Below are 922746 nucleotides of genomic sequence, written 5' to 3'. Positions count from 1 at the left end.
AATTTGAACCACCATTCAACAAAGTAGCGTATTGTCGGTTTAATATCGGCTACATTAGCAGCAGTAAATTCTTCGCCACAGACTTCTTTACCCGCTTGCGGCCACCCTGTTTTCTGCTGGTTAATATCCACGTGATAGCAGGTATTGGTATAAAATTTCCGCGATGGGAAGCCCAACTGTTCAAAGGGGTGATCAGAGCCTCGTCCCATATTGACACTGGTTGCTTCAAATAAACCCAAAGAAGGGTAAAGATGAATAGCCAAATCACTGCGTAAATTTGGCGAGGGCCTTACTGGCAATGAATAAGGTGAATCATGCGTATAATTCCCCATAGCGATGACAGTTAAATCTTCGGGAGGAAACTGATAAGCGTTGATACCGAATGCCTTCCAATTAGAATCATCGAAATGCGTCAGCCAGCCCTCATTGACTATGATGCGTGCAAACTCCCCGGACGTCAGTCCGTGCACCATGGGTACTGGGTGCATACCAATACCGGAAATATTCTCCTCTTCAAGAATAGGCCCATATACATGACTCCCAAGCGGGTTGGGTCTGTCGAATACCATAAATTGTTTATGATACTTTTGCAGACTTTCCAGCATATGATGCATGGAGATGGTATAAGTAAAATAACGGACGCCAACATCTTGTAAATCATAAATAACAACATCAACATCAGATAATTGCATTTCAGTTGGATGGGCCCGTACACGCCCGTCTTTATCCCGCCCATACAAAGAAATAATAGGCAGGCCACTCTGTTTATCAATATGATTATCATCCCCCAGCCCGGCATCGGCATTCCCACGTATACCATGTTCAACGGAGAATAATGTCGTCACGGTAAAATTGAATTTATCTTGCTCGGATAACAATTTGTCGATGGTATGGCGCCCTTCCCTATTAATCGAGCTTTGGTTGACTATTAAACCCACTCGCTTATTTTTCAGCAGTGGCCCATAAACATTTTCCTGATCGACACCTAAAATAATTTTCTGGGTAACGCTGGCATAGCCAGCGCTTATAATAAACAATGAACACAGACATAGTAATATTCGTAGGAAATACCTCATCCCTTGTCTCTCGCAATTAATTAATTGATTGATATTCTGATATACCTTATCAATTATCAGAAATTATGTCTCAACTCCACAGCCCAAAACCAAAAATTGTTACTGGTTTTGTTGTTATTAGTCCAGGTCTGTTCTGGCCGATAATAAGCATCTGAAAATATTGACGTTTGCTTCGTTAGTGGATAGAGCACTTGCAAACCATAGCGACTACGATTCTTTTCTTTATGTACCGTTTCATGATTATTCGAGTCGCGGAAACTCTGCGTACCTTTAGTCAGGGCCAGACGTGTATAAGGCATAAACAAAAGACCATTATCAAACTTATAACGATAAATGCCCCACAAGAAATGCTCCTTGTTATAAAGCGTATTGACCAATTGCTCATCAATGTACAAATAGTTTAGCCAGAGTGAGTTACTCGGATTAAAGGTAATATTTGCACCAGCAAAGTGCTCATTGATTTGGCTCCAATCTCTTTTATATACACCATAGTTTCCTTTTGCACGAGCATAGTCTAATTTGCGATCAATTAAGCGGAATGAAAAACTAGCGTTAAAACTCAAGCTATCAGAGTATTTATAATATGCTTGTGGCCGGATCCAAATCTCATGCCGCTCTTCACCTTTACGAATATCCCCTTTGTAGTCTGGATCCGCTAATGCCGGGTTGCTAATTGAAGGATAATGCCAGTTGTCATTACGATACCCCATACGCAATTTAGTATTACCGCTCTTCCCATTGTAGGTAAAAGGAAAGGTTCTTGTTACACCTGCCTGCCAACGTGTACGGTCATACTCTTGGTTATTATCTAAATATGTTTTCAAAAACTGAACATCATATAACCATAATGAGTCATTCTGATAAATATAAGCCCCGACATAAGGTGACGTTGCCATACTACCCTTAATAAACTTCCAATTGTCATCACTGTCTATTTCTTGTTCTGCCCCTATATATGTTTCAAAGTTCCACGCTTTTTGTCTTAATTTTTCCTGTGCTTCCTTTTTTTCTTGCTCTATTTGCTGGATTCTTTTATTTAATTTATGAATTTCCTGATCATAATCAGTTTCAAATTCATCCGCTAATACAGGTGCGCACATTGTTAGTGTACTGAAAACAACGAGTCCTTTTAAGATATTCATGTTTACCTTCCGATATTTTTATAACGTCGTTAATCCATAACCACGTGGGTAGAGTATCTGGCTATTATCAGGTGTTCTAATATCCACCGGTAATTTCCCGTGCGGCTCAGCCAGTACATCTAATCTTCCTTTTGAACCCTTAAATAATGTTCTTAGCCCACTGCGAATGTTAGTTTCCAGACTATTTCGTACGTTATTGGTAACATCGAACCCAGTGATACCATAAATAGCAATATTTGCCTTCACTCCTGACAAATATGCAATGTCGTAAGGATTACGGCTTGATATAACAACTAACGGAATATTAGCCTTATTGGCTTCATCGATGATCCGTTGTGCATTAATCGGATTTAGCTTAAGATTATAGGTAGCAAGAATAATAATATCCTGATCCTTAATCTGTTTTGCGATATCCTCAGCACTTACATTATCTTTATCCAGCTTAATAACTTGATTTTTAACTGCAAAGTTAACCTGAAATTCATTAGCAATATCATCAAGATGTTTGGTAATTAGCTCATTACGTGGCTTCTCATCGGAAAATACCATTATTTTATTTTGTGACTTAACTTTATAAGGCAGAACATTATCATTTTTGATCAATGTGATGGCTTGTTCAGAAATAAAATTCTCAATATCCTTATGGTTTTTTGATGCCACGACCCTCTGCGCTCTAGCGATATCATGAGGTTCGGGAGAAATGCGCTTATTCAGTTTAGTGTAAATCACCCGCTGCGCCGCATCTTCAATACGCAATTTTAAAGCAGGATCTTTTGCAGCTTCAGCCTTTAAATAACCATAAAGCGCATTAAGCTGTTCAATACTGGTGCTGTTCTTAATTTCTATTGGCATTAATACAATATCATTGCCCGCCATAATAGCCTGCTTGATAGACCAATTACGATCAAAGTTACTGGTAATAGCGCCCATATCCATGGCATCAGTTAAAATCAGACCATCATACTTGAGTTCATTACGTAAAATGTCGGTCAGAATTGGCTTTGATAATGTCGCCGGGGTTCCGATTTTTTCGCCCTTAGTGTTTGTCAGCATTGAATTATCAAGCGCTGGCACGACAACATGGGCTGTCATAATAGCATCAGTAACAGGCATAACCTCCACAAAGGGTTTCAGTTCTACTTGCTGCCATGCAGCTTTATCAATATTAACCGTCGGTAATGCAAAATGTGTATCCGAGGTGACATTGCCATGCCCTGGGAAATGTTTTAGCGAAGTGAGCACATTAGACTTATGAATACCGTTGATATAACTACGAGCTAACTCCCCCACCAGCACCGGATCATTTGAATAAGAACGCACACCAATAACAGGATTATTCTGGTTATTATTAACATCAACCACGGGGCCAAAATTAAAGTTAAAACCCAGGCTGGATAATTCATAACCATGGATACTACCGGCCTGCTGAGCCAGTTTAGATGACCCTGTGGCACCCAATGCCATATTTCCCGGCATTTCAGTACCGACGCGTAGCCGGGTGACATAACCCCCTTCCTGGTCTGTACTAATAAACAGAGGTAAATTACTGCGAGCACGCTGAATATTGTTGATTAATTCAACGGTCTGTGGCGTATCAATCAGATTTTCTCGGAAAAGAATAATAGAGCCCAAATGATAATCATGAATCATCTTACTAACAGTCTCATTTATTTCTATAAATGCCGTTTTATCGCTGTTGTCGGCATTACTCCAAGAGCGAATATCAACCATCAATATTTGCCCAATTTTTTCCTCTAAACTCATTTTAGAGAGGGTTTTCTCTGCAGAAAATTGAGGTGATAACCACATTTTTTTCAGTTGTGAGTCTGGAATAACATCTGCGTAAGTGCAGGTACTAAATAAGAGAATCGCGGGTATTATTTTTTTCATTAACTCCTCCATTAGTTATGTTTGCCGGGCGATTTTACTTTTTAGTTCGCATAATAAAGTGATAATTATCACAATTGATTGATTCGCCTTTTTGTCCTAAAAGGAATAATAACATTTATTTTTTCTGGGTAAATTTCCGCAAGCCCACGGCATAAGGCAATAAGGTAAGGAATAACTTCGCTCCCTCAGGAATACTTGAGATATAATTATCTAATAACCATTCTATCTTGTAGGTAATTTCTTACAATTTAGAAAAAAAGAAATTTAAGGCAATGAGATAATTTAAAAATATCGCCTTCATTGCCTTAAGTTTTATAAATGACAAACCTGAATATCAATCATCCAGATTGTTTATTGTCATGCTAGCATTCAGAATCAAGGGTTTAGCCGTTTCTTTTCGTTGCTGCATCAGTGCGAGGAATATCAGATCTGTCAGTGTATTTTGGGCAGTTCTGGAAGAGATTGAAGAACTGCGCCATTCATTTTCATCCGAAATACTTTCAAGGACATAATCTGCAATCTTAGCTAACGGGGAAACCTTACTGCCGGTAATGGCAATGACGGTTGCCCCTTGTGCTTTGGCTACTGTTGCTGCGATTCTCATGTCCTTTCTTCTGCCAGTAAAAGAAAGCACTATCTGTACATCTTTAGGTGTTAGGGTAAGTGCGGCAGCAATCTGCACATGGAGGTCAGCTTCAACCAGGGTCATTATGCCTATTTTCTGTAATTTATAGCTCAGATCTTTTGCTGTGAGTCCTGATCCCCAAATACCGACTATCTGTACGCGCTGAGCAGTATTAATGAGCGAAACCACTTGTTGGAAAACTGAAAAATTAATTTTCCGGGTTGTCTCCATAATCGAGGCTGTCTTTTCGTGCGCAAGTTTTTGCGCCATCACCATGAGTGAATCTTCTGATGAAATAGAATTATGCAGCGCTTTATGTGGATAGGATTTGAATAAGTTATTCCTGCTCAATTCTTCACTGATTGCAATTTTTAGTGCCGGGAAACCTTTCATACCAATCTTCTGGCTAAATTTTACAATAGCTGATTGGCTGACGCCCGCATCTTCTGCAAACTGGGAGGAGGATATACCCAGTATTGATTCAGGATTATCAAGAATGTATTTCGCTATTTTTTGCTGGTTTTCAGCCAGTTCAGGCAGTAACCAAGTTATTTCATTCAGAATAGACATCAAAGATTTCCCATTAAAGACAATAGATTATTCCAGTGCAAGCACCTTTTATGACCAAGGTGTAACTGCATAAATGTAATGAAGATAATTTATTTATTTGTTCTTTTTTATCTGTACTTATTCCTCATAACCCCAGTAATTAGAATAGATTTTACCGTGATAAGCATCACGTTTAATAAATAAGTAATTACTTAACATCGCCGATAGTTTAAATAAAAGGAAGCCCCCATGAAGATTAATCTAAGCTCAATGGTTACGGAAAGCCGAAACCCTGCCAGTTCTCAAATTGATACTCTCTCGGCACTAGAGATACTCAAGGTTATCAATAATGAGGATAAAAAAGTGCCTTTCGCGGTAGAAGAAAGACTACCCGAGATTGCCAAAGCCGTTTCCCTTATCGCAGAGGCTTTCGCGCAAGGTGGCAGATTAATTTATTGTGGGGCAGGAACTTCTGGTCGGTTGGGAATCTTGGATGCGAGTGAATGCCCGCCAACTTATGGTACGCCACGAGAAATGGTCGTAGGGCTAATCGCTGGCGGTAATACCGCTATTTTACAGGCAGTTGAAAATGCTGAAGATAGTCGTGAAATGGGTGAGCAAGACCTGCGCAACCTCAACTTTAATGCGCGTGATGTGTTAGTCGGCATTGCGGCAAGTGGCCGCACACCTTATGTGTTGGGGGCTATGGCCTATGCACGCCATGTTGGCGCTAGCGTAGTAGCAATTTCCTGTAATCAAGACAGTGAAATGAGTAAAGCGGCAGATATCGCTATTGAGCCGATGGTTGGCCCAGAAGTTGTCACTGGATCATCACGGATGAAAGCAGGAACCGCGCAGAAATTAATTCTGAATATGCTAACAACCGGCGCCATGATCCGTAGCGGCAAGGTTTATAGCAATCTGATGGTGGATGTTGAGGCGACAAACGCCAAACTGGTGCAACGTCAGGTCGATATTGTTGTTCAGGCGACGGAGTGTTCCTCCGAAAAGGCGGAAGAGGCGCTCAATGAGTGTAACCGACACTGTAAAACAGCCATTATGATGATCCTAAGTGGTATGTCTGCTGAGGAAGCCAGCGCTATCCTTAACAAAAATAAGGGATTTATCCGTAAAGCGCTACAGGAGATTAAAGCATAACCATGGCGAAAATAACGGGCACCACGATAGACCAAATTTTGCTCTTCATTGGTGGGAGCAAAAATATCATTGTCTGCGGAAACTGCATGACGAGGCTCCGCCTCACCTTAAAAAACCGTCAACTGATACAACACGACGACCTGAAAAAAATCCCTGGGGTGATGGGGGTGATGAATAGCGATGATCAACTGCAAATCATTCTTGGGCCGGGCAAAGCGCAGACCGCCAGCGAGATGATGAATAAGATCCTGGGTTCTGAACCGCAGCAGGCACATGACAGTGCTCAGGATGTTGATTTACAGGTGCTGGCCAGCCAGACAAAACAGCAAATGAAAGCGAAACAAAAAAGCGCTGTTCATAATTTTCTGACCAAATTCGCCACCATTTTTACCCCACTCATTCCAGGGTTCATTGCCGCCGGATTGCTACTGGGGATAGCAACATTGCTCCAGCAGACACTGGCACTGGACGGCGTTATTCAGTCTCCGTGGCTGGCGGCACTGATTGCATACATGAAAGTATTTAGCATCGGCTTGTTCACTTTCCTTAGCATTCTGATTGGCTTTAATACACAAAAAGCCTTTGGTGGGACGGGGGTCAACGGCGCAATTATCGCTTCGCTATTTATTTTACGCTACGTGCCGGAAGGTACCGTCGGCTACTACGGCGGAATGGAAAACTTCTTTGGTCTGGCGATTGACCCGCGCGGCAATATTATTGGCGTTCTATTGGCCTGTATTTTGGGCGCATGGATTGAGCGGCAAGTGCGCCGTTTTATCCCTGATAATCTGGATATGATCCTGACATCGGCGATAACGTTACTCGCTACAGGAGCAATCACTTTCGTTGTTATCATGCCAGTGGGTGGCGAGCTGTTTAAGGGGATGTCATGGCTGTTTATGCATTTAAATGGTAACCCGTTTGGTACTGCCATTCTGGCAGGGTTATTCCTGATTGCGGTGGTGTTCGGTATCCACCAAGGGTTTGTTCCGGTCTATTTCGCCTTAATGGATGCACAAGGATTTAACTCATTATTCCCTATTTTGGCTATGGCTGGTGCAGGCCAGGTGGGTGCAGCACTGGCACTTTATGCCCGTTCGCCAAAAGGTTCAGTCCTGCGTACACAGATTAAAGGGGCCATTTTCCCTGGGCTATTGGGGATTGGGGAACCGCTTATTTATGGCGTCACGTTACCGCGCCTGAAGCCTTTTATTACTGCTTGTTTAGGCGGTGCTGTTGGGGGCTTCTTTATTGGTCTTGTTGCCTGGCTGGGGCTGCCGGTGGGCCTGAATACGGTGTTTGGCCCATCTGGTTTAGTGTCTATTCCTCTGATGACATCAGCCCAAGGGATTTTCGCCGGGATGCTGGTGTATGTGGCTGGCCTGGTTATCTCGTATATTTCTGGATTTATCCTGACGTGGCTTTTCGGGCATAAGGATGTCGATTTAAGTTGATTTAGTGCTAAACGGTTTGGCTCTGCCTGGCAGAGCCATCTTACAATCGTCTGTTCTTGCTATTATTCCTCTCCCCATATCAACTGAACTCACCTGGTCCTATTCACACCAAGGCACTTACTGATATGCAAAAATAAGCACAAGCACTGACCCTCCAGCTAAGCATAAGAATGCCGCATTCCTACCTGATTCGTTCATTCAAAAAGCGCTATGGCATGGCACCCCATGCCTATTTGGTGAACCAGCGTATCCAGCATGGCTACCCGTATTACGATAATTGAAAATAACTACGCTTCTGATGTAGGCATAAACTCGGCCAATCTTTGCTTCTGCTTACCCCGTTCGTCTAGGTTATTCGAGCTTAGCCAAAGCTGCATGGCCTGACGAATCCCAGGCCATTCACTATCAATAATGGAGTACCAACGGGTGTCACGACTATGCCCTTTGGACACCTGTGCTTGCCTAAAAGTACCTTCATATTGAAATCCTAACCGTTCTGCCGCTTCAATTGCTGGCTGGTGCAAGCTGTCACACTTCCACGCGCATCGCCTGTATTGCAAGGTATCCAACACATAGGATAGCAAAAGAAATATTGCCTCAGTGCCACATAAGGTCCGTTTCATCAAGGGTGACCAGTTAATCCAACCAATCTCTATTGTTCCATTCTCAGGGTCAATGCGCTGTAAAGCGACGAATCCCACCGCTTTGCCGCTAGATTGATTGATAACCGAATAAAAAAGAGGATCCTTACTTGTACTAAGAGAGGCAATGTAATGGTCACATTGTCTCATAGTGATAGGGCGTTTAATGTGAAAGTAAGTCCAGTCACGCTCATCGTCAATACTGTGCCAGGCTTCAAATAGATCTTTACTATGTTTGATATCAATGGGTTCAAGAAGGCAATAACTTCCTTTGAGGACGACTTTTTGGATCGTGGCTCGGGGCAACCAGTCAGGTAATGATTTGCCCTGCGCCTGACCATAGATATTTAATTCTGTCATTTTAAATTATACCTGCGTTGTGGGCTTCATAGCATTTCGGCAAATTTTTCAAAAAGTTCAGTGAATCCACCTAAAAATAATTTTACGTTGCCAGATGTAACAATTATTCCAACAAGAAAGTGATCCTGTCCATTATCAAAAATTCAATTTATTCAAAAAATAAATTCCATTTTGGAATAAAAAAACTTGCATAGAGAATGACACTTACCGAGAGCCTGTTATGTGAACCCTATCGAATAATTAAATCTTACACTTACAATAAAAACGTACATTTCAACAGCGCTAAAAACCAACCATAAGCCATTGATATCTTAGCACATTAAGCACTTCTAAATTTAAAACAAAGACATCATAGACTTATACTGTATTGAGTGGTTTTAAAATCAACAAACCACATGAAGCCATGATAAATATGATTATTTACTTTTTTATTCATCATGCCAATTATAATTACATCACTTTATCAAGCGAGCTAATCGACTGACTTACCCCAGTCTCATGTATAAATCTCTTTACATATTTTTATTGGAAATTAATTATTTTTCTATAACTAAAAAAACAACTAAAGAGAAAACTTTAAACGCCGATAGTCATAGATATCACATATAAAACAGCTCACTTAACTGTTTCGTAGAAAAATAAAAACCATTAACTACCTTTCCAAGGCAGTCATTCCCTTGTCCAACATCAGAGGCTTAATAATATGAGATTTATACGGAACATTAAAATAAGAACAGCACTTATACTCATTCTCATCGCGTTCTCACTGTTATGGGCTGGGGCATCAGGTTTTGCCTTATACTCGCTTAAACAATTAAACCAAGAGCTTGGTGTCACCCATACTCAGCAGCAGAATGGCGATATTATTAATGGTGCTAATGCACAATACTACCGCGCGATAACCGCGATGGAACGCGCGATGGGTGGTTTGGGGAAAAATGACACTGGGGTTTTCGACCTTGAAATGAAAGCAACCCTTGCCGAATTAGATAGTCTTAAAAACGGACTCAGCCAATTTAAAGCCATTGATCATGGGAATCTCGACTCAGCCACGATAGATGCTATTTATAACAGCTCTTTTAATCTCTATAACAGTGCGGTTTTGCCGATGTTTGAATCAGCAAAAGCAAAAAATACCAATGGTTTTGAAACAATAAAAGCGGATAAATATCTCCCTTTAAGGCGAGACTTCAGTGCTGCAATAGACAAATACAACGCAAAAATTATATCTCTGAATGAAGAGGCGAATCAGCGGATTTCCCAATGGCTAGTGTGGTGCCAATATATCCTCATCAGTGGCTTATTAATCAGCGTGCTGATCATGCTGACAACCGACCGCTATCTGGTTAACTTTCTCGTTAAGCCGTTGAACAGAGTAAAGGCTCATCTCGAATCTCTGGCACAAGGCGTACTTGACCACAACATCGTAGATCAGGGTAAAAACTGTATTGGCCAGTTGGTCCCTTATATTAACAAGATGCAAGATAACTGGGCCAAAACTGTGTTTGAAATCCGCAACAGCGCGGATTCGATTTACAAAGGATCGAGTGAGATATCTGTTGGAAATACCGATTTATCTTCCCGGACTGAAGAACAGGCCTCAGCACTGGAAGAGACTGCTTCTAGCATGGAACAACTCGGTTCAACGGTTCAGCAAAATGCGGACAATGCAGGTCAGGCCAGTACTCTGGCAAACCAAGCCACTCTAGAGGCACAACAGGGGGGCGTAATTGTCAGTGGCGTCATCGCCACTATGACAAAAATTACCAGCAGCTCACATAAGATCGTAGATATCATTGGCGTTATCAACAGTATTGCGTTTCAAACCAACATTCTTGCGTTAAACGCCGCCGTCGAAGCGGCACGGGCGGGAGAACAAGGCCGTGGATTTGCCGTTGTCGCCAGTGAAGTGAGAAGTTTGGCACAACGCAGCGCACAAGCAGCAAAAGAGATTGATGTGCTGATCAATGAATCGGTTAAAAATATTAAGTCGGGGTCTGAGCAGGTTACCCGTGCAGGTGATGCGATGGACAAAATCGTTAGCTCAGTCAGCAACGTAAATGACATTATGAGCGAGATAGCCGCTGCCTCGACCGAACAGAGTAAAGGGATCAGCCAAATTGGTACTGCGGTGGTTCAAATGGACAGTGTCACGCAGCAAAATGCCGCATTAGTGCAGCAATCCGCTGCTGCTGCTGCCTCACTGGAAGAGCAGGCTCGTCAACTAACAGAAATTGTCTCGGTGTTTAAAATCAAAGGAAAGGCACCTGACTCTTCAACGGGCCCTCTTCTCAGACCTAAGACGCGTGTTAAGAGTGCTGTATTAGCCGCAGAACAAGGCGGCTGGACTAAGTTTTAATATTGCACCAGTAGCGAATTAAGATATTAGCCCCTCTTGTTAGAGAGGGGCTAACAATTATAACGTGTTGGTGAAAGTACGGGAGACCACATCCTGTTGCTGCTCTGGCGTCAGGGCGTTAAAACGTACTGCATAACCAGAAACACGGATGGTGAGGTTCGGGTAATTTTCTGGATGTTCGATGGCATCCAGTAGCATGTCACGGTTCATGACATTGACATTAAGATGCTGCCCACCTTCCATCGACTCATCATGGTGGAAATAGCCATCCAACAGACCGACCAGATTATTATTACGCACCGCCGAGTCCTTGCCTAAGGCCGCAGGGACAATCGAGAACGTGTAAGAAATCCCATCTTTGGCATATTTGAATGGCAACTTACTGACAGAAGTGAGTGATGCCACGGCCCCTTTGCGATCACGGCCATGCATCGGGTTGGCACCTGGTGCAAATGGCATACCGTCGCGCCGGCCATCGGGTGTATTGCCCGTTTTCTGCCCATACACCACATTAGAGGTAATAGTCAGAATTGACTGCGTCGGCACGGCATTGCGATAGGTTGGCAGCTTGCTGATTTTCTTCATAAAACGCTCAACTAAATCACAAGCAATACTGTCGACACGCTCGTCGTTGTTACCGTACTGAGGATATTCGCCCTCAATAGCAAAATCGACAGCCAGCCCATCGGCATCACGGACAGGTTTAACCTTGGCGTATTTAATCGCTGAAAGCGAATCCGCCGCCACCGAAAGCCCGGCGATACCACAAGCCATGGTGCGATAGACATCGCGATCATGTAGTGCCATCAGTGACGCTTCGTAGCTGTATTTGTCATGCATATAATGGATGAGATTCAGGGCGCTGATATATTGCACCGCTAACCAATCCATAAACACATTGAGGCTAGCCATCACCCGCTCATAGTCCAGCACATCATCGGTCATAGGGGCACATTTCGGGCCGACCTGAATTTTGAGTTTTTCATCCATGCCACCATTGATGCAATACAGCAGCGTTTTAGCCAGATTGGCGCGCGCACCAAAGAACTGCATCTGCTTGCCGATCACCATCGGGCTGACACAGCAGGCAATCGCATAATCGTCGCTATTAAAATCTGGCCGCATCAGATCGTCATTTTCATACTGCAACGAAGATGTCTGGATCGAGACATTGGCCGCATAACGCTTAAACGCCTGTGGCAACGCCTCCGACCATAAAATGGTTAAGTTCGGCTCCGGCGCTGGCCCCATGGTTTCCAACGTGTTGAGATAACGGAAAGTATTCTTGGTCACTAGGGTTCGGCCATCCAGGCCCATTCCGCCCAGCACTTCCGTAGCCCAAATCGGATCACCGGAGAACAGTGAATCGAACTCAGGTGTCCGCAGGAAGCGCACCATGCGAATTTTCATGATGAAGTGATCAATAAGCTCCTGCGCTTGCTGCTCGCTCAGCACCCCGTTGGCTAAATCGCGCTCAATATAAATATCGAGGAATGTCGCGGTGCGGCCCAGTGACATCGCACCTCCATTTTGCGATTTCACTGCGGCCAGATAACCAAAATAGAGCCACTGAATGGCTTCTTGAGCATTTTTGGCCGGACCGGAGATATCGCAACCGTAGCGGGCAGCCATCGTTTGAATCTGCAACAACGCGTGGCGATGTTCAGCCAGTTCTTCGCGCAGGCGAATCACACTTTCCAACTCAATACCTTGCTCAAGTTGTGGCTGTAAATCGGCGAACTGTAGCTCACGTTCTCGCACCAGATAGGCAATGCCGTAAAGTGCGATACGCCGATAGTCGCCAATAATGCGCCCTCGTCCATAGCCATCCGGCAGGCCGGTCAAAATGCCGGATTTACGACATTTCAGCATCTCAGGCGAATAGACGTCGAATACACCTTGATTATGGGTTTTACGTAAATCAGTGAAGATATATTTGAAGTTGGTATTCATCTCACGGCCATAGGCGTCAAATGCGCTTTGTACCATGTTAATACCGCCAAAAGGGTGTAACGCACGCTTCAGCGGTTTATCGGTCTGTAGTCCGACGATTTTTTCCAGCCGCTGTTCAATGTAACCCGCGTTATGGGCGGTGATGGTGGTGGCAATATCATCATCAAAATCTACCGGCGCATGAGTCGCATTCTCCAAACGAATACCCTCCATAACCTGTTCCCATAATTTTTGGGTCGCAGGGGTGGCCCCGGAGAGAAACGACTCATCACCTTCATAAGGCTGATAGTTCTGCTGGATAAAATCTCTGACATTAATTTCGCGGTGCCAATTGTTCCCGCTAAATCCGAGCCATGCATCGGTATATTTTTTATTATCTACATCAACATCAATCTTCATGAACAAACTCCAATAAACAGAATATAGGTGGTGATTTCATGGGCTGGATGGTCAAAAAACAGCCTCGGGAACCGCTGCGCTCTGTTGTGTGTAGCCGAGGCGGACGGCATCGAGCGCAATCATTTTTTCTTCATTGGTGGGGATCACTGCGGCAACGACCCGTGAGCGTGCGGTAGTGATGACGTGGGAGGTTCCATGCTGTAGCCGGTTGTTTTTACCGTGATCGACGTCGATACCAAAAACGGCCAGATGCTCCAGCGTTAACTGACGGATAAGCGATGAATTTTCGCCAATCCCCCCGGTCAGAATCAGGCCGTCGAAGCGACGCAGCGAACTGATATGCCCGCCAATATGTCGTGCAAGGCGGTGCACAAAGGTATGTATCGCCAGACGCGCCGCTTCATGCCCCTCGTGATAGGCTTTCTCCAACGTCCGCATATCAGCGGACAGACCAGAGATCCCCAATAAACCGGACTCCTTATTGAGCATATGATCCAGGTCTTCCAAACTTTTTCCGGTCTGGCGCGCCAGATATGCCAGTGCGCCAAAGTCCACATCACCACTGCGTGTTCCCATGACCAAACCATCCAATGGGGTCATGCCCATCGATGTATCGACGCTTTTGCCGTCCTGAACCGCGCAGACAGACGCACCATTCCCCAAATGAGCGATAATCAGGCCGCAGTCGCTCCCGTCAAATCCGAAGAAACTCGCGGCAAGCCCTGCCACATAGCGATACGACGTACCATGAAAACCATAACGTCGTACCCCCTGCTCGCGGAAATAGCGGTAAGGTAACGCATAGAGATAAGCCTCCGGTTTTAATGTTTGATGAAAACCGGTATCAAATACGGCAACTTGTTTGATGCCAGGAAATAACTGACGTGCCGCCTCAACACCATGCAAATTGGCGTAGTTATGCAGTGGGGCCAGTGGTGAAACCTTTTTGATTTCCGCCACTACCCAATCATCAATCAGCACCGATTCACTGAATATTTCACCACCATGGGCAATACGGTGGCCAATCAGCGAAATTGATTTATTAAGGCCACGCTTTTCCAGCTCATCGGCAATCGCTGCCAATGCATCAACGTAATTCCATTTAGCCAATTGAAATTGAGTGACTCTATCAATCCGCAAAAAAGGTTTTTCAGTACCAATACCATCGGCAATCCCGGAGATTACCGCTTCACAATTGTGGGCTGTCAGCACTGAAAATTTAATAGATGATGAACCACAATTAATAACCAAAACTGTAGGATTTAATGTCATGTGATTACTCCGCCCGCGTTTTTTGGGCAAAACACGGGCTTTTAAGCGCCGTAATTATATTAATTTGTAGACGATGTTGAAGATGGTCAGCAGACCGACGAGGGTAACAAAATAGTTTTCCGGCCGGCCTCTGAAACGGGCCAGAGAAGGCAGTTTATGGATAGCGTACATAGGCAGCAGGCACAGCAGTGAGGCGATAATTGGCGCACCCATGGCTTCAATTAAATCAAGGATATTTGGGTTGAGATAAGCCACCACCCAGGTTGATCCCATGATAAAGAACATACTGACCAGATTAAGTTTGCCACCGGATATTTTAGTTTTATCGCCCTGGTAGCCGAACTTAATAATCAGGCCATTAAGACCTTCCAACGTACCGAGATAATGTCCGAAGAAGGATTTAAAAATAGCGACCAACGCAATCAGTGAAGCGGCATATTCCAACGTAATGGAGAAAGTCGATTTGCTACCGGACATGGCAGAAAAATGGTTAGCCAGATAAGACAGCACTGGAATATTTTGTGCCTTAGCTTCTGCCATATTTTGCGGCGACAGCGTAAACAGGCAGCTAAAGGCAAAGAACATCACCACAGCCACCATCAACATGCTGGCCTTACTAATAATCTGAGAGCATTTTTTCTCAGTAAAATCACGGCCAAACTCCGGTTCATATTCTTCGCGCTTTGAGACCACGAAAGAAGAGACAATCGGCGAGAAGTTGAAAGAGAACACCATGATGGAAATACCCAGCCACACGGTCACCAGTATGCCATCGTGCCCTAGCAGAGAAATCTGGCTCAAATCCACCTGCTCAATAACCGAGGCATTCCAGTAAGGGATCAGTGAAAGTGAAATCAATACCAGACAAGTAATAAACGGAAATACCAGAAAACTCATCACCTTAACCATCAGATCTTTACCGAAGTAAATCACTGCGGCCATCAGCAACAGCAACGCCAGTGCCACTACACCACGGTTTAGCGGAGCCAGTTGGAGTTGATGTTCCCAGAAGGTCATAAAAGTATTGGTGATGGTTACGCCGTAAATCCACAGCAATGGACAAATGGCGAAAAAATAGAGGAAGGTAATGACCACACCACCGGTTTTACCGAAGTGTTCTTCCACTGTTTCCGTAATATTGCCTGAACAGTTACTGCCGGATAAACATAAACGAGCCAACGCCCGATGACAGAGAAAGGCGATGGGATAAGCCAACACCAACATAATTAAAATAGGAATTAAACCGCCGAAACCCGCGCGAATTGGAAAGAATAAAACGCCGGCCCCTATTGCTGTGCCAAATAATCCCAAAGTCCAGGTTGTATCTGATTTGCGCCACGTTTTTGTTTCGATTGTGGTAGTGGTTGTAATAGCATTATCGATATCCATTAATAAATTCCTTATTAATATATTTTACGAAATACTGCCTAATCCCGTTATTTGTGATACGCGCGATAAATCAATATTGCCGCCGGATATAATGCTGACGGTCTTTTTGCCGGTAATATAATCTGTTAGTTTGCCGCTTAATAATGCTGCGGATGCTAATGCACCTGCACCTTCGGTAATAATCTTGTTACGTTGAATAAGGTCAATCATACTTTTTCTTATTTCATCTTCACTGACCAGTACAATATCGGTAACTAATGTTTTGACGATTTCAAAAGGTAGCGTACCTGGGCGAGCCACATCACAGCCATCGGCAAGCGTACCGGTTTTACGATGGTTAGTAATGCTGCCGCTATAATAAGATGCTGCCATGCCGTGAACATTCTCTGACTGGACGCCAATAATATTAATGGTTGGATTAATAGATTTAATTGCCAGCGCGATACCGGCAATTAGCCCACCGCCACCAATAGGGACAATCACATTATCGACATCATAGAGATCTTCGAGTATTTCCAGCCCGATAGTACCCTGACCAGCAATCACTTTTTCATCATCGAAAGGATGAATAAAGATACGGTTTTCCATTTCAATAATTTCGCTGGCTTTTGCTATGGTATCGTTGAAATTCTCACCATGTAGCACCACCTGCGCAGAATATTCACTGGTCGCTGCAATTTTTGATTTAGGGGCGCAATTTGGCATCACCACCTTGCTGTTAATCCCCAACATGGCACAGGATAAAGAAACGCCTTGTGCATGATTACCCGCCGAACAGGCCACAACCCCTTGCCTTCTCTCCTCTTCGCTGAGTGAGCTGAGCTTATTGAATGCCCCGCGAATTTTGAATGAACCGGTACGTTGCATGTTCTCAAACTTCAGAAAAATCTCGCCATGACAGCGTTCACTCAGATAATTCGACCTCGCTAATCCTGTTTTGTAGATATGCCCTCTCAATCGTTTTTGTGCATCAATTACATCATTGAGAGTTATCGGTAAGTTACTGTAAATTTTCATCTTTCATAGCCTTGCAGATTAAAATTCCTAAGAATTATGTATTTCGTTCGGCAGGATGCTACGACACAAAAAACTGCATTAATGTGATGATTACAGCAAAAAGAAGTGAACTTGATCTTTCAACCAGTTGTTTATTTCAATAAATGTAACGCGGTCGACATTCTGGAATTTGGATTAGTTTTTATAATCTAAAATGGGCTCGCTGAGTTCGATTAGCCGTGCCACAAAAACAAGCCGCATCCTTGCGGCTTGAGCATTACATCAAATCAAGTAAGGTGTTTAATTGCGCTATCTGTTGTCGCCACTGGCATTGCAGCTCTGGCTTCTGATGCTTGAACTTACGTGCCAGATCCTGTTTCAGCTTACTTTCCAATTCCAACAACTCAGCCAACAACTGCTCTTCTTCACTTTCCACTAACATTATCGACTCAGGTTCGAATGTGGAGGCGGGCACAGAAACTGATGCAGGTTTATCGGCCAAAATGGCATAGACCGGTTCTAGATGGTGCCACTCTTCCAACCGCTGCTTATCGATTAACCAAAAACGATTGCAGCTTTGTTCAATCAATGTACGGTCATGGGAAACCAGCAACACCGCACCACTGAAGGTTTTCAGCGTATTTGCCAGCTCTTCTTTACCTTCCATATCAAGATGGTTAGTCGGTTCATCAAGCAGTAGCAATGAGTAGTTAGCCAGTGTCAGGCCGATAAATAACAAGCGTGAACGCTCGCCACCACTCAAGGTGCTAACCTGCTGCTGATGCCGAAGATAGGGGAATCCGGCACCGATCAACGCCATTTTTCGCTGATCTTCGGTCAAAGGTGCAAAGGAGGTTAAAGCCTCAGATAGAGTGTCTTCATCACGCAGTTGTTGCAGACTTTGGTCGTAATAGCCCACACGTACCCTAGGATGGAACGTCACTCCCACGTCGGCGGTCTCTGGTTGGCTAAAGGCCCGCCATAGGCAGTGCAACAGAGAAGATTTGCCGCAGCCATTGCGGCCTACCAGTGCGACGCGATCACCGCTTTTGACCCGAAATTGTGCCAATTCAAATAGCACCGGTGCCTGAGCCGCTGGTCGAACCCGTAAATCTGAGAGTGCCAGCACTCGGTCTGCCGCCAGAGCTTCGCCATTTAGGCGCAATTGCCACTGATTACCGGCGGTAACCTGAGTTTGATCATCCTTGAGGCGATCGACCTGCTTCTCCATTTGTTTAGCCTTACGCGCCAGCTTTTCGTTGTCATACACGCTGCCCCAGATGGCCAGTCGCTTGGCGCTTTTTGCTACCCGATCAATTTCCTTTTGTTCGGCTAAACGGCGATGACTGTCCGAGATATCTTTCTCCGCCAATGCCTGCCGTGCCTGAGTGCAAGGCAGGCGGATAAATTGCAGATTTTTGTCACGCAAAATCCAGGTACAGTTGGTCACACGATCCAGCAAACTGCGATCATGTGAAACCAGTACAAAACTGCCACCCCAATTCAGGAGAAACTGCTCCAGCCACAGCAGGGTAGGTAAATCCAGGTGGTTACTGGGTTCATCCAATAGCAGCAAATCTGGCTGGCGGATCAGTGCTCGTGCCAGCAACAGGCGCGTATGCTGACCACCACTTAACGTACCGGCAGTCAGTGTCCAAGTGGGTTCATCAAACCCCAAGCTGACGAGCAAAACCTCTGCTTGCCAACGTTCTGGTTGATGCAGGCTATTGGGGAGGTGATTGAGCACCGCATCCAGTAAGGTGCAATCATCTAAAGCGGCAGGGAGATGTTGTTCAACCCGAGCCATCAGGCACTGGTTGGCGGTAGTGATAGTACCGGCCGTGGCGGGAAGATCACCGCTGAGGATGTTCAGCAGAGTACTTTTTCCACAACCGTTATGGCCTATCAAACCAATGCGGTCACCTTTTTTCAGGCCGAAGGAAATCTCAGCCAGCAGTGGGCCGAAAGTGTTGTCGTAACCGACAGATTTTGCAGAAAGTAATGTGGTCATTGCTTACTCAAGTTTTACAGGCATAGAGATGCCTATCGTCAATAAAGCCGACGATAACCGGTAAGCCGGAGGGAAGTTGTCAGAGTGTTAGTTAGCTTCGCTCAAGCAGGTTATCGCAGCACGATACCGGTAACGCTTGAGCAATCACGATCACTAAAGACGAGTGAATAAAGAAACAATTCACGGGTCAACATAGTAATCCTCCTTAATATAATTCTGGTTAATGTATGACCTCATTATATTTAGTTTCTTCACTTTCTGCCAGTGCCGTCAGAAGGCCATAGACCGTCGTGGCTGCGGGTGTTTTTTGGCTAAGTACAGCTACGCGATTATCTCGTCCATTCAGCCAAGCCAACTACTGACCCGCGTGCGATTGCCTGATTCAACCATTAACGGCCTTAAGCCCGGATGGTGCTGGCATCAAACTTACGTACTTGTCGAGCCAGATTTAGTTCGCTAGCTAAAAAATCAATTAACAATAAATATGTCTTGATGTAACATTCAAACATATATGATAATGCTTATGATACTTATTATCATTACCATGCTAAATATATGGATAAACAGTTGAGCAAAGCACCGAATTTGAACGACGAACCTGCTGTCGAGTATTCGACGGTAAATAAGCCCCTGTCTATCACCAGCGAACAACTGCTGGGAGAGCACGGTGTCGCCTTTATCGTTCATCAAGGTGAATATTATCAACTGCGCCAAACCAAGGCCGGCAAACTAATACTGACCAAATAACCTATACAGCCCCAACATCATTGGTATTGCAACCAGGCCGTTAACACCGAGGTAGCATCAAAGTACGCAGGGGAGAGCAAGCCACCCAGATTTTCGAATCAAGGCAGCCAGCAACCTATATATCTGTTTTATTCGCATAGAAAATATGGAGAATTGCCGACATGCCTCGTTTCATTTCTGACCGTTTCCGTTGGTCCCCACTCAGTTTGGCAATCGCTTGCACACTGCCTTTGACCGTTCAAGCGGCGGATACCACTGCCACGTCGACAAGCAGTAAAAAGCACACCACCGATACCATGGTAGTTACTGCAACAGGTAATGAGCGCAGTAGCTTTGAAGCACCGATGATGGTAACCGTGATTGAAAGTAGCTCGCCGACCAGTGAGACCGCTACCTCTGCGGCAGATATGCTGCGCAAAATACCGGGGCTGACCGTCACCGGCAGCGGGCGTGTCAACGGTCAGGATGTGACACTACGTGGCTACGGCAAGCAAGGCGTGTTAACGCTGGTTGATGGCATTCGCCAAGGTACCGATACTGGCCATCTGAACGCCACTTTCCTCGATCCGGCACTGGTAAAACGCGTTGAAGTGGTGCGTGGCCCATCTGCCCTGCTGTACGGCAGTGGCGCATTAGGTGGCGTTATCTCTTTTGAAACAGTCGAGGCCGCTGACTTGCTGTTAGCGGGCCAAAATACCGGTTACCGCGTTTACAGCTCTGCGGCTACCGGTGATCACAGTTTTGGTCTGGGTGCCAGTGCCTATGGCCGCACCGATGATGTTGATGGCATTCTCTCTTTCGGTACCCGTGATATCGGCAATATCCGCCAGAGTAATGGTTTTGAGGCACCGAATGACGAAACCATCAGTAATGTGCTGGCAAAAGGAACCTGGCATATTGACCCGATTCAATCACTGAGTGCCAATCTGCGCTATTACAACAACAACGCAATAGAACCTAAAAATCCACAAACCAGCGCAGCTTCAAGCAGTAATGTCATAACCAATCGTTCAACGATCCAACGTGATGCCCAACTCAGTTACCACCTTAAGCCACTGGATCAGGAGTGGTTGAATGCCACCGCACGGGTTTACTACTCTGAAGTGGCAATCAATGCACGGCCACAAGGTTCAGCCGAAGAGGGGCGTAAACAAACCACGGAAGGTGGAAAGCTGGAAAACCGGACGCGTTTGTTTACCGACAGCATTGCATCACACCTGCTGACTTACGGCACAGAAGCCTATAAACAAGAGCAAACACCGGGAGGCGCGACGACCAGCTTCCCACAAGCAGATATCCGGTTTGGCTCCGGCTGGCTACAAGATGAAATCACCTTACGCGATCTGCCAGTGTCCATTTTAGCCGGTACCCGTTATGACAACTATAGCGGCAGCAGTGAAGGCTATGCCGACGTCGATGCTGACAAATGGTCATCACGCGGCGCAGTTAGCGTTACCCCCACGGACTGGTTGATGCTGTTTGGCTCCTATGCCCAAGCTTTCCGCGCACCAACTATGGGTGAAATGTACAACGATTCACGGCATTTCCCCGGCAACTATTGGGTACCGAATCCAAACCTAAAACCGGAAACCAATGAAACCCAAGAGTACGGGTTTGGCTTACGTTTCAATGATTTGCTAATGGCTGAAGACGATCTGCAATTCAAGGCCAGCTACTTCGATACCAACGCGAAAGACTACATCAACATGACTGTTTCGCGCAGGACCACATCATCAGTGAATATCGACCGGGCAAAAATTTGGGGTTGGGATGCCACCATGAGCTACAAAACAGCCCTGTTTAACTGGGATCTGGCCTATAACCGTACCCGGGGTAAAAATCAGAGCACCAATGAATGGCTCGAATCCATTAGCCCGGATACTGTCACCAGCGTAGTCGATATCCCGGTTGCCAACAGTGGATTCGCGCTGGGTTGGATTGCCACATTTGCTGACCGTTCCCAGCCGTTAAGCACCGGTAAACGTCAGGCCGGTTATGGTCTCAATGATTTTTATGTCAGCTACAAAGGCCAGCAACAACTGAAAGGTGTCACGACAACCGTGGTACTGGGCAACGCATTCGACAAAGAGTACTACGCCCCCCAAGGTGTGCCACAAGATGGCCGCAACGCGAAGCTGTTCGTGAGTTACCAGTGGTAACCCATTAAAAAAAGATAGTCTGAAACTACTCATCCGGTAATTCAATTTGTGGATTACCGGCTTATCATTTAACGCTGTCACCTGCATATAAAATATCAATAGAACGAGGATTTCATCAATGAGCAAATCTATATATGAGCAATACATACAAGCCAAAGCAGAGAATCCGGGTAAATATGCACGTGATTTAGCAACATTGATGGGCATATCAGAAGCGGAACTGACCCATAGCCGCGTGGGCCAGGATGCAAAACGTTTACAAGGTGATGCTCGCGCCCTGCTGAACGCATTGGAAGCGGTGGGTGAAGCCAAGGCTATTACCCGCAACACCTATGCCGTACATGAACAAATGGGCCGTTACCAGAATCAACATCTGAATGGTCATGCCGGCTTAATCCTTAACCCGCGAGAATTGGATTTACGGTTGTTCCTCAATCAGTGGGCCAGCGCATTCACGCTGTCAGAAGAGACATCCCACGGCATGCGCCATAGTATCCAGTTCTTCGACCAGCAGGGCGATGCGCTACATAAAGTGTATGCCACCGAACACACGGATATGGTGGCTTGGCAAGCCGTGCTGGCGAAGTTTATTACCGCAACAAACCCCACCTTGCCATTAGAGCCACCAAGTACACCTGACGTAACCGAACCTGCGGTTAATAATGCCACCGTGGATACCGAATGGCGTGCCATGACCGATGTGCACCAATTCTTCCAGTTACTTAAGCGCAATAATCTGACCCGTCAGCAAGCTTTCCGCGCCGTCGGGGATGATCTCGCCTATCGTGTTGATAACAGTTCACTGACACAACTGTTGAATATCGCCCAACAGGATCAGAACGAAATCATGATTTTTGTGGGTAACCGTGGTTGTGTGCAAATTTTCACCGGTTTAATAGAGAAAGTAACCCCGTATCAAGGCTGGATTAACGTTTTCAACAAACGCTTTACGCTGCATCTGATTGAAACGGCGATTGCTGAAAGCTGGATCACCCGTAAACCGACCAAGGATGGGTTTGTCACCAGCCTGGAGCTGTTTGCCGCCGATGGTAGCCAACTGGCTCAACTTTACGGTCAGCGCACCGAAGGGAAACCAGAACAAAATCAATGGCGTGAGCAGGTATCCCGCTTGACCCATAAGGATATCGCCGCATGAGATTAAGGCTGCGGTCACTCCCTTTCATTCTGTCACTGAGCGCAGGTCTTCTGCCGCTAAATACATTCGCCGCAGAACGTATTGTCACTATTGGTGGGGATGTAACAGAAATCGCCTATGCACTCGGTGCCGGTGGCGAGATTGTGGCTCGTGACAGCACCAGTCTACAACCACAAGCAGTGCAGAAGCTGCCTGACGTGGGTTACATGCGAATGCTCAATGCCGAAGGGATTTTGGCAATGAAACCGACCATGCTATTAGTCAGCGAACTGGCTCAGCCCTCATTGGTGCTCAAACAGGTTGCCGATAGCGGGGTGAACGTGGTTACCGTACCGGGGCAGACCACACCGGAAAGTGTCACAGGGAAGATTAATGCCGTCGCCGCAGCGCTTCATCAACCAGAACAAGGGCAAAAACTGATTAAAGACTACCAGCAACGTTTAGCTGCAGTGAGCAGCACACCACTGCCGGTAAAAGTACTGTTTGTTATGAGTCACAGTGGCCTGACCCCCATGGCAGCAGGTCAGAATACCGCGGCGGATGCCATGATCCGTGCCGCCGGTGGCAACAATGCGATGCAAGGCTTTAGCCGCTATCGCCCGCTGTCACAAGAGGGGGTAATTGCCAGTGCACCGGACTTATTGCTGATTACCCATGCTGGCGTGAAAGCGCTGGGTGGCAGTGAGGGGGTCTGGAAATTACCCGGTATAGCCCTGACACCGGCAGGTCAACATCAGCGCCTGTTGGTGGTTGATGACATGGCATTACTTGGCTTTGGTTTGGAAACACCGCAAGTACTGGCGCTGCTGCGTGAAAGCATGGAACAAGCGCAATGAATTGTCGTGTCCATCCGCGCCTGATGCTGAGCATCTTACTGATGGTTCTGATCCTATTAGCACTCGGTTCGGCCAATATGGGGGCTTTGACGCTCTCGTTTCGTACCTTGTGGCATGCATCATTAGATGATGCCATGTGGCATATCTGGTTGAATATCCGCCTGCCGCGCGTGTTGTTGGCAGTCGTTGTCGGCTGTGCGTTGGCGGTCTCCGGTGCCATCATGCAGGGGTTATTCCGTAACCCACTGGCTGATCCCGGCCTATTGGGTATCAGCAGTGGTGCCGCGTTGTGTGTCGGGCTGATTATTGTTATGCCATTCAGCCTGCCACCGCTACTGGCACTTTACAGTCACATGGTCGGTGCCTTCATCGGCAGTTTGGCCATTTCGGTCATCATTTTCACCCTCAGCCGCTGGGGCCATGGCAACTTATCTCGCCTGCTACTGGCGGGGATTGCCATTAATGCCCTGTGCGGTGCCGCTGTCGGGGTGCTGACCTATATCAGTGATGACCAGCAATTACGCCAATTCTCACTCTGGAGTATGGGGAGCTTAGGCCAGGCCCAGTGGTCAACAGTGATGGTGGCGGCTTCGTTGATCCTACCTGCTTGTGTGCTTGGGTTATTACAGGCGCGTCAGTTGAACCTGTTGCAGCTAGGAGATGAAGAGGCGCACTACCTCGGTGTTAATGTGCACCAAGCCAAACTGCGTTTGTTATTACTGAGTGCCATCTTGATCGGTGCCGCTGTGGCTGTCAGTGGGGTTATCGGTTTTATCGGGCTGGTCGTGCCACACCTTATCCGCATGCGTATCGGGGCTGACCACCGCTGGTTGCTGCCCGGAGCTGCGCTGGGTGGAGCTTGTCTGTTACTGACCGCCGATACGCTGGCCCGTACCTTAGTTGCCCCAGCTGAAATGCCAGTAGGCTTGATAACCAGCCTACTGGGTGGCCCTTATTTTCTATGGCTGATTTTACGTCAGCGAGAGCGGGTAAGTGGTTAATATTGAATTGGTTGACATGGCAGGAGTTAATATAGCTGGGGTGAATAATTCGGCAGCATCTACAGCGTTATTAGAGGCCAATCGGCTCTCCTATCATGTGCAGGGCCAAAAGCTAATCAAGAATGTTTCTCTGCAAATTGCCAGCGGCGAAATGGTCGCTATTATCGGGCCGAACGGCGCGGGGAAATCAACCCTGCTGCGGTTGTTGACGGGCTATCTCCCCCCTTCAGATGGCCAGTGCCAATTGCTCGGCAAAAACCTGAAGAGTTGGCAACCGCAGGCATTGGCCCGTACCCGCGCCGTGATGCGGCAATACAGTAATCTGGCTTTTCCGTTTAGTGTTAGCGAAGTGATTCAGATGGGCCGGGCCCCTTATGGGGCGGCACAAAAGAGGCAAGCATTAGAAGAGGTAATGGCTCAGACGGATTGTTTGTCTCTGGCGCAGCGTGACTACCGTGCCCTATCCGGCGGTGAACAACAACGGGTACAATTAGCCCGCGTATTGGCACAATTGTGGCAACCACAACCGACACCACGCTGGCTGTTTCTTGATGAACCAACATCGGCGTTAGATTTGTATCATCAACAGCATACGCTGCGCTTGCTGCGGCAGTTGACCAATCAACAACCACTGGCAGTCTGTTGCGTACTGCATGATTTGAACCTGGCGGCGCTGTATGCGGATCGAATCCTGCTGCTGGCCCAAGGGGAACTGGTGGCCTGTGGCACACCAGAGGAAGTGCTCAATGCCGAGACACTGACTCGCTGGTATCAGGCAGATTTGGGGATTTCACGCCACCCTGAAACCGCCCTACCACAGATCTATTTGCGCCAGTAAGTGATACACATTACGAGGCTCAAAACGAGCAGCCAGTCAAACCAGTGCCAAATCACGATGGCGCTATCGGAGCGCCGTAAGGATAATCAGAAGAGTAAAGCGCCCGCATCAGGAATGGCGCGGTTCGAATCATCAAGGATAATTTTACCGTGTCTTTACCATCTGCCAGTTCTCTGCGCCGCAGGTACTTTGCCATTAACTTTACCTGCTTAGGTAACTTTGCCTGCCTATGGCTGGTTTAGCTTTTCGGTCACTTTAGGTTCACTTTCCGCCAATAATTCATAAATTGCCTTACCGACAATTTGCACTGCCCGTTCGATTTCTGCGGTCATTGGTTTGCTGTAACTGAGCCGCAGGCAATTGCGGTATTTCCCTGAAGCTGAACTAATAAACCCAGCCGCAACCTGTACTCCCTGCGGTAATAAGCAGCGATTAAGCCGCAAGCTATCAAAGCCATGAGGCAATTCGACCCAGAGCATAAAGCTGCCCTGCGGCCTGCTCAGGCAAGTACTCGGTGGAAAGTATTTCATTACCCAGCCGGTCATAATATCGCGGTTACGTTGATATTGGCGGCGCATCCGGCGCAAGTGCTGCATGTAATGGCCTTGCTTGATAAACTCGGCCATCGCCAGTTGCGGCAACGACGCCACCCGCCCGGCAGAAATATATTTCATGTGCAGCGCTTTCTCTAAATAGCGCCCCGGTGCAATCCAACCAATACGTAAACCAGGTGCCACCGTTTTAGAGAAAGAACTGCACAGTAACACCCGACCATCATCATCAAATGAGGCAATGGTCGGTGGGCGCGGATATTGATAAGCCAACGCGCCATACACATCATCTTCAATAATTGCCACATCATAGCGCTGAGCTAAGGTCAGTAAAGCCTTCTTGCGTTCGTCCGGCATATTGTAGCCCAAAGGGTTATTGCAGGTTGGAGTAAGCTGAATCGCTTTGATCGGCCATTGATCCAATGCCATTTCCAATGCCTCCAAACTGATCCCCACCACCGGATCGGTCGGGATCTCAATCACCTTCATTCCCATCCCTTTCAGGGTTTGCATCGCACCATGAAAACTGGGGGAATCGATAGCAACAATATCACCAGCCTGACAAACCGCCCCCAATGCGATAGCCAATGCGCCATGGCAGCCAGAAGTAATAATGATATTTTCAGCCGACTGATGATTACCGCTGTCCAGCATCAGCCGGGCAATTTGCTCACGCAACACCGGAGTGCCATAAATATTGTCGTACTCCAGCACTTCCTCACTTTGGTGTAGGCTAATTCGGCTAAGCAATCGGCTGAGTATTTTTAGTCCCGGCCCAGAAAGATCGGGCGAACCGACACCTAAATGAATAACATTCGTTTGATCGCCTCTGGTCAAAAATGCCAGCGTATTTTCCCACTGTGATATCTCTACCGGCCGCTGAGCATGAGTGCATGTCGCCGGTAAAGAAGGCAGGTTTGAACTGCAACGCACGAAATAACCCGATTTTGCTCGCGCTTCAATGAGCAAGCACTCCTCCAGTTGCCGATAAGCCTGCTGGACGGTACTGATGCTAACACCATGCTCGTCACTCAATACTCTGACAGAAGGCAACCGCTCCCCGGCAATATACAGCCCCTCTTTAATCCGTTGACTAAGAATATCAGCCAGTTGTTGGTAACGAGTCATTGGTATCACCTGATAAATTGAGAAGGACCAGTACAGATGGCGCTTATTTGTACTATTCAGTTTATATATCGCATATCTGTATGGAAATAATAGTCCCCATTTGCATCTGTAATGTTTTCCGCCAAAGTTTCATGCTAGTGGCTCACCTAATGACGGGGAGTCGATGATGAATAATATAATTGAAGATCAAATAGATGAATGCTGTTCGTCGGCTGCGCGAGCAACGAAAAGTCGCCACAATATTTTTATTCAAGTATGGCTGAAAGCATACAGATACCTATACCAGTGGAATGAACGACGTAAAACTGCGAATACGCTGTCAAGATTGAATTCAGATCAATTGAAGGATATTGGCTTAAGCCGGGATGATATCAAACGGGATTATAGCCGCCCATTCTGGCGCTGAGTTAGGGTTCTCATGGCAGTAAATAAGGTTAAAGCTAAATAGACGGGCTTCGGTGTAATACAGTACCGAAGCCAGTATTATTAGTTAGAAATCATAACCGACGGTTGCTAGCACTGAACGTTCAGCACCCCAGTAGCAATAGGAAGTGTTGTAACAGGCCGCGACGTATTTCTTGTCGGCGATATTATTCACATTTAATTGAACAAATGCCCCTTTCAGTGACGCAGCCCAAGTGCCCAAATCAGCGCGGACAGAGGCATCGCCCAGTGTATAGGAGGGTACGCGCAACGTATTAGCGTCATCAGCCCATTGCTTACCAATATAGCGGATACCCGCACCAATATTGATTCCGTAACCCGCTTCATATTGTGCCCACAGTGATGCCATATTTGACGGTGCTAACACCGGTGTATTGCCATCATTACCATCAATAGCATCTTTGAATTTCACTCGATTATAGGTATAGCCCGCAATCACGCTTAACCGGTCATTAACCTGGCTTCTGGCCTCCAGCTCCAACCCCTGTGAATTAACTTTACCGGCTGGCACAAAATAGGTCGCTGGTACGGCACGGTTTGCCACATCATTTTGTGTCAGGTCATATAAAACGGCGGAATAGAGTGAAGTGCTGCCCGGCGGCTGATATTTAATACCGACTTCATACTGCTCGCTGGTCATCGGTTTCAATAAGTTTTGTTGTGCATCTGGGAACAGACTTGGCGTGATGGCCTGACTGTAGCTGACATAGGGCGAAATGCCACTGTCGAAGCTATACAGTAATGCCGCACGCCCACTGGCATGTTTATCGGTGCGTTCATCCGTGCTATTGGCAGTCTTATTAATGTTTTCAGTTTTCATCCGGTCATAGCGGCCTGATAGATTCAGGTGCCAATTATCCAGCGTCATTTCATCTTGCAAATAGATGCCACTCTGTTCATAGCGGCGGTTTAAATAGGAGGTGTTGATGCCCGGAGTGGTCAGCAGATAATCGCTATAAAGCGTGCTCCCCGCCGAAATACCGGTGTAAGGGTTCAGGGTGGTCGCAAAAGCGCTGTCGCTGCGCAGATTATTGCTGAACTTCTGGAAATCAAAGCCCAGCATCACCTTATGTTCCACTGCAGCGGTAGCAAAATCAGCACCCAGTTGGTTATCAATGGCGAATGCGTTGAGTGAAGAGTCCTCACCGGAATAATAACGATTCATCAGAGTGCGATCGCTATTCCATCCCCCCTGATAAACCTGTTCTAGCTGAGTATTGGAATGGGTATAGCTGGCATTTTGGCGGAATGACCAAATATCATCAAATTTATGTGAAAATTCATAGCTATAGATTTGCTGCCAACGTTTAAATACATTGTGGTTACTTTCGCCATCAAAGAAACCACGGCTTAATTTCTGCCCATAGATGCTGCCATCAGCCGGCACCGAACTGTGGTAGCCACCAGAAGGATCTTTTTGCAAATTAGCCCGCAATAACAAGGAGGTATTTTCATCCGGCTGCCACAATAATGAGGGTGCGATGGCATAGCGCTCTTCACGCTGATGGTCGTACATGGTGTCACTGTTACGGGTAATCCCGGTGAGGCGAAACGCCCAATGCTCGGATATAGCATCGGTATAATCAAAGGCAACTGCTTGTGTATTGTTATTCCCGGCAGTCAGGCGGAAATGGCCTTCAGAAGTAAACTGTGGGCGTTTAGATGTCATCATCACCACACCACCGGGGATACTCTGACCATACAGTGCCGAAGAGGGGCCTTTGATGACATCAATGCGCTCCAGGAACCACGGGTCTACTTGCAACACGTTAAAACTGCCGCCGTCACTGAGTAAGCGCAAGCCATCAAGGAAGGTATTATTCACATCACCGCCGTGGAAACCACGCAATGCGATGGTGTCATAACGGTTGGCTCCACCAGAAAAACCGGTGAACACGCCGGGAGTGTAATTCAGCGCCTGATTAATCGTGGCGACATTTTGGTCATCCATTTGCTGACGCGTCACCACCGATACCGCCTGGGCCGTAAGAATTAAGGGCTGATCAGTTTTGGTGGCCCCTTTGGTGGTTTTTGCCGTGTAGCCCGAGGTTGGGAGATCAGCAGCATTACCCGCTTTGGCCGTGACTTCTATCGTATCTTCAGCCAGCGAAGCGAAAGGAATACACATCGCCAATGAACATAAAATAGCAGAACGCTTTATGACAAAACCCGAAAACATAGTTATCTTCCCCAGATAATTAGGCATATAAAATAGATGGTTATAACCAGCATCCATTGCTATTTCACAGCGCAATCGCATTGCCTGCGTGCCACAAATCGTGGGTCCATAAGTTCAGCGCACAATCTATTAAATGAGAGTGTTAATTTCAATGATAATTATTATCTTTATCATTTGAAGTAAGAGAAGTAATTATCGGAGTAAGATTATTCCGTAACCCACAGAGTGTGCCACAATGGCGCTCAGGCGAGCTTTAACAGCACACCTACAGGATTTTCGGGTTAATTGTGGCACTCACTTTCGGGCTAATCGGTTTTATGAAAAAGATTGGGTACGTTGTTGCACGTAGAAACTATCCGCTGCTGTGGCTGTTACTAACGCTTATTTTTGCGTCAACATCAGGTACCAGCATTGCCGCCATAGCATCAGACGCGGCGGCTGAAAACAGTGAGGCGCCAGTAAAACCGGCAGTATCAGTACAACTTATTGGCTTGCAAAAACAGTTAGATAAGCTGAAACAGAGTGTTTCGGTCAGTACCGCCGATAACCAGTTTAGTGTGCTAAACGAAACCGCATTAGCACTGGTCCGTGACGTTGATATCTTGCTCGCCGACCTGAAGCCTAAGCGGGAACAACTCCAAACACAGTTGGAGGTTTTGGGCCCATTACCTGCCGCCGGTGCACTGGCAGAGACCCCGGTAGTCGCCCAGCAGCGGCGGGTCTTGAATACCCGTAAAATCCAGTTGGATGGCCAGAATGATCAGGCCCAAGCGATCAAAACCAACGCAGAAAATCTGGCAACACAGATTATCGCTTTACGGCGCACGGCGTTGAAATCACAAATTGCTTTAAACTCTGGCAGCATCTTGGGTGCAAACTTCTGGGCGCCGATCGTCAATCCCGATGCTGACGATGATCGCCGGCTGAAAGATTTCACCCAAGAGCTGGCCGATGCCTGGAGTGCTGCCTGGGAACCCGAATGGCGGTTCGGCACCACGATGTATCTGCTGCTAGCACTCTTAATCAGCGTATTTGGGTTTAAATTTCTCGATGTGCTAACCGCCTGGTTTTGTACCAAATACTTACCACTAGGCCCGCTGCGCCGCAGTTTTATGGCCTCAGCCACCACGCTTTGTACGGTGTTGATTACTGTCACAGTAGCGCAATGTATCACTCAAACTTTTACCCGCACGCCGGATGTCTCACAGGTAGTGATGGATTTTGCGCTGGCATTTGTTCAGCTCATGTTCTTCTCAGCCTTAATCGCGGGCCTTGGGCGGGCATTTTTATCCAACCAACGCCCCTCATGGCGGTTGCCTGCCATCGCTGATGAAGTGGCCGCATCACTGAGACTATTCCCCCCTCTGCTAGCCAGTTGCATCATGATTTTCGGTGCCCTTGATCAGATGAACAATATGATCAATATCAGTGTGTCCGGGGCCATTTTTAGTAATGGTATTTCGGCGTTGTTGGTGGCGCTTACTGCGGCGATTATTCCGTTACGTGCTAATCGGGTACGGCGTAATTTGGTAGTCAATGGCGAAAAACCGGAAGCCTATTCCACGCTGGCTGGATTGATTCATTTCGCTATCGGCATTACGGCATTAGCCATATTACTGTCACTGTTGGTCGGTTATATCGCACTGGCAAAATTCTTAAGTTACAAGCTGGTGTGGAGCTGTCTGGTCATCGCCTGTTTGTATTTATTAGTTCACCTGTGTGTTGATTTGGCAGAAAGTATTTTCTCGCCCACCAGCAGCGCCGGTAAAGCCATTAAGCAATCACTGAATATTGATGACCGCCATTTAGCCCAAGCAGCAACGTTACTCTCCGCTTCCAGCAAAGTACTGCTGATACTGTTGGCAATTATCGCATTACTCAACGGCACCTTTGGCTCCACTACCCCGATTTCACTACTGCAAAAGGCGGCAGAGTTATTAAGTGGCGAAGGGCTGGAAAAATTAAATATTGTTCCCACTAACTTATTTAATGCGCTGGTTTGCTTACTGGTCGGCTTATACGTGCTCAAAGCCGCACGGCGTTGGCTGAATAATGAGTTCTTACCCAAAACCCAGATGGATTCCGGTATAAAGACCTCGGCGGTAACGCTTTTCAGTAACATCGGTTACGTGCTGGTGATCCTACTGACCTTATCGGTACTGGGTATCCAATGGAATAAATTAGCCTGGATTGTCAGTGCACTGTCGGTAGGTATCGGCTTTGGCTTGCAGGAGATTGTGAAGAACTTTATTTCCGGCATTATTTTGCTGACCGAGCGGCCAGTCAAAGTGGGGGATTTGATCAGTATCAGTGGAGTTGAAGGAGACATTCGCCGCATCAATGTCCGCGCTACCGAGATTCAACTCAGTGACCGTTCGACGGTTATTGTCCCGAACTCCCAATTGATTTCGCAGAATGTGCGTAACGCCACCATGGCGAATGCTCAAGGGGTGGTGACCATTGCCCTGACCTTCCCGCTGGATTTGGATGTTGAATTGGCACAGACACTGTTGATAGAAGCTTATGAAGAGCACGAGTCGATACTTGATACCCCGGCTCCATCAGTAAAATTCAGTCAGTTAAGCCCGGACGGTATTGTCCTCAGTGTGACCGGCTTAGTACCCAGTCCACGGATGGTCAGTAATACCAAAAGCTCTTTGTTATTCAGCATATTAAAACGGCTTAGAGCCGCAGGTGTGTCTCTTGCCGTGGCCAGCCCCAGCAAAACGACAACTGAGTTAAACTAATCGGATAGGCCATGAGTGTTATCAAAACAATAAAAATCATGGCCTGCTTAATCACGTATTTCGCTTGGCTCGTACTCAACACTTTCGGATTACGCCTCTGTCACTGAACAGATAACGCATTAACCCCAAAGGAAAAATCAGCACCATAGGCTTACTCATCTCAGCGCTGAATCAAATAACGAATCGTAGGGCCATCCTGCTGAATATCTAGCACGATACATCCAGCCGGTTTCGCATCCCCCGCCAGCACGATACCAAAACCAAACAGCAAACCACTGCGATCAACAGTTTTCATCCTCTGGCAGTTGATAATCCAAGGCCAAGGCCAAGCGCAGGATAGCCGCCACTGGCTCGAAGAATTGCTCTGGTATGGTATCGCCACAGGCCACATCACGGTGTAACGCCCGTGCCAGCGCAATATTTTCCACCACAGGAATACCCTGTTCCTCTGCTAATGCAATGATCAGCGCAGCCTGTTCGCCATGACCCTTTTCAATCACAACAGGCAAGGGGGCATCATCAGCATGATAAAACAGACAAACCGCAAAATGGGTAGGATTACGTACCACTGCGGTAGAGCGTCTGACGTTTTTAGCAAAACTGCCACTTTGCACTTCATGCTGTAACTGCCGGCGTTTCTGCTTGATATGTGGGTCTCCGTTGCTGTCTTTATGTTCCCGTTTGATCTCCTCCAGAGACATTTTTAGTTGTTTCATGGTGTTATAGCGTTGAAAGGCATAGTCCATCAAAGAGAAAACCACATAACAAGCAACCAGAGCACCCAGTAACCAGCTCATTAATGTGGCAAAGACGGGGATCGCACAACGGCTTCCGCAGTAAGCCAGATAACCAAAAGAAACCGCATAGTGCAGCAATAAATAGCCGAAAATCAGCGTGAGCACCCCGACTTTCAATAATGACTTGGTCAGTTCAAACACACTGCGCAGTGAGAATAGTTGTTTGGCATTATTGATTGGATTGATATGTTCGCCTTTAAACTCTACCGCTTTGGTTGCCAATAACGGCCCGACTTGCGCGATACCGGCAAGAATGGTGACTAAAATCAGCGCGCCACCCAATATCCCCATAATATGAATAACTACTGCCATGCACTCCGCACCAATGCGGGCCAGTGCCATGGCCAACGGTTGTTGTAATTGGCTGATTGAGCTACGGATAAGTACGATGGCCTGATCGACCAACGTGTAGCCTGTCAGGAGAAAGTAAACCACCAGCACCACTAATTGCGCGCCGGAGGTTATCTCAACACTTTTAATCACCTGCCCTTTCTCCCTGGCTTCCTTCAGGCGTTTCGCGGTAGGTTTTTCGTTCTTTTCACTGCTCTCACCCCCCATTAGCAGCCCCATTTATCAGTGGGATAAGTGTGTTTATCTTCTGTTCGGTCTGGTTAATCCCCACCAGATAGTGATGTAGGGCATAAGGCAGGCTAATCAGCAATAAAAGCAGGGCCAATGCACTTTTAATCGGCATCGCCAGAAAGAAAACATTCAGTTGTTGTGCCGAGCGATTGATTAATCCTAAAGATAAATCAGCTAATACCATCACCAGCATCGCGGGTAACGCAAAGCTCAGACAGAGTTCCTGCATCAGTAGCCACTCACTTTGTAGGAAGTGCAGCATTGCTGATGAGGGGCGAATACCACTGCCAACAGGCAGAATGTCATAGGAGCCATAGAGTGCTGCCAGCACCAGATTGAAACCGCCAGATAATAAAAACAGTACGGTTAATATTTGCGTAAACAACACACCAAAAATAGACGATTCCATGCCCATACTGGGGTTGAACAAGGTGGACATGGTGGCACCACGCAAGGTGTCAATCAGGAACCCCGCCATATCAATGGCCCAGAAAGGCAGCGCCGCGACAAAGCCAATCATCACCCCAATCAATAGCTCAACACACAGCACCCCAAACCAACCGATGAGGCTATCGTGGGTTATCAGTGGCAGGGAGAAAAACAGTGGTGTGACCGGTAAAGCTATGGCAAAAACCAGGCCGTTACGCAATAAGCTACTGCCCAGACTGCGCACAGTAAACAGGGGTAATATCAGCAACATGCCGTAAGGGCGCATCATCGCCACCCCCAGCGCCTCAAGCCAATACAGAGAGTCATGCATCTCAGGACCGCATACTGGTAATTTGCAAAAAGGTCTGCTGGGTATAATTCAGCAGTGTCGCGCCCATCCAATGGTAGGTAATCAATAACGTGGCTGACACCGCCAGTAATTTAATCAAAAACTGTAATGTTTGATCCTGGATTTGGGTGAGCGCTTGCAACAAACTGACAATTAACCCGACCACGGAGGCCACTACCACGACTGGCATCGAGAGCAGTAAAACTATCCATAACAGTTGGGTCGCCAGATGCACAACAATGGCATTGCTCATTGATGCAGCCCTCGCTGGATAATCATAAATACGACCCCACCAACTGACCTAGCAGCAATCCCCAGCCGTCAATAAGAATAAAAATCAATAGCTTGAATGGGAGTGAAATGGTAATGGGTGACACCATCATCATGCCCATGGCTAACAGAATATTGGACACAATTAAGTCGATCGCCACAAACGGCAAGTAGAGCAACAAACCGATTTTGAATGCTTCAGTCAGTTGGGTTAGCGTAAATGCAGGCATTAATATCAACAGTGAATTGGGTTTTACACTATTGCGATAGCGTTCGGGCCATTTGGTTTGGACGATATCGTTAAAAAAGGTGACTTGTTCTGTATCGGTATTACGTTGCAAAAAATCGCGGTATGGCACCAGTGCATGCTCATCAATATGTTGTAGCAAAGCGCCAATGTCGTTGGGTAGCGGCTCATCTTGTAGTCGGGCGTGCACATCTAAGCCAACCGGTGCCATGATGAAAATAGTTAATACCAAGGCCAGCCCGTAAATAGCGATATTAGGGGGCACCTGCTGAACACCCAACGCATTGCGTAACAAAGAAAAAACTATCGATAATTTGAGGAATGAGGTGCCCATCACCATCAGCAATGGCAGCACCGACAGCAAAAAAAGCAGGACAATCAATTGAGAGGACGAATTCAGTAGCTCCATAATCGGTTCCGCAAAAGACTGGCCTGTTAAGTAAAAACAATACCCACAGTATTTCCCCAGCCCGCCTTAGCCGGAATCAGGTCATGACCTGAATAACCTCAGTGCCTCAGCCCAACAGCACCGCATTCTCAAGGGCGAGAGGTGAGAAACCATTGCTCAATCCGCACAATCAACTGCTCATCACAACACAACAGACTGCCACTGCCCACCGATTGCCCATGCAAACGAATATTCACTTCACCGTAGAAGGCGGTTTTACAGTCCAGCGTTTGCCCGACGGCTAACTGCTTGATATCACTCAGTGGCAGTGTCAGCCGCCCAATCTCCATGACGAGTGTCTGCGGTAATTGCTCTAGCGCCACCGCCGGTGGTTCTTGGGTCACAGTGGCAATATCCAGCGCCAGCAACCGGTCAATATCGTCATTAACCTGTTGAATTGTCATTTTGTTTCCATCCTCTAATTTGATATAAATCTGCGCGGATGCCCTCTGCCATAACCAACAATTCCCCTGTTCCAGTTCAGCAGCCGCCAGTATCCGCACCCCCTCTCCAGGCCTGATTTGCTGTAACTGGTGTAAGGATAAATGACTCCAACCAACCACTAAGCCAGCTTGCCAGACAGCATTTTGCTGAGCGGGTAGCGCCTCACTCTGCCAGTGGGATAACCTTGCTATTAATGCCACCGGCGGCCAGTTACACAGCACGACACTGAGTTGCTGCCCTTCCAGTTCGAAAGTCAGCCCCACCGCCCACTGCGTCAGCAGTGTCACCGCCTGAGGAGGCGTGTCATGAATGACCAACTCAGGTAGCGATGCAAGCAGTGGACTGACGGCCCAATGCGCCATTGCATTCACCAATTCTGCCGCCAGAAGAGGGGCATCATCCGTTGCCAGCGTATAAGCCAGCCAGTGCTGCCAACATGACTGCGATAACCACAAGCCACATTCCTGCCCGTTAAATTGCAGTGGCAGATAAATCCCTTCACCCCCAGCTTTGATGAAGGTTGCAGACACCCCAGCCGAATGCCGCCCATGACCAATCACGGTGCTGAGTTGGCGTAATTCAGCCGTCAGACTCTCGAACATGGATGACCTCCAACCAGCAGGGAAAGCCTAACAAGTGCAGTTGCCGTTGCCAGCGCGACTGTATACGTTGCAAACGTTCAACCAATTCACCATTGGCGTGGCTGAGCACAATAGTTAAGCCCTGAACAGCCAGGCTGACACTGACGCGTGTCCCACGCAACGGCCCACTGGCAATGCAGTAATCAGTGGATATCAAGCCACGATCTCTCACCGTGGTAATTGCATCAGCCATCTCCGCCATGGGAAGAACGCGCGGAGAAAGATAACGGGCAAATTGCTGTTTTTGTCTCTCATTACCGACTAGCTGCTGCGAATAACCGCCCAAATAATGCTCACTGAGCAGAGGTAATGCCCCTTCAATATCGATTCGACTCATCTTTTATTAACATCCGTAATTTTTCCTGTTCACGCTGATTACTCCGTATCAGCGCCTGTTGTGCTGCTATAGCGCCCCGTTGTTGCAGCCCCAGAGCGTGCAACGTGCTAATTTGCTTTTGCTGCTGCCGCTCCGCCTGATACACCTGATGTTGTAAAACTCTCTGCTGATCCGCTTGCGCGGGGAGCAGCCTACCGCGCCATTGTGCAAGTTGTTGTAACTGCTGACATAACTGGTGGCGTTCGCGACGGCACTGTATCAATTGCAGTTCCTGCTGCTGTTGTTCTTGCTGCAAACAGAACAGTTGTTGGCGTAACCGGCGCTCCTTGCGTTGCCGTAAAGAGAGCAAGCGCTGCAAAATATCCAGCGCGGGGTGGTTCAATTGATTATTTGGCCGAGTTGTTCCAAGGTGTGGTTGAGGCTGACGGCGTCGGAATGGCACGATAAGGCGTTCTCCTGTTGCAAAAAGGCACAGATCTTCGGGTAACGTTGCAGTGCGTCATCAGCCTGCGGGTCTTGCCCCGCCTGATATTCACCCACGCGAACCAACAGTTCGATCTCTTGATAGCAGGCTTGTATGTGGCGCAATTTCTGTGCCAGCGCCAGATGTTCTACCGTGACGATTTGCGGCATGATACGGCTGACACTGGCGGCAATATCAATAGCCGGATAGTGCCCGGCACCGGCCAGTCGGCGTGATAGCACAATGTGCCCATCCAACAGCGAACGCACCTCATCAGCTACCGGCTCATTCATATCGTCCCCTTCCACCAGTACGGTGTAAAAAGCGGTGATACTGCCACATTCACTGTTACCGGCCCGTTCCAATAAGCGGGGTAATGCCGCAAAGACGCTGGGAGGAAAGCTGCCCGCCACAGGCAGTTCACCGGCCGCCAGCCCTATTTCTCTGGCCGCTCTGGCATAGCGGGTTAACGAGTCCACCATTAACAACACTTTCAACCCGCGCTCACGGAAATACTCGGCCACTGTGGTGGCAGTATAAATACCCTTCAGCCGCTCCAGCGCCGGGCGATCAGAGGTTGCGACCACGACTACGGTGCGAGCACGGGTTTCAGGGGTGAGCACCTGGTCAAGAAACTCCCGCACTTCACGACCACGTTCACCAATGAGTGCTAACACCATGACATCCGCATTGCTGCCCGCACAGAGCATACTCAGCAAGCTACTTTTCCCGACGCCTGCCGCCGCAAAAATACCGACTCGCTGCCCCTCACCGCAGCTCAATACGCCATCAATGGCCCGGATCCCGGTAGTCAGTATTTGCCGAATCGGCTGGCGGGCTAGTGGCTCCGGGGGTTGGCAATCCAACTCACGCCAATGCCCGATAACCGAAGGGCCACCATCCATAGCCCCCCCCAAACCATCCAAAACCCGCCCGAGCAGTGATGGCCCCACTTTGACACGGTGGCTATGCCCAAGTGGTGACACCCACTGACCACTGCGCAAACCGGCTGAAGAGGCGAATGGCGATAGCAACGCAGTCTGTTGTTCAATAGCGACCACTTCAGCCAGCATGTCCGGTGACGCAATACGGCATAACTCCCCCAGCGCCACACCGGGCAGATTGGCGCGTAATAGGGTTGGGCCAACATCCAGTATTGGCCCGCGATAGGCGATACCATCCGGCGGCAGAGACGATAAGCGCAATTGATGATGCAACTGAGCGCTTAGTGTTGGGCTATCAGGCAGCTTCATCAAGTTCATCACCAATCAACTCAATAGTGCCTGCCACCTTGATATTCATCTCATCCCCCAATTCCTGCCAGGAAAGTACCGGCAGCGTGAAAATATCCCGCTCAACTATTTTGCGCAGAAAACGGCGTACATCGATGGCGGTCAGCAGGACAACATCACTGTTTTGTGCAACGGCAGTTTTTATCTTGTCGAGGATCAGGCGTGAGTGTTTATCGGCTAACGCCGAGTAAGCACCCGCAGAGGTTTGGCGAATGGATTCGCGGATCAAGTTCTCAGCCCCCTCCCCTAGCCGCAATACCGGTAACCAGAGGTTATTTTTACTGAACCGGCGACACACATGGCGGCGTAAGGCGATGCGCACGTACTCGGTTAACATGACACTGTCTTTCTCTTTCGGTGCCCAGACCACCAGCGCGCCGAAAATGGCCCGCAAATCCCGGATCGACACATCCTCCTCCACTAGCCGTTGCAGTATCTCCGCGACTTTGCCCAGCGGCATCTGGCGCTGTAGTTCTTTCACTAATTCCCCGTAACGCCCTTCCATCGCATCCATCAGATAACGGGTTTCCTGCACACCAATAAATTCAGCCGTATGTCGCTCAAATACCCGTGTCAGGCAAGAGATAATACGTTTATGTCCTTGTGCATATGGGATACCCAAGATGCTGGCATGGCTACCCTGCTCTGCGGCTAACCACTCAAAAGTGCCCATTCTGCTGCCTAACCTTTGGCTGCGCGTCTCTAGCTGGGCACTGGGCTGAGTCAGTAGCAACTCATCTGATGGCAATGTCAGTTCCAGCACTTGCTCCTGATAGACCCGGATCGATAAGCTGTTCTCAATCAAGGTAGGATCACTGCGGACAACCACCTCCGGTAATGGCACGCCAAGATGCTCAAACCAGCGCCAACGCAAGCTGTCGATATCTCGGACCAATTCGGGATAATCCAGGTTGGTCGCGCAATGCAACATCAAGGGTACCGCTCCTGGTGTCATCGAATTATCCGCAGACAAGCCGCTATCACTGGCCCCCGTTACCGTACCTCTGTGTCGTATTGACTGATTCTTGCGATAGAGTAAAAACGCCGGCGCAGCCACCAGTGCCGCCAGTATGATAAAAATCAGGAATGGAAAACCGGGTAACAAAGCAAAAACAGTCAGGATGGCGGCGGCTAACCATAAAGCATCTGGCTGACACCCCACTTGTACCGCCAGATCTTTAGCCAGACTCTGTTTATCGCCGCCAGGAACGCGGGTCACGATAATCCCAGCGGTAATGGAGATAAGTAACGATGGGATTTGGGCACATAGCCCATCGCCAACAGAGAGCACTGCATAGGTGATCATCGCCTGTTCCGCCGACATATTATGTTGCAGCACCCCGATGGTGATGCCGCCAATAATATTCACCAGAATGACAATAATCCCGGCAATAGCATCGCCTTTAACGAACTTCATCGCGCCGTCCATCGCCCCAAACAACCGGCTCTCTTTTTGCACCCTCTCCCTTAGCCGCCCGGCCTCGGCAGCATCGATCACGCCCGCCCGCATATCACCATCAATACTCATTTGTTTACCGGGCATGCCATCAAGCGAGAAACGGGCGCTGACCTCTGCCACTCGCTCTGAGCCTTTGGTAATCACGATAAACTGGACCACGGTGATAATAGTAAAAATGATCAACCCCACAGCCAGATTACCGCCAACCACAAACTGACCGAATGCCTCGACAATCTCACCGGCATCATGCTGGAGCAGCACTAAGCGCGTAGTACTGATAGTCAACGCCAAGCGATAAAGTGTGGTAATCAGCAATAACGACGGGAAAACCGAGAATTCGAGCGGATCGCGCAGGTAAATCGAGATCATGAGCAGGATGACCGAGAAAGCCAGATTGATCGCAATCAGCAGATCCACCAGCACGGTTGGCAGCGGCAGGATCATCATAAAGATGGCTACCAACAACATGATCGCCAGAAAAATATCCTGCCGCGCAGTTATCATCAGCAAGCCACGGATCAATGCCGATTGCCTCATGGACATGCTCCCGGCAAGCGGCACAGTAAGGCGCACTGCTGCCGGTAGAGCTGATACCAAAATTCAGCATCGGACAATGCCGGCGGGGAGCAACTGACCATAATACCCATTTTCAGTAAGTAGATACGCTGTGGCACGCCATTGAATCGCTCAAGCCGCCAGCATTGCTGGAGCCGCAGCAGATCATCATGGCTGTAGTGCCGCTGTTGTAAACCGCAAGTGAGCAGTAATCTTGATGCCCGCCACTCAAGGAAAATAATCCGTTTTTCTATCTGCCACTGCATGCGAGAGGTGATTACCGAACAGGGCAATTCCGCCATGCGGATAAACAATTGGAGGTTACGGGTAACAACTAAATCCATCGCCATAACCGGTGTCCTTTTGATGCAACGTTTCGCTATACATAATTGATTTCAAAATTCAGGCAGGCGGCAAGCAAGAGACAAATCAGTTGTGGCCGAGTCACGAACGCAGCCAGCGCACCTGCAAGTTGAAAAATGACGAGAACAAACAATGAAAAGAATACGCAGCCAATGCCTCATCAGCCATCGGGGGTTCGCCTGAAACGAAAAGTCATATCTCCAGCAAGGTGGCTAAAATTTGTGCTTGTTGTTCCTGATCATTGAAACAATCCACTGGCATCAATTTAAACAACTCATAAAACCGACGAATGAATCCTCGCTGTGCTTTGGCATCCGCACCGGTAATCGCTTCAATTCGTGGCTGCAACCAGCTACTAAATAGCCAGGGTTGCCCCACCACCGCCAGTACCTCGTTCAGAATCGTATCTCCTGCCACGCCACAGACATTCCCCACCTGGCTGCAATGGTCTTCCAACCCGAGAAACATCAGCAAGCGGCGCAACTGGTAGAGCGTAGCGGACAAACGCTCACCGTATTGAGCGAACGGCCGACAGGACAAATCAAACGCGATTGCCCGCATGAGTACCCGAACACGTTGCTGGCGCTGTGGCCAACGGCTCACCTGGGTAAACCACTCCGCCAGTGACAATTCACTTTGATGAATACTTTGCTGAAACAACTGTTTGACGGCGCCCAGCGCGCGGCTGCCCTCCGTACCCAGCTCCAACAGACCAAATAGCTCAACCTCCCAGCCCTCACGCTCAAGTAGCGGGCCAAGTAATTGCGATAAGCTGCGGCGGCGTAATGGGTTATTTTTGCTGTGTGCCAGCATGGCGGCCAACAGTAACACTTGCTGCCCTGCCGATAGCTCACCTTGTCGAAGCTTGTTGGCAAGTGAAACAAGATCCACATCAAGCGGAATATTCTGTGAAAACAGCATGTCGCTGCTACCAGAGAGTTGAGTTATCAACTTCACCAATAGCTGTTGGCGGCGCAGATTACGCTCTTCAGCCTCAATGGATTTTTGATCTTTCAAACGGGAACCGAGACTCAGACCGATCTCTTCCATCGTCTCTTCCAGCGCAGTTTGTCTCACTTCAGATAATTCAATGCTGGCTAATTCCATGACTGAGTGTGCGGGGGTTATTTCGCCATGCGCCTTCCCCACATTTTGGTGAGAGCCGTGAACTGCCAAGGTCTCTGACACATTATTGGCATTAATCATGAGCTGGCTCCTGTAGCCAAAGGATAAGTTGCGCCAAATGGCTACGCAGAGAAAGGCTAACTTGCAGCATTGGCGAACCTAAGCATGCGGCATCTTCAGGCATACTCTCATCCCCCACACACTGTACCCGCTCACCCAGAGCAGCGGTCACGGCAGGCAGATGCTGCGGGTGAACCTGTAAGAGCAACTTTTCACCGTGCGCCATTTTCTCCACTTGCGCCCCCAGCCGATGAATCAAAATCTGCTCCACAGATTGCTGACCGGCCCAGGCAGTTACCACCGCCGTAATCGCTGCCAGAATATGCTGACGGGATTGCGTAATCAGAGCGGCCTCCAATTGCTCCGCCGCGACCAACCAGCCAACATGTTGCGCCAACACCTCAGCTTCTGTTTGACTCCGCACTTGGACCATCAGCATGTCTGCTTGTTGCTGTGCTTGCGCTAACAACACGCGGCTCTCATCCTGCGCTGCTTACACAATCTTGGCTGCCTGCTCTCGGGCAGCAGATAAAATATCGCGGCTCTGCGCCATTTCCTGTAACTGAACCGCCGCAATGACTCGCCCCGCTGGCAGCGAATAATCAAATTTCTCTATCCTGAGATGAAAAGGGTTCATAGCAAACGCTCCAGTCGGGTTAACCAACTGTCAACCGAAAAAGAGAATGCCTGAGACAGAGATAATGCACGTGGCTGAGGGGGTAATGAGATAGAGATTGCACGCCAGACCACATCATCATGGCGTACCTGATGTGCCAGGCTATGCCCCAGTCGTAAAGCAACCGTGGGCAGATGCTGTGGGTTTAAGGTCGCCGGCAGGTGCCCCTGATATCCCATACCAATGAGTTGTTGAATATCAGCTTCATCCAATAGCGGCGAAAGCTGCTCGCGATAACGCCGTAGGCGCAAATAATCACCACATTGTAAATGGACCAACCCCAGCGCCAGACAGCGGGCAGATAAGCGCGGGTAACTTGCCATTCGCTCTTGCTGCTGCTTGCTCAGCACCGCAGGCAGCGTTTGCTGTGGAAATTTTCGTTGCCGAATTAGCGCATTATTCAATACCCTGTCCAGCGCTTTACTGCGGCCATAACAGTAGTTCTCTGTTTTAATCCCCATCGCCGACAACCATAGAGAGTACAACTATTTAAAGGCGAAATTTATGCGCCACAGCCATTACATCATCAATTATCCGCTTGGGGGATTACCTGCCAATCAGTGAGTAGTGGATCAGTACACAAGCAGCAGGAAACCTTTAGCGATAAAGAGTTGTGCTACCTGCCTGGTCGCTTATATAGCAAAGTTAAAAAGCATCTTAACGGAGAGGATCAACACGCATCATCTCAGCCCCAAATACCCCATACACTCCCGCTACAACCTTGGCATATGTCCATATTATTGGTCGATGATGCTGAAACCAATAGGGATATTACCGGCATGATGCTGCGCCAATTGGGGCATCAAGTGACTCTGGCGGAGAGTGGCGAAATAGCACTACGTATCGGCCAAACGCAGCATTTTGATCTGGTGCTGATGGATATTCGTATGCCTGGTATGGATGGGCTGGCAACAACCCGCTATTGGCGTGGTGATGTGAATAATCAGGATAATCGCTGCATGATTACGGCATTAAGTGCCAATACTAATCCTGAGGAAAAGATAAGGGCCAGTCAGGCGGGGATGAATCATTATCTCTCTAAACCGGTGACTTTCAGCCAACTGGCAGAAGTACTGGATCTGGCTGCACAATTCCAGCTCGAACGCGGGGTCACACTCTCCCCTCAGTTATCAACACCGAGGCCACTATTGAATCTGGCTGACACCTCACTGCGTCTTAAACTATCACAATCATTGCAATTATTAGTACAGCAGGGGAGAGAGTCTCTCACCCATACCCCCACGTTATCGCACCAGCTTCACACCTTAAAAGGCTGTGCCGGGCAAGCGGGCCTTATTGAGTTACAAGACGCTGTGATTCAGTTGGAAATAGCAATCGAAAATAATGAACTCATTACACAGCAGGATATCGATCACCTCGGCGAGATAATCCATTTGCTGTTTCAATCGCGGGATCCCCGCGACACCATTTCAATCATCAGGTAAAGGGAATAACTTTATGAATACGAAATTACTGATTGTCGACGATCATGAACTAATCATTAATGGCATTAAAAATATGCTGGCAGCTTATCCACGCTATCAGATTGTTGGGCAAGCTGATAACGGGCTGGAGGTATACAACTTGTGCCGACAAACAGAACCAGATATTGCGATTATAGATCTCGGGTTACCCGGTATGGATGGCCTTGATGTCATTATCCAACTGCTTCGCCGCTGGCCAACCATGAAGATTTTAGCATTAACGGCCCGCCATGAGGAACATCATGCCAGCAGAACATTAAACAGCGGCGCACTAGGTTCTGTTTTGAAAAAAAGCCCACAGCAGATTCTGATGGCAGCTATTCAAACGGTTTCAGTAGGTAAACGCTATATTGATCCTGCACTGAATAGTTCTCTGGTCAATAAGCTGGCACAAGGTACTGATGCCTGCCAGCCAGTGCTAACGCCACGAGAGCGACAGATCCTAAAACTTATTACCGAAGGTGCCTGTAACCGTATTATCGCAGCGCACCTTTCCATCAGCCAAAAAACCGTCGAAACCCATCGCCTGAATATGATGAAAAAACTGGATGTACACAAAGTCGCTGAGCTTATTCACTGGTCGTATCGCTTAGGGCTAAATGAGTAATATCCCTGGTGTTTTATTGATGATAGACGCAAATAAAAACCCCCTTGTCGGTATCTCACCGATAAGGGGGTCCACAGATATCAACGTCCAAACATCAAGGACGAAGAGAATTACCCTTGGTTAACTGGTGTCTGTTCCGGTGCAAACAACGCTTTCTCATATGCCTTGGCTTTTTTATGATCAAACTGATGTTCCCACTTGGCTATAACCAGCACCGCTAACGCATTGCCTACCACGTTCAGTGCAGTTCGGGCCATATCCAGTATACGGTCCACTCCGGCGATAAACGCTAAACCTTCCAGCGGAATACCTACACTGCCTAGTGTTGCTAACAAGACAACAAAAGATACTCCCGGCACGCCAGCAATACCTTTCGACGTCACCATTAACGTTAGAACTAGAATAATTTCTTGCCCGATAGACAGTTCAATGCCGTATAGCTGGGCAATAAATATGGCGGCAATACTCTGATAAAGTGTAGAACCATCTAAGTTGAAGGAATAGCCAGTCGGAACCACAAAGCTGGTAATCGATTTTGGTGCACCATAGGCTTCCATTTTCTCGATGATTCGCGGCAATACAGTTTCTGAACTGGCGGTAGAGTAAGCCAAAATCAGCTCATCTTTCAAAATTCGAATCAATGTCCAGATACGTAATTTACATAACCTGGCAACGGTTCCCAGCACGACCAGCGCAAAAAATAGAATTGCGGCATAAACCAAAATAACCAGTTTTGCCAATGGAATAAGCGAGGCAAAACCAAAATTGGCGACAGTTACCGAGATCAAGCCAAACACCCCGATAGGCGCATAACGCATAATCATATGAGTGACTTTGAACATGCTTTCAGAAACGGCTTTAAACACATTCAACAGTGGTTCTTTGGTTTCTTTTGGCAATGAAGACAGCCCTAAACCAAACAACACTGAGAAGAAGATAATTGGCAACATATCGCCTTTCGCCATTGAAGCGAAGACGTTAGGAGGAATGAGCGACAAGATAGTGCTCACCAGACTGTGGCTACCACTTTGTACTTGTTCAGTGGTCTTTTCATATTGAGAGATATCGACCACGGTCAATGCTGACATATCAATGCCGTGCCCCGGTTGGAACACATTCGCCAAAGTGATCCCAACAATAATAGCCACGGTGGTGATAACTTCGAAATAGATAATGGTTTTCAAGCCAATTCGACCAAGCTTCTTAGCGTCACCGACACCCGCAATACCCACGATCAACGTCGAAATAACTATCGGTACAACAATCATTTTAATTAAGCGGATGAAGATATCGCCCGCTGGGCTTAAAACATTACTAACTAACCATTCCCTAGATTCAATTTGGTTATGCAAGACAGCACCAACCAAAATACCTAATACCAGTGCAATGAGTATTTGCCAGGCCAGACCTATTTTTACACTTTTCATACCCTAAAAATTCCTCAAAGCATCCTATAAAACGCAAGTCACCAAGCATTTCAAATAGAATACTTAATCATTAAATACGGGGCTATAGTTGATAAAACGTATGGTCCAGCCTCCCGTCAGCCGGCCACGTTATAAATCAGTATCATTTCTGGGCACTCTTCTGCAAGTTTTGTTTACACTAAGCCCACATAGCGGTGATGCATAACGTTAGCCCAATAAATCATTAAACCACAGTAAATATTTGTTATTGAAAAAATAAAATCCATGAATGACAAATAACACCATGGTGTACTGTATAAAAAATACGCTAAATAAAATTGTGTAAGAAATTCACGATATGTTTTATTTTTTGATGAAATTTGTTTTAATTTTGTTAAATTTATTTGTTTTAATTCTCCGCTTATTTTGGATATTTAACAACTAAAGTCGATTATTCCTCAGATAATAGCGAGTAAGTTACTCAAATAGAGAAAATAGTAAGTTGCATATTTATGCTATTGAAATTTCTATTTACATATTTATATTTCCAGTTGGAATATATATTTAATTCTAATTGCAATTAGATATAAAAATAACAACTTCTCGATAGTTGTAAATTATACTTTTATTTTTTGGTTAACAACTACCCCAGAACTGAATTAGTCACATTGCGTTATTACTTTTGATTATATATGTCCTTCAATATGCCCATTTCACTCTGGAAATGGGCTGATGTGCACATTTCTTTTCCTTTATTGCATGGCCATAGCTCAGCTCTCCTATCATTAAGATATCGATTCACCACGCAGCACATTAAGTAAGTCTCTAAATCAACATCTTTTATGCGTGATCTGCCGCCCAAAAAAGAAACAAAACAGCCCCTCGCACTATAATTAACTTTTGATTGACATATTATTAACAATCTCAAGGAGAACTATTATGAGCCAAATACATAAATACCCTATTCCAACTGCAATTGCAGAGCATGCCCTGATAAGCCCTGAACAATATAATCAATATTATCAACAGTCTGTGCAGAACCCAGATGAGTTTTGGGGCGAACATGGCAAGATTATTGATTGGATAAAACCATATACAACGGTTAAAAATACGTCTTTTGACCCCGGCCATGTCAGTATCCGCTGGTTTGAAGATGGCACATTGAATCTTGCAGCCAACTGCCTTGACCGCCATCTGGCGGAGCGTGGTGATCAAACAGCGATAATCTGGGAAGGCGATGATCCTAACCAGTCAAAAACCGTCACGTATAAACAGCTTCACCATGATGTATGCCAGTTTGCTAATGTGCTGAAAAAACTGGGCATCAAGAAAGGTGATGTGGTTGCAATCTATATGCCGATGGTGCCAGAAGCCGCTGTTGCTATGCTGGCTTGCGCACGTATTGGCGCAGTTCACTCTGTTATTTTTGGTGGATTCTCACCTGATGCCGTTGCTGGCCGAATTATCGACTCTAACTCAAAACTGGTGATTACTGCCGATGAAGGCATTCGTGCTGGTCGCGCAATTCCACTGAAAAAAAATGTCGATGATGCTCTAAAAAATCCAGCAATCACCAGTATCAAGAATGTTGTCGTCTTCCAACGTACTGGCAATGCCAGCTATTGGAAAGACGGGAGAGATTTGTGGTGGCATGACCTGATTAAAGAAGCCTCTGCCGACTGCCCGCCAGAAGAAATGAATGCCGAAGACCCACTGTTCATCCTTTATACCTCCGGCTCCACTGGCAAACCAAAAGGGGTGTTACATACCACCGGCGGCTATCTGGTTTATGCCGCGCTAACCTTTAAATACGTTTTCGATTATCACCCCGGCGACATCTACTGGTGTACGGCAGACGTTGGTTGGGTCACCGGTCACAGCTATTTGCTGTATGGCCCACTGGCCTGTGGAGCTATTACTCTAATGTTCGAGGGTGTTCCTAACTATCCGGGCGTCAATCGCTTGGGGCAGGTTATCGATAAGCATCAGGTTAATATCCTGTACACCGCCCCTACCGCCATTCGTGCCTTAATGGCCGAAGGTGACAAAGCCATCGAAGGGACAAAACGCGACTCCCTGCGCATCATGGGTTCAGTTGGGGAACCTATAAACCCAGAAGCATGGGAATGGTATTACAACAAAATTGGTAACAGTAAATGCCCAATTGTTGATACCTGGTGGCAAACTGAAACTGGCGGTTTCATGATAACGCCACTACCGGGAGCCACAGAATTAAAAGCAGGTTCTGCCACTCGCCCATTCTTTGGCGTACAACCTGCGCTAGTAGACAACTTAGGTAATCCGCAAGAAGGTGCAGCCGAAGGCAATCTGGTGATAACCGACTCTTGGCCGGGTCAGGCCCGAACGTTGTTCGGCGATCATGACCGTTTTGAGCAAACCTACTTTTCAACCTTTAAGGGCATGTATTTCAGTGGTGATGGCGCTCGCCGTGACGAAGATGGCTACTACTGGATAACCGGTCGCGTCGATGACGTACTTAACGTTTCAGGTCACCGCTTAGGGACCGCTGAAATTGAATCCGCGTTGGTCTCACACCCGAAAATTGCCGAAGCGGCTGTCGTCGGGGTACCCCACAGCATTAAAGGGCAAGCTATCTATGCCTACATCACGCTGAATCATGGCGAAGAGCCAACACCAGAGCTGTATACCGAGGTGCGTAATTGGGTGCGTAAAGAGATTGGTCCAATTGCAACCCCAGATATCTTGCACTGGACTGATTCACTACCAAAAACCCGTTCAGGCAAGATCATGCGCCGTATTCTGCGCAAAATTGCGGCTGGCGATACCAGCAACCTAGGGGATACCTCAACACTGGCCGATCCGGGCGTAGTGGACAAATTACTGGAAGAAAAACAATCAATGCAAACACCGTCGTAAATTGTGCCGCCTACGGGCGGCAAACTTAATTAATGCCTCAAAGGAGAGACTCTGATGAATGACAGCATTTATCAAGAGATTGAAAATAACCCGCGTTTCAAAGAGTTAGTGCGAAAGCGTGGCCGTTTTGCCTGGATACTGTCGCTCATTACCCTAGCGCTGTATGTCGGTTTCATTTTCCTTATTGCTTTCGAACCACAATGGCTCGGAGCCCCGCTATATGCAGGCTCCAGCATTACTCGCGGCATACCCGTTGGTGTGGGATTAATCGTTATTTCTTTTGTTCTTACAGGTATTTACGTTATTCGTGCTAATGGCGAGTTTGACCGTCTGACGGCAGAAATTCTTCGTGAGGTGAAGCAATGAAGACTCGCCATTGGTCCGTACTTTCCTTATTGGCTCTGCCTGCGCTGTCACAGGCAGAAGCAATTACCGGCGAAGTTCATCGCCAGCCGCTCAATATTCAGGCGATCATCATGTTCGTACTGTTTGTTGGCGCGACATTATATATTACCTACTGGGCATCAAAACGTACCCGTTCCCGGGGTGATTATTATACCGCTGGCGGGCGCATAACCGGTTTCCAAAATGGTCTGGCAATTGCTGGTGACTTTATGTCTGCGGCATCATTCCTCGGTATTTCCGCGCTGGTTTATACCTCTGGTTATGATGGCCTGATTTACTCCATCGGCTTTTTAATCGGCTGGCCAATCATTCTGTTTTTAATCGCCGAGCGGCTGCGTAATCTGGGTCGCTATACCTTTGCTGATGTAGCTTCATATCGCTTGAAGCAAAGGCCAATAAGAACATTATCAGCCTGTGGTTCGTTAGTGGTAGTCGCTTTATACCTGATAGCTCAAATGGTCGGTGCCGGTAAGCTGATAGAGTTGTTATTTGGCTTGAACTACCACGTAGCCGTGGTGTTGGTGGGCATCCTGATGGTGCTGTACGTCTTGTTTGGTGGCATGCTGGCCACCACATGGGTACAAATCATCAAAGCGGTGTTACTGCTGGCCGGTGCTTCGTTTATGGCCATTATGGTTATGAAGTCTGTTAACTTTAACTTCAATACCTTATTCAGTGAAGCGATTAAAGTTCACCCTAAAGGCTTGGCAATCATGAGCCCTGGAGGGTTAGTCTCTGACCCGATATCAGCCTTGTCGCTCGGATTAGCACTAATGTTCGGTACCGCAGGCTTACCACACATTCTAATGCGTTTCTTTACGGTAAGTGACGCCAAAGAAGCCCGTAAAAGTGTGTTCTATGCTACCGGCTTTATCGGCTACTTCTACATATTGACCTTTATTATTGGCTTTGGCGCAATCCTGTTGGTCGGCCCGAATCCAGCCTTTAAGGATGCAGCGGGGGCATTGCTTGGCGGTAATAATATGGCAGCAGTGCATCTGGCTAATGCCGTGGGGGGTAGCTTCTTCTTAGGCTTTATCTCAGCAGTTGCTTTCGCAACTATTCTGGCGGTGGTAGCAGGTCTGACATTAGCGGGTGCATCTGCGGTTTCTCATGACCTTTATGCCAGTGTCATCAAAAAGGGTAAAGCAAACGAACGCGATGAACTGAGAGTTTCTAAAATCACAGTGGTTATTTTAGGGTTTGTCGCAATCGGCTTGGGGATTTTGTTTGAAAAGCAAAACATTGCTTTCATGGTAGGTTTGGCATTCTCCATTGCCGCCAGTTGTAACTTCCCAATCATCTTTATTTCAATGTATTGGGATAAACTGACCACGCGTGGTGCAATGATTGGAGGCTGGTTGGGGTTACTGACTGCGGTGATCCTGATGATTTTAGGCCCAACTATCTGGGTAACCATTCTGGGGCATGCAAAACCAATTTATCCATATGAATACCCAGCATTATTCTCAATGATAGTGGCATTTGTCGGGATATGGTTCTTCTCTGTCACCGATAATTCAGAAGAGGGTAAGCAAGAACGTCTGCGCTTCAAAGCACAGTTTGTCCGTTCACAAACTGGCTTGGGCGCATCTCAAAGCAGCTCTCATTGATAGCATTTGGTGGATAAAAGGCCCCTCGGGGCCTTTTTTTATGGCTTCAACCAGCGGTCTAACCAAGGGAAAACCACATCTTGCTGCTCTTGGTAAAATACGTGCCCCAGTGCGGGCCAGCTACGAGTGACCAAGCGTGATTCCGCATTTTGTGACCGCCAGATTGCATGCACTTTACTGTAAGCCTGCTCGACAGCATCCGATGGGAACAATTTATCTTTCCCGCCGTTAAAAAGAAGCATCGGTTTTGGTGCTGCCAAACTGGCAATATCAGGAAAATCCAACTTATTGGCAATGCCAGGGTGGAGCATGTAAAAAGCGGATTGTCCACGAAGTACATTATTGCCTGGGGTCATCAACCCTTGATAGTTACCAAACCAAGAGATAGCTGCAGTAGCCGCGACCTTATCCGATAATGCCGCTAACTGCCAGGCACGGTACGCTCCCATAGAAAATCCGAGAGCACCAATCCGTTGGCGGTCAACTGATGGAAGTGTCGCCAGAAAATCAACCGTCCGTATATCTTCATAAGCCATAGTTCCGGCTAATGAACGGCCAAGATTAAAGAAATTACTGGCTAAAGCCTGTTGCTGCTCATAGCTGATAGGGCCTCTATCACCCCAGCCAATAGCATCAATAGAAAGTACGACATAACCGCGTTTTGCCAATTCATCACCGATGAATTTACCGCTAAAGAATTTATCCGACCAAGCCTGCGCTGAGGCAAGTTGCGCACTATCACCCCAAGGGCGGATCATTTTCTCTTTGCCAATATCAAATTTGGAGCCATGGTCATGCAAGAGAACAATCGCCGGATGAGGGCCTTTGCTTTTCGGTGTTAATAGCAAGCCTTGGACACGGCTTTCATCAGTGATGTTTAATGCTATTTTTTCAGCAATATAGCGGCCACGGTCCTGCTGATCTATTTTTTCTGCGGAAAATGCAATTGTTGAGTCAGGGGTGAGCAATGCTTGTCGGAAAATCTTTCTGGTGTCGCTCTTCCACAGTGCAAAGTCAGTGTATCTCCCTGCCAGCCATGAACTTTGATAAGTCATCTGTTTTTTTAGCTGTGGATAAAATACTGGCAGATTATTTTCAGTAATAGCTTCTTTTTGATACGTCACAGGACTTGCCTGTACCGTTGCGGCAGTAAGTGTCGCTGACAGTGCGAGCGAACAGACAAATAGACCTGCATTCATTCAAACCTCACAATCAAAACATCGTTTCAATTTTATGATTGAATGATTTTAAGGTAAAAAAGTTTATTTTCTGTGGTGGGGGTTATAAAAATGACAGAAAGCAAAAAGAAAAGGTTATTCAATGTTCAAACTGCATGCGCAATACATCTTAGGATGAGTTTCATTCCTTCAGGCCTACGGGGGCATTCTCAATGCCGAACCTGTATGCCAGACAAACAAAAAAGGCCACCCGTTAGGGTAGCCTCTTTTGCTTATTTGATGCCTGGCAGTGTCCTACTCTCGCATGGGGAGACCCCACACTACCATCGGCGCTACGGCGTTTCACTTCTGAGTTCGGCATGGGATCAGGTGGGACCACCGCGCTAAGGCCGCCAGGCAAATTCTGTCTAAACTAACCCGCTATGCAATTCTTCACACAGCCAGCCAGCCCAATCTCGGAACATTCGCTGAAAATATCATTCTCTCTCAAACACAAAACACCTTTGGTGTTGTAAGGTTAAGCCTCACGGATCATTAGTACTGGTTAGCTCAATACATCGCTGCACTTACACACCCAGCCTATCAACGTCATAGTCTTTAACGTTCCTTCAGGGGGCTTAAAGCCCCAGGGAAGACTCATCTCGAGGCAAGTTTCCCGCTTAGATGCTTTCAGCGGTTATCTCTTCCGAATTTAGCTACCGGGCAATGCCATTGGCATGACAACCCGAACACCAGTGATTCGTCCACTCCGGTCCTCTCGTACTAGGAGCAGCCCCTCTCAATCTTCCAACGCCCACGGCAGATAGGGACCGAACTGTCTCACGACGTTCTAAACCCAGCTCGCGTACCACTTTAAATGGCGAACAGCCATACCCTTGGGACCTACTTCAGCCCCAGGATGTGATGAGCCGACATCGAGGTGCCAAACACCGCCGTCGATATGAACTCTTGGGCGGTATCAGCCTGTTATCCCCGGAGTACCTTTTATCCGTTGAGCGATGGCCCTTCCATTCAGAACCACCGGATCACTAAGACCTACTTTCGTACCTGCTCGAGCCGTCACTCTCGCAGTCAAGCTAGCTTATGCCTTTGCACTAACCTCACGATGTCCGACCGTGATTAGCTAACCTTCGTGCTCCTCCGTTACTCTTTGGGAGGAGACCGCCCCAGTCAAACTACCCACCAGACACTGTCCTCACCCCGGATTACGGGGCCGAGTTAGAACATCAAACATTAAAGGGTGGTATTTCAAGGTTGGCTCCATGCAGACTGGCGTCCACACTTCAATGCCTCCCACCTATCCTACACATCAAGGCTCAATGTTCAGTGTCAAGCTATAGTAAAGGTTCACGGGGTCTTTCCGTCTTGCCGCGGGTACACTGCATCTTCACAGCGAGTTCAATTTCACTGAGTCTCGGGTGGAGACAGCCTGGCCATCATTACGCCATTCGTGCAGGTCGGAACTTACCCGACAAGGAATTTCGCTACCTTAGGACCGTTATAGTTACGGCCGCCGTTTACTGGGGCTTCGATCAAGAGCTTCGCCTTGCGGCTGACCCCATCAATTAACCTTCCAGCACCGGGCAGGCGTCACACCGTATACGTCCACTTTCGTGTTTGCACAGTGCTGTGTTTTTATTAAACAGTTGCAGCCAGCTGGTATCTGCGACTGGCTTCGGCGCCGAGAGCAAGTCTCTTTACCTAATGCCAGCGTGCCTTCTCCCGAAGTTACGGCACCATTTTGCCTAGTTCCTTCACCCGAGTTCTCTCAAGCGCCTGAGTATTCTCTACCTGACCACCTGTGTCGGTTTGGGGTACGATTTAATGTTACCTGATGCTTAGAGGCTTTTCCTGGAAGCTTGGCATCAACTACTTCACCACCGTAGTGGCTCGTCATCACACCTCAGCGTTGATAAGCAACCGGATTTACCAAGTCACTCCGCCTACATGCTTAAACCGGGACAACCGTCGCCCGGCTAGCCTAGCCTTCTCCGTCCCCCCTTCGCAGTAACACCAAGTACAGGAATATTAACCTGTTTCCCATCGACTACGCTTTTCAGCCTCGCCTTAGGGGTCGACTCACCCTGCCCCGATTAACGTTGGACAGGAACCCTTGGTCTTCCGGCGTGCGGGCTTTTCACCCGCATTATCGTTACTTATGTCAGCATTCGCACTTCTGATACCTCCAGCAACCCTCACAAGTCACCTTCAACGGCTTACAGAACGCTCCCCTACCCAACAACGCCTAAGCGTCGCTGCCGCAGCTTCGGTGCATGGTTTAGCCCCGTTACATCTTCCGCGCAGGCCGACTCGACCAGTGAGCTATTACGCTTTCTTTAAATGATGGCTGCTTCTAAGCCAACATCCTGGCTGTCTATGCCTTCCCACATCGTTTCCCACTTAACCATGACTTTGGGACCTTAGCTGGCGGTCTGGGTTGTTTCCCTCTTCACGACGGACGTTAGCACCCGCCGTGTGTCTCCCGTGATAACATTCTTCGGTATTCGGAGTTTGCATCGGTTTGGTAAGCCGGGGTGGCCCCCTAGCCGAAACAGTGCTCTACCCCCGAAGATGAGTTCACGAGGCGCTACCTAAATAGCTTTCGGGGAGAACCAGCTATCTCCCGGTTTGATTGGCCTTTCACCCCCAGCCACAAGTCATCCGCTAATTTTTCAACATTAGTCGGTTCGGTCCTCCAGTTAGTGTTACCCAACCTTCAACCTGCCCATGGCTAGATCACCGGGTTTCGGGTCTATACCTTGCAACTAGACGCCCAGTTAAGACTCGGTTTCCCTACGGCTCCCCTATTCGGTTAACCTTGCTACAAAATATAAGTCGCTGACCCATTATACAAAAGGTACGCAGTCACACCACGAAGGTGCTCCCACTGCTTGTACGTACACGGTTTCAGGTTCTATTTCACTCCCCTCGCCGGGGTTCTTTTCGCCTTTCCCTCACGGTACTGGTTCACTATCGGTCAGTCAGGAGTATTTAGCCTTGGAGGATGGTCCCCCCATATTCAGACAGGATGTCACGTGTCCCGCCCTACTCATCGAGTTCACAGCAAGTGTGCTTTTGTGTACGGGACTATCACCCTGTACCGTGCGACTTTCCAGACGCTTCCACTAGCACACAAACTGATTCAGACTCTGGGCTCTTCCCCGTTCGCTCGCCGCTACTGGGGGAATCTCGGTTGATTTCTTTTCCTCGGGGTACTTAGATGTTTCAGTTCCCCCGGTTCGCCTTGCATGGCTATGTATTCACCATGCAATAGTGCAACGAATTGCACTGGGTTTCCCCATTCGGGTATCGTCGGTTGTAACGCTTCATATCAGCTTACCGACGCTTTTCGCAGATTAGCACGCCCTTCATCGCCTCTGACTGCCTAGGCATCCACCGTGTACGCTTAGTCGCTTAACCTCACAACCCAAAGACGTTTCTTCTGTTCAAGTCGGTTGCGCGTCGTGAATACAGCGTTGTGCGGTACTCGGAATGCTCATGAACCTTAAGTTCACTCCGCTTCCTCCGTGCCGTACGCCTTGCCTTCACTTAGCTCACACGACTCTCTTCATCAGAATGCGTATTCGCATTGCGATTATTTGAGAGACTCTAATACAGGTTAATCCTTATCTCAGTCATTCTACGGAGAGATAAGTTTCAGCTGTATTGTTTCAATTTTCAGCTTGTTCCAGATTGTTAAAGAGCAATATCTTAAACACGACTCGTTAAAGTCATCTTTAAGATATTCAGTTGATAATGTCTTTCACACATTATCGGAGTGGCGTCCCCAAGGGGATTCGAACCCCTGTTACAGCCGTGAAAGGGCAGTGTCCTAGGCCTCTAGACGATGGGGACACGAAGTTCCGATTAAACCGAAATCTAACCGTTTCGTATCAGCATGAGTCGAAACTCACAACATCAACAGGTGCTCTTGCTCATTTACATTCATCAGACAATCTGTTGTGGACACTACGCAATGCGTATCGTTAGGTAAGGAGGTGATCCAACCGCAGGTTCCCCTACGGTTACCTTGTTACGACTTCACCCCAGTCATGAATCACAAAGTGGTAAGCGCCCTCCCGAAGGTTAAGCTACCTACTTCTTTTGCAACCCACTCCCATGGTGTGACGGGCGGTGTGTACAAGGCCCGGGAACGTATTCACCGTAGCATTCTGATCTACGATTACTAGCGATTCCGACTTCATGGAGTCGAGTTGCAGACTCCAATCCGGACTACGACAGACTTTATGTGGTCCGCTTGCTCTCGCGAGTTCGCTTCACTTTGTATCTGCCATTGTAGCACGTGTGTAGCCCTACTCGTAAGGGCCATGATGACTTGACGTCATCCCCACCTTCCTCCGGTTTGTCACCGGCAGTCTCCCTTGAGTTCCCACCATTACGTGCTGGCAACAAAGGATAAGGGTTGCGCTCGTTGCGGGACTTAACCCAACATTTCACAACACGAGCTGACGACAGCCATGCAGCACCTGTCTCACAGTTCCCGAAGGCACCGAAGCATCTCTGCTAAGTTCTGTGGATGTCAAGAGTAGGTAAGGTTCTTCGCGTTGCATCGAATTAAACCACATGCTCCACCGCTTGTGCGGGCCCCCGTCAATTCATTTGAGTTTTAACCTTGCGGCCGTACTCCCCAGGCGGTCGACTTAACGCGTTAGCTCCGGAAGCCACGCCTCAAGGGCACAACCTCCAAGTCGACATCGTTTACAGCGTGGACTACCAGGGTATCTAATCCTGTTTGCTCCCCACGCTTTCGCACCTGAGCGTCAGTCTTTGTCCAGGGGGCCGCCTTCGCCACCGGTATTCCTCCAGATCTCTACGCATTTCACCGCTACACCTGGAATTCTACCCCCCTCTACAAGACTCTAGCTTGCCAGTTTCAAATGCAGTTCCCACGTTAAGCGCGGGGATTTCACATCTGACTTAACAAACCGCCTGCGTGCGCTTTACGCCCAGTAATTCCGATTAACGCTTGCACCCTCCGTATTACCGCGGCTGCTGGCACGGAGTTAGCCGGTGCTTCTTCTGCGAGTAACGTCAATCAATCGTGCTATTAACACGACTGCCTTCCTCCTCGCTGAAAGTGCTTTACAACCCGAAGGCCTTCTTCACACACGCGGCATGGCTGCATCAGGCTTGCGCCCATTGTGCAATATTCCCCACTGCTGCCTCCCGTAGGAGTCTGGACCGTGTCTCAGTTCCAGTGTGGCTGGTCATCCTCTCAGACCAGCTAGGGATCGTCGCCTAGGTGAGCCATTACCCCACCTACTAGCTAATCCCATCTGGGCACATCCGATGGCGTGAGGCCCGAAGGTCCCCCACTTTGCTCTTACGAGGTCATGCGGTATTAGCTACCGTTTCCAGTAGTTATCCCCCTCCATCAGGCAGTTTCCCAGACATTACTCACCCGTCCGCCGCTCGCCGGCAAAGTAGTAAACTACTTCCCGCTGCCGCTCGACTTGCATGTGTTAGGCCTGCCGCCAGCGTTCAATCTGAGCCATGATCAAACTCTTCAATTTAAGATTTGTTTGATTTGCTATGAGTTAACATAGCGATGCTCAAAGATTACTTTCTGCAAATATGCATTCGAACCGAAGTTCAAATGTGTACTGCTTTGGTCACTCTTCAAGACTTTGATATTTCTTCTGCCTGCCGAAACAGGCTTCGATATCGTCTTGCGAGTGCCCACACAGATTGTCTGATAAATTGTTAAAGAGCAGTGCGTTAGCAACCGGTGGTTGGTAACGCGAGGTGCGCATATTACGCTTTCCTCATTCAGAGTCAACTACTAATTTCGTTGAATTTCTCTGTTCTCTCTGCCGGTCACTTAACTACTTGATTCGTTGTGTGCCGTCTCGATGGATGCGCATTATAGGGAGTTCCGCGCCGCCCGCAACCGCTAATTTCAATAAAAATGACTGTTTGCTGCATTCCACAGCAAAACCCCACTTTATACCCAGTTGTACACAAACTTATCCACAGATTGAATCTGTACTCAAAATTGACGAGCATCACGCAATCGTTTTCGCTACAATTCCCCGCGTCGAAAAAGAGTGACCTTGTCGGCAAAATATCGATGACATGATGTGATTTTTTATAAAACTGGGGAATACGGCTCAGGATTAAGCGTATTTTATTGCGGTAGAGGATGAATCTCCCCGGTGACAGCAGTAAAAACTGGCATTGGTCCCTATTTGGGACGTTATCTGAGTCTGTTCCTCTCTATATAGTTGTCTATATAAGAAGGTAAGATTCAGATAACGCTCTATTGAATGATTGCGAAGAATAACTGCGACTCCAAAGCCAAGGGATAAAACCATGCAACAACGCCGCCCAATCCGCCGTGCCCTACTCAGTGTGTCTGACAAAGCCGGTATCATCGAATTCGCCGCTGCACTTTCTCAGCGTGGCATCGAATTACTTTCCACCGGCGGAACTGCCCGCCTACTGGCCGATGCGGGTCTGCCCGTCACTGAAGTTTCTGACTATACCGGTTTCCCCGAAATGATGGACGGGCGCGTTAAAACGTTGCATCCAAAAGTGCATGGCGGCATCTTGGGCCGCCGTGGTCAGGATGATGGCATCATGGCTCAACATGGCATTCAGCCGATTGATATTGTTGTCGTGAATCTATATCCGTTCGCTCAGACAGTTGCTCGCCCGGATTGCTCACTGGAAGATGCAGTTGAGAATATTGATATCGGTGGCCCTACCATGGTGCGCTCCGCTGCCAAGAACCATAAAGATGTCGCTATCGTGGTCAAGAGTAGTGACTACCCCGCCATTATTACTGAGCTAGATAATAATGAGGGTTCGTTGACGTATCCAACCCGCTTTGATCTGGCTATCAAGGCGTTTGAACATACCGCCGCCTACGACAGTATGATTGCCAACTACTTCGGCGCGCTGGTGCCAGCTTATCATGGTGACACTGAGCAGCCATCGGGCCGCTTCCCGCGGACACTGAATCTTAACTATATAAAGAAACAAGATATGCGCTACGGTGAAAACAGCCACCAGCAAGCGGCTTTCTATATAGAAGAAGAGGTTAAAGAGGCATCTGTAGCTACCGCACAGCAATTACAGGGTAAAGCGCTCTCCTATAACAACATCGCAGATACCGATGCGGCGTTAGAATGTGTGAAAGAGTTCAGTGAGCCTGCCTGTGTGATCGTCAAGCACGCCAACCCATGCGGCGTGGCGATTGCGGATTCTCTGCTCGCTGCTTATGAAAAAGCCTATAAAACTGACCCGACCTCTGCTTTCGGCGGCATTATTGCCTTTAACCGTGAATTGGATGCCGAAACCGCCAGCGCCATTATCAGCCGCCAGTTTGTTGAAGTCATTATTGCACCCGCTGTCAGCGCTGAAGCACTGGCATTGCTCGCCGCCAAACAAAATGTCCGTGTTCTGACCTGTGGCCAGTGGCAGGAGCGTGCTACCGGTCTGGACTTCAAACGCGTCAATGGTGGTTTGCTGGTCCAAGACCGCGATTTAGGTATGGTGACTGCAGCCGATCTGCGCGTGGTGTCCAAGCGCCAGCCAACGGAGCAAGAACTGCGTGATGCACTGTTCTGCTGGAAAGTAGCCAAGTTCGTAAAATCCAATGCCATTGTCTATGCGCGCGACAATATGACTATCGGTATAGGCGCAGGCCAAATGAGCCGCGTCTATTCTGCCAAAATCGCTGGTATCAAAGCAGCGGATGAAGGATTAGAAGTGGCCGGTTCTGCCATGGCCTCCGATGCTTTCTTCCCGTTCCGTGACGGTATCGATGCTGCTGCATCTGTCGGGATCAGTTGTGTTATCCAACCGGGCGGTTCAATCCGTGACGATGAAGTCATTGCTGCGGCTGATGAGCATGGCATCGCTATGATCTTTACCGACATGCGCCATTTCCGCCATTAATTAACCCGCTTAACGGAGTCATCTGATGAATATTTTGATTATTGGTAATGGCGGGCGTGAACACGCGCTGGGCTGGAAAGCAGCACAGTCACCTTTAGCGGGCAAAATTTATGTCGCACCGGGCAATGCTGGCACTGCGCTAGAATCTGGTTTAGAAAATGTCGATATCGCGGCAACGGATATTGCAGGGTTGTTGGCCTTTGCTCAGAGCCATGATATTGGCCTGACCATTGTAGGCCCGGAAGCCCCATTAGTTATTGGTGTGGTTGATGCTTTCCGCACGGCCGGCTTGACCATTTTTGGGCCAACGCAAGCCGCTGCTCAGTTGGAGGGCTCTAAAGCTTTCACTAAAGATTTCCTGGCGCGCCACAATATCCCAACAGCGTTTTACCAGAACTTCACCGAAGTGGAGCCTGCTTTAGCCTATGTCCGTAAAATCGGTGCACCGATCGTGATTAAGGCTGATGGGCTGGCCGCCGGTAAAGGCGTGATTGTTGCAATGACGCTGGAAGAGGCGGAAACCGCCGTTCATGACATGCTGGCAGGCAATGCCTTTGGCGATGCAGGCCACCGTATCGTGGTGGAAGAGTTTCTCGATGGCGAAGAAGCCAGCTTTATCGTGATGGTTGATGGTGAGAATGTATTGCCGATGGCCACCAGCCAGGACCATAAGCGGGTTGGCGATGGTGATACCGGTCCAAATACCGGTGGTATGGGGGCATATTCCCCGGCACCGGTAGTCACTGATGAAGTTCATCAGCGAGTGATGGAAAGTGTTATCTGGCCGACAGTGCGCGGTATGGCGGCAGAAGGTAATGTCTATACCGGCTTCCTCTATGCCGGTCTGATGATTTCCGCTGACGGGCAACCAAAAGTGATTGAGTTCAACTGTCGCTTTGGTGACCCGGAAACTCAACCCATCATGCTACGCATGCGTTCAGACTTGGTTGAATTGTGCTTAGCCGGTGCACAAGGCAAATTGAATGAGAAGACCTCTGACTGGGATGAGCGCCCATCGCTGGGTGTGGTGTTGGCCGCTGGCGGTTATCCGGCAGATTATCGCCAGGGTGATGTCATTCATGGGTTACCACAGCAGGAAGTGGCTGACGGCAAGGTGTTCCACGCCGGAACTAAACTGAATGGCAATAATGAAGTCGTCACTAACGGCGGTCGCGTATTGTGTGTAACTGCGCTGGGTAATACCGTCGCCCAGGCGCAGCAAAACGCGTATCGGTTAGCTGAAAATATTCAATGGGAAGGGGCTTTCTGCCGTAAAGATATTGGTTATCGGGCCATTGCTCGCGGTAAATAAATCTACCATTGTATTCTGCGGGCGCAGCTTGCTGTGCCCTGCTTCTTATTAGGCCTTACAAACTGCCTGCTGTCGGCTCCCAGCGGCAAAAGTCCTGATTGGCAACCAACAGCAATTGTTGACCTTCCGACGAATCCAACCACGCGACGCCCAGAGGTTGCGCACTGCCCTCTCCCCGTTTGCTCAGCCATGCCTGTGAGTTATCGTCAAGTTTCAATCGCAACGTCTTCTTATCACAGGTGGTAACGACGCCATTCAGCCACTGCCCCTGAATTAACCTGATATTCCCGGCTCGCAGTGCACTGCTCTGTTCGAGAATTCGTTTCGCTTCCAACTGATAGACCGCGATATTATCCGCAGAGAGCTGCTCACGCCGTTCGGCCAGTTGGCGCTGCATAAAACTCACCTGTCCTTGTTCATCAAAACGCAGCTCGACGCTCTGCGGATTATGACCTAAATCGTTGCGCCGGATTTCCCGCAAAATGCCATTTTGATATTCGTAGAAGGTGACACGAGTATTGTCCCCGGAATAGGGGCTGTAGACGCTCATCAGCACTTGTGGCTGCTGCTGCGCATTATCCTGACGCCATAAACGAACGACACCGCTATCGGCGATATACCCGCTGGCACTAAATAGAGGGGAACCTGACTGACTGCTACAGGCGCTGAGACCAAAGGCTAAACCGAGGGTCATCAGCACCCGCTGCATAAACAAAAGGGGTTTTGCCACCCCCCTGCTTATTATTTTCACTGACACACTATTAAGATTTAACAGAATCTTTCAGTGCTTTACCAGAAACAAACGCTGGCACATTAGCTGCAGCAATTTTGATTTCTTTACCAGTCTGTGGGTTGCGGCCAGTGCGCTCATTACGATGGTTTACCTTGAAAGTACCAAAACCAACCAATTGTACTGGATCACCGTCTTTCAGAGATTCGGTAATTGCAGCCAGTGTGGATTCCAAAGCAGCTTTAGCTTGTGCTTTAGAAAGGTCCGCTTTGTCCGCGATTACGTCAATCAGTTGAGTCTTATTCATAAGTTATCCTTACAGTGTGTTTATCGTTTGCAAAGCATCGAGTGCGACGGATATGCCGATGGACAGCACTCTCCTGCATACACGCACCGATAGCCACTTTTTTTCGCCCCCCAAATGTAGAACAGACAGGGGGCAGATGTGAAGCCTTAAGACGTGACAAATCAGGCGTTAAATCACGTTTTCTTGCCTTATTGCGTTAAATTTATGCCAATGTTGCTAACAGCCGCTTCCCGCAGGTCAGATCGTAGCCCTTTGATCAGATCCAGGTCGCGCTCTTCACAGTCAGCTAACAGACGGAAAATCTCCCATTGGATATCCCATTCTTCTTCAATCGCAGGCAAAATTTTCAGTTCTTCATCGGTCATTTCTTTACCGGCCAACGTCATTTCCAACATTGCAACGGTACGGATTGATGCTTCGCTGATGGCGACAGCATGTTCCAGTGTTTCACCACTCAAACGCGAATGGATGGCCTCGCCCAATGCAATACAAGCATCGATGGCAGGATAAACACCGTAGATAGCATAGTCATCGGCTGAAGGAATTGCCTCTTCCAATTTCTCCAACTGGCTATCAAAGTTCACTTTTGCGTCTTTTACGACCAAAGTTTCCCAGATCAGATCCAGAATGCGCCGGTAAACAGCCGGGTCGCCAAATTCAGTTTCCAGACAAAATTGCTGATAGTTGGGATACATCCGCTCGCACAAACAAGCCATGAAAGTCAGATGTTGCCAACTTTCCAGCTTTTCGAGACGTAGATGAATCGGATTACGTATCATTATGAGTTCTCATTATTCATTATCTGCGCGGCAGTGTACCCGAAATTAAATCATATCCCTATGCTTGCCAAGTAAATCAGGATTTTTCCGCACCCAGCGCTGAAATTGCGGGCGATTTGAGGCGATAGCATCAGCCCAGCGGGTTGGTTCAGGCAAACGGTAGCCCGCCATGCAAGCCTGCACCCACGCCAAAGCACTGCTGACACTCACCCGATGACCGGGCGAAATAAACAGTGGATTGCAACGGATTTTGCTGCGCCACACCCAGCCAAGTTGTTCATCACCATCAATGAGGGGTTGTAATGCGCCGTTATCGCTCTCTAAAGGCAGAGAGTGCCCACACAGGCGGCTTTTGGCAACACCAATGGTCGGGACATCAACCAACAGCCCAAAATGGCTGGCAACGCCTAAACGACGCGGGTGTGCGATACCTTGCCCATCAACAAACACCAGTTGAGGCTGCTGCTGCAACTGCCCCCAGGCGGCTAATAATGCAGGATATTCACGAAAAGAGAGTAAACCGGGGATATACGGCAGTGAAGTTGCCACTCTGGCAACTTGATATTCCACCAGCTCTAGCGAGGGATAACGCAAAATCGCGATAGCAGCACGGGTAATCTCCCCCTGCTGCTCAAAACCAACATCCGCACCGGCAATAAAGTGCACTGATCCGCTGTCAAAATCATCGTGAAGAATAACCGCAGATGCCCGTTGTAACTGTTCTGCCCGTAACGCTTTGGTATCTATCATCGGCTAACCCCCCTCAAGCTTGACGCTACAACACGGTTACCTGCGCCCCAAGGCTTTGAGTATAAACTGATTAGTTTTGATGATAAGGCTTTGATAACGTATGTACTGCGTCAACAAAAGCCCCTGCATGTTCTGGCGGAACATCCTGATGAATGCCGTGCCCCAGATTAAACACATGCCCTTCCCCCTGACCAAAGCTTGCAAGAATAGTACTCACTTCCTGCTCAATACGGGCAGGTGGTGCGTATAGCACTGAGGGGTCCATATTGCCTTGCAGGGCGACCTTATCACCCACCCGGCGGCGCGCATCGCCGATATCGGTGGTCCAATCCAGCCCCAATGCATCACAACCGGTAGCAGCCATTGCTTCCAGCCATTGACCACCACCCTTGGTGAACAAGGTCACCGGCACCCGACGCCCATCGTTTTCACGGATCAGGCCATCGACGATTTTATGCATGTAGTTCAAGGAGAACTCAAGATAATCACGCCCGGTCAGCACCCCACCCCAGGTATCAAACACCATCACAGATTGGGCACCAGCTTTAATTTGCGCATTAAGATACAAGATGACGCTATCGGCCAGTTTATCCAGTAGCAAATGCAGAGTTTGCGGCTCGGCATACATCATTTTCTTCAGTTTGGTGAACGCTTTACTACTCCCCCCTTCAACCATATAGGTCGCCAGCGTCCATGGGCTACCGGAGAAACCAATTAATGGCACCGCACCGGCCAACTCGCGGCGAATGGTTCTTACCGCGTTCATCACATAGCCCAATTCCTGTTCTGGATCAGGGATGGGTAACTTTTCGACGTCGGCGCGACAAGTAATCGGGGATTGGAAGCGTGGGCCTTCACCGGTTTCAAAATAGAGCCCCAGTCCCATAGCATCGGGGATGGTCAGAATGTCTGAAAACAGAATCGCGGCGTCCAGTGGATAGCGACGCAATGGTTGCATCGTCACTTCACAAGCCAGTTCCGCATTTTTGCACAGTGACATAAAATCCCCGGCAACCCCACGGGTAGCTTTATATTCTGGCAAATAACGGCCCGCCTGACGCATCATCCATACCGGCGTTACATCGACCGGTTGGCGCAATAAGGCTCGCAGATAGCGATCGTTTTTCAACTCATTCATGGTGGGGCTCCCTTAATTATCTGGCGGCCATCTTTTAGCGGACCGTATTGTAACATGTCAGATAATACTTTCCTGCTAACTGCCGCTGCTATTAAGGCGCGGTAATGATTCGCTCTCGTGGGGTTTAAATTACGTCAGGCTATGGCGTTAGCGCTTCAGCACTCTCTTCTGATTAGATTAACTCACGGTGTTCGCGACATAACACCACCGTATCTTCAATTAATCGGCGCGCTACGGTGCCTGGCGGCGGCAGTAATGGCAATTGGTCATAACGATACCAACCGGCATTTAACAGCTCTTTCGGATCATGTAGCAGTTCACCACTGTCATACTCGGCCATAAATGCCATCATGAGCGAATGGGGGAACGGCCAAGGTTGTGACGTTACGTAGCGCAGATTTTTAATATGGATATTACTTTCTTCTAAAACTTCACGGGAAACCGCCTGCTCCAGAGTCTCGCCCACTTCGACAAAGCCTGCCAGCACGGTATTAATACCGCCACGATGCCGTATATGCTGCGCCAATAAAATCTCATCATCACGGCGAATGGCAACAATCACGCAAGGGGCGATTTGTGGGTAATAGCGTTCACGACAGTGGTTACACAGACAAGCCCACTCGGAACGGCTGGCTTGCATTTGGTGACCGCAATAACCACAAAAACGGTGAGAGCGATAAAATTCTGCCAGTTGCACACCACGCCCAGCCAGTTGGAACAAACCGCGATCCACATCCAGTAATTGCCGCACTGAACCCATATCAGTAGACATCATCTGACGGATCAGCCATACCGCCTGCCCTTGCCATTCACCGATTTGCCTTGCCGTTGCTCCCTGCAATGACCAATTAGCCGCATTACCTTGTGGTAACTCCCCTTTTGGCAACCATAATTTGTTTTCATGACTGACAATCCACCAGCCACTTTCTTTACCTGTAAGTTGTAGTTCCATATCGTTGTTGCACAACCTCGACTTCACTGGCAATCTAGAATCCGGCTTGTTACATTTTTGTAACGTATTATTACTTCACGGAGTCGTTCATGCTAAACCGACTGGAAAGCTTGACTCAACGCGTTGGCGGCAGTAATGAATTAATTGATCAATGGCTTCATGCGCGTAAAGAACTGTTAGTTGCATATTGCGCAGTGATCGGTATTAAGCCGCAAAAAGAAAAGCATACCCCGCTTAACGAAAAAGCGCTGGAGAACTTTTGCCATAATTTGGTGGATTATCTCTCATCCGGGCATTTTCACATCTATGACAGAATTATCAAACAAGTAGACGGCGCGTCCAGCCCAAAAATGGCGCTGACGACCAAAGTGTATCCTGCGTTAAAAAATAATACTCAAACGATCATGGCATTCCATGATCGTTATACCAACATTGAGATCGATCAGGACAGTTGTATCGAGTTTCAGCAAGCATTATCTGATATCGGCGAAGCTCTTGATGCCCGTTTTCGCTTGGAAGATCAATTAATTCAATGGGCAGCCGAGTCGTGGCAAGCCGCCCAGCCAGAAAATAAAAAGAGTCAGGCCAATTAACCTAATAAATTAATAGTAAGCGTAATTGTCGCAGACAATTTGGATGTGGACAGCGCGCAAAAACCGGAGCGTACACGTAGTACGTGAGGATTTTGAGCACTGCCCAAGTTCAAAGTGGCAAGTAAAATAGCTTACATCACACTATTGTAGTTTTCATTCAACCTTTACTACCCAAAGTAATTGAGATTGCAGGTAGGCAGCAAGTGAATGACAACTCGGTGAAAACCGATTTGAACAGCATTTATGCTAGCCCGTAGGGTGACATTAATTCCGATGAGCTTACACAGGTAAGTGATTCGGGTGAATGAACGTAGCTAACACCGCTGCAATTTCAAGTAAGAAGGGTATATACTGAAGATTCTTGTCGGAGTGCCTAGCGATTGCCTTTTTAGGAAAGCAAACGCAGGCTGAGACCGTTAATTCGGGATCCGCGGAACCTGATCGGGTTAATACCCGCGAAGGGAACAAGAGTAATTTATCGCTACAGGCCCGGTCTTTATCCTCACCGATAGCTGCCGGTTACTGGCCAACATCGTTACTCCCGCCAAGCTCCAGACAAGCAATTTTCCCTATAAACCACACTGGTAGGAATTGCTATGTCTAATAATACAACAGCTAAAAATTCATCACGCCCACGTAAAGCGCAACGTGAGGAAGCTCAACAGTTTATTGATACCTTGCAAGGTGTCACTTTCCCCAACTCCCAACGTATTTACCTACAAGGTTCACGGCCAGATATTCTGGTACCGATGCGTGAAATCCAGCTCAGCCCGACATTGATCGGCGGTAGTAAGGACTCACCACGCTATGAAGATAACGAAGCCATCCCGGTGTATGACACATCCGGCCCGTATGGTGACTCAAACGCCACGCTGGATGTTCACCGCGGGTTACCCAAATTACGTGATAGCTGGATAGCTGATCGCCAGGATACCGCCGCACTGACCTCTGTCAGCTCTGGTTTCACCCAACAACGTTTGGCTGACGAAGGCTTAGACCATTTGCGTTTTGAGCATCTGCCACGCCCGAAGAAAGCCATCGCCGGCAAATGCGTCACCCAACTGCATTACGCCCGTCAGGGCATGATCACGCCAGAGATGGAGTTCATCGCGCTGCGAGAAAATATGGGCCGTGAACGTATTCGTGGTGAGGTACTACGCCAGCAGCATCCAGGGCAGGCTTTTGGCGCTAACCTGCCAGAAAATATCACGGCTGAATTTGTACGTCAGGAAGTGGCGGCGGGCCGAGCTATCATCCCCGCCAATATTAACCACCCAGAATCTGAGCCGATGATTATTGGTCGTAACTTTTTAGTGAAAGTGAACGCCAATATCGGTAACTCTGCGGTGACCTCCTCCATCGAAGAAGAAGTAGAAAAACTGGTGTGGTCAACCCGCTGGGGTGCCGATACCGTGATGGACCTGTCCACTGGCCGCTATATCCATGAAACCCGTGAATGGATCCTGCGTAACAGCCCGGTCCCTATTGGTACCGTTCCTATCTATCAGGCGCTGGAAAAAGTAAATGGTGTGGCCGAGAACCTAACCTGGGAAATGTTCCGTGACACGCTGTTAGAGCAGGCCGAGCAAGGGGTGGATTACTTTACTATCCATGCCGGTGTGTTGTTGCGCTATGTACCGATGACGGCCAAACGCTTGACCGGTATCGTCTCCCGTGGTGGTTCAATTATGGCGAAGTGGTGCCTTTCCCATCATCAGGAAAACTTCCTGTATCAGCATTTTCGCGAAATCTGTCAGATCTGTGCTGCCTATGATGTCTCACTATCACTGGGTGATGGCCTACGCCCTGGTTCCATTCAGGATGCCAATGATGAAGCCCAGTTCGCTGAGCTGCATACCTTGGGTGAATTGACCAAAATCGCCTGGGAATATGATGTGCAGGTGATGATTGAAGGCCCCGGTCATGTGCCGATGCAGATGATTCGCCGCAATATGACGGAAGAGTTGGAACACTGCCATGAAGCGCCATTCTATACCTTAGGCCCGCTAACCACGGATATTGCGCCAGGTTATGACCATTTCACTTCTGGTATTGGGGCCGCCATGATTGGTTGGTTCGGTTGCGCCATGTTGTGTTACGTCACACCGAAAGAACATCTTGGCCTGCCTAATAAAGAGGATGTAAAACAAGGTCTTATTACTTATAAAATAGCCGCCCATGCCGCAGACTTGGCCAAAGGCCACCCCGGTGCGCAGATCCGCGATAACGCCATGTCGAAAGCACGCTTTGAATTCCGCTGGGAAGATCAGTTCAATCTGGCGCTTGATCCAGAAACCGCACGAGCCTATCACGACGAAACCCTGCCGCAAGAGTCCGGCAAAGTAGCTCACTTCTGTTCAATGTGCGGGCCGAAATTCTGCTCGATGAAAATCTCTCAGGAAGTTCGCGACTATGCCGCTACGCAAGAACAGGCTGCGGCACAAGAGCTGGCAGCGGCACAAGGAACAGCAGCCCAACCGATCGAAATCTTACAATCGGGTATGGAACAGATGTCAGCGGAGTTCCGCTCTCGCGGCAGCGAGCTGTATCACAGCCCCATTAATCTCAAGACCGAGGCCGATAATGAACCTGCCTAATCATGCCTTATTTTCTGCAAAACAGGGTTTCCCTGCGACGGTACAACGCCTTGGTCTCTATCCCGTCGTCGATAGCCTACTTTGGATAGAGCGCCTGCTTGCCGCAGGTGTAACCACAATACAACTACGTATCAAAGAGTTAGATGATGCGCAGGTGGAGCAAGACATTGCCGCCGCCATAGCGTTAGGCAAACGTTATCAGGCACGCTTATTTATCAATGATTATTGGCGGCTGGCGATTAAGCATGGTGCCTATGGCGTTCATCTGGGTCAGGAAGATCTGGAAACAGCCGATTTGGCCGCGATTCAGCAAGCCGGATTACGGCTGGGCGTATCAACCCATGATGAGCAGGAACTGGCGATAGCTAAAGCTGTCCGGCCCTCTTATATCGCCATGGGCCACATCTTCCCTACACAAACCAAGCAGATGCCTTCGTCACCACAAGGGTTGACGGTGCTCAAGCAAATGGTCGACAACACGCCAGACTACCCGACCGTCGCCATCGGCGGCATCAGCATTGAGCGCGTGCCGGCGGTTCTGGCAACGGGTGTCGGTAGTGTAGCGGTCGTCAGTGCTATCACCCTGAGCGACGATTGGCAGCAAGCAACAGCACAATTATTGCACCTGATCGAGGGCAAGGAGCTGGCTGATGACAAACAAGCATGAGTTGAGTGACAGTGAATTTTTGCGCTACAGCCGCCAGTTATTACTGGAGGATATCGGCCCAGAGGGCCAGTTGAAGCTGAAAAGTGCCTGTGTGCTGATTATCGGTCTTGGCGGCCTTGGTTCACCTGCTGCGCTCTATCTGGCAGCAGCCGGCGTCGGTAAGTTATTACTGGCCGACGATGACCAACTGGAACTGAGCAATTTACAGCGCCAGATATTGTATCGCACCACAGATATCAGCCAAACATCCTCCGCTAGCCAAAGTAAAGCACGGTTAGCCCAGCGTCATTTGCAAAGCCTCAATCCATTGATTGAGGTTATCCCATTTGATACTCGGCTGTTAGGTACGCCATTGGCCGATGCCGTGGCTAACGCTGATTTAGTGCTGGATTGCAGCGACAACATGGAGACGCGCCATCAGGTAAATGCAGCCTGTATCACCGCACAAAAGCCATTAATCAGCGGCAGTGCCGTGGGATTCAGCGGGCAACTGCTGGTCATTGAGCCGCCTTATTCTCAAGGCTGCTACGCCTGCCTCTATCCCGATAAGGAATTGCCGCAGCGTAACTGTCGTACTGCTGGCGTATTGGGGCCGGTGGTCGGCGTCATTGGTACCTTGCAAGCACTGGAAGCCATCAAGATATTGGCAGGGCTGCCGTCGGCACTGAGTGGGAAATTGCGCTTATTCGATGGCAAGCAGCAGAGTTGGAGCACCCTGCAACTGACTCGGGCGAAGCATTGCCCTGCCTGCGGAGGTGCACAGTGACAACGGGTCATATACAGATTGTGCTCAATGATCAGCCATTAGAAGTGGTGAGCAATATCACCGCTGCAATGCTGCTCAATCAGCTCAAACGCCACCAGCCGGGTACGGCTCTGGCGGTTAATCAGGTCATCGTCCCTCGCACTGACTGGGAAAAATGTCAGTTACACGCGGGTGATAACATTTTGCTATTCCAAGCGATTGCCGGGGGCTGACATGCTGAAGATCGCCGATACCACTTTTACCTCACGTTTATTTACCGGTACGGGAAAATTTTCCACCCCTGAACTGATGCTGGAAGCATTGCGCGCCTCAGGGTCACAACTGATTACTATGGCGATGAAACGGGTTGATTTGCGGGCAGGGAACGATGCAATTCTTGCGCCCTTGCAACAATTAGGTGTGCGCTTGCTACCGAATACCTCAGGCGCTAAAACAGCGCAAGAAGCTGTGTTTGCTGCCCGTCTGGCGCGCGAAGCACTGGGTACCCATTGGGTAAAATTGGAAATTCATCCTGATGTGAAGTATTTATTGCCTGACCCAATAGAAACCCTAAAAGCCGCAGAAATACTGGTGAAAGAGGGATTTGTTGTTTTGCCTTACTGTGGTGCGGACCCGGTATTGTGCAAGCGGCTGGAAGAAGCAGGTTGCGCTGCCGTTATGCCATTGGGTGCACCGATTGGCTCAAATTTGGGCTTACGTACCCGCGACTTTCTGCAAATCATTATCGAGCAGGCCAAAGTGCCCGTGGTAGTCGATGCCGGAATTGGTGCGCCAAGCCATGCGCTTGAAGCAATAGAATTAGGCGCTGATGCCGTGCTGGTCAATACCGCAATTGCTGTGGCGCGCTCACCCGTGCAAATGGCGCATGCCTTCCGCTTAGCAGTTGAATCTGGTGAATTGGCGCGTCAGGCTGGGCTTGGCAACCAACAATTTGGCAAGGCCATTGCCACCAGCCCACTGACTGGCTTTCTCAGCCAGTTAGGGGAGGAGCATCATGTCTGAAGATTTCAGTCAACACTGGCAACAATTAGATTGGGATGATATTTCCCTGCGCATTAACAGTAAAACCGCCGCTGATGTTGAGCGGGCCATTAATGCCGTCAAACCGAATCGCGACGATTTAATGGCGTTGATTTCGCCCGCTGCACTGGCTTATCTCGAACCCATGGCGCAAAAAGCCCAGCAACTGACCCGCCAGCGTTTTGGTAACACGGTGAGTTTTTATGTGCCGCTCTACCTTTCTAATCTGTGCGCCAATGATTGTACTTATTGTGGTTTCTCGATGAGCAATCGCATCAAGCGCAAAACATTGGATGAAGCAGAAATCATCCGTGAGTGTGACGCGATCAAAACGCTGGGTTTTGAACATCTGCTGCTGGTCACTGGCGAACATCAGGCAAAAGTAGGAATGGATTACTTTCGTCGTCACTTCCCAGCTATTCGTAGTCGCTTCAGTTCACTGATGATGGAAGTTCAACCATTGGCACAAGAGGAGTATGCGGAGTTAAAAACGTTGGGATTAGACGGAGTGATGGTTTATCAGGAAACCTATCACCCAGCGACTTACCAGCAACATCACTTGCGCGGGCATAAGCAAGATTTTCACTGGCGGCTGGCAACCCCAGATCGTCTCGGTCGGGCCGGGATCGACAAGATCGGGCTAGGTGCGTTGATCGGGCTGTCTAATAGTTGGCGCACGGACTGTTATATGCTGGCGGAGCATCTGTTTTATCTGCAACAGACTTATTGGCAAAGTCGCTACTCTATTTCGTTTCCACGACTACGACCTTGTGCGGGCGGTATCGAGCCTGCATCTCTGATGAGTGAGCCGCAACTGCTGCAATTAATCTGTGCTTTTAGATTGTTTGCCCCCGATGTGGAACTGTCGCTATCTACCCGTGAATCACCTTTCTTCCGCGACAATGTCATTCCGGTCGCGATTAATAATGTCAGTGCTGGTTCCAAAACTCAGCCTGGTGGGTATGCGGATAATCATCCAGAGCTTGAACAATTTGCTCCTCACGATAATCGTACACCTGAGCAGGTAGCACAGGCATTGACGCGGGCGGGGTTACAGCCGGTGTGGAAGGATTGGGATCGCCATTTAGGGCGTTCTCTGCAATAAACAGACTGTTTAAATCCTAAAAAAAGCAAAAAAAAACCGCCCCGTAAGGAGCGGTTTTTACGTTGGTGAGCAACAAAGAGATTAGTCTTTGCTGTTACCAAAACCGGCGTTAAGCAATTCAGCCAGGTTAGCCGTTGCTTCATCCGCGCTAACTTGCGGTACAACAGGAACTTCACCCAGAGCTTTACGACGTGCACGATCCTGATGATAAGCGTAACCGGTACCGGCTGGGATCAGACGGCCCACGATTACGTTTTCTTTCAGGCCACGCAGTTCATCACGTTTACCGGCAACTGCCGCTTCAGTAAGAACGCGCGTGGTTTCCTGGAACGAAGCCGCAGAGATGAAGGACTCGGTCGCCAAGGATGCCTTGGTAATACCCAGCAGGTCACGCGTGAACGTAGCCTCGATTTTGCCTTCGGCTGCCAGCTTACGGTTAGCGATTTTAACGCGAGACATTTCTGCCTGCTCGCCTTCCAGGAAGTCAGTGCTACCTGAATCAACGATGGTGCCTTTACGCAACATCTGACGAACGATAACTTCGATGTGTTTATCGTTAATCTTAACGCCTTGCAGACGGTAAACTTCCTGCACTTCGTTGGTGATGTAGCGGGTAACCGCGTGAACGCCACGCAGACGCAGAATGTCATGTGGAGATTCTGGGCCGTCGGAAACCACGTCACCGCGTTCTACAATTTCACCTTCGAACACGTTGAGCTGACGCCATTTCGGAATCATCTCTTCGTATGCATCGCTACCATCTAACGGCGAGATAACCAGGCGACGTTTGCCTTTGGTCTCTTTACCGAACGAGATGATCCCGCTGATTTCAGCCAGGATTGCAGGCTCTTTCGGACGACGTGCTTCGAACAAGTCAGCAACACGTGGCAGACCACCGGTAATATCCTTGGTACCGCTTGATTCCTGAGGAATACGCGCCAGGGTATCACCCGCACCGATCTGAATGCCGTCTTCCAACTGTACAATCGTTTTACCTGGCAGGAAGTATTGAGCAGGCATATCAGTACCTGGGATCAATACATCGTCGCCCTTGGCATCAACGATTTTCAGTGCCGGACGCAGGTCTTTACCGCTACCGGTACGCTCTGCACTATCCAGTACTACCAGAGAAGACAAACCAGTCAGTTCGTCGGTCTGGCGGGTAATGGTCTGGCCGTCAACCATGTCCGCGAAGCGAATGAAACCGCTCACTTCGGTCACAACTGGCATGATGTGCGGATCCCAGTTAGCAACGGTTTCGCCGCCCTGGACTTCTGCGCCATCGCCTTTAGCCATTACAGCACCGTAAGGCACTTTGTAGCTTTCTTTAGTACGGCCGAATTCGTCGATCAGCTTCAGCTCGGTATTACGAGAAGTAATAACCAGCTTGCCCGCTGCATTGGTAACGAACTTGACGTTGCTCAGTTTCAAGCTGCCTTTGTTCTTAACCTGAATGCTGGACTCTGCTGCCGCACGAGATGCCGCACCACCGATGTGGAACGTACGCATCGTAAGCTGGGTACCCGGCTCACCGATTGACTGTGCTGCAATAACACCAACTGCTTCACCTTTGTTGATGATGTGACCACGTGCCAGGTCGCGACCATAGCAGTTTGCACACACACCAAAGTCAGTTTCACAGCTTACTACTGAACGAACTTTAACGCTGTCGACGGAGTTTTCTTCTAACAGATCACACCATTTTTCGTCCAACAGGGTGTTACGCGGAACCAGAATATCAGCCGTACCCGGCTTGATAACTTCCTCTGCGGTCACACGACCCAGAACGCGATCGCGCAGTGGCTCTTTAACATCACCACCTTCGATAACCGGGGTCATCACGATACCGTTATGGGTACCACAATCGTCTTCGGTTACTACCAGATCCTGTGCCACGTCAACCAAACGACGGGTCAGGTAACCGGAGTTCGCAGTTTTCAATGCGGTATCCGCCAAACCTTTACGCGCACCGTGGGTTGAGATGAAGTACTGAAGTACGTTCAAACCTTCACGGAAGTTCGCGGTGATTGGCGTTTCAATGATCGAGCCATCTGGCTTGGCCATCAGACCACGCATCCCTGCTAGCTGACGAATCTGTGCAGCAGAACCACGCGCACCGGAGTCGGCCATCATAAAGATGCTGTTGAATGACACTTGCTGTTCGACAACGCCGTCACGGTTGACAACATCTTCTACAGACAAGTTATCCATCATCGCCTTGGCAACACGTTCGTTAGCCGCAGCCCAGATATCGATCACTTTGTTATAACGTTCGCCTGCGGTTACCAGACCAGATTGGAACTGCTCCTGGATCTCGGCAACTTCAGTTTCAGCTTCTTCGATGATCCCTGCTTTCGCTTCTGGGATAACCATGTCATCGATACCTACAGAGGCGCCTGAGCGTGCTGCGTAAGCAAAACCGGTGTACATGATCTGGTCAGCAAAGATAACCGTTGGCTTCAAGCCCAGGATGCGGTAACAGGTGTTCAGCATCTTGGAGATAGCTTTTTTGCCCAGCGGCTGGTTCACGATAGAGTAAGGCAGGCCTTTCGGGACGATCATCCACAAAATAGCACGGCCAACTGTCGTATCGATGATGCTGGTGCGCGTAATGCTTTCGCCTTCGACATTACGAATTTCTTCAGTAATACGAACTTTTACGCGAGCATGCAGCGATGCCAGGCCACCACGATAAATACGTTCAGCTTCTTTCGGGCCAGTCAGAACCATGCCTTCGCCTTTGGCGTTAACACAGTCGCGGGTCATGTAATACAGACCCAATACAACGTCCTGAGAAGGAACGATGATTGGCTCGCCGTTCGCTGGTGACAGGATGTTGTTGGTAGACATCATCAACGCACGCGCTTCTAACTGAGCTTCCAGTGTCAGCGGTACGTGAACAGCCATTTGGTCACCATCGAAGTCGGCGTTATATGCCGCACAAACCAATGGGTGCAACTGGATTGCCTTACCTTCGATCAGAACCGGTTCAAACGCCTGGATACCCAAACGGTGAAGGGTTGGTGCACGGTTCAGCAGCACTGGGTGTTCGCGGATAACTTCATCCAGGATATCCCAAACCACGGCTTCTTCACGCTCAACCATCTTCTTGGCGGCTTTAATGGTGGTAGCAAGACCACGCAGTTCCAGCTTGCCGTAGATGAACGGTTTGAACAGCTCAAGAGCCATTTTCTTAGGCAGACCGCACTGATGCAGACGCAGGTATGGACCAACGGTGATAACCGAACGACCTGAGTAGTCGACACGTTTACCCAGCAAGTTCTGACGGAAACGACCTTGCTTACCTTTGATCATGTCAGCCAGTGACTTCAACGGACGCTTGTTAGAGCCGGTAATCGCACGACCGCGACGGCCGTTATCCAGCAATGCATCTACTGCTTCTTGCAGCATACGCTTTTCGTTACGTACGATGATGTCAGGAGCTGCCAAGTCCAGCAGGCGCTTCAGACGGTTGTTACGGTTGATCACGCGACGATACAAATCGTTCAGATCAGAAGTCGCAAAACGACCACCATCCAACGGAACCAATGGACGCAAGTCTGGCGGCAACACAGGCAGCACGGTCAGGATCATCCACTCTGGCTTGTTGCCAGACTGTACGAACGCTTCCAGCAGCTTGATACGCTTAGTCAGCTTCTTACGCTTGGTTTCAGAATTTGTTTCGTTCAATTCTTCACGCAGGATCTCGCACTCAGCTTCCAGATCCATGTTTTTCAACAGGGCCTGAATAGCCTCGGCGCCCATTTTCGCGTCGAACTCATCACCAAACTCTTCCAACGCGTCCAGATACTGCTCTTCAGTCAGGATCTGACGACGTTCCAGGTTGGTCATACCGCCTTCAACAACCACATAGGATTCGAAGTACAGTACACGTTCGATGTCACGTAATGGCATATCCAGCAGTAAACCGATGCGGGATGGCAGCGATTTCAGGAACCAGATGTGCGCAGTTGGAGAAGCTAGTTCGATGTGACCCATACGCTCACGGCGTACTTTGGTTTGAGTCACTTCAACGCCGCATTTCTCACAAATAACACCGCGGTGTTTCAAACGCTTGTACTTACCGCACAGGCATTCGTAATCTTTTACTGGGCCAAAGATACGGGCGCAGAAAAGGCCGTCACGTTCTGGTTTGAACGTACGGTAGTTAATGGTTTCCGGCTTTTTAACTTCACCGAACGACCAGGAACGGATCATGTCTGGCGATGCCAGAGCAATTTTGATCGCATCAAACTCTTCGGTCTTAGTTTGCGCTTTCAGAAACTTTAATAAGTCTTTCACGGATTGGCTCCTGTCGGAGTTAGACCTGATAGGCGCTCAAAACGAAATTTGAGCGCCCCTGTGACCAGTACGAACCACCAGCAGACTCCCGGCTGTAAGAGTCTGCCGTCTGGCGAAGAGTTACTCTTCTTCCAGCTCGATATTGATGCCCAGCGAGCGGATTTCTTTCAACAATACGTTGAAGGACTCCGGCATGCCTGGTTCCATACGGTGATCGCCATCCACGATGTTTTTGTACATCTTGGTACGGCCGTTTACATCGTCGGACTTGACGGTAAGCATTTCCTGCAATGTGTACGCGGCGCCATAAGCTTCCAACGCCCACACTTCCATCTCACCGAAGCGCTGACCACCGAACTGAGCCTTACCACCCAGCGGCTGCTGAGTAACCAAGCTGTAAGAACCGGTAGAACGCGCATGCATCTTGTCATCAACCAAGTGGTTCAGTTTCAGCATGTACATGTAGCCGACAGTAACCTGACGTTCGAATTGCTCGCCGGTACGGCCGTCAAACAGCGTAATCTGACCAGAAGTTGGCAGACCACCTAGCTGTAACAGTTCCTTGATCTCTTTCTCTGTCGCACCATCGAAGACTGGTGTTGCAATTGGCATACCTTTTTTCAGGTTCTCAGCCAGACGCAATACTTCGTCATCGGTGAAGGTGCTCAGATCAACTTTCTGACAAACGTTGTCACCCAGATCGTAGGCTTTTTGGATGAACTCACGCAGTTTGGCAACTTCTTCCTGCTTCTTCAGCATGGCGTTGATTTTCTCGCCAATGCCTTTCGCTGCCATCCCTAAGTGGGTTTCCAAAATCTGACCGATGTTCATACGCGATGGTACGCCCAGCGGGTTCAGAACGATGTCTACCGGCGTACCGTTTTCATCGTAAGGCATATCTTCGATCGGGTTAATCTTGGAGATAACACCCTTGTTACCGTGACGACCGGCCATCTTGTCACCCGGTTGAATCTGACGTTTAACGGCCAGATACACCTTGACGATCTTCAGCACGCCTGGTGCCAAATCATCACCTTGGGTGATCTTACGACGCTTGGCATCCATCTTCTTCTCGAATTCGGATTTCATTTCGTCGTACTGCTCTGCCAACTGTTCCAGTTGGTTTTGCTTGTCTTCGTCGGTCAGGCCCAGTTCGAGCCAACGATCACGTGGTAACTTGCTCAGCTTGTCAGCTTCGATGCCACCAGAAACCAGTACTGCATGGATACGTGCAAACAGGCCCGCTTCCAGGATCTGCAATTCTTCAGTCAGGTCTTTCTTAGCCTGCTTCAGTTGCATCTCTTCGATTTCTAACGCACGTTTGTCTTTTTCTACGCCATCGCGAGTAAAGACTTGTACGTCAATAACCGTACCGGAAACACCGTTTGGTACACGCAGAGAAGAGTCTTTAACATCAGACGCTTTCTCACCAAAGATCGCACGTAACAGCTTCTCTTCTGGCGTCAGTTGGGTTTCACCTTTAGGTGTTACCTTACCAACCAGAATGTCGCCGCCAGTCACTTCAGCACCGATATATACGATACCGGATTCATCCAGTTTGGAGAGCGCAGCTTCACCCACGTTCGGGATATCAGCAGTGATCTCTTCCGGCCCCAGCTTGGTGTCGCGGGACACACATGCCAGTTCTTGAATGTGGATAGTTGTGAAGCGATCTTCTTGCACCACGCGCTCGGAGACCAAGATGGAGTCTTCGAAGTTGTAACCGTTCCAAGGCATGAACGCTACGCGCATGTTCTGACCCAATGCCAGTTCGCCCAGGTCTGTTGATGGGCCATCTGCCAGCACGTCGCCGCGCTCGATTGGCTCACCCAGATTCACACACGGCATCTGGTTGATACAGGTGTTCTGGTTAGAACGGGTGTATTTGGTCAGGTTATAAATATCAATGCCTGCTTCGCCCGGATACATTTCGTCTTCGTTAACCTTAATAACGATACGGGATGCATCTACGTATTGAACAGTACCGCCACGTTTAGCTACAGAGGTTACCCCTGAGTCAACCGCTACTGCACGTTCCATACCAGTACCCACCAGCGGCTTATCAGCACGCAGAGTAGGAACCGCCTGACGTTGCATGTTCGCACCCATCAATGCACGGTTGGCGTCATCGTGTTCCAAGAATGGAATCAGAGAAGCACCAACAGACACGACCTGTTGAGTGGAAACGTCCATATAGTCAACCTGGTCGCGGCTAAACAGGCTTGATTCGCCTTTGCTACGACAAGTGACCAAGTCTTCAATGAAGCGGCCGTCTTCGTCCAGGTTGGAGTTCGCCTGAGCGATAACGAAATTGCCTTCTTCAATAGCAGACAAATAGTTAATTTCATCGGTCACCACACCATCGCGCACGCGACGATAAGGTGTTTCCAGGAAACCATACTCGTTGGTCTGTGCGTACACGGACAAGGAGTTGATCAGACCGATGTTTGGACCTTCTGGCGTTTCGATTGGGCATACGCGACCGTAGTGAGTCGGGTGTACGTCTCGAACTTCAAAGCCAGCACGTTCACGGGTCAAACCGCCCGGGCCCAATGCAGAGATACGACGTTTATGCGTAATCTCAGACAACGGGTTGTTCTGGTCCATAAATTGTGACAACTGGCTGGAACCGAAGAACTCTTTCACCGCCGCCGAAATCGGCTTGGCGTTGATCATGTCCTGAGGCATCAGAGTGTCGAGGTCGCCCAGAGACAAACGCTCTTTAACTGCACGCTCAACACGAACCAGACCTACACGGAACTGGTTTTCAGCCATTTCACCAACGGAACGAATACGACGGTTGCCCAAGTGGTCGATATCATCCACTTCGCCGCGACCATTACGGATATCGATGAGCTTTTTCATCACTTCGGTGATGTCTTCTTTGCTCAGAATACCGGAACCTTCGATTTCGTCACGCAGCAGAGAACGGTTGAACTTCATCCGGCCTACCGCTGACAAATCATAGCGGTCTTCGGAGAAGAACAGGTTCTCAAACAGATTTTCAGCTGCTTCACGTGTTGGTGGCTCACCAGGACGCATCATGCGGTAGATCTCAACCAAGGCGCTCAAACGATCGCTGGTTGGGTCAACACGCAGGGTCTCGGAGATATAAGCACCGTGATCCAGATCGTTGGTGAACAATGTTTCGATTTGCTTGTGGCCAGACTGGCTCAGCTTAGCAAGCAAATCCAGTGACAGCTCCATGTTGGCTGCACAGATAAGCTCACCGGTGTTCGTATCGATATAGTCTTTTGCAACTACTTTACCGGCAATGTATTCAACCGGAACTTCGATGCGATCAATGCCGTCTTTTTCAAGCTGGCGAATATGACGAGCAGTAATACGACGCGCTTTCTCGACGTAAACTTTGCCATTCGCTTCAATATCAAAGGATGCCGTTTCACCGCGCAGGCGCTCTGGAACCAATTCCATCTGCAGCTTGTTGTCACGAATCTCAAAGACCACTTTATCGAAGAACAGATCCAAGATCTGTGCAGTGGTGAAACTCAATGCGCGCAGAATGATGGTTGCAGGCAATTTACGACGACGGTCAATACGGACAAACAGGTTGTCTTTCGGGTCAAACTCGAAATCTAACCATGAACCGCGGTAAGGGATGATACGTGCGTTGTACAGCACTTTACCCGATGAATGGGTTTTACCCTTATCACTGTCAAAGAATACGCCAGGACTACGGTGCAACTGAGATACGATAACTCGCTCAGTACCGTTAATGACAAAGGTACCGTTTTCGGTCATGAGTGGAATTTCACCCATGTAGACTTCTTGTTCTTTGATGTCTTTGACCGTACCTTCAGGAGCTTCGCGCTCATAGATTACCAGACGCAGTTTAACGCGCAGCGGTGCGGAATAAGTCACACCACGGATCTGGCACTCTTTGACGTCAAATACAGGCTCACCAAGACGGTAGCTAACGTATTGCAGCTCCGAATTACCACTGTAGCTCTGAATTGGAAAAACAGAACGGAACGCTGCTTCCAGGCCGTGCTGCCCTTCGGGATCTTGCTCGATGAATTTCTGGAACGAGTCAAGTTGGATAGAAAGGAGATAAGGTATGTCCAAAACTTGTGGACGTTTACCAAAATCCTTACGAATACGTTTTTTCTCGGTATAGGAGTAAACCATAGGGTTCCTCAGCTCGCTGAAAAGTCGACCCACTCTGTCTGCCCTAAACATAGGACAGTTCATGCAACACTATTATTTAGAATGAGAAGTTGAAACACTTCTCGAAATACTCTTTTCTATCACCCTTAAACCATTTCATCGCGTTACTTTGACTACCGAGCTACCCGAGTGGGTCGTAGCTGAGAACGCAGTATATTAAGTCGTCAATAGAAAGGAATATTGGGGGTTAGTCAGCCGCTAAACAGTGTGAAATGCGACTAACGCCCTACAGCGCAAAAAGGCTGATGACTAAAAAGTCACCAGCCATCAGCCTATAAGTTAGGCTGCGAACTCAAAGCTAAACTTACTTGATCTCAACAGAAGCACCAGCTTCTTCCAGAGATTTTTTCAGAGACTCAGCTTCGTCTTTGTTCACGCCTTCTTTCAGAACTGCAGGTGCAGACTCAACCAGGTCTTTAGCTTCTTTCAAGCCCAGGCCAGTTGCGCCGCGAACAGCTTTGATTACTGCAACTTTGTTGTCGCCGAATGAAGCCAGAACAACGTTGAACTCAGTTTGTTCTTCTACAGCTTCAGCAGCAGCAGCAGGACCTGCAGCAACAGCAGCAGCTGAAACGCCGAATTTCTCTTCCATAGCAGAGATCAGTTCAACGATTTCCATTACAGACAGAGCTGCAACGCCTTCCAGAATTTGGTCTTTAGTGATAGTTGACATAACAAGTGTTCCTAAAATACAGAAATAGTTTATACGTTAAAAAGCAGTGACCGATAAAAGTGAGGGCGATTAAGCCGCTTCAGCTTCTTTCTGATCACGCAGCGCAGCCAGAGTACGAACCAATTTGCCAGCAGCGGCTTCTTTCATGGTTCCCATCAGACGTGCGATTGCTTCTTCGTAGGTTGGCAGAGTTGCCAGGCGGTCGATCTGAGCCGCAGGGATTAACTCGCCTTCAAAGGCTGCTGCTTTAACCTCAAATTTTGCATTTTCTTTAGCAAAAGCTTTGAACAGACGAGCAGCTGCGCCCGGGTGTTCAGAAGAGAATGCAATCAAGGTTGGACCAACAAACGTGTCTTTCAGGCATTCGAATTGAGTGCCTTCAACAATGCGGCACAGCAAGGTGTTACGAACAACTTGCATGTGAACGCCAGCTTCACGACCTGCTTTACGCAGTTCAGTCATTTTGTCAACGGTAACGCCACGGGAATCCGCAACAACCGCAGACAGCGCACCTTTGGCTACTTCTTTAACTTCAGCAACAATCGCTTGTTTACCTTGAAGATTTAGTGCCATTAGTTCTTGCTCCTGGATTAACCGGAGAATAATTCCCCGGAACTCACGTCACCCAATCCACTACAAAACGCAATGAACGGGCGTTGAAACACGGTGAGCAGAATTCAGCAAGGACAATTCTTTATAAGAAAGAAAAAATGCTTTAGGTTCTGTCACCGTCTACGCAGGAAATTAAGTGTCTTACAACACACCTGCGGTCTTGGACGGAGGCTTGGATAAGGCCAAGCTCCAACCGAAAATTCTGGTGTTCTGATGATAAGTTAGCCCCATCAACAGAAGCATGGGCGTAAGATTCTAGACAAACCTTACGCCCACGTAAAGCGATAATATCAATTCGTGATTAGACCACTACTGCTGACAGACCGCTTTGATCGATTGCAACGCCAGCACCCATGGTGGTGGAGAGGCTGATTTTCTTGATATAAACGCCCTTCGCTGTAGCAGGTTTAGCACGCTTCAGCGCAACAACCAGAGATTCTAAGTTTTCTTTCAACTTATCTGAGTCGAAGTCAACTTTACCAATGGTAGTGTGGATAATACCGTTTTTATCGTTGCGATAACGAACCTGACCTGCTTTAGCATTCTTAACTGCTTCAGCAACGTTAGGAGTAACAGTACCCACTTTAGGGTTAGGCATCAGGCCACGTGGACCCAAGATTTGGCCTAATTGACCTACAACGCGCATTGCATCTGGGGAAGCAATAACAACGTCGAAGTTCATTTCGCCTTTCTTGATCATATCAGCCAGATCTTCCATACCTACCAATTCAGCGCCTGCTTCTTTCGCAGCTTCAGCGTTTGCACCCTGAGCGAAAACAGCAACGCGTACTGAACGGCCAGTACCATGTGGCAACACAGTTGCACCACGAACGTTCTGGTCAGATTTACGTGCATCGATACCGAGGTTAACGGCAACGTCTACACTTTCTACGAATTTAGCAGTAGCCAGCTCTTTCAGCAGGGCAACAGCTTCGTTGATATCGTATTGCTTAGTAACATCAACTTTGTCACGGATCACGCGCATGCGCTTGGTCAGCTTAGCCATTTATTAACCCTCCACTACCAGGCCCATGGAACGAGCAGTACCTTCGATTGAACGCATCATCGCGTCAACGTCAGCACCAGTCATATCCGCAGCTTTGGTTTCTGCGATTTCACGGACCTGAGCACTGGTCACAGTCCCTACTTTGTCTTTGTTCGGCTTGCCAGAACCAGACTTAATACCTGCCGCTTTTTTCAGCAGAACTGCTGCTGGCGGGGTTTTAGTAACGAAAGTGAAAGAGCGATCAGAATAAACAGTAATAACAACAGGGATCGGCAGGCCTTTTTCAATGCTTTCAGTCTTAGCATTGAACGCTTTACAGAATTCCATGATGTTAACACCCTGCTGACCCAAAGCTGGACCAACTGGTGGACTTGGGTTCGCCATACCAGCTGCTACTTGCAGCTTGACATAGGCTTGTACTTTCTTAGCCATTTACGATTTCCTCGATTTGGGTAGTATCGCCTCGCGTTCGAGGCTCCCCGTGTTTTGTCTCGCTATTATTTACGATGAAATAAGCTGTCACGGATGACAAAAGCAAGACATCTAAAAACAAAAGGCGCGAAATTATATTTTAATTTCGCGCCTAAGACAAGAATCAAATTTCAATCAATGATGAAAAATGAATCAGCCTTTTTCTACCTGACTGAAATCTAGCTCGACCGGTGTTGCACGGCCAAAGATAGAAACAGAGACTTTCAGGCGGCTTTTCTCGTAGTCCACTTCTTCAACAACACCGTTAAAGTCGGCAAATGGACCATCACTGACACGCACCAGTTCACCTGGTTCAAACAGTGTTTTAGGACGTGGTTTATCACCCACTTGTTGAAGACGATTCATAATCGCATCAACTTCTTTATCACTGATTGGTGCAGGGCGATCGGATGTACCACCGATAAAGCCCATAACACGTGGCACGCTGCGCACTAAGTGCCAACTGGCATCGTTCATCACCATCTGGACCAGTACATAACCTGGGAAGAATTTGCGTTCACTTTTGCGACGTTGACCGCCACGAATTTCTACGACTTCTTCCGTTGGAACCATGACTTCGCCAAACAGCTCTTCCATGTCATGTAACTTGATGTGCTCGCGCAGCGATTGAGCTACGCGGCCTTCAAAACCGGAAAACGCCTGAACGACGTACCAACGCTTTTTTGGTGCTTCAGACATCTTAGAACCTCAGGCCAGTAATAAACGATACCAAGCGGACCAGAATACCATCCAGCCCCCATAGAATCAGTGACATTACAGCAGTTACCGCAGCAACGATTAACGTTGTGTGCAGAGTTTCCTGACGGGTAGGCCAAATCACTTTACGCACTTCCGTGCGTGCTTCACGAGCAAACGCGACAGTGGCTTTACCTTTTGCCGTCATCAATGCCACAGCACCGGCAACAGCGATAATTACTACAACTGCCAACGCGCGCAGCGGCAGGCTGTAATCACGGAAATAATAGTTACCAACAATAGCTGTAACTAATAATACAGCAACGATTAGCCATTTAGCCGTTTCCAGGCCGCGTCCGCTCCCTGGAGCCTCGGTATTCGCACTCATAAACCAACCTGTCACTATGATTCAGAACAACAACTTTGCTTCGCATCGCAAAGCAAACCAAGCCGAAGGATGCTCTAGAGACTCTCTAATCGGCACCACTCGACACTATTCGCCGTACTTCCAGAGCCCATCTCACCAGTAATTATGATGAAAAAACCACTGATGAGATAGGTTCTAGCATGACAACGTAGAAAAAGGGCATCAAATGATGCCCTTTTATCGCATGTCGCGTCAAATCTTATTCAATGACTTTAGCAACAACGCCAGCACCTACAGTACGCCCGCCTTCACGAATTGCGAAGCGCAGACCATCATCCATCGCAATAGGTGCAATCAGGTTAACAATCATTTGAATGTTATCACCTGGCATCACCATCTCAACGCCGTCTGGCAATTCAATAGTACCGGTTACATCCGTTGTACGGAAGTAGAACTGAGGACGGTAGCCTTTGAAGAACGGCGTGTGACGCCCGCCTTCATCTTTGCTCAGAATATAAACTTCGGATTCGAATTTAGTATGTGGCTTGATAGAACCTGGCTTCGCTAATACCTGACCACGCTGTACGTCATCACGTTTAGTCCCACGCAGTAGAACACCAACGTTCTCACCCGCGCGGCCTTCGTCCAGCAATTTGCGGAACATTTCAACGCCAGTACATGTTGTTCTAATGGTATCGATAATACCAACGATTTCAACTTCTTCGCCAACTTTAACGATCCCACGCTCTACACGACCAGTGACGACTGTACCACGACCTGAGATAGAGAATACGTCTTCGATTGGCAACAAGAATGGTCTATCAATCGCGCGCTCTGGCTGTGGAATATAACTATCCAGCGCCTCAGCTAATTCGATAATTTTTGCTTCCCATTCAGGCTCGCCTTCCAACGCCTTCAGCGCTGAACCACGGATAACAGGAGTATCATCGCCAGGGAAATCATATTGAGACAGAAGTTCGCGGACTTCCATTTCTACCAATTCCAGCAATTCCTCATCGTCAACCATGTCACACTTGTTCAGGAAGACCAGGATGTAAGGAACACCCACCTGACGACCTAGCAGGATGTGCTCGCGAGTCTGTGGCATAGGACCATCAGTTGCAGCAACAACCAAGATCGCGCCGTCCATCTGAGCAGCACCGGTTATCATGTTTTTAACGTAGTCGGCATGCCCTGGGCAGTCAACGTGTGCATAGTGACGAGACGGGGTGTCATATTCAACGTGTGAAGTGTTGATGGTGATACCACGCGCTTTCTCTTCCGGAGCGTTGTCGATCTGGTCGAATGCACGAGCACTACCGCCGTAGGTTTTAGCCAGTACGGTGGTGATTGCAGCAGTTAGGGTAGTTTTACCATGGTCAACGTGGCCAATAGTACCCACATTAACGTGCGGTTTTGTACGTTCAAACTTTTCTTTAGACATCGATTGTCCCTCTAAGACACGGAATCGGTGGTTTCACCACATCAACCAAGCGCATGCTTGCTGAATCCATAACACAGAAAGAAAATCAGGGGACGAGAGAATGAGAAATGGTGCTGATAGGCAGATTCGAACTGCCGACCTCACCCTTACCAAGGGTGCGCTCTACCAACTGAGCTATATCAGCACATCTTGGAGCGGGCAGTGGGAATCGAACCCACATCATCAGCTTGGAAGGCTGAGGTAATAGCCATTATACGATGCCCGCATCTTAGAACTCGGCTACCTGACTTAATCTGCAGAAACTTGAAAGGAAGGGCTTGGCCACTTCACTCTTCATCGAGAGCTACGCTCTCGCCTTGAGTGTGTATTAGGAGTTCGATCTTCTGAATCACCCTGAGACTCAAGGTTAAATATGGTGGTGGGGGAAGGATTATTCGTCACTTCATTCCTCACCCTTCGGGCCGCCGCTGCGCGTCGTTGACTCGCTACGCTCGGCTCGAACCTTCGTCGAAGGTTTTCACCTTCCCCTCAAGTGACTCATTTAGATTCCTAACGCTGAATCGGCTTGAGACTCAAGGGTAAATATGGTGGTGGGGGAAGGATTCGAACCTTCGAAGTCGATGACGGCAGATTTACAGTCTGCTCCCTTTGGCCGCTCGGGAACCCCACCTAATTTTAGTACTTGAATGGTGCCGGCACCAAGAGTCGAACTCGGGACCTACTGATTACAAGTCAGTTGCTCTACCAACTGAGCTATGCCGGCATCAAGTGCAGCGCATTCTAGGTAGAGCGAGCTTATGATGCAACAAAAAAATTGCATAAGTCGACCTTTCGCTCACAAAACAGCCTATTTTTAAATGCCAGATGTATTATTAACCATAGTTAGCTCACTTCACATCCAGTGCACCAGCTTTCGTAATCAGCTCCATGAATGAAAAACACCCTCTTAAATGAGTTCACTTCTCATTGTGCCACCAATTTTAGCATCACTGGCTGATCATAGATTTAGTTTTGCGCATCAAAAAGGGGAGAGCGCCCCAATAGAGTGCATCTCGTCGACAAAAATATGACTCCAATGAGGAGAATCACACTGTTCATATTTGGCTTGTTTATTGCTTAAACATAGACATAAGCACAGACCCGCAGCGGTTGAGGAGTTTTATCATGAAGATCGTTTTACTTAATGCGGCAACATTGCCTATATACCGCAGTGAGCTGGCAAGTTTACTGATTGATGCAGTAGCTCATGGGGCATCTGTAGGCTATGACTCCCGCGCTCTGTCGCAGAAAGAAGCTGAGAGCTATTACGATGACCTGCGCCCTGCCATCGCCAAAGGAGCGTTACTATTGTGGATAGCACGCGATGAGATGGGGATTACTGGGACTATTCAATTAGATCTTTGCCAAAAACCAAATGGTTTAAATCGAGCAGAAGTGCAAAAATTATTGGTGCATAGCCGTAGTCGTCGTACCGGTATTGGGCACAAATTGATTCTCGCGATGGAGAGTACCGCAGTTCAACTACGCCGTGGATTGCTATATCTCGATACTCAAGCAGGTTCACCTGCTGAATCTTTTTACCGTGCACAAGGTTATCGTTGCATGGGAGAAATTCCTGATTATGCCTGCACTCCAGATGGTAGCTATCATCCGACAGCAATCTATTTCAAACGTTTATTTTCAGTAAATCAATCACATACTGCCATAGCCAGTTGATGATAGAGATTGTCATCCATAAAAAGGTCGGTGCCTGCCACAATTGTTCTTAATTGATTGGAATAGCAACGTACATCAAATAAATCACTCACTAAGCACAAAAATGTCTACGCCAAAAAGCAAGCTGCCTATAATATGCAGCTTGTTTCTTATCTGGAGTTGGCGTCCAGCGCCTTTCCCAACCTGCGTTAACAGGCAGAATTTGGCTTATGACAAAAAGAGATCAATCTTTAGCGACGCCTTATCTACAGTTCGATCGTACCCAGTGGGCAGCCCTGCGCGACTCCGTACCATTGACACTAACAGAAGAGGAAATCGTTAAACTTAAAGGGATTAACGAAGACCTTTCATTAGATGAAGTGGCACAGATTTATCTACCACTTTCGCGCCTGCTTAATTTTTATATTAGTTCTAATTTGCGGCGGCAGGCGGTTCTGGAACAATTCCTTGGAACCGATGGCCAGCGTATTCCTTATGTCATTGGTATTGCAGGCAGTGTCGCTGTCGGTAAAAGCACTACTGCACGCTTACTACAGGCGTTACTCAGCCGTTGGCCGGAACATCGCAGTGTAGAACTGATTACAACAGATGGTTTTCTTTATCCCAATAAAGTGCTTAATGAGCGCGGGTTGATGAAGAAAAAAGGATTTCCACAATCCTATGATATGCATAATCTGGTGAAATTTGTCTCAGAAGTAAAATCGGGGGCAGGTCATGTTACCGCACCGGTTTATTCACATTTAATATATGATGTTGTCCCTGACGGTAATAAGATAATCAAGCAGCCTGATATTCTTATATTAGAAGGTTTAAATGTTCTACAAAGCGGGATGGATTACCCTCATGATCCACATCATGTATTTGTCTCTGATTTTGTAGACTTCTCTATATATGTTGATGCCCCTGAAGATTTACTTCAAAGTTGGTATATAAACAGATTCCTTAAGTTTAGGCAGGGCGCATTTTCCAATCCTGACTCTTATTTCCATAATTATGCTAAATTGCCAGAAGCTGAGGCAGTCAAAATTGCCACTCAATTATGGAAAGAGATTAATGGATTGAATTTAAAGCAAAATATACTACCAACGCGTGAGCGCGCCAGTCTGATAATGACTAAAAGTGCTAACCATGCCGTTGAGAGTGTACGTTTGAGAAAATAGCTAAAGTGGGAGGTTTTGGCCTCCCATCTATTATTAAATTAAACGCCACGAAGAGATATCTCACCGCCAATATAAGGTTTCACATTACCATTCTGTTCCAACAATAATGCTCCTTGTTGGTCAATACCTCTAGCAATACCAAATATTTCTTGATTACCAATAATCAATTTCACAGGGCGATCAAGGTAATTATCCATTTCCCGCCAACGAGAAATAAAAGCAGATAAGCCTTCATTTTCAAATTTAACGACTGCAAGTCGTAATTCAGATAACAGTTCAGCCGTCAGTTTATTACGATCAATATTAACACCCGCTTCCTGTAAGTTGATCCAGTCCTGGTTGATGGCATTAGTAATTGATTCACGCATTGTTAGATTAATACCTGCGCCAATGACCAACTGAGCAGCATCCCCCGTTTTCCCTGTAAGTTCTACCAATATACCTGCCAGTTTTTTATCATTTAAATACAGATCATTTGGCCACTTTACACGAACCTGCTCAGCACCGAGTTTACGCAGAACCTCGGCCATGACAATCCCAACCACCAGACTCAGTCCCATTGCAGCAGCAGGGCCTTGCTCCAGCCGCCAGAACATAGATAAATAGAGATTCGTACCAAAGGGAGAGACCCACTGACGCCCCCTCCTTCCTCTCCCTGCATGTTGGTATTCAGCCACACAAGCATCGCCAGACTTCAATTCAGTAATACGATCTAATAAGTATTGATTCGTCGAGTCGACTACCGGTAAGACGGTCACTTGACCTGCTGGGAGATAACTTAATATTGTTTGTTCATTAAGCAACTGAATAGGTGCAGGCAAACTATAGCCCTTACCAGGAACTGTAAAGACATCTAGTCCCCACTCTCTAATAGTTTGAATATGTTTATTAATTGCAGCACGGCTCATCCCAAAGGCTTCACCCAATTGCTCCCCTGAGTGGAAAGCACCATCAGCTAATATGTTAATCAGCCGTAAAGGGACTTTAATATCTTTCACGACAAACGCTCCACAGCATTAACCTCACCATTACTTGCAATAAATCGCACTTCTGGTTCCAACCAGATTGCAAATCTCTTGGCGACTTGCTGACGGATATAAGTAGCAAGGTCGATCACATCCTGACCTGTCGCTTCTGCCAGGTTAATCAACACTAACGCTTGCTGCTGATGCACCGCTGCACCGCCAATCTGATATCCCTTCAGTGCACATTGATCGATAAGCCAACCAGCAGCCAGCTTAACAGAGCCATCGGGTTGCAGATAATGGGGTGCATTGGGATAGCGTTTTACAATATCTTCAGCTATAGCAGCATCCACAACCGGGTTCTTAAAAAAACTGCCTGCATTGCCGGTCACCGCTGGATCGGGTAGCTTACTACGCCGCATTGTACAAACTGAGTTGAATATCTCTTCTGCTGTAACTGTCGATGGGTCCATTCGCGTTAAATCACCATAGCCCAATATTGGGGTCCATGATTTCACCAACTTAATGCCTACGGCTACGATGGCAAATCCATGACCATAGTGATGCTTAAAAATGCTGTCACGATAGCCGAATTGACAATCTTGAGCGGAAAGACGCAGAATTGTACCTTTATCCATATCAAGCAAATCAACGTATTCACATACCTTCTGCAGCTCAACACCATAGGCACCGATATTCTGAATGGGTGCGGAACCGACACAACCTGGGATTAACGCCAGATTCTCTAGACCTGGCATGTTATTGCGCAATGAGTAACAGACTAATTGATGCCAATTCTCTCCAGCCCCAACATGCAGATGCCAGGCAATATCATCCTCAGTAGGAGTGATACCCTTAATCCGATTGAGTAATACTATTCCTGAATAATTTTCAATAAAGAGTACGTTGCTGCCTTCACCAAGTAAGAGCACTGGCTGATGCTTAGAGACAGACTCATGCCATGCATTAATCAATTCTTCAGGAGAGTAAACGCTGATTACTTTGCTCGCATATGCTGATAATGCGAAAGTATTGAGATGCTTTAGCGGGGAATGTTGATTCGACATTACATTGGATACTCATTCTAACTAGCTCTGGCGCTAGTCTAACCGATCATAATACTCATATTGTATTTTGTTTTAACTGAAGGTAAAAAAAGGTCCCCATCAGGGTAGCCTTCTGTTTTATTCATCTCTCTGACTGCCGGGTTTCTCTCACCGGCCCCTGCAATATTGAACGCTGCTGAGTATACTTCCTGGCCGTGACCACTCACGCTCAATATTTACACATCTTGCCATATTCAACCCATAGCAAAAACCCCACGCTTTTGGCATGGGGTCTCGGCTTTATTTGATGCCTGGCAGTGTCCTACTCTCGCATGGGGAGACCCCACACTACCATCGGCGCTACGGCGTTTCACTTCTGAGTTCGGCATGGGATCAGGTGGGACCACCGCGCTAAGGCCGCCAGGCAAATTCTGTCTAAACTAACCCGCTATATGTCTCCATACAGCCAGCCAGCCCAATCTCGGAACGTCGCTGAAAATATCAATATCTCTCAAACACAAAACACCTTTGGTGTTGTAAGGTTAAGCCTCACGGATCATTAGTACTGGTTAGCTCAATACATCGCTGCACTTACACACCCAGCCTATCAACGTCATAGTCTTTAACGTTCCTTCAGGGGGCTTAAAGCCCCAGGGAAGACTCATCTCGAGGCAAGTTTCCCGCTTAGATGCTTTCAGCGGTTATCTCTTCCGAATTTAGCTACCGGGCAATGCCATTGGCATGACAACCCGAACACCAGTGATTCGTCCACTCCGGTCCTCTCGTACTAGGAGCAGCCCCTCTCAATCTTCCAACGCCCACGGCAGATAGGGACCGAACTGTCTCACGACGTTCTAAACCCAGCTCGCGTACCACTTTAAATGGCGAACAGCCATACCCTTGGGACCTACTTCAGCCCCAGGATGTGATGAGCCGACATCGAGGTGCCAAACACCGCCGTCGATATGAACTCTTGGGCGGTATCAGCCTGTTATCCCCGGAGTACCTTTTATCCGTTGAGCGATGGCCCTTCCATTCAGAACCACCGGATCACTAAGACCTACTTTCGTACCTGCTCGAGCCGTCACTCTCGCAGTCAAGCTAGCTTATGCCTTTGCACTAACCTCACGATGTCCGACCGTGATTAGCTAACCTTCGTGCTCCTCCGTTACTCTTTGGGAGGAGACCGCCCCAGTCAAACTACCCACCAGACACTGTCCTCACCCCGGATCACGGGGCCGAGTTAGAACATCAAACATTAAAGGGTGGTATTTCAAGGTTGGCTCCATGCAGACTGGCGTCCACACTTCGATGCCTCCCACCTATCCTACACATCAAGGCTCAATGTTCAGTGTCAAGCTATAGTAAAGGTTCACGGGGTCTTTCCGTCTTGCCGCGGGTACACTGCATCTTCACAGCGAGTTCAATTTCACTGAGTCTCGGGTGGAGACAGCCTGGCCATCATTACGCCATTCGTGCAGGTCGGAACTTACCCGACAAGGAATTTCGCTACCTTAGGACCGTTATAGTTACGGCCGCCGTTTACTGGGGCTTCGATCAAGAGCTTCGCCTTGCGGCTGACCCCATCAATTAACCTTCCAGCACCGGGCAGGCGTCACACCGTATACGTCCACTTTCGTGTTTGCACAGTGCTGTGTTTTTATTAAACAGTTGCAGCCAGCTGGTATCTGCGACTGGCTTCGGCGCCGAGAGCAAGTCTCTTTACCTAATGCCAGCGTGCCTTCTCCCGAAGTTACGGCACCATTTTGCCTAGTTCCTTCACCCGAGTTCTCTCAAGCGCCTGAGTATTCTCTACCTGACCACCTGTGTCGGTTTGGGGTACGATTTAATGTTACCTGATGCTTAGAGGCTTTTCCTGGAAGCTTGGCATCAACTACTTCACCACCGTAGTGGCTCGTCATCACACCTCAGCGTTGATAAGCAACCGGATTTACCAAGTCACTCCGCCTACATGCTTAAACCGGGACAACCGTCGCCCGGCTAGCCTAGCCTTCTCCGTCCCCCCTTCGCAGTAACACCAAGTACAGGAATATTAACCTGTTTCCCATCGACTACGCTTTTCAGCCTCGCCTTAGGGGTCGACTCACCCTGCCCCGATTAACGTTGGACAGGAACCCTTGGTCTTCCGGCGTGCGGGCTTTTCACCCGCATTATCGTTACTTATGTCAGCATTCGCACTTCTGATACCTCCAGCAACCCTCACAAGTCACCTTCAACGGCTTACAGAACGCTCCCCTACCCAACAACGCCTAAGCGTCGCTGCCGCAGCTTCGGTGCATGGTTTAGCCCCGTTACATCTTCCGCGCAGGCCGACTCGACCAGTGAGCTATTACGCTTTCTTTAAATGATGGCTGCTTCTAAGCCAACATCCTGGCTGTCTATGCCTTCCCACATCGTTTCCCACTTAACCATGACTTTGGGACCTTAGCTGGCGGTCTGGGTTGTTTCCCTCTTCACGACGGACGTTAGCACCCGCCGTGTGTCTCCCGTGATAACATTCTTCGGTATTCGGAGTTTGCATCGGTTTGGTAAGCCGGGGTGGCCCCCTAGCCGAAACAGTGCTCTACCCCCGAAGATGAGTTCACGAGGCGCTACCTAAATAGCTTTCGGGGAGAACCAGCTATCTCCCGGTTTGATTGGCCTTTCACCCCCAGCCACAAGTCATCCGCTAATTTTTCAACATTAGTCGGTTCGGTCCTCCAGTTAGTGTTACCCAACCTTCAACCTGCCCATGGCTAGATCACCGGGTTTCGGGTCTATACCTTGCAACTAGACGCCCAGTTAAGACTCGGTTTCCCTACGGCTCCCCTATTCGGTTAACCTTGCTACAAAATATAAGTCGCTGACCCATTATACAAAAGGTACGCAGTCACACCACGAAGGTGCTCCCACTGCTTGTACGTACACGGTTTCAGGTTCTATTTCACTCCCCTCGCCGGGGTTCTTTTCGCCTTTCCCTCACGGTACTGGTTCACTATCGGTCAGTCAGGAGTATTTAGCCTTGGAGGATGGTCCCCCCATATTCAGACAGGATGTCACGTGTCCCGCCCTACTCATCGAGTTCACAGCAAGTGTGCTTTTGTGTACGGGACTATCACCCTGTACCGTGCGACTTTCCAGACGCTTCCACTAGCACACAAACTGATTCAGACTCTGGGCTCTTCCCCGTTCGCTCGCCGCTACTGGGGGAATCTCGGTTGATTTCTTTTCCTCGGGGTACTTAGATGTTTCAGTTCCCCCGGTTCGCCTTGCATGGCTATGTATTCACCATGCAATAGTGCAACGAATTGCACTGGGTTTCCCCATTCGGGTATCGTCGGTTGTAACGCTTCATATCAGCTTACCGACGCTTTTCGCAGATTAGCACGCCCTTCATCGCCTCTGACTGCCTAGGCATCCACCGTGTACGCTTAGTCGCTTAACCTCACAACCCAAAGACGTTTCTTCTGTTCAAGTCGGTTGCGCGTCGTGAATACAGCGTTGTGCGGTACTCGGAATGCTCATGAACCTTAAGTTCACTCCGCTTCCTCCGTGCCGTACGCCTTGCCTTCACTTAGCTCACACGACTCTCTTCATCAGAATGCGTATTCGCATTGCGATTATTTGAGAGACTCTAATACAGGTTAATCCTTATCTCAGTCATTCTACGGAGAGATAAGTTTCAGCTGTATTGTTTCAATTTTCAGCTTGTTCCAGATTGTTAAAGAGCAATATCTTAAACACGACTCGTTAAAGTCATCTTTAAGATATTCAGTTGATAATGTCTTTCACACATTATCGGAGTGGCGTCCCCAAGGGGATTCGAACCCCTGTTACAGCCGTGAAAGGGCAGTGTCCTAGGCCTCTAGACGATGGGGACACGAAGTTCCGATTAAACCGAAATCTAACCGTTTCGTATCAGCATGAGTCGAAACTCACAACATCAACAGGTGCTCTTGCTCATTTACATTCATCAGACAATCTGTTGTGGACACTACGCAATGCGTATCGTTAGGTAAGGAGGTGATCCAACCGCAGGTTCCCCTACGGTTACCTTGTTACGACTTCACCCCAGTCATGAATCACAAAGTGGTAAGCGCCCTCCCGAAGGTTAAGCTACCTACTTCTTTTGCAACCCACTCCCATGGTGTGACGGGCGGTGTGTACAAGGCCCGGGAACGTATTCACCGTAGCATTCTGATCTACGATTACTAGCGATTCCGACTTCATGGAGTCGAGTTGCAGACTCCAATCCGGACTACGACAGACTTTATGTGGTCCGCTTGCTCTCGCGAGTTCGCTTCACTTTGTATCTGCCATTGTAGCACGTGTGTAGCCCTACTCGTAAGGGCCATGATGACTTGACGTCATCCCCACCTTCCTCCGGTTTGTCACCGGCAGTCTCCCTTGAGTTCCCACCATTACGTGCTGGCAACAAAGGATAAGGGTTGCGCTCGTTGCGGGACTTAACCCAACATTTCACAACACGAGCTGACGACAGCCATGCAGCACCTGTCTCACAGTTCCCGAAGGCACCGAAGCATCTCTGCTAAGTTCTGTGGATGTCAAGAGTAGGTAAGGTTCTTCGCGTTGCATCGAATTAAACCACATGCTCCACCGCTTGTGCGGGCCCCCGTCAATTCATTTGAGTTTTAACCTTGCGGCCGTACTCCCCAGGCGGTCGACTTAACGCGTTAGCTCCGGAAGCCACGCCTCAAGGGCACAACCTCCAAGTCGACATCGTTTACAGCGTGGACTACCAGGGTATCTAATCCTGTTTGCTCCCCACGCTTTCGCACCTGAGCGTCAGTCTTTGTCCAGGGGGCCGCCTTCGCCACCGGTATTCCTCCAGATCTCTACGCATTTCACCGCTACACCTGGAATTCTACCCCCCTCTACAAGACTCTAGCTTGCCAGTTTCAAATGCAGTTCCCACGTTAAGCGCGGGGATTTCACATCTGACTTAACAAACCGCCTGCGTGCGCTTTACGCCCAGTAATTCCGATTAACGCTTGCACCCTCCGTATTACCGCGGCTGCTGGCACGGAGTTAGCCGGTGCTTCTTCTGCGAGTAACGTCAATCAATCGTGCTATTAACACGACTGCCTTCCTCCTCGCTGAAAGTGCTTTACAACCCGAAGGCCTTCTTCACACACGCGGCATGGCTGCATCAGGCTTGCGCCCATTGTGCAATATTCCCCACTGCTGCCTCCCGTAGGAGTCTGGACCGTGTCTCAGTTCCAGTGTGGCTGGTCATCCTCTCAGACCAGCTAGGGATCGTCGCCTAGGTGAGCCATTACCCCACCTACTAGCTAATCCCATCTGGGCACATCCGATGGCGTGAGGCCCGAAGGTCCCCCACTTTGCTCTTACGAGGTCATGCGGTATTAGCTACCGTTTCCAGTAGTTATCCCCCTCCATCAGGCAGTTTCCCAGACATTACTCACCCGTCCGCCGCTCGCCGGCAAAGTAGTAAACTACTTCCCGCTGCCGCTCGACTTGCATGTGTTAGGCCTGCCGCCAGCGTTCAATCTGAGCCATGATCAAACTCTTCAATTTAAGATTTGTTTGATTTGCTATGAGTTAACATAGCGATGCTCAAAGATTACTTTCTGCAAATAAGCATTCGAACCGAAGTTCAAATGTGTACTGCTTTGGTCACTCTTCAAGACTTTGATATTTCTTCTGCCTGTCGAAACAGGCTTCGATATCGTCTTGCGAGTGCCCACACAGATTGTCTGATAAATTGTTAAAGAGCGTTCGTTACCCGTTTGCCTTTCGGCGAATCTTACGGTAACGCGGGAGGCAGATAATACGCTTTCCCGCTGAAGAGTCAAGAGTTTCTTTCGTTTCTTTCGAAGTCAAAGTCATTCTTTTCGCTTCCTGACCCGGCTAAGTATGTTTCGTTGTTCCCGGTCAGTGGAGGCGCATTATAGGGAGTTCCTGACAGCCTGCAACCCCTAATTTGAAAAAACTTTTCAACCGCGCTTTATTTCAACGATTTGCCGTGATAAACGCCATTATTGCTATTTTTTGTACTGTAGCGCTAAGAAATCCTGAGAAAAACTGCTTACCTGTTGCCAATCCGTATATTCAACTTCTTTACTGGTATCCGTTTCGCCCCCCGTCATCCGCATAATAAGTTGAATCATCACCCTATCTATCCAGCGATAACGGGGATAACGCAAAGCACCCGCAAATACCGTACACAGTGTTGGCTGCCACGGGGTACTGAGTAGGAACTTACGTACATAGGCATTGGTTTGCGGGGAACGCTTTTCCGGTTTGCGTGCTGTCAGATTCACGGCAAAGAACGCACTCGGCATTCGATTAAGTTGTTCAACGTGTTTGTTGACGAATTTACTCAATACTGGGCTGAAGTGCCCATAACGCACCGACGCACCAATCATGACTTGTTGGTATTGATTCAGATCGATTTGCCCTAGCTGCGATAAGTCTTTTATTTCACAGCTATCCTCTGCCGATAACTGTTTAGCTATATAAGAAGCAATAGTCTGTGTTTGGCCATCTCGGCTGGAGTAAAGAATCAGGACTTTCATTGCAATGTTCCTTATGCAGAATTACTCACGCCAGAATGTTGGCGTGAATAGAACCAGCAGGGTGAAGACTTCTAACCGACCAAATAGCATGGTGATCACCAATACCCACTTGGCGGCCGGATTCATTGACGTGAAGTTATCCGCGACTACACCCAGGCCAGGGCCAAGGTTATTCAACGTCGCAGTCACCGCCGCGAAAGCAGAGAACTCATCAACACCGGTCGCGATAATCGCCAGCATGCTAATAATGAATACCAGAGCATACGCGGAGAAGAATCCCCATACCGCCTCCAGAATTCGTTCCGGCAACGCCCGCCGCCCCAATTTAATGGTATAAACCGCATTCGGGTGAACCAGTCGCTTTAACTCACGCGAACCTTGTAGGTAGAGCAACAGAATACGGATAACTTTCAGGCCGCCACCGGTTGAGCCAGCACAACCACCAATAAACGCAGAACATAATAAGAGTATCGGCAGGAACAACGGCCATTTTGAAATACTGTCAGTGGTGAAACCCGCGGTAGTAGCCATTGATACGACTTGGAAAAATGCCTGATTTATCGTCTCCAGACCGGATTTATAGACATTATGATACCAAAGTATCAAGGTACACACGGCGACCAGTGTCAATTGAACAAAGATGAACATACGGAATTCAGGGTCACGCCAATAAACCTTTAAACTGCGCCCACTCAATACCGCGAAGTGCAAACCAAAGTTACAACCGGAAATCAGCAAGAAGATAGCGATAATGGTGTTAATAGTTGGGCTGTTGAAATAACCGATACTGGCGTCATGGGTCGAGAAGCCCCCAATCGCAATTGTCGAGAAGCTGTGGGAGATAGCATCAAATACCGACATCCCTGCCCCCCATAGAGACAGCGCGCAAGCAATGGTCAGTAAGACATAGATAAGCCACAGCGTTTTGGCCGTTTCCGCAATGCGGGGCCGCATTTTATTATCTTTCAATGGGCCAGGCATTTCTGCCCGATAGAGCTGCATCCCCCCGACCCCCAAGATAGGCAGGATAGCCACCGCTAACACGATTATCCCCATACCGCCGAGCCATTGCAGCATTTGGCGATAAAATAGAATGGCTTTAGGCAGTGAATCTAACCCTACTAATGTAGTCGCGCCAGTAGTAGTCAGCCCGGAGAATGATTCAAAGAATGCATCTGTTAATGAAAGATTAGGCCGCTCTGAGAATAAGAAAGGTAATGCCCCTACACTGCCCAGCACCGTCCAGAACAGAACCACGATGAGAAAGCCCTCACGGGGCTTTAACTCATGCTTCTGTTTTCGGTTCGGCAACCAAAGAAAGAGGCCGATTGCCAGAGCAACAAAAAAGGTTTCGCTGAAGGCACGGCCGGCGCCATCACGATAGATCAATGCCACCAGTCCGGGAATAAACATTGTTCCAGAGAATAAGATGACCAGCAGACCAACAATACGGGTTATGGCACGAAAATGCATTCCGGCACGTTCCTTAGCAATTCACTTGGATGGGGATTATTGCGAAATGGGCGTCAATTGCAACGTACCACGACTGAGATCACGCAATTTGTCCCCGACCTGACTGGCTTGAGTTGCTGGCAAAGAGAGATGAAGCGTTACGAATTGTGCGTACTCACTCCCTATAATCTGGCCTTCAACCTGCTGTAACAAGGTTTCTACTATGGCAAGCTGCCCATAGTCACACTGCAAAGTATATTCTACCTGTGGGACTTTATATTTTACTTCGATCTGTTTTAACGCTTGTTGAACACCGCTACCATAAGCCCTTACTAACCCACCGGTACCGAGTTTGATGCCACCATAATAGCGCACAACTACTGCGGTTATCTCACCAATACCACTCCCCATCAGTTGAGCCAAGATAGGTTTACCCGCAGTACCAGAAGGCTCACCATCATCAGAAAAACCTAATTGCTGAGAATCTGTCGGCCTGCCTGCAACAAAAGCCCAGCAATGATGCCGGGCGGTGAGGTGCTGCAGCTTCACCTGCTGAATAAAATCTTTCGCTTCATTCACCCCGCTGGTGTGGGCCAGCAAGGTGATAAAACGACTTTTTTTGATCTCTTCGCTGATAGTCACCGGATTTGTAGGGATTAGATAAGGCTGCATCAGGCCAGCTTCAGGTCACGTGTCATGTTCTCAACCCGGTTATCGTGAATCACGATATTATCTTCTATACGAATACCGCCGTAAGGCTTCAGCGCATCAATACGTTCCCAATTGAAATACTTGCTGAACTCACCGTTACGCCAAGGTGCCAGCAGAGATTCGATGAAGTACAGACCCGGCTCAATAGTCAGTACCATACGCGGTTGTAAAATACGCGTACAACGCAAGTAAGGGTATTTGGATGGGGCACTAAGATGGGTACCTTTATCATCTTGCATAAAACCAGCAGTATCATGCACTTGTAACCCGAGAGGATGGCCTAACCCATGCGGTAAGAATGGACAAGTAATGCCTTGCTCGACCATGGCCTCTTCACTGATACCGGTAACCAGATGATGAGTGCGCAATAACTTCGCAATACGCTGGTGCATCTGAACATGGTAATCGGTATAGCGCTCGCCACTTTTAATGGTTTTGATCAGTTCAAGTTGCTCAGTATTAAGGTCATTAACTAACGCGGCAAAATCGCTATCACGGTTTGCAGCGTAAGTACGTGTCAGATCTGCGGCATAACCATTATATTCAGCACCGGCATCCATCAAGAAGCTACGCATTTCTGCCGGAGGCTGATGCTGTAACGTGGTGTAATGAAGCACCGCCGAATGTTCATTCAGCGCAACAATATTATCATAAGGGACATCAGTATCACGATGGCCGGTAGCCATCAGATAGGCCAGATTGATATCGAACTCACTCATACCCGACTGGAACGCTTCATGTGCTGCACGATGGCCGACAACTGCCGTCTTTTGTGCTTCGCGCATACAAGCCAGTTCATAATCCGTTTTATAAGAACGATAGAAATGAAGGTAATCCAACACCGGTTGCGGGTTAATGTTTTCAGCACTAAAACCCAGAGCCTGCGCACGTTGTTGGGCATAACCGATATACGCCACGCGCTCCCGCTGCACAGGTAACTGCTGGGCAATATCATCTGCATTGGCTAATGGCTGGATATCGATAGCCTTGGTCCAGAAACTATCCGGTAATGGCTCAACACTGTGCCAGTAATCGACTGGAGAATAGAACCATAACTTTGGTGTATTAACCCCATCGACCCATAACCAACAGTTTGGTACTTGAGTGACAGGTACCCAAGCTTTGAACTGTGCATTGGCTTTAAAAGGATAGTCACGGTCATCGAGAAAAATACGTTGTAACTCACCGGAATGAATCAGTAAAGCGTCTAACTGATGGCGCTCTAGCACATCACGGGTGCGCTGTTGTAGAGTGGATAAATGTTCGTTATATAAAGAAGCCAGCGTTTCCATCACAGTACCCTTTGCTATTAGAACTTAATTTTTTCATCTTATCATAGTCACCAGAATCATGTTTTAGCGACCGCTTATCTGCCTATCAAATACGTTACCCACCCCCAAAACTGAATATTTCTTCATCTAATCCGCTATGAATAAACATGATAAAAATCAATTAACCCATCTGAATGACTGTGATCTTCACTGCAAAAAATCAATCTCTTGTTTGCATTTTATTAACAAAATATCCACACTTCCTGAATATCTGGTCATACCAGATCACATGCGCTTATTCAGGAGATAGATATGCTCTACCAAAGCGAAACACTACAGCTTCACTGGTTGGACAACGGCATTGCCGAGTTGGTGTTTGATGCACCGGGTTCAGTAAATAAGCTGGATACTAAAACTGTAGCCAATCTGGGTGAAGCCCTGGCGGTGTTAGAGAAACAAAGCGAACTCAAAGGGTTGCTGTTGCGTTCTGCCAAAGCGGCCTTTATTGTCGGTGCCGATATCACCGAGTTTTTATCCCTGTTTAATGCCCCACCAGAAAAGCTGCACCAGTGGTTGGTTTTTGCTAATGATATTTTCAACCGTCTGGAAGACTTACCAGTCCCGACCATTTCTGCAATCAATGGATATGCATTAGGTGGTGGATGTGAATGTATTCTGGCCACAGATTTCCGTGTTGCCTCCCCAGAAACACGGATCGGCTTGCCGGAAACCAAGTTGGGCATCATGCCTGGCTTTGGCGGTTCAGTTCGTTTACCGCGTTTGTTAGGTGCAGACAGCGCATTAGAAATCATTGCCGCGGGCAAAGACGTGAGTGCTGCTGAAGCATTAAAAATTGGTTTGGTTGATGCTGTTGTCGCCCCTGAAAAGCTGGCCAATGCCGCCCTAATCATGCTGAAACAGGCGATTGACGGCAAGCTGGATTGGAAAGCCGCGCGTCAGCCGAAACTTGACCCATTGAAACTCAATTCAACCGAAGCTGCTATGTGCTTTACCATCGCCAAAGGCATGGTGATGCAAGTGGCCGGAAAGCACTACCCAGCACCACTGGTCGCAGTAAAAACGATCGAAGCCGCCGCTAAACTTGGTCGGGCTGAAGCATTGAAACTGGAAACCAACAGTTTTGTCCCGTTGGCAGGTTCCAATGAAGCGCGTGCGTTAGTTGGGATATTCCTCAACGACCAATTTGTTAAAGGACAGGCTAAAAAACTGTCCAAAGGTGTCAGTGCACCAACACAGGCCGCAGTACTGGGTGCCGGGATTATGGGGGGGGGGATTGCCTATCAGTCAGCGCTGAAAGGTGTGCCAGTCATTATGAAGGATATTAATGACAAATCTCTGGCTCTGGGGATGAATGAAGCGGCCAAGTTACTGAATAAACAGTTGGAACGCGGCAAAGTGGATGGCCTAAAAATGGCAAACATTTTAGCAACTATCCAACCCACGCTGAATTACAGCGGCATTGAGCGTGCTCAGGTCATTGTGGAAGCGGTAGTGGAAAATCCCAAAATCAAAGCGGCGGTGCTGGCAGAGGCAGAAGCACTGATCGGTGAAGATACGGTGCTTGCTTCTAATACCTCTACAATCCCTATCGACCAACTCGCAAAATCACTTAAACGCCCTGAGAATTTCTGCGGTATGCACTTCTTCAACCCCGTGCACCGCATGCCATTGGTTGAAATCATTCGTGGCAGCAAAACCTCAGATAAAACCATTGCTGCGGTGGTGGCATACGCCACACAAATGGGTAAAACACCAATCGTGGTTAATGATTGCCCAGGCTTCTTCGTTAACCGCGTGTTGTTCCCTTATCTGGCTGGGTTTGGCATGTTGGTTAGAGACGGTGCTGACTTCCGCCAAATTGATAAAGTGATGGAAAAACAGTTTGGCTGGCCGATGGGACCTGCGTATCTGCTAGATGTCGTGGGTATTGATACCGCACACCATGCACAAGCCGTGATGGCAGTTGGCTTCCCTGAGCGGATGAACAAAGATTATCGCGATGCGGTTGACGTGATGTTCGATAACCAACGATTTGGCCAAAAAAATGGCCAAGGCTTCTACCGTTATACCCAAGATGCAAAAGGTAAGCCGCGTAAAGAAAATGACGAAATCGTGGATAACTTGCTGGCAACAGTTAGCCAACCGATTCAGAAATTCAGTGACGACGATATTATTGCCCGCACCATGATACCGATGATCAATGAAGTGGTGCGATGCCTGGAAGAAGGCATTATTGCCAGCCCAGCCGAAGGTGATATGGCGTTGGTATATGGTCTTGGCTTCCCTCCTTTCCACGGGGGCGTGTTCCGTTATCTTGATACTATCGGCAGTACAAACTATGTCGAAATGGCCCAGCGCTATGCTCACCTTGGCGCGCTGTATCAAGTCCCCGCAGGGCTGAGAGCCAAAGCTGAACACAACGAAAGCTATTATCCTGTGGCAGCAGCGCTGCTTGATGTTTCTACCAGTCAACCGGCATGAGGTCTGAAAATATGGAAAATGTAGTCATTATTGATGCCGTACGTACACCGATGGGCCGCTCCAAAGGGGGCGCATTCCGTCAAGTACGGGCTGAAGATCTCTCTGCTCACTTAATGCGTGAGGTTCTTAGCCGCAATCCTGGACTAAACGCGGCAGAAATTGACGATATCTATTGGGGTTGTGTGCAGCAGACGTTGGAGCAGGGTTTTAACATTGCCCGCAATGCTTCTTTACTGGCAGAAATCCCCCATAGCGTACCGGCCGTTACTGTTAACCGCCTGTGTGGTTCATCAATGCAAGCTTTACATGATGGTGCAAGAGCCATCATGGTGGGTGATGCACAAATCAGTTTGATTGGTGGCGTAGAGCATATGGGCCATGTGCCAATGAGTCACGGTGTGGACTTCCATCCGGGTATGGGCCGCACAGTGGCTAAAGCCGCAGGGATGATGGGATTAACCGCTGAAATGCTGGCAAAAATCCACAACATCAGCCGCCAAGCTCAAGATGAATTTGCTGTTCGCTCTCACCAGCGTGCTTATGCCGCTACTCAGGCGGGCCACTTCGCCAAAGAGATTGTCGCCACCAATGGGCATGATGCTGATGGTATTCTGAAACGTTTTGATTTCGATGAAGTTATTCGCCCGGAAACTAACCTCGCAGGTTTGGCAGCACTGCGCCCAGCCTTTGATCCGGTCAATGGCACGGTAACTGCCGCAACATCATCTGCATTATCCGACGGTGCTTCTGCCATGCTTATCATGAGCGAATCCCGAGCTAAATCATTAGGGTTAAAACCGCGTGCCCGTATTCGCTCAATGGCTGTGGTGGGTTGCGATCCATCGATCATGGGTTATGGCCCCGTCCCCGCTAGCCAATTGGCATTAAAACGTGCTGGGCTAACCTTGAAAGATATTGGGTTATTTGAATTAAATGAAGCGTTTGCAGCTCAGTCGCTGGCTTGCTTGAAAGGGTTGGGCCTGCTGGAAAGCATGGATGACAAAGTGAACCTGAATGGCGGCGCTATTGCATTAGGCCATCCACTGGGTTGTTCAGGTGCCCGTATCTCTACCACCTTACTTAATCTGATGGAGCGCCGTGACGTGCAGTTCGGTCTGGCAACCATGTGTATCGGTTTAGGCCAAGGCATTGCGACCATTTTTGAACGCGTGTAACGTCCAAACGAATTAATCTGAAAGATATTAAGGGCCTGAATACAGGCCCTTATAACCGCTGTACCTGGTGTTTAGTTGCCGTTTTCCCGCCTGTCAGGGGCGGGTTTTTTTTATCTAGTGTTTTACTTAGATAAAAGCGAAAGCATCACCAAAGATATAAGCTTCCTGCGCGCCGCGTTCAGCACAAAAACGCTCACGAGCGATTTTAGCCATTTCAAAACGACCAGCGATATAGATATCTTGTTCAGCGAGTGAGCCATAATCTTGCAATACCGCACTCAATACAGTTCCGGTACGGCCACGCCACCCGTCTTCCGGTTGTTCTACCACCGGGATAACTTTCAACTGTGGATACTTAATTGACAGCGCTTCCAACTCGTTTAGGTCATACAAATGTACGGCTTCGCGCCCACCCCAATAGATAGACACTTCGCGATCAGGTTGCTCCGCTAATGCTGCCAATAAAATTGAGCGCGCATAGGAAAAACCGGTACCGCCAGCAATCAGGACCAGTGGGCGTTTACTGCCCTCACGGAACCATGCTTCCCCGTGAGGAATATCCACATCCAGCGTTTTCTCTTTCAGAATGCGGTCCATCACTGCCATGGCGTACAGATTCAGTTCCGACGCCCCGATATGCAGCTCGATGAAATCTTGCTGCAACGGCGTGGATGCCATAGAGAATGGGCGTTTATCACGCTCGTCCATTACTACCATCAAATACTGCCCAGCACGGAAAGAAAACGCAGATGCAGGCACCAATTGCACCCGGTACACCGTATCGGTAATGGCCTCTACGGAGGTTACTTTACAGCTTAAAGTTGTCATGCCTTCCCTCTGTCGGGTCATCAAATGCAAAACCAAGGACAAAATCGACGCCGGTTAGCGTTTCGTCTCTTTGCCACTGAAAATGGCGAGTTCATCCCAAATAGCATCAACACGGGCGCGAACGTCTTCATCCATTTTAATCGGACGGCCCCATTCACGCGGAGTCTCAGCAGGCCACTTGTTGGTGGCATCCAGCCCCATTTTCGATCCTAAACCGGAAACCGGTGAAGCGAAATCCAAATAATCTATTGGTGTATTTTCAATCAACACCGTATCGCGGGATGGATCCATCCGGGTCGTAATTGCCCAAATGACATCATTCCAATCACGTGCATTAATATCATCATCACAAACAATAACAAATTTTGTATACATAAACTGACGTAAAAACGACCAAACACCCATCATCACGCGTTTGGCATGCCCCGCATATTGTTTCTTGATGGTGACTACTGCCAGCCGATATGAGCACCCCTCGGGTGGTAGATAGAAATCAACAATTTCCGGGAATTGCTTTTGTAAAATAGGAACAAACACTTCATTCAGCGCAACCCCCATCACCGCAGGCTCATCCGGTGGACGGCCAGTATAGGTGGAATGGTAAATGGCATCTTTGCGCTGGGTAATATGTGTAACAGTAAAAACAGGGAAGCTATCTATCTCATTATAATAACCTGTATGGTCACCATAAGGGCCTTCTGGTGCCATATCACCCTGCTCAATATATCCTTCCAATACAATTTCTGCACTCGCAGGAACTTCAAGCGAGTTGGAAAGACACTTTACAACCTCTGTTTTGTGCCCACGCAACAAACCGGCAAAAGCATATTCAGACAGTGTATCGGGTACCGGAGTTACTGCGGCCAGAATAGTTGCAGGATCTGCGCCCAAGGCGACGGCAACAGGGAAACGTTCACCAGGGTGTGCTTCACACCACTCTTGATAGTCCAAAGCCCCACCACGATGGGATAACCAGCGCATAATTAATCTGTTTTTACCCAACACTTGTTGGCGGTAGATACCCAGGTTTTGGCGCTCTTTGTGCGGGCCACGCGTAATAGTCAGCCCCCATGACACCAACGGAGCGGCATCCTCAGGCCAGCAATGCATAACCGGAATGCGGCTAAGATCGACATCATCACCCTGCCAAACTTGCTCCTGACAAGGGGCCGAACTTAGGCATTTCGTTGGCATATTCAATACTTGCTTAAATTTCGGCAGTTTATCGAATAAATCACGGAAACCTTTCGGTGGATCCGGTTCTTTCAGGAAAGCCAACAACTTGCCGACATCTCTCAGTGCGCTGACGTCTTCTTGCCCCATGCCCATGGCGACCCGTTTGGCCGTGCCAAACAAGTTACACAATACGGGCATCGTGTAGCCCTTAGGGTTTTCAAACAGTAACGCAGGCCCACCGGCTCGTAAGGTACGATCGGCAATTTCTGTCATTTCCAGATAGGGATCAATGGGCTGGCTAATACGTTTAAGTTCACCCCTCTGCTCCAGCAACGAGAGGAAGTCACGTAAGTCACGGTATTTCATGCTGATCATTTCGGCGGCTATGTAATGCGCCATTATAGGCTGTCTTTATAGCAGTTGCTGTCTTTTTGTTAAAAATGAATACAGGCTCACTCAAAAAAGTATCTCATTGCAATTTATAGCTAATTATCACCAGTACAACCCTGATTTTGTCGATATAAAGTAGACTAAATCTTTGTATCACAAACTATATACACCGAGTTGATGTATTCTTCCTCACTATATATATCCCCATACTTTTGCTATGCTGCCAAGTAGTACCCAAGGGCATGTGAATTTATGAAACACTGGCATTTATTATATTGTAAACGTGGTCAGCTTTTGCGCGCCAAGGAACATTTAGAACGGCAAACAGTGAATTGCTGGACACCGATAGTGACTATCGAAAAGATAGTGCGTGGGAAACGTATCGAGGCAAGTGAGGCACTATTCCCTAACTATCTGTTTGTGGAGTTCGATCCTGAATATATTCACACCACAACAATCAGTGCAACTCGTGGTGTAAGCCATTTCGTTCGTTTTGGCGCACAACCCGCAGTAATCCCAGCAATTGTTATTGCCGAGATGCAATCCCATACGATGGATAAAATCATTGCCCCAGAAGTGCCGGTTCCAGGTGATATCGTGACGATCATTGAGGGTGTTTTTGCCGGGTTACAGGCGATTTATACTGAACCAGACGGTGAAGCGCGTTCAATGTTGTTACTGAATATGCTTAATAGCCAGGTGATGCAAAGTTTGGATAATCGCCAATTCGAAAAGCAATAATATATCTGCCAAGGTAGGCACGCTCGGTACCTACCTTATCAACAACCATCCTTGTAGCTTAACGTTGCATATGATCGTCATGTAGCCATTGTGCGACTTGCTTGGCGAAATAAGTTAATACCCCATCAGCACCGGCTCGCTTAAAGCACAACAGAGACTCCATAACGGTTGGTTTCTCTTGCAACCAGCCATTCTGGAAGGCCGCCATATGCATAGCATATTCACCTGACACCTGATAGGCGAAGGTTGGCACGCCAAAGGTATCTTTCACCCTACGTACCACATCCAAATATGGCATTCCTGGTTTAACCATCACCATGTCAGCACCTTCCTGCAAGTCCTGAGCAATCTCTTGTAGAGCCTCATCACTGTTAGCGGGATCCATCTGATAGGTTTTCTTATTCCCACCTTTCAGATTACTGCTAGAGCCAATGGCATCTCGGAATGGGCCATAGTAGCAAGACGCATATTTCGCTGAATAGGCCATGATTTGCGTGTTCACAAACCCTTGTAGCTCTAACTGATCGCGCACAGCACCGATGCGGCCATCCATCATATCGCTTGGCGCGACAATCTCGGCACCGGCCTCGGCATGTGATAACGCCTGACGGACTAAAATCTCTTTAGTAATGTCATTGATGACATAGCCATCGGCATCAATCACCCCATCTTGCCCGTGGGTTGTATAAGGATCGAGAGCGACATCAGTAAGGATACCTAACTCTGGTACTGCGTCCTTTAACGCACGCACGGTTCTTTGTACCAAGCCATCCGGGTTATAGGCTTCTTCGGCATGTAATGATTTCAAGCCAGATTCAATAACTGGAAACAGCGATATGACCGGCACACCTAGCTTCGCTATGGCCTCAGCTTCTTTCACTAGCAGATCGATCGTCATACGCGAAACACCCGGCATTGAAGGGACGGCTTGCTGCTGGTTGGTCCCCTCCATCACAAATACCGGATAGATCAGATCATTGACTGTCAGTTGATTCTCTGCGACCAGACGACGACTGAAATCATGACGGCGCACACGGCGCATACGGCGACCAGGGAAGGTGCCCGGAAATGCATAGCTCATCTTGTTCTCCTAACTCAAACCAACCGGAAAATCCGGCGGGCGTTTTCATCAGTTTTCTGCCCCAGCCATTTAGGGTCTTCTTGTCGCCAGACAGCAACTTGCTGGACGATATGGGGTAGAAAGCAGGGTTCATTGCGGCGGGATGCTGGCTTAGGATGTAAATCCCTTGGCAATAAATAGGGGGCATCTGTTTCCAGCAATAATTGCTGAACAGGAATACGTGGCAGTAACGCCCGCAACTCAAGGCCACGGCGCTCATCACACACCCAACCGGTAATACCAATAGATAAGCCCAATGCCAGACAAGAGTCCAACTCATCAGCCGTGCCAGTAAAGCAATGCACAACCGCCGCGGGGAGTTTATCTAGCCAAGGCGCAAGTAGGGTAATGAAACGTTCATGAGCATCGCGGCAATGTAAAAACACCGGCAATTCGAGTTCGGCAGCCAACGCCAGTTGCGCGGTAAATGCTATTTCTTGTTCTGCCGGAGTTGAGAAATTGCGATTAAAATCTAGCCCACATTCACCAATAGCAACCACTGCCGCATGTGCTGCTAATGATCTGATTTGCTGCTCAACATCTATTTGCCAACGACTCGCCTGATGGGGATGAACACCCGCAGTTGACCAGCAGTAGCCAGGATAGGCAAGGGCAAGCTCAAGTGCCGCCTGACTTTCTTCAATATCAGTACCCGTAATAAGCATACCAGTAACTGCGGCCGTTTTAGCTCTGCTGACCACCTGTGAGTAATCTTTAGCAAATTGCGAGCTGGTTAAATTCACACCAATATCAAACATGAGCGTTCCAAAACAGAAGCCGCCTCAAAGGGCGGCTAAAATATCAAGGCATATACCCATAGATTTAAGGTACTTTCGGATGGTTATCAGCCCCTTCATCCTCTTCGTCAATATCAGCACGACGTTGTTTACCCGTATAAAAACGAGCAAAGAACAGCCCAATTTCAAATAACAGATACATCGGGATCGCTAATAATGTCTGAGACAGCACATCTGGCGGGGTGAGGAGCATGCCGACAACAAAAGCGCCAACAAACACATAAGGGCGCTTTTTCTTCAATGCTTCAGGTGTTGTTACCCCAGCCCAGCACAGTAGAATTATCGCAATCGGAACTTCAAAAGAAATACCAAAAGCCATAAAGAGCGCCATAACAAAATCGAGGTACTTAGTGATATCAGTGGCAATTAGCACGCTTTCTGGTGCAGTTTTGGCAAAAAATCCAAAAGCTAACGGGAAAACCACAAAGTAGGCGAATGCCATACCCAGATAAAACAACAGACTACTGGATATCAACAGTGGCACCATCAGGCGACGTTCATGCTTATACAACGCTGGAGCAATGAATGCCCACACCTGATAAAGAATCATCGGTGCTGAAACAAACACCGATACCATCATGGTCAATTTAATTGGGGTAAAGAAAGGCGATGCAACATCTGTTGCGATCATACTGGCACCAGCAGGCAACTGTTTGATTAACGGTGCTGATACCAAGTGATAAATATCATTGGCAAAAAATACCAATACCAAAAAAACCACCAAAATAGTGATTATGCAATTCAATAGCCGCTTACGCAGTTCTATCAAATGAGTGATTAGGGGTTGGGTATCATCAACAGCCATGTTTACCGATCGCCGCCAGGTTGGTGAGTTCGAGGTTGTTCAGCACTGAATGAATCAGTGCTATGGGAGTCAGTTGCGGTAGTTTTGACCTTAGTTACGGGTGGATTCGTAACAGTCACAGGATCCACGGCGACAATAGAAACAGGCTTAACAGATTCCTCAACCTGAACTACGGGTTTCTCAACGCTAGCAGGTGCAATTTCAACGTTAGCTTTAGCTTTAACTGTAACCGACGTACCCATATTATCGACATCAGGAACTTGCGGTAATGCCGAAGCTTGAGTTGCTGACTCAGCAGGTGTGGCACCATCATGAATCGCTTCCGGTTCAGTCACCAGCGGATTATGGATAGTATGTGGTGCTGGTGAACTAACGTCAGAATGATAAGAACGTTTCAGCGCTTCTGCAGCTTCTTTAAGTTCATCCATCGAAGCTTTCAGCTCTGGTGTCAGATTCTGCAAGCCAACCTGCTCTGCTTTTTTTAGACTGTCTTGCAACTCTTGTATCTTAAGTTCTTGTGCCAACTCGTTTTGCACTGTTGCCGCCAGTGAACGCAGTGTACGAATCCAACCGGCCACCGTTCTTACAGCAACCGGTAATCTTTCCGGCCCAAGTACGACCAAGCCGATCACGAGTACCAGCAGCAGCTCACTAAACCCGATGTCGAACACAGCTTATCCCTGCTCTTTGTCGTGACTCTTAGACTCTTCAGCTTTAACTACCGGCTGCTGTTTTTCAGTAATTGATTTTGCAAAATCAGCATCGTTGCTGGTTTTATCAACGTTAGTTGGAGGAGTCTGTGGATCATCACCAATTGCCTTTTTAAAACCTTTGATGGATGCACCCAGATCTGACCCCAAAGTCCGCAGTTTATTAGTACCAAACAACAGAACAACAATCACGGCAATGATTAACAACTGCCAAATACTTATACCGCCCATCACATTCACCTCTATATTACAGGGGTTATTCCACAGAGGGCCGCATTATACGCCATACAACCCCTTTGGATACTAATCTAACTTACCGCATTTTGAACTCACGCATAACGTTTTTTAACTAATGAATGACTTCTTGAACAACTTTTACATAACACTCAGACATAACGCCTAGGCCAGGCTCTAGTCTATTAACTGGTACTCTTAGCAATAAATAAATTAGCTGGTTCGTCGCCAACCGACAAACCAGGCCAACACACCTGCGATCATGAACCCCGCAGAGATCTCTACCGCATCAGCCAAAAATAAAATGGTACCACTGACTAACAGTGTAGCGCCAACGCCGAACAAATACCGTGACTGCCCCTGACGTTGTTGCTGACCTTGCATCTGAGTCGTCAGTTTATCAACACTTTGCTGTAAAAATTTATGTTGCTGCAAGCTGTCGTAAACCAGTTCAGGCAACTCAGGGAATTTTTCTGCCCAAAAAGGCGCTTTTTCTTTCAATGCCCGGATCACAGCAGGCAGACCGACTTGATCCCGCAGCCAACTTTCCAGGAACGGTTTCGCTGTTGTCCAGAGATCAAGCTGAGGATATAACTGACGCCCTAAGCCTTCGACATACAATAAGGTTTTTTGCAACAGAACCAACTGTGGCTGCACTTCCATGTTAAAGCGGCGCGCAGTGTTAAAGAGATTCAACAACACATGCCCGAATGATATTTCAGCCAGTGGTTTTTCAAAAATAGGTTCACAAACAGTACGGATAGCGAACTCAAAATCCTCAACATTGGTATCACGGGGAACCCAACCTGAATCAACGTGCAATTCAGCAACCCGCCGATAGTCCCTATTAAAGAAAGCAATAAAGTTTTCGGCCAAATAACGCTTATCCGCTTTATTCAGTGAGCCAACAATACCGCAGTCAATACCGATATAAAGTGGATCATGAGGATGCTCATAGCTGACAAAAATATTCCCTGGATGCATATCTGCATGGAAGAAACTGTCACGAAAAACTTGGGTGAAGAAGACCTGAACCCCACGTTCGGCCAGCAACTTCATATTGGTGCCTTGGTCTTCTAAAGCCGCAATATCAGATACCGGAATGCCGTAAATACGCTCCATCACCAATACACTTTCCCGGCAATAATCAGAATAAACTTCGGGAATATAGAGCATTGGGCTGTCTTCAAAATTACGACGTAATTGAATAGCATTAGCTGCCTCACGCAGCAGGTTCAGCTCATCCAACAGCGTTTTTTCGTATTCACGCACCACTTCGCGTGGACGCAATCTACGGCCATCAGGCAATAATTTGGGTACCCAGCCCGCCAACCGGTACATCAAGCGCACGTCTGCTTTGATAATCGGCAAGATATCAGGACGAATCACTTTAAGAACCACTTCCTGACCATTCTCTTTTAAACGCGCCGTATGTACCTGAGCAATTGAGGCAGAGGCGAGTGCTTGCTGATCAAAATCGTCAAACCAGGTTTCTAGTGGGCCACCCATCGCTATTTCAATATGCTTGCGCGCAAGCGCACCATCAAATGGAGCAACCCGGTCTTGTAACAGAGCGAGTTGATCAGCAATTGCCGGTGGGAAGAGATCACGGCGAGTGGACATCATCTGACCAAATTTGATCCAAACGGGCCCTAATTCCTGCAAGGCAAGGCGTAAGCGCTCACCCAATGGCTTATCTTTATTTCGATTCGGCAACCAGAAAAACAGATGACGGCCAAGACGTAGTGGCAGCGTCAGGCGGATATTCGGGATTAACTCATCTAACCCATAGCTCAAGAAAACCCGAATAATTAGATACAGGCGCCGAAGTTCTCCTGGCGTCATTGTTTTTTCTCCATGGTTGCCAATCTGGCATTTAATGCCTCAGTTGCACGAACAGTGGCATCAACCTCTTCGTTAAACCACACCACTTCCAGCGGTGCTGGAGCCATTTTCCATTCTTCGGTTATGGCTTCAGCCAGATAGTGCTGCTGTTGCCGCAATTGTCCACTGAGAAAATGGCTACTTTTATGCACCGCCTGCCCGATAGTTTCCGCTGCAATATCACCGATATAAGGTGCCAGCCACTCTGCCGGATCCCACTCAGCGAGATCCAAAAGTGCGACAAGTTGCTGAACCACCTGTATATCGCCTTCGACAATCAGTTCACCGCTACGCATCAAAGGTGAAAGTTGCTGGCGATCCCGCAGTTTTGCCAGCACAGCAACTTCGGTTTTAACTATGCAATCCGCATCACCATCCCATTGACTTAACACGTCAACCTGCCGCTCACTGAATACCAGCAGCAAAGGAAAATTGATCTCACGTAACTCGATACGCAGGACTTTCCCCACCAAGCGTAAACGTGCTGTCTTCATGCTTTTATCGCGAAATAGCACACTGTTTAATGACGTTTCTATCGCGGCAGTAATGAGTTGCGACAGCAACATCGGTTTCAGTGAGAAGGATTTAAATATCAGTGATTTTAGCGGCATAGCCATATTCCTGTTAAAACTTAAAGCCCCGATGTAACGCAACAATGCCACCGGTTAAATTGGAATAGGTTACGTTTTCAAACCCGGCATCTATCATCATGCCTTTCAGTGTTTCTTGATCCGGGTGCATCCGAATAGATTCCGCTAAATAACGGTAACTTTCAGAGTCCTGAGCCACAAGTTCGCCAATTTTGGGCAAAATATGGAAGGAATAAGCATCATAGGCTTTGCTCAAAGGCTCGAGCAGTGGTTTGGAGAATTCGAGAACTAACAAACGACCACCGGGCTTCAATACCCGAAACATAGAGCGCAGAGCCTTTTCTTTTTCGGTCACATTTCTCAAGCCGAATGAAATGGTAATGCAATCAAAGTAATTATCAGGGAAAGGTAAAGCCTCTGCGTTAGCTTGCACATAACTGACATTACCAACAATGCCTTTGTCACGTAGCTTTTCTCGACCCATACGCAACATAGATTCGTTGATATCAGCCAAAACTACTTCACCCTGCTCACCCACAAGGCGAGAGAATTTGGCCGTTAAATCTCCGGTACCACCTGCGAGATCCAATACCCGTTGACCGCGCCGAACGCCACTACAGTCAATGGTAAAACGCTTCCAAATACGGTGAACGCCGAATGACATCAGGTCATTCATCAGATCATATTTGGCCGCTACGGAATGAAATACTTCTGCCACCATGCCTTCTTTCTGTTCTTTGGCTACGGTGCGGAAACCAAAATGAGTGGTTTCCTTCTCCTGATCTACCATTTTCTGTGCCTGCTTTTCAGTCAATCTTTCGAGGAATTGTACCAGAACTCCGATGAAAGCCCCACCTCACCTGGTATTAAGGTAACTACTTATTCGCAGTCTTCTCAACATCATACATAAGAGGAACATGCAACTAACCCTGATACTTCAGCGGTGCCAAATCATTGAAACCCTTCTCTCACAAGGAGACAGCGGCATTGACGGCTCTCACTCAACTCACTGATTTTAAGTCAACTCAGCGGTGCCACTCATGTTGCCTTACTGTAATCCTGATTGCTTTGGATATGTCTCTGACTCAACATCATCGGATAGCGCTAAATCGCCTTCTGGTTGATGCTCAGCACTGGCTCTTTCCGCCAGTAATGGGCTAATAGGCCGTTTTACCTCGACCCCCAGTGTGCGAAAACTTTCTACTTGCCCAATCAGGTTACCACGGCCTTGCGACAGTTTGTTCATTGCCTGACGATAACTTAGGTGCGCTTTATCGAGGCTTTGCCCCAATGATTCCATGTCATCAACAAATAAGCGCAACTTGTCGTAGAGTTTGGCGGCTTTATCGGCAATACGCTGTGCATTCTGACTTTGATGTTCGTAACGCCATAAATTGGTAATAGTCCGCAAAGCCACCAGCAATGTTGTCGGGCTAACCAACATAATATTGTGCTGTAGTGCTTCACTTATCAACTCTGGCTGGCGGTCAATGGCCACCAGAAAAGCAGGTTCAACCGGAATGAACATCAGTACATAATCAAGCGACCGCAATCCCGGAAGTTGCTGGTAATCCTTACGGCCCAACATTCTAATATGGGCGCGCAGCGACGATAAATGCTCATTCAGCGCGACTTCCCGCTCTGCGTCATCTTCGCTATTAAAATAGCGTTCATATGCAACCAACGACATTTTAGCGTCAATCACCACATCTTTACCCTGAGGTAGGCGCACAATGACATCTGGCTGCATACGGCTGTTGCTATCAAGCTTTACACTCACCTGCGTTTGATACTCATAACCTTCACGCAGCCCCGAAGCTTCAAGCACTTTAGCCAGAACGACTTCACCCCAGTTCCCCTGCGTTTTATTATCACCTTTCAGTGCCTTAGTCAGGTTTAGTGCTTCCCTCGCCATTTGAGCATTCAATTGTTGCAGACTGCGTATTTCATGGGTCAGCGTGTGGCGCTCCCTGGCTTCCTGTCCAAAGCTATCCTGAACCTGACGGCGGAAACCATCCAACTGTTCCCGTAAAGGCAGTAATAGGCTGTCCAGACTTTGTTTATTTTGTTCGTCCGCACGACGGCCAGTTTGTTCAAAGATGCGGTTCGCCAGATTTTCGAATTGTGTGGTCAGCCGCTGTTCACTGTTAATGAGGAGTCGCTGTTTTTCCTCGCTAGTCAGACGCGTTTCTTCCAGGCGGATAGTGACTTCGCGCAGTTCCGCCTCTTGGGCGCTATTCACTTCTCTTTGAGCGCGGAGTTCTTGATTGAGTTGATCACATTCATTACGCCAATGGGCCAACTGTTGCAGTTTTTCAGCATTTGCCGCCAATTGGCTGTGCAAATTACGTTGTTCCAATTCACCTTGCCGTAATTGCTGTTCGTTACGCTGTAAAACAGCCTGTAGCTCGACAGAACCCTGCTGTGTCTGCTGTAAGGCCTGCTCTAGTAATCGCCGTTCTATATCCTGCTGCGCTTTATTCCGCTGCTGGTACAAGCTGGCAATTAGCCAACCAATAAGACCACCGATAAGGCAACCCGCCAGCCCATAAAATAAACTGATATCCACGGTTATCTCCCCATTAACCTATTGTCAGTCAAGGTAAGGGGATACTGTATGGATGTCCAGAGTGTTTTTCCGTTACATGCTATCTTGCGAAGCTGTGCGCACAAATAACACACAGTCAAAAAAACGCTCACCTTGCGACCCAAAATAGGTTAAAACAGCTATCCATTGACGAGCGACGTGCCACTTACTGACTTAATCTATCCAGTGAGATAGCCATTGAATGCCGAACGCACCTGGAGCCAGAATACCGAAGGCCCAAATTATAGCGGAAGTGATATTGGCTAACTGAAAATAGAACTTTGGCATAGTACAGATACCGGCAACCAAAGGGACAACTGCACGGAGTGGGCCAAAGAAACGGCCAATAAACGCGCCAAAGAATCCCCAACGCTCAAAGAATGCATGGCCACGAACGAGTAACTGAGGATTGCGGGAAAGTGGCCACAGAGTGCCGACTCGGTCTTTGTAATGGACACCAACCCAATAGGAGAGCCAGTCGCCAAAGAAAGCACCTGCCGCAGCAGCGGCCCAAATTGGCCAGAAAGAGATACCACTTTCACCGATTAGCGCCCCCAATCCGAGCAAGATAACCGTTGCAGGTAGCAGTAAAGAAAGAAAGACGAGCGACTCACCAAAAGCCAGAATAAAGACGATAGGAATCGCCCATGCCTCGTGTTCACGAACAAAATCGATAACGATAGTAATGACATCATTCAGGGTCATATGCATTTTTCTGTTAGCAACATAGTTGCTATTAGCATACCCAATGTGTCGCGATCTTTGTTTAACAAAAAATAAACGGCCGGAAGATTCCGACCGTTTATAGACCCAAGGTCATTGCTGTTACAGCCCGGCTGCCAACGAACGAATCCTGATAATCTGGCTCAAGTCAGTGATTCGTGTAAGTGAGCGCCACTCACTGTGCTGCAACTTCAAGTAACAAGGAATGCAGGTTAATGCAATCAATCAGAGAGATCAGGCGTTAGCTGTCACCACTTTATTGCCAGCCATTTCGGCAGAGCGGCGGATCCACAGTTCACGCCATTTTTTCAGTGCTGATATCAGGATAATAACGCCCAGAGTCATCATAATAATCGAGATGATGCCATTGAACAGATTGTAGCCCTTCGCTGCTGAGTTGAAATACACGTGAGTGATCATCCAGTAACCGGCATAGTTTACGGTCACAAACAGATAGGCCAGTGGAATAACACAGGTCAGCATGTAAATACGCTTGGTTGCCAACCGCAGAATAATCGTGGCACCGATGATTAAACCAACAGAAGCCATTAACTGGTTTGATACGCCGAACAACGCCCAGACGGAGTTGATATCACCTGAATTAAGAAGGTAACCCCACAAAGCACAGGCAATAACACTACATGCCAATGTACCCGGTAACCAATCAGTACGTTTCAGTGGTGCCCAAATATCACCCAAGAAGTCTTGCAGCAGGTAACGAGCAACACGCGTGCCGGAGTCAACAGCGGTCAGAATAAATACCGCTTCAAACATAACAACAAATTGGAAGAAGTAAGCCGCCAGACTGCTGAACCATGGCACACGAATGAAGATATCCGTCATACCAACAGCTAAGGTTACCGCACCACCGGTACGACCATACAGATCCAGACCAATTTCCTGGCTCAGTTTTGGCAGGTTAACCACGTCCATGCCGAGCATGCTCCAGGCTTCAGCGGAAGAGTTAATCGCAAAGTAGTCAGCAGGATGCAAGGAGGTTGCTGCGATCAGGGCCATAACCCCAACCATACATTCCGCCAGCATCGCACCAAAGCCGACTGGCAAGATATCACTCCATTTGTCGATCTGTTTTGGTGTTGTCCCTGAGCCGATAAAGGCATGGAAACCAGAAATAGCACCACAGGCAATGGTAATGGAGATAAACGGCCAGACTGGGCCTGCCAGAACCGGGCCACCACCATGAATAAACTGGGTCAATGCCGGGAATTGAATCTCAGGGTTAATAAATACAACCCCAACAATCAACGCACCGAATACACCGATTTTCATAAAGCTGGAAAGGTAACCACGAGGGGTTAATAGCATCCACACAGGGAGTGCGGTCGCAAAGAAAGCGTACATTGGCAGGATGATACTGACGGTATCAGCTTTCAGCATTAACCAATCGCCCAACCAGGTTCCTTCAATATAAGGGCCGACAAATACACACACCATGATAGCGGCGATACCGACATAAGAAGCGCCTTTCATGCTGCCGGTCATGCGCTCCCACAAGCCAACGCAGATAGCGATAGGGATCGTCATGAACACAGCGAAAGTACCCCAAGGGTTACGTTCCAGTGCATGTACCACAACCATCGACAAGCCGGCCATGGTAATAGTGATGATGAACAACATTGCCAGACCGGTACACCAGCCAGCAACAGGGCCAAGCTCTGATTTTGCCACCTCAGACAGGGATTTCCCCTGATGCTTCATGGAGGCAAACAGAACAACCGTATCGTGAACCGCGCCGCCGATCACACAACCGATCAACAGCCACAGAAACCCAGGTAAATAACCATATTGGGCTGCCAGCACAGGGCCGACCAATGGACCAGCCGCAGCGATTGCCGCAAAGTGGCTACCAAAGTTCACCCATTTTTTAGTTGGAACGTAATCTTTACCATCTTCGAAGGTGTGGGAAGGTGTTACTTCACTGTCATCGACGCGCAGTACCTTACGAACAAAAAAGATACCGTATAAACGGTAGCAGATCATAAGGATACACGCTGAAGCGATAACAAAGGTAATCGCATGTTGCATGAGCATTCTCTCCAGGGAATTTGTCAGGCGTTAACATACGCCTGGCCCCTAAGAGAAATATCAGCGATCTGGTTAAGCGGTAGTTTGTATCATTAAGCGGTTAAAAAGAGCCACCCAGTGGTGACTCAATATTATAAAGATCAGCAAGAGTGCGGGTAGATAAACGACTACTCTAAAAAATAGGACTGTAACTTCCCGCGCTCAGCGCTACCCAGGCCGAACTCCTGTTGCAACCACTGTTCACGACTACCATAACGCTGTTGAATACTACGCAGAGCAGTTTGAATAAACTCTTCTTTGGCCGATAAGACAAAAGCGAATTGCCCTAACGCTTGGTCATTCAGTTTGAGTGCCAACTCTGCCAGCATATGCTCACGGAAAGGGGCCAGAGTAGTTTCGGTCAATAGGTAGTCTTCCAATACCGTCGCTTCATCGGCCCCCAAGGCAAATAACACCAGCGCAGAACCAATACCAGTACGGTCTTTCCCGACCGCGCAATGTTGTACCACCCCCGCAGCAGCATGCTCTGGGGATGCGCAATTTTGCAACAACCCAACCAGTTGTTTATAGGCTTGATTATTAAAAGGCAGTCGGCGATAAAGCTCTAACATAAAACCACGGGCATCAAATGTCGCTAATGTCTCGTTAGTCAGCTTTTCCAAATTGGCATTGACTTCACTGCTCAGCGGGTTGGCCGGAATATTGTGATAACTGGCGCCAGTCCACACCACATCTGGTTTAGCCTGAACTTCATCGGCATCGCGATAATCAAGAATTTGAGCGACCGAGCCGCTACTGAGGAAATCACAATCTCTCACACTTAAGCGGTCGAGTGCGCCTGAGCGAAACAGCAATCCGCGCTTGATACGCCGCCCGTCAGCAGCCTGATTACCGCCAAGATCACGAAAATTAATACCGCCATCAAGTGGGATTAGGGAGGGATGAGATAGAGCAGTTGTCGTCATACTTTCCTCTTATTATTGTTCTTTATAAGAGTGATGACCTTAGCAGATAAACCGGAAAAATAAAAAACGGGCCAGAAGACTGACCCGATAACAGACAGTTTGTTGACTCGCCAATCGTCGCTGTTAACTCAGATGGCGGTCTTAGATCAAATGACGCGCCGCTTCTACCACAATTTTCACCGCGTCACTTTCAGTCGCTTTCATGGTTTCTTCGTTTGGGATCTCTTGCTGGGTACGGTTTACAATTACCCCTGCGACCATGCCGGCACGCAAACCTTGGCTGGCACACATGGTGAGCAAGGTTGCAGATTCCATTTCATAATTCATCACGCCCATAGATTGCCATTCTTCCATGGAGCCTTTAAAACGGCTGACCACACGGCCAGAGAAGGTGTCATAACGCTCCTGCCCCGGATAGAAGGTATCGGAAGAGGCCGTCACGCCAATATGGGTAGTCGCACCCACTGATTTGGCTGCATTAACTAATGCGGTGGTACAGGTAAAATCAGCCACTGCCGGGAACTCCATCGGCGCAAAGTGCAGGCTGGCACCGTCTAAACGCACGGCGGCGGTGGTAACCAACACATCACCAACATTAATATGTGGCTGAATAGCACCAGTGGTACCAATACGTAGGAAAGTCCGTACACCAAGCTGTGCCAGTTCTTCAACCGCAATAGACGTCGATGGACCACCGATACCCGTTGAGCAGACGATCACCGCTTTGCCATCCAATTCGGCGCGCCACGAAGTAAATTCACGATGAGAGGCCAGATGTACTGGGTTATCCATCAATTTAGCGATTTTCTCAACACGCTGCGGATCACCCGGAACGATAGCCAGAGTCGCCCCTTGCAGATCATTTTTAGTCAGGCCCAAGTGAAAAACGTCGGATTTAGCCATGTGTGAGACTCCTCTTTCATGAGAGATGTTGTAGGGAGGTGCAAAGAAATACTTTACTCAAAATCGCCACTTAATTTCGTGATGATGGTCACTTAGCAAAAAGAAATGAGTTACACAAATACATTTTAAATGTGATTCAAATCACATATAAAGGCGATTAAGGCTATTTTTCAGACAAACATAGCGAAAAATGGCAATTATATCCAAGCTGATTGCAGTTGCAGCTAACACCACTGCGATACCAAGTATGAAGAATATATTTTATCTATTAGCAGGAATGATAGACCAATATCCTGCTGTTAATTGCTAGCGTCTATAAATCGTTAACGTCTATCGATTATTAAGCGTTATCCAAACCATTAGCCTGGGCTATAAAATTCAAGATGTGAATCACCAGAAATTATAATTACAAAAAACCTGATCTCATTAATCTCAAAGATTACCTATAGTTAAACTCGGCAACAGCAAAAAGCAGGGCGCAATAGGTAATTAAACCAGAAGTTTTTTCCTCATATCGCAAGGAGACTACAGTGAAAACTGATCAACTTATGACTCTCCGGCAGGCGGCAGGCGGTTTCACCCTTGCGGTAGACCCACTGGCCTCGACGATCCGCCATACCGATCAACAAGGCATTCACTGCGGGGAAACCACCATTCCGTCTCAAGGCGATGAATTACCGGCCTATATTGCTAAACCGGCCCAACAAAATGGGCCATATCCGGTGGTTATTGTCGTGCAAGAAATCTTTGGCGTGCATGAACATATTCAGGATATCTGCCGCAGACTAGCGAAACAGGGGTATCTGGCAATTGCCCCTGAGCTGTTCTTTCGGCAAGGCGATGCCAAAGAATATGATGATATCAATGCATTAGTGAAAAACCTGGTAGGTAAAGTACCAGACCGTCAGGTTATGGTAGATCTTGATCATGCGGCACATTGGGCATCACGCCATGGCGGGGATACCAGTAAACTGGCCATTACCGGATTTTGCTGGGGTGGGCGGATTGCGTGGTTGTATGCGGCCCATAACCCACAGTTAAAAGCGGCAGTGGCTTGGTATGGCAAACTAGTCGGTGAAAAAACCTTACTGTTACCCAAATCTCCGGTGGATATCGCAGTCGATCTCAGTGCTCCGGTGCTGGGGTTGTATGGCGGTAAAGATGGCAGTATTACGCAAGAACATATCGATACTATGCGTCAGGCGTTACGTGCAGCAAATGCCGATGCAGAAATCATTGTTTATCCAGATGCCGGGCATGCTTTTAATGCTGACTACCGCCCAAGTTATCACGCCGAATCCGCACTGGATGGCTGGCAGCGGATGCTCGACTGGTTTAATCAACATGGTGTTACCGCCAATCCCATATCTGAAGAAGTGAAATAACGGCAATAAAAAGGGCGCGAGATGCGCCCAGAATTTAACGATTAGACCGAGATAGCATCAGACTTGTTCTTCACGCAAACGTTGCGCAGCCAGTACCATGTTTGCCAATGCCTGGCGGGTTTCTGGCCAGCCACGCGTTTTCAAACCACAATCCGGGTTAACCCACAAACGTTCTGCCGGGATACGTTGAGCGGCTTTACGTAGTAATGCTTCAATCCACTCCACACTTGGCACATTCGGCGAGTGAATATCATAAACGCCGGGCCCAATTTCATTCGGGTAAGCAAAATCTTCGAATGATTCGAGCAATTCCATATCTGAACGAGAGGTTTCGATGGTAATCACATCAGCATCCAGCGCAGCAATGGAATCCATGATGTCATTAAACTCGCAATAACACATATGAGTATGAATCTGGGTGTCATTCTGCGCGACAGCCGCATTCAGTTTAAAGGCATCAACGGCCCATTGTAGATACGCTTGCCAATCGGCACGGCGCAGGGGTAAGCCTTCACGCAGCGCAGGCTCATCGATCTGGATGATACCAATACCGGCTTTCTCCAGATCTTCCACTTCATCACGTAGCGCCAGTGCAATTTGTTTGGCGATGGTTTCACGGCTAACATCTTCGCGCGGGAATGACCAACACAGGATAGTGACCGGGCCGGTCAACATACCTTTTACTGGTTTGTCCGTCAGAGATTGAGCATATTTGGCCCATTCAACCGTGATCGCTTCCGGGCGACTGATGTCACCAATAATCACTGGCGGTTTAACACAGCGGGAACCGTAACTCTGCACCCAACCATTTTGGGTAAATACGAATCCATCCAGATGCTCGCCAAAATATTCAACCATATCATTACGTTCTGCTTCACCATGAACCAATACGTCCAGACCTAAACGCTCCTGTTCAGCAATGGCTTGCTTGATATGTTCGCTGATACCTGTGCGGTAGTTTTTCCCATCCAAACGGCCTTGCTTGAAGTCCAGACGCAGACCACGGATCTCAGTAGTTTGCGGGAATGAGCCGATAGTGGTGGTTGGCCAGGCCGGTAAGTTAAAGCGCTTACGCTGCGCTTCAGCGCGGCCTTCATAAGGTAGTTGGCGTTCAATATCTTGCGCAGTAATGGCCGCCAGACGTTGCTCCACCTGCGTATTATGAACACGGCTGGAGGATTGACGGGCACGGATCGGCGCACTGTACGCAGCTAACTCGGCCAGTTTGGCTTCGCTCGGCGCGTTTAATGCTTGTGTTAATAATGCCAGTTCAGCGCATTTTTGCAGAGCAAAGGCAAACCAGCTTTTCACTTCTGCATCAAGACGTGTTTCTTCACTTAAATCAATCGGGCTGTGTAATAAGGAGCAAGAGCTACCCAACCATAATGGGCGACCATTAACCTGTGGTTGCAGGCGCTCGAACCAGTTGCTAAGGTCAGCACGCCACACGTTACGGCCATTAATTATCCCCAGTGATAGCAACCACTCTTTTGGCAATGTTGCATCCAGAACAGCAATATCATCTTTACCCGCAACCACATCAACATGCAGACCTTGCACTGGCAACTCACGAATAACGTCAAGGTTATGGCCGATGCTGTCGAAATAGGTGGTCAGCAACAATTTAACTTTGCCTTCCAGCGCCTGATAAGCCTGTTGATAAGCGCCCAGCCACTCTGGTGGTAACTCCAGAACCAGTGCAGGTTCGTCAATCTGTACCCACTCAATGCCACGTTTCGCTAATTCGGCCAGCACTTGTTGGTACACCGGTAGGATATCTTGCAGCAGAGAGAGGCGGTCAAACTGCTCGCCTTTAACTTTACCCAGCCACAGATACGTTACTGGACCCAGCAATACTGGTTTGATTTTGTGGCCTAATGCCAGCGCTTCGTCCACCTCATCCAGCAGTTGAGTCCAGCCCAGTTTGAACTGCTGGCCTTGTTGGAATTCTGGCACCATGTAGTGATAATTGGTGTTAAACCATTTAGTCATTTCCGCCGCTGCCGCAGGCTTACCGGTTGGTGCACGGCCACGGCCAATACGGAAGAGCGTATCCAAATCAATAGAACCGTCCGCATTTTGATGGCGCTCAGGGACGTTGCCCAACAGCAGGCTGGTGGTCAATACATGGTCATACCACGCGAAATCACCGACCGGCACCAAATCAATACCTGCTTGCTGTTGTTGTTGCCAATGGCGGGCGCGCAATTCACGACCCACATTGAGCAGTTCTTCTTGCGTGGAGTTGCCTGCCCAGTAACTTTCTTGCGCTTTTTTCAGTTCACGTTTCAGACCTACACGCGGAAAACCCAGTGTGTGATTTAAAATTGTCATCGTCATATTTCCCATTTAGCCATCCAGATGTTTACACATCCATAATCAGCAGGTACTGTATAATCCACAAGCGCATTTTGTTCACTGTCACTGTGAAGGACTCTCATGATCGAACTGAAACACTTACGCACCCTGCAAGCTTTGCGTAATACCGGCTCGCTGGCGGCGGCAGCAACACAACTTCATCAGACCCAATCGGCTTTGTCTCACCAGTTCAGTGATCTGGAACAACGCCTTGGCTTTCGTCTGTTTGTGCGTAAAAGCCAGCCGCTACGTTTCACTACGCAGGGAGAGATCTTGTTACAACTCGCAGAACAAGTGCTGCCACAAATTAAACAGGCACTGCAAACCTGCAATGAGCCGCACCAAACTGCGCTGCGCATCGCCATCGAGTGCCATAGCTGTATTCAATGGCTGGCACCTGCATTAGACAATTTTCACAAGAGCTGGCCGCAAGTGGCGATGGACTTCCAATCAGGCGTGACTTTCGATCCTCAACCCGCCTTGCAGCAAGGGGAGCTGGATCTGGTGCTAACATCAGATATCTTGCCGCGCAGTGGTTTGCACTATTCGCCAATGTTTGATTTTGAGGTGCGTCTGGTACTGGCTCCAGACCACCCATTAGCCAATAAGGCTCGCATCGAGCCGGAAGATTTAGCACAAGAAGTGTTAATGATTTATCCGGTGCAGCGGCAACGGTTAGATGTCTGGCGGCATTTCCTGCAACCCGCAGGAGTTAATCCACCTCTAAAGAATGTGGATAATACTTTGCTACTGATTCAAATGGTGTCAGCGCGCATGGGGATCGCCGCCCTGCCACATTGGGTGGTAGAGAGTTTCGAACGCCAGGGATTGGTCACCACTAAAACGCTGGGAAATGGTTTATGGAGCCGGTTGTACGCCGCCGTCCGTGATGGAGAGCAGCGCCAACCGGTTACTGAAGCTTTTATTCGTTCGGCCCGGCAACACGCTTGCGAGAGTCTGCCGTTTGTAAAGAATGCGGAGCGACCCAACGCCGATGTACCCATAGCGAAGCCATTATCACAATGGCCCCAATGATAAAACTGGGCCAATGGGGCTTTTCTTGCCAAATAGCCAGGTTCACCAGCAGCCCAGCCGGAACATGCACGTTATTCATGATACCCAGGGTGCCAGCATCGACTTGTGTCGCACCATAGTTCCACATGAAATAACCTAACGCAGAAGCCCCCACCCCCAACCACACCAATACGCCCCACTGCAATTGCGTCGTGGGTAGTTTTTGTGGGTTACCAAAGGCAAACCAGGCAACAACCGCGACGGCGAAAGCACCAATATAGAACCATGAGAATGCCACATGCTGTGGGATCGGGTGGACTTCCATCAAGCGTTTGTAGCCCACTTGCCCGATAGCAAAACAGAGGTTTGCCGCCTGAACCAGCAACAATCCCCACCAAAAATGCTCACTCAAATGGTCGTAGCGAATGATAGCCGCCCCAACTACAGCCAGTAACGCACTCAGGGCATAACCCCAGCGCAGGCGCTGGCGGCGCAGTAGATCATAGATCAAGGTGACATACAGCGGGGTCATCACCGTGAAAAGCAAAAATTCCGGGACCGTCAGGTAGAGATACGCACGGAAGCTGAACAAGTACATGATACCTAACTGAATCGAACCCACGGCCATGTACAACAGAATCACCCGCCAGTGGATGTTTTTCCAGCGCAAAAACGGCAAAAAGACCAGTGCAGCTAGCCCAACCCGCATCAGCACAGAGAACCAGCTATCCACCTGCCCTGCCAGATATTCGCCAATCAGGCTAAATGAAAATGCCCATAAAATGGTGGTAACGACCAGTAACAACACGATAGATTGGCTCATTGAGATGATAAAGTGCAATTGTAGCGGAAGCAGCCATGCAACTTTACATAAACTAGGTTTACATATGCTCAAATCTAACCCAATTGAGCTTTCTTCATCTCTGGTACTATTCCAATAATCATCCGAGAGTTACATCCCCACGCCGATAATAGTCAGGATCAATGGTGTGGTGACTGCGGCCAAGACCGTCGACATCACCAAACTGGCGGCTGCGGGGCCAGTCAATACATTAAACTGGCGTGACATCAAGTACACATTCACACCGGTAGCCATTGATCCCAGTAATACCACCACCTGCGTTTCAAGCTCTGGCAAGCCCATCGCCCATGCCAATGCCCAAATCACCATCGGCTGAACAATCAATTTGAGAAAACAGATCGCACTGCTGATTTGCCAGCCTTCCGTGACGCGATATTCTGCCAACCCCATCCCCAATACAATCAGTGACAACGGCGGCGCTACTTGCCCTAACATCGTTACGGGTTGATCAATAAACTGCGGTAATTGCAGACCCGTCAGGCTGAATAAAGTACCAGAAATAATGCCGATAATCAGAGGGTTAGTCAGCACACTACGGGCAGTTTTCGCAAAGCCCGCCAGTGTTGGCGAGCCATTGCGCGCCCACTCCACGGAGATGGTGACTAATGTCCAGAGGATCAGGCCGTTAAACACCAAAACCAACGCCACTGCTGGGATTGATTTCTCCCCCAACATAATGGTGGCAATAGGCAGGCCCAGCATCACGTTATTAGAGAAAATGCCGCCGAGGGCAAAAACGGAACCGGACACGCCATCCAGATGAAATATCCGGCTGGCAACAACCCGCCCGATAATAAACACCACCAAACAACTACCAAAAAAGGCAATCAGCAGGCGCGCATCCACCGCTGGGCGCTCAGAGAAATCGCACATCATACGAAACAGCATAGCGGGCAATGCGAGGGAGAAAACAAAGCGGGTCAAGCCATCAGTTATGGCAGAGGGCCATTTACCAAATCGTACCAAACAGTAACCCAAAGCAAGCAATACAAATAGCGGTGAAGACAACACAATCTGGTGCCAGAGCGAAATAACAAAGGCGGGCATGGTTCACTTCCTGTCAAGCCGGGCCAGGTCAGCCCGTAAATGTAAGAATGGCTGACCTACTCTGTTTCCTGTTTTATTTATATCAAAGTCATTGGAGTTACAGGTAGGTAGGCAGCAAGCTAACCCCCCTGTAGCTTCAAGGACGAGGGCATATCAAATCTATACGGTCAGTACAGATACAGTCAACGCCCCACGTTAACAATTCCTGCGCACGCGCCGGTTGGTTGACGGTATAGACCAAAATATGCAACCCGGCGGCTTTGAGTAACGCCACTCGCTCCGCAGTCAATTGTTTGTGGTTAATGTGCAAAGAGACACAATCCAACTGACGGGTCATCGCCTGCCAGTTGTCATCCCATTTATCCAACAATAAACCACGTGGTAGCTCAGGTGCAGCCTGCTGCGCCGCCGCTAATGCATCAAACGAAAAAGAGGACAATAACGGCGGTATCGCCTGACCTTGCCACAACAGGCGGGCAGCCAGTGCAATGGCTCGACCAGTGGGTATTTCAGCACCGGTGGTGGGTTTAATCTCAATATTAGCGGCCATACCATGCTGTGCACAACGAGCAGCCACTTCGGATAAAAGGGGCAGGCGCTCACCACGAAATGCCGTGCTATACCAGTCTCCGGCATCTAACTGAAAAAGTTTTTCCCACGGCAAATCGCCGGCAACTCCCCAGCCGTTACTGGTGCGTTCCAACGTGTCGTCATGCAATAGAAAGATCTGGCCGTCTTGCGATAATTTGACGTCAAACTCAATCATCTTGTGACCATGACGAGCGCCAACATCAATGGCTGCCAAGGTATTTTCCGGTGCCAGTGAACCGCCACCACGGTGAGCGACGATCGAAGGGTAAGGCCAGTTTTTACTCATGATTCCATCCGTAGTCCGCTATCTGAATCAAAAAAGTGCAGCGCCGTTGGCGGTAAATATAAATGTAATGTACTACCCACCGCAGGCATTTCCTCATGGGATAGGCGGGCAATAACACTCTGCCCCCCCCACTGACCATGGGCCAGATTGTCTGCACCCAACAACTCCAGCGTTAATAGTGGCATCGCAATGCCCTGCGCCGAAGTTGCCTGCTGAATATGCTCCGGGCGGATACCCAGGGTCAAGCGCCGATCCGCCCATTGTGGCCGTGGCAATTCCAACGGTAGAGTTAGGCCATCAGATAAAATAAACGCACCGCCATCCGGGCTGACGGTTCCGGCTAACAAATTCATCGCAGGCGAGCCGATAAAACTGGCCACAAACAGTGTCGCAGGCCGTTGGTAAACCTCGCTTGGCGTACCAATTTGCTCCGCCACACCTTTGTTCATCACAATCACCCGCTGAGCCAATGTCATCGCCTCAACCTGATCATGAGTCACATACAGACTGGTGGTTTTTAGCCGGCGGTGCAACTGTTGCAGCTCAAGGCGCATCTGCACCCGCAGCTTAGCATCCAGATTAGAAAGAGGCTCATCAAACAAGAAAACCGCCGGTTCACGCACAATGGCCCGCCCCATTGCCACCCGCTGCCGCTGACCGCCAGATAGTTCACGCGGTTTGCGTTTTAGTAGCGGTTGCAGCTCCAGAATACGTGCGGCTTCATCCACTCGCTGGCGGATCTGCTCTTTGCCAAAACCACGAATTTTTAGGCCATAAGCCATGTTGTCAAACACACTCATGTGGGGATACAGCGCGTAGTTCTGAAACACCATCGCGATGCCACGATCTTTGGGTTCAAGATGGGTAACCCGCTGATTATCAATATAGATATCACCACTGGTGGTGCGCTCCAATCCAGCAACCATACGCAGCAGCGTTGATTTACCACAACCGGAGGGGCCAACCATCACGATAAATTCACCGTCGGCAACATCTAAATCAATTTGTTTAATCACCGGCGTGATGCCGTCATAAGATTTGGTTACTGCCTGAAGTTTTAAACATGCCATATCAGATTACTTCTCACTATCTACCAGGCCGCGTACAAACCAACGCTGCATCAGAAGGACCACCGCGACCGGTGGAATTAAAGTCAGGATCATCGCTGCCATCACCTGATTCCATTGGGTTGGCGCACCTGAGCTAGAGATCATGCTCCTTATCCCAGCCACCGCAGTGCCCATAGAGGCATCGCTGGTAATCAGAATTGGCCAAAGATATTGGTTCCAACCATAGATAAAAGTAATAACAAACAGTGCGGCCAAATTGGTTTTAGACAGTGGCAATACGATATCCCAAAAAAAGCGCATCGCCCCGGCACCATCAATACGCGCCGCTTCCAATAGCTCATCCGGTAAGGTCATAAAGAACTGGCGGAATAAGAACGTTGCGGTAGCTGACGCCATCAGCGGCAGGGTCAAACCGGTATAACTGTCGAGCATATTCAGGTTCGCAATCACCTGAATTGTTGGGAAAATACGCACTTCCACCGGCAGCATCAGTGTCAGGAAAATCAACCAAAAAAACAGGTTACGTAGCGGGAAGCGAAAGTAAACGATGGCATAAGCAGACAACATCGACACGGTGATTTTGCCAACAGTAATCGCAAACGCCATCACAAAACTGTTAAACAACATCAACCCGAACGGTGCACTGTTATTCCCCACTCCGGCATGCCAGATGTGACTAATGTTCTGCCACAAATAAGGCCCAGGTATCAGAGTCATCGGTACCTGAAACACTTGGGTGTCATCTAGCGACGCGGCAACAAAAGCCACATACAGTGGGAATAAGATCAGTAACACGCCGATAATCAGCATGACGTGACAAAAGATATCCAGCCCGCGACGATTCTCTATCATTGGTAACGCACCTTACGTTCAACAAAGCGGAACTGGATAACCGTCAGGCCAATCACCAGCAACATCAGCACCACCGACTGAGCGGCAGAGCTCGATAAATCCAGGCCAGCAAAGCCTTCGCGATAAATCTTATAAATCAAGGTCGTCGTGGCCTGCATCGGCCCACCGCCTGTCGCCGCATCAATAACGGGGAAAGTATCGAAGAAGGCATAGACCAGATTCACCACCAGCAGGAAGAAACTGACCGGTGAAATCAGCGGCAGCACCAGATTGAAGAAGCGGCGCACTGGCCCGGCGCCGTCGATAGCAGCGGCTTCAACCAATGAACGCGGAATAGATTGCAGCGCGGCGAGGAAAAACAGGAAGTTATAGCTGATTTGCTTCCATACTGAAGCCAACACTACCAAGAACATGGCCTGCCCGCTGTTTTGCGCGTGGTTCCAGTTGTAACCCAATGTGGCAAGGAAATGTGTTATCAACCCCAGCCCCGGATTGAACAGGAAAATCCACAATACGGCAGCGACAGCAGGGGCCACCGCATACGGCAGAATCATTAAGGTTTGATAGATACGGCTACCACGCAGAACATAATCCACCATGGCAGCCAGAAACAGCGAAACAATCAAACCAATACCGGCCACCAGCGAGCTAAAAATCAGCGTGGTATAAAACGAAGCCAAATAATATTCATCTTGAAAAAGCTGAATAAAGTTACTCAGCCCAACAAACTCACTGGAGAGACCGAAGGGATCTAACATTTGTACTGAGTACCACAGCGCCTCACCCGCAGGCCAGAGGAAGAAAACAGCGGTAATGACCAATTGGGGCAATACCAGCAGGTAAGGCAACCAACTACAGGAAAAACCGGGACGGGAAGATGACATAAAATTAACCGTTTATCCGACGACGTATTGATAACACCAGAGTGCTAATCAAAAATGTGGCGTCCTAACTCAATACTGTACAACGCTATTTGCCGTTACTGGCGCAGGCCGTTTGGGTGCAGACAGCGCTCCCAAACGGGCAAGCCAGGTAGCCAAGTAACCTTATTTATTCGCTTGTTCAAAGCGGCGCAGTAGCACATCACCGCGCTTAACGGCACCATCCAACGCAGCTTGAGGCGTTTTCTTACCGGTCCACACCCCTTCCAGCTCTTCATCTACCACGGTGCGAATCTGTGGCATGTTGCCCAAACGCAAACCTTTGGTGTATGGCAATGGCGGTTTGTTCAACATCTGGCGAGTCGCTACATCAGCACCTGGGTTCTTATCATAGAAACCTTGCTGTTTAGTCAGCTCATAGGCTGCCGTCGTAATTGGTAGGTAACCCGTCTTCTGATGCCATTCAGCAGCAATTTCCGGTTGAGCCAAGTATTGCAGGAATTCAGCTACACCTTTGTAAGTATCTTTATCTTTGCCATCCATCACCCAGAGACTAGCACCGCCGATAATGGCATTTTGTGGTGCATTTTTTTCGTCCGCATCGTAAGGCATCATGCCAACGCCATAGTTAAATTTGGCGTAATGGCGAATATCCGCAAGGGAACCTGAAGAAGCAGTGGTAATGGCACAATCACCGTTATAGAACTTGGCAGTGGACTCATCTTTGCGGCCAAAATAGGTGAAATCGCCTTTTTTATTCATATCTGCCAGCAACTGGATGTGCTTAACCTGTACTGGCTTATTGAATTCCAGTACCGCATCAGTGCCATCAAAGCCATTGTTACGGCTGGCAATAGGTTGACCGTGCCAGGCACTGAAGTTTTCAATTTGAATCCAACCCTGCCAGCCGCTGGCGTACCCACAGCTTGAACCCGCAGCACGCAGTTTTGCAGTATCCGCAGCCAGTTCCTGCCAGGTTTTTGGCGGCTGATCCGGGTTCAGCCCCGCTTTCTTAAAGGCATCTTTGTTGTAGTACAACACAGGAGTGGAACTGTTAAATGGTTGAGATAATAAGTGGCCGGTTTTGGCATCGGTGTAATAACCGGCTACTGTTGGTACAAACACGGACTCATCAAATTTGATATTGGCATCTTTAAATACTTGGAATACTGGCTTAATCGCCTTGCTGGCCATCATGGTGGCAGTACCCACTTCATATACCTGCAAAATCGCGGGGGCTTTACCGGAGCGGAATGCTGCAATCCCAGCCGCCAAGCTCTGCTCGTAGTTCCCTTTATAAACAGGCACAATTTTATAGTCGCTATGGGACTGGTTAAATCGGTCAGCTAATGAATTAACTTCTACACCTAACTCCCCTTCCATAGAATGCCAGAAAGGGATTTCAGTCACTGCCATCGCATTGGCGCTAAACGCCAATGTCAGCGCAATGCAAAGCGATGTTTTACGAATGGTTTTATTAAACATATCTGGCCCCTGAATAAATCTGTATGGCTCACATCAATGAATTACTGTGGACAAGTGAGCGAAATAAATCAGTTTTTGTTCGCAAGCAAACATGACACCGTTTCATGACAGAAATATAACTTTAACGTGACAGAAAAATGACATAAAAATTAACGCAAAACATCAGATAAATTAACAACAGAAATAACACCATCAACTAATAAAATAAAACCAATCATTAAATGAAAATTAATAAAACTATAATGCAACCTATAAATTAAAACAAAAAAACCATTAAATATAAAGGCTGGAAATATAAACAAAGACATTCATAACATTATGAAATACAACAAAACCACAATTATAAAATAGGACTAACTCTTACTTGAAAAAATACCATTTTAAATGTTAGTGTTCTTTTCGGCTTATGTGGAAGTGTATTAACATGATTTTAACGCCCTCATTATCATCACCATAAAAGCCACAAGCATCATTAATTCCTTTCCATTTGGATAAGGATTTTATACATAACGGACTATCAGGTATTTAATAATGAAAAAGACGCTACTTTCTATTGTTACCATGGCGATATTAACCACCAGTGTTAGCGCCAATGCGAATGTAATGACAAGTTTACAATCTGGTATAAATAATGCTCAAACTCAAGGTATTCAGAGCATGAATCAGTCTGATCAGAATGTATATTTCAAACCTGCATTAACGAAAGAAATCATGGTTGAATTAGAAGTACCTCAAATAGTTAAATTTTCCAAATCAAATGGTGACGAACTGAATTTAATTAAACTTAGCCTAGACTCCGCCATGAACTCATACAAGGCGACAGAGAACATCCGAGTAGAATCTAATGGCGACAGTAAAGTTCGTATTGGCCTTGGAAAACCATTTGATTTAGTGTCTAACAATGGTTCAAAAATACCATCTACCCCTGTCGTAACTATAGGTAATACGATGCTGAATGGCGCTGCTAATGTTGGGCTTGGTGGTGGTACCGCAATGTTCCCCTTAACTAACTCAGTACTCGATACCACTCTAAACATTATCGTAAAAGGCAACGGACTTAAGTCTGCCGAAGTATACACTGGCACACTTAATCTAGTTATTGAAACAGCTGCATAACTCAGTAAAACATTATAATTTCCTTATTATTAACACATACAGTCAGGGGGTAAACTCCTGGCTGCATGCTCCTTTGAACCAAAAATATAACGTAATGGTGTAACCAGAACCATTAACATAGAAATATATTATTCAAATGGAGACGGCATATCGCAATAGTAGTTAACAGTGGAATGGAATCCTATGACAAATAATCTAATAACTAATAACTAATAACTAATAAGGCCACTTTACTTGTTTTATTACTCACTACAATTATTTCAGCACAGGCAGAAGAGATAACGATCGAATACTTAGTACCCGCTGGTTTTTCTACGGTGAAAGAAGGTGAAGCGCTGCAATTACTGGGAATATTAGACGGTAAAACATTACCTCGCCCATTTTTTTTCTCGGAAAAAAAACAGCAGTTAAGTTTTGATCAACAACAATATCGCAATAACCACATTGATGAAAAATCAATTATTCTATTAGAAAATATTTTATCCCAAATCCCTTATTTGCAATGCAAGAATGGCTGCGATTATCTCTTATCTAACCATCGAGTCACCGTAGATAAGGTCAATAATGTTGTAACAATAAACGATAACAGCAACCGTTATTTGATGCCCGTCACCACGTGGGGCTTGGTCCATAATCAGACCATTGACCTACGGATGACCGCAGAAAATTACCGCGCTATTTCAGGCCGTGGGCAAGGATATATCGGTCTACCTTTTCAATCTTTTGGCTTTGCCAATTGGTTTTATAACACCACCCGTTCAAAGAACAGCTATCACTCCACACACCAGTCTCAATATCAGCAACAAACTCAAATGGGTATCGATAGTTGGTACTTGCAAAAGAACTTCCAAGCGCTCTACCTACGGGCTGGTAGACAAAATAATCTGGATAACAGTGCTGGCAGCATTCATACCCTGATTAATCCTGCTTTAAACCAATTCGTGACGCTGGGTAGCCAAAGTTATTTGGTTATTAGTCAGCCCTCCGCAGGCAGCTTAGTGCTATATGCTACCAGCGATGGCGATTTTGAAATCTATCGCGATAGCCAACTTATCCGCCGAATCCCTGCTCAACTAGGCCGTAATGAAATTGATTACAACCAACTTCCCGGCGGCTACTACAACGTGGAGATCCGGTTAGTCAATCGTACTGGGAAAGTCGTCAGCCAGGAAAACCAAACCATCAGTAATATTAGCACTCAAACCAATAATGGCTGGTTCCTAACCATGGGTAAAGGAATGGCGCGTAGCCATAGCTCTCCCCACCTGATGCAGTTTGGTCGCAGTATGAACCTGCAAAGCGTGCAAGCGAATATCACGCTGCTCAAAGATAACGCCAGCCACTGGGCAGCAGAAGGGAATATTTCGCGCCCATTTATTTTTTCCGATCTCGACCTTACCCCTACTCTGGGCGTGATGTCTGGCGAAAAACGCGATGGAGGATATCTGCGCATAGCCGGCGGAAGCACCGTACTAGGATATGCATCTGTATCCCATTATCAAACACCAGATGTGTCTATATACGCACCAAATGCAGGTAACACATCAGCTTCTTATAACCGCCAATTGGGGCCGGTCCAACTGAGCTATCAATTCAATCAATTTAACACCAGCCAACAACATCGTATCCAAAGCCGCTGGGACTGGCGACGGCCGCAATATAGCCTTGCGCTGTCCCTTGGTGTACAAAAAGGCGGGCAATGGAATAGCCAGAATAATTACGGTGTATTTCTTAATACCACACTCTCCTTTCTCAAAAGCAGCGCCAGCATCAACAGTGCCTATGATCAGCAACGGTTGGTTACCAGTGCCAGTTATCAAAAAGAATTTAACGATAACTATGGCACCAGTACCTTGGGTATTGATGGCAGTGTCAGTGGGAAAATATCCAGCATCGGCAGCTTTGCTCATCGCAGTGGCAGCCGTGGTGATGTATCGGCACGAATGGGGATTGATAACAAGATAGCCAATGGCAGCATCAGTTATAGCGGCATGCTGGCCGTCAGCCCACAAGGCATGGCATTAGGCCGCAGCAGCTACAGCGGAACCGCATTACTGATAGAAACACCTGATCTGGCTGGCACTCCATATAGTTTCAATGCGGAAGGTCATCCAATAACCGGCAGTGGTATTTATGCTATACCGATCCCACGCTATCAGGACCGTTTCTTTGTACAAACACATACCGAACGCAATGACCTGGATATGAATATTCAGTTACCCGTCAATATTGCTCGCGCCCATCCTGGGCAAGTATTTTCCAGCAAGGCCGATATCACATTGAATCTGCTTTACAGCGGTTTTCTCAAAGATGAGCACGGGCAACCTGTTAGCGGGGTTATTCAGGAAACCGGCGATACTGTCCACCCCAATGGTCTGTTTTCTATTCACTCTCGTACCATGCTGAAAAATATTCAGGTTCAAAACAATTTAGCCCATTACCGCTGCAATATGAGTCAGCAACGCGATCACGTTTATCTTTGTCACTTGGATTAATACCCGACAGGAATTGTTATGAAATATACCTATTTATTCTTTACTCTCGCCTTCTTGTTGGCACCGATTAGCACCACTTATGCGCAGTTAGTGGCAGTCCCTACCCGCACCACAGTGGAGGCTCTGGATCAACACAAGGCAATTCAGGTCTATAACAACGGTGATAAGCCGTTGTATCTGGAGATCACATTGCAACGGGTGGATAACCCTGGAGTAAATCCTGAACAGAAAACATTGATAAGTGATATCTCGCGGCCTGAAATGATTTTTAACCCCAACCGGATCACTTTAGGGCCGAAGCAGAAGCGTAATATTAAGCTATTGCCCTTAAAATCTCCGACTCAGGAAACGCTGTATCGGCTGTATATCAACCCTGTAGTCGATATCAAAGCTCTCGGGAGCCATGAGGACAAAAATAAAATCCATGCTCCTATGACCATCAGTATTGGTTATGGTGTATTGATTCATCATGTGCCCCCTTTAACTGCACAGGTTCGTCGCTGGCAACATAAATGTCTGTCGAGCGGTCATCTCATGCTTACCTCTACCGGTACGGTTCATAGCAAATTTGAGCAACTGAACTCCAGCGACAAGACGGATAGTCTTAATCTATATCCCGGAACACCCATCACCCTGTCAACCAAACAACTTAGCGGTAAGGTAGATAATGAAACGTTTACTGTTCATTGCGACTAGCCTCCTGCCGCTCTCTGTTTTCAGTGCCATAGATATTCAGCCACATGTGCTGGAAATAGAGCAGGAAAATACGGTGGTGACCGTGACTAATTACGGTTTAGACCCTGAGTACGTGGCCGTGCAACTGTACCAACTTAATAACCCAGGTGAGTCACCAGAACAAGAATCACTAACCTCGGTAGGTGAACAGCCACAACCTGCGCTGTTTGCCTCACCGGCAAAACTAACCCTGGGACCAAAACAGAGTGGGAGAATATTTCTTAAAGCTCTTAGCACGCCAGATAAAGAGCAGGTATATCGACTCGCGGTAGTACCGGTTAATAATCTGCAAGTTACAGGTGGTCATACTGCCGTGTTGGGGGTGCAATTAAGTTATATGGGCTTGGTCAGGCATCTGGCTGCATCACCGCAACCCCTGTGGGCCCACCGCTGTATTGACGGGAGGGTGGAGTTGCAAAATACCGGTAACACCCGCCTACAGTGGCGTCAGTTGAAAACCCAGGAACAGGATATAGAGGGCTTTAATCTCTATCCCGACCAACGCCGACAACTGTCGGTCAGTGATGTACGAGGAATGATCGAGGATAAGCCCTTCAACTTGCGATGTATCGCAGGGTAAAGATAAGGAACATTATGAATATCATCAAAATAATCGCCCTATTCCTATTACTCCCCTTACAGGTCAGGGCCGATTCGATTCCACTGGGGAATATCGATGTAAGATTAGAAGTAACAGCACACCCCAGGATCGAGGTTGAAAAACCACAAGGAGGTTGGTATAGCAGTATAAAGCTGGAAAGTAGCCCGGAAAATCACTTGCTGTATCAAAAGGAACTCCCAGTAACCGTCAAGCTACGCAGGCAAGAAGGGTTTCGAATTTCGGTGAAAAACCCACTGATACTTACTCGACATTCTACTGCGCGGGCGGGAGCAGATCAGGCGTTCTCTCCCGCGCAAGTGCGCTGGGGTACGGATCACGCCAACCTGCGTGTGTTATCAACCATCCCTGAGGCATTCAACGTGGCCCAAGGTAAAACCCGCCAAACCAACACCGACTATATATTACATATTTCAGCATTAGCGCCCAGTGGGCCAAATTCCGCTGGGAAATATCACGGGCAGCTAACATTAATATTTGAAACGAATAGCTGAAATAACTAACTGATAGTCATGGAGAGATAATCAAGTGAATGTTAAATACAGACTATTCCTTATGGGAATAATGTTGCTAATAATACAACCTGTAGCTATGGCAAATCTCTATTTTTATCCCTAAACACAACAATATTCGAACTGTGAAATAAAACTAAATGATGATAACAGCGTGGAGGTTTCTTTTCGGGCGATTATAGTGAAAGATCTCTATTCTCCATCAGGAACAACGATAAATGGGAAATATATGTTGGCGTGGGGAAGACTACTCGGTATTCCACCTGATGAGATGAAAAATATAGGGTTACCTAACCGGCGTGCGCTCCTGTCACTTTATTTCTATAAAGCTGATGGTTCACGAGATTTCAATATTCAATTTAAAGATATCGCTAATCTCTCGCTCAATGGTGCAACACCCTCAGGCTCGAATGATAATACTCAGGAAATACAGTTCAATCGTGATCACAAGTCATCACCCTTTGACAAAAGATATTACTATGTTTCATTCAAGGTTCCCGCACATGCTCTCAAGGATATCAGAATTGGTGCAACGGTAGGCGGCGTGCTCCATTACAAAGGGCAATATCACTCATTGATGTCATCTAATGGCGTTTCCTTTGGTCAAAATGGCAAACAATGCACACTCTTTAATCCTCAGGCAGACGTGGCACCAGAAGCCCTAAAAATTGATCCTAAATTTCGTATGGACGCAAAAACATGGCAATTAAAGTCTTTCGATTTAGATGAATTACTTGAGAAAATTGAGCGCAGCACTAAAGGGAAAAGCGTACACGCACCATTGATTAATCCAGCAGGTAATCGCTTTTGTATCCGCTATCGCACCACTGGAATTCAACAGACGCGTTATATGATTAGTGCCACGAACCGAAATGGATTAGCTGCAAACACCGCGCATTTTCAGTTAAAGGAAGCGGTGAGTGATAAAACTATCGGTTATACCGTAGAGTTTCAAAACCTGGAAGGTAATACGGCAAACTTTGTACTACCAAAGGAGAAAAAGTTTATTCAATTGAGAAATGATAATGACGGTGAGATGTGCTGGGCTCCTCGCATACGGCTTTATAATACCAGGACAACCGATAAAGGAAGTTATAGCGATACACTTAATTTCACTATTACACCACAGGCATGATGCCGAACAGCTAGAAACCAGAAAATAGCTTTATGATTAGCTAATAACTAAGGCCCGGCAACGGGCCTTCATAAATAAAAATGGCGGTTTAACCGCCCAGATAGGCTGAACGCACCGCTTCATTAGCCAACAACGCAGCACCCGTATCTTCCAGAACGATGCGGCCATTCTCCAGTACATACCCACGATCTGCTAATTTCAAAGCCTGATTCGCGTTCTGCTCAACGAGGAAAATGGTCATCCCTTCTTCCCGTAATTGTTGAATAGTATCAAATATTTGCAGAATAATTATCGGTGCTAATCCTAATGAAGGCTCATCCAACAACAGCAACTTCGGTTGGCTCATCAGCGCGCGGCCAATTGCCAACATCTGTTGTTCGCCACCAGACATCGTGCCCGCTCGCTGCACTCGCCGTTCAAACAACCGTGGAAATAAATCATAAACCCGTTCGATACGTTGCTGATATTGCTGACGATCAGCGAAAAATCCCCCCATCGCCAAATTTTCTTCAACCGTCATACGGGAAAACACCCGACGGCCTTCAGGTACAATCGCAATTGCCTCACGCATAATGCGTGCGGTCTGCCAGTCAGTAATATTCTGCTCGCCAAAAACAATACTGCCCTCGGTCGCACGAGGCTCACCACACAATGTGCCCAACAGTGTGGTTTTACCCGCACCGTTGGCACCAATCAGTGTGACGATCTCGCCTTGTTGAATATGTAGGCTAACCTGATGCAATGCCTGAATTTTGCCGTAATGGGCTGAAACGTTATTAAATGACAACATGTTATGTTTATGCCTCGCCCGCTTTTTATTTACCCAAAAATACTTTTACTTAAAAATAAGTTATTCACCTAAATAGGCCCGGATAACGTCCGGGTTATTACGGATTTCGGCAGGTGTGCCTTGAGCTAACGGCGTTCCCTGATTGACCACATAAATGCGATCCGAAATTCCCATCACCAGTTTCATATCATGCTCGATTAACAATACCGAGACTTGGTGTTGGTCACGTAACTCCATAATCAACTGATTCAGTTCATCGGTCTCTTTGGGATTCAATCCTGCAGCGGGTTCATCTAGCATCAATAGCTCAGGACGAGTCACCATGCAGCGGGCAATTTCCAGACGGCGCTGCTGACCATAGGCTAGATTCCCCGCCTGTCGGTTTGCCAGCTCTAATAGGCCGACACGCTCCAACCAAGTGGCTGCACGTTCCAACGCATCGGCCTCAGCACGCCGAAAACCGGGAGTTTTCAGCAAACCGGCAAAAACTCCACTTTTAAGGTGCTGATGCTGAGCCACTAACAGGTTCTCTACCACCGTCATTTCACGGAACAGACGCACATGCTGGAAAGTACGAATCACCCCCATTCGGGCAATCATCTGGCCAGGTAGCCCTTCAAGATGACGATCACGTAACTTAATCGTGCCACCAGTCGGGCGGTAAAAACCGGTTAGGCAGTTAAAAATTGTGGTCTTACCTGCCCCATTAGGGCCAATCAGCGAGACAATTTCACCCTGATTGAGAGTCAGACCCACGTTGTTCACCGCCAGTAACCCGCCAAAACGCATTGACAGTCCTTCAACCGCTAACAAAGGTTGCGTATTCATACCTGCTCCCCTTTTTTAGCTTTTATCTCTGCTACTTTCAGCTTTAGCTGTGGCCGTTTCATTGGCAGCAACCCTTGTGGACGCCAAATCATCATCAACACCATCAATGCACCTAACAGCAACATACTGTAAGCATTGAGGTCACGCATTAATTCCCGCGAAACCACTAGCAATACCGCCGCCAGGATGACAGCGAACTGCGACCCCATCCCACCTAACACCACAATCGCTAGCACGAAAGCCGATTCAACAAAGGTGAAAGATTCGGGGCTAACAAAACCCTGTCGAGCGGCAAACAGCGTACCGGCAAAACCAGCAAAAGCGGCGCTGATAGTAAATGCAGTCAGCTTGATTTTGGTTGGGCTGAGGCCCAATGAGCGGCAGGCTATTTCATCTTCACGCAATGCTTCCCATGCCCGGCCCAGCGGCATACGCAGCAGTCTGTTGATCACAAATAGGGTCAGGATCACCAATAACAGCGCCACCATATACAAGAAAATGATACGGTCACTTGGATCATAAGTCAGGCCAAAGAAGTTGTGGAAGGTATCCCAACCGCCATCCTTCGCAGTGCGACTAAACTCCAAACCAAACAATGTTGGTTTCGGAATTTGGCTAATCCCATTCGGACCACCGGTGATTTCCGTATTATTGAGTAGCAAAATACGCACAATTTCACCGAAACCCAAAGTGACAATCGCCAGATAATCCCCACGCAAGCGCAACACCGGGAAGCCCAATAAGAAACCAGACAGAGCCGCGACTATGCCAGCCAACGGTAAACTTTCCCAAAAGCCTAAACCGTAATAGTGATTCAGCAGCGCATAGGTATAAGCACCAATGGCGTAGAATCCGCCGTAGCCCAGCACCAACAGACCAGATAGCCCCACGACAACGTTCAATCCCAGCCCCAACATGACATAAATCAACGTCAGGGTCGCAATATCTACTGAACCTCGGGATACCAGAAACGGCCAGGCGATTGCAGCGATAATAATTGCGGCGGCTAATAGCTTTTGGCGGGGGGTGGTGCCATCAAAACTAGGCAATACCCATGCTGGACCAGAGACTTTTTTAATCCCTTGCTGGATATACGGTCGCACCAGTTGGAAGAAAAACACCACGATGCAACCCGCACCGATCCACAACCAGCGGACTTCGGCCACCCCTTGTACGATGAGTTTGGTACCGTCTAACTGCAACTGCAATCCCATCACAAACGAGGCGAGGACGAATAGCACAAAACTGGAAATAATGGCGTTAACGAAGTTGAGCTGTTTCATACTTTTTCAACCTCTGGACGGCCTAAGATCCCAGTAGGCATAACAAGCAGCACCACAATCAGCAATGCGAATGAAACTGCATCTTTGTATTCAGTGCTTAGATAAGCAGAAGTTAATGCTTCAGCCACCCCCAGAATCAAACCACCGATCATCGCACCAGGAATACTACCAATACCACCCAATACGGCTGCGGTGAAGGCTTTCATACCGGCCATAAAACCAATATATGGGTTGATAACCCCATAGAATTGACCGAGCAAAACACCCGCCACGGCGGCCATCAATGCCCCGATAACAAAGGTCAGCGAGATAACACGGTCAGTATTAATCCCCAGCAGGCTCGCCATTTTTAAGTCTTCAGCACAGGCACGGCAGGCGCGGCCCATACGGGAATAGCGGATAAACAAGGTTAATGCCAGCATCGCCAAGAAAGTGACTATCCAGATGGTCAGCTGCATGGTGCTGATGGTCGCGGCAAAACCATTGGTTTCCGCCAATGTCCATTGCCCGGTTACCAAACTCGGCAGTGCCAAATCCCGTGAACCTTGCGTCAGGCTGACGTAGTTTTGCAGGAAGATTGACATCCCAATCGCTGAGATCAGTGCGATCAAACGCTTGGAGCTACGAACTGGCTTATAGGCCACCCGTTCAATACTCCAGCCATAAGCACTAGCGATCACGATAGAGACGAGAAAAGCAGCACCGATCAATAACCAGCTAGCGTCGATCCCCATCATCATCAACGCGGCGATCACGATAAACGAAACATAGCTGCCGATCATATACACTTCGCCGTGAGCAAAGTTGATCATGCCGATAATGCCGTACACCATGGTATAACCAATGGCGATCAGCGCATACGTGCTGCCCAACGTAACGCCGTTGAACATCTGTTGCAGAAAATAAAGAAACTGCTCTGACATACCCTAACCCTTTGATTCACTTGCCTGGCTGCCCTAGCCAACTGCGCCAAATCTACTGTGTGCAGAGAGGAAAATCCCCCCGAAACATGGGGGGATGCAGTTGGTAAAAGGGGCCGGGTTGCTGTGGGAGCAACCCTACAACTTGATGATTCTAATATTATTGTTATTTGACCGCAGTTGAAGAGCCATCTGCGTGCCATTCAAAAATACCGAATTCAAACCCTTTCAAATCGCCTTTCTCATCCCAACTCAATGGCCCCATCACTGTTTCAACCGGTTTACCGGTTTTCAGATCTTTGACTAAATCAGCCGGCTCTTGGCTACCGCTACGTTCCATCGCGGTGGTTAGCGATTGCAACGCAGCATAGGTTGTCCAAACAAACGGACCGGTTGGGTCAAGTTTCTTGGCTTTCAGCGCGTCAACAATAGGTTGGTTAGTTGGCACTTGATCATAACGTTTCGGTAATGTCACCAGCATGCCTTCAGAAGCGTCACCAGCGATATTAGATAGTGAGGAGTTACCAACGCCCTCTGGCCCCATAAAACGAGCTGTCAGGCCTGCTTGCTTCGCCTGACGTAGGATCTGACCCATCTCTGGGTAGTAACCACCAAAGTAGACGAAATCGACATTCTCTTTCTTCAAACGAGCAACCAGCGTGGAGAAATCTTTATCACCCGCAGTCACACCTTCAAACAGCACAGCTTCGGTACCTTGCTTTTTCAAGCTGTCACGTACAGAACGCGCCAAACCTTCTCCGTACTGCTGCTTATCGTGTACCACGGCAATACGTTTAGGCTTGATAGTTTCAAGGATATATTTAGCTGCAGTTGGACCTTGATCAGAATCTAAACCAGTGGTGCGCATGATCATTTTGTAACCACGCGTGGTTAGATCGGCATTGGTTGCAGCAGGAGTGATCATAATCACGCCTTCATCTTCATAAATATCTGAAGCAGGCTGAGTTGAAGAAGAGCACAGATGGCCGATAACATAACGAATACCGTCGTTAATGACTTTGTTGGCGACGGCGACAGCTTGTTTCGGGTCGCAAGCGTCATCGTATTCCACGCCAACCAGTTTATCGCCTTTGATTCCACCTTTAGCATTGATATCAGCAATAGCCTGACGTGCGCCGGTAAATTCCATGTCACCGTATTGGGCAACCGGGCCTGACATCGCGCCAACGATGGCGACTTTAATGTCTTTAGCCAGTACAGAGTGGCTCATCGCCATTGCTATACACCCAGCCAGCAACACTTTACCTTTTGTTAATTTCATCCGCGAATTCCCCATCTGTCATTGTGAACGTGCTTGTTGTGTCGGCCTTAACGTTTTATCGAATTTAACGTTTTATTCATAAGTAATAATGATTTAGTCTCAAAAGTAATGGATTTTTCTAATAAGACTTTATTTTTCATGTCATTAAACAGGAGTTTTATGCTGTAAATCAACTCAGACAAGCAGAAACAAGCGGTGTAAACAGCATAAAATTAGGATTAAATTGAATGGGTTTTACTCAAATGATAGTGGGTTGTGCTGGTTATGTGATCTTTTACTCCGGTAAAACTCGGAAAATGCAGTAGTGAAAAAACATTTTCCGCCGTGAACGTACAGAAAAACTTACACAACGCTCTGCTCTGTGATCTAGTACAATAAACCACAGCCCCATTACCTTACTTTTTTATGGTCTCTCGACGATGAAACTGACTATTGAACGATTAACAACCCTTACTCATCAGGATCTTATCGATTTAGCGAAAATCTGGCCTGAACAGCAGCCAACACTCTGGCAGCAGTGGATTAACGATAGTAAGCCGCTGTTTGGTGCGCGTTTTAATGAACGTTTATTAGGCGCAGTCAAAATCACTGTAAATGGCCAACAAGCTGAGTTTCAGGATTTGTATGTCAGAGAGGTGACTCGTCGCCGTGGCGTGGGATTATATTTGATCGAAGAAACGCAGCGCCAATTACCGACAGTACAGCACTGGCAACTTAAGGATGAGCAGGTTATAGCGGAACAATATGAGGCGATGGATAGTTTTATGCACGCCTGCGGTTTTAGCCGTGGCACACAAGGCTGGCACAAATAGCCAGTATCAATAAAATAGCGATCTCAGCTCATTTGGTTTTGCTAGATAAAGCGGCTTTTGCTAAATAAATTTTGTTGATGGTGGGTACCGAACAAGCAAAAGGGCGACATTAATAAATAATATCGCCCTTCATGTTACGCCATATCCCGTTTATAGCTAACATCGCAGTAGTGTTTAACTGTAATGCTAATGGTTTTGGGTCTATGTATTAGGCTTCAATCGCCATGCGTAATTTTTTCATCGCGTTCTTTTCAAGCTGACGCACACGTTCAGCAGACACACCATACTGATCGGCCAACTCCTGCAACGTTGACTTGTTGTCATCGTCCAACCAACGGGCGCGAATAATATGCTGGCTCCGCTCGTCCAATCCTTCCAACGCATAAGACAGTTTATCTGCCGCATGGTTATCCCAGTTATCCTCTTCGATGCCATCAGCAAAATCAGAGGTTTTATCCTGTAAATACAGGACCGGTGCCATGGATTGGCCATCACGTGCTTCGTCATCGGGAGATGGATCGAATGTCATATCCTGTGCGGACATGCGTGATTCCATCTCGCGAACATCTTTACTGGTTACACCCAGTTCTTTGGCAACCAGCTCGACTTCATCCTGATTAAACCAGCCCAGACGCTGCTTGGTTTTACGCAGGTTGAAGAACAATTTACGTTGAGCTTTGGTGGTTGCGACTTTGACAATTCGCCAGTTACGCAGAACATATTCGTGAATTTCTGCTTTGATCCAGTGTACCGCGAAGGACACCAGACGCACCCCGACCTCAGGGTTAAAACGGCGAACCGCTTTCATCAAGCCAATATTACCTTCCTGAATAAGGTCAGCCTGTGGCAAACCATACCCAGAATAGTTGCGGGCAACATGAGCGACAAAGCGCAGGTGAGACAGGATAAGCTGTTTAGCCGCCCCCAGATCGCCCTGGTAATGCAGCCGTTCAGCCAGCTCCCGTTCTTCCTCTGCGGTCAGCATTGGATAGGCGTTGGCGGCCCGAATATAGGCTTCCAGACTACCTTGGGGTACTAAGGCTAAAGTTTGCATTTCTTTGGTCATTCAAAACCCTCTCATTGCATGTTTAGTGCAGTTTTGTCTCAGCGCAGATATTTTAGCATCTGCTTAAACAGATTCAAGCGCTGGGCGCATTATCATTTCACTGTGTTATTCGACTGGTTATTGCCGTAAAAGTTCATACTGGATCACACTTTTTGACTATGGATCTTCGCAGATAACCGGTCAAGCGTATCAGGGAGAGTAGATGGAACACACTGCGGCAAATACCTCTTTCCCTGCTTTAGCTCAACACCACAGGGAAAGAGTATAACAAACATTCTTTACTGCGGTGTAAATCGACGTAAATGTTGAACTGTTGCCAGCCACGCTGCAATCCAGCCGATCATGGCGGAGATCAATACCAACAACAGGCACTCATCCCAGCTCAAACCATGTAAGGTAAATTGGGTACCGAACACCGCCGCTACCTGCGTAACCACCGAGCCAAGCTTCCATACCAGCCCTTCAGATAGGGCAAGCGATAACACTGCACCACCAAATCCAAGCATTGCCCCACCGTTCAGGAAAGGCCGGAGAATGAACCCATCAGTCGCACCAATCAGCTTCATAACATTGATGGTATCGCGGCGACTAAAGATACTTAGACGCACACTGTTACCAATTACCAAGAACACGGCAACCACCATCAAAATGCCAATCATAGCCGCGACCTGCCCGACCAGACCGGTCAACGCTGCCAAACGGGCAAACCAGCTATCATCCATACGGACTTCAGCCACCCCTTCAACTTTACTGACCCGATCACGCAAAGTATCCAGCGTTCCTGAGCTTTGGAAATCTAACTTCGGTGTGATGATGGCAACAGCAGGCAGCGGATTTTCTTCCAGCATATCCAGTGCCCCACCAAAACCGGACCAGTTGCGGAACTCACCCATCGCTTCTTCCCGCGACAGATAATTAACCTTCTCCACACCCGCTTCCGCTTTCAGCGCAGTCACCACGTTCTCAGCCGCGTTATCATCCAGTGCTTTATCTAAATAGACCGTCAGTTGTGGGGTTGGGTACCATTGGTCTGCTGCCTGACTGACGTTCTTCCATACGATATAGCATACGCTTGGTAGCGTTAACGAAATGGCAATCACCATCACCGTTAGCAGCGTCGCCAATGGCTGGCGCATCATATCGGCAATGGCATTAACCCATGAATAGCGCCACTGTTCACGCCAACCGCCTTTTAGCGCCTTGGTTTTTGCTTTCTGTGCGTTACTTGCCATGATGCGCTCCTGACATCCGCCCCTGACTCAACGTCAGAATCGGGTAATGCCGCCGGGCAATCAACGACGTATCGTGGGTTGCCATCAACACGGTAACGCCCACACGGTTAAATTCTTCAAACAAACGCAAAATACCTTCGGATAACGCATCATCCAGGTTACCCGTCGGTTCATCAGCCAGTAATACTGCCGGTTTATTCACTACCGCCCGTGCAATGCCCACACGCTGTTGTTCACCGCCGGAAAGCTGAATTGGGAGATTTTTCGCCTTATCCAGCAACCCCACTTTATCCAGTGCTGCGGACACCCTGCGGCGAATATCTTCAGTGCTGGCACCAGCGATAATCAATGGCATAGCAACATTGTCATATACCGTTCTGTCCAACAGCAGGTGGTGATCCTGGAAGATCATCCCGATCTGGCGGCGCAGGAAAGGCACTTCACGGTTTTTCAACCGACTGATATCGTGACCGCCAAACCAGATATGACCGGCACTGGGGCGCTCGATACCACAAATCAGTTTCAGCAGGGTACTTTTCCCTGCACCGGAATGGCCGGTCAGAAACGCCATTTCCGCTGGGCGCAGATGAAAATCGACCCCTTGGAGCGCCTGTCGTCCGCCCAGATAAGCTTTACTGACCTGTTCAAAGCGAATCATCCGTATTAGTCCTCTCGGGCAAAAAGAGCCTCAATAAAATCGTCAGCCTTAAATGGCCGCAAATCTTCTATACCTTCCCCAACACCGATATAACGGATTGGGATTCCGAACTGATCTGCGATGGCAAAAATCACCCCGCCCTTGGCGGTGCCATCCAGTTTAGTCAGAGTAATTCCGGTCAGACCGACGGCTTCATTAAACAGTTTCGCCTGACTCACCGCATTTTGTCCGGTACTGGCATCTAACGTCAGCATAACCTCATGAGGGGCGTCGCCGTCCAGCTTTTTCATCACTCGGACAATCTTCTTCAACTCTTCCATCAGGTGAGCTTTATTTTGCAAGCGCCCGGCAGTGTCCGCTAGCAGCACATCAATGCCTCGGGCTTTAGCTGCCTGAATAGCATCGAAAATCACCGAAGCAGAGTCTGCACCGGTATGCTGTGCCACTACAGCAATCTTGTTACGATCCCCCCAAACTTGCAGTTGTTCTACCGCAGCCGCACGGAAAGTATCACCCGCAGCCAGCATGACAGATTTACCTTCAGCCTGGAATTGACGTGCCAGTTTTCCGATGGTGGTAGTTTTACCCACACCATTGACGCCAACCATTAAGATAACAAAGGGATTTTTACCGCTGACATCCAATGGCTTGTCTACTTTAGACAGAATTTCAGACATTTCCTCTTTAAGCTTGCCATACAACGCTTCGGCATCTTTTAGCTGCTTACGGCTGGCATGTTCAGTCAGGGAAGTAATGATTTTACGGGTAGTTTCGACACCAACGTCGGCGATCAGGAGCTGTTCTTCCAGCTCTTCAAACAGATCGTCGTCGATTTTCTTACCACTGAACAGCCCCAGAAAACCTGAACCAAGATTCTGCTTGGTTTTAAGTAAGCTGCGTTTTAAACGTGCAAAGAAACCTTCTTTGGTTGGGCGTTCTTGCTCCTGAACCGCTACCGGCGCGATTTCGTTTACCGCTTCAAGCTCTTCTTGTGACTCAAATTCGTCTTCGATTTCTTCTTCAATTGCTACTGTTTCGTCGCTAACCTCGCCCCTGCGCTCTTCCACCATAGCTGGTGGTACAGGGATATCGAGAACAAGGTTATCGTCTGTCAACGGCAGTTCTGGCGCACTGACGGTGCCTTCATCCCATTGAGCAACATTATCGTCTTCATTCTCATGTTGTGAGAAATGATGTTGTAAATACTGAGGATCTGAAGATAAATCTATCGGTTCGTCAGCAACCCGCGCCGTGGGCTCTGTATCCAGCTCAGGGAGAATTTCAGACGCGGCTTCACTGACAACCGCACTATCCCATTCACCCGGTGCGACAGTGACATGCTCTTCTACCTCAACAGGCAGATGCTCAGATGCTATCTCAATCTGTTTCTCACTGATGGCTTGCTCTTCAGCATGCTCAGCAACACTTTCTTTTTCAGTAGCCAATGGCTCTGTTGGTTGTTCTTCATTCTGACGGCCAAGGCCCAGCCAGGAAAAAAACCCACGTTTTTTTTCTTTTGCCATTTGCGACTACACTCCTCGCGGTTTAATCATGGCTTTACCCTTATGACTTCGGGTTTGCATAAATAAGATAATAGTTTGCAAGTCTATCACTTTCCCCTGAACAGCAACACGCGCACGATGCTGGTTTCTATTGTGAATTCAGTCAACAAAGGTTTAACGTTTCCCCCACACAGCAGTCGTAGGTAGAATAGCAATTAACTCTTTTATTTCGTGCTGCAATATTGGCCAATTTTCAAGCAAAGTAATCTATGGCAAAGCGACCTACGACTATACGATCGGCAACGACACGATCGACAACAGCAACACGCTCTACAACTGCGACAAGATCGACGACACAACGATCTAGCGCAAAACCAGCGGCACATCAGTCAGCGGGGCAAATCCGCATCATTGGTGGTAAATGGCGAGGCCGTAAACTACCTGTGCCTGATAGCCCAGGGCTGCGCCCAACCACTGACCGGGTCAGAGAGACACTCTTTAACTGGCTGGCACCGATGATTCAGGGTGCCCGGTGTCTGGATTGCTTTGCGGGCAGCGGCGCATTAGGGCTGGAAGCGCTATCCCGTTATGCCGCTGAAGCCATATTGTTAGAAGCTGATCGCCATGTCGCCAAGCAACTTGGCAGCAATCTGGCATTATTGAGTGCCGAGAATGGCCAAGTAGTAAATACCAATTCTTTGCAGTGGCTGGCTCAACCGGGGCAGCCTTTTGATCTGGTATTCCTTGATCCCCCTTTCCGTAAAGGCTTGTTAGCTGAAACTATCACACTGCTGGAGCAATATAACTGGCTGGCAGATCAGGCCTGGATTTACGTTGAGGCAGAGGCTGAAAGTGCCGCTGCGGATGTCCCCGCCAGTTGGCAGTTACATCGCGAGAAAATTGCCGGTCAAGTGGCCTATCGTCTCTATATTCGTCATGAACAGACTCACCAACACGCTGTATCAGCGGAAGAACTGGAGCAACACCATGTGGATTAATCTCGGCCGGTTATTGATGTTAGGGGTATGGTTTTTCTTACTGCTGAACCTGTTCCAGCCCTTCCCTAAACCATTGAGATACTTTATTAATGTCGCCATGATATTTATGGTTTTGATGCATGGTTTACAACTGGTACTACTCAAGTCCACACAACCCAAAGATCAACCGATCAGTGGTTTACAGCAACTTAAAATCTTTGTGTTTGGTGTCTTTGAATTACTTGCCTGGCAAAAGAAACAACCATCACTGCCTAAAAAGTAAGCTTATCTGCCGCCCGCCTACGACATCAGGCCTCTGGGCTATAATATCATGGCTATAGCGGCAGGTTACTGGTGGGGGCTGGCTTATCCGGCGACAGATTTAGTTGGCAATGGGGGGCGAGGTAAAAGCAATATAGTGGGTGCCTTGTAAACGTAACGTTCCCTGTGCGCCTTGTGTAATACGATTATACTCCTGCTGTGGCAGTATCATTTTGATTTCACGATTGTTTTTCATCTCAAGACCACTGAGCAGTGGCTGAAAAGTAACTTCATAGCGTTTTTCTTCTGCAACAATTTCTTCGCGCTGACGTGAACGACGATTCGGCGCTAATACTTCTCGTTTATTAATGACTTCAACTTGTAAACTGCGCACCGGTGCCTGATCGTTCTCGGCATCTTGCCGTTTTTTTTGCCAATACTGGCGGACAGCTAATACGGCGATTAACACCACCACAGCAATAAATAATAACGGAGGTTTATTCATACGTTATCCATCAGGACTTATTGCCCGGCAGATAGGGGAAACTCATCACATTACTGCCCAACTCAGAGATCCGAGCACTGCCCTTTTCCGTCACGGCATCGATACGAATCACCGAATGAAGAGGAATATAGCTACGGTTAACACCTGAAAATTCTGTTTTCAGTTTTTCAGTTGAAGGGTCCACCAGCAATGTTGATTGACTATCAAAGACAAAATCAGCAATTTCAATAAACCCAAACAAGTTACTTGGGCCGACCTCACGGACGTAGAGCTGATAATTCTTACCGTTATTTATAAACTGAATACGATAAAGCAATTGTTCATTGGTCATGGCGCTACAGCCTCTATCCCTTGATTTAGAGAAAGGAAATCGGCCTTAACATAGCATGTGGGCCAGACAAGACCAAGATCTCAGCAGGCTGATTACCCTGCTAAATCAGATTATGCGGACCGTTACGCATTAAGTGGCACAAATCATGCAAATAACGATAGCGTCGCTATCGTTCTTGCCTTCCATCCCTTACACTTAATAGATGTATACTCGGAGTCATTGGCGTTGCGGATTATCATTACAACACAGGTACTTTCACTGAAACCTGCATAGAAAAAAGGATAAATAATGAGCTGGCCATTCCTTGCCGTATTCTTTTCTGGTTGGTTGTTCGTTGATGCAACTTACCGGGGCCCGCGCTGGCAGCGTTGGGTATTCAAACCTGTTACTCTGTTACTGTTGTTACTACTTGCCTGGCAAGCGCCGATTCTTGGCCCTGCCGGTTATCTGATTGTTTTGGGCTTACTTGCAACGCTGGTTGCTGATGCACTATTGCTGCTACCCAGTGAGCGCTTACTTTATGCTTTGGGCGCATTCTTCCTCTCCCATTTACTGTATACCATCAGTTTTGCCAGTCAGATGACATTCACGTTGTTCTGGCCACTGCCGTTGGTTTTGATCGTGATTGGCGCATTACTGATAGCCACTATCTGGACACGGCTGGAAGATATGCGCTGGCCGGTAGTTGCTTTCATCGGCATGACGTTATTAATGGTCTGGATGGCAGGTGAACAATACTTTGCTCGCAGCACCGATTTAAGCTTCTCTCTGCTGGCGGGGACCCTGTTATTGCTGGTTTCGCATAGCATTTGGCTGCTGAATCGCTATCGTTTTTCTTTCCGAGCTTCAGATGCAATTGTTGCTGGCTGCTACTTTGTTGGGCATTTCCTGATTGTCCGATCACTGTATTTGTAATTAAGTCAGTACAACAATACGTTAGTCAGTCCGTGCTCCAGGGAAGGAGCACGCATCACAAGCGTGGGATACGCTCACTTTAGTCATACCCTGCCATATAGCAAAAATCCCATTTAGCAATGACTCTCATTTACCGCTTGACTCTGGAGTTGACTCTAAGGTGTAGAGTGCTGCAATACCTGTTACATCCTTTCCAGGAGGCACCATGCATTCACATTCTGAACATCAGCATCCAACGGATACACACAACAACTGTGGCTGTGGCCATACTCATGCCAAACAGCAAACCGGTTGCAGCAGCCAGAAAACAACCTGTGCCAGCAATGACAGCGCGGATTCAGTGAGTGAACACTCACATAACGATGGAGGTTGCTGTAGTCAGAGCCATAGCGATGAGGGCGATGACGAAAGCGACAGACTCGCGGCAGCGATGCCTTCAGGTAGCCAGCGCTTCAGTTGGCAGGTCAAAGGGATGGATTGCCCAAGCTGTGCTCGAAAAATTGAAAATGCCGTCAGTAGTCTGGTTGGGATTGAAAATGTAAAAGTCCTCTTCGCCACAGAAAAGTTAGTGGTTGATGCTCGCACAGATATTCGCCCTCAAGTCGTGAATGCGGTCACGCAGGCTGGATTCACGCTAGTCGATACTCAATCAAGCGCAGGAAGTAAAGCCGCCGCGCCAGAATCACGCCTGCGCGAATACTTACCTATCGCATTATTAACCACACTGATGCTTATCAGTTGGGGCATCTCGTTATTCAGCCTTGAGCTGAGTGAATTTGCCTTTGCCGCGACCACCATTGTCGGGCTGATCCCGATCACCGCCAAAGCCCGGAAGCTTATCCGCTCCGGTACGCCCTTCGCTATTGAAACCTTGATGAGCGTGGCAGCTATCGGGGCGATGTTTATTGGCGCAACCGCGGAAGCGGCCATGGTATTGCTGCTGTTTATGATAGGCGAACTGCTCGAATCCTACGCCGCAAATCGTGCACGCCGTGGGGTAACAGCCCTTATGGCACTGGTACCAGAAGAGGCTTTGTTGTTAAAAGACGGTGAGCGTCGGCAGGTTCCTGTCGCCAGTTTGCGCCCCGGCGATATTATTGAAATCTCGCCCGGTGGTCGCTTACCCGCAGATGCCGAATTAATGACCCCTTTTGCCAGTTTCGATGAAAGCGCCCTCACCGGAGAATCGATCCCTGTTGAGCGCCAGCAAGGCGAAAAAGTCGCGGCTGGGAGCTTATCGGTCGATCGCGCCACCGAAATGCGAGTTATCTCAGAACCGGGCAATAATGCTATTGACCGCATTCTGCAACTGATTGAATTAGCAGAAGAACGCCGTGCACCTATTGAGCGTTTCATTGACCGCTTCAGTCGTATTTATACACCTGCAATCATGCTGCTTTCCGCGCTGGTCATGTTAGTTCCGCCGTTGGCCTTCGCCGAGCCTTGGGAAACCTGGCTTTACCGTGGCCTAACGTTATTACTGATCGGTTGTCCATGTGCGTTGGTTATCTCCACACCTGCGGCAATTACCTCAGCATTAGCGGCTGCAACACGTCGTGGTGCACTGATCAAAGGGGGGGCAGCACTGGAGCAGTTGGGCCGAATTCAAACGGTTGCTTTCGATAAAACCGGTACTCTGACAGAAGGCAAACCTAAAGTTACCGATATTCTGCCTATAGCCGATATGAGTGAAACCCGCCTGTTAGCGTTGGCCGCCGCTGTTGAAGCTGGATCCCACCATCCGTTAGCGATCGCTATTATCCAACGCGCACAGCAAAACACCCCCATATTGCCACTGGCGAGTGAGCGCCGAGCCCTGGCAGGGGTGGGTGTTGAAGGTGTGGTTAATGGTCTGACGGTGCGTGTCAGTGCCCCCGGTAAGCTGCCTCCACAGTTATTGACTGCTGAGTGGCAAACCCAGCTCGACCGGTTAGAGAGCAGCGGTAAAACGGCCGTCGCCGTACTGGAAGATGAAAAGCTAATTGGTTTATTGGCATTACGTGACACGTTACGAACTGATGCCAGACAAGCCATTGATGCGCTGAAGAAGTTAGGTATTCAGGGTGTGATGCTCACCGGGGATAACCCACGAGCCGCAGCGGCAATTGCTGGTGAATTGGGAATTGATTACCGTGCCGGATTACTGCCCGCCGATAAAGTGCAGGCGGTTATGGCATTGAATGCGACACAACCTACGGTGATGGTTGGTGATGGCATCAATGATGCTCCGGCGATGAAAGCGGCCAGTATTGGTATTGCCATGGGCAGTGGCACCGATGTCGCGCTGGAAACAGCCGATGCCGCGTTGACCCACAACCGGTTGACCGGATTAGCAGAAATTATTCTGTTATCACGGGCGGCCAATGCCAATATCCGCCAGAACATTACTATCGCATTGGGCCTAAAGGGAATTTTCCTGATTACCACACTACTGGGGTTAACTGGCCTCTGGCTGGCAGTATTAGCAGATTCCGGCGCTACCGCCTTAGTAACAGCCAATGCGTTGCGGCTACTGCGCAAACGGGATATTTGAATCAAGCATCCGTTCTGAGGATCGTGGCAGAGGCGGGGGTTACTCCACTTTTGCCCCTTTTTTGACCAAATACCGATATGGCGTCTGCCCGGTATCTTGTGCCAATAACTGATGGTCCATAAAACGGCAGAAACCCGGAATATCGCGGGTGGTGGCAGGGTCATCAGCAATTATCAGTAGAGTTTGACCGTCTTCCATGTGCCGGACCGTTTTTCTCACCATCATCACCGGCTCAGGGCAGCGCAGGCCCAGTGCATCAAGTGTTTTGTCTGGATTGGCAAAAATATCGGTCATGGTGAGTCTCTTGTCTCTTGTTGGTCGTTATACAGTTTGCTAGCAGTATAAAGATAAAATATAAGCCCGCGTGGGAAGGCGGATAGTTTACCCCGTCGATTTTCAGGCGCAAGCGACGCTAACGTTTGCGTTAAAATTAGCCATTGCATTCGTTGCGCAAACGCGTATTATGCCGCCGCGTCGCAGAAATTGCGGCACATTCTGTTTGGGTTCCCTCACCCCAATAACCAAAAAGGTCACATTGTATGTTTTCGTTTACTGCCCAACAGCGGATGACCGCTTTGGTATGGCTGTCGCTATTCCATATTGTCATCATTACCTCCAGCAACTATCTGGTGCAACTACCGATCGCTATCTTCGGTTTTCATACCACCTGGGGCGCTTTTACTTTTCCGTTTATCTTCCTTGCCACTGACCTGACGGTGCGGATTTTTGGTGCTCCTTTGGCGCGCCGGATCATCTTGTCCGTTATGGTACCAGCGCTACTGATTTCATATCTAATTTCAGCCCTGTTTTATCAGGGGAGTTGGCAGGGGTTACCCGCATTAACCAGCTTTAATCTGGTGGTGGCCCGTATCGCGGTTGCCAGCTTTATGGCCTATGTACTCGGCCAGATCCTGGATGTTCAAGTCTTTAACCGCCTGCGTCAGCGCAGTGCCTGGTGGGTTGCCCCTACGGCTGCCATGTTCTTTGGTAATATCAGTGACACCATGGCGTTCTTCTTTATTGCTTTCTACCGCAGTAGCGACCCTTTTATGGCGGCAAACTGGGTGGAAATTGCCTTGGTGGATTACAGCTTTAAACTACTGATTTGCATGTTTTTCTTCCTGCCAGCTTATGGTGTTATGCTCAATGTATTGCTGAAATACTTTAGCCAGAAAACCGGGCAGCAAACACTTGCTAAAGTAAGCCCCATGGAACAATAGATTGCTTTTAGCGTCTGAATAAGGTGCGATAAGGCTATACCCCGATTAGTTGGCTTTGCAGGGTAACTAACCCCCTGTAAGTTCAAGTAACAAGGGGATATTAATCATCAATAAGGGATTCCCATGCATAAAATAACCAAATTTCTTGCTGTCGGTCTGCTGGTTGCAGGATTAAGTGCTTGTGATGGCAACAGCAATAGCAACGTGGGTCAGCCGGTCAGCCTGCTGGAAGGCAAAGTGGCTTTCAGCTTGCCTGCGGATCTGTCTGATCAAAGCGGGAAGATGGGCAATCAAGCGAATAACATGCACGTTTATGCCAATAAAACCGGCGATAAAGCAGTTATCGTGATTTTAGGTGATAGCTCCAATGAAGCGCTGGAAGTGCTGACTACCCGTTTAGCCGACCAGCAGCGCTCTCGCGATGCTAATCTGCAAGTCGTCACCAACAAAGCGGTCAAAATTGACGGACAACCGTTCCAGCAGTTGGATAGCATTATTACCAGTGGCGGCCAGAAAGCCTATTCATCCGTGTTGATGGGGAAAGTCGATAACCATTTGATGACAATACAAATTACGCTGCCAGCTGACAATCAACAGCAAGCTCAAACCGAAGCCGAATCGATTATTAGCACGCTCAAGCTAAAATAGTATTCCTCAACAGAGCGCGGATCATCAGCGCTCTGCCTGTATTACCCTATTCCCAAATTACGCTAAAGCCTGAGCCAATAAAGTGATGGGATGTTCGCATTTTTTGCTGGTCGACATTTCAATCTGCCACTTGCAGGTTTCGCAATCGGTAATCACCAAATCAACCCCACTCTCCTCGATTTGCTGGAACAGTGAGGCACCAATCCCTTGCGATGTTGCATAGTTTTCTGATTTAAAGCCGTAAGTTCCGGCAATCCCGCAACACTGAGAGTCGAGCACCACCAGTTCAATACCGGGGATACGCTGTAGCAAAGCCAGGGTATAGGCCGTCCAGCCCATTTTCTCCATATGGCAAGGTGTGTGATAGGCAATACGCAACGGCGTATTATTTGCCGAGAACAGCGGTTTCAACGGTAAGTCGCGCCCCTGATCCAATAAGCGGTAGAGATAGCGTGTCGCCAACTCCACTTTGTCGCGCACGGGTGCAGTATCAACATCTAACAAATGTGGATATTCATCGCGCAAGGTAAAGGTACAACTTGATGAAGTGGCCACTACCGGGATATCCCGCCCAATAACCGCATCCGTCAGTGATTCCAGATTTACCCGCGCCTGTTTTTTCGCCTGCTCAATAAATCCATTAGCAATCAGGGGGACGCCACAGCATTTTTCCCGTTTAAGTAATTGAACGCCAATGTTCATCGCATTGAATACACTGACTAAATCTTTACCTAACTGGGGATGATTATAATTTACGAAGCAGCCATGGAAAAATGCCACCTGTTCGCTATATTGCTGCTGCTTTTCAGCCTGCTTACGATACCAGCGGCGAAACGTACCAAATGAGTATTTCGGTAATTCGCGCCGATGATCAATTTTCAGCGCTTTGTCCAACAAGGCACGCACCGGTTTCAAACCGGTGACCGCATTCACTACCGGTGCAAACGGTGTTGAGAGAGTGCCCATGATATCGGTATGGCTGAGGATCGCATCGCGCAGTTTGGGTTTATTACTGCTGTAACTGGCTTTAGCACGTTGGATGATGTCGCCGATTTTAACATCGGACGGGCATGCCACTTCGCAACGTTTGCAGTTCGTGCAATATTTCAATGCATCGTCATACAGTGCCGGGTCTTTCAAACGTAAGCGCTCACCATCGGGACCAGCCTGCTTCGGCCCCGGATAAAGCGGGTTAACCTTGGCGACCGGGCAATAAGTGGTGCACACCGTGCACTTAATACAACTTTCAAAACTGTTATCCCGTGCCAAGTGTTTATCCTGCGGCAAATGTTGATTCTGAGAAAAAGTGTTACTGTCTCCGTTCTGCGGTAACCACGTCATAATGTCACCTCCATTGCGCTGACAATCTGCTCTGCAACGAACAGTGCGCTGGTCAGTGAAACCCCTGCGCCACAGCCTTGTTGCAACGGATCGTATCCCCCCAGTACCGCACCGATAACATGTAGATTATCCAGTGCAATACCCCCACGTAGTGCCCGTAACTGATTATCGGTATTAACACCGAATTGCAGATAAGGCTGGGGCGCAAACATATTGCTGCGGCTCCAGTCGGCGCGGTTCGGTAGCGACAAAATATCCAGATCCAGTATGGGTTCATAAACGTGCTCAAAAGTGGCCACTAACCCATTGCTGAAGAAGCTGCCGCTAGCCAGTACCATCTGGGCTGCACGCAGCGGAATATCGCCATGATTACGGCTATACAGCCCAGTAATCCGGTTCCCCACCAGCTCAGCCCGCAATACCGCATCACCGGGCATGACAATGCCCCCGAGTTGCTGGAAGCGATGGCGCAGAGCCTGATGTAATCGCATGCCGAGTAACGACGGTGGCAGCGTTGGCAGCAGTTGAATGGGTTTTCCAACTGCGGCTCGTAATGCTTCTAGTGGCGCAGAGACATCCAGCCCGATACAGGCTGGCAGCAAAATCATTTCTGCTGCTGATGACAGACGAGATAACTCATCCGCCAGCGGTTGCAGGTTTTCTGGTAAATCCAGTACACGAGCAATATTGACCGCACGAAATTCGCTAGGGTTATCCCGCAGACGATCAAGTGCCGGTAAATGCAGATAATCTGGTGTGGCATCAACCCCTTGCTCTTGTAAGGCGCTGGCAACCATCTGTGGTTGAAAATCGAGGAAACCCTCAATACCAATCACCGCGACTTTTTGCCACGGCAGCGGGCCTTCCAATGGCGCAACCGGGATATCGGCGGGGCTGAGCCAGGTTGGCCGGCAACTGCCCAATGGCGTGAGTCGTAGGTGATTTTTAGCCGCGCTGCCCACTAATGTCAGACCGCAGCGTTGTAAAAGGGATTCAGCTTCTTGCGCTAACTCACCCACTTGTGCCACTTGCCCCATCTTGCTATAGGGATGTTCAGGCGCTAATTCAGCCAACGTCGCGAGTGCGGATAATGGCTGGCTGACAGCCCGCCCATCCGGTAATTTTGCCAACAGATCCAAAGAACCTGAGGAAAAGTGCAGCGCATTTTGCCCGGCGCTGACAATCGCACAATATTTACCTTGCTCAGCCAGGCGGATACCGCACGCCAGACCAGCCAAGCCGCCACCGATGATAATGACATCAAATTTCATCGTGTTTCTCCTGAACGTTGGCCGCAGACGGGGTATCATCCAGACCACACAGCCCTTGATACACCCAATGCGTAAATTCGCTCTCTCGTAAAGCATCACCCCACGCTATCGGGCGCACACCTTTCCAGCGCTCATTAAGAAATTGCACTAGCTGTTCACGGGATTGCTGCGGCGTGGTCACTTTAAAGCGGCTGAGTAAACCAGCGGCCCGGCAGGCACAGAGTTCACCCTGGCAGGTTCCCATGCCAACACGGGTACGGCGGCGTAAATCCAGTAGGTTATTGACCGATAGCGATTCAATCGCATAGCGTACTTCACCGGCAGTCACCGCCTCACATTCACATACCAGGCTGTTATCCAGACGGTTCCCGGCCAATAGTTGTGTCGCGCGGTCCCCATGCCGATAAACCGCGGAGCCGCGAATACTGGCAGGCAGAGAAATAACTTTGCTGAGGGTTTGCTCCGCCGATTGCTGCGAACCCGGTAGTGGCGCTTGGGCGGTAGTACAGGCGGCGGTAATACCTAATTTTTCACACACTTTATCTGTTGCCCACTCCGCCATCAGACGGTAGGTCATCAGCTTGCCACCAGTAATGGTGATAAAACCTTCCAAACCATCGCGTTTAGCATGATCCAATAACACGATGCCACGGCTGACATTGCGCCCCGACGGGTCGTCATCACTGGCAACCAGCGGCCTGACACCGGCGTAAGCACGTAAGATGCGCGTTTGCGCCAACTGGGGTGAAAGTTTTGATCCTTCGCGGATTAAGGTATCCACCTCTTGTGCCGTTACTACCATATTATCGATTTGATCGTATTCAATATGGGTTGAGGTCGTCCCGATCAATGAGATGGTGTCGCCCGGAACCAAAATGTCAGCATCAGCCGGTTTACGGCAGCGGTTGATCACCATGTTGTTGATCCTATGGCCCAAGATCAACAGTGCGCCTTTTGCCGGGAACATGCGGATACGTAGATCAGCATACTCGGCAATGTGTTGCCCCCAGATCCCCGCAGCATTGACCACTATCTGCGCATGAATCTCATACTGACGCTGATTTTTATGGTCGAAAACGCGCACGCCACTCACCCGATCACCGTGGCGTAGCAAACCAATAACTTCGTGATAAGTCAGTACATTTGCGCCGTGCTCACGGGCATCCAGCATATTCGCGGCGGTTAAGCGGAAGGGATCAACCGTACCATCTGGCACGCGGACGGCAGCAATCAACGCTGGATTAGCGGCAGGTTCTAGCCGCAAGGCCAGTTTTGGATCAATGGCTTCGGCCTCGATACCCGCATCCTGGCAGCGCGCGATAAATTGCTGCTGATATTCCAGCGAGTCTTCCGGTAGCGTGATAAACAGGCCATCTGTTTGCTCAATACAATGGCGCGCAATACGTTTCAGAATCCGGTTTTCTTCAATGCATTCGCGGGCAGATTCACCGTCAGTCACCGCATAGCGCGCCCCGCTGTGTAACAAGCCATGGTTACGGCCAGTCGCGCCGGTAGCAATGTCATGCCTCTCCAAGAGCGTGCAAGCTAAACCACGGCGGGCGCAGTCACGGGCGATCCCGGCTCCGGTCGCACCACCACCAATGATGATGACATCCGTTTCTGTGTAAGGAGAACTGTTCGTCATGAAAGACCCCACATTATCAGACAGCCGTCTGGCGGCTAATTATGCGTCTATTGAGCCACACTCTTTAAGGTTATTGTTTGATAAGGAACAAAAACGAACGAAAAACGAAAGTGATATGGCGTTTAAAAACCATGATTGTGATCAAAGTCACAGGTGATTTGCCATTGTCGGTTTCAAAGTGTTAACCAATCGCTCAGAATTGCCGCCACGTTCATATAACTGTAACAAATGAGCCATCACTCACAGATAAGTCATACGAATTTATCTAGCATGGCGCTCGTTATGGAACATAAACGACAGCAAGTTAGTCGTTTAACTACCGGCAGCCCTTAACAAACGGGTAGATACCAGGCTACACCGGAGTCAAAAACTACAAAAAAGCCATCGGAGGCACTCATGTTGAGTATTTTTAAGCCCGCGCCGCATCAGGCACGGCTTCCAGCAGAACAGATTGATCCCACCTACCGCCGCTTACGCTGGCAAATCTTTATGGGCATCTTCTTCGGTTACGCCGCCTATTATCTGGTGCGTAAAAACTTTACTCTCGCCATGCCTTATCTGATCGAACAAGGGTTCTCTCGCGGAGATCTGGGATTTGCGTTATCGGGTATCTCTATTGCTTACGGTTTCTCAAAATTCATCATGGGTTCGGTTTCTGACCGGTCTAACCCACGGGTATTCCTCTCTGCCGGTTTGATTCTCGCCGCCGCCGTGATGCTGTTTATGGGCTTTGTGCCTTGGGCAACATCCAGTATCGCCGTGATGTTCGTGCTGCTGTTCTTGTGCGGCTGGTTCCAGGGAATGGGTTGGCCGCCATGTGGCCGTACCATGGTGCACTGGTGGTCGAAGAAGGAACGCGGCAGTATCGTGTCAGTCTGGAACTGTGCCCATAACGTCGGCGGTGGCTTACCACCATTGCTGTTCCTGCTGGGGATGGCGTGGTTTAACGACTGGAAAGCTGCACTCTACATGCCTGCTTTTGGTGCCATTCTGGTGGCATTGATTGTCTTTGGTCTGATGCGCGATACCCCTCAATCCGTAGGCTTGCCACCGATTGAAGAGTACAAAAACGACTATCCAGATGACTACAGCGAAGAAGCAGAAGAAGAACTGACCGCTAAACAAATCTTCATGCAATACATATTGCCCAACAAACTGTTGTGGTATATCGCGATTGCTAACGTTTTTGTTTATTTACTGCGTTACGGCATCCTCGACTGGTCACCAACCTACCTGAAAGAAGTGAAACACTTCGCTCTGGATAAATCCTCATGGGCTTATTTCCTGTATGAATACGCTGGTATTCCAGGGACGCTGTTGTGCGGTTGGATGTCCGACAAAGTGTTTAGAGGTAACCGTGGGGCCACCGGTGTGTTCTTTATGACCCTGGTGACTATCGCTACCATCATTTACTGGCTGAACCCAGTCGGTAACCCTGGTATTGATATGGCCTGTATGATCACCATCGGCTTCCTGATCTATGGCCCGGTAATGCTAATTGGCTTACATGCGCTTGAATTAGCACCGAAAAAAGCAGCAGGGACCGCCGCGGGCTTCACCGGCTTGTTCGGTTATCTGGGCGGCTCGGTAGCAGCAAGTGCCATTGTGGGTTATACCGTGGACTACTTCGGTTGGGACGGCGGCTTTATGGTTATGATCGGCGGCAGCATCTTGGCTGTTCTGTTACTGATCGTTGTGATGTTTAGTGAGAAAAAGCATCACGCAGAGCTGGCTAGAAAACAGGGCTTATAACGTTCATCTAGTTACGCTTTTCAGGCTGTGTCGTTATTGATGGATTTATAGCGACATAGCCTTTTTCATACCCTGAGATTGATAAATGGAGCACTATCAATGCAAACCCACATCAAAACCCTGTTGGCGAGTATTATTCTGGCATCCTCAGTAGTTGGTCAGGTTCAAGCAGCAGAACCGTCATCCACCCCACTTTCAGCAAACAAAGTTGTTATCGCCCACCGCGGTGCCAGTGGTTATCTGCCTGAGCATTCACTGCCCGCTAAAGCCATGGCTTACGCGCAAGGCGCAGATTATCTTGAACAAGATTTGGTGATGACCAAAGATAATGAGTTGGTGGTTCTCCACGACCATTATCTGGATCGCGTCACCGATGTTGCTGATCGCTTCCCCGATCGCGCACGCAAAGATGGCCGTTATTACGCCATTGACTTTACGCTACCAGAAATTAAATCACTGAAATTTACCGAAGGCTTTGATATTGATAAAGATGGTAAAAAAGTGCAGAGCTATCCGGGCCGTTTCCCGATGGGCAAATCTGACTTCCGTGTGCATACCTTCCAGGAAGAGATTGAATTTGTTCAAGGTCTGAATCATTCGACCGGTAAAAACGTAGGGATTTACCCGGAAATCAAAGCGCCGTGGTTCCATAAACAAGAAGGTAAAGACATCTCAACCAAGGTGTTGGAAGTACTGAAACAGTACGGTTACACCACCAAGGGCGATAAAGTTTATCTACAATGTTTTGATGCCAATGAATTGAAACGTATCAAAAATGAGCTAGAACCGAAGATGGGTATGGACCTGAAACTGGTCCAACTGGTGGCTTATACCGACTGGAATGAAACCTACGAACAGAAACCTGATGGCAAATGGGTCAATTACAGTTACGACTGGATGTTCAAACCAGGTGCAATGAAGCAAGTGGCACAGTATGCCGATGGCATCGGCCCTGACTACCATATGCTGGTGGTTGAAACCTCTACACCGGATAACATCAAGCTGACCAATATGGTTAAAGATGCACATGCCAGCAATATGATGGTTCATCCGTACACCATTCGCGCGGATAAACTGCCGAAATACGCCACTAACGTCAATCAGCTATTTGATATTATCTACAATCAAGCACAGGTTGACGGGGTGTTTACTGACTTCCCGGATAAAGGTGTGCAATTCCTGCAAAAACAGGGACAACACCAGTAAGTTGATGGTCTGAAATAACGGAATAAACCCGTGGCGCAACGATGTTTAATGCGCCACTTTTTCATGTGCTGTACGTTGTATTGACTAAAGGCAATCGTTACTTATCTGTGCCTAAAAACATCTTGCGTAAATAGTGTGGTACCGCATCATCTGCGTTCGAACCTATCACTTCCAGATTCGGTAACATGTCTTTCAGCCGTTGATGCGCATCACGCATGATGCAGCCTTTGCCGGACATCGACAACATTTCCAAATCATTCATACCATCACCGAAAGCGATACATTCTTTCAGTGAATAGCCGATAATTCTGGCAACTTGATCAAGCGCATGGCCCTTAGAGACACCGCCCCCCATCACTTCCAGACAGGTTGGGAAAGAAAAACTGACATTAACTCGATCGCCCCAACGTGCATTGATGGCTTCTTCTAAAATCAACAACTTGTCATGATCTTCACAAGTGAAGTAAACCTTACACACACCATCAGTTGGCAACAATGCAGGTTCAAATATCTGATAATTAAATACCGACTCACGGAAAAATTCTCTCTGTGCCGGGCTTTCACGGTTCATAAACCATTCATCGTTCAGATAGACGTTGGTCAGGATATCTGGGTTGTGGTGCTCAATATTGTACAAATCACGCGCAATATCAGCATCAAGGTTATGACTAAAAATCAGTTCTCCCGCCGTGTTATGCACCCGTGCGCCGTTGGAGGTGATCATAAAGGCACTGATTTCTAAACTATCGCGGATTTGTGCCACATCGATATGATGGCGGCCAGTAGCAAATACAAAGTGCACGTCACGCTGCGTCAGCAACTTGAGTGTTTCTTTGGTGTAAGGCGTTAAAAGGTGATCGGGTGATAGCAGCGTGCCATCTAAATCGGAAGCAACAACATGATACATAGTGGTATGTTCTAACCTCTGGTGGCGTCGGAGCCATAATGGCCGACTGATGATTGATGTTGCGCGAAAAAGCGCAATATGGCGCTCAGCGCCTCGGCACGAAGTTGGTCCCGCTCAAACAGGATCTCATGGCGTGCGCCTTGAACTCTCTTAGGTTGCCCCCCTTCACAAGGGTGCCCCGCCAGAGCCATTGCCTGAGAAAAAGCATCATGAGCCGGGTTATGTACTACCCGATCCTCACTGGCTTGTAATAATAAAACCGGCGTGGTGATTTTTTCTGCTTGCGCGATAATTTGCTCCCCCACCAGCAGACTCTCTCGGATCCAATGGTAGGTTGGCCCACCAAGGCGGATTTCCGGTGTATCCGCATATTGGCGTAGGTAGCGGCGATACCGCTCGCGGCTATGGGTTAACACATTGACCAGATACGGCAGTGGCCGCCACTGGCCGGTACCGATAGCATAGTAATTGCGCAGTTTTTGATGCCCTTCGGCCCAGTCGACAATGCGGTGGACCAGCCAGGCCGGCATCGGTAAGTGGATACCAAACATGGGGGCACACAGTGCTACGGCATTAAACACATCCGGTTCTTTGGCCAAAAAACGCGTTAAAATTGCGCCCCCCATGGAATGGGCCAGAGCAAAACGCTGCTGATAATGACTATTGGTTATTTCGCGTTGCACTAACTGCGCGAAATCCTCAATATAATCATCAAACTTAATCACATGACCACGGTTAGCATCCTCAAGCAAGCGACCGGATCGCCCCTGCCCACGGTGATCCAGCACGATCACATCATAGCCTTGCTGGAACAGGTCATAAGCCACTTCAGGGTATTTGACGTAACTTTCAATGCGGCCAGGCACTACCACCACCACTCGCGTGTGTTGTGGTGCACGAAAGCGGACATAGCGAATCGGAATATCATCGACACCGATAAACTCATCCTCCTCTCGCTGTTGCCAGAAATCCAACAGCGGCCCGTTAACGAAGGCAGCAAACTGCTCTTCACGCGTTAACCAGCGATTATCTAACGGCATAGCATGGCCTTGTAAATCATGACTGATTACATCCTTTGAACGGGATTGCTCAATGTTCGATACACCTGATACGTTGGTAAACCGAGTCGTTCTGTGAGCCATAGCACAACTATTAGCAATAGAGTATTGTGGCATAAATTTACGCGTTCAGGGAGTTTTGCCGATGACCTTAGATTGGTGGTTAACCTATCTGCTGACCACACTTATCCTCAGCCTGTCCCCTGGTTCTGGCGCGATTAACACCATGAGCACGGCTATTAGCCATGGTACGCGCGGGGTTGTCGCCTCAATTTGCGGGCTACAATTAGGATTAGCAGTGCACATTGTATTAGTTGGCGTGGGGCTTGGTGCACTGATTTCACAATCCTTGCTGGCATTTGAAATACTAAAATGGCTCGGCGCGGCTTACTTAATCTGGCTTGGGATTCAGCAATGGCGCGCTGCCGGTGCGCTGGATCTGCATGCGCTGGCCAACAGTATGCCACGGCGAAAACTGTTTAAACGCGCGGTGTTTGTTAATCTCACCAACCCGAAAAGCATCGTTTTTCTGGCGGCATTATTCCCACAATTTGTGCTGCCACATCAACCGCAAGTGGCGCAATATCTGATTCTCGGCACCACCAGCGTGGTGGTTGATATTATTGTGATGATTGGTTATGCCACCCTCGCAACACGAATTGCTGGCTGGATTAAATCACCACAACAGATGAAATTACTGAACCGGATATTTGGTGGCTTATTTATGCTGGTAGGCGCGTTATTGGCAACCGCCAGAAAAGTGTAATGCTGATTTAAACAAATGATTACCCAACCGGCATCATCTCCCGGTTGGGGCATTAATTAGCGCGATAAGATCAAATGGATACCAAAACCGGCAAACAGTACCCCCGCCAACCCATCAATCCATTTTGATAAACGCTGATAGCCACGGCGCATCACCGGCAAGGCAAATACGCAGGCAACAATACTGAACCAGACAAAGGTTTCACCAACAATCAGCACGAACAAGCCCCAGCGCGCACCAGCACTGACGTCATCGCCAACAAACAATGAGAATACGCTGCCGAAATAGATAACGGCTTTCGGGTTCGACAAATTAGTCAGGAACCCACGCAGAAAAGTTCGGCCACGGGCGGGCAATGCAACTTGCACCTCACCCTCGTTATCATGACATTTGGCGCGGGCAGATTTCAGCAGTTGCCAGCCCATCCAGCACAGATATAGCCCACCACCGACCATAATAATCTGATGTAACCAAGCCATTTTCTGCAAAATTAGGTTCAACCCCATCAGCGCCACACCGGCCCAGATAACAATTCCCAGCGAAATCCCGACCACGCCCATCATTGCCTCACGGCGCGAACGGCTGGCTGCAGTTTGCGAGACAAAAAAGAAATCCGGCCCTGGGCTCATTAACGCCACCAGATGAACCAGTGCAACGGTAAGGAATAGCATCAGCATGATAGATCCTCATAAACTCTGCGAATGGAAAGCCACAGAGGCGTTAGCAGGAAAGGCGACCGGTTAGTCGTCGTTATTGTCTACATGGTCGCGGATCATCGCCATAAACGGCGCGCCAAAGCGCTCCAGTTTGCGTTGCCCAACACCATTGACGCTCAACAGCTCGCTGGCGGTAATTGGCATCTGTTCCGCCATCTCCAGCAAGGTCGCATCGTTAAACACCACATAAGGCGGAATATTGCCTTCATCGGCGATAGATTTACGCAGTTTGCGCAATTTGGCGAACAACTTACGATCATAATTGCCGCCATAGGATTTCTGATTAGCGCTACTGCGCACCTTCAGGCTTTGAATACGCGGCACCGCCAGTTGCAACGGTAATTCAGCGCGCAAGATCGGGCGGGCAGCCTCGGTCAGTTGTAACGCGGAAAACATCGCGATATTTTGGCTCAGCAACCCAAGATGGATAAGCTGGCGCAATACACTGACCCAGTGTTCGTGGCTTTGTTCGCGGCCAATCCCATACACTGATAACTTGTCATGACCCATTTCACGGATACGCTGGTTATTTGCCCCACGCATCACCTCAACAATATACCCCAGGCCAAACCGCTGCCCGACACGATAAACACACGAGAGCGCTTTTTGTGCATCAGCCAGCCCATCGTAACGCTTCGGTGGATCGAGGCAGATATCGCAGTTGCCGCACGACTGCTGCTTACCTTCACCAAAATAGTTGAGCAGCACCAGACGACGACAAGTTTGCGCCTCGGCAAAAGCGCCCATCGCATTTAATTTATGTCGTTCAATATCTTGCTGTGCCCCCGCCGGTTTCTCTTCCAGACAGCGGCGTAACCATGCCATATCTGCCGGATCGTACAGCAGCATAGCTTCAGCAGGCAGACCATCACGCCCGGCGCGGCCGGTTTCCTGATAGTAAGACTCAATAGTGCGCGGGATATCAAAATGCACCACAAAGCGGACGTTGGGTTTGTTAATCCCCATACCAAAGGCCACGGTCGCGACCACCACTTGCAGATCATCGCGCTGAAATGCTTCCTGTACCTGCCCCCGGCGCTCGTTATCCAGCCCGGCATGATAGGCCGCCACACTTAAGCCACGGCTCTGCAAGCGGGCGGTGGTGTCTTCCACTTTTGCCCGGCTGTTACAGTAAATAATGCCACTTTTGCCACGTTGATCTTGCACAAAACGCCACAATTGATCGAGCGGTTTGAACTTCTCGACCAAGGTGTAACGGATATTAGGGCGGTCAAAACTACTGATTTGAATCAGTGGCTGATCTAGATTAAGCAGACGAACAATATCCCCTCGCGTTGCCTCATCCGCCGTGGCGGTAAGCGCAATAACCGGTAAATCAGGGAAACGTTGCTTTAACTGACCTAGCGCACGATATTCCGGGCGGAAATCATGACCCCATTGAGAAATGCAATGCGCCTCATCCACCGCCAGTAAAGCCGGCCGCCACTGATACAGTTGATCGAGGAAGCTCTCCATCACCAGCCGTTCCGGTGCAATATACAGCAGCTTAATCTGACCGCTACGGCAACCGTCCATCACGGCTAACTGTTGCTCACGCGTTTGTGATGAGTTTAAGCACCCAGCACCAACACCGTAGGCCAGCAGTTGGTCGACCTGATCCTTCATCAGCGAGATCAACGGAGAGACAACTAGCGTCAACCCATCCGTTACCAGTGCCGGGATCTGATAACACAAGGACTTACCACCGCCCGTTGGCATCACAACCAGACAGTCTTGCCCTGATAGGGTGGCGTTGATAATTTCCTGTTGTCCGGGCCGGAATTGCTGATAGCCGAAGGTATCTCGCAATACCTGCACTGCCAGTAATTCCCTATTTATCACTGCTGCGGTCGACACACTCTTCCCCAACTATAAGATCTGCACAGGCCGGTTAACCGGCCTGTGTCTGAAACTTTTCTAACGCCGGATGACGTTAAAGGACATCGTTTAACATGATACCCATACCCACCCGTGTTTGCCTAAAGTTATAGTCAATCATTGACTCACCATAGCCACTGAACACTTGGGTATAGAAGCGCAGATGTTTACTGATTGGGTAGCTCCAGCCCATTTCAGCACCGCCGTAACCGGTATTCCAGTTATAATGACCATCCACACTGAACACACTGTCACCCAAGGCATAACCGACTTTCAGGCGATAATAACCCATGTATTTATTGATATCCGGGTTGTCATCTTTTGCGTCGCTTTCCGGCAGGCGATACCAAGGTTTCAGGTCAATCTCCAAATTGCCGCGCTGTGCCATGACTCGGGTATAAGCCCGGTTCCAGCTACGTGACGTTGGGTCAGCTTTACCGTTGGATTGATGGTTAAGACCGACTTCCACTTCACGGAAATTCCAGCCCGCCAACTCGTAATCGGTAGCCCACGCCAGAAACACCTGTGGTTCGTAGTTAGTTTCACGGAATGGCGAAGACTCGCCACTGTTGGAGGCCTGCCACCATGAACGTTGGGTATAAGATGCCCCCAACAGGGAGTTATCACCGGCAATACCACGCCAGATAGGGAAACCTAAACTCAGTTGGAATTTAACTTCATCCTTTCTGGCATTGTTCGCCCAATCATAAGAGCTGATAGCATCTTTATTAATATTGCTGGTATAGGTATATAACAGATAGTTCGTTTCATACGGATAAAGCAAAAACGGGTTATCGTGATCCTGCAACATTGCCGCAATAATGCTGCCTCGCACCTCAGGTGCGTCATGAATTTTTTCAACCTTCGTAACGTCTGCCTGCGCCAAGGTTGGTGCCAGTAGCAGCGCTATCAATATCCGCCAAAATCTTCCCATTATTCCCCCATCGCCTTACGGATTATTTCTATTTGTAATGAAAACAGCTCATTCTACACACAAATGTTACCTGAGATTAGTGTTGTTTATATTTATGATTTAACGGCTGGAAAACAACAAAACAGAAGCATAAAATAAACAATTCGTTAACTTACACTACGATTGCTTATCTGCAACCAAGAAGAGAATAGGGCAAAATGCCAGTAACAACTTTAACGTTAGAGGATGCTCGCCGCATGATTGGCGAAGTATTTGTGTATCACATGCCATTTAACCGTGAGCTTGGCCTGCGATTAACCCGTTTCGAGCAAGATTACGCCGAAATTGCTTTCGATAATAATGAGAAGTTAGTCGGCAATATTGCACAGCGAATTCTGCATGGTGGCGTTATTGCCGCAGTGCTGGATGTGGCCGCCGGGCTGGTATGTGTCGGGAATAGTTTAGTGCGCCATGAACCGCTCATTAAAGAACAATTGCAAATGAAGCTGGCTAAGATGGGCACTATCGACCTGCGTGTTGACTATCTGCGCCCCGGACGAGGCGAGCATTTTATCGCCAGCAGCAGTATTTTGCGCAGTGGAAATAAAGTGTCTGTCGCCCGCGTCGAACTGCATAATGAAAGCCAAATGCATATCGCTAGCGCAACGGCGACTTACCTGGTTGGCTGATTTGCCCGTCAGCGGTGATGATTCGTAGCGTAAAGTTAAGTACACTCACCGCATCTCCTTTCTTGTTCCGAGCCACACCATGGATAAACAACGAACCCGTCAGGGCATTTTATTTGCTCTGGCAGCTTATTTTATTTGGGGTATTGCCCCTGCTTATTTCAAGCTCATCCAACAGGTGCCGGCTGATGAAATTTTGACGCATCGGATTATCTGGTCATTTTTCTTTATGTTGATCCTGCTAACGGTTAGCCGCAATTGGCCGCAAGTACGCAGTGCTTGTAGAAACGGCAAACGCCTGTTATTGCTGGCCGTTACTGCCGTATTGATTGCCAGTAACTGGCTGTTGTTTATCTGGGCGGTGAACCACAATCATATGCTTGAAGCCAGTTTGGGCTATTTTATCAACCCGCTGGTGAATGTGTTATTCGGTATGTTGTTTCTGGGTGAGCGCTTTCGCCGCATGCAGTGGGTGGCGGTGGCATTGGCGTTCGGTGGGGTATTGATCCAGTTGTGGCAGTTTGGCTCGTTACCAATAATCGCCCTGGGGTTAGCAATCAGCTTTGCTTTATACGGTCTGATCCGTAAAAAACTGGGGATTGATGCCCAAACCGGTATGTTGGTGGAAACCATGTGGTTATTGCCGATAGCCGCGGTGTATCTGTTCTTTATTGCCGATAGCCCGACCAGCCATATGAGTGCCAATACCTGGTCGCTTAATCTGTTATTGGCCGCCGCTGGGGTGATTACCACGATCCCGCTACTGTTCTTCACCGCCGCCGCCACCCGTTTAAAACTATCGACATTGGGCTTTTTCCAATACCTTGGGCCAACGCTGATGTTTATTCTGGCGGTAACCTTCTACGGCGAGACCATTGGTAACGATAAAATGGTGACTTTCGCCTTTATCTGGGCCGCTCTATTGCTGTTCACTCTGGATGCGCTCTACACCCAACGTAAGTTGCGCGCCTAGATACCAAAGCTACAAAAACGCCAGTTACTCAATGAGTTATGAATTGATAACCAAAGAACTTGAAGTTGCAGGTAGGCAATCGGATGCGTGAACGCAGCTAACACCCCTGCAGCTTCAAGGACGAAGGTTAGATTAGAGCCAGTTCTTGCGCTTGAAATACAAGTATGGCGCCAAACCCGCGATAATCATCAAACTGATTGCACCTGGATAGCCAAATGACCAGCGCAATTCCGGCATAAACTCAAAGTTCATCCCGTAGCTGGATGCCACCAGTGTTGGCGGCAAGAACACCACCGACACCACCGAGAAGATCTTAATAATCCGGTTCTGCTCGATATTGATGAAGCCCATCGCTGCCTGCATCAGGAAGTTAACCTTCTGGAACAGGGATTCATTGTGTGGCAACAGGGATTCGATATCGCGCAATACCTCACGGGCTTGCTCCAGTTGACCACTCGGCAAGCGGGCTTTACGTACCAGGAAATTCAGTGCTCGCTGGGTATCCATCAGACACAAGCGCACTTTCCAGCCGATATCTTCCTGTTCCGCCAAGGTAGACAACGCGGCGTCATATTCATCACCTTGCTGCCCTTCCATAATCACGCGACTTAAGGCTTCCAAATCGCTGTAAATGTTTTCGATTTCATCGGCTAACTGCTCAATTTTGGTTTCGAACAGATCCAGCAACAGCTCATAAGCATTGCCATCAACCAATGTTTGGTTACGCGCCCGCATCCGATATAAACGAAAAGCCGGTAACTCGCGCTCACGCAGGGTATACAGGCGACCATCACGGATGGTAAATGCCACGGTTGAGTTACCCGCGTGGTCTTCAGCATCTTCATAATAGAAGAAGGAGTGGATATGCAGGCCATCTTCATCTTCAAAGAAGCGGGCGGATGCCTCGATGTCGTCCAACTCTGGCCGAGTCGCCAGGCTTTGCCCTAATTCAGACTGGACGCGTTCGCGCTCCCCTTCTTCGGGTTCGACTAAATCGACCCAAATTGATGAGGTCAGATCATCTGACTCATCTGATTCATCCAGCTCCAAACGGGATAAGCGATTGTTACTTAATTTAAATGCGCTCAGCATAGGCCAAAACTCCCTTGCGGTGATGGATAGGGATAACGCATTGAAGCACAGAAACAGCGAGGTATTGATAAATACTCTATGTTTCAGACCATAAGGAGATCTGACTCACAGCGACGGCTTAGCGGGGCCGCTGACAACCACGAAGGCTATCAGCAAATAAGAGGATAGCCTTAGAAGTTGCACCATATGAACAGGTTATTGAGCCAGTATCTACTGGGTGTGTCCAAGGCGAATGTCCTCATAAAGAATAGTGCGCGCATGTTACGCCGAGAAGAAAAAGGCTGTCAACCGGTTAAAAGATGTTAATTCATCACTGTCGTTTTCTATTCTTCTGCGCTGGATTTTTTATCTGACCGCGCACAGTGATAAAGCGTACAGAATCCACCGCCGCCCCCCTTATAACCTGGTTCTATTTACGTTAGATTACAGGCAGTCACTCTTAAGGATATTCAGCCAGAATGAAGCAAATTACCGCGCAATCCCTTGCACAACTGAGCCAACAGGCCCAGCAATCACCACGTCTGAGAGCTAATCTCAATTTTCATCCACAACTCGATGACACCATCCAGCGCCTGGCGATTGCGATGGAACCGCAGACCTATGTCCGCCCTCACCGCCACCCTCATACCTGGGAACTGCTTACCGCCCTACATGGCAGCTTTATTGTGTTGCTGTTTGATGATCAGGGTAAGGTCACTCACCGTAGCTTGCTGGGCAAAGAAACCGCTATTTTGGAGATCCCGGCTAATGTTTGGCATGCGGTGTTATCCCTGGAAGTCGGTGCGGTCATCTTTGAGGTAAAACACGGCCCATACCAGCCGGTTAACGCTGAGGATTTAGCGAGTTGGTCACCCGCCGAGGGTGAGGCTGATGTCAGTAATATTCTGGCGTGGTACGGCGTTGCCAGTATTGGTGAGAACTATTTGCGCTGATGCGGTAATAAAAAGCAAAAAAAAACCGAAGCCAACATCGACTTCGGTTTTGCGTATCCTGCATCTTCATTTAGCCAAAACCTGGCAAAATTCACAAAACAGGCTTTCCCTTTGGTATTGGCAAAATATCAACGCTTTATATTTTTAAACTGTTTGGTGGTGTTCGTCAGTGCTATTTCAGTCGGCAAACGTTCCATCGAACTGGCACCGTAGAAACCGTCACATTGCGGGCAGTTATCCATAATGTATTGGGCATCTTCTGGTGAGGAGATTGGCCCACCGTGGCACAGCACAATAATATCTTCACGTACCGCTTTTGCGGCCGCAGCCCAGTCATTAATCAGAGGCACACAGTCCGCCAGCTTCAGTGCCGTGTCCGCACCAATGTTACCTCCAGTCGTCAGCCCCATATGTGGCACAATAATGTCGGCCCCCGCTTGTGTCATGGCAACCGCATCGGCGGCACTGAAAACATAAGGGGTAGTCAGTAAATCTTTTTCGTGAGCCAGGCGGATCATATCCACTTCCAGACCATAACCCATGCCGGTTTCTTCCAGATTGGCGCGGAAGTTACCGTCAATTAACCCAACGGTTGGGAAGTTCTGCACGCCAGAAAAACCCAATGCTTTTAATTGATCCAAAAAGTGATCGAACTGACAGAATGGGTCAGTACCATTCACTCCCGCCAGCACTGGCGTATTCTTGACCACCGGCAGCACTTCTTTGGCCATATCGACCACGATTTCATTGGCATTCCCGTAGGCCAGCAAACCTGCCAGCGACCCACGACCCGCCATACGATAGCGGCCTGAGTTATAGATAACGATAAGATCAATTCCGCCAGCTTCTTCACATTTAGCTGACAGCCCTGTGCCCGCACCGCCACCGATAATCGGCTCACGGCGGGCAATCATTTCCCGAAATTTGGCTAAAATGGCCTGGCGTTGAAATTTTGGCATGTGACTTCTCCAGATATTAAATGGCCCTATACCCGTCATACTTCAAGCGGCAGATGCGTTGGCTGCCTTCCTGCAGCTCGAATTATTTAGGGTGGAATGGGCTCTTTGCTATTTCTTTAAAGTTTTCTACCGCAGCTTGCGCAAACTGTGGGTCGTTAATATTGAATGGATAGTGCACCAAGCGGCGTTTATCGGTTTGAATGACGGTCTCTTCCAACGTATCGATAAAGGCTTTTAACGCTTTTTCATCCCAGAATGGCTGGCCCGGAGCATCCAGTGCCGAGAATCCGCCGGCTGGAATTAAGAAGCGCACTTCACCCTGACAGCGATTGAGCTTCTCGCCAATCCAGCGTGCCATTTGAATATTTTCTTGCTCGGTGGTGCGCATCAGCGTCACTTGGGCGTTATGTTTATAGAACAAGCGATCGGCATATTTAGCCGGAATAGTTGCCGGGCTACCGAAGTTAACCATATCCAATGCGCCACAAGAGCCAACATACGGAATGTTGCTATGGGCAATAGCATCGAAACGTTCCGGCCCACAGGCCAGTACCCCGTCAAATAACAGGTCGCAGACCTCGGTGGTGGTCAGATCAAGTGCCCCCGCCAGCAAACCGCTTTCGGCCAGCTTTTCCATGGCTTTGCCGCCGCTACCGGTGGCGTGGAACACCAAACAGTCATATTCGTCTGATAATGCGGCACTGACAGCCTGAATACAGGGGGTTGTCACACCAAACATGGTCAAACCCAGCGCCGGTTTATCATCAACCAGCAACTCTTCTTTGGCGAAATAGACTGCACCGGCAATTTGATGAGCCGCATTACTCAGCACACGGCGAGAAATACGGTTAAGCCCGGCAATATCAGTAACGGAGTACATCATGGCGATATCACTGGCACCGATGTAACCTGAAACATCGCCAGAAGCCATGGTAGATACCATCAGTTTAGGAATACCAATCGGTAAGCTTTGCATGGCCGGTGTAATCAACGCGGTGCCGCCAGAGCCCCCCAGACCTAATAACGCGGCCACATCATCGCGGCTGGCAATAAAACGCTCAAAAGCGACGGCCATTGCACTGATAGCCCGCCCTCTATCACCACAGAACACCGCCTGACGCCCATCAGGGTGATGGCCCGCCACCGTTTCGGCTGAGATATCTGCGCCACTGGCGCGTTGGCCTTCTTTAGTCGATAAATCTACCGTGACCGTTGTTAGCCCGGTTGCTTTAATCAATTCACTGACATACGTCAGTTCTTCGCCTTTGGTATCTGTGGTAGTCGCGATAAAAATATGACGAGGCATCTGAACATCCTTCTATGAATGCGCGTGTAGCTCACTTCTTTTTAATGGAAGTTTACTTTCTGCTTACAGCCGAACAACGAAGCGAGTTGGTTAAGATAGAATCATATTGAGACTAGAGTATCATTTTCGCAAAGGGTACTGCTGTTTTTTGAGACTGTAGTCTCAAAATTAGTTTGCATGTGAAATGCATTCATGGCGATTTGTGCGATCGGTTTGTTATAGTGAGCGCAGATACTCGTTATTGACCATGGAGTGACCGTGCATAATCAGGATAAACAGGAGCGCGCCTCTCCATCACTGACCACCATCAAAGCCAGAACCCGGCGGTTACTGATCGATACGGCGATGTCGATGTATGAACAAGGGACATTTCCATCGATAACAGACGTAGCAAATGCGGCGCAACTCTCGCGCGCTACGGCTTATCGCTATTTCCCGACGCAAAGTGCGTTAGTTTCTGCCATGGTCGATGAAAGCCTTGGGCCGATATTGGCATGGCAGCCTACCCAGCCAGACGCTCGGCAACGCATTGCGGAACTGCTCTCTTTTGCTTATCCGCGTATGTTGCAACACGAAGGTGTACTTCGTGCCGCGCTGCATCTGTCATTGCAACAATGGGCGGCTGACCGCAGCAACCCTAACAGTGAAGAGAAGTTAGTGCGCGGTAACCGTAAGCGGTTATTGAAGCTGGCTGTCGAGCCGCTGGAAGGGAAGTTGTCACCGGAGGCCTTGCAACGGGTGATCTATTCTTTCTCATTAATTTATGGCTCAGAAGTGTTTATGGTGCTGAAAGATATTTGGCATTTGGATGATGCGGGTATTCAGGATGTGACGCAGTGGATGGGGAAAGCGATTCTGTTGCAGGCTGAAACCGATGCCAGGCAAGCGCCTCAGGATGAGCACCGCTAACACCGCTGCGGCGTCAAGACCGCAGGGTTTACCCAAAGTTATTGACGTTGCAGCAAGGCAGCAAATGAACGCATCCCGATGAGCTTACATGAGTAAGTGATTCGGGTAAGTGAATGCCGCTAACGCCGCTGCGGCGTCAAGACCGCAGGGTAAATTTATACGGCTTCTAATCGGGCATAAGCCGCGACCAACCACTTAATCCCCTCACCAGGGAAAGCAATTTGCAACCGGCTGTGTTCGCCGCTGCCTTCCAGATTAACCACGGTACCTTCACCAAACTTAGGATGACGCACCCGCTGACCCAGTGAAAAGCCGCTGTCATTCTCATTCATCGGCGTACCCATGTTGCGGTGATTCACCGGGCGGGAGACCGTGGCGCGTAGCCGCACTTCTTCGACACATTCCTGCGGCAGCTCGCCGATAAAACGGGATGGTCGATGATTCACTTCTTTGCCGTACAGACGGCGGCTCTCTGCATAACAAAGTGTCAGTTTCTGCATGGCGCGAGTGACCCCAACATAGGCCAGCCGGCGTTCCTCTTCCAGACGGCCACCTTCATCCAGTGACATCTGGCTCGGGAACATCCCCTCTTCCATACCCACAATGAATACCTGCGGGAACTCCAAGCCTTTCGCTGAATGCAGAGTCATTAATTGCACCGCATCCTGATAAGCATCGGCCTGCCCCTCTCCGGCTTCCAGCGCCGCATGAGACAAGAAAGCCTGTAGTGGCATCAGATCCTGATCTTCATCCTGATAACTGTATTGACGGGTCGCATTGACTAATTCTTCAAGGTTCTCAACGCGCGCCTGACCTTTTTCACCTTTTTCCTGTTCGTACATCGACCACAAACCGGAATCACGAATCACTCTATCGCTTTGGACATGCAACGGCATATCCGCTGTTTCATGGGCCAGGGAGTCCACCAGCTCAACAAAACGTTGCAGCGCAGAGGCTGCGCGGCCTGCCAGCACTTTTTCCTGCAACATGGCACGGGTTGATTGCCATAGCGTTAGCTGGCGGTCACGGGCGGTTTGGCGCACCACATCTAATGTGCGATCGCCAATACCGCGAGTAGGTGTATTGACCACTCGCTCAAAAGCAGCATCATCATTGCGGTTGGAAATTAGCCGCAAATAAGCCAGCGCGTCTTTAATCTCCTGACGTTCGAAGAAGCGCTGACCGCCATAAATACGGTACGGCATCGCGGTCTGTAATAGTGCTTCTTCCAAAACGCGCGATTGGGCGTTGCTACGATACAAGATGGCGCAATCATTCAGGGCACCACCATTGTCCTGCCAGGCTTTGATGCGGTTAACCACAAAGCGCGCTTCATCCAGTTCGTTAAAGGCGCAATAGAGTGAGATCGGTTCGCCTTCGGCGCCGTCCGTCCACAGGTTTTTCCCCATGCGCCCATCATTATTAGCAATTAGGGTGTTTGCTGCCGTCAAAATATTGCTGGTAGAACGATAGTTCTGCTCCAACCGGATGGTTTCAGCGCCGGGGAAATCTTTCAAGAAGCGCTGGATATTTTCCACCTGCGCCCCGCGCCAACCATAGATTGATTGGTCATCGTCACCGACGATCATCACATTGGAACGGTCACCTGCCAGCAGGCGGATCCAGGCGTATTGGATATTGTTGGTATCCTGAAACTCATCCACCAAAATGTTGGTAAAGCGTTCACGATAATGATTAAGAATATGGGGTTTGTTTAGCCACAACTCGTGTGCACGCAACAACAGCTCAGCAAAATCCACCAGACCGGCGCGGTCACAGGCTTCCTGATACGCCTGATAGATACGCAGCCAGGTCGCTTCAACCGGATTGCCATAGCTCTCAATATGCTGTGGCCGTAATCCTTCGTCTTTTTTGCCGTTGATGTACCACATCGCCTGACGCGGTGGCCATTGTTTATCATCTAAATTCAGTGCTTTAACCAAACGTTTTAATAACCGTAGCTGATCGTCGCTATCAAGAATTTGAAAGTCCTGCGGCAAGTTAGCATCCATGTGATGAGCGCGCAGCAAGCGGTGCGCCAACCCATGGAAAGTCCCAATCCACATTCCGCCCTGACTGGTGCCAATCAAGTGTTCAATACGGTGGCGCATTTCGGCCGCCGCTTTATTGGTGAACGTCACTGCAATAATCGAGTAAGGAGAGGCGTTTTCTACTGACAGCAGCCAGGCGATACGGTGAACCAGCACCCGGGTTTTGCCACTGCCTGCGCCGGCCAGGACCAACAGGTTGCAGCGTGGCGCGGCCACGGCTTCGCGTTGTTTTTCATTCAGGCTGTCGAGCAGATCAGAAACGTCCATAGGCACCGTTTATCGGGTAAAAGGGAAAATAGACAGATCACTACCGCCCATATTCCACTGTAAATTTAAACAGGATTATAGCAATGCTGTCAGGGAAGCCAACTGAGAAATCTCAATATGTGGTAATAAGCGGCTATCACTGGCCGTCATCAGGTTCTGCTGGCGGTCATTAATCCAGCAAGCCTGCATGCCGCAACGCAGTGCACCAGCAACATCGGTGGTCAAATCATCACCCACATGCAGAATCTGTTTGAGCGGGATATCCAGATGGTTTGCCGCTTTATGGTACATATCGCGGAAAGGCTTGGCACGGCCATGAGGGCCAGAGCGCAGCACAAACTGGAAGTAACGATCCAGACCACAGGCTTTAGGATCGGCATTGCCATTGGTGATTGCCACCAGTGGATAATGCTCAGCCAGCGCGCTCAAGGTGTCATGGGTGGCTGCTGGCACATAAATACGGCTACGCCATAGGGCGAAGTTCTCCATGGCTGCATCAGCGCCACATTGCGCCTCAGCCTTACTTAAGCCATGACGTATCAAGCCCAGTTCAATGGCATGCCAGCGCCACTGGGTAACATCGTGGTAGATGTCCGGGTCCTGCGCCAGCAACTCAGTGCGAAAACGTTGAAAATCAGTGGCCTGTAACTGCGCCAGATTGGGATGATACTGCTGCAAAAATGCCACCGACTCTTGTTCAGTGCGGGTAATCACCGGCCGATTGTCGTACAGGGTGTCATCCAAATCGAAGCTAATGGCGGAAATACTCTCGAGTGGGCGATAAAAATGCATCAGGATTTGCCTCGTTTGGCGCGTGGATGAGCAGCATCATACACTGTCGCCAGATGTTGAAAGTCGAGATGAGTATAAATTTGTGTGGTCGTCAGATTGGCGTGGCCTAGTAACTCCTGCACTGCGCGCAAATCACCACTGGATTCCAGCATGTGAGTGGCGAAAGAGTGGCGCAATTTGTGTGGGTGAATATGGCTGCTAACACCTTGCTTGACGCCCCATTCGGCAAAGCGTTTTTGCACATTGCGCGCTGAAATTCGCTTACCGGTGTTGGCTAAAAAGATAGCATCGTCGACAGGTTCAAATAACTCGCGCAGTTCCAACCAATGCGCTAACCAGGTCACTGCAGTCCTGCCAATCGGCACTTTACGCTCTTTACTGCCTTTCCCCATCACCCAGACTTCACCGCTGGCTAAATCTACGTGTTTGCAGTTCATACCAACCAGCTCGGATAGACGCAACCCCGCGCCATACATCACTTCCAGCATCGCCCGATCGCGGACAGCCAAGGGATCATTCAGATCGATATCCAGCAGTTTATCGACCTCATCGACATCAATGTTTTTCGGCAGATGACGGCCTGAACGCGGCGTACTCACGCCTTTTGCTGGGTTGGCCTGCAATACGCCCTGGCTCACCAGCCAATCAAGAAAGCTGCGCAACGCCGAGAGGCGCAACGCAAGGCTTGAGGAGTGTAACCCGGCACGTTTACTGCGAGAAACCAGTGACCGAACCTGAGCCGCATCAAGCGTTTGCCAGTGCATCAGGCCCATTTGCTCACCCATTTCCATGAGTGCCTGTAGCTGACGCCGGTAACTGGTGATAGTCAATGGACTGAGCTGACGCTCAACTTTGAGATAACGCAGGAAAGCCTCTACCTGCGGGGCAAGTGAGGCACTGAATTCGGTCATACCGGTTCTATCCAACGCTCCAGCAGGCTCGGTAATAACATCGATAACTGATTCAGCATCACGGTACCCATGCCCTGCTGGTAATGCTGCGTATCACGACTGCTGAAGATAATGACACCTAAATCGCCATTTTTGCCCAGTAACGAAAGTGCGACAGACCCTACCTGCTTGGCCTGAGGCAATAACAGTAGCAGTTCCGATCCGTTCAAGCCGCCCAGATAATGGTTATCACTCCCCAAGCGCTGAATGCGTAACGGTTCGAAGGCGTGACGGGCAAGTGCCAAATGGGTGAAATCAGACGGTGCACCAATATGCCAACGGTCGCTGAATAAGCGGACATTCGCCCCTGACAGACCGAAGTCTCGTGCCCAGCGCTGCAAGCGATTAAGCATATCTTGCAAGCTGCTGGCCGTAGCCAAATTGCTTTGTAGTTGCAGCAGGCGATTAAACAACACTTCATTCAAGCCCGCCTGCTCCATCAGCAAGGTGATCTCTTCTTCCAACTGACCAATCTGATTACGTTGTCGCCCCAGTTGCCACTCCACCAGCGAGACACTGCCACGGACTGGATGAGGGATATGCATCTGTTCGACCAGACGGGCATTGCGGATAAAAAAGTCAGGGTTTTGCAATAAATACTGCATGACAGCATCGTCGTCCAACTCAATGCCCGCTAACGCCTGCTCCTCATAACTTTTCATTTAACACCCGTCATAATGAATATTTATACCCTAAATAATTCGAGTTGCATGAAGGCGGCAACTGAGCGAGTCCCCAGGAGCTTACATAAGTAAGTGACTGGGGTGAACGAAGGCGGCCAACACACATGCAGCTTGAAGTATGACGGGTATACTATAGATGAATGAAGCCATCATACACATGTGTTGCCGGCCCGGTCATATACAATGGATGGCCCGGTCCTTTCCAACTGATGTGCAAGCTGCCGCCTGGCAGTTCAACATGGACCTCTTCAGCCAACAACTCTTGCTGGATACCCACCGCCACTGCCGCACAAGCACCGCTACCGCAGGCCTGCGTTTCGCCAGCACCGCGCTCATACACCCGTAAACGGATCTGCTCGCGGCTAACCACCTGCATAAAACCAATATTGGCCCGTTCAGGGAAGCGCTCATGACTTTCCAATACTGGACCCAGCAAGGCAACATTAGCAACCGAAACATCATCAACCTGCATCACACAGTGAGGATTGCCCATTGATACCACGCCGCACAACACTGTATGTTCCGCCGCACGTAAAATGTAGGTTTTCTCGGCTTTGGTCGCTCTGAAAGGCACCGTTTGCGGGTCAAAATTGGGTTCTCCCATATTGACACAAACCAGTTCATCTTCAGTAACGCTCAATATCATGCGGCCAGTCTGGGTACTCACGCTGATATCACGTTTATTGGTCAATCCTTTCAGCCGGACAAAGCGGGCAAAACAACGTGCGCCATTGCCACACTGAGAGACTTCGCTGCCATCGGCATTAAAAATACGGTAGTGAAAATCCAGCTCGGGATCATAAGGCGGTTCAACCACCAACATCTGATCAAAGCCCACGCCAGTGTGCCGGTCTGCTAATCGACGGATTAACTCCGGCGAAAAGTAAACATTTTGGGTAACTGCATCGACAACCATAAAGTCGTTGCCAAGACCGTGCATTTTGGAGAACTGCATTTCATACTCCGCTGACTTTCATTTACCGGCTAAACTCGGTACTGGCAAATTAAATACTGACTCAATCTGGCTGCGATAAAAATAATTACTGCGGCCCGGCAATGGATTTTGTCTGGTTGGTACCTGACAGGTCCTGCTGATTTCGCTCTACCTGACCACTATCCGGTTGCGCTGTTTCTACTTTTGGTTTGTCAGCGGGTGGGAAATATAACGGGCCTTTCAAGCCACAACCCGCCAGCGCGAGTACCATCATCGCAACCAGCGGCCAACATAATTCTTTTTTCATTTTTAACGCCTGTATTGTGTTTTCGCACCTATTATACCCAAAGGATCTGACGTTGCAGGTAGTCAGCACCCGAATCTCAATGCGCATACATTGCTAAGTGATTCGGGTGAGTGCGCGCTGCTAACGCCCCTACGGCTTCAAGTATGAAGGGTATAATCGCATTAATACTTGTGATTCATGCGTCCATGCTCTCTATAATCGCAGGTGGATCATGAAAAGCAATAGGAATTGAATATGAACGATAGCGAGTTTCACCAGTTAGCCGATCAATTGATGCTTTACATTGAAGAGACACTGGATGGTTTTAGCGGCGATAGTGATATCGATTATGAAACCAATGGCGGGGTGATGACCCTGACGTTCGAAAATGGCAGTAAGATTGTTATCAACCGCCAAGAACCACTGCATCAGGTATGGTTGGCAACCAAAGCCGGTGGTTACCATTTCAATTATCGTGAAGGCCAGTGGTTTTGCTCACGTAGCGGAGAGGAATTTTTCGCCAAATTATCACAAGCGGCCACCACGCAGGCAGGTGAAGAGGTGAGCTTCGGTTAACTGACCTTATTTGAGCGTTCAGTGATTGAAGGGGCAACGGTCCCTAGGGGCGCTTCGGTCGCTTACGCGATTACACCCCCAACGGAACATTTCCCCTTCAATCGACTTTGTCAGCAGCCTGATACATTTTAGCGTGTCTTTTTTACTTATCAGCTTGGGAAATTAATGTAACTGGAACTGCTGCGCAGGCTGGCTCGGCTCTCTATCGACGATATACAGATGAGATAAGGTGTTGCTGCGAAAAGGAATCACTTGAGTGCGGCCATCTAATTGCACAATTTGGTAGAACTGCGGCAGGTTGAAGTTAATAAAGCTGGAGCCGTAGGTAAAACGGTCGTGAGACGATGAATAGAAACGGCTGACATCTCGCACCAACGCCTCTTTACTGCCCTCGCAGTGGTGATAAACCTCAACGCGATTTGACTCATCCAAAATATAAATGTTAAAGCCTTTTTCATCTGCGGTGCCTTCGAAGAAGAACTGAATGATCCCCTCGCTGGCAAAACCGTCTACCACTGGCGGCAGATGAATTTGATCGGTTTCCACCTGAATCGATAACCCATGCAGTTTGTTATTAGAAATCGCACCGTAAAATTCGACAGCATTTTCCAACTTTTGTACTGAAACACTCAGGCGTTCAAAGAACAAACCCCAGGTCTGACCGGAAACCCGTACCGCTTTAAAACGGCCCGGTTCCTGGCGGGTACTGGATAAACGCAACTCAATACACTCGGAAACCAACTGCTGAATGCGGGTACGAATCAAACCACGTAAATGTTGGCTGTAACAGAATACATCCACTGACTCCGGTGGAGCCGCATCCTGATGCATTTTGCCTAAGATGGTTTTCAATGCTTCCAACACCGCTTGCTCACCGCTGAAATGCAAGGTTCGCACTTCATTCCAGGAGTTGCGGTACAGCAAATCGATACTGCCCACCAGGCACTGTTGCTGCTCGCCAAAACTGAATACATCCAGTTTACGGAAATCAAAATGCACCACCTGATTGCGGAAAGCCGCAGTCGGGTCATGCTCTAAATTGACAATAATCGCCAAATGGCGAATCTCACACGGGCTATACAGTGCCTTAGGTGTGGGCGCAGGCAGGCGTAACGGGAAGTGGTGAGAGATATCCGTCACCAATTCTTGCAATTTCACCGTATCGCACAGATTGGCGCTTTTAATATGTAGCCGGGTTTTGCTGGTCAATAGCCCGTTGAAATAGGCCCAGGACACCAGTTTGTTCAGGTAACGGTTATATTCCAGCGGTTGGTGACTTACAATCGCGTCCATAGAGGGCGCTTGATTATATAAGTACCAACCCGCGCGGTTAGCACGGCCTGCCGGAACATGAATGAAAGTCAGATGTTCTTCCGATAAATCCGGTGAAATTTGTGGGTTTACCAGTGTTACTTTGCCGGGTAAAGCTTCAAATGCCGCGTACAGTTTACGGGTCAGAACCCCGATATCCTGCGGGCTGGCACTGACACTCAGGTTGTTGCGCCGTGCAAAGCGGATCAAATTGCGATAACTCTGCATCATCGCATCCAACAGCTCGTTATGCGCTTCACGTACCCGCTCAATCTTCCAGTTAGCACGGTTATCCAGCACCGCCAGACTCTCGTCGCTCCAGCCCCATTCACTGACCAGTTGGCTGAGGATCTCACGCCGCCAGCCGACACTTGCCGGGCTACGGGACAGTTTTTCACACACTTTCAGATAGAAACAACGCCGCACCAAATTCAGGCGGGTGGTGTCATTTATTTGGGTTAGATAGCGAGTGACGCGATCAAGCATCATGCAATAAGCATCAAGACCGAAGGCCACAATCTCACCGGCATGCAGGCGCTGTTTGATCTCCATTGCCAGCAATTGAGAATTGGGGTATTCCCACGAATACGCTTCCAGCAATAAGGTTTTCAGCACGGCCTTATAGGGCGAATCGATACTTTTATACAGTTGCCACAAACTGGCACCGAAATACTCTTCGGCTGACAGGGTGCTCAAACCGCCCAAATCCAGCCACTCATTCGGTGTTAATACGCCTTGTGCATAGAGCGACAGTACGTAATCGTCATAATTATTTTCTTCTTCCACCGGAACCATATTCCACAGAATACGTTTCCCTGCCAGACGAACCGCGCTGCGGTAAAACTCATCCAGCAATAATATGTGTTGGGTGGAACCGCAATCTTCGCCCCCCAAGCTGCCACTGGCATTATGGCGGAAACGGTTTTCATCTATCAGGAAGAAGCTGACTTCAACACCCATTGATGCAGCCCATTTTTCCAGCAGACTGCATTTTTGTTGCAAGCGGTTACGCTCTTCAGAATCAAGCCAGGCCTGATGGCATACCCAAACATCAAGATCTGAAGTATGGCATTGCCCAATAGAGGAAGTGCTACCCATAGAATAGACGCCGGTAATCGGCAGTTCGCCGCCGACACTCTGTTGCAAAGGTTCGCCCCACTTGGCTTCAACCTCAGACAGGTAATCCTGTTGCGTTTCATTGGGCGTAAAAAGGCAGACGCCATGGGGAACGTTACCATCAAGGTACCCCGGCATCAGTGGGTGATGACAATGTAGTAGGGTCGGTAGCAGACTGTAGACCTTTTGGAAGGTTGGCCCCATTGCCGCCAAGGCGCGATCGACTCGTAATTGGTTGATCGCATCCAGTCGCTGTTTCAGTGTCTCGATGTAGAGGTACAAGACGTCTCGCCTGATTGTTCCGGTGCTTAGAATTGTTCCGGTGCTTAGAAAAAAAACCCGCGTCCCAGATTCGTTTATTGCTTTTTTTGACTTTCAGCGAAAAATGTACTTTTTGTTGAACTGACCAAAAAACATTTTGTTTGAAGACATTTTGTTTGAATAACAGTTGACGAATTATTGCTGGAAACGTGATCAATCTAACACCTTGCCGATTGACCGTAAAGCTATCCCTACAATTGTAATGTCTATACATCCCTTTCTTAGGCGACATTTACAGTTAGGTTGACGGGTAGCGACACCATGACATCAAAGTAGGCGCTAAGGGAGAAGTTATCCCGCCATGTATTTGTTACAATAGCTGCTTTATTGTGCTCTTATCCGTCGTTTTCATGTGGCTACCGCACTGACAGCATTCACTGGTCAATGATAGGATGGGCCGCAAAATATAAAACGGTAACAAGCAATGTTAGACAAAATTATTCGAATTGCCACGCGACAAAGCCCGCTCGCCTTATGGCAAGCACATTATGTTCAACATTTACTGCAAGCCAATCACCCCGGCTTACAGGTCGAATTGGTCCCGATGGTTACCCGTGGGGACATCATTCTGGATACCCCACTGGCAAAAGTCGGTGGTAAAGGCTTGTTCGTCAAAGAGTTAGAGCTAGCACTGCTGGACGGACGGGCGGATATCGCCGTACACTCCATGAAAGATGTGCCAGTCGCCTTCCCTGAGGGCTTGGGCCTGGTGACTATTTGCGAACGCGATGATCCGCGTGATGCCTTTGTATCCCCACATTTTGCTCATATTGATGATTTGCCTGCGGGCAGCATTGTCGGCACCTCCAGCCTGCGCCGCCAGTGCCAATTACGCGAGCGTCGCCCGGACCTGATTATCCGCGACCTGCGGGGTAATGTGGGTACTCGCCTTGCCAAGCTTGATAACGGTGACTACCACGCGATCATACTGGCGGTTGCGGGCCTTAATCGCCTTGGGTTGGCATCGCGGATCCGCTATGCCATGCCCGCTGATGAGTCGTTACCGGCAGTCGGCCAGGGCGCTGTCGGCATTGAATGCCGTCTGGATGACGATTTTACCCGCCAACTGCTGGCACCACTCAATCATCGTGTAACCGAACTGCGGGTGTGTGCGGAGCGAGCTATGAACACGCGTCTTGAGGGGGGGTGTCAGGTGCCGATCGGCAGCTATGCTGAGTTGGAAGGCAACACCTTGTGGTTGCGTGGGTTAGTGGGTGCGCCGGATGGCAGTGAGATCATTCGCGGTGAGCGCCGAGGGCCGGCGGAGAATGCAGAACAAATGGGGATTGAGCTGGCCGATGAGTTATTATCACGCGGTGCGCGTGCAATTCTGGCCGCCGTTTATCAGGATAACCCACCACGATGACCATTTTGGTTACCCGCCCATCTCCTGCTGGAGAACAGTTAGTCAGCCGCCTGCGTGCGCTGGGCAGGGTTGCCTATCATGCGCCATTAATTGATTTTTCTCCGGGATATGACCTGCCTAAACTGCCGGCATTGCTCCAGGATATGCAAGCTGGTGACCTGGTGTTTGCGTTATCGCAGAACGCCATCCGCTATGCTAACCCGCTGTTAAAAAGAAATAACCTGTTATGGCCTGCACAGTTATCTTATTATGCTATTGGCCGTACTACCGCATTGGCATTGCATACTGCCAGCCGTTTGCATGTCACTTTCCCTCCCATGGGGGAGACCAGCGAGATGCTGTTATCATTGCCAGACCTGCAAAAACTGTCCGGTAAAAAGGCACTGTTATTGCGCGGCAATGGCGGGCGGGAGCTGTTAGGCGAAAGCCTTGCACAGCGGGGAGCCATAGTTACCTACTGCGAATGTTATCAACGTAGCCCCATCTTTTACGATGGCAGTGAGCAAAGTGCGCATTGGCAACGTGCAGGGGTCGATATTTTGGTAGTGACCAGCGGCGAAATGTTACAACAGATCTATACTTTAGTTCCTGATTACTATCGTTCTTCCTGGCTGCTACGCTGCCGCCTGGTTGTAGTGAGTGAGCGTTTAGCTACCCTGGCCGCCCAAATGGGCTGGAGTAATATCCGGGTGGCAGAAAATGCGGATAATGACGCGCTGATCCGCGCGCTACAAGACTTTCAATAAACCTGAAACCTGACTATGGGATGCCCAATATGACGGAACAAAATACCCCATCCGCACCAGTGGAAGAGACAACCACTGCGGTTGAGAGGCACCAACAGCCAGAACCTGAAGGCCGCCGGGAGAAACGAACCGGCCCAATTCTGGGTGCCATTGCTATTGCATTGGCTATCGCGCTGGGTGCCGGGCTTTATTATCACGGACAGCAGCAGGCTCAGTTACAAGATGTGGCGAATATCGCGCTGCAAGAACAGTTAGCTGAATTAAAACAGAGCCAATTGCAGGAAAAACAGCAGCTCGAATCATTATTGCAACAGCAAGGCAAGGCGCTGGAAGCAGCAGACCGCCAGCAGACCTCGCTGATCCGCCAACTGAATGAGTTACAGGAAAAAGTCGCCACTATTTCGGGTAGCGATGCCAAAACATGGTTACTGGCACAGGCAGATTTTCTGGTGAAAATGGCCGGCCGCAAACTGTGGAGTGATCAGGATGTCGCCACCGCAGCAACTTTACTGAAAAGTGCCGATGCCAGTCTGGCTGACATGAATGACCCAAGTCTTATCGACGTACGCCGCGCACTCACCGAAGATATCAGTACTCTGTCGGCGGTAAGTCAGGTGGATTTTGACGGCATTATCCTCAAGTTGAATCAACTGTCGAATCAGGTAGATAATCTGCGTTTGGCTGATAACAATACCGATGACTCACCGATGGATGCCGATAGCGATGAGCTGTCTAGTTCATTAGCTGAATGGCGTCAGAATCTGACCAAAAGCTGGCACAGCTTTATGTCTGATTTTATTACTATCCGCCGCCGTGATAGTAGTGCGGAGCCTCTGCTGGCACCGAATCAGGATGTTTATTTACGCGAGAATATCCGTTCCCGCTTGCTGGTCGCCGCGCAGGCAGTCCCCCGCCATCAAGACGAAGTGTATAAACAGTCTCTGGAGACTATCTCCACTTGGGTTCGCGCTTATTTTGATGTGAATGATCCAAGCACCAAGGCTTTTCTGGATGAGTTAGAGAGCCTGAGTCAGCAGTCAATCTCAATGGACGTACCAGATCAATTGAAGAGCCAGCCAATGCTGGAAAAATTGATGCAAACCCGGGTTCGTAACTTACTGGCACAACCGCCAGTTGCCGCTCAGGAGGAATAAGTATGCTACGCGTTTTACTGTTATTCCTCATCCTAACCGTAGGGATCGTCCTTGGCCCTATGTTAGCAGGGCACCAAGGCTATGTTTTGATTCAAACCGACAATTATAACGTTGAGACCAGCGTGACCGGTCTGGTGATTATGTTGGTATTGGTATTGGTCGCATTCCTTATCATTGAATGGATACTGCGCCGTATTTTCCGCACCGGTGCCCGTACCCGTGGTTGGTTTATGGGCCGCAAACGTACCCGCGCTCGTAAGCAAACCAAGGCTGCGTTGATCAAACTGGCTGAAGGGGATTTCAAGCAGGTTGAAAAGTTGCTCACCCGCAATGCCGATCATGCTGAACAACCCATGGTGAACTACCTGCTGGCTGCGGAAGCTGCCCAACAGCGTGGCGATGAATTCCGTACCAATCAATATCTGGAACGAGCAGCAGAAGTTGCTGATACAGATCAGTTGCCGGTAGATATTACCCGAGTGCGCATTCAATTGGCGCAGGGTCACGCTCATGCGGCACGTCATGGCGTGGATCGTTTATTGGATCAAGCACCACGTCACCCAGAAGTGCTGCGTCTGGCTGAACAGGCTTTCCTGCGTACCGGTGCTTACAGTTCATTGCTGGAAATTTTACCTGCGATGGGCAAAGTGCAGGTCCATACGCCAGAAGAAATCGCCGCATTGGAGCAGCAAGCTTATATCGGCATGATGAATCAATGTATGGCGGAAGAAGGCAGTGACGGTCTGAAACGCTGGTGGAAAGATCAAAGCCGTAAAGTCCGCAATGAGATCCCACTGCAAGTTGCACTGGCAGAACATCTAATTGAGTGTGACGATCATGATGTCGCCCAGCAAATCATTCTGGACGGTCTGAAGCGTCAGTATGATGAACGTTTAGTCCTCCTGATCCCACGCTTAAAATCAGGTAACCCAGAACCGCTGGAGAAAGCATTGCGCCAGCACATCAAGCAACATGGTGCGACCCCGCTACTTAATAGCACCCTGGGGCAACTCATGCTGAAACACGGCGAATGGGAGAAAGCCTATGAAGCCTTTAAAGCAGCGCTTGAGCAGCGCCCAGACGGCTATGATTATGCATGGTTAGCTGATGCGCTAGATAAACTGCATCGCCCTGAAGATGCAGCGCAGGCGCGTCGTGAGGGGCTACTGTTGACCTTGCGGCAGAATGGCGAATCACTTTGATGGTATGCAAGTCAATCTGTGAGCCAAGGGGCGACCGTACCTAGGGGCACTCCGGCGACTTACGTCGCTACGATCCCAACGGCACGTTTCCCCTTGGTTCAGCTTCATTAGTCATCTAAAGGCTCCTACGGGGCCTTTTTTTGCTTCTGATTCGGGGATAAATCTGTCGGGAGCAGAGTTGAGCGCTGCTTGCAGCGGCCTCAACGAGGTAAGGCCCACGGATGGGCCGAGTAACTCGTGCAGCTAACAACCCTGCGGCTTCAAGTAGCAAAGAATACCCAAAGTAATTGGAGTTGCAGGTAGGCAGCCAGCAAACGCATCCCGATGAGCTTACTCAGGTAAGTGATTCGGGTAAGTGTGTGCAGCTAACAACCCTGCGGCTTCAAGTACGAAGGGTATGCAAAAAAAAACGCTTGCCGGAAAGGCAAGCGTCTAAAATTTTCAGGTCTACAGACAACAATGTCGGCGCCTCACTCAACGTTATGCCCGGTATGTGATGAAGATATTCGACATCGTTTACATGGACAATAGGCACCCTAAAATCGGCTCTGCATCATCTCTGGGTTTATGAAGCTAAGTTGGCTATAACACCACGCTATCATAATAAATGAGATGAGCATCTACAGGGTAGATATTGCACTTAGCGTGCCAACTCCTCTAACCGATAGCCATTTCATTTAATTACCCGCGAATAAATTTTTAATTAACTGATAAATAATAATTTTATTATCATCCAAATAGATGATGCGATACGGCGTACCGGCCATAGCGATACCAATACCGCCTAAGTGATCTGTCGCTACAAAACGACGCTATAACTCATCATTGTTTTTCTTTATGTTTATCATGATGTTATATGTCTCTGTTTGGAGACAAAGCCGCTGCCTTTTGTCGCAAAAAGCCAACACCTCATCTTTACCTGACAAATCACCAGTCTGGTCACTCTATCGGGCTAATTTGATCAAAGGGCACCAACAAAGGTTCTGATGTCAGAAAGCCAGACTGCGAGGCTGGATTAGCGACTGTCAATACAACGGGGTGAGAAGAGAGGGGTATGGTGGGGAATCAATATTATACCGACGAAAAAAAACCCCGCATTGCGGGGTTTCTTCTGAAATTGGTCGGCGAGAGAGGATTCGAACCTCCGACCCACTGGTCCCAAACCAGTTGCGCTACCAAGCTGCGCTACTCGCCGATTTCTTACTGTTTACTCTACATAGTCTCTCGACCTATGTCCATGTAAATATTAATAAATATCTACATGTTTGTGTGGTGCGAAGGGAGGGACTTGAACCCTCACGTCCGTAAGGACACTAACACCTGAAGCTAGCGCGTCTACCAATTCCGCCACCATCGCATGTTCCACAAAATTTGGGGTGGCTAATGGGGCTCGAACCCACGACAACTGGAATCACAATCCAGGGCTCTACCAACTGAGCTATAGCCACCATAACTTCTTTACAGCTTACATCGTCGTACGCGGCAATCTTACCACCGCAGCTCTTGCACACAAAATTAATGGTGCGCCCGACAGGATTCGAACCTGAGACCTCTGCCTCCGGAGGGCAGCGCTCTATCCAGCTGAGCTACGGGCGCTTAGCGCCGTTGCGGGTGAGGATACTACGGTTTTAATACTTGGCTGTCTAGTGCTTTTTTAGAAGAAATGGTGTGTTTGCTTACGCTTTGCACACTCTGCCGCAAAAGTTAGCCATTGATAGCCCTTACCTCGCCTTGTTCGCTGGTTTTATAGGCGTTTCATCTCCTTCGCTCTTAAAACCGCAGCGGGTTAGCTACATGGGTGACTCGGCCCATCCATGGGCGTCGCCACTACAAGCAGCCGACCTGCAACGCCAATTACTTTGGAGATGTTTCAGCAACGTTGTGTTTATGCATTCTCAGCCCGAAATAACATGCCGACACCAATCCCAGGAAAATTACCCCCACTAACAACGATAAGCGGGTATCAGGGTTAATCCCCATCCCAACCAACACACATATCAAGAAAGCGATCGTGAGATAGTTTACATACGGGAACATGATGGATTTAAACGGATGCTGCTTTATCGCTTCTTTATGTACCTGGCGGAAACGCAATTGGCTAACGAGGACCACAAACCACGGCACCATACCCGGTAATACACTGGCGCTGTAAACATAGACAAATACCTGTTGTGGATTCGGAATAATATAATTAAGACTTGAACCCACCAGCAAACACAGAATCGTCACCGCAATACAGTAAACCGGTACGCCGCTGGCCGACAACTTCGTCAGGCAGGCGGGTAACTGGCGATTCTTCGCCAGCGCATACAACATACGCCCGCCGCTATACATACCGCTGTTACAACCAGACAGTGCCGCAGTCAGCACCACGAAGTTAATAATACCGGCCGCAGCCGTTATCCCTATCTTGGCGAATGTCAGGACAAACGGACTGCCCTCCGTGCCAATACCGTTCCACGGGAAGATAGTGACAATGACAAATATTGCGCCAACATAGAAAATCAGAATGCGCCATAAAATGTTATTAATTGCTCGCTTTAGCGTCACTTGTGGGTTTTTAGCTTCACCAGCGGTAATGCCCACCAGTTCAACACCCTGATAGGATGCCACCACAATACACAAAGCAAACATGAACCCTTTCCAACCCCCGGCAAAAAAGCCGCCATGGGCCGTCAGGTTATCAAAACCAATCGCCTGGCCGTGATTACCAAAACCGAAGAAGATAACCCCCAAGCCCACCAGAATCATCACAATGATGGTGGTAACCTTAATCATCGCGAACCAGAACTCCAGCTCACCATATAATCTGACCGCCGCCAGATTAGCCAGTGCCACTATGGCCACCCCGGCAATCGCAGGTAACCATTGTGGGATTTCAGGGAACCAAAACTGAACGTATACGCCAATCGCGGTAATTTCTGATATCCCCACCGCTATCCACATAAACCAATAGCCCCAAGCCGTTAGATAGCCGAAATAGGGGCTAAGATACTTATGGGCATAGACGGCAAAAGAGCCGGCAACCGGCTCCAGATAAAGCATTTCGCCCATTGCCCGCATAATAAAAAATACAAATAAGCCAGCAATGATATATGCCAGCAATACCGAAGGCCCGGCCCATTTCAGGGTACTGGCTGACCCCATAAACAACCCGACGCCAATCGTCCCGCCTAACGCTATCAGTTCGATATGCCGGGCTTCCAGCCCTCGGTGTAACCCTTTTTTCTCTTCGTTGTCTGCCATATATCCTCTGTGAGCTGATGATGTGTCTGCTCCGGCTTTCCCGGTTGTTTTTATTAATTAATCTATTGTTTTTATTAAAAATAGACGTTTTTCACACAAAAAAAATCTAATGGCTGCACCAATGTGTTCAGCCTAATGATGACTATTTTAATTTATGCAAGTTAACGAATAGGGAAACCGCCCATTATAAAAGCGATTATGAACACATAACCGTAACCGGCCCGTATCCTTCCGTATCTGGGCCAGATTAGCAAACCCGAAACTAAAACTTTATGGAATAAAAATTAAAAAATCGATTCCATAATGGAATTAAGGCGTAATGATATTGATGGGAGGAATAAATGGGAGGGGTTTTATAACAGCAGGGTTGGTTAAACCCTGCTCAAAAGACAAGATTACAAACGGCCACTGTAATAATAGCCAACGAACTTCAGCAGCTTGAACTGACGCCGAATACGACTTGGCTGCGCCAGCAGGCGATAAAGCCACTCCAGCCCCATATTCTGCCATATCTTAGGCGCACGTTTGACGTGGCCGGTAAAGACGTCATAGGTGCCACCAACGCCCATATACAGTGCGTCGGGATAGAACTTACGGCAGTCGCGCATAAACATTTCCTGTTTAGGCGATCCCATGGCGACAGTCACTATCGCCGCACCACTGGCGGCTATTCTCGCAAACAGGGCTTCGCGCTGCTCTGTGGTGAAATAACCATCCTGACTACCCACCAGATTCACATTCCACTGCGCACGTAATTTAGCTTCAGTTTCAGCCAACACGTCAGGTTTGCCCCCCACCAAAAAGACAGGCGTCCCTTGCTGCCCGGCGCGCTGCATTAGTGCTTCCCACAAATCCGCACCTGCTACCCGTGACAGCTTCGCTTGCGGGTATTTACGACGGATCGCGCGCACCATACTGATACCGTCGGCATACAGATATTCAGCCTCGGTGATCAACTCACGCAGCGCCACATCGTCTTCGGCTTTGAGCAGTTTCTCTGCGTTCATTGCCACCAACGTCCCGGTCTTCACCGGGCCACTGCTTAGCAAATGATCCAGCGTTTGGGCCATATCACGAAAGCCCCAAATCTCGAAACCACGGACATTATATTTTGGAATAACAGTATTCGGTTCCATTACAATCCTTACAGTTGGCTGCCCGTTTCAGGAGTGGATGAACGCTTCGGCTTGTTAACCCGACGCTGTAACTGTTGCGTTATCAAACCCGCAGTATCGAACAACCAATACAACAATTTTGCCAGTACCAGACAAACACCAAAAATTACGCAGAAAAACACCACCCGTGACACAAAGGAATCTAATCCTTCCCGAGCCAATACAATGATGTTAAATACCGCACCAAAACAGAAACTTTGCAGAATTGCGGCTTTGTAGCGGTTGCTTTCCGCTTTGCCTTGCTCGTAGAGCCAATCGAACCATTTAATGATTAGCCCCACCACGATGGCACCCAGTGGGATAAACAGCACCCCGCCCATCACCACCAGAGAACCGATCAAGGTTGGGGAAATAGCCAGCCCGGAGTGATTATCCAGCACATCCCAAGTAAAGTAATTGGCGGTATTAAGTACCAAGTCTGGGCGCTCCGGCCAAAGCGAACTGGGAATAAAGACATAAAAATCACGAATAATCGGTGCCAGTCCTTGGAAATCTATTTTGTCGTAGTTTTGTAGCAGCAGCCCTAGGTTTTCCCACGGCGAGAAGGTATCCCGAGTCAGGTAGAGGAAAGTATAAAACGCCTCTGCACCGTTCACATCCAAACCATACCGTTTCAGGGCCAGCCAGAACATACCAACAATCCCAAAAACACCTGCCGCAGCCAACATCCACAAGGTTATCCAACCGCGAACGATACCGATAAACAGGAATAATGAGAACGCGATAATGATATTAGCGCGGGTGCCGCCAACGATAACATAAGTCAGGATACCAAACGCCACGGTGCTTGCCAGGAAGAAAAACCAGGCGCGCATATCCTGCTTGAGGAAATAGACCACCAACATCGCCGGGATGAAGAAGTAGAAAAAGCGCTTCAGTGCCACACCCGAAACATCACTGGAGAATATTTTGCTGTAGGAATCGAGCTTAAACAGCAGGAAGCCATTTTGCATAAAGAAGATGCCAACAGTGCCAATAGCCACCAGTGCCAGCAGTATCCAGGTCAGATTGGTTTCTACCCGATTCATGGTGAATATCGGCGCCCGTGGCTGGCTGCGTGGCTTAGTCAGGCGTGTTTTGTAACTTACATAATAAATGCCATAAAAAGCCGTAGCCGACAGCATGGCATACAGTAAGTACTCAACCGGCACCACCTCTACCCCAAACTGAAACACCAGCATACACGTCAGTGGGAAGCCAAAATAGAAAGTCAGCAGGTAGAGCATTGAAAACAGTACATTGAAGTTAAAACGAACTCGCCGAAACTCCTGATAGGTTAATGTCAGGATAAAAATGACTGCCATCAGATAGACGCAGAAAAGACCGCCAAATTGCCCCAGCGTCATGGATGTTCTCCTGCGGCCAGCGCCAATGCTTGTTGCCAACCCTCGATATAATTCGGGTTAAAGAAAGCGATTGATTGCTTATCCAACCCGGCTAATTGGCGCTGCGCCTCACGGATCAACGCTTCATCCAATGAGTCGCCATAGAAAAGCACAGGAATATGCTGTTCAGCCAAGTCTTGCCAGAAAGGGTTTTTGCGGCTCAAGACAAAAGGCACACCAAATTGCGTTAATAAACATAAGGTGCCGATGCCTTGCTGACGATTAAAAATAAAATAGCCTAAATCGCATTCACGTAGAATATTCAGATAATCATCGAAGGGGATCTGTTCTGTCAGGATACGCAGATTTTCTGCGGCAAACAGTGCCAGCCCAGCCTGCCTGACCTGCTCGATATACAGCTCATTATTAGCCGGATACCCCATAGGCAAAATAACCCGGGCATCAGGGCCGAATTGCTGATGAATGGCCTGCAACGCCTCGATATGGCGGTTAGTGGAATCACCAGAGTTCCCCACCAAAATGGTCATCGGGCCAGCTAAGGGCTTTTCGATGTTAACCCCCGTCAATGCCGGGTCCATACGGGTTGGGAAATAAAGCAACGATGCAGGTACCCGAGGATGACGCTGCTGAAAATGGATTAAATCACCACGAGTGGCAAAAACATGGCCAACCCGCCCTTGAGCAATACGCCGTAGCAGGTAAAACAAGCGAAACTTCCAGCTTTTGGCATCTTCATATAAATCAGCGCCCCAGATATGCCAGTAAACCTGCCGTGGTTTGATTTTACCACTCAATAGGGCCAGCCACAGGGTGGCATTAAATTGACCATGCCAGAAGAAGCGCGTGCTGCGATCAGCTTGTGCACGGGCGATAACCGCCTCTGCCAACGCTTTCTTATTGCTGTGCGTTTCGATATCCAACTGAGGGAATGACGAAAAAGGTGCTGTCTCTTTTGCCGCGACCATAAAATGCCGCACCTGTTCTGCCGGCACGCGCGTTGCCAACACGTCATTAAAGAAGCGCAGCACAGTCAGATTATGGTGCGGGATATCAGATCCCAGTACATGAATCAGGGTTGTCATTTTTTTCTACTGTAAAGAGTGTCTACGGTGATGAATGTCTACGATACATAATGAATACGCAGCTACAGAGCGCAAAATAGACGATATAAGTTGCCATATAGGCCTGTGCTGCGCCTAAAGAACCATTCATTGGAATTAACCAATGGGCAAACCCGGTCAACAGTAAGAACTGGCTCACTTCTGTGAGAATGTAAAAGCGCAAAGAGGCTTTGGCAATCACCAGATAGCCAAACACATACGACCCGACTTTCAACACATCGCCTACCAACTGCCAGGCAAACAGGTCACGCATCGCGGTAAATTGATGCGAGAACAGCAGCCAGATAGCAAAATCACGCAACAACCATACCATCAAACTGGCGGTTGCCACTGCCGGTAAGACAAACTTCAGTGAGCGCAGGATTTCACGAGAGATATCCGCTTTCGCTTTGAGCCTTGAGAGTGTAGGTAGCAGGTAAACCGTAAATGAGGCCGTAATAAATTGTAGATAAGCATCTGAAATACTGCTTACCCCTTGCCAGATCCCAACGGCATCCCAACCATAATGGTCTGCCAGCAAGTTACGCATCATCACATAGGCTACTGGCAAGGTCACTGAGGTAATCAGTGCCATGATGGTAAACTTACCTAAATGGCTGGCTAACGCCTTATCCCAGCTAAGTTTAAGATAACTTAGGGGAATAGTCTTGCGGCGAATCAGCATAGCAGCCGCAGGTATCACCACCAGCGCGGGGACTAATGCCAACCCCACTAATGCGCCGGAGTAGCCGCCAATACGAAAGCAAATATAATACGCCACGACACCAATCAGGCTGCCACCTATCACCGCCAGCGCATTGCCCATGGCGTCGCGATAGCCTTTGAGGATCGCCAGAAACAGGTTGGCGTAGGCAATACCCATCTGGATAAGCGCCACTGCGCGCACCACATTCTGGTAATCCCCATGACCGAATAACGCAAAACTGACGGGTTTGGCTGCCAGCAGGAAAATTAATGCCAGCAGAGTGGAGAACCCCAAAACGATCGTCGAAGAGGTGCCCAGCACTGCACGTAAACGTTCAGGTTGCTGATGATATTCAGCAACATACTTGGTAATACCGTTAAAGATACCCGCGCCGGAGAGCACGCCTAATACCGTAATTAGCTGGCGAAAGTTACCCGCCTGCCCAACGCCGCTGGGACCAAAGGTCACCGCCAGCAGCTTAACCACTAACAACCCTACGCCGATTTTAATCAGCGTAGAGCCAGCAGTCCAAATCGATGCTTTTGCCAGAGACATATCAGGCGAAGAAACTCAGAACAGTATTAATGACCGTTTTCTGATTCACATCAGTCAAGTTAAAGAAGATGGGCAAGCGAACCAGACGCTCACTCTCTTTGGTGGTAAAGCGGTCTTCACCCGCCATACGGCCAAATGCCTCACCTGCCGGGCAACCATGCAACGGAATGTAATGGAATACGGCCATAATCTCAGCTTCTTTTAAGTAGCTGATAAAATTAGAACGATCGTCAATATCGCGCAGTTTGATATAAAACATATGCGCATTTTGCACCACATCACCGGGGATCACTGGCAAATCAATGCGCCCGGCATCAGCCAGCGGTTTGAAGGCATTATAATAGGTGTGCCACAGCGCCAAACGGCGTTCGTTAATCTGTTCTGCGGCTTCCAACTGGCCCCACAGATAAGCAGCCTGTAAGTCAGACATCAGATAGCTGGAGCCGATATCTCGCCAGGTATATTTATCGACCTGTCCACGGAAGAACTGGCTACGGTTGGTACCTTTTTCGCGAATGATTTCAGCGCGATCTATCAGTAACGGGTCATTAATGAGCGTTGCGCCACCTTCACCGCCAGCCGTGTAATTCTTGGTTTCATGGAAACTAAAGCAGCCAATATGACCAATAGTCCCCAATGCTTTACCTTTGTAAGTGGACATCACACCCTGAGCGGCATCTTCTACCACAAACAAATTATGCTTTTTCGCCAACGCCATAATGGTATCCATCTCGCAGGCAACACCCGCATAATGGACTGGCACAATAACTTTGGTTTTATCGGTAATCGCGGCTTCAATCTTGGTTTCATCGATGTTCATGGTATCCGGGCGGATATCAACAAACACCATTTTTGCCCCACGCAGCACGAAAGCATTCGCGGTAGAAACAAAGGTAAAGCTCGGCATGATCACTTCGTCGCCGGGTTTGATATCCAGCAACAACGCAGCCATTTCCAGTGAGGCGGTGCATGAAGGCGTCAGTAATACTTTCGGGCACCCGAAACGCTGCTCCATCCACTGCTGGCAGCGACGGGTAAACCCACCATCACCGCATAATTTACCGCTAGCCATCGCGGCCTGCATATAACCGAGTTCGGTGCCTACTACTGGTGGAGCGTTAAATGGAATCATCTCATCCCCTGCATAACCAATACGCGGTGCTCTCAATAACAGCACCACTACGAATATAAAGACGTAAAGCAGCAATATTGCTCATCTGTGTGGCCACCCGTAACCGCTGTAACCCATGACTCTGGCACCACTGCTTTGCCGCCGACATTAACGATGAACCAACGCCTTTACCCTGTGCCTCTGGGAATACCGCCAACAAACCAATACGTGCACTGCCATCTTGCAAGTCTCGTAGCGTCACGAACCCTGCGGGCTGGCCCAACGTATCTGTCACCAATAAACATTGATGGTCGAACGTACCCAAGACGGCTTTTTCTGCCCACAATGCATAAAATCGCCCGCTGTCCTGCGGGTCATACCACGGCGCACGGAAACGACTTAATGCAAAAGCATTGGCGGCAACACTGCGCAATTGCGGGATATCCGCCGCCGTTGCAACCTGGAACTTGGATGCAGTGACATCGGCCTCAGATGAAGCATTTTCCGTGCCAATCACATTGTTCATATCAATGGCTAACGAGAGATCAACTTCTCCTTCAACCAGATGAAAATCGAGTTGACCAAGAGAATCGATGAGATCAAGGCGATGGGTAGGTACTTTAGCTTGGGTTAGCGTAAAAGCATCCAACTCAGCCGGATTAAGCTGCGGGGCTGAGTCGGAGAAAATCAGTTTTGCACTGTGGCGCTGGAAAAATTCACTTTCCCAGGCCAAAGGCTCAATACTGGCGTGGACGGGCATGTAACAGATCCAATAAATATTTGCCGTAACCGGTTTTGGCCAGCGCAGCCGCTGCACGCCTGACACCGTCGTCGTCCAGCCAACCATTGCGCCAGGCGATCTCTTCCAGACAGGCAATCTTGAAACCTTGGCGTTTTTCAACGGTTTGTACAAAGGTACTGGCTTCAATCAGGCTGTCATGCGTACCGGTGTCTAACCAGGCAAAACCACGGCCTAATAGCTCAACGGTTAACTCACCACGCTCCAGATACATCTGGTTGATACTGGTGATTTCCAGCTCACCACGGGAGGAAGGCTTAACCTGCTTGGCAAATTCAACCACTTGATTATCGTAGAAATAAAGCCCAGTCACTGCCCAATTGGATTTAGGCTGACTTGGCTTCTCTTCGATAGACAGCGCGCGGAAATTGTCGTCAAACTCCACCACACCAAAACGCTCTGGATCCATCACCTGATAACCAAAGACTGTCGCACCGTGCTGACGTGCCGTAACCGCTTTCAGTTTCGGGCTAAAGCCTTGACCAAAGAAGATATTATCACCGAGAACCAGGCAGCAAGGCTCATTGCCGATAAATTCCTCACCGATAATAAATGCCTGTGCCAGCCCGTCTGGACTCGGTTGTGCGGCATAACTCAGATGAATACCAAACTCATCGCCATTGCCCAGCAAGCGCTGAAACGACGGCAAATCTTCTGGGGTGGAAATAATCAAGACGTCACGGATCCCTGCCAGCATTAGCACTGACAGCGGATAGTAAATCATCGGTTTATCATAGACGGGAAGCAGTTGCTTAGAGACGCCACGGGTGATGGGGTGCAAACGGGTACCAGAACCACCAGCCAGAATTATGCCTTTCATACGATCTCCTGAAACATACCATCTCTTGAAAACATCATGCAAAATATTGAATGATGCCATCCCAATGATTAATAAACTTCGAACCTATCGTCAATCACCCAGCGAAATACTCTATAGATTTCAAGGTGCAGGAAGGCGGCAAGCAAGGAAATCCCGATGAGCTGACATAAGTCAGTGATTCGGGTGACCGAGCGCAGCCAACACATCTGCAACTTGAAAGATGAAGAGTATCAGTCGCTTAAACCCAAACGCTCACCGGCGTAAGAACCATCCTGAACACGACGCCACCACGATTCATTATTCAAATACCACAACAGGGTTTTGCGGATGCCACTTTCGAAGGTTTCCTGTGGCCGCCAGCCTAATTCACGCTCAATCTTGCCAGCATCAATGGCATAGCGCATATCGTGCCCTGGACGGTCTTTGACATAGGTGATCAGGTCACGGTAATGCTCAATGCCGGCCGGTTTGGCTGGGACAAGTTCATCCAAAAGTGTACAAAGGGTTTCAACCACTTCAATATTTTTGCGCTCATTATGGCCGCCAATATTGTATGTCTCACCCACGACACCTTCGGTAACCACTTGATACAAGGCCCGCGCGTGGTCTTCGACATACAACCAGTCGCGTACCTGTGCGCCATTGCCATACACCGGTAACAGTTTACCCGCCAGCGCATTCAGAATAACCAGCGGTATCAACTTCTCAGGGAAATGATATGGCCCATAGTTATTTGAGCAATTAGTTACCAGCGTTGGTAAACCATAAGTCCGCAACCAGGCACGAACTAAATGGTCACTGGACGCCTTAGACGCTGAATAGGGGCTGCTTGGCGCATAAGGTGTGGTTTCGGTAAACAGATCATCAGTACCGTGCAGATCGCCATATACCTCATCGGTCGAGATATGGTGGAAGCGAAACGCCTGCTTCGCCTCAGCACTCAGTTGCTGCCAGTAATGACGCGCCGCCTCTAACAGGGTGTATGTGCCCACCACGTTAGTTTCGATAAAAGCCGCTGGCCCATCAATAGAGCGATCCACATGACTTTCTGCCGCCAGATGCATCACCATATCCGGCTGATAGTGCGCAAAAACCCGATCCAGTTCAGCGCGATCACAGATATCCACCTGCTCAAACGCATAACGTTCGCTGTGGGCAACAACAGCCAGTGACTCCAGATTACCGGCATAGGTGAGCTTATCCACCACCACTACGCTGTCTGAAGTGCCATCGATAATATGTCTTACCACCGCAGAGCCGATAAAACCGGCCCCGCCTGTGACTAGAATACGTCTCAACGCCATACTCCTTTGGTGTCAACAATCCACGATTGCTTCACATCTTCAGGTTTAATCGCTTTGAACTGGCGGTGATCAACCAACATCACCAGCACATCCGCTTGCTGCAAGGCAGTGGCGGTATCTTTCAACGTCACGTGCCCTGCCAATGATTTTGGCAGTTGCTCAACATTAGGTTCAACTACCAATGTTTCACCGGCATGCCATTCTGCGATCAAATGAGCAATCTCGACCGCCGGGCTTTCACGCAGGTCATCAATATTGGGTTTAAATGCCAAGCCAAAGCAGGCAATTTTCACTTCAGAGGCGCGCTTATTGGTAGCAGCCAAACAATCAGCAACGGCGGCTTTAACTCGATCTACCACCCACAATGGTTTGCCGTCATTCACCAAACGTGCCGTGTGGATCAAGCGTGCCAATTGTGGATTCTGTGAAACGATAAACCACGGATCAACCGCGATACAATGACCGCCCACACCTGGACCTGGCTGCAAAATATTCACGCGTGGATGACGGTTCGCCAGGCGAATCAGTTCCCACACATTGATGCCCTGCTCATCACAAATCAGTGACAACTCATTGGCAAAAGCAATGTTAACGTCACGGAAGCTGTTTTCAGTCAGCTTACACATCTCAGCGGTGCGGGAGTTAGTCACCACACATTCGCCTTCCAGGAAAATTTTATATAACTCGCTGGCGCGGGCAGAGCATTTCGGCGTCATGCCACCGATGACGCGGTCATTCTGAATCAGTTCTACCATGACCTGACCAGGTAAGACACGTTCAGGGCAGTAAGCGATGTTGATATCAGCATCTTCACCGGCTTGCTGTGGGAAGCTCAGATCGGGGCGCTCTTCAGCCAGCCATTGGGCCATTTGTTCCGTCGCACCGACTGGAGAGGTGGATTCCAGAATGACCAGATCACCTTTTTTCAATACTGGGGCGATAGATTTGGCGGCTGATTCAACATAAACCATATCCGGTTCGTGATCGCCTTTAAACGGTGTCGGTACGGCAATAAGAAACGCATCGGCTGCCAGCGGTTTGGTCACCGCATGCAGGTAACCCCCTTCAACGGCAATCTTCACCACTTTGTCTAAATCCGGTTCCACAATATGGATAGCACCGCGATTAATGGTTTCAACAGCATGGGCGTTCACATCAACACCAATCACTTTCTTCTTGCGCGACGCGAAAGCAGCAGCAGTTGGCAAACCAATGTACCCAAGACCGATAACAGAAATAGTTTCAAAACTCATAGCGTCACCTGATGATTCTTTAAAGCTTCAAGGATGCGTTGACAGGCATGCCCGTCACCGTAAGGATTATGCGCCCGCGTCATTTGATGATAGGCAGCCTCATCAGTGAGCAAACGGGTCACAGCATCGACAATTTTATTAATATTAGTGCCAACCAGCAGAACCGTACCGGAATCGACTGCTTCCGGGCGTTCGGTGGTATCGCGCATCACCAGTACCGGCTTACCTAATGAAGGCGCTTCTTCCTGAATACCGCCTGAATCGGTCAGGATCAGATAAGCGTGGTTCATCAGATAAACGAATGGTAAGTAATCTTGCGGGTCAATCAGAATGATATTATCAATACCCTTCAAGATACGATTGACCGGCTCACTGACATTCGGGTTGAGATGCACCGGATAAACCACCTGCACCTCGGGGTGCTTGAGGGCAATTTCAGCTAATGCGCTGCAAATCCGCTCAAAACCACCACCAAAGCTCTCACGACGGTGGCCCGTGACCAAAATCATCTTCTTACTGGTATCGAGGAACGGGTAGCGTTGCGCCAGGCTGGAGCGTAACTCTGGGTTATTCATCACCCGATCCCGCACCCAGAACAGTGCATCGATCACCGTATTACCGGTGACAAAAATTCGATTTTCCGGCACCATTTCACGGAGTAGGTTTTGGCGAGAATTCTCAGTCGGCGCGAAATGGTACATAGCAAGATGCCCCGTCAGTTGACGGTTGGCCTCTTCCGGCCATGGCGAATAGAGATTCCCTGTGCGCAACCCCGCCTCGACGTGGCCGACAGGAATGCGGTGATAGAACGCAGCAAGGCTGGTTGATAGCGTTGTGGTTGTATCGCCATGAACCAGAATAACGTCTGGCTTAAATTCCGCTAGAACAGGTTTTAACCCTTCCAAAATACGGCAAGTTATTTCCGTCAATCCCTGTCCCGGTTTCATGATATTCAAATCATAGTCCGGTTGAATCTCAAATAAGCGCAACACTTGATCCAACATCTCACGATGCTGGGCCGTCACGCAAACTCTTGACTCAAAGGCCTCATCCTTAGCCAAAGCATGCACCAGAGGAGCCATTTTAATGGCTTCAGGCCGGGTGCCAAAAACAGTCAACACTTTCACAGTGAATCTCTTTAAGGTCAGTTAGCCGCAGACAACGCCTGCAAGTTGGGCGCACAATGCGCCCATTAACAATTTATACTCTTTTTACCTGGCGCCGCTGTATCGGCCGTGTTGCCTGACGGCTACGCCAATGAATTACGCTTGTATACTGGTGCGACGAACTAACACTACGCCAGCCCCAACCAGTGCGCCAATCGCACCCCACATAATCAGCAGGAAAACACGGCGCGGACTATCACGGGTAACTGGATCTTCTGGTGTACGTAAGTAGCGGTATGTCTGGAACGTTTTATCCAACGTTGGACCGACGTTCAATGTTGCCAGCATGGCGCGGTTCTGATCATAATCAATATCAAAACTTGGTCCAGTAGCCTGTAATGTTTCCAAACGGGCTTCAAGCATCGGTTTACCCAACATAAACATCTTAGAATCCGGTAACTGCTCAGCCGGCGTATCCGTTTGATTACGGTTAATCCCTTGCTGACCGGCAACTTTTAATGCTTGTTTAACCGCAGTCACCTCACGATCGAACACCGCTTGAGCGACCGCTTCCTGGCGTTTAACTTGTGCTTTCATCGATTGAGTACGAGCAGCCCATGCCCCTTGAATCTCATCGTTCAAATGGCTGGCAGCACGTTGACTGGCAAAATCAATATAGCCACGGAGCAATTTATTGGCATCACTGGCCGTTTCAGCGGTCAATTTTATGCTGTCATTCAGCATTTTTTTGTCATCACGTGGAGTGAAAACAATATTATTTACCAGCTCATCCAGTAATGCGGCATCAGCCTTGGCATCACCTTCCAGGCGCTGTTTGTAGTAATCACTTTGCAGCCAAAAATCACGGCGGGTATCGTAAGCCGCGAGCTGGGTAATGAATTCACCATAAGCTTCGTCAGCGATCCCCGGTTGTTCATTGGCAACACCACTATTGATACGAGTATCCAGATTCCGTAAAAACTGCTGCTGAGAATAATAACCACCCAAATTATTGACGGTTGGCCGGTCAGTAATGGCTGCCGCACTCCATTGTTGTTTCACCAGATAGGAAACACCCAACGCGATTGCGGCCAAAAGAATTGCCATACCGATAATCCACAGCTTACCGCGCCAAAGAGTACGGAACAGGCTGCGGATATCTAATTCGTTATCCACAGTAGGCTCATTATTGGTAGATCCTGTTTTATCAGTCGACATAGATTCTGGTTTCATCACTGCCTAAAAGCCTCTGGTTAAGATTCATGCTTATTTTGCGATGCACGACGCATCCGACGCTTCATACGTTTGATAAAACGCGCCACGCGCCATGCTCGTTTAATGCAGTAGCCATACAACAGAAATGCAAGCAAGAATAATGCCAACATTACCCATTCTGGGACAAATGTTAGCCTTTCGCCGATAACACCAATCGCCGCTAACAATGCTGCTGCCAGGGTAATTAAGACAAAAGCCTGCCGAGAGGTAAAACCAGCACGCATAATCAAGTGATGGATATGTTGCCGGTCTGGTGAGAAAGGACTCATTCCTTTACGCAAACGGCGGTACATGATGGCAATCATATCCATCAATGGAATGGCAATAATCCATAATGCAGTAACCGGGTTTATCGGGTGGGCATTCCCTTGTGTGGTTTGCAGCAACATCCAAATAGCGGTGAAACCAATCAGCGTACTGCCCGCATCGCCCATAAAGACTTTATAGCGACGCCCTAATAACCCAAGGTTTAGCAAAATATAAGGCAAGATAGCGGCTATCATGGCGAAGCACCATAAGGCCAATGCCATCTGCCCACTTTGATAAAGCAGGATCCCCAAGGCACCGAAAGAGACACAAGATAGCCCCCCCAGTAAACCATCAATACCATCCACCATATTGAAGGCATTTATTGCCGCCCACACCGCGAACAGTGTGACGACATAGCCAAATGGCCCTAATGACATTTCCCACGGACCAAAAGCATGCCCCAGGCTACGCAAATACAGCCCCGCGACAACCATCATGGCGATACCCACCAATGCCTGAACAAAGGCACGGATTTTTACGCTGATATCAAAGCGATCATCTAAAGCACCAATGAACACCAATAAACCGGCGCAACCGAGATAAAGTCGGAAATGAGGGATCTGCTGGTTGGTAATCAGAAAGGTAAAACAAATACCCGCAAACACGGATATTCCGCCCACCAGTGGAATCAACCCTTGATGGCGTTTACGATAATTAGGTTTATCAACGAGTCCAATTTTCTTGGCAACTTTGCGAGCAACAAATAAAAATGCCAAAGAAAACAGGAAGATAATAAAGATTTCAGTACTCATAGTGAGTAAGTTCACGTTTAACCGCTCTCTGCAAAATGATACGACAGCTTAGCATGTGGCTCGGCGCATGCCATGCCTTCCCCACGCTTTCAGCTATTTCTGAATATGATGACAGCCTTGCTTGTTATTCCCAACTCTATTTTTTGCTATTTTCTCGTTGGTAATGAGAATAGCTACCAAAATAGGCATAGGTTATGGAGTGCCTATCAACTTAATGGTTAACAAACTCAACTATCGTATATTCCAAAAGCAAAAAACGCCACGACTGTGCGTGGCGTTTTGACTGATTTTACTAGACTTACGAACGTCTCATGTTATCGAAGAACTGATCGTTAGTTTTCGCTGTTGCCAGTTTACTGATGAGGAACTCCATCGCATCGATTTCACCCATTGGATGAAGAATACGGCGCAATATCCACATTTTTTGCAGCTCTTCAGTGGTGGTCAGCAACTCTTCTTTACGTGTACCAGAGCGGTTGAAATCAATGGCTGGGAACACACGTTTTTCGGCAATTTTGCGCGATAAATGCAGTTCCATGTTGCCGGTACCTTTAAATTCTTCATAGATAACTTCATCCATTTTAGAACCGGTATCAACCAACGCCGTAGCAATGATAGTCAGGCTACCGCCCTCTTCAACATTACGTGCAGCACCAAAGAAACGCTTAGGACGATGTAAGGCGTTAGCATCCACACCCCCCGTCAATACTTTGCCTGAAGCAGGTACCACGGTGTTGTATGCGCGGGCCAAGCGAGTAATGGAATCCAGCAAGATGATAACGTCTTTTTTATGCTCAACCAGACGTTTCGCTTTCTCGATAACCATTTCAGCTACCTGAACGTGACGGGATGCGGGTTCATCAAAAGTAGAAGCGATAACTTCACCCTTAACCAGACGTTGCATCTCAGTCACTTCTTCAGGACGTTCGTCAATCAGTAATACCATCAACACGCAGTCAGGGTGATTGTAAGCAATGCTGGTAGCGATGTTCTGCAACAGCATGGTTTTACCCGCTTTAGGCGGTGCCACAATCAGACCACGTTGGCCGCGACCGATTGGCGAGGCCAAATCAAGTACGCGAGCAGTTAAATCTTCCGTCGAACCATTACCACGTTCCATGCGCAGACGAGAGTTGGCATGTAATGGGGTTAAGTTTTCGAACAGGATTTTGTTACGGGCGTTTTCCGGTTTGTCGTAGTTAACTTCGTTAACTTTTAACAATGCAAAATAACGCTCACCTTCTTTCGGCGGACGAATCTTACCGGCAACGGTATCACCAGTGCGAAGGTTGAAACGGCGAATTTGGCTTGGGGATACATAGATGTCGTCGGGGCCGGCGAGGTAGGAGCTGTCTGCAGAGCGGAGGAAACCAAATCCATCCTGCAATATCTCCAATACACCGTCACCGAAGATATCTTCTCCACTTTTCGCGTGCTGCTTAAGAATAGAGAAAATAATGTCTTGTTTACGCATCCGGGCCAGGTTTTCCAGCCCCATATTTTCGCCAAGTGTTATCAGATCAGAAACCGGCGTGTTCTTTAATTCGGTAAGATTCATAATGGTGGGTTCTTAAACTCGGGGTATGTCTCGAACTATGGTCGTGAATGGTATGGCAGCGTCATCCGTGCCTGTTTAATGGGACATTCAATCACCGGTCTTGAACAAACTACGCAAGTAATGACTTACGCGAGATTTGCGCGACACAACGGTCAAAAGATTGAAGGTGCCTTAGACTGATTTGTAAAACCGTTAGACTGTCAAAAAACTGATTGAGTTCATAATCATTCTCAACACACATTGTTTCGACATAGAGTAATGCTTTAGATTCAAACTATTTAGGTGCTACAGACTATTTATTAGATGCTAAAGAGTAAATTAGATACTAAAGAATAAGCTAGATGCTATAAACCCGGACACGATACACAGGAATGTTCTATATGCAGTGGAGTAAACTTAACACGCTTCTTTGCAGGCGTCTAGCGGTCAGTGTGAGAAATCACAACTGCCGCTAAACATACCCTACAGCCTTGGAGCCGCAGCTATGCTAGTGGCTCTTCTGACCCGAATCACTGACCTGCGTCAGCTCATTGGGTGAATGAGCCTCATCCTTGAGGTTCAGCCTGCGGGCAGGCATAAATGCTGTAACGCCAATGACTTTCATCATTGACGGCAAAGACCACTTACAGATTTGCATCCAAGAATGCTTTGAGCTGACCTTTAGACAAGGCACCCACTTTGGTGGCCACTACTTCACCATCACGGAATAACAACAATGTAGGGATACCGCGGATACCGTATTTTGGTGCCGTGCCCTGATTGTCATCAATATTTAATTTAGTGATGGTCAGTCTGCCTTCGTACTCTTCAGCAATTTCATCCAAAATCGGAGCAATCATCTTGCACGGACCACACCATTCAGCCCAGAAATCGACCAGAACCAGGCCGCTGGCTTTTAGCACGTCAGTGTCGAAGCTGTCGTCACTCAGGTGAATAATTTTATCGCTCATGTTCTACTCCAAAGGATTGTGTCTACCTCGTTGGTGTAGCATTAACCAACAATAGGATGACTTTATTTCACCGGATACGCTTTCGTAAAGCAATAGTTAGCTGATATTCTACCACACTATGAGCAAAACACACTTGACCGAACTGAAGTTTTCCGACTTCGCCCTGCACCCGCTAGTTATTGAAGCCCTTGAAAACAAAGGGTTTCATAATTGTACGCCGATCCAGGCGTTAGCATTGCCACTCACCCTCTCTGGGCGTGATGTAGCGGGTCAGGCGCAAACAGGTACCGGCAAGACGCTGGCATTCTTAGCGTCTACTTTCCATTATTTGCTTTCTCACCCCGCAGAAGAGGGTCGCCAGACTAATCAACCACGCGCATTGATTATGGCACCAACGCGTGAATTAGCAGTACAAATTCACTCCGATGCAGAGTCACTTTCTCAGATGACTGGCCTGAAATTAGGCTTGGCTTATGGTGGTGACGGCTACGATAAACAGCTTAAAGTGCTGGAAAGTGGCGTCGACATTCTGATCGGTACTACTGGCCGTTTAATCGACTACGCGAAACAAAATTATATTAACCTCGGTGCGATTCAGGTTGTAGTTCTTGATGAAGCGGATCGGATGTACGATCTGGGCTTTATTAAAGATATCCGCTGGCTGTTCCGCCGTATGCCTTCCGTTGATAAGCGTTTAAATATGCTGTTCTCTGCCACGCTATCGTACCGGGTACGTGAATTGGCATTCGAGCAAATGAATAACGCCGAATATGTTGAAGTGGAACCGTTACAAAAAACCGGCCACCGCATTCAGGAAGAGCTGTTCTACCCTTCAAATGAAGAAAAAATGCGTCTGCTTCAGACGTTGATTGAAGAAGAGTGGCCAGATCGCTGCATTATTTTTGCCAATACCAAACATCGTTGTGAAGAAATCTGGGGCCATTTGGCTGCTGATGGTCATCGTGTTGGTTTACTGACCGGTGATGTGGCACAGAAAAAGCGCCTGCGTATCCTGGAAGATTTCACTAAAGGTGATTTGGATATTCTGGTTGCTACCGATGTTGCCGCCCGTGGTCTGCACATTCCACTGGTAACCCATGTGTTCAACTATGACCTGCCTGACGACTGTGAAGACTATGTTCACCGCATTGGCCGTACCGGTCGTGCTGGCGAAAGCGGTCATTCCATCAGCCTGGCATGTGAAGAGTACGCGTTAAACTTACCGGCTATTGAGACCTACACCGGTCATAGCATTCCGGTAAGCAAATATAATAGCGATGCGTTATTAACTGATTTGCCGGCGCCAAAACGTCTGGCCCGTACCCGTACCGGTAATGGCCCACGCCGTAACTCTGCCCCACGTCGCAGTGGTGCACCACGGAATAACCGTAAGCGACCGAGCTGATAAATGATGCTAAGTTCCACCTCACTTTATGCTGCCATCGATCTTGGCTCCAACAGTTTCCATATGTTGGTAGTACGTGAGGTGGCAGGCAGTATCCAGACGTTGGCCCGCATCAAGCGGAAAGTCCGCCTGGCGGCTGGTCTGGATAACCAAAACCATTTATCACAAGAAGCGATGGAACGCGGCTGGCAATGTCTGAAACTTTTTTCAGAACGTTTGCAGGACATTCCTTTGGACCAGATCCGGGTGGTTGCAACTGCAACCCTGCGTTTGGCCTCGAATGCTGAAGAGTTCCTGCAAACTGCAACCGACATTCTTGGTTGTCCGATTCAGGTTATCAGTGGCGAAGAAGAAGCTCGTCTGATTTATCACGGTGTAGCACATACCACCGGCGGGCCTGAGCAACGCCTGGTGGTGGATATCGGCGGTGGTAGCACCGAACTGGTCACCGGCAATGGTGCTCAAGCGAATATTCTGGTTAGTTTATCAATGGGTTGTGTCACCTGGCTGGAACGTTATTTTAGCGATCGCAATCTGGCAAAAGACAATTTTGAACGGGCTGAACTGGCAGCACGTGAGATGATCAAACCGGTCGCGAAACGTTTTCGTGACCATGGTTGGCAAATCTGCGTCGGTGCCTCTGGCACGGTTCAGGCTCTACAAGAAATTATGGTTGCTCAGGGCATGGATGAACTGATCACGCTGACCAAATTGCAGCAACTCAAGCAAAGAGCGATTCAGTGCGGCAAGTTGGAAGAACTGGAGATCCCCGGTCTCACGCTCGAACGGGCACTGGTTTTCCCAAGTGGTTTGTCTATCTTGATTGCGATATTCCAGGAGCTGGCAATTGACAGTATGACACTGGCTGGCGGTGCGCTGCGCGAAGGGCTGGTCTATGGCATGCTCCATTTACCGGTCGAACTGGATATTCGTAGCCGGACAGTACGAAATTTGCAACGCCGCTATTTACTCGATATCGAACAAGCCAAGCGCGTGAGCAAGTTGGCCGATAATTTTTTACTACAAGTAGAAAAAGAGTGGCATCTCGATAACCGATGTCGGGAGTTATTGCAAAATGCCTGTTTGATTCATGAAATTGGCCTAAGTGTCGATTTTAAACGCGCTCCCCAACATGCTGCTTATCTGATCCGCAATCTGGACTTACCCGGTTTTACCCCCGCGCAAAAGCTATTACTGTCCGCATTATTGCAAAATCAGAGTGATACTCTCGATTTATCCCTATTGAATCAGCAGAATGCGTTGCCGGTAGATATGGCACAGCATCTGTGCCGGATACTGCGTCTGGCGATTATCTTCTCCAGCCGCCGGCGGGATGATACTTTGCCAGCCGTCAGGCTACGGGCCAAGGGCGAGGCTCTTTATGTGCTGCTACCCCATGGCTGGCTACAACAGCACCCTTATCGAGCAGAAGCGCTGGAACAGGAAAGTCATTGGCAGAGTTATGTCCAATGGCCGCTGTCATTAGAAGAACTTAATTAAATTCTTTGTTATTGGGTGGCCCTGGTCGCCCTCTCCCACCGCCCTTCACACTGAAATCACTACAAAACAATCAGATTGTGATCATCCTCAGCTTAAAAAAGAAACATTGTGTGTATTTTTATAAAACAACGTTTCTTTTTTGAAAGAGGTAACAATGCGAGCACAGATTCAACATCCACATAGCCTGGCGATGTTGGTAATAATGTCCAGTCTGATAGCCAGTGCCCCAACAGCAATTGCCGCTAAAACAAACCACCACGATGCCCCTCAACAGCTACAAGTTCCTACGCTGGCTTATGATGAGAGCAGTATTGTATTGGTATGGAAAGCACCTGAAAACACCGGTAAAATTGTTGATTATCAAGTTTATTCTGCTGGAAAGTTGCTGGGCAAAGCCAGTGATAACAATAATAAATTCTCGCCCGCCAAGCCCTATATCGATCACTTTTATGCTAATGATAAAGATAATTTCCAGCATAATATTGTGCTACAAAACTTCACAGTAGAGGGTCTGAAACCCAATACTCGCTATCAGTTCACGGTAAAAGCCCAATATGCTGATGGCTCGTTATCTGCTGCCAGCAATCTTGTTACGGCAAAAACCAGCGCCAAACCACAAATCGTTAATGTACGCGATTTTGGCGCAGTTAATGATGGCAATACACTGAATACCAAGGCTATTCAACAGGCGATTGATAGTTGCAAACCGGGCTGTCGGGTTGAAATCCCTGCGGGTATCTTCAAAAGTGGCGCGTTGTGGTTAAAAAGTGATATGACCCTCAACCTGCAGGCGGGTGCAACATTATTAGGCTCAGAAAACCCTGATGATTATCCTGCGGGCTACCTTTTATATCCTTATTCCACAATTGAACGCCCGGCCTCACTGATCAATGCCATTGACCCACATAAAAGTGCGCCGGGGACTTTCCGCAACATCCGTATTACCGGTTCAGGGGTGATTGACGGTAATGGCTGGCAGCGAGCAAAAACGGCTGAAATTACCGATGAGCTAGGCCATCCATTGCCGCAATATGTGGCGAGTAAAAACAGCAAAGTGCATGAAGATGGCATTCTGGCTAAAAATCAGGTTGAGAAGGCCGTTGCTGATGGTATGGATTTGAAAAATGCCTATGGTCAACGTCGCTCTAGCCTGATGACATTACGTGGCGTAGAAAACGTCTATCTGGCAGGCTTTACCGTACGTAACCCCGCATTCCACGGCATCATGAACCTGGAAAACCATAACGTGGTCGCCAACGGTTTAATTCATCAAACTTATGATGCGAACAACGGTGATGGTATCGAGTTTGGTAATAGTCAGAACGTAATGGTATTTAATAACTTCTTTGATACTGGCGACGACTGCATCAATTTTGCTGCCGGTACTGGGGAGAAAGCGCAACAGCAAGAACCGATGAAAGGTGCATGGCTGTTTAATAACTATTTCCGTATGGGGCATGGTGCCATTGTCACCGGTAGCCATACTGGTGCCTGGATTGAGGATATTCTGGCGGAAAATAACGTGATGTATCTGACTGATATTGGCCTGCGTGCCAAGAGCACCAGCACCATTGGTGGCGGTGCCCGCAACGTGACATTCCGTAATAATGCAATGCGCGATTTGGCCAAACAGGCAGTAGTGATGACGCTGGATTATGCCGACAGTAATGCCAATATCGACTATCCACCGGCCAAAATACCGGCTCAATTCTATGATTTCACAGTAAACAATGTGACATTAGATAATACGACCGGCAAAAACGCCGTGATTGAAATCAAAGGCGACACGGCAAACAAAGCCTGGCACCGTTTGGTACACGTCAACAATGTGCAATTAAAACGGGTAAACCCAACCGCTATCAGTGATTTACGTGACAGCGAATTTAATAACGTGGTCTTTACTGAGTTACGGGGTGATACCCCTTGGCACTTCAGCGACGTGAAAAACGTGACTGTCGATGGCAAACCAGTAACGCCTTAGCGGGTCAGTAACGGGCAGACCAATACACTGCCCGTTACTGTTTTCGCTTGTGCGACTCTTTTTTACTTACACTATTGTTTCTTCGCATTCGCTAATTGTGCACGAATATTGGCCAGATGACTCTGGCCTTTCTGCATCCGCTCTTCTGGGCTAACGGCTTTGCGCTCATCTTCCCATTTCAAGTCGTCTTGCGGTAACTCCATCAGAAAGCGACTGGGTTCCGGCCGAATCAGCTCACCATACTGCCGCCGCTCTTTGCATAAGGTAAAGAACAACTCACGCTGGGCGCGGGTGATACCCACATACGCCAAGCGCCGCTCTTCATCTACATTATCTTCGTCGATACTGCTTTGGTGCGGCAGCAAGCCCTCTTCCATGCCAACCAAAAACACATAAGGAAACTCCAGCCCTTTGGAAGCATGCAAGGTCATTAATTGCACTTGATCCACTTCTTCATCACTTTCCCCCCGATCCATCATGTCACGCAGAGTAAAACGTGTCACAACCTGAGTCAGCGTCATCGGCTCATTCAGCTCTGAGCCTTCCAGCATTTCAGTCATCCAACTGAATAAGAGATTAACGTTCTTCATCCGCATTTCTGCGGCTTTTGGGCTGGGAGAGGTTTCGAACAACCAACTTTCATAATCGATGCCGTGGATCAGATCCCGCACTGCCGCCACGGGCTCGCGTTCGACCAGCCGAATAATGCTATCCATCCAGTGCGTGAAACGCTGCAATGACTCCAGGCCACGGCCTTTCAGATGCTCACCTAACCCCAAATCAAAACTGGCACGAAACAGGCTTTTATTCCGTAAGTTGGCCCATTCCCCCAGTTTTTGAACGGTCGTTGAACCTATCTCGCGCTTTGGTGTATTCACAATACGTAAAAATGCGCTGTCATCATCCTGATTGGTCAATACCCGCAAATACGCCAGTAGGTCTTTGATCTCTGGCCGCGAGAAAAATGAATCCCCCCCAGAGATACGATAAGGGATACGGTTTTGCATCAGCAGCTTTTCGAACAATCGCGACTGATGGTTACCGCGATATAAAATGGCATAGTCGCTGTATTGGGTCTTTTTGACAAAGTGATGGGCGATAAGCTCACCGATCACTCTTTCCGCCTCATGATCTTCGTTATTGGCAGTGATCACTTTCAGCTCATCGCCATAGCCCAACTCAGAAAAGAGTCTCTTTTCAAAAACATGCGGGTTATTGGCAATCAGAATATTCGCAGCTTTCAGAATACGCCCTGAAGAGCGGTAATTTTGCTCCAGCTTGATCACCTGTAGCTGCGGGAAGTCTTCATTCAATAAGACTAAATTCTGTGGCCGCGCCCCGCGCCATGAATAGATAGATTGGTCATCATCACCGACCACGGTAAAACGCGCCCGGTTGCCCACCAATAATTTAACCATTTGATATTGGCTGGTATTAGTATCTTGGTATTCATCGACCAGCAGGTATCGCAGGCGATTTTGCCAGCGTTCGCGCACGTCCAGATTGTTTTGCAACAGTAGTGTCGGCAGGGTGATAAGGTCGTCGAAATCCAACACATTGCAGGCTTTCAAATGAGCGTCATATAAGCCGTAGCAATGCACAAACAATTTATCACGTTCAGATCGTGCCTGAGCTGCCGCGCCTGCTGGATCTAACAGATCATTCTTCCAGTTGGAGATCTGGGATATCAATTGTTGCAGTAACGTTTTATCGTCTTCCAACCACTTGTGGGTCAGATCTTTCAATAGCCCCAGTTGGTCCTGTGCATCAAACAGCGAGAAGTTGGATTTCATCCCCAGCGCGACATACTCTTTTTTAATGATTTCCAATCCCAGAGTATGAAAAGTAGCGATCATCAAACCACGTGCTTCTTTTCGCCCCAGCGTCTGAGCCACACGTTCTTTCATTTCACGTGCCGCTTTATTGGTAAAGGTCACCGCCGCAATATGTTTCGGTTGATAACCACACTGGCGGATCAAATGGGCAATCTTGTTAGTAATAACTCTGGTTTTGCCCGATCCCGCACCGGCTAACACCAGGCAGGGTCCAGTGACGAATTCGACGGCTTGTTGTTGGCTGGGATTTAATCGCATGGCACTCGGAAGCTCTGTGGGTTAACGGGGGGAACAGGATTGTAGCAGAAAGCGGCCAACGAAAAAAAAACACCTGTGGTTTTTGATTGGTAAAACGCACGCAGCAGTCGCCCCATCATGGTCAAAATACGCTACACTGGCGCGCTTCAAGACCTATTGAAGATAACCTTCGTTCAAATAACTATATAGTCTAAATAACTTAGTGGTGATTGTTACTATGGCAAACAAAGCTTCTGCGCTGCACATTTTGGTTGATGATGAAAAGCAGGCAAACGATATTCTGGCACAGTTGAATAACGGCGCAAATTTCCAAGAGTTAGCGAAAAAGTTCTCTAACTGCCCGTCAAAACGTAACGGCGGCGATCTGGGCGAGTTCAATAAAGGGGACATGGTTCCTGCGTTCGATAAAGCAGTATTTAGCTGCGAGCTGCTACAGCCTTATGGACCCGTTAAGACTCAGTTTGGATATCACATCATTAAAGTGTTATATCGTAACTAATTTAGTCATGCGCCACCTGCACGGCGGCGCAATAATTTCTTTTCATTCCAGCGGTTATCATCAGACATAATCCCCATGTTATATAATATAAAAATATCATGGATATAATATGCCCTCATGATTTTATCTCTTCTTTCTATAAAAACACCCTACTAAACCTTACAAAAGACCACGTGTAATTATATTTAAAAATCATTTTCACATACCAAAAAACAACAAAAACCAGCCATTCCAATAAAAACAACAAGAAAGATCTCATTAACACATTTTAAATAAATGAAAAATAACTTAAAATACAATCAGTTAATAGAAAAAATGTTGGAACCCTACTCTTGTAGGAACATTCCCACACAAATTGGTTCGTTTATCTCATGTGAAGTCAAGACAGCTTTCTATATTATCTCCCTCATCAAGTAACGACGTGGCGGAATAATTACCACCAACTTACTTAAATGAAAGAACGTGGAAGCTGACAAGTATACCCGAATAACATTCGTACATATAGTCGTTAACCCACTTCATATTTATTAAGTTAAGTATTCATTCAGATTTAAATATGAATGAATACTCACCCACATTTAATTATTGTATTGGAGTTTTAAATGAACAAGTTAACTTTGGCTATGGCGTTATTCTCTGCATCCACAACTGTTGCAATGGCAGCAAGTAATAATACGATTACTTTCCAAGGGGAAGTCACGGCACAAACCTGCTCTGTTACAGTCAATGGCGTTGATGCAAACCCAATGGTATTGCTGCCAACTGTATCCAGCAGCGATTTAGATGCTTCAGGGAAAACAGCAGGTAAAACGACCTTTACACTGGGTGTATCTGGTTGTGCACCTGGCCCTACTGATATTGATGTTAAAACTGTTTTCGTCGCTAACCAAGTTACAGCTTCCGGCAACTTAAAAAATACCGGCACAGCAGGAAACGTTGAGCTGCAATTACTGAAAGACGCAACAACAACTTCGGGTATCAATCTGAATAGTGGTGTGGCGCAAGATGGCATAGTGTTAAAGGCTGGTGATACAGCAGCAGAGCATGATTTTGCAGTTCAATACTATGCAACCGGACAAGCAGGCGCTGGTTCTGTAATCGCATCGGTACAATATGCAGTTTCTTACCTGTAATACCTGTTTTGCCGAATAGGATATACTTTAAGTAATTGGCGCTGTAATCAGGCAAAGTAAATGACAAATCGGTCGCAGACCTTTTTGAATAGCATTTATGCCAGCCCGCAGGGTGAGCCTCAATGAGGCTCATTAATCCCGATGATCTTCACTGTGAGTGATTCGGATAAAGTTACCCCATGCGTATTCAGCAGCGCCAAGAACCAAAAAGATAACTACTCGGCCAGTTTTATTCAGAGGATATTCCCATGATGGTTAACATGCATAGCTACAGTTATCGTTATCTGGTCATCGCTTTATTAATTTTTATGGGTATCTCTTCTGCCAAAGCCAGTGTAATCATGACAGGTAGTCGAATTATATATTCGGCGGGCGAAAAAGAGCACAGCATACAATTAACAAATAAAGATAACTTTCCCAATGCTGTCCAGGTCTGGTTAGACAGTGGTGATGCTCAATCAACACCGGAAACAGGCAGAGCACCCTTTATCGTCACGCCACCGTTCTTTCGCATGGAAGCCAATGCGGGACAAACATTGCGTCTGAAATATACCGGTAGCGGCCTGCCAACAAATAAAGAATCTGTGTTCTATCTTAATTTTTTACAGGTACCACCCGTCAATAAAGCAGAAAAAAGCAATAAAATGTTAGTGTTGATGCGTAACCGCATTAAAATATTTTATCGCCCTGAAAGTATTACGGGTAGCGTTGACCAGGTCTCCAGTGCACTGACTTTTAGTGTGCGTCAACGGGGTAAAGATGTTGTTGTAACTGGGAAAAATCCAACTGGGTTCTATGCCACCATTGCCAGCGGTGAAGTTGTTGGCGGGGGTAAAAAACTTAAAATGAAATCCGAGATGATCTCACCGATGTCTCAAGCAGAATGGGTTATCCCAAACTCATCTGTACCTTCTAATGCTATTGTTAATTTTCTGATAGTGAATGATTTCGGCGGGCAAGATACCGGTAGTTATCGTATTTAGTCGCAGCCTTTCCGGTAAAGGAAGATCTATGAGGCTTGCACGCGCTTCTGTGAAAAAAAAATTCTCTGGACGTAAGAAAGCATTAACACTATGTATTGCTTTAATCTTACATGTTGATACGGCTTTGGCTCAGGAAGAACCAAAAAACCTCGAGTTCGATGAGTCTCTCTTCTTAGGGACAAATTTTGCCTCCGGTTTGAATCAACTCAATAAAGAGAATTCGGTCACCGCCGGGAATTACGATGCTGTCGATGTCTTGGTTAATAACAAACCGTTTAAACGCACTGCCATTGAATTTGTAAAGAACGCTGACTCATCAGAGGTTTATCCCTGCCTGAGTGATGAATTCTTAACTGCGGCTGGCGTTGTTCTTACTGGCAAAGACAGTACTGCAACCAAAGAACCTAATACGCTCAAAACAGAAGCCGCCCCCTCGGATACGGCAGCTTCGTCTACAGAACAATGCAAGCCACTGGCTGAGCGGGTAAAAGGTGCCTCTTTTAACTTTGACCAAGCCAAACTTCGTCTAGAATTGTCGATTCCACAAGCTTTGTTGCAAAACCGGCCCAGAGGTTATATCGAGCAAAGTGAATGGCAGGAAGGCGAAAAGCTCGCATTCATTAACTACAGTTCCAACTTTTATCGCAGCGAGACGCAGTCTCAGCAAAACAACACCTCTGATTACGGGTTTGTTGGCCTAAAAAGTGGCCTCAATCTCGGGTTATGGCAATTACGCCAACAATCAAACGTGCGCTATGCCAATAATAATAATGGCAGCGATACCCAATGGAATAATATTCGTACTTATATCCAGCGCCCTATCCCTCAATTGGATAGTCAATTAACTCTGGGCGAAACCTTCACCGACAGTACGTTATTTGGCACCATGTCGTTCCGTGGTATTAAAATGGCAACTGACCAGCGCATGTGGCCTGAGTCAATGCGTGGTTTTGCTCCTGAAGTCCGTGGTGTTGCCAACACTAATGCGCGGGTGGTTGTGAGCCAGAATGGGCGCGAAATTTATGAAACCACCGTTGCACCCGGTCCCTTTGTTATTAACGATTTATACAGCACCACCAGTCAGGGTGACCTCAATGTTGAGGTTATTGAGGCAAATGGTAGCCGTTCAACATTCACCGTGCCATTCAGTGCCGTACCAGACTCCATGCGTCCAGGTGTTAGCCGCTATAATGCAGTGGTCGGGGAATCTCGTGATTTCACCAATATTGATAACTATTTCACTGACTTCACCTATGAGCGCGGCCTTACCAATCAGTTGACAGCGAACAGTGGCCTTCGTTTAGCGCAAGACTATACGGCACTCCTTGTCGGTGGCGTATTGGGTACCCCCATTGGGGCTTTTGGCCTCAATACTACCTACTCTCATGCGAAAGTTGAAAATGATGACACGCAGAATGGCTGGCGGATGCAAGCAACCTATAGCCAGACATTTAATCAAACCGGGACCACATTTTCATTGGCCGGATATCGCTATTCAACCAAAGGATATCGCGATTTAAATGACGTTTTTGGTGTGCGCTCAACGCAAAAAAATGGCGGGACATGGGATTCAACAACCTATAAACAACGCAGCCAGTTTACGACCTCAATTAACCAGACGTTGGGCAATTATGGTCAACTCTCTGCATCAGCGTCGACCAGTGATTATTATAATGATACGCAACGAGATACGCAGTTACAGCTAAGCTACTCAAATAGCTACCAAGATATCAGTTACAACCTTGCCATTAGCCGTCAGCGCACTGTTTATACCTCAACCCAATATAATTGGGATGACGATACGACGAATCAGACGACAACGCGCTACGGGAATACTGAAAATATTGCGACGCTAACTGTGTCTATCCCACTCAATATTGGCAATAAAAATCAATATTTATCGATGTCTGCTAGCCGTAATCCAAAAAGTGGTAATAGCTATCAGACGTCATTATCAGGTACCGCTGGTGAACGAAACAGCTTTAACTATTCAGTGAATGCCGGCTATGACGACAGCAATATCAGTGGTAGTTCAAATAACTGGGGGGCGAATGTGCAAAAACAATTCCCTAATGCGACCGTCAATGGCAGCTATTCCCGTGGTAGTAATTACACCCAATATGGTGTTGGTGCTCGTGGGGCCGCAGTAATTCATAGTAAAGGTGTGACACTCGGGCCTTATTTGGGCGAGACCTTCGGTTTAATTGAAGCGGATGGTGCTCAAGGGGCAACAGTACGAAATGCACAAGGGGCGAGGATTGATAATAACGGATTTGCCTTGGTGCCTGCGTTAACACCCTATAATTACAATACCGTTGGTTTGGATACTAAAGGTATTAATCGCAATACTGAACTGAAAGAGAATCAAGGCCGCGTCGTTCCTTATGCCGGGGCCGCAGTGAAAGTCAAATTCGATACTCTGAAAGGCTATGCGGTGTTAATTCAAACCCAAACCAATGACGGCGGAGGGTTACCACTGGGTGCCGATGTTTATAACAGCAAAAATGAAATTGTCGGGATGGTAGGTCAAGGGAATCAGATCTACGTACGTGTAAAAGACGACAAAGGCTTACTTTATGTACGCTGGGGTGAGAGCAGCAGTGAGCAGTGTGAATTACCTTATACTTTTGATGGTCAGGATACTGAGCAGGATATTATTCATATAACAGGCAGTTGCCACCGTTAACAATTATGAGAAAAATAATGTTAAGAACAACAGAGCAGTTAATATCTTGCGAACTATCACGGTCAACAGCCACTGCCTGTCACCGCCGCCAGCGTATTGTGGCTGGAATGATATTATTTATAGGGTTATGCAGCACCTCAGCATGGTCAACCTGTACCCGGATTACGGTACAAAGTCAGCTTGGCGCTGGCGATGGTACGGCAAGCGACTGGGCGGGCTCTCTGGATTATAATAATGGCTCACTCGGTTTGCCGGGCATTATAGACCTTAGCACGGCGGCGAATTTTCAACCTGACGGTACGTTATTGGCCGCAGGTACCTCTGACTTCACCACCTTTGCCCTGAATACCGGTTATGACCCTAATCGGGTGCTATTTCGCTGTGATGCAGCCGACGTTGATCAACTCTTCGAGATGTATGCCACTAACGGGGATAATGACTTTGGTGGTAAAAATGAAGACGGCACCATTGCCGGTAATGTTCCCTCCGGCTTTGCTACGTATGTACGTAATGTTGTCATCAGGCTTACAAACCTATCAACAGGCGAGTATTACTCCCGCTTATGGAAAGGGCGGCGCTTAACCGGGCTGGATAAAGACAGCAGTGGCCGTATTTTAGTCAAAGCCAAAAATTTCAGTAATCTGTATACCGAACTGTTTCGCATTGATTATGCCCGTGCTGGCACTAACAGCGCAGCCTCTTACCTGTATGCCTATACCCAACCAAATGCTTATATCGCGTTTAAAGGGCCAGGGATTAGTGGCCCTATTGAAGGAACGGACTCAGTATCAAACTGGCCCGGCTGGTATGCAATGTGGCCGGCCTCTATTGGGTTGTACAATTATGTCACGTTCCGGCGCACCACGATTTGTGCGGTAACCAATTTTACCCCAACAGTAGTATTACCGAGAATTTCTGTGGCAGAACTGAACAGTGGTGGCACCACTTCGGCTGAATTTAGAGTAGATTTTCAATGCCAGACCGGCGTGACATCTGGTGTCACTTCTGGCACGGTAGCCATGGGTTTCCTGGTGCCAGCAGCAAATGCCGCCAAAGCGCAAGCCTTGGGTTTAATGAATGGCAGTGGAGGGATTAGCCATTTAGTATCAGATAGTTATGGCTCTCCAGGCACAGCGAGCGGCGTTGGAATTCGTATCTACCGGAACAATGCCCCAATTTATCTGTTATCAAAGAATGTAACGCTATCGGGTAACAATGGCGGTTGGTATGGCATCTTCCAGGGTGCACAAGAATTAACCGGCGCGGTGAGTGGTGGCAACAGTTACACTGAGAGTTTTCGGGCTGAGTTAACTAAAATCAGCGGGCAAACTGTGACAGCAGGAGCAGTAAATGCGCATGCGCAAGTGGTTATACGTGTCCAATAATGTGATGTTGAAACGTGTAAATAGTAAGATGAGCGGCTGGCTTCTATTACTCATAATGGCCTGTAGTCTGCCCGCCACAGCAAGCGTAGTTGCAGAAAGGACACGCGTTATCTTCAGCGAGGGTAATACGGAAGAATCGCTGCAACTGGTTAACAGCAATAGCTACCCGGTGGCGGTACAGGTTTGGGTGGATGACGGTGATTTAGCGGCAACTCCAGAGAAATCTATTTCACCGGTATTAGTGTTGCCCCCGCTATTTCGGTTACAACCACAGGCACAACGCAGCCTGCGATTAATCTTATCGGGCGCCAGTAAATTACCTGTAGATAGGGAATCTGCATTTTGGCTCAATGTTTACGAAATCCCGCCAAAGGCAACGCCTAAAACTGAGGACGAATCTCTCGTCACACTGGCCCTACGCATGCAATACAAAGTATTTTACCGCCCTAAAAGCTTACAAGCCCCAGGCGATACCTTAGGTAAAGCGTTAACCTTTACCCTTGAGACAAAAGGCGATACCGCCCTGATTCGAGTTGATAACCCGACGCCTTATTATGCATCATTAGCTTCATTAACATTAGGCTCAACTGAAAGCTTGCCAGATATGGTTGCTCCTTTTTCCAAGCTTGATTTTCCACTCAATCGTTTTCCCCCCGCTGGCAGCAAGACCGTCAATTTTGTCTTAATTGATGATTTAGGTAACCGAAAGGCATTTAGCAACAATTTAAAATAAAAACCTTAATGAATATAAACTGCCGCAAAGACAGTTTATATTCTGGTTTCGGGTTACCATGGACAGCCGCACACCTTATTCTTACTCTACTTCACTTCGTATTGAGTCCTACACACTAATACTATAATCCATTATTTAATCCTCTATTCTATTAAATCTTATTATGTTGTAAAAATCACTCTGCCTGCATTTCCAGTGAAATATCTAATTGCATTATGCGTCCTTCAATAAAACTTTCGGCAATTGGTAATTGACGTCGAATCTCCCGTTCATTACATTTTTTCAATCGGGCAATAGAGGCTTTAGATTGCCCATACACATAATGTCGAAGGATAAGTTCCAGTTCTTTTTCTCGCGAGGCCCGCTGTAAATCCCCCATTTGTTTCAATGGCTAATCCGTTATTATCGCAACATGACTCGACCTATCTATTACTCGTCACCAATCCCTTAAACCCGCTAGCGATATGAGGATAATCCAGATGAGAGTTATCCCTAGCCCATACACCCCAACGCGTCAAAACAGTTTGGATATCACTCATTACTGATCTCATATTATATTTAAATGCCTTTTTATTTATTTGATTAATATCACTCACAAAAAAAACTCACTAATTAGCAAAGTGTATTAATTTAATAAATTTTTGCATTCGAGAAATGTACTAAATCTGAGATAAAAAAAAGCCGCTGCCATTATTTAATGGCAGCGGCCTGTTTCACGCAGAGTTAAACGCCGCTAACAACACAGCGGCGTCAAAGACAAAAGGGACTTAGCCCGCAACAGCGATACGTTTCATATCGGTCATATAGCCACGCAGTTTGTGGCCTACGGCTTCAATTGGGTGGTTACGAATGGCTTCATTCACATCACGCAATTGCGCGTTATCAACCGCAGTACCGGCAACGCTCTTACCCAAATCCCCTGCTTGCAGTGAATCCATGAATTTGCCTTTCAGCAATGGAACCGCTGCGTTAGCGAACAGGTAGTTACCATATTCAGCCGTATCAGAAATAACCACGTTCATTTCATATAAGCGCTTACGAGCGATGGTATTGGCGATCAATGGCAGCTCATGCAGGGATTCATAATACGCAGATTCTTCAATGATACCGGAATCAACCATGGTTTCGAATGCCAGCTCAACGCCTGCTTTCACCATAGCAATCATCAGTACACCGTGGTCAAAGTATTCTTGCTCTGAGATTTTGCCATCGAATTGTGGCGCATTCTCGAATGCTGTTCTGCCGGTCTCTTCACGCCAGTTCAGCAATTTAACATCGTCTTGCGCCCAGTCAGCCATCATGCCGCTAGAGAAAGCACCAGAAATGATGTCATCCATATGCTTTTGGAACAGCGGAGCCATGATTTCTTTCAACTGTTCAGACAGCGCATAAGCACGCAGTTTAGCCGGATTGGACAGACGGTCCATCATCAGCGTAATCCCGCCTTGTTTCAGCGCTTCGGTAATGGTTTCCCAACCGAACTGAATCAATTTCTCAGCATAAGCCGCGTCAGTACCTTCAGAAACCAGTTTATCGAAACACAGCAACGAACCGGCCTGCAACATACCACACAGGATAGTCTGCTCACCCATCAGGTCAGATTTTACTTCCGCAACGAAAGAGGACTCCAACACACCAGCGCGATGACCACCGGTTGCTGCTGCCCAAGCCTTGGCAATCGCCATGCCTTCGCCTTTTGGATCGTTTTCCGGGTGAACCGCGATCAGTGTCGGCACACCAAAACCACGTTTGTATTCTTCACGAACTTCAGTACCAGGGCATTTCGGCGCTACCATCACCACAGTGATATCTTTACGAACTTGCTCACCCACTTCAACGATGTTGAAGCCATGAGAGTAACCCAGTGCCGCGCCATCTTTCATCAGTGGCTGAACCGCTTGAACCACTGCGGAGTGCTGTTTGTCTGGTGTCAGGTTAACCACCAAATCAGCCTGTGGGATCAAATCTTCGTAAGTGCCTACTTTAAAGCCATTTTCGGTCGCTTTGCGCCATGAAGCACGCTTCTCAGCAATCGCTTCTTTACGCAGAGCGTAAGCCACGTCCAGGCCAGAATCACGCATGTTCAAGCCTTGGTTCAAGCCTTGTGCGCCACAGCCGACGATCACCACTTTTTTACCTTTCAGGTAGCTTGCTTCATCGGCAAATTCGTCACGTGCCATAAAGCGACACTTACCTAATTGCGCCAACTGCTGACGCAGGTTCAATGTGTTGAAATAGTTAGCCATGGTATTACTCCGTTCGGGTTCTGTTTTGTGGGTGCAGCTATTTATTTTGGTTACTGCAAACGAATATTGTGTTTGTGTAGCTAATGTTGTGTGTTGCTGTTTTTCACATCCCCTGTCTGGGCCGGGGATTATCTTGGATTTACTATATGACAGGAAACACATTGCTGAAATTGATATATTAACAATGTGACGTTGCAGATTCTGCAATACAGTTTATTTCTTATGCAATACAATAGCTCTTCTCACCTCAGAGGCTGTCTGTTATGGATTTACGTGACCTAAAATTGTTTCTGCATTTGGCTGAAAGCCGCCACTTTGGCCGCACGGCTAAAGCGACACACGTCAGTCCATCCACCCTGTCGCGCCAGATCCAGCGGCTGGAAGAAACGCTCGGACAGCCCCTGTTTTTACGTGACAACCGCACGGTGCAACTGACCGATGCCGGTACACAGCTCAAGGCTTTTGCTCAACAGACATTGCTACAGTACCAGCAACTGCGCCATGCATTAGGTCAGCACGGGCCATCGCTCAGTGGTGAACTGCGACTATTTTGTTCGGTCACCGCCGCCTATAGCCATTTGCCCCCCATTCTGGATCGCTTTCGCGCACGCCATCCGTTGGTTGAAATCAAACTCACTACCGGTGATGCCGCCGATGCGGTGGATAAAGTACAATCGAATGAGGCTGATCTCGGTATTGCGGGTCGCCCTGAAGTGCTCCCCACCAGCATTGCCTTTACCCAGATTGGCGAAATTCCACTGGTTCTGATTGCACCAGCACTGCCTTGTGCAGTACGTTCACAGGTCTCGGTGGAACAGCCCGATTGGGCCACGGTCCCCTTTATTTTGCCTGAGCATGGCCCATCACGAAAACGCATTGATTTGTGGTTCCGCCGTCAACGCATCAGTAACCCATTGATTTATGCTACGGTTTCCGGCCATGAAGCGATTGTATCAATGGTAGCATTGGGCTGCGGTGTGGCACTGATCCCATCGGTGGTGGTGGATAACAGCCCGGAACCGGTGCGCAACCGTATTTCCTTGCTGGATGATATTTCGTTGGTCGAGCCATTTGAGTTGGGGGTTTGTGTACCCAAAAAACGGCTCAATGAGCCGTTGATCGAAGCATTTTGGGGGTTGCTGTAGTTTACAATCGAGAAGCGTAATTCATGGCGGGAACAAGATTCCTCAGCCCCAGATTTAAATGATTACCAATAGTCGCCTCCACAGGAACAGGAGTGCTCTCTTTGGTAGGGAAACTGTTTATTGAATTTGTCAGTTGGCAGATATCGCTGCGCAAATTGTTGGTAATGTTTACGTTGGGATAGGTATCAATCACGTTATAAGTGATTTTACCAGCAGCATTAAATTTCTGTTCAGCGCGGTGCGTTATATTATTTTTAGCATCGAAACTTTGCTTTACTACCACGGTTTCCCCCAATTGAACTGCTTTTTTAACCGGATCATAGCTAAAGCTTTTAACCACCCTCTTAGTCATATTATTGTTAGAATCAAAGTGCTCGATAGCCTTATTTATCGTATTGGTAGTTGCATCATAGGTTCTTATATTGATAATCTTATTATTCGCAGGGCCAATTCGTTCTGTTGTTACAACCTCTCTAACTACCTTATCTCTATTATGTGTTGTTTCAATCGTCTTACTCACACGCGCCCCTGAGTACGATTCTATTGAGTATTGCAGTGGGTCTGAACGACGGCTTAGCTGTGTTGGTGGAATGTAGTCAGGTGCCGATGATTTAATTGATGCCTTAATTGATGCTAATGTTTCACTCATATAAAAACTCCATATATTATTCAAACCATGAAAAACAATCATTCAACAACATGGTTATTAACTGCGATATTCTTCATCTCAATTAATAAATCCACAGATGATATTACGCTGCACTAATACTGAATTTCATTTGGAATGCTTATTTTTGAGAATATATAAGAAGATTAAATATAACTAAGTAGAAATAAAAAACTCAGCACTTATTAGCACTGAGTTTTATTACTATTGATAGGTATTCACTGCCACTTAATCCAGCCCAAACTTAACCCGCTAAAAAGAACTTAAACGCCGGGTTGTTAGTTTCATCATGGCAATCATAGCCCAGTGCGGCCAGGTGCTCTTCAAATTGCGGCTCAGAATCTGACAACTCAAACCCTGCCAATACCCGGCCAAAATCAGTGCCATGGCTACGATAGTGGAACAAAGAAATGTTCCAGTGCGTACCCAGGGTATGCAAGAACTTCAGCAATGCGCCCGGTGATTCAGGGAATTCAAAGCTGTACAGCCGCTCACGTAATGGCTTCGAAGGACGGCCCCCCACCATATAACGCACATGCAGCTTGGCCATCTCGTCATCAGATAGATCCACCACCTGATAATCTTTTGCCTGTAGCTCCGCCAATATCTCTGCCCGCTCGGCATAGCCGCGCGTCAAACGTACCCCTACGAAAATGCAGGCGTTGTCGGCATCAGCATAACGGTAGTTAAACTCGGTGACTGAACGCCCTCCCAGCAACTCGCAGAAACGCAGAAAACTGCCTTTTTTCTCAGGGATAGTGACGGCCAGCAAAGCTTCGCGCTGCTCGCCCAGCTCACAACGTTCTGACACATAGCGCAGGCCGTGGAAGTTCACGTTAGCACCGGACAGCACATGGGCCAGACGTTCACCTTTGATATTATGCTGCTGGACATACTTTTTCAGGCCCGCCAGCGCCAAAGCACCAGAAGGTTCGGCGATGGCACGCACATCCTCAAATAAATCTTTTACTGCCGCACAGATAGCATCACTGTCGACGGTGATCACTTCGTCCAAATACTCCTGGCACAGGCGGAACGGTTCATCACCAATGCGCTTGACGGCGACACCTTCAGCGAACAACCCAACACGGGCTAGATCAACCGGCTTGCCCGCATCCAGTGCGGCACGTAAGCAGGCTGAATCTTCTGCTTCAACCCCGATCACTTTAATCTGCGGCATCAGTTGCTTGATAAGCACCGCCACACCAGCCACCAACCCACCGCCACCGACCGGGACGAAAATCCGATCAAGGTGTGCGTCTTGCTGGAGCAACTCCATCGCCAGCGTCCCCTGCCCGGCGATAACAGCCGGATGGTCAAACGGTGGCACAAAGGTATACCCCTGCTGCTGGGACAACTCGATAGCTTTGCCTTTGGCTTCATCGAAATTGGCACCGAACAGCAGCACCTCACCACCAAAACCGCGCACCGCGTCTACTTTGATGTCAGCGGTTGCTACCGGCATTACGATAAGTGCTTTGATACCCAACTTACTGGCTGAAAGCGCGACACCTTGCGCATGATTACCGGCAGAGGCGGTTATCACACCACAGGCTTTCTGTTCTTCTGTCAGACCCGCCAGCATCGCATAAGCACCACGCAGCTTAAAGCTGTGTACTGGCTGGCGGTCTTCACGTTTAACCAAAATAGTATTGCCCAAGCGGGAGGAGATTTTATCCATCACTTGCAACGGGGTGACTTGCGCCACCTCATATACCGGCGCGCGCAATATCGCCCGCAGATATTCTGCCCCACAAGGGGCAGCAGATAAGGGTTGTGATACCGCCATGGGTTTTAGCCTCCCAGCTTACTTTTATCGCGCACAGCACCTTTATCGGCGCTGGTTGCCAGCAGAGCATAAGCGCGCAGTGCATAAGAAACCTGACGTTCGCGAGCTTTAGGTGACCAGGCTGCATCGCCACGGGCCTCTTCAGTTTCACGACGAGCTGTCAGCTCAGATTCGCTCACATCCAACACAATGCCACGGTTCGGGATATCGATATCAATGAAATCGCCATCCTGCACCAGACCAATCAGGCCGCCACTGGCCGCTTCTGGTGAAACATGACCAATCGACAAACCAGACGTCCCGCCGGAGAAACGGCCATCAGTCAACAAAGCACAACTCTTGCCTAATCCCATGGATTTCAAATAGGTGGTTGGATAGAGCATTTCCTGCATTCCCGGCCCGCCTTTTGGCCCTTCATAACGGATAACCACCACGTCACCCGCCACAACTTTACCGCCGAGAATAGCCTCTACTGCGTCATCCTGGCTCTCATACACTTTGGCCGGGCCACGGAAGGTCAGGCTCTCTTTATCTACACCGGCGGTTTTAACGATACAACCGTTCGCAGCGATATTGCCGTACAGCACAGCTAAACCACCGTCTTGGCTGTAAGCATGTTCACGAGTACGGATACAGCCCTCTTCGCGGTCAGTATCCAGTGATGGGAAGCGGCAATCCTGCGAGAAGGCTTTCGTGGTACGAATACCCGCCGGGCCTGCGGCGTACATCTGTTTGACACCTTCGTCGCGGGTCAGCATCACGTCATAGGTTTCCAGCGTATCGGTCAGATTCAGCCCCAACACATTACGCACCTCGCGGTTAAGCAAGCCTGCACGATCCAGTTCGCCTAAAATGCCCATGACCCCCCCCGCACGGTGCACGTCTTCCATATGGTATTTCTGCGTGCTCGGCGCAACTTTACACAAATGAGGCACCTGGCGAGATAAACGGTCAATATCGCTAATATCGAAATCAACATCCCCTTCCTGTGCTGCGGCCAGTAAGTGCAGTACGGTGTTGGTCGAGCCGCCCATGGCGATATCCAGCGTCATGGCGTTTTCAAATGCAGCTTTGTTCGCGATGCTGCGCGGCAAGGCACTAACATCATCCTGTTCGTAATAACGTTTAGTCAGCGCAACAATGTGCTTACCGGCATCGAGGAACAGTTGCTTACGGTCAGCATGGGTCGCCAACAGTGAGCCGTTACCTGGCAGCGCCAGACCCAGCGCCTCATTCAGGCAGTTCATCGAGTTGGCAGTAAACATCCCCGAGCAGGAACCACAGGTTGGGCAGGCAGAGCGTTCAATCTGCTCACTGTCGGCATCACTGACATTCGGATTTGCGCCCTGAATCATGGCATCCACCAGATCCAGTTTGATGATTTTATCAGACAGTTTGGTCTTACCCGCTTCCATCGGGCCACCGGACACAAAGATCACCGGAATATTCAAACGCAGAGACGCCATCAGCATCCCTGGGGTAATTTTGTCGCAGTTAGAGATACACACCATGGCATCCGCGCAATGGGCGTTAACCATGTACTCTACGGAGTCGGCAATCAATTCACGTGAAGGCAGTGAATAGAGCATGCCGCCGTGGCCCATCGCGATCCCATCATCCACCGCAATAGTGTTGAACTCTTTAGCCACGCCGCCAGACGCTTCAATTTGCTCCGCTACCAGCTTGCCTAAGTCGCGCAAATGAACGTGGCCCGGTACAAACTGGGTAAATGAGTTAACCACTGCAATAATCGGTTTGCCGAAGTCATCATCGGTCATACCGGTAGCGCGCCACAGTGCACGAGCGCCAGCCATATTGCGGCCATGAGTGGTGGTATGGGAACGGTACTTAGGCATTGTCTCTTTACTCCAGATTTTATATTGCAAATCAGCTAGTTGTTGTAAATGTAATGTGTTGCAAACTGAGTATGGTGCACATTTGTGGTGTCAAAAGCAGGTGGCGAACGAACCACCTGCTGATTCTGTCTGCCAGTTTTTATTGATTGATTGGATCCAGCCAGCCCCACTTGTCCTCGGTTTCACCGGTGAACAGGCCAAAGAACGCTTGTTGAATTTTGCCAGTAATTGGCCCACGTTTACCAATACCGACCTGAATACCATCCACGCTGCGCACTGGCGTAATTTCTGCCGCAGTACCGGACATAAACACTTCGTCAGCCAAATAGAGAGATTCACGTGACAGCACTTGCTCACGGACTTCCAGACCCATGTCTTTCGCCAGTTTGATAATCGCATCACGGGTGATACCCGGCAGGGCTGACGAGGTAAACGGCGGTGTGAACAGAATGCCATCTTTTACTTCAAACAGGTTTTCACCAGCACCTTCAGACAAGTAGCCATGAACATCCAGCGCAATCCCTTCCTGATAGCCGTGACGGCGCGCTTCGCTGCCCACCAGCAAGGACGAGAGGTAGTTACCGCCCGCTTTCGCGGCGGTCGGGATGGTATTAGGTGCCACACGGTTCCATGAGGACACCATGGCATCAATACCTTGCTCCAACGCTTCTGCACCCAGATAAGCACCCCATGGGAACGCAGCGATGATCACATCTGTTTTATAGCCATCTGGCGGGTTCACACCCATCCCGACATCACCAATAAACACTAACGGGCGGATATACGCGCTGGTCAGATTGTTTTTACGCAATGTCGCACGGCAGGCTTCCATCAGCTCATCAACGGTTTGGGAAACCGGCATACGATAAATTTTGGCTGAGTCATGTAAACGCTGCATATGTTCGCGGTGACGGAAAACTACTGGCCCTTTGTGGGAGTCATAGCAACGGACACCTTCGAAGACTGACGTGCCGTAGTGTAACGCGTGAGACATCACGTGAACTTTAGCCTCTGCCCACGGAACCATTTCACCGTTAAACCAAATAAAATCAGCTTTCTTCGTCATTCTTTTCTTTCCTTGTGGCGCATCAGGCGCGTATCTGTAATGTATTAGGTTGTAGGATCTCGACGCAGGCGACATCCATAAGCTTACTTAACTGAGAAGACAGTAAATCGACAGGTCGCCCGCTGGCAACGGTCAATTCAATATTAACATTCTCGGCATTAATCATTGGCGACATATTCATAGCACAAACCTGGAAGCCACGGTGCCGCACAACCCGCAATACACGCTCTAACATCTCAGGGCGGAAGCGGGCTTGGATAGAGATTTGATGTTGGATAGAGGATTGATGGTGCATCATGAGATTTTCTCCAGCATGGTTTCATTACCTGCGCCTGGCGGCACTAACGGCCAAACGTTTTCGAGTTCGTCGATGGAAACCTGGAGCAGATAAGGGCCTTCGCTGTTAAATAGCGCATCCAGAGCGGCGTCGACTTGGTCTTTGCGGGTGATACGTTGGCCGGGGATATTAAACGCACTGGCCAGAGTGATAAAATCGGGGTTATCAGAAAGATTAGTTTCGCTATAACGTCCATCAAAAAACAGTTGCTGCCACTGTCGAACCATACCCAATCGCTGGTTATCCAATAATACGATTTTCAGCGGTAACTGTTTTCGTTTTATCGTGCCCAACTCCTGAACATTCATCATAAACGAACCGTCACCGGAGACACAGATAACCATGTCATCAGGGCGGGCCATCTGAGCACCGACGGCGGCTGGCACACCAAACCCCATCGTGCCCAAGCCGCTGGATGTGATGAAATTTTCGGGGCGGGTAAAGTTCATATGCTGCGCCGTCCACATCTGGTGCTGGCCCACGTCGGTAGTCACCACCGTTTGCGGTGCTTTACGCTCAGATATCTGCTTCAGTAACAACGGGGCATAAATGGCCTGACCAGGATGGTCATAGCGCCAGCTATGCTGTTGTTTCAATGCCATGACCTCATCACGCCAAGGCTGAATATTCAGCGGTTGCTGTAATGCGGGCAGCAATACTTTCAAATCGCCCTGCAACGCGACATGTGCCTGACGCAATTTACCCAATTCAGCCGGGTCGATATCCATATGGATAACATTTGCTTTTGCGGCGAATGTATTCAGCTTACCGGTGACACGGTCATCAAACCGCGCGCCAACCGCTATCAGTAAATCGCAATCCTGCACCGCAAAGTTTGCGGCTTTAGTGCCATGCATCCCCAGCATACCCAGATAGCACGGGTGATGAGTATCCGGTGCACCTAAGCCCTTCAGAGTGGCAACTGCAGGAATATCCGTTGTCTCGATAAAAGCACGTAAAGCAGGAACGGCCTGTGCCATGCCAACCCCACCCCCGACATACAACATCGGTTTTTGCGCGGTTGCCAGCATATCCCAGGCTTGTTGTAACTCGGCGGCAGAATCAACAGGATGCTCTTCAACCGGCATCAGGTGCGGGGTTAAATCACCCACAGCTAATTGAATATCCTTCGGAATATCAATTAAAACCGGCCCAGGGCGGCCACTAGTCGCAATGGCAAACGCCTCCGCCATGATACCGGGCAACGCCTCTAATGATTCAACCAGAAAGCTGTGTTTAGTACAGGCAAGTGACAAGCCCAGTACATCAATTTCCTGAAAAGCATCGGTGCCGATTAACGCGGACCCGACCTGACCGGTGATAGCAATGACCGGCACCGAATCCAGCAATGCATCAGCCAAACCGGTGATCAGATTAGTGGCTCCAGGGCCGGAAGTGGCAATACACACCCCGACTTTACCGGTTGCACGAGCATAGCCAATGGCGGCAATCGCAGCGCCTTGCTCATGGCGGCAGAGCAAATGCTCAACACCACCATCATACAAAGCATCGTAGACAGGCATTATTGCCCCACCCGGATAGCCGAATACCGTATCAACACCCTGCGCACGCAACGCTTGAACCACCCACTGAGCACCATTCATAGTTATTTCCCCGACCTTTTGCGGGAGGCACAGGATTTTATTCTGTTGTGCATTTTATGTTCCTCGCGTCTTTAACGTACCAATAAAAAAACCCCCGGACCTTTCGGTGCGGGGGTTCTCTTGAGATTAAGGCTTGATTTTTATGCCTTTATTCGTCCAAGTGCAGCCCCGCACGGTGGGATAATAATCACCACCACGCTAATTAGGACTAGGTTAATCACTTGGAAAATCGCTTTCATAATTAGGTTGTTCATCTGTCAATGTCGAACGAATACCTACAGAGTTATCACAGTTATTGGTTATCTGACAATATTTATTTAAATTATTATTCTGTGAGCCGCTACACGATATGACATAAATATATTATTTATCAATCAGTAATACCCACATCAGTGGTTTGGCCTTTTTTTGCGTGCCATATCGCAATTTTTAATTTTGATACTTCCCTTGCAGCGAAATTTCTCGCGAGCGTTCGCAAATCAATACTTTTTCGCTGAACTCAAAAAAGACCTCGGGCACACTGCCGCGGCTATATCGCATCTCAGCCCGGCAGATAGATAAACATCACAGCGGCACCAAGGACACATCACGGCAAAGGAAAGCAGCATGTCACTGGCAACCATTCATACCCGCGCCACATTAGGCATTCAGGCCCCACCGGTTACAGTAGAAGTTCATATCAGCAATGGGCTCCCCGGATTGATTTTGGTCGGATTACCGGAAACCACCGTAAAAGAGGCTCGAGATAGAGTTCGGAGCGCATTAATCAACAGTGGCTTCACTTTTCCAGCGAAGCGGATCACCGTTAGTCTGGCACCAGCAGACCTGCCTAAAGAAGGCGGCCGCTATGACCTCCCTATTGCCTTAGCGATACTGGCTGCGTCAGAACAGATTCCTGCGGATAAATTAACCCACTATGAGTTCTTGGGTGAGTTAGCCCTGTCAGGGGCGTTAAGGCGTGTTAGCGGCGCAATTCCGGCTGCACTCGCCAGCAGCCAAGTGCAGCGGCAATTAATCCTGCCAACCGCCAACCGTCATGAGATAGGTCTAATACCACAAGGTAACAGCCGGGTTGCCGACCACTTATTAGCTGTATGTGGTTTTTTGCAGGGTGAAAACACCCTCGCTCAAGGCCAGCTCCTTGAATCTACACCATCATGGGATAACAGCCTCGACCTGCAAGATATCATCGGGCAGCCACAGGCTAAACGCGCTTTAGAGATTACTGCTGCGGGTGGGCATAACCTGCTATTACTCGGGCCACCAGGAACGGGCAAAACGATGCTGGCAAATCGGTTAACCGGATTACTGCCACCGTTGACGGATCAAGAGGCATTAGAGGCCGCTGCCATTAATGGCCTACTGCACAGTAACGATCTCCCCGCCCAATGGCGCTGCCGGGCTTTTCGCGCGCCCCACCACAGCGCGTCGATGGCAGCACTGATTGGCGGAGGTTCCATTCCTCGCCCCGGTGAGATTTCGCTGGCGCACAATGGTGTACTCTTCCTCGATGAATTACCTGAATTTGAACGTCGGGTGCTGGATTCTTTGCGCGAACCACTGGAGTCAGGCGAAATTATCATTTCTCGTGCAGCGGCAAAAGTGTGCTTTCCTGCCAAAGTGCAACTTATCGCCGCAATGAACCCCAGCCCCAGCGGTCATTATCAGGGGGTCCATAACCGTACACCGCCACAACAGATTCTGCGCTATCTGGCAAAATTGTCGGGGCCGTTTCTGGACAGGTTTGATTTGTCGATAGAGGTGCCATTACTGCCATCAGGTATGCTGGGGGCCCAGAGGCATCAAGGGGAAAGCAGTGAAACTGTCAGGTTACGAGTATTGCAGGCAAGGCAGAGGCAATTGGATCGAGCAGGGAAGATAAACTCTCAGCTTAATAGCCAGGAAGTTGCAGAATATTGCTCCCTCACCCCTGAGAATGCGGCCTTTCTAGAGCAAGTCCTGCTGACACTGGGTTTGTCGGTACGCGCCTGGCACCATATTCTAAAAGTAGCGCGGAGCATTGCCGATCTCGCTCAGGAAAATAGCATCCAAAGAAATCACCTTTCGGAAGCACTGAGCTATCGTTGTATGGACCGGCTGCTGTTGCAGTTACACAAAAGCTTGATGTAAATATGGGAGTAAAAAACCCTATTATCAAACACCTATCTGATATCCAAAGTCATTGGAATCGCAGGTAGGCCGCTAGCAAACGTATCCCGAATCACTTACTTAAGTAAGTGATTCGGGTAAGAGCAAGCCGCTAACACCCCTGCAATTTCAAGGACGAAGGATAAGAGGGGATTAATCGTCGCTATCGGTATAATCTTCCACCGCATCCATCTGCGGCTTACCGCCTGACAGGGTATGGAAGCGTTTAGGGCGACGAGTTCGGGTCACATATTTGGACCAGACTTTCTCCTCGGCACTGACAGGTTCACGTTCGCCGCGACAAACAGCAACAAATAACTGTTCTTCTTCCGTTACAGGCTGGCGTTTCCCGAGATCGAGTTCGTTAAAGGCGTAACCATGGCGCTCTAGTAATTGCGCCTCTTTAATGGTGAAATCGCCGTGACGCGAGAACCCGCGAGGATAATGTTTATTATCAAAAAAACGATTGGTCGTGATGAAGCTATCCGCCATCTGACACGCTCCTAATTCTCTCATGGTCGTGCTGTTTATGGCGCGGAGTATTAGATAGGCTTGACAGCGTGTAAAACAAAACATTTAAATCTTAACGACAAAAAAAATTGGAGATGGGTTTGGATACCGAATTACTGAAAACCTTTTTGGAGGTCAGTAGAACTCGCCACTTTGGTCGCGCTGCTGAATCTTTGTACTTAACACAGTCGGCGGTAAGTTTTCGTATCCGTCAGTTGGAAAATCAATTAGGTGCAAATTTATTCACTCGTCATCGCAATAATATTCGTCTGACACCGGCAGGGGAACGCTTGGTGCCTTATGCAGAATCGCTGATGAGTACCTGGCAACTCGCCAAAAAAGAGGTCGCTCACTCACTACAACATACCGAGTTATCCATTGGTGCAACCGCTTCACTGTGGGAGGCATACCTCACTCCGTGGTTGCAACAATTATATAAACAACGAGAGGCATTGCGCCTTGAGGCGCGGATTGCGCTGCGACACTCGCTGGTGAAACAGTTGCACGAACGGCAACTGGATTTATTGATAACGACTGAACCGCCTAAAATGGATGAACTGTCCAGCCTGCTCCTGGGGCACTTTTCGCTGCGACTGTTTTCGTTTGAGCCGATTGATTTATCGAAAGAAACTGAGTCAGACGCCGAGCATAAAAATGCAAATGAGGCTCCTTACATCAAGCTTGAGTGGGGCGCTGATTTTCATCAACAAGAGAATAGATTGCTGGAGAGCGTGCAAATGCCGGTGCTAACGACCACATCGGCACATTTAACCCGGCAATTATTGGAAACCACTGGCGGCTGTGCCTTTCTGCCCGAACACTGGCAAAAGGAGTACCCTCAATTGGCCATGAATGCGGACATGCCGGCTGTTGTGCGGCCACTGTATGCCGTTTGGTTGCAAAACAGTGACCAGCAAGCATTGATTCGGCAACTATTAAAAACACCTATGAATAACGCTGCTCAGAGCGCTATACAGGATTAAGTGGCGGTGACTGAGGACGTGCACGCCGGTTCAGATAAAAAGCACCCATCGCCTTCTGAATCGCAATAAAGCTGAATAATAAAATACCAATGACAATCTTGGTCCACCATGAGCTGAGTGTACCATCGAAGGTAATGTAGCTCTGTATCAAGCCCTGAATCAAAACGCCAAACAACGTGCCGAAAACAGTCCCAATACCGCCAGTGAGTAATGTGCCACCGATAACGACTGCGGCAATGGCATCTAGCTCAACACCACTGGCTGCCAATGCATAGCCAGCAGAGGTGTAGAGTGAGAAAACAATTCCCGATAGCGCAGCTAATGTGCTCGATAGCATATAAATTTTAATCGTCGTTTGCCTGACGGGAACACCCATCAACCCAGCAGAAACGCTGTTACCGCCAATGGCATAAACGTTATGGCCAAAACGGGTCCGATGAGCCAACAGAATGCCAAATGCCACAACCATTAGCATGATGAAGGCCAATAATGTGAATCGCCCACCACCGGGGACTTTCCAGGCATAATTCGCCAATGTGGCATAAAGCGGGTGATTAATGGGTATCGACTCTTCAGAGACAATAAAACTCATTCCACGGACGAAGAACATCCCAGCCAGCGTAATGATAAACGCAGGGAGTTTCAGGGAATCAATGATCCATCCCATCAATGCACCAAACATTGCTCCCATAACCAATACAATGGCAAAAGCATACATTGGGTGAATACCATAAGTTCCGATTAACTTAGCTAATAACACCCCCGTAAACGCGATTACCGATCCAACAGATAAGTCGATACCGCCCGATAGAATAACGAAAGTCATCCCTACGGCGACAATGCCCAGAAAAGCATTATCCGTCAGTAAATCACACCACACTCGGGTGGAAGAAAAACTGGGGAACTGACTGAGACAAAAAGCATATCCCAGAATAAAAACGGCGATAGTAATCAGCAAAGGAATATTGCGCTTTAACATTATTTTCGCCTCTTGAAGATGTGGCTAAATGAAATCATTGGTGACTGCACAACCAAGACGGCTAATACCACAATGGCTTTAAGGACCAGGTTAAACTCTGGCTGATAGCCTGAAAGCAAGATCCCTGTATTCATCCCTTGAATAATCAAAGCACCAATAACCGAAAGCAAAAGATTAAACCGCCCCCCCATTAAAGATGCGCCACCAATGACTACCGCCAAAATTGCATCCAGTTCCAACCATAAACCAGCATTGTTAGCATCAGCACCACGAATATCTGCGGTCACAATAATGCCCGCCACCGCCGCACAGATACCACAAATCATATACACGGCAATCAGCACCAAACGAGTACTCACTCCCGCATTACGTGCTGATCGTAAGTTGATACCAACTGACTCAATGAATAATCCCAGTGCTGTTTTTCGCGTCAGTAGCCACACAATAATCAACATACTCAATGCGATGACCACTGACATCGGCAAATACATCAGCGTACTGCTACCCAACTTCGCCAAGCCACCCGTATCAAATGTAACAATCTGCCCCTCAGTAATAAGCTGGGCTATCCCCCGCCCTGCCACCATTAACATTAAGGTGGCCACAATAGGCTGGATTTGTAATACCGCCACTAAGAAGCCGTTCCATAAACCACATAGCGCGCCAACCGTAAGGGCGGCGACTAATACCGTTGGCAAAGGGTATCCGGCACTGGTCAGTGTGGCCGCCGTTGCACCTGCTATTGCCATCACCGCACCGACCGATAAATCAATGCCGCCAGTAGCAATGACCAGTGTCATACCTAATGCCAGTAAAGCGACGGGAGCACCCCGATTTAGAATATCGATTACACTGCCAAACAACCGCCCGTCCTGAATATGGATCGAGAAAAAGTGCGGGGCGACTAAACTATCAATCAATAAAATGACCGCCAGAGCACCAAATTGAGTGGCACCTTTCGGCAAAACCCATTTAACTTTGCGCGGTCGTTGCGGCATTGATAGGCTCCTATTAACCATGAAGTAACTCCTTATTGCACCGCGATCGCCTGCATGATGGCAGGAACGGAAATCTCATCGTGACCGAGTTGTGCAATATGTCGACGGTCACGCAGAACAATGACGCGATCGGCATAACCTGCCAATTCCTCTAATTCGGAAGAGATAATTAACAGTGCCAGCCCTTCATCGCACAGTTTCTCTATCAACCGAATAATTTCAGCATGGGCACCCACGTCGATACCGCGTGTTGGCTCATCTAAAATCAAAAATCGGGGCTTTGTGGCAAGCCAGCGAGCTAATAATACTTTTTGCTGATTTCCACCGGAGAGATACTGAATTTGTTGCTCGGGGCCGGGAGTACGAATACCAAGCTGCTGAATGAATTGCTCAGCAATTTGCGTTTGTTCCCGCATTGAAAGTGGCCTTAACCACCCACGCTGAGCCTGTAAGGCTAGAATAATGTTCTCACGAACTGTGGCCGCACCGACAATACCGTCAGTTTTGCGATCTTCGGGGCAATAGCCAAAACCGAATTTTGATGCCGCGCGTGGTGTTCGGATCTTAACCGGCTTGCCTTGTATTTTGGCCTCACCAGTATCCGCCGTCGTGACACCGAAAATTAGTTGCGCGGTCTCGGTGCGCCCAGACCCCAATAACCCAGCAAGTCCGACAATTTCACCAGGAGAAACAGCCAAATCAAAATTCTCTACAACCCCCCGCCGGCCATAGTTTTTAAACTCAACCAGTGGGCTACTTGCGGTAATATTATGTTCGCCACGCTTCAATAATTGCTCATCAAAACTATGGCCTAACATCATCTGAACCAATTCAATACGGGGAAGTTCTGCGGTTGTTTTAGTGCCAACAAGTTTGCCATTGCGTAAAACAGTAATACGATCGCTGATCCGATAAACCTGATCGAGGAAATGCGTCACGAATACCATACCGATACCTTGGTCTCGTAACTGACGTAAAATATCCAGCAACATACTGACTTCTTTAGCATCTAAACTTGCCGTTGGCTCATCCAGAATAAGTACTTTTGCTGATAGATCGACCGCGCGAGCAATGGCGACAATCTGTTGTATTGCAATAGAAAAGTTAGCTAACGGTTGCTGCACATCTAATGTAAGGCCATAGCCCGTTAGCAGTTTTTCTGCTTGTAGATTCATCGTGCGATGGTCAATCAGCCCCCAACGTAATGGCTCACGACCAATAAATAGATTTGCTGCGACAGATATATTGGGCAGCAAGTTGACCTCTTGATAAACAGTACCAATACCCAATTTTTGGGCATCAGCAGTATCAATGGGGCAAATGGCCTTGCCATCTAAATAAACTTCACCGGCAGCCCGCTTATAGACCCCGGTTAATGCTTTTATTAACGTCGATTTTCCGGCTCCGTTCTCTCCTAACAATGCGACAACTTCACCGCGAAACAGAGAAAAATCCACAGAGTCCAATGCCTTAACACCAGGAAATTCAACTGACAAACCACGAACTTCTAGCAGTGTTTCCATCAGATGTACCCACGTTCAAAAACGACTCAGATATTGCCCAAATACAGGTGACGAAAGTAGGCGGGGCAAGCCCCCGCCATTTGAATCAATAGCCAAGACTCTTCTTAGATTCATATTCCTGTTTAGCCGTATCAGGCTGTAGCAGACGGGATTCTGTTTGGATAAATTTAGGGGGTTGGGTGCCATCTTTCTTCAACGCAATTAATGCATCGAAAGCAGGGCCTGCCATATTCGGTGTTAACTCAACAGTAGCATTAGCCTCTCCGCTACTCATCGCTTTGAAAATATCAGGAACACCATCGATGGATACAATCTTAATCTCTGAACCCGGCTTCAAACCGGCTTCTTTAATGGCTTGAATTGCGCCTATCGCCATATCATCGTTATGTGCATAGACAGCACAAATGTTCTTACCGTTTTGCTCCGCCTTAATGAAGCTCTCCATCACTTCTTTGCCTTTACTCCGTGTGAAATCCCCGGACTGAGAGCGAATTATTTTTACGTTAGGTCCCGATGCGATCCCGTCAGCGAAACCTTTTTTGCGGTTAATAGCCACACTTGAACCAACGGTGCCTTGTAGTTCAACAACGTTACAAGGTTTGCCTGCAACATCTTTCAGCAACCATTCACCTGCGACCTTACCTTCATACACGCTGTCTGAAGCCACTGCTGCTGTGTACAAAGAGGGGTCATTCACCTCTATCATACGGTCAAGCAGGAATACGGGGATTTTAGCTTCTTTAGCTTCCTGCAATACTGGAGTCCAACCCGTTGCGACCACTGGCGCGATAAAAATGGCATCAACACCTTGAGCAATAAACGATCTCACGGCTTTAATTTGGTTCTCTTGTTTTTGTTGAGCATCTGCAATTTTTAATGTGATACCGCGCTTTTCCGCTTCTTGTTTAGAAACCTTAGTTTCCGCAGAGCGCCAACCGGACTCTGAACCAATTTGAGAAAAACCCACGACTAACGGAGCCGCTTGGGCTGCACTACACATTGCCGCTGTTATAGCTGCTGCTAACAGTAAACGTCTGTACATATTTCTCTCCTCACTTGTCATCGTCGAGCCGCTGACTCATTACCATTCCAAAGAACAGTTAAGATAATCATTCAGGTCATTTACTGCCCTGAGCTTCGGCCAATATGCAAATTATGTTGTTCTACAAGAATATGATGTTTTTTAAGGTGAGCTTCCTGATAGCTGAAATGTTAATTAGTTTTAGTACATTTTGTGAAAGTAATAATGAGCAACGTCACACCACAGAATTACAATCGTTTTGTACATAAATTCAGCTAAATAGGTATGCATTGGGAACGTTACCTTTTGAAATTTTGTCGGTTATAAAAAGTAAATATTGTTAATGGCAAAGTATCGCTCGAACAAAAAGATCTTTTTGGAATTGGTAGAATGGATTGAGTGTATGAGGGAAATAGATAGGAATAGTGACCAGAACAGGCGTCAAGATATAAGAATAACTACACCAAAGAAGTATGATAAATATACAATTCACGGTTTTTTGACATAAAAAAACCCCTCGCTTTCGCGAAGGGTTATTTATATGGCAGGGGCGGAGAGACTCGAACTCGCGACACCCGGTTTTGGAGACCGGTGCTCTACCAACTGAGCTACGCCCCTAGATTACGCTTAACATTATGCCTGCTAAGATAAGCAGGCATAATTTAAATAAGTGGCGGAACGGACGGGGCTCGAACCCGCGACCCCCTGCGTGACAGGCAGGTATTCTAACCAACTGAACTACCGCTCCACCGATTCTTTTACGTGTATCTTCCCGATACTTACCCCTTACAGGGCCAGCGCTCCGCGCTGTGCAAAACCGCTCTACGCGATTTTGTCAGTTACCAGATGTCACTCTGATAACTCGTGTTTGATGCCTGGCAGTGTCCTACTCTCGCATGGGGAGACCCCACACTACCATCGGCGCTACGGCGTTTCACTTCTGAGTTCGGCATGGGATCAGGTGGGACCACCGCGCTAAGGCCGCCAGGCAAATTCTGTCTAAACTAACCCGCTATGCAATTCTTCACACAGCCAGCCAGCCCAATCTCGGAACATTCGCTGAAAATATCATTCTCTCTCAAACACAAAACACCTTTGGTGTTGTAAGGTTAAGCCTCACGGATCATTAGTACTGGTTAGCTCAATACATCGCTGCACTTACACACCCAGCCTATCAACGTCATAGTCTTTAACGTTCCTTCAGGGGGCTTAAAGCCCCAGGGAAGACTCATCTCGAGGCAAGTTTCCCGCTTAGATGCTTTCAGCGGTTATCTCTTCCGAATTTAGCTACCGGGCAATGCCATTGGCATGACAACCCGAACACCAGTGATTCGTCCACTCCGGTCCTCTCGTACTAGGAGCAGCCCCTCTCAATCTTCCAACGCCCACGGCAGATAGGGACCGAACTGTCTCACGACGTTCTAAACCCAGCTCGCGTACCACTTTAAATGGCGAACAGCCATACCCTTGGGACCTACTTCAGCCCCAGGATGTGATGAGCCGACATCGAGGTGCCAAACACCGCCGTCGATATGAACTCTTGGGCGGTATCAGCCTGTTATCCCCGGAGTACCTTTTATCCGTTGAGCGATGGCCCTTCCATTCAGAACCACCGGATCACTAAGACCTACTTTCGTACCTGCTCGAGCCGTCACTCTCGCAGTCAAGCTAGCTTATGCCTTTGCACTAACCTCACGATGTCCGACCGTGATTAGCTAACCTTCGTGCTCCTCCGTTACTCTTTGGGAGGAGACCGCCCCAGTCAAACTACCCACCAGACACTGTCCTCACCCCGGATTACGGGGCCGAGTTAGAACATCAAACATTAAAGGGTGGTATTTCAAGGTTGGCTCCATGCAGACTGGCGTCCACACTTCAATGCCTCCCACCTATCCTACACATCAAGGCTCAATGTTCAGTGTCAAGCTATAGTAAAGGTTCACGGGGTCTTTCCGTCTTGCCGCGGGTACACTGCATCTTCACAGCGAGTTCAATTTCACTGAGTCTCGGGTGGAGACAGCCTGGCCATCATTACGCCATTCGTGCAGGTCGGAACTTACCCGACAAGGAATTTCGCTACCTTAGGACCGTTATAGTTACGGCCGCCGTTTACTGGGGCTTCGATCAAGAGCTTCGCCTTGCGGCTGACCCCATCAATTAACCTTCCAGCACCGGGCAGGCGTCACACCGTATACGTCCACTTTCGTGTTTGCACAGTGCTGTGTTTTTATTAAACAGTTGCAGCCAGCTGGTATCTGCGACTGGCTTCGGCGCCGAGAGCAAGTCTCTTTACCTAATGCCAGCGTGCCTTCTCCCGAAGTTACGGCACCATTTTGCCTAGTTCCTTCACCCGAGTTCTCTCAAGCGCCTGAGTATTCTCTACCTGACCACCTGTGTCGGTTTGGGGTACGATTTAATGTTACCTGATGCTTAGAGGCTTTTCCTGGAAGCTTGGCATCAACTACTTCACCACCGTAGTGGCTCGTCATCACACCTCAGCGTTGATAAGCAACCGGATTTACCAAGTCACTCCGCCTACATGCTTAAACCGGGACAACCGTCGCCCGGCTAGCCTAGCCTTCTCCGTCCCCCTTCGCAGTAACACCAAGTACAGGAATATTAACCTGTTTCCCATCGACTACGCTTTTCAGCCTCGCCTTAGGGGTCGACTCACCCTGCCCCGATTAACGTTGGACAGGAACCCTTGGTCTTCCGGCGTGCGGGCTTTTCACCCGCATTATCGTTACTTATGTCAGCATTCGCACTTCTGATACCTCCAGCAACCCTCACAAGTCACCTTCAACGGCTTACAGAACGCTCCCCTACCCAACAACGCCTAAGCGTCGCTGCCGCAGCTTCGGTGCATGGTTTAGCCCCGTTACATCTTCCGCGCAGGCCGACTCGACCAGTGAGCTATTACGCTTTCTTTAAATGATGGCTGCTTCTAAGCCAACATCCTGGCTGTCTATGCCTTCCCACATCGTTTCCCACTTAACCATGACTTTGGGACCTTAGCTGGCGGTCTGGGTTGTTTCCCTCTTCACGACGGACGTTAGCACCCGCCGTGTGTCTCCCGTGATAACATTCTTCGGTATTCGGAGTTTGCATCGGTTTGGTAAGCCGGGGTGGCCCCCTAGCCGAAACAGTGCTCTACCCCCGAAGATGAGTTCACGAGGCGCTACCTAAATAGCTTTCGGGGAGAACCAGCTATCTCCCGGTTTGATTGGCCTTTCACCCCCAGCCACAAGTCATCCGCTAATTTTTCAACATTAGTCGGTTCGGTCCTCCAGTTAGTGTTACCCAACCTTCAACCTGCCCATGGCTAGATCACCGGGTTTCGGGTCTATACCTTGCAACTAGACGCCCAGTTAAGACTCGGTTTCCCTACGGCTCCCCTATTCGGTTAACCTTGCTACAAAATATAAGTCGCTGACCCATTATACAAAAGGTACGCAGTCACACCACGAAGGTGCTCCCACTGCTTGTACGTACACGGTTTCAGGTTCTATTTCACTCCCCTCGCCGGGGTTCTTTTCGCCTTTCCCTCACGGTACTGGTTCACTATCGGTCAGTCAGGAGTATTTAGCCTTGGAGGATGGTCCCCCCATATTCAGACAGGATGTCACGTGTCCCGCCCTACTCATCGAGTTCACAGCAAGTGTGCTTTTGTGTACGGGACTATCACCCTGTACCGTGCGACTTTCCAGACGCTTCCACTAGCACACAAACTGATTCAGACTCTGGGCTCTTCCCCGTTCGCTCGCCGCTACTGGGGGAATCTCGGTTGATTTCTTTTCCTCGGGGTACTTAGATGTTTCAGTTCCCCCGGTTCGCCTTGCATGGCTATGTATTCACCATGCAATAGTGCAACGAATTGCACTGGGTTTCCCCATTCGGGTATCGTCGGTTGTAACGCTTCATATCAGCTTACCGACGCTTTTCGCAGATTAGCACGCCCTTCATCGCCTCTGACTGCCTAGGCATCCACCGTGTACGCTTAGTCGCTTAACCTCACAACCCAAAGATGTTTTTTCGTTATTGGTGTGGCTGTGAACACACTCTGCTGCGTTGTGCAGTGCGCGCAATCCTCATGAACGTTGAGTTCACTCCGGTTGCTGTGCGCTGTACGCCTGGCTGAGTGTCTTCTCGCTCACACTGCAACAATGATTAACACATTGGCATTGCGATTATTTGAGAGACTCTAATACAGGTTAATCCTTATCTCAGTCATTCTACGGAGAGATAAGTTTCAGCTGTATTGTTTCAATTTTCAGCTTGTTCCAGATTGTTAAAGAGCAATATTTCACAACACACTGTGCCTTGCGGCCGCAGTACGTTTTGAAATAGTTTTTTTATATGGTGGAGCTAAGCGGGATCGAACCGCTGACCTCCTGCGTGCAAGGCAGGCGCTCTCCCAGCTGAGCTATAGCCCCATATAAAAAGCAAAATACCTTATCGGCATAACTCATTCTCAGACAAGGCGCAGTCACGCGACGTTTATGGGTATAAACGAATGTGTCTGTAACGCAGTATGAGGATGAGTTGGTGGGTCTGAGTGGACTTGAACCACCGACCTCACCCTTATCAGGGGTGCGCTCTAACCACCTGAGCTACAGACCCAACAAGGTACTAAAGCCCGACTAATCTCTCAGCCCGGCCTTATTTGCTCGTTACTTTCTATCAGACAATCTGTGTGGACACTGCGCAATGCGTATCGTTAGGTAAGGAGGTGATCCAACCGCAGGTTCCCCTACGGTTACCTTGTTACGACTTCACCCCAGTCATGAATCACAAAGTGGTAAGCGCCCTCCCGAAGGTTAAGCTACCTACTTCTTTTGCAACCCACTCCCATGGTGTGACGGGCGGTGTGTACAAGGCCCGGGAACGTATTCACCGTAGCATTCTGATCTACGATTACTAGCGATTCCGACTTCATGGAGTCGAGTTGCAGACTCCAATCCGGACTACGACAGACTTTATGTGGTCCGCTTGCTCTCGCGAGTTCGCTTCACTTTGTATCTGCCATTGTAGCACGTGTGTAGCCCTACTCGTAAGGGCCATGATGACTTGACGTCATCCCCACCTTCCTCCGGTTTGTCACCGGCAGTCTCCCTTGAGTTCCCACCATTACGTGCTGGCAACAAAGGATAAGGGTTGCGCTCGTTGCGGGACTTAACCCAACATTTCACAACACGAGCTGACGACAGCCATGCAGCACCTGTCTCACGGTTCCCGAAGGCACTAAAGCATCTCTGCTAAATTCCGTGGATGTCAAGAGTAGGTAAGGTTCTTCGCGTTGCATCGAATTAAACCACATGCTCCACCGCTTGTGCGGGCCCCCGTCAATTCATTTGAGTTTTAACCTTGCGGCCGTACTCCCCAGGCGGTCGACTTAACGCGTTAGCTCCGGAAGCCACGCCTCAAGGGCACAACCTCCAAGTCGACATCGTTTACAGCGTGGACTACCAGGGTATCTAATCCTGTTTGCTCCCCACGCTTTCGCACCTGAGCGTCAGTCTTTGTCCAGGGGGCCGCCTTCGCCACCGGTATTCCTCCAGATCTCTACGCATTTCACCGCTACACCTGGAATTCTACCCCCCTCTACAAGACTCTAGCTTGCCAGTTTCAAATGCAGTTCCCACGTTAAGCGCGGGGATTTCACATCTGACTTAACAAACCGCCTGCGTGCGCTTTACGCCCAGTAATTCCGATTAACGCTTGCACCCTCCGTATTACCGCGGCTGCTGGCACGGAGTTAGCCGGTGCTTCTTCTGCGAGTAACGTCAATCAACCGTGCTATTAACACGACTGCCTTCCTCCTCGCTGAAAGTGCTTTACAACCCGAAGGCCTTCTTCACACACGCGGCATGGCTGCATCAGGCTTGCGCCCATTGTGCAATATTCCCCACTGCTGCCTCCCGTAGGAGTCTGGACCGTGTCTCAGTTCCAGTGTGGCTGGTCATCCTCTCAGACCAGCTAGGGATCGTCGCCTAGGTGAGCCATTACCCCACCTACTAGCTAATCCCATCTGGGCACATCCGATGGCGTGAGGCCCGAAGGTCCCCCACTTTGCTCTTACGAGGTCATGCGGTATTAGCTACCGTTTCCAGTAGTTATCCCCCTCCATCAGGCAGTTTCCCAGACATTACTCACCCGTCCGCCGCTCGCCGGCAAAGTAGTAAACTACTTCCCGCTGCCGCTCGACTTGCATGTGTTAGGCCTGCCGCCAGCGTTCAATCTGAGCCATGATCAAACTCTTCAATTTAAGATTTGTTTGATTTGCTATGAGTTAACATAGCGATGCTCAAAGATTACTTTCTGCAAATAAGCATTCGAACCGAAGTTCAAATGTGTACTGCTTTGGTCACTCTTCAAGACTTTGATATTTCTTCTGCCTGCCGAAACAGGCTTCGATATCGTCTTGCGAGTGCCCACACAGATTGTCTGATAAATTGTTAAAGAGCGTTCGTTACCCGTTTGCCTTTCGGCGAATCTTACGGTAACGCGGGAGGCAGATAATACGCTTTCCCGCTGAAGAGTCAAGAGTTTCTTTCGTTTCTTTCGAAGTCAAAGTCATTCTTTTCGCTTCCTGACCCGGCGAAGTATGTTTCGTTGTTCCCGGTCAGTGGAGGCGCATTATAGGGAGTTCCTGACAGCCTGCAACCCCTAATTTGAAAAAACTTTTCAACCGCTGAATCTTTAGTCAAAACACCTTTAAATTGGCAGTTTTTGCAGCACCGGGAAGCCATAACTCTGCAAAACGGGCAATAAAACGTCAGTATCTGCATTCAACGCCATGCAGTAAGCAATATTATCTTCCTGAGAAGAAACTACATTTTCTTGAGAAGAGATGAGCCAGGCAGTGCGACGAGCTATTGCTGCACCGGAATCGACCATACGGGTACCTTCAGGCAACACTTGCGCCAACTCTTCTACTAATAGAGGGAAATGAGTGCACCCCAATACAATGGTGTCCGGCGGCTCACGCATCGCCAACCATGGATGGAGGATTTTCTTTAAGGTTTCGATAGGTACAGCACCGCCATGCAACTTGGACTCTGCCAGTTCCACCAGCTCAGATGAACCCAGCAATTCAATTTTGCAATCAGTGGCAAAGCGCTCAATCAAATCCCGGGTATAAGAAGCATGCACGGTGCCACGGGTAGCCAATAAGCCAACAACACCATTGCGGGTTAATCGCACCGCCGGTTTGATAGCGGGAACAACCCCAACCACAGGGAATGCGAAGCGCTCACGTAAAGCAGGAAGCACAACTGTACTGGCCGTGTTACAGGCAATGACGACGATTGCCAGCGGATGGCGCTGCTGCACCGCAGTGACAATTTCCAGTACGCGTTCAATGATAAACTCGCCGGACTTCTCCCCATAAGGGAAAGCGACATTATCGAAAGCATATATATAGTGGAGATCCGGCAGCAACTGCCGAATCTCTTGATAGACAGATAGCCCGCCAACACCTGAGTCAAAAATCAGTGCTGTCGGGCGAGGGGCAGTATCAACCTTAGAAGTTATAGCTTCCGGTGAGGTAATACTCTCGTCCAGCGGTTTTATAGCCATAAACCGTCTCATAATCTTTATCAAACAGGTTGGCAATTCTACCACGAACTGTGAGATGAGAGGTGACCGGATATGAAACAGCTAGATCCCAAAGGCTAATCCCTCCCAATTTTACTGAGCTTGGTGCAAAAGTGGTTGGATCGAATGTATTGTCATAACGCTGACCAAGATATTGATATGTTACCGACCAATCTAACTCGGCCACCTGCCAATCAAGTTGGTATTTAACCTGTTGCTTAGCGCGGCGCACCAGAATTTGATTGGTTTCAGCATCGCGAGGATCAAGATATTCTAACGTAACTTGGTGAGATAACGGCCCGGTGTCGAAAGCTCCCGTCCATTCCACACCTTTTATCACCGCTTTACTCACATTGTAGTAACGGTTACTACTACTGTCATAGTCTATAAGTTCTTCAATATCATTACGATAAGTGGATAAGCGCCAAGTTACTGGCCCGGTTAAGCCTTCAAGCCCGCCTTCCCATTGTTTGCTTTCTTCTGGTTTCAGGTTCGTGTTACCGCCATAGGCGCTATAAAGCTGCATTAAATTGGGAGCCTTATAGGCCGTACCGTAAGAACCGATCAAACGATAGCCATCAATAAACTCCCAGCCCGCGCTGGTCTGCCAGGTGGAGTGCCAACCAAATTGCGAATTATCGTCACTGCGCGCTGAGCCTTCTAAAGTGACATCATTGATCTGTTGCTGCCCTGTCAGATAAATACCCGTGTTGCGCAATGTGTATTCATCAGAATTGGTTGCATTCATCGCTTTGCGTTTGGTTGTTTGCTCCTGCCAATCAGCCCCCGCACTAACCTCGCCTTTACCGACTTGCAGCGTATTACCCCATTGTAAATTGTATTGCTCTGCATCATCTAAAGAGGCGGATACATCATGCCGACCAAACAATGGATCATAGTTATAGTCTTTAGTGCGGTTATAACTTGCGATCAGTTGAGACGCATAAATTCCATTTTTAAAACGTAACCCAGTGTCATAAGTACGGCTTGATAGCTGGCGGGTATCTAATAATGCTGAACCGGGATAATAACTGCCATCATAGTCACTACGGTTATCGAAACCGTAAGCACGCGCAAAGCCACTGAATTGATTATTGAAATCATGATTAACACCTGCCCACAGCATTTTCCCCATGTATCCGTCACGATCCGGCTGGCTTGCCATGCCAGTATTACCAGCAGCAACAATGTCATAACCTTTACTGTAATCGTAATTTCCTGCCAACGTCACCGTGGTGCTATCACCCAGTTTTTGCTGAGTTGAACCACCGTAGTTCTGGTAACCATTCGAACCCACGCCTGCGGTAAGTGTGCTACCCAAGGCTTCACGCACAGTAATGATGTTTACTACCCCACCGATAGCATCTGAACCATATACCGCAGAACGTGGTCCACGAATATATTCAATACGCTGTACTAAAGAGACAGGGATTTGGCTGAGATCAGAAGAACCGCTGATACCCGACTGATTCAGACGAACACCATCAACCAGAACTAAAACATGCCTGGCATCTGTACCTCGGATAAACAAGGAACTCTGTTGGCCAGGCCCACCAGTTTGTGCAATGTTCACACCAGGCAAGCGGCGCATAACATCATTCAGGTTAGTTGATTGCCAGCGATCAATATCATTACGAGTAACAACATCAACCGGAGCCAAGATAGAAGATATGGGTTGGGGGAATCGATTGGCGGTAACCACCATGTCATCATTACTTGTTGTGGTGCTGTCCTGGGCCCATCCAGAAAATGCTGTCACAGAAAGGGCTGTGAGCAGCGTATATTTTTTTATTGTCATGAATACAAGCATCCAAACTCAATTGGCGGATGCCGCAGTGCCATGGCCGATAGTTCGCGACGACCACGCATATTGCGACGTAATACCGGCAGGTCTTCGGGCTTGGGATCTCTGATGTCACGCCTTATTCATTACTTAAATGAATTAATACCGTGAAATAGAGCTGGCGATGACTTCCCGCCCTTGCGGACAGTGTCTGGTTGAAACCTATCGCCGTAACTTCCCCTTACCGCTGCGCGTCAGCTCCGGATTTACACCGGATTCCCTTTTAACTCTTAGGTGTTTAAGTAACAGCATGAGGCCGGATCGCAATGCTACGATCAAGTAAAATAGATGTCTAGACTTCCATCCTCGTTATAGTGAATAAACACAACAAAACTGGACATCACTCCCACTTTCCCTACAATCCGCAGCAGTAACCCTCTTTTATAATGGCCAGACGAGAAGAATCATGACTCCCGACATCCTGCCGACAGACAGCTACGACCAACAACTGGCGGAAAAATCTGCCCGTCTTCAGGCGATGATGTCGCCGTTTCAGGCACCTGCTGCGGAAATATTCCGTTCTCCTGCCGAACATTACCGCATGAGAGCAGAGTTTCGCGTTTGGCACGATGAAGATGACTTGTACCACATCATGTTTGACCAGCAGACTAAGCAGCGTATCCGGGTTGAACAGTTCCCGGTGGCGAGTTTGTTGATCAATCGTCTAATGAGCGCGTTGATGACAGCCATTAGAGCCGAACCAATTTTGCGGCGTAAACTGTTCCAGATTGATTACTTATCTACCCTAAGCGGTAAACTGATCGCTTCTTTGCTGTATCACCGTCAATTAGATGAAGAGTGGCAGCAGAAAGCGCTGGAATTACGTGATCAGTTGCGAGCACAAGGCTTCGACTTGCAATTGATCGGGCGCGCGGCAAAAACCAAAATTATTTTGGATCATGACTATATCGATGAAGTATTGCCGGTTGCCGGGCGTGAAATGATTTATCGTCAGGTGGAGAATAGTTTCACCCAACCGAATGCGGCGGTGAATATCCATATGCTGGAATGGGCAATTGATACCACTAAGAACGCCAGTGGCGATTTATTGGAGTTGTACTGCGGTAATGGTAACTTCTCGTTGGCGCTAGCACGCAATTTTGCACGCGTGTTGGCAACAGAAATCGCTAAACCCTCAGTGGCGGCAGCGCAATACAATATCGCGGCAAATAATATCGATAACGTGCAAATTATCCGCATGTCGGCTGAAGAGTTTACCCAAGCAATGCTAGGTGTGCGCGAGTTTAACCGTTTGAAGGGGATTGACCTGAGCAGTTATAACTGTGAGACCATTTTTGTCGATCCCCCGCGCAGCGGGCTGGATGACGAGACGGTCAAGCTGGTACAAGGTTATCCGCGTATCCTTTATATCTCCTGTAACCCTGAAACGCTGTGCGCCAATCTGGAACAGTTACAACAGACACATAAAATCAGCCGCTTAGCTCTATTTGATCAGTTCCCCTACACCCATCATATGGAGTGTGGGGTATTACTAGAAAAGCGCGGCTGACAGGCAATAGATAAGCAAAAGGGCAACGTGATGTTGCCCTTTTGCGTTTTAAAATATGTCGTTTTAAAACATGCCATTTTCAGGTTATTGCGGCTGCTGGTTATCCGAATTATCTGGCTCAGATTCTGATTGCACCGACTTACGTGCTTTTAGTTTAAACAAGATCCAGAACACCAACACGACACTGAGAATAGAAGGAACGAAATTAGAACCAATGGCCGGATGCTCAACCCGTACAATCGCACTATACAACAAAATCCCGAGCAGGAAACATGCAGAGGCCAGCACTGGCAAGCCATGCGGCATGGCAAAATTGAGGTAGCGCTGATGTAAACAATATACAGCCAATACCAATGTTAGCAGCGGAAAAACTGAAAAAGGCACAAACGCGCTGAATAATGTATTAAATGAACCATTTATTGCCAGGCCAGTAATCAACGCCAGCAGCAGGGTGCCGATTTCACGGCGAGACTGTTCCATCATTTTTCCTTACCTTATTAAGTGCGAGATACAGCGAGTTTTTCCTGCTCGCGACGATACCAATAATAAGCGCCCTTGGAGATCATCCGCAATTGTAAGACCAAGCGCTCCTCTAACTGTCGCCGTTGTTCAATATCTACGTCCAGCACTTCAGCACCGGCACTGAAGACAATTGTGACCATGGCCTCAGCCTGAGCTTCAGTGAAGCTACGTGGCATGTGATTTTCCAGTTCGAGGTAATCTGCCAGCTCGGCAATAAAATGCTGAATTTCACGTGCAACTGCTGCACGAAATGCGGCAGACGTGCCGGAACGCTCCCGCAGCAATAGACGAAACGCATTCGGGTTATTACCGATAAATTCCATAAATGTAGATACTGAGGTACGGATAACACTGCCGCCCTTGGCAATCCGCTGGCGTGCCTGACGCATCAGTTGACGCAACATCAGACCGCTTTCATCGACCATTGTCAGGCCAAGTTCGTCGACATCGCGGAAATGCCGGTAAAAAGAAGTCGGTGCGATACCAGCTTCGCGAGAGACTTCCCGCAAGCTAAGGCTGGCAAAACTCCGCTCAGCACTCAATTGGCTGAACGCCGCTTCGATAAGGGAACGACGAGTCCGCTCTTTTTGTTGTGCTCTGACGCCCATAATCGTGCCCAAGGGATATCCAAATTCTCAATCTAAGATATATAGTCAACAATATACCAAACTTTATAGTAACAACCGTTATACAAACGTATCATCCCAATACAGAATTGCCGCTTTACAACACACATCACGGTGATTTACCCATGGTTGATTGGCTTATGCCTGCCATCTTTCAATTTACAGATGTGTTGGCTGTACCTTGAAATTTATTGGGTATCTGGTTGGGTTGATGTTAATGTATCGTTGTAATTTTGTATAAGAATAGGTCTCTCCTACATGCAACAGCACTTCCATTTTGATGCCATTGTTATTGGCTCGGGTCCTGGCGGTGAAGGTGCCGCTATGGGGTTGGTCAAGCAAGGTGCCCGTGTTGCCGTAATTGAACGGTATAATAATGTGGGCGGTGGATGTACCCATTGGGGCACTATCCCTTCCAAAGCTTTGCGCCACGCCGTTAGCCGTATTATCGAATTCAACCAAAATCCACTCTACAGCGACAATGCCCGAACCATCAGTTCTTCTTTCGCTGATATTTTAAACCATGCTGACCGTGTTATTAATCAACAGACACGTATGCGCCAGGGCTTTTACGATCGCAACCACTGCCATATGTTCTCAGGCGATGCCAGTTTTATTGATGCCAACACTATCAATGTGCGCTATGCCGATGGCACCAACGATACACTCCGCGCTGATAATATTGTGATTGCAACAGGTTCACGCCCCTACCGCCCGGCGAATGTTGATTTTAGTCATGAACGTATTTACGACAGCGATACCATTTTACAGCTCAGCCATGAACCCCAACACGTCATTATCTATGGCGCAGGTGTTATTGGTTGTGAATATGCTTCAATCTTCCGTGGTTTGAGCGTCAAAGTTGATTTAATCAATACCCGCGACCGTCTACTGGCCTTCCTTGATCAGGAAATGTCAGATGCCCTCTCTTACCACTTCTGGAATAACGGTGTCGTTATCCGTCACAACGAAGAGTTTGAGCAAATTGAGGGGACTCTTGACGGTGTTATTGTGCATCTGAAGTCAGGTAAAAAGGTCAAGGCAGACTGCTTGTTGTATGCCAATGGGCGTACCGGTAATACCAGCGGTTTAGGGTTGGAAAATATTGGTCTGGAAGCTGATAGCCGTGGTCTGCTGAAGGTCAATAGCATGTACCAGACAGCGCTGCCCCATGTATATGCGGTGGGTGATGTGATTGGTTATCCGAGCCTGGCCTCTGCGGCCTATGATCAGGGGCGTATCGCGGCACAAGCGATGATCAAAGGTGAAGCCAACGTTCATTTGATTGAAGATATTCCGACAGGTATTTATACCATCCCGGAAATCAGTTCTGTTGGTAAAACCGAGCAAGACCTAACCGCGATGAAAGTGCCCTACGAGGTTGGCCGCGCGCAGTTTAAACATCTGGCGCGCGCGCAAATCGTCGGGATGAATACTGGTAGCTTAAAAATCCTATTCCATCGGGAAACCAAGCAGATCCTCGGTATTCATTGCTTCGGCGAACGCGCAGCGGAAATTATCCACATCGGGCAGGCGATTATGGAACAGAAAGGAGAAGGTAATACTATCGAATATTTCGTTAATACGACCTTCAACTATCCGACTATGGCTGAAGCCTATCGTGTGGCAGCGCTCAACGGTTTAAACCGCCTGTTCTAGCTTTTCGTTTGTAACTTCTGAGCTCATGCGCGGTTGCATGTGTTCACGTATCGCCTCGGCCAGTTGCTCATAGCGGCCACGCAGTGGGGAACCGGGGCGGTACACCAACGCGACGGTGCGTTTAGGCACCGGTTTGTAGCACTCCAGATAGCATACACCATCACGCTTACGCTCATTCGGCACCGCCAGCGACGGCAGCAAAGTTATACCACTCCCCGCAGCCACCATATTACGCAGGGTTTCCAAACTGGTGGCGCGGAAATGAGTGTCTTCTTCTGCACCGGCCTGGAAACAAAAGCCCATGGCCTGATCGCGCAGGCAGTGACCATCTTCCAACATTAATAATTTCTCACCCGCCAGCTCATGCATTTGCACTCTGTCACGATCTGCCCATGGATGATCGGCATAAATAGCCAGGTTCATCGGCTCATCAAATAGCGGAACTTCGATAAAAGCTTCGGTCTCTTTGACCAACGCCAGAATGGCGCAGTCCAGCTTACCACTGTCCAACTGAGCCAAAAGATTCTGGGTTTGTGCTTCATGCAGATACATTTCCAGTTTCGGGAATGTCTTATGCAACATAGGAATGATTTGCGGCAGCAAGTAAGGCCCGACGGTAGGAATAAGGCCGATATGCAGCGGGCCGGACATACTTTCGCCCTGCAAGCTGGCCATCTCTTTCAGTACCTTCACTTCTCGCAATACCGTTCTGGCTTGCTCCACCAACAACAACCCAGCCTGGGTAAACAAGACCTTACGGCTAGTGCGCTCCAGCAACATCACACCCAACTCATCTTCCAGCTTACGAATCTGGCCGCTTAATGTGGGTTGGCTGACATGGCAAGAGTCGGCGGCACGCCGGAAATGCCTGAACTCAGCCAGCGCCACTAAGTATTCTAAATCACGAATATTCATCTGTGCTCCGCTTTATGATAGCCATTGACGATAGATAAGATAGCAACCAGTGATTAGATCTATCAAGCGATAAAATGAATAATGTGTCCCAACCAAGAGACACACAGACAAATTTTAATATTTCATTTTTTAATTAAGGAGTTACTGATGTTTACTAGCCAAGAAGGTAAAAAAATCCCACAAGTGACTTTCCATACCCGTCAGGGTGATCAGTGGGTTGACGTAACTACCGACGATTTATTCAGCAATAAAACAGTGATTGTATTTTCACTACCGGGTGCGTTTACCCCGACTTGTTCTTCCAGCCATCTGCCACGTTATAACGAACTGGCAGGTGTGTTTAAACAGCACGGTGTTGATAGCATTCTGTGCGTATCAGTCAACGACACTTTCGTGATGAATGCCTGGAAAGCTGATCAACATGCTGAAAACATTACTTTCGTTCCAGACGGTAACGGCGAATTCACCAAAGGTATGAACATGCTGGTTGAGAAAGCCGATCTGGGCTTCGGTCCACGTTCATGGCGTTACTCCATGCTGGTGCGTAACGGTGTGGTTGAGAAAATGTTTGTGGAGCCAAATAAGCCGGGCGACCCGTTTGAAGTGTCTGATGCAGATACCATGCTGAAGTATCTGGCACCTGACTTTAAAGTACAGGAATCGGTGTCTGTCTTTACCAAACCGGGCTGCCCATTCTGTGCCAAAGCGAAACAAATGCTGCAAGAACGCGGGATTCAGTATGAAGAGATCGTGCTAGGTAAAGATGCGACAACCGTTAGTTTGCGTGCAATCACTGGCCGTGGAACCGTACCACAAGTATTTATCGGTGGCCGCCACATTGGTGGCAGTGATGATTTAGAAAATTACTTATCAGCTTAATAACATTAATAGAATGAAGATAATGTGAATACCCAAAGTTATTGGAGTTGCAGGTAGGCGGCATGTGAACTCATCCCAATGAGCTTACTTATTTTTAAGGTCAAGACCAGTAAGTGATTCGGGGGACAAATCTGCCGGGAGCAGGTTTGAACGCTGCTCGCAGAGGCGATGCCCCAGGATGGGCTGAGTAACAAATGTAGCTAACAACCCTGCGGCTTCAAATACGAAGGGTATACTTGGTAGGCTTCGGCCTACCTTTTTTTCTGTTAGGAGCAGACATGAAAACCTTAAACGTTGATGTCGCCGTAATTGGCGGCGGCACGGCCGGACTTGGCGCTTATCGCGCAGCCAAACTGTCAACGCCAAGTGTGGTGATGATTGAAGGTGGCGAATACGGTACCACCTGTGCTCGAGTCGGTTGCATGCCATCCAAACTGTTGATTGCAGCGGCAGAAGCCGTACACCATATTGAAAAAGCGCCTAGATTTGGTATTCATCCGCAAGGTGACATTCTGATTAATGGCCGTGAAGTGATGAGTCGTGTTAAACGTGAGCGCGACCGGTTTGTTGGTTTTGTGCTGGAAGGCGTAGATAACATTCCAGCCGCCGATAAAATTCAAGGCTATGCCCGTTTTATTGATGACAATACGCTACAAGTTGATGATCATACTCGTATTGTTGCGCAGCGTATCGTGATTGCAACTGGCTCCCGCCCAACCTGGCCCACCGCCTGGAATGAGCTGGGTGACCGACTGATAGTTAATGATGATGTGTTTAGCTGGGATGACCTACCCGAATCTGTCGCGGTATTCGGGCCTGGTGTTATTGGTCTGGAACTTGGTCAGGCACTGCATCGGCTGGGTGTTCAGGTAAAAATGTTCGGTGTCGGTGGTAGTGTCGGCCCACTGACTGACAGCATTGTACGTAATTACGCAGCGAAAACGTTGAGTGAAGAGTTCTATCTTGATCCTGACGTGAAAGTTGAAGTCATGCAGCGTGAGGGGGATAAAGTCTTTATCCGCTATCTGGATAACACCGGCAAACTGCAAGAGATCATGGTTGATTATGTTTTAGCAGCCACTGGTCGCCGCCCTAATGTAGATAAACTGGGGCTGGAAAATACGTCCCTCGCTCTTGATGCGCGCGGTGTACCACAAGCTGATCGACTCACTATGCAAACTAGCGTGCCACATATTTTTATCGCTGGTGATGCAAGTAACCAATTGCCGTTACTGCATGAGGCCAGCGATCAGGCCCGCATCGCTGGGGTGAACGCTGGGGGCTTCCCCGAAGTGGTCCCCGGCTTACGTCGTAGCCCTATTTCGGTCGTTTTTTCTGACCCACAAATTGCGATGGTAGGCTCGACCTTCCGTGAGTTGTCACAAAAATTTAGTGCATGCGGTTGTTTTGACATCGGTGAAGTCTCTTTTGAAAATCAGGGTCGCTCGCGAGTGATGCTGAAAAATAAAGGTATTTTGCGCGTTTATGGCGAGCAGGGCACTGGCCGGTTCTTGGGTGCTGAGATGATAGGGCCGAGTGCTGAACATATCGCACATCTATTGGCTTGGGCACATCAACAGCAGATGACCATCAATCAAATGCTGGATATGCCGTTTTATCACCCAGTTATTGAAGAAGGCTTACGTACCGCTCTGCGTGATTTGCAGTCCAAGTTAAGATTGGGCACCGATGAGGCTGAACGCTGCCTACGCTGCCCAGGCGACTAATTTTACTCGCCGATGCTCTCTGTTTTCCCATGCCGGGCTTTATGCCCGGCTTTTTTATTCCTTATTTTTGCGCACTGCTTCCATGAATTGAATCATCTTACTTGGCATGTGAAGCCGTAATGCCCACTGTTTGTTCAATTGTAATCGTTTTAAAACGGCACTTATGTGGCCTACCACTATTGATTTGATACCAATAATGATACTAAAATGGAGACGCAATGAAAGACATGGACAGTCGGGTTGCTCAGATTACAGCTAACCCCGCTGGGGTTAAATTCCGCGAACTCGTCAAAATCTGTAATTTTTACTTTGGCTTTCCCAGGCATTACTCCAGTAGCCATCATGTTTATGGTACTCCCTGGCAAGGGGACCCTCGGATCAACATTCAAAAGGACAGCAGCGGAATGGCCAAGTTTTATCAGGTAAAACAAGTTATTGCTGCGTTGGCTAAACTCAAGGAAATGGATAATGGTTAACATCGAACACTATACGTACCGAATTACCTGGTCAGCAGAAGATGATGAGTTTGTTGGTTTATGTGCAGAATTCCCCAGTTTGTCATGGCTTGCAAAGGAACGTGTCGAAGCCCTGGCAGGGATAACTGCGTTGGTTGCCGATATTCTGCGCGATATACAGGCTAATGGTGAAACACCGCCACAACCTTTGGCAGAAAAGCACTATAGCGGGAAACTGGTTCTTCGCTTACCGCCAGAGCAACACCGGCGTCTGGCAATTAATGCCTCGGAAGAAGGGGTTAGCCTAAACCGTTATCTGTGCGCTCGGTTGGCTGTCTGAATAAGATTAGACAGGGGTAAAATTTACCCCCTCTGTTTGGTCAAATAACTCACTCTATAGATTGCTGGCTCATAACTACTATCACTGGCTTTTATTTTTTAAATCAAAACTAATGGGCAGAGCTAATGTTATCTGCCCATGCAATAACAACTCAGTAGGTGGCTTGGGTAATGGCTGAGCACGTTTAATAAGTGCCAGTGCTTCATGATCTAAAATAGCGGCCCCGCTGCTTTTTATAAGCTGAGCAGATAGAACATGCCCATCTTTATTGACCACAAAACGGATAGTGGCGATGCCTTGTTGTCGCTGTTTTCTGGCTCTGGGTGGATAGCGTTTAAACTCCACCAGATGCCCTTGCAAGCGGCTTCGCCAATTCATTTTAACCTTTTTTTTATGCAAGGAATCACTATTTGCTGCGGCAGCAATTTGATGGCTCTCGCCAGAGAGTGTTGTGCTGGCTACGGCTGCTGGCGGCGAGGGCTTATTGCGGTTTTCTGGTGTTTCCTCAATGACAGGTTTACGCAGTTTCATTACTTGCTGTTGTGGACGTTTTATTTTCACTGGTTCTTCTACAGGTTCTTCTTCAGTGATTTCCAACTCTTTCTCAACTAGCAGTACAGCATTAGGTTGTTCAGGTGCTGTCAGCAAATTACTCACGTCTTCTGGTTGAGCTTCCTGTTGTTCAACCTCCGGCTCGTTAAAAGTCTGTTGTATTCCCACCACCGGATTTTGCTCCACGTTTTGGGTGAACTGCGTTTCTGCCGACAAGGTAAGCATCACTGCCGCTGGGGCGTCATCAGGATGTTTAACAAGTACAGACTCCGTACTCAGCAACCAGAGCAGATACATATGGGTACTGCTGGCAAGCATAGCACTCCCCCACCAAAGAAGAATGCTGCTGTTATTCCGTCTTATCTTCATGAATTAAATCACTATATTCCTTTATTTCAAATAAGTTACTCCAAGTAACTCACCAAAATTTTATTCTTCGGCAAATGCTACATGCAGGCGGTCCGCTAGCGGTTTAAACAGATAATTGAGCAATGACCTTTCTCCCGTTCGAATAAATACATCAACCGACATACCGGGCCGGATGGCTAACTCCGTATTAGACATATCAATCGCGACGGTTAAAGGATAATAAGGCTGTAAGGTTTGTGGATGCTGTATGCGGTCAGCTCCAACATGTAATACAGTTCCGTATAACTTAGGGGTATTACTCTGATTAAAAGCAGAAAAATTGAGATCGACGGGTAAGCCAGCCTTGGCTTTATCAATTAGCTCTACCGGTAACTGGGCTTCAACTAATAACGGTTGCCCACGAGGGACCAGCTCCATTAATGTTTGCCCACTACTTACCACTCCCCCCACCGTATGCTGTGCCAGAGCAATAATTGCACCACTGACCGGAGCATATATCCGAGTATTATCCAACTCATATTCCGCTATGTTCAAACGCTGCTTCAGCTCTTGGGTATTTTGCTGCGCTTTCGCTAATTGCTCGCGATTCTCACTTTTATACTGTTCGTGCCGTTGTGAAATATGCTGCTTGGTTTCATCGATCAGTTTATGAGCCTCTTCAATGTCGCTGGTATCCTGCTCCACCCGCGCATGCAGTGAAATCGCCTGACGCTCCATATCCAGTAACTGATTTTTGGCAACATGGCCATTTTTCGCCAGCAGTTGAACACTTTGTAATTGGCGCTGGAATAAGTCGGATTGGCGCTGATTGTTACGTCGCATCGCCTGCAAGCCATTCAACCGGTCTTGATGACGAGTAATTTGCGCAGATAGCCGAGCAATCTCACTCAATTGAGCCTGGCGACGGTGATGGAAAAGTTGTTGTTGCAAGATAATATTGCGTTCAACCAAAGGTTGGGCTGGGTTCAGGAATAATGTTTGGGGGAAAGTAATTTCGTCCACACCATCCTGCTCGGCGGTTAAACGGGCTTCCTGCGCCAAAGCACTTATATATTGATTTTGTAGACTATCCCGCTGGCTACGAATCACCGAGTCATCCATGGTGATTAATAATTGCCCTACGGTTACTTCGTCCCCTTCAGCAATATGTAACTGTTGGATACGCCCCCCTTGCAGGGGCTGAATAACTTTGCGATTTTCAGCAACTACAACCTGCCCCATAACCGCAATGCCTTTATCCAGCGGCGCCAGCCCGGCCCAAAGTAAAAAGCCAATAAAACCACCGATAACAAGTAACCCACCGAGGCTTAGATAGTAACCACTGTTTATCTGGGGCCGTAATCGGTTTTGCTGCTGATGGTTTTCATCAGTAACTGGCAAACGGCTTGATTCAGGTAGCATCTTTTTATCTCCCTCCATGGGCTTCATTTTTGTGATGCAGTACGAATGGGCGCAACACCGTATGACACACCGCTACCCCAACCATTACGTGTGTTAAATGGTTTGCTCTCAGATTCAACCGCCGCGTTATCCTTGATTTTCAATATGCTTTGGGTGCGATCAAACAATTCCATTTGCCCATTGTTCAAAAACAATAAGTAATCGCTGCCCGATAGCAGTTCTGGTTTATGGGTAACCATCACAATTGTGCTGCCCTGCCGTTTTAACTGGCTGATGCCTGCCAATAAGGCTTTCTCACCCTCTTTATCTAAACTGGCATTTGGCTCATCTAATACGATAAGCCGTGGTACACCGTATACGGCTCGCGCTAATGCAATTCGCTGCCGCTGGCCACCAGATAACCCCTCGCCTTCATCCCCTAGTTGAGAGTCATAACCTTGCGGCAAATGCAGAATCAAGTCGTGTACGTCGGCTAATTGTGCGGCAGCGATAACTTTTTCATTATCAACCGGGCCAAAACGCGCAATATTCTCAGCAATTGAACCGCGAAATAGCTGAATATCCTGGGGTAGATAGCCGATGAATGTCCCTAAATGGTTTTTATCCCACTGAGAAAGGTCTGCACTATCCAGACGAACCGAACCACTGAATGCAGATTGACTTGCGACCAACAGCTTCGCCAGAGTAGATTTGCCACTGCCTGACGGCCCCAAAACACCAAGAACATCAACGGGTTGCAGTTCAAAGTTGATGGATTGCAATACCGGTATATGTGTTCCCGGTTTGCAAACTGTTAGTTGTTTCACGCTTAATTTGCCCTGCGGAGGCGGCAAAACCATACCGGTAGTGGGTTGAGGGTATTGTGCCAATAGATCAGACAGACGTTGGTAAGCAAGCCGCGTGTGACTCCATTGTTTCCAAACTGCAATTACTTGATCAATTGGCCCTAACACACGGCCAACCAAGATAGAGCCAGCAATCATCACCCCGGCGGTAATAGCACCCTCTATAACCAACAACGCACCTAGCCCCAACATCGTTGACTGCAACGCCTGACGGCTAGATTTGGATAAGGCTGTCACGCGGCTACTTTTATCGCTGGCAACATTCTGCTGATAGAGAAATTGTGAGTGCTGCCTCAGCCAGCGTTCACGTAGGGCTTTTAACATCCCCATGGCTTGAATGGCATCAGCATTGCGCAAATTCGCATTAGCTTGCTGTGTTGCTTGAACTGTGGTTATTGAGGCTTCTTTTAGTGGTTTTTTACATATCCAATGATTGAGCCAAGCTAGAAATATCAACATGCAAGCACCGGCTGCTGCCAGCGCCCCCAACCAAGGATGAAGGAGAAAAATTACCAGCAAATAGAATGGGAACCACGGTGCATCAAAAAAGGCAAACAGCGCATTACCGGTAGCAAACTGACGCAGAAAGGTTAGATCATTTAACGCCTGAGCCGCTGGCGTTTTATGGCCCATAAGTTGGGAGGCAAAAGCGGCATTAAATACTCGCTGATTAAGCTGCATATCAATACGTGTCCCCAGCCGGATAACTACCGCACTGCGAATCCATTCTAATAGACCAATAAAAGCAAATATGCCCAACACCAGAATTGTCAGCATTAATAGCGTCATGGTATTTGCTGAAGCGAGAACACGATCATAAACTTGTAGCATGTAGATTGCGGGTGCCAACATCAGCAGATTAATTACTGCGGTAAATAACCCTATGCCCCAGAGGCTTTTTTTATGATGGGCCAGTACTGAAAGAATTGTTGGCGATACCAACGAAGAGCTGGCGTTCTTGCTTGATTCCATGGCATCCATTTCCATACAGAATTTATATTTTTCGTAAAAAATTCTGCGGCTGATATTAGATTAAAGTAATATATTCATCAGGAAAAATTATTTTTCGGGAGGAAGTTATTTTCAGCAAAGCAAAAATATTAACTACCGCCGATATAAGTATGAAAAAGCAAACCAAAAGATATGGCGGTAGTATTATTTATCCAACCAGAAAATCATTTGTGAGCTGCCTTTATTACACGGCCAATAATGCTTCGCCGCCTTCTGTTACGCCCACAGTATCAATGATTGGCGAATCAGTAATAACGTCAAACTGACTGGCAAGTGCCATATCTTTGAGTGGTGTATTTATATCGATACCTTGCGCCTGGAGGAGTTCCAACATTGGGACAGCATTACCTCTCAACAAATTGTATACGCCTTCACCCTCGCCACCTTGGTAAGGTTTTCCTGGCGCTGCATGCATCGCTCTAGACAATGAACATACTGAATAATAAAAGTCACCGTCAATGTTTAAACCCTCTACGCTCAACTGTACTTGATCAAGCTGCTTTGGGGTTGGAGTGTTACCTGTATTAGAGGTATTATCTGTATTAGGAATAAACGAGTTACCAAACGCTAAAGATTGGATATAATTCCCCCTCTCAATGAGGCCATTATCTCCCCATAGAGTGCCACTAATAATTAGCGCGGCTGGCCCATCAGGGTTTTGAAACTCAGCTAGCGCGATTCTATTATTGTTCATATCAGTAGCGCCAGAAAAAGTATAGTTCTCATGAATGTTGGATATATTAACAAAGTCATCATACGCCTTAGCCCACTGGTGAGCATAGGAAGAAATAGTTTCATCTTTAAAGTGTTCTTGGTACTTAATAGTCACTGTCATAATGATACCTATTGATTTTAAATTATGCCATATCTCATCATTGAGACACCTTTACCACCGAGTAAATTATTTAATTCACTCAAATGATTTTAAAGTTAATATACAAAACCTAACGTTGTTAAATGTTAAACGGCTAATAATAGTTCACTACTATCAGCCACAGTGTCAATAACTGGCGCTTCAATAATAACGTCAAACTGACTGGCAACCGCCAAGTCTTTGAGCGGCGTGTTTACATCAATGCCTTTTGATGTGAGGATTTTCAGTATGGCAGAATTATCCCCTCTCAGTAGGCCATATACACCAAGATTCATATCACTTGGATAGTTATTATCTATAAGCATTGCATAATGAGCTTCTAAAAAAGAGATATCCATATCATCTGAAATATCTAACCCGCTGAATTCCAATTGTACTTGCTGGAGTTGAAGTTGATGAAACTGCGGATCCTCCAGGTTAATATCAGGAATAGGGATTAAATGCGCACCAAATTGCAGACTTTCTTTGTCACCGGGAATGATGGGGGATATTTCGGATAAATTAACTCCGTTAGCCTCCATAACCATCGCCGCATGCACTCCCTTAGACTCCATCACTATTGCGGCTTTACTTTGAGGAGAGTTATTTTGAATCGCAATTTTTAAACCAACGGTGGGTGGATTTGGGCCAGCCGAGTAAATACCATATCCTGCGTCTCTCGATTCCTGGGCTATATCGGCTATATCACCAAAATCATTGGCCCACCAGTAGGTATAAGAAGAAATAGTTTCATTTTTAAATTCTTCATGATACTTGATAATCACTGTCATATTAAAATCCTTTTAATTAACAATATATATATTCATTAATTAAATTATATTGTTCTACAAACAGACCAATAAACTTATCTGAATATAATAGTTATATAATAGTTTAAATATCAATATGAACCACCGCCGCAGCCAAGAAAAAGCCAGATATACTAGAGTACGGCGGTGGCGCAATTACACTTGTTAAAAATAGACTGACAATATTACACAGCAGCGAGAATCAACCAGAAAATCCTTTCCCAGTGATTCTATTTATTAAGCGGCTAACAACATATCGCTGCTTTCAATCACACCAACGGTATCAATCATTGGTGCATCTGACGCCATAACGTCAAATTGGCTGGCGATTGGCATATCCTTCAGTGGGGTATTCACATCAATACCCTTAGCGGCGAGGATTTCCAACAATGGTTCTGCATTGCCTCTCATCAAACCGTAGGTGGCTTTATGCATATCCCCTTGATGGTTTTCTACCATTGTTTTGGTAGGGTCATATTCACCGGTCAGATCTATGCCACTCAATTTCACTTGCACTTCGTCAAGCTCTTTACCAGTGATATCTGAGTTATCTTTCAAGTTTTTACCCAACTCCAAGTTTTCCATTTTCCCGTAGAAGGTATGGTGGCCCATATTATAGTGCAAATCACCCTCTACGATCATTGCAGTACTAGCACCACTATGAGAGCTGCCAATTGAATATTGGGTACCACTAAACCACCCCCCGCCAGAAAATTGGCCAACGTCCTTGGCATAGCCTGGTGCCTGCGTGTCTTTTATATCACCATGAGTGGTAGCCCACTGCTGAGTATAAGAGGTTAGAGTGTCGTTACTGAATTGGCTTTGATATTTTATGGTTACTGTCATGATAAATTTCCTTATTGTTAACAACCATTATATGACTCATCACTGAGTCAGTGTGACTACAGACGAAGTTATTATTCCATCTGAAGATTTTAAATTCATATTTAGTATGTTTATTTAAGGTTTCATATTTAACATTGATAACTAAAATTTATATTCAAAACCGCCCTGAATAGTTCGACCACGATTTGGCGCAAAAGAAAGTGAATCACCATAACTGACTATATAAGCGCGATTAGTTATATTTTCTATTGTACTACGCAAAGTTAAATTATTAGTTACCTTATAACTAGCATAAAGATCAAATAAGGTATATTTCGGCCAATCCGCAACATAAGCGGTATTAGCGTGGCCGTAGCTATTAACAACCGATGCGTCTTGATGTCCTTTGTTATAGCGAATAATGGTGCCGAGATCCAGCTTTTTATCAAATAATCTTCCACCTAAAGTTAAACTACCACGATCACCGGGCAAATAAGCAGAAGAACCAAATAAGTTATTCCCCGCCAAGCAATCAATCATATTGTTTGTTTTATCATTTTCGAGAGGATAAATACCATCCTTATTAGATGTAAAGGTTTGCGCTCCACCTAACCAAGCCCTTTTAGAACAAAAGTTATTAACACCAATCATTCTGGTATAATTTAAACTGGTATAAAAAAAACCCATGTCATAGCTTAATTGATATTCCAGACCACGAAAACGGGCTGCCAATAAATTATTAATGTAGGTAGCATTTGCAAAGGAACCGGAACCTAGCAGTGGTTTGGTCTTGGATAATTCAAGATTAATATAATTGCTGACGCGGGTATCAAAGTAAGCCATTTTGGCCACCAGGCGGTCTTGTTCACTAAACAGATTACTGTGTTGAATATTAATGCCCGATTCCCAGGCTTTGGAATGCTCTGCGGCCAGAAACGGATTGGGCAAAATCCAGCCGTGACCATGTGCACTGCCGGTCGCCAGCACTTCGGTAATCGCCGGTGGCCGCCAGGATTTGCCGTAATTACCAAAAAACTCCAGCCACTGCACACCAGGTTTGATACCGATAGCCAAGGTGGGCGAAAGCTGTTGTTCACGGCGATCCACATCCCAGGTCATTTTGACCGTGTGATTATAGGAGCACCGCCTGTTTTCAGCGAGATGTTGCTCATGTATCTTTGTGTTGCATGGGTTTTCACGGGAATAGTTGCCAAGGAAAGATTTGCTCTGCATCCAGGTATTACCCTTTAAGCGAAATTGATCATAACGCAGGCCACCTTCCAGCCGCAGCCAGTCTGCATGTTCGTAATTCAACTGGGCAAAGGTGCTGGTCATGGTGCGCTTGCCGGGTGGGGTGACACCCAGCATTGTTTCTTGAGTTGAGTTGCCGGTGGAGCGGTCACTAAACCACTCGAGGCCATATTTGACTTGTAATTGATGGTGGTCGGCGAAGGTAAAGTAATTGGTATTTTGCAGTTGTAAACCACGGGTGTTCAAACGGGTTTGAGTCCAAAACTTTTTACAAAAAACGGCATCAGAACACAGGGTATCGGTTTCATCATTGGTATCAACGTAATAGATTTTAGCCGCCACATCCAGCCAGGCAATATGTTCAGGCTTGAGGCTATAATCCAACCCTATATTACGGTTCAGCACATCACTTACGCTGCTCTTTTTCCAGCCCATTCTATCTCTACGGTAGGGATCTGACTTATCGACAATCTGCGTTAACATACTGGCATTGGGGCTATTTATTTGCGTTTGCAAATAGCTGAGTACCAGCCGTTGGTCGGCGGGCAGATTCCAGCCCAGTTTAGCGAGCTGTGAGCTCATTTTATAGTTGGCAAATTCAACTTTGTTATTTGTAATTTCTCTGCCTAAAAGTGGGGCGGCTTCTCTGCCAAAACGAAGAGCACCAATATCCCCTTTATTGCCGGGCCAATAATCTTTTAGATTGCGCTCACTGGCAGCAATTAATAGATCACCATATTCATTACCCAGCGCCAGAATACCACCACCAATAAACTGAGTGCCGTTATCACCGGTCATGGCACGTATTTGCCCCCCCAGTTCTTTGCCCGGTTCGAGGAAATCACTGGCATTGACCGTATTAAAGGTGGCAACCCCACCAATGACGCCAGCACCGCCCATACCGCTGGTGGCCCCCTTTTCAATCACAACACTACTCAATATTTCTGGATCGATATACATCACACCATGGCGCTGACCATGGCCACTTTTCATAAAGTTTTGCCGCATGCCGTCAATATTCATATTGACGCGGCCGTAGTCTTGGATGCCACGGATATTCACGGAAAGCGCGGGGTCTTGCTGGCTGACGCTGGAATAGACACCGGGAGTTTGTTCCAATATATCTGCCGCATGGCGGGCAGGGCGATTATCCAGTTGTTCGCGAGAGATTTCACTGACGGAGTGCAGCTCATCATATACCCAGTCACCGTCCTGGGAATTATTTACACCTTCTATTTTTAGTTTATCCAATACCATATCATTTTCAGCCGAAGGGGTTAGCGTTGCCTCCGCACGAACTTTGCCAGAATAGCCTTGCGCTGTTGCCAGAGCTATAAATATACCAAGGGCAATTTTATTCATTGAGGTTATTATTTTTCTTTTATCTCTCACTATATTGTCCATTTATTAGATCTCATCCTTACGATATGAATATAATTAACCTGTTAACTATTTAGTTATTGAATAGCAGACGTAATAATGACCAGCAATAAAGCTAATGCCGGGCAACCAGAGAGGTTTGAACAAAGAAAAGTCATTATCAATTAACGATATGACTTACCTTTTTCAAAATAGAAAAATCATAAAGAATTAAATCTAATAGCAGCCCAGCCACTTTATTAATGGATCAGGTAATGCAGGAATAAAATAGGTTTTCGGCTATTTTGAATTATATGTCTCTATTTTTAATCTTAGTAGAGGTTTCACTACAACGCCACTGGTTGATAATGATTATCATAATCATTAAGAGGTATAAACTCAACTGAATATTAAAATTAAAATCTTATTAGGCTGAAAATATTGGCTTTATCGTATGCGTAAAATAAGTAAAAATAATTATTGGTGTAACGCTAATTAAAATAAAACAGTATGAAAAGCAACATGAAATTTATTTCTAATACTTTTAAATTTAAAATGGGCCACTATAAAGCGGCCCATTATCAATATTAATAGCTAACTAATTAAATTAGGCGTGCTTTCGCTTCTGCAATAGCATAAGCCACCTGCTGTGGCGAAACGCCACCTTTAGCAACACGTTTATCCAGGCAAGATTGCAATGCCAGAATAGGATAGACATCATCGCCAATCACCGCGCTGAACTTCTGCAAATCAAGCAGTGATAATGCTTCCAGCGCTTTACCCTGACGAATAGCTTCAACGACGGCTTCACCAACAATATGGTGCGCTTCACGGAAGGGTACGCCTTTGGCGACCAGATAATCAGCCAGCTCAGTGGCGTTAGCGTAACCCTGTTCTGCCGCCTCTTTACAACGTGGGCGTTTTACCTGAATACCGTCTAACACCAGTGCCGCCATATGCAGGCAGTCGAGCCAGGTATCCAGCGCATCAAACAGCCCTTCTTTGTCTTCCTGCATGTCTTTGTTATAGGCAAGAGGCAAGCCTTTCAGCGTCATCATCATTCCGGTCAATGCACCCTGTACCCGGCCACATTTACCGCGGATTAATTCCAACGCATCTGGGTTTTTCTTCTGTGGCATCAGCGAAGAACCGGAGGTCACGCGATCGGATAAATCAACGAAAGCCGCTTCGCCGCTATTGAAGAAGATCAGATCCTCAGCAAAACGAGATAAATGCACCATGCCGATGCTGGCATCAGACAGTAGTTCTAAGACGTGGTCGCGGTCTGAAACACTGTCGAGGCTGTTGCGAGTGGCAGAGGCAAAGCCTAACCAGCCAGCCAGTTGTTCGCGATCGATGGCATAGGCAGTACCTGCCAATGCGCCACTGCCTAACGGGCTAACATCCAAGCGCGTCAGGGTATCTTGCAGGCGGCTTTGGTCACGAGACAGCATTTCTGCATATGCCAGGCACCAGTGAGCAAAAGTCACTGGTTGCGCACGTTGCAAGTGGGTATAACCCGGCATCACCGCATCCTGATTCGCTTCGGCTGTGGCAACCAACACCTGCTGCAACTGCTTCACCGCAGTTTGTAATTCAGTGATCTGGAACTTGCACCACAATTTCAGATCGGTCGCTACCTGATCATTACGGCTACGGCCGGTATGCAGTTTTTTGCCTAAATCACCCACTTTATCAATCAGTTTGGTTTCAACCCAACTGTGAATATCTTCGGCATCACTGTGCAAAATAGCCTGTGGATCAGCCTGCACTTCTGCCAGCAATGCATCAAGTGCCTGCTCCAGTTGTTGCTGTTCGGTAGCCGTTAATACCCCAACCGTCACCAGTGCTTTTGACCAGGCAACAGAACCGGTAATATCCTGCTCCGCTAGCCGGTAATCAAACCGCAGTGAATCGTTGAATTGCTTGAAACGCTGATCTGCCGCCTGACTAAACCGCCCGCCCCACAATGCCATAATCTTTCTTCCCTAGTTTCAGAATAAAAACTCATAATATACCCAAAGTAGTTGGAGTGGCAGCAAGGCAGCAAACGCACAAATCCCGTTGAGCTGACTCAAGCCAGTGATTCGGGTGAGTAAGAGCCGCTAACACCGCTGCAACTTCAAATAAGAAGGGTATTTAGGCCAGAATACGCGTGCCAATTGGCTCACCATTAAACAGTGCCGGTAACTGATCCGCATGACGCCAACTGGCAATATCTACCGGGCGGCCTAATGAGCGTGCTGCATCCAGCGCTGCATTCACTTTAACTACCATACCATCGGTAATGATGCCCTGAGCAATGAGTTGCTCGGCCTTTTGCGCCGTCATTTCAGCAATCCGTTGGCCTTTGCCATCCAGAATGCCGCTAACATCAGACAGTAAAATCAAATCAGCCCCAAGGGTGGCGGCTAACGCGGTGGCCGCCTGATCGGCATTCACATTCATCAGTTGGCCGTCGGCAGTAATACCAATAGAACTGATAATGGGCATGTAATCCGCAGCCAGCAAGGTTTGCACTAACGCAGGTGAACCCGGTTGAGCGTTACCCACATGCCCCAATTCGGCATCCAGTAGCGTTACCGATACGGTTCCGCCATCGCCCAAACACAAGCCAACAGCATTAATGTTATGTTTTACCGCCCAAGCCAGCAGGGTTTTGTTAGCGGTGCCTGCCAGTGCGCCGGTAATAATATCAATCTGGTCAGCAGGGGTGACACGCAAGCCGTTTTTCTTCACTACCGGCAAAGCGAGTTTTTTCATCAGATCGTCAACCAGACAACCGCCACCGTGCATAATCACTAGCGGGCGCTCATGCTTCTCGCGATAAGTCACCAATGCAGTAAACAGGCGTTCCAGCGCTTCTTCGCTGTCGAGCAATACGCCACCTAATTTAATGACTAACGGATTCATTTTTTTGCGCCTTATTTAATCGGGTAAAAATTCATAGGTCTGCGGCATGAACGCAATTGGTTCGCATGACCGCAACCAGTTATTTCGGCTAGTGACTTACCTTGCCCCACAACAGAGACTCGGTTTCTGTAAAACCAAAACGTATATTCATGCATTGCACAGCCTGAGCTGCCGCACCTTTCAGTAGGTTATCTTCAGTGGCGACAATAATTAAATGTTCGCCTTGCACTGAGAAACCGATATCGCAGAAAGGCAAACCAACCACTGCTTTCAACGCGGGAACACCGTGCTGATACAACCGCACCAGCGGTTTATCCTGATAAGCATGGTGATACGCGTCAGCAATATCTTGCGCCGTCACACCCGCGTTCAGGCGGCAGGTAATGGTCGCCAGAATACCGCGGGCGAAATTACCCAAGTGGGGGGTAAAAATAACGGGTGTGCCAAGGTGAGCTACAATTTCTGGGTGATGACGATGATTGAACAAGCCGTATGGCTGCAAACTGACTTCACAGAAACTGTTGCCGATACTGGCCTTACGCCCTGCGCCGCTGACGCCACTGACTGCATTAATCACCGGCCACTGTGCTTCATTCAATAATTTATTATCAACCAACGGCTTAAGCGCTAATTGTGATGCGGTTGGATAGCAGCCAGGAACGGCGATCAACTGTGCCTGCTTAATCTCTTCTGCCTGCCATTCAGCTAGCCCATAAACGGCTTTATCCAGCCAATCGGGATGTTTATGTTCAAAACCATAATACTGGCGGTAAAACGCCGCATCTTTCACCCGAAACGCACCGGAGAGATCGAATACGACACAACCGGCAGCTAAAAATTGTGGCGCTAAATCATGACTGACCTCATGGGCGGTGGCGAGGAACACAACATCAACCCCTTTTGCCGCCTGAGCCACATCCACCAAGGGTTGCAGCGGGAGATCAATAATGCCTTTTAGCTGCGGATGCAGGTCAGAAAGTAATTTTCCTGCATCTGCACTTTGCGCTGAAACCGTTAAACCGGTTATGTTCATATGTGGGTGACGACTCAGGTAAGCCGTAAGCTCGGCTCCGGCATAACCACTGGCACCAACAATTAGCGTATTCAACATGGGTTCAGTTCACCTTACCCTTCGTACTTGACGTTGCAGCAGTGCTCATTACTCACTTGCTGCCTACCTGCAACGCCAAGTACTTTGGGTACAAAAATGTAATTCGGTATAAAGACATAAGTAGTCAAAACCGGTATTTGGGTTTTCAGCAAGGTTTTGCTGTTCCCCTCGTGATTGAGCGTTGACATTTTCGTAAATTTAAGGGTGTTTTTCGGTTCCCTTACGCTCAAGCTTAATGTATTTTTATTCATAATTACTGCATGAATATTGATACTATCCTAACCAAAGGCTGTCAACAGTGAAGATGAAATTACCTCCATTTATTGAGCTGTATCGGGCGTTAATCGCGACGCCATCGATCAGCGCAACCGATAGCGCTCTCGATCAAAGTAATGAGGCGTTAATCAACTTGTTGGCCGGATGGTTTGCAGACTTGGGTTTTCGCGTCGAGATCCAACCCGTGCCCGATACACGCCACAAATTTAATCTGCTTGCCTCTATTGGTGAAAAAAACATCGGAAAAGGCAATGGTGGATTATTGCTGGCGGGCCATACCGATACGGTGCCTTTTGATGAAGGGCGTTGGACCCGTGACCCGTTCACCCTGACCGAACATGACAATAAGTTGTATGGTTTAGGTACCGCCGACATGAAAGGCTTTTTTGCTTTTATTCTGGATGCGGTGCGCGATATCGATGCCAGCAAACTGAGCAAGCCACTGTATATTCTGGCGACCGCCGATGAAGAAACTACCATGGCGGGCGCGCGCTATTTTGCCGCCTCCAGCCAGTTGCGCCCAGACTTTGCCATTATCGGTGAGCCAACCTCGCTGCAACCGGTGCGGGCGCACAAAGGGCATATTTCCAATGCTATTCGTATTACCGGCCAGTCCGGGCACTCTAGCGATCCGGCTCGTGGGGTTAATGCCATTGATTTAATGCATGAATCTATCACTGAATTGATGAAGCTGCGCACCAGGTTGCAAGAGCGTTATCACAATCCGGCGTTTACCATTCCGTATCCCACCATGAATTTTGGTCATATTAACGGCGGTGATGCGGCAAACCGTATCTGTGCTTGCTGTGAATTGCATATGGATATCCGCCCGTTGCCAGGCCTGACATTAAGTGATCTGAACGGGTTGATGACCGAAGCGCTGGCTCCGGTAAGTCAACGCTGGCCGGGCCGTTTGAGCATTGACGAACTGCATCCGCCGATCCCAGGCTATGAATGCCCAACCGATCACCATATGGTAGGGGTTATTGAGAAATTATTGGGTGAGCGTACTGCGGTGGTGAACTACTGCACCGAAGCGCCGTTTATCCAGCAAGTGTGCCCAACCTTGGTGCTGGGACCCGGCTCGATCGATCAGGCCCATCAGCCAGATGAATTTATCGATGTGGCCTTTATCGAGCCAACCCGCGAGCTGATTGGTCAGTTGGTTGACCATTTCTGCCAGCAGTAATTACCTCTTATGGGGTAGGCGATCAATTTTGCCTATTAGGAAGACTGATAACCTGACCTTGGTAATTAAATTTCAGCAATATCCCTAAAATTGATGTTTTTTTGCTAAAAATAGTGTCAATTGGAGTATGGAATTGAACGTGGCGAGTGGAATTGTCCATCTCGGCCTTTTGGGTGAAATTAATTTACAAAAAGAAACCATAAAAGTTTATACCCAAAGTCATTGGCGTTGCAGGTAGGCAGCAAGTGAAAGACAAATCGGTTGATGACCGATTTGAACAGCATTTATGCTAGCCCGCAGGGTGAGCCTCTTTGAGGCTCATTAATCCCGATGAGCTGACACCAGTCAGTGATTCGGGTGAGTGAACGCAGCTAACAACCCTGCGGCGTCAATGGCGAAGGGGATATGGGTCAGGGGTCATATGAACGAACAATATTCCGCAATGCGAAGTAACGTCAGTATGCTCGGTACGCTACTCGGGGACACCATCAAAGAAGCGCTTGGTGAACACATCCTTGAAAAAGTAGAAACCATCCGTAAATTATCCAAATCTTCGCGTGCTGGTAATGAAGCAAGCCGTCAGGAACTGCTGACCACGCTGCAAAATCTGTCCAACGACGAGCTGCTGCCAGTAGCCCGTGCTTTTAGCCAATTCCTCAATCTGACGAATACGGCAGAGCAATATCACAGTATTTCACCACACGGTGAAGCCGCAAGTAACCCAGAAGCGCTGGCTCAGCTTTTCACGCGCTTAAAAGATAAAAAGCTGAGCGAGAAAGATATGCGCAGCGCGGTTGATGAGTTATCCATTGAGTTGGTGTTAACCGCTCATCCAACCGAAATCACCCGCCGCACCCTGATCCATAAACTGGTGGAAGTGAATACCTGCCTGAGCCAGTTGGATCACAATGACTTAGCCGATTACGAACGCAACAAGATCATGCGTCGTTTGCGCCAGTTAGTCGCACAATCATGGCATACTGACGAAATTCGTAAAATACGCCCTTCCCCAGTCGATGAAGCCAAATGGGGCTTTGCCGTGGTTGAAAACAGCCTGTGGGAAGGTGTGCCCGCATTTCTGCGTGAGTTTAACGAGCAGTTACAAAACTCGCTCGATTACCGCTTGCCAGTAGAAGCCGTGCCAATCCGCTTTACCTCTTGGATGGGCGGTGACCGTGACGGTAACCCGAACGTGACCGCCGAAATTACCCGCCATGTGCTGTTACTCAGCCGTTGGAAAGCCACCGATCTGTTCCTGCGCGATATTCAGGTGCTGGTGTCAGAGCTTTCGATGTCGGAATGCACCCCGGAACTGCGTGAACTGGCCGGTGGCGAAGAGGTGGTCGAACCTTACCGCGAATTAATGAAACGCGTCCGTACCCAGTTGACCAATACTCAGGCTTATCTGGAAGGCCGTTTGAAAGGTGAGCGTGTCTTGCCGCCGACTGATTTGCTGGTCAGTAATGACCAACTGTGGGATCCGCTTTACGCCTGTTATCAGTCTCTGAAAGCCTGTGGTATGGAGATCATTGCTAACGGCCAACTGCTGGATACCCTGCGCCGTGTGCGCTGCTTCGGTGTGCCATTGGTGCGTATCGATGTGCGCCAGGAAAGTACCCGCCACACCAATGCCATTGCTGAACTGACTCGTTATCTGGGCCTTGGCGATTATGAAAGCTGGTCTGAGGCGGACAAACAAGCCTTCCTGGTGCGCGAACTGAACTCCAAGCGCCCACTGGTTCCGCTAAAATGGGAACCGAGCGCTGATACACAAGAAGTGCTGGAAACGTGCCGGGTGATTGCTGAAGCACCGCAAGGCTCCATCGCCGCTTACGTTATCTCCATGGCTAAAGTGCCATCAGACGTGCTGGCAGTGCATTTGCTGCTGAAAGAAGCGGGTTGCCCTTTCACTCTGCCCGTTGCGCCATTGTTCGAAACCCTTGATGACCTGAACAATGCCGATGAAGTAATGACCCAGTTGCTAAATATCGACTGGTATCGCGGCCTGATCCAAGGCAAGCAAATGGTAATGATTGGCTATTCCGACTCAGCAAAAGATGCTGGCGTGATGGCTGCATCCTGGGCGCAATATCGGGCGCAAGATGCATTGATCAAAACCTGCGAGAAAGCCGGTATCTCCCTGACCTTGTTCCACGGTCGTGGCGGTTCTATCGGACGTGGCGGTGCCCCTGCACATGCAGCCCTGCTCTCTCAGCCTCCGGGTAGCTTAAAAGGTGGCTTGCGCGTCACGGAACAAGGCGAGATGATCCGCTTTAAATTCGGTCTGCCGGAAGTCACTATTAGCAGCCTGGCACTCTATGCTGGTGCGATTCTGGAAGCTAATTTACTGCCACCACCGGAACCGAAGGAAGAGTGGATTGAGGTGATGGATCTGCTGTCGGACGCATCCTGTGATATGTATCGCGGCTATGTGCGTGAAAACCCTGAGTTTGTCCCTTACTTCCGCGCGGCTACGCCAGAGCTGGAATTAGGCAAATTGCCATTGGGTTCACGCCCAGCCAAACGCCGCGCGGACGGCGGAGTGGAGAGTCTGCGCGCCATTCCGTGGATTTTCGCCTGGACACAAAACCGCCTGATGCTACCAGCCTGGCTGGGTGCGGGTGCCGGTTTGCAAAAAGCGATCGATGCCGGGAAGAAAGAAGCATTAGCCACGATGTGTCGTGACTGGCCATTCTTCTCTACCCGTATCGGGATGCTGGAAATGGTGTTCGCCAAAGCTGATTTGTGGCTGGCAGAGTATTATGACCAACGTTTGGTGGATAAATCACTGTGGCCATTGGGTCAGCAATTACGCGACCAGCTAGCAGCGGATATTAAAGTGGTGCTGGCTATCGCCAACGATGATCACTTAATGGCTGATTTGCCGTGGATTGCAGAGTCAATCGCATTGCGTAATGTGTATACCGACCCACTGAACGTGCTGCAAGCTGAGCTGTTGCACCGTTCGCGCCAGCATGAGCACCCAGATGCCCGTGTTGAGCAGGCGTTGATGGTGACGATTGCCGGTGTTGCTGCGGGGATGCGCAATACAGGTTAGCCATTGATTTTGGGGGAAGCGATTCCCCTGATTATCTTTTGTTTGCTTGATGATTATGATGAAAAGGGGCCAGCGCCCCTTTAACAACTTACGGTCTCACCCCAAGGGTATGGCAAATCGCATAACTCAACTCTGCCCGATTCAAGGTATAGAAATGGAAATCCTTTACCCCTTCACGGCTTAAAATCTTCACCATATCCATCGCCACTGAAGCACCCACCATTTTGCGCGTCTCAGGGTCGTCATCCAGCCCTTCGAAAATACTGCTCATCCAGTGTGGTACCCGCACGTTGGTCATAGTGGCAAAGCGCTGAAGCTGTTTAAAGTTGGATACCGGTAAAATGCCCGGTACGATTTCAACGTCAATGCCGGTGGCCACACAGCGATCGCGGAAACGCAGATAACTCTCAACATCAAAGAAGAACTGGGTAATCGCCCGGTTAGCGCCTGCATCAATCTTGCGCTTAAGGTTGATCAGATCAGCCTGCGCGCTTTTGGCTTCAGGATGAACTTCTGGATAAGCCGCAACCGAGATATCAAAATCCCCTACGTCTTTCAGCAAGGTCACCAAATCAGATGCGTACATTTCTGGCTTACCACTATTCGGTGGCAAATCCCCTCGCAGAGCAACAATGTGGCGGATACCGCTGTTCCAGTAATCGGTGGCAATATCACGTAACTGAGTCGGTGAAGCATCAATGCAGGTCAGATGCGGTGCAGCTTCAAGGCCAGTGCGCTCTTTTATCCCTTTAATGATGCTATGAGTACGATCGCGCTCGCCGGAGTTCGCGCCATAAGTGACCGAAACAAACTTGGGTTTCAGGGTGCTCAGACGGTCGATTGAGTTCCACAAAGTCTCTTCCATCTCGCTGGTACGCGGCGGGAAAAACTCAAAAGAAACATTAATCTGACCCTGCAATTCTGCCAGACTTTGATTCAGCGCTTCCCGCTGGTTGGCGTGGAAAAAACTCATACCCTGTCACTCCATTGTCGTTATAACGACTTATGTTATTTGTTACCGCTCATTATGAGCGTCTATACGTTTAGACGGCTAAATAGAAAATGACGGAAGTTGGCTAAAGAGTCAACTTTTAAATAAGTTTAGGACGATGATTAATCTTCACACGCAATACGCGGAAAATTCATGTAGACCTTTAACCCCTGAAGTTACGAGGGTTCGCCACGTTCGCTTACTCTCTGCCAGCAATAGGCGTTATTGGGGAGCGGTGTTAAAGAGGGAATGGGTTAAAGAGGTAATTTCGCCTCCTCCGCTTAAGCAGAAGAGGCGAATTAATGCAAATTACAGCAATTGAGACAGACGGTTTAAATCAGACTGAATGGCACCGGCAGTAACATCACGCCCGGCACCTGGGCCACGAATAACCAGTGGGTTATCGCGATACCAACGGCTCTCAATGGCAAAGACGTTATCGCACGGCAGCAACGAGGCCAGCGGATGGTCAGCACGTACCGCTTCAACGCCCACACGAGCCTTACCATTAGCATCAAAGCGTGCCACGTAACGTAACACCAACCCCATCTCATTTGCGGCTTCTAAGCGCTGGATCATTTGCTGATTCAATGCTTCGCCATTTTCAAAGAACTGATCCACGGAACCCACATCAGCACCAGCCGGAACCAGTGATTCTACCCGTACCTGATTGGGTTCAATGTCATAACCTGCTTCACGGGCCAAAATCACCAGTTTACGCATCACATCCTGGCCGGAAAGATCCACCCGCGGGTCTGGCTCGGTCAAACCTTGTTGCCAGGCTTGATCGACTAACTCGGTAAAGGGCACCGTACCGTCAAATTGCAGGAATAACCACGACAACGTGCCAGAGAAGATACCGCTGATCGCCAGAATACTGTCGCCGCTATCACGCAGGTCACGCACCGTGTGGTTAACCGGTAACCCCGCCCCCACCGTGGCGTTATATAGCCAGTGGCGGCCTGTTTTGGCAAAAGCATCGCGAATTTGGCGATAGTTATTGCTGCTGGATGCACCAGCCAATTTGTTCGCACTGATCACGTGGAAACCGTAGCTGGCAAAATCCAGATATTGCTCTGCCAGCGATTCACTGGCGGTCACATCCAGCACCACCAAATCATCAAACGGGTGTGCTCGCATCCATAAGAACAGCGATTCCTCATCCTGCTCTTTGGCTTCGTCATCATAAAATGCCAAGGTCCGACTGGCATCCAGCCCATCGTAACTTAACAGGCTGCGGCGGCTATCCACCACACCTGCCAGCACAAACTCAAAACCACTGCGCGCCGAGATATTCTTTTGCTCGCGGGCGAACAGTTCCAGCCAGCGAGCGCCAATATTACCTTTGCCAAACAGCATCAGACCAATACGTTTTTCTGCGCGGAACAGTGACTGGTGCAAGCCCTGAATCAAGTGTTCGGTCGGCCCAAGGCGCAAAACCGCCACCATACTGATCCCATCTTCTGCCTGCCAGATGAACTCAACCGGCTGATCTTTTAGCTGTTGGTAGAAACGATGGCTGTGCAGTGGGTTTTTGCACACCCCCGCACCCACCAGTGCAACCAAGGCCAGCCCTTCGCGCAGGGATAATTTCCCAGGCAGCGTGGCATCTTCCAGCACTCTTAGTGCACTGTTAACCACTTCGGAGGTATAGCAGAGTTGCAACAGATTGCGGTCAGGGTGAATACCGGTAGCTAGCGGTTTGATTTGCGCACGTTTAAGCAGCAAATCGATCTCTTTTTGAGCCAGCGAAAAATCGTGATGACTGGCAATCTGCAATTCGATCAGGCAGACGTCATCATGGCTGGTGACAATTTTTGCCCCCGACCCTGACGCCAATACACGCTCGATACGGGTTGAACCTTGCTCTGGCTGATAGCTACAACGCAGTTGTAAATCGATATCACTGCCTGAAACTGGCTGTAGCGTGCGGGTATGCAGTACTGGTGCCGCCAGACGTGCCAGTTCACTGGCTTCATCCAACCGCAATAACGGTAACAGGCAAGCATCTTTTACTTTGCGCGGGTCAGCACTGTATACCCCAGCAACATCACTCCAGATGGTCACGCGCTCGACACCCGCCAGCGCCCCAACTTGTGTCGCCGAGTAGTCACTGCCGTTACGCCCCAGCAGCACGGTTTCACCGGAATTACTGCGCGAGATAAACCCTGTGACCACCAAACGCTGATGCGGATGCTGGGCCATTAATTGTTGCAACAACGGGTAAGAGCGGCCTTCATCGATTTGTGGTTGCGCCGCACGCTCTGCACGCAGGAAACTGCGGGCATCCAGCCAGGTGGCGTTCATATCCAGCTTGTTCAAGACCGCCGCCATCAAGCGGGCAGACCAAATCTCGCCATGGCCCACGACTTCGGCATAAATTGCATCATCTACTTTGCTATCCAGCAGACCAGCCAGGCGCTCTAAATCACGGATAAACTCACTGATCAGCGGCTCGGCCACTTCTGGCGGCAATAAGCCACTGATCAGATCATGTTGATAACGACGTAAATTCTGTTGCACCTGATGAGCAGAGAGACGATCACTTTGGCTCAGTTTCAACCAGCTAATCAGTTGGTTGGTGGTACTACCTGCCGCAGACACCACCATCAGATCACCGGGATGACTGTAATTGGCCATAATATTGGCCACCCGCAGGTAACACTTCACATCCGCAAGGCTACTACCACCAAACTTATGCAGTTGACGGCCGGTCACCGCCGCTGCTACCGCTGTTGCATTCATGCTTACCTCGTTCCCGCCAACTGGAAAGCATTTTCCAAATCGGCAATCAAATCTTCGCTGTCTTCAATACCCACGGAAATACGCAACAAGCTGTCAGTAATACCTGCGGCAATGCGTGCTTCAGGTGCCATACCGGCATGGGTCATGGTCGCGGCATGGGAAATCAGGCTTTCTACACCGCCCAAAGACTCCGCCAGAGTAAATAACTCAAGAGCAGAGAGGAAGCGGCGCAGTCGCTGTTCATCGCCATCAAACTCAAAACTGAGCATCGCACCAAAACCAGACTGCTGACGGCAGGCAATTTCGTGGCCGGGATGTTGTGGCAGAGAAGGATGATACAGCTTTTTCACTAAAGGCTGCTGCTGTAAATAACGGACAATGTCATCTGCGTTACGTTGCTGTTGAGCCATACGTGGCGATAATGTGCGCAAACCGCGTAATAACAGGTAGCTATCAAATGCCGCACCGGTCACACCGATATTATTCGCCCACCATGCCAGCTCAACCACCAGTTCAGGATCTTTGGCAATTACCGCACCCGCGACCACATCAGAGTGACCATTCAGGTATTTGGTACAGGAGTGAACCACCAGATCCGCCCCTAAAGAGAGTGGCTGCTGCAAGGCTGGACTAAGGAAAGTGTTATCACAAACAGTGAGAGCACCTGCCGCGTGTGCCGCCTTGCAGATAGCCGCAATGTCTACCACCCGTAGCAGCGGATTACTTGGGGTTTCAATCAATATAAGCTTGGGTTTTTCAGCCAAGGCTCGGCTCAGTGCCGCTTCATCACCCTGATCGACAAACAGCACCCGATAGGCACCACGCTTGCTCAGGCTATCGAATAAACGGTAACTGCCGCCGTAACAATCATGTGGGGCAACCAATAAGTCACCCGGTTTTAGAAATGTAGTGCAAACTAAATGAATCGCCGACATCCCGCTGCTGGTCATGACTGCACCCGCGCCACCTTCCAGTTCCGCCAGTGCACGCTGTACTACATCGCGTGTCGGATTACCGCGACGTGAATAGTCGTGAGTCCGTGGCTGATTAAAATCGAGAAAATTATAGGTACTGGAGAGATGAATCGGGGGGACAACGCAGCCGTATTGCTCGTCATCGTTCAACCCGCTACGGACTGCTATTGTTGCCTGTTTACGCGTCATATGGATTTCCACCAGCCGGTTATCGAGAAAATGTTACGCCAGATTAGACGCACAAATTACGGACGTCAATACATCTGGACATCTAAACTTCTTTGCGTATAGATTGAGCAATGGAATAATAACCGCTAAAATTGTAGAGGCTTTAACTATCTTAATGATGTCAGTGAGTTTTCGGTGGTGTTTTGTTTAACCGCAAAGACCGTATCGAAAGGTAACGGCTATCAATAAGTAGCAAAATGATTAAATGGGTGATGTTGCTCTAGTAAAATCGACATTTATTTAGTGAGAACAGCGGAGATCGGGCATAATTAGCCGGTTTTCAGAATTTTGTATTTTTCCGACAAATTTAAGGTGTCCCATGGCTGAGTGGAACGGCGAGTATGTCAGCCCTTACGCTGAACACGGCAAGAAAAGCGAACAGGTCAAAAAAATTACGGTATCCATTCCGCTGAAGGTATTGAAAATCCTCACCGATGAACGGACCCGTCGCCAGGTGAATAACCTGCGCCACGCCACCAACAGTGAATTGTTGTGTGAGGCTTTTTTGCATGCATTTACTGGTCAGCCGCTGCCGAATGACGAAGACCTGCGGAAAGAACGCAGCGATGAAATCCCGGAAGCCGCAAAAATTTTAATGCGTGAATTGGGTGTTGACCCCGATACCTGGGAATACTGATCCCCAACTACCACTCGGTTCATTAGTCATAGTGAACCTGAAATGTAGAAATGAAAAAGGCACCCGAAGGTGCCTTTTTCATCTGACGGGCAATAATTACTTCTTAGCACCCGGCACGCTGAAACGCTTGTTGAAGCGGTCAACACGGCCACCGGTAGCAACATCACGCTGCTTGCCAGTGTAGAACGGGTGGCATTCGCCGCACACGTCCAGATTCAGGTCATGACCAACAGTAGAGTTGATCTTAATAACGTTACCGCAAGAGCAAGAAGCAGTAACTAAATCGTATTTAGGGTGGATACCTTGTTTCATGGAAAACCTCTATATTTAGGCCGTGTCGCTATCCAGCCCTGTTCCGCCAGACACCACACGATTGATAAATAACAATTTGATTGTTAACGAACAGCCGCTGATAAACTAAGCAACGGTTGTTAACAGGATTTGATATCGAATTATATCAAAGGCGGCGAATCATACAGAATTTGACCAAACCGCGCAATCGAATCCGCACATTGTGAAGCACTCAGTGTAAACTGTTCAATCTTTATTTATACCCGTCATACTTCAAGTTGCATGTGCGTTGGCTGTGCTCAATAACCCGAATCACTTACTCATGTAAGCTCATCGGGCTTTTCTCGCTTGCCGCCTTCCTGCAACTCGAATTATTTAGGGTATAGGCCAATTGTACTTATTTAGACCAATTTTAGTTATCAGGATGAAAACACATGTCCGTTGTTCAAGTGGCATTACCCGTACCACTGGCCCGTAGCTTTGATTACCGTTTAGACAGCGCCATGGCCTGCCCGGTGGTCGGTGCTCGCGTCAGTGTGCCATTTGGTAAACGCAAAGCCATCGGAATTGTGGTGGGTATCAGTGATACCAGCGCCTTCCCCCTTGAACAGCTTAAAGCCATTGATGACGTTCTGGATGACCGCAGCTTATTTCCACCTAGCCTGTGGCGCATTCTCTGCTGGGCCACCGAGTATTATCACTACCCGATAGGTGAAGTGCTATTCCATGCCCTGCCGATTCTGTTACGCCAAGGGAAGCCTGCGCAATCAGCACCATTGTGGCAGTGGTTCGCAACCGAACAAGGGCGAGCCACGCCGCCGGAAAGCTTAAAACGCGCGCCGAAGCAGCAACAGGCGCTGGCCGCATTATTACAAAAACCGGTCTATCGCCATCAAGTTAATGAAATGGCACTCACCGAAAGCGCATTGCAGGCATTACGCAGTAAAGGGTTAATTGATCTGCGGGCGCAGGAAGTTGCGACCACCGATTGGCGCAACGGTTTCGCCGTTCTGGGTGAGCGCTTGCGGCTGAATACCGAGCAGGCAACCGCCGTTGGGGCGATTCGCAGTGAAGACACTCAGTTTGCTGCCTGGCTGCTGGCTGGGGTGACCGGCTCAGGTAAAACGGAAGTTTATCTGAGCGTGCTGGAAAATATTCTGGCACAAGGCCGTCAGGCGTTAGTTTTAGTCCCTGAGATAGGCCTGACGCCGCAAACTATCGCCCGTTTTCGCGAACGGTTTAACGCCCCCGTTGAGGTGCTCCATTCAGGTTTAAATGACAGCGAGCGGTTGTCCGTTTGGCTGCGAGCACGTAACGGCGAAGCCGCCATTGTTATTGGTACCCGCTCGGCACTGTTTACACCGTTTTCCCGCCTTGGGGTTATTATTATCGATGAAGAACACGACAGTTCCTATAAGCAGCAAGAGGGCTGGCGTTATCATGCCAGAGATTTAGCGGTATTCCGCGCCCGTGAAGAAGGCATTCCGATCGTGATGGGTACCGCGACCCCGGCGCTAGAGACCCTGCACAATGTGCAAATGAGTAAATATCGCCAGTTAACGCTGTCTAAACGGGCGGGGAACGCCAAACCCGCCGTACAGCATTTGCTCGATTTAAAAGGCTTGCCGCTTAAAGTTGGCCTCTCTCAGCCACTGCTAAAACGGATGAAAACCCATTTGCAGGCCGATAATCAGGTGATTTTGTTCCTGAACCGCCGTGGCTATGCCCCTGCCCTGCTGTGCCATGAGTGTGGCTGGATTGCTGAATGCCAGCGCTGTGACCACTATTACACCTTGCATCAAAATCACCGTCAGTTGCGCTGCCACCACTGCGACAGCCAGCGCCCGGTGCCTCAGCAATGCCCCAAATGCGGTTCAACTCATCTGGTTTCTGTCGGTGTTGGCACAGAGCAGTTAGAGAACGAACTGGCTCCCCTATTCCCGGATACCCCCATCACTCGAATTGACCGCGATACCACCAGCCGCAAAGGCTCGTTGGAACAACATTTGGCGGATGTCCATCAAGGAGGGGCGCGCATCTTGATTGGCACCCAGATGCTGGCTAAAGGGCATCACTTCCCTGATGTTACGCTCGTGGCCTTACTGGATGTCGATGGCGCACTATTCTCGGCGGATTTCCGCTCAGCAGAACGGTTCGCACAGCTTTATACACAAGTTTCAGGCCGGGCCGGGCGCGCGGGCAAGCAGGGGGAAGTTATTTTACAAACGCACCACCCCGAACACCCACTGCTGCAAATTTTGCTGCAACAGGGCTACGATGCGTTTGCCAAACAAGCGCTGGCGGAACGTAAAAGCGTATTTTTACCGCCTTATACCAGCCATATCATCGTGCGCAGTGAAGATCACGATAACCAGCAATCCGCGCTGTTCCTGCAACAGTTACGTAATTTGCTGGAAGCCAGCCCACTCAAAGATGATGCGCTGTGGATTATGGGGCCAGTGCCCGCATTGCAGGCTAAACGCAGTGGGCGCTTCCGTTGGCAATTGCTGTTACAGCACCCGTCACGGCAATTGCTACAACGGCTGATTAAAACCTCTCAGCCGCTAATCAATACATTGCCGCAGGCCCGTAAAGTGAAGTGGACGCTAGATGTCGATCCAATAGACAGTTAATTTCCCTTAATGCTTAAGGCTCGCTACGGGCAGGCATAAGTGCTATTCAAATCGGTTCCCGACTGATTTGCCACTTGCTTGCTGTCTGGCTGTAACGCCGATGACTTTGGGTAATATCCTTTTATTTAGGTAATTTATTGTTTGATCTGTGCCACAAGGCAATCGATTACCCCGCTTTCTGCGAGCCAGTGCGAAAAAACCTACTTATGTCACACTTTTTATGCAAATTAGGTAACAAATTACCCTCACTATCTGTATAGAATGACGGAAAGCCTGCATTAAGCATCAGTGCTGGCTCGGAGCCAGAGCAAGGAGAAAGGCGTTGGAACATAAGAAAGAATTCACGATGGCTACCATGAAAGACGTTGCCGAAATGGCGGGTGTTTCAACTGCGACGGTGTCACGCGCACTGATGAACCCGGAAAAGGTTTCAACAGTAACCCGGCAAAAAGTGGAACAAGCTGTTCTGGCGGTGGGTTATTCTCCTCATGCTTTGTCTCGTAATATTAAACGGAATGAATCGCGCACAATTCTGGTTATTGTACCGGATATCAGTGACCCGTTTTTTGCTGATATCATTCAAGGGATTGAGTACGCGGCAGCCCAGCAAGGTTATCTGATATTGATTGGCGATTGCGCACAACAAACCCAGCAAGAGCGTAGCTTTGTTAATCTGATAATTACCAAGCAAATTGATGGCATGTTGTTGCTAGGTTCCAATCTGCCTTTTGATGCCAGCAAAGAAGAGCAGCGTAATTTGCCACCGATGGTGATGGCGAACGAGTTTGCACCTGAACTGGAACTGCCGACGGTACATATCGATAACCTGACCGCCGCCTATGAAGCAGTTAATTATCTGCATGAATTGGGGCACCAGCGCATTGCCTGTGTTGCCGGGCCAGAGAGTTTGCCGCTGAGCCACTATCGGCTACAGGGTTATATTCAGGCACTACGTCGTAATGGTATCGCCGTCGACAGTGACTATATTATGCGCGGGGACTTTAGCTATGAAGCGGGCGCAGAAACCTTTGCGGTGCTGATGGCATTGCCTCATCCCCCAACAGCAATATTTTGTCACAATGATGTGATGGCGATAGGGGCGATGTGGCAGGCAAAGAGAATGGGGCTAAACATCCCGCAGGATGTCTCGCTGGTAGGCTTTGACGACCTGAAGTTGTCACAGTATTGTGATCCCCCATTGACCACCGTGGCTCAACCGCGTTATCAAATTGGCCAGCAAGCCATGTTACTATTACTTGAACAGCTACAAGGGCATTCAGTACAAAGTGGCTCCCGCTTGTTAGACACCGAGTTAATTGTCAGGGAAAGTACTGCTGCGCCTAAACGCTAGGCAAATATTCAGGGGTTCAGTAACATGACGGACTTATTCCATCATCAAGACGCAGCGAAACGATAGTGGCACAAAGAGATTATGTAAGCCGAGGGCGCGCAGGAGCGCGGCGCAAAAGCACCAGCCGGAAAAAACGCAGTGCTCCAGCAATATCTAAAACCGTGGTGGCGCTGGCCGTCGCGCTATTAGTGGTATTTGTTGGTGGCCTCTATTTCATCACCCACAATAAGCCGGGTGAGCTTCCGTTATTACCCAGCCATGATCCTCGTACCGGCAATGGGTTACCGCCCAAACCGGAAGAGCGCTGGCGCTATATTAAAGAGCTGGAAAATCGCCAGATTGGCGTACCGACACCAACAGAGCCTTCTGCCGGTGGTGAGGTTAATTCCCAGACACAACTGACGAATGAGCAGCGCCAACTGCTTGAGCAGATGCAGGCAGATATGCGCCAGCAACCAACACAGTTGTCAGAGGTACCGTATAACCAAGGGATGCCGGTGCCACGCTCTGCTGTGACCATCAAACCACCGGTCACGCCCCTGCAACAGCAGCCATTAACGCCGCCGCGCCAGACCACCGCACCGGTACAGCAACAAACGCAGGTACAATCACCTGTGGCAACACCACAGCGTGCACCACAAGTGGCGGCTCAGGTAACACCGGCAGTTACGCAGCCAAAACCGGAAAAAGAGAAAGAGAAAGAAAAAGAGAAGGCACAACGTTGGATGGTGCAGTGTGGTTCATTCAAAGCCATCGATCAGGCCGAATCTATCCGCGCCCAATTGGCATTTGGCGGGATCGAAAGCCGCATTACCAGCGGTGGCGGTTGGAATCGAGTGGTTCTTGGCCCTTACAGTACCAAGGCAGCCGCTGATACTACCTTGCAACGTTTGAAAGGCGCTGGTCAATCAGGATGCATTCCCCTCGCTGTTGGGGGTTGAAAAGTCGTAATCCTCCCCCATTTATAATCTCAATATACCCCGTGCTGTTTTTTGACAGGCAGTACGGGGACTCATTCAGTCTGCAACGAGGGTCCGCTCGTGACAACAATTGTAAGTGTACGTCGTAATGGTCATGTCGTTATTGGTGGTGATGGCCAGGTCACTCTGGGTAATACCGTAATGAAGGGTAATGCCAAAAAAGTACGCCGGCTTTATAACAATAAAGTTATTGCGGGCTTTGCGGGCGGTACTGCTGATGCCTTCACGCTGTTTGAGCTGTTTGAGCGCAAACTGGAGATGCATCAAGGCCACCTGACTAAAGCGGCTGTTGAGTTAGCCAAAGACTGGCGTACTGATCGTATGTTACGCAAGCTTGAAGCACTACTGGCTGTTGCGGATGAAACAGCATCACTCATCATTACCGGCAACGGCGATGTGGTTCAACCAGAAGATGATCTGATTGCTATCGGTTCCGGTGGGCCTTATGCCCAATCTGCTGCGCGCGCGCTGTTAGACAATACTGAATTAAGTGCCAAAGATATCGTTGAGAAATCTCTGAGCATTGCGGGGGATATCTGTATCTATACCAACCGCTTCCAAACCATCGAAGAATTAACGTATAAAGCGTAAGGATAGAGTGACATGTCTGAAATGACCCCACGCGAAATCGTCAGCGAACTTGATAGCTATATCATCGGCCAGGATAAAGCTAAACGTGCGGTGGCAATTGCCCTGCGTAACCGCTGGCGTCGTATGCAGCTCAATGAAGAGTTGCGCCACGAAGTTACCCCTAAAAACATTCTGATGATCGGCCCAACGGGTGTGGGTAAAACTGAAATTGCCCGCCGCCTGGCAAAATTGGCCAATGCGCCATTTATCAAAGTTGAAGCGACTAAGTTCACCGAAGTGGGCTATGTTGGTAAGGAAGTGGATTCTATTATCCGCGATCTGACCGATGCGGCTGTGAAAATGGTGCGTCATCAATCAATTGAGAAAATGCGTTACCGGGCTGAAGAATTAGCCGAAGAACGCATTTTGGACGTGTTGATTCCACCGGCCAAGAATAACTGGGGCCAGCCGGATGAAACACAAGAACCATCCGCCACCCGTCAGGCTTTCCGCAAGAAATTGCGTGAAGGGCAACTGGACGACAAAGAGATTGAAATCGATTTGGCTGCTTCGCCGATGGGGGTTGAAATTATGGCACCTCCTGGCATGGAAGAGATGACTAACCAGTTACAGTCTATGTTCCAGAACATCGCCGGCCAAAAACAAAAACCGCGTAAAGTCAAAATCAAAGACGCATTCAAACTGCTGATTGAGGAAGAAGGCGCAAAACTGGTCAATCCAGAAGAGCTGAAACAGCAGGCGATTGATGCTGTTGAGCAACACGGGATCGTGTTTATCGATGAGATCGATAAAATCTGTAAACGCGGCCAAACGTCAGGCCCGGATGTGTCCCGTGAAGGGGTGCAGCGTGACTTGCTGCCATTGGTAGAAGGTTGCACCGTATCAACTAAACACGGCATGGTAAAAACTGACCATATCTTGTTTATTGCTTCCGGCGCATTCCAGGTGTCCAGCCCGTCAGATCTTATCCCGGAATTGCAAGGTCGCTTGCCAATCCGCGTTGAACTGCAGGCGCTAACCACCGATGATTTCGAGCGTATTCTGACTGAGCCAAGTGCCTCGTTAACCGAGCAGTACAAAGCGCTGATGGCAACGGAAGGTGTTACCGTTGCGTTTACCCCTGAAGGTATTCGCAAAATTGCTGAGGCAGCATGGCAGGTTAACGAGCGTACCGAAAATATCGGTGCACGCCGTTTGCATACCGTACTGGAGCGTTTGATGGAAGATATCTCCTATGACGCTAGCGAAAGTAATGGTCAATCCATCACTATTGATGCTGAATATGTTGGTAAGCATCTTGATGAACTGGTCGCAGACGAAGATCTGAGTCGTTTTATCCTATAATTCGCTTTATAGGCTTATGCTGGATAAAATGGTCCGCCAGGACAATATCGAGTGGGAGGCATCGCCTCCCACTGTTGTTTTATTTTTTGACAGACATAATGCGTTTAACACGCCGATGTGGGCGGACCAGACTCCTAATATAATAAAATGAAGCGAAACATGAGCCTATCAACCAACACCAGCCAGACCCAGGCTTGGCTGGAAAGCCTGCGACCACGAACCCTGCCGCTGGCCTTTGCCTCTATCGTTACCGGTTCAGCCCTTGCTGTCTGGCTCGATAGCTTTAAACCTGCCGTAGCACTCCTCGCCTTATTAACTGCCGGCCTGCTACAAATTCTATCTAATCTGGCTAATGATTACGGTGATGCCATCAAGGGCAGTGATACTGAAGAGCGTATCGGGCCATTGCGCGGGATGCAAAAAGGGATGATTACCCGCCAGCAGATGAAAGTGGCGCTGATTATCACCGTTATTCTGACGATTGTTTCCGGTATCGCGCTCATCGCCGTCGCCTGTGAAAAACCCAGCGATGTTTTAGGCTTTTTATTACTTGGGTTAATGGCAATTATGGCAGCCATTACCTATACCGTCGGTAGCAAACCCTACGGTTATATGGGGCTGGGTGATATTTCAGTATTGGTCTTCTTCGGTTGGCTGAGTGTCGCGGGGACTTACTACCTTCAGGCTGGGCACTTTGACACTATCGTGATGTTACCCGCCACGGCCTGCGGTTTGCTGGCAACGGCCGTTTTGAATATTAATAATTTGCGCGATATTGAAAACGACGCAGCTAATGGCAAAAATACCTTAGCAGTGCGTTTGGGGCCAGTAGTCGCACGTTATTATCATGCGGCATTAATCGCGGCAGCAATTTTGTGTCTGGCATTATTCACACTTCAGAATTTACATAGCTGGGCCGGTTGGATCTTTATTCTGGCCGTTCCGTTACTGGTCAAACATGCACTGTTTGTACTGCGTGAGCCTACCGCTGCGGGTATGCGCCCAATGCTTGAGCATATGGTTAAAGCCGCACTGCTGACCAACGTTCTGTTTGCTGTCGGTTTGGTATTCAGTTAATCCCCGCCGTTTGTTATTCAAACCCTATCCGGGCCATGCGCCATAAAGGTCAGCCCGGATAAATTTAACAATTGATGATTTTGCCAACAGTAGCCAGAAAGAGATATACTTAATCTCCCAGCCGCAACCAGACGTTAATCCTATGAAATATGATACTTCCGAACTCTGTGACATCTATCATGAAGAGGTAAATGTGGTAGAACCACTGTTCTCCAATTTTGGTGGGCGCACTTCATTTGGTGGCAAGATTACTACTGTAAAATGTTTCGAAGATAATGGCTTGTTGTTCGACCAGCTTGAAGAAAATGGTCTAGGCCGTGTTCTGGTCGTTGATGGCGGTGGCTCAGTGCGCCGTGCATTAATCGATGCTGAGCTAGCCGAATTGGCATTGAAAAACGAGTGGGAAGGCATTGTGGTTTACGGTGCCGTGCGTCAGGTTGACGATCTCGCGGAGTTAGATATCGGTATTCAGGCTATGGCCGCCATTCCGGTAGGTGCGGCAGATGAAGGCATTGGTGAGAGCGACATCCGTGTGAATTTTGGCGGTGTAACGTTCTTCTCAGGTGACCATTTGTACGCAGATAACACTGGAATTATCTTGTCAGAAGAGCCGCTGGATATTGAATGACATTCCGCTGATCCTCGCAAAAAAGGGCGATACTGATATCGCCCTTTTTACTACTTAGCATTTGAAGTAGCTACGTGACTCAGGGCCATCAACAACCGATTACAGTTGCGTTAAGCCAGTCAATACTTAGACTTCTTCCATCTTTCCCAACAGTGCCCGCAGGCGATCCTGCCAAACATGCTGCTCTTGCTTTAGCTGCTCATTTTCGCGCACTAAGGCTTCACGGCCACCAGCAGCATCCTGAACTTCTTGGGACAGGGTGTTATTTTTCTCTTTCAGCTCTTCAATTTCCATCTGTAGCAAAGTGATGGTATCAATCGCCTGCTGAACTTTAACTTCCAATTTCTCAAATACTTCAAATGACATTCTTCGGTCCCCTTATGGTAGCAAGGCGTACATCTTTTGGTCGCAGTCATCATTCTTAGCCGACGTCGCCGTATTAACTAAGTAACCGTATCTACAGAGCTAACACTCGGCAGATGAAACTGCTGTGAATACTTATCGCGCTATATATCCATTAAACTAATGTAACAAGCGCTATGTTCTAACGCGTTCCTCCGCAAAGGCAACGCAGCTTAATAAAAACGATGCTCTTGATAAACCGATTGTATGTAGCCAGCCCCCCCCTGTCTAGCGCCATACCGGTACAAACCACACTCTGTAGCAATTTCGTGTCAGTAACTATCAGCAAAAACCGAAAAACCGCTATTACCCATTCTGTAATGTTATACATGCCTTTAACAACTGGTTGTGAAACCGCTGGTCTGGTCACACTTTCAAAGTCCCTTAACAGCCGTGAATAACGCGAAATCGCTCATTTTTATGACGCACCACACACATTTTGATTTCGCTATTTCTCGTTTGTGCTCGTTAACGATAAATTTACATCACTCCCTTCGCTGTTCGAAGGGCAAAAATAAGAAAACCCTATAAATCTCTGTCTGTAGGACATCTATTATGAGCCAAACCGCTAGTTCGACGTTGAAAGGCCAGTGTATCGCTGAATTTCTCGGTACCGGTCTGCTAATCTTTTTTGGTGTAGGCTGCGTTGCTGCATTGAAGTTGGCTGGGGCCAGTTTTGGGCAGTGGGAAATCAGTATCATTTGGGGCCTGGGTGTTGCCATGGCAATCTACTTAACAGCCGCAATCTCAGGTGCACATCTTAATCCGGCCGTAACCATTGCATTGTGGTTATTCGCTTGTTTCGATCGCCGTAAAGTTATCCCTTACATTGTGGCGCAGATTGCCGGCGCATTTTGCGCTGCCGCTTTAGTGTACGGCCTCTATTACAACCTGTTTGTCGATTTAGAACAAACGCAACATATTGTTCGCGGTAGCGCCGAGAGCCTGAATCTGGCCGGAATCTTCTCCACTTACCCGAATCCACATATTTCTGTGTTCCAGGCCTTCCTGGTTGAAACAGTGATTACTGCCATTTTGATGTGCTTGATTCTGGCCCTGACCGATGACGGTAACGGTATTCCACGCGGCCCACTGGCACCTCTACTGATTGGTATCTTGATTGCCGTTATCGGTGCATCCATGGGCCCATTGACTGGGTTTGCATTGAATCCGGCGCGTGACTTTGGTCCAAAGGCATTTGCTTATCTGGCAGGTTGGGGCGAAATTGCCTTCACTGGCGGGCGTGATATTCCTTACTTCCTGGTCCCTATCTTCGGGCCTATCGTTGGTGCATTACTCGGTGCTTTCGGTTATCGCGCCCTGATTGGCCGCCATTTACCGTGCGATGTGTGTGTGGTTGATGATGAAGAAACCACGGTAACGACCACAGAACGTAAAGCATAAATAATAGATACTACCCAATAGATTTACGGCAACTTAAAAGTAGGCTAACTATGACAACTGAAAATACTACTCAAAAAAAATACATTGTCGCGCTTGATCAGGGAACTACCAGTTCCAGAGCCGTGGTGCTGGATCATGATGCCAATATCGTGAGTGTTTCTCAGCGCGAATTCACTCAAATTTACCCGAAAGCCGGTTGGGTTGAGCATGACCCAATGGAAATCTGGGCTACGCAAAGCTCAACACTGGTTGAAGTGTTAGCGAAAGCCGGTATCAGTTCTGATGAAATCGCTGGTATCGGTATTACCAACCAACGTGAAACGACCATTGTTTGGGATAAAGCGACTGGGAAACCAGTGTATAACGCCATTGTTTGGCAATGCCGCCGTACTGCTGATATCTGCGAAAAACTGAAAAAAGAAGGGCTGGAAGAGTACATCCGTTACAACACTGGCTTGGTAGTCGACCCTTACTTCTCCGGCACCAAAGTGAAATGGATCCTTGATAACGTCGAGGGTGCCCGTGAGCGTGCTGAACGCGGTGAGTTACTGTTTGGTACGGTAGATACCTGGCTGGTGTGGAACATGACCCAAGGCCGCGTACACGTTACGGATTACACTAACGCATCACGTACCATGATGTTTAATATCCGCACTAAAGAGTGGGATGAACGCATGCTGAAAGCGCTGAATATTCCGCGCGCTATGCTGCCTGAAGTCCGTCCATCCTCAGAAATTTATGGCCAAACTAACATTGGTGGTAAAGGCGGAACCCGTATTCCTATCGCGGGTATTGCCGGTGATCAGCAAGCGGCCCTGTTCGGCCAGCTTTGTGTACAACCGGGCATGGCGAAAAACACCTACGGAACCGGCTGTTTCCTGTTGATGAATACCGGTACAGAAGCCGTTCAGTCTACCCATGGCCTGCTCACTACGATTGCCTGTGGCCCACGTGGTGAAGTTAACTATGCACTGGAAGGCGCGGTATTTATTGGCGGTGCATCTATCCAGTGGTTGCGCGATGAGCTGAAACTGATTAGCGATGCTACCGACTCCGAATATTTCGCAACTAAAGTGAAAGACAGCAACGGCGTATACGTAGTGCCAGCCTTCACCGGCCTTGGTGCCCCTTATTGGGACCCGTATGCCCGTGGTGCTATCTTTGGTCTGACACGTGGTGTTAATAGCAACCATATTATCCGTGCAACACTTGAATCGATCGCTTACCAGACGCGTGATGTACTGGATGCGATGCAGGCAGATGCCGGGGAACGCCTGAAATCACTGCGTGTGGACGGTGGTGCGGTGGCGAATAACTTCCTGATGCAGTTCCAGGCCGATATTCTGGGTACCCGTGTTGAGCGCCCTGCCGTTCGTGAAAGTACCGCTCTCGGCGCTGCGTTCCTGGCAGGCCTTGCGACTGGCTTCTGGACTGATCTGGATGAAGTGAAGAGCAAAGCAACGATTGAGCGCGAATTCCGTCCGGGGATTGAAACCACCGAACGTGATGTCCGTTACCGTGGCTGGAAGAAAGCTGTGGCGCGTGCTCAGGCATGGGAAGAGCACGAAGAATAACAGCCCGCTTGTTTTACACTGTTGTTTGTAAATCATAGGCGCCATCATCCCTGATGGTGCCTTTTTATTGTGAAAAATCTCATCCAGCCAAAAGACACCCTTACGGCTTTACTTCGCAAAGGTGGTAGAATTCCTGCTTACATTCTTCTTTTATTACCCTAAATAATTCGAGTTGCAGGAAAGCGGCAGGCGAGAAAAGCCACAGGCGCTTACATTAAGCAGGTGACTGGGGTGACAAATCTGCTTGCAGCGGCCTCGGACGGGCCGAGTAACGAGCATAGCCAACGCACATGCAGCTTGACGTATGACGGGGATACAGGTCTAACCATGAAACGTGAACTAGCCATCGAGTTTTCCCGAGTTACTGAAGCCGCCGCGCTGGCAGGCTATAAGTGGCTGGGTCGGGGCGATAAGAATGCCGCTGACGGTGCTGCCGTACATGCCATGCGCATTATGCTCAATCAGGTCGATATTGATGGGCAGATTGTTATCGGTGAGGGTGAAATCGATGAAGCCCCGATGCTGTATATCGGCGAAAACGTGGGGACCGGTCAGGGTGATGCAGTTGATATCGCAGTGGACCCGATTGAAGGCACCCGGATGACAGCCATGGGCCAAGCGAATGCGCTGGCAGTGCTGGCGGTGGGAGATAAAGGTACATTTTTACATGCGCCGGATATGTACATGGAAAAACTGGTGGTGGGGCCAGGAGCCAAAGGGGCTATCGACCTTAACCTACCGCTGGAAGTTAATCTGCGCAATATCGCCATCAAACTCAATAAGCCACTGACCGAGCTAACCGTTATCACACTAGCCAAACCGCGCCATGACGGTATCATCGCTGAAATGCAGCAACTTGGGGTGAAAGTGTTCGCCATTCCAGATGGCGACGTCGCAGCATCCATTTTGACCTGCATGCCAGAAAGCGAAGTCGATGTGATGTACTGCATCGGTGGTGCGCCTGAGGGCGTCATTTCTGCTGCGGTGATCCGTGCATTGGATGGCGATATGCAAGGCCGCTTGTTGCCACGCCATCACGTTAAGGGCGATAACGAAGATAACCGCCGTATTGGTGAACAAGAACTGATGCGTTGCAAAGCCATGGGGATTGAAGCAGGTAACGTGCTGTTATTGGGCGATATGGCCCGTAATGACAATGTAATTTTCTCTGCAACCGGTATTACCAAAGGCGACTTACTGGAAGGGATTTATCGTAAAGGGAACATGGCGACCACCGAGACACTGCTGATCCGGGGCAAATCCCGCACTATCCGCCGCATCCGTTCGACTCATTTCCTCGATCGCAAAGATCCAGCATTACATGAGTTCTTGTTGTAAGCCACCCAATGAACCTTTTCTAGCTCTCTTTTATCAGAGCATAAAACGGGTATCCCATTAAACCGGTACCCGTTTTTATCAACCTCATTAAGCATGATGCTCTTGTGGTTGCATTCGATGAGATAACGGCCACCAGCACAGCAAAATCAAAATTGCCATGGCAAACATCAGCAGCCCCAAACTAAATTGCCCCGTTTGTGGCAGCATAGCGGATAACCAGGTTGCCAATCCTGACCCCACATTCTGCAATCCCCCCACTAACGCACCTGCTGCACCAGCCAGATAAGGGAACGGCTCCATGGCACCCGTGGTAGCCAGCGGGAACAGCATCCCAGCCCCAAAGAAGAACAATGCTGCTGGTATTACCAACGTCCAGATATTCATGATGCCAAACCAACCAGGGATCCACATCATCAACCCAGCCAGCAGGCAACTGATAACCGAATGCCACATCAGGCTGTGAAAGGTTTTACTCTCTCGCCCGGCGTACCATGCACCGAAAAATGCGGCGGGGATCGGCAGAATAAAGAGAATACTGACCATCATACCGCTCAGCCCTAACACTCCCCCCATCAACACACCGGCACTGGCTTCAAATACGGCAATCCCGGCCAAAGCCCCAATCAACATGATTAAATAACAGCTAAAGGCGCGATCAGAGAGTAACAGGCGGAAGCTGGCTAACATTCGCCGCTTTTCAGTTTGCTGTGGCCGAGTTTCTGGTAACCAGCGGAACATACAAAACGCCACCCCACCGCACAGAAATAGCAGGAACGCATAACAAGCGCGCCAGCCAAATAAACTGGCCAACACTCCGCCGATAACCGGTGCCATCAATGGGCTAACTAAAATACCCATATTCAACATACTGTTGGCGTAGCGTAGCGCCGTACCCGCATACAAATCCCGTGGCATGGTACGCGCCATCACACCCGCAACACCCGTCCCCATCCCCTGCAAAGCGCTGGCAGCGACCAACATGGTCAGGCTATCTGCCAGCCAGGCGCCAAGCGCCCCCAACATGAATATCATCATACCGGCCAGAATCACCGGACGACGGCCAACTCGGTCTGATAGCGGGCCATAAATCAATTGTGAAAAACCATAGGTCAACAAATACGCTGCCATCACGCGCTGTACTATACCGGTGCGAACCGATAAATCGCGGGCGATATCTGAGATAACAGGCACATAGATGGTTTGCGCCATCTGACCAACAGCAACCAGTAGAATCAACATAACCAGCAGGTGGAAATTCTCTATTTTTCTCATTGTCTTAACTAATCTATTAGCCGGACTACGTGCCACACCGATATTGAAAAAGTGACACACCTCACTATTGGCGCATAAGCTAACAAATCTAGAAATTATAGCGAGCCAGCATGACATATTGCCAAATAGCCAACTGGCAGATAAAAACACCGCTACCGTAAAGTAAACTGTCCATGTTAGCGGGGGGTTAGCATTCTTCTGTGAATAAAACGGCGCATAACATTTAATCGATAATACTTTTCAGTCAGATGCCATAAAATATCGCCATCGCTTTAGGCATCACTTCAGATAAGCATATGACGGGAAAAGAATTATGGCTGAATGGGTTAGTGGCAAGATTACTCACATCGAACACTGGACAGACTCTTTGTTTAGTATTCGGGTCCATGCGCCAATTGACCCCTTTACTGCCGGTCAATTTGCCAAGCTGGCGTTAGATATTAATGGCGAGCGAGTACAACGGGCATATTCGTACGTCAATGCGCCAAGTGACGACAATCTGGAGTTCTATCTGGTCACGGTACCAGAAGGCAAACTCAGCCCACGGCTTGACCAACTGGCGGTGGGTGGCGAAGTGATGGTGACCAAGCAAGCGGCGGGCTTCTTTGTTCTAGAAGAGATCCCCGATTGCGATACCTTATGGATGCTGGCTACTGGCACCGCAATTGGCCCCTATCTGTCAATTTTACAGGAAGGGCGTGATTTAGAGCGCTTCAAAAATTTGGTGTTGGTTCATGCGGCACGTTTCGCCCGTGATCTCAGTTATCTGCCGCTAATGCAACAACTTGAGCAGCGTTACAACGGCAAGTTGCAAATCCAAACCGTTGTGAGCCGTGAGGAATCACCCGGTTCATTAACAGGCAGAGTGCCAGCATTGATTGAGAACGGCTCACTGGAAGCAGCTGTCGGCCTGAAAATTGATGCTCAAGACAGCCATGTGATGCTCTGTGGTAACCCTCAGATGGTGCGAGATACTCAACAATTGCTGAAAGAGCAGCGCGAGATGCGCAAACATCTGCGCCGTAAACCGGGGCATATGACCAGCGAGCAATATTGGTAATAAACAGTGAACCAAGGGTTGGCATATTTCCCTTGGTTCACTTTAGATAGCAAGGTGCCGGTGTTACTGCACTTTCTCCGCTAAATATTTCACGGGCACCGCTTCGGGGCCAAAACGATTATCCCCCTCGGTACCGAGGAACGCACCGCAATCGATAAACATCATGACAATAATAAGCGTGGGGATGAAACGCCCGACGCCCCACTGCCAGAGCGGTGCCAACATCTGCCAGTTACCGGCCATCAGCATCCAGGCCAGTACCACCAAAAATGCCCACCAGCCCGCTTTATTACGGTCATGCAACCGCTTAACCACCACTGCCGCCGTTGGCCACAGCAAGAAAACAATCGCAAAAGCCGCAGTCTGAATTGGCAACCAATCCTTTCCTGCCAGCGTAAAGATAACCAGCATTGCCAACAGCCACAAACCAATCCAGATCCAAAAGTCCCGCCGCCCGATACGGCCTTTAAACGAGAAACACCACTGCTGTATTGTCATCAATAACCCGATCCATTTACCTGATATAATTTACAGTTGATCTAGACTCGATAGAGTAACCCAATGCTGCAACTAACCTATAATCTTTGCAGTGAATTTTGACAATCACCCTCAATTACCGCTTTAATCCCCTACACACACTTCTAACGACGGCCTAAGTCATGAGAAAAGAGAGAGTCGCAATACTGGCAATGCTGCTGCTAATAGCAACAGTTAGCCGCGCTCATGCCGACCCCGCAGACGACAGTGGTCAGCCCACAGAAGAGACTCAGCCGACTGCGCCTTATCTACTTTCAGGTGCACCAACCTTTGATTTAACACTGGTCAAATTCCGTGAAAGTTATAACCGCGCGAATCCAACGCTGCCTCTCAGTGAGTTTCATGCTATTACCATCAAAGATGATCTGCCCCCGCTGACTCGGGCGGCCAGTAAGATTAATGAGAACCTCTATGCTTCCACCGCGCTGGAGAAAGGGACCGGTAAGATTAAAACCTTACAAATTACCTATTTGCCGATAAAAGGCGGTGAAGAGAAAGCGGCCCGGCTGGTGGCGGTCAATTATATGGCGGCCCTGATGCGCCAGTTTGAGCCCACTCTCACGCGCCAACAAAGCCTTGATAATGTGCAGCAACTGTTGGCGCAAGGTAAAGGTTTGCCTTTCTATGCCCATCCGGTTGGCGCAATTCGCTATGTAGTAGCGGACAACGGTGAAAAAGGGCTAACTTTCGCTGTTGAACCGATTAAGCTGTCACTATCTGAAGCATAGTCTTGCCGCAATTAATGACGAAAAGCAAAGCCATTGCCACCAATCATCTCTATACTGTTGGACAGGTAAACTGCCTGTCGGGCAGTCATTATTATTGACCCTCGCGTCCCCTTGTTGGAGGAAGAAACATGCGTCATCCATTAGTTATGGGTAACTGGAAGCTGAACGGTAGCACTAACATGGTCAAAGAGCTTATCGCTGGCCTGCGTAAAGAACTGAGCACCGTTGACGGTTGTGGTGTTGCTATTGCCCCACCGACTATCTATCTGAATCAAGCTAAGCATGAGTTGGCAGGTAGCCGTATTGCTCTGGGTGCACAGAATGTTGATGTGAACCTGTCCGGCGCATTTACCGGTGAAACCTCTGCTGACATGCTGAAAGATGTCGGTGCACAGTACATCATCATCGGTCACTCTGAGCGCCGTACTTATCACAAAGAAAGTGATGAATTCATCGCGAAGAAATTTGGCGTTCTGAAAGAAGCCGGTCTGATCCCTGTGTTATGTATCGGTGAATCCGAAGCAGAAAACGAAGCGGGCCAAACTGAATCTGTCTGTGCCAAGCAACTGGATGCCGTGCTGACTACTTTGGGCGTAAAAGCGTTCGAAGGCGCAGTTATTGCTTATGAACCAATTTGGGCAATCGGTACTGGCAAATCAGCCACTCCGGCACAGGCTCAGGCAGTTCATAAATTCATCCGTGACCATATCGCCAAACAAGATGCCGCAGTTGCAGCACAAGTTATCATCCAGTACGGCGGTTCTGTTAACGATAAAAACGCAGCAGAGCTGTTCACCCAGCCTGATATCGATGGCGCACTGGTTGGTGGTGCATCACTGAAAGCAGATGCTTTCGCGGTTATCGTGAAAGCAGCAGCAAAAGCTAAAAAAGCCTGATTTAGCTTTTAAGCTTTTTTGAACGTAATAAAAAACCGGGGTGACGTAAACAGCCCCGGTTTTTTTGTTTTGGTACGACCATACTCAAAGTCATTCGCTTGCAGCGGCCAGATCCAAGGATAAGCTGAGCAACCAACACCGCTAACAACCCTGAAGTTTCAAATACACAGGGTATATAAATTAACGCTTACTTATTTCGTCAAAGACGCCGCCAGTGGCGAAATGTGTCTGTTGTGCCTTTGTCCAACCACCGAACACTTCATCGATAGTAAACAACTTCAATTTCGGGAACTCGCTGGCGAATTTAGCCGCCACTGCCGGATCCCGTGGGCGATAGTAATTCTTGGCAGCAATCGTCTGGCCTTCTGGCGAATAGAGGTATGTTAAGTAAGCATCTGCCACTTCACGGGTTCCACGCTTATCGACCACTTTATCCACTACAGATACCGTCGGTTCAGCCAAAATTGATACGCTTGGCGTGATGATATCAAACTTGTCTTTACCTACCTCATTCACCGCCAACAGAGCTTCGTTTTCCCACGCAATCAGCACATCGCCAATACCGCGTTCAACAAAGGTATTCGTGGCACCACGCGCGCCTGAGTCCAATACTTCCACATTCTTATACAGCGTTTTAACGAATTCCTGCGCTTTGGCCTGGCTGTTATTATTGTGCTCTAGCGCATAACCCCACGCCGCCAGATAGTTCCAACGCGCGCCACCGGAGGTTTTCGGATTAGGTGTAATGACAGAAATTCCTGGTTTCACTAAATCTGACCAGTCATGAATCTGTTTCGGGTTCCCTTTACGCACCAGGAACACAATAGTTGAGGTATAGGGTGCGGAGTTATCCGGCAGGCGCTTAATCCAGTTTTTATCAATACGACCACGCTCAGCAATAGCATCGACGTCATAAGCCAGTGCTAATGTCACAACATCAGCTTCAATGCCATTAATAACCGAGGTCGCCTGCTTACCGGAACCGCCATGTGATTGACGCACCGTCACTTTATCACCGGTTTTTTGTTGCCAATGCTTACTGAATGCCTGGTTATATTCCTGATAGAACTCACGCGTCGGATCATATGACACATTCAGCAGTTGGATATCTTTTGCCATGGCACCTGATGCCAGCAGCAGTAATGATAGACCTACACCCCATTTACGCATTGACCCGCTCCCATAAATATTATTATTAATTAAATAGTTATTAACCTATACCCTAAATAATTCAAGTTGCCGGAAAGCGGCAAGGGAGATACAAATCGGTCGGGAACCGATTTGTACAGCATTTATGCTAGCCCGTAGGGTGAGCCTCAAGGATGAGGCTCATTAACCCCGATGAGCTTACATAAGTAAGTGATTAGGGTTATTGAGTGTAGCCAACACACATGCAGCTTGAAGTATGACGGGTATAAATTGTAATCAACTAAATTGGTTGACCTGATACTGAGCGTGCCAGAAACTTCCCGCGCAATTAAAGAATAAAAAAGTTTTGATTATACCAATATGAAATATACAAGCGGTTAAATGCAAAAAGCCCCCGGTAAACGGAGGCTTTCTTATCGGACAATAGATTGTTTTAGAACAATTTTTTAGCTGTGTCGTACCAATCTTCTTTAAATTTACTTTTCTTGTTCTCTGGCGCAATACAAACAGAGATAAGTTCATGCACCATTTTCTCGTTTTGTACGCCAACGCAGAAGCCACCTTGCGTATAGTCGCGGTCTTCCAACAGCAAGTCGACAGCATAAGCACCCATACGGGAAGCCAGAATACGGTCATAAGCTACTGGTGCACCACCGCGCTGAATGTGGCCCAATACGGTACCACGGGTTTCACGGCCCGTTTCTTTCTCAATATATTTAGCCAGTTCGTCGATATCATCCAGTTTTTCCGTGATGGCAACGATAGCGTGTTTTTTACCTTTCGCGATGCCCGCTTTGATTTCAGCAACTAAATCATCACGTTTGAATTCGACTTCAGGGATAGCAATAAACTCACAACCACCAGCAATGGCAGCCGCCAATGTCAGGTCACCGCAATAACGGCCCATCACTTCAACGATAGAAATACGCTGGTGCGAAGAAGAGGTATCACGCAGGCGGTCAATCGCTTCAACCACAGTCCCCAATGCAGTGAAGAAACCGATGGTATAGTCAGTACCTGCCACATCGTTATCGATGGTGCCCGGTAAACCAACACAGTGAATACCACCTTCTTTAGTCAGCAAGTCAGCACCGGCATAAGAACCGTCACCACCGATAACCACCAGGCCATCGATACCACGGTCTTTCATGTTCTTCAGGGCGACTTTACGTTTTTCTGGATCACGGAACTCAGGGAAACGCGCTGAACCCAGGAAGGTGCCACCACGGTTAATCATATCTGACACGCTATAGCGGTCCAGTTCTCTCATACGGTTTTCATACAAGCCCAGGTAGCCATCTTCAATACCGTAAACTTCTAACCCTGCTGACAAAGCTGCACGAACGACCCCACGAATGGCTGCGTTCATACCTGGCGCGTCACCGCCGCTTGTTAGTACACCGATTTTTTTGACCATGACTACCTCTAAACTTGTAGATGCGATTTTTAAAATTCTTTATTTGCTGATTTTTTCTTGCACATAGACGCCGTACAGAAATTCAGCTTTATACGATTAATATCGGATATTATAGCAAAAACACCAAGCTGAATTGATTCAAGTCATGCCATCTGGCGGTATTTTCTTCAACACAGAACCATAATGTAACCACAGTTTACCTGTCGTTAATGAAGGAATTATAACTCCCAATGCGCATGGCGCTCTTTTGGCACCACGGAGCAGGGATCTTGATGGATAAGCACATCGGCACCGGGGAAACGGTGCAACAATGCTCGCTCAACTTGCTCAGCTAAGATGTGAGCTTCCATCAAGGGCATCATATCTTCCATTTCAAGGTGAAGTTGAATAAAGCGTGTCGGCCCCGATTGGCGGGTACGCAGGTCATGAGCGCCAATCACACCCGGCCATGACATCACAATATCAATAATCTGCTGGCGCTCGTTATCAGGCAATGCTCGATCCAGCAAGGCTTGAACCGCTTCATACCCCATACGTAACGCACTATAGAGAATATAAACACCGATACCCAATGCAAACAACGCATCAGCCCAGTGAAAACCATACCAACTTAATGCCAATGCAATAAGAATAGCACCATTCATCATGACGTCAGATTGATAGTGCAACATATCAGCGCGAATGGCCTGACTATGGGTTTTTCGTACCACCCAACGCTGAAAAGTGACTAATATCAGTGTACTGCATAACGCCACTAAGGTTACCCAGATCCCTATACCCGGATCTTGCAATGGCTCTGGCGACACCAAATGCTGGAAACCGGTCAGGAATAGGAATAGCGCCGAGCCGGAAATAAACATACTTTGCGCCAGTGCGGCCAGTGACTCAGCCTTGCCATGACCAAAGGTGTGTTCTTCATCGGCGGGTTGCAGAGAGTAACGCACCACAAAAAGATTTGTCAGAGAAGCAGCCAGATCCATCAAAGAGTCAACTAATGCCGCCAACACACTTACCGACCCGGTATGCCACCAGGCAAAAATTTTAATAATCAGTAAGGTTGATGCCAGCCCTGTAGCACAGAGCGCGGCAGCTTTAACCAGCCGCGCATATTGCGGATCCATAACTTATCCTAAATGATATTTTAGGATTATGAGTATACGGAAGTGGAATAAAAAAAGCCCTCCATCATGAAGGCTGAAAGACAGAGATGGTGATATTCCCTCATCCTTATCAATATGAAATAAAAGGATTTATTTCACTCAATATCCACACATTGACCACATCGAAAAAAAGCCCCAAATTTTGGGGCTTTCTCGTTACAGCTACATCCAAAGGTTTTGTTGGCCGCTCCGCTCTGGGTGGGGTATCGCCGGAATCACTTCGCCGGGCCGCATAATTGAGCTTTCGAATGTCTCCATGGTCTTGAATGTATGGCCGCAATTTATATTTTGGCACTGGTGATACCGCTCCGGCTGGAACGGGCATGGGCTGATTCTCGACAGAGAGGGCAATGAAACATGTTAATCACCTCAAGCACCAGCGCCATAAGACGGGCACATAACCCGCGAACCGACTGGTGTAATCAAAATGTCGGCAATGGACTGGCCGATATAGTCAGCATAGGTAATGGTCTGCCCGGCGTTGCAGCTCATGTCGAGATATTTGGCCGTGGTCATTTTCCCCCTCAAAATTCGCGCCAGTGTTTCAACCAGTTTGCCACCAATGGGCACGGATAGCATGTTAGGAGAGATGTGTGGGTGATGGAACGACAAACCGGAAAAGTCATCTAAGTAGATGACTTTTGATTTGCGTGATAGAATTATTTCTATGGCTCTCATGGATGAGTAGTATGTTTTCAGCAAACATTATAAAAGTGGCACTAAAAGAGTTATCTAAACTTCCTGCGGGCCTCAAAGCCGAAATGGTTGAAGCCATAGAGGAACTAGAACAACTAGGCACAGATTTGAAAGAACCGAAAGTCCGAGATGTAGGCAACGGACTAAAGGAATTAAGAGTCAGTGCTCAGGAGGGGATAGCTAGGGGGTTTTTCTTTTTCACAGTCGGAAAGCAATTTTACGTTGTTCATGTTCTGCATAAGAAAAGTCAAAAAACACCCAAACTATCCCTTGAATTAGCTAATCAACGAATGAAAGATATTAAACGGAGACTGAAAAATGTCTGATAATGACCTCGATATCATCCCATTTTCTGAAGCTAAGGCACTGCTTTTAGAAGATAAGGCAACTCTGGAAGCTTATAACGAAATTCAGATCCGCAAGGCACTGATGACACAGCTAAAAGATGCACGTAAAGCATTACATCTTACTCAACAAGATGTCGCCCAAAAAATTGGAACACAGAAACAAAATATTAGCCGTATGGAAAATGGTAAGAGCGTACCTAATTTGGCGACCTTAAGCCGTTATGCAGCCGCTTTGGGTGGTACCTTTATTTTCCATATACCAAATCGGTAAAGCTGATAGTTGGTTCTTTCTCGTCTTTAATACTATTGACGTGGGGAGCCAAATCATTAAGCCTGAATTATCATTTTATCCTCTCCGTATAATCAACGGGGCAGGTCACTGCGGATATATCAAATACTAAGGTGCTACAGCAGATACTTGGACACGCCAACATCCAGCAAACCATGATTTACACCCATCTATCACCAGATTATCTGCAAAACGCCATTATACTCAATCCATTAAAGGGTGAATTAGTAGCATAAGAGCGCCCACAAACTGTCCACATTAGCAGAATTTTAAAGCGTTACTGAACATTGTACGTTTTACAACAAACTGTTTTTAATAGATATTTTTTGTAGCATACAAAAAAAGCCCTCCATCATGGAGGGCGAAAGACAGGGATGGTGTCTATGGCAAGGAAAACAGGGTATTACAGGGTACTACTTACTTCTGGGCAGAAGAGGGTTGTGCTGCTGGCGCCTGCTGCATTTTCTCAATGCGCTGCTGGTGCTTTTGGTTCAAGACAGCTTTTTGCTCTGGTGTGAGCAAGTTAAACATTTGGTTACGGACTTTGGCCATTTCGACCTGGCGCTCAACTTGGTCTTTGGACATTTTCTCAGCTTGCGCTCTTACCGCAGCTTCATCGAATTTATCGGCGGTAACCAGCTTGTGCATTGCGTCTCTGTCAGCCATATCAAGGCGTGGCTGCCCTTGGCGAGACTGGCGCATCAGGTCACGCATTTGCTGACGCTGCTGTTCGGTCAGATTGACGCCGTCAAACATGTTATGGTGACCACGACCGTCTTTCTTGTTCATCATCGTACCATCACCGTGGCACCAATCATCAGTGGCCCCGGTCTTATCGGCGGCGAAGGCGGCTTGAGAGCCTAGAACTAACATTGACGCCATGATTAACGTTGTTACTTTAGTTACTTTGCGCATCATTAACTCCTGGGTTCTATCTGCTAAGCGATTTGCTGCTATGCAATTCAATGTGAAGCAGTCTATCGTTTCTGCTGCAAACAAGCGTCAGCGCATGTAAAACTGGGGTCAGTGCATGTAAAGCTAAGTAAAGTCATGGAATACCGGCAATTGTTAACGTATTTTGCGTCAAGAGGAGAAATAATCATGCATAAAATCCTATTAGTTGATGATGATCGTGAATTGACGTCGCTGTTGAAAGAATTACTGGAAATGGAAGGTTTTAATGTTGTTGTTGCCTATGATGGCGAGCAGGCGTTAAACCTACTGGATAACTCTATAGACTTGTTATTGCTTGATATTATGATGCCACGTAAGAATGGTATCGAAACGTTGAAAGAGTTGCGTCAACATCACCAAACCCCTGTCATTATGCTAACTGCCCGTGGCAGTGAATTGGATCGGGTGCTTGGCCTTGAGCTGGGTGCTGATGATTATCTGGCAAAACCGTTTAATGACCGTGAGCTAGTGGCGCGCATCCGGGCCATTTTGCGCCGCTCGAACTGGAGCGAACAACAGCAAAATGTCGATCAAGGTGCACCAACACTGGACGTTGATTGCCTGCAATTGAACCCAGGCCGCCAAGAGGCCACGTTTGAAGGCCAATCGCTGGAATTGACCGGTACTGAATTTACCTTACTCTACCTGCTGGCTCAGCATCTCGGTCAGGTTGTATCGCGGGAGCATCTCAGCCAGGAAGTGCTGGGGAAACGATTAACACCGTTTGATCGTGCTATTGATATGCATATTTCAAACCTCCGCCGTAAGTTGCCGGATCGCAAAGACGGGTTACCTTGGTTTAAAACTCTGCGTGGTCGCGGATATCTGATGGTATCGGAAACATGATTAACAGTTTAACGACGCGAATTTTTGCTATTTTTTGGTTCACTTTAGCACTGGTATTAATGCTGGTATTGATGGTGCCGAAGCTCGATTCGCGTCAAATGACTGCCTTGCTCGACAGCGAACAGCGCCAGGGAACGATGCTGGAGCAACATATCGAAGCTGAACTGGCCAGCGACCCCGCCAATGACCTGATGTGGTGGCGCAGGCTTTATCGCGCCATCGAAAAATGGGCACCACCGGGCCAACATCTCGTGTTAGTCACCACTGAGGGCCGTGTCATTGGCGCTCAACGTCACGAAATGCAAATTGTCCGTAATTTTATCGGCCAGTCTGATAACTCAGATCAGCCGAAAAAGAAGAAATATGGCCGTGTCGAGATGGTCGGCCCCTTCTCTATCCGCGATGGTGAAGATAACTATCAGCTCTATCTAATACGCCCGGCCAGTAGCCCGCAATCTGATTTCATCAATTTGATGTTTGACCGCCCGCTGCTGCTATTGATTGTCACCATGCTTATCAGTGCGCCACTGTTGCTATGGCTGGCTTGGAGTCTGGCAAAACCAGCACGTAAGTTGAAGAATGCCGCCGATGATGTGGCGCGGGGCAATCTGAAACAGCACCCTGAGCTGGAGTCCGGGCCACAAGAATTTTTGGCCACCGGTGCCAGTTTTAATCAGATGATCAGTGCACTCGATAGAATGGTTGTGGCCCAACAACGGCTGATTTCTGATATCTCCCATGAGTTGCGCACGCCACTTACCCGCCTGCAACTGGCGACTGCGTTGATGCGACGCCGCCATGGTGAGGGGAAAGAGCTGGAACGTATCGAAATGGAAGCACAGCGACTGGATAGCATGATCAATGATTTACTGGTGTTATCCCGTAGCCAACATAAAAACGAGCTACATCGCGAACCTATCAAAGCGAATGATTTATGGTCTGACGTGCTGGAAAATGCCCAGTTTGAAGCAGACCAAATGGGCAAAACGCTGGAAATCACCGCACCTCCTGGGCCATGGACCTTATTTGGCAATCCAGCAGCACTTGATAGCGCGCTAGAGAATATCGTGCGTAATGCACTGCGTTACTCTCATCATCACATTGCGGTGGCATTCAGCTCTGATAATCAGGGTATTACTATCACTGTCGATGATGATGGCCCCGGTGTTAGCCCGGAAGACCGTGAACAAATATTCCGGCCATTCTACCGCACTGATGAAGCGCGGGATCGGGAATCGGGCGGGACGGGTTTGGGATTGGCGATTGTCGAAACAGCCGTCAATCAGCATCGTGGATGGGTGCGGGCTGAGGACAGCCCATTAGGTGGCTTGCGCTTGATACTGTGGTTGCCGTTGCATCCACTTAAGTCTTAATCTATCGTACCTCTGCCCGATCATCTGGGATCGGGCAGATCTCCGCTATCACGGTTTGCTGACCTCTTCTCCCTGCGCCTCTTTTTCCAGTAACTGCTTTTTGCGCTCAACACCCCAACGATAGCCTGACAACGCGCCATCCTGGCGAATAACCCGGTGACAAGGAATAGCAACCGCCAGCATATTGGCAGCACAGGCACCGGCTACCGCACGCACCGCTTTGGGCGAACCTATTCTGGCGGCGATATCAGCATAACTGGCCGTCTCACCTACTGGAATTTCCCGCAGTGCCTGCCACACCCGCTGCTGAAAAGCGGTACCCTGAATATCCAGCGGCAAATCTAGTCCGAGTTTAGGAGCCTCAACCAACCCCACCACCTGCGCGAACCATTGCTCAAACTCAGTATCGCCGCCAATTAACTCTGCCTGTGGAAACTTATCCTGTAACTGCTGCACCAGCAGCGCTGGGGAGTCGCCCAGCAAGATGGCACAAATACCCAGCTTACTTTTCGCCATCAGAATCGCACCGAGAGAGCTTTCTCCGACGGCAAAATGCAACGTAGTATCACGCCCGCCACTGCGATAGCGGGTCGGAGTCATCCCCAACAACTGATTCGATTGCTCATAAAATCGGCCATTAGAGTTATAACCGGCGTCAAAGATAGCGTCAGTTACCGAACCTTGCCCCGCTAATTGTGTACGAATACGCGCACTGCGCGTTGCACTGGCATATGCCTTAGGGGTCAACCCGGTAATGGCTTTAAATAAACGATGGAAATGAAAAGCACTAAGATTCACCTGCGCCGCCAACTCATCAAGCTTAAGTGGCGTCTCGGCCTGCTCAATTAAGCGGCATGCCCGACTGATTTTGGCTGCATGCTGCTGTGACAGGGGTAATTCAGTGGGCTGGCATCGTTTACAGGGCCGATAACCGGCCTGTTCAGCCGCATGATTATCGGCAAAAAATTCAATATTCTCTGCTTTAGCCTGACGGGACGGGCAAGAGGGGCGACAATAAACGCCAGTCGTTTTCACCGCATAAACGAACTGACCATCGGCTGTTTTGTCCCGATTAACGATCGCATCCCAGAATGTATCTTTCGCACGGATCATGATAAATACCCCGTTGATAGTGACTGTGTTAATCAGCATATAAAACAGCCACTGCTTACACTCTCCGCTGCTTGCTTTTAAATTATTGTACGCGCTACTGACATTAGCAACCGCTGCATAGAGGGGAGGTTTCTGATATCCTGCGCCCCTCATTATTGGGGGACATATGCTTAATATCGTTTTATTTGAACCCGAAATTCCGCCCAATACCGGTAATATCATCCGGTTATGTGCGAATACCGGCTGCCAGCTCCATCTGATTAAACCTTTAGGTTTCACCTGGGATGACAAACGCTTACGCCGAGCAGGCCTTGATTATCATGAGTTTGCCAGTATTAAGCATCACCATGATTATCAGGCCTTTTTAGATTGTGAAAATCTCGACAGTGCGCAGCCTGCCCGATTATTTGCACTAACCACCAAAGGGACGCCAGCCCACAGTGCGGTAAGCTATCAAGCTGATGATTACCTGTTGTTTGGCCCTGAAACCCGTGGCTTGCCCGCCAGTGTTTTGGATGCGTTACCTGCTCAACAGAAAATCAGGATTCCGATGCAAGCTGATAGCCGTAGTATGAATCTGTCAAACGCGGTGTCAGTGGTGGTGTATGAAGCCTGGCGGCAATTAGGTTATCCGGGTGCGTTACTGAAAGAGCCGTTGTTTTAGCCAAAATGTGTCGGTGATCAGCTAGCAACCCAATAGAAAGGTGTATATCCAAAGTAATTGGAATTGTAGCCAGGCAGCAAACGAACTCATCCCGATGAGCTGACATAAGTCAGTGATTCGGGTGAGTAAGAGCAGTTAACACCGCTACAGCTTCAAGTACGACGGAGATGATCAGATGCCGTCGCCGTACTCAAACCCATGGGTAATCCCATTGAAATGCTGGTCCATGTCCAATGATGGCTTATCGCTTTCGGGTTTACCAACGATGCGAGCAGGTACCCCTGCGGCAGTGGTATGAGCGGGAACCGCCTGCAACACAACTGACCCGGCGCCAATTTTCGCACCGCGTCCAACCTCGATATTCCCCAAAATTTTTGCCCCAGCCCCAATCATCACACCTTCACGGATCTTCGGATGACGATCGCCGCTGGTTTTACCGGTCCCCCCCAGGGTAACCGATTGCAGGATCGATACATCATTCTCAACCACTGCCGTTTCGCCAATAACAATACCGGTAGCGTGGTCCAACATGATGCCGCAGCCAATGGTCGCCGCAGGGTGGATATCGACACCAAAAGCAACAGAGACTTGATTTTGAAGGTAAATGGCGAGCGCTTTACGATCCTGCGCCCACAACCAATGACCGATACGATAAGCCTGTAAGGCGTGAAAACCTTTGAGATACAGCAGTGGCGTAGAGTATTTATCAACAGCCGGGTCACGCAGCCGCACCGCCAGAATATCCCGCGCTGCCGAGACTATCATCTGAGCATCTGCACGATAGGCATCTTCAACCACTTCACGGATGGCAATAGCAGGCATGATCGGATTAGCCAGTTTATTCGCGAGAATATAACTCAGGGCACTGCCTAAATTCTCATGCTTCAATAATGTCGCGTGAAAAAAGCTCGCCAGCATGGGTTCACACTCAGCCAGTGCTCTTGCTTCTGATTTAATGCTACTCCAGACCAGTTCTAACTCTTCTGACGACATTACCTACTCCTGCCCATAAAAAATTGCCCGAGGGAACGACCAAGGCAACGATACCCTTATTCATTGGAGCCACAGCAATGTTAGCGGCAACACCAATGATGTTAGGTATGTAGTTATTATTTTATTCCGCCAAACCCGCTTAACCGATCAAATGCCGCTTTTCTCATCTTTTTTGGTCCGACCCAATAAGGTCAATGCCGCTTCACGGGCATTTTTGTGACAATAGAGCACTTGATAGATCTGTTCAGTTATCGGCATTTCAACACCATGGCGCTGTGCTAATGCCAAAACTTCTTTGGTATTGCGGTAACCTTCAACCACCTGACCAATCTTATCCTGCGCTTCTTGTACGCCTAACCCTTGGCCCAGCATAATACCAAACCGGCGGTTACGAGATTGATTATCTGTGCAGGTTAGCACCAAATCGCCCAAGCCTGCCATGCCCATAAAGGTGGAAGGGTCGGCACCTAATGCAGAACCCAGCCGCGTCATTTCGGCCAAACCACGGGTTATCAGTGCAGTACGGGCGTTCGCGCCAAAGCCAATGCCATCGGACATCCCGGCACCAATCGCAATCACGTTTTTCACCGCACCGCCAAGCTGCACCCCGATAAAATCAGCATTACTGTAAACCCGGAAGCTTTTGCCACAGTGCAATAACTGTTGCAGGTCTTCGCTAAATTGCACATCGGTCGATGCCAGCGCAATTGCCGTCGGTAACCCTGCGGCCAACTCTTTAGCAAAGGTTGGGCCAGACACCACCGCCAGCGGGATAGTTTCACCCAGCACTTCGCGCGCCACATCCGCCAGCAAGCGGCCAGTTTCGGCCTCAAGCCCTTTGGTGGCCCAGACGATACGTGCATCCTTGCGTAAATGCGGTTTCAACTGATGCAATACCGCGCCAAAGACATGGCTAGGTACCACGACTAACACATCGCGGCTGGCTGCCAGCGCACGGGCCAGATCGGTTTCCAGTAATAAGGTATCAGGGAAAGGAACATCGGGTAGGAAAGCTTGGTTACAACGATCACGTTGTAAAACCTGAATATGCTTAGGGTCATGGCCCCATAACACGACTTGATGGCCATTACGCGCCAGCGTAATGGCTAATGCGGTGCCGTAAGATCCGGCACCGATTACAGTCATTGAAGCATTGATGGTGTTCATCAGGCATCCTGACGTTGTTCAGCACCTTCGCCGTCAGCCTGCTGTTGCAGATAGTTCATGAACAGGGCATCAAAGTTAACCGGTGCCAAATTAAGCTGTGGGAAAGTACCGCGAGAAACCAGGCTGGTGATGCATTCGCGAGCATACGGGAACAAAATGTTCGGGCAGTATGCACCTAAGCAATGCGCCAACTGGGTACCATCGATACCCGCGATGGAGAAGATGCCACCCTGTTGAACTTCGCACAGGAATGCAGTTTCTTCACCCAAAGAGGCGGTTACCGTCACTCGCAGTACCACTTCATACACATCTTCAGCCAGTTGACTAGAAGCAGTATCAAGATCAAGTTTAACTTCTGGTTGCCAATCCTGCTGGAAAACCTGCGGGGCATTTGGTGCTTCGAAAGAGATATCTTTGGTGTAGATACGCTGGATCTGGAAAGCCATCTCTGTGTTGTTTTGTTCGGACATGTGTATAAATACCCTAAGTTAGACGTCTGTATTAAATAGCACTGCCGCCGTGGGCTCTGTCCATCAAATTGATGGGACCCACTGACGAGTTAAAGCAGCGGATCAAGCCCACCGCGCGCATCCAGGGCGTGTAAATCATCACAGCCACCGATATGCTGCCCATCAATAAATACCTGAGGCACGGTCGTCCGCCCGCTGCGAGCAATCATCTCTTCGCGTTTGGCCGGATCACTATCAATTGCGATTTCATGGAAAGCAGCACCTTTGTTGTTCAGCAGTGCTTTGGCACGATGGCAGAACGGGCAGGTTGCTTTGGTATAAATCTCAATTTTCGCCATGGATACACCTCAGTTAACATTATAATTTATTGATATAGCGAATTTTTATAACAAATACGGGTACAGCTCAATACTCATATCACTAAAACGCAGGCAATATGATTACTTGCCGCGCGCCAGTGGTAGATTCTCGCCACTCCAGCCGGAGATACCTTCTTTCAAGGTAAATACGCGTTCAAAGCCCGCTTTGTTCAGCAGTTCAGCCGAAGCACGAGAGGTTGTACCAGTAGCACAAACCACAATGATAGGTTGTGCTTTGTGTTTTTCCAATTCAGCCAAATTACCGTTTTTAATGTCGCTTGGCAGCAAATTAATAGAACTGGCGATATGGCCTTTGCGATAATCATCACGTGTGCGGATATCAACCACAACCGCATCTTCTTTGTTAATCAGACGCGTCGCTTCACCACGGGTGATCTCTTTCACTTTAGAGAGAGAGGTCTTAAAGCTGGTGAAAATTACGGCGACGAACAACGCCACCCAGGCCAGACTCAAAACCGGATGCTGGCTAATGAATTGCATAATTTCTTGCAACATGGGGGTAAAAACTCCCGTTAGTTAGGGGATAATATTCAAGGTCACAGAGTATACCTGCGCGTTGCGGCAAATACAGCCAATATGCAAGTGCTATTGCAGAAACTGCGAGCCATTTCGGAAAGTTTTGTCGTCTAAATGATGACAATTACGCAAAACCCCACGCCAATGTTGATCTCTTTGGGCTATTTTTAACCGGTTTTGTAGTAAATTACCGCCTTCGTTCTGGCGGTGTAAATACGTTAATATAAATAGCCGAGTGTACATAGCCGCGCACATCGTTTGATGTTCACCGCTATTTGACACTTGGACTTATAAGAAAGAGGTTATGCAATGTCGAGCACTAAAAAACCACTGGTACTGACTATTCTTGATGGCTACGGTCACCGCGAAGAACAGCAGGATAATGCCATTCTGAATGCTAAAACGCCGGTTATGGACCGTTTATGGCAGCAACAGCCTCATACTTTAATTGCCGCATCCGGTCTGGATGTTGGCCTGCCTGACGGGCAAATGGGTAACTCTGAAGTAGGCCACGTCAACCTGGGTGCCGGTCGCATTGTCTATCAGGACTTGACCCGCCTCGACAAAGAGATCAAAGACGGCGACTTCTTCACTAACTCAACCTTAACAGCAGCGATTGATAAAGCGGTTAAAGCAGGCAAAGCGGTCCACATTATGGGTCTGTTATCTGCCGGTGGCGTGCACAGCCACGAAGACCACATTCTAGCCATGGTTGAACTGGCCGCCAAACGCGGTGCGACAGCGATTTATCTACACGCATTCCTCGATGGACGTGACACCCCGCCGCGTAGTGCTGAGTCTTCACTGAAACGATTCACTGATAAATTTGCCGCACTGGGCAAAGGCCGCATCGCTTCTATTATTGGTCGTTACTATGCGATGGACCGCGATAACCGCTGGGATCGCGTACAACTGGCCTACGATTTGCTGACTCAGGCAAAAGGCGAGTTTACCGTTGATAACGCCGTCGCAGGTCTGCAAGCAGCCTATGCCCGTGATGAAAACGATGAATTTGTCAGACCAACCCTGATTCAAGCAGCGGGTGAAGCCGATGCAGCTATGAACGATGGCGACGCGCTGATCTTCATGAACTTCCGTGCTGACCGCGCACGTCAAATCACCCGTACCTTTGTTAACGCCGATTTTGACGGTTTCAAACGGGATAAAGTGGTTAACTTCGGCGATTTCGTCATGCTGACTGAATATGCAGCGGATATTAAAGTGGCCTGCGCTTACCCACCAGCATCACTACAGAATACCTTCGGTGAGTGGCTGATGAAGCATGACAAAACACAGTTACGCATTTCCGAAACTGAAAAGTATGCTCACGTCACTTTCTTCTATAACGGCGGCGTTGAAGAACCATTTAAAGGCGAAGACCGCATCCTGATCAACTCACCGAAAGTGGCCACTTATGACCTGCAACCGGAAATGAGTTCAGCAGAACTGACTGAGAAATTGGTCGGCGCTATCGGCAGTGGCAAATATGATGTGATAATTTGTAACTATCCGAACGGCGATATGGTTGGTCATACCGGTGATTACGATGCTGCCGTGAAAGCAGTAGAAACACTGGATAATTGTATTGAACAAGTGGTTGCTGCCGTAAAAGCCGCCGATGGACAATTGCTTATCACCGCCGACCACGGCAACGCTGAGCAGATGCGCGACCCGGCAACCGGTCAGGCCCATACAGCCCATACCAGCCTGCCTGTACCATTGATTTATGTCGGCAATAAAGGGGTTAAAGCGGTTGAAGGCGGCAAACTTTCAGATATCGCGCCAACCATGCTGTCACTGATGGAAATGGAAATCCCGCAAGAGATGACTGGTAAGCCGCTGTTCATCGTGGAATAATCCTTCGTTATGAAGGAAAAAGCGTCATTTGCAAAATTAATGGTTACGGAAGAGGCCATCACCACCAGCCGAGATACAGTTTCTCGGCTGTCAGGTCAGTTGGTGCGTCGCCCGTGGTCAGCACTGTACGCCAGCGTTTTTTGCGCTGGCGTATTGCTATTGCCATTATCCGGCACGGCAGCAGATGCCCCCGCTACAGCAAAAACCGCACAGAGCAAAGACCAGTTGAAGACCATTCAGCAGGATATTGCCGAAAAAGAAAAAAGTGTTCAGCAACAAAAGCAGCAACGCAGTTCATTGCTGGATCAGTTGAAGCAACAGGAAAATACCATTGCTCAGGCCAGCCGCAGCCTGCGTGACACCCAAGGTACCCTGACTGAGTTGGACCAAGAAATTTCCCGTCTCACCTCCTCAATTGAGAAACTCGAGAGCAAACAATCCCAGCAACAAAATATTCTGTCTAAACAACTTGATGCCGCCTTTAAACAAGGCCAGCACAGTGGTTTACAGCTTATTTTGAGTGGCGAAGAGAGCCAGCGCAGTGAGCGTATTCTGGCTTATTTCAGTTACCTCAATGAAGCACGGCAGCAATCCATTGAAGAGCTGAAACAGACTCGTACCCATCTCTCTGCCGAGAAACAAACGCTGGAGCAAAAGCAAAACCAGCAAAAAACCGTATTGAATGAGCAGAAAACTCAGCAGCAAAAACTGGAACAAGCGCGTACCGCCCGCAAGAAAACCCTGACTTCGCTGGAAGCCTCACTGGAAAAAGATCAGCAAGGCCTGGCTGAGTTAAAACTGAACGAAACCCGCTTACGTGATCAAATTGCCAAAGCAGAACGAGAAGCGAAAGCTCGCGCCGAACGAGAGGCCAAAGAAGCCGCTCGGGTACGCGAACAGATAAAAGTTAAAGAACAACAAGCCAAGAAAACCGGTTCCAGCTATAAGCCAAGTGAAAGTGAGCGCTCATTAATGGCGCGCACTGGTGGCCTTGGCCGCCCAGATGGGCAAGCTGTCTGGCCGGTCCGTGGTAATGTCACTCACCGTTTCGGTGAAGCCTTACAAGGTGAACTACGCTGGAAAGGCATGGTTATCTCCGCACCAGAAGGCAGTGAAGTGAAAGCGATCGCCGATGGCCGTGTCTTACTGGCTGACTGGCTGCAAGGCTATGGTTTGGTCGTGGTTATCGAACATGGTAAAGGGGATATGAGTTTGTATGGCTACAACCAGAGTGCACTGGTCAATGTGGGTGCTCAGGTGAAAGCTGGCCAACCGATCGCCCTTGTGGGTACCAGTGGCGGCCAGGGTGAACCATCACTCTATTTCGAAATCCGCCGTCAAGGACAAGCAGTTAACCCACAACCTTGGTTAGGACGATAGCGAACAACGTTAGGGAACTTGTATTGCACTATTTCAACACACGCCGATTTATCATTGTAAGCGCCCTACTCATCGCTAACGCCGCACAGGCGGGCAAACTTTCTATTGTGATTGATGACTTTGGTTATCGCCCCCAGAACGAAAACAAGATTTTACAGATGCCATTGCCTATTTCAGTGGCTATCCTGCCGAATGCGCCTTATGCCAGAGAGATGGCTATCAAAGCCCATAATCAAGGGCGTGAAATTCTGATTCATTTGCCGATGGCTCCCCTAAGCAAACAACCGCTGGAGCGCGATACATTACAGCCCTCGATGAGCAGCGAAGAGATCCAGCGCATCATGCGCCAGGCGGTGAATAATGTCCCCTATGCCAAGGGCATGAATAACCATATGGGCAGCGCGATGACCTCCAGTTTCTCCGGCATGCAGAAAGTGATGCAGGAGCTGGACCACTATCAGCTCTATTTCCTCGATAGCGTGACCATCGGTAATAGCCAGGCGGGCCGGGCCGCAGAGGGGACTCATGTTAAAGTCATTAAGCGCAAAGTCTTTTTGGATGACTCACAAAATGAAGCGGCGATCCGCCAACAGTTTAACCGTGCGGTAGAATTGGCCCGCCGTAATGGTTCAGCTATTGCTATTGGGCACCCCCATCCGGCCACCATTAAAGTACTGCAACAAATGTTGCCTCAGTTACCTGCTGATATCGTATTAGTCCGGCCGAGTGCACTGCTCAATGAGCCAATACAAAACAATACGCAAAACAACAGTGGCGGTATGTTATCGGGTAAAACAAAACTACCTGGTTCAACCCAAGGCGAGCGCCTGAAAGCTATCAAGCAATGCAAAGCGAAAGAGAGCTATGTAGCAGAGAAAATCTACGCAGACAGGATGTTTAGCATCATAGGTGAGAGCTTGATGCAAAGCCCTGCGGTGATTTTTGTTCAGCGGCATTGGCAGCAATACTTCCCGCCAGTAGCGCCAGTTATTCCGGTGGATAAACCAAAAACAAATAGCCAAGACGGCGATAAGCCTAAAGCGGATAAACCTTAATAAAACGGGGCAATCATCATCTGACTGCCCCGCTCTCAATCCTGCAACGTCAAGGCCGAAGGGAATTCCCAAAGTCATTGGAGGTGCAGGTAGGCGGCCAGCAAACTCATCCCGATGAGCTTACATAAGTAAGTGATTCGGGTTAGTGCGCGCAGCCAACACCCCTGCAACTTCAAGGCCGAAGGGAATATTTTAGTCCCAGCTTAAAACCACCTTACCCGACTTACCCGAACGCATCGCATCAAACCCTTGCTGGAACTCATCAATAGAGAAGCGATGAGTGATGATCGGGGTTAAATCCAGACCAGATTGAATGAGTGCTGCCATTTTGTACCAGGTTTCAAACATTTCACGGCCATATATCCCTTTGATAAACAGCCCTTTGAAGATCACCTGATTCCAGTCGATTGACATATCAGAGGGAGGTATCCCCAGCATTGCAATACGCCCACCATGATTCATGGAGTTAAGTAATGAACGGAACGCCGGTGGCGCACCTGACATTTCCAGACCCACATCAAACCCTTCAGTCATGCCCAGTTCAGCCATTACATCCGTCAGATTCTCTTTACTAACGTTAACGGCACGGGTTACACCCATTTTACGCGCCAGATCCAGGCGATATTCATTCACATCAGTGATTACAACATGGCGAGCGCCTACATGCTTACACACGGCAGCAGCCATGATACCAATCGGGCCAGCACCGGAAACCAGGACATCTTCACCCACTAAATCAAAGGATAACGCGGTATGCACCGCATTGCCGAAGGGATCAAAAATAGCGGCTAACTCATCAGAAATATTGTCTGGAATTTTGAACGCATTGAAGGCAGGAATGACCAAATACTCTGCGAAAGAACCAGGGCGGTTAACCCCAACCCCCACAGTATTACGGCACAGATGAGTGCGACCACCGCGGCAGTTACGGCAATGACCACAGGTAATATGCCCCTCGCCAGACACCCGATCACCAATACTAAAGCCTTTCACTTCCTGACCAATGGCGACAACTTCACCAACATATTCGTGGCCGACCACCATTGGGACGGGGATCGTTTTTTGCGACCATTCATCCCAATTATAAATATGCACATCGGTACCGCAGATAGCGGTTTTGCGAATTTTGATCATGATATCGTTGTGCCCCAACTCTGGTGGTGGCACATCGGTCATCCAGATACCTTCTTCAGCCTTCAGTTTAGACAATGCTTTCATGAACATTCCTTACGCAATAACGTTAAGTTGTTTGCCAATACGCACAAAGGCTTCAATAGCCCGCTCGACTTGCTCTGTCGTATGATCAGCCGACATTTGGGTACGAATACGAGCCTGACCTTTTGGCACCACCGGATAGAAGAAGCCGGTGACGTAAATACCTTCTTTCAGCAAGGCATTGGCAAACTCCTGCGCCAGCTTGGCTTCACCCAGCATGACCGGAATAATTGCATGATCAGCGCCAGCCAATGTGAATCCGGCGGCACTCATTTTCTCGCGGAATAAACGCGCGTTCGCCCATAAATGGTCACGCAGTTCAGCACCGTCTTCCAGGAGTGATAACACTTCAATTGAGGCGGCAACGATTGCCGGAGCCAGCGAGTTTGAGAACAAATAAGGCCGTGAACGCTGGCGCAACCACTCAACCACTTCTTTACGACCCGCGGTATAGCCGCCTGACGCCCCACCCAGTGCTTTACCCAAAGTACCGGTGATAATATCAACGCGATCCATTACTTCGCAGTATTCATGAGTACCACGGCCATTAGCACCCACAAAGCCCACGGCATGGGAGTCATCGACCATCACTAATGCCTGATACTCATCAGCCAGATCGCAAACACCTTTCAGGTTGGCAATGACACCATCCATTGAGAACACGCCGTCAGTGGCAATCATAATATGACGCGCGCCATCTGCTTTGGCTTGTTTGAGTTGGACTTCCAGTTCGCTCATATCGTTATTGGCATAACGGTAGCGCTTGGCTTTACATAACCGTACACCATCAATGATCGAGGCATGATTCAGCGCATCAGAAATAATGGCATCTTCTGGCCCGAGCAGGGTTTCAAACAGACCGCCGTTAGCATCAAAGCAAGAAGAGTAAAGAATGGCATCTTCCATACCGAGGAAACTGGCCAGCTTCTGCTCCAGCTCTTTATGCGTGTCTTGCGTACCACAAATAAAACGAACCGACGCCATACCAAAGCCATGAGTATCCATGCCTTGCTTAGCGGCTGCGATAAGCCTTGGATGGTTGGCCAAGCCCAAATAGTTATTGGCGCAGAAATTAATTACGTGGCTTCCATCAGCTACAGCAATATCTGCTTGCTGGGCGGAAGTGATAATGCGCTCGTTTTTATACAACCCTTCAGCATGGGTAGTTATGAGTTGTTCTTCTAATTGCTGATAAAAAGGGTGTCGATTAAATGGCAGGGACATTCAGTTATCTCCAGGATGGGCAATTTCACAGTACATTTTACTGATTAGTGAGCGAGCTGACGAGGAACCTTGTCTTATATTATAAAAAATGCAGCACATATCACGGCGAACAATCCTAAAGCCGCATAGAAACCGTGAGATTAAGCCCCTTGCGGCTGTGCGCTATCCTATGAAATGTTATGATAACGCCAACTAGAGTGTGGGGCATTGTGCCCGACCAAGAAGATTAGCAAGGGTGAACCTGATGATTATCGTCACTGGCGGCGCCGGTTTCATTGGCAGCAACATCGTTAAGGCACTGAATAATATCGGTTATAAAGATATTCTGGTTGTTGATAACCTGAAAGACGGCACTAAATTCGTCAATTTGGTTGATCTGGATATCGCTGATTACATGGATAAAGAAGATTTTGTTGCCAGCATTGTTGCCGGTGATGATATGGGTGAGATCGAAGCCATTTTCCACGAGGGTGCCTGTTCTTCCACCACCGAGTGGGATGGCAAGTACATGATGGATAACAACTATCAATACTCTAAAGATATCCTGCACTTCTGTCTGGATCGCGGCATTCCGTTCTTATATGCCTCTTCTGCTGCCACGTATGGCGGGCGTACCGATAATTTCATCGAAGATCGCCAGTACGAACAACCACTCAATGTTTATGGTTATTCCAAATTCTTGTTTGATCAGTATGTGCGCGAGATTCTGCCGCAAGCTGATTCGCAGATTTGTGGTTTCCGTTATTTCAACGTTTATGGTCCACGTGAAGGCCACAAAGGTAGCATGGCAAGCGTTGCCTTCCACTTGAATAACCAGATCAACGCAGGTGAGAATCCTAAACTCTTCTCCGGCAGTGAAAACTTCAAACGCGATTTCATCTATGTGGGTGATGTGGCTGACGTTAACCTGTGGTTCTGGCAAAACAATGTTTCCGGCATTTTCAACTGTGGTACCGGGCGCGCAGAATCTTTCCAGGCTGTTGCCGATGCCGTAGTAGACTTCCACCATAGTGGGCCAGTGGAATACATTGAATTCCCTGAAAAGTTGAAAGGCCGTTATCAGGCATACACCCAAGCTGACCTCACCAAGCTGCGTACTGCTGGTTACGACAAGCCGTTCAAAACAGTCGCTGAAGGCGTCAAAGAATATCTGGCCTGGCTCAATCGCTCAGTCTAAATTACTTGCTGCAAGGAATTGATAAACGGTATGAAAATACTGGTCATCGGCCCTTCTTGGGTTGGCGATATGATGATGTCGCAAAGTCTTTACCGTACCCTGAAGGCCGAATATCCGGCAGCAGATATTGATGTGATGGCACCCGCGTGGTGCCGTCCGCTTTTGGCCAGAATGCCAGAAGTGCGTCATGCAATCCCAATGCCCTTAGGGCACGGGGCTTTTGCTTTTGATGAACGTCGTCGCTTGGGTTTAGCCTTACGTGAAACCGGCTATGATCGCGCCTATGTGCTGCCAAACTCGTTTAAATCCGCCCTGATACCTTATTTTTCAGGGATTAAGCAACGTATTGGCTGGCGTGGCGAAATGCGCTACTTCTTGCTCAATGATATGCGTATTCTGGATAAACAAGCCTTCCCTATGATGGTTCAGCGCTATGTTGCACTGGCCTATGATAAAGAAAAAATCCACTCAGCCGATGATTTACCGCAACCTTTGCTATGGCCGCAATTGCAGGTTCGGGATGAAGAAATTGCCGAGATTACCGCGTCATTCAATTTGACAGATAACCGGCCAATCGTAGGTTTCTGCCCAGGAGCTGAGTTTGGCCCGGCAAAACGCTGGCCGCATTATCACTATGCCACTCTGGCACAGAAACTGATTGATGCTGGCTATCAAGTCGTTTTATTAGGTTCAGCTAAAGATAGTGAAGCCGGCGAAGAGATCCGCCAGACTTTGGGCGAAAACTCCCGCGAATATTGCCTCAATCTGGCAGGGCAAACATCGCTGGAGCAAGCGGTGGTATTGATTGCGGCCTGTAGCGCGGTAGTCAGTAATGACTCCGGTCTAATGCATGTTGCTGCCGCATTAAATAAACCATTAGTGGCCTTATATGGCCCAAGTAGCCCGGACTTCACCCCACCACTGTCTGATAAAGCCACTGTCATTCGCCTAATTACCGGCTATCACAAAGTGCGCAAAGGCGATAGCGTGCAGGGCTATCATCAGAGTTTGATTGATATCCAGCCAGAACAAGTGATGGCGGCCCTTGAGAAACAATTATCCGCTTGCCAAAACTCTGTCAGTGAGGCCGATTAATGCATGTATTAATCGTTAAAACCTCTTCGATGGGCGACGTTTTACACACGTTGCCCGCACTGACCGATGCGATGAATGCCCTTCCAGATATTCGCTTTGATTGGGTAGTAGAGGAAGGATTTAGTCAGATCCCAAGTTGGCATCCGGCAGTGGATAAAGTGATTCCGGTGGCCATCCGCCGTTGGCGTAAAAATTGGTTTGGTAGTGATACCCGGCAGGAACGCTGCGATTTTAAACGTGTTGTGCAGCAACGCCATTATGATTTGGTGATCGATGCTCAGGGGCTAATTAAAAGTGCCGCGCTGATTACCCGTATTGCCAAAGGGGTTAGACATGGCCCGGATTGCAAAAGTGCCCGTGAGCCATTTGCCAGTTGGTTTTATAACTGCCGCCATGAAATTGACACCAAACAACATGCGGTTGAGCGCATACGCCAACTGTTTGCCAAAAGTCTGGGTTATGATAAACCAGACAGTTATGGCGACTATGCTATCGCGCAGCGCTTTTTAAACCAGTTACCTGGCGATGCTGGTCAGTATTTGGTTTTTCTGCACGCAACGACCAGAGACAACAAGCACTGGCCTGAAAGCCATTGGCTGCAATTGATCGAGCTGGTTGCCCCCACCGGTTTAAAAATCAAGTTACCGTGGGGGGCGGAACATGAGTATCAACGTGCTTTACGATTAGCGGAGCATTTCCCGCATGTCGAGGTCTTGCCTAAACTCAGTCTCCAGCAGGTAGCAGAGGTTCTGGCTGGCGCAAAAGCTGTTGTTTCCGTTGATACCGGCCTCAGCCACCTAACCGCAGCGTTGGATCGCCCGAATATTACTCTATTCGGCCCTACCGACCCTGGGTTAATTGGCGGTTATGGGAAAAACCAGATTGCGGTGATTTCCGAACAAAAAAGTATGGATACAATTACGGCTGAAACTATTATGGCACGATTGGAAGCACTGATTTCATAAGCGCCTATTGTTTGTTTCCAGTGATTTATTCGTGCCAGGAATTCTACCTGCCGATATTTATCATGTAATAACAATCGACTCTGGTAATTATCAGAGTTGATTGTTGTGGGTTATCTGATTATCTTTCTCGCATATTATCTAACAAAGGATGGCGGCTAATACAGCGCTTCAATTAACTTCGGCATCTAATTGTTAAGAATCCCTAATTGATTATTTAAATAATTAAGTAAGTCACTCGCTGATATCTACCTAATAGCCACTCACCAATTCCTCTGCTTACGCCATTAATTGCTAAATTCTCTTCTATCAAAGTAAAGCCGGTAAGAAACTGAGATATATCGCTAAAAAGAAGCGCATTCCTAGATAAAAATATCATTAAAATATAACCTAATGATATCTACGGCTACACCATTCACGACGAAAAACAATAATGATAATTACTCTCATTTGAGAGTAGGTAAAATCAATTTTATCGCTGCTCAATTACTGAAAATTGTTAAAAATTATATTCTTTTTTATGAATAGACTGGCCCTGCTCTGGCTATCGGGCTGACCCAGTTGAAAAGAGCCTTTCTTGCTCAAATATGGTATTATTCTTAATAATCCATATAAATGAAATTGATAGAATGTTGCTGCGTTTATATCAGGTACTACTCTACCTTATTCAACCTTTGATCTGGCTGCGGTTGCTGTTACGTAGCCGTAAAGCCCCCGCTTATCGCAAGCGCTGGGGTGAACGTTATGGTTTTTGTGCCGGTAAAGTTGTCGCTGGCGGTATCATGCTGCATTCAGTTTCAGTCGGTGAAACACTGGCCGCGATCCCTTTAGTCAGAGCATTGCGTCACCGCTACCCATCATTGCCCATTACCGTGACCACGATGACACCGACAGGTTCTGAGCGTGTCCAATCTGCGTTTGGTAAAGATGTTCACCATGTTTATCTGCCTTACGACCTCCCCGGCTCTGTGAACCGCTTTCTTGATCAGGTCAATCCTAAGCTGGTCATTATCATGGAAACAGAATTGTGGCCGAACCTTATTAATGCACTGCATCACCGCAAAATCCCGCTGGTGATTGCCAATGCCCGCCTTTCTGCCCGTTCTGCCGCTGGCTATAAGAAAATCGGTAGCTTTATCCGTAATATGCTGCAACGTATCACGCTGATTGCCGCACAAAATCAAGAAGATGGTGACCGGTTCATTGAACTGGGCCTCAAACGCTCTCAGTTGACGGTAACGGGCAGCCTAAAGTTTGATATTTCCGTCACCCCTGAATTAGCAGCCAGAGCTGTAACATTACGACGCCAATGGGCGCCGCATCGCCCAGTGTGGATTGCAACCAGTACCCATGATGGGGAAGAAGCCATTTTGTTGGAAGCTCATCACCAATTACTGCAACACTTCCCGACATTATTGCTGATTTTGGTTCCTCGCCACCCCGAACGCTTCCCGAAAGCGGTTGAACTGACGGAGAAAGCAGGGCTGAGTTACACCTTACGTAGCAAGGGGGAAATTCCTTCTGGCAGTACACAGGTTGTGATTGGCGATACCATGGGTGAACTGATGCTGTTATATGGCATTGCCGATCTGGCTTTTGTCGGTGGAAGCCTGGTTGAGCGTGGTGGTCATAATCCGCTTGAAGCAGCAGCCCATGCCATCCCTGTGCTGATGGGGCCACATACATTTAACTTTAAAGACATCTGTGCCAAGCTGGAACAGGCTGAAGGGTTGATCACCGTGACGGATACCCTATCGCTGGTAAAAGAAATCACCGTGCTACTCACGGATGAAGATTGCCGCCTTTATTATGGCCGCCATGCAGTTGACGTGTTGCATGAAAACCAGGGTGCACTACAACGGTTATTACACTTGTTGGAGCCTTATCTGCCACAACGGAGCCACTAAATGAGTGCAAGAAAACGCCTGTCAGTGGTGATGATTGCCAAGAATGAAGCCTCATTGCTAGCGGATTGCCTGGCATCGGTGAGTTGGGCTGATGAAATAGTGGTATTGGATTCAGGCAGTGAAGATGAAACCATCGCGCTGGCCCAGCAATATGGCGCGAAAGTATACAGTAATGCGCAATGGCCGGGTTATGGCAAACAGCGGCAATTAGCCCAACAGTATGCCAGTGGCGATTATATTCTGATGCTGGATGCCGATGAACGGGTGACTCCTGAGCTTAAAACTGCTATTGAAGCGGTACTTATTACACCGGAGGAAGGCGCGGTTTATAGCTGCGCCCGGCGGAATCTATTTTTAGGTCGTTTTATGCGCCACAGTGGCTGGTATCCAGATCGAGTCACCCGGTTATATCCGCATCATCAATTCCAATATAACGATAATTTAGTACATGAATCGCTTAATAGCGGCTCAGCAAAAGTTATCCCGTTGAGCGGTGATTTATTGCATCTGACTTGTCGTGATTTCTTTGCTTTTCAACGTAAACAACTGAGTTATGCCGAAGCGTGGGCGACTCAACGCCATCAGCAAGGTAAGAGTTGTAGCTACTTCTCTATTCTCAGCCATACTCTTGGGGCTTTCTGTAAGACATGGTTATTACGTGCAGGTTTCCTCGATGGTAAACAAGGGCTATTGCTGGCAGTAGTAAACGCGCAATATACCTTTAATAAATATGCGGCTCTGTGGGCATTGAGCCACCAATATCAGAAAAGCGAGAACTCATGACCACCAAAGCCATCTATCCGGGGACATTTGACCCCATAACCAATGGGCATTTGGACTTAGTGACACGTGCCGCAGCCATGTTCAGCCATGTCATCCTGGCTATTGCCGACAGTTCCAGCAAAAAACCGATGTTTACACTGGAAGAACGCGTCGCATTAGCAAAGGAAGTAACAGCTCCGTTGAAGAATGTCGAAGTTTTAGGATTCAGCGAACTGATGGCTGAATTTGCCAAAAAACACGATGCTAATATTTTGGTTCGAGGCTTACGCTCAGTGTCAGACTTTGAGTATGAATGGCAACTGGCCAATATGAACCGCCACCTGATGCCCAAACTGGAAAGTGTCTTCCTGATGCCATCAGAGAAATGGTCGTTTATCTCTTCCTCGTTGGTGAAGGAAGTGGCACGCCATGGCGGCGATATCACACCGTTCCTTCCTGCCCCCGTCACCGCAGCGCTGATGACTAAACTGGCCTGACCCTTTTATTTATGCAACCCTATATCGCCGAAGCCATTGGAGTTGCAGGCTAGCGGTAAGCGAACGTAGCCCACAACCCTGCGGCGTCAAATACGAGGGTATACGATTAATGTTGGCAGTGGCGGCAAAAAAACGTGCTGCGCTGCCCATGCTTCGCAATTTCAATCAGATGCCCACAACGGCGACATGGCTCGCCCGCCCGCCCGTACACCTGCAACTCCTGCGCAAAGTAACCTGGCTTACCATCTGACTGTAGAAAGTCGCGCAATGTGGTGCCCCCCTGTTCAATAGAGTGCAGCAACACGGCTTTTATTGTGGCCACTAACAGTACAATTTCAGCGTTGGTTAATGAACCAGCAGCACGGTCAGGTAAAAGACCTGCGGCAAACAAAGATTCACTGGCATAAATATTGCCAACGCCAACCACCACTTTGTTATCCATCAGCCACTGTTTAATCACGGTGCGTTTATTCCGTGATTTATCAAACAGGTATTGGGGAGAAAATTCATCGCTCAGTGGTTCTGGCCCTAAATGCGCTAATACATTGCTGCTTTCAAGGTCTTTTGCCCACAACCAGGCACCAAAGCGCCGTGGGTCGGTATAACGCAATATTTTGCCATTACTGATAACCAAATCGACATGATCGTGTTTTTCAGCTTCAGTTTCGTCAGACAATATCCGTAAGCTACCTGACATCCCCAAATGGACGATAATCCAGCCAGTTGGCAGTTCTATCAATAAATACTTGGCCCGACGCTGAACACTGAGCACCGGTTGATCGCTCAATGCCAGAATTTCATCGGACACCTGCCAACGCAAACGGGCATTTCTGACCACCGCGTAAAGAATGGTTTGGCCGACAAGATAAGGTTCGATCCCGCGTCGGCTGGTCTCAACTTCTGGTAATTCAGGCATGTAACCTCCCTAAACGTATCTCACTGAACTTTATATAATAAAAAACCCGGCCGAAGCCGGGTTTTCATAATCCACCAAAATTAAAATTATTTAATTTTAGCTTCTTTATAGATCACGTGTTGACGGACAACTGGATCGAATTTCTTCAATTCCAATTTTTCCGGCTTAGTACGCTTGTTCTTCGTAGTGGTATAGAAGTGACCAGTACCAGCAGAAGAAACCAGCTTGATCTTCTCGCGAACACCTTTAGCCATGATTCAGTTCCTTAATACTTCTCACCGCGGGCGCGAATTTCGGCCAAGACCGTTTCGATACCCTTCTTATCAATAACACGCATACCTTTAGCAGATACACGCAGAGTTACAAAGCGCTTCTCGCCCTCAACCCAAAAACGGTGAGAGTGAAGGTTCGGCAGAAAACGGCGTTTGGTCGCGTTCATTGCGTGGGAACGGTTGTTACCGCTCACCGGGCGCTTGCCAGTAACTTGGCAGACTCGGGACATGTCTATTCTCCAAAAATCAAATCAGCTCGAGCTTCGTATAGGATTTGGCCGCCTCGTCAGGCTTTAGAGCCCATCTCAGCAAATTCACTGAGAAGACTCACTGTCATCAGGTCAGAAACCCCTGTCACCAGGCTATAAACCTGCTGAGATAGGCTCTTCACGCCAAACCCAAGATTCTCAAAGGTGGCGTAGTATACGCTCTGAAGCGTAAGTGCTCAAGTCCCGAACAGCTAAAGATCCCGAAAGGATCAATTATTATTGCTCTAAAGCCATCCGCGTTCAGCAAATGAGACACATTCACCCCGGCCAACCACTAAATGATCGAGCACCCGAATATCTAATAATGAGCAGGCTTTTATCACCTGCGTAGTAATCAAACGGTCGGCTTGGCTCGGTTCAGCCTTACCCGAGGGGTGATTATGCGCCAGAATCAGCGCGGCGGCATTAACCTTCAGCGCTTCACGCACAATTTCTCTCGGATGAACCTCAACGCTGCTGATGGTACCAGTAAACATCTCCTCATGGCGAATAACACGATGCTGGTTATCCAAAAACATGACTAAAAAAATCTCTCGTTCGCGATGGGAAAGAATATTTTGCAGAAATTTTTGGGTAATTTCGGGATTTTGCAGAACACTTTCCCGCATCAGGTGGGATGAAAAGCAACGGCAGGCCAGTTCTGCAATGGCTTGAATTTGGCTGTATTTAGATGAGCCAATCCCTTTTTGAGCACATAACGTCTGATAATCCGCCGACATCAGCCCATGAAGTGAGCCGAACTCTTCAATCAGATATTCAGCCATCTGCATTACGTGCATTCCGGGAATACCGGTACGCAGAAAAATCGCGAGTAACTCGGCATCGGTTAGTACAGCAGCACCATATTTCAGTAATTTTTCCCTTGGGGCTATCTGCCCATACCATTCATCCATCCTTTGGCTCCTGTAATCCCTGAACAGCGCGTGCAGCATGACAGAAGGCTTTCTGCCTGGCGAACTCATGATTTAGTGCATGCGAAACGCTTCGCAAATTTGATGATTGATGGCATCAAGCGACAGCCCGATAGCTAATCTGCTCGACGGTTATGCTAAAATATTGCCTCTTACAGCTTTCATTCGGACAATCATGATGACGGGACTTTCCGGCAAACATATTGTGCTCGGGATTAGCGGGGGTATTGCCGCGTATAAATCTCCTGAGCTGGTACGCCGCTTGCGCGACAGGGGCGCAGAGGTGCGGGTGGTGATGACGACCGCCGCCAAAGCGTTCATTACGCCACTCACGTTGCAGGCAGTCTCGGGTTATCCCGTCTCAGATGATTTGCTCGATCCGGCGGCAGAAGCCGCCATGGGCCATATTGAGTTGGGTAAATGGGCTGATCTGGTCATCATGGCCCCGGCTACGGCTGATTTGCTGGCCAGGGTTGCGGCAGGGATGGCAAATGACCTCCTCACTACGGTTTGCCTGGCCACAGCAGCCCCTATTGCGGCTGTTCCGGCTATGAATCAACAGATGTACCGTGCTGCGGCCACTCAGGCAAACTTGCAGACGCTCACTAATCGCGGGATGTTGCTGTGGGGGCCGGACAGCGGCAGCCAGGCTTGTGGTGATGTGGGGCCAGGAAGAATGCTGGACCCACTGGAAATCGTCGCGCTGGCAGACAGTCATTTTTCTGTAAAACAAGACCTGCAACATTTGAGTGTCATGATTACCGCAGGGCCAACGCGTGAAGCACTTGATCCGGTGCGCTTTATCAGTAATCAAAGTTCGGGCAAGATGGGCTTTGCGATTGCTCAGGCCGCCGCAGCGAGAGGCGCTAAGGTCACACTGATTGCAGGCCCGGTTAATCTCTCCACGCCAACGGGTGTTAATCGCATTGATGTTGTCAGTGCTCTTGAGATGCAACAGGCAGTGCAGAACACTGCAGCCCAGCAGAATATTTTTATTTCTTGTGCTGCGGTAGCGGATTACCGTGCAGAGCAAGTTTCTAATGAGAAAATAAAAAAGCAGGGTGATGAAATTACCCTTAAGTTGGTGAAAAACCCGGATATTGTTGCCGGTGTGGCTTCGATGGCTAAAAATCGTCCATTTGTTGTTGGATTTGCTGCCGAAACCCAGAATGTGGAAGAATACGCGCGACAAAAACTGGCGCGGAAGAAGCTGGATCTGATTTGCGCTAATGATGTATCGCTCGCAGAGCATGGTTTTAACAGTGATACCAATGCCTTGCACCTTTTTTGGCTGGCTGGAGAGAAACGTTTACCGCTCAGCGATAAACACCTCCTCAGTCAGCGTTTAATAGACGAGATTGTCAGCCGTTATGATGAAAAAAATCGACATTAAAATTCTGGACCCACGTGTTGGCAATGAATTTCCTTTACCAACCTATGCGACAGAAGGCTCTGCCGGATTGGATTTACGTGCCTGTCTGGACGAAGCAGTTGATTTACTGCCGGGGCAAACCACATTGCTACCTACCGGCTTAGCCATACACATCGGCGATAGTGCTTTGGCCGCCGTCATTCTACCTCGCTCGGGTTTAGGGCATAAACATGGGGTGGTTCTTGGTAATCTGGTGGGGCTTATCGATTCCGATTATCAGGGGCAATTGATGGTCTCGGTATGGAACCGGGGTCAACAGGCCTTTACCATCGAACCCGGCGAACGTATCGCTCAGATGGTGTTTGTTCCCGTAGTACAAGCAGAATTCAATTTGGTTGAAGATTTTGACCAAAGTGAACGTGGTACTGGTGGTTTTGGTCATTCTGGGCGCCAATAACCTACCCTAGACCTCAATATCGTAAAAAAGCTATCACATAAGCCGCCGGGGCTTGGTACCCAGTGCGGCCGATATTTGGGTTTTTGTTATTACGTCATTTTTAGCAAGGGTCTACTCGGACATGGCAGAAAAACAAAATACGAAAAGGAACAGGCGCGAGGAAATCTTGCAGGCTTTAGCGCAGATGCTGGAATCCAGTGACGGCAGCCAACGCATTACTACCGCTAAACTTGCCGCCAATGTGGGGGTTTCTGAAGCAGCGCTTTATCGGCATTTCCCCAGTAAAACGCGGATGTTCGATAGCCTGATCGAGTTTATTGAAGATAGTCTGATGTCCCGCATTAATTTGATTCTGCAAGATGAAAAAGAGACGTTTAATCGCCTCCGGCTAATCCTGCTGTTGGTATTAGGGTTTGCAGAACGCAACCCCGGCCTGACCCGAATCATGACCGGTCATGCACTGATGTTTGAACAAGATCGTCTGCAAGGGCGGATTAATCAACTGTTTGAACGTATTGAAGTGCAATTACGCCAAGTTTTGCGCGAGAAAAAGCTGCGTGATGGGCAAGGTTTTATACATGATGAAGCACTATTAGCAACTCAACTGCTGGCATTTTGTGAAGGGATGCTTTCGCGCTTTGTCCGCTCAGAGTTCCGCTATCGGCCAACACAAGAGTTTGACGCCCGCTGGCCACTGATTGTGGCACAGTTGCAATAAACCTCAGCCGGGGTAGTCAAAAAACGATAAAAGGGCCATTTGGCCCTTTTTGCTGGCTTAACCGTATAGTGACTAGATACCGTATTTTTTGCGATATTCACGCACAGCCGCCAGATGATCAGCCATTTCCGGTTTTTCTTCCAGATAACTGATCACATCACTCAACGTAACAATCGCAATCACTTTGCAGTGGTAATCACGTTCAACTTCCTGAATCGCTGAAATCTCACCACGACCACGTTCCTGACGGTCCAATGAAATCATTACACCAGCCAGGGTCGCGCCCTGTGCGTTGATAATCTCCATTGATTCACGAATAGCAGTACCAGCGGTTATTACATCATCCACCAGCATGACTCGGCCTTGTAGAGGGCTACCTACCAGACTGCCGCCTTCCCCGTGATTTTTCGCTTCTTTACGGTTAAAACAGTAAGGCACATCGCGCTCGTGATGCTCTGCTAATGCAACAGCTGTCGTCGTCGCAATCGGGATACCTTTGTATGCTGGCCCGAACAACAGGTCGAACTCCACACCACAATCCACTAAGGCAGCGGCGTAAAAACGCCCAAGTTTTGCCAGATCCAGCCCGGTATTAAACAATCCGGCATTAAAGAAATAGGGGCTAATCCGCCCAGACTTCAGGGTAAACTCGCCAAACTTCAACACCTGTTTGTTAAGCGCAAACTCGATAAAATCGCGCTGATAGGCTTTCATGGGTACTTCTCCTCTCCAGATTGTGACTGTTCTTGTTAATTGCTTTATTGACTGACTCGATACCTAAATTGCAGGCAAAAAAAAGGCGACTAGCAAGTCGCCTTAATCAATTATTGTGCTAACACTGCTTTCTGTGCCTGGAAGATAGTCTCTATCCCCCCACGGGCCAGAGCCAGCAACGCCAAGAGTTCTTCATGACTGAATGGTTCGCCTTCTGCGGTGCCCTGCACCTCAATCATCCGGCCATCTTCCATCATCACTACATTCATATCCGTTTCTGCGGCAGAATCTTCTACATATTCCAGATCGCAAAGCGCCTCGCCTTTAACGATACCAACAGAAACCGCAGCAACCAGACCTTTCATCGGGTTCGCTTTCAATTTACCCGCAGCGACCAGTTTATTCAGTGCATCGGCCAGAGCCACACAAGCACCACTGATTGACGCGGTACGGGTACCACCGTCAGCCTGCAACACATCGCAGTCTAAGGTGATAGTGAACTCACCTAATTTTTTCAAATCAACCGCAGCACGTAAAGAACGGGCAATCAGGCGTTGAATCTCTAAAGTACGGCCACCTTGTTTACCTTTCGCGGCTTCACGGGCATTACGGCTATGAGTAGCACGCGGCAACATACCATATTCAGCCGTTATCCAGCCCTGCCCTTGGCCTTTGAGAAAGCGCGGAACACCCTCTTCGACCGTGGCGGTACACAATACTTTGGTATCGCCAAACTCAACCAATACTGAACCTTCAGCGTGTTTCGTGTAATTACGGGTCAGTGTGAGTGGGCGGACTTGTTGTGCTGCTCGGTCTGCTGGACGCATGGGCTTTCTCCGGCTTTAAATCGATATTGGTCGCGTATTATACGGCCTTAGTGATGTAATGCCTATCCTGCCTGCGCCTCGGAGGCTATAATCGCTGCATCTTTTCTTTAAAACGGGTACGCAACAATGATCCGCAGCATGACCGCTTACGCTCGGCGTGATATTAAGGGTGAATGGGGTAGCGCAGCCTGGGAGCTGCGTTCCGTTAACCAACGCTATTTAGAAACTTATATTCGCTTACCTGAACAATTTCGCAGTCTGGAACCGGTTATCCGCGAACGCATCCGTGGCCGCTTAACGCGCGGCAAAATCGAGTGTAACCTGCGTTTTGAACTGGATGCCAACGCACAAAGCTCTCTGATCCTTAATGAAAAACTGGCAAAGCAGTTAGTTGAAGCCGGTAACTGGGTCAAAATGCAAAGTGATGAAGGCGAGATAAATCCGGTGGATATTCTGCGCTGGCCGGGTGTCATGGCCGCTGAAGAGCAGGATCTGGACGCAATCAGTACCGAGCTAATGCAAGCATTGGATATCGTGCTGGATGACTTTATCGTGTCCCGCGAAACCGAAGGGGCGGCACTGAAAACCCTTATCGAACAGCGCCTTGATGGTGTTAGCGCGGAAGTGATTAAAGTCCGTGCACATATGCCAAATATCTTGCAGTGGCAACGTGAGCGCTTGCTCAATAAGCTGGAAGAAGCGCAAGTCCAACTGGAAAATACCCGTCTGGAGCAAGAATTGGTGCTGATGGCGCAACGTGTCGATGTTGCCGAAGAGCTAGATCGCCTGGAAGCGCACGTTAAAGAAACGCACAATATTCTGAAGAAGAAAGAAGCGGTAGGCCGCCGCCTTGATTTTATGATGCAAGAATTTAACCGCGAGTCGAATACGCTGGCATCAAAGTCTATCAATGCCGACGTGACCAACTCCGCTATCGAACTGAAAGTACTGATCGAGCAAATGCGCGAGCAGATTCAGAATATCGAGTAACTTTTAGCACATCGCAAAAAATGTCTTTAAAGCCCGTTAACGCGGGCTTTACTCCCTCCTCGCACTTATGAAATTTCATCCAATCTACAGTTTCCTTTCTTCGTTAGTACACAGAGAATGTACCGACTCAGCGCATATGCTGATAGCGTAAAATTTCCCACAAGTACAGAGTACCTATCGTCTCGTTAAAATGGAGATTAACATGAACGAACACCATCAAACGTTTGAAAGCCTTCGTCTGCACAGTGATGATAATAACGAGCATTGGTCAGCAAGGGATTTAGCGCCTTTACTGGATTACAGGGATTGGAGGAACTTCCAGAATGTTTTATCTAAGGCCGCGCAAGCCTGTGAAACTAGTGATCAAAATGTATCAGACCATTTCGTTGAATCCACCAAGAAGGTAATTCTAGGCTCTGGAGCACAACGCGAGTTAGATGATGTCCATTTATCTAGGTATGCATGCTATCTCGTTGTACAAAATGGTGATCCAAGCAAGCCGGTGATTGCTTCCGGGCAAACATACTTTGCTATCCAAACTAGGCGGCAAGAACTTGCAGATGATGAAATCTTCAAAAAACTACGCGAGAACGAAAAACGGCTATTTCTGCGTAATGAATTGAAAGAACATAACAAACATCTGGTGGAGACAGCACAACAGGCAGGGGTCGAAACAACGTTGGATTTCGCAGTCTTCCAAAATCATGGTTATCAAGGCTTATATGGTGGGTTAGATCAAAAATCTATCCACCAACGCAAGGGCCTTAAAAAGAGTCAAAAAATTCTCGACCATATGGGTTCTACAGAACTTGCAGCTAACCTATTTAGAGCAACACAGGCGGAAGAGAAACTCCGTAGAGATCAGGTAAAATCAAAACAGCAAGCAAATCAGACTCATTTTAATGTGGGCCAAAAGGTTCGACAAACAATCGAAGAATTAGGTGGGACTATGCCGGAAAATCTTCCTACGCCAGAAAAAAGCATCAAACAACTGGAATCGGCCACTAAGAAGCTGAGCAAAAAATAAGTCCCATTACTTAACACGCGAACTTTAGATACACAATGACGTTTTCAAATAAAAACACATAATAACAATATCTTATCTAAATTAATCCACTTAAAAAACCGATTGCACCGAGTGAATTATCACCACATTTCAGCACCTCGAAAAAATGTCTTTAAAGCCCGTTAACGCGGGCTATTTTCTATTTAATCTGCTGCCATTTCTATAATTACGTTATTCGTAGTATCCAATTCAAGCCAAAACTACGAATATCGTAGTCATGAAAATAGAATCTGATTACCATAGTGTTTTTTGTCAACGACTTAAGCTGGTGCGACTTGCTAAAGGGCTATCCCAAAAAAGCTTGGTATTGCTGCCGGGATTGATGAATTTGAAGCAAGTACACGTATAAATCGTTACGAGAAAGGTGTACATGAAGCTAGCATGGAGGTTGCCCAACAACTCGCAGATGTGTTGCAAATACCGCTAGCGTACTTCTATACCGCCGACGATGTATTAGCAGACATGATGTTAGCGTTTATGGCGTTATCACCAGAAGAAAAAACAAAGGTATTGGCATTGGTGAAAAATCAGGGGATAAAATAGCAAAAGGAAGGGAAAATGCAGTTAACCGTATTAGTTGATAATAATACCTTGATAGATAAGTACCTTACCGCCGAACCAGGTGTCTGCTATCACTTACGAATTGACGGAAAATCATTTCTTTTTGATACCGGTTACTCCGATGTTTTTCTGAGTAATGCGGCTATTTTAGGCATTAACCTGACTGAGATAGACAGTATTGTCCTTTCTCATGGGCATAACGACCATAGCTGGGGGCTAAACCACCTTGCACAGTATCTTGATCGGGTAAACCATCAAGATGCCAAGAAAATAAAGATTGTTGCTCATCCCAATGCCTTTCTGCCGAAATACTATGAAGATAAATCTATAGGGGCTAATTTACCGGCAGATGGTTATCCGACGCTTTTCGAACGGGTCGAACAACCTGGGGTATATTACCTTACCGATAATTTACTCTTTTTAGGGGAGATTGCGCGTAACAACGATTTTGAAGGGCTAGAGCCTGTTGGTAAAACTGTCGATTGTTGCGGGCATAAAGTTGAAGATTTTGTTACCGATGACAGTGCAATAGTTTATACCAGCCCTGAAGGTATCGTCATTATCACGGGCTGCTCTCACTCCGGCATCTGCAATATTATCGATTATGCGATTAAAGTTACCAACGATAAACGTGTCCGCGCAGTCATTGGTGGGTTTCATCTATTAAATGCCAGCAGTGATATTCTATCCAGAACATCTGATTATTTTAAACAACTCAATGCTCAAGCAATTTATCCCTGCCATTGCACTGATCTTAAAGCCAAAATAGCCCTAGCCAACGCAGTCAATATTGAAGAGGTCGGTGTTGGCATGATACTGAACTTTGAGTAAAAAAGTACCCGATTTGAGCAGTAATAACGAGAATCATCTGATTGTTATAACTCCAAAATATTTGTAAGGGTTTGTGTATGGTATGAAGTTTAAAGCTAATGCATAATCCCTACGGGAATTTTAACGCTCAAATAAGAAGGATTTAGTAATGCTTAAGAATGTACTTTTTTTCGATGCTCTGCTGACACCCAAGATTCTTACCGGTTTATATTGGCTTTTACTGGTATTTATCATTATTTCCGGCGTATTCGTAATGATAAATACCAGTGTCATCGGCGGATTTCTTAGCATCCTTGGCGGTGCTCTTGCGACTCGAATCTGTTTTGAGATGATCATGATCGCATTTAAAAACAATGAATACCTGAAAAAGATCGCAGATAAATCATAACTATGATTAGGGTATTATCATTCCATCTGAGAATGAAATACTCTAATTGCTTACCACTTTGCAGTTGTAATGACGTTAACCCACCAAAAACCATACAGCCCTCGGTGAACAAGCAACTCTTCTTCATTATTTTATCAATGATAAGATCTAACATAATTTACTGTAACCATTTAAAATATAGAGCATTTCCCAATATTTAACTTTCTTCCTATGCCACAATGTGAAAGCAGAAAGAGCATTTAATATGTTTATGGCTACTATCTAATATCAGGCCTGAAGAAATTACACATATACTTTATTGGTTGGTCAGTTTAGGCCGGGGTGTTTTATAAGGGTCAGAATTGCAATCATAACAGGGTGAGTCAGGGATAGCGTTGCTTAACCTTTCTGGCTAAGGTAAGTAAAAGACACATATACACTTTTAGGGGATCGCGTATGTTCCAAGACCAAAACACATCGATCCTAGAGACCTATTTTGGTACCCATAGCCCTTTTTGGCGACTGGCTTTTGATAGTCAGGCTTTAGAGTTATCCGCCATCAAGGGAACCACAAATATTGCCATTCCCCTTAATTCCGTTCAAACAATGAAAATTCGGGGTTTAACGGGTATTACTGCCAGTTTAGATATTGAAATAGAAATTTACGGTAATCCACTTCATTTACATCTGGTGGGCCGTAAAGTTAATGACAAAGAATGGGGTGGAACCGCCTCCGCGTACGCTGATACTGAGTCGGTAGCACGCGATTTAGTGATGGGGCTTTCCTTTGCAGAACAAGTCGTTTCTGAAGCTAACTCTGTTATTGTGATTCTTGATAAAGATGGTTACGTACAGCGATTCAATCACCTCAGCGAAGAATATACCGGTAAAAAAGAACAAGACGTTATTGGTAAAAATGTTTACGACTTGTTTATGACAGCCAAAGAGGGAGCCTCGTCGCGCAAAAATATTGAGGGCTTCTTCCAGCGCGGTGCATCTTACGAAGTTGAACGTTGGGTTAATACTGTAAAAGGGAAACGCCTCTTTTTATTCCGCAATAAGTTTGTTCACAGTGGTAGTGGCAAAAATGAGCGTTACCTTATCTGTTCTGGTACTGATATTACTAAAGAAAGGCGTGCACAAGAGCGTTTGCGAATTTTGGCTAATACCGACATGATTACTGGCCTGCCTAATCGCCACGCTATTCACGAACGTATTAATAGTGCAATCCTAACTCGTGGTGAGACTTCAGTCGGCATTATTTACCTCGATCTCGATAATTTTAAAAAAGTTAACGACCATTACGGCCATATGTTTGGTGATCGCTTACTCAAAGATGTCTCGCTGGCCATTTTAAGTTGTTTGGGTGAAAGTGAAATGCTTGCCCGGTTAGGCGGTGATGAATTTATTGTTCTGGTGGAGAATGCCTCAATGAACTTACTGGAGGCAACTGCACAGCGCATTCTCAACCGCATGAAGTTACCCTTCCGGGTAGGATTGATCGAAGTATATACCGGGTGTTCTATCGGGATAGCACTGTGCCCTGAACACGGAGATACACTAGAAAATATTATCCGTAGCGCAGACACTGCCATGTACACCGCAAAAGAACATGGAAAACAGACCTATTCGATTTTTTCACAAGAGATGAATAAGAAAGTATCTGAATACGTCTGGCTAGATACCAATTTACGTAAAGGTTTAGAACAACATCAATTACAAGTTTTTTACCAACCCAAGATATCCGCCAAAACGGGTAAAGTTCATAGTGTCGAAGCATTAGTCCGATGGTTATCACCCGAGCGCGGTTTAATCGCCCCACTTGAGTTTATCTCCTATGCCGAAGAATCCGGGTTGATCGGGCCATTGGGCAAATGGGTATTGCAAACTTCGATGCAACAAGCAGTAGATTGGAAGAAACGTGGAATAAACCTACGAGTGGCGGTAAATGTATCAGCCCGGCAATTAATTGATGAGGCTATCGTAACCAGTTTTATTGAGTCTCTTGAAGCCAGCGAATTAGAATCCAGTTTGGTTGATGTTGAATTAACCGAAAGTTGCTTAATCGATGATGAAGATTCGGCCATCAATATCATGAAACAATTACGTCACTTGGGTGCTCAGGTTCATTTGGATGACTTCGGCACTGGCTATTCTTCGCTTTCTCAATTGGCTCGTATCCCTATTGATGCCATTAAATTGGATCAAAGTTTTGTACGTGATATTGATAATAATCCGATTTCACAATCTCTGGTTAAAGCCATTATCGTTGTCGCTGAGGCACTTAAAATGCGGGTAATTGCCGAAGGTGTGGAAACTAAAGGGGAAGAGGAATTCCTGGATTCTATTGGCATTGATGAAAAACAAGGGTTTCTTTACGCCAAACCAATGCCCGCAGATGAACTGGAGCATTGGCTGGTAACACAACACCCTCACCTTCCACTGGATTAGGTGTATAACGCTATATTGCTTTTGGCATTGCCGAAGTATGCCGGTCTTGTAATGTAACCAACCGTTCGATATAGGCTATATCTTTCGGCTCAATAGAAAATGCAGAATCAACCCAATCCTCCGTGATATCCATCAGTTCTGAACGCGTTAATTGCAAAACACGTTGCCGAACCCTAATCATCGCTCTCATACCATTTAACTTTGGCCTGATCGTATCTATAAAGGTACGAGTCGCAAGATAAGCATCTCCCGGCTGAAATAACTTATCAACAAGACCACGGCTCTCATACCATTCCGCAGCATGAGATTCACCTGTCCAAATCAGTTGTTCTGCGACTCTCATCCCTGCTTTTCTGGCAACAAGTGAGTAGCCTCCCATGCCAGGAAATAGATTAAATGCAATTTCTGGGAACCCCATTCTGGCTGTAGTTTGTGCCAGAACAAAATGATGGGCTAATGCTGCCTCAAACCCCCCACCTAATGCACTCCCTTCAATCATCGCAATAGATATGGCACCAATATCAAAGCCACGGGAAGCCGCATGAACACAGTCTACACATGCACGCGCATAGGCCATTAACGCTTCTCGTTTGCGGTTTTTAATCATATGCGCGAAAAAGTTCAAGTCCCCCCCTACATTAAACATATTGGGTACCACCGAACCCGTCACCCAAAAATCAAAAGGTAATTTTGATTCTTTAGCGGCTTGTGCAAGTGTCATAATATTTTCAATTAACTCCAGATTAAAACAAGGGCGCGGGTGGGCATGCAGCAACATCCACATCGTATTACGCTCTTCTTCGTAATACGCCGATATTTGGGATAAGTGCCCAGCCTCAGAAAAAGGGCGGCAGCTAGGAAGATTAATCATATTCATATTCCATCCAATGAGTTAGTTAAACACAGATAATGCTATTTCTGCCGAATCCTCATTGAGGACACGCTAAGCTTGCCGCAGTGATGGCAACTTAAGCTGGCAGATAAATAGTGAGTCACCCAATGGATAAATGATGAGAAAACCAGTAAAAATTTTAACAATACGCATGTTTAGGTCTGAGTTAAGGCATTCAATAGAATATACATTGCCAAGAAGATAGAATTTCAGATGAAAAAAACCTGCTGTTACGGATAAAATACTGTCTGATCTTTATGCCTGACGGATTCTTTTATGCTGCAAATTCTGCACTTTCTTTTAGCGTTAATGACTATTGCAATACTGGCTTTGTTAGTCAGTCGTGACCGAAAAAATATTAGGCTGCGCTATATTTTTCAGTTATTGGTTTTAGAAATTGCACTGGCTTATTTCTTTTTACACTCAGAAAGTGGCCTGGGTGCAATAAAGTATTTTGCCGGATTATTTGAAACTCTGATGAAATTCGCCGCAGTCGGTACCAGTTTTGTTTTTGGCGGTATGAACGAACAAGGCTTAGCATTTATATTCATGAACGTTCTTTGCCCGATCATTTTCGTTTCCGCGCTGATTGGCATTTTACAGCATTTTCGTATATTGCCACTCATCATACGGGTTGTGGGCACGTTGTTATCCAAAGTAAATGGCATGGGGAAACTGGAGTCTTTCAATGCCGTGAGCACATTGATTTTGGGGCAATCAGAGAACTTTATTGCTTACAAAGGAATTATTGCTGATATATCACCACGTAGAATGTACACCATGGCAGCAACGGCGATGTCAACAGTATCCATGTCGATTGTAAGTGCTTATATGACCATGCTTGAGCCAAAGTTTGTAGTAACTGCGTTAATATTGAATATGTTTAGTACTTTTATTGTCCTCTCTATTATTAATCCTTACCCAGTGGCTGACGAACCCGAATTAAAGCTAAACAAACTTCATGAAGACCAAAGTTTTTTTGAGATGCTGGGTGAATATATTCTGGCTGGTTTTAAAATTGCAATGATTATAGCTGCGATGTTAATTGGCTTTATTGCCATAATTTCTGCTATTAATGCTTTATTTAGTAGCTTATTCAACATCAGTTTCCAAGGAGTACTGGGATATCTATTTTATCCGCTCGCGCTACTGATCGGCATTCCTACTCAGGATGCGTTGCAAGCAGGGAGTATTATGGCGACCAAACTGGTGGCAAATGAATTCGTTGCCATGATTGAGTTAAAGAAAGTAGCAGCCGAAATGTCTCCACGTGGCTTGGGCATCCTTTCTGTCTTTTTAGTATCTTTTGCTAACTTTGCCTCAATTGGTATTGTTGCTGGTGCCATCAAAGGGCTAAATGAGCGACAAGGGAATGTCGTTTCACGATTCGGATTAAAACTGGTCTATGGTTCAACCTTGGTCAGTTTACTTTCTGCCGCCGTTGCAGGGCTTATTTTGTAATAAGGTAAGCTTTTACTCTAAACCAACAATAGGGCTATCAGCCTTTTATCTCTTGTAAATTGAAGATAAAAGGCTTGAAATTGACGTTAGAAATCTACGCACACAGTAGTATCAACCCGCATAACAGATTCTTGTGCAAACTGCTGTTTATAGCGGGAACGCACAGCTTCGATGGCACCTTCTTTGCCATCTTTATGAATGAGGACCAACGCCTTACTGCTTTCTTTGGCAACTTGCCCATTATTTCCTAACCATTGCCCTTTGGCATCAATTACGGTCAAACCTTCATTGAAGCGGCTGGTCACATCATTATCGACAAAAGACTGCCATTCAGCGATAGAAATAGCGGGACCATGAGGCCGATTCAAACCGAAATAGAGTGTGGTTTGTGTCATCGGCTCACCTTTAATACAGGCCGGAGGTACCACTTTCACCACAGCGGTGTTTGCATGACCAGCACTGTCAACACAACCGCTCAGTAATACCCCGATAGCAACCATACCGGCAAACAATGCCCCACGATAACGCGACGGATTAACACGATTGTCCATGAACAAATCTCACTGAAATAAAAGATAAAAACTACCACCCGCAGCATGACTCTGCAATCAGGCAAGAAGATCATACAGGCGCACAGGCATGCTCTTACAGGGCTTTAATCTGCTATTTTTACCCTATAATTACTAATGGATTATCATTAACATTTTCTTTTTTTATCTATATTTATTAGCTAAATAATTTATAAATTGATTAGTTAAAGTAATCTTAAACACATGACTTAGAAAATCTCAGTCGCGACAGCCAGCCATAGTCACTACTCTGCGGCCTTTACTGCCCTTAAGAAATTTGACTCATTATGCTACTCAGTGTTCTTTATATTATTGGTATTACAGCCGAAGCTATGACCGGGGCACTGGCTGCGGGCCGCCGCCAAATGGATATGTTTGGTGTCATTATTATTGCATCTGCAACGGCAATTGGTGGTGGTTCAGTCCGAGATATGCTGCTGGGCCATTATCCGCTTGGTTGGGTTAAACACCCTGAATACATTGTTATTGTCGCCGTTGCTGCAATCGTCACAACTTGGATGGCCCCGCTAATGAAGCATTTGCGCCATTTGTTTTTGGTGCTTGATGCGATTGGACTGATCGTTTTCTCTATTATTGGTGCACAAATCGCTCTTGATATGGGCCACAGTACGATCATTGCCGCTATTGCGGCCGTCATTACCGGCGTTTTTGGCGGCGTCCTGCGCGATATGTTCTGTAACTGTATCCCATTGGTATTCCAGAAAGAAATCTATGCTGGTATCTCATTTGCTGCCGCTTGGATCTACATTGCTTTGCAATACACGCAACTGTCACATAATTGGGTTGTTATCATTACACTCGTCACAGGGTTAAGTGCGCGGCTGCTAGCATTACGATTCCGGCTGGGGCTGCCAATCTTCAAATATGAACATTCAGAGCATTAAGCCAGGGTCTGTACGGATTTACTCCTCGTGCTAAAACCCTGCAATGTTCTGGTGCGATAGGAAATCAGCCATAGCTTGTACCTCTGGGTGGTGTAAAAAACGCGTAATTTGTTTTGCCCGAACCGGCCCTATACCCGGTATTAAGCCCCACTCTGCAATACTGCGTTGTTGTAGTAGCCGCCACGGAGAATTGACAACTATACCCTGCGCAAACCCCAACGCCTGTAGCCATTGGGAAAAGGGTTTTTGCCTTGTGCTTTGAAATTGCTGATAAATATTTTCAGCACGTGCTGTCCCTATACCAGGAACACCCGCTATTTGGTCTCTAGTAAGGGATAGCCACCCCACCAAATCATTGATAAGCCCATGATGGATCAGGTCTCGCCAATAGCCACTACTGATACTTTGTATATCTAGCCCTTTGGGGCCACTGAGCCATATCAAACGAGAGAGAAGTTGTGGTTCACACTCAGGAGATATAAGGCGAAAACAACTCAATTGATGGAATTGGTCTCCCGCCGGTGGGGTGAATTCCTGCCGTTGGCTTACCCGCCAAACAACACTCTCTAGCCGTGGAATGCCATGCCCAGCCAATGCGATAATAATTTGATCGCCAGATGTAATATCCCATTGCCGCCAACGAGAGACTGAACCTACATTCACTCGCCGAATCCATTTATCATCAATTTTTACTGGTGAAACCAGTAAAACAACGGTCACTCTACCGGTGCGGCCTATCGTAAAATGTATATCTTTAATTTCGGTAATTTGCTGTTGTGCGGGGTATTTCCACGCCACGGCCCAGTATCCTGGAACGGCCTGCCAGTTGCGCCCAGCAGGTTCCGCTGCCTGTCGGATAACCACGCCATCAGTTACAAAAGGCAGCGCTGTGTGAAACCAGTGATGACGAAAGTGTGCAACATCGCGGCTTGATGCTATTGGTTTGCTGTATTTAGCAGTCAAGGGGAAGCCCATCGCCTGCAATAGTTCCCCTTTCTCCACCATGCTGCTTGGCCCATCAGGCCATGCCCATATAAAAATGCCCAATTGAGGCAGTAATGCCGCTGGAGACTTGCGCATAAGTGCACCCGCAACCGCCGCTCTGGCATTGACACCGCCAGACGACGCTTGTAAGTGGTCGCCCATTTGCAGGAATAGTTCCCCTTGCAGCGTTAACCAAGGAGGAGCGGTAGCAATATATTGAGGAATAGCAGTAATAAATGGCGCTTTGTCAGTCCAGTTCTGGCCTTTCAAACCATTTCCTCGACTGAGCAGTTGTATTAGTTTTCCATCCTGATACACCAGTGTTACTGCAACGCCATCCACTTTTGGCTGAACCCAGAGACTTTTCCGCCCCACCATCCAATTCGCTAATGCAGCTTCATTTTTAAGCTTTTTTAGTCCGGTATGGGCAACCGGATGACGAAACGTCCCATTACCAGGAATTAGCGTGTTTCCGTAATTATCCGGCAACCGATGGCATGACTGCCATAGAGCTAATTTCTCCTGTAATTGATCGTAAACATCATCTGCAATCAGACTAATACCTTGCTGATGGTATGCCACACTCCACTTATCCAGTTGTTGTTTGAGAGTATTAATTTCAGCAGACATTCTTTCTGGCGGCCATTCAGGGCAGGCAGCTCCCGCTCCGGCGGCCCAATGTGTAAAACTGGCTATCAACAGTATGACGATTTTTAAATTCCGCATATTCATCAGCACCCTTCCTTGGTGGCAGGCAGTAAAACCTGAAATACCTTATTCGTCGAGAACCAAAAAAAATAAATGCGGGCGTTACCGAACAATACTTATCAGCTTGCTGCAACAAGCTGAAATTACGCAATCTTCGCCGCAAAATCAGAAAATCGAACTGTTTATAGTCGAAACATTCGGGTGAAATGTGTTGTAACGCTGCATCACGCGTAGCAGCCGTGTATACTGTGCGGAGATTCACACTTCTGCTTTCTATATACACCCAAAGTAATTGGCGTTGCGGATAGGTAGCAAGCGAGCAAATCCTGATGTGCTGACTAAAGTCAGTGATTCTGGTGAGAGAGGGCCGCTAACACCGCTGTAACGTCAAGAAAGAAGGGTATATCAACCTAATCAACTGAAACGTCATCATGGTCCAAGGCACGCTATACATTGTTTCCGCGCCCAGTGGGGCAGGGAAATCAAGCCTGATTCAGGCTTTGTTAAAAACACAACCGCTGTACGACACGCAGGTTTCTATTTCGCATACCACGCGTGCAATACGTCCGGGTGAGAATCACGGTGAACATTACTTCTTCATTTCTAAAGAAGAGTTTTGCCAGATGATTGATGACGATGCTTTCCTTGAGCATGCCAAAGTCTTTGAAAATTACTATGGCACCTCACGTCTGGCTATTGAGCAGGTTCTAGCAACCGGCGTCGATGTATTTTTAGATATCGACTGGCAAGGTGCGCAGCAAATTCGTGCCAAAATGCCAACCGCGCGCAGTATTTTTATTTTGCCTCCATCCAAAGAAGAACTGGATCGCCGCTTGCGGGGCCGTGGGCAAGATAGCGAAGAGGTTATCGCAAAGCGAATGGCGCAAGCTGTCGCCGAGATGACCCATTACGCAGAATATGATTATTTAATCGTAAATGATGATTTCAATCTGGCTTTATCTGATCTGAAAACCATTATTCGCGCAGAAAGACTGCGTTTAGGCCGCCAGAAACAGCGGCATGACGCTTTAATCACCAAATTATTGGCAGACTGAACCGAGTTTCAGTATCATGCCCCGTCATTTCGTCACCTGTGGAGTAGCAGAATTATGGCACGCGTAACTGTTCAAGACGCTGTAGAGAAAATTGGTAACCGTTTTGACCTGGTGTTGGTCGCTGCTCGTCGGGCACGTCAAATCCAGTCCGGCGGCAAAGACGCACTGGTTCCAGAAGAAAACGATAAAGTTACTGTGATTGCGCTGCGCGAGATCGAAGAAGGCCTGATTACTAATCAGATCCTCGATGTTCGTGAACGCCAAGAACAGCAAGAGCAGGAAGCCGCAGAGATCCAAGCGGTAACCGCAATTGCTGAAGGTCGTCGTTAATTAGACAGCGAGTCTGCCTTGTACCTGTTTGAAAGCCTGAATCTGCTGATTCAACGTTACCTGCCAGAGGAGCAGATTAAGCGCCTCAAACAGGCATATCTTGTTGCACGTGATGCTCACGAGGGTCAGACACGCTCCAGTGGTGAGCCTTATATCACTCATCCTGTTGCCGTGGCCTGTATTCTCGCGGAGATGCGGCTCGATTACGAAACCTTAATGGCGGCGTTGTTACATGACGTCATTGAAGATACTCCTGCCACATATCAAGATATGGAGCAGTTGTTCGGGAAAAGCGTAGCTGAGCTGGTCGAGGGAGTTTCTAAACTCGATAAACTGAATTTCCGTGACAAGAAAGAAGCCCAGGCGGAAAATTTCCGCAAAATGATCATGGCGATGGTGCAGGATATCCGCGTTATCTTGATCAAACTGGCTGACCGTACACACAATATGCGGACGCTGGGTTCCTTACGCCCAGATAAACGTCGCCGCATTGCACGTGAAACCCTTGAAATATATAGCCCACTTGCACATAGGCTGGGTATCCATCATTTAAAAACCGAGCTGGAAGAGCTGGGTTTTGAAGCGCTCTACCCTAATCGCTATCGCGTAATTAAAGAAGTGGTGAAAGCCGCGCGTGGTAACCGCAAAGAGATGATTCAGAAAATCTTGGCGGAGATTGAAGGGCGTCTGACTGAGGCAGGTATTCCTTGCCGGGTCAGTGGTCGTGAAAAGCATCTCTATTCTATTTATTGCAAAATGAATCTGAAAGAGCAGCGCTTTCACTCCATCATGGATATCTATGCTTTTCGGGTTATCGTCAAAGAAGTCGATACTTGCTACCGCGTGTTGGGTCAGGCTCATAGCCTGTACAAACCACGGCCAGGTAGAGTGAAAGACTATATCGCTATCCCTAAGGCTAACGGCTATCAATCGTTACATACCTCATTAATCGGCCCTCATGGGGTTCCGGTTGAGGTACAGATCCGTACTGAAGATATGGATCAAATGGCCGAAATGGGGGTTGCTGCACACTGGGCTTATAAAGAGCAGGGTGAAACTGGCACCACCGCACAAATTCGCGCTCAGCGCTGGATGCAAAGCTTGCTTGAATTACAGCAAAGTGCGGGTAGCTCATTTGAATTTATTGAAAGCGTGAAATCTGATTTGTTCCCTGATGAGATTTACGTTTTCACCCCGGAAGGGCGTATTGTTGAATTACCTGCCGGTGCAACACCTGTCGATTTTGCCTATGCCGTGCATACCGATATTGGTCATGCTTGTGTAGGTGCGCGTGTTGACCGCCAACCCTACCCACTTTCTCAGTCACTGAGCAGTGGCCAGACCGTTGAGATAATTACTGCTCCGGGCGCTCGGCCAAATGCTGCCTGGCTGAACTTTGTTGTCAGCTCGAAAGCTCGAGCCAAAATTCGCCAGTTGCTAAAAAATCTGAAGCGTGATGAATCGGTGAGCCTTGGCCGCCGGTTACTGAATCATGCGTTAGGGAATGGTCGAAAACTGTCTGATATTTCTGAAGAGAATATCAAACATGAACTGGACCGTATGAAACTGGCGACGCTAGATGATTTGTTAGCAGAGATTGGCTTGGGTAACGCGATGAGCGTGGTGGTGGCGAAAAACCTACTGGGTGACCTATCAACACTGGCAACTTCTGGAACCCGTAATCTGGCAATCAAAGGTGCCGATGGTGTCCTTATTACCTTTGCCAAGTGCTGCCGTCCTATTCCTGGTGACCCGATTATCGCTCATATCAGCCCAGGTAAAGGTTTGGTTATCCATCATGAATCTTGCCGGAATATCCGGGGCTACCAGAAAGAGCCTGAGAAATTTATGGCGGTTGAGTGGGATCAAGAGACTGAACAAGAGTTCATTGCTGAAATTAAAGTCGATATGTTCAATCAGCAAGGCGCTTTGGCAAATCTCACCGCAGCAATCAATGCAGCCGAATCTAATATTCAGAGCCTGAATACTGAAGAGAAAGATGGCCGGGTATACAGTGCATTTATTCGCCTGACTACCCGTGACCGAGTCCATCTGGCTAACATTATGCGTAAGATTCGTATCATGCCAGATGTGGTTAAAGTCAGCCGTAACCGTAATTAACGCCTATGAATCCTCAACGCTATGCGCGGATTTGTGAAATGCTTGCGACCAGGCAGCCCGATTTAACGGTTTGCCTGGAGCAAGTACATAAACCTCATAATGTATCCGCTATCATTCGTACTGCTGATGCCGTCGGTATTCATCAAGTACATGCAATTTGGCCAACGACTCAGATGTATACAAGGTTGTCCTCCGCAGCCGGAAGCAACAGTTGGGTGCAAGTCAAAACACACACTCATATTAGTGATGCCATTGCTCATCTAAAATCACAGAATATGCAAATTCTGGCGACTCATTTATCTGATAATGCTGTTGATTTTCGCGAAATAGACTATACGCGCCCAACCTGTATTTTGATGGGGCAGGAGAAGACCGGTATCTCTGAGGAAGCGTTAGCACTCGCGGACCAAGACATCATTATTCCGATGATCGGTATGGTGCAATCACTCAATGTTTCTGTCGCCTCTGCGTTGATTTTATATGAAGCCCAACGGCAGCGGCAAAATGCAGGTATGTATCAGCGAGCAAAAAGTGTATTGCCCGAAGATGAGCAACAAAGGTTGCTGTTTGAGGGGGGCTACCCCGTATTGGCACAAGTCGCCAAACGCAAAGGACTGCCTCAACCGCATATTGATGAGCAGGGTCAGGTCATTGCCGATGCGCAATGGTGGTCTGCTATGCAATCCACGGAGTCTTAAATGAAAGGCCGCCTGCTGGATGCCGTACCCCTCAGTACACTTTCCGGTGTTGGCGCAAGTCAGGCTGGGAAACTGGCTAAAATGGGGCTGGAAACCATCCAAGACCTACTGCTTCACCTCCCATTGCGTTATGAAGATCGTACAAGGCTATATCGCATCGGCGATTTAATGCCTGGCCTCTCCGTTACCGTTGAGGGTGAGGTTCTGCGTTCAGATATTACCTTTGGCCGCCGCCGCATGATGACCTGCCAAATCAGCGACGGTAGCGGTGTTCTCACTCTGCGTTTCTTTAACTTCAACGCTGCAATGAAAAACAGTCTGTCTCCGGGGAAGCATGTTATCGCCTACGGCGAAGCCAAACGGGGTAATACTGGGCCGGAGATCATTCATCCTGAATATCGGGTGCATGGCGAGAATATTGGCGTTGAATTGCAAGCATCACTGACACCGGTTTATCCCACCACCGAAGGGATTCGTCAGGCGACATTGCGCAAACTTATCGATCAAGCACTGGCGATGCTGGATACCTGTGTTATTGCCGAATTATTGCCGATTGAGTTAAGCCGCTCACTCATTAGCTTGCCAGAAGCTATTCATACTCTGCATCGCCCACCAGCAGATATTCAATTGGCAGATTTAGAGCAGGGCAAGCATCCTGCACAGCGGCGATTAATCATGGAAGAACTGCTCGCTCATAACCTCAGTATGCTGGCTGTCCGAGCGGGTGCGCAGAGTTATCGGGCATTACCGCTCTTGGCAGAGCAGCAACTCAAACAACGTTTTCTGGCCGCCCTACCTTTCACCCCCACTCACGCGCAACAACGAGTAGTGGCGGAGATCGAGCAAGATATGGCCCATAACTTCCCAATGATGCGATTGATTCAAGGGGATGTTGGCTCCGGGAAAACATTGGTTGCGGCACTGGCCGCACTGCGTGCCATTGCTCATGGCAAGCAGGTTGCCTTAATGGCACCCACCGAGTTACTGGCAGAACAGCATGCCACCACTTTTCGCCAATGGCTCGAACCCTTAGGGCTGCAAGTGGGCTGGCTGGCTGGCAAGCAAAAAGGTAAAGCGCGTATAGCGCAGCAAGAAGCGGTTGCCAGCGGTCAGGTTGCGATGGTTGTTGGCACCCACGCGATGTTTCAAGAACAGGTGCAGTTCTCTGGACTGGCGCTGGTTATTATTGATGAACAACATCGTTTTGGTGTTCATCAACGGCTCGCTTTATGGGAAAAGGGCGAGGAACAAGGCTTCCATCCGCATCAGTTAATTATGACCGCAACCCCAATTCCAAGAACGCTAGCCATGACTGCCTATGCTGATCTTGATACCTCGGTAATTGACGAGCTTCCGCCAGGCAGAACGCCAGTGACCACAGTAGCAATCCCTGGTACCCGCCGCAGTGATGTTATCCAACGAGTTAAAAATGCCTGTCTGGAAGAGGGGCGGCAAGCTTATTGGGTCTGCACACTGATTGAGGAATCTGAAGTACTGGAAGCGCAGGCCGCCGAGGTAACGTGTGAAGAACTGAAAATTGCGTTGCCGGAAATTAAAGTCGGCTTAGTTCATGGGCGCATGAAAGGGCCGGAGAAACAGGCCGTTATGCTGGCCTTTAAACAGGGTGAGTTGCAACTCTTGGTCGCCACCACGGTGATCGAGGTTGGGGTGGATGTGCCTAACGCCAGCCTGATGATAATCGATAACCCAGAACGCTTGGGGTTAGCGCAATTACATCAGTTACGAGGGCGTGTTGGCCGTGGTGCTGTCGCCTCTCATTGCGTATTACTCTATAAAACACCGTTGAGTAAAACCGCCCAAATGCGTTTACAAGTGTTGCGTGATAGCAACGATGGCTTTGTGATTGCACAGCGGGATTTGGAAATCCGTGGTCCTGGCGAGTTGTTGGGAACGCGGCAAACCGGAAGCGCGGAGTTTAAAGTGGCCGATTTACTGCGTGATCAAGCAATGATTCCCGAAGTTCAACGAGTAGCTCGCCATCTGCATCAGCAATACCCAGAGCATGCACGCGCCTTGATCGAACGCTGGTTACCAGAGCGAACACGTTACACTAACGCTTAATAAATAAGGGGCAGGTAAACCCACCCCTAAGTGCAGTTACCCTACCACCGCTGGGAATATTGGCAGTAAAAGATACAGCTTAATCACGATCGCATTAGCGATATCAATAAAGAATGCGCCAACCATTGGTACCACTAAGAACGCCAAATGAGACGGACCAAACCGGTCAGTAATGGCTTGCATATTAGCAATCGCAGTCGGTGTCGCGCCAAGGCCGAAACCACAATGCCCCGCCGCCAATACCGCTGCATCATAGTTTTTGCCCATGACACGATAAGTAACAAAGATAGCGTACAACGCCATCGCCAGTGCCTGAACGGACAAAATCACCAACATCGGTAATGCCAGTGAAGCCAGCTCCCAGAGTTTTAGGCTCATCAGCGCCATCGCCAAAAACAGTGACAGACTAACGTTACCCAACACTGATACCGCGCGATCAAAGACTTTATAGAAGCCGATTGCCGACAATGTGTTGCTAAGGATAACTCCGACAAATAATACGCAAACAAAGATTGGCAGCTCAAACATCGAACCTAGCAACCAACCCGCAATCACATTGCCGGCCATCAGGCAGATAGCGATCATGGCGATAGTTTCAACTAACACCAGCGAGGTTATCATGCGCCCCGCCGAAGGCTTTTCAAATGCGGAAGGGACTTCGCTGTCCTCCGGCGTACCATCGGGTGTGGAAGAGTGTTTCACCAGGTAGCGAGCTACCGGGCCACCAATCAAACCACCCAGTACCAAACCAAATGTTGCACAAGCCATAGCAACTTCTGTCGCATTTTCAAAGCCATAGCGCTCAGAAAAGAGTTTACTCCAAGCAGCGCCAGTACCATGCCCACCCGATAAGGTAATTGAGCCAGCTAATAGCCCCATCAACGGGTCTAACCCCATCAATTTAGCAAGCGCAATACCAATCGCGTTCTGCATTAACAGCAAGCCGACAACCACAAACACAAATACGCTCAAGGCCTTGCCACCGGAACGTAAGCTAGCCAGATTGGCATTCAAACCAATAGTTGCAAAGAATGCCAGCATCAAGGGATCTTTGAGCGACATATCAAAACTGATTTCCCAACCGAGAGTCTTTTGCATTAGTAACATCAAGAAGGCAACCAACAAACCCCCAGCTACCGGTTCAGGAATAGTATATTTTTTCAGGAATGGGACAGTTTGTACGAGTTTTCGGCCTAATAATAAAACCAAACAGGCCGCGACTAGCGTGCCATAGGTATCGAGATGAAACATCTTGGTACTCCATGCGATTAAAATATCGATTAAAAATATGACGTTAGACAGTTCCTTAAAAACGCCAAAACAGTTAAGGAAGGGATTAGAAAAAAAAACGCCGCCAATTACAAGTTTAGTAATAGAAAAATGCGAGTGAGTACCAGATAGAATTATTTTTAAAAAACGCAGCGCAACCGATTGCTTTTGTGAGGCGGATCATTAAAATGCCCTCTTTGCCGATCCGGGAATGCCACTCCATGTCTACGCAATCCGCCGAGCTTGATACTCCACAGCAAGCAACCACTCGCCCCAGCGAATTGATTTACCGTTTAGAAGACCGCCCTCCACTCGCCCAAACATTGTTCGCCGCTTGCCAGCATTTATTGGCGATGTTTGTCGCAGTGATAACCCCTGGCCTATTGATTTGTCAGGCTCTGGGGCTACCCGCGGAAGATACCCAACGCATTATTAGCATGTCGCTGTTTGCATCCGGCTTGGCGTCGTTGCTGCAAATTAAAACCTGGGGGCCGATTGGCTCGGGCTTACTATCGATTCAGGGCACCAGTTTTAACTTTGTTTCACCATTAATTATGGGGGGTCTGGCACTGAAAAACGGCGGCGCAGATATCCCAACTATGATGGCGGCACTGTTCGGTACGCTGATGGTGGCGTCCTGCACCGAAATTATACTTTCCCGCTTCCTGCATCTGGCGCGCCGCATTATTACCCCATTGGTATCCGGTATCGTGGTGATGATCATCGGCCTGTCATTGATTCAGGTTGGGCTGACATCTATTGGTGGCGGTTATGGTGCAATGAGTGACCATACCTTTGGTGCACCGAAAAACCTGTTATTAGCAGGTGCCGTATTAGTCGTGATTATTCTCCTCAACCGCCAGCGTAACCCGTATTTGCGTGTGGCCTCGTTGGTCATTGCAATGGCCGTGGGCTACTTGCTGGCCTGGTCACTGGGTATGTTGCCAGAGAGCCGCCCGGTGGTAGATACCGCACTGATCACCATTCCAACACCGCTCTATTATGGTCTCTCTTTTGACTGGAATCTGCTGGTGCCACTGATGTTAATCTTCATGGTCACCTCACTGGAAACCATCGGTGATATCACCGCGACCTCGGATGTTTCTGAGCAACCGGTGCATGGCCCCTTGTACATGAAGCGCCTAAAAGGTGGTGTGCTGGCGAATGGTTTGAACTCCATGCTGTCAGCCGTATTCAACACCTTCCCTAACTCCTGCTTCGGCCAGAACAATGGTGTGATCCAGTTAACCGGTGTTGCCAGTCGTTATGTCGGTTTCGTTGTCGCACTGATGCTGATTGTGCTGGGTCTGTTCCCAGCGGTTGCGGGTTTCGTGCAACATATTCCTGAGCCCGTTCTGGGGGGCGCTACGCTGGTGATGTTCGGTACCATTGCCGCTTCCGGCGTGCGCATCGTCTCTCGTGAAACACTCAATCGCCGCGCTATTATGATTATGGCTCTGTCATTGGCAGTTGGTATGGGTGTTGCACAACAGCCCCTGATTCTGCAATTTGCGCCAGATTGGATCAAAACGCTGCTTTCTTCCGGGATTGCTGCCGGTGGTATTACTGCCATTGTACTTAACTTGCTCTTCCCACAAGAAAAATAATCTTTGCGTTAACACGTCAATGAAATGGCCGGTCGTAAACGATCCCGGCCATTTTTTTATCAACGGATAACTGATTGTCTATTGAGCTAATGGACAAATTGCGGCATAAACAGGGTTCCGTATCACCGACAGGCGTGGAAAGACCAGATGAAATTTCTCGGGAAAGTACTACTAACGGTATTACTGCTACTGGTGCTGTCCATAGTGCTGTGCTACGTATTGCTCCAGACCAGTTGGGCTGCCGGTTGGTTAAGCCGTTGGGTTAGTGATAACAGTGAATATCGCCTCTCTTTGGGGAAAATAGACCACTCATGGTCCCAACCGGGGCAAGTCAGTTTCAGCGATGTTACGCTGGGGCGTGCCAATCAGCCCCCGTTTCTTGCTGCTCAACAAGCGCTATTTGGCCTGAGTTGGCGGCAATTGACCGAACCGCGTCATTTTCTCAGCCTTAATCTGCAAAATGGCCGCTTAATCCTCAGTAACAACCAATCACCGCTACCATTACAGGCGGATACTTTGCAGTTAACTAATATGGCCCTCGATACCACTCTTGAGCCGAAAAATTCAGCAGCTCAATGGAAGATTGCGGGTCAGCAAGTGACTGGCGGTTTGGTGCCTTGGCTGCCACAACCCGGTAATAGCCTTGGCGAAAATGCTCAATTTCAGTTCAGTGCCGGCTCTTTAACCATTAATGGTATTACTGCTCAACAACTGTATCTGCAAGGCTCGATACAGAAAAATGCCCTGACCCTAACCAACTTTGGCGCAGATATAGCGCAGGGTGAATTGACAGGTAACGCCAGCCAAGCGGCTGATGGCAGTTGGCTGGTCGATCGCCTGCGGCTCAGCAATATCCGCCTGCAAACGCTAGCATCCGTAAATGATGTCTGGAATACGTTCTTACAACTCCCGCCTATTACGCTAAAACGCTTTGATTTAATTGATGCGCGGGTAGAAGGTAAAAACTGGGCATTTAATGACTTAGATTTGACGCTAAAAAATATCACGTTTAAACAAGGCGATTGGCAAACTGAGGATGGCGAACTGTCCTTCAATGCCGGTGATATTATCAAGGGTAATATTCATCTGATTGACCCAATAGCAACATTCGCTTTATCTCCAGCTGGCGTCACAATTAATCAGTTCTCAACCCGCTGGCAGGATGGTCTATTAAGAACTCAGGGAAATTGGGCGCGCAATACTCATCGCCTACAACTGGATGAACTGACACTGGTCGCGCTGGTTTATACTTTGCCTGCCGATTGGAAGCAACAATGGCAACAAACATTGCCAAACTGGTTGTCTGAGGTGTATGTCGGCAAGCTTAGTGCTAATCGTAACTTGTTGATTGACATCAACCCTGACTTCCCCTTCCAGATTACATCGCTGGACGCCGCTGGCACTAACTTACTGTTGGCAAAAAACCATCAGTGGGGTGTATGGTCTGGCTCATTAATGTTGAATGCAGGTAATGCGACATTTAATAAAAATGATGTTCGCCGCCCGTCACTGGCCTTAAATGCCAATGAACAACAAATTACATTTAGTGATTTAAGCGCGTTCACCAAAGAAGGCTTATTGGAAGCCACTGCCAGTATTGACCAAACGCCTGCTCGAGCCTTATCACTGGCGCTGACCGGCCGCTCGGTCAATCTGGATATTTTGCAAAACTGGGGCTGGCCAGCATTACCGTTGCATGGCCTGGGCAATCTAAAATTGCAAATAAAAGGCAGTCTAGCCGCAGATACACTATTGAAACCTACGGTTAGTGGCTCTCTACAAGCCACTGACAGCAATGGACAACAAGTGAACCAAACAATGCAGCAGGGTGAGTTGCATGGCATAGCGGGGCAATAGGGGCGGCTTACGTTGCCCTATCCGGTTGCCATTAAACGATAACTGCCGATTACATTAAGTGTTGTATGTGATCGGCGCAAAAGATTGTCCTATATCAGTGGGAAGGAACCTGAGTATTCAAAGAAGCTCTGCGGAACATAATTATTTATCTTATTTTCATAACAATATTCTATAACCTGTTTTTTACTGGTCACACCGGCCTTTCGATAGATGTTTTGAGTTATATTACAAACTGTTCTGGTGGATAAATGGATTTTTTTAGCAATCTCTTTACTTGAGAAAGCATGTAAAATATAAAACAACACCTCCCATTCTCTTTTAGTAAATAATTCTGATGGCGGGGTAAAGATAAGTGAGGTGGGGACTTTTATTTTACCTAAATTTGTTAACAACATATCATGCACAGGTCTTACATGGAAAATAACACCTTGCGATATCCCATCGCTATCTATTAATGGATATTTGTCACAGAAATTAGGCTTAAAATAGGAAAGGCCATCCCACTCATGTATTTCAACCGCGGTTATACGATCCTGCAATAGCTCTACCTTACGGTCATGCTCTTGAAACTCAACCTCAAAATCTGATATTGGAGTGGGAAGTTCGCCATCAGACCGCCCCTCTACACAGTATTTATCCGGTAAAGCTAATAATTTATTGAATCTGTTATTTGCATAAATAAATCTTGATTGATTATCTTTAACCCCCCAAGCTTCTGAACTATTTTCCCAAAATGGCATTAACATTTTAAGCGAGTTTAGTAGTGTTTTATCCATTTTAACCATCCTCTTAAATTTGCGTTTTCCTTACTCTTCGAATAATTACACGCCCCCGATAATCAATAAATCTGCTTGGCCATATCTCTCGAGGGGAAACACCGATAGCGTCGGCAATAATCACTTCACCTTTCGGCCACGGGCGTGTCAGCGCATTAGCTAATGTACTTGGAGAAAGTCCGCTTTCTCTTGATAATGCGGCGAGAGAACCTTTTTCTTTCCTTATTGCTGCTAAAATATCTTGCTTATGCCAATCTTTATTCATTTTAAATCACTCCTATAAATCTAAAGCATAGTTATTATGCTTTATCACCTCTGATATAAATAAATCATTTTATAATTAGCTACTTATTTTAATTAAAAGATAAATCATTGGATGAATTAAAAAACAAAACGACCAGCGATTAAGTCATTAAATAATCATTTCGCTTAATAGTCCAGTGCATTAATTACTCTTCTTTTAAAACAAATAGGTTTAAAAGTTATTACTTTAGTTGCGAATAATCTATAGGTAACCCAAGAGGGAGAATTTAAATTCTAGCAAGAATTAAGAAAGGAGGTTTATAACATTGTGATAAAAATAAGATATTAAAGAAAACCGATAAACAACCAGATAGCGCCGTTTATCGGTTTACTATTTCAGATTATTCATTCATTAACTAATAACTAACCATAAGCCAGCAAATTCATAACCACTGAATGCTTCAAACTGTTCCGCCGTTGGATTACCCCAATCGTTATTACGAACTCCAGTTGCGGGATCGTAATAACGTCCGTCAGAACCACGAGCTAATATGTGAAGTGCTTGTGGGCCAGAAAACACACAAATCAATTGTACTTGCCCATCAACCGGATCGACATAAACACCATCCGTATGCACATTTGCTGCTCCGACAACCGCCACACATGCAGCCTGTTCATCTGGATACAACGCACCCAAGGCATATAAACCAGCAGCAGTAATATTCACCGACACCGTGTGTGCGAAATCCATCGCCACCGCCGCCATTGCAGCGGGTGAATTATATCCGCCACCAGCAACGTTATCCCCACCATCGGGGTTGAGTATCCCCGTTAAACCATAGATTTTATCCTTAGCGCTAACAAAATCATCGTCCTGCACAATGACATTATTATTTTCGCCATAAGCGATAATGGTATTTTCCGGCCACAGTGCAAATGCAGCCAATGCGGCAGTTAATGCATAAGCACCACACTCATTACTGAACGGTGGTTGCGTCAGTTGAGCAATAGGATTTGGACGTCGGCCCAATAATAGATTTAGCGGAATACTGGTAGTTAGATTAGGCATATAGCCTCCTTAGAAAAAAATATATGGGGGTATACAGGTACGGCGCTGTTGATCAAGCAGGCCGTACACGACTTATCAAGCAGCGCTAACCGTCCAGGTGCCCTGAGGGTTATAGATAACATTGAATGCCGTCACGCCTTGGGTGGTATCACATACTGCGGATCCAACCGAAGACGTAGAGAAGTTAATGACCGTACCGGCCTGATAGGTACCCGTTTGGACATAAAAACTCAGTACTGGTTGGCAATCGATATTTTTGCTTGGTTCAGCATTGATGAAACTCGACAGTACGACGCTACCACTGGTACTTTGCACCGCCAGCCCAGCGTTAAACACATCGGTGACTGGGTTAAATGCAGGAGTAATAATACGATAGGCACCGGCTTCTACTCCCTCGGTATACGTCGCAGGGGACAATCCGAGAGAAGGATCAACCGACATTACCGTGGTATTTGCCGTTTGCACCCCAGCGCTAGCAGAGGTCAAATCGACAGGCTGGCTTGACGTGATATATCCCGAATCTTGACCCACCAACAAGTTTGGCAGTTGAGATTGAGCACCAGCATAAAATTGCATTAAGCATTCAAAGGTAAGAACAGAACCCGAACTTGCAAAAGGTGATAGAACTTCCTGATAAATACTGTTGGAGTAAACTTTAGCGCCACCGGTATAGATCGCCGGTTTTTGGAAGAAAAAGAAATCCTGCGCTGTCGGGCTATTATTGATTAAGTTAATTGTATATAGAGTACTCATAGTGTGTTCCTTATAAATAAGAGGGAGACATCATTAGGTAGTACATCCGATATTCGCTCTACCCGTAGTACAAATTGCAACCCACGTGCCAACTAACTAATCAATTGATTTTTAATTATTAATTTCAATATAAAACGTTTATGACCACCAGAAATGGACGATACTGTCCAAGTGGAAGACGGTGATTGGTCGAAATCGTCCATGCTTCTGAATACCGTCTCATTCCGCTTTATCCAGTTCAGCCAGTAACTGAATTGCCCGGATTACAAAGGGTGGAGCAAGCTGGGAGTCGATGTTTTTCAGAATGGAAGACAACAAGGCAACAGCTTCGGCTTTTCGCTGCGATTGATTTAATAGCCGAGCCAGTTCACTGGTAGCAATAATTTGTGCCGGAACGATGCCCAATGTTTGCGCAGTCGTGATGGCGCAGCGAAAGCCCTGCTCAGCACCAACAATGTCATTCAATGCCAATCTGGCGCGAGCTTTCACTTCCATTAATTCACTTAGATAGGCACGCTCTTGATGCTTAAATGCTAAGTCTAGTGCCTGTGACATCAGCACATCACACTGTTGCGCCTCACCAGATTGCAGCAATAACTCGCCACGTTTCCATGCCTGGAAGGAGTGAAAAAGTTTCCCCTCTTGGCAAAACAGATGGCTGTCACCCCCCTCGGTCATATACTGTTTAGCCTGAACATAGTCATGCTGCGTCAGCAAATAACATCCCTTGAGTACCTTCGCCAGCCCTTGATAAAAAGTAAATCCATATTGCTGTGCCTGACTTGCTAATTCATGGGTTAAGCGGCCTAAACTGTCACTGTCCTCGAACAAGCAAGCAAGCCATGCCGCTCCCCGTAGGGAGATAACCCGATGAAAAGCAATAATGTCTTCACCCATAGCTCGTGACGCCAGTTTTTTGGCTATCTCTTTGGACTTTTTAAACTCCCCTTGCTGAAATAAAGCCAGCCCTTTCAGCGTCAACGCCATACCAACCAAATCCAATCCTTGTTGATCGGCATACTGGCAAGGGGCCGTCAGTAACTTACTGCGCGCTAAACAGGTTAAAACCTCTTGATTATCCCCCAACCAGAATAGGGCACTGGCAAGTGCGACATGCGCTTCACTCCATATTGACGCGTTTTTTTCAGTCAGGCCGCGTTGCAGTAATTCTTGGGCCAGCGTGCGAACATGAGGTAAATCAAGGCTCATCAATTGTGCCGACCAACGCCAGAAGAGTAATCCCGCCAGCTCAGACTCATCACCAGCCTTCTTACCTAGAGAGATGGCATCATTATGATATTTAAGGGCATCATGACTTAACCAGCCATAAAGTATTTGATAGCTAGTACTGAGTTGGCGATAGAGGTTGTAATGAAGCTGTCGAACCTCGTCATCCAAGGCGATTCCCACCAGTAGTTGTAACCCTTTTTGTAAATCAACAATGGCGTCATGGTAGGCGGAGCAATGCATTAGCCGCATACCTTCCTGCAAATGTTTTAATGCTATTGGTCGTTTATCCATCCGACCGTGAATGCGCCGTTCAACCGATTTACGACTAATCCCTAATAGTTGTGCCGCAGCCGTTTTATTACCACTGGTACGCTGTAATGCTCGATCTATCAGTAATTGTTCCACCGCCACGAGCTTATCTAGCCCAGGCAATGCCAACATGGCATCAGCAAGCAAATCAGATGAGACTTTCACCTCAAGTTGCGAGCTTGGCATAAATGTATCCAACACCTCGCGAGTAATTAAATGGCTATCAGATAATGCCGCTAACCGGTCTACCAGATTGCGCAATTCCCGGACATTACCCGGCCAGGGATACTGCTGTAAGTAAGACATTGCCTGAGAATTGAAGACTAACGGATGAGTTTGCAACGCTGAAAAATAGTCAATTAATGCGGGGATATCTTCCCTACGCTGGCTGAGAGCAGGAATATCCAGTGTAATAACACCTAAACGGTAATAAAGATCTTCCCTAAAGACACCACTTTTTACCTGAGCAAGTAAATTTCGATGGGTCGCGGCCACCACTCGCCCTTTAAAATGGCGAAGATCACTGCTCCCGATAGGACGAAAAGTGCGAGTTTCCAACGCACGCAATAACTTAGGCTGCACTGACAAAGGCATTTCACCTATTTCATCTAAAAATAGCGTGCCATTACCGACCATTTCTAAATGGCCTCGCCGATCGCCAGAAGCTCCCGTAAATGCGCCTTTAACATGGCCAAATAGCTCAGCTTCAACCAAATGTTCAGGGATTGCGCCACAGTTAAGATCAATAAATGGCGCAGAGGGATTTTTGCTACGTTGATGTATCAGTTGGGCAATAACTTCTTTTCCACACCCTGTTGGGCCACAAATCAGTAAAGTTTGTTGTGAGGGAGCAACCCGGTCGACTAAACGTAAAAGTTGCTTAAATGCTGCAGATGAACCTATTACATTAATTGATGTTTTCTCATTGCATACCGTCATAATTCCCTCCTTGACACCAAGGATGGAGAATCAAAATCGAACCATCTGGAGGTGATTGCTGTGATTCAAAAAAGAAATAAGACAAGTATCTATATGTGATTTTATTTAATAATATCAAACATATTTAGTGCATTAATCAGGGATTAACACTGAAAAAATCACGGTTTAATTCGCCGCCAAAGAATGATCAATCAGAAACATGAATGTATAACTGTAAGTTATCTATTGAATATTGCACATATCACAGCAAAGAAATCGATAAATTAGTGCGAGGGGTCACAGGAAAAGAAGTATATAGATAGCAAGGGGTAGGATAAGAGAAAGTTATAAACGTACACTCGCTCATCTACTTATCAGTTGAACGAGTGTCGAGGCCGATATTAATTTACCGCATCCTCTCCGGGGGCAACAGGTAGCACCATGTAAGTTCCCGAGAAAACAGCACCAGCATCTTGATCACCGAATAAATTCACGTCTAACTGCACTCTGGCACGGCGGCCACGGGCCAATCTATCCAGATCGCCACTCAGTGAGCTTAGTTCAGCCACCGCGCGGGGCCGCCCAGTAACCGGGGCACTGTAGCGAATATGGGCATCAGCGAGAATGATAGTGCCACCCAAATGGCGCTCACGCAGTAATAGCCATATCAACCCCCAGCCGGTCAGAGTCGCTAAAGAGAAAAGGCTGCCGGCGAACAAAGTATGATGAGGATTCTGATTACCCGCCTCAGGCATCGTGGTGACAAAACGCTGGCCAGTGTATTGGCTGATGCGCACCCCCATTTTTTCACTGAGCGGAATATGGTCATACCAGGCTTGCTGCAACTGACCGCACCAATCAGGGCGATGCAGAATATCGTCCATCGTCACAACCGGCTTGATCATGAGGAAGTGGCGCACGGGTGTCGTTTGTGGTGCAGTAATCTCGCCCTGACTGACAAACCCCAGCTTGGCGAAGAAATCCACTGCATCTTCACGCGCACTACATACCACCCGTTTCACACCCTCCTGGCGCGCCACCGACTCTAATGTCATGGCGACGAGCGTCCCTAATCCTTTATCACGGACGGTGGGGTCAACTGCCAGAAAACGAATAGCAGCCTCATTATCAGCATTGATATACAAACGGCCAATAGCAACAGGTTTGCCCTGTTCGTCCACCACCATTTGGTGATGGGCCATCGCGTCATAGGCATCTTTTTCAGAGCCAACTGGTTGGTGCAACGGCTTGCGTAACATTTCCCAACGGAATTGATAATAATCTTTGAGTTCTTGTTCTGTTGTGGGCACACGCAAGTGATACATAGGAGCATTCTCTCTTTAGAATTATCAATAAAGTAACCCTCAGTCTTGAGGCGCTATTCTGCCTCTAGACCTGCAACCAAAACGTTACCGGGCCATCATTCACCAAGCTAACTTTCATGTCTGCGGCAAATAATCCCGTTTCCGTTTTTACACCACGCTCACGGCACTGAGCAACAAAATACTGATACAGTCGGTCAGCTTCTGCTGGAACTGCGCCACGGGAAAAGCTTGGTCTCATGCCTTTTTGCGTATCTGCCACTAGCGTAAATTGCGAGACAACGAGCACGCTGCCACCCGCCTGCTGGACGTTGAGATTCATTTTGTCGTTCTCATCGCCAAAAATCCGGTACCCCAGAACCTTTTCACATAGGCGCTGCGCTTTTTGCTCGGTGTCGTCTTGTTCAACGCCCAGTAATATCAATAATCCAGGGCCAATCTCCCCGACTACGCGCCCATCTACCACGACACTGGCGCTAAGCGCCCGTTGAATCAACGCAATCATAATGCCTTACATCTCCTGACTCTGATTTTCCTTAACGCTCGCCTTATGCCGCTGCTCCCGATACTCACCCAAGGTTACGGTAATTTCTGCCCCCAGCAACACAATGCACCAACTCCAGTAAACCCAAAGGAATAAGATGGGGATAACCGCCAGCACCCCGTAAATCAACTGATAAGACGGAAACAGCGTGATATACATCGTGAATCCTTTCTTACCCAATTCGAAGAGTAATGCGGCCACCAGCGCACCAATAAGTGCATCCCTGGCAGGCACCCGCACCGTGGGTACCACACTGTACAATAACCAAAAAGAAACCCAGGAAATCAAGAGCGGAAATAGCCTTAACGCCTCATCAATCATGCTGTCTACCTGGGCGTTTGCCAACCATTGCAGCGAGAGCAAATATGAACTGATCACCATGCTGGCCCCCACCAATATCGGCCCCAGCGTCAGTACCATCCAATACACCGCAAAAGAAAACACCAGCGAACGCTGGGTTTTACTGCGCCAGATAATGTTAAGCACGCTATCTACTGAGTAAATCAGCAGTAACGCAGTGACAATCAAACCACAGGTACCCACGACAGTCATACGATTTGAATTGGCGACAAACTGCTCAAGATAATTTTGGATGATGTCGCCAGTAGCGGGCATAAAATTGGCGAAGATGAAGGCTTTCAATTTTATGCTGATATCGGCAAACATGGGGAAAGCTGCAAACAGTGCAAAAATCACCGTAACCAATGGCACCAGAGACAATAATGATACATAGGCCAAATGCCCAGCGAGCATCGTTAAACCGTCTTTATCAATTCGGGCATACAGCATATGCCCAAAAGTGACACAGGGTTTTAAGTGTCTAGATAGGAAACTCGCCATGTTCGTCTCTCAGTCAACACGGTTAGGCACGATTTTGGGCCAGCGTTAGCCCTAAAGCTAACCCATTAATGATTATACCCGTTCTCTTTCAAGTTGCAGATGTGTTACCCGAATCACTTACTTCAGTAAGCTCATCGGGTCTCTCTTTTGCCGCCTTCCTACATCTTGAAATCTATTGGATATGGAGTAAGAAATTATCAGGAAAAATAAGCAGGGATAACCTTTCGGTCGGTGACATGAATTGCAGTGATACCCACAATTCTGGCGGCAACAATATTTGCTTCAACATCATCAAAGAACACCGCCTGATCCGCCGGGATATTTTCCGCATTCAGAACATGCTGATAAATTCTCGCTTCCGGTTTGCGCATGCCCAAATCCTGGGACAGATACATATGGTCAGCGGCAGCGGCAACTTCAGGGTAGTGTTGTGGCCAGTGATTACAATGCAGCCGGTTAGTATTGGATAGCACCACCACCCGGTGCCCTTCCTCACGCAGTTTTTGCATAATAGTGATCACTTCCGGGCGCAAAGCGACAAATACCGCCTGCCAGCCTTCGGCAAACTGTTCAAAGCTCAGGGACAGCCCCATTTCATCACTGAGCTGATGAGCAAATTCCTCGTCGCTAACTTCACCGCGCTCATGCTGCTGGAAGACCTCGCCCATAGTAAATCGCTCGCTCAATGTCGCCAGCGGGACACTGCTTAATTTGCTCCAAACACCCAATACGCGTTTGAAGTCGATATCAACAATCACATTCCCTAGATCAAAGATATACAGCATAGCGCTCTCCCAATTAGATGGTGAGTTTTACTGTAACGGGAAAAGAGAAAACTGAACAGGGAGAGGAAGAAAAAGGAGGGGCCAGTCAGGAAAAATAATATTTTTATAACAATGGCAAAAAAATAGGATGTATCCTCAAAAACCTTGGAGTTGCAGCTTCAAGGGTGCGGAGAATAGAACTCAGGGCGCAGCTAGCGCCCTAAGTATCAGCAGTACCAAGAAGAATTAACCTTCTTTAGGACCACGACCTGCACGCTTACGATCGTTTTCCGTCAGGTGACGCTTACGGATACGAATTGATTGCGGGGTAACTTCTACCAATTCATCGTCATCGATGAATTCCAGAGCCTGTTCAAGAGTTTTCTTCAAGAAAGGAACCAGAGTGGTTGCTTCGTCAGTACCGGATGCACGCATGTTGGTCAGTTGCTTACCGGTCAGGCAGTTTACAGTCAGGTCGTTAGAACGTGAGTGAATACCGATGATCTGGCCTTCATACACTTCAGTCGCGTGACCAATGAACAGCTTGCCGCGGTCTTGCAGTTTGTACAGTGCGAATGCTACAGCTTTACCCTGACCATTAGAGATCAGTACGCCGTTTTGACGTTGGCCAATCTCGCCTGGACGCACATCATCGTAGTGACTGAATGTGGAGTACAGCAGACCAGTACCAGAAGTCATAGTCATGAATTCAGTACGGAAGCCAATCAAGCCACGGCTTGGGATCATATAATCCAGACGAATACGACCTTTGCCGTCTGGAACCATGTCCTTCACGTCACCTTTACGCTCACCCATGGCTTGCATAACTGCGCCCTGGTGCTGTTCTTCGATATCCAGAGTTACGCTTTCAAATGGTTCTTGATTACGGCCGTCGATAACACGGTTGATAACTTTAGGACGAGAAACAGCCAGTTCGAAACCTTCGCGACGCATGTTTTCGATCAGAACCGACAGGTGAAGCTCACCACGGCCAGATACGCGGAATGCATCAGCATCTTCAGTTTCTTCAACACGCAATGCTACGTTATGGATCAACTCTTTGTTCAGGCGGTCAAGGATCTGACGTGAAGTCACGTACTTGCCTTCTTTACCACAGAACGGAGAGGTGTTAACGCAGAAATACATGGTAACGGTTGGTTCATCTACAGACAGTGCTGGTAAAGCTTCAACAGCATTCACGTCACAGATAGTGTCAGAGATGTTCAACTCGCCCAGACCGGTGATAGCAACGATATCGCCAGCTTCAGCCATAGTCGCTTCGATACGTTCCAGACCCATATGGCCCAGTACTTTAGCGATTTTACCGTTGCGGGTCTTACCTTCGCTATCGATAACAGTCACTTGTTGGTTAGGCTTAACAACACCACGTTTGATACGGCCAATGCCGATAACACCTACGTAGTTGTTGTAGTCTAACTGAGAGATTTGCATCTGCAATGGACCGGTGCTGTCTACGTCTGGCGCAGGCACATGGTCGATGATTGCTTGATACAGCGGGGTCATATCTGCCGACATATCATTGTGGTCTTCGCCAGCAATACCCATCAATGCAGATGCGTAAATGATAGGGAAGTCCAGTTGTTCGTCGGTAGCATCCAGGTTTACAAACAGGTCAAACACCTGATCTACAACCCAATCAGGACGCGCACCCGGACGGTCAACTTTGTTGATAACCACGATTGGTTTCAGACCATGAGCAAAGGCTTTTTTAGTCACGAAACGGGTCTGCGGCATCGGGCCATCCATTGCGTCGACGACCAGCAGCACAGAGTCAACCATAGACATTACACGCTCAACCTCACCGCCGAAATCGGCGTGTCCTGGGGTATCCACGATGTTGATGCGGTAGTCTTTCCAGTTAATGGCGGTATTTTTCGCGAGGATGGTTATCCCACGCTCTTTCTCCAAATCGTTGGAGTCCATTACACGTTCAGTTGCTTCAGCACGTTCACCGAACGTACCAGATTGTTGTAGCAACTTATCAACCAGGGTAGTTTTCCCATGGTCAACGTGCGCAATAATGGCGATGTTACGCAGATTCTCGATCACAGCTTTTTTGCCTCAGGCATTTAGAAATAGCGCGCTATTGTACACGTATTAAGCGAGGGACTAAACAAGATCACAAACTTCTCTTATAAACAACCTAACGGCAGTTAGTTTGTGATCCCTTTCACGGTGCAAAAATAGCCTCTCGGCCCACTTTTGCACCAATACAGTGCCCAACGGCGCAAATGAAGCACCAAAATAGTGCAATATAACTATCCTGGTGCATACTGAATATCAGCAGACCCCTATGATATGGCATAAACGGGGCGTTTGGAAAGTTGGCATAGATTTCGCAATAGATTTTATGACGCAGTTTAGCATGAATAACTGAACACTATTATATATACCCAAAGAAATTGGTGTTGCAGGTAGGCAGCAAATGAATGAATCCCAATGAGCTTACTTAGGTAAGTGATTTGGGTGAGTGAATGCAGCTAACAACCCTGCAACTTCAAGTTCGAAGGGGATAAAACGGTAATCGTTCCACGACGACTATGACAAATCCAGGAGATATAAGTATGTCCGCTGAACATGTTTTGACGATGCTGAATGAGCACGAAGTGAAATTTGTTGATTTGCGCTTCACCGATACCAAAGGGAAAGAACAACACATCACTATTCCGGCTCATCAGGTCAACGCTGACTTCTTCGAAGAAGGCAAAATGTTTGATGGCTCCTCGATTGGTGGCTGGAAAGGCATTAATGAATCCGACATGGTACTGATGCCAGACGCCAGCACCGCTGTTATGGATCCGTTCTTCGAAGATTCCACACTGATTATCCGTTGTGACATCCTTGAGCCAGGCACCCTGCAAGGTTATGATCGCGACCCACGTTCAATCTCAAAACGCGCAGAAGAGTTCCTAAAATCTTCAGGTATCGCAGATACCGTGCTGTTCGGGCCAGAACCAGAATTCTTCCTGTTTGACGATGTTCGTTTCGGCAGCAGCATCCGTGGTTCTCATGTGTCGATTGATGACATCGAAGGCGCATGGAACTCCAGCACTAAATACGAAGGCGGTAACAAAGGCCACCGTCCAGCAGTGAAAGGCGGTTACTTCCCAGTTCCTCCAGTCGATTCTTCACAGGATCTGCGTTCTACCATGTGTCTGACCATGGAAGAAATGGGCCTGGTGGTAGAAGCGCATCACCATGAAGTGGCTACCGCTGGTCAGAATGAAGTGGCTACCCGCTTCAATACCATGACCAAGAAAGCCGATGAAATTCAGATCTATAAATATGTAGTGCACAACGTGGCACACGCATTCGGCAAAACTGCGACCTTTATGCCAAAACCTATGTTTGGTGATAACGGTTCAGGCATGCACTGCCATATGTCTTTGTCCAAGAACGGGAATAATCTGTTCGCGGGTGACAAATATGCTGGTCTGTCTGAAATGGCGCTGTTCTATATCGGCGGTATCATCAAGCACGCAAAAGCAATTAACGCCTTGGCTAACCCAACGACTAACTCTTACAAGCGTTTGGTCCCAGGCTACGAAGCACCGGTCATGTTGGCATACTCCGCTCGTAACCGTTCAGCGTCTATCCGTATCCCAGTGGTTGCCAGCCCGAAAGCGCGTCGTATTGAAGCACGCTTCCCGGATCCAGCCGCTAACCCATACCTGTGCTTCGCAGCACTGCTGATGGCTGGCCTTGATGGCATCATCAACAAAATTCACCCTGGTGATGCGATGGACAAAAACCTGTATGACTTGCCACCGGAAGAAGAAGCAGAAATTCCAAAAGTTGCAGGTTCACTGGACGAAGCAATGGCTGCACTGAACGAAGACCGCGAGTTCCTGACCCGTGGTGGCGTGTTCACTGACGACGCTATCGATGCTTACATCGAACTGCGTAAAGAAGAGATGGACCGCGTTCGTATGACTCCGCACCCAGTTGAGTTCGAACTGTATTACAGCGTTTAGTTTTAGTTTACCCAATAGATTTCAAGGTGTAGGAAGGCGGCAAGCGAGAGAATCCCGATGAGCTTACACCAGTTAAGTGATTCGGGTGAGTGAGAGCAGCCAACACACCTACAACTTGAAAGATGAAGGGTTGTTGCCGTGGAAACTTTTGGCCCATCTCCGGATGGGCTTTTTTCTCCACTTTTCGTTTTCGTCATAATTCTTCTGGCTCAGTCGTGACTGAACCGATTAGGATGTATTCACAAATATAGATGCACCAAAAGTGTGCAGGAGTCTGCGTAATGGCAACAGGCACGCTGCCCGATGCTGGGCAGATCCTTAATTCTCTCATTAATAGTATTCTGCTATTAGATGATGATTTGGCTATCCATTATGCCAATCCCGCTGCGCAGCAACTTCTGGCGCAAAGCTCCCGTAAACTTTTTGGTACACCGCTGCCCGATTTATTAGGCTATTTCTCGCTTAATATCGACTTGATGCGGGAAAGTCTGATTGCTGGTCAAGGTTTTACCGATAACGAAGTGACCGTAGTGGTTGATGGCCGTGCGCATATTTTATCGCTGACAGCACAGTCACTGCCGGAAGGTTTTATATTGCTGGAAATGGCACCGATGGATAATCAGCGTCGGTTAAGCCAAGAGCAATTACAGCATGCACAGCAAGTCGCAGCCCGTGATCTGGTGCGTGGGCTAGCTCATGAGATTAAGAACCCGTTGGGTGGCTTACGTGGTGCGGCACAATTATTGTCTAAAGCGTTACCTGATCCGGCATTATTGGAATATACCAAAGTGATCATTGAGCAGGCAGACCGCTTGCGTAATCTGGTTGATCGTTTATTAGGGCCACAACGCCCCGGTCAACACGTCACACAAAGTATCCATCAGGTTGCTGAACGGGTTTGTCAGTTAGTCTCACTAGAAAAACCAGATAATGTGACATTAGTCCGTGACTATGACCCAAGTTTACCTGAACTGGCCCATGATCCAGACCAAATTGAACAAGTGCTGCTGAATATCACTCGCAATGCATTACAGGCTTTGGGGGGCGCTGGCGGCACCATTACGCTGCGCACCCGTACTGCTTTTCAGATAACACTGCATGGTGTGCGCTATCGTTTGAGCGCTCGCATTGATATTGAAGATGACGGCCCAGGCGTTCCAACGCAATTACAAGATACCGTGTTTTACCCGATGGTGAGTGGTCGCGAGGGGGGGACTGGCCTTGGCTTGTCTATCGCCCGTAATCTTATCGATCAACATTCGGGTAAAATTGAATTCAACAGTTGGCCGGGACATACCGAATTCTCGGTTTACCTGCCTATTCGCCAGTGAGGTTTCTATGCAACGAGGGATAGTCTGGATCGTCGATGACGATAGCTCCATCCGCTGGGTGCTTGAACGTGCACTGACTGGAGCGGGCCTGAACTGTGCAACCTTCGATACCGGTAACCAGGTGTTGGATGCACTCGCGACACAAACCCCGGATGTGTTGTTATCGGATATTCGCATGCCAGGCATGGACGGATTAGCCCTGCTGAAACAGATTAAGCAGCGCCACCCGATGCTCCCGGTCATCATAATGACGGCACATTCCGATTTGGATGCTGCGGTCAGCGCCTATCAGCAAGGGGCTTTTGATTACCTGCCTAAACCTTTTGATATTGATGAAGCCGTTGCGCTGGTTGAGCGGGCTATCAGCCATTATCAGGAGCAGCAGCAACCGGCACGCAGCCAACCCGCCAGCGGACCAACCGCTGATATCATTGGCGAAGCACCGGCGATGCAAGACGTTTTCCGTATCATCGGCCGCTTATCTCGCTCCTCTATTAGTGTGCTGATTAATGGTGAGTCTGGTACCGGTAAAGAGTTGGTGGCCCATGCGTTACATCGCCATAGCCCTCGGGCTAAAGCGCCCTTTATCGCGCTGAATATGGCGGCGATCCCGAAAGACTTAATTGAATCTGAATTATTCGGCCACGAGAAAGGCGCCTTTACTGGCGCGAATCAAGTGCGCCAGGGCCGTTTTGAACAAGCCGATGGCGGCACACTGTTTTTAGATGAAATCGGTGATATGCCATTGGATGTACAAACCCGCCTGCTGCGTGTGCTGGCTGATGGTCAGTTTTATCGCGTCGGGGGTTACGCACCGGTCAAAGTAGATGTCCGTATTATCGCTGCCACTCACCAAAATCTGGAGCTGCGCGTTCAGGAAGGTAAATTCCGTGAGGATTTATTCCATCGCCTGAATGTGATTCGGGTACATCTGCCGCCGCTGCGTGAACGCCGTGAAGACATTCCGCGTTTGGCTCGTTACTTCTTGCAAGTGGCGGCTAAAGAATTAGGTGTGGAAGCTAAAAATCTGCACCCTGAGACTGAAGTGGCACTGACCCGTCTGCCTTGGCAAGGTAACGTGCGCCAACTGGAAAACACCTGTCGCTGGCTGACGGTGATGGCTGCCGGGCAGGAAGTACTGACTCAGGATTTACCTTCTGAACTGTTTGAAACCAGTACGCCAGATGCTTCAGGTCAGCGGACGCCAGATAACTGGGCAACCTTACTGGCACAATGGGCTGAACGCGCTTTACGTTCCGGTCATCAGGACCTGTTATCTGAGGCACAGCCGGAAATGGAACGCACGCTGTTAACCACAGCATTACGCCATACTCAAGGTCATAAGCAGGAAGCAGCACGTTTGCTGGGCTGGGGCCGCAATACTTTAACGCGCAAGTTAAAAGAGCTGGGAATGGAGTAGTTGAACGAAAGAGACTAATCCCTGCGAAGACGCCCCCTCAAAGTCATGTTGACCATTGGGGGGGACATCATCAGATCACGCGTGAAAACTGCTGCTTACGCGCCTGTTTCCGTAAATAGATATCGAAACACATACAAATATTGCGAATGAGTAAGCGCCCGCGCGGAGTTACCCGAATGCCTTTGTCATCACGCTCCACCAGCCCATCTTGCTCGAAAGGTGCTAATAGCTCAAAATCTTCGGCAAAATAATCAGCAAAACGAATACCATACTGCTGCTCAATCGGCTGATAACTGATTTGGAAATTACAAATCAGCGTTTTAATCACATCGCGGCGCAAGCAATCATCTTCAGTCATCGCCAAACCACGCCACAGCGCATTGCCACGCTGTTCCACGCAGGCATAGTAAGTCTTCAAATCTTTTTCGTTCTGCGCATAGCTGTCGCCCAACATGCTGATAGCAGAAACCCCCAAACCGAGTAAATCACTGTCGCCCTGGGTGGTATAGCCTTGGAAATTACGGTGTAATTTACCTTCGCGCTGCGCAATGGCTAACTCATCATCTGGCCGGGCAAAATGATCCATACCAATAAATTGATAGCCGGACTCAGTTAAGAAACTGATGGTGTGCTGCAAAATATCCAGCCGCTGTTCGGCACTCGGCAGATCGGCATCTTTAATTTTACGTTGAGCGGCAAACAGACTCGGTAAATGCGCGTAATTGAAAACGCTCAGGCGATCAGGATTCAGTTCGGCTACCCGTTTGAGGGTAAAAGCAAAACTCTCCGGTGTCTGTTTTGGCAAACCATAAATCAAATCAATATTAGTTGAGTTAAAGCCAAGGGCTTTAGCGCGGGCGATCAGGGCAAAGATAAAATCTTCATCCTGCTCACGATTAACCAGCCGTTGAACCTCTTTATTAAAATCCTGGACTCCCATGCTCAGGCGGTTAAACCCCTCAGCACGCAGATGATCAAGCACATCCAGCTCAATTTCTCGTGGGTCTACTTCTATTGACTGCTCAGCACCGGGCAGGAAATCGAAGTTATCACGCAGCAAATTCATCAGGTGGGTAATCTGTTTTTTATTCAGATAGGTCGGTGTACCGCCCCCCCAGTGCATCTGGCTAACCTGACGCCCGGCAAAGAACGTCGCACGTTGGCAGATCTCTTTTTCCAAGACCGCCAGATACTCATCAGCCTTATGCTGTTGCCGCGTTACCAGCTTATTACAGCCGCAGAAATAACAAAGTTTATGGCAAAACGGGATATGCACATACAGCGACAAAGGCCGTTGTGGGTAACGCTTCACTGCCTGCTGAAAAGCAGATTCATTATAATCTTCACTGAACTCAAGTGCCGTGGGGTACGACGTATAACGCGGCCCTGAATAATTATATTTTTGAATCAGGGACAGATCCCAAACTATAGCCTGCTCAGACATGTTCATTCCTTCCGATATTTACGCCTACCAGGCCGGTTAGAGGGCAGATGTTTTCGTTGTCTGGCCGCAGTAGCACTGCGCAACCGCTTTCTCCGTTGCGACAGTCGCCATAGTTTACCCAATAACCACAATAGATAACATGTAAGCAATAGGGCTATTATCGGGATCACCCAATTCATGGTTTAAAATGTATCTTTTGGATTACCACGTTTCAGTAATTGCAGAATGTCTTCCTGCTTTTCTTCTGGCGCTTCGTCATCTTCGTCGTCGCCCAATTCAATACCCAATTGTTCCATTAGGGCATCAATACGATCCAACGTCAGATCAACATAAGCCTGATCTTCTTTGCTCAATACTTCATCATTATCCAGACGATCCAGCAATGCATCCAGACGCTCGTCGTTTTCCAGCTTAGACAGCTCTTCTTCCGGCGTCAGACGTGGCTTAGCTGCAACTTTAGCCACCGGCTTAGTGGTTGGCTTAGCTTTAACCTTGCTCTCAACCACCAGAGGCACAGGTACTTTGCTGCCGATGCGTGGATCTTTCTCTTGAGTCTCAGACTGGCCCTTCTTGTTGCTGCCTTCTACGTTGGTTCTCGCCCCTGAGCGATTACCACTGTGTTTCTTCTGACGTTTACGCTCGCGGGCTTCAATATCAAGCTCTACACGGGTCTTTCTAATACGCTTAGGCGTGGCGGTGCCTTTCGGGGCCGCAATATTCGCGCGTGGTGCTTTGTTTGGCTGCTTCATAACCTGTGCTCTTAAATGGGTAAATAAGTATGGGATCGGATTTAGTATAGGATTGGGCCGGAATCTAGCAGAAAGAAGAGAAAGAAAAAAGGCGGCAGATTAACCTGTCGCCCTTTTTCGCATCTTCTGCGGAAGGATATCCTGACAGCACACTCCCTGCACTGACATAACAACCGGGTATCTCCCTCCTGCAATGCGCCATCCTTGCCATATCTGCGGCCCTCAAGGCAACTCAACCAGCGCGTCTGCCAGTATACCTGAACCCTGTTACTTGGAGGGTATAAAAGATAAACCCCCTTTTTTTTGCCTGATGCAGTTATAATCGCTGCATGTAAGCTATCTCTCACGGAGACGACAAATTTTGACTATCAGAAACTATAACTATCACATGACTCACTTCGTCATCAGCGCTCCGGATATCCGCCATCTGCCACGTGATGAAGGTATTGAGGTGGCATTTGCTGGCCGCTCAAATGCCGGTAAATCAAGTGCACTCAATACATTAACTAACCAGAAAAGTCTGGCCAGAACCAGTAAAACCCCCGGCCGTACTCAACTAATTAACCTGTTTGAAGTTGTTGACGGCATTCGCTTGGTTGACTTACCGGGCTATGGTTATGCGGAAGTCCCGGAAGAGATGAAACTCAAGTGGCAACGTGCGCTGGGTGAATACTTGCAGAAGCGTAACTGCCTGAAAGGATTAGTTGTGTTGATGGATATTCGCCATCCATTGAAAGATTTAGATCAGCAGATGATCACCTGGGCAGTTGCCGTTGGTACACCGGTTCTTTTATTGCTGACCAAAGCGGATAAGCTAGCTTCTGGTGCCCGCAAGGCCCAACTGAACATGGTGCGAGAAGCGATTATTCCATTTATGGGTGATATTCAGGTTGAAGCATTCTCTTCTTTGAAAAAGATTGGCGTCGAAAAACTGCGGGAAAAACTGGATACCTGGTTTAGCGAGATCCCACCAGAAGTTATGATTGATGATTATGACGATGAAGGTGAGTAAGTGCTAACAAGCAGCCCGCAAGGGCTGTTATCCCCAAGGGTGATATTGATATCGCCCTAAATTAATACCCGGCAATATTACTCCCCCTTGAATAAAAATCATCAAACCGTATTTTCACTGCGGCGGTCTACTGTTTCCCCTATTGGTTCGCGAAAAGCCCCCATAAATCCCAATAAAAAACGCCCCAGTCATAAATAACTGGGGCGGCTAATATACAGCCAAATCCGATTACGTGAAGTAAAAGGTCTGAAAGATAGAACATCTTACCTCTGTACCCTACGTCTGTAACTCTACATCATTTTTTCGCAGGGCAAAAGAATTTTTTGTTGTATAGTTACACAAATTGGCACGATTCAGCGCACATCTTCTCCGTATAACAGCGGATAAATGTAGCTTAATTACATAAAATGCTTTATTTATCGCCACTTACCCACAAAGCTAGTGAGCCTGATCCCAGTTATCACCAACACCGACATCCACCTTCAATGGCACCGCCAGTTGCATACTCTGCTCCATCAGTTCACGAATTTTTTGTTCAGCGCTTTCCAATACACTTTCATGCACTTCAAACACCAATTCATCGTGTACCTGCATGATTACCCGTACCAATGGTTCTGGTTCCTGCTGTAACCAGGCATCAACGGCAATCATTGCCCGTTTGATAATATCAGCGGCGGTACCTTGCATTGGCGCATTGATCGCTTCACGTTCAGCAGCCTTACGGCGAGTTGCATTACGTGAATGAATATCTGGCAAATAGAGGCGACGACCATCCAGAGTGGTAACATAACCTTGATCAGCAGCTTGCTTACGTGTGCGCTCCATGTATTCCAACACGCCGGGATAGCGCTCAAAATAGAGGTCCATATAGCGCTGTGCTTCCCCACGAGGAATACTTAGCTGCCGCGCCAGACCAAAAGCACTCATCCCATAAATAAGCCCAAAGTTAATTGCCTTGGCACTGCGGCGTTGTTCAGTTGTGACCTTTTCCAGTGGCGTACCAAAGACTTCCGCTGCTGTCGCACGGTGGATATCCTTTCCAGCAGCAAACGCAGCTAATAGCCCTTTATCCTGCGACAAGTGCGCCATAATACGCAGCTCAATCTGTGAGTAGTCAGCCGCCATGATGCGATAACCTTTGGGCGCAATAAAAGCCTGCCGTATACGACGGCCTTCTTCATTCCTCACTGGAATGTTTTGTAGGTTAGGATCACGTGAGGACAAACGCCCTGTCGCTGTCACCGCCTGATGATAAGACGTATGGACGCGGCCTGAAACTGGGTTAATCATCAGCGGCAGCTTATCGGTATAAGTACTTTTTAGCTTAGCCAGACCACGATACTCTAGGATCACCTTCGGCAGAGGGTAATCTAACGCTAGCTCAGCCAACACTTCTTCATTGGTTGAAGCGGCACCACCAGGGGTTTTCTTCAAAATGGGCAGTTTTTGTTTTTCATACAAAATGGCCTGAAGCTGTTTAGGCGATGCCAGGTTGAACGGTTCTTCAGCCAATTCGTGGGCCTGTTTTTCCAACTCATCGAGGCGGATAGTCAGCTCTTTTGAATGTGCGGCCAAGATATTCTGGTCAATCAAGACACCTGTACGCTCTATACGGGACAGAATCGGTAATAACGGCATCTCAATTTCCTGGAATACCCGCTTTAGCCCTTCACTTTGTTGCAGTTTTGGCCACAGCACCAAATGCAACTGTAGCGTAACGTCGGCATCTTCTGCGGCATAAGGCCCAGCTTGTTCCAACGCAATTTGATTAAAGGTCAGTTGGTTTTTACCCTTGCCGGCAATCTCTTCAAAAGTAATAGTTTTATGGTTGAGATAACGCTCTGCCAGACTATCCATATCGTGGCGACCAGCAACACTGTCTAAAACGTAAGATTCCAGCATGGTATCGAAAGCGATACCGCGCAGCTCAATGCCATAACGTGCCAGCATGCTTTGGTCAAACTTGAGATTCTGGCCAACTTTAAGGGCTTTATCGTCTTCCAGTAGTGGTTTTAGCGTGGCCAATACCCAATCCCGGTCGAGCTGGGCAGGAGAATCCAGATAATCATGCGCCAAGGGCAAATAAGCGGCCTCACCCGGTGCAACGGCGAAAGATATACCGATTAAATTGCTGCTAAGCGTATCCAGACCGTCAGTTTCAGTATCAAAAGCGAAAACTTCTGCTTTTTTAAGGCGCTCAATCCAGTCAGCTAAAGATTTCTCATCCAAAATGGTCTGATAGTTCTCTTGTGACAATACTGCGGTGACTTCAACTGCCTCAACTGGCTCTGCTACCGCAAAAGCTCTATTACTTGTTTGTGCCGTTGGCCGATCTTTTTTACCATCTAGCCATTTGCCTGCTTCTACATCAACCAACCAACGCTTAAATTCATAACGGCTGAATAACTGATGTAATTGATCATCATCAGGGGCCGAAACTTTTAGCTCATCACAGGTCACATCTAATTCAACGTCTGTTTTTATGGTGGCTAATTTATAGGAGAGGTAAGCAACATCTTTATTCTGCTCTAACTTGGCGGACATGGTTTTAGCACCACGGAATGTCAGTGTGGATATTTTATCCAAATTACTGAACAGCGCATCCAGCCCACCCAAACCTTGTAATAAAGCTTGTGCGGTCTTTTCACCAACACCAGGAACACCTGGAATATTGTCTGAGGAGTCCCCCATTAGAGCCAGAAAATCAATAATCAATTCAGGAGGAACGCCGTATTTTTCGCATACTTCCTGCGGCCCCAAAATAGCGTTATTCATTGTATTGATTAAAGTGATATTTGGCGTAACTAATTGCGCCATATCCTTATCACCAGTACTGATTAATACGGCATGACCTGCTTTCTCAGCTTCTTGCGCTAAAGTACCAATAACATCGTCGGCCTCCACACCAGAAACAACCAATAAAGGCAGCCCCATAGCTTTCACCATTTGGTGCAATGGCTCAATTTGAGCCCGCAAATCATCAGGCATGGGTGGGCGGTGGGATTTATATTCAGCGAAAAGCTCATCACGGAATGTTTTACCTTTAGCATCGAATACTACCGCGACATGGCTAGGACGATATTGCAGCAACAGACTGCGCAACATGTTCAACACGCCGTACATCGCACCCGTTGGTTCGCCACTGCCGTTGGTCAGTGGTGGGAACGCATGGTAAGCGCGATAGAGGTAAGAGGAACCGTCAACGAGGATCAATGGGTTTTCTGCAATCTGGGCCATAAGGTTTCTTCATCTTTATTCAGCAAGGTCTAACACTAAGAATGCCATAGCTGACGACAAGAGACGAATTTTAGCGTCCATTCTTGTGCGAAAGAGAGCATTTTCACTCAATGATCCTGATGATCTAATCTGTGGATAACTTTGTGAGTAAAAACATGTGCAGATTATAACTATGTGGCTTATTTCCTAGGGGTAATATTTAAAACTAGAATAATCATTCAGTTACATTGATTGTTTTTTAATTTTACTGTCATTTTTCCTTTATCTAAATTGTGGATATTACTTATTCAGTTACAGACTTAAGGTAAATAAATTTCACTTATGGATAATTTATCGCACTATCTATTTTATTACTCATCATCGCCTCATTTTATCTTTTAACATCGCTAATATCGGCATTTATCCATCACTGAAATAGATGAATCCATCTAAAATAATGCTGCGAAAAATATAAAATCAGTATTTAGTCGTATTATCGTCACATTAGTAAACATGATGATTTCCACGTCAGAGGTAGATACAGAATTGAAGTACTGAGCACAATCTGGGTATTGATAAGTGAAAGAGGAGCTGACAAAAACCAGCTCCTCCTTTTACAAAATTACTTTTGGGTCAGTAGGAACTTAACGACATCCGCATACTGTTTAACATAGATATCCATTGAACTGGTATCCATGCCATCGTTCTTAATCATATATTTGCCATTAACAAACATCGCTGGCACACCACGTAATTGTAAATCTTCAGCCGCTTTTTGTTGTTGAGCAACCAGTGATTTAACGACAAAGCTGTTTAATGCTGCGTCATAATCTTCGCCACTCACACCCGCTTTAATGAAGACATTACGGATATCATCAGGAGTTTGAACAGTTTGTGTTTTCTGTACACCTTCAAACATCAGTGGTGTTATTTTTTCTTCAACACCCAATGCCATGGCAACAGCCCATGCCTGAGTTAGTTGCTTACCTAATGGCCCAAGGAAATCAACATGGTAACGGGTCATTTTAGTCCCTTCTGGCAAGGCTTTTTTTACTGCCTGAGGAACATGGTAAACCTCTTCAAACTGATAGCAGTGCGGGCAATAGAAAGAGAAAAACTCTAAGACCTGAGGCTCACCCGTTACTGGTCTATTTAACGTCTGGTACTGGGTTCCATCCGTAAACTGTGCGGCAGATGCACTGAATGCCATCACCATGCCAACGAGAGCTAACCATACTTTTTTCATACTATAACAATCTCCATTATCTTAGCTTTAGTACATTGGCATCAGCTGCAAAGGGGGTACCTGCAACAGCTTAACCTGCTCTGTAAATGATGCAGTCTGCTGTAACCAAAAATCAGACTCCGCCATCCACGGAAAACTTTTCGGAAATGCAGGGTCCTGCCAACGCCTGGCTACCCATGCAAGGTAATAAACCATCCGCATCGCGCGTAAAGGTTCAATTAATGCGAGTTCACGCTGATCAAAATCAGCAAACTCACCATAAGCTTCCAGCAGTATATCCAACTGGATTAATTGCTCTCTGCGCTCGCCGTGTAATAACATCCACAAGTCCTGAACCGCTGGACCATTTCTGGCATCATCCAAATCGACAAACATTGGCCCATCACGCCACAAAATATTTCCAGGATGGCAATCACCGTGTAGTCGTAATGGCTGCCAATCGGTATGCCAGTATTGCTTAATAGTGGCGATCAACAAGTCGGTTGCAGCCAGAAACTTGTCTTTCTGTTTGGCTGGCACTAACACACTGCTGGCCAGTAACTGACGCGGCTCGGTGAGATACTCTTCAATACCCATCGTTGGTCTAGCAACAAAAAGCCCATCGCTACCCACCTGATGAATTCTGCCGAGAAAACGCCCAACCCATTCCAGTTGGTCAAGGTTGTCTATTTCATACTGCCGCCCACCGACACTTGGGAACACAGCAAAGAAAAAACCACCATGAGTATGCAAAGTTTCGCCGTTTAACTGCAATGGGGCGATAACCGGGATCTCCGATTCTGCCAAATCAAGCGAAAAACGGTGTTCCTCAGTAATTTGCTCACGGCTCCAACGCTCGGGACGATAAAATTTCACCACATACCGTTTACGATCTTCATCCATAAACTGGTAGACGCGGTTCTCATAACTATTAAGCGCAGTTAACCCTGAATCCACCCGCAACCCGACAGCCTCAAGGGCGTCCATAATCAGGTCTGGAGACAAAGTCTGAAAATTAAAAGCAGAGTTGTTCATAACAACATTCAGTCTGTATAAGTGGCAGCGGCGCGCTGAGAATAAGAAATAGTATCATTAAAGCCCCTACCTACGCAGACAGGAGTGTGACTAATCTTTAATGATGCCACGGGCTCGCAATAGTGCTGTTTTAAAATCCTCTTCATAATCCTTTTTCAGACCGGGAATCACTTCCGTTGATGCCGAACCGCGCATTTTCAGATGATAAATAAGAATATCGTCAGTCAAATCTGCAAAATTACCTGTAAAACCGGCTTCCTCGGACAATTTTTGTAAAAACTGCACCAGATTTAAATCAGGTTCTTGCTGCCAGGCTGGGTGTAAAAGCTCAATCAGTTCATTAACACGATGACATTTCATAGCGAAGTTATCCTATTCAAAAATATGCTGACAAAGTAGCAGGGATATTCACATAGGGAAAGAGAGCCTATTGTCAATAAAAGTAAATCCTGACCTGTTCACCTATTTGAAGATACAATCCCAGAGTCAGTTTAATACAGTGGAGTGATAGAAATGCGGCCTAATATTACAGGCGTTATTCTTGCAGGAGGCCGTTCGTCCAGAATGGGCGGAAACGATAAAGGATTAATTTCCCTTAATGGAAAGCCACTGTACCAACATGTGATTGACAGATTAAGGCCCCAGGTTGAGGATTTATTGATTAATGCTAATCGCAACCAAGCTTTCTACCAAGAAAGTGGCATTCCCGTTATCAACGATATCATTACCGGCTTTGTAGGCCCACTGGCTGGCATGCATGCAGGGTTAAGTCATTCAGCTACCGAATGGGTTGTATTTGCACCCTGCGACGTTCCTATGCTGCCACTTAATCTGGTTTCCCAGCTCTGGCAATCAAAAGGGCAGGCTCTTGCAGCTTATGTCAGTGATAGTGAGCGTGAGCATCCAACATTAGCTTTAATGCATGTTAGTCTTAAACCGACCCTAGAAGCATATCTGGCAAAAGGGGAGCGTAAGTTAATGATATTTATGGCGAGTATCAATGCGAAAAGAGTGGTATTCAATGGGCAACCCCATCAATTCAGCAACCTAAATACTCCTGCAGATTGCGAGTTATGGGAACAAGGTAAAAGAGGCCCATTATGAATCGAAATATCCCCCCATTACTCGGTATAGCCGCATACAGTGGTACAGGAAAAACAACCTTACTAAAACACCTGATCCCCTTACTCCAACAGCGCCAAATCCGAGTCGGTTTAATCAAACATACTCATCACAATATGGAAATTGATACGCCGGGCAAAGACAGCTATGAATTGCGTAAAGCTGGAGCCCATCAAACATTGGTTGTTAGTGATTGCCGCTGGGCATTAATGACGGAAACACCTGAGCAACCACCGTTGGATCTTCATTATCTGGCTAGCCGATTAGATACATCAACTATCGATTTGATTTTAGTTGAGGGTTTTAAGCATGAAAAAATCAGCAAAATTGCTCTTTATAGGGCGGCGGTAGGTAAGCCTTTCGCTGATTTGATCGATGAATACGTTATCGCTTTGGCAAGTGACGAGCCGATGGATACTGTAATAGCGCAATTAGACATTAATCAACCAAATCAGATCGTTGAGTTTATTTGTAGATGGCTCAAAACGGATCAACCAGAACTATAAATACAAAAAGGCTACCCATCAGGGTAGCCTTCTGTTTTATTCATCTCTCTGACTGCCGGGTTTCTCTCACCGGCCCCTGCAATATTGAACGCTGCTGAGTATACTTCCTGGCCGTGACCACTCACGCTCAATATTTACACATCTTGCCATATTCAACCCATAGCAAAAACCCCACGCTTTTGGCATGGGGTCTCGGCTTTATTTGATGCCTGGCAGTGTCCTACTCTCGCATGGGGAGACCCCACACTACCATCGGCGCTACGGCGTTTCACTTCTGAGTTCGGCATGGGATCAGGTGGGACCACCGCGCTAAGGCCGCCAGGCAAATTCTGTCTAAACTAACCCGCTATATGTCTCCATACAGCCAGCCAGCCCAATCTCGGAACGTCGCTGAAAATATCAATATCTCTCAAACACAAAACACCTTTGGTGTTGTAAGGTTAAGCCTCACGGATCATTAGTACTGGTTAGCTCAATACATCGCTGCACTTACACACCCAGCCTATCAACGTCATAGTCTTTAACGTTCCTTCAGGGGGCTTAAAGCCCCAGGGAAGACTCATCTCGAGGCAAGTTTCCCGCTTAGATGCTTTCAGCGGTTATCTCTTCCGAATTTAGCTACCGGGCAATGCCATTGGCATGACAACCCGAACACCAGTGATTCGTCCACTCCGGTCCTCTCGTACTAGGAGCAGCCCCTCTCAATCTTCCAACGCCCACGGCAGATAGGGACCGAACTGTCTCACGACGTTCTAAACCCAGCTCGCGTACCACTTTAAATGGCGAACAGCCATACCCTTGGGACCTACTTCAGCCCCAGGATGTGATGAGCCGACATCGAGGTGCCAAACACCGCCGTCGATATGAACTCTTGGGCGGTATCAGCCTGTTATCCCCGGAGTACCTTTTATCCGTTGAGCGATGGCCCTTCCATTCAGAACCACCGGATCACTAAGACCTACTTTCGTACCTGCTCGAGCCGTCACTCTCGCAGTCAAGCTAGCTTATGCCTTTGCACTAACCTCACGATGTCCGACCGTGATTAGCTAACCTTCGTGCTCCTCCGTTACTCTTTGGGAGGAGACCGCCCCAGTCAAACTACCCACCAGACACTGTCCTCACCCCGGATTACGGGGCCGAGTTAGAACATCAAACATTAAAGGGTGGTATTTCAAGGTTGGCTCCATGCAGACTGGCGTCCACACTTCAATGCCTCCCACCTATCCTACACATCAAGGCTCAATGTTCAGTGTCAAGCTATAGTAAAGGTTCACGGGGTCTTTCCGTCTTGCCGCGGGTACACTGCATCTTCACAGCGAGTTCAATTTCACTGAGTCTCGGGTGGAGACAGCCTGGCCATCATTACGCCATTCGTGCAGGTCGGAACTTACCCGACAAGGAATTTCGCTACCTTAGGACCGTTATAGTTACGGCCGCCGTTTACTGGGGCTTCGATCAAGAGCTTCGCCTTGCGGCTGACCCCATCAATTAACCTTCCAGCACCGGGCAGGCGTCACACCGTATACGTCCACTTTCGTGTTTGCACAGTGCTGTGTTTTTATTAAACAGTTGCAGCCAGCTGGTATCTGCGACTGGCTTCGGCGCCGAGAGCAAGTCTCTTTACCTAATGCCAGCGTGCCTTCTCCCGAAGTTACGGCACCATTTTGCCTAGTTCCTTCACCCGAGTTCTCTCAAGCGCCTGAGTATTCTCTACCTGACCACCTGTGTCGGTTTGGGGTACGATTTAATGTTACCTGATGCTTAGAGGCTTTTCCTGGAAGCTTGGCATCAACTACTTCACCACCGTAGTGGCTCGTCATCACACCTCAGCGTTGATAAGCAACCGGATTTACCAAGTCACTCCGCCTACATGCTTAAACCGGGACAACCGTCGCCCGGCTAGCCTAGCCTTCTCCGTCCCCCCTTCGCAGTAACACCAAGTACAGGAATATTAACCTGTTTCCCATCGACTACGCTTTTCAGCCTCGCCTTAGGGGTCGACTCACCCTGCCCCGATTAACGTTGGACAGGAACCCTTGGTCTTCCGGCGTGCGGGCTTTTCACCCGCATTATCGTTACTTATGTCAGCATTCGCACTTCTGATACCTCCAGCAACCCTCACAAGTCACCTTCAACGGCTTACAGAACGCTCCCCTACCCAACAACGCCTAAGCGTCGCTGCCGCAGCTTCGGTGCATGGTTTAGCCCCGTTACATCTTCCGCGCAGGCCGACTCGACCAGTGAGCTATTACGCTTTCTTTAAATGATGGCTGCTTCTAAGCCAACATCCTGGCTGTCTATGCCTTCCCACATCGTTTCCCACTTAACCATGACTTTGGGACCTTAACTGGCGGTCTGGGTTGTTTCCCTCTTCACGACGGACGTTAGCACCCGCCGTGTGTCTCCCGTGATAACATTCTTCGGTATTCGGAGTTTGCATCGGTTTGGTAAGCCGGGGTGGCCCCCTAGCCGAAACAGTGCTCTACCCCGAAGATGAGTTCACGAGGCGCTACCTAAATAGCTTTCGGGGAGAACCAGCTATCTCCCGGTTTGATTGGCCTTTCACCCCCAGCCACAAGTCATCCGCTAATTTTTCAACATTAGTCGGTTCGGTCCTCCAGTTAGTGTTACCCAACCTTCAACCTGCCCATGGCTAGATCACCGGGTTTCGGGTCTATACCTTGCAACTAGACGCCCAGTTAAGACTCGGTTTCCCTACGGCTCCCCTATTCGGTTAACCTTGCTACAAAATATAAGTCGCTGACCCATTATACAAAAGGTACGCAGTCACACCACGAAGGTGCTCCCACTGCTTGTACGTACACGGTTTCAGGTTCTATTTCACTCCCCTCGCCGGGGTTCTTTTCGCCTTTCCCTCACGGTACTGGTTCACTATCGGTCAGTCAGGAGTATTTAGCCTTGGAGGATGGTCCCCCCATATTCAGACAGGATGTCACGTGTCCCGCCCTACTCATCGAGTTCACAGCAAGTGTGCTTTTGTGTACGGGACTATCACCCTGTACCGTGCGACTTTCCAGACGCTTCCACTAGCACACAAACTGATTCAGACTCTGGGCTCTTCCCCGTTCGCTCGCCGCTACTGGGGGAATCTCGGTTGATTTCTTTTCCTCGGGGTACTTAGATGTTTCAGTTCCCCCGGTTCGCCTTGCATGGCTATGTATTCACCATGCAATAGTGCAACGAATTGCACTGGGTTTCCCCATTCGGGTATCGTCGGTTGTAACGCTTCATATCAGCTTACCGACGCTTTTCGCAGATTAGCACGCCCTTCATCGCCTCTGACTGCCTAGGCATCCACCGTGTACGCTTAGTCGCTTAACCTCACAACCCAAAGACGTTTCTTCTGTTCAAGTCGGTTGCGCGTCGTGAATACAGCGTTGTGCGGTACTCGGAATGCTCATGAACCTTAAGTTCACTCCGCTTCCTCCGTGCCGTACGCCTTGCCTTCACTTAGCTCACACGACTCTCTTCATCAGAATGCGTATTCGCATTGCGATTATTTGAGAGACTCTAATACAGGTTAATCCTTATCTCAGTCATTCTACGGAGAGATAAGTTTCAGCTGTATTGTTTCAATTTTCAGCTTGTTCCAGATTGTTAAAGAGCAATATCTTAAACACGACTCGTTAAAGTCATCTTTAAGATATTCAGTTGATAATGTCTTTCACACATTATCGGAGTGGCGTCCCCAAGGGGATTCGAACCCCTGTTACAGCCGTGAAAGGGCAGTGTCCTAGGCCTCTAGACGATGGGGACACGAAGTTCCGATTAAACCGAAATCTAACCGTTTCGTATCAGCATGAGTCGAAACTCACAACATCAACAGGTGCTCTTGCTCATTTACATTCATCAGACAATCTGTTGTGGACACTACGCAATGCGTATCGTTAGGTAAGGAGGTGATCCAACCGCAGGTTCCCCTACGGTTACCTTGTTACGACTTCACCCCAGTCATGAATCACAAAGTGGTAAGCGCCCTCCCGAAGGTTAAGCTACCTACTTCTTTTGCAACCCACTCCCATGGTGTGACGGGCGGTGTGTACAAGGCCCGGGAACGTATTCACCGTAGCATTCTGATCTACGATTACTAGCGATTCCGACTTCATGGAGTCGAGTTGCAGACTCCAATCCGGACTACGACAGACTTTATGTGGTCCGCTTGCTCTCGCGAGTTCGCTTCACTTTGTATCTGCCATTGTAGCACGTGTGTAGCCCTACTCGTAAGGGCCATGATGACTTGACGTCATCCCCACCTTCCTCCGGTTTGTCACCGGCAGTCTCCCTTGAGTTCCCACCATTACGTGCTGGCAACAAAGGATAAGGGTTGCGCTCGTTGCGGGACTTAACCCAACATTTCACAACACGAGCTGACGACAGCCATGCAGCACCTGTCTCACAGTTCCCGAAGGCACCGAAGCATCTCTGCTAAGTTCTGTGGATGTCAAGAGTAGGTAAGGTTCTTCGCGTTGCATCGAATTAAACCACATGCTCCACCGCTTGTGCGGGCCCCCGTCAATTCATTTGAGTTTTAACCTTGCGGCCGTACTCCCCAGGCGGTCGACTTAACGCGTTAGCTCCGGAAGCCACGCCTCAAGGGCACAACCTCCAAGTCGACATCGTTTACAGCGTGGACTACCAGGGTATCTAATCCTGTTTGCTCCCCACGCTTTCGCACCTGAGCGTCAGTCTTTGTCCAGGGGGCCGCCTTCGCCACCGGTATTCCTCCAGATCTCTACGCATTTCACCGCTACACCTGGAATTCTACCCCCCTCTACAAGACTCTAGCTTGCCAGTTTCAAATGCAGTTCCCACGTTAAGCGCGGGGATTTCACATCTGACTTAACAAACCGCCTGCGTGCGCTTTACGCCCAGTAATTCCGATTAACGCTTGCACCCTCCGTATTACCGCGGCTGCTGGCACGGAGTTAGCCGGTGCTTCTTCTGCGAGTAACGTCAATCAATCGTGCTATTAACACGACTGCCTTCCTCCTCGCTGAAAGTGCTTTACAACCCGAAGGCCTTCTTCACACACGCGGCATGGCTGCATCAGGCTTGCGCCCATTGTGCAATATTCCCCACTGCTGCCTCCCGTAGGAGTCTGGACCGTGTCTCAGTTCCAGTGTGGCTGGTCATCCTCTCAGACCAGCTAGGGATCGTCGCCTAGGTGAGCCATTACCCCACCTACTAGCTAATCCCATCTGGGCACATCCGATGGCGTGAGGCCCGAAGGTCCCCCACTTTGCTCTTACGAGGTCATGCGGTATTAGCTACCGTTTCCAGTAGTTATCCCCCTCCATCAGGCAGTTTCCCAGACATTACTCACCCGTCCGCCGCTCGCCGGCAAAGTAGTAAACTACTTCCCGCTGCCGCTCGACTTGCATGTGTTAGGCCTGCCGCCAGCGTTCAATCTGAGCCATGATCAAACTCTTCAATTTAAGATTTGTTTGATTTGCTATGAGTTAACATAGCGATGCTCAAAGATTACTTTCTGCAAATATGCATTCGAACCGAAGTTCAAATGTGTACTGCTTTGGTCACTCTTCAAGACTTTGATATTTCTTCTGCCTGCCGAAACAGGCTTCGATATCGTCTTGCGAGTGCCCACACAGATTGTCTGATAAATTGTTAAAGAGCGTTCGTTACCCGTTTGCCTTTCGGCGAATCTTACGGTAACGCGGGAGGCAGATAATACGCTTTCCCGCTGAAGAGTCAAGAGTTTCTTTCGTTTCTTTCGAAGTCAAAGTCATTCTTTTCGCTTCCTGACCCGGCTAAGTATGTTTCGTTGTTCCCGGTCAGTGGAGGCGCATTATAGGGAGTTCCTGACAGCCTGCAACCCCTAATTTGAAAAAACTTTTCAACCGCGTTTTATTTCAGCAAAAACGGGCTAAAAGACCAATATTTAAACAATTATTAAGCTAAACATTCACTACCAGTGTTAAACAGTAGAGTAAAATAGATATATAAGAAGACAGATAGGACAAATCACCATGCAACTAAATACCCAACAACAGGCCGCCCAGCGAAATCTCTCTTACCTGCTGGCTGAGAAAATTGGTCAGCGAATTCTCGCCGGAGAATATGAAGCCGGTAGCATACTGCCTGGTGAAATAGAGTTGGGTGAGCAATTTGGTGTCAGCCGTACTGCGGTTCGGGAAGCTGTAAAGATACTGGCAGCCAAAGGGATGCTATTACCACGCCCACGAATTGGTACTCGAGTGATGCCACAAACAAATTGGAACTACCTCGATCAGGAGTTACTCACTTGGTGGCTGAACAGAGAGAACTTCGATCAAGTGATGCAACACTTCCTTATATTAAGAACTTCACTTGAACCTCAAGCCTGTTCATTGGCAGCCATTAATGCCAATGAACAACAGCGAGCATTGTTAGCATCACTGATTGCAGAGATGCGGGCGTTAGATACCCACTTTAATCGTGAAAAATGGATTCAAGTGGATGCTCAATTTCATCAGTTAATATATGAAGCCAGTGGTAACCCGTTTTTGACCTCTTTCGCCAATTTGTTCAGTTCGGTTTATCACAGCTACTTCCGTGCCATTACCGGCGATGAAGTGATTAAGCTGCAATACCATCAGGATATTGTTGATACTATTCTGGCTGGTGACAGTCAGGGAGCGTTGCTGGCATGTCAGGTGTTATTAACAGATAAAAATTAGCGGCTAGCTGTTCTATCTCTATATAAAGAGGGTGCTCACGCTTACCCCAATAATCAGGACGGACAATGATAAAATCTGCACGCAGTATGGCGGGCCTTCCTTGGCTAGCTGCCATGGCCTTCTTTATGCAGGCTTTGGATGCCACCATACTAAATACGGCACTTCCATCAATTGCTGAAAGCCTTAACCGCTCACCACTGACCATGCAGTCAGCCATTATCAGCTATACCCTGACTGTCGCTATGTTGATTCCCGTGAGTGGTTGGCTGGCGGACCGTTTTGGTACCCGGCGGGTCTTCATTCTGGCTGTATCTCTATTTACGCTAGGGTCATTACTGTGCGCACTTTCCGATTCATTGGCTTTTCTGGTGGCCTCCCGTGTTATTCAAGGGATAGGTGGGGCAATGATGATGCCGGTGGCCAGGCTTGCGCTGATCAGGGCTTACCCACGCAGTGAATTATTGCCTGTTCTGAATTTTGTCACTATCCCAGGGTTAGTCGGCCCGGTGATGGGGCCACTATTAGGTGGATTACTGGTGACCTATACCACTTGGCATTGGATCTTTATCCTTAATATTCCTATCGGCTTACTGGGCATCTTTTATGCCCGTAAATATATGCCGGACTTCACCATGCCTAAACGTGCTTTTGATATTATCGGTTTCCTGCTATTTGGTAGCAGTTTGGTCCTGATATCCGTAAGTCTGGAGATAATGGGCCGACCAGATATCGCCAGCTATCTGCCAGTCACGGTGTTACTGAGTGGTTTATTGATGTTGCTCTTCTATATATTCCACGCCAAAGGTCATCCAAATCCATTGATTGGTTTGCCGCTATTTAAGACCCGAACATTCTCGGTCGGGATTGCCGGTAACGTGGCCTCCCGTTTAGGTACCGGGTGTGTGCCTTTTCTGATGCCACTGATGTTACAAGTCGGGTTCGGATATTCAGCCATTATTGCCGGTTGTATGATGGCCCCAACAGCCATTGGCTCGATGATGGCAAAATCTGCCGTTACTCAAGTATTACGTTCACTGGGTTATAGGACCGTATTGGTAGGTATTACGGTTATTATCGGGGTACTGATTGCGCTGTTTGCGTTGCAATCACCGGGCATGTCGCCGTGGATGATGATATTGCCGCTATTTGTCTTGGGGATGGCAATGTCGACACAGTTCACTGCGATGAATACCATCACACTGGCTGACTTAACCAATAACAATGCCAGCTCAGGTAACAGTGTTTTGGCGGTAACCCAACAACTGGCTATTAGCTTTGGCGTTGCCATTAGTGCGGTAGTATTGCGGTTTTATGATGAATTATCGTTTGGTGACAATGTCGATCACTTCCACTACACCTTTATTACTATGGGTGTAGTGACATTACTTTCATCCATGGTGTTCTTATTACTGAAACCAACTGATGGCGACAATCTAATTCAAGGCCGTAATAGCAAAAAAGCCACACAATCTGCGGAGGGTGAAGTTTAACAACTGACCACCGATCCACGCTCGATTAGCTCGGGAGTGAGAATCAGAACTTGTGGTTCCGCTTCCGGGTTATTCAATCGATGAATCAGTGTATCAATAGCCAGTTCACCAAGGGAATCTTTTGGTTGATGGATAGTGGTCAATGGCGGTGTCATATATTGTGCGATTTCAATATCATCGTAACCAATAACCGCCATATCTTGTGGTATCGATAACCCCGCTTGATGCAATGCCTGATAAACCCCAACAGCCATTGCATCATTACTGGTAAACACCGCCTCTGGCGGTTCCGGTAGCGCAAGCAACTGTTTCATCGCGACTAAACCGCCACCAAATTCAAAATCACTGGCAACTTCATAACCGGATGGAATAGGTAACCCTGCGCGATCCATAGCCTGGCGATACCCTTCCAAACGTTCTTTGGCTGGGGTTTTATCTTGTGGGCCCGCAATACAGGCAATTCGGGTATAGCCTCTGGCAATCAAATATGAGGTTGCCATTTCACCACCCAATAATGAATTATCCTGAATCACGTCATTGACGCCCTCAAAGGGTGCCCAATCCATCATAATTATCGGTAATGACGGGTAGCAACGCAGAATATCTTGAGAAGGGCGGTGATTTTCAGTGCACATCAGTAGCAGACCATCGACGCGCTTTTGCATCAGAGTTTCAATGCTGCGGCTCATGCGATCGATATCGCCTTCAGTGTTGCACAGAATCAAACTGTAACCACGCTCATAGCAACTGCGCTCCACGCCACGAACGACTTCAGCATAAAACGGGTTGCTACTGGCGGTAACCAACATACCAATAGTACGGGTTTGATTGAGTTTCAAACTACGGGCCAGCGCGGAAGGGGCATAGTTGAGCTGCTTGATAACAGCCAGTACTTTGTCGCGAATGGGGTCACTGACAAAGCGATTTTTATTAATAACATGTGAGACTGTTGACGTGGATACACCCGCCAGGCGGGCGACGTCTTTCATCGTTGCCAAAGTTATACCCGGCCTTGTAGGAAACTGTCGATCTCAGTACGCCAGGGAATGGAGGGCTGCGCACCGGGGCGGGTTACCGCGATAGCGGCCGCTGCGTGAGCAAAACGTACTGCGGAGTCCATTACCTGACCTTCCAATAACGCAGTCAATAATGCGCCATTGAATGTATCACCGGCTGCAATAGTATCTACGGCATTAACCTTGAACCCGGCAACCAATTTCCCGTTACCTTGTTCACTAAGCCATACACCACGGCTACCTAAGGTAATAATCACGGTAGCGATGCCTTTATCATGCAGAATTTGAGCTGCTTTCGCTGCGTCATCATCCTGCTCAATATGAATCCCCGTTAAACGCTCAGCTTCTGTTTCATTCGGAGTAATCATATCCACCAGCGTTAATAGCTCGTCCGGTAATTCACGAGCTGGTGCCGGATTAAGAATGACCTGCGTTTGATGCTGCTTTGCCAATTTAGCGGCAGCGATAACTGTCTCAAGTGGTGATTCCAGTTGCATCAATAATGCATCTGCATCGATAACGTGCTGCTGGTAACGACCAAGATATTCAGGTGTAACTGCTGAGTTAGCACCGGCATTGATACCAATGACGTTTTCGCCTTCACCATTCACGAAAATCAAAGCAACACCGGTTGTGGTATCTGCTATAGCCTCGATTGGCGCGGTATCAATATTATCGCTGGCTAATTGCTGACGCACCCGGTCACCAATATCATCTTCACCCACACAGGCAATAAACGCGATGTTTGCTCCGCTACGGCCAGCAGCAACCGCCTGGTTAGCACCTTTGCCACCAAACGCCACTTTATACTGCTTCCCGATCACCGTTTCACCTGGGCGCGGAAACTGCTCAACATTCAGAATATGGTCGGCATTGATGCTGCCCAAGACCACCAGTTTGCCTGTTTTCATCGTATTTATTCCTTTGTGAATGACACCGCCACCCGTAACGTTTTGTTTTCCGTTTTAGGGTAGCGGCGTTATATGCCCTGCTTTTCGATATTATTTAGTCACTAATTTCAAATCAACCGGGATAACGGCCTGCACTTTCTCGCCTTTCAATACTTTATTAGCGGTTTGCACGCCAATAACACCAATCTGGTCAGGGCGTTGAGCGATAGTTGCGCCCAGTTTGCCACCTTGAACGGCTTTAAGACCGTCGTCAGTGCCATCAAAACCAACCACTAGCACATCGGTTTTACCCGCTGTTTGTAAGGCACGCAGTGCGCCCAGCGCCATTTCGTCGTTCTGTGCAAATACAGCCTGAACATTCGGGTGAGCCGTCAGCAGGTTCTGCATCACGTTCAAACCTTTAGTACGGTCAAAATCAGCAGGTTGGCTGGCTAACAGTTGGAATTTATGTTGATCCATTGACTGTTTGAAGCCTTCACCACGTTCACGGGCAGCAGACGCCCCCGCAATCCCTTCCAACTGAATCACTTTGGCATCATTACCCAGTTTTTTGGCAATGAAATCACCGGCCATTTTGCCACCAAAACGGTTATCGGATGCAACGTGACTCACCACAGTGCCAGAGTTTGCCAAACGGTCGAGTGTGATAACGGGGATATTGGCCTTATTCGCCATTTTGACTGCGTTACCTACTGCATCAGAATCAGTTGGGTTAATCAGCAACAGTTTGGTACCGCGAACCGTCAGATCCTGCACGTTAGCCAGTTCTTTCGCTGGGTTATTTTGAGAATCCAATACCACCAGGTTGTAGCCGAGTTTATCCGCTTCTTTTTGCGCGCCGTCTTTCATTGAAACAAAGAACGGATTATTCAACGTGGAAACTACCAGTGCGATGGTGTCTTTTGCCAGTGCGTTAGCACTTACGGTGGCGCTCAGGGCAACAACAGAGATCAAGGTAGCCAGTTTCTTCATTTTCATGGTCGCAATTCCTGTGAGTAGGGAGGTTATTTGCTGCTTTTATTGTCTACCAATACCGCCAGCAGGATAACCACTGCCTTTACGATCATTTGGTAGTAAGAGGAGACACCCAATAAATTCAAACCGTTATTTAAAAAGCCGAGGATTAACGCGCCAATCAGGGTGCCAACGATCCGCCCTTTACCCCCCGCAAGACTGGTACCCCCAAGAACCACGGCTGCGATTGCATCCAGTTCATAGCCGGTACCGGCTGTAGGTTGTGCCGACGACAGGCGGGCCACTTCGATAATCCCAGCCAGTGCCGCTAACAACCCACATAATGAATAAACAATAATCTTAACTTTATCTACGCTGATACCAGAGAGTCGTGTTGCTGACTCATTGCCACCCAATGCGTAGATATAGCGGCCCAGGCGAGTGTGGTGCAACATGTACCACACAGCAACAAAGACGATAGCCATCAACCAGATTGGTGTTGGTATACCCAATGGGCGACCAATACCGAACCAACCAAAAGTATCTGCAACATCAGTAAAACCGGTATTTACCGGGCTACCATTGGTGTAAACCATGGTAACGCCACGTAATAGCAACATCATGACCAGAGTGGCAATAAACGCTTGTACCTTGCCTTTAGCGACAATGACCCCGGTTATAGCACCAATAAATGCTCCCAGTGCCAATGCAGCGGCAACGGCAACCAAAGCATTCACTTCCAACCCAACAATAGATGCCGCCACTGCGCCTGTCAGTGCCAATAATGACCCGACAGACAAATCAATACCGGAAGTCAGGATAACCAGCGTCATCCCCACCGCCATAATGGCGTTGACGGAAGTCTGCTGGAGAATGTTAAACATGTTATTTAGGGTAAAGAAGTTCGGGCTTAGTGACGAAACCACAGCAATCAGCACCAGCAGCGCAATCAGTGATTTTTGTTCTAATAACCATTCTTTACTGAACCAGCGCTTGGTATTGATAGTTTGGGAACTCATATCTGATTACTCCTGCTCTACTCGTCATATTTCAAGCCACATGTGCGTTGGCTTCCTGCAACTCGAATTATTTAGAGTGTAAATAAATTATTTTTCAATACATCACGCTTGCCGACAGCTGCTGCCATCAACACTTCTTGGGTAGCCTGTTCAATAGAGAACTCGCCGCTTAGCTGACCTTCATGCATCACAAGAATGCGGTCACTCATGCCCAAAACTTCCGGCATTTCAGAGGAAACCAAAATGATGCTCAGCCCTTCTTGTTTGAATTGGTTGATTAACTGGTAAATTTCTTTTTTAGCCCCAACATCAACACCACGGGTAGGTTCATCAAGGATCAGCACTTTAGGCCGGGTCATTAAACCGCGTGCGATAGCCACTTTCTGCTGGTTACCACCGGATAACAAACCAATCGGTTGTTCCATGGAAGGCGTTTTAATATTAAATAAACGAATGAAATCCGATACCGCTTGCTGCTCTTCAGCGTGCTTAAGCGAACCACCTGAACGGCTGAAATAACGCAACGCAGTCAAAGACATATTTTCTTTAACTGACATTCCGAGTACTAAACCATCCCGTTTACGGTCTTCGGAAATATAGACAATGCCATTTGCCAGGCCATCTTGTGGTGAATGGGTTACAACTTCGCGGCCATCTAACATCACAAAACCTGATTTACGCGGTAGCGCGCCATAGATGATTTTCATCAGCTCAGTGCGACCAGCCCCCATCAGACCGGCAACCCCTAAAATTTCGCCACTGTATAAAGTGAAACTGACATCTTTCACGCCCGGACCGCAGAGCTGTTTGACCTGCAAACGCTTTTCACCACGGGGTATATTCAAGCGCGGGTACTGTTCTTCCAGCTTACGGCCCACCATCATCTCAATCAGTGCGTTTTCAGTCAGACTATCAACCGGTTTTTCGGCGATAAATTGCCCATCACGGAATACTGTGACGTCGTCGCAAATCTCAAAAATCTCTTTTAGCCGGTGAGAGATATAAACAATCCCGCGACCTTCCGCTTTTAGTTCTTTAATCACATTAAACAGAGAGGCGGTTTCAGTGTCGGTGAGTGCATCGGTTGGCTCATCCATAATGATCACTTTGGATTCAAAGCTCAGCACTTTGGCGATTTCCACCATTTGCTGATCACCAATGGAAAGCTCGCCCACCAGCCGATGGCTGCTGTAACTGATATTAAGGCGCGCCAGCAGTAAATCGGCTTCGGCATACATCTTTTTCCAATCGATGCCGCCAAAACGATTAACAAACTCACGCCCTAAGAAGATATTTTCTGCGATAGTTAATTGAGGGATCAGGTTAAGTTCCTGATGGATAATGCCAATGCCCGCTTCCTGCGAATCTTTTGGGCCATTAAACACCACTTCTTTACCCATAAAGTACTGGCTGCCAGCATCTTTACTGTAAATGCCGGTCAGCACTTTCATCATGGTCGATTTTCCGGCGCCATTTTCGCCTACCAGTGCCATCACCCTGCCAGGATAGACACTCAGTGCGGCACCGGAGAGTGCTTTAACGCCGGGAAAGGCTTTATCAATTCCTTTAAGTTGCAGCAAAGGTTGCATAAATGCCTCAGAAGGTTACGCCGGAGCAGAGAATGATATTAGCAAAGGGGGAACATTCCCCGCTACGGATCACTGCCCGGCTTTGTTTGGTTTGCTCTTTAAAAGCCTCATGGCTGATATAAAGCAAAACAATTTGGTTTCCCTGGTGTTGCTCAAGTTGTGATAGTTGTGCGAGTAACGCTTCATGGAGTTGCGGATTATTTTTAACGATCTCCTCCGCTAAGACTGCACTTTCAACCTGCATTTCTTGCGTTACCACCTCAAGAACCTGAAGAAATCCAGGGACGCCTCGTGTCAGTGCCAGATCGATACGTGTGGTGGTTGCCGGTATTGGCAGCCCCGCATCACCTATCACAACCTGATCGGTATGACCCAGGCGGGAGATAACAGCGGAAATATCAGAATTAAGTAATGCGCCTTTTTTCATTTTCTACTCCAACAGCGAAACGTTTCGCTGATACTGAGTTTAGAAAAATAGCAGCAGAAGGCAAATCCAATTTGATAAAATTGTGATCGCCATCGAAACGTTTCGCTGCACATTGGGAAAAGAGGAATAGTAGGCACAAAAAAGGCCGTTAATCATAACGGCCTTTCAGGTTAAATCTCTACCTGCGTTCCTAGCTCGATTACCCTATTCGGTGGGATCTCAAACTGATCTGCTGCACGCAGCGCATTCCGGCTGAGCGCAATAAATAACTTACCGCGCAAGAACAGGTACCACGGCCGCTTGGTAAGGATTAGCGACTCATGGGACATAAAGAATGAGGTTTCCATCATCTGGCATGGCAAACCTTCCAGACCGCAGCGATGGAAGATTTCTTCCACATTCGGTGTTTCACGCCAACCATAACTGGCCACCACCCGCCAAAACGTCGGGGAGAGTTGCTCGATAGTAACCCGATTCACATTGTGCACATAAGGCGCATCTTCAGTTCGCAATGTCAGTAGCACAACCCGTTCATGCAACACTTTATTATGTTTAAGGTTATGCAACAGCGCGAAAGGAATGACATTCATTGCGCGCGACATATACACAGCAGTACCAGTAACCCGCACTGGGGGTGATTTCTCCAATGAAGCAATCATCGCTTCTAGTGAATTGCCGTGTTCATGCATACGACGTAGCAAACCAAAACGTTCACTTTTCCAGGTCGTCATGATGATAAACATCACCAGCCCCAGTGACACTGGTAACCAACCACCGGAGAACAATTTCAACGCATTGGCAGAGAACATCGGGACATCGATAATCAGCAAAATTACCAGTAAGGCACCGACAAATACCCGATTCCAGTGCCAGTTTTTCAATGCCACGATGCAGAATAGAATACTAGTTATCACCATGGTACCGGTTACGGCAATACCGTACGCGGCCGCCAGGTTACTGGAACGCTCGAAGCCGACAATAACCAATACCACCGCCAGATAGAGAGTCCAGTTAATGACCGGGATATATATCTGGCCAGACTCCATTTCGGAGGTATGAATAATCCGCATTGGCGGTAAATAGCCCAGGCGAACCGCCTGCCGGGTGAGCGAGAATACACCGGAAATAACCGCCTGCGAGGCAATAACGGTCGCCAGGGTTGCCAGAATTAACAGCGGAATCAATGCCCAGTCGGGGGCTAATAAGAAGAAGGGGTTTTTGATGGCTTCAGGATTTTTCAGCAATAACGCGCCCTGACCAAAATAGTTCAGTACTAATGAAGGCAAAACCACGGTAAACCAGGCTAAACGAATAGGGAATTTACCAAAATGGCCCATATCTGCATATAAGGCTTCCACCCCAGTGATCGCCAGTACGACTGCGCCAAGCGCATAAAACGACACGGCTTTATATTCAGTAAAGAAACCTATTGCCCATTTAGGGTTCAGCGCAACCAATACTTCTGGATTCGCAATAATACTGCGTAAACCAAGCAGTGCGATCGTTAGAAACCAGACCAGCATAACGGGAGCGAATAATTTACCAACACTGCCGGTACCGTGCTTTTGAATCACAAACAGCAGGGTGAGTACCGCAATGGAGCAGGGAACAATATAGGGGTCTAACACTGGGGCTGCTATTTCTAGCCCTTCAATGGCCGACATAACTGATATTGCTGGGGTGATGACCACTTCACCATAAAAGAAACTACCGCCAATTAACCCGAGAATCACCAGTATTGAAGTGGCTCTGGAAGAGGTATGGCGCCCAGCTAAAGACATTAACGTTAAAATGCCCCCTTCGCCGGCGTTATCTGCCCGCATGACATAAGTAAGATATTTAATCGAGACTATCAGGATAAGCATCCAGAAAATCAGCGATAAAAAACCAAACACCACGTCTGGGCGGACATCAAAACCATAATGACCAGAAAAGCACTCTCTCAAGGTATAGAGCGGGCTGGTACCGATATCACCGTAAACTACCCCTATTGCTGCCAGGGTTACCGCCGATAAAGACTGTTTATGTTCTGTGGTCATAATTGATTTCTTTTTGCTAGAACATCCATAAGCTGATGCGAGCGTTTAAGAACCGTAATCGCCGGTTCTGTATTGTTTATACGCCCACCAAAAGGCGCACAGTATGCACGATTTCAATGGATTGCCTACTCTTAAATGAGGTACCGAACAGAGCGAAAATTCATCAGTGACAAATAACTGGCGATATAAAAATTCTACGAATCAACGAACTATCTTATTAATAAAACCAGCTATCCCATAAAGAAAAGATGGTTTATTCCTTTTTATCAGGTAAAAATCAATCAACTAACGGAACATGTAGAACAATTATGGCGCAATCATCACAATTAGCAGAAAGAATCTCCCGCTTAAGCAGTGCCCTTGAAAGTGGTCTGTATGAAAGACAGGAAGCTATCCGCTTATGTTTGCTGGCAGCCCTCAGTGGCGAGAGTGTCTTTTTGCTCGGCCCGCCAGGGATTGCCAAAAGCCTGATTGCCCGCCGCCTGAAATTTGCCTTCCGCAATGCCCGTGCATTTGAATATCTGATGACCCGATTTTCGACACCGGAAGAGGTGTTTGGCCCCCTATCTATTCAGGCATTGAAAGAAGAGGGGCGCTATCAACGGATGACCGGTGGTTACCTGCCAGAAGCTGAAATCGTCTTTCTGGATGAGATCTGGAAAGCGGGTCCGGCAATCCTGAACACCTTACTGACAGCGATTAATGAACGACGCTTTCGAAACGGTGATCGAGAAGACAGCATCCCCATGCGATTGCTGGTTACCGCCTCTAACGAGCTACCTGACGCTGATAGCAGCCTGGAAGCCCTTTATGACCGCATGTTGATCCGCCTATGGCTGGATCGAGTGCAAGAGAAGCAGAACTTCCGCTCACTACTACTTAGCCGACAAAATGAAAATCATAATCCGGTGGCAGAAAATCTCAGTATCAGCGATGAAGAGTTCTATCAGTGGCAACCGCTGATCGACAAAATCGCTCTACCGGATCACTGTTTTGAGCTTATTTTTCAGTTACGTCAACGGCTAAGTTCACAAGAACAAGCCCCCTATGTTTCAGATAGGCGTTGGAAAAAAGCGCTGCGCCTGTTACAAGCCAGTGCTTTCTTTAGCGGCCGCAATGAAGTGACACCTATCGACTTAATCTTGCTGAAAGATTGCCTGTGGCATGACCTCAGTTCGCTTAAGCTGCTACAACAGCAGCTTGAACAGTTATTAACTGAGCAGGGATATCAACAGCAAAGCCTGTTAATGAAACTACAGCATATTCAGGGCCAATGGTTACAGCACCAACAACAGCAGAGTGACCATCAGGCGCTAACGGTTGTTAAGCAAAGCGGTATGTTCAGTCGCAAACCCCAATATGCTCTGCCAGATAACCTAACCGACAGTACGTTGACACTATTACTGCAAAAACCGCTCAGCCTGCATGATATTCAGGTCAACCATTTACAAATAGAGAAAGATGCCCTCACTCAATGGTTAAGCAAAGGAGGGAGCTTACGCGCTAAATTAAATGGTGTCGGTTATGCCCAATCCATTGATGCAGAAATTGATGATCAATTACATATCACAATACTGGATATCAGCCGCCAACCCTCCACACTGTCACAACCGGGTGCGGCCACGGCCACTATTCCCCCAGAATTGCTGGTGGAATTAACCACAGTAGAAAATAACCTTGCCGAACAGCGACGGCTATTCAATCAACACCAGCCATGTTTGTTTACCCCATCTTCGTGGCTTGCCAAAGTCGAAGCCAGCTTGTTGCAGGTAGTGGAACAACTAAAGCAACAACAACAGAAAATGCGCGGACACTGACAGATGCTCAGCCTGGCGACATTGGATATGCTGCTATCAATAAGTGAAGGTGAGCTTATTGAAGATATGATGATAGGGTTATTAGCCTCTCCTCAATTAGTGCTATTTTTCGAAAAATTCCCGCGAATTAAGCGGGCGCTAATGAAGGATATTCCCGGTTGGAAACAAAACTTACAACAGCGTATCCGCGAGGCTAAAGTCCCTCTGGGTCTGGCAAATGAATTTTCTCTATACCAGCAAAGCCAGTTGGAAAGTAGCCCGCTATTTTATGCGCATCTGCCAGATATCGTGACTCAGTTACAGCAATTGCACTCGCCCTTTGCTTCACAAGCCAATACATTGCTGCAAACTGCCGATTTAGCCAGGCATCCCCAAATCGGCGATAGCTTGCAAACCCTATTTTTACAGCGCTGGCGTGTCAGCTTAACGTTACAAACCATCACTATTCATCACCAATTACTTGAGCAAGAACGGGAACAGCTTCTGGCTGAATTACAGCAAAGATTAGCACTCAGTGGAGCATTAGAGCCTGTACTGGCAACCAATGACGGAGCAGCGGGCCGGCTTTGGGATATGAGTCAGAGCCACTTACAGCGCGGTGATTATCAATTGCTGCTGCAATACGGTGACTTTCTGCAACGACAGCCTGAATTACAACAACTGGCCGAGCAATTGGGTCGTAGCCGTTCAGCAAAAGCACAACCGACACCAGATGCTCGCTACGAACCTTATACTGTCATGGTCCGCCAACCCGATACGGTGCCAGAAGAGGTCAGTGGCATTCATCAAAGCAATGATATTTTGCGATTGCTCCCAACAGAACTGGTGATGTTAGGGATGAGCGAGCTGGAATTTGAGTTTTATCGCCGCTTACTGGAGCGCCGCTTACTCACTTACCGTTTGCAGGGTGACAACTGGCAAGAGAAAACCTTACAGCGCCCGGTCAGTCTTAAAAGCCATGATGAACACCCTCGCGGCCCTTTTATCGTCTGTGTCGATACCTCAGGTTCCATGGGGGGGTTTAACGAGCAATGTGCCAAGGCATTTTGTTTGGCTCTGCTTCGAATTGCGCTGGCAGATAACCGCCGCTGCTACATCATGCTATTTGCCACTGAAATCATTCACTACGAATTATCTGCTGCCAGTGGCATTGAGCAGGCGATTCGTTTTCTCAGCCAGCATTTTCGTGGTGGCACCGATCTGGCCGCGTGCTTAGCCAGCACATTAAACAAAATGGAAGATAGAGAATGGTATGACGCAGATGCGGTGATCATTTCAGATTTTATTGCCCAGCGTTTACCAGACGAATTAGTCAGAAAGATTAAAATCCAGCAGCAGGCTCATCAGCACCGTTTTCATGCTGTTGCCATGTCAGCGTATGGTAAGCCCGGTATCATGCGTATTTTCGATCATATCTGGCGTTTTGATACTGGTCTAAAAAGCCGCTTGATGCGCCGCTGGAAGCGCTAGTTAAGCAGGCCGGCACCGACGTTTATCGACAACCCCAATATCGTCATATTAAAGATAAACGATAACACTGACTGCAAGAGCACTACGCGGCGGATATCTGACGTGCCCGTAGAAACATCGGCAGTTTGGCAAGCCACACCAATGGTAAATGAGAAATAAAGGAAATCCCAATAGGAAGGCGTGGTTATCTCTTTGGGGAAGAGTAACGGTAGAACCGTTTCTGATTTATCACGGCGCATATAAAACAAATGTGCGTAGTGCATAGTAAAAGCCGTGGATAATAATAACCATGAAACCAATAACGTCAGCCCTGTCAGGACCAAATGGAACACCTTGGCTGATCCAGAGAGCTGATTCGCGGTGCTCAATTCAAATAAAATAACCAGAATACTGGCCAGACACGCCATGCTGACAATACTCAACACCATGCTGGCACTTTCATCTTGCACCCTGGCTATTTTGCTGATTTTCGTCGAATCAGTGCGTAATAATTGCAACCATAAGAACAGTAAATAAAGCCAGGCGGAAACATTCCAACTCACCATCAGGCATAACATTACCGCGTAATGCGTTGGCAGCAGGAAATAAGTGACAACACCCGCGCCAACCGAAAACAACAATCGTGGCCGAGCGTGTAAATAGTGCTTTATAGGATGAAAAAGGGCCATGACATCAACAACCTTGCATATAGTTATATTTAAAATATTTATATATCACTACAGCATAGATTAAAAACTCGCGCTGGCGGTTGCAACCTTCGCGAGTGAAGGGGATTAATATATAACCAAACTAATGGGTGTTGCAGGTAAACACCTGCAACATCAAGTATAAAGGGGATTTACAGCAGGCCTTCAACCTTCTCGCTAATTTCTGGCCCCCATACGCCACATTGAACCTGACCAATATGTTGCTGTTGCAGCAATAACATCACTAAACGAGACTGACCGATACCACCACCGATAGTTTGCGGCATTTCACCACTCAGCAAGGATTGGTGCCATTCCAGTTTCAAACGATCTTCATCAGAAGTCAGTGCTAACTGGCGTTTAAGCGCCTCTGCATCAACACGGATCCCCATGGATGAGATTTCAAAAGCGTCCTCAAGAACAGGGTTCCAGACAATAATGTCGCCGTTCAAACCCGCAAAACCTTCAGCACTCGGTGACGTCCAGTCATCATAATCTGGTGCTCGCACATCATGAGATTTACCGTCAGCTAATTTACCACCGATGCCAATCAGGAATACCGCACCCAACTCTTTAGCTATCGCCCGTTCGCGGCCTTTGGCATCCAGGTCAGGGAAACGCGCGCGCAGGCTTTCGCTGTGGATAAACTGAATATTCTCTGGCAGGAATGGTTTCACACCAAATTCAGCACTGATCGCCACTTCAGTTTCTTTAATAGCAGTATAAATCTTGTTAACAGTGGATTTCAGATAAGCCAGGTTGCGTTCACCATCGCCCATCACGCGTTCCCAATCCCACTGATCAACATACACAGAATGAATAGCACTCAGGCGATCTTCATCAGGGCGCAGTGCTTTCATATGAGTATATATCCCTTGGTCAGCACCAAAATCAAAGCGGCCCAAGGTTTTGCGTTTCCATTTAGCTAAGGAATGAACGACTTCAAAAGTTGCATCCGGCAATGTTTTCACTTTTACCTGAACGGCTTTCTCTGAACCCGAAAGGTTATCTTGAGTGCCATCACCTACACGGCTCAGGATCGGTGCCTGTACTTCAATCAGACCCAATTGTTGTTCTAATTGACGGGAAAAGAATGATTTTACGAAGCTGATTTGTTGTTGTTTTTGGATAAATTGTTTTTTCATTGCCGTTTTCTCGATTCGTTATTATTGATTATGCTAATCAGGTTATGCCATCTGGCTTGACATCGATTAAGCAACAGAATGAGGGTTAAATTCAATATCCAACAAACAATATTGCCTTTTCACTTTTAATCATTCATTTTTATGCAGCTATAATTCAATAATCGATAAAAAAAAGAGGATAATATGGGTGAAATTTATCAAATCGATAATCTCGATCGCGGCATCTTGAACGCATTAATGGAAAATGCACGCACACCTTATGCTGAATTGGCGAAAAATTTTGGTGTTAGCCCAGGGACAATTCATGTGCGGGTGGAGAAAATGCGCCAGGCAGGGATCATTACAGCGGCTTGTGTTCACGTTAATCCCAAAAAACTCGGGTATGACGTGTGTTGTTTTATCGGCATTATCTTGAAAAGTGCCAAAGACTACCCTTCAGCACTAAAAAAACTGGAAAGTTTAGAAGAAGTTGTAGAAGCCTATTACACCACCGGCCACTACAGCATTTTTATTAAAGTGATGTGTAAGTCAATAGATGCACTCCAGCAGGTACTTATCAACAAGATCCAGACTATCGATGAGATCCAGTCAACAGAGACGCTAATATCCCTGCAAAACCCCATCATGCGTACCATTGTGCCTTAAGCACTAAATAACTATACCCACATTATCCACAGGTAGATCCCAGCTCATTCACAGCGTACAATACCGGCTCTTTACTTCGGTTGGGTTCTTTATGGCTGACATTACCTTGATCAGTGGCAGTACACTCGGCAGCGCTGAATATGTTGCTGAACATTTAGCTGAGAAATTAGAAGAAGCGGGTTTTTCTACAGAGACACTGCATGGCCCTGAATTAGACGAGCTTACGCTTGAGGGTACGTGGTTAATAGTTACATCAACCCACGGTGCGGGTGACCTCCCTGATAACCTTCAACCATTATTAGAACAAATCGAACAACAGAAGCCTGATCTTTCTCAAGTGCACTTTGGTGCTGTTGGTTTGGGCAGTTCAGAATATGACACTTTCTGCGGTGCCGTGAGAGCATTGGATCAACAATTGATCGCACAAGGTGCCAAACGTTTGGGTAATATTTTAGAAATTGACGTCATCCAACATGAAATTCCCGAGGATCCGGCAGAGGTTTGGGTCAAAAATTGGATTAATTTGCTCTAATTTGATTAAAGATCGCGCGAACGAATGTGGATAAGTATGCTTAAAAGCAGGGTAAAACCGGTACATATCCACATAACAACCTTGGCACCCCAAAGTGCCTGTGTATAACATGCCATTTAGATCCCAGCTTATACGCAATAGGATCACCGATCATTCACAGCAAACGATCTTCCTTAAAACTATGATCTTACATGTGAATAATCACTTATCCACAGAGGATCATGATCCTAATAAGAGATCTAATAAAGAGATCTTTAAATAAAAAGATCTTCTTTTAATTAAGGGGGATCCTAAGCCGCTTGGTCGATCGTCTAAACTTGAGTAGAATCCCCCACCCCAGGGCAAACACAGAAATTCGCATAACGGCGAGGTGCAGTACCATGTTTTATCCAGATCAATTTGACGTCATCATCATTGGTGGTGGCCATGCCGGCACGGAAGCTGCAATGGCAGCGGCACGCATGGGACGTCAGACCTTATTGCTGACGCACAACATCGACACACTGGGACAAATGTCTTGTAACCCAGCGATTGGCGGTATCGGTAAGGGACATTTGGTCAAAGAGATCGATGCTCTGGGTGGCCTGATGGCTATGGCAACTGACCAAGCCGGGATTCAGTTTAGGATACTAAACGCCAGCAAAGGGCCAGCAGTAAGAGCGACTCGAGCTCAGGCTGACCGTGTGCTGTATCGCCAGGCAGTACGTACCGCATTGGAAAACCAACCAAATCTGATGATCTTTCAACAGCCAGTTGAAGATCTGATTGTTGAAAATGATCGCGTTGTGGGTGCAGTCACCCAAATGGGTCTGAAATTCCGTGCGAAAGCGGTGGTATTAACCGTTGGTACTTTCCTTGACGGAAAAATTCATATCGGTCTTCAGAACTACAGCGGTGGCCGTGCTGGTGATCCGCCATCAATCTCATTGTCACAGCGTTTACGTGAATTACCCCTGCGCGTTAATCGCCTTAAGACCGGTACTCCACCACGTATTGATGCGCGGACCATTGATTTTAGCCAACTGGCACCTCAACTGGGTGATACGCCAATTCCGGTATTTTCATTCTTGGGTAATGCTAGCCAGCATCCAGAACAAATGGCTTGTCATATCACCTACACCAATGAAAAAACCCATGAAGTGATCCGCAATAATTTGGATCGTAGCCCAATGTATGCTGGGATCATTGAAGGGATCGGGCCACGCTACTGTCCATCGATCGAAGACAAAGTCATGCGTTTCGCCGATCGTAATTCACACCAGATCTTCCTCGAACCGGAAGGTTTGACCAGTAATGAGATCTATCCGAACGGTATTTCAACCAGCCTGCCTTTCGATGTACAGATGCAAATCGTCCGCTCAATGAAAGGGCTGGAAAATGCCCGTATCGTTCGACCTGGTTATGCCATCGAATATGATTTCTTTGACCCACGTGATTTGAAACCGACTTTGGAAAGCAAATATATCCACGGTCTGTTCTTTGCTGGGCAAATCAATGGCACCACCGGCTATGAAGAAGCAGCAGCTCAAGGGCTGCTTGCAGGGCTTAATGCGGGCCGTTTCGCTAACGATGACGATGGATGGTCACCTCGCCGTGATGAAGCTTACCTTGGCGTGCTGGTGGACGATTTAAGCACCCTTGGTACCAAAGAACCGTATCGCATGTTTACCTCTCGCGCAGAGTATCGCTTGATGCTGCGTGAAGATAACGCGGATCTACGCTTGACTGAGATGGGCCGTAAATTGGGGCTGGTTGACGATGCTCGTTGGGCACATTTCAGCAAGAAAATTGAACAAATTGAAAAAGAACGTCAACGTCTGCGTGATATATGGGTACATCCGCACTCTGAAAATGTTGATGAGATCAACGCATTACTGAAAGCGCCTTTGTCTAAAGAGGCCAATGGTGAAGAATTACTGCGTCGGCCTGAAATTGACTATCGTTTGCTGACAACCTTACCCTCTTTTGGCCCAGCATTAACGGATCCACAAGCGGCGGATCAGGTTGAAATTCAGGTTAAATATGAAGGGTATATTGCCCGTCAGCAGGAAGAAATTGAAAAACAACTGCGCAATGAGAATACTCTCCTGCCAACAGATCTTGATTACCATCAGGTGTCAGGTTTATCGAACGAAGTTATCGCTAAACTGAATGATCACAAACCTAACTCAATCGGACAAGCCTCGCGTATTTCGGGTATTACCCCTGCGGCAATTTCTATTTTGTTGGTTTGGCTGAAAAAACAAGGGTTGTTACGCCGTAGTGCCTAACAACGGGATTTGCCTGCGCTGCGAAGGGATAAGCGGTGCAGGTAAGTTCTTCTTTGCCTTCTGGTCACAACTAGCTATTCAAACCACTGCCAAGCTAGATTATCATTCCTCATCTCGGCCCTTTTTATGCTGACTGCACGAGTTTAGTCAGAGGATATTGTTGTGTTAAAAAAATTAGATTCCCTGCTAAACACCGCAGGTATTGTATTACCCGATCAGCAAAAATTGCAGTTGATAGGCTATGTAGAACTGCTGCATAAGTGGAACAAAGCTTACAATCTGACTTCAGTTCGTGATCCGCAACAAATGCTGGTACGACATATTCTGGACAGCATTGTGGTTAACCCATATTTGCAAGGTGATCGGTTTATTGATGTGGGTACCGGCCCTGGGCTTCCTGGGATACCGCTAGCAATTGTGCGGCCTACTGCGCACTTTACGTTGCTAGATAGCTTGGGTAAACGTGTACGCTTTTTGCGTCAGGTACAGCACGAACTGGGTTTAAATAATATTGAGCCAGTGCAAAGCCGAGTTGAGGACTTTGCCGCAAAACCGCCATTTGATGGTGTAATAAGCCGTGCATTTGCATCCCTACAAGATATGCTGTCCTGGTGCCACCATTTGCCAGCCAAGTCTGAAGGGCGCTTTTATGCGCTTAAAGGGGTGAGACCGGACGATGAATTAGCCGTGTTGCCTGAGGGCATTGTCCTTGAATCGGTTGTGCGATTGCAGGTGCCAGAGTTGGAAGGCGAGCGTCATTTGGTCATTCTTAAGTCAAACTAACTTTGTTATTTATCAAAAAAATGTAATAAATCCTTAGCGGGTGGTAGGAAAATTATCGTATTTATTATTTTTAATATCGGTAAGTATTTCTTCGCGTAGTACCCTATGGTCTGATTATATTTTACGTATTGTTTACAAAAACAGCGGCAATGGATGACATAACTATATTGAGAGCTGGCAAATAGTTACTTTAGTCATTACCTTAACGGCTTGATATGCTCTTTTTATGTAGACGAAGTGTTGCCTGATTATTATCTGAAATGTCAACGGGAAGTTTTTACTAAGTAGATAACTTGTTTGATAATAGTTTAATTTTAACATTATGATTTATAAAAGTTTTTAATGGCTCTTTTCGTTAAAGACAAACCGAAGCTTTATGGGATATAAATCAGTTTGTTTTAAGTTTTGTGATCAGTTGCACGCTTTATTGATAATGGTTGGAATCGTCAGACAATTAAATGGGGGCTTTATTCCGAGGCTTTTCTTGTGAAAATAGTCCGAAAGAAGAAAATTTAAATAATTGTTCACCTTTTCGCTACTTATCGATTGAATTCGTTTGAGTGGCCCGTATAATTTGCTCGTTTTTTGCTGCTTGACTCAATGGGGTAAAAGGCAGTTTTATACCTCACTCAGCATACCCTTAGTGTGGTTCGGAGAGAACAAACGTCATGCCTGTATCCCTTTACAGTGGGAAAATCGCACGAAAGCTGCTGTTTTTGCAGTTAATGACTTTTGTTGTTCTCAGTGCTGCTTTTGGCTTTAAAAGCCTGGAATGGAGTGCTTCTGCTCTGGCAGGAGGATTGGCAGCCTGGTTGCCCAGTGCCATGTTTATGCTGTTTGCTTGCCGCCATCAGGCAAAAACAGCAGCTCCGGGTCGTGTTGCGTGGTCGTTTGCCATTGGCGAAGGGTTAAAAGTTATCGTGACGATAATTTTGCTGATTGTGGCTCTGGGGCTGTTTAAAGCAGCGTTTGCGCCACTCGGTTTAACCTATTTAGCGGTGCTGATTGTGCAGATATTGGCACCGGCCGTGATTAGCGGCTACCGTACTTAACAGTTATCGTATTTAACGGTCACCGTATTTAACTACAAAAAGGGTAAGAGGCATCATGTCTGCATCAGGAGAAATCTCTACTCCAAGGGACTACATAGGTCACCACCTGAATAACCTTCAGTTGGACCTGCGTACCTTTGAGTTGGTCAATCCCCACTCACCTGGCCCTGCAACGTTCTGGACGTTGAACATTGACTCTTTGTTCTTCTCTGTCGTGCTGGGGTTAGCTTTTCTGTTTGTGTTCCGCAAAGTTGCGGCAGGTGCCACCAGTGGCGTGCCTGGCAAATTGCAGACTGCTGTTGAGTTAATTATCGGTTTTGTCGATAACAGCGTGCGGGATATGTACCACGGCAAAAGTAAAGTCATCGCACCATTAGCCCTGACCGTGTTTGTTTGGGTTTTATTGATGAACATGATGGACTTACTGCCAATCGATTTACTGCCTTACATCGGTGAACATGTCTTTGGGTTACCTGCATTGCGCGTGGTACCTACTGCGGACGTGAGTATTACCTTGTCCATGGCATTGGGTGTCTTCATCCTGATTCTGTTCTATAGCATCAAAATGAAAGGTGTAGGCGGCTTCGTAAAAGAACTCACGATGCAGCCGTTCAATCACCCGATATTTATTCCAGTTAACTTAATTCTGGAAGGTGTCAGCCTGCTGTCCAAACCTGTTTCACTCGGTTTGCGACTGTTCGGCAACATGTATGCGGGTGAGTTGATCTTCATCCTTATCGCTGGTCTGTTGCCGTGGTGGTCACAGTGGATGCTCAGTTTACCTTGGGCTATCTTCCACATACTGATTATCACGTTACAAGCCTTTATCTTCATGGTTCTGACGATTGTCTATCTGTCGATGGCGTCTGAAGAGCACTGATTTTCTTAATATACCTAAATAATTCGAGTTGCAGGAAGGCGGCAACTGAGTAAATCCCGAGGAGCTTACATAGGTAAGTGACTGGGGTGAACAAAGGAAGCCAACGCACAGGTAGCTTGAAGTATGATGTGTATAACACTACTGCGTTTAACTGAAATAATTGGAGACTGTCATGGAAAACCTGAATATGGATCTGCTGTACATGGCTGCCGCTATAATGATGGGTTTAGCGGCAATCGGTGCTGCGATCGGTATCGGCATCCTGGGTGGTAAATTTTTGGAAGGCGCTGCACGTCAGCCTGACCTGATTCCTCTGCTACGTACACAGTTCTTTATCGTCATGGGTCTGGTTGACGCCATCCCTATGATCGCTGTTGGTCTGGGTCTGTACGTGATGTTTGCTGTCGCGTAAGTAGAGTTTTCTCTACTGTGAACTACACCAAACTATTAACTTTTAAAGAGGCATTGTGCTGTGAATCTTAACGCAACAATCCTCGGCCAGGCCATCGCGTTTGTCCTGTTTGTCCTGTTTTGTATGAAGTATATATGGCCGCCGATTATGGCTGCCATCGAGAAGCGTCAAAAAGAAATTGCTGACGGTCTCTCTTCTGCAGAGCGCGCCAAAAAAGATTTGGACTTAGCGCAAGCCAATGCGACCGACCAACTGAAGAAGGCCAAAGCAGAAGCACAGGTGATCATTGAGCAGGCAAGTAAACGCAAAGCTCAGATCCTTGATGAAGCTAAAACTGAAGCTGAACAGGAACGTAACAAAATCGTGGCGCAAGCGCAGGCAGAGATCGACGCCGAACGTAAGCGTGCTCGTGAAGAGTTGCGTAAGCAAGTCGCGATGTTGGCTATAGCTGGCGCCGAGAAGATCATCGAACGTTCCGTGGATGAAGCTGCTAACAGCGACATCGTTGATAAACTGGTCGCTGAACTGTAAGGAGGGAGGGGCTGATGTCTGAATTTGTAACTGTAGCTCGCCCCTACGCCAAAGCAGCTTTTGACTTTGCTGTTGAGCACCAGGCGGTTGATCGTTGGCAGGATATGCTAGCGTTTACTGCCCAAGTGACGCGCAATGAACAGATCGCTGAATTGCTTTCCGGTGCTGTTGCACCAGAAACAATGTCTAAGACGTTTATTGCAGTCTGTGGTGATCAGCTCGATGAATCCGCACAGAACTTCATTCGAGTTATGGCGGAGAATGGCCGTTTACTGGTTCTTCCTGAGGTGCTACAGCAGTTTATTCAACTGCGTGCCTCGCTGGAGTCGACCGTCGACGTCGAAGTGAGCTCTGCGAGCCCACTGAAAGACGAACAGCTGGCTAAAATTGCTGCTGCGATGGAAAAACGTCTATCACGCAAAGTTAAGCTGAATTGCAAAATCGATAAGTCCGTAATGGCCGGCGTAGTAATACGTGCAGGCGATATGGTGATAGATGGCAGCGTTCGCGGTCGTCTAGAACGCCTGGCGGACGTCTTGCAGTCTTAAGGGGACTGGAGCATATGCAACTGAATTCCACCGAAATCAGCGAACTGATCAAGCAGCGCATTGCTCAGTTCAATGTGGTGAGCGAAGCTCACAATGAAGGTACTATTGTTTCCGTCAGTGACGGGATCATTCGTGTACACGGCTTAGCCGATGTTATGCAGGGCGAGATGATCGCACTGCCAGGCAACCGTTACGCAATCGCACTGAACCTGGAGCGCGACTCCGTAGGTGCTGTAGTTATGGGTCCGTACGCCGATCTTGCCGAAGGCATGAAGGTTAAATGTACTGGCCGTATCCTGGAAGTTCCAGTCGGTCGTGGCCTGTTAGGTCGCGTCGTCAATACTCTGGGTGAACCTATTGATGGTAAAGGTCCGGTAGAAAACGACGGCTTCTCAGCGGTTGAAGCTATCGCACCTGGCGTTATCGAACGTCAATCCGTTGATGAGCCTGTTCAGACGGGCTATAAGTCAGTGGATGCCATGATCCCAATTGGTCGTGGTCAGCGTGAATTGATCATCGGTGACCGTCAGACAGGTAAAACTGCTTTGGCGATTGATGCGATCATCAACCAACGCGATTCCGGCATCAAATGTGTGTATGTTGCTATCGGCCAGAAAGCCTCTACTGTTGCTAACGTAGTGCGTAAACTGGAAGAACATGGCGCTTTGGCTAACACCATTGTGGTTGTAGCTACCGCCTCAGAATCTGCAGCATTGCAGTACCTGGCACCATACTCCGGTTGTGCTATGGGTGAATATTTCCGCGATCGCGGTGAAGATGCGCTGATTATTTATGATGACCTGTCTAAACAGGCTGTTGCATATCGTCAAATTTCCTTGCTGCTCCGTCGTCCACCAGGTCGTGAAGCTTATCCTGGCGACGTATTCTACCTCCACTCCCGTTTGCTGGAGCGTGCTGCGCGTGTTAACGCCGACTACGTTGAAGCCTTTACCAAGGGTGAAGTGAAAGGTAAAACCGGTTCTTTGACCGCATTGCCAATCATTGAAACTCAAGCAGGGGACGTTTCCGCGTTCGTTCCGACTAACGTAATTTCGATTACCGATGGTCAGATCTTCCTGGAATCCAGCCTGTTTAACGCCGGTATTCGTCCTGCGGTTAACCCAGGTATCTCCGTATCCCGTGTGGGTGGTGCAGCGCAAACCAAGATCATGAAAAAACTGTCCGGTGGTATTCGTACTGCTTTGGCACAGTATCGTGAACTTGCTGCGTTCTCCCAGTTCGCATCCGATTTGGATGATGCAACACGTAAACAGTTGAGCCACGGTCAAAAAGTGACCGAGCTTCTGAAACAGAAACAATACGCACCGATGTCTGTTGCGCAGCAATCTCTGGTTCTGTTTGCAGCTGAACGTGGTTATCTGGGTGATGTTGAGTTGGCGAAGGTAGGTAGCTTTGAAGCTGCGCTGTTAGCGTTTGCTGACCGTGAGCATGCCGAGCTTCTGCAACAAATCAACCAAACTGGCGCGTACAACGATGAGATCGAGGGCAAGCTGAAAGGCATCCTTGATACATTTAAGGCAACCCAGTCCTGGTAACGCTATGCGGCCCTGCTTTTCATTAGGAAAGCAGGCCGTCTGGTAATGAGGAGAAGCAGAAATGGCCGGCGCAAAAGAGATACGTTCCAAGATCGCCAGCGTGCAAAACACGCAAAAGATCACCAAAGCCATGGAGATGGTCGCCGCCTCCAAAATGCGTAAATCGCAGGAACGCATGGCGGCCAGCCGTCCTTATGCAGAAACTATGCGTAGTGTGATTGGTCACCTTGCGTTAGGTAATCTGGAATATAAACATCCGTACCTGGAAGAGCGTGACGTTAAGCGCGTTGGGTATCTGGTGGTTTCTACAGACCGTGGCTTGTGCGGTGGTTTGAACATTAACCTGTTCAAAAGACTGTTGGCTGAGATGAAAGGTTGGTCCGAAAAAGGCGTTGAATGCGATTTAGCGCTGATTGGGTCAAAAGCAGCTTCTTTCTTTGGCTCCGTGGGTGGCAAAATTGTCGCTCAGGTTACTGGTATGGGGGATAACCCTTCCTTGTCAGAACTTATCGGGCCAGTGAAAGTGATGTTGCAAGCCTATGATGAAGGTCGTCTGGATAAGCTGTATATCGTTAATAACAAGTTTATCAATACGATGTCTCAGGAACCACGGATCATGCAGCTATTACCGCTTCCGCCTGCGGAAGATGGTGAGCTGAAGAAGAAATCCTGGGATTACCTGTATGAACCCGATCCTAAAGCATTGCTGGATACCCTCCTGCGTCGCTATGTGGAGTCGCAAGTTTATCAGGGCGTCGTTGAAAACCTGGCCAGCGAGCAGGCCGCGCGAATGGTAGCGATGAAAGCCGCCACCGATAACGGCGGTAGTCTGATCAAAGAGCTGCAGTTGGTTTACAACAAGGCTCGTCAGGCCAGCATCACTCAGGAACTCACCGAGATCGTCGGGGGAGCCTCCGCGGTTTAACCAGGTTATTACCCTAAATAGTTCAGATTGCGAAACGGCGGCAACTGAGCAAATCCCCTGGCGCTTGCTAATAAAGTAAGCAACTGGGGTGAGAAAAAGCAGCCAACGCCCCAGCAATTTGAAATATGACGGGTAAACGTATTACGTAGAGGATTCAAGATGGCTACTGGAAAGATTATCCAGGTAATCGGCGCCGTAGTGGACGTCGAATTCCCCCAAGACGCTGTACCAAGAGTGTACAACGCCCTTGAGGTTGAAGGCACTGCTGAGAAGCTGGTGCTGGAAGTTCAGCAACAGCTAGGCGGTGGTGTTGTTCGTTGTATCGCAATGGGCTCTTCCGATGGTCTGAGCCGCGGGTTGAAAGTCATCAACCTGGAACACCCAATTGAAGTGCCGGTTGGTAAATCAACTCTGGGCCGTATCATGAACGTATTGGGTGACCCAATCGACATGAAAGGTCCTATCGGTGAAGAAGAGCGTTGGGCAATCCACCGCGAAGCGCCTTCTTACGAAGAGCTTGCCAGCTCACAAGATTTGTTAGAAACCGGTATCAAAGTAATGGACTTGATTTGCCCGTTCGCTAAGGGCGGTAAAGTGGGTCTGTTCGGTGGTGCGGGTGTAGGTAAAACAGTAAACATGATGGAGCTTATTCGTAACATCGCGATTGAGCACTCAGGTTATTCTGTATTTGCCGGTGTGGGTGAGCGTACTCGTGAGGGTAACGACTTCTACCACGAGATGACTGACTCCAACGTTCTGGACAAAGTATCCTTGGTGTATGGCCAGATGAATGAGCCACCAGGTAACCGTCTGCGCGTTGCACTGACCGGCCTGACCATGGCGGAGAAATTCCGTGATGAAGGTCGTGACGTACTGTTGTTCATCGATAACATCTATCGCTATACCTTGGCCGGTACGGAAGTATCCGCACTGCTGGGTCGTATGCCATCAGCGGTAGGCTACCAGCCAACGCTGGCAGAAGAGATGGGTGTGTTGCAGGAACGTATTACGTCCACCAAGACGGGTTCAATCACTTCTGTTCAGGCCGTTTACGTGCCAGCGGATGACTTGACTGACCCATCACCAGCAACCACCTTTGCTCACTTGGATGCAACCGTCGTTTTGAGTCGTCAAATCGCCTCTTTGGGTATTTACCCAGCGGTTGACCCACTTGACTCCACCAGCCGTCAGCTTGATCCGCTGGTTGTTGGTCAGGAGCACTACGATGTAGCGCGTGGCGTGCAGTCTATTCTGCAACGTTACCAAGAGCTGAAAGACATCATCGCTATCTTGGGTATGGACGAGTTGTCAGAAGATGACAAACTGGTTGTATCCCGTGCGCGTAAAATTCAGCGCTTCCTGTCTCAACCGTTCTTCGTGGCAGAAGTCTTCACCGGTTCACCGGGCAAGTTCGTTTCGCTGAAAGATACCATTCGTGGTTTCAAAGGCATCATGAACGGCGACTATGACCACTTGCCGGAACAGGCGTTCTACATGGTTGGCACCATTGAAGAAGCAGTGGAAAAAGCCAAGAAACTGTAACGCTGTTGACTGGAGGGTGACATGGCTGCAATGACTTACCATCTGGATGTTGTGAGCGCAGAGAAGAAAATGTTCTCTGGCGTGGTACAAAAAATTCAGGTGACGGGTAGTGAAGGTGAGCTAGGGATTTTCCCTGGTCACGCCCCACTGCTCACTGCCATTAAGCCTGGCATGATACGTATCGTGAAGCAGTTCGGTGAGGAAGAGTTTATTTATCTTTCTGGCGGCATCCTTGAGGTGCAACCGAGCGTTGTGATCGTATTGGCTGACACAGCTATTCGTGGAACTGATTTGGACGAAGCTAAGGCGCTGGAATCTAAGCGTAAAGCCGAAGATCATATCAACAACTCCCACGGCGATGTCGACTATGCTCAGGCATCCGCTGAATTGGCGAAGGCGATTGCGAAATTACGCGTAATCGAACTGACCAGGAAGGCGATGTAATTTTATACTGATGGGTTTTGTTAACTCGTTGGTTTATAAAATTACTCTATATACCCAAAGTCATTGGGGTTGCAGGTAGGCTGTAAGCGAAAGTAGCTAACAGCGCTGCAACTTCAAGTACGAAGGGTGTAAGAAAAATAGAATGCCAGTCAGTAAAACTGATTGGCATTTTTTTTACTGGTACGTCAGACAGTTCTGATACTTGCCCTTTGTTTGACCCTTAATCCGCTTTCCTACCATTTAGTTAAGCCTCAGCTAAACTCAACGCGTTTCTTTCTGAAAATTCTTGTTTCTTGTCGTAAAATAAGTAGTTAATAGCGTGAATGAGTGAATGTTTTTTGACAAAAACAGCACGGTAAGCGTCGCTGATCGCAGACACTTTTCACCACATTTTTTCGTTACATGACAAGTAGCAACAACCCTTTAACCACGCGGGTTGAGTACGTTTTTCGTTGAGAAATATGTAGTAATTATTTCGCTAAACAGGTTTACTTCTGTCTATTAAATTGGAGTTATCAGGTTGCTTATGTCTAACAGCTCAATGAGTGTAGTCATCCTTGCCGCAGGTAAGGGGACACGCATGTATTCCGACCTTCCTAAGGTGTTACACCCATTGGCAGGTAAGCCAATGGTTCAGCATGTTATTGATGCAGCCATGAAGCTGGGTGCAAAAAACGTTCATCTGGTTTATGGGCACGGTGGTGATTTACTGAAAAAAACGCTATCCGATCCCTCTTTGAACTGGGTATTACAAGCTGAACAGTTGGGTACCGGGCACGCGATGCAACAAGCTGCACCGCACTTTGCTGATGATGAAGATATCCTGATGCTATACGGCGATGTGCCGTTGATCTCTGTTGATACCTTACAGCGACTGCTGGCGGCGAAGCCACAAGGTGGCATCGGCTTGTTGACTGTGAAGCTGGATAATCCAAGCGGTTATGGCCGTATCGTGCGTGAGAATGGCGATGTGGTAGGAATTGTTGAGCATAAAGATGCCAGTGATGCGCAGCGCGAAATTAATGAAATCAACACCGGAATACTGGTTGCTAATGGGCGTGATCTAAAGCGCTGGCTATCACTGCTGGATAACAATAATGCTCAAGGTGAGTTTTATATCACCGATATTATTGCATTGGCACATGCTGATGGTAAGAAGGTTGCTGCGGTTCACCCCGCTCGGTTGAGTGAGGTTGAAGGGGTAAATAACCGCCTGCAATTAGCTGCTCTAGAGCGTGTATACCAGTCTGAGCAGGCTGAGAAGCTGTTATTGGCGGGTGTGATGTTACTGGATCCTGCGCGCTTTGATTTGCGCGGAGAATTAACACATGGTCGTGATATTACTATCGATACCAATGTCATCATTGAGGGTCATGTGACTTTAGGTGATCGGGTTCGTATTGGTAGCGGATGCGTACTGAAAAATTGCGTGATCGGTGATGATTCTGACATTAGCCCATACAGCGTATTAGAAAACTCACGCCTGGATGCTGGTTGTACTGTCGGGCCATTTGCCCGCCTGCGCCCAGGCGCTGAATTAGCCGAAGGCGCGCACGTTGGTAATTTTGTTGAAATCAAAAATACCCGCTTGGGTAAAGGTTCGAAGGCGGGTCACCTTTCCTATTTGGGCGATGCCGAGATTGGTTCGGATGTAAATATTGGCGCAGGAACAATAACTTGCAACTATGATGGCGCTAATAAATTTAAAACTATTATTGGCGATGATGTCTTTGTCGGATCCGATACTCAATTGGTCGCTCCTGTCACCGTTGCCAAGGGTGCCACTATTGCTGCGGGAACTACCGTTACTCGCGATATTGCAGAAGATGAATTAGTGCTGAGTCGTGTTAAGCAAATTCATGTTCAGGGTTGGCAGCGTCCGGTTAAGAAAAAATAAGCTATATCCGTCATACTTCAAGCTGCATGTGCGTTGGCTGCGCTCAATCACCCCAGTCACTTATTGGTCGTTGACCTTAAAATAAGTAAGCGTCTGGGGATGTGCTCAATTGCTGCCTTCCTGCAACTCGAATTATTTAGGTTATATTAAAACAGTCCCTTCAATATCGTTTATTCTTTGAAGGGATGTTTTGCCCTGTGTTTTTGGTTTATCCATTGATGCTGAAAACACAGAGCAAAACATAATAATCCCCAACTCTACAGGCTCGGGGAACCCGGAAAATCCGGATCAATCAGGTCACTGACATCGACAAGGTTCTTAAAGAATCTTACATAGGAATAAAACAGATGTGTGGAATTGTTGGCGCAGTAGCGCAACGTGATATCGCTGAGATTCTGATCGAAGGTTTACGTCGTCTTGAATATCGTGGCTATGACTCTGCTGGTTTAGCAGTGGTTGATGCTGAAGGTAATATGACGCGTTTACGTCGGGTGGGTAAAGTACAGGCGCTGTCAGATGCGGCCGAAAATCAGGCTTTACATGGTGGCACCGGGATCGCACATACCCGCTGGGCTACCCATGGTGAGCCATCAGAGGCCAATGCGCACCCTCATGTTTCTGACTATATCTCTGTGGTACACAACGGCATTATTGAGAATCACGAACCTTTACGTGAATTACTAATTGGTCGTGGCTACCGTTTCAGTTCTGAAACAGATACTGAAGTTATTGCTCACTTGGTGCACTGGGAACTACAGCAAGGTGGATCTTTGCTGGAAGTGGTTAAGCGTGTTATCCCGCAATTACGCGGCGCTTACGGCACTGTCGTCATGGATAGCCGTGACCCAAGTCGTTTGGTGGCTGCACGCTCTGGTAGCCCATTAGTGATTGGTTGTGGTGTAGGTGAAAACTTTATTGCCTCTGACCAACTGGCGTTGTTACCTGTGACTCGCCGCTTCATCTTCCTGGAGGAAGGTGATGTGGTTGAAGTAACCCGCCGTAGTATCGCAATTTTTGATAAACAGGGTAATGCTATTGAGCGCCCTGAAATTGAATCTCAAGTGCAATACGATGCCGGTGATAAAGGTGTATACCGTCATTACATGCAAAAAGAGATTTATGAACAGCCAATGGCGATTAAAAATACGCTGGAAGGCCGTTTAAATCATGGTGCGATTGATTTGTCTGAACTTGGCCCGAATGCGGATGCATTATTGGCAAATGTTCAACATATTCAAATTATTGCCTGTGGTACCTCTTACAACTCAGGCATGGTTTCACGTTATTGGTTTGAATCATTAGCCGGTGTGCCTTGTGACGTAGAGATTGCGTCTGAGTTCCGTTACCGTAAATCTGCTGTGCGCCCAAACAGCCTGCTGATCACCTTGTCACAATCAGGTGAAACTGCCGATACCTTAGCTGCGCTGCGTTTATCGAAAGAGTTGGGGTATTTGGGTTCTCTGGCCATTTGTAACGTTGCTGGTTCTTCGCTGGTGCGTGAGTCAGACTTAGCGTTGATGACCAGAGCCGGTACTGAGATTGGCGTAGCATCGACGAAAGCCTTTACCACTCAGTTGACGGTATTACTGATGCTGGTGGGCCGTATTGGCAAGCTCAAGGGCGCAGATGCCAGTCTGGAGCAGAATATTGTTCATGCGTTGCAGGCTCTACCTGCCCGTATTGAACAGATGTTGTCTCTGGATAAAACCATTGAAGCACTGGCTGAAGGTTTCTCTGATAAACACAATGCCTTGTTCCTTGGTCGCGGTGATCAATACCCGATCGCGATGGAAGGTGCGCTGAAACTCAAAGAGATCTCTTATATTCATGCCGAAGCTTATGCTGCGGGTGAGTTGAAGCACGGCCCATTGGCATTGATTGATGCCGATATGCCGGTCATCGTGGTTGCGCCAAATAATGAATTGTTGGAAAAACTGAAATCCAACATTGAAGAAGTGCGTGCCCGTGGCGGTTTGCTGTATGTGTTTGCTGATCAAGATGCCGGTTTCACTGACAGTGAAGGGATGAAAATCATTCAGTTACCACATGTAGAAGAGATTATTGCGCCTATCTTCTATACCGTGCCACTACAGTTACTGTCTTACCATGTCGCGCTAATTAAAGGCACCGACGTGGATCAGCCACGTAACCTGGCAAAATCAGTCACGGTTGAATAAGCTGCGACAGATATAGCACAAAATATTGTTGGCGGATGAAATAGCCGTTAACTCGAAAAGTCCGGTTATGCTGTTTAAAAGCATACCGGATTTTTTTTATGGCCAAATCAAAACAGTCATTGTCAGAAATCGACAAAAATTACGTTGCTGGTTTTTTAGGTAGCCAACAGGTAAAAATTGTTCTGCCGATGATAATCCCTTTTCACCTGAATGTTGGCGTTACCCTTTGCGTATCATGTGGGCTAACTCAATAGCTGCCACTACTTTCAGTTTATATGTTTAAAAACAATATATTAACTGACTACACTTTAATGCCACAACGTTATTGAGAGGGTCAAGGGACATAAATAATTTCGAAAGTTGAGGTTAAATCCCTAAGTTCTTTTCTTGCCCCATCCTGATAATGAATCTGCACATCATAATGGTAGATCAGCTTTTCTTGCGGATTAAGAATGAGTTGTAAGGCCGACACTTTCACTTTTAAGGTTTTGGTGGGCTGCTCGCTGTTCAGTGCTATTGTCTGGTTGTTGATGCTGATTAGCATCTGTTCTATGGGTTTCGGGCCGGTGGGGTCATAAGCACCCTGGCTGCTGATAAACTTCAGCGTTTTGACAATCTCAACCGGGGTGGACTTATCGATAAACGGCTGGGGATTATTTTTATATTCAACCGGCATCCTGAGTTGTACCGGGATATTGTCAGGGCTGAAGCCTTCCTGTTTAACTTCCAGTTCGCCATTGAGCAACAGATGCTGTGCTGTGGTATCAAACAGCGCGTCCCAAATTTTTGCAAACTGCGCCGAGGGCAGCGTGAACGAATCAATAATGCCGCTTTGCAAGTTTACTATGGCGTTGGTCTCTTCGGTTTTTCCCGCCGGTAATGACAGCCGTAGTTTAAGGCTATGCGCACTGGAAAAAGGGATCAACTTACCCTGTGGCTGGGATTGGATAAAGGTAGTTTCGGCGTCGTTAATGCGTTGTCTGTCCACCTTGGGTAGCAAGAAATAGTCAAAGGTCACATTGAACTGAGCCACCTCTGTTGCCCCTTCTGGCGCAGAAAAGGAGATCGACAACATGGGTTTATTATTGTCATTGCTGTTACTGGCCAGTTGAAACGTATCTGGTAAATAATAAAGATAATCTTTACGAATGTTATCCTGATAATAGTTATACCAATATTGATGATATTCTATTGGTATGAGAATTAATTCCAGACGTGGATTCGGTGGCGCGATACCGCGGTAGATATAAGGATAATAATTTTCCGCAAAATAAAATATTTTAGGATCAGTAATGGTATTGAGCAGACCGGTATCAGACTTGATGGCGATCACCAGCGTGGTTTGCGCATCGTAGTTGGATAAGGCTCTTAATAACGCATCTCGCTGCTCAAGTCGGGTTAGTTTTAGTTGAGCCTGATATTGTCGTTCAGTTTTGAGTGCCACGTCCTGAAATATCATTTCATTGAATTTGCCAAACTGATTGAAATTGAGCACCACATACGGCATTTCCTGAACGTTTTTGTTGAGAAAGAAACTCAGTACCATCGTCCAACTAATGCCATCTGTTGTGGTTTCAATCTGATAGCGTATTTCGCCAGAGACATTCTCGGTACTGACCTGCGCTATCAATTCGTCGGATAATGGCGTTAGAGTTGCCCGCAATTTTCTGGTCAGATTAACGTTTTCGGTAAACTGCTGCTGCGCGTTTTCCAGAATGATTTTGTTTAGCGTGACCAGGTCATTAAGAAAGATGTTCATAGGTATCCTTCGTATCATAGAGAACAGAGCAACGCCTTAGCGCTGATAAATAGGATGAGGTCCACAGATACTGTCCATCGTGACGGCGATAGAGCGGTATTTCCCCAGCGCCACTAGCGAACTGCCATTTTTTTAACGGCGTAATAATGTCTGATAGCGCATCGATACCGATATTTTGGGCATATTCAAGTGTGGACAACCATTCAGCGGGATGGGCGTAGTAGGGGGTTAATTGGGTTATTCTCTGGTATTCGTTTTGACTCCAAACGACGGCTTTATTCAGCATGGTGATAATACGATAATAAGCCGGTAGGGTTGTACATTGTTCGCCATAAAAACGATACAGTAAAATTAGCGCATTGGTATTAACACAGCAGTCGAGCTGGCTAATTTCATTATTTTGTTTCATCCAAGTGTGGAAGGTTTGACATTCAGCCCATTGATGCTGCAGTTCGGCAAGTCGGGCATCAACCTTCTGTAACTGATAACCATTCATCTCAATCAGCGTTAGGCGAACAGCGTCAGGCGAAATACGGCCAAATTTGTACAACATTTCGGTAATTATCGCCGTGTCATCAATATCGGCGTCAATCATCTGGCCGTTCATCCACCGGGGATGAGCGTGACGAGGCCAGAAACTGAAATGACCGGGGCGAGTTTCACAAGTAGCGAGAAAATCCAGCGCGCGATCGATATAGGGGGCCGTTTGCTCGGTGTAGTCGAGTGTCCTTAATACCTGAGCAGTGACAAAAGCATTGGCGTCCTGATGCCACTGGCCGTCGGGTGTTCTGACACTGGACAGGAACGCCCCGTTTTCTGACTGCTGTTGCTGGAGGATCGCGGCTAGCGATATATCGCGCGGCAGTGGCGGGCTACGGTCTGGTAGGGAAACCTCGCGCCAAAGGTCGTTCTGCGGGCTGAAGGTACAACTGATGCCGCACCTTGCCTGTGCATCAACCGTAAAGCCGATGACATTAAACTGAAGAGGCACATTCTCCTTGAGCAACGCTTGTAGCAGTGGCATGGGCTGTGCCACGTGCTGCAATAGTTCATCAATCTTGATGGCAGCCTGCGCGTTGCCACCTAAAAAGCGCGGCGCCATAGTAAACAGGCTAAAACTTTCCAACTGGTGTTGATGGTTATAGACCAGGCTGAAACCATAGGTGGTGGCGGGGAATTCATCTGGATTAGGCATGTTAGTTAATACCTGCCTGAGCAGCGCGGCCAGCGGAGGAAACCCACGTTCAGTACCAAATAACCGCATAACGTTGGCGATGTCTGCCAGCGTTATTTCTGCGCTGTGCCACTGATAATAATATTCAGTTGGCGTGTCAGGATTATCTGGGTAATAGCCAATCATCAACAGCGATAGTCCGGCTGCGGTTAACTGATGCAGGGGATAATCACTATTGGCGTGATTTAGCGGGGAGGCATATAGGGCGAGTAATGCTTGATTGCTTGGTGGAACTTCGGAATAAACTTTGGTTTTAACGCCGCCAGCGGTATATTTCCGTCCCAACCATGAGCCAAATTTTAGCGCCTGGGTAGGTGTATCTGGCCGTTGTATCCGGGCAATGTGTGCGAAGCAGGATGCGGCAGGCGCAGACGAGTCTGACGAGGCATGCGGGTAATTTTCCGCACTGAAGGCTCCAATATCACGTCTCTGGGTGGATAACGGAAGAAAAGTATCAAACGTGCAAGCCACAGCCTGCGGTTTTATGCTGGATGTCGTGAACTCCAGTGGACTACCGTTATAGGCCAATAGACTGGTATTAAATGCCGCAGATAGCAGCCCCGACGCTATCCGTTTTTGGCTAAAACGGTGAATGTCGGGTAATAGTGCGCCTGCTAAATCCGGCACATGATGGCATAAAGTGGTTACCAGGGCGTCCAATGCCGCTGGTAACACCGCAACGCGTTCAACCATGATTATTTCCGTAACTCATACCGGAATAACGATGGCTGGTGGATTATCTGTACCGTCGACCAACCGGGTATGCCCGCCGACCTCAAGATAAGTAATCGTATAATGAACCGTCCAGGGTTTCTCTGTTAGGCAGCGATACTTGAAGGTTTGCACCTTGGTTTTATCGGGGTTAAAGGAGAACTTTTTGGTTTTCTTTTGTCCTTTGTCATCAAGATAAGTGAGTTCAACCAGCACCTGATTGTATTTATCCCAGGAGAACTGGCGATCGAGGAAAATATCAATTTCATTGAAAGTGAGTAAATTGTTTGGATCGAGACCGATGGTGGTAGACGCGGTTTTGAATTTTGACTGATAGCTGCTGTTACCTTCCCAGCCGGAGCTGCTTGCGGATTTAAAGATAAATTCGCCTTGAAGATCGAATAATTCATTTTTGTCTTTGCTTCTGGCAATATTTTTCCGCCATTCTTTACCGTCCTCGGTAAAGGCATCACTGGTATAGATATTGTTATTGTAGCTGGCTTGAAATGCTGCCGCTTTGATACCGAACTCTTCAAAGCCATCTGGGCCGAAGATTTGCAGTTCGATTTTCTGAAAGAACGGATCATTGACGTTTACTTCAATAAAATAAGGTTTCTCTTTTTGGGCTTTTAACGTGTCGGTGCCGATAAAGTTTTGTGGCACGGCGGCCTGAGTAATCGCTTTTGATGAAGTGTAGTTAAAGGATAAGGTTTTATGCTCGGTAATGTTGACCACTTTCAATTCCAACGATGCGCAGGGGAAAAGACCGCCTTTCCCTTTTTCATCTTTACTGCCGATCAATGATTCCAGAATGGAAGCGCTGGCCGATTTTGCCTGCTCATTACTTTCTGCGTTTGGTTTAATGGTTGCATTGAAAAACATCTTTAGTAGTTCTTCTTTGACAAACTGTAATGCCCAATCTTTTTCTTTGGTTGCCTCGTCGCTGGGCATACTTTCGGTCACTTTAATAACGAGTTTTTGATCTTGCTCCAGTTTCTTAATTACGCTATCAAAGCCGAGCCAAAAACTTGCCGGTGTCTCGACTGGGATAGGGATATTAATGCCAAACTTGGCACCGAATTCCTTATAAACGCTGTCAAATTCGGCGGTAACATCCACTTTCAATGCCGGGGTGATACCGGTATAAGTGAGGTTGTAAGCCACTGCCGCTGGTGCCTGCGCTTGATTAAACGCAGCTTCCAGAATAACCGCCTGTTGTGGCGTCAGTTTGGCACTGAAAATGGCGGTGTTATTACCAAACAGGCTAGAGCTTTGTGCGCTAATCAACTGGCCGTTGGCATTTTGTGCATCCAGAACAAAAAAGTTCACAGTACCGTTATTAAACGGTACTGGCGCTTTACGGGCATTTTGCGGCTTGATCTTCAGTTTATTCAGGTAATCGGTAAACGCGGTATTGAGTTCGCCTTCATCGACGGCAGTATTGACCTCAAAGTTTATGTACCCGCCCTGTTGGTTGGCGTCATCACCGGTGTATTTAATTAATGAAAATACCGGTTTTCCATCGCGTACGGCAATATGAATATCACCGGGCAAATACCAAAATTGGTTTTCATCTGAATCATCAGAAAAAAACGTGATGTTTTTAATCGTGGCGGTTTTTTCTCTCAGTAATAACATGATATTTCCTCATGGTCAGTTAGTAATATCGATCTGTTCTTCATCGGTAATGAGTTTTTTATTTTCAACGCCGCCATCATTATCAATAATCATGATGTCGAGATTAATAAACAGCAACGTCGGGTCGGGTTGGTCTGCGCTAAATAATTCAGGCTCTGACTGGTTTTCAGAGAAATAAAATGCTTCCTTTAACGAGCTCATAGAGAATTGGTTATAGCAATAAGTCACATTGACTAAAACCTGTGTGATTTTTTCCCAGTCGAACACTGGGATGATTTTCAGCGTTCTTTGTTTATAGAGCCGTGAAGATATGCTGACATCCTGGCTGGTGGGCTGGTCTAACCTTACTGGAATATGGGGAGTGTTAGTTCTAGTACTATATTCTTTGATTACCGAAAAATTATAACATTCAGGATCTGGCAGCATGACGCTGTATTCTTCCGACGGTTTTTTCTCGGTAATGTGGAAATTTTTTGACGTGCTGTTTTCTTTGTTTTCAATATGGGTACAGGTGATATTTACCAATATTGATGTATACCATGCCCAGTTGAATTTTTTTTCTGTGGCAATAACGAAATGATAACGGCTATATAACGATTCAATGTCTAGAAAAATTTCGGTTAAGGATGTGCTCAGGATGGCTGAACTGGCAGACATCACACCACCGACCGGATGGTTAAAATATAATGTGAACTGATACTCCACCGGCCAGGACATTTTTTTTGTTACAGGGTCGATAATGGCGGAAACATGGAACGTTTTGGCCGCCATATTATTTCTGGAGAAAACTAACGGGGACCGCGTGGTGCCATAAGTCAAATTGAGCGCCACCAATTGAATATTCTCGTCTAACTCTGGTGTCAGCAGTTGAACTTTTATGGTGCGGTAAGCGAAAAAATCATCCTGAAGCTCGTGATAGCTTACGACGTCGATGGCATCATAATGGCTCTGGCTGACCAATGTGGCAAAAAGCGCTTGAGGATAGAGAGATCGCCGCACTACCGTGGTTTCGGTGATTCTGGCACTGAGCGTGCGTTTATCAATATCTTTAACTGAGATGTTTTGTAATTGGAAACCAAATTTAGGCGCGGGGGCCGTTTTTATTTGACCAAATACTGGGGTGAAAAATTCGCAAGTCAGGATAGTGCTCAATTCAGCCGTGGCTTGTCTCATATAATGGTCGGGATTGGTATTTCTTGCCTTGATAGTAACTAGCTTTTTACTGATTAAGGTTTCGGAAATATCATCAATATTAAAAGAAAAAATCAGTGCATTAAAACCGAATGAGATTTTCAGATATTCATATACTTGATCCCATTGGGCATCAAGCTCAAAGGTTGAGGGGGGTAACTGTTGCAGGTAGTCGATTTTGTAACTAACGGCAATTGGTGCCGATTCCGGTTGCTGAAGCAGCGCGACGATCCGCTGAATATCATTCGCGTCAGTCAGTGCAGCCATGATGTAGCAAAATTGATTATTCCCCAGCGAGGTGTGATTCAGCAGTTGAGGCATAGCTTGTGGAATACAGAGCGTGGCAGTGCTGGCAATAATTTGTAAGGGGAGCAGGGTCGCGTCCGGCGGAATATCGGGATTATCCCGCGCCGCTGCCTGTGCAGCAGCCATACTGCTGTTCAGCTGCGTCTGCAATGAGAGTATTGCGTAGTAAGTCGTCGGCTGTGCGGTGGCGCTGCTCCTGAATATTTGGTAATGCACTTCGGGAATAGCCTGCTCATTCACCAAAATACTGGGCGCCAACGCGCTATAATAATAAACTTGGCTACCTGGCATTGCATTAATAAAACCGATAGTTTGTTCCGTTATTCTGTTATCCATGGGGTTGTCCATGTTGAATAAAAAACAATCAACCGAGCATCGGTCATCAATGTAATGACCGATGCCCTGCCTATCCAATAGTGATGAATACTGTTCATCACCGCCTCAACGGGAGGACCGGTTCAGAGGCAGCATGTCTGGCCGCCGCTACACCAGAAGAATGACGGGCCTTAACACTTCACCACCACCGCGACTGATGAACCGGTTACCTTGCCCTCAATTGGCTTGGGATCGCGCTCATCATTGTAAATAATGGTACCGCTGTAGGTGATTTCAGGAATGTCATCTGTGCCATCGGGTAAAAACTCGAAGGTAAGGTCGCGGCGGGTGGAGGCATCCACGAGATCTTTTTCTTCCAGATTAATCGATTGAGTCTGTTTAAACTTGTAGGTCTTATAGTTCACCATCATGTCGAAGATAATAATGAGTACATCTTTCTTCGGTGCGATGAAAAATATGGAGTAGGTCGTTTTCCTCGGTAAGGCATTCATTATTTGAATCTGGTTAGCACGGGTGCCACCATATCCGGGTAATTGCGGAGATGGTTCAATACCTGGTTCGATGTAAGTAAAATTACCACCATCACGGGTATAATAATTAGTGGTGAAATAAATGGGATTCTCTGGCTTCATGCCTACTGGATAAATAAAAGGTTTTGGCTGCGTGGAAACATTCAATACCTGAGTATCGCTTTTTAATTCTACGCCATGTGCTGGATCGGAATATTGGGCTTTCAATAGTACCTGGCTGAATGTTTCCCATGCCTGCGCATCAAGTAACGAATCAATTTGTGCGTAGACAATACCGCATTGTGCCATGTTGATATATTGAACCAGACTATCAATTACATCTATTTTACCTGAATGATAGGGTTTTGAATGCAACCCTGAGAAATTCACCGTATATGAATAGCTGTAGGTTCGCCCCAGTTTTTTATCAATATACCATTTCTCAGTTTTTTGCGGCGCAGTGTTTTTTCTGTCGAAGCGGAGTGTGCTGACATGATTATCATCATATTTTGCGATAACAATAATATTCTCAATATCATATTTATCCAGATCCTGACTGACATAAAATTCCGGCTGAATAAACTGAAAGAAGGGATCATCAAGATCGTATTCTTTGAAATAGTCATCGACCTTCTCAGCACCAACAATAGAGAGAATGGACGGCAACTGAGTCTGCGGCGCGATGGAAAAAGGAACAACACGGTTTTCTTCATATACGCGGGTGAAATCCTGCGTGTTTTTCAGACTTTCTTTAAATTTATCAAAACTGCCCGCATCGTTCAGTAAATCCATACTCATATCCAGCCCAGTTTGGGTAGACAATATTTGTTGAAGTTGTGCTTGTCCCCAGTCCTCGAAGGTTTTTATCCAAGCGCTATATTGGTCATCTTTCATGCCCATTTCTTTCGCGCTGAGGCTGGTAATAACAGTGACCTTGGCGGCCCCTTTCTCGGAAAATTCACGGGTGATTTCTTTTTCATCCGCAGACCAGGTATGGCGGGTAATGGTCTGCGCCACTTCTTTCATTTTCGTACTGTTGTAGGTGACAATAACTTTTACTGCCGGCAGAGAAGCATCCAACGTGAAGTTATAACGAATCCCGACGCTGGCATTACTTGGCGTTCCTTTTAATACATTCTCAAATAGGGTTGCTCCCAGCCCCGTTAGCGACATGCTAAATACAGTATCGTTATTCCCCAACCCAGAGGGACTCAGTGGCGTGGGTACCTGGCAGTAAAATACTTTGTCCTCATTGATGATCAACGAGGCTTGCGCTGAGGTATAGCGGGGCTGGCGCAATTCTATTTTTCGCGCCCCATCGGGCATCAATTGACCGAGAAATTGATCGTCACCCGCATCAGGGTTATAAGCGAGTATATATTTTTTTGCTTGCTCTTCGGTTAATCCAGCATTTTGAAAAGCTTTAATTTTGGCATCTTGATTGGCTTTATTGGTTGGATCGGAATTAAATACTTTTTCAGCCTTAATATACTGGACAATAAGTTTTGATTTCGCTAAAAGTTGCGGTGATATCCCATTGTAAAGCTGAGCTTTTATTTTGTCAGCTTCGCTTTCTGTTGGTACAGGAAGTTTAACGGTAAACTGTGCATATCCGCCTTGTTGTTCTTCTTTACGATATTTATAGAATAAGAAGTCAGGCTTGTTTTCCTGACCAGAAAATATTGGGGTTTCAGGAATAACATAAAAAATATTTTTATCTTCGCTATCGCCATAGCAGGTATAGGTATATACCTTGACGCCTAAGTGTTCTTTGGTCTCTATTTTAATCGAATGCTGGATTGCCGTGGTTAACATAGCTTATTCCTCTTAACTCATGGTTATTTTTTGTATTGAAGTTCAATACGGAGTGAGGCCGACTGCTGTACACCTGAATCGTAATTTCTGCTTATAAATGACGACGTTTTTCCCTGCCAGTGGTATTCAATACGACCATTCAAGCTATTTGACTGGGTATTGAGTAACCAAGTGGTTTGCCACTGTTGATCGGAAAATGAAAAATTAAAGGTAGCGCGTTTGGCCTGGCCATCTGGGACGTAATTGGCACTGCCAGAAATCGTCTTAAAATCAGATTGTAAGTGGCGGGCATCAAAGGTCACTTCATGAAACCCGATATCCTGAACGGTCAGGTTGATGTCTGCTTGCCACTGGCGCGTGATATTAATGAATGAATAGTCGGAAAAGGTGACCTTGATATTAATCTCATTCACGCGACTATCGGCGGTGATGGTGAGCGGAGGAAAGTTTGGCCACTGCATGGGGGCTTTTTTATCCGCCCACGTCAATTCAATCGACATAATCGTAAACTTGCTGGCATTGAAATCCAGGCTGACTTTGCAGGTATGCTGTTTTCCCGGATCGTCAGGTTGTTTTCGTTGAGGCTCAGGCAACGGTGAAGAGTCATAGGAAATCAGTTTATTGGCGATAAAGCCGCTGAATAGCGTTGCGATATCCTGTTCGTCGATCAGTTCATAAGATTGGGGCAGGCTGCTTTCGTAAGAAAAATCATAGTCAACTTTGGTGGGTATCTCATCAATATGCGAGATGTTGGCGAGCGTATTACTGAGGATGCTGGCAGCGAGATCGACCAGATTTTTTCTCACGGTCTCTTTGGTCTGCGGCGACGGGGTATTTTTAAACTCCTCGTCCAGCACGACGACACCAGCAGTAATTTGCTTGTCGAGTAGCTGCGCAATAGCCTCTGGTGTGCGGGTTTTAGTGTTAAAAGCCAGTATCAGAAACTGCCGCCAGTCGCTGTTGAGACGGGCATTAACCGTAGTGCTTACCGTGAATTGTGTGTGGGTGGCAAGAAAAACCCGCTTCGCGTCGCCCTGTATGGCCTCAGTCAACTCTATCCCTTCCGAATGGGTGGTCGACATAGAGTTTCCTTCAAACTCAACCAGATAGGTGGAGTCACCCCGCGGCTCTTGAAAGCGCAAGAAGATCGCTGTCTTCGCAGTACACTGCTCAAGGGTGATGTTACCGCCTGAGTGGGAGATATGTGTCTGAATATATTGTTGTATAGCTTGGGTATTGAGAGGAACTAGCGGTGTAATCAGGATGACGAGGCCGCCTGCCGGACTGGTGGTGAGGTGAAAACCACTGGTTTTATTTCCCCGATCGTCATGAACGATTTCAGGCGTGAAGCAGCCATAGGTATAGTTGTTGGGCGCGCATCGCTGATCGTGAAAGACGAAAGCGCGATCAAGCAAAAAAAAGGACGCCAGATTTTTTTCAGGATTTAATGGTTCAGTCTTCATTTTCAACCTCAAAAGTAATGGTTTGATTGCCCGTCACATAGTCCGACCATTGACCGTTACTGGTTTTATAACGAAACCCTGCCGAGTAAATTGACGTGACATTCCATTGATATTCATAGCAATTATCCTGATGAGTAAACGTGTGGTCACGCGTTTGCGTTTCGCCCTGAGCTTGAAATCGTAACGTGCCATAGCGGATGCCAGTGGCAAACCGGGCGATAATGATGGCGTGCTGCGCACCGAACTGAGGAAAGCTATAAACACCGAGGGTAGCTGACTGGGTGATTGGCATATCGAGCACCACTGAGGCGGCGCTATCGTTATCCCAGGCGGTCACCTTGGCATAGGCGTCACGTCCCGTTATCGGATAACTGAAACAGGGCGAAGCCAGCGTGAGTTCAAAGGGTTCCGACAGGCTAGCGGAATAGTAGTGGCCTGTGAGTTTACTGTGTTGTGCGAATGTCGGATCGATATTCAGGGTCAGGAACTGACAAGGGAAGCTGGAATAATCCAGCGTCAGTATTTTGTTATTGCTGGTTCGTTGCTCGGTGACGAGAGAGAGATATCCATTGGCGGTTGGGTAGTTAACGCGAATATGGTACTGGTATTCACCATTCAAACTGAATGTATTATTAATAAATGTGAAAGCCAAATAACTCTGATTGGGCATCAATAGCAGGGTTTGCTGTTGTTCCGAAGGATAAAGCTCACCCGGTGGTAAAATGATTTGTATATCAATAAACGCCCCGTCTTTAAGACCCTGTGGGAAAGCGTAAAGGATGTTAATCCGCAGGTTACCGTCTGGCAGCGCAGGTGCGGTTATCTGGTGGATAACCTGTTCGGGAGCCTCTTTGGCAATTTGTTGTGCCATGGCAAAGGGATCCAGTAAAAAGCAGATGGGGCGCCGGGTTAGCTCAACGCGTTTTAAATCAATTATCAGGCGGCGCTGTTTCTGGGGGAGCAACAGACAAATATAAGTAGTATTGGTATTGGCGTTACCGATATAGGGCGATCCCAACGTGTTGAACAGACGATCAAGCAGAGCCTGCGCGAATAACAGCGCTTCTGCCGGGTTGGTCGAGGAGAAGGCTGGCGATATCAGCAGCGGTAGCCGGGATAGATTTTCGTACACGTACTGAGTAAGCAACACGTAGGGAAACGCAATCCGGTTGTTGGACGCAGGTTTGGCGTCTTTAACATTGGCCGCTAATTCGGCGATTAACTGGCCGGGATCGCAATCTAGTGTGTAGTTCAGCCGTGGCGATACACCCTCGACAAAACCATCGATACGGGCATTAAAGCCAACAATATTGTCCAGCAACGTTTTTTTCATCAGTTGCGTGGTATCTGCATCAAGCGAGATCAGAAATTGAATCGACTGCGCCGAATACCAGGTTGGGTCGTAATCCTGATGGGTTAATGCTGAATCATGGTCAGGTGGTGAACGGAAACCGAGCTTATAAGGGATAACCGGCAAACCTTGGATAGCTTTGCCGGGGTGCTGGCGATTGAATGCCTCAAGTGCGCTGCCGCTGGTAAATTGTAGCTCGGCGGTAAAATCAAGGTCACCGTAGATTATGTTGTTGCTTAGGCTAAGGATTATATCCAGCGCAAAGGCCAGCGGATCACCGACAATCAGGGCGAAGGGTTCTGGATACAAATAGTAGACATCTGGCTGCTGGCAGACGGCAACGACGCGCAGCCTGTCATCGGTGATGATTTGCTGAAAATCAGGATAACCAATAAACATATCAATCATTTACCTTATGGTTTTAATATGGTTTTGATAATCCTGACGCCATTCTTCCGGTAGCTGGTTTAGGATATTCACCGAGCGATGGTGGTACGCCTCTTCGTAGTGATACTGCATCGTGCTATCACCAACTAGCACACCAGCGGCATACATGGTGCTGTTACTTTCTGTCAGATCTTTGATGGGGTCATCAGTGGAAAGGTGCAGGTTGTACACCTCAATCTCACCGTGTTGTTTGTTGATACGGTTGATACCACAGTCACTCTCTGGGGTTAGCAGTCGACTGGTTAGGGTCAATTCACTCGCCAGTTCCACACCGGTGGTAGTGCAAAAGGGGTGGCCCAGGCTGGTTATTAGGGTTTTGAGTTGGCCGCAGCTATTCCTGACTTCAATTTCAAGATAGTTTTGCTCCGCACCGGTAATCACATCTTCCACTCTTAACGCTCGCCCATCCTGCGATTGCACCCATTCGCCAATAAGGATGTCGTCAATGGCTTTTTCTTTACCATCCTGCATTAAAATGGGGGTGCCTTTACCTAAACAACCATAGGTAATTTGCATGGGTTTTAGCGTGTTGGTATTTAAAAAGCGTTGTTCAGGATCGAACTGACCGGGAGCATTGGTGATAAAACTGGCCACACTTGCGCCTTCAATTTGTAATGTCACTTTAAAGATATAATAAACCCGCTCACCGGACTCAAAATCGGGGCGTTTGAATTTAAGCCAGTCTAGATCCCAAGATAAAACGTTGCCGTTAATTCGGGTTTTGGCGTCGTCAAAAAAATTAAAGTTACTGGCTGGGGTGATCGGATCGCCACCCTGCCGTTCGCGTACCAGATAAATTGAGTTATAAGCGTTTATTGGCTTGCCATTATTTAAATCAATATTGCCGAAGTAGGTTACGCTACCTTTTATCGGTACGGTGACATTGCCGTCAAAACTATTAAAGTAGTCACAGTCGTTTTCCTTACGGGCCAGACAGATTTTTATCAGATTATTTTTATTTAGATCAGCAGGTGAATCATTTTGAATTAATTTTGGGTAACTTTGTGTTGTAACAATTTCTGCCCCGTAAACTGTCTGGTTATTCACCGTTTGGGCAAAGGTATAGATGATATTAACTGGATAGCGGGTTTGTTTTAAACTGGCTGGGAAGGTGCCATCAGCCTGAATAGGGCAATTGGCAGTGTAAATATAGTTCTTTTTACATTGCACAGTTCCCGTCGGGCTGCCTGATTCGTCAAAGATACCTAAGGTTTGCGTGATGTTTACGGCTGATACCGGTAGCGAACCAATGGCATTTGCTGAAAATGTTTGCCCATCAGTAGAGTCCAGGCTGACGATGCTGTGTACCTGTTGTGCGCTATCGCTATCCCCCATCGCCAGTGAGCTGACGGCATGTCTAGCCAGTTTGTTATTTACCCAAAGCTGACTGAAGTTGGGATAACGAACCAGACTGACACCTGCTAGTGCCAGTTGAATATCATAGAATTTTACCAGCAGCGGATCGTTGGTATTAATTATAAATACACCGGTGTTTGCATATTTATTAATTACACTGCTAATAATATTATTTTCAGAGAAACTATTTTTTCCTGAGGGCTGCGTTGCAGGTTGCATAATATCATTTCCCAATGAGTGAGCTGTGTTTATCTATACGAAAATTTTCTAAAGCATGGGGCGTTTTATAGAATATAGAGACAACTATTCAGCGTAATAAAACAAGGAATTGGCTTAGTAAATCAAAAGCATTGACTGAAAATTTATATTTTCTATCTTTCGCATTCTTCCAGTTTTAGTAGGTAGCCGCGCTTGTTACTCATCCTGTCCGCGAGTCTGGCCCGGAAAGAGCCAGTCCGTTGTTAAGAAAGAGATATTTCCCCCTGAGACTATAGCTTTTTTGTGTGTAATATTGAGAATTTATTAAAATGGTGAAGGTGTTCAATAGAATAAATTAATACAGAGTTACTTAGCATCATAACCTTAGAAAATAATGTTAGCAGCAATGCAAAAAAAAACCACTGGGGGAAATAAATAATAGAGTGGGCCGTCTGGAAAAGTGTGCACCGTAGGATGGTGATGAGAATGAAAAATAGGCTTTATATTCGTATTTTTATTGAGTTTCCTCTCCTTATTTCCGTTATCTTACGTTTACTCATCCAACTTGTTGAATATCCCCAGCGCTGAGAATAAATACAGCATCATTCAATTGAATTTATTCATTAATATAATGGATTAAACGTGATAAAAACGACGTTATTTTATCAGAAACGATTTCTGCGTATTTTGTGGTTAAAATCACAAAAATGGCTGTGTTAACGACCAAATAAACCGCTGACTGCGATAATGGTGTCTAAGAATCGAGCTTTATTATGCGCTTTTCTTTTACATAAATTCGATGTTGGTTGCTTTGCTATGACGACACGGCTTGCGATGTACGATTTGGCTAAGGTGGCTATGCGCGTGAGAAATATCTCCGCCGGCCCCCGGTTGCTTTCAGACTTTGAATAGTGGTCAATCACGGTCACAACTGAAATTCTCACGAATAAAAAGATAAAAAATCACGCTAATATAATGATAAATAATGATTTTGTTTTAACTCTGTTGGCTTGTCATATAACTGTAATATTACGTACATTTTTCTGTCATTAAACTGTCCTATTTTCCCTCCTGCACCATACTTAATCTGATGAAACAATTTATACACTTTGTACTTGAAGTTGCAGCGTTGTCAGCTTGGTTCGTTAGTCGGCTCATCCTGCAATACCAAGTTCTTTGGTATAGAGTTAATTCTAATATCCCATTAGGAGGGATTATGAAACTGATGCGTACCACCGTAGCCAGCATTGTGGCAGCGACTTTATCTATGACCACTGTGTCCGCGTTCGCTGCTGCAAGCCTGACAGGTGCAGGTGCGACATTCCCCGCGCCGGTGTATGCCAAGTGGGCAGATTCTTATCAGAAAGAAACAGGTAACAAAGTTAACTATCAAGGGATCGGTTCTTCAGGCGGCGTGAAACAAATCATTGCTAATACTGTTGATTTCGGTGCTTCTGATGCGCCTTTAGCGGACGATAAACTGGCTGCTGAAGGTTTATTCCAATTCCCAACAGTGATTGGCGGTGTGGTGCTGGCCGTGAATATCCCTGGTATCAAATCTGGTGAACTGACCTTAGACGGTAAAACACTGGGTGATATTTATCTGGGTAATGTGAAAAAGTGGAATGACCCGGCGATTGTTAAATTGAATCCGGGCGTTAAATTACCGGACCAAAATATTGCAGTGGTGCGCCGTGCTGATGGTTCTGGCACTTCATTCGTTTTCACCAGCTATTTAGCTAAAGTGAACGCGCAGTGGAAAGAGAAAGTGGGTGCCGGCTCAACGGTTAACTGGCCGACTGGTTTAGGTGGCAAAGGTAATGATGGTATCGCGGCATTTGTTCAGCGCCTGCCAGGTGCCATTGGTTATGTGGAATACGCTTACGCCAAACAGAATAACCTGGCTTACACCAAACTGGTTTCAGCCGATGGCAAACCGGTCAGCCCAACAGAGCAAAGCTTTAGCGCTGCGGCCAAAGGTGTAGACTGGAGCAAAACGTTTGCTCAAGACTTAACCAACCAGAAAGGTGGTGAGGTTTGGCCAATTACCTCAACGACTTTCATTTTGGTGCACAAAGAGCAGAAAAATGCGGCTAAAGGCACTGAAGTATTGAAGTTCTTTGATTGGGCATACAAAAACGGTGCTGAACAAGCTAATGCACTGGATTACGCCACATTACCAAAAGAAGTGGTTGAACAGGTTCGTGCGGCCTGGAAAACCAATGTAAAAGACAGCAGCGGTAAGCCAATCTTCTGATTGAGGTTAGTTTTTCCTGTAATCGGTTATTTATAAGGTTATACCCTAAATAATTCGAGTTGCAGGAAGGCGGCAATTGAGCAACAAATTGGTTGTAAACCATTTTGAACAGCTCCTGCGCTGGTCTGTAGGGTGAGCCTCTGATGAGGCTCATAATCCCCAGGTGGCCTCGCAGAGGCGAAGCCCATTGGACGGGCCGAGTAACGAAAGCAGCCAACGCATATGCAACTTGAAGTATGACGGGAAGGATGAGAAGAGAGTCTATGGCTGATTACAAGCCGACTACCAAAGCACCGAGCAAATACGGTGACATCATTTTCAGCGCGCTGGTTAAACTGGCTGCGCTGATTACGCTATTTCTGCTGGGCGGCATTATCATTTCATTGATTGTTGCTTCCTGGCCAAGTATTCAAAAATTTGGTTGGGCTTTTCTGTGGACCAAAGAATGGGATGCCCCGGCTGAGCAGTTTGGTGCATTAGTGCCGATTTACGGTACGGTTGTCACCTCTGTTATCGCCTTACTTATTGCGGTCCCCGTCAGTTTTGGTATTGCCCTGTTCCTGACTGAGCTGGCCCCTAACTGGCTAAAACGCCCACTGGGTGTGGCTATCGAACTATTAGCGGCTATCCCCAGTATTGTTTACGGGATGTGGGGTTTGTTTGTTTTCGCTCCCTTATTTGCCCGCTATTTCCAAGAACCCGTCGGCAATGTGATGTCTGGTATCCCGATTGTGGGGGTGTTGTTCTCAGGCCCGGCATTCGGTATTGGTATTCTGGCTGCAGGTGTCATCCTGGCCATCATGATTATTCCTTACATTGCAGCGGTTATGCGCGATGTGTTTGAACAAACCCCGGTGATGATGAAAGAGTCAGCTTATGGCATTGGCTGTACCACCTGGGAGGTTATCTGGCGCATTGTGTTGCCTTACACCAAAAACGGTGTGATCGGCGGTGTGATGCTAGGCCTGGGGCGCGCTTTGGGTGAAACCATGGCTGTAACCTTTATTATCGGTAACACCTACCAACTCGACAGTTTCTCACTCTTCATGCCGGGGAACAGTATCACCTCCGCGTTAGCGAATGAGTTTGCTGAAGCTGAGTCCGGTTTACATACCGCAGCGTTGATGGAGTTGGGTCTGATATTGTTCGTGATTACCTTTATCGTGCTGGCTTTATCTAAGTTAATGATTTTGCGTCTGGCTAAGAAAGAGGGGCGCTAAGATGGCGACGATGGATATGCAAAGTGATGCGACGCTGCTGGAAACTCGCCGTAAAAAGCAGGCCTGGCGTCGCCAAAAGAACCGTATAGCCCTACTGCTTTCAATGGCTACCATGGCGTTTGGTTTATTTTGGTTGGTGTGGATTTTGTTCTCCACCGTGACCAAAGGTATCGATGGTATGTCTTTGGCGCTGTTTACCGAGATGACACCGCCACCCAATACTGCGGGTGGTGGTTTGGCTAACGCCATTGCCGGCAGTGGTTTATTGATTTTGTGGGCCACTGTCATTGGCACCCCACTGGGTATCATGGCGGGGATTTACCTGGCTGAATATGGCCGTAAATCCTGGTTGGCGGAAATTACCCGCTTTATAAATGATATTTTGCTATCAGCGCCTTCCATCGTGGTCGGTCTGTTTGTCTACACCATCGTGGTTGCCAAGATGGAGCACTTCTCCGGTTGGGCTGGGGTGATTGCATTGGCGTTATTACAAGTGCCAATTGTTATCCGTACTACTGAGAATATGCTCAAGTTAGTGCCAGATAGCCTGCGTGAAGCTGCCTATGCCTTGGGAACACCGAAATGGCGCATGATATCGGCTATTACGCTGAAAGCATCTATCTCCGGTATTTTGACGGGTATCTTGCTCGCGGTAGCACGTATTGCCGGTGAAACAGCACCGCTGCTGTTCACATCGCTCTCCAACCAGTTCTGGAGTACCGATCTGAGCCAGCCTATCGCTAACTTGCCAGTCACCATATTTAAATTTGCCATGAGCCCGTTTGCCGAATGGCAACAACTGGCTTGGGCTGGGGTGCTGCTAATTACCCTGTGCGTATTGTTACTGAATATTCTGGCTCGGGTTATTTTTGCGAAGAAAAAGTATTGATCGGCTGCGTAAGTATCAGCATTGATTAATGAAAATACCGAATCGCCAATAAATTTCAAAATGCGGCTACGGCGGCATTGGCTAAAAGAGAGAAGTCTTGATGAGTATGGCTACTGACATCAATAACAGCAAAATCCAGGTTCGCGATCTGAACTTCTACTATGGCAAATTCCATGCGCTGAAGAATATCTCGCTGGATATTGCTAAGAATCAGGTCACTGCATTCATCGGGCCATCAGGTTGCGGTAAATCTACTCTGCTGCGTACATTCAATAAAATGTATCAGTTGTATCCTGATCAACGTGCTGAAGGCGATATCTTATTGGATGGTCAGAATATCCTGACGGATAAACAAGATATTGCGTTGTTGCGGGCTAAGGTTGGCATGGTTTTCCAAAAACCGACCCCGTTCCCGATGTCGATTTACGATAACATCGCTTTTGGTGTGAAACTGTTTGAAAACTTGTCGCGTGCTGATATGGATGAACGGGTGCAATGGGCGCTGACCAAAGCGGCATTGTGGAATGAGACCAAAGATAAGTTACACCAAAGTGGTTATAGCTTGTCTGGCGGGCAGCAGCAGCGTTTGTGTATTGCCCGTGGTATCGCTATCCGCCCGGATGTATTGCTATTGGATGAACCTTGCTCAGCGCTGGACCCTATATCTACTGGCAGAATTGAAGAGTTGATCAGTGAGTTGAAGTCCGATTACACCGTGGTTATTGTGACGCATAACATGCAGCAAGCTGCCCGTTGTTCAGATCACACTGCATTTATGTATCTGGGCGAGCTAATCGAATTCAGTGATACCGATACCCTGTTTACTGCGCCACAACAAAAACAGACGGAAGATTATATTACTGGTCGCTATGGCTGATCGGCCTATCCCCGTCATACTTCAAGTTGCATGTGTGTTGGCCGCCTTCCTGCAACTCGAATTATTTAGGGTATACATCAATTTCGCCTTCTTACATGTACGGGAAGTATTATGGATAACTTGAATCTGAATAAACATATTTCCGGCCAGTTCAATGCAGAACTTGAACATATCCGCACCCAAGTCTTGACCATGGGTGGACTGGTGGAACAACAATTATCTGATGCGATCACCGCAATGCATAATCAGGACGGTGAACTGGCGAAACAAGTGATTGCCGGCGATAAAAAGGTCAATATGATGGAAGTGGCTATTGATGAAGCCTGTGTGCGCATCATTGCCAAACGTCAACCTACGGCCAGTGATTTACGCTTGGTGATGGCGATTATTAAAACTATCTCTGAGTTGGAGCGCATCGGTGACGTAGCAGACAAGATCTGCCGTACCGCGCTGGAAAAATTCTCTCATCAGCATCAACCTTTGTTGGTCAGTCTTGAATCTTTGGGCCGCCATACGGTACAGATGCTGCATGATGTGCTGGATGCTTTTGCACGTATGGATTTGGACGAGGCCATCCGTATCTATCGTGAAGACAAAAAGGTCGATCAGGAATATGAAGGCATCGTACGCCAATTGATGACCTATATGATGGAAGATCCGCGAACTATCCCAAGTGTGCTGACTGCCCTATTTTGTGCTCGCTCCATTGAGCGCATTGGCGACCGCTGTCAGAATATTTGTGAATTTATCTTCTATTTCGTCAAAGGGCAGGATTTCCGCCACCTCGGTGGTGATGATTTAGAAAAACTGCTTTCCAGTAAAACTGAAAAATAACGTTTTCCCCAATCAATCTGGCTGATTAGGCGGGTTGGGGATCAGTTTTGTATTTTCCCTCCTTTTTTGAACAATATATTCTATATTGTTTCATGTTTGTTTATATTCTAAATCCTAATTAATTGACATAATTAAATAGCATTGTGTTTCTCTGTTTTTATATATTACTGATGACTTCATCATTAATGGGAAATATATTTTCCTTTTGGCGGAAGGTATATTTCCCACATCGGAATTTTTCGGTGATATTTTAAATTCAGCTTAATGTAATTATTTTTAGTATGTTTTTACGCGGGAGCGGGATAAGTGAACATGAGTCTGTATACGCACAAAAATGTAACGCTTAGCCTATGTTGGGTGCTATGGATAGCATGTTTAGTGAGCTATATAGTCTACAATTTATTTTTCTTTCTACTACTTGCTCCTACTCTATTCCTTATCTTTATCTTAATAAAAATTATGTTTAAAAAGAAAACCAACAGTAATAACGAGGTGTTTCCTGTGACTAATATTCCCCATAAAGTTCATTCACCATTAACTGATTTGTCACCGGATACAGCTAAAACAAATACCATTATTGCCGCAGGTACGCAATTAACCGGTGATGTTAAGCTTGATGGTGATATTCAAATTTATGGTGTGGTGACCGGCGATATTATCGTGAGTGATGGCACCATTCGGCTGATGCGCAGTGGCAAGATAGAGGGCAATTTAACCGCTCCGCACATTACGGTAGATGGGCGGATTGAGGGGGTTTGCATTTCTGATCATCTGGAAATTCTGGAGAATGGCCGTTTAAACGGCATTGTGAAAGGTAGCAATTTCTCAATCAAGAAAGGCGGCGTCTTTATTGGTCAGTCTGAGATAACAGAAGAACCCGCCAGCCAAAACAAGGTTAAAGTAAAACCTGCTGTAGTCGTCCCTCAGGAAAAGGCTAATGCAGAAGAAGCCACATCTGATGTCAGTTCCAGTAGCAAATAATTCTGCAAATTCACTTTTTTCTAATACATGCTAATAACGCGATTGGGCCAAATTATAGGGCTTCAATCGTGTTTTTTGTTCACGATATAGGTTGTTTTTTCATCGGTTATTTTTTTATTTACTGAATACACAGCATTTTTTAGCCGACAGTTTCAGAATCGGGTTTTTTGGCGCATTCTAAGGCTCCCCATTTTCCTGATTTTCCTTTGCCACCGATCCCTCTTTCCTTGCCAATATAATCAGACTAATTGACTGAGATTAATTGGTTATAAACATATCGTTTTATATTATTTCCTGACCTAACGCCGAATTGATAGCTTATCCATATCGCAACATCTCAATCACTTTAGGAGCTTTCAATGAAGCAATCTCTGTCCACAAAAAAAAGCGCTCTGGCATTAACGCTGTTAGCGGGTCTGGCTACGCTTTCTGGCGCGGCTCACGCTGATAAACTGGATGATATCAAGCAAGCAGGTGTGGTACGGATTGCTGTTTTTGATAGTAACCCCCCATTTGGCTATATCGATCCGCAGACTAAAAAGCTGGTGGGGTATGACGTGGACGTGGCGAATGCTATCGCGAAAGATCTCGGTGTAAAAGTAGAACTACGCGCCACTAACCCGGCCAACCGTATTCCATTACTGACATCGAAGAAAGTTGATCTGATTGCAGCAAACTTCACTATTACCGATGAGCGCGCTAAGGAAGTTAACTTCAGCCTGCCATATTTCGCCACGGGTCAGAAATTTATTGCGCATAAAGGGGTGTTAAAGACACCTGAAGATATCGGCAAATTACGTATTGGTGCTGATAAAGGTACGGTTCAGGAAATTACCCTGCGTGAACATTATCCAACCGCAAAAGTGATTTCTTACGATGATACACCGCTGGCATTTACTGCTTTGCGTAATGGTAACGTTCAAGCTATCACCCAGGATGATGCGAAACTTGTCGGCCTGCTAGGTAACTTACCGGCGGCACAAAAAGCTGATTTTGAGATCTCACCGTTCAGTATTACCAAAGAATACCAAGGGGTTGGTATTCCTAAAGGTGAAGAGCGTTTAACGGCAAGTGTTAACGAAACACTGGTTAAATTGGAAAAAGACGGCGAAGCGGCGAAGATTTATGATCGTTGGTTTGGCCCAGCAACCAATGCAGCCCAGCCGCGCGGTGAGTTTAAGTTTGCGCCACTGGATCAGCAACCTAAAGCCTAATATATCCATCGTCCTTGAAGTGAGAACATTAAAGCCCTGCATTGTCACGATGTGGGGCTGCTTGCATTGTAATCCGTTAGTGATTAACACCATGGGGGATAGGTAAGATGGATTTTACAGCACAGCTAATAATAGCTATTGAGATGCTTTTAGCGCGATATGGGTATCAAGACCTATGAATCTACATCATCTCACTGATTGGTTGCTGGCCCCGCAATATCTTAACTGGCTGTGGCAGGGGTTTCTGCTTACGTTGTGGATTTCTGCCTGCACGGTGGTTGCTGCCACGTTATTAGGCTTTTTGCTCGCTGCTGCCAGAGATAGCGAACTCAAAGCGTTGCGGTGGTTTGCTGTTGGCTACAGCACGCTATTTCGCAATACGCCGCTGCTAATCCAATTGTTCTTTTGGTATTTTGCTGCCAGTCAGTTTTTACCCGCCACTTGGGTTCCATGGCTCAATACGCCCCATGAAATCACCTTTATCGGGCTCACGTTGAGCTGGCCTTCTTTTGAGTTTTTGGCCGGTTTTATCGGGCTAACCCTCTATTCCACGGCGTTTATTGCTGAAGAATTACGCTCAGGGATCAGCGGTGTCGCTAAAGGGCAAAAATACGCCGCACATGCGCTGGGGTTAACGGGCTGGCAATCTATGCGCCATGTGGTGTTGCCGCAGGCGTTGAAGATTGCCATGCCGCCATTGCTGGGCCAGTACATGAATATTATTAAAAACTCCTCTTTAGCGATGGCTATCGGGGTGGCTGAGCTTTCCTATGCTTCTCGTCAGGTTGAAACCGAAACATTACGGACATTTCAAGCCTTTGGTGTAGCAACAGTATTGTATATCGCCATTATCGCGTTGATTGAAGCCTGGGGCATGTGGCGTCAACAGCGAACCGCAATCAGGGGGCATTGAGATGGATTTTACGATTATTGCCGATAACTGGACTTATCTATTGTGGGGTACTTTCCCGGATGGCCCTCTGGGCGGGGCGGCATTAACCCTGCTGATCAGTATTATGGCTGGGGTTGCTTCCGCAATCTTAGGGACCGTGCTGGGGGTATTGCTGGCAATGTCTCGTGGTGTTTGGGCGGGCGTATTGGCGGCTTTTTTAGGCTTTTTCCGCGCAATTCCCGTGATAATGCTGATTTTTTGGACCTATTTCCTGCTGCCAATTGTATTTGGTGTGGATATACCCGAAATCACCACGGTAGTGTGTGCACTGGCATTGATTGCTTCCGCCTATCTGGCGCACGCAGTAAAAGCGGGGATTGTGGCGATTGGTGCTGGGCAGTGGCAGGCTGGGTTGTCGCTAGGTTTTAACCGCTGGCAGGTCTTATGGTTTGTGGTCTTGCCGCAAGCATTGCGCATGATGGTGCCATCATTTATCAATCAATGGATTTCATTGATTAAGGACACATCGCTGGCTTATATAGTTGGGGTGAATGAACTGACTTTTCTGGCAACTCAGGTCAATAACCGTAGCATGGTTTATCCGATGGAAGTGTTCCTGTTTGTCGCGTTGGTCTACTTCGCTTTATGCCTGGCTTTGGATTTATTGGCAAATGGCCTTAACCGCCGCTTTAGCCCACAGCATGCTATTAAGAAACAAAGTGCCATTAAACGGTCATGGCGCTGGTTGAGTAATAAACCAGCGCCGTCGGCACACTAATGACGAGTAATATGCCAGTCTCTTTCGCGCCACAAGTCAGGCAGTTGCTGCATATCATCAAACATGGTGACTAGCGGGTGGTGTATCGGCAGGTTGTGTGGATCGGCGCAGTAGTAAAATACCGGTATACCTGCGGCAATCCCCGCGTGGGTGCCAGCAGCGGAGTCCTCCACTAAAATGCAGTGCTCGGCGGCAACCTGCATCTCTTTTGCCGCGTGATAAATCAGCGCGGGATCCGGCTTCCAACGCTGAATGTCGTAACCGCTATAGAGGCGCGTATCAAAGAAAGACAGCAGGCCAGTCAGGCCAAGGGAGTGCTGCATTTTGCTCACCGGCCCGTTAGAGACCACGCAGACGGGCAGGGTGATTTGCTCCAAGAGCGCTCTTGCCCCGGCAATAGGTTGTAATTCGGCATCAAACAGGCGTGCAACCTCTGCGCGGTAGAGTTTTTCCAGCGTTGCTATTGATTCATCCAGACCGTTCTCTTTACTCACCAGCGCGACTATCTCATTCAGTTTTACCCCTTTAAAACGCTTAATCACCTCTTCCAGCGACAGGTGAATACCGTAATGGGCAAACATCACGACGTATGCACGACAACATAGGACTTCACTGTCAACCAAGGTGCCATCGCAATCGAACATGACGCATTCAATGTTATTCACTCTACCTATCCTTTAATTGTGCGGATCTACGTTCACTTCACTTTAATCATCCTGAGTAAGAATGCGATGTTTATTGACCCTATTAGCAGAAAAACTAATAACAAATTAATAAAATACAACGGGTTGAATAATAGACAGTCATGGTGAAGGCGTTGTTGCGCAACAGTGAAGATAAAAAATAGCCAAAAAAGAGTGTGATCCCGCTCTAAACAATAGTTTTTTGTTATAGGATATCCCCCGACTATCACTCCCTTCTGTGGAACTCTTCGAATGAGTAAACCAAACCTTGATACTGAGCAGGGGCTGCTCGAACGTGTATTTAAACTGAAACAGCACGGTACCACGGCACGTACTGAGTTGATTGCCGGTATCACTACCTTTTTGACTATGGTCTATATCGTGTTCGTAAACCCACAGATTTTAGGGGTTGCGGGTATGGATGTGCGGGCTGTTTTCGTGACAACCTGCCTGATTGCCGCCTTTGGTAGCATCTTTATGGGCTTATTGGCTAACTTACCAGTAGCACTGGCTCCGGCGATGGGGCTTAACGCTTTCTTCGCTTTTGTGGTTGTCGGCGCGATGGGTATTTCATGGCAAGTCGGCATGGGTGCTATTTTCTGGGGCGCAATCGGTTTCCTTTTGCTGACCATTTTCCGCATCCGGTATTGGATGATTGCTAACATCCCACTGAGCCTACGGGTGGGGATTACCAGTGGTATTGGCCTGTTTATTGCCATGATGGGGCTGAAAAATGCCGGTATCGTGGTAGCAAACCCGGATACCTTAGTCGCAGTCGGTAATCTGACTTCTCACAGTGTGCTGTTAGGTGCGCTGGGCTTCTTTATTATCGCGGTTCTGGCATCTCGCAATATCCACGCTGCGGTGCTGGTGTCGATTGTGGTAACCACACTGATTGGCTGGGCACTGGGTGATGTGCATTACTCTGGCATTTTCTCCATGCCGCCAAGTGTGACTTCTGTGGTCGGGCAGGTGGATTTAGCCGGAGCGCTGAATATTAGTATGGCGGGGATCATTTTCTCCTTCATGCTGGTTAACCTGTTCGATTCATCTGGCACATTAATTGGTGTCACGGATAAAGCGGGCTTAACCGACCATAAAGGCAAATTCCCGCGCATGAAGCAAGCGCTGTACGTGGATAGCATTAGCTCGGTAGCCGGTGCTTTTATCGGTACCTCATCGGTGACCGCGTATATTGAAAGCTCCTCAGGGGTGTCTGTCGGGGGCCGTACTGGTTTAACTGCTGTTGTCGTTGGTATCTTATTCCTGTTGGTGATGTTTGTGTCACCATTGGCCGGTATGGTGCCTGCTTATGCTGCTGCGGGTGCGTTGATTTATGTTGGCGTACTGATGACATCTAGCCTGTCACGGGTGAAGTGGGATGATTTGACTGAAGCCGTTCCTGCGTTTGTTACCGCAGTGATGATGCCGTTCAGCTTCTCTATCACTGAAGGGATTGCGCTGGGCTTTATCTCTTATTGCCTGATGAAGTTGGGCACTGGCCGTTGGCGTGAAATCAGCCCATGCGTAGTGGTTGTTGCGCTGCTGTTTGTGCTAAAAATTGCCTTTGTCGATCACTGATAGCCGATCATAAAAACGCCCCCCTTTCGACACCGAGGGTGGGGGCGTTGTCGTTATAATCTTATGCTTTTAACTGAGCGCTGATTTGCTCCAGTGCCTTTGTCGCACATTGTGCGTCCAAATGCCCGCCCGGTGCACCGGCAACACCCACTGCACCGACGACCTCATCCCCTGCTTTCACTGGCACGCCACCCCCTAACAGCAAGAACCCTGGAATGTCTTTCAGGTTGTTGGCTGCAGGTGTCTTTTGGCTGTTTTCCATCACTTGCCCGCTTGGGGTTTTAGTCGATAGTGCCGTAAAGGCTTTTTGCTCGCTGGCTTTAACGGTGTGCGGACCGGCATTATCAGCACGTAATACAGTTTTGATGATCCCAGCACGGTCAACCACAGTTACCGCCACGTTGTAGCCATCCGCCTGGCAAACAGCGAGGGTACGGCTGGCCAAATCGGTGGCCAGCGCCTGAGAGATATTACGTTCAGTGTTCAGACCCGCAGCCGAGGCTTGAGCTATCAGGCCAATGAATAAGGCGGAGGTCAGGGCAATAGGCTTGATCATATAAAATCCTTATTGTTAGCGAAGTGATTTCATCACCGTGCCGTTATGTTACGGTGATCAGTGGTGAAAAAACATTCGGCTAACTACCCGTTTTACTCCGTACTTCTACCTATTCCCTTGGTACTTGGCGCCGCAGGGGTGTTATCTGCGCTCACGCACCCGAATCACTTGACTGCGTAAGCTCATCGGGATTATGAGCCTCATCATAGGCTCACCCTACGGGCCAGCGCAGGCGCTGTTCAACATGGTTTACAAACAATTTGTTGCTCACTTGCTGCCTACCTGCAACACCAATTACTTTGGGTATATTATTGGTAGGATATAGGAGTAATTATGAATAAGTGATGCTAGCGAGTTGACCTCCAGTTTAGCGAAGATGTTAGCGCGATGCGCCTCAACGGTTCGCGGTGAAAGGGATAATCGTTGGGCGATTTGCTTGCTGGTTTCCCCTTGGATAATCAGCGCGGCGACTTCCTGTTCGCGAGCCGAGAGTTGGCTGATCAACTGCTGATAGGCTGCCTGCTGACTGTGGATTGCCAGCGCCTGTTCATGCTGTTCTAACGCCATGCTGATGGTTTCGATCAGCACATCGGCGTCGATAGGTTTGGTCAAAAACTCCAGCGCTCCACCTTTAAATGCCCGGCGGCACAATTCAATATTACCGTGCCCAGTCATTATGATGACCGGAAGAGTGCTATCACGGCATTGAATGGCTTCTAATACTGCCATCCCACTCTTACCCGGCATTCTGATATCCAGTAGTACGCAACTTGGCTGGGTTATTGCCAATGAATCGAGGAAATGCTGGCCGTCACTGAATGCTTTTACTTCCCAGCCCAGGGTGGCGAGTAATGCGGTTAGCGCGGCGCGAACACCGTCATCATCATCAATCAGATAAATGTGTTTTGTCATGCGTATTCTCGCCAATCAGGGGAAAGGTTAGGGTAAAACAAGCCCCGCCATGTTCACTGTTTGCGGCTTTTATGTCACCTCCCATTCGCTGTACCAATGTCTCACACAGGGTTAGCCCTAATCCCAGACCACTCTCGCGAGTGGTATAAAAAGGTGTGAACAGGTGGTCTAACTGCTGATGGCTTAGCCCCGGCCCATTATCCTCTATCTGAATTAGCCATTGCTGTGGTTGCAGGCGGGCAGTGAAATAAATTAACGGAGTCGTAGTGTGTTGCACGGCATGGATAGCATTACTGAGTAAATTATGCAGAATTTGCTCCAGCCATAAAGGATCGGCCGAAAGTGGCGGTAAATTCGCTGAAATACTATTCACAACCGTTACTTTGCTGGCGGCTATCTCATTACTTAATAAAGCGTTCACGCGTAGCCAGATATCCGCTACCACCACCGGTTGTAAATTCACCTGCCCACGGCTGAGTAACGTGCGTAGCCGCTCCAGTAGCGCCGAAATTCGTTTGATTTGCTCAACCGACGCCTGTAGCAGTGGGGTGATGTTGTCATCCTGCGCGGGTAATAATCGCAGCGCGGTTTGGTTATACGTCAATGTGGCAGTGAGTGGCTGGTTCAACTCATGGGCAATACCCGTGGCAATTTCCCCCATGGCATTGAGTCTGGCTTGATCAGCAAATTTAGCCCGTTGTTCGGCGCGATTGCGGTATTGCGCCAACTGCTGCCAACGGTGCCAACCATAAAGGGTAGCTCCCCATATGAGTGAAAGCAGGAGAGCTGTTAACCAAGGTAAATCACGCCAAAGAGGCGTGGCATAGCCAGTTAACGAAAAGGATTGAGCACCCTCTCCCAATGGTTTTTGCCATTGCCAGAAGCTATCTGGATTTGGATTGCCCAACACAGCTAACGGATGTTGCTGATAGCGTAATGTCACGCTGTCGAAATTTTTCGGTAAGCCCACTACCTGCAACAGTTTCAACCCATTAATCTGCAAGCCACTGCCATTGTATGAGTTCGATAGCTGATAATCACCGCCGTGAACTTGCAGCGTTAACTGGCCTGCTTTTGATTTATCGGCTTTAGTTTGGCTGATTGCGACCAATTGCGGGAAGTGGCGCTGTAGTTGCGACAGTTGGTTCGGTTCAAGAGTCAGAAACAAAATAGCTTGTTGTTGGGCTAATTGCTGGCTCAATTCGCGGTGGGTAATACGAAAATCGGCCTCACGCTCAGCTTGCTGCTCATTTAAGCCATACCAACCCAGCCAGAGAGTGGATATCAGGGTCAGGATAAGCCAGACAGTGATTTTAACGGCCATTTAGCAGCATCCAACATGTGTGGGTCGAGAGAGTAACCCCCAATCACCAGCGGCCAGTGGGGGTTTTCAATCATGAGTTATTTCACGCGGACACGTTCAATATAGGTGGCAAAGGCTGCCAGTTGGCCGGTGAGGAAATCCAACGTTCCTTGGTCAATCAATGCTTTGGCTTGCTCATCCACTTTGCTTTGAATCACACCCCCCATAAATTCAGGCTTATTCATCACCATCGCATCAAGGAAAACCAGGATCTGACGCAAATGATACTGGCAACGTGCCCCACCTATTGGCCCCATTGAACTGGTTTGAATCGCCACCGGTTTGCCTGCCAGTGGTTGATTTGGCAAGCGAGACAGCCAATCGATCGCATTCTTCAATCCACCTGGCACAGAATAATTATATTCCGGTGTGACGATGATAACGCCATCAGCTTGACGAATTTGCTCAGCAATGGCTTGAACCGTGTTCGGGAAACCGTCTTCCTGCTGTACATCAGCATCATAAAGCGGAATGTCACGGATAGAAGGCAGCGCTTCAATGATGACGCCTGAAGGGGCTAATTTAGGCAGGGCGCGGGCTACCATCGCATTGTAGGAACCATTCCGCAAGCTACCCAGCAGAGTGACAATTTTAAGGGATTGCTGTGACATGACATACTCCCGTTCAGTAAATGGATGAGGCTTTATACCCGTCATCTTTCTCGTTGCAGGTATATTGCTCCACTGCCTGCATCTTGAAATCTATGGGTTATATCGTTACCAGAGTAGGCCAAACTTATGTGATAAAACAATGGCTATCTCGCGGATGACGATATTTAAATATCACTTAAATTTGTGTTATGGATGGAATTATTACGCTGAAACTGTGACCGCAGGAGAGGAACGAAAAAATCGTTTTTGCCAGTCATCAAGTCTGTGCGCGAAATGCCGTTAATAGATCTGGAGCTATCCAGCTTTCTTAATTGAGCGACACGACAATGCTAAAAACCACTCAAGCCCGCTTTACCTTACTCGTCAGTGCGTTTTTTATTTTACTACTGATAATCACCGTGGTGGTCATTCAGCTTTTTGTGACACCGCAACTCAAACAATCTGAAAGTACCATTGTAGGCAATAGTGTTGACCAAATAGCGACGGCAATCACTGCGCAAATGAACAAAGTGGAAGCGCAAGCCCGCAGCATTACACAGGCTGTTGCCATTATGGACAGCAATACCATCGATCAACTATTACCGGGGCTGGTGGATCAGTACGGCGACAGTAATGTGTTTGGGGGTGGCATTTGGCCATTACCTAATAAACGTGAGCAAGGGGTGATTAAGTTCAGCACTTTCTTTGCCCGTAATGGAGAAAATAAGTTAACCGTCAACACCCATTGGAATTCACCTGAATCACAAAATTATTTTGAGCAGCCATGGTACAAAGATGGTTTAAATGCACCCAAAGGCTTCTGCGCGTGGGCTAAGGCCTACCAGGATGATGCCAGCCCGCAGCCAAGAACTAACTGTGCGATGGCAATTTATAAAGGTGATGAGGCATACGGTGTTTCAACCATTGACGTTACCTTAGGTTTCTTTAACCGCTTGGTTAAAGAGATGGAACAGAAAGTGAATGGCACTATTCTGATTGTCGAAACTGATGGCAAAATTGTCGGTAGCAGCGCTCTGGCGGATGGTAAAGCAGAATTAAAAAATCTGTCTGACTTTGCGGCCAACTCGCCGATGGCAGCAGAAACCCAGCGGTTACTGCCGCAGTTGAAAGAGCAAAAAGCACTGGAAAGTGAATTTGATGTCGACGGTACTTCTCACACCCTATTCATTCGCCCGATCGCCAATAGTCCGTGGTATTTGGTTACTGACTTACCAACCAGTTTATTGGTTAAACAGAGCCACGCTATCCTGTTGCATCTGGGGTTAGTACAGATTCCAATTATGCTGTTATTGCTCTTGTTCCTGGTGTTTTCTATCCGCGTCTTTATGAAACGCTTAGCGGTTTTGAAAGAGAATATCACTGCCTTGTCAGCGGGTGGGGCTGATTTGACTCAGCGCTTGCCGGAAAGCAGCAGCCCGGAATTCAATGCAATCAATCAGAGTTTCAACGATTTTATCGACTATTTGCAGCAAATGATGCGGCAAGTCGGTGAAAGTAGCCTGGCTATTGCTTCGGCATCGCGCCAGATCGCCAGCGGTAATCTGGACTTATCCGCCCGTACTGAAGATCAGGCCAGTTCAATTGAACAAACCGCAGCCTCAATGGATGAACTTACCAGTACGGTGAAACAAAATGCGGATAACGCCAGCCATGCCAACCAATTAGCGAGAGATGCATCTACTGTTGCGGTGAAAGGTGGCAAGGTGGTGAAACAGGTGGTAGATACCATGGGTTCAATCAATCACTCATCGAAGAAAATAGTCGATATCATTAGTGTGATTGACAGTATCGCCTTCCAAACCAATATATTGGCACTTAACGCGGCGGTAGAAGCAGCAAGAGCGGGCGAACAAGGCCGAGGTTTTGCGGTAGTAGCATCTGAAGTGCGTAATTTGGCGCAGCGCTCAGCGACATCTGCTCGTGAGATTAAAAAACTTATTGAGGACTCAGTGGCTGATATCGCCATTGGTACTGACTTGGTGGCTGACGCGGGCACGACTATGGATGATTTAATGAGCGGTGTGTCCAACGTGGCAGCATTAATGAATGAAATCATGTCATCCAGTCAGGAGCAAAGCTTAGGTATCGAACAGGTTAATCTGGCAATCAATCAGTTGGATAATTCAACACAACAAAATGCGGCGTTGGTGGAACAAGTTGCTGCTGCGGCACAGGCGATGCAGGATCAAACTTTGCAGTTGGAAAGTGTGATTAGCGGCTTTAAGGTTTAATCCGCGACTGTGACTTATTTGAAAAACGAGTGAGTGTGTGAAGGGGGACGACCACACCCAAGGGCGCTTCGGTGGCTTACGTCACTACGACCCAAAGGCACGTTTCCCCTTCATTTGAACCCCTTTTGTTCGCTGAAAGGGGTTTTTTTATCACTCACGGCGAATTTTACTGGCAAATAAATTACCCAGCGATTGGATGAGCTGTACCGTAATAATCAATACAATCGCGGTAGTGACAGTTACGAATGTATCAAAGCGCTGGTAGCCATAGGTTATAGCCAGATCACCAATTCCGCCTCCGCCGACAGTACCTGCCATGGCGGTAGCACCAATCAAGCCAATGGTGGCAGTGGTCAGTGCCAATATTAAAGATGACAGTGCTTCAGGTAATAAAAAATACCAAATCGCCTGAAGGGGCGTGGCACCCATCGATTTTGCCGCCTCCAAAATACCGGGATTTACATCCAGCAGCGAGTTTTCGACCAAACGACCAATATAAGGTGCGATAAAAATAATCAATGGCACGATAGCCCCCGGTGTTCCTATCGTGGTATTCACGATCAAGCGGGTAAGTGGGATAATTGCCACCATCAAAATAATAAAGGGCAGTGATCGGATGATATTAATCACGGGGTTAAGAATATTATAAAAAGTACGATTCTTAATTAGCCCTCCTGGGCGGGTTACCACCAATAAGATTCCCAGAGGGATACCAATAAGAGAACCGATCACCAATGAAATACTGACCATAACCAGTGTGTCGTGTAGCGCCTGGACAAATTGGTCCAACGTAATTGCGGTTTCGATCATTAATGTATTTCCTGTATATCAATTCCCGTTCCTGCCAGGTGAGTGATGGCACTATCAATGAGGTTGTTGTTACCGGTTAACAGCAGCACCATATGACCCAATGTGGTGTCTTGTATCTCCGACATGTTGGCAAATAGAATATTCACGCCAATATCATATTGCCTGATGAGTTGATTTATCACCGGTTGTGTCGCGATCGCCCCCATAAATGCTAAACGAAACTGGCGGCCAGCATGGCTGTTATCTAACAGTTTTCTCACGCTATCGGGTAGGCTGTCCTTGATCACTGTACGAACGAAATTAAGGGTTGTGGGGTGAGTGGGGTGGCCAAAAACCGTTAATACAGAACCCTGCTCAATTATTTGGCCGTTTTCCATAACCGCGACCTTATTACAGATTTTTTGAATAACTGACATTTCATGGGTAATCAGCAACACCGTAATATTGTATTGCTGATTAATTTTCTTCAGTAATAATAAAATCTGGGCGGTGGTTTGTGGATCCAGTGACGATGTAGCCTCATCACACAGTAGAATTGATGGATTGGTTGCCAGAGCACGAGCAATACCCACCCGCTGCTTCTGACCACCCGATAATTCATTAGGAAAACTATTACTCTTATCACCCAATCCGACAAAATCCAGCAACTCTGCGACGCGATCCTGAATGAATTTTTTATTTCTACCTAATAAGATAAGCGGCATAGCGACATTCTTAAAAACAGTTTTTGATTCCAGTAAGTTAAAGTTCTGGAATATCATACCGATATTCTTTTTTAGCAGTCTGAGTTGCTCATGACTGAAATCATGTAGATTATTACCATCAATAATCACATCGCCAGATGTTGGGCTTTCCAACGAGTTTACCATTCGTAATAAGGTGCTTTTCCCCGCACCACTGTAACCAATAATGCCAAATATATCGCCATCTTCGACAGTTAAGCTGACATTATTAAGCGCTTGTAGTTTTACACCTTTACGTTCAAAGGTCTTGGAAATATGCTGAAGTTCAATCATCAGATTATTCCATTAATTAAGATAATCAGGCAGCATATAACCGGTATATTTCTCATTTTCCTGAATGTATTTTTTGAACTCTGCCGAGTGGTATCCCGCAATAATATCCTTGGCAAATTCTGCATCTTTATTTTTACCGGCGACAGTTACCACATTCACAAACTGTGTGGTTGGTTTTTCAAGTTGCAGCGCCGAACTGAGTTTTATACCGTTAGATACAGCAAAGTTGCCCTGAATAGCGCCAAAATCGACATCGGGTAATGCTCTGACTTGCTGGGCATTATCCATCTCTTTGATCACCAGATGGTACGGATTTTCTGCTATATCTTTTTGCGAGAAGGTAGCCGGATCAATTTTTTCTTTCAGCTTTATCCAGCCGATAGATTGCAACAGCAGTGCTGCGCGGTACTCATTTGAGGGCTGGTTAGGGACTGAAATCAACGCACCTTCTTTGGGTTTTTGGTCTTTTTGGCCTTGCTGATATTTATCAGAATACAGCCCCATCGGTGGCGTCGGGACCTGAACAATACCGGTATTATCAATCCTCAGTCGCTCATTTATCGCTTGCAGATAAATAGGATGTTGCATGATATTGCCATCAATCTCGCCAGTGCTAACGGCATTATTAACCTGAATACCATCATTGAAATCTTTATATTCGATGCGATAGCCTTTGTTGATCAGATAAGGGGCCACACCCTTTTCAAATTGTTCTTTATAAGGGCCAGGATTAAATCCTAATTTGATAACTTTCTTTTCTTCACTATGAGCATTCAGTGAAGTAAAAATAATTAAACTGAATAAAGGCATCGCCAGTGAACGCATTCTCATCATAATTTCCCTGTGGAATAGTGTTAATTTAGTCTCTAAACGAGGCTTTATTTATTATGTTGCAGGTTATTCTTTTAGCTAAGAACGGGATAGCTAAGAATGAAATCATTCAAACATTGCGGGGATGAAGCGTAAACGAAGAAAATGACCTTAGCTTATCTATAATAGAGATAATGGATTTAGTGTTTTTTATTAGGTGATTGGAACGAAAGGCGGATTATCAACCCGCTGCGCGCAAATTCCGCAGCGGGTTCTATCGCTATAACCGGGGTTTAGCCCTGAATCAGATTAGGGATTTTTACATCAGGATTTACGTCAGCGTCATAATCCACGCCGTCGACGGCAAAACCAAACAGGTTTAAGAACTCAGTCTTATAACCGGTAAAGTCGGTCAATTGGTAGATATTGTCGTTGGTAACCTGATCCCACAGCGCTTGTACCTGGTTTTGAATTTCTGGTGCCAGTTCTTTGTAGTCAGCACGCAAGCGGCCATCGGCGTCCAGATGCGGTGCATCACCACACAAGCTGTCTTTATACAGCGAATAAACTTGCTCGATACAGCCTTCATGCGTGCCTTTTTCTTTCATTACCTTGAATAGCAATGACAAATACAGTGGCATCATTGGGATAGCGGAGCTTGCCTGAGTCACTACCGCTTTTAGCACGGATACCCTGGCATCACCGCCGCCATGGGCCGCTAAGCTATCGCGGATCGTCAGAACTTTTTGGTCCAGATCCTTTTTGGCTGCGCCAATAGAACCGTTCCAATAGATATCATGAGTGATTTTTTCACCCAGGTAAGTAAAGGCGGTAGTTTGCGCGCCCTCAGCCAGCACGCCAGCTTCCAGTAGCGCATCAATCCACATCTGCCAGTCTTCGCCACCCATCACGGCTACCGTGTTGTCTATCTCGGTTTGGGTTGCGGGTTGTAGCACAACTTCTTTGATAACTTCTTTATCGGTATCCAGGCCACGGAATTTAACTTCATGGCCGATTGGCTTCAGTGTGGAGTTAAACACTTCGCCGGTTTTTGGATGAGTACGGCGTGGCGAGGCCAGGCTATAGATAACTTGATCAACCTGACCCAGATCTTGCTTGATAGCCTCGATGGTCAGTCGTTTGATCTCATCGGAGAACGCATCGCCATTGATGCTTTTCGCATACAGGCCTTTCTGCTCAGCAAACTTGTGGAAAGCTGCACTGTTGTACCAGCCGGAGGTCGCCGGTTTACCTTCTTCTCCTGGGCGTTCAAAGAAAATACCCAGCGTATCGGCACCACAACCAAATGCTGCTGTGATTCGAGCGGCCAGCCCGTATCCAGTTGACGCACCAATCACTAATACTCGTTTTGGGCCGTTAGCAATTGGGCCTTCTGCTGTGACATAGTCGATTTGCTTTTTGACGTTAGCTTCACAGCCCGCCGGGTGAGCAGTCACACAAATAAAGCCGCGTACACGTGGTTTTATAATCATGGATACCTCAGTTTATGAATAAAGTTAAGTGTTCGAGCTACCGTCGGTTGAGACTCTAACAGTTCGGACTCATAGAGCCAGATTATCAAAATTAGCGATAATCTGCTCCAGCTCTATAACATCACACTCATTTTCCGATACAAAAACTGGAGAAAATGCGCCCCAGTAAGTCATCTGAGCTGAATTCGCCGGTAATTTCACTCAATGACTGTTGTGCTAAACGTAGCTCTTCCGCCAGTAATTCACCGGCGTAAGCGCTTACTAACTGTTCGTGGCCTTGCACCAAATGCTGTGCGGCGGTTTCCAACGCTTGCAAATGGCGTCGGCGAGCCAGGAAACCACCTTCGGTGTTACTGGTAAAACCCATACTCTGCTTAAGATGGCTACGTAGTAGGTCAATACCTTCCCCGGTACGAGCCGATAAGCGAATAAGTGAGTGACCATTCACTTCGGTTAACCCTAGCGATTCACCTGTCACATCCGCTTTATTGCGCACCACGGTGATGGGCAGAGTCGATGGCAGGCGGGCCATAAACTCAGGCCAGATAGCGGCAGGTTCGGTGGCGTCAGTCGTCGTACCATCAACCATAAACAGTACGCGATCTGCTTGTTCTATCTCATTCCACGCCCGTTCGATACCAATGCGCTCAACTTCGTCACTGGCTTCACGTAAGCCAGCAGTATCGATGATATGCAATGGCATCCCATCGATATGAATATGCTCCCGTAAAACATCACGAGTTGTGCCCGCGATATCGGTTACGATGGCAGCTTCACGGCCCGCTAACGCATTGAGCAGGCTTGATTTACCGGCATTTGGGCGGCCGGCAATGACCACTTTCATCCCTTCACGCAACAAGCTGCCTTGCCGCGCTTCAGTGCGCACCTGCTCAAGATCGGCCATTACTCCATTCAACTGACCTTCAATTTTACCATCAGAAAGGAAGTCGATTTCCTCATCTGGGAAGTCAATGGCAGCTTCGACGTAGATTCGCAAGTGAGTAAGTGCTTCCACCAATTGATGGATTTTAACTGAAAATGCGCCCTGCAATGAATTTACCGCTGAGCGGGCGGCTTGCTCCGAACTGGCATCAATCAGGTCGGCAATCGCTTCAGCTTGAGCCAAATCCAGCTTGTCGTTTAAAAACGCGCGCTCAGAAAACTCACCCGGACGGGCAATACGCAGCCCTGGCAGCGCCAGAATGCGTTTTAACAGTAAATCCAGTATGACAGGGCCACCATGGCCTTGCAGTTCCAGCACGTCCTCGCCAGTGAAGGAATTGGGGCCGGGGAAGTAGAGAGCGATACCTTGGTCTAATGTACTGCCATCAGTATCTTTAAATGGCAGATAATCGGCATAGCGAGGCTTGGGCAATTTGCCTAAAACTGCCTGCGCAACTTCTGCGGCCGCACGACCTGAAACACGTAAAATACCAACACCACCACGGCCTGGCGGGGTTGCTTGTGCCACGATAGTATCAGTGGTGCTCATGGTTATTTCTCTCTTTAACCTATTATTTTTGCACAAGCCTGAAAGTGTAAAATCAGGCTTCTATAAAAAGAATAAGGCGGTCATATTGACCGCCCTTTAATACTTATGACTATCGTTGTGGATTATTTTTTCTTATCGCGGCTATGTAAACCACGTTTTTCCAGACCACGATAAATCAACTGTTGTTGCAGGATGGTCACCAGGTTACTGACGATATAGTACAGTACCAGACCAGCCGGGAACCACAGGAAGAACACAGTGAAGATAACTGGCATAAAGGTCATTATCTTCTGCTGCATCGGGTCCGTCACGGTAGTCGGTGACATCTTCTGAATGAAGTACATGGTAATACCCATCAGAATCGGCAGAATGTAGTACGGGTCTTGTGCTGACAGGTCATGAATCCACAGGATGAATGGCGCATGACGCAACTCAACGGAACTCATCAACATGTAGTACAACGCCAGGAAGATTGGCATCTGAATGACCAGCGGTAAGCAGCCACCCAGCGGGTTAACCTTCTCAGCTTTGTACAGCGCCATCATTTCCTGACTCATACGCTGCTTATCGTCACCGATACGCTCACGCATGGCAGCCAGTTTAGGCTGTAGCAAACGCATTTTCGCCATCGAGGTGTATTGCGCTTTAGTCAGCGGGTACATGATACCGCGCACGATAAAGGTAATCACGATGATGGAGAAGCCCCAGTTACCGACAAAGCTGTGAATGAACTTCAGCAGTTTGAACAGTGGCTGAGAAATAAACCATAACCAACCATAATCAACAGTCAGGTCCAGATGTGGCGCAATGGCCGCCATTTTGTCCTGAATTTCTGGGCCAACCCACAAGGTAGCACCCAGTTGTTTCTGTTCACCCGGTTGAATAATAACTGGTGCACCTTTGAAGCCGATAGCTGCCAGACCATTACCCAAATCAGAAGAGTAGAAGGTGTTGGTTTCATTAGCTACTGGGATCCATGCGGTTGCAAAATACTGTTGCAACATGGCTACCCAGCCACCTTTGGTGGTGATGTCCATATTTTTGTCTTCGATATCACTAAAGCTGTATTTTTTATATTTAGTGTCATCAGAAGAGTAAGCCGCACCACGATAAGTGTGCAGCGCAAAGTTATTGCTGCCGGTATCACGGTGTTTAGGCAAATTGATGCTTTGCTTCAACTGGCCAAACAGCGTCAGCTCCAGCGGGGCAGCAGAGGCGTTTTTAACGTGATAATCCACGCCAATGGCGTAATCGTTACGTTTCAGCACAAAAGTCTTAGTGAAAACGGAGCCATCTTTGCCAGTGAAGGTCAATGGAATTCGCAGTTCATCCTGACCGTCAGCCAATACAAAGCTGGTTTGAGGCGCTTCAAACAATGGGCGCTCACCGTTAGCTGGATTATCCGGGCCGCTTTTGCCTGTCAGGCCACTTTGCGCCTGATAAACGAAAGCTGGTGTGGTTTCCAGTAATTCAAACGTTTTATCTGAACCCAGAGCATCCGGGTAAGCCAGCAGGTTAGCTTGCTCGATGTCACCGCCACGGGTATTAATGGTCAGAGACAGCACATCAGTTTTTACAGTAATCAATTGGCCCTGACCACTGCCTGGCACAGCCTGGCTTGCTTTATCACCGGTAGCGGTATTCGCTGTCTGTTGCGTGGTCTGAGCGGCTGGTTGTGGACTGTTGTCCACTTGCCAGGCTTGCCAGATCATGAAAGACACGAACAGCAGAGCGATGAGTAGAAGATTGCGTTGCGAATCCATCGTTAGTGTTCTCTGTTATCGTCGGGTTTCGGCGGCACGGGATCATCGCCACCTGGGTTCAAAGGGTGGCATTTTAATACGCGCTTCAGTGTTAACCAACTGCCTTTTATCATCCCAAACCGGCGCAATGCCTCAATTCCGTAATGAGAGCATGTCGGATGGAAACGACAACGCGGCCCCAGCAGCGGACTAATCACGAGCTGATAGCCCCTGATTAGCCCGATCAGGATGCGGGAGCCTGGCGACAGTGGCGACGCCATAATTTTTCCAAAGCTTCCGTCAACGCACGGTTATCGAGGTCAGCCACACCCTTTTTCACCAAAACGACAAAATCCATAGACGGTAACGTATGCTGATGCAAACGGAAGCTTTCGCGTGTGAGGCGCTTTATCCGGTTACGTTCGTGAGCACGTTTGACATGTTTTTTGGCGACGGTAAGACCGATGCGGGGATGCCCCAGCTCGTTCAGGCGGCCGAGGATGGTGATTTGCGGCGTGCCAGCCCGTTGTGGCTGCTGGAAGACAAAAGTGAAATGACTGGGAGTTAACAAACGTAACTCCCTAGGAAATGCTAGCTTAACCACTGAGATGGTTAGCTTTTATTACTTAGAAACAGTCAGACGAGAACGGCTTTTCGCACGACGGCGAGCCAGAACTTGACGACCATTTTTGGTGGCCATACGAGCACGGAAACCGTGGCTACGGTTGCGCTTCAATACGGACGGTTGGAAAGTGCGTTTCATAGCGATTTCTACCTAAACTTAAAATAATTACTGATTCAGTAAACGCGTTTGGCTGCTCGGAGTGAAGACACCGACGCCTCAATCGCAACATATAAAGAAGCGGGATTGTAATAATTGTACAGTCCTGAGTCAATTGACATTGCGCCCGCCCGCACAGAAGTTTTCTGTATCGGGAGTTTACCAAGAGCCTGCCCGTGTTCACCGCTGGTTTCTTTTTGGCCAAAGCCATCAAGAGTACAGGCATCACACGTAGGGCTGAGGATTATACGGACTCCCGGACAAATCGCAAGGATCGCAGTGAGATCCTTTGCGGATTAATGAGGATCAGTTGGCGGAAAAGGGGAAGGCATTACCAGTATATTCTGAAATATTTTGCGATCATTGCCGATGAGGGACACGAAAAGCTGTGCACTGGGTTACACTCCTAACAGAAGTTATGGCCTGTGGATAAAAAGGATCTAATCTGTGAGGAAGGGGAGGATCTATTGCTCCTTTTGCGCTATGATCCGCCATTCCGATCGCATCCGCCACTCTGGATCATTACTCCGGGATCGCAGGGGGATGTTAGTCGTAAAAACAACCGAAAAACGGTTCGCATGTCACTTTGGCTTGCTACAGGCCATATTGGCGTGTGTCAAAAACGATGAGTTACAAAAAATCCTGATTTCTTTCTTTTATTGATCTTGTTCGAGTGGAGTCCGCCGTGTCACTTTCGCTTTGGCAGCAGTGTCTTGCCCGATTGCAGGATGAGTTACCTGCCACAGAATTTAGTATGTGGATACGCCCCCTACAGGCGGAACTGAGTGACAATACTCTGGCGCTTTACGCCCCTAATCGTTTTGTACTGGACTGGGTCCGTGATAAGTACTTAAACAATATCAATGGCTTACTTAATGACTTTTGTGGTTCCGAGGTTCCTTTACTGCGTTTTGAAGTAGGGAGTAAACCGGCGATAAGAGCACATAGCCATCCAGTAACCGCCAGCGTTAGCGCACCTGTTGCTCCGGTTACCCGCAGCGCACCTGTGCGCCCTAGTTGGGACAGTTCGCCTGCTCAACCTGAACATTCTTACCGTTCGAATGTGAACCCGAAGCACACCTTTGATAACTTTGTTGAAGGTAAATCCAACCAACTGGCTCGTGCTGCTGCACGCCAGGTGGCCGATAATCCGGGTGGTGCATATAACCCGTTATTCCTCTATGGCGGTACAGGTTTGGGTAAAACTCACCTGTTACATGCAGTAGGGAATGGCATCATGGCGCGTAAAGCCAATGCCAAAGTGGTTTACATGCATTCGGAGCGTTTTGTGCAAGACATGGTTAAGGCCTTGCAGAACAACGCGATAGAAGAATTTAAGCGCTATTATCGTTCCGTTGATGCATTATTAATCGATGATATACAGTTCTTTGCCAATAAAGAGCGTTCCCAGGAAGAGTTTTTCCATACGTTTAATGCCTTATTGGAAGGTAATCAGCAGATCATTTTGACCTCAGATCGCTATCCAAAAGAGATCAATGGCGTCGAAGATCGTTTGAAATCGCGTTTTGGCTGGGGTTTAACGGTTGCCATTGAGCCGCCGGAACTGGAAACCCGAGTCGCGATCCTGATGAAAAAAGCGGATGAAAATGATATTCGCTTGCCCGGTGAGGTTGCGTTCTTTATTGCCAAGCGTCTGCGTTCCAATGTGCGTGAGCTGGAAGGGGCATTGAATCGTGTGATAGCTAATGCCAACTTTACGGGTCGGGCAATCACCATTGATTTTGTTCGTGAAGCTCTGCGTGACTTGCTGGCATTGCAGGAAAAGCTGGTTACTATCGATAATATTCAAAAGACTGTCGCAGAATATTATAAAATTAAGGTCGCTGACCTGCTCTCCAAACGGCGTTCCCGTTCGGTGGCCCGCCCGCGCCAAATGGCGATGGCGCTGGCAAAAGAGCTAACCAACCACAGCCTGCCTGAAATCGGCGATGCGTTTGGTGGCCGCGACCATACCACGGTGTTGCATGCTTGCCGCAAGATTGAGCAATTGCGTGAAGAAAGCCACGACATCAAAGAAGATTTCTCTAACTTAATCAGAACATTATCCTCCTAGCGCTATGAAATTTATCATTGAACGTGAGCATCTGCTAAAACCGCTGCAACAGGTCAGTAGCCCGCTGGGTGGACGTCCTACGTTGCCAATTTTAGGTAACTTGTTATTGCAAGTGACCGAAGGCTCTTTGTTGTTGACCGGTACCGATCTGGAAATGGAGATGGTCGCGCGCGTTGCGTTGTCTAATCCCCATACTCAGGGAGCAACTACCGTACCTGCCCGGAAGTTTTTTGATATTTGGCGCGGTTTGCCAGAAGGGGCAGAAATCACGGTGGCGCTGGATGGTGATCGTCTACTGGTGCGCTCTGGCCGTAGCCGCTTCTCGCTGTCTACCCTGCCAGCGGCGGACTTCCCTAATCTGGATGATTGGCAGAGTGAGGTGGAATTCACCTTACCGCAAGCCACACTGAAGCGTCTGATTGAGTCCACTCAGTTCTCGATGGCTCATCAGGACGTGCGCTATTACTTGAACGGTATGCTGTTTGAGACTGAAGGCGAAGAACTGCGTACTGTGGCGACCGATGGTCACCGTTTGGCGGTATGTTCCATGCCAATCGGGCAAACATTACCTTCACATTCGGTGATCGTGCCGCGTAAAGGTGTGATGGAGCTGGTCAGGTTATTGGATGGCGGGGATACACCACTGCGCCTGCAAATTGGCAGCAACAACATCCGTGCACATGTGGGGGATTTTATTTTCACCTCTAAGCTGGTTGATGGCCGTTTCCCTGATTATCGCCGGGTATTACCGAAGAACCCTGACAAAACGCTAGAAGCGGGTTGTGACTTGCTGAAACAGGCTTTTGCCCGTGCAGCCATTTTATCAAATGAGAAGTTCCGTGGCGTTCGGCTCTATGTTAGCCACAACCAGCTCAAAATTACCGCCAATAATCCTGAACAGGAAGAAGCGGAAGAAATCCTCGATGTAAGCTACGAGGGAACGGAAATGGAGATCGGTTTCAACGTCAGCTATGTACTTGATGTGCTGAATGCACTGAAATGTGAAGATGTACGCCTGTTATTGACCGATTCGGTCTCCAGCGTGCAAATTGAAGACGGTGCTAGTCAGGCTGCGGCCTATGTTGTCATGCCAATGCGTCTTTGAACTATAGCGGGCTATCTTACTTGCCAGCTTGGGATTGTGCGGTGCTCACCATCTTCACGTACATTAAGTACGCTCCGGTGGTTGTGCGCTGTCCGCACCCAATCTGTCTGCGACAATTACGCCCTTGATGGTTTGATGTTCAATAATGAAGACATTTGCAGCATGGCTCTGACACGGTTGTTAATTAAAGATTTTCGCAATATTGAATCGGCAGACTTGGCGCTGGCGGCGGGGTTTAATTTTTTAGTTGGCCCCAACGGTAGCGGTAAAACCAGTGTGTTAGAGGCGATTTATACCCTTGGTCATGGTAGGGCTTTTCGTAGTTTACAAGCTGGCCGAGTGATCCGTCACGAATGTGCCGAGTTTGTGTTACATGGCCGGGTTGATGTGAATGAACGTGAATCATCTATTGGGCTGAGTAAAAGCCGGCAGGGTGATAGCAAGGTGCGTATCGACGGCACTGACGGCCACAAAGTGGCTGAATTGGCGCAAATGCTGCCCATGCAATTGATCACCCCTGAGGGGTTCACTTTATTGAATGGCGGGCCAAAATTTCGGCGTGCTTTTTTAGACTGGGGTTGCTTTCATAATGAACCTGGTTTTTTTACGGCCTGGAGCAATCTAAAAAGATTACTTAAGCAGCGCAACGCCGCGCTGCGCCAGGTTAGTCGCTATGCGCAAATTCGGCCTTGGGACCAAGAAATTATCCCACTGGCTGAACGCATTAGTGAGTGGCGGGCGGCATACAGCGACGCAATTGCGGCGGATATTTCAGCCACATGCGCCCTGTTCCTGCCAGAGTTCGCCCTGAGTTTCTCTTTCCAGCGCGGCTGGGATAAAGAGAGTGACTATGGCGAGTTGCTGGAACGCCAGTTTGAGCGTGACCGCGCGCTAACTTATACTGCCATCGGGCCACATAAAGCGGATTTTCGCATTCGGGCCGAGGGTACGCCGGTAGAAGATTTGCTATCGCGTGGTCAGTTGAAGTTGCTGATGTGCGCATTGCGGTTAGCGCAGGGTGAGTTTCTCACCCGACAGAGCGGGCGGCGTTGCCTGTATCTGCTTGACGATTTTGCTTCCGAATTGGACACCGGCCGTCGTCGATTATTGGCTGAGCGTCTCAAGGCTACCCAGGCACAGGTTTTTGTCAGCGCAGTGAGTGCTGAGCAAGTTGCCGACATGGTAGGCGAAAAGGGCAAGATGTTCCGCGTGGAACATGGCAAAATAGAGGTTCAACCACAGGATTAAAAATGAGCGAGAAACGTTGATGTCGAATACTTATGACTCCTCAAGTATCAAGGTATTAAAAGGGCTGGATGCGGTTCGTAAGCGTCCGGGCATGTATATCGGTGATACTGATGACGGTACCGGTCTGCACCACATGGTATTCGAGGTTGTGGATAACGCTATCGACGAAGCCCTCGCTGGCCACTGTAAAGAAATTATAGTCACCATCCATTCGGATAACTCTGTTTCTGTACAGGATGATGGCCGTGGTATCCCAACCGGCATGCACGAAGAGGAAGGGGTATCAGCAGCAGAGGTCATCATGACCGTGTTGCATGCTGGCGGTAAATTTGACGATAACTCTTACAAAGTTTCTGGCGGTTTGCACGGTGTGGGCGTATCCGTTGTTAACGCCCTGTCTGAAAAGCTGGAACTGGTCATTCGCCGTGACGGCAAAGTACACGAGCAAACCTACAAAATGGGCGTGCCTCAGGCACCGCTGAAAATGGTGGGTGAAACCGATCTGACCGGGACTACCGTGCGTTTCTGGCCAAGTTTCCAGACCTTCACCAATAACATCGAATTCCAGTATGAAATTCTGGCTAAGCGCCTGCGCGAGCTGTCGTTCCTGAACTCCGGTGTGTCAATCAAACTGAAAGACAAACGTAACGACAGAGAAGACCACTTCCATTATGAAGGGGGTATTCGGGCGTTTGTTGAGTATCTGAGCAAAAACAAAAACCCGATCCACCCGAAAGTGTTCTATTTCTCCACCATGAAAGATGATATCGGTGTGGAAGTGGCATTGCAGTGGAACGATGGTTTCCAAGAAAATATCTACTGCTTCACCAATAACATTCCGCAGCGCGATGGTGGTACTCACTTGGTGGGCTTCCGCACGGCGATGACCCGTACGCTGAACAGCTATATGGACAAAGAAGGCTACAGCAAGAAAGCGAAAATCAGTGCCACTGGTGATGATGCCCGTGAAGGCCTGATTGCTGTTGTTTCTGTTAAAGTGCCAGACCCTAAATTCTCCTCACAGACCAAAGATAAACTGGTTTCTTCTGAGGTGAAAACGGCGGTCGAAACGCTGATGAACGAGAAGCTGGTTGAGTATTTGCTGGAAAACCCAACCGACGCCAAAATCGTGGTTGGCAAGATTATTGACGCAGCTCGCGCGCGCGAAGCCGCGCGTAAAGCGCGTGAAATGACACGCCGTAAAGGCGCGCTGGACCTGGCAGGTTTGCCGGGCAAACTGGCAGACTGTCAGGAACGTGACCCCGCGTTGTCCGAACTCTACTTAGTGGAAGGGGACTCTGCGGGCGGCTCTGCGAAACAAGGCCGTAACCGTAAGAATCAGGCCATTTTGCCGTTGAAAGGTAAAATCCTGAACGTTGAGAAAGCGCGCTTTGACAAAATGCTCTCTTCGCAGGAAGTCGCAACGCTGATTACCGCATTGGGTTGTGGTATTGGTCGGGATGAATATAACCCTGACAAACTGCGCTACCACAATATCATTATCATGACCGATGCCGACGTGGATGGTTCTCACATCCGTACGTTGCTATTGACCTTCTTCTACCGTCAGATGCCGGAAATTATTGAGCGTGGTCATGTGTTTATCGCTCAGCCGCCACTGTATAAAGTGAAAAAAGGCAAACAAGAGCAATACATCAAAGATGATGATGCGATGGAACAGTATCAAATGACACTGGCACTGGATGGCGCTGCATTGCACGTCAATCCTGATGCACCACCGCTAGTGGGCGAGCATTTTGAAAAACTGGTTGCTGAGCATTATAGCGTTCAGAAGACCATTGCTCGTATGGAGCGCCGTTATCCGCGTGCTTTGCTGAATAACCTGATTTATCAACCAACCTTGAAAGAAGAGGATTTGAGCGATAAAGCAGTGGTGACACAGTGGATTGATTCGCTGGTGGTGTTACTGAACGAAAAAGAGCAGCACGGCAGCAGCTACAGTTCAGTGGTGCGCGAAAACCGTGAGCGTCAATTGTTCGAGCCAATATTGCGTATCCGTACCCACGGTGTAGATACCGATTATGATCTGGACTTTGATTTTGTCCACGGCGGTGAGTATCGCAAGATCTGCCTGCTGGGCGAAAAACTGCGTGGCTTAATTGAAGACGGCGCATTTGTTGAACGTGGCGAACGCCGAGTGTCGGTTTCAAGCTTCGAAGATGCGCTGGACTGGTTAGTGAAAGAGTCTCGTCGTGGTCTGGCAATTCAGCGCTATAAAGGCCTGGGTGAAATGAACCCAGAGCAGTTGTGGGAAACCACCATGGACCCAACCAGCCGCCGTATGCTGCGAGTGATGGTGAAAGATGCTGTTGCAGCGGATCAGTTATTCACCACTCTGATGGGTGATGCGGTTGAGCCTCGTCGTGCCTTTATCGAAGAGAATGCGTTACGCGCAGCCAATATCGATATTTAATCCGATAAGCAATTGATCGGATAGAAAAGCCCGGAGCAGGAAGCTGCCTCTGGGCTTTTTTTTGCCTATTCGCGCCCAAATTGAGGGCTCATCTGGTTATGGCATTCGTCAGCATGCAGACTTACTAGCATTTGAGCGCTGAATCGCGTTAGCATGAGGTATTAGTTAAATAAATGTGAGGACCCTATGGCTATTGAATTGATCGCTATCGATATGGACGGCACGTTGCTGAATCCGCAGCATGAAATCACTCCACGGGTAAAGCAGGCTATTGATGCTGCCCGGGCTAAAGGGGTCTGTGTGGTATTGGCCACGGGTCGGCCCTATATTGGGGTCCAACGTTATTTACGTGAATTAAATATGCAAAACAGTGGTGATTATTGCATCAGCAATAACGGTGCATTAGTACAAAAAGCCGCCACGGGTGAATGTATTTTGCAGGAAACCATCAGTTTTGAGGATTACCTCTATTTCGAGGCGTTATCGCGCAAAATGGATGTTAGCTTCCAGGCTTTTGATTTTGACACCTTATATACCGCGAACAAAGATATCAGCAAATACACCCTACATGAGGTGTTATTAACCGGTATTCCATTGAAATATCGTGCAATCGAAGAGATGGACCCAACATTGCGCTTCCCTAAAGTGATGATGATTGACGAGCCAGAAAAACTGGATAGCGCATTAGCGATGATGCCAGCCGAAGCTTTTGAACGTTTCACTATCATGAAGAGTGCACCGTTTTATCTGGAAATCCTGAGCAAGCGGGTTGATAAGGGAACTGGCGTAAAAATGCTGGCGGATCACTTAGGCATTGCACAGGAAAATGTGATGGCGCTGGGTGATCAGGGAAATGATATTGCGATGGTTAACTATGCTGGTGTCGGTGTTGCAATGGGGAATGCTATCCCTGAATTGAAAGAGATCGCGCAGTTTGTAACGCACACCAATAGCGAAGAAGGTGTGGCGGTAGCGATAGAGAAATTTGTGCTTTGATTTTCTCCAGAACCACAATTATTTTCTAGTCTGGGGATGGGCGGGGCGACTGCACCGATGGGCGCTCCGACAGCTTACTCGGTACATTTCCCCGCTTATCAACCCGCTCATCAATCAGATCACACTAAATAGAAGTCTCTTTATCATATGGCCGAGTACAGTTAATGAGCATTTTTCAATTCGGCGACTTCACGGCGTAATTTGATGATTTCTACTGCAAGTTCCTGACAAAGCATGGCATTCATTAGGTGGTCTTGAGCATGGACCATAATCAAATTAACTGGGATCTTGCCGCAACCTTCATCAGCTCCAATAAGCTGAGTTTGAATATGGTGCGCCTGGCGTGCAGCATCGGTTGCCGCCACAAGTAACTCATCGGCTTTTTCCCAGTCACCCTGGCGAGCAGCCCGCAATGCTTCCATTGAATTTGAACGCGATTCCCCAGCATAAATAATCAGTTCCATTACAGTGCTTTCCAAATCCATATTTTCTCCTGTTATGACTCAATATCATTTTAGTAAAGTATGAGACAGGAGCCATTTGCTGGCCCCTGATATTTTACACTAATAACGCGTTAGGTTTATTTACCACCAAACTTCAGCTTGAACACCAAAGGATAGCTGGTCTTTTTTCTCATCATTGAATGTCCAATGATCGATTTCGTTATCCAACACTTTTAAGTAAGTACTGTAGAAACGAATTTCTGGGCGAGAATTCAGCAAACTGGTGCCAACTTTAAAGGTATGGAACAACGTAGTTTTATAACCAGACTCATGATAATTATTGTTTTGTGCTTTATTAACTTGATCAAAATAAGACACTTCAACACCAGTTTGATTATATTCGCTCCAAATATAGGATGGGCGTATTACGGCGCGAATACTGTGGAAGTCAGTATCTGACAAGGTGTTGTAGTCATATAAATTATTGCCTTGGCTATAAACTAGGGTATTTGCCATGATTACGTTCGGTAACAGGTAAGCTTCCCCTTGTGAAATCAAGCGGAATGCCGTGCCACCATTCTGATCACCGTAGTAATATTTTCCACGGCCAAAGTCTGGATTGGCGTCGGATATATTCATAAAACCGGCAGCGATGGAGTTGTTGGCAACCTGGAAGGCAAACTCATTAAAGGCACCTCGATCAAAGTTTTGGCGCAGCACGGTTGTTGCCAACCAGGCATCTTTGACATCGAAGAAATCATGATCTCTTTCATTCTGTTTGTTATCACTGGTTTTATTTGCCAAATTATAGCGGCCACGGAAAGTCAGACTGGCTTTATCCCACAGTGGAATATCATGGTAGTTAAAATCAATCGAGTTGGTATTCACATCATCGGTAAGGCTGCAATTTGCAGAACCGTTGGTGTTACGCGCGCAGTTTTGCAGGTCCTGACGGTTAAGCGCGATATCCAGTTTCCCTGTGCCAAGCGGCAGATTCTCTACGCCAACCCCACTGGCACTATTTTCTTTATGTGCTTTCCAATCAAGCATTTGCAGCTCATATTGCTGTAATGCATGTCGGCCAACCCATAAGTTAGCTTCCGGCACTCCAGGGATAAATCCGGTCGTTGTTAGGTACATGTCGGAGAATTTTAATAAATCATCACCACCGTCATTAAACCAACTGTCATTGTTGCGTTGGCCGACATTACCATCCATAGTCACAACGGCTTTCGCTGTTTTACCCTCTTTGTTGTAGACCCTTTGGCTTAGCGTTAAGTCGAACCAACCACTGTGTTCGTTACCAAAACGTCCTAACGAACCAATGGCCCAGGATTTTGGCCCTCCGCGTGGGGTTGTTGCCCAACCTGAACGGAAATAACCAGAATAATTGAAACCAAAGTCATCTTTAATATATTTACTGATCTCATCTAATGTCAGAGCCGCATTTTGGACTTCTGGTTGCCCATTACCGGCCACCGTGGTCGCAGGGACTTGCTGCTGAACTAGCACCCGGTCATTCTTGGTGACCGGTTTTGCTGCAACCTCAGCGGTACTATTGGTTTTATATTGCTGTAACTCTGACCGTGTTTTTTGTAATTCTTGTTCATTTTCACTGAGTTTCTTTTCTAATAATGCAAGGCGTTGTTCAACAGATAATGGTGCGGCCATAGTTGAATAAGATAAACAAACGGCAATAATACCAAGGGCAATCTTATTTTTTGAATAATAGCAGGGCATGTCATTCTCCAGACACAGTTTTTAAGGTTGCGTCATCACAACCTTAAGAAGTAATTTAAATTTGGGTTTTATATATTATTTTATCTGTTTGATTTTTTTATTTAGTTGTTATCCTCTAATGGTTTTTAGTGTTAATAAATATTATTTATCTTGGTGAATTTGATTAAAATGATATACGGCACCTAATAATCCTGAATTATTCTTATGTGTGGTAATGTCAATAACGGTATCTTTGATATCAAACCAATTAAGTTGGGCATTCAGTTCATTTATGAATGTTTCTCTTTCAGTTATACCGCCACCAATAAAAATATGTGTCGGATCGAAAATATGAACCAGGTTATATATACCAGCACAAATATCATTATAAAAAGTATCGACCAACCGTCGGCAAATGAGACAGTCATTGTCATAACCGCTAAATATCTCTTCACCCGTCACTGATTCAACCGGGCGATTAACCTTCGCGGCATAACGTCTGCGTAATACCAGCAAAGTAGAGACTTCATTCATTGTATAGCTGCCAGGGTGTTCCGCTCCGGGTTGTGAACTGAACATATAGCCAAATTCACCTGCGCGGAAATGTCCACCACGAATCAAATTGCCATTAGCGAAGATACCACCGCCAATGCCGGTTCCAATGGTCAGGCAGAGAAAATCATTTAGCTGATGCGCCTTACCCAGCCATTTTTCAGCCAGTAATGCGCAATTTGCATCATTTTCGATACTTACAGGCAAGCTACACCGCTGTTCCAACCAAATTTTCAGGTTAAAATTATCAAACCGTCGAATAGCCCCACCCATGGAAATCAATCCGGTGAATGGATTGACGTGCCCAGGGGCACTGATGGCGATGCCTTCGTAACCGTGCTGAAGGTTGAGCCAGCGCAGCATTTCGTGCAGTATTTGATCGCCATTACTATCCTGTATTGCGGCTTTACCCTGCACCAAAACGTTGCCTTCAGATGAAACAATGCCCATTTTTAGCGATGTTCCACCAATATCGAATGCAGCTATTTTCATTGTGATCACTCCTGATATTTTACGCGACTATGCATTCTCGGCGTTTTTCATCTGGACTTTGTTGGATATCATCACAAATGGCAGATAAATCAGTGTCGAGACAACCAGGCAGAGAATTCCGACGCCGAGCGCTAACCAATCCCCTCCTGTACCCAAGAACGGTATAAGCGGGCCAGGAGTGGTCCACGGGAGGGCATAAGCCACAGGAGGAATAATATTCATTGAGACAAAGAAATAGCCAATTAATGAATTAACCGCAGGCACCATAATAAATGGAATAATCAATACCGGATTAAGGACAATAGGTAAGCCGAAAATAATAGGTTCATTAATGTTAAATAAACCAGGAACAATCGATAACTTAGCAATATCCCGATACTCTGGGCGGCGCGAGGCAATGAAAATGGCAAGAATTAAGCCAAGTGTCATACCGGAGCCACCATAGTTGGCAAAGGTATCGTAAATACTTCCCCAGGTTGTTGGGTAAGGTGCGCCCCAAGTTGTGCCATGCGTTGCTGCGTAAGACAGGTTCTCCAGATTGGCCTCTGAGAAAATGGCTTCGCGGATAGCGGCAATCGTATTCGGGCCGTGGATACCGAGTATCCATAGGAAGTTACTGACAACACCAAGAATCACGACAGCAAAGATATTGGTACCCATATGCTTGAGCGGTGCCTGAATGAGAGAATAAATCAGATCATTTAGCCCAAGTGGGGATATCATAGAAATCAGGTAGCTCAGTACCGAGAAGAAAATCATCACGGCAAAAACAGGGATCAATACTTTAAATGACCGGGCAACCGCTGGTGGCACCTGTGCTGGCATGGCAATAGTTGCACGGGGTGATCGCGCTAATCGACAGAAAATCTCCCCAGTAATCAGCGCCACAATAATGGCCACGAATAGCCCTTGTGCACCCATAAACTTCATTGTGATATACGCCTGGCCGCCAATCATTTCATAGGGGGTATAAACAATAAAGAAAGCCCCAATAGCGGTTAGGCCACATAGCAGATCATCTTGTTTAAAACTAATGGCAAGGTTTCTCGCCACTAAAAAGACAATCAATATTGCCATTATATTCACCGAACCTTGCATCACCGGTGAAAATATTGCTTGGGCACTGGCAATATTAGGGAAAATCTTACCCAAGAAAAGCATTTTGGCAATGAAGCCATCGGGTGAAAGAATAGCAAAGTTAATTAATATAATAAATGAACTTGCCATCACGAGTGGGAAAGATAGAATAAAAGCATCACGAATAGCGGCAATATGCCTTTGTGAGTTTAATTTTATTGCAATGGGAACGAGAATTTTCTCCATTCCTCTTTCGAAGGATGTCATGAAACTCATTATTATTCCTTATTAAAAATACACCATTTATATTTGAGTGACTATAAATTTTATTTCTTTTAGAATAAGTTAGAGGCGCAGATTAAATATCTACGCACAATTTTTTAATAAATTTTTAATCAATTGATTACTGAATGGCGGCCAATGCTGTTTCTAATACAGCCTTACCATTCATTGAACCATAATCTTTCATATTGATAACTAAGACAGGAATTCTACCATTAACAATCTCCTCAACTTCTGCTTTCTGATAACGCACCTGTGGCCCTAGCATAACGATATCAATACTATCAACTTTATCTTTAGCATCTGAAATTGATAGCGCTTCAATTTCAACTTCTAAACCAATTGAGCTGGCATGATCTTGCATTCTTTTAACAAGCATGCTGGTTGACATTCCTGCTGCACATACGAGTAATATTTTTTTCATGATTATTCTCTAAAATAATAATGGCCTGAGAAACAGCGATTAAATGAATAAATTAATATTTAGATAAAGTCTTACCATTACTGGCAATAACATCTTTATACCAATAGAAACTTTTCTTCCTATAACGTGTTAGTGATTTTTCATTTTGTTCATCACGATCAATATAAATAAAGCCATAGCGTTTTTGATAACCGTTTAACCAGCTCAGGAGATCAGTAAAGCTCCAGGTACAATACCCAATGACATCAACACCATCAGTAATCGCCTGTTGTACGGCTAATGCATGGTCGCGTAAATAGGCAATACGGTGATCATCTTTAATTTCACCCGCCTCGGTTAACGTGTCATATTCACCCAAACCATTTTCGGTGATCATCACCGGTAGCTGATAACGGCTGGCAATACGGCGCAGACCAATGCGTAAACCCGTCGGATCGATATCCCAGTCCCAGTTGGTTTTTTCTAAGAATTCATTACATACGTGCTTATAAATACCTGGCTCACCGGAATATTTTGCACTGTCTTTTTTCCCGTTGGTATTCATTGCTTGTATACCAACACCATCTATAGGATTAAAAGCATTTGTCATGGTGCGATAATAATTCACGCCCATAAAATCCGGTTTACCTTGTTTAAGCAGCTCAGTATCTTCCGGTTGAGTCTCCGGGGCCAAGCCTTGTGCCTCTAACCAGTTCCACACTAATGGAGGATATTCACCGCGTACATAGACATCCATCCAGAAATGGGCACCGAATTCTTCTGCATTTTCAGCAGCAAGTACATTTTGAGGATCGGCATTAACGGAGTAATTGGGGCCATACGCAAAGCTTGGGCCGATTTTCCCTACCATGCCGAGCGCCCTAAAAGCGGTAATAGCCGCCGCATTGGCTAAGTTAGCGTGGTGGTTAGCCTGATACATCCGTTTTTCATCAGCGACACCCGGCGGGTGTAATGCTGTTTTATAGCCATGTCCGATAAAGACATTTTGTTCATTCAGGGTTACCCAGTACTTCACACGGTTACCATAATGCTTAAAAACGGTCACGGCATAATGGGTGAAGTCATCTACGATTTTTCTTGATTCCCAGCCACCGTAGGCATCTTGCAGTGCCTGGGGAATATCCCAATGATAAAGTGTGACCACCGGTTCGATATTGTGCTCGATTAGCTCATTAATCAAATCGTCATAAAATTGCAGACCAGCTTGGTTGATAGCTCCGTTACCGGTAGGGAAAATACGGCTCCAGGCAATGGAGAAGCGATAAGCTGACAAACCCTGTTCGGCCATCAGAGCAATATCTTCTTTGTAACGATGATAATGGTCGACAGCAATATTACCGGTGGTATTTTCAAATGTTTTACCTGGAATACGGACAAACGTATCCCAAACGGAAGCACCCTTACCATCCAGATCCCAGGCCCCTTCTACCTGATAGGCAGCAGACGCTGAACCCCATAGGAAATTATCGGGAAAAGACTTCAGTTTTTTATGCTCCATTATTTCATACCTTTTGATTAGCCATTTTGGTACCACAAGAGTGGAGGCTAAACTACTTGGATGTTATTTTTAAAACCGTTAACTTGATCACTTTATTTTATATTGTGATGTGTTCACTTAGTTGCTTAAAAAAGAACTACCTTGTCAGTCAAATTTTAAAGTTAATAACTAACTTACTGTTATTTAATGAAAAAAAATTAATACAAACAATAATACAAGAGGTGCATAAGTGGTTTATGCTGAAGTTGTAAAATTCCTTAGAGACCGTGTTAATTCACTGGAATATAAGGTCGGTGATATTTTTCCATCAGAACAAAAATTGGCCATTGCGTTGAATATTTCACGCAATACATTACGTAAAGCTATGACAGTCTTGGTTGATGAAGGGCTGCTTGAAAAACGGCACGGTTCTGGAACTTATATAAGAAATAAAAATATTCAGCCGAATATTAGTGCATTAAAAAGTTTCTCAGAGAATGCGCAGCAGGCGGGAAAGAATTGCACCAGTAAAGTACTTAAATTTATGGTGATAAAGTCAGATGCAAATATATCTTCTCAATTGAGAATAAAAAATGGCGATCAGGTTTATTATATTAGGAGGCTGCGGTTTATTGATGATAAACCGGTACAATTAGAAGATACTTGGATGTCTGTAGCATTATTCCCTGATTTGTCTTTACGGGATATGGTTAATTCAAAGTTTGCCTATATCGAGCTAAATTGCGGGATGACCATTGCCGGATGCTATGAGACTTTTATGCCGATTATTCCTGATAAAGAAGTGGCGAATTTACTCAAAATTAGCCCTCGTGAACCTGCGTTGCAGTTAACCACGCAAGCCATTGATATTAAAGGTGTTCATCTTGACTATTCATTGTTAACATCCAATGTGCATGAGTTTAGAGTGAAATACTTCTGGCCACGTCAACGCCCTGAGAATAATAGTCCTTAATATTGGTTTTCTATATTGAGATGCTAAAATACCAGCCGATAAATTATGTTTATCGGCCTTGAAATAAAACCGTCGGTAAAAATAATAATTACATGATTATGCTAAAATCCCCTTAACGATCTGCACATCCTGAATCCCTAATCCGGTTAAATCTGCCAGAGTAATCTGTTGGTCATTCTCTCTAAAAGAGATGCCTTGCACTAAAACTGAACCTATCTCAGTTAAGGTATGAGCCGTTAATAACCCTTGCTGGAATGCTTGCGAAATCTCACCAAATTCCGTGCATTGCGCCCATGAATCCAGCAAAATTTTATCGGCTTTAGCTATCAGTTCAGGGGATAGCTCATGTTTACCAACACCATCTGCGCCGACTGCGGTGATATGGGTGCCAGGCTGAATATCCACTGCCTGCAAGATAGGTTCTCTGCTTGGTGTGGTGGTGATAATCAACTGGCAGTGACGGGCTAACTCTGCGGCATTCAGTGTGGTATTAACCTCGAAACCTTCATTTTCAGCATACTGCCGAAACTCCTCTAATGCTGTTTCACTGCGACCCCAAACCCATAGCTGACGGCATGCCACCACACTTTTTAGGTACATCATATGCAGGCGCGCCTGCATACCGGTACCGATGATACCGATAGCGTTGATATGTTTTGGTGCGCAAAGTTCGGCTGCAATTCGCCCGGCCAACGCAGTGCGCAGCGCAGTTAGCCACCCCTCATCGAGTAATATAGCTTGTGGCTCACCAGTAAGGGCGGAGAAAGCCATCATCAGCCCTTGATTACTGGATAATCCTTGCGCGGGATTATCATAGAAACCACCGGAAACCTTTACGACAAACTGGCTGTCACCCTGTAAATACCCACTTTTAATACAGCAATCACCGTTGGCTTGCCCAAACAGCAAGTGTTGCACTGGCGGCATTTGCACCTGCTGCTGGCTATACGCGATAAAGCCCTCTTTGAGCAGTAAGGTGACGGCATCTGCATCGAACTTGTCAAGAATCTGTTGCTTACTCAAAATTAGCATTCGGCGATGGCCCCCAGATATTTTTCCAGTACGATATTCTTACCGCACACTACCACTGCCACTTTCTTACCTTGCCAACGTGGTGCTAATTTTAAGGCTGCCGCTAATGCCACCCCGGCAGCACCTTCAATCATCCAACGGTCTGTGTGGGCAATCAACCGCATGGCATCTTTGATTTCCTGCTCACTCACCAGGACTTTCTGATCGATCAACTGTTGGCAAAGTGCGAAGGTGATGGCTCCGGGTTCAGCACCTCCGGCGGTACCATCAGACAGGGTTTCCTGCTCTGCCACTTCCTGAATTTGGCCATTTTCCAGGCTGGTATACATACTGGTAGCATTTGCTGGCCAGCAACCAATCACCTGTGTCTTATCCGATAATTTCTTTAAAACTGTCGCAATACCAGAAATCAGGCCACCACCGCCAACGGCAACAAATACCGCATCAAGCTCCGGTTGCTGTTCCACCATCTCCATGCCACAAGTGCCTTGTCCGGCAATCACTTGCGGGTCGTTATAAGGGGAGATATAAACTTTGCCCTGCTGTTCTGCGGCGATACTCGCGGCCAGTTCGGCATTTAAAGCATCACCCGCTACCAGTTCAATATGACCGCCCAGTGCACGGATCACCTCCAGCTTGATAGCTGCCGCCTGCTCTGGCGCATAAATGGTGGTTTTCACTCCCGCCAGCTTCCCCGCCAGTGCCATAGCCTGCCCGTGGTTACCGGTCGAGGCAGTAATAACGCCGTTCTGGCGCTGTTCATTGGTCAACAAACGCAGCTTGTTACTGGCCCCACGAAATTTAAAAGAACCGGTATGTTGCAGATGTTCGCACTTAAGATAGATTTCACAACCACTGTGCTGCGATAGCAATGGGCTATATTCCAGCGGCGTCACTCTCACTTGTGGGCGTAATACCTGATGAGCTTCTTTAATGGCATCGAATAATGTATTCATGACGGTTCCTTAAAATCCGTTAGCTGGTTTTTATATTTTTCAAATGGTTATAAACAGTCGCCCGAGCAATCCCGAGGATTTTTGCCACGTAACCGGCGGCATTCTTACCGTTGAATGCGCCCTGTTGATAGAGGGTCTCAATGAGCATCCGGCGGCTAGCATTATTCAAAGCCGCCAGAGTGAGTTGCTGCTGTTGTAACCATTGATGGATATAAGTGTTGATACGTTCCTGCCAATCATCCTGAAACAGCACTTCCGGTTGTGGCTGTAGTTGTTGTCCTGACAGGAATAGCTCCAGTGCTGCTTTGGCACTTTCAAATACGGTGATATCCAGATTGATACATAACAATCCAATCGGCTGCCTGTTGTCATCGCGCAATACCGTGCTGATGGAACGCAGTTGACGGCCATCCCAATTACGCTTTTGGTAAGGCCCGATCACCTGTGAGTGCTGATCAAATCGCAAATCATTGAGATTGGAGTCTTCCCCTAATTCCCGCTGTGAATAGTTGTTGGCGATATAAACCAGTTTTTGGCTGGCTAAGTCATGAATGGCGACTTCAGCATAGGGAGAAAAAAGCGTGGCGATTGCATCGGCAATGGGCTGGTATCGACTAAGCATAGGTCATTTCATTTGGAATTAAAAATCCACATTAGACTTTTATTTCTAAATAAACAACGATTGTGTCATTTTTTCCATTCATTTTGTGATTAGTTGCTTATTTTGCGATCCAAATTGTAGTACAAAAATAAATTATAGCTCTACAATCTGTTTTGTGTTGAACGACAAAGTTTGAAAATTGTGCGGCGTTGTGGGGACGGTTAATCAAGAGATGCGTAAAGTAAGTGAATCATTATTGGTTAACCTGAAATAACCGGAGCGAACATGACAAAAGAACAACTCAGTAAAACAGACCGCATTATTTTGGTTATTGGTCAGCAGATTGTTGAGGGCAAATATCCACCGGGCTCACCGTTGCCTGCCGAAGCGGAAATTTGTGAGGAATTTCAAACCTCTCGTAACATGATTCGTGAGGTTTTTCGGGCGCTGATGGCAAAGCGATTGATTGAAGTGAAACGCTTTCGTGGGGCTTTTGTCCGGCCGCGTAATCAGTGGAATTATCTCGATACCGATGTACTGCAATGGGCGCTGGCCAGTGATTATGACCCACGGTTAATCAGTGCGATGAGCGAAGTGCGTAATCTGGTAGAGCCTACCATCGCCCGCTGGGCTGCCGAGCGGGCAACCTCGAAAGAGCTGGCGGTGATTGAAACTGCACTCAATGAAATGATCGCCAATCATCAAGACAGAGACGCATTTAACGAAGCGGATATCCGCTATCACGAGGCGGTATTGGCGTCGGTACACAATCCGGTATTACAGCAACTCAGTGTGGCAATCAGCTCTCTGCAACGGGCGGTGTTTGAACGAACCTACATGCCTGATGAAGAAAACATGCCGCGCACATTACAAGAGCATCAGGATCTTTATGACGCTATTCGCCATCAAGATGCCGATGCGGCAGAACGGGCTGCGCTAACCATGATCGCCAGCTCCGCTAAACGGCTAAAGGATATTACATGAGTGAGCAGTGTTATGGATAAAAGCTATATCGCCATTGATTGGGGATCGACCAACCTGCGTGCCTGGCTTTATTTACATGGTGAATGTGTAGACATGTTGCGCTCAGAAGTCGGGGTCACTCGCTTTAATGGGCAAAGTGCGCAGCAGGTATTTCAGCAGGTTATCGCGCCGTGGCGTGAGCAGCAGCAACAGTATGACTTGCCCGTGCTGATGGCGGGCATGATTGGTAGCAATGCCGGTTGGATTTCAGTGCCTTATCTTGCTTGTCCAACCCGTCTTACCCAAGTATCGCGTCAATTAACCTGTGTGGCGGAGGCTGAGCCAATTCGGGCATGGATTATCCCCGGTTTATGTGTTGATAAGCCAGATAACCGCAACGTGATGCGTGGTGAGGAAACCCAACTGATCGGCGCGTATAGCGAACGACCTTCATCGGTCTATTTGCTGCCGGGAACTCACAGTAAATGGGTGCAAATGCAGGGTGATCAGGTCATGGATTTCCGCACCTTGATGACAGGTGAATTGCACTATTTACTGCTTAATAATTCATTGGTGGGGGCAGGGCTGGAGGCTCAATTACCGGACAATACTGCATTTATCGATGGCCTGACGCAAAGCTTTAATGACAGCAATATCATGCGTTGTCTGTTTGAGACGCGTGCTGCCCATGTGTTGGGCCGCTTGAAGCGAACGTCAGTCGGCGACTGGCTTTCTGGCCTGCTGATTGGCAATGAAATCGTGCAGATGCAGCAGCAATATCCGCTCGCTGCGGGTGAATGTATTACGGTGATTGGCAATCCTAAACTGGTTGAGCGCTATACCCAAGGGCTAGAGATGGCTGGGATGCTTTATCAGGTGTTGGATGGCGATCAGGCTTTTCAAGCTGGAATCAGGAGTATTGTAAATGAAATGGAATACTAACATGCCATTGATTGGCATTTTGCGCGGCATCACACCCGCAGAAGTTCATGACCATGTAGCCGCACTGCTTGATGCTGGTTTTGATGCGGTTGAAATACCGCTTAATTCCCCACAATGGGAGGTGAGTATCGCGCAAACGGTTGCGGAGTTTGGTCATCGTGCATTAATTGGTGCTGGCACGGTACTGAAACCTGAGCAACTGGATGCGTTGCATAGCATGGGTAGCAAGTTGGTGGTCACGCCGAACACCCAACCGGCGGTGATTCGCCGCGCTGTTGAGTTAGGCATGACGGTTTGTGCTGGGTGTGCCACTGCATCTGAAGCTTTCACCGCGCTTGATGCGGGGGCGCAAGCTCTGAAAATTTTCCCTTCGGTCTCTTTTGGCCCCGACTATATCAAAGCATTGAAAGCTGTATTGCCCCCTGAGGTGCCGGTGTTTGCCGTTGGTGGGATTACTCCTGAGAATTTGTCTATTTATTTGGCTGCGGGTTGTGCTGGTGCTGGTTTGGGCGGTGACCTTTACCGTGCAGGCCAATCGGTATCTCAGACTGCACAACAAGCGGCTGCGTTTATTAAAGCCTTTAAGGATGCCACAAAATGAAAATTACCAAGCTAACCACTTACCGTTTACCCCCACGCTGGATGTTTCTGAAAATCGAAACCGATGAAGGCATTATTGGTTGGGGTGAACCGGTAATTGAAGGGCGTGCTCGTAGCGTTGAGGCTGCGGTACATGAGTTATCTGAATATGTTATCGGGCAAGACCCGGCACGTATCAACGATATTTGGCAGACATTATATCGCGGCGGTTTCTATCGTGGTGGCCCTATTCTGATGAGTGCTATTGCCGGCATCGATCAGGCGCTATGGGATATTAAAGGCAAAGCATTGGGGGTTCCGGTTTACCAATTATTGGGTGGATTGGTTCGCGATAAAATTAAAGCTTACAGTTGGGTTGGCGGTGATCGCCCGTCTGATGTGATTAGCGGTATTAATAAACTCACTGAGATTGGTTTTGATACGTTTAAACTCAATGGTTGTGAGGAAATGGGCCTGATTGATAATGCCCGTAAAGTTGATGCCGCCGTCGAGGTTGTGGCACAAATTCGTGAAGCCTTTGGTAACCGTATTGAATTTGGTTTAGATTTTCATGGTCGGGTTAATGCGCCAATGGCAAAAATCCTGATTAAAGAATTAGAACCTTATCGCCCATTGTTTATTGAAGAACCCGTATTAGCAGAACAGGCAGAGTATTATCCTCGTCTGGCAGCACAAACCCATATTCCTATCGCAGCAGGCGAACGGATGTTCTCCCGGTTTGAATTTAAACGGGTATTGGCTGATGGTGGGTTGGCAATTATTCAACCTGACTTATCTCATGCTGGTGGCCTGACCGAGTGCTTTAAAATTGCCGCGATGGCGGAGTCTTATGATGTGGCATTAGCACCACATTGCCCACTTGGGCCAATTGCACTGGCGTCTTGTTTGCACCTTGATTTTGTCGCCCGCAATGCCGTATTGCAGGAGCAAAGCATGGGGATTCATTACAACCAAGGTGCTGAGTTACTGGATTATGTAATTAATAAAGACGATTTCAAAATGACCGATGGCCATTTCTATCCGCTGACGAAACCGGGCTTAGGGGTAGAAATCAATGAGGAGTTAGTGATTGAACGCAGCAAAAATGCCCCCGATTGGAGAAACCCGGTTTGGCGCTATCCTGATGGTGCAGTAGCCGAATGGTAAGTTGCCCTCGTTCGATTAATAAATTATCTAATACAATTATCAGGAATTAATCCTAACAAAGATAAAACGTATATCAGCAGTTAAAAAACTATTTTCTTCCCGTTAATAATACTGGTCGAAAAATAGAGATTTTATTAAATAACAATTTATTGCGACCCTACACGCAGGAGTTCCCTTGCGCCCAAAATACGGTAATGCGACAGTGTTATCAGTAATTCTGGCAGGGAGCTTCGGCGTATATTAATCCGATTATCATTGGGATCATTACCATGGAAATGACCTTAGCTACTGCCCCAAGCAAAAGGCGCTATCTGACACTATTTATGATATTTGTCACGGTTGTCATTTGTTATGTTGATAGAGCCAACCTTGCCGTTGCTTCAGCCCATATTCAGGAAGAATTTGGTATCACCAAAACCCAGATGGGTTATATTTTCTCCGCTTTTGCCTGGACCTATACGTTATGCCAGATCCCCGGAGGCTGGTTCCTCGATCGCGTTGGCTCCAAAATGACGTATTTCATTGCGATTTTTGGGTGGTCAGTCGCGACCTTATTACAGGGTTTCGCTAACGGACTGGGTACCCTGATTGGTTTACGTGCTATTACCGGTTTATTTGAAGCGCCTGCTTTCCCAACCAATAACCGTATTGTTACCAGTTGGTTTCCAGAGCAGGAGCGAGCCTCGGCAGTTGGTTTTTATACCTCAGGTCAGTTTGTAGGTCTGGCATTTCTGACCCCATTACTTATTTGGGTACAGGAAGTCCTCAGTTGGCACTGGGTATTTATTATCACTGGAGGGATCGGCATTATATGGGCATTGATATGGCACTTTGTTTATCAGCCACCACGCAAATCCAAAGGTATTAATCAGGCCGAACTGGATTACATTCAATCGGGTGGCGGTATTGTTGATGGTGATGCTGCAACCGAGAAAAAAGCCCGAACACCCATCACGGCTGCTGAGTGGAAACTGGTGTTTAACCGCAAACTGGTTGGTGTCTATATTGGGCAGTTTGCCATAACCTCAACGCTGTGGTTCTTCCTGACCTGGTTCCCTAACTATCTGACCCAAGAGAAACATATCAGTGCGTTGACTGCCGGCTTTATGACGACCGTACCGTTTTTGGCTGCTTTCTTTGGTGTATTGCTCTCTGGGCTGGTGGCCGACCGCATGGTACGCAAAGGCAAATCCATTGGTTTTGCCCGTAAAACGCCAATTATCTGCGGTTTATTGCTTTCTACCTGCATTATGGGGGCTAACTATACCAACGATCCGTTCTGGATTATGGTGTTAATGGGGTTGGCCTTCTTCGGTAACGGCTTCGCTTCTATTACCTGGTCGCTGGTTTCATCATTGGCACCGGTGCGGTTGATTGGCCTGACGGGCGGTGTCTTTAACTTTGTCGGTGGGCTGGGGGGGATCACGGTTCCACTGGTGGTCGGTTATCTGGCCCAGGATTATGGTTTTGCGCCTTCTCTAATTTATATCGCAGCAGTGGCATTTATGGGGGCACTTTCTTATATCTTCCTCGTCGGAGATGTAAAACGGGTAGGATAAACCCTGACTCTGCATACCGCTGATAATGGCGATATGCAGAGCTTCTGACCACATACACCGGCTGGTGATATAATCTGTATAAATGATTTAGTCTTCCGTATCACCGGAGCCAAGATGACCTGTCTGCAAGATGCCCCTTTACAAGAACAGCAACTCACCTTTGATCCTCGCGGTCATCAACTCACCAATATCAACGTCTGGACTTCTGACAGCCAATGGTTGGCCTACGATGTACGGCCCAATGGTGGCACTTTTAGTGGCTTAACGATTGAGCGGGTTAATTGTATCACTGGTGATATTGAGGTGATTTATCGCGCTCAGCAGGGTGCCTATGTTGGTGTGGTAACGGTTAGCCCGGACTCTCCGGCACGCTATGTGTTTATCCACGGGCCAGAGCATCCTGATAACTACTGGCACTATGATTTTCATCACCGGCGCGGTGTGATTGTATCTGAACCAGACAGAGAGTTGGCGGTAACGCTGGATGCGATGGATATCAGCCCACCCTATACCCCAGGGGCATTGCGTGGTGGTAGCCATGTCCACGTTTTCAGCCCTGATGGCAGCCGCCTTAGCTTCACCTATAACGACCATGTACTACATGAAGTAGACCCGTCATTGGATTGTCGCAACGTGGGCATTGCACTGCCGCTGCATGGCGTTAATCCACCGAAACAGCATCCTCGCGAATACGATGGCAGCCATTTCTGTGTTTTGGTCAGTCGTACCACTCCCAGACCACAAGCGGGCAGCGACCAGATAAATCGGGCATACGAGGAGGGGTGGATTGGTGCGCAGGGGTATCTTAAAGCGGATGGCACCCGTCAGCGTTGGGCATTAGCCTTTATCGGCGACACCCTCTCAGCGCAGGGTGAAAAAATCCCAGAAATCTTTATTGCGGATTTGCCTGAACATGACCGAGAGTATGCCCGCGCCGGAGCGGAGCCACTTGAGGGGACGCAAACTACCCTGCCTGCGCCACCTGCAGGGGTGATTCAGCGGCGGCTAACTTACACCAGCGAGCGGCTTTTCCCCGGTCTTGCGACCAGCCCGCGCCATTGGCTGCGTTCATCGCCAGATGGCAGTGCCATTGCTTGTTTGATGAAAGATGATAACGGCATCGTGCAGTTATGGCTGGCTTCCCCCAATGGTGGCGCACTACGGCAATTGACATTCAGCGTGGGGGGCATTCAATCAGCATTTAGCTGGCATCCACAGGGCGGTAGTTTGGCTTTTGTCTGTGATAACAGTGTGATGCTTTGTGATAGTGCCACGGGTCAACTGCGCCGTCTGACAGCTCGCAGTGCTGTTGCACCGCTGGCGGATGCCGTAGTTTTTGCACCAGACGGTAATAAGGTGGCATTTATGCGGGAAATAGATGGGTGGGTGCAAATCTTTACCGTGAATGCATCGTGCTAAGCCCCTCAAGATAAGACTGTCAGGGGCTGGAGAGGCCACGCGCTGTGATTATTGTATTGGTGCACTGACTGTTTGGGCCGGTTGCTGATTTTGTGTTTCTGATTGGCGAACACGCTCACGCGGTGAACTGGCCATTTTGTCTTCATTATCTGAACGCAGATAATCGTAGGGCAGGAGCAGAGTATCCATCACCGCAGAGAAGGGCAGATCTACTGCCAACAGGGGCCGTAGCGCCCAGCCGGTATTGTCATCTTTAAGCATCGCCACATTGGCTTCAGTGCCGGAGTAGTAGCCCTGGCTGCTGCTGGTGTGGGTCATAATGCTTGAGCAGCCACTAACGAACAGCAGAGAACAACTGGTAACAAAAGGGATAACTGTATTTCTCATTGTTGTACTCAGCTCTCATGAAACCGTGATTAACTGACACATACACTATGTCAGGTTTTGTCGTAAATTGTTACACCCATTTACAGACACTTCCGATGGTCAAAGATTCAATCTTGTGGACTGATTTAACTTAAGTGTAAGTTATAACAACTAATTTATCGAATATTAGTTTAATAAACATCCTATTAGGATTTTTCTCGTAAAATTTTTTTGATTTTACTCTTGAAAAAAACAAGACCGATACCATCTTATTATCAGGTCAGAGAGAATACGCCGATAGGGTATTCAGACTATTAGCCTGTCCATGATGGAAGGCTTAATTAAAAATAGGATAACACCCTTGCTAATATATTTAGGAGGCAGTTTTTATGCGTAATTCCGAGCTTGCTCCATTGTACCGTTCCGCTATCGGTTTCGACCGGTTATTTAATCTATTAGAATCCGGCCAGAATCAAAGTAATGGCGGTTACCCTCCCTACAACGTCGAGTTGGTAGACGAAAATAACTACCGCATTGCTATCGCTGTGGCAGGCTTTGCAGAGCAGGAGTTGGACATCGTTACTCAAGATAACATATTGATTGTTAGAGGTTCCCATGCTGGTGAACCTGTGGCTCGTACCTATTTATATCAAGGTATCGCTGAGCGCAACTTCGAGCGGAAATTCCAGTTGGCTGAGCACATTAAAATTAAAGGTGCCAACTTAGTGAATGGCTTACTGTATATCGATCTTGAGCGATTGGTACCTGAAAGTTTAAAACCGCGCCGTATTGAAATTAAGCAATCAGCTTAATATATTTTTTCAATAATATGGCTAAGTCACATTATTAATAACTGAGCCAAGTCTGCCGTAATTGGGGACTGATCGGCTTTCTATTATCTCGCTTCTTAGAAGGAGTTATATCTATGCGTAATTATGATTTGTCACCTTTACTTCGTCAGTGGATTGGTTTTGATAAACTGGCCAACTCAATGCAAGGCAGTCAGGATGCCCAAGGGTTCCCGCCATATAACATTGAGAAAACTGATGATAACCACTATCGCATCTCACTGGCATTAGCCGGATTTAAGCAGAGCGAACTGGATATCGAAGTAGAAGGCCCACGCCTGACGGTACGCGGTAAGCCAGCGCCGGTAGAAAAACAGGTTGAATACCTGCATCAAGGCTTGATACGTAAAGAGTTCTCATTGACCTTTACTCTGGCTGAGCATCTGAATGTAGATAATGCTCAGTTTGAAAATGGCCTGCTGCATATTGATCTGTTGCGCCAAGTGCCAGAAGCGCTGCAACCACAGCGTATTACCATCGGCAATGCTGCACCTGCGGAGCGTCAAGTATTAGATAGCCCAGCGGCAACCGAGCAAACTGAACAGCAGTAATTATGATGACCGGTACCTCCGCGTGAGGTGCCGGTATACCCTTCTTACTTAACGCCGCCGCTTTGTTAGCGGCGTTTTGTTACCGAGAGTTTCCCCGCTCTCCGGTGCATTTTGTGGTGTATCACACATTCAACCGTTCTCCCTTCTGACAGAATCCCTACTAATTATAAGAATTTAAGGCTATGTATGACATTGGTGATATTTCACATGGCCGACCGGTTGTTAAACTTAGGCAAGGAAGTGATTTATGAGTGCTATCGCCCTTACCGTCAGTATGTTGGCGCTGGTCGCCGTATTGGGGTTATGGATCGGTAATTGGAAGATCTATGGTGTTGGATTAGGTATTGGCGGGGTGCTGTTTGGCGGCATTATTGTGGGCCATTTTGCACAAACCTATGATGTTGTTCTTAATGGCGACATGCTGCACTTCATTCAGGAATTTGGCCTGATTTTGTTTGTCTACACTATCGGTATTCAAGTCGGGCCGGGGTTCTTCTCCTCACTACGGGTATCGGGGTTACGGCTTAACTGCTTTGCCATTTTGATGGTGGTTGTTGGTGGGTTGGTGACCGCCATTATTCACAAACTGTTTGCCGTGCCGCTGCCGATTATTTTGGGGGTGTTTTCGGGGGCGGTGACCAATACACCGGCACTTGGGGCGGCGCAGCAGATCCTTACTGATTTGGGGTCACCACCTCAGTTGGTTAGCCAAATGGGGATGGGTTATGCCATGGCATACCCATTTGGGATTTGTGGTATTTTGCTGGTGATGTGGCTGATCCGTTTATTCTTTAAAATCAACGTTGATCGTGAGGCCAAGGAGTTTGATAGTAGCCACGGGCAGAATCGTGAATTGCTGCAAACCATGAACGTTGCGGTGCGCAACCCTAATCTGAATGGTTTGTCAGTACAGGATGTGCCGTTACTCAATAGTGATGAGGTGGTCTGTTCCCGATTGAAACGTGGTGATTTGCTGATGGTACCGTTGCCCGCCACAGTGATTGAGCTGGGGGACTATTTGCATTTGGTGGGTCAGCGTGAAGCTTTAGAAAAAGTGCGGCTGGTGGTGGGGGAAGAGGTGGACGTTACGCTTTCCACCGCGGGGACAGCGTTGCAAACCGCCAGGGTGGTAGTCACCAACGAAGCGGTGTTAGGTAAGAAAATCCGTGACCTCAATCTGAAGCAGAAGTATGACGTGGCTATCACGCGCCTTAATCGTGCGGGTATCGAACTGGTGGCCAGTAACAGTGCCAGTCTGCAATTCGGTGACATTCTTAATTTAGTGGGTCGCCCAGAAGCAATTGAGGCGGTATCCGCTGTTGTGGGTAACGCGCAACAGAAGCTGCAACAAGTGCAGATGTTACCGGTATTTATCGGTGTCGGTCTGGGGGTATTGCTGGGGTCGATACCGTTGTTCATTCCTGGGTTCCCGGCAGCATTACGGCTCGGGCTGGCGGGTGGGCCACTGGTGGTGGCGTTGATTCTTGGGCGTATTGGTAGCATCGGTAAGTTGTATTGGTTTATGCCACCGAGTGCCAACCTGGCCTTGCGTGAACTGGGGATTGTGCTGTTCCTGTCAGTGGTCGGGCTGAAGTCCGGCGGTGATTTTATTAATACGCTGGTTAATGGTGATGGGCTGGCATGGATTGGTTATGGCGCGATGATTACCGGCATCCCGTTGCTGACTGTAGGAATTCTGGCACGCATGTTAGCTAAGATGAACTATCTGACGCTGTGCGGTATGTTAGCCGGGTCAATGACTGATCCTCCGGCGTTGGCATTTGCTAATGGCCTGCACCCAACCAGCGGTGCGGCAGCGCTCTCTTATGCCACGGTTTACCCACTGGCGATGTTCTTACGAATAATGTCGCCGCAGATACTCGCCGTGCTGTTCTGGACATTGTAATGGATAGCCGATTATCCTGCGTATAGGGTGTTAATACAGTGAGAACAGGCAGATCGTAAAGATGCCGTCAATCCATCCCTGGAGGCTCGAGCCGCGCCATCCCTGGCGCGGACGCTTTACTCTTCTGCCTATCCTCACCGTATAAAGACTAAGGTGATATTTTCCAAAGGAATAGCAAGTTACGCAATTTGCTGCTTAATAATCACTTCGCTTCCTGAAATGCCAGCTCAATCTCTTCGGCCAGAATTGCGACACCCTTTTCGATTTGCTCAGGTGCGGGCACATAGTTCATCCGCATACATTGATGGGTGTGCGGCCAGTCATGTTCCAAACCAGGGAAGAAATAGTGGCCCGGTACCATCAACACTCCCCGTTTTTTCAGGCGCTGATAAAGTAGTTCGGTGCTGATCGGCAGCTCTTTAAACCATAACCAGAGGAAAATAGCACCTTCGGGTTTGTGGATCAGGCAGCGTTCGGGCGGCAGATATTTGCGCAGGATAGCGATAGTTTGCTGCACCCGTTCAAAGTAAAACGGCCGGATCACCTCATTGGATAAGCGCAACAAATCACCACGCTCAATCATTTCGGCGGCGATCGCTGGCCCCATGCTGCCGGGTGATAAGCTGATAATGCCATTCATATTGGTGATGGCCGAAATCACTTTCTCATCGGCAATCACAATACCGCAGCGGGAACCCGGTAAGCCCAACTTCGACAAGCTCATGCACAGGATGATATTCGGATTCCACAATGGCGTAGCATCAGTAAAGATGATGCCGGGGAAGGGCACACCATAGGCGTTATCAATCAATAACGGAATATCACGTTGCTGAGCTATTGCATCAAGGCGAATCAGCTCTTCATCGGTAATTACATTACCGGTAGGATTGGTTGGCCGCGATACACATATCAGGCCAATATCATCGGTAATATTGAGGTGTTCGAAATCGACGTGATATTTGAATTGGCCTTCTGGCAGCAGCTCAATATTCGGCTTGGCAGACACGAACAGGTCTTCATCCAAACCCGCATCGGCATAGCCTAGATACTCCGGTGCCAGTGGGAACAGCACCCGACGGCGGCTGCCATCAGCATAGCGACCAGCGAACAAATTAAATAAGTAGAAAAATGCGCTCTGACTGCCATTTGTCAGTGCAATATTCTGTGGCTCAATTTGCCAGCCCAACTCGTCGCGCAGCATTTTTGCCAGCGCTTTCAGTAGCAAGTCTTTGCCTTGTGGCCCGTCGTAATTACACAGTGCCTCGGTCAATTGCCCGCGCTCCAGCATCTCCTGACACAGTTGTTGGAAGTAGGCATCCATCTCTGGAATATGTGCCGGATTACCGCCGCCAAGCATGATAGAACCTGGGGTTCTAAGGCCGTCGTTGAGGTCATCCATCAGTCTGGTAATACCCGCGTAGCGGGTGAATTTGTCGCCGAAAAGTGAAAACTTCATAAATGAAAATTTATTGTTATCCGTAAGTGAACAAGTACCATACTCGCAGATAAAAGCGGGCGCAACGCGGAAAGATTTCTTCCTGCCGATGGAAAGTGTCGGCAGGAAGTGTTTTTGCGGGATAATATTCTTATTTATTCTTTCTTGTCTCCAACCCAAACCACCAGCACGTTATCCCCTTGATATTGGCGACTAAAGGCATAATAATCAGCAGTTTGTTGGGATTGTTGTACCCCAGCACCAATCGCCGGATGGCGAGCGCGGAACTGACTGACTTTTTGCCAGTGCGCCAGCAACGCACCTTTGGCACCGGCGAGTTCATTCCAGTTCATATCTGATCGGGTACCCTGCAACGGATCTGAGCCGGTTGGGCCGAATTGCCGCCCACTTTCATCACCATAGAAGATTTGCACCGCACCTGGAGCCAGCAGCAGCAGTGAGCCTGCCTGTTGCTGTTTTAGTAATGACTGCTGGGCATCATCTTTGAAGAATAATCGGGTATCGTGTGATGACAGGTAACTCAATACATTGAAACCTTGCAGTTTTTCAGCCATTTGCTGATAGGTGCTATCAATAGAAGAGAAGCACGCGAGCGCTTGTTTCGCCTGATCCTGAAAATCAAAGTTAATCATCGCATCGAAGCCGTTTTGGTAGTAATCGCTCTTCATCACACCGTGGCCCCATGCCTCTCCGGCCATCCAGAACGGTAAGTTATCCAGTGCTTGTTCAGGATGGGCCGCTTTCCATTCAGCCAATGCAGCGGTGGTTTGTTGTTTAAGCTGTTGCCATGCTGGTTTCTCCACATGCTTGGCAGTATCAACTCGAAAACCATCGATACCGTAATCACGTACCCATTGGCTCAACCAATGAGTAAGGTAATCGCGCGGTGTGGCACCGGCAATTTCTTGCGCTGCGGTATCGGGTTTATGCCGATAAAACACCGGTAAGCCGCTGGGTTGGGTGGATTCAGTTTTGATGTCCGGTAAGAAAGCTAATGACATGGTCAGGTCGTCATAACCCGGTGAGTCGTAATCGCCAATATCGGTGCGGATCCACTGCTTGCCCCACCAGTTGTCCCAAGTGGTTTTATCACTGAAATTGATGTAATCATTAAAACTATGCCAGGTTTGGCCTTTGCCGGGCGTCCAGTCGGTCCATTTTTTACCCAGCGTTTTTTCCAGTTGGTCGCCATGCAAATAGAGTGCACCGAACTGGTAACTTTGCATATCCGCTAAAGTGGCATATCCGACATGATTCATCACCACATCAAATAGAACACGGATACCGCGTTTATGGGCTTGTTCAACCAGCTTATGTAAATCCTGTTCAGTCCCCATATTGGCATCCAGGCGGGTCCAATCCAGCCCGTAATAGCCATGATAGGCGTAATGTGGGAAGTCGCCTTTAGTACCGCCACCGACCCAACCGTGAATCTGCTCCAGTGGTGAACTTATCCACAAGGCATTAACGCCAAGTTGTTGCAGGTAATCAAGTTTCTCGGTTAAACCCGCCAGGTCGCCGCCGTGGAATGTGCCAATTTCCTGCATACCATCGCCATGGCGGCCGTAGCTGTGGTCATTGGCGGGATTGCCATTTTTAAAACGATCCGTCAGCGCAAAATAAACCGTCGCATTTTGCCAGCTAAATGGCGCGGCATGTTGAGTTTGGGCTGATTCCAGTAGTAATAAACCACCGCTTTCGGGGGCCGGTTGTAGCGTGATTTTCCCCAGCGAGACTTTTGTCGTTTGGCCGGAATAGAAATCCCGTATCGTTTCGCCTTCAGCAAAGGTTTTGCTCACATCTACGGTAACAGGCAAGCCATTCCAGCGCTGGCAACTGTGGGTCACGACTTTTGCCACTTCTGCCACAGGTTCTTTGAGGCTTAAGGTGAGCGTCGGCGTACCGCTGCGGGTATCAATGCGGGCTTGATACTGACCATCACGGAACAATCGCCACTGAATATCGGCCTGATTCTGACAGGGTTGCAGCGAAAACGTCTGGTTCAATTTCACCGGTCCGGTGGGTTGCCAGCACTGTTTATTCTGATAAAACTTGAGTGGATACTCCCCTTTAGTCAGTGCGCTATTACTGACAAAAATACCACTGTCCTGCTCGGTGAACACAGGGAAATGCTGGAGTGACCAGTTAGCCATCGCCGCTGGTGAAAGTAGCAGCAGCAAGGATATTTTGAGATGTTTCATGGCACATCTTCCTATTTAGGGAGCGAGAGGTTTATGCGAATTGGGGCTGATTTAGTGTGCCGTTTGGTGAAGAAATAGCCTCATCCCTGAGTGGATTTTATGGGGAGGAGACGCGCGGATGAGTGGGAATTGGCCTGCTAGCAGGCCAATGGGCGTGGTTAGGCTTTCTGCAAAACCTGCGGATTCACGCAGTTTTCCGTCACGGTACCGGTTAGCGCAGCGATCAGGTTATCCACCGCGCAGGCAGCCATGTTGTAACGGGTCTCCGTGGTGGCAGAACCAATATGCGGCACGGCAACGACATTGCGCAGCGAGAGTAAGGGTGAGTCTATCGGTAGCGGCTCTTGTTCAAACACATCCAACCCAGCGCCATGAATCGTGCCATCTTGTAGCGCGGCAATCAGCGCCTGTTCATCAACAACCGGCCCACGGCCCGCATTAATCAATATTGCGCTGGATTTCATTTTAGCCAATTGATCACGACCAATCATATGGTAGGTCTGCTCGGTCATCGGTAGCGTAATACAGAGAAAATCAACTTCAGCCAATAAAGTATCGAGAGAACAGAAGCGAGCATTAAAGCGCTTTTCGGCTTCTTCATGTGGGCGGCGGCTGGTATACAGCACCGGCATACTGAAACCGAAATGTGCCCGCTGGGCCAGTGCCATCCCGATACGGCCCATACCGAGAATGCCGATAGTTTTATGATGAACATCAACACCATACCAGTCATCACCAATGCTATCTTGCCATTCACCGGCTTTCACCCGTTCAGCCAATTCAACCACTCGGCGTGCGCAAGACAGCACCAACGCCATCATGGTGTCGGCGACGGTTTCTGTCAGTACTGTTGGCGTGTGCATTAGGGCAACACCACGCTGGCTCAGGGCATCAACATCAAAGTTGTCATAACCGACGGAAATGGTTGAGGCAGCGCGCAAACGCGGCGCTAATTGTAGAAAGCCCTGATCGATTTTACCGCCGGAGCCGATAAGCCCCTGCGCCTGTTGCAGCGCAGATAATAGCTCTGGCTGATTATCAGGCGTTAAACCATCAAAACTGTTTACGGTAAAATGTTGGGCTAAACGCTGATGCAGATCGCTGGGAATACTTTTGTACAGCACGATAGAAGGCTTCATCGCAAACTCCAATGACGTTACCCTTTATACTTGAAGTCGCAGGGGTGGTAGCTTCATTCACTAACCCGAATCATTTGACTGTGTAAGTTCATCGGGGTTTGCTTACTTGATGCCTGCCCGCAACCTCAATTACTTTGGGTGGGTGAAATTTAAAGCCAGCATACCAGTGATCACTATTGTGGGATCAACTGCTAATCACCTTCGTCATGTTATGACTGATGAAAACCAACCCGCGTTGGCAGGTTGGTGACGTCGAATTATTGCGCTTCGCTGCGGGCGGTATTTTTAGCTGTAAGGGTATGCGAGCGGATAGTCGCACAACGCAGTGCGGTAATAATCGCTAATGCGGGTGCGATGGCAAACAGGATAAACAACCAATGGGCGGTATTTTCTGCCCCCGCGACACCCCCTGGGGAATTAAGGCCAGAGAGGTTGGCTACCATGCCCGCCATCGCCGCACCGAGTGCGGTGGCAAACATCTGAACGGTGGTAATCGAGGCTCCGGCAATGTCTTTATCTTCTTCAGCAGCCACTTGCAGAATGCGAGTCAGCAAATGTGGCCAGCCAAAGCCGATACCAAAACCGACCAGTGTTAATGCGATAGCGATCGGCACCATATGTTGCCAGCCGCCGAGTGAACCGGCCGGCATCAAGATAGACAGCGCCACTAACCCCACTAGCACAATAATTGGGCCGCTGATAATCGCCCAGCGGACGCCTGATTTCTTCCAACCCGCGCTCATTACCTCAGAAAGGGTCCAACCCGCTGCCATGGTGGCCGCAATATAACCTGAAATCAACGGTGACTGACCATGGAGGATTTGCAGGAAGTAAGGAACAAATATCTCACAAGTAATGCCGATCGCCAGCAGAGAGATGGTGATATAGAGCGCGGCCAGCGGTGAGTTAAGGCGCAATGCATCTTTTGGCAGTAGGCGAGAGGTGGCGCGCGATTCTATGCGCAGTAACAACAGCAACAGTAAGATGGCAAACACCATACCCACCATGTTTATCAGGCCGCTACTGGCAATACTGCTGGCAGAAATAGTCAAAACAATCGCGGTTAATAACACCAATTGTGCGACGGGCAATGCCGATGCTGTTGTGGTACTGGAGCGGCCTGCTGGCAGGATTCTCCAGGTAAAGATGGCATAAATCAGGGTGATGGGGAGTAGCGTCCAAAACGCAAAACGCCAGGCGTTCATTTCAGCAAAGATGCCACCAATCGCAGGGCCAACCAGGGTAGCAACACCCCACATACCTGAAATCAGCGCCATTGCCCGTGGCCATAATGATTGTGGAAATACCAGATTAATCATGGCGTAAGAGAGTGCAAACAGGAAACCACCCCCTAAGCCTTGTACGGTGCGGCCCAACAGCATCAGTGGCATGTTCGGTGCCATGGCACATAACGCACTGCCCAGCATAAAGATTAGCGAGGCAAACAGGTATGCGCTACGTGGCCCGTAGCCACTGAGTAAGCGCGCAGAAAGGGCAGAACCGAGGATTGAGGCGGTGACGAACAGCGTGGTGTTCCAGGCGTACAGGCTCAGACCGTCAATATCCAGTACCACGGACGGTAAAATGGTGGTAGCAATATAGATATTAATGGCATGTAGCACCACACCCCCTGACAGGGCTATGGCGAAGGCCGCATTTTTACCGGAGAACAGGTCACTCCAACGGCTTGCATCATTTATTATCACGTTTCTATCCTGCCAGAAATCTGGTTGTTGAGTTGATTTGGTGGTTACGATAAAATTAAACAAGTAAATTCTTGGAATAACTTAGGCCAGTTACCAATAATAAGTCAAGTATATGCTTGGAAAATGTTATGCTGGCATTGATTTAGCAAAAATAAAAAACCTAGCCATGATACCGGGGAAGATATGAATATCGACCATACCACCAGTCAGCCACAGTCGGTGGCGAAACGCCTACTGATGCTGCTTAAAACCCGTGGCCCGATGCAAGCGAGTGATGCCGGGATGATTTTAGGCACGACAGGTGAAGCGGTCCGGCAGCAATTCGTCAAATTGGCTAAGGAGGGTTTGGTGGTCTCCGAGGCGCAAACGCGCGGTGTGGGTCGGCCGATTCAATTATGGCAGCTAACCGAGGCGGGTAACGCGCAGTTCCCTGATACGCACAGCGAACTGACGGTACAACTATTAGGTTTAATCCGTTCTCAATTAGGCGACAGCGCCCTTGAGTTGCTAATTGATAGCCGCGAGCAGGAAACCCGCACTCAATATTGTCAGGCGATGGTGGGGGCAAATAGTGTGACCGAGCGGGTTGAGCGGCTGGTGGCAATCCGCAGTCGTGAAGGCTATATGGCGGAATGGCAGGTAGAATCCGACGGCTCATTGTTATTAATCGAAAATCACTGCCCGATCTGTGCCGCAGCGACCAGTTGCCAGGGTTTTTGTCGGGCGGAGTTAGCCGTGTTCCAGCAGGTGTTAGGGGTACCGGTTGAGCGTGTTGAGCATATTCTATCCGGCTCGCGCCGTTGTACTTATCGCATCAGATTGGCGTCATTATGATGACCGATTGGCTGTTGCAAGGAACATGCGGATAAAGCCTAAGACGTTATCCGCAGGAAAAGTATCAGAAGTTATAAAAATATCAGAAGTTACAGCGGGCTTAAGGTGATTTCAACCCGGCGGTTCTGTGCCTTACCGGCGGCGGTGCTGTTACTTGCGACCGGATTGTCTGGGCCAGCACCACTGGTGCGAATACGATTAGCTGCCACGCCTTGCACGATAAGCGCGCTGCCCACGCTGTCGGCACGTTGTTGTGAAAGGGTCATGTTATGTGCTCTGGCACCGGAGCTGTCGGTATAACCCGTCACATTCACAGCGGTTTTATCATACTCTTTCAATACCATCGCCACGCCAGTTAAGGTGTTAGCACCGGCGGGTTTTAGGTTGCTGCTGTCAGTATCAAACGTGACATTATTGGGCATATTCAACACGATATTATCTCCCTGACGGGTGACACTAACACCTGTACCACTCATTTTTTCACGCAGTTTGGCTTCCTGCACATCCATATAATAACCTGCACCACCACCCAACGCGGCACCTGCTGCTGCGCCAATTAACGCCCCTTTGCCCCGATCGTGTTTCGATGATGACAACATACCAATGCCAGCACCTAATGCTGCACCAATACCGGCACCGTAACCGGATTTTCCGGCTTGTGATTCGCCGGTATAAGGATTGGTAGTACAAGCGGAAAGCGTAAGCGCCACAGAAACGGCGGCCACCGTGGCCAGAATACGTTTTTTCATTGAATTTCCCTTAAATGGCACTCTATTTCGGCGAAAAAATAGATAACGTCGCCCAATAGCAGATTAAAAAATCATTAACCAGCGGTAAGCACCGTTGCTGGTTTTTATCTGCCATCGTTATCCGGTAAAAAGGGGGAGAATACCATTGAGAAAACTCTCATAGTGCTGTGGCGTTGGTCTAAATGCTGCGTTTGTCGGCAGAAAAAGCACAGAAAAGCGCTTTACGACTGCCGAATATCACTAGAAACCTCACTATCAAAACTCATCATGTTTGAAGCCGAGTTTTGTACTCACTCGTGCTGCGGGTTGACTCGGGGCGCGAAAACGCAAAACTTTCACCCCATGTTGTTGTAAATAACGCGCCAGCCCGTGCAGTGCGGCGCTCCCTGCCCCACGAATACTCCCTTCATCCTCTGGCATCAGTACATAGTTGGGATCAGTTACAAAAAATTCGACGTACTAGTTTTCGTGACTATTCTCAAAAGTTTCATCTCTCCTGGCTGCCAGAATGCTGACAATATCTCCTTGTAGCCGTACTGCTACGTACACATAGTTATTTTCAGGTGCGAGTAATTCGCTATATAGGACGAAATTGTTTATCCGCCCAGCCTCGATAGTTCGGTTCTGTTCCGACCAGGGTTCGTTAGTTATGTGGTAATAGATGGGTGCCGCGTTATAAATGTCTGACCATGCGCCTACCGCCGCTAAAGCACCATCCATAAAGGCGGCATCAATATCTGGCCGTGTCGGGAGGGTGGAATCAAAAATATCGACATCAAAATATAAATCGGGGTGGGTGACCCATTGATCATTCTCAAGCACTCGCGCAGCAGGCGGATCGGTGGGGTAATGATAAGAGGCCAAAGAGAGTGAATATGTGCCTAACGGCAAGCGCTGTGCACCAGAGGGGGATTCAGTAGGGGTGGGGTTGTGCGCCAGATAGCGTGCGTAATTTAATCTCGCATAATCAAAAGCCAGAGCTATTTGGTGGATGGTTTCATCTATTCCGAATTGACGAATAACTGACTGGACCTCATTTACCAAGCGACTTTCCGCTGCCGTATCGCTGATTGCAAAGCCCGTCGTATCATGAGTATTAATTTGTATTAATACCCGGCGCAAAACATCCTGCGTCCAGTCGCGCAATGAAGTACCGAATAACAGCGTGAAATCGGCCAATATTCTTGATACCCACAGACGGCAGCTCACATCTAAATCACGGGGATAACGTTCGGCGAGGATATTATCCATCGAGGTTTTACAAAATTGCGCGGTGGCGGGTAGTGTAAGTGCCTGATTATGTAATTGGGTGTCGAACTTGGTTAATATCAGTCCCGCGTTATCACTATTTTCTGTGAGTTGTGACTGTGGTTCAAGTAAGGGGGGCTTGGTGGTAATCACAACCGATTTAGCTTTGTTATCATCAGAAAACCAATGTTTTACTTTACTCCACAGCGTATCGCCCTGATTGCAGCGACTGTGAGTGACGTAATTATAAATCGCCAGCGCGGGAATAAAGGCACAGCCTAATGTTCCGGCGGTATCCCGTTCGCTTCTATGGTGCACAGACTGAATATCTTCAGTGCTAGCCGCCATCACTATTTGGTCGATGAGCAGTGGCTGCTTACTGGTGTTATTAATGATGAGGGTTGAGGTTTCTACGGGACGATCAAAGGGAGCATTCCTGAGCGTTATAGTGGGGGATAAGGCTATCTGTTCAGTGCCACGACTTTCCATAAAATCCACTGCAATACTATTGTTGTTTAGATGAAATAACAGGGAAAATCGATTAGCATCTGGGTGAATACGGAATGCCAGCGGTTCATTATTCTGCGAATTATTAAAGATGAGTAATTCTCTGTTAACAAACCATATTATTGGCCCTAAAGATAATTCCGCCATAAAAGTACTCTTATCATTAATATCAAAACTCAGTAAAACTTGTTTATTAGGATAGGCTGGACTATTCCAATGTTGGGAAAAAATATCGGATAAGGGCAGTTGCATTCGTTTTAAAATAGCACAACGGTTACTACAACCTTCAAGGGGCGAATAAGTAACTTCAATGCTGCTAATTTCATTATCCATGTCTAAATCAGCTAAACCGTTCTGCCCGATAGATTCAGTTAAATTAAAATAGGGTGGGTTATAATCATCGTTTTTATATATGGTAGCTAACATCCCATCGGGAATATGAATTGATGAAGCATTATCATTACCTATCATTGTATCGTCTTCGTTAAAAAGATCAGCGCTCTCTTTATTGGTAAAACATTTTGATTTCCCTTGGAATTTGTCTTCTGAATATAAACATACCTCAGGTGGAAGGGTGACATAACCGCCCATTCCGCTGGAAATCGCCGTGGTGGTTATAAAAAATAATAATGTTAAACTTTTACTTATAAAGTTCAACTGCATAATTAACTCCTTTTTTATGAGCTGAGAGTTTTAATAAAAATGGCGACACTATTTAATAATAAATATTCCCATCACATATTTGAGCAAATATCAAAACTCATCATGTTTGAAACCTAGCTTCATTTTTATTCGGGCAGAGGGTTGTGAAATAACGCTAGAGCGTAATGTTTTCACTCCATTTTCTTTTAAATAACGGGCCAATTCATGTACTGCTGCGGTACCTGCTCCGCGAATATTCCCCTCTGCATTTGGTGTTAGTACATTGCGCGGGGCACTCACCGAAACATCGATATAGAACTCATCGGTAGCGTTCCCTTTCGCGGCCCCCAGCACACTAACAATCTCGCCCTCAAGCCGCACCACCACAAACAGATAGTCATTACTGGTGTTTTCCAACTCAAGCAACAGTGAGGTACTGGTAGTGCGTGCCGCGCTGATAGTGCGGTCAAGGTCAGTGACGGGGTTACCTTGCTGGTCAGTTTTTAATGGTGTGAAAAGATAAGTATTAAACCAATGATCCATCACTGTGTGCGCGAGAAGAATAGCTGACCTGTCAGTGGTGTTGGCATCAATGATCTCCACCGCAAAATGTAAGTCGGGTCTGGTCACCCATTCATTATGCTGACGAATACGGACAGCGGGCGGCTCGGCGGGATAGTGATAAGATTCCAGAGAAAGTGAATATTCCCCTAACGGAAGAGCCTGTGCGGCGGCAGGTGATTGTGTGGCGCTGGGATTATGCTCGACGTAATTGGCATAATTTAATTGGGCATAGCGAAATGCGTGGGTGATCTGCCGGATGGTTTCAGTCAATCCCAATTGTTGGATAATCGCGCGGATGCCAGTGACCAGATGACCCTCAGTGGCCTGATCGCTGCCCACATAGCCAGTTGAGTGTTGTGCGTCAATCCGCGTAACGACATTCTGTAGTTGCTCAGGCGTCCAGTCCCGCACAGAATGACCGAATAACAGGGTAAAATCGGCCAAGACTTTTGATACCCAACTAGGGCAGTTTTCATCCGGGCTGCGGGGATAGCGCGCAGCGAGAATATTATCGAGCGAAGTTTTACAAAATCTTGCGCTGGCCGGTAGTGTGAGTGCCTGATTATGTAATCGAGTGTCAATTTTGCTTAAGGTCAGCGTGAGGAGATTGGCTTCGTCATCGCTATATTTGGGCCGTGCGGGGTGTGGTTTAAGCAATAGGGACTGTCCACTAACCAAAACCACCTTGTCTTGATTATCATTGGAAAACCAATGTGATATCTGACGCCATAATTTATCCGCCTGATCACAATGGCTATGCGTAACATAATTATAAATCGCCAAGGCGGGGATGAAGGCGCAGCCTAGCGTGCCAGCGGCATCCCGTACCTTTCTACTGCATCCACTATATTCAGTGTTGTCCGTTACTTCTGTTTCAACTTGATATTGATCTTCAGAATTTAAACAAACCTCTCTATTTTTACCGTTATCTGCAATAGCTAATGGGGGCAATGTTATTAAGAGAGTTAAGGCTAATTGGATGCTTAGCAATGTCCTTGTCATATTCAACCCCTCACTTATTCCCACAGGAAAATAGGCTCAGGAATAGAGTAATGCGGTTGCGTGTTTGATACGGTTATTAAAATTTGTCAGATGCAGGGAGAATTAAAGCAGGGATGAGTTAAATGGGCGCTGCCAATGCAGGGTCAGGATAGTGTTTTTGGTTTCCGCATTATAGGCTTTCCCTGCAACGGTAAACCCTTGCTTACGATAGAAGTGATAGGCACGCAGGTTTCGTTGATAAACCTCTAGGGTTAGAGCGTGGTAGTGTTGTTGAACGTAATCCATCAACGCTTGCCCAATCCCCTTACCGTGCATGGATTGGGTGACGAACAGCGCCCCTACCAGTTGTTCTTCGAGAATACTAATAAAGCCTGCAATGGGGTTAGTATCACCGGTAGTTTCCGCTGACAAATATAGCCAGGTGCGGGCCGCTGGGAGATAGGTATTCCGTACCAACGGGGCGCTCTCGTGCCAGTATTGTTCGGCCACAAAAGGATGCGCAGCAATGGTACTGGTCAGCCACAGTTGCATCAGGTCATCGAGATCGCTTGGTTGGTAAGGTCGAATCATTTTACGGCGTTATCCGGGTGACAAAAACAGCTTGCCAGATGGTCGTTCACTAAACCGCTGGCTTGCATAAAGGCGTAGCAAATAGTGGAGCCGATAAATTTAAAACCGCGTTTTTTCAATGCCTTTGACATTGCATCTGATACGGGTGTGGTTGCGGGTGATTCTGCCAGACACCACCAATGGTTAATTTTTGGCTCACCATCAACAAAACTCCAGATAAAGCGCGAAAAATCCTCACCGTTGGCTTCCATGGCCAGATAAGCTTGTGCATTGGTGATAATGGCTTGAATCTTACCGCGATGGCGGATAATGCCGCTGTCCAGCACCCGTTTTTCTACATCGTCCGGCCCCATTTTCGCCACTCGCACGGGATCAAAATTATAGAAGCACTTGCGATAGTGTTCACGTTTTTTCAGCACGGTTATCCATGAAAGCCCGGCTTGTTGCCCTTCGAGGCAGAGCATTTCGAACAGCGCCTGACTGTCGGTGCGTGGAATACCCCATTCAGTGTCGTGATAAGCGAGATAGAGAGGATCAGAGGTGACCCAACCGCAGCGTTGTAGACTCATAACTCATCTTCCTTTTTATTATCTGTCTCAGCAGGGGATGATCGCTGTTCATTAGCTGATTAGCAACCTATCGACGGACTCTTTACCTTTGCGGGCACAGCGCAAAATAGCCAGTTGGAATACAGTGAAAGGCTCATTTTATCGACAAATCGATCTTGATTGTTGCATCTTACCGGATTCTGGCTGTATATCTTACGGTCAACGGGTATACTGGCCCATTCCATTTTAATCCACTTGTATCGCGTGCGAATCCAACATGCAAAAGTTTGATACCAAGACCTTTCAGGGCCTGATCCTGACGTTACAGGACTATTGGGCGCGCCAAGGCTGCACCATTGTTCAACCACTGGACATGGAAGTCGGCGCGGGTACCTCCCACCCAATGACCTGCCTGCGTGCACTTGGCCCAGAGCCAATCGCTGCCGCATATGTACAACCTTCACGCCGCCCGACCGATGGTCGCTACGGTGAGAACCCAAATCGCCTGCAACACTATTATCAGTTCCAGGTGATCATTAAGCCTTCACCAGACAACATTCAGGAGCTGTATTTAGGCTCGCTGAGAGAACTGGGTCTGGACCCGACTATCCACGATATCCGCTTTGTCGAAGATAACTGGGAGAACCCGACCTTGGGTGCCTGGGGGCTGGGCTGGGAAGTGTGGTTGAACGGGATGGAAGTGACGCAATTCACTTACTTCCAGCAAGTGGGCGGTTTGGAATGTAAACCGGTCACTGGCGAGATAACCTATGGTCTGGAACGTTTAGCGATGTACATTCAGGGCGTAGACAGCGTTTATGACCTGATTTGGTGCGACGGCCCACTGGGCAAAACCACTTATGGCGATATTTATCATCAGAATGAAGTGGAGCAATCCACCTATAATTTCGAATACGCCGATGTGGATTTCCTGTTCTCCTGCTTTGAGCAGTATGAGAAAGAAGCTCAGTCGCTGCTGGCACTGGAAAACCCGCTGCCGCTGCCCGCTTATGAGCGCATTCTGAAAGCTGGCCATACGTTTAACCTGCTGGACGCCCGTAAAGCCATCTCGGTGACCGAGCGCCAACGCTATATTCTGCGCATTCGTACGCTGACCAAAGCTGTCGCCGAGGCTTATTATGCTTCCCGCGAGGCGTTGGGCTTCCCTATGTGCAAAAAGAATCAGAACTAAGAGGCTGTCATGACTCAACAGACTTTCCTGGTGGAAATCGGCACGGAAGAGCTGCCGCCGAAGGCTCTTCGTTCTCTGGCCGAATCTTTTGCTGCCAACTTTACTGCTGAATTGGATAACGCCAACCTGCCGCATGGCGAGGTGGTTTGGTATGCTGCGCCGCGCCGTCTGGCGGTAAAAGTGACCGATTTAAGCGCTGCTCAGGCGGATCGTGAAGTTGAAAAGCGCGGCCCTGCTATTGCGCAAGCCTTTGATGCTGAAGGTAAACCGAGCAAAGCCGCCGAAGGCTGGGCACGGGGTTGTGGTATTACAGTCGATCAGGCCGAACGTCTGGTTACTGACAAAGGCGAATGGCTGCTGTATCGCGCCCATGTCAAAGGCCAATCAGCACAATTACTGCTGGCAGGCATGGTGAATACCGCGCTGAGTAAGCTGCCTATTCCTAAATTGATGCGTTGGGGTGATAAAGAAACCCAATTCGTTCGCCCGGTTCATACTGTAACCCTGCTGTTAGGCAGCGAATTGATCCCTGGCACCGTGTTAGGTATCGATTCAGATCGTGTTATCCGTGGTCACCGCTTTATGGGTGAAGCGGAATTCACCATTGATAGCGCTGACCAATACCCGCAGATTTTGCTAGAGCGCGGTAAAGTCATTGCTGACTATGAATTACGTAAATCTATAATCAAGCGTGATGCGGAACTGGCAGCGCAGAAGATTGGCGGTATTGCTGATCTGAGTGAAAGTCTGTTGGAAGAAGTGACGTCGCTGGTTGAATGGCCGGTGGTGTTAACTGCCAAGTTTGAAGAGAAATTCCTGGCAGTACCTGCGGAAGCGCTGGTCTACACCATGAAAGGTGACCAGAAGTACTTCCCGGTTTACGATGCGGCCGGTAGCTTGCTGCCCAACTTCATTTTTGTTGCCAATATTGAATCTAAAGATCCTCAACAGATTATTTCCGGTAACGAGAAAGTGGTTCGCCCACGTCTGGCCGATGCGGAGTTTTTCTTTAAGACTGACCGTAAAAAGCGCCTGGAAGACAATTTGCCACGCCTGGAAACCGTGCTGTTCCAACAGCAATTGGGGACGTTGCGTGACAAGACCGACCGTATCCAAGCATTGGCGGGCTGGGTTGCCGCCCAGATTGGCGCGGACGTTAACCATGCTACCCGTGCAGGTCTGTTGTCCAAATGTGACCTGATGACCAACATGGTGTTTGAATTCACCGATACTCAAGGTGTGATGGGGATGCACTATGCCCGTCACGACGGTGAAGCTGAAGATGTTGCTGTTGCGCTGAATGAGCAATATCAGCCACGTTTTGCCGGTGATGATTTGCCGTCGAACCCCGTTGCTTGTGCATTAGCGATTGCCGATAAGATGGACACATTGGCCGGTATTTTCGGTATTGGTCAACATCCGAAAGGTGATAAAGACCCGTTTGCGCTACGCCGTGCGGCGTTGGGTGTATTGCGTATTATCGTCGAGAAGAACTTGCCGCTTGATCTGCAAACGCTGACTGAAGAAGCGGTGCGCCTGTATGGCAGCAAGCTGACCAATGGCAACGTGGTCGATGAAGTGATTGAGTTCATGCTAGGCCGTTTCCGTGCCTGGTATCAGGATGAAGGTCACAGCGTTGACACCATTCAGGCGGTACTGGCTCGTCGCCCAACCAAACCGGCTGATTTTGATGCCCGGGTGAAGGCGGTGACCTATTTCCGTACCCTGGATGCTGCGGCGACATTAGCTGCTGCTAACAAGCGTGTATCGAATATTCTGGCGAAATCCACGGATACCCTGAATGACCATGTTCATGCCTCGGTGTTAAAAGAGCCGGCAGAGCTGAAACTGGCAACACATTTAGTGGTATTGCGCGATAAGCTGGAGCCGGTCTTTGCTGCGGGTAACTATCAGGAAGCGCTGGTGGAACTGGCTGCTCTGCGGGAAACTGTCGATGAGTTCTTCGATAGTGTTATGGTCATGGCAGAGGACGATGCAGTGCGGGTCAACCGCCTGACATTGCTGAGCAAATTACGCGAGCTATTCTTGCAGGTTGCTGATATTTCGTTATTACAGTAATTCTGCCCTTGATTGGCAACAGGGGAGCGTATTTATCCAAAGAATTTGGCGTTGCAGGCAGGTAAACCTCTGGCAACGTCAAGTAATTAAGGGTAAAGCGCTCCCCTTAGCTATTCTTAACACTGGAGTTGGGTGATAAGAATAGAATTTGTGAAAATAAGTACTTACTACAGGAGCAGTTTCACATGACTTTTGCACTGAATACAGCCCGATATTCACGTTGGTTAGCGCCATTGCTGGCGTTACTGGTGGTGTTCCAATTGACCGCCTGCGGGGATAAAGAGCCAGAACAACGTAAGGCTTTTATTGATTATCTGCAAAATACAGTGATGCGTAGTGGAATGAAACTGCCAACACTGAGCGAAGATCAAAAGCAGAAGTTTGGCCCTTATGTCAGTGATTACGCGATTTTAGTCACTTTTTCACAGCAACTTACCAAATCTGTCGATGCCAGCTTGACCCCGGCGATTACTCAAATCAATGAGATCCGTGTGGCGCAGGATTATCTTGCCAAGCGTGATGCGTTACAGCAGTCCGCAGGTGCATTGAACTTGTTAGTGCAACAGATTCGTACGGCAAAAACGCAAGCTGATAGTGCTGTTGCTGTATTGAAGCAGCCCGATGATTTGAAAGTGGTATTTAATAAAGCTTTCGACAATATTGTGACTCAGCCAGCCAATGTATTGATCCCAGCAGTGCCGGTGATTTCTGCTTTTGTGCAGGATCTGGCGCAAGTTGGCGATTTCTTACAGCAGCAGGGTACGCAGGTTACCTTCAATAATGGCGGTGTTCAATTCCAGACCCCACAGCAAGCGGCGCTATATAACACGATGATGGCTAATTTAGTCGCCAAGTACCCGGCGATGATGACAGCGCAGAAGAGTGTAGCGAGTGTCATGCAGTGATGGTTTTGGTTGATTTAGGTTGATTTGATTTGGTGATCGGTTCGGTTGTTAAAGCAACTGAGTTTACTTAACCTGCGATGAACCAACCGGCAAAGGGGCCATAAGCGTGGCCCCTTGTGCAATCCCGCGCCTGCGCGAAATATTGCCCTGCGGGTAAACCGCCCGCGTCTTTCGGGCTGACGAGCCAGCGCGATTCGCTCCTGCTCAAGCGCGCTTTTCGCGGGCGTCCATGCCCGCTTACTCTACCCTCACTCCTTGCCGGCAATATTCCTGATTGCGCTCAACGTCAAAACCATCGCTTTAGGTTTTGATTTTCTCTTTTGACTTTAAAAGCACATTTGAGCTGCCGAGTGAAGAATGAAGTCAGGGAAATCCGCCATGGACGGCGGATTTAGGCGTCATGAGCAGGGATGCGAATAAAGCCGTCCCGCCAGCGTAATGATGAGCCGAGGGAACCTGCGCAGCAGGCAAGCGATACGTGCGGAAGCGCGGATTGTTAAGGCCCACGCTTATGGGCCTTAACTCGGTTGAGGCGACTGAGCTAAAATGACCTCTGAGCGTTTATCAACCGAAACCTGATCCGAACCTAAGCACTAAACTCATATCAACCGAAACCCGCTCCAATAGTGTGCCCCTTCCCCCTGTTATTTTATTACACATTTCTACCAAGAGTTGAGTCTGAGAGGTTATTAGTCGAGTGAATGTCTCATCCCCTCTCTGCGCGCAAAAATAACTTGTGATTAACATCACATTTTCAAAACAAACTAACCCACACAAAGAGTGATATACATCACTCTTATTGGGCTTTCTAGATTAAAAATTCGCCTTCGTGGTTTTCTTACAGCCATTTAGTGTGATCTGCGTCAACAAATACACCCCTGTGATGGGTGTTTTGGTGTGACATTGATCACACAAAGGTGGTGAGCTACGCGTGAATAAAGGAGCATGCTAGAGTTTGTTTTGCATACAGCGTGTTTGTATTCGATAACACCGGCGGGTTTTGCAGAACTGCCTCAACAAAACAATTATATCGCGCTCTTATTGTTAGCGCGTACCAATAGGGGTGTTTTATGTTTTCACCAGACGCAAAGGTCAGAATTCAAAATTTTGGCCGATTCCTCAGTAACATGGTTATGCCCAATATCGGGGCATTTATTGCCTGGGGTATTATCACTGCACTGTTTATTCCAACTGGCTGGCTGCCAAATGAAACGCTAGCCAAACTGGTTGGCCCAATGATCACTTACCTGTTACCACTGCTGATCGGTTTTACCGGTGGCCGTTTGGTGGGTGGCGATCGCGGTGGTGTGGTAGGTGCTATCACCACCATGGGTGTTATCGTTGGTGCCGATATGCCAATGTTCCTCGGTGCGATGATTGTGGGTCCACTGGGTGGCTGGGCAATCAAACACTTTGACCGTTGGGTTGAAGGTAAAATCAAAAGCGGCTTTGAGATGCTGGTTAACAACTTCTCAGCCGGTATCATCGGTATGCTGTTGGCGATTTTGGCCTTTATGGCGATTGGCCCATTTGTAGAAGTGTTGTCTAAAGCACTGGCTGCTGGTGTGCATATCATGGTGCAGCTTAACCTGCTGCCATTAACGTCTATCTTCGTCGAACCAGCCAAAATCCTGTTCCTGAATAACGCGATTAACCACGGTATCTTCTCACCTCTGGGTATCCAGCAGGCGACTGAAACCGGTAAGTCTATCTTCTTCCTGATCGAAGCAAACCCAGGCCCAGGTATGGGTGTGTTGATGGCTTACATGTTCTTCGGTAGAGGCAACGCTAAGCAATCTGCTGGCGGCGCGGCTATCATCCATTTCTTCGGTGGTATCCACGAAATCTATTTCCCATATGTGCTGATGAACCCGCGCTTATTGCTGGCGGTTATTCTGGGCGGTATGACCGGCGTGTTCACTCTGACTATGCTGAACGGCGGTCTGGTATCACCTGCGTCTCCTGGTTCTATCCTGGCAGTATTGGCGATGACACCTAAAGGTGCTTATTTTGCCAACATTGCTGCAGTTGCTGCTGCGTTTGCTGTGTCCTTCGTGGTGTCTGCTATCTTGCTGAAAACCTCTAAAGTCAAAGACGACGAGGAAGACAGCCTGGAAGATGCGACTCGCCGTATGCAAGATATGAAAGCGCAATCTAAAGGCGCACAAGCAGCGAATGCTGCCGCTGCCGCAGGCGACCTGACCACAGTGCGTAAAATCATCGTAGCTTGTGATGCAGGTATGGGTTCTAGTGCGATGGGCGCAGGTGTGCTGCGTAAGAAAATACAAGACGCAGGCTTGAAGCATATCTCTGTGACTAACTGTGCTATCAACAACTTGCCAGAAGATGTGGACTTGGTTATCACCCACCGTGATTTGACTGAGCGAGCCATGCGCCATGCGCCACAAGCGCAACATATCTCGCTGACCAACTTCCTTGATAGCCAGTTGTACACCAACCTGACAGCCCGTTTGGTGGAGGCGGCTAACACGACAGCGAGCACTCAGAAAGTGATTGAAACGCTGGACGATAGCTTTGAAGCCTCTGAAGCCAATTTGTTCAAGTTGGGCGCAGGGAATATCTTCCTCAATCAACACGCAGCCACCAAAGAGCAAGCTATTCGCTTCGCCGGTGAGCAGTTGGTGAAGGGGGGCTATGTTGAGCCGGAATATGTTGAAGCGATGCTGGAACGTGAAAAACTGACCTCCACCTATCTGGGCGAATCTATCGCGGTACCGCACGGTACCATCGAAGCGAAAGACCGTGTGCTGAAAACCGGGGTGGTATTTTGCCAATACCCTGACGGCGTGCGCTTTGGCGACGAAGAAGATGAAGTGGCGTGTTTGGTGATTGGTATTGCGGCCCGTAATAATGAGCACATTCATGTTATTACCAGCCTGACAAATGCGCTGGACGATGATTCTGTCATTGAGCGTTTAAGCAAAACTACCAGCGTGCAGGAAGTATTGGACTTATTGGGTGGCAAAAAGTAACCCAGCAATAACTGAATAGGGCCGTTGGGAGAAACGGCCCTTCTACAGCAAAAGGTAAAAAACATGAAAGCATTACATTTTGGCGCAGGTAACATTGGCCGGGGCTTCATTGGTAAACTTCTTGCTGATGCCGGTGCGCAACTGACCTTCGCAGATGTTAACCAGCCGCTGCTGGACGAACTGAATAAACGTAAAAGTTATCAAGTCAATGTGGTCGGTGAGCAGGCGCGGGTTGAAGAAGTCAAAAACGTAAGTGCGGTAAACAGTAGTAGCCCAGACGTGGTGGCGCTGATTGCTGACGCCGATATTGTCACCACCGCGGTTGGCCCGCAGATTCTGGCACGTATTGCCGGCACTGTGGCACAAGGCTTAGCCGCTCGTCATCAACAAGGTAATACTCGCCCGCTGAATATTATTGCCTGTGAGAATATGGTGCGCGGAACCAGCCAGTTAAAACAACATGTCTTCGCTGCGTTACCGGAAAGTGAACAAGCGTGGGTTGAGCAGCATGTCGGTTTCGTTGATTCTGCGGTAGACCGTATAGTGCCGCCATCAGAAGCAGGCAGTACAGATATTCTGGCAGTGACGGTAGAAACCTTCAGCGAGTGGATTGTTGATGGCACCCAGTTCAAAGGGCAGCCACCGGAAATCGCAGGTATGGAGTTGACCGACAATCTGATGGCGTTTGTGGAGCGTAAACTCTTCACCCTGAACACCGGTCATGCGATAACGGCCTATCTGGGGCAACTGGCAGGCCATCAAACCATCCGTGATGCCATTCTGGACCCAGCAGTACGCCAGACAGTGAAAGGCGCAATGGAAGAGAGCGGTGCGGTACTGATTAAACGCTATGCTTTTGATCCACAAAAACATGCCGCTTATATCAATAAAATCATCTCCCGTTTTGAGAACCCTTACCTGCATGACGATGTTGAGCGTGTTGGCCGTCAGCCATTACGTAAACTGAGTGCCGGTGATCGATTGATCAAACCGCTATTGGGTACACTTGAGTACCAACTGCCACACACCAATCTGGTAACCGGTATTGCGGCGGCCATGAGTTATCGCAGTGAGCAAGATCCACAAGCTCAGGAGTTGGTTGAATTACTGGCGAAATTGGGGCCGAAAGCTGCTTTAGCGCAAATTTCAGGCTTACCCGCTGATGGCGAGGTTGTCGAACAGGCGGTGAATGTGTATAACGCCATGCAGGACAAGCTGGCGCACTAATTTTGTTTCGTTATGAACAAAACGAGTTTGCGTTAGGTGATATACCCTAAATAATTCGAGTTGCGGGAAGGCTGTCAACGCACATGCGGCTTGAAGTATGACGGGGATAAATACCGTGTCAGATTGCGCGGTATTTATCTTTTCATAGCCCGATATTCTGAAACCACCTCAGTGACAAGCGATGATTGAAAAAACACAGGCATTTGAGAATCGGGTACTTGAGCATCTGAACGCAGGCAAGACCGTTCGGAGTTTTTTGATGGCTGCTGTCGAATTATTGGCAGAAGCGCTGAATATTCTCGTGGTGCAGGTTTTTCGTAAAGATGACTATGCGGTGAAATATGCCGTGGAGCCATTGCTGGTTGGCGATGGGCCGCTTGGTGAGCTATCTGTCCGGCTAAAGTTGGTTTATGCCTTGGGTGTGATCACCCGTCATGAATATGAAGATGCTGAGCTATTGATGGCACTACGTGAAGAGCTGAACCATGATGGCACCGAGTATCGCTTTACTGACGACGAAATCCTCGGGCCATTTGGTGAATTACATTGTGTGGCTGAATTGCCGCCAGTGCCAACTTTCCTGCGCCCAGATGAAGCAGACGCGTCGCTGATTGCCATGCAACGCCAGCGTTATCAGCAAATGGTGCGTTCCACTATGGTGCTCTCGATTACCGAATTGCTTTCCCGCATTAGCTTAAAACAGGTTTCTAAACTTTCACCACTCGGCCATGCCTGAATTACTGCAACACACTGAGCCATTCGTCAACTAACAGCCACAATGCTGTTATTGCCATCAAGCCCCCCATCACTCCATTGAATAATCGTAGTTTCCAGTTAACTCGCAATGCATGGCGTAGCTGATCCCCCATCACCGCCCACACGGCCACACAAGGCAGATTCAACAAAGCAAAACCACTAACAATCAGTAGGGTGTGGCTCAGCGTAGCGCCTTCACGTGGTGTAAATAAGATGGCGACATTCATAGCCATCAGCCAGGCCTTTGGATTAATGGCCTGAAATAATGCCCCCTGGATAAATCCCATTGGTTGTTGTCCATCCCTTGACTTCGGGCTACCGGAATTAAAAATTTTCCACGATAACCAGAATAAGTAAGCACATCCCAACGTCACCAGTGGTAGGCGAATAACCCCCAGCCAACTGAGAATTAATGCCAGCAATGTGGTCATTAATGCACATTGCAATGCGCAGCCAAAGGTAATCCCCAGCATCATCGGCAAGGTGCGACGTAAGCCAAAATTAACACCAGATGCGGCTAATAACAGGTTATTTGGACCTGGCGTGATCGACATAACGGTAACGTAACTGATGAAAGCACTGTCTAGCATGGGATGTCCTCCCCTTCGTACTCGAAGTTGCACGGGCTTAGTCATCTCATCGGCCTGGCGGCAACTCCAATTACTGTGGGTATTATTTATGTTATCAAGGTATTCAGCTTAAACAGCAAACCGCTGTGGCGTTAGAAGCAGAAGTTATCTATTGTTGTGGGTACAGTTTGCATAAGTTTGAACTGTACCTATTGAACCTGCGGAGAACTGTCACCATGCCTGTTGTTATGAATGAAATTCGTTACTTGCAAGTGGCTGAGAATTTGGCGCAGGCCATTAAAAAAGGCAGTTTGCTGGCGGGTAGCCGCCTGCCATCAGTGCGCGGTTATGCCAAAAACCATCAGGTGAGTATTAATACGGTGGTGGCAGCTTATCGTACGCTGGAGGATCGTGGTTTGATTGAGGCGCGTCCGCAGTCAGGGTTTTATGTCTGTAGTGCGTCAACGGCGGTGGTGCCGACAGCGACAGTCGGCAAACCGGTGAATGAGGTGCTGGATTTAATTGATACGGTATTTGCCGCACAACAAAACCCCCGCTTTACTAATATCTCGCTCGCCTGCCCGCAAACGGCGGATTTTTACCCCAGTGCCAAGTTGGGCCGCATCATGGCATCGCTGTTGCGTCGCGAGCCACAGTTAATCAGTCAATACGCGTTGCCACCGGGGTGCCAGCGCCTACGTCAGCAAATCGCCCGTCGCGCCATGACCCTAGGTATGCTGGCTAATCCGGCTGATATCACTATTACGCATGGTTGTATGGAAGCGTTGCAGTTAGCGTTGCGGGTCACCACCAAACCGGGTGATTGTGTCGGGCTGGAATCGCCAACCTATTTCTATCTGATGCCTTTGCTTGCCAGCCTTGGCCTGAAAACAGTGGAGATTCCAACCGATCCACAGCAAGGTTTATCGCTGGATGTGTTGGAATTACTGCTTCAGGAGGGGCGGTTGAATGCATTGATCGCCATGCCAACGGTGCAGAATCCGTTAGGCTTTACGATGCCGCTGGCGGCGAAAAAACGCCTGGCGCAGTTGATGAACGATCATCAGGTGCCGCTGATAGAAGATGGTTTATATGCAGAAATACAATTTGGTACAACGTTGTCCCCAGCGGTAAAAGCCTTTGATCGCGATGGCTGGGTGCTGTTCTGTTCCAGTTTCACCAAAACACTGGCCCCGGACTTCCGCATCGGCTGGATTGATGGTGGCCGCTTCGCGGAGGCATTACATAAGTTAAAAGCAGTGTCGTCGATGGCGGAACCGGCATTATTATCAAAAACACTGGCACTGTTTCTGGAGTCTGGCGGTTACGACCACCACCTGCGCGGGCTACGCCGCCGTTATGCGCAACAGGTACAGCAGGCGCAGCAACTCATTGCACAGTACTTCCCGCGTGGGACCAAAGTGACCCAACCAGCAGGCGGTTTTGTTTTCTGGGTGGAGTTCCCTGCCAGTGTCGATACCGTGGCGCTATTTCATCAATTGCTGCAAGAACAGATATGCCTGACCCCCGGCACGCTTTACTCGCCGAGTGGCCGCTATCGTAATGCTTTTCGCCTCTCGTGTTGTTATCCGTTCAACCACCACTATACCCAGGCTTTGGTCAGGCTCGGGGCGGTAGCTTGTGAAATTAGCAGCCTGCCGGCGGGAATGCAGTGGCAACCAATACAGGAGGCTGCTGCTGAAAAGCCCGCATCCTGATACACTCTCTATCTTGATGCACAATCAGTGCTATCCTATCCCCAACTTTAGCGAAATATCGTGCCCATCAGTGGCATGTACGGGCCAATACTATGAAAGAACATGCAGAAATCAAACGTCTAAGCGACATGCTGGATGCGCTGAACCACAAAGACCCTATCGTGATCCAACAGGGCAATATGGATTTGATCGCGCAGCATATGAAAGAAAAAGAGAAACTGGCGGCTGAAATTCAGCGCCTGAAAGAAGTGCGGGTCAAAAACCTGAGTGCTGAAGCACAAAAGCTAGCTCAACTGCCGTTCAGCCGTGCTATTACTAAAAAAGAGCAGGCGGATATGGGCACGTTAAAGAAAGCGGTACGCGGCATTGTGGTGGTACACCCAATGACGGCATTAGGCCGTGAAATGGGCCTGAAAGAAGTGACCGGCTACGCGAAAAAAGCATTCTGATTAATCGCAGCGCTAAATCCGGGTGGGTGGCATGGCCGCTACCCGGTTTGTTTTTGTAAATATTATCAATCAAACAGTTCTGAGTGGGTGCCTGCGCGAACAAAGATAATCTGGCTTATTTTACTGCTGCTACTTAATTTATAGATCAGTAAAAAATCTCCTCCGATATGGCATTCTCGGAAATTTTCCCAGTCTCCTTTAAGTGGATGGTCTAACCATTCGGCACCTAACGGCGTATCATTTGCAATAAGCAGTAACATGGCATGTTTGAGTCGATACATATCATAACGACCACTGCGGGACAGCCTTTCCCAGTCTTTAAGGAAGTCTTTGGTATAATCTGCCGTCCTTGGCATTGTCGTTCGTTTACTTACTGTTGTCTTTTTCAAGTTCAATAAATAACTCATCCGAAGTAGTAAAACGTGCGCTATGGGCTTGAACTATCTCTTCTGCTTCCTGCATCGCCGCACGAGTCTGGGGGTTAGGTACTTTCAATTCGAATGGAAATGCCTGATCAGCGACGACGCGATTTAAAAATAAACGCACGGCGTCGGAAACCGAAAGGCCCATTGCATTGAGTGCTGCTGTTGCCTGTTTTTTGACGTCATCATCAATACGGACATGCAACATTGTGGTGTGTGTAGCCATTTTTGCCTCCTCATCAATAAACTGAGTTTGTATCTCAAGTGAGATACAGTCAAGTTTATCAATAAAGATCGGCATATTTTGCTATTCAATAACCTCTATCGTTAGGTATTCCCTAATAACCGCCGATTGAAATCCTCGATCTTTCCTTGCGACAGGCGCGTTAGCATGGTTTTACTCCAACTGGCTGACAACCCCGATACGGACAACAAGCGGCGATACTGTTCTTCATCGAACGGCATATGCCAGGCGATGGTAATAGCCTCTGCCACTGAGATATCACTGGTGCGCGCCAACAGCTCTAATGCATGGCCTTCACTGACAATACCGGTGGAAATTACGCGATACAGCCAGCCGCAATAGCCGGTTTGTTGCATCAGTGCCGACATTTCCTCGATAGCGAAATGGAAGTTGAGTTTGTAACAAGGTGAACGCGGTTGGGTCACCTGAATGATAGCCCCTCCCCAGCGGTAGATATCCCCCATATAGACATTTTGTTCCGTCATACCCAGAGTTGAGATGTTTTCACCATAGGCTGGTGCTACGAAAATATCTTCCTGTGCAGGGAATCGCTCTATCCAGTGGGAATAGTGTTCTCGTGGATAATGGCATAAGGCGCGGTCTGGCCCGCCGTGAAAGCGGGTTTCGGCTTGTTCATCCCCTTCCAATCCCAGAGCTGTAAGCATGATGCCACCCTGAACCTGGCGTTTTCCAATCGCGCTCGGGGAGCTGCCGTTATAAGGCTCAATTTTACCAATATAAATCTGTGGATACTTCATCTGCTCTCCTTGTCTGCGTTTCGAAGGGAGAATCAGAATACCCTGCCTGACCGCAGGGTTCCAAGGCTAAAGAAATTAACAATGAGATAAGCAGGAATAACCGCAATGGCTATCCCTGCCGGGTACTGAGGTTTAGCGGCTAATCAGAAGGTTTCCCAATTATCTTGCTGAGCGGTTCGACCGTTTTCTGTGCCAGTGCGAGATGTTGGCGTACTTTTATGTACCACGGATGCGCTCGTGTTTTTCTGTGCCGATTCTACCTCGGCATCGGATAGGCGGAATACGGCGACGGCCTGTGCCAGTAAAATGGCTTGTTCAGCCAGTGAGTCGGCGGCGGCGGCAGACTCTTCCACCAGGGCCGCATTCTGCTGAGTGGTGCTATCCATTTCAGAGATAGCTTGGCTAACCTGCGTGATACCACGGCTCTGCTCATCGGATGCTGAGGCAATTTCCGCCATAATATCGCGCACATGCGTTACTGAGCGGACAATATTTTCCATCGTTTGCCCGGCATTTTGCACCAACGTGGTTCCGGCATTTACCTGAGTCACTGACTCACCAATCAGGCCTTCAATTTCTTTCGCCGCTTGTGCACTGCGTTGTGCCAGATTGCGAACTTCGCTGGCGACTACGGCAAAACCACGGCCTTGCTCACCGGCGCGGGCGGCTTCAACCGCCGCATTCAGGGCCAAAATATTGGTCTGGAAAGCAATGCTGTTAATGACTGAGGTGATCTCAGAGATACGCTTCGAGCTACCGGAGATATCGTTCATGGTGCGCACTACATCGCTAACCAGCTTGCCGCCTTGCTGTGCGGTATCTGAAGCCTCTGTCGCCAACTGATTGGCGTGATGCGCATTATCGGCATTCTGTTTAACTGTGGCATTCAATTGCTCCATGCTGGCAGCGGTCTCTTCTACGGCAGCGGCTTGCTGTTCGGTACGGGAGGATAAATCGGTATTACCGGCAGCAATTTCGCCGGAGGCATGGGACACCTGACTGACACCAATGCGGATCTCATCAATCATGGCGCGCAGATTTTCATTCATCCGGGCAACGGCATTCATCAACAGGCCCAACTCATCGGTACGGTGTGATGTCGTCGTCGCAGTTAAATCACCGGTAGCGATGCGTTCTGCCATCGCCAGTGTGGTGCGTAGTGGCACCGTGATCTGGCGGGTCATACGCCATGAAATCAACAGGCCAAACAGCAGTGCGGCAATGGCCGCAATGGTTAACTGCAATTGTGCATTATTGATTTCTGCGTGGGTCCCTTGCAGCTCTTGGGTGAACAGATGAGTGGCCAGCTTACTCAATTCGTTGGCATTAGACTCCATCACTTTACCCACTTCCAGCTCTTGCTGATAAGCCGGTAAATAGGCCAACACGTTATCTTTATAGGTACTCAGGCTGGAAATCACCGGAGCCAGTAGTTTTTGCTGTTCGGCCGATAACACCGGCATAAACGCGTTGGCGGCACTATTGGCGATATTGATTGAGGTAATCAGCGAGGACTCTGCATCTTGGTTGCGATCCAGCAATAAGCCGCGTGCGTTGTAGCGCACGGTCATCAACTTCTGGTTCATCTCTGCCAGCAGGATTTGAGTATTGGTATCCGCCCCTTCATTGAGCAGGCTTTGTTGCAGCTCGTTGAGGTTTTTCTGGGTTTCAGAAATATTCCAACTTTTACGCACATCATCTTTATGGGCCACGGCATTGACAAAGTTACTCCGCTGTTGCTGATACTCTTCTACCACATCGGAAATACTGCTAATGGTTTTACGGTTGTTTTCCGACCAGCTAAGGCTTTCGCTTTGGGTTAATAGATTTTTTATATTATTGATATGTTGGGAGTTTTCTTTAATGTATTTCAGGTCATAGGTACGTTCATATAACGCACGGTTATATTTCGCCTGATTGGCTTCATCGTTGATTTTGTAGCTCAAATCGACTTTATAAGCATGTTTTTCAATGACGGAGAAATGATAAGCTGCGGTACCAGCGATGATCCCGACCAACAACAACATCAGGAAAAAGCTTAATCCCAGCTTTTTACCGACTCTCACATTTTCAAATCTACCAAAAACGTTGCTAAATATTGCCATGTTCTTCTCCGTTATGCGGTGTCTCTGATGCAAATCAATCAGCGTAGGTGAGTTTGGGGAGGTCTAGTTATTAGAAGATTTTGGGGAACTGGTGGTACGCGGGGCAGCCTTGGCAAGAATGCTTTTCCCAAACGATATACCCGTTATACTTCAAGTTGCATGTGCGTTGGCAGCCTTCCTGCAACTCGAATTATTTAGGGTATAGTTCATGAGTTTTATATCCATGAATACCAGTGACCATCTTGCACATTCTATCGGCAGAAATTGGCTAAACTTTAGCAATAAAAATGCCAGCAAGATGGCCTTGCTGGCATGTGTCTTTCGTACTTGAAGCTACAAGGTTGTTAGCTGCAACTCCACGTTCTTTGGATATGCAACATACGGTTTATGCGGCTTATTTGGCTTGAGCGAAACGTGCTGCTGCTTCGTCCCAGTTAACCACGTTCCAGAATGCTTTGATGTAGTCTGGGCGGCGGTTTTGGAATTTCAGATAGTAAGCGTGTTCCCACACATCCAGGCCAATAATTGGGAAGCCTGATGCGCCAGAAACCGCTTCACCCATCAGTGGGCTATCTTGGTTAGCAGTAGAAACAACCGCCAGTTTGCCGTCTTTCAGAACCAGCCAGGCCCAGCCAGAACCGAAACGGGTCGCCGCAGCTGCTTCAAATTTCTCTTTGAAGCTATCTACGCTGCCGAAATCGCGCTCGATAGCGGCTTTCAGGTCACCCGTCAGGGTAGTGTCCAGCTTCAACCCTTTCCAGAACAGGCTGTGGTTAGCGTGGCCGCCGGCGTTGTTACGCATAAAGGTGCGTTTTTCAGCAGGGACTTTGTCCAGATCTTTGATCAGCTCTTCAACGCTCAGTTTAGCCAGCTCAGGGAAGCTCTCCAACACCGTGTTTGCATTGTTAACATAGGTCTGGTGGTGTTTGGTGTGATGGATTTCCATCGTCTGCTTATCGAAATGGGGTTCCAGGGCGTCATAAGCATAAGGCAGGGATGGCAGTGAGTAACTCATATTCATCGTCTCCGTAGTGTAGGGCGGCGCAAAAAAGTAAGCGCCGCGTAAGCATTCGGATCATTATAGTTAATTAAATGATATTGAAAATGATTATCAATGCCGTACTAATTATGTGGTCTTTCTATTCGCTAATCCGTTGTGGATGGGTGTAAACCGTTGCTCTGCCGGGTTTACTGAAGCCAACCAGCGTCAGATTACAGCGTTCTGCAACGTCAACCGCTAAGGTAGTGGCCGCAGAAACAGCAAATAAAATCTCTGCACCACACATCGCAGTTTTCTGCACCATCTCATAGCTGGCACGGCTGGAAACCAGCACCGCGCCTTGCTGCCACGGTTGTTTGGCCCGTATCCCCAGCAGCTTATCCAGTGCGACATGACGGCCCACATCTTCACATCCCCCCAACAGCTCACCTTTCGGATTAATCCAGGCCGCAGCATGAGTGCAACCCGTCAACTGACCCACAGTTTGTACCTGTTTGAGCTGTGCCAGTGCATTATCGAGTTGATTCAAATTAAAGGTCTGAGTGAAAGGCAGAGGGGCGATGGGGCGAAAAATATCATCAAGTTGTTCAATACCACAGACGCCACATCCGGTACGGCCAGCCATCGCCCGACGCCGCTCTTTCAACCCGGCAAAACGGCGGCTGGATAACTCAATGTTAACTTCTATGCCATTACAGCTCGGTGTTACATCAATGGCGTAGATATCTTGCGGGGTGCTAATAATGCCTTCTGACAACGAAAAACCCAGCGCAAATGCTGCCAGATCTTTCGGGGTTGCCATCATCACCACATGGGAAATGCCGTTGTAGACCAGCGCTACCGGTACTTCCTCCGCTAGCCAATCCAATTGCGGCTCGGCCATTTGATGGCGCTGTAGCACGTTAAGTTGTTTTGCACCGCAGATTCCGGTGGAGAGGTCAATTGTTGAAGGTTTGATCTGGCTCACTATGCGGCCCTGAAAGTTATAACCCATAATCACAATGTGGTAACATTCACATTAAGAATGGTATGGGTATAATTCTATTTCCAGAAGAATGTATCCCACACCGATAAAGGTGATATCGCGTAAGCGATTTTAGCGCTTCCGGTTTCGTTGAGGGAAGTGTGAACTGAAATAATGTGACAATGAACGAAGGAGAGACCCATGCAGGTCAGCAGAAGGCAGTTCTTTAAGATCTGCGCTGGCGGTATGGCAGGAACCACGGTTGCGGCACTCGGCTTTACGCCGTCAGTGGCGCTGGCGGAAACGCGCAATTACAAATTGCTGCGCGCCCGTGAGACGCGGAATACCTGCACATATTGCTCCGTTGGTTGCGGGCTTTTGATGTATAGCCTCGGTGACGGCGCAAAAAACGCCAAAGAGAGTATTTTCCATATCGAAGGGGACCCGGACCATCCGGTAAACCGTGGCGCGCTGTGCCCGAAAGGTGCAGGGCTAGTGGACTTTATCCATAGCGAAAGCCGCCTGAAATATCCTGAATACCGTGCTCCGGGTTCAGATAAATGGCAGCAAATCACTTGGAATGATGCCTTTGACCGCATTGCCAAGCTGATGAAAGAAGACCGGGACGCTAACTTCATTAAGACCAACGGCGCTGGTGTTACCGTCAACCGTTGGCTGAGTACCGGTATGCTGTGTGCCTCGGCATCCAGTAACGAAACGGGTTATTTGACCCAGAAATTTAGTCGCGCTCTCGGCATGCTTGCCGTAGACAACCAAGCACGTGTCTGACACGGACCAACGGTAGCAAGTCTTGCTCCAACATTTGGTCGCGGTGCGATGACCAACCACTGGGTTGACATCAAGAACGCAGACTTAATTATCGTCATGGGCGGTAATGCGGCAGAAGCGCATCCGGTGGGGTTCCGCTGGGCGATGGAAGCCAAAATCCACAACAATGCCAAGTTGCTGGTGATAGACCCACGCTTTACTCGTACTGCATCGGTGGCGGACTTCTATACGCCAATCCGCTCCGGTAGCGATATCGCGTTCCTGTCCGGCGTGTTGTTGTACCTGATGACCAACAACAAAATTAACCGCGAATACGTCGAAGCTTATACCAACGCCAGCTTGCTGGTGCGGGAAGACTTTACCTTTGATGACGGTCTGTTCAGTGGTTATGACGCCGAAAACCGCAAATACGACAAAACCACCTGGAACTACCAGTTGGATGAAAACGGCTTTGCCAAACGCGATGTCACGCTGCAAGACCCACGCTGTGTGTGGAACTTGCTGAAAGAACACGTTAGCCGTTACACGCCAGATGTGGTCTCCAACATTTGTGGTACGCCAAAAGAAGATTTCTTGCAGGTTTGCGAATATCTCGCCGAAACCAGTGTGTCCAATAAAACCGCCACATTCCTGTATGCGTTGGGCTGGACACAGCACTCGGTTGGCGCGCAGAACATCCGTACCATGGCGATGATCCAGTTGTTGCTGGGCAATATGGGCATGGCGGGGGGCGGTATTAACGCCTTGCGCGGTCACTCTAATATTCAGGGTTTAACTGACCTGGGTTTACTGTCACAAAGCTTGCCGGGCTACCTGAGTCTGCCGTCAGAAAAACAGCCAGATATTGACACTTATCTGAAGGCCAACACGCCGAAAACCCTGTTGCCGGGCCAGGTTAACTACTGGAGCAATTACCCGAAATTCTTCGTCAGTTTGATGAAAAGTTTCTACGGTGATAAAGCCCAGAAAGAGAACGGCTGGGGCTACGACTGGTTGCCGAAGTGGGATAAAGGCTACGACGTATTGCAGTATTTCGAGATGATGTCGCAGGGTAAAGTGAATGGCTATATTTGCCAGGGCTTTAACCCAGTGGCATCGTTCCCGAACAAAAACAAAGTAGTAGCATCACTGTCGAAACTGAAATTCCTGGTAACTATTGACCCGCTCAATACTGAAACCGCGAATTTCTGGCAAAACCACGGTGAATTTAACGATGTCGACCCATCGAAAATTCAAACCGAGGTGTTCCGCTTGCCATCCAGTTGTTTTGCTGAAGAAAACGGTTCAATTGTTAACTCCAGCCGCTGGCTGCAATGGCACTGGAAAGGTGCTGATTCGCCGGGCGACGCATTGAACGATGGTGCCATTTTGGCGGGTATCTTTAGTCGTCTGCGTGATATGTACCGCCGGGACGGTGGTGCAGTGCCAGAACAGGTGCTTAATATGACCTGGGATTATCTGACGCCAGACAATCCAGAGCCAGAAGAAGTGGCACAGGAAAGCAATGGTAAAGCACTGGCTGATATCACTGATGCGGACGGCAAAGTGCTGGCCAAAAAAGGCGAGCAGCTCAGTACCTTTGCTCATCTGCGTGATGATGGTACTACCGCCAGTGGATGCTGGATCTTTGCCGGTAGCTGGACACCCGCCGGTAACCAGATGGCACGCCGTGATAACGCCGACCCATCCGGTCTTGGCAATACACTGGGCTGGGCGTGGGCATGGCCGCTTAACCGCCGCATTCTATACAACCGTGCCTCTGCTGACCCACAAGGTAAACCTTGGGATCCGAAACGTCAGTTGCTGGAGTGGGATGGCACCAAATGGGGTGGCGTTGATATCCCAGATTACAGTGCCGCTGCACCAGGTAGCGATGTCGGGCCGTTTATCATGCAGCCAGAGGGCATGGGCCGTCTGTTTGCCATCGACAAAATGGCAGAAGGGCCGTTCCCGGAACATTATGAGCCATTCGAAACGCCGCTGGGCACCAACCCGTTGCACCCGAATGTTATCTCCAACCCGGCCGCTCGTGTCTTTAAAGACGATTTGGCCGCAATGGGTTCTCATGAGCAGTTCCCGTATGTCGGTACCACTTATCGTCTGACCGAGCATTTCCACTACTGGACCAAGCATGTGTTGCTCAATGCCATCGCTCAGCCGGAACAGTTCGTGGAAATTGGCGAAAAACTGGCCGCGAAGAAGGGCATTAAGCATGGCGATACCGTGAAAGTCAGCTCCAACCGTGGCTATATCAAGGCCAAGGCAGTTGTGACCAAACGTATTCGTACGCTGAATGTTCATGGGCAGGAAGTGGACACTATTGGTATTCCGATCCACTGGGGATACGAAGGAGTGGCGAAAAAAGGCTTCCTGGCCAATACATTGACGCCGTTTGTCGGTGATGCCAATACGCAAACGCCAGAGTTTAAGGCGTTTCTGGTCAACGTGGAAAAGGTGTAACGGAGAGAACCTATGTCACTGCAAACTCAAGACATTATCCGGCGCTCCGGCACCAACTCCCTTACGCCGCCGCCACAGGATCGTAACCATCAGCAAGAGGTGGCCAAGCTTATCGACGTCACCACCTGTATTGGTTGTAAAGCCTGTCAGGTGGCGTGTTCGGAGTGGAATGATATTCGTGATGAAGTCGGTCATAACGTTGGGGTGTACGATAACCCCGCTGATCTGACCGCCAAGTCATGGACGGTGATGCGCTTCTCTGAAGTTGAAGACGAAGAGAGCGGCAAACTGGAGTGGCTGATCCGTAAGGATGGCTGCATGCATTGTGCTGACCCCGGCTGCCTGAAAGCATGCCCGTCGGAAGGGGCAATCATTCAGTATGCCAATGGTATCGTCGATTTCCAGTCAGAACACTGTATCGGTTGTGGTTACTGCATCGCCGGTTGCCCGTTCGATGTACCGCGCATGAACAAAGATGACAACCGGGTGTACAAATGTACCCTGTGCGTCGATCGTGTTGGTGTCGGCCAGGAACCTGCCTGTGTGAAAACCTGCCCAACCGGAGCGATTCACTTTGGCACCAAAGAGTCGATGAAAGAAGTCGCTGCTGGCCGGGTTGCTGAATTGAAAACCCGTGGCTTTGATAATGCGGGGTTATATGACCCCGCAGGCGTGGGGGGTACCCATGTGATGTATGTACTGCATCATGCGGATAAACCGCAGCTCTATCATGGCCTGCCGGAGAACCCGACCATCAGCCCGACAGTCACCTTCTGGAAGGGGATCTGGAAACCACTGGCGGCGGTTGGCTTCGCGGTAACCTTTGCGGCCAGTATCTTCCACTATGTTGGTGTCGGCCCGAACCGGGTTGAAGAAGATGAGGGCGAAGACGATAAGCCGGATTCAACGCCTGCTGACACGTCATTGCCGCCACCGGAGCAGACCACCGCTGAGCACTCAGACGACGGGGAGATGCCCAAATGAAAAAAGAAAAACGGCTCCAGCGCTACAGCGCGCCGGAGCGCATCAACCACTGGATAGTGGCTTTCTGCTTTATACTGGCCGCTATCAGTGGCTTGGGGTTCTTCTTCCCGTCATTTAACTGGCTGATGAATATTTTTGGTACACCGCAGTTGGCGCGCATCCTTCACCCCTTTGCCGGGGTGATTATGTTCGCCGCCTTCCTGATGATGTTTTTCCGTTACTGGAAACATAATCTGATCAATAAGGAAGACCTGGAATGGGCTAAAAATATCCATAAAATCGCCATGAATGAGGAAGTCGGCGATACGGGGCGCTATAATTTCGGTCAGAAGTGCGTATTCTGGGCTGCTATTATCAGTCTGGTGTTGTTGTTGGCCAGTGGTGTTGTTATCTGGCGGCCTTACTTTGCGCCTTCCTTCCCGATCCCGCTGATTCGCCTGGCACTGCTGGTGCATTCGCTGGCGGCGGTTGGGTTAATTATCGTGATTATGGTGCACGTCTATGCCGCCCTGTGGGTGAAGGGCACCATTACCGCGATGGTAGAAGGCTGGGTACCGGCGGCGTGGGCGAAAAAGCATCATCCACGCTGGTACCGTGAGGTTAACGCCAAAAGTCAGCGTCAGAAAAAACAGGAAGAGAAACCCTGATGAGTATTCGCATTGTCCCTAAAGATCAACTAGGAAAACAAAGCGAAAAAGGCACAACGGCGGGGAATATCCCGCCGTTACTTTTCGCGAATTTAAAAAGCCTGTATACCCGGCGTACTGAACGTTTACAGCAACTTGCGCTGGATAACCCGTTGTCCGATTATCTGGATTTCGCGGCTAAAATTACCCAAGCGCAGCAAAAAGCGCTGCATGACTATCCGCTGGTGTTGGATATGCAAGCGGTGTTGGAGCAATCTGCTGTCAGCGGTAAACCGCCTTTGGATCTGAGTGTCTTTCCTCGAACTGAACATTGGCGCAAGCTCCTGTCAGCACTGATTGCTGAACTGCGCCCTGATGCTCCTGATCACATTGTGGCAGTATTGGATAATCTGGATAAGGCGTCGGTACATGAGCTGGAATTGTATGCCGATGCACTGTTAAACCGCGAATTTGCACAGATCGGTAGTGAAAAAGCGCCATTTATCTGGGCTGCCCTATCATTATATTGGGCGCAAATGGCCAGCCAAATCCCCGGTAAGGCACGAGCTGAATACGGTGAGCATCGTCAGTTCTGCCCGGTTTGTGGCAGTATTCCGGTCTCTAGCGTGGTGCATATCGGTACGCAAAACGGTTTACGTTATCTGCACTGCAACTTGTGTGAAAGCGAGTGGCATGTGGTCCGAATCAAATGCAGTAACTGTGAGCAGACCCGTGATTTGAACTACTGGTCACTGGACAGCGAACTGGCGGCAGTAAAAGCGGAAAGTTGCGGTGATTGCGGCACTTACCTGAAAATTCTGTATCAGGAAAAAGACCCGCAAGTAGAGGCGGTTGCTGATGATCTGGCCTCGCTTATCCTTGATGCTAAGATGGAAGGTGAAGGATTCGCCCGCAGCAGTATCAATCCCTTTGTGTTTCCAGGGGAATAGGCTCCCTGGTAACCAATGGTAGTTACGGTGGTGACTAACCCGCCGGGCGTTGAATTGTTGGATACCAAGCAACAGTAAACGTTAGTTAACAGCGTGGTGAACCCTATCGCGCTACACTAATTACTCAGACAGAGCGCCGTGCCGTTATTATGGCGCTCTTTCCACCCTATTACCTGAGTGAGTATGAGCGTAGAACTCCATCTGTTATACAGTCAGCTTCCCGCAATTGATCGCTTGTTACGCGAGCCAGACGTTGCCCCTTTGGTGGCTGAATACGGCCCTGTTTTATTGACTGATACTTTGCGTCAAATGCAGGTTGAGGCTCGTGAATATATCAGCCAATTTCATTCGCTGGCTGATTGGTGCAGTGACTGGCCAATGGCATTGAAGCAGCGTCTACATAACCGCCAATCCGCGTTAAAACCCGTCTTCAACCTTTCCGGTACCGTATTGCATACCAATCTGGGTCGTGCCCCATTGGCTGAATCAGCCATTGCTGCGGTGAATGATGCGATGCGTGGTGCGGTAACGCTGGAATACTCTTTGAGCGGCGCAGGGCGTGGTCACCGTGACCGGGCTATCGCTGACTTACTGTGCGAGCTGACTGGCGCGGAAGATGCCTGCATTGTGAATAACAATGCCGCTGCGGTGTTTCTCATGCTGACGGTAATGGCGGCTGAGAAACAGGTAGTAGTTTCTCGCGGTGAACTGGTGGAGATTGGCGGTGCTTTCCGCATCCCGGATGTGATGCGGCAGGCGGGGTGTGAATTGGTCGAAGTGGGCACTACCAACCGCACGCACCTTAAAGATTACCGCCAAGCCATAAATGAACACACTGGCCTGTTGATGAAAGTGCATACCAGCAATTACAGTATTGAAGGTTTCACCGCCTCGGTTGCCGAAGCGCAACTCGCAATATTAGGCAATGAATTCTCCATCCCGACTGCCACGGATCTGGGCAGCGGTTCATTGGTGGATATGACCCGTTATGGTTTGCCAGCAGAACCAATGCCACAACAATTGATTGCAGCAGGTATCGATTTAGTCACCTTTTCGGGCGATAAATTGCTGGGTGGCCCACAAGCTGGGATTATTCTCGGTAAAAAACGGTGGATTGAGCAATTACAGCAGCACCCACTTAAGCGGGTGCTACGCGCTGATAAAATGACGCTGGCGGCACTGGATGCCACCTTGCGCCTCTATCAGCAGCCAGACCGGCTGACGGAGCTGTTGCCAACCATGCGGTTACTCACCCGCCCAACACAGGTTATCGCCGAGAGTGCACAACGGGTATTGGTTGCCCTAACCCCTCGTTATGGCACCGATTTCACGCTGGCGGCGGAACCTTGCTGGTCACAGATCGGTAGCGGTTCGCTACCGGTAGACCGCCTGGCCAGTTGGGCGGTAACGTTCGCACCAAAAGAGGGGGGCGGAAGTGCTCTGGAAGCCCTAACGGCGCGTTGGCGTGGTTTGGCTAAGCCGGTCATTGGCCGCGTGGCTGATGGGCGTTTGTGGCTCGATTTGCGTTGCCTGGAGGATGAGGCGGCGTTGCTCAGGGAATTGGCTCGATGATTATTGCAACAGCAGGCCATGTCGATCATGGCAAAACGACACTCTTACAGGCGATTACTGGGGTGAATGCCGATCGCCTGCCGGAAGAAAAACAGCGCGGTATGACCATTGATCTGGGTTATGCCTATTGGCCCCAGCCCGATGGCAGCGTTATGGGTTTTATCGATGTCCCCGGCCATGAGAAGTTTTTAGCCAATATGTTGGCGGGCGTGGGCGGCATTGATCATGCTTTGCTGGTGGTTGCCTGTGATGATGGTGTCATGGCTCAAACCCGCGAGCATCTGGCGATTTTACGCCTCAGCGGTCGCCCAACTTTGACAGTGGCACTGACTAAAGCTGATCGGGTTGATGATGAGCGTATCGAGCAAGTTCGCCAGCAGGTTCTGGCTGAGCTGGTGGCGCAGGGCTGGCAAGCAGAGCAAGTCACCTTATTTGTGACGGCAGCGGCGACCGAGCGTGGCATCAACGAATTACGTGAACATCTGGCGCAATATCACCAACAAAATGCACAGCACAGCCGGTTATCGCGGCGTTTTCGCTTAGCTATCGATCGCGCATTCAGTGTGAAAGGGGCTGGCTTGGTGGTAACGGGCACGGCGTTGGCAGGTCAGGTGGCGGTAGGCGATACCTTATGGCTTACTGGCGGTGATTGCCCGGTGCGGGTGCGTGCTATCCATGCCCAAAATCAAAATACATCACAGGCGCAAGCTGGTCAGCGTATCGCCCTGAATATCAGTGGCGATATCAGCAAACAGCAGATCAACCGGGGTGACTGGCTATTAACGCGACAGCCGCTGCAGGCCACGGATCGAGTACTTGTTATTGTGGATGCCGATACGCCGATCCAACATTGGCAATCTTTACATTTGCATCATGCCGCCAGTCATATTACCGGGCGTTTTTCGCTACTGACGAATCCACAACCCGCCGACGAGAACCCCCAGCCGATACTTGCTGAACTGCTGTTGGATAACCCGCTATCGCTGGCTGAAAACGATCGTCTTATTCTGCGTGATATTGCGGCGAAGAAGACCTTGGGCGGTGCTCGGGTGATTCATCTGACGGCCCCCAAACGCGGCAAACGGCAACCTGCGTATTTATCTTGGTTAACCGCGCTGGCTCAGGCAGCCTCCGACCGTGAAGTGCTAGATTTACATTTGGCCCAAGGGCCGGTTTCTTTGTCTGACTTCAGTTGGGCGCGCCAGCTAACTGAACGTGATATGGCGGACTTACTGGCGCAGACCGACAGTGTTGTCGCCGGTGATATTGCACTGTCGCGCCCTCATGCTCAGCAGGCGCAACAAACCTTATTACATGTCTTGTGCCTGTATCACCAACAGCATGGTGATCAGTTGGGATTAGGGCGGGCGCGCTTGCGGCGCATGGCTTTACCAACGCTGGATGAGGGGCTGGTATTCCGTTTGATTGATGATTTGCTGGCTGAAGGGGTGTTAAAGAATACCCGTGGCTGGCTACATCTGTCAGCTCATGGCCTGGCATTTACTGACGAGGAGCAAGTTCAGTGGCAGCAGGTCGTATCCTATTTTGCCGATGATCCTTGGTGGGTACGCGATTTGGCAGCACAGATGCAGATTGAGGAAAGTGAGATGCGCGCATTATTGCGTAAAGCCGCACAATTGGGCTATATCACGGCAATTGTTCCTGATCGCTACTATCGCAGCCAGCGTATTGAACAGTTCGCTGATTTGGTACGTGAGCTGGATGCCAGCCAGGGCAGCGCCTGTGCCTCAGATTTCCGCGATAGACTGGGTGTTGGCCGCAAGCTCGCGATTCAAATTCTTGAATTCTTTGACCGTAGCGGGTTTACCCGCCGCCGGGGCAATGACCATTTGCTGCGTGACAGCGGACTGTTTCTCAATACATCTCCTAATGTGTAATTTTTACGATATCCAACGCATGAGATGTATTAATTATTGGGTGCTGCTTTTGGCGCTAACCTAATTCGCAAGGATAGTTATATGGCGTGACAGCTTTTCAGCTTTAAAGTTACGCTAACAAAAATATTTAGCGGGAGAAAAGCGCTGCTTCTCTCCCGCTTTAAAACTACTCCGCAGTAACCGCCTCCGGCTGACGGCGAATAAATATCATCACCAAGCCCAGCCACAGCAAGCCACTGATCAGATTGAACAGGTTAAAGATACCGCTGTTGCCCCACAAGTAAGCTACCTTGGCAAACTCGATGCCGAAGGTGAAGACCATCATACTGATCATCCCCATGGCGGCAGATACCGTACCTTTACTGATATCACTGGAGAACAGTGTCAACCGCACCAAACCGGCGTTAGCCAAGCCAATACCAAAGGCATACAGGCTCAGCCCTGCGGTCATCCACAGATAAGCATGGGATGAATAGAGCGTTGAGCCTGCGGCAATCAGTAAGCCCATAATCATCGGGCCGGCACCGTAGCGGATAAGGCGTGGAATACTGGTTTTGCCGCTCAATCTCGCCAGCACCAAGTTACCAATAATCAGTGCGCCGAAAATCGGCACCTGCAAAACACCATACTCAACAGTGGATAACTGCTCACCGCTGATCAAAATGACGGGTGATTGCGCAATCCACGCCAGCAATGGCAGGCTGGCAAAGCCCAACGCCAGGGAACCACACATGAAACGGCGGTTGGCAAGCACCAACTTATAGTCATGCCACATCGCTGCCACAGATAGTTTCTCCCCTTTCAGAGCGGCGGTTTCCGGCATGGCGCGCCATAAGCCCACAAATGAAATGGCACCCAGCACCGCAAACAGCACAAACATTGCCTGCCACGGGGCGACATGAATCAAGGCGGCACCGGCCAACGGGCCGAGTAGTGGGGCAATCAAGGCGACATTGGCCATTAACGCGGTAATTTTAATACAGACCGCTTCTTCAAATGATTCCTGAATAGTGGCGTAGCCGACGGCACCAATAAAGCATAAGCCGATCCCTTGCAGGAAGCGCATGGCAATAAATTGTTCGATGCTATTGACCAGCAAGATGGCAAGGCATGTCACCACAAAGAATGCGACACCGAACAACATCACCGGACGGCGCCCACGGCGGTCTGATAGTGGCCCAAGCAACCATTGCAAGAACATCCCGCCAGCCAGATAGGCAGTCATAGATGTCGGAACCCACTCAATACTGGCGTTAAAATCAGCCACTACCGCGAGCATACCTGGCTGGATCATATCGTTAGCGATATAAGCGGCAAATTCGAACAATACTAAACAAAGAGGGAATAAAAGCGCCCGCCGACCTAAACGTGTCGCGGGTGAAAATGAAGTTTGCATAGATTAAGCTATTAATAATAAACGTAAAAAAGGATACGGCTCAGACAGGATGTGTATTCAGAGCGCGTCAGGTCGGTTATTTTGCCGTCAATATAACGTTATAGCAACAATTACCCTTCGTCCTTGACGCTACAGCATTGTTAGCTGCGCTCATTCACCCGAATCACTTACCTTGTGTAAGCTCATACCTTATCCTTGATGCTGTTTCATTTACTTTGGGTATAAATCGAATTTACGTTATTGTTTGCAACCTGATTATTGATACCGTAAATAGATCAGCGCTTTTAGTATGCTGACAGGTGATAGAGAGTATGCATGACCAATAAGATTGGCTGGATTGATAATTTGCGGGCGGTGGCCTGCATTATGGTGGTCATGATCCATGCCACGACCTATTACGTCACCAGTGGTGCTCAGGTGGGTGAGGCTAACTGGGATATTGCCAATCTGCTTAATTCGGCTTCTCGTGCATGTGTGCCCTTGTTCTTTATGATCTCCGGTTATCTGTTTTTTGGTGAAAAAAGCGCACAGCAAAAGCACTTTACTCGAATCGGGTTATGCTTGCTGTTCTACAGTGTGATTGCCCTGATTTATATTTCGATCCTGACGCCGATCAACGGTTGGGCCTCATTACAGAATATCCTGCAAAAACCGGTGTTTTACCATTTGTGGTTTTTCTACGCCATTATCGTGGTTTATCTGGTTTCACCGCTGATTAATGTCAAACCGGTATCAGGCCGCTATCTGGCGGTAGTGATTTTGCTGCTGGCAGTGTTTGCCAATCCCCAAGCTAGCAAGTATTCGATTGGCGGTTTCCATTTATTGCCAATCAACCTCTATATCTATGGTGATACGTTCTATTACTTGCTGTATGCGCTATTAGGGCGCGCAATCGGCATGTTGGAAACAAAAGGCAGAGCGACCAGTTGGGGGGCGGCATTGCTGTTTATCGCCAGCGTAATATTTATTGCTATCTCAACTGAAAAGCAGACGCGGATTAATGGCAGTTTTGCGGATACTTTCTATATGTATTGTGGCCCGTTGGTCTTCGTTGCGTCGGTATCACTGCTGGTGTGGTTTAAAAACTGCATGAACCAGCAAATTGGCTGGTTAAGCTGGCTCGCCGGGCATTCATTGGCGATTTACGGTTTCCACGCGCTTATTATTCACTTTATCCGCACCCATCATTACGACTTTACTGATTATCCGATACTGGATATTTTCTATGTTTTCGCACTGGCTCTGGCCTTAAGCACTTTGCTATCGATAGGGTTACAGCGTATTGACCGGCGGCGTCTGGTTAGTTAACTGACCTTTGCCCACGCTGTTGTGCGCGCCGAAGCTGACGGCCGGAGGAGAACCCGGCAGCCAGCGCGGCTTTCTCCAGATTAAACCCTTCTTGCAGGCGAACTTCAGCTACTGCGACCCGTAATTGTTCGTGAAATTCACGCACACTGATCCCGACATGTTCGCGGAATAACCGCGTTAAATGCCGGCTACTGACATGTGCTTTCTGCGCGACCTGAAGTAGTGACCATTCGGCTTCAGGTTCAGCCGATATCACATCCTGCGCGCGGTGTACCGCAGGATGCAGGTGATTACGGTAACGTAACCAGGGTGAAAGTTGCGGGTCATCGCCTGATCGCCGAAAGTAAACCACCATCTCCCGCGCGACATCTAATGCAGTTTGTGGGCTGCAATAGCGGCTAATCAGATGTAAAGAGAGGTCAATACCCGCCGTAATTCCGGCGCTGGTATACACGCCACGGTCTTCAACAAAGATACGGTTTTCTTTTGTTTGTGCGGCAGGTGCCTGCTGGCGTAATCGCTCGAGTACATTATGATGAGTGGTACATTGATAGCCGTCCAGTAGCCCCGCTTGCGCTGCCAGTAATGCACCGGAACAGACACAAACCAAGATCGTTTTTTGCTGTGTAATGGCTATTTTTTGCTGTTGTAACCAGTGACGGGCCACTGCTGTCGTTTCAGTTGCAAAGTAGTGGCGTGAATCACTCACCCCCGGCACGACCAGCAAACTGCCTTCCGGTAAGCTATCCGGCAGAGGGTGTAGCTGGCCTAACACCATTTCAGTGGAGGCTGTTACTTGCGGTAATGGGCTGATATAGAACAAATTAAACGACCCTGCCAGTCGTAAAGTTTCAGCAGGGCCAGTTAAATCCAGCGACAGCACGCCGGGAAGCAATAGGAAATAGACATTTCGTTGCATGGTTAATCCACAGTTACCGTCAGATAACGGTTCAGGTAAGCCGGAATATCCGGGGTATGCTGTAGCAAAGTAGCAACAAAAGTATCGCGTTCAAAGGCCATGACCTGCAAATCCCACACACAGAATGATTCATCCCGCGCCGCGCGCCACACTCCCTGCTCTTGCACCCAGACTTTCACGCGCAGTTCGTTTTCATTATCCCACCATCCGACAATCAGGTAATTCAGTGTTTTCCCCTGATGCTCAATTACAAAACCAATACCTGGGCGGTTCACTGTTTCTGCTTCATCAGGTAACCACTGCCCAACTAACTGATAAGCGGGGGCGTAATCTGGCGTGTCACCTTGAGCCTGCGAGTAACGGATAACATAGCGCTTCAACTGCCACTGCTTAAGATATTTAACGCCGGCAGAGGTGATATCTCGTGGCAAATAAGGCTGTGGTTGCCAGTTTACTGTTTTTTCTGCAAGCACGGCTGACGGCAGTGTATCAAGGGTATCGAGTGTTTCCGCGACAGTACGGATAGTGGCAAACCGATCGACTAACACGGTTTCAGTACGCAGCTTCAATTCTTCGCTGCTCAATACCACGCCATTAGGTTGTGTCATTGGGAACGTTAGCGTGGCCTCAGTCACGAAGGTCACCTGATAACCTAAATCCGATGCCACACGGGCGGTGGTTTCGCAGCATTGCTCAGTGCGCATACCGGCAATAATCAGATGATCTATCTGCCTTTCCTTTAGCCATTGATCCAACCCTGAATCAGTTAGCGCGTTATGTACCCGCTTTTGCACGGTAACATCCGCCTGATGGGAAACCAGCGACATCGGTTTAACATAGCCAGAAGCCAGTGAAAACGGCCCTTCTGGGGCGACATGGAAAACATCTACCAGTGCCACTCCTCGCAGCTTACAGCCGTTAATTAACTGATTCAACGCCGCAGAGAAGGCGGGCAAATCGTGCTGCTGCCAAAAATCTTTATGTTCGAAAGATTGTTGAACATCAATAATCAATAATGCGCTGTTAGTCATTTCCGGCCCTCCATCGTATGAGTGTGACTCCATAATGGGCGGGTTTTGGATAGAGAGGAATGCCAAATCCGGCCATCATAGGGAGTAAAAGGGACCAGTTTCTATTGGTTTATACCTGTTATCCTTCAACTTACAGGTGTGTTAGCTGTGCTCATTACTCGCCACCTACTTGTATATTGAAATCTTGGTGTATGTATTGTTCTGTATCCAACCTCTTTTGTATCAACAAAAATTGACTTAAAAATTCATTCACTGCCTAGAATATACAATTTGAAACAATGAAAAGAACAGTTCCATTGATACTGTATGAATATATTCCTGCATTTTTGTAGGAACTTTCCATTTAGCATGTCGATACCTCTGATTTGTCGAATAAGCACGGATAAGATTTATTGCTGATATTGTTAATATATTTGAAGCATAACCTTGATTAGCTAGTGAAATTTGGCGTAAACAGCTACAATTAAGTCATTTATATAGCATAAAAAGCTAAATATATTATGGATAACGATCGATTTGGCTGATAAATGCGTATTTACTAGATAAAAAGATCGCGTATAGTCCTATTCATGTCCAGTCGGGGCGAGAACGGCTAAGTAATATAAATACATGGAGGTTTATAAAGTATCGACTACTATTTAATATAAATTACACTTTGATGGTTAAAATTTAAATTTTGAAACTTAATTCTGGGATTTTTATTCTGGAATGCATTTTTACAATTTAATTTCAGCATTATTTTGTGATTTCATTTTTTATTAAATTACTATCTCCATGGTTTTGTTTATTTTATCGTGGTATAGCCATCGGTAATGACGTGAGCCGCTGATGGTATTCCATTAGCGTATTTTTTAAATATGGTGTCTAAATAAAGGTTTTTTAATATGTCTAACTTTAAGAAAAGTGCATTTATTATTGCGTTAGCATCTTCCGCTTTCATTTTCCAGGCATTTGCTGCTGATGAAGGTAATGGCCGTATTCATTTCACCGGTACTGTTATTAATGCACCGTGCTCTATCGCGCCAAACTCTACTGATATCAGCGTAGATCTGGGTCAGGTAGCGAATAAAGTATTGGAAACCGGCAATAAATATTCTCAGAACGTTCAATACAGCATTGATCTGCAAGATTGTGATCTGACTGAACAAACCGCAGGTTCAGTAACTTATCCAGCAATGTCTAAAGTTAGCGTAACTTTCGGCGGCGTTTCTGATGCAACCTCTCCTGCATTGCTGGCAAACACCGGTAGCGCAGGTGGTGCAGGTATTCGTCTGATCGACACTAACGGCGCATTGCTGAAAGTGGGTGATACCGGTGCCGATGTCAACTTGGTCACTGGCCCGAATCAGATAGTATTCGCAGCTCGCGTTGAAGCAACCGGCGCACCTGTAACAACCGGTACTATTGTGTCTCAGGCTACTTACGCGCTGAACTATAAATAAAATTACCCTTCGTACTTGGCGTTGCAGCAGCGTTAGCGGCACTCATTCATCCGAATCACTGACTGGAGTCAGCTCATCGGAATTCATTTGTTTGCTGCCTTGCTGAAACACCAATTACTTTGGGTAATACCCTTGTACTTGACGTAACAGTGGCGTTAGCTGCACTCATTCATCCGAATCACTGACTGGAGTCAGCTCATCGGAATTCATTTGTTTGCTGCCTTGCTGAAACACCAATTACTTTGGGTAATACCCTTTGTACTTGACGTAACAGTGGCGTTAGCGGCGCGTACTTGTTCGGGTTACCGGATATATAGCTTCAATTTAAGGGGAGGAGACTCCCCTTTATTAATACTTTGCCATAAGACAGTGATTTATTTATGCAATATAAATCTAGAAGAAAAGAAATGATCTTTCGAATGGTGCAAATATTAACGTTGGCCGGTATATTTTTATTCTTGCCTGGACGAGTGGTGGCTGTAGAGTTCAATACCAATATTATTGATGCAAAAGATCGCAGTAACATTGACCTATCTCGCTTTGAAGTTGATGATTATACCCCTGCAGGTAATTATCTACTTGATGTGCTGATTAATGGCCGACTGTTGCCTGAACGCTACCTAATAGCCTATTTATCTGTTGATGATGGGACGTCAACTAAATTATGTCTGTCGCCAGAATTAGTTGACCTGTTGGGCTTATCTCCAACTGTTCGCGAGTCGCTAACATTATGGAATGATGGCAAGTGCGTTTCTATTGATCAAAAAGAAGAAATTACGGCAAATTACGATAAAGAAAAACAATACTTAATTATTTCTATTCCACAAGCATGGCTGGCATATAGCGACCCTAACTGGGTGCCGCCTTCTCAATGGGATGATGGTGTTCCCGGCGTTATATTAGATTACAACCTGTTTGGTAATCGTTATGCGCCGAAAAGTGGTAGCAGTAGCACTAATTTTAGCAGCTATGGAACTGCGGGTGCCAATATGGGGCCATGGCGGATTCGTGCTGATTATCAATATACCAATAATGAAACAGAAGGCTCGCACTACAGTAATTTTGACTGGTCGCAAGTGTATGCTTTTCGGGCTATCCCGGCGATAGGGGCTAAATTTGTTGGTGGCCAAACCTATCTCAGTTCCAGTATTTTCGATTCATTTCGTTTTCTGGGGGCATCACTTTCCAGTGATGAACGGATGTTACCACCGACAATGCGTGGCTATGCACCGCAGGTGATCGGGATTGCTCGCACTAACGCCAGAGTTATTCTGAGCCAGAATGGTCGTACCCTTTACCAAACCAACGTCGCTCCGGGGCCGTTTGTTATTCAGGATATCAGTGAAGCGGTACAGGGGAATATTGATGTCCGTGTAGAAGAGGAGGATGGTCGTGTCACTACTTTTCAAGTCAGCGCCGCGACCGTACCATTCTTAACTCGGAAAGGTGCTATCCGTTATAAAACGGCTTTGGGCCGCCCGATGCAGGGTAATAATAACGCGGTAAGTGATCCCACGTTCTTTAATGGCGAATTCTCGTGGGGGGCATTTAATGATATTTCCTTGTATGGCGGGGTGATAGCAACTTCACAGGATTACACCGCGATAGCCATGGGTGCTGGGCAAAATTTGCATGACTTCGGTGCGTTGTCTGTCGATGTTACGCATTCTCGCTCTCAGTTACCGCATGACGGCAAGCAGAGTGGCGAAAGTTATCGGGTCAACTATTCCAAGCGCTTTGACCAGACTAATAGCCAGATTACCTTTGCCGGATATCGTTTTTCCGAAAAGCACTTTATGAGCATGAGCCAGTATTTGGATCGGCTAAATGGCAATAATTATCTACAAAATGATAAGCAAACATACACCGTGACTGCGAATCAATACTTGGCCTGGCCGGATATTACAATGTACTTATCGGCCACCCATAAAACTTACTGGAATGATGTATCCAGTAATAATTACGGTGTTTCTGTCAGCAAAATTTTTGATATTGGCTCTTTTAAAGGCATTTCGACGACAATCTCTGCCAATAAAGTAAAATACCAGTATGAAAGCGAAAATCAGGTGTTCTTCTCATTCAGCGTCCCGATTGGTGTTGGGCAGCAGGTCAGTTATGACGCGCAACATGATAAGAACAACGGTTACTCGCAGAATATCTCCTATTTCAACAGCCAGGATCCGAGTAATATCTGGCGCGTTAGTGCTGGGGGGGCCAGCCCTGAAATACAGCAAGGAAATGGCGTGTTCCGTGGTGGCTATCAACATAGCTCCCCTTATGGTGAGTTTGGTGTTGATGCCAGCCATAAAAATAATGAATATAACTCATTGAATACCAACTGGTATGGCTCGATAACGGCGACAGCGAAGGGTGTTTCAGCTCACCAGAATAAATCCGGTAACGAGCCAAGAATAATGATTGATACCGGTGATGTTTCAGGCGTGTCACTGAACAATAATTCGGCTATTACCAACCGGTTTGGTGTAGCGGTAGTCAATGGTGTCACCAGTTATCAGCAGTCTGACGTGCGGGTCGATGTACAAAGCCTGCCGGAAGATATTGAAGTCTATAGTACAGTTATCCAAAAAACTCTGACTGAAGGGGCAATTGGTTACCGTGAAATTAGGGCAGTAAAAGGCCAGCAAATTATGGCCATAATCCGCCTCAATGATGGTAGTTTCCCGCCACTTGGGTCATCGGTTATTGCCGATAAAACCGGGGCTGAGGTGGGTATTTTAGGTGAAAGTGGGTTGACCTATTTAGCAGGTTTAGACGATGCCGGGAAACTGACGGTTCAGTGGGGTAAAAAACAGTGCAAAATAATATTGCCGGAAAATAACGGCATGAATTCAGGGAAGATTCTCCTTCCTTGTCAGTAGACTAGACCACAATGTGGGCAAGTATTAATTAACACTAAACTGTTACTTACTTAAAACAGTTATTCACAGCATAACGATACAAATTAGAGCGGAACAGAGCATGAAAGACCTTAATAATATGATGCCGATTAGGAAAACCCAGCAGATAAATAAAACCCTGGTAGGGATAGCATTATTGTTTACCTCAATAGTCAGCGAGGCGGCGATTAACCTTGATCGCACACGGATTATCTTCAACGGTAACGACAAGTCTGCCAGTATTATTTTGCAAAACCAGAGTAAAACATCACCTTATTTGGCGCAATCATGGTTAGAAAATGCCGCCGGTCAGAAAATAGATAGCCCATTGGTTGCTTTGCCACCGATGCAACGGATTGATGCGGGCCAAAAAAGCCAAGTGCGTATTATGAAATTGCCTGATGCTGATAAGTTAGCCACTGATCGTGAGACGTTATTCTATTTCAACGTGCGGGAAGTGCCACCGAAAAGTGAAATGACTAACGTGGTGCAAATTGCGATTCAAAATAGAGTGAAGCTATTTTACCGCCCTACGGCGATAAAAGCAGATTACAACGAGATCTGGCAGGAGAAATTACAGCTTAGCAAGCAAGGTGAAAGCCTGAAAATTCATAACCCGACACCGTATTACATCACTTTAGGGTATTTAAGCCAGGATAATCGCGGTAATTTCCCCGGTTTCGATAGCTTAATGATCGCGCCTTTTGGCACTGAGATTGCGAAGACGCCAGGTTATAGCGGTAACCGCTATAGTGTTGGTTATATGGATGATTTTGGTGGCATGGTCATACGTATTTTTAACTGCTCGGCTGTTGATTGCCAAATTCAACCAGCGGAAAAGAAAAAGTAATGCGTACAACCTGTTCCGGTACCGGTAAAGGAATGACAATGACTCATGCTATGTTAAATAAAATGGGCCGGATAGGTGGCTCGGTAGTTATTTTATTAGTGGCGTTACTGTTATCGCAGACGGCTTATGCCCTTGATTGTGTTGAAAAGGGGACTGGGGTTGTGATTAAGCCCGCGATACCTATCGGGCAATTAGCGATACCATCGAATGTTGCAGCAGGGACGAAAGTCTGGGAATCGAACGATATTACTGTTACAGCCTATTGCGATAACGTATTAGGCTCGACGGTTGACCAAGTGTGGTTCTATTTTAACCCGCTACATCAATCGTTGGGACAGGGTTTGCAATTAGGTGTCAGCTATAATGGGCAGGATTTAGAAACTAACGCAGCCCGTTTAAATACTAACTCCCCTGCGATAGTTAGAGGGCAAAACGTTACCGTTACGGTGACTTTCCGACTCTATATTAAAGTGACCGGTAACCCACCTTCGAGCGGTTATTATGTCGGCGCAGATAACTTCACGGTATTCCAACTTGATGGTTCAACCGGTCTGAACTTGACTGCTGGGGCAAAGAACTTGCGTTACGCCCTATCAGGGTTAACGGGTGTGCGGTTTATCGCCTGCGGTGCAGACTTGGTGGTATATCCAGAATCACAGATTGTGAATTTTGGCGTATTTAATAAAGCGTTGCTACAAAATAGCGGCAACAATATCAGCCAACCGTTTTCCATTACCGCAGTCAAACAAGGTTGCTTGTCCAATTTTTCTATTCAGGCGCAGTTCTCAACCACTAATCCGTTAGTGGGTGATAATGCCATCGATATGCAGAATGGCACAAAATTGACGATTTACAATGATGCCAGCCAGGCGATTGTATATAACCGTTATATAGAATTTGCGCAGTTGAACAATGTGACTCAGGTGACAAAAAACTATACGGCCAGCCTGAATGCTATCGCCGGGCAATCAATACGGTTGGGCCAATTTGATGCCACTGCCATCGTAAAAATCAACTATTACTAATACGTTACTTCGGGGTTGAGGGATATTATCCCCAGCCTCGAAGTGTTATTTATTTACATAACGGCAGTAATTGCTGATAGAGCTTTTTGAAGATTACTCGCTGAGCAGTGTAATGGTGATGCCGCTCTGCATCAGGTAAATGGGTTTGTTCCAGCACCAGTTCTGGTAATAAGTTCGCTAATGGCGTTTTTGGATTTAGTGCAATTTGAGCTAACCGGGCTGCGCCCAACGCTGGGCCGACATCACCTCCGGTACGATATTCCAGCGTTTGGCCACTGATATCAGCCAGCATTTGCCGCCAATAGGCACTGCGAGCCCCCCCGCCAATCAATGTGACTGAAGTCGGCTGTAATCCGCTGGCATGCACCGCGTCCATCCCGTCAGCTAAGGCGAATCCCACACCTTCCAATACTGCACGGGCTAAATCTGCTCTGCCATGTTGGTGGGTAAAGCCCCAAAAAGCCCCTTTAGCATTGGGGTTGTTATGGGGAGTCCGTTCGCCAGAAAGGTAGGGCAGGAACCATACCGGGGTAGCAGCAAGCGGTGCTTTCTCGACTTCTGCTATCAGCGCCGGAACGTTATCGACACCGGTGAGTTGGCAAGCCCAGTCAAGGCAGGACGCGGCACTTAGCATCACTGACATTAGATGCCAGGTATTCGGCAATGCGTGACAGAAACTATGAACCGCGCTGGCGGGGTTGCTGAGAAAGCCATCACTGACGGCAAAATAGACGCCGGAGGTACCCAGTGACAACATTGCCTGCCCGGCCTGATACAGGCCAACACCAACGGCACCGGCAGCATTATCGCCCCCCCCAGCCACTACCGGTATGGTGCTGATGCCCCAGCGGCGGGCAATAGCTGTACTGACATGGCCGGTAATCTGGCTACCTTCAAACAGCGCTGGCATGTGCTGGCGGTTTAAACCGCAGGCGGCCAGCATCTCATCACTCCAGTCACGCTGCGCAACATTCAGCCACATAGTACCGGCAGCATCGGACATATCGGTGGCGAAATCACCACTGATCAGAAAGCGAAGATAATCTTTTGGTAACAGTACCTTATCAATACGACTAAAAATATCTGGCTCATGCTCAGCCAGCCATTTAAGTTTTGGTGCGGTAAACCCAGGCATCATCAGATTACCTGTAATCTGGCGCGACTCGGGCACTGCGTGTTCCAGCGCCTGACATTGGGCAAAACTGCGGCCATCATTCCATAAAATAGCTGGGCGCAGCACCTGATGTTGTTTATCCAGTAAGGTCGCACCGTGCATTTGGCCGGTTAACCCAAGGGCTTTTACCTGTTGCAAATCATGTGTTGCGGCCAGATCTTGCATGGCCTGATCGGTTGCCTGCCACCAATCAGCCGGGTTCTGTTCCGACCACAACGGGTGCGGGCGTGAAACGGATAAAGCGGCACTTTGGCTGGCAACTACTTGCCCATTTTCGGCCAGTAGAATTGCTTTGACGCCGGAGGTGCCTAAGTCGATGCCAATGTACATATGCCTTCCTTATAGGTGAAGTTGGGGCAGCGAGTGCCCCATCTTAAGCATCAGCCGAATAAATAGCGGTTAACCAGATTTTCTAACTGTTCCTGATGACCACTCTGATGTTGCGGGTTCAGGTTATGCTGCTCGGCATAGCGTGCCAGCTCTTCCAGCGACAGTTTACCTTGCAGAATTTGCTGGCCCAGCTCAGTGTTCCAGCCCGCATAGCGCTTGGCGACGCGTTGAGCCAACTGACCATCTTCAATCATTTTGGCGGCAGTTTTCAGTGCCAGCGCCATCGTATCCATCGCACCAATGTGGCCATAAAACAGGTCATATTTATCAGTACTTTGGCGGCGTACTTTTGCATCAAAGTTCAGCCCACCAGTAGTAAAACCACCTGCTTTGAGGATCTCAAACATCACCAGCGCATTCTCTTCTACACTGTTTGGAAACTGATCGGTATCCCAACCCAACTGCGGATCACCACGGTTAGCATCCACTGAACCGAAGATACCTAATGCAATGGCACTGGCGATTTCGTGATGGAACGAGTGCCCTGCTAATGTGGCGTGGTTAGCCTCAATATTCACTTTAATCTCTTTTTCCAGCCCAAACTGCTTGAGGAAGCCATAAACAGTCGCTACGTCATAATCGTACTGATGCTTGGTTGGCTCCTGTGGCTTAGGCTCAATTAATAGCGTGCCCTGGAAACCGGTCTTGTGTTTATGCTCAACCACCATCTGCATAAAACGGCCAATTTGCTCACGCTCCTGGCGCAAATCGGTGTTTAACAGGGTTTCGTAGCCTTCACGCCCGCCCCATAACACATAGTTTTCACCACCGAGTTTTTGGGTGGCATTCATGGCAGTAAAGACCTGAGTTGCAGCCCAGCTAAAGACTTCTGGATCAGGGTTAGTCGCGGCCCCCGCGCCGTAGCGTGGATGGGTAAAGCAGTTAGCTGTACCCCATAATAATTTTATGCCGTTGCTCTCTTGTTTCTCGGCCAATACATCGGTCATAACAGCAAAATTATTAAGATACTCTTTCATTGACGCGCCTTCTGGCGAGACATCAATATCATGGAAGCAGTAATAGGGCACATTCAGTTTATGAAAGAATTCAAACGCGACATCGGCTTTGCGTTTTGCCAGAGCCAGTGCATCACCTGAGTGCTGCCACGGGCGATCAAAGGCATTGCTGCCAAACATATCGGCCCCGCCCCAGCAGAAGGTATGCCAATAACAGGCCGCAAACCGCAGGTGGTCGGCCATTCGCTTACCAAGGATAATCTCATCCGGGTTGTAGTGATGAAATGCCAGCGGGTTAGCGCTCTGGCTGCCTTCGTAACGCACTTGTTCTAATTCATCAAAATAAGATTGCATGCAATACTCCTTGGAAGCTGGCCCTGCGTTTGCCGGGCTGGTGAGCTTTTATCTTCGGAGTTGTTAGCTATTCTCTCAATTACGTTATTTCACACTTAAATTCAGAGAATTATTAATTGTGGCGTAGATCTCATAAATACCGGCTTAATTATAGAAACGCTTAGATATTCATTGCGCGGATAACAACTTCCGCTGGAATCATGCATTTTATGGTGAAGAAAACATGATCGTTATCATAAAATTAACATTAAACCAAAAAACATAATTGGCGGATTAAAATCTGTAATTGCCGATGTGCAAATAAGCGTCAACAATCCCTATTGCAGTTGATGTTTACCGTTTCTCTTACCCTGCTTGCACAATAAGAAAGGTACCGAAAGATGAAATTTAAGAACATTTTACTCTCCGCATGTGCCGCACTGGTGATGATTAGCCAGCCCGGATTCAGTAAAGAAATTAAAATCGGTATGGCGATAGATGATCTCCGCCTTGAACGCTGGCAGAAAGACCGCGATATTTTTGTTAACAAAGCTGAATCACTCGGCGCTAAAGTATTTGTTCAATCTGCAAATGGCAATGAAGAAACACAGATGTCACAAATTGAAAATATGATTAACCGTGGCGTTGATGTGTTGGTTATTATTCCCTATAACGGTCAAGTATTAAGTAACGTTATCGCCGAAGCTAAACGGGAAGGGATAAAAGTATTGGCGTATGACCGTATGATAAATAACGCTGATATTGATTTTTATATCTCATTTGACAATGAAAAAGTGGGTGAATTGCAGGCGAAAAGCCTGGTTGAGCGGGTGCCGCAAGGCAATTACTTCCTGATGGGGGGATCACCCGTAGACAACAATGCCAAGTTGTTCCGTCAAGGGCAAATGACAGTGCTTAATCCACTGATAAAAGACGGGAAAATAAAAATTGTCGGTGACCAGTGGGTTGATGCATGGTTACCAGAAAACGCCTTGAAAATCATGGAAAATGCACTCACTGCCAACAATAACAAGATTGATGCTGTGGTGGCATCCAATGATGCAACTGCTGGCGGGGCGATTCAGGCGTTAGCCGCACAAGGGTTGGCAGGGAAGGTTGCTATTTCCGGCCAGGATGCTGATTTGGCTGCAATAAAGCGAATTGTTGCCGGTACACAAACTATGACCGTATATAAACCAATCAGTAAATTAGCCAATGACGCGGCAGAAATTGCTGTCACACTGGGTAAAGGTGAAGAGCCAAAAGCTAACAGTAAATTAAATAATGGTATAAAAGATGTTCCCGCTTATTTATTAACACCGATTCAAGTTGATAAAAGCAATATTGATAGCACTATCATTGCTGACGGATTCCACAAAAAAGCAGATGTTTATTGATTGGCATATTGCTGATTGGACTTTGTAATAAACGGCCAGTTATTTAATTTATTAACATGGCCGTTATTTAATGTAGCCGCAATGCTATAAAATCAGCGGTATTAAGGAGGGGTTATGCCCTACCTGTTAGAAATGAAGAATATTACCAAGCAATTCGGTGTGGTTAAAGCCGTAGATAATATCAGCCTGACATTAGAGGCTGGGCAAGTATTATCGTTATGCGGTGAAAACGGTTCGGGAAAATCCACACTAATGAAAGTGTTATGTGGTATTTATTCCACCGGCTCTTACCAAGGAGAAATATTTTTTTCAGGTGAAATGTTACAGGCCAAAAATATTCGTGAAACAGAGCAAAAGGGCATTGCAATAATTCATCAGGAACTGGCGTTAGTGAAACAAATGTCGGTACTGGAAAACATGTTCCTCGGTTCTGAATGGGGGCGTTTCGGTATCATGGATTACGATGCCATGTATTTACGCTGCCAGCGGATGCTGGCACAGGTCAAACTGCTCGTCGACCCTCACACTCCCGTGGGTGAGTTGGGCCTTGGGCAGCAACAGCTCGTTGAAATTGCGAAAGCGCTGAATAAACAAGTGCGGCTACTGGTGTTAGATGAACCTACCGCCTCACTGACTGAAAGTGAAACCGCTATTTTGCTGGATATTATCCGTGACCTGCGAAACCACGGTATTGCCTGTATCTATATCTCGCATAAATTGAATGAAGTTAAAGCGATATCCGATCATATCTGTGTGATCCGCGATGGTCGTCATATTGGTACCCGCCCGGCGGCGACCATGAGTGAAGATGACATTATCGCTATGATGGTAGGCCGCGAGCTTAAAGAGCTTTACCCCCATGAAGCCCACCATATTGGCGAAGAAATTCTGCGAGTGGAGAATCTCTGTGCCTGGCATCCAGTCAACCGCCATATTCGCAGGGTTGATGAGGTTTCTTTCACATTAAAACGTGGCGAAATTTTAGGCGTTGCCGGGTTGGTAGGTTCAGGTCGAACCGAAACAGTGCAATGTCTGTTCGGCGTCTATCCGGGCCGTTGGCAGGGAGATATCTTTATTGATGGTAAACCGGTGACCATCAACACATGCCAGCAAGCAATGAAGCTGGGCATTGCAATGGTGCCAGAAGATCGCAAAAAAGATGGCATCGTACCGGTGATGGGGGTGGGTGCTAATATCACACTGGCGGCCTTGGATGATTTTACCGGCGCTTTTAGCATGCTGGATGATGCCAAAGAGCAATCCACCATTGTGCAGTCCCTGGCCCGATTGAAAGTGAAAACGTCCTCTTCGGAGCTGGCAATTGCCCGCCTTAGCGGCGGTAATCAGCAAAAAGCGATTCTGGCTAAATGCCTGCTACTGAACCCGCAAATTTTGATCCTCGATGAACCAACGCGCGGTATTGATATCGGCGCAAAATATGAAATTTATAAATTAATCAATCAATTGGTCCAGCAGGGGATTGCGGTCATTGTGATTTCCTCTGAGTTACCGGAGGTCTTGGGATTAAGTGATCGGGTGTTGGTCATGCATCAGGGGCGCATCAAAGCTGATCTTATTAACCATAACCTGACCCAAGAAAAGGTCATGGAAGCCGCACTCAGGAGTGAAACCCATGTCGCAAGCTAATCAGTCAGAACTGAACTCGCCAGATAATGGCGCTAAAAAGCCGCTATTTCGGCTAAAATCAGTTAATTTGCAAGTCTTTGTCATGTTGGCTGCTATTGCCATTATTATGCTGTTTTTCACCTTTACCACTGAAGGGGCGTATCTCAGCGCCAGAAATATCTCGAATCTTCTGCGCCAAACGGCGATCACCGGCATCTTGGCGGTGGGGATGGTGTTTGTCATTATCTCCGCGGAGATTGATCTGTCTGTCGGTTCGATGATGGGGTTGCTTGGCGGTGTGGCAGCGATTTTTGATGTGTGGCTTGGCTGGCCGTTGCCGCTAACCATTGTGGTTACGCTAGGCTTGGGGCTGGTGTTGGGAGCATGGAACGGTTGGTGGGTTGCCTATCGGAAGGTTCCTTCATTTATTGTCACCCTTGCAGGGATGCTGGCTTTCCGTGGCATCTTAATCGGTATCACCAACGGCACCACGGTATCGCCAACCAGCAATGCGATGTCACAAATCGGTCAAAGCTATCTGCCTAATGGATTCGGTTTTGGTATCGGTGCTATTGGCCTGATGCTGTTTGTGGCCTGGCAATGGCGTCGGCGCAGTCACCGTATTCGGCTGGGTTTGCCCGTTGCGGCACCACAAGGAGATGTTACTCGCCAATCTATTACCGCTGTAATAGTTCTTGGAGCTATATATTTATTGAATGATTATCGCGGCGTACCTACCCCGGTATTGATTCTTACGGCATTGATGCTGGCCGGTATATTTATGGCTACCCGGACTGCTTTTGGCCGCCGGATCTACGCCATTGGTGGCAATATTGATGCAGCCCGTTTATCTGGGGTCAACGTAGAGCGCACTAAACTGGCGGTATTTGCTATCAATGGATTGATGGTGGCCATGGCCGGTTTGATTCTTAGCTCCCGCTTGGGGGCTGGTTCACCTTCTGCCGGTAATATTGCCGAACTGGATGCTATTGCAGCTTGTGTGATTGGCGGTACCAGCCTTGCAGGGGGAATTGGCAGTGTGGCGGGTGCCGTGATGGGGGCATTTATTATGGCTTCTCTCGATAATGGGATGAGTATGCTGGATGTACCCACGTTCTGGCAGTACATTGTCAAAGGTGCGATTTTGTTGCTAGCTGTATGGATGGATTCCGCAACCAAACGCCGGGTTTAGTCCATCTTTCCGCTGGGAGATCAATGCCATACTGCATTGATCTTTCTGCTTATTGAGCCTTGATATCCCACCCATTTCAGGAGCCATTTCCATGTTTGAGAAACGCTACCGGATCACCTTACTGTTTAACGCTAACAAAGTGTACGACCGGCAAGTGGTGGAAGGGGTCGGCGAGTATTTGCAGGCTTCACAATGTGATTGGGATATCTTTATTGAAGAGGATTTTCGCTGCCGTATCGATAATATTCGAGATTGGTTGGGCGACGGTGTTATTGCTGATTTTGATGATCGGCAGATAGAGCAATTACTGGTAAATGTTAACGTGCCAATAATCGGCGTGGGGGGGTCTTATCATCAACCGGCAGATTATCCACCAGTCGATTATATTGCGACTGACAATGCAGCGCTGGTTGAGGCTGCATTTATGCATTTAAAAGAGAAAGGGTTAAACCGTTTTGCGTTCTATGGTTTACCGGCCAGCAGCGATAAGCGTTGGGCACAAGAGCGTGAATACGCTTTCCGGCAGCTAGTAGCGGCGGAACAATACCAAGGGGTGGTTTATCAAGGTATGGCTACCGCCCCGGCTAACTGGCAATACACCCAAAACCGCCTGGCGGACTGGGTACAGGCCTTACCGCACCAGACCGGTGTTATTGCTGTGACGGATGCACGAGCGCGGCATCTGCTACAAGTGTGCGAGCATCTGGATATCGCGGTGCCAGAGAAGCTGAGTGTTATTGGTATCGATAATGAAGAGTTAACTCGCTATTTATCGCGGGTGGCACTCTCTTCGGTGGTACAGGGGACGCGGCAGATGGGCTATCGGGCAGCCAAGTTGTTGCATCAACGCCTTAATCAGCGCCAAAAACAACAAGAAGCACCGCCATTACAGCGCATTCTGGTGCCACCCGTTAAAGTCATGGCCCGTCGCTCAACGGATTTCCGCTCGCTACGGGATCCGGCAGTGATTCAAGCGATGCATTATATCCGGCATCACGCCTGTAAGGGGATTAAGGTCGAGCAGGTATTAGATGCGGTAGGAATGTCGCGCTCAAATCTGGAAAAGCGCTTTAAGGATGATATCGGGCAGACCATTCATGGTGTTATTCATGAAGAGAAGCTTGATCGGGCGCGTAACTTATTGGCTGCCACTTCCTTGCCTATCAATGAAATATCGCAAATGTGTGGCTATCCATCGCTACAATACTTCTATTCGGTATTCAAAAAAGGCTATTCCATTACCCCGAAAGAGCATCGTGATAAGTATGGCGAAGTGAGTTATTAACTGATTTGGCGCTCCCACTAACATCTCTTACCTTCCCCCCACTTGAGGGGATTATTTATCATGTTTATTGAATGGCTAGCACCATACAATAAACACGTTATAATCACCGCCTTACATCCTCTTCCAAATGGAAGATCATCGTCCCCGGTGGGGCGGCTGGACTTCAAATCCAGATGGGGCCGCCAGCGGTCCCTGGCAGGTTCGACTCCTGTGATCTTCCGCCAAAAATTTTTTTTGCCTATTCCTCAGCACTTACAAAATATCCCTATTTTAAGTAAGTATGAAAAATAAGCAGAATCAGTTTGTTGAAGTTATGATGATTCGATACGGATGATTTTGTATGATTCTAACTCAATAAAATCACAGGTTATCTTCAGTAGTACTGATAATAAAAACATGTTCTTAAAAACAGTATTGACATCTGGTACAGAACACGTAGATTGGAATTCAACACCGGTGCAATTAGTAACGAACTCTTTATTTAGCCGGTGTCCATGTAGTTGATTTAAAATAATGCGATAAAGGTCACGAAATATTTTTTTATGTGAGATTCGCGATGGGTTTTTAGTAATTGACTCGTGCGATGACGATTTCAGGCCACGTAATAAATCTTTACGATCGCATATGTGGACGATAACGCGATGAGTTAAGGCTTTGTTGTTAATAGTAATGTTCGCGATTTGTGTACGTAAGTATGAAGTCGAGGATATCGCGAAGAAAGTAAAGCCATGTAACAAGAGTATATATCGCGAGGGTGATGTACTAATTTAGTCAGTCTTATCATAAGCATGGCTAAATGTAATAAACGGGAAATGTTATCATTCAGTTAATATATTGGAGGATAGAGTTAGTTGTAAGCACCAAATATTCCTGTAGAAATAGGTACATCTTTATAAATAGTACTAAGATAAGTGTCACGTTATTAAGTTGATTAATGTTTAATTTTAAATCTGTAGTACCTTAAAAGCCCTGACTGCAATAGTCGGGGCTTTTATCATTGCGCCTTTATAAGGTTTTGTATTGTCGAATTTTATCGGTGTGAGTCAATGCTTTCAGCCCGATAAGAATAAAGTAACCGCCATGAGGGCGGCAATTCCCCCCCCAAATCCCATCAATAACTGCAGATTTTAACCCGCATCAGCATATGCTCCCTACCGGCATAGTAAGTGATGTACATCCTATGCAATTGCCAACTAACCCCCAGAAAAGCGTAAATGCTCTGAAATTTAACTGGTTGATTTATCACATTTTAAATTTAATGTTATGCGGTTAAATTATTTAATCGACGTGTTTAGTCATGTTGTTAAGTGCTTTTTTATTGGAAATAAATGTCTTAAATACATCGATGGCTTCGTTTAATATTGTTTTCTTTCATTTTATTCGATGGAGCCACAGATGATCGTAGTTATCTTTGAAGTTGAACCGGCAGACGGTGAATACCACGCGTATCTGGATTATGCTGCGGCACTGAAACCTTTATTAGAAAAAATGGACGGTTTTATTTCGGTAGAACGTTTTCAGAGTTTAACTAACCCGCAGAAGTTGCTATCGCTATCATTTTGGCGCGATGAAGAGGCGGTTAAGCAGTGGCGGAATATTGAACAGCATCGTTGCGCACAAGCTGCGGGGCGTGCGAGCGTGTTCGCCGGTTACCGCCTGCGGGTGGCCGCAGTGGTGCGGGACTACGGCTTAACTGAGCGGGAGCAAGCGCCTGTTGATAGTCAGACCCACCATAAACAATGAATTATAGATAACTACGGATATATTTTATATTTAGCGGTTCCTGGTTGGGTCAATCGCTAAGCTGCGCAATACACACGGTGCGATATCGCATATTTAGTGTGTCACAATGTAAAATCCATGTGACATATATGTGACTTCGTGCGCAAAAACACACCAATTTTATGCTGATTTCATTAGCAAAACCACGTTGAAAATCCTCCCGCTCTGCCTTAATGCAGAATGAGATTAATTATAACTAATTAATTTTAAACACTATTAGTATTATTGTTTTTTAAAGGCACGGCAGGATATGACCGTTTTCCCAGAGCTTGATTGTACTTGTCTATACGAGTATATGTTAATAAATACCTATGCTAAGTAATGTCGTTGATACCTGAAAAACTGGTTGAAGGAAATTGCCGTGACTGCCCAAAATAGATTCCGTGATACTGAGATTCGTGCCCCGCGTGGTACGAAACTTACGGCCAAGAGTTGGCTGACTGAAGCTCCGTTACGTATGCTAATGAACAATCTTGATCCAGACGTGGCCGAGAATCCAAAAGAATTAGTGGTTTACGGCGGTATCGGCCGCGCTGCCCGCAACTGGGAGTGCTATGACAAGATTGTTGAAAGCCTGACCCATCTGAATGACGATGAGACGCTACTGATTCAGTCTGGTAAGCCAGTCGGTGTATTCAAAACCCACAGTAACGCCCCTAGGGTATTGATTGCTAACTCGAATTTGGTGCCTCATTGGGCCAACTGGGAGCATTTTAACGAATTGGATGCCAAGGGGCTGGCGATGTACGGCCAGATGACTGCAGGCAGTTGGATTTATATCGGTAGCCAAGGCATTGTGCAGGGTACCTATGAAACCTTCGTCGAAGCCGGTCGGCAGCACTTTGGTGGTAGCCTGAAAGGGCGTTGGGTATTAACGGCCGGTCTGGGTGGAATGGGGGGCGCACAACCGCTGGCTGCAACCTTGGCGGGTGCATGTTCTCTGAATATTGAGTGCCAGCAGAGCCGCATCGATTTCCGTCTTAAAACCCGCTATGTCGATGAGCAAGCCACAGATCTGGATGATGCGTTAGCGCGAATCAAAAAATATACTGCGGCTGGTGAAGCTGTTTCTATTGCACTGTGTGGCAATGCGGCTGACATTCTACCTGAGCTAGTTCGTCGTGGCGTTCGCCCAGATATGGTGACCGACCAAACCAGCGCACATGACCCGCTAAACGGTTATCTACCAAAAGGCTGGAACTGGGAAGAGTATCGTCAGCGCGCCCAAAGCGAACCGGCACTGGTGGTTAATGCCGCTAAAACTTCAATGGCGGAACATGTTGAAGCGATGCTGGCCTTCCATAATATGGGTATCCCTACCTTTGATTACGGCAATAATATTCGCCAAATGGCACAAGACATGGGGGTCACTCATGCTTTTGATTTCCCTGGTTTTGTCCCTGCATATATTCGCCCGCTATTTTGTCGCGGTATTGGCCCGTTCCGCTGGGCGGCACTTTCTGGTGACGCCGAGGATATTTATAAAACCGATGCCAAGGTTAAGGAGCTGATCCCTGATGATGAGCATTTGCATCACTGGTTGGATATGGCCCGCGAACGTATCAGTTTCCAAGGGCTACCGGCCCGTATTTGCTGGGTAGGCTTGGGGCAGCGCGCTAAATTAGGTTTGGCTTTTAACGAGATGGTTCGCAGTGGTGAACTGTCGGCTCCGATTGTGATTGGTCGCGACCATCTGGACTCCGGTTCAGTTGCCAGCCCTAACCGAGAAACTGAAGCGATGCAGGACGGTTCTGATGCCGTATCTGACTGGCCGCTACTCAATGCATTGTTGAATACGGCCAGTGGCGCAACGTGGGTCTCTCTGCACCACGGTGGTGGTGTTGGGATGGGCTTCTCTCAGCACTCCGGTATGGTAGTGGTTTGTGACGGCACTGATGATGCGGCTGAACGCATTGCCAGAGTACTGCATAACGATCCAGCCACGGGTGTGATGCGCCATGCTGATGCTGGTTATGATATAGCGATTAATTGTGCACAAGAGCAGGGGTTAAATCTGCCGATGGTTGCTGCAACTCAAGGTAAAAAATCATGAAAACAATCAATAAAAAAATGATGCTGCACCCTGGGCAGATGACGCTGGCAGATTTGCGACATGTTTACCAATATCCGGTCAATATATCGCTAGATGAAAGTGCTGATGTGCCTATCGAGCAAAGTGTGAAGTGTGTACAGACAATATTGGCAGAAAAACGTACCGCCTATGGCATTAATACCGGGTTTGGCCTGCTGGCATCTACTCGTATCGCCACCGAAGATCTGGAAAACCTGCAACGCTCGATAGTCCTGTCCCATGCCGCCGGTGTTGGCGAACCAAATGATGATGCTATTGTTAGACTGATTATGGTGTTGAAAATCAATAGCCTGGCCCGTGGATTTTCAGGCATCCGGCGGGAAGTCATTGATGCGTTGATTACGTTGGTTAATGCCGAAGTCTATCCACATATTCCGCTAAAAGGCTCCGTGGGTGCTTCCGGTGATTTAGCGCCGCTGGCACATATGAGCTTGCTGTTGTTGGGTGAAGGTAAAGCGCGTTATCAGGGGGAATGGCTTGATGCGCGCACGGCTCTGTCGAAAGCGGGTTTGGAGCCTCTTACCCTGGCAGCTAAAGAAGGGTTAGCATTACTCAATGGCACTCAGGTTTCGACAGCTTATGCGCTACGCGGCCTGTTTGAAGCCGAAGATCTCTATGCTGCGGCCTCTGTCTTTGGCAGTCTCACCGTGGAAGCGGCATTAGGCTCCCGTAGTCCGTTTGACGCTCGTATTCATGCAGTGCGGGGCCAGCGTGGTCAGATTGACGCAGCCAATACTTACCGCCACTTGCTGGGAAGTCGTAGTGAAGTCTCTGAGTCTCATAAGAATTGTGACAAAGTACAGGACCCTTACTCTCTACGCTGTCAGCCGCAGGTGATGGGTGCATGCTTAACTCAAATGCGTCAGGCGGCAGAGGTTCTGGCTATCGAGTCTAATGCGGTGTCAGACAACCCGCTGGTGTTTGCTGATCAAGGCGATGTGTTGTCGGGGGGGAATTTCCATGCTGAGCCGGTGGCTATGGCGGCGGATAATCTGGCGCTGGCATTGGCTGAAATCGGTTCATTAGCCGAGCGCCGCATTTCGCTATTAATGGATAAACACATGTCGCAGTTACCGCCATTCTTGGTGGAAAATGGAGGCGTAAACTCTGGTTTTATGATTGCGCAAGTTACTGCTGCGGCATTAACCAGTGAAAATAAAGGGCTGGCATTCCCGTCCAGTGTTGACAGCATTCCTACTTCTGCCAATCAGGAAGACCATGTTTCTATGGCCCCACGTGCAGGCAAACGTTTATGGGAAATGGCCGAAAACGTGCGCGGCATTCTGGCTGTTGAATGGTTAGCTGCATGCCAAGGGTTGGATTTGCGCAAAGGTTTGAAAACTTCGGATGCGTTGGAACCTGCACGCCAGCTATTGCGCCAACATGTGGCCTACTACGAGAAAGATCGTTTCTTTGCCCCCGATATTGAAGCGGCAAGCCAGCTCATCGCGCAGCGTCATATGAATGAACTGATGCCTCCGCATCTGCTACCAAGCCTTTAGCAGCAATTTATCCGCTAATAACAGTTCATCAACTAATAACAATTAATCTACTAATAACAACGATAACCAGCTATTACATCAACCTATGGGTGGTCCCGATTCACGGGATCACCCTCTCTGAACCCCTGCCTGAAAGGGCACAAATTTTGCGAGAATGTACCATGAAGAATGATCCATCCACGCTCAAACGAGGCCTCAGTGCCCGACATATCCGGTTTATGGCGTTAGGTTCTGCCATCGGGACCGGCTTGTTTTATGGATCGGCCGAGGCGATCCGCCTGGCAGGACCAGCGGTTTTGCTCGCTTATCTTATTGGTGGCGCAGCCGTATTTATGGTGATGCGGGCCTTGGGTGAGATGGCAGTACATGACCCCGTTGCCGGCTCTTTTGGTCACTACGCCAGCCGTTATCTCGGGCCACTGGCTGGTTTTCTCACCGGATGGACCTATACCTTTGAGATGATTATTGTGGCGTTGGCTGATGTGACCGCATTCGGTATCTATATGGGGTTATGGTTCCCTGATGCACCGCAGTGGGTTTGGGTATTGAGTATTATTTTCTTTATCGGTGCGTTGAATCTCTGCTCGGTCAAAGTATTTGGTGAAATGGAATTTTGGCTATCGCTGCTAAAAGTGACAGCAATTATTGCCATGATTGCTGCTGGCTTAGGCATCATGATGTTTGGTTTTGGTGCGGGTCATGAGAGTACCGGTGTCAGTAATTTATGGTCTCATCAAGGGTTTATGCCGAACGGTATCACAGGGGTGGTTGCATCCTTTGCCGTAGTGATGTTTGCCTTTGGGGGGATCGAAATTATTGGCGTCACGGCCAGTGAGGCGAAGAACCCAGAAAAAGTGCTACCACGTGCCATTAATACCGTGCCGGTGCGCATTCTGCTGTTCTATGTTTTGACCTTGTTTGTGCTGATGGCTATTTATCCGTGGAATAGCATTGGGCAAAATGGCAGTCCTTTTGTCGAAATTTTCAGTAGTTTAGGCATTAGCTCGGCCGCTAATATTCTGAATCTGGTGGTGATTACTGCCGCTATTTCAGCCATTAACAGTGATATTTACGGTGCTGGCCGCATGATGTACGGCATGGCGCAAGAGGGGCTGGCACCGAAGTGCTTTAGCCGCCTGACCCGTAATGGCGTACCATGGATGACTATTTTGGTGATGGCGATCGCACTGTTATGTGGTGTGGTACTGAACTATCTGATCCCGAAAAATGTGTTCCTTATTATTGCCTCGATTGCCACCTTTGCCACCGTCTGGGTTTGGTTGATGATCTTGATATCGCAGGTGGCGATGCGCCGCTCTATGAGTAAAGAGAATATTGCCCGGCTGACATTCCCGGTACCGTTCTGGCCAGTAGCACCGATTCTGACCATTATCTTTATGGCGTTTATTATCGCAGTCTTAGGTTATTTCCCTGATACCCGTATCGCCATGTATGTTGGGGTGGCGTGGGTGGCCTTAATGACACTTGCCTGGTGGGTCTGGTTACGCAAGGCTCCACCACAATCCCTTCAGGAACCTATAGAGAGTCTGCAAAAACAAATAGAAAGTCGCGAGGCTTAGCAACGACTGGCCGCTGATAATCGGTTCAGCGGCCATACTGCTGCTTTTTAGCTCTGTGGGGGGCGTGCCGGTAAATTGATCACCAACTTTTGGTGTAATTCTACCGCCATCGTTTCGAGGCGAGTGGTTAATTGATTGGTCAAGGCGGTGAGTTCTGTATTCTGCCGCAGTAATTCCAGCATTTGATCCGCATTTTGCGCAGCCATTTTTTGCCTTTCTTCATTCGCAATGGCTAATGCTTCACGATGTTGTGCATCGGCTAGCGCATTCGCTTTATCGCGCTCTGCCTGACGGGTTTGTGCCAATAAAATAAGGGGTGCCGCGTAGGCTGCCTGTAAGCTAAAAGCCAGGTTCAGCAAAATAAACGGGTAAATATCAAATTTGACTATACCCATCACATTCAGGCTAATCCAGATCACCACAATGAGTGTTTGTGCACCAAGGAAGATTGGCGTGCCGAAAAAACGTGCAAAAGCCTCTGCTTTCTGGGCAAACCAACTGTTACCGAAAGGGGTTGATAAGTGTTCATAAGCGCGATGGAAGCGAAGATAGTCGACTTTACGTGTTTGTAGTGGCGACTGTTCGGTCACGGGTTCGGTTTTTTTCATAATATGTTACCCCGGTAGATGAATGATTCTGTCGAGATCGGTTTACGACAAAATTAAATCACGTTATTTAATGCTTCAGGCTATTTAATCCTAGAGTGGCTCCAATGAGGAATGGATAATTAACCGTATTTAAAGATGTTGAGTAAGCGGTAATAATCATATATTCATTTTATTGTGATCGACTATATACCAAGATTAAGTTTTGCGTTTAAAGTAGCGGTGTAGCCAGATGGTGATAAACTAATCTCAATTGTGAAAAATTATATACCTACGGAGTAGCAGCCCATGACTGCCATAGCTGTTAAGCGGTGGATTAAACGGATTGTACTGGTCTTGGTGGTAATGTCAGTTACCATACTGGCGATTCGAATTTACGATACACAACGTGGCCCTAAGCTCGAGCTTTGGCACACTTTTGTTCCTCATGATATGCGTGCGGCTGAGATTGATAAAGCCAGTTGGGCGGATTACCTCAAAGCTGAAAATAACCTTTTCGATGAAGTGCGGATTAATGTTACCGAAAAACTAGAACCAAGAAATGAAATTCCATTAAATCGCTATTACTCTGGTAGCTCGATTTACCCTCCACATTTTAAAAATGACTGGAATCGTTCATATATTCTTGAACCAGAAGGTAAACCTAAAGGTGCGGTGGTATTACTGCATGGTTTAACTGATACCCCTTATAGCCTGCGTCATATTGCTGAAAATTATCGTCAGCGTGGATATGTTGCTATTGGTATTCGTTTGCCCGCTCACGGAACAGTCCCTGGGGCACTGACTGATGTTGAATGGCAGGATTGGTTGGCGGCAACGCGCTTAGCCGTGCGTGAAGCTAAGGCACTGAGTGGCGCTGATTTACCGCTACACGTAGTTGGCTTCTCCAACGGCGGTGCGTTGGCAATGAAATATACGCTGGATTCACTGGATGATCCTACACTGGCGAAACCGGCGCGGGTTATCTTGATCTCCCCGATGATTGGCGTAACCAGTTTTGCGCGCTTTGCCGGTATTGCTGGTTGGCCCGCTATTTTCCCGGCTTTTGCTAAAGCCGCTTGGTTGGGGATTGTGCCGGAGTTTAATCCTTTCAAATATAACTCGTTCCCAGTGAATGCTGCCCGCCAGTCGTATTTACTGACATCTGTGCTGCAACAGCAAATTGCTCGTGATGCCAGAAATAATAAGATGGCGGAGTTGCCACCAATTCTGACCTTCCAGTCGTTAATGGATTCAACGGTCAGTACTCGTGCGGTCGTTACTGCTCTTTATAACCACTTGCCAAAGAATGGCAGTGAAGTGGTGCTGTTTGACTTGAACCGTGCCGCCAGTTTCGGCCCGTTATTGAGAACATCGTCTTATACTGCTCTGGCGCGTTTGTTACCTCCGCCACCGCGTAATTACAGCGTAACGGTGATTACTAACGTTTCGCCGCAAAGTAATGAAACCGTGGCACTGACTACCTTGGCGGGTGAGACTAACGAGACTTCAGTACCCACTGGTTTGATTTACCCACCGGACATCTTCTCGTTGTCCCATGTGGCATTACCATTCCCAATGAGTGATTCGCTGTATGGTCGCTATCCAGAACCGCGCGACCAATACGGTATTAGCCTGGGGACGTTTGCCGCTCGTGGTGAGCGTGCCGTACTGGTTGTCGGGTTAGATTCACTGATGCGTATTTCATCAAATCCATTCTATCCGTATATGTTGCAGCGGATAGACGACAAGATAGGCGCGCCAGCGAAATAAGATTGTCTTAAAGCCTCCGAATCGGGGGCTTTTTCATAATAAGTGCCATACTTTCAAGTCGTATCTGTTCTTCATATTTACTGATTCGGGAAGGAAAGTACTATGTCTATTGAAAAAGTCGTATACCGAGCCAAAGCTAAAGCCACTGGCGGGCGTGATGGTCGGGCAACCTCCTCTGACGGCGTATTAGATGTGAAATTGGGCGTCCCTAAAGAGATGGGCGGGGCGGGTGGTGCTGTGACTAATCCAGAACAGCTATTTGCTGCGGGTTACTCAGCTTGTTTCTTGGGTGCTCTGAAATTTGTGGCAGCAAAAGAAAAGGTGAAAGTGCCTGATGATGCCAGCATTGAAGGTACCGTGGGTATCGGTGCTATTCCAACGGGCTTTGGTATTGAAGTTCAACTCGATATCAGCTTGCCGGGTATCGAGCGTCACGTTGCCGAAGACTTGGTGAAAAAGGCGCATGTTGTCTGCCCATATTCCAATGCCACTCGTGGCAATATCGATGTGACATTAAATATCAAATAAACCAATATCCTATCTCAGAAGCCCATAAGAATTATCTTGTGGGCTGAATGTCATCACACCAACTTTTCTGCTGTAAATTCAAATAAATATACCAATATATCCTTTAGGGGGTATGCAGTAGTTCGCGTATTTCTTGGCTAAGATAATTCTTGTAATTAAAATCAATAGCGTGCTTATTGATATCGCACTGAACCTGAGGAGGGGTTCACTGTCTGATTGATTCAAGTAGCAAATAGTGTCTCTGGAGACCTGGCGTTATATGGACAGAGTTAAATATTTATCACAGCAAAGCATTTCTTTGTTGTTGGCTGTTTATATTGGTATTTTCCTGAATATATCTGTCTTTTATCGTCGTTTTGACTCCTTTAGCCAAGGTATCCAAGGCATAAAAGTCGTATCTGCTATCATCGAAGTGATGGCCATTATTCTGTTTACCTTTTTTGTTATGAGGGTGGTTTCCCTCGGTGGCCGATGGTTTTACCGTGTTATTGCCACCCTGCTGGTACTCATTTCTGTCGCCGCCAGCTATTACATGACTTTTTTCAATGTGGTCATCGGCTACGGCATTGTTATTTCGGTGTTGACCACCGATACAGATTTGTCAAAAGAAGTCATCGGGCTACATTTTGTCATTTGGATGGTGCTGGTCAGTGCACTGCCGCTGCTACTTATCTGGAAAAACACCCTACGGCTTACCTTACTTGAGCAATTTTTGACGCCAGGGCAGCGGATTAAACCTGTTTTGTTGATGGCGGTTACTGTGGTGCTGGTTTGGTTGCCATTGCGCTATCTGGATAATGTACAAGATGCTAATGAGCAACTAAAAACGGTGGATTTACCAAGTTACGGCGGCGTAGTTGCTCACTCATATTTGCCCTCTAACTGGTTGGCGGCATTAGGTTTATATGCTTATACCCAATATAATGAGAGCTATGATGCGGCAACATTATATAACCCGACTGAATACCATACTTATGTTGCTCCAGCTGGCATTGATGACACCTATGTTGTGTTTATCATCGGTGAAACGACGCGCTGGGATCATATGGGGCTGCTGGGATACCCGCGTGATACCACCCCCCGCTTGAGTAAAGAGAAAAATTTAGTCGCTTTCCGTGGCACATCTTGTGATACCTCAACCAAACTTTCATTGCGCTGTATGTTTGTACGTGAAGGTGGCACGGAAAATAATCCGCAGCGCACGCTGAAAGAGCAAAATGTATTCACGGTGATGAAATCATTGGGCTTCACTTCTGAACTGTTCGCCATGCAAAGCGAAATCTGGTTCTACAACAATGCGAACACTGACAATTACTCGTTCCGTGAATTGATTGCTTCAGAGAAGCGCAACGATGATAAGCCGGTAGATGACATGCTACTGGTTGATGAATTAAAGGAATCACTTGGGCGCTATCCGATAGGTAAGCATTTGGTAATATTGCATACCAAAGGTTCACATTATCTCTATTCCCAGCGCTATCCTCGCAGTTATGCCCGCTATCAGCCTGAATGTATGGGCGTTGATGACTTTTGCAGTAAACAGCAACTGGTGAATGCTTTTGATAACAGTGTGTTGTACACCGACTCGTTTATCGCAAATGTGATTGATCAGGTGCGCGATAAGAAGGCTTTGGTGTTCTATGCCTCGGATCATGGCGAGTCAATCGACGATAACTCCCACTTCCACGGAACCCCACGTGAAATGGCGCCCCCTGAGCAGTTCCGGGTGCCATTGATGGTCTGGGCCTCGGACAAATTCCTGGCACAACCGGATCACCTCACGGCTTTTGAGCAACTACAGGCTGAGCAGCGGGTGGGTAAGACCCATCGTCAGGTTGAATTGTTTGATTCTATTCTGGGTTGTTTAGGTTATACCTCACCAGATGGTGGCATTAATGCCCAGAATAACTGGTGTCAGGCACCGGGGCGGCCTGCAAAATAAACATTTAGCACAAGTATAATCTGATACGGAATGATTTTTGATTCCAATCCCATCGTCACTTTTAGGTTACGGTATACTCCAGTTCTAATCCCTACTGGCTGGAGTCTTCCATGACTTACCGTGTTGCCTTTATTGATGATCATGACATTGTGCGCTCAGGTTTTGCCCAGCTACTTTCTCTGGAAGACGATATTCAGGTGGTAGGAGAGTTTAGTTCGGCAAAACAGGCACGCGTCGGGTTACCTAGCCTACAGGCGAATATCTGTATTTGTGATATCTCGATGCCTGATGAGAGTGGTTTAGATTTACTGAAAGACCTCCCCTCAGGAATGGGGGTCATTATGCTCTCGATGCATGACAGCCCGGCACTAGTGGAAATGGCGTTGGAGCGCGGTGCGCGGGGGTTTCTATCCAAGCGTTGTAAGCCAGAAGATCTGGTTTCGGCTGTCCGTACCGTGGGCAGTGGCGGCGTCTATCTGATGCCTGAAATCGCCCAACAATTGGCACGTATTGCTGTTGATCCCTTAACTCGACGTGAGCGAGAAGTTGCTTTGTTGTTGGCGCAAGGAATGGAAGTGCGCGAGATAGCAGAGTCACTGGGCCTGTCACCGAAAACCGTGCATGTCCATCGCGCTAATTTGTTTTCCAAGCTCGGTGTCAGTAATAACGTCGAGTTGGCTAAGCAGGTATTGAATCTATGATGCAGCGTTTTATTATGCTGCTGGCACTATTCTTTATTTATATCACTGCAGCTTTCTGTTTATGGTCCGTTGGCACTCAATTGGTTGATCGGCCCTTGCAGGCACTACTGCTATTCCCGTTTGGCTTGCGGATGGGCATTTTATTGCAAAGCCCACGTCAATATTGGCCGGGCATTTTGTTGGGGGATGCTCTGCTGTGGTGGCTGCTGACCGATCAGTTTGGCTATCCTTATAGCTTGTTGTGGGCTGCTATTCCCTTACTGTTGGCTACCACGTTATTGGCGGTTATCGCTTCTCCTTGGCTGTTGCGTAATCAGAAAAGCGGCAGTGAATGGCAATGGCCGTTGATGCAAGGTGTGGTGATCTTTGGTGCTGCATTGATACAAGCATTAGGATGGCAAATTAACAGTGAACAGGGTGCTATGGCGCTGTTATTGGGGTTGGTTGGTGGCTTTACCATCGCGCCGATTTGCCTGCTGTTGTGGCACTATTTGGCGCGTCAAATCTGGACTCCCCTGGAACCGGGGCTGATTCATAAACCTATTAATCTGCGTTTGCGTCATATCCTGTGGTATCTGCTGCTATTTGCCTTGAGCATTTGGCTGCAACATCATGTCACTGAGTCAGATTTGTATCTGTTTGCGCCGTTCTGTTTGGCAATCCCGATTGTATTTATGTCTTATCGCTATGGTTGGCAAGGGGCGGTGGTCGCCACATTGCTCAATGGCATGGTGTTATTGATCAATACGCCAGCAGAATTAGACTCACACCGTGATGTGTTGTTGTCGTTATTGGCGCAGAGTTTGACCGGCTTATTATTAGGCGCGGGGATCCAGCGCCAGCGCGAGCTAAATTACCAATTACAGTTACGACTTAATGAAAATCGTGAGTTGGCTAAAGCATTGGTGGTGGCCGAAGAACATGCCCGCCGTGATGTTGCACGTGAACTGCATGATGAGGTTGGGCAGACTGTGACGGTTATCCGAACTCAAGCCAGTATTATCAAACGGTTAACTACCCAACCACAGGTTTTGACCAGTGCTGAAATGGTCGAGACGCTGGCGTTGCGGGTTTACGATGGTGTTCATGATGTTTTGGCGAAACTGTGGCCGGCGGCATTAAATAATCTGCCCTTATCGGCGGCCATTGCTGCATTGATGCGTGAGCTTATTCCGCAGGACCAGTCGGTGATAGGCGTGCTTAACTGGCAACTCAGTGATACTGATATGGATGAAACACTGAAAATCACTCTATACCGTATCTGTCAGGAGGGCGTGACCAATGCCTATCGTCATGGTGCTGCCAGCCGGATTGAAATTGATGCACAGCAGAATGATCAGCGGATAACACTGACTATTCGCGACAATGGAAAAGGTGTTGATTTAGCCACATTAACCCCAGGTTATGGGTTAAGAGGCATGCAGTCGCGCGTCAGTGCTTTAGGGGGCGATTTTACGCTGAGTGTCGATAACGGGACGTGTTTAAATGTGACCTTGCCCACAGTTTCTTCGTCTGCTAATGAAAACTAAGAAATATTCTCGTTTTCGGTGGGTGTTTTTCCCATCGATTTTCTGTACGTGGGGAACATGATGAATGTACTTGTAAAATTCTCTGAGGTTCACATGTGGTCTTTCCTCAAAAGCCGCGATAACGTGCCGCCAGTCACGGATCAAGCGCAAATTGATTCGTCTTATAAATATTGGCGTATTCAACTAATGTGGACGATGTATATCGGCTACGCCGCATTCTATTTCACCCGTAAAAGCTTTAACTTCATCATGCCCGCAATGCTTAGCGATTTAGGGCTGACCATGTCGGATGTCGGGATTTTAGGCACACTCTTTTATATCACGTATGGGTGCTCTAAATTTATCTCCGGCATGATAAGTGACCGCTCAAACCCGCGCTACTTTATGGGCATTGGGCTGGTTATGACCGGGGTTATCAATATTCTGTTTGGCATGAGCTCGTCACTGTTAGTGTTTGGTTCTTTGTGGATCCTTAATGCTTTCTTCCAAGGTTGGGGTTGGCCACCTTGTTCCAAAATCCTAACCAGTTGGTATTCGCGCTCAGAACGCGGCGGTTGGTGGGCGATGTGGAATACTTCGCATAACTTTGGTGGTGCGCTGATTCCCCTGCTGGTTGGCTTTATTTCTCTGCACTTTAGCTGGCGCTACGGCATGATTATCCCCGGTATTATCGGTGTGGTGATCGGTTTACTGATGTGTTGGCGCTTGCGCGACAAGCCGAGCACGATGGGGCTGCCAAGTGTGGGTAAGTGGCGCAATGATGCGATGGAATTGGTTCAGGAATCTGAAGGCCAAGGGCTATCAAATAAAGAGATTGTGAAGCGTTATGTGTTAACCAACAAATATATCTGGTTGCTGGCGGTATCTTACGTACTGGTTTATATCGTTCGTACTGCTATCAATGACTGGGGTAACCTTTATTTGACGCAAGAGAAAGGTTATTCATTGATGACGGCCAACTCGGCGATTTCACTGTTCGAAGTCGGGGGCTTTATTGGCTCGCTGGTGGCGGGTTGGGGTTCTGATAAGTGGTTCCGTGGTAACCGTGGGCCAATGAACTTGATATTTGCTATTGGTATTTTCCTCTCAGTGGCATCGTTGTGGATTATGCCGGGTGTCAGTTACATCTTGCAGGCAGGGTGTTTCTTTGCCATTGGCTTCTTCATTTTCGGCCCGCAGATGTTAATTGGTATGGCTGCCGCTGAATGCTCACATAAGGATGCTGCGGGAGCTGCTACTGGCTTTGTTGGGTTGTTCGCCTACTTAGGTGCAGCTTTATCCGGTTACCCGATTGCCCGCGTGATGGAGGTTTGGCACTGGAATGGTTTCTTTGTGGTTATTTCCATTGCGGCCTGTTTATCTGCTTTCTTCTTGCTACCATTCCTGCGGGCGCAATCGCCAGAGTTAAAGCAAGCGCAAGCCTGATTTACGCTCAAGTGTGTTAGTTTTAGCCGTTGATGATGCTTTTAACAACAGTCACTCAACGTTTGTTAAAAAGTGATTGACGGCCAAAAATCGTAGCAGTAAGATGCGCCCCGATTCGGCGAGTAGCGCAGCTTGGTAGCGCAACTGGTTTGGGACCAGTGGGTCGGAGGTTCGAATCCTCTCTCGCCGACCAAATTTAAGAACCCTGACTTTTCAGTCAGGGTTTTTTTTCATGCTTTTTCTGCCAAATTCGTATATCCATATCGCTTCGCCCCTCAATTGAATTGCCCCTGATTTACGTGATTTGGTCACCGATAATATCTGTTGCGCGACAATGCCCTCATAAGGGGCACCATTATGGTGCGCTTTCGTATGAAGCCTTGCTATCTCTTGGGCGGAGAGAAGGAGGGCAAGCTGATTTTGCTTTTTTAACGGCACGCAAGATGTCTAAAATTCTGGCTGGATGTGACAACGAACACGTCACTTATCGGCTGTCACGGCAGCATTTCCTTCTGTTTTCTGTCGATATTACAAAAAAATCCGACCAGATATGCATCATTTAGCAACAAAGTTTTTTCGTTTGTCACTGGATGTTGCGACTGCTTTATTCTATTTAGCCAGTCAATATCGCTGGCATATTGTCGCTAGCATAATTTTTCATGCTAATAATGTTAATGAGAAGTTTTTTTTATGTTTGCATGCTGTTTCTCATTGTCTTGATAAATCCTTTCAGACCGTATTGACGTTGCCACCAACTGTTGCCAAATTGGTACCCTCAGGGGGAGTCATCGAGAGCAGTTTGGGTGATTTAATGCATTCAAAATTGCCGTCGTGATAGCTTTTATCCGACATCTCAGTCCCGCATCCCTGTGGCTAATGAGCCAAAACGGTACAGTCCACGGACGAAAAAATTATAGGGGCTGGCCGTACACACAACACACATCACCATAATGGAGCACAAGCGATGACGATTTCCTTGGGAAAAACAGGGATACTGAAATTCGGTATTGGGCTGATTGCACTGACCGTGGCGGCCAGTGTTCAAGCAAAAACATTAGTCTATTGTTCTGAAGGTTCACCTGAGGGTTTCAACCCGCAGCTCTTTACCTCTGGCACAACGTATGACGCCAGCTCAGTGCCCATCTATAACCGTCTGGTTGAATTCAAACTCGGTACTACCGAAATTGAACCGGGTCTGGCTGAAAAGTGGGAAGTTAGCCCAGATGGTAAAAGCTATACTTTCCATCTGCGTAAAGGCGTGAAGTGGCAAGATAATAAAGACTTCAAACCGACCCGCGATCTCAATGCTGACGATGTGATCTACTCCTTCATGCGTCAGAAAGATGACAAACATCCGTACCATAAAGTGTCTGGCGGCAGCTATGAATACTTCCAGGGTATGGGGATGGGTGATTTGATCACCAATGTGGTTAAAGTTGACGACAACACCGTGCGCTTCGAATTGGCGCGTCCTGAATCGCCATTCCTGGCCGATTTGGCGATGGACTTTGCCTCTATCCTGTCTGCTGAATATGCCGACAAGATGCTGAAAGCGGGCACCCCGGAAAAAGTCGATTTGAACCCAATCGGTACCGGCCCATTCCAGTTGCAACAATACCAAAAAGACTCCCGTATTCTGTACAAAGCCTTTGACGGTTACTGGGGCACCAAGCCGAAAATTGATCGCCTGGTGTTCTCTATTACGCCAGATGCGTCAGTCCGTTACGCTAAATTGCAGAAAAATGAATGTCAGGTTATGCCCTACCCGAACCCGGCTGACATTGCTCGCATGAAAGAAGACAAAACCATCAACCTGATGGAGCAACCGGGCTTGAACGTCGGTTACCTCTCCTTCAACGTTGAGAAAAAACCATTGGATAACGTGAAGGTTCGTCAGGCGTTGACCATGGCGGTTAACAAAGAAGCGATTATCGATGCGGTTTATCAGGGCGCTGGCCAAGCTGCTAAGAACCTGATCCCACCAACTATGTGGGGCTACAACAACGACGTGAAAGATTACGCTTACGATCCGGCTAAAGCGAAAGAGCTGTTGAAAGAAGCGGGCCTGCCAGACGGTTTCGCTATCGATCTGTGGGCAATGCCAGTTCAGCGTCCGTACAACCCGAATGCCCGTCGTATGGCTGAAATGATCCAGTCTGACTGGGCGAAAATTGGTGTGAAAGCCAAGATAGTGACTTACGAGTGGGGCGAATACCTCAAGCGTGCTAAAGACGGCGAGCATGAAACAGTGATGATGGGTTGGACCGGGGACAATGGGGACCCAGACAACTTCTTCGCCACTCTGTTTAGCTGTGATGCGGCCAAGCAAGGTTCCAACTACTCCAAATGGTGTTATAAGCCGTTTGAAGACGTGATTCAGCCTGCTCGTGCTGAATCTGATCATGACAAACGTGTCGCACTTTACAAACAAGCTCAGGTTGTTATGCATGATCAAGCTCCGGCGCTGATCGTTGCTCACTCAACCGTGTATGAGCCAGTGCGTAAAGAAGTGAAAGGTTATGTTGTCGATCCGTTGGGTAAACACCATTTCGAGAACGTGTCACTGGATTAATTTTAACCGTGCATAAGACCGGTGAGTATGTGTAAAAGCATGTTCGCCGGTTTCTTATTGATACCCAAAATAATTCGAATTGCAGGAAGGCGGCAAGCGAATGAGTCCCGATGAGCTTACTGAAGTAAGTGATTCGGGTGATTGAGTGTAGCCAACGCACATGCAGTTTGAAGTATGAAGGGTATAGGTTAAAACAGATACAGATGTGAGCCATATAACCTCTCCCAATAAGTGTCATTGTCGCAGGAATTTTGAGCATGGACAGCGCGCAAGCACTGGAGCGGACACCATGACCTTGTAAATCATGGCTACGTAACAGTGATGAGCACTGCCCTGTCTCAACATGCCCCGTAAAATAGCTGATTGGGACGGTTTAATAAGCCTGGTTGCCCACGAGCAGCCCGGCATTCTACACAGAGAGTTCGGGATATGTTGCAGTTCATACTCCGACGTTTGGGGTTAGTTATCCCAACGTTTATCGGCATTACTTTGCTGACCTTTGCTTTTGTCCATATGATCCCGGGTGACCCGGTGACCATCATGGCTGGGGAACGCGGTATCTCCACCGAGCGCCATGCTCAAATCATGGCGGAAATGGGGCTGGACAAGCCTCTCTATCAACAATACTTCCATTATGTGAATGGCGTATTACATGGCGACCTCGGCATCTCGCTGAAAAGCCGTATTGCTGTCTGGGAAGAGTTCGTCCCACGCTTTAAAGCGACACTGGAACTGGGGATCTGCGCGATGCTATTTGCTATCGCGGTGGGTATTCCGGTGGGGGTGCTGGCGGCAGTTAAACGCGGTTCAATATTCGATCACACCGCTGTTGGGATCTCCCTTACCGGCTATTCGATGCCTATCTTCTGGTGGGGCATCATGCTGATTATGTTGGTCTCGGTCCAATGGAACCTGACCCCGGTATCCGGGCGCGTCAGTGATACGGTGTTCCTTGATGACAGCCTGCCGTTGACCGGTTTTATGCTGATTGACACCTTTGTTTGGGGTGAACCGGGTGATTTCAAAGACGCGGTGATGCATATGATTTTGCCTGCCATCGTTTTAGGGACTATCCCTCTTGCCGTTATCGTGCGTATGACTCGCTCCTCAATGCTGGAAGTCTTGGGTGAAGATTATATCCGTACTGCGCGGGCGAAAGGCCTGAGCCGCATGCGGGTGATTGTGGTCCATGCACTGCGTAATGCCTTACTGCCGGTGGTTACCGTGATTGGTTTGCAGGTTGGTACCATGCTGGCTGGCGCAATTCTGACCGAAACCATCTTCTCCTGGCCGGGGTTAGGGCGCTGGCTGATGGATGCCTTGCAACGCCGTGATTACCCCGTGGTACAGGGGGGCGTGTTGCTGGTCGCAATCATGATTATTTTAGTTAACTTGCTGGTAGATGTGCTCTATGGCGTAGTTAACCCGCGTATTCGTCACAAGAAATAAGGGGCGCAGAATGTCTCAACTTACTGATTCTACAGTAAAAAGTGCGCCGAAGCCGATGACTCCATTGCAGGAGTTTTGGCACTATTTCAAGCGCAATAAAGGGGCTGTTATCGGCCTGTTCTACATTATTATTATGCTAGTGATTGCCGCCGGTGCTACCTGGCTTGCCCCGCACGGCCCGGCAGAGCAATTTCGTGATGCGTTACTGAAACCGCCGGTCTGGGAAGAGGGGGGCAGTTGGAAATTCCTGCTGGGTACCGATGATGTAGGTCGTGATGTCTTATCTCGCCTGATGTACGGTGCTCGCCTCTCGTTGCTGGTGGGTTGCCTGGTGGTGGTGCTGTCACTGGTGATGGGCGTGATTTTCGGTTTATTGGCCGGTTATTTTGGCGGTATCGTTGATGCCATCATCATGCGTGTTGTCGATATCATGCTGGCACTGCCAAGCCTGTTACTGGCATTAGTGCTGGTGGCGGTATTCGGGCCTTCCATTGTTAACGCCTCATTGGCACTCACCTTTGTGGCCTTACCGCATTATGTCCGTTTAACCCGTGCCGCAGTGCTGGTTGAAGTTAACCGCGACTACGTAACGGCCTCAAGAGTGGCTGGGGCGGGTGCGATGCGCCAGATGTTTATCAATATCCTGCCAAACTGCCTTGCGCCGTTAATCGTGCAGGCTTCTCTCGGCTTCTCTAACGCCATTCTGGATATGGCGGCTCTCGGCTTTCTCGGCATGGGTGCGCAGCCGCCAACACCGGAATGGGGCACCATGCTCTCTGACGTGTTGCAGTTCGCCCAAAGCGCCTGGTGGGTCGTGACCTTCCCCGGTGTGGCGATCTTGCTGACGGTTCTGGCGTTTAACCTGATGGGGGACGGCCTGCGTGATGCTCTCGACCCCAAACTCAAGCAGTAACAGAGGTAGAGAGAGATGGCACTTTTAAATGTAGATAAATTGTCGGTGCACTTCGGTGACGAAGGTGCGCCGTTCAAGGCCGTAGACCGTATTAGCTACAGCATTGAGCAAGGGCAGGTGGTAGGGATTGTGGGTGAATCCGGTTCCGGTAAGTCGGTCAGTTCACTGGCAATTATGGGGCTGATTGATTACCCCGGCAAAGTGATGGCTGACAAGCTGGAATTTAATGGCCGTGACCTGACCAAGATTTCTGAGAAAGAGCGGCGTCAGTTAGTGGGTTCGGAAGTGGCAATGATCTTCCAAGACCCGATGACCAGTTTGAACCCGTGCTATACCGTCGGTTTTCAGATTATGGAAGCGCTGAAGGTGCATCAGGGTGGCAACCGTAAAACCCGCCATCAGCGGGCGGTAGATTTGCTGACTCTGGTGGGCATTCCTGATCCCGCTTCACGGCTGGATGTGTATCCGCATCAACTTTCCGGTGGGATGAGCCAGCGCGTGATGATCGCCATGGCCATTGCCTGTCGGCCTAAACTGCTGATTGCCGATGAGCCTACTACCGCACTGGATGTGACCATTCAGGCCCAGATCATTGAATTGCTGCTGGAGTTACAGCAGCGTGAAAATATGGCGCTGCTGTTGATAACCCATGATCTGGCACTGGTGGCCGAGGCCGCTCATCATATTATTGTGATGTATGCCGGTCAGGTAGTGGAAACCGGTAAAGCCTCGGAAATCTTCCGTGCACCGCGTCATCCGTATACGCAGGCATTGCTGCGTGCACTGCCTGAGTTTGCGCAGGATAAAGCGCGGCTGGCGTCATTACCGGGTGTAGTACCAGGTAAGTATGACCGCCCTGACGGGTGCCTGCTGAACCCACGTTGCCCGTATGCCAATGATCGCTGCCGCCGCGAAGAACCAGAACTGCTGGGGCCAGCGGGGCGTCAGGTTAAATGTCATACACCGCTCGATGATGCGGGGAGGCCGACATTATGAGCCAACCAACTGATATGAAAAAAGAATCACAGGTATCCAAGCCGCTATTACAGGCTATCGACCTGAAAAAATACTATCCGGTCAAAAAAGGTTTATTTGCGCCAGAGCGTCTGGTTAAAGCACTGGATGGGGTTTCGTTCACCTTGGAGCGGGGCAAAACATTGGCGGTAGTTGGGGAGTCTGGTTGTGGTAAATCCACACTGGGCCGCTTGCTGACCATGATAGAGATCCCAACCGGCGGTGAGCTTTACTACCAGGGTCAGGATTTGCTTAAGCCGGATGAAAGTGCGGAAAAACTGCGGCGTCAGAAGATCCAGATTGTGTTCCAGAACCCTTATGGTTCGCTGAATCCACGTAAGAAAGTGGGGCAGATTCTGGAGGAGCCGCTGCAAATCAATACTAAGCTCAACAGCAAAGAGCGGCGTGAGAAAACATTGGCGATGATGGCGAAGGTCGGCCTAAAAACCGAGCATTATGACCGTTATCCTCATATGTTCTCTGGCGGTCAGCGCCAGCGTATCGCCATTGCCCGTGGGCTGATGTTGAATCCCGATGTAGTGATTGCCGATGAGCCGGTTTCTGCACTGGATGTGTCAGTGCGGGCGCAGGTATTGAACCTGATGATGGATTTGCAGCAGGAACTGGGGCTGTCGTATGTCTTTATTTCCCATGATTTGTCAGTGGTTGAGCACATTGCTGATGAAGTGATGGTGATGTATTTGGGGCGCTGTGTTGAGAAAGGCAGTAAAGAAGCCATTTTTAATAACCCCCGCCACCCTTATACGCAGGCGTTGCTATCTGCTACTCCTCGGTTGAACCCTGATATGCGCCGTGAGCGAATTAAGCTAACGGGCGAGTTACCTAGCCCCATGAGCCCGCCACCGGGTTGCGCGTTCAATGCTCGTTGCCGTCGGGCATTTGGGACTTGTACCCAGTTGCAGCCACAACTGAAGCAATACGGTGATCAAATGGTCGCCTGTTTTGCGGTTGATCAGGATGAAGCTGAAAAAGCCAGTTAATACAGGTTAAGGCTTCAGCGCTGTTGGTTGGGGCCAAACCTAATGAAGATGATATCAATTATAACAACGCCGATAATTCGGCGTTTTTTTATAACTAAAAACAGATTTCCACGGACTATTTATAACGTTATTTGAAAAGTAATTGCTGTAAATGTGATCGTTATCTTGTAAATAAATAATTACGGGACAATTAAATATTGCTGGAAATGAGTTAATAACTGAGTGCTACGGTTATTTAGGCCGAGGCTGACATTACCTTAAAATGATATAGATCACATTTTTTTAGTTAAATTGGGCAATGCAATCCTACCATTGTAAACATTTCCTGTTTGGATATGAATGATAAAGGGTGCAATAAATGCACCCTTTATCGAATAGCCACAGGTAATACTGTTCGGTTTTTATTGTGGGTAAGGTACCCAGTCACCGCCATTTAATCGAATATAAGGTTTTCCCTGATATTGAATCACAATAGCATTATCATTTTCAGATATTACGGCTGTTTGTGGCAATCCTTGTGTCAGGGTCTGCCAATCGATAGTTGGCGCAGTAAATACTTTGCCATCGACCATGCGTGATACTAATTCAGAGAGAGCCAGATAACTGCTTGGCGTGTTGATAGTCACCGGGCTGGCGGGCTGTGGCGCTTTGATACCTATTAGCTTAATCCCAACAGGGATATGCGTGATGCTTGGGCTGGGGATATCTCTCAGGCCGGACATCTGCATTTTATCGCCTACCAGCGCAGCACCGTGCTCCGGTACGATTACCACCATGACTTTGCGACCTGATTTTTCCAATTCCTCTAAAAACGTGTTCAATTGGTCAAATAGCGTTTGGGCGCGAGCGCGGTAATCAGCCGTTTTATTGGTACCGGCGAAGCGGTTACCATCATGTAACGGTATGATATTCATGAAGGTTGCGCTACGGGTATCCCCGCCTTTCTGCTGCTGTTCCAGCCAGCGGTTGAGCAGTTCCAAATCATTGTAAATTGGCTCACCATCGAAGGATGCCAATTGATTACTGATACCTTTTTGTGACATGAGCGGCGCGCGCAGATTGCCGTCGTCTTGAATGTTTTGCAGATAATTACCAAATACCCCAGAGTGATCCAGCATCAACTGAGATGTGAAGCCAAGTTTCGCCAAATTATCAAATAGATAACACTGTTGCTCTTGTGGCTGATAGAGATCTTTGTGCGACGATTGACCACAACTGGCGCGCAGTAACCGTATTGATGCCGGGCCACTGTAGGCGGTGGCAGAGTTGAAATTCTTGAACAGAATATCAAACTTATTCCACAGCGGATGTTTATCCTGTTGGATGGCTTCAATATCTGACCAAGACAATGAGCAGATATTAATAATTAATAAATCAAAAGGTTGTGCATCTGCTGGCAGGGAGGCCGGGAAAGCCGTACGGCGGGTCTTTTCCTGCTCATAAAATGCATTCAGATAAGCCGTTAGATTGGCATCGGTTGGCGGGGCACTGGCTACTACCTGACTGCTACTGGGCGCTGGCGGCTCGCCCCCCGGTGTTATCGCGGCTGATGTTATCGCGGCAGCGGTTACCGGCGTTTCAGCCGCCGGTGTTAGCGAAAATGCGGGGCCGGCGATGCTGGCAATATTCAACCAAATAATGGCTGCAACGACAAAAACAGTCACCCGAATCCACTGTGAAATAAACAGGTAGCCCACCAAGATAACAAAGGCAGTTCCTATCATGGCCCAGTTAATAAAACGGGCAAACAATTCAACCAGATAGCTAAAGCTAAAGCCCATAATGAGCGTTCGTTGGCTTAGAATACTGTTAAGCCCCGGCAGCCAGGTGTCGTGATACAACACGCCAATACCTATCGGTATCGCAATCCAGTGACGCCAACGGTGGACCCTGTATGCTGGGATTGGGAAGAGTAGGAAAGCAATAAATATCAGGTTAGCCAGCGGATGGAAGTTCAGGTACCCAAACCATAGCAGGGCAAATTTTAGCAGGAAATAGTAGTTCCATGCGCCAAGGCCACGCCAATAACGCCACGGGTTTGGCGATTCTTGCAGTTTATTCTTTGCATTCATGGTTGTTTCTTCGTCTGTGAAGAGGAGCCATTACGCAACCAAACCCCTTCTGATTTTAAATATCGTGCCGATAAGAACAGATGTTGTCTTTTCTCCCACCAGCGTGGAAACCAACGGTGCGCCACATACCCTAATGGGAAAAAGATAACCGCACTGAACAGCAGGAGTTGCCAAATATCGTTGAAATTCATTGTGTTCTATCCTTGTTCTGCCCGACATCCAGCGCCAGAGGCACAGGTATTCGTCGGCTAACTTCGGCTTGCTCAGGGGCATCAACTTCTTGCGTATAGGATTTTTTGTCACCGGTCATTTGCCAGGCATTGGGGGTATTCATCCGGTTAATCTCAGCGATAATGGCTTGATCCTGATACCACACCCGTTGATTACTGAAAACTTCAGCAGCCGGCAAACGGAATATATAATTCAGAGCAGTGTCTAAGTCATTGATACGGCAGGTAGAAAGAAATAATACTAAGTGGTTATCAGCTACTGTTACCACATCACCATAGCGGCGTAGATGGCACAGTGTTAGGGCTTGCTTTGCCTGTAACCCAGGGACTGCCCGCAGAGCAACCATGACACCTTTGCCATTTTCGGGCAGCAGCGTGTTGTTCATCAGTTGCAAAACAGAGTGGCAGAACTCGGCAGGAGGTAAATAACCTTTAAGCTGGAACGGGCGTAAAGCCTCTAATAATGTATTGATATCTTGAGGAACATGCCGAGAGAAACGTTGGCCCTGAATACCTTCCAGCATAGTAAGAAAGCGTGACAGCGGTGCGATGTGAGGCACAATCAGATTCGCGCCGCAGGCCAGCAACAAACGTTCATCGCTGTAACGCAGGCTGGCGTTCATTTCGCGCACTACAATTTTGACAGCATCACCGCGTTGGCGGCGAATGTTATGGATCTGATGTGCTAAGTCGTCTATTTGTTCACTTTGATCAAGAGCAAAAATCAATGTGGCGGTATGGGCATTGATTGCCCGTTGAGCCAATACAGCGTTGCTATCAAACAATTGCCAGTTGGCAGAAAGTGGTGGTGCTCCCTCCAGAATGGTGGTTTCCGCTAAGTACAGATGCTCATCATTACGTGAAGGCGGCAGTGCCTGTTGAACTTCATCCGCCATGCTCCAGCCTTGTTCATCGGCTTTCAACAGAACTAACTGATTGGCAGTAACCCCTTTTTCAGTGCTCCACCAAGAGACAACATACTGCGCATTATCTTGCTGCCATTGCAGGCAGGCTAACCCTTGCAAATAACGATGCTGGCTAACTAGTTGATTTTTAACTTTATTAATTCCGGCGCTGTGGCAAATCACGATTAGCGTACAGTTCTGTTCGCCCAACCATTGTTGAATATGTTGTAGCCACTGCTGCATCTCTTCGCCAGTGAATGTTTGCCATAAACTGGCCGGCGCCAACAGAATGAACAGTCGCTGTTGCGGCCGTAATGAACGCATTAAATCGTGAGTTAAGTGTAGCAATGCTTTTTTTTGCGCAGGGAGCGTAAAGAGTGGCAATTTGTTAGGGCCATAACCCACAAGACTTGCCAGTAACTTCTCCGGTTTTAGCCCGGCACAAATCAACGCGGCCCGCGTATTTTCAGGCTGGTTACGAATAAGTTGCTGACAGAATAAATTAGCATCAATTTGACGTTCAATATTGACCCAATAAAACCCAGGCGCCTGCATCACGGCTAATTCATCCCAGATTTTTCGAACACCTAATGTGAAAGATCGTGGCATAGATTTTTTATCTGCTTGGTTAAAATACGATTGGGCCAATTACTGGATAAATTCATTGAACAATTGTAACATTGCAATAATCATTAACCAATGTCTTTACCGTGATAATAATCTAAGACTCATCCTGTTGGGAGAAAGTATACTCTAATTATCGGTATAATTAATTACCATAGCCTATTTTCTGAAGGCGGATAAAATGAAAGCCATAATAAATCGATTTCACGCCAAAACATTACTCGAATCTCAGGATGATCTACTAGCATTAACTCAGGCTTTCTCATTACCAACGTTAAGTTATATTGATATCGTTCGTCAGGAACGATTAACTCAGATGATGGCTCGCTGGCCATTGCTGGCTGAACTGGCCCAATCTACAGGGAGAGAATAGTTTATGCCGGTACTGGCATTACAAGGGATAAGAGGTGGGGTTGGTACTACATCGGTAGCCGCCGCTCTTGCTTGGGCATTGCAGCAACTGAAAGAATCAGTTCTGGTGATCGATTTTTCACCGGATAACTTACTGCGGTTGCATTTCAATATGCCGTTTGATCAACCCCGTGGTTGGGCCAAAGCCGAAATCGCGGGCGAAGGTTGGCAGCAAGGGGCGATGCGCTATTCCGAACAGTTGGACTTTCTGCCTTTTGGCCAGTTAACCCTCACTGAAACTGAGCAATTGCACACCTCTTTACAACAGCATCCCAACCTGTGGCGGGAAAATCTGGCTGCGTTGCAGGCCAGCACGCCCAGTTGCTGGATTCTATTGGATATCCCTGCGGGGGACAGCACTTTCACGCGTCAGATGTTAGCGCTGGCTGATAAGGTGCTGGTATTGATCCATGCCGATGCCAGTTGTCATATTCGCTTGCATCAGCAAAATCTGCCTGCTAACTGCCATTTCCTGCTGAACCAATTTTCTGCCAGTAGCCATCTACAACAGGATTTACATCAGCTTTGGTTACAAAGCCTGGACAACTTATTACCCATATTTATTCATCGCGATGAAGCGGTTGCTGAAGCGTTGGCGGCCAAACAGCCATTGGGTGAATACAGTGCGCAAAGTCTGGCTGCCGAAGAGGTCATCACACTGGCAAATTGGTGTTTGATTAATATGGCGAAAAAAGGCCATGAATAGCCTGATACGGGTATTATTTCTGACCCCCGTTTATCAAGGGATGCGTCGACGCTATCATCTGTATATGCAGCAAGGCTGCACCGTGCTCACTGCTTTTCTGACCACATTAGCTCTACCGTTGTGCTGGATTTTTCTACGTTTTGAGTCACCCAGTTGGCAGCGTGTGATACAAAACCGCACTTACTGGTTCCCACAGATTTCACCTACTCGCCCACGGCTTGGCGATGGCCTACGGTATCTCTTGCAAGGGCTTTGGCTGCTACTGACCTATCCTGAATCGCGCAATGAGAAAAGGCACCAACCTGCCGCCGTCGGCAAGAAATGGGTAAAACATAAAAGACAAGGTTATATCCGTTGGCTGGGGAACATACCTGAACGCTTTGAACTCCAGCGGCTGGAGCAATCGCTGATCACTCGATTAACCCCGTCTTCAAAGCGCACCCGCCGGGTTATGTTTATTATTTTGGGTATCTTCACCGGCATCTTAGCGCTGCTGTGTATTTCTCAGCCGTTTGGCATGATGGCGCAGTTCGTTTTTGTGCTGCTGCTTTGGGCGTTGGCGATGGTGATGCGGCGCGTGCCGGGGCGCTTACCGACTTTAATGCTTATCGTGCTGTCGTTGACCGTCTCCTGCCGCTATCTATGGTGGCGCTATACCGAAACGCTGAACTGGGATGACCCGGTTAGTCTGGTATGCGGATTATTGTTGCTGTTTGCTGAGACTTACGCCTGGGTGGTGCTTGTCTTAGGTTACTTCCAGACTATTTGGCCGCTCAACCGCCAGCCGGTGGCAATGCCAGATGATATCAATAGTTGGCCGACCATTGATTTGATGGTGCCGACCTATAACGAAGACCTCGGCGTGGTCAAACCAACCATTTATGCTGCTCTTGGTATTGATTGGCCGAAAGATAAAATCAATATCTATATTTTGGATGATGGTAACCGGCCTGCGTTTAAAGCGTTCGCCGCTGAGGTTGGGGTGCATTACATTGCCCGACCGACTCACGAGCATGCCAAAGCCGGGAACATCAACCATGCGTTGAAACAGGCTCACGGGGAGTTTGTCGCCATTTTTGACTGCGACCACGTACCGACCCGCTCTTTCCTGCAATTGACGTTGGGCTGGTTCTTTAAAGATACCAAGCTAGGCATACTCCAGACGCCACATCACTTTTTCTCTCCCGACCCCTTTGAGCGAAATCTGGGGCGTTTTCGTCAGACACCGAATGAAGGCACGCTGTTTTATGGTTTGGTGCAAGACGGTAACGATATGTGGGATGCCACCTTCTTCTGTGGTTCTTGTGCGGTGCTGCGCCGCAGTGCGTTAGATGCTGTTGGCGGTATTGCGGTAGAAACAGTGACTGAAGATGCCCATACCTCGTTGCGTATGCACCGTAAAGGCTACTCCTCCGCCTATATCCGTATTCCGCAGGCCGCTGGGCTGGCGACCGAAAGTTTGTCGGCCCATATTGGTCAACGCATTCGTTGGGCGCGGGGTATGGTACAAATCTTCCGGTTAGATAACCCGTTGTTTGGCAAAGGGCTGAGATGGGTACAGCGTCTATGCTATGTCAATGCCATGTTGCACTTCTTATCTGGCGTACCAAGGTTGATCTTCTTAACCGCTCCGCTGGCTTTCCTGCTACTGCATGCTTACATTATTTTTGCTCCAGCATTGGCGATCGCACTCTATGTGTTGCCGCATATGATCCATGCCAGTCTGACCAACTCACGTCTGCAAGGGAAATACCGCCATTCCTTCTGGAGTGAAATCTATGAAACGGTGCTGGCGTGGTATATCGCCCGGCCGACCACCATAGCACTCCTCAATCCGCACAAAGGGACGTTTAACGTCACGGCGAAAGGGGGGCTGGTTGAAGAACAGCATGTGGATTGGGTGATCACCCGCCCGTATATGACGCTGGTTTTGCTTAACCTTGCGGGTTTGATTGCGGGGTTGTGGCGTTTAGGTCATGGCCCGTCGAATGAAATTATGACGGTGGTTATCAGCCTGGTGTGGGTGATTTATAACATGACGATTTTAGGCGGTGCCGTTGCGGTGGCGGTTGAAGCCAAACAAGTGCGCCAATCACATCGGGTCGAAATAGCCATGCCAGCCGCAGTCGCACGCGCTGATGGTCACTTGTTCTCCTGTACACTGCGCGACTATTCCGATGGTGGCGTGGGGATTGAGATGCGTGACGTTGGATTACTGCAAGAGGGTGAGGCGGTACACTTACTGCTTAAACGTGGGGCGCAAGAGTACACCTTCCCCTGTGAGGTGACCCGTGCCTTCGGCACTAAAGCCGGGATGCGAATGCATCAACTGAGTGTGGCCCAACATATTGATTTTATACAGTGCACATTTGCCCGCGCCGATACTTGGGCGCTGTGGCAGGATGGTTTCCCTGAAGATAAGCCAATTGAAAGTCTGCGTGATGTGTTGGCGCTGGGCTTTAGAGGATATGTCCGTATGGCCAGCTATGCACCGCCGGTAATACGAAATGTATTGGTAGGATTTACTTCCCTGATTGCCTGGATAGCGTCATTTGTACCCCATGGCGTAGGTAAAAATCAGGTTCCGAGCAGCCAAAGCCAGACAGTGGCTCAACATTGATGATGATATGATGACGAGAAAAATAACCTGGTTTACCGCATTGGCTTTGGGACTGACGCCATTCACCCATGCTGAAACTCCGGCTGCGCCACCAACTCAATCGGCGGTCATGACCGGTGACGCGGTGCTGGTTCCCGCAGCATTGGGTGATGCGCCGCTGCGTGACGTGAAGTACCCGTTCGCCAAAATCGCTCCGCCGCCGGGGACATTTTCCTTGCGTGGTACTAACCCTGAAGGCCAACTTGAGTTCGGTGTGCGCAGTGATGAGGTAGTGACTAATGCGACGTTGAATCTTGAGTTTACGCCGTCACCTTCACTGATCCCGGTGGAGTCGCAGGTGAAGATCTTCCTGAATGACGAACTGATGGGCGTCACGGCGATCACCAAAGATCAGCTTGGTCAACCCACCCATCTGCAATTACCGATTGATCCACGTTATATCACTGATTTCAACCGGTTGCGGTTAGTTTTTGTCGGCCACTATCAAAATATCTGTGAGAACCCGGCGAGCAATACATTGTGGCTGGATGTCAGTAAATCCAGCTCGCTGGATTTGCGCTATCAATCGCTGCTGGTTAAAAATGATTTGTCCCACTTCCCTGAGCCATTTTTTGATGGCAGGGATAATCGCCCGCTGACTCTACCCGTGATATTTGCTGCTGCACCTGATGTGTCACAACAGCGGGCTGCCGCTATTCTGGCATCATGGTTTGGTGCTAAGGCGCAATGGCGTGGGCAGAGCTTCCCAGTATTGTACAACCAACTGCCTACTCAGCATGGCGTGGTGTTCGCGACCAATTCACAACGGCCTGATTTCCTGAAAGATTACCCGCCGGTGAAAGCGCCAACGGTGGAAATCATCAGCCATCCGAATAACCCGTATGTGAAATTGCTACTGATTCTAGGGCGCGATGATAATGATCTGATTACTGCCGCACAGGGGATCGCGCAAGGCAATATTCTGTTCCGTGGCCAGAACGTCACCGTGGATAAGGTTGAGCAATTAGCGCCTCGCCTGCCTTATGACGCGCCAAATTGGGTACGTACCGATCGCCCGATGACGTTTGCTGAGTTACAGCAATATCCTGATCAACTGCAAACCTCGGGATTACTGCCACCGCCGATTTCATTAGCGATGAATCTGCCACCGGATTTGTTCTTGATTCGCAGTGCCGGTATCGATATGCGTTTGAAATATCGCTACACCTCAACACGCCTGATGGATGGTTCCCGCTTAAGTATCAGCTTGAATAATCAGTTTGTGCAGGATTACCCACTGTCACCGAATATGCCAGAAGACAGTAAGATCCTGCGCATGCCACTGTTACAAGGCTTACAGGATGCCACCAAAAGGCTAAGCATTCCGGCCTTGAAACTGGGTGCTATCAACCAACTGCGCTTTGATTTTGATTACAGCACCTTGTTGGCAAGCGGTGTCGAAGGGCGATGTGAAACCTATTCTACCGCGCCGAATCACGCGGTGATTGACGGTAACTCTACTATCGATTTTTCCGGCTACCGTCACTTTATGGAAATGCCTGATCTGCGGGCATTTGCCAATGCTGGATTCCCCTTCAGCCGCATGGCTGATCTCTCTGAAACGCTGGTTCTGGTACCACCAAAACCGGCTCCGGCACAGATAACAACCCTGCTCAATGCAGTGGGTAATATCGGGGCGCAGGTGGGCTACCCAGCCGTCGGTATTAACATCACTGATAATTGGTCACAGGTGAAGGAAAAAGATGCCGATGTGTTGATTATTGGCACAATTCCGCCAGAACTGCGCAATGATCGGCAGATTAACGTGCTGGTGGAACAGACGCTGAGTTGGCTGAAAATGCCAAATCGGCAAACGGACTTACCGACCATAATGGCACCACAATCAGACTGGATGGCAGACAGCCAAGCGACGATAAGCTCTGAAGGCGCAATGTCCGCTATCATCGGCATGCAATCACCTCACTTCTCTCAGCGCAGTATTGTGGCGTTATTGGCGGATGGCTCGCATGGCTATAGCTTGTTGAACAATGCACTGCTCGATACCGGCAAGCGCGAGGCTATCTTTGGCTCGGTCGCGGTTATTCGTGAGTCAGGTGTCAACAGTCTACGGGTTGGCGAGACCTATGAGGTCGGCCACCTACCGTGGTGGGAACGTATCTGGTATGCCTTATCTACCCATCCGGTGCTGCTGGCTGGCGTGGCAGTATTGGTTGTGGTTATGGCTGCAATGATGGTCTGGCGGGTATTACGTCTGATCAGCCGCCGCCGGTTATCACCCGATGAAAGAGATTAAGGCTGATGGTCGTGATGTTTAAACGGCGGCTCTGTGCCCTGCTGCTGCTGGTCAGTTTTGGTAGCGCGGCAACATGTGATTGGCCGGCATGGCAGCAGTTCAAACATGACTATGTCAGCGATGCTGGGCGAGTTATTGATCCCAGTAGCGCGAGGAAAGTAACCACGTCTGAAGGGCAGAGTTATGGGTTGTTTTTTGCTCTGGTTGCCAATGATCGGGACGCTTTTGACCAATTATTGTCCTGGACGGAAAACAATCTGGCTGCGGGGGATTTGACTGCACGTTTGCCCGTATGGTTATGGGGGCAACGTAAGGATAATAATTGGGACGTTCTGGATCCAAACTCGGCCTCGGATTCGGACTTATGGATTGCATATAGCTTATTGGAAGCGGGGCGGCTATGGGATAGTCGCCGTTACCAGACGATGGGCACCTTGTTGCTACAACGTATTGCCCAAGAAGAAGTGGTGAATATTCCGGGCCTTGGCGAGATGTTATTACCGGGGAAAATTGGCTTTAACGATAATGACCGTTGGCGGCTCAACCCGAGTTATCTGCCGCCACAACTGTTGGCACGCTTTGCCTCTTTGGCGGGGCCATGGAAAGCGATGGCTAAAGTCAATCAGCGCTTATTGCTTGAAACGGCACCCCATGGTTTCTCCCCTGATTGGGTCGTTTGGCAAGAAGGGAAAGGTTGGCAATCTGATGAAACACGGCCCGATATCGGTAGCTACGACGCGATACGTGTCTATTTGTGGGTTGGCATGTTGTCCAATAACAGCCCACAAAAGGCGGCGTTAATCCAGCGATTCCAGCCGATGGTGGCGGTAACTCAACAGCAAGGAGTGCCACCGGAAAATGTGGATACCAGTAACGGCAAAACCAGTGGCAAGGGGCCGGAAGGGTTCTCGGCAGCATTACTGCCATTTTTAGCCAGCAGTCCTCAACCCTATAATCAGCAAACCTTTAATGGGCAACAACAGCGTGTGCAAGATACCCCACCGTCCGCGAATGCTTATTACAGTACTGTGCTGACGCTGTTTGGTCAGGGATGGGTACAGCAGCGCTATCGTTTTAATCGTCAGGGTGAGCTTCAGCCCTCATGGAATAGTCAATGCGCAACATTAAAAGATACTGGCTCTTAAGCCTGGCGCTGTTGCCTCAAGCCTTTACCGGTATGGCTCTGGGCGCGGAACCGGTCTCACCAACCCAGTTTTTACTGGAACAGGTACGGTTAGGGGAAGCGACCAATAGAGACGAATTGGTTAAGCAATCATTATATCGCCTGAATATGATGGACCCAAATAACCCAGATGTAGTGGCGGCAAGTATGCGCCAAGCCCTGAGACAGGGTAATTTGGCCGAAGCACAACAACAGTTGGATAAACTGCAACAACTGGCACCTGATTCAGATACTTATCAGCGAGCGAAACTGATGTTGGCGCTGACTAAACCGGAGGTGCGGCAACAGTTGCAACAAGCACGTCTGTTGGCGACTGCCGGGCGGATTGCTGAGGCCAAAGCGCAATATGATCAATTGTTGCAAGGAAAACCGCCGACGCTGGATCTTGCTGTGGAATACTGGCGGTTGGTCGCACGTGTTCCGGGGCAGGAAGCCCTCGCCACCCAGAAGTTAGCCGCACTTGATCAACAATACCCCGGCAATGTCGCGCTGCGAATGGCCTTGGCCCGCCTGTATTTCAGCCAGCAAAACGCTACGCAAGGCTATGCCATGTTGGAGAAAGTGGCCTCGGACCCTGTGGGAGCTTCACAAGCCGCAGATTTGTGGATGGAAACAATCAAGGCAATGACTGTTAGCCCACAAAGTGTCGCGGCACTGACTCATTTCCTCGACGTCTTCTCGTCTGGCCCTCAAGCTAATCTCGCCCGTCAGGCATTGGCAAACCAGCAGGCCATGCTGGCTTCACCGACTTATCAAGCGCGTTTAAACGGATTGGCAAAGGTAGACAGCGGTGGCGGGGCGGCGGCGATCCCTGCGCTAAAACAGGCACTGGCTGCCTCACCTAATGACCCCGAAATACTCGGCGCATTGGGCCTGGCATATGCCCGTAGCGGTGACCGCGCCCAAGCGCTGCGCTTGTTTGAGCAGGCGCAAAAATCAGATAAAGATGGTCTGAAAAGCGACAAGTGGATCAGCCTGATAAAAACCAATCGCTACTGGCTGCTAAATGACGAGGGAGATAAAGCGCTGAAAGCGGGTAATACCGACGTGGCGCAACAGAAATACCAGCAGGCACGGCACATTGACGGCAGCGACAGCTATGCATTGATTGGCTTAGCTGATGTTGCCGTGGCCCGTCATGATGATAAAACAGCCGAACAGTATTATCAGCAAGCGCTACGTCTGGACCCATCAAACGACAGTGCAGTGCGTGGGCTAAGTAATATCTACCAGCGTGAATCGCCGCAAAAAGCATTGAGTTACCTGAACAGTTTGCCACGCAGTCAACAAGCCAAAATGCGTGACACATTAGATAGCCTGCAAATAGATATGCTGAAACAACAAGCCGAAAATCTGGCGGCGCAGCAACAATGGCGTCAGGCGGCAGAAAAATATCGGCAGGCGCTAAAGATGGCCCCGGACGATGTCTGGATAACTTATCGGCTGGCACAGGCGTTAGCGCAAGAGGATCATTTGGCGGAGGCTGATGCCCAGTTCCACCGGCTAGCAAGCCGTAAGCCGGGAGATCCCGAACAGGTATATGCCTATGCACTGTATTTCTCCAGCACGGGGCGAGATAGTCAGGCATTGGCGCATTTGGCAACGCTGCCAACCCTGCAATGGACTGATAATATCCGCGCTTTAGACCAGCGCTTGAAATTGGAACAGGTACTGGCCGTGGCCCGCCAACTGCGGGCAAGTGGTGATGAAGCGGGCGCGGTAACCGTATTACGTCAGCAGCCAGCCAACACCGGAATTGACCTGACGCTTGCCGATTGGGCGCTGGAGCGTGGCGACTATCAGGAAGCACTGGCGGGTTATCAGCGAATTCGGGCGCGCGAGCCACAAAACCCTGATGCCATACTGGGTGAGATTGAGGCTTATATTGCTGAAGGCCGCCTCAGTGATGCTCATCAAAATTTACAACATAAGCCACTTTCCGATGAAGGGGCCAGCTTGAACACTCAGCGCCGGATAGCTAATGCCTGGCGCAGCGTAGGGGAGCCACAAAAAGCAGCAGATATTTTCCAACGTTTGAAGCTGGTGGCTGCCAAAGGTGTTCCTTCACAGGATAATGCCTTGATATTCCGTGACTCAGGCCGGTTAGCCCAATTACAGGGGCAACCTGCTGCGGCGCAGGATGATTTCAAACATGCCATGGTAGCCAGTGGTATCACACCTACGCTCCCGGCTGATAACGACAGTTATACCTTGCTGACCCGCAATCAGGCCACGGATGACTGGCTTAAGCGGGGTGTTCGTTCTGATGCCGCTGACCTTTATCGTCAGCAGGATACCCGCATCACTCTCGATCACGACTATCTGCGGTCAAGTGGCACTGAAGGGATTTCAGACCTCCGTGCGCACAACACGATGTTGCAGGTAGATACCTCGTTAGCTGATGGTCGGGCGTTCTTCAGAACGGATACGGTGCAGATGGATGCCGGGACCTTTGACAAGAATACCCGATATAAAGCCGGTACCTGCTACCAGACAGAAAATCCATGTCAGACTAATCTGCATCAACAGGCAACGGGCACCAGTGTTGCTGTGGGTTGGCAAAATGACAGTTGGCAAACCGATATCGGTACTACGCCGATGGGGTTTGACGTTGTTGATGTGGTCGGTGGGCTGGCATACAGCAATAGTTGGAATCATATTGGCTGGACTGCCACGGCATCACGTCGACCAATATCCAGCTCGATGCTGGCTTTTGCCGGAGCCAAAGATCCGAATACCAATGTGACCTGGGGGGGCGTGCGTGCTAACGGCGTCAGTCTGGGAGCCAGTTACGATCGTGGTGAAGCCAACGGAGTGTGGAGCGATTTAAGCTATCATTATCTGACTGGCAAAAATGTAGCAGATAACCAGCGCCTGCGCTTTATGACAGGCTATTACTACAAGCTAATCAATGAAGATAACCGCCGTGTTACCGTCGGTTTGAACGGTATGTGGTGGCATTATCAAAAAGACCTCAGCGGTTATACGCTAGGCCAGGGTGGGTATTACAGCCCGCAAAAGTATTTGTCACTGGCTATTCCGGTAAACTATCGGCAGCGGACAGATAACTGGTCGTGGGAGTTGGGTGGGTCGGTGTCTGTTTCACATTCTGCAACCAGCTCACGAGCGCGTTATCCACTGCAAAATCTGCTCAATAACAGCATCCAGCCTATTCCAGATCGGTATGAACCCGATGATGGTGGTAGCAGCAATGGGGTGGGTTATACCTTGCGCGCCTTGATCGAACGCCGTTTGAGTTCGCATTGGACATTGGGTGCTGGGGTCGATATCCAGCAGGCGAAGGACTATACCCCAAGCCATGCGCTTATCTACCTGCGTTACTCTATGGCTGGCTGGCAAGGCTCACTGGATATGCCACCACAGCCCTTGGTGCCTTACGCCGATTTCAAGTAGTCACTGAGTCGCACAGATTCGCCCGAAAAAACAACGTTAGAGTGAGAAATAGCACTCTGACGTTGCGATCCTAATAGGAAAAGACTGAAACCCACGGTATTCTTCCCCTCCGGTTTGGTTTCACAAGATAAAATCTGAGCGCGATCGAGTATCATACACTCGAAGTCACTGGCCGCTGCGAGCGAGCCATGAGCTGAGGCTGGTTAGTGCTTCGTGAGTGAGGAGTCGCTAACATCGCAACAACTTCAAGCAAGAAGGGTATACTCAGACAGCATCGGTGAGACGCCATATCATAATGGCACCATTTTATTTTATTCAGTCGGCATTGGCGGAGAGCAAGTTTGCAGGTAAGGCGTTCATTAACGATTAAACAAATGGCGGCAGTGGCAGTTGTAGCACTGGTGACCATCTGTATTTTTATCGTCCTTCAGTTGTTCCACTTTGTGCAGCAGCGCAAAGATGACTACGCCAAGCAGTTGGAGAGCATCGCCTATTCAGTTCGCCAACCGTTGTCAGAAGCCATATTAAGTGTCGATGTCCCACAAGCCAAAAAAATCCTCAATAGCTTGTTACCGATTGGTATTCTCAGTCGTGCTGACGTGATATTGCCGAATCAGATTCAGGTATTACATGCCAACTTCCCCACGGAACGGCCTGTTCCTCGCTGGGCTAAGCGCATTTTTTCCCTGCCAGTACAAATAACCGTGCCGCTCTATGCTCTGGAGCGGGTATCCGCAAATCCGCAGCCGCTGGCACATTTAGTGTTGCGTGCCGACTCATTCCGTATGTATCAGTTCATTCTCAGTGCGTTGTCGGCCATGTTATCGACCTATTTGTTACTGGCATTGGTACTTTCAGTCTCTATCGCTTGGTGTATTAACCGCCTGATTATCCATCCGCTACGGGCAATGGCTAAAGAGCTGGAAAAGATCGGTCAGCAAGGTGTACTTAACCACCAACTGACCTTACCTGCCCACCATCAGGATGATGAATTAGGCGTACTGGTACACAATTACAACCGTAATCAGCAGCTATTAGCCGAAGCTTATACGGATATGACCCGTATAAATACCCGTTTTCCAGTAACTGAACTCCCCAATCGCCCGTTGTTTATGGCTCTGCTTGAGCAGGAAATTGCGGCTGGCATGCATGCTGAGAAATTCCACCTGCTCGTCATTGGCATTGAAACATTGCAAGAAGTTTCCGGCGTAATGAGTGAAGAGCAGCACCGGCAGCTCTTGCTGACGATGGCACAGCAACTTGAGCAGTGTATTGATGAAAACAGCCTGCTGGCGCAACTGAGTAAAACTGAGTTTGCAGTACTCGCCAGAGGGATCAGTCGCCCGTTCCCGGCAATGCAGTTGGCACGGCAGATTATGCTGCAGATTACCCAACCCTTGGTCTTTGGCAATATGCAATTGCGGCCCAGCGCCAGTATTGGGATTACTGATTACCAATACCAGGATGAGACAGCCGAGTCTCTGATGCGCAATGCCAGCACTGCGATGATGGCTGCTCACCATCAGGGGCGAAACCAGATTATCGTGTTTGAGCCACATTTGACTGAGAAAACGCAAAAGCGACTGACTCAGGAGAATGACATTTTACAGGCAATTGAAAATCACGACTTCCGGCTGTTTTTACAACCCCAATGGAATATGCAAGATCAGCGGGTTATCGGCGCAGAAGCGTTGTTACGCTGGCCTCAGCCGGATGGTAGTTATCGTTCCCCTTCAGAGTTTGTCCCTGGTGCGGAAGAGGGGGGCGTGATGATGCCACTGGGTAACTGGGTACTGGAAGAGGCATGCCGTATTCTGGCTGACTGGAAAGCGCAAGGGATTACCCTATCGTTGGCAGTGAATATTTCTGGATCACAGGTGCAGAGTGATCAGTTTTTACCGCATCTGAAAACCATCATTAATCAGTATCAAATCGATCCGCGCCAGTTATTACTGGAAATAACCGAAACCGCCCGTATTCAGAATCTGGATGAAGCTCTCGGGCTACTGCGCGAATTACAGGGGCTGGGTTTGTCGATCGCTTTGGATGATTTTGGTATGGGGTATTCAAGTCTTCAATATCTCAATCATCTGAAAGGCCTGCCAATCAGCATGATTAAGCTAGATAAATGTTTTGTGAAACACTTGCCAGAAGATGACGTAATGGCGCGCATTATCGCCACTATTTCAGAAGCATTAAAGCTGCGAGTAATGGCCGAAGGTATCGAGACAGATGAGCAACGTCAATGGTTGCTAAAACATGGCATCTACTGTGGGCAGGGGTTTTTGTTTTCAGAGCCGTTACCGCGAGAGGTGTTTGAGGCGCGCTACATCCTTCGTCCTTGACGCCGCAGCGTTGTTAGCTGCACTCGGATACTCGGCCCATCCTTGGGCCTCGCCTCGTTGAGGCCGCTGCAAGCAGCGTTCAAATCTGCTCCCGGCAGATTTGTCACCCGAATCACTGACTTGAGTCAGCTCATCGGGATTCATTTGCTGGCTGCCTAGCTGCAACGACAATGACTTTGGCTGTTTCCTTCGTCCTTGACGCCGCAGCGTTGTTAGCTGCACTCGTATACTCGGCCCATCCTTGGGCCTCGCCTCGTTGAGGCCGCTGCAAGCAGCGTTCGAATCTGCTCCCGGCAGATTTATCACCCGAATCACTGACTTGAGTCACCCGACGGGCTAGCATAAATGCTGTCCAAATCGGTTCCCGACCAATTTGTCGTTTGCTGGCTGCCTGGCTGCAACGACAATGACTTTGGCTGTTTCCTTCGTCCTTGACGCCGCAGCGTTGTTCGCTGCACTCGTATACTCGGTCCATCCTTGGGCCTCGCTCGTTGAGGCCGCTGCAAGCAGCGTTCAAATCTGCTCCCGGCAGATTTGTCACCCGAATCACTGACTTGAGTCAGCTATCATGGAAAGGATTCCTGAACTGCCCTTTCCACCAAAAGAATGCTGAGTTTATCACTACTGGCTATTTGCCAATTACCAAAAAAGTTAGCCTTATGTCTTTATAAAAAGGCATGACGTTAGTTTGTATTTATCGAGAATTAAGTGGGGTGAGTGTAGTGTGAATGTACTAACACCGACAAATAAAAATAAAATTCCCACACCTGCGTAGGAATTTTATTTTTATTTGTGGGCTTAAATACGGGGGGGTTCAGATTGTTTACTCCCCGCAAATAGAAATGGACTATTTTATTTATTAAAATAAAAACATGATAATCTACTAAAATGATCTTAATCCACATTAACGATTACTTTTTTATATGTAGACGATCTAAAAATCTTCGTCAAAGATAGTATTTAGCATAATGAGCTGAAAGATAATATTGCATGCAGACCATTGATCTGTGATATCGGTGTTTACTAGATGAATCGATCGCGTATACTTTAATCCATAGCAAGTGAGCACAGCGACAAGGATGTTTTAGGTTTAATATACAGCACGGACATTGTGAATATTAGAAACCCGCCTTACTCCCACTATATAAAAGATATTTAAAATATCGTCTTCGCTACCAAATATATACATTGAGCTTTGACATTAATTGGATTATTGAAATAACTCATTAACTGGTCTTATTGCCCAGCAGCGATAAATAAATATCTAATGAATTCTTGTGGAATAGCCACAATCGAATTAACACATAACAGTACCGAGTTATTTAACTCATACATCTATTATTAATCGGAAATATAAATGAAAAAATTAGCTATTATTGCCTCAATCGTTGCTGCATTCGCTGGTGTTAACGCTGCTCAAGCTGCTTCTACCGGTACCATCACCTTTAATGGTGAACTGACGGCTTCCACTTGTGATGTATCCGTTGATGGTCAAGGCGCAGACGCAACAGTTGTACTGCCGACAGTAGGTACTAACCAACTGACTTCTGCTAACCAGGTTGCAGGCAGCACCAGCTTTGGCATGGCACTGAGCAACTGTGCTGGCACTCTGAAAACAGTTTCTGCTTTCTTTGAAGCAGGCCCAAGTGTCGATGTGGTTACCGGCCACCTGAAAAATGTAAGCGGTACTGCCGGTCAGGTTAGCTTGGAACTGCTGGATGCGTCTAACGCAATGACACCAATTAAAGCCGGTAACAGCAACCAGACTACCAGCACGACTTATATTGATGCTACTACTGGTTCTGCTTCACTGCCGTATGCAGTTCAATATTATGCTGATGGTGCAACCACTGCCGGTACAGTTGTCAGCAACGTGGTTTACTCTATTCAATACAAATAAGTATTAACGAGTAATATATAAATTTTAAAGGGCAGATATCTGCCCTTTTTGACGATAAGAACTAAAATTAAGCATGCACACATTCAATAAGTGTCGAGGTTGTTATGAACAGCACTAACCGTCTTTTTTTCACTGTATTTTCAGCCTTGCTCTTGATTTTATTTGTCGGTCGCTCTGTTCAGGCCAGTGTTGTTATTACCGGAACCCGGGTAATTTATCCCGAAAAACAAAAAGAAGTGACGGTAAGAGTCAATAACACCGGCACCGGCCCAGTAGTATTACAAAGCTGGATTGATAACGGGGATGTGAATGCCCGCCCAGAAATGCTGAAAGTGCCTTTTGTTCTGACGCCACCAATTAATCGGGTTGAGCCGAATAAAAGCCAGACACTGCGAATCAGTTATACCGGTTCTGCTTTACCAAAAGATAAAGAATCTGTTTTTTGGTTAAATGTATTAGAGATACCGGCTAAAGCGGATGCGAGTAGCAGCCAGAACTATTTACAGATGGCATACCGTTCCCGGATTAAATTGTTTTTCCGTCCCACAGGTTTGGTCGGTAATCCCAATGATGCCGCACAATCTTTGGTTTGGACCAGAACCCCCGGCGGACTTAAAGCCACCAATCCGACACCGTTCCATATTTCTTTGGTCACGGTGGGGATGACCGGCAGTAAAACAGCGCCGGTTGAAGGCCAAATGATTAGCCCTAATAATTCGCTGACTTTTTCGTTACCGGGAAATACCGCCGGGAATAGCGTTGAATTTGAATTTATTAATGATTATGGCGCACTTAATAAACTGAGTCAGCCCATTAAGCATTAATTTAATTTTTCTATAACAGCTATACATAGCATCCGCTGATGACCACATTTATTTCGTGGGGGCGGAATACGTCTGTACGCTACGGAATCATTGAATAATGAAATACCCCGCAATGCCTTTTTCAGCAGAACTACCTACCCGTAGTGGTCGTTTAACGCCCGTGGCGGCGGCTCTTATTGCTGCTTTTTTATCGCCGGCTGTTTTTGCTGTTGATAGCATTGGAAAAACAGAGAGTCCTGTATCTCTTGAGCCTAATAAACCCCAGGCTGTGGAGTTTGACAATATTTACTTAAATACTGAACACGGTGGCTCCGGTATTGATTTAAGCCGCTTCTCGAAAGAGGGAAGCGTGTTACCCGGCACCTACCGTGCTGACATTTATTTAAACAATACCCTGATTGGTAATGAGAATGTGGAGTTTAAGACCCGCGACGATAAGAGTGTCCATGCCTGTTTATCCTCGTCGGTCATTGCCAGTCTTAATCTCAAGACTGACGTTTTACCGCTTGAATCACTGGCCCCACTGAAAAAAGAGGCGGGCTGTGTCGATCTGGAGTCATTACTCCCCGATGCCCAGGCGGTCTTTGACAGTGGCGAACAGCGGCTGGATATTACTATTCCACAAGCGCTGTTACTCCGTACCGCCCGTGGCACCGTCAATCCGGCTTTGTGGGACAGCGGGGTGACGTCAGGGATGCTGGGTTATTCACTCAATGGCTACAGCAGTTCCTCCAACGGGCAGACATTTAACTCGGCTTTTGCCGGGATTAACACCGGGTTAAACCTCGGTTCATGGTATTTCCGTCATAACGGCTCGTATAACTGGCAAGAGAATGGCGACAGTAAATACAGCAGTATTAACAGCTATGTGCAGCGGGATGTCCCGGCTGCGCTGGGCCGTGTGTTGTTGGGGCAATCCAATACCACCGGGCAGTTGTTCGATACCGTGCCTTTCACTGGCGCGCAATTCAGTACCGATGACCGCATGTTGCCAGAGTCCCTGCGTGGCTATGCCCCAGAAGTGCGCGGGATTGCCCGCACCAATGCGCTGGTGACCGTGCGCCAAAGTGGTCAGGTATTGTATGAAACCACGGTTTCGCCGGGCGAATTTATCATTGATGACCTCTATCCTACCGGCTACGGCGGCAATCTGGATGTGACGGTACGTGAAGCCGACGGCAGCACACAGAACTTCCAGGTGCCTTTTGCGGCGGTGGCGCAATTGCTGCGGCCCGGTTCGCAGCGCTACAGCCTGACGGTGGGTAAAGTGCGCAATGACTCACTCTCCTTTACACCGGGTCTTTATCAGGGAACCTATCAGCGTGGCCTGAACAACAGCATTACCGGTTATACCGGTGCACAGGCCAGTGAAGACTATTATGCCTTGCAGGTTGGGACCGCGTTCAGTACCCCGATTGGGGCGGTGGCGGTCGACGTGACACAGGCGAATACCCGCCTGCGCAACGGCAATGAAAGTGGTCAGAGCTACCAGGTCAGCTACAGCAAGGTCATTGCAGAAACCAACAGTAACCTGAGTGTGGCGGCGCACCGCTTTTCGACTCAAGGCTACCTGGATTTCTCCACAGCGATGCAAACCCTTGATGCCGAACGCCAGGGCTACGATGCCAACAGTATCTACCGGGCGAAAAACCGCTTAACTGTTACTGCCAATCAGGGGTTACCGGACGGCTGGGGTCAGATGTATATCAGTGGTTCTTTGCAGGATTACTGGAATAAAGACGGCAGTGACCAGCAGTATCAGGTGGGTTACAGCAATAATTATAAAAGTATGACCTACGGTGTCAGCGTTAACCGCAGCCGCTCCGGGTTTGGTGAGATGCAAAACACCTATCTGCTCAGTATGAGCTTCCCGTTGGGGCGTAATGACCAGACGAATGTGCCGCAAATGCGGCTGGAAATGAACCGCAATGGTCAGGGCAACTGGGGCGAACAGGCATCGGTTTCAGGCAGTGCCGGCGAGCAAAGCCAGTTCAGTTATGGGGCTACTGCAATGAACAGCAATGGCGGTTCGGGTGCCAGTGGCAGTGTCAATGGTCAGTACCGTGGCGCTAAAGCGACCACCATGGCTTCTTATGGCGGTGGCAGCAGTTATCAAAGCGGCTCTGTCGGCATCTCCGGCAGCATGATTGCTCACCCCGGTGGCGTGACGTTAACGCCGTACAGCAGTGAGACCTTTGCGGTGGTGGAAGCCAAAGGCGCTGAGGGGGCTGAAGTCTCCGGTTACTCTGGTGTGAAAATTGATTCACGGGGTTATGCCGTGGTGCCGTATCTGAGTGCCTATCAGATGAATGAAATCACTATCGATCCGAAGGGCACCTCTTATGACGTGGAGCTGGAATCCACCAGTCAGAAAGTGGCCCCGAATGCCGGTGCGGTGGTGATGGTGAAATATAAAAGTACCAAGGGTTATCCAATATTGGTCAATGCCACCCAGTCAGATGGCGAACCGGTGCCGTTTGGCGCACAAGTGTTAGACACCAAAGGTCAGGTGGTGGGTTCTGTCGGTCAGGGTGGGCAGATTTATGCGCGGGTGAGCGAAGAGCGTGGTCGCTTGCAAGTCAGTTGGGGTGAAGGTACCGGCCAGCAATGTTACCTGAACTATATTCTGCCGCCGCAATTAGCCAACGGTAAAGCCAGCGCGATGATGCGGTTTACCTCGACCTGTGTGCCTCAGGGACAAGTCAGTGAGCATCGAACCATCACAAACTGAGAAGAACGGCATACAGAACTAAAGGGGTAATAACTTGTGCGTAAAGTATATTTAAATCAATTTTGTGTTCTGTCGGTGACCGCCAAAATAGCGAAAGTAATGCGTAGTTGTGCCAAAGGTGAACGAATGAAAAAAATAATACAAAGTACCGTCGGGCTTGTTTTACTCATGATGACCAGCCATAGCGTTTGGGCTGAGGTGGTTTGTGCGCCGCAGAACGGGGCCCCCCGCACGGATACGGTGCAACTCACCCCTCCGGCGATTTCAGCCGGTGCAGATATTCCAGTCGGAACGGTGATTTATCAGGGGCGTTGGAATAGTGGGTCAACCGGCCTTAGCGTGATGAAATGCACGTCCCCAGTAGATACTACTATGTGGTTCAATATTACATGGGGGATTGAGCAGGCCCCTTTGCCACTGGCTAATTGGACGGGTAGCCCCTTTAGCGGTGCGGTATATCAGACCAATATTCCGGGTATCGGGATTGCCATATCCCGTAACAACAATGCTGATGCGGCTATTTTGGGCCAGGCTAACTATCAATATCCTGCTGATATGCAAAGTCCAGTGACAGGTGGGTCATATGAACCTTACCTGACGGGTAGAACCCTCTATGTCTCATTAATAAAAACCGGCACGATTACACCTGGAAATTATAGTCTTGATGCCTCAAAACTGCCGTCTGCCAATATCTCTATTGTTAACCCACTGGCTCACCCTGCAACAACAGGACTTCCCGTCAAAGCTTACGTGATCAAGTTTCAGGGGCAGTTAACAGTATCTACCCAGACCTGCACGACACCGAATGTGAATGTGAATATGGGGAGTTATGAGAAACGGCAATACTTTACGGCTATTGGTGCCACAACGCCGTGGGTAGATGCCTCGATTACCTTGACAAATTGCCCTACTTTTTATGGTTTCTATAATGCAAACAATAGCACACTGATGTTTGACTACAGCACCGGTACGGGTGCTGTAGCAACGTCAACCAGTAACAGTATTGGTGTGCGATTAACACCAACGAGCAATGTTATTGATTCGATAAATGGAGTGATGGCTATCGATTCAACGGTACCGGGAGCTGCATCGGGTGTAGGCATACAAATCGGTTGGGGTATGAGCAACCAGGCGCCAACATTCTTTAACTTTGCCGCAGAACAAACGTTAACGCTGCCAAAAGACGGCAGCTCTACGATACGCGTTCCACTGGTGGCTCGTTATATTCAAACCGAAGCGAACGCCGTACCGGGTAAAGCAAGTGGTAAAGCCGTATTCTTGATCAATTATTATTAACTAAATTGTTATATCAAATTTAATTAAATTAACAACATGGCCTTTATGGGAGGCAACGGTGCCGCTGAAGATAAAGCGGTACCGTTGCAACGTTTGTTTTGGTGCTTACCAAAAAACGGGTTGAGGTAACCGGTGGAATTGTTCATTCGCTGGCTGCCCCTTTTGGTCTACAGATTATGCTGGTGTAATCACTACAATATGGCTAAATATCAGAATTTTCATCTATGCAGGGAATATCAAGATCTTATCTTTTCTTATATTAAATTACCTTAATTTTTAATAAGAAATATCCGTCACACCTTGGTTTGGCGTGTATATCTACCAATCCTTTGCCTACAAGAAAATAGCAAATATCATCTGCAGTGTAAAAGTGATTAAAACTATCAATAATACCCATATGAAAATATTGGGCTGGGATGTATTTTCCTTATATTCGCTTGTGCCTACAATATTATTGCCTGCCACGTCAAGACTATTTATCCCTCACGTTATCCTCTTTAAAATAGCGACAATCCCTTGCTGCGCCTACGTTACAGCAGAATAATTACAGACGATAGACATTAGTTAAAACTATTTACTTTGAACTATGTCACATAAATGGATATTTGTTTTATTAATTTCAAACTATTAGTCATAGATCTCGGAACTTAATATCAAAATAAATAGAATGACGTTCCATAAGTTGCTTTTGTATTTATCATAATAATACTTATCTTTATTAAAATAAGGGAAATTGGAATGAAATTTAAATTATTATCTCTGGCAATGGCATCACTTATCAGCACGAGCGCAATGGCAGTAACTATTGACTATCGCCATGAAATGCAAGATCAAAGTGGTAACACCCACAAAGATCGTTTATTAATGTCACACCGCTTCGCAAATGGTTTTGGTTTGTCATTGGAAGGCAAATGGAAAGGGGCTCAGGACAAAGATAAAGCATTTAATGAAACAGTCAGCAATGGTACTGAAGTCGTTGCCAGCTATGTATACAAAATTGATAATACATTCTCTATTGAACCAGGTTTCTCATTAGACTCAAGCTCGACAGCCAATAGTTATCGTCCTTACCTGCGTGGTAAGGCTAATATCGTTGACGATCTCTCTGTTTCCTTCCGTTATCGTCCTTATTACAAACGCACCAGCGCCAATATTAATACGCCAAAAGATACGTCTGAAAATGGCTATAATCTGACGAGCGTAGTCAGCTATAAATTCTTTAAAGACTACCAATTAGACTATGAGCTGGACTACAAACAAGCCAATAAAGCTGGCGTTGTACTGGCAAATAAGGAGAACTACGACTGGAGCCACGATTTTAAATTGACTTACAAGTGGGATAAGAACTGGTCTCCTTATATGGCAGTGGGTAACGTTGCTGGCAGCAAATATACCAACGAACGTCAAACCCGTTATCGCGTTGGGGTGAAATACAGCTTCTGATCTATCATTGACATAATCAGATTCTGACCTCAGGGGTCACACCTCACATAACGATTTTTGACAGGTAGCAAGTAATGAAAAAAAGAGCGTTATTCTTGAGTATGGCAGCACTGGCAACGCTGTATATACCCGTCGGACAGGCTGCGGATACTGATCGTCTCACTGTTGTGAAACAGTATGTCGATAACGTGTTAAGCAAGGCTTCAGATACTTACCACGGCGATAAGCCCAGCCCGTTGTTGGCGGATGGTGTTGACCCCCGTACTGGCCAGCAGATGGAATGGATCTTCCCCGATGGCCGTCGGGCTGTGTTATCAAACTTCTCAGCACAACAAAATCTGATGCGTGTCATGAGCGGCTTGAGCCAGCTTACCAATGATGCCCGTTATCAAAAGCGAGCTGAAGATATCGTTCGCTATCATTTCCAGAATTATCAAGATCCGAGCGGTTTACTCTATTGGGGCGGTCATCGCTTTGTTGACCTGAAAACGCTGCAACCAGAAGGACCGAGTGAAAAAGAGAGGGTGCATGAACTGAAAAATGCCTATCCCTACTATGATTTGATGTTCAGTGTTGATAGTGATGCAACTGCCCGCTTTATTCGTGGTTTCTGGAATGCCCATGTCTATGACTGGCGTATCCTCGAAACCAGCCGCCATGGCGAATATGGCAAGCCAATGGGGGCCTTGTGGGAAAGTAAATTCGAGCAGCAACCGCCATTCTTTGCCACCAAAGGTCTTAGCTTCCTCAATGCGGGCAATGATCTGATCTATTCCGCTTCCCTGCTTTATAAACATCAGCAAGAGCCAGGAGCATTAGTGTGGGCTAAGCGTTTAGCCTCGCAGTATGTATTACCACGTGATGCAAAAACTGGCCTTGGTGTTTATCAGTTTACCCAAGCACTCAAACGGGAAGAACCAACGGATGACGCCGATACCCACTCCAAGTTCGGTGACCGCGCACAGCGTCAGTTTGGTCCTGAGTTTGGCCCAGCAGCGTTGGAAGGCAATATGATGCTCAAAGGGCGCACCAGTACGCTTTACTCTGAAAATGCGCTGATGCAGTTGCAATTGGGTAAAGACCTGGGCAATCAAGGGCAAGATTTATTGAAATGGACCGTGGATGGTCTCAAAGCATTCGCGCAATATGCTTATAACGATAAGGACAACACCTTCCGCCCAATGATTGCCGATGGGCAAGATTTGTCCAATTATACACTGCCGCGTGATGGCTATTATGGCAAAAAAGGTACCGTGCTCAAGCCGTACAAAGCGGGCAACGAATTCCTGATTTCATATGCCCGTGCTTATGCTATCGATAATGATCCATTGTTGTGGAAAGTGGCTCGCGGTATTGCAAACGATCAGGGGCTAGGTGATCTTGGCACCGCACCAGGTAAAGAGGTGAAGATCAAGTTGGATACTACCAACAGCGATCCATACGCTTTGTTTGCTTTATTAGATCTCTACCATGGCAGTCAGGTGGAAGACTATCGGTTATTAGCAGAGAAAATCGGCGATAACATCATTAAAACCCGCTATATCGACGGCTTCTTTATGGCGTCACCAGATCGTCAATATGCAGATATAGATGCCATTGAGCCTTACGCTTTATTGGCACTAGAGGCTTCATTACGCAATAAACCACAGGCAGTCCCCCCTTTCCTGAATGGTGCTGGTTTTACTGAAGGCGCTTACCGAATGGACGACGGTTCGGCCCGGATCTCAACCCGTGATAATGAACTGTTCTTGCTCAATGTGGGTGAGAAGCTGCAACCGAACGGCCGTAAATAGTCCCGACAGTGGCCCGTGCTGGGGCCGCTGTTGGTAAAGTGCCGGGCAGTGGCTTCCCAGGGTTGCTTGTTCCGGCGCTTTTCCTCTCGGGTTCTCTGTGTCGTGATACAAAGGATAGGTTGATGAAAAAACAAGTTTTAGCCACACTGATACTAGGTTCGCTGGTCTGCACATCGGGTTATGCCGCGCAGATTGTCGCTGTTACCGCCTCAGGTTATGACAGCGAAAAAGGCCATGTTCCGGCGAATATTGCCGATGGCGATGTAAAAACGCGTTGGGCGGCATCGGGAGATAGCTGGATTCAACTGGAGTTGGATAAAGAACAATCCATTGAAAACATCCTCATCGTTCCATTCAAACCCACTGAGCGTAAACTGAAATTCTCCATCGCCTATTCCAGTGATGGGAAGAGTTGGCAGCCGTTAGCGGAAGGGTTGGAAACCTCTACGGCGGACAAAAACGGTGAGAAGCTGACTTTTACACCGGTGACAGCCAAATATATCAAGCTGGATACTTTTGGTACGGATATCAATAAGTGGAGCGCCATCAACGAAGTTACCATTAACAGTGCAGCCACTGCCCCTACTCGGGCAATCAAGTAAGTTTGTTGGACATGAGCCACTCGCCCCCTTGATACATCACCCTAAAAGGGGGCCACTTCTGCCAGATATAGACGATTCACCCGGTTAAAAAAACTGCTATTTCCCTACGCACCCAGGCTATTAATCACCTCTTTTTTTGCCCCTTCTGCGGACTCATCATTTTTGGTTAATTGTCTGGTTGATCTGTCTGTATTTTCGTTGTTACTTCCGCTTGAAGCGTTTCAGTTCTTAATTTCGCGTTAAGGGTGCAATCCAGTGCAACTAATAATTTCCATATTGTTATGAGGGTGTTATTTTCCGCGCAAGCACGGATAAAAAAGAAGTGTCACTCAATCATCACAAAGAGTTAAGCGACAGGCTGCCGTGTACTTACCCAAAAGGACATAGTCATGAAAGTTTCAATATTTAAAAGTCTTTATTTTCAGGTGTTAACGGCAATTACCTTGGGCGTATTGTTAGGGCACTTTTACCCCGACATCGGCGCGCAGATGAAACCTCTGGGTGATGGATTTGTTAAACTAATTAAAATGATTATCGCACCCGTGATTTTCTGTACCGTGGTTACCGGTATCGCGGGCATGGAGAGTATGAAGGCCGTTGGTCGTACTGGCGCGATTGCACTGCTCTATTTTGAGATTGTCAGTACCATTGCACTATTGATTGGGCTGGTGATTGTGAACGTGGTGCAACCTGGTGCTGGTATGAATATCGACCCGGCAACTTTGGATGCCAAAGCAGTTGCACTTTATGCTGAGCAAGCCTCGCAACAAGGGATCGTGCCATTCTTGCTGGATATCATCCCAGGTAGTGTGGTGGGGGCATTTGCCAGCGGTAATATTTTGCAAGTGTTGCTGTTTGCTGTTCTGTTCGGTTTTGCCCTGCACCGTTTGGGTGAAAAAGGTCAGCTCATCTTTAATGTTATTGAGAGTTTCTCCCGCGTTATCTTCGGTATCATCAACATGATTATGCGCCTGGCGCCGATCGGGGCTTTCGGTGCGATGGCCTTTACTATCGGTAAGTATGGTGTGGGCAGCTTGGTGCAACTGGGTCAGTTGATTATTTGCTTCTACGCGACCTGTATTCTATTTGTGGTGGTCGTGCTTGGGTCGATTGCGAGATTCAATGGCTTTAACATCTTCAAGTTTATCCGCTATATAAAAGAAGAACTGCTGATCGTATTGGGGACGTCATCTTCTGAGTCCGTGCTACCGCGCATGCTCGATAAGATGGAGAAAGCAGGGTGTAAGAAATCCGTCGTGGGGTTGGTTATCCCGACCGGTTACTCATTTAACCTGGACGGCACCTCTATTTACCTGACCATGGCTGCGGTGTTTATTGCGCAGGCAACCAATACCCATATGGATATTATTCATCAGGTCACATTGCTGGTGGTATTGTTGCTTTCCTCCAAAGGTGCGGCCGGTGTCACAGGCAGTGGCTTTATTGTGTTGGCGGCGACCATCTCTGCGGTTGGGCATTTGCCACTGGCTGGACTGGCGCTGATTCTGGGTATCGACCGCTTTATGTCCGAAGCTCGTGCCCTGACAAATCTGGTGGGTAACGGCGTTGCAACTATTGTGGTTGCCAAGTGGTGTAAACAACTGGATAACGACCAGTTGCAGGCAGTGCTATCAAACAAAGTACCGCCGAATAGTGAGATAAAAAACGGTCTTTCTTCTTCGTAGCATTAACGATCAAGACTCGGTCGATTTGTACGACCAAATTACTACCGGTGGCTTGCTGTCACCGGTAGCACCTCTGCACTCTATCTCGAAAATAATGCCCCACCCTCGATCTTCTTGTGGTAAATACCCTTTAGATACTATTTTTTACTCTGTTGAGTGACATCGGCAAAAGCATGCGGTCTAACAGAATGGTACACTTCCACCTCCGGGTTTCACGGTGGTGTTGACCGTTGATTTTTCGCCCAATAATGACGGCAAAGCGATCAGTTTGTGATGGCTGGATTGGTTTATGCATGTCTTTATGGCTGCCATATCGATGGCGCTGACAAGTTAAACACGGGCAGTTGGTGTGAAAACACGGCTGGCTTATGTCAATTTGTATCGTTTTAAAATTGGATAGTTTATTAAGTAGGGGTTCACATGCAGGGCACCAGAATTCGTCTCATAGTTGGTGGATTATTGTTGGCTGCCGCCAGCAGTAATGTGCAGGCTGAAGCACTACAACCCGATCCTGCCTGGCAGCAGGGGAAGTTAGAAAACGGGTTCTCATGGCAGTTGCTGGCTACGCCGCAACGCCCAAGCGATCGGATCGAGTTACGTCTGGTTGTTAATACTGGCTCATTAGCTGAAAGCGCACAGCAAGTTGGTTTTGCCCATCTGCTACCACGCCTGGCATTAATGAGCAGCGCGAGTTTTACTCCCGCCCAACTTCAGTCGCTGTGGCAGCAAGGGGTCGATAACGAACGCCCGTTGCCACCGGCGATTACATCTTATGATTTCACTTTATACAGTCTAAGTTTGCCCAATAACCGCCCGGACCTGATGAAGGAAGCGCTGTCCTGGTTATCGGATACCAGTGGCAAGCTGGCAGTAAATGAACAAACTGTTAATGCAGCACTGAATGGTGCCACCGATCCTATTGCCACTTTTCCGCAAAATATTCAGGAGCCTTGGTGGCGTTATCGGCTCAAAGGTTCTTCTTTGATTGGGCATGATCCAGGCCAACCAGTAGCGAAGCCGATTGATGTCGAAAAGCTAAAACAGTTTTATGAACAATGGTACACCCCAGATGCGATGACGTTGTACGTGGTCGGTAACGTGGATAGCCGCAGCATAGCCGCTCAAATTGGTAAAACGTTCTCTGAGCTGAAAGGGAAACGGACTACGCCTGCATCGGTTGCGATGTTAGCGCCATTGCCGCCAGAACCGGTAAGCCTTATTAATGAGCAAGCGACACAAGATACGCTATCGCTGATGTGGGATACCCCATGGCATCCTATTCAGGAGTCCATCGCATTGAGCCGTTACTGGCGCAGTGATTTAGCGCGTGAGGCGCTGTTCTGGCATATCCAGCAAGTGTTGGATAAAAGTGATCAGAAGAACCTGAAACTGGGCTTTGATTGCCGGGTGCAATATCAGCGTGCGCAATGTGCTATTCATTTGAATACACCGACTGAAAACCTGACACCGGGGATGAGTTTTGTCGCCCGTGAGCTGGCTAGTTTGCGTGCTAATGGTCTGAGCCAGGCTGAGTTTGATGCGTTGATGGCGCAGAAAAACGATCAGTTAAGTAAGTTGTTTGCGACCTATGCCCGAACTGATACTGACGTTTTGATGAGTCAGCGCCTGCGTTCGCAGCAAAGTGGCGTAGTCGATATCGCGCCGGAACAATATCAGAAGTTGCGCCAGGCATTTTTGTCGGGTTTGACACTGGCTGAGCTTAATCAGGAATTGAAACAACAGTTATCGCAAGATACCACGCTGATTCTGACGCAACCGAAAGGCGAACCGGAAGTGGATGTGAAAGCGCTGCAGGCGGCGTATAACGCTATTATGACACCTCATACGGTGGTGCCAGAGGATGCAGCACTACAAGCTGCCCCAGCAAAACCAGCGACAGCACAGTAATCAAAAAAACGGTGGTATGTGCCGGGCTGTCGTTAATGGCGATTAGCGAGTAGCAATGAGTTACTAGCAAGTCGTCAGTGGCAATATGAAGCAGGGGAGGCGGGCCGCCGTGGCGTGAGTCAACGGAATGCCTAATCCCCTCCTTCGAACGCGATTAAACTGCGGGCATTGCCGCCAGTGGGATAATCGCGCCACGATATTGAATCACTGTGCTGGCCGTTAAATGGCCACGCACTGCTGCGTCGTGGGCGCTGCCACCGGTTAGACGAACGGCCAAATAACCCGCACTGAAGGAATCCCCGGCAGCCGTGGTATCAACCACTTTATCTTTCGGCAGTTTGACTGCTGGAACATCATATTGACGGGCTTCAAAACCGTCTTTTTCCCAGACGATACACGAGTCTGCACCGCGCTTGATAATAATCTCGCTCACGCCCAAAGCCTGAGTGCGATCAATCACCTGTTCCAGTGGTTTCTCGCCCCACAGCATATCTTCATCATCCAGAGTCAGGAACGCGATATCAGTACAGGCTAACATCGCGCGGTAGGCTTCCTGTGTCTCTTGCTTGCTCTGCCACAGGCGTGGGCGGTAGTTGTTATCAAAGATAACTTTGCCACCGTTAGCGCGGCAGGCACGCAGTAATTGCAGCAGACGTTGGCGCGATGCGCTGTCTAGAATGGCTAAACTGATCCCACTGAGATACAGATAATCAAATTTTTCCAGTCGTTGGCAGATTTCATTGGCCGCCGGGCTGGTCAGCCAGAAACGGGCTGCGGCATCATTGCGCCAATAATAGAAGGTCCGCTCACCCGTGCTGTCGGTTTCGATGAAGTACAGCCCTGGCAATTTATTATCCATACGCTGAATGAGATCAGTGTGGATTTGTTCTTGCTGCCAGGCAGCCAGCATCTCTTCACTGAAGTTATCCGTTCCCAATGCGGTCACGTAATGTACATTCAAAGCCTGCTTTGATACCTGACGGGCAACATACACCGCAGTATTCAGCGTATCACCGCCAAAACCCCGGCTAAGGTCGGTACCTTTTTGTGACAGTTCAATCATGCATTCGCCGATTACGGCAATATTTTTGCTGGTCATGGAAAGCGGCCTATTCCTGAATGATGAGTCAGTGATGGGAATGATATCGGGTTATCCCCTGCTAACTTGACGACGTTGTGGCGTTGTTTGCAGCCGTGCAATAACGCCAATGACTTTGGCTATAGTCTCACTGCTGGCTTAGTTGGAGTCAATAGTATTAAAACGACGTTTTAAATTTTTTATGATGTAAGTCGGGAAACTGACAAGTTTCCCGCTGTTCAGAACAGAATTATGACGATTTCCGCAGTTCGGTGACGCTTTGGCCACCAATACCCCAGTTATCGGTATCCACTTCATCGATCACGACGACCGTAGTGGCGGGGTTTTTACCTAAGGTGTCGACTAATAGTTGGGTGACGCCGGCGATTAGCTGTTTTTTCTGCTGCGCCGTCGCCCCTTCGCGAGTAATTTTAATATTTACATAAGGCATACAGACCTCCATTAACATTAATGACATTATTGAGTTAACTACTGTAGATGGCTTTAATGTACCGTGCCAGCCCGCTTGGGAGCGATAATCTGTCATGCCGCTATATAAAGTTCTGGTCGCTTGAGTCGATAACATCTCCAGAAAGAAAACCGTTTTCCACAGGATGCTAGCAGACTGGCAGCGATGTACACTGCCATTACTGTCTGGTGTCTTACAACATGGCGACTAAACTGATGATGACCAATAAAGTATCAGGTTTACTTGCGCCATCCTTTGCCGCTATTGATCGAAATAAAGGACAGAGCTTCTGGCGGCAATGTCAGCGTCGGTACACTTTTCAACCTATCTATCGCACATCCGGGGTGCTGCTGGCGATCGAGTTACTCACGGCTGTTTTTCATCCTTCATCCCCGGATACGCGTTTAAATCCAGAGGATTACTTCAGTGCCATCAGTATCCGCGCTCGTTTGGATGTGGTACTGGAGCAGTTGAATATGATTAAGCAGTGGCACGCAATATTTGTCCATCACTCGGTACTGGTTTCGATCAACATTGATGGTCAGGCATTGATGGCGATGCAAGATGATCTCCAAGCCAAACGGCTGATCGACGCTATGCCTTACATTCGCTTTGAGTTACTCGAGCACGTCGACACCTCTTTTAATACTCCTTTTGCCCGTATTGCTGAAGCCGACCGACTCTGGTTAGATGATTTTGGCAGTGGGTTGGCGAACTTCACTTCATTTATCAGTTGGCGCTATGAGTACATCAAAGTCGCCAGAGATTTGTTTATTGTGTTGCAAGAAAGTGAAGTGGGAAATCAACTGTTCTTCACATTGGTCACCTTAATGGGGCGCTACTGTAAAGGGGTCATCGTTGAAGGGGTTGAGACCTCGCAGGAGTGGGCTATGGTACAACGCTCTGATGCTGCTGCCGCACAGGGTTATTATCTGTCCCGACCAACTTCATTTGATAGACTACAGACGCTGCCTATGTTGTTTTGTGGCTAACCTTTTCTGATAAAAAGACTTCCCTGCCGTGTTGCCTCTGCGCATCACTGGATTCAACTACCCAAATAATGGATTCTAAGCCATCATCAACTATGGTTAGTATAGTCTTCTGAATCCGCACTATTAATCAGTTAACTATTTTCCTGGCTGATTTTTCGATAAAATTACCGCGAACTGATGTCCATTAAATACGCGCCTGATGTCGGGTTTAGCTTTATCTATTATGAATATAGACATGGAGCTGTTATGACAAAAACCGGGAAAGTGCTGACCGCTATTGGTGGTCTTATCGTGCTGCTACTGGCCGCCACGGTGATATTCGTAATGACCTTTGACTGGAACCGTTTGAAACCAACCATTAATGATAAAGTCTCTGCTGAGTTGCAGCGGCCTTTTGCTATCCGGGGCAACTTGGGGGTGGATTGGTCACGTCAAGGGGATGAGCCGGGTTGGCGCGGTTGGGTGCCATGGCCACATATCTATGCTGAAGATTTGGTATTGGGTAATCCGCCAGATTTAGTCAGTGATAAAACAGACAATAAAGATAACCCTCCCGCTACAGATTTTCCGGCTGGGGAAATGGTCACGTTAAAACGAATTGATGCCAGTATTGCGCCGTTAGCCCTATTGGCGCAGAGAGTCTGGATCCCTCGTATCTGGCTAACACAACCGGATGCCAAGCTGCTTCGTCTGGCTAACGGTAACAATAACTGGACCTTCAATCTGGCCAATAGCCCCGTTCAGGGGGAAGCACCACCTTCAGCTTGGTCAGTGAATATCGACGATATTGTCTTTGATCGCGGTGAAATAAGCCTAAGTGACGCCATCCTGAAAGCTGAGCTGCACGCCGTGATCGATCCACTGGGTAAGCCGTTGCCGTTTGCTGAGGTGACGGGTAAGCGTAATGAGAAAAAGGATAAACCGGTCACTGATAAGGCGCAAAGCAACACGCCAGATTATGTTTTCGGTTGGAAAATTGACGGTAAGTATCAAAGCCAGCCACTCTCCGGCAGCGGAAAGATAGGTGGCATGTTATCGATGAGTGATGCGAGCGTGCCATTCCCGTTGCAGGCTGATGTGCGTTCTGGCTCTACCCGTGTGGCGGTAGTCGGTACGTTAACTGACCCTGGCAATCTGGCGGGATTAGATCTGCAACTGAAGTTTTCCGGTACCAGTTTGGATAACCTCTATCCCCTTATCGGTGTATTACTGCCCGCGACCCCACCTTACAATACCGATGGCCGTTTAATTGCCAGCCTAAAGCAAACTGGCGGCGCGGTTTATCACTATCAAAACTTTAACGGTAAAATTGGTGACAGTGATATTAATGGCAGCCTGACCTATACCGCCAGCCAGCCACGCCCGAAGTTAACGGGTAAAATGTCATCAGAAAAATTGCGTTTTACAGACTTAGCACCATTGATTGGCGCTGACTCTAATCAGGAAAAAGCCAATCGCGGTGAGCGAAACCGGCAGCCCGCAAACAAGGTATTGCCGACAGATAAGTTTGATACCAAAAGTTGGGGAGTGATGGATGCTGATGTCACGTATGCGGCTAAGCGTATCGAACGGGATAAATCATTACCCTTGAGTAATCTGTCCACCCACGTGGTACTCAATGAGGGGGAATTACTCCTCGATCCCCTGCGTTTTGGCATGGCGGGCGGTAATCTTAATGCCACTTTGCGGCTGAATGGCAACAAAGATCCGATGACCGGTAAGGTTGATTTGCATGCCCGCCGCCTGCAATTGAAAGAGCTATTGCCGCAGGTAAAAGCGATGCGCAACAGTCTGGGGCAGTTGAATGGCGATGCATCATTTACCGCTACCGGTAACTCCGTGGCTGCGTTGCTGGCAACCAGTAATGGTAACCTGCGCTTGCTACTGAATCAGGGGTTAATCAGCCGTAGCCTGATGGAGTTGCTGGGGCTGAATGTGGGTAACTATCTGGTGGCAAAGCTGTTTGGTGATGATGAGGTAAAAATTAACTGTGCCGTGGCCGATGTGCAGTTGCGCAATGGATTGGCCACACCGCGCTTATTTGTCATTGATACCGAGAATGCCATTATCAACATTACCGGTAATATCAATTTTGCTACTGAGCGGTTGGACTTATCGATCGATCCAGAAAGCAAAGGGTTGCGTATTCTGACCCTACGCTCTCCGCTGTATGTGAAAGGAACATTTAAACAGCCTGATGCTGGTGTGAAAGCGGGGCCGTTGATCGCCCGTGGTGCAGTTGCTGCTGTATTGGGTGTCGCACTCACGCCTGCTGCGGCATTGCTGGCACTGATTTCGCCCAGTGAGGCTGATGGAAATCAGTGCACCCCTTTCCTGCAAAAAATAAAGCAAAAGAAATAGAGTAATAAAAGCGTTATCGCCAGGCTAATGGGAGCCAGTAACCCACTCAATTTGAACAGGATACTGGCGAATGACGGTGAGCGCGAGTAGCTAACTGCCGGTTGTTTTAACTCTACGGTGAAGAAACCAGCGGCGGCGGCGGTGGAGATAGCAAATTACAGTCGTGATCCTGCAATTCTTCCACTGATGCACGGTGCAGTTTCGTCAGGCTCGCCTGGCTTGCCAGTAGTAAAAATGCCCCATCAGGCAATGCGGTCATGGCTAAACCATAGCGGCCCATATTATCTTTCGCCCCAGCCACCTCATCGGCTAACAGGCGGAATGCACCTGAATGCTGCAATTCAGCGGCTGTTGTGCGCCGCACCAGATAGTCATGACCTAACAGACCCGCCGGCAGGGGCTGCCACTGCTGACGGAAGTTTGCTTCTTGCGCCGCCAGCGCCGCTTTTACCTGTGGTTTCAGGCAAGAAATATGGATATGTAAATGATCCTGACTACGCCCGTATTTTGAATTAATGGTCAGTGAGATATCCGCATCATCAATCGGTGCGCCGTATTTATCTGCCATAAAGTGACGGGCTTGCCAGGCATCAAGGAAGTAGTTTGGGCTGCTGCTCGTTAACAACTGTGGGCTTTCCATGCCGCTGATTTTAGCGGTCGGCATCAACAAATACTGCAATGGCCCAACATTCGATTTATACACCACAAAGCCAGCCGGTATATCAGCCGCGACACAAGGCTGCGGGTTATGTTCTGCGACCATATGGGGAACACATTGCTGGCTAACGATTTTCCACAGAGCATCCGCATTGCTAAAACGCAATTTATACACCGTGGCCAACAGCGCAACTGCGAGTAATATCAGTAAAAACCACGGCTTTTTTATATAACGTGACACGGATAGCCCTCTGTTTTTTTGATAACGGCGACCAGTGTAGTGATAAGTCAGTGAGGTGGGCAAACGCCATAATGCTTATTTATCATTAATGGGGTATTAACCTTATCAGGTTGGGCTTATTGGATGGCCTTATTTCCCTGTACCTTGCGGTAAGGTTTCATCCTCTACATAGTGGGCTGTCGCTATCCAGGCGGCACAAAATAACGTTAGTCGGGCAAAAAAGTAGAAAAATGCCATTAAACCAATAACGGAACCAAAAGCCGCCCCGGATGGCGAACTGGCAAGGCGTGGCAGCATCATGGTCATAACAAATTTAATTATCTCAAAGCCAATGGCGGCAACCAAGGTCCCGCGCAGTAACGCTTTTTTCTTGGGCTTATGGCGCGGTAGAATCCAGAAAATCCATAAAAATAACAAATAATTAGCCGCAATAGAGATCGACAGCGCAATCAGTGTCATCACGGGCCGCAACCAATCAATCCCCCCCAACCCTAATGCATCAACAATGGCAGATTGTGCGGCACCGGCAATTGACGTCAGTGACAGGGTGATAATCAGTGCGATAACCAACCCAGTCAGCGAGATAAAATCACGGGCATAGCGATAGTAGAATTTCTCCTGATCCTGTGGGTTACGCTCCCACACATCCCGTGATTGAGCACGAATCGCCTCGCGTAAGTTCCCCATCCAACTGATACCGGAATACAGCGCAATCGCTAAGCCAGTCAAGCCGACGGTGGTGCGCTGCTGGATCGCGGTATTTACCGTGTTTTTAAGTGTAGTGGCCAGTGTTGGATCACTGATGGTATTAACAATTTTATTAATTAATTCAGCTAATAAGTCAGGATTGGACGCCAGTACAAAACCGACTGCGGCGAAAGAAACCATCAAAATAGGGATCAATGACAAAAACGAAAAATACGTAATAGCTGCACCAAACTGGCTGCCCATCCGGTCATTAAAACGATCGGTAGCACGGATAATATGGGCAACTGCTGGGTAAACTTTGATGTGGTTACTCAGCTGGGTCATATAGGAAATGGCTTTTTTGCCGGTTTCAATCCCTGCCGCCAGTGGGGCTGATTTGTCTTTCGGTGCGTTTGGCATAATTCTCCTCAGTGGCCTTAATCCATGCCTTATGCAGATGATTACCTTACAAAATATGACATACGAATGCTTGTGACCTGTGGATAATAGCAGAGTCGAGGCCTATCACAACCTGACCAACGGTTATGCTGGGGTTAATGTCGGTCGGGATGCTGTATGACCACGGATATTTCAATATCTTATGTGTGCTCAATCATCATCACGGCCGTGGTATCCACGGCCAGTGCTTCAAAAATATGTTCCACATCAGCAGAATAGCTAATGTAGTCGCCTGCGTTTAACTCTACAGCTTGGTCAACCGGCCCGATCCTGGCTTTTCCTGAACCGATAATCACATGTTCAATGGTACCGGGCATATGTGCTCGGGAGCGCCGGAGTTCACCGGGTTGAACGTTAATCCGATAGATATCCCGCTGTACCCCTGTAGGGCAGGCAGCCAGTAAAGTCGCGGTGTAGTTCGCCTGTTCAGAAACCGCGGCAATCCCTTCATTGGCCCTGATCACCTGAACATGCATGCGCGGCTGGGCGATAAGCCGACTGACCGGAACATCCAGTGCCATGGCTAACGACCAGAGTGTTTCCAGGCTGGGATTACCCGCTCCGCCTTCCAATTGCGATAACGTTGATTTTGCGATACCTGCGCGTTTGGCTAATTCCGTTACCGTCAGCCCTAACTTCTCACGTTCCCGGCGAATAGAAGCAGAAAGCAAGCCAATCGGGGTTGCTGCATGGTCTGAATTATCGGGCATAAAGTGAGTCATTGTTCACCATATCATTCATTTGTTCATCTTGACGAACGATTGATTGTCGTTCACTATAATAATCACTTGTTCATTTTAATGTATTGTCTGTTGAGTGCCAAGCACTCAAATACAAAAGCACCCTGGCAGCGATTACGGAGAGAGAATGATGAAAATGAAAGCTCGCGGGGCAATGGAAATGATCGCAGCTATGCTTATTTCCGGTACTGTAGGTTGGCCGGTTATCGCATCAGGGCAGCCTGCAGTAACGGTTGTGTTCTGGCGCTGCGTATTTGGTGCATTCGCCATGTTTATCGCTTGTGCCATGCTGGGTTTACTCAAACGCGGTGTGCTCACGCGACAACATATCGTCATTGCCGTTATCGGTGGTATTACGCTGGTATTGAACTGGGTTCTACTCTTTGGCGCTTACTCTTATGCCTCCATTTCGGTGGCAACCGTTACCTACCATACTCAACCCTTTATGCTGGTTGGGCTGGGGGTGCTGTTTTTTGGTGAGAAATTAACAGCAAATGCGCTCTGTTGGTTACTGGTCGCTTTTGGCGGGATGCTGTTTATTATTATCGGGCAAACGGGGGCCATCACTTCAGGTTCTGATTACCTCTTCGGCATTATTATGGCGCTGGGGGCGGCATTTATGTATGCGGTAACGGCCGCGATTATCAAGCGGCTAAAAGGCTTGCCACCACATCTGATTGTACTGATTCAGTTGTTGGTTGGCGCTATTTTGCTGGCACCCTTCGTTTGTTGGTCCGATTTACCGCTATCAGGTAGCACATGGGGATTACTGTTTATTATCGGCGTGGTTCACACAGGGCTGATGTCTGCACTGTTGTACGGCGCGATTCAGAAAATCCCGACCAGCTTGGTGGGTGCGTTATCTTTTATCTATCCGGTTGTGGCGATTATTGTCGACTGGCTGGTATTCGATCACCGCTTGAGTGCCGTGCAATTGGCTGGGGCGGCCGCCATCCTACTGGCTGCTGCGGGCATGAATTTTGGCTGGAAACTACTAAGGGATCACCCGTGCGAAAGTAAAAAACATTCATGAGGATAGAATTTCAAACAATAAAAAAGGCTACCAACCCTGCGGTCCATAGCCTTTCTGGTTTTTTACCAAACCTTAACGCATGGTTACACAATACCCATACACCACCTAAATTTATTATTCTGAAAATTGAAATAAATCAATGAATTATGTTTGATGTTTGATTTTTGATTTTTTCAGAAAAAATATTCTTTTCAGAGTTGGATTCACATCAGGCATGTCAACAAGCTCTTTGGTATTGGGTAATAGCCAGATTGTAACATTTGAAGCCGATGTCTCTGGCCGTTTAGCCCTGTGTTTTAGGATGCAAACTGAAAGAAATCGAGGGATGAAGTAGTAGTGGTACTTATGTAGGAAAGTATCTGCATACGTACATTTTTCGCATCGTATGCATTACCAAAACACTAAAAAATTCCGTATATGTAACGTATGCGATGCGAAATGAAAGAGGGCGATTACACTGAAATGCCCTGTAATCGGCCCCTGCGGTGTTTCAATCTCACCTGACCATGAGAGTAAGAAATGCATGCGATTGTAAGAACACTCCAGGCTTAAGAGTAAACCCCATGCTCTATACGCAAAATTAATGAGGCAACCATTAATCTTCCCTCTTCGGTACCAATGGTCTCAGCAGGTGTTTTCCAGCCTAACGCTCTATTGGGGGCGTTGCACCATCTCAAAGTAGCTTCTTGGTTTCCTTCAAAAAGCGCTACAGCTTTTAGATGTAAATCTTTACTGGTCATGATCTGCAATCCTGAACGGCTTTTAGTTCTTTAATTTTGCTGCCAATTAAGGCCGGATAAACGCCAGCAAGCATACCAGTACCATCACCCTGTGCTGCTCTGACTCGCTTTCCGCTTGATAATGGCCAGCGTTTCACGGGATGTTGCTCAGAAAGAAAAGTTACTTTTCCTTTAGTCATATTCTCCCCTTTGCATTAAATTACTCTTCCGCAGCATTCTTCATGATAGCTCGTAAAATTCTGCTGCTTACCATGATGACGTTCAGCCTGATTCACGAAAGATACACTTCTGTGCAGAGGGGTTGCATTGCTGCCCCATGCCTGTTGCGCTCAAATCTCTCCCGTGTGCTTCTGGTGGCTTTGTTACCCTTTTCCCGTTAGCTACCAGGATCACCTTTTCTTATGCCTCACTGATGGGTAGCCAGAAGTCACAGGTAACGCAGCGATCTGCCTGGCAACTAAATTCGCTGAATATTTCGCCGCCGAGTATCGATCAGTTCTGCATTGAGATTTTCGATGATTTTTTCCAGTTCTGTTATTTTTTGTATTGCTTCCTGCAGGGCCATCATTTGCCGGTATTGATCTGCAGCTATCTGTGCATTCAGTTGCTTCAACTCGTTACATTCTTCACGAAACTTACTTTTAAGACGTTCCGCTTCCTGCGCTTTTTCCTTCCATTTGCCCATTCTGCTTGCGGAGCTGCGGAGTGGTACTGAAGGATCAGACTTGTGTTTGAGTGTCGAAATCTTTTCTATAAATTCAGGGTAATAATATGCACTTCCGTTGCTAAGGCCAGCCTCTGTCTCAACGGCCCGGGCACTGAGTTTTCTGGTCGGGGGGATCCGTCGGGTATCGCCGCTCAGAACACGAGCCAGCGCCTCTTCAAGGATTAGCAAGGTGTTATCTCTTTTACTCATCGGTTCTTACCCGGGGTTCAGGCTGGTAAGGAGCGAAACTGACAGAAAAGTCCGTCATGACTTTCTCAGCCGCTAGAATTTGCGTCATGCAGTGAGTAAATTCTGCAACAGAAGCGCCGGGATTATCGGTCAGCCAGCGGGTCAGGTTGTCATGCTTGTTCTTCCACCACATCGCCTGTTCTTCATCGATAATGCTGCCATGTGAGCCGCAATCGACACAGAATGCCGGATTGATAACGCCCCCCATGTCGCAGTCATAGCCATTCTTACAGTAAGCGTGCAGGGTGCCATGAAGCGTAAGCCTTTTTTCCTTAACGTGCTTAAGCAGACTGTCCCAGCACCTGTACACTAGGGGAAGGTCATTGCGCATTTTCATGATGTCCTTGCCGTGACTTCCTGACAATATCCCACTGCCTTTAAACCACGACCAGTATTTATGGGCAATCTGCTCGTCACCGGCGGTGTCTATCATTCTTTGTAAATCTTTATCGATTTCAATACCTTGTAACCTTGAAGAAATACCGCCTTCGCAGTACCATTCTGACATCTGAAGATAGAGGTGTTTAAACTGTTGCTTTATGGCGATAGCATTTCCCAGCCGGTTTTTGATGGTGAAATAAGCGAGTGTTCGTCTGAACTGGTGAGGGGATAGTTTCCACAATCTCCCGGTCTGTACGTGATTCTTTATCCGCTCCCTGCTGTTAGGGTTGGCACGCAGGCAATCGTCATAATCTTCCGGAGTGACATACAGACCTGCCAGCCGGGAAAAATTGGTGAGCCTCAAGGTCCAGCAGGAGATCCGTTTCGGCAGGGTTGAGCGCTGTCCCTGTGACAACCATAAGCATCTGCTAAGGGCTTTTTCACGCGCAGTTGTGGCCGATTCAAGAATTTGATTGCGCAAGTGTTCTGTCAATGCCGCGACGAGCTCGATAACTTTTTGCACAATGGGGGCAACAACCCACTCAGTGTGTTTTTCCCCCATTTTATGGGTTTTGGCTTTTAAAAAATGAAATGTCCTGCCGCTGTGGGTCGCACTATAGTAGCTTTCAGGCGTGAGCTCGTAGAGTTCACTTTCTCGCATACCTGAGAAGGCCGCACAACAGACAAAGCACGCTGAGAGCAGATTTGCCCGATACTGATACCACCATATTCCGTTGGCCCGGGCCGGACAGTCCGGATAGCCGGAAAGTTGTTGCTTAATAATATCTGATGCGTTGTGAGGTGCTAAATACACAGCCTCTTTTGCAAAGCGATGTTTGAACTCAGCACTCCCTTTTTCTTCATTCAGCCATTTCCAGACACCTGCGCGAATTTTTTCGTTTACGGCCTCTTCACCCGCCTCGTAATTTTCCTGGAGTAAACGTTCGGTTTTACCAAGCCTTGCCCGGTATGGCCATGCCGTTTCTACAAGGTTGACTGCGTGATGTAAGAGAGCATCGGCTATCCGCTCGGGTATTGCCAGTGTTTGTTCCCGTTCCGTGGCCTCCGGCCGACAGAGTCGTTTACTCAGATTAATGGGGCTGAAGTTCATCTCCGAGCTGTCATAGCCCATCCAGGGAAATAAACGTCTGGCCTGCTGTACCGCACAAAGAATATGCGTCAATGTTCCTGCGCTTTTGTTCTGAGCCTCGAGAAATGAAAGGAATTTTGCCCATTCAGCAGGAGTGTCAAGAACGCGGATACTGCACAAACTGCGTTCTGCGAGAAAGCGGTAACTCATCTTCAGACCTGATATGCGACCAATGATGGTCGACATTTTGGTCGGAGCACTGTACTGCAGATTTTTCGTGAACATCCATCCGTAACAAATCAGCTTCAGTTCGTTCAGGAGATCCGAATATTGTCGGAATTCCGAGAAATCGATTTTCCGGTGTGAAGAGTTTTTAGTGGTGACCAGTCGTGAACAGTCCCAACTGAGATCGCCAAATTTCGCGATGGTATTTCCGGATTCATCCTTGCACAAAACAACCTCGTCGAGCTTGGCTTGTTGTTGCTGGCTGTGCAGGGCAATAACGTCATGGACTTCAGGGCATTGATGTGCTTCAAGTTCATGAGGCAACAGAATTGCCAGTGTACTTTTTCTCACAGTGCCTCCAGCTTTTCTTTCGGAAGAAAGGCAAGGGGTTCCTGCCAGAGTGGATGCGGGCCGTCATCCATGAGTTTACATGTTGCTTCCTGCAGGACTTTTTTTTCAATCTGGTTGAGGATCTTGTCGACAGCGGAAAGAACTGCAGCATAATTTTTATAAAAATGCTGGTGATCAATATGTCGATAAATACTGTCTTCCAGACATTCCTTAAAACTCATCAGGCACCAGATATCGTTGGGTTCAGCGACAATAATCTGGTGTGGACAGGAGAAGCATTTCATCAAATCCGAGCAGGCGAATTTCTCTGTGGAAAGTAATCCGTGCCTGCGTACCCGTGAGATAAATCGCTCAGCTTGTTCGCTAAACGGGTTTTGGCAATAGCTGCCATGAGCCTGTTTCACAGGTGGAGTATGCATCTTTAGCAGGTTCTCATAAGTGAGAATTTCTACTCCAAGATCCTCTTTCCTTCGAAGTTTTGCCTTGTCTGTGCTTTCTTCATGCCAGGCCTTATCTGCCATCACAGACACGGCATCCTGGATCATGGACTGATTATCAAATTCATTCCCTTCAGAGTAATGACGTCGTACTGTCCGGGTGGTATTTCCGAGAAGTTCCGCGCTTAGCGCGGGACGGTGGTGCAATTGCATCATCTGGCTTCCGGTGGCACGAAAACGGGAAATCGCAGCTCTCAGAATCTCGCCTTTGTCATCTTTCAGGTTAAATGCTTCTTGCAGGAAATTGTTAAAGCGCGTCAGTTCGCCCGCACTCATGGGGGCGACGTGCGAATTCCTGGCGGTTATCAGAAGATGGGGAGGTGTGTCGCCTTCCTGACAGAAAGATATTAGTCGCGAGACTTTCAGCAACATATTAAAAAACTCAAGGGAATATTTCGGAATATTAAGCTCACCATGATCGCCAAACCTGAGTGTGATTATCCTGAAAGAACGTCGTTTAAAGACGGGCATCTGGTACCACTTTTCTTTCGTTGATTGTGTGGTCTCGTCCGGTGTTTGTATGGCCAGTAGCGAAGCGGTGTTTGCCCAGGTGTAGTAGGACATCAGATAAGTTGCTGCGGCCATCATTTTGCTGACGGCCCCGTAAATTTTAATATTCTCCCCTTTCCAGACAAACGTCATGGTCGGCTTAAAGTTGGTCGCATAAAAGTGGCGCTCCGGGTACTTCAGAAATTGGTGGGAGAGTTGTTTGAACAGTGCACGAAGCAGAGGTAATAGCTTTTTTAAATCGTTATCACTATATGCCTTGTGTGGCGTTGCCTGGGATTTACCCAGTGTTGGGAGTAAGTCGAACCAGTGCCCCGGCCTGTTCAGTAGAACGAAGCACTGCTTAATCCCTGAAATCACCTGGGTGCAGGTGCTGTTTCGTAAATGACCTGATTTGTTTTTTTGAACAATGTGATCGCCAAAGGCCATGACGGATTCGTGTGCAAAAACGGGCAATGACACGCTGTCGCAGAATGCGACATACTTTCTCAGATTAGCGATTAGGCCAAACTTTGTTGCATCCGCATAATCGGCATCCCGAAAAGAAACGAACAAAGTATCTGCACTGATCGGGCGCAACACTCGCTGCGAGCCCAGAGAAGGTTTTTTAGCCGGAAATCCCGGGAAATTATAGCAATCAAAGTCAATTGTGGACTCTCTGTTGCCGCCATCGAGAAGCGTCAGTCTCAGGTTTTTATTTTGTTGAGAGGTCATATGTCTGTGCCCCCCTGATGGATTGCTGTGGCCTGCTCCATGACAGTATCCAGCACTGAAAAAGCGAACTTAATTGTTTCATTCATGTTCAGAAAGCGAATATATTTGAACGTAGTGTTTTCATGCTTATGCCCCATCCAGCCCATCAGACAGTCCAGTGCTTCACCTTCAGGCAGGCCGCTTTCCAGTAAATTATGTAGCCGGTAGGTTGCATAGGTACTTCGCAAATCGTGAAAGCGATAGCGAAAGCCCGGGTCCTTTTGGCGTAGCGTGTTACGAAACGCCACCCATCTGGTGTTGAGTACTTCAGGTCGAACAGGATTTCCCTGTTGGCTGATAAAAAGGGGCTCAAATCGGGGAGCGGCTCCACCGGCTAGGGTCCTGGCCCGGGATGAATTGGGGGGAATTGTCTGTGCTGGCTGGGTATGCTTCTGCCATTTGAGCAATCTTGCTGTCCGTCTTTCAGACAGCGCGTAATGCTGTAGCAGGTTCAGCAGCGTCGCTGAAACTTCAATAGTCCGTGTCTTACCAAACTTGGTTTTGACATCGTTGGAAGGGCCAATCGTGACATGAAAACGAGATTTGAGTGCGCTTGCAGGCCTTGCTTCCTGTAACGCATTGACGGTGAAAGTACAGACTTCATTCAGTCTCAGACCACTTTCACAGGCGAGAAGTGTCATCAGGATGAATTCTTGGGACTGACTATTGAGATGAGCAGCCATCAGGCTGAGGTGTTCCATTGACAGCGGTGTTAGTGAGGAAATAGTTGAATTTGAATGCTTGGGGACCCGGATACGCAGATCGCTTGTTTGAACCAGGAGTCGGGGCCGAAGATGTGCCAGCATGTCATTATTCTGGCGTACAACAAATTCAATCTTAAAGGGGGCCTCTTTATTGTTTGAGATGGCCAGGTAGTGATTTTCAATTGCCCAGATATAAAACCTGACCACCTGTCCCATACAACTGTTAGCCGTTGAGAAGGCTATTCTGCCTTCTCTGGCTGCCGCCAATAAATCATCAGATCTGAACCGGTAAGTTGGCTTTAATCGGTTAACCGGAGGAAAAGAGTCCCATTCCAGCCCCTCACGTTCAAGATACTTCCAGTATCGGAGCAGCGCTTTGGCCGCTGTATTGACATCGACGAGTCTGCGGACTGTTTTAAGTTCAAGAAGCCACTGGTTGACGACCTCAACAAAGTGCCCGGTATTATCGTAGAGTGCAGGTATGCCCTGAGGGCAGCGCCCCCCACCGTTGTAACTTACAGACTCTTTGCTGATATATAGTGTTGCGCCAAAAGTAAAACCGGAAGAATGTATTATTCTGGCCATACCCCTTCTCTCGCATACTGTTTAGAACAATTCAATATATCGCTAATATTTGGAAAAAATGTAGGGGTAAGTCTAAAAACGGGCCTTAGCCTTCGGTGGGCATGTCACTGATGATGGTGAGGATACCCGACAGTTTTTCAGCGCCTGCTTCGTCATTAATCTTCGCAAGTGGAAACTCTGCCTACACTGATAGTTCTCGCACCGAGGAAATTTGTCACGGTTGGCTTTTTCGGCTGATCATAGACACAAACTGATCACCCGCATGATAAGGCCCCACCATAATCCACTTCCTTTAAATTCACCGAATCTGACCACTATGTTCAGCCTCTGTAAGCAGAAAATAGCAATGACAGTGAAACACATAACGATGTGTTCATATGAGGTTAAGTAACAAAAAACACTCGAATTATAAATGAATTAGTTATATATTTCACATAGTTATAAATGTTTCGCGATAGACACCACAAATATTCAATATCTCCCTGACTTATGTGACAAAAAAATAGACGGGCCTGTTATTATCAATCATGATTGCCACATCTCTTTGCGGCTTCGGTCACACTTTGCTGCCTGATATTCCCGGATGATTGGTTGGTAATTTAACGAGAAGTGAATCAGTGATGATTATACCGCTTAAAAAATGCACAAAGAAGGGTGAGCCCTACCAGCGCCGTATTGAAATCGAAGATATTCTGAGCGAGCTTGATACACTTGCTGTTGATCAATTAGTTGCCAGGCTTACATGCCCAAATACTCCCATCCCCTTAGAAATACTCATTTATTACTTACGCCATAGCGAGATCAGGCTTGCGCAACAACATCTTCAGCCTGTCTTCACCACGTTCTATGATCGGGTAGAATCAGCGTTATACAGGGCTTTGACCCCTGTACATTTGGCACAAACAGCGTCTATTTGCGATGAAATTACCGGACAACTGTTCGAAATGATCGCGCAGGAACGGAATTCTCAGGAGGACAATATGTACTACTGGGAGGTCAATTTTAACCACGCGCTGTCCAGCTTTCGAACGGATGTGCTGAAAAGAATTGGTCCAGCCCGGGAAACCGACCCTCTCATCAACTATCAACCCTTAATGAGAGAAGATGAGGAAGGTACAGCTCTTCATCCCGAAGTCGAGAATGCCGCTGAACGCTTTTTCAACCCAAACCCCTCATTATTAGATGATGAATCTTTCCGGTTATGCCTGATGGAGGCGATTAACACGCTACCAGAAGATGAAAAACGTGTAGTTGGGTTATTCTTACAGGGTATGCAGATCGAGTCTCTGAACCCGGAAGTGATGACCATCGCAAAAGCGTTAGCATGCACGGACAGAACTGTTCGCAACAGACTGAGTCGTGCTCACGAACTCCTGCGAACCCAACTGCAGAAGGAGGGCTATGATGAAATTTAAAAGCGAAGCGTCCAAAGAAGCCGTATTACACGCGTTTTCAAAGGAAAACAATCACAATGCGGAAACACTGGCGAGTTATCTAAAACGATACCCGGAATACAATGAATCGATTATAGATTTATCTATTGAGTTACTGACAGCGCCTTCTTTCGATAAATTATCGACTGAATCGCAGTCAGATGAGAAGAGCAAAAAAGCTTGGTTAACATTCCAATCCATGCTGAACCCGGATGATCCGGCGTCCGCGATGTCTTACAACATCGCTAATCCGCTGTCTGAAATGAACACTCTGCAGTTTAAAGAATTAGCAAATGACTTAAATGTCACTCGCCTTTTCTTGTCCCGCATCCGCGACAACGCAGTTCAGGTCAGCACGATACCTGCACAGTTTATTAAATTGCTTGCACAAAATCTCAAACTACCCATTGAGACATTACAGGATATATTAACTGCTCCGCCTGCGATTGCTGCCGGGCAGCGTTTTAAGGCCTCAGGGAAACCCAGTGCGGGACAAAAAGTTACTTTTGACGAACTATTAGCTACATCAGGGTTAAGCGAGTCACAGCAGGTGATGTTGAAGGCCATGAAGGACTAATTGCAGAATGGATGCTATTGAAGCAGCCCGACAAACGGCTGAAAGTCTTCACCAAGCAGCGGCAAACCGGGGCTGCAATCTATGCGACCTGCTTGGTTATGTCCTTAATGAAGCCGAGCTACGAGATGTTGAGGTTTATGCTATTTCCGGTGGAGACCCTCAGCTTAACGGTGCCAGGGCTCTTTTTGACAGTCAAGCCAGAGTCATCCTTTACGAGGATGTGGGCAGCAGCTTTGAAAAAGCATTCCTAATCGCACATGAAATTGGTCACTTAGAACTCGAAGGCTCAGAAGAAGATAGCCTGACCAACAACACCGAACATGACCGGGCTTCTGAGGGCCCTGCCACGAGCATTGAAAGTGTCGTCGATTATGGGAGTCATGAGCGGCGGGAAGTAATAATGGACTTATTTGCTCGCGAGCTATTACTTCCCCGCTATCTGATGAGGAGCATGCACGTCGATGAGCACATGTCTTCGCTCGATATTGCAGATAAATACCAAGCCCCTTTGAATGTTGTCCAGCAACAATTAGTTGATGCGCTTTTACTCCCGCTCTGTAAATCAGAATCTAATACCCATTCGAACCCCGTCAGCCCGGTTGATTTAGATAAGTCGCAACAACTTGCTGCAATACATCGCGGTAGCCCGTTTCTGCTTCAAGCCGGCCCTGGCACTGGGAAAACCCGAACATTAGTACATCGTGTTGAATCGTTGCTTGAGGAAGGGGTTGACCCAGGAGCAATCCTGATACTGACATTTTCCAATAAAGCAGCCGGTGAACTACGAGAACGCATTTCATCTAAACATCCTAAAGCAATCGCTACATTATGGATTGGCACGTTCCATTCTTTTGGGTTAGATATCGTTCATCGCTTTCACGATCGCCTTGGCTTGTCTGAAAAACCAGCACTGATATCACGCGATGAAGCAATAGACCTCCTTGAAGACGAGCTCGCATCGCTGGACATTAAGCATTTCCGGAATTTGTACGACCCTGCATTAGATCTGAGCGATATGCTATCAGCCATCTCACGGGCCAAGGATGAGGTGATCGATGCCACTGAGTACACAGCGCTGGCTGAAGCAATGCTGTCTGCAGCTACAGATGAAACTCAAATAATACAAGCAGAGAAATGTCTGGATGTTGCGCTCCTGTATCAGGCATACGAAGCATTACTGAAGCAAAGGGACAGTATTGATTTTGGCGATTTAGTCTCTCTTCCAGTGAAACTGGTAGAAGAAGATGCTGAGGTCAGACGTTCGCTTTCACTACGCCACCAACATATTCTTGTTGACGAATATCAGGATGTAAACCGGGCTTCTGTCCGTTTACTTAAAGCGATATCTGGTGATAGCAAGCGACTTTGGGTTGTCGGAGACGCCAGACAATCTATCTACCGCTTCAGAGGAGCATCATCGACCAACATGGGGCGATTCGCCTCTGACTTCGATGGTGCAACAATCGAAAAACTGGATACTAATTATCGTTCCGGCGGCGAAATTGTCGAGCTATATCGTCTCTTCTCAGAAGACATGAAAGCTTCGGAAGGTGCATTGCCACTTAAGCTCAGAGCTAATCGTGGCAATCTGGGGAATCATCCTGAACTAAGATTAGCGACGACTGTAGATGACGAAATATCATTGATTGCGGGAGCAATTGAAGACAGCCGTTTATCAGGTATGGAATATAAAGATCAAGCTATACTCTGCACGTCGAATAATCGTCTGAGTGAAATTGCCGCCCATCTTGAAAAGCTGGGCATCCCCATTTTGTATTTGGGAAGCGTATTTGAACGCGATGAAATAAAAGACTTACTTTCATTATTATCTTTAGTCACCGACAGACGGGCTTCAGGCCTGATCCGCGCAGCGACAATACCTGGCTATAAGATAGATCTAGGTGATGTCCTCACAATTCAGAACCGCCTTCGTGAAGTCGACTGTCCTCCTCAAGACTGGCTGTCATTAACAGACGAAGACTGCATGGCTGGCAAGCGTTCAGCTGACTCACTTATGCGCCTTTCACGAATTATTGGAGAATTTCAACCATACGATGCTCCTTGGGCAGTTTTAATGAGCCTAGTCATCGATCACATGGGTTGGGCAAAAAAAATATACCAAGCAGGTGATCTACAAAGCCAAATGAAAGGAATTGCTATCTGGCAACTTCTTAATTTTTCCCGCACCCCCATCAAAGGGACGGGTTTTCCAATTGATCGGCTGTTATCAAGAATTCGACGTATTGTATTGTTATCCGAGGATCGTGAAATCAGGCAGTTGCCGCAGTCAGCCCAGGAGATTGACGGGGTACGACTGATGACAATACACGCCAGTAAAGGTCTGGAGTTTAAGGTCGTCCACCTTCCAGGTCTGATCGCTGGCGGTTTACCTGGATCTAATCGGTCACCTCGCTGTCCCCCACCGGATGGATTGATTAACGGTTCCCAGGGTATGACCGGGCTTGAAGCAACGAAGGCCGGCCATGATGAAGAAGAAGAGTGCAAATTCTTCGTAGCCACATCGCGAGCCAAAGACAACCTGGTTCTCTACGCGTCATCAGTTCAGGCTAACGGTAATAAGCGAAATCGTTCAATTTTTATCGATCGTATAGCTTCTTCCCTTATTACCCGAAAAAACCCGCCCCGGAAACAGCTCCGACTATCTGGATCTGAGGTTCTGACGCCGGCCAAAGGAGCATTGTCGCTGACGGACAGACAGATTAGTTTGTACGACAGGTGTCCAAGACGTTTTCTCTACACCCACATGCTTTCGTTAGCAGGAAAACGAAGTGAGAGCGGTTTTTTGAAAATGCATACTGCCATCTACGAGATTTTAGACTGGCTCAAACACCATCATAGCGACTCTTCGCCTGATATGAAGGAACTGGAGGCCCGGTTTAGAGAGTCGTGGCTCAAGAGTGGACCTGTGGACCATAGTTACGCAGATGATTATCTGCGCATAGGTCAGCGTCTGGTCCAATATCTTATGGAGACCCGCCTGGGGCTTAAGCTGGTAAAACCAGAAGTCCTGCAACTGTCATACCCTGAAGGAACGATCATTGTTCTACCCGACGAGGTAACGCTAAATGAGGATGGAACCCATTGTGTCCGCCGTATTAAAACCGGCAAAAAGAGTAGTGATGAATTTGACCGTATTGAATATACGCTCCTGTTAGAGGCAGCAGGGCGTCATTATGGTAAGGATTTCCGGGTGCAGGCCGTACACCTGGCCGGAGAAACCCAAGAGATCGTAACAGTGAGTACCCGTAAGCAAAAAGCGCGCCTCGATAAAGCTCAAACAGCTATAACATCGATAAGTCGTGGCTTTTTCCCCGCAAGTCCGGACAGCCGGGTTTGTCCGCGATGCCCGAACTTTTTTGTGTGTGGCAAAATTCCTATTGATGATTCTGAAAAAAATAAGTGATTTAGCTTTCCGGTTGGTGAATTCGTATCGATTAACCCTCTGAACGGCTCTGAAACCGCATGGTGCGGTTAGCCATCAAGAGGATTACTCGATATGAACAATTCAAACTCACCATCACAAACGTTCGTTGAGCACGAAGATATTGCTCTTTCCCGACGAGAAGGACGCCCGTTGCGCGCCGCTCATCATTACCTTATCGAAGTACTTGACCCTGACTGGCATGGTACTGCTATCGAAATTACCGATCCTGTGCCAACCGGGCGCCAGATTTTAACGGCTGCAGGAAAAAATCCTGCTGAACAATACATGCTTCTGATGGTTGATGAAAAAGGCGTACTCACTGAGGTTAACCTTGAAGATCAAGTCGATGTATACAATCAGGGCGTTGAGCAATTCATTTTCTTCGAGAGCGATCGTCTTTTTTATGCATCACTAAATGGTCAGCGTTTTCCATGGGGACAATCTCACATTCGGGAAAATGTGCTGCGTAAAATAGGAAGAATCCCCGATAACTGCTCTATCTGGCTTGAACATCAGAACCGGCCAGATGAGCTTCTTGAGGAAGGGCAAAGCGTTAATCTTGATGAACCTGGCCTGGAGAAACTGTACACCCGCCAAAAATGCTGGCAGCTCAATGTCCAAGGGGTCATAGTCAACTCTGAGCAGCCAACAATCATTGCCAGGGATGCCCTCAAAGCTGCAGGTTTTAACCCTGATAAGGGCTGGATTTTGGTGCTTAAGGTTAAGGGTGAGCCAAAGCAGACTATTGCTATGGATGACGTTATAGATCTGAGAAAACCCGGCATTGAAAAACTGCGCCTTACCCCTGCAGAAATCAATAATGGCGAAGCGGTTGTCACTTTTTCCCAGGATTTCTCGTTACTTGAGAAGGACAGCACCTACCTTAACCAGCAGAACTATGATTGGGAAACTCGTCTCGCAGGAGCTCGTCGCTGGCTGATTATTCATGGCTACCCCCTACCCGGGGGTTACAACCACGAGCAAATCAATTTAGCCGTTGAAATCCCTACCATGTATCCAGATGCTCAGTTAGACATGTTCTATGTTTACCCTGCGCTTACTCTTAACAATGGGCAAATTATTCGTCAGACTGAATGTCAGGAAACGATTCTCGGTAATGCCTATCAGCGGTGGAGTCGCCATCTTAATGGGGCTACACGCTGGAATCCACAAACGGATAGTGTTACGACCCATCTGGCTGTAGTCGAAGAATCGCTTCTGCGGGAGGTGGAATAATGAAAGTCGTAAACCATGACTCTCGCGTCAGACTTGCTCTGAGTGAGAACCATCACAAAACGCTACATCAGCATCTTTTCCCTGGGGACGGCCTGGAGGCCGCGGCCATTATCCTGTGCGCACAAAGTTCTGTATCTCGCTATGTCGTCAAAGACATACTGCTAGTTGATCATTCGACATGCCGTATACGCACCCACGATTTCATCAGTTGGCCTGGCGCCTCTATTGAAGATGCCATTGATATGGCTGAGCAGCACAATTTATCCATAATACTCATGCACTCTCATCCTGGAGGGACATTGGTATTTTCTGATATGGATAATGGCAGCGATCGTGAAACCTTACCGGCTTTATTCGAAGCCAGCGAACGGTCAGACGTTCTTCATGGCTCGGCCATTATGACTTCCGACGGAGCAATTCACGTGCGGTTTTATAACAGCCAGCTGGAAATTATCACCGTTGACTCAGTACATTGTGCTGGTGACGATCTGAAATTATGGCGGCTCACTGAATATGACGGACTCCAGCCGCGCCCCATGGCCTTTTCATCACAAATGGGTAAAGATCTACGCTATCTTACCGCTTGTGTCGTAGGGGTATCAGGTACAGGGTCAGTCGTCGCTGAGCAATTGGCTCGTCTCGGGATCGGGCGGCTTATTCTTATCGACTTTGACGAAATTGAATTTAAAAACCTCAACCGCATTCTTAATTCCACGATCGAAGATGCGAGCAATGCCGTAGCCAAAGTTACCAGCATGGCAGCAGCACTCTCTGCATATCGTAGTGACATCGAGGTGGTAACGGTTAAAGCCAGTATATCCACTCGCGAAGCCATAAATTCTGCAGGTATGGCTGATGTACTGTTCTGTTGCGTGGACAGCTTCGAAGGTAGACAGATGTGCGATCGCATCGCCGCGGCTTTCTTACAACCATTGTTTGATGTAGCCGTTACCATTCCTACCAGACAAACTGAAAACGGTGCAACAATTGGGGATGTATGTGGCCGTCTGGATTATGTTAAGCCCGGAGGAAGTACACTAGCGGATCGTGGTGTTTATACACCAGAAACACTTCGCCGGGAGTACCTTCAAAAAGTTGCCCCCTGCGAACTAGATGCACAGGTTGCAGAAGGATATATCAAAGGTATAGCGGATGAGGCACCTTCAGTGATAACTCTCAATATGCGGGCTGCCAGCGATTGCGTGATGGAGTTCATTGCCCGAGCATACCCGTTTCGCCATGATCCAAATAGCAAACGAGCTCGCACAATTTTCTCACTTGCAGCCAGTGACGAAGATTTCATCAGCGCTTCAGACTTTGAGTGTGCACCAAACCATCATCTTGGCCGTGGATTAATTGAGCCGCTGATGGGTATGCCGATTTTTAACAAGGAGGTGCACTAATGCGTTGGCCCCACTGGATTTTAAAACTGAAAGAATCTCTGTTACCTCCCCGGCGCGTCATTATCGTAGAGGGGGACACTCCCCCATTGAGGCTCCCACGTCGCAATTTAATCCTGGCGCGAGAAGACAACGAGGATTGGGCGGTGGCGTTTCACTGTCCTTGCGGATGTGGCAAGCGACTTGAGTTACTACTGCTCAAAGAAGCCAGGCCCAGTTGGTCAATTATGATTGATCAGAAGGACATTCCAACGCTGCATCCTTCAGTGTGGTTGCAAAACGACTGCAAATCTCATTTCTGGCTGCGAAATGGAAAAGTGATTTGGGTCAGCTAATCGTACCTGGGATTATTCACGTCAGGCTGCCGAAATAACATAGGAAAAAAACGAGCGTCGGCTATTTGTGCTGCGTATGCGTATAGTCCAATAGTCACAGGCAAAGTGGATAACAACCTTTCCCGATTAGTCCTGTCGGTCGGCAAATCGTACTGAGATCTATTCATAATACCAGGATAAGAAAAGTTGCAACGCTCTATAAGTTTGTAGAATATGCCGGATAACACGTAGCAATCACATAAGGATGAAAGGAAACTGCCCAGAATTAAGCTGCACAGATGTGACATAATTCGGTACATGGAAGAATGGAAAAGTGAGCAAAATAAAAATTATAGTGTTGAGTTCGACATCGCTTGATCCGGTAGGTCCATTCGATATCTTTCAACATGGGCGCCCTTGCTGTGCGATAGAATCTCCTCATGCATACCTAGGGCGACAAGAATCTATGATGTTGTTTCAGTTGATAGCTCAGTCAGAACAGGATAAGGCTGCTAATCAGTTTTTTACTAAAAAAGAACTACTGCCGGGCTTGTAAATAATTACTCATTCATTTCATTATTAACTTACACTGAAAGGACTAAAACTTATATTATTGAAATAACCATAATCAGGATGGTTAACTATAAAAATTCTCACAGATACTGATATCTTCTGGTTGTGGAACGTAGATCTCTGAGTCCTGACCTTCGCTCGAGGGTTAGGGGTTAGGTAAAATTTGAGCACACAATGAGCGTGAAATTGTTAATTCTATGCATCATGTTTTAATCTGTGAAGTCGAATTTCATCCATATTTACTGACGAATTAATGATGCCAACTCCTCCCGCTTTTCCTTTAAAAGTGACCGAATAATTTTATTCTTATCAGCGTAGATCTCTTTGTTGTTTTTTTTCTGTGTCCAGCCAATGCGTTTTTGGCGCGAGTCGTAGTTGAATAGACTTATCAGAAATTCCCGTTTATTTTCCCCCAGAATAGAAAAGAGTATTTTCTCCGGGCTGTTGTCCGGGAAAATTACATGTTCATGTGAGTTGTTATGTAATGCGATAGCTTTTAGTTTGGTGAGTTCTGCAACATCCAAAACATCCTTATCACAAGAAACAAGATTTGAGATATAGAAATCGGCGCCAAACTTATTACTTGTATTACTGAACCAGTCCATAACACGAAACATGAACAAATCCCAAGCGCAACCATGAATAATACCAAGTGAGTCAGGATGACGACAGTTGACTTTGCGAAGTTTCTTTGTTAATTGGCTATTATTTCCATTAAAAAGAATATCTGCACAAACAGCAATCTCTCGTAGCATCATTACTTGCAATTTTTCATCCATAAACTGAATAAGTTTTTCAAGTTTATGTTCATTGTTATCATTCGTGGCGATGTCCAGTATCTTAGTTTCTATTAGCAACAACTCGGTCAACGCAAATTGATGATCAAGGGAATTGAAATCCCCATTCTTATGCTGCGAAAGGAAGCTTTCAAACAATGGAGCAATGCTTTCTTCACATTGTTCCAAAAAATATTTTTTGTACATTTCCCGCCAGGACTCATCCAGCGGACCCGCAATTTGTGATAACGCTGTCATGACCGCAAAAGTTTTTCTTCCATATTCAATGTTTTCAGGTCTGGAGTCAAAATGCTTTCTGTTTTCAAAAAGATATAAGTAAGGATTGATATTTCGATAATCTATCCCTAAAGACTGTATTCTCCCCAGTTGCTTTCTTAGCTCTGGACCAAATTTTTCTTTATATCCTAATGAATAAATGAATGAGGCCGCATTAGAATCGAAGTATATTCCAGTTCCTGCAATATAGGGAACCACGCCTTCTTTTCCTGCCATGTTCGCATCAATAACCCATAGGGATTGTCCTCTGAAAATGGAGCAAATTCCAGCTGCGCCATTGACGACTTTGTTTTGTAGCTTAAAGGGACCATGGTCATTATTAGAAGCATAGATGATTCGCCAGTCCTTCAACAAATCGAAGTGCTGCTCATAAATGTTAAGTGCTTCAAGTGGGGAAGACGTAGCAGTTATTTGATTAAATACACACTGTAGTTCAAAATCATCCATTGAAATACCTTTTCTCCACAGACCCTAAAAGTAGGGGGGTGCCCATTTTTCTACGAAGACAACATCATTTTATTTCAGAATAGGGGACAGATGTCTTCTCTTTGAGCAACTGTAGTAACTGTGCTCTTTGCTCAGTATTCATGCGTTCGATTAAGCATGCCAGTTCTGCAGAAACGTCATCGACGCAAAAAAAGTAGTGAAGCGGAACATCCAGTTCTCTTGCCAGGCGCTGGAGTGTCTCGATATCGGGCGTATGTCTTCCTTTCTCATAGTGGTTCATACGGCTACTCGCAGAACCCGGATCAAAGCCGATAAGTATCCCCAAGCCTCTCTGAGAAAGACCTGCTCGCATCCTTGCCTGCCGCAAGCGTAGTGGGAAGGGATTTTCGCCTGACACGTTGCCATCTTCTGAGACCCAATTAGACTTAGATTTTCTAAGTTTCCTCCGTCCCTGTATACTTAGCAATCCTATGCACTAACGAAAGCGATTTTAATGATTCAGCCCGATATCAATATTCCCTATGCAATGAAATATGCGCTGGTTGGCGCAGAAGACAAACCTTTTACTGTCAATGAATTAGCTCAGATTTTGCTTGAGGAAGTTGATGGTTTCAATGATGAGAAAAAAACCAGGTCATATGTGTATGCGCATCTTCGGAGGCTGCAATTAGCCGGAATATTGACCAGAAAGCGGCAAGAAAAAGTTATGCAGTATGAGTACTGCAAGACAGATTTTTACCAGTTCAACGACGTGGAGCCTGCTTCTGTGCATTCTGCTCCAGCCAGTAATGAGCTATCTCAGGTCTTTGAGCAGCAAAAAGCACGCTATGAGACAGAACTGAATCAGGCTATTGGGGAGAAGGAAGTTCTGGAAGATTTACGACCAGCATTGAATAGCCTGAAAGCGGATTTTGCGGGGCTTTTTCGCGACATCGACAATAAAGTCCAGAGGCTTACAGGCAAGATTAATGCTGTTGATAAGCTTTATAGCCAGATTTCTGGCTAGAGTTGGTATCGTGGAAGCTTGTTGGATGCATAGGCTCAGGATGAGCACTCCAAACTAACCCCGGACTCTTACGGATCTGCATTGCCCAATTAGCTATATGAATTATTTGACCGTGTAAACGCGTCACAAAATCGTCGTCCAGGCACCCCAATTTAATAAAGTAAGAGTGCTGTAAGCCTCGACCTGACAGCATAAAAAAACTGGCGTTTTAGGCCAGTTTTTCAGCGTTAAAAAAGGTGTAGGGATGGGTTTTCTACACTAACCTGTCATGGTAACAAACTCTTCCGCGGCGGTTGGGTGGATAGCGACGGTGTTGTCGAAATCTTTCTTGGTTGCGCCCATTTTCACGGCGACGGCAAACCCTTGCAGGATTTCATCCATACCGAAACCGATACCATGGATACCAACAATCTTCTCTTCCACCCCTACGCAGACTAATTTCATCCGGGATGGCTGGCGGTGCTGAGTCACTGCGCTGTACATGGCGGTGAAGGAAGATTTGTACACTTTCACCTGATCGTCGCCAAACTTCTCGCGTGCTTGCGGCTCAGTCAGGCCAATAGTACCGATTGGCGGATGGCTGAATACGACGGTTGGAATATTACTGTAATCCAGATGCTCATCCGGCTTGTTATTGAACAAGCGTTCAGACAAACGGCGGCCCGCAGCCACGGCTACAGGGGTCAGTTCAACCGCACCGGTGTTGTCCCCGACGGCGTAGATACCTTTGACGTTAGTATTTTGGAACTTATCAACGTCGATATAGCCTTTGTCATTGGTTTTGACACCGCTGGCAGACAGATTGAGGTTGTCAGTTGATGGCTCACGGCCAATGGCCCAAATCAGGTGGTCAACGGTGACTTCAGTGCCATTTTCCAGTTGCAGCGTTAGGCTACCATCGGCGTTTTTAATCACCGCTTTTGGTATCGCTTCGGTATGCAGTTTTGGCCCTTCGGTGTTCATCACTTCAAGCAGAGTTTCAACAATCAGCGGATCAAAAGTACGCAATGGTGCATGTTTGCGGACAAACAGATGGGTTTCTGTACCTAACCCATTGAGCACCCCGGCGATTTCTACCGCGATATAACCTGCACCGACTACGGCAACTCGCTTTGGCATCTCGTCTAATTCGAAGAAGCCATCGGAGTCGATCCCGTATTCTGCGCCAGGGATATTCGGGTGACTTGGGCGGCCACCGGTGGCGATCAGGATGTGATCAGCAGTGATTTTTTCACCGTTCACTTCCACAGTATGCGCATCAACAAAACGCGCGAAACCATGAATAACATCCACTTTGTTATTACCTAAACCGCGTTCATAAGACTGATGGATACGATCGATGTAAGCAGTACGGTTAGCGATCAGCTTTTTCCAATCGAAATGATTCACCGTGGTATCGAAGCCGTAATCTGGGCCATACAAATGAATCGCTTCTGCAATTTGCGCGGCATGCCACATCACTTTTTTCGGCACGCAACCGACGTTGACGCAGGTGCCACCAAGCTGTTTAGCTTCGATCAGCGCACACTTTTGGCCGTACATGGCAGCCCGGTTGATCGACGCGATCCCACCACTGCCACCGCCAATTGCCAGATAGTCGTAATGTTTGGTCATCAGAATCGTTCCCACGTTGTTTAAAATTTGCCTAACAGTTTAACGCTTACCCGCGTTTTGTCGCAAAGGTTGCGTCAATGGCTCTGATAGGCAATTTATTTAGGAAAGAATTATTCCAGTGCTATCTATACCAAAATAATTCGAGTTGCAGGAAGGCAGCCAACGCATCTGCAACTTGATGTATGAAGGGTATATTATTCTGGCACTACCCATTTCACCAGTGTATGACCATGGCCCGATGGCACCAGCACGTTGTGCAGCCACGGCAACAAGGTATTCATTTGTTGTTCCAGCTTCCACGGCGGGTTAATCACAATCATGCCAGATGCGGTCATACCATGTTGGTCGCTGTCTGGGCGCACTGCCAGCTCAATTTGCAAGATACGGCGGATGCCGGTGGCTTCCAGATCCCGTAGCATGCGTTTGATTTGCTGACGTAAAACCACGGGATACCATAATGCATAGGTACCTGTTGCAAAGCGTTTATAGCCTTCCTGAATACCTTTCACCACATCCTGATAATCCGTTTTCATTTCATACGGTGGATCAATCAGAACAAAGCCCCGGCGTGATGATGGGGGTAATTGTGATTTAAGCTGTTGATAACCATCGGCACGCTGAACTTTAGCTCGCTCATCTTTAGCAAATTCATTGCGCAGCAACGGGTAGTCGCTTGGGTGCAGTTCAGTCAGATGAATTTTGTCATCTTCACGCAATAAATGGCGAGCGATTAACGGCGAACCGGGGTAATAACGCAGTTTTTCGCTACGGTTAAAGTAATTGATAACGCTCATGTATGGCGCTAGATCAGCAGGTAAATCATCACGTTGCCACAGTAAGCCGATGCCATCAAGGTACTCCCCCGTGCGCTCGGCATGCTCACCGCTTAATTGGTAGCGACCGGCTCCGGCGTGGGTATCCAGATAAAGGAACGGTTTTTCTTTTTCCTTCAAAGACTCAATAATCAGACTTTGAACGGTATGTTTAAGAACGTCGGCATGGTTGCCGGCGTGAAAACTATGGCGATAACTTAACATTTTATTTTAACCAATTGATATTCTAATTTAAATCAAGGATTTAGCGAGAATATATGCTGTAGATTGTGGCAGTGCTTTTTATCTGTGGATGCGACAAACACCCTGGTGAGAAACCGCAGCCAGCACATTATGGCAACTAGTATAAACTGTCTGGTGGATAAAAACTGAATTGCATTAATCTGTGATGAATACCTGATCTCACCTCAATGGATATAATAATGACTAACAAGATAATTGCTGAGCACTACCCAGACGCTTTGCTCTGGTCCTTTGGCGACAGTTCTGAGATGGCAGATGAATTGGCGCAATTGGTCATCAACGGCGCTAAAACAGCGACTTGTTGCTCCTATCGTGCTTATAAATCAGAAGCTTCGCCCAGTGTTGGTGATTACAATGTCATTCTCGATGGCCGAGGCACACCGGTTTGTGTCATTAGAACCATGAGCTTAACGCTGGTCCGCTATTGTGATGTCACCGCAGAAATGGCGGACAAAGAGGGGGAGGGAGATAAAAGCTTGGTTTATTGGCAGACCGGGCATCGGGCCTTCTTTGAACGAGAGGGTGATTTCTCCCCTGAGATGCTATTGGTCTTTGAGCAATTTAAGCTGGTTGAGGTTTTTGCTACACCAGCAGTGCGAGCTTGATTGCCAAAATCGGTGGGTAATCAATAGTCGTCAGGCCGCCAGCCATTGATTTTCATGTTGATAGACCTCATGTTAATCATACATAGATAATTTATAAGTCGTCGTTGTATTCACCATCGCGGCGGTATTGAAAACGATCATTGATATTCAAAAGAATCATTGATATCCAAAACTATAATCAGGACTGCCCTATGACAAATCCGCTGTTGACCCCGTTCTCCCTGCCGCCATTTTCTGCGATTCGCCCCGAAGATATCGTGCCTGCGGTGAAATCCGCGCTGGATGAATGCCGTCAAGCGGTGGAGCGGGTAGTTGCCCAGCCAGGACCTTTCACTTGGGATAACCTGTGCCAGCCATTGGCTGAGTCTGACGATCGCTTATCGCGTATCTGGTCGCCTATCGGGCATTTAAATTCGGTCAAAAATAGTCCAAAACTGCGCACTGCATATGAACAAAGCCTGCCATTGCTGTCGGAATACGGCACTTGGGTGGGTCAACATAAAGGTTTGTATCAGGCCTATGTCAGTCTGAAAGAAGGCCCAGGGTTTGATGCATTGACAGCCCCACAGCGCAAAGCAGTAGAGAATGCGCTGCGCGATTTCCAGTTATCCGGTATCGGTTTACAACCCGATCAGCAGAAACGTTATGGCGAAATTGTCGCCCGTTTGTCTGAGCTAGGCTCCACTTACAGCAATAACGTGCTTGATGCCACCATGGGCTGGAGCAAGTTAATTACTGATGTTAACCAATTGCAAGGCTTGCCAGAAAGTGCCCTGGCTGCGGCTAAAGCTATGGCTGAAGCCAAACAGCAGGATGGCTGGTTGCTGACGCTGGATATGCCAAGTTACCTGCCGGTTCTGACCTATGCTGATAACGCTAAATTGCGCGAAGAGATGTACCGCGCCTTCGCGACCCGCGCCTCTGATCAGGGGCCAAATGCCGGTAAGTGGGATAACAGTGAAATCATGGCGGAAATTCTGACATTGCGCCATGAGTTGGCACAACTGTTAGGTTTTGGCAGCTATGCCGATAAATCGCTGGCGACCAAAATGGCAGAAAGCCCGCAACAGGTGCTTGGTTTCCTAAACGATTTGGCGAAGCGCGCTCGCCCGCAGGCTGAAGAAGAGCTGGCGCAATTACGTGCTTTTGCTGAGAAACACTACGGCGTCAATGAGTTGGCTGCCTGGGATATCACCTATTATTCAGAGAAACAGAAGCAGCATCTGTTCTCTATCAGTGACGAGCAATTGCGGCCTTACTTCCCGGAACAGCGGGTGGTAGAAGGGTTATTCGAAGTCGTTAAACGTATTTACGGTATTAGCGCCAAAGAGCGCCGCGATGTGGATACCTGGCATCCAGATGTGCGGTTCTTCGAACTCTTTGATGCCAGCGGTGAACTGCGCGGCAGCTTCTATCTTGACTTGTACGCCCGTGAGCACAAACGTGGCGGTGCCTGGATGGATGATTGTGTTGGTAGCCTGCGTCTGGCGAATGGCCAATTGCAAAAACCCGTCGCTTATCTGACTTGTAACTTTAATGGGCCAGTCGGCGGTAAACCGGCGCTGTTCACCCATAACGAAGTCACCACCTTATTCCATGAGTTCGGCCATGGTCTGCATCATATGCTGACCAAAATTGATACTGCCGGTGTCTCGGGCATCAATGGTGTCCCTTGGGATGCGGTCGAATTGCCGAGCCAGTTTATGGAGAACTGGTGCTGGGAGCCGGAGGCGCTGGCGTTTATTTCCGGCCATTACCAGACGCACGAGCCATTACCGCAAGAGATGCTGGATAAACTGCTGGCGGCCAAAAACTATCAGGCGGCGTTATTTATTCTGCGTCAATTAGAGTTCGGCCTGTTCGATTTCCGCATGCATTATGAGTTCGATCCACTGACTGGCGCACAGATCCTGCCGATCCTGTATGAAGTGAAAAAGCAGGTGGCAGTGGTACCGTCACCAACATGGGGCCGTTTCCCACATGCTTTTAGCCATATCTTTGCTGGTGGCTATGCGGCGGGTTACTACAGCTATTTGTGGGCAGAAGTGCTCTCGGCAGATGCGTTCTCGCGTTTCGAAGAAGAGGGGATTTTCAATGCTGCCACCGGGCAGTCCTTCCTCGATAATATTCTGTCCCGTGGCGGTTCTGAAGAGCCTATGACGCTGTTCAAGCGCTTCCGTGGCCGTGAGCCGCAGTTGGATGCTATGCTGCGCCATTACGGTATTAAGGGCTAGAACGTGTCACAGGTAAGTATCTGTTTATTGTCCGAAGCAGGCGCCGCCCCCGGCGCCTTGTCTATTTTGGCTGAGCGCTGGGGGTTGGTGTCTGACGAGCAGGCCATTATGGCGCTGGTGCTGACACCTGAGCGCCTTGAGTTGCGCAAGAGGGATGAGCCGAAGCTCGGCGGCATTTATGTCGATTTTGTCTCCGGTACGTTGGCGCATCGCCGCAAGTTCGGCGGTGGGCGAGGGGAAGCAGTAGCCAAAGCCGTCGGTATCAAAAAGGGTTATCTTCCCCGCGTGGTCGATGCCACCGCAGGCTTAGGGCGGGATGCGTTTGTTTTGGCAGCGCTGGGTTGCCAGGTGCAAATGCTGGAACGCAATCCAGTGGTGGCGGCATTGCTCGATGATGGTTTGTGTCGCGGTTATCAGGATGCTGAGATTGGCCCGTGGCTGCGTGAACGGTTGACGCTGTTGCACGCCTCCAGCCTGATAGCACTGGCAGATATTGAACCCCGGCCAGAAGTGGTTTACCTCGATCCGATGTACCCGCACCGGCAGAAAAGTGCGTTGGTTAAAAAGGAGATGCGGGTGTTCCAATCGCTGGTGGGTGCGGATGAAGATGCCGATGGTTTATTGGCACCGGCCCGTGCGTTAGCGACCAAACGGGTAGTGGTGAAGCGGCCAGATTATGCCGAACCGTTGGCAGGAATAGCTGCGCAAGCGGCTGTCACCACTAAAAGCCATCGTTTTGACCTCTATATGCCACTTCCTTGATGCTATTACAGTGTTAGTTGGCCCTGTTGCTGTAATGCCAATGACTTTGGATATATTGGCTTCAATCAGGCGGCTGCGCGTTATTGCAGCCACCTGAATCATCTATTCTACCTGAATAAATAGTTATGAAATAAGCGGTGAGCTGACAATAAAATCATTGCGTGTGAATTGATGTTTGCCGGTGAATTTTATCATCATATCGACTTTGCTTATTTTCGGATCGAAATCAATCATCAGATAGGTAATATTAGCGACATCATCATATTTCTGCATTAATTCTGTTTGACCATTCGCGCTAAATTGATTGACCAGATCAATATTGTTACCAGCCATAATGAATGATAAATCAATTTTATCTTCACCAGATGTAAAGTCGATGATGGTATCGGTATATTTTTTGGTGGAATCCCTGCTATTACGGTATTGGAAAATATCACGGCCCTCTCCCCCTTTCATCCGGTCAGCGCCACGCCCGCCGAATAACCGGTCATCGCCACTCCCGCCGGCGAGCCGGTCATTACCTGCGCCCCCGGATAAGAAGTCATCGCCCTTACCACCGGATAGCCGATCATTGCCACGGCCGCCAAATAGCCGATCATTTCCCTCCCGGCCCCATAATCTGTCATCACCATCCCCTCCGTTTAGGGTGTTATTTGATCGGTTACCGTTGATTTCATCATCACCGCTACCTGTGATGGCATTTTCAATCACGACTTTATCTGCAATTGAGACATTGCCTCTCAAGCCGCCAATATCAGAGAAACCACGTTTAGTCAGTGTGATTCTTTGATTTTGATGATAACCCGAAAAATCAAACGTATCGTTACCACCGGCGTCCCACACACAGAATACCAACTTGTCGCTAGCGTGGGTTGCAGTAAAGTAATCCCTATTACTATTGGAATTGAAACCATAAGTCGTATTGCCGATACGGGTACGATTATTGGTTCCGTAAAGGTATTGAAGTGCTAAAATATCATGGAGTTGTGGGGTTGATGCAAAGTTATTCCCGTAGATTGCTCCTGAGTAGAACTCAGATAAATAGCTCATTACACTGGTTTTTTGTGTCAAGCCCATCGAGTCATGAGTATGCTCCAAGCCTAGTGCATGGCCAAATTCATGCATAAATACCCGACCACCATAGTTTGATTGCGTGGGGGCTAGATTCTCCTCTATTTTCGCATTAATAAATATGGGGCTGAGGTTATCAGGATTCGGGCGATAGGCATAACCGCCAAGAGATCCCTCGAGTAAAGCATTCGTGATGGGAATGTTAGCTACAACATCATTTTCAGCCTCAATAAATTTAATATTCGCCACATCAGAAGTGGCGAGCATAGCGGTTCTTACCTGGTGAATTTGCGCTGCATTAAGAGAATAAACCTGAATACCATCATTCGACTTATAATGATGGTAATCTATTGGTATTGTTTGGCTAAACGAATACGTTACAATACTTATTCCATTTTTATTTTTATGTTCCCATTTATTTCTGCTGGTTATCGCTAATAGGTCAATCTCTTTTAATTTATAATTAATATTAATTCTTTCATTCGTATCCAGAATTCTGATGTGATTTTTAGTCTCGTCCTTGAACATTCTTATCCCTCATAATTTTGCTAACGACTCATGTGCCGGAGGGATGTTACTGGTATAGGGAATATTTAAAATAAGCACGTTCTTAAAAATAATCAGGGATTTTATATATTATCTGTCGGGGTATATTATTTTAAAATCTATGAAAATAAATTTCCCATATTCTCCAGGTATTATTACCTCAAAGAATATGGGAATAGAGTCTTACTTACAACACACCTTGGGCCAGCATTGCGTCTGCCACTTTAACAAAGGCCGCAATATTCGCGCCGTGTACATAGTGGGTTTGCTTGCCTTCGCCGCCGTATTCAACACAAGATTGATGAATATCGAGCATGATGTGATGCAAACGGACATCAACTTTCTCGGCCTTCCAGCTCAGGCGGGCTGCGTTCTGCGCCATTTCCAGACCTGATGTGGCAACACCACCGGCATTGGCGGCTTTACCTGGTGCAAACAGCACACCTGCCTCAAGGAAAGCATCAGTTGCCTGAATAGTCGTAGGCATATTAGCGCCTTCGGCAACGGCTTTAACGCCGTTGGCAATCAGTTGACGTGCCGCTGGCAGGTCCAGTTCGTTCTGCGTCGCACACGGCAGTGCGATATCAACCGGTACACTCCATGGCTGCTGATCGGCTAAATAGACCAGATTACGTTCACGGGCATAGTCTTCAATACGACCATAACGTTTGTTTTTAATCTCAGCCAGATGCGCCAGTTTTTCTGGGGTAAAGCCTGCTTCATCAACCACCGTACCACCTGAGTCAGAAGCGGTAATCACTCTGGCACCCAGCTCCATGGCTTTTTCAATGGTATATTGCGCGACATTTCCGGCACCGGAAACCGAGACTTTTCGGCCTTCAAAACCTAAGCCGTGGCGTTTTAGCATAGCGTCGGTGAAATAGACCAAACCATAACCGGTGGCTTCCGGGCGAATCAGGCTACCGCCGAAGGAGAGACCTTTGCCGGTGAAGACACACGCGGTGTTATTCGACAGTTTTTTCATCATGCCGGACATAAACGCCACTTCACGACCACCAACACCAATATCACCCGCAGGAACATCGGTATCCGGGCCGAGATGACGATACAGTTCCATCATCAGTGCCTGACAAAAGCGCATCACTTCAGCCTGGCTTTTACCTTTAGGATTAAAGTCAGAACCGCCTTTACCACCGCCCATAGGCAGGGTCGTCAGGGCGTTTTTAAAGGTTTGTTCAAAACCAAGGAACTTAAGAATCGATAAGTTTACTGATGGGTGAAAACGCATTCCGCCCTTATAAGGGCCAATCGACGAGTTAAACTGAACGCGCCAGGCGCGGTTAACCTGAACGTTACCTTGGTCATCAGTCCAGGCAACACGGAATTGAATAACGCGTTCTGGCTCGACTAAGCGCTCCAGTAGACTTTGTTCACGGTAATGTGGGTTTTGCTCCAGAAAGGGCCAAAGTGACGTGAACACTTCACGTACTGCTTGGAGATATTCTGGTTGGTTGGCATCACGTTGTTGTAAAGATTCTAAAAACGACTCCAGAGAAGTTAAACCATTCATCACTAATCATTCCTTGTACCAATTAAGACTCTCCTGACGGTGTTTTGTGACCTATTATTATTATCCAAAATAGTGAGGAGACGATGTTGTGCATCTTCGACTATATCATTGGTTTATATTCATACTACAAGGGATTTTTGACAAAAACTTAGCAGGGTTACTAATGTGTGGAAATATAGGGTGGGCGTGGGATTCAGCATAAAAAAACGCCCGCTAAAGGCGGGCGTCAGAGGTGATGATGCTAATCTAATAACACTTAGGCAGCTTAATCATCCTCACCATTTTCTTCATCACGCAGTGGCACGATAAGCATATCGACATGTACGGTATTGATCAGTTGGCGTGCTGAAGACATCAACTTGCTCCAGAAATCCTGATGATGACCGCATAATACCAAGTCCATATCATATTTCTTAATAGCATCAACCAATACCTGGCCCAAATCGCCGCTACCACTCAGGGTTTGCTCAATCGGGTAGCCTGCATTTTGCGAAAGCTCAGTTAATGCATTATGGGTTTCTTCAGAGATACGTTTTTGCATATCGCCAAGATTAACGTCGATCAGACCGGTATAGAGATCTGAGTAGTTAACATCAACATGGATCAGGGAAACTTTGGCATTGTACGGTCTGGCCATGGAGACCGCCTTTTCCACCAATACCTTACTTTCTGGAGATAGGTCAACCGCAATCAGAATGTGTTTGTAAGCCATAAGTAAACTCCTTCCATAATGTTAATTAATGGGTAAGCAAACATTCAACCTGTTGAACGGGTGCTAACACGGTATCTGCATAGTACCATTATGACCCCTAACTGAAGTGTTTCACGGATCACAACGCACTGTTTTGATGATGATCACTAAAGCATCCGTATGTCATTTTGCCGCCAATTACATCAACAAGTGATGAGATTCGGCTATTCATTACCTTGGCACACGGTTAGGTTACTTAAATTAAAGCAGATCATTATCTTAAGTATAGCGCTGATAAACCATCCTGATTAACGGAATTTCATATTTGTGATGCAAATATAACTTACAAAGAACGGCGGCCAAATTTATATAATTTAGTTAAGAAAGATTAATATTTCATCGCTATTGATGTGTTTTATGAACATTTTTCAGTGAGTAATATTAGATATAAGTTAACGCTAATCGATACTTAACAAATGTCTAAATAGGCTTAATTTAGAGATTATCAGGCTATTTTCCATTTCATTTCCTACACTCATAAAGGGAGTCCTACACGTTCGGATACTGTGTCGAGTGAACAACGCATCGAACCAGAATCAGAAAGCGGGCGATAGGGGGTGGCGTTTGAAGCCCTGGGGGTGTTTGTATCGGCTAGAGTGAGCGATGGCGCAGAGGTTCAGGTGACTGACCTTATGTGCGAGATATCGCTGGGAGGATAATTATGATCAGTACCGTCGCGCTTTTTTGGGCTTTGTGTGTGGTATGTGTGATTAATATGGCACGTTATTATTCATCTCTGCGTGCTTTGTTAGTAGTATTACGTGGCTGCGACCCGTTGCTGTATCAATATGTTGATGGTGGTGGATTTTTTACCTCTCACGGTCAGCCGAGCAAACAAATTAGATTAGTGGGTTACATTTTTGCCCAACGTTATCTTGATCATCATGATCCAGAATTTATCCGCCGCTGTGAGAGACTACGTGGGCAATTTATACTGACCAGCGCATTATGTGGCTTGGTAGTGGTCAGTCTGGTGGGCTTAATGTTGTGGTATTAGTATGAATTCTTGGCAGAAAGACAATTAAAAAAGGCGACCTAATCAGGCCGCCTTTTTATTTACCGTGACTGTTCAATATGTTCACTGCCCAGTCTTATCATCATGCTACGTTAAGGCACTATGATAGTAATACGTTTCGCTGGGTTTAAATAAATTTCAGTGCCACCCAGTACAGCCCACCGGAAAGAAGAATAGAGATTGGTAAGGTTAATACCCAAGCCAACATAATGTTCTTCACGGTTTTACTCTGAACACCACCGCCATCAACCAACATGGTCCCGGCAACGGCGGAAGAGAGCACTTGCGTTGTCGATACAGGCATACCGGTATAACTCGCAATACCGATGGAAACCGCCGCAGTCATCTGGGCTGAAACCCCTTGCGCGTAAGTCATGCCTTTCTTACCGATTTTCTCACCGATGGTGACTGCCACACGTTTCCAGCCAATCATGGTACCCAAAGAGAGGGCCAGAGCGACGGCAACGATGATCCAGGTCGGCGCATATTCCACAGTTTCCAACAAATCTGTACGCAGATTATTGAGGAAACGACGGTCTTGAGCACTGGTTTCAGGCAGTTTGGCAACCGTCCCTGCGGTTTCGGCAACACACATCAGCAAGCGACGCATATGGCTGCGTTGATCGACCGTCAGGTCGTCATAGCTTTGCAGGTTAGCCAACAACGTTTGGGCATGATCAATAGCAATCATGGCGCGTGAGCTATCACAATGGAACTGTGCGGGTGTATTCGGTAATGTTTCTGGTGCAGGTACCAGCGGTTTTAGCGCAACGGCATGAGGTAATACCTCAACATGTTGCTGATAATATTGTTGCAGATGGGTCACTGCATCGCGGGTGCGGGCAATATCATAACCGGTTGCACTCATATTCACGACAAACCCAGCCGGAGCCACGCCGATTAATACCAGCATGATCAAGCCAATCCCTTTCTGACCATCGTTAGCGCCATGAGAGAAACTCACACCGATAGCCGATAGAATCAGCGCAGTACGGGTCCAGAATGGCGGTTTACGTTTACCGTCTTTCTTTTCACGTTCAGCGGGTGTCAGGTGAATACGTTGCTGCTTTTTAGACCCGTTCCAGTAACGACGTAACAGGAACACCATCAACCCGGCAATAACCAGACCCACAATCGGGGATAAGATTAATGACAGGAAGATTTGAATCATCTTAGGAACGTTCAGTGCATCTACAACAGATGTACTGGTCATTAATGCATTGGTTAAACCAATACCGATGATTGCACCAATTAGCGTATGAGAGCTGGAAGCTGGGATACCGAAATACCAAGTGCCCAAATTCCAGATAATCGCCGCCAGCAGCATAGAGAAGACCATAGCCAACCCATGTGCCGAACTGACGTTTAACAGCAGATCAGTAGGCAATAAATGAACGATGGCATAAGCCACGCTCAAACCGCCCAGCATCACGCCGAGGAAGTTAAACACCCCTGCCATCACAACAGCAACCTGTGAACGCATGGCACGGGTATAGATTACGGTCGCAACCGCATTGGCTGTATCATGAAAACCATTGATGGCTTCGTAAAACAGCACGAACAACAAAGCAAGAACTAACATTAGGCCGGTATGGAAATCCAGGCCAGCGAAAAGATGTAGCATAAGCGTTACGCCAGTTTGTGGACATGAACGCGGCGCATTATCAGTGACAATGGGGGGTGGGGAAAAGGAAAATATGACCTTTTTTTGACATGACCGCAGACGAATTAGTCTTTTTGATCAACATATGTATGTTATATCAGCAAGTTACTTAGTTTTACCGTATGAGACATTTTCTTACTATAGCGATATTCCTGCGGGCGACTTACAATCTCCCGCCGCCAATTTGTCGGTTGAATGCGCTAAATAATATAATAATCAGCCAAAAGCGGGCAATTTTGCAGCGATGATGATTTTACTCAGTGAGGCCCAGTGTGGAACAGTTTGATGTGGTAGTGATAGGTGCAGGTGCTGCGGGGCTATTTTGTGCCGCTCAGGCCGGGCAAGCAGGATGTCGGGTGTTACTGGTCGATAACGGCAAAAAGGCTGGGCGCAAAATACTGATGTCTGGTGGCGGTCGCTGTAATTTTACCAATCTCTTTGCGGAACCTGCCGCTTACCTGTCACACAATCCCCATTTCTGTAAATCCGCCTTGGCTCGTTATACCCAATGGGATTTCATCGATCTGATGAATCGCTATGGCATTGCCTGGCATGAGAAGGCGCTAGGGCAGTTGTTCTGCGATGACTCTGCTCAGCAGGTGGTTGAGCTATTACTGAAAGAGTGTGAGTTGGGGCAGGTCACGATTCGGTTGCGTAGTGATGTTTTGTCGGTTGAAAAAAGCGATACGGGGTTTGTATTACAAATTAATGATTTGAAAGTGAGCACTAACTCACTTGTTGTCGCTTCTGGTGGGCTATCTATGCCTGGACTAGGCGCTTCACCGTTCGGCTATAAGCTGGCGGAGCAGTTTGGTTTGAAAGTCCTCCCGACTCGTGCAGCATTAGTCCCCTTTACCTTGCACAAACCGCTGCTGGAACACCTGCAAACATTATCTGGTGTTTCAGTGCCTGTGGTGGTCACCGCCGAAAATGGCGTTAGCTTCCGTGAGAGTATTTTGTTTACTCACCGTGGGCTTTCTGGCCCGGCAATTTTACAACTTTCAAGCTATTGGCAGGCTGGTGAGTATGTGAGCATTAACTTACTTCCTGACACTGATTTAGACGATTTTCTCGACAGTGAGCGAAAAGCACACCCTAATCAGACACTGAAGAATACTCTGGCTCAGCGGTTACCTAAGCGGCTGGTGGAGTGTCTTCAAACCTTAGAGCAACTGCCAGACGTTACTCTGAAGCAATTAAATGCGCCGCAGCAGGCCGCGTTAGTCGCCAATCTTCAACAATGGCGAGTGCAACCCAATGGCACCGAGGGTTACCGTACTGCTGAGGTCACTCTTGGTGGTGTTGACACCCAAGAGCTCTCATCTAAGACAATGGAGGCCCATAAAGTGCCTGGAATGTACTTTATTGGCGAGGTCGTTGATGTCACTGGCTGGTTGGGTGGCTATAACTTTCAATGGGCCTGGAGCTCTGCCTGGGCCTGTGCGCAGGCATTGGCGGCTGAGAAGCAAAAATAAAGTTTGTACGCTCAGTTAAATTTCATCCATAAAGTCTGGCGGTGATAAAGGTTCTTGGCGAGGATGTTGCGTCAACGACTTTTACTGGCAGTTGAAGATACGCGATAGTTGAGATAAAGCCTCTTAACCAGATATACCTGATCAAGAGGCTATCATGGGGTCAGTGCGGTATGATTCTCAACGCAATGCCTGAAGAATATTATAGGCAGCTTGCACGCGAACAGGATTAGGGTAATTCTTGTTAGCTAACATCACGATGCCAATATTTTCCTCTGGGATGAAGACAATATAAGCCCCAAAGCCATTGGTAGCACCGGTCTTATGCACCCAGGATGCCCGTGTTGCTGAGTGTGGTGGCAGCAACTCCTCAACTTTACGCGGTTTCAACGCGATATCATTGCCACTGTCGGCGATGACCCGCTGCGGGTTGATAGGCCAGTTATACATTTCCCATCCCAACCCCTGGAACATCTCCCCCGCCTGGAAATAGCGAGATTGAGCCGCGATGATAGCTTTCTTTAACTTATCGTTTTCGGCAGGTAGGCTGTCTGGGTCCATATTGGCCTGCATATATCTCACCATATCTTTCGTGGTGGTTTTTACCCCATAGGCTTCCTCACCCAGCATGCCCAACGTGACGCGTACTGGCTGACCATCCTTATATCCCCATGCATAGCTTGACTGCATCGATTCAGGGACAGTGATAAAAGTGTGTGTCAGTTTTAAGGGCTGGAACACATACTTCTTCATGTAGTCTTCGAAGGTTAACTGGCTTCTTTTTACCGCCAATGCTCCGAATAAGCCAATACTGGCATTAGAGTAATTTCGCATCACTCCAGGCGCCCATTGTGGCTGCCATTGCTGATAATATTGCCATAATGATTTTTGGTCTGTAACCGAATCGGGCAGTTGAAGAGGTAGCCCCCCCGCAGTGTAGGTCGCCAGATGCAACATTTTCACATCTTGCCACTGACTACCCGTTAGCTCAGGAGCGTATTCCGTCACTGGATCATTAAGGTTCATAATGCCGGTTTGCATGGCATATTCCCCGGCTATTCCGGTAAAGGTCTTACTTACTGAGCCAAGTTCAAACAGCGTATTCTCAGTGACTGGGGTACCTGCTTTTATATCCGCTACACCATAGTTAAAAAACTGTGGTTTTCCATCATAAAATACAGCGACGGCCATGCCGGGGATATTCTGTTGTTCGATCAACGGCTTAAGGGTGTTATTGACGATAACCGCAACCTGTTGCTCCGTAAGTATGGTTTGTGCCGAGGTATAAAATGGCGAAGTTGCGATAGCGGTAAAGACCAAGGTATTGATTACAGACTTTTTCAACATTAGAAAATCTTCCTTAGATTGATAAACAACAAGCAGTGTGTCTCCTTCTGCGTCGCTGATTCTGCGGTGATTGACTATGGATAACAATCGATTATATTTAGTGTTTGATAATAGAAAATCTAACAGATAATCCTATGGTACGTAGTTATATTCCACTAAATTCACTTCGCGCCTTCGAAGCCGCAGCCAGACAGTTAAGTTTTACTAAGGCTGCTATCGAATTAAATGTGACTCATGCGGCAATAAGCCAGCAGGTCAAAGCGCTGGAACAACGCCTCAATTGCCGTTTGTTTATTCGTATTTCACGCGGATTAGTGTTAACAACAGAAGGTGAGAATCTACTACCGATCCTTAATGATTCCTTTGATCGTATAGCGGGCACGCTAGACCGTTTTTCCGCTGGGGTAATGCGTGAGAAAGTCAGAGTGGGGGTTGTTGGGACCTTCGCTACCGGCTATCTCCTGCCGCGCCTGAGGGATTTTCAACAACGTTATCCACATGTAGATGTTTCACTTTCCACACACAACAACCGTGTTGATGTGGTGGCTGAAGGGCTGGATTATGCTATTCGCTATGGCAATGGTGCCTGGCATGATACTGAGTCGCAATTTTTATGCGATGCGCCACTTGCTCCTTTGTGTGCTCCCTCGTTAGCGGGATGTTTACGCAATCCTGATGACCTGCAAAAATTTACGCTGCTTCGTTCCTATCGCCGCGATGAGTGGTCGGCATGGTTTAGTGCTGCTGGGGGATGTGTCCCTTCACCTTCTCAGCAAATAATGGTGTTCGATTCGTCAGTGAGCATGCTGGAAGCGGCACAGGCAGAAATAGGTATCGCACTGGCTCCACCGTCCATGTTTACGCACCTGTTACTCAGAGAACGTATCATCCAGCCATTTAGTACGACGATTAGCCTGGGTGGGTATTGGTTAACTCGGCTACAATCCCGCACAGAAACTGCCGCGATGCGGGAGTTTTCACTATGGTTATTGTCTGAGATGAAATCTGAGTGAGTGGAATACTAAATTTGCTGACGCCATCGATTATATCGATAGGAGCAGTGTGCTGGAGAAGGCTCTCTTTTTATATTCTCTTATGCCAATTGTCATGGAATAAGTTAGAACCTGCCAAGTTGGTACCATCTTGTGCCCTGGCCAGGAATTCCCCCCGAATTGGTCAATAATAAGAAATTGTGCTTCACAATAGTGAGAGTGATAAACCAACATTACTTGGTGGTATTTTTGCGTTGCTGCGCTGGGGGTTGCGTGCCAGCCAGACTCGGCATGGCGTGGCGCATAATATCTAAAAATGCCCGTAATCTTGCTGGATAAAAACTGGCATGGGGATAAACCAGATAGATGGGCAAAGGTAATCCGTGCCATTCTGGCGTTAGATGTACTAACCGCCCTTGTGCAAGATCTTCGCTCACGACCCACGTTGAGGCGATTCCTACCCCGACCCCCGCGAGTGCGGCATTACGTAAGGCATACAGACTGTCGGTACTCAATTGCGGCTGGATAGAAAAACGATGTATGTCACCACTCGTCTGATGATTTAGGACGACCTCATTACGGTAAAACGAACTTAGCGCCAGCCAGCGTAAATCCTGCAATTGGTCAGGATGTAGCGGTAGCGGCTTATCATTGAGCAATTCAGGGGCGGCGACGACAATACGCGGCACCTCAGCCAGCAGAATCGCAACCACTGAAGGATCGGTGACGGCTCCAACTTGAATGGCGCAATCAATTCCCTCCACGATGAAATCCGGGCGGCGATCATTTAGCATCCATTCCACGGACATTTTCGGATAACGGCCTAAATAGTCTTTAAGCGGTTTGATTAATTGATCTTGCCCGAACGCGTGCGGCACTAAAACACGTAGTATTCCCCTGGGTTCGTCCGTGGCCCCGCGCAGGTCATCCTCCATCCTATTCCAGTTTTCAACCAGTGCCTTAGCATGGGAATAGCAGCGTTCGCCATCGTCGGTGAGCTTCATAACATGCGTGGTGCGCTGCAATAATTTCAGGCCAAGCAGGCGTTCCAGTGTTTGTAACCGCCGGCTAATCGTCGGCTGGCTTGTACCCAAACGTGCTGCTGCTGCCGATAAACTACCGGCCTCAACGATACGGATAAATGTTTGCATTAACTCTATACGATCAATGCTAATCAAACTGGGTTCTATCATACGTTAAGCGTATAACAGTTTTACTCTTTAGGCGACTACCAACACCTATCTACTCAGGCAAAAATACTGACTCAATATCATTATAGGTAGCCGCCATGTCAGCCATTCAAACCATACCAAGCCCTTTAGATAGTCCTGAGAAAACCCTTTCCGGCCGGACAGTTTTTATGTTGGCAACCGGCGCTGGGCTTAGTGTCGCCTCAATTTATTATAGTCAGCCATTATTGGGTGTTATAGGTACCGATCTGCATGCCAGTGTAGGCACGGTTGGCATGGTGCCGACACTGACACAGATTGGTTATGCTTTAGGTATCTTGTTGCTCGCCCCGCTAGGTGATCGCCACGATCGTCGGATTGTCATTTTATTGAAAGGTCTTTTGCTTACCGCAGCGCTGCTGTGCAGTGGTTTTATCTCTGGTATCAATGGGTTGTTAGTCACCAGTTTTGTGGTCGGGATTGCCGCAACCATGGCGCAGGACATTGTTCCTGCATCAGCGACGTTGGCTTCAGCGGCACAACGGGGTAAGACCGTCGGAACTGTAATGACGGGCTTATTGCTGGGGATTTTACTGTCACGGGTGCTGAGTGGTTTTGTCGCCGAATATTTTAGTTGGCGGGTGTTGTATATCGGTGCGGCGCTATCAGTTATTTTTATCACGCTGGTGATATGGCGTGGTTTACCTCGGGTTCCCGCAGCGTCAACACTGAGTTATCCAGCACTACTTACGTCGATGATTCACTTGTGGCTTCAGTTTAAAACCTTGCGCCGTGCTGCGCTATCACAGGGGTTGTTATCGGTCGGATTCAGTGCTTTTTGGTCAACACTAGCAGTGATGTTACAAGATACTTATCATCTTGGTAGTGCTGTTGCCGGTGCGTTTGGTCTTGCCGGTGCCGCAGGTGCTTTGGCGGCACCTCTTGCTGGAGCGTTGGCGGATCGCCGTGGGCCACATAGGGTTACTTTGATGGGTGCAGGTGTGGCAACTCTCTCATTTGCAGCGCTATTTCTTCTGCCGCTACTGCCACTTCAATACCAGATTGGGCTTATGGTCATCAGCGCGATTGGTTTTGATTTCGGTGTTCAGGCGACTCTGGTAGCACACCAAACTATTATTTACAGCCTGGAACCTGCGGCCCGCAGCCGGCTCAATGCCTTGTTATTTACCGGTGTGTTTGTTGGGATGGCGGTTGGTTCAGCTTTAGGCAGCCTGATGCTGGAAAAAATGGGGTGGACAGGTGTAGTTAGCCTGATAACCCTCGCGGGTGCAGCTAGCCTGGTCGTACGTTGGAGCAATTACAGCACCAGATAGCCGTGATCCTGCTCATAATGAGCAGGGAGGATGGCAATTTCCCCAATGTAGTTAGCATTTCGGGATGCCTGAGAAAGCAGGCACCCCGAGCAGATGTCTTAAGTTCTGCGTCACAGCGTTAAACTCAATAATCAGTTATCAGCCCCAGTAATCTGTAGTGCTTATTAGCTTTGTAAGTAAGCAATACTTTGGCGAATCTCTCTTTCAATATCTGCCTCTGACCAAATATTTAGTTGCGAGGAAAACGGTTCAAAAGCATAGATTCCCTGATAACCCAAGCGTTCAAGATTTGCGACTTGTTGTTTACTGTTCAGCTTATCTTGCTTACTAAGCATAATGCGGTCTTCATCCGTCAGTGTGGATTTCAACCGATTCTCTTCGACGCCGGAAAGGTGCACCAGACCAATCAAATTAACATCTATATGTGCATCAAACTCGGCCTGAGCGATATCACTCAGATAGTAGTGGAAAGTATCCAGCACCATTTGGTAGGGGGCGGCCGATTTACGGATCAGTGATTGTGTTAACAGATGAGAACGCAATGAACTGATCCCAAAACCTAAAGGCTCAACTAACCCAGTGACTTGATATTTCTTAAACAGAGGGGCGAGTAGTTGTAGTGCATCTAGTGTGTCTTGCTCTTTTTGCTCCGTTGAACGCTTGTCACTGGCATTACAGTTTGGGCACAGAATGACTCCGCGACAATTGATATCCCGTGCCAACTTGAGCATGGTTTCCGCTTCTTGTAGTAGCTCGCCTCGGCGCTCCGGCAGATTAAAATATTGCAATGCATTGATAGTAATAATTTCAATTTGATGTTCATCAGCCAGTGTATTGAGCTGGGTCGTGGTTAGCTCGTCAGTCACTTTTCCACCGGCCATATCATTACGTAGCTCAACCTTATTTAAGCCACATTTTTTAACCAGGCGGAAAAAATGCTCAATACTAAGATTTGGGGCAATTTTGCGATTAATACAGAAACGATCTTGCGCGATGGACATGGTGCACTGCTCCTGCTGTGGTGAGTACGGGGGAAAAGTCTCATCTAGACATGGCTAAAATAAGAACATTTATTTCATTTATATTAAATAACGAAACATTGACTTTTAGATGTAGCTCAAAAATTAGTCTAAAAAGGCGACTCAGTTTTCATTTAAAACCAATAAAAGCGAGTTGGTACCGTTGTTTTTTTAACCTTAACAATTTATTTACGGCAAAAGAATGAGGTGCTTTAGTCTTTTTAGCGCGTTGCGTGGGCTATCTGGCTTTTTTGATTACGGTGTAACGGCTTTGCAGGAACTTGCGATACATCGCACAAAACAAAATTTCTAAAAGAAGTTATTTGAAACTTTTTTTTCAATGGCATAAAGTCTGCGTATCGGCTGGTTTTTCGCCTCTCTGGCGGCTGGTCGCTTTGCTGGCTATTTTTGTCCCATTACAAGATAGCCCTTATTGATTGAGCGTATGGTCCGTTAGAAATGGTCAGGTTAAAGCCACTTTGAACGAACCCTGCGATAGCAGCTATTGAGAAGAGGGTTAGACATGAAAATCGTGAGTAACTTTATTGGCGGAAAAAATTCCCTGAGTTCCAGCAATCAGACTGCCGATATTCATAATCCAGCCACCGGTAAAGTTGAAAGCCAGGTTACGCAAAGTTCTGCCGAAGAAGTTAATCAGGCTATCGGCGTGGCCCATCAAGCTTTTGCCGACTGGTCTCGAACTACTCCACTGCGTCGCGCCCGTATTATGTTCAACTTTAAAGCACTGATTGAGCAACATCGTGATGAGCTGGCTGAGTTGATTGTCCGTGAGCATGGCAAAGTTTATTCCGATGCGTTGGGTGAGATCACTCGTGGGTTGGAAGTTGTCGAGTTTGCCTGCGGTATTCCACATCTCTTGAAAGGTGAATATTCCGCAGATGTTGGTACGGGGGTGGATTGTTTTTCCATGATGCAACCACTGGGTGTGGTCGCGGGTATAACGCCATTTAACTTCCCGGCAATGGTTCCGATGTGGATGTTCCCTGTCGCTTTAACTTGTGGCAATACTTTTATCTTAAAACCACCGGCACTGGACCCGTCAGCCTCTGTTCGTATGGCTGAGCTTCTGACAGAAGCTGGGTTGCCGGATGGAGTATTCAATGTTATTCACTGCTCAAATGAAAATGCGGCCCAGCTCTGTACTGACCCACGAATTCAGGCCGTCAGTTTTGTTGGTTCTTCTACTGTAGCTGAGCATATTTATACTACTGCCAGTGCACACGGTAAGCGTGTACAAGCGTTTGGGGCTGCTAAAAATCAGGCAATTATCATGCCTGATGCTGATCTGGATGCCACAGTAAATGCATTGATGGGCGGCGCATTTGGTTCGGCGGGTGAGCGTTGTATGGCTTTGCCTATTGCAGTTGTCGTGGGTGATGACACCGCAGACAAATTGCTTGAGAAGCTAAAACCACTCATCACTCAATTGCGTGTCGGCCCAGGCTTGCAGCAAGGCGGTGAAGGAAATGAGATGGGGCCGTTAATCTCAGCCGCCCATCAGAAAAAAGTGCTCGGTTATATTGATCAAGGTGTTAAAGAGGGCGCAACGTTAGTCACCGATGGCCGCAATTATAAAGTTGCAGGTTATGAGCAGGGATATTATGTAGGTGGCACTCTGTTTGACCACGTTACGCCAGAGATGAAGATCTATCGGGAAGAGATCTTTGGGCCGGTACTGGGTATTGTCAGAGTCCCGGATTACCAAACAGCCATTGATACAGTTAATAGCCATGAATTCGGCAACGGTAGCGCTATTTTTACCAGTAGCGGTCACTATGCGCGGCTATTTGTGCATGAAGTTCAGGCCGGAATGGTTGGCGTCAATGTTCCAGTGCCCGTCCCAATGGCGTTCCATAGTTTTGGTGGCTGGAAGCGCTCGGTATTCGGTGCGTTAAATGTTCACGGTACCGATGGTGTGCGTTTTTATACCCGGATGAAAACAACCACCGCCCGTTGGCCAACCGGCCAGCAAACGGTTTCAGAATACAGTATGCCTACACTTGGCTAAGGCTGTCTGCGGGTGTTCGTAGGGCTAATTTCATGTGTTAACAGGAGAGTCATTATGTCTTCACTGCTTGCTAAATGTCAGTTACCGGATGTGGATGGGCGCATTCAACACATTTCACCGCAAAATGCGGGTTGGCGTTTTGTTGGGTTTGATGTTTATCGCCTTACTGCGGGTAAAGCATTAGTTCTGGACAGTGGTGACAATGAACTCTGTCTGGTATTGGTTGCGGGTGTTGCTTCGGTTTCAACACTACGGGCTGAATACCCACATATTGGTAAACGTATGAGTCCGTTCGAGCGAACACCGCCTTATTCTGTTTATGTCCCACATCATGATCATGTGAAAGTGGTGGCAGAAACGGATCTGGAATTGGCGGTATGCCGTGCCCCTGCACAGGGGCATTTGCCTTCCCGCCTGATTACGCCGGCTGATGTCGGGGTCGAAAGGCGTGGTAAGGGGCGCAACCAGCGGTTAGTGCATAATATTCTGCCTGACAGTGAGCCTGCGGACAGTTTGCTGGTGGTCGAGGTCTACACTGACGAAGGGAATACCAGCTCATATCCAAGCCATAAACACGATCAGGAAAATGCTACAGATGAAACTTATCTTGAAGAAACCTATTATCACCGGTTGAACCCTGAACAGGGGTTCTGTATGCAGCGTGTTTATACTGACGACCGTTCGCTGGATGAGTGTATGCCCGTTTATAACCGTGATGTGGTGAAAGTTCCCAAAGGTTATCACCCGGTGGCAACATTAGCAGGCTACGACAACTATTATTTGAATGTGATGGCAGGGCCGGTACGGTTATGGAAATTTACCTGGGAGAAAGACCACGCATGGATCAACAGCGATAACTATCCAGTCAATAACAGCTAACTTAACCTGGTTAAAAAACAAACAGTAGAGTGGGCGGAACCCTACCCTACTGGATGTGAGCAGAAATGATTTATGACGCAAAACGAACCGAGACTCCTATTGGAGTGTTTACTCTTTCGCGTTATTCAGTGCCAGTGAAACTGCCAATGTTTGTGCCAGGCACATAGAGGCTACTTGCGAACGGAAACCGTCAACTTGAGCCTCTCGCACGACAAAACACACATCGCTAAACGCCGCTAATGGGCTGACCTGGCTATCTGTAATCGCAATCTGCTGTGCGCCACTCTTCGCCCCTAACTCCACCAGTTCTAATGCCTCTTGCGCATAGGGTGAATAACTAATGGCGATCACTACGTCTTTGGGTTTCACCATGCTCAGCTGTTCCGCGAACATTCCTCCTAAACCATCGATCAGAAAAGCACGACGCTCCAGATGGCGCAACGCATAGGTGAGATAAGAAGCAACACTGAAGGAGCGGCGTAGCCCAATCACATAAATATTCTCAGCGTTTTTTAACAACTCAACCGCTCTATCCAACTGTTCTGCACTGGTTTGTACTGCCAGTTGTTGCAGCGCTTGCGCATTTACCATAGTAAATACATTCAGTATTTCAGATGGGCTTTCGGGGGCAGTGTTGCCATCCGTCGAGGTTTGGCGGAATAACCTGGCACGTTCAGTATAGTTAACCGTCTCCTCCATCAGATGCTGGCGAAATACCTGTTTCATTTCGTTAAAGCCACTGAAACCAAAGGCATTAGCAAATCGAATCAATGTTGAAGGTGGCACACTGGCTTGAGCTGCAATCGACGCAACCGTATCAAATGCAATACTATTACTGTTATCCAATATATAACGAGCAACTTGTTTTAAGCGTTTACTTAACGTCTCATAGCGATGACGAATTTGGTCTTGTAACAATGAAAGTTGAGTAGGGTTGTTCATCCATTCGGCCCACGGCAGAGGAAATTTCAGGGGTTATTCCCTTTGGACTTGACGTTGCGAGGCTGTTAGCTATGGTCACTCACTCGAATGATTGATATGTGTCAGCTCATCGAGGCTTGTTCGCTCTGCCTGGCTACAACGCCAAGTTCTTTGGGTATATCTGTAAGTATTCTAACAGGTGGTTGGAAAATTTCATTTATTGATGTTGGTATTTGCTTTTATTTCATCGAAACTTAAATCAATTCACAAAACCATATTAATAGAACTGGATGAAATCTAAAGATATTCCTTTATTAACTTTGATAGAAATCAGGAATTTTTCGGCTTTATGAGTAATAAACAGCGTAGATAGCAGCATGATGGTGGCGCTGAGGCAGTATCACTTCAGCGCCGATAGGGCAGTTTTTAATTCAAACAGCAGGGCGATACTCACGCCAATAACTGATCAAGGTTTGGTAATTTTGTTTCACTTGCGTCATCAGCTCGGCATCATTCAGTTCACCTTGCAACCAGTGGCGTGATGCCTGGCCAAAAATGGTCCGGCCAACAGCAAAACCTTTAACCCACGGAGCTTGGGCAGCAGCGGCAAAACCCGCTTTTAACTGTGCTTCTGGCGAGTCCAGCCCAAGAATTAATACACCACGGCAGTAGGGATCTTGGGTTTCAATCAGTTCGCCAACGCGTTGCCAGTTTTCTGCGCTTAGCGGTGGCAGCTTCCACCAATCTGGCTGAATGCCTAGCTGATAGAAATGAGCCATGGTTTCAATATAATAGCGCTCATCTTTATCTTTATTATCTTCAGGTAGAATCACTTCCAGTAGCAATTCATGCCCTGATTTACAGCATGCACGGTATACATCCAGAATCAGTTCATCCTGCTGTTGGCGCAGTTCTGCACGGTCTTGAGGATGATAAAAAACCAGGCACTTAACAACATGTTCCAGTGGCCAGTCAATAAGCTGGGAACCAATATTACCGTGTTCGAGCCGTAGCGGTCTTGAACTGGGCAATTCTATTGGGCGACCTATCCACCATCCTTGGCCGGTAATGGTATTGAGCGCTTCCTGACCGTATGTTGTATCAGCCAAAATACCACTTTTATGCACCAGCCCAGACTCCAACGCGGCTTGTTGCGCCGCTTGTAGCAACAAAGTCTTGAGTTTTGGGATACGCTCTTCATCCACACCGGCTTCACGGGCCATATCAGCCAATTGTTTGCGGTGGTCAAAGGCAAAAACACAAAGCTCAGGCCATTGTTGCTTACGGGTAGTCACCCGATGTAAATGATTAAGGCGGCTATCTTTGTCAGGGCGCGGAACCGAATGCTCGCGGCTGAGGTAATCATCCAATTCAATTTTTGTTGGCATCGCTGGGGCACAACCATGGCGTGAAACAACGAGTGCTCCACAGGCATTGGCATAACGGCAGGCTTGCTCCCAGCCTTCATCATTCAGATAACCGCGCAACAGGCCAGACATGAAGGCATCGCCAGCGCCCAATACGTTGAGAACCTCGACGCGTACACCGGAATGCAGTTTGATTGACTCCCAACGGGTGGGAATATCCCCTTCAAAGACAGAGCAACCTTGTGCTCCGCGTTTGCAAACCAGTGTCGCTTGCGTGGTTTTACGCACATTTCGCAGGGCTGTCAGCGTATCTGTGCTCCCCCCCGCAATGTGAAATTCTTCTTCTGTACCAACGATTAAATTGAAATGATGAAGCACTTCCTGCAATTCCTGAGTCACTTTTTGTGACTCAATAAACCGCGTTTCACCGTCTCCAAGTGAGGTTAGACCCCATAGTACTGGGCGATAATCAATATCGAGCGCTGTGCGCAACCCATGCTTATGGGCATAGTCCAAGGCTTTTAGTACTGCGGCTCGTGTATTTGGATGCGAAAGGTGTGTCCCCGTGATGGCCAGCGCGCGTGATGAAGCAATATATGTCTCGTCAATATCATCTGGCACGAGGGCCATATCAGCGCAGTTTTCACGGTAAAAGATCAGTGGAAAAGTCTCTTGATCTTTAATTCCCAGAATGACCAGACCCGTCAGGCGCTGTTTATCAGTAATAAGAAAACGGGTATCAGCCCCAACACGCTGTAATTCCTCACGTATAAAGCGGCCCATATGTTCATCGCCAACTCGTGCCAGCATGCCTGACTTCAAGCCCTGAATCGCCGTGCCATAAGCAACATTACCTGATGACCCGCCCAAATATTTAGCAAATGTACTGGTATCTTCCAGCCGGGCACCAATCTGTTGCCCATAAAAATCGACGGCAATACGCCCGATACATATGACATCCAGCGCTTTGTGTTGTGTACCCATCCCCATTTCCTTCTGTATTGAACCAAGCCCCGACAATGACCGATGAAATAAGTCTGTAATGACGTTTCTAAAGTCAGTATGAGGAATAAAAATTTCAAATTCAAGGTTAAATGAAATTTATTCCCCGATTGTGTGACGAAGATAAAAGCCGCATATCACCCCTAAAAGTGGGACTTACACCAAAGGCTTAAGCCGGTTATTGGCGGTATTTTCGAGGGATGACAGAGAAGAATTAAAATCAATATAATATAATAATATCAATATATTATATTTCTTCATTGTTGATTGGAAAGGAGCGTTCAATCGCATGGTAAGACGGAGAAACGTTATTTCAGTGTTTATGAGAATATTTGATCTTCATCGCAGAATGAAATGTTTCTTCTGTAATGTGATTTTATGAAAAAAATATTTGTTTATAATCCCTGCTATGTTTCACCTTACTGTCGTCAGCTTGGCGAAAGATAACAAGCCTGCTGCTTCTCTCCGGCATACGTATCTTCAGGGGCTGAAAATCACTTGGCCACCATGATGTAGCGCAACAGAGCAAAGGATGGGTAAATGAATAAGATTCGGCTAACCACTGCACAGGCATTAGTCCGGTTTTTGGACAACCAATACCTACAAGTTGATGGTCAGGAAATCAAATTTATCAAAGGGATTTTTGCTATTTTTGGCCACGGTAATGTGCTGGGAATGGGGCAGGCATTGGAGCAAAACTGCGGCGATTTAGTGGTTCATCAGGGGCGAAATGAGCAAGGGATGGCCCACGCAGCTACCGGTTTTGCCAAACAAAAACTGCGCCAGCAAATTTATGCCTGCACCTCATCTGTCGGGCCGGGTAGCGCTAATATGATTACTGCCGCCGCAACAGCAACGGCCAATCGTATTCCTCTATTATTGCTCCCAGGCGATGTGTTTGCATCCCGCCAACCGGATCCGGTGTTACAACAAATAGAACAATCTCATGACCTTAGCATCAGCACCAATGATGCATTCAAACCGGTTAGTAAATACTGGGATCGCATTATGCGGCCAGAGCAACTAATGAGCGCTTGTATTAATGCAATGCGGGTTCTGACTGATCCGGCAGAAACAGGTGCTGTGACACTGAGCTTGCCACAAGATGTGCAGGCTGAAGCCTATGACTATCCTGATTATTTTTTCCAAAAGCGAGTTCATCGCCTCGACAGGCGCCCTGCCAGTGTCGCCATGCTGGCTGATGCTATTGCGTTACTGACCGCCAAGCGCAAGCCAATTTTGGTGTGTGGTGGTGGGGTAAAATATTCTCAGGCTGGTCAGGCATTGCAACGATTTGCTGAATGTTTTGGTTTGCCGTGGGTAGAAACGCAAGCCGGTAAAGGCACTATCAGCTCAGAACATGAATTAAATCTTGGTGGTATCGGTGAAACCGGCTGCCTGGCTGCAAACACATTGGCAAAACAGGCCGATCTGGTGATCGGTGTTGGCACTCGCTATAGCGATTTCACCACGTCATCGAAATGGTTGTTCCAGAATCCAGACGTTTCATTCCTTAATATTAATGTCAGTGCCTTTGATGCCGGTAAATTGGACGGTTTGCAGTTGCTGGCTGATGCGCGTGAGGCATTATCGGCATTGCATCAACAGCTTAGTACTACCGGTTATCAAGCAGGGTGGGGCGGCGAAATTGCTCGCATGCGCGCGGAGCAATTCGCTGAGACGCAGCGGGTTTATCAGGTGCAATACCGCGCCGACGATTTCATTCCTGAAATTAATGACCATTTGGACCGTGAACAGGTTTTTGCTGAATTTATCAATAAAACGGGCTCTTTCCTGACACAAAGCCAAGTGCTGGGTGTACTGAATAACACACTACCTCAGGATGCCGTCATTGTTGCGGCTGCGGGTAGCTTGCCCGGTGATTTGCAGCGGGTGTGGCGTAGCAAAGGGAGTAATGACTATCACGTCGAATACGGTTATTCGTGCATGGGTTATGAGGTTGGTGCCGCACTGGGTGTGAAGTTAGCTGAACCTGACAGAGAGGTCTACTCATTGGTTGGGGATGGCGCATTTATGATGCTGCATTCCGAACTGGTTACCTCCATTCAAGAGCGTAAAAAAATTAACGTTGTGCTGTTCGATAACATGACGAATGGCTGCATCAACAATCTGCAAATGGAACATGGCATGGACAGCTATGCCACAGAGTTCCGTTTCCGTAATGAGGGAACTGGCCAATTGGATGGCAGCCTTGTTCCCGTTGATTTTGCCATGCTGGCTGCCGCCTACGGCTGTAAGACATATCGCGTTTCTACCGAGCAACAACTGATTGATGCATTAACCGATGCTCATTCACAGACGATTTCTACCTTGATTGACATAAAAGTACTGCCAAAGACCATGGTACATAAATACCTAAGTTGGTGGCGGGTAGGGGTTGCTCAGGTTTCTGAAAGCGAACGAACAGATGCCGTGGTTCGGGAGCTGGAAAAAAATATCGCCAAAGCCCGTGATTACTAAGGCTAATTTAGCAGGCAATCAATGCGTTATACCCCATAGCTTTCAACACACGGCGGTACAGGGATGTGCCGGGTAATTAGTTCTGCCAACGTATCTGCAACTTGAAGAATACGGGGGTGCTTGATCTGGATGTGAAGTCGTAAAACGAGCAGGTATCACCTGCAAACCGAAACTTCATGAGGAAAATAATATGTCGTTAAATATTGGTGTCATCGGAACAGGTGCTATCGGTCAGGATCATATTCGTCGTTGCAGTAAAGTTTTACAGGGCAGTCGTGTGGTTGCTGTGACGGATATCAATCAAGAGCATGCCACTAAAGTTATTCGTGATCTGGGTATTGAAGCGAATGTCTACGCCGATGGGCATGCAGTGATTAATGCAAAAGAGGTGGATGCGGTATTAGTTACGTCTTGGGGGCCGAGTCACGAAGAATTTGTTCTGGCAGCCATTGCTGCAGGCAAATATGTATTTTGTGAAAAGCCGCTGGCGGTGACTGCCGAAGGGTGTAAGCGAATTGTAGACGCTGAAGCTGCCAAAGGTAAACGCTTGGTTCAGGTTGGGTTTATGCGGCCTTATGATCAGGGTTATCGCGCACTGAAAGATGTGATTACCAGTGGGGAAATCGGTGAACCCTTGATGCTGCATTGTGCTCACCGTAATCCGAGAGTCGGTGAAAACTACACTACCAATATGGCGATCACTGACACCCTAATCCATGAGATTGATGTGCTGCGCTGGCTGCTGGATGATGATTATGTCTCCGTTCAGGTTGTTTTCCCACGTAAAGCCAAACACGCTAAAGCGCATCTGAAAGATCCGCAGGTCGTATTGTTTGAAACGGCGAAAGGGACGCGTATTGATGTTGAAATCTTTGTGAACTGCCAATATGGCTACGATATTCAATGTGAAGTGGTAGGTGATACCGGGATTGCAAAATTACCAGAACCCTCATCCGTGCTGATGCGCAGCCAGGCACGGTTATCACATGAAATACTGACCGATTGGAAAGACCGCTTTATTGATGCTTATGATGTTGAATTACAAGCATTTATCAATGACGTTTTAGCTGAAAAACTCACCGGTCCCTCTGCCTGGGATGGTTTTGCTGCCGCCGTTACTGCTGATGCCTGTATTGCGGCACAAAACAGTGGTGAAATTGTTCCCGTGAGCTTGCCGCCACGACCTGATTTTTATAATAAATAACACCAAACTCTGCTGCCTGTGCGCGAGCTATCCTGCTGAAATATGTCGGTGATGGCCTCTTTCACGTATTAAACGTGAATTGTTGGGGAGGTAGCGCGGCCCGGCAGCTTCAGGTGCAAGCTCCCTTTAAGATTTTAAATAAAAACTTAACTCAACGTTATTGACGTTGCAGCTAACAACGCCACAGCTTCAAGCGCTAAAGATATATTTTCCTGCATTAAAGACGAGCAATTAATCACCTTTTAATTGTATTCATCTCTATAAATTGGATGTAACGCAGAGGTTTATTATGAATAAAGAACGTGTGAAGTTAGCAATCGCGCCAATTGGCTGGACCAATGATGATATGCCTGAGCTAGGCAAAGAAAATACCTTCCAACAATGTATTAGTGAAATGGCACTTGCCGGATTTACTGGTTGCGAAGTTGGCAGTAAATACCCGCGAGATCCTAACATACTTAAACCCATGCTTGAGCTGCGCGGTATGCAGATTTGTAATGCATGGTTTAGCACTTTCTTTGCCGATGACCAGCGGGCCAAAACCATTGATGAATTCACTAATCATATGAATTTCCTCCATGTAATGGGGGCAAAAGTGATTGGTTGCTCAGAACAAAGTAAGAGTATTCAAGGGACGACGAAGGCTGTATTTGAAGAAAAACCACACTTTACCGATGCGCAATGGCAGCGAGTCGCCGATGGCTATAACGAATTAGCCAAGATTGCGGCAACCAAAGGTATGCAAGTCTGTTTGCACCACCATATGGGGACGGGGATCCAAACTACTGAAGAAATAGATCGTTATATGAGTATGGTTAACGACGATGTATACCTGCTCTTTGATACGGGTCATGCCTATGTTTCTGAGGGGAGCCAGGCGGCGATGCTGGCTATTTTAGAGAAATACCTGCCGCGTATTAATCATGTTCATTTAAAAGATGTACGCGATGAAATAGTGGCTGATGTGAAAGCGAATAAACTCAGTTTCCTCGACGGAGTGAAAAAAGGCATGTTTACTGTACCGGGCGATGGGGTAATTGATTTCCGTCCGGTATTTAAATTGCTGGATGAAAAAGGTTATCAGGGCTGGATGGTGGTAGAGGCAGAGCAGGATCCGGCTATCGCTAATCCATTTGAGTATGCGGTGAAGGCTCGCCAATATATTAAAGAAACCGCGAGCATTTAGTCATATTCAGTTATGGCAGGGGATAGGTTGGTACACTACCCCCTGATGGTTAGGCGGGTATCTTGATTCGCCCCATATGATGCGCGTCGATATACTGGCCCTCGCGGAAAGCAAAGCGTGGGCTGGTACCTTCAATTTCAAAGCCAAACTTGTGGTAAAGTGCGATGGCTGCCAGGTTATCGACAAACACGGTTAGCTCAATACGTTGTATATTCAGCCAGTTATCAGATAAATCAATCATAGCAGCCATTAATGCACTGCCGATACCTTTCCCACAGTAATTCGCATCAACAGCAATACCAAAAGTGGCGACATGCTTACGCCGTGCCCGTTGGTTGGCTTCAATAGTCAGTTGACCAACGATCTCCTCGTCAATACATGCCACCAGGCTATGCATCCCGGCAGGAAAATCTTTAATTCTTTTGGCCCACATCTCTTCAGAAGGTAGAGGAAGCTGTAATGTGTCGCGATAAACCTGTGGATGAGAAAATAACTGCCGCAAGGCCGGATAGTCGGTGAACTCCACATGGCGTATCTGCACATTTTCCATAAACATACCCTTACTCTTACTGTTTGAATTACCTACTAAAATAGCGTTTTATTTATCTGAGTCAATAATATTGCAACTGGTCAGAAAAAACACTTTACAAGTGAGAGTGATAATGATTATCATTGTCGTGCTTTCAGATGAGGCCATCAGCGTTTAGGTGTTCACATTACGAAGGCACGACATTGCTCACATTGCTTCCAGTGTTTACTTAGCCAGCCGGGTGCTGGCTTTTTTTTTGCCTATTTTGCGCTGTTTGTTCGCTGCCTCATTGGCTCATAAGCCGTCATGCCTCAAGTTTTCTTAACGTTTTCTTTCGCTAATTACTTCAAATTCAAATCATTTGTCTTTCAACTTATTAATCAGTCGAATTTTTTGAACAGAGGAGTGAGTTTTTTACGCTTTCATATTCTCCCGCGACATCTAGACTAAAGAAAACGTTGAGGAGAACTGAATATGATCTATTTACGCAAAGCAGAAGAACGTGGCCATGCTAATCACGGTTGGTTGGACAGCTGGCATACCTTCTCATTCGCTGATTATTACGATCCAGAATTTATGGGTTTTTCAGCGCTGCGGGTGATTAACGAAGATGTGATCGACGCGGGTCAGGGGTTTGGTACCCATCCGCATAAAGATATGGAAATCCTGACTTATGTGCTGTCTGGTACCGTAGAACACAAAGACAGTATGGGCAATAAAGAGCAGATCCATGCGGGTGAATTCCAGATTATGAGCGCAGGCACCGGTATTCGTCATTCAGAATATAATGGCCGTGACGACCAACCGCTGCATTTGTACCAGATTTGGATTATCCCCAATAAAACAGGTTTGGAACCGCGTTATGAACAGCAGATGTTCGATATCCCGCAAGGGCGGCAGTTGGTATTGTCACCGGATGCCCGTGATGGTTCGCTGAAAGTATTCCAGGACATGACACTCTGGCGCTGGGCACTGAAACGCGAGGAGCAGTCTATTTATCAGATTCAAGCAGAGCGCCGCATCTGGATACAGGTAGTCCGAGGTAATGTCTCTATCAATGGGCATCATGCCACTACCAGTGATGCATTCGCTATCTGGGATGAGGCTGCACTTTCTATTCACGCAGATGAAGACAGTGAAATCTTGTTGTTTGATTTACCGCCAGTTTAAGTTTGACCATCCCATACCCTAATAATTAGAGTTGCAGGAAGGCGGCAATTGAGTGAATCCCGATGAGCTTACTCAGGTAAGTGATTCGGGTGAAAGAAAGCAGCCAACGCATATGCAGCTTGAAGTATGACGGGTATATGTAAAAAAGGGTATGTGCATCGCGCCATACCCTTTTCTTTGCTAGAATAGTATCCCATTTCCCCAGCCTCAGTTCATTGATAATGAAGAAAAAAAGGCCAGTGCTCCAAGATGTCGCCGATATGGTTGGGGTAACCAAAATGACCGTCAGCCGTTATTTGCGCAATCCAGAACAAGTTTCTGCGATTTTGCAGAAAAAAATCGCGCTGGCATTAGACGAACTGGGCTATATACCCAACCGCGCCCCCGATATCCTGTCTAACGCGACCAGTCATGCCATCGGCGTATTGCTGCCGTCATTGACCAATCAGGTTTTTGCCGAGGTTTTGCGTGGCATTGAGAGTGTGACGGATGTGCATGGTTATCAGACCATGCTGGCACACTATGGCTATCAGAAAGAGCGTGAGGAGCAGCGGTTAACCTCGTTACTCTCTTATAATATCGACGGCCTGATCCTTTCCGAACGTCACCATACCGCCCGTACATTGAAAATGATTGAGGTGGCGGGGATTCCAGTTATTGAGCTGATGGATTGTATTTCGCCGTGTATTGATTTGGCTGTGGGTTTTAATAACTTTGAAGCGGCAAGGCAGATGACGCAGCAAATTATTGCCAAAGGCCATCGCCATGTTGTCTATTTCGGCGCTCGCCAAGATGAGCGAACGGTTATCAAGCAACAAGGTTATGAACAGGCGATGCGTGAGTCCGGTTTAGTGCCGATGAGTGTGATGACCAGCCGTTCGTCGTCATATTCGGCTGGTGCTGAGTTGTTGCGTGAGGCGCAAGCCAGTTATCCACTGATTGACAGTATTTTTTGTACCAACGATGACCTGGCAATTGGGGCCGTGTTTGAGTGCCAGCGCCAGGGGTTATCTATCCCCCATGATATGGCAATAGCGGGTTTCCATGGTCACGATATCGGCCAGTCGATGGTTCCGAAGCTGGCCAGTGTGCTTACCCCGCGTGAAAGAATGGGGCAAATTGGTGCCGAGCGTCTGCTAGCAAAACTGCGCGGAGAGGCGGTAGCGCCGAGGATGGTTGATGTCGGTTTCACCATCCTCCCCGGCGGCAGTATTTAAATTACAATAGCTTAGCTAAATAACCATTGCTGCCAGATGCTATATCACCATGGCTAATAACAGGCAACCGACCAGGCCGCAGACCGAAATAATGGTTTCCAGCACTGACCATGACTTAAAGGTTTCTACAATGGTCAGGTTGAAGTACTCCTTGAACAACCAAAAGCCTGGGTCGTTGACGTGAGAGAAAATCACGCTACCGGAACCAACGGCAATAACCATTAATTCAGGGCTGGCTCCCGTGGTGGCAATGAGCGGCGCTACAATACCGCCAGCCGTAATGGCCGCTACGGTCGCAGAACCTAGCGCAATACGCAGTACGGCTGCGATTGACCATGCCATCAGAATTGGTGATAAGCCGCTGCTATTCATCATATTGGCAATATAATGATCAACGCCACTGTCGACTAAAACCTGTTTGAAAGCACCGCCACCGCCGATAACCAACAACATCATCGCAATGATTTTAATTGAGTCAGTCACCGTATCCATCACCGCTTCCATTGAACGGCCACGGTTTAAGCCAAAGGTGAAAATTGCTATCAATACAGCGATTAAGGTGGCGATCACCGGATCACCGAAGAACTCTGCATAAGAAAGCACTGGGTGGCCTTTTGGCAAAATCATCTCTGCCACCGCCCGTAATGCCATCAAAATCACTGGAACCAGCGCTGTAGAGACACTGACACCAAAGCTTGGCATCTCTTCATCGGTGAAGGTTTTCGGGTTATACAATCCTTCTGGTACTGGTTTATCAATTCCTTTTAGGAAGCGCGCAAATACCGGGCCGGCCAGAATAACTGTTGGAATTGCCAGTAAAGTCCCGTACAGCAGCGTTTTACCCATATCCGCGTGGAAAATGGTCGCAATAGCCGTTGGGCCTGGGTGAGGTGGTAGGAAACCGTGGGTTACAGACAAGGCTGCGGCCATCGGCACACCGACATACAGCAGTGGGATACGGGCTGATGCCGCGATACTAAACACCAGTGGCAGCAACAGTACAAAGCCCACTTCATAAAACAGCGCAAAACCAACAGTAAAACCAGTCAGCACGACTGCCCACTGAATGTGTTTTTTGCCAAATTTATCAATCAGCGTGGTAGCGATTCGTTGCGCGCCACCACAATCAGCCAGTAATTTACCGAGCATGGCGCCAAAGCCCATAATCAGCGCCAGACTGCCTAACGTTCCGCCAACCCCAGCTTTGATTGAGCCGACGACTTTATCGACTGGCATCCCTTGCATGATACCTACCGCCAGCGCGACCAGTATCAACGAGATAAATCCGTTAAGTTTGAAACGGATCATCAGTAACAGCAGCATGGCAACGCCAACCGCGACAATGACTAATGGCATAGCATTTCTCCACCTATTTTGGGTATATCGCTTTTAGTTATGGTTGATAGTCAGCTTCTTTTTATTATCAGTAGGATAGGAAGGTGACCTTAGTTTTATTATTTATCCCCGTCATCTTGCAACTTGCCAGTGTGTTGACGGCTTACGTTCGCCGCCTTTCTGCACCGTGAAAACGCTGGGATATACACCCGGCTTTTCAGCCAAAGTGATTGCGCGATTGAGTCCTATACGATGTTCTATCCTTTGTGATAAAAGTCACATCTCTCTTTGTTACCGGTATCATGATACCGGTAACATGGTAAAATACGGAACCATAGAGAGCGGTAAAATTCCCATTCTGAGATAGAGATCAACATTATGGCAGGACATAGCATTATCGTGATGGGTGTATCGGGTAGCGGCAAAACCACGGTAGGAGAGGCTGTAGCCCGCCAAATCCATGCCAAATTTATTGATGGTGACGATCTGCATCCTCGTGCCAATATTCAGAAGATGGGCAGTGGGCATCCACTGAATGATGAAGATCGTATGCCGTGGCTGGAGCGCTTGAGTGATGCCGCCTACAGCCTGAATCATAAAAATGAAACCGGTATTATTGTCTGCTCAGCGCTGAAGCGCCGTTACCGTGATCGCCTGCGGGACGGTAATCCGGGGATGGTATTTTTATATCTGAAAGGCAGTTTTGACGTCATCATGGAACGGCTAAAAGTCCGCTCTGGCCATTTTATGCCAACCGATCTGCTAAAAAGCCAGTTTGACGCGCTGGAAGAACCCGGCTCAGATGAACCTGATGTTCTCTGTGTCGATATTGATGCGGATATTGATAACGTAGTGCAGCGCTGTGTATTAGCACTGCAAAGTCGTAGCTAAAGTGATTTTATACCCAAGAGGGTGCGCCCCTCTTGGATTGCGCAACTGAGGCCAACCTTATTTGGTCAAGTATGCCCGCACACCATCTAAAAACATCTGTGTAGATAGCATCACCAAAATTAACCCCATCAGCCGTTCCAGCGCACTGACACCTTTATTGCCCAGCAGGCGCAGAAACAGATTCGACATCAGCAAAATCGCCGCAGACAACCCCCACGCAATCATCAACGCCAACACTAAATGGCTAATTTGATTAGGATATTGATGCGACAGTAGCATCAGCGTTGCCAGAATCGATGGGCCAGCCACTAAGGGAATGGCCAGTGGTACTAAGAATGGCTCTTCCCCAGCCGATAACCCGGTAACGTTACTTTCTGGGGTGGGGAAAATCATCTTAATCGCGATTAAAAACAGAATAATACCACCCGATATCGACACCGTTTCAGTTCGCAGATTTAGGAACGCCAAAATCTTCTCGCCAGCGAACAGGAAAATCAGCATTAATATCAGTGCAATTAGCAATTCGCGAATCAATACGACTCGCCGCCGCTTAGGTTCCAGATGTTTGAGTACCGACATAAAAATCGGCAGGTTTCCCAGCGGGTCCATAATCAAAAACAGCAACACTGTTGCCGCAATCATCTCAGTCATTATTACCTCTAGGAGACTGGCGTTTCCCGCCAATCAAAGCCACATATTAGGAAGATTGCTTTGAATCATTCTGGTATCGAATAAATTAACTTGCCACTTTGTCCATATTTTGTAAGGTGGTATCAGGCCTATCTTAGTCAGTCTGCCGTACCCTTACAGCGCGCAGTTATACAAGACAGGCATCCATTAATCGGTGTCACCTTCCAAGGCAGGACAGTAAACATGAAAAATGTTGGTTTTATCGGCTGGCGCGGTATGGTCGGCTCAGTGCTCATGCAACGCATGATTGAAGAACGCGACTTTGACGGCATCCATCCGGTCTTTTTCTCCACCTCGCAACACGGCCAGGCCGCGCCGACATTTACCGGCCAGCAAGGAACGTTGCAAGATGCTTATGATATTGATGCGCTGAGTGCATTGGATATCATTATCACCTGCCAGGGGGGAGATTATACCAACGAAGTTTATCCAAAGCTGCGAGAAATCGGCTGGAAAGGCTATTGGATTGACGCAGCTTCTTCTCTGCGTATGCAAGATGACACAATTATTATTCTGGATCCGGTGAACCATAGTGTCATTCAACAGGGTTTGGATAAAGGTATCAAGACCTTTGCGGGGGGTAACTGTACCGTTAGCCTGATGCTGATGTCTTTGGGTGGTTTGTTTGCTAATAACTTGGTTGAGTGGGCATCAGTTGCCACTTATCAGGCAGCATCCGGTGGTGGCGCGCGCCATATGCGTGAGTTGCTGACTCAGATGGGTATGCTACATGCTGGCGTGGCTAAAGAGTTGCAAGACCCGGCCTCTGCCATTTTGGATATTGAACGTAAGGTCACTGCGGCAACCCGCAGTGGTACCTTGCCGACCGATAACTTTGGCGTACCGCTGGCGGGTAGCCTGATCCCGTGGATCGACAAACAACTGGATAATGGTCAAAGCCGCGAAGAGTGGAAAGGCCAGGCCGAAACTAATAAAATTCTGAATACTAACAGCGTCATTCCAGTCGATGGTTTGTGCGTGCGCATTGGTGCGCTGCGTTGCCATAGCCAAGCCTTTACGCTGAAACTGAAAAAAGACGTGCCATTGCCAGAAATTGAGCAAATGTTGGCAACGCACAATGACTGGGTTCGTGTTATCCCGAACGACCGCGAGCTGAGTATGCGAGAACTGACGCCGGCTGCGGTAACCGGTACATTGAATACCCCTGTTGGCCGCCTGCGTAAATTGAATATGGGGCCGGAGTATCTCTCCGCCTTTACTGTGGGTGACCAATTGTTATGGGGTGCGGCAGAGCCATTGCGCCGTATGCTGCGCATCTTGATGTGATTGGTTATTAAGAGTAATAACGATAAAGCCCTGATCTTATGGTCAGGGTTTTTTATATGATTAACACAGCTCTTTTGTATCTCTTGATGCACCAGTCACCCAGTACGGCCATCCGCACTACAGCAATTGGCTGATATTCAGCTCTTCCATTAAACGATAGTTATCTGAATAATCCACTGGGATGGCAATGACTGCCGGGCCTGATACATCCATAGCTTGGTGCAATTTATGGGATAATTCGTCGGCAGACTCTACGGCAAAACCTTTCGCGCCAAAGGATTCGGCGTACATTTTGAAATCAATCGGGCCAAAATTAACCCCCGATGGCCGATGGTATTTTTTCTGCTGCTGTATTTCCACCATGTTGTAACCGTTATCGACCCAAATAATATGCAGTAAATTGCTTTTCAGGCGCACCGCAGTTTCTAGCTCCATACTTGATTGCATAAATCCCCCGTCACCTGATACGGATACGACCTTTTGATGTGGGTTCACCAGTGCGGCGGCAATGGCCCATGGCAGTGCAACACCCATAGTCTGTTGACCGTTTGACATCAAAATTTGACGGGTGCGGAAGCTGTAAAGATAACGGGCAATCCAGATGTGAAAGCTCCCCATATCGACACACAGGGTCACGTCACTATTAACAATATCCTGCATTGCCCGGACTAAACGCAGCGGATGAATAGCGAAACCACTCATATGGTCAGCCCGGCGGGCCAAGTCTCGTCGTTGGCGGCAGCGCTCTTCCAATACCGCCTGTGTTGCCAATGTTAATATTAACGGGCCATGTATCCGGGGGGCTAATGCATCTACGGTAGCGGCAATATCACCCAATAACTCTTTTTCCGGTTGATAGGCTGCATCTATTTCGGCGGGTAAAATATCCAGATGTATCAGTGTTGCCTGGCCGTTGTTCCATAGCGCTGGGTCATATTCCACAGGGCTATAACCGATGGTGATAATCACATCGGCTTGTTGTAGTAACTTGTCGCCAGCTTGATTATTAAACAAGCCCACCCGCCCGGCAAAATGATCAAAGTGCGCCTGATCAACCACACCAGCGGCTTGATAGGTGCTGGTGACCGGTATTTTGCTATGGTGAAGTAAACGCCGAATGGCTTGAGCGTTTGCCGGCTGACTGGCCATCAATCCAAGGAGCAAAATTGGATTTTTAGCGTTGTTAATCAACTTAGCCACGGCAGTAATCTCATCCAAAGGTGCACCGCCATTGTGTGGACATGGTTGATGAATCAGCGCCTGGCTGGTCACAGGTTTGTTGAGAATATCTTGCGGCAGGCTAACAAAGGCCGCGCCCGGACGACCAAACTCAGCGGTTCTAAAAGCATTACCCAGTACTTCTGACAGCGCCGCAGAGGCCGTCACCTCCGCACTAAACTTAGTTATCGGGCGAAAAATACTCACAGTATCCATACTCTGGTGAGTTATTTTCAGGCTATCGGCTCGCTTTACCGCGCCGCCCAGTGCCACTACCGGATCTCCTTCAGAGGTTGCTGTTGCCAGCCCGGTGACTAAGTTGGCGCAACCCGGCCCTGAGGTTACCAATGCCACGCCTGCTTTACCTGTTAACCGGCCGATGGCCGCAGCCATAAAAGCTGCATTCGCTTCGTGGCGCACCACAATCGTTTGAATGCTGGAATCTTCCAGTGAATTAAAGACCCGATCAATTTTAGCGCCAGGAATACCGAACACCTGTTTTACGCCTTGCTGCTCTAAATGATTAACCACCAGATCAGCCCCGCACTGCCAAGTCTGAATATGCGTTTCATTGGTCATGATGTGTTGTCCTCTATGGTTGATTTAGCCGCTATTAATTGATGTCTTACGGCCGGTTAACTCTCTACCGCGCGGATCGCGTTATTGAGATTTTGAGGTGAGAGATTGGCCCGGAGAAAATCGGATTCCTGCGGCAGGTCGATAACCAGTTTGGCTACGGTGCCGAAAGTCAGAACGCCATTTTCCAATTGGTAATCGAGCACATGGCCGCCGCCATTGCGGGTGTCAGTAATAAAATGTTCGTGGTAGCCGGCAACGTTTATACCTTGGGTATAGTTCGGGCAGCGAAAACCAATAATCACGCCATTTTGATGAGTGAAATCAAACGTGGGTTGCTCCGCGATAGCTTCAAGCATGGGTTTATAGGGGCGCTGCTGGCAGGGGACGGTGCGGGTTTCAACATGGCTGAACGTGCCATCAATACGCAGAGCACAAAACAGATTATCTGTGGTGGTGATGTCATCAATCACGTTATGGATCTGTTCTCTGCTTATTTTCTGCTTGAAACTGCGCTTTTCAGTGGGCTGAAAAAATGTCATTACTGCGAAAGGTGTCTTCTGTTCTGACTGCGCTGAGCGAGCACTGCCATCGGATCGTAATTGATAAATCTTACTGTTTAATGCGACCAGCTCACCATCAAGATTGTTAAATGTTCCTAATCCAAAATCACCGTGCTTCAGTAACTCTGCCATGGTGATTTGGCCTTCGTAAACGCCGCTAATTAACGCGCTCATTAGTGATGTTTGATAAATGACACACTCAGAATGCTTTTCTCGATAGGCAATAAAACTTTTTACAACCTCTTGAGTACATGAACAATGCGATGTTATTGATTTAGTCATATCCTGCTCCAGCTCACCTGTAACATAAATTATATTTATATTTAGTTATAAGGTTGACGCTGAAAGTACATAAGTACCAATATAGGAATCTCACTTTTTTGATATCAAAAATATATGGAACTACGTTATTTACGCTACTTTGCCGCTGTTGCTTCAGCCCGCCACTTCACTCGGGCGGCAGAAACACTGGGTATCTCCCAGCCACCACTAAGTCAGCAAATTCAAAAGCTAGAGCGGGAGATAGGGACACCACTGTTACGCCGGTTGGCTCGCGGTGTTGAACTGACCGATGCGGGGAAAGCATTCTATGTGGATGCCTGTCATATATTGACGCTTACGGATGAAGCGATAGCGCGGGCTAAAAGTATCGCACGGGGGGAGACAGGTAAGTTGCGGGTAGGTTTTGCCAGTTCGACCGCCTTCCAGCCCTTGGTATTGCGCCTACTCCATGCCTATCGGGATAAATATCCTGAGGTGGTCTTGTCCCCCAGCGAAGAGACGATGCCGGTATTAATGAATGATTTGCATAACGATCGCATCGACGTGGCATTTATTCGTCAGCCATGTGATGCCAGTAATGAATTTACCTGCAAGGTGCTGGTGGAGGAGGATATGTTGCTGGTGTTACCGCATAACCATCAGTTGCATCGCTGCCCACAAATCAATCTGCAAGCGATACAGCATGAAAAGTTGATTACTTTCCCACGGGAAGTGGCCCCAGGATTGTTTGATACCATTATTAGCGCTTGTTATCGTGCCGGATTTAAGCCGGAACTGGGGCAACAATCCCCCCAGTTGGTGTCCGCAATAGGGATGGTGTCAGCGGGATTTGGTTTTACTATCGTTCCTCGTTCACTGACAACCATTCAGGCGAATAATGTCACTTATCATGAGATTGACGATAGTCTGTTAAAAACCAAAATTACTCTGGCATGGCGGCGGCATGAGCGCTCTGCTGCGGTACTGAATATGGTGAGCATCATCGCCGCCGAGGGCCAACAATAAACCTGTGTTAAGCCTCACTTGCCGTGATAAAGGGTAATTTCAGTGTAATGCGGGTGAATTTATCTGCTTCACTTAGGACGGTCACGCCATATTCGTTGCCATAGCGGACTTTAATTCGCCGATCGACCAAATTCATCCCTAGACCATCGCCGTTGGGTTGCGGCTGATACAAGCCAGCATTGTCTTCCACTTCCAGTATCAACGTATTGCCCTCTAGCTTACCGTGCAAGGTGATGCACCCGTTGCTGAACATTTGTGATATGCCGTGTTTGATGGCGTTTTCGACCACAGGTTGCAGGGAAAATGCCGGTAAACGCGCGTCCATCAGTTCATCAGGTAATAAGATTTCAACAGAGAGGCGGTCAGCAAAACGTGCCTTTTCTATTTCCAGATAAGCATTCACATGCTCAATTTCATCGCTCAGCGTAACCACATCGTGGCTACGTTTGAGGTTCTTACGGAAGAAAGTCGACAAAGATAGCACCAGCTTGCGGGCATGGTCTGGGTTACGGCGGATCACTACCGACAGAGTATTCAGTGCGTTAAAGAGGAAGTGAGGATTCACTTGCGCGTGCAGCAGTTTGATTTCTGATTGTGCCAATAGCTGTTTCTGCTGTTCAAATTCACCCGCCAGAATCTGGGCAGATAGCAGGTGAGCAATACCTTCACCCAATGTGCGGTTGATACTGGAGAACAATTTACTTTTGGGTTCATACAGTTTGATGCTACCAATTACCCGATGCTCTTCACCGCGTAGTGGGATAACTAACGTGGAACCCAGTTTGCAATTAGGGGAAATAGAGCAGGTATAAGGGACGGCATTGCCATCGGCATAAACCACCTGATTCAACTCAATCGCCCGGTGGGTATGGTCTGAGGTGATAGCACTCCCCACAAGGTGATGGTCTGCGCCAGTACCGATAAATGCCAGCAGCTTCTCGCGGTCGGTAATTGCCACCGCACCAACGCCCAGTTCCTCATACAAGATACGCGCCACCCGCATACTGTTTTGTTGGTCAAAACCATGGCGTAGTTGCCCCTCAGCCCGAGCGGCAATTTGCAGTGCTTTGGCTGAGAAGGCGGTGGTGTATTTTTCGAAAATAGCCCGCCGGTCCAACAAAATCCGCATAAACATGGCAGCACCAATGGTATTGGTGATCATCATCGGTAGGGCAATGTTTTCAACCAGCTCGACAGCTTCATGGAATGGGCGGGCAACGGCCAAAATAATCAGCATTTGCAGGACTTCAGCGACCAGCGTAATACCCGCGACAATCAAGGGTTGGAACAGCAGGTCGAGGCGGTTTTTACGTATCAAATAGCTGTGGAGGAAACCACCCAGTAGCCCTTCAGCGACGGTAGACAACATACAGGCGGTGGCGGTCATCCCACCCATGGAGTAGCGGTGCAACCCGCCGGTCAGCCCTACCAGAAAACCGACCGATGGCCCCCCCAAAACACCACCTAACACAGCGCCGATAGCACGGGTGTTGGCGATGGAGTCCTCAATATGCAAACCAAAGTAGGTGCCCATGATACAAAACATGGAAAACGTGAGATAGCACACCAGTTTGTGGGGCAACCGAATGGTAACCTGCATTAATGGGATAAACAGCGGTGTCTTACTTAACAGATAGGCGATCACCAGATACACACACATCTGTTGTAGCAGGGAGAAAATCAGTTCGACTTGGCTTACGCCCATATTGATAACCACAAATGCTAATTCTTGCCGCTATTGTAACCATATTTAGCCGCAGAAAGTTTTAACCGTCACCCCTTTTAAGCAAAAAGGGCCTGATAGTGGCAAACGTCAGCTCAGTTCCCTGTTTTGGGCACTTCTACTGGCCGCTGTTATCCACACTACTTTTGCCGTCTTAATGTAGCGTTTTACGTCATTCATGCACGTCTTACACTGTTTAAACGCTGTTTTTTTTGCTAATTCACATGAGAAAAAATTTCATTAATAGTAAGCCGATTTTTTCTGCGGCCTTTGACTATGCTTATAGTTTGGGTAAGAAAAGTGAGCTGACGAGGTTCTACTGTCAGAAAATGTGTATTAGGGCATTAAATCAACTAATTGGTTAATCATTGACCTTAGTCACTCTTTAAACACTAAATGGATTGCATGATGAAAAGGTCGGTTCTGCTGTCAGTGCTCAGAATTTGGCTCAAAATCATGCCGTTAATCATAGGAAGAAATCATGCCAGTACTTCCCGACCGTCAGGTGATTAATCAGATTATTTCCGGCCATTATGCCGATCCCTTTTCTATTTTGGGTATGCACCAAACTGCACAAGGGTTACAGATATGCGCATTGCTGCCAGATGCTAAAGAAGTCTGGCTGGTCGAAACGGAAAGTGGGCGCAACATTGCTCAATTGACCAGTGAAGACCCGCGCGGCTTTTTCATGGCTAAGCTTCCTCGTCGTAAAAGCCCGTTTCGTTATCAATTAGCGGTTACCTGGCAAGACAGTCCCCAAATTATTGAAGATCCCTACCGATTCGGAACGTTATTGCAGGATATTGACAGTTGGCTCTTGGCCGAAGGCACCCATTTACGCCCTTATGAACGTCTGGGGGGGCATTTGATGAGCCTTGATGGGGTCGCGGGGGTCAGTTTTGCCGTTTGGGCACCTAATGCCAAACGGGTGTCTGTGGTGGGGGAGTTTAACTTTTGGGATGGCCGCCGCCACCCGATGCGGTTACGGCGCGAAAATGGTATTTGGGAGCTATTCCTGCCCGGAGTACAGGCAGGCCAGTTGTACAAATTTGAGATAATAGACAGTAATGATCAGGTGCGGTTAAAAGCAGACCCTTATGCATTTGAGGCTCAGATGCGGCCAGAAACAGCCTCATTAGTCAGTCCGTTACCTGAAGTGGTGCCAAATACGCCAGCAAGACAAAAAGCCAATGATTTGCGCTCACCGGTTTCTATCTATGAAGTCCATCTCGGTTCGTGGCGTCGTCATACCGATGATAACTTTTGGCTCAGTTATGGTGAGTTGGCTGAGCAACTGGTCGAATACGTTAAATACATGGGATTTACCCATGTCGAATTACTGCCGATTAACGAACATCCGTTCGATGGCAGTTGGGGTTATCAGCCACTTGGGCTGTATGCGCCGACCCGCCGCTTTGGTACACCGCAGGATTTCAAAGATTTTGTCGCCAAATTCCATGCGGCGGGGATTAACGTCATTCTTGATTGGGTTCCTGGTCACTTCCCAAGCGATGAACATGGGCTCATGCAGTTTGATGGCACCTCGTTATATGAATATGCCGATCCGCGAGAAGGCTATCATCAGGATTGGAATACCCTGATTTATAACTATGGCCGTAATGAAGTTCGTAACTATTTGGCTGGCAATGCGTTTTACTGGATGGAACGTTTTGGTATCGACGCATTGCGTATTGATGCTGTGGCTTCGATGATTTATCGCGATTATAGCCGTGCTGAAGGGCAGTGGGTGCCTAACTATTACGGCGGGCGCGAAAATCTGGAAGCGATTGCTTTCCTGCGTTACACCAATCACACCATCGGCGTTGAGCGCCCAGGTGGTGTGACCATGGCGGAAGAATCGACCGATTTCCCTGGGGTGACATTACCGCCTGATGCCGGTGGATTAGGATTTAACTACAAATGGAATATGGGCTGGATGCATGACACCCTTAATTACATGCAGTGCGATCCGATTCACCGCAAATACCACCATAATCTGATGACTTTCGGTATGTTGTACGCTTATACCGAGAACTTTATCTTGCCTATCTCCCACGATGAAGTGGTCCACGGTAAGCGCTCGGTGCTCGATCGTATGCCGGGAGATGCCTGGCAGAAATTTGCCAACCTGCGTGCTTATTACGCGTTTATGTGGGCACATCCCGGTAAAAAACTGCTGTTTATGGGCTGCGAGTTTGCTCAGGGGCGTGAGTGGAATTTCGATACCAGCCTAGACTGGCATTTACTGGATGATAAAAACGGCTGGCACAGTGGTGTGCAGCGTTTCGTTCGTGACCTGAACCACTGTTATCAACAACATGCGCCATTATATGAGTTGGATTATCAGTCTGATGGTTTTGAGTGGCTGGTGGTGGATGACCATGAAAATTCAGTGTTTGCTTTCTTGCGCCGTGATGCGAATGGTGGCGAACTGATTGCTATCAGCAATTTCACCCCAGTGCCGCGTTACAACTACCGTGTGGGTATTCCGCAGGGCGGGCATTATCGGGAAGTGCTTAATTCTGACTCTGAATTTTACTGCGGCAGTAATCTGGGTAATCAGGGCGGCATCTATAGCGATCATGTCGGTAGTCATAACCACGCGCATTCATTGTTGTTAACACTGCCGCCACTGTCGACTATCTATTTATTGCGGGAGGGATTTGTTGCGGGAGAGGGAGAATGACCCGCCTTACCCGTGGTTCCCCGGCACCGATTGGTGCTCATTTTGATGGGGATGGGATAAATTTCACGCTGTTTTCGGCCCATGCTGAAAAGGTGGAGTTGTGCCTGTTTGATGACAATAACCAAGAAGTGAGGATTGCATTGCCCGCCCGCAGTGGCGACATCTGGCATGGCTATCTGCCCGGTGGTAAACCGGGGCAGCGCTATGGTTATCGGGTCAGCGGGCCATTTGATCCACAACAAGGGCATCGTTTTAACCCACATAAATTATTGATAGACCCCGGTGCGCATGCATTAGATCGCAAAGTGGCGGATGACCCAAGTTTAGAGGGCGGGGTTAATCAGCCCGATGAGCGCGACAGTGCTGCCGCTTTACCTAAATGTATTGTGTTACATGAAGAATATGACTGGCAGGGGGATAAGCCACCGGCTATTCCTTGGGGCAATACCGTAATTTATGAAGCCCATGTGCGTGGCTTAACCCAACTGCATCCTGATATTCCGGCTGACCTACGTGGTAGCTACGCAGCGTTGGCTCATCCCATCATGATTGCCTATTTGCAAAACATGGGCGTGACCACACTGGAGTTGCTGCCAGTGCAATTCCACGTCGATGAACCTCGTTTACAGAAAATGGGGCTGAGCAATTATTGGGGCTATAACGTGCTGGCACCTTATGCCGTTGATCCTGATTATGCCTCGGGCCGTGAAGGTATATCCCCGCTGCGGGAGCTACGGGATGCAGTCAAAGCGTTGCATAAAGCGGGTATCGAAGTGATTCTGGATGTGGTGTTCAACCACAGCGCTGAACTGGATGTGTTCGGCCCAACCCTGTGCCAGCGTGGTATCGATAATGCTAGCTACTACTGGCTTACCCCTGAGGGTGAATACGACAACATGACTGGCTGCGGCAATGCGCTGCGGCTTAATCATCCTAATGTTATGCAGTGGGTCATCGACTGCCTGCATCATTGGCTCGATAGCTGCCATGTTGATGGCTTCCGTTTTGATCTGGGAACCGTGCTGGGCCGCACGCCAGCTTTTGACCAACATGCCCCTTTATTTGCCGCACTGGCGGCGGATGAGCGGTTGAGTGCTTGCAAGATGATTGCCGAGCCTTGGGATATCGGCTTAGGGGGCTATCAACTGGGTAACTTCCCCACCGGTTTTAGTGAATGGAATGACCAGTACCGTGATGCGATGCGCCGTTTCTGGTTACGTGATGACTTACCTCTGGGGCTGTTTGCTCAGCATTTTGCCGCTTCAAGTCATCTTTTCCAGCAGCGGGAGCGTTTGCCTTCCGCCAGTATCAATCAAATTACCGCCCATGATGGTTTCACTTTGCAGGATTTGCTGTGTTTTAACCAAAAACACAATCAAATCAATGGTGAAGAAAACCGTGATGGCAGTGATAACAATCTTAGTAATAACTTTGGTAGCGAAGGGTTGGTGGCTGATGAGGCTATCTGGCAACGGCGTAAGTCTTGCCAGCGCGCATTGTTAGCCAGCTTATTACTCTCGCAGGGAACGCCAATGTTACTGGCCGGTGACGAGCATGGTCACAGCCAGCAAGGTAATAACAATGCATATTGTCAGAACAACATCCTCACCTGGCTCGACTGGGGCAGTGCGGATCGTTCATTAATGACATTTACCGCCGATCTTATCCGGTTACGCCAACAAATTCCGGCCCTGACTAAGGACTCATGGTGGCAGGAAGGTGATGGCAATGTGCAATGGCTAGATAGTCAGGGGCAAGTGCTGAGTGATGCGGCTTGGGAACATGGCTGCCAGAAACGGCTGCAAATTCTGTTGTCTCAGCGCTGGCTGGTGGTGATTAACGCCACTGGTCAAGAGTGTGAAATACATTTACCTGCGGGGGAATGGGAGGTTGTTCCTCCTTTTGGGCCGTCAGAACCGATGGAATCATTCACCGTATGGAACGGATCCGCGCATGACATTTGCGTACTCGTACAGAAATCTTAAGGAGCCAGCCATGGTTAAATTCGAAAATAAAGATCCGTTGATGTTAGCCAGACAATTACCGAATAAGTCTGTGGCGCTGATTCTGGCCGGAGGTCGTGGTTCTCGCCTGAAAGATTTGACCGCCACCCGTGCCAAACCTGCAGTACATTTTGGTGGCAAGTTCCGTATCATCGATTTTGCGCTCTCTAACTGCCTGAATTCAGGTATTCGCCGTATCGGTGTCATTACCCAGTACCAGTCTCATACTCTGGTGCAGCATATTCAACGTGGTTGGTCATTCCTCAATGAGGAGATGAACGAGTTTGTTGATTTATTGCCTGCCCAACAACGTTTGAGTACCGAGCATTGGTACAAAGGTACTGCGGATGCAGTTTATCAAAATCTGGATATTATCCGCCGCTATGAGGCGGAATATGTCGTCATTCTGGCCGGTGATCACATCTACAAGATGGATTACTCGCGCATGCTTATTGACCATGTGGAGAAAGGTGCTGAGTGTACCGTTGCTTGTATCCCCGTCCCGATTAACGAGGCCCATGAGTTTGGGGTGATGGAGGTAGACGAGGATTACCAGATAACGGCGTTCTTTGAAAAACCTGCGAACCCACCTTCAATGCCTGGGCGGCCAGATATGGCGTTAGCCAGTATGGGGATCTATATTTTTAATGCCAATTATCTATTCAAGTTATTAGAAGAAGATATGAATACCCCCGGCTCGACGCATGATTTTGGTAAAGATTTGATTCCCAAGCTTACCGAGCAGAAGGCGGCTTGGGCACATCCATTTGATCTATCCTGTGTGACATCCAATGCTGAATTGCCGCCTTATTGGCGTGATGTTGGGACATTGGATGCCTACTGGCGGGCCAACCTCGATTTAGCATCGGTAACACCTGAGCTGGATATGTATGACCGTGCCTGGCCAATTCGTACCCATATGGAACCTTTGCCGCCGGCTAAGTTTGTCCAGGATCGCTCAGGTAGTCATGGCATGACCATGAATTCGCTGGTGTCTGGTGGTTGTATTGTGTCTGGCTCGGTAGTGGTGCACTCGGTGTTGTTCCCACGGGTGCGGGTGAATTCGTTTTGTACCATTGATTCCACGGTATTGCTGCCTGATGTCAATGTTGGCCGCTCGTGCCGTTTACGTCGCTGCATTATTGATCGCGCCTGTCATATCCCTGAAGGGATGGTTATCGGGGAGAACGCCGATGAAGATAGCGCCCGTTTTTATCGTTCTGAGGGGGGAGTGGTGTTAGTGACGCGTGCGATGCTGGCTAAGTTGGCCGCAAAATAGGGCTATTTTATTTGCCATTTTGAACTTGGGCGGTGCTAAAAATCCTCACGTACTACGTGTACGCTCCGGTTTTTGCGCGCTGTCCGCGTTCAAATTGGCTGCAACAATAACGCCCATTTGGTTCATTTCTAGTTTATTAGATTAGACGTAAGCCAAAACCAAATGGAAGGATCAGGAAAAATGATGCGGGTTCTACACGTATGTTCTGAGTTATTCCCTTTGTTGAAAACAGGGGGATTGGCTGATGTTGTCGGCGCTTTACCTGCCGCACAAATTGCTGAAGGGGCTGATGTTCGGGTCATGCTACCGGGCTTCCCTGATTTGCACCGTGGTATACCAGATACTGTACTGGTCCGGGAGATCGACACCTTTGCTGGGCGAGTCTCTCTGCGTTACGGCCATTATGAGGGTATTGGCATCTATCTTATTGATGCGCCGTGGTTGTATGACCGAGCTGGCAGCCCTTACCACGACCAGTCGTTGAATGCCTATGCCGATAACTATCGCCGCTTTGCCTTGCTGGGGTGGATGGCGTGTGAACTGGCTTGTGGGCTGGATGGCTACTGGCGTCCAGAGGTCGTGCATGCCCATGACTGGCACGCTGGGCTGGCCTGCGCTTATCTGGCCGCGCGTGGTAGACCAGCACGGTCGGTATTTACCGTCCATAATTTGGCTTATCAGGGGCTATTTTCAGGGCATCATTTGGCTGAACTACAACTTCCTGCTGCATTTTTCCAAATGTACGGGCTGGAATTCTACGGTCAAATTTCCTATCTGAAAGCCGGGTTGTTCTTTGCTGATCATGTCACCACCGTCAGCCCAACCTACGCCAAAGAGATTACCCAACCTGCTTTTGGTTACGGCATGGAAGGGCTACTGCAAGAGCGTGCCAGTCAGGGGCGTTTGACCGGCATTCTTAACGGGGTGGATGGCAATATTTGGGATCCACAGAGTGATACCTTGCTGCATGCCTGCTATGACGCAGAGAACCTGCAAGAAAAAGCCATCAACAAAGTGCATCTGCAAACGACGATGGGGTTGGAGGTGACAGATAAGAAACCTGTTTTTGCCGTGGTCAGTAGATTGACTGAGCAAAAAGGGTTGGATTTGGTGTTGGACGCTTTGCCTGAATTACTGAAGTTGGGTGGGCAATTGGCGGTCTTGGGGGCGGGAGATGCCATTCTACAAGAGGCGTTTTTGGCGGCAGCGGCAGACTATTCCGGCCAGGTTGGGGTACAAATTGGTTATCACGAGGCATTTTCTCACCGAATCATTGCCGGTGCAGATGTGATCCTGGTGCCTAGCCGCTTTGAACCTTGTGGGTTAACGCAGTTATATGGTTTGAAATATGGCACTTTGCCACTGGTCCGGCATACGGGCGGGTTGGCAGATACCGTGGTGGATTGCGCGCTGGAAAATCTGGCGGATGGCAGCGCCTCGGGGTTTGTGTTTGATGAATGCGATGCGCAGGCATTGGTGCGGGCAATACGCCGTGCTTTTGTTCTGTGGAGCCGGCCAAAACATTGGCGTCATGTTCAGCGCCATGCAATGGGGTTGGACTTTGGTTGGCAAGTAGCTGCTGGTCAATATCTGTCACTTTATCGGCGTCTCTAATTGTCGATTTGTTGTAACCACGAATTGGGAAAACCGCTATGACATCACCGTTCAGTTATACCTCACCCGTTGTCAGTGTGGATGCGCTGAAACACTCGATTGCCTACAAATTGATGTTTATTGTTGGCAAAGATCCCTCGATTGCGACTCAGCACGACTGGCTGAATGCGACATTGTTTGCGGTACGTGATCGGATGGTAGAGCGCTGGCTGCGTTCTAACCGTGCGCAATTATCACAAGATGTGCGTCAGGTTTACTATCTATCGATGGAGTTTCTGTTGGGGCGAACGCTTTCTAATGCACTGCTATCGATGGGGATTTATGAAGATATCGAACAGGCACTGGACGAGATGGGCCTTAACCTGTCTGAGTTATTGCAAGAAGAAAACGACCCTGGATTAGGCAATGGTGGCTTGGGCCGACTGGCGGCATGCTTTCTGGATTCATTGGCAACGTTGGCACTACCGGGCCGTGGCTACGGCATCCGCTACGAATATGGCATGTTCAGCCAGAAAATAGTGGATGGTCAACAGATGGAGTCGCCAGATAACTGGCTGGAATACGGCAATGCCTGGGAATTCCCACGTCATAATACCCGCTATAAAGTGCGCTTCGGTGGGCGAATTCAGCAGGAAGGCAGTAAAACCCGCTGGCTGGAAACCGAAGAAATCCTTGCCTGTGCTTATGATCAAATCATCCCCGGCTTTGATACGGATGCCACTAATACACTGCGCTTATGGTCCGCGCAGGCCAGTAATGAAATAAATCTGGGTAAATTCAATCAGGGTGATTACTTTGCTGCGGTTGAAGATAAAAACCATTCAGAAAACGTATCACGAGTGCTGTATCCCGATGACTCTACCTATTCCGGCCGTGAATTACGTTTACGACAAGAGTACTTTCTCGTGTCGGCGACGGTGCAGGATATCCTCAGCCGCCACTGGGCCATGCACCAAACATTCGATAATCTGGCAGATAAGATTGCTATTCATCTCAATGATACTCACCCAGTCCTTTCCATTCCTGAAATGATGCGTCTGTTGATCGACGAACATAAGTTTAGTTGGATGGAGGCATGGGATGTTGTGCAGCAGGTGTTCTCATACACCAATCACACGTTGATGACCGAAGCGCTGGAAACTTGGCCAATCGACATGATCGGCAAGATCCTGCCGCGCCATCTGCAAATCATTTTTGATATCAATGATCATTTCCTCAAACTGGTACAGGAACAATATCCGTCTGAACCCGAACTGTTATCACGGGTCTCTATTATTGATGAAACTCATGGGCGGAAGGTACGAATGGCATGGCTTGCGGTGATCGCCAGCCATAAAGTTAACGGTGTGTCTGCCCTGCATTCCGAGCTTATGGTGCAGTCGCTGTTTGCCGATTTCGCTCACATTTTCCCTAATCGCTTCTGCAATAAAACCAACGGAGTGACACCACGGCGTTGGCTGGGGCTGGCTAACCGGCCACTGGCGAAAGTTCTGGATGAGAGTATCGGTCATCATTGGCGGACTGATCTTAGCCAACTCAGTGAACTGGAAAAAAACCTCGATTACCCCAGCTTCTTGCAGGCATTACAAAAGGCCAAGCTGGAGAACAAAAAACGGCTGGCGATTTACATTGCGGAAAAACTCAATATTGTGGTTAATCCGGCGGCGCTGTTTGATGTACAGATCAAGCGTATTCATGAGTACAAACGGCAACTGCTGAATGTGTTGCACGTTATCACTCGCTATAACCGTATTCTCGAAGCACCGGATGATAAATGGGTGCCACGCGTGGTGATTTTTGCCGGTAAAGCGGCATCAGCGTATTACAATGCTAAGCAAATCATTCGGTTGATCAACGATGTAGCGAAAGTGATCAACAATGATCCTCGGATTAATAATCTGCTTAAAGTGGTATTTATTCCGAACTATAGCGTGAGTTTGGCGCAGTTGATCATTCCGGCCGCAGACCTATCGGAACAGATTTCGCTGGCGGGAACCGAGGCTTCAGGTACCAGTAATATGAAGTTTGCTCTTAACGGGGCGCTGACAATCGGCACACTGGATGGGGCCAACGTCGAAATCCGCGAACATGTGGGCGAAAAGAATATCTTTATCTTCGGTAACACCACCGAACAGGTCGAAGCGCTGCGCAACAACGGTTATAACCCGCGGAAATATTACGATGAAGATCCTGAACTGCATCTGGCATTGACGCAAATGGCGACGGGCACCTTTAGTCCAGAAGACCCTAAACGCTATACCAGCTTGTTCGATTCACTGGTCAATTTTGGTGATCACTACCAGCTATTGGCCGATTATCGCAGCTATGTGGATACTCAGGAGCAAGTTGATAATCTATATCGTCATTCGGACGAATGGACGCGCAAAACGTTACTCAATATTGCCAATATGGGTTACTTCTCTTCAGATCGTACCATTGAGGAATATGCCAATGAGATTTGGCATATTAAACCTATCAGGCTGTAGTTATATCCACTGAGTTAATAATAAAAACCCTCTTCAACAGTGAAGAGGGTTTTTTTAAACAGATCGACGCGCCGGATGGGTTATCAGGAAACCAGCGATAATGTCTGTTGTTTCCCGGCCTGTACTTGCGCCAACCATTGGGCAATGCGCTGTTTCTGTGCATCGTCCAGAGCCATACCTAACTTGGTACGGCGCCAAATTGCATCATCCAGTTCAACAACCCATTCTTTTTCAACCAGATAGCGCAATTCTGCTTCGTATAAGCCATGGCCGAAATGTTCACCCAAGCTTTCGATACTGGTCGCTTCTGCCAAAATTAGTTCGCTATGGCTACCATAGGTATGGGTATAGCGGCGGGCCAGCCCTTCAGGCAACCAGTTATAGCGATGGCGCAACTGAACAGTATAGTTATCACGGCTGCCGCCAAGATCCCCGCCCGGTAACGCGCCAGTCTTGGTCCATGCCGGGCCAACATTCGGATAGTAGCCAGACAGTTTTTCCAGCGCGTGTTCTGCCAGTTTGCGATAGGTAGTCAGTTTGCCGCCAAATACAGAGAGCAGTGGCGCTTTACCGTCTTCATCGGCTACATCCAACGTGTAGTCGCGGGTGACGGCTTGTGGTGAATCTGATTCATCGTCACATAGCGGGCGCACACCTGAGTAGGTCCACACGATATCGTCGCGACCCAACTGCTTTTTAAAGTGATCGTTATACACTTTCAGCAGGTAATCGATCTCTTGTGAGTCGATTTTCACCTCTTTCGGATCACCGTGGTATTCCACGTCTGTGGTGCCGATGATGGAATATTCATCTAACCACGGAATGACGAAAACAATACGGTGGTCTTCGTTTTGCAGAATATAGGCCTGCGGCTGATTATGAACCCGTGGTACGACAATATGGCTGCCTTTGATCAAGCGAATGCCATAAGGTGATTTCAGCTTCAGGCCGTCGTCGAAGAATTGCTTAACCCACGGGCCGGTGGCATTTACCAAGCCTTTGGCCCGGCAGGTAAAGGTTTTGCCAGTATTCACATCAATGGCTTCAACCACCCATAGACCTTGTTCACGCCAGGCGCGAGTCACTTTGGTACGGGTGCGAACTTCACCGCCGCGCTCGACCACTTCTTGTGCATTCAGCACCACCAGACGGGCATCATCGACCCAGCAGTCAGAATATTCGAAACCGCGCACCAATTCTGGTTTCAATACCGATTCTGGTCCAAAACGCAGCCCTTTACTGGCAGGCAAACTGGTACGTTTGCCCAAGTGATCGTACAGGAACAAACCGGTGCGGATCATCCAGGCTGGGCGCAGGTGGGGTTGATGCGGCAAACGAAAACGCATTGGAAACGCAATATGCGGTGCCAGTTTCAATAATACTTCACGTTCGGCCAGTGCTTCACTTACCAGACGGAATTCATAGTGTTCCAGATAGCGCAGACCACCGTGGATAAGTTTGGAGCTGGCGGAAGACGTAGCACAGGCCAAGTCTTGCGCTTCCAGCAGCAGAACGGACAGGCCACGCCCTGCCGCATCAGCAGCGATACCGGCACCATTAATGCCGCCACCGATCACGATCAAGTCTTTGGTTTCCATGCTTCCTTCCTCCAGATGTTCGGAATAGCTCTTTAATGTTCGTTTTCGCTCACGATTGTAATCAAAAACCAACAAATAAGCCAAGAGTTAACCAAAAAAAAACATTCCCCCGTGATGGAGGTAACAATTTTGTTATCAAAATGTGGGAGGAAGGACTGGATTTGGATTTGGATTTGGTGATTAGGTTTGGTGATTAGGTTTGGTTGTTCGGTGTTCTGTGGTCCGATTCGGTTGTTAGATCACTTGAGTTGACTTAACAACCGCACCGGATCACCAAAACTAAAATTTAACGACTAACACAACTCCAATTGAACCTGATGCTGCTCAATAATCTTCATCACACTCGGAGGAGGCGCCTGATCAGTAAACAGATAATCAATCAAATTCATGTTCCCCAAATTCACCATCGCGTTACGGCCAAACTTGGAGTGGTCGGTCACCAGCATCACACAACGGGAGTTCTCGATAATCGCTCGCTTGGTGCGCACTTCATGATAATCAAACTCCAAGAGCGAGCCGTCCATATCAATACCACTGATGCCGAGGATGCCGTAATCAAGACGGAACTGAGAGATGAAATCCAGTGTGGCTTCACCAATAATCCCGCCATCGCGGGTACGAACTTCACCACCTGCCAGAATCAGCCGGAAATCCTCTTTGGCCGTTAGCAAGGTAGCAACGTTAAGATTATTGGTTACTACCCGTAGCCCCTTATGGTTCATCAGCGCGTGGGCGACCGCTTCTGGCGTCGTGCCGATATCAATAAACAGTGTTGCACCATCGGGGATCTGGCTAGCAACACGCTGGGCAATACGCGCCTTTTCTTCTGACCACATCACTTTACGATCGTTATAGGCGGCATTAACCGAGCTGGAAGGAAGTGCTGCACCACCATGATGGCGATGAATTTTGTTTTGGTCAGCCAAATCATTCAAATCACGCCGGATGGTTTGTGGGCTAACGGCAAAATGTTCTACTAACTCTTCAGTACTGACGTAGCCTTGTTGGCGTACTAATTCAATAATCGCATCATGCCGCTGCGTTTGCTTCACGGTAATCCCCTAATGCGCCTGGTTGCTCCAGGCGGTTATTGTGTGGTTCTTACGCTGCTGCGCGTATCCCAAAATGCCATTAATAACCCAATAATCAAACCTGAAACGTGAGCTGCATTAGCAATCGACAAACCTAAAACATCGAAATAACCGGCAATCAGCCAGAGAACAGAAAAAGCCATTAAACCTCTTGGCAACGAGATACCGCGCTCAGGTGCGCGTTCGCCGGTCAGCCAGACATAACCCATTAAGGCATATACCACACCAGACAGACCGCCAAAATTCACACCGCTAAACAGCGATTGCCCCCAGCCGCTGAACAGGGCCGAAACAACAGTTAATACCAGCAATTTACCGGTGCCAAGCCGTTTTTCCATTTGCCCTGCCAGATACCACCACCACATCAGGTTAAACAAGATATGCAGTAGCGAAAAGTGTAAAAAACCATGGCTGACCCAACGCCAAAGTTGTAGGTATTGGCTCTCGTCACGGGGCCAGGCAAGCCATGACATCACCGCCGCATCGCCGACAATCTGCATCAGAATATAAATGGCGATGCATAGCACCATGACACTCAATGTCAGTGGGCCGGCCTGACTGCGCAGCGTCTGCAAGTAGGAAAAGCGCTGATAGGATAAATTTGAGTGTAAATTACCCGATTGCCAGCTTGCGGCCTGATAGCGTGGATTGAGTGGCTCCAGCAAAAACTGCTCCAGCTCCTGCTGTACCAAGGGCAATTGCTCGTCATCGGCGAGCCAGATCTCTGAACCCTGAGTATCAGGCCGAACTTCCAAGACCACATTGCGAGTGGCCATATAATCCACAAAGGCCTGCGCCAGGCGCGGATTAGAGATTGCTATTACACGAATCATATTGCCCATTACCGTCTATACCTTTCGTATCTGAAGCCGCAGGGTTGTAAGCGGTGTTCGCTTGTTGCCTACCTGCAACACTAATGATTTTGGGTATAGATATTATGAATGCGATTAAAGTGCTTAAAAATATCACAATCTGGTCGGCTGTGGCGAATCGCAAGCTACAAACAGATAACAAAATCAGACATTTTCACGAATGATTTCTTGCGGATAGCCTTTGGCCCAAGCCTCAAAGCCACCGTCAATACTGTAAACCGCCTCAAAGCCTTGCTGGAGCAAATATTGCGCTGCCCCTTTGCTGCTATTGCCGTGGTAGCACATCACCATCACCGACTGTTCAAAATCAGTTTGTTGCATAAAGGTATGTAGGCTGTTATTGGTCAAATGGAACGCAGTGGGTGCATGGCCCGCCTCATAACTCTGTGGATCGCGGATATCGACTAATACGGCGGTATTCTCTTTCAGGTGGCGATGAGCCTGCTCAACACTGATGGTTTCAAACTGTTCCATTTTTCTTTACCTTACAAAAATGCATTTAGAGAGAAAATGCCAATGCGCGATTATAATCATTTTTTAGCTGATAAATACCAGACTAACTGTAATGTTATTATTGTCTCTAGTTCAAATGCAATATATTGTGTTTTTTTATAGAATTAATAAATTGAATCTATTGTTATTAATATATATGGCTTGTTTGGAATAAAGCTATTCCGTTTATCAAGTGCATAATATCAGACTGCTATTTATAATGATAATATTAAGGTGGAGAAAAAGAATACCTGTTTCAATACTAACCCGATATTAAAGTCATTGCTGAGATTCATTAAATATTTCAATGAGGTGGGGATTTTTGTTGTAAAAATGAAATGAAAGAATATATGGCTATTTTTCACTTGTCTTTTCAATCACGAGATGTTGTTTCAACCCCCAAGGATATTAAAAAATCAACAGTTATAGCTGATAATATTATTAATATAAAAATATTATTGCCAAAGACCACTGACCGCAACAACATTCGTTTAATGTAAATTGCAGTACAGTGGTAACTTATTGCTATAACTAGAAAAAATAATCAAACATAACCCATCATCTGTAGCAAACGCTGTGCCTGTTGTACCGCTTCCTGGCGGTGAGCAACACCCAGTTTTTGATATAAATTACGGATATGGGTTTTAATGGTGGTAGCTGCCACTTCCAGCTCACCGGCGATTTGTTCATTACTGTAACCGGAGTAAATCAGCCCCAATACCTGCCATTCGCGCTGGGTTAGCGGGCTGGTACGGATCAGTTCCGGTACTTGCGGGTGAGTTAGCAGTTTATCGACAAATATCTCATCAAAATGGGCGAATTTATGCCGATGGTGCTGGTTAATATCTTTCAGTATCCGCTGAGCACGGTGCTGCTCCAATTCAGGTAACGCATTAAGCTGAATCAGTTGGCGCAACTGCTGCGCCATAACTTCACCTTCAATCACGAAATGGCTGATGAAACCAGTGCGGTTAGCCAATGACAGTGATTCAATTAGCGCTTTCTGGGCCTCGCTTTTACGTTCGGTTTGCCAGTAAAGAATATTGCTTAACAACAGATTACGGTTGAGGTCACTGGTTAAACGGAGGCGGCGGGCATTTTCGTTCAGTTCATCCAATACCACTTCGGCTTCATTAAAACGCCCTAGCATGATCTGTATTCGCGCGATATTGCGCCACTGCCCCTGTAAAAAGTGATTATCCGCCATCCCTGGTTTTTCTGCCTGGCGCAGCCAATTTGCGGCGGCGACTTTGTCCCCGGTCATCTGCCAGTGAATAACCCGTGGCTTATCGGCATTGGTTATCCAGTCGAGATGATACTGGCTGCCGTGTTGCAGGGCTTCGCAACGCTGGATATACATATTGGCGTTATCCAGATCGCCACGCGCCAGTGAACATTTTGCCAGCATCGCCAAACACTGCAATTGCTGCTGGGGTTGGTAATTGACCAGAATCTCGATGCCTTTGCGTGCCGCTTCTTCAGCTTCATCCAGCCGTGACCACGACCATAAGATTTGCGAGCGAATACGCAGCAGGAATTCATGCATCGGCAACTGCTCAAGGTGTTGTTCATGAATCAAATCAAAGGCTTTATCTTGCGTTTCATAAGCGGCTTGCAGGAAACCTTGCGCAATCAGGATTTCGCTCTGTTGTAGCAATGCCCATAAGGCATAGTGATAGGCTTCGTGGCGGCGTGCCATTTGCTCGGTTTGCTGCATCATGGGCAGTGCACGGCTTAGCTCCCCTTTACAGTGATGAACTTCACCGGTTACGGAAGTGGCCACAATACGGCTATAAAAGTTCGCCATCGGCAGATATTTCAGCGCATCAGTTGCCAGTTTTTCGGCTTCATCCGGTTTACCGGCATTGATAGCCACCTGAGCACGCAGGGCATCAAACTCAGCGCGTAAAATCTCATCGATAGGAATTTTGCGCTCTTGCATTGCCGATTCAGCGCGTTCGAGCAGAGTATTCACCTCACCATAACGGTGTTGGCTTTGCGCCAGCCAGGCTTGTAACAGTGCCAGTTCTGGATTCTGTACCAATAAAGAGTAAGGCAGGGCGACCAGGCATTGCTCCAGCAGCGCCAACTCACTGTGGTTAAACAGCGTCCAGGCATGTTGCAGTAAAATATCACGTAACATGCCAACATCACCTGCGGCCAACGCATGGTGGATTGCTTCAGCCGGGTAGCCCAGCGCCATCCAGCCTTCAGCGGCTGAGTGATGCAATTCCGGTAACTCCAACGCCAATTCCCACTGGCAGCGCTGGCGCAAGAAAGTGGCAAATAGTGGGTGGAAGCAGAACCATTCACCACTATCATCCATACGATGAATAAATAACCCTTGGCGCTCCAACTCTTCCAGCCGTTGCTGACCGTTATCTTCTCCGGTCAGGCGCACAATCAGGGCATCATTCATGGAACGTAATACCGAGCAACGCAGTAGAAAAGCACGGGAATTGCTATCCACCTGATCCAATACTTCATCGACCAGATAGTCTGACAAATGGCTGGCATTTAACCCTGCCAGGCGTTTTGCCGATTTTTGCGCGGATGAGTTGGGTTGACGCGATGACAGTGCTATCAGTTGCAGCGCAGTGGCCCAGCCTTCAACTTCATCACACAAGCGGCTGCTATCACCTTGTTCCAGTGGTACGGACAGGCGGCAATCAAAAAATTGCTGCGCTTCCTGATGATTAAATGCCAGTTGCTGCATGCCTAATTCCAGCAACTGGTCGCGCACCCGCAGGTTAGCAATTCCCAGGGGTGGCAAGGTGCGGGATAGCAGGATCAGCGTCATATTTTCTGGCTGATGTCGCAGGAAGAAACGCATAGCTTCATGAATAGCGTCATTGGTAATCAGATGATAATCATCGATAACCAGATAAAGCGGGCCGTCCCAATCGGACAACTCAATAAATAATTGCGCGAACAGCGCTGAAAGGCTGGCGTATTGATGCTTTTGGCTGAGCGCTTCACTTTTACTGCAATGGCCGCCAGTTGCTAACTGCACAGCAGCAATCAGATAAGAGGCGAAACGCTCTGGCTGATTGTCACTTTCATCCAGTGAATACCAGCCAAGATCAGATTGGTCGGCTGCCCACTGAGCGATCAAGGTCGTCTTGCCGTATCCTGCCGGGCAATTGATTAATGTCAAACGATAGTTCGCGACACCTGATAATTTAACCAACAAGCGGTCGCGTATCACGGTATTTTGCAGCCGTACCGGGCGGCTCAGTTTTGAGGGGATCAGCATGCTGTGTCCGGTTTAACTAATATCCGGTGAGAAGACGTCCTGGCGATTGATATGTCCATTTGTAATGAAATGTTACAGGCATTCATAAGAGTAATTATTTTTAGCCTCGTAATTAATCAGCACTGCTAAGGTCTGATAACGGCCATATTATTGCAATAGAGTTAATGTTTCCTATGGCTGTAAGTTGCACCGGATCACAATTTTAGCTACGCCCTGCGACTCATCCCCAGCTAATCCCCCGGCAGGATGATGCTCTTGCCCGTTCTCATTGGCAGGATAAGGGTAAAATTACCCCACTCACAGGATAGAGACTCCCTATGTCACAGCCTACGCTTAAAAAGGACGATTTCCTGGCCGCACTGACCCGCCAGTGGCAGCGCTTTGGCCTAACTTCAGCTCAGCAAATGACTCAACACCAATGGTGGGAGGCTGTCAGCGCGGCGTTAGCCGAACAATTGGCGGCTCAGCCTGCACCAGGCAAACCCCAGAAAGTCCAACGGCATGTTAACTACATTTCAATGGAGTTCTTAATTGGTCGTTTAACGGCAAACAACCTGATTAATCTGGGTTGGTATGATCAAGTCGAGGCGTTGCTGGCCGAGCAGCAAATTAACCTGTGTGACTTGCTGGAGCAGGAAACTGATCCTGCGTTGGGCAATGGCGGTCTTGGGCGTTTGGCGGCCTGTTTCCTTGATTCGATGGCAACCGTTGAGCAACCCGCCACCGGTTATGGGTTGAATTATCAATACGGTCTGTTCCGCCAATCTTTCAGTGAATGTAAACAACAGGAAGCCCCAGACAACTGGCAGCGCGAGAGTTATCCGTGGTTCCGCCACAATGCCGCGTTGGCGGTTGACGTCGGTTTTGCTGGCAAGTTAGAAAAACTCGCTGATGGCCGTCAGGTATGGCGTCCGGCCTTCACCTTGCGTGGTGAAGCTTGGGATTTACCGGTGCTGGGTTTTCGCAATGGTGTTACTCAACCGTTGCGTCTCTGGCAGGCGACTCATCAACATCCATTTGATTTAACTAACTTTAATGATGGGAAGTTCCTGCTGGCCGAAAAAAATGGCGTTGAAGCAGAAAAACTGACCAAAGTATTGTATCCAAACGATAACCATCTGGCCGGCAAACGTCTGCGCCTGATGCAGCAATACTTCCAATGCGCCTGCTCGGTGGCGGATATTTTACGTAAGCACCATCTGGCTGGCCGTAAACTGGCTGAATTACCGGACTATGAAGTTATTCAACTGAATGATACTCACCCGACTATCGCTATTCCTGAAATGTTGCGAGTGCTGCTGGATGAGCATCAGCTAAGCTGGGATGCGGCGTGGGCGATCACCAGTAAAACCTTCGCCTATACCAACCACACGTTGATGCCTGAAGCACTTGAATGTTGGGATGAGAAATTGGTGCGTAGTTTGTTGCCACGCCATTTTGTCATCATCAAGCAAATCAATGCGCAGTTTAAAAAGGTGGTGGATAAGCAATGGCCAGGGGATGAAGCGGTGTGGGCCAAGCTGGCGGTTCATCATAATAAACAGGTGCGAATGGCCAATTTGTGTGTGGTCAGTGGCTTTGCCGTCAACGGTGTAGCGCAACTGCATTCTGATTTGGTTATCAAGGACTTGTTCCCTGAATATTATCAATTATGGCCAAATAAATTCCATAATGTTACTAATGGTATTACGCCGCGGCGTTGGTTGAAACAATGTAATCCGGCATTATCTGGCCTGATTGATGACACGCTGAAAGTGGAATGGGCGAATAATCTGGATGCATTAGCCGGGCTTGAGTCTTATGCCGAAGATAAGGCTTTCAGGGGCCGTTATCAGCAGATCAAATATGATAACAAAGTTAAGTTAGCTGAATATATTAAACGCACCATGGGGCTGACCATTAACCCAGAGGCCATTTTTGATGTGCAGATTAAGCGGTTACATGAATATAAGCGTCAGCATTTGAATCTGTTACATATTCTGTCGCTCTACCGCCAGATCCGTGACAACCCAAATCTGGATATCGCACCGCGTGTGTTCTTGTTTGGTGCCAAAGCCGCACCTGGTTATTATTTAGCTAAGAATATCATTTATGCGATCAATCAGGCTGCGGATAAGATCAACAATGATCCGATCGTCAAAGATCGCCTAAAAGTGGTCTTTATCCCTGATTATCGGGTTTCAGTTGCAGAATTGATGATCCCAGCGGCGGATGTGTCCGAGCAAATATCAACCGCCGGTAAAGAAGCCTCCGGCACTGGCAACATGAAACTGGCACTGAATGGTGCATTGACGGTGGGCACCCTCGATGGGGCTAACGTTGAAATTGCCGAGCAGGTGGGTGACGAAAATATCTTTATATTCGGTAACACCGTGGAGCAGGTAAAAGCCATTTTGGCGAAAGGTTATAAGCCGCAGAAGTATCTTAAAGCCGATGCGCACCTGAAAAGCATTCTGGATGAGCTGGCCAGTGGTGCGTTCAGCCAGGGTGATAAACATGCATTTGACATGATGCTGCATAGCCTGTTGGAAGGGGGTGACCCTTATCTGGTATTGGTTGATTTTGCCTCATATTGTCAGGCACAGCAGCAAATTGATGCCCTGTATCGCGATAAGGATGAATGGACCCGCCGTACCATTCTTAACACTGCCCGTGTAGGGATGTTCAGTTCTGACCGTTCAATTCGTGATTACCAATCACGGATCTGGCAAGCCAAACGTTAAGGAGAAGACTGCATGGATCGTAAATCGCTCGATCAAGCAGCAACACTGGCAGGGATAGCCGCCAGCTACATTAATGCTCATGGTAAGCCGCAGGCTATTTTGCCGGAAACCAAGCAACAGTTGTTGGCGGCCATGGGGCGTACCTACGTGCCTCAGGACACCCAGACAGAAAGTGCACCACTACCGGTGGTGAAAGTATTTACTTTTGGTAGCCCAATGCAGCTACCAATGGCGGGTTCAGGCGATTATCACTGGCAATTACAGACAGAAAAAGGTGAGTTGCATCAGGGGCGTATCAGTGCAAAAAAGACACTGACATTGCCCTCTTCTCTGCCGCAGGGTTATCACCGTTTGATTCTTGAACAAGGCTTACAACAGTGGCAGTGTTCAATTATTGTGGCACCGAAACGTTGCTATGAGCCAGATGCGTTGCTGGCCGGGAAAAAGTTGTGGGGCGCTTGTGTGCAGCTCTATACCCTGCGTTCCGAACACAACTGGGGTATCGGTGATTTTGGTGATCTTAGCCAGATGTTGGAGCAAGTGGGCGAGCGTGGTGGTGCCTTTATCGGTTTGAATCCGATTCATGCGCTGTATCCGGCTAATCCACAGAGTGCTAGCCCCTATAGCCCCTCGTCAAGACGCTGGCTAAACGTGGTTTATATCGACGTGAACCGCGTGGATGAGTTTCAGCATAGCGAAGCGGCGCAACTCTGGTGGCATCAGCCAGAAACGCAACAGGTGCTGGCTGAAGTTCGGGCTAATGAGTGGGTTGATTATCCGCAGGTCATGCAACTTAAATTGATGGCGTTGCGTTTGGCATTCCCGCTGTTTACTGCCCGTAAAGCAAAAGATGCACGGATGCAGGCATTCCACCAGTTTGTGGAACAAGGCGGTCGTAGCCTGCATCAACAAGCCGCTTTTGATGCGCTACATGCGCATTTGAGTGCACAAGACCCAATGATGTGGGGCTGGCCGGTGTGGCCAGAAAAATACCGTGATGGGCACAGCACTGCGGTGGCTGATTTTTGCCGCGAATACGCGAGTGATGTGACCTTCTATCTATGGTTACAGTGGTTGGCCGCCACTCAGTTTGATAGCTGTTTCCGCAACAGCCAGTCACGAAAAATGCCGATTGGCTTATACCGCGATTTAGCCGTTGGTGTGGCTGAAGGCGGTGCTGAAACTTGGTGTGACCGCGAGTTATATTGCCTGAAAGCCTCGGTAGGGGCTCCGCCTGATATTTTAGGGCCGCTGGGCCAGAACTGGGGGTTGCCGCCAATGGACCCGCACGTCATGGTTGCGCGTGCCTACCAACCCTTTATCGATTTACTGCGCGCTAATATGACCAGTTGTGGCGCTCTGCGTATTGACCATGTGATGGCCTTATTGCGTCTGTGGTGGATCCCCTATGGGCAGACTGCCGCTCAGGGGGCTTACGTTAAATATCCGGTCGATGATCTTTTGGCGATATTGGCGCTGGAAAGTCAGCGTCATCACTGCATGGTGATTGGTGAGGATTTAGGCACGGTACCCGTAGAAATTGTGGCTAAGCTGCGTGACAGTGGGGTGTATTCCTACAAAGTGCTCTATTTTGAGCATGACAGTGAGAATACCTTCCGTGCGCCGCAGTCTTATCCGGCACAGGCGATGGCCACCATTACGACCCACGATTTGCCGACCTTACGGGGCTATTGGCAAAGTGATGATCTGACGTTGGGGAATAAGCTGGGGTTATATCCAGACCAACAGATATTGAAGCAGCTTTATCTTGATCGGGAACGGGCTAAGCAAGGGTTATTGGAAGGGTTACATCACTATGGCTGCCTGCCAAAGAGGGTAGGTCACAAAGCGTCACTCCTCTCGATGAGCCCAGTCCTTAACCGAGGATTACAGCGCTATGTTGCCGACAGCGCCAGCGCATTACTGGGTTTGCAACCAGAAGATTGGTTGGATATGGCGACGCCGGTAAACATTCCTGGTACCAGCGAGGAGTATCCAAACTGGCGGCGTAAATTGACCACGACGTTGGAAGAGATGTTTGCTGACAGCCAGATTAATCGTTTATTGAAGGATTTGGATAAGCGGCGTAAGAATGTGTCGGCGGGGTGATAAGGGGAGGGAATCCCTCAGTAGGCTGCCAATAAAGTGCTCGTGGCGGAGAGAACAGGCAGATCGTAAAGATGCCGTCAATACGCCCATGTAGGTTCGTGCCGCGCCATCCCTGGCGCGGACGCTTTACTCTTCTGCCTATCCTCACCGCTCCAGATTGAGTCATCTGGTTTTGTCAGCATTAAGAACAATATTATTCATTGGCGTTACAGCAAGGCAGCCAGCGAACAAATCCCGATGAGCTGACATCAGTCAGTGATTCGGGTGAGAGAGCGAAGCTAACACCGCTGTAGTGCCAAAGACGCAGGACAATTAGTAATAGCAGCGCTCAATTATTAGCCAAAGTCATTGGTGTTACAGCAAGGCAGCCAGCGAACAAATCCCGATGAGCTAACATCAGTCAGTGATTCGGGTGAGAGAGCGAAGCTAACACCGCTGTAGCGCCAAAGACGCAGGACAATTAGTAATAGCAGCGCTCAATTATTAGCCAAAGTCATTGGTGTTACAGCAAGGCAGCGAGCGAACAAATCCCGATGAGCTGACATCAGTCAGTGATTCGGGTGAGAGAGCGAAGCTAACACCGCTGTAGTGCCAAGGACGCAGGACAATTAGTAATAGCAGCGCTCAATTATTAGCCAAAGTCATTGGTGTTACAGCAAGGCAGCCAGCGAACAAATCCCGATGAGCTGACATCAGTCAGTGATTCGGGAGAGAGAGCGAAGCTAACACCGCTGTAGCGCCAAGGACGCAGGATAATTAGTAATAGGAATGCTCGCCGCGCTGATGCTCGGTCAAATCCCTCACACCCTTCAATTCTGGGAATTTCTGCAACAGCTCTTTTTCAATGCCTTCTTTCAGTGTGACATCAACCATAGAACACCCGTTACAGCCGCCGCCAAATTGCAGGATAGCCAATGCATCTGGTGTGATCTCCATCAGTGTCACACGGCCACCATGCCCTGCCAGTTGCGGGTTAATCTGCGATTGCAGAACATATTCAACCCGCTCCATCAATGGTGCAGTATCATCAACTTTACGCATTTTGGCATTTGGCGCTTTCAGTGTCAGTTGAGAACCTAGTTGGTCAGTGACGAAATCGATTTCAGCGTCTTCCAAATAAGGCTTGCTCATTTCATCAACATAAGCTGATAACTGCTCAAATTTTAGTACGGTATCTGTTGCTTCGACCGCATCCGGTGGGCAATAAGACACGCCGCATTCAGCGGTTGGTGTTCCGGGGTTGATAACAAATACACGGATTTGGGTGCCTTCTTCTTGATTTGCCAACAGTTTGGCAAAATGAGATTGTGCTGCGTCTGTTATTGTGATCATGGCATCTGCTCAATAGTTGACTATTCTTGTCGGTTATAATACGCCCATTGCTGGGGTGACTACAAGGTTCGGCAGATACACCACACCTGTAGTGAGGCAATCCCCTCGGACCATAGTAGATCAGCTATCTCATTCAGTGTACTGCCCGTTGTTACGACATCATCCAGCAGCGCAATATGTTGCCCACGCAGAGACTGCGTACAGCGAAATATCCCCCGCATATTTTTACGCCGCGCGGTAGCCTTTAATCGCTGCTGCGGTGGTGTAGCCCGCACTCGCTGTAACGTCATATGACTGTAATGGCAACTAAGCCAGTGTGCCAATGGCTGTGCTAACAGGTCTGTTTGGTTATAGCCGCGCCGCCAACAACGCCAGCGGTGTAAAGGCACACTAATGATTCTTTCTGGCCTGATAACCTTACCCTGACGGCAGGCATCGAGCCAGCGTAGCAATAGTAAACGGGCCAGTACCGGTGCTAATTGTGTGACGCCATTAAATTTGAGCTTTTTTATCAACCTGTTCAAGGGCGGGGCGTAATCGCTGACAAAGGTGATGCTTGCCCAGCGGGGTGGCGCATTAAGGCAGCGGCCACAAGGTAACGCGGTATTGGTGCAAGGCAAGCCGCAACGAGGGCAACAGGGCGGCAATTTAGGTAAATGGCGCTTGCAGTAACAACAAATACCGTGCCGTGGGTGATATAACGATTGTCGGCATAGCCAACACTGGTTGACGATTGTTAGCATGTACCTCTTCCTTGATAAGTGATGCATAACGGGGCTAAGGCGGCAGGATATTAACGTATGAAACAACTTTATTGGAACATCTGTGGCGAAGGCGATTGCGATCTTGTGCTGCTGCACGGATGGGGGCTGAACGCCGAAGTCTGGCATTGCATAATTGATAGACTCGCGCCGCATTTTCGTCTGCATTTGGTGGATCTCCCCGGTTATGGGCGTAGCAAAGATTTTGGTGCGATGTCACTGCCTGATATGGCAAAAATTGTCTTACAACAAGCGCCAGAGCAGGCTTTGTGGCTCGGCTGGTCGATGGGTGGGCTGGTGGCCAGTCAGATAGCCTTGACTCAGCCAGAGCGTGTGCGCGGGCTGATCACTGTCTCCTCCTCGCCATGTTTTACCGCACATGATGAATGGCCGGGGATTCGGCCGGAGGTCTTGGCTGGTTTCCAACAACAGTTAAGTGAAGATTTTCAGCGTACGGTTGAGCGTTTTCTGGCATTGCAAACTCTGGGGACGGCAAGTGCACGACAGGATGCCCGTTTATTGAAAGCGGTGGTGCTACAACACCAGATGCCGGCGGTAGAAGTGTTAATCGGTGGGCTAGATATTCTGCGTACTGCCGATTTACGGCCAGCACTGGTCGAGAGTGCTCTGCCCATGCTGCGTATTTATGGTTATCTGGATGGGTTGGTACCGCGCAAAGTCGCCTCGTTACTAGACAGCACCTGGCCGCATAGTCAGTCGGTAGTGATGAAGGGATCAGCGCATGCCCCCTTTATTTCTCATCCTGATGATTTTTCAAAATTACTTATCGACTTTTTAGCGCATGTTGACGCTAAAATCACACTGAAATAGCTAACTGCTACAGATTTAAGGCCTTAGCACATAGTGATGAATAGAATTTAATGTGCAATTTAATGGCTAAATATTAAATCTGCTTAATAATTAAGAAGGTTCAAATTGGCGCATCCCCGCGCACTAGCATGGGGAAAGCGTTTTCCTTAAGGTTGTGGGGGGCCACTGAGCGTGGCATCACATCAGCCAACTGTCATGAATTAAATCAATATCATCTTTGTTTTTCTCAATGTTTTTATACACATTAACTCTTTACTTGCGAGGTATTCGGTATGAATTTATTGAAAAATCTGGCTGTTGCTCTGGTTGTGACTGGGGTTTCTTTTGGCGCGATGGCGGCGAAAGAAATTACCAAAGAAGAAGCGAAAAAGTACGAGAAGATCGGCACTATCACCACGTCGGGTCAGGCAACATCGCCGATGGATGTGAAAGAAGAACTGTCAAAATTGGCTGACGAGAAAGGCGGTAAGTATTATGTGATTATCGCCGAGCGTGAGAAGAAGAAGTTTGACGCTAATGCCGATGTTTATAAGTAATAATAAGACAGAGATGCCCGGCGGGCATCTCTATTTCTGACTTAATGATGATTTTTTATCTGATAAATCACGATATTACAGTGATTATTTCCTTCAGGGCAACGCTTGCAACTGCCTGTCAGACACCCACGATTATCTTGTTCAATGCGTTCAATCTTGCCCATTGCCGTTAGCCTTTCCAGCATGGCCTCAACCAGAGGTAAAGGCGTTGCCAATTGCTGGCTTAGCTGATTCGCTCCTGTGCTGCCACACAGAGCGATGGCATCGCGTAGTTGTAGTAGGCTTGCCATTATGCCTCCTGTCGCAACAACCGTTGTTTGTTAGTGACAATCATTGCCAGCACTCTGACAACAATTCGCGGGCTTACTGTTTTGCAATCGGACGGTTACCCGGCTCCGCGCGCGGCGCAATCCAAACAAAATTAATACATTAACCATAATAACCACAGCCATAATCATTAGGCTTTGTGGCGGATGCTGGTGAAAGGTTGCTGCCTGATAGAACAGGGTTGCCAGTGAGTAGGCCACATTCAGCCCCCACAGAATTGAGAAGGTCATCCAGCCACGGCTGGTTTCCCGAGCGATAGCCCCCATGACCGAGACGCAGGGCACATAGAGCAACACAAATATCAGATAGCTATAGGCGGCAATGCTGGAACCGAATTTACTGCTCATCATGCCCATCGAACCGGCCGCCATTTCGCCATCACCTTTGCTGGCTTCAATGGGATTTGATAACACGCTAAGGCTAAAAGTATCTTTTAAACCCTGCCAGGTGATTTTAACTGCCCCCGCCAATTCGCCCGGTAAGTTGAAGCTCTCAGCATCAAAGGGCTCGTTCTTAATCTGCTCTGCGGTATAGAGGGTATTGAGTGTCCCTACCACCACTTCTTTTGCCATGGCACCGGTCACTAACCCTACGGTTGCCTGCCAGTTATCACTATGGACACCCATGGGGGCCAGCAATGGCGTCAGCACTTTACTGACTGATGCCAGTGCTGAGTCATTGATGCTATCTACAGGTTTGCCACTGAAAGAGAAGCTGTTTAGGCCGCCGATGAAGATACTGGCGATGACAATCACTTTCCCAGCGCGCAGTACAAAACCTTTTAGCCGTTGCCAGGTTTGCAATAACAAGCTCTTGAGGTGGGGCACATGGTAAACCGGCAGTTCCATCACAAAGGGTGAGGCCTCGCCACGCATAATGGTGTATTTCAGCACCAGCCCGGTGAGAATGGCAACCGCGATGCCCAACAGATAGAGAGAGAAAACGATACTGGCCCCGTCCTGGCCGAAGAATGCCGCTGCGAAGACAGCAAAAATCGCCAGCCGTGCGCCACAGGACATAAAGGGAGCCATCATGATGGTGATCAGGCGTTCGCGTTGCGCATCCAGCGTTCGTGCACCCATGATCGAGGGCACATTACAGCCGAAACCGACAATCAGCGGTACAAAGGATTTACCCGGTAACCCCAGCGCTTGCATCAGCCGGTCCATCACAAACGCGGCACGGGCCATATAGCCGGAGTCTTCTAAAAAGGAGAGGAACAGGTACATCATGCCAATTTGTGGCACCAACGGCAGCACGGTATTAATCCCACCCCCTACGCCTTGAGCGAGGAAGATGGTCAACCACTGTGGGAAATGCAGGGTATAACCCACCCATTGCAGCCCCTGAATAAAGATAGCCGCAGAGCCAATATCAAAGATGGGCTGCAACGCACCACCGATATTGATGGCTAATACGAACATTAAATACATGACAAACAGAAAGATCGGTACACCTAACCAGCGATTAAGGATCACTTTATCAAGCGCTTGTGTCAGGCGGTTTGGTTCCGCTTGTTGCGAGTTACCGACCACATCACAGATGCGGGCAATACTTTGATAACGGGCATCGGCTATCACCAGTTCGGGATCTTCGTGTTGGCTTGCTCGCAGATTGTCGCGTGCCACTCCCACGATTGAGGGGGCGATGCCAGCACGTGCCAGGCTATAGATATCACCTTCCAATATTTGCAGTGCCAGCCAACGGCGCTGCTGCACTGGCCAGAACTCAGGCATGGCCTCTACCAACTTATCCACTTCACTGAGTAGCACTGGCGGGTAGTTAACCAAAGCCTTAAAGGGAACCGGCTGAAGCTCATCAATACTGCTTTTTAATTCATTGATACCCTGCCCACGGGTGGAGACCAGCGGAATAACCGGACAACCTAATTGCTGTGATAACGCATTGATATCAATATCGATATGCTGGCTTTTGGCAATATCCAACATATTGAGCGCCACAATACAGGGGATACCCAATTCAACCAGTTGCAGTGTCAGATAGAGATTGCGCTCCAGATTGACCGCATCAATAACATTAATCAGCAGGTCAGCTTCGCCACTCAAAATATAGTGACAAGCAATTTGCTCATCCAGCGAAGTTTGCTCAGAAATGGTGGTCAGGGAGTAGGTTCCCGGCAGGTCAACCAGTGTCACCTGATGCTGCGCGGTAGTGAAATGGCCTTCTTTGCGCTCCACCGTAACCCCGGCCCAGTTCCCCACCCGTTGACGGGCACCGGTTAACTGATTGAAAAGGGTAGTTTTACCTGCATTGGGGTTGCCGATCAGGCCGATTGTGAGTGCTTTCATGATCCAACGTGATATCAGTAAATTAAAATCAGACTACACAAGAGCGCTTTGACACACAGCCCGGCAGCCAAAATAGGATGTTGGCCCGTAATATTAGGGTTGCAGGTCCAGCGTAAGCAGGTCTAAGTCTTTTTTCCGTAGCACCAGACTGACCCGACGGGTTTCTATCTGTATGGGGTCACCTAATGGCGCCAGGCGGACAACATTAAATGAAGAGCCGGGTAGCATACCCAATGACAATAATTTCTGCCGGTAAGCCGGGCTGATTTCAGGCGAGAAACCAACAATTTTATAGGAACGCTGCGGGATAAGATGCATAGGAGCCTCTTGTTATTATGTTATTGGCGCACCAAAATTCAGAGTGATACGACTCTAAAAGGTAATAGATAGAATAATAATAGTAAGAATCGTTTTCATATTCAACTAAGGTTAAATGCTTAAAGGTAAGTATTCATTACGCTTTAATTTTTATATACCCGTCATACTTTAAGCGGCCTGTGTGTTGGCTACGTTCACTAACCAGAATCACTTACTTATGTAAGCTCATCGGGATTAATGAGTCTGATTGCTATTTATGCTTGTTTTACCACCAAATTAAGGTGATCGCAAATGCAAATAATGAGTTAAATCAGTTAACTGAATGTTTACATCGTGGTCAGTTAGGGCTGTAAAATACCGATTGTTAACATAATCAATTTACTCTCGCTTTAATCAAATAACATTCGAGTTTTAATTAACTCGCAGAATGCCATCATAATTATTTATAAATTAGGGTGAATAACTGACAGAATTAACGCCCATGTTAAATAGATTGTTAAATTAGCGCCGGTTTAAACGTAATTTAAGCTTCATCTCGTCGCAGAAAAGAATCGCATGCTAATTAATTTAAATGATAAACATTCAGCTTTATAGACGAAAAGGGTATGAGAAAAGCCATTAAAGATGCCCGATTGTTTGCAACAAAAAGCTAAGTGAAAAAAGGGCCACCAACGTGGCCCTGAATAGAGAGATCAACGCTTCTTAAATGCCGCCGCCAGTGCATCACTCATGGCGCTGTTGCTGCCAGAGTTACTGTCTGCCCGGCCTTTTGCCGCTGGGCGGTTGTTCGAGTCATTGCTGTTACGTGACTGGCTGGCACCACGATTGTCATTACGACTATTGGCGCTGCTATTCGCACTATTACCGCCATTGTTGCCACGACGCGAACCGCCTTCACCGGGCTGCTCATCAAGGCGCATGGTCAGGGCAATGCGCTTGCGCTGCAAATCCACTTCCATGACTTTCACTTTGACGATATCCCCGGCTTTCACCACTTTATGCGGGTCATCGACAAACTTATCCGCCAATGACGAGATATGCACCAAACCATCTTGATGAACACCAATATCAACAAAGGCACCAAAGTTGGTCACGTTAGTGACAGAGCCTTCAAGGATCATGCCTGGCGTCAGATCATTAAGTGTTTCAACACCCTCAGCGAAAGTTGCGGTTTTGAACTCAGGGCGCGGGTCACGGCCGGGTTTTTCCAACTCACGCAGAATATCGGTGACCGTCGGGACACCAAATTTCTCGGTGGTGAAATCACGCGCATTAAGATTACGCAGCGCGGTAGCATTACCCATTAGGTCCTGCAATGCCTGTTCAGTTGCAGCCAAAATGCGCTCAACAATCGGATAGGCTTCTGGATGCACGGTTGATGCGTCCAGCGGGTTATTGCCATGGTTGATACGCAGGAAGCCGGCACACTGCTCGAAGGCTTTCGGCCCGAGGCGGCTGACTTTGAGCAATTGCTCACGGTTATGGAAGCGGCCATTCTCATCACGCCAGCTAACAATGTTTTGCGCCATCATGCGGGTTAACCCCGCAACCCGGGTCAGTAATGGCACCGATGCGGTGTTTAAATCTACACCCACGGCGTTTACGCAGTCTTCCACCACCGCATCCAGCTTTTTCGCCAGTTGGCTTTGGCTAACATCATGCTGATATTGGCCGACTCCGATAGATTTCGGGTCAATTTTTACCAATTCAGCCAGTGGATCTTGTAACCGCCGGGCAATAGAGACTGCACCACGGATAGAGACATCCAGATCCGGGAATTCCAGCGCCGCCAACTCAGAGGCGGAGTAAACCGAGGCTCCAGCTTCACTGACAATCACTTTTTGCGCGGTGACTGCCGGATACTGTTGCTGTAGCTCGACAAAGAAACGCTCGGTTTCCCGCGATGCCGTACCATTACCGATAGCCACCAGTTCAACCTGATGCTTGATGCACAGGGCGGCCACCACGGCGGCAGCTTTGGCAGCCTGCCCGGTATGAGGGTAGATGGTATCAAAGGCAACCAGCTTGCCGGTAGCGTCTACTATCGCCACTTTTACCCCGGTACGCAGGCCTGGATCAAGGCCCATGGTGGCGCGCATGCCGGCTGGGGCTGCCATCAACAGATCTTGCATGTTACGGGCGAATACGTTGATTGCTTCATCTTCGGCTCGTTCGCGCAGGGTGCTCATCAGCTCGGTTTCCAGATGCATCAGCACTTTGATACGCCAGGTCCAGTTGACCACCGCTTTGCGCCAACCGTCTGCTGGCGCATTATTCAGCCGCAGATCCAGATGGTTAATAATGATCTGCTCACCCTGACTTTCGCGCGGTGGTTCGTCAAACTGCGGGTCAGGATTGAGTGCCAGTTGTAACACGCCTTCATTGCGGCCACGGAACATAGCCAGTGCGCGATGAGAAGGGACATGGGCGATAGGTTCGTGGCTGTCAAAGTAATCGCGGAATTTAGCACCTTCCAGCTCCTTACCTTCCACCACTTTTGACACTAAATGGGCATTTTTCCACAAATACTGGCGCACTTTGGCCAGCAGGGTGGCATCTTCTGCAAAGCGCTCCATCAGGATATAGCGTGCACCATCCAGTGCCGCTTTCGTGTCTGCAACACCTTTATCGGCATCAACATAAGCGAGAGCAACCTGTTCTGGCTCTTGCTGAGGGTCATGCCATAAACTGTCTGCCAATGGCTCCAGACCGGCTTCAATCGCAATCTGACCACGGGTGCGGCGCTTCGGTTTATAAGGGAGATATAAATCTTCAAGCTCAGTTTTGCTCATGGTGCCATTGATGGCACCGGCCAATTGCTCGGTGAGCTTGCCCTGATCTTCAATTGATTTAAGAATGGTTTGGCGGCGCTCTTCGAGTTCACGCAGATAGCCCAAACGGCTTTCCAACTGGCGCAACTGGGTATCATCCAACCCGCCGGTAACTTCCTTACGATACCGCGAAATAAACGGCACGGTATTACCTTCATCAAGCAGGCGGATAGCAGAGATAACTTGCTCCGGCCGCGCCTGTAGTTCGCTTGCAATAATGCTGCTCAGTTGTTCATTCATAAGTCTGATGTCAAGTCTGATAGTGATTAGGAAAAACGGCAGAAGATAGTTATACGGATTGCCCGGATAAATTGCCAGTAGAGCGGCAGCAGAGCTTGAGGTAACGTGGACTTATCGGTAAAAAGTTAGGGTATAGTAGTGGTATCAATGCCAAAGGGATAATTATATGGCGAAAAGTAATTACATTACCCGCGAAGGCTGGCAAGCACTTGATCGTGAATTGCATTATCTGTGGCGGGAAGAGCGCCCGGTGGTGACGCAAGCGGTGTCTGAAGCCGCAGCAATGGGTGACCGTTCGGAAAATGCTGAATATATCTATGGTAAGAAGCGGCTACGCGAGATCGACCGCCGGGTGCGCTTTCTGACCAAGCGCCTTGAGGTGCTGAAAGTTGTCGACCCTGACCCCCGCCAGGAAGGAAAAGTCTTTTTTGGTGCCTGGGTGCGGGTAGAAAATGAATTAGAAGAACAGCGTATCTTTCGCCTGGTTGGGCCAGATGAGTTTGATCCGGCAAAAAAATGGATTTCTATCGATTCACCGGTTGCCCGTGCCTTAATTGGTAAACAGGTGGAGGATGAGGTGACGGTTCAGACACCCAATGGTGAAGCAACCTACTGGATCTTAGAGATCCGCTATCGCCCATTTGACGAAAGTGTTGATAATTAGGCACAACAATAAGCTTTGTAACAATTTCGACTAGAATATATACCATAAATAGCTGTCTGTTATACACGCCATACTTCAAGCTGCATGTGCGTTGGCACCCTGGTCACTTACGCATGTAAGTTCTTGGGAACTCGCTCAGTTGCCACCTTCCTGCAACTCGAATTATTTAGGCTACAGAGTAAGTTTTTCTAACAATGTACAGGTTCGGGCAATACGGCCTTTGGGAGTAATAAAATGCAAGAGAATCACAAGATTCTGGTCGTTGATGACGATATGCGCCTGCGCGCGCTGTTGGAGCGTTACCTAACAGAGCAAGGTTTCCAGGTGCGCAGTGTTGCCAATGCTGAACAGATGGATCGCTTGCTAACCCGTGAGTCTTTCCACCTGATGGTGCTTGATCTGATGTTACCGGGTGAAGATGGTTTGTCTATCTGCCGCCGTCTGCGTAGCCAAAGCAACCCAATGCCGATCATTATGGTGACGGCGAAGGGTGAAGAAGTTGACCGTATCGTCGGATTGGAAATTGGTGCTGACGATTATATTCCGAAACCATTTAACCCACGCGAATTACTGGCCCGTATCCGTGCGGTGTTACGCCGTCAGGCTAACGAGTTACCGGGTGCACCTTCACAGGAAGAAGCGGTAATTGCGTTTGGTAAGTTCAAACTCAATTTAGGCACCCGCGAGATGTTCCGTGAAGATGAACCTATGCCACTGACCAGCGGTGAGTTTGCGGTGCTGAAAGCCTTGGTGAGTCATCCGCGTGAGCCGTTGTCACGCGATAAGCTGATGAATCTGGCCCGAGGCCGTGAATACAGTGCGATGGAGCGCTCCATCGACGTACAGATTTCACGTCTGCGCCGTATGGTAGAAGAAGATCCGGCGCATCCGCGCTATATCCAAACTGTGTGGGGCTTGGGCTACGTATTTGTACCGGACGGCAGTAAAGCATGAGGCGATGGCGCTTTTCTCCGCGTAGCTCATTTGCCCGAACCTTATTACTGATTGTGACCTTGCTGTTCGTCAGCCTGGTCACTACGTATTTGGTGGTGTTAAATTTCGCCATTTTGCCCAGTTTGCAGCAGTTTAACAAAGTGTTGGCGTATGAAGTTCGTATGCTGATGACTGATCGGCTGCAATTGGAAGATGGCACGCTACTTGAAGTCCCGCCGGCGTTCCGGCGTGAGATTTACCGTGAATTGGGGATTTCGCTTTATACCAATGCTGCGGCAGAGGAAAGTGGCCTGCGTTGGGCACAGCATTACAAATTTCTCAGTGATCAAATGGCCCAGCAATTGGGGGGGCCAACTGATGTTCGGGTCGAAGTTAATAAAAACTCCCCTGTTGTCTGGCTAAAGACGTGGTTGTCACCGGATATCTGGGTGCGAGTGCCATTAACTGAGATCCATCAGGGCGATTTCTCACCACTGTTCCGTTATACCTTGGCAATTATGTTATTGGCTGTCGGGGGTGCCTGGCTGTTTATCCGTATTCAGAATCGGCCATTAGTCGAGCTGGAACACGCTGCTTTGCAGGTGGGTAAAGGGATTATTCCGCCGCCGTTGCGGGAGTATGGTGCATCAGAGGTGCGTTCGGTTACCCGGGCATTTAACCAAATGGCCGCTGGCGTGAAGTTGCTGGCAGATGACCGGACCTTGCTGATGGCCGGGGTTAGCCATGATTTACGCACGCCGTTGACCCGTATTCGTTTGGCGACTGAAATGATGAGTGAAGCCGATGGATACCTCTCTGAGTCAATCAATAAAGACATTGAAGAGTGCAATGCCATTATTGAGCAATTTATCGATTATCTACGCACTGGGCAGGAGATGCCGACTGAATCGAGTGATTTGAATGCAGTTCTCGGTGAAGTGATAGCGGCTGAAAGTGGTTATGAGCGGATAATCGAGACTGATTTGTGTGCAGGTGAAGTGCTGGTGGATATTCATCCGTTATCGATTAAGCGTGCTTTGGCCAATATGGTGGTGAATGCGGCGCGTTACGGTAATGGTTGGATAAAAGTCAGTAGTGGCACTGAGCTACAGCGTGCGTGGTTCCAGGTTGAGGATGACGGCCCTGGTATCAAGCCAGAAGATTTGAAGCATCTGTTCCAGCCTTTTGTGCGTGGCGATAGCGCCCGTAGTACCAGTGGTACTGGGCTGGGCTTGGCGATTGTGCAGCGGATTATTGATGCCCACGCCGGTTCGTTGGATATCGGTACCAGTGAGCGGGGTGGTTTACGGATCCGGGCGTATATTCCGTTGCCGTTAGATATGAAGGCGAAGCCACCGATGGTAGTGTGAGTTTTATTTTGGTTATTTAGTATGGTGATCGGGTTCGGTTGATATGAGTTTAGTGGTCAGGTTCGGTTATGGTGGGGTCGGATCAGGTTTCGGTTGATATGAGTTAAGTGCCTAATTTACCTCCGTAGCCTCAACCGAGCAGGAGGGCAAGCCGGCCCTCCTGCACCTGCGGCTTGCGCGAAATATTGCCCTACGGGTAAACCGCCTACGTCTTTCGGGCTGACGAGCCAGCGCGATTCGCTCCTGCTCAAGCGTGCTTTTCGCGGGCGTCCATGCCCGCTCACTCTGCCCTCCATCCTTGTCGGCAATATTCCTGATTGCGCTCAACGTCAAAACCATCATTTTTTGCTGTTGATTTCCTCTTTTGACTTTCAAAGCACATTTGAGCTGCCGAATGAAGAGTGAAGGTAGGACGCGAGGCAGGGAAGCCGAGCGAGCCGTGCTTGAGCAGGAGCGAATCACGGCGGTCCGTGAGCCGAAACGATGAGTGAGGGAACCCACGCAGTGGGCAGGCGATACGTGCGAAGCGCTGGATTCCACAAGGGTGCGCGCCCGCACCCTTTGGCGGTTGAGGCAACGGAGACAAGTTAATCACTGAACTCATATCAACCGACCCGGATCACTGAACAACTAATAATGAACACCCGACCTCGATCACTCATCCACCAAACCTGATCTAATCCATTTTTGATTTGCGGAAAACAAAAGGGGCACGAATGTGCCCCTGCCATAATCACTACCAAATCAACGCTAACTTAGAGCTTTGGCCCTGCGCTAACCAACGCAGCACCTGCTGGGGTATCAGTATACTTATCAAAGTTAGTGGTAAAACGCTTCGCCAGATCTTCGGCTTTCTCTTGCCACTGCGCCACATCAGCGTAAGTGTCACGAGGATCGAGGATATCTGGGTTCACGCCCGGTAATGCCGTTGGCACCGCCAGATCAAAGATTGGCAGAGTGAAGGTTTCTGCTTTATCAATTTCACCGTTCAGAATGGCGTCAATGATGCCACGGGTATCCTTGATAGAAATACGTTTGCCAGTCCCATTCCAACCAGTATTGACCAGATAGGCTTGTGCACCCACCGCTTGCATACGTTTAACCAGCACTTCTGCATATTGTGTTGGGTGCAGCGACAGGAAAGCCGCACCAAAACAGGCTGAGAAGGTCGGTGTTGGCTCGGTTACTCCGCGCTCAGTACCAGCCAGTTTAGCGGTGAAGCCAGACAGGAAGTGATACTGGGTTTGATTTGCCGTCAGGCGTGATACTGGTGGCAATACACCGAAGGCATCAGCAGTCAGGAAGATAACCTTAGTGGCATGACCCGCTTTAGAAACCGGTTTAACGATGTTTTCAATATGATAGATCGGGTAGGAAACACGGGTGTTTTCCGTTTTGGAACCATCATTGAAGTCAACTGTACCGTCGGCCAGCACCACCACGTTTTCTAACAAGGCATCACGCTTAATCGCATGATAAATATCCGGTTCTGCCTCTTCAGATAACTTGATGGTTTTAGCGTAGCAGCCACCTTCAAAGTTAAATACGCCGTCATCATCCCAGCCGTGTTCATCATCGCCGATTAACTTACGTTTCGGGTCAGTCGACAGCGTGGTTTTACCGGTACCAGACAGGCCGAAGAAGATAGCGACATCGCCTTTCTCGCCGACGTTGGCCGAGCAGTGCATGGAAGCAATGCCTTTCAGTGGCAGCAGGTAGTTCATCATCGAGAACATACCTTTCTTCATTTCGCCGCCATACCATGTGCCGCCAATGAGCTGCATACGTTCTGTCAGGTTAAAGGCAACAAAGTTCTCAGAATTCAGACCTTGCTCTTTCCAGTCCGGGTTAGTGCATTTAGCACCATTCATGACGATAAAATCAGGTTCGAAATGGGCCAGTTCTTCGTCTGATGGGCGGATAAACATGTTTTTGACAAAATGAGCCTGCCACGCAACTTCAGTGACAAAACGAACTTGCAGACGAGTATCGGCGTTAGCACCGCAGAAGGTATCAACAACAAACAGACGCTTACCGGACAGTTGCTCAGTTACCAACCCTTTCAGGTGGCTCCAGGTTTCCTGACTCAGTGGCTTGTTATCATTTTTGCCTTTGCCCTGATCAGCCCACCACACGGTATCTTGAGTGATAGCATCGCGGACAATATATTTATCTTTTGGCGAGCGGCCGGTAAAAATCCCGGTATCTACCGCTATTGCTCCTGTGGTGGTGAGGATTCCGCGCTCGTATCCTTCAAGCGTGGGTTTGGTCTCTTCCTGGAACAGTAAATCATAGCTTGGGTTGTAAACAATCTCGCTGACGTTATGGATGCCATAGGCGGCGAGCTCCTGCGGGGTAATTCCTTTAACACTCATGTCATAACTCCTGGATCGTCAATTTTCTACCAGCGATTGTAAATCCTCATCTCTGATTAACAGCGATAGCTATCAAATATTTCAACATATGACCTATTTTTCGCTAGGTTATGAGAGATAGAACACGGATTGTCGCAAGTATGAAACGCCAGGAGAAATAGCTGGGCACGAGTCAGCACCCAACTAATCATTATTGTTATTAATGAATTTGTTCGGAGGAAGAGCTGTTACCACTCTTTAATGAGGCGATATCGACAGCATCAAACAGGTAGTGATTGCCGCAATACTCACAATGCATATCAATATTGCCATCTTGTTCCAGCATTTCGGTGATGTCATCTTCCGACAGTGTGACTAATGCATCGGCACAACGCTCGCGGGAACAGGTGCAGCGGAAACTGACGTTTTGCGGCTCATATAACGTCACTTCTTCCTGATGGTATAAACGATACAGCACTTCATTCGCGGGTAGCGTAAATAGCTCCTCAGCTTTGATGGTAGTGGTGAGCTGTGCCAGGTGATCAAATTCATCTTCATTGCGCTCTTCGGCTGGCAACACTTGTAGCAGCATCCCGCCCGCCGCGGCTTTACCTTCCACACTGCCAGTACGAATAAACAGGCGTGTTGGTAATTGTTCAGACTGCATAAAGTAATTTTCCAGACAGGCGGCGATAGTCTCCCCTTCCAGAGCTACCACACCCTGATAGCGCTCGCCCTTTGCTGGGGTGATGGTGATAACCAGATAGCCGTTGCCGACCATCTCTTTCAGCGTGCTTTCATCGCTGATTTCACCTTTAAAGCGAGCGACACCCCGCATTTGCTGCTGGTTATTGCCGTTAATCACCGCCAGTGACAACGGGCCATCTGCCCCCTGCAACTGCACGGTGATATCACCATCAAACTTGAGCGTGGCGGTCAGTAAACTGGTTGCGACCAACATCTCACCCAACAGCTTTTGTACCGCAGGTGGGTAGTCATGGTTGGCTAATACTTGCTGATAGGTTTCATTGACTGAAACCAGCTCACCGCGTACTGCATGGTTAGCAAACAGATAGCGGTGTAATTGGTCGTGATTAGACATAGGTTTCTCTCTTTCTGGCTGCAAGCAACCCCGTCATCTTTCAAGTTGCAGGTGTGTTGGCTGCCTTCCTGCATGTTGAAATCTATAGGGTTTACTCAGACTCGCCTTGTTTAAATTTGATCAGGTTGCGACGCTCTTTTTTATCCGGCCGCCGATCAGGATGTGGCATAGTCAGGGCATTCAATTTACGCGCCTGTGCTACCTTCTCGCGATTGGCAATACTGGCTTCAGTCTCTTCATACAGTGCCTGCGCTTCGTTTGCACCACGGCGTTGGCCGTGTAATGCCAATACCCGCACCGTGCGTTCATCATTGCCTTGGCGCAGGCGGATTTCAGCATTAAGCTCAACCAGTTTGCTCGGTTTACCGCGCTGACCGTTGTAATGGACTTTGCCGCCATCCACCATTTCCCTGGCGATTGCTCTGGTTTTATAAAACCGGGCGGCCCAGAGCCATTTATCTAGCCGAACCGATTCGTCAGAAACTGCTTTATCCTTCATGACTACTCCTGCCTGTTATATCCGTCATACTTCAAGTTGCATATGCGTTGGCTGCCTTGTTGCAACTCGAATTATTTAGGCTATCGGCCTAAACCTCTTTTTAATCACCACGTAACTGTAGAGCGGGTAACAGCTTACGGTAATCATTGATTGCAGGGTGGCTGTGAAATGCTTTGTCAGCACAACTGGAATCCGGGTTTTCTATACCCAGACAGTAGCGGATACCGAATGTGCGCGCTGCATCCAGAATCGTTTCACTGTCATCGACGAATAAGGTTCTGGCCGGGTTCAGCCCAGTATGCTGGGCGACAGCTTGCCACAGTCGTTGATCTTCCTTCGGATAACCAAATGTATGGGTAGAAAGTAATAAATCAAGGTGCTGGTCAAGTGCAGTATGCTCAATTTTTACCGCCAGGCTGTGTGGATGGGCGTTGGTGAGCAAAATGGTTTGTAACCCCTGCTGGCGTAAACCGGATAAAAACGGCTCAGTATCCTGGCGCAGACGAACCCGGTTACCCGCAGCCGTGGTCATGGCGTAAATATCTAAGTCCAACCGTTCACTCCAATAATCGAAGCAATACCAGTTTAAGGTATGTTGCACTGCCAGATATTCATCATGAATAATTTTGTGTGCCTGCTCCAGTGGGATCCCTCGGTGTTGGCTAAGGGTTTCCGGCACCTGCTTTAGCCAGAAATGGCTATCGAATTCCAGATCTAGCAGGGTGCCATCCATGTCCAGCAGCACGGTATCGATTTCTTGCCAATTAAGTTCAGGGGGCATAGCGGCTCCACAATCACATTATTTTTAACCAAAAGTGTTGCTACCAAATAATACGGATTACAACAAATACAGGCGGCCAATCAGGGGCGGTGTCCCAAAACAACCACAGATAAAGCTAGCCTAGCATATCAAAGTTACAGGGCTAGCCAGCGATGAATGATATGGCTGAAAGAAAGCTAACGCAGGAAAGGCGTTGGAGTGAGGGTTTGGTTAAAGCAATTATCATAATAGCGTTGAATATTATCCATCCGGCTACGGTTTTTTAGTATCCGTTGAATTAATAAAGAGGTATTCACGACCAGACAAGCAATCAGTACCAGCAGCAATAAGCTGGTACCCAGATAACGGCCCAGTGTGACGATATCCGGCTCACTGTGTAGCGCAATATGCCGCGTGCCATTGGCATCAATGGTGATATTGGTAATGATACCTTCGGCCTTAAACGGGGTATTAAGTAGCAACCCAGAGAGCCGTTGTAATTCGCGCCACTGCTCCAGTGCGCTGTAATCAAACAGTGGCACGGCAGGAGCGGGGTGATTTACTAACTGCTTACCTTCATCACTGGTTATCAAGAACCCCCCCGGAGGCGGGCTGTTTAACGCTTCGGTTGCCAAATGCGTCTCACGATAAACAAATGATGAGGTAGCGGTTTTAACCAGACTTTCCAGGGCATCGGCACTGACTGGGCGCAGCAGCACATTCATGCCTTTCAATGTGCCAGATTGTGCGCGTTTAACCAGCCCCGACCAATTCTTTGCATTACCTAAATTAACCAAGGCATTCTTCAGGCGGACACAGTCGTTATCTCCACCACATAATGCCTGTGTTTTTAAGACGATATCGGCAAAGTTATCCAGTAAAATCATGCCAGACTTCTCGATGGCAGTGGCCAACTGTGGGTTGACGTTGACATCAATACCTTGCGGATGTAACTGCTGATTAACTGTAGCCACCAGTGCGGCGGCTTTCTCAATGGTGTCAGACTCAGGTTGTGGCAATGGTGCTGCGTTATTCCAATAGATCCCAGAACAATCAAATGGTGTAAAAACAAAACTATGCGGGTTTTGAGTATTCGGCGGGACATAACACATACCGGTACCCTGAGCTTTCAGCATATCGCCAATGTGTAGCGGCATTTTTTCCAAGGCTTCAACACTGGTAACTTGCTGACTTTGTGCGCCTTGCAACCAGGCAATGCTCAATTTCAATGGCAAGCCGAGCGGCACATAGATTAGCAATAACACCATTATTAGCAGTGAACCGGCGATAAGCGTCAGGTTTTTCCCCCAGCGCTGTAAGGGGAAATGTTTCATTTCGTCATGCAGGGATAAAAAAGGCCCCTGGCGCACAACCTGACGATTAAGGTAGATATCAATGTTGGTCTTTTTACCCAGATCATGAGCAAAATAAGGCCCCCAATGGGCCGGATAAATCAGATCGACAATCCCCAGCGAGATGTTATTCATCTGCCCTTGGTTCGATTCGCCAAACAGCCCCCAGCGCTTTGGTGTGCCACTCAAGCAATGGACTTCACGCAAATCTTTTTCAGACAACGGGCGGAACATATTCCAGCATGCCCAACCGGTTAACGTTATTGCCACAATAATCAGCCAGGGCAGTATGACCGCCGGGCCGATCAAGGCGAAAAACAGCAATAATAACGCCAGACAAATCGCGGCGGCTTCTTTTAAGCCATTTGCGCCATGCAGGGCATATTCTTCCGGTGTTTCTTTGCGGATATTCAACAGCTCTATATGTTCGCTGTCTGCTTTGCGGATTGATGCATTTTGCGCAGTGGAAGGCAAAATCGGTTGGTAGCTATTCTCAGCTTGGTGATTTTTAAGCGTATGCCCATTGAGGGAAATCACTAAAGGAATGGTCTGAGTTTGGATGAGTTCTACGTCATTATCTTGAGCAATATATTGCTCCCACGAAGAGGGGAGGTGAATCTCAATAGAATCAAGGTAATAACGCCATTTATTGGGTTCGTCACTCGCCACGCCGTAACGGGTGATAGCGCGGGTAACCGAATAAACATTTTCGCTTTGTGGCGTCAGAGCCAGCTTTGCGGGCACAAGATTGTTGTTCGTCAGTGTACGGGTGTCGAAAGTTGATTGAGCTTTGAATCCGAGCTTCTCTCGCTGACCGAGCAAATAATTCTCAATATTAACCCGTTCTTCTGGGGTAAGTTTACGATAGATGGGTTTAGCGAACGGCAGTGTTGCAGTTACGGGGGCGGGGCGGCGGAATCGGAACCACCATAATAACCCTACCGCGATCAGACTGGTCAACAGTAAGGCCAATATTAAGACCATTGTGCTCATCCCATCCCCATCCGAGCGCTTCTGACTCACGTCAGCTCTATGAAAGAATGCATATTATGCGTTAAAACAGTACCAAGGCATATAACAGAGTCATTCAGTGAATTAGCATTTCACACGCTATTATTCATCAAAAAACCTAATGCAAGTGCTCTTAAACTGCCCGTAGACTGATAAGCATAGCAAGGCTAAAACATCGGTAATATCAGCATAATCCTATTTTCAAACACAAATTTTAACGTGTTCTGTACTGAAATAGGCTGAAATTTAACCGGTTGAATCTTGACTAAACTCGACGCCATGTTAAAAACAGGTAAATTATATCTAACTGAGATTGCGATAAAGGTTCTCACTAACGCACAATGTGATCAAGTTCTAATAAATTTCAGTATAAAGCGTTGGGTTAATCGTTATCGGTAAAAAGTGGTTTACTAAGTAACCATAAAATAGCGCGGGTTATCCTGAGAGAGTTCGATAGGCGGTGAGTATTTAAATTGGGGCTATCATGAAACACCTGCAAAAACCTAAAATTCTTAAAATAGAAACGGTTGCCCACTCCCGCTTGTTTACCGTTGAAGCGGTGGATCTGGAGTTCAGCAATGGCGTGCAACGGGTTTATGAACGAATGCGGCCATCAAATCGTGAAGCGGTTATGATCGTGCCGATTATTGGTGATGACCTTTTGCTGATTCGCGAATATGCCGTGGGTATTGAAGAGTATGAGTTGGGCTTCCCCAAGGGGCTGATTGATCCGGGCGAGGGTGTGTTGGAGGCGGCAAATCGTGAGCTGATGGAAGAGGTTGGCTTTGGTGCTAAACGCTTTGATTATCTCACTAAGCTGACAATGGCTCCGTCCTATTTCTCTAGCAAAATGAATATCGTTATTGCCCATAACCTCTATCCACAAAGTCTGGAGGGCGATGAGCCGGAACCTTTGCCACAAGTGCGCTGGCCGATCGCCAATATGATGGCACTGCTGGATGAGCCGGGCTTCAATGAGGCCCGTAATGTTAGTGCCCTTTTTCTGGCTCAGGCATTTCTTAATAAGTAATTTTCAAACATAAAAAAGCCGGGGCTCTGTTACGAGCTCCCGGCTTTTATATTGCCTTGATACTCAGGCAATTAGCGCTGACAGAACCATTCCATCAGAACAATTAAGTTAGAACAACTCATGAGTCTGCCCGTTATCCATCAGGGTGGTACCTGCTTCATGTACTGAGAACTCAGTGGGTTGTGTCCCCTCGATAAAGTACTCTGAGCGGCTGCCTGGCCCGCCACTGGATAACTTACCGGTCTGTTTATCAATCACTACACTGACAATACCTGGCGGTGGAGAGACAGGTTTTTCCGGTAAGCCTTCAAGGGCGGCTTTCATAAAGTCATCCCATGCAGGTTGCGCACTTTTCGCCCCACCTTCCGCACCCGCGATCTGATCTGATATTGCCCCTGATGCGGAGCTACGGCCTAAGTCGCGGCGATGGTCATCGAAGCCAATCCAAACAGAGGTCACGGTATCCGGGCCGTAGCCAGAGAACCAGGCATCTTTCGAGTTGTTGGTGGTACCGGTTTTACCACCGATATCCTTGCGTTTCAGGTCACGCCCAGCGCGCCAGCCGGTACCCATCCAGCCCGGTTCCCCGAAGATGTTTGAGTTCAACGCATCACGAATCAAGAAGGCCAACGGCGTGCTTATCACATGTGGTGCGTATTGTTGGTCACTGTTGAGCTTGGCCTGTGCTGGCGTCACTTGTTCTAACTCAGGCATAGGTACATTACTGGCGCTATTGCTCTGCGAGGTGGCGACGTTTTCGATGTTATCGTCAGACAGCACCACTGAACGTTGAGTGTCACCGTAAATAACCGGTAAGTTACACTCTTCACAGACAATCTTTGGTTTCTCTTCGAACAGCACATTGCCGACATCATCAGTTATTTTGGTGATGAAATACGGATCGACCAGGTAGCCACCGTTTGCCAACACAGCGTAACCTCGGACTAACTGCAATGGCGTAAAGGAGGCGGAACCTAATGCCAGGGATTCTGAGTGCACAATATTCTGTGCCGGGAAACCAAAGCGTTGCAGGTATTCAGCTGCGTAATCCACACCCATGGCACGCATTGCCCGCACCATCACCACGTTCTTCGACTGACCTAAACCTTGACGCAAACGAATTGGGCCATCGTAAGTCGGTGGTGAGTTTTTTGGCCGCCAATCGGTGCCTGCACCCGCATCCCAGCGTGTAATTGGCAGATCGTTGAGGATGGTCGCCAGCGTCAGACCTTTATCCATTGCCGCAGTATACAGGAAGGGTTTGATATTCGAACCGACCTGACGTAGTGCCTGCGTAGCGCGGTTAAATTTACTTTGGTTAAAGTCAAAACCGCCAACCAGCGCCTTAATCGCACCGTTGTTTGGATCGATAGAAACCAAGGCTGAGTTGACGTCCGGCACCTGTGCCAGCCACCAATTATCCTCTACTTTTCTCACCCAAATTTGCTGACCAGGCTGCACCACATCGGTGACTTGTTTTGGCGTCGGCCCTTGAGCGTTATCTGATTTAAACGGACGCGCCCAACGCATGCCGGCCATTGGCAAGGTCACGTTGCTGCCATCTGCCAACAGTGCCGTTGCTTGCGCCGCATTGGCTTCGGTCACCACCGCTGGCAGCAGTGGGCCATAGACTGGTAAGGTTTTTAGCGAATCAATAATTTGCTCGCGGCCCCAGGCACTTTCGCCCACTTTCCACAACACATTGGACGGGCCTCGATAACCATGGCGCATATCATACGCCAGCACATTGGCACGTAATGAGTCGACTGCCGCCAACTGGAGCTTTCTGGTAATGGTGGTATAGACCTGGTAGCCGTCGGTATAGGCATTCTCACCATAACGCTTAATCATCTCCTGACGCACCATTTCAGACAGATAAGGTGCTGAGAAGGCGATTTGCGGTGCATGGTAGTTGGCAACCAGCTCTTCACTGCGCGCCTGATCGTATTGCGCTTGAGTGATGTACTTTTCATCCAGCATTCGTGACAGCACGACGTTACGGCGCGCCACCGCTCGGTCATGTGAATAGAGCGGGTTGAAAGTGGAAGGGGCTTTTGGCAAACCGGCAATCATCGCCATCTGGCTGAGGGTCAATTCATTGACCTCTTTGCCGAAATAGACCTGTGCCGCTGCACCGACACCATAGGCACGGTAGCCGAGATAAATCTTGTTTAGATAAAGCTCAAGGATTTCATCTTTGGTCAGTAACTGTTCGATGCGAATTGCCAGAAAGGCTTCCTTGATTTTACGTATCAAAGTCCGTTCCGGGCTTAAGAAGAAGTTTCGAGCTAATTGCTGGGTAATGGTACTTGCCCCTTGTGAGGCACGCCCAGAAACCATAGCAATTGAGGCAGCACGTAGGATCCCAACGGGGTCCACACCATGATGCTCATAGAATCGACTATCTTCTGTAGCAATAAACGCATGCACCATTTCTGGTGGAATCTGTTTTAATGTCAACGGGATACGGCGTTTTTCACCGTATTGAGCGATCAATTCGCCTTCGGCGCTATACACCAACATAGGTGTTTGCAGCCGGACATCTTTCAGCGTGGCAACATCGGGTAGCTGCGGCTCAATATATTTGTACAGGCCAAATATCGAGGCTGCTCCCAGTAAAATGCAACACACTGTAAGGATCAAAAAATACTTTACGAACTTCACCTGAGATTTCCCATTCAATGTCAATTGGGCAGTTTATAAACAACCGCGCCGTAGTATAAAGGCAAGCCCGTAACATGGATACGTTCTTTTATTGTCTCTCGACATGGAGGTCGACAAAGATGTACTCACAATATTGGCAGGTTGGGCTAGATATTCAAATAGATGCTATACGCGTCTTGGCTGTTGTCAGACGCCGCTATGGCTGGCAACTGCGCTACTGGTGGCATCAAACCTTACCTTCAGGCGTTTTGCGGGAAGGTATTTTACAACAGCCAGATATAGTTAGCGACAAACTCAAATTATTGCGTAAACAATTACCAAGACATATTTCATTACGTATTGCATTGCCCGCACAGCGCATATTGCAACACACTATTCCTACACCGGACCGGCGTTTGCGTGAACCAGAGCGTGAGGGCTTTATCAACGCCACCGCAAGTAAGGTATTTCCGCTCGGCAGTCAGGCTTTAGCCCTCGATTATCGTAACGTAACGGCATCCAGTAGTGAGTTAGTCATCACGGCTGCCCGTCAGTCAGAAGTCGAACAATGGCAGGCGTGCTTACATCAAGCTGGCTTGTCCCCTCATATGATTGATATAACCCCTTGCGCACTGCGTTATATGGCGGCAGCGGCAGGGTTATCGGGGCCATATTGGTTGGTTCATCGTTTGGCGAATGAGTGGCTGTGGGTGTCATCCGCAGACATGCCGTTTGATTTTGGTGTGGTAGCGGCTGACTCAGATGATGTAACACCAGGCCAACCGCCGACTACATTTAATCCATTGCCAGCACTGCTGAAACAACTCCAGACGCGTTACCCCGAGCAGCGTGGAATACCGATAACGGTGTATTACAGCAATGCTGCGGATGTTGCATCTGCTGAAAATACCACTGGCTGGTCACCCTTTACGGCTTTTGCCCAGTATCAACCCCCACTGCCACCATCCCCCGCTGCATTTATTCTGGCAGGCGGGCTGGCATTACGCCCGGCAGATTACTGATGTATCAAGTTAATTTTTCATTATGGCGTGCCGAGCGCCAATCAGCCCGTTACCGTTTTTGGCGCAATATAGGGTTATGCCAATGCCTGTTTTTGATCATCCTATTGGTTGTAATACAACGGCAATCAAGGGCGGTAAATCTCAGCCAGCAGAACCGCCTGGCGGCACTATCTCAGCAACAAGTTGCGTTAAGCCAGCACCATCAAGAAGTGCAACAGGCAATGGCGCAACTACGGCATTGGGAACACCGTGCTCAGATTTATCGTCAAGCCCACCAACTCGCCCACCGGTATACAACGTTATTGCAGCAACTATCGCAGCAAATTCCCGATAGTTGCTGGTTGGTCAGCCTGGTACCACAAGGTGATAAGGTGGTTTTTGAGGTGATGAGCCAGAGTTATGCGGCAATTAATCTCTTTTTAGTGCGTTTAGGCCGCCTGCCTCTCTTCACAAAGGTGCACTTACAAAAGATTGTTCAGCAGGATGACGGTAATTTTCGCTTTGCGGTTTGGGCTGACTGGCAGGACAGAGATAGTGATGAATAAGCAGTTGCAACGTTGGATGGATAGGCCAGGTTGGCAGCTCTTGATCGGGCAGTGGGGGTTGCTGGGGCTTTTAAGTGCCATGGTTTATGGCATGTTATTACGCCCTGCATGGCAACAGCAGAGGCTCACTGCACATAAAATTATTCAACATCAGCAACAGGTTTGGCACCAGCAGGCGGCTTTGGCACCGTTGCCCTCACTTTCTCTGCTGCGTCAGCAAATCATGGCATTGAAGGAAAAAGAGGCGTCATGGTTGCCACTTGATAGCTCAATCGCCCATTTGGCTGGTGAATTGATTGCCCCGTTTGGCGGGCAAGTCATGCGTTGGCAGCGGCAATCCGAGCCCGTTGGCGAGGTGGCGGTGGATTCAATAAGGTACCAACAGTGGCACGCTACTCTGCGGGTCAATTTCTATGGATTACTCCATTTATTTCGTCAACTGTCTGAAATTCCTACTCCTGTTCAGGCCCAGCTAGTTGAGATTAATAGTGATAATTCTGTGCTGAGGGTGAAATTAAGCCTGAAAGAATATCTCGCCGGGGGCGTCAATGAGTAGCAGCAAAGGGAGCGTGGCATGGAACTTCTAAAGGGAGTCGCTCTGATAATCGTATCACTGGCACCTGTGGTTTATGCGCCCCCCTTATTGGCAGCCACAGGGCGCAACCCTTTTCAGGACATATCAGTACAACCCTGTGATGGCGAGCGGGAGAAACTCACCCATTGGCGGCTACAAGGGGTTATCAGGGCAGGGGATTACTATTCTGGTTGGATACTGCGCCCTGAGGGCCGCTGGCAGAAGCTGGTGGTAGGCTCACGGTTGTTGCCAGACTGGCAAGTTACTCACATTGGCTCGCGGCAGGTGAGCCTACAGTACACAAACCCAGATAGTTTTTGTTCTGGATCAGCCGAGCCAGCTGTGTTGTCGATGCGCTGAGCCGCGAGTCCCTGTAGGTCATCATTATCATCGCTAAAGAATGTGGCAAGGTAGCCAGACAAGCTACTCACCCTTACCGTTTCAAATGCACAGGACATAAAAGGAATTAGTCTGATGAATGTTTCTACAACGAAAACTCGGAGTGGGTTTACCCCAGCGCTAAGTGCTGGGGTGATGTTGCTGCTGGTATTACTCACCAGTCGGGCCTTTAGCGCAAAAACTGGAGTGCCGGTAACCGTTGAGTTCCACGATGCGCCGATAACTGTAGTGTTGCAGGCACTGGCGGATTACCAGCAACTGAATTTAGTGATTGCTGCCGGGGTTGAGGGTAATCTCAGCCTGAGATTGGCGGATGTCCCTTGGGAACAGGCGTTGGCGATTATTTTGCGTATGGGCCGTCTGAAAGTTGAGCGCGAAGGGTCGGTGATGATGGTTTTCACCGAACACGAGATGCAGGAAAGGCGGCAACGAGCGGAACAGAAAAATGCACCTGAGCCCCTAAATAATTTCTCACTCGCCTTGCAGTATGCTGATGCCGAACAAGTTGCAGACAGTTTGACTCTTCCCGAAGGCGGGCTGTTATCACCACTGGGTAGTGTAGTGGTAGATAAACGTACTAATACATTACTCATTCGCGATACTCCCGCGTCTTTAGCACTATTGAAAAACTGGCTGGCAGAGATGGATTTACCGTTACAGCAAGTACAGTTAGCGGCGCACATTGTCACCATGAGTCGGGAACATTTGCAGGAGCTTGGTGTGCGTTGGGGGATGGATGACGCAAAGCAAGCTCGTTCGCTGAGAGTGAATAATTTTAATGTTAATTTACCCCTTCCCAATAGCGCACTCAGTGCTGGATTCAATGTTGCCCGTATTGGTGGACGTCTGCTGGAGCTTGAGTTGAGCGCACTGGAGCAAGAAAATCAGGTTGATATTATTGCCAGCCCTCGGCTGGTGACATCCCATCAACAAACTGCCAGTATCAAGCAAGGTTCTGATATTCCTTATACGGTTTCTCGCGGCAAAAAGGGGGGGCCAACCATCGAATTTAAAGAGGCAGTATTAGGGATGGAGGTCACACCGAAAATACTGCGTAATGGCAAGATTACCCTAAACTTGAAAATCAGCCAGAATATGCCCGGAATGGCAATTAAACGCGGGGATAGTGAAGCATTATTAATAGATAAGCAGGAAATAAAAACCCAAATAACCGTAAACGATGGGGAAACTATTGTGCTCGGGGGGATTTTCCAGCAAAAAAATAGCCAGGGAGTTAATAAAGTGCCCATACTGGCCGATATCCCTTGGCTGGGAGCGCTGTTCAAACAAGACACCCAACAACAAAGTCGGCGGGAGTTAGTGATTTTCATCACGCCAAGGCTAATCAGTGCCTGAGCCTTATGGGGGGTGTTTTATGAAAACAGACCAATCTTGGTGACTTTCTGCAACTTTTTGTGTGATAGGAGGCTTCTAAATTTGACGCTGCCTCCGATTTAGCTTACAAGGGTTACCGAATTGAGCTCCGAGGTTTTTAATAACGTTGATACGCCGATAAAAACGTATGGTTTCCCTCCCACGACGTGTACAACGATTTATTCGGTTGCCAAACTACCAGAAGTGCTGAGATAATTTTCCGTCTGATCTCGCACTATCGCTCATGAGGTTTCAGTTTAGGTCCCGCCGCTGATTTGATTGGCGGGGCGGGTTATCATTAACGAATAGTCTTAGTAATACCAAAAACATGGCAGAGAAACGCAATATCTTTCTGGTTGGGCCTATGGGTGCCGGCAAAAGCACTATTGGTCGTCAGTTAGCTCAGCAACTCAATATGGAGTTTTTCGACTCCGATCAAGAAATTGAGCGACGTACCGGAGCTGACGTGGGCTGGGTATTCGACGTGGAAGGCGAAGAAGGTTTCCGCGATCGTGAAGAAAAAGTTATTAATGAACTGACGGAAAAGCAAGGCATTGTTCTGGCAACCGGTGGTGGCTCTGTTAAATCCAGAGAAACCCGTAACCGTTTGTCAGCCCGTGGCGTTGTGGTTTATTTAGAAACCACAATCGAGAAGCAGTTGGCACGTACACAGCGCGACAAAAAACGTCCGTTGTTACAAGTTGATGCGCCTCCACGTGAAGTGTTAGAAGCACTGGCAAAAGAACGTAATCCGTTGTACGAAGAAATTGCAGATGTCACCATCCGCACTGACGATCAAAGCGCGAAAGTTGTTGCTAACCAGATTATCAACATGCTGGAAAGTAACTGATTTTAGCATTTTACTAATGCCTCCGGGCGTAAGTTAAGAAGGTTACTGAGCGCGACATGGAGAAGATTACTGTCACGTTAGGGGAGCGTAGTTACCCCATTACGATTGCTGCCGGATTGTTCAATGATTCGGCCTCTTTTGCGCCACTAAAAGCGGGTGACCAGGTAATGCTGGTAACTAACCAAACGCTGGCTCCACTCTATCTGGATTCGCTCCGGGCAGTGTTGGAACAAAGTGGCATTAAAGTTGATCAGGTGATTTTACCTGATGGTGAGCAGTATAAATCTCTGAGCGTTCTGGAGCAGGTATTTTCTGCCCTTCTGGAAAAACCGCACGGTCGTGATACTACGCTTGTTGCCTTAGGTGGCGGTGTAGTAGGCGACCTGACCGGTTTTGCTGCGGCTTGCTATCAGCGTGGCGTTCGCTTTATTCAAGTTCCGACTACCTTACTGTCCCAGGTGGATTCCTCTGTCGGTGGCAAAACCGCAGTGAATCATCCATTGGGCAAGAACATGATTGGTGCCTTCTACCAACCCGCATCGGTGGTGGTTGACCTTGATTGTCTAAAAACTCTCCCTTCGCGTGAACTTGCTTCCGGGCTGGCTGAAGTTATCAAATATGGCATCATCCTTGATGCGGCTTTCTTTGATTGGTTAGAAAATAATATCGGCGCATTACTCGCACTGGATATGTCAGCGTTAGCTTACTGCATCCGCCGTTGTTGTGAATTAAAAGCCGATGTTGTTGCTGCCGATGAACGTGAAGAGAGCGGCATGCGCGCATTACTCAATTTAGGTCATACCTATGGCCACGCTATTGAGGCTGAAATGGGCTATGGTGTCTGGTTGCATGGGGAAGCTGTTGCTGCTGGTATGATGATGGCGGCACACACTTCACGCCGATTGGGCCAGTTCTCAGCCAGTGATGTTGAGCGTATCAAAAAACTACTGTTGCGTGCCGGTCTGCCGGTCTGTGGGCCGCAGGAAATGACACCAGAGTCTTATCTGCCGCATATGATGCGGGATAAAAAAGTGCTGGCGGGCGAATTGCGTCTGGTGCTGCCAACGGCTATTGGTAAATCAGAAATCCGTAGCGGTATTGCACATGACATGGTGTTAGCATCTATCACGGATTGCCAGTTATAAAAATGGCATAAGTACGATATTATTCCTTTGCTGCGGGCTGTTTATACCCTAAATAATTCGAGTTGCAGGAAGGCGGCAAGCGAGAGAATTCCGATGAGCTTACATAAGTAAGTGATTCGGGTGATTGAGCGTAGCCAACGCACATGCAGCCTGAAGTCTGACGGGTATAGCCTGTTTGCAGTCAGTAAAATCAATCAGCCAGATCGCAGTGATAAATGCGGTGGGCTTTTGCCTCTAGTTGGAGGGTTTAGATGGATGATTTAAAACCGGAAGACGATCTGAAACCAGATAGTAGTGACCGTCGTCCTACACGTGCCCGTAAGTCCTCGGCCGGACCTAAGCTTGCAGTTTCACGTCAACACATCATGATTGGTGTCGGCATCTTAGTGCTTTTGTTGATCATTATTGCCATCGGTTCAGCCCTGAAAGCCCCGACAGAGCATGAAGCGTCCCAGCAAAACCCGAATGTTGATGCGGCGAGAAATATTAATCTGTCTGATTCATCTTCACTCACCAGTGGCAATAACACCCAGCCCGGCGTGGCGAACAATGCCAGTGATGGCCATGATGCCAATGGCGTGAAGAACTCGGCTCAGCCACAGGATATTAGTGCCCCGGCGATTTCGCCAACGCCAACTGAGGCCTCAGTGCCGCCTTCGGCGAACAGCCCGACTCAGCGTGTTGAGCTGCCGGGCAATATGTCTGATGCACTCTCTCAAACTCAGGGGCAGGTTGATACCTTGTCTCAGAACATGAATGACGGCCAGACATCAACGTTACCGACGGCACCTGCAACGGTTTCTGGTTCAAAAGGGGCTAAAGCACCGGCACCGGTTACGGGTGAAACTATTACCCATCCGTCGCAGAAACAAGCAGCGGCGGCGGCTAAACAGCAGCCAGTGAGCAACCATAAAAAACCGACCACTGTGGTTTCTCCAGCGGCGTCTGCGGTGACTAAATCAAGTTCAGTTGGCAGCAGCAGTACCTTAAAGAATGCGCCAGGCAGTCATTTCACGCTACAGTTGAGCAGCGCATCGCGCTCAGACACACTGAATGCCTATGCCAAACAGCAAAAATTAACTGACTATCATGTCTATGAAACTAAACGTGATGGCAAACCTTGGTATATTTTAGTAAGTGGTAACTACCCTTCTTCTGCTGATGCAAAAAGGGCCATCACGACGCTACCAGCCGATGTTCAGGCGAAAAAACCGTGGGTTAAACCTGTACAACAAGTGCAGCAAGACCTTAAAAAATAAATCATTCTTATTTGTGCGCTGATGTGCTGTTTGAAACAGAGTACAATCTGCGGCTCTGAATTATTAAGTAGCTAACTGACGGCATGAAGAAAAACCGCGCTTTTTTAAAATGGGCTGGTGGGAAATATCCGCTGGTTGATGACATACGACGCCATCTTCCAGCGGGAGACTGCTTGATAGAGCCATTCGTCGGTGCGGGTTCGGTGTTTCTTAACACTGAGTATGCGTCTTACATACTGGCCGATATCAACAGCGATCTTATCAACCTCTACAATATCGTGAAGGAACGCACTGATGACTTTGTGCGTGATGCTCGCGTTCTATTTACGGGCGATTTCAATAATTCTGAGCAATTTTACCTACTGCGCCAAGAGTTTAACGCCAGTACCGATGCTTATCGCCGCGCATTATTATTTCTCTATCTGAACCGCCATTGTTATAACGGTCTGTGCCGTTATAATTTGAGCGGTGAATTTAATGTGCCTTTTGGCCGTTATAAAAAACCTTATTTCCCTGAGATTGAGCTGTATTGGTTTGCTGAAAAATCGCAAAATGCGGTATTTGTTTGTGAGCATTATCAGGAAACGCTTTTAAAAGCAGTGCACGGGGCGGTAGTTTATTGCGATCCTCCGTATGCGCCATTGTCAGCGACGGCGAATTTTACGGCATATCACACCAATAACTTTGGCATTGTGGATCAACAGAATTTGGCTCGTCTGGCTTATCAACTTTCGGCCGAGAACAAAATTCCAGTTTTGATTTCTAACCACGACACAGAACTGACGCGCAATTGGTATCATCAAGCGTCACTGCATGTGGTGAAAGCGCGCCGTACTATCAGCCGTAATATTCTTGGTCGTAGTAAAGTGAACGAGCTTTTGGCGCTGTATAGCTGAGCGGAATGCCGCTCAGTAAAGATTCAAACCCAATGGTTTATGAAATAGAACCCCTGACGTAGATGCACCATCTGTCAGGCAGATATTTTATAGAACAAAGAGATACGTTTGGAGAAGCGGATGAAAAAGTTTTTAATTGCCCCATCTATTCTGTCAGCAGATTTTGCCCGTTTGGGTGAAGATACCGCCAAGGTGCTCGCGGCCGGGGCTGATGTTGTGCATTTTGATGTGATGGACAATCATTACGTTCCTAATCTGACCATCGGGCCGATGGTGTGTCAGGCGCTACGTGACTATGGTATTACCGCGCCGATCGATGTGCACTTGATGGTGAAACCGGTTGACCGTATCGTCCCAGACTTTGCCAAAGCCGGTGCCACGTATATTTCATTCCATCCCGAAGCCTCTGAACACGTCGACCGCACCTTACAACTGATCAAAGAGAATGGCTGCAAGGCGGGTTTGGTGTTTAATCCTGCTACGCCGCTGAGCTATCTTGATTATGTCATGGATAAGCTGGACGTTATCTTGTTGATGTCAGTTAACCCCGGTTTCGGCGGCCAGTCATTTATTCCTGAAACACTGAATAAGTTACGTCAGGTGCGTAAATTGATTGATGCCAGTGGCTATGACATTCGCCTGGAAGTGGATGGCGGGGTGAAAGTAGACAATATTCGCCAAATTGCGGCGGCCGGTGCTGATATGTTTGTGGCGGGTTCGGCTATTTTCAGTCAACCGGATTATGCCGCAGTAATTGACGCTATGCGCAGTGAGCTGGCGATGTCTGCTCATGACTAAATTCGATTCTATCCGTGGTGTGGCGTTCGATCTGGACGGTACATTGGTTGATAGCGCGCCAGGCCTTGCCAGTGCTATTGATATGGCGTTGCAACATCAAGGCTTACCGGTTGCCGGTAACGAACGGGTATCCACCTGGATTGGCAATGGTGCTGATATTTTGGTCGAGCGTGCGTTGCGCTGGGCAGGCCATGAGCCAGATGCCCAGTCAGTGGCACATACTCGTGAGCTGTTTGACCACTATTATGCCAAAACAGTTGAACAGGGGAGTCAGCTATTCCCGCAAGTGAAAGCTACGCTGGCTCAACTGGCCGCTCATGGTTTGCCAATGGGGCTGATTACCAATAAGCCGACGCCGTTTGTTGCCCCTTTGCTGGCATCACTGGGTATCGCAGATTATTTCTCGGTGATTATTGGCGGCGATGACGTGGTGGTGAAAAAGCCACATCCGGCCCCGCTCTATTTACTGTTAGCTAAACTTGGTCTCCGCGCCAGCGAAATGCTATTTGTCGGCGATTCGCGTAATGACGTTATGGCTGCACAGGCCGCGGGTTGCCCTTGTATTGGGCTGACCTATGGATATAACTACGGCGAAGCTATTGCCACCAGTCACCCCGATTGCGTGCTGGAGCATTTTGCCGATCTGTTGCCCGCCATCGGGCTGTCGTCTTTAAAAGATCAGGAAGTATAAAATGAGTAAACCCACTGAATTAACCGCTGTATCCAGTAAACCAATCAAGCCTATCGTATTTAGCGGTGCGCAACCGTCCGGCGAATTGACCATTGGCAATTACATGGGTGCGCTGCGTCAGTGGGTACAGATGCAGGATGATTATGAGTGCATTTATTGCATCGTTGACCTGCATGCGATTACTGCCCGTCAAGATCCGGCGCAGTTACGCAAAAGAACCTTAGATACGTTGGCGTTGTATCTGGCTTGCGGTATTGATCCGAAAAAGAGTACGATTTTTGTTCAGTCCCATGTGCCTGAGCACTCTCAGCTAAGCTGGGCGTTGAACTGCTATACCTATTTTGGTGAGCTGAGCCGTATGACTCAGTTCAAAGATAAGTCAGCCCGTTATGCTGAAAACATTAATGCGGGTTTGTTTGATTATCCCGTATTGATGGCGGCGGATATTTTGCTCTATCAAACTAATCAGGTGCCGGTCGGTGAAGACCAGAAGCAACATCTGGAGCTGAGCCGCGATATCGCTGGTCGGTTCAATGCGTTGTACGGCGATATTTTCAAAATTCCTGAACCGTTTATTCCGAAAGCCGGTGCGCGGGTAATGTCTTTGTTAGACCCAACCAAAAAGATGTCCAAATCTGATGACAACCGCAACAACGTCATTGAACTGCTGGAAGATCCGAAATCGGTGGTTAAAAAGATTAAGCGCGCGGTGACTGACTCTGATGAGCCAGCAGTGATCCGTTATGACGTAGAAAAGAAAGCCGGTGTTTCTAACTTGCTGGATATCTTGTCAGGTGTGACCGGTCAATCAGTTCCTGAGTTGGAAGCACAGTTTGAAGGCCAGATGTATGGTCATTTGAAAGGTGCAGTGGCGGATGCCGTCTCTGGCATGCTGACAGAGCTACAGGCGCGTTATCACACTTATCGTGAAGACGAGGCTTTCTTGCAGGAAGTGATGCGTGAAGGGGCTGCCAAGGCGCGTGCTCGCGCGCAACAGACATTAGCTAAAGTGTACGACGCTATCGGTTTTGTGGCTCATCCGTAAGGCTCAATGATATGAAGGGGGTTTGCCCCCTTCATCATCAATGTTTCCTAACCCACCTTTTCTACCTGTTCCGCTGTTTTGTCGTGCTCTGCACTGGAAAACCAATTCAGTTTTTCACGTAAACGGACCACGCTACCGACGATGATCAGACTGGGGCTGTTGACCTGCTGGGACAGTAACCCCAATTGGCTCAGTTCGCCGCTGACTACACGTTGATGTCGCGAGGTGCCATTTTCCACCAGTGCCACAGGCGTGGTAGTTGGCATCCCGTGTTGGATCAGTTGTCGCTGAATTTCTCCCGCCTGGGATAATCCCATGTAGAACACCAGCGTTTGTTTCTCTGCCGCCAGATTAGCCCAATCTAATTGAGTGTCTTTTTTGGCATGACCGGTAATCAAACGCACACTTTGCGCATGGTCACGGTGAGTCAGGGGTATCCCGCTGTAGGCGGAACAGCCAGAAGCGGCGGTAATTCCCGGCACTACCGAGAACGGAATCCCGGCTTCTGCCAGTGTTTCCAACTCTTCGCCGCCACGGCCAAAAATAAACGGGTCACCGCCTTTCAAGCGCACCACCCGTTTACCCTGCTGTGCCTGTTGCAATAGCAACTGATTGATACTTTCTTGCGGAACGCAATGATAGCCTGACTCTTTTCCGACAAAAATCCGTTCGGCATCGCGCCGTACCAGATTCATCACCTCATCAGACACCAGCCGGTCATACACCACCACGTCTGCTTGTTGGATCTGCTGTAACCCTTTTAACGTCAGCAAACCGGCATCTCCCGGCCCGGCACCCACCAGAACCACCTCACCGCGATCGCTAAGCGGCGCATTAAACAGATGCTCAATATGTTGTTCGATTTGTACCTGATCGTCGTTAGCCAACGATTGTGCCAAGCGGTCGTGAGTAAGCAGTTTTTCCCAAAAGCGGCGACGATCGGCCATCGCGGCAAAATGTTGCTTCACCCGTTGGCGCAAATTACCCGCCAATTGTGCCAATTGGCCCAAATGCTGTGGCAACATTGCCTCAAGTTTTTCGCGCAGCAAGCGCGCCAATACAGGGGCTTTACCGCCGGAAGATATCGCTATCATAATCGGCGAGCGATCAATGATGGACGGCATGATAAAGCTGGTGCGTTTCGGGTCATCTACCACATTACAGAACACCCGCTGTAGATTGGCACTCTGATAGACCAAGGCGTTGACTGCCACCTGATCAGTTGCTGCAATCACCAGCCACTTCTCTGCCAACAAATCCGGTACAAATTCGCCGCAGACTAATGTGAGCAGCCCCTGTTCCGCCCAGTGGTGAAACTGTGGCGTAAACTCACAGGCATTGACGGTAATTACTGCACCCGCATCCAGCAGCAAGCGAGCCTTGCGTTCAGCAACTTCACCACCGCCGACCAACAGGCAGGCTTTATGTTGCAGTTGGCAGAAAATCGGGAAGTAGTCCATCGGCAATCCTTCAGTCTAGGGGCGGAAGTGGCTATTGATAAGTTCAGTGATAGAAGGGGCGACCATACCCGTGGCGCTTCGATGGTTTACACCGAATGGCTCCAACGGCATGTTTCCCCTTAATCAACATTCTCAGTACGTTACTGTTTCACAGCTTGCGGCGCGTTAACTGCCGCAGGTTGTGGGCGGTTTTCCCGTGGTGTGGCATACCAGTAACCAAGGCCCATAAAGACCGCACCTGACAGGGTATTACCCAGTGTTACCCACAGCAGGTTGTGACCGATGCCACTTAAGGTGTAGGCCTCGCTGTGATTACCAAACCAAGACAGGGCAAACAGTGTCATGTTGGCGACGGAATGCTCATAGCCTGAGGCAATAAAGGCCAGCAAACACCACCATATAGCGATAAATTTGGCGGCACCCTCTACGCGGATTGCCATCCAGATCGCCAGACAAACCAGCCAGTTACATAATACACCTTTGAAGAATAGGGTCATAGCTGGGGCTGAGGTTTTTGCTAATGCAGCGGTGTGTACCAGGCTAGTGTCTACCGACAGCAGGTTACCGCCACCGTAGTAATAGAGCAGAGCGACAAAAATAGAACCCAGCAGATTCCCCAACCAGGTTTGCGGCAATACGGCCCACATCTGGCTGGATTTGATGGTGCCAGCTTTCACGCCAAAGGTTAGGAACATGGTGTGGCCGGTGAACAACTCAGAACCCGCGATAATGACCAGTGTCAGCGCCAGGCCGAAGGTGGCTCCCATTACCAGTGGGCGGTAAGCAGGATCGATCAGGTTACCCAGTGTGAAAATCAGAATAATGCCAAGGCCGACGTAGGCACCGGCCATTGCTGAGCCAATCCAGAAGCCCAGCGGGCTTTCTTTTGATAACTTGACGATGCGAGCCGCGTTGGCCGCACATTTGTTGATCGTATCTGTATACATACTCTATCCCAATCCCCTTGCTCTTGACGCCGCAGCGGTGTTAGCCGCCTTGCTGCAACGCCAATATCTTTGGGGATGATTGATGTTATTTTTGTCAAAAATCCAGATTTACCGGATCCGCCAGTTATTTATCACGCTTTGACTTGCACCATGCCGTCGCGAACTCGCACGTCATAATGGGCAACTGAGCGACTTTCATCTTCCAGACAGAAACCATCATGCAGGCGGAAGTGCTGCTTTTTCAGCGGACTAGCCACCCATAGGTCACCTTGATGTTCCGCGATTAATCCGCGTGATAACACACTGGCCTGTGCGAAAGGATCGATATTGCTAATGGCAAAGAGTTGTTCGTCAGCATAAGGGCGGAAAACCGCGACATGCTGCTCACCGATCAAGCCGCATACGCCGCTACCGGGTAAAATATCGGTTAATGGACAGAGTGGGATCCACTGGCTCATACGTTATCCTCCAATTCCAACACCCGGACCGGGATACGCTCATCTGGACGAGCTGGGCGATGTTGTTCACGTTCAGGTACCACTTGTACATTCGGGTCGCGTAGCGGGCTGTTAATGAAGTGGGCAAAACGAACCTGTGCTGCCGGGTTCTCAACCGTCACTTTCCATTCGCAGATCACTTTGTCGCGTAGACGGGCAATATCGGCTTCCAACTGGTCGTTGATAGCTAACTTGTCATCGAGGATCACGGCGCGCAGATAGTTAATGCCGCCTTCCAGACTTTCCAGCCAGACGGAGGTGCGTTGCAGCTTATCGGCAGTGCGGATATAAAACATCATGAAACGGTCGAGGTAGCGCATCAGGGTTTCTTCATCCAGATCCGCTGCCAACAGGTCAGCATGACGTGGCTTCATACCACCGTTACCACAGACATACAGGTTCCAGCCGTTTTCGGTGGCGATAATTCCGACATCTTTGCCCTGAGCTTCCGAACATTCACGGGTACAACCGGAGACGCCAAACTTCATTTTATGCGGTGTGCGAATACCTTTGTAACGATGCTCCAGCGCCACACCAAAGCCGACGCTGTCACCGACACCAAAGCGGCACCAGGTGCTGCCAACGCAGGTTTTTGCCATACGCAGCGCTTTGGCATAGGCGTGTCCGGTTTCAAAACCGGCTTCAATGAGTTGCGCCCAGATAGCGGGCAAGTCATCTTTTTGCGCGCCAAACATCCCCACCCGCTGAGAGCCAGTCAGTTTGGTATACAAATTATAGTGTTTGGCGATACGACCAATGGCTAACAGACCATCCGGTGTGATTTCCCCGCCCGGTGAGCGTGGGATAACCGAATAGGTACCATCTTTCTGAATATTGCCGAGGAAGTTATCGTTGGTATCCTGCAACGGCGTGTGTTGCGGCTCTAAGATATACTCATTCCAGCACGATGCCAGCAGTGACCCTACGGTTGGCTTACACACTTCACAACCGTAACCTTTCCCGTATTTCTCCAGCAACGCATCGAAGGACTTAATCCCTTCAACCCGAATCAGGTGATATAACTCTTGGCGCGAATAGGCAAAGTGTTCACACAAATGATGGTTAACTTCAATGCCTTGCTTGCTTAGCTCAGCATTCAGCACTTGGGTGACCAGCGGAATGCAACCGCCACAACCGGTACCGGCTTTAGTGGCGGATTTCAGTGCGGCAACGGTGTGGCAACCCTGGCCGATAGCCTGAATGATGTCGCCTTTAGTCACATCAAAACAGGAACAGATTTGCGCGCTGTCCGGTAGCGAGTCCACGCCTATTGCCGGTTTGCTGCCCGCATGGGCAGGCAGGATCAGGCTGTCCGGGTTTTCGGGTAATTCGATGTTGTTCAGTGCCAGTTGCAGCAAGTTGCCGTAATCGGTGGTATCACCCACCAGCACTGCCCCTAATAGGGTTTTGTTATCTGCGCTAACCACCAGACGTTTATAAATTTCTTTACTTTCATCCAGATAAACGTAGCTACGAGCACCCTCAATGCGGCCATGAGCATCACCAATCCCACCGACATCCACGCCCAGCAGTTTCAGTTTGGCACTCATGTCGGCACCGTGGAAGGCGTTCTCGCGGCCAAGTAGATGGTCTGCGGTGACCTGCGCCATTTTATAGCCCGGCGCGACCAAGCCAAAGGTGCGCTCTTGCCATGAGGCACATTCGCCAATGGCGTATACATCGGGGTCGGAGGTTTGGCAATAATCATTAATGGCAATACCACCACGGCGTGCAGTTGCTAAACCGCATTGGTGTGCCAGTTTGTCCTGTGGGCGGATACCAGTGGAGAAGACGATGAAGTCCACCTCCAACTGACTGCCATCAGCAAACAGCATGGTTTTACGGCTGTTTTGACCTGAATGGACAATCTCTTGTGTATTCTTGCCGGTATGGACTCTTACTCCCATACGTTCAATCTTCTGGCGTAGTTGGTCACCCCCCATCGGATCAAGTTGTTCGGCCATTAATACCGGTGCAAACTCAATGACATGGGTTTCAACGCCAAGGCTTTTCAGAGCACCTGCGGCTTCCAACCCTAACAGCCCGCCGCCGATAACCGCGCCACGTTTGCTACGGCGAGTACAAGACTCAATTGCATTCAGATCTTCAATGGTGCGATAGACAAAGCAATCTTGCCCTTCACTGCCTTTAATTGGTGGGACCCACGGGTAAGAACCGGTCGCCATAATCAGTTTGTCGTAATACAGCGTACGACCACTGTTGGAATGGATCACTTTCTCGGTGCGATTGATAGTGATGGCACGTTCACCAATCAGCACTTTTACACCGTGCTTTTCATAAAAGCCTTCACGAACCAGTGATAACTCTTCCGCAGTATGGTGGGAGAAGTAAGAAGAAAGATGTACCCGGTCATAAGCGATGCGCGGTTCTTCGCAAAATACGGTTATCTCAAATTGGTCTTTATCTGCTTTATCTAATAAGTCTTCGATAAAGCGGTGGCCGACCATACCGTTGCCGATGATGGCAAGTTTGACTTTGCTCATTTTTGCCTCAATTTTTAATTTTCTACGCTTACAGTAATCCTCCCTACACCGCACTTCTTGATGTAAATCAATTTGCTTTCCATATACCTCTAAGGTGGTAGATGGATGATTTTTAACGTTTTTTGATAAGTTGCGGATTTCATTCATCTTTAGCTGAAAGGTTTCAGTTTGAGATTTTAAATGACGGAAAAGAAAATCGGGCAGCATACTGTTGGTCGGGTAAGCTAAAGCAAATAGCTTGTGGTTATGACCAGAATATAAAAGGGATCATGGAGGCACCGATGACAACGCAATCCTTACCAAATCACTTACTCACCACTATCAATAATGTCCGGCTTGCCGGGCAAGCGGGCTTTTGGCAGATAACTATCGCGGAGGGCAAAATCAGTGCTATTAGCCCGCAGCCGGAACAGCAGACTGTTGAGGCCGGGGTGCTGGATGCACAAGGTGGGTTGGCATTGCCGCCTTTTATTGAGCCACATATCCATCTGGATACCACCCAAACGGCCGGGCAACCGAGCTGGAATCAGTCAGGTACTCTGTTTGAAGGGATTGAGCGCTGGGCAGAGCGCAAAGCCATGCTCACTCGCGAGGATGTTAAACAGCGGGCATGGCAGACGTTGAAGTGGCAAATCGCCAATGGCATTCAGTATGTCCGTACCCATGTGGATGTTTCCGATCCTAGTTTGACGGCACTCAGTGCGATGTTAGAGGTAAAAGAAGAAGTTAGCCCATGGGTGGAGATGCAGATTGTCGCTTTCCCACAAGAGGGGATTCTCTCTTATCCCGACGGTGCCGCGTTGTTGGAAGAGGCGCTGCGGCTGGGGGCTGATGTGGTCGGGGCCATCCCACATTTTGAATTCACCCGCGAATATGGCGTTGAATCTCTGCATATCGCCTTTGCCTTGGCACAGAAATATCAGCGGCTGGTGGATGTGCATTGTGATGAAATTGATGATGAGCAGTCACGCTTTGTTGAGACAGTAGCGGCATTGGCGCACCGGGAAAATATGGGCGCGCGCGTTACCGCCAGCCACACCACAGCGATGCACTCCTATAACGGGGCTTATGCTTCCCGGTTATTTCGTTTGTTGAAAATGTCCGGTATCAACTTTGTCGCCAATCCATTAGTGAATATTCATTTACAAGGGCGCTTTGATACTTATCCGAAACGGCGTGGTATTACGCGGGTTAAAGAGATGCTGGCAGCAGAAATTAATGTCTGCTTCGGCCATGACGATGTATTCGACCCGTGGTACCCGCTGGGCACTGCCAATATGCTGCAAGTCCTGCATATGGGGCTACATATTTGTCAGTTGATGGGGTATAGCCAAATTAACGATGGGCTGAATCTGATAACCACCCACAGCGCCAGGACAATGCATTTATCTGATTATGGCTTGCAGCCAGGTAATAGCGCTAACCTGATTATTCTGCCAGCAGAAAATGGGTTCGATGCCGTGCGGCGACAGGTGCCAGTGCACTATTCCATTCGTCATGGGATGGTGATTGCCAAAACCCAGCCAGCCGAAAGCCGTATATATCTGGGGCAGGAAGAGGTGGTGAACTTTAAGTAGGCGCTGCCCTGCAACCTTGATGGTGGCAGGGCAGTAAAACCGATAAATCAGTCAGTCGCATGGCCGTGGCTGCGGTGCTTGGTGAAGAAGCCCAGAATCAGACACATCACAAATACTGCCAGATACAGGCCGTTGGCCGTTGCCAGCGCGGCATGAACACCACTGTTGGCAACAATCGGGCCGGTCACCACGAAGGTCAGCATGGTGCCGACAGTGCCACAGGTCAGGATGAAGTTAACCAGCTTTGGCGAAGAGACTTTGGTTTGCAGTGAACCCAGAGTAATCAGCGTGGTGTAAATTGCACTGGAGACAAAACCCAACGCCAGAATGTAGTAGCTCAGGTATTGTGGATTATCGGTGCTGACAAACAGATACATCGCCAGCGTTGCCAGTGCAGCCAGTACGGTTACGATGCGTTGTAGGTCAAAGAAGCGCAGGATAAAGCTAAACACCCACATCCCAATCATATAAGAGATCCAGAAGTTACTGACCAGTTGGCCAGCTTGACTGATATCCATATTGAACGTTTTGGTAGCGTATTCTGGTACCCACTGGATAAAACCAAGTTGGCCAAGGATATAGCACAATGCGGCAATCGACAGGAACAGCACGCCAACGCCCCATTTCTCTTTCGCCACCGGTTTGCTTTGATCAGCGGCTTTGTGGCCCAGAACCGGGAACTCAGAGCACAGTGTCAGCACAAAAATACCGACATACAGCAAGCCGATACAGGCGTACACCCAATACCATTCGATATGGCGTGCCAGCAGCATTGCTGCGGCGACAGGGAAAATCATCCCAGCCATACTGAAGAACGAGTCGGTAAACAGCAGGCGTGAACCGCGCTGACGCCCCTCGTACATATGGGTTATCAGGAAGGTACCAATCGACATGGTTATCCCACTGACCACCCCGAGGATGAACATGCTGATTGAGAAGACCATTAGATTATGGCCAACCATCAATCCGGCGATAGCAATCAACATCAGAATAAAGCCAAACACCAACTGGCGTTTTAATGGAATGATTTCCATTAACCAGGCATTGAGGAAGATAGAGATTAAAATACCCGCGTTAAGGAAAGTAAATGTGTTACTCATACTGGCAATAGGCAGATTGAAATACTCTGCGATATTCCCCATCACCATCCCGGTGACAATAACTAACGCACCAGTAAGGGCGTAAGAGAAGTAACTGATCCAAGTGAGCCGAATGCGATTGCTGTTATTCATAAATAGGCCTGTGCGTCAGTATCAAATAAATAAAGAGTTAAAGACAGATAATTGCTAAAAACGGACATAGGGCTAAAAGGAGATCAAACCGGTTTTCAGCACTAAGGCGGCGGATCCTAGCACAGGCATAGTGAGTTTTTGTGATTTACATTCAAATTTTAATGTAATGACTGAAAAGCAATTACGAATAATAGTGAGCCGTCACAAATTGCGATGCATCCTCAAATGATAAAGATTCTTAATTCTATTAAAGTGTAGGCCGTGTTAAGGTTGTCTCAGGTATGATTTCCCCGTCTGTAGAACAGTGAAAAACCATATACCCGTCGCCCTTCAAGATGCTGGGGTGTTGACTGCCCTTGCTCACCTCAGTCACTTAGTTATCTAAGCCCAGGGGATTTGCTCGGTTGCTGCCTATCTGCATCTCGAAGTAACTTGGGTATAAAACTATTAATAAAACAGATAATTAATCAGTCCACTTTCTTTTTTTCATCGATATAAAGGAATCTATCGTGATGAGAAGCGTGATTACCGATGTAACACTAACGGCGATAAGGTGCCGTTGAGCCAAATTCTTTATCAAAGAAGGCGCTTTTCTGCCTGGTTGGGGATAGCGGCGATTCTAATGCTATTTATCGCTCCGGTGGTTTCAGTCTCACTGGCGCTTTCGTATGAGGAAAAACCCCTTTCAACGACGGGCGTGAGCACTGCTCAGGCTAATTGTGCTATGGACAGGGCGCATCACGCTGATCATCAACAGAACCAGACTAAGGCCCAAGATAGCAATGCCGAGCAGGCCGGAGGCGGCCATGATGGCATGATGATGGATCATGCGGCTTGTGGCTATTGTGTATTACTGACTCATTTGCCCCTACTGAATACGGCTTGCAACGCGGATATTCGCTCCGCATTACTGTTAGCCGAGATCCCTGCGCCGTTATTTATCTATTGGTTAATTATTCAAGATACCTATTCAGAGAGCCAACCGCGCGCACCTCCTGCCTTTTATTCCTGATAATCCGATAAAAAATAAAAACCATTTTTCTGGTGTGGATAAATACTCACCGGAGTGATTTGTATTGCCCAAGGAATAATTATGTCTGGCAAGAATAAAACCTATAAAAAAACATTATTAGCATGCGCAGTAACCTCTGCCTTTTCTGTCTTTGCTTTAAATACCTTTGCCGCCACGCATGACCATCTGATGGCTCATGATCCGGTGGTGAATAACACCATCAACGATAGCAGTGATAAAAAGCTCAATGATGCTGATGTCATAACCGTTACTGCGCCCCTTCATTCGCCACTGGTTATCGTGACCTCGCCTAAAGCACCGCGTCAACCCGTTCCCGCCAGTGATGGAGCTGACTATCTGAAAACTATCCCCGGTTTCTCGCAAATCCGTAATGGGGGTACCAATGGGGATGTGGTGTTCCGTGGCATGTTTGGCTCGCGCATAAAGATTCTGACGGATGGTGCAGAAACACTGGGTGCCTGCCCATCAAGGATGGACGCGCCCACATCCTATATTTCACCAGAGAGCTTTGACCTGCTGACCGTTGTGAAGGGGCCACAATCGGTGCTGTGGGGAGCTGGTGCTTCCGCCGGTACTATTTTGTTTGAGCGGCTACCCCCTCACTTTGATCAGGCGGGCATCAAAGGGAATGCCAGTCTATTGGTGGGCTCTAATGGTCGCTGGGATAAAAATCTCGATGCCAGTTTAGGTAACGAGCAAGGCTATTTGCGCATGATGGGCAACCAGTCTCAGGCGGGTGATTACAAAGATGGCAATGGCACGCGGGTGCCCTCGAAATGGGATAAATGGAATGCCGATATCGCCGTGGGTTGGACACCAGATAGCGATACGTTACTTGAGCTAACAGCGGGTAAAGGTGACGGTGAAGCAAGGTATGCCGGGCGCGGTATGGACGGTTCCCAGTTCTTGCGCGAGAGCCTGGGTTCCCGTTTTGAAAAAACAAATATCGGTGAGGTGTTGGACAAAATTGAAGCCAAAATCTACTACAACTATGCCAATCATATTATGGATAACAATACATTACGCACGCCACCGATGATGGCGATGTCCAGTAATGTAGACCGGCGCACGATGGGTGGGCGAGTCATGGGCACTTGGTTGTGGCAGGATCTGAAATTAGAGGCGGGTACTGATTTGCAAACCAATACGCACCGTAAAAACAAACAAGGCCATTGGGATAAAGATGCCCGCTTTACTAGCAACGGTTTGTTCAGCGAACTGACCTGGAGTGCCAGCGATCAGGATAAGTTGATTACCGGTGCCCGTATTGATCATCATGAGGTCACCAATTATGTCCGCGCTAATGAGCCGACACGCTCTGCAACGCTTCCCGCCGGTTTCATGCGTTTTGAGCATAATCTGACTGACTTACCCGTGATGTGGTACGCCGGTTTGGGCCATACAGAGCGTTTTCCTGATTATTGGGAGCTATTTTCACCGACGTTCGGGCCTGTTGGCTCTACCAGCGCTTTTGAGGGGGTGAAGAGTGAAAAGACCACTCAGCTTGATATTGGTGCGCAATACAATGGTAAGCAGCTAAACAGTTGGGTTTCAGCTTATCTTGGGCGGGTTAATGATTTCATCTTGTTCAAGTATGACCCTAACAATCTGCGCATCAGCCAGGCAGATAATATCGACGCAACTATCATGGGCGGTGAGATGGGGGCAGGGTACGCCTTTAACGACAATTGGAAAGCTGACGCCAGCCTGGCTTATGCCTGGGGGAAAAATACCAGTAATCATCGTCCGTTGCCGCAAATCCCTCCCCTTGAAGCACGGTTAGGATTGACGTTTGAAACAGGGGACTGGAGTAGCACCGCATTATGGCGGTTAGTCAGCAGTCAGCACCGGGTTGCGATTAACGAAGGGAATGTGGTGGGCAAAGACTTTGCTGATAGCGCGGGTTTCGGTGTGCTGTCTGCCAATGTGGCTTACAAGGTTACAAAACAAGTCAAAGTCAGCGCTGGTATCGATAATCTGCTGAATAAAGCGTACAGCGAGCACCTGAATCTGGCTGGTAATAGTGGATTTGGATACTCAGCCAATACGTCGTTGAATGAGCCGGGCCGGACTCTTTGGGCAAAATTGAATGTGACATTTTAATAGCGTTACCCTTGGTTCTTGAAGCAGTAGGCGTGTTAGGCGCGTAGCCGCATCACTTGCTTATGTGAGTGATGCGGGGTGATGAGCCTCTAATGAGGTTTATTCTGTTGCCAGTAACGCCAATAACATTCGCTATCTTCCGCTATCTTCATGAACGAAAAGAAAGATAAGCAGGGAAGAGCGATAACTTGCCACCGGGGCTGACTAGCGGAGTTGTTTCGGTGGCATAACAGAATCGCGCATAATAATTGCTGGCGGAAAGCTGGCGATGGGGAGCTGTGGATTAATCAACAACTGAGTGGCGAATTGCGCCATTCCAACAATCGGGAAGTGCAGGCTGGTTAAGGCCGGGCTGACAAAAGGGGCGCGTTCGCCACTGTCATAGCAAATCAATGAAATATCCTGTGGTACTTGCAAATGGTGCTTATTGATAGCCAACAGCGCGCCGATTGCCATTTCTTCGTTACAGCAATAGATAGCTGTGGGTAGATGAGGTTGCTTTAAGATCTCGTCCGCGCGTTGATAGCCACTTTCCAGATCGTAAATACCTTCCACACAAGCGGTAGGTTCTAAACCTGCTGCTTGCATGGCATCCAAAAACCCCTGGCGGCGCAACACACTGGAGTAGCGCTGAGAAGAGCCACTGATACAGGCAATATGGCGGTGGCCTGCATCGATAAGTACCTGAGTCGCCATTTGACTGGCGCGCCGGTGATCAAAGGTCACACAACGGGCCTCAAGACCGGGAACCATCCTGTCTAATAACACGAATGATCGGCCTGCTGTTGCAAGCTGGTGCAGTCTCTCGTCACTGAGAAAACGCACGTGCAGGATTAAACCATCACAGCGTAAGTTGTACAGGCGCTGGATTGCCAGCCACTCTTTATCTGCATTATCTCGCCCTTGAGTCACTAAAAGCTGTTTACCTTGTGACTCTGTTTCGGTCTGAACAAAATCCATCAACGCACCAAAGAAGCCACCGCGATATGAGGTTGTCACCAACCCCAGGGTATTACTTTGGCTGGACGCCAGTGCTCGCGCAGCAGGGTTTGGGGTATAGCCCAATACCGCTACCGCTTGTTCTACCTTTTCGCGGGTCCGGGATTTGACATTGGTATCACCGTTGACCACGCGGGAAACCGTAGCACGGGAAACCCCGGCTAATACCGCGACGTCTTCCAGTGTAACCATTTCATACTCCTGTTTAGGGTAAAAGTAGCCCCTTCGCCATTGAAGTCGTAGGGGATTAGCTGCGTTCGTTACTCCGTCCATCCTTGGACCTCGCAAGCAGCGTGATCCGAATCGCTTGATTGCGCAAGTTCATCGGGTTTTGCGCGGGTTGTCTGGCTGCAACGCCAATGACGTTGGGTGTAAAATCATAACCCACAACAATAGTTAATTTAACATTACAGGTCTGTGAACTGAGGCAAGTAAGGTTTATTTACCTGAAGAACTTCTTCCAATAGTGGCTGAGCAATGCTGGCGTTAGCGATCAGTGGGTTAGTCACTAACGCTAACAAGGCACTACGACGGTCACCGTGCACCGCAGCTTCAATGGTCAAGCGCTCATAGGCTTTCACCTGCTGGGTCAGCCCATGCATAGCAACAGGTAATGGGCCGAAGGTCAGTGGGTGTGCACCTTGTGCATCAACAATACAGTTAGTTTCTACTACTGAGCCATCAGATAAACCACGGATTGCACCACGGTTTGTTGTATTTACAACAAGTTGCGTACCTAAATTATTATGAATGGCACGAATAAGTTCCAGTGCAACTTCAGAATAAAATGATCCACCGCGGAAGCTGAGTTGCTCTGGTTTACTGTCCAGATGCGGATCAGCGTACAGCTCGAACAGCTCTTTTTCTACCTGCATAACTTGTTCAGCACGGGTGCCTCGTTCAGCCGCTGCGGCGATTTCTTCTGCCAGCATATCCTGAGTCTGATAGAAATAGCGATGATATGGACAAGGAATCGCCCCCATTGCACGCAGGAACTCTGGTGGCCATGGTGCTTCCTTAATATTGTTCATGGTCAGTGAGGCCCCATCACACAACATGTTCAGTACCTCGGCGGTGACATCTTTACCCCGTTGTAACACCTCATGTACCCACACCATATGATTTAGCCCGGCAAAGCGCAGTTGAATATCTTCATAAGGTGCGTGTAGCAAGTTGGCAATCATGTGGTGCATGCTGATCGGGACATTACACAAACCGATGATTTTCGCTTTGCTATAACGCGTTACTGCTTCAGTAACGATCCCGGCGGGATTGGTGAAGTTAATGATCCAGGCATCCGGTGCTAACCGCTCAACTCTGGCGGCAATATCAAGCATCACCGGAATGGTACGCAGAGCTTTGGCAAAACCCCCTACTCCCGTGGTCTCCTGCCCAAGTAGGTTATATTTTAGCCCCAAACGTTCATCTGCCGCGCGTGCCGGGAGTTGGCCGACACGGAATTGTGTCAGGATAAAACTGGCTCCCGTAATGGCGTCATCCAATGAGAAGTGAACACTGACTTTTACATGCTCCAGCCCATGCCGATCCAGCATTCGTCGGGTTAATGCAGCAATAATTTCCACTTTTTGACGGCCTAATTCAACATCAGCCAGTGCCAGTTCAGTGACCGGTAACTGGTCAATACGCTGAATCAGCCCATCAACCAACTCCGGGGTATAGCTACTACCGCCACCAATAATGGCAATTTTAAAGGTTTTCATCATTTGGCCTCCATGTGGATTAATTATAAATGAGAGCGCTCTCATTTGGGGCAGACTAGCAATTAACCAAAAACAAAATGAGATGTTTCTCGCAAAAATGGCAGGCAGGGCAAAGGAAAATAGGCAAGACGTGATCCCTATAGCAGAATTACACTATTGCTCAGGATTGCAGGGATGGTTTAATTTGGTTAACGAATCATCATGGTGCTGTTTAATTGTCGAAGAGGCAGCTTTTCAGCCAAAATGCGCATTCTGTTACGTAAAAATCTGTAAATGGGTGGCATTGCGCGGGTCAGCTCTCTAGAATCAAAGCGCTTTTCCGTTGTTCGCATCCCACAGAAAGGAACCGTTAATGTTCAAACGTACTTTAGTGACCTTCATTGCACTTTGTTCCCTTAGCGCCGTGGCTCCTGCAGCTTTTGCCGCCAGTGAGCCTCATGTGTTGTTAACGACGTCTGTTGGGAATATTGAGTTGGAACTCAATAGCCAGAAGGCACCGGTTTCAACACAAAACTTCGTTGATTATGTAAACAACGGCTACTACAACAACACTATTTTTCACCGTGTTATTCCCGGTTTTATGGTTCAAGGTGGTGGTTTTACCGCTGATTTCAAACAGAAAACCGCTAAAACGCCAATCAAAAATGAAGCGGATAACGGCCTGCGTAACCTGCGTGGTACCATCTCTATGGCCCGTACTGCCGATAAAGACAGTGCTACCAGCCAGTTCTTCCTGAATGTGGCAGACAATGCTTTCCTTGACCACGGCCAACGTGACTTCGGTTATGCCGTGTTCGGTAAAGTAGTTAAAGGGATGGATGTGGTAGAGAAGATCTCCCAGGTTCAGACCGAAAATGTCGGCCCGTATCAGAATGTGCCAGTCAAACCGATCACTATCCTGTCAGCGAAAGTTTTACCTTAATCGCGAGTTACCAGCCTTCACGCTCAACCTCGAAGGCTGGTTTACAACCAATTTGTCTTTCGCTTGCTGCCTACCGACAACGCCACGTTCTTTGAGTAACCATCGTATTGCCACCATAAATTAATCCGTTTGCCCGAATCGGGTGCTTATAATCAATTATCTGTCTCTAACGTAAACGTGATGAGGTGAAGGTTTATGAGTGAAACATTGCTTATCGCGAAGGTACCGCCAGCACAGGATTTAGTGATTTTATCGGCTCTGGCTAACCGTCATGGCCTGATTACCGGCGCAACCGGTACCGGTAAAACAGTCACCCTGCAAAAAATGGCTGAGCAATTTTCCCGTATTGGTGTGCCGGTATTTCTCGCCGATGTAAAAGGGGATTTATCTGGCATTGGGGCGGAAGGGGTTGATTCGGAAAAACTCCAAACCCGGCTGGCGGCGATAGGTGTTACGGATTGGCAACCACAAGCTTGCCCGATTGTGCCGTGGGATATCTTCGCTGAAAAGGGCCATCCGATCCGTGCCACTATTTCCGATCTTGGCCCGCTGCTGCTGGGGCGTCTGCTTGATCTGAATGATGTGCAAAGTGGTGTGTTGCAACTGGTATTCAAAATTGCCGATGACAACAATCTGCTGCTGCTTGATATGAAAGATTTACGGGCTATCGTGCAATATGTTGGCGACAACGCGAAACAGTTCCGTACGCAATACGGCAACATCACGCCAGCCTCAATTGGTGCTATCCAGCGTGGTTTACTGACGTTGGAAGAGCAAGGTGCCAATCAATTCTTTGGCGAGCCAATGCTGGATATTCACGATTTAATGCAACTCGACAGCCATGGGCAGGGAGTTATCAATCTGTTAGCGGCTGATCGGTTAATTAATCAGCCCAAACTGTATGCGATTTTTCTGCTGTGGTTGCTGGCTGAACTTTTCGAGCAACTTCCTGAAGTGGGTGATGTTGATAAGCCTAAACTGGTGTTTTTCTTTGACGAAGCCCATCTGCTGTTCAGTGATGCGCCAACGGCGCTGGTGGATAAAGTTGAACAGGTGGTCCGGCTGATTCGCTCGAAAGGGGTTGGCATCTATTTTGTGACACAAAATCCATTGGATATCCCCGATAAAATCCTCGGTCAACTGGGCAACCGGGTACAGCATGCCCTGCGCGCCTTTACCCCACGGGATCAAAAAGCGGTTAAGGCTGCTGCTCAGACTATGCGTGCGAATCCGGCATTTAGCGCCGAACAGGTGATTACCGAACTGGGGGTTGGCGAGGCGCTCATCTCTTTCCTTGATGAGAAAGGGCGGCCCAATGTGGTCGAACGGGGTATGGTTATCGCGCCACAATCAAAAATGGGCGCATTGGATGCGGCGGCACGTAATCACGCCATCAATCATTCCCCACTGTATGGCCGTTATGAAGAGAGTGTGGATCGTGAGTCTGCCTATGAGAAATTATCTGCGGGCGGATTCTCCACCATGGGGGATGCAGCGGCCGGAGGGGGGGCGGCTTCTCAGCCGTCAACCGATCAGCAGGGTAGTGCTGGCGGTGGCTTGATGGATGGGCTGAATGATTTACTGTTTGGCTCTACCGGCCCGCGCGGTGGCAAACGTGATGGTATCGTCCAGACCGCAGCCAAGAGTATGGCGCGGGACTTGGGGCGACAAATTTTGCGCGGTGTTCTGGGGTCAATTACCGGTGGGCGTAAGCGTTAACCTGATTTTTTGGATATGAAATGCTGCTATTGATCGATAATTACGATTCGTTTACTTACAACCTCTATCAGTATTTCTGTGAGTTGGGTGCTGAGGTAGTGGTTAAACGTAATGATGAGGTACAACTTGCTGATATTGAAAAGTTATCACCCTCACATTTGGTGATTTCGCCTGGCCCTTGCACGCCAAATGAGGCCGGGATCTCTTTAGCGGCCATCAGCCATTTTGCTGGAAAAGTGCCGATACTGGGTGTTTGCCTGGGGCATCAGGCGCTAGGGCAGGCTTTTGGCGCGCGTGTAGTGCGGGCACGGCAAGTGATGCACGGTAAGACCACAGCGATTTGCCATAATGGTCAGGGCGTTTTTCGGGGGCTTAACCAACCACTAACCGTGACCCGTTATCACTCTTTGGTGATTGCGACCGACTCATTGCCAGACTGTTTTGAACTGACCGCCTGGACGGAACATGAGGGGGTGATGGATGAAATTATGGGTATTCGTCATCGTGCGCTACCGCTGGAGGGCGTGCAATTCCACCCAGAGAGTATCCTTAGTGAACAAGGTCATCAGTTATTAGATAATTTTCTTAAAAATTAATATGTTGAGATAAAATCACTACAAAATGGATATTTTTGTTTGCCTGATTGTGATTTTTTATGCATATTTTGTGATTATATTTTCACATACCAATAATTGGTAACTCAATGGATTATACCTAAAGTCATTGGAGTTGCAGGTAGGTAGCCCGCAAGCGAATCCCGACGAGCTTACTCAGTCAAGTGATTCGGGCGCGTGAACGCAGCTAACAACCCTGTAGCTTCAAGTGCGAAGGGGATAACAGGGTGGACAGCGCAATGGCAGACAAATTAGCAGTAACTCGCAGTACATTCGATCAGGTTATTTTGCCTGTTTATGCACCTGCGCAGTTTATCCCGGTAAAAGGGAAAGGTAGCCGCGTATGGGATCAACAAGGTACCGAATATATTGATTTTGCTGGCGGAATTGCAGTTACTGCGTTGGGACATTGCCATCCGGCGCTGGTGGCAGCATTGCATCAGCAAGGCGAGACGTTATGGCATACCAGTAACGTTTTCACTAATGAGCCTGCACTGCGTTTAGCGCAAAAACTGATTGCTGCGACCTTCGCGGATCGCGTGTTTTTTGCCAACTCCGGTGGTGAGGCAAATGAAGCCGCCTTTAAGCTGGCCCGTCATTATGCCATTGAGCGCTATAGCCCCTATAAGACTAAAATCATTGCTTTCCACAATGCTTTCCATGGTCGCACCTTGTTTACTGTCTCGGTAGGTGGTCAGCCAAAATATTCCGATGGTTTTGGCCCGAAACCTGCCGATATCATCCATGTACCGTTTAATGATCTGGCTGCGGTGAAAGCCGTTATGGATGACCACACTTGTGCGGTGGTGCTTGAACCTATCCAAGGGGAAGGGGGTATCACCTCTGCGACGCCTGAATTCCTACAAGGGGTGCGGGCTTTGTGCGATCAGCATAATGCGCTGCTGGTATTCGATGAAGTACAAAGTGGTATGGGGCGTAGTGGCAAGCTGTTTACCTATATGCATTATGGTGTGACGCCAGATATTTTGACCACAGCGAAAGCCTTGGGTGGCGGTTTCCCTATTAGTGCGATGCTAACCACGGAAGAAATTGCGTCGGTAATGGCAGTGGGCACACATGGTACTACTTATGGGGGTAATCCTCTGGCCTGTGCCGTTGCTGAGGCTGCGTTGGATGTGATTAATACCCCTGAGGTACTTAATGGTATTGAACAGCGCCATGGGCTGTTTGTGCAGGCTCTGCAAGATATCAACAACAAGTATCATTTGTTTGAGGATATCCGTGGTATGGGGTTATTGATTGGTGCCGAGTTAACGCCGCAATACCATGGCCGTGCGCGGGAGTTGTTGATGGCTGCGGCCGCTAATGGCTTGATGGTCCTCAATGCCGGGCCGAATGTGTTGCGGTTAGCCCCTTCATTAGTGGTGGAGCTGGATGATATCAAACAAGGAATGGCAAGGTTGGATAAAGCAGTCGCCAGCCTGGTCCAGGGTTAACTCAATTAGGGAGAGGCTGTTGCCTCTCCCTTGTTATGCTTGCTCCCGCAACCTCCGACTGCGCCAAATACCGTGATGGGGTTGTTGTTGCCAAGCCATGGCAGACACCGTATGCATCACGCTTAAATGTGACAAGACCCGCCGTAAATTACGTTCCAGCTCAGAGATCTGTGTATCCGGTGTGACATCCGGCATCTGCACGAAATCGTTATTACCTTCGCTGTTGTCCGACTCCAGCCTTTGCTGACACTGTTGAATGGCTATCTCACAGAGTTGTAAATAATCCGCCGCCAGTTCGACGCTGAGCTGAATGTGATGTTTACCTGGTGCTGAACTCCCCAAGGGATAGGCCCGTGTCAGGATAGTCATCTCATTGATATGCCCGACAATCAACTCACTGTGAGTGGCCCATAGCCGCATATCTGCCAGATATTTTGAGTTGAATCCCGGTTCTTGCATCGCCTGATTTAAGGAACTTAACACGGTATTACTGGCCTTATTCACTTCAATGCGTTCATAGGCCAGTTGGGTGATATCTGGTTCAGGTGTCAGCAGCAAGCGCAAAATCTTCTGATACGCCTCTAGCGCCTGATGGGCATTCTTACGCAGTAAGCCACTCTGCCACTGGGGCCACAGCCATAAGGCGCTGGCAAAGGCCAATGCGCAACCAATTAAGGTATCCAGCAGGCGTGGAACCAAAAAGTCAGCGCCTTCTCCGGTCAATAACTGCAAGATATACACAGTCGTGATAGTTCTAAAAATGACTGACCAGCCATAGTTTTTGCGTTGAACCAGATAGGCTATCAATGTGATGAGTAACATGATGCTCAGCGTGGTGCCTTCCGACATCTGAAAATGCAACAAGGTAGCTGCGAGTAACAGCCCGATAAAGGTACCGAGTGCACGGTGATGGATTCGTACCTTGGTGGCGTTATAACCGTTCTGCGTTACCAGCATCACCGTGAGCAGAATCCAATAAGGCTTGGGTAAATGAATTAAACTGCCGATATAGCTACCTGCTGCCAGTGTCACTCCCAGGCGAGCCGCTTCCCGCAGTGCGCCTGATTTGAACGACAGATAGCTGATCAATGCTGGCCAGAACGGCTGTGATTGTTGGCTGGACATCAGGTCACGGTCATACAGTGGCCGCCGGTCACTCAATAATTGGGTAATATGGCTGATATGGTAGTAGTAGAATTGTGCGACCGGGTTGTTCGGGTGTGCCTGTGCGATGTTTGCCAGTTCTGGCAGAGCATCATCGGCAGTAAAATGTTCAGCAGCACGGTGGTGATAGAGAATATCGTTGGCAATAGTGCGCATTTGGGCTGAGATTTTCTGGCAATTACGGCGCATCACCCCCTCAATCTGCGTTTGCTCCATTAACTCCTGTACTTTTTCTGGCTGAATCAGGGTCACAGTAATGTGCTCTTGCAGATCGAGAGCCATTTGGAACAATCCCAACAACCGTTTCTGCTCTTTCTTCGTTGTGTTATGAATCAGATTAAATTGCTGATAAAGCTGATTAATCTTGTCCATAATCGCCTGTTGTTTGTCCAGCAGCGGCGGTATCGATTTTTCCGGCTCAAGGTGCTGAGCAAACAGGCTGTATTTGGCGTCACAATAATCGGCTAGCAAGTAATAAAGTTGACTCAAGGGTTCGCGGATCGGTTGATCCTTGCAGAGTCGGAACCATAACCAGTTAAACACACCATACCAAAGTGTCCCCACCGCACACAGTAAAGGCGCTTGCCAGATCGGGGCGCGGCCCACCATGCTGAGGCTAAAAATAGCAGCAATCAGGGCAGCCGGTAACAAATGGCTATTCAACTGGCTAATCGCCCCACTCACCCCCAAAACTAACGCCAGGCCGAGCATGACGGCGGGCAATGGAATATCCCATAGCAGCAGTTGCTGGGTTAGGAAGCTACTCGCAGTAAACAGCGTGCCGCCGACCAGCAGACGCCGGAAAAAATGTTGGTGTGGTGTATCCAGCGAGGCGATATTGCAACAGGCGGGTATCAGGGAAAACATCAAACCCAGCCGAAGTTCGCCGAGAGCAAACCCTAATGCTGCGGGCAGGCAGAGAACCAATGTTTGGCGCAGCGCGTAATTAACATTGGGCCGATAAATAACTTCAGGACGATAAATCAGCCGTTGCCATTTCATAAAGGCCCCAGAAATTTATTGATCACAAAAGATTAAAAAACGGGTGCCGACAGTATCGACACCCGTTTAGGGGGAATTAACGGGTGCCGTAGACGACAATCGTTTTACCGTGTGCGGAGATCAGATTTTGATCTTCCAGCATTTTTAGTATCCGCCCCACGGTTTCGCGGGAGCAGCCAACTATCTGACCAATTTCCTGGCGGGTAATTTTAATCTGCATCCCATCTGGGTGGGTCATGGCATCAGGTTGTTTTGCCAGATTAAGCAGCGTTTGTGCAATACGCCCAGTCACATCAAGGAAAGCAAGGTTACCCACTTTCTCAGATGTAATTTGTAAGCGACTCGCCATCTGTGAAGATAGGCGCATTAAAATATCTGGATTGACCTGAATAAGCTGACGGAATTTTTTGTAAGAAATTTCAGCCACTTCACAGGCGGTTTTTGCTCTAACCCAGGCGCTACGTTCTTGGCCTTCTTCAAATAATCCAAGTTCGCCGATGAAATCTCCCTGATTAAGATAGGAGAGAATCATCTCTTTACCTTCCTCATCTTTGATAAGCACCGCAACGGAGCCTTTCACGATGTAGTAAAGCGTTTCGGCCTTTTCACCTTGGTGAATCAGCGTACTCTTCGATGGATATTTGTGGATATGGCAATGAGACAGGAACCATTCGAGAGTCGGGTCTGTTTGTGGCTTGCCGAGAACCATTCGCTGTTATCCTCTGTTGTTATCGCTGCCTAACTTAACAGGGCTCAGAGTTCCCTGTACGGCGTGCTTATAAAATACACTTTCTCGTAGCATATTAATTTGCTCAACTGCCGAAAGGTATAGCCAAGATACGTACCGGATAGAAACCCTTCACTGAGTATTGAGAAGCTACCCTATTTAATTCTAGAAACAACACTTTCGGTTCTGTTTGTAGCACAGGATGAAGCCAGTGTCTTGTGTTGTATCGCTTCAGCATGATGAACGTCGGGTTACATTGCTAGTTTGTAAATGAAAGGGTAGTCTTAATCAGAAAATTTAACTGGGAGCAAGCGTTATGCAGGCACGTGTAAAGTGGGTTGAGGGGCTGACATTTTTGGGTGAATCGGCATCAGGTCATCAGGTGTTGATGGACGGTAATGCCGGAGACAAAGCACCGAGTCCGATGGAAATGCTGTTAATGTCGGCAGGTGGCTGTAGTGCGATTGATGTGGTCTCTATTTTACAAAAAGGCCGCAATGATGTGCGCGATTGCGAAGTGTCATTAACTTCGCAGCGCCGTGAAGAAGCACCGCGTCTGTTTACACACATCAACCTGCATTTTATTGTCAGTGGCAAAGGCCTGACCGACAAAATTGTTGAGCGAGCCGTTGAGTTGTCAGCCGAAAAGTATTGCTCCGTTTCACTGATGTTGGGTAAAGCGGCGTCTATTACCCACAGTTTTGAAATTCGTGATATCGCCTAAGCAAACCCTTCGTACTTGAAGCTGCAGGGTTGTTAGCTGCGTTCGCTCACCTGAATCACTTACTTATGTAAGCTCATCGGGATGAGTTCGCTTGCCGCCTACCTGCAGCTCCAATTACTTTGGCTTGGGATAGCGCCAAATTATTTTTTTCTCTCCAGCAATTGCTATACTGCGGCCTCAAGAACGAAGGAGATTAACCGATTTTCTTCCCTTCCAGCAGTTGCTGCACCAGCGGTGCCATAATCAGCTCCATTGCCAGCCCCATTTTTCCGCCGGGCACCACCAATGTATTGATATTCGAGATAAATGATCCTTGCAACATCGCCAGTAAGTAAGGGAAATCAATTTGTTCCAAACCACGGAAATGAATAACCACAAAACTTTCATCCAGTGACGGAATGGCTTTGGCAGCAAACGGATTTGATGTGTCGACGGTTGGCACGCGCTGGAAGTTGATATGAGTGCGTGAGAACTGCGGTGTAATGTAGTTGATATAATCATCCATGGAGCGGACTACGGAATCCATCACTGCTTCGCGTGAATGGCCACGTTCACCGGTATCTCGCACCAGCTTCTGTATCCACTCCAAATTGACGATAGGCACTACGCCCACCAACAGATCGACGTGCTTTGCCACATCATGATGTTCCGTCACCACACCACCGTGTAGCCCTTCGTAAAACAGTACATCAGTAGGTTGTGGCAATGCTTCCCACGGGGTAAACGTACCGGGAATTTGGTTGTATGGCACTGCTTCATCATAGGTATGTAAATACTTACGTGAGCGGCCAGTACCGTGTTCGCCGTATTCCGACACACTTTGCTCCAACTGGCCAAAGTCATTGGCTTCGGGGCCAAAATAGCTGATATGCCGGCCTTGATCCCGCGCTTTACGGATGGCTGCATCCATCTCAGGGCGGGTATAGCGATGGAAGCTGTCACCTTCAATTTGCGCTGCGCGAATATTCAGTTGCTGAAAGATCTTACGGAACGCCAGGCTGGTGGTGGTTGTCCCTGCGCCACTTGAGCCGGTAACGGCTATAACCGGATGTTTAGTCGACATATTAGCTGTAACTCCATGGGATTAGACCTTCAGTGGCCGGGCTGTACTTGCCTGTTTTTTATCGTTGATGATTATTTTTAGGGCAAAGTGGCGGGCTTGTCACCCTGTTTCACCGAATGTCTTCTTAACGGCGAAAGGACTATTGCTGCTCTTCTGCTCCGGCACGAAATGCGCTGCGCGGCATAATATTGATGGTTTCATGTAACTCGGACCACACCAATATGGCTTCACCGCTGATCAACTGGCGGCGTACATCCTCGACTTTTTGCGCTAATGAGCGCTCATGCTCGCCGTAATCGGTGCCCTCACGTAACACAAAGGCTTCAAGTAAGTTATCCAGCGTTTCACCGTCAACTTGCTGCCAGGGAACTATCATTACTGTTGCTCCAGATAAGGGGAAAGCCAGGTTGGAATTCGCTGTTCCAGCCACATTTGCGGGTGTTTCAATGAGCCACCGACGAAACCAACATGGCCGCCATGCTCGGTTAACTGATAGTCAATATTGCTTGGTAAGTCGCTAAGGTTTGGGATCACCTCCGCGGTCATGAAGGGATCATCTTTGGCATGAATAATGAGCAGCGGAGTTGTAATCTGCGGCAATAGCGGCAGAGCGCTGCAACGGCGATAGTAATCGACTGCATCATTAAAACCATGAATTTTAGCAGTTATGACATCATCAAAATCTCTGATTCGCCGCAACCCTTTCAATTGAGCCAGATCCAAAGGCAGGCTTCCGGGATAATGCAAAAGCTTACGTGTGGCATTTAACTTTAGTTGGTTCAGTAAATAATGCTGATAGACCCGTGAGAAGCCTTGTTCCATACGATTAGCGCAGGGTTCAAGCATCAGTGGTGCTGATACCACCACTGCGGCCTGCAACAGGCTATCCTTGCCTTGCTCCGCCAAATACATCGCCAGCATATTGCCACCCAAAGAGACTCCGACGGCGGCGGTTGGCACCTGACCATAGCTCTCCCGCAGCCAGCGGAGAAAAAAGCGGGCATCGTCTGTTTCACCAGAGTGATAAATGCGTGACTTACGATTTGGCTCCCCACTGCATCCACGAAAATGCATCACCACCCCCAGCCAGCCTTTGGCTTGCCATGCACTTAACAGACCATGAGCATAAGGGCTGTAAAAATTACCTTCCAAACCGTGGAAGAGTACGACTCTGGGCTTATCTCTTGCCAGCTCGGGATTTTCACTCCAGGCCAGATCGACAAAATCGCCATCAGGCAGTTCCAGCCGTTGCCAGAATGGTTGCAATGTCACATGGCGTCTGACCAGCCGTGGCAGCAGTGTTTGCAGATGTGGATTACTGGCTCCGGCCAGTGGGCGAAATAATTCATGCATATAGTGAATGGAAATCATGTTGTTGCTCTTGTGTGATCAATAACACACTGTTAGCTTCATGGGTATATCGCGCATCATTTTGGGTGGGAGGCACCCGTCTCATGGAGCTGAGTTTATTTCTTTCAATGGTAGGTTTTCTCTGGGTTGCAGCTATTACCCCCGGTCCGAACAATATGTTGTTGACCTCTGCGGGGGCTAACTTCGGTTTTATGCGTTCTATCTGGCTGATGTTAGGCATTATGTTAGGCATGCAGAGCATGTTGCTACTGGTGGCCTTTGGTGTCGGCGGCCTGATTCTTATCTACCCCTCCCTCCATCTGGTTCTGAAAATTTTGGGTAGCCTGTATCTGCTATGGCTGGCATGGAAAATTGCCACTTCTGCCTATGAGAAATTGGAAACCAATGTCGCACCGCCAAAACCGCTGCGCTTGTATCAGGGCTGGTTATTGCAGTTCCTTAATCCCAAAGCCTGGTTGATGGGGCTAGGGTCAGTCGCCAGCTTCAGTATGACGGGGGCCGCCTATAATCATTCTATCGTAATGATAAGCCTTGGTATGTTTATGGTGAACCTGGTGGCCGGTATTATTTGGCTGGGTTTTGGTACTTTGATTGGTCGTTTATTACGTAGCCGCCGCGCCTGGTTTAGCTTTAATATCTCGATGGGCTTGCTGACGGCAGCCTGTGTGTTATTGATTTGGCATTAACCGTGGGGTTACTTAATGGCTTATAACTATTTTCATGTTGATGCTTTTGTCGGCGCAGGGTTATCCGGCAACCCGGCGGGTGTGTATCTGCTGAAGAAACCGTTGTCGGCAGCAGAGATGCAAAGTATTGCGGCCGAAATTAATTTACCGGAAACCAGTTTTGTCTGGGATGAAGGAGATAAATCGGCCATCCGCTGGTTTACGCCGGAACGTGAAGTCGATTTATGTGGACACGGCACATTAGCGGCGGCGCATGTGATGTTCAGTATCGTTAATCCTGGCTTGCAGGATATCTGTTTTCGCAGTGCCAGCGGTGACTTGTACGTCAAGCGCGATGGCGATAACTTTGGCCGACTGTCGCTGGATTTCCCTTCATTACCGCCCGACCAAATCGCTATTGCAGCAGAGTTGAGGGCATTGCTTGGCAGCCATATTCAGCAGGTATGGCAGGCAAAATCTCTGTTAGTGGTACTGGAAAACGAGCAGCAGGTACGGCAGTTACAACCCGATATTGTTGCGCTAATTGCCTATACCGGCCGTGGAGTGATTGTGACCGCGCCAGGTGATGAAGTGGATTTTGTTTCGCGCTACTTTACCCTTGGCAGCAATGAAGATCCGGTTACTGGCTCAGCCCATTGTACCTTAATGCCCTATTGGGTAGCGCGACTGGGAAGGTCATCACTACACGCCCGGCAGATATCAGCGCGGGGTGGCGAATTATTCTGCACCTTAGCCGGTGATCGTACCTTAATTGCCGGTGATGCTCGTATTTTCATGAAGGGCCAAATAGATATTTAAGTTAACCGCATAGACAATTCCTTCACGTTTTTATTATTCCCCAAAGGAATAAAGAATATTTTTTTATTCCTTTTGTCATATTACTCCTTCAGGTAACACTGTTATCTCAGAGCGCCCAATGCGCTCAGGGTCGCAGCAATAGCGAATAACACAGTTAACCCAGCGGAGTGAACCATGGCGATAACCTTATCTTCTGCAAGTATTACCGCCGCAATAGGCGGCTTCTTACGGCCAGGTGGTGCACTGTTAGCTCTGTCGCTGGTTGCCGCCAGTGCACATGCTGTTGATGTGACGGTGGCTTATCAAACCTCCGCAGAACCGGCAAAAGTTGCACAAGCGGATAACAGCTTTGCCAAGTTGTCCGGCGCCAATGTGGATTGGCGCAAGTTTGACAGTGGCTCTAGCGTCGTGCGGGCATTGGCCTCGGGTGATGTGCAAATTGGTAATATCGGCTCCAGCCCATTAGCCGTTGCTGCCAGCCAGAATGTGCCAATTGAGGTCTTCCTACTGGCGTCACAACTGGGAAGCTCAGAGGCGCTGGTGGTGAAGAAAGACATTAAAACCCCACAAGATTTAATTGGTAAACGTATCGCCGTGCCGTTTATCTCCACGACACATTACAGTCTGCTGGCAGCCTTGAAACATTGGGGAATTAAGCCGGATCAGGTCACTATCCTCAACTTGCAGCCACCTGCTATCGCCGCCGCCTGGCAGCGCGGTGACATTGATGGCGCTTATGTTTGGGCTCCAGCCGTTAACGAATTAGCCAAAACCGGTACCGTCCTGACCGATTCTGCTCAAGTGGGTCAATGGGGCGCGCCAACCCTGGATGTCTGGGTGGTGCGCAAAGATTTCGCCAAAGCTCATCCTGAGGTGGTGACCGCCTTCGCCCGCAGTGCACTGGCCGCACAGGGTGCCTATCTGGCCCAACCAGAACAATGGCTGAAAAATCAGCAGTATCTGGGGCAGCTTTCGCGCTTAAGTGGTGTTTCAACCGATCAAGTGCCGGAATTGGTAAAGGGCAATACTTACTTGCCTGTGGCTGAGCAGATAACGCAACTGGGTCAGCCGGTGGATCAAGCCATCCGCGATACGGCCGCGTTCCTGAAAGAGCAAGGTAAGATCCCACAAGTTGCCAGTGACTATAGTCATTTCGTCACTGACCGCTTTGTGAAAGCAGTGCAGGCCACACCGCAGTCCTAGGAGCCATCATGCTAAACGTGCGCGGCCTGTGGGCCGAATATCAGGGCAAACCTGCCTTACAGGATGTGTCACTACAAATCGCATCTGGAGAGTTGGTCGTGGTATTGGGGCCGTCAGGTTGCGGTAAAACCACGTTATTGAATCTAATTGCCGGATTTATGGAGCCTTCAGCTGGCAGCATCACTCTGGATGATATACCGGTTCACGGCCCGAGTGCCGAACGGGGAGTGGTGTTCCAGCATGAGGGCTTACTGCCGTGGCGGGATGTGGTCAGCAATGTGGAGTTTGGCCTGCAACTGGCCGGGCTCAGTAAGCAACAGCGGCGCGAAACTGCCCTGAAAATGCTTCATCGGGTAGGGTTAGCCGGTTTTGAACATCACCTTATCTGGCAACTCTCTGGTGGGATGCGCCAACGGGTAGGGATTGCTCGTGCACTGGCGGTTGACCCGCGCTTATTGCTGTTGGATGAACCGTTTGGTGCGCTGGATGCTTTTACCCGCGAGCAGATGCAAGAGCTGTTGCTGACCATTTGGCGTGATACCGGCAAACAAATTTTGCTGATCACCCACGATATCGAAGAGGCGGTGTTTCTGGCCAGTGAGCTGCTATTGCTGTCTCCAGGACCGGGGCAGGTGGTCGAACGACTGTCGTTGAATTTTGGTCAGCGTTATGCCGCTGGTGAACCATGCCGATCCATTAAGTCTGATCCTGAATTTATCGCTCGCCGCGAATATGTGTTGGGTAAAGTCTTCCAGCAACGGGAGGTATTGATATGAGCCTGCACAGTACGTTACGTAATCAAGCAATCACTTTGCCGGTTCACCGCGTACCGGCTAACGATGAACCCCCGCGGGTTGCCAGCAAGGCCGTTCGCCGTTTATCTGTGGGTAATGGCTTGTGGCTTAGTATCACTACTCTGATTGTAGTCGTCGCGCTGTGGTGGGCAGTGACGGCGTTACAGCTTATCAGCCCACTCTTTTTACCCGCGCCGCAGCAGGTATTACATCAGTTATTGGTGATTGCCAGCCCGCAGGGGTTTATGGATGCCACGCTATGGCAACATCTGGCCGCCAGTCTGGGGCGAATTCTCATCGCATTACTCGCTGCGGTCGCACTTGGTGTCCCAACGGGTATTGCGATGGGGCTAAGTAGTACCGTACGGGGTGTGTTGGACCCACTGATTGAAATTTATCGCCCCGTTCCCCCCTTAGCCTATTTGCCCCTTATGGTTATCTGGTTCGGTATTGGTGAAACCTCAAAGATCCTGCTGATTTATCTGGCGATATTTGCGCCAGTGACGTTAGCCGCAGTAGCTGGCGTGCGGAGTGTGGCACAGGTGCGGGTCAGAGCTGCCCGTGCATTGGGTGCCAGCCGCTGGCAGGTTTTATGGTTTGTGGTGCTCCCCAGCGCCTTACCCGAAATTTTAACCGGTATTCGCATTGGGTTGGGCGTGGGGTGGTCAACGTTGGTGGCTGCGGAGCTTATTGCCGCTACGCGCGGATTGGGGTTTATGGTGCAATCAGCCGGTGAATTTCTCGCAACCGATGTTGTCATCGCCGGTATCAGCGTGATTGCCATTATCGCTTTTGGTATGGAGCTAAGTTTGCGGGCGATCCAACGCCGGCTAACACCTTGGTATGGAGCACAGCAATGAATGAACGCTTGGTCGTTACGCCGTTAGGGCCGCACATCGGTGCGCTGGTTGAGAATATTAATATTGCCCGCCCGTTGGGTGATAGTCAGTTTGAGCAGCTTTATCATGCGTTGCTCAAACATCAGGTACTGTTTTTCCGCAATCAGCCCATCACGCCATTACAGCAACGTGAATTGGCCGGGCGTTTTGGTGATTTACATATTCATCCGGTTTATCCGCACACCAAAGAGTGTGAGGAGATTATCGTGCTGGATACCCATAATGATAATCCGCCGGATAACGATAATTGGCACACCGACGTGACGTTTATCGCCAATCCACCATTAGGTGCGATTCTGGCGGCAAAACAGTTACCGTCAACCGGTGGTGATACCTTGTGGAGCAGCGGGATTGCGGCTTATGAAGCGCTTTCGGCTCCATTTAAACAGCTATTGGCCGGTTTACAGGCTGAGCATGATTTCGCGCATTCCTTCCCCGAGCACAAACACCGTGCGACACCGGAAGAGCATCAGCGGTGGCTACTGGCTAAAGAGAATAATCCGCCGATATTGCATCCGGTGGTACGTACCCATCCGGTGAGTGGGCGTCAGGCATTGTTCGTCAATGAAGGATTCACTACCCGAATCGTTGAACTGAGTGATAAAGAGAGCGATGCTTTGCTGCGTTTCCTGTTTGCGCACACTACCAAACCCGAGTTTCAAGTACGCTGGCGCTGGCAGCAGGATGATGTGGCGATGTGGGATAACCGTGTCACCCAGCACTATGCCAATGCTGATTATCTGCCACAGCGGCGGGTGATGCATCGGGCGACTATTCTGGGGGATAGGCCGGTGTACCGGCCCTCGTTAACGAGCGATTTGATTTAGTCTGTGACTAACAACGAGCGAGCAGCTGCCTCAACAGCATCAACGGTGATGTCGTCAACCTGTGGCCCGGCATGCAACAACACATGGCGGGTTAACGGGTACCAGCGCCGATACTTTTCTGGTCGGGACTCAAACAGTGCGACGACCGGTATCTGTAATGCTGAACTGATATGGACCGGCGCACTATCAGCCGAAATAACCACATCCAATTGACTGGCTGCGGCCACGAACTCATCAACTGACGGTGTTAATAAACTTCGTCCGTGTAAGCTCGCCAGTTGCTGTTCGCTCGGTGGTGCGATGGGATCATACAAAATCACTATATCGGCCAGATCACTGAGCTTCAGTGCCAACTGTTGCCACTTCTCCCACGACCAACGCCGTTGCGGTGATTTATTCGAGACAAACAGCCCAACGCGTGGCCGGTTTCGTTCACCTAATTCTGCCTGCCATTTCTCCTGCAATTGTGGGTCAGGATAGATATGTAATTTGAGCGTATCAATATCGACCTGCCCCAGTTCAGGTATCAGTGCAAAACCAGACAGCGCCTCATGGCGTATTGGCCGATTGGCCACATGGTCAGGATTGCGGTCATCGAATTCACTGCCAGGGGTATGCCAACGGCTATCGACCACATTAAGTTGTTTAGCGAACTGGATACTGTTTTTGTTCATGCCCCCGTTAGGGATAACCAGCAAATCAAAACGTAAACATCGCAGTCGCCAAATCAGGGCCAGACGATTAAACAGCGCCTTGATCCTGCCGGGTTGTTGGTTTCTTTCACATTGCTTACTGTAAACGTAGGTATGAACTGTGCTGATATCGGGGTTACGTGCCAGTGCATCGCGATTGTATTTATTTGCCAGCACATGAATTTCGGCTGCTGGCCAGCGCTGCTTTAATGCATGTAACAAAGCCGTGGTACAAACCAGATCGCCAAGGAAATCAATTCGGATGACCAAAATGCGCTGCATTTATACATATTCCCAGAAATAATTTTATGTCTTATTAAACATTAAAATTTCCTGAGTAATAACAAAAATAAACGTAAAATTGAGATCTATTTTGATAATGAATGCTTCTGCTGCGCATAACGCCATAGAGTGACTGAAAAACGTACCGCTCGCCAAAACTCACTGATATTGCCAGCGCCCTGAAACAGCGCTTTGGCTAAACCTAATGCCCTAAACTCAGTCGCGAGTGCCGAACGTTCTGGTGACGGGGGCAATCTCTTACGCATCAATCCGAAAAGATGGCCGCTCTCTTGATTCGCGTGACGTAACAGCGCACGGCATAACGGCGGTTGTTGCGTGGCAGAAAGATTAACCAGTGCGTTAATAATTTTAAGATAGCTATGGGCGCGAGCCAACAAGGCTTGGGGTGACGGAGAGTGGGTGATGGAGTGTGGATTGGTGCGATAACCATAAAATGGCGTATCGCAGAAACCGACACGCTGTACGACAAGTGCCAGATGGGTGGTCCACAGAATATCTTCATGTAGCATTTCAGGGATAAATGCCAGTTGATGGGCAGTGACCAGTTCGCGCCGAACCAATTGTAGCCACACATAATGTGGCCATTCATTGTGTTCAATACTGCGGATAACCCATTGCTGGCCGCTGAGTATCTCGCTCCACGGCTGTTTATGTAATAAGGGGCGGCTGGGCGTGAGGTGGGGATCAGCGGTAAATGTAAAACCATTACCTATCAGTAAATCCAATTGTTGCCGATTGGCCTGCTGTAACCAGGTCGATAAAGCCTCAGAGGCCAGCCAGTCGTCCCCATCAACAAAAGCAAGCCAGGGTGCGGTTGCCTGAGCGATTCCGGCATTCCTGGCGGCAGAAAGCCCCTGATTGGCTTGATTAACAATGACCAGCCGTGGATCACGGCGCGCAGCGTCTGCCAATATCGCCAGGCTGTCATCGGTCGAACCATCATTGACGGCGATGATTTCCAATGACACACCGGACTGTTTGAACAATGAATCCAATAGTTGTGTGAGGTAAGCGGCACAATTAAAAACCGGCACCACCACGCTAATATCCTTATTAGTCATGACCTTATTATCCTTAATACAGGCGTTTTCTGAAAGGCGGGTTATCCCGCTTCAAATATCTTGGTGAGGCTCTCCAACTGCTCCTGAGCATCTAGCCATTGCATTTCAGTCTCTTCAAGTTTGGTTTTCACTTGTGTCTGCTGCTGTAAACATTGGGTCAAATCAGCCTTACGTGCAATATCATATAAGGCAGAATCAGCTAATCGCTCTTCAATGACCGCCAACTCGGTACTGAGCTTATCCATCTGTTTTTCTAGCGTCATAATTTGCTTACGCAATGGCTGAGTCTGGGTTCGGAACTCCGCCTCTCGGCGTTTTTGATCTTTACGCTGTTGGGCACTGTTACCGGACAACTCTTTTGCCGGATTATCCTGCTGGCTTTGCTGGCGCTGCGCGTCCACCAAGAACTGCTGATAATCTTCTAAATCGCCGTCGAACTGTTCCACTTTGCCATCATGCACCAGATAAAGATCATCGGTAGTGGAACGCAGTAAATGACGGTCATGGGAAACCACCACCAATGCGCCTTCAAAATCAATTAAGGCTTCGGTCAGCGCCTGACGCATATCAAGATCAAGGTGGTTGGTTGGCTCATCGAGCAGCAATAGGTTAGGGCGCTGCCAGATAATCAGTGCCAGTACCAAACGCGCCTTTTCACCGCCGGAGAAGCGGGCCGTTGGGTCAGTAACCTGATCGCCCTGAAAACCGTAGCCACCTAAATAGTCGCGCAGTTGTTGTTCCGACTCTTTGGGCGCCTGGCGGCTCATGTGCTGTAGCGGCGATTCATCCGCACGCAAAAATTCCAACTGATGCTGGGCGAAGTAACCCAACTTAATCCCTTTGGATAAACCAATCTCACCGCTTTGTGGCTCTAATGTGCCAGCCAGTAACTTAATCAGCGTGGATTTACCGGCACCATTGCGCCCCAATAGACCGATGCGCGAACCGGGTACCAGATTGAGCTTAATGGACTGCAAAATCGTACGATCGCCGTAGCCTGCGCTCACTTTCTCCATGCGAAGCAAGGGATCCGGCAAGCTTTCTGGTGTGCGGAAGCTGAAGTGGAACGGATTATCCACATGGGCGGGTGCAATCAGTTCCATCCGCTCAAGCATCTTGATGCGGCTCTGGGCTTGTTTGGCTTTAGTCGCCTGGGCACGGAAGCGATCGATATAGCTCTGTAAATGCGCCACTTTTTCTTGCTGATGCTGATACATCGATTGCTGCTGAGCGAGCTTGGTCGCTCGCTGGCGTTCGAAAGATGAATAGTTACCGGTATATTCATTCAGCGTCTGCTGTTCAATATGCAAAATCTTATCGATAATAGGATCAAGGAAATCGCGGTCATGAGAAATTAATACCAGCGTACCAGAATAGCTTTTCAGCCACTTTTCCAGCCAGATAACCGCATCTAAATCCAAGTGGTTGGTTGGTTCATCCAGTAGCAGCAAATCAGAGCGGCAAACCAGCGCTTGGGCCAGGTTAAGGCGCATGCGCCAGCCGCCGGAAAATGAACGTACCGGCTGTTGTAATTGATCTTGAGAAAACCCCAGTCCGTGTAGCAAACTGGCGGCACGGGACTGAATCGTCCAGGCCTGGATGGCATCAAGTTTACCGTGCACGGTGGCAATGGCATGACCATCGTTTTTTTCATTAGCGGCCTGAAGTTCGGCCTCCAATTGGCGATATTCGCGATCCCCGTCGATAACATACTCTATCGCCGGAATATCCAGTGCCGGGGTTTCCTGATTAACCCAGGCCAGTGCCCAGTTACTGGGGAAAGTGGCATTGCCCCCATCGGCGCTCAGTTCGCCTTTGAGCAACGCCAGCAGGGTGGATTTACCACATCCGTTTTTGCCGACCAGCCCGACCTTTTGGCCAGGATTAATCGTTGCTGTAGCGTTGTCCAGCAAGACGCGGGTACCACGTCGTATTTGAAGCGAAGAAAAAACAATCATAGAGTGCCGTATGTTAAATTGTCATGGTATTAAGGTAAACAGGGTATTTAGTGCCCTATTTTTGGTCTTTGCGAAGTATGGTAACGGAAAAACCGGACCCTGACGACGCTTTGGAGGGGAATGATGTCGCAGCCACCGAAGGTTTTGCTGCTGTATGCCCATCCGGAATCACAGGACTCGGTGGCAAACCGGGTTTTACTGCAACCGGTGCAGCAGTTAGAACATGTTACTGTGCACGATCTTTATGCACATTATCCGGATTTCTTTATTGATATTCACCATGAGCAGCAATTGCTACGTGAGCATCAAGTTATTGTATTTCAACATCCCCTCTACACCTACAGTTGCCCGGCTTTGCTGAAGGAGTGGTTGGACAGAGTGTTAGCGCGTGGTTTTGCCAATGGTGTGGGCGGGCACGCTTTGACGGGTAAGTACTGGCGTTCGGTCATTACCACCGGTGAACCGGAAGGTGCCTATCGGGTGGGAGGCTATAACCGCTACCCGATGGAAGATATCCTGCGCCCTTTCGAATTGACGGCGGCTATGTGCCATATGCATTGGATGAACCCCATGATTATTTACTGGGCGCGGCGCCAGAAACCGGAAGTCCTTGCCAGCCATGCGCAAGCTTATATGCAGTGGTTGCAGTCACCGCTGCCTACAGGAGGGCACTGATATATGGAAGGCTCAGCGCTACTTACTGCCATTTTATTATTTTTATTTGCCGCTGTGGTTGCGGTTCCTATTGCCCAACGCCTCGGTATTGGTGCGGTGTTGGGCTACCTGATAGCCGGTATCGCCATCGGCCCATGGGGTTTGGGGTTTATTCGTGATGTTGACGAAATACTGCACTTCTCCGAGCTGGGTGTGGTGTTTTTGATGTTTATCATTGGTCTGGAGTTAAATCCAGCCAAGCTATGGCAGTTGCGGCGCTCTATTTTTGGTGTCGGTGCGTGTCAGGTAGTGATTACGGCTGCGGTATTGGGGGCTTTGCTCTATTTCACCCAATTCGCCTGGCAGGCGGCGGTTATTGGTGGCATTGGTTTGGCGATGTCCTCGACAGCGATGGCATTGCAGCTAATGCGGGAAAAAGGCATGAACCGCAACGAAGGCGGGCAGCTCGGATTCTCGGTGTTATTGTTCCAGGATATGGCGGTTATACCTGCTTTGGCATTGATTCCGATTCTGGCAGGGGGCGGGGGTGGCGCTAACGACTGGGCCAGGATTGGTCTGAAAGTTGCCGCGTTTGCTGGCATGTTAATTGGTGGCCGCTATCTGCTGCGCCCACTGTTCCGCTATATCGTTGCCTCTGGCGTGCGGGAGGTTTTTACTGCCGCTGCATTGCTAGTGGTATTAGGTTCTGCATTGTTTATGGATGCATTGGGCCTATCGATGGCGCTAGGGACATTTATCGCCGGGATATTACTGGCTGAAAGTGAATTCCAGCATGAACTGGAAATTGCTATCGAACCTTTTAAAGGGTTATTGCTCGGATTGTTCTTTATTTCGGTCGGAATGGCGCTGAACATTGGCGTATTGTTCACTCATCTGCTGGACATCCTCCTTGGCGTGTTAGCACTGGTATTTATCAAAGGTAGCGTGTTGTATGGCCTGGCGCGTACATTTGGTCTGCGCCGTTCGGTGCGCTTGCAATTTGCTGGTGTACTCAGTCAGGGGGGCGAGTTTGCCTTTGTGTTGTTCTCCGCCGCATTCTCTCAACATGTGCTAAATGCTGAACAATTGGCATTGCTGCTGGTGGTGGTTACGCTGTCGATGATGACGACACCACTATTGATGCAGGTTATCGATCGCATTCTGATCCGCCGTTATAACGCGCAGGAAGAGAGTGATGAGAAGCCGTTTGTGGAAGATAATGATCCACAGGTGATTATTGTTGGTTTCGGGCGGTTCGGTCAGGTGATTGGCCGCTTACTGATGGCGAACAAAATGCGCATTACCGTGCTGGAGCGTGATGTCAGTGCAGTGAGTGTGATGCGCAAATACGGTTACAAAGTGTATTACGGTGATGCTACCGAATTGGAGTTGCTGCGCGCCGCCGGTGCGGAAAAAGCCAAAGCTATCGTTATCACCTGTAATGAGCCGGAAGATACCATGACGTTGGTGCATCTGTGCCAACAGCATTTCCCTGATTTACACATTCTGGCTCGTGCCAGAGGGCGTGTGGAAGCACATGAACTGCTGCAAAATGGCGTCAAAGACTTCACCCGTGAGACTTTCTCCAGTGCGCTGGAGTTGGGGCGCAAAACGCTATTAGGATTGGGGATGCATCCACATCAAGCTTATCGGGCGCAACAACATTTCCGCCGCCTTGATATGCGTATGCTGCGTGAATTGGTGCCGCAGCATCATGGTGATGTGGCGCAAATCTCCAGAGTTAAAGAGGCCCGCCGTGAACTGGAAGATATTTTCCAGCGAGAAATGCTACATGAAAGTCGGCAATTAGATGGGTGGGATGAATACGAATAATGTCGGAGAAAGCGATGACAAGTGCTCTTAATAAGACAAAAACACGTAAAAGGTTTATTGCTGGCGCGGTTTGTCCAAAATGTAAGGCATTGGATACCTTGGCTTTATGGCGTGAAGATCATGTGGAGGTGGTGGAGTGTGTCAAGTGTGGTCACCATCAACGCCAGACTGATGAACAGGTCAATCAGCACGTCCGCCCGCATGAACAAGTGATCGGTATTTTCCATCCAGAGTAGCGTTATCCTTCGCGATTTTTTATGCTGGTGGGTACAGCGGTGCAGATTTCAGCTACAATCTGTGCCAATTTTTGTTCCAAGGGTAGGAGATATCATGAAAGTAGCAAAAGACTTGGTGGTCAGCCTGGCTTACCAGGTACGTACAGAAGACGGTGTTTTAGTTGATGAGTCTCCGGTGAGTGCGCCGTTGGACTACCTACACGGACACGGTTCCCTGATCGCTGGTTTGGAAAACGCGCTCGAAGGTCATGAGGCTGGCGACAGCTTTGACGTGCGTGTGAACGCAGACGAAGGCTACGGCAGCTATGATGAAAATCTGGTGCAGCGCGTACCGAAAGACGTCTTTATGGGCGTTGACGAGCTGGAAGTTGGCATGCGTTTCCTGGCTGATACCGATCAAGGTCCAGTACCGGTAGAAATCACTGCTGTTGAAGATGAGCACGTCGTGGTTGATGGTAACCACATGCTGGCGGGTCAGGATCTGAACTTCCACGTTGACGTGGTTGCTATCCGTGAAGCAACAGAAGAAGAGCTACAGCATGGTCACGTACATGGTGAGCATGATCATCACCACGAACACGGTGATGGTTGCTGCGGTGGTCATGGTCATGACCACGATGAGAGTGAGCACGGCCATGAACATGGCAAAGGTGGTTGTGGTAAAGGCGGCTGTGGCTGTCACTAATATCTGACTCTGTCAGTCAAAAGCCAGCCTTGCGGCTGGCTTTTTGCTATCTGCGTTAATAGTGCGGTGGCGGTGTCTCTTCTGCTGGCGAGGCCATCATGGACGACTGAGACTCCCGCAATTTATCGGTCAACAAACGCAGATGCTCCCGCAGCTTGGTCATTTCCATCTGATGTTCTGTCACGATCAAGTTGAGTTCCTCAATCGTCACTTCCTGAAATGCCAGACGGCTTTCCAGCATTTCGAGGCGTTGCTCAAACAGGGACTGTTCCATCTTATTTCCTCTCATTACTGCAAACGATGCAGCTACACTTGGTGCAACTGCAAGCTATACCTTTTGGGCATTATCCGCTCGGTAGCAGTTTAGCTAAAATGGCAGGACAGGCTAGATTCTACCTGTAAAAGCATGTGATTACCCTGTGAGGGTCAAGATATCTATAAAAACGAAACTTATTGTAGTAAAAAAAGTCTTAATATCACTTAATAGCATAAGTATTGAGATTGTTTTGTGTTCACACAGACAGTTATAGTACAAGTTACTCTTAAAATCGTTGCTTGGGGTAGAGTCCTTAAGCCAATGGAGAAATGGATGAAATCACTGTTTAAAGTAACGCTACTGGCTACCACCATGGCGCTGACCCTGAATACCTCTGCTACTTTCGCTGCTGAAGCAGCCAAAACCGCAGCCGCGCCAGCAACGACAAATAGCGCATTTAAAAATGATGACCAGCAATCTGCTTATGCATTAGGCGCATCATTGGGGCGTTACATGGATAATTCCCTGAAAGAACAAGAAAAACTGGGCATTAAACTGGATAAAGACCAGCTGATTGCCGGTGTACAAGATGCTTTTGCCAGCAAAAGCAAACTGACCGACGAAGAAATTGAAAAAACCCTACAAGGTTTTGAAGCGCGCGTAAAAGCCTCTGCTCAAGCAAAAATGGAGCAAGACGCTAAAGAAAATGCCGATAAAGGCACCAAGTATCGCGATACTTTCGCTAAAGAAAAAGACGTGAAGAAAACCGCATCTGGTCTACTGTACAAAGTTGAGAAAGCCGGTACGGGTGATGCACTGAAAGACAGCGATACCGTTGTAGTTAACTACAAAGGGACACTGACTGACGGAACTGAGTTTGATAACTCCTACAAGCGTGGTGAGCCATTATCCTTCCGCCTGGACGGTGTTATCCCTGGTTGGACTGAAGGCCTGAAGCAAATCAAGAAAGGCGGCAAGATCACGCTGGTTATTCCACCAGAGTTGGCTTACGGCAAAACTGGCGTCCCAGGTATCCCAGCTAACTCTACTCTGGTGTTCGATGTAGAGCTGCTGGATGTGAAAGCCGCGCCTAAAGCTGATGCGCCAGAAGAACAACCAGCAGTAGCTGCGGGCGAAAAAGCGAAGAAGTAATTTAGCTTAGTTCCCCGGTTCTGCTTATAACCGCTGCGATCATTGTCGTGGCGGTTTTTTTTTGCGGCACATCTATCAATTTTCACTTCTGTTCGTTGATAACTTGACGGTTTATGGCTTGTGGGCTTAACGTCAATATCACGTGTAAACACAAGGATTTTATCTCAGCATATTTGCTAGACTTAAAATCTAAGATATTGAGTTATGAGTCTGCCAACGATATTGAGACAGGCTTTACCTAGAGGATGGTGTCTTCGATGTCTAATTCGCTTCTCAGTAGCGAAACCAGTGAACTGGATTTACTGGATGAACGTCCGTTCAGTCAGACGGACCATGAAATACTAAAATCATACGAAGCCGTCGTTGATGGCTTAGCTATGCTTATTGGCGGCCACTGTGAAATTGTCCTGCACTCACTGGAAGATCTGAAAAGCTCTGCGGTAAGAATTGCGAATGGCGAACACACGGGAAGGCAAATTGGCTCACCGATAACAGACTTGGCTCTGCGGATGTTGCACGATATGGCTGGTGCTGACAGCAGTGTTTCAAGAGCTTATTTCACCCGAGCCAAGAGTGGTGTGCTGATGAAATCAGTCACTATCGCTATCCGTAACCGTGACCAGCGCGTTATTGGCTTGTTGTGTATCAACATGAATCTGGATGTGCCTTTCTCACAAATCATCCAGACGTTTATGCCGCCGGAAACGCAGGAGGTTGCTTCTTCGGTTAACTTTGCCTCATCCGTTGATGATTTGGTGGCACAAACACTTGAATTTACTATCGAAGAAGTCAATGCGGACCGCAATGTTTCTAACAATGCGAAAAACCGCCAAGTGGTACTTAATCTTTATGAAAAGGGCATTTTTGATATCAAAGATGCCATTAATCAGGTTGCTGAACGGCTTAATATCTCTAAGCACACCGTCTATCTCTACATTCGCCAATTCAAAAGTGGCGACCTTGTAGGGCACGACCGTTAATGCCTGGCGTGAAAAGATATTGTCTTATGGTCACCGGGCCTGCTTATGGTACGCAGCAGGCCAGCAGTGCCTATCAATTTGCGCAAGCCCTCATAAATTCAGGTCATCACTTGGTCAGTGTTTTCTTTTACCGCGAAGGTGTGCTGAATGCGAACCAATTGACCGCCCCAGCCAGTGACGAATTTGACTTGGTAAGGGCATGGCAGCAATTGGCGGCTAAGCATGCTGTTATGTTGAATGTGTGTGTAGCGGCGGCATTGCGCCGTGGTGTAACCGACCAACACGAAGCTAACCAACTCAATTTGGCTGTGGCAAATCTGCAACCGGGTTTTACCTTAACGGGCTTGGGTGCGTTAGCTGAAGCTGCATTGACGTGTGACCGGATGGTGCAATTTTAATGGCAATGAACCGTGTCGCGTTTGTTTTCACCCAAGGTCCGCACGGCAATTCGGCGGGGCGGGAAGGGTTGGATGCCTTACTGGCTACATCGGCATTGAGCGAAGATTTAGGCGTATTCTTTCTGTCAGATGGTGTTTTGCAGCTATTACCGCAACAACAACCGGAAATCATTCTCGCCAGAAACTATATTGCCACTTTCGGTGTCTTACCCCTGTACGATGTTGAGAATTGTTATATCTGCGAAGCCTCAATAGAGCAACGTGGGTTGAGTGGTGTGACGAACTGGATCCTTGATGTCGAGGTATTATCTCCGGTAAATTTACACCGCCAACTGGCAACTTATGATGTTGTGCTGACTTTTTAATGGGATTTGGGTCGCTATAATGCTGTATACCGTCAGTCATTCTCCTTATCGTTGCGATTTATCTGCTTTGCTGAGATTAGTCACATCCGAAGATGAGATTCTCTTTCTGCAAGATGGTGTTATGACTGTTTTGAAAAACAGTGAAAGTCTTAAGCTATTGTTAAATAACCCAGCTTCCTTCTTTGTGTTAGAAGATGACGTTATTGCACGTGGTTTGTCTGGTCAAATTTCAGACAGCGCGACGCTAATCGGCTATACTCACTTCGTGGATTTGACCCTAAAACATCAGCAACAACTGGCATGGTAATGCAGTCAATGCTGTATATTTCTTGACACCTTAGATAGTCAGCCATAAAATTCTGCGTCCTCGTTCTCTGCCAGTCGTGCAAACGAGGGGGATTTATCACGTGTTTACGAAGCAAAAAACCAGGAGCTTTTTTAATAATGGCAACGATTAACCAGCTGGTTCGCAAGCCACGCAGCATGAAGGTTGCTAAAAGCAACGTTCCTGCGCTGGAAGCATGCCCGCAGAAACGTGGTGTATGTACCCGCGTATATACTACCACCCCGAAAAAACCTAACTCCGCACTGCGTAAAGTTTGCCGTGTGCGTTTAACTAACGGTTTTGAAGTCACCTCCTACATCGGCGGTGAAGGTCATAACCTACAGGAACACTCCGTGATCCTGATCCGTGGCGGTCGTGTAAAAGACTTGCCAGGTGTGCGTTACCACACCGTTCGCGGCGCGCTTGACTGCTCAGGTGTTAAAGACCGTAAGCAATCACGTTCTAAGTACGGCGTGAAGAAGCCAAAGGCTTAATGGTTCTCCGTTAAGTAAGGCCAAACATTTTCACATTAATGTCAAAATAAACTCTTAGAGTTTTGGACAACCCTGAATTAACAACGGAGTATTTCCATGCCACGTCGTCGTGTAATTGGTCAGCGTAAAATTTTGCCAGATCCTAAGTTCGGATCTGAATTGCTGGCTAAATTTGTAAATATCCTGATGGTAGATGGTAAAAAATCTACTGCAGAAGCAATCGTCTATACCGCGCTGGAAACCCTGGCTCAGCGTTCTGGTAAAGATTTTCTGGAAGCTTTCGAAGTAGCTCTGGATAACGTGCGCCCGACTGTCGAAGTTAAGTCTCGCCGCGTTGGTGGTTCTACTTATCAGGTACCAGTTGAAGTTCGTCCGGTTCGTCGTAATGCCTTGGCAATGCGTTGGATCGTTGATGCTGCTCGTAAACGCGGTGATAAATCCATGGCTTTGCGCTTGGCGAATGAACTGTCTGACGCAGCAGAGAACAAAGGTTCTGCTGTTAAGAAACGTGAAGACGTTCACCGTATGGCCGAAGCTAACAAGGCGTTCGCGCACTACCGCTGGTAATTACCACGCAGTAGCTATGCTAACCATGCGGGCGCTTTAACAGTCAACCCGCATGGTTAACCGAATGAACGCCTAAGGCAATAGAGGAATCAAATGGCTCGTAAAACACCCATTGAGCGCTATCGTAATATCGGTATCAGCGCCCACATCGACGCCGGTAAGACAACCACTACCGAACGTATCCTGTTTTACACCGGTGTAAACCATAAGATCGGTGAAGTTCATGACGGCGCAGCCACCATGGACTGGATGGAACAGGAGCAGGAGCGTGGTATTACCATTACTTCTGCGGCTACTACCTGCTTCTGGTCTGGTATGGCTAAACAGTACGAACCACATCACGTCAATATCATTGACACCCCTGGGCACGTTGACTTCACCATCGAAGTAGAACGTTCCATGCGTGTTCTTGACGGCGCGGTAATGGTTTACTGTGCAGTTGGTGGTGTTCAGCCACAGTCTGAGACCGTATGGCGTCAGGCTAATAAATATAAAGTTCCACGCATTGCGTTCGTTAACAAAATGGACCGCATGGGTGCTAACTTCCTGAAAGTTGTTGGTCAGATTAAATCTCGTCTGGGCGCGACACCAGTTCCATTGCAACTGGCAATCGGCGCGGAAGAGAAATTCACCGGTATTATCGACCTGGTGAAAATGAAAGCGATCAACTGGAACGAAGCTGATCAGGGCGTGACCTTCGAATACGAAGAGATCCCTGCTGATATGGTTGAGCTGGCTGCTGAATGGCACCAGAATCTGGTTGAGTCTGCTGCAGAAGCGTCTGAAGAGCTGATGGACAAATACTTGGGCGGCGAAGAGCTGACCGAAGTCGAAATCAAGAAAGCTCTGCGTCAACGTGTTCTGCGCAACGAAGTTATCTTGGTTACCTGTGGTTCTGCGTTTAAAAACAAAGGCGTACAGGCAATGCTCGATGCAGTTATCGACTATCTGCCAGCACCAACTGACGTTGAAGCAATCAACGGTATTTTGGACGATGGTAAAGATACTCCGGCTGTTCGTCATTCAGACGACAAAGAGCCGTTCTCTGCATTGGCATTCAAAATTGCTACCGACCCGTTTGTGGGTAACCTGACGTTCTTCCGTGTGTACTCTGGTGTGGTTAACTCCGGTGACACCGTGTTGAACTCAGTGCGTTCACAGCGTGAGCGTCTGGGCCGTATCGTACAGATGCACGCTAACAAACGTGAAGAGATCAAAGAAGTTCGTGCTGGCGACATCGCAGCAGCGATCGGTCTGAAAGACGTGACGACGGGTGACACCCTGTGTGACCCAGCTAGTCCGATCATCTTGGAACGTATGGAGTTCCCAGAACCAGTAATCTCTGTTGCTGTTGAACCAAAAACCAAAGCCGACCAAGAAAAAATGGGTATGGCTCTGGGTCGTCTGGCAAAAGAAGATCCATCATTCCGCGTGTGGACTGACGAAGAATCTGGTCAGACTATCATCGCTGGTATGGGTGAGTTGCACTTGGATATCCTGGTTGACCGTATGCGCCGCGAATTTAACGTGGAAGCAAACGTCGGTAAACCTCAGGTTGCATACCGTGAAACTATCCGCGATACCGTTAAGGACGTGGAAGGTAAGCACGCTAAGCAGTCAGGCGGTCGTGGTCAGTACGGTCATGTTGTTATCGACATGTCTCCGTTACCACCGGGTGGCGCTGGATATGAATTCGTCAACGAAATCGTTGGTGGTTCTATTCCTAAAGAGTTCATCCCTGCTGTTGATAAAGGTATCCAGGAACAACTGAAATCCGGTCCTCTGGCTGGTTATCCGGTTGTTGACGTTAAAATCCGTCTGCACTACGGTTCTTACCATGACGTTGACTCCTCAGAATTGGCATTTAAATTAGCCGGTTCTATCGCCTTTAAAGAAGGTTTCAAACGAGCTAAACCAGTTCTGCTTGAGCCAATAATGAAGGTTGAAGTCGAAACCCCTGAAGATTACATGGGTGACGTAATGGGCGACCTTAACCGTCGTCGCGGTATCATCGAAGGTATGGAAGATACTGCTACCGGTAAAACCGTTCGCGTCAAGGTTCCGTTGTCTGAAATGTTCGGTTATGCTACTGACCTGCGTTCTCAGACTCAGGGCCGTGCTTCTTACTCCATGGAATTCCTGGAGTATGCTGAAGCACCTAGTAACGTCGCTAAAGCCGTTATCGAAGCCCGTGGCAAATAAGCTTTCGGGTTTAAAACAATGATCCAGTGCTCTCTCATAAGTGGGAGAGCACAAGAGTAAGGAATATAGTCGTGTCTAAAGAAAAATTTGAACGTAACAAACCCCATGTAAACGTAGGTACTATCGGCCACGTTGACCATGGTAAAACTACCCTGACTGCAGCAATCACCACCGTTCTGGCTAAAACCTACGGCGGTAGCGCTCGTGCTTTCGATCAGATTGATAACGCACCAGAAGAAAAAGCTCGTGGTATCACCATCAACACTTCTCACGTTGAATATGACACCCCGACTCGTCACTATGCGCACGTTGACTGCCCAGGACACGCCGACTACGTTAAAAACATGATCACCGGTGCTGCTCAGATGGACGGCGCGATCTTGGTTGTTGCTGCAACTGACGGTCCTATGCCACAGACTCGTGAGCACATCCTGTTGGGTCGCCAGGTTGGCGTTCCATACATGATCGTATTCATGAACAAATGTGACATGGTTGACGATGAAGAGCTGCTGGAACTGGTAGAAATGGAAGTTCGTGAACTTCTTTCTGCTTACGATTTCCCAGGCGACGACATTCCAGTAATCAAGGGCTCAGCTCTGAAAGCACTGGAAGGCGTTCCTGAGTGGGAAGCAAAAATTATCGAACTGGCTGAAGCATTGGATACCTATATTCCACTGCCAGAACGTGCTATCGATAAGCCATTCTTGCTGCCAATCGAAGACGTATTCTCTATCTCAGGCCGTGGTACTGTTGTAACTGGTCGTGTAGAGCGCGGTATCGTTAAAGTTGGTGAAGAAGTAGAGATCGTTGGTATCAAAGATACTGTTAAATCTACTTGTACTGGCGTTGAAATGTTCCGCAAACTGCTGGACGAAGGCCGTGCTGGTGAGAACGTTGGTGTTCTGCTGCGTGGTATCAAACGTGAAGATATCGAACGTGGTCAGGTTCTGGCTAAACCAGGTTCTATCAAACCACACACTACCTTTGATTCAGAAGTTTATATTCTGAGCAAAGACGAAGGCGGCCGTCATACTCCGTTCTTCAAAGGCTACCGTCCTCAGTTCTACTTCCGTACAACTGACGTAACCGGTACCATCGAACTGCCAGAAGGCGTTGAAATGGTAATGCCTGGTGATAACGTGAACATGGTTGTTACCCTGATTCACCCAATCGCAATGGACGACGGCCTGCGTTTCGCAATCCGTGAAGGCGGCCGTACTGTAGGCGCTGGTGTTGTTGCTAAAGTTATCGCTTAATTGCTTTACTGATTAATTATTTTATTGATCAAGTCATAAAGGGTGCTTCGGCACCCTTTTTTATTTATAAAGCTAATAATCTCAATTGAAATAACACGCATTCTTATTTACACTTAAGGGACTGGTCAAGAAGTGAGTCTCTCTATGTACGTTTGCCTGTGTAATGCGGTATCTGACAAAGTTATCCGTAAAGCTGTACGTCAGCACCATCCACATACCATTAAACAACTGCGTCAATTGGTACCCATTGGTACAGACTGCGGTAAGTGCATCCGACAGGCCAGAGAGATACTGATTGAGGAGCGCGCGAATATTCCAGAAATGAATGATGTTGCCTAATAGTTAGCAGGGATAAGTTTTCCCCATACTTTGCCATCTGGTACTACACTTTGAGTACTGGAAGCGGAGGGTATACTTATGAAAGGCGATAAAAAGATAATTGCACACCTTAATAAACTACTCGGAAACGAGCTGGTTGCCATCAATCAATATTTTCTCCATGCCCGGATGTTTAAAAACTGGGGGCTGATGCGCCTTAATGATAAGGAGTATCACGAATCCATAGACGAAATGAAGCATGCCGATAAATACATCGAGCGCATTTTATTCCTCGAAGGTATCCCTAACCTACAGGACTTGGGTAAGTTGAATATTGGTGAAGATGTTGAGGAAATTCTGAAATCAGATTTAGCACTTGAGTTAGCCGGTGCGAAGGATCTGCGTGAAGGCATCGCTTACGCTGATTCTATTCATGATTATGTTAGTCGCGATTTATTGAAAGAAATTCTTGCTGACGAAGAAGGCCATATTGACTGGCTCGAAACAGAACTGAGCCTGATTGAGCGTTTAGGTATACAAAACTACTCTCAAGCGCAGTTGGCAAAAGACTAAATCCTCGCAAGATAGCTTGTTTATTAACCATGATATTATTCAGTCAAAAAGAGTGAGAATCCTTCTTGGACTCACTCTTTTTTTCATTCCTACCACCTAAATTAACCTTATATCCCCTTAATTAAATTATCTGCTAAGTTTTTGCATAGATTTCCAACACCGGCTTGCTTCCTGCTGGTATTTACGTATAATGCGCGGGCCTACCTAATCTTGGTGGGCCAGATTGAAACTAATCTGTCAGTCATAGCCTAGTGCTGTTACTGAACAATACTCCCGATATGGGGGTTATATGTTGAACGATTACACTCCCCCATCAATCGAAATGGGTGCGAGGAGTAATCATTTACGTTTATAAATAATTGGAGCTCTGGTCTCATGCAGAACCAAAGAATCCGTATCCGCCTGAAAGCGTTTGATCATCGTTTGATCGATCAATCAACTGCGGAAATCGTCGAGACTGCCAAGCGCACTGGTGCGCAGGTTCGTGGTCCGATCCCGCTGCCAACTCGCAAAGAGCGCTTTACCGTTCTGATCTCTCCGCACGTCAATAAAGATGCGCGCGATCAGTACGAGATTCGCACTCACAAGCGTCTAGTTGACATCGTTGAGCCAACCGAGAAAACCGTTGATGCTCTGATGCGTCTGGATCTGGCTGCCGGTGTAGACGTGCAGATCAGCCTGGGTTAATCAGGTCATTGAGCGATTGAGAGGTTGAAACAATGATTGGTTTAGTCGGTAAGAAAGTGGGCATGACGCGTATCTTCACTGAAGATGGCGTTTCAATCCCAGTAACTGTTATCGAAATTGAAGCGAACCGCGTAACTCAGGTCAAAAGCCTGGAGAACGACGGATACCGTGCTGTGCAAGTAACTACCGGTGCTAAAAAAGCTAACCGCGTTACTAAACCAGAAGCGGGTCATTTCGCTAAAGCTGGCGTAGAAGCTGGCCGTGGTCTGTGGGAATTCCGCCTTCCAGAAGGTCAAGAATTCACTGCTGGTCAAGAAATTAGCGTCGAAATTTTTGCAGACGTTAAGAAAGTCGACGTTACAGGTACGTCTAAAGGTAAAGGTTTTGCCGGTACTGTTAAGCGCTGGAACTTCCGTACCCAAGATGCTACCCATGGTAACTCCTTGTCTCACCGCGCTCCGGGTTCTATCGGTCAGAACCAGACTCCGGGCAAAGTGTTTAAAGGCAAGAAAATGGCAGGCCATATGGGTGATGAACGTGTAACTGTTCAAAGCCTGGATGTAGTACGTGTTGACGCTGAGCGCAACCTACTGCTGGTCAAGGGCGCTGTACCGGGAGCAACCGGTGGCAACCTGATCGTAAAACCGGCTGTCAAGGCGTAACGTCGAGGAGATAGGAATGGAATTGGTAATGAAAGACGCGCAAGGCGCGCTGACTGTTTCCGAAACTACCTTCGGGCGTGATTTCAATGAAGCGCTTGTACATCAGGTTGTTGTTGCTTACGCAGCAGGTGCCCGTCAAGGTACTCGTGCTCAGAAGACCCGTGCTGAAGTAACAGGTTCCGGTAAGAAACCGTGGCGCCAGAAAGGCACCGGCCGTGCGCGTGCAGGTTCTGTAAAGAGCCCAATCTGGCGTTCAGGTGGTGTGACCTTTGCTGCGAAGCCTCAGGATCACAGTCAGAAAGTAAATAAAAAGATGTACCGCGGCGCGCTGAAAAGCATTCTGTCCGAATTGGTACGTCAAGATCGTCTGATCATTGTCGAAAAGTTCTCTGTTGAAGCACCTAAAACTAAGTTGCTGGCGCAGAAACTGAAAGATATGGCTCTGGAAGATGTGCTGATCGTAACGGGTGAACTGGACGAGAACTTGTTCTTGGCAGCTCGCAACCTGTACAAGGTTGACGTTCGCGATGTAGCCGGTATCGACCCAGTTAGCCTGATCGCCTTCGACAAAGTGGTTATGACTGCTGATGCTGTGAAGCAAGTTGAGGAGATGCTGGCATGATTCGTGAAGAACGTCTGCTGAAAGTACTGCGCGCGCCGCATGTATCTGAAAAAGCGTCCGCTGCGATGGAAAAGAATAACACCATCGTTCTCAAAGTTGCCAAAGACGCGACCAAAGCAGAAATTAAAGCTGCAGTGCAGAAACTGTTTGAAGTCGAAGTCGAAGACGTTAACACCTTGCTGGTTAAAGGCAAGAGTAAGCGTCACGGTCAGCGTGTTGGTCGTCGTAGCGACTGGAAAAAAGCTTACGTCACCCTGAAAGAAGGCCAGAACCTGGACTTCATCGGCGGCGCAGAGTAAGTCGGAGGAGTAAAACAATGGCAATTGTTAAATGTAAACCTACATCTCCGGGTCGTCGCCACGTTGTTAAAGTGGTTAACCAGGAGTTGCATAAGGGTAAGCCTTATGCCCCGTTGCTTGAGAAATTAAGCAAAAGCGGTGGCCGTAACAACAATGGCCGTATCACTACCCGTCATATCGGTGGTGGCCACAAGCAACATTATCGTCTGGTTGACTTCAAACGCAACAAAGATGGTATCCCTGCTGTGGTTGAGCGTCTGGAGTACGATCCGAACCGTTCCGCGAATATCGCGCTGGTTCTGTACAAAGACGGCGAACGCCGTTATATCCTGGCGCCAAAAGGCCTGAAAGCTGGTGACCAGATTCAATCTGGCGTTGATGCTGCAATTAAAGCAGGTAACACCCTGCCTATGCGTAACATCCCAGTTGGTTCAACGGTTCATAACGTAGAAATGAAACCAGGTAAAGGCGGCCAATTGGCTCGTTCTGCTGGTGCATACGTTCAGATCGTTGCTCGTGACGGTTCCTACGTTACTCTGCGTCTGCGCTCCGGCGAAATGCGCAAAGTTCAAGCTGATTGCCGCGCCACCTTAGGTGAAGTCGGTAACGCTGAACACATGCTGCGTGTGCTGGGTAAAGCAGGTGCTAGTCGTTGGCGTGGTATTCGTCCTACCGTTCGCGGTACGGCGATGAACCCGGTAGATCACCCACACGGTGGTGGTGAAGGTCGTAACTTTGGTAAGCACCCGGTAACTCCGTGGGGCGTTCAAACCAAAGGTAAGAAGACCCGTAGCAACAAGCGTACTGATAAGTTCATCGTACGTCGCCGTAGTAAAAAATAATTAGAGGATAAGCCATGCCACGTTCTCTCAAGAAAGGTCCCTTCATTGACCTGCACTTGCTGAAGAAGGTAGAGAAAGCGGTGGAAAGCGGAGACAAGAAGCCAATTCGGACTTGGTCCCGTCGTTCAACGGTCTTTCCAAATATGATCGGTTTGACCATCGCTGTCCATAATGGTCGTCAGCACGTTCCCGTTTTTGTTTCCGATGAAATGGTCGGTCACAAACTGGGTGAATTCGCGCCGACCCGTACTTATCGCGGCCATGCGGCCGATAAAAAGGCTAAAAAGCGCTAAGGTAGGAGGAAGAGATGGAAACTATCGCTAAACATCGCCACGCTCGTTCTTCTGCTCAGAAGGTTCGCTTGGTAGCGGACCTGATTCGCGGTAAGAAAGTGTCGCAAGCTCTGGAAACTCTGACCTATACCAACAAGAAAGCTGCTGGTTTGGTTAAGAAGGTACTAGAGTCTGCCATTGCTAACGCAGAACACAACGATGGCGCTGACATCGATGATCTGAAAGTCACGAAGATCTTCGTAGACGAAGGCCCTAGCATGAAGCGCATTATGCCGCGTGCAAAAGGTCGTGCAGATCGCATCCTGAAGCGCACCAGCCACATTACTGTGGTTGTGTCCGATCGCTGAGACTCTGGAGACTAGCAATGGGTCAGAAAGTACATCCTAATGGTATTCGACTAGGTATTGTCAAAGCTTGGAACTCTACCTGGTACGCAAATACCAAAGAATTCGCTGACAACCTGGACAGCGACTTTAAAGTTCGCCAATTCCTGACTAAGGAATTAGCGAAAGCTTCCGTTTCTCGCATCGTTATCGAGCGTCCAGCGAAGAGCATCCGTGTGACTATTCACACCGCTCGTCCTGGCATCGTTATCGGCAAGAAAGGTGAAGATGTCGAAAAACTGCGTAAGGTCGTAGCGGATATCGCTGGCGTTCCTGCACAGATTAACATCGCCGAAGTCCGTAAACCGGAACTGGACGCAAAATTGGTTGCTGACAGCATCACTTCACAGCTGGAACGTCGCGTTATGTTCCGTCGTGCTATGAAGCGTGCTGTACAGAACGCAATGCGTCTTGGCGCTAAAGGTATCAAAGTTGAAGTAAGCGGCCGCCTTGGCGGTGCTGAAATCGCGCGTACCGAATGGTACCGTGAAGGTCGTGTTCCGTTGCATACACTGCGTGCGGATATCGATTACAACACATCTGAAGCGCACACCACTTATGGTGTAATCGGCGTTAAGGTATGGATCTTCAAAGGTGAGATCTTGGGTGGTATGGCTGCTGTTGAACAACCGGAACCGGCTGCTCAACCTAAAAAGCAGCAGCGTAAAGGCCGCAAGTAAGGAGAATCGCTGATGTTACAACCAAAGCGTACAAAATTCCGTAAGATGCACAAAGGCCGTAACCGTGGCCTTGCGCAAGGTACGGATGTTAGCTTCGGTGAGTTCGGCCTGAAAGCTTGTGGCCGTTGCCGCCTGACGGCTCGTCAAATCGAAGCAGCCCGTCGTGCGATGACACGTGCAATTAAGCGTCAAGGTAAGGTCTGGATCCGTGTATTCCCGGACAAGCCGATCACCGAGAAGCCGCTCGAAGTGCGTATGGGTAAAGGTAAGGGTAACGTAGAGTATTGGGTTGCCCTGATCCAGCCAGGAAAAGTTTTATTTGAAATGGCTGGTGTGCCGGAAGAAACTGCTCGCGAAGCATTTAAGCTCGCAGCAGCGAAACTGCCTGTAGGAACCACCTTTGTAACTAAGACGGTGATGTAATGAAAGCACAAGAGCTGCGTGAAAAAAGCGTTGAAGAGCTGAACACTGAGCTGCTCAACCTGCTGCGTGAGCAATTTAATTTGCGCATGCAGGCGGCTAGTGGCCAGCTGCAACAAACTCACCTGTCGAAACAAGTGCGCCGTAATATCGCACGTGTTAAGACTTTACTGACTGAAAAGGCGGGTGCGTAATGACTGACCAAATCCGTACTCTGCAAGGTCGCGTAGTTAGTGACAAAATGGAGAAATCCATGGTTGTTGCTATCGAGCGTGTGGTGAAGCACCCGATTTATGGGAAATTCATCCGTCGTACGACGAAATTGCATGTACATGACGAGAACAATGAATGTGGTATTGGTGACGTGGTAGAAATCCGCGAATGCCGTCCACTGTCAAAGACTAAGTCTTGGACGCTTGTTCGCGTTGTAGAGAAAGCGATTCTGTAATAGAGTAGCCAACTCGAACATAATAAACGGCTCAGAAAGTGGGCCGTTTATTTTTTCTACCCATAGTTTGGAAGCAGTGTTATAATGCTGCGCCCTCATTCATGGGGCTTTTAAACGACCTATTCTGGGTCCTAAAGTAGTAGTTGACATTAGCGGAGCACTAACATGATCCAAGAACAGACTATGCTGACCGTGGCCGACAACTCCGGTGCACGTCGCGTAATGTGTATCAAGGTTCTAGGTGGCTCGCACCGTCGCTACGCAGGCATCGGCGACATCATCAAGATCACCATCAAGGAAGCAATTCCTCGTGGCAAGGTGAAGAAAGGCGATGTTCTGAAGGCGGTAGTGGTGCGCACCAAGAAGGGTGTACGTCGCCCGGACGGTTCTGTCATTCGCTTCGATGGTAACGCTTGTGTTATTTTAAATAATAACAGCGAGCAGCCAATCGGCACGCGTATTTTTGGGCCGGTAACTCGTGAACTGCGTAATGAGAAGTTCATGAAAATTATCTCTCTGGCACCAGAAGTACTCTAAGGAGCGAACCATGGCAGCGAAAATCCGTCGTGATGACGAAGTTATCGTGCTAACCGGGAAAGACAAAGGTAAGCGCGGTAAAGTAAAGAATGTCCTGTCTGCTGGTAAGGTCATTGTTGAAGGTATCAACCTGGTTAAAAAACATCAGAAGCCGGTTCCGGCCCTGAACCAACCAGGCGGCATCGTTGAAAAAGAAGCTGCAATTCAAGTTTCCAACCTTGCGCTGTTCAACACGACAACCGGTAAGGCTGACCGTGTAGGCTTTAGATTCGAAGACGGCAAAAAAGTCCGTTTCTTTAAATCTAATAGCGTAACTATCAAGTAATTTGGAGTAATACGATGGCGAAACTGCATGATTACTACAAAGACGAGGTGGTCAAACAACTGATGTCTCAGTTTGGCTACAACTCTGTCATGCAAGTCCCTCGGGTCGAGAAGATCACCCTGAACATGGGTGTTGGTGAAGCGATCGCTGACAAGAAACTGCTGGACAATGCAGCAGCAGACTTGGCAGCAATCTCCGGTCAAAAGCCGTTTATCACCAAAGCACGCAAATCTGTTGCAGGCTTCAAAATCCGTCAGGGCTATCCGATCGGCTGTAAAGTAACCCTGCGTGGCGAACGCATGTGGGAATTCTTTGAGCGTCTGATTACCATTGCTGTACCTCGTATCCGTGACTTCCGTGGCTTGTCCGCTAAGTCATTCGATGGTCGTGGTAACTACAGCATGGGTGTGCGCGAGCAGATCATCTTCCCGGAAATCGACTACGATAAAGTCGATCGTGTACGTGGTTTGGATATTACCATTACCACTACTGCGAAATCCGATGATGAAGGCCGTGCATTGTTGGCTGCTTTTAAATTCCCATTCCGCAAGTAAGGTAGGGTTACTGATGGCTAAGCAATCAATGAAAGCACGCGAAGTTGTTCGCGTGAAACTAGCTAACAAATACCGCGCTCAACGCGAGGAATTAAAAGCTATTATCTCTGGTGTGAACTCATCCGACGAAGATCGTTGGAATGCTGTTCTGAAGCTGCAGTCTCTGCCGCGTGATTCCAGCCCGTCCCGTCAGCGTAACCGCTGCAACCAAACTGGTCGTCCGCATGGTTTCTTGCGGAAGTTCGGGTTGAGCCGTATTAAAGTCCGTGAAACCGCAATGCGCGGTGAAATCCCGGGCCTTAGAAAGGCTAGCTGGTAATTGTCACCAATTGAATCACGGGAGTAAAGACAGATGAGCATGCAAGATCCGATCGCGGATATGCTGACCCGTATCCGTAACGGTCAATCCGCAAACAAAGTCGCGGTCACCATGCCTTCCTCCAAGCTGAAAGTGGCAATTGCCAACGTTCTGAAGGAAGAAGGTTTTATTGAAGATTTTAAAATCGAAGGCGACGCCAAGCCTGTTCTGGAATTAGCACTTAAGTATTTCCAGGGTAAGGCAGTGGTAGAAAGCATTCAACGTATCAGCCGTCCAGGTCTGCGCATCTATAAGAAAAAAGATGAGCTGCCAAAAGTTATGGCCGGTTTAGGTATCGCTGTTGTTTCTACCTCTAAAGGTGTTATGACTGATCGTGCAGCTCGCCAAGCTGGTCTTGGTGGCGAGATTATCTGCTACGTAGCTTAATTCGGGAGGAAAGAATGTCTCGTGTTGCAAAAGCACCCGTCGTCATTCCTGCCGGCGTAGAGGTAAAACTCAACGGTCAGGTTATTTCGATTAAGGGTAAGAACGGCGAGCTGACTCGTACCGTCCATAGCGCTGTTGAAGTTAAGCAAGAAGAAAATACACTGACTTTCGCTCCACGCGAAGGCGCTGTAGACGGTTGGGCCCAAGCGGGTACCACTCGTGCACTGCTTAATGCAATGGTCGTTGGTGTTACCGAAGGCTTCACTAAGAAGCTTCAATTGGTAGGTGTAGGTTACCGTGCCGCAGTTAAAGGCAACGTGGTGAATTTAGCTTTAGGCTTCTCTCATCCAGTTGACCATGAATTGCCGGCTGGCATCACTGCCGAATGCCCGACCCAAACTGAAATCGTGCTGAAAGGCGCTGATAAGCAGGTGATTGGTCAGGTTGCAGCAGATTTACGTGCCTACCGTCGTCCTGAGCCTTATAAAGGCAAGGGTGTCCGTTACGCCGACGAAGTCGTGCGTACCAAAGAGGCTAAGAAGAAGTAAGGTAACACTATGGATAAGAAAGCAGCTCGTATCCGTCGTGCGACCCGCGCACGCCGCAAGCTCAAAGAACTGGGTGCGACTCGCCTGGTGGTACATCGTACCCCACGCCATATTTACGCGCAGGTTATTGCACCAAACGGTTCAGAAATTTTGGTAGCAGCTTCTACTGTAGAAAAAGCTATCAATGAGCAATTGAAGTACGCCGGCAACAAAGATGCCGCCGCAGCTGTAGGTAAAGCTGTTGCAGAGCGCGCATTGGAAAAAGGGATCACGAAAGTATCCTTTGACCGTTCCGGTTTCCAATATCATGGTCGAGTCCAGGCACTGGCAGATGCTGCCCGTGAAGCTGGCCTTCAGTTCTAAGGTAGAGGTGTAAGATGTCACACATCGAAAAACAAGCTGGCGAACTGCAGGAAAAGCTGATCGCGGTAAACCGCGTATCTAAAACCGTAAAAGGTGGCCGTATTTTCAGCTTTACCGCACTGACAGTAGTTGGTGATGGTAACGGTCGCGTTGGTTTTGGCTACGGCAAAGCACGCGAAGTTCCGGCAGCGATCCAGAAAGCGATGGAAAAAGCCCGTCGCGCTATGATTAATGTTGCTTTGGATAACGGTACTCTGCAGCACCCAGTTAAAGGTGCTCACACAGGTTCCCGTGTATTCATGCAACCAGCTTCTGAAGGTACCGGTATTATCGCCGGTGGTGCAATGCGCGCCGTCTTGGAAGTTGCAGGGGTTCATAACGTATTGGCCAAGGCCTATGGTTCTACTAACCCGATCAACGTGGTTCGTGCAACTATTGCAGCTCTGGAAGATATGAAATCCCCAGAAATGGTCGCTGCTAAGCGTGGTAAGTCCGTCGAAGAAATTCTAGGGAAATAACCATGGCAAAGACTATTAAAGTAACTCAAACAAAAAGCAGTATCGGTCGTTTGCCGAAACATAAGGCAACTCTGATCGGTTTAGGTCTGCGTCGTATTGGTCATACTGTAGAGCGTGAGGATACTCCTGCTGTGCGTGGTATGGTCAACTTGGTTTCCTACATGGTTAAAGTTGAGGAGTAACAGATGCGTTTAAATACTCTGTCTCCGGCTGAAGGTGCCAAGCATGCGCCGAAGCGTGTAGGTCGTGGTATCGGTTCTGGCCTGGGTAAAACTGCTGGTCGTGGTCACAAAGGTCAGAACTCACGTTCTGGTGGTGGCGTACGTCGTGGTTTTGAAGGTGGTCAGATGCCTTTATATCGTCGTTTGCCGAAATTCGGCTTCACCTCTCGCAAAGCTATGATCACGGCAGAAGTTCGTCTGTCTGAACTGGCTTTAGTGGAAGGCGACGTAATCGACCTGAACACGCTGAAAGCCGCTAACGTTGTTGGTACCCAGATTGAGTTCGCGAAAGTTATGCTTTCAGGCGAAATCACTCGTGCGGTAACTCTTCGTGGTCTGCGTGTCACCAAAGGCGCTCGTGCTGCTATCGAAGCTGCTGGCGGTAAAATTGAGGAATAAGTAGCAGATGGCTAAGCAACCAGGATTAGATTTTCAAAGTGCTAAAGGCGGATTAGGCGAACTGAAGCGCAGACTTTTGTTTGTTATCGGTGCGCTTATTGTTTTCCGTATCGGCTCTTTTATTCCGATTCCTGGTATCGATGCCACTGTGCTTGCTAAATTGCTCGAGCAGCAGAGAGGGACCATCATTGAAATGTTTAACATGTTCTCTGGTGGTGCTCTCAGTCGTGCTTCTATCTTTGCCTTGGGTATCATGCCGTATATTTCGGCATCGATTATTATCCAACTGTTAACGGTGGTTCATCCAGCGTTAGCAGAGATAAAGAAAGAAGGGGAGGCTGGCCGTCGTAAGATTAGCCAGTACACCCGCTATGGCACGTTGGTATTGGCTATATTCCAATCGATCGGTATTGCTACCGGTCTGCCGAATATGCCTGGGATGCAAGGTCTGGTAATCAATCCAGGCTTTGCTTTCTATTTTACCGCTGTTGTTAGCTTGGTCACTGGGACTATGTTCCTAATGTGGCTCGGCGAACAGATTACTGAGCGTGGTATCGGTAACGGTATTTCAATCATAATCTTTGCTGGTATTGTTGCTGGTCTTCCACCTGCAATAGCCCATACCATCGAGCAAGCTCGGCAAGGCGACCTGCACTTCCTCCTGTTGCTGTTGGTTGCAGTATTAGTGTTTGCAGTAACCTTCTTCGTTGTTTTCATTGAACGTGGTCAGCGGCGTATCGTCGTTAACTATGCCAAACGTCAACAAGGTCGTCGTGTTTATGCAGCACAGAGCACACACTTACCGTTGAAAGTGAATATGGCAGGGGTTATCCCAGCAATCTTCGCTTCCAGCATAATTCTGTTCCCTGCCACGATTGCATCATGGTTTGGGGGCGGGACAGGTTGGAACTGGCTGACGACTATTTCGATGTATTTGCAGCCGGGACAGCCGCTTTATGTGTTACTCTATGCGTCTGCAATCATCTTCTTCTGTTTCTTCTACACGGCGTTAGTGTTCAACCCGCGTGAAACAGCAGATAACCTGAAGAAGTCCGGTGCATTCGTGCCAGGAATTCGTCCGGGAGAGCAAACGGCGAAGTACATCGATAAAGTAATGACGCGTCTAACCTTAATTGGTGCGATGTATATTACTTTCATCTGCCTGATCCCGGAGTTCATGCGTGACGCGATGAAAGTACCATTTTACTTTGGTGGTACCTCCCTACTTATCGTAGTGGTGGTCATCATGGACTTTATGGCTCAAGTGCAAACTCTGATGATGTCTAGTCAATATGAGTCTGCATTGAAGAAAGCAAACCTGAAAGGCTATAACCGCTAATTCAGGGATGTTTGAGAAGTTACGGAGAGTAAAAATGAAAGTTCGTGCTTCCGTCAAGAAATTATGTCGTAACTGCAAAATTGTTAAGCGTAACGGTGTCGTTCGCGTAATCTGCAGTGCCGAACCAAAGCATAAACAGCGTCAAGGCTGATTTATCTTGCATATTTTTCTTGCAAAGTTGGGTTGAGCTGGCTAGATTAGCCAGCCAATCTTTTGTATGTGACTGCAATACTATTTGAGTATCCTGAAAACGGGCTTTTCAGAATGGTATTGCTGTATAAAATAGTAGGAGTGCATAGTGGCCCGTATAGCAGGCATTAACATTCCTGATCAGAAACATACCGTTATCGCGTTAACTGCGATCTACGGCATCGGTAAGACCCGTTCACAGGCTATCTGTGTTGCAGCGGGTATTGCTGAAAATGTTAAGATCAGTGAGCTGTCTGAAGAGCAAATCGAGAAGCTGCGTGACGAAGTTGCCAAGTACGTTGTAGAAGGTGATCTGCGTCGTGAGGTGACCCTGAGCATCAAGCGTCTGATGGACCTTGGGACTTATCGTGGTTTGCGTCATCGTCGTGGTCTACCAGTTCGCGGTCAGCGTACTAAGACCAACGCACGTACCCGTAAGGGTCCGCGTAAACCGATCAAGAAATAATCGGGGTGATTGAATAATGGCAAAGGCACCTATTCGTGCACGCAAGCGTGTAAGAAAGACAGTCTCTGACGGTGTGGCTCATATCCATGCTTCTTTCAACAACACCATCGTTACTATTACAGATCGTCAAGGTAACGCATTGGGTTGGGCAACAGCAGGTGGTTCCGGTTTCCGTGGATCTCGTAAGTCTACTCCGTTTGCAGCGCAAGTTGCAGCAGAGCGCTGCGCTGACGCAGTGAAAGAATACGGTATCAAGAATCTGGAAGTTATGGTTAAAGGACCTGGTCCGGGCCGTGAGTCTACTATCCGTGCGTTAAACGCGGCTGGTTTCCGCATCACTAATATTACTGATGTGACTCCGATCCCTCATAACGGTTGTCGTCCGCCGAAAAAGCGCCGCGTATAACGCTGCTTTTAGGTTTGTTGGAGAGAGAAAATGGCAAGATATTTGGGTCCTAAGCTCAAGCTGAGCCGTCGTGAGGGCACAGACCTGTTCCTTAAGTCTGGCGTTCGCGCGATTGACACCAAGTGTAAGATTGAACAACCACCTGGCCAGCACGGTGCGCGTAAACCGCGTCTGTCTGACTACGGTGTGCAGTTACGTGAGAAACAAAAAGTTCGCCGTATCTATGGTGTTCTAGAACGTCAATTCCGTAACTACTATAAAGAAGCAGCACGTCTGAAAGGCAACACAGGTGCAAACCTGTTACAACTGCTGGAAGGCCGTCTGGATAACGTAGTTTACCGTATGGGCTTTGGCGCAACTCGTGCTGAATCACGTCAGCTGGTTAGTCATAAAGCTATCATGGTAAATGGTCGCGTTGTTAACATCGCTTCTTATCAGGTATCTCCGAATGACGTAGTCAGCATCCGTGAGAAAGCTAAAAAGCAGTCTCGTGTTAAGGCAGCTTTGGAGCTGGCTGAGCAGCGTGAAAAGCCGACTTGGCTGGAAGTTGATGCTGTCAAGATGGAAGGTGTGTTCAAACGTATTCCTGAACGTACTGATCTGTCTGCGGACATTAACGAACACCTGATCGTCGAGCTTTACTCCAAGTAAAGCTTAGTACCAAAGAGAGGACACAATGCAGGGTTCTGTGACAGAGTTTCTAAAACCGCGCCTGGTAGATATCGAGCAAGTCAGTTCGACGCACGCCAAGGTGACCCTTGAGCCGTTAGAGCGTGGCTTTGGCCATACTCTCGGCAACGCACTGCGCCGTATTCTGCTTTCATCTATGCCGGGTTGCGCGGTGACCGAGGTTGAGATTGATGGTGTACTGCATGAGTACAGCACCAAAGAAGGCGTACAGGAAGATATCCTGGAGATCCTGCTCAACCTGAAAGGGCTGGCGGTGAGAGTTCAGGGTAAAGATGAAGTTATTCTTACCCTGAATAAGTCTGGCATTGGCCCTGTGACTGCAGCCGATATCACCCATGACGGGGATGTCGAAATCGTCAAGCCGCAGCACGTTATCTGCCACCTGACCGATGAGAACGCATCTATTAGTATGCGTATCAAAGTTCAACGTGGTCGTGGTTATGTGCCGGCTTCTGCCCGAATTCATTCGGAAGAAGATGAGCGCCCGATTGGTCGTCTGTTAGTAGACGCATGCTATAGCCCTGTAGAGCGTATTGCCTACAATGTTGAAGCAGCGCGTGTAGAACAGCGTACCGACCTGGACAAGTTGGTTATCGAGATGGAAACCAATGGTACGATCGATCCTGAAGAGGCGATCCGCCGTGCGGCAACTATCTTGGCTGAACAGCTTGAAGCTTTCGTTGACCTACGTGATGTACGTCAGCCGGAAGTTAAAGAAGAGAAGCCAGAGTTCGATCCGATCCTGCTGCGCCCTGTTGACGATCTGGAATTGACTGTCCGCTCTGCTAACTGCCTCAAGGCAGAAGCTATCCACTACATCGGTGATCTGGTACAGCGTACCGAGGTTGAGTTGCTGAAAACGCCGAACCTGGGTAAAAAATCTCTTACTGAGATTAAAGACGTGCTTGCTTCACGTGGTCTTTCTTTAGGCATGCGCCTAGAAAATTGGCCGCCAGCTAGCATTGCTGACGAGTAACCGGATCACAGGTTAAGGTTTTACTGAGAAGGATAAGGTCATGCGCCATCGTAAGAGTGGTCGTCAACTGAACCGTAACAGCAGCCATCGCCAGGCTATGTTCCGTAACATGGCCGGCTCTTTGGTTCGTCATGAGATAATCAAGACGACCCTGCCGAAAGCGAAAGAGCTGCGTCGCGTTGTTGAGCCGCTGATTACTCTTGCCAAGACCGACAGCGTAGCTAATCGTCGTCTGGCATTCGCCCGTACTCGTGATAACGAGATCGTGGCAAAACTGTTTAACGAGCTAGGCCCGCGTTTCGCGAGCCGCGCCGGTGGTTACACTCGCATTCTGAAGTGTGGCTTCCGTGCAGGCGACAACGCACCGATGGCTTACATCGAGTTAGTTGATCGTGCTGCTTCGCAAGCAGAAGTAGTTGCTGCAGAGTAATCTGTAAACGCGTAAAAAAACCGGGCTTGCCCGGTTTTTTTACATCTATAATTCAGTGAGATAGATTAACTCGTCCCATATATTGCCAATCCCCTCTTATTATTTAGCCACCGATCCTTTACCCTTAACTATTCTTCGATTTTATAAAATCTGATCTCTGGATCGTGATATGGAATTAATTGATCAATGGGCGGAACGGTACATTATTGATGCTCAGCAAAAGGGTGAGCTCGATAATTTGCCTGGGAGCGGTAAACCATTACAGTTAGATGATGACTCCTTTGTTCCTCCTGAGTTGAGAGCTGGATACAGATTACTGAGAAATGCAGGGTACCTCCCCGTTGAATTGCAGGATCGCCAAGAAGCACTTACTATCGTCGAATTATTGTCACAACTAGAAGCACAATATACACCGCACGATAACTACCAAAATTTACGTAAGCGCTTGGCATTATTGGAACTTAGATTGAGGCAAGCGGGGCTTAGCACCGACTTTCTTCATCAAGAGTACCAACATAAAGTGGTCGATAAGCTGTCAAAAGAGGAGTAACTAAATGTTAAAAATTGGGCAGCTAGCTAAACTTGCCGATGTTACACCAGATACTATTCGCTACTATGAGAAACAAGGAATGATGGATCATGGGAAACGGACAGAGGGCGGTTACCGACTCTATAGTGAGCAAGATTTGCAACGTTTACGATTTATCCGCTACGCGAAGCAACTTGGGTTTACATTAGAAACTATCGCAGAATTACTGTCGATTCGCGTCGATCCCGAACATCATACCTGCAAGGAATCAAAAGCAATTGTAGATTCTCGATTACATGATGTTGAAAGTAAGATAACTGAGCTAAAAAGAATGCGCGAATCACTAAAACGCCTTAGTCGTGCGTGCTGCGGCAGTACTCATGCGACGACATATTGTTCTATTTTAGAGGCCCTGGAACAGGGAGCGACAGAAGAACGGGCCAAAGGCTAAATTTTCAGAGGGGTAGTTTTATTCAGTATACATTAGCTGTATTATGTGTGGGATTTTTAACCAATAACTTATCAGTGAGGCTCTATCATGACGGTATATCGTCATACCAAGGGGAAAATTAAAGATAATGCGGTGGAAGCATTACTCCATGACCCCCTTTTCAGGCAACGTATTGAGAAAAATAGTAAAGGGAAAGGAAGTTATCGGCGTAAAGAAAAATACGCCAAAGGCGGTAACTGGGAGGCCAGTGGTAAGCAATCAATAGATTCTTTACCACTGGCCTTCTGATTTTAAAACAACGTAAGGGCCACCAAATTTCTGATGGCCATTACATTTATTGAAGCTGAATTTACTTTGATTGCTGCGCTTTCAGTAAATCACGAATCTCTGCTAACAGCTTTTCTTCTGTTGTTGGTGCTGGGGGCGCTGCTGGCTCTTCCGCCTTTTCACGGCGCATTTTATTCATTAATTTCACTGCGGAAAATATTGCCAGCGCTACAATAACAAAATCGAAAATGCTTTGAATAAATGTACCATAGTTCATTACTACAGCAGGTATAGTCCCTTCAGCAGCACGTAATATGAAATGGAATTGCTTGAAATCGACCCCTCCGAGCAATAAACCGAGTGGTGGCATGATGATGTCGGCGACAAGTGAAGAAACAATTCGGCCAAATGCGGCACCAATAATTACCCCGACAGCCAAATCGACCACATTGCCACGCATGGCAAATTCACGAAATTCCTTCATAAAACTCATAAATGGCACCTCCTTTAAAAATGAATGACTTAATCTTAGCTAAATAAAACTCGGCAGTACCATAATTATAGAAAAATTCCCCACTATCTATCGAAATAGTTTTAACTTATAAATGGGTTCAAATTAGTTAATTATTACAGGAAGAACGGGCTTGGTTGGAACAACCGCTCTACATCGGGCACGAATTTTTTGTGAGTAATAAACATCACTACGTGGTCACCCTGTTTAATGATTGAGTTACCATTGGCAATAATAACCTCGTCTCCACGCACTATTGCCCCAATGGTTGTACCTGGTGGTAACTTTATATCTTCAACCATTCGGCCAACAACTTTCGATGTGGTTTCATCACCGTGGGCAATTGCTTCGATTGCCTCAGCAACACCGCGTCTTAACGAAGAAACACTGACAATATCTGCTTTACGTACATGACCTAAAAGAGCCGAAATGGTGGCCTGTTGTGGTGAAATGACAATATCAATCACACTTCCCTGAACCAGATCGACATAGGCGCTACGTTGAATTAATACCATTGCTTTTTTCGCGCCCATCCGTTTTGCCAGCATAGCGGACATAATATTGGCTTCGTCGTCATTGGTAATGGCAATAAAGACATCAACCTGTTCAATGTGCTCTTCAGCTAACAGTTCCTGATCTGATGCATCGCCATAAAATACAATAGTATCGTGCAACATCTCGGCTAATTCGGCAGCTCGCTGCGGGTTACGCTCAATTAATTTTACACTGTAATCTTTCTCTAATCGTAGAGCTAACCCGGCACCGACATTACCACCACCAACAATCATAATGCGTTTGTAGGGTTTCTCAAGACGTTGCAACTCACTCATTACTGCACGAATATGCTGTGAGGCCGCAACAAAGAAGACTTCATCACCCGCTTCAATGATTGTTGAACCTTGTGGACGAATTGGCCGATCTTGACGAAAGATGGCTGCAACTCGAGTATCAATATGTGGCATATGCTCACGCAGGGATGATAATGCATTCCCCACCAACGGGCCGCCATAATAAGCTTTTACCGCAGCAATACTGACTTTACCTTCAGCAAAATTAACTACCTGTAATGCACCCGGATATTCGATTAGCTTATAGATATAATCGATAACAAGCTGTTCCGGTGATATCAAATGGTCAATAGGCACCGCTTCTGGCAGAAAAAGCTTATCAGCTTCACGAATATATTCAGCTGAACGAATACGGGCGATGCGATTTGGTGTATTAAATAATGAATACGCAATTTGGCAGGCAACCATGTTGGTTTCATCAGAATTGGTCACGGCAACCAGCATATCAGCATCCTCTGCCCCCGCTTCCCGCAACACTCTCGGATGCGATCCATGCCCTTGTACCACACGCAGATCAAATTTATCCTGCAACTGGCGTAGGCGGCCAGAGTCAACATCCACGATTGTGATGTCGTTGTTCTCACCTACCAGATTTTCTGCCAGGGTTCCGCCAACTTGCCCCGCCCCAAGAATAATTATTTTCATAGCGTTCTCTGTTCCACACTGAAATTAGGTTTTGAGGCATAGCCAAAGCCACGATTATCTTTTGAACAACTTCGCATAAAAGAAACCATCGCCATCCTCGGGGTGTGGCAAGTTTTGTTTACCGGGCGCGGTGTTAGTCCCAGTTTCAACTAATTCTGCGTCACTATGTCGTTGTAGGAAAGCAGCTATCTGCTGCTGATTTTCTTCTGGTAATATCGAACAGGTAGCATAAACCATTACGCCGCCTTTCTTCAGTCTAGGCCAGATAGCTTCAATGATCTCAGATTGTAATGCTGCCAGGTCTGCAATATCACTGTCGCGGCGCAACCATTTGATATCGGGGTGGCGGCGAATCACACCAGTTGCAGAGCAGGGAGCATCTAGCAGAATGCGATCAAATTGCTGATCACCACACCATGTTTCAGGGGTACGACCGTCGCCGACTCGCACTACAGCATGTAATTTCAGGCGTTGTAAATTCTCATTGACCCGACTCAGCCGTTGTTCATCAATATCAACAGCCAATACATGTGCTTTTGGAGCCGCTTCGAGGATGTGGGTTGTTTTACCACCCGGAGCGGCACATAAATCAAGGATCTGTTCACCATTTTGCGGATCAAGCAGATCAACACAGCCTTGGGCTGAGGCATCTTGTACTGTTACCCAGCCTAGTTCGAAACCAGGCAGATCACTAACGGCACAAGGGGCAATAAGCCTTACTGCATCGGGATAATAGGCATGAGGTTCGGCATCTATTCCTGCTTCTTTTAACAGGTCGAGATATTCACCACGGGTATGATGGAGACGACTAACCCGCAGCCACATTGGTGGTTTTTGGTTATTCGCGTCCACAATTTGCTGCCATTGGTCTGGATAGGCCTGCTTAATACGCGCTAATAACCAACTAGGATGCAGGTAGCGACTATCGCTATTTGCCGCGCGCTCCAGTAATTCCACTTGCTGGCGCTGGAATTGGCGTAGTACCCCATTGATCAACCCTTTTAGCTGCGGGCGTTTTAGTGCAGTAGCACCTTCAACCGTTTCGGCCAAAGCAGCATGTGGAGGAATACGGGTATAAACCAACTGATACAGTCCGATCATAATCAGATAGTGAAAAATACGCTGTTTACCGGTCATCGGGCGCGCCATCAACTGCTGGATGCACCACTCGAGTTGTGGCAGAACACGCAAAGTGCCAAAACACAACTCCTGCAGCAATGCGCGATCTTTATCGGAAATATTTTTCTGTAGCCCAGGCAAAACAGTACTGAGCGATTGCCCCTGATCCAATACCTGGCTAATTGCTTTAGCAGCGATGCTGCGGAGATTATATGTGTTTTTCATAACCAAAAAAGCCGACAAACGTCAGCAAATAAAGGGAAAGTGGCCCGATGATGAAGTATCGAGCAATGAAACTTATACCCGTCATCTTTCAAGTTGCAGATGTTTGGCTGTTCTTGTTACTTGGCTCATACATGTGCTTCGCCTCTGGGGCGGCTGCTTGAAATCCATAGGGTATATAGTTGAAACAAATCTATTATGCTAGTTGGCTACCAGGTGTAAACCATTCGCGGCGTGAATTTAATAAATCGGCCGCTGACATGGCTTTTTTCCCTGCGGGTTGTAATTGCGTTATATTTAAAACGCCATCCGCCGTTGCCACTTGAATCCCATGTTTATCAGCATGGATAATAGTCCCTGGCTTGATATCCTCAACCGCAGCAAACACTTGTGCTTGCCAGACTTTTATCGGCTGTTCATCAACGACAAAATAGCTGACTGGCCAAGGATTAAAAGCACGGATACAGCGTTCTAACTGAACTGCAGAAAGTGACCAATCTAGTTTGGCCTCCTCTTTACTGAGCTTTTCTGCATAAGTAACCTGCGCTTCATTTTGTACTTCTGGCTGTGTACTGCCTTCGGCTAATTGTTGTAATGTTACTAATAAGCCCTGAGGCCCCAATTGCGCCAACTTATCGTACAGTGTCGCACTGGTATCTTCCGGTTGAATATCACATTCAATTTTATGCAGCATATCGCCGGTATCTAACCCGACATCCATCTGCATGATAGTCACTCCGGTTTTTGCATCACCAGCCCAAACAGCACGTTGGATTGGTGCAGCACCACGCCAGCGAGGTAGTAGGGAACCGTGTACATTAATGCAGCCTAACCGTGGCATAGCCAATACTGAAGCGGGCAGAATCAAACCATAGGCCACTACCACCATAATGTCGGCGTTAAGATCAGCCACTAAATGTTGGTTTTCCTCAGGCTTAAGTGATTTTGGCTGAAGAACAGGTATTCCGTGTTGCTCAGCCAAGATTTTTACGGGGCTTGGTGTGAGTTTATTACCTCGGCCAGCAGGGCGGTCCGGTTGAGTGAAAACACCAACAATCTGATGTTGGGAAGACAACAACGCGCCAAGATGGCGCGCTGCAAAATCAGGAGTTCCGGCAAAAATAATCCGCAAAGAATCAGACACGTTGGTTTCCTGCATTAGATGGGGTTAGTCGGCTCGGGCATTTAACTTGGCCATTTTCTCCAACTTTTGGCGGATACGCTGGCGTTTTAGCGGTGATAAATAGTCCACAAACAGTTTGCCAACCAAATGGTCCATTTCGTGCTGAATACAGATTGCTAATAAATCATCCGCTTCCAGTTCGAACGGTTTACCGTCACGGTCCAGTGCTCTGACTTTTACTTTTTCAGCGCGAGGGACTAATGCCCGTTGCTCAGGAATTGATAAGCAACCTTCTTCGATGCCGGTTTCACCGCTTTTCTCCAACAGTTCTGGGTTAATCAACACCAGGCGTTGGTCACGATTTTCCGAAACATCAATCACGATAATTTGTTTATGAACATCCACTTGGGTTGCGGCAAGACCAATGCCTTCCTCTGCGTACATCGTCTCGAACATGTCGTCCACAATACGCTGGATTTCGCCATTGACTTCTTTTACCGGCGCAGCAATTTTGCGCAGCCGCTCATCTGGGTAATGTAATACTTGTAATACTGACATAAATATCTAGATCTGCGTCCGAGTAGTGAATGATATTCAATCTCTATTCTAGACATTTCCTGCTCTGATTGACAGCATCGTCTACCAATTGAACAAATCGGTGTCAGCATAGAAAGTAAGCCAGGGAGGCAATATGTTAGCGGCTGAATTATGGCTCAGGATGAGTAAGGTTAAGGGGCTTGGAGTAGCGAAAGGTAGTGCACTGGTCAGGCGGTTACTTGCCCGTGGTGATATTCACCCTGGTAGATTAGCTGCTTATGGATTGGACGCTCAGCAATGCCAGCAATTCTATCAGGCAGATCCCCACTATATTGAGGCCACACTAACCTGGTTGAACCAACCCTCTCACCACTTATTGGCCTATGGTGAAGCTGGCTATCCACCCCGTTTAGCCCATATCTCTGCCGCTCCTCTGATACTGTTTGTTTCTGGCGAGTTGGATGTTGTGTATTGCCCCCAAGTTGCCATGGTCGGTAGCCGCCATTTCAGCCATTATGGTGAGCAATGGGGCCGCTATTTTGCTTCAGAGCTGGCTCGAACGGGATTGGTTATCACCAGTGGCCTGGCCATTGGGATCGATGGGATTTGCCATCAAGCGGCGTTGAATGCGAAAGGAAAGACCGTTGCGGTATTAGGTAGCGGGTTGGAGAATATATATCCACGCCGGCATCGTCATTTGGCCAAAGAAATTGAGTACCAAGGCGGGGCACTGGTTTCCGAGTTTTTAACGACAGCATTGCCGATTGCCGCCCATTTCCCCAGAAGGAACCGTATTATCAGTGGGCTAAGCTCTGCGGTATTGGTCGTTGAAGCGACGTTGAGAAGTGGCTCTTTGATTACTGCCCGCTATGCTATAGAACAAGGGAGAGATGTTTTTGCTTTACCGGGGCCATTAGGCAGTGCAACCAGTGAAGGTGTGCACTGGCTGATTCAACAAGGTGCGTATCTGGTAAGGTCAGCACAAGAGGTAGCTACACAAGTGGGTGGTTCACTTCAATGGATATCATTGCCCGAGAAAGTAACTATTTCTGCATCAGGGGCGCAAGTTGAATTGCCATTTGCTGATGTGTTGGCTAACGTAGGGGATGAGGTGACACCCGTTGATGTCGTCGCCGAACGCGCCGGCCAACCTGTGCCAGATATCGTGAGCAAATTGCTCGAGCTGGAGTTAGCAGGGTGGATCGCAGCTGTACCCGGCGGCTATGTCCGATTAAGGAGGGCAGGCCATGTTCGACGTTTTAATTTACTTATTTGAAACTTATATGCATAACGAGTCGGAAATGCTTGTTGATCAAGACAAGATTACTGACGATCTTGCTGACGCAGGTTTCTATCGTGAGGATATCAACAACGCCCTGAACTGGTTAGAGGCTCTTGCAGACCTACAAGAAGGGCAGAAAGCACCTTATCTCTATGCCGCTGACCCACAAGCATTACGGATTTATACGGCGGAAGAAGCCCAACGCCTGGATACCACTTGTCGCGGCTTCATCCTATTTCTTGAGCAAATTCAGGTATTACACCTTGATACCCGTGAGATGGTCATCGACCGTATTATGGCGTTAGATTCTAATGAGATTGATCTGGAGGATCTCAAGTGGGTTGTGCTGATGGTGTTGTTTAACATACCAGGTTACGAAAGTGCCTATCAGCAGATGGAAGAGTTACTTTTTGAAGTCAATGAAGGCTATTTGCACTAAGTGGTAGTATCGCTGGCTAATAACCTTATATAGAAGGCGTTATGACGAAAACAGTTATTGCCAAGGATAATGGGGCGTGCCCTGAATGCGGGTCAGCTTTAGTTATTCGTAGTGGTGGTCATGGCCCATTCCTTGGTTGTTCACATTATCCTGGTTGCCAATACATGCGCCCACTGAAAGCGCAATCTGATGGTCATATTGTGAAAGTTCTTGAAGGGCAGCATTGTCCTGACTGCAGTTCGGAAATGGTGTTACGGCAAGGGCGTTTTGGTATGTTTATTGGTTGTAGCCAATATCCACAATGTGCTCATACTGAAGTTATTGATAAGCCTGATGAGACATCGATTGATTGTCCACAATGTGGCCAAGGCAAATTGCTACAGCGTAAGTCCCGGTTTGGAAAGGTTTTCCACGCCTGCAATCGTTATCCCGATTGCCAGTTTACAATTAATCAGCAACCCATTGCCGGAGAGTGCGCGTATTGCCACTATCCATTGTTAATGGAAAAGAGAACCGCACAAGGCGTAAAACGTTTTTGCGCTAGCAAATTGTGTGCAAAGGCAGTGGTCAGTGAGTAATAACAGCGTGAATAAACAAGAGAATAGTGGGGCTCTGTCAGATGTGTTACGGGCACTGCAACAAGAAGAAGTCGTCGCTTATCCAACGGAAGCTGTTTTTGGTTTAGGTTGTGACCCTGATAGTGAAAAAGCAGTAAATGCTTTATTAGCTTTAAAACAGCGCCCATGGCAAAAAGGTCTGATCTTAATCGCCGCGAACTATGAGCAGTTGAAGCCGTATGTTGATGACTCAACGCTGAGTATGGCGCAACGGGAAATGCTCTTTTCCTGTTGGCCAGGGCCGGTCACGTGGGTCATTCCTGCTTGTGCTAATACGCCACGTTGGTTAACGGGTACTTTTGGCTCATTGGCTGTAAGGGTGAGTGACCATCCACTGGTACAGCAGCTTTGTTCGCAATATGGCAAGCCACTGGTTTCAACCAGTGCTAACTTAAGCGGTCACGAGCCATGCCGTACAGAAGCTGAAGTGAGAATGCAATTTGGCCCTTCTCTCCCTGTGCTCTCCGGTGAGGTTGGTGGCCGTTTGAATCCATCTGAAATAAGAGATGCATTAACCGGTAAACAATTTCGCCAAGGATAGAAGGATAGAAAGTAGCATGGATCAGAATTTCGCAGTGTTTGGTAACCCCATTGGGCACAGTAAGTCGCCAAGAATTCATGCGCTTTTTGCCGAGCAGACAGGTATAGAGCATCGATACGGTATGGTGCTGGCCGCTCATGGTGCTTTTGAGGAAACGTTAGCGTCGTTTTTTGCAGATGGTGCATTGGGCGCGAATATTACCACGCCCTTTAAAGAGCGCGCTTATGCCAAATGTGATGAACTAACCGATCGTGCATCGCTGGCAGGGGCTGTGAATACTATCAAACAATTAGAAGATGGCCGCTTGTTAGGTGACAATACTGATGGTATTGGTTTGCTCAGTGATCTTGAGCGCCAGGGTTTGATCCGAGTTTCTGATCGGATCTTGCTAGTGGGTGCGGGTGGCGCGGCTCGCGGTGTGATTTTGCCGTTACTCTCTTATGGTTGCACGGTGGTCATCACTAACCGAACTTACAGCCGTGCTCAGCAGCTGGCCGAAGTATTTCATCATTTGGGTGATATCGAAGCTGCTGAAATGCAGGCACTTAGTGGGCAGCAGTTTGATTTGATCATAAATGCGACCGCTTCTGGAATTCATGGCGAAGTGCCAAACTTACCTAAAGAGATTATTAGCGCAAAAACACGTTGCTATGACATGTTTTATCAAGCAGGCGATACGCCATTTTTAGCTTGGGCTAAGCAGTTGGGTGTGGTGGGTTACGCTGATGGCTTAGGGATGCTGGTGGGGCAAGCAGCACACGCTTTCAAACTTTGGCATGGTGTAATGCCGCAGATAGCACCGGTGTTAAATACGTTGCGTGATGAATTGAGTAAATAGACGATCTTGCATAATGCAGGGAAGGCAATGATTGACCCCCTGCATCTTATGCTGTGACTTATTTAGTTTCTGCCAGATAGTCATCTTTCCAGCGGACGTAGTTGCTCGCGGAGTAAAGTAAGCCTTCTAATTCTGCTGGCGTTAAAGGGCGAATTTGCTTGGCTGGGCTTCCCATATAGAGGTAACCACTAACTAATCGTTTCCCTGGGGAAACCAGACTCCCTGCGCCAATCATCACATCATCTTCGATAACTGCACCATCTAATAAAATAGAACCCATCCCCACCAGTACCCGATTGCCAATAGTGCAACCGTGGAGCATCGCTTTATGACCGACGGTAACGTCTTCGCCAATAACCAGTGGGTTCCCTGCAGGATTATGCTCGGAATGATGGGTTACGTGTAACACACTGCCATCTTGGATATTTGAACGAGCGCCAATAACTACCTGATTAACATCACCACGAATAGCAACCAACGGCCAGACACTGACATCATCACCCAAAATGACATTACCGATGATCACACTCGATCCATCGATCATTACGCGTTTACCAAGAGTAGGTGAATAATGAAGATAAGGGCGGATAGGGTCGGACATAACAATAGCCTCTTAATAAGATCACACTTTACCGGCAATACTAGCCTTTGCTGATGGAATTACAACCAATCGACCATTGGGATCATAGGGAAAATGCAATGGATCGACCAAGATCTGCACGTAAGGAGTGAAAAGTATTCAAACAGTAGAAAAAGGCGAAAAAAGAGTTGTGCAAAAAATTCGACTCCCTATAATGCGCATCCATCGAGACGGCACACAACGAATCAAGTAGTTAAGTGACCGGCAGAGAGAACAGAGAAATTCAACGAAATTAGTAGTTGACTCTGAATGAGGAAGGCGTAATATGCGCACCTCGCGTTACCAACCACCGGTTGCTAACGCACTGCTCTTTAACAATTTATCAGACAATCTGTGTGGGCACTCGCAAGACGATATCGAAGCCTGTTTCGGCAGGCAGAAGAAATATCAAAGTCTTGAAGAGTGACCAAAGCAGTACACATTTGAACTTCGGTTCGAATGCTTATTTGCAGAAAGTAATCTTTGAGCATCGCTATGTTAACTCATAGCAAATCAAACAAATCTTAAATTGAAGAGTTTGATCATGGCTCAGATTGAACGCTGGCGGCAGGCCTAACACATGCAAGTCGAGCGGCAGCGGGAAGTAGTTTACTACTTTGCCGGCGAGCGGCGGACGGGTGAGTAATGTCTGGGAAACTGCCTGATGGAGGGGGATAACTACTGGAAACGGTAGCTAATACCGCATGACCTCGTAAGAGCAAAGTGGGGGACCTTCGGGCCTCACGCCATCGGATGTGCCCAGATGGGATTAGCTAGTAGGTGGGGTAATGGCTCACCTAGGCGACGATCCCTAGCTGGTCTGAGAGGATGACCAGCCACACTGGAACTGAGACACGGTCCAGACTCCTACGGGAGGCAGCAGTGGGGAATATTGCACAATGGGCGCAAGCCTGATGCAGCCATGCCGCGTGTGTGAAGAAGGCCTTCGGGTTGTAAAGCACTTTCAGCGAGGAGGAAGGCAGTCGTGTTAATAGCACGGTTGATTGACGTTACTCGCAGAAGAAGCACCGGCTAACTCCGTGCCAGCAGCCGCGGTAATACGGAGGGTGCAAGCGTTAATCGGAATTACTGGGCGTAAAGCGCACGCAGGCGGTTTGTTAAGTCAGATGTGAAATCCCCGCGCTTAACGTGGGAACTGCATTTGAAACTGGCAAGCTAGAGTCTTGTAGAGGGGGGTAGAATTCCAGGTGTAGCGGTGAAATGCGTAGAGATCTGGAGGAATACCGGTGGCGAAGGCGGCCCCCTGGACAAAGACTGACGCTCAGGTGCGAAAGCGTGGGGAGCAAACAGGATTAGATACCCTGGTAGTCCACGCTGTAAACGATGTCGACTTGGAGGTTGTGCCCTTGAGGCGTGGCTTCCGGAGCTAACGCGTTAAGTCGACCGCCTGGGGAGTACGGCCGCAAGGTTAAAACTCAAATGAATTGACGGGGGCCCGCACAAGCGGTGGAGCATGTGGTTTAATTCGATGCAACGCGAAGAACCTTACCTACTCTTGACATCCACGGAATTTAGCAGAGATGCTTTAGTGCCTTCGGGAACCGTGAGACAGGTGCTGCATGGCTGTCGTCAGCTCGTGTTGTGAAATGTTGGGTTAAGTCCCGCAACGAGCGCAACCCTTATCCTTTGTTGCCAGCACGTAATGGTGGGAACTCAAGGGAGACTGCCGGTGACAAACCGGAGGAAGGTGGGGATGACGTCAAGTCATCATGGCCCTTACGAGTAGGGCTACACACGTGCTACAATGGCAGATACAAAGTGAAGCGAACTCGCGAGAGCAAGCGGACCACATAAAGTCTGTCGTAGTCCGGATTGGAGTCTGCAACTCGACTCCATGAAGTCGGAATCGCTAGTAATCGTAGATCAGAATGCTACGGTGAATACGTTCCCGGGCCTTGTACACACCGCCCGTCACACCATGGGAGTGGGTTGCAAAAGAAGTAGGTAGCTTAACCTTCGGGAGGGCGCTTACCACTTTGTGATTCATGACTGGGGTGAAGTCGTAACAAGGTAACCGTAGGGGAACCTGCGGTTGGATCACCTCCTTACCTAACGATACGCATTGCGCAGTGTCCACACAGATTGTCTGATAGAAAGTAACGAGCAAATAAGGCCGGGCTGAGAGATTAGTCGGGCTTTAGTACCTTGTTGGGTCTGTAGCTCAGGTGGTTAGAGCGCACCCCTGATAAGGGTGAGGTCGGTGGTTCAAGTCCACTCAGACCCACCAACTCATCCTCATACTGCGTTACAGACACATTCGTTTATACCCATAAACGTCGCGTGACTGCGCCTTGTCTGAGAATGAGTTATGCCGATAAGGTATTTTGCTTTTTATATGGGGCTATAGCTCAGCTGGGAGAGCGCCTGCCTTGCACGCAGGAGGTCAGCGGTTCGATCCCGCTTAGCTCCACCATATAAAAAAACTATTTCAAAACGTACTGCGGCCGCAAGGCACAGTGTGTTGTGAAATATTGCTCTTTAACAATCTGGAACAAGCTGAAAATTGAAACAATACAGCTGAAACTTATCTCTCCGTAGAATGACTGAGATAAGGATTAACCTGTATTAGAGTCTCTCAAATAATCGCAATGCCAATGTGTTAATCATTGTTGCAGTGTGAGCGAGAAGACACTCAGCCAGGCGTACAGCGCACAGCAACCGGAGTGAACTCAACGTTCATGAGGATTGCGCGCACTGCACAACGCAGCAGAGTGTGTTCACAGCCACACCAATAACGAAAAAACATCTTTGGGTTGTGAGGTTAAGCGACTAAGCGTACACGGTGGATGCCTAGGCAGTCAGAGGCGATGAAGGGCGTGCTAATCTGCGAAAAGCGTCGGTAAGCTGATATGAAGCGTTACAACCGACGATACCCGAATGGGGAAACCCAGTGCAATTCGTTGCACTATTGCATGGTGAATACATAGCCATGCAAGGCGAACCGGGGGAACTGAAACATCTAAGTACCCCGAGGAAAAGAAATCAACCGAGATTCCCCCAGTAGCGGCGAGCGAACGGGGAAGAGCCCAGAGTCTGAATCAGTTTGTGTGCTAGTGGAAGCGTCTGGAAAGTCGCACGGTACAGGGTGATAGTCCCGTACACAAAAGCACACTTGCTGTGAACTCGATGAGTAGGGCGGGACACGTGACATCCTGTCTGAATATGGGGGACCATCCTCCAAGGCTAAATACTCCTGACTGACCGATAGTGAACCAGTACCGTGAGGGAAAGGCGAAAAGAACCCCGGCGAGGGGAGTGAAATAGAACCTGAAACCGTGTACGTACAAGCAGTGGGAGCACCTTCGTGGTGTGACTGCGTACCTTTTGTATAATGGGTCAGCGACTTATATTTTGTAGCAAGGTTAACCGAATAGGGGAGCCGTAGGGAAACCGAGTCTTAACTGGGCGTCTAGTTGCAAGGTATAGACCCGAAACCCGGTGATCTAGCCATGGGCAGGTTGAAGGTTGGGTAACACTAACTGGAGGACCGAACCGACTAATGTTGAAAAATTAGCGGATGACTTGTGGCTGGGGGTGAAAGGCCAATCAAACCGGGAGATAGCTGGTTCTCCCCGAAAGCTATTTAGGTAGCGCCTCGTGAACTCATCTTCGGGGGTAGAGCACTGTTTCGGCTAGGGGGCCACCCCGGCTTACCAAACCGATGCAAACTCCGAATACCGAAGAATGTTATCACGGGAGACACACGGCGGGTGCTAACGTCCGTCGTGAAGAGGGAAACAACCCAGACCGCCAGCTAAGGTCCCAAAGTCATGGTTAAGTGGGAAACGATGTGGGAAGGCATAGACAGCCAGGATGTTGGCTTAGAAGCAGCCATCATTTAAAGAAAGCGTAATAGCTCACTGGTCGAGTCGGCCTGCGCGGAAGATGTAACGGGGCTAAACCATGCACCGAAGCTGCGGCAGCGACGCTTAGGCGTTGTTGGGTAGGGGAGCGTTCTGTAAGCCGTTGAAGGTGACTTGTGAGGGTTGCTGGAGGTATCAGAAGTGCGAATGCTGACATAAGTAACGATAATGCGGGTGAAAAGCCCGCACGCCGGAAGACCAAGGGTTCCTGTCCAACGTTAATCGGGGCAGGGTGAGTCGACCCCTAAGGCGAGGCTGAAAAGCGTAGTCGATGGGAAACAGGTTAATATTCCTGTACTTGGTGTTACTGCGAAGGGGGGACGGAGAAGGCTAGGCTAGCCGGGCGACGGTTGTCCCGGTTTAAGCATGTAGGCGGAGTGACTTGGTAAATCCGGTTGCTTATCAACGCTGAGGTGTGATGACGAGCCACTACGGTGGTGAAGTAGTTGATGCCAAGCTTCCAGGAAAAGCCTCTAAGCATCAGGTAACATTAAATCGTACCCCAAACCGACACAGGTGGTCAGGTAGAGAATACTCAGGCGCTTGAGAGAACTCGGGTGAAGGAACTAGGCAAAATGGTGCCGTAACTTCGGGAGAAGGCACGCTGGCATTAGGTAAAGAGACTTGCTCTCGGCGCCGAAGCCAGTCGCAGATACCAGCTGGCTGCAACTGTTTAATAAAAACACAGCACTGTGCAAACACGAAAGTGGACGTATACGGTGTGACGCCTGCCCGGTGCTGGAAGGTTAATTGATGGGGTCAGCCGCAAGGCGAAGCTCTTGATCGAAGCCCCAGTAAACGGCGGCCGTAACTATAACGGTCCTAAGGTAGCGAAATTCCTTGTCGGGTAAGTTCCGACCTGCACGAATGGCGTAATGATGGCCAGGCTGTCTCCACCCGAGACTCAGTGAAATTGAACTCGCTGTGAAGATGCAGTGTACCCGCGGCAAGACGGAAAGACCCCGTGAACCTTTACTATAGCTTGACACTGAACATTGAGCCTTGATGTGTAGGATAGGTGGGAGGCATTGAAGTGTGGACGCCAGTCTGCATGGAGCCAACCTTGAAATACCACCCTTTAATGTTTGATGTTCTAACTCGGCCCCGTAATCCGGGGTGAGGACAGTGTCTGGTGGGTAGTTTGACTGGGGCGGTCTCCTCCCAAAGAGTAACGGAGGAGCACGAAGGTTAGCTAATCACGGTCGGACATCGTGAGGTTAGTGCAAAGGCATAAGCTAGCTTGACTGCGAGAGTGACGGCTCGAGCAGGTACGAAAGTAGGTCTTAGTGATCCGGTGGTTCTGAATGGAAGGGCCATCGCTCAACGGATAAAAGGTACTCCGGGGATAACAGGCTGATACCGCCCAAGAGTTCATATCGACGGCGGTGTTTGGCACCTCGATGTCGGCTCATCACATCCTGGGGCTGAAGTAGGTCCCAAGGGTATGGCTGTTCGCCATTTAAAGTGGTACGCGAGCTGGGTTTAGAACGTCGTGAGACAGTTCGGTCCCTATCTGCCGTGGGCGTTGGAAGATTGAGAGGGGCTGCTCCTAGTACGAGAGGACCGGAGTGGACGAATCACTGGTGTTCGGGTTGTCATGCCAATGGCATTGCCCGGTAGCTAAATTCGGAAGAGATAACCGCTGAAAGCATCTAAGCGGGAAACTTGCCTCGAGATGAGTCTTCCCTGGGGCTTTAAGCCCCCTGAAGGAACGTTAAAGACTATGACGTTGATAGGCTGGGTGTGTAAGTGCAGCGATGTATTGAGCTAACCAGTACTAATGATCCGTGAGGCTTAACCTTACAACACCAAAGGTGTTTTGTGTTTGAGAGATATTGATATTTTCAGCGACGTTCCGAGATTGGGCTGGCTGGCTGTATGGAGACATATAGCGGGTTAGTTTAGACAGAATTTGCCTGGCGGCCTTAGCGCGGTGGTCCCACCTGATCCCATGCCGAACTCAGAAGTGAAACGCCGTAGCGCCGATGGTAGTGTGGGGTCTCCCCATGCGAGAGTAGGACACTGCCAGGCATCAAATTTAGTTGTGCTGATATGGCTCAGTTGGTAGAGCGCACCCTTGGTAAGGGTGAGGTCCCCAGTTCGACTCTGGGTATCAGCACCAGTAACATGGGTTAAAGTTCGGTAGTAGTAGAAAAGAATTTACCTGGCGGCAATAGCGCGGTGGTCCCACCTGACCCCATGCCGAACTCAGAAGTGAAACGCCGTAGCGCCGATGGTAGTGTGGGGTCTCCCCATGCGAGAGTAGGACACTGCCAGGTATCAAATCAAGTAAAGACCCCATGCCAAAAGCGTGGGGTTTTTGCTTTTGTGCTATCCGAGAACAGATTTTAGTGACAAGTATGTTGCATGCTGAAAATGTGGCTAAATCGCATATAGCCCTCAAAAATAACGTCATAGAAAATGATAACCCTCTACATTTGTAGAGGGTTTTTGCATTTTGGCAGTATCGAAAATATATGCCGACTGTTCACTGCACCAAGTGCTATTGAGATGGTGGTAATGAAACATTTTCAGGTTGTGGCAGATCACTCGACTTTTTACTGAAAACCCGCTATCTTCAGGCATCTAGAAGTCTAAACGTATAAATGGATATATTGAGGATATAGGCATGCCAATTAGGGTTCCTGATGAATTACCCGCAGTGAATTTCTTACGCAATGAGAATGTCTTTGTGATGACCTCATCGCGGGCGAAAACTCAGGAAATTCGTCCCCTGAAGGTGTTGGTTCTGAATCTAATGCCTAAGAAAATTGAGACGGAGAATCAATTCCTACGTTTACTCTCTAACTCACCCTTACAGATTGATATCCAATTGCTGCGAATTGATAGCCGTGAGTCAAAAAATACGCCAGCAGAGCATCTGAACAACTTCTATTGTGATTTTGAAGATATTCAAGACCAGAATTTTGATGGGTTGATCGTGACTGGCGCTCCCCTCGGTTTAGTTGATTTTTGTGATGTTGCATATTGGCCACAGATCGAGCGTATTATTGCTTGGGCAAAGAACCACGTAACCTCAACCTTGTTCGTATGCTGGGCGGTACAGGCGGCATTAAATATCCTGTATGGCATTCCTAAGATGACTCGTGAGGTCAAACTTTCTGGTATTTACCAGCATCAAACTCGAGAGCCACTGGCGCTGCTCACTCGAGGGTTTGATGAAACATTCCTGGCACCTCATTCTCGCTATGCTGATTTCCCGCTTGAGGTGCTTAAGCAATATACAGATTTGGATATATTAGTCTCATCAGAAGAGGCTGGAGCCTATTTGTTTGCCAGTAAAGACAAGCGAGTGGCTTTTGTTACCGGCCATCCTGAATACGATGTCGATACGCTAGCAGGTGAATACCAGCGTGATGTGGCTGCTGGCCTTAACCCACAAGTTCCAATTAATTACTTCCCGGATGACAATGCCTCTTTACCACCCAAAGCATCGTGGCGCAGTCATGGTCATCTGCTGTTTGCTAACTGGCTGAACTACTATGTGTACCAAATTACACCATTTGATTTACGTCATATGAATCCGACGCTCGACTGAATTTTTATCACCTCAAATGTTAATAAAGGCGGCTGAATCGAAGCCGCCGGTCTGTTCCTACCCTCCTAAGTGCTGATTATCACCTCTCTAACTGGTTTGATCTCTTTGTTAAATAAGGAGTTATCTCTCTTATCTATCAATAATGGAATCTTATTCCTATCTATCGATAACATGCATTTATGTTAACAATATGATAAATAAAGATTAAAAAATTATTTTAAATAAAAATGGAAATCGTTTTTGATTTTAGTAATTAATTGATTATTCTTAGTCCTGTCGGGGTGAAAAATAACCATGAAATTCAGCCTTAAATTTCCAGCCGGAAGGCATTACCCGATAAGAATCCAATAGTGACGCTGCGTTAGCGTTGATGTGAACGACGTGAGATTGGTAAGGGGAAGGGTAATGACACAACAGTTAGTTGGCACTGAGTTAGTTTTCACACAGCATTTTAATGCTGCTGAGCGACAGGTTTTGCCAGATGAGGCCATCGAATTTTTGACCGAATTGGTGGTGAAATTTGCTGAGCCGAGGAACAAACTCCTTGCTGCACGGGTTTCCTGGCAACATGCCATAGACCAGGGAGCTTTGCCTGATTTTATTTCGGAAACTAATTCCATTCGTAATGGTGATTGGAAAATTCAGGGTATCCCTACAGACTTACGTGATCGCAGAGTGGAAATCACTGGGCCGGTTGAGCGCAAAATGGTGATTAATGCCCTCAATGCCAATGTGAAAGTCTTTATGGCTGATTTTGAAGATTCATTAGCACCGAGCTGGGACAAGGTTATCGATGGCCAAATTAACCTGCACGATGCGGTAAAAGGCACGATTTCTTATGCGAATGAATCGGGCAAAATTTATCAGCTAGAATCCAATCCCGCCGTATTGATTGCCCGGGTTCGTGGCCTGCACTTGCCAGAGAAACATGTTAAATGGCAAGGGGAAGCAATCCCCGGAGGCTTATTCGATTTCGCATTGTATTTCTACCATAACTATAAGCAATTATTGGCCAAAGGTAGCGGTCCTTATTTCTATTTACCAAAAATGCAGTCATATCAGGAAGCTGCCTGGTGGAGTGATGTTTTCAACTTTACTGAGCAACGTTTCGATTTACCACAAGGCACCATCAAAGCCACGGTATTAATTGAAACATTGCCCGCAGTATTCCAGATGGACGAGATCCTCTACCACCTGCGCCACCATATTGTTGCTCTCAATTGTGGCCGATGGGACTATATCTTTAGTTATATCAAAACGCTGAAGAATCACAGTGATCGTGTATTGCCGGATCGTCAGTCAGTCACGATGACGAAGCCTTTCCTCAGCGCCTACTCTCGCCTGTTAATCAAAACATGTCATAAGCGTGGCGCGTTGGCGATGGGCGGTATGGCGGCCTTTATCCCGAATAAAGATGCAGAAAAGAATGCTCTGGTACTGGATAAAGTTCGCGCTGATAAAGAGTTGGAAGCCAGCAATGGTCATGACGGTACTTGGGTTGCGCACCCAGGGTTGGCCGATACCGTGATGGACGTTTTCAATCGGGTATTAGGTTCACGGCCAAATCAGTTAGAGGTCACGCGTGAGCAGGATAAACCGATCACGGCTGCTGAGTTATTGGAGCCTTGTACTGGTGATCGTACTGACGAAGGGATGCGAGCCAATATCCGAGTGGCAGTGCAATACATTGAGGCATGGATCTCTGGCAATGGCTGCGTGCCGATTTATGGGCTGATGGAAGATGCTGCAACAGCAGAGATTTCGCGTACTTCTATTTGGCAATGGATCCATCATCAGAAAAGTCTAAGTAACGGGCAGACGGTGACCAAAGAGCTGTTCCGCAGCATGTTGAGTGAAGAAATGCAGGTAGTGAAGCTTGAGCTTGGCGCAGAGCGCTTTGATGGCGGGCGGTTTGAAGAAGCCGCGCGTCTGATGGAGCGAATTACAACACAAGACGAGCTTATCGACTTCCTGACGCTACCAGGCTATGCATTACTGGCCTAAAACACCCTTCGTCCTTGAAGCCGCAGCGGTGTTAGCTACGTTCGCTCACCCGAATCACTGACTTGTGTCAGCTCATCGGGATTCGTTCGCTTGCTGCCTACCTGCAACTCCAATGACTTTGGGTATCACACCCTATTTAACCCTACAAAATTGAATAATAAGGAATATCGCCATGACTACCTCTCGTACTCAACAAATTCAGCAGTTAGAGCAGGAATGGAAATCGCCGCGCTGGAAAGGTATCACCCGACCATATAGCGCAGAGGAAGTGATTAAACTGCGCGGTTCTGTGAATCCTGAATGCACGCTGGCGCAGCACGGCGCGCAAAAACTGTGGGAATTACTGCATGGTGGTGCGCGCAAAGGGTATATCAACTGTCTCGGCGCGTTAACCGGTGGTCAGGCTCTGCAACAAGCTAAAGCCGGTGTTGAGGCGATTTATCTGTCGGGCTGGCAGGTTGCCGCTGATGCGAATACTGCCTCTAGCATGTATCCCGATCAGTCGTTATATCCAGTCGACTCCGTCCCTGCGGTGGTTAAAAGAATTAATAATAGCTTCCGCCGCGCGGATCAGATTCAGTGGTCGAATAATATTGAACCGGGTAGCAAAGGGTATACCGACTATTTCCTGCCGATTGTCGCTGATGCTGAAGCTGGTTTTGGTGGTGTGCTGAATGCTTTTGAATTGATGAAAGCCATGATTGAAGCAGGCGCGGCGGGGGTGCATTTCGAAGACCAACTGGCTGCGGTGAAGAAATGTGGTCATATGGGCGGTAAGGTGTTGGTGCCGACCCAAGAAGCGATTCAAAAATTGGTTGCTGCCCGTTTAGCCGCCGATGTACTGGGTGTACCAACCTTGTTGATTGCCCGTACTGATGCTGATGCTGCTGATTTACTGACTTCTGATTGCGACCCTTATGACAATGAATTCGTGACCGGCGAGCGCACAGCCGAGGGGTTCTTCCGCACACATGCTGGTATCGAGCAAGCGATCAGCCGTGGTCTGGCCTATGCCCCTTACGCCGATTTAGTCTGGTGTGAAACGTCTACGCCGGATCTGGAACTGGCTAAACGCTTCGCGCAGGCGATTCATGCGAAATTCCCTGGCAAGTTATTGGCTTATAACTGCTCGCCATCATTTAACTGGAAAAAGAATCTGACCGACCAGCAGATTGCCAGCTTCCAGGATGATCTGTCGGCGATGGGTTACAAATACCAGTTTATTACCCTGGCAGGCATCCACAGCATGTGGTTCAACATGTTTGATCTGGCCCATGCTTATGCACAGGGCGAGGGTATGAAGCACTATGTTGAGAAAGTGCAGCAGCCAGAATTTGCATCCGTTGAGCGCGGCTATACTTTTGCATCCCATCAGCAAGAAGTGGGTACTGGCTACTTCGATAAAGTCACCAATATCATTCAGGGTGGTGAGTCATCAGTCACTGCACTGACTGGTTCGACGGAAGAACAGCAATTCTAAATGCGGTTTGACTGAACGCGTGTCTTATCAGGAGCCTGCATATGCAGGCTCTGTTCCGTATGGCGGGGGTGAGTATGGCGGTAAAACTGGAACGATTAATCGCTCAGACGATCTTGCAGGGGTTCGATGCACAATATGGCCGCTTTCTAGAGGTCACTGCCAGCGCTCAGCACCGCTTTGAGCAGGCGGACTGGCATGCCGTTCAGCAAGCGATGAAGAAGCGTATTCACCTCTACGACCACCATGTCGGTCTGGTGGTTGAGCAACTGAAGCACATCACCGATCAGCGCTGTTTTGATGCAGAATTTCTGGCGCGGGTAAAAGAGATCTACACCGAGTTGTTGCCGGATTACCCACGTTTTGAAATTGCGGAGAGCTTTTTTAATTCTGTTTACTGCCGCTTGTTTAAGCACCGTGATTTAACGCCGGATAAGTTGTTTGTTTTTAGCTCACAACCCGAACAGCGTTTTCGTGAGATCCCACGCCCGTTAGCGCGCGATTTCTCCCCAAAAGGGGATCTGAGTGGCATGTTACAGACCGTTCTCAGTGATTTGCCGCTGCGTTTGCCGTGGGAAGATCTGCCGCGTGATATCGGCTATATCACTGCTGCACTTCAGCAAGCATTCCCTGATGAGCAACTGAGAGGTGCTCGCTTTCAAATCGCCAATGAGCTGTTTTACCGCAATAAAGCGGCTTGGTTAGTGGGTAAACTGCGGTTGGCTGAGGGAGTTTATCCCTTCCTGCTCCCCATCCATCACAATGAATCTGGTGCCCTATTTATTGATACTTGCCTTACCAGTAAAGCGGAGGCCAGCATTGTATTCGGCTTTGCTCGCTCTTACTTTATGGTCTATGCCCCGTTGCCTGCGGCAATGGTGGAATGGCTGCGGGAAATATTACCGGGTAAATCGACGGCTGAACTGTATATGGCAATTGGTTGCCAGAAGCACGGCAAAACTGAAAGTTATCGTGAATATCTCACCTTTGTTCATCAATCCAGTGAACAGTTTATTATCGCCCCAGGGGTGAAGGGCATGGTGATGCTGGTGTTTACTCTGCCGTCATTTGATCGGGTATTTAAGGTGATTAAAGATCAATTTGCGCCGCAAAAAGAGGTCAGCCAGGCGCGAGTTTTAGAGTGCTATCAACTGGTTAAAGAGCACGACCGCGTCGGGCGCATGGCGGATACTCAAGAGTATGAGAATTTTGTCATTGATAAACACCGTATCAGCCCGGAATTACTGGCCGAGCTGCAACAGGAAGTACCGGAAAAACTGGAAGATTTAGGCGATCAAATCATTATTAAGCATCTCTATATGGAGCGGCGGATGACGCCATTGAACCTTTATATGGAGCAGGCTAATGATCAACAACTAAAGGATGCTATTGAGGAGTACGGTAATGCCATTAAGCAGTTGGCTGCGGCAAATATCTTCCCCGGTGATATGTTATTTAAGAACTTTGGTGTGACCCGCCATGGTCGCGTGGTGTTCTACGATTATGATGAAATTTGCTACATGACAGAGGTGAATTTCCGCGATATTCCGCCACCGCGCTACCCAGAGGATGAGATGGCCAGCGAGCCGTGGTATAGCGTATCGCCCAATGATGTATTCCCCGAAGAGTTTCGTCATTTCTTATGCACAGATTTGAAAGTACGGCATTTTTTTGAAGAGATGCACAGCGACCTGTTTCACGCCAGCTATTGGCGTGGGTTGCAGCAACGCATTAAGGACGGGCATGTGGAGGATGTTTTTGCCTATCGTCGGAAGCAGCGCTTCTCCCAGCGGGTGATCTCTTGACGGCTACTACGCGTGCGGATTTTGGGTTTGCGCTGTGCTCGAACTCCTCACGTATTACATATACGCTCCGGGTTCTGCGCGCAGTGCGCACCCAAACTCCTTTCGCTCGCTACGCCTTGATTGGGGTAGATTAGCGGCTACTGTGCGTGCGGATTTTGGGTTTGCGCAGTGCTCGGCCTCCTCGTGTACTGCGTGTGCACGAGGAGGCCCTCTGCGCAGGGCGTACTCAGATTGACTTAGCTCGCTATGCCTTGATTGGGTGTGAAATAATTAATTCAGCCGCTCAATAATCATTGCTGTACCTTGCCCTCCGCCGATACACAGTGTTGCCAGCCCCAAGGTTTTATTGCGGGCTTGCAAGGCGTGCAGCAGCGTAACCAGAATTCGTGCACCGCTGGCGCCGATTGGGTGCCCTAGTGCGATGGCACCGCCGTAGACGTTAACCTTTTCTGCATCGAACCCCAATGTTTTACCTACCGCCAAGAACTGCGCGGCGAAAGCTTCGTTGGCTTCAATCAAATCAATATCGGATAGCGCCAACCCGGTTTTTTTCAGCACATTAAGGGTTGCCGGTACTGGCCCCATGCCCATCAAGGCTGGGGCTACGCCGCCACTGGCATAACCTCGGATACGGGCTAGTGGAGTCAAGCCTAACTGCCTGGCGCGGCTTTCTGACATCACCACCAATGCAGCCGCACCATCATTAATACCCGACGCGTTGCCTGCGGTAACGGTGCCATCTTTACTAAACGCCGGGCGCAATTTTGCCAAACCTTCCGCCGTGGTACCGGCCTTAGGGAACTCATCGGTATCTACAGTGATGTCGCCTTTCCTGTTTTTCACTGTCACTGGCACAATCTCTTGTGCGAAAGCACCGCTTGAGATAGCGGCTACAGCTTTCTGCTGTGATGCTAACGCCAGCGCATCTTGTGCTTCACGACTAATGCCATATTCTTTTGCGACATTTTCTGCCGTGATACCCATATGGTAATCATGGGTGGCACACATCAAACCGTCTTTTAAGATCACGTCAAATAGCTGGCCATCACCCAGTCGATAGCCCCAGCGTGCTTTGCTATCCATCAGGTAAGGTGCCTGGCTCATGTTCTCCATACCACCGGCGATAATGGTCTGGGCATCGCCGGCTAAAATTGCCTGAGCCGCTAATGCCACGCTTTTCAAACCAGAGCCACACACTTTATTGACGGTGTAGGCACTGACGGTATCAGGTATTCCGCTTTTCAATAGAGCCTGCCGCGCAGGGTTTTGGCCCAATCCAGCTTGAAGTACATTACCCAAAATGACTTCATCAACATTATCACCGCTGATACCGGCTCTGGCCATGGCTTCACGGAGTACGATTGAACCTAAATCGACCGCGCTAACCGGTGCCAATGCGCCATTAAAACTCCCAATCGCCGTGCGTACGGCACTGACAATAACGATGTTATCCATATCAATTCCTTATATGAAGATGCTAGATGAGGGTGAGGCCGATAATAAATATGACGCCAGAGAACAGCAGGGCGGTGACGCAGTAGCCCATAATGTCCCGGACCCCCAAACCGGCAATGGCCAATGCGGGTAGCGCCCAGAACGGTTGCGCCATGTTCATCCACTGCTCGCCATAGGCGATAGCCATCACGGATTTACCTAAATCGGCCCCCAGCGCTTGAGCCGCAGGAATAACGAATGGTCCTTGGATAACCCAGTGACCGCCACCCGATGGCACGGCAAAGTTAATCAGTGCAGAGCTGAAGAAGGTCATGATCGGGAAGGTGTCTTTAGTGGCGACATTGATAAAGAATTCGGTAATCAAACCACCGAGACCGGAGTGCTCCATCATTAGCTGGATACCGGCATAGAACGGGAATTGAACCAAAATACCCGCAGTGCTCTTGGCTGCGGCAGAGATAGCGCGCATATAGGCCATTGGGGTTTTGTGCAGCAAAATACCCGCAATCATAAACATCATGTTTACGGTGTTAATGGTGATATTGAAGCCTTTTTCCCAGAAGTTCATGCCCAGATAGGCAATGCCGAGAGCACCAATGATAAAGGCGATAATACGGCTTTCTTCCATCTTCTCTGCGATTGGCGCATCAGCAGACAAGGTTTTTTGGAAGCTAGGTTCTTCTGCCAGCAACGCCGGGTCAACACTCACCACTTCATGGGGTTTCGGCATCATCATGCGGGTAACGAAGGGCATGATGAGGATTAGGCCCAAAGTGATAAACAGGTTGTAACCGGTGAACAGTGTCTCTGAAACCGGAATCAAACCGGCAATATGCTCCACCGGATTACCCGGTGTGGCGGCTAGCAGCGGCATAGAACCGGAGAAACCACCGCCCCAGGTCAGAAAGCCGATGTAAGCACAGGCAATTAGCAGTGGATAATCAGAACCGGGCACACGGCGGGCTACCTCGCGGGCAAACATCGCGCCGACCACCAAACCGAATCCCCAGTTGATGACGCAGGCCACCGAACCGAGGAAGGTTACCAACATCACGCCCTGAACCGGTGTTTTGGCAACGGAAGCGGTGAGTGTCAGGATGCGTTTAACGGGGGCCGACGTTGCCAGAGCATGGCCAGTGACGATAATCAGCGCCATCTGCATGCCGAATCCCAGCAGATTCCAGAAACCATCCCCCCACATATGTACCATTTCAACCGGTGTATGTGGGGTGAGTGCCAGTGCGATACCAAAGGTCAGCATCGTCAGTAGCATGGCGAAAATCAGGGGGTCAGGCAGATAACGGCTAACGAAACCAGTTAAAAAACGGGAGATGCGGCCAATCATATGACACCTTCCTCTAGTGCAACTGGCATGACTTTTAAGTCAGGTGACACTGAGAACTCAGCATCAGTTTTGGCCGTGATCGTTTCAAGGAGCACTCCCGGTGCATGTTCTTTAAGTACCAATTTGCCTTGTTCGAAGCTGAAGACAGCCAGCTCGGTCACCACCATGCTGACTTTATTCTTAGCTGTCAGCGGTAATGAACAGTGCTTGAGGATCTTGGAAGAGCCATCTTTTGCGCAATGCTCCATCGCAATGATCACCCGCCGTGCCCCCGTAACCAGATCCATCGCCCCCCCCATCCCAGGGACCATTTTCCCTGGAACCATCCAGTTGGCGAGATTTGCCTTCTGATCGACTTGTAGACCACCGAGTACACTGACATCGACATGCCCGCCACGAATTAGCGCAAAAGAGAATGCGCTGTCAAAGGCGGCCCCACCCGGCAAAATGCCGCAGGGCAAGCCGCCCGCGTTGACCAGATTAGGGTGCGCTTCGGTCACTGGCGCTAAACCAAGAAAGCCATTTTCAGATTGCAGGGTGATATGAATATCGGTTGGTAAATAATTGACCACTTGAGTCGGTAACCCAATGCCCAGATTCACAATGTCACCATCGTGCAGTTCAAGGGCGACGCGGCGAGCGATAAGTTCTTTAGCGTTCATTATTGGTTCTCCTGCGGGCAGACAATGTGGTCAATCAATGCGGCGGGGGTAATAACGCAGTCAGGAGTAATACTGCCGATATCCACTACAGATTCTGGCTCTGCGATAACAATGTCGGCAGCCAGTGCCATCAGTGGGTTGAAGTTACGGGCACTTAATTGGTAGGTCAGGTTGCCCTGATAGTCGCTAAGGTGGGCGCGAACCAGTGCCAGATCAGCGCGCAGAGGCAGTTCCAGCAGGTACTCGATATCATTCAGCGTGATTTTTTGTTTTCCATCTTCGACCACGGTGCCTACTCCTGTTGGGGTCAGGAAACCACCAAGACCAGCACCGCCACAGCGAATACGTTCTGCCAGCGTGCCCTGTGGAACTAATTCAACCTCCATTTCGCCCGATATCATCCGCCGACCTGTTTCTGGGTTAGTTCCAATATGTGAAGCAATGACTTTCTTCACTCTACCGCTGGCGACCAGCGGCCCGACGCCGGTATCAACGAAAGCCGTATCGGTACTAATTAAGGTCAGATCTTTTACGTTAGAGTTAAGTAATGCGGAAATAAGACGGGGTGGTGCACCGACCCCCATAAAGCCACCGATCATAATGGTCATGCCATCACGGAAATACTCAGTAGCCTGCTCAATATCAATGAGTTTTCTTTTCATAGTTATTCCTTATATTTGATACCCAACAACAGTTTCAATTAAGGAATTGCAACGACTGTGCCAATTAAAATGTTATTTTTTAATTTGGCTGGAATGGAATTAACTCGCTGATATTGGTTGGGTTAATTTAAATATGAATAATATAGTTAATAAGATGTGATGTTAATTAACAAGAAAGTGTGCAATTTCTTGCACAGGGGTGCACATTTTGTTTCTCTTATTGATTAAAAATAAATCCAAAATAAAATAGCGCTTGATTATCAAATAAATTTGATTCCAAGCGTTTTATTTTTAACAAGTATAAATAATACAGTTAATATTTATTTATACATTGTATTGGGTTGTTTGTGTCTGAGAATCGATGCGATATTCTTGTAATTTATACATCAGTGCTCGCCGGCTGATACCTAACGCACGTGCGGTTTGAACCCGGTTATCCTGATTATTTGCCAGCGCAGCACAGATAAGTTCACGTTCATAAGCTTTGATATTTTCTTTTAAACTTAATCCCTGTTCCGTCAATATGCCCCGGTTAACATTGGGCTGAACATGCGTTTTGTGCTGTAAATGTTCAGGCAAGTCATCAGGGAAGATGATAAATCCGGTACTCATAATGACCGCACGCTCAATCGCATTGGATAACTCCCGGATATTACCCGGCCAAGAGTAAGTATCTAGGATCTCCTGAGCACTGGCATCTATTTCAATGATTTCTTTACCATTTTCGGCATTGAATTTTTGCAGGAAGTGTCTGGCTAATAATGGGATATCTTCAGGCCTTTCCCGCAGCGGTAGCGGGGAAAGATGAATGACATTCAGGCGGTAAAAGAGGTCTTGCCGGAACTCGCCTTGTTCTACCATCGCAGCCAGATTCCGGTTGGTGGCGGCAATAAGACGGATATCTGTTTTAATGGTTTGGCTGCCGCCTAAGCGTTCAAACTCTTTTTCTTGCAGTACTCTCAACAGTTTAACTTGAAGGTTGAGTGGCATTTCGCCCACTTCATCGAGCAGTAGTGTGCCAAGATTGGCTCGTTCAAATAGACCCTGGCGTTGCATATGTGCGCCGGTAAACGCCCCTTTTTCATGGCCGAACAGCTCACTTTCTAATAAAGATTCTGGCAGAGCACCACAGTTTATCTTGATGAATGGGCCTTTGGCGCGCGGGCTATTGTAGTGAATCGCTTTAGCAATCAGTTCCTTACCGGTGCCACTTTCACCGGTTATCAATACGCTGGCATGGCTCATCGCAATTTTTGCGGTATCGCGGCAAAGTTCCATCATTTTGGCGCTGTTAGTGAGTAATCGACCCCATTGGTAGCTATCAGACAGTGCGCGATGCAGGCGATTGATTTCCTGTTTCATCTCCTGTAACTGCATCGCGCGGCTGATAATAATTTTCAGTTCATCCAAATCAAATGGTTTAATTACATAATCAAATGCGCCCAAACGCAGCGCCTCTACGGCTGTTTCTACTGCGGCATAGGCGGTCATCAGTATTACCGGTGTCTCCTGCCGGGTTTGCCGCATAACTTGCAGAGCTTCAAGCCCACTGACTTTTGGCATACGGATATCCATTAGCACAATATCCGGGGCTTGTTGTTTGAATAGTTCCAGTGCTTGCTGCCCGTCAGCAGCACCGATAGGTTGATGCCCATCAAGGCTAAAGACGGTGGTTAACATGCGGCGAACGTTTTCTTCATCATCAACAATCAGAATACGATAGGATTTTTTCATAATAAGTTTCCTGCGCCATGCTTCACTGGCAGTATAATAATAAATGTTGTTCCTTTATTTGGCTGACTTTCTAACCTAATCTCGCCGTCGTGGGAAGTGATAATTCGTTGACTGATGGATAATCCTAATCCGGTTCCTGAAGGTTTGGTGGTATAAAACGGATCAAAAACTTTCGATTTAATGTCATCGCTAATACCACAACCGTTATCTTTAATAGTTATTTGTTGATGATGTTCATCCCGTTTTTGGGTTGAAATAGTAATTTCACCTCTGGCAGCAATGGACTGGACAGCATTAATCAGAATATTAAGTAGCACTTGTTTTAATAATTCACCATCGGCTTCAATATCACATAAACTTTCATCCAATTGAACATGAAAATCAACTCTTGCTTCGACACCTTTGGTTTTTACCAGAATCAGGCTTTCTCTTAGAATTTGATTTAGATTAACCTGATGATAGCGGCCAATGCGCGGGCGGGAGAAGTCGAGTAGTTGTTGAATTACCCGGTTAATCGACTGCACCTCTTTTAGAATAATATGGGTATATTCCAGCCGTTGTGGGTCTTTTTCACTGTCTTTGAGAATTTGAACAAAGCCGCTGATGGCGGTTAACGGGTTGCGAACTTCATGCGCGACCCCCGCCATTAATTCCCCTAGCGTTGCCAGCCGTTCGGCTTGCTCGATGCGGCGTTGCACTTCTTTTCTGGCGGTTAAATCGGTGAATATTGCCAGCGCACCCAAGGTATCTCCTTGCGCATTATGCAACTGGCTGGTGCTGATACTGAGCTGTATGGTGCGTTTTTTGCCGGGATAATCAATTTCCAACGCCACATGTTTTATGCCACGGAATAAGGTATCCAGTACTGGGCTGTTAAAGTCAATTTTTTCAAATACTTCCGCATAGGGCTTACCCATCAGTTCTTTGCGGCTGTAACCGGTGATAAGCTCCCCTGCTGGGTTGATCATGGTAACGCGGCCATTAGTATCCACCGAGATAACACCATCGGCGGCACTTTCAAGGATTAATTCATTAAGTGTTTTGGTTTCCCGCAAGGCGCGGGATAAGGCATTAACACTGTCGGATATTTCACCCATTTCTCCCTTCATTGCGGGGAGTTCAGTGTTGAGATTTAGCGATAAATTGGCCAGGCTGGACTTGATAATATCGATATCAGAGGCAAAACGGCGTGAGAAAGCAATAATTAGCCATAAGCTCAATAACAAGCCGATGCTGATCACCACGATAATTTTGATATCCATCGACAGCGCCTGCCGATCGATATCATTCGACAGTTCGTTGGCCCAGATATAACCGAGGATCTGGTTATCGCGCTTGATGGGTATCATGGCATTCATAATGTTGCCACGAACCTGAGTACCGCTACTCACCAGTGGTTTGCCGTTTGCCATCACGTCATGGCCGGGGTGATCGGGATTAATCGAAATACCGACCGCATTGCCATATTGCGCCTGTGGGGCGTAGGTAATAATGGCGTCCAGCGCCTTGTTATAGTAACCCGCACCGACCCCAGAAAAAGCACGGGTAATTTCATCGGTAACGGGTGCCAGATGTTGGTTCAGCGCCTTAATACGCTGTTCTCTGGGCAGATCACGATAAAGAGTAAAGCTATCTGCCAGTGCGTTATCCAGTAGCGAAGTGACGGCAAACAGCTTGGCTTTCTTCTCTTGCAATAGGGCATCACGCCCTTCAGTTTCAACCAGATAGCCGATAATCAGCGTAGGCAGAGAAACGATAATGATTGCCAGAAAAATCATTTTGCTCCGCAACGTGTGCGGGCATAACTTATGGGTAAACAGTTTTTTGGTGAATACGTTTATACCTGACAATAATGAATACATACCGGCCAAATCCTGGCGTTTCCGTTTGTCGGTCAACATACGGCGGTTTGCACATTAGCTACGATTACCCCCGCCGTAAGATTGAGTGATTTCTTTCGCAGCATGAATGACCAGCGCGCCAAGTTCTGTGACGCGGTCGTCGGTAATGCGTGATATCGGGCCAGAGATAGAGATCGCTGCAAAGGCTTCATGGTGTTCATCGAACAAACAGGCGGCGATACAACGCAAGCCGAGGGCATGTTCTTCATCATCAAATGAGTAACCTTGCTTGCGGGTCAGCGCCAGATTTTCTTTCAGGCTGGCTGGGTTGGTACGGGTATGTTGGGTGTACGCATGCAGCCCTTTCTTATGTAATAGCTGCACTAATTGATCATCTGTCAGGGTGGAGAGAAAGGCTTTACCCGCACCGGAAGCATGCATCGGTAGTTTGCCACCAATGGGTGCTGACATGCGCATCAGTGCAGTACATTGCACCTGATCAATAATAATGGCCTGATAGTCACTGTGGTCGAGTACCGCCAGATTGACGGTTTCGCCCGATTCGTCCATCAAACGGCGTAGCATCGGGTGCACCATCGCCAACAAATTGCGGCTTTGCAGGAAGCTGCTACCAACAATAAAGGCGTGAGCACCCATGGTCCAAAGCCCTAAATCCCCCACCTGACGGACAAAACCTTGCTGTTGCATGGTTGTCAGCAGACGATGAGTGGTAGAATTCGGCAAACCCGCCTGTTGTGCTAAATCCGTCAGGGCGACACTGCCTTGTGATTCGGAAATATATTCCAGTAATTTAAGCCCACGCGTTAATGACTGAACCTGGCCCGTTGCCGCAGGGGTGGTTTGTGCGGCTGCCTTGGGTTTTTTCCCTCGTTTAATCGGAACCGGTAACGCCATAAATCAGCCTCTCATTTATTTTTATGGAATTCATTTTCGTTTTTCAAGTATGCATGCAAACGATAGAAAACGCTCATCCGATGAGTCGGTTTTTCTACCTGAAAAAGTCTCAATTGCTAGCGGACTCATTACATTGATAACTTGTGCTAGGATGACAGACGAGTTTATACCCGTCATCTTTCAAGATGCAGGGTTGTTGGCTGCCATCACTCACCCAACTCATTGAGTTATCTCAACTCCTTGGGTTCATTTCGTTGCCGCCTACCTGCAACTCGAAATCTATTGGGTATATAGGGATGAATTTTTCAGCATGTCTGATACAAATAAACAACCAAGATGCGTCGGGTAATGGCAAAGCAACAGGGTAAAGAGGCGACAGACAGTGGTGGATACAATATTAAACAACAAGGTTAAGCAATTACATCAGCAACTGGCGCAACGGATCCTGGTGCTGGACGGTGGTATGGGCACGATGATCCAGAGCTATCGGCTGGAAGAGGCTGATTATCGTGGGGCACGTTTTGCCGATTGGCCAAGTGACCTGAAAGGTAACAATGACTTATTGGTGCTATCTAAACCGGAAGTCATTACCGCTATTCACAATGCCTACCTTGAAGCGGGCGCTGATATTCTCGAAACCAATACTTTTAACTCCACCACCATTGCGATGGCGGATTATCAGATGGAGTCGTTGTCAGCCGAAATTAACTATGAAGCTGCCCGGTTGGCTCGAATTTGCGCTGATGAATGGACCGCCCGTACCCCTGAGAAGCCGCGCTATGTCGCCGGGGTTCTTGGCCCGACCAACCGTACCGCGTCGATCTCGCCTAAAGTTAACGATCCGGCGTTCCGTAATGTCAGTTTTGATCAGTTGGTTGCGGCTTATCGAGAATCTACCCGCGCCCTGATTGAAGGCGGTGTTGATCTGATTATGATCGAGACAGTCTTCGATACCCTTAATGCGAAAGCGGCTACCTTTGCTGTTGAGTCTGAATTTGAAGCCATGGGCGTGCTGTTACCGGTGATGATTTCTGGCACCATTACTGATGCCTCAGGCCGGACATTATCAGGCCAAACCACGGAAGCTTTTTATAACTCACTGCGCCATGTTAAACCGCTCTCTTTTGGCCTGAACTGTGCGTTGGGGCCGGATGAATTACGTCAATATGTGGCGGAGTTATCCCGTATCTCTGAATATTATGTCAGTGCGCACCCGAATGCCGGTTTGCCTAATGCTTTTGGTGAATACGACCTGGAAGCCAAAGAGATGGCCGAACAGATTGGCGAGTGGGCGCGGGCTGGATTTTTGAATATTGTCGGTGGTTGTTGTGGCACCACACCACGGCATATTGCGGCGATGGTTAAAGCCGTCGCAGGCGTCCCTCCGCGCCCGTTGCCGGATATTGCAGTGGCTTGCCGCCTGGCGGGTCTGGAACCGCTGACTATCGATGCTAACTCGCTATTTGTTAACGTTGGCGAGCGCACCAACGTCACTGGTTCAGCTCGTTTTAAGCGGCTGATAAAAGAAGATAAATATGATGAAGCGCTGGATGTAGCCCGCCAACAGGTTGAAAGTGGCGCGCAGATCATCGATATCAATATGGATGAGGGCATGTTGGACGCCGAAGCCGCGATGGTGCGCTTCCTCAATCTGATTGCCGGTGAGCCAGATATCGCCAGAGTGCCAATCATGATCGACTCCTCTAAGTGGGATGTGATCGAAAAAGGCCTGAAATGTATTCAAGGCAAAGGGATTGTTAACTCTATTTCGATGAAAGAGGGCGAAGCAGCCTTTATCCATCACGCTAAGCTGGTGCGCCGTTATGGTGCGGCCATGGTTGTGATGGCGTTTGATGAAACCGGGCAGGCGGATACCCGTGCGCGTAAAATAGAAATCTGCCGCCGCGCTTATAAGATATTGACCGAAATAGTCGGCTTCCCGCCGGAAGACATCATCTTCGATCCGAATATTTTTGCCGTGGCGACGGGGATTGAAGAGCATAACAACTATGCGGTCGACTTTATTGAAGCATGCGCCGATATCAAAGCTGAACTCCCTCATGCCATGATTTCAGGTGGTGTCTCCAACGTCTCCTTCTCATTCCGCGGCAATGATCCGGTGCGTGAGGCGATCCATGCTGTTTTCCTCTATTACGCTATTCGTAATGGTATGGATATGGGGATCGTCAATGCCGGTCAACTGGCGATCTATGATGATCTGTCGGATGAACTGCGTGATGCGGTGGAAGATGTGATCCTCAATCGCCGCAGCGACAGCACTGAACGCTTATTGGATCTAGCGGAAAAGTACCGTAGCAGTAAAAGTGGTGAAGTGGCGATTCAGCAAGCAGAGTGGCGCGGCTGGGCGGTTGGAAAACGGCTGGAATATTCACTGGTTAAAGGCATCACTGAGTTTATCGAGCTGGATACCGAAGAAGCCCGTCAACAGGCTGAGCGGCCAATCGAGGTTATCGAAGGGCCATTGATGGCCGGGATGAATGTGGTTGGCGACCTGTTCGGTGAAGGGAAAATGTTCCTGCCGCAAGTGGTCAAATCTGCTCGAGTGATGAAACAGGCTGTGGCCTATCTCGAACCTTATATTGAAGCCAGTAAGCAAAAAGGTACTACCGCAGGCAAGATCCTGCTGGCAACGGTTAAAGGGGATGTGCACGATATCGGCAAAAACATTGTGGGTGTGGTTTTACAGTGTAATAACTACGAAATTATCGATCTGGGTGTGATGGTGCCGACTGAAAAAATCCTGCGCACGGCGCGGGAGGAGAAGGTCGATATTATCGGCTTGTCCGGCCTGATAACGCCGTCGTTGGATGAAATGGTTAACGTTGCCAAAGAGATGGAGCGACAAGGCTTCACCTTGCCGTTATTGATCGGTGGCGCGACCACCTCGAAAGCCCATACTGCGGTTAAAATCGAACAAAACTACAGTGGTTCCACCACTTACGTCTCCAATGCTTCACGCAGCGTTGGCGTGGTCTCAGCATTGTTATCTGATACGCAGCGCGATGATTTCGTAGCAAAAACGCGCAAAGAATATGAAACTGTCCGTATTCAGCATGCGCGTAAAAAACCGCGTACCCCGCCGGTCAGCTTACAAGTTGCACGGGATAACCAAACCATAATCGATTGGGAAAATTATACGCCGCCAGTAGCCCATAAATTAGGTGTGCAGCCTGTCGAGGCCAGTATCGAAACTCTGCGTAATTACATCGACTGGACGCCATTCTTTATGACCTGGTCGCTGGCGGGTAAATACCCCCGTATTTTGGAAGATGAAGTGGTAGGCGAAGAGGCCAAACGCCTATTTGCCGATGCCAATGAGCTGCTGGATAAGTTGTCGGCAGAAAACTTGCTGCATCCGAAAGGCGTGGTGGGGATATTCCCGGCTAACAGCGTCGGCGATGATATCGAAATTTATCGCGATGAGCGGCGTGAAGATGTGCTGGTGGTCAGCCATCATCTGCGCCAACAAACCGAGAAGAGCGACTTCCCGAACTATTGCCTGGCAGATTATGTTGCACCTAAATCTAGTGGTAAAGCAGATTACTACGGCGCTTTTGCTGTCACCGGTGGTTTGGAAGAAGATGCCTTGGCCGATGCTTATGATGCTCAGCATGATGACTACAATAAAATCATGATTAAGGCCTTGTCAGACCGTCTGGCTGAAGCTTTTGCAGAATATCTGCATGAGCGGGTACGTAAGGTGTATTGGGGCTTTGCACCGAATGAAAACCTGAGCAACGAGGAATTGGTGCGCGAGAACTACCAAGGGATTCGCCCGGCACCGGGGTATCCGGCTTGCCCGGAACATACTGAAAAAGGCCAAATCTGGCAGTTGCTGGATGTAGAAACTCACACTGGCATGAAGTTGACCGAATCCTACGCCATGTGGCCGGGTGCCTCGGTATCAGGCTGGTATTTCAGCCATCCAGACAGTAAATACTTTGCTGTGGCACAGATTCAGCGTGATCAGGTGGAAGATTATGCTGCCCGTAAGGGGATGCCGGTAGCTGAGGTTGAGCGCTGGCTAGCCCCGAACTTGGGTTATGATGCCGACTGATCGTCGCGTTAGTTGTTAAGTAAAATGAAAGGAGATAGCCGTGATGACTATCTCCTTTTTTAATGCTCTTTAACCAAGTGTTTTGCGCGCTTTAGCCTCGCGTCACACCGGCTACGGCATTTTTCTGTTCGGAGCCACCATGAGCGCCGAGCAGCGGTGTTTTGCCTTCCATCATTTCACTTAGGCCACCACCAATTATCTCGGTAACTTTAGACGATGCATTTACTCTCGCTCCGCCTTGAGTGTGTTTACCGTTGATATCCTGCAATTCCAGTCCATTGGTCTGTAAGTTTACATCGCTGTCTCTATTGGCTATTTTGCCGCCATTGAGTTCAGTTTTACCGGCTACTTTCAAATTAACTGACTGTGTGCCGCTAATGGCTGATTGCTCTTCGACCGCTTTATTTTCAACGACTTCTACTTCAATTTTAGCTTTGCCGTTGCCACCTTTGACTTGTTCATCCTGAACGTTGGTTTTGACTTTTTTGCCAACCGCTTTCGCGCCTTTTTGCCACCATTTATCTTGGGTTTCTTCTTCTTCCTTGGATTCGGTTAACGTTTCATTGCTTCCCTTTTTGGTGTAACTAAGGGGTTGGACGTTATCCTCTTCTTTAGTGGTAAATCGGCTGGAGATTTGGTCATACTGTTTTTTGACTTTGTCGAATAACTTATTGGATTTAGTGGTCAGGTTTTTTTTCACTTTATCCGAGCCGATCGGGGTCGCCTCGGCTACCTGATTAATCATACTGTCTTGTTTCTCGTTACTGTGATTGAAACTCAAGCCGGTATTGACACTAACTTCCTGTCGGACATCTTCACGGCTTTGCACTTTCAAGTTACCGCCAATCGCGCCATTAATATTGTTGGCTTTGAGTATAGCGCCAGCCAGTGCTGTGTCTTTGGCGCTGTTCAGGGCGATATTGTTGCTATTGATATGGGTGTTTTGTTGCATTACAGCATTCAGTTTTTCAACACCGACATCCAATTCAGCGCTGATATTATGAAGTTTTTCGCTGCTTTGCTTATCGACCACCCCTTTATCATCTTTATTGAAAGAGCTATTTTGGTTGCCATTGGCGCCAACTGTGAAGTTCCAGTTATTTTTGTGCTGTTGGTCTTGTGCTGATTCCAACAAGATACCGCCATTATCTGCCGTTAGTGTAGTTTGCTGGCTGGTGATATTGGCATTTTGCATATGGATAGCTTGGTTATCGTGACCGCCAGCTTTAATGTTGACTGCACCATTGCTGTTAATCACACTGCCCTGATGCTTAATCGCCGACTCATCTTTGTGAGTAACTTTGGCTTCTGCGCCAGCACTGAACCCTTTGCCGTTTTTATCGGTACCGGTACTTTTACTGATACCCGCGTTGGCGTTTGCAGACCAGGTCATATCCTGTTTTGAGCCGTGTGATTGTGCGGCCAGCATATCGACTTTGCCACCAGCGGCCAGCAGAATATCACCAGTCGCTTTATCTTTACTGCCGAACGAGGTGCCTGTTAGTGTCAGATCTTTTCCGGCATTCAGTTCAACCCCTTGCTGACCTTGTAATTGGCTGACTTGGGCAACCGAAGTGCTACTTTGCCCCTTACTGTTGCTACCACCTAAACCTGCACCAAAGTTTTTACTGCCAACGTTAGTACCAAGGTTCGCTTTGGCATTAGCCTCAACATTATTGTGGCTTTCGCTGGTGTGGTTAGTGACTTGATCAAAACGAATATCACCGCCGGCATTAACCTTAGTTTTGCCACTGCCAGCATTGATGTTGGTGCCCTGATAAATAGCATCTTCTTTTACATTGATATTGACGCCATTTGCAGCATTCATACTGCCCACTTGCGCGATATCACCTTTCACATGCTGGTCTGTGGAACCTCCTTTACCTTTGCCATCGACAGTAATGTCTTTGCCGGTGGTAGTGTAAATCCGAACATCAGCCCCACCTTGGGTCTCAGTGATATGTTGGTCAACCCGGTTAACTGCCGCCTCAAAGGTATGTCTCGATGCATCCAGCGCAATAGTTCCTTTATCTGCCTGATACTTTGTACCCTGATCTTTGACTTCGCCGTTGGCATTGAGCGCGATATTCCCGCCTTTAATTGACGTCACCACTGCTTGGCTGCTATTGAGGTTGGTTTCTTTAGTTCCGCCTTTAGCATAGAGATCTAACCCGGCATTAGGGCCACCCACTTCGCTTAACGCTTCAATCATGCCGCCCAAATCAAGCTTTTGTGTTTTATTGATTACATCTTCAAGTGGTCGAGTGACCTCGCCATAAGCAATATTAGCTTCATAGCCGACATCCACTTTGGTGGTCTTGGTATTCGTTATTTCACTGTTCTCAGCGGCCAGATTATGGATATTATTCCCTTGAGCTTGATAATCACCACCAACGCGATGGTCAGTTCCCTGATTGGTTATATCTTTGCTGGCGGAGATATTAAGATTACCTGCAACTTTAGAATTAGAAACCACCGCAGTTGATTTGTTGCTGGTAGTTTGGGTGTCTTCATAATTGACGTTTACCCCACTACCTGCCTTATCCATTCCACCGGTGTAGTGGAAATCAACCCCAACGGTTTCTTTGGTTTTATTGCTCGAGAGAGTATCTTGCGTAGCGACAAATGAAACATTTTCGCCTTTGATATCGGCATCGCCTTTGGTGGCAGTGATGTTAGAGCCGATAAATGTAACGTCTTTTTGGGCATCCACTTTAATGCTGCTGCCTTCAAGTGATGCACTGTGATTTTTAGTGCTGTCAGTTTTCTCACTTTCGCTAGTGTGACTCAGCTTCAGGCCAGCCTGATACTGATGTTTACCATCATCACTGGTGAAACCTGAAATAGTCAGCTTAGTCTTTTGTTCATCGATTTTCTGTTGGGCTTGAGCGGCTTTAACATTGACTTCACCTAGCGTTTCAATACCCAGTTCACCGGCAGTTGCTACCATACTGCCAATGACATCAATATTATCTTTACTGATTATTTTGAGATTGGCATCGGAGGCTAATTCACTACCGATAACTTTTTCATCTCTATTATTCGCTTTATGGGAGCTGCCAGTAATATTAAAGGCAACGCCCGTTCGCTCATCAATTTTTGTGGTGGTGGTACTGATAGCATTGTCAATTTTGATGCCACCTTTGCTGGCCTGAACATAACCATCTTTGCTTCCTTTGACTTGACTGCCGGTAATAGAGACACCTTTATTACCAATAACAAGTACATTTCCATCAGCAGTTACTTCAGAGCGATGGCTGGTTTCCTTGTTCTCAGCATTATTAGTATGATCAATTCCGCCAAGCCCCATATTTTGTTCATTTCTATCTACTGCGATTTTTTGATTTTTTGTTTTTTGGATATCAATATTGACTTCATTAGCATTGATTAATAAATTGCCGCCAGCAGAGGCCTTAGCCCCATTGGCACTCATTTCACCCTCTGCGGTAAGCCCCATATCTCCACCTGCTTGTAGCGTGGTTTTATTCAGTGTTTGGGTGTCTGTTTTATTATTCCAGGCGATATCTTTGATAGTGTGCGCATAATCATGCCCTTCATCACGAATTGAATTATTATCAATTACACCATCCAATTTTAAGTCTTTCTTGGCTTTGATAGAGAGATTATTGCCTGCCTCGATAGAGGTTCCAGAGAGTTTTATATCTCCACTAGTTGATTGAAGAGAAAGGTTGTTCTCTGCAATAATACTGGTACCAATGTTATTTTTTTGCTCTGCTTTTTTATTAGAAGATTTATTCCACTTGCCAATACCTAAAAATCCATTAGCACCATCCTCCGAACTACTCGATTGAGTATTAGTAATCTCTTCTGTACCAAATTTAATATCTGAACCTTGCATAATAATATTTTTACCATCAATGATGGCGGCATCAAGGTGGTTTTTTTTCTTGGCAATAATCGAGATATTAGAACCTTTAATTTTGGTACGTTCTAATTTCTGCTCAGTTGAGTTTTTTCCCTTGGTCTCAATAATGTCACCAGAGGAAAAAATATCATTGGCATTTAATTTTATCTCAGGACTCTCTAAATAGGCAGGCGCTGGGTTGTAGTCCAAATCAGGGGCTGAATCAAGGTCAAGATTCAGTTCCCCTGGTGTTGATATAATAAGGCTCTTATGGGTAGAGTGTGCTCCTGATATATTGACGCCATTGCCTTCTGCCGTATTAATAATGCGAATTCTATTAGATTGCATACTACCAAATATTTTACTGTCGTATGCCGGTCCCACATATTTTTGTGATTCTAGTATTTCACCATCAGCACTTATTTTATTTTGCCCGAGGATGATGTTAATGTCAGCTCTGGAGTCTACTACCCCATTAATATTAATTCTTGGCGCAATCAAGTCTATTGTTCCAATACTCAATGTATAACCATCCCCCATCTCTAATAGATTAGTGTTATTTCTGGTATCAAATCCTTGTAGATTCCCTTGGTCTACTAATGGATTACCAACCACTAATGAATTACGATTAGTATTAATAAAACCACAGCCTGTACAGGTAATGCCATTTGGGTTGGCCAGAATATAGTCTGCCGTCATACCAAATACTTCTTGTTTCCCTAGTAATAATGAAGGGTTACGGCTGATGACCTCATTTAAAATAATGCTAGCGGCTTGACCATTTAAGTTTTGGTTGGCAGCTAATTGCCCGGCAAGTTGTGATTGACCCGCAGAAAGAGAGTTATTAAGTACCGCACCTGCTTTGTTAACGTTAAATTCATTATATTGGTTATGTGATAACCCCGATGCTGAGGGCTTTACGATATCAATTACTGGGACGCCATTTACTGAGTTAATTCCTGGATTGTGGGTAGGATCGCCAGCGCCGACAATACCGGCAGCATAACAGGTGGCCACTGATACTGAAATAATAGCGACGGCTGCCGCCAGCTTTCCTGCCGGGGAGAGCTTGAACTTATTTTGTTTCATTTTTACTTCTCCATTTTTGTCATCTAGTTTGGTGTTGATAAAAATTGGCTTTTACTGGCGGCGGTTAATTAAAAGGAATAAGAGAAGCGCGCCAGAATCTGAGTAGGGTCTTTATTCTCTGTTTTACCGGACAATAAGTGGCCGCGGCTGGCCTCAATATCCAGTTTGATATCGCGATAGCTGACGTTGATACCGGCACTCAATCCCATGGCACTACGCCAGCCCTGCGGATTTTGCTGAATACGGCCGATATCTGCCCCTAATCGTGGCGTTATCGTGGTATTGCCAATAGAGAAATTGCGTGAGAGCGTATTTTGTAAATACCAACCTCTATCCGCCGATAAGGTATTACGATTAAAGCCACGTGCAGCATTGCTGTCGGTGACGCTCAACCATTCAACGCCTGGCAGACGATCACGGGTGTATTGACCATAGAACTGATTGCTAAACAGGTAGAAATTATCAAACAGTTTGAAATATTGATTGGAGGTTACGGCGGCTTTGGCTTTAGTGAACTGGCTATCCTGATAGCTGGCTGATATGTTCTGATCTGCACCTAATAAGGATAATCCCTGTTCAATGCTGACATTCACATTGAATAGGCCTGTGGGCAGGACGTGCAGATGATTAAGACCTAATTCAAATACCGTCAGCGTTGGGCTGCTGACTGCTATTTTCTGCTCGTTAAAGTAATTTTCGGCTTGTTTATAAGTTAGTTGTGCACTTAAGCCATTAATTTGGTCTTGGTCGCGATAGAAAACATAATCGGTACGCAAACCATGCTGCTGGGTTTTACCCTGTAACTCGATGGTATTAAATTGTAATTTCACCGGATAAAGGTATTCGGAATAACTGCCAAAACCACTGAAGGTCAATGCGCCATAAGGCACGGAATAAAACAGTGAATAGGCGCGGCTATGGTTTTTCTGTGGGTTATCGGTGGTGGTGCTGATATTTAAGCTGAGAGAATCTGATAATCCCAGGGGGTTATCGAAAGAAAATGCATTGCGGCTTAACCATTTACCGGTACTTTTATTACCATAATTATCCAGGGATGTTGTCAGATGCCAGGGTTTTGACCGGATATTACTCAATCTGAGAATTGAACCGCCCGGCTCTTTTCCTGGTAAAATATCAACAGTTATTTTATTGGAGGGTAAACGGTTAGCTTGATCGAGCCCTTGGTCGAGTTGTTTAATATTTAATGGTTCCCCGATCATATTGGGGAAAACAGTTTCGCCGTTTAATTCTGGGTCAACACTTTCGATGCTCTCAATAAAACCTTCAGTTACATCTAAACCCAATTCGTCCTCTTCGTCGGGCGGAATAAACTGAACGCGGGTGGTAATATAACCTTTGTTAAGATAAAGCTGAGTGAGTTCACGAGCCAACAGATTGACATTCGCGCTGCCAATACATTGTTCCGGCATGGGGCTTAAACTTTCTAAGTCTGCCTGAGTCAATAAGGTAATACCCTGAATATAGACGCCGCTAATGGGGAGGCATTGCGCGTTATCATCTAATTCAGGTGCATTATTTTCGGGTGTTTCTATCTCTGCCTCAGGGTGTTTCGCATGAGGCTGACGGCGCTCTTCTATTAAGTGATTAATTTCAGTGCTGCTGTTCTGTAAGTTCTGGCGTGATTCATTGATCGGGGAGGGAATATCTATCCCCGGAGTCATGTTAGCGTGAGCGCCCGTGCTCAATAAAAAACATAATGCGGTACGTTTTTTTATCATGATGTTTGTGGGGGAATTTTCTGGGTATAACGCGATGAGTGGACCCAGTCCTTTCCGTCCTTGAGTCAAATTTACGGGCAGCACTATTACCGTCCCTAAAGAGTAGAGACGGCGGATGGATAATAATAATTAAGGAATATTCAGGGCGAAGGGAAAGATAATAAATTTTTAATATTAAAAGGTTATTGAGTAACTTTTTTCAGAATTATTTTAAATATTATCAGGGTAATACCGGATGTTATTGAACTTATTTTTCTGTCTAAAGCGGGTCATAAAATGAAACAGAAACATTGAAAATGCCCGAGAGGTTCGGGCATTTATACTCTTTGGTATTACTTTTTATCTTTATTTACCGGTTTACCTGACCAGTACCCCGCCAGTAATGAACCGGAGAGGTTATGCCAGACCGAGAACAATGCGCCAGGTAGGGCAGCCAGTGGCGAGAAGTAAATTTTACCCAATGTAGCCGCTAGCCCTGAGTTTTGCATACCGACTTCAATGGCCAGTGTACGGCAGGTAGATTCATCAAAGCCGAACAGTTTCCCACCCCAGTAACCGCTTAGCAGGCCAATACCGTTATGCAGGATAACCGCAATAATCACCACGAAACCTACTGAAGCGATATGGCTCTGGCTACCGGCGACCACGCCACTAATGATAGCAACAATACAGACCATCGACATCGCCGGTAAATAAGGCTCAATGCGTTTCACCGTTTTAGTAAAGGTGTGATGGACAATCAGCCCTGCGCTAATAGGGATTACTACGATTTGTAGAATACTTTTCAGCATTCCGACTACATCAACACTGATGGCAGCATCGACATATAAACGGGTCAGTAACGGTGTGGCAAAAACCCCCACCAGGGTAGAAACCGCAGAGATGGTGACTGATAACGCAACATCCCCTTTAGCCAGATAAATCATCACATTAGATGCTGTCCCACTGGCAACACTGCCTACCAGTACCATACCAGCAGACAAGTCCGGTGGCATACGGAACAGCATCGCCAGAATCCAGGCAGTGAGCGGCATAATTAGATAATGCAGGAAAGTCGCTGCTGCTACCGGTGCCGGGCGCGATAGTACACGTTTGAAATCCCCCAGCCGTAGAGTGACCCCCATAGCAAACATGATCAACATCAGTAGCGGGGCGACATAAGGCCCAATGCCAATAAAGGTGGCTGGGCGAAAATAGGCCGCGACTGACAGCAGTAACGCCCACAGCGGGAATAGCCGGGTGATTTTTACTAACATGAGGCGAAAGTCCTTAGTCGTCAGTGTCAGATATAAGAAAACCGGACGAGATCGCCCGGTTGGTGTTATCAGCTTATCGTTAGTTTTTGCGCTGACTTAAGCAGTGTTATTCAAACAGATTGTTATTCAAACCGCGTGTTATCCAAACAGATTGTGATGCAGGGTTTGCACCACTTTTTCAGCATCATTCCCTGGCACCAAGAAGCACAGGTTATGGCTGCTGGCACCGTAGCAAATCATGCGGATATTGAACGGGTCAAGGACACCAAATACTTCCTTACCGACACCACAAGCCTGTGACAGGTTATTGCCGATAATTGCTACCAACGCCAGATTTTCTTCCACTTCCACTCGACATAGCGAGGAAAGCTCAGTCAGCAGGGAGGTGGTTAGCAGACTGCCCGCCGTTGATGTTGAACCTGTCGTATCGAGAGTCAGGGCGACACTCACCTCTGAGGTGGTTATCAAATCAACTGAAATATTGTGGCGAGCCAGAATATTAAACACTTCCGCCAGGAAGCCGCGTGCATGCAACATATTCAGACTATGTAAGGTCAGCAGCGTCTGTTTGCGGCGCAATGCCAAGGCACGGAACAGGGGGGGATTCTCGGTTTCATTACAGACTAACGTGCCGCCAGCCGCCGGATCTTTGCTTGAGCCGACAAACACTGGAATATCACTGCGCACAGCTGGCAACAAGGTGGCCGGATGCAGTACTTTGGCACCAAATGTCGCCATTTCAGCCGCTTCTTCGAAAGCAATTTTATCGATACGTTTTGCTGCCGGAACCACCCGTGGATCGGTGGTATAAATCCCCGGAACGTCTGTCCAGATATCAATGCGGCCAACATTCAATGCTTCACCCAGTAATGCGGCGGTATAATCGCTGCCGCCACGGCCAAGGGTGGTGGTGCGCCCTTTGCTTTCACTGCCGATAAAGCCTTGAGTGACGACAATGGCTTGTGCGATACGCGGGGCCAATTGCGTTTGGGCTAATTCAGACAGCACATGAGTATCCGGTTCAGCACGGCCAAAGCGGTCATTAGTTCGCATGATTTTACGTACATCAAACCATTCCACCGCAACCTGACGCTGGCGTATTAGCTCAACAAACAGCAGTGTAGACATCAATTCGCCGTGACTCACTAGTTCATCGGTTAGCGCCGCAGACGTTGCCAGACTGGCTGCTTCAGACAGCATGGCGATGTTTTCCAGCATGCGGTCAATTTCATCGCGGATAACCACCGGATTGCCGAGTTTGGTCAGAATATCGTATTGAATTCGGCTAATTTCTGCCAAATGAAGCTCGCGCTTTTCAGGCTCACAGCCATCGGCAAGGGCGACCAACAGATTGGTAATGCCAGCCGAAGCTGACAAGATTACCAAACGAACGTCCGGGTTCGATAAAACCACATCGGCACTGCGACTCATGGCAGCAAAATCTGCCACGCTGGTGCCACCAAATTTAGCAACCACGGTCGCAGAAGGGGCGTTGCGGCTCTGTTGGGGTGCTGCTTGAATCATCTAAAAAACCTCGTGTCAGGGATGCCATCTTGGGTGATCATCAATATTTATCTCTGTACAAGGAAATAACGGGTTATCCACTTTCTGTCAATGAAATGGCTATGAGGTATTTTCATCTTTAATAATATGCTCTGTGATATCACTAAATTGACTATTCCCTTCGTACTTGAAGCCGTAGGGTTGTTAGCTACGTTCACTTACCTGCCTACCTGCAACTACAATTACTTTTTTGGGTATAGATACCTTTTGATAATGGCTGCCGGGAAAAAACAGGAAGCAGATCAATAGTTGTTTCGAGAGATAATACCTATCGCAAGAAAAGAGATCTCAATCACAGGGTAACAGGATACAATCAAGGTATTCGTTTCATTAATCCTTAAGCCTAGAAGAGCGCCGCTATGAAAAATATTAATCCTAGTCAAACCGCTGCCTGGAAAGCGTTACAGCAACACTTTGAGCAGATGAAAGATGTCACCATCAGCAGTCTGTTTGCCGAGGACGACCAGCGTTTTAGCAAGTTTTCAGCCACTTTTGATGATCAAATGCTGGTGGATTTCTCCAAAAACCGCATTACCAGCGAAACCATGGAAAAGCTGCAAGCTCTGGCGAAGGAAACTGATCTGGCCGGTGCGATTAAAGCCATGTTTTCCGGTGAAAAGATCAACCGCACTGAAGACCGTGCGGTACTGCATATTGCGTTGCGTAACCGTAGTAACACCCCGATTGTGGTGGATGGCAAGGATGTGATGCCAGAAGTGAATGCGGTACTGGCTAAAATGAAACAGTTCTGTGACCGCGTGATTGGCGGTGACTGGAAAGGTTACACCGGTAAGGCGATTACTGATGTGGTGAACATCGGTATCGGCGGCTCAGATCTCGGCCCTTATATGGTGACTGAAGCACTGCGCCCGTACAAAAATCATCTGAATATGCATTTCGTTTCTAACGTTGACGGCACCCATATTGCTGAAGCGTTGAAACCGTTGAACCCAGAAACCACGCTGTTCCTGGTGGCATCAAAAACCTTTACCACCCAAGAAACCATGACCAACGCCCACAGTGCGCGTGACTGGTTCTTGTCTACTGCGGTTTCTGTGGAACATGTCGCGAAGCACTTTGCTGCATTGTCGACCAATGCCAAAGCAGTCGGTGAGTTTGGTATTGATACCAACAATATGTTCGAATTCTGGGATTGGGTTGGTGGCCGTTACTCGCTGTGGTCCGCCATTGGTTTGTCTATCGCGCTGTCGGTTGGTTTCGAACACTTCGAACAACTGCTGAGTGGCGCGCATGCCATGGATAAACACTTCGCTGAAACACCAGCGGAGCAGAACCTGCCTATCCTGCTGGCATTGATCGGCATCTGGTATAATAATTTCTTCGGTGCAGAAACCGAAGCTATCCTGCCTTACGATCAATACATGCACCGTTTCCCCGCTTACTTCCAGCAGGGCAATATGGAATCTAATGGCAAGTATGTGGATCGTAACGGTACCCCAGTGGATTACCAGACTGGCCCTATTATCTGGGGTGAACCGGGTACTAACGGCCAACATGCGTTCTATCAGTTGATCCATCAGGGTACCAAATTGGTTCCTTGTGACTTTATTGCACCGGCTATCAGCCATAACCCGCTGAGTGATCACCACGCGAAGCTGCTGTCTAACTTCTTTGCACAGACCGAAGCACTGGCGTTTGGCAAATCACTGGCTGAAGTTGAAGCTGAATTTGCTGCGGCAGGCAAAACCCCTGAACAAGTGGCTCATGTCGCACCGTTTAAAGTGTTTGAAGGCAATCGCCCAACTAACTCCATCCTGCTGCGTGAAATTACGCCGTTCAGTTTGGGGGCATTGATTGCGCTGTATGAACACAAAATCTTCACCCAAGGGATTATCCTGAATATCTATACGTTTGACCAATGGGGTGTCGAACTGGGTAAACAACTGGCTAACCGCATCTTGCCAGAACTGGCAGATGATAAAAACGTAACCAGTCATGACAGTTCTACCAATGCGTTGATTAACCGTTTCAAGAACTGGCGTTAAGCTTGCGGGCTTAAGCTCTTTGATCCGTGCTTATTAGCCCCTTACCTAGTAAGGGGCTTTTTTTGGCTCGGATTATTTCACCTACTTTCAATGAGGTATTTATGGCCAAAAATTCGCGTTCTCAGTGGATAGCCAAAAATTTACAGCGTTTACTGAATGTGGGGTTGATTGCATTGGCCGCTATTTTGGTGGTCTTTTTGATAAAAGAAACCTTCCATCTTGGTAAGGTCTTATTCGTCAATAATCAGGATGCGTCTTCTTACATGCTGATTGAAGGGATTGTAATTTATTTCCTGTACTTTGAGTTTATTGCTTTGATTGTTAAGTATTTTGAGTCGGGTTATCACTTCCCGTTACGCTATTTTATTTATATCGGGATCACCGCGATTATCCGCTTGATCATCGTTGATCATGAAAACCCGATCGATACGTTAATTTATTCCGGTTCGATATTGTTGCTGGTGGTGACGTTGTATTTGGCGAATACCGAGCGCCTCAAGCGCGAATGACCTATAAAAATGGCGGCCATTAAGGCCGCCCTAAAGACACAGTACCAGAGGGAAAAAATACCCTTCTTACTTGAAATTGTAGCTTTGTTTACTGCACTCTCTCACCCGAATCACTGACCTAAGTCAGCTCATCGGGCTTCACTCGTTTGTTGCCTTGCTACAATTCCAATTACTTTGGGTATTGGGTGATGAAATTTTGAATGATGATATCGTTAACCCTTCACCCCACCGGCCGTTAAGCCACCTACCAGCCAGCGTTGTGCCAGCAGGAAGACTGCGGTGATGGGAATGGCAGACAGCACCGCAGCAGCGGCGAAGTCGCCCCACAGATAGTTTTGCGGATTCAAATATTGCTGCATACCCACCGCCAGCGTGTAGCTGTTCACATCACGCAATAGCAGTGATGCCACCGGGACTTCGGTGATAGCAGCGATAAACGACAGAATAAACACCACGGCTAAAATCGGCACCGACAGGGGTAACAGCACCAGTCGGAAAGCTTGCCATGGGGTCGCGCCATCCAGTGCCGCGGCTTCTTCCAGTGAGTTATCAATGGTTTCGAAATAGCCTTTGATGGTCCAGACGTGCAGGGCGATGCCGCCCATATAAGCAAAAATCACCCCGCCGTGGGTATTCAGCCCGATAAATGGCAGATACTGCCCGATACGATCGAATAAAGCATATAACGCCACCAGCGACAGCACTGCTGGGAACATCTGGAAGATCAACATGCCTTTCAGCAGGGTGCTTTTACCGCGAAAACGCATGCGGGCAAAGGCGTAAGCACAGGTAGTGGAGAGCGTGACAATCCCAATGGCGGTAATGACCGCAATCTTGATGGAGTTCCATAACCACAACATCACCGGGAACGGCGGTGGGGTTACGCTACCATCAGCGTGAGTCACACTCATACCCAGCGCCAGTTTCCAGTGTTCCCATGAAATCTGATCTGGGATCAGGCTACCGGTCGCAAAGTTGCCGGGCCGCAGCGAGATAGTAATTACCATCAGTAACGGGAACATAATCAGCGCGATAAAGCACAACATCAGAAAATGCGTGCCCCATAGACGCAAACGCTGGGATTTAGGTTGAACCATTGCCATTTGCATCTCCTCCTTAGTCAAAGTTCATTTTGCTGGCTTTCAGATTCAGTATCGCGAGCGCGCCGACCAGAATGAAAATCAGAGTGGCAATTGCCGCCGCCAAGCCAAAGTCCTGGCCGCCGCCCCCTTCAAAGGCAATACGGTAGGTGTAGCTGACCAGCAAGTCGGTATAGCCCGCTGGCGTGGTGGTGCCAATCATATCCGGGCCGCCGTTGGTCAATAACTGAATCAACACAAAGTTGTTAAAGTTAAAGGCGAAACTGGCAATCATCAGCGGTGTCAGCGGCTTAATTAGCAGTGGCAACGTGATACGGAAGAAGTTCTGGAACGGGCCTGCGCCATCCATTGCCGAGGCTTCATATAAGTCGTCGGGAATCGCTTTGAGTAGCCCCATGCACAGAATCATCATGTAGGGATAGCCGAGCCAGGTGTTGACGATCAAAATCATGCTTTTCGCGGTAATGGGGTCACTGAACCAGGCGGGCTTGATGCCAAACAGGCTACTTAGCATCAGGTTGATTTCACCAAAGCTTTGGTTAAATAACCCTTTGAAAATCAAGATTGAAATAAACGACGGTACCGCATAGGGCAGTATTAACAGCACGCGATAAACCGCTTTGCCTTTTAATGAATCCCATTGCACCACACAAGCTAAAACCATACCGACAGCAACGGTCAGTACCACGGTCATTAGCGAGAAAATAATGGTCCAGATAAAGATGGAGATAAAAGGCTTCTGTATCCCTTCATCATGCAGCACCCGCAGGAAGTTTTTCCAGCCGATAGTGACAGTAAAGCCGGGACTAAGTTTTTCGTTTTGCCACTGGCCGTCGGCGTTAATGGCTTGGTAAAAACCGACATCAGGGTTTGGCCGATAGATAACACCGGTTTGCTGATTGAGCAGCTCTTTACCGTCAGCACCCAGTTTATAGAGTGGGCTGGTAGCTGAGAACTGGCGCAGTGAACTCATGCGCAGTTCGCCACCACCGGGCAGCAGTGCGACCAACTCACCGAGTGCCTGGCGATTCTGAGTAATGATGCGCAGTGACGCGCGCTCGCCGGTCTGTTCAGTGCTGGCGGGGGCGACTGTTACTTTTTTCTCACCCGTTGCATCGAGGCTGAAAGGCGCGGAAATCAAAACAGAGCTGTCATCAGGGTTGGTAAGCTGTAAGCGCCATTGGTTATCACTGGGATAAAGACCAAAGGTAAAGGTTTTACCGGTCTGAAATTGCCGATCCATTAATACCGATTGGGCGCGCTCAAAGGTTAATTGGTTGGTACTGCTGTAGTTGGTAAAAGCGATGGCGATAGTGCAAATCAGGGGGAATAGCACAAACAGCCCCATACCTGCCACGCCGGGATAAACATAGCGCCAGGCATAGGCGCGACGATTGGCAAAGACATACAGCCCCAAACTCACCAAAATTAGCGTCACGATGGCAAAAAGATATTCACCCTGAGCATACATCAAGACGATCAAGTAGCAGGTGAATAGGCTTAATGTACCGATAATCAGCCATTTAAGCGCATCACTCTGCCACCAGGCGGTTTTCTTTTTACGACTTTCGAACTCGGTGTGGGATAACTGCATAATATTCCCTTCGTACTTTGAGTATTGTTATAGTGTTACAGCAAGTGGTGTTGGGCACGACGAATCGTGCCCCTTTTGCAGGTGAAACTGTTATTTGGTAATACGCGTTGCTGCGTCGTTCAGTGCAGCCTCTACCGTTTGACGCCCGCTGATGGCGTTCAGTACCGCACTGCGGGTGGCATACCAGAAGGCCGCCATTTGTGGAATATTTGGCATAATTTCACCCTTGGTGGCGTTATCCATAGTTGCGGCAATGCGTGGGTCTTTTGCCAATTGTTCCTGGAATGATTTCAATGCCACTGCGCCCAGAGGCTTGTCTTTATTCACTTCAGCCAAACCTTGATCGGTCAGCAGGTAGTTTTCCAGGAATTCAGTTGCCAGTTCTTTATTCGGGCTGGCAGCGTTAATACCGGCAGTCAACACGCCGACGAACGGTTTGGATGGCTGACCATGGAAGGTTGGCAGCAAGGTCACACCGTAATTGATTTTGCTCTTATCAATGTTGGACCATGCCCATGGGCCATTGATGGTCATTGCTGTTTCACCCTTGTTGAAGGCCGCTTCTGCAATGGAGTAATCTGTATCGGCATTGATGTGCTTGTTCTTCACCAGATCGACAATAAATTGCAGACCGGCTTTCGCGCCAGCGTTGTTCACGCCAACGTTTTTCACATCATATACACCGTTTGCAAATTTAAAGGCATAACCGCCGTCAGCGGCGATAACTGGCCAAGTGAAGTAGGGTTCTTGCAGGTTCCACATGATGGCGCTCTTGCCATTGGCACGCAGTGTTTTATCCAGCGCTGGGATTTCTTCCCACGTTTTCGGTGCTTCTTTCACTAAGTCTTTATTGTAAATCAGAGACAGTGCCTCAACCGCGACCGGGTAACCAATCAGTTTGCCGTTAAAGCGAACGGCGTCCCAAGTGAACGGGAACAATTTGTCTTGGAAGGCTTTAGAAGGGTGCAGTTCAGCCAACAAACCGGATTGTGCGTAACCGCCAAAGCGGTCATGAGCCCAGAAAATAATGTCCGGGCCATCACCGGTGGCAGCCACTTGCGGGAATTTCTCTTCCAGTTTGTCTGGGTGCTCGATAGTGACTTTGATGCCGGTATCTTTCTCGAACTTCTTACCGACTTCCGCCAACCCGTTATAGCCTTTATCGCCATTGATCCAGATAACCAGTTTACCTTCTTCAATCTTGGCAAAAGCAGAGGAAGAGAGCACCAGCGTGGCTAACGCTGAAAGAGCCAAAACACGTGCGGTCTTACCAATGCCGGATTTTGTGAAGCTGCGAGTCATAATCCAATCCTTTTATCCAATTTTATGGGTATCGACTTTCTTGTGAATCATTAGCTGCGAATTCTTTAGCCCATTTTCAGGCTGGTGTAGCCGTGAATCACTAAGTGAGGAGGGTGTGGCAGCGTTGCAAAAAATGTTGAGCTGCAAATTATTTAATACACTGACCAAAACACTACGCCGACATATTGAGTCACAACCGGATACACCATCATCCTCCCCCCCTCTACGCCCCCCTGCGGGTTATTGTGACCCAGTTAACACTGCTGCCTATTCTGTGGTGTCAGACACAATAATGTAGGTCGAAATTTGCAAGCCAGATCACGTATTTGTCTTTCCAGTGGAACTTCTGCCTACCGTGGTCGTTCCCTCATCCTCCCATCTCCTCCCCCATGAAAAACTTTGTTACGGATGATTACCAAATAGTGCCACTCGCGCACTATCGGCAGCATTGAAAAACGGCATCGACATTGAAACAGCGTCAGCAGCATTGAAACACCGTCACCAACAAAATGATGTTGTTCGGTTAATTATCACCCAGACAGATCAGGACGTTGAAGCGTTAAGCAATGTGCAGCCCTATACTCAGGCCGCGACGTCGTCCGAGGCAACCTGCCTCTGGCATGGCGGTACGACGCGTAGCGAGAGAGTCATCAGGGGCTGGGAGTAATCGATGGGTCATGCCGGGGTTTGCTTCCGCCATTTTTCTTCATTCAGGTTCATATGAAAAGTTGTTTGCGTAAGCAAAGGAGTAACAGATGGCTAATGTAACGCTGAGCGGCGTTTATAAGGCCTTTGGTGAGGCTGTGATCTCCAGAGATATCAATCTGGAGATCGATGACGGTGAGTTTGTGGTGTTTGTTGGCCCATCAGGGTGTGGAAAGTCAACGCTGCTGCGGATGATTGCCGGTCTTGAGGACATTACCTCGGGTGAGTTGCTGATTGGTGGTAAACGGATGAACGAAGTGCCGCCATCTGAACGCGGCATTGGCATGGTGTTTCAGTCATATGCGCTTTATCCCCATCTGTCTGTCGCAGAGAACATGTCGTTCGGTCTGAAATTGGCAGGCGCGAAGAAAGCCGAGATTAACCAACGGGTGAATCAGGTAGCCGAAGTGCTGCAATTGGCTCACCTGCTGGACCGGCGGCCAAAAGCGCTATCCGGTGGTCAACGCCAGCGTGTGGCAATTGGCCGGACACTGGTCGCTGAGCCGGATGTTTTCCTGCTCGATGAACCCCTGTCCAACCTGGATGCGGCACTGCGGGTGCAAATGCGCATTGAGATCTCGCGCCTCCACAAGCGCCTGCAACGCACCATGATTTATGTCACCCATGACCAAGTGGAAGCGATGACGCTGGCGGACAAAATTGTGGTGCTGGATGCCGGCAATGTTGCGCAGGTAGGCAAGCCGCTGGAGCTGTATCACTACCCAGCCAATCGCTTTGTTGCGGGCTTTATCGGCTCGCCAAAAATGAATTTTTTACCGGTTAAAGTGACCGCCGTTGAACCTCGTCAGGTACAGATTGAACTGCCAAATCCAAATGGCCAGTTAGTGTGGCTGCCGGTGGAAGGTACTCAGGTTCAGGTCGGTGCAAATATGTCTTTGGGTATTCGCCCGGAACATCTGCTACCAAGCAGTGCCTCTGAAGTCACGCTGGAAGGTGAGATTCAGGTGGTAGAGCAACTGGGTAATGAAACTCAAATTCACATCCAAATCCCGGCAATACGTCAGAACCTGGTCTACCGCCAGAACGACGTGGTGCTGGTAGAAGAAGGTGCAACATTCGCTATTGGCCTGCCGCCGCAACGCTGTCATCTGTTCCGTGAGGACGGCACTGCGTGTAAGCGGTTGTATCAGGAACTGGGCGTCTAGCCAAAGCCGAATGTAAAGCACGCATGCCGACAGGCAAATATAACAGGAGATTACTGATGACTACTCTGCGCAAGTTACCGATAGCACTGGCTGTTGCCGCTGGTGTTCTTTCCACTCAAGCTATGGCTGTTGATTTCCACGGATATGCACGTTCCGGTATCGGTTGGACAGGAAGCGGTGGCGAACAGCAATGTTTCAAAGCTACCGGCGCCCAAAGTAAATACCGTCTGGGTAACGAGTGCGAAACTTATGCGGAAATTAAATTAGGCCAGGAATTGTGGAAAGAAGGCGACAAGAGCTTCTACTTCGATACCAACGTGGCGTATTCCGTTTCACAGCGTGATGACTGGGAGTCAACATCCCCCGCATTCCGTGAAGCTAACGTGCAGGGTAAAAATTTGATCGAATGGTTACCGGGTTCCACCATGTGGGCAGGTAAACGCTTCTATCAACGTCATGACGTCCATATGATTGACTTCTACTACTGGGATATCTCAGGTCCAGGTGCAGGTGTAGAAGCTATTGATCTGGGCTTCGGTAAGTTATCTCTGGCAGCAACCCGTAACTCAGAAGCGGGTGGTTCAAGTGCCTGGATTGATAACCAACGCAAAGATGCTGACCACACGGTCAACGATGTCTTTGACGTGCGTTTGGCTGGGCTGGAAACCAACCCAGGCGGGACACTGGAGTTCGGTGTAGATTACGGTCGTGCTAATACTCAGGACGACTACTCACTGGCACCGGGTGCTTCTAAAGATGGCGTGATGCTGACGGCTGAGCATACGCAAAGCATGATGGGTGGCTTCAACAAATTTGTACTGCAATATGCCACCGACTCTATGACTTCTTACAATAGCGGTCACTCACAAGGTACTTCAGTCAACAATAACGGCAGTATGTTACGTGTCATTGACCACGGTGCCATCAACCTGGCTGAGAAGTGGGACATGATGTACGTGGCGTTGTATCAGGACACTGACTGGGACAACAAAAACGGCACCACGTGGTACAGCGTGGGTGTCCGTCCGATGTACAAATGGACCCCAATCATGAGTACCTTACTGGAAGCGGGCTATGACAATGTTAAGTCACAACGCACCGGTGACCGTAACGGCCAGTACAAACTGACGCTGGCGCAACAATGGCAGGCAGGCGATAGCATCTGGTCACGCCCGGCAATTCGTGTCTTCGCAACTTATGCTAACTGGGATGAGAAGTGGGGCTATAACGATGTCAAAGGCAGTGTTGACAATGGGTTAGCAGAAAACGGAACTATCGGTACTAACAGCCGCGGTAAAAGTAACGAAGTCACCTTTGGTGCACAATTCGAAGCTTGGTGGTAACAGTCGTGATGCAGCCGCCCTTTGGGGCGGCTGTTCTATTTTGATGCGGTGGGTTACGGCCCGTTTCCAACAAGATATAGCGATATACCCTAAATAATCTAAGTTGCAGCCAACGCCCATGCAGCTTGAAGTATGACGGGAATAATTGGTTAACTCTGCCGACCTTGCCTGTGCACAGTTAGCGCTGACGCTCAATGTATGAGGTATAACAATGAAAAAGAATCTACTGTCACTTTGTCTGGCATTGGCTCTAGGGGTCACTGCACCTCTGGCGGTGCAAGCAGAGTCAACTATTTCTCCGGCGAATGTTTCTATCGCGCCGACGATCAGTTCCGCCACTTTACAGCAGTTGCCATGGCAGCCATTAGTGCCACCGGCTACGCAGGACATCAAACTGACTGCCGCCAGCCCGCAAATCTCTCAAGGGAATGTTGAAGGGGCTGTTGCCGCTTTTGCTTTACCCGCCGATCGTGGATCGATGGAGATCACGCTGAGCAGTTTAGTGACTGATAATCAGCTATTTTCCCCTAGTGTATTAGTGTTAGACGAGCAAATGCGCCCAGCCGCTTACTATCCGTCCAGTTATTTCACTTATGAAAAAGCAGGCATCATGACCAATGATCGTCTGCAAGGGGTAATGAAACTGACCCCGGCACTGGGCCAGAAACAAATTTATTTGCTGGTTTATACCACCCGTGACGATTTAGCAAAAACCACCAAGTTACTTGATCCGGCTAAAGCTTATGCCATGGGCGTAGGCAATGCGGTACCGGATATCCCAGATCCTATCGCGAAACACACCCCAACAGGCAACCTGAAAATCAAGGCCACGGCTGAACAGGGGATGGGTAACGTTATGATTGGCTTAATACAGTCGGCACCGACGACAGCTCCGGTTGTCGTAGGCAACAGCGCTCAACCTGCTGCGGTGGCAGCCCCGGCGGCAAAACCTGCGGAGCCAATGCTGAGTGAGACTGAAAACTACTTCAACCAAGCGATTAAAGATGCGGTGAAAGCCGGTGATGTCGATAAGGCGCTGAAATTGTTGAACGAAGCGGAACATTTGGGCTCAACTTCAGCCCGAAAAACCTTTATTGGTAGTGTAAAAGGCAAGGGTTAAATCCCGGCACTGCCGAATATGGCTAGATGGTTGGTGCGCTTAGGCGCACCTTTTTTCTTTGTGTCTTATATACGGCTACTGCCACTCGCAACGCCTTGTTTTGCTATTGGTTATCTTCGCGACACCCTGTTTGGGTTAATTCTGCTTTAAATCTCAAACTCACTTAATTTAGTTTAGTTTGTTGGTCATAATAAAAAGTAACCTGATGTCGCGGGATCCTCAATCTGCGCTACAATGTCCCCTTCTTTACGAATTAGCGGGGCGAGCCTTTTCTCCCCGGCAGGGAGCAAGCTAGATGTCTACCGGCGATGCATCAATTATAAAACCTATCCAATGGTGTGCCATTGATCAGCCAAATTTTCCTGCTGATATCGCTGATTGGTTGATGGAATTGGGGTCGATGACCCGGCGTTTTGAGCAACATTGCCAACGAGTCCATGTCGAACCCCAGCGAGAATGCTTTATTACGCGTAATGAGTTAGGGGAAGATGCAGAGCACTTACCTGTAAGCGAACGCTATTGGCTGCGGGAAATCATTTTGTGTGGTGATAATGAGCCTTGGTTGCTTGGGCGCACGGTTATCCCAGAGCAGACACTGTCTGGCCCAGATAGGGCGCTGGTGGATTTGGGCACCCTCCCACTCGGGCGCTATTTATTTGGTGGGGACAATTTAAGCCGTGATTATATTCAAGTGGGGCGGCAGAATGAACTTTGGGCGCGCCGCTCGTTGCTGCGTCTGTCAGGCAAACCCCTGTTACTGACGGAAGTTTTTTTACCGGCCTCGCCACTGTATTCGGTTTAAGCCGTAGTAAGATTTTGGAGATGGATAAATTGAAGGGAAGTACTGTTCAGACCAAATGGCAGGCTTATTGCCGTTTAATGCGGATTGATAAGCCTATTGGCTCGTTGTTGCTATTGTGGCCGACGTTGTGGGCATTATGGCTGGCGGGGCAGGGTATCCCAGAAACCAAAATACTGATTGTGTTTGTCTTGGGTGTGTTTTTTATGCGTGCGGCCGGTTGTGTCGTCAATGATTATGCTGATCGAAATATTGATGGTTTTGTAAAGCGCACCGCATCCCGCCCGTTACCCAGTGGCATTATCAGTGAACGAGAGAGCAAAATCCTGTTTGTGGTATTGGTACTGCTCTCGTTTGGTCTGGTATTAACCCTTAATAGCATGACCATTTGGTTATCATTGGCAGCACTGGCTTTAGCCTGGACTTATCCGTTTATGAAGCGGGTCACTCATCTACCCCAAGTGGTATTAGGTGCAGCTTTTGGCTGGTCGATACCTATGGGTTTTGCTGCGGTGAGTGAGAGTTTACCCCTGGTTTGTTGGCTGTTATTACTGGCGAACATTTGCTGGACCGTCGCTTATGACACGCAATACGCAATGGTTGATCGCGACGATGACCTGAAGATTGGGGTTAAATCCACGGCGATTTTATTTGGTCAACACGACAAGCTGATTATAGGGTTGTTGCAACTGGCAACCCTGGTGTTGATGGTTGCTATCGGCTGGCTGATGGGGTTGGGTGGCGCATTCTATTGGTCAATCCTGCTGGCGGGTGCCTTGTTTATCCACCAACAAAAGATGATTACTCAGCGTGACCGTGACGCCTGCTTCCGTGCGTTTTTGAATAATAATTACGTTGGGCTGGTGTTGTTTTTAGGCATTCTGATTAGTTATTGGCAGTAAATACGTTTCTGGAAAACAGTCAAAAAAATGGCCAGATGATGAATCCGGCCATTTTTGTTTAGCGCATCGAGGAATTAGTCTTCCGATTTATCCTCTGCCTCGGATTCAGGCAGTTGATTGCTGGTTTCGGCTGGCATACTGACACTCTCGATAGTCAGCTTCACTTCCGGCGTCATCAACGCACTCAGCATATTGTAAACTTCCAGCGTATGTTCCTGAACTGCGTCACCACTGTCACTGATATAACCTTCTTCGCGCAAAGTACCAACCAATGTTGAAAATACCGCTTTATCAAAGAATTCTGGTGCGTTAATCCCGTGCAGGACAGACAATCGCTGCGCCATGATACGGCTTTCTTTCTCCAGTGCCCCACGGTTAATGCTCGGATTGGCACTGAGCAGTGACAAGGTAATCGCGTATCGTTGCAGGGTTTCCCGCACACCGGCGGCCAATAATTGCAGTGGGCGAATCCGGGCCGGATTCAGCACTAACTCGGTCCCTTTGTCACAAATCAACTGTTGGCGGGCCAGCTCATCTATCAGTGTGTCCAGCGTCTGTGGCAACTCTTCTTTGCTGTAATGCAGGAACAGCTCAGCTTTCAACATCGGATAAATCATACTGATTTGGCGCAACAACTCATCACGGGTAATGCGGCGGTGGTACATCACCATACTGGCGATCAGGGACGGCAGCATCAGCAAGTGCTGGATATTATTGCGATAATAGGTCATCAGCACGGCTTGTTCCCGTGGCAGGATGATAATGTCACCAATGTTGTCTTTCTCCACCTCAAACTTATTCATATTCAAGGCGTGATTAAGTAACTCTTCCGGCGTTTTATCCGGTACGGTGACATCTTTCGCATAAGGCACATTGCGCAGCAGTTGCAGATAGCAATCAAGTTGCTCAAGCAACTGTTCACGGGTGAGTGAACGCTGACGTGAGGCTAACAATGCGGTAGAACACAAGTTCATGGCATTTGCTGCTGCCGCATTATTTATTCTCACCATAATCTTACCGGCCAAATCATTTACCGCCGGTGTCAGCCAGCTTGGGCGCTGAGCTTCGATCGGGTCAATGGCATCACGCCATTGCGGTACATTGGTGTTCAGATAGGTGGTCAACGGGATCGGTTCACCAAAGTTGACATAGCCCTGACCGAGGTTACGCAACTTGCGCAAGCCCCGCAGCATCTGCAACAGGTTCTCTTTCTCTTTGGTCGCGCCGCGCAGCTCTTTGGCATAGGTACCCACTTCCATCACATGTTCATAACCGATATAAATCGGCACCAAGGTGATTGGACGTGAGCCACCACGCAACATTGCCTGAATGGTCATCGACAATGTGCCGGTTTTTGGCTCCAGCAGGCGGCCGGTACGTGAACGCCCCCCTTCAACAAAGTATTCAACCGAATAACCACGAGTGAACAGTTCACCTAAATACTCGCGGAAAACCGTTGAATAGAGTTTATTGCCTTTAAAGGTGCGACGAATAAAGAACGCGCCCAAACGACGGAAGATAGGCCCGGCAGGCCAGAAGTTAAGGTTAATCCCGGCGGCAATATGCGGCGGCACCAGCCCTTGATGATAAAGCACGTAGGAGAGCAGCAGATAATCCATATGGCTGCGATGACAAGGCACATAGACGATTTCATGGCCATCTTGCGCCAACTGCCGCACCCGTTCTGCATTATGGACATTAATGCCCTGATACAAACGGTTCCACGTCCAGCTTAATACCCTGTCAGACAGGCGCACGGCTTCATAAGAGAAGTCGGCTGCGATCTCTTCCATCAGTGTAATAGCATTTTGCTGTGCTTTCTCATGGGAGATTTTCTTGGTCCGCGCTTCATCGGCAACGGCCTTTTCAATCGCCTTTGAGGTCAGCAACTTTTTGAACAGATCCTGACGGGCAGGCAGACTAGGGCCAACCGCGGCTAAGCGTTGACGGGAGAAGTGCATGCGCGCGACACGAGCCAGTTTGTGGGCGATAGTTTTATCGGTACCGTGTTCGCTGGCCATTCTGCGCAGTGAAACTGTGGTAGAGAAACGCACAAAACTATCGCGACCCAGCCATAAGACAGCGAAGAACTTCTGCACCCCGTTAAGCACGCGCAGATGTGGTGTTCCGTGGCCTTCACGCCCCGGCGAACGACCAAACATCACGGAAACCGGTAGCATCTGGATATCCAACTCGGGATTATTGCGGTGCAAATCCAGATAGTCGTGGAACAGCTTTACCGATTCCTGTTTAGGTGCGTAATAACGAAAGACCCTCGGGCCATTATCGATAAACACATGGCTAGGCAGTTGCACGCCATCGATTTCCAATGGAATCAAGGGGTCGGGCAGGTCTTGTGCTTGACACTGCGCTCGCAAAGTCAGCAAATCAGCCTTAGAATTGTAAGGCAAAACGTACAGAATAGGACGAGAGGGGTCTAGCCCTAACTCAGTCACAGGGTCTGCCGGAATAACCTTGCTTTTTACCAACAGTTTAAGTGGTAAATTCAGTAACTTATAATATATTTTACGCCAACCTGACATAACTACATGAAGCCTCTTGTTAGCAATTCGTCGCAAGGATACCAGAAACTGGTTTTGAGATCTGTGGTGATAAGACAACAGAAAGCGGCAAAAATCATCATTAACTTAAGATAAAGGCAATAAAACATGGCGAATCAATCAACAGGGCTGGCCCGAGTCTATAAAGCGGCCGGTTATTCTGTGAAAGGCTTAACGGCTGCCTGGAAAAACGAAGCAGCTTTTCGCCAGGAAGCTGTCGCCGCCATCATCGCTATCATACTGGCCTTCTGGTTAGATGTAGATGCTATCGCACGCCTTTTATTAATTGGTAGCGTCATTTTAGTGATCATCATCGAAGTCATTAATAGTGCGATTGAGGCGGTGGTGGACAGGATTGGCAGTGAGCTCCATGAGCTATCGGGGCGTGCCAAAGATATGGGGTCTGCGGCGGTATTTCTCGCCATCTTATTAGCGCTATTTGTCTGGATAACGGTACTTTGGCAGCATGCTGGTTAATGTTATGACGAACAATGCCGCAGAAATAAGCTGTGATTAATCCCTGTTTTTATTCACTCTTTGGTTCCCAATACCCGCTTACCTGTATATACTCACAGCAAGACTGTATAAACAAACAGGGGGCGGAATGAAAGCACTTACTACCAGACAGCAAGAGGTTTATGACCTGGTTCGCGATCACCTAGCGCAAACCGGCATGCCACCGACCCGTGCCGAAATTGCGCAGCGTCTGGGGTTTCGCTCTCCTAACGCCGCTGAAGAGCATTTAAAAGCACTGGCCCGTAAAGGTGTCATTGAGATTGTTTCTGGCGCTTCCCGTGGCATTCGCTTGCTGATGGAAGAAGAAGATGGCCTGCCACTGATTGGCCGGGTTGCCGCAGGTGAGCCTTTGCTGGCACAGCAGCATATCGAAGGGCACTACAAAGTAGACCCATCGATGTTTAAGCCGAGTGCAGATTTTCTGTTGCGGGTTAATGGGATGTCGATGAGAGATATCGGCATTCTGGATGGTGACCTATTAGCGGTACATAAAACGCAAGATGTGCGTAACGGGCAAGTGGTTGTGGCACGAATTGACGATGAAGTAACGGTAAAACGCTTGAAAAAACAAGGTAATATCGTACAGCTTCTGCCAGAAAATAGTGAGTTCCAACCCATTATTGTCGATCTGCGCGAGCAGAGCTTTACTATTGAAGGACTGGCCGTCGGTGTTATCCGTAATGGCGACTGGATCTAACATTAGCGTTTTATATTGAACTGATAAGCCGTTCCTGCTCAGGAGCGGCTTTTTATTATCGTTAATTGCCTCATTAGGCTATTCAGATGCCCAAAATAATTGGTGTTGCAAGTAGGCAGCCAGCAAGCGACAAATCTGCCGGGAGCTGATTTAAAGGTTACTTGCAGCAGTCTCACAGAAGTGAGGTTTATAGATGGGCCAAGTAACAAGTGTAGCTAACACCTGATAGCTTCAGTATAAAGGATATAGTTAGATTGAGACGATTCTGACAATAAGTTATTACCTACTGTTTTAACTGAATAATATGAATGTATATTTTTACTTTATAGTTCGATTTCTTGTGATTAATATTATCAAGGCTTTAATTATCAGTATCCTCTGCTATAGTTATTCCTACGGTAAGCGAAACAACGAAGTTTAATTTTAAATTATGACTGTGAGTGACTAATTTAAATATTGTTGTTTTCTCAATAGACGATGTTTATCGTGCTAATTTAAATAAACTGACTAATTCCCAAGGTAACGGAGATATTATGAATAAAGATCAAGCCGACGGTAACTGGAAGCAGTTTAAAGGTAAAGTGAAAGAAAAATGGGGCAAGTTGACCGACGATGACCTAACGGTAATTGAAGGTAAGCGTGACCAGTTAGTGGGTAAAATCCAGGAGAAATACGGCTATCAGAAAGAGCAAGCTGAGAAAGAAGTCAAAGCTTGGGAAGACCATAGCAAGTTTCGCTGGTAACAGCATGAAATGGAATTAAACTGCTATTGATATAAATTAATCGGGTCTCTCGTTTCATAGAATATGAATTATTAATCAATTCCGTATAATTATTGATAAATCAAATCCAATTATACTGATGTGATGATATTGTTTTAATAAAAGATATTCTGGTTGTACCTGTATTTATATCTGCCTTGGCACAAGGACGTGCCTTATAATTATTATCCTGTCGCATTGCTCGCGGCAGTCTGCTTTTTGCTCACCGATATATACCCACCAGGGATCTCTATCTATACCCTAAATAATTCGAGTTGCACGAAGGCGGTAAGCGAGATACAAATCGGTCGGGAACCGATTTGTACAGCATTTATGCTAGCCCGCAGGATGAGGCTCATTAATCCCGATGAGCTTACATAAGTAAGTGATTCGGGTTATTGAGAGCAGCCAACACACATGCAGCTTGAAGTATGACGGGTATAAGGCAAAAGTAATTGGAGAGCAGCTAACATTGCTGCGGCTTCAATATCTTCAATTAGATATGCAACTATTTCTTTTTAGTGACAATAGAGTGGTCATGGTCACAATGATCATGGCTTTCACATGCTTCAACTTCCCCGCATTCAGCACATAACCCGTGCGCTTCAACCACACTGTGACGCAGTGCAAAACCTGATTGTTTAGCTAGCTGCGCTAATGCTTCTTCAATACCCACAGTGGTACGTTCAGTGACTATTTTGCAGCGATCACAGATAAATAGCGCCGAGGTATGGGTTGGCTCTTCAAAATGATGGCATAGCACATAACTATTCGCTGACTCAACACGGTGGATAAAACCCTGCTCAAGCAAAAAATCCAATGCGCGATAAACCGTTGGAGGCTTGGCTTGCGGCTCAGAAACACGCAGCAAATCCAACAAATCATAAGCACTGATTGCGCCAGGCTGTTGTGCCATTAAGCGTAATACTTCAAGACGTTGCGGTGTCAGCCGGACGTTACGTTGTTGGCACAGCTCTTCAGCCTGAGCCAGCAGCTTTTCCTCATTGATAGGTTTCATGATATCCATCCCGCAGCATTCAAATTGAATTGATTTTATCATATTTAGCGTTAATCGCCGATAGATGAAAAGGCAAGGGGAAGGTGGGTATCACATTTTTGTTAAGTCATAGAATTCGATGACAGAACGATCAGCCGTAAGGTTCAATTATCACACCGGCAGCTATGGTGAGGTTCTATGGTATAATTACTCATTCCATCCCTTTGTAGGGTTCGCTCGGCGGGCAACTTCAATGGGTATTCGATGAAATAATAACCGATGAAATCACCGTAAATGCACGCAGCCCAGACTTTTTCCAGCACCCCGGCCACTAAGCCACACTACCCCCTGCAACGTTTTTCCGTCGCGCCGATGCTCGACTGGACTGATCGTCATTGTCGCTATTTTCATCGTTTGTTAACCAAGCAGACCTTGTTATATACCGAGATGGTCACCACCGGTGCCATTATTCATGGCAAAGCTGACTATCTGGCTTATAGCGAACAGGATCATCCGGTGGCACTGCAGCTTGGGGGCAGTGACCCGCAAGCACTGGCACATTGTGCCAAATTGGCTGAACAACGCGGCTACAATGAAATAAACCTGAATGTGGGTTGCCCATCTGATCGGGTGCAAAATGGTCGTTTCGGCGCTTGCCTGATGGGTGAGGCTGAACTGGTCGCTGACTGCATTAAAGCTATGCGTGATGTGGTTTCTATTCCTGTCACCGTTAAAACTCGTATCGGCATTGACCAACTGGATAACTATGAGTTCTTGTGCGAGTTTGTGCAAACGGTGGCAGACCGTGGTGAATGCGATATCTTTACCATTCATGCTCGTAAAGCCTGGCTCTCAGGGCTTAGTCCGAAAGAGAACCGTGAAGTGCCACCGCTGGATTATGAGCGGGTTTATCAGCTCAAGCGTGATTTCCCAACACTGACTATTGCCATTAACGGTGGTGTGAAAACGCTGGCTGAAGCCAAAGAGCATCTTAAACATCTTGATGGGGTGATGATGGGCCGCGAAGCCTACCAAAATCCAAGCATTTTGACCCAAGTCGATCGAGAACTGTTTGATGCGAATGCCCCTGTAGTCGATAGCGTTAAGGCGATTGAAGCACTTTATCCTTATATCGAACAGGAGTTGTCTCGCGGTGCTTATCTGGGCCACATCACCCGGCATATTCTTGGTATCTTTCAGGGGATCCCTGGTGCGCGTCAATGGCGTCGCCATCTAAGTGAAAATGCCCATAAGCCCGGTGCCGGTGTTGCCGTAGTAGAGCAAGCCTTAGCGCTGGTCACTCAGCCTTATACCCTTCGTCCTTGAAGTCGCAGGGTTGTTAGCTACGTTTACTTACCCGAATCACTTACTTGAGTAAATGATTCGGGATGCGTTCACTTGCTGCCTACCTGCGATGCCAATTACTTTGGGTATAATAAAATAGCTATAAGTTAGTCAAATCGACCATGCCTATCTGTTTTTCTGGTAGGCATTTATATTACTTAATAAGTAAATTCAATGTATTAGCTGATGCATTAAAGTTGGCATGCTTCTTGTAATACTTCTTATAAAATCCCCGATTTGTTCGTTATATTTAATGATGTGGTTGTGGGACACACACAATTATTAAGGAGTCAGCCATGTTTGAAATTCTCTTTGTTATCGGCTTTTTTATCATGCTGATGGTAACCGGTATTTCCCTGCTAGGGATCTTCGCTGCATTACTGGTGGCTGCCGCTTTTATGATGTTGGGCGGCTTATTCGTCATGATGATTAAGCTGTTGCCTTGGTTGATTCTGGCGGTGGTGGCGGTCTGGATATGGCGTTCGATGCAGAAACCGATAGTCAGGCGTTACTAAAATTTTACTTTCTTGCGGCAGCGATCACAGCCTGAAAGATTAGTGGGGCGAATCCGAGGGAAAACGTATTTTTTCTCGAGCGTGCTTGCTAGGATGCTAACCGATACGATTTGGTATCACATTTTCATCCCTGCCAGAGGTAAAAATAGCCGTATAAACGGCAGTTAGCTCTGACAGAATACGCTGCTGTGCCCCTACATGTGCATCAAAGAAAGCGTTGTAAAGAAGGGCTCCCTAATCGGAGCCCTTTGTTTTTTCAACAATATTACTGAGGAATGGCCAGACAACTTACGGTATCAGTAAGCTGGATCCTGTGGTCTGGCGGCTTTCTAAAATTTGATGGGCACGGTGAGCATCACGCAACGGGAATTGCTGTGCCTTTGCCACATCGACATTAATTGCTCCGCTAGCAATCAGTGAAAACAGTTCGTGGCTGGCACTTTCTAACTCTTGCCGATTGGTGACATAAGTGTTTAGAGAGGGGCGAGTAACATATAGCCCGCCTTTTTGGTTCAGGATGGCAAGATCTACTCCAGTCACTGGGCCGGAGGCATTACCGAAACTCACCATCAAGCCTCTACGCTTAAGGCTATTAAGCGAGTCCAGCCAGGTACTTTTCCCGACGGAGTCATACACCACACCCACTTTTTCGCCATTAGTCAGCTCTGCCACCCGCTCGGCAATATTTTCTGTACGATAGTTAATCGTGGCCCAGGCACCAGCAGCTTTTGCTAATTTGGCCTTTTCATCAGAACCAACACTGCCGATAAGCTTAGCACCAAGCGCTTGCGCCCACTGGCATGCAATTAGCCCTACTCCCCCTGCCGCTGCATGGAACAGGAATACCTCACCCGGTTTTATCTCGTGGGTTTGGCGCAACAGATAGTGGACGGTCAGTCCTTTGAGGAATGATGCTGCGGCCTGCTCGAAAGAGATGTTGTCAGGAAGTATGGCAATCTTCTCTGCCGCAACATTATGCACTTCGCTGTAAGCCCCGAGAGCTGATTGGGCATACACCACCCGGTCACCGACGTTTATTGTGTTAACCGATGAACCCACTTTGGTGACAATTCCCGCAGCCTCTGTTCCCAATCCACTGGGAAACTGTGATGGTGAATAAAGCCCACTGCGAATATAAGTATCGATATAGTTAATACCGATTGCCTTGTTTTCTACCTGAACCTCATTTGCCGCAGGGTCAGAAGGGGTGAAATCAAGGTACTGCAACACTTCCGGCCCGCCAGTGGTACTGAATTGGATATGCTTTGCCATGGTAGCTCCTATAGATAGGTATATTTTCACCCTACAGGGTTCTGCACGGAGTGCCAAGATCTGGCTAATACCGATATGTAATAGGGAATATTATTACCTCTTAGAATCAGGCGATGCAGCAGTGTGAGCGGCATTTTTTTTCCTCATCACCGAACTTTCTGAACTCATCAGCTCCATTCATTTGCGGTCTACCTGCAACTCCAATTACTTTGTGTATATACTAGGCCGTTATATTTTCTATTCGATATTTTCCTATCGCAACAAAGGTAAAGAACACTCTTCATGGCCGCAAAAAAACCAACCAACAATATGACAGAGCCACGAGACCGCCAGATGGAAGGGCTGAAACTCCCGCCTCATTCGCTGGAGGCAGAGCAGTCCGTGTTGGGCGGTTTGATGCTGGATAATGAACGCTGGGATAACGTGTCAGAACGCGTTGCCAGCAATGACTTCTTCAGCCGCCCGCATCGCCGAATCTTTACTGAAATGCAGCGTTTGCTGGAAAACAGCAAACCGATCGACTTGATCACCTTGTCTGAGTCGCTAGAGCAAAAAGGCGATCTGGATTCGGTGGGGGGATTTGCCTATCTGGCAGAGTTATCGAAAAATACGCCAAGTGCGGCGAATATTGGTGCCTATGCTGATATCGTACGCGAACGTGCGGTAGTACGTGAAATGATCTCGGTAGCCAACGAGATAGCTGACGCCGGTTATGATCCCCAAGGGCGTAGCAGTGAAGATCTGCTGGATCTGGCTGAATCAAAAGTGTTTCAGATAGCTGAAAGCCGCGCCAGTAAAGATGAAGGGCCGAAAAGTGTCGATCAGATCCTCGAAGCCACGGTCGCGCGAATTGAGCAGCTCTATCAGCGGCCCCATGATGGGGTGACCGGTGTTTCAACCGGCTTTACCGACCTTGATAAAAAAACCGCCGGATTGCAGAAATCAGATTTGATCATTGTCGCTGCGCGTCCATCAATGGGTAAAACCACTTTTGCGATGAACTTGTGTGAAAACGCTGCGATGATGCAGGAAAAACCGGTATTGATCTTCAGTTTGGAGATGCCCGGCGATCAGATCATGATGCGTATGCTGGCATCCCTGTCACATGTTGACCAGACCCGTATTCGTACCGGTCAGCTCGATGATGAAGATTGGGCGCGTATTTCCAGCACCATGGGCATATTGATGGAAAAGCGCAATATGTACATTGATGACTCATCTGGTCTGACACCGACAGAAGTGCGCTCCCGCGCGCGGCGTATTTTCCGCGAACATGGTGGTTTGAGCCTGATTATGATCGACTACCTGCAATTGATGCGGGTGCCATCTCTTTCAGATAACCGAACGTTGGAAATCGCCGAGATTTCGCGCTCACTCAAAGCACTGGCGAAAGAGTTGCAAGTCCCGGTCGTGGCGTTATCACAGCTTAACCGTAGTTTGGAGCAACGCGCCGATAAACGGCCAGTTAACTCCGACTTACGTGAATCAGGCTCTATCGAACAAGATGCGGACTTAATCATGTTTATCTATCGTGACGAGGTTTATCACGAGAACAGTGATGAGAAAGGGATCGCGCAGATCATTTTGGGTAAACAACGTAATGGCCCGATCGGATCTGTCCGGCTGAAATTTAACGGCCAATGGTCGCGCTTTGATAACTATGCCGGTCCGCAGTACGACGACGAATAGTTTCCCCTTCGTCCTTGAAGCTACAGGGTTGTTAGCGGCGGTGACCCATGCGGCACCTCTCGCTTGCTGCCTTGCTGCAACTCCAATGACTCTGGGCATAACATCTATTAATTATTAAGGATAAGAAATGAAAGCGGCAACAGCAGTAATCGACCGCCGCGCTCTGCGACATAACTTGCAACAGGTACGGCGCATGGCGCCACAAAGCCGCCTGATTGCTGTTGTGAAAGCAAACGCTTATGGCCACGGGTTATTAGAAACAGCGCATACTTTGCAGGATGCCGATTGCTACGGCGTCGCGCGCATCGGTGAAGCTCTGATGCTACGTTCCGGCGGGATCGTAAAACCTATTCTGCTGCTGGAAGGGTTTTTTGCCGCAGAGGATTTGCCTATTCTGGTGGCTAACCGGATTGAAACCGCAGTACACAGTATTGAGCAATTAGAAGCGCTGGAAGCGGCGGATCTCCCGGCACCGATCAATGTTTGGATGAAACTCGATACCGGTATGCACCGTTTAGGTGTGCGCCCTGAGCAGGCCGACGCTTTCTACCAGCGCCTATGTGCTTGCCGCAACGTTATTCAGCCCGTCAATATTATGAGCCACTTCAGCCGTGCCGACGAGCCTGAAGTGGAGACCACCCATCAGCAACTTGCTTGCTTTGACGCCTTTGCTATTGGCAAACCGGGTAAACAGTCTATTGCTGCCTCTGGCGGTATTTTGCTGTGGCCGCAAGCGCATCGTGATTGGGTTCGCCCCGGTATCATACTGTATGGCGTTTCGCCGATGGATGAACCTTATGCCAGTCATTTTGATCTACTGCCAGCGATGGCATTAAAATCCAGCCTGATTGCTGTACGTGAACATAAAGCCGGTGAGCCAGTGGGCTATGGCGGTACTTGGGTTAGTGAGCATGATACGCGCTTGGGTGTCGTGGCGATTGGTTACGGTGACGGTTATCCGCGCAGCGCACCATCGGGTACGCCGATGTGGGTCAATGGTCGCGAAGTATGCATTGTCGGGCGGGTATCAATGGACATGATTTCAGTTGATCTTGGGCCAAATAGCAGCGACAAAGTCGGTGATGAAGTGCTGTTGTGGGGAGCCGATTTACCGGTTGAGAAAATCGCGGCTTACACCGGTATCAGTGCCTATGAATTGATCACTAAGCTGACCTCCCGTGTAGCGATGGAATATCTGGGAGAATAAGGTAAGCTGCAAAGGGTATAAACAGTGATTATTCAATCCAGGAGAGCAGCGCCGTGTTCCAGAATGTTGACGCCTATGCAGGTGACCCCATCCTTTCACTGATGGAAAGTTTTAAAGCCGACGACCGAGCACATAAAGTGAATTTGAGCATTGGGCTTTATTACAATGAGCAGGGTGAAATCCCGCAAATGCAGGCAGTGGATACCGCTGAAACCCAAATGAATGCTCAGCCACATGGGACACCGGTTTACTTGCCGATGGAAGGTTTGCAATCTTATCGTACTGCTATTCAGCAGCTACTATTTGGCAGCGATCACCCTATGCTGGCTCAGCAACGGGTGGCGACTATCCAAACTGTCGGTGGTTCCGGTGCATTGAAAGTGGGTGCTGATTTCCTTCATTCCTATTTCCCTGACTCTCAGGTGTGGGTCAGTGACCCTACGTGGGAAAACCATGTTGCTATCTTCAGTGGCGCAGGTTTTAAGGTGAATACCTACCCGTACTTTGATAATGACAAGCTGGGCGTAAAATTCGATCAAATGCTGGCAACGTTGCAGCAGTTACCGGCCAGAAGCATTGTGTTGCTCCATCCTTGCTGCCATAACCCAACCGGATCTGATCTGACGAATGCGCAGTGGGATCAGGTTATTGGCGTGGCTAAAGACAGGGATCTGATCCCGTTCCTGGATATTGCCTATCAGGGCTTTGGTGCTGGGTTGAATGAAGATGCTTATGCGATTCGAGCCATGGCGGCAGCGGAGTTGCCTTGTCTGGTCAGTAACTCCTTCTCTAAAATCTTCTCTCTGTATAACGAACGGGTCGGTGGCCTTTCTGTGGTATGTGAAAGTGAAGAAGCCGCTGGTCGCGTATTGGGGCAACTGAAAGCCACGGTGCGCCGTAACTATTCCAGCCCGCCAAACTTTGGCGCACAGGTTGTGTCAAAAGTACTGCATGACGGCGAATTACGGGCGCAGTGGCAGGCTGAAGTGGAACAGATGCGTCTGCGTATTATTGAAATGCGCAGCACGTTGGTGAAAGCCTTAAAGGCAGCGCTACCCAATCGTAATTTTGACTACTTACTGCACCAGCGTGGCATGTTCAGCTATACCGGTTTTAGTGCTGCCCAAGTGGATCGTCTGCGTGACGAGTTTGGCGTATATCTGATTGCCAGTGGCAGGATGTGTATGGCAGGTGTCAACCACAGCAATGTTCAGCGGGTAGCTGCTGCGTTTGCGGCAGTACAGTAATTAGAGATCCGCGTTATCTGAGACGACGAACTTTTAAAGGTGCCGAACTGTTTAAGGCGCTAAACTGTTTAAGGCGATAGAAATATCGCCTTTTTGCTTTATTTTTTCCACCATCTTTCCGTTACTTATCCACATAACCTGTCTGGTTAGCCCTCCGCCAATGGCTGTAAATCGATTAAAGAATATACTAAGTAAGGTGGCAGACCCATGCCAAATGATCATTCATCGCTCACAGTAAATCTTCTGTCATAGGCGCAAGCTAATACTTCAGCATGTTGCTGTATCCGATGGAATGAATACCTATGAGGCCTTTCGCCAGACGGTGCAGGCCCATTACAGGAGATAACCCAATGAATAATTCAGCATTATTGGAATACTGCATGTCTAAACCGGGAGCTGAACAGAGTGATCATGAGGAATGGCAGGCCAATCAGATTAAAGTAGCTGATGTGATGTTTGCGATGGTGGGGGAAATTGGTGGGCGGCCCTCTATTTCGGTAAAAACCAGCCCTGAGCTGGCGGAGAGTCTGCGCGAGCAACATCCGGAGATCGTGCCGAGTGAACACTTGAATAAAGCGCACTGGAACACAGTGTTTCTGGATGGGCAATTACCGAATTCACAGTTTTACTCGTTAATTGACCGCTCTTATCAATTGGTATTGCAGGGGTTACCAGAGCATCGACGGCAGGAACTGGCTGTTTGATTCCCCTTTACTACTTGAAATCGCAGGACTATTAGCTACGTTCATTACCTGGCCCATCCTTGGGCCTCGCAATGTGAGGTTGCTGTTTGCCAACCTGCAACTCCAATGACTTTGGAGCTTGATAGATTATTTGATGCTTTACTTACGTTGCAGCATTGGCTTGAGGAAGCGAGCCGTATGTGACGCGGCACATTCTGCAACTGTCTCTGGCGTGCCGGAGACCAGAATCTCGCCACCGCCACTGCCGCCTTCCGGCCCCAGGTCGACAATCCAATCAGCCGTCTTAATCACATCCAGATTGTGCTCAATGACTACAATGGTATTGCCCTGATCGCGCAATTGATGCAACACCGCCAGCAGTTGCTGAATATCAGCAAAATGCAGACCGGTAGTGGGTTCGTCCAGAATATAGAGCGTCTGACCGGTGCCGCGTTTTGATAATTCACGCGACAGTTTCACCCGTTGCGCTTCACCACCGGACAACGTAGTCGCAGATTGCCCCAGACAGATATAGGACAGGCCCACATCCATCAGTGTTTGCAGCTTACGCGCCAGTGCCGGAACCGCATCAAAGAACTCGCGAGCCTCTTCGATAGTCATCGCCAGCACTTCGTGGATACTTTTACCTTTGTATTTTACTTCCAGTGTTTCACGGTTATAACGCTTACCTTTACACTGGTCGCATGGCACATAGATATCGGGCAGGAAGTGCATTTCGACTTTAATTACACCGTCGCCCTGACAGGCCTCACAACGGCCCCCTTTGACGTTAAAGCTGAAGCGGCCTGGCGTATAACCACGGGTGCGTGATTCTGGTACACCGGCAAATAGCTCGCGGATGGGGGTAAAGATACCGGTATAAGTCGCCGGGTTAGAGCGCGGCGTCCGCCCAATCGGGCTTTGGTCAATATCGATGACTTTATCGAAATGCTCCAAGCCTTGAATTTCACGGAATGGCGCAGGCTCGTTGCTGGTCGCGCCGTTCAACTGGCGCTGGGCGATGCAATATAAGGTATCGTTGATCAGCGTCGATTTACCTGAACCAGAAACCCCGGTAATACAACTAAACAACCCGACCGGCAGTGTCAGTGTGACATCTTTCAAGTTATTGCCGCTGGCACCAATCAGTTTTAACACTTTGGTTGGGTCACCCGGTACGCGTTGTGCCGGTATGGTGATTTCTCGTTTGCCGCTGAGGAACTGACCAGTCAGTGACTTCGGTTCAGCCATGATGTCCTCAACAGTCCCTTCGGCCACCACCTCACCACCATGCACACCCGCTCCGGGGCCAATATCAATCACATGGTCGGCAGCGCGGATAGCGTCTTCATCATGTTCCACCACAATCACTGTGTTACCCAGATTGCGCAGATGAATCAGTGTTTCCAGCAGCCGTTCATTATCACGTTGGTGCAAGCCGATGGACGGTTCATCCAGTACATACATGACACCCACCAAACCGGCACCAATCTGGCTTGCTAAACGGATACGCTGCGCTTCACCACCAGACAGCGTTTCCGCTGAGCGGGATAGCGACAGATAATTCAGCCCGACGTTAACCAGGAACTTCAGCCGATCGCCAATCTCTTTCAGCACTTTCTCGGCAATTTGCGCCCGCTGACCACTCAGTTTCATGTTTTGGAAGAAGGTCAGCGCATGGCCGATGCTCAGTTCAGAAATCTCAGGCAGAGTGGTGTTTTCGACAAACACATAACGCGCTTCGCGGCGCAAGCGAGTGCCGTGGCATGAAGCACAGGAGCGATTGCTGATAAATTTGGCCAGTTCCTCACGTACCGCACTGGATTCCGTCTCTTTATAGCGACGTTCCATATTGTGCAGCACCCCTTCAAATGGGTGGCGGCGAACGGTGGTATCACCCCGATCGTTAATGTATTTGAATTCAATGGTATCTTTGCCAGAACCGTATAAAACGGCTTGCTGTATCGCGCTATCGAGTGAGTTAAATGGTGCTTCGATATCAAACTTATAATGATCTGCCAGTGAGCGCAGCATCTGGAAGTAATAGAAGTTGCGGCGATCCCAACCACGGATGGCACCACCCGCCAGCGATAGCTCTGGATTCTGTAATACACGGTCTGGATCAAAGAACTGTTGTACCCCTAAGCCGTCACAAGTTGGGCAGGCCCCCGCTGGGTTGTTAAAGGAGAACAGGCGTGGTTCCAACTCACTCATACTGTAGCCGCAAATCGGGCAGGCAAAGTTGGCGGAGAACAACAGCTCTTCAGCGTGTGGGTCATCCATATCGGCAACGACGGCAGTACCACCAGAAAGCTCCAGTGCTGTTTCAAATGACTCAGCCAGACGCTGAGCCAGATCTTCACGCACTTTGAAGCGATCGACCACCACTTCAATGGTATGTTTTTTTTGCAGTTCTAATTTTGGCGGATCAGACAGATCGCACACCTCGCCATCGATCCGCGCCCGGATATAGCCCTGCATAGCCAGACCTTCCAGTGTTTTGGTATGCTCGCCTTTGCGATCTTTTACCACCGGGGCCAGTAACATCAAGCGGCGGCCTTCCGGCTGGCTGATGACGTTATCCACCATCTGACTGACTGTTTGTGCTGCTAGCGTAACATCGTGATCTGGACAGCGTGGTTCACCAACACGGGCGAACAGCAAACGCAGATAGTCATGGATTTCAGTGATGGTACCCACAGTCGAACGCGGGTTATGCGAGGTTGATTTTTGCTCAATAGAGATTGCCGGCGACAGACCTTCAATATGGTCAACATCCGGTTTTTCCATCAGTGATAGAAATTGACGCGCATAGGCGGAGAGAGACTCAACATAACGGCGTTGCCCCTCGGCATACAAGGTATCAAAAGCCAGTGAGGATTTGCCTGAACCCGATAGACCGGTGACCACGATCAGTTTGTCACGCGGGATAATCAGGTTGATATTCTTAAGATTATGGGTGCGAGCGCCCCGAACTTCTATATTATCCATTCAAACACTTCCCGGATGTAAACTGAGCCTCTCCCGTGCCCTTTTTTACTCTTCGTACTTGAAGCCGCAGGGTTGTTGGCTGCGTTCACTTACCCTAATCACTTACTGGCTGTAAGCTCATAGGGACTCGCTCGCTTGCCGCCTACCTGCAACTCCAATTACTTTGAGTAATGTATAGACGCATTTTGCAACGTCAAAAAAGGACACAGCCAGTACGAAACGAATAATTATGACACAAAAAAGCCTGAATGGATATCCAGTATCCGAGTGCAATTAAGGCAGATGTCATGATAAAACTGCAACGCATTTCGCAGTTATGATCTACTGTGCCGTTTAGCGGTTAGCGTGTTAAACTTACTCGTTTATACTGTACAAAATTTACTTCATCAGGAGAGTTCACATGGCCAGCAGAGGCGTAAACAAAGTGATTTTGGTCGGGAATTTGGGCCAAGACCCGGAAGTCCGCTACATGCCAAACGGCGGAGCTGTTGCCAATATCACCCTGGCCACTTCCGAAAGCTGGCGTGATAAAGCCACCGGCGAGCAGAAAGAAAAAACGGAATGGCACCGTGTAGTGTTATTCGGCAAATTGGCCGAAGTGGCGGGTGAATACCTGCGTAAAGGCTCTCAGGTCTATATTGAAGGCGCTCTACAGACCCGTAAGTGGACAGATCAGGCCGGTGTTGAGAAATACACCACTGAAGTTGTGGTTAATGTGGGCGGCACCATGCAAATGCTGGGTGGCCGTCAGGGCGGCGGTGCTCCGGCTGGTGGTGGTGCGCAACAAGACGGCGGTGCGCAAGGCGGTTGGGGTCAACCTCAGCAACCACAAGGTGGTAGCCAGTTCAGCGGCGGTCAGACTTCGCGTCCGGCCCAGTCTGCACCAGCAGCACAACCACAAGGCGGCAATGAGCCACCAATGGATTTCGATGACGATATCCCGTTCTGATTACGCTGTTTTTTAAGCACAACAGTGCTGATTAGGAAAATAAAGCCCTGCCTTGGCGGGGCTTTTTGTTGCTGATACCCGCCATACTTGACGCTGTATGTGCGTTGGCTGTGTTCAATTACCCGAATCACTTACTGGTCTTGACCTTAAAAAAAAATAAGTAAGCTCATCGGGATTATGATCCTCATCAGAGGCTCACCCTACGTGCCAGCGCAAGCACTGTTCAACTGGTTTACAACCAATTGTCTCTCGCTTGCCGCTTTCCTGCCACTCGAATTATTTAGGGTAAATATAATTTAAGCATTCAAGGCATTGCCGCTATTTTATCACACTGTCGATGAAGACCTGTGAGGATACTTTCTGCTAAATCAGTTGGAAAATTAGCGGGAAGCTGGGCTTGTATTTGTGCTATTACCCTCGGGGTTGCGGTAATAACTTCATCAATAATACTATCAGCAAGATACGCTCCTAGCCCAACAAGCTCGGCCTGTTTTCGCCAATGGCGCCGCTGTATCTGGTTAATTAAATAGTGATTTTCACTCCCTCGAACGGCCATCGCTAACTTGGCTTTTTGTATCGCAATTTGATTATGACTTGAGCCGATAATCGGATGGGTCGATAGCACATTATAAAGTGGCGTGAGGTGGTAACTATTTCTGGGGAGATGAGCAATGCTGAAATTTTTTGCATGCCCATCGGTTGCTGCCAGTAACCAGAAAATAATCTGTGTTTTAAAGAAGAGGTTTCTGTCTTCACTGGCATTATCCGAACCACTTAAAATCCCCATGATAGTTGTAATACCAGGGCCGCCATCCATTTGGTATTTTTTCAAGGGTGAAGTCCCGGAGGCCTGACACATATCTTCCTGCGGTAATCTGACAATCCAACGATTGTCACGGGATAACCGCCGGTCAAAACGTTCAACAATCAGGGCTTTTTGATCTTCAAACTGGCCAATTTCACTACGGGCAACTGGCAAGTTATAACTTGCCAGAATTTTTGCACACAGCCATTCGTTTTCAACAGAAGTCCTCATATCAGCTTGCATATTGCCGACCAAGCCCAAAGGAAGTTTGAAAATATGGGTTGTGGGAGTGCTGCCCAACGGGAGACACCACCGGTCATCGTGAAACAACAGCGCTGTTTTTTCTTGTGCCCCCGCGATAGATAATCTGAGATCTTCATTGTGTTCAGGGCGCACAAATGTATTGTCAGACCATGAGTTTCGTAGGATACGAGCCACATCGTGCTCAGTTAGTGGCTGTTGTTGAATTGAGAATAGATCGGCAGGGGGGTATCATTTGCCAGCAATTGTATTGCGCCGACACAATCTCTCCCTAATTCAAAGAGTAGATCGAAAGGGTTGATGCTGTCAGCGTGATATCTGGTTGCCAGACGCCGCCGGATATCATCGCTATCGGGTAATAAGTTATCAAAATAGTCCCGGACAATATTGCCTCTATAAACCTGATTATTTGCAGTAAAAGGTAATGACAATGACAGTGGGCGGCCTTGCGCGTTCTCTATCCATTCTTGAGCATAAACCAGTGATTCTTCGCCTCGGGTTTTTTCCCAATAGCCAACATACTGACCGTTCATCCAGATATTGAGCCGTTGAATGCGGCGAGTCATATTACCAATCCTCTTGTTTTGACGGCAAATTTAGCGTCTGACTTTCTTCTGGCTGGTGGGTTTTACTTGAATACAGCCTGACGTTTTTTTTCTCACTGAGGATGAGTTCTACGTCTAAAAGTTGTAATACTTTAAAAAGCCGTTCAATACTGGCCGATGCAGGATCTGCCTCCAATTTTGCATAGGATTGCTGGGTGATACCTAACAGTTGTGCCAGGCTGGCCTGAGTTAGCCCTTTCTGCTTACGAAAGCCAATCAAGGTAGGGCGTAATTGACTCAAAATTTTAATGGGATAGTCCATCAAGACCCCTTAGCAGCGAATTGTGCGTTATAGCATAATACAGCATATAAGCTGTAATTTCGCAATACAACTTATGGGTTGTAAAATACAAATACACACTGTAGGTTGTAAACACTAAATACAGCCTTCAAGGTGTTATTTGTCATTACAGCCTAAAGGCTGTTTTTTACGATAATATTAGAATAATGAAGCGCTATTGGACACTCGACTATAATAATTTATTGTGCAGTTGTAACTTTCCCGGTCACCTATACATATGGAGCTTGGTCATGGTCACGGTTCACCATCTGAATAATTCACGTTCACAGCGTATTTTGTGGATGTTGGAGGAACTGCAAGTTCCCTATGAATTGAAGCGCTATCAGCGCGATCCGGGCAGCCTTCTGGCACCGCCAGAGTTAAAAAAGATCCATCCATTAGGAAAATCACCGGTGATTACTGACGGTGATCTCACTTTGGCAGAATCGGGTGCCATTATTGAGTATTTACAGGAAACCTATGATGCCCAAGGGTTATTTAAACCCACCGGTCACTATGATCGTCAGCAGTTCCGTTACTGGATGCATTATGCAGAAGGTTCATTGATGCCATTGCTGGTGATGAAACTTATCTTTAGCCGATTGGGTGGGCCGCCTGTACCGTGGATTATTCGCCCAGTTGCCAAAGCACTGGGTGATGGCGTGCAAAAAAGTTATCTGAATAAGCAAATAGCGACTCACCGCGATTATCTGGAACAGCATTTGACGAATAATCAGTGGTTTGCTGGCAGTGATTTCAGCGCGGCAGATATTCAGATGAGTTTTCCTATCGAGGCAATCAACACCCGTGGTGGTCTTGAGGGGTTCCCGAAACTGCAAGATTTCTTAGTGCGCATTCATCAGCGCCCAGCTTACCAACAAGCGATTGAGAAGGGGGGTGCCTACAAACTGGAAAGCTGATAACCGGCTGTTCGGTGTCGTTGCCACGCGAAGCAAACGAGTGTGAGGCTACTCACACTTTTGTTTTACGCCAGATTAATGCTCCCCGACAAATTAATGTAAAAAAATGCAATAAATGTCGCTATCTGGTGTTGATTAGTCGCTGCCAATAGCTAGATAATCGTTTGCCTTCCAATACGCTTATTGCGGGGGGATTCTTTCCTTCGATTTTTTTTCAGTCATGCGTGCTTCCAGCTAATCGTTTGCTATTTTCTCCACCATGAAGATGTTGGAGGCGTTGCCGAGTTAATCGGCAAAAACGGAAACGATTACGTAGGGAAGAGCGCCTGACTTGCTGACTACTTTAAAATGACACACAGGGGACATAACCATGTCTAGCACCAATCCTCAAACGAACCGGGCAGTAAAGCCAAAAGGTTCGCTTGATGCATTTTTCAAGCTTAGTGAACGTGGCAGTAATGTACGCCAGGAAGTGTTGGCCGGTCTGACAACCTTTCTTGCCATGGTCTACTCGGTAATTGTTGTGCCAAGTATGCTCGGCAAAGCAGGTTTCCCACCAACGGCGGTGTTTGTCGCAACCTGTCTGGTTGCAGGCCTTGGTTCTTTGTTGATGGGGTTGTGGGCAAACTTACCGATGGCGATTGGTTGCGCCATATCACTGACAGCGTTTACGGCATTCAGCTTGGTGCTGGGGCAACACATCAGTATTCCTGTGGCATTGGGCGCGGTATTCCTGATGGGGGTACTGTTTACTATTATCTCTGTGACTGGGATTCGCTCGTGGATATTGCGTAATTTGCCGATGGGCGTGGCACATGGTACCGGTATCGGTATCGGCTTGTTCCTGTTACTGATTGCAGCAAACGGTGTCGGCCTGGTTATCAAAAACCCGATTGAAGGTTTACCGGTTGCACTGGGTGCATTTACCTCTTTCCCGGTCATGATGACCTTACTCGGGCTGGCGGTGATTTTCGGTCTGGAAAAACTGCGGGTGCCAGGTGGCATTTTGCTGGTGATTATCGCCATCTCGGTTATCGGCCTGATTTTTGATCCGGGTGTGACCTATCAAGGGCTGTTTGCGATGCCAAGTCTGGCGGATGCTAACGGTAACTCATTGATTTTCAGCCTTGATATTATGGGCGCATTGAAACCTGTGGTGCTGCCAAGTGTGTTGGCATTGGTGATGACCGCCGTATTTGATGCCACCGGGACTATCCGCGCGGTAGCGGGTCAGGCTAATTTGCTGGATAAAGACGGCCAGATCATCAGCGGTGGTAAAGCCCTGACATCTGACTCCGTCAGCAGCATCTTTGCTGGTTTGGTGGGCGCTGCGCCTGCTGCGGTTTATATCGAATCTGCTGCTGGTACTGCCGCAGGCGGTAAAACTGGTTTGACCGCCACCGTAGTGGGTATTTTGTTCCTGCTGATTCTGTTCCTCTCACCACTGTCCTATTTGGTTCCGGCTTATGCGACGGCTCCGGCTCTGATGTATGTAGGTTTGCTGATGTTGAGCAACGTATCCAAACTGGATTTCGAAGACTTTGTTGATGCGATGTCTGGCCTGCTTTGTGCCGTGTTTATCGTGCTGACCTGTAATATCGTCACCGGTATTATGTTGGGCTTCAGCTCGCTGGTCATTGGCCGTATCTGTTCCGGCGAATGGCGTAAACTGAATGTGGGTACCGTGATTATCGCCATCGCGTTGGTGGCATTCTATGCGGGTGGCTGGGCAATCTAAGCGATGAGTTTTTGCTGGCATCGGGGTGGTGTTGTCCTCGATGCCGCTGCGGTTTTTAATAACCCTATTTTCTTTGTTTTTTCCTGCCATCCGTTACAGGTTTTTTCCCCGTTTTACAAAAAAGTGATCTACTATCAAAAGCTAAACTCCGGCCCTGTTTACGGGCGGGTGAGGTTAAATCTTATATTGAGTTGTGTTGAGTTGAGTCTAAGGAAAGCATGGAAATCTTTTTTACAATCCTCATCCTGATTCTGGTGGTATCGCTTTCCGGCGTTGTCACCCGGATGTTGCCGTTTCAAATCCCCCTTCCTCTGATGCAGATTGTCTGTGGTGCCTTGTTGGCCTTTCCCCACTTTGGTTTGCATGTCGATTTTGACCCGGAATTATTCCTGGTGCTGTTTATTCCGCCGCTGCTCTTTGCCGATGGTTGGAAAACACCGACAAGGGAGTTTATTCACCATGGGCGGGAGATATTTGGTCTGGCACTGGCATTGGTGCTGGTCACCGTTGTGGGTATCGGCTATTTGATTTACTGGATGGTGCCGGGTATTCCGCTGGTGGCCGCTTTTGCACTGGCTGCGGTATTGTCGCCAACCGATGCCGTGGCGTTATCCGGTATTGTGGGGAAAGGGCGCATACCTAAATCGATTATGGGCGTATTGGAAGGGGAGGCGTTGATGAATGATGCCTCTGGTCTGGTAGCGCTAAAATTTGCCATTGCGGTTGCGATGGGGACGATGGTCTTTACCGTGTCCGGTGCCACGCTTGAGTTCCTGAAAGTGGCGATTGGGGGGCTGCTGGCCGGTGTGGCGGTGACCTGGCTATACAGTAAGTCACTGCGCCTAATGAGCCGCTGGAGTGGTGATGATCCGGCAACACAAATCGTCTTACTGCTGCTGTTGCCGTTCGCCTCTTATCTGATTGCCGAGCATATTGGTGTCTCCGGCATTTTGGCTGCCGTGGCGGCAGGGATGACCATCAGTCAGTCCGGTGTTATCCGTAATGCGCCATTGACGATGCGGTTACGTGCTGACAGCGTGTGGTCGATGCTGGAATTTGTGTTTAACGGCATGGTGTTCATCCTCTTGGGGCTGCAATTACCGGGGATTCTGGAAACATCAATCGTACAGGCTGAACTGGACCCAACCATTCAAACCTGGAATCTATTCGCAGATGTTGCCATCATTTATGGCGCATTGCTGGTACTGCGCTTTAGCTGGCTGTGGTCGATGAGAAAAATCAGTAAACGCATCCTGACCAAACGGCCACTGGAGTTTGGCAATTACACCACCCGCGAGCTGTGGGTGGCGTCGTTCGCGGGTGTACGGGGAGCGATTACTCTTGCGGGTGTTCTCTCTATTCCGTTATTCCTTAGCGACGGTTCGGCCTTCCCATCCCGTTACCAATTGGTGTTTATCGCCACTGGCGTGATTCTGCTATCGGTTATTGTTGGGGTAATTGCCTTGCCGCCATTACTACGCGGTGTGGTGATGGCAGATAAAAGTGCCAGCCGTGAAGAAGTGCGCTTCGCCCGGGCGGCGACAGCCGAGGTGGCAATTGTTAGCCTGAATAAGATGGAAGAGCGGTTGGCTGCCAGCAGCGAGGAGAATATTGACCCGGAGTTGCTGAAAGAGATCAGTTCGCGGGTTATCGGGACATTGCGGCGGCGTACCGGCAGTAAGGATGAAATTGAGAATACCTTGCTGGTTGAAAATCTGGAGCGGCGTTTTCGTTTAACCGCACTACGGGCCGAGCGCGGGGAGCTGTATCACCTGCGTGCGACGCAGAAAATCAGCAATGAAACCCTACAAAAACTGCTACACGATTTGGATTTGCTGGAAGCGTTACTGATCGAAAAAGAGGGTTAATACTTTTTAATCCGGCTGCCGTTCGGTGGCCGGTTTATCTAGCGTAATCAACTTTGCGGCCAAAATTCACGGCAGCGGGCTATCCATGCTTGCGCGCTATGAGAAAGGTAGCTCCCTTGCCGCCAAATCAAGCCAAGTTGCCACGGCATCAGTGGCTCCAACGGTAACCATAAGAGTGCTTTTTTATCCAGCCGCTGACAGATCGGTTCCGGCAAGATAGCAATACCGATATTGGCCTGCACCATTGCCGCCAGAAAATCCCATTGGCCGCTGCGAACGGCAATTTTGGGGATAAACCCGCCAGTAGTGAAAGCATCCATTAATTGACGGTAGAGTGCGAAATCCTCGTTATAAATCAGGATCGATTGGTCCGCCAGTTCAGGAATACTGACCGTGGTACGATTAAGCCAGAATGCAGTCCGGGGTACCACTACACAGAGAGGGTGACTGAACAATGGCAGTGTGGTCAGCGGTAAATCTTCATCGGCTGGCAAGGCGGTCAGAGCCAGATCCAGTTCGCCCGACAACACAGCCTGTTGAACCGTTAAACCGCCAAATTCTGCAATTTGTAACTCAACGCCGGGGTAATTTTGGCGAAATTCGCTGATAAGCACTGCCATTTGCGTGCCAACCATGGGCGGAATACCTAAACGCAACTTGCCCTTTTTTAACGAACCGATGTCTTCCAACTCTGCTTCCAGTTGTTGGAACTGGTCTAGAATTGCCAGACCGCGCTGATAAACAGCCTGACCGCTATCCGTCAAATGCAAGCGGCGACCCTCACGAATCAACAACGTGCATTCAAGCTCGTTCTCCAGATTACGCAGCATCTTACTCATGGTGGGCTGAGTGACAAAAAGCTTCTCTGCCGCACGGGTAAAGCTCTGTTGGCGCACCACTTCGATAAAATACCGCAGTGTCCGAATATCCATCAGTTGTCCTGTCTGTAAACAAGGCTTAGGTGAGATAGCACAGTATGCCACTTAGGCATGATTATGATGATTTTAATTCATTTTTTGCAAGATGAGCGGCGGCCTATACTGAGCACTGTCAAAATTTGTTGCCGGAGTTCTCCATGTTGTTGGCGTTACGTAGTTTCGCGCCGTCTGTTTTGATGCGTTTGCAGGTGCCGGTTCAAGTGGCGCTGTACGCCGGATTGTTTTTAATCTCCGATCAGTTGGTTAGCCTATTCCATCTGCCATTACCGGCTAACATCGTCGGCATGCTACTGCTGTTGGCAATGATAATGTTACGTATTTTACCAGTGCGTTGGGTTCAGGCTGGTTCACGTTGGTTACTGGCTGAAATGCTGCTGTTTTTTGTTCCGGCGGTGGTGGCAGTCGTCAATTATGCACAGTTGATTATGGTGGATGGTTGGAAGATTTTTGCCGTTATTGCAGTTAGTACCACGTTGACACTCGCCGCCACCGGATTGGTTGTTGATCGCGTGTACCGTTTTGAGGTGTGGCTACAACGCCACAAATCTAACCGCCATGAATGATTTTATCATCAGCATCGCCTGTTTTCTGGCGACACTGGCACTCTATTTTGCTAACAAAAAACTTTATCGCCGTCGTCGCTCATTATTGCTGATGCCCCTGCTGTTGACCCCGTTGGTGCTGGTGTTACTGTTGGTGGTCACCCATATCTCTTATCAGGATTATATTGGTGAAACCCATTGGCTACTGTGGCTACTCGGGCCTGCGACCATCGCTTTTGCCGTACCGGTCTATGAGAATTTGTCGATCATCCGCCGCCACTGGTTATCGCTCACCGCCGGGGTGATTACTGCTGTTAGTGTGGCGGTCGTCAGTTCGGTGTGGTTGGCAAAGTTATTAACCCTGTCAGAAGAAGTACAACGTAGTTTGGCGGTGCGTTCGATTACAACGCCTTTTGCACTGGAAGCCGCTAAACAATTGGGTGGACAGCCGGATTTAGTGGCACTGTTTGTGGTGATTACTGGCGTATTCGGTATGGCGGTAGGGGATTTACTGTTCCTGCGCCTTTCGGTACGCAGTGGGCTGGCAAAAGGTGCAGGTCTTGGAGCGTCGTCCCATGGGGCTGGTACCGCTAAAGCTTACGAAATAGGGCAACAAGAGGGCGTAGTATCCAGTTTGGTAATGATGTTGGCCGGTATTATTACGGTTATTGGTGCACCGCTGATTGGTCATTTATTGTGGTAGTTGTTTGCGATAAGGCAAAAAAAGGGTGAGGACACCCTCACCCACAAGTACACAATGTAAAACCCAACGTAATGAATTAGTTAGTGAATAACCTGCGCCAGGAACGCCTGGGTGCGTTCTGATTTCGGGTTAGAGAAGAATTCGGCAGGTGGCGCTTGTTCCACTATCTCCCCACGGTCCATAAAAATAACGCGATCGGCAACGGTACGGGCAAAACCCATCTCGTGGGTTACACACAACATGGTCATACCTTCATTTGCCAGGCTAATCATGGTATCCAGCACTTCTTTTACCATCTCAGGGTCCAGCGCCGAGGTGGGTTCATCAAATAGCATGATTTTGGGTTTCATACACAGCGAACGGGCGATTGCTACCCGCTGCTGCTGGCCGCCGGAAAGTTGGCCGGGGAACTTATGGGCGTGCTCTGCAATCCGCACCCGTTCCAGATAATGCATTGCCAATTCATCAGCCTCTTTCTTTGGCATTTTACGTACCCAACTTGGTGCCAGCGTGCAGTTTTGCATTACCGTTAGGTGTGGGAACAGATTGAAGTGTTGGAACACCATGCCGACCTCGGTACGCACCCGTTCAATGTTGCGCAAGTCATCGTTAAGTTCGATGCCATCCACCATGATTTTCCCCTGCTGATGCTCTTCCAGATGGTTGATGCAGCGGATAGTGGTGGATTTACCTGAGCCGGAAGGGCCGCAAAGTACGATGCGTTCGCCGGGGCGCACATGTAAATTGATATCTTTCAATACGTGGAACTGCCCGTACCACTTATTGACGTTTTCCAGCGTAATCATCATCTTATCGCCTGGAGTTGGCTGATTGTCGCTCATGTTAGGCCTCAATGTGTGGAACGTCCGGTGTGAAAGCGTTTTTCCAGATGCTGGCTGTAGCGCGACATGCTGAAACAGAAAATCCAATAGACAGCGGCGGCGAAAACATAGCCTTCGGTCGACATCCCCAACCAGGCAGGGTCGACGGTGGCTTGCTGCACGCTGCTGAACAAATCAAACAGACCAATGATGATCACCAGACTGGTATCTTTAAACAGGGCGATAATGGTGTTTACCAATCCGGGGATCACCATTTTCAGGGCTTGTGGCAAAATAACCAGCCCTTGGGTTTTCCAATAGCCCAGCCCCAATGACTCGGCGGCTTCAGTCTGGCCTCTGGGCAAGGCTTGTAACCCGCCGCGCACCACTTCTGCCACATAGGCCGATTGGAACAACACCACCCCGACCAAGGCACGGATCAGTTTGTCGATGCTGGTGCCTTCGGTCATAAACAGCGGCAGCATCACCGAGGACATAAACAGCACGGTGATTAGCGGCACCCCGCGCCAGAACTCGATAAATACCACTGACAGAATGCGCACCACTGGCATACTCGAACGGCGGGCCAGTGCTAATAAAATCCCCAGCGGTAGCGCACCGGCAATACCTACTGCGGCAATGATCAGCGTTAGTGTCAGACCGCCCCACTGGCGGGTTTCAACCCGGGTTAACCCGAGGAAACCGCCATATAACATCAACCACACCAGCAGTGGGTACGCCACCATCCACACCGCCAGATAGCGACCACGGCGTGGCATCGCGCGCCAGAATAATGGAATAAGCGTCAACAATCCGATGAGCAAGGTGGTGTTGATGCGCCAGCGCTGCTCGATGGGATAAAGGCCATACATAAATTGGCCAAAGCGCGCATGAATAAACACCCAGCAGGCACCTTCACGGGTACAATCAGTGCGCGATGTACCTAGCCAGTTGGCGTTAAAAATCGTCCAATTCAGTAATGGCGGGATCAATTGCCACATCAACCATAGGCACAGCAGCGTCAGCAGGCTGTTAGTCCAACTGGAAAACAAATTCTTTTTCGCCCAAAACACCATCCGGCTTAACGGGTTGCCCGGCTGTACTGTGCTGGGTGGTTCACGGGTTAATGTCATCGTCATTCGCTTCCCTTAGCGCTCTACCAGCGCGATCCGCCGGTTGTAGAGATTCATTAAAAATGAAATGGATAGGCTGATAACCAAATAGACTGACATGGTAATGGCGATGGTTTCTATCGCCTGACCGGTCTGGTTCAGCACTGTGCCGGCAAACAGCGACACCATATCTGGATAGCCGATAGCGGCCGCCAGTGAGGAGTTTTTGACAATGTTCAAGTATTGGCTGGTGAGCGGCGGAATGATGACCCGTAGCGCCTGTGGCAGAATAACCTGGCGCAAGGTGACGGTGTTGGGCAGCGCCAGTGAACGGGCTGCTTCATGCTGACCATAGGGCACGGACTGAATGCCTGAACGAATGACCTCGGCAATAAAAGTTGAGGTATAAACCGACAGTGCCAAGGTCAAGGCCGCCAATTCAGGGATAAGAACCAGGCCACCTTTAAAGTTAAAGCCGCGTAACTGTGGTAGATCCCAGTGCAGCGCCGAGCCATACAGTAAATGGGCCACTGCGGGTAAGGCTATCAAGAGTAGTAAGCCAATAGGCCAGGTGCGATGAAATTGACCGGTATGTAACTGACGGAAATGGTTATAGCGATACAGCGCCAAAGTGATAATAACGGCCAGTAGCACAGCGAGTAGGGCAGGTATAAAACCGGCAGCAAACTCCGGTGATGGCAGATACAAGCCACGGTTGCTGAGAAAAGCCACACCGAAGGCATCCAGACTCTGTCGTGGCCCCGGTAGATTGCGTAATACCGCGAAATACCAGAAGAAGATTTGCAGCAAGGGTGGGATATTACGAAATGTCTCGATATAGATAGTGGACAGTTTGCGTAACAGCCAGTTATCAGATAAACGCGCCAGCCCAAGGCAGAACCCAAGGATCGACGCAAAGAAAATACACAATACTGATACCAGCAAGGTATTGAGTAATCCGACCAAAAATACCCGGCCGTAGGTATCACCTTGCTCATAGTCGATAAGATGTTGAACAATACCAAAACCGGCGCTGTTATTCAGGAAAGCAAAGCCGGAGGTGATGCCCCGGGTCGATAGGTTGGTAATGGTGTTATGGAAAAGGTAGGCACCGCATCCGAACAGTATCAATAGCGCGATAATTTGATACAACCAGGCGCGTACCGCTGGATTGGTCAGCGAAAAGGCACCTTTGACGGTTGGGCGTTGTGACATAGTGTGGGCCTCGGTCTGGATAATACATCCGGCAGGGCAGGCCTGCCGGAGAGGTAATCAGTAATCAGCGAACCGGAGGTGCGTACTGTAGACCGCCATTGTTCCACAGCGCATTCTGGCCGCGTTTTATTTTCAGTTCACTGCCCAAACCGACGTTACGGTCGAAGCTTTCGCCGTAGTTACCCACTTGTTTCACGATTTTCACTACCCAATCGTTAGGTACTTTTAGATCTTTACCGTAGTTGCCTTCCTGACCTAACAGGTGTGCCATATCTGGTGTGGTGGGTTTTGCTGCTAGTGCTTCGACGTTTTTCGACGTCACACCCATCTCTTCAGCATTTAACATGGCAAACAGTGTCCAGCGGACAATGGCAAACCAGTCTTCATCGCCACGGCGCACTACCGGCCCCAGCGGCTCTTTAGAGATAACTTCCGGTAATACGATAAACTCGTCTGGTTTACCTAACTTGATACGCAGTGCGTACAGTTGTGATTGGTCAGAGGCCAATGTGTCGCAACGGCCGGAATCCAGCGCCTTGGCACTTTCATCAGAGCGGTCGAAGGTAACTGGGGTGTATTGCATTTTATTGGCTTTAAAGTAGTCAGCGACGTTCAACTCAGTGTCAGTACCGGCCTGAATACACACTGTTGCCCCGTCCAGCTCCTTGGCACTTTTTAGCCCCGCTTTATTGTGGGTCAGGAAGCCGATACCGTCATAGTAGTTCACACCGGTAAATAACATCCCCATGCCAGCATCACGGGATGAAGTCCAGGTAGTGTTACGCGACAAAATATCTACTTCACCCGATTGCAGGGCAGTAAAACGCTCTTTTGCAGTCAGCGGGGTGTATTTTACTTTCTCTGCATCACCAAACACGGCAGCAGCAACGCCACGGCAGACATCGACATCAAGGCCGGAGAACTTGCCGCTGGCATCTGCATAGGAGAAGCCGGGCAGCCCATCACTGATACCACATTGCACAAACCCTTTTTTCTTCACCGCATCCAAAGTAGTGCCCGCGTGGGCCTGACCCGCTAATGCCACTAACGAGGCGGCAGCAACCAGCGTTGAAATCATTATTTTCTTCATGAAAGCGTCCTGTGAGGCAAAGTCGAGCCTATTTTAATTTTGTAGCGCACCAGTGATGCACCGTCGCTGTCTGTTGGCGTGTAGCCAGTTTGGTATTAGCAAATGGGATGCCAGAATTGCATTTCATTGATGATATGAGTAATTACTTAGCGTTAACTCTTTGTAGGTAATTTCTGGCCGGGTAAGGTGCACTTAAATGGCGCATTTAATGGCTGATTGGCACTTTTTAGTGCAGAAAATTCTTATATACAGCGATGAACGAGAGATAGGGGTAATTGAACCAGGCTGAGGTATACATTTCGTCAATGTAATAACATAAAAAGCGGCATAAACAGGTGAAATTCGGATTTTTTAAATCGCTGATCCGTTATCTAATCCTCTTGGGAGTGTTTTAACGTAAACACATTAGAGAGAAGGATAGGGATTATGCCTCGTTATTTAACCGCCCTGATGTGCGGGTTACCATTGCTGTTTACCGCCAGTTGTCTGGCACAAGTGGATGTTGAAACTGCAAAATGCAGTGATACTGATTTTACTCAGGTTCTGTCTTGTTACAGAGAAAAGCTGGCCGCAGAACCCCTTATCTATAATTTGCTCAGTCAGGAAAATCTGCCGGGGTTGGAGTGGCGTCGTTACCAACTGACCTCGCAGAATTGGTCACCGGAGAGCTTAGTCTCCCCTGCTGCATGGCAGCATGAAGTGGAGATCTTTATCCCCGAAAATAGCACGTCCACCAAGGCGCTGGTGGTCATCAATAATGGTATCAACTATGGTACTGAAACCATTCCCCCCTCTGGCCCTGGCGACTTTGCTATCGAGACATTGCAAAATATTGCCCGGTCGACAGACACGGTGGTAATTGCCATTAGCACCATTCCCAATCAGTACCTTGAATATCAACAAGATGGGAATCCACGTAAGGAGGATTATAGTGTTGCGCGTAGTTGGACGTTATTTATCGATGCCCCTGAAGCCCGTTCAACCTTACCGCTACATGTCCCGATGGTGGCGGCGATTTCTCAGGCGATGACCATGGCGCAACAAGCCTTGCCGGAAAAAGCCATAGACAGTTTTATTGTCACCGGTTTATCCAAACGTGGCTGGACCAGTTGGCTGACGGCAATTGCGGATTCTCGTGTGGAGGCTATTGTGCCTTTTGTGATTGATCTGCTGGATACCCGCGCCGCATTGGAACATATGTATCAATCTTATGGCGGCAACTGGCCTATTGCCTTCACCCCCTACTATCAGGAAGAGATTGATAAAAAACTGAATACCCCCGGCTTTGCCAAATTGATGCAGATTATGGATCCCCTACAGTATCTGGCGAGCGAGTATCAACCCCGGCTCAGTATTGCGAAATACATTATTAATGCCAGTGGTGACGATTTCTACGTGCCCGATAATACCGATTTTTATTATGACAAATTACCCGGTGATAAAACGTTGCGGGTTGCACCTAATTCCAGTCATTCCGGTATTAAAGCATTTAGTGAACAGTCGTTGATCACCTTTGTTAACCGCTTACGGCAAGCCACACCGATACCGCAGTTGAATACCACCATAGCAATGAAAGATAAGGTCCAGACCATCACGGTTAGTCTGTCAGAGACGCCAGAAAAAGTGCTGCTATGGACTGCAGCTAACCCCGATGCTCGCGATTTCCGCTATGCGTGCGACGTGAGATACACCGCATTTCCGTTGGCGGTGACCCCTAATAATACCCTTGAAGTTGCACTTAACACGCCGGCCATCGGTTGGCAGGCGACCTTTATCGAGGCCACATTCAGTGATGGTTTCGTGGCAACTACGCCGGTTTATATCTCACCGCAAGAGAGTTATCCCACTACAGCCCCTCCTGGCGGCGGGCCTGCATGCAAAACGTTGCCAGGGCGCGCGCTTATCACACCAGACGATGCGAGGGCGATAGATGATCCCGATGAAGCTGAAGCGCAGTTATAGCTACGCGATATTGCGTGGGTTTTAGCTAATAAAAAACCCGGCATAGGCCGGGTTGTTATGACAGAAGCTGCTATTACAGATCCTGTTATATTGATGCTTAATACAGCGACGGCGCGCCATCGGGGCGGGTTTTAAAGCGGCGGTGTAGCCACAGATATTGCTCAGGTGCGCGCATGATCTCTTTTTCGATCACTTTGTTCATATAGCTGGCGGCCGCTATCTCATCATCAAGCGGATAGTCTTCTAATGCTGGCTGGATCAGCAAGTCATAGCCGCTACCATCTGTTTTACGCAGTAAAACCAACGGTAGCAGTGCTGGTTTGGCTAGCCGGGCCAACATAAAGGTGCCGCTGGTGGTAGCCGCCTGATTGACGGCGAACAGTGGTGCAAACACACTGCCGCGTGGGCCGTAATCCTGATCCGGTGCAAACCACACTGCTTCACCTTTTTTCAATGCTTGCACCATGCCACGCAGATCTTTACGGTCCAGCATGGCCTTATTCGAACGCATACGGCCCCAAGTCTGCACCAGTTCCATCACTTTATTATTGTGTGGGCGATACATCGCCATCATTGGCTGACATTGCCCCATTACGCGGCCGCCGAGTTCCAGCGACATAAAATGGACACCAATCACCAGTACGCCGCGCTGCCCTTGCTGCGCTTTTTTCAGGTTATCCAGACCGGTGACGGTAAACCAGCGCTTAATGCGAGCATCGGGCCAAAACCAGGCCATGCCGGTTTCCATCAACCCCATGCCTAAGGATTCAAAATTACCGACGATAGTCTGTTCGAGAGCCTGCTTATCCATATCAGGGAAACAAAGTTCCAGATTGCGCCGGGCGATAGATACTCGCCGTTTCAGGAAGCGCATTGAGGTACGCCCCAACCAAATTCCTAACTTGTTTAACAGCGGGTAGGGCAGTTGGACTAACAGAAACAAGACGCCCAGGCCAAACCAGGTCAGCCAGTAGCGTGGGTGAAGCAATGAAATATGGAATTTTTGCGGCTTTATCATAATAACTCTATCGTTATGCGTAAGTGCGGGCTTGTAACGCATATGGATGTAACTCGATAGCGATACATTTCTTCAGACACCGATGGTCCACTATCGTTTTGGTGTATACGATAATTGACATAATTTTTACATTAAAAGCGGGTTCGCGTAGGGAATGGTCATGAAGGCAGGCTATCTATAAGCGATGTGTGCTTTCAGAGGATTATACCATATTCACGATAAATGAAAGAAAAAGATCAACGTCAGATGTGCTGGCGGAATTATCACGATATAAACTGCGTTACAGTTCGACATATCGCAGAAAATGGTGCCTTAGAATCGAGGGGCAATGAGTCAACTGACTGGAAAATGGGAGACTGATCCCAATTTCGATTAATTATTGTTAACGCTGCTCTATTTGTGGGTTATCGACGTGCCACAGAAGGGAGTATAAATTCAATTTGTGTTTTTAATGTTATTAATCTGATGTTTATTTGTATTTATTACCTTTGTATTTGATCGCATTTATTCTTTCTTATATTTAATTAACCAATTATTAACATAATAAATCATTAAATTTTACCTTTTTGGGCTTTCATCACAATTCACTCTGGCTCGTCGCGCAGCCTATTGTGTTCCTTTGTTAATCTCATGTGTGTGAAAAGCAGTCACATGAAAATAAAACAGTCACGGTGTCACACTACGGGCTTCTCACCTCGCAACAAACCCGTTATCTGAAAGAAAACAAGAAGGTATTGCTATGAAACTTAATCTCGCATTACTGAATGCATGTGTCGTTTCTGCGTGCATGCTGTTCACCACGCAAACGATGGCAGAGAAAAAATATGAAATTGCTGTTGTCGCGAAAGTTACCGGTATTCCTTGGTTTACCCGCATGGAAGTTGGCGTAAATGAAGCAGCAAAAAAACTGGATGTTAATGCTTACCAGGTTGGGCCAGCCACGCCTGATCCAGCGCAACAAGTTAAAGTCATTGAAGACCTTATTGCCAAAAATGTGGATGCCATCATTGTGGTGCCGAACGATGCCAAAGTGCTGGAACCCGTACTGAAAAAAGCGCAAGAGAAAGGCATTGTGGTGTTAACCCATGAATCTCCTGATCAACGTATCGGGCAGTGGGATGTTGAGACCATCGATAGCGAAAAATACGCTCAGGCCAACATGGACGAACTGGCAAAAGCCATGGGTGGCAAAGGGGGTTATGCGATTTATGTGGGTTCCCTGACTGTGCCATTGCATAACGCTTGGGCGGATTACGCTATCAAATACCAGAAAGAAAAATACCCCGATATGTTCGAAGTCACTCCACGCCTGCCAGTGGCTGAGAACATTGATAAGTCTTACTCCACCACTCTGGATCTGATGAAAACCTATCCGAAAATGAAAGGGATCATTGGTTTTGGTTCACTGGGACCAATTGGTGCCGGTCAGGCAGTGGCGAAGAAACGTGCGAAAGATCAAATCGCGGTAGTGGGCATCGCTATGCCTGCACAGGCAGCGCCATACCTGATGCGTGGTGATATCAAAAAAGCCCTGTTGTGGGATCCAAAAGACGCCGGTTTTGCTGTAGTACAGATTGCAGATCAATTACTGAAAGGCCAAAAAATCACGCCAGACTTGACCATCGAAGGCTTGGGTAAAGCCGATGTGGATAGCGAGAAAGGAGTGATCCGTTTTAACAAGATCCTTGAAGTCACTAAAGATAATGCGAAAACATTAGGTTTCTGATTTTCAGACGCCACACCAGGGAATTACCGGCTAACTAGCCGTGCTTGGCAGTAAATCAGGCAGCGGGAGAGCACCCCCGTTGCCCTCACCATCATCACCGAATTGCTGTAAAAATAGCGCCATGCTTATGGCGTTAGGGAAGGTATTGTCATGACTCAGGCCAACGCATTTATCACTCTTGAAAATATCAGTAAGCGATTCCCTGGCGTGCTGGCGCTGGATCAGGTGAATCTCACACTGAATAAAGGAGAAGTGCACTGTCTGGCAGGCCAGAACGGCTGCGGCAAGAGCACCATTATCAAAGTGATTTCAGGAGTTTATCAGCCAGAGAAAGGCGCAAGTATCCTGATAGACGGCAAGCTGTTCCATCAGTTTACGCCGCAACTCTCATTCTTCTATGGCGTGCAGGTGATATATCAAGACTTGTCGCTATTTCCTAATCTTACCGTTTCGGAAAATATTGCCGTCCACCGTTATCTGCCCGGTGGTGATTTTTGGGTGAAGCGCAAAAGCATGCGTGAGCGAGCGTTAGCCGCCATGCAGCGAGTGGGTGTCACCCTTGATCCCGATAAAAAAGTTGAACAACTCTCTATTGCTGACCGCCAGTTAGTGGCGATTTGCCGCGCTATCGCTGCCGATGCCCGCTTGGTGATTATGGATGAACCGACAGCCTCGCTAACCAGTCAGGAAGTGAAAGGCTTGCTGGACGTGGTACGTGATCTCAAATCGCAAGGTATCTGCGTGGTGTTTGTTAGCCACCGGCTGGATGAAGTGATGGAAGTAGCTGACAGAATCAGTGTCATGCGCGATGGTCAACTCATTGGTACCTGGCCTGCCAGCGAACTGGACAGCCATGAGCTGGCGTTCCTAATGACCGGCCAGCGCTTTACCTATAGCCAGTTACCGCCACTGGCGGCAGAAGCCACACCGTTGCTGGAAATCAAAAAACTGAGTCGTGGCGAGCAGTTTCGTAACATCGATTTGACCTTACATCAGGGCGAAATTGTGTCGATCACCGGGTTACTGGGGGCGGGGCGTACTGAGCTGTGTCTGAGCCTGTTTGGCATGACCCAACCCGATAGTGGCGAGGTGTGGGTCGCCGGTGAACAAGTACATTTCCGTAATAACCGAGATGCGATCCACCATGGGATCGGTTATGTCTCTGAAGATCGTCTGACACAGGGATTGATCATGGAGCAATCGATCTATGACAACACCATCGTGTCCGTTTTTGACAAATTACATACCCGCAGTGGGTTGTTGGATCATGCCAAAGCCGCAGCGTTGGTGAAAAAACTGGTGCGGGATCTGAACATCAAAGTGTCCGATACCGCCCTGCCGGTCAAGACGTTGTCGGGCGGTAATGCACAGCGTATTGCTATTGCTAAATGGGTGGCGACACAACCGCGTATTTTGATCCTCGATTCTCCGACCGTCGGCGTAGATATCGCCAACAAAGAAGGGATTTACCATATTGCCAAAGCCTTGGCTGAGCAGGGGATGGCGGTATTGATGATTTGTGACGAGATCCCGGAGGCTTACTACAACAGTCACCGGATATTAGTGATGCGCAAAGGTGAACTGGTGGCTGAGTTTTACCCTCATCAGTGCACCGAACAACAGGTAGCCGAGGTGGTCAATGGATAAGCTAAAACTGCGGCAACTGACGGGGCGACATGAGTTTTATCTCGGGTTATTGGTATTACTGTTAGTCATCGGACTGAGCGTAAAAAGCCCGGAGTTCCTGACCTTAGGAAATCTGACCGATGTCGCCACCAGTTATGCCATTTTGGGTATTCTGGCCTGTGGCTTGTTTGTGGTGCTGATTGCCGGTGGCATTGATATCTCCTTCCCGGCGGTAACCGCCATTGCGCAATATGTCATGGCGTCGTGGGTGATTACCCATGGCGGCAGCTTCGCGCTAGCGTTTGTTCTGGCAATGTCAGTTGGTTTAGTGCTGGGGCTGATCAATGGGTTGCTGGTGTATTGGTTGAAAGTCCCAGCAATAATTATCACCATTGCCACACTGAATCTGTTCTACGGCCTGCTGGTTTATTTCACCAACGGTACCTGGTTGTACGGCTTCCCTGACTGGTTTATGACCGGGATTAACTGGTTCTCGTTTACCGGCAGTGACGGCTATGACTATGGCCTGACACTACCGTTGTTCTGCCTGGCGGCGACCATCATTTTCACCGGTGTATTGATGAATTACACCCGCCTTGGGCGGCAGATCTTTGCCATGGGCAGCAATAAGGATGCGGCTTCCCGCCTGGGCATTAATATTCTGCGTTTGCATCTCTACGTCTATGGCTACATGGGCATGCTGGCAGGGGTGGCGGCGGTGGTACAGGCGCAGATTTCCCAGTCAGTAGCACCTAACTCATTGATGGGGTTTGAGCTGACCGTGCTGGCCGCCGTGGTCTTGGGTGGCACCAGTATGACGGGGGGCCGTGGATCCCTCAGTGGCACCGTGCTCGGCGTGATGTTACTGGCATTTTTGCAAAACGGCCTGACGCTGCTGAGCGTCTCCTCTTACTGGCATACGGTTTTCAGCGGCGCAATCATTTTGGTGAGTATCAGTACCACCGCATGGAATGAAAAACGCAAATTGCTGAGGGAGCACTGATATGACCTGGCTAAACCGAATTATTCCTAACGACCGCATTATCCGCCTGCAATTATTGATTCTGGTGGCAGTGATGTTGGCCTTCTCATTGACCTTGGGACAACGCTTCTTCAGCTTGGGTAACTTCCAGTCTATTTCCTCACAGTTGCCGATTTTAGGCATGCTGGCGCTGGGGATGGGGCTGACCATGCTAACCGGCGGTATTAACTTATCCATTATTGCCGGAGCGAATGCTTGCTCATTAGTCATGGCTGCCATCATTGTCAGCCACCCTGATCAGCCGCTGTTCCTGCTACTGGCATTAGTTGCTGGCTTGCTGGTGGCGGTGATGATTGGAGCGTTGAATGGCTTACTGATTTCAGTGGTCGGGGTGTCGCCAATTCTGGCGACGTTGGGCACCATGACATTGATTACCGGGCTGAATATTTTATTGTCCAACGGTGATGTGATTTCTGATTTCCCACCGGTGATTCAATACATTGGCAGTGGTGATATTGCCGGTATTCCGGTCGCGATGATCTTGTTTTTACTGGTCTCAGCGGGGCTGTGGGTGCTTTTGGAACACACGACCTTGGGGCGCAGTATCTATTTGGTCGGCTCCAATGAGCAGGCCACCCGTTTTAGTGGCGTGAATACTCATCGAGTACAGGTCGCGGTCTATATCCTGTCAGCCGTATTAGGATGGGGGGCGGCTATCTTGATGATGGCGAAATTTAACTCGGCCAAAGCCGGTTACGGCGAATCCTATCTATTAGTCACCATTCTGGCATCGGTATTGGGTGGCATTAACCCAGATGGCGGCTTTGGTCGCATCATCGGTTTGATCCTGGCGCTGGTGGTACTGCAACTATTGGAAAGTGGCCTGAATTTGCTGGGGGTGAGTAGCTACCTGACCATGGCGTTATGGGGTGGGGTGCTGATCCTCTTTATCGCATTACAGAATCGTAAGGCTTAAGAATTGAGGGATACAACAATGGCAAGTTACTTTATCGGCGTAGATGTAGGGACCGGCAGCGCAAGGGCCGGAGTATTCGATTTGCAGGGCCGCATGGTCGGGCAGGCTAGCCGTGAAATTACCATGTTTAAGCCCAAGGCGGATTTTGTTGAGCAGTCTTCCGATAATATCTGGCAGGCGGTGTGTAATGCGGTACGGGATGCGGTGAATCAGGCTGATATCAACCCGATCCAAGTGAAAGGGCTGGGGTTCGATGCCACCTGTTCGCTGGTGGTGCTGGATAAAGAAGGCAACCCGTTGACCGTTAGCCCGTCAGGGCGCAGCGAACAGAATGTGATTGTCTGGATGGACCATCGTGCCATTACCCAGGCAGAAAGAATTAATGCCACCAAACACCCGGTATTGGAGTTTGTTGGCGGCGTTATTTCGCCTGAAATGCAAACCCCAAAACTGCTGTGGTTGAAACAGCATATGCCAACCACGTGGAGTAATGTCGGTCATCTGTTTGATCTACCAGATTTTCTGACCTGGCGGGCGACCAAAGACGAAACCCGTTCGCTTTGTTCTACGGTGTGTAAATGGACTTATCTGGGCCATGAGGATCGCTGGGATCCGTCCTATTTTAAATTGGTCGGGCTGGCTGATTTGCTGGACAACAATGCGGCGAAAATCGGCGCTACCGTTAAACCGATGGGCGAGCCGTTGGGCCGTGGACTTAGCCAACGGGCGGCATCAGAAATGGGGTTGATCCCTGGTACTGCGGTCAGTGTCTCTATTATTGATGCCCATGCTGGCACCATTGGTATCCTCGGTGCCAGTGGTGTGACTGGCGAAAATGCCAATTTTGATCGGCGAATTGCGCTGATTGGTGGCACTTCAACGGCACATATGGCGATGTCCCGTTCCGCGCATTTTATTGGCGGCATCTGGGGACCCTATTATTCGGCTATCTTACCGGAGTACTGGCTGAATGAGGGTGGGCAGTCGGCGACGGGAGCATTAATTGACCATATTATTCAAACACATCCGTGTTACCCAGAGCTGTTGGCACAGGCCAAAAGCAAAGGTGAGACTATTTACGAGGCGCTAAATCACATTCTGCGTCAGCTCGCTGGTGAACCGGAGAATATCGCCTTCCTCACCAAAGATATTCACATTTTGCCGTACTTCCACGGTAACCGTTCACCGCGTGCGAATCCGAATCTGACGGGTATTATTACCGGCTTGAAGCTGTCCACCACCTTTGAAGATATGGCGTTGCGCTATTTGGCGACCATTCAGGCGCTGGCGCTGGGAACGCGGCATATCATCGAAACCATGAATAAGAATGGCTATTGCATTGACACTATGATGGCCAGTGGCGGCGGGACTAAAAACCCGATCTTTGTACAAGAACACGCTAATGCGACGGGTTGTGCCATGTTACTGCCGGAAGAGAGTGAAGCCATGTTGCTCGGCAGTGCCATGATGGGCACAGTCGCAGCAGGTGTGTTTGAGTCGCTGCCGGAGGCGATGGCGGCCATGAGCCGAATTGGTAAAACGGTCACACCGCAAACTAACAAAATCAAAGCCTATTACGACCGTAAATACCGCGTGTTCCACCAGATGTATCACGACCATATGCGCTATCAGGAACTGATGCAGGAGGAAGGATGAGCCAGAGTGATGAATGGCAGATAGCCAGTGACGCATGGATGACTTATAGCCGCGAGTTGGCGGCGTTAAAGGATAATGTCGATCCGCAGGTGTGGTTGCAGGTGCTGGAGATGTTGGCTGGGTGCCGTGGCAAAATCGCGGTAACTGGGGTGGGCACATCAGGTATTGCCGCACGAAAGGTTGCTCATATGCTGGCTTGCGTAGAGCAACCGGCGATTTACCTGAATGCCACTGATGCCGCACACGGCGATTTGGGTTTCCTCGGGCCACAGGACATCATCATTTTGATCTCTCGTGGCGGGAACTCCGATGAGCTGACCCGGTTGCTGCCAACGCTGCAACGCAAGCAAGTGCAGATTATCAGCGTAACGGAAAACGAGCAGTCGGCTATCGCGCAGGTATCTGCCTTGGTGCTGAAAACGCATGTGAAGCAAGAGATAGACCCGCTGAATATGTTAGCAACCACCTCTATTGTTCTGGTGTTAGCCCTGTTTGATGCTATTTGCGCCTGCCTGATGGCTCGCAGAGGTTTTACTAAACAGGCCCTGCTGGCGGTGCACCCCGGCGGAGATGTGGGTATCGAATTACGTAAACAGCAGTAAGTAGCCGATAAAAAAACACCGCGTCAGTGTCATCGCGCGGTGTTTTTTATTCTTAATCTTTCAACGTATTACCAGAAACCCAGTACTTTCCACCAGGCGCTACCGATAATCAGCCAGATAGGGATAACCACCAGACTGATCAGGAAACCTATTTTCCACCAGGTCGCCAGTGGGATAAAGTTACAACCAAACAGGATAGGGGCCGGGCCGCCAGAGTAGTGGGTAGTCGCCATATACAGGTTACTGAACATACCGAATACCAATACGGTCAGCATTGGCGGAGCACCTGCTGCGATAGCGATGGAGACAAAAATGGCATACATGGCACTGATATGGGCGATGGCACTGGCCATCATATAGTGGCTGTAATAATACGCCAGCAACAGGATCCCCATCATTGGCACCCAGTTCATCCCCTGTACTGAACCGGCAATTGATGACCCAAACCAGGTAATAAAGCCCAGTTTATTCAGTTGGCTGGCGAGTGTTAACAGTACCGCAAACCAAATCACCGTATGCCAGGCTTCTTTCTCGGCAATCACATCATCCCAGGTCAGTGCGCCACTCAGTAATAAAATTGCCAGTCCAATAAAGGCGGTCATGGTGGCATCAATATTCAGTGCCGCGCCACATACCCACAGCGTCACCAGCCCGACGAAGACCGATAATACAATCCATTCGTTGCGGCTCATTGGCCCCATTTCTTTCAATTTCACCATTGCCAGGGCGCGCATTTCCGGGGTTTTCTTTATTTCCGGCGGATAGAAGCGATACAGCAACAATGGGATTACCGCCAAAGAGATTAAACCGGGGACAATGGCGGCCAATGCCCAACTGGTCCAGGTAATGGTAATCCCCATTTCACCTGCCAGTTTGCCAATCATTGGGTTACCGGCCATCGAGGTCAGGAACATCGCACAGGTAATGGCATTACACTGGAAGATACATTGCACCAGAAATGCCCCGATTTTGCGTTCGGTACCGCGCTCTGGTGTCGATTCATAGGCTTCGGAAATTGAGCGGAACAGTGGGGTAATGATGCCACCACATCGGGCGGAGGTAGACGGCATCGCCGGTGCGAATAGCAAATCGGTCAGCACTAAACCATAAGCCAGACCTAGCGAGCTGTGGCCCAATTTACTGATAAACAGATAACCGACCCGGCGGCCAAAACCTGTTTTAATAAAGCCGCGTGAGATAAAGAAGGCACAAGCGATCATCCAGATTGTCGGGTCAGCAAAACCGGCTAATACTTCTTTGATGCTCAGCAAACCTGTTGCCGCGACTACCGTCAGGCTAAATATCGCCATTGCTCCTAACGGATATGGCGACAAGATCAGGCCGATAACCGTCGCTGCAAAAACCGCCATGAGGTGCCAGGCGCGCGGGTCTACCGATTCCGGGACGGGGCTAAACCAGATACCTATCCCAATAAATAGGATAAATAACATCCTTCCTATACGTGTTTTGAATATCGACATGATTATTTACCCTGATGCTATTTTATGTGCAGTGTTAATCATCGCCAGTGAAAAAAGCGGTAATAATGAGATGATTAAGGCGGTGATTATATGAAATAACTGTATAGACAAAATAACGTGGTCATTTTGATCAAAGTCATTCTTATATTGTTCGTGGTGGGGATGCACAGTTGGAGAAATATATTATTCTGGCGAGAACAATTGAGACGAAATCTAGCGGTTACTCTACTTTATTAATTATCCTGTGCGGGATTTTATCTGTTAAAACAACGTAATTTTGCATTAATAGACGAGGAGATAAAGTCAGGGGCAGCCTGAGTACAGGCAAATCGGACAGACTAAATCTATTAGTAAAGAATAATGTATAACGCATAAACGTTGCTTATTGGATTTATTACTTTTAGCCTACTGGAAATTGAATATTATTCTAAGTGTAGCTCTATTTTTGGCAACAAAAAAACCCGCACAAAGGCGGGTTCTTTTTATTCAGAATAACGTAACTTATCAGGGCTATCACCTTCATCTATCGTACGTTATTCCAATAGTTTTGGTATCTATTATTGGCTGTTACAGCGCAATAACATTAGCCGCTGCTGGGCCTTTAGCGCCGTTCTCAATAGAGAACTCAACTTTTTGACCTTCATCTAAGGTTTTAAAATCATTACTCTGGATGGCAGAGAAGTGAACGAACACATCTTTGCTACCATCAGCAGGAGAGATAAAACCAAAACCTTTATCGGCATTAAACCATTTTACTAAACCAGTCATTTTATTAGACATAGAGATACTTCCTTCAATTATTTTTGATTGCCGCCATAGGCGAGCGGATAGGCTTGGGTACAACTTATGGGGCACTTAGAAGGAATTTCGCGGAGAAGAGGTATCTGTCTGATAACGCTAATACGGAGAACTGCTTTACTAAAACTGCTTGCATAAATGTTACTGTCAACCGGGTACTGCTTATTACTTTATTTGGGGAGCTGGCTACACTGCTCGGGTCTGGCCGTCATCGCTATCGGCAGCCTACTCCCCCTAATCACGCTGTATTACAGAGCGACTACGTTTACCGCTGATGGGCCTTTAGCGCCGTTCTCAATAGAGAACTCAACTTTTTGACCTTCATCTAAGGTTTTGAAATCATTGCTCTGGATGGCAGAGAAGTGTACGAACACATCTTTGCTACCATCAGCAGGAGTGATGAAACCAAAACCTTTACCAGCGTCAAACCATTTTACTAAACCAGTCATTTTATTAGACATAGGGATACTTCCTTCAATTATTTTTTGCCACAATAGTGAGGCGAACGTGGTCTGTTTTTCAGAGGGTAACTTACTTAGGCACTTAGGAGGAGACTCACGGAGAAGGGATATCTTTGGATATGCTTTAACTGAGGACTGCTTTACTAAAACTGCTTTCATAAGGTCTGTGTTCCAAACCGATGAGGCTATTTAACCACAACACATTCCCTGTGGCAACCTAATATTTGACTACCATAGCCAGTGTCAATGGTTTTTTCATCTGCTCTGATGTGCGAGTATAATTTTTTATTTTACGAAACAACTGGTTATACCGACAATAGTTGTTGCTAAATTGTAGGATATTTTTGTGTTAGCAAGCTAAAAGCCGGAGGCAAAAACCCCCGGCGGGTGAATTTAGCGAGGAGAAACTGTTACTGTGCCGCTACGATCACTGGCAATCATGACGCGTTGACCCGCGCTGAAACGCGTTGGCCCTTGTGCCTGTACGACGACGATGTTGCTGCCATCATCTCGGCGAATTTCCAGTTGTACGCCTTCACTACGGTTCATGGCGCTTTGCACGCCCTGACCTGCCATACCACCAGCTACTGCACCACCTGCCGTTGCCAGACTATTACCACGGCCACCACCAATAGTGTTACCCAAGAAGCCCCCGACCACCGCACCACCAATGGCCCCGGCCACATTATTTTCACTGCCACCTTGAATGGTGACTGGTCGTGCGGAGACTACCGTACCGTAGGTTACCGTCTGTACTTGTCGTGCCTGAGAGGCAGTAAAAGTATCACCAGACGCCGTTCTGTTGTTAGCACATCCACTTAATACAGTCGCTGTAAGCGCTACGGCAATGACCAGTTTATTCATAATCAAACCCCTATTATCGGTACAAATCAGACTTCGTCAGCAATACCCTTCCTACTTGACGTTACAGCGGTGCCGTTTTGCTGTAACGCCCAATATGTTGAGTATAGATAGTTGTTAATAATGACTATAGCGTGAGAACGATTAATCTGAGGAAATAAATATGATCGCAGTGTATATAGGCGGAGTTACCGCAGTGCCGAGCATGGGGCATTTATGGCGCGAACCCGCAGGGGGCAAACAGGGGGCGTAATAAAAAAGGCGCGCTCCGTGTGGAGTACGCCTTTTTAAACAACAAGTTAACCGACTAGTATCAGTTCATGCCGTATTTTTTCAATTTCTTACGCAGCGTGCCACGGTTGATGCCCATCATCAGGGCAGCGCGGGTTTGGTTGCCACGGGTGTATTGCATCACCATGTCCAACAATGGCTGTTCAACTTCAGCCAGTACCAACTCATACAGGTCACTCACATCCTGACCATTCAGTTGAGCAAAATAGTTCTTCAGTGCTTGTTTAACCGAGTCACGCAAAGGCTTTTGAGTCACCTGATCTTGTGAATTTACGGTTGCAACGGTCAGTACGTCAGAATTTACGCGTTGTTCGAACATAGTTCTGTCAGCTCTTTTTTCTGTTTACGCAAGATTTTCGAAATATGCCTCCAACGCCTCCAGCTGTTCGCTGGCATCCTCAATGGCGTTGAATGTGCGCCGAAACTGGTCGTTAGGGGCATGCTCCTGGAGATACCAAGAGACGTGCTTACGTGCAATACGAAATCCCTTGCCTGGACCATAAAAGTCGTGCAATTCCCGTATATGCCCGTTTAACAAGCGCTGCACTTCGCCAAGTGGCATCGGTGGCAGCAACTCCCCAGTGTCCAGATAATGCTGGATTTCCCGGAAGATCCAAGGTCTTCCCTGAGCGGCACGTCCTATCATCAGAGCATCAGCCCCAGTGTAGTCGAGCACCGCTCTGGCTTTATGCGGGTCAGTGATGTCGCCATTCGCGATAACGGGAATGGAAACAATCTGCTTAACTGCCCGAATGCTGTCGTATTCCGCTTCACCATTAAACAGGCAAGAACGGGTTCGGCCATGAATCGTCAGGGCTTGTATACCACAATTTTCGGCCAGTTGGGCAATTTCTATACAGTTACGGTGTTCGGTCGACCAACCAGTTCTGATCTTCAGCGTTACTGGCACATCTACCGCATTGACCACTGCGGAGAGGATTTGTTTAACCAAATCAGGATGTTGCAATAATGCAGATCCTGCCAGTTTGCGGTTCACTTTCTTGGCTGGACATCCCATATTGATGTCGATGATTTGTGCACCATTAGCCACATTGATTCTGGCTGCTGCTGCCATCTCATCTGGATCGTTACCGGCAATTTGCACGGTACGAATACCAGGCTCATCGCTATGAACCATACGCAAACGCGACTTATCCGTCCGCCAGACCTCAGGATTCGAGGAGAGCATTTCAGATACCGTCATCCCAGCCCCCATGCCATGACATAGCGCTCTGAAGGGGCGGTCTGTTATACCAGCCATCGGGGCGGCAATCAGGCAATTTGTAAGCTGGAAGTGTCCAATACGCATAGACAAAGAATGACCACACTGTGTCCGTAAGGGCGCGTATATTACGCATTTTTGCGCTCAGATGAAAGGCCAAACTTTGACCAATTGATGAAAAAAGAGCGATAAAATACCCATTAAACTTGGCTAATTAATTATTTATTCATATATAACATGATGTTAACTTGAATCGATTAATTTGTGCGCTTAAGGATTTTCTACTAAACATCACAATTATCGACAGGTTATGCCTCATCAACCTGGTCGAAAGTGCTGATTTATTCATCAAATCAATGATAAAGCACATATAGAAATGAGTCAGACCTCTCATTTCAGTTAAAAAAAGAGTGTAGTGAATTGCCGGGAATGCTAACTCAGCAGGGGGGATAGTCCCTGCTATGGCGTAGCAGCCTTAGCAGGGGAGTCAGTTTTGCGTGCTTACTGCTTGATACCGGTAATACGGCACCATTCTTCTTTCTCTGCCACGGGATCGAGGGTGAATTTATCCTCGTAAGCCTGTGCGACGCCCAGTGCCTGGGTTGCCAGTACGCCAGATAACCCCAAATGACCGCCCGCGACCGGGAGTACGCTAATCAGTGGAGCCAGCTCGCGCAAGGGGCCAGCCAGAATATTGGCGACCACCACATCGGCAGATAAGTCTGCTGGCTGGTCTTTGGCAAGATACAGCTCCAGACGCTCTGAAACGCCGTTACGCTGTGCGTTATCACGACTGGCCTGAATGGCCTGCGGATCGATGTCGATGCCAATAGCGCGCGTTGCACCGAGTTTTAGCGCGGCAATTGCCAGGATGCCAGAGCCACAACCGAAGTCGATAACGGTTTTACCGTCCAGGCTGAGGCCATCGAGCCATTGCAGACACAATGCGGTGGTTGGGTGGGTACCCGTACCAAATGCCAAACCAGGGTCCAGCATCACGTTGACCGCTGTTGGGTCCGGCACATCACGCCAGCTCGGGCAGATCCACAAGCGTTCACCAAAACGCATCGGATGGAAATTATCCATCCATTCACGTTCCCAATCTTTATCTTCCAACTGCTCAATCTTATGGATAAAGCCTTTACCGAGTTGCGGGTTGTATTCCAGCATGGCGATCACTGCGGCCATATCCGTTTCAGCATCGTACAGGCCAATCACATCAGTATCGCCCCACAGACGCGTTTCCCCTGGTAGCGGCTCAAACACCGGATTATCGTGGGTATCCTGAAACGTGACTGACACCGCGCCACTTTCAATCAATGCGTCCCCAAGGGATTCGGCCTGATTGCCAGTGGTGTTTAATTTTAGTTGAATCCAAGGCATAACTTTTCTCTCAAAAGCTCAATCCCCTTCATCTTTCAAATCGCAGGGGTGTTGGCTGTGCTCACGCACCCGAATCACTTGACTGTGTAAGCTCATCGGGATGCCCTCGCTTGCCGCCTTCCTGCATTTTGAAATCTATTGGGTATATAATTGAGCTGATATAAATTAATCGTTTCTAATCAGCGCTAACTACCGCGGGCTGTCGTGCCCGCGCTCTGTCGCCAAACTGATTACCGATATAAAACGCCAGCAGATTAAGCACCAGTGACGGCACTATCGGGTGCAGACCGGCTATCTTAATATTGAAACTGGCCAGTACCGTATAGCATACCGCACCGACAATCATAGAGCTAAGGGCACCATGAGCATTGGCTCGCTCCCAGTACAGCCCTAGCACCAATGGCCAGAGGAATACGGCTTCCAGGCCACCAAAGGCCAACAGATTAAGCCAGATAATCATTTCTGGCGGCCGCCAGGCTGCAAGTAACAGTAACAGCCCAAGAATAAGCGTTGATAAGCTGGAAATACGCGCCAACTTGCGTTCATTCTTCAACTCTTCCGGCCGCAGATTGAGATATAAATCTTTCACGATGGTTGCAGACGATTGCAGCAACTGGGCATTGATGGTCGACATAATCGCCGCCATGGGTGCCGCCAGAAAGATCCCGGCGGCAAAGGGCGGTAACACTGTGATCATCAGTGTCGGGATCACCTGATCGGGGATCTTCAAGTCCGGCAGGATCGCCCGGCCCAATGCGCCAGCCAAATGCATGCCGAACATCAGGATTGCGACCACAATGGTGCCGATGATAATGCCACGGTGTACCGCTTTGCTATCACGATACGAAATACAGCGCACGGCAGTATGTGGCAGGCCAATCACGCCAAAACACACCAGGATCCAGAACGAGGCCATAAACGGCAGATCAAGGATCTTCTCACCACCTTGCGGTGAAACTAGCGCTGGATCAATATGTTGTAGTGTATCGATGGCTTTATGCAGCCCACCTGCGGCATGGATCACCGCCACAAGCAGTAAAATAGTGCCGATCAACATCACCAGCCCTTGCAAGGCATCGTTCAATACACTGGCGCGGAAACCACCAAAAGAGGTATATAGCGCGATACTGATACCAAATATTAATAAGCCGGTATCGTAAGGAATGCCCGCTGCGGTTTCCAGCAAACGTGCACCACCAATAAACTGCACGGTCATGGCACCGACAAATGCCACCAACAAGCTGATACTGGCCAACCACACCAGTAACCGGCTTTGATAGCGGGCATACAGCATATCGTTGAGGGTCACGGCATTATAGCGGCGTGCCAGAATAGCGAACTTCTTGCCCAGAACACCCAGTGACAGCCAGACCGCAGGTAACTGGATCATCGCCAATAACACCCAACCAAGGCCATATTTATAGGCAGCACCCGGCCCGCCAATAAATGAACTGGCACTGATATAAGTGGCGGTCAGGGTCATTGCCAGTACGAATCCTCCCATCGAGCGGTTGCCGATAAAGTATTCGTTTAGAAAACTTCCGGTTTTTTGGCGGGTATAGGCATAAATTGATAAGCCAAATACCATTGCCAGATAGCCCACCAATGGCAGGACAACATCAGTTTGCATTCTCATCCTCCAGCGAGATATCGCGGAAGACGAAACGCACCATCAGAGCGCACAGCACAATAAACACCAGTGGCAGCGCAATACAGGCGGCTTCAAACCAAGCCGGGAGGCCAGTCATGCCGGGGATATTACCGGGTAAATACGCAGTCAATATCCAGCCAGCCAGATAAGCCAATGTTAAACCAAAGGCCCAGCGCGCTTCTTTGTGAGCTTGTATGAATCTTGTTTCCATTGTTCTCCCCATACCCTTTGTACTTGGCGCGACAGCGTTGTTAGCCGCTCTCACCCACCCGAATCACTGACGTGAGTCAGCTCATCGGGATGTGTTCGTTTGCTGCCTAGCTGTCACACCAATTACTGTGGGTAATAATATCTTTGTACTTGGCGCGACAGCGTTGTTAGCCGCGCGCGCTCACCCGAATCACTGACGTGAGTCAGCTCATCGGGATGTGTTCGTTTGCTGCCTGGCTGTCACACCCATTACTGTGGGTAATAATATCTTTGTACTTGGCGCGACAGCGTTGTTAGCCGCGCTCACTCACCCGAATTAACTTATCGGATTTCATTAGATTGCCGCTTGACTACAACACCAATAACTTCAGATAGATAAGTCGAAATAAAATTTCAAAAGAAAAAAGACCGGTGATTAACCGGCCTTGATATAAAAGACTAACAGCATGAAGAACAAAATATCAGGTTTCTTGTAACCCGAGTTTTTTCTCCAGATAGTGGATATTGGTGCCACCGTGCTGGAAGTTTTCGTCGTTCATGATGCGCTGCTGTAACTCAACGTTGGTTTTGATACCGTCGATAATGAGTTCTGCTAGCGCATTTTTCATGCGAGCAATTGCCACGTCACGGTTTTCACCGTAAGTGATCAGCTTGCCGATCATGGAGTCATAATATGGCGGCACAGTATAACCGGCATAAATATGAGACTCCCAACGCACACCAAAACCGCCCGGCGCATGGAAACGGGTAATTTTACCCGGACTTGGCAGGAAGGTATTCGGGTCTTCGGCGTTGATACGGCATTCCACGGCGTGGCCGTGCACCTTCACTTCATCTTGTTTGATGGAGAGAGGTTGGCCCGCAGCGATACGCAGTTGTTCTTTGATCAAATCCACACCGGTGATCATTTCGGTAACCGGGTGTTCAACCTGAATACGGGTGTTCATTTCAATGAAATAGAACTCGCCGTTTTCATACAGGAACTCGAAAGTCCCCGCACCACGATAGCCGATCTCTACACAGGCTTTCGCGCAGCGTTCACCGATATAACGGCGCAATTCGCTGGTGATACCTGGTGCTGGTGCCTCTTCAACCACTTTCTGGTGGCGGCGCTGCATAGAACAGTCACGTTCAGCCAGATAAATAGCATTACCCTGACCGTCAGCCAAAATCTGAACTTCGATATGGCGTGGGTTCTCAAGGTACTTTTCCATATAAACCATGTCGTTATTGAAAGCTGCTTTGGCTTCCGCACGCGTCATGTTGATGGACTGCTCGAGATCTTTATCATGACGAACCACACGCATGCCACGACCACCACCACCGCCTGATGCCTTGATAATGACCGGGTAACCGATACGTTTGGCAAAGGCTTTATTCTTGGTAGTGTCGTCAGTCAATGGGCCGTCAGAGCCAGGTACGCAAGGTACACCAGCTTTCTTCATCGCGCTTATCGCTGAAACTTTATCACCCATCAGGCGAATAGTTTCGGCACGTGGGCCGATAAAGATGAAACCTGAACGTTCTACCTGTTCGGCAAAATCAGCATTTTCAGACAGGAAACCATAGCCGGGGTGAATAGCCACCGCGCCGGTGATCTCAGCAGCAGAAATGATTGCCGGGATGTTCAGATAGCTTTTAACAGAAGGCGCGGGACCAATACAAACAGTCTCGTCAGCCAATAACACATGTTTAAGATCACGATCCGCGACAGAGTGAACTGCCACAGTTTTGATCCCCAGCTCTTTACAAGCTCGCAGGATACGCAGCGCAATCTCACCACGGTTAGCGATTACGATTTTATCAAGCATGGAACGCCTCGTTACTCGATGACGACAAGAGGCTCGTCGAATTCAACCGGCTGACCGTTTTCAACCAGAATGGCTTTTACAGTACCGGATTTATCTGCTTCGATTTGGTTCATCATTTTCATCGCTTCAACGATGCAAAGAGTGTCACCAGCAGAAACTTTCTGACCTACTTCAATGAAGGCTTTAGCATCCGGGCTCGGGGTGCGGTAGAAGGTACCGACCATTGGGGAGCGCACGATATGGCCACTGATTGCTGCTGGTGCAGCCGCTTCAGCAGGTGCTGGTGCAACGGCGGCAGCCAGTGCGGGCTGTTGCTGTGGTGCAGCAAAAGCATATGGCTGTTGCATCATTGGGTAGTTTGGTGCGGCGGGAGCACGACTGATACGTACTGACTCTTCGCCTTCTGAGATTTCCAGCTCTGAAATGCCGGACTCTTCAACCAGTTCGATCAGTTTCTTAATCTTACGAATATCCATGAGTGTGATTCCGTACTCTTTGTGTGTTGCAATTATACCCATCATATTTCACGTTGCATGTGTGTTGACTGCCTTCGTTCACCCCGTCACTTTTTAGTCAGTTCATGGGATTCGCTCAGTTGCCGCCTTACTGCAACTCGAATTATTTCGGGTCTAGTTGGATTTTGACAAGCGATTTACCGCTGCCTGTAAAGCAAAGTTGTAGCCATCTGCGCCAAGTCCACAGATTACGCCAACTGCAATATCAGAGAGATATGAATGATGACGGAAAGGCTCCCGGGCATGCACATTAGACAAGTGGATCTCGATAAACGGGATCTGTACACCTAACAATGCATCACGCAGTGCCACGCTGGTATGCGTAAACGCTGCTGGGTTTATCAGGATAAAATCGGTATTACCCCGTGCCTGATGAATTCTATCGATCAGCGCATGCTCTGCATTTGACTGCAAATGGGACAGCGCCACATCCATTCCCTGGGCTTGAATCTCTAACTGGCTGACAATCTCAGCCAATGTGGTGTAACCGTACTTTTCCGGTTCACGCGTTCCAAGCAGATTCAGATTAGGGCCATTCAGAAGCAAAATGTGAAACTTATCCGACATTGTGCTGGTATCTCCGGCAATTAGTCCATCATCGTAAAAAATAACCTGATGTCACCGATTTGTCACCTTTTTACGACGAATTTGATACTGCGATCGGCACTAAGGTCGGGCATTATAATGATATCGTAGCAATTAGCAGCTAAATACTGGTCTTATCAGCGAAGATATTCAATAAAAAAGAGTGCGAACTGTGCGTTCAGCATTATTTATGACGGGGAGAATCATGATAAGTTCCGGCCACTAACGGCACCATTGCCGAAATTTTTTATAGCGTAGTGCCAGCAATATAACCGCCGCCACGGCGTAGATAATCGGCAGTGGCGAAAGCGTTTTAACCGACCAAAGATAATGAATTGGCGCAAGGATGGCGACAACATACACCAGATTATGCAGTTTTTGCCAGTTGGGTCCCATTTTCCGTTGCGCCCACAAGGTAGAGGTGACGGCCAGCGACAGTAACAATAGCCAACTGATAATCCCCAATGTGAGATAGGGGCGGGTAACCAACTCGCGCCCCAGCAGGCCAATATTGCTCAGCCCCAGTTCCAGCAAAGAGTAGCTGACTAAATGCAAGGTTCCCCAGGCAAAACACCATAAACCTAATAACCGGCGGCAGCGGATCAAGAGGGGCTGTTTACCATAACGCGCCAGCGGAGTGACGACTAAAGTGGCTAACAACAGTTTCAATGTCATGCGGCCGGTAAAATGCTGAATATCTTTGGCGGGGTCGGCACTGAACCAACCCTGATTAACCGATAAAATCAGCCACAGAAAAGGCAGCGCTGCCGCCAGCCAGATAGCCACTTTTAACCATTTAATCTGCCGTAGACTCAGGCGCATCAGAAATTCACTCGCAGATCTAAACCGCGGTAGAGGGATGCAACTTGGTCCGCATAACCGTTAAACAGCAACGTAGGTTGGCGCTGCACATCAAGGATACCGCCGGAGCCGATAAAGCGTTCTGTGGCTTGCGACCAACGCGGATGGTCGACATGGGGGTTCACATTGGCATAAAAACCGTATTCGTTAGGCGCACTGAGGTTCCAGGTGGTGGGCGGCTCATCATGAGTCAGGCGAATATGAACGATAGATTTTATCCCTTTAAAGCCATATTTCCACGGCGTGATAAGCCGCAGCGGAGCACCATTTTGCGGTGGCAGGGCTTTGCCATACACACCCAGGGTCATGAAGGCGAGTGGATGCATAGCTTCATCCAGTCGTAAGCCTTCGACATACGGGTATTTTAGCCCGCCGCCAATAAAACGGTCCTCTTGTCCCGGCATCTGATCCGGGGCGTAAAGTGTTTGAAATGCGACATAGCGGGCATTACTGGTTGGTTCAACCAGCTTGAGCAGTTTCCCTAACTCAAAACCAATCCACGGCACCACCATGGACCAGGCTTCGACGCAGCGCATGCGATAAATGCGTTCTTCCAGCGGGAAGCGTTTTATCAGGTCATCGATATCCAGTGTCATTGGTTTAGCCACATCACCGTCGATACGTATCTGCCAGCCTTCGGTTTTCAGCGTGCCAGCATTGGCGGCGGGATCAGCTTTATCCAGACCAAATTCGTAGAAGTTATTGTAACCAGTCACTTTTTCTTCTGGCGTCATCGCCAGATCGGGGTGGTACACCGTTGATTTGGTAAACGTCAATGGCTTGCCTGACGGGGCTTTAGGGCGATCATTGCCTTTAAACCAGGCCAGTAGATCTGCCTGTGCCGATGTGGGTAACGCCAGTGTGGCAGCCGTGATCCCCAGTGCCTGTAATACTTTGCGGCGCTGGTAAAAAATACTTTCCGGCGTGACGTCAGCTTCGGTCAGTTTGCGTGGTTTGGTACTGCTGCCACTGAGACTGTTTTTTGAATGAGATAAAAAGTTGCGCATAGACCTACTCCATCGGGCAGGGGAGTCATACTGACCGTTATGGTATTAATCATGGCGGCTTATGGGCACAAGTGCGAGGGGGCTGAGAAAAATATGAAATTTCTGAGTGAGAATGGAGTGATAGGACCGGGTGGCCGCAATATCCACCCGGTGACTTTTGCAAAATAAATAATTAGCGAACTTTAACCAACGTCCGGCCAGTGACTTCATTCGCCAGCAGGCGTGCGGCGATAGTTGGCGCATCTGCCAGCGTGATGGATTGCGATGCTTGCTGATAGAAACTGTCGGGTAAGATTTTCAGCAACCGCTGCCAGGCTTGCTGGCGGCGCGGTTGAGGTGTCATCACCGAATCCACGCCTTGTAAACGCACGTTGCGCAGAATAAATGGCATCACAGTGGTGGGCAGCGTATAGCCACCCGCTAATCCACAGGCGGCAACGGTGCTGTTGTAATTCATCTGTGCCAGCACTTTAGCCAGCAATTTGTCGCCGACAGTATCAATTGCACCGGCCCACAACTGTTTTTCCAGTGGGCGTGGCGCATCAAGATAATCATTGCGCGAGAGCACCCGCTGCGCACCGAGACTTTTCAAATAGTCACTGTTACTGTCACGACCTGAGATTGCCGCAATCTGGTAACCGAGCGCCGACAGTAAGGCAATTGCGGTGCTACCTACGCCACCGCTGGCTCCGGTGACCACCACTTCGCCACTTTCAGGGGTAACGCCGCCGTCTTCCAATGCCATGACGCACAACATGGCGGTGAACCCTGCGGTACCGATAATCATGGCTTTTCTTGGCTCCAACCCTTCAGGCATGGGAACCAGCCAATCGCCATTCACACGCGCTTGCTCGGCTAAACCGCCCCAATGATTTTCGCCCACCCCCCAGCCGGTCAGTAACACTGACTGACCGATATGAAAACGTGGGTCCTCACTGCTGTGAACCGTGCCAGCAAAATCAATACCCGGCACCATAGGGAATTCGCGGATAATCTTCCCTTTGCCGGTGATGGCTAGCGCGTCTTTATAATTCAGGCTGGACCAATTGACATCAACCGTGACATTACCGGCTGGCAATTGCGAGGGCGATATTTCACGCACTTCGGCGACAGTACGGCCTTCAATTTGATCAAGTACCAGTGCTCGCATGTATCACTCTCCCGATATATCTTTCTGCAACGCCAATGACGTTGGGTATATACCCGCCATACTTCAAGTTGCATGTGTGTTGGCTGCCTTCATGCAACTCGAGCTATTTAGTGTATAAATTGTGAATAATTCAAAAAAGGGATGGGTTAAGAGTGAGCTAATATAGCGGTAACAGCAACCTTCTGGCCTGATCAAGAACAAAAATCAATTCATTGATTTTTATCATGGCTATCCTTTGAAGAGGGATTGATTGAAAATCAGGGAAAAAGGCGAAAATATTGTGTTATTGTCGCATTATGAAGTAAAAAGTCAGTTTTATAGCCTATTTTTGTCATATAGTGTGCTCCTCAAGGGACATGAGGATTTTTCTTCACTTAATTGCGCTTCGCAAGGCTAAGGGATGCAATTTACAACCAAACTTTCTGCGTTTATGACGCTACTAGTGGTCTCGGCTATGTGCTTGGTGCTACTGGGTAGCACGGTAAGTTTCTTCTATTTATGCCAGAAAAAAATGGAGCACCGTCTCCAAAGTATCGTGACAGCTTATGATCAGTCGCTTCTGCTGCAACCGGCGGATAAAGCGCGCGAGTGGTTGCCTATCATGATGCGAACTATCGGTGTGGTGGAGCTCAGCGTCCAAGATCAAGACCGCACGCTGTATCATCTCAAACTCCCTGCAATTTATACGCCTTGGAATAGCGGAAGTAGATACCGCAACATGGTGGTACCGATGCTGCATCAACCTGGGGCATCGATGCATTTCACCTATATTGACCCCTTGAACAGCTATACCCGCTCTCTTTATGCTGCGGCCGTTTTATCGCTGGTGGTTATAGTGATTGCCATGGCGCTATTGCTGAGTTTCCGCTGGTTGCGTGATCAAACCGCAGGGCAGGAAAAACTTGAACGGCGAGCAAGGCGTATTCTTAACGGCGAACGTGAATATGCTATCAGTAGCGACGGGCATGAATGGCCACCTTGTGCCAGTCGTGCCATTGACCGGCTATTGGCCGAGTTGATGGAAGTGAGGGAGGAGCGTAACCGTGTTGATACGCTTATTCGCACTTTTGCGGCACAAGATGCCAAAACCGGTCTCAGCAATCGCCAGTTTTTTGATAATCAACTGACTACCCAACTGGAGGAAGAGGGTGCCCATGGGATAGTCATGATGGTGCAGTTACCTGATTTTGAAAGTTTAAATGAAACTGATGATCATCAGCAGGTACAAGAACTGATGCGGTCGTTGATTAACCTGCTTTCTTCTTTTGTTGCCCGCCATCCCTCGGCGTTACTGGCGCGCTACCATCGTAGTGATATCGCGATTTTGTTGCCCCATAAAACGCTAAAAGATGCGGATGTTATGGCTGCTCAATTGGTTCATGCGGTTGGGGCGTTACCTGACCCCCATGTTATTGACCGCGAATCATTGCTGCATATGGGGATTGTGGCGTATCGCAGTGGGGAGTCAGTTGAACAGATTATGGATAATGCTGGACAAGCGACCAAAAATGCGGCGATGTATGGGGGGAATGGCTGGTATGTATTCGATACTCAAGTGTCAGAAAAAGGGCGTGGTAGTGTCAAATGGCGCACTTTACTGGAGCAGACGCTGGCTAACGGCGGGCCAAGGCTTTATCAGAAGCCGGTGATTACTGTTGACGGTAAAATTCATCACCGTGAAATAATCAGCCGTATCTATGATGGTGAGCAAGAGTTGTTAGCCGCTGAATATACACCATTAGTGCAATTGCTTGGCCTGGCGGAGCGTTACGACCGTCAAAAAATTGATCGGATAATTCCTTTATTAGCTTTATGGCCGGACGAAACTCTGGCATTTTCTATCTGCGTTGATTCATTATTGCAGCGTTCTTTTCAGCGTTGGCTGCGTGATACGCTATTACAATGCAGAAAGTCTGATAGAAAGCGAATTATCTTTGAACTTGCAGAGGCAGATGTGTGTCAACATATCGACCGAATCCGTCCGATGATGCGTTTATTGCTCGGTGTGGGCTGCAAGGTGATGGTGTCGCAGGCCGGATTAACGGTTGTTAGCACCTCTTACATCAAATCGCTACGGGTTGAAATGATTAAACTTCATCCTGGGTTAGTAAGAAGCATTAATTTACGTTATGAAAATCAGTTGTTTGTGGAAAGCCTGACGGGTGCTTGTGCGGGGACGGATACAAAAGTTTTTGCCGCAGGAGTGCTTACCCGTGAAGAATGGCAAACGCTGAAGGATAAGGGGATTTACGGTGGACAGGGCAATTTTTTTGCTCTGCCAACGCTTTTGAACCCCGGAAAGAAAAAATATTCGTATTAGGGCTATGTTTAGCCTGATCGTTGAGCAAAAATTAACGTAGAATGTGCCAGTCATTTCCGTAAATCGTTGGTGGGCGCTTACTTCCGACGAGAATCAGGTTAAATGTTAGATTTTATGTGCTGTGTTACGCCGGTCGTTACGCAGAATCTGTGTTGTGTGGAGGGTTTATTCAACCTTTTCAAGCGACATAAGTTCTGAGTGGAGCGAGATGTCAACAACGCAGCTACTTTTTCACCGAATCAGGACGTTTTTGCGCCTTGTCGCTGCTTCGTGTGGTTGGTAAAGTAGGCGGATTTTATTTTCCGCCCCCAGCTTGCAGGATTATCCTTTCGTTATGTTTAAGAAATTTCGTGGCATGTTTTCCAACGACTTGTCCATCGACTTGGGTACCGCCAATACCCTTATTTATGTTAAAGGACAAGGCATTGTACTGAATGAACCTTCAGTGGTTGCTATTCGCCAGGATCGTGCCGGTTCACCAAAGAGCGTTGCGGCTGTGGGCCATGATGCTAAACAGATGCTTGGGCGCACCCCAGGCAATATCGCTGCTATTCGCCCAATGAAAGACGGCGTTATTGCCGATTTCTTTGTCACCGAAAAAATGCTGCAACACTTTATTAAGCAGGTTCACAGCAACAGCTTTATGCGCCCAAGTCCGCGTGTATTGGTGTGCGTACCGGTCGGGGCTACTCAGGTTGAGCGCCGTGCGATCCGTGAATCCGCTCAGGGCGCTGGCGCTCGTGAAGTGTTTTTGATTGAAGAGCCTATGGCTGCTGCTATTGGTGCCGGTCTGCCGGTTTCTGAAGCAACAGGTTCAATGGTCGTGGATATTGGTGGCGGTACCACAGAAGTGGCCGTTATCTCTCTGAACGGGGTTGTTTACTCTTCTTCTGTTCGTATCGGTGGCGACCGCTTTGATGAAGCGATCATTAATTATGTGCGCCGTAACTACGGTTCATTGATTGGTGAAGCGACTGCTGAACGTATCAAACACAGCATCGGTTCTGCTTATCCGGGTGATGAAGTTCTGGAAATTGAAGTGCGTGGTCGTAACCTTGCTGAAGGTGTGCCTCGTGGCTTTACACTGAACTCCAATGAGATCCTTGAAGCGCTGCAAGAGCCGCTGACTGGTATCGTTAGCGCGGTAATGGTTGCACTGGAACAATGCCCGCCAGAATTGGCTTCTGACATCTCTGAACGCGGTATGGTGCTAACCGGTGGTGGCGCATTGCTGCGTAATCTGGATCGCCTGCTGATGGAAGAGACCGGTATCCCAGTCGTAGTGGCAGAAGACCCATTGACCTGCGTCGCTCGCGGCGGTGGCAAAGCGTTGGAAATGATCGACATGCATGGCGGCGATTTGTTCAGCGAAGAATAATAGTCAGCCAAAAAGGAGGAGAACTAAGTCAGATGAATCGCTATCCATCTTACATAAGGTAAGAAGGGTTAGTTCGTCCGATTTAGCGCCTCCTTTTGTCGTCGAGGAATACGCATAATTTATGAAGCCGATTTTTAGCCGGGGTCCATCCCTGCAACTGCGACTGTTCTTTGCCATTCTTGCCGCTATTGTTTTGGTTATCGCTGATAGCCGGTTGGGCACGTTTGTCAAAATACGTACCTATATGGACACCGCCGTTAGCCCTTTCTATTTTCTGGCCAATGGGCCACGCAAAGTTCTCGACAACGTTTCTGAAACTCTGGCTACCCGTGAACAGCTAGAGCTGGAAAACCGTGCGTTACGCCAAGAGCTGTTGCTTAAAAATACTGATCTACAGTTGCTTGGGCAATTTAAACAGGAAAATAACCGCTTACGTGAGTTACTCGGTTCTCCTTTGCGTCAGGATGAACAAAAAATGGTCACGCAGGTGATGTCCAGTGGGACAGACCCTTATAGTGATCAGGTGGTTATCGATAAAGGTTCTAACAACGGGGTATACGAAGGCCAGCCGGTTATCAGTGACCGTGGTGTCGTAGGCCAGGTTGTCGCGGTGAGTAAACTAACCAGCCGCGTATTATTAATTTGTGATGCCTCCCATGCGCTACCGATTCAGGTGCTACGTAATGATATTCGCGTAATTGCCGCAGGGAGTGGTTGTACCGATGATTTATTACTGGAGCACTTACCCAGCAATACAGATATTCGTGTTGGTGATGTATTAGTGACATCCGGGCTGGGTGGGCGTTTCCCCGAAGGTTATCCGGTCGCAGTGGTCTCTTCTGTCAAAGTTGATAACCAGCGGGCTTATACTGTGATTCAGGCTCGCCCAACCGCTGATTTACAGCGCCTGCGCTACTTGTTGCTATTGTGGGGGGCTGACCGTAATGGTGAGATGCCATTGCCGCCAACTGAAGTTCGCCGCGTAGCCAATGAACGACTGGCTCCGATGATGTCACAAGTGCTGCCTGCCGCAGATGCGATGGGGCCACCGGCACCACCGGCCGCTACGCCTACCACACCAACAGCAGTGACTGCGCCGGGAGTATCGCCATGAACCGTTACAGCAGCAATGGTCGTTGGGTTATCTGGTTATCCTTCCTGATTGCCATGGTGCTGCAAATTATGCCGTGGCCGGAACAGATTTATATGTTCCGGCCGTCATGGTTAGCATTGGTTTTAATCTACTGGGTGATGGCATTACCCCATCGAGTGAATGTTGGCACCGGCTTTGTCCTTGGGCTGATTATGGATCTTATTTTGGGTTCAACACTTGGGGTAAGGGCGCTGGCACTCAGTATTATCGCTTATCTGGTCGCTTTTAAGTTTCAACTATTCCGCAATATGGCACTGTGGCAGCAGGCGCTCATCGTGATGCTGCTTTCACTCACCATGGATGTCGTGGTGTTTTGGTCTGAGTTTTTAGTGATTAATGTCTCATTCCGCCCAGAAGTATTCTGGAGTAGTGTAATTAACGGTATTTTGTGGCCTTGGCTATTCTTGTTAATGCGTAAAATTCGCCGCCAATTTGCGGTGCAATAAGGACTTTAGACTCATGACCGCCCTGTATCTTGCCTCTGGCTCTCCGCGTCGCCGTGAATTACTGGCACTGCTTAATGTCCCTTTTGAGGTACTGAAAACTGAGGTTGAAGAGCAACGCCATCCAGAGGAGAGTGCGCAAGAGTATGTCCGGCGCTTAGCGTTGGAGAAAGCTCAGGCAGGGGTAAAGGTCGCACCACAGGATCTGCCGGTATTAGGGGCCGATACCATTGTGGTGTTAAATGGGCAAGTTTTAGAAAAACCACGGGATAAAGCCGATGCGCAGCGAATATTGAGTGCGCTGTCCGGTCAGCAACATCAGGTGATCACTGCGGTGTCTCTGGCTGATCGGCAAGATGTGTTATCTGCCATGGTGGTGACAGATGTGACATTTCGTGTGTTATCCCAGTTGGAAATCAGTGACTATATTGCTACCGGTGAACCCATGGACAAAGCGGGCGCTTACGGTATTCAGGGGAAAGGTGGTTGTTTCGTCAGAACCATTACCGGCAGTTACCACGCCGTAGTGGGGCTGCCGTTGGTAGAAACCCATGAATTACTAAGTAATTTCATTGCGCTACGTAATGTGAGAGGAATACATGACAGCTGAATTACTGGTCAATATCACACCGTCTGAAACGCGAGTTGCCTACATTGATGGTGGCATCTTGCAAGAAATACACATTGAACGAGAAGCGAAAAGAGGGATCGTCGGTAATATCTACAAAGGTCGTGTCAGCCGCGTTTTACCGGGCATGCAAGCGGCGTTTGTCGATATTGGTCTGGATAAGGCCGCCTTCCTCCATGCCTCCGATATCATGCCCCACACCGAATGCGTGGCTGGGGATGAACAGAAAAATTTCAATGTGCGCGATATCGCTGAACTGGTGCGCCAGGGGCAGGATTTAATGGTGCAGGTGGTGAAAGACCCTCTTGGCACCAAAGGTGCACGTTTGACCACGGATATCACGTTACCTTCCCGCTATTTGGTACTTATGCCGGGAGCTGCCCATGTTGGGGTGTCGCAGCGAATTGAAAGCGAAGCAGAACGCGAACGCCTGAAAAAAACTGTGGCGGCCTACTGCGATGAACAGGGCGGTTTTATTATCCGTACTGCCGCCGAAGGAATTGGTGAAGAAGAGCTATCGGCAGATGCTGCCTTCCTCAAACGGCTGTGGACTAAAGTCCAGGAGCGGAAGAAGCGCAATATCACCAAATATAAGTTGTATGGCGAGATGGCACTGGCGCAACGCGTACTGCGTGATTTTGCCGGTGCGGCACTGGATAAAATCCGAGTCGACTCCAAGCTGACTTATGACCTGCTGGTGGAATTTACCAGTGAATACATTCCTGAGATGACCGCAAAGCTGGAGCTGTATGCAGGCAAACAGCCGATTTTCGATCTCTACGATGTCGAAAATGAAATTCAGCGCTCATTGGAACGTAAAGTTGAGCTAAAATCAGGTGGTTACTTGATTATTGATCAAACAGAAGCCATGACTACCGTGGATATCAACACCGGTGCTTTTGTGGGTCATCGTAATCTCGACGAGACTATTTTCAATACCAATATTGAAGCCACTCAGGCCATCGCCCGCCAGCTACGCATGCGTAACTTGGGGGGGATTATCATTATTGATTTCATTGATATGAGTAATGAAGAGCATCGTCGGCGTGTATTGCATTCATTAGAACAGGCATTGAGTAAAGATCGGGTAAAAACCAGTATTAATGGTTTCTCTCAGCTAGGCTTAGTCGAAATGACGCGTAAGCGCACACGAGAGAGCATCGAGCATGTTTTATGCAACGAATGCCCAACCTGCCGTGGCCGTGGCACCGTTAAATCGGTGGAAACCGTGTGCTATGAGATATTGCGTGAAATTGTCCGAGTGCACCACGCTTACGATTCTGATCGCTTCCTGGTTTATGCGTCTCCAGCGGTAGGAGAAGCACTGAAAGGTGAAGAGTCACATGCTCTGGCTGAAGTGGAGATCTTCGTCGGTAAGCAGGTCAAAGTGCAGATTGAACCACTGTATAACCAAGAACAGTTTGATGTGGTGATGATGTAAGATTTTCCGCTGCCATTCGTGCAGCGGATGGCAAGGAGAGATGTGTGAGGCGACTGCCCAGGATAATATTTGCGACAGGCGCCACAATGATTGTTGTGGTGGCACTGTTGGTCAGTGGGCTACGCATGATGCTGCCTCTCATCAACGACTATCGTCTGCAAATCGTGGCCAAGGTTCAGTCCATCAGCGGTATTCCACTGGAAGTGGGGTTCATGCAGGGATCGTGGGAACCGTTTGGCCCAACGTTGGAATTGCGCGATATTCACGCTAAATTGCCGAAAGCCGACTGGCAGGTGCAGCGGGTGACCCTTGCGCTTGATGTGTGGCAGTCACTGTTGCACTGGCGCTGGCAGTTCCGTGATATGACCTTCTATCAATTGCAGTTAGATTTGCACACTACGTTGGATATGCAGCAAAACAGCAGCCGCAATCTTGAAACGGGTAATCTTAGTGATATCTTCCTGCGCCAATTAGATCACTTTGATCTGCGTAATAGCCGTGTCTCATTTCTCACGCCTTCTGGTCCCCGCGCGGAATTAGAGATCCCGCAACTCACCTGGCTTAACTCCCTGAACCGGCATCGCGCCGAAGGGCAAATCAGCTTGTCGACCATTAATGGTCAGCACGGTGCGGTGCAGGTGCGGATGGACCTACACGATAATCAAGGCATCCTCAATAACGGCACGGTCTATATGCAGGCCGACAATATCGACCTGAAACCGTGGATCAGTCGCTGGCTGCGTACCAATACTGGGCTGGATAATGCAGAATTTAGCCTGGCGGCCTGGCTGAGTATCAAAAGTGGCGCGATTTACAGTGGTAATGTGCTACTCAGTGAGGGGCAGGCCAATTGGACTGTCGCGGGCAAATCACATCAGTTGGCAGTAGATAATTTTGTGTTGGAAGGCCACCGTCAGGGTAATGGCTGGCAGATTGATGCCCCGCAGCTAAGTCTGAAAACCGATGGTCAGGCATGGCCTAAAGGGCATTTATCGGCACTGTGGTTACCGGAAAATACGCAGTTTATTGGCCCAGACCAATCTCAGGAATTACGCATTCGCGCCACTAATATTCAGTTGGAGCGGGTGGGGCCACTGTTACCGACCTTGTCACTTTTTACCCCAGAGCTAATGAACCGTTGGGCGGATTTACGGCCACAAGGGAATATCGATGCATTGGCATTGGACATTCCTATCAGCCAACCAGAAAAAACCCGTTTTCAGGCCAAATGGCACAATATCAGTTGGCAACACTGGGATTTGTTGCCGGGGGTTAATAATTTTGCCGGTGCGCTGAGCGGTTCCGCAGCGCTTGGGCGGTTGGATATCAATCTCAAAGACAGCACATTACCCTATGGTGATATGTTCCGCGCGCCGCTGGAGGTTAGTCAGGCCAGTGGTGCAGTCAACTGGCAGATTGATGATAAAGGCTGGGAACTGTGGAGTGACCAGTTAGATGTCAGAGCTAAATCGCTGTGGGGCAACGGCAGCTTCCGCTATCAGCAACCCGATAAAGGGCAACCGTGGCTGAAAATTCTGACCGGTATTCGCTTGTATGATGCGACCAATGCATGGCGCTATTTCCCTGAGCCGCTGATGGGCAAGAAGCTGGTGGACTATCTGACCGAGGCGTTACAGGGTGGGCAGGTAGACAACGCAACACTTATCTATAATGGCAATCCTCATGATTTCCCTTATAAAAAGAAAGAAGGCCAGTTCCAGGTTTATGTGCCACTGCGTAACGCCACCTTCCAATTCCAACCAGATTGGCCTGCGTTAGAGAATTTAGCCATTGATCTTGATTTCCTCAACGAAGGTTTGTGGATGGATGCCCCTCACGCGATGTTGGGAAAGGTCACCGGCAGTAATATCAGCGCTATTATCCCCGACTATCTGAAAGAAAAGCTGTATGTCGACGCCGAAGTGGTTGGCGAAGGGCGCGATGTCCATGACTACTTTACGGAGACACCGCTGAATGATTCCGTGGCGCAAACGCTGGAAGAGCTGCAAGTCGGTGGTAAAGTTAGTGGGCGCTTACATCTGGATATCCCCTTGGAAGAGGGCCTTATCACCCATGCCAGCGGTGAAGTGACGCTCAACAACAACAGCCTGTTGGTGAAGCCATTGCAAAGCCAACTGGAAAACATCAGTGGCAAGTTCCGCTTTAACGATGGCAATCTCGCTAGCGATACCTTATCCGCGAACTGGTTTGGGCAGCCATTGGCGGTTGATTTCACTACACAAGAGCAACCAAAAAACTTTTTGGTGAATGTTGGATTGGGTGGTGACTGGTTACCGGCCAAATTACCCGGTGTTCCCGCTGATGTAGCAAAATTGCTCAGTGGTAGCGCCAATTGGCAGGGTAAAGTCGCGGTGCAACTACCGAAAAATGGCAAGCCAGACTATAAAGTTGATGTGACGGCTGACTTGAAGAAAGTGAGCAGTCACTTACCTTCTCCGCTGGATAAAACAAGCGGTCAGGCATTACCCATGCATGTACAGGTGGTGGGTGGGCTGGAGGCGTTTACCCTCTCAGGCAGTGCTGGCAGCAACAATACGTTCAACAGCCAGTGGTTGTTGCAAAAAGAACAAGTAGAGTTGGCGCGGGCTATCTGGCAAGCCGACAGTAAAAAAGTCCCGCCACTGCCGGAGGATAAAGGTTTAGTTCTCAAACTGCCGGCACTGGATGGCGAGAGTTGGTTGGCGTTGCTGGCACCGGAGTTTACCCGTGTCAGTGCACCTTTTAGCTCATCAGCGCCACCAAAAATAACAGGCAGTGCATCCAATGTCACGCTTCCTCCCCGGCTGACCTTACAGACGCCACAGCTTTTGGTCGGTGGGCAGGCCTGGCACCAACTGACACTGCTGATTGAACCATTATTAACCGGTACTCAGGTCACGGCAAAAGGTCAGGAAGTGGATGGTAGCCTGCTGATGGCCGAACATGGGCCATGGCGTGCCGATATTAATTATCTTTATTACAACCCGCAATGGACCACGCACGAAGCACAAGATCCTCTGGCGCAAGCTGCGTTGCAGGAGCCACAAGCTCCCAGTAAGATTTCGTTCCGTGATTGGCCTGCGCTGCAATTACGCTGCAAATCCTGTTGGATTTTGGGGCAGAATGTCGGGCGTATTAACGCTGACCTGACGCCGCAAGGCTCGGTGCTGGTGTTAACTAACGGCTTGATTGAGGCTGGCAATGGGCGGGCTAAAGTTTCCGGCGAATGGCAGCAAGACCGCAATGGTGATAAAACCGCGCTTAACATCGCGCTGAGCGGGCCGAAGATCGATGAAACCATTTCATTCTTCGGCCTGACAACACCGATAAAAGATGCCTCTTTTGATATCAATGCCGATGTTAACTGGCGCGGTGTTCCGTGGCAGCCACAGATTAATACCCTGAATGGGACATTAAAGAGTAGATTGGGCAGAGGCCAACTGAGTGATCTCGGTGGCGGGCGCGCCGGTCAGCTACTGCGATTGGTTAGTTTTGACGCACTATTACGTAAGCTCCAGCTTGATTTTAGTGATACGTTTAGTCGTGACTTTGCGTTTGATTCAATTCGGGGCACGGCCAATATTAAAGATGGTGTAATGCATACCAATGATTTAGTGGTGGATGGCTTGGCGGCCGATATTGCCATGAGTGGTAATGTTGACTTGGCTAAACGCCAGATAGCCATGGAAGCGGTTATTACACCAGAGATTTCTGCCACTGTCGGCGTCGCAACAGCCTTTGCGATCAACCCAGTGGTTGGGGCTGCGGTGTTTGCTGCCTCGAAGATTTTAGGGCCATTATGGAGCAAGGTTTCGCTGATTCGTTACCAGATTACCGGTAGTTTGGATCAACCAACCATCCATGAAGTATTACGCCAGCTAAAGGAGAGTAAGGCGCCATGAAAAATGCCAATGTTGCATTATTACAGTTATGCAGCGGTGAAAATACCCGTGACAATCTGGCTCAAATTGAGCAGCAGATCAAACAGTTAAACTCTGGTATTAAACTGGTTATGACGCCGGAAAATGCATTGTTATTTGCCAATGCCGCCTCTTATCGTCACCATGCCGAGCAACATAACGACGGGCCGCTGCAACAGCAAATTCGTGAGATGGCACGCCATTACGGGGTGTGGATTCAAGTGGGCTCGATGCCGATGATAAGCCGCGAATCACCGGATCTTATCACCACCAGTAGCTTGCTGTTTGATGATCAGGGCGAACTGAAAGCCCGTTACGACAAAATTCACATGTTTGACGTGGATATTAACGATATTCATGGCCGTTATCGTGAGTCTGATACCTATCAGCCGGGTGAACAACTAACGGTGGTTGATACGCCGGTAGGTCGCTTAGGCATGACGGTTTGTTATGATTTACGTTTCCCTGGCTTATTCCAGGCTTTGCGGGCGCAGGGGGCTGAGATTATTTCAGTGCCATCGGCCTTTACCAAAATGACCGGTGAAGCTCACTGGGAGATTTTATTGCGCGCACGGGCGATTGAAAACCAGTGCGTGATACTGGCTGCGGCACAGGTAGGGCGTCATGGCGCCACTCGCCGCACCTGGGGCCACACTATGGCGGTTGATGCCTGGGGTAAAATATTGGGGCAGAACCCAGATGCGGTTGCTGCCTTAAAAGTAAAAATTGAAACCACAGGTTTGAACATTATCCGTAATCAGATGCCGGTATTGCAGCACAATCGCTTCCTGCCGTCTCCGTTGCCGTCATCGCATAAACCATCATCTAATTAAAGAGTGAAAACTATGAGCCTCTCGTTTGTCAGTGAGCAGTTACTCGCTGCTAACAAGCTGAACCATCAGGACTTGTTCTCAGTATTGGGGCAGTTGGCTGAGCGCCGCCTCGATTACGCTGACCTGTATTTCCAGTCCAGCTATCACGAGGCCTGGGTGTTGGAAGACAGCATCATCAAAGATGGCTCTTACAATATTGATCAGGGTGTAGGCGTGCGAGCGGTCAGCGGTGAAAAGACCGGTTTTGCTTATGCCGACCAAATCACCCTGAATGCTTTGCAGCAAAGTGCTCATGCGGCACGCAGTATTGTGCGTGATAACGGTAACGGTAAAGTGCATACCTTGGGTGAAGTCGCCTATCAGGCGCTTTATCCACTGCTAGACCCGTTACAAAGCTTGTCTCGCGAAGATAAAATTGCGCTGCTCCATCGGGTAGATAAAGTGGCCCGTGCCGCCGATAAACGGGTGCAGGAAGTCAGTGCCAGCTTGACCGGTGTCTATGAGCAGGTTCTGGTGGCAGCCACTGATGGCACGCTGGCGGCAGATGTGCGCCCACTGGTGCGGCTGTCGGTCAGCGTATTGGTGGAAGACAACGGCAAACGCGAACGCGGTGCCAGCGGTGGTGGTGGCCGTTTTGGCTATGACTACTTCCTCGAAACTGTGGATGGTGAAGTGCGAGCTGATAACTTTGCCAATGAAGCGGTCAGAATGGCACTGGTAAATCTGTCGGCTGTTGCCGCCCCTGCTGGCGCTATGCCGGTAGTCCTAGGTGCAGGTTGGCCGGGTGTATTGTTGCACGAAGCGGTCGGTCATGGTTTGGAAGGTGATTTCAACCGCCGTGGCAGCTCAGTCTTCAGCGGCCAAATGGGTAAATTGGTCGCGTCAGAACTGTGTACCGTGGTGGACGATGGCACTATGCAAGGCCGCCGTGGTTCGCTGGCTATCGACGATGAAGGGGTGCCGGGCCAGTACAACGTGCTGATTGAAAACGGTATTCTGAAAGGCTACATGCAGGATAAGTTGAACGCGCGCCTGATGGGCGTTGCACCGACCGGTAATGGCCGCCGTGAATCCTACGCGCACTTGCCAATGCCACGCATGACCAACACCTATATGTTGGCCGGTAAATCGACACCGGAAGAGATTATCGCCAGTGTGGAATATGGCCTGTACGCGCCTAACTTTGGCGGGGGTCAGGTGGATATTACATCCGGTAAGTTTGTGTTCTCAACCTCCGAAGCGTACTTAATCGAGAAAGGTAAAATCACCCGTGCGGTGAAAGGTGCCACCCTGATTGGTTCAGGTATTGAAGCCATGCAGCAGATTTCGATGGTCGGCAACGATCTGGCGCTGGATAAAGGTGTCGGCGTTTGCGGCAAAGAGGGCCAAAGCCTGCCAGTTGGCGTCGGCCAACCTACTTTGAAGTTAGATAATCTGACGGTAGGTGGTACGGCGTAGGGGTTGTTAGTAGGATGCCCCGTTTAGTTCCCAACGGGGCATCCTATAGCTATGGTATATTCAACGATATCCCTGATATACCTCGGCCACCCGTTTAAAGTACTCAGTCAAATAGTCGATACAGACCTGAACTTTAAGCGGCATTTTATCTTTCTCGGTATAGAGTGCATATACTGGTCGCGGATCAGAATGGTATTTTTTAAACAGTATTTCTACCTCCCCGCGTTTAATTTCCTCTATTACCCACATTAACGGGGCGTAAGCGATACCCGCACCCGCGTTAAGCCAACGGATCATGGTTTGTGAGTCATTGGTGACAAAACGGCCCTGTGGCGATATTTGCGTGGTAATACCTTCTGGTGCGATTAGCTCAAAGTTACTGTCTGGTCGCACGCTATATTCCAGCCAGGAGAAATTGGTCATATCACTGGGTTTTTCTGGCGTGCCATGTTGTGCTAAATAACTTTTTGCGGCGCAGACCACCATCGGCATAGAACCAAGGCGGCGTGAAAATAGCCCCGAATCCTGTAATGCACCAACGCGAATCACCACATCTAAACCATCGGCAATTAAATCCGGTGCCGGAATACCTGTGACCAGATTAACGGATAGGCCGGGATACTCTTTCAACATTTCTGCTGTCATCGTTGCCAGTACATTTTGTGCCATTGTTGATGAGCAGCCGATGCGTAAGGTTCCGGTCGGCGTGTTGTTAAAGGCATACAGTTGTTCATGGACCTCTTGTACTTCCTGCAACATGCGCCGACAACCCTGATAGTAAATTCGGCCTGCTTCAGTTAAACCAATACGGCGAGTACTGCGGTTTAGCAACTTAACATTTAGCTCGGTTTCCAGTTTTGACACTGTTTGGCTAATCGACGACACACTCATTTCTAACTGCCGTGCAGCGCCAGTGAAAGACCCACACTCAACCACCTTGGCAAATACTGACATCCGTTTTAGTCTTTCCATGATTCACCCTGAGTTGATTGTTTACGCAGTTTTGATTGCTAACACTTGATTGTTAACTGTAGCTTAAAAGTGATTTAGATCACACATCGTAGATAAGGTGATAATAAGCAGGCTAATATACTGCTGTCGGGAGAATCGTTTTAGGTTTGAAAGCCACGCAGTTGAAGTGTTATCTCGCCTCGCTAAAGTTACAGTCATGTTTCTTAGTTAAGTTTAACCTATAAGTTAGTCTTATGGCTGGTTCACCGGCACCCTATAATAGAAAGGATCTACAGAATGACGTTGCTCCCGGTGATGGTGATATTTGGCCTCTCTTTTCCGCCAATATTTTTTGAGTTGCTCGTTTCGCTGGCGCTGTTTTTTGTTTTGCGCCGTGTGCTGCAACCTACCGGTATTTATGAGTTTGTCTGGCATCCGGCACTCTTTAATACCGCGCTGTATTGTTGCCTTTTCTATTTAATATCCCGTCTTTTTTCCTGAGGTCGCCGTGAGTACTTTTTCATTAAAAATAATCCGTATCGGCATCACCTTATTGGTGGTTTTACTGGCGGTTATCGCTATTTTCAAAGTTTGGGCTTTTTATACTGAATCACCCTGGACCCGTGATGCCAAATTTACTGCCGATGTGGTGGCTATCGCACCGGACGTCAGTGGTTTGATCACCGACGTGCCGGTAAAAGACAATCAACTGGTGCAGAAAGGGCAGATTCTGTTTGTTATTGACCAACCACGCTACCAGCAGGCGTTGGCTGAAGCTGAGGCCGATGTGGCCTATTACCAAACACTGGCGGCGGAGAAACAACGTGAGTCCGGCCGGCGGCAACGTTTGGGGATTCAGGCGATGTCACAAGAAGAAATTGACCAGTCCAACAATGGATTACAAACCGCCAGGCATCAGTTGGCAAAAGCTATCGCAGTACGGGATTTAGCCAAACTTGATCTGGAACGCACCACCGTGCGTGCGCCTGCACAAGGCTGGGTGACGAATCTGAATGTTCATGTCGGGGAGTTTATTAACCGTGGTGCTACCGCCGTTGCACTGGTGAAAAAAGATACTTTCTATATTTTGGCCTATTTGGAAGAGACCAAGCTGGAAGGCGTTAAAGCGGGGTATCGGGCGGAAATTACCCCACTGGGCAGCAACCGTATTTTGCACGGTACTGTCGACAGTGTCTCCGCCGGTGTCACCAACAGCAGCAGCAGTGTCGATAGCAAAGGGTTGGCGACGATTGACAATAATCTGGAATGGGTACGGCTGGCGCAACGAGTACCGGTGAAGATCCGTTTGGACAGTGAAGATCAACAGCATCCCTACCCCGCAGGGACGACGGCGACTGTGGTGATAACCGGGGCGACTGATCGCAACCCTAATCAGGCTTCACCGATTGTTAAGTTGATGCATCGCCTGCGCGAGTTTGGCTAAGATGACCAGCCCGACCTTTATTCGCCTGCGCTTTGCGTTCAAACTCAGCTTTGCCATTGTGGCCGCGCTGTTTCTGGGCTTTCATCTGCAATTAGAAACACCACGCTGGTCGGTGCTGACGGCCGCTATTGTTGCTGCTGGCCCGGCATTTGCTGCGGGCGGTGAGCCATTCTCTGGTGCGATTCGTCACCGAGGTTGGCTACGTATTATCGGGACATTCATCGGTTGTATCGGTGGTTTGGTTATCATCGTTCTGACTATCAGAGCACCGGTATTAACCCTGATGCTTTGCTGTTTGTGGGCTGGCGTTTGTACTTGGATGTCCTCACTGGTTCGGGTTGAGAACTCTTACGCATTTGGGCTGGCGGGTTACACCGCGCTGATTATCATTGTCACCACCGGTGAAACACCCTTACTGACACCACAGTTTGCAGTTGAGCGCTGTAGCGAGATTGTGCTGGGGATCGTCTGCGCGGTGATGGCGGATCTGCTGTTTTCACCACGGTCGATCAAGCAGGATATTGATCGTCTGGTCGATAAAGTGTTGGTAGATCAATATAAATTATTGCAGTTATGTATTCGTCCGGCAGAAAAAAACGATATCGATCGCGCCTGGAATGATCTGGTTAAAAATACCACGGCACTGAATGGGATGCGCAGCTACCTGATGATGGAATCTTCCCGCTGGCAGCGCTGCAACCGCCGCTTACGGGTGCTGCACACGGCATCATTAGCACTGATCACTCAAGCCTGCGAAACCTATCTGATATTGATCAATCACCCTGACTTACTCAGTGCCGAGCTGAAAGCGATGCTGAGTGAACCGGCAGAGACGCCGGCTGAAATTCATCAGCAGATGAAAAAAATGCGTCAATATATTGGCGGTAGCCACAGTGAGGCGATCCCTGCAACTATCAGCAGTTGGGTGGGGGCGGCGACGCGCTATTTATTGCTATCAAAAGGGATTCATACCAACAGCAGTATCAGCCGGGTGGAAGAGGGTATTCTGGACGGTGACGAGCCAATCAAACATGTTTCAGCCGAAGGTCATCATGCGATGATCAATGGCTTGCGTACCGGTATTGCTACGGCGATCGGCGGCCTATTCTGGC

760 protein-coding genes, 20 tRNA genes, 16 rRNA genes, 1 other RNA gene, 11 pseudogenes and 2 riboswitches (2 of these 810 cut by a window edge) are annotated in these 922746 nt (G+C 48.2%); of the genes and pseudogenes, 405 read left to right on the top strand and 403 right to left on the bottom strand.

Annotation, left to right across the window (positions count from 1 at the left end; genetic code table 11):
- The 4 genes from A6J67_RS05250 to A6J67_RS05235 form a co-directional block, all read right to left on the bottom strand.
- Positions 1 to 1076 carry the 5' portion of an exo-beta-N-acetylmuramidase NamZ domain-containing protein gene (locus tag A6J67_RS05250; RefSeq protein WP_080608065.1) on the bottom strand. The gene continues 256 nt to the left of window position 1, outside the view, so the window shows 1076 of its 1332 coding nt (coding positions 1-1076); it begins with the start codon at positions 1074 to 1076; the stop codon falls past the left edge of the window.
- Positions 1077 to 1132: 56 nt separating this feature from the next.
- The gene (locus A6J67_RS05245; protein ID WP_080608064.1) at positions 1133 to 2218 is read right to left on the bottom strand and encodes a hypothetical protein; all 1086 of its coding nucleotides are present in this window, start codon (positions 2216 to 2218) and stop codon (positions 1133 to 1135) included.
- 18 nt (positions 2219 to 2236) lie between these two features.
- Positions 2237 to 4108: a glycoside hydrolase family 3 protein gene (locus A6J67_RS05240; protein ID WP_050088966.1), complete on the bottom strand. Its 1872-nt coding sequence runs from the start codon at positions 4106 to 4108 to the stop codon at positions 2237 to 2239.
- A gap of 334 nt (positions 4109 to 4442) precedes the next feature.
- Positions 4443 to 5303, bottom strand: coding sequence for an SIS domain-containing protein (locus A6J67_RS05235; RefSeq protein WP_005187347.1), 861 nt, complete (start codon positions 5301 to 5303; stop codon positions 4443 to 4445).
- Positions 5304 to 5531: 228 nt separating this feature from the next.
- Between A6J67_RS05235 and murQ the strand changes: the two genes are divergently transcribed.
- Both murQ and murP read left to right on the top strand, forming a co-directional pair.
- Positions 5532 to 6440: an N-acetylmuramic acid 6-phosphate etherase gene (gene murQ / locus A6J67_RS05230; protein WP_042568706.1), complete on the top strand. Its 909-nt coding sequence runs from the start codon at positions 5532 to 5534 to the stop codon at positions 6438 to 6440.
- Positions 6441 to 6442: 2 nt separating this feature from the next.
- Positions 6443 to 7894, top strand: a complete 1452-nt coding sequence (gene murP / locus A6J67_RS05225) for a PTS N-acetylmuramic acid transporter subunit IIBC (protein ID WP_050297138.1) — start codon at positions 6443 to 6445, stop codon at positions 7892 to 7894.
- 287 nt (positions 7895 to 8181) lie between these two features.
- On the opposite strand, the gene A6J67_RS05220 is transcribed toward murP, so the two are convergent.
- Complete coding sequence (locus A6J67_RS05220) at positions 8182 to 8895, bottom strand: GNAT family N-acetyltransferase (protein ID WP_042568707.1); 714 nt, start codon at positions 8893 to 8895, stop codon at positions 8182 to 8184.
- A 703-nt stretch (positions 8896 to 9598) separates the two neighbouring features.
- Between A6J67_RS05220 and A6J67_RS05215 the strand changes: the two genes are divergently transcribed.
- On the top strand, positions 9599 to 11254 hold the full coding sequence (locus tag A6J67_RS05215; protein WP_042568708.1) for a methyl-accepting chemotaxis protein: 1656 nt from the start codon (positions 9599 to 9601) through the stop codon (positions 11252 to 11254).
- Positions 11255 to 11311: 57 nt separating this feature from the next.
- On the opposite strand, the gene pflB is transcribed toward A6J67_RS05215, so the two are convergent.
- The 5 genes from pflB to A6J67_RS05190 form a co-directional block, all read right to left on the bottom strand.
- Positions 11312 to 13606 (bottom strand): formate C-acetyltransferase, encoded by a 2295-nt coding sequence (pflB, locus tag A6J67_RS05210; protein ID WP_042568709.1) that lies wholly within the window; start codon positions 13604 to 13606, stop codon positions 11312 to 11314.
- A 51-nt stretch (positions 13607 to 13657) separates the two neighbouring features.
- A complete protein-coding gene (tdcD, locus tag A6J67_RS05205; RefSeq protein ID WP_042568710.1) occupies positions 13658 to 14878 on the bottom strand; it encodes a propionate kinase in 1221 nt (406 codons plus the stop codon).
- Between the two features lie 54 nt (positions 14879 to 14932).
- Positions 14933 to 16267, bottom strand: a complete 1335-nt coding sequence (gene tdcC, locus A6J67_RS05200; RefSeq protein ID WP_005187320.1) for a threonine/serine transporter TdcC — start codon at positions 16265 to 16267, stop codon at positions 14933 to 14935.
- A gap of 24 nt (positions 16268 to 16291) precedes the next feature.
- The gene (tdcB, locus tag A6J67_RS05195; protein ID WP_005187319.1) at positions 16292 to 17284 is read right to left on the bottom strand and encodes a bifunctional threonine ammonia-lyase/L-serine ammonia-lyase TdcB; all 993 of its coding nucleotides are present in this window, start codon (positions 17282 to 17284) and stop codon (positions 16292 to 16294) included.
- 256 nt (positions 17285 to 17540) lie between these two features.
- A complete protein-coding gene (locus A6J67_RS05190) occupies positions 17541 to 19274 on the bottom strand; it encodes an ABC-F family ATP-binding cassette domain-containing protein (protein WP_042568711.1) in 1734 nt (577 codons plus the stop codon).
- Positions 19275 to 19829: 555 nt separating this feature from the next.
- Between A6J67_RS05190 and hemP the strand changes: the two genes are divergently transcribed.
- From hemP to A6J67_RS05160, 6 genes are all read left to right on the top strand, one after another.
- Positions 19830 to 20021 carry a hemin uptake protein HemP gene (hemP, locus tag A6J67_RS05185; protein WP_050073201.1) on the top strand — a complete coding sequence of 64 codons (192 nt, stop codon included), beginning with the start codon at positions 19830 to 19832 and terminating at the stop codon, positions 20019 to 20021.
- Between the two features lie 161 nt (positions 20022 to 20182).
- Positions 20183 to 22180 carry a TonB-dependent hemoglobin/transferrin/lactoferrin family receptor gene (locus A6J67_RS05180; RefSeq protein ID WP_050073203.1) on the top strand — a complete coding sequence of 666 codons (1998 nt, stop codon included), beginning with the start codon at positions 20183 to 20185 and terminating at the stop codon, positions 22178 to 22180.
- A gap of 118 nt (positions 22181 to 22298) precedes the next feature.
- Complete coding sequence (locus tag A6J67_RS05175; RefSeq protein ID WP_005187307.1) at positions 22299 to 23336, top strand: hemin-degrading factor; 1038 nt, start codon at positions 22299 to 22301, stop codon at positions 23334 to 23336.
- Entirely contained in the window at positions 23333 to 24172 is an 840-nt protein-coding gene (locus A6J67_RS05170) for a heme/hemin ABC transporter substrate-binding protein (RefSeq protein WP_032906809.1), read from the top strand. Before A6J67_RS05175 ends, A6J67_RS05170 begins: the two co-directional genes overlap by 4 nt.
- Positions 24169 to 25173 carry a FecCD family ABC transporter permease gene (locus tag A6J67_RS05165; protein ID WP_032906808.1) on the top strand — a complete coding sequence of 335 codons (1005 nt, stop codon included), beginning with the start codon at positions 24169 to 24171 and terminating at the stop codon, positions 25171 to 25173. The genes A6J67_RS05170 and A6J67_RS05165 overlap by 4 nt, the downstream gene beginning before the upstream one ends.
- Before the next feature lie 16 nt (positions 25174 to 25189).
- Positions 25190 to 26011 (top strand): heme ABC transporter ATP-binding protein, encoded by an 822-nt coding sequence (locus A6J67_RS05160; RefSeq protein ID WP_080608463.1) that lies wholly within the window; start codon positions 25190 to 25192, stop codon positions 26009 to 26011.
- 52 nt (positions 26012 to 26063) lie between these two features.
- On the opposite strand, the gene A6J67_RS23405 is transcribed toward A6J67_RS05160, so the two are convergent.
- Positions 26064 to 26207 (bottom strand): hypothetical protein, encoded by a 144-nt coding sequence (locus A6J67_RS23405; protein WP_005187295.1) that lies wholly within the window; start codon positions 26205 to 26207, stop codon positions 26064 to 26066.
- 31 nt (positions 26208 to 26238) lie between these two features.
- Positions 26239 to 27690, bottom strand: a complete 1452-nt coding sequence (locus A6J67_RS05155; RefSeq protein ID WP_050085715.1) for a PLP-dependent aminotransferase family protein — start codon at positions 27688 to 27690, stop codon at positions 26239 to 26241.
- Positions 27691 to 27853: 163 nt separating this feature from the next.
- Between A6J67_RS05155 and A6J67_RS05150 the strand changes: the two genes are divergently transcribed.
- Positions 27854 to 28096: a DUF1127 domain-containing protein gene (locus A6J67_RS05150; RefSeq protein ID WP_313770023.1), complete on the top strand. Its 243-nt coding sequence runs from the start codon at positions 27854 to 27856 to the stop codon at positions 28094 to 28096.
- 84 nt (positions 28097 to 28180) lie between these two features.
- Here A6J67_RS05150 and A6J67_RS05145 read toward each other — a convergent pair whose 3' ends face one another.
- On the bottom strand, positions 28181 to 30313 hold the full coding sequence (locus A6J67_RS05145; RefSeq protein ID WP_050297230.1) for a TonB-dependent siderophore receptor: 2133 nt from the start codon (positions 30311 to 30313) through the stop codon (positions 28181 to 28183).
- A 287-nt stretch (positions 30314 to 30600) separates the two neighbouring features.
- On the opposite strand from A6J67_RS05145, the gene A6J67_RS05140 reads away from it, so the two are divergent.
- The gene (locus A6J67_RS05140) at positions 30601 to 33060 is read left to right on the top strand and encodes a DUF3772 domain-containing protein (RefSeq protein WP_172668573.1); all 2460 of its coding nucleotides are present in this window, start codon (positions 30601 to 30603) and stop codon (positions 33058 to 33060) included.
- 160 nt (positions 33061 to 33220) lie between these two features.
- On the opposite strand, the pseudogene A6J67_RS05135 reads toward A6J67_RS05140, so the two are convergent.
- From A6J67_RS05135 to A6J67_RS05070, 14 genes and pseudogenes are all read right to left on the bottom strand, one after another.
- A pseudogene (locus tag A6J67_RS05135) lies at positions 33221 to 33298 on the bottom strand (SirA-like protein); the annotation flags it as partial.
- Between the two features lie 43 nt (positions 33299 to 33341).
- Positions 33342 to 34415 carry an EscU/YscU/HrcU family type III secretion system export apparatus switch protein gene (locus tag A6J67_RS05130; protein WP_050073207.1) on the bottom strand — a complete coding sequence of 358 codons (1074 nt, stop codon included), beginning with the start codon at positions 34413 to 34415 and terminating at the stop codon, positions 33342 to 33344.
- A complete protein-coding gene (gene sctT / locus A6J67_RS05125; RefSeq protein WP_042568716.1) occupies positions 34405 to 35199 on the bottom strand; it encodes a type III secretion system export apparatus subunit SctT in 795 nt (264 codons plus the stop codon). The genes A6J67_RS05130 and sctT overlap by 11 nt, the downstream gene beginning before the upstream one ends.
- A 1-nt stretch (position 35200) precedes the next feature.
- Complete coding sequence (locus A6J67_RS05120) at positions 35201 to 35470, bottom strand: EscS/YscS/HrcS family type III secretion system export apparatus protein (RefSeq protein ID WP_005187268.1); 270 nt, start codon at positions 35468 to 35470, stop codon at positions 35201 to 35203.
- Positions 35471 to 35492: 22 nt separating this feature from the next.
- Positions 35493 to 36143, bottom strand: coding sequence for a type III secretion system export apparatus subunit SctR (sctR, locus tag A6J67_RS05115; protein ID WP_005187265.1), 651 nt, complete (start codon positions 36141 to 36143; stop codon positions 35493 to 35495).
- Between the two features lie 128 nt (positions 36144 to 36271).
- Entirely contained in the window at positions 36272 to 37228 is a 957-nt protein-coding gene (locus A6J67_RS05110) for a YscQ/HrcQ family type III secretion apparatus protein (RefSeq protein ID WP_050297135.1), read from the bottom strand.
- On the bottom strand, positions 37206 to 37604 hold the full coding sequence (locus tag A6J67_RS05105) for a hypothetical protein (protein ID WP_032906805.1): 399 nt from the start codon (positions 37602 to 37604) through the stop codon (positions 37206 to 37208). Before A6J67_RS05105 ends, A6J67_RS05110 begins: the two co-directional genes overlap by 23 nt.
- Positions 37585 to 37986 (bottom strand): type III secretion protein, encoded by a 402-nt coding sequence (locus A6J67_RS05100; RefSeq protein ID WP_371112986.1) that lies wholly within the window; start codon positions 37984 to 37986, stop codon positions 37585 to 37587. The genes A6J67_RS05105 and A6J67_RS05100 overlap by 20 nt, the downstream gene beginning before the upstream one ends.
- Complete coding sequence (locus tag A6J67_RS05095) at positions 37983 to 39320, bottom strand: EscN/YscN/HrcN family type III secretion system ATPase (protein WP_080608462.1); 1338 nt, start codon at positions 39318 to 39320, stop codon at positions 37983 to 37985. The genes A6J67_RS05100 and A6J67_RS05095 overlap by 4 nt, the downstream gene beginning before the upstream one ends.
- Positions 39307 to 41355, bottom strand: a complete 2049-nt coding sequence (locus A6J67_RS05090) for an EscV/YscV/HrcV family type III secretion system export apparatus protein (protein ID WP_080608063.1) — start codon at positions 41353 to 41355, stop codon at positions 39307 to 39309. The genes A6J67_RS05095 and A6J67_RS05090 overlap by 14 nt, the downstream gene beginning before the upstream one ends.
- On the bottom strand, positions 41352 to 41723 hold the full coding sequence (locus A6J67_RS05085; RefSeq protein ID WP_005187246.1) for a hypothetical protein: 372 nt from the start codon (positions 41721 to 41723) through the stop codon (positions 41352 to 41354). Before A6J67_RS05085 ends, A6J67_RS05090 begins: the two co-directional genes overlap by 4 nt.
- 205 nt (positions 41724 to 41928) lie before the next feature.
- Complete coding sequence (locus A6J67_RS05080) at positions 41929 to 42942, bottom strand: TyeA family type III secretion system gatekeeper subunit (protein WP_042568719.1); 1014 nt, start codon at positions 42940 to 42942, stop codon at positions 41929 to 41931.
- A pseudogene (sctL, locus tag A6J67_RS05075) lies at positions 42935 to 43558 on the bottom strand (type III secretion system stator protein SctL). The gene A6J67_RS05080 and the pseudogene sctL overlap by 8 nt, the downstream one beginning before the upstream one ends.
- On the bottom strand, positions 43555 to 44082 hold the full coding sequence (locus A6J67_RS05070) for a type III secretion system domain-containing protein (protein WP_226967882.1): 528 nt from the start codon (positions 44080 to 44082) through the stop codon (positions 43555 to 43557). Before A6J67_RS05070 ends, sctL begins: the two are co-directional and overlap by 4 nt.
- A gap of 3 nt (positions 44083 to 44085) precedes the next feature.
- Here A6J67_RS05070 and A6J67_RS05065 point away from each other — a divergent pair.
- Positions 44086 to 45042 (top strand): annotated as a pseudogene (locus A6J67_RS05065) (response regulator); the annotation flags it as partial.
- Positions 45043 to 45055: 13 nt separating this feature from the next.
- Positions 45056 to 45688, top strand: a complete 633-nt coding sequence (locus A6J67_RS05060; protein ID WP_080608060.1) for a two component system response regulator — start codon at positions 45056 to 45058, stop codon at positions 45686 to 45688.
- Between the two features lie 110 nt (positions 45689 to 45798).
- Here A6J67_RS05060 and gltP read toward each other — a convergent pair whose 3' ends face one another.
- Positions 45799 to 47115, bottom strand: a complete 1317-nt coding sequence (gene gltP / locus A6J67_RS05055; RefSeq protein ID WP_005187197.1) for a glutamate/aspartate:proton symporter GltP — start codon at positions 47113 to 47115, stop codon at positions 45799 to 45801.
- 918 nt (positions 47116 to 48033) lie between these two features.
- Between gltP and acs the strand changes: the two genes are divergently transcribed.
- From acs to actP, 3 genes are read left to right on the top strand one after another with little or no spacing between them, the layout of a single operon-like run.
- Positions 48034 to 49992: an acetate--CoA ligase gene (gene acs, locus A6J67_RS05050; protein ID WP_005187195.1), complete on the top strand. Its 1959-nt coding sequence runs from the start codon at positions 48034 to 48036 to the stop codon at positions 49990 to 49992.
- 54 nt (positions 49993 to 50046) lie between these two features.
- Positions 50047 to 50358, top strand: a complete 312-nt coding sequence (locus tag A6J67_RS05045) for a DUF485 domain-containing protein (RefSeq protein WP_005187192.1) — start codon at positions 50047 to 50049, stop codon at positions 50356 to 50358.
- A complete protein-coding gene (actP, locus tag A6J67_RS05040) occupies positions 50355 to 52010 on the top strand; it encodes a cation/acetate symporter ActP (protein ID WP_032906797.1) in 1656 nt (551 codons plus the stop codon). The genes A6J67_RS05045 and actP overlap by 4 nt, the downstream gene beginning before the upstream one ends.
- 38 nt (positions 52011 to 52048) lie before the next feature.
- On the opposite strand, the gene A6J67_RS05035 is transcribed toward actP, so the two are convergent.
- The 6 genes from A6J67_RS05035 to A6J67_RS23400 all read right to left on the bottom strand — a co-directional run bounded on the left by A6J67_RS05035 (position 52049) and on the right by A6J67_RS23400 (position 58962).
- Positions 52049 to 53065: a dienelactone hydrolase family protein gene (locus A6J67_RS05035; protein WP_080984881.1), complete on the bottom strand. Its 1017-nt coding sequence runs from the start codon at positions 53063 to 53065 to the stop codon at positions 52049 to 52051.
- A gap of 404 nt (positions 53066 to 53469) precedes the next feature.
- Positions 53470 to 53585 (bottom strand): 5S ribosomal RNA (gene rrf, locus A6J67_RS05030).
- Positions 53586 to 53701: 116 nt separating this feature from the next.
- Positions 53702 to 56608, bottom strand: a 23S ribosomal RNA gene (locus tag A6J67_RS05025).
- Positions 56609 to 56967: 359 nt separating this feature from the next.
- Positions 56968 to 57043: transfer RNA gene (locus A6J67_RS05020), tRNA-Glu, on the bottom strand.
- 136 nt (positions 57044 to 57179) lie between these two features.
- Positions 57180 to 58722: ribosomal RNA gene (locus tag A6J67_RS05015) — 16S ribosomal RNA — on the bottom strand.
- A 99-nt stretch (positions 58723 to 58821) separates the two neighbouring features.
- Entirely contained in the window at positions 58822 to 58962 is a 141-nt protein-coding gene (locus A6J67_RS23400; protein WP_162484277.1) for a hypothetical protein, read from the bottom strand.
- Between the two features lie 559 nt (positions 58963 to 59521).
- Between A6J67_RS23400 and purH the strand changes: the two genes are divergently transcribed.
- Both purH and purD read left to right on the top strand, forming a co-directional pair.
- A complete protein-coding gene (gene purH / locus A6J67_RS05000) occupies positions 59522 to 61111 on the top strand; it encodes a bifunctional phosphoribosylaminoimidazolecarboxamide formyltransferase/IMP cyclohydrolase (protein ID WP_042568968.1) in 1590 nt (529 codons plus the stop codon).
- Between the two features lie 25 nt (positions 61112 to 61136).
- The gene (gene purD, locus A6J67_RS04995) at positions 61137 to 62423 is read left to right on the top strand and encodes a phosphoribosylamine--glycine ligase (RefSeq protein WP_050074823.1); all 1287 of its coding nucleotides are present in this window, start codon (positions 61137 to 61139) and stop codon (positions 62421 to 62423) included.
- Positions 62424 to 62478: 55 nt separating this feature from the next.
- Here the strand turns inward: purD and A6J67_RS04990 are convergent, their stop codons facing one another.
- From A6J67_RS04990 to nudC, 6 genes are all read right to left on the bottom strand, one after another.
- Positions 62479 to 63132: a DUF1481 domain-containing protein gene (locus A6J67_RS04990; protein ID WP_005192303.1), complete on the bottom strand. Its 654-nt coding sequence runs from the start codon at positions 63130 to 63132 to the stop codon at positions 62479 to 62481.
- Positions 63133 to 63184: 52 nt separating this feature from the next.
- Positions 63185 to 63460: a nucleoid-associated protein HU-alpha gene (hupA, locus tag A6J67_RS04985; protein WP_004876782.1), complete on the bottom strand. Its 276-nt coding sequence runs from the start codon at positions 63458 to 63460 to the stop codon at positions 63185 to 63187.
- A gap of 188 nt (positions 63461 to 63648) precedes the next feature.
- Positions 63649 to 64239: a YjaG family protein gene (locus A6J67_RS04980; protein WP_005192306.1), complete on the bottom strand. Its 591-nt coding sequence runs from the start codon at positions 64237 to 64239 to the stop codon at positions 63649 to 63651.
- A gap of 45 nt (positions 64240 to 64284) precedes the next feature.
- Positions 64285 to 64989 carry a deoxyribonuclease V gene (gene nfi / locus A6J67_RS04975; protein WP_005192308.1) on the bottom strand — a complete coding sequence of 235 codons (705 nt, stop codon included), beginning with the start codon at positions 64987 to 64989 and terminating at the stop codon, positions 64285 to 64287.
- Positions 64990 to 65059: 70 nt separating this feature from the next.
- On the bottom strand, positions 65060 to 66127 hold the full coding sequence (gene hemE / locus A6J67_RS04970; protein WP_050297852.1) for a uroporphyrinogen decarboxylase: 1068 nt from the start codon (positions 66125 to 66127) through the stop codon (positions 65060 to 65062).
- Between the two features lie 172 nt (positions 66128 to 66299).
- Positions 66300 to 67079: an NAD(+) diphosphatase gene (gene nudC, locus A6J67_RS04965; protein WP_042568964.1), complete on the bottom strand. Its 780-nt coding sequence runs from the start codon at positions 67077 to 67079 to the stop codon at positions 66300 to 66302.
- 89 nt (positions 67080 to 67168) lie between these two features.
- Between nudC and A6J67_RS04960 the strand changes: the two genes are divergently transcribed.
- The 7 genes from A6J67_RS04960 (at position 67169) to thiH (ending at position 73827) form a co-directional block, all read left to right on the top strand.
- The gene (locus tag A6J67_RS04960; RefSeq protein WP_005192315.1) at positions 67169 to 67672 is read left to right on the top strand and encodes an Rsd/AlgQ family anti-sigma factor; all 504 of its coding nucleotides are present in this window, start codon (positions 67169 to 67171) and stop codon (positions 67670 to 67672) included.
- A 355-nt stretch (positions 67673 to 68027) separates the two neighbouring features.
- Positions 68028 to 68153, top strand: a riboswitch (TPP riboswitch).
- Between the two features lie 115 nt (positions 68154 to 68268).
- On the top strand, positions 68269 to 70269 hold the full coding sequence (gene thiC, locus A6J67_RS04955; protein ID WP_042568963.1) for a phosphomethylpyrimidine synthase ThiC: 2001 nt from the start codon (positions 68269 to 68271) through the stop codon (positions 70267 to 70269).
- On the top strand, positions 70256 to 70936 hold the full coding sequence (thiE, locus tag A6J67_RS04950) for a thiamine phosphate synthase (protein WP_032907889.1): 681 nt from the start codon (positions 70256 to 70258) through the stop codon (positions 70934 to 70936). Before thiC ends, thiE begins: the two co-directional genes overlap by 14 nt.
- On the top strand, positions 70920 to 71702 hold the full coding sequence (locus tag A6J67_RS04945) for a HesA/MoeB/ThiF family protein (RefSeq protein WP_032907890.1): 783 nt from the start codon (positions 70920 to 70922) through the stop codon (positions 71700 to 71702). Before thiE ends, A6J67_RS04945 begins: the two co-directional genes overlap by 17 nt.
- Positions 71699 to 71914 (top strand): sulfur carrier protein ThiS, encoded by a 216-nt coding sequence (gene thiS / locus A6J67_RS04940; RefSeq protein WP_032907891.1) that lies wholly within the window; start codon positions 71699 to 71701, stop codon positions 71912 to 71914. The genes A6J67_RS04945 and thiS overlap by 4 nt, the downstream gene beginning before the upstream one ends.
- Before the next feature lies 1 nt (position 71915).
- Entirely contained in the window at positions 71916 to 72704 is a 789-nt protein-coding gene (locus A6J67_RS04935; RefSeq protein WP_005192326.1) for a thiazole synthase, read from the top strand.
- Positions 72697 to 73827, top strand: coding sequence for a 2-iminoacetate synthase ThiH (gene thiH, locus A6J67_RS04930; RefSeq protein WP_032907892.1), 1131 nt, complete (start codon positions 72697 to 72699; stop codon positions 73825 to 73827). Before A6J67_RS04935 ends, thiH begins: the two co-directional genes overlap by 8 nt.
- Positions 73828 to 73908: 81 nt before the next feature.
- Here thiH and rpoC read toward each other — a convergent pair whose 3' ends face one another.
- The 14 genes from rpoC to A6J67_RS04860 form a co-directional block, all read right to left on the bottom strand.
- Entirely contained in the window at positions 73909 to 78129 is a 4221-nt protein-coding gene (gene rpoC / locus A6J67_RS04925; protein ID WP_005192331.1) for a DNA-directed RNA polymerase subunit beta', read from the bottom strand.
- A gap of 120 nt (positions 78130 to 78249) precedes the next feature.
- The gene (rpoB, locus tag A6J67_RS04920) at positions 78250 to 82278 is read right to left on the bottom strand and encodes a DNA-directed RNA polymerase subunit beta (RefSeq protein ID WP_005192333.1); all 4029 of its coding nucleotides are present in this window, start codon (positions 82276 to 82278) and stop codon (positions 78250 to 78252) included.
- A 343-nt stretch (positions 82279 to 82621) separates the two neighbouring features.
- Complete coding sequence (gene rplL, locus A6J67_RS04915; RefSeq protein ID WP_004876762.1) at positions 82622 to 82990, bottom strand: 50S ribosomal protein L7/L12; 369 nt, start codon at positions 82988 to 82990, stop codon at positions 82622 to 82624.
- A 69-nt stretch (positions 82991 to 83059) separates the two neighbouring features.
- The gene (gene rplJ, locus A6J67_RS04910; RefSeq protein ID WP_005192337.1) at positions 83060 to 83563 is read right to left on the bottom strand and encodes a 50S ribosomal protein L10; all 504 of its coding nucleotides are present in this window, start codon (positions 83561 to 83563) and stop codon (positions 83060 to 83062) included.
- Between the two features lie 340 nt (positions 83564 to 83903).
- Positions 83904 to 84608: a 50S ribosomal protein L1 gene (gene rplA / locus A6J67_RS04905; protein WP_005192339.1), complete on the bottom strand. Its 705-nt coding sequence runs from the start codon at positions 84606 to 84608 to the stop codon at positions 83904 to 83906.
- Between the two features lie 3 nt (positions 84609 to 84611).
- The gene (gene rplK, locus A6J67_RS04900; RefSeq protein ID WP_004704678.1) at positions 84612 to 85040 is read right to left on the bottom strand and encodes a 50S ribosomal protein L11; all 429 of its coding nucleotides are present in this window, start codon (positions 85038 to 85040) and stop codon (positions 84612 to 84614) included.
- A 192-nt stretch (positions 85041 to 85232) separates the two neighbouring features.
- On the bottom strand, positions 85233 to 85778 hold the full coding sequence (gene nusG, locus A6J67_RS04895; RefSeq protein ID WP_002210671.1) for a transcription termination/antitermination protein NusG: 546 nt from the start codon (positions 85776 to 85778) through the stop codon (positions 85233 to 85235).
- A gap of 1 nt (position 85779) precedes the next feature.
- Positions 85780 to 86163, bottom strand: a complete 384-nt coding sequence (gene secE / locus A6J67_RS04890) for a preprotein translocase subunit SecE (protein WP_005192343.1) — start codon at positions 86161 to 86163, stop codon at positions 85780 to 85782.
- A 238-nt stretch (positions 86164 to 86401) separates the two neighbouring features.
- On the bottom strand, positions 86402 to 87586 hold the full coding sequence (gene tuf, locus A6J67_RS04885; protein ID WP_042568960.1) for an elongation factor Tu: 1185 nt from the start codon (positions 87584 to 87586) through the stop codon (positions 86402 to 86404).
- Between the two features lie 108 nt (positions 87587 to 87694).
- Positions 87695 to 87770: transfer RNA gene (locus A6J67_RS04880), tRNA-Thr, on the bottom strand.
- Positions 87771 to 87776: 6 nt separating this feature from the next.
- Positions 87777 to 87851 (bottom strand) — tRNA-Gly (locus A6J67_RS04875).
- Positions 87852 to 87999: 148 nt separating this feature from the next.
- Positions 88000 to 88127, bottom strand: a non-coding RNA gene (locus A6J67_RS04870) — RtT sRNA.
- Positions 88128 to 88171: 44 nt separating this feature from the next.
- Positions 88172 to 88256 (bottom strand) — tRNA-Tyr (locus A6J67_RS04865).
- Between the two features lie 17 nt (positions 88257 to 88273).
- Positions 88274 to 88349: transfer RNA gene (locus A6J67_RS04860), tRNA-Thr, on the bottom strand.
- 401 nt (positions 88350 to 88750) lie between these two features.
- On the opposite strand from A6J67_RS04860, the gene A6J67_RS04855 reads away from it, so the two are divergent.
- On the top strand, positions 88751 to 89302 hold the full coding sequence (locus A6J67_RS04855) for a GNAT family N-acetyltransferase (protein WP_050074846.1): 552 nt from the start codon (positions 88751 to 88753) through the stop codon (positions 89300 to 89302).
- Between the two features lie 209 nt (positions 89303 to 89511).
- A complete protein-coding gene (coaA, locus tag A6J67_RS04850; protein ID WP_005192347.1) occupies positions 89512 to 90462 on the top strand; it encodes a type I pantothenate kinase in 951 nt (316 codons plus the stop codon).
- Between the two features lie 38 nt (positions 90463 to 90500).
- Here coaA and birA read toward each other — a convergent pair whose 3' ends face one another.
- From birA to pepQ, 10 genes are all read right to left on the bottom strand, one after another.
- Positions 90501 to 91460, bottom strand: a complete 960-nt coding sequence (gene birA, locus A6J67_RS04845; protein WP_032907894.1) for a bifunctional biotin--[acetyl-CoA-carboxylase] ligase/biotin operon repressor BirA — start codon at positions 91458 to 91460, stop codon at positions 90501 to 90503.
- Positions 91457 to 92494, bottom strand: coding sequence for a UDP-N-acetylmuramate dehydrogenase (gene murB / locus A6J67_RS04840; RefSeq protein WP_005192349.1), 1038 nt, complete (start codon positions 92492 to 92494; stop codon positions 91457 to 91459). The genes birA and murB overlap by 4 nt, the downstream gene beginning before the upstream one ends.
- A gap of 288 nt (positions 92495 to 92782) precedes the next feature.
- Positions 92783 to 92898 (bottom strand): 5S ribosomal RNA (rrf, locus tag A6J67_RS04835).
- 113 nt (positions 92899 to 93011) lie between these two features.
- A 23S ribosomal RNA gene (locus tag A6J67_RS04830) occupies positions 93012 to 95918 on the bottom strand.
- A gap of 359 nt (positions 95919 to 96277) precedes the next feature.
- Positions 96278 to 96353, bottom strand: a tRNA-Glu gene (locus A6J67_RS04825).
- A 136-nt stretch (positions 96354 to 96489) separates the two neighbouring features.
- Positions 96490 to 98032: ribosomal RNA gene (locus tag A6J67_RS04820) — 16S ribosomal RNA — on the bottom strand.
- A gap of 467 nt (positions 98033 to 98499) precedes the next feature.
- Positions 98500 to 99033, bottom strand: a complete 534-nt coding sequence (gene hemG, locus A6J67_RS04810) for a menaquinone-dependent protoporphyrinogen IX dehydrogenase (RefSeq protein WP_042568958.1) — start codon at positions 99031 to 99033, stop codon at positions 98500 to 98502.
- Between the two features lie 21 nt (positions 99034 to 99054).
- The gene (gene trkH, locus A6J67_RS04805; protein ID WP_042568957.1) at positions 99055 to 100506 is read right to left on the bottom strand and encodes a Trk system potassium transporter TrkH; all 1452 of its coding nucleotides are present in this window, start codon (positions 100504 to 100506) and stop codon (positions 99055 to 99057) included.
- 36 nt (positions 100507 to 100542) lie between these two features.
- Positions 100543 to 101157: an IMPACT family protein gene (locus A6J67_RS04800; RefSeq protein ID WP_042568956.1), complete on the bottom strand. Its 615-nt coding sequence runs from the start codon at positions 101155 to 101157 to the stop codon at positions 100543 to 100545.
- Positions 101157 to 102488 (bottom strand): Xaa-Pro dipeptidase, encoded by a 1332-nt coding sequence (gene pepQ, locus A6J67_RS04795; protein WP_005187813.1) that lies wholly within the window; start codon positions 102486 to 102488, stop codon positions 101157 to 101159. Before pepQ ends, A6J67_RS04800 begins: the two co-directional genes overlap by 1 nt.
- A gap of 291 nt (positions 102489 to 102779) precedes the next feature.
- On the opposite strand from pepQ, the gene fadB reads away from it, so the two are divergent.
- Together fadB and fadA are read left to right on the top strand one after the other, a co-directional pair.
- Entirely contained in the window at positions 102780 to 104969 is a 2190-nt protein-coding gene (gene fadB / locus A6J67_RS04790) for a fatty acid oxidation complex subunit alpha FadB (RefSeq protein WP_050073994.1), read from the top strand.
- Between the two features lie 11 nt (positions 104970 to 104980).
- Positions 104981 to 106144 carry an acetyl-CoA C-acyltransferase FadA gene (fadA, locus tag A6J67_RS04785; RefSeq protein WP_005187819.1) on the top strand — a complete coding sequence of 388 codons (1164 nt, stop codon included), beginning with the start codon at positions 104981 to 104983 and terminating at the stop codon, positions 106142 to 106144.
- Between the two features lie 126 nt (positions 106145 to 106270).
- Here fadA and fre read toward each other — a convergent pair whose 3' ends face one another.
- Positions 106271 to 106972 (bottom strand): NAD(P)H-flavin reductase, encoded by a 702-nt coding sequence (fre, locus tag A6J67_RS04780; RefSeq protein WP_032906870.1) that lies wholly within the window; start codon positions 106970 to 106972, stop codon positions 106271 to 106273.
- A 54-nt stretch (positions 106973 to 107026) separates the two neighbouring features.
- Positions 107027 to 108523 carry a 4-hydroxy-3-polyprenylbenzoate decarboxylase gene (gene ubiD / locus A6J67_RS04775; RefSeq protein WP_005187824.1) on the bottom strand — a complete coding sequence of 499 codons (1497 nt, stop codon included), beginning with the start codon at positions 108521 to 108523 and terminating at the stop codon, positions 107027 to 107029.
- A 267-nt stretch (positions 108524 to 108790) separates the two neighbouring features.
- Here ubiD and rfaH point away from each other — a divergent pair, with 267 nt between their 5' ends.
- Positions 108791 to 109279, top strand: a complete 489-nt coding sequence (gene rfaH / locus A6J67_RS04770) for a transcription/translation regulatory transformer protein RfaH (RefSeq protein ID WP_005187835.1) — start codon at positions 108791 to 108793, stop codon at positions 109277 to 109279.
- A 58-nt stretch (positions 109280 to 109337) separates the two neighbouring features.
- Here rfaH and hemB read toward each other — a convergent pair whose 3' ends face one another.
- From hemB to udp, 13 genes are all read right to left on the bottom strand, one after another.
- Positions 109338 to 110360: a porphobilinogen synthase gene (hemB, locus tag A6J67_RS04765; RefSeq protein ID WP_042568953.1), complete on the bottom strand. Its 1023-nt coding sequence runs from the start codon at positions 110358 to 110360 to the stop codon at positions 109338 to 109340.
- A gap of 14 nt (positions 110361 to 110374) precedes the next feature.
- On the bottom strand, positions 110375 to 111157 hold the full coding sequence (gene tatD / locus A6J67_RS04760) for a 3'-5' ssDNA/RNA exonuclease TatD (RefSeq protein ID WP_005187843.1): 783 nt from the start codon (positions 111155 to 111157) through the stop codon (positions 110375 to 110377).
- Positions 111158 to 111221: 64 nt separating this feature from the next.
- Positions 111222 to 112001, bottom strand: coding sequence for a Sec-independent protein translocase subunit TatC (tatC, locus tag A6J67_RS04755; protein ID WP_005187846.1), 780 nt, complete (start codon positions 111999 to 112001; stop codon positions 111222 to 111224).
- A 2-nt stretch (positions 112002 to 112003) separates the two neighbouring features.
- On the bottom strand, positions 112004 to 112672 hold the full coding sequence (gene tatB, locus A6J67_RS04750; RefSeq protein WP_050073991.1) for a Sec-independent protein translocase protein TatB: 669 nt from the start codon (positions 112670 to 112672) through the stop codon (positions 112004 to 112006).
- 3 nt (positions 112673 to 112675) lie between these two features.
- Positions 112676 to 112942, bottom strand: a complete 267-nt coding sequence (gene tatA, locus A6J67_RS04745) for a Sec-independent protein translocase subunit TatA (protein ID WP_032906873.1) — start codon at positions 112940 to 112942, stop codon at positions 112676 to 112678.
- Positions 112943 to 113158: 216 nt separating this feature from the next.
- Positions 113159 to 114790: a ubiquinone biosynthesis regulatory protein kinase UbiB gene (gene ubiB / locus A6J67_RS04740; RefSeq protein WP_032906874.1), complete on the bottom strand. Its 1632-nt coding sequence runs from the start codon at positions 114788 to 114790 to the stop codon at positions 113159 to 113161.
- The gene (gene ubiJ, locus A6J67_RS04735) at positions 114787 to 115440 is read right to left on the bottom strand and encodes a ubiquinone biosynthesis protein UbiJ (RefSeq protein WP_042568952.1); all 654 of its coding nucleotides are present in this window, start codon (positions 115438 to 115440) and stop codon (positions 114787 to 114789) included. Before ubiJ ends, ubiB begins: the two co-directional genes overlap by 4 nt.
- A 13-nt stretch (positions 115441 to 115453) precedes the next feature.
- Positions 115454 to 116209 (bottom strand): bifunctional demethylmenaquinone methyltransferase/2-methoxy-6-polyprenyl-1,4-benzoquinol methylase UbiE, encoded by a 756-nt coding sequence (ubiE, locus tag A6J67_RS04730; RefSeq protein WP_025379853.1) that lies wholly within the window; start codon positions 116207 to 116209, stop codon positions 115454 to 115456.
- 258 nt (positions 116210 to 116467) lie between these two features.
- A complete protein-coding gene (gene rmuC, locus A6J67_RS04725) occupies positions 116468 to 117988 on the bottom strand; it encodes a DNA recombination protein RmuC (protein ID WP_005187872.1) in 1521 nt (506 codons plus the stop codon).
- Between the two features lie 192 nt (positions 117989 to 118180).
- Complete coding sequence (locus tag A6J67_RS04720) at positions 118181 to 118711, bottom strand: DedA family protein (protein ID WP_005187875.1); 531 nt, start codon at positions 118709 to 118711, stop codon at positions 118181 to 118183.
- Between the two features lie 252 nt (positions 118712 to 118963).
- A complete protein-coding gene (locus tag A6J67_RS04715) occupies positions 118964 to 120775 on the bottom strand; it encodes a carbon starvation protein A (RefSeq protein ID WP_032906877.1) in 1812 nt (603 codons plus the stop codon).
- Positions 120776 to 120942: 167 nt separating this feature from the next.
- The gene (locus A6J67_RS04710; RefSeq protein WP_005187881.1) at positions 120943 to 121740 is read right to left on the bottom strand and encodes a tyrosine-protein phosphatase; all 798 of its coding nucleotides are present in this window, start codon (positions 121738 to 121740) and stop codon (positions 120943 to 120945) included.
- Between the two features lie 141 nt (positions 121741 to 121881).
- On the bottom strand, positions 121882 to 122643 hold the full coding sequence (gene udp, locus A6J67_RS04705; RefSeq protein ID WP_005187884.1) for a uridine phosphorylase: 762 nt from the start codon (positions 122641 to 122643) through the stop codon (positions 121882 to 121884).
- Positions 122644 to 123173: 530 nt separating this feature from the next.
- Between udp and A6J67_RS04700 the strand changes: the two genes are divergently transcribed.
- On the top strand, positions 123174 to 124028 hold the full coding sequence (locus A6J67_RS04700; protein WP_050297685.1) for a dienelactone hydrolase family protein: 855 nt from the start codon (positions 123174 to 123176) through the stop codon (positions 124026 to 124028).
- 57 nt (positions 124029 to 124085) lie between these two features.
- Here the strand turns inward: A6J67_RS04700 and metE are convergent, their stop codons facing one another.
- The gene (metE, locus tag A6J67_RS04695) at positions 124086 to 126362 is read right to left on the bottom strand and encodes a 5-methyltetrahydropteroyltriglutamate--homocysteine S-methyltransferase (RefSeq protein ID WP_072088856.1); all 2277 of its coding nucleotides are present in this window, start codon (positions 126360 to 126362) and stop codon (positions 124086 to 124088) included.
- A 105-nt stretch (positions 126363 to 126467) separates the two neighbouring features.
- On the opposite strand from metE, the gene metR reads away from it, so the two are divergent.
- Complete coding sequence (gene metR, locus A6J67_RS04690) at positions 126468 to 127421, top strand: HTH-type transcriptional regulator MetR (protein WP_032906879.1); 954 nt, start codon at positions 126468 to 126470, stop codon at positions 127419 to 127421.
- On the opposite strand, the gene A6J67_RS04685 is transcribed toward metR, so the two are convergent.
- The 7 genes from A6J67_RS04685 to ugpB form a co-directional block, all read right to left on the bottom strand.
- Positions 127309 to 128208, bottom strand: a complete 900-nt coding sequence (locus A6J67_RS04685; protein WP_032906902.1) for a carboxylate/amino acid/amine transporter — start codon at positions 128206 to 128208, stop codon at positions 127309 to 127311. The two genes, metR and A6J67_RS04685, sit on opposite strands and share 113 nt — an antisense overlap.
- A 144-nt stretch (positions 128209 to 128352) precedes the next feature.
- Positions 128353 to 129309 (bottom strand): AEC family transporter, encoded by a 957-nt coding sequence (locus tag A6J67_RS04680; RefSeq protein WP_005187896.1) that lies wholly within the window; start codon positions 129307 to 129309, stop codon positions 128353 to 128355.
- Between the two features lie 136 nt (positions 129310 to 129445).
- Complete coding sequence (gene ugpQ, locus A6J67_RS04675) at positions 129446 to 130186, bottom strand: glycerophosphodiester phosphodiesterase (RefSeq protein WP_042568950.1); 741 nt, start codon at positions 130184 to 130186, stop codon at positions 129446 to 129448.
- Positions 130183 to 131256, bottom strand: coding sequence for a sn-glycerol-3-phosphate import ATP-binding protein UgpC (locus A6J67_RS04670; RefSeq protein ID WP_005187901.1), 1074 nt, complete (start codon positions 131254 to 131256; stop codon positions 130183 to 130185). The genes ugpQ and A6J67_RS04670 overlap by 4 nt, the downstream gene beginning before the upstream one ends.
- A 6-nt stretch (positions 131257 to 131262) precedes the next feature.
- Positions 131263 to 132108 (bottom strand): sn-glycerol-3-phosphate ABC transporter permease UgpE, encoded by an 846-nt coding sequence (gene ugpE / locus A6J67_RS04665; protein ID WP_032906881.1) that lies wholly within the window; start codon positions 132106 to 132108, stop codon positions 131263 to 131265.
- Positions 132105 to 132992 (bottom strand): sn-glycerol-3-phosphate ABC transporter permease UgpA, encoded by an 888-nt coding sequence (ugpA, locus tag A6J67_RS04660; protein WP_042568949.1) that lies wholly within the window; start codon positions 132990 to 132992, stop codon positions 132105 to 132107. The genes ugpE and ugpA overlap by 4 nt, the downstream gene beginning before the upstream one ends.
- Positions 132993 to 133154: 162 nt before the next feature.
- Positions 133155 to 134474, bottom strand: a complete 1320-nt coding sequence (gene ugpB / locus A6J67_RS04655) for a sn-glycerol-3-phosphate ABC transporter substrate-binding protein UgpB (RefSeq protein WP_005187907.1) — start codon at positions 134472 to 134474, stop codon at positions 133155 to 133157.
- 531 nt (positions 134475 to 135005) lie between these two features.
- On the opposite strand from ugpB, the gene A6J67_RS04650 reads away from it, so the two are divergent.
- From A6J67_RS04650 to A6J67_RS04625, 6 genes and pseudogenes are all read left to right on the top strand, one after another.
- Positions 135006 to 135590, top strand: coding sequence for a hypothetical protein (locus A6J67_RS04650; RefSeq protein WP_050297684.1), 585 nt, complete (start codon positions 135006 to 135008; stop codon positions 135588 to 135590).
- A 212-nt stretch (positions 135591 to 135802) separates the two neighbouring features.
- Complete coding sequence (locus A6J67_RS04645) at positions 135803 to 138085, top strand: TcfC E-set like domain-containing protein (protein WP_105165813.1); 2283 nt, start codon at positions 135803 to 135805, stop codon at positions 138083 to 138085.
- An 18-nt stretch (positions 138086 to 138103) separates the two neighbouring features.
- Positions 138104 to 138781: a fimbria/pilus periplasmic chaperone gene (locus tag A6J67_RS04640; RefSeq protein WP_050297683.1), complete on the top strand. Its 678-nt coding sequence runs from the start codon at positions 138104 to 138106 to the stop codon at positions 138779 to 138781.
- Positions 138753 to 139400: a hypothetical protein gene (locus tag A6J67_RS04635; RefSeq protein WP_050297682.1), complete on the top strand. Its 648-nt coding sequence runs from the start codon at positions 138753 to 138755 to the stop codon at positions 139398 to 139400. The genes A6J67_RS04640 and A6J67_RS04635 overlap by 29 nt, the downstream gene beginning before the upstream one ends.
- Positions 139401 to 139414: 14 nt before the next feature.
- Positions 139415 to 139933 (top strand): hypothetical protein, encoded by a 519-nt coding sequence (locus A6J67_RS04630; RefSeq protein WP_042568946.1) that lies wholly within the window; start codon positions 139415 to 139417, stop codon positions 139931 to 139933.
- 34 nt (positions 139934 to 139967) lie between these two features.
- Positions 139968 to 141086, top strand: a pseudogene (locus A6J67_RS04625) (hypothetical protein).
- A gap of 88 nt (positions 141087 to 141174) precedes the next feature.
- Here the strand turns inward: A6J67_RS04625 and livF are convergent.
- From livF to A6J67_RS04600, 5 genes are all read right to left on the bottom strand, one after another.
- Complete coding sequence (gene livF / locus A6J67_RS04620) at positions 141175 to 141876, bottom strand: high-affinity branched-chain amino acid ABC transporter ATP-binding protein LivF (protein ID WP_005187933.1); 702 nt, start codon at positions 141874 to 141876, stop codon at positions 141175 to 141177.
- 60 nt (positions 141877 to 141936) lie between these two features.
- Positions 141937 to 142704, bottom strand: a complete 768-nt coding sequence (gene livG / locus A6J67_RS04615) for a high-affinity branched-chain amino acid ABC transporter ATP-binding protein LivG (protein ID WP_042568945.1) — start codon at positions 142702 to 142704, stop codon at positions 141937 to 141939.
- The gene (locus tag A6J67_RS04610; RefSeq protein WP_050297681.1) at positions 142701 to 143987 is read right to left on the bottom strand and encodes a high-affinity branched-chain amino acid ABC transporter permease LivM; all 1287 of its coding nucleotides are present in this window, start codon (positions 143985 to 143987) and stop codon (positions 142701 to 142703) included. The genes livG and A6J67_RS04610 overlap by 4 nt, the downstream gene beginning before the upstream one ends.
- Positions 143984 to 144910: a high-affinity branched-chain amino acid ABC transporter permease LivH gene (gene livH, locus A6J67_RS04605; protein WP_005187943.1), complete on the bottom strand. Its 927-nt coding sequence runs from the start codon at positions 144908 to 144910 to the stop codon at positions 143984 to 143986. Before livH ends, A6J67_RS04610 begins: the two co-directional genes overlap by 4 nt.
- Before the next feature lie 163 nt (positions 144911 to 145073).
- Positions 145074 to 146189 (bottom strand): branched-chain amino acid ABC transporter substrate-binding protein, encoded by a 1116-nt coding sequence (locus A6J67_RS04600; RefSeq protein ID WP_005187945.1) that lies wholly within the window; start codon positions 146187 to 146189, stop codon positions 145074 to 145076.
- A gap of 419 nt (positions 146190 to 146608) precedes the next feature.
- Here A6J67_RS04600 and panM point away from each other — a divergent pair, with 419 nt between their 5' ends.
- Positions 146609 to 147001 (top strand): aspartate 1-decarboxylase autocleavage activator PanM, encoded by a 393-nt coding sequence (panM, locus tag A6J67_RS04595; RefSeq protein WP_005187951.1) that lies wholly within the window; start codon positions 146609 to 146611, stop codon positions 146999 to 147001.
- A 208-nt stretch (positions 147002 to 147209) separates the two neighbouring features.
- On the opposite strand, the gene rpoH is transcribed toward panM, so the two are convergent.
- The 4 genes from rpoH to ftsY form a co-directional block, all read right to left on the bottom strand.
- Positions 147210 to 148067, bottom strand: coding sequence for an RNA polymerase sigma factor RpoH (gene rpoH / locus A6J67_RS04590; RefSeq protein ID WP_004391342.1), 858 nt, complete (start codon positions 148065 to 148067; stop codon positions 147210 to 147212).
- 278 nt (positions 148068 to 148345) lie between these two features.
- Positions 148346 to 149299 (bottom strand): permease-like cell division protein FtsX, encoded by a 954-nt coding sequence (gene ftsX, locus A6J67_RS04585; protein ID WP_032906888.1) that lies wholly within the window; start codon positions 149297 to 149299, stop codon positions 148346 to 148348.
- The gene (gene ftsE / locus A6J67_RS04580) at positions 149289 to 149957 is read right to left on the bottom strand and encodes a cell division ATP-binding protein FtsE (RefSeq protein ID WP_005187957.1); all 669 of its coding nucleotides are present in this window, start codon (positions 149955 to 149957) and stop codon (positions 149289 to 149291) included. Before ftsE ends, ftsX begins: the two co-directional genes overlap by 11 nt.
- Positions 149958 to 149962: 5 nt before the next feature.
- Complete coding sequence (gene ftsY / locus A6J67_RS04575) at positions 149963 to 151480, bottom strand: signal recognition particle-docking protein FtsY (RefSeq protein ID WP_050073982.1); 1518 nt, start codon at positions 151478 to 151480, stop codon at positions 149963 to 149965.
- Positions 151481 to 151728: 248 nt separating this feature from the next.
- On the opposite strand from ftsY, the gene rsmD reads away from it, so the two are divergent.
- Positions 151729 to 152457, top strand: coding sequence for a 16S rRNA (guanine(966)-N(2))-methyltransferase (rsmD, locus tag A6J67_RS04570; RefSeq protein WP_032906889.1), 729 nt, complete (start codon positions 151729 to 151731; stop codon positions 152455 to 152457).
- Positions 152447 to 152719: a DUF1145 family protein gene (locus A6J67_RS04565; protein WP_032906890.1), complete on the top strand. Its 273-nt coding sequence runs from the start codon at positions 152447 to 152449 to the stop codon at positions 152717 to 152719. Before rsmD ends, A6J67_RS04565 begins: the two co-directional genes overlap by 11 nt.
- Positions 152720 to 152818: 99 nt before the next feature.
- On the opposite strand, the gene A6J67_RS04560 is transcribed toward A6J67_RS04565, so the two are convergent.
- Together A6J67_RS04560 and A6J67_RS04555 are read right to left on the bottom strand one after the other, a co-directional pair.
- Positions 152819 to 153202 carry a DUF2500 domain-containing protein gene (locus A6J67_RS04560; protein ID WP_005187974.1) on the bottom strand — a complete coding sequence of 128 codons (384 nt, stop codon included), beginning with the start codon at positions 153200 to 153202 and terminating at the stop codon, positions 152819 to 152821.
- Between the two features lie 10 nt (positions 153203 to 153212).
- Entirely contained in the window at positions 153213 to 153533 is a 321-nt protein-coding gene (locus A6J67_RS04555) for a DUF1820 family protein (RefSeq protein ID WP_005187976.1), read from the bottom strand.
- Positions 153534 to 153821: 288 nt separating this feature from the next.
- Here A6J67_RS04555 and A6J67_RS04550 point away from each other — a divergent pair, with 288 nt between their 5' ends.
- Positions 153822 to 154448, top strand: coding sequence for a lysoplasmalogenase (locus A6J67_RS04550; protein ID WP_005187979.1), 627 nt, complete (start codon positions 153822 to 153824; stop codon positions 154446 to 154448).
- A 205-nt stretch (positions 154449 to 154653) separates the two neighbouring features.
- Entirely contained in the window at positions 154654 to 156981 is a 2328-nt protein-coding gene (locus tag A6J67_RS04545; protein ID WP_050297680.1) for a zinc/cadmium/mercury/lead-transporting ATPase, read from the top strand.
- 39 nt (positions 156982 to 157020) lie between these two features.
- Here the strand turns inward: A6J67_RS04545 and tusA are convergent, their stop codons facing one another.
- Positions 157021 to 157275 (bottom strand): sulfurtransferase TusA, encoded by a 255-nt coding sequence (gene tusA / locus A6J67_RS04540; RefSeq protein ID WP_050297679.1) that lies wholly within the window; start codon positions 157273 to 157275, stop codon positions 157021 to 157023.
- 245 nt (positions 157276 to 157520) lie between these two features.
- On the opposite strand from tusA, the gene A6J67_RS04535 reads away from it, so the two are divergent.
- Positions 157521 to 158201 carry a 7-cyano-7-deazaguanine/7-aminomethyl-7-deazaguanine transporter gene (locus A6J67_RS04535; RefSeq protein WP_005187987.1) on the top strand — a complete coding sequence of 227 codons (681 nt, stop codon included), beginning with the start codon at positions 157521 to 157523 and terminating at the stop codon, positions 158199 to 158201.
- Positions 158202 to 158324: 123 nt separating this feature from the next.
- Positions 158325 to 158849: a DcrB family lipoprotein gene (locus A6J67_RS04530; protein ID WP_005187988.1), complete on the top strand. Its 525-nt coding sequence runs from the start codon at positions 158325 to 158327 to the stop codon at positions 158847 to 158849.
- A 57-nt stretch (positions 158850 to 158906) separates the two neighbouring features.
- Here the strand turns inward: A6J67_RS04530 and glpC are convergent, their stop codons facing one another.
- Genes glpC through glpA form a run of 3 tightly spaced genes read right to left on the bottom strand, consistent with a single transcriptional unit; the run spans position 158907 to position 163106 of the window.
- Complete coding sequence (glpC, locus tag A6J67_RS04525) at positions 158907 to 160190, bottom strand: anaerobic glycerol-3-phosphate dehydrogenase subunit GlpC (protein WP_032906891.1); 1284 nt, start codon at positions 160188 to 160190, stop codon at positions 158907 to 158909.
- Entirely contained in the window at positions 160187 to 161461 is a 1275-nt protein-coding gene (gene glpB / locus A6J67_RS04520) for a glycerol-3-phosphate dehydrogenase subunit GlpB (RefSeq protein ID WP_032906893.1), read from the bottom strand. Before glpB ends, glpC begins: the two co-directional genes overlap by 4 nt.
- Positions 161451 to 163106, bottom strand: coding sequence for an anaerobic glycerol-3-phosphate dehydrogenase subunit A (glpA, locus tag A6J67_RS04515; RefSeq protein WP_042568941.1), 1656 nt, complete (start codon positions 163104 to 163106; stop codon positions 161451 to 161453). The genes glpB and glpA overlap by 11 nt, the downstream gene beginning before the upstream one ends.
- Between glpA and A6J67_RS23395 the strand changes: the two genes are divergently transcribed.
- The 3 genes from A6J67_RS23395 (at position 163105) to glpQ (ending at position 166064) form a co-directional block, all read left to right on the top strand.
- Positions 163105 to 163263, top strand: coding sequence for a hypothetical protein (locus A6J67_RS23395; RefSeq protein WP_170930764.1), 159 nt, complete (start codon positions 163105 to 163107; stop codon positions 163261 to 163263). The two genes, glpA and A6J67_RS23395, sit on opposite strands and share 2 nt — an antisense overlap.
- A 239-nt stretch (positions 163264 to 163502) precedes the next feature.
- Positions 163503 to 164858, top strand: coding sequence for a glycerol-3-phosphate transporter (gene glpT / locus A6J67_RS04510; RefSeq protein WP_005187993.1), 1356 nt, complete (start codon positions 163503 to 163505; stop codon positions 164856 to 164858).
- 99 nt (positions 164859 to 164957) lie between these two features.
- Positions 164958 to 166064: a glycerophosphodiester phosphodiesterase gene (glpQ, locus tag A6J67_RS04505; RefSeq protein ID WP_005187995.1), complete on the top strand. Its 1107-nt coding sequence runs from the start codon at positions 164958 to 164960 to the stop codon at positions 166062 to 166064.
- Positions 166065 to 166161: 97 nt separating this feature from the next.
- Here the strand turns inward: glpQ and yigL are convergent, their stop codons facing one another.
- Together yigL and pldB are read right to left on the bottom strand one after the other, a co-directional pair.
- Positions 166162 to 166971, bottom strand: a complete 810-nt coding sequence (gene yigL / locus A6J67_RS04500; protein ID WP_005187997.1) for a sugar/pyridoxal phosphate phosphatase YigL — start codon at positions 166969 to 166971, stop codon at positions 166162 to 166164.
- 11 nt (positions 166972 to 166982) lie between these two features.
- Positions 166983 to 168011 carry a lysophospholipase L2 gene (pldB, locus tag A6J67_RS04495; RefSeq protein WP_005188000.1) on the bottom strand — a complete coding sequence of 343 codons (1029 nt, stop codon included), beginning with the start codon at positions 168009 to 168011 and terminating at the stop codon, positions 166983 to 166985.
- Positions 168012 to 168174: 163 nt separating this feature from the next.
- On the opposite strand from pldB, the gene rhtB reads away from it, so the two are divergent.
- A complete protein-coding gene (gene rhtB, locus A6J67_RS04490; protein ID WP_005188003.1) occupies positions 168175 to 168795 on the top strand; it encodes a homoserine/homoserine lactone efflux protein in 621 nt (206 codons plus the stop codon).
- Between the two features lie 56 nt (positions 168796 to 168851).
- On the opposite strand, the gene rhtC is transcribed toward rhtB, so the two are convergent.
- The 3 genes from rhtC to pldA form a co-directional block, all read right to left on the bottom strand.
- Positions 168852 to 169472: a threonine export protein RhtC gene (gene rhtC, locus A6J67_RS04485; protein WP_005188006.1), complete on the bottom strand. Its 621-nt coding sequence runs from the start codon at positions 169470 to 169472 to the stop codon at positions 168852 to 168854.
- 63 nt (positions 169473 to 169535) lie between these two features.
- A complete protein-coding gene (gene recQ / locus A6J67_RS04480) occupies positions 169536 to 171368 on the bottom strand; it encodes an ATP-dependent DNA helicase RecQ (protein ID WP_005188011.1) in 1833 nt (610 codons plus the stop codon).
- A 76-nt stretch (positions 171369 to 171444) separates the two neighbouring features.
- Positions 171445 to 172323, bottom strand: a complete 879-nt coding sequence (pldA, locus tag A6J67_RS04475) for a phospholipase A (protein WP_050297678.1) — start codon at positions 172321 to 172323, stop codon at positions 171445 to 171447.
- Between the two features lie 197 nt (positions 172324 to 172520).
- Here pldA and A6J67_RS04470 point away from each other — a divergent pair, with 197 nt between their 5' ends.
- Both A6J67_RS04470 and rarD read left to right on the top strand, forming a co-directional pair.
- Positions 172521 to 172991 (top strand): thioesterase family protein, encoded by a 471-nt coding sequence (locus A6J67_RS04470; protein ID WP_005188019.1) that lies wholly within the window; start codon positions 172521 to 172523, stop codon positions 172989 to 172991.
- A gap of 79 nt (positions 172992 to 173070) precedes the next feature.
- Entirely contained in the window at positions 173071 to 173961 is an 891-nt protein-coding gene (gene rarD, locus A6J67_RS04465) for an EamA family transporter RarD (RefSeq protein ID WP_050089315.1), read from the top strand.
- A 132-nt stretch (positions 173962 to 174093) separates the two neighbouring features.
- Here rarD and corA read toward each other — a convergent pair whose 3' ends face one another.
- Positions 174094 to 175053, bottom strand: a complete 960-nt coding sequence (corA, locus tag A6J67_RS04460) for a magnesium/cobalt transporter CorA (RefSeq protein WP_005188027.1) — start codon at positions 175051 to 175053, stop codon at positions 174094 to 174096.
- 458 nt (positions 175054 to 175511) lie between these two features.
- Between corA and A6J67_RS04455 the strand changes: the two genes are divergently transcribed.
- On the top strand, positions 175512 to 175985 hold the full coding sequence (locus A6J67_RS04455; RefSeq protein ID WP_005188031.1) for a WbuC family cupin fold metalloprotein: 474 nt from the start codon (positions 175512 to 175514) through the stop codon (positions 175983 to 175985).
- Positions 175986 to 176113: 128 nt separating this feature from the next.
- Here A6J67_RS04455 and A6J67_RS04450 read toward each other — a convergent pair whose 3' ends face one another.
- Positions 176114 to 176944 carry a phosphoenolpyruvate hydrolase family protein gene (locus tag A6J67_RS04450; protein ID WP_050288716.1) on the bottom strand — a complete coding sequence of 277 codons (831 nt, stop codon included), beginning with the start codon at positions 176942 to 176944 and terminating at the stop codon, positions 176114 to 176116.
- A gap of 82 nt (positions 176945 to 177026) precedes the next feature.
- Positions 177027 to 178250, bottom strand: a complete 1224-nt coding sequence (locus A6J67_RS04445; RefSeq protein WP_042568938.1) for a Tm-1-like ATP-binding domain-containing protein — start codon at positions 178248 to 178250, stop codon at positions 177027 to 177029.
- A gap of 258 nt (positions 178251 to 178508) precedes the next feature.
- Between A6J67_RS04445 and A6J67_RS04440 the strand changes: the two genes are divergently transcribed.
- A complete protein-coding gene (locus A6J67_RS04440; protein WP_042568937.1) occupies positions 178509 to 179159 on the top strand; it encodes a TetR/AcrR family transcriptional regulator in 651 nt (216 codons plus the stop codon).
- Between the two features lie 155 nt (positions 179160 to 179314).
- Here A6J67_RS04440 and uvrD read toward each other — a convergent pair whose 3' ends face one another.
- From uvrD to lptM, 6 genes are all read right to left on the bottom strand, one after another.
- Positions 179315 to 181477 (bottom strand): DNA helicase II, encoded by a 2163-nt coding sequence (uvrD, locus tag A6J67_RS04435; RefSeq protein WP_050073972.1) that lies wholly within the window; start codon positions 181475 to 181477, stop codon positions 179315 to 179317.
- A gap of 75 nt (positions 181478 to 181552) precedes the next feature.
- Positions 181553 to 182269, bottom strand: a complete 717-nt coding sequence (gene yigB / locus A6J67_RS04430; protein ID WP_032906895.1) for a 5-amino-6-(5-phospho-D-ribitylamino)uracil phosphatase YigB — start codon at positions 182267 to 182269, stop codon at positions 181553 to 181555.
- Positions 182269 to 183180: a tyrosine recombinase XerC gene (gene xerC, locus A6J67_RS04425; RefSeq protein ID WP_071843488.1), complete on the bottom strand. Its 912-nt coding sequence runs from the start codon at positions 183178 to 183180 to the stop codon at positions 182269 to 182271. The genes yigB and xerC overlap by 1 nt, the downstream gene beginning before the upstream one ends.
- The gene (locus tag A6J67_RS04420) at positions 183177 to 183881 is read right to left on the bottom strand and encodes a DUF484 domain-containing protein (RefSeq protein WP_005188052.1); all 705 of its coding nucleotides are present in this window, start codon (positions 183879 to 183881) and stop codon (positions 183177 to 183179) included. Before A6J67_RS04420 ends, xerC begins: the two co-directional genes overlap by 4 nt.
- Before the next feature lie 151 nt (positions 183882 to 184032).
- Positions 184033 to 184857, bottom strand: coding sequence for a diaminopimelate epimerase (gene dapF, locus A6J67_RS04415; RefSeq protein ID WP_005188055.1), 825 nt, complete (start codon positions 184855 to 184857; stop codon positions 184033 to 184035).
- 85 nt (positions 184858 to 184942) lie between these two features.
- Positions 184943 to 185143, bottom strand: a complete 201-nt coding sequence (lptM, locus tag A6J67_RS04410) for an LPS translocon maturation chaperone LptM (protein ID WP_042568934.1) — start codon at positions 185141 to 185143, stop codon at positions 184943 to 184945.
- Between the two features lie 234 nt (positions 185144 to 185377).
- Between lptM and cyaY the strand changes: the two genes are divergently transcribed.
- The gene (gene cyaY / locus A6J67_RS04405) at positions 185378 to 185698 is read left to right on the top strand and encodes an iron donor protein CyaY (RefSeq protein ID WP_005188062.1); all 321 of its coding nucleotides are present in this window, start codon (positions 185378 to 185380) and stop codon (positions 185696 to 185698) included.
- 162 nt (positions 185699 to 185860) lie between these two features.
- On the opposite strand, the gene A6J67_RS04400 is transcribed toward cyaY, so the two are convergent.
- Positions 185861 to 188407 carry a class I adenylate cyclase gene (locus A6J67_RS04400; RefSeq protein WP_042568933.1) on the bottom strand — a complete coding sequence of 849 codons (2547 nt, stop codon included), beginning with the start codon at positions 188405 to 188407 and terminating at the stop codon, positions 185861 to 185863.
- 463 nt (positions 188408 to 188870) lie between these two features.
- Between A6J67_RS04400 and hemC the strand changes: the two genes are divergently transcribed.
- The 4 genes from hemC to hemY are packed head-to-tail and all read left to right on the top strand — an operon-like array spanning position 188871 to position 192914.
- Positions 188871 to 189812, top strand: a complete 942-nt coding sequence (gene hemC / locus A6J67_RS04395; RefSeq protein ID WP_050297677.1) for a hydroxymethylbilane synthase — start codon at positions 188871 to 188873, stop codon at positions 189810 to 189812.
- A complete protein-coding gene (gene hemD, locus A6J67_RS04390) occupies positions 189809 to 190558 on the top strand; it encodes a uroporphyrinogen-III synthase (RefSeq protein ID WP_032906896.1) in 750 nt (249 codons plus the stop codon). The genes hemC and hemD overlap by 4 nt, the downstream gene beginning before the upstream one ends.
- Positions 190559 to 190587: 29 nt before the next feature.
- The gene (hemX, locus tag A6J67_RS04385) at positions 190588 to 191712 is read left to right on the top strand and encodes a uroporphyrinogen-III C-methyltransferase (RefSeq protein ID WP_032906898.1); all 1125 of its coding nucleotides are present in this window, start codon (positions 190588 to 190590) and stop codon (positions 191710 to 191712) included.
- 2 nt (positions 191713 to 191714) lie between these two features.
- Positions 191715 to 192914 carry a protoheme IX biogenesis protein HemY gene (hemY, locus tag A6J67_RS04380; RefSeq protein WP_032906900.1) on the top strand — a complete coding sequence of 400 codons (1200 nt, stop codon included), beginning with the start codon at positions 191715 to 191717 and terminating at the stop codon, positions 192912 to 192914.
- Positions 192915 to 194032: 1118 nt separating this feature from the next.
- Here the strand turns inward: hemY and A6J67_RS04370 are convergent.
- From A6J67_RS04370 to trxA, 19 genes are all read right to left on the bottom strand, one after another.
- Positions 194033 to 194109 (bottom strand) — tRNA-Pro (locus A6J67_RS04370).
- Positions 194110 to 194184: 75 nt separating this feature from the next.
- Positions 194185 to 194271: transfer RNA gene (locus tag A6J67_RS04365), tRNA-Leu, on the bottom strand.
- A 15-nt stretch (positions 194272 to 194286) separates the two neighbouring features.
- Positions 194287 to 194362, bottom strand: a tRNA-His gene (locus tag A6J67_RS04360).
- A gap of 71 nt (positions 194363 to 194433) precedes the next feature.
- A tRNA-Arg gene (locus A6J67_RS04355) sits at positions 194434 to 194510 on the bottom strand.
- Positions 194511 to 194768: 258 nt separating this feature from the next.
- Positions 194769 to 196160, bottom strand: a complete 1392-nt coding sequence (gene thrP, locus A6J67_RS04350; RefSeq protein WP_005190209.1) for a bifunctional threonine/serine APC transporter ThrP — start codon at positions 196158 to 196160, stop codon at positions 194769 to 194771.
- 395 nt (positions 196161 to 196555) lie between these two features.
- Entirely contained in the window at positions 196556 to 197296 is a 741-nt protein-coding gene (gene wecG / locus A6J67_RS04345) for a lipopolysaccharide N-acetylmannosaminouronosyltransferase (protein WP_005190212.1), read from the bottom strand.
- Positions 197297 to 197304: 8 nt separating this feature from the next.
- Positions 197305 to 198681: an ECA oligosaccharide polymerase gene (wzyE, locus tag A6J67_RS04340; RefSeq protein WP_032907403.1), complete on the bottom strand. Its 1377-nt coding sequence runs from the start codon at positions 198679 to 198681 to the stop codon at positions 197305 to 197307.
- Entirely contained in the window at positions 198678 to 199763 is a 1086-nt protein-coding gene (locus tag A6J67_RS04335) for a TDP-N-acetylfucosamine:lipid II N-acetylfucosaminyltransferase (RefSeq protein WP_005190220.1), read from the bottom strand. The genes wzyE and A6J67_RS04335 overlap by 4 nt, the downstream gene beginning before the upstream one ends.
- Positions 199764 to 199785: 22 nt before the next feature.
- Positions 199786 to 201042, bottom strand: coding sequence for a lipid III flippase WzxE (gene wzxE / locus A6J67_RS04330; protein WP_005190223.1), 1257 nt, complete (start codon positions 201040 to 201042; stop codon positions 199786 to 199788).
- Position 201043: 1 nt separating this feature from the next.
- On the bottom strand, positions 201044 to 202174 hold the full coding sequence (rffA, locus tag A6J67_RS04325) for a dTDP-4-amino-4,6-dideoxygalactose transaminase (protein WP_042568930.1): 1131 nt from the start codon (positions 202172 to 202174) through the stop codon (positions 201044 to 201046).
- 1 nt (position 202175) lies between these two features.
- Positions 202176 to 202913 carry a dTDP-4-amino-4,6-dideoxy-D-galactose acyltransferase gene (rffC, locus tag A6J67_RS04320; protein WP_042568929.1) on the bottom strand — a complete coding sequence of 246 codons (738 nt, stop codon included), beginning with the start codon at positions 202911 to 202913 and terminating at the stop codon, positions 202176 to 202178.
- A complete protein-coding gene (gene rfbA / locus A6J67_RS04315) occupies positions 202891 to 203772 on the bottom strand; it encodes a glucose-1-phosphate thymidylyltransferase RfbA (RefSeq protein ID WP_042568928.1) in 882 nt (293 codons plus the stop codon). Before rfbA ends, rffC begins: the two co-directional genes overlap by 23 nt.
- Before the next feature lie 230 nt (positions 203773 to 204002).
- Positions 204003 to 205076, bottom strand: coding sequence for a dTDP-glucose 4,6-dehydratase (gene rffG, locus A6J67_RS04310; protein WP_172668589.1), 1074 nt, complete (start codon positions 205074 to 205076; stop codon positions 204003 to 204005).
- A complete protein-coding gene (wecC, locus tag A6J67_RS04305; protein ID WP_032907410.1) occupies positions 205067 to 206329 on the bottom strand; it encodes a UDP-N-acetyl-D-mannosamine dehydrogenase in 1263 nt (420 codons plus the stop codon). The genes rffG and wecC overlap by 10 nt, the downstream gene beginning before the upstream one ends.
- Positions 206326 to 207456, bottom strand: coding sequence for a non-hydrolyzing UDP-N-acetylglucosamine 2-epimerase (gene wecB, locus A6J67_RS04300; protein ID WP_005190240.1), 1131 nt, complete (start codon positions 207454 to 207456; stop codon positions 206326 to 206328). Before wecB ends, wecC begins: the two co-directional genes overlap by 4 nt.
- A gap of 135 nt (positions 207457 to 207591) precedes the next feature.
- Positions 207592 to 208668, bottom strand: a complete 1077-nt coding sequence (wzzE, locus tag A6J67_RS04295) for an ECA polysaccharide chain length modulation protein (protein ID WP_050297676.1) — start codon at positions 208666 to 208668, stop codon at positions 207592 to 207594.
- A 20-nt stretch (positions 208669 to 208688) separates the two neighbouring features.
- A complete protein-coding gene (wecA, locus tag A6J67_RS04290; RefSeq protein WP_005190245.1) occupies positions 208689 to 209786 on the bottom strand; it encodes a UDP-N-acetylglucosamine--undecaprenyl-phosphate N-acetylglucosaminephosphotransferase in 1098 nt (365 codons plus the stop codon).
- A gap of 283 nt (positions 209787 to 210069) precedes the next feature.
- The gene (gene rho / locus A6J67_RS04285) at positions 210070 to 211329 is read right to left on the bottom strand and encodes a transcription termination factor Rho (RefSeq protein WP_004704159.1); all 1260 of its coding nucleotides are present in this window, start codon (positions 211327 to 211329) and stop codon (positions 210070 to 210072) included.
- A 623-nt stretch (positions 211330 to 211952) separates the two neighbouring features.
- On the bottom strand, positions 211953 to 212279 hold the full coding sequence (trxA, locus tag A6J67_RS04280) for a thioredoxin TrxA (RefSeq protein WP_004714235.1): 327 nt from the start codon (positions 212277 to 212279) through the stop codon (positions 211953 to 211955).
- 118 nt (positions 212280 to 212397) lie between these two features.
- Here trxA and rhlB point away from each other — a divergent pair, with 118 nt between their 5' ends.
- The 3 genes from rhlB to A6J67_RS04265 all read left to right on the top strand — a co-directional run bounded on the left by rhlB (position 212398) and on the right by A6J67_RS04265 (position 217165).
- The gene (gene rhlB, locus A6J67_RS04275; RefSeq protein ID WP_005190253.1) at positions 212398 to 213684 is read left to right on the top strand and encodes an ATP-dependent RNA helicase RhlB; all 1287 of its coding nucleotides are present in this window, start codon (positions 212398 to 212400) and stop codon (positions 213682 to 213684) included.
- 6 nt (positions 213685 to 213690) lie between these two features.
- Positions 213691 to 215184 (top strand): exopolyphosphatase, encoded by a 1494-nt coding sequence (gene ppx, locus A6J67_RS04270; protein ID WP_032907429.1) that lies wholly within the window; start codon positions 213691 to 213693, stop codon positions 215182 to 215184.
- Between the two features lie 154 nt (positions 215185 to 215338).
- Positions 215339 to 217165, top strand: a complete 1827-nt coding sequence (locus tag A6J67_RS04265) for a glycosyl hydrolase family 28 protein (protein ID WP_050297675.1) — start codon at positions 215339 to 215341, stop codon at positions 217163 to 217165.
- A gap of 71 nt (positions 217166 to 217236) precedes the next feature.
- Here A6J67_RS04265 and rep read toward each other — a convergent pair whose 3' ends face one another.
- Complete coding sequence (rep, locus tag A6J67_RS04260) at positions 217237 to 219258, bottom strand: DNA helicase Rep (protein ID WP_042568926.1); 2022 nt, start codon at positions 219256 to 219258, stop codon at positions 217237 to 217239.
- Between the two features lie 217 nt (positions 219259 to 219475).
- Here rep and ppiC point away from each other — a divergent pair, with 217 nt between their 5' ends.
- The 6 genes from ppiC (at position 219476) to A6J67_RS04230 (ending at position 226677) form a co-directional block, all read left to right on the top strand.
- On the top strand, positions 219476 to 219757 hold the full coding sequence (gene ppiC, locus A6J67_RS04255; protein ID WP_004704164.1) for a peptidylprolyl isomerase PpiC: 282 nt from the start codon (positions 219476 to 219478) through the stop codon (positions 219755 to 219757).
- Positions 219758 to 220359: 602 nt separating this feature from the next.
- Entirely contained in the window at positions 220360 to 220890 is a 531-nt protein-coding gene (locus A6J67_RS04250) for a fimbrial protein (RefSeq protein ID WP_042568924.1), read from the top strand.
- A gap of 248 nt (positions 220891 to 221138) precedes the next feature.
- The gene (locus tag A6J67_RS04245; RefSeq protein ID WP_005190261.1) at positions 221139 to 221873 is read left to right on the top strand and encodes a molecular chaperone; all 735 of its coding nucleotides are present in this window, start codon (positions 221139 to 221141) and stop codon (positions 221871 to 221873) included.
- Positions 221874 to 221901: 28 nt separating this feature from the next.
- The gene (locus A6J67_RS04240; RefSeq protein ID WP_050297674.1) at positions 221902 to 224559 is read left to right on the top strand and encodes a fimbria/pilus outer membrane usher protein; all 2658 of its coding nucleotides are present in this window, start codon (positions 221902 to 221904) and stop codon (positions 224557 to 224559) included.
- Between the two features lie 107 nt (positions 224560 to 224666).
- On the top strand, positions 224667 to 225944 hold the full coding sequence (gene stbD, locus A6J67_RS04235) for a fimbrial usher protein StbD (protein WP_005190267.1): 1278 nt from the start codon (positions 224667 to 224669) through the stop codon (positions 225942 to 225944).
- Entirely contained in the window at positions 225910 to 226677 is a 768-nt protein-coding gene (locus A6J67_RS04230) for a molecular chaperone (RefSeq protein WP_032907414.1), read from the top strand. The genes stbD and A6J67_RS04230 overlap by 35 nt, the downstream gene beginning before the upstream one ends.
- Positions 226678 to 226852: 175 nt before the next feature.
- On the opposite strand, the pseudogene A6J67_RS04225 reads toward A6J67_RS04230, so the two are convergent.
- Together A6J67_RS04225 and ilvC are read right to left on the bottom strand one after the other, a co-directional pair.
- Positions 226853 to 227216, bottom strand: a pseudogene (locus tag A6J67_RS04225) (antiterminator Q family protein).
- Between the two features lie 228 nt (positions 227217 to 227444).
- Positions 227445 to 228923, bottom strand: coding sequence for a ketol-acid reductoisomerase (gene ilvC, locus A6J67_RS04220; RefSeq protein WP_005190298.1), 1479 nt, complete (start codon positions 228921 to 228923; stop codon positions 227445 to 227447).
- A 263-nt stretch (positions 228924 to 229186) separates the two neighbouring features.
- On the opposite strand from ilvC, the gene ilvY reads away from it, so the two are divergent.
- Entirely contained in the window at positions 229187 to 230068 is an 882-nt protein-coding gene (gene ilvY / locus A6J67_RS04215) for an HTH-type transcriptional activator IlvY (protein WP_005190304.1), read from the top strand.
- 1 nt (position 230069) lies between these two features.
- Here ilvY and A6J67_RS04210 read toward each other — a convergent pair whose 3' ends face one another.
- From A6J67_RS04210 to ilvL, 7 genes are all read right to left on the bottom strand, one after another.
- Positions 230070 to 230717 carry a hypothetical protein gene (locus tag A6J67_RS04210; protein ID WP_032907421.1) on the bottom strand — a complete coding sequence of 216 codons (648 nt, stop codon included), beginning with the start codon at positions 230715 to 230717 and terminating at the stop codon, positions 230070 to 230072.
- Positions 230718 to 230979: 262 nt separating this feature from the next.
- Positions 230980 to 232524 carry a threonine ammonia-lyase, biosynthetic gene (gene ilvA, locus A6J67_RS04205; protein ID WP_005190309.1) on the bottom strand — a complete coding sequence of 515 codons (1545 nt, stop codon included), beginning with the start codon at positions 232522 to 232524 and terminating at the stop codon, positions 230980 to 230982.
- A 5-nt stretch (positions 232525 to 232529) separates the two neighbouring features.
- Complete coding sequence (ilvD, locus tag A6J67_RS04200; protein ID WP_042568918.1) at positions 232530 to 234380, bottom strand: dihydroxy-acid dehydratase; 1851 nt, start codon at positions 234378 to 234380, stop codon at positions 232530 to 232532.
- Between the two features lie 139 nt (positions 234381 to 234519).
- Positions 234520 to 235446 carry a branched-chain amino acid transaminase gene (locus tag A6J67_RS04195; protein WP_005190314.1) on the bottom strand — a complete coding sequence of 309 codons (927 nt, stop codon included), beginning with the start codon at positions 235444 to 235446 and terminating at the stop codon, positions 234520 to 234522.
- Between the two features lie 22 nt (positions 235447 to 235468).
- Entirely contained in the window at positions 235469 to 235741 is a 273-nt protein-coding gene (gene ilvM / locus A6J67_RS04190; protein WP_032907438.1) for an acetolactate synthase 2 small subunit, read from the bottom strand.
- A complete protein-coding gene (gene ilvG / locus A6J67_RS04185) occupies positions 235741 to 237387 on the bottom strand; it encodes an acetolactate synthase 2 catalytic subunit (protein WP_050297673.1) in 1647 nt (548 codons plus the stop codon). Before ilvG ends, ilvM begins: the two co-directional genes overlap by 1 nt.
- Positions 237388 to 237527: 140 nt before the next feature.
- On the bottom strand, positions 237528 to 237626 hold the full coding sequence (ilvL, locus tag A6J67_RS04180; protein ID WP_071777720.1) for an ilv operon leader peptide: 99 nt from the start codon (positions 237624 to 237626) through the stop codon (positions 237528 to 237530).
- A gap of 367 nt (positions 237627 to 237993) precedes the next feature.
- Here ilvL and A6J67_RS04170 point away from each other — a divergent pair, with 367 nt between their 5' ends.
- Positions 237994 to 239517, top strand: coding sequence for a YifB family Mg chelatase-like AAA ATPase (locus tag A6J67_RS04170; protein WP_005190324.1), 1524 nt, complete (start codon positions 237994 to 237996; stop codon positions 239515 to 239517).
- A 171-nt stretch (positions 239518 to 239688) separates the two neighbouring features.
- Here the strand turns inward: A6J67_RS04170 and A6J67_RS04165 are convergent, their stop codons facing one another.
- On the bottom strand, positions 239689 to 240027 hold the full coding sequence (locus A6J67_RS04165) for a DUF413 domain-containing protein (protein WP_005190326.1): 339 nt from the start codon (positions 240025 to 240027) through the stop codon (positions 239689 to 239691).
- A 119-nt stretch (positions 240028 to 240146) separates the two neighbouring features.
- Between A6J67_RS04165 and hdfR the strand changes: the two genes are divergently transcribed.
- Complete coding sequence (gene hdfR, locus A6J67_RS04160) at positions 240147 to 241028, top strand: HTH-type transcriptional regulator HdfR (protein WP_050297686.1); 882 nt, start codon at positions 240147 to 240149, stop codon at positions 241026 to 241028.
- On the opposite strand, the gene yjfF is transcribed toward hdfR, so the two are convergent.
- From yjfF to btuB, 13 genes are all read right to left on the bottom strand, one after another.
- Positions 241015 to 242007, bottom strand: coding sequence for a galactofuranose ABC transporter, permease protein YjfF (gene yjfF / locus A6J67_RS04155; protein ID WP_032907423.1), 993 nt, complete (start codon positions 242005 to 242007; stop codon positions 241015 to 241017). The two genes, hdfR and yjfF, sit on opposite strands and share 14 nt — an antisense overlap.
- Positions 242007 to 243005, bottom strand: coding sequence for a galactofuranose ABC transporter, ATP-binding protein YtfT (ytfT, locus tag A6J67_RS04150; RefSeq protein ID WP_005190329.1), 999 nt, complete (start codon positions 243003 to 243005; stop codon positions 242007 to 242009). The genes yjfF and ytfT overlap by 1 nt, the downstream gene beginning before the upstream one ends.
- 32 nt (positions 243006 to 243037) lie before the next feature.
- The gene (ytfR, locus tag A6J67_RS04145) at positions 243038 to 244528 is read right to left on the bottom strand and encodes a galactofuranose ABC transporter, ATP-binding protein YtfR (protein WP_050297670.1); all 1491 of its coding nucleotides are present in this window, start codon (positions 244526 to 244528) and stop codon (positions 243038 to 243040) included.
- 85 nt (positions 244529 to 244613) lie between these two features.
- Positions 244614 to 245570 carry a galactofuranose ABC transporter, galactofuranose-binding protein YtfQ gene (gene ytfQ / locus A6J67_RS04140; RefSeq protein WP_050297669.1) on the bottom strand — a complete coding sequence of 319 codons (957 nt, stop codon included), beginning with the start codon at positions 245568 to 245570 and terminating at the stop codon, positions 244614 to 244616.
- Positions 245571 to 246091: 521 nt separating this feature from the next.
- Positions 246092 to 246167: transfer RNA gene (locus tag A6J67_RS04135), tRNA-Trp, on the bottom strand.
- 53 nt (positions 246168 to 246220) lie between these two features.
- Positions 246221 to 246297: transfer RNA gene (locus A6J67_RS04130), tRNA-Asp, on the bottom strand.
- A 125-nt stretch (positions 246298 to 246422) separates the two neighbouring features.
- Positions 246423 to 246538: ribosomal RNA gene (gene rrf, locus A6J67_RS04125) — 5S ribosomal RNA — on the bottom strand.
- A gap of 116 nt (positions 246539 to 246654) precedes the next feature.
- Positions 246655 to 249560 (bottom strand): 23S ribosomal RNA (locus tag A6J67_RS04120).
- Between the two features lie 346 nt (positions 249561 to 249906).
- Positions 249907 to 249982 (bottom strand) — tRNA-Ala (locus tag A6J67_RS04115).
- Positions 249983 to 250092: 110 nt separating this feature from the next.
- Positions 250093 to 250169 (bottom strand) — tRNA-Ile (locus A6J67_RS04110).
- 102 nt (positions 250170 to 250271) lie between these two features.
- Positions 250272 to 251814 (bottom strand): 16S ribosomal RNA (locus tag A6J67_RS04105).
- A 449-nt stretch (positions 251815 to 252263) separates the two neighbouring features.
- Positions 252264 to 253127 carry a glutamate racemase gene (gene murI, locus A6J67_RS04095; protein ID WP_032907866.1) on the bottom strand — a complete coding sequence of 288 codons (864 nt, stop codon included), beginning with the start codon at positions 253125 to 253127 and terminating at the stop codon, positions 252264 to 252266.
- Positions 253072 to 254943, bottom strand: coding sequence for a TonB-dependent vitamin B12 receptor BtuB (btuB, locus tag A6J67_RS04090; protein ID WP_032907878.1), 1872 nt, complete (start codon positions 254941 to 254943; stop codon positions 253072 to 253074). Before btuB ends, murI begins: the two co-directional genes overlap by 56 nt.
- Positions 254944 to 255012: 69 nt before the next feature.
- Positions 255013 to 255264, bottom strand: a riboswitch (cobalamin riboswitch).
- Between the two features lie 130 nt (positions 255265 to 255394).
- Between btuB and trmA the strand changes: the two genes are divergently transcribed.
- Complete coding sequence (gene trmA / locus A6J67_RS04085) at positions 255395 to 256498, top strand: tRNA (uridine(54)-C5)-methyltransferase TrmA (protein WP_050074159.1); 1104 nt, start codon at positions 255395 to 255397, stop codon at positions 256496 to 256498.
- An 84-nt stretch (positions 256499 to 256582) separates the two neighbouring features.
- On the opposite strand, the gene A6J67_RS04080 is transcribed toward trmA, so the two are convergent.
- Positions 256583 to 256981 carry a YijD family membrane protein gene (locus tag A6J67_RS04080; RefSeq protein WP_005192097.1) on the bottom strand — a complete coding sequence of 133 codons (399 nt, stop codon included), beginning with the start codon at positions 256979 to 256981 and terminating at the stop codon, positions 256583 to 256585.
- 14 nt (positions 256982 to 256995) lie between these two features.
- Positions 256996 to 257628 (bottom strand): HTH-type transcriptional repressor FabR, encoded by a 633-nt coding sequence (gene fabR / locus A6J67_RS04075; RefSeq protein ID WP_005192099.1) that lies wholly within the window; start codon positions 257626 to 257628, stop codon positions 256996 to 256998.
- Between the two features lie 276 nt (positions 257629 to 257904).
- On the opposite strand from fabR, the gene sthA reads away from it, so the two are divergent.
- Complete coding sequence (gene sthA / locus A6J67_RS04070; protein WP_005192101.1) at positions 257905 to 259305, top strand: Si-specific NAD(P)(+) transhydrogenase; 1401 nt, start codon at positions 257905 to 257907, stop codon at positions 259303 to 259305.
- Here sthA and oxyR read toward each other — a convergent pair.
- Positions 259288 to 260220, bottom strand: a complete 933-nt coding sequence (gene oxyR, locus A6J67_RS04065; RefSeq protein WP_032907867.1) for a DNA-binding transcriptional regulator OxyR — start codon at positions 260218 to 260220, stop codon at positions 259288 to 259290. The genes sthA and oxyR overlap by 18 nt on opposite strands.
- A 147-nt stretch (positions 260221 to 260367) precedes the next feature.
- On the opposite strand from oxyR, the gene A6J67_RS04060 reads away from it, so the two are divergent.
- The 4 genes from A6J67_RS04060 to A6J67_RS04045 all read left to right on the top strand — a co-directional run bounded on the left by A6J67_RS04060 (position 260368) and on the right by A6J67_RS04045 (position 263621).
- Complete coding sequence (locus A6J67_RS04060) at positions 260368 to 261099, top strand: glutathione peroxidase (protein WP_005192103.1); 732 nt, start codon at positions 260368 to 260370, stop codon at positions 261097 to 261099.
- A 278-nt stretch (positions 261100 to 261377) separates the two neighbouring features.
- Positions 261378 to 262826 carry a dihydrolipoyl dehydrogenase gene (locus A6J67_RS04055; RefSeq protein ID WP_050089569.1) on the top strand — a complete coding sequence of 483 codons (1449 nt, stop codon included), beginning with the start codon at positions 261378 to 261380 and terminating at the stop codon, positions 262824 to 262826.
- A 218-nt stretch (positions 262827 to 263044) separates the two neighbouring features.
- Entirely contained in the window at positions 263045 to 263302 is a 258-nt protein-coding gene (locus tag A6J67_RS04050) for a hypothetical protein (RefSeq protein ID WP_005192126.1), read from the top strand.
- Positions 263295 to 263621 (top strand): type II toxin-antitoxin system HicB family antitoxin, encoded by a 327-nt coding sequence (locus tag A6J67_RS04045; RefSeq protein ID WP_032907868.1) that lies wholly within the window; start codon positions 263295 to 263297, stop codon positions 263619 to 263621. Before A6J67_RS04050 ends, A6J67_RS04045 begins: the two co-directional genes overlap by 8 nt.
- Before the next feature lie 81 nt (positions 263622 to 263702).
- On the opposite strand, the gene A6J67_RS04040 is transcribed toward A6J67_RS04045, so the two are convergent.
- From A6J67_RS04040 to argC, 10 genes are all read right to left on the bottom strand, one after another.
- The gene (locus tag A6J67_RS04040; RefSeq protein WP_080608057.1) at positions 263703 to 264491 is read right to left on the bottom strand and encodes an energy transducer TonB; all 789 of its coding nucleotides are present in this window, start codon (positions 264489 to 264491) and stop codon (positions 263703 to 263705) included.
- Between the two features lie 111 nt (positions 264492 to 264602).
- A complete protein-coding gene (locus tag A6J67_RS04035) occupies positions 264603 to 265943 on the bottom strand; it encodes an HlyD family type I secretion periplasmic adaptor subunit (protein WP_050297731.1) in 1341 nt (446 codons plus the stop codon).
- Positions 265944 to 265966: 23 nt separating this feature from the next.
- Positions 265967 to 267760 (bottom strand): type I secretion system permease/ATPase, encoded by a 1794-nt coding sequence (locus tag A6J67_RS04030; protein ID WP_080608056.1) that lies wholly within the window; start codon positions 267758 to 267760, stop codon positions 265967 to 265969.
- Between the two features lie 223 nt (positions 267761 to 267983).
- Positions 267984 to 268634 carry a heme acquisition protein HasA gene (locus A6J67_RS04025; protein WP_042568910.1) on the bottom strand — a complete coding sequence of 217 codons (651 nt, stop codon included), beginning with the start codon at positions 268632 to 268634 and terminating at the stop codon, positions 267984 to 267986.
- A 125-nt stretch (positions 268635 to 268759) separates the two neighbouring features.
- Positions 268760 to 269443 carry a heme acquisition protein HasA gene (locus A6J67_RS04020; protein ID WP_005192147.1) on the bottom strand — a complete coding sequence of 228 codons (684 nt, stop codon included), beginning with the start codon at positions 269441 to 269443 and terminating at the stop codon, positions 268760 to 268762.
- 255 nt (positions 269444 to 269698) lie between these two features.
- Positions 269699 to 270307, bottom strand: a complete 609-nt coding sequence (locus tag A6J67_RS04015) for a heme acquisition protein HasA (RefSeq protein WP_050297729.1) — start codon at positions 270305 to 270307, stop codon at positions 269699 to 269701.
- A 141-nt stretch (positions 270308 to 270448) separates the two neighbouring features.
- Entirely contained in the window at positions 270449 to 272941 is a 2493-nt protein-coding gene (locus A6J67_RS04010) for a TonB-dependent hemoglobin/transferrin/lactoferrin family receptor (protein WP_192945359.1), read from the bottom strand.
- A gap of 557 nt (positions 272942 to 273498) precedes the next feature.
- Positions 273499 to 274872, bottom strand: a complete 1374-nt coding sequence (gene argH / locus A6J67_RS04005) for an argininosuccinate lyase (protein ID WP_050297727.1) — start codon at positions 274870 to 274872, stop codon at positions 273499 to 273501.
- 163 nt (positions 274873 to 275035) lie between these two features.
- On the bottom strand, positions 275036 to 275809 hold the full coding sequence (gene argB / locus A6J67_RS04000; RefSeq protein ID WP_005192161.1) for an acetylglutamate kinase: 774 nt from the start codon (positions 275807 to 275809) through the stop codon (positions 275036 to 275038).
- Between the two features lie 88 nt (positions 275810 to 275897).
- Positions 275898 to 276920 (bottom strand): N-acetyl-gamma-glutamyl-phosphate reductase, encoded by a 1023-nt coding sequence (gene argC, locus A6J67_RS03995; protein WP_005192164.1) that lies wholly within the window; start codon positions 276918 to 276920, stop codon positions 275898 to 275900.
- A 304-nt stretch (positions 276921 to 277224) separates the two neighbouring features.
- Between argC and argE the strand changes: the two genes are divergently transcribed.
- Positions 277225 to 278385, top strand: a complete 1161-nt coding sequence (argE, locus tag A6J67_RS03985; protein WP_042568905.1) for an acetylornithine deacetylase — start codon at positions 277225 to 277227, stop codon at positions 278383 to 278385.
- A gap of 421 nt (positions 278386 to 278806) precedes the next feature.
- Positions 278807 to 281443 carry a phosphoenolpyruvate carboxylase gene (gene ppc / locus A6J67_RS03980; protein WP_032907876.1) on the top strand — a complete coding sequence of 879 codons (2637 nt, stop codon included), beginning with the start codon at positions 278807 to 278809 and terminating at the stop codon, positions 281441 to 281443.
- 88 nt (positions 281444 to 281531) lie between these two features.
- On the opposite strand, the gene metF is transcribed toward ppc, so the two are convergent.
- The 3 genes from metF to metB form a co-directional block, all read right to left on the bottom strand.
- Entirely contained in the window at positions 281532 to 282416 is an 885-nt protein-coding gene (gene metF / locus A6J67_RS03975; protein ID WP_005192191.1) for a methylenetetrahydrofolate reductase, read from the bottom strand.
- Between the two features lie 327 nt (positions 282417 to 282743).
- Positions 282744 to 285179 (bottom strand): bifunctional aspartate kinase/homoserine dehydrogenase II, encoded by a 2436-nt coding sequence (locus A6J67_RS03970; RefSeq protein WP_005192192.1) that lies wholly within the window; start codon positions 285177 to 285179, stop codon positions 282744 to 282746.
- 2 nt (positions 285180 to 285181) lie between these two features.
- Positions 285182 to 286342: a cystathionine gamma-synthase gene (gene metB / locus A6J67_RS03965; RefSeq protein ID WP_050297726.1), complete on the bottom strand. Its 1161-nt coding sequence runs from the start codon at positions 286340 to 286342 to the stop codon at positions 285182 to 285184.
- A gap of 358 nt (positions 286343 to 286700) precedes the next feature.
- Here metB and metJ point away from each other — a divergent pair, with 358 nt between their 5' ends.
- Positions 286701 to 287018, top strand: a complete 318-nt coding sequence (gene metJ / locus A6J67_RS03960; RefSeq protein ID WP_004392248.1) for a met regulon transcriptional regulator MetJ — start codon at positions 286701 to 286703, stop codon at positions 287016 to 287018.
- A 96-nt stretch (positions 287019 to 287114) separates the two neighbouring features.
- On the opposite strand, the gene rpmE is transcribed toward metJ, so the two are convergent.
- Positions 287115 to 287330: a 50S ribosomal protein L31 gene (gene rpmE / locus A6J67_RS03955; protein ID WP_005163858.1), complete on the bottom strand. Its 216-nt coding sequence runs from the start codon at positions 287328 to 287330 to the stop codon at positions 287115 to 287117.
- Positions 287331 to 287743: 413 nt separating this feature from the next.
- Here rpmE and priA point away from each other — a divergent pair, with 413 nt between their 5' ends.
- From priA to rraA, 7 genes are all read left to right on the top strand, one after another.
- Positions 287744 to 289942, top strand: coding sequence for a primosomal protein N' (gene priA, locus A6J67_RS03950; protein ID WP_005190509.1), 2199 nt, complete (start codon positions 287744 to 287746; stop codon positions 289940 to 289942).
- Positions 289943 to 290264: 322 nt separating this feature from the next.
- Positions 290265 to 291293: a DNA-binding transcriptional regulator CytR gene (cytR, locus tag A6J67_RS03945; RefSeq protein ID WP_032907512.1), complete on the top strand. Its 1029-nt coding sequence runs from the start codon at positions 290265 to 290267 to the stop codon at positions 291291 to 291293.
- 65 nt (positions 291294 to 291358) lie between these two features.
- Positions 291359 to 292234: a cell division protein FtsN gene (gene ftsN, locus A6J67_RS03940; protein ID WP_050089549.1), complete on the top strand. Its 876-nt coding sequence runs from the start codon at positions 291359 to 291361 to the stop codon at positions 292232 to 292234.
- A 99-nt stretch (positions 292235 to 292333) separates the two neighbouring features.
- Positions 292334 to 292864: an ATP-dependent protease subunit HslV gene (hslV, locus tag A6J67_RS03935; protein WP_005190517.1), complete on the top strand. Its 531-nt coding sequence runs from the start codon at positions 292334 to 292336 to the stop codon at positions 292862 to 292864.
- Between the two features lie 12 nt (positions 292865 to 292876).
- Positions 292877 to 294208, top strand: coding sequence for an HslU--HslV peptidase ATPase subunit (gene hslU, locus A6J67_RS03930; protein WP_005190520.1), 1332 nt, complete (start codon positions 292877 to 292879; stop codon positions 294206 to 294208).
- Positions 294209 to 294367: 159 nt separating this feature from the next.
- Positions 294368 to 295285, top strand: a complete 918-nt coding sequence (locus A6J67_RS03925) for a 1,4-dihydroxy-2-naphthoate polyprenyltransferase (protein WP_050087146.1) — start codon at positions 294368 to 294370, stop codon at positions 295283 to 295285.
- Positions 295286 to 295427: 142 nt separating this feature from the next.
- Entirely contained in the window at positions 295428 to 295913 is a 486-nt protein-coding gene (gene rraA, locus A6J67_RS03920; protein ID WP_005190527.1) for a ribonuclease E activity regulator RraA, read from the top strand.
- Positions 295914 to 296039: 126 nt separating this feature from the next.
- Here the strand turns inward: rraA and zapB are convergent, their stop codons facing one another.
- Complete coding sequence (gene zapB, locus A6J67_RS03915; protein WP_004704796.1) at positions 296040 to 296279, bottom strand: septal ring assembly protein ZapB; 240 nt, start codon at positions 296277 to 296279, stop codon at positions 296040 to 296042.
- A gap of 591 nt (positions 296280 to 296870) precedes the next feature.
- On the opposite strand from zapB, the gene A6J67_RS03900 reads away from it, so the two are divergent.
- The 3 genes from A6J67_RS03900 to glpX all read left to right on the top strand — a co-directional run bounded on the left by A6J67_RS03900 (position 296871) and on the right by glpX (position 300631).
- The gene (locus A6J67_RS03900) at positions 296871 to 297719 is read left to right on the top strand and encodes an MIP/aquaporin family protein (RefSeq protein ID WP_005190531.1); all 849 of its coding nucleotides are present in this window, start codon (positions 296871 to 296873) and stop codon (positions 297717 to 297719) included.
- A 50-nt stretch (positions 297720 to 297769) separates the two neighbouring features.
- Positions 297770 to 299293 (top strand): glycerol kinase GlpK, encoded by a 1524-nt coding sequence (glpK, locus tag A6J67_RS03895; RefSeq protein WP_005190533.1) that lies wholly within the window; start codon positions 297770 to 297772, stop codon positions 299291 to 299293.
- Between the two features lie 327 nt (positions 299294 to 299620).
- Positions 299621 to 300631, top strand: coding sequence for a class II fructose-bisphosphatase (gene glpX, locus A6J67_RS03890; protein ID WP_005190535.1), 1011 nt, complete (start codon positions 299621 to 299623; stop codon positions 300629 to 300631).
- 87 nt (positions 300632 to 300718) lie between these two features.
- Here the strand turns inward: glpX and emrD are convergent, their stop codons facing one another.
- The gene (emrD, locus tag A6J67_RS03885) at positions 300719 to 301903 is read right to left on the bottom strand and encodes a multidrug efflux MFS transporter EmrD (RefSeq protein ID WP_050135038.1); all 1185 of its coding nucleotides are present in this window, start codon (positions 301901 to 301903) and stop codon (positions 300719 to 300721) included.
- A gap of 313 nt (positions 301904 to 302216) precedes the next feature.
- On the opposite strand from emrD, the gene fpr reads away from it, so the two are divergent.
- Positions 302217 to 302963 carry a ferredoxin--NADP(+) reductase gene (gene fpr / locus A6J67_RS03880; protein ID WP_005190546.1) on the top strand — a complete coding sequence of 249 codons (747 nt, stop codon included), beginning with the start codon at positions 302217 to 302219 and terminating at the stop codon, positions 302961 to 302963.
- A 63-nt stretch (positions 302964 to 303026) separates the two neighbouring features.
- On the opposite strand, the gene A6J67_RS03875 is transcribed toward fpr, so the two are convergent.
- Positions 303027 to 303461, bottom strand: coding sequence for a DUF805 domain-containing protein (locus tag A6J67_RS03875; RefSeq protein ID WP_042568903.1), 435 nt, complete (start codon positions 303459 to 303461; stop codon positions 303027 to 303029).
- A gap of 161 nt (positions 303462 to 303622) precedes the next feature.
- On the opposite strand from A6J67_RS03875, the gene A6J67_RS03870 reads away from it, so the two are divergent.
- Positions 303623 to 304228: a DUF1454 family protein gene (locus A6J67_RS03870; RefSeq protein ID WP_005190551.1), complete on the top strand. Its 606-nt coding sequence runs from the start codon at positions 303623 to 303625 to the stop codon at positions 304226 to 304228.
- Positions 304229 to 304356: 128 nt separating this feature from the next.
- Positions 304357 to 305124: a triose-phosphate isomerase gene (tpiA, locus tag A6J67_RS03865; RefSeq protein ID WP_032907519.1), complete on the top strand. Its 768-nt coding sequence runs from the start codon at positions 304357 to 304359 to the stop codon at positions 305122 to 305124.
- 180 nt (positions 305125 to 305304) lie between these two features.
- Here the strand turns inward: tpiA and A6J67_RS03860 are convergent, their stop codons facing one another.
- The 5 genes and pseudogenes from A6J67_RS03860 to A6J67_RS03840 all read right to left on the bottom strand — a co-directional run bounded on the left by A6J67_RS03860 (position 305305) and on the right by A6J67_RS03840 (position 309366).
- Positions 305305 to 306294: a sulfate ABC transporter substrate-binding protein gene (locus A6J67_RS03860; RefSeq protein WP_005190555.1), complete on the bottom strand. Its 990-nt coding sequence runs from the start codon at positions 306292 to 306294 to the stop codon at positions 305305 to 305307.
- Positions 306295 to 306706: 412 nt separating this feature from the next.
- Complete coding sequence (gene pfkA, locus A6J67_RS03855; RefSeq protein ID WP_005190557.1) at positions 306707 to 307690, bottom strand: 6-phosphofructokinase; 984 nt, start codon at positions 307688 to 307690, stop codon at positions 306707 to 306709.
- 218 nt (positions 307691 to 307908) lie between these two features.
- Positions 307909 to 308811, bottom strand: coding sequence for a CDF family cation-efflux transporter FieF (gene fieF / locus A6J67_RS03850; protein ID WP_005190559.1), 903 nt, complete (start codon positions 308809 to 308811; stop codon positions 307909 to 307911).
- A gap of 201 nt (positions 308812 to 309012) precedes the next feature.
- Positions 309013 to 309209: pseudogene (locus A6J67_RS03845) on the bottom strand (ogr/Delta-like zinc finger family protein).
- Positions 309210 to 309219: 10 nt separating this feature from the next.
- Positions 309220 to 309366 (bottom strand): hypothetical protein, encoded by a 147-nt coding sequence (locus tag A6J67_RS03840; protein ID WP_226967881.1) that lies wholly within the window; start codon positions 309364 to 309366, stop codon positions 309220 to 309222.
- A gap of 173 nt (positions 309367 to 309539) precedes the next feature.
- On the opposite strand from A6J67_RS03840, the gene A6J67_RS03835 reads away from it, so the two are divergent.
- The 3 genes and pseudogenes from A6J67_RS03835 to A6J67_RS23620 form a co-directional block, all read left to right on the top strand.
- Positions 309540 to 309872: a type II toxin-antitoxin system RelE/ParE family toxin gene (locus A6J67_RS03835; protein ID WP_042568902.1), complete on the top strand. Its 333-nt coding sequence runs from the start codon at positions 309540 to 309542 to the stop codon at positions 309870 to 309872.
- Positions 309865 to 310164, top strand: coding sequence for a helix-turn-helix domain-containing protein (locus A6J67_RS03830; protein WP_005190565.1), 300 nt, complete (start codon positions 309865 to 309867; stop codon positions 310162 to 310164). The genes A6J67_RS03835 and A6J67_RS03830 overlap by 8 nt, the downstream gene beginning before the upstream one ends.
- A 122-nt stretch (positions 310165 to 310286) precedes the next feature.
- A pseudogene (locus tag A6J67_RS23620) lies at positions 310287 to 310418 on the top strand (site-specific integrase); the annotation flags it as partial.
- Between the two features lie 181 nt (positions 310419 to 310599).
- On the opposite strand, the gene cpxP reads toward A6J67_RS23620, so the two are convergent.
- Positions 310600 to 311097 (bottom strand): cell-envelope stress modulator CpxP, encoded by a 498-nt coding sequence (cpxP, locus tag A6J67_RS03820; RefSeq protein ID WP_032907525.1) that lies wholly within the window; start codon positions 311095 to 311097, stop codon positions 310600 to 310602.
- A 186-nt stretch (positions 311098 to 311283) separates the two neighbouring features.
- On the opposite strand from cpxP, the gene cpxR reads away from it, so the two are divergent.
- Positions 311284 to 311982, top strand: a complete 699-nt coding sequence (gene cpxR, locus A6J67_RS03815; protein WP_005190576.1) for an envelope stress response regulator transcription factor CpxR — start codon at positions 311284 to 311286, stop codon at positions 311980 to 311982.
- Positions 311979 to 313355, top strand: a complete 1377-nt coding sequence (gene cpxA / locus A6J67_RS03810; RefSeq protein ID WP_032907528.1) for an envelope stress sensor histidine kinase CpxA — start codon at positions 311979 to 311981, stop codon at positions 313353 to 313355. The genes cpxR and cpxA overlap by 4 nt, the downstream gene beginning before the upstream one ends.
- Before the next feature lie 48 nt (positions 313356 to 313403).
- On the opposite strand, the gene ada is transcribed toward cpxA, so the two are convergent.
- Positions 313404 to 314507 carry a bifunctional DNA-binding transcriptional regulator/O6-methylguanine-DNA methyltransferase Ada gene (ada, locus tag A6J67_RS03805; protein WP_050074178.1) on the bottom strand — a complete coding sequence of 368 codons (1104 nt, stop codon included), beginning with the start codon at positions 314505 to 314507 and terminating at the stop codon, positions 313404 to 313406.
- Positions 314508 to 314634: 127 nt separating this feature from the next.
- On the opposite strand from ada, the gene trmL reads away from it, so the two are divergent.
- Positions 314635 to 315132: a tRNA (uridine(34)/cytosine(34)/5-carboxymethylaminomethyluridine(34)-2'-O)-methyltransferase TrmL gene (trmL, locus tag A6J67_RS03800; RefSeq protein ID WP_005190585.1), complete on the top strand. Its 498-nt coding sequence runs from the start codon at positions 314635 to 314637 to the stop codon at positions 315130 to 315132.
- Positions 315133 to 315303: 171 nt separating this feature from the next.
- On the opposite strand, the gene cysE is transcribed toward trmL, so the two are convergent.
- From cysE to A6J67_RS03775, 5 genes are all read right to left on the bottom strand, one after another.
- Complete coding sequence (gene cysE / locus A6J67_RS03795) at positions 315304 to 316125, bottom strand: serine O-acetyltransferase (protein WP_005190588.1); 822 nt, start codon at positions 316123 to 316125, stop codon at positions 315304 to 315306.
- Positions 316126 to 316272: 147 nt separating this feature from the next.
- A complete protein-coding gene (gene gpsA / locus A6J67_RS03790) occupies positions 316273 to 317292 on the bottom strand; it encodes an NAD(P)H-dependent glycerol-3-phosphate dehydrogenase (protein WP_005190591.1) in 1020 nt (339 codons plus the stop codon).
- On the bottom strand, positions 317292 to 317762 hold the full coding sequence (gene secB, locus A6J67_RS03785) for a protein-export chaperone SecB (protein ID WP_032907531.1): 471 nt from the start codon (positions 317760 to 317762) through the stop codon (positions 317292 to 317294). Before secB ends, gpsA begins: the two co-directional genes overlap by 1 nt.
- Positions 317763 to 317851: 89 nt before the next feature.
- Positions 317852 to 318100, bottom strand: a complete 249-nt coding sequence (grxC, locus tag A6J67_RS03780) for a glutaredoxin 3 (protein WP_005190594.1) — start codon at positions 318098 to 318100, stop codon at positions 317852 to 317854.
- Between the two features lie 102 nt (positions 318101 to 318202).
- Complete coding sequence (locus A6J67_RS03775) at positions 318203 to 318637, bottom strand: rhodanese-like domain-containing protein (RefSeq protein ID WP_005190598.1); 435 nt, start codon at positions 318635 to 318637, stop codon at positions 318203 to 318205.
- Positions 318638 to 318967: 330 nt separating this feature from the next.
- Between A6J67_RS03775 and gpmM the strand changes: the two genes are divergently transcribed.
- Genes gpmM through A6J67_RS03760 form a run of 3 tightly spaced genes read left to right on the top strand, consistent with a single transcriptional unit; the run spans position 318968 to position 322950 of the window.
- Positions 318968 to 320515, top strand: a complete 1548-nt coding sequence (gene gpmM, locus A6J67_RS03770; RefSeq protein ID WP_050297723.1) for a 2,3-bisphosphoglycerate-independent phosphoglycerate mutase — start codon at positions 318968 to 318970, stop codon at positions 320513 to 320515.
- Positions 320516 to 320524: 9 nt separating this feature from the next.
- Entirely contained in the window at positions 320525 to 321895 is a 1371-nt protein-coding gene (envC, locus tag A6J67_RS03765; protein WP_005190605.1) for a murein hydrolase activator EnvC, read from the top strand.
- A 23-nt stretch (positions 321896 to 321918) separates the two neighbouring features.
- Entirely contained in the window at positions 321919 to 322950 is a 1032-nt protein-coding gene (locus tag A6J67_RS03760) for a divergent polysaccharide deacetylase family protein (RefSeq protein ID WP_050089537.1), read from the top strand.
- 192 nt (positions 322951 to 323142) lie between these two features.
- Here A6J67_RS03760 and tdh read toward each other — a convergent pair whose 3' ends face one another.
- Positions 323143 to 324168 carry an L-threonine 3-dehydrogenase gene (tdh, locus tag A6J67_RS03755; protein ID WP_005190611.1) on the bottom strand — a complete coding sequence of 342 codons (1026 nt, stop codon included), beginning with the start codon at positions 324166 to 324168 and terminating at the stop codon, positions 323143 to 323145.
- 9 nt (positions 324169 to 324177) lie between these two features.
- Complete coding sequence (gene kbl, locus A6J67_RS03750; RefSeq protein WP_050297721.1) at positions 324178 to 325389, bottom strand: glycine C-acetyltransferase; 1212 nt, start codon at positions 325387 to 325389, stop codon at positions 324178 to 324180.
- Between the two features lie 244 nt (positions 325390 to 325633).
- Between kbl and rfaD the strand changes: the two genes are divergently transcribed.
- From rfaD to coaD, 6 genes are all read left to right on the top strand, one after another.
- The gene (gene rfaD / locus A6J67_RS03745; RefSeq protein ID WP_050297720.1) at positions 325634 to 326566 is read left to right on the top strand and encodes an ADP-glyceromanno-heptose 6-epimerase; all 933 of its coding nucleotides are present in this window, start codon (positions 325634 to 325636) and stop codon (positions 326564 to 326566) included.
- A gap of 30 nt (positions 326567 to 326596) precedes the next feature.
- Complete coding sequence (rfaF, locus tag A6J67_RS03740) at positions 326597 to 327661, top strand: ADP-heptose--LPS heptosyltransferase RfaF (RefSeq protein ID WP_042568898.1); 1065 nt, start codon at positions 326597 to 326599, stop codon at positions 327659 to 327661.
- Entirely contained in the window at positions 327661 to 328626 is a 966-nt protein-coding gene (rfaC, locus tag A6J67_RS03735; RefSeq protein ID WP_032907535.1) for a lipopolysaccharide heptosyltransferase RfaC, read from the top strand. Before rfaF ends, rfaC begins: the two co-directional genes overlap by 1 nt.
- A 626-nt stretch (positions 328627 to 329252) precedes the next feature.
- Positions 329253 to 330530 carry a lipid IV(A) 3-deoxy-D-manno-octulosonic acid transferase gene (gene waaA, locus A6J67_RS03730; protein ID WP_032907537.1) on the top strand — a complete coding sequence of 426 codons (1278 nt, stop codon included), beginning with the start codon at positions 329253 to 329255 and terminating at the stop codon, positions 330528 to 330530.
- A complete protein-coding gene (locus A6J67_RS03725) occupies positions 330531 to 331313 on the top strand; it encodes a glycosyltransferase family 2 protein (RefSeq protein ID WP_005190634.1) in 783 nt (260 codons plus the stop codon). It begins immediately after the preceding gene.
- A complete protein-coding gene (coaD, locus tag A6J67_RS03720; RefSeq protein WP_042568895.1) occupies positions 331310 to 331789 on the top strand; it encodes a pantetheine-phosphate adenylyltransferase in 480 nt (159 codons plus the stop codon). Before A6J67_RS03725 ends, coaD begins: the two co-directional genes overlap by 4 nt.
- A gap of 106 nt (positions 331790 to 331895) precedes the next feature.
- Here coaD and mutM read toward each other — a convergent pair whose 3' ends face one another.
- From mutM to radC, 4 genes are all read right to left on the bottom strand, one after another.
- On the bottom strand, positions 331896 to 332705 hold the full coding sequence (gene mutM, locus A6J67_RS03715) for a bifunctional DNA-formamidopyrimidine glycosylase/DNA-(apurinic or apyrimidinic site) lyase (protein ID WP_050297719.1): 810 nt from the start codon (positions 332703 to 332705) through the stop codon (positions 331896 to 331898).
- 86 nt (positions 332706 to 332791) lie between these two features.
- Positions 332792 to 332959: a 50S ribosomal protein L33 gene (rpmG, locus tag A6J67_RS03710; RefSeq protein WP_004392084.1), complete on the bottom strand. Its 168-nt coding sequence runs from the start codon at positions 332957 to 332959 to the stop codon at positions 332792 to 332794.
- A gap of 11 nt (positions 332960 to 332970) precedes the next feature.
- On the bottom strand, positions 332971 to 333207 hold the full coding sequence (gene rpmB / locus A6J67_RS03705) for a 50S ribosomal protein L28 (protein WP_005164747.1): 237 nt from the start codon (positions 333205 to 333207) through the stop codon (positions 332971 to 332973).
- A 263-nt stretch (positions 333208 to 333470) separates the two neighbouring features.
- The gene (gene radC / locus A6J67_RS03695; protein WP_005190652.1) at positions 333471 to 334139 is read right to left on the bottom strand and encodes a RadC family protein; all 669 of its coding nucleotides are present in this window, start codon (positions 334137 to 334139) and stop codon (positions 333471 to 333473) included.
- Between the two features lie 193 nt (positions 334140 to 334332).
- Here radC and coaBC point away from each other — a divergent pair, with 193 nt between their 5' ends.
- The 3 genes from coaBC to slmA all read left to right on the top strand — a co-directional run bounded on the left by coaBC (position 334333) and on the right by slmA (position 336704).
- Positions 334333 to 335550 carry a bifunctional phosphopantothenoylcysteine decarboxylase/phosphopantothenate--cysteine ligase CoaBC gene (gene coaBC / locus A6J67_RS03690; protein WP_050297718.1) on the top strand — a complete coding sequence of 406 codons (1218 nt, stop codon included), beginning with the start codon at positions 334333 to 334335 and terminating at the stop codon, positions 335548 to 335550.
- Positions 335528 to 335986, top strand: coding sequence for a dUTP diphosphatase (gene dut / locus A6J67_RS03685; RefSeq protein ID WP_042568893.1), 459 nt, complete (start codon positions 335528 to 335530; stop codon positions 335984 to 335986). Before coaBC ends, dut begins: the two co-directional genes overlap by 23 nt.
- A gap of 121 nt (positions 335987 to 336107) precedes the next feature.
- Positions 336108 to 336704, top strand: a complete 597-nt coding sequence (gene slmA / locus A6J67_RS03680; RefSeq protein WP_005191076.1) for a nucleoid occlusion factor SlmA — start codon at positions 336108 to 336110, stop codon at positions 336702 to 336704.
- 72 nt (positions 336705 to 336776) lie between these two features.
- Here the strand turns inward: slmA and pyrE are convergent, their stop codons facing one another.
- Together pyrE and rph are read right to left on the bottom strand one after the other, a co-directional pair.
- Entirely contained in the window at positions 336777 to 337418 is a 642-nt protein-coding gene (gene pyrE / locus A6J67_RS03675; protein WP_005191079.1) for an orotate phosphoribosyltransferase, read from the bottom strand.
- Between the two features lie 110 nt (positions 337419 to 337528).
- Positions 337529 to 338245 (bottom strand): ribonuclease PH, encoded by a 717-nt coding sequence (gene rph, locus A6J67_RS03670; RefSeq protein WP_005191083.1) that lies wholly within the window; start codon positions 338243 to 338245, stop codon positions 337529 to 337531.
- 126 nt (positions 338246 to 338371) lie between these two features.
- Here rph and A6J67_RS03665 point away from each other — a divergent pair, with 126 nt between their 5' ends.
- The 6 genes and pseudogenes from A6J67_RS03665 (at position 338372) to pdeR (ending at position 344511) form a co-directional block, all read left to right on the top strand.
- A complete protein-coding gene (locus A6J67_RS03665) occupies positions 338372 to 339235 on the top strand; it encodes a YicC/YloC family endoribonuclease (RefSeq protein WP_005191086.1) in 864 nt (287 codons plus the stop codon).
- Positions 339236 to 339437: 202 nt separating this feature from the next.
- On the top strand, positions 339438 to 340262 hold the full coding sequence (dinD, locus tag A6J67_RS03660; protein ID WP_050288837.1) for a DNA damage-inducible protein D: 825 nt from the start codon (positions 339438 to 339440) through the stop codon (positions 340260 to 340262).
- A 256-nt stretch (positions 340263 to 340518) separates the two neighbouring features.
- Positions 340519 to 340844 (top strand): annotated as a pseudogene (locus A6J67_RS03655) (helix-turn-helix domain-containing protein).
- Positions 340845 to 340859: 15 nt separating this feature from the next.
- Positions 340860 to 341693 carry an MBL fold metallo-hydrolase gene (locus tag A6J67_RS03650; protein WP_005191097.1) on the top strand — a complete coding sequence of 278 codons (834 nt, stop codon included), beginning with the start codon at positions 340860 to 340862 and terminating at the stop codon, positions 341691 to 341693.
- Positions 341694 to 341841: 148 nt separating this feature from the next.
- Entirely contained in the window at positions 341842 to 342081 is a 240-nt protein-coding gene (locus tag A6J67_RS03645; RefSeq protein ID WP_005191100.1) for a DUF4282 domain-containing protein, read from the top strand.
- Between the two features lie 435 nt (positions 342082 to 342516).
- Entirely contained in the window at positions 342517 to 344511 is a 1995-nt protein-coding gene (pdeR, locus tag A6J67_RS03640; RefSeq protein ID WP_042568882.1) for a cyclic di-GMP phosphodiesterase, read from the top strand.
- Positions 344512 to 344521: 10 nt separating this feature from the next.
- On the opposite strand, the gene A6J67_RS03635 is transcribed toward pdeR, so the two are convergent.
- Positions 344522 to 345388 carry a crotonase/enoyl-CoA hydratase family protein gene (locus A6J67_RS03635; RefSeq protein ID WP_032907602.1) on the bottom strand — a complete coding sequence of 289 codons (867 nt, stop codon included), beginning with the start codon at positions 345386 to 345388 and terminating at the stop codon, positions 344522 to 344524.
- Positions 345389 to 345679: 291 nt separating this feature from the next.
- Between A6J67_RS03635 and A6J67_RS03630 the strand changes: the two genes are divergently transcribed.
- Positions 345680 to 346864 (top strand): NupC/NupG family nucleoside CNT transporter, encoded by a 1185-nt coding sequence (locus A6J67_RS03630; RefSeq protein ID WP_042568881.1) that lies wholly within the window; start codon positions 345680 to 345682, stop codon positions 346862 to 346864.
- Positions 346865 to 346950: 86 nt separating this feature from the next.
- On the opposite strand, the gene A6J67_RS03625 is transcribed toward A6J67_RS03630, so the two are convergent.
- On the bottom strand, positions 346951 to 347415 hold the full coding sequence (locus tag A6J67_RS03625; protein ID WP_005191112.1) for a DUF3574 domain-containing protein: 465 nt from the start codon (positions 347413 to 347415) through the stop codon (positions 346951 to 346953).
- 305 nt (positions 347416 to 347720) lie between these two features.
- Here A6J67_RS03625 and A6J67_RS03620 point away from each other — a divergent pair, with 305 nt between their 5' ends.
- A complete protein-coding gene (locus tag A6J67_RS03620) occupies positions 347721 to 348338 on the top strand; it encodes a trimeric intracellular cation channel family protein (protein ID WP_005191115.1) in 618 nt (205 codons plus the stop codon).
- 30 nt (positions 348339 to 348368) lie between these two features.
- Here A6J67_RS03620 and ligB read toward each other — a convergent pair whose 3' ends face one another.
- The gene (gene ligB, locus A6J67_RS03615; protein ID WP_042568879.1) at positions 348369 to 350054 is read right to left on the bottom strand and encodes an NAD-dependent DNA ligase LigB; all 1686 of its coding nucleotides are present in this window, start codon (positions 350052 to 350054) and stop codon (positions 348369 to 348371) included.
- Between the two features lie 407 nt (positions 350055 to 350461).
- Here ligB and gmk point away from each other — a divergent pair, with 407 nt between their 5' ends.
- The 5 genes from gmk to recG are packed head-to-tail and all read left to right on the top strand — an operon-like array spanning position 350462 to position 356316.
- A complete protein-coding gene (gene gmk / locus A6J67_RS03610; protein ID WP_005191120.1) occupies positions 350462 to 351085 on the top strand; it encodes a guanylate kinase in 624 nt (207 codons plus the stop codon).
- A gap of 54 nt (positions 351086 to 351139) precedes the next feature.
- Positions 351140 to 351415, top strand: coding sequence for a DNA-directed RNA polymerase subunit omega (rpoZ, locus tag A6J67_RS03605; protein ID WP_004392061.1), 276 nt, complete (start codon positions 351140 to 351142; stop codon positions 351413 to 351415).
- An 18-nt stretch (positions 351416 to 351433) separates the two neighbouring features.
- The gene (gene spoT / locus A6J67_RS03600) at positions 351434 to 353536 is read left to right on the top strand and encodes a bifunctional GTP diphosphokinase/guanosine-3',5'-bis pyrophosphate 3'-pyrophosphohydrolase (RefSeq protein WP_005191125.1); all 2103 of its coding nucleotides are present in this window, start codon (positions 351434 to 351436) and stop codon (positions 353534 to 353536) included.
- A 5-nt stretch (positions 353537 to 353541) separates the two neighbouring features.
- Positions 353542 to 354234: a tRNA (guanosine(18)-2'-O)-methyltransferase TrmH gene (gene trmH / locus A6J67_RS03595; protein WP_042568878.1), complete on the top strand. Its 693-nt coding sequence runs from the start codon at positions 353542 to 353544 to the stop codon at positions 354232 to 354234.
- Positions 354235 to 356316: an ATP-dependent DNA helicase RecG gene (recG, locus tag A6J67_RS03590; protein ID WP_050297716.1), complete on the top strand. Its 2082-nt coding sequence runs from the start codon at positions 354235 to 354237 to the stop codon at positions 356314 to 356316. It begins immediately after the preceding gene.
- Positions 356317 to 356352: 36 nt separating this feature from the next.
- On the opposite strand, the gene gltS is transcribed toward recG, so the two are convergent.
- Positions 356353 to 357567, bottom strand: coding sequence for a sodium/glutamate symporter (gltS, locus tag A6J67_RS03585; RefSeq protein WP_042568876.1), 1215 nt, complete (start codon positions 357565 to 357567; stop codon positions 356353 to 356355).
- 239 nt (positions 357568 to 357806) lie between these two features.
- Between gltS and A6J67_RS03580 the strand changes: the two genes are divergently transcribed.
- Both A6J67_RS03580 and A6J67_RS03575 read left to right on the top strand, forming a co-directional pair.
- Positions 357807 to 359192, top strand: coding sequence for a uracil-xanthine permease family protein (locus tag A6J67_RS03580; protein ID WP_005191141.1), 1386 nt, complete (start codon positions 357807 to 357809; stop codon positions 359190 to 359192).
- Between the two features lie 147 nt (positions 359193 to 359339).
- A complete protein-coding gene (locus tag A6J67_RS03575) occupies positions 359340 to 361049 on the top strand; it encodes an AsmA family protein (protein WP_050297715.1) in 1710 nt (569 codons plus the stop codon).
- An 89-nt stretch (positions 361050 to 361138) separates the two neighbouring features.
- Here A6J67_RS03575 and A6J67_RS03570 read toward each other — a convergent pair whose 3' ends face one another.
- From A6J67_RS03570 to typA, 10 genes are all read right to left on the bottom strand, one after another.
- Positions 361139 to 361825, bottom strand: coding sequence for a helix-turn-helix transcriptional regulator (locus tag A6J67_RS03570; protein ID WP_080608055.1), 687 nt, complete (start codon positions 361823 to 361825; stop codon positions 361139 to 361141).
- Between the two features lie 13 nt (positions 361826 to 361838).
- Positions 361839 to 362090, bottom strand: coding sequence for a helix-turn-helix domain-containing protein (locus A6J67_RS03565; RefSeq protein ID WP_005191151.1), 252 nt, complete (start codon positions 362088 to 362090; stop codon positions 361839 to 361841).
- 390 nt (positions 362091 to 362480) lie between these two features.
- A complete protein-coding gene (locus A6J67_RS03560; protein WP_005191155.1) occupies positions 362481 to 363137 on the bottom strand; it encodes a hypothetical protein in 657 nt (218 codons plus the stop codon).
- Positions 363138 to 363212: 75 nt separating this feature from the next.
- Complete coding sequence (locus A6J67_RS03555; protein ID WP_005191157.1) at positions 363213 to 363890, bottom strand: hypothetical protein; 678 nt, start codon at positions 363888 to 363890, stop codon at positions 363213 to 363215.
- 219 nt (positions 363891 to 364109) lie between these two features.
- On the bottom strand, positions 364110 to 366368 hold the full coding sequence (locus tag A6J67_RS03550; RefSeq protein WP_050297714.1) for a sigma-54 interaction domain-containing protein: 2259 nt from the start codon (positions 366366 to 366368) through the stop codon (positions 364110 to 364112).
- A 380-nt stretch (positions 366369 to 366748) separates the two neighbouring features.
- Positions 366749 to 367672 (bottom strand): fatty acid biosynthesis protein FabY, encoded by a 924-nt coding sequence (gene fabY, locus A6J67_RS03545; RefSeq protein ID WP_042568872.1) that lies wholly within the window; start codon positions 367670 to 367672, stop codon positions 366749 to 366751.
- 64 nt (positions 367673 to 367736) lie between these two features.
- Positions 367737 to 368174, bottom strand: a complete 438-nt coding sequence (gene dtd / locus A6J67_RS03540) for a D-aminoacyl-tRNA deacylase (RefSeq protein ID WP_005191165.1) — start codon at positions 368172 to 368174, stop codon at positions 367737 to 367739.
- 6 nt (positions 368175 to 368180) lie between these two features.
- The gene (locus A6J67_RS03535; RefSeq protein ID WP_032907606.1) at positions 368181 to 369053 is read right to left on the bottom strand and encodes a virulence factor BrkB family protein; all 873 of its coding nucleotides are present in this window, start codon (positions 369051 to 369053) and stop codon (positions 368181 to 368183) included.
- 197 nt (positions 369054 to 369250) lie between these two features.
- Positions 369251 to 369838, bottom strand: a complete 588-nt coding sequence (yihX, locus tag A6J67_RS03530) for a glucose-1-phosphatase (protein WP_005191171.1) — start codon at positions 369836 to 369838, stop codon at positions 369251 to 369253.
- Between the two features lie 225 nt (positions 369839 to 370063).
- Positions 370064 to 371887: a ribosome-dependent GTPase TypA gene (gene typA, locus A6J67_RS03525; RefSeq protein ID WP_042568870.1), complete on the bottom strand. Its 1824-nt coding sequence runs from the start codon at positions 371885 to 371887 to the stop codon at positions 370064 to 370066.
- A 515-nt stretch (positions 371888 to 372402) separates the two neighbouring features.
- Between typA and glnA the strand changes: the two genes are divergently transcribed.
- From glnA to glnG, 3 genes are all read left to right on the top strand, one after another.
- The gene (gene glnA / locus A6J67_RS03520) at positions 372403 to 373812 is read left to right on the top strand and encodes a glutamate--ammonia ligase (protein WP_005191178.1); all 1410 of its coding nucleotides are present in this window, start codon (positions 372403 to 372405) and stop codon (positions 373810 to 373812) included.
- A 281-nt stretch (positions 373813 to 374093) separates the two neighbouring features.
- A complete protein-coding gene (glnL, locus tag A6J67_RS03510; protein ID WP_005191181.1) occupies positions 374094 to 375143 on the top strand; it encodes a nitrogen regulation protein NR(II) in 1050 nt (349 codons plus the stop codon).
- A gap of 7 nt (positions 375144 to 375150) precedes the next feature.
- Entirely contained in the window at positions 375151 to 376563 is a 1413-nt protein-coding gene (gene glnG / locus A6J67_RS03505) for a nitrogen regulation protein NR(I) (RefSeq protein WP_042568869.1), read from the top strand.
- Positions 376564 to 376633: 70 nt separating this feature from the next.
- On the opposite strand, the gene hemN is transcribed toward glnG, so the two are convergent.
- On the bottom strand, positions 376634 to 378007 hold the full coding sequence (hemN, locus tag A6J67_RS03500; RefSeq protein ID WP_032907609.1) for an oxygen-independent coproporphyrinogen III oxidase: 1374 nt from the start codon (positions 378005 to 378007) through the stop codon (positions 376634 to 376636).
- A gap of 182 nt (positions 378008 to 378189) precedes the next feature.
- Positions 378190 to 378756 (bottom strand): Der GTPase-activating protein YihI, encoded by a 567-nt coding sequence (yihI, locus tag A6J67_RS03490; protein WP_005191191.1) that lies wholly within the window; start codon positions 378754 to 378756, stop codon positions 378190 to 378192.
- A 361-nt stretch (positions 378757 to 379117) separates the two neighbouring features.
- On the opposite strand from yihI, the gene yihA reads away from it, so the two are divergent.
- Positions 379118 to 379768 (top strand): ribosome biogenesis GTP-binding protein YihA/YsxC, encoded by a 651-nt coding sequence (yihA, locus tag A6J67_RS03485; RefSeq protein WP_032907610.1) that lies wholly within the window; start codon positions 379118 to 379120, stop codon positions 379766 to 379768.
- A gap of 438 nt (positions 379769 to 380206) precedes the next feature.
- Here yihA and polA read toward each other — a convergent pair whose 3' ends face one another.
- The 4 genes from polA to A6J67_RS03465 form a co-directional block, all read right to left on the bottom strand.
- Positions 380207 to 383005: a DNA polymerase I gene (gene polA, locus A6J67_RS03480; RefSeq protein ID WP_050074206.1), complete on the bottom strand. Its 2799-nt coding sequence runs from the start codon at positions 383003 to 383005 to the stop codon at positions 380207 to 380209.
- Positions 383006 to 383606: 601 nt separating this feature from the next.
- On the bottom strand, positions 383607 to 384230 hold the full coding sequence (gene dsbA / locus A6J67_RS03475; RefSeq protein ID WP_005191200.1) for a thiol:disulfide interchange protein DsbA: 624 nt from the start codon (positions 384228 to 384230) through the stop codon (positions 383607 to 383609).
- Between the two features lie 27 nt (positions 384231 to 384257).
- Complete coding sequence (locus tag A6J67_RS03470; RefSeq protein ID WP_042568867.1) at positions 384258 to 385244, bottom strand: serine/threonine protein kinase; 987 nt, start codon at positions 385242 to 385244, stop codon at positions 384258 to 384260.
- A 90-nt stretch (positions 385245 to 385334) separates the two neighbouring features.
- On the bottom strand, positions 385335 to 385604 hold the full coding sequence (locus A6J67_RS03465) for a YihD family protein (protein ID WP_042568866.1): 270 nt from the start codon (positions 385602 to 385604) through the stop codon (positions 385335 to 385337).
- A gap of 153 nt (positions 385605 to 385757) precedes the next feature.
- Between A6J67_RS03465 and mobA the strand changes: the two genes are divergently transcribed.
- Together mobA and mobB are read left to right on the top strand one after the other, a co-directional pair.
- Positions 385758 to 386348: a molybdenum cofactor guanylyltransferase MobA gene (gene mobA / locus A6J67_RS03460; RefSeq protein ID WP_042568865.1), complete on the top strand. Its 591-nt coding sequence runs from the start codon at positions 385758 to 385760 to the stop codon at positions 386346 to 386348.
- Complete coding sequence (gene mobB, locus A6J67_RS03455) at positions 386345 to 386872, top strand: molybdopterin-guanine dinucleotide biosynthesis protein MobB (RefSeq protein WP_080608054.1); 528 nt, start codon at positions 386345 to 386347, stop codon at positions 386870 to 386872. The genes mobA and mobB overlap by 4 nt, the downstream gene beginning before the upstream one ends.
- 207 nt (positions 386873 to 387079) lie before the next feature.
- On the opposite strand, the gene rrf (A6J67_RS03450) is transcribed toward mobB, so the two are convergent.
- The 4 genes from rrf (A6J67_RS03450) to A6J67_RS03435 form a co-directional block, all read right to left on the bottom strand.
- Positions 387080 to 387195 (bottom strand): 5S ribosomal RNA (gene rrf, locus A6J67_RS03450).
- 113 nt (positions 387196 to 387308) lie between these two features.
- Positions 387309 to 390214: ribosomal RNA gene (locus tag A6J67_RS03445) — 23S ribosomal RNA — on the bottom strand.
- 359 nt (positions 390215 to 390573) lie between these two features.
- Positions 390574 to 390649: transfer RNA gene (locus A6J67_RS03440), tRNA-Glu, on the bottom strand.
- A gap of 136 nt (positions 390650 to 390785) precedes the next feature.
- Positions 390786 to 392328 (bottom strand): 16S ribosomal RNA (locus A6J67_RS03435).
- 552 nt (positions 392329 to 392880) lie between these two features.
- Between A6J67_RS03435 and A6J67_RS03425 the strand changes: the two genes are divergently transcribed.
- Positions 392881 to 393570: a FadR/GntR family transcriptional regulator gene (locus tag A6J67_RS03425; RefSeq protein ID WP_005192834.1), complete on the top strand. Its 690-nt coding sequence runs from the start codon at positions 392881 to 392883 to the stop codon at positions 393568 to 393570.
- A 65-nt stretch (positions 393571 to 393635) separates the two neighbouring features.
- Positions 393636 to 395060, top strand: a complete 1425-nt coding sequence (mdtD, locus tag A6J67_RS03420; RefSeq protein ID WP_050074001.1) for a multidrug transporter subunit MdtD — start codon at positions 393636 to 393638, stop codon at positions 395058 to 395060.
- Here mdtD and rbsR read toward each other — a convergent pair.
- From rbsR to kup, 7 genes are all read right to left on the bottom strand, one after another.
- Positions 395057 to 396058 carry a ribose operon transcriptional repressor RbsR gene (gene rbsR / locus A6J67_RS03415; protein WP_042568862.1) on the bottom strand — a complete coding sequence of 334 codons (1002 nt, stop codon included), beginning with the start codon at positions 396056 to 396058 and terminating at the stop codon, positions 395057 to 395059. The genes mdtD and rbsR overlap by 4 nt on opposite strands.
- Before the next feature lie 2 nt (positions 396059 to 396060).
- Entirely contained in the window at positions 396061 to 396987 is a 927-nt protein-coding gene (gene rbsK / locus A6J67_RS03410) for a ribokinase (protein WP_042568861.1), read from the bottom strand.
- 90 nt (positions 396988 to 397077) lie between these two features.
- Positions 397078 to 397965 (bottom strand): ribose ABC transporter substrate-binding protein RbsB, encoded by an 888-nt coding sequence (gene rbsB, locus A6J67_RS03405; RefSeq protein WP_005192843.1) that lies wholly within the window; start codon positions 397963 to 397965, stop codon positions 397078 to 397080.
- Positions 397966 to 397991: 26 nt separating this feature from the next.
- Positions 397992 to 398960, bottom strand: a complete 969-nt coding sequence (gene rbsC / locus A6J67_RS03400; protein ID WP_042568860.1) for a ribose ABC transporter permease — start codon at positions 398958 to 398960, stop codon at positions 397992 to 397994.
- Positions 398961 to 399031: 71 nt separating this feature from the next.
- Entirely contained in the window at positions 399032 to 400549 is a 1518-nt protein-coding gene (gene rbsA / locus A6J67_RS03395) for a ribose ABC transporter ATP-binding protein RbsA (protein ID WP_005192850.1), read from the bottom strand.
- 7 nt (positions 400550 to 400556) lie between these two features.
- Positions 400557 to 400976, bottom strand: a complete 420-nt coding sequence (rbsD, locus tag A6J67_RS03390; RefSeq protein ID WP_050074003.1) for a D-ribose pyranase — start codon at positions 400974 to 400976, stop codon at positions 400557 to 400559.
- A gap of 170 nt (positions 400977 to 401146) precedes the next feature.
- Positions 401147 to 403015 carry a low affinity potassium transporter Kup gene (gene kup, locus A6J67_RS03385; RefSeq protein WP_050074004.1) on the bottom strand — a complete coding sequence of 623 codons (1869 nt, stop codon included), beginning with the start codon at positions 403013 to 403015 and terminating at the stop codon, positions 401147 to 401149.
- 308 nt (positions 403016 to 403323) lie between these two features.
- On the opposite strand from kup, the gene ravA reads away from it, so the two are divergent.
- Together ravA and viaA are read left to right on the top strand one after the other, a co-directional pair.
- The gene (gene ravA / locus A6J67_RS03380; RefSeq protein WP_005192858.1) at positions 403324 to 404832 is read left to right on the top strand and encodes an ATPase RavA; all 1509 of its coding nucleotides are present in this window, start codon (positions 403324 to 403326) and stop codon (positions 404830 to 404832) included.
- A gap of 3 nt (positions 404833 to 404835) precedes the next feature.
- A complete protein-coding gene (gene viaA, locus A6J67_RS03375; protein WP_042568859.1) occupies positions 404836 to 406302 on the top strand; it encodes an ATPase RavA stimulator ViaA in 1467 nt (488 codons plus the stop codon).
- Here viaA and A6J67_RS03370 read toward each other — a convergent pair.
- Together A6J67_RS03370 and asnA are read right to left on the bottom strand one after the other, a co-directional pair.
- Positions 406299 to 406970, bottom strand: a complete 672-nt coding sequence (locus A6J67_RS03370) for a DUF1345 domain-containing protein (RefSeq protein WP_032907977.1) — start codon at positions 406968 to 406970, stop codon at positions 406299 to 406301. The two genes, viaA and A6J67_RS03370, sit on opposite strands and share 4 nt — an antisense overlap.
- Before the next feature lie 170 nt (positions 406971 to 407140).
- Complete coding sequence (asnA, locus tag A6J67_RS03365) at positions 407141 to 408133, bottom strand: aspartate--ammonia ligase (RefSeq protein WP_005192864.1); 993 nt, start codon at positions 408131 to 408133, stop codon at positions 407141 to 407143.
- A gap of 183 nt (positions 408134 to 408316) precedes the next feature.
- Between asnA and asnC the strand changes: the two genes are divergently transcribed.
- From asnC to glmS, 15 genes are all read left to right on the top strand, one after another.
- Complete coding sequence (gene asnC, locus A6J67_RS03360; RefSeq protein ID WP_005192867.1) at positions 408317 to 408778, top strand: transcriptional regulator AsnC; 462 nt, start codon at positions 408317 to 408319, stop codon at positions 408776 to 408778.
- Positions 408779 to 408869: 91 nt separating this feature from the next.
- Positions 408870 to 409310 carry an FMN-binding protein MioC gene (gene mioC, locus A6J67_RS03355; protein WP_080608053.1) on the top strand — a complete coding sequence of 147 codons (441 nt, stop codon included), beginning with the start codon at positions 408870 to 408872 and terminating at the stop codon, positions 409308 to 409310.
- A gap of 380 nt (positions 409311 to 409690) precedes the next feature.
- Entirely contained in the window at positions 409691 to 411580 is a 1890-nt protein-coding gene (gene mnmG / locus A6J67_RS03350) for a tRNA uridine-5-carboxymethylaminomethyl(34) synthesis enzyme MnmG (protein WP_005192873.1), read from the top strand.
- Positions 411581 to 411742: 162 nt separating this feature from the next.
- The gene (rsmG, locus tag A6J67_RS03345) at positions 411743 to 412363 is read left to right on the top strand and encodes a 16S rRNA (guanine(527)-N(7))-methyltransferase RsmG (protein ID WP_042568857.1); all 621 of its coding nucleotides are present in this window, start codon (positions 411743 to 411745) and stop codon (positions 412361 to 412363) included.
- Positions 412364 to 413031: 668 nt separating this feature from the next.
- A complete protein-coding gene (atpI, locus tag A6J67_RS03340) occupies positions 413032 to 413415 on the top strand; it encodes a F0F1 ATP synthase subunit I (RefSeq protein WP_032907978.1) in 384 nt (127 codons plus the stop codon).
- A 55-nt stretch (positions 413416 to 413470) separates the two neighbouring features.
- On the top strand, positions 413471 to 414295 hold the full coding sequence (atpB, locus tag A6J67_RS03335; RefSeq protein WP_005161179.1) for a F0F1 ATP synthase subunit A: 825 nt from the start codon (positions 413471 to 413473) through the stop codon (positions 414293 to 414295).
- A 172-nt stretch (positions 414296 to 414467) separates the two neighbouring features.
- Positions 414468 to 414707 carry a F0F1 ATP synthase subunit C gene (gene atpE / locus A6J67_RS03325; protein ID WP_004393045.1) on the top strand — a complete coding sequence of 80 codons (240 nt, stop codon included), beginning with the start codon at positions 414468 to 414470 and terminating at the stop codon, positions 414705 to 414707.
- Positions 414708 to 414767: 60 nt separating this feature from the next.
- Positions 414768 to 415238 carry a F0F1 ATP synthase subunit B gene (gene atpF, locus A6J67_RS03320; protein ID WP_005186686.1) on the top strand — a complete coding sequence of 157 codons (471 nt, stop codon included), beginning with the start codon at positions 414768 to 414770 and terminating at the stop codon, positions 415236 to 415238.
- A gap of 14 nt (positions 415239 to 415252) precedes the next feature.
- Positions 415253 to 415786 (top strand): F0F1 ATP synthase subunit delta, encoded by a 534-nt coding sequence (gene atpH / locus A6J67_RS03315; RefSeq protein WP_005186689.1) that lies wholly within the window; start codon positions 415253 to 415255, stop codon positions 415784 to 415786.
- A gap of 14 nt (positions 415787 to 415800) precedes the next feature.
- Positions 415801 to 417342 (top strand): F0F1 ATP synthase subunit alpha, encoded by a 1542-nt coding sequence (gene atpA / locus A6J67_RS03310; protein WP_004703877.1) that lies wholly within the window; start codon positions 415801 to 415803, stop codon positions 417340 to 417342.
- 61 nt (positions 417343 to 417403) lie between these two features.
- Positions 417404 to 418267, top strand: a complete 864-nt coding sequence (gene atpG / locus A6J67_RS03305) for a F0F1 ATP synthase subunit gamma (RefSeq protein ID WP_002220756.1) — start codon at positions 417404 to 417406, stop codon at positions 418265 to 418267.
- Positions 418268 to 418426: 159 nt separating this feature from the next.
- Positions 418427 to 419809: a F0F1 ATP synthase subunit beta gene (atpD, locus tag A6J67_RS03300; RefSeq protein WP_032906708.1), complete on the top strand. Its 1383-nt coding sequence runs from the start codon at positions 418427 to 418429 to the stop codon at positions 419807 to 419809.
- Between the two features lie 21 nt (positions 419810 to 419830).
- Positions 419831 to 420253 (top strand): F0F1 ATP synthase subunit epsilon, encoded by a 423-nt coding sequence (locus A6J67_RS03295; protein WP_004393020.1) that lies wholly within the window; start codon positions 419831 to 419833, stop codon positions 420251 to 420253.
- Between the two features lie 526 nt (positions 420254 to 420779).
- Complete coding sequence (gene glmU, locus A6J67_RS03290) at positions 420780 to 422150, top strand: bifunctional UDP-N-acetylglucosamine diphosphorylase/glucosamine-1-phosphate N-acetyltransferase GlmU (RefSeq protein ID WP_032906711.1); 1371 nt, start codon at positions 420780 to 420782, stop codon at positions 422148 to 422150.
- A 347-nt stretch (positions 422151 to 422497) separates the two neighbouring features.
- Positions 422498 to 424327, top strand: coding sequence for a glutamine--fructose-6-phosphate transaminase (isomerizing) (gene glmS / locus A6J67_RS03285; protein ID WP_042568855.1), 1830 nt, complete (start codon positions 422498 to 422500; stop codon positions 424325 to 424327).
- 334 nt (positions 424328 to 424661) lie between these two features.
- On the opposite strand, the gene A6J67_RS03280 is transcribed toward glmS, so the two are convergent.
- The 8 genes from A6J67_RS03280 to A6J67_RS03245 form a co-directional block, all read right to left on the bottom strand.
- Positions 424662 to 426086: a hypothetical protein gene (locus tag A6J67_RS03280; protein WP_032906713.1), complete on the bottom strand. Its 1425-nt coding sequence runs from the start codon at positions 426084 to 426086 to the stop codon at positions 424662 to 424664.
- Positions 426070 to 428013 carry a hypothetical protein gene (locus A6J67_RS03275; protein WP_050297633.1) on the bottom strand — a complete coding sequence of 648 codons (1944 nt, stop codon included), beginning with the start codon at positions 428011 to 428013 and terminating at the stop codon, positions 426070 to 426072. Before A6J67_RS03275 ends, A6J67_RS03280 begins: the two co-directional genes overlap by 17 nt.
- A 15-nt stretch (positions 428014 to 428028) precedes the next feature.
- Positions 428029 to 429669, bottom strand: a complete 1641-nt coding sequence (locus tag A6J67_RS03270) for a hypothetical protein (RefSeq protein ID WP_042568852.1) — start codon at positions 429667 to 429669, stop codon at positions 428029 to 428031.
- A 15-nt stretch (positions 429670 to 429684) separates the two neighbouring features.
- On the bottom strand, positions 429685 to 431502 hold the full coding sequence (locus A6J67_RS03265; RefSeq protein WP_050297634.1) for a hypothetical protein: 1818 nt from the start codon (positions 431500 to 431502) through the stop codon (positions 429685 to 429687).
- 170 nt (positions 431503 to 431672) lie between these two features.
- Complete coding sequence (locus A6J67_RS03260) at positions 431673 to 433826, bottom strand: hypothetical protein (RefSeq protein WP_005186712.1); 2154 nt, start codon at positions 433824 to 433826, stop codon at positions 431673 to 431675.
- 23 nt (positions 433827 to 433849) lie between these two features.
- A complete protein-coding gene (locus A6J67_RS03255; RefSeq protein ID WP_050087244.1) occupies positions 433850 to 435289 on the bottom strand; it encodes a hypothetical protein in 1440 nt (479 codons plus the stop codon).
- A complete protein-coding gene (locus A6J67_RS03250) occupies positions 435279 to 437039 on the bottom strand; it encodes a hypothetical protein (protein ID WP_050297666.1) in 1761 nt (586 codons plus the stop codon). Before A6J67_RS03250 ends, A6J67_RS03255 begins: the two co-directional genes overlap by 11 nt.
- Positions 437040 to 437048: 9 nt before the next feature.
- Positions 437049 to 438662: a Hint domain-containing protein gene (locus A6J67_RS03245; RefSeq protein ID WP_042568849.1), complete on the bottom strand. Its 1614-nt coding sequence runs from the start codon at positions 438660 to 438662 to the stop codon at positions 437049 to 437051.
- A 1195-nt stretch (positions 438663 to 439857) separates the two neighbouring features.
- Between A6J67_RS03245 and pstS the strand changes: the two genes are divergently transcribed.
- The 9 genes from pstS to A6J67_RS03195 all read left to right on the top strand — a co-directional run bounded on the left by pstS (position 439858) and on the right by A6J67_RS03195 (position 448583).
- Entirely contained in the window at positions 439858 to 440898 is a 1041-nt protein-coding gene (gene pstS / locus A6J67_RS03240) for a phosphate ABC transporter substrate-binding protein PstS (RefSeq protein WP_005186722.1), read from the top strand.
- Positions 440899 to 441161: 263 nt separating this feature from the next.
- A complete protein-coding gene (pstC, locus tag A6J67_RS03230; protein ID WP_005186724.1) occupies positions 441162 to 442118 on the top strand; it encodes a phosphate ABC transporter permease PstC in 957 nt (318 codons plus the stop codon).
- A 1-nt stretch (position 442119) separates the two neighbouring features.
- The gene (pstA, locus tag A6J67_RS03225) at positions 442120 to 443007 is read left to right on the top strand and encodes a phosphate ABC transporter permease PstA (RefSeq protein WP_005186725.1); all 888 of its coding nucleotides are present in this window, start codon (positions 442120 to 442122) and stop codon (positions 443005 to 443007) included.
- Between the two features lie 100 nt (positions 443008 to 443107).
- On the top strand, positions 443108 to 443884 hold the full coding sequence (pstB, locus tag A6J67_RS03220) for a phosphate ABC transporter ATP-binding protein PstB (protein WP_004713904.1): 777 nt from the start codon (positions 443108 to 443110) through the stop codon (positions 443882 to 443884).
- Between the two features lie 111 nt (positions 443885 to 443995).
- Positions 443996 to 444718 (top strand): phosphate signaling complex protein PhoU, encoded by a 723-nt coding sequence (gene phoU / locus A6J67_RS03215; RefSeq protein WP_005186726.1) that lies wholly within the window; start codon positions 443996 to 443998, stop codon positions 444716 to 444718.
- Between the two features lie 312 nt (positions 444719 to 445030).
- On the top strand, positions 445031 to 445699 hold the full coding sequence (locus tag A6J67_RS03210; RefSeq protein WP_050297635.1) for a bactofilin family protein: 669 nt from the start codon (positions 445031 to 445033) through the stop codon (positions 445697 to 445699).
- Between the two features lie 359 nt (positions 445700 to 446058).
- Positions 446059 to 446913, top strand: coding sequence for an ABC transporter substrate-binding protein (locus tag A6J67_RS03205; protein WP_005186728.1), 855 nt, complete (start codon positions 446059 to 446061; stop codon positions 446911 to 446913).
- A gap of 175 nt (positions 446914 to 447088) precedes the next feature.
- Positions 447089 to 447826 (top strand): amino acid ABC transporter permease, encoded by a 738-nt coding sequence (locus A6J67_RS03200; RefSeq protein ID WP_042568847.1) that lies wholly within the window; start codon positions 447089 to 447091, stop codon positions 447824 to 447826.
- A gap of 1 nt (position 447827) precedes the next feature.
- Positions 447828 to 448583 carry an amino acid ABC transporter permease gene (locus A6J67_RS03195; RefSeq protein ID WP_050297636.1) on the top strand — a complete coding sequence of 252 codons (756 nt, stop codon included), beginning with the start codon at positions 447828 to 447830 and terminating at the stop codon, positions 448581 to 448583.
- Here the strand turns inward: A6J67_RS03195 and yieH are convergent.
- Complete coding sequence (gene yieH / locus A6J67_RS03190; protein WP_050297637.1) at positions 448580 to 449248, bottom strand: 6-phosphogluconate phosphatase; 669 nt, start codon at positions 449246 to 449248, stop codon at positions 448580 to 448582. The two genes, A6J67_RS03195 and yieH, sit on opposite strands and share 4 nt — an antisense overlap.
- Before the next feature lie 270 nt (positions 449249 to 449518).
- Between yieH and A6J67_RS03185 the strand changes: the two genes are divergently transcribed.
- Complete coding sequence (locus tag A6J67_RS03185; RefSeq protein ID WP_005186735.1) at positions 449519 to 450847, top strand: NCS2 family permease; 1329 nt, start codon at positions 449519 to 449521, stop codon at positions 450845 to 450847.
- 61 nt (positions 450848 to 450908) lie between these two features.
- Here the strand turns inward: A6J67_RS03185 and A6J67_RS03180 are convergent, their stop codons facing one another.
- The 4 genes from A6J67_RS03180 to A6J67_RS03160 all read right to left on the bottom strand — a co-directional run bounded on the left by A6J67_RS03180 (position 450909) and on the right by A6J67_RS03160 (position 454289).
- Positions 450909 to 451403 carry a GlcG/HbpS family heme-binding protein gene (locus A6J67_RS03180; protein ID WP_005186737.1) on the bottom strand — a complete coding sequence of 165 codons (495 nt, stop codon included), beginning with the start codon at positions 451401 to 451403 and terminating at the stop codon, positions 450909 to 450911.
- Positions 451404 to 451697: 294 nt separating this feature from the next.
- Positions 451698 to 452315 (bottom strand): response regulator transcription factor, encoded by a 618-nt coding sequence (locus A6J67_RS03170; protein WP_032906720.1) that lies wholly within the window; start codon positions 452313 to 452315, stop codon positions 451698 to 451700.
- Positions 452290 to 453639: a sensor histidine kinase gene (locus A6J67_RS03165; RefSeq protein ID WP_080608051.1), complete on the bottom strand. Its 1350-nt coding sequence runs from the start codon at positions 453637 to 453639 to the stop codon at positions 452290 to 452292. Before A6J67_RS03165 ends, A6J67_RS03170 begins: the two co-directional genes overlap by 26 nt.
- 77 nt (positions 453640 to 453716) lie before the next feature.
- Positions 453717 to 454289, bottom strand: coding sequence for an NADPH-dependent FMN reductase (locus A6J67_RS03160; RefSeq protein WP_042568844.1), 573 nt, complete (start codon positions 454287 to 454289; stop codon positions 453717 to 453719).
- A gap of 326 nt (positions 454290 to 454615) precedes the next feature.
- Here A6J67_RS03160 and A6J67_RS03155 point away from each other — a divergent pair, with 326 nt between their 5' ends.
- Positions 454616 to 456520 carry a methyl-accepting chemotaxis protein gene (locus A6J67_RS03155; RefSeq protein WP_042568843.1) on the top strand — a complete coding sequence of 635 codons (1905 nt, stop codon included), beginning with the start codon at positions 454616 to 454618 and terminating at the stop codon, positions 456518 to 456520.
- Positions 456521 to 456670: 150 nt separating this feature from the next.
- On the opposite strand, the gene A6J67_RS03150 is transcribed toward A6J67_RS03155, so the two are convergent.
- The 9 genes from A6J67_RS03150 to rpmH form a co-directional block, all read right to left on the bottom strand.
- Positions 456671 to 457330 (bottom strand): methionine ABC transporter permease, encoded by a 660-nt coding sequence (locus A6J67_RS03150; RefSeq protein WP_032814800.1) that lies wholly within the window; start codon positions 457328 to 457330, stop codon positions 456671 to 456673.
- On the bottom strand, positions 457330 to 458346 hold the full coding sequence (locus tag A6J67_RS03145) for a methionine ABC transporter ATP-binding protein (RefSeq protein ID WP_050297639.1): 1017 nt from the start codon (positions 458344 to 458346) through the stop codon (positions 457330 to 457332). Before A6J67_RS03145 ends, A6J67_RS03150 begins: the two co-directional genes overlap by 1 nt.
- A 12-nt stretch (positions 458347 to 458358) precedes the next feature.
- On the bottom strand, positions 458359 to 459177 hold the full coding sequence (locus tag A6J67_RS03140) for a MetQ/NlpA family ABC transporter substrate-binding protein (RefSeq protein ID WP_032906722.1): 819 nt from the start codon (positions 459175 to 459177) through the stop codon (positions 458359 to 458361).
- Between the two features lie 272 nt (positions 459178 to 459449).
- A complete protein-coding gene (fabV, locus tag A6J67_RS03135; RefSeq protein WP_005186749.1) occupies positions 459450 to 460649 on the bottom strand; it encodes an enoyl-ACP reductase FabV in 1200 nt (399 codons plus the stop codon).
- A 127-nt stretch (positions 460650 to 460776) separates the two neighbouring features.
- Positions 460777 to 462141 (bottom strand): tRNA uridine-5-carboxymethylaminomethyl(34) synthesis GTPase MnmE, encoded by a 1365-nt coding sequence (gene mnmE, locus A6J67_RS03130; RefSeq protein ID WP_005186750.1) that lies wholly within the window; start codon positions 462139 to 462141, stop codon positions 460777 to 460779.
- A 122-nt stretch (positions 462142 to 462263) separates the two neighbouring features.
- Positions 462264 to 463904, bottom strand: a complete 1641-nt coding sequence (gene yidC, locus A6J67_RS03125; RefSeq protein WP_050288643.1) for a membrane protein insertase YidC — start codon at positions 463902 to 463904, stop codon at positions 462264 to 462266.
- Between the two features lie 2 nt (positions 463905 to 463906).
- Positions 463907 to 464164, bottom strand: a complete 258-nt coding sequence (gene yidD, locus A6J67_RS03120; RefSeq protein WP_032906726.1) for a membrane protein insertion efficiency factor YidD — start codon at positions 464162 to 464164, stop codon at positions 463907 to 463909.
- Positions 464128 to 464487 carry a ribonuclease P protein component gene (rnpA, locus tag A6J67_RS03115; protein ID WP_025380108.1) on the bottom strand — a complete coding sequence of 120 codons (360 nt, stop codon included), beginning with the start codon at positions 464485 to 464487 and terminating at the stop codon, positions 464128 to 464130. Before rnpA ends, yidD begins: the two co-directional genes overlap by 37 nt.
- An 18-nt stretch (positions 464488 to 464505) precedes the next feature.
- Positions 464506 to 464646: a 50S ribosomal protein L34 gene (gene rpmH, locus A6J67_RS03110; RefSeq protein WP_002220736.1), complete on the bottom strand. Its 141-nt coding sequence runs from the start codon at positions 464644 to 464646 to the stop codon at positions 464506 to 464508.
- Positions 464647 to 465349: 703 nt separating this feature from the next.
- Here rpmH and dnaA point away from each other — a divergent pair.
- From dnaA to yidA, 5 genes are all read left to right on the top strand, one after another.
- Positions 465350 to 466738 carry a chromosomal replication initiator protein DnaA gene (gene dnaA / locus A6J67_RS03100; protein WP_005186755.1) on the top strand — a complete coding sequence of 463 codons (1389 nt, stop codon included), beginning with the start codon at positions 465350 to 465352 and terminating at the stop codon, positions 466736 to 466738.
- Positions 466739 to 466742: 4 nt separating this feature from the next.
- Positions 466743 to 467843, top strand: coding sequence for a DNA polymerase III subunit beta (dnaN, locus tag A6J67_RS03095; RefSeq protein ID WP_005186756.1), 1101 nt, complete (start codon positions 466743 to 466745; stop codon positions 467841 to 467843).
- Between the two features lie 162 nt (positions 467844 to 468005).
- Positions 468006 to 469091 carry a DNA replication/repair protein RecF gene (gene recF, locus A6J67_RS03090; protein WP_032906761.1) on the top strand — a complete coding sequence of 362 codons (1086 nt, stop codon included), beginning with the start codon at positions 468006 to 468008 and terminating at the stop codon, positions 469089 to 469091.
- A 19-nt stretch (positions 469092 to 469110) separates the two neighbouring features.
- Positions 469111 to 471525 (top strand): DNA topoisomerase (ATP-hydrolyzing) subunit B, encoded by a 2415-nt coding sequence (gene gyrB, locus A6J67_RS03085; protein ID WP_005186758.1) that lies wholly within the window; start codon positions 469111 to 469113, stop codon positions 471523 to 471525.
- A 186-nt stretch (positions 471526 to 471711) separates the two neighbouring features.
- Positions 471712 to 472521, top strand: coding sequence for a sugar-phosphatase (gene yidA, locus A6J67_RS03080; RefSeq protein ID WP_005186759.1), 810 nt, complete (start codon positions 471712 to 471714; stop codon positions 472519 to 472521).
- A gap of 161 nt (positions 472522 to 472682) precedes the next feature.
- Here the strand turns inward: yidA and A6J67_RS03075 are convergent, their stop codons facing one another.
- The 6 genes from A6J67_RS03075 to A6J67_RS03050 form a co-directional block, all read right to left on the bottom strand.
- Positions 472683 to 473006: a PTS lactose/cellobiose transporter subunit IIA gene (locus A6J67_RS03075; RefSeq protein WP_005186760.1), complete on the bottom strand. Its 324-nt coding sequence runs from the start codon at positions 473004 to 473006 to the stop codon at positions 472683 to 472685.
- 99 nt (positions 473007 to 473105) lie between these two features.
- On the bottom strand, positions 473106 to 474704 hold the full coding sequence (locus A6J67_RS03070; protein ID WP_005186761.1) for a carbohydrate porin: 1599 nt from the start codon (positions 474702 to 474704) through the stop codon (positions 473106 to 473108).
- A gap of 141 nt (positions 474705 to 474845) precedes the next feature.
- A complete protein-coding gene (locus A6J67_RS03065; protein WP_050297640.1) occupies positions 474846 to 475727 on the bottom strand; it encodes an ROK family protein in 882 nt (293 codons plus the stop codon).
- 27 nt (positions 475728 to 475754) lie between these two features.
- Complete coding sequence (locus A6J67_RS03060) at positions 475755 to 477080, bottom strand: PTS sugar transporter subunit IIC (protein WP_042568837.1); 1326 nt, start codon at positions 477078 to 477080, stop codon at positions 475755 to 475757.
- A 127-nt stretch (positions 477081 to 477207) separates the two neighbouring features.
- Positions 477208 to 477510 (bottom strand): PTS sugar transporter subunit IIB, encoded by a 303-nt coding sequence (locus A6J67_RS03055; protein WP_042568836.1) that lies wholly within the window; start codon positions 477508 to 477510, stop codon positions 477208 to 477210.
- 52 nt (positions 477511 to 477562) lie between these two features.
- Positions 477563 to 479008 (bottom strand): glycoside hydrolase family 1 protein, encoded by a 1446-nt coding sequence (locus A6J67_RS03050; RefSeq protein ID WP_050074020.1) that lies wholly within the window; start codon positions 479006 to 479008, stop codon positions 477563 to 477565.
- 229 nt (positions 479009 to 479237) lie between these two features.
- Between A6J67_RS03050 and A6J67_RS03045 the strand changes: the two genes are divergently transcribed.
- Complete coding sequence (locus A6J67_RS03045) at positions 479238 to 479960, top strand: GntR family transcriptional regulator (RefSeq protein ID WP_005186772.1); 723 nt, start codon at positions 479238 to 479240, stop codon at positions 479958 to 479960.
- Positions 479961 to 480056: 96 nt separating this feature from the next.
- Here the strand turns inward: A6J67_RS03045 and A6J67_RS03040 are convergent, their stop codons facing one another.
- From A6J67_RS03040 to A6J67_RS03030, 3 genes are read right to left on the bottom strand one after another with little or no spacing between them, the layout of a single operon-like run.
- Positions 480057 to 480992 (bottom strand): ornithine cyclodeaminase family protein, encoded by a 936-nt coding sequence (locus tag A6J67_RS03040; RefSeq protein WP_050074021.1) that lies wholly within the window; start codon positions 480990 to 480992, stop codon positions 480057 to 480059.
- Positions 480986 to 481948, bottom strand: a complete 963-nt coding sequence (locus tag A6J67_RS03035) for a threonine/serine dehydratase (protein ID WP_080608050.1) — start codon at positions 481946 to 481948, stop codon at positions 480986 to 480988. Before A6J67_RS03035 ends, A6J67_RS03040 begins: the two co-directional genes overlap by 7 nt.
- Before the next feature lie 19 nt (positions 481949 to 481967).
- A complete protein-coding gene (locus A6J67_RS03030) occupies positions 481968 to 482570 on the bottom strand; it encodes a transcriptional regulator (protein ID WP_005186775.1) in 603 nt (200 codons plus the stop codon).
- A 264-nt stretch (positions 482571 to 482834) separates the two neighbouring features.
- On the opposite strand from A6J67_RS03030, the gene dgoR reads away from it, so the two are divergent.
- From dgoR to A6J67_RS03000, 6 genes are all read left to right on the top strand, one after another.
- Positions 482835 to 483533: a D-galactonate utilization transcriptional regulator DgoR gene (gene dgoR, locus A6J67_RS03025; RefSeq protein WP_005186776.1), complete on the top strand. Its 699-nt coding sequence runs from the start codon at positions 482835 to 482837 to the stop codon at positions 483531 to 483533.
- A gap of 12 nt (positions 483534 to 483545) precedes the next feature.
- The gene (locus tag A6J67_RS03020) at positions 483546 to 484454 is read left to right on the top strand and encodes a 2-dehydro-3-deoxygalactonokinase (protein ID WP_005186777.1); all 909 of its coding nucleotides are present in this window, start codon (positions 483546 to 483548) and stop codon (positions 484452 to 484454) included.
- A complete protein-coding gene (locus A6J67_RS03015) occupies positions 484438 to 485055 on the top strand; it encodes a 2-dehydro-3-deoxy-6-phosphogalactonate aldolase (protein ID WP_032906734.1) in 618 nt (205 codons plus the stop codon). Before A6J67_RS03020 ends, A6J67_RS03015 begins: the two co-directional genes overlap by 17 nt.
- Entirely contained in the window at positions 485052 to 486200 is a 1149-nt protein-coding gene (gene dgoD / locus A6J67_RS03010; RefSeq protein ID WP_042568833.1) for a galactonate dehydratase, read from the top strand. Before A6J67_RS03015 ends, dgoD begins: the two co-directional genes overlap by 4 nt.
- A gap of 269 nt (positions 486201 to 486469) precedes the next feature.
- Entirely contained in the window at positions 486470 to 487759 is a 1290-nt protein-coding gene (locus A6J67_RS03005) for an MFS transporter (RefSeq protein ID WP_005186782.1), read from the top strand.
- A gap of 114 nt (positions 487760 to 487873) precedes the next feature.
- Positions 487874 to 489178 (top strand): DUF3748 domain-containing protein, encoded by a 1305-nt coding sequence (locus A6J67_RS03000; RefSeq protein ID WP_050297642.1) that lies wholly within the window; start codon positions 487874 to 487876, stop codon positions 489176 to 489178.
- A 48-nt stretch (positions 489179 to 489226) separates the two neighbouring features.
- On the opposite strand, the gene A6J67_RS02995 is transcribed toward A6J67_RS03000, so the two are convergent.
- Positions 489227 to 489565, bottom strand: coding sequence for a YceK/YidQ family lipoprotein (locus tag A6J67_RS02995; protein ID WP_042568831.1), 339 nt, complete (start codon positions 489563 to 489565; stop codon positions 489227 to 489229).
- 368 nt (positions 489566 to 489933) lie between these two features.
- Here A6J67_RS02995 and ibpA point away from each other — a divergent pair, with 368 nt between their 5' ends.
- The 3 genes from ibpA (at position 489934) to A6J67_RS02980 (ending at position 492849) form a co-directional block, all read left to right on the top strand.
- Positions 489934 to 490356: a small heat shock chaperone IbpA gene (ibpA, locus tag A6J67_RS02990; RefSeq protein ID WP_032906740.1), complete on the top strand. Its 423-nt coding sequence runs from the start codon at positions 489934 to 489936 to the stop codon at positions 490354 to 490356.
- Between the two features lie 113 nt (positions 490357 to 490469).
- Positions 490470 to 490943 (top strand): small heat shock chaperone IbpB, encoded by a 474-nt coding sequence (gene ibpB, locus A6J67_RS02985; RefSeq protein WP_005186791.1) that lies wholly within the window; start codon positions 490470 to 490472, stop codon positions 490941 to 490943.
- Positions 490944 to 491190: 247 nt separating this feature from the next.
- Complete coding sequence (locus A6J67_RS02980; RefSeq protein ID WP_005186793.1) at positions 491191 to 492849, top strand: putative transporter; 1659 nt, start codon at positions 491191 to 491193, stop codon at positions 492847 to 492849.
- Positions 492850 to 493051: 202 nt separating this feature from the next.
- On the opposite strand, the gene A6J67_RS02975 is transcribed toward A6J67_RS02980, so the two are convergent.
- From A6J67_RS02975 to A6J67_RS02960, 4 genes are all read right to left on the bottom strand, one after another.
- A complete protein-coding gene (locus A6J67_RS02975; RefSeq protein WP_005186795.1) occupies positions 493052 to 494305 on the bottom strand; it encodes a valine--pyruvate transaminase in 1254 nt (417 codons plus the stop codon).
- A 134-nt stretch (positions 494306 to 494439) separates the two neighbouring features.
- The gene (locus A6J67_RS02970) at positions 494440 to 496506 is read right to left on the bottom strand and encodes an alpha-amylase (protein WP_080608049.1); all 2067 of its coding nucleotides are present in this window, start codon (positions 496504 to 496506) and stop codon (positions 494440 to 494442) included.
- A gap of 158 nt (positions 496507 to 496664) precedes the next feature.
- Positions 496665 to 497645 carry a glyoxylate/hydroxypyruvate reductase GhrB gene (gene ghrB, locus A6J67_RS02965; RefSeq protein ID WP_050297644.1) on the bottom strand — a complete coding sequence of 327 codons (981 nt, stop codon included), beginning with the start codon at positions 497643 to 497645 and terminating at the stop codon, positions 496665 to 496667.
- A gap of 257 nt (positions 497646 to 497902) precedes the next feature.
- Positions 497903 to 499345, bottom strand: coding sequence for an MFS transporter (locus A6J67_RS02960; protein ID WP_050297667.1), 1443 nt, complete (start codon positions 499343 to 499345; stop codon positions 497903 to 497905).
- A 189-nt stretch (positions 499346 to 499534) separates the two neighbouring features.
- Between A6J67_RS02960 and A6J67_RS02955 the strand changes: the two genes are divergently transcribed.
- The gene (locus A6J67_RS02955; RefSeq protein ID WP_042568829.1) at positions 499535 to 500185 is read left to right on the top strand and encodes a helix-turn-helix transcriptional regulator; all 651 of its coding nucleotides are present in this window, start codon (positions 499535 to 499537) and stop codon (positions 500183 to 500185) included.
- 89 nt (positions 500186 to 500274) lie between these two features.
- Here the strand turns inward: A6J67_RS02955 and A6J67_RS02950 are convergent, their stop codons facing one another.
- The 6 genes from A6J67_RS02950 to A6J67_RS02930 form a co-directional block, all read right to left on the bottom strand.
- Positions 500275 to 500934 carry an OmpA family lipoprotein gene (locus A6J67_RS02950; protein WP_005186808.1) on the bottom strand — a complete coding sequence of 220 codons (660 nt, stop codon included), beginning with the start codon at positions 500932 to 500934 and terminating at the stop codon, positions 500275 to 500277.
- A gap of 255 nt (positions 500935 to 501189) precedes the next feature.
- Entirely contained in the window at positions 501190 to 501354 is a 165-nt protein-coding gene (locus A6J67_RS23615) for a hypothetical protein (protein WP_226967880.1), read from the bottom strand.
- Between the two features lie 39 nt (positions 501355 to 501393).
- A complete protein-coding gene (locus A6J67_RS02945) occupies positions 501394 to 503352 on the bottom strand; it encodes a GNAT family N-acetyltransferase (RefSeq protein WP_226967879.1) in 1959 nt (652 codons plus the stop codon).
- Positions 503353 to 503442: 90 nt separating this feature from the next.
- On the bottom strand, positions 503443 to 504897 hold the full coding sequence (locus tag A6J67_RS02940; RefSeq protein WP_050297645.1) for a GNAT family N-acetyltransferase: 1455 nt from the start codon (positions 504895 to 504897) through the stop codon (positions 503443 to 503445).
- Between the two features lie 102 nt (positions 504898 to 504999).
- Entirely contained in the window at positions 505000 to 505467 is a 468-nt protein-coding gene (locus tag A6J67_RS02935) for an N-acetyltransferase (protein WP_032906748.1), read from the bottom strand.
- The gene (locus A6J67_RS02930) at positions 505464 to 506036 is read right to left on the bottom strand and encodes a DNA-3-methyladenine glycosylase I (RefSeq protein ID WP_005186826.1); all 573 of its coding nucleotides are present in this window, start codon (positions 506034 to 506036) and stop codon (positions 505464 to 505466) included. The genes A6J67_RS02935 and A6J67_RS02930 overlap by 4 nt, the downstream gene beginning before the upstream one ends.
- Before the next feature lie 256 nt (positions 506037 to 506292).
- Between A6J67_RS02930 and glyQ the strand changes: the two genes are divergently transcribed.
- The 6 genes from glyQ (at position 506293) to A6J67_RS02895 (ending at position 515147) form a co-directional block, all read left to right on the top strand.
- The gene (glyQ, locus tag A6J67_RS02925; RefSeq protein ID WP_005186828.1) at positions 506293 to 507207 is read left to right on the top strand and encodes a glycine--tRNA ligase subunit alpha; all 915 of its coding nucleotides are present in this window, start codon (positions 506293 to 506295) and stop codon (positions 507205 to 507207) included.
- Positions 507208 to 507216: 9 nt separating this feature from the next.
- Positions 507217 to 509286 carry a glycine--tRNA ligase subunit beta gene (glyS, locus tag A6J67_RS02920; protein WP_005186829.1) on the top strand — a complete coding sequence of 690 codons (2070 nt, stop codon included), beginning with the start codon at positions 507217 to 507219 and terminating at the stop codon, positions 509284 to 509286.
- Between the two features lie 185 nt (positions 509287 to 509471).
- A complete protein-coding gene (locus tag A6J67_RS02915) occupies positions 509472 to 510191 on the top strand; it encodes a DUF3053 domain-containing protein (RefSeq protein ID WP_005186831.1) in 720 nt (239 codons plus the stop codon).
- A gap of 1070 nt (positions 510192 to 511261) precedes the next feature.
- Entirely contained in the window at positions 511262 to 513184 is a 1923-nt protein-coding gene (locus A6J67_RS02905) for a PTS mannitol transporter subunit IICBA (RefSeq protein ID WP_080608048.1), read from the top strand.
- Between the two features lie 63 nt (positions 513185 to 513247).
- The gene (locus tag A6J67_RS02900; protein WP_005186836.1) at positions 513248 to 514411 is read left to right on the top strand and encodes a mannitol-1-phosphate 5-dehydrogenase; all 1164 of its coding nucleotides are present in this window, start codon (positions 513248 to 513250) and stop codon (positions 514409 to 514411) included.
- Between the two features lie 181 nt (positions 514412 to 514592).
- Positions 514593 to 515147: an MltR family transcriptional regulator gene (locus A6J67_RS02895; protein ID WP_005186837.1), complete on the top strand. Its 555-nt coding sequence runs from the start codon at positions 514593 to 514595 to the stop codon at positions 515145 to 515147.
- Between the two features lies 1 nt (position 515148).
- Here the strand turns inward: A6J67_RS02895 and A6J67_RS02890 are convergent, their stop codons facing one another.
- Positions 515149 to 515757, bottom strand: coding sequence for a LysE family translocator (locus A6J67_RS02890; protein WP_032906751.1), 609 nt, complete (start codon positions 515755 to 515757; stop codon positions 515149 to 515151).
- 215 nt (positions 515758 to 515972) lie between these two features.
- Here A6J67_RS02890 and A6J67_RS02885 point away from each other — a divergent pair, with 215 nt between their 5' ends.
- Both A6J67_RS02885 and A6J67_RS02880 read left to right on the top strand, forming a co-directional pair.
- Positions 515973 to 517454, top strand: a complete 1482-nt coding sequence (locus A6J67_RS02885; protein WP_032906752.1) for a PLP-dependent aminotransferase family protein — start codon at positions 515973 to 515975, stop codon at positions 517452 to 517454.
- Between the two features lie 92 nt (positions 517455 to 517546).
- Positions 517547 to 517903: a YibL family ribosome-associated protein gene (locus A6J67_RS02880; RefSeq protein ID WP_005186841.1), complete on the top strand. Its 357-nt coding sequence runs from the start codon at positions 517547 to 517549 to the stop codon at positions 517901 to 517903.
- Positions 517904 to 517968: 65 nt separating this feature from the next.
- On the opposite strand, the gene A6J67_RS02875 is transcribed toward A6J67_RS02880, so the two are convergent.
- From A6J67_RS02875 to fdhD, 6 genes are all read right to left on the bottom strand, one after another.
- Positions 517969 to 518292: a type II toxin-antitoxin system YafQ family toxin gene (locus A6J67_RS02875; RefSeq protein ID WP_226967878.1), complete on the bottom strand. Its 324-nt coding sequence runs from the start codon at positions 518290 to 518292 to the stop codon at positions 517969 to 517971.
- On the bottom strand, positions 518270 to 518551 hold the full coding sequence (locus A6J67_RS02870) for a type II toxin-antitoxin system RelB/DinJ family antitoxin (protein ID WP_032906763.1): 282 nt from the start codon (positions 518549 to 518551) through the stop codon (positions 518270 to 518272). The genes A6J67_RS02875 and A6J67_RS02870 overlap by 23 nt, the downstream gene beginning before the upstream one ends.
- Positions 518552 to 518652: 101 nt before the next feature.
- A complete protein-coding gene (gene yiiM / locus A6J67_RS02865; RefSeq protein WP_005186847.1) occupies positions 518653 to 519327 on the bottom strand; it encodes a 6-hydroxyaminopurine reductase in 675 nt (224 codons plus the stop codon).
- A gap of 143 nt (positions 519328 to 519470) precedes the next feature.
- On the bottom strand, positions 519471 to 521432 hold the full coding sequence (locus tag A6J67_RS02860) for a methyl-accepting chemotaxis protein (RefSeq protein ID WP_050297646.1): 1962 nt from the start codon (positions 521430 to 521432) through the stop codon (positions 519471 to 519473).
- Positions 521433 to 521826: 394 nt separating this feature from the next.
- Positions 521827 to 522447, bottom strand: a complete 621-nt coding sequence (gene sodA / locus A6J67_RS02855; protein ID WP_032906754.1) for a superoxide dismutase [Mn] — start codon at positions 522445 to 522447, stop codon at positions 521827 to 521829.
- Between the two features lie 124 nt (positions 522448 to 522571).
- The gene (gene fdhD, locus A6J67_RS02850; protein ID WP_005186854.1) at positions 522572 to 523426 is read right to left on the bottom strand and encodes a formate dehydrogenase accessory sulfurtransferase FdhD; all 855 of its coding nucleotides are present in this window, start codon (positions 523424 to 523426) and stop codon (positions 522572 to 522574) included.
- Positions 523427 to 523597: 171 nt separating this feature from the next.
- Between fdhD and fdnG the strand changes: the two genes are divergently transcribed.
- The 6 genes from fdnG (at position 523598) to selB (ending at position 532675) form a co-directional block, all read left to right on the top strand.
- Complete coding sequence (fdnG, locus tag A6J67_RS02845) at positions 523598 to 526645, top strand: formate dehydrogenase-N subunit alpha (RefSeq protein WP_105165811.1); 3048 nt, start codon at positions 523598 to 523600, stop codon at positions 526643 to 526645.
- A 12-nt stretch (positions 526646 to 526657) separates the two neighbouring features.
- The gene (gene fdxH / locus A6J67_RS02840) at positions 526658 to 527629 is read left to right on the top strand and encodes a formate dehydrogenase subunit beta (protein ID WP_005186857.1); all 972 of its coding nucleotides are present in this window, start codon (positions 526658 to 526660) and stop codon (positions 527627 to 527629) included.
- Positions 527626 to 528276, top strand: coding sequence for a formate dehydrogenase cytochrome b556 subunit (gene fdoI / locus A6J67_RS02835; protein WP_050297648.1), 651 nt, complete (start codon positions 527626 to 527628; stop codon positions 528274 to 528276). The genes fdxH and fdoI overlap by 4 nt, the downstream gene beginning before the upstream one ends.
- Positions 528276 to 529205, top strand: a complete 930-nt coding sequence (gene fdhE, locus A6J67_RS02830) for a formate dehydrogenase accessory protein FdhE (protein WP_005186858.1) — start codon at positions 528276 to 528278, stop codon at positions 529203 to 529205. Before fdoI ends, fdhE begins: the two co-directional genes overlap by 1 nt.
- Positions 529206 to 529388: 183 nt before the next feature.
- Positions 529389 to 530777 carry an L-seryl-tRNA(Sec) selenium transferase gene (gene selA, locus A6J67_RS02825; protein WP_005186861.1) on the top strand — a complete coding sequence of 463 codons (1389 nt, stop codon included), beginning with the start codon at positions 529389 to 529391 and terminating at the stop codon, positions 530775 to 530777.
- Positions 530774 to 532675, top strand: coding sequence for a selenocysteine-specific translation elongation factor (gene selB, locus A6J67_RS02820; protein WP_050297649.1), 1902 nt, complete (start codon positions 530774 to 530776; stop codon positions 532673 to 532675). Before selA ends, selB begins: the two co-directional genes overlap by 4 nt.
- A gap of 166 nt (positions 532676 to 532841) precedes the next feature.
- On the opposite strand, the gene A6J67_RS02815 is transcribed toward selB, so the two are convergent.
- Positions 532842 to 534071 (bottom strand): MFS transporter, encoded by a 1230-nt coding sequence (locus tag A6J67_RS02815; protein WP_005186866.1) that lies wholly within the window; start codon positions 534069 to 534071, stop codon positions 532842 to 532844.
- A gap of 315 nt (positions 534072 to 534386) precedes the next feature.
- On the opposite strand from A6J67_RS02815, the gene A6J67_RS02810 reads away from it, so the two are divergent.
- Complete coding sequence (locus tag A6J67_RS02810) at positions 534387 to 535379, top strand: acyltransferase (RefSeq protein WP_042568819.1); 993 nt, start codon at positions 534387 to 534389, stop codon at positions 535377 to 535379.
- On the opposite strand, the gene A6J67_RS02805 is transcribed toward A6J67_RS02810, so the two are convergent.
- Entirely contained in the window at positions 535372 to 536298 is a 927-nt protein-coding gene (locus tag A6J67_RS02805) for a GlxA family transcriptional regulator (protein WP_080608047.1), read from the bottom strand. The two genes, A6J67_RS02810 and A6J67_RS02805, sit on opposite strands and share 8 nt — an antisense overlap.
- 2 nt (positions 536299 to 536300) lie before the next feature.
- A complete protein-coding gene (locus A6J67_RS02800) occupies positions 536301 to 537329 on the bottom strand; it encodes an isochorismatase family protein (RefSeq protein WP_042568817.1) in 1029 nt (342 codons plus the stop codon).
- A gap of 884 nt (positions 537330 to 538213) precedes the next feature.
- On the opposite strand from A6J67_RS02800, the gene A6J67_RS02795 reads away from it, so the two are divergent.
- From A6J67_RS02795 to A6J67_RS02775, 4 genes are all read left to right on the top strand, one after another.
- On the top strand, positions 538214 to 538771 hold the full coding sequence (locus A6J67_RS02795; RefSeq protein WP_050297651.1) for a fimbrial protein: 558 nt from the start codon (positions 538214 to 538216) through the stop codon (positions 538769 to 538771).
- A 419-nt stretch (positions 538772 to 539190) separates the two neighbouring features.
- Positions 539191 to 541650 carry a fimbria/pilus outer membrane usher protein gene (locus A6J67_RS02785; protein ID WP_226967877.1) on the top strand — a complete coding sequence of 820 codons (2460 nt, stop codon included), beginning with the start codon at positions 539191 to 539193 and terminating at the stop codon, positions 541648 to 541650.
- Between the two features lie 100 nt (positions 541651 to 541750).
- The gene (locus tag A6J67_RS02780; RefSeq protein WP_050086882.1) at positions 541751 to 542518 is read left to right on the top strand and encodes a molecular chaperone; all 768 of its coding nucleotides are present in this window, start codon (positions 541751 to 541753) and stop codon (positions 542516 to 542518) included.
- 38 nt (positions 542519 to 542556) lie between these two features.
- Positions 542557 to 543543, top strand: coding sequence for a fimbrial protein (locus A6J67_RS02775; RefSeq protein WP_080608459.1), 987 nt, complete (start codon positions 542557 to 542559; stop codon positions 543541 to 543543).
- Between the two features lie 49 nt (positions 543544 to 543592).
- Here A6J67_RS02775 and xylB read toward each other — a convergent pair whose 3' ends face one another.
- The gene (gene xylB / locus A6J67_RS02770; protein WP_080608046.1) at positions 543593 to 545047 is read right to left on the bottom strand and encodes a xylulokinase; all 1455 of its coding nucleotides are present in this window, start codon (positions 545045 to 545047) and stop codon (positions 543593 to 543595) included.
- Between the two features lie 50 nt (positions 545048 to 545097).
- On the bottom strand, positions 545098 to 546417 hold the full coding sequence (gene xylA, locus A6J67_RS02765) for a xylose isomerase (RefSeq protein WP_005186907.1): 1320 nt from the start codon (positions 546415 to 546417) through the stop codon (positions 545098 to 545100).
- Between the two features lie 380 nt (positions 546418 to 546797).
- Between xylA and xylF the strand changes: the two genes are divergently transcribed.
- The 9 genes from xylF (at position 546798) to A6J67_RS02720 (ending at position 558852) form a co-directional block, all read left to right on the top strand.
- On the top strand, positions 546798 to 547793 hold the full coding sequence (gene xylF / locus A6J67_RS02760; protein WP_005186910.1) for a D-xylose ABC transporter substrate-binding protein: 996 nt from the start codon (positions 546798 to 546800) through the stop codon (positions 547791 to 547793).
- Positions 547794 to 547907: 114 nt separating this feature from the next.
- Complete coding sequence (locus A6J67_RS02755; RefSeq protein WP_005186913.1) at positions 547908 to 549440, top strand: xylose ABC transporter ATP-binding protein; 1533 nt, start codon at positions 547908 to 547910, stop codon at positions 549438 to 549440.
- Positions 549427 to 550611: a xylose ABC transporter permease XylH gene (gene xylH / locus A6J67_RS02750; RefSeq protein WP_032906766.1), complete on the top strand. Its 1185-nt coding sequence runs from the start codon at positions 549427 to 549429 to the stop codon at positions 550609 to 550611. Before A6J67_RS02755 ends, xylH begins: the two co-directional genes overlap by 14 nt.
- 91 nt (positions 550612 to 550702) lie before the next feature.
- Positions 550703 to 551896, top strand: coding sequence for a D-xylose utilization transcriptional activator XylR (gene xylR, locus A6J67_RS02745; protein ID WP_005186917.1), 1194 nt, complete (start codon positions 550703 to 550705; stop codon positions 551894 to 551896).
- Positions 551897 to 552025: 129 nt separating this feature from the next.
- A tRNA-Sec gene (locus A6J67_RS23360) sits at positions 552026 to 552120 on the top strand.
- 1171 nt (positions 552121 to 553291) lie between these two features.
- The gene (locus A6J67_RS02735; protein WP_032906769.1) at positions 553292 to 553639 is read left to right on the top strand and encodes an antibiotic biosynthesis monooxygenase family protein; all 348 of its coding nucleotides are present in this window, start codon (positions 553292 to 553294) and stop codon (positions 553637 to 553639) included.
- A 400-nt stretch (positions 553640 to 554039) separates the two neighbouring features.
- Positions 554040 to 555731, top strand: coding sequence for a urocanate hydratase (hutU, locus tag A6J67_RS02730; protein WP_032906770.1), 1692 nt, complete (start codon positions 554040 to 554042; stop codon positions 555729 to 555731).
- Between the two features lie 17 nt (positions 555732 to 555748).
- The gene (gene hutH / locus A6J67_RS02725; protein ID WP_072088835.1) at positions 555749 to 557272 is read left to right on the top strand and encodes a histidine ammonia-lyase; all 1524 of its coding nucleotides are present in this window, start codon (positions 555749 to 555751) and stop codon (positions 557270 to 557272) included.
- A gap of 161 nt (positions 557273 to 557433) precedes the next feature.
- Entirely contained in the window at positions 557434 to 558852 is a 1419-nt protein-coding gene (locus tag A6J67_RS02720) for an amino acid permease (protein ID WP_032906772.1), read from the top strand.
- Between the two features lie 47 nt (positions 558853 to 558899).
- Here A6J67_RS02720 and A6J67_RS02715 read toward each other — a convergent pair whose 3' ends face one another.
- The gene (locus tag A6J67_RS02715) at positions 558900 to 559460 is read right to left on the bottom strand and encodes a DUF1003 domain-containing protein (RefSeq protein ID WP_042568808.1); all 561 of its coding nucleotides are present in this window, start codon (positions 559458 to 559460) and stop codon (positions 558900 to 558902) included.
- A 285-nt stretch (positions 559461 to 559745) separates the two neighbouring features.
- Between A6J67_RS02715 and A6J67_RS02710 the strand changes: the two genes are divergently transcribed.
- The 12 genes from A6J67_RS02710 (at position 559746) to dppF (ending at position 574283) form a co-directional block, all read left to right on the top strand.
- A complete protein-coding gene (locus tag A6J67_RS02710; protein WP_032906773.1) occupies positions 559746 to 561209 on the top strand; it encodes an alpha/beta hydrolase in 1464 nt (487 codons plus the stop codon).
- Positions 561210 to 561311: 102 nt separating this feature from the next.
- On the top strand, positions 561312 to 561737 hold the full coding sequence (locus A6J67_RS02705; RefSeq protein ID WP_005186989.1) for an organic hydroperoxide resistance protein: 426 nt from the start codon (positions 561312 to 561314) through the stop codon (positions 561735 to 561737).
- A 259-nt stretch (positions 561738 to 561996) separates the two neighbouring features.
- Positions 561997 to 563679: a kdo(2)-lipid A phosphoethanolamine 7''-transferase gene (gene eptB / locus A6J67_RS02700; protein WP_080608458.1), complete on the top strand. Its 1683-nt coding sequence runs from the start codon at positions 561997 to 561999 to the stop codon at positions 563677 to 563679.
- Between the two features lie 110 nt (positions 563680 to 563789).
- On the top strand, positions 563790 to 564380 hold the full coding sequence (gene uhpA, locus A6J67_RS02695) for a transcriptional regulator UhpA (RefSeq protein WP_032906774.1): 591 nt from the start codon (positions 563790 to 563792) through the stop codon (positions 564378 to 564380).
- Positions 564377 to 565909, top strand: a complete 1533-nt coding sequence (uhpB, locus tag A6J67_RS02690) for a signal transduction histidine-protein kinase/phosphatase UhpB (RefSeq protein ID WP_050297828.1) — start codon at positions 564377 to 564379, stop codon at positions 565907 to 565909. Before uhpA ends, uhpB begins: the two co-directional genes overlap by 4 nt.
- Before the next feature lie 93 nt (positions 565910 to 566002).
- Complete coding sequence (locus tag A6J67_RS02685) at positions 566003 to 567334, top strand: MFS transporter (RefSeq protein WP_005186998.1); 1332 nt, start codon at positions 566003 to 566005, stop codon at positions 567332 to 567334.
- Between the two features lie 116 nt (positions 567335 to 567450).
- Positions 567451 to 567527 (top strand) — tRNA-Pro (locus A6J67_RS02680).
- Between the two features lie 771 nt (positions 567528 to 568298).
- Entirely contained in the window at positions 568299 to 569906 is a 1608-nt protein-coding gene (gene dppA / locus A6J67_RS02670; RefSeq protein WP_005187005.1) for a dipeptide ABC transporter periplasmic-binding protein DppA, read from the top strand.
- Positions 569907 to 570335: 429 nt separating this feature from the next.
- A complete protein-coding gene (gene dppB / locus A6J67_RS02665; RefSeq protein WP_005174906.1) occupies positions 570336 to 571355 on the top strand; it encodes a dipeptide ABC transporter permease DppB in 1020 nt (339 codons plus the stop codon).
- Between the two features lie 10 nt (positions 571356 to 571365).
- On the top strand, positions 571366 to 572268 hold the full coding sequence (gene dppC / locus A6J67_RS02660) for a dipeptide ABC transporter permease DppC (RefSeq protein WP_050297826.1): 903 nt from the start codon (positions 571366 to 571368) through the stop codon (positions 572266 to 572268).
- Between the two features lie 15 nt (positions 572269 to 572283).
- Positions 572284 to 573264: a dipeptide ABC transporter ATP-binding protein gene (dppD, locus tag A6J67_RS02655; RefSeq protein WP_005187008.1), complete on the top strand. Its 981-nt coding sequence runs from the start codon at positions 572284 to 572286 to the stop codon at positions 573262 to 573264.
- 14 nt (positions 573265 to 573278) lie between these two features.
- Positions 573279 to 574283, top strand: a complete 1005-nt coding sequence (gene dppF / locus A6J67_RS02650) for a dipeptide ABC transporter ATP-binding subunit DppF (RefSeq protein ID WP_042570058.1) — start codon at positions 573279 to 573281, stop codon at positions 574281 to 574283.
- A gap of 401 nt (positions 574284 to 574684) precedes the next feature.
- On the opposite strand, the gene bcsG is transcribed toward dppF, so the two are convergent.
- From bcsG to bcsE, 3 genes are read right to left on the bottom strand one after another with little or no spacing between them, the layout of a single operon-like run.
- On the bottom strand, positions 574685 to 576355 hold the full coding sequence (gene bcsG, locus A6J67_RS02645; RefSeq protein WP_050074707.1) for a cellulose biosynthesis protein BcsG: 1671 nt from the start codon (positions 576353 to 576355) through the stop codon (positions 574685 to 574687).
- Complete coding sequence (gene bcsF, locus A6J67_RS02640) at positions 576352 to 576546, bottom strand: cellulose biosynthesis protein BcsF (protein ID WP_032906777.1); 195 nt, start codon at positions 576544 to 576546, stop codon at positions 576352 to 576354. The genes bcsG and bcsF overlap by 4 nt, the downstream gene beginning before the upstream one ends.
- A complete protein-coding gene (gene bcsE, locus A6J67_RS02635) occupies positions 576543 to 578099 on the bottom strand; it encodes a cellulose biosynthesis protein BcsE (protein WP_050297825.1) in 1557 nt (518 codons plus the stop codon). Before bcsE ends, bcsF begins: the two co-directional genes overlap by 4 nt.
- 196 nt (positions 578100 to 578295) lie before the next feature.
- Between bcsE and bcsR the strand changes: the two genes are divergently transcribed.
- The 16 genes from bcsR (at position 578296) to A6J67_RS02545 (ending at position 605268) form a co-directional block, all read left to right on the top strand.
- The gene (gene bcsR / locus A6J67_RS02630; protein ID WP_042568802.1) at positions 578296 to 578487 is read left to right on the top strand and encodes a cellulose biosynthesis protein BcsR; all 192 of its coding nucleotides are present in this window, start codon (positions 578296 to 578298) and stop codon (positions 578485 to 578487) included.
- A gap of 3 nt (positions 578488 to 578490) precedes the next feature.
- A complete protein-coding gene (gene bcsQ / locus A6J67_RS02625; RefSeq protein ID WP_050297824.1) occupies positions 578491 to 579231 on the top strand; it encodes a cellulose biosynthesis protein BcsQ in 741 nt (246 codons plus the stop codon).
- Positions 579224 to 581851, top strand: coding sequence for a UDP-forming cellulose synthase catalytic subunit (gene bcsA, locus A6J67_RS02620; RefSeq protein ID WP_050297823.1), 2628 nt, complete (start codon positions 579224 to 579226; stop codon positions 581849 to 581851). Before bcsQ ends, bcsA begins: the two co-directional genes overlap by 8 nt.
- Positions 581852 to 581861: 10 nt before the next feature.
- Positions 581862 to 584144 carry a cellulose biosynthesis cyclic di-GMP-binding regulatory protein BcsB gene (bcsB, locus tag A6J67_RS02615; RefSeq protein WP_050297850.1) on the top strand — a complete coding sequence of 761 codons (2283 nt, stop codon included), beginning with the start codon at positions 581862 to 581864 and terminating at the stop codon, positions 584142 to 584144.
- A gap of 5 nt (positions 584145 to 584149) precedes the next feature.
- Positions 584150 to 585289, top strand: a complete 1140-nt coding sequence (bcsZ, locus tag A6J67_RS02610; protein ID WP_005187032.1) for a cellulose synthase complex periplasmic endoglucanase BcsZ — start codon at positions 584150 to 584152, stop codon at positions 585287 to 585289.
- Entirely contained in the window at positions 585259 to 588741 is a 3483-nt protein-coding gene (gene bcsC / locus A6J67_RS02605) for a cellulose synthase complex outer membrane protein BcsC (protein ID WP_050297822.1), read from the top strand. The genes bcsZ and bcsC overlap by 31 nt, the downstream gene beginning before the upstream one ends.
- Positions 588742 to 589082: 341 nt before the next feature.
- Positions 589083 to 591086, top strand: a complete 2004-nt coding sequence (gene hmsP, locus A6J67_RS02600; protein ID WP_226967876.1) for a biofilm formation regulator HmsP — start codon at positions 589083 to 589085, stop codon at positions 591084 to 591086.
- Between the two features lie 1357 nt (positions 591087 to 592443).
- Complete coding sequence (locus A6J67_RS02585) at positions 592444 to 592986, top strand: fimbrial protein (RefSeq protein ID WP_005187043.1); 543 nt, start codon at positions 592444 to 592446, stop codon at positions 592984 to 592986.
- 104 nt (positions 592987 to 593090) lie between these two features.
- A complete protein-coding gene (locus A6J67_RS02580; protein ID WP_050288703.1) occupies positions 593091 to 593810 on the top strand; it encodes a molecular chaperone in 720 nt (239 codons plus the stop codon).
- Positions 593811 to 593907: 97 nt separating this feature from the next.
- A complete protein-coding gene (locus A6J67_RS02575) occupies positions 593908 to 596541 on the top strand; it encodes a fimbria/pilus outer membrane usher protein (protein ID WP_080608044.1) in 2634 nt (877 codons plus the stop codon).
- A gap of 126 nt (positions 596542 to 596667) precedes the next feature.
- Entirely contained in the window at positions 596668 to 597837 is a 1170-nt protein-coding gene (locus tag A6J67_RS02570) for a fimbrial protein (protein ID WP_050297631.1), read from the top strand.
- A 738-nt stretch (positions 597838 to 598575) separates the two neighbouring features.
- On the top strand, positions 598576 to 599280 hold the full coding sequence (locus tag A6J67_RS02565; RefSeq protein ID WP_005187063.1) for an oligogalacturonate-specific porin KdgM family protein: 705 nt from the start codon (positions 598576 to 598578) through the stop codon (positions 599278 to 599280).
- 74 nt (positions 599281 to 599354) lie between these two features.
- On the top strand, positions 599355 to 601073 hold the full coding sequence (locus A6J67_RS02560; RefSeq protein ID WP_050297628.1) for a pectate lyase: 1719 nt from the start codon (positions 599355 to 599357) through the stop codon (positions 601071 to 601073).
- Positions 601074 to 601195: 122 nt separating this feature from the next.
- Positions 601196 to 601675 (top strand): discoidin domain-containing protein, encoded by a 480-nt coding sequence (locus tag A6J67_RS02555; RefSeq protein ID WP_050088638.1) that lies wholly within the window; start codon positions 601196 to 601198, stop codon positions 601673 to 601675.
- 389 nt (positions 601676 to 602064) lie between these two features.
- A complete protein-coding gene (locus A6J67_RS02550; protein WP_005187066.1) occupies positions 602065 to 603360 on the top strand; it encodes a dicarboxylate/amino acid:cation symporter in 1296 nt (431 codons plus the stop codon).
- 420 nt (positions 603361 to 603780) lie between these two features.
- Positions 603781 to 605268 (top strand): M16 family metallopeptidase, encoded by a 1488-nt coding sequence (locus tag A6J67_RS02545; RefSeq protein WP_032906782.1) that lies wholly within the window; start codon positions 603781 to 603783, stop codon positions 605266 to 605268.
- Positions 605269 to 605422: 154 nt separating this feature from the next.
- Here A6J67_RS02545 and A6J67_RS02540 read toward each other — a convergent pair whose 3' ends face one another.
- Positions 605423 to 606367 (bottom strand): sugar kinase, encoded by a 945-nt coding sequence (locus A6J67_RS02540; RefSeq protein WP_080608043.1) that lies wholly within the window; start codon positions 606365 to 606367, stop codon positions 605423 to 605425.
- A 229-nt stretch (positions 606368 to 606596) separates the two neighbouring features.
- Positions 606597 to 606797, bottom strand: coding sequence for a 2-hydroxymuconate tautomerase family protein (locus A6J67_RS02535; protein ID WP_005187072.1), 201 nt, complete (start codon positions 606795 to 606797; stop codon positions 606597 to 606599).
- A 218-nt stretch (positions 606798 to 607015) separates the two neighbouring features.
- Here A6J67_RS02535 and pdeH point away from each other — a divergent pair, with 218 nt between their 5' ends.
- A complete protein-coding gene (gene pdeH, locus A6J67_RS02530; protein ID WP_005187075.1) occupies positions 607016 to 607807 on the top strand; it encodes a cyclic-guanylate-specific phosphodiesterase in 792 nt (263 codons plus the stop codon).
- 246 nt (positions 607808 to 608053) lie between these two features.
- The gene (locus A6J67_RS02525; protein ID WP_042568794.1) at positions 608054 to 610168 is read left to right on the top strand and encodes an AsmA family protein; all 2115 of its coding nucleotides are present in this window, start codon (positions 608054 to 608056) and stop codon (positions 610166 to 610168) included.
- A gap of 112 nt (positions 610169 to 610280) precedes the next feature.
- Here the strand turns inward: A6J67_RS02525 and A6J67_RS02520 are convergent, their stop codons facing one another.
- From A6J67_RS02520 to A6J67_RS02510, 3 genes are all read right to left on the bottom strand, one after another.
- The gene (locus A6J67_RS02520) at positions 610281 to 611066 is read right to left on the bottom strand and encodes a CDP-diacylglycerol diphosphatase (protein WP_032906783.1); all 786 of its coding nucleotides are present in this window, start codon (positions 611064 to 611066) and stop codon (positions 610281 to 610283) included.
- Between the two features lie 129 nt (positions 611067 to 611195).
- Complete coding sequence (gene yhjD, locus A6J67_RS02515) at positions 611196 to 612173, bottom strand: inner membrane protein YhjD (RefSeq protein WP_050297627.1); 978 nt, start codon at positions 612171 to 612173, stop codon at positions 611196 to 611198.
- A gap of 179 nt (positions 612174 to 612352) precedes the next feature.
- Positions 612353 to 612922 carry a helix-turn-helix domain-containing protein gene (locus A6J67_RS02510; protein ID WP_032906795.1) on the bottom strand — a complete coding sequence of 190 codons (570 nt, stop codon included), beginning with the start codon at positions 612920 to 612922 and terminating at the stop codon, positions 612353 to 612355.
- A 160-nt stretch (positions 612923 to 613082) separates the two neighbouring features.
- On the opposite strand from A6J67_RS02510, the gene A6J67_RS02505 reads away from it, so the two are divergent.
- Positions 613083 to 613985 (top strand): DMT family transporter, encoded by a 903-nt coding sequence (locus A6J67_RS02505; RefSeq protein ID WP_032906796.1) that lies wholly within the window; start codon positions 613083 to 613085, stop codon positions 613983 to 613985.
- Between the two features lie 548 nt (positions 613986 to 614533).
- Here A6J67_RS02505 and A6J67_RS02500 read toward each other — a convergent pair.
- The 6 genes from A6J67_RS02500 to A6J67_RS02475 all read right to left on the bottom strand — a co-directional run bounded on the left by A6J67_RS02500 (position 614534) and on the right by A6J67_RS02475 (position 620773).
- Positions 614534 to 614725, bottom strand: coding sequence for an MbcA/ParS/Xre antitoxin family protein (locus A6J67_RS02500; protein ID WP_226967875.1), 192 nt, complete (start codon positions 614723 to 614725; stop codon positions 614534 to 614536).
- Positions 614722 to 614904, bottom strand: a complete 183-nt coding sequence (locus A6J67_RS02495; RefSeq protein WP_080608042.1) for a hypothetical protein — start codon at positions 614902 to 614904, stop codon at positions 614722 to 614724. Before A6J67_RS02495 ends, A6J67_RS02500 begins: the two co-directional genes overlap by 4 nt.
- A 278-nt stretch (positions 614905 to 615182) precedes the next feature.
- Positions 615183 to 615641, bottom strand: coding sequence for a hypothetical protein (locus A6J67_RS02490; protein ID WP_080608041.1), 459 nt, complete (start codon positions 615639 to 615641; stop codon positions 615183 to 615185).
- On the bottom strand, positions 615634 to 617727 hold the full coding sequence (locus A6J67_RS02485) for a hypothetical protein (RefSeq protein ID WP_080608040.1): 2094 nt from the start codon (positions 617725 to 617727) through the stop codon (positions 615634 to 615636). The genes A6J67_RS02490 and A6J67_RS02485 overlap by 8 nt, the downstream gene beginning before the upstream one ends.
- Entirely contained in the window at positions 617724 to 619445 is a 1722-nt protein-coding gene (locus A6J67_RS02480) for a hypothetical protein (protein ID WP_080608039.1), read from the bottom strand. Before A6J67_RS02480 ends, A6J67_RS02485 begins: the two co-directional genes overlap by 4 nt.
- Positions 619442 to 620773, bottom strand: a complete 1332-nt coding sequence (locus A6J67_RS02475) for a site-specific integrase (protein ID WP_080608038.1) — start codon at positions 620771 to 620773, stop codon at positions 619442 to 619444. Before A6J67_RS02475 ends, A6J67_RS02480 begins: the two co-directional genes overlap by 4 nt.
- A 617-nt stretch (positions 620774 to 621390) precedes the next feature.
- On the opposite strand from A6J67_RS02475, the gene A6J67_RS02470 reads away from it, so the two are divergent.
- From A6J67_RS02470 to A6J67_RS23920, 6 genes are all read left to right on the top strand, one after another.
- Complete coding sequence (locus tag A6J67_RS02470; protein WP_125461911.1) at positions 621391 to 622188, top strand: sigma factor-like helix-turn-helix DNA-binding protein; 798 nt, start codon at positions 621391 to 621393, stop codon at positions 622186 to 622188.
- Positions 622175 to 622783, top strand: a complete 609-nt coding sequence (locus A6J67_RS02465) for a hypothetical protein (RefSeq protein ID WP_125461910.1) — start codon at positions 622175 to 622177, stop codon at positions 622781 to 622783. The genes A6J67_RS02470 and A6J67_RS02465 overlap by 14 nt, the downstream gene beginning before the upstream one ends.
- Positions 622784 to 622790: 7 nt before the next feature.
- Positions 622791 to 626207: a UvrD-helicase domain-containing protein gene (locus A6J67_RS02460; RefSeq protein WP_080608035.1), complete on the top strand. Its 3417-nt coding sequence runs from the start codon at positions 622791 to 622793 to the stop codon at positions 626205 to 626207.
- A 93-nt stretch (positions 626208 to 626300) separates the two neighbouring features.
- The gene (locus A6J67_RS02455; RefSeq protein WP_080608034.1) at positions 626301 to 627464 is read left to right on the top strand and encodes a multiubiquitin domain-containing protein; all 1164 of its coding nucleotides are present in this window, start codon (positions 626301 to 626303) and stop codon (positions 627462 to 627464) included.
- Positions 627464 to 628867: a ThiF family adenylyltransferase gene (locus A6J67_RS02450; protein WP_080608033.1), complete on the top strand. Its 1404-nt coding sequence runs from the start codon at positions 627464 to 627466 to the stop codon at positions 628865 to 628867. The genes A6J67_RS02455 and A6J67_RS02450 overlap by 1 nt, the downstream gene beginning before the upstream one ends.
- A complete protein-coding gene (locus tag A6J67_RS23920; RefSeq protein ID WP_080608032.1) occupies positions 628867 to 629199 on the top strand; it encodes a DUF6527 family protein in 333 nt (110 codons plus the stop codon). The genes A6J67_RS02450 and A6J67_RS23920 overlap by 1 nt, the downstream gene beginning before the upstream one ends.
- A gap of 791 nt (positions 629200 to 629990) precedes the next feature.
- Here the strand turns inward: A6J67_RS23920 and A6J67_RS02440 are convergent.
- Positions 629991 to 631271 (bottom strand): hypothetical protein, encoded by a 1281-nt coding sequence (locus tag A6J67_RS02440; RefSeq protein WP_080608031.1) that lies wholly within the window; start codon positions 631269 to 631271, stop codon positions 629991 to 629993.
- Between the two features lie 64 nt (positions 631272 to 631335).
- Positions 631336 to 631668: a helix-turn-helix domain-containing protein gene (locus A6J67_RS02435; RefSeq protein WP_080608030.1), complete on the bottom strand. Its 333-nt coding sequence runs from the start codon at positions 631666 to 631668 to the stop codon at positions 631336 to 631338.
- Positions 631669 to 631764: 96 nt separating this feature from the next.
- Between A6J67_RS02435 and A6J67_RS02430 the strand changes: the two genes are divergently transcribed.
- Positions 631765 to 632277, top strand: coding sequence for a hypothetical protein (locus A6J67_RS02430; RefSeq protein WP_080608029.1), 513 nt, complete (start codon positions 631765 to 631767; stop codon positions 632275 to 632277).
- 258 nt (positions 632278 to 632535) lie between these two features.
- Here A6J67_RS02430 and gorA read toward each other — a convergent pair whose 3' ends face one another.
- Together gorA and A6J67_RS02420 are read right to left on the bottom strand one after the other, a co-directional pair.
- Complete coding sequence (gene gorA, locus A6J67_RS02425) at positions 632536 to 633891, bottom strand: glutathione-disulfide reductase (protein WP_080608028.1); 1356 nt, start codon at positions 633889 to 633891, stop codon at positions 632536 to 632538.
- Positions 633892 to 634085: 194 nt separating this feature from the next.
- Positions 634086 to 634928 carry a 23S rRNA (adenine(2030)-N(6))-methyltransferase RlmJ gene (locus A6J67_RS02420; protein WP_005187093.1) on the bottom strand — a complete coding sequence of 281 codons (843 nt, stop codon included), beginning with the start codon at positions 634926 to 634928 and terminating at the stop codon, positions 634086 to 634088.
- 218 nt (positions 634929 to 635146) lie between these two features.
- Here A6J67_RS02420 and A6J67_RS02415 point away from each other — a divergent pair, with 218 nt between their 5' ends.
- The 3 genes from A6J67_RS02415 (at position 635147) to rsmJ (ending at position 638568) form a co-directional block, all read left to right on the top strand.
- Positions 635147 to 635572 (top strand): ASCH domain-containing protein, encoded by a 426-nt coding sequence (locus A6J67_RS02415; RefSeq protein WP_050297625.1) that lies wholly within the window; start codon positions 635147 to 635149, stop codon positions 635570 to 635572.
- Between the two features lie 191 nt (positions 635573 to 635763).
- Positions 635764 to 637806 (top strand): oligopeptidase A, encoded by a 2043-nt coding sequence (gene prlC, locus A6J67_RS02410; protein WP_080608027.1) that lies wholly within the window; start codon positions 635764 to 635766, stop codon positions 637804 to 637806.
- A gap of 3 nt (positions 637807 to 637809) precedes the next feature.
- Entirely contained in the window at positions 637810 to 638568 is a 759-nt protein-coding gene (rsmJ, locus tag A6J67_RS02405; RefSeq protein ID WP_032906784.1) for a 16S rRNA (guanine(1516)-N(2))-methyltransferase RsmJ, read from the top strand.
- A gap of 123 nt (positions 638569 to 638691) precedes the next feature.
- Here the strand turns inward: rsmJ and A6J67_RS02400 are convergent, their stop codons facing one another.
- The 3 genes from A6J67_RS02400 to uspA form a co-directional block, all read right to left on the bottom strand.
- A complete protein-coding gene (locus tag A6J67_RS02400; protein WP_042568792.1) occupies positions 638692 to 640167 on the bottom strand; it encodes a M10 family metallopeptidase C-terminal domain-containing protein in 1476 nt (491 codons plus the stop codon).
- 205 nt (positions 640168 to 640372) lie between these two features.
- Positions 640373 to 641716, bottom strand: coding sequence for an NADP-specific glutamate dehydrogenase (gene gdhA, locus A6J67_RS02395; protein WP_005187104.1), 1344 nt, complete (start codon positions 641714 to 641716; stop codon positions 640373 to 640375).
- Positions 641717 to 641981: 265 nt separating this feature from the next.
- Positions 641982 to 642428 (bottom strand): universal stress protein UspA, encoded by a 447-nt coding sequence (gene uspA, locus A6J67_RS02390; protein WP_005187107.1) that lies wholly within the window; start codon positions 642426 to 642428, stop codon positions 641982 to 641984.
- A gap of 700 nt (positions 642429 to 643128) precedes the next feature.
- On the opposite strand from uspA, the gene uspB reads away from it, so the two are divergent.
- Positions 643129 to 643464 carry a universal stress protein UspB gene (gene uspB, locus A6J67_RS02385; RefSeq protein ID WP_005187112.1) on the top strand — a complete coding sequence of 112 codons (336 nt, stop codon included), beginning with the start codon at positions 643129 to 643131 and terminating at the stop codon, positions 643462 to 643464.
- 145 nt (positions 643465 to 643609) lie between these two features.
- Here the strand turns inward: uspB and pitA are convergent, their stop codons facing one another.
- A complete protein-coding gene (gene pitA, locus A6J67_RS02380) occupies positions 643610 to 645106 on the bottom strand; it encodes an inorganic phosphate transporter PitA (RefSeq protein ID WP_005187114.1) in 1497 nt (498 codons plus the stop codon).
- Positions 645107 to 645417: 311 nt separating this feature from the next.
- On the opposite strand from pitA, the gene A6J67_RS02375 reads away from it, so the two are divergent.
- Positions 645418 to 646620, top strand: coding sequence for an NAD(P)/FAD-dependent oxidoreductase (locus A6J67_RS02375; protein ID WP_050073669.1), 1203 nt, complete (start codon positions 645418 to 645420; stop codon positions 646618 to 646620).
- A 177-nt stretch (positions 646621 to 646797) separates the two neighbouring features.
- Here A6J67_RS02375 and ampC read toward each other — a convergent pair whose 3' ends face one another.
- Positions 646798 to 647964, bottom strand: a complete 1167-nt coding sequence (gene ampC, locus A6J67_RS02370) for a class C beta-lactamase (RefSeq protein ID WP_050288697.1) — start codon at positions 647962 to 647964, stop codon at positions 646798 to 646800.
- 134 nt (positions 647965 to 648098) lie between these two features.
- Between ampC and ampR the strand changes: the two genes are divergently transcribed.
- Positions 648099 to 648977, top strand: a complete 879-nt coding sequence (ampR, locus tag A6J67_RS02365; protein WP_005187120.1) for a LysR family transcriptional regulator AmpR — start codon at positions 648099 to 648101, stop codon at positions 648975 to 648977.
- Between the two features lie 212 nt (positions 648978 to 649189).
- On the opposite strand, the gene A6J67_RS02360 is transcribed toward ampR, so the two are convergent.
- Positions 649190 to 650149 carry a LysR family transcriptional regulator gene (locus tag A6J67_RS02360; RefSeq protein WP_050297623.1) on the bottom strand — a complete coding sequence of 320 codons (960 nt, stop codon included), beginning with the start codon at positions 650147 to 650149 and terminating at the stop codon, positions 649190 to 649192.
- A gap of 95 nt (positions 650150 to 650244) precedes the next feature.
- On the opposite strand from A6J67_RS02360, the gene A6J67_RS02355 reads away from it, so the two are divergent.
- Positions 650245 to 651459 carry an MFS transporter gene (locus A6J67_RS02355; protein ID WP_032906786.1) on the top strand — a complete coding sequence of 405 codons (1215 nt, stop codon included), beginning with the start codon at positions 650245 to 650247 and terminating at the stop codon, positions 651457 to 651459.
- A gap of 164 nt (positions 651460 to 651623) precedes the next feature.
- Here A6J67_RS02355 and A6J67_RS02350 read toward each other — a convergent pair whose 3' ends face one another.
- Entirely contained in the window at positions 651624 to 652460 is an 837-nt protein-coding gene (locus A6J67_RS02350; RefSeq protein ID WP_050297622.1) for a TIM barrel protein, read from the bottom strand.
- 541 nt (positions 652461 to 653001) lie between these two features.
- Here A6J67_RS02350 and A6J67_RS02345 point away from each other — a divergent pair.
- Both A6J67_RS02345 and iolB read left to right on the top strand, forming a co-directional pair.
- Positions 653002 to 654507 carry a CoA-acylating methylmalonate-semialdehyde dehydrogenase gene (locus A6J67_RS02345; protein WP_050297621.1) on the top strand — a complete coding sequence of 502 codons (1506 nt, stop codon included), beginning with the start codon at positions 653002 to 653004 and terminating at the stop codon, positions 654505 to 654507.
- Between the two features lie 54 nt (positions 654508 to 654561).
- The gene (iolB, locus tag A6J67_RS02340) at positions 654562 to 655386 is read left to right on the top strand and encodes a 5-deoxy-glucuronate isomerase (protein ID WP_005187141.1); all 825 of its coding nucleotides are present in this window, start codon (positions 654562 to 654564) and stop codon (positions 655384 to 655386) included.
- A 108-nt stretch (positions 655387 to 655494) separates the two neighbouring features.
- On the opposite strand, the gene A6J67_RS02335 is transcribed toward iolB, so the two are convergent.
- Positions 655495 to 656328: a MurR/RpiR family transcriptional regulator gene (locus A6J67_RS02335; protein WP_005187143.1), complete on the bottom strand. Its 834-nt coding sequence runs from the start codon at positions 656326 to 656328 to the stop codon at positions 655495 to 655497.
- Between the two features lie 410 nt (positions 656329 to 656738).
- Positions 656739 to 658658 (bottom strand): bifunctional 5-dehydro-2-deoxygluconokinase/5-dehydro-2-deoxyphosphogluconate aldolase, encoded by a 1920-nt coding sequence (locus A6J67_RS02330; protein WP_080608026.1) that lies wholly within the window; start codon positions 658656 to 658658, stop codon positions 656739 to 656741.
- 558 nt (positions 658659 to 659216) lie between these two features.
- Between A6J67_RS02330 and iolD the strand changes: the two genes are divergently transcribed.
- From iolD to iolE, 3 genes are all read left to right on the top strand, one after another.
- A complete protein-coding gene (gene iolD / locus A6J67_RS02325; protein WP_005187147.1) occupies positions 659217 to 661157 on the top strand; it encodes a 3D-(3,5/4)-trihydroxycyclohexane-1,2-dione acylhydrolase (decyclizing) in 1941 nt (646 codons plus the stop codon).
- Positions 661158 to 661347: 190 nt separating this feature from the next.
- Positions 661348 to 662361, top strand: coding sequence for a Gfo/Idh/MocA family protein (locus A6J67_RS02320; RefSeq protein ID WP_005187149.1), 1014 nt, complete (start codon positions 661348 to 661350; stop codon positions 662359 to 662361).
- Between the two features lie 289 nt (positions 662362 to 662650).
- On the top strand, positions 662651 to 663547 hold the full coding sequence (gene iolE, locus A6J67_RS02315) for a myo-inosose-2 dehydratase (RefSeq protein ID WP_050073679.1): 897 nt from the start codon (positions 662651 to 662653) through the stop codon (positions 663545 to 663547).
- Positions 663548 to 663596: 49 nt separating this feature from the next.
- Here the strand turns inward: iolE and A6J67_RS02310 are convergent, their stop codons facing one another.
- Entirely contained in the window at positions 663597 to 664097 is a 501-nt protein-coding gene (locus A6J67_RS02310) for a GNAT family N-acetyltransferase (RefSeq protein WP_032906788.1), read from the bottom strand.
- 453 nt (positions 664098 to 664550) lie between these two features.
- Between A6J67_RS02310 and A6J67_RS02305 the strand changes: the two genes are divergently transcribed.
- Together A6J67_RS02305 and gntR are read left to right on the top strand one after the other, a co-directional pair.
- Positions 664551 to 665246 carry a pirin family protein gene (locus tag A6J67_RS02305; protein WP_005187171.1) on the top strand — a complete coding sequence of 232 codons (696 nt, stop codon included), beginning with the start codon at positions 664551 to 664553 and terminating at the stop codon, positions 665244 to 665246.
- Positions 665247 to 665467: 221 nt separating this feature from the next.
- The gene (gene gntR / locus A6J67_RS02300) at positions 665468 to 666463 is read left to right on the top strand and encodes a gluconate operon transcriptional repressor GntR (protein ID WP_005186007.1); all 996 of its coding nucleotides are present in this window, start codon (positions 665468 to 665470) and stop codon (positions 666461 to 666463) included.
- A gap of 39 nt (positions 666464 to 666502) precedes the next feature.
- On the opposite strand, the gene gntT is transcribed toward gntR, so the two are convergent.
- Positions 666503 to 667819 (bottom strand): gluconate transporter, encoded by a 1317-nt coding sequence (gene gntT / locus A6J67_RS02295; protein ID WP_005186012.1) that lies wholly within the window; start codon positions 667817 to 667819, stop codon positions 666503 to 666505.
- Positions 667820 to 668176: 357 nt separating this feature from the next.
- Here gntT and A6J67_RS02290 point away from each other — a divergent pair, with 357 nt between their 5' ends.
- Positions 668177 to 668689 (top strand): gluconokinase, encoded by a 513-nt coding sequence (locus A6J67_RS02290; protein WP_050297619.1) that lies wholly within the window; start codon positions 668177 to 668179, stop codon positions 668687 to 668689.
- A 57-nt stretch (positions 668690 to 668746) separates the two neighbouring features.
- Here A6J67_RS02290 and A6J67_RS02285 read toward each other — a convergent pair whose 3' ends face one another.
- Positions 668747 to 669340, bottom strand: coding sequence for a YhgN family NAAT transporter (locus A6J67_RS02285; protein WP_005186017.1), 594 nt, complete (start codon positions 669338 to 669340; stop codon positions 668747 to 668749).
- A 222-nt stretch (positions 669341 to 669562) separates the two neighbouring features.
- Here A6J67_RS02285 and asd point away from each other — a divergent pair, with 222 nt between their 5' ends.
- Entirely contained in the window at positions 669563 to 670666 is a 1104-nt protein-coding gene (gene asd, locus A6J67_RS02280) for an aspartate-semialdehyde dehydrogenase (RefSeq protein ID WP_042568779.1), read from the top strand.
- Between the two features lie 117 nt (positions 670667 to 670783).
- Here asd and alsS read toward each other — a convergent pair whose 3' ends face one another.
- On the bottom strand, positions 670784 to 672463 hold the full coding sequence (alsS, locus tag A6J67_RS02275) for an acetolactate synthase AlsS (protein WP_005186020.1): 1680 nt from the start codon (positions 672461 to 672463) through the stop codon (positions 670784 to 670786).
- 56 nt (positions 672464 to 672519) lie between these two features.
- Positions 672520 to 673305 (bottom strand): acetolactate decarboxylase, encoded by a 786-nt coding sequence (budA, locus tag A6J67_RS02270; protein WP_042568777.1) that lies wholly within the window; start codon positions 673303 to 673305, stop codon positions 672520 to 672522.
- 114 nt (positions 673306 to 673419) lie between these two features.
- Here budA and A6J67_RS02265 point away from each other — a divergent pair, with 114 nt between their 5' ends.
- Positions 673420 to 674310 carry a LysR family transcriptional regulator gene (locus tag A6J67_RS02265; protein ID WP_042568776.1) on the top strand — a complete coding sequence of 297 codons (891 nt, stop codon included), beginning with the start codon at positions 673420 to 673422 and terminating at the stop codon, positions 674308 to 674310.
- 7 nt (positions 674311 to 674317) lie between these two features.
- Here A6J67_RS02265 and A6J67_RS02260 read toward each other — a convergent pair whose 3' ends face one another.
- Entirely contained in the window at positions 674318 to 676015 is a 1698-nt protein-coding gene (locus A6J67_RS02260; protein ID WP_042568775.1) for a sensor histidine kinase, read from the bottom strand.
- Between the two features lie 499 nt (positions 676016 to 676514).
- Between A6J67_RS02260 and glgB the strand changes: the two genes are divergently transcribed.
- The 5 genes from glgB (at position 676515) to glgP (ending at position 686101) form a co-directional block, all read left to right on the top strand.
- Complete coding sequence (glgB, locus tag A6J67_RS02255; protein WP_005186030.1) at positions 676515 to 678719, top strand: 1,4-alpha-glucan branching protein GlgB; 2205 nt, start codon at positions 676515 to 676517, stop codon at positions 678717 to 678719.
- Positions 678716 to 680704 (top strand): glycogen debranching protein GlgX, encoded by a 1989-nt coding sequence (glgX, locus tag A6J67_RS02250; RefSeq protein ID WP_050297618.1) that lies wholly within the window; start codon positions 678716 to 678718, stop codon positions 680702 to 680704. Before glgB ends, glgX begins: the two co-directional genes overlap by 4 nt.
- Positions 680705 to 680714: 10 nt before the next feature.
- Positions 680715 to 682001, top strand: coding sequence for a glucose-1-phosphate adenylyltransferase (glgC, locus tag A6J67_RS02245; protein WP_005186037.1), 1287 nt, complete (start codon positions 680715 to 680717; stop codon positions 681999 to 682001).
- A 183-nt stretch (positions 682002 to 682184) separates the two neighbouring features.
- A complete protein-coding gene (gene glgA / locus A6J67_RS02240) occupies positions 682185 to 683615 on the top strand; it encodes a glycogen synthase GlgA (RefSeq protein WP_032906612.1) in 1431 nt (476 codons plus the stop codon).
- Between the two features lie 38 nt (positions 683616 to 683653).
- On the top strand, positions 683654 to 686101 hold the full coding sequence (glgP, locus tag A6J67_RS02235; RefSeq protein ID WP_005186043.1) for a glycogen phosphorylase: 2448 nt from the start codon (positions 683654 to 683656) through the stop codon (positions 686099 to 686101).
- Positions 686102 to 686184: 83 nt separating this feature from the next.
- Here glgP and glpD read toward each other — a convergent pair whose 3' ends face one another.
- The 5 genes from glpD to malT form a co-directional block, all read right to left on the bottom strand.
- Positions 686185 to 687699 carry a glycerol-3-phosphate dehydrogenase gene (glpD, locus tag A6J67_RS02230; RefSeq protein WP_032906564.1) on the bottom strand — a complete coding sequence of 505 codons (1515 nt, stop codon included), beginning with the start codon at positions 687697 to 687699 and terminating at the stop codon, positions 686185 to 686187.
- A gap of 293 nt (positions 687700 to 687992) precedes the next feature.
- The gene (locus A6J67_RS02225; RefSeq protein ID WP_005186048.1) at positions 687993 to 688751 is read right to left on the bottom strand and encodes a DeoR/GlpR family transcriptional regulator; all 759 of its coding nucleotides are present in this window, start codon (positions 688749 to 688751) and stop codon (positions 687993 to 687995) included.
- Positions 688752 to 688786: 35 nt separating this feature from the next.
- On the bottom strand, positions 688787 to 689623 hold the full coding sequence (glpG, locus tag A6J67_RS02220) for a rhomboid family intramembrane serine protease GlpG (RefSeq protein WP_080608456.1): 837 nt from the start codon (positions 689621 to 689623) through the stop codon (positions 688787 to 688789).
- A gap of 183 nt (positions 689624 to 689806) precedes the next feature.
- Positions 689807 to 690136: a thiosulfate sulfurtransferase GlpE gene (gene glpE / locus A6J67_RS02215; protein ID WP_005186054.1), complete on the bottom strand. Its 330-nt coding sequence runs from the start codon at positions 690134 to 690136 to the stop codon at positions 689807 to 689809.
- 562 nt (positions 690137 to 690698) lie between these two features.
- A complete protein-coding gene (malT, locus tag A6J67_RS02210; protein WP_005186065.1) occupies positions 690699 to 693410 on the bottom strand; it encodes an HTH-type transcriptional regulator MalT in 2712 nt (903 codons plus the stop codon).
- A gap of 317 nt (positions 693411 to 693727) precedes the next feature.
- Here malT and malP point away from each other — a divergent pair, with 317 nt between their 5' ends.
- Positions 693728 to 696133 carry a maltodextrin phosphorylase gene (gene malP, locus A6J67_RS02205; protein ID WP_080608025.1) on the top strand — a complete coding sequence of 802 codons (2406 nt, stop codon included), beginning with the start codon at positions 693728 to 693730 and terminating at the stop codon, positions 696131 to 696133.
- Positions 696134 to 696145: 12 nt separating this feature from the next.
- The gene (gene malQ, locus A6J67_RS02200) at positions 696146 to 698242 is read left to right on the top strand and encodes a 4-alpha-glucanotransferase (RefSeq protein ID WP_050297617.1); all 2097 of its coding nucleotides are present in this window, start codon (positions 696146 to 696148) and stop codon (positions 698240 to 698242) included.
- Positions 698243 to 698263: 21 nt separating this feature from the next.
- On the opposite strand, the pseudogene A6J67_RS23845 reads toward malQ, so the two are convergent.
- The 3 genes and pseudogenes from A6J67_RS23845 to gntX form a co-directional block, all read right to left on the bottom strand.
- Positions 698264 to 698332 (bottom strand): annotated as a pseudogene (locus A6J67_RS23845) (gluconate 5-dehydrogenase); the annotation flags it as partial.
- Positions 698333 to 698998: 666 nt separating this feature from the next.
- A complete protein-coding gene (nfuA, locus tag A6J67_RS02190; protein ID WP_005186074.1) occupies positions 698999 to 699574 on the bottom strand; it encodes a Fe-S biogenesis protein NfuA in 576 nt (191 codons plus the stop codon).
- Positions 699575 to 699633: 59 nt separating this feature from the next.
- Entirely contained in the window at positions 699634 to 700317 is a 684-nt protein-coding gene (gene gntX / locus A6J67_RS02185) for a DNA utilization protein GntX (protein WP_050297616.1), read from the bottom strand.
- Positions 700318 to 700374: 57 nt separating this feature from the next.
- Here gntX and bioH point away from each other — a divergent pair, with 57 nt between their 5' ends.
- Entirely contained in the window at positions 700375 to 701166 is a 792-nt protein-coding gene (gene bioH / locus A6J67_RS02180; protein WP_050087906.1) for a pimeloyl-ACP methyl ester esterase BioH, read from the top strand.
- A 272-nt stretch (positions 701167 to 701438) separates the two neighbouring features.
- The gene (locus tag A6J67_RS02175; RefSeq protein ID WP_005186084.1) at positions 701439 to 701702 is read left to right on the top strand and encodes a YdgH/BhsA/McbA-like domain containing protein; all 264 of its coding nucleotides are present in this window, start codon (positions 701439 to 701441) and stop codon (positions 701700 to 701702) included.
- Between the two features lie 41 nt (positions 701703 to 701743).
- Here A6J67_RS02175 and A6J67_RS02170 read toward each other — a convergent pair whose 3' ends face one another.
- The 4 genes from A6J67_RS02170 to A6J67_RS02155 all read right to left on the bottom strand — a co-directional run bounded on the left by A6J67_RS02170 (position 701744) and on the right by A6J67_RS02155 (position 707727).
- Positions 701744 to 701992 (bottom strand): FeoC-like transcriptional regulator, encoded by a 249-nt coding sequence (locus tag A6J67_RS02170; protein ID WP_005186087.1) that lies wholly within the window; start codon positions 701990 to 701992, stop codon positions 701744 to 701746.
- Positions 701993 to 702022: 30 nt separating this feature from the next.
- Positions 702023 to 704338 carry a Fe(2+) transporter permease subunit FeoB gene (feoB, locus tag A6J67_RS02165; protein WP_042568768.1) on the bottom strand — a complete coding sequence of 772 codons (2316 nt, stop codon included), beginning with the start codon at positions 704336 to 704338 and terminating at the stop codon, positions 702023 to 702025.
- Between the two features lie 93 nt (positions 704339 to 704431).
- The gene (gene feoA, locus A6J67_RS02160) at positions 704432 to 704656 is read right to left on the bottom strand and encodes a ferrous iron transporter A (RefSeq protein ID WP_005186094.1); all 225 of its coding nucleotides are present in this window, start codon (positions 704654 to 704656) and stop codon (positions 704432 to 704434) included.
- 692 nt (positions 704657 to 705348) lie between these two features.
- Positions 705349 to 707727 (bottom strand): Tex family protein, encoded by a 2379-nt coding sequence (locus tag A6J67_RS02155; protein WP_042568767.1) that lies wholly within the window; start codon positions 707725 to 707727, stop codon positions 705349 to 705351.
- A 166-nt stretch (positions 707728 to 707893) separates the two neighbouring features.
- On the opposite strand from A6J67_RS02155, the gene greB reads away from it, so the two are divergent.
- From greB to envZ, 3 genes are all read left to right on the top strand, one after another.
- Positions 707894 to 708391, top strand: coding sequence for a transcription elongation factor GreB (greB, locus tag A6J67_RS02150; protein ID WP_005186101.1), 498 nt, complete (start codon positions 707894 to 707896; stop codon positions 708389 to 708391).
- A 234-nt stretch (positions 708392 to 708625) separates the two neighbouring features.
- On the top strand, positions 708626 to 709345 hold the full coding sequence (gene ompR, locus A6J67_RS02145; protein WP_004709363.1) for a two-component system response regulator OmpR: 720 nt from the start codon (positions 708626 to 708628) through the stop codon (positions 709343 to 709345).
- Complete coding sequence (envZ, locus tag A6J67_RS02140; protein WP_042568766.1) at positions 709342 to 710694, top strand: two-component system sensor histidine kinase EnvZ; 1353 nt, start codon at positions 709342 to 709344, stop codon at positions 710692 to 710694. Before ompR ends, envZ begins: the two co-directional genes overlap by 4 nt.
- Positions 710695 to 711449: 755 nt before the next feature.
- On the opposite strand, the gene pckA is transcribed toward envZ, so the two are convergent.
- The 5 genes from pckA to A6J67_RS02105 form a co-directional block, all read right to left on the bottom strand.
- Positions 711450 to 713069: a phosphoenolpyruvate carboxykinase (ATP) gene (pckA, locus tag A6J67_RS02125; protein WP_005186106.1), complete on the bottom strand. Its 1620-nt coding sequence runs from the start codon at positions 713067 to 713069 to the stop codon at positions 711450 to 711452.
- A gap of 199 nt (positions 713070 to 713268) precedes the next feature.
- Entirely contained in the window at positions 713269 to 714150 is an 882-nt protein-coding gene (gene hslO, locus A6J67_RS02120; protein ID WP_042568765.1) for an Hsp33 family molecular chaperone HslO, read from the bottom strand.
- Between the two features lie 91 nt (positions 714151 to 714241).
- Positions 714242 to 714649 carry a ribosome-associated heat shock protein Hsp15 gene (gene hslR / locus A6J67_RS02115; RefSeq protein WP_005186113.1) on the bottom strand — a complete coding sequence of 136 codons (408 nt, stop codon included), beginning with the start codon at positions 714647 to 714649 and terminating at the stop codon, positions 714242 to 714244.
- Positions 714650 to 714749: 100 nt separating this feature from the next.
- Positions 714750 to 715430 (bottom strand): GMP/IMP nucleotidase, encoded by a 681-nt coding sequence (yrfG, locus tag A6J67_RS02110; protein WP_005186116.1) that lies wholly within the window; start codon positions 715428 to 715430, stop codon positions 714750 to 714752.
- A gap of 176 nt (positions 715431 to 715606) precedes the next feature.
- Entirely contained in the window at positions 715607 to 717754 is a 2148-nt protein-coding gene (locus A6J67_RS02105) for an intracellular growth attenuator family protein (protein WP_032906572.1), read from the bottom strand.
- A 502-nt stretch (positions 717755 to 718256) separates the two neighbouring features.
- Here A6J67_RS02105 and nudE point away from each other — a divergent pair.
- A complete protein-coding gene (gene nudE / locus A6J67_RS02100; RefSeq protein WP_005186120.1) occupies positions 718257 to 718802 on the top strand; it encodes an ADP compounds hydrolase NudE in 546 nt (181 codons plus the stop codon).
- Positions 718803 to 718910: 108 nt separating this feature from the next.
- On the opposite strand, the gene mrcA is transcribed toward nudE, so the two are convergent.
- Positions 718911 to 721466 carry a peptidoglycan glycosyltransferase/peptidoglycan DD-transpeptidase MrcA gene (mrcA, locus tag A6J67_RS02095; protein ID WP_042568764.1) on the bottom strand — a complete coding sequence of 852 codons (2556 nt, stop codon included), beginning with the start codon at positions 721464 to 721466 and terminating at the stop codon, positions 718911 to 718913.
- 119 nt (positions 721467 to 721585) lie between these two features.
- Here mrcA and pilM point away from each other — a divergent pair, with 119 nt between their 5' ends.
- From pilM to trpS, 12 genes are all read left to right on the top strand, one after another.
- A complete protein-coding gene (pilM, locus tag A6J67_RS02090; RefSeq protein WP_145550589.1) occupies positions 721586 to 722467 on the top strand; it encodes a type IV pilus biogenesis protein PilM in 882 nt (293 codons plus the stop codon).
- Positions 722467 to 723012, top strand: a complete 546-nt coding sequence (locus A6J67_RS02085) for a PilN domain-containing protein (RefSeq protein ID WP_032906575.1) — start codon at positions 722467 to 722469, stop codon at positions 723010 to 723012. Before pilM ends, A6J67_RS02085 begins: the two co-directional genes overlap by 1 nt.
- A complete protein-coding gene (locus A6J67_RS02080) occupies positions 723005 to 723568 on the top strand; it encodes a hypothetical protein (RefSeq protein ID WP_032906576.1) in 564 nt (187 codons plus the stop codon). Before A6J67_RS02085 ends, A6J67_RS02080 begins: the two co-directional genes overlap by 8 nt.
- An 18-nt stretch (positions 723569 to 723586) precedes the next feature.
- On the top strand, positions 723587 to 723946 hold the full coding sequence (locus tag A6J67_RS02075; RefSeq protein ID WP_050297614.1) for a DNA utilization family protein: 360 nt from the start codon (positions 723587 to 723589) through the stop codon (positions 723944 to 723946).
- Positions 723947 to 724120: 174 nt separating this feature from the next.
- Positions 724121 to 725341, top strand: a complete 1221-nt coding sequence (gene hofQ, locus A6J67_RS02070; protein ID WP_005186130.1) for a DNA uptake porin HofQ — start codon at positions 724121 to 724123, stop codon at positions 725339 to 725341.
- Positions 725342 to 725687: 346 nt separating this feature from the next.
- Complete coding sequence (gene aroK / locus A6J67_RS02065; protein WP_004702222.1) at positions 725688 to 726209, top strand: shikimate kinase AroK; 522 nt, start codon at positions 725688 to 725690, stop codon at positions 726207 to 726209.
- A gap of 56 nt (positions 726210 to 726265) precedes the next feature.
- Positions 726266 to 727354, top strand: a complete 1089-nt coding sequence (aroB, locus tag A6J67_RS02060; protein WP_005186133.1) for a 3-dehydroquinate synthase — start codon at positions 726266 to 726268, stop codon at positions 727352 to 727354.
- A 251-nt stretch (positions 727355 to 727605) separates the two neighbouring features.
- Positions 727606 to 728613: an SPOR domain-containing protein gene (locus A6J67_RS02050; protein WP_032906579.1), complete on the top strand. Its 1008-nt coding sequence runs from the start codon at positions 727606 to 727608 to the stop codon at positions 728611 to 728613.
- Positions 728614 to 728696: 83 nt separating this feature from the next.
- Positions 728697 to 729509, top strand: a complete 813-nt coding sequence (dam, locus tag A6J67_RS02045; protein WP_005186138.1) for an adenine-specific DNA-methyltransferase — start codon at positions 728697 to 728699, stop codon at positions 729507 to 729509.
- A gap of 120 nt (positions 729510 to 729629) precedes the next feature.
- A complete protein-coding gene (gene rpe, locus A6J67_RS02040) occupies positions 729630 to 730307 on the top strand; it encodes a ribulose-phosphate 3-epimerase (protein ID WP_042568757.1) in 678 nt (225 codons plus the stop codon).
- A complete protein-coding gene (locus A6J67_RS02035) occupies positions 730300 to 730998 on the top strand; it encodes a phosphoglycolate phosphatase (protein WP_032906581.1) in 699 nt (232 codons plus the stop codon). Before rpe ends, A6J67_RS02035 begins: the two co-directional genes overlap by 8 nt.
- 1 nt (position 730999) lies before the next feature.
- Complete coding sequence (gene trpS / locus A6J67_RS02030) at positions 731000 to 732043, top strand: tryptophan--tRNA ligase (RefSeq protein ID WP_005186145.1); 1044 nt, start codon at positions 731000 to 731002, stop codon at positions 732041 to 732043.
- A gap of 47 nt (positions 732044 to 732090) precedes the next feature.
- Here trpS and cysG read toward each other — a convergent pair whose 3' ends face one another.
- The 4 genes from cysG to nirB all read right to left on the bottom strand — a co-directional run bounded on the left by cysG (position 732091) and on the right by nirB (position 737451).
- Complete coding sequence (gene cysG, locus A6J67_RS02025) at positions 732091 to 733503, bottom strand: siroheme synthase CysG (protein WP_050288680.1); 1413 nt, start codon at positions 733501 to 733503, stop codon at positions 732091 to 732093.
- A 140-nt stretch (positions 733504 to 733643) separates the two neighbouring features.
- The gene (nirC, locus tag A6J67_RS02020) at positions 733644 to 734450 is read right to left on the bottom strand and encodes a nitrite transporter NirC (protein ID WP_005186151.1); all 807 of its coding nucleotides are present in this window, start codon (positions 734448 to 734450) and stop codon (positions 733644 to 733646) included.
- Between the two features lie 131 nt (positions 734451 to 734581).
- A complete protein-coding gene (gene nirD / locus A6J67_RS02015; RefSeq protein ID WP_032906583.1) occupies positions 734582 to 734908 on the bottom strand; it encodes a nitrite reductase small subunit NirD in 327 nt (108 codons plus the stop codon).
- Positions 734905 to 737451: a nitrite reductase large subunit NirB gene (gene nirB / locus A6J67_RS02010; protein WP_050297630.1), complete on the bottom strand. Its 2547-nt coding sequence runs from the start codon at positions 737449 to 737451 to the stop codon at positions 734905 to 734907. The genes nirD and nirB overlap by 4 nt, the downstream gene beginning before the upstream one ends.
- 281 nt (positions 737452 to 737732) lie before the next feature.
- On the opposite strand from nirB, the gene A6J67_RS02005 reads away from it, so the two are divergent.
- Positions 737733 to 739028: a cytosine deaminase gene (locus A6J67_RS02005; RefSeq protein WP_032906584.1), complete on the top strand. Its 1296-nt coding sequence runs from the start codon at positions 737733 to 737735 to the stop codon at positions 739026 to 739028.
- Positions 739029 to 739075: 47 nt separating this feature from the next.
- Here the strand turns inward: A6J67_RS02005 and tsgA are convergent, their stop codons facing one another.
- Positions 739076 to 740260 carry an MFS transporter TsgA gene (gene tsgA, locus A6J67_RS02000; protein WP_005186163.1) on the bottom strand — a complete coding sequence of 395 codons (1185 nt, stop codon included), beginning with the start codon at positions 740258 to 740260 and terminating at the stop codon, positions 739076 to 739078.
- 553 nt (positions 740261 to 740813) lie between these two features.
- Between tsgA and A6J67_RS01995 the strand changes: the two genes are divergently transcribed.
- Entirely contained in the window at positions 740814 to 741272 is a 459-nt protein-coding gene (locus tag A6J67_RS01995; RefSeq protein ID WP_050088655.1) for a DUF2946 domain-containing protein, read from the top strand.
- A gap of 189 nt (positions 741273 to 741461) precedes the next feature.
- Positions 741462 to 743396 (top strand): TonB-dependent copper receptor, encoded by a 1935-nt coding sequence (locus tag A6J67_RS01990; RefSeq protein WP_404810567.1) that lies wholly within the window; start codon positions 741462 to 741464, stop codon positions 743394 to 743396.
- A 204-nt stretch (positions 743397 to 743600) separates the two neighbouring features.
- On the opposite strand, the gene A6J67_RS01985 is transcribed toward A6J67_RS01990, so the two are convergent.
- Both A6J67_RS01985 and A6J67_RS01980 read right to left on the bottom strand, forming a co-directional pair.
- On the bottom strand, positions 743601 to 744587 hold the full coding sequence (locus tag A6J67_RS01985; RefSeq protein WP_050073713.1) for a LacI family DNA-binding transcriptional regulator: 987 nt from the start codon (positions 744585 to 744587) through the stop codon (positions 743601 to 743603).
- Between the two features lie 215 nt (positions 744588 to 744802).
- Positions 744803 to 746116 carry a 6-phospho-beta-glucosidase gene (locus A6J67_RS01980; protein WP_050297629.1) on the bottom strand — a complete coding sequence of 438 codons (1314 nt, stop codon included), beginning with the start codon at positions 746114 to 746116 and terminating at the stop codon, positions 744803 to 744805.
- Between the two features lie 352 nt (positions 746117 to 746468).
- On the opposite strand from A6J67_RS01980, the gene ppiA reads away from it, so the two are divergent.
- The 4 genes from ppiA (at position 746469) to argD (ending at position 750828) form a co-directional block, all read left to right on the top strand.
- A complete protein-coding gene (ppiA, locus tag A6J67_RS01970) occupies positions 746469 to 747038 on the top strand; it encodes a peptidylprolyl isomerase A (protein ID WP_005186177.1) in 570 nt (189 codons plus the stop codon).
- A 195-nt stretch (positions 747039 to 747233) separates the two neighbouring features.
- Positions 747234 to 748757 carry a helicase HerA-like domain-containing protein gene (locus A6J67_RS01965; RefSeq protein WP_005186179.1) on the top strand — a complete coding sequence of 508 codons (1524 nt, stop codon included), beginning with the start codon at positions 747234 to 747236 and terminating at the stop codon, positions 748755 to 748757.
- Positions 748758 to 748777: 20 nt separating this feature from the next.
- Positions 748778 to 749353 carry an aminodeoxychorismate synthase component II gene (locus tag A6J67_RS01960; RefSeq protein ID WP_042568751.1) on the top strand — a complete coding sequence of 192 codons (576 nt, stop codon included), beginning with the start codon at positions 748778 to 748780 and terminating at the stop codon, positions 749351 to 749353.
- A gap of 257 nt (positions 749354 to 749610) precedes the next feature.
- Complete coding sequence (gene argD, locus A6J67_RS01955) at positions 749611 to 750828, top strand: bifunctional acetylornithine/succinyldiaminopimelate transaminase (RefSeq protein WP_050073729.1); 1218 nt, start codon at positions 749611 to 749613, stop codon at positions 750826 to 750828.
- A 33-nt stretch (positions 750829 to 750861) separates the two neighbouring features.
- Here the strand turns inward: argD and A6J67_RS01950 are convergent, their stop codons facing one another.
- Positions 750862 to 752994: a YccS/YhfK family putative transporter gene (locus A6J67_RS01950; protein WP_050297612.1), complete on the bottom strand. Its 2133-nt coding sequence runs from the start codon at positions 752992 to 752994 to the stop codon at positions 750862 to 750864.
- A gap of 76 nt (positions 752995 to 753070) precedes the next feature.
- Positions 753071 to 753703: a cAMP-activated global transcriptional regulator CRP gene (gene crp / locus A6J67_RS01945; protein WP_005186183.1), complete on the bottom strand. Its 633-nt coding sequence runs from the start codon at positions 753701 to 753703 to the stop codon at positions 753071 to 753073.
- 334 nt (positions 753704 to 754037) lie between these two features.
- Here crp and A6J67_RS01940 point away from each other — a divergent pair, with 334 nt between their 5' ends.
- Positions 754038 to 754445, top strand: coding sequence for an OsmC family protein (locus A6J67_RS01940; protein WP_042568749.1), 408 nt, complete (start codon positions 754038 to 754040; stop codon positions 754443 to 754445).
- A gap of 193 nt (positions 754446 to 754638) precedes the next feature.
- Here the strand turns inward: A6J67_RS01940 and A6J67_RS01935 are convergent, their stop codons facing one another.
- From A6J67_RS01935 to A6J67_RS01925, 3 genes are all read right to left on the bottom strand, one after another.
- Entirely contained in the window at positions 754639 to 755508 is an 870-nt protein-coding gene (locus A6J67_RS01935) for a phosphoribulokinase (RefSeq protein WP_005186187.1), read from the bottom strand.
- A gap of 139 nt (positions 755509 to 755647) precedes the next feature.
- A complete protein-coding gene (locus A6J67_RS01930) occupies positions 755648 to 755884 on the bottom strand; it encodes a YheU family protein (protein WP_032906589.1) in 237 nt (78 codons plus the stop codon).
- Positions 755884 to 756861 carry a hydrolase gene (locus A6J67_RS01925; protein WP_032906618.1) on the bottom strand — a complete coding sequence of 326 codons (978 nt, stop codon included), beginning with the start codon at positions 756859 to 756861 and terminating at the stop codon, positions 755884 to 755886. Before A6J67_RS01925 ends, A6J67_RS01930 begins: the two co-directional genes overlap by 1 nt.
- Positions 756862 to 756962: 101 nt before the next feature.
- Here A6J67_RS01925 and A6J67_RS01920 point away from each other — a divergent pair, with 101 nt between their 5' ends.
- The 6 genes from A6J67_RS01920 (at position 756963) to tauD (ending at position 762086) form a co-directional block, all read left to right on the top strand.
- On the top strand, positions 756963 to 757565 hold the full coding sequence (locus A6J67_RS01920; RefSeq protein WP_032906591.1) for a LysE family translocator: 603 nt from the start codon (positions 756963 to 756965) through the stop codon (positions 757563 to 757565).
- A 15-nt stretch (positions 757566 to 757580) separates the two neighbouring features.
- Positions 757581 to 758363, top strand: a complete 783-nt coding sequence (locus A6J67_RS01915) for a PhzF family phenazine biosynthesis protein (RefSeq protein WP_042568747.1) — start codon at positions 757581 to 757583, stop codon at positions 758361 to 758363.
- 174 nt (positions 758364 to 758537) lie between these two features.
- Entirely contained in the window at positions 758538 to 759566 is a 1029-nt protein-coding gene (gene tauA / locus A6J67_RS01910) for a taurine ABC transporter substrate-binding protein (RefSeq protein WP_005186199.1), read from the top strand.
- Between the two features lie 8 nt (positions 759567 to 759574).
- Positions 759575 to 760342 carry a taurine ABC transporter ATP-binding subunit gene (tauB, locus tag A6J67_RS01905; RefSeq protein ID WP_005186200.1) on the top strand — a complete coding sequence of 256 codons (768 nt, stop codon included), beginning with the start codon at positions 759575 to 759577 and terminating at the stop codon, positions 760340 to 760342.
- Positions 760339 to 761220 (top strand): taurine ABC transporter permease TauC, encoded by an 882-nt coding sequence (gene tauC, locus A6J67_RS01900; RefSeq protein ID WP_050073715.1) that lies wholly within the window; start codon positions 760339 to 760341, stop codon positions 761218 to 761220. Before tauB ends, tauC begins: the two co-directional genes overlap by 4 nt.
- On the top strand, positions 761217 to 762086 hold the full coding sequence (tauD, locus tag A6J67_RS01895; protein ID WP_050073718.1) for a taurine dioxygenase: 870 nt from the start codon (positions 761217 to 761219) through the stop codon (positions 762084 to 762086). The genes tauC and tauD overlap by 4 nt, the downstream gene beginning before the upstream one ends.
- Here tauD and A6J67_RS01890 read toward each other — a convergent pair.
- The 3 genes from A6J67_RS01890 to A6J67_RS01880 all read right to left on the bottom strand — a co-directional run bounded on the left by A6J67_RS01890 (position 762083) and on the right by A6J67_RS01880 (position 766100).
- Positions 762083 to 763060 carry a glycosyltransferase family 9 protein gene (locus tag A6J67_RS01890; protein ID WP_050297610.1) on the bottom strand — a complete coding sequence of 326 codons (978 nt, stop codon included), beginning with the start codon at positions 763058 to 763060 and terminating at the stop codon, positions 762083 to 762085. The genes tauD and A6J67_RS01890 overlap by 4 nt on opposite strands.
- 86 nt (positions 763061 to 763146) lie before the next feature.
- Entirely contained in the window at positions 763147 to 764142 is a 996-nt protein-coding gene (locus tag A6J67_RS01885) for a glycosyltransferase (RefSeq protein ID WP_042568743.1), read from the bottom strand.
- Positions 764143 to 764183: 41 nt separating this feature from the next.
- Positions 764184 to 766100: an ABC transporter ATP-binding protein gene (locus A6J67_RS01880; RefSeq protein ID WP_032906597.1), complete on the bottom strand. Its 1917-nt coding sequence runs from the start codon at positions 766098 to 766100 to the stop codon at positions 764184 to 764186.
- 123 nt (positions 766101 to 766223) lie between these two features.
- On the opposite strand from A6J67_RS01880, the gene kefG reads away from it, so the two are divergent.
- The 4 genes from kefG (at position 766224) to slyD (ending at position 769508) form a co-directional block, all read left to right on the top strand.
- Entirely contained in the window at positions 766224 to 766775 is a 552-nt protein-coding gene (gene kefG / locus A6J67_RS01875) for a glutathione-regulated potassium-efflux system ancillary protein KefG (protein WP_032906599.1), read from the top strand.
- Positions 766776 to 766778: 3 nt separating this feature from the next.
- A complete protein-coding gene (gene kefB / locus A6J67_RS01870; RefSeq protein WP_005186206.1) occupies positions 766779 to 768587 on the top strand; it encodes a glutathione-regulated potassium-efflux system protein KefB in 1809 nt (602 codons plus the stop codon).
- Positions 768588 to 768601: 14 nt separating this feature from the next.
- The gene (locus A6J67_RS01865) at positions 768602 to 768823 is read left to right on the top strand and encodes a YheV family putative zinc ribbon protein (protein ID WP_032906619.1); all 222 of its coding nucleotides are present in this window, start codon (positions 768602 to 768604) and stop codon (positions 768821 to 768823) included.
- 94 nt (positions 768824 to 768917) lie between these two features.
- Positions 768918 to 769508, top strand: a complete 591-nt coding sequence (slyD, locus tag A6J67_RS01860; RefSeq protein WP_005186207.1) for a peptidylprolyl isomerase — start codon at positions 768918 to 768920, stop codon at positions 769506 to 769508.
- A 55-nt stretch (positions 769509 to 769563) separates the two neighbouring features.
- Here the strand turns inward: slyD and A6J67_RS01855 are convergent, their stop codons facing one another.
- Positions 769564 to 769782 carry a protein SlyX gene (locus tag A6J67_RS01855; protein ID WP_005186209.1) on the bottom strand — a complete coding sequence of 73 codons (219 nt, stop codon included), beginning with the start codon at positions 769780 to 769782 and terminating at the stop codon, positions 769564 to 769566.
- Between the two features lie 315 nt (positions 769783 to 770097).
- On the opposite strand from A6J67_RS01855, the gene fkpA reads away from it, so the two are divergent.
- From fkpA to A6J67_RS01640, 42 genes are all read left to right on the top strand, one after another.
- The gene (gene fkpA / locus A6J67_RS01850) at positions 770098 to 770916 is read left to right on the top strand and encodes an FKBP-type peptidyl-prolyl cis-trans isomerase (protein ID WP_032906601.1); all 819 of its coding nucleotides are present in this window, start codon (positions 770098 to 770100) and stop codon (positions 770914 to 770916) included.
- A gap of 257 nt (positions 770917 to 771173) precedes the next feature.
- Positions 771174 to 771896, top strand: coding sequence for a transcriptional regulator (locus tag A6J67_RS01845; RefSeq protein WP_032906602.1), 723 nt, complete (start codon positions 771174 to 771176; stop codon positions 771894 to 771896).
- A complete protein-coding gene (gene tusD / locus A6J67_RS01840; RefSeq protein WP_050073719.1) occupies positions 771896 to 772294 on the top strand; it encodes a sulfurtransferase complex subunit TusD in 399 nt (132 codons plus the stop codon). The genes A6J67_RS01845 and tusD overlap by 1 nt, the downstream gene beginning before the upstream one ends.
- Positions 772294 to 772659 carry a sulfurtransferase complex subunit TusC gene (gene tusC / locus A6J67_RS01835; RefSeq protein WP_005186219.1) on the top strand — a complete coding sequence of 122 codons (366 nt, stop codon included), beginning with the start codon at positions 772294 to 772296 and terminating at the stop codon, positions 772657 to 772659. The genes tusD and tusC overlap by 1 nt, the downstream gene beginning before the upstream one ends.
- 19 nt (positions 772660 to 772678) lie before the next feature.
- Positions 772679 to 772966, top strand: coding sequence for a sulfurtransferase complex subunit TusB (gene tusB, locus A6J67_RS01830; RefSeq protein WP_005186220.1), 288 nt, complete (start codon positions 772679 to 772681; stop codon positions 772964 to 772966).
- Positions 772967 to 773103: 137 nt separating this feature from the next.
- Complete coding sequence (gene rpsL, locus A6J67_RS01825; RefSeq protein WP_002212323.1) at positions 773104 to 773478, top strand: 30S ribosomal protein S12; 375 nt, start codon at positions 773104 to 773106, stop codon at positions 773476 to 773478.
- A gap of 96 nt (positions 773479 to 773574) precedes the next feature.
- Entirely contained in the window at positions 773575 to 774045 is a 471-nt protein-coding gene (rpsG, locus tag A6J67_RS01820) for a 30S ribosomal protein S7 (RefSeq protein WP_002212324.1), read from the top strand.
- 93 nt (positions 774046 to 774138) lie between these two features.
- Positions 774139 to 776247 (top strand): elongation factor G, encoded by a 2109-nt coding sequence (gene fusA, locus A6J67_RS01815; RefSeq protein ID WP_005186225.1) that lies wholly within the window; start codon positions 774139 to 774141, stop codon positions 776245 to 776247.
- Positions 776248 to 776318: 71 nt separating this feature from the next.
- Positions 776319 to 777503, top strand: coding sequence for an elongation factor Tu (gene tuf, locus A6J67_RS01805; protein ID WP_005186230.1), 1185 nt, complete (start codon positions 776319 to 776321; stop codon positions 777501 to 777503).
- A gap of 144 nt (positions 777504 to 777647) precedes the next feature.
- Positions 777648 to 777842 (top strand): bacterioferritin-associated ferredoxin, encoded by a 195-nt coding sequence (gene bfd / locus A6J67_RS01800; RefSeq protein WP_005186233.1) that lies wholly within the window; start codon positions 777648 to 777650, stop codon positions 777840 to 777842.
- Between the two features lie 78 nt (positions 777843 to 777920).
- Positions 777921 to 778394 carry a bacterioferritin gene (gene bfr, locus A6J67_RS01795; RefSeq protein ID WP_005174628.1) on the top strand — a complete coding sequence of 158 codons (474 nt, stop codon included), beginning with the start codon at positions 777921 to 777923 and terminating at the stop codon, positions 778392 to 778394.
- A 375-nt stretch (positions 778395 to 778769) separates the two neighbouring features.
- Positions 778770 to 779081, top strand: coding sequence for a 30S ribosomal protein S10 (gene rpsJ / locus A6J67_RS01790; protein ID WP_001181005.1), 312 nt, complete (start codon positions 778770 to 778772; stop codon positions 779079 to 779081).
- Between the two features lie 32 nt (positions 779082 to 779113).
- On the top strand, positions 779114 to 779743 hold the full coding sequence (gene rplC / locus A6J67_RS01785; RefSeq protein ID WP_005186238.1) for a 50S ribosomal protein L3: 630 nt from the start codon (positions 779114 to 779116) through the stop codon (positions 779741 to 779743).
- Positions 779744 to 779759: 16 nt separating this feature from the next.
- Positions 779760 to 780365 carry a 50S ribosomal protein L4 gene (gene rplD / locus A6J67_RS01780; protein WP_004702326.1) on the top strand — a complete coding sequence of 202 codons (606 nt, stop codon included), beginning with the start codon at positions 779760 to 779762 and terminating at the stop codon, positions 780363 to 780365.
- Positions 780362 to 780664, top strand: a complete 303-nt coding sequence (rplW, locus tag A6J67_RS01775) for a 50S ribosomal protein L23 (RefSeq protein WP_005159841.1) — start codon at positions 780362 to 780364, stop codon at positions 780662 to 780664. Before rplD ends, rplW begins: the two co-directional genes overlap by 4 nt.
- Positions 780665 to 780681: 17 nt before the next feature.
- Positions 780682 to 781506 (top strand): 50S ribosomal protein L2, encoded by an 825-nt coding sequence (gene rplB, locus A6J67_RS01770; RefSeq protein ID WP_005186240.1) that lies wholly within the window; start codon positions 780682 to 780684, stop codon positions 781504 to 781506.
- Positions 781507 to 781520: 14 nt separating this feature from the next.
- Positions 781521 to 781799, top strand: coding sequence for a 30S ribosomal protein S19 (rpsS, locus tag A6J67_RS01765; RefSeq protein WP_002213430.1), 279 nt, complete (start codon positions 781521 to 781523; stop codon positions 781797 to 781799).
- A 14-nt stretch (positions 781800 to 781813) separates the two neighbouring features.
- Positions 781814 to 782146 carry a 50S ribosomal protein L22 gene (gene rplV / locus A6J67_RS01760; RefSeq protein ID WP_002223844.1) on the top strand — a complete coding sequence of 111 codons (333 nt, stop codon included), beginning with the start codon at positions 781814 to 781816 and terminating at the stop codon, positions 782144 to 782146.
- Positions 782147 to 782163: 17 nt separating this feature from the next.
- Positions 782164 to 782862, top strand: a complete 699-nt coding sequence (rpsC, locus tag A6J67_RS01755; protein ID WP_002221644.1) for a 30S ribosomal protein S3 — start codon at positions 782164 to 782166, stop codon at positions 782860 to 782862.
- 12 nt (positions 782863 to 782874) lie between these two features.
- Positions 782875 to 783285: a 50S ribosomal protein L16 gene (rplP, locus tag A6J67_RS01750; protein WP_002218940.1), complete on the top strand. Its 411-nt coding sequence runs from the start codon at positions 782875 to 782877 to the stop codon at positions 783283 to 783285.
- On the top strand, positions 783285 to 783476 hold the full coding sequence (gene rpmC, locus A6J67_RS01745) for a 50S ribosomal protein L29 (RefSeq protein WP_005159843.1): 192 nt from the start codon (positions 783285 to 783287) through the stop codon (positions 783474 to 783476). Before rplP ends, rpmC begins: the two co-directional genes overlap by 1 nt.
- A complete protein-coding gene (rpsQ, locus tag A6J67_RS01740; protein WP_002228135.1) occupies positions 783476 to 783730 on the top strand; it encodes a 30S ribosomal protein S17 in 255 nt (84 codons plus the stop codon). The genes rpmC and rpsQ overlap by 1 nt, the downstream gene beginning before the upstream one ends.
- A 165-nt stretch (positions 783731 to 783895) precedes the next feature.
- On the top strand, positions 783896 to 784267 hold the full coding sequence (gene rplN / locus A6J67_RS01735; protein WP_032906604.1) for a 50S ribosomal protein L14: 372 nt from the start codon (positions 783896 to 783898) through the stop codon (positions 784265 to 784267).
- A 10-nt stretch (positions 784268 to 784277) separates the two neighbouring features.
- Positions 784278 to 784592, top strand: a complete 315-nt coding sequence (rplX, locus tag A6J67_RS01730; RefSeq protein ID WP_005186249.1) for a 50S ribosomal protein L24 — start codon at positions 784278 to 784280, stop codon at positions 784590 to 784592.
- Positions 784593 to 784606: 14 nt separating this feature from the next.
- Positions 784607 to 785146, top strand: coding sequence for a 50S ribosomal protein L5 (rplE, locus tag A6J67_RS01725; protein ID WP_004391419.1), 540 nt, complete (start codon positions 784607 to 784609; stop codon positions 785144 to 785146).
- Between the two features lie 13 nt (positions 785147 to 785159).
- Positions 785160 to 785465 (top strand): 30S ribosomal protein S14, encoded by a 306-nt coding sequence (rpsN, locus tag A6J67_RS01720; RefSeq protein WP_032906605.1) that lies wholly within the window; start codon positions 785160 to 785162, stop codon positions 785463 to 785465.
- Between the two features lie 33 nt (positions 785466 to 785498).
- The gene (gene rpsH / locus A6J67_RS01715; RefSeq protein WP_005186256.1) at positions 785499 to 785891 is read left to right on the top strand and encodes a 30S ribosomal protein S8; all 393 of its coding nucleotides are present in this window, start codon (positions 785499 to 785501) and stop codon (positions 785889 to 785891) included.
- 14 nt (positions 785892 to 785905) lie between these two features.
- A complete protein-coding gene (gene rplF, locus A6J67_RS01710; RefSeq protein WP_004391415.1) occupies positions 785906 to 786439 on the top strand; it encodes a 50S ribosomal protein L6 in 534 nt (177 codons plus the stop codon).
- Between the two features lie 9 nt (positions 786440 to 786448).
- Positions 786449 to 786802, top strand: a complete 354-nt coding sequence (gene rplR / locus A6J67_RS01705) for a 50S ribosomal protein L18 (protein WP_004391413.1) — start codon at positions 786449 to 786451, stop codon at positions 786800 to 786802.
- A gap of 14 nt (positions 786803 to 786816) precedes the next feature.
- A complete protein-coding gene (gene rpsE / locus A6J67_RS01700) occupies positions 786817 to 787320 on the top strand; it encodes a 30S ribosomal protein S5 (RefSeq protein WP_004391412.1) in 504 nt (167 codons plus the stop codon).
- Positions 787321 to 787322: 2 nt separating this feature from the next.
- On the top strand, positions 787323 to 787502 hold the full coding sequence (gene rpmD / locus A6J67_RS01695; RefSeq protein WP_002213339.1) for a 50S ribosomal protein L30: 180 nt from the start codon (positions 787323 to 787325) through the stop codon (positions 787500 to 787502).
- A gap of 3 nt (positions 787503 to 787505) precedes the next feature.
- Positions 787506 to 787940 (top strand): 50S ribosomal protein L15, encoded by a 435-nt coding sequence (gene rplO, locus A6J67_RS01690; protein WP_004391411.1) that lies wholly within the window; start codon positions 787506 to 787508, stop codon positions 787938 to 787940.
- A 7-nt stretch (positions 787941 to 787947) separates the two neighbouring features.
- On the top strand, positions 787948 to 789279 hold the full coding sequence (gene secY, locus A6J67_RS01685) for a preprotein translocase subunit SecY (protein ID WP_002213344.1): 1332 nt from the start codon (positions 787948 to 787950) through the stop codon (positions 789277 to 789279).
- Positions 789280 to 789313: 34 nt separating this feature from the next.
- A complete protein-coding gene (rpmJ, locus tag A6J67_RS01680; RefSeq protein ID WP_002227352.1) occupies positions 789314 to 789430 on the top strand; it encodes a 50S ribosomal protein L36 in 117 nt (38 codons plus the stop codon).
- A 147-nt stretch (positions 789431 to 789577) separates the two neighbouring features.
- Complete coding sequence (rpsM, locus tag A6J67_RS01675; RefSeq protein ID WP_004702348.1) at positions 789578 to 789934, top strand: 30S ribosomal protein S13; 357 nt, start codon at positions 789578 to 789580, stop codon at positions 789932 to 789934.
- A gap of 16 nt (positions 789935 to 789950) precedes the next feature.
- On the top strand, positions 789951 to 790340 hold the full coding sequence (rpsK, locus tag A6J67_RS01670) for a 30S ribosomal protein S11 (RefSeq protein WP_004709234.1): 390 nt from the start codon (positions 789951 to 789953) through the stop codon (positions 790338 to 790340).
- Positions 790341 to 790370: 30 nt separating this feature from the next.
- Positions 790371 to 790991, top strand: a complete 621-nt coding sequence (gene rpsD / locus A6J67_RS01665; RefSeq protein ID WP_002218949.1) for a 30S ribosomal protein S4 — start codon at positions 790371 to 790373, stop codon at positions 790989 to 790991.
- A 25-nt stretch (positions 790992 to 791016) separates the two neighbouring features.
- Positions 791017 to 792006: a DNA-directed RNA polymerase subunit alpha gene (locus tag A6J67_RS01660; RefSeq protein WP_002438685.1), complete on the top strand. Its 990-nt coding sequence runs from the start codon at positions 791017 to 791019 to the stop codon at positions 792004 to 792006.
- 40 nt (positions 792007 to 792046) lie between these two features.
- Complete coding sequence (gene rplQ / locus A6J67_RS01655; RefSeq protein WP_004391407.1) at positions 792047 to 792436, top strand: 50S ribosomal protein L17; 390 nt, start codon at positions 792047 to 792049, stop codon at positions 792434 to 792436.
- Positions 792437 to 792605: 169 nt separating this feature from the next.
- On the top strand, positions 792606 to 792986 hold the full coding sequence (locus A6J67_RS01650) for a DnaJ family domain-containing protein (protein ID WP_050088663.1): 381 nt from the start codon (positions 792606 to 792608) through the stop codon (positions 792984 to 792986).
- A 4-nt stretch (positions 792987 to 792990) separates the two neighbouring features.
- The gene (gene zntR / locus A6J67_RS01645; protein ID WP_005186259.1) at positions 792991 to 793416 is read left to right on the top strand and encodes a Zn(2+)-responsive transcriptional regulator; all 426 of its coding nucleotides are present in this window, start codon (positions 792991 to 792993) and stop codon (positions 793414 to 793416) included.
- 87 nt (positions 793417 to 793503) lie between these two features.
- Positions 793504 to 793704, top strand: coding sequence for an alternative ribosome-rescue factor A (locus tag A6J67_RS01640; RefSeq protein WP_005186260.1), 201 nt, complete (start codon positions 793504 to 793506; stop codon positions 793702 to 793704).
- A gap of 61 nt (positions 793705 to 793765) precedes the next feature.
- Here the strand turns inward: A6J67_RS01640 and mscL are convergent, their stop codons facing one another.
- The 5 genes from mscL to def form a co-directional block, all read right to left on the bottom strand.
- Positions 793766 to 794176, bottom strand: a complete 411-nt coding sequence (gene mscL, locus A6J67_RS01635; RefSeq protein ID WP_032906607.1) for a large-conductance mechanosensitive channel protein MscL — start codon at positions 794174 to 794176, stop codon at positions 793766 to 793768.
- Between the two features lie 134 nt (positions 794177 to 794310).
- Positions 794311 to 795687, bottom strand: coding sequence for a Trk system potassium transporter TrkA (gene trkA / locus A6J67_RS01630; protein ID WP_005186262.1), 1377 nt, complete (start codon positions 795685 to 795687; stop codon positions 794311 to 794313).
- Between the two features lie 54 nt (positions 795688 to 795741).
- Positions 795742 to 797031, bottom strand: coding sequence for a 16S rRNA (cytosine(967)-C(5))-methyltransferase RsmB (gene rsmB / locus A6J67_RS01625; RefSeq protein ID WP_042568737.1), 1290 nt, complete (start codon positions 797029 to 797031; stop codon positions 795742 to 795744).
- 193 nt (positions 797032 to 797224) lie between these two features.
- Positions 797225 to 798172, bottom strand: coding sequence for a methionyl-tRNA formyltransferase (gene fmt / locus A6J67_RS01620; RefSeq protein ID WP_032906608.1), 948 nt, complete (start codon positions 798170 to 798172; stop codon positions 797225 to 797227).
- A gap of 24 nt (positions 798173 to 798196) precedes the next feature.
- A complete protein-coding gene (gene def / locus A6J67_RS01615) occupies positions 798197 to 798709 on the bottom strand; it encodes a peptide deformylase (protein ID WP_005186275.1) in 513 nt (170 codons plus the stop codon).
- A 133-nt stretch (positions 798710 to 798842) separates the two neighbouring features.
- Between def and dprA the strand changes: the two genes are divergently transcribed.
- From dprA to aroE, 5 genes are read left to right on the top strand one after another with little or no spacing between them, the layout of a single operon-like run.
- Positions 798843 to 799964, top strand: coding sequence for a DNA-protecting protein DprA (gene dprA, locus A6J67_RS01610; protein WP_005186282.1), 1122 nt, complete (start codon positions 798843 to 798845; stop codon positions 799962 to 799964).
- Entirely contained in the window at positions 799936 to 800409 is a 474-nt protein-coding gene (locus tag A6J67_RS01605) for a DUF494 family protein (protein WP_032906609.1), read from the top strand. The genes dprA and A6J67_RS01605 overlap by 29 nt, the downstream gene beginning before the upstream one ends.
- 41 nt (positions 800410 to 800450) lie before the next feature.
- Positions 800451 to 800987, top strand: a complete 537-nt coding sequence (locus tag A6J67_RS01600) for a type I DNA topoisomerase (RefSeq protein ID WP_005186287.1) — start codon at positions 800451 to 800453, stop codon at positions 800985 to 800987.
- 7 nt (positions 800988 to 800994) lie between these two features.
- Positions 800995 to 801567 (top strand): L-threonylcarbamoyladenylate synthase type 1 TsaC, encoded by a 573-nt coding sequence (gene tsaC / locus A6J67_RS01595; protein ID WP_042570053.1) that lies wholly within the window; start codon positions 800995 to 800997, stop codon positions 801565 to 801567.
- 16 nt (positions 801568 to 801583) lie between these two features.
- Positions 801584 to 802405, top strand: a complete 822-nt coding sequence (aroE, locus tag A6J67_RS01590) for a shikimate dehydrogenase (RefSeq protein ID WP_032906611.1) — start codon at positions 801584 to 801586, stop codon at positions 802403 to 802405.
- A 58-nt stretch (positions 802406 to 802463) separates the two neighbouring features.
- On the opposite strand, the gene A6J67_RS01585 is transcribed toward aroE, so the two are convergent.
- Complete coding sequence (locus A6J67_RS01585) at positions 802464 to 803006, bottom strand: gamma carbonic anhydrase family protein (protein WP_050088665.1); 543 nt, start codon at positions 803004 to 803006, stop codon at positions 802464 to 802466.
- A 304-nt stretch (positions 803007 to 803310) separates the two neighbouring features.
- Between A6J67_RS01585 and A6J67_RS23390 the strand changes: the two genes are divergently transcribed.
- The 12 genes from A6J67_RS23390 (at position 803311) to aceK (ending at position 815753) form a co-directional block, all read left to right on the top strand.
- Positions 803311 to 803451 (top strand): hypothetical protein, encoded by a 141-nt coding sequence (locus A6J67_RS23390; RefSeq protein ID WP_162484277.1) that lies wholly within the window; start codon positions 803311 to 803313, stop codon positions 803449 to 803451.
- A 99-nt stretch (positions 803452 to 803550) separates the two neighbouring features.
- Positions 803551 to 805093, top strand: a 16S ribosomal RNA gene (locus A6J67_RS01575).
- Positions 805094 to 805195: 102 nt separating this feature from the next.
- Positions 805196 to 805272 (top strand) — tRNA-Ile (locus A6J67_RS01570).
- Positions 805273 to 805382: 110 nt separating this feature from the next.
- Positions 805383 to 805458 (top strand) — tRNA-Ala (locus tag A6J67_RS01565).
- Between the two features lie 346 nt (positions 805459 to 805804).
- Positions 805805 to 808710 (top strand): 23S ribosomal RNA (locus tag A6J67_RS01560).
- Positions 808711 to 808823: 113 nt separating this feature from the next.
- Positions 808824 to 808939: ribosomal RNA gene (gene rrf, locus A6J67_RS01555) — 5S ribosomal RNA — on the top strand.
- 15 nt (positions 808940 to 808954) lie between these two features.
- Positions 808955 to 809030 (top strand) — tRNA-Thr (locus tag A6J67_RS01550).
- Between the two features lie 41 nt (positions 809031 to 809071).
- Positions 809072 to 809187: ribosomal RNA gene (gene rrf / locus A6J67_RS01545) — 5S ribosomal RNA — on the top strand.
- A 350-nt stretch (positions 809188 to 809537) separates the two neighbouring features.
- The gene (gene metA / locus A6J67_RS01540) at positions 809538 to 810467 is read left to right on the top strand and encodes a homoserine O-acetyltransferase MetA (protein ID WP_005191534.1); all 930 of its coding nucleotides are present in this window, start codon (positions 809538 to 809540) and stop codon (positions 810465 to 810467) included.
- 405 nt (positions 810468 to 810872) lie between these two features.
- Positions 810873 to 812471 carry a malate synthase A gene (gene aceB / locus A6J67_RS01535; protein WP_042568969.1) on the top strand — a complete coding sequence of 533 codons (1599 nt, stop codon included), beginning with the start codon at positions 810873 to 810875 and terminating at the stop codon, positions 812469 to 812471.
- A 172-nt stretch (positions 812472 to 812643) separates the two neighbouring features.
- The gene (gene aceA, locus A6J67_RS01530) at positions 812644 to 813951 is read left to right on the top strand and encodes an isocitrate lyase (RefSeq protein ID WP_005191530.1); all 1308 of its coding nucleotides are present in this window, start codon (positions 812644 to 812646) and stop codon (positions 813949 to 813951) included.
- Positions 813952 to 814025: 74 nt separating this feature from the next.
- Positions 814026 to 815753: a bifunctional isocitrate dehydrogenase kinase/phosphatase gene (aceK, locus tag A6J67_RS01525; protein ID WP_032907695.1), complete on the top strand. Its 1728-nt coding sequence runs from the start codon at positions 814026 to 814028 to the stop codon at positions 815751 to 815753.
- Between the two features lie 270 nt (positions 815754 to 816023).
- Here the strand turns inward: aceK and A6J67_RS01520 are convergent, their stop codons facing one another.
- The 7 genes from A6J67_RS01520 to iclR all read right to left on the bottom strand — a co-directional run bounded on the left by A6J67_RS01520 (position 816024) and on the right by iclR (position 824367).
- A complete protein-coding gene (locus tag A6J67_RS01520; protein ID WP_005191525.1) occupies positions 816024 to 817208 on the bottom strand; it encodes an acetyl-CoA C-acetyltransferase in 1185 nt (394 codons plus the stop codon).
- Positions 817209 to 817230: 22 nt separating this feature from the next.
- The gene (locus tag A6J67_RS01515; RefSeq protein WP_032907688.1) at positions 817231 to 818553 is read right to left on the bottom strand and encodes a TIGR00366 family protein; all 1323 of its coding nucleotides are present in this window, start codon (positions 818551 to 818553) and stop codon (positions 817231 to 817233) included.
- Positions 818550 to 819215 carry a 3-oxoacid CoA-transferase subunit B gene (locus tag A6J67_RS01510; protein ID WP_005191522.1) on the bottom strand — a complete coding sequence of 222 codons (666 nt, stop codon included), beginning with the start codon at positions 819213 to 819215 and terminating at the stop codon, positions 818550 to 818552. Before A6J67_RS01510 ends, A6J67_RS01515 begins: the two co-directional genes overlap by 4 nt.
- Positions 819215 to 819877: an acetate CoA-transferase subunit alpha gene (gene atoD / locus A6J67_RS01505; RefSeq protein WP_032820473.1), complete on the bottom strand. Its 663-nt coding sequence runs from the start codon at positions 819875 to 819877 to the stop codon at positions 819215 to 819217. The genes A6J67_RS01510 and atoD overlap by 1 nt, the downstream gene beginning before the upstream one ends.
- Positions 819878 to 820201: 324 nt before the next feature.
- On the bottom strand, positions 820202 to 821611 hold the full coding sequence (gene atoC, locus A6J67_RS01500) for an acetoacetate metabolism transcriptional regulator AtoC (RefSeq protein ID WP_042568971.1): 1410 nt from the start codon (positions 821609 to 821611) through the stop codon (positions 820202 to 820204).
- Complete coding sequence (gene atoS / locus A6J67_RS01495; RefSeq protein ID WP_105165805.1) at positions 821608 to 823512, bottom strand: two-component system sensor histidine kinase AtoS; 1905 nt, start codon at positions 823510 to 823512, stop codon at positions 821608 to 821610. Before atoS ends, atoC begins: the two co-directional genes overlap by 4 nt.
- A 15-nt stretch (positions 823513 to 823527) precedes the next feature.
- Complete coding sequence (gene iclR, locus A6J67_RS01490; protein ID WP_005191513.1) at positions 823528 to 824367, bottom strand: glyoxylate bypass operon transcriptional repressor IclR; 840 nt, start codon at positions 824365 to 824367, stop codon at positions 823528 to 823530.
- A gap of 382 nt (positions 824368 to 824749) precedes the next feature.
- Between iclR and metH the strand changes: the two genes are divergently transcribed.
- A complete protein-coding gene (gene metH / locus A6J67_RS01485) occupies positions 824750 to 828445 on the top strand; it encodes a methionine synthase (RefSeq protein WP_042568973.1) in 3696 nt (1231 codons plus the stop codon).
- A gap of 91 nt (positions 828446 to 828536) precedes the next feature.
- Here the strand turns inward: metH and A6J67_RS01480 are convergent, their stop codons facing one another.
- From A6J67_RS01480 to lysC, 4 genes are all read right to left on the bottom strand, one after another.
- Positions 828537 to 833399 carry a hemagglutinin repeat-containing protein gene (locus A6J67_RS01480; protein ID WP_050296871.1) on the bottom strand — a complete coding sequence of 1621 codons (4863 nt, stop codon included), beginning with the start codon at positions 833397 to 833399 and terminating at the stop codon, positions 828537 to 828539.
- A gap of 68 nt (positions 833400 to 833467) precedes the next feature.
- Positions 833468 to 835138, bottom strand: a complete 1671-nt coding sequence (locus A6J67_RS01475; protein ID WP_050288520.1) for a ShlB/FhaC/HecB family hemolysin secretion/activation protein — start codon at positions 835136 to 835138, stop codon at positions 833468 to 833470.
- Positions 835139 to 835470: 332 nt separating this feature from the next.
- Positions 835471 to 836394, bottom strand: a complete 924-nt coding sequence (panS, locus tag A6J67_RS01470; protein WP_005191506.1) for a ketopantoate/pantoate/pantothenate transporter PanS — start codon at positions 836392 to 836394, stop codon at positions 835471 to 835473.
- A 138-nt stretch (positions 836395 to 836532) separates the two neighbouring features.
- Positions 836533 to 837918: a lysine-sensitive aspartokinase 3 gene (gene lysC, locus A6J67_RS01465; protein WP_005191505.1), complete on the bottom strand. Its 1386-nt coding sequence runs from the start codon at positions 837916 to 837918 to the stop codon at positions 836533 to 836535.
- Positions 837919 to 838316: 398 nt separating this feature from the next.
- Here lysC and pgi point away from each other — a divergent pair, with 398 nt between their 5' ends.
- Both pgi and psiE read left to right on the top strand, forming a co-directional pair.
- Entirely contained in the window at positions 838317 to 839963 is a 1647-nt protein-coding gene (gene pgi, locus A6J67_RS01460) for a glucose-6-phosphate isomerase (RefSeq protein ID WP_050073800.1), read from the top strand.
- Between the two features lie 101 nt (positions 839964 to 840064).
- Positions 840065 to 840472, top strand: a complete 408-nt coding sequence (gene psiE / locus A6J67_RS01455; protein ID WP_004705335.1) for a phosphate-starvation-inducible protein PsiE — start codon at positions 840065 to 840067, stop codon at positions 840470 to 840472.
- 212 nt (positions 840473 to 840684) lie between these two features.
- Here psiE and malG read toward each other — a convergent pair whose 3' ends face one another.
- From malG to malE, 3 genes are all read right to left on the bottom strand, one after another.
- Complete coding sequence (gene malG, locus A6J67_RS01450; protein WP_032907691.1) at positions 840685 to 841575, bottom strand: maltose ABC transporter permease MalG; 891 nt, start codon at positions 841573 to 841575, stop codon at positions 840685 to 840687.
- 13 nt (positions 841576 to 841588) lie between these two features.
- On the bottom strand, positions 841589 to 843166 hold the full coding sequence (malF, locus tag A6J67_RS01445; protein WP_005191497.1) for a maltose ABC transporter permease MalF: 1578 nt from the start codon (positions 843164 to 843166) through the stop codon (positions 841589 to 841591).
- 90 nt (positions 843167 to 843256) lie between these two features.
- Positions 843257 to 844468: a maltose/maltodextrin ABC transporter substrate-binding protein MalE gene (malE, locus tag A6J67_RS01440; protein WP_005191495.1), complete on the bottom strand. Its 1212-nt coding sequence runs from the start codon at positions 844466 to 844468 to the stop codon at positions 843257 to 843259.
- 487 nt (positions 844469 to 844955) lie between these two features.
- On the opposite strand from malE, the pseudogene A6J67_RS01435 reads away from it, so the two are divergent.
- The 6 genes and pseudogenes from A6J67_RS01435 (at position 844956) to ubiA (ending at position 850503) form a co-directional block, all read left to right on the top strand.
- Positions 844956 to 845208: pseudogene (locus tag A6J67_RS01435) on the top strand (hypothetical protein).
- Between the two features lie 15 nt (positions 845209 to 845223).
- Positions 845224 to 846339 (top strand): maltose/maltodextrin ABC transporter ATP-binding protein MalK, encoded by a 1116-nt coding sequence (gene malK, locus A6J67_RS01430; RefSeq protein ID WP_005191494.1) that lies wholly within the window; start codon positions 845224 to 845226, stop codon positions 846337 to 846339.
- A gap of 53 nt (positions 846340 to 846392) precedes the next feature.
- On the top strand, positions 846393 to 847682 hold the full coding sequence (locus tag A6J67_RS01425) for a maltoporin (RefSeq protein WP_196333748.1): 1290 nt from the start codon (positions 846393 to 846395) through the stop codon (positions 847680 to 847682).
- A 211-nt stretch (positions 847683 to 847893) separates the two neighbouring features.
- Positions 847894 to 848802 carry a maltose operon protein MalM gene (gene malM / locus A6J67_RS01420; RefSeq protein WP_042568979.1) on the top strand — a complete coding sequence of 303 codons (909 nt, stop codon included), beginning with the start codon at positions 847894 to 847896 and terminating at the stop codon, positions 848800 to 848802.
- Between the two features lie 295 nt (positions 848803 to 849097).
- Positions 849098 to 849604, top strand: coding sequence for a chorismate lyase (gene ubiC, locus A6J67_RS01415; RefSeq protein WP_005191489.1), 507 nt, complete (start codon positions 849098 to 849100; stop codon positions 849602 to 849604).
- A gap of 29 nt (positions 849605 to 849633) precedes the next feature.
- Positions 849634 to 850503, top strand: a complete 870-nt coding sequence (gene ubiA / locus A6J67_RS01410; RefSeq protein WP_042570072.1) for a 4-hydroxybenzoate octaprenyltransferase — start codon at positions 849634 to 849636, stop codon at positions 850501 to 850503.
- 74 nt (positions 850504 to 850577) lie between these two features.
- Here ubiA and plsB read toward each other — a convergent pair whose 3' ends face one another.
- Positions 850578 to 853046, bottom strand: a complete 2469-nt coding sequence (gene plsB / locus A6J67_RS01405) for a glycerol-3-phosphate 1-O-acyltransferase PlsB (protein ID WP_005191487.1) — start codon at positions 853044 to 853046, stop codon at positions 850578 to 850580.
- A gap of 126 nt (positions 853047 to 853172) precedes the next feature.
- Here plsB and A6J67_RS01400 point away from each other — a divergent pair, with 126 nt between their 5' ends.
- From A6J67_RS01400 to A6J67_RS01390, 3 genes are all read left to right on the top strand, one after another.
- Positions 853173 to 853541 carry a diacylglycerol kinase gene (locus A6J67_RS01400; RefSeq protein WP_005191486.1) on the top strand — a complete coding sequence of 123 codons (369 nt, stop codon included), beginning with the start codon at positions 853173 to 853175 and terminating at the stop codon, positions 853539 to 853541.
- Between the two features lie 127 nt (positions 853542 to 853668).
- Complete coding sequence (gene lexA, locus A6J67_RS01395; protein ID WP_005191485.1) at positions 853669 to 854277, top strand: transcriptional repressor LexA; 609 nt, start codon at positions 853669 to 853671, stop codon at positions 854275 to 854277.
- 533 nt (positions 854278 to 854810) lie between these two features.
- Positions 854811 to 855020 (top strand): CsbD family protein, encoded by a 210-nt coding sequence (locus tag A6J67_RS01390; RefSeq protein WP_005191484.1) that lies wholly within the window; start codon positions 854811 to 854813, stop codon positions 855018 to 855020.
- Between the two features lie 526 nt (positions 855021 to 855546).
- On the opposite strand, the gene zur is transcribed toward A6J67_RS01390, so the two are convergent.
- Entirely contained in the window at positions 855547 to 856056 is a 510-nt protein-coding gene (zur, locus tag A6J67_RS01385; RefSeq protein WP_032907679.1) for a zinc uptake transcriptional repressor Zur, read from the bottom strand.
- A gap of 273 nt (positions 856057 to 856329) precedes the next feature.
- On the opposite strand from zur, the gene dusA reads away from it, so the two are divergent.
- Positions 856330 to 857361, top strand: coding sequence for a tRNA dihydrouridine(20/20a) synthase DusA (dusA, locus tag A6J67_RS01380; protein WP_050296872.1), 1032 nt, complete (start codon positions 856330 to 856332; stop codon positions 857359 to 857361).
- A 314-nt stretch (positions 857362 to 857675) separates the two neighbouring features.
- Positions 857676 to 857894 carry an envelope stress response protein PspG gene (pspG, locus tag A6J67_RS01375; RefSeq protein WP_005191465.1) on the top strand — a complete coding sequence of 73 codons (219 nt, stop codon included), beginning with the start codon at positions 857676 to 857678 and terminating at the stop codon, positions 857892 to 857894.
- A gap of 288 nt (positions 857895 to 858182) precedes the next feature.
- Here the strand turns inward: pspG and A6J67_RS01370 are convergent, their stop codons facing one another.
- Positions 858183 to 859166: a quinone oxidoreductase gene (locus tag A6J67_RS01370; protein ID WP_005191463.1), complete on the bottom strand. Its 984-nt coding sequence runs from the start codon at positions 859164 to 859166 to the stop codon at positions 858183 to 858185.
- A 282-nt stretch (positions 859167 to 859448) separates the two neighbouring features.
- On the opposite strand from A6J67_RS01370, the gene dnaB reads away from it, so the two are divergent.
- From dnaB to A6J67_RS01350, 4 genes are all read left to right on the top strand, one after another.
- A complete protein-coding gene (dnaB, locus tag A6J67_RS01365) occupies positions 859449 to 860855 on the top strand; it encodes a replicative DNA helicase (protein ID WP_005191462.1) in 1407 nt (468 codons plus the stop codon).
- A 127-nt stretch (positions 860856 to 860982) separates the two neighbouring features.
- Positions 860983 to 862062, top strand: coding sequence for an alanine racemase (gene alr, locus A6J67_RS01360; protein ID WP_005191461.1), 1080 nt, complete (start codon positions 860983 to 860985; stop codon positions 862060 to 862062).
- A 53-nt stretch (positions 862063 to 862115) separates the two neighbouring features.
- Positions 862116 to 863309 carry an amino acid aminotransferase gene (locus tag A6J67_RS01355; RefSeq protein ID WP_042568981.1) on the top strand — a complete coding sequence of 398 codons (1194 nt, stop codon included), beginning with the start codon at positions 862116 to 862118 and terminating at the stop codon, positions 863307 to 863309.
- Between the two features lie 350 nt (positions 863310 to 863659).
- Positions 863660 to 864013, top strand: a complete 354-nt coding sequence (locus tag A6J67_RS01350; protein ID WP_032907677.1) for an MmcQ/YjbR family DNA-binding protein — start codon at positions 863660 to 863662, stop codon at positions 864011 to 864013.
- Positions 864014 to 864151: 138 nt separating this feature from the next.
- Here the strand turns inward: A6J67_RS01350 and uvrA are convergent, their stop codons facing one another.
- Positions 864152 to 866983 carry an excinuclease ABC subunit UvrA gene (uvrA, locus tag A6J67_RS01345; RefSeq protein ID WP_005191457.1) on the bottom strand — a complete coding sequence of 944 codons (2832 nt, stop codon included), beginning with the start codon at positions 866981 to 866983 and terminating at the stop codon, positions 864152 to 864154.
- A gap of 400 nt (positions 866984 to 867383) precedes the next feature.
- Between uvrA and ssb1 the strand changes: the two genes are divergently transcribed.
- Positions 867384 to 867932 (top strand): single-stranded DNA-binding protein SSB1, encoded by a 549-nt coding sequence (ssb1, locus tag A6J67_RS01340; protein ID WP_005191456.1) that lies wholly within the window; start codon positions 867384 to 867386, stop codon positions 867930 to 867932.
- A gap of 304 nt (positions 867933 to 868236) precedes the next feature.
- On the opposite strand, the pseudogene A6J67_RS01335 reads toward ssb1, so the two are convergent.
- Positions 868237 to 869564 (bottom strand): annotated as a pseudogene (locus A6J67_RS01335) (type II toxin-antitoxin system HipA family toxin).
- Between the two features lies 1 nt (position 869565).
- Positions 869566 to 869865, bottom strand: a complete 300-nt coding sequence (locus A6J67_RS01330; protein ID WP_005191449.1) for a helix-turn-helix transcriptional regulator — start codon at positions 869863 to 869865, stop codon at positions 869566 to 869568.
- Between the two features lie 269 nt (positions 869866 to 870134).
- On the opposite strand from A6J67_RS01330, the gene A6J67_RS01325 reads away from it, so the two are divergent.
- From A6J67_RS01325 to A6J67_RS01315, 3 genes are all read left to right on the top strand, one after another.
- Positions 870135 to 870803: a glutathione S-transferase family protein gene (locus tag A6J67_RS01325; RefSeq protein ID WP_005191448.1), complete on the top strand. Its 669-nt coding sequence runs from the start codon at positions 870135 to 870137 to the stop codon at positions 870801 to 870803.
- A gap of 370 nt (positions 870804 to 871173) precedes the next feature.
- Positions 871174 to 872541 (top strand): NCS2 family permease, encoded by a 1368-nt coding sequence (locus A6J67_RS01320; RefSeq protein WP_005191447.1) that lies wholly within the window; start codon positions 871174 to 871176, stop codon positions 872539 to 872541.
- A gap of 218 nt (positions 872542 to 872759) precedes the next feature.
- Positions 872760 to 874409 carry a Na+/H+ antiporter gene (locus tag A6J67_RS01315; RefSeq protein WP_005191446.1) on the top strand — a complete coding sequence of 550 codons (1650 nt, stop codon included), beginning with the start codon at positions 872760 to 872762 and terminating at the stop codon, positions 874407 to 874409.
- Between the two features lie 47 nt (positions 874410 to 874456).
- Here the strand turns inward: A6J67_RS01315 and A6J67_RS01310 are convergent, their stop codons facing one another.
- Positions 874457 to 875341 (bottom strand): LysR family transcriptional regulator, encoded by an 885-nt coding sequence (locus tag A6J67_RS01310; RefSeq protein ID WP_050073810.1) that lies wholly within the window; start codon positions 875339 to 875341, stop codon positions 874457 to 874459.
- Positions 875342 to 875484: 143 nt separating this feature from the next.
- On the opposite strand from A6J67_RS01310, the gene A6J67_RS01305 reads away from it, so the two are divergent.
- Both A6J67_RS01305 and A6J67_RS01300 read left to right on the top strand, forming a co-directional pair.
- Entirely contained in the window at positions 875485 to 875910 is a 426-nt protein-coding gene (locus A6J67_RS01305; protein ID WP_080608023.1) for a CidA/LrgA family protein, read from the top strand.
- Positions 875903 to 876592 (top strand): LrgB family protein, encoded by a 690-nt coding sequence (locus A6J67_RS01300; RefSeq protein ID WP_042568984.1) that lies wholly within the window; start codon positions 875903 to 875905, stop codon positions 876590 to 876592. The genes A6J67_RS01305 and A6J67_RS01300 overlap by 8 nt, the downstream gene beginning before the upstream one ends.
- A gap of 80 nt (positions 876593 to 876672) precedes the next feature.
- Here the strand turns inward: A6J67_RS01300 and A6J67_RS01295 are convergent, their stop codons facing one another.
- The 4 genes from A6J67_RS01295 to A6J67_RS01280 form a co-directional block, all read right to left on the bottom strand.
- On the bottom strand, positions 876673 to 877434 hold the full coding sequence (locus A6J67_RS01295; RefSeq protein WP_042568985.1) for an amino acid ABC transporter ATP-binding protein: 762 nt from the start codon (positions 877432 to 877434) through the stop codon (positions 876673 to 876675).
- Between the two features lie 8 nt (positions 877435 to 877442).
- The gene (locus tag A6J67_RS01290; RefSeq protein ID WP_032907682.1) at positions 877443 to 878546 is read right to left on the bottom strand and encodes an amino acid ABC transporter permease; all 1104 of its coding nucleotides are present in this window, start codon (positions 878544 to 878546) and stop codon (positions 877443 to 877445) included.
- A 15-nt stretch (positions 878547 to 878561) separates the two neighbouring features.
- Positions 878562 to 879740: an amino acid ABC transporter permease gene (locus tag A6J67_RS01285; protein ID WP_050296873.1), complete on the bottom strand. Its 1179-nt coding sequence runs from the start codon at positions 879738 to 879740 to the stop codon at positions 878562 to 878564.
- Positions 879741 to 879804: 64 nt separating this feature from the next.
- On the bottom strand, positions 879805 to 880830 hold the full coding sequence (locus tag A6J67_RS01280) for an amino acid ABC transporter substrate-binding protein (RefSeq protein ID WP_005191430.1): 1026 nt from the start codon (positions 880828 to 880830) through the stop codon (positions 879805 to 879807).
- 426 nt (positions 880831 to 881256) lie between these two features.
- Between A6J67_RS01280 and A6J67_RS01275 the strand changes: the two genes are divergently transcribed.
- The gene (locus A6J67_RS01275; RefSeq protein ID WP_050089912.1) at positions 881257 to 882792 is read left to right on the top strand and encodes a PhoPQ-activated pathogenicity-related family protein; all 1536 of its coding nucleotides are present in this window, start codon (positions 881257 to 881259) and stop codon (positions 882790 to 882792) included.
- Between the two features lie 97 nt (positions 882793 to 882889).
- Here A6J67_RS01275 and lpxP read toward each other — a convergent pair whose 3' ends face one another.
- A complete protein-coding gene (gene lpxP / locus A6J67_RS01270; RefSeq protein WP_005191423.1) occupies positions 882890 to 883810 on the bottom strand; it encodes a kdo(2)-lipid IV(A) palmitoleoyltransferase in 921 nt (306 codons plus the stop codon).
- Positions 883811 to 884549: 739 nt separating this feature from the next.
- On the opposite strand from lpxP, the gene A6J67_RS01265 reads away from it, so the two are divergent.
- From A6J67_RS01265 to A6J67_RS01240, 6 genes are all read left to right on the top strand, one after another.
- The gene (locus tag A6J67_RS01265; RefSeq protein WP_005191421.1) at positions 884550 to 885536 is read left to right on the top strand and encodes an autoinducer 2 ABC transporter substrate-binding protein; all 987 of its coding nucleotides are present in this window, start codon (positions 884550 to 884552) and stop codon (positions 885534 to 885536) included.
- 150 nt (positions 885537 to 885686) lie between these two features.
- The gene (locus tag A6J67_RS01260) at positions 885687 to 887183 is read left to right on the top strand and encodes a sugar ABC transporter ATP-binding protein (protein ID WP_042568988.1); all 1497 of its coding nucleotides are present in this window, start codon (positions 885687 to 885689) and stop codon (positions 887181 to 887183) included.
- Positions 887176 to 888165: an ABC transporter permease gene (locus A6J67_RS01255; RefSeq protein WP_032907665.1), complete on the top strand. Its 990-nt coding sequence runs from the start codon at positions 887176 to 887178 to the stop codon at positions 888163 to 888165. Before A6J67_RS01260 ends, A6J67_RS01255 begins: the two co-directional genes overlap by 8 nt.
- 1 nt (position 888166) lies before the next feature.
- Positions 888167 to 889120, top strand: a complete 954-nt coding sequence (locus A6J67_RS01250) for an ABC transporter permease (RefSeq protein WP_005191414.1) — start codon at positions 888167 to 888169, stop codon at positions 889118 to 889120.
- Between the two features lie 18 nt (positions 889121 to 889138).
- Entirely contained in the window at positions 889139 to 890776 is a 1638-nt protein-coding gene (locus A6J67_RS01245) for an FGGY-family carbohydrate kinase (protein WP_005191411.1), read from the top strand.
- Positions 890773 to 891378 (top strand): KpsF/GutQ family sugar-phosphate isomerase, encoded by a 606-nt coding sequence (locus A6J67_RS01240; RefSeq protein ID WP_032907663.1) that lies wholly within the window; start codon positions 890773 to 890775, stop codon positions 891376 to 891378. The genes A6J67_RS01245 and A6J67_RS01240 overlap by 4 nt, the downstream gene beginning before the upstream one ends.
- A 68-nt stretch (positions 891379 to 891446) precedes the next feature.
- Here A6J67_RS01240 and A6J67_RS01235 read toward each other — a convergent pair whose 3' ends face one another.
- From A6J67_RS01235 to A6J67_RS01165, 15 genes are all read right to left on the bottom strand, one after another.
- Entirely contained in the window at positions 891447 to 892859 is a 1413-nt protein-coding gene (locus A6J67_RS01235) for an anion permease (protein WP_050296874.1), read from the bottom strand.
- Between the two features lie 567 nt (positions 892860 to 893426).
- Positions 893427 to 893639, bottom strand: coding sequence for a cold shock protein CspG (cspG, locus tag A6J67_RS01230; protein ID WP_032907660.1), 213 nt, complete (start codon positions 893637 to 893639; stop codon positions 893427 to 893429).
- 266 nt (positions 893640 to 893905) lie between these two features.
- Complete coding sequence (gene cspA, locus A6J67_RS01225; protein ID WP_005163090.1) at positions 893906 to 894118, bottom strand: RNA chaperone/antiterminator CspA; 213 nt, start codon at positions 894116 to 894118, stop codon at positions 893906 to 893908.
- 393 nt (positions 894119 to 894511) lie between these two features.
- On the bottom strand, positions 894512 to 894982 hold the full coding sequence (locus A6J67_RS01220) for a glycine zipper 2TM domain-containing protein (RefSeq protein WP_005191397.1): 471 nt from the start codon (positions 894980 to 894982) through the stop codon (positions 894512 to 894514).
- 310 nt (positions 894983 to 895292) lie between these two features.
- Entirely contained in the window at positions 895293 to 895589 is a 297-nt protein-coding gene (gene fis, locus A6J67_RS01215) for a DNA-binding transcriptional regulator Fis (protein WP_002210061.1), read from the bottom strand.
- Between the two features lie 24 nt (positions 895590 to 895613).
- Positions 895614 to 896579: a tRNA dihydrouridine synthase DusB gene (gene dusB / locus A6J67_RS01210; protein WP_032907659.1), complete on the bottom strand. Its 966-nt coding sequence runs from the start codon at positions 896577 to 896579 to the stop codon at positions 895614 to 895616.
- A 414-nt stretch (positions 896580 to 896993) separates the two neighbouring features.
- Positions 896994 to 897875: a 50S ribosomal protein L11 methyltransferase gene (gene prmA, locus A6J67_RS01205; protein ID WP_042568992.1), complete on the bottom strand. Its 882-nt coding sequence runs from the start codon at positions 897873 to 897875 to the stop codon at positions 896994 to 896996.
- 175 nt (positions 897876 to 898050) lie between these two features.
- Positions 898051 to 899505 (bottom strand): sodium/pantothenate symporter, encoded by a 1455-nt coding sequence (gene panF / locus A6J67_RS01200; RefSeq protein WP_050296875.1) that lies wholly within the window; start codon positions 899503 to 899505, stop codon positions 898051 to 898053.
- Positions 899495 to 899737 carry a YhdT family protein gene (locus A6J67_RS01195; protein WP_042568993.1) on the bottom strand — a complete coding sequence of 81 codons (243 nt, stop codon included), beginning with the start codon at positions 899735 to 899737 and terminating at the stop codon, positions 899495 to 899497. The genes panF and A6J67_RS01195 overlap by 11 nt, the downstream gene beginning before the upstream one ends.
- A 460-nt stretch (positions 899738 to 900197) precedes the next feature.
- Positions 900198 to 901547 carry an acetyl-CoA carboxylase biotin carboxylase subunit gene (accC, locus tag A6J67_RS01190; RefSeq protein ID WP_005191381.1) on the bottom strand — a complete coding sequence of 450 codons (1350 nt, stop codon included), beginning with the start codon at positions 901545 to 901547 and terminating at the stop codon, positions 900198 to 900200.
- A gap of 11 nt (positions 901548 to 901558) precedes the next feature.
- A complete protein-coding gene (gene accB, locus A6J67_RS01185; RefSeq protein ID WP_004701474.1) occupies positions 901559 to 902023 on the bottom strand; it encodes an acetyl-CoA carboxylase biotin carboxyl carrier protein in 465 nt (154 codons plus the stop codon).
- Between the two features lie 153 nt (positions 902024 to 902176).
- Entirely contained in the window at positions 902177 to 902629 is a 453-nt protein-coding gene (gene aroQ / locus A6J67_RS01180; protein WP_005191376.1) for a type II 3-dehydroquinate dehydratase, read from the bottom strand.
- Positions 902630 to 902869: 240 nt separating this feature from the next.
- A complete protein-coding gene (gene msrQ / locus A6J67_RS01175; RefSeq protein WP_050296876.1) occupies positions 902870 to 903469 on the bottom strand; it encodes a protein-methionine-sulfoxide reductase heme-binding subunit MsrQ in 600 nt (199 codons plus the stop codon).
- Complete coding sequence (gene msrP, locus A6J67_RS01170) at positions 903469 to 904515, bottom strand: protein-methionine-sulfoxide reductase catalytic subunit MsrP (RefSeq protein WP_005191374.1); 1047 nt, start codon at positions 904513 to 904515, stop codon at positions 903469 to 903471. Before msrP ends, msrQ begins: the two co-directional genes overlap by 1 nt.
- Positions 904516 to 904687: 172 nt before the next feature.
- Positions 904688 to 905665, bottom strand: coding sequence for an MDR family oxidoreductase (locus A6J67_RS01165; RefSeq protein ID WP_050087376.1), 978 nt, complete (start codon positions 905663 to 905665; stop codon positions 904688 to 904690).
- 400 nt (positions 905666 to 906065) lie between these two features.
- On the opposite strand from A6J67_RS01165, the gene csrD reads away from it, so the two are divergent.
- The 9 genes from csrD to tldD all read left to right on the top strand — a co-directional run bounded on the left by csrD (position 906066) and on the right by tldD (position 919239).
- Positions 906066 to 907985, top strand: coding sequence for an RNase E specificity factor CsrD (gene csrD / locus A6J67_RS01160; protein ID WP_050073824.1), 1920 nt, complete (start codon positions 906066 to 906068; stop codon positions 907983 to 907985).
- Between the two features lie 334 nt (positions 907986 to 908319).
- The gene (mreB, locus tag A6J67_RS01155; protein WP_002228205.1) at positions 908320 to 909363 is read left to right on the top strand and encodes a rod shape-determining protein MreB; all 1044 of its coding nucleotides are present in this window, start codon (positions 908320 to 908322) and stop codon (positions 909361 to 909363) included.
- 121 nt (positions 909364 to 909484) lie between these two features.
- Positions 909485 to 910477, top strand: a complete 993-nt coding sequence (gene mreC, locus A6J67_RS01150) for a rod shape-determining protein MreC (RefSeq protein ID WP_005188564.1) — start codon at positions 909485 to 909487, stop codon at positions 910475 to 910477.
- A complete protein-coding gene (gene mreD / locus A6J67_RS01145) occupies positions 910474 to 910962 on the top strand; it encodes a rod shape-determining protein MreD (protein WP_032906981.1) in 489 nt (162 codons plus the stop codon). The genes mreC and mreD overlap by 4 nt, the downstream gene beginning before the upstream one ends.
- A gap of 13 nt (positions 910963 to 910975) precedes the next feature.
- Positions 910976 to 911569, top strand: coding sequence for a Maf family protein (locus A6J67_RS01140; protein WP_005188561.1), 594 nt, complete (start codon positions 910976 to 910978; stop codon positions 911567 to 911569).
- Positions 911559 to 913028: a ribonuclease G gene (gene rng, locus A6J67_RS01135; protein ID WP_032906980.1), complete on the top strand. Its 1470-nt coding sequence runs from the start codon at positions 911559 to 911561 to the stop codon at positions 913026 to 913028. Before A6J67_RS01140 ends, rng begins: the two co-directional genes overlap by 11 nt.
- A 44-nt stretch (positions 913029 to 913072) precedes the next feature.
- Positions 913073 to 916930, top strand: a complete 3858-nt coding sequence (gene yhdP, locus A6J67_RS01130; protein ID WP_050296877.1) for an AsmA2 domain-containing protein YhdP — start codon at positions 913073 to 913075, stop codon at positions 916928 to 916930.
- Complete coding sequence (gene nit1 / locus A6J67_RS01125; protein WP_042568997.1) at positions 916927 to 917781, top strand: deaminated glutathione amidase; 855 nt, start codon at positions 916927 to 916929, stop codon at positions 917779 to 917781. Before yhdP ends, nit1 begins: the two co-directional genes overlap by 4 nt.
- A gap of 12 nt (positions 917782 to 917793) precedes the next feature.
- Positions 917794 to 919239 carry a metalloprotease TldD gene (gene tldD / locus A6J67_RS01120; RefSeq protein ID WP_005188553.1) on the top strand — a complete coding sequence of 482 codons (1446 nt, stop codon included), beginning with the start codon at positions 917794 to 917796 and terminating at the stop codon, positions 919237 to 919239.
- Positions 919240 to 919299: 60 nt separating this feature from the next.
- On the opposite strand, the gene aaeR is transcribed toward tldD, so the two are convergent.
- Positions 919300 to 920211: an HTH-type transcriptional activator AaeR gene (gene aaeR, locus A6J67_RS01115; RefSeq protein ID WP_005188550.1), complete on the bottom strand. Its 912-nt coding sequence runs from the start codon at positions 920209 to 920211 to the stop codon at positions 919300 to 919302.
- A gap of 276 nt (positions 920212 to 920487) precedes the next feature.
- Between aaeR and aaeX the strand changes: the two genes are divergently transcribed.
- The 3 genes in view from aaeX to aaeB are tightly spaced (at most 7 nt apart) and all read left to right on the top strand, a layout consistent with a single transcriptional unit that may run on beyond the window.
- Entirely contained in the window at positions 920488 to 920691 is a 204-nt protein-coding gene (gene aaeX / locus A6J67_RS01110; RefSeq protein ID WP_005188547.1) for a p-hydroxybenzoic acid efflux pump operon protein AaeX, read from the top strand.
- Positions 920692 to 920698: 7 nt separating this feature from the next.
- Positions 920699 to 921634, top strand: coding sequence for a p-hydroxybenzoic acid efflux pump subunit AaeA (gene aaeA / locus A6J67_RS01105; RefSeq protein WP_042568998.1), 936 nt, complete (start codon positions 920699 to 920701; stop codon positions 921632 to 921634).
- A 1-nt stretch (position 921635) separates the two neighbouring features.
- Positions 921636 to 922746, top strand: the 5' portion of a protein-coding gene (gene aaeB / locus A6J67_RS01100) for a p-hydroxybenzoic acid efflux pump subunit AaeB (protein ID WP_080608022.1). Its footprint extends 854 nt past the window's final position; 1111 of the gene's 1965 nt are visible here — the first part of the coding sequence; its start codon is at positions 921636 to 921638; its stop codon lies off the right edge, out of view.

This window comes from Yersinia sp. FDAARGOS_228, assembly GCF_002073315.2.
Lineage (GTDB): Bacteria > Pseudomonadota > Gammaproteobacteria > Enterobacterales > Enterobacteriaceae > Yersinia > Yersinia intermedia.
The sequence above is the reverse complement of the archived record's forward strand: the minus strand, read 5'-3'. Positions and strand labels throughout refer to the sequence as shown.

Bases quoted from the DNA above. Each gene is read 5' to 3' on its own strand.
- A6J67_RS05245 (WP_080608064.1), bottom strand. From the start codon at position 2,218: ATGAATATCTTAAAAGGACTCGTTGTTTTCAGTACACTAACAATGTGC.
- A6J67_RS05240 (WP_050088966.1), bottom strand. From the start codon at position 4,108: ATGAAAAAAATAATACCCGCGATTCTCTTATTTAGTACCTGCACTTAC.
- A6J67_RS05235 (WP_005187347.1), bottom strand. From the start codon at position 5,303: ATGTCTATTCTGAATGAAATAACTTGGTTACTGCCTGAACTGGCTGAA.
- murQ (WP_042568706.1), top strand. From the start codon at position 5,532: ATGAAGATTAATCTAAGCTCAATGGTTACGGAAAGCCGAAACCCTGCC.
- murP (WP_050297138.1), top strand. From the start codon at position 6,443: ATGGCGAAAATAACGGGCACCACGATAGACCAAATTTTGCTCTTCATT.
- A6J67_RS05220 (WP_042568707.1), bottom strand. From the start codon at position 8,895: ATGACAGAATTAAATATCTATGGTCAGGCGCAGGGCAAATCATTACCT.
- A6J67_RS05215 (WP_042568708.1), top strand. From the start codon at position 9,599: ATGAGATTTATACGGAACATTAAAATAAGAACAGCACTTATACTCATT.
- pflB (WP_042568709.1), bottom strand. From the start codon at position 13,606: ATGAAGATTGATGTTGATGTAGATAATAAAAAATATACCGATGCATGG.
- tdcD (WP_042568710.1), bottom strand. From the start codon at position 14,878: ATGACATTAAATCCTACAGTTTTGGTTATTAATTGTGGTTCATCATCT.
- tdcC (WP_005187320.1), bottom strand. From the start codon at position 16,267: ATGGATATCGATAATGCTATTACAACCACTACCACAATCGAAACAAAA.
- tdcB (WP_005187319.1), bottom strand. From the start codon at position 17,284: ATGAAAATTTACAGTAACTTACCGATAACTCTCAATGATGTAATTGAT.
- A6J67_RS05190 (WP_042568711.1), bottom strand. From the start codon at position 19,274: ATGACCACATTACTTTCTGCAAAATCTGTCGGTTACGACAACACTTTC.
- hemP (WP_050073201.1), top strand. From the start codon at position 19,830: ATGGATAAACAGTTGAGCAAAGCACCGAATTTGAACGACGAACCTGCT.
- A6J67_RS05180 (WP_050073203.1), top strand. From the start codon at position 20,183: ATGCCTCGTTTCATTTCTGACCGTTTCCGTTGGTCCCCACTCAGTTTG.
- A6J67_RS05175 (WP_005187307.1), top strand. From the start codon at position 22,299: ATGAGCAAATCTATATATGAGCAATACATACAAGCCAAAGCAGAGAAT.
- A6J67_RS05170 (WP_032906809.1), top strand. From the start codon at position 23,333: ATGAGATTAAGGCTGCGGTCACTCCCTTTCATTCTGTCACTGAGCGCA.
- A6J67_RS05165 (WP_032906808.1), top strand. From the start codon at position 24,169: ATGAATTGTCGTGTCCATCCGCGCCTGATGCTGAGCATCTTACTGATG.
- A6J67_RS05160 (WP_080608463.1), top strand. From the start codon at position 25,190: ATGGCAGGAGTTAATATAGCTGGGGTGAATAATTCGGCAGCATCTACA.
- A6J67_RS23405 (WP_005187295.1), bottom strand. From the start codon at position 26,207: ATGGCAAAGTACCTGCGGCGCAGAGAACTGGCAGATGGTAAAGACACG.
- A6J67_RS05155 (WP_050085715.1), bottom strand. From the start codon at position 27,690: ATGACTCGTTACCAACAACTGGCTGATATTCTTAGTCAACGGATTAAA.
- A6J67_RS05150 (WP_313770023.1), top strand. From the start codon at position 27,854: ATGATGAATAATATAATTGAAGATCAAATAGATGAATGCTGTTCGTCG.
- A6J67_RS05145 (WP_050297230.1), bottom strand. From the start codon at position 30,313: ATGTTTTCGGGTTTTGTCATAAAGCGTTCTGCTATTTTATGTTCATTG.
- A6J67_RS05130 (WP_050073207.1), bottom strand. From the start codon at position 34,415: ATGGGGGGTGAGAGCAGTGAAAAGAACGAAAAACCTACCGCGAAACGC.
- sctT (WP_042568716.1), bottom strand. From the start codon at position 35,199: ATGCATGACTCTCTGTATTGGCTTGAGGCGCTGGGGGTGGCGATGATG.
- A6J67_RS05120 (WP_005187268.1), bottom strand. From the start codon at position 35,470: ATGAGCAATGCCATTGTTGTGCATCTGGCGACCCAACTGTTATGGATA.
- sctR (WP_005187265.1), bottom strand. From the start codon at position 36,143: ATGGAGCTACTGAATTCGTCCTCTCAATTGATTGTCCTGCTTTTTTTG.
- A6J67_RS05110 (WP_050297135.1), bottom strand. From the start codon at position 37,228: ATGTTCGAGAGTCTGACGGCTGAATTACGCCAACTCAGCACCGTGATT.
- A6J67_RS05105 (WP_032906805.1), bottom strand. From the start codon at position 37,604: ATGAGTCGAATCGATATTGAAGGGGCATTACCTCTGCTCAGTGAGCAT.
- A6J67_RS05095 (WP_080608462.1), bottom strand. From the start codon at position 39,320: ATGAAGCTGCCTGATAGCCCAACACTAAGCGCTCAGTTGCATCATCAA.
- A6J67_RS05090 (WP_080608063.1), bottom strand. From the start codon at position 41,355: ATGAGGCAATCGGCATTGATCCGTGGCTTGCTGATGATAACTGCGCGG.
- A6J67_RS05085 (WP_005187246.1), bottom strand. From the start codon at position 41,723: ATGGCGATGGATTTAGTTGTTACCCGTAACCTCCAATTGTTTATCCGC.
- A6J67_RS05080 (WP_042568719.1), bottom strand. From the start codon at position 42,942: ATGATTAATGCCAATAATGTGTCAGAGACCTTGGCAGTTCACGGCTCT.
- A6J67_RS05060 (WP_080608060.1), top strand. From the start codon at position 45,056: ATGAATACGAAATTACTGATTGTCGACGATCATGAACTAATCATTAAT.
- gltP (WP_005187197.1), bottom strand. From the start codon at position 47,115: ATGAAAAGTGTAAAAATAGGTCTGGCCTGGCAAATACTCATTGCACTG.
- acs (WP_005187195.1), top strand. From the start codon at position 48,034: ATGAGCCAAATACATAAATACCCTATTCCAACTGCAATTGCAGAGCAT.
- A6J67_RS05045 (WP_005187192.1), top strand. From the start codon at position 50,047: ATGAATGACAGCATTTATCAAGAGATTGAAAATAACCCGCGTTTCAAA.
- actP (WP_032906797.1), top strand. From the start codon at position 50,355: ATGAAGACTCGCCATTGGTCCGTACTTTCCTTATTGGCTCTGCCTGCG.
- A6J67_RS05035 (WP_080984881.1), bottom strand. From the start codon at position 53,065: ATGACTTATCAAAGTTCATGGCTGGCAGGGAGATACACTGACTTTGCA.
- A6J67_RS23400 (WP_162484277.1), bottom strand. From the start codon at position 58,962: ATGCGCACCTCGCGTTACCAACCACCGGTTGCTAACGCACTGCTCTTT.
- purH (WP_042568968.1), top strand. From the start codon at position 59,522: ATGCAACAACGCCGCCCAATCCGCCGTGCCCTACTCAGTGTGTCTGAC.
- purD (WP_050074823.1), top strand. From the start codon at position 61,137: ATGAATATTTTGATTATTGGTAATGGCGGGCGTGAACACGCGCTGGGC.
- A6J67_RS04990 (WP_005192303.1), bottom strand. From the start codon at position 63,132: ATGCAGCGGGTGCTGATGACCCTCGGTTTAGCCTTTGGTCTCAGCGCC.
- hupA (WP_004876782.1), bottom strand. From the start codon at position 63,460: ATGAATAAGACTCAACTGATTGACGTAATCGCGGACAAAGCGGACCTT.
- A6J67_RS04980 (WP_005192306.1), bottom strand. From the start codon at position 64,239: ATGATACGTAATCCGATTCATCTACGTCTCGAAAAGCTGGAAAGTTGG.
- nfi (WP_005192308.1), bottom strand. From the start codon at position 64,989: ATGATAGATACCAAAGCGTTACGGGCAGAACAGTTACAACGGGCATCT.
- hemE (WP_050297852.1), bottom strand. From the start codon at position 66,127: ATGAATGAGTTGAAAAACGATCGCTATCTGCGAGCCTTATTGCGCCAA.
- nudC (WP_042568964.1), bottom strand. From the start codon at position 67,079: ATGGAACTACAACTTACAGGTAAAGAAAGTGGCTGGTGGATTGTCAGT.
- A6J67_RS04960 (WP_005192315.1), top strand. From the start codon at position 67,169: ATGCTAAACCGACTGGAAAGCTTGACTCAACGCGTTGGCGGCAGTAAT.
- thiC (WP_042568963.1), top strand. From the start codon at position 68,269: ATGTCTAATAATACAACAGCTAAAAATTCATCACGCCCACGTAAAGCG.
- thiE (WP_032907889.1), top strand. From the start codon at position 70,256: ATGAACCTGCCTAATCATGCCTTATTTTCTGCAAAACAGGGTTTCCCT.
- A6J67_RS04945 (WP_032907890.1), top strand. From the start codon at position 70,920: ATGACAAACAAGCATGAGTTGAGTGACAGTGAATTTTTGCGCTACAGC.
- A6J67_RS04935 (WP_005192326.1), top strand. From the start codon at position 71,916: ATGCTGAAGATCGCCGATACCACTTTTACCTCACGTTTATTTACCGGT.
- thiH (WP_032907892.1), top strand. From the start codon at position 72,697: ATGTCTGAAGATTTCAGTCAACACTGGCAACAATTAGATTGGGATGAT.
- rpoB (WP_005192333.1), bottom strand. From the start codon at position 82,278: ATGGTTTACTCCTATACCGAGAAAAAACGTATTCGTAAGGATTTTGGT.
- rplL (WP_004876762.1), bottom strand. From the start codon at position 82,990: ATGTCAACTATCACTAAAGACCAAATTCTGGAAGGCGTTGCAGCTCTG.
- rplJ (WP_005192337.1), bottom strand. From the start codon at position 83,563: ATGGCACTAAATCTTCAAGGTAAACAAGCGATTGTTGCTGAAGTTAAA.
- rplA (WP_005192339.1), bottom strand. From the start codon at position 84,608: ATGGCTAAGCTGACCAAGCGCATGCGCGTGATCCGTGACAAAGTTGAT.
- rplK (WP_004704678.1), bottom strand. From the start codon at position 85,040: ATGGCTAAGAAAGTACAAGCCTATGTCAAGCTGCAAGTAGCAGCTGGT.
- nusG (WP_002210671.1), bottom strand. From the start codon at position 85,778: ATGTCTGAAGCACCAAAAAAGCGTTGGTACGTCGTTCAGGCGTTTTCC.
- secE (WP_005192343.1), bottom strand. From the start codon at position 86,163: ATGAGTGCGAATACCGAGGCTCCAGGGAGCGGACGCGGCCTGGAAACG.
- tuf (WP_042568960.1), bottom strand. From the start codon at position 87,586: ATGTCTAAAGAAAAGTTTGAACGTACAAAACCGCACGTTAATGTGGGT.
- A6J67_RS04855 (WP_050074846.1), top strand. From the start codon at position 88,751: ATGAAGATCGTTTTACTTAATGCGGCAACATTGCCTATATACCGCAGT.
- coaA (WP_005192347.1), top strand. From the start codon at position 89,512: ATGACAAAAAGAGATCAATCTTTAGCGACGCCTTATCTACAGTTCGAT.
- murB (WP_005192349.1), bottom strand. From the start codon at position 92,494: ATGTCGAATCAACATTCCCCGCTAAAGCATCTCAATACTTTCGCATTA.
- hemG (WP_042568958.1), bottom strand. From the start codon at position 99,033: ATGAAAGTCCTGATTCTTTACTCCAGCCGAGATGGCCAAACACAGACT.
- trkH (WP_042568957.1), bottom strand. From the start codon at position 100,506: ATGCATTTTCGTGCCATAACCCGTATTGTTGGTCTGCTGGTCATCTTA.
- A6J67_RS04800 (WP_042568956.1), bottom strand. From the start codon at position 101,157: ATGCAGCCTTATCTAATCCCTACAAATCCGGTGACTATCAGCGAAGAG.
- pepQ (WP_005187813.1), bottom strand. From the start codon at position 102,488: ATGGAAACGCTGGCTTCTTTATATAACGAACATTTATCCACTCTACAA.
- fadB (WP_050073994.1), top strand. From the start codon at position 102,780: ATGCTCTACCAAAGCGAAACACTACAGCTTCACTGGTTGGACAACGGC.
- fadA (WP_005187819.1), top strand. From the start codon at position 104,981: ATGGAAAATGTAGTCATTATTGATGCCGTACGTACACCGATGGGCCGC.
- fre (WP_032906870.1), bottom strand. From the start codon at position 106,972: ATGACAACTTTAAGCTGTAAAGTAACCTCCGTAGAGGCCATTACCGAT.
- ubiD (WP_005187824.1), bottom strand. From the start codon at position 108,523: ATGATCAGCATGAAATACCGTGACTTACGTGACTTCCTCTCGTTGCTG.
- rfaH (WP_005187835.1), top strand. From the start codon at position 108,791: ATGAAACACTGGCATTTATTATATTGTAAACGTGGTCAGCTTTTGCGC.
- hemB (WP_042568953.1), bottom strand. From the start codon at position 110,360: ATGAGCTATGCATTTCCGGGCACCTTCCCTGGTCGCCGTATGCGCCGT.
- tatD (WP_005187843.1), bottom strand. From the start codon at position 111,157: ATGTTTGATATTGGTGTGAATTTAACCAGCTCGCAATTTGCTAAAGAT.
- tatC (WP_005187846.1), bottom strand. From the start codon at position 112,001: ATGGCTGTTGATGATACCCAACCCCTAATCACTCATTTGATAGAACTG.
- tatA (WP_032906873.1), bottom strand. From the start codon at position 112,942: ATGGGCGGTATAAGTATTTGGCAGTTGTTAATCATTGCCGTGATTGTT.
- ubiB (WP_032906874.1), bottom strand. From the start codon at position 114,790: ATGACGCCAGGAGAACTTCGGCGCCTGTATCTAATTATTCGGGTTTTC.
- ubiJ (WP_042568952.1), bottom strand. From the start codon at position 115,440: ATGCCGCTAAAATCACTGATATTTAAATCCTTCTCACTGAAACCGATG.
- ubiE (WP_025379853.1), bottom strand. From the start codon at position 116,209: ATGGTAGATCAGGAGAAGGAAACCACTCATTTTGGTTTCCGCACCGTA.
- A6J67_RS04720 (WP_005187875.1), bottom strand. From the start codon at position 118,711: ATGACCCTGAATGATGTCATTACTATCGTTATCGATTTTGTTCGTGAA.
- A6J67_RS04715 (WP_032906877.1), bottom strand. From the start codon at position 120,775: ATGCAACATGCGATTACCTTTGTTATCGCTTCAGCGTGTATCCTTATG.
- A6J67_RS04710 (WP_005187881.1), bottom strand. From the start codon at position 121,740: ATGACGACAACTGCTCTATCTCATCCCTCCCTAATCCCACTTGATGGC.
- udp (WP_005187884.1), bottom strand. From the start codon at position 122,643: ATGGCTAAATCCGACGTTTTTCACTTGGGCCTGACTAAAAATGATCTG.
- metE (WP_072088856.1), bottom strand. From the start codon at position 126,362: ATGACAATTTTAAATCACACACTGGGTTTTCCGCGTGTAGGTCTGAAA.
- metR (WP_032906879.1), top strand. From the start codon at position 126,468: ATGATCGAACTGAAACACTTACGCACCCTGCAAGCTTTGCGTAATACC.
- A6J67_RS04680 (WP_005187896.1), bottom strand. From the start codon at position 129,309: ATGCCCGCCTTTGTTATTTCGCTCTGGCACCAGATTGTGTTGTCTTCA.
- ugpQ (WP_042568950.1), bottom strand. From the start codon at position 130,186: ATGAGTAAAAACTGGCCTTACCCTTCGATCGTCGCTCACCGTGGTGGC.
- A6J67_RS04670 (WP_005187901.1), bottom strand. From the start codon at position 131,256: ATGGCATGTTTAAAACTTCAGGCAGTAACCAAATCTTATGACGGCATC.
- ugpE (WP_032906881.1), bottom strand. From the start codon at position 132,108: ATGATAGAGAATCGTCGCGGGCTGGATATCTTTTGTCACGTCATGCTG.
- ugpA (WP_042568949.1), bottom strand. From the start codon at position 132,992: ATGTCATCTTCCCGTCCCGGTTTTTCCTGTAGTTGGTTGCCTTACCTG.
- ugpB (WP_005187907.1), bottom strand. From the start codon at position 134,474: ATGTTTAATAAAACCATTCGTAAAACATCGCTTTGCATTGCGCTGACA.
- A6J67_RS04650 (WP_050297684.1), top strand. From the start codon at position 135,006: ATGAAAAAGACGCTACTTTCTATTGTTACCATGGCGATATTAACCACC.
- A6J67_RS04640 (WP_050297683.1), top strand. From the start codon at position 138,104: ATGAAATATACCTATTTATTCTTTACTCTCGCCTTCTTGTTGGCACCG.
- A6J67_RS04635 (WP_050297682.1), top strand. From the start codon at position 138,753: ATGAAACGTTTACTGTTCATTGCGACTAGCCTCCTGCCGCTCTCTGTT.
- A6J67_RS04630 (WP_042568946.1), top strand. From the start codon at position 139,415: ATGAATATCATCAAAATAATCGCCCTATTCCTATTACTCCCCTTACAG.
- livF (WP_005187933.1), bottom strand. From the start codon at position 141,876: ATGTTGTCATTTAATAACGTTTCAGCCCATTACGGCAAAATTCAGGCA.
- livG (WP_042568945.1), bottom strand. From the start codon at position 142,704: ATGAATACGCAACCTTTGTTAGCGGTTGAAGGACTGTCAATGCGTTTT.
- A6J67_RS04610 (WP_050297681.1), bottom strand. From the start codon at position 143,987: ATGAAACAGCTCAACTTCGTTAACGCCATTATTTCCAGTTTTGTGCTA.
- livH (WP_005187943.1), bottom strand. From the start codon at position 144,910: ATGTCAGAGCAGTTTCTTTATTTTCTGCAACAGATGTTCAACGGCGTT.
- A6J67_RS04600 (WP_005187945.1), bottom strand. From the start codon at position 146,189: ATGAAATTAACAAAAGGTAAAGTGTTGCTGGCTGGGTGTATAGCAATG.
- panM (WP_005187951.1), top strand. From the start codon at position 146,609: ATGAAACTGACTATTGAACGATTAACAACCCTTACTCATCAGGATCTT.
- rpoH (WP_004391342.1), bottom strand. From the start codon at position 148,067: ATGACCAAAGAAATGCAAACTTTAGCCTTAGTACCCCAAGGTAGTCTG.
- ftsX (WP_032906888.1), bottom strand. From the start codon at position 149,299: ATGGCAAGTAACGCACAGAAAGCAAAAACCAAGGCGCTAAAAGGCGGT.
- ftsE (WP_005187957.1), bottom strand. From the start codon at position 149,957: ATGATTCGCTTTGAACAGGTCAGTAAAGCTTATCTGGGCGGACGACAG.
- ftsY (WP_050073982.1), bottom strand. From the start codon at position 151,480: ATGGCAAAAGAAAAAAAACGTGGGTTTTTTTCCTGGCTGGGCCTTGGC.
- rsmD (WP_032906889.1), top strand. From the start codon at position 151,729: ATGGCAAAGCGACCTACGACTATACGATCGGCAACGACACGATCGACA.
- A6J67_RS04565 (WP_032906890.1), top strand. From the start codon at position 152,447: ATGTGGATTAATCTCGGCCGGTTATTGATGTTAGGGGTATGGTTTTTC.
- A6J67_RS04560 (WP_005187974.1), bottom strand. From the start codon at position 153,202: ATGAATAAACCTCCGTTATTATTTATTGCTGTGGTGGTGTTAATCGCC.
- A6J67_RS04555 (WP_005187976.1), bottom strand. From the start codon at position 153,533: ATGACCAATGAACAATTGCTTTATCGTATTCAGTTTATAAATAACGGT.
- A6J67_RS04550 (WP_005187979.1), top strand. From the start codon at position 153,822: ATGAGCTGGCCATTCCTTGCCGTATTCTTTTCTGGTTGGTTGTTCGTT.
- A6J67_RS04545 (WP_050297680.1), top strand. From the start codon at position 154,654: ATGCATTCACATTCTGAACATCAGCATCCAACGGATACACACAACAAC.
- tusA (WP_050297679.1), bottom strand. From the start codon at position 157,275: ATGACCGATATTTTTGCCAATCCAGACAAAACACTTGATGCACTGGGC.
- A6J67_RS04535 (WP_005187987.1), top strand. From the start codon at position 157,521: ATGTTTTCGTTTACTGCCCAACAGCGGATGACCGCTTTGGTATGGCTG.
- A6J67_RS04530 (WP_005187988.1), top strand. From the start codon at position 158,325: ATGCATAAAATAACCAAATTTCTTGCTGTCGGTCTGCTGGTTGCAGGA.
- glpC (WP_032906891.1), bottom strand. From the start codon at position 160,190: ATGACGTGGTTACCGCAGAACGGAGACAGTAACACTTTTTCTCAGAAT.
- glpB (WP_032906893.1), bottom strand. From the start codon at position 161,461: ATGAAATTTGATGTCATTATCATCGGTGGCGGCTTGGCTGGTCTGGCG.
- A6J67_RS23395 (WP_170930764.1), top strand. From the start codon at position 163,105: ATGAAAGACCCCACATTATCAGACAGCCGTCTGGCGGCTAATTATGCG.
- glpA (WP_042568941.1), bottom strand. From the start codon at position 163,106: ATGACGAACAGTTCTCCTTACACAGAAACGGATGTCATCATCATTGGT.
- glpT (WP_005187993.1), top strand. From the start codon at position 163,503: ATGTTGAGTATTTTTAAGCCCGCGCCGCATCAGGCACGGCTTCCAGCA.
- glpQ (WP_005187995.1), top strand. From the start codon at position 164,958: ATGCAAACCCACATCAAAACCCTGTTGGCGAGTATTATTCTGGCATCC.
- yigL (WP_005187997.1), bottom strand. From the start codon at position 166,971: ATGTATCATGTTGTTGCTTCCGATTTAGATGGCACGCTGCTATCACCC.
- pldB (WP_005188000.1), bottom strand. From the start codon at position 168,011: ATGCCGTTAGATAATCGCTGGTTAACGCGTGAAGAGCAGTTTGCTGCC.
- rhtB (WP_005188003.1), top strand. From the start codon at position 168,175: ATGACCTTAGATTGGTGGTTAACCTATCTGCTGACCACACTTATCCTC.
- rhtC (WP_005188006.1), bottom strand. From the start codon at position 169,472: ATGCTGATGCTATTCCTTACCGTTGCACTGGTTCATCTGGTGGCGTTA.
- pldA (WP_050297678.1), bottom strand. From the start codon at position 172,323: ATGGGAAGATTTTGGCGGATATTGATAGCGCTGCTACTGGCACCAACC.
- A6J67_RS04470 (WP_005188019.1), top strand. From the start codon at position 172,521: ATGCCAGTAACAACTTTAACGTTAGAGGATGCTCGCCGCATGATTGGC.
- rarD (WP_050089315.1), top strand. From the start codon at position 173,071: ATGGATAAACAACGAACCCGTCAGGGCATTTTATTTGCTCTGGCAGCT.
- corA (WP_005188027.1), bottom strand. From the start codon at position 175,053: ATGCTGAGCGCATTTAAATTAAGTAACAATCGCTTATCCCGTTTGGAG.
- A6J67_RS04455 (WP_005188031.1), top strand. From the start codon at position 175,512: ATGAAGCAAATTACCGCGCAATCCCTTGCACAACTGAGCCAACAGGCC.
- A6J67_RS04450 (WP_050288716.1), bottom strand. From the start codon at position 176,944: ATGCCAAAATTTCAACGCCAGGCCATTTTAGCCAAATTTCGGGAAATG.
- A6J67_RS04445 (WP_042568938.1), bottom strand. From the start codon at position 178,250: ATGCCTCGTCATATTTTTATCGCGACTACCACAGATACCAAAGGCGAA.
- uvrD (WP_050073972.1), bottom strand. From the start codon at position 181,477: ATGGACGTTTCTGATCTGCTCGACAGCCTGAATGAAAAACAACGCGAA.
- yigB (WP_032906895.1), bottom strand. From the start codon at position 182,269: ATGCATTTTTATCGCCCACTCGAGAGTATTTCCGCCATTAGCTTCGAT.
- xerC (WP_071843488.1), bottom strand. From the start codon at position 183,180: ATGACCGAATTCAGTGCCTCACTTGCCCCGCAGGTAGAGGCTTTCCTG.
- A6J67_RS04420 (WP_005188052.1), bottom strand. From the start codon at position 183,881: ATGAAAAGTTATGAGGAGCAGGCGTTAGCGGGCATTGAGTTGGACGAC.
- dapF (WP_005188055.1), bottom strand. From the start codon at position 184,857: ATGCAGTTCTCCAAAATGCACGGTCTTGGCAACGACTTTATGGTTGTC.
- lptM (WP_042568934.1), bottom strand. From the start codon at position 185,143: ATGAAAAAAGAATTATGTTGGCCGCTGGTTGCGATGATGGTACTCGCG.
- cyaY (WP_005188062.1), top strand. From the start codon at position 185,378: ATGAACGATAGCGAGTTTCACCAGTTAGCCGATCAATTGATGCTTTAC.
- hemC (WP_050297677.1), top strand. From the start codon at position 188,871: ATGTTAGACAAAATTATTCGAATTGCCACGCGACAAAGCCCGCTCGCC.
- hemD (WP_032906896.1), top strand. From the start codon at position 189,809: ATGACCATTTTGGTTACCCGCCCATCTCCTGCTGGAGAACAGTTAGTC.
- hemX (WP_032906898.1), top strand. From the start codon at position 190,588: ATGACGGAACAAAATACCCCATCCGCACCAGTGGAAGAGACAACCACT.
- hemY (WP_032906900.1), top strand. From the start codon at position 191,715: ATGCTACGCGTTTTACTGTTATTCCTCATCCTAACCGTAGGGATCGTC.
- thrP (WP_005190209.1), bottom strand. From the start codon at position 196,160: ATGGCAGACAACGAAGAGAAAAAAGGGTTACACCGAGGGCTGGAAGCC.
- wecG (WP_005190212.1), bottom strand. From the start codon at position 197,296: ATGGAACCGAATACTGTTATTCCAAAATATAATGTCCGTGGTTTCGAG.
- wzyE (WP_032907403.1), bottom strand. From the start codon at position 198,681: ATGACGCTGGGGCAATTTGGCGGTCTTTTCTGCGTCTATCTGATGGCA.
- A6J67_RS04335 (WP_005190220.1), bottom strand. From the start codon at position 199,763: ATGACAACCCTGATTCATGTACTGGGATCTGATATCCCGCACCATAAT.
- wzxE (WP_005190223.1), bottom strand. From the start codon at position 201,042: ATGTCTCTGGCAAAAGCATCGATTTGGACTGCTGGCTCTACGCTGATT.
- rffA (WP_042568930.1), bottom strand. From the start codon at position 202,174: ATGATTCCATTTAACGCTCCACCAGTAGTAGGCACCGAACTCGGTTAT.
- rffC (WP_042568929.1), bottom strand. From the start codon at position 202,913: ATGCCCGTCCACGCCAGTATTGAGCCTTTGGCCTGGGAAAGTGAATTT.
- rfbA (WP_042568928.1), bottom strand. From the start codon at position 203,772: ATGAAAGGCATAATTCTGGCTGGTGGTTCTGGTACCCGTTTGCACCCC.
- rffG (WP_172668589.1), bottom strand. From the start codon at position 205,076: ATGGCGTTGAGACGTATTCTAGTCACAGGCGGGGCCGGTTTTATCGGC.
- wecC (WP_032907410.1), bottom strand. From the start codon at position 206,329: ATGAGTTTTGAAACTATTTCTGTTATCGGTCTTGGGTACATTGGTTTG.
- wzzE (WP_050297676.1), bottom strand. From the start codon at position 208,668: ATGAAACCAGAATCTATGTCGACTGATAAAACAGGATCTACCAATAAT.
- rho (WP_004704159.1), bottom strand. From the start codon at position 211,329: ATGAATCTTACCGAATTAAAGAACACGCCGGTTTCTGATCTGATAACA.
- trxA (WP_004714235.1), bottom strand. From the start codon at position 212,279: ATGAGCGATAAAATTATTCACCTGAGTGACGACAGCTTCGACACTGAC.
- rhlB (WP_005190253.1), top strand. From the start codon at position 212,398: ATGAGCAAAACACACTTGACCGAACTGAAGTTTTCCGACTTCGCCCTG.
- ppx (WP_032907429.1), top strand. From the start codon at position 213,691: ATGCTAAGTTCCACCTCACTTTATGCTGCCATCGATCTTGGCTCCAAC.
- A6J67_RS04265 (WP_050297675.1), top strand. From the start codon at position 215,339: ATGCGAGCACAGATTCAACATCCACATAGCCTGGCGATGTTGGTAATA.
- rep (WP_042568926.1), bottom strand. From the start codon at position 219,258: ATGCGATTAAATCCCAGCCAACAACAAGCCGTCGAATTCGTCACTGGA.
- ppiC (WP_004704164.1), top strand. From the start codon at position 219,476: ATGGCAAACAAAGCTTCTGCGCTGCACATTTTGGTTGATGATGAAAAG.
- A6J67_RS04250 (WP_042568924.1), top strand. From the start codon at position 220,360: ATGAACAAGTTAACTTTGGCTATGGCGTTATTCTCTGCATCCACAACT.
- A6J67_RS04245 (WP_005190261.1), top strand. From the start codon at position 221,139: ATGATGGTTAACATGCATAGCTACAGTTATCGTTATCTGGTCATCGCT.
- A6J67_RS04240 (WP_050297674.1), top strand. From the start codon at position 221,902: ATGAGGCTTGCACGCGCTTCTGTGAAAAAAAAATTCTCTGGACGTAAG.
- stbD (WP_005190267.1), top strand. From the start codon at position 224,667: ATGATATTATTTATAGGGTTATGCAGCACCTCAGCATGGTCAACCTGT.
- A6J67_RS04230 (WP_032907414.1), top strand. From the start codon at position 225,910: ATGCGCATGCGCAAGTGGTTATACGTGTCCAATAATGTGATGTTGAAA.
- ilvC (WP_005190298.1), bottom strand. From the start codon at position 228,923: ATGGCTAACTATTTCAACACATTGAACCTGCGTCAGCAGTTGGCGCAA.
- ilvY (WP_005190304.1), top strand. From the start codon at position 229,187: ATGGATTTACGTGACCTAAAATTGTTTCTGCATTTGGCTGAAAGCCGC.
- A6J67_RS04210 (WP_032907421.1), bottom strand. From the start codon at position 230,717: ATGAGTGAAACATTAGCATCAATTAAGGCATCAATTAAATCATCGGCA.
- ilvA (WP_005190309.1), bottom strand. From the start codon at position 232,524: ATGGCGGTATCACAACCCTTATCTGCTGCCCCTTGTGGGGCAGAATAT.
- ilvD (WP_042568918.1), bottom strand. From the start codon at position 234,380: ATGCCTAAGTACCGTTCCCATACCACCACTCATGGCCGCAATATGGCT.
- A6J67_RS04195 (WP_005190314.1), bottom strand. From the start codon at position 235,446: ATGACGAAGAAAGCTGATTTTATTTGGTTTAACGGTGAAATGGTTCCG.
- ilvM (WP_032907438.1), bottom strand. From the start codon at position 235,741: ATGCACCATCAATCCTCTATCCAACATCAAATCTCTATCCAAGCCCGC.
- ilvG (WP_050297673.1), bottom strand. From the start codon at position 237,387: ATGAATGGTGCTCAGTGGGTGGTTCAAGCGTTGCGTGCGCAGGGTGTT.
- ilvL (WP_071777720.1), bottom strand. From the start codon at position 237,626: ATGAAAGCGATTTTCCAAGTGATTAACCTAGTCCTAATTAGCGTGGTG.
- A6J67_RS04170 (WP_005190324.1), top strand. From the start codon at position 237,994: ATGTCACTGGCAACCATTCATACCCGCGCCACATTAGGCATTCAGGCC.
- A6J67_RS04165 (WP_005190326.1), bottom strand. From the start codon at position 240,027: ATGGCGGATAGCTTCATCACGACCAATCGTTTTTTTGATAATAAACAT.
- yjfF (WP_032907423.1), bottom strand. From the start codon at position 242,007: ATGTTAAAGCGCAATATTCCTTTGCTGATTACTATCGCCGTTTTTATT.
- ytfT (WP_005190329.1), bottom strand. From the start codon at position 243,005: ATGCCGCAACGACCGCGCAAAGTTAAATGGGTTTTGCCGAAAGGTGCC.
- ytfR (WP_050297670.1), bottom strand. From the start codon at position 244,528: ATGGAAACACTGCTAGAAGTTCGTGGTTTGTCAGTTGAATTTCCTGGT.
- ytfQ (WP_050297669.1), bottom strand. From the start codon at position 245,570: ATGTACAGACGTTTACTGTTAGCAGCAGCTATAACAGCGGCAATGTGT.
- murI (WP_032907866.1), bottom strand. From the start codon at position 253,127: ATGGCTATAAAACCGCTGGACGAGAGTATTACCTCACCGGAAGCTATA.
- btuB (WP_032907878.1), bottom strand. From the start codon at position 254,943: ATGACAATAAAAAAATATACGCTGCTCACAGCCCTTTCTGTGACAGCA.
- trmA (WP_050074159.1), top strand. From the start codon at position 255,395: ATGACTCCCGACATCCTGCCGACAGACAGCTACGACCAACAACTGGCG.
- A6J67_RS04080 (WP_005192097.1), bottom strand. From the start codon at position 256,981: ATGATGGAACAGTCTCGCCGTGAAATCGGCACCCTGCTGCTGGCGTTG.
- fabR (WP_005192099.1), bottom strand. From the start codon at position 257,628: ATGGGCGTCAGAGCACAACAAAAAGAGCGGACTCGTCGTTCCCTTATC.
- sthA (WP_005192101.1), top strand. From the start codon at position 257,905: ATGCAACAGCACTTCCATTTTGATGCCATTGTTATTGGCTCGGGTCCT.
- oxyR (WP_032907867.1), bottom strand. From the start codon at position 260,220: ATGAATATTCGTGATTTAGAATACTTAGTGGCGCTGGCTGAGTTCAGG.
- A6J67_RS04060 (WP_005192103.1), top strand. From the start codon at position 260,368: ATGTTTACTAGCCAAGAAGGTAAAAAAATCCCACAAGTGACTTTCCAT.
- A6J67_RS04055 (WP_050089569.1), top strand. From the start codon at position 261,378: ATGAAAACCTTAAACGTTGATGTCGCCGTAATTGGCGGCGGCACGGCC.
- A6J67_RS04050 (WP_005192126.1), top strand. From the start codon at position 263,045: ATGAAAGACATGGACAGTCGGGTTGCTCAGATTACAGCTAACCCCGCT.
- A6J67_RS04045 (WP_032907868.1), top strand. From the start codon at position 263,295: ATGGTTAACATCGAACACTATACGTACCGAATTACCTGGTCAGCAGAA.
- A6J67_RS04040 (WP_080608057.1), bottom strand. From the start codon at position 264,491: ATGCTTGCCAGCAGTACCCATATGTATCTGCTCTGGTTGCTGAGTACG.
- A6J67_RS04035 (WP_050297731.1), bottom strand. From the start codon at position 265,943: ATGCTACCTGAATCAAGCCGTTTGCCAGTTACTGATGAAAACCATCAG.
- A6J67_RS04030 (WP_080608056.1), bottom strand. From the start codon at position 267,760: ATGGAATCAAGCAAGAACGCCAGCTCTTCGTTGGTATCGCCAACAATT.
- A6J67_RS04025 (WP_042568910.1), bottom strand. From the start codon at position 268,634: ATGACAGTGACTATTAAGTACCAAGAACACTTTAAAGATGAAACTATT.
- A6J67_RS04020 (WP_005192147.1), bottom strand. From the start codon at position 269,443: ATGACAGTGATTATCAAGTATCATGAAGAATTTAAAAATGAAACTATT.
- A6J67_RS04015 (WP_050297729.1), bottom strand. From the start codon at position 270,307: ATGACAGTAACCATAAAATATCAAAGCCAATTCAGTAACGACACTCTA.
- A6J67_RS04010 (WP_192945359.1), bottom strand. From the start codon at position 272,941: ATGGACAATATAGTGAGAGATAAAAGAAAAATAATAACCTCAATGAAT.
- argH (WP_050297727.1), bottom strand. From the start codon at position 274,872: ATGGCATTGTGGGGCGGGCGGTTTAGTCAGGCGGCAGATCAGCGTTTC.
- argB (WP_005192161.1), bottom strand. From the start codon at position 275,809: ATGAATCCGTTAGTCATTAAATTAGGTGGCGTATTGCTCGACAGCGAA.
- argC (WP_005192164.1), bottom strand. From the start codon at position 276,920: ATGTTGAATACGCTAATTGTTGGTGCCAGTGGTTATGCCGGAGCCGAG.
- argE (WP_042568905.1), top strand. From the start codon at position 277,225: ATGAAATTACCTCCATTTATTGAGCTGTATCGGGCGTTAATCGCGACG.
- ppc (WP_032907876.1), top strand. From the start codon at position 278,807: ATGAACGAACAATATTCCGCAATGCGAAGTAACGTCAGTATGCTCGGT.
- metF (WP_005192191.1), bottom strand. From the start codon at position 282,416: ATGAGTTTTTTCCACGCCAACCAGCGGGAAGCGCTGAATCAAAGTCTG.
- A6J67_RS03970 (WP_005192192.1), bottom strand. From the start codon at position 285,179: ATGAATGCAACAGCGGTAGCAGCGGCGGTGACCGGCCGTCAACTGCAT.
- metB (WP_050297726.1), bottom strand. From the start codon at position 286,342: ATGACGCGTAAACAGGCAACAATAGCAGTCCGTAGCGGGTTGAACGAT.
- metJ (WP_004392248.1), top strand. From the start codon at position 286,701: ATGGCTGAGTGGAACGGCGAGTATGTCAGCCCTTACGCTGAACACGGC.
- rpmE (WP_005163858.1), bottom strand. From the start codon at position 287,330: ATGAAACAAGGTATCCACCCTAAATACGATTTAGTTACTGCTTCTTGC.
- priA (WP_005190509.1), top strand. From the start codon at position 287,744: ATGTCCGTTGTTCAAGTGGCATTACCCGTACCACTGGCCCGTAGCTTT.
- hslU (WP_005190520.1), top strand. From the start codon at position 292,877: ATGTCTGAAATGACCCCACGCGAAATCGTCAGCGAACTTGATAGCTAT.
- A6J67_RS03925 (WP_050087146.1), top strand. From the start codon at position 294,368: ATGAGCCTATCAACCAACACCAGCCAGACCCAGGCTTGGCTGGAAAGC.
- rraA (WP_005190527.1), top strand. From the start codon at position 295,428: ATGAAATATGATACTTCCGAACTCTGTGACATCTATCATGAAGAGGTA.
- zapB (WP_004704796.1), bottom strand. From the start codon at position 296,279: ATGTCATTTGAAGTATTTGAGAAATTGGAAGTTAAAGTTCAGCAGGCG.
- A6J67_RS03900 (WP_005190531.1), top strand. From the start codon at position 296,871: ATGAGCCAAACCGCTAGTTCGACGTTGAAAGGCCAGTGTATCGCTGAA.
- glpK (WP_005190533.1), top strand. From the start codon at position 297,770: ATGACAACTGAAAATACTACTCAAAAAAAATACATTGTCGCGCTTGAT.
- glpX (WP_005190535.1), top strand. From the start codon at position 299,621: ATGAAACGTGAACTAGCCATCGAGTTTTCCCGAGTTACTGAAGCCGCC.
- emrD (WP_050135038.1), bottom strand. From the start codon at position 301,903: ATGAGAAAAATAGAGAATTTCCACCTGCTGGTTATGTTGATTCTACTG.
- fpr (WP_005190546.1), top strand. From the start codon at position 302,217: ATGGCTGAATGGGTTAGTGGCAAGATTACTCACATCGAACACTGGACA.
- A6J67_RS03875 (WP_042568903.1), bottom strand. From the start codon at position 303,461: ATGACAATACAGCAGTGGTGTTTCTCGTTTAAAGGCCGTATCGGGCGG.
- A6J67_RS03870 (WP_005190551.1), top strand. From the start codon at position 303,623: ATGAGAAAAGAGAGAGTCGCAATACTGGCAATGCTGCTGCTAATAGCA.
- tpiA (WP_032907519.1), top strand. From the start codon at position 304,357: ATGCGTCATCCATTAGTTATGGGTAACTGGAAGCTGAACGGTAGCACT.
- A6J67_RS03860 (WP_005190555.1), bottom strand. From the start codon at position 306,294: ATGCGTAAATGGGGTGTAGGTCTATCATTACTGCTGCTGGCATCAGGT.
- pfkA (WP_005190557.1), bottom strand. From the start codon at position 307,690: ATGGTCAAAAAAATCGGTGTACTAACAAGCGGCGGTGACGCGCCAGGT.
- fieF (WP_005190559.1), bottom strand. From the start codon at position 308,811: ATGGATCCGCAATATGCGCGGCTGGTTAAAGCTGCCGCGCTCTGTGCT.
- A6J67_RS03840 (WP_226967881.1), bottom strand. From the start codon at position 309,366: ATGACCACGGCCAAATATCTCGACATGAGCTGCAACGCCGGGCAGACC.
- A6J67_RS03835 (WP_042568902.1), top strand. From the start codon at position 309,540: ATGTTTTCAGCAAACATTATAAAAGTGGCACTAAAAGAGTTATCTAAA.
- A6J67_RS03830 (WP_005190565.1), top strand. From the start codon at position 309,865: ATGTCTGATAATGACCTCGATATCATCCCATTTTCTGAAGCTAAGGCA.
- cpxP (WP_032907525.1), bottom strand. From the start codon at position 311,097: ATGCGCAAAGTAACTAAAGTAACAACGTTAATCATGGCGTCAATGTTA.
- cpxR (WP_005190576.1), top strand. From the start codon at position 311,284: ATGCATAAAATCCTATTAGTTGATGATGATCGTGAATTGACGTCGCTG.
- cpxA (WP_032907528.1), top strand. From the start codon at position 311,979: ATGATTAACAGTTTAACGACGCGAATTTTTGCTATTTTTTGGTTCACT.
- ada (WP_050074178.1), bottom strand. From the start codon at position 314,507: ATGCTGATTAACACAGTCACTATCAACGGGGTATTTATCATGATCCGT.
- trmL (WP_005190585.1), top strand. From the start codon at position 314,635: ATGCTTAATATCGTTTTATTTGAACCCGAAATTCCGCCCAATACCGGT.
- cysE (WP_005190588.1), bottom strand. From the start codon at position 316,125: ATGTCGTCAGAAGAGTTAGAACTGGTCTGGAGTAGCATTAAATCAGAA.
- gpsA (WP_005190591.1), bottom strand. From the start codon at position 317,292: ATGAACACCATCAATGCTTCAATGACTGTAATCGGTGCCGGATCTTAC.
- secB (WP_032907531.1), bottom strand. From the start codon at position 317,762: ATGTCCGAACAAAACAACACAGAGATGGCTTTCCAGATCCAGCGTATC.
- grxC (WP_005190594.1), bottom strand. From the start codon at position 318,100: ATGGCGAAAATTGAGATTTATACCAAAGCAACCTGCCCGTTCTGCCAT.
- A6J67_RS03775 (WP_005190598.1), bottom strand. From the start codon at position 318,637: ATGTTGCAAGAAATTATGCAATTCATTAGCCAGCATCCGGTTTTGAGT.
- gpmM (WP_050297723.1), top strand. From the start codon at position 318,968: ATGTCGAGCACTAAAAAACCACTGGTACTGACTATTCTTGATGGCTAC.
- envC (WP_005190605.1), top strand. From the start codon at position 320,525: ATGAAGGAAAAAGCGTCATTTGCAAAATTAATGGTTACGGAAGAGGCC.
- tdh (WP_005190611.1), bottom strand. From the start codon at position 324,168: ATGAAAGCATTGTCTAAACTGAAGGCTGAAGAAGGTATCTGGATGACC.
- kbl (WP_050297721.1), bottom strand. From the start codon at position 325,389: ATGTCCCTGCCATTTAATCGACACCCTTTTTATCAGCAATTAGAAGAA.
- rfaD (WP_050297720.1), top strand. From the start codon at position 325,634: ATGATTATCGTCACTGGCGGCGCCGGTTTCATTGGCAGCAACATCGTT.
- rfaF (WP_042568898.1), top strand. From the start codon at position 326,597: ATGAAAATACTGGTCATCGGCCCTTCTTGGGTTGGCGATATGATGATG.
- rfaC (WP_032907535.1), top strand. From the start codon at position 327,661: ATGCATGTATTAATCGTTAAAACCTCTTCGATGGGCGACGTTTTACAC.
- waaA (WP_032907537.1), top strand. From the start codon at position 329,253: ATGTTGCTGCGTTTATATCAGGTACTACTCTACCTTATTCAACCTTTG.
- A6J67_RS03725 (WP_005190634.1), top strand. From the start codon at position 330,531: ATGAGTGCAAGAAAACGCCTGTCAGTGGTGATGATTGCCAAGAATGAA.
- coaD (WP_042568895.1), top strand. From the start codon at position 331,310: ATGACCACCAAAGCCATCTATCCGGGGACATTTGACCCCATAACCAAT.
- mutM (WP_050297719.1), bottom strand. From the start codon at position 332,705: ATGCCTGAATTACCAGAAGTTGAGACCAGCCGACGCGGGATCGAACCT.
- rpmG (WP_004392084.1), bottom strand. From the start codon at position 332,959: ATGGCTAAAGGTGTTCGCGAGAAGATCAAGCTGGTTTCTTCTGCTGGT.
- rpmB (WP_005164747.1), bottom strand. From the start codon at position 333,207: ATGTCCCGAGTCTGCCAAGTTACTGGCAAGCGCCCGGTGAGCGGTAAC.
- radC (WP_005190652.1), bottom strand. From the start codon at position 334,139: ATGGATGAATGGTATGGGCAGATAGCCCCAAGGGAAAAATTACTGAAA.
- coaBC (WP_050297718.1), top strand. From the start codon at position 334,333: ATGATGACGGGACTTTCCGGCAAACATATTGTGCTCGGGATTAGCGGG.
- dut (WP_042568893.1), top strand. From the start codon at position 335,528: ATGATGAAAAAAATCGACATTAAAATTCTGGACCCACGTGTTGGCAAT.
- slmA (WP_005191076.1), top strand. From the start codon at position 336,108: ATGGCAGAAAAACAAAATACGAAAAGGAACAGGCGCGAGGAAATCTTG.
- pyrE (WP_005191079.1), bottom strand. From the start codon at position 337,418: ATGAAAGCCTATCAGCGCGATTTTATCGAGTTTGCGCTTAACAAACAG.
- rph (WP_005191083.1), bottom strand. From the start codon at position 338,245: ATGCGTCCAGCAGACCGAGCAGCACAACAAGTCCGCCCACTCACACTG.
- A6J67_RS03665 (WP_005191086.1), top strand. From the start codon at position 338,372: ATGATCCGCAGCATGACCGCTTACGCTCGGCGTGATATTAAGGGTGAA.
- dinD (WP_050288837.1), top strand. From the start codon at position 339,438: ATGAACGAACACCATCAAACGTTTGAAAGCCTTCGTCTGCACAGTGAT.
- A6J67_RS03650 (WP_005191097.1), top strand. From the start codon at position 340,860: ATGCAGTTAACCGTATTAGTTGATAATAATACCTTGATAGATAAGTAC.
- A6J67_RS03645 (WP_005191100.1), top strand. From the start codon at position 341,842: ATGCTTAAGAATGTACTTTTTTTCGATGCTCTGCTGACACCCAAGATT.
- pdeR (WP_042568882.1), top strand. From the start codon at position 342,517: ATGTTCCAAGACCAAAACACATCGATCCTAGAGACCTATTTTGGTACC.
- A6J67_RS03635 (WP_032907602.1), bottom strand. From the start codon at position 345,388: ATGAATATGATTAATCTTCCTAGCTGCCGCCCTTTTTCTGAGGCTGGG.
- A6J67_RS03630 (WP_042568881.1), top strand. From the start codon at position 345,680: ATGCTGCAAATTCTGCACTTTCTTTTAGCGTTAATGACTATTGCAATA.
- A6J67_RS03625 (WP_005191112.1), bottom strand. From the start codon at position 347,415: ATGGACAATCGTGTTAATCCGTCGCGTTATCGTGGGGCATTGTTTGCC.
- A6J67_RS03620 (WP_005191115.1), top strand. From the start codon at position 347,721: ATGCTACTCAGTGTTCTTTATATTATTGGTATTACAGCCGAAGCTATG.
- ligB (WP_042568879.1), bottom strand. From the start codon at position 350,054: ATGAATATGCGGAATTTAAAAATCGTCATACTGTTGATAGCCAGTTTT.
- gmk (WP_005191120.1), top strand. From the start codon at position 350,462: ATGGTCCAAGGCACGCTATACATTGTTTCCGCGCCCAGTGGGGCAGGG.
- rpoZ (WP_004392061.1), top strand. From the start codon at position 351,140: ATGGCACGCGTAACTGTTCAAGACGCTGTAGAGAAAATTGGTAACCGT.
- trmH (WP_042568878.1), top strand. From the start codon at position 353,542: ATGAATCCTCAACGCTATGCGCGGATTTGTGAAATGCTTGCGACCAGG.
- recG (WP_050297716.1), top strand. From the start codon at position 354,235: ATGAAAGGCCGCCTGCTGGATGCCGTACCCCTCAGTACACTTTCCGGT.
- gltS (WP_042568876.1), bottom strand. From the start codon at position 357,567: ATGTTTCATCTCGATACCTATGGCACGCTAGTCGCGGCCTGTTTGGTT.
- A6J67_RS03580 (WP_005191141.1), top strand. From the start codon at position 357,807: ATGTCTACGCAATCCGCCGAGCTTGATACTCCACAGCAAGCAACCACT.
- A6J67_RS03575 (WP_050297715.1), top strand. From the start codon at position 359,340: ATGAAATTTCTCGGGAAAGTACTACTAACGGTATTACTGCTACTGGTG.
- A6J67_RS03570 (WP_080608055.1), bottom strand. From the start codon at position 361,825: ATGGATAAAACACTACTAAACTCGCTTAAAATGTTAATGCCATTTTGG.
- A6J67_RS03565 (WP_005191151.1), bottom strand. From the start codon at position 362,090: ATGAATAAAGATTGGCATAAGCAAGATATTTTAGCAGCAATAAGGAAA.
- A6J67_RS03560 (WP_005191155.1), bottom strand. From the start codon at position 363,137: ATGCCTAATCTAACTACCAGTATTCCGCTAAATCTATTATTGGGCCGA.
- A6J67_RS03555 (WP_005191157.1), bottom strand. From the start codon at position 363,890: ATGAGTACTCTATATACAATTAACTTAATCAATAATAGCCCGACAGCG.
- A6J67_RS03550 (WP_050297714.1), bottom strand. From the start codon at position 366,368: ATGACGGTATGCAATGAGAAAACATCAATTAATGTAATAGGTTCATCT.
- fabY (WP_042568872.1), bottom strand. From the start codon at position 367,672: ATGTATCACTTGCGTGTGCCCACAACAGAACAAGAACTCAAAGATTAT.
- dtd (WP_005191165.1), bottom strand. From the start codon at position 368,174: ATGATTGCGTTGATTCAACGGGCGCTTAGCGCCAGTGTCGTGGTAGAT.
- A6J67_RS03535 (WP_032907606.1), bottom strand. From the start codon at position 369,053: ATGGCGAGTTTCCTATCTAGACACTTAAAACCCTGTGTCACTTTTGGG.
- yihX (WP_005191171.1), bottom strand. From the start codon at position 369,838: ATGCTGTATATCTTTGATCTAGGGAATGTGATTGTTGATATCGACTTC.
- glnA (WP_005191178.1), top strand. From the start codon at position 372,403: ATGTCCGCTGAACATGTTTTGACGATGCTGAATGAGCACGAAGTGAAA.
- glnL (WP_005191181.1), top strand. From the start codon at position 374,094: ATGGCAACAGGCACGCTGCCCGATGCTGGGCAGATCCTTAATTCTCTC.
- glnG (WP_042568869.1), top strand. From the start codon at position 375,151: ATGCAACGAGGGATAGTCTGGATCGTCGATGACGATAGCTCCATCCGC.
- hemN (WP_032907609.1), bottom strand. From the start codon at position 378,007: ATGTCTGAGCAGGCTATAGTTTGGGATCTGTCCCTGATTCAAAAATAT.
- yihI (WP_005191191.1), bottom strand. From the start codon at position 378,756: ATGAAGCAGCCAAACAAAGCACCACGCGCGAATATTGCGGCCCCGAAA.
- polA (WP_050074206.1), bottom strand. From the start codon at position 383,005: ATGGCCCAGATTGCAGAAAACCCATTGATCCTCGTTGACGGTTCCTCT.
- dsbA (WP_005191200.1), bottom strand. From the start codon at position 384,230: ATGAAAAAAGTATGGTTAGCTCTCGTTGGCATGGTGATGGCATTCAGT.
- A6J67_RS03470 (WP_042568867.1), bottom strand. From the start codon at position 385,244: ATGAACAACTCTGCTTTTAATTTTCAGACTTTGTCTCCAGACCTGATT.
- A6J67_RS03465 (WP_042568866.1), bottom strand. From the start codon at position 385,604: ATGAAATGTCATCGTGTTAATGAACTGATTGAGCTTTTACACCCAGCC.
- mobA (WP_042568865.1), top strand. From the start codon at position 385,758: ATGCGGCCTAATATTACAGGCGTTATTCTTGCAGGAGGCCGTTCGTCC.
- mobB (WP_080608054.1), top strand. From the start codon at position 386,345: ATGAATCGAAATATCCCCCCATTACTCGGTATAGCCGCATACAGTGGT.
- A6J67_RS03425 (WP_005192834.1), top strand. From the start codon at position 392,881: ATGCAACTAAATACCCAACAACAGGCCGCCCAGCGAAATCTCTCTTAC.
- mdtD (WP_050074001.1), top strand. From the start codon at position 393,636: ATGATAAAATCTGCACGCAGTATGGCGGGCCTTCCTTGGCTAGCTGCC.
- rbsK (WP_042568861.1), bottom strand. From the start codon at position 396,987: ATGAAAACAGGCAAACTGGTGGTCTTGGGCAGCATCAATGCCGACCAT.
- rbsB (WP_005192843.1), bottom strand. From the start codon at position 397,965: ATGAAAATGAAGAAACTGGCTACCTTGATCTCTGTTGTTGCCCTGAGC.
- rbsC (WP_042568860.1), bottom strand. From the start codon at position 398,960: ATGAGTTCCCAAACTATCAATACCAAGCGCTGGTTCAGTAAAGAATGG.
- rbsA (WP_005192850.1), bottom strand. From the start codon at position 400,549: ATGCAACCTTTGCTGCAACTTAAAGGAATTGATAAAGCCTTTCCCGGC.
- rbsD (WP_050074003.1), bottom strand. From the start codon at position 400,976: ATGAAAAAAGGCGCATTACTTAATTCTGATATTTCCGCTGTTATCTCC.
- kup (WP_050074004.1), bottom strand. From the start codon at position 403,015: ATGACCACAGAACATAAACAGTCTTTATCGGCGGTAACCCTGGCAGCA.
- ravA (WP_005192858.1), top strand. From the start codon at position 403,324: ATGGCGCAATCATCACAATTAGCAGAAAGAATCTCCCGCTTAAGCAGT.
- viaA (WP_042568859.1), top strand. From the start codon at position 404,836: ATGCTCAGCCTGGCGACATTGGATATGCTGCTATCAATAAGTGAAGGT.
- A6J67_RS03370 (WP_032907977.1), bottom strand. From the start codon at position 406,970: ATGGCCCTTTTTCATCCTATAAAGCACTATTTACACGCTCGGCCACGA.
- asnA (WP_005192864.1), bottom strand. From the start codon at position 408,133: ATGAAAAAACAATTTATCCAAAAACAACAACAAATCAGCTTCGTAAAA.
- asnC (WP_005192867.1), top strand. From the start codon at position 408,317: ATGGGTGAAATTTATCAAATCGATAATCTCGATCGCGGCATCTTGAAC.
- mioC (WP_080608053.1), top strand. From the start codon at position 408,870: ATGGCTGACATTACCTTGATCAGTGGCAGTACACTCGGCAGCGCTGAA.
- mnmG (WP_005192873.1), top strand. From the start codon at position 409,691: ATGTTTTATCCAGATCAATTTGACGTCATCATCATTGGTGGTGGCCAT.
- atpI (WP_032907978.1), top strand. From the start codon at position 413,032: ATGCCTGTATCCCTTTACAGTGGGAAAATCGCACGAAAGCTGCTGTTT.
- atpB (WP_005161179.1), top strand. From the start codon at position 413,471: ATGTCTGCATCAGGAGAAATCTCTACTCCAAGGGACTACATAGGTCAC.
- atpE (WP_004393045.1), top strand. From the start codon at position 414,468: ATGGAAAACCTGAATATGGATCTGCTGTACATGGCTGCCGCTATAATG.
- atpH (WP_005186689.1), top strand. From the start codon at position 415,253: ATGTCTGAATTTGTAACTGTAGCTCGCCCCTACGCCAAAGCAGCTTTT.
- atpA (WP_004703877.1), top strand. From the start codon at position 415,801: ATGCAACTGAATTCCACCGAAATCAGCGAACTGATCAAGCAGCGCATT.
- atpG (WP_002220756.1), top strand. From the start codon at position 417,404: ATGGCCGGCGCAAAAGAGATACGTTCCAAGATCGCCAGCGTGCAAAAC.
- atpD (WP_032906708.1), top strand. From the start codon at position 418,427: ATGGCTACTGGAAAGATTATCCAGGTAATCGGCGCCGTAGTGGACGTC.
- A6J67_RS03295 (WP_004393020.1), top strand. From the start codon at position 419,831: ATGGCTGCAATGACTTACCATCTGGATGTTGTGAGCGCAGAGAAGAAA.
- glmU (WP_032906711.1), top strand. From the start codon at position 420,780: ATGTCTAACAGCTCAATGAGTGTAGTCATCCTTGCCGCAGGTAAGGGG.
- glmS (WP_042568855.1), top strand. From the start codon at position 422,498: ATGTGTGGAATTGTTGGCGCAGTAGCGCAACGTGATATCGCTGAGATT.
- A6J67_RS03280 (WP_032906713.1), bottom strand. From the start codon at position 426,086: ATGAACATCTTTCTTAATGACCTGGTCACGCTAAACAAAATCATTCTG.
- A6J67_RS03275 (WP_050297633.1), bottom strand. From the start codon at position 428,013: ATGGTTGAACGCGTTGCGGTGTTACCAGCGGCATTGGACGCCCTGGTA.
- A6J67_RS03270 (WP_042568852.1), bottom strand. From the start codon at position 429,669: ATGTTATTACTGAGAGAAAAAACCGCCACGATTAAAAACATCACGTTT.
- A6J67_RS03265 (WP_050297634.1), bottom strand. From the start codon at position 431,502: ATGGATAACAGAATAACGGAACAAACTATCGGTTTTATTAATGCAATG.
- A6J67_RS03260 (WP_005186712.1), bottom strand. From the start codon at position 433,826: ATGTTAACCACGGCAATCCAGCATTCGATTAAAATAGAGACCAAAGAA.
- A6J67_RS03255 (WP_050087244.1), bottom strand. From the start codon at position 435,289: ATGAAGACTGAACCATTAAATCCTGAAAAAAATCTGGCGTCCTTTTTT.
- A6J67_RS03250 (WP_050297666.1), bottom strand. From the start codon at position 437,039: ATGTTTATTGGTTATCCTGATTTTCAGCAAATCATCACCGATGACAGG.
- A6J67_RS03245 (WP_042568849.1), bottom strand. From the start codon at position 438,662: ATGCAACCTGCAACGCAGCCCTCAGGAAAAAATAGTTTCTCTGAAAAT.
- pstS (WP_005186722.1), top strand. From the start codon at position 439,858: ATGAAACTGATGCGTACCACCGTAGCCAGCATTGTGGCAGCGACTTTA.
- pstC (WP_005186724.1), top strand. From the start codon at position 441,162: ATGGCTGATTACAAGCCGACTACCAAAGCACCGAGCAAATACGGTGAC.
- pstA (WP_005186725.1), top strand. From the start codon at position 442,120: ATGGCGACGATGGATATGCAAAGTGATGCGACGCTGCTGGAAACTCGC.
- pstB (WP_004713904.1), top strand. From the start codon at position 443,108: ATGAGTATGGCTACTGACATCAATAACAGCAAAATCCAGGTTCGCGAT.
- phoU (WP_005186726.1), top strand. From the start codon at position 443,996: ATGGATAACTTGAATCTGAATAAACATATTTCCGGCCAGTTCAATGCA.
- A6J67_RS03210 (WP_050297635.1), top strand. From the start codon at position 445,031: ATGAGTCTGTATACGCACAAAAATGTAACGCTTAGCCTATGTTGGGTG.
- A6J67_RS03205 (WP_005186728.1), top strand. From the start codon at position 446,059: ATGAAGCAATCTCTGTCCACAAAAAAAAGCGCTCTGGCATTAACGCTG.
- A6J67_RS03200 (WP_042568847.1), top strand. From the start codon at position 447,089: ATGAATCTACATCATCTCACTGATTGGTTGCTGGCCCCGCAATATCTT.
- A6J67_RS03195 (WP_050297636.1), top strand. From the start codon at position 447,828: ATGGATTTTACGATTATTGCCGATAACTGGACTTATCTATTGTGGGGT.
- A6J67_RS03185 (WP_005186735.1), top strand. From the start codon at position 449,519: ATGAGTAAACCAAACCTTGATACTGAGCAGGGGCTGCTCGAACGTGTA.
- A6J67_RS03180 (WP_005186737.1), bottom strand. From the start codon at position 451,403: ATGATCAAGCCTATTGCCCTGACCTCCGCCTTATTCATTGGCCTGATA.
- A6J67_RS03170 (WP_032906720.1), bottom strand. From the start codon at position 452,315: ATGACAAAACACATTTATCTGATTGATGATGATGACGGTGTTCGCGCC.
- A6J67_RS03165 (WP_080608051.1), bottom strand. From the start codon at position 453,639: ATGGCCGTTAAAATCACTGTCTGGCTTATCCTGACCCTGATATCCACT.
- A6J67_RS03160 (WP_042568844.1), bottom strand. From the start codon at position 454,289: ATGTCACAGCAATCCCTTAAAATTGTCACTCTGCTGGGTAGCTTGCGG.
- A6J67_RS03155 (WP_042568843.1), top strand. From the start codon at position 454,616: ATGCTAAAAACCACTCAAGCCCGCTTTACCTTACTCGTCAGTGCGTTT.
- A6J67_RS03150 (WP_032814800.1), bottom strand. From the start codon at position 457,330: ATGATCGAAACCGCAATTACGTTGGACCAATTTGTCCAGGCGCTACAC.
- A6J67_RS03145 (WP_050297639.1), bottom strand. From the start codon at position 458,346: ATGATTGAACTTCAGCATATTTCCAAGACCTTTGAACGTAAAGGTGTA.
- A6J67_RS03140 (WP_032906722.1), bottom strand. From the start codon at position 459,177: ATGAGAATGCGTTCACTGGCGATGCCTTTATTCAGTTTAATTATTTTT.
- fabV (WP_005186749.1), bottom strand. From the start codon at position 460,649: ATGATTATAAAACCACGTGTACGCGGCTTTATTTGTGTGACTGCTCAC.
- mnmE (WP_005186750.1), bottom strand. From the start codon at position 462,141: ATGAGCACCACTGATACTATCGTGGCACAAGCAACCCCGCCAGGCCGT.
- yidC (WP_050288643.1), bottom strand. From the start codon at position 463,904: ATGGATTCGCAACGCAATCTTCTACTCATCGCTCTGCTGTTCGTGTCT.
- yidD (WP_032906726.1), bottom strand. From the start codon at position 464,164: ATGGCGTCGCCACTGTCGCCAGGCTCCCGCATCCTGATCGGGCTAATC.
- rpmH (WP_002220736.1), bottom strand. From the start codon at position 464,646: ATGAAACGCACTTTCCAACCGTCCGTATTGAAGCGCAACCGTAGCCAC.
- dnaN (WP_005186756.1), top strand. From the start codon at position 466,743: ATGAAATTTATCATTGAACGTGAGCATCTGCTAAAACCGCTGCAACAG.
- recF (WP_032906761.1), top strand. From the start codon at position 468,006: ATGGCTCTGACACGGTTGTTAATTAAAGATTTTCGCAATATTGAATCG.
- gyrB (WP_005186758.1), top strand. From the start codon at position 469,111: ATGTCGAATACTTATGACTCCTCAAGTATCAAGGTATTAAAAGGGCTG.
- yidA (WP_005186759.1), top strand. From the start codon at position 471,712: ATGGCTATTGAATTGATCGCTATCGATATGGACGGCACGTTGCTGAAT.
- A6J67_RS03075 (WP_005186760.1), bottom strand. From the start codon at position 473,006: ATGGATTTGGAAAGCACTGTAATGGAACTGATTATTTATGCTGGGGAA.
- A6J67_RS03070 (WP_005186761.1), bottom strand. From the start codon at position 474,704: ATGCCCTGCTATTATTCAAAAAATAAGATTGCCCTTGGTATTATTGCC.
- A6J67_RS03065 (WP_050297640.1), bottom strand. From the start codon at position 475,727: ATGAAAATAGCTGCATTCGATATTGGTGGAACATCGCTAAAAATGGGC.
- A6J67_RS03060 (WP_042568837.1), bottom strand. From the start codon at position 477,080: ATGAGTTTCATGACATCCTTCGAAAGAGGAATGGAGAAAATTCTCGTT.
- A6J67_RS03055 (WP_042568836.1), bottom strand. From the start codon at position 477,510: ATGAAAAAAATATTACTCGTATGTGCAGCAGGAATGTCAACCAGCATG.
- A6J67_RS03050 (WP_050074020.1), bottom strand. From the start codon at position 479,008: ATGGAGCATAAAAAACTGAAGTCTTTTCCCGATAATTTCCTATGGGGT.
- A6J67_RS03040 (WP_050074021.1), bottom strand. From the start codon at position 480,992: ATGCTAATTTTGAGTAAGCAACAGATTCTTGACAAGTTCGATGCAGAT.
- A6J67_RS03035 (WP_080608050.1), bottom strand. From the start codon at position 481,948: ATGAATACATTATTCGATGCCATTAAAGAAGCTCATCAGGTATTACGC.
- A6J67_RS03030 (WP_005186775.1), bottom strand. From the start codon at position 482,570: ATGCTTAGTCGATACCAGCCCATTGCCGATGCAATCGCCACGCTTTTT.
- dgoR (WP_005186776.1), top strand. From the start codon at position 482,835: ATGACAAAAGAACAACTCAGTAAAACAGACCGCATTATTTTGGTTATT.
- A6J67_RS03020 (WP_005186777.1), top strand. From the start codon at position 483,546: ATGGATAAAAGCTATATCGCCATTGATTGGGGATCGACCAACCTGCGT.
- A6J67_RS03015 (WP_032906734.1), top strand. From the start codon at position 484,438: ATGAAATGGAATACTAACATGCCATTGATTGGCATTTTGCGCGGCATC.
- dgoD (WP_042568833.1), top strand. From the start codon at position 485,052: ATGAAAATTACCAAGCTAACCACTTACCGTTTACCCCCACGCTGGATG.
- A6J67_RS03005 (WP_005186782.1), top strand. From the start codon at position 486,470: ATGGAAATGACCTTAGCTACTGCCCCAAGCAAAAGGCGCTATCTGACA.
- A6J67_RS03000 (WP_050297642.1), top strand. From the start codon at position 487,874: ATGACCTGTCTGCAAGATGCCCCTTTACAAGAACAGCAACTCACCTTT.
- A6J67_RS02995 (WP_042568831.1), bottom strand. From the start codon at position 489,565: ATGAGAAATACAGTTATCCCTTTTGTTACCAGTTGTTCTCTGCTGTTC.
- ibpA (WP_032906740.1), top strand. From the start codon at position 489,934: ATGCGTAATTCCGAGCTTGCTCCATTGTACCGTTCCGCTATCGGTTTC.
- ibpB (WP_005186791.1), top strand. From the start codon at position 490,470: ATGCGTAATTATGATTTGTCACCTTTACTTCGTCAGTGGATTGGTTTT.
- A6J67_RS02980 (WP_005186793.1), top strand. From the start codon at position 491,191: ATGAGTGCTATCGCCCTTACCGTCAGTATGTTGGCGCTGGTCGCCGTA.
- A6J67_RS02975 (WP_005186795.1), bottom strand. From the start codon at position 494,305: ATGAAGTTTTCACTTTTCGGCGACAAATTCACCCGCTACGCGGGTATT.
- A6J67_RS02970 (WP_080608049.1), bottom strand. From the start codon at position 496,506: ATGAAACATCTCAAAATATCCTTGCTGCTGCTACTTTCACCAGCGGCG.
- ghrB (WP_050297644.1), bottom strand. From the start codon at position 497,645: ATGAAGCCTTCTATCGTGCTGTACAAAAGTATTCCCAGCGATCTGCAT.
- A6J67_RS02955 (WP_042568829.1), top strand. From the start codon at position 499,535: ATGAATATCGACCATACCACCAGTCAGCCACAGTCGGTGGCGAAACGC.
- A6J67_RS02950 (WP_005186808.1), bottom strand. From the start codon at position 500,934: ATGAAAAAACGTATTCTGGCCACGGTGGCCGCCGTTTCTGTGGCGCTT.
- A6J67_RS23615 (WP_226967880.1), bottom strand. From the start codon at position 501,354: ATGCCAGAGGATGAAGGGAGTATTCGTGGGGCAGGGAGCGCCGCACTG.
- A6J67_RS02945 (WP_226967879.1), bottom strand. From the start codon at position 503,352: ATGCAGTTGAACTTTATAAGTAAAAGTTTAACATTATTATTTTTTATA.
- A6J67_RS02940 (WP_050297645.1), bottom strand. From the start codon at position 504,897: ATGACAAGGACATTGCTAAGCATCCAATTAGCCTTAACTCTCTTAATA.
- A6J67_RS02935 (WP_032906748.1), bottom strand. From the start codon at position 505,467: ATGATTCGACCTTACCAACCAAGCGATCTCGATGACCTGATGCAACTG.
- A6J67_RS02930 (WP_005186826.1), bottom strand. From the start codon at position 506,036: ATGAGTCTACAACGCTGCGGTTGGGTCACCTCTGATCCTCTCTATCTC.
- glyQ (WP_005186828.1), top strand. From the start codon at position 506,293: ATGCAAAAGTTTGATACCAAGACCTTTCAGGGCCTGATCCTGACGTTA.
- glyS (WP_005186829.1), top strand. From the start codon at position 507,217: ATGACTCAACAGACTTTCCTGGTGGAAATCGGCACGGAAGAGCTGCCG.
- A6J67_RS02915 (WP_005186831.1), top strand. From the start codon at position 509,472: ATGACTTTTGCACTGAATACAGCCCGATATTCACGTTGGTTAGCGCCA.
- A6J67_RS02905 (WP_080608048.1), top strand. From the start codon at position 511,262: ATGTTTTCACCAGACGCAAAGGTCAGAATTCAAAATTTTGGCCGATTC.
- A6J67_RS02900 (WP_005186836.1), top strand. From the start codon at position 513,248: ATGAAAGCATTACATTTTGGCGCAGGTAACATTGGCCGGGGCTTCATT.
- A6J67_RS02895 (WP_005186837.1), top strand. From the start codon at position 514,593: ATGATTGAAAAAACACAGGCATTTGAGAATCGGGTACTTGAGCATCTG.
- A6J67_RS02890 (WP_032906751.1), bottom strand. From the start codon at position 515,757: ATGCTAGACAGTGCTTTCATCAGTTACGTTACCGTTATGTCGATCACG.
- A6J67_RS02885 (WP_032906752.1), top strand. From the start codon at position 515,973: ATGCCTGTTGTTATGAATGAAATTCGTTACTTGCAAGTGGCTGAGAAT.
- A6J67_RS02880 (WP_005186841.1), top strand. From the start codon at position 517,547: ATGAAAGAACATGCAGAAATCAAACGTCTAAGCGACATGCTGGATGCG.
- A6J67_RS02870 (WP_032906763.1), bottom strand. From the start codon at position 518,551: ATGGCTACACACACCACAATGTTGCATGTCCGTATTGATGATGACGTC.
- yiiM (WP_005186847.1), bottom strand. From the start codon at position 519,327: ATGAAGTATCCACAGATTTATATTGGTAAAATTGAGCCTTATAACGGC.
- A6J67_RS02860 (WP_050297646.1), bottom strand. From the start codon at position 521,432: ATGGCAATATTTAGCAACGTTTTTGGTAGATTTGAAAATGTGAGAGTC.
- sodA (WP_032906754.1), bottom strand. From the start codon at position 522,447: ATGAGTTACTCACTGCCATCCCTGCCTTATGCTTATGACGCCCTGGAA.
- fdhD (WP_005186854.1), bottom strand. From the start codon at position 523,426: ATGGGTTATAACTTTCAGGGCCGCATAGTGAGCCAGATCAAACCTTCA.
- fdxH (WP_005186857.1), top strand. From the start codon at position 526,658: ATGTCACTGCAAACTCAAGACATTATCCGGCGCTCCGGCACCAACTCC.
- fdoI (WP_050297648.1), top strand. From the start codon at position 527,626: ATGAAAAAAGAAAAACGGCTCCAGCGCTACAGCGCGCCGGAGCGCATC.
- fdhE (WP_005186858.1), top strand. From the start codon at position 528,276: ATGAGTATTCGCATTGTCCCTAAAGATCAACTAGGAAAACAAAGCGAA.
- selA (WP_005186861.1), top strand. From the start codon at position 529,389: ATGAGCGTAGAACTCCATCTGTTATACAGTCAGCTTCCCGCAATTGAT.
- selB (WP_050297649.1), top strand. From the start codon at position 530,774: ATGATTATTGCAACAGCAGGCCATGTCGATCATGGCAAAACGACACTC.
- A6J67_RS02815 (WP_005186866.1), bottom strand. From the start codon at position 534,071: ATGCAAACTTCATTTTCACCCGCGACACGTTTAGGTCGGCGGGCGCTT.
- A6J67_RS02810 (WP_042568819.1), top strand. From the start codon at position 534,387: ATGACCAATAAGATTGGCTGGATTGATAATTTGCGGGCGGTGGCCTGC.
- A6J67_RS02805 (WP_080608047.1), bottom strand. From the start codon at position 536,298: ATGCAACGAAATGTCTATTTCCTATTGCTTCCCGGCGTGCTGTCGCTG.
- A6J67_RS02800 (WP_042568817.1), bottom strand. From the start codon at position 537,329: ATGACTAACAGCGCATTATTGATTATTGATGTTCAACAATCTTTCGAA.
- A6J67_RS02795 (WP_050297651.1), top strand. From the start codon at position 538,214: ATGTCTAACTTTAAGAAAAGTGCATTTATTATTGCGTTAGCATCTTCC.
- A6J67_RS02785 (WP_226967877.1), top strand. From the start codon at position 539,191: ATGGTGCAAATATTAACGTTGGCCGGTATATTTTTATTCTTGCCTGGA.
- A6J67_RS02780 (WP_050086882.1), top strand. From the start codon at position 541,751: ATGAAAGACCTTAATAATATGATGCCGATTAGGAAAACCCAGCAGATA.
- A6J67_RS02775 (WP_080608459.1), top strand. From the start codon at position 542,557: ATGACTCATGCTATGTTAAATAAAATGGGCCGGATAGGTGGCTCGGTA.
- xylB (WP_080608046.1), bottom strand. From the start codon at position 545,047: ATGTACATTGGCATCGACTTAGGCACCTCCGGCGTCAAAGCAATTCTA.
- xylA (WP_005186907.1), bottom strand. From the start codon at position 546,417: ATGCAATCTTATTTTGATGAATTAGAACAAGTGCGTTACGAAGGCAGC.
- xylF (WP_005186910.1), top strand. From the start codon at position 546,798: ATGAAATTTAAGAACATTTTACTCTCCGCATGTGCCGCACTGGTGATG.
- A6J67_RS02755 (WP_005186913.1), top strand. From the start codon at position 547,908: ATGCCCTACCTGTTAGAAATGAAGAATATTACCAAGCAATTCGGTGTG.
- xylH (WP_032906766.1), top strand. From the start codon at position 549,427: ATGTCGCAAGCTAATCAGTCAGAACTGAACTCGCCAGATAATGGCGCT.
- xylR (WP_005186917.1), top strand. From the start codon at position 550,703: ATGTTTGAGAAACGCTACCGGATCACCTTACTGTTTAACGCTAACAAA.
- A6J67_RS02735 (WP_032906769.1), top strand. From the start codon at position 553,292: ATGATCGTAGTTATCTTTGAAGTTGAACCGGCAGACGGTGAATACCAC.
- hutH (WP_072088835.1), top strand. From the start codon at position 555,749: ATGATGCTGCACCCTGGGCAGATGACGCTGGCAGATTTGCGACATGTT.
- A6J67_RS02720 (WP_032906772.1), top strand. From the start codon at position 557,434: ATGAAGAATGATCCATCCACGCTCAAACGAGGCCTCAGTGCCCGACAT.
- A6J67_RS02715 (WP_042568808.1), bottom strand. From the start codon at position 559,460: ATGAAAAAAACCGAACCCGTGACCGAACAGTCGCCACTACAAACACGT.
- A6J67_RS02710 (WP_032906773.1), top strand. From the start codon at position 559,746: ATGACTGCCATAGCTGTTAAGCGGTGGATTAAACGGATTGTACTGGTC.
- A6J67_RS02705 (WP_005186989.1), top strand. From the start codon at position 561,312: ATGTCTATTGAAAAAGTCGTATACCGAGCCAAAGCTAAAGCCACTGGC.
- eptB (WP_080608458.1), top strand. From the start codon at position 561,997: ATGGACAGAGTTAAATATTTATCACAGCAAAGCATTTCTTTGTTGTTG.
- uhpA (WP_032906774.1), top strand. From the start codon at position 563,790: ATGACTTACCGTGTTGCCTTTATTGATGATCATGACATTGTGCGCTCA.
- uhpB (WP_050297828.1), top strand. From the start codon at position 564,377: ATGATGCAGCGTTTTATTATGCTGCTGGCACTATTCTTTATTTATATC.
- A6J67_RS02685 (WP_005186998.1), top strand. From the start codon at position 566,003: ATGTGGTCTTTCCTCAAAAGCCGCGATAACGTGCCGCCAGTCACGGAT.
- dppA (WP_005187005.1), top strand. From the start codon at position 568,299: ATGACGATTTCCTTGGGAAAAACAGGGATACTGAAATTCGGTATTGGG.
- dppB (WP_005174906.1), top strand. From the start codon at position 570,336: ATGTTGCAGTTCATACTCCGACGTTTGGGGTTAGTTATCCCAACGTTT.
- dppC (WP_050297826.1), top strand. From the start codon at position 571,366: ATGTCTCAACTTACTGATTCTACAGTAAAAAGTGCGCCGAAGCCGATG.
- dppD (WP_005187008.1), top strand. From the start codon at position 572,284: ATGGCACTTTTAAATGTAGATAAATTGTCGGTGCACTTCGGTGACGAA.
- dppF (WP_042570058.1), top strand. From the start codon at position 573,279: ATGAAAAAAGAATCACAGGTATCCAAGCCGCTATTACAGGCTATCGAC.
- bcsG (WP_050074707.1), bottom strand. From the start codon at position 576,355: ATGAATGCAAAGAATAAACTGCAAGAATCGCCAAACCCGTGGCGTTAT.
- bcsF (WP_032906777.1), bottom strand. From the start codon at position 576,546: ATGAATTTCAACGATATTTGGCAACTCCTGCTGTTCAGTGCGGTTATC.
- bcsE (WP_050297825.1), bottom strand. From the start codon at position 578,099: ATGCCACGATCTTTCACATTAGGTGTTCGAAAAATCTGGGATGAATTA.
- bcsR (WP_042568802.1), top strand. From the start codon at position 578,296: ATGAAAGCCATAATAAATCGATTTCACGCCAAAACATTACTCGAATCT.
- bcsQ (WP_050297824.1), top strand. From the start codon at position 578,491: ATGCCGGTACTGGCATTACAAGGGATAAGAGGTGGGGTTGGTACTACA.
- bcsA (WP_050297823.1), top strand. From the start codon at position 579,224: ATGAATAGCCTGATACGGGTATTATTTCTGACCCCCGTTTATCAAGGG.
- bcsB (WP_050297850.1), top strand. From the start codon at position 581,862: ATGACGAGAAAAATAACCTGGTTTACCGCATTGGCTTTGGGACTGACG.
- bcsZ (WP_005187032.1), top strand. From the start codon at position 584,150: ATGGTCGTGATGTTTAAACGGCGGCTCTGTGCCCTGCTGCTGCTGGTC.
- bcsC (WP_050297822.1), top strand. From the start codon at position 585,259: ATGCGCAACATTAAAAGATACTGGCTCTTAAGCCTGGCGCTGTTGCCT.
- A6J67_RS02585 (WP_005187043.1), top strand. From the start codon at position 592,444: ATGAAAAAATTAGCTATTATTGCCTCAATCGTTGCTGCATTCGCTGGT.
- A6J67_RS02580 (WP_050288703.1), top strand. From the start codon at position 593,091: ATGAACAGCACTAACCGTCTTTTTTTCACTGTATTTTCAGCCTTGCTC.
- A6J67_RS02575 (WP_080608044.1), top strand. From the start codon at position 593,908: ATGAAATACCCCGCAATGCCTTTTTCAGCAGAACTACCTACCCGTAGT.
- A6J67_RS02570 (WP_050297631.1), top strand. From the start codon at position 596,668: ATGAAAAAAATAATACAAAGTACCGTCGGGCTTGTTTTACTCATGATG.
- A6J67_RS02565 (WP_005187063.1), top strand. From the start codon at position 598,576: ATGAAATTTAAATTATTATCTCTGGCAATGGCATCACTTATCAGCACG.
- A6J67_RS02560 (WP_050297628.1), top strand. From the start codon at position 599,355: ATGAAAAAAAGAGCGTTATTCTTGAGTATGGCAGCACTGGCAACGCTG.
- A6J67_RS02555 (WP_050088638.1), top strand. From the start codon at position 601,196: ATGAAAAAACAAGTTTTAGCCACACTGATACTAGGTTCGCTGGTCTGC.
- A6J67_RS02550 (WP_005187066.1), top strand. From the start codon at position 602,065: ATGAAAGTTTCAATATTTAAAAGTCTTTATTTTCAGGTGTTAACGGCA.
- A6J67_RS02545 (WP_032906782.1), top strand. From the start codon at position 603,781: ATGCAGGGCACCAGAATTCGTCTCATAGTTGGTGGATTATTGTTGGCT.
- A6J67_RS02540 (WP_080608043.1), bottom strand. From the start codon at position 606,367: ATGACCAGCAAAAATATTGCCGTAATCGGCGAATGCATGATTGAACTG.
- A6J67_RS02535 (WP_005187072.1), bottom strand. From the start codon at position 606,797: ATGCCTTATGTAAATATTAAAATTACTCGCGAAGGGGCGACGGCGCAG.
- pdeH (WP_005187075.1), top strand. From the start codon at position 607,016: ATGGCGACTAAACTGATGATGACCAATAAAGTATCAGGTTTACTTGCG.
- A6J67_RS02525 (WP_042568794.1), top strand. From the start codon at position 608,054: ATGACAAAAACCGGGAAAGTGCTGACCGCTATTGGTGGTCTTATCGTG.
- yhjD (WP_050297627.1), bottom strand. From the start codon at position 612,173: ATGCCAAACGCACCGAAAGACAAATCAGCCCCACTGGCGGCAGGGATT.
- A6J67_RS02510 (WP_032906795.1), bottom strand. From the start codon at position 612,922: ATGCCCGATAATTCAGACCATGCAGCAACCCCGATTGGCTTGCTTTCT.
- A6J67_RS02505 (WP_032906796.1), top strand. From the start codon at position 613,083: ATGAAAATGAAAGCTCGCGGGGCAATGGAAATGATCGCAGCTATGCTT.
- A6J67_RS02500 (WP_226967875.1), bottom strand. From the start codon at position 614,725: ATGACCAGTAAAGATTTACATCTAAAAGCTGTAGCGCTTTTTGAAGGA.
- A6J67_RS02495 (WP_080608042.1), bottom strand. From the start codon at position 614,904: ATGACTAAAGGAAAAGTAACTTTTCTTTCTGAGCAACATCCCGTGAAA.
- A6J67_RS02490 (WP_080608041.1), bottom strand. From the start codon at position 615,641: ATGAGTAAAAGAGATAACACCTTGCTAATCCTTGAAGAGGCGCTGGCT.
- A6J67_RS02480 (WP_080608039.1), bottom strand. From the start codon at position 619,445: ATGACCTCTCAACAAAATAAAAACCTGAGACTGACGCTTCTCGATGGC.
- A6J67_RS02475 (WP_080608038.1), bottom strand. From the start codon at position 620,773: ATGGCCAGAATAATACATTCTTCCGGTTTTACTTTTGGCGCAACACTA.
- A6J67_RS02465 (WP_125461910.1), top strand. From the start codon at position 622,175: ATGATGAAATTTAAAAGCGAAGCGTCCAAAGAAGCCGTATTACACGCG.
- A6J67_RS02460 (WP_080608035.1), top strand. From the start codon at position 622,791: ATGGATGCTATTGAAGCAGCCCGACAAACGGCTGAAAGTCTTCACCAA.
- A6J67_RS02455 (WP_080608034.1), top strand. From the start codon at position 626,301: ATGAACAATTCAAACTCACCATCACAAACGTTCGTTGAGCACGAAGAT.
- A6J67_RS02450 (WP_080608033.1), top strand. From the start codon at position 627,464: ATGAAAGTCGTAAACCATGACTCTCGCGTCAGACTTGCTCTGAGTGAG.
- A6J67_RS23920 (WP_080608032.1), top strand. From the start codon at position 628,867: ATGCGTTGGCCCCACTGGATTTTAAAACTGAAAGAATCTCTGTTACCT.
- A6J67_RS02440 (WP_080608031.1), bottom strand. From the start codon at position 631,271: ATGGATGATTTTGAACTACAGTGTGTATTTAATCAAATAACTGCTACG.
- A6J67_RS02430 (WP_080608029.1), top strand. From the start codon at position 631,765: ATGATTCAGCCCGATATCAATATTCCCTATGCAATGAAATATGCGCTG.
- gorA (WP_080608028.1), bottom strand. From the start codon at position 633,891: ATGACCAAACATTACGACTATCTGGCAATTGGCGGTGGCAGTGGTGGG.
- A6J67_RS02420 (WP_005187093.1), bottom strand. From the start codon at position 634,928: ATGTTAAGTTATCGCCATAGTTTTCACGCCGGCAACCATGCCGACGTT.
- A6J67_RS02415 (WP_050297625.1), top strand. From the start codon at position 635,147: ATGACTAACAAGATAATTGCTGAGCACTACCCAGACGCTTTGCTCTGG.
- prlC (WP_080608027.1), top strand. From the start codon at position 635,764: ATGACAAATCCGCTGTTGACCCCGTTCTCCCTGCCGCCATTTTCTGCG.
- A6J67_RS02400 (WP_042568792.1), bottom strand. From the start codon at position 640,167: ATGTTCAAGGACGAGACTAAAAATCACATCAGAATTCTGGATACGAAT.
- gdhA (WP_005187104.1), bottom strand. From the start codon at position 641,716: ATGAATGGTTTAACTTCTCTGGAGTCGTTTTTAGAATCTTTACAACAA.
- uspA (WP_005187107.1), bottom strand. From the start codon at position 642,428: ATGGCTTACAAACACATTCTGATTGCGGTTGACCTATCTCCAGAAAGT.
- uspB (WP_005187112.1), top strand. From the start codon at position 643,129: ATGATCAGTACCGTCGCGCTTTTTTGGGCTTTGTGTGTGGTATGTGTG.
- pitA (WP_005187114.1), bottom strand. From the start codon at position 645,106: ATGCTACATCTTTTCGCTGGCCTGGATTTCCATACCGGCCTAATGTTA.
- ampC (WP_050288697.1), bottom strand. From the start codon at position 647,964: ATGTTGAAAAAGTCTGTAATCAATACCTTGGTCTTTACCGCTATCGCA.
- ampR (WP_005187120.1), top strand. From the start codon at position 648,099: ATGGTACGTAGTTATATTCCACTAAATTCACTTCGCGCCTTCGAAGCC.
- A6J67_RS02360 (WP_050297623.1), bottom strand. From the start codon at position 650,149: ATGATAGAACCCAGTTTGATTAGCATTGATCGTATAGAGTTAATGCAA.
- A6J67_RS02355 (WP_032906786.1), top strand. From the start codon at position 650,245: ATGTCAGCCATTCAAACCATACCAAGCCCTTTAGATAGTCCTGAGAAA.
- A6J67_RS02350 (WP_050297622.1), bottom strand. From the start codon at position 652,460: ATGTCCATCGCGCAAGATCGTTTCTGTATTAATCGCAAAATTGCCCCA.
- A6J67_RS02345 (WP_050297621.1), top strand. From the start codon at position 653,002: ATGAAAATCGTGAGTAACTTTATTGGCGGAAAAAATTCCCTGAGTTCC.
- iolB (WP_005187141.1), top strand. From the start codon at position 654,562: ATGTCTTCACTGCTTGCTAAATGTCAGTTACCGGATGTGGATGGGCGC.
- A6J67_RS02335 (WP_005187143.1), bottom strand. From the start codon at position 656,328: ATGAACAACCCTACTCAACTTTCATTGTTACAAGACCAAATTCGTCAT.
- A6J67_RS02330 (WP_080608026.1), bottom strand. From the start codon at position 658,658: ATGGGTACACAACACAAAGCGCTGGATGTCATATGTATCGGGCGTATT.
- iolD (WP_005187147.1), top strand. From the start codon at position 659,217: ATGAATAAGATTCGGCTAACCACTGCACAGGCATTAGTCCGGTTTTTG.
- A6J67_RS02320 (WP_005187149.1), top strand. From the start codon at position 661,348: ATGTCGTTAAATATTGGTGTCATCGGAACAGGTGCTATCGGTCAGGAT.
- iolE (WP_050073679.1), top strand. From the start codon at position 662,651: ATGAATAAAGAACGTGTGAAGTTAGCAATCGCGCCAATTGGCTGGACC.
- A6J67_RS02310 (WP_032906788.1), bottom strand. From the start codon at position 664,097: ATGGAAAATGTGCAGATACGCCATGTGGAGTTCACCGACTATCCGGCC.
- A6J67_RS02305 (WP_005187171.1), top strand. From the start codon at position 664,551: ATGATCTATTTACGCAAAGCAGAAGAACGTGGCCATGCTAATCACGGT.
- gntR (WP_005186007.1), top strand. From the start codon at position 665,468: ATGAAGAAAAAAAGGCCAGTGCTCCAAGATGTCGCCGATATGGTTGGG.
- gntT (WP_005186012.1), bottom strand. From the start codon at position 667,819: ATGCCATTAGTCATTGTCGCGGTTGGCGTTGCCATGCTGCTGTTACTG.
- A6J67_RS02290 (WP_050297619.1), top strand. From the start codon at position 668,177: ATGGCAGGACATAGCATTATCGTGATGGGTGTATCGGGTAGCGGCAAA.
- A6J67_RS02285 (WP_005186017.1), bottom strand. From the start codon at position 669,340: ATGACTGAGATGATTGCGGCAACAGTGTTGCTGTTTTTGATTATGGAC.
- asd (WP_042568779.1), top strand. From the start codon at position 669,563: ATGAAAAATGTTGGTTTTATCGGCTGGCGCGGTATGGTCGGCTCAGTG.
- alsS (WP_005186020.1), bottom strand. From the start codon at position 672,463: ATGACCAATGAAACGCATATTCAGACTTGGCAGTGCGGGGCTGATCTG.
- budA (WP_042568777.1), bottom strand. From the start codon at position 673,305: ATGACTAAATCAATAACATCGCATTGTTCATGTACTCAAGAGGTTGTA.
- A6J67_RS02265 (WP_042568776.1), top strand. From the start codon at position 673,420: ATGGAACTACGTTATTTACGCTACTTTGCCGCTGTTGCTTCAGCCCGC.
- A6J67_RS02260 (WP_042568775.1), bottom strand. From the start codon at position 676,015: ATGGGCGTAAGCCAAGTCGAACTGATTTTCTCCCTGCTACAACAGATG.
- glgB (WP_005186030.1), top strand. From the start codon at position 676,515: ATGCCAGTACTTCCCGACCGTCAGGTGATTAATCAGATTATTTCCGGC.
- glgX (WP_050297618.1), top strand. From the start codon at position 678,716: ATGACCCGCCTTACCCGTGGTTCCCCGGCACCGATTGGTGCTCATTTT.
- glgC (WP_005186037.1), top strand. From the start codon at position 680,715: ATGGTTAAATTCGAAAATAAAGATCCGTTGATGTTAGCCAGACAATTA.
- glgA (WP_032906612.1), top strand. From the start codon at position 682,185: ATGCGGGTTCTACACGTATGTTCTGAGTTATTCCCTTTGTTGAAAACA.
- glgP (WP_005186043.1), top strand. From the start codon at position 683,654: ATGACATCACCGTTCAGTTATACCTCACCCGTTGTCAGTGTGGATGCG.
- glpD (WP_032906564.1), bottom strand. From the start codon at position 687,699: ATGGAAACCAAAGACTTGATCGTGATCGGTGGCGGCATTAATGGTGCC.
- glpG (WP_080608456.1), bottom strand. From the start codon at position 689,623: ATGATTCGTGTAATAGCAATCTCTAATCCGCGCCTGGCGCAGGCCTTT.
- glpE (WP_005186054.1), bottom strand. From the start codon at position 690,136: ATGGAACAGTTTGAAACCATCAGTGTTGAGCAGGCTCATCGCCACCTG.
- malT (WP_005186065.1), bottom strand. From the start codon at position 693,410: ATGCTGATCCCCTCAAAACTGAGCCGCCCGGTACGGCTGCAAAATACC.
- malP (WP_080608025.1), top strand. From the start codon at position 693,728: ATGTCACAGCCTACGCTTAAAAAGGACGATTTCCTGGCCGCACTGACC.
- malQ (WP_050297617.1), top strand. From the start codon at position 696,146: ATGGATCGTAAATCGCTCGATCAAGCAGCAACACTGGCAGGGATAGCC.
- nfuA (WP_005186074.1), bottom strand. From the start codon at position 699,574: ATGATCACAATAACAGACGCAGCACAATCTCATTTTGCCAAACTGTTG.
- gntX (WP_050297616.1), bottom strand. From the start codon at position 700,317: ATGCTAACAATCGTCAACCAGTGTTGGCTATGCCGACAATCGTTATAT.
- bioH (WP_050087906.1), top strand. From the start codon at position 700,375: ATGAAACAACTTTATTGGAACATCTGTGGCGAAGGCGATTGCGATCTT.
- A6J67_RS02175 (WP_005186084.1), top strand. From the start codon at position 701,439: ATGAATTTATTGAAAAATCTGGCTGTTGCTCTGGTTGTGACTGGGGTT.
- A6J67_RS02170 (WP_005186087.1), bottom strand. From the start codon at position 701,992: ATGGCAAGCCTACTACAACTACGCGATGCCATCGCTCTGTGTGGCAGC.
- feoB (WP_042568768.1), bottom strand. From the start codon at position 704,338: ATGAAAGCACTCACAATCGGCCTGATCGGCAACCCCAATGCAGGTAAA.
- feoA (WP_005186094.1), bottom strand. From the start codon at position 704,656: ATGCATCTTATCCCGCAGCGTTCCTATAAAATTGTTGGTTTCTCGCCT.
- A6J67_RS02155 (WP_042568767.1), bottom strand. From the start codon at position 707,727: ATGAATGAACAACTGAGCAGCATTATTGCAAGCGAACTACAGGCGCGG.
- greB (WP_005186101.1), top strand. From the start codon at position 707,894: ATGGCGAAAAGTAATTACATTACCCGCGAAGGCTGGCAAGCACTTGAT.
- ompR (WP_004709363.1), top strand. From the start codon at position 708,626: ATGCAAGAGAATCACAAGATTCTGGTCGTTGATGACGATATGCGCCTG.
- envZ (WP_042568766.1), top strand. From the start codon at position 709,342: ATGAGGCGATGGCGCTTTTCTCCGCGTAGCTCATTTGCCCGAACCTTA.
- pckA (WP_005186106.1), bottom strand. From the start codon at position 713,069: ATGAGTGTTAAAGGAATTACCCCGCAGGAGCTCGCCGCCTATGGCATC.
- hslO (WP_042568765.1), bottom strand. From the start codon at position 714,150: ATGTCTAATCACGACCAATTACACCGCTATCTGTTTGCTAACCATGCA.
- hslR (WP_005186113.1), bottom strand. From the start codon at position 714,649: ATGAAGGATAAAGCAGTTTCTGACGAATCGGTTCGGCTAGATAAATGG.
- yrfG (WP_005186116.1), bottom strand. From the start codon at position 715,430: ATGCCCCCTGAACTTAATTGGCAAGAAATCGATACCGTGCTGCTGGAC.
- A6J67_RS02105 (WP_032906572.1), bottom strand. From the start codon at position 717,754: ATGAGCACAATGGTCTTAATATTGGCCTTACTGTTGACCAGTCTGATC.
- nudE (WP_005186120.1), top strand. From the start codon at position 718,257: ATGAAACACCTGCAAAAACCTAAAATTCTTAAAATAGAAACGGTTGCC.
- pilM (WP_145550589.1), top strand. From the start codon at position 721,586: ATGTACTCACAATATTGGCAGGTTGGGCTAGATATTCAAATAGATGCT.
- A6J67_RS02085 (WP_032906575.1), top strand. From the start codon at position 722,467: ATGTATCAAGTTAATTTTTCATTATGGCGTGCCGAGCGCCAATCAGCC.
- A6J67_RS02080 (WP_032906576.1), top strand. From the start codon at position 723,005: ATGAATAAGCAGTTGCAACGTTGGATGGATAGGCCAGGTTGGCAGCTC.
- A6J67_RS02075 (WP_050297614.1), top strand. From the start codon at position 723,587: ATGGAACTTCTAAAGGGAGTCGCTCTGATAATCGTATCACTGGCACCT.
- hofQ (WP_005186130.1), top strand. From the start codon at position 724,121: ATGTTGCTGCTGGTATTACTCACCAGTCGGGCCTTTAGCGCAAAAACT.
- aroK (WP_004702222.1), top strand. From the start codon at position 725,688: ATGGCAGAGAAACGCAATATCTTTCTGGTTGGGCCTATGGGTGCCGGC.
- aroB (WP_005186133.1), top strand. From the start codon at position 726,266: ATGGAGAAGATTACTGTCACGTTAGGGGAGCGTAGTTACCCCATTACG.
- A6J67_RS02050 (WP_032906579.1), top strand. From the start codon at position 727,606: ATGGATGATTTAAAACCGGAAGACGATCTGAAACCAGATAGTAGTGAC.
- dam (WP_005186138.1), top strand. From the start codon at position 728,697: ATGAAGAAAAACCGCGCTTTTTTAAAATGGGCTGGTGGGAAATATCCG.
- rpe (WP_042568757.1), top strand. From the start codon at position 729,630: ATGAAAAAGTTTTTAATTGCCCCATCTATTCTGTCAGCAGATTTTGCC.
- A6J67_RS02035 (WP_032906581.1), top strand. From the start codon at position 730,300: ATGACTAAATTCGATTCTATCCGTGGTGTGGCGTTCGATCTGGACGGT.
- trpS (WP_005186145.1), top strand. From the start codon at position 731,000: ATGAGTAAACCCACTGAATTAACCGCTGTATCCAGTAAACCAATCAAG.
- cysG (WP_050288680.1), bottom strand. From the start codon at position 733,503: ATGGACTACTTCCCGATTTTCTGCCAACTGCAACATAAAGCCTGCCTG.
- nirC (WP_005186151.1), bottom strand. From the start codon at position 734,450: ATGTATACAGATACGATCAACAAATGTGCGGCCAACGCGGCTCGCATC.
- nirD (WP_032906583.1), bottom strand. From the start codon at position 734,908: ATGAGCCAGTGGATCCCACTCTGTCCATTAACCGATATTTTACCCGGT.
- nirB (WP_050297630.1), bottom strand. From the start codon at position 737,451: ATGAGCAAAGTCAAACTTGCCATCATCGGCAACGGTATGGTCGGCCAC.
- A6J67_RS02005 (WP_032906584.1), top strand. From the start codon at position 737,733: ATGACAACGCAATCCTTACCAAATCACTTACTCACCACTATCAATAAT.
- tsgA (WP_005186163.1), bottom strand. From the start codon at position 740,260: ATGAATAACAGCAATCGCATTCGGCTCACTTGGATCAGTTACTTCTCT.
- A6J67_RS01990 (WP_404810567.1), top strand. From the start codon at position 741,462: ATGGCTCATGATCCGGTGGTGAATAACACCATCAACGATAGCAGTGAT.
- A6J67_RS01985 (WP_050073713.1), bottom strand. From the start codon at position 744,587: ATGGTTACACTGGAAGACGTCGCGGTATTAGCCGGGGTTTCCCGTGCT.
- A6J67_RS01980 (WP_050297629.1), bottom strand. From the start codon at position 746,116: ATGAAAACCTTTAAAATTGCCATTATTGGTGGCGGTAGTAGCTATACC.
- ppiA (WP_005186177.1), top strand. From the start codon at position 746,469: ATGTTCAAACGTACTTTAGTGACCTTCATTGCACTTTGTTCCCTTAGC.
- A6J67_RS01965 (WP_005186179.1), top strand. From the start codon at position 747,234: ATGAGTGAAACATTGCTTATCGCGAAGGTACCGCCAGCACAGGATTTA.
- A6J67_RS01960 (WP_042568751.1), top strand. From the start codon at position 748,778: ATGCTGCTATTGATCGATAATTACGATTCGTTTACTTACAACCTCTAT.
- argD (WP_050073729.1), top strand. From the start codon at position 749,611: ATGGCAGACAAATTAGCAGTAACTCGCAGTACATTCGATCAGGTTATT.
- A6J67_RS01950 (WP_050297612.1), bottom strand. From the start codon at position 752,994: ATGAAATGGCAACGGCTGATTTATCGTCCTGAAGTTATTTATCGGCCC.
- crp (WP_005186183.1), bottom strand. From the start codon at position 753,703: ATGGTTCTCGGCAAGCCACAAACAGACCCGACTCTCGAATGGTTCCTG.
- A6J67_RS01940 (WP_042568749.1), top strand. From the start codon at position 754,038: ATGCAGGCACGTGTAAAGTGGGTTGAGGGGCTGACATTTTTGGGTGAA.
- A6J67_RS01935 (WP_005186187.1), bottom strand. From the start codon at position 755,508: ATGTCGACTAAACATCCGGTTATAGCCGTTACCGGCTCAAGTGGCGCA.
- A6J67_RS01930 (WP_032906589.1), bottom strand. From the start codon at position 755,884: ATGATAGTTCCCTGGCAGCAAGTTGACGGTGAAACGCTGGATAACTTA.
- A6J67_RS01925 (WP_032906618.1), bottom strand. From the start codon at position 756,861: ATGCATGAATTATTTCGCCCACTGGCCGGAGCCAGTAATCCACATCTG.
- A6J67_RS01920 (WP_032906591.1), top strand. From the start codon at position 756,963: ATGGAGCTGAGTTTATTTCTTTCAATGGTAGGTTTTCTCTGGGTTGCA.
- A6J67_RS01915 (WP_042568747.1), top strand. From the start codon at position 757,581: ATGGCTTATAACTATTTTCATGTTGATGCTTTTGTCGGCGCAGGGTTA.
- tauA (WP_005186199.1), top strand. From the start codon at position 758,538: ATGGCGATAACCTTATCTTCTGCAAGTATTACCGCCGCAATAGGCGGC.
- tauB (WP_005186200.1), top strand. From the start codon at position 759,575: ATGCTAAACGTGCGCGGCCTGTGGGCCGAATATCAGGGCAAACCTGCC.
- tauC (WP_050073715.1), top strand. From the start codon at position 760,339: ATGAGCCTGCACAGTACGTTACGTAATCAAGCAATCACTTTGCCGGTT.
- tauD (WP_050073718.1), top strand. From the start codon at position 761,217: ATGAATGAACGCTTGGTCGTTACGCCGTTAGGGCCGCACATCGGTGCG.
- A6J67_RS01890 (WP_050297610.1), bottom strand. From the start codon at position 763,060: ATGCAGCGCATTTTGGTCATCCGAATTGATTTCCTTGGCGATCTGGTT.
- A6J67_RS01885 (WP_042568743.1), bottom strand. From the start codon at position 764,142: ATGACTAATAAGGATATTAGCGTGGTGGTGCCGGTTTTTAATTGTGCC.
- A6J67_RS01880 (WP_032906597.1), bottom strand. From the start codon at position 766,100: ATGATTGTTTTTTCTTCGCTTCAAATACGACGTGGTACCCGCGTCTTG.
- kefG (WP_032906599.1), top strand. From the start codon at position 766,224: ATGTCGCAGCCACCGAAGGTTTTGCTGCTGTATGCCCATCCGGAATCA.
- kefB (WP_005186206.1), top strand. From the start codon at position 766,779: ATGGAAGGCTCAGCGCTACTTACTGCCATTTTATTATTTTTATTTGCC.
- A6J67_RS01865 (WP_032906619.1), top strand. From the start codon at position 768,602: ATGACAAGTGCTCTTAATAAGACAAAAACACGTAAAAGGTTTATTGCT.
- slyD (WP_005186207.1), top strand. From the start codon at position 768,918: ATGAAAGTAGCAAAAGACTTGGTGGTCAGCCTGGCTTACCAGGTACGT.
- A6J67_RS01855 (WP_005186209.1), bottom strand. From the start codon at position 769,782: ATGGAACAGTCCCTGTTTGAGCAACGCCTCGAAATGCTGGAAAGCCGT.
- fkpA (WP_032906601.1), top strand. From the start codon at position 770,098: ATGAAATCACTGTTTAAAGTAACGCTACTGGCTACCACCATGGCGCTG.
- A6J67_RS01845 (WP_032906602.1), top strand. From the start codon at position 771,174: ATGTCTAATTCGCTTCTCAGTAGCGAAACCAGTGAACTGGATTTACTG.
- tusD (WP_050073719.1), top strand. From the start codon at position 771,896: ATGCCTGGCGTGAAAAGATATTGTCTTATGGTCACCGGGCCTGCTTAT.
- tusC (WP_005186219.1), top strand. From the start codon at position 772,294: ATGGCAATGAACCGTGTCGCGTTTGTTTTCACCCAAGGTCCGCACGGC.
- tusB (WP_005186220.1), top strand. From the start codon at position 772,679: ATGCTGTATACCGTCAGTCATTCTCCTTATCGTTGCGATTTATCTGCT.
- rpsL (WP_002212323.1), top strand. From the start codon at position 773,104: ATGGCAACGATTAACCAGCTGGTTCGCAAGCCACGCAGCATGAAGGTT.
- rpsG (WP_002212324.1), top strand. From the start codon at position 773,575: ATGCCACGTCGTCGTGTAATTGGTCAGCGTAAAATTTTGCCAGATCCT.
- fusA (WP_005186225.1), top strand. From the start codon at position 774,139: ATGGCTCGTAAAACACCCATTGAGCGCTATCGTAATATCGGTATCAGC.
- bfd (WP_005186233.1), top strand. From the start codon at position 777,648: ATGTACGTTTGCCTGTGTAATGCGGTATCTGACAAAGTTATCCGTAAA.
- bfr (WP_005174628.1), top strand. From the start codon at position 777,921: ATGAAAGGCGATAAAAAGATAATTGCACACCTTAATAAACTACTCGGA.
- rpsJ (WP_001181005.1), top strand. From the start codon at position 778,770: ATGCAGAACCAAAGAATCCGTATCCGCCTGAAAGCGTTTGATCATCGT.
- rplC (WP_005186238.1), top strand. From the start codon at position 779,114: ATGATTGGTTTAGTCGGTAAGAAAGTGGGCATGACGCGTATCTTCACT.
- rplD (WP_004702326.1), top strand. From the start codon at position 779,760: ATGGAATTGGTAATGAAAGACGCGCAAGGCGCGCTGACTGTTTCCGAA.
- rplW (WP_005159841.1), top strand. From the start codon at position 780,362: ATGATTCGTGAAGAACGTCTGCTGAAAGTACTGCGCGCGCCGCATGTA.
- rplB (WP_005186240.1), top strand. From the start codon at position 780,682: ATGGCAATTGTTAAATGTAAACCTACATCTCCGGGTCGTCGCCACGTT.
- rpsS (WP_002213430.1), top strand. From the start codon at position 781,521: ATGCCACGTTCTCTCAAGAAAGGTCCCTTCATTGACCTGCACTTGCTG.
- rplV (WP_002223844.1), top strand. From the start codon at position 781,814: ATGGAAACTATCGCTAAACATCGCCACGCTCGTTCTTCTGCTCAGAAG.
- rpsC (WP_002221644.1), top strand. From the start codon at position 782,164: ATGGGTCAGAAAGTACATCCTAATGGTATTCGACTAGGTATTGTCAAA.
- rplP (WP_002218940.1), top strand. From the start codon at position 782,875: ATGTTACAACCAAAGCGTACAAAATTCCGTAAGATGCACAAAGGCCGT.
- rpmC (WP_005159843.1), top strand. From the start codon at position 783,285: ATGAAAGCACAAGAGCTGCGTGAAAAAAGCGTTGAAGAGCTGAACACT.
- rpsQ (WP_002228135.1), top strand. From the start codon at position 783,476: ATGACTGACCAAATCCGTACTCTGCAAGGTCGCGTAGTTAGTGACAAA.
- rplN (WP_032906604.1), top strand. From the start codon at position 783,896: ATGATCCAAGAACAGACTATGCTGACCGTGGCCGACAACTCCGGTGCA.
- rplX (WP_005186249.1), top strand. From the start codon at position 784,278: ATGGCAGCGAAAATCCGTCGTGATGACGAAGTTATCGTGCTAACCGGG.
- rplE (WP_004391419.1), top strand. From the start codon at position 784,607: ATGGCGAAACTGCATGATTACTACAAAGACGAGGTGGTCAAACAACTG.
- rpsN (WP_032906605.1), top strand. From the start codon at position 785,160: ATGGCTAAGCAATCAATGAAAGCACGCGAAGTTGTTCGCGTGAAACTA.
- rpsH (WP_005186256.1), top strand. From the start codon at position 785,499: ATGAGCATGCAAGATCCGATCGCGGATATGCTGACCCGTATCCGTAAC.
- rplF (WP_004391415.1), top strand. From the start codon at position 785,906: ATGTCTCGTGTTGCAAAAGCACCCGTCGTCATTCCTGCCGGCGTAGAG.
- rplR (WP_004391413.1), top strand. From the start codon at position 786,449: ATGGATAAGAAAGCAGCTCGTATCCGTCGTGCGACCCGCGCACGCCGC.
- rpsE (WP_004391412.1), top strand. From the start codon at position 786,817: ATGTCACACATCGAAAAACAAGCTGGCGAACTGCAGGAAAAGCTGATC.
- rpmD (WP_002213339.1), top strand. From the start codon at position 787,323: ATGGCAAAGACTATTAAAGTAACTCAAACAAAAAGCAGTATCGGTCGT.
- rplO (WP_004391411.1), top strand. From the start codon at position 787,506: ATGCGTTTAAATACTCTGTCTCCGGCTGAAGGTGCCAAGCATGCGCCG.
- secY (WP_002213344.1), top strand. From the start codon at position 787,948: ATGGCTAAGCAACCAGGATTAGATTTTCAAAGTGCTAAAGGCGGATTA.
- rpmJ (WP_002227352.1), top strand. From the start codon at position 789,314: ATGAAAGTTCGTGCTTCCGTCAAGAAATTATGTCGTAACTGCAAAATT.
- rpsK (WP_004709234.1), top strand. From the start codon at position 789,951: ATGGCAAAGGCACCTATTCGTGCACGCAAGCGTGTAAGAAAGACAGTC.
- rpsD (WP_002218949.1), top strand. From the start codon at position 790,371: ATGGCAAGATATTTGGGTCCTAAGCTCAAGCTGAGCCGTCGTGAGGGC.
- A6J67_RS01660 (WP_002438685.1), top strand. From the start codon at position 791,017: ATGCAGGGTTCTGTGACAGAGTTTCTAAAACCGCGCCTGGTAGATATC.
- rplQ (WP_004391407.1), top strand. From the start codon at position 792,047: ATGCGCCATCGTAAGAGTGGTCGTCAACTGAACCGTAACAGCAGCCAT.
- A6J67_RS01650 (WP_050088663.1), top strand. From the start codon at position 792,606: ATGGAATTAATTGATCAATGGGCGGAACGGTACATTATTGATGCTCAG.
- zntR (WP_005186259.1), top strand. From the start codon at position 792,991: ATGTTAAAAATTGGGCAGCTAGCTAAACTTGCCGATGTTACACCAGAT.
- A6J67_RS01640 (WP_005186260.1), top strand. From the start codon at position 793,504: ATGACGGTATATCGTCATACCAAGGGGAAAATTAAAGATAATGCGGTG.
- mscL (WP_032906607.1), bottom strand. From the start codon at position 794,176: ATGAGTTTTATGAAGGAATTTCGTGAATTTGCCATGCGTGGCAATGTG.
- trkA (WP_005186262.1), bottom strand. From the start codon at position 795,687: ATGAAAATAATTATTCTTGGGGCGGGGCAAGTTGGCGGAACCCTGGCA.
- rsmB (WP_042568737.1), bottom strand. From the start codon at position 797,031: ATGAAAAACACATATAATCTCCGCAGCATCGCTGCTAAAGCAATTAGC.
- def (WP_005186275.1), bottom strand. From the start codon at position 798,709: ATGTCAGTATTACAAGTATTACATTACCCAGATGAGCGGCTGCGCAAA.
- dprA (WP_005186282.1), top strand. From the start codon at position 798,843: ATGTTAGCGGCTGAATTATGGCTCAGGATGAGTAAGGTTAAGGGGCTT.
- A6J67_RS01605 (WP_032906609.1), top strand. From the start codon at position 799,936: ATGTTCGACGTTTTAATTTACTTATTTGAAACTTATATGCATAACGAG.
- A6J67_RS01600 (WP_005186287.1), top strand. From the start codon at position 800,451: ATGACGAAAACAGTTATTGCCAAGGATAATGGGGCGTGCCCTGAATGC.
- aroE (WP_032906611.1), top strand. From the start codon at position 801,584: ATGGATCAGAATTTCGCAGTGTTTGGTAACCCCATTGGGCACAGTAAG.
- A6J67_RS01585 (WP_050088665.1), bottom strand. From the start codon at position 803,006: ATGTCCGACCCTATCCGCCCTTATCTTCATTATTCACCTACTCTTGGT.
- A6J67_RS23390 (WP_162484277.1), top strand. From the start codon at position 803,311: ATGCGCACCTCGCGTTACCAACCACCGGTTGCTAACGCACTGCTCTTT.
- metA (WP_005191534.1), top strand. From the start codon at position 809,538: ATGCCAATTAGGGTTCCTGATGAATTACCCGCAGTGAATTTCTTACGC.
- aceB (WP_042568969.1), top strand. From the start codon at position 810,873: ATGACACAACAGTTAGTTGGCACTGAGTTAGTTTTCACACAGCATTTT.
- aceA (WP_005191530.1), top strand. From the start codon at position 812,644: ATGACTACCTCTCGTACTCAACAAATTCAGCAGTTAGAGCAGGAATGG.
- aceK (WP_032907695.1), top strand. From the start codon at position 814,026: ATGGCGGTAAAACTGGAACGATTAATCGCTCAGACGATCTTGCAGGGG.
- A6J67_RS01520 (WP_005191525.1), bottom strand. From the start codon at position 817,208: ATGGATAACATCGTTATTGTCAGTGCCGTACGCACGGCGATTGGGAGT.
- A6J67_RS01515 (WP_032907688.1), bottom strand. From the start codon at position 818,553: ATGATTGGCCGCATCTCCCGTTTTTTAACTGGTTTCGTTAGCCGTTAT.
- A6J67_RS01510 (WP_005191522.1), bottom strand. From the start codon at position 819,215: ATGAACGCTAAAGAACTTATCGCTCGCCGCGTCGCCCTTGAACTGCAC.
- atoD (WP_032820473.1), bottom strand. From the start codon at position 819,877: ATGAAAAGAAAACTCATTGATATTGAGCAGGCTACTGAGTATTTCCGT.
- atoC (WP_042568971.1), bottom strand. From the start codon at position 821,611: ATGAAAAAATCCTATCGTATTCTGATTGTTGATGATGAAGAAAACGTT.
- atoS (WP_105165805.1), bottom strand. From the start codon at position 823,512: ATGTTGACCGACAAACGGAAACGCCAGGATTTGGCCGGTATGTATTCA.
- iclR (WP_005191513.1), bottom strand. From the start codon at position 824,367: ATGGCGTTACCGGTTCCGATTAAACGAGGGAAAAAACCCAAGGCAGCC.
- A6J67_RS01480 (WP_050296871.1), bottom strand. From the start codon at position 833,399: ATGAAACAAAATAAGTTCAAGCTCTCCCCGGCAGGAAAGCTGGCGGCA.
- A6J67_RS01475 (WP_050288520.1), bottom strand. From the start codon at position 835,138: ATGATAAAAAAACGTACCGCATTATGTTTTTTATTGAGCACGGGCGCT.
- panS (WP_005191506.1), bottom strand. From the start codon at position 836,394: ATGTTAGTAAAAATCACCCGGCTATTCCCGCTGTGGGCGTTACTGCTG.
- lysC (WP_005191505.1), bottom strand. From the start codon at position 837,918: ATGATTCAAGCAGCACCCCAACAGAGCCGCAACGCCCCTTCTGCGACC.
- pgi (WP_050073800.1), top strand. From the start codon at position 838,317: ATGAAAAATATTAATCCTAGTCAAACCGCTGCCTGGAAAGCGTTACAG.
- psiE (WP_004705335.1), top strand. From the start codon at position 840,065: ATGGCCAAAAATTCGCGTTCTCAGTGGATAGCCAAAAATTTACAGCGT.
- malG (WP_032907691.1), bottom strand. From the start codon at position 841,575: ATGGCAATGGTTCAACCTAAATCCCAGCGTTTGCGTCTATGGGGCACG.
- malF (WP_005191497.1), bottom strand. From the start codon at position 843,166: ATGCAGTTATCCCACACCGAGTTCGAAAGTCGTAAAAAGAAAACCGCC.
- malE (WP_005191495.1), bottom strand. From the start codon at position 844,468: ATGACTCGCAGCTTCACAAAATCCGGCATTGGTAAGACCGCACGTGTT.
- malK (WP_005191494.1), top strand. From the start codon at position 845,224: ATGGCTAATGTAACGCTGAGCGGCGTTTATAAGGCCTTTGGTGAGGCT.
- malM (WP_042568979.1), top strand. From the start codon at position 847,894: ATGAAAAAGAATCTACTGTCACTTTGTCTGGCATTGGCTCTAGGGGTC.
- ubiC (WP_005191489.1), top strand. From the start codon at position 849,098: ATGTCTACCGGCGATGCATCAATTATAAAACCTATCCAATGGTGTGCC.
- plsB (WP_005191487.1), bottom strand. From the start codon at position 853,046: ATGTCAGGTTGGCGTAAAATATATTATAAGTTACTGAATTTACCACTT.
- A6J67_RS01400 (WP_005191486.1), top strand. From the start codon at position 853,173: ATGGCGAATCAATCAACAGGGCTGGCCCGAGTCTATAAAGCGGCCGGT.
- lexA (WP_005191485.1), top strand. From the start codon at position 853,669: ATGAAAGCACTTACTACCAGACAGCAAGAGGTTTATGACCTGGTTCGC.
- A6J67_RS01390 (WP_005191484.1), top strand. From the start codon at position 854,811: ATGAATAAAGATCAAGCCGACGGTAACTGGAAGCAGTTTAAAGGTAAA.
- zur (WP_032907679.1), bottom strand. From the start codon at position 856,056: ATGAAACCTATCAATGAGGAAAAGCTGCTGGCTCAGGCTGAAGAGCTG.
- dusA (WP_050296872.1), top strand. From the start codon at position 856,330: ATGCACGCAGCCCAGACTTTTTCCAGCACCCCGGCCACTAAGCCACAC.
- pspG (WP_005191465.1), top strand. From the start codon at position 857,676: ATGTTTGAAATTCTCTTTGTTATCGGCTTTTTTATCATGCTGATGGTA.
- A6J67_RS01370 (WP_005191463.1), bottom strand. From the start codon at position 859,166: ATGGCAAAGCATATCCAATTCAGTACCACTGGCGGGCCGGAAGTGTTG.
- dnaB (WP_005191462.1), top strand. From the start codon at position 859,449: ATGGCCGCAAAAAAACCAACCAACAATATGACAGAGCCACGAGACCGC.
- alr (WP_005191461.1), top strand. From the start codon at position 860,983: ATGAAAGCGGCAACAGCAGTAATCGACCGCCGCGCTCTGCGACATAAC.
- A6J67_RS01350 (WP_032907677.1), top strand. From the start codon at position 863,660: ATGAATAATTCAGCATTATTGGAATACTGCATGTCTAAACCGGGAGCT.
- uvrA (WP_005191457.1), bottom strand. From the start codon at position 866,983: ATGGATAATATAGAAGTTCGGGGCGCTCGCACCCATAATCTTAAGAAT.
- ssb1 (WP_005191456.1), top strand. From the start codon at position 867,384: ATGGCCAGCAGAGGCGTAAACAAAGTGATTTTGGTCGGGAATTTGGGC.
- A6J67_RS01330 (WP_005191449.1), bottom strand. From the start codon at position 869,865: ATGGACTATCCCATTAAAATTTTGAGTCAATTACGCCCTACCTTGATT.
- A6J67_RS01325 (WP_005191448.1), top strand. From the start codon at position 870,135: ATGGTCACGGTTCACCATCTGAATAATTCACGTTCACAGCGTATTTTG.
- A6J67_RS01320 (WP_005191447.1), top strand. From the start codon at position 871,174: ATGTCTAGCACCAATCCTCAAACGAACCGGGCAGTAAAGCCAAAAGGT.
- A6J67_RS01315 (WP_005191446.1), top strand. From the start codon at position 872,760: ATGGAAATCTTTTTTACAATCCTCATCCTGATTCTGGTGGTATCGCTT.
- A6J67_RS01310 (WP_050073810.1), bottom strand. From the start codon at position 875,341: ATGGATATTCGGACACTGCGGTATTTTATCGAAGTGGTGCGCCAACAG.
- A6J67_RS01305 (WP_080608023.1), top strand. From the start codon at position 875,485: ATGTTGTTGGCGTTACGTAGTTTCGCGCCGTCTGTTTTGATGCGTTTG.
- A6J67_RS01300 (WP_042568984.1), top strand. From the start codon at position 875,903: ATGAATGATTTTATCATCAGCATCGCCTGTTTTCTGGCGACACTGGCA.
- A6J67_RS01295 (WP_042568985.1), bottom strand. From the start codon at position 877,434: ATGAGCGACAATCAGCCAACTCCAGGCGATAAGATGATGATTACGCTG.
- A6J67_RS01290 (WP_032907682.1), bottom strand. From the start codon at position 878,546: ATGACATTAACCCGTGAACCACCCAGCACAGTACAGCCGGGCAACCCG.
- A6J67_RS01285 (WP_050296873.1), bottom strand. From the start codon at position 879,740: ATGTCACAACGCCCAACCGTCAAAGGTGCCTTTTCGCTGACCAATCCA.
- A6J67_RS01280 (WP_005191430.1), bottom strand. From the start codon at position 880,830: ATGAAGAAAATAATGATTTCAACGCTGGTTGCTGCCGCCTCGTTAGTG.
- A6J67_RS01275 (WP_050089912.1), top strand. From the start codon at position 881,257: ATGCCTCGTTATTTAACCGCCCTGATGTGCGGGTTACCATTGCTGTTT.
- lpxP (WP_005191423.1), bottom strand. From the start codon at position 883,810: ATGATAAAGCCGCAAAAATTCCATATTTCATTGCTTCACCCACGCTAC.
- A6J67_RS01265 (WP_005191421.1), top strand. From the start codon at position 884,550: ATGAAACTTAATCTCGCATTACTGAATGCATGTGTCGTTTCTGCGTGC.
- A6J67_RS01260 (WP_042568988.1), top strand. From the start codon at position 885,687: ATGACTCAGGCCAACGCATTTATCACTCTTGAAAATATCAGTAAGCGA.
- A6J67_RS01255 (WP_032907665.1), top strand. From the start codon at position 887,176: ATGGATAAGCTAAAACTGCGGCAACTGACGGGGCGACATGAGTTTTAT.
- A6J67_RS01250 (WP_005191414.1), top strand. From the start codon at position 888,167: ATGACCTGGCTAAACCGAATTATTCCTAACGACCGCATTATCCGCCTG.
- A6J67_RS01245 (WP_005191411.1), top strand. From the start codon at position 889,139: ATGGCAAGTTACTTTATCGGCGTAGATGTAGGGACCGGCAGCGCAAGG.
- A6J67_RS01240 (WP_032907663.1), top strand. From the start codon at position 890,773: ATGAGCCAGAGTGATGAATGGCAGATAGCCAGTGACGCATGGATGACT.
- A6J67_RS01235 (WP_050296874.1), bottom strand. From the start codon at position 892,859: ATGTCGATATTCAAAACACGTATAGGAAGGATGTTATTTATCCTATTT.
- cspG (WP_032907660.1), bottom strand. From the start codon at position 893,639: ATGTCTAATAAAATGACTGGTTTAGTAAAATGGTTTAATGCCGATAAA.
- cspA (WP_005163090.1), bottom strand. From the start codon at position 894,118: ATGTCTAATAAAATGACTGGTTTAGTAAAATGGTTTGACGCTGGTAAA.
- A6J67_RS01220 (WP_005191397.1), bottom strand. From the start codon at position 894,982: ATGAATAAACTGGTCATTGCCGTAGCGCTTACAGCGACTGTATTAAGT.
- fis (WP_002210061.1), bottom strand. From the start codon at position 895,589: ATGTTCGAACAACGCGTAAATTCTGACGTACTGACCGTTGCAACCGTA.
- dusB (WP_032907659.1), bottom strand. From the start codon at position 896,579: ATGCGTATTGGACACTTCCAGCTTACAAATTGCCTGATTGCCGCCCCG.
- prmA (WP_042568992.1), bottom strand. From the start codon at position 897,875: ATGCCTTGGATTCAACTAAAATTAAACACCACTGGCAATCAGGCCGAA.
- panF (WP_050296875.1), bottom strand. From the start codon at position 899,505: ATGCAAACTGATGTTGTCCTGCCATTGGTGGGCTATCTGGCAATGGTA.
- A6J67_RS01195 (WP_042568993.1), bottom strand. From the start codon at position 899,737: ATGGAAACAAGATTCATACAAGCTCACAAAGAAGCGCGCTGGGCCTTT.
- accC (WP_005191381.1), bottom strand. From the start codon at position 901,547: ATGCTTGATAAAATCGTAATCGCTAACCGTGGTGAGATTGCGCTGCGT.
- accB (WP_004701474.1), bottom strand. From the start codon at position 902,023: ATGGATATTCGTAAGATTAAGAAACTGATCGAACTGGTTGAAGAGTCC.
- aroQ (WP_005191376.1), bottom strand. From the start codon at position 902,629: ATGTCGGATAAGTTTCACATTTTGCTTCTGAATGGCCCTAATCTGAAT.
- msrQ (WP_050296876.1), bottom strand. From the start codon at position 903,469: ATGCGCCTGAGTCTACGGCAGATTAAATGGTTAAAAGTGGCTATCTGG.
- msrP (WP_005191374.1), bottom strand. From the start codon at position 904,515: ATGCGCAACTTTTTATCTCATTCAAAAAACAGTCTCAGTGGCAGCAGT.
- A6J67_RS01165 (WP_050087376.1), bottom strand. From the start codon at position 905,665: ATGCGAGCACTGGTACTTGATCAAATTGAAGGCCGTACTGTCGCCGAA.
- csrD (WP_050073824.1), top strand. From the start codon at position 906,066: ATGCAATTTACAACCAAACTTTCTGCGTTTATGACGCTACTAGTGGTC.
- mreB (WP_002228205.1), top strand. From the start codon at position 908,320: ATGTTTAAGAAATTTCGTGGCATGTTTTCCAACGACTTGTCCATCGAC.
- mreC (WP_005188564.1), top strand. From the start codon at position 909,485: ATGAAGCCGATTTTTAGCCGGGGTCCATCCCTGCAACTGCGACTGTTC.
- mreD (WP_032906981.1), top strand. From the start codon at position 910,474: ATGAACCGTTACAGCAGCAATGGTCGTTGGGTTATCTGGTTATCCTTC.
- A6J67_RS01140 (WP_005188561.1), top strand. From the start codon at position 910,976: ATGACCGCCCTGTATCTTGCCTCTGGCTCTCCGCGTCGCCGTGAATTA.
- rng (WP_032906980.1), top strand. From the start codon at position 911,559: ATGACAGCTGAATTACTGGTCAATATCACACCGTCTGAAACGCGAGTT.
- nit1 (WP_042568997.1), top strand. From the start codon at position 916,927: ATGAAAAATGCCAATGTTGCATTATTACAGTTATGCAGCGGTGAAAAT.
- tldD (WP_005188553.1), top strand. From the start codon at position 917,794: ATGAGCCTCTCGTTTGTCAGTGAGCAGTTACTCGCTGCTAACAAGCTG.
- aaeR (WP_005188550.1), bottom strand. From the start codon at position 920,211: ATGGAAAGACTAAAACGGATGTCAGTATTTGCCAAGGTGGTTGAGTGT.
- aaeX (WP_005188547.1), top strand. From the start codon at position 920,488: ATGACGTTGCTCCCGGTGATGGTGATATTTGGCCTCTCTTTTCCGCCA.